This window comes from Amycolatopsis sp. NPDC114504 (genome assembly GCF_055633595.1).
This window is the reverse complement of sequence record NZ_JBVKDU010000001.1, coordinates 610,463-1,519,895: the sequence shown is the minus strand read 5'-3', so window position 1 is coordinate 1,519,895 and position 909,433 is coordinate 610,463. Positions and strand designations below refer to the sequence as shown.

Below are 909,433 nucleotides of genomic sequence, written 5' to 3'. Positions count from 1 at the left end.
CTCGAGCGGGCCCTGCAAAGACAAAGACGTCTTGGGAGAGCGAACGTGTCGTCCGTCGAGTTGCCCCAGCTCCGTCCGACCCTGGCCGACGTCGCGCGGGCGGCCGGGGTGTCGACCGCCACCGCGTCCCGCGTGCTCAACGGTTTTCCGCGGGTCCGGCCGAAAACGCGCAAGCAGGTGGAGTCGGCGATGTCGGCTCTCGGCTACGCCCGGCAGAGAGCCGCGCGGGCGACGGCGGGGCGCACCGGATCGGTCGCGCTGGTCGTGTGCGAGGAGGTGCTGCGGTTGTTCGCCGATCCCTACTTCGCCCGGATCTCGGCCGGCGCCGGGAAGGAGCTGACCGAGGCGGGCCTGCAGCTCGTCCTGCTCACCGTGCCCGCGACCGAGGACTACCAGGCCCCGGTGGTGCGGTACCTCGACGGCGGCCACGTCGACGGCGCCCTCGTCGTCGGCATGCACGGCCGCCGTCCGCTCGACCTGGACTGGCTCGGCATCCCGGTGGTGTTCGGCGGCCGTCCGGTCCGCGAAGGGGACTGCTCCTCGTACGTCGACGTGGACAACCGGGGCGGTGCGCGGCGGGCCACCCAGCGTCTCATCGACGCGGGCCGGCGCACGGTGGCGACCATCGCCGGCCCCCAGGACATGACCGCCGGCGTGGACCGGCTGCTCGGCTACCGGCAGGCGGTGGTCGGCGCCGGTCACGCCGACCGCGGCCTGGTGGTGTTCGGCGACTTCGGCCAGGCCTCCGGCGAGCACGCCACCGTCCGCCTGCTGGATCGCCGGCCGCACGTCGACGCCATCTTCGCCGCCTCCGACATGATGGCGGTCGGCGCGATGCGGGCCCTGCGCCGCGCGGGACGGCGGGTACCCGGCGACGTGGCCGTCATCGGGTTCGACGACCTGCCGATCGGCCGCCGGACGGATCCGCCGCTCACCACCGTCCGCCAGCCGATCGAGGAGATGGGGGCCCGGATGACGGCGGAGCTGCTCGCGATGCTCGGCGGCTCGGCCGCGCCCCGCTGTGCCGTGCTGGACACCAAGCTCGTCCTCCGGGCGACCGCTTAGCTCTTACTGTTAGCGCTAACAATCGCCTGCGGGTGCTCCGCAGTGCGCGAAGGAGGATTCGTGACCATTCGAGTCAAGCCGGTGCGCGCCGTCCTGGTGCTGGCCGCGGTCCTGGCGGCCGCGCTGACCGGCGCGGCACCGGCGTCCGCGGCGTCGACGTCCCTCACGAGCGCGGCCTCGGGGCGGTGCCTGAACGTGCCGGGTGGCGTCGACACGGCGGGAACGGCGCTGGAGATCCGGGACTGCACCGGCCAGGCGAGCCAGGTCTTCGAGTTCGGCTCCGGCGGCGAACTGCGGGCGATGAGCGGGACGCGGTGCGTGGACGCCTACGGCAACCAGACCGCGCCCGGGACGGCGGTGATCATCTGGACCTGCACCGGCGGGGCGAACCAGCAGTGGCGGCAGAACTCCGACGGGACGGTCACCGGTGTCCAGTCGGGGTTGTGCCTCGACGTGAACGGGGGCGGGACGGCCAACGGCACCGCGGTCATCCTCTGGACGTGCCACGGCCAGAGCAACCAGCGGTGGAGGACGAGCACCCCGCCGCCGACCGGCGCGGGCCCGTGCGACATCTACGCGTCGGGCGGTACGCCGTGCATCGCCGCGCACAGCACGGTTCGCGCGCTTTACGGCTCCTACGGCGGAAATCTGTACCAGGTCCGGCGCGCGTCCGACAACACGACCCGCAACGTCGGCGTCGTGGCGGCCGGCGGGGCCGCCGACGCCGCGGGCCAGGACTCCTTCTGTGCCAACACGTCCTGCGTCACCACGGTGGTCTACGACCAGTCCGGCCGGGGCAACGACCTCTGGTACCAGGGGTCGAGCGTGGTCCCCGGCTCCAGCCAGAGCAGCCCCGCGAAGGCGACGACGGAGTCGCTCACGGTCGGCGGCCGGAAGGCGTATTCGCTGTACATCAACCCCGGCAACAGCTACTGGCGAGACGGCCACGCGACCGGCGTGCCCACCGGCAGCGCGCCCGAGGGCATGTACATGGTGACCAGCGGGACGCACGTCAACAGCGGCTGCTGCTTCGACTACGGCAACAGCGAAACGACCCGCAAGGCCGACGCCGCCGGCGCGATGGACGCCCTCAACTTCGGCAAGCAGTGCTGGTTCGGCGGCTGCTCCGGCACCGGCCCGTGGGTCCAGGCCGACCTCGAGTGGGGGCTCTACCCCGGCGGCAGCCAGACGTGGAACCCGAACCAGCGGGCGTTCGGCAGCAAGTTCGTCACGGCGGTGCTGAAGAACAACGGGACGTCGCGGTTCGCGATCAAGGGCAGCGACGCCCAGTCCGGCAGCTTGACGACCCTGTGGGACGGCGGGCTCCCGAGCGGGTACAGCCCGATGAAGAAGCAGGGCGCGATCGTGCTGGGCAGCGGCGGTGACTGCTGCAAGCCGGGCGGGGGCGCGAACCTGAGCGCCGGGACGTTCTACGAAGGGGCGATGGTCGCCGGTTATCCTTCCGACGCCACGGAAAACGCGGTGCAGGCGAACATCGTGGCCGCCGGTTACCGCTGACCCACGCGGAGGCCCGGGCCGTCCTCGGACGACCCGGGCCTCCGCGTGGTCAGACGCGGCTCCACCGCTGGTTCGGCTGACCGTTGCAGCTCCACAGGATCGCGTGCGTCCCGTTGGCGGTGGCCGCACCCTCGGCGTCCAGGCACAGTCCGGAATGGACGTTCCGCACCGAGCCGTCCGCACCGAACGTCCACTTCTGGTTGTCCTGCCCGGTGCACGGCCTGCTCGTCACCTGGGCGCCGCTGGTCGTTCCGTCGAGGCACTTGTCGCCGAACACGCGGATCTCGCCGTTGTCCCAGCTCGTCCACAGCTGGTTCGCCGCGGTCTGGCAGTCCCAGAGCAGCGTGCCCGCCCCGGCCGCGGTCGAGGCGTTGTCCACGTCGAGACACCGGCTCGAGCCCGCGCCACGCAGCCGTGACGTCGTGGTGGCCAGCGGGGAACCACCCGTCACCCGGTACGCCGCGACACCGTGCGCCGGGACGCTCGCGGTGATCGCCCCGCCGGTCGTCGAAGTCGCGCCGGTCCACAGGTCGGTAAGGGTGAACGCCGTGCCGGACAGCCCGGCCTGCGCCGCGGTCGTGCTCACGGTGGCCGTCGCACTGCCGCGGTTGAGCAGCCCGACCGCCACCGAGCCGTCGGCCAGCGGCTTGGCGAAGACCTCGGCGTTGCCGTCGTCGCGCACCCGGCGGCCGCCCGCGCCGAGCCGGTCCTGGTCGACCGCCAGCAGGCGCGGGTTCCGCAGCACCGCGCTGATGTCGGCCGACATCGTGCGGATGTCGTTGCCCGCCATCAGCGGCGCCGCCATGAGCGCCCACAGCGTGAAGTGCGTGCGGGATTCGGTCAGCGACAGCCCCGGCCGGCCGACGACGAGCATGTCCGGGTCGTTCCAGTGCCCCGGACCGGCCTGGGCGGCCAGCGGGGCGGTGACGTCGAGGACGTTGCCCACGCCCATCGGGTAGCTGTTGGTGTTGCCGTTCTGCCAGATGTCCAGCAGGTCCTCGGTGGTGCGCCAGAGGTCCGCGACCTGACCCCAGTCGTACTTGTCGCCGGTGATGGCGTGGTAGCTGTTGGGGTTGATGCTGTAGACGATCGGGCGGCCGGTGGCGCGCACCGCGTCGCGCATGACCGTGAACCGGGCGACCTGCTCGTCCCGCGTGCCGGCGGGGGAGCACCAGTCGTACTTGAGGTAGTCCACGCCCCAGGACGCGAACGTTTGGGCGTCCTGGACCTCGTGCCCCGCGCTGCCGGTCGACCCGGGGTAGGTGCCGGTGCGCTGGGCGCAGGTGCGGTCGGTCGGTACCTGGTAGATGCCGAACTTCAAGCCCCGGCCGTGGATGTAGTCGCCCAGCGCCTTCATGCCGCTGGGGAACTTCGACGCGTTGGCGCGCAGCGCGCCCTGGGCGTCGCGTTGCGGGTCGAACCAGCAGTCGTCGACGACGACGTACTGGTAACCCGCGTCCTTCATCCCGGACGAGACCATCGCGTCGGCCGCCTGGCGGATGGCTGTTTCGGTGACCCCGCAGCCGAAGCTGTTCCAGCTGTTCCAGCCCAGCGGCGGGGTGAGCGCCGGGCTGCCGGGCGCGGCCGCGGCGGACGTCGGCACGGTGAGCACGGCCAGTGCGGTGGCCGCGGCGATGAGCAGGTGGCGAAGTCGAACGGGCATCGTCGCCCCTTTCCAGGAGTCGTCAGGCGGCGAACTGCCACCAGTTCAGGTTGAACAGGTAGCCGCTGCCGCCGGTGAACCGGAGGTACAGGTCGTGCGTCCCGGTGGCGCCGCTCACCGGGCAGGACACGCTCGTCCAGGTCTGCCAGCCACCGGTGCCCCCGACGGTGCAGGTGCCGGCCAGGATGCCGCCGGTGCTGTCCAGCCGCAGCTCGATCCGCCCGCCGGCCGCCGCGGAGGCGACTCGCGCGGTGAAGGACCGGGCGCCGGAGCCGAAAGCGGCGCCCTTGACCTTGATCCAGTCACCGTTCTCGAGGTAACCGACGTTCATCCCGCCCTCGGTGGACGGCTCGGTCTCGACGCCGGATTCCCAGGCGATCGTCTCGGCTTCCTGCCGCGTGTACGGGTTCAGCGTGCCGACCTGCGGCGCGCCGCTGGTGGTCATATTGATCGTCGGGATGGAGCCGTCGGCGTTGTAGGCGAACTTCTCCACGGCGACCGAGCGCGTGTAGCCGCTGCCGCCCGGCAAAGCGCCGTTGTGGTAGAAGAAGTAGGAGTTCCCGGCGAAGTCGATGACCCCCGGGTGGTTGGTGAAACTGGCGCCCTGGGTGGGCATGACCGTCCCGCGGTAGGTCCACGGCCCGGTCGGGCCGGGCGCGGTCGAATAGCCGATGAACTCGGAGCAGCACTTCGCCGCGAACACGTTGTAGTACAAGCCGTTGCGCTTGTAGACCCACGGGCCTTCCTCGAACAGCGTCGGCCGGCTGGTGTTCCCCGTGCGCGTGCCGAACCCGGCGGTGGTGAGCGGGATCTGGTTCACCCCACCGGAGTAGGAGATCATGTCGGCGTTGAGCTTGACGTACCACAGGTGCGGGTTGCCCCAGTACAGGTACGCCTGCCCGTCGTCGTCGACGAACACCGTCGGGTCGAACTCGCCGTTGGCGACGAGCGGGTGCCCGAGCGCGTCGCTGAACGGCCCGGTCGGGCTGGTCGACACGGCGACGCCGACGGCCATCGCGCCGGTCGCCCGGACCGTCATCGGGACGTACCAGTAGAACTTGCCGTTGCGGTGGACGGTCTGGCCCGCCCAGGCGTTGGCGCTCGCCCAGGAGAAGCTCGCGAGGTTCAACGGCGAACCGTGGTCGGTCCAGTTCACCATGTCCGCCGACGACCACACCCGCCATTCCTTCATGGTGAAGTACGTCGAGGCGTCTTCGTCGTGGCCGGTGTAGAGGTAGACGCGGCCGTTGTACACCAGCGGCGCGGGATCGGCGGTGTAGATGGTCTGGACGATCGGGTTGTCGGCCCTGGCGACGGCCGGGACCAGGCCCAGCGCGCACAGCAGCGCGACGACCAGGGTGAGGGTGCGCCGGCGTCGGGCGGTCGTCGAAGCGACTTTCACGGGTGCTCCTTCGGGTTGTGGTCACCGTTGCTCGCGCTCCGAGGCCAGGCGGGAAGCAGTGTGGCACGCGGGTGTTCACGCTCACAAGCATTCGTCGCAGCGCATGAAAGTTTCACGTCGTCCGTGCGGCGCACGCTGGGATTTCGCGGCACTCCGCGGGTTCGGACCGGGGAAGGGTTGACCATCCGTGGCTCCCGCGCCTAAACAGATCGTGTTAGCGCTAACTTTCTCAGCGTCGAGGAGGCTTCCCGATATGCCCGAGTTCGGCCGTCGCACAGCACTGGGCCTGATCACGGTGGGCGGCGCGGCGGCGGCCGGTCTCCTCCGCGGCGGGATCGCCTCGGCCACCGCCGGGCCGAGCAGCTACACACCCACCTGGTCGTCGGTCGACCAGCACCCGCCCGCGGCGGAGTGGTTCCAGGACGCCAAGTTCGGCATCTACTTCCACTGGGGTGTGTTCAGCGTCCCCGCGTTCGGCAACGAGTGGTACCCGCGGAACATGTACGTCAGCGGGTCGAGCGAGAACAACCACCACAAGGCCGTGTACGGGGATCCGTCGGCGTGGCCGTACCACAACTTCGTCAACGGAGCCCGGGACAAAGCGGGCAACTGGGTGCAGTTCGCGCCGAAGCTCAAGTCCGCGGGCGGCACCTTCGACCCGGCGGAGTGGGCGCAGCTGTTCGCCGACGCCGGCGCGAAGTTCGCCGGTCCCGTCGCCGAGCACCACGACGGCTTCTCGATGTGGAACAGCGCCGTCAACGAGTGGAACTCGGTGGCCAAGGGGCCGCGGCTGGACCTGGTGCGGCTGCACGCCGACGCGATCCGGGCCCGGGGCCTGAAGTTCATGGTTTCGCTGCACCACGCCTACCACTTCACCGGCTACTACGACCACGTGCCGACGCAGTCCGACGCCAGTCTGCGCAAGCTGTACGGCCAGCTGGGCTCGGCGGCGGAGAACCAGCTCTGGTACGACAAGCTGGCCGAGGTGATCGACGGCTACCAGCCGGACCTGCTGTGGCAGGACTTCAACCTGCCCCGCGTCGACGAGTCCTGGCGATTGAACTTCCTGGCCTACTACTACAACAAAGCCGTCGCGTGGAATAAGGACGTCGTCGCGACCTACAAGGACGGGTTCGACAACCGCGGCGAGGTCTTCGACTTCGAGCGCGGCGGACCGGGGGACATCCAGAACCCGTACTGGCTGACCGACGACAGCATCTCCAGCTCCAGCTGGTGCTACACGACCGGCATCGGCTACTACTCGATGAAGGCGATGCTGCATGCGCTGATCGACCGCGTCAGCAAGAACGGCACCATGCTGCTGAACATCGCCCCGATGGCCGACGGCACCATCCCCTCGGGACAGCGGACCATCCTGCTCGGCATCGGCGACTACCTCGCCCGCTTCGGGGAGTCGATCTACGCCACCCGCGCGTGGTCGGCCTACGGCGAGGGCCCGACGCAGATGGGCGGCGGCTCCTTCACGACACCCCGCGAGGGCACCAACCGGGACATCCGCTTCACTCGCAGCAAGGACAACACCGTCCTGTACGCCACCGTGATGGGCTGGCCGAGCGGCACGCTGGACATCACGACGCTCGGGTCGGGCCGGATCAACCTCGGCTCGCTGAAGTCCGTGCAGCTGCTCGGCGCCACCGCCGGGTCCTCCACCGACCTGCCCGACCGCACCCAGGACGGCTCCGGGCTGCACATCCGGCTGCCGTCGGTGCCGTTCAGCGCTCCGGCGTACGTGGTGAAGCTGACGTTCTCCGGCCAGATCCCGGCCCTGGGCTCGGGCCCGGTCCCGACGAGCTGGGTGCGGATCGCCAACGTCACGACGGGTCTCGTGCTCGACAGCGGCGGGACCGTCGCGGCCGGGTCGGTGCTCAAGCAGTGGTCCTACGACGGGTCCACCAACCTGCACTGGCAGCTGGTGGACCTGGGCACCGGTTACCACCGGATCGTCAACCGCACCAACGGGATGGTCGCCGACAGCGGCGGCCGGACCGGCAACGGCGTCAACGCTGTGCAGTCGGCCTGGACCGGCAGCGACAACCAGCAGTGGCGGCTGGCCGGGCTCGGCAACGGGCGCTACCAGATCGTCAACCGGGCCACCGGCACCGCGCTCGACGGCGCGGGCAGCACGACGGCCGGCTCGGCCGTGGTCCTGTGGACCCCGAACGGCAGCACCAACAACCAGTGGACGTTCACAGCCGTCTGATCCCCCTTCGTCGGAAGAGAGAACTGCCATGCCCCGAACCCTGCTGCGGCGGGCGCGAGCCGCGGTGGTCGCCACCGTCGTCCTGGCCGCCGGCGTGGTGGCCGGCGCAGCGCCCGCCGAAGCCGCCACCTCGATCACGATCAACGGCGGGTCGGCCGGGCGCACGTTCGACGGCGTCGGCGCGGTCAGCGGCGGCGGGGGCAACAGCCGCCTGCTGATCGACTACCCCGAGCCCCAGCGCGGCCAGATCCTCGACTACCTCTTCAAGCCGGGGTACGGCGCCGCGCTGCAGATCCTCAAGGTGGAGATGGGCGGCGACACCAACTCCACCAGCGGCGCGGAACCCAGCCACGCGCACTTCCGCGGTGACCTGGACTGCAACCGCGGGTACGAGTGGTGGCTGATGGAGCAGGCCAAGGCACGCAACCCCGGCATCAAGCTGGTCGGCCTGCCGTGGGGCGCGCCGGGCTGGATCGGCAACGGCACGTTCTTCTCGGACGACCTGACCGGCTACTACCTTTCCTGGCTCGGGTGTGCGAAGCAGCACGGGCTGACGATCGACTACCTCACCAGCGTCCAGAACGAGAAGCAGTGGAGCGCGGACTGGACCGTGACCTTGCGCAATGCGCTCAACGCCAACGGGTACAGCGCGGTCAAGGTCATCTCCGGCGACTCGTGGCCGGGGGACTGGGGCCCGGCGAGCGCGATCTCGACGAACACGGCCTACCGCAACGCGACCGACGTGCTCAGCGCCCACTACACCTGCGGCTACCTCAGCGCGCAGACGTCGTGCAGCGTCCCGTCCAGCGTCACCGGTACCGGCAAGACGCTGTGGTCGAGCGAGAACGGTTCCCAGGACTACAACGACGGCGCCAAGCCACTGGCCCGCGGCATCAACCGCGTCTACCTAGACGGCAAGATGACCGCCTACCTCAACTGGGACCTCATCGCCGCCACCACGCCGAACATCCCCTGGCCGACCGTGGGCCTGATCCTGGCCAACCAGCCGTGGTCGGGCTACTACTCGGTCGGCAAGGACGCCTGGGCGCTGGCGCACACCACGCAGTTCACCGCACCCGGCTGGAAGTACCTCGACACCGCCAGCGGCTACCTCGGCGGCAACCGCGCCAACGGCAGCTACGTCTCGCTGAGGTCCCCGAGCACCGGTGACTACAGCACGGTCATCGAGACGATGGACGCCACTGCGGCCCAGACGCTGAACCTGACCGTCACCGGCGGGCTGTCCACGGGCCAGGTGCACGTGTGGGCGACCAACCTGAACTCCAACAACCCCGCGGACTTCTTCAAGCACACGGCCGACATCACGCCGTCCGGCGGAGCGTTCTCGCTCACCGCCCAGCCGGGGTACCTCTACACGATCACGACCACCACCGGCCAGGGCAAGGGCACGGCGGCCGGCCCGTCGCAGGGTTCGCTGAACCTGCCCTACAGCGACGACTTCGACGGGTACGCGACCGGCAAGGAAGCCAAGTACCTGATGGACATGGAGGGCGCCTTCGAGACGTCCGCCTGCGGTGCCGGTCGCTCCGGCACCTGCGTGCGCCAGGCCGCGCCGCAGAAGACGATCCCGTGGAAGAAGTTCGTCGATCCCTACGCGCTGCTGGGCAACATCGCCTGGAGCACCTACACGGTCAACGCGGACGTGCTGCTGGAGAAGTCCGGGTCGGTCCAGCTGCTCGGCCGCGTCGGCTCGCAGGACACGGGCAACCAGGGCGCGGTGAACGCGTACTACCTGCGGATCAGCGACGCCGGCGCGTGGTCGATCCAGCGCAACAACACCAGCCAGCAGGTCACGACGCTGCGCAGCGGCACGACGACCGCGCTGGGCACCAACCGCTGGCACAAGCTGTCCCTGGGCTTCTCCGGCAGCACCATCACCGCTTCCCTCGACGGCGCCGTGCTCGGCACGGTCACCGACGGCACCTTCCCGGCCGGCCAGGCCGGGATCGGCACGAGCACGGGGGAGACCGCCCAGTTCGACAACCTCGCCGTGACCGGCACGGGCGGCGGGTCGACGTCGGTGCTGCGCAACACGGGCTCCGGCCGCTGCCTCGACGTCCCCAACGTGTCCCAGACGAACGGCACCCAGGTCGCGCTGTGGGACTGCAACGGCGGCGGCAACCAGCAGTGGACGCTCACCTCCGGGAAGCAGCTCCTGGTGTACGGCAGCAAGTGCCTCGACGCCGAGGGTGCGAGCGCCACGGCCGGCACCCGCGCGATCATCTGGGACTGCACGGGCGGCACCAACCAGCAGTGGAACGCCAACACCGACGGCACGGTCACCGGTGTCCCATCAGGACTCTGCCTCGGTCCGAGCGGCGCCGCGAACAGCGCGCCGGTGACCCTGCAGGCCTGCACGGGCAGCGACGCCCAGAAGTGGACACGGAGCTAGCAGCATCTCGTCCGGACAAAGGAGTTCGCCGATGACACCACGATGGAGAAGGTCGCTGCAGACCACGGGAGCCGCGCTCGCGCTCGCCGCGGGGGCGCTGGCCGGCCCGGCCGCGCCGGCGCAGGCCGCCACGCAGGGACCGTGTGACCTCTACGCCGCCGGCAGCACGCCGTGCGTGGCAGCACATTCGACCACCCGGGCGTTGTACGGCTCGTACAACGGTGCCCTGTACCAGGTCCGGCGGGCGTCCGACAACGCGACGCGGGACGTCGGCGTCCTGAGCGCGGGCGGTGTCGCGAACGCCGCGACCCAGGATTCTTTCTGCGCGGGCACGACGTGCCTGATCACCGTCATCTACGACCAGTCCGGTCGCGGCAACCACCTCACGCAGGCGCCGCCGGGCGGGTTCCAGGGGCCGGCCGCGGGCGGGTACGACAACCTCGCCAACGCGGCGGCCGCCCCGATCACCGTCGGCGGCCAGAAGGCCTACGGCGTGTTCGTGGCGCCCGGCACCGGGTACCGCAACAACAACGCCACCGGCACGGCGACCGGTGACCAGTCCGAGGGCATGTACGCGATCTTCGACGGCACGCACTACAACGGCGGCTGCTGCTTCGACTACGGCAACGCCGAGCGCAACAGCCGGGACAACGGCAACGGCACGATGGAGGCCATCTACTTCGGCAACATCAAGGTCTGGGGCTACGGCGCCGGGAACGGCCCGTGGATCATGGCCGACCTCGAGAACGGCCTCTTCTCCGGGATCAACCAGCGCTACAACGCCAACGACCCCAGCATCAGCCACCGCTACCTGACCGCGATCATCAAGGGCGCGCCCAACCACTGGGCCATCCGCGGCGGCAACGCGCAGTCCGGCGGCCTGTCGACCTTCTACGACGGCGCCCGTCCCAACGTGTCCGGCTACAACCCGATGCGCAAGGAAGGCGCGATCATCCTCGGCACCGGTGGTGACAACAGCATCGGCTCCGCGGGGACATTCTACGAAGGCGTGATGACGTCCGGTTACCCGTCGGACGCCACCGAGAACGCCGTGCAGGCCAACATCACCGCGGCCGGCTACGGCACCGGCGGCAGCGGCACCACCACCGGGCCGCTGCACGCGGTCGGCGCCGGCAAGTGCCTCGACGTCCCGGGCTCCAGCACGACTCCCGGTACCCAGCTGCAGATCTACAGCTGCAGCGGCCAGCCGAACCAGACCTGGACGCGCACGTCGTCGAACCAGCTGACGGCCACCGTCGGCGGCCAGACGCTCTGCCTGGACGCCTCGGGCAACGGGACCAGCGCCGGGACGAAGGTGGTGACCTGGTCCTGCAACGGCGGGGCCAACCAGCAGTGGACCGTCAACTCGAACGGCACGGTCACCGGCGGGCAGTCGGGTCTGTGCCTGGACGTGACGAGCGCGTCCACGGCCAACGGTGCGCTGGTCGAGCTGTGGACCTGCAACGGCGGCAGCAACCAGCAGTGGACGCTGGGTTGACCACCTTCGAGGAAGGAACGAGGTTGTGATGACCACCAGTCCGACCCGGCGGCGGGCCGCACTCGCCGCCGGCCTCACAGCGGCTTCCCTGGTGCTGGTCCCCGGCACCGCGGGCGCGGCGAGCACGCTCGGCGCCGCGGCGGCGCAGAGCGGGAGGTACTTCGGCGCCGCGATCTCCACGAGCCATCTCGGCGAAGCGGCCTACGTGAACACCTGGACGGCGGAGCACAACGGCGTCACCCCGGAAAACGAGATGAAGTGGGCCACGGTCGAGCCCAACCGCAACCAGTTCAACTTCGACCCGGGCGAACAGATCGTCAGCCAGGGCCGGAGCAAGGGCATGAAGATCCGCGGGCACACGCTGGTGTGGCACGGGCAGCTGGCCGGGTGGGTCAGCGGCCTGGACGCGAGCAACCTGCGGTCGGCGATGCTGAACCACATCAGCCAGGTGGCCGGGCACTGGAAGGGCCAGCTCTACGCGTGGGACGTCGTCAACGAGGCGTTCGAGGAGAACGGTACCCGCCGGCAGTCGGTGTTCCAGCAGAAGCTCGGTGACGGCTACATCGAGGACGCGTTCCGCGCGGCAAGGTCGGCCGACCCGAACGCCAAGCTCTGCTACAACGACTACAACACCGACGGCGTCAACGCGAAGAGCACCGGGATCTACACCATGGTCCGCGACTTCAAGAGCCGCGGCGTGCCGATCGACTGCGTGGGCTTCCAGAGCCACCTCGGCTCGACGTCCAACCTGAGCAGCTACCAGGCGAACCTGCAGCGCTTCGCCGACCTCGGGGTCGACGTGCAGATCACCGAGCTGGACGTCGGCGGCTCGGGTTCCGGCCAGGCGAACGTGTACCGGCAGGTCGCCCAGGCGTGCCTGGCGGTGTCGCGCTGCACCGGCATCACCGTCTGGGGCGTCACGGACAAGTACTCGTGGCGTTCGGGCGACACGCCGCTGCTGTTCGACGGCAACTACGGCAAGAAGCAGGCCTACAGCGCGGTCCTCGACGTGCTCAACAGCGGTGGAGGTGACGCCGCGCTGCGTGCGGTGGCCGCGAACCGGTGCCTGGACGTGCCGAGCTCGTCGACCACGGCCGGCACCGCTCTGCAGATCTGGGACTGCCACGGCGGAACCAACCAGCAGTGGACGCGGACGAGCTCCGGGGCTCTGACCGTCTACTCGGGTGGCTCGCAGCGGTGCCTGGACACCGCTGGTGGCGGCACGGCCGCCGGCACCGCCACGGTGATCGCGAACTGCACGGGCGGGAACGGCCAGAGGTGGACGTCGAACACCAACGGCACCATCACGAACGGGCAGTCGGGCCTGTGCCTGGACGTGACCGGCGCGGCGACCGCCAACGGCACCGCCGTGATCGTCTGGACCTGCAACGGCGGGACCAACCAGCAGTGGACCGGGCCGGCGACCGGGTAGGTCGGCAGGACCGGCGCGATCTCCGCGGGGAGAGGACGGTCCGTCCTCTCCCCGAGCGGCGGGCGGCCGTCGGCTCGGTCGCCATGGTGCCCCGGGGCCATTCGTCGATCACGGTGATCCGGACGATGACTCATGGTGCGTCGGAGCCAGCGGAAGATCGAGACGTGCGGACAGCTCGGCGAAGCTGGTGCCGAACGTCCGGTCCACCAGCACGCTGCCGCTGGCAAGGTGGAATACCGCCAAGTCGCTGTAGACCCGACTCACGCAGCGTCGCCCGGTGATCGGGTATGTGCACTCCCGCACCAGCTTCGGCTTGCCGGCCTTGTCGAACAGCGTCATCGTCACGAAGACGTCCTTCGCTCCGGCCGCGAGGTCCATCGCGCCGCCCACCGCGGGGATCGCGCCCGGGGCGCCCGTGTGCCAGTTGGCCAGGGTGCCGTCGGCTGCTACCTGGAACGCGCCGAGTACGCACACGTCGAGGTGGCCGCCGCGCATCATGGCGAACGACTGCGCGTGGTCGAAGTACGACGCGCCGGGCAGCTCGGTGACCGGGACCTTGCCCGCGTTCACCAGGTCGGGGTCGATGTCCTCGCCGTGGGCCAGCGGTCCCATGCCGAGCATGCCGTTCTCGGTGTGGAGCACGACGCCGCTCGCCGGATCGAGGTGGTCCGCGATCGCGGTCGGCCGGCCGATGCCGAGGTTGACGTACGCGCCCGCCGGGATGTCGGCGGCCACCAGCCGGGCCAGCTCGGTGCGGTCCAAGGGGCCCCGGTCGAGGTGCTCGATCACGCGGTCACCACGATCCGGTCGACGTAGATCCCCGGCGTCACCACGGTTTCCGGGTCGAGCGCGCCGCTCGGGACGGTCCGCGCGACCTCGGCGACGGTGAGCTCCGCCGCCGTCGCCATGACGGGGCCGAAGTTCCGGCCCGTCTTGCGGTAGACCAGATTTCCCGCCTCGTCGGCGGTGTGGGCCCGGATCAGTGCCACGTCGGCGTGGATCGGGTACTCCAGAACCTGTTCGCGTCCGTCGATGACCCGGGTCTCCTTCCCCACGGCGAGCAGCGTGCCCGCGCCGGTCGGGGTGTAGAACGCCCCGATGCCGGCGCCGGCCGCGCGGATGCGCTCGGCGAGGGTGCCTTGCGGTGCGACCTCGAGCTCGATCCGGCCGGCGGCGTAGAGCTCTTCGAACACGAACGAGTCCGTTTGCCGGGGGAACGAGCAGATGATCTTGCGCACCTGACCGGCGGCCAGCAGCGCCGCCAGCCCGGTCGTTCCGTTGCCCGCGTTGTTGTTCACCACCGTGAGGTCCTTCGGGCCGGCGCGGCGCACCGCGTCGATGAGAGCGACGGGCTGCCCGGCCGGCCCGAACCCGCCGATCAGCACCGTGGCGCCGTCCGCGATGCCGCGCACCGCGGCATCGGTGTCCGGGACGATCTCGGCCATCACGTCACGTTCTCGAGGACGACCGCGAGACCCTGGCCGACGCCGATGCAGATGGCGGCGACACCCCAGCGCGCCCGGCGCTCCCGCAGCACGGCGGTGAGCGTGCCGAGGATCCGGCCGCCCGACGCGCCGAGGGGGTGGCCCAGCGCGAGTGCGCCACCCTTGGTGTTGACGATGCCGGGATCGATCGGCCAGGCCTGCACGCAGGCGAGCGACTGTGCGGCGAACGCCTCGTTCAGCTCGACCGCTCCGACGTCGGACCAGGTGATCCCGGCCGCGTCGAGCGCCCGCTGTGCCGCCGCGACCGGCGCGTAGCCGAACTCCTGGGGGACGGAGCCGACCGCGCCGCGCCCGGCGATCCGGGCGATCGGGCCGGTGCCGATGGCGCCCGCCGCCGCCTCCGACCCGATCAGCACCGCGGACGCGCCATCGGACAGCGGCGACGCGTTGCCCGCGGTGATCCGCCCGTCCGGCCGGAACGACGGCTTGAGCGCGGCGAGCTTCTCGATCGTGGTCTCGGCGCGGATCCCTTCGTCCCGCTTGAGGTCCGTGCCCGCCACCGGCACCACGAGGTCGTCGTAGAAGCCGTCGGACCAGGCCTGGGCCGCCAGCCGGTGCGAGCGCAGCGCGAACTCGTCCTGCTGTTCGCGGGTGACGCCGAACTTCTCGGCCAGCTGCTCGTTCGCCTCCCCGTTCGACACCGTCCACTCGGGACGCATGCGCGGGTTCACCATGCGCCACCCCAAGGCGGTCGACACCAGGGCGGCGTCCCCGGCGGGGAAGGCCCGCGCCGGTTTGGCCAGCACCCACGGCGAGCGGCTCATCGACTCGACCCCGCCCGCTACAACGACTTCCGCGTCGCCGGTCTCCACCGACCGGGAGGCGATCATCGCCGCGTCGAGGCTGGATCCGCACAGCCGGTTCACCGTCGTGGCGGGGACGGTGACCGGCAGGCCCGAGAGCAGCACCGCCATCCGGCCGACGTTGCGGTTGTCTTCCCCGGCGCCGTTGGCGTTGCCGTACACGACCTCGGAGATCCGGGCCGGATCCAGTTCCGGTGTCCTGGCGAGCAGCTCGGACAGGACGGTGGTCGCGAGGTCGTCGGTCCGCACGCCGGACAGCGCGCCACCGTAGCGGCCGAACGGCGTGCGCACGGCGGCGTAGACGAAGGAGGACGGCATGGGGCTCACTTTCTCGACGGGGGAGGGGGTGCTCACTTCTTCGCGGACGCCTGCTTCAGGATCTCGTCGCGGGAGAAGTCGTTGATCTTCCCGAGGAGACCGGTGTCGACGATCTTGGCGACCTCCACCGGCTGGGTGATGAGGCCGGCTTTCCGGGCGAACGCGATCGACCGCTCCACTCGCTCGGTGTCGATGGTTCCCCAGTCCTTGGCGCCCTTCGGGATGCCGAGCCCGGCGAGCCGCACTTCGAGCACCTTCACCTGCTGCGCCAGCGCTTCGGCTTCCGGCGTCGACGCCCCGGGTGCGGTGTCGGGCTGGGTCTTCCACATCGCCTTGATGGCGGCTTCGGGGTTGGCTTGGGCGTAGACGACACCCTTGGCGAAGGCGCGCCCGAACTTCACGAAGAGGTCGGGGTCCGCGTCGAGCTTGCTCTTCCGGGCGACGAACCCGCCGCCGAACATGTCCTGCATCTGGTCGACGGGCAGGTCGGCGATCCGCAGCCCGGCGTTCCGGAGGATCTGGTACTGCGTGTCCCACAACGCCAGCGCGTCGACCTGGTGGTCCCGGACCGCGCTGACCTGCTGGGCTCCCACGCCGATCGGGACGTACTTCGCGTCGTCCGGGTCGATCCCCGCGAGCCCCAGCGCGACCCGCGCGAAGGTCGTGCCGGAGCTGCTCACGGTGGTCACGCCGATGCGCTTGCCCTTGAGCTGGGCGACGTCGGTGATGCCGGATCCGTCGACCGAGGCCAGCCCGTAGATCCAGTCCCCGTAGTAGGAGGCGAAGTAGGTGAGGTCCGTGCCCTTGGTGGCGCCGATGATCACCGGCTCCGGGGTGACGAGGGCGATGTCCGCGCCGCCCGCGACGACCTGTTGCGCCGCCTGCGTTCCGGACGGGGGCAGGGTGAACTGGACGTCGATGCCTTCGTCGGCGAAATAGCCTTCGGCCTGGGAGAGCAGGAACGTGGCGAACCCGGCGTTCCAGCTGGGCGTGGTGACGGCGACCTTCAACGACGAGTGACCGCTCCCGCTGCCGCAAGCGGCGAGACCGGTCACGAGAACGGCGGCGATCAGGGCGACGAGTCCGGCGTGGACTCTGGCTGGCAGCTTGCGCATGGGTTCCTCCTCGAACGCCCGGCGTCCGTCGGCGTGTTCACATCGCACACTCCATGTTCACGATGAGGTGTGTCAAGACTGAGTTTTGCCGAAGCTGTTGCATTTTCCCTGATACATGTCCTAGATTTCCGCACACGCTGTTCATGAAGTGAACATCGCTGAGCGTGAGGATGACGATGGCGTCAGCTGGGCCCGACCCGGGAGCCGTGGCGAACGGCGACATCCAAGCCGTGTCCAGGACCGCGCAGATCCTGACCATGTTCGGTCCTCAGACGCCGGAGATCACCGTCGCGGAGGCGGCCGAACGGCTCGGCCTCAACCGCACGACCCTGCACCGGTACTTCGCCTCCCTCGAAGCGGCCCAGCTCCTCGAACGCACCGAGGAGCGCAGCTCGGTGTTCGCGCCGGGACGCGTGTTGCTGCAGCTCGGGGCGTTCGCCCTCGGCCGGCGGAAGGTCATCCAGCTGGCGACGCCCCACATGCAGGACCTCACGCGGGCCACCGGGCTCACAGCCGTCCTGAGCCTCTGGGGACCATCCGGGGCCGTGGTTTCCCACGTCGAAGACGACGAGTCCCACGGCACGATCGTCACCGTGCGCGTCGGCGTGCAGTTGCCGCTGAGCTCCGCGCAGGCCCAGGTGTTCCTGGCGTTCCTGCCCGATCAGCTCGCCGCCGACCGGCTGCTGGGGACCCTGCCCGCCGATCAGCGGTTGCGGGTGCGCGAGCGGATCGCCGGGATCCGGGACCTCGGCATGACCGGACCGATGCTCAACGCGCGGGGGATCAGCGTGGTCGCCGCGCCGGTTTTCGACAAGTCGTCGATCTGCGCCACGCTCGCGTTCGTGGGGACCGCGCACCTGCTGCCCGTCGGCGGGAGCGCGCGGGAGGAGGCGCTGCTCGCCGAGGCCGCCGCGCGGGTGACCGCGGAAATGGGTGGCGGGGCCACCGACGTCGCGACGAAGGGACATCATGGGTGACGCAGCCACCGCGGACCGTGCCGTGGAACTGAGGCACGTGTCCAAGCGGTACACGACCAGGCGCTCGAGGCGTGGGGCGCCGCGGGTCGTCGACGCGTTGCACGACATCGAACTTTCCGTCGCCCGCGGGGAGTTCGTCTCCATCGTCGGACCGAGCGGATGTGGCAAGAGCACGCTGCTGAAAGTGCTGCTCGGCCTGACCGGGCGCACCGCGGGCGAGGTCGAGTTCGGCGGTGCCGGAGACACCCGGCTCGGCATGGTGTTCCAGCAGCCACTCCTGCTTCCCTGGCGGACGGTGACCAAGAACCTGCTGATCTCCCAGGACATCAACCACCGGCTGGACGAGCGGGACGCGCGGGAGCGGGCCGAAGCCATGGTGGCGATGCTCGGCCTGGCGGAGTTCGCCGACCGGTACCCCGGTGAGCTGTCGGGCGGCATGCAGCAGCGGGTCGGGATCGGGCGCGCGCTCATGCACGACCCCGACATCCTGCTCATGGACGAGCCCTTCGGCGCGCTGGACGCCATGACGCGGGACCAGATGGGCATGGACCTGCTGAACATCTGGGAACGCGACCGGAAGACCGTGCTGTTCGTGACGCACAGCATCCCGGAGTCGGTCCTGCTGTCCGACCGGGTCGTCGTCATGACGCCGCGGCCGGGCCGGATCGCCGACGTGATCGACGTCGACCTGCCCCGTCCGCGTGGGCTGGAGAACATCAACACCCCGGAGTTCGGTGCGATCGTGCGCCGGATCCGGATCCTGCTCAACTCCGAGAACAGCGCTCACTGAACCGCGCTGGGTGGGAGGACTCGTGACCAGTTCCAGCGTGACCGTCGAAGCCGGGCCGCGACGGGAGCCACCGGCCGAGCGGGCCCGGCGGCAGGCTCCGGGTTTCGTCGTCAGCGGAGCCGTGTTCCTCGTCGTGCTCGTCGCCTGGCAGGTCGTCGTCCGGGCCTTCGACGTGTCGGCGGTGCTCGTGCCGGCCCCGACCGACGTGCTGGCCTCCCTGGTGGACGGTCTGGGTGACGGTTCCCTGATCGAGCACTCGTGGGTGACCCTGCAGGAGATCTTGATCGGCTTCGGCCTGGCGGTCGCCGCCGCGTTGCTGTGCGCGTTCCTCGTTACCCAGTCACGTCTTCTGGACAAGGCGCTGTTCCCGCTGGTCGTCATGACGCAGACGATCCCGAAGGTGGCGATGGCGCCGCTGCTCGTCATCTGGTTCGGCACCGAGATGACGTCCAAGGTGCTGACCACCGCCCTCATCGCGTTCTTCCCGCTGCTGATCAACGCGATCCTCGGGCTGCGCTCGGCCGACCCCGACCAGGTCGACATGCTGCGCTCGTTCGGTGCGAGCCGCCTGCACGTCCTGCGCCACCTGCAGCTCCCGTCGGCGCTGCCGCACATCTTCGCCGGGCTCGACGTCGCGGTGGTCCTGTCCGTCACCGGTGCCATCGTGGCCGAGTTCGTCGGAGCGACCGCCGGCCTCGGCTACGTCATCCAGGCCACCAACTTCACGCTCGACGTGTCCCGCACGTTCGCCGTGCTGGTGATCCTTTCGGTCATCGGGCTGGTGCTGCACGCGATCGTGGTGGTGGGCAACCGGAAGATCGTGTTCTGGTCCGCCGAACACCGGACCGTGCGAGAGCGGTTGTGACGCTCAGGCGCCGGCCAGGAGCTCCAGGAGCCGGGCGACCTCGTCGCGCATCCGGTCGCGTCCGGGGGAGAGGTACCGGCGTGGGTCGGTCAGGCTCTCCCGCTCGGCGAGCGTCGCGCGGACCGCGCCGGTCAGGACCTGGTTGAGCCGGGTGCCGACGTTGACCTTGCGGATGCCACGCCCGACCGCGCGCCGGACGCCGTCGTCGGGGACCCCGGACGAGCCGTGCAGGACCAGCGGCACGGGCACCGCGGCGGCGAGCCGGCCGATGAGCTCGTCGTCCAGGACCGCGTCGCGGCCGGCCATCGCGTGCGACGACCCGACGGCCACCGCGAGGGAGTCGACGCCGGTCGCGGCGACGAACGCGGCCGCTTCGGCCGGGTCGGTCCGGACGCCCGGTGCGTGCGCGCCGTCCTTGCCGCCGATCTCCCCGAGCTCGGCCTCCACCCAGCACCCCGCGGCGTGGCACCGCTCGGCGACCGCGCGGGTCCGGGTCACGTTCTCCGCGTAGGCCGAGCTCGCGGCGTCGAACATGATCGACCGGATGCCCAGTGCGAGACCCTGGTCGACCAGGGCTTCGTCCTCGACGTGGTCGAGGTGCACCAGGACCGGCACCGCGGCGGCGCTCGCCATGCTCAGGCACGCGGCGCCGAACGGGTCGAGGGAGCCGTGGTAGCGGACGGCGTTCTGGGAGATCTGCAGGATGACGGGGAGCCCGGCCTGTTCGGCGCCGGCCACGATGGCCTCCGCGTGCTCCAGGAGGATCGCGTTGAAGGCCCCGACCGCCCCTCGCAGGCCGGTGAAGATGCTGGGGGCGTCGGTGTTCACGCGGTCTCCTTCACGGCGAGTGCGTCGAGCCAGCCGGCCCGGGCCTCGAGATCGACTTCGCCCGCGACGGGGCACAGGACAGCGGCAGCGGACGTCGCGACGACGTCGGCCAGCGCGGCGGGCCAGTCCACTGTGGACACACCGGCCGCGAGGTGGCGGGCGAGCGCGGCGGCGGCCGCGTCGCCGGCGCCGGTGGGGTTGCCGACGACCCGCTCGACCGGCCGGACGGCGAACTCGCGGTCGGCGGTCACCGCGAGCACGCCCTCTTCGCCCAGCGTGGCGACCACGGCGGCGGCGCCGTCCCGGACCAGCCGACGGCCGGCCGCGAGGACGTCGAGGCGGGCTCCGAACAGTTCGGCCAGTTCGTCCCGGTTCGGCACGAGCACACTCCCCGTCGTCGCCGCGGCGCGCAAAGCGGCACCGGAGACGTCGGCGATCACCGGGACGCCGGCTTCGGCGCCGAGCTCCGCCAGCCGGGCGGGCACGTCCTCGCCGAGCCCGGGCGGCACGCTCCCGGAGACGACCACGGCTCCCACGCCGGCCGCCAGCTCGGCGCGGAAGGCCGCCACGACGTCGTCCCGGGTCCCGGCCGGCACGGCGGTGCCGCGCTCCTGCAGGCTCGTCGTGACGCCGTCGTCCGCCACCACGGCCACGGTCCGGCGGACCGCGGCCAGCGCCGGGACCAGGCGGTGGGGGAGCCCGAGCCGGTCGAGACCGGCCCGGAACTCGTCCGGCTCTTCCCGGCCGGTCAGTGCCAGGACGAGGCTGTCGCCGCCCAGCTGCCGGGCCACCGCGGCGACGTTGACGCCCTTGCCGCCCGCGCGGCTGCGCACCTCCGTCACCCGGACGGTCTCCCCGACCGCCAGCCCGGCCACCCGGTAGGTGACGTCGATGGCCGGGTTGAGGGTGACGGTCAGGATCCTGGTCACGACGCGGCTTCCCGCGCGGGGACATCGGCCGGCTCTTCGCCGCTCTTTTCCGTGCTGTAGACCATGAGCGACGAGCCCACGAGGGCGAGCACGATGCCGCCGACCTGGAACCCGGTCGGCAGGGTCTGGAAGACGATCAGCGAGAGCACGATGGTCAGCACCGGCGCCAGCGCGTTGGTGATCGGCGCGACGATCGTGGCCTTGCCCCGGCTCATGGCCATCACGAGGAACAGCGCGCCCACGGCGTTGAGCAGCTGCGTGATCGCGGTCAACGCGGGCGCCTGCCACGGGAACGACAGGGGGAGCCCGCCCATCATGATGATCGCGACCGGGATCAGCAGGAGCCCGCTGACGGTCATCCAGCCGAAGGTCGTCGCGTCGTTGACGCCGACGACGGCGGCTTTGCGCATGAAGTACGCCTGCACGCCCCAGGCGATGCAGACCAGGATCGCGAGCCACAGGTAGGTCCCGCTGGTTTCCTGCGAGTCGCCCGAAGACACCGAGAACAGGACGATGGCGACCAGGGCGAGGGCGACGCCGATCCAGCTGAGCGCGGTGAGCCGTTCGCGAAGGGCCGCGAAGGCCATCAAGACGGTGATCGCCGGGGAGAGCGCCACGATCGGGAAGATGATGTAGGCCGGTCCGATGGTGAGGGCCTTGAACAGCACCAGCTGCCCGCCGGCACCGGTCAGGCCGATCAGCAGGCCGTAGACCGCGGCGATGGGACGGCGGTCGATCCTCTGCCCGCGCAGCGAGAAGTACGCGGGGATGAGCATGGTGATCGACCAGATGACGTAGACCATCGGGTCGGGGTAGCCGTAGCGGGAGGTCGGCAGGCTGGAGAACGCGCCCCAGACACCCCAGAACAGGACCAGCAGGCCGGCGTAGGGAATCCAGGTGGCGCGGCGCTTCGGTGCGGTCATGACAACCCCTCCAGGGTGGGGACGGCGGAAATCCGGTCGAGCGGGATGGAGTGGCCCGCCAGCCGGGCGGCGTAGACCGCCGCGCCGACGTGCGGGGGCAGCAGGGGCTCGCGCAGTTCGTAGCCGTGGCTGCCGTGCTGGAGCGCTTCGCGGAAGGAACCCAGGAGGTGGGCCGAGCCGAACATGCCGCCGGAGTAGGAGACCGGCACGGTCTGGTCCGGCTCGAACCCCAGCGCGGCGGCACCGGCTTCGACGTGGAGGGCGAGCTCCCGCCCGGCGCGGCCGAGGATGACGGCCGCGGTGGGGTCGCCCGCCTCCGCGGCGCGGGTGACGACCTTGCTGAGGTCCGCGATCCGCCCGCGGTCGCCGTGCCACCGGTTCATGACGATGTCGATGGCGTCGAGGTCGGTGCTCACCCCGAGCGTCCGGCGCATCTCTTCGGCCAGCGCGCTCGCCGGCTGGCGCCCGTCGCTCATCCGGGAGAACGCGCCGAGGCCCTGGACCGCGACCCAGTAGCCGGAGCCTTCGTCGCCGAACAGCTCGCTCCAGCCGCCGGCTCGCCACTGCCGTCCCCGGTGTTCCCCGTAGGCGATGGACCCGGTGCCCGCGACGACGTTGATCCCGTCCGCGCCGCCGAGGGAGGCCGCCCAGCCGCAGATCATGTCGTTGCCGCACGCGTAACCGACTTCGCCGAGGATCCGGCGGGGGAGCGCGTCGAGCACCGGCACGTCGGCGGAAATCTCGCCGTAGCAAGGAATGCCGAAGAAGGCGTACGAGAGGCCGGCGACGTCGATGCCCGCGGTGGCGCACACCTCGCCGATTCCCTGACGCAGCAACGGCTCGACGATGTCGATGCCCTGCTGCAGGTAGTAGATCCCGGCCGTGGCGGCTTCCGCGAGGACGCGGCCCCGCTCGTCGACCAGGCAGAAGGCGGTTTTCGTCCCGCCGCCGTCCACACCGAGGAACATGGCTCAGCCCTTCGCCGGATTCGGGAACTCGTGGATGACGACCCCCTGGACCACGCGGTTGACCTCACCGCCGGGGAACGGGTTGTCGGGGGTCAGGCCCCGGGCGAGCGAGCACGCCAGGGCGATCGACTGCGCCGGGATGGCCGCCACGATGGCCCGCAGTGCGTCGGGCAGGTGCGTGATCCCCGGGATCGGCCACGCACCGTCGTCGCCGCCGATGACCAGCACCCGGTCGGGTCCCAGGGACTCCACCAGCTCGCGCGTGATGTCGTCGTCGTAGCGGCGGGTGTACGGATCGCCGGACGGGAAGACGATCGCGAGAGTCCGGTCGTCGAGGAACGACTTGGGGCCGTGCCGGAAGCCCAGCGGGGTGTCGGCGACCGCGACGACCGTGCCGGCGGTGAGTTCGAGGCACTTCAGCGCGGCTTCGCGGGCCAGGCCCTTGAAGGCGCCGGAGCCGAGGTAGACCAGCCGGGCCGGATCGGCGGCGGCGACCGCTTCCGCCCGGCTCGCCGCGGTGACCAGGACGTCTTCCGCTGCTCGGGCCGCGGCATCGACGTCGACCTCGAGGCCCAGGGCGAGCAGGGCGGCCAAGGTCATCCCGGTGAACGACGACGTCATGGCGAAGCCGCGGTCGTTCAGCTGGTCGGGAAGCGTCAGGACGACGGCGTTCTTGGCGTCGGCCCAGCGGCGGGCGAGCGCGCCGGCGGGGTTGCAGGTGATGACGATGTGGTGCAGCGCGGGAGTGAGCCGCTGCAGCAGCTCGGCGGCGGCGATCGACTCGGGGCTGTCGCCGCTGCGGGCGAACGACACCAGCAGCACCGGCCGGTCGTCGACGACCACGGCGTGCGGGTCGGCGACGATGTCGGTCGTCGCGATCGGCTCGATCGGCCGGGCGAGGTGCCGGGTGAGGTCGGGGGCCACGACTTCCCCGATGTAGGCCGAAGTTCCCGCGCCGGTCAGGACGATCCGGGTCCGCGGGTCGACGAGCGCGTCGTCGAGCAGGCGGTCGATGTCGGCCCGCGCGGCGGCGACGGTCCGCGCCACCGCGGGCCACGTCCCGGGTTGCTGCCGGATCTCGCCGGCGGTGCGGCTTTCGCCCGGCTGCTCCTGGTGCCCCGGCTGCGTTTCGTGCACTGACACCCACATCACCTTTCGGGTCGTGGCCGGTTCGGCCAAGCGGTCCGCTCTTGGTACGTCGTGCCGCGTCCGGTGAGCAAGAGTTGCTGCGCAAACGAGCATCGCGGATGTTCGTTTGCCCCGCGTTACCGCTGGTGATTTGTCAGCTCGATGCGTGAAAATGCTCGAAAGTGTCGTATAGTGTGCAAGTATGAGCCTTGTCGATGTGCGGCCCCGAGGGCGCGCGCCCCGGTCCGAACGGATGGCGGAGATGGTGCGCGAACTGGGCGAAACGGGCCGCCTGCGCGTCGGTGAGCTCGCGCGCCGGTTCGGCGTCTCCGAGGCCACCCTGCGACGGGACCTGACCGCGCTGGAGGAGCAGCGGCTGCTGACCCGGACCCACGGCGGCGCGCTGGCCCAGGGGGTGGCCTCCGAACTGCCGGTCCGGTACCGGGAAGGCCGGTCGAGGGAGGCGAAACGGGCGATCGCCCGGCAGGCGGTGCGCACGCTGCCCACCGGTCCGCACGTGATCGCGCTGACCGGCGGTACGACCACGGGCGAGCTGGCGAAGGGGCTGCCCGACCGTGCGGATCTCACGGTGGTGACCAACGCGCTGAACACGGCCATGGAGATCGTGCTGCGGCCCCGGGTGAAGCTCGTCGTCGTCGGCGGCGTCTCCCGCCCGCGGTCCTACGAGCTCGTCGGCCCGTGGGCGGAGCAGGTGCTGGCGTCGATCAACATCGGCACGGCTTTCATCGGGGTCGACGGCATCGACGCGGCGGGCGGCATCACCACCCACGACGAAAACGAGGCGCGGACGAACCGCGCGATGCTCGGCCGCGCCCAACGGGTGGTCGTCATCGCGGACGGCAGCAAGCTCGGCAAGCGAACACTGGCCCGGATCGGCGACATCACCGAGGTCGACGAGCTGATCACGGACTCATCGGCCGACGCGGCCAGCGTGGCGGCGATCCGGGCGGGGGGAGTGAAGGTGACGGTCGTCGACCTGCCCGCGCCAGGGGTGAACAACCGATCGATCGCCTGAGAAAGGTGGCGCCGCGCGCGGACCTGGCTCGGTTGCGAGCGGGCGCCGGCCCGGCGGGCCGGAAGTGCGGGAGCCCTTCGAGCGTCCCGATTCGGGCCCCCGGTCGCGGGGAGGTGCTGATCCGGGTCGACGTCGCCGGCATGATCGCCGGGACGACCGCGGTGGACGCGCCCGACCAGCTCGGCCTCGCTGTCGCCCAGCCGGCCGCGGCGCGCGAACTGCGGGTGATCGGCACCGGGAGCGCCGCCGAGCACCAGTACGCCGAGGCCGTCGGCGTGCGGTTCATCGACTACGCCGCGGAGGATGCTTCGCCGCGGCCCGTGAGCTGGTACCGGACGGCCTTCGGCGGGGGCTTCCCACCGCTGGCCACAACATGACCCGCTCACAACCGGACACGGCACCGCCGTGACAACGGTGCCCGCCCAAACCGACGAGCCGTCTCCAGCGTGTGCTCAAGGTGACCGCACCGGGCGGTCGCGGGCGGGGCGACGGGAGTCGGCCATCGTGATCACGGGACGAGTGGCAGGGCGCGGCCGAGCCGATGGTCGTCCGTCCGGATGGTTACGTGTGCTGGGGCGCCGGCCCGGAAGCACTCGAACCGGCGCCCGGTCTACAGTGGACGGTCAGCGGTGGACCTGCCACTGGTCATTGGCGTGCGCCACGGTGCGGGACAGGTTCGGGCACAGGAAGTTCGCGGTGGACGAGTTGGAGAGCACCGAGGTGTTTCCGGTGCTCGCGGCCTGCCAGGAACCGTTCAGCTTGATCTTGTAGCTGCTGCTTTCGATCGTGCGGGTGCCCAGCGCGGTGCAGTAGGCCGCGGTGGTGGTGCCGCTGGCGTAGACCTCGAAGATGTTCCAGCTGCGGTTGTCCTGGGACTGGTCGGTGCCCGACTGGGTGTACAGCGTGTCCCAGCGGTTGGCGTGGTAGTTGAACAGCGACGCCGTCCAGGTGTTCCTGCTCGCGTCGGTCTGCTCGACCTTGCCGTGGTAGGAGTCGTGGCCGTTGACCGAAGTCACGTAGTTGGTGCGGAAAGTGGCATCGATGGTGACCGACTTGGCCACGTGCACGCCGACGCACCAGTCCCACGCCCAGACCTGCTTGGCGCCGCCGTTGTAGGCGGTCACCAGCTCCACGCAGGACCTCGGGGCCTTCATGGTCGGGGCGTAGAGGGTGTCGCCGGAGACCGTGAGGTCGCTGTAGGCCGACTGGATGGCGTCCTGCCCGGTGACCGCGCTGCCGCCGGTGTAGACGCCCCAGTCGTCGTGGATGCTGGTGGCCGGGGTGCGGTGGCCGGCCTGCCCGGTCCGGATCTCCCGGAACCGGTCGGCGGCGGCGACCTGGGTGGTGCCGTCGACGGCACCGACCACGGTGGTGCCCTCCATCGTCACCGGGGCCGGCGCCGCGATCGAAGTGGCCGGTACGCCGAGGAATACCGCGGTGGAGAGTGCGATGAGGGTCTTTCGCATCAGAACTCCTTGTCTGCGACCGCATCGCCCAGGCTCCGGATCCGGTGCGTGAGCGGGGTTTGCCGGGCTCGCTCGAGCGAGCCGGGGACACACGGACCGGCGCCGGCGCGCGCGAGGGAGCGCACGGGGCCGGTGGCCCCGCGCGGATCAGGAGGTGACCGGCTTCAGCGGTACTCCTGCGGAATCTCTTGGTGGTGAAGGAGATCGTGGTCGAACAGCACCGGCCGGTCACCGGGTCGCCCGTCGTGCCGCCACACCTCCGGGGACAGGGAGATATTCACCCACCAGTGTGAGAAGGGCCCACGCCTTGGTCTAGACTTTTCGCCCAACCTGTCTGATTCCTGTCTCTGCCAAGGAACCTGACCATCAGCGGGGTCGCCGCCACCGGCGACGACGAGCCGCTGAGCGGGCTGCCGGTCAGAGGGCCCCGGTCAACGCCTGGAGGCCGAGGCTCGCCGCCGCGACGGCGAGCCAGAGCAGGCCGCCCAGCAACAGGGGACGGGGCCCCGCCCGGCGCATGTCGGCCAGGCGCGTCGAAAGCCCGATGCCGGCCAGCGCCGTCGTGATGAGGAAAGCGCCCAGCGCCGACAGGGCGGGGTGCCACGACGCGGGGACGACACCGAGGCTGTTCAGCGCGGCCGCGGCGAGGAACCCCAGCAGGAACAGCGGGACGATCTTCCGCCACGGCAGCGCGGGGACGCCGGCACCCGGCCGCCCCGCCTCGCGGCGGGCCTTCAGCACGGCCAGGACCATGACGATCGGGATCAGCGTCAGCGTGCGGGTCAGCTTGACGACCAGGCCGTAGGACCCCGCGTCGCCGCCGTAGGCGTAGGACGCCGCGACCACCGACGACGTGTCGTTGATCGCCGTGCCCGCCCAGAGGCCGAACGCGTGCGCGTCCAGGCCGAGCAGGTGCCCGAGCGGCGGGAAGAGCAGCACGGCGGCGATGTTGAAGGTGAAGATCGTGCCGATGGCGTAGGCGACTTCCGCCTGCCGCGGCTTGATGACCGCGGTGGTGGCCGCGATCGCGGACGCGCCGCAGATCCCGGTGCCGACGCCGATCAGGGTCTGCGTGTCGCCGCGGACGCCGAGCCACCGGCCCAGCAGCCACGCGCCGCCGAGGGCGACCGCCAGCGTGCCGAGCATGACCGGCAGCGACTCCCCGCCGACCCGCAGCACCTGCGTCAGGGACAGGCCGGTGCCGAGGACCACGATCGACGCCTGGAGCACGGGTTTGGCCGCCACGGCGTAGCCCGGCGCCCACCGCTCGCCCCGCAAGCCGGGGACCACGGCGCCGGCGACAGCGCCGAGCACGATGCCGAACACCGGGCCCCCGACGACCGGGACCAGCTCGCCGAGACCGGTCGCGACGGCCGCGACGGCGACGGCGACCAGCAAGCCCGGCAGCGCCCGAGTCCCGCGGGCCGGCGGCGCCGGCGTCTCGGCGGGCGCGTCCCGGAATGTGGTCACCGGCTCCTCCACGGGTAAATGTACGTACAATCAAAGTAGATGATGTTCGGACATTTGGCCATGGGTAGGGTCGGGCGCGACAGCCGGGAGGGACCATGCCGCCGCGGACGCTCAGCCGCTCGGATACCGAGCCGCTCTGGCGCCAGCTGCAGCGCGAGCTGCTGACCAGGCTCGACGCGGGCGAGTTCGCCGACCGGTTCCCGGGCGAGCTCGCGCTGGTCGACGAGTACGGCGTGAGCAGGCACACGGTCCGGCAGGCCCTGCGGCAGCTGCGCGCGGACGGCGTGATCGTGGCCGAGCGCGGCCGGCAGCCACGCGTGGCCCCGCCGGCCGAGATCGCCCAGCCGATGGGCGCGCTCTACAGCCTCTTCGCGTCGGTGGAGGCCGCCGGCCTGCCGCAGCACAGCGTCGTGCGCACTTTCGACGTCCGCGCCGACGCTCTCGTGGCCGAACGCCTCGACCTGGAATCGTCCACCCCTCTGGTCTACCTCGAGCGGCTCCGCCTCGCCGGGGACGAACCGCTCGCCCTCGACCGGGTCTGGCTCCCGGCGGATCTGGCGAAACCGTTGCTGCGGGCGGATTTCTCTCACACCGGTCTCTACGCCGAACTGGCCCGGCGAACCGGGGTCAAGCTGGACCACGGCCGGGAAGAGGTGCGCGCGGTCATCCCGACCGCGGCCGAACGCGTCCAGCTCGCGTGCGCGCACGACGTCGCGGCGTTCGCGATCAACCGCCTGAGCCACGCCCGCGGCCGCCCGGTGGAGTGGCGCCACACCCTCGTCCGCGGCGACCGGTTCGCGCTCACCGCGGAGTTCTCGGCGGCGGGCTACCGGCTGCTCGGACGCGCCTGAGCGAGACGTCCCGCGGGCAGCCCCGGTCGCCTTTAAGCTGGCCGGGTGGACGACCCGACCCCGCCGCGCATCCTGGTGATCGAGGACGCGGAAGCGATCCGGGTGCCCGTCGAGTCCGCTTTGGCCGGCGCGGGGTTCACGGTCCGTTCGCTGCCCGACGGCACCGGGCTGGAGGCGGAGTTCGCCCGCGCCCGACCGGACCTGGTCGTGCTGGACGTCATGCTGCCCGGCCGGGACGGGTTCGAGCTGCTGCGGGTGATCCGGCGCGCGTCGGCGGCCGGGGTGGTGATGCTGACCGCGCGAGACGGCGTCGAGGACCGGCTGCGCGGACTCGGCGAGGGCGCCGACGACTACGTCGTGAAGCCGTTCGTCCTCGCCGAACTGGTCGCGCGGGTGACGGCGGTGCTGCGCCGGACCGGGCGCACCCGGCCGGCCGTGGAGGTCGGCGGCCTCGTGATCGACGTCGAAGGCGGCCGCGCCCGCTACGACGGCACCGATGTCGAGCTGACCGCCACCGAGTGGAAGGTGCTGTTGTACTTCGCGCGGCACCGCGACCGCGTGGTGTCCAAGACGCAGGTGCTCACGGCCGTCTGGGGCTACGGCGAACTGGCGCCCAACCTCGTCGAAGTCAACGTCAGCACGCTGCGCCGCAAGCTCGAAGCGCACGGCCCGCGCGTGCTGCACACCGTGCGCGGGCAGGGGTACGTGCTGCGCGGTGAGGCGTGAGCGGGCTGCGGACGGCGTCGCTGCGCCGTCGGGTCACCGTCACCGTGCTGGTGGTGCTGGCGGTGGTGCTGGTCGCCGTCGGCCTGGTCGTGGACACGGTGTTCCGCGCGCAGGCCGAGCGGGACGTCAACGCGGTGCTCACCGCCCGCGTCCAGCTGGCGCAGCAGCTGGCCAAGCAGAACACGGCCCCGCAGAACCTGCTGCGGCGCGTCGAAACGCGCGGGGTGCAGGGCTCGCTGACCCTGCCCGACGGCACGGTCCTCGGCGGCCCGGGCCTGCCGGCGGACGCCCGGATCCGCCAGGTGCGGGCGACGCTGTCCGGACCGGCGCGGATCAACGGCGCGAAGCTGACGCTCACCGCGGACGAGTCCCTGATCGCCGCGGCCGAGCAGAGCCTGAGGTGGGTGCTGCTGGCCACCGGCGTCGGCGCGCTGGTCGTCGCCGCGGTCGCGCTGCTGCTGGCCGTCCGGTTCGCGCTCGCACCGCTGGACGCCATGACGCGGCTGGCCCGCTCGATCGTCTCCGGCGGCCGGGGCGGCCGGCTCGCCCCGGAGAAGCCCGGCACCGAGCTTGGCCGCGCGGCAGCAGCCTTCGACTCCGCGCTGGACGCGCTCGAGGGCGCGGAGCAGGCGGCGCGCGCGTCGGAGGAGCGGACCCGGCGGTTCGTCGCCGACGCGGCCCACGAGCTGCGCACGCCGCTGGCCGGCGTGCAGGCGGCGGCCGAGGCGCTGCTGCAGCAGCCGCCGGACACGCCCCAGGAGCAGCGGGAACGGCTGCAGCTGCTGGTGGTCCGCGAGTCCCAGCGGGCCGGCCGGCTCGTCGCCGACCTGCTCGACCTGGCGCGGCTGGACGCGGGCGCCGACCTCGACCGGACGCCGGTCGCGCTGCGCGAGCTGGCGGCCGCGCAGGCCGAGCAGCTGCGGCTGACCACCCCGGACGTGACGGTGGAGGTCACCGGGCCGGACACGGTCGTGGTGGGCGATCGGGCGCGGCTGACGCAGATCCTGGCCAACCTGGCCGGCAACGCGGTCCGCGCGATGGCCGGCCGGGGCACGCTCACGGTGGAGGTCACGGCCGACGGGTTCACGGTGACCGACACGGGACCGGGCGTACCGGGCCCGGAACGCGAGCGCATCTTCGACCGCCTGGTCCGCCTGGACGCGGCGCGCGAGCAGGGCGGCTCGGGCCTGGGGTTGCCGATCGCCCGCGGCTTCGCCCGCGCCCACGGCGGCGACCTGTGGTGCGAGGCCGCGCCGGGCGGGGGAGCGCGGTTCCGGTTGACCGGCCTGCGGCCGGCTTAGGAATGTTTCCGCAAGCGGTTCAGCCGTGTCGGCGGAGGTCTACGATATTTCGGTGAATCTGGTGGAGACGACGCTCGTCAGCGGCGGCACGGCGGCCGTGGTGACCCTGGCAATCGAATACACCGCGAAGCCGTACCTCGAGAGGCGGAAAGACCGCATCATCACCGCGGCGAAGGAGAGGATCAAGCTCTCGGCCACGCTCGCTGTTGTTCTTCCCGAGTCGCGGCGCATCGAGATCGGCTCCGGGTGGTCGGCCGGGCGTGCCGCGTTGCTGCGAATGAGACAGCGCTGCGGCGACGTTCTGCTGACCGTCCACCAGGTTTCTCCTGCGCTCGGGAAACGCCAAGCCGCCTTGCTGAAGGAAGTGGCCGAGTTGATCGTCGCCGCGCTCGACGGCATGGATGATCACCTCGCGTTCCTCGACGGGTTTCGGGCGAACCTCGAGAAGAACGGACATCAGGATCCGGAACGGGTTCCTCTGGAACCGGTCGAAGTCGAGTTCCGGGAGTGCAAAATGGACCTGATCGTCGGGGCTATGGTCGCGAATAAGGTGGTAGATCTCAAACGGTACCGGCCGATCGGCTATTACCGGTACCTTCGGTCGGCGAACCAATTGCTCCATGAGCGCGCCACCTCTCGGAAGCAGCGAATTCGGGAGCGGGCAGCGAAGGAGACAGCAGCGCCCGACAGCGCCTAGGCGAACAGGCCGGCGATCCGTCCACTGTGGCCGGGGAGCACCTTGCCCGCGTCGGTGCCGAGGACGTCCTCCACCAAGGTCGCGTACACGTCGCGGAAGTCCGTCGACAGCTTCAGGTCGCCGTCGTCCAGGTCGGTCAAGCTCGGCTCGGCGCCGTGGAAGCCGCCCTTCACGCGGGGGCCGAGGACGAACACCGGGCCCGCTGTGCCGTGGTCGGTGCCCTGGCTCGCGTTCGCCGCGACCCGCCTGCCGAACTCCGAATACACCAGCACCGTGGCCTGCTTGCCGCGGTCGGACTTCGCCAGCCGCTGGACGAACGGCGTCAGCGCGCCGTCCAGCTCGGTCAGCAGCCGCTGCTGGGTGCCGCGCTCGTCGGCGTGTGTGTCGAAACCGCCCAGCGACACCGAATACGCCCGCGTCGGCACGCCCGCCTCGATCAGCCCGGCGACGACGTCCAGCTGGGCCGCCAGCTCGCCCTTCGCCTTCTTCCCGGCGTCGCCGGGCTTGCCCAGGGTCTGCACGGCCCGGTGCAGGTCGGTGACCGACCGTGCCGCGCGTGCCTGCCAGAACCCCTCGCCCGGCTGGGTGGCCCCGAGGCCGGCGAACGCCTTGCCCAGTGCGCCTTCCGGGAGCTTCAGCCCGCCCACCGGCAGCGACGCCGCCGCGGTCCGCTCCCCGGCGAGCAGCGGCGGCAGCACCGGGTCGACCGACACCGCGCGCAGCGGGTCGTCGCCGGTGGCGTCCAGCCAGCGGCCGAGCCAGCCGGTCGGCACGGACGTCTCCGGCGACGCCGTCTGCCAGATCGCCATCGACCGGAAGTGGCTGTGGTCGGGCTTCGGGTAGCCGACGCCGCGCAGCACGGCGAGCTGCCGGCTGTCCCAGAGGCCCTTGAACCCCTTCATCCCCGGGTTCAGCCCGAGACCCTCGCCGAGGTCGAGCACCTCTTCCGGCTGGTACGCCAGTTCCGAGCGCGCGTTCCGGTACGCCGGGTCGCCCGCCGGGACGACGGTGTTGAGGCCGTCGTTGCCGCCGTAGAGGGTGACGACCACGAGCACGCCCGCGTCCGGGTCCAGCGGGTTCTCCTGCGCGGCCGACAGCAGGTGACCCCAGTCGACCTGCGTGGCGCCGGCGGCCAGGGCCGCGGCGGCCGTCACGCCGGTCGCGGTGAGGAACCGGCGGCGGTTCACCTTCTGCACGATCGTCACCCGCTCACTACGTATTCGGGGGCACAAGCGGCCACTGTGGACAGTTGACGGACGTTGCCGCCGACGCCGGCCAGCGCGGTGCGGGTCCGGTCCGACCACGCGTCGACGCCGAGCAGGTCGCCGATCGCCGCGACCTTGTCCCGCGCCTTCGCCACCGCGCCGAGATCGGCGTGCTCGGCGACCAGCTGGGCCGCGTGCAGGCGAGCGACGCCCGCCGACGTCGTCAGCCAGGCTCCGCCGGCCGCCCAGCCGCCGACACTGGGTGGCTGGAACGGCACCTGGCCCATTCCGCGCAACGCCGCCAGCAGCTGGGTACGGGTCTTGTCCTCGAGCTTCGCCGGCCGTACCCCCAGAGCGCGCAGCAGCCCGGCCAGCCATTCGACGGGCTGCTTGACCAGCGACGTCGCGCTGTCGTGGAAAGCGGCTTCGTCGGTGATCGCGCGCAGCAGCGCGCGGATGTCGCGGCGGCTCCCGTACGCGGCGACCAGGCGGTTGAGCACGTCGGCCGGCGGTGGGGTCGCGGACACCAGCCGGAACCAGACCCGGCCGGCGACGAACGGCGCCGACTCCGGACGGCTCAGCACCAGATCCACAAAGGACTCCGCGTCGTAGTCGCCGTCGGTGCCGAGGACGTGCTTGACGCCGTCGTCGTGCCGCTTGGCGACCAGCTGCGCGCCGGTGGCGTCGCGCTTGGCGGTCCAGCCGGTGAGCGCGCGGGCGGCCTCGCGGACGTCGTCTTCGGTGTAGTGCCCGACGCCGAGGGTGAACAGCTCCATGAACTCGCGGGAGAGGTTCTCGTTGGGTTTGCCCGCTTTGTTGCTGTTGCCGTCGAGCCACAGCAGCATCGCGGGGTCGACGACCATCGCGCGAGCGAGGTCGGTGAAGCTGCCGAGGGCGTGTTCGCGCTGGGTCCGGTTCTGGGCGAGCATCAGCCGCGGGCTGCGCACCTTCTGCTCGCTGGTGGCGAAGTGGCCGTGCCAGAACCAGGTCAGCCGTTCCACGGAGGCGAGGTCGGTGGCCGCCATCCGGTCCAGCCACCAGCTCACGGCCTGCGTGGCCTGGGCCTGGGTCTGCTTGCGGGCCTGCTGCTTCGCCGCTTGGTCGGCGTTCTTGCCGGGTTTGTCCGGCGGCGGACCGGGATCGGGCATCGGCGTCGCGGCCGCGCCGGCATCCGGCCCGGTGCCCAGCAGCCGGTCACGGGTTTCGGCGAACCCGCGGTCGAGGTCGCCGGGCCGCGGCCCGAAGCCGAGGCGGTCGTGCAGCCGCCGGACGGCCGCTCGTTCGGAAAGCACCACCATGCACTTGATGGTGGACGCGGGAGCGCACCGACGCGACCGGTCGGAGCGGTCCTTAAGCCGATCCACAGCTACGGCGTCGTCTTCGGTTGTGCGCTCACTCTGGGGTCACGTGGACGATCACGGCGGTGGCGTTGTCGTCGCCACCTGCCTTTTCGGTGTCGGCGAGCAGCTGGCGTACCTGCCGGTCCGGGGTGGCCGTCCACTGGAGGACTTCGCTGATCCGGGAGTAGGGGACCTGGTCGGTGAGGCCGTCGGTGCACAGCAGGAGGACGTCACCGGGGCGCGGGGCGATGTTGAGCACGTCCGGTTCGGGGTGCGCGCTGTGCCCGATATACCGGGTCAGCTGGTAGCGGGCGGAGTGGGCTTCGGGTGAGTCGAACGGGTACCAGCCGTTGATGGCGCCGAGCCAGGCCATGGTGTGGTCGACGGTCAGTTGCTCGAGCAATCCGTCTCGGAGGCGGTAGCCGCGGGAGTCGCCGATCTGCACCAGCCACAGTCCGGCCGGGGACGCTGCCAGCGCGGTCAGGGTGCAGCCGGTCAGCTCGCCGATCCGTCGGCCGGCGGCGCCGACCTGCACTTGGGCTTCGGCGACAGCGGCCCGGAGTGTCGCGGCGTCGAGCGTGCTGCCGGCTGTGCGGATTCGGTCGATGAAGACCTCGACAGTGGTGCGGCCGGCAGTGCGGCTGCCTTCCCCGTCGCCCATGCCGTCGGCCACGACCGCGAGCAAGGGTTCCTGTGTCAGGTGGACGACGTCGAAATTGTCCGAGTACCGTCGGCCGACGACACTGCCGGCAGCGGCACGGAACGCGAAGTCGGTCATCCTGACAAGGATGCCAGCCGGTCGTCGGCTTGTCCGAAGGACGACCCAGGGGAGGGATCGACGTGACACCGGTGACGGCGGGCGACGTGCTCGCCCCGGATGAGATCGCGCTGCTGGAGCGGGCGCTGCTGGAGTGGGGCGGCCCGGCCCGGTGCAGTGACGAGCTGGCGGTCGGCATGGGGTTCGCGGGCTTCGCCGACCTGGTCGCCCAATGCCGGCGGCTGCGCGACGCGTTGCGGGCGGGGACCCCGCTGGCCCCGGCGGACTGGGCGCGGGTGCTGCTCGCGACGGAGATCGTCTTCGTCAGCGATCTGGCGGGCACCGGCTTCGAGTGGCCGACGACGACCGGGTTCGACGACGGGGCGACGATCGGTGTGCTGCGGGGCGTCCAGCGGAAGCTGGGGAAGGTGGTCCGGCCGTACTACGGGAAACGCCCCGGCTGAGGCGGAGCCGGACTCGCCGTTGCCGACGGTCAGCGGAGCAGGGACCCGGCCGTCGGGGCCAGGCGCACCGTCGACGCGGGTTCCCCCGTCAGCGCGGCGACGGTCCCGGCCAGGGCCGCGCACCGGGGATCGCGGTGGACGGCGTTCAGGATGCGTTCGCGGTCGGCGTCGTCTTCGAAGCGCCTGATCCAGACCACGGCTTCCTCGTCGCCGGCCACCGTGAACGAGCCCACCACGCGCATCTCGTGTTCCTGGTGCAGCGGGATGACGGTCTCGTCCAGGTAGCGGGCCAGTTCCGCGCCCCGGCCGGGGCGGGCGTGCTCGGTGCGGATCTCGTAGAACATCGGCGGTACTCCTCGGGTGGCGATCAAGCGCGGCGTGCGGCGGCGAGTGCGTAGACGTCCGGGGAGCCGTCCCACGGCGCGGTGCGCAGGACGGTCCAGTGGTGGATGAGCCACTGCCCGTCGCGCTCGCGCAGCCGCAGCTCCCAGCGGCCGCGCATCGTGCAGTGGTCGACGACGCCGGGGTCGGCGGGGACGTGGTGGTAGGCGATCACTTGCGCGCGGCACGTGGCGTCGTCGCCGGACCGCCGTACGACGAGGTCCGTGGCGACATGGTGGGTGCTGTCGAAACCCTCCAGGGTCGCGCGGGCCAGCTCGACCAGCTCCGCGGCGGCCATCGTCGTCGGCGGCCTGCCGTGGTGGTGGGTCGACAGATCCACCACCACCTCGTCGGCGAACAGCCGCCGCAGGGCCGTCCAGTCCCGGTCGTCCTGGGCGTGGGCGAGACCGGCGACGACGTCGGCGATGGCCGCGCGGTCGAGAAGATCCTGTAGTGCGCTCATAGTTGAGCCTCCTCGGGGGTGGGCCGCTCGATCAGCGGCAGGATCAGCCGGCTGGGGTGTGCGGGTCCGTGGTGGACGTGGTTGACGGCGACCACCGCGTCGTCCGCGCCGTCGGTGGCGATCGTCGCGCCGGTGTTGGTGTTGCGGTCGTAGCGGGGGAAGTTGCTGCTGGAGACTTCCAGCCGGATGCGGTGCCCGGGCCGGAAGACGTTCGCGGTGACGCCCAGGTCGAGGGTGAGCTCGGCGTCCGTGCCCGGCGCGAGGAGCACGGGTTCGGTGAGGGAATCGCGGTAGCGGACGCGTTGGATGCCTTCGCACAGCAGGATCGCCCGGCCGTCGGGGTGCACGTCGACGAGCTTGCCGGTGAAGTCGGTGTCCGGTGTGGACGATCGGATGTGCAGCACCAGCGAGACGTGCCCGGTGACCTCGACGGGACGCTCGAGGACGGGACTCGTGAAGCACAGGACGTCCTCGCGCGCTTCGACCGCGGCCTGGTCGGCCGGTCCGGGGTAGGTACCCGGCGCGGCGGCGAGCACGGTGCCGCCCAGGCTGGGCACCGGATCACGCGGGTCGTAGCGAAACGTGTCCGTCGCGTCCTCGGCCGGGACGTCCGAGGACAGGACGCCGTCGCCGCAGGCGGTGTTGGCCCGCCCGCCGCCGTCGAGGAAGAAGCCGGTGTACCGGGTGTCCGGCAGCGGCCAGTCCGGCTCGTCGCGCCACTCGTCGGCCCCCATCACGAAGATCCGGACCCGGTGGGTGTCGGGAGGCTCGCTCCGGCCGCGGACCCAGCGGTCGAAGAACCGCAGGTGTGCTTCGGTGATGCCAGCGGTCTTGATGCTGCCGGCGAGCCCGAACGACCGGTCGGGGTACGTGCCGAGGTCGGTCCCGTCGGCGTGGGACCAGGGGCCGATGACCAGCCGCTGACCGTCGCGGGCGGCGGCACTGCCGCCGCCGCGGCGCATCGTGGTGTACGACCGCACGGTTTCGCGGACGAACACGTCGTACCACCCTCCGATGTGGAGCGCCGGCACGGTGATCCGTCCACAGTGGTCGATCGCGGCGATCTCCCGCCAGAACGCGTCGCGCTCGGGGTGGGCGAGCACGTCGGCGAGCCAGGGCAGGGAGCGGGTCACCGCGGCGCGATCGGCGATCGGCAACGGCTCGTGCAGCGACCGCGGGTCGGCCAAGCCGGACAGCAGCGCTCCGGCGTCGCCGAGTCCGTGCCGCAGGTTGTTGCGCAACGCCGAGAGGGTGCTCCAGGTCAGGACTGCGTCCTGGGACAGCGCGCCGCCGGGGGAGCGCCACGGCGCCGCGTACGGGTCGGCCGAGCTCATCACCGGCGCGATCGCCCGCAGCGCCGGAACGTCGTGCGCCGCGGCCTGCCACTGGCTGAACCCCATGTACGACCCGCCCCACATGCCGATCGCGCCGTCGCACCACGGCTGGGCGGTCAGCCAGGCGAGGGTGTCGACGCTGTCCGGGCCTTCGCAGGTGTGCGGCACGAACGTCCCGGGGGACCGGGACGTGCCCCGGACGTCCTGCGCCACCACGGCGTACCCGGCGCCGACGAGGGCGAACACGTCGGGGAGCTTCGGATTGCCGTACAGCCCGGCGTCGTCCTTGCCGTAGGGCGTGCGGACCAGCAACGCCGGGAACGGTCCGGGCCCGTCCGGGAGCCACACGTTGGTGGCGAGCACGACGCCGTCGCGCATCGGCACCGGCACGTCCACCTCCACCGTGAACGTCATGCCGTCACCGGGTTCCCGGCGGACGAGGTGAGCATCCAGTGGCTGAACGCGGCGTAGTGCCGCGCGAACTCCTGCGGCGAGGGGGAATGCTCGACGGCCGCCGAGAGTTCCGCGGCACGGGCGTAGCGCGGGATGCGGTCCGCTTCGTAGGCGGCCAGCGCCGCGGGCACGTCGCCGGTGGGGGAAAGGAGGCGGCCGAGCAGTGCGGCGTCCTCGATGCCCAGCGTCGCGCCGGCCGTGATGTGCGGTGACATCGCGTGGGCCGCGTCCCCGGCGAGCACGACGCGCCCGGAAGCCCAGTGCGGCAACGGTGGTACGAGCATGATCTGGTTGTGCAGGATCAGGTCCTCGGGCGTGGCGCGGATGAGCTCGGTGAGCACGTCGCCGTCGTCCAGGTGCGCGGCCCGGGCCAGGGCCTGCTCCTTGAGGGTGCCGGTCAGCTCCGGCGTGTCGAACTGGTTCACCAGCCAGTAGACGCCGCCGTCGTAGGTGCGGACGTACCCGCCGCGGCAGCGTTCGCGGCCCAGGACCAGCCGGTTCCCGGTCACGGCGAGCCCCGGATCCGGGAGCACCGCGCGCCACGCGTGGTGCCCGGGGTGCTCCCGCGCCGGCGTCCCCGGCACCAGCTGCGCGCGCACCGCCGAGAACGCGCCATCCGCCCCGACGAGCACGTCGGCGGTTTCCTCGCTGCCATCGGTCAACCGGACGGTGACGTGGTCCGCGTGCTCGTCGTACGCGGCGAACCCGGTGGCGAGGTGGATGTCGTCCCGGCCGACGGCGTCGGCGAGCAGGTCGGTGAGCTTCGCCCGGTGCACCAGCAGGAACCGGTGGTCCTCGACCCCGAACTCCGGCGTCTCGAGCAGCCGCCCGGCCGTGTCGTGGAAGTACATCTCCCCGGGTTGGCCGATGGCGCGCACCTGATCGCCGATGCCGAGGTCGTCGATCACGGCCAGCGCGTTGGCCCACAGCCCCAGTCCGGCCCCGGCCGCGCGGATTTCCGGCGCGTGCTCGTAGACCACCACGTCGATTCCCTTGCGGCGCAAGGCGAGACCGCTCGCCAGGCCCACGATCCCGCCGCCGATCACCACTGCTCGCATCGCTGTCCTCCTTCGTCGTCTGAACTCGACGTTAAGGACGGCCGCCGGTTAACTCCAGTGCAACGTTGGTACGGACTCATTCCACCTGTGATAATCGGCCGGTGGACCACGACCTGAACCTCATCGAGGCGCTGGACGCCCTGCTCACCGAAAGCAGCGTGACGAAGGCGGCGGCGCGCCTGCACACGTCGGCACCGGCGATGAGCCGCACGCTCGCCCGGCTGCGGCGCGCGTTCGACGATCCGCTGCTCGTCCGGGCCGGCCGCGATCTCGTGCCGACCCCGCGGGCGCTGGAACTGCGCGGGGAGGTGCACGCGATCGCCGCCCGGGCCCGCGCGCTGTTCGGCCCGTCGGCCGCCACCGACCCGCGTACCGCGGTGCGTGTGTTCGACCTGCAGGTGACCGACATGCTGTCCACGACCTTCATCCCGGCCCTCATCGACGACCTGCGGAGCCAGGCACCGGGGATCTCGTTGCGGTTGCGGCCGGAAAGCCTCCAGGACACCCCGGCGCTGCGCGAAGGGCTCGTGGACCTCGAAATCGGGACACCGCGCCCGGGCGATCCCGAAATCCACTCGGAGACACTCGTGACCGAAACACTCGTCGGCGCGATCCGCCCGGAACACCCGCTGGCGAAGGTCAAGACGGTCACCCCGAAGCGGTTCGCCGCGGCCGACCACATCGTCGTCTCACGCCGCGGCCGCGCGCACGGCCCGATCGACGAGCGGCTGGCCGAGCTGGGGCTGACCCGCCGGGTGGTCGCCGTACTGCCGAGCTTCGCGGGCGCGCTGCACGTGGCCCGCGGAACCGACGTCGTCTGCGTGACCCCGGCCAGACTGGGCCGGCCGATGCTGGAAACGCTGGGACTGCGGACGATCCCGATTCCGGTGCCGGTCCCGGAAGTGGTGCTCGGCATGGCCTGGCACCCCCGCAACCACCACGACCGCACGCACGCGCTGCTGCGCGAGCGCGTCCGCCGGATCATGGCGCTGGCCGCGGGCCTGCCGTGATCACGTCCGGGAAGCGCGGCCGCTCCTGGGCCTCGGCACCATCGTCGTCAGCGATCCTGGTCGGCGCGCTTCCACCACGAGGCCGTTCCGGTCATGCCGATGACGCCGGCGAGGACGACGAGGGCGTAGCCGAGCGGGCCGGGCGGGTCGCCGGCGGTGCCGGCGAAGAGCGCCGGGACCGACCAGGGGAATTCCGGGCCGTAGCCGAGCAAGGCGACGACCTGGGCGAGGAACGTGGCGGTGAACAGGGCGGCGATCCCGGCCAGGTAGCCCCGTCCCGCGCTGGCCGCCCACGCGAACGGCGTGACGAGCGCGATCGTCATGACCGCGGTGAGCACCAGGGTCACCAAGCCGGTGCGGACGGTGGGGACCGACCAGCCGGGTAGGCCGAGCGCGGTTCCGATCACCAGGCCGAGCCCGGCGGTGTAGAGCGTCAGCAGCAGGCACCAGATCGCGGTGACGGCGAACTTGGCGCCGACGACCGTGGTCCGCGCGATCGGAAGGGCCAGCAGGTCTTTCGCGGTGTCCTGGGCGAACTCGCGGCCGAACACCCACACCACGGTCAGGCCGAAGAGCATCGCGCCGCCGACGGCGACGATCTGGGCGAGCAGCGCGAAGTAGGCGGGCCAGTCGGCGGTGCCGCCGGTGAGCGCGGCCTTCGTGCCGAGCAGACCGAGGGCGCGCGCCCGGCGCAGGTCCTGCAGGATGAACATGACCAGCCCGCCGAACGCGGCGGCCACGGTGAAGGCCGGCACGGTCATCCACGGCAGGCGGGAGCGGCGGAGCTTCAGCAGTTCGGCCCAGGCGGCGGCCCTCACCGCGCACCCACCAGGCGCAGGAAGCGGGTTTCGAGGTCGTCCTGCTCGACGACGAGCCGGGTGGGCGGACACCCGGCGGCGACGAGCAGCGTGGCGATCTCGTCGGGACTCCGCACCGCGCGGTCGCTCGTGAGCAGGAGTTCCCTCCCCTCTCCGGGGTCGGCGGGGTGGCCGGCGGCGCGCAGCGCGGTGATGGCCGCGGCCGGGTCGTGCACGGTGACGGCCAGGCGGGGGCGGACCTCGCCGGCGAGGTCGGCGGCGGAACCCTCCCGGACGAGCCGTCCGTGGTGGAGGACTCCGATGCGGGTGGCCAGGCGGGCGACCTCGGTGAGCAGGTGGCTGGACAGCAGCACGGTCACCCCGTCGGCGTGGGCGAGGTCGTGGAGCAGCTGCCGGATCTCGGCGACGCCGGCGGGGTCGAGGCCGTTGGCGGGTTCGTCGAGGATCAGCAGGGCGGGCCGGTGGAGGAGGGCTTTGGCCAGGCCGAGCCGCTGCTTGTTGCCGAGCGACAACGTGCGGGCGCGGTGCCCGGTGTGGCGCTCCAGGCCGAGCCGGGCGATCACGCCGGGAACGGCTTTCGCGTCGCGCAGCCCTCGGAGCCGGGCCATCACCTCGAGGTTTTCGGCGACGGTGAGGTCGGGGTAGGCGGCGGGGGTCTCGACGAGGTACCCGACGCGGGACCAGACGGCGTGTTCGCCGGGGTGGATCCGGTGGCCCAGCAGGGAAACCCGGCCGCGGGTGGGCCGGACCATGCCGAGCAGCATCCGGATGGTGGTGGTCTTGCCGGCGCCGTTGAGGCCGAGCAGGGCGTAGATTTCGCCGGGTTCGACGTGCAGGCCGAGTTCGTCCACCGCTTGGACGTCGCGGTAGGTCTTGGTCAGGCCGACGGCCTCGATCACCATGGGAAGCCTCGTTTCGCGCGCACTGTCGTGACGCCGACCAGGCTTCCCGGCACTCCTGCGGTCAGCGTACGCCCTCCCGCGCACCGCACCCGCGTTACCTGGTACGGACGCCGGCGCCGACGGAACGACCCGCACGGGCGGGCGCGTCGCGTAGGCTGACCGCGGCGCGCCGGGAAGTCTGGTCGGCATCCGGGATCCGGATCGGGAGGACCAGCTGTGCGCGGAGTCGAGACCGTACTGTTCCTGGTGGTCGTGGCGACCGTCGTGGCCACCTTCGCGCGGCGGCTGCGCATTCCGGCGCCGTCGCTGCTGGTGGTCGCCGGCGTGGTCGTCGGGTTGCTGCCCGGCGTGCCGGCGGTGCAGGTGACCCCGGACGTGATCAGCCTGGTCGTGCTTCCGCCGTTGCTGTTCGCCGCGGGGGAGGAGCTGCCGTGGCGGGACCTGCGCGCGGTCGGCCGCCCGGTGGCGGTGCTGTCGGTCGGGCTGGTGCTGCTGTCGGCGGCCGCGGTGATCGGGATCGCGGTGGCCGTGACGCCGTTGCCGGTCGGGATGGCGTTCGTGCTCGGCGCGGTGCTGGCGAGCACCGACCCGGTCGCGGTGACGGCGCTGGCGCGGCGGCTGGCGCTGCCGCCGCGGGTGCAGGCGCTGATCCAGGCGGAAAGCCTGTTCAACGACGCGACCAGCCTGCTGCTGTTCCGGGTGGCGTTGTTCCTCGCGGTCGCCGGCGGGGCCGCGTCCTGGAGCCGGACGCTGGGGGAGTTCGGGCTGCTCGCCGGCGGCGGCGTGGCGGTCGGGGTGCTGGCGGCGCTCGGGGCGTTCCTCATCCGCCGGCGCACCGAAGATCCGGTCCTGGAGACGGTGATCTCGCTGGTGACGCCGTATGCGGCGTACGTCGCGGCGGAGTCGGTCGGCGGGTCGGGCGTGACCGCGGTGGTGGTGGCGAGCGTGATCCTCGGGACCCAGGCCGAACGGCTGACGACGGCGCGGATCCGGCTGCAGGTCGGCGCGGTGTACCAGACCGTGGTGTTCCTGCTGGAGAGCGTCGTGTTCGGCCTGATCGGGCTGCAGCTGCCCGCGTTGGTCCGGCGGGTGGCGGGCGGCGGCGCGTGGTGGCTGCTGCAGGCCCTGGCGATCGCGGCGACGCTGGTGCTGGCCCGGTTGCTGCTGGTGTTCGTCCTGTCCGCGCTGCGCCAGCGGCGCGCGGACGGCCGGATCTCCTGGCAGGTGCCCGCGGTGGTGTCGTGGGCCGGTGCGCGCGGGGTGGTGCCGCTGGCGGCGGCGCTGTCGCTACCGGTGTCTGCTTTGGACGGTTCGGCGCTGCCGGCGCGGGACTTGGTGCTGGTGCTGACGACGGCGGTGATCGTGCTGACGCTGGTGGTCCAGGGGTTCACGCTGGCGCCGTTGGTGCGGCGGGCGGGGATCGCGCTCGACCCGGCCGACCTGCGCACGGAGTACGCCACCGCGCGCCGGCGGCTCGCCGAAGCCGGGCTGGACCACTTGGACCACCTGGCCGAGACGGAGTCGGCGCCGGCGTTCGTGGTCGACCAGCTGCGCGCGGGCTGGCAGGCCCGGCTCGACCGCGTCCGCGCCGACATCGAGGAGAGCGGCACCGACCCGGTCCGCGGGATCGACTACCGGGCCCTGCGGCGGGAGTTGATCGACGTGGAGGCGGCGGAGCTGACGCGGCTGTTCGAGGCGGGCGAGATCACCGACGGCACCCGGCGGCGCATCCAGCGGCTGCTCGACCTGGAACACGCCGGGCTGGAGGACTGAGCCGGGGTCAGCGCGGTGGCCGGACCCGGTTCGTCCGATTGTCGTGGCCGGCGGGCCAGGAGCCGGCCGGCCGCAGCAGCGCCACCGCCGCGAAACCGCCGACAGCCGGCGGTCGCACAGCTCGTCCGCCGCCACGCCGAGGACCGCCGAGGCCTGGTCGCCGTCAGGTCCACTTCGGTCATCCCGGACTCCCCGTGTAACGCCCGGGAGGGTTCCGGGCACTGAGTCTGCCGTCACCACCGTGTCCCGAACCCTGGAGGCGTTACATGGCGGAAAACGGCTGGCACCGGGTCGATCCGGCCGACGTGCCCGCGGACGGGCGGGTCCGCAGCGTCACCGTCGACGGGCGCAGCGTGGCGCTGTCGCGGTGCGGCGCCCGGCTGGGCGCGCTGGAGAACCACTGCCCGCACCAGGGCGGGCCGCTCGGCGAGGGCTCGATCGAGAAGGGCTGGCTGCGCTGCCCATGGCACGGCTACGACTACGACCCGGTCACCGGGCGCCCGCCGGAGGGGTTCGGGGACGCCGTCACCACCTATCCGGTCGAGGAGCGCGCGGACGGCGTGTTCGTCCGCCTGCCCGAGCCGGCGCCCGCGGTGCGCACGGTCGCCGACGTCCTGGTCGAGACGCTCGTGGCCTGGGGTGTGCGGCACGTGTTCGGGATGGTGGGGCATTCGAACCTCGGGTTCGCCGAGGCGCTGCGACGCGCCGAGGCCCGCGGTGAGCTGACCTACTTCGGCATCCGCCACGAGGGCGCGGCGGCGTTCGCGGCGAGCGCGTACGGCAAGCTCACCGGACGGCCCGCGGCGTGCTTCGCGATCGCCGGGCCGGGCTCGACGAACCTGCTCACCGGCCTCTACGACGCCAAGCTCGACGGCGCGCCGGTGCTCGCGATCTCCGGTCAGGTGCCGTCGAAGGTGCTGGGCCGGGGCGCCTTCCAGGACGTCGACCTCTCGGCGGTCTTCCGTGACGTCGCCGTGTCGACCACGACCGTCCACAGCGGAAGCGACCACGGCGAGCTGGCCGCGCTGGCGGTCAAGCACGCCCTCGACCGGCGGGGTGTCGCGCACCTGGTGCTGCCCGACGAGGTCCAGGTGCAGCCGAGCGACGCCGAACCGTCCCTTCCGGACGGACGGCGCGCGGGACGGGCCGGGCGGCCGGACGCCACCGCCGTCACCGCGGCGGCCGCGCTCGTGCGCGACTCAAGGCGGCCGGTGCTCGTGGTGGGCCACGGCGCCCGGGATGCCGCCGCCGAGGTCGTCGCGCTGGCCGAACGGCTCGGCGCGCCGGTGCTCACCACGTTCAAGGCCAAGGGCCTGGTGCCCGACACCCACCCACTCGGCGCGGGGGTGCTCGGCCGCAGCGGGACGCCGGTGGCCAGCTGGCTGATGAACGAGGCCGACCTGCTGGTCGCCGTCGGCGCGTCGTTCAGCGATCACACCGGGATCGCGGCCTACAAGCCGATCCTGCAGATCGACGACGACCCGGGCGCGATCGGCCGGTTCGACGCGGTCACCACCTCGCTGCTCGGCGACGCCCGGCTCGCCCTCGACGCGGTCGCCGCGGAGCTGGGGGAGCCGAAGGCCGAGGACCAGCGTCCCGACATCGCCGCCCGCTGGGCGATCTGGCGCGCCGAGAAGGCCCGCCGGGTCGCCGACGACCGCGGCCGCGGCGTGTCGGCCGCGGCGGTGTTCGACGCGTTGTCGCGGCACCTGCCGGCGGACGCCGTGGTGACGGTCGACGTCGGCAACCACGCGTACTCGCTGGGCCGGTACCTGGAGTCGAAGGGTCAGCCGGTGCTGATGTCGGGCTACCTCGGATCGATCGGCTTCGGCTACCCGGCGGCCCTCGGCGCCTGGGCCGCGGCACCCGGCCGGCCGATCGTGGCCGTCACCGGCGACGGCGGGTTCGGGCAGTACGCCACCGAGCTGACCACCGCGGTCAAGTACGGCATCCCGGTGAAGCACGTGCTGCTCAACAACAACGCGCTCGGCAAGATCAGCAAGGAACAGCTCGCCGGGGACTACCCGGTGTGGCAGACGTCCCTGGTCAACCCGGACTGGGCCGCCTACGCCCGACTCTGCGGCGCGACGGGTATCCAGGTCACCGCGCGCGAGCAGCTCGACGTAGCCATGACCGCGCTCTTCGCCGCCGAAGGTCCCACCCTGCTCTGCGTCGAACAGGACGCCGAACTCCTCTGAAAGGACCGAAGACCATGCCGAGCTACGACGATCTGCGTGCCCTGTTCGTGAACTGCACGCTTAAGCGCTCGCCCGAGCGCAGCAACACCGAAGGCCTGATCGACGTCAGCCGCCGGATCATGGAGAAGAACGGCGTCGAGGTCGAGGTGCTGCGGGCGATCGACCACGACCTCGCCACCGGCGTCTGGCCGGACATGACCGAGCACGGCTGGGCGAGCGACGAGTGGCCGTCGATCTACGAGAAGGTGCTGGCCGCGGACATCCTCGTGGTCGCCGGGCCGATCTGGCTGGGGGACAACAGTTCCGTCACCAAGCTGGTCATCGAGCGCCTCTACGCCTGCTCGCACCTGCTCAACGAAGCCGGGCAGTACGCCTACTACGGCCGGGTCGGCGGCTGCTTGATCACCGGCAACGAAGACGGCGTCAAGCACTGCGCGATGAACGTCCTCTACAGCCTCCAGCACCTCGGTTACACCATCCCGCCCCAAGCGGACTCGGGCTGGATCGGCGAGGCCGGCCCTGGACCGTCCTATCTGGACCCGGGATCCGGCGGGCCGGAGAACGACTTCACCAACCGCAACACCACCTTCATGACGTGGAACCTGCTGCACCTGGCCCGGATGCTGAAGGACGCGGGCGGCATCCCGGCGCACGGCAACCAGCGCAGCGAGTGGGACGCCGGCTGCCGGTTCGACTTCACCAACCCCGAATACCGCTGAGCCCGTCGTGCCCGGCGTCGGCTTCGTCAACCTGTTCGCGGTGGCGGCGATCGCCCTCACCGCACCGCTGTTGCTCGGGTTCGCGCCCCGGCTGCGCGTGCCGGCCGTGGTGCTGGAGATCGTGGCGGGGATCGCGCTCGGGCCGTCCGGGCTCGGCTGGATCCACGCCGACCTGCCGGTGCAGATCGTCGCCCTGCTCGGACTGGCGTTCCTGCTCTTCCTGGCGGGACTGGAGGTCGACGTCCACCGGCTGCGCGGCCGGGCTCTGCGGGTGGCGCTGCTGGGTTACGTTCTGACCCTGGCGCTCGGGCTCGCCGCGGGGGCCGGGTTCGCCGCCGCCGGGTGGGTGCACAGCCCGCTGCTGGTGGCGGTGGCGTTGTCGGCGACCTCGCTCGGACTGGTCGTACCGGTGCTCAAGGACGCCGGACAGGCCGAGGGCGGGCTCGGGCAGGCGGTCATCGCCGCCTGCTCGGTGGCCGACTTCGCCGCCGTGCTGCTGGTTTCGCTGCTGTTCTCCGCTTCCGGCGGCAGCACCGGCGCGCGGCTGGTGCTGCTCGGGGCGTTCGCCGGGCTGGTCGTGGTGACCGCCGTCGCGGTCGCGCTCGCCGGCCGGTCACGACGGCTCGGTGCGACGCTGGTCCGGCTGCAGGACACCACGGCCGAGATCCGGGTCCGCGCGGCGGTGGTGCTGCTGGTCGCGTTCGCCGCGCTGGCCGAGGCGTTCGGGCTGGAGAGCATCCTCGGCGCGTTCCTCGCGGGCGCGGTCGTCGGCATCCTCGACCGCGACTCGGCGTCCCACCCGCGGTTCCGCGTCAAGCTCGACGCGATCGGGTACGGGTTCCTGGTCCCGGTCTTCTTCGTCACCAGCGGCCTGCGCCTCGACCTCACCGGCCTGCTGGCCGACGCGGGAGCGCTCGCCCGCGTCCCGCTGTTCCTGGCGGCGCTGCTGCTCGCGCGCGGCCTTCCCGCGCTGCTGTTCGCGCGTGAGTTCGGGACGCGGCGGGCGATCGCGGCCGGCTTGCTGCAGGCGACGTCGTTGCCGTTTCTGGTCACCGCCACCCAGATCGGCGTCCTCACCGGGCTGATGACGCCGGTGACCGCGGCCGCGCTCGTGTGTGCCGGTCTGCTGTCGGTGCTGCTGTTCCCGGCCGGGGCACTGTCGTTGCTGCGGTCGCGGGACCAGGCGGTCGTAAGGTGAACGTCATCTCTTTTCCGCCACCGCTGCGGCTACGCTCGGGCGGTGACGAAGCTGCCGCCGGACGACGAGCTGGTCGCGGCCCTGCGCGCCGGCGACGGCGCGACTTTCGCGGAAGTGCTTGACGCTTGGTCGTCCTCGATGCTGCGGCTGGCCCGGTCCTTCGTCTCGACACACGCCACCGCCGAGGAGGTCGTGCAGGACACCTGGCTCGCGGTGGTGAAGGGCGTCGCCACCTTCGAGGGACGGTCGTCGTTCAAGACCTGGGTGTACCGGATCCTGGTCAACACGGCCAAGAAACGGGGCGCGCACGAGAAGCGCAGCGTGCCGTGGACCAGCCTGCTGCCCGGCGACGAGGACCACGGCCCGACGGTCGACCCCAGCCGGTTCCAGGGCCGCGGCCGCGCTTATCCTGGACATTGGCGGGAGACTCCCGAGTCCTGGCCGTCACCGGAGAAAACCGCACTGGCGCTGGAGATCCGTGAAGTGCTCACCGGAGTCCTCGACGAGCTGCCCGCGCGCCAGCGGGCGGTGATCAGCCTGCGCGACGTCGCCGACCACACGGCCGAGGAGGTGTGCGAGATCCTGCAGATCTCGTCGGCCAACCAGCGGGTCCTGCTGCACCGCGCCCGCGCGGTCGTGCGTGAACGGCTGGCGGGGTACCTGGGGGCGGCGGGATGAACTGCGACGAGTTCGTCGAGCTGGTCACGGCGTTCCTGGACAGCGCACTCGACCCGGCGACGGAGGAGCGGTTCGTCGAGCACCTGGCTCTGTGCGAAGGCTGCGAACGCTACCTGGAACAGTTCCGGACCACGATCGCCGAGCTGGGGCAGCTGCCACCGGACTCTTTGTCGCCGGAGGTGCGCACCGACCTGCTGGCCGCCTTCCGCGACTGGCACCGCGACTAGGTGACCGGGCTGATGATGCCCGGCCCGTGCTCGCGGGGGCCGGGCATCGCCAGCGGTCGGGACTCCTGTCGCCAGCCGGAGCCGGATGTCCATCACCGGCACCTACGTCAGTAGCTGCTGAGCAGGTACGCGGCTTCGATTGCAGTCGCAGATCAGCGGCAAGCGTCAGGGCGGCGCTCACCGGAGTCCGGCCGTGGTCAGGATCCGGATCTGGGCCGCCGTCCAGGTTTCCGGGGTCCACTCCTCGCCGAAGGTTCGCACCGTGGCCGCCGCCGTGCGCAAGCCTGCTTCGGCCAGCTCGTGCGCTGTGTGCTCGGCTCGGGCTCGCAACGTCGGTGGTGCGTGGGACAGACCTCGGTGGGCCGCCTCCGCCAGCAGTGACTCCGCCGTGGCCAACGCCCGGCGCACCGGGTCCTCCTCCGCCGGGGGTGGGGGTCCCAGCGGGCCGGTGCGGTCGTCGGCGGCCAGGTCCGGGACCAGCACGCCCGTTTCCGTGCGCACGGCCAGGGGGTCGATCACCAGCTCGCCGCCCTCCCGGCGCAGCGCGCCGCTCAGCCGGGTCGGGTTCGCCGTCAGTGCGCGGTGCAGAGCGTCGAGCCGGCCCGGGCAGAGCCCGCTGTGCGTGGCCGTGATCCGGGCCCGGGTGCCGGTGGCGTCCGCGATCACGGCGTCCAGGCGCTGGGCGCCCGGGTGGTAGCCCAGCTCGCACACCTCGGCGACCGCCACCACCGCGACGTCCTCGGCTTCGACGCGCGGCCGGATCAGCTTCGGCGGCAGGTCCGCCAGCCGGTCGGCGGCCGCGGCGTAGTCGTGGACCACCGACGGCAGGTCGTCCCAGGCCGCGCCGACCGGGGTCACCGACATCGCGCCGACGCGGGACGTGCCCAGCCGCAGCGCACGGCTCGCGCTGCGGACCGCCGTCTCCGACACGACGTTCGACGCGGCCAGCACCGCCAGCGTCGTGCCCGCCACGCGGCGGCCGGCCAGGTCGTGCCCGGTCACCGGGTCCTCGCCGGTGTCCCAGCGCGCGGTCAGCACCAGCACCGAGCCGTCCCCCGCGAAGTAGACCTCCGCCCGCCGCTCACCCGGCTGGCCGCGCACCCGCGCGCCCAGCGCGGTCAGCCGGACGCGGCGCAGCCTCGTCTCCGCCTGCTCGTCGGTGCCCAGGACCAGCGCCGGCGCCCCGCTCGCGCGGAACCGCGCGGGCACTTCGGCCAGCAGCTCCGCGCACCGCTCCAGCCGGTGCCGGGCGGCGCGGGCGGCGTACGCGTCCAGCTGGTCACCGAGCTCGGCCAGCGCCGCCGCGGGCCAGCGCAGCCCGGACTCCGCCAGCTCACCGGCGATCCGGCCGAGCGACGCGCGCAGCACCGGGCTCGCGTTCGCGACGCCGTCGCGCAGCACCCGCGTGACGACCTCCAGTGCGGGCCCGGCCGCCGCTCGAGCCGGCGCCGGACCGCCGAAGGCGAGCCGGACTTCGGTCTCCGCCGAGCCCCGGGTGTCGGCCTCGCGGAACGCCCAGACCGCGAGCACCACCTGGTGCGCCCGGTCCGTCGCGTCGGTGTGCGCGTAGCCCAGCCGGCCGGGCACCAGGAACCGGACGGTCGCCGTCGGCAGCTCGGCCACCGCCACCGGGTCCGCCGCGGTGGGCCGGCGCAGCCGCACAGCGAGCCCGGCCCGCCACCCGCGGCGGGCCGCCGTCAACGCCCGCGCCCCGAACTCGGCCGCCAGGGCGTCGTCGCCGATGTCGCCCGGCGACCATGCCGTGAACTCCGGCGCCTCGTCCGGCCGGCGCTGGTAGCCGAGCACGACGGCGATCCGGTGCCGGCACACGCCCGGGGCGCCGCAGGTGCAGGCGGCGGTGTCGAGGGCGCCGCCGGGCGGGAACACGACCTCGACGCCGTCGGCGAACCGGCCGCGCACCTCACCGCCGTCACCGGCTTCGACGACGGGGCCGTGACCGGCGTCGAGGTCCTTCTGCGCGCGCTTGACGAGGCCGCGGTTGGCCAGCGCGGCCAGCGCGTCCGGGGTGAGGGCGAGGAGGTCGGCGCGCATCAGCCCAGCCGTTCCGCGACGAACTCCGCCAGCATGCCGGGGGTCATCGCCCCGACGTGCGCGCCGGCGTCGGCCAGCCGCTGCGCCAGCGCGCGGTCGTACACCGGGTTCGCCTCCTCGTCGAGCGCGGCCAGTGCCAGCACGTGCGTGCCCGCCTCGGCCAGTTTCCGGACGTCGTGCACCAGCCGGTGGTCGTCACCGCCTTCGAAGAAGTCGCTGACCACCACGACGATCGCCCGCCGCGGGTTCTCGACCAGCCCGGCGCCGTAGGCGACCGCCTTCGCGATGTCGGTGCCGCCGCCGAGCTGGACCTTCATCAGCAGCTCGACCGGGTCGGTGACGTCCTCGGTGAGGTCGACGACCGCGGTGTCGAACGTGATCAGGTGCGTCTTGAGCCCCGGCAGGCCCCACAGGCACGCCGCCGTCACCGCCGAGTGGATCACCGAACCGGCCATCGAGCCGGACTGGTCGACGAGCATGATCAGCTGCCACCGCTCGAGGTGCTTGCGCGTGCGGGAGGCGAACTTGGGGCTGTCGATGAGGATCCGCCGCTCGCCGGGCTGGTAGCGCCCGAGGTTCGCGCGGATCGTGCGGTGGAAGTCGAAGTCGCGGGCCTGCTTGAAGGTGCTCGGCCGCCGGGACCGGGTGCCGGTGAACGACCGGCGGAGCTCCGGGGTGAGCTTCCGCAGCAGGTCCCGGACGACGGCCTCGACCAGTTTCCGCGCCATCGCGAGCAGGTCCGGGTTCATCAGGTGCTTCGTGCGCAGCACCGCGCGCAGCAGCGCCGGGCTCGGTTCGATCCGGGCCAGCACCGCGGGATCGGTGACGATCTCGGTGATGTCGTAGCGCTCGACCGCGTCGCGCTCCAGGCGTTCGACGGTTTCGCGCGGGAACAGCCGGTGCACGTCGTCCAGCCAGTCCACTGTGGACAGAATCGACGCTCCGGAGCCGCCCCGCACGCCCCGTTCGGCCAGCTCGTCGTCACGGTCGTAGAGCCACGCCAAGGCCGCGTCCCGCGCGGCGGCGACCTGGTCGCAGCAGCCTGCCACCGAGTCCGCGGGCGGCCCGAGGATCAGCCGCCAGCGCTCGAGATCGGTCATGCGAGCCCCTCCCGCGCGAGGCGGGCGTCGACCCGGGCCTCCAGGGCCATCGCCTCGGCGACGGCCACTGGGTCGATCCGCGCGGGGCGCAGCAGGGTGCGCCCCGACCCGCGGAGACCGCGGCGAGCCAGCAGCCGCCCGGCGATCTTCTCGCGTTCGGCGGGCGGGAAGTAGCCGAACGCCAGGCGCAGCGCGGGCAGCGCGACCAGGAACTCGGCCTCGGTCAGCGCTCCGACGAGCTCGTCGAGGGCGTCCAGCACCCCGCCGGAGTCGAGCACTTCCTCGCGCGCCAAGGCGAACAACCCGGCCAGCCAGTCGCCGAGCGTGCCGGGCGTGGCCACCTCGCGCACCGCCTCGCCGGTCCGCTCCGGGGCCGGCGCGCCGCCGAGTGCCCAGGCGAGCCCGGCCGCGGCGCCGCGCAGATCCGGGGGCACGCCGGGGTCGGCGGCGATGCGCGCGGCGACCGCCGTGGCCGTCGCGCGGTCCACCGTCAGGACGGGCCCGGCGTGCCGGATCGTGTCGCGCACCGCGACCAGCGCGGCGATCCGGCGCGGGTCGGCGGGCGCCGGGCCGCCGCGGACGGCTTCGGCCAGCCACAGAGCCCGCGCGACGCCGGCCCGCAGCACGGCGGCCGCCGCCGGGGTGCCCGCCAGGCCGAACAGCTCGTCGTGGCGCCACAGCGCGAGCACCGTGCTCACGACGACCCCGAGCGGCGCGAGATCGGCCGCCCAGCCCACTTCCGCGACCAGCGTGTCCACCAGGGACTCGGGCAGGGCCGGGACCCCGCACAACGCCGCGTCGAACAACGCCCCGGCCAAGGTGGCCAGATCCGCCCCGGGCAGGCGTTCGCGCAAGGCCGCCAGCGCCGCCTCGGGCAGGGTCGCGCCGTACGCGCCCGCCTCGATCAGCGCGGGCAGGCGGGTGTCGCCGGGAGTCAGCCGCCAGGTCTCGACGACCACCGGGTCCGCGCCGCCGGCCGGACCGGACCGCCGCTCGAACCCCGGGATCCCCAGCAGCCGCAGGCAGTGCAGGACCCGGCTGCGGCGCCGGTCTGCCCGGTCGGTGAGGTCGAGCCGGACCGGGCCGGCGCCGTCCAGGCCGAGCTCGGCCAGGTCCATCGCGACCCGGCCGGGCAGCGGCGGCGCCGGGGTGTCCGGGTGCAGCCGGCCGGTGCGCTCCCCGCTGAGCGCGGCGACCATCTCGACCACCACCGGGTGCGCGCCGGGCTGCAGCGGCCCGCGGACGGTCCACGGCGGCGGCTGGGTGAGGTCGTCGGCGACCAGGGCGCCGAGCAGCCCGTCCAGGACGTCGACACGGGCCGGGTGGTCGTGCCCGCGCAGCCTCGCCAGGCCGTCGGCCAGGGCGCGGGCCGCGATGAGGTCCGCGGTGGACACCGGGTGGCGCCGCGCGCGCAGCCGTCCGGCCACCGCTTCGAGGAGCCCCTGGCCGGCGCCGGCGAGCCCTCTTTCCCACAGCAGCTGGTAGTAGCCGGGCGAGGGCATCCCGGACTGGTAGCCGGTGAACGCGTCGAGCCGCTTGTGCGAGTAGGGCACGAGGTAGCTCGCCGCGCCGTCCGGCCGCGGCACTTCGGGCCAGTCGGCGCCGCCGCGGCCGGCGAGCCGCCGCACGGCCGCGGTGTGGAACCCGCCGGTGACGACCAGCACCGGCCGCGCCCCGGCGTCGGCGACCGCCGCCCGGACCCACGCGGCCATGTGCTCCTCGCGTTCCCGGTCGCTTTCGCTCGCTTCGGCCTCGCCTCGCAGGAGGTCGAAGTACGCCGTGAGCCGCTCGGCGAGGTCGTCGTCCGGCGCGGCCTCGAAGAGGTGGTCCCAGAGCGCGTCGGGGTTGTCGACGGCGAATTCCGCGCACAGCCGGCGGATCACCTCGGCGTAGCGCAGTTCCGCGTCGGCGTAGCGGTTGTCCCAGCCGTCGAAGGCCGGGTGCCAGGCGGGCAGGTCGATGAACCGCAGCTCGGCGCCGGCGGCCCGGCCGGCGGTGAGCGCGACCCACTCGGGGGAGTGGTCGCAGAACGGCGACCACGACGAGTGCGTGCGCCGCTCGTCCCGGTAGCTCGTGTGGATCGCGATCGGCAGCTCGTGGCCGAGCAGCAGTTCGCCGATCCGGTCGTTGACGTCCGCCGGCCCTTCGACGAGCACGTACGCCGGGCGCAGCCCGGCGATCGCCGACGCCACGGCCCGGCTGCACGCCGGGCTGTGATGCCGCACGCCCAGGAAGACCGCTCCCATGACCCCGCGCTCCCTCAGCCCGGCAGCAGGTGCCGCGCGTGGTGCAGCTCCTGCCAGGTGCCGGCGCCGCGGCGGGCGGCGTGCTGTTCGAGGTAGCGGCGCAGCCGCGCGAGGTCGTCGGCGTTGTCCTTGGCCGCCGTGCCGGCCAGGCACGCCACGACGTCGGCGGGGGTGCCGGGCTCACCGCGCAGGTACCACCCCCGCACGCCGACCGCATGCGCGACCGACACCGCCTCGGCCGTGCTCATCACCGCCGAGACCCGGTCACCGGCCGGGCCGCCGCGCAGCTCGCGGAAGGTGGTGACGAGCACCTCGAGCACGTCCCGGCGCGGCGGGGCCTCGACCCCGGACCGCGCCAGCAGCGCCGTCGCCTCCTGCTCGACCAGGGCCAGCTCGGTGTCGAAGTCGGCGATCGGGAACACCGTCTCGAAGGTGAACCGCCGCTTGAGGGCCGCGCTCATCTCGTTGACCCCGCGGTCGCGGGTGTTGGCCGTGGCGATGACGTTGAACCCCTCGTCGGCGAACACCATGCCCGCCTCGCCCGGCAGCTCGGGGATCGCCAGCACCCGCTCGGAAAGCAGCGACAGCAGGCAGTCCTGCACCTCGAGGGGACAGCGCGTGATCTCCTCGAACCGCACGATCGCGCCTTCGCGCATGCCGCGCAGCATCGGCGCGGGCACCAGCGACCGCGCCGACGGCCCTTCGGCGACCAGGAGCGCGTAGTTCCACGAGTACTTGATCTGGTCCTCGGTGGTGGCCGCGCCGCCCTGGATGGTCAGCGTCGAGCCGCCGCTCACGGCCGCGGCGATCAGCTCCGACAGCAGTGATTTCGCCGTGCCGGGCTCGCCGACGAGCATCAGCCCGCGGCTGGTGGCCAGGGTGACCAGCGACCGGTCGATCAGCGACGGGTCGCCGACGAACTTGCGCCGGATGCCCCGGGCCTCGTCGCCGACGATGAACCGGCGCGCGGCCGTGAGGCTGAGCGCCCAGCCCGGGGGGCGCGGCGCGGTGTCCTGCTCGCGCAGCCGGGCGAGCTCGTCGGCGTAGCGGACCTCGGCCGGCGGGCGCTGCGGGTTCGCGGTCACCGGGTCAGCCCGTCCAGTTCGGCGAGCAGTTCGGAGGCCGTGATCGGGTCGAGCACGCCGAAGGGCCGGCCGGCCCCGGACCGCCAGTGGTTGCCGCCGGACTCGTCCAGCCAGATCGCGCCGAGCTCCTGCTCGGGCTCCCAGTTCACGTCCCCGGCGGCGATCCCCGGGTCGAGGTCGACCACGATCGTGACCCCCGCGGAGGTCGGGCGCGTGATCCAGCACTCGACCCCGGCGTCCTGCGGCTCGCCGCGCACCCAGCCGCGCTTGGTCAGGCCCAGCACCTTGCCGACCGGCACCTTCAGGCCCTTGAACCGCTTGAGGGTGAGCGCGGACTTCTCGGCTTCGTCGAGCTCCGCCACCGGCCGGCCCAGCTGAGGGAACGGCTGCAGGATCTCGTAGTCGGCGAACACCTCGGCCCACCCGGCCAGCTCCGCGCCCAGCTCGAGCGGGTGCGCGACGCCCACTTCGGCGTCGGACGGCAGCGTCCAGGCGTCGTCTTCGACCGTCGCGTACGTGCGGTCTTCCGCGCAGCGGAACGTCTCGCCCGCCGTCGTGCGCCAGACCAGCCGCCGCACGATGTGCCAGAGCAGCGGGTGGCCGGCCAGCAGCTGCTCGAACTCGGCCGCGGGCCAGCGGCGCCCGTGCACCATCGCCGCCTCCAGCCGGCCGATCTGGTCGGCCGCGACCGTGCGCCCGTCCTTCTTCAGCGCCGAGAAGCGCTTGTACTCGGCCGCGGCCAGTTCGGCGTCGTCCTTCGCGCCCGGCTTGGGCAGCGCCTTGCGGGGCTTGCCGTCCTCGTCCGTGACGTAGGGCTTGAGCTGCTCGTCGAACCCGACGACGAACTTGCGCGGGCCGTAGTCGACCACCGCGGTGGCCGCCTCGTCGAGCCCCAGCGTCGGGACCAGGCGGTCGGCCAGCTGCTCGGCCGACAAACCGAGCCCGTCGGCGACGGCGGCGATCTTTTCCCGCGCCTTCAGCTTGAGCGCCTTGAACTTCACCTTCTGGGCGATCGAGTTGAGGTGCAGCAGCGCCAGATCGGTGCCGATGCCGGCGAGGACGTCGAGCGCCGCGGTCGCCCGCGCGTGCCCGCCTTCGCCCGGCCACGCGCGGATCAGCGGGCTCAGCTCCCGCACCACGGCGTCGTCGCCCAGCAGGCCCAGCGCGGTCAGCACCCAGCCGTCCTTCGCCGGGTATCCGGCGCCTTCCCAGCCGCGGAACAGCGCCCAGGCGAACTCCGCCAGCGACGCCGGGTCGCAGATCTCCCGCACGTGCGGCACTCCGGCGTAGATCTCGTCGGGCCGGCACAGCGCGAGCATCGTCACCACGTGCCCGGCCGCGGCGGCCGGCAGGGCGAGACCGCCCTCGCGCAGGCGGATCTGCGGCAGCAGGGCCGGATCGGCCCACACCCCGGGCACCGGGATCCGGGCGGGCAGCACGTCCATCGGGTCGGTGTCGAGCAGCCGGCCGATCGCCTCATCCGCTTCCGGACCGCAGTCCGCCGCGGCCCGCGCGACGACCTCGCGGTGGCCGCGGGCGGCCAGGTGGCGCAGCGCCGCCTCGGCCGCGCGCCGCCGCGCCCCGGCCGGCCCGAGCGCGGGCGGGACCAGGAACCTCGCGGCCTCGGCCGGGTGCCGGTCCAGCCAGGCCGACGCGGCCGAGCGGGCCGACTTCAGCCGGACGAACCAGTCCGCCACCAGCTCGGCGATCTCCGGGCTCACCAGCGGCAGCAGCAGCTCACCTTCGGCCGGGTGCGCGGTCACCGCCGCCACCAGCGGCTGATAGGCGGCCAGACCGTAACGGCCCAGCAGAGCGCGGCTCCAGCTCTCGACCCCCCAGGTGTCCTTGACCTGCCAGTGGGGGAGGTGCTCGAGCACCCACTCGCGCGGCCCGTTGAGGAACAGCCGCGGCTGGCTCCACCGCGAGAGCCGCCCGGACTCGTACGCGGCGATCTCGCCGGTCCAGTCCGGGTTGCCGGGCTGCCGCACATACGACGGGATGTGTTCGGACCACGCGGCTTCCTCGCCCGGCGCCCACTGGAGCACCGGCTCGGCGTGGACCTCGAGTCCGGTGAGGACGGTCGGTTTCGCGGCCGTGCGCTTCTTCGTCCAGGGCGGGTCCGCCAGGACGCGCGGCAGCACCGAAAGCGGCGCCTCGGGCAGCCGGTCCTCGCCGGCGATCGCCTTTTCGACGACGCTTCGCTGTTCCTCCGGCAGCTGCCCGGCGACCTCGGCGGCGACCTCGGGGTGCGCGCGGACGTGGCTGCGCAACAGGAAACCGGCGGCGTCGGCGGTCTTGGACCGCCCGGTGGCGGCTTCGGCCAGCAGCCGCACCGCGCGGGCCGGGAACCGGCCCATCGCCTCCGCGACAGCCGGGGACACGTGCTTCTGGCCGAGCCGCGCCACGAGCAGCCCGAAGGCGGTGTCGGTGGGCAGGCCGGCGAGCGAGCGCAGCAGCGCCTTGCGCGAGTCGCCGCCGTTCGGGTCGGCGTCGAGCACCCGGGCCAGCGTCGGCGCGATGGCCGGCCCGAGGGCGTCGGTGACCGTGCAGCGGATGGCGTCGTGGGCGAACTGCCAGTTCAGCCGCTCACCGTGCAGCGCGGCGAGCTGCTCCGGGGTGCTCAGGCCCATCAGGACCCCGCCCCAGTCGAAGTTGTACGAGTCGACCGCCGCGACCTCGGCGACGAGTTCGTCGCTCCAGTCGGTGCGGGTGGGAACCAGGTAGGACGCCAGGATCCGGTCGGACAGCGCCACCCGGCTCGCCGCGAGGATGCCGGTCGCGGCCTCGTAGTCGGCTTCCGGAGCCGCGGCGAGGATCGCCCGCAGCCGCCGGAACAGCGCGTGGCTCGTCAGGTGCACGGCGGTGCGATCGCCGACGCGCACCCGGACGGACGCCGGCCCGCCGTGTTCGTGGGTCTCCACGCGGGTGGTCTCGACGGCCGCCCGGACGGCGAACGCGAGACCGTGGCGCAGTATCCAGGCGTCCGCCAGCCGGTCGGACCCCTTCGCCTCGCTCCGGCCCCAGTGCGCGCCGGACAGGCGCAGCGCGGCCTGCGCGCCGACGCCCACCTCGTCGGCTTCCCCGGCGCGGGCCCGGTGGAGCGCGGCCAGGATCGCGGCGTCGCTGAGCGGGTTGCCGAGCGCGTCTGCGGTCCGGATGTCGGGCTCGTCGAGCACGGACTGCCAGTAGCCGTCCGCGGCCGGATCGAGCACGGGCTGCCGCACGAACCAGCCGCCCCGCCGCACGTGCACGTGCTGCTCCCAGGCCGGGTCCGGCCGGAAGGTCGTCTCGTCGAGATCCGGCTGCCTGCTGTCGCTCACCTGTGTTCCCCCAGTCGTCCGAGTGATCGATCGCAGATTACGGGGAGGGTCCGACAGTTTCGCGACCTTCGGTTGGTTGCGGAAGACTGACTCCATGAGCGACGAGGCGAGACGCGCTGTGGTGGAGGCACTGGTCGAGCTTGCGCGAAGCCCTGACCATCGGGACAGGGCGGACGCGGGCCGGAGTCTGGCCGGCTTCGCCGAGATGCCCGAGGCCCGGGGCCATTGCTGTCGCTCGTGCTCGATGGCGGCGATACGTTCGTCACCCGGGTGACGGCGGAAGCCCTGCTTCGGCGTCGAGTTCTCCCGTGACCGGGACGCGGCCGCGCGAGTGTGCGAGGTGCTGGCCGAGGGCGCTGACGAGCAGGTGCGCCGTGGCGCGGACCAACTGAGCGCCGCGCTTGCCGGGATCGATCCGATCCTCCACCCGGCGCGGGATGGCTGACCCGGGCGGGATGCGTGATCGATCAGCCAGGCCGACCTCGCCGCGACGTCGGTGACGGTTGTCCCCGCTTGCTGACGGTGGCGGCTCGTCGGCCGCTGCGACCCGGATCCGACCGTTGCTCGGCGCCTACTGCTCGGAGCCGCGGCGCGCGAGGTCGAGGTGGTCGATCCGCAACGTCTCCGCGATCCGGTCCGTCAGCCAGGTCTCCGCCGCCGGGTAGGTCCAGCCGAAGTCGTCGACCAGGCGGCGCCAGGAGGGGTAGCCCAGGAAGTACGCCAGCACTTCGACCGCCTCGGCGGTCGATCCCGGCAGGGCGCCCAGGTGCCGCAGGCGTTCGGCGACCGCGCCGAGACCGCCGCGGAAGCCCTGCTCGGCCGCGGCCGCCGCGGCCGCCGCTCCTTCGTCGGTGCGGGCCGTCGTGAGCATCAGCTCGAAGACGTCCGCGTACTCCTGGGCGCCGAACCGGGCGGCTGCCACGCAGCCTCGGAGGACTTCGCCCGGGTCTTCGGCCGCGGTGACGCGGTCGGCCGCCTCCTGCAGGCGGGTGTCGCCCGCCGCGCTGGAGACCAGCTCGTCCAGCAACCGCGGCTTTCCGCCCACGCTCGCGTAGACCGTCGCCGCCGCCACCCGCGCGGCCGCCGCGATCTCCTGGATGGTCGTCGCGGCGTAACCGCGCTCGGCGAACAGCCGGCGCGCCGCGTCGAGGATGGCCTGCCGCGTCTGCGCGGCGGCCTCCCGGCGGCGGGGCGAGTTGTACGAGGTGGCGGGCACGGCAATGACTATAAGCCAAGCACGTTGACAAGAACGCTACTCTGATGAATATGCGTATCCTCTTGTCGACTGTGCCCGCGCACGGTCACCTGTTCCCGCTGCTGCCGCTGGGGCGGGCCTTGGCGTCGCGCGGTCACCAGGTCGGCGTCCTCACCGCCGGCGCGCTCGCGCCCGCACTGGAGAACGAGCCCCTCGAGCTGGTCGCCGCCGGTCCGGCGATGGACGGGGTGTTCGCCGAATCCGCGCGCCGCAGCGGTGACGACGGCACGACGGTGCCCACCTTCGCGATGGTCGCGACCCTGTTCGCCGACGTCCGGGTCGGGCTGGCCGGAGCCGAATCCCTGCGCGCCGCAAGGGAATGGCGCCCGGACGTGGTCGTGCACGAAGCCACCGACCTGGTCGGCCCGCTGGTCGCGGCCGCGCTCGACGTCCCGCTGCTGACCCACGCGCTCGGCCCCGGCCACCCACCCGAGCTGCTGAAGGCCTTCGCCGAGGCGGCCGCGCCGCGCTACGCCGAGCTCGGCGTCGACGCTCCCGTCGAGGCGGTCGGCGGGAAGTACCTGGACATCTGCCCGCCCGCGCTGCAGTTCCCGGGCTGGCAACCGCCCGCCGACCGGGTGCCGCTGCGTCCCGAACCGCACACGGTCCTCCCGTCGGCGCCGCCGGTGTTCGACGCTCCCGCTCCGGGACGCGGCCGGGTGCTGGTCACCTTCGGCACGCACTTCACCGCGCCCGAAATCGTTTCCCCGGTCGTGCGAGGCCTGACAGGGCAGGGCTTCGAGGTCGCCGTCACCGTCGGCCTCGGCCGGTCCGCCGCCGACTACGGTCTCGCGGACGACGTGCGACTGGTCCCGTTCACCCCGATGGCCCGGCTGCTGTCCCAGGTGGACGTCCTGGTCACGCATGGGGGCGCCGGCAGTGTGCTGTCCGGTCTCTCGCGCGGGTTGCCGCTGGTCGTGGTGCCCCAGGCCGCCGACCAGTTCGTCCAGGCCGAGCTCGTCGCGGCCGCCGGCGCGGGGGTCGCCGTCCGGCCCGGCGACGATCTCGCGCACGCGCTCGATCGGGCCGCCGGCCCGGCGGTGCGCGAGCGGGCGAGGGCGGTGGCCGCCGAGATCGCCGCGCTGCCCGACGCGGCGGCGCTGGCCGAGGCGTTCGCCGAAATCGTGGAGGTGCGCTGATGGCCGATCGGTACAGCGACCCGGACATGGGGTCGTGGAACGCGAAGATCATGGCCGAGTTCCGGGCCGGGCACGGCAAAGTCGGCGGCGTGTTCGCCGACGTCCCGCTGCTGCTGCTGACCACCGTCGGCGCGCGCAGCGGCCGCGAGTCCACCACGCCGCTGGGCTACCTGCCCGACGGCGACCGCCGGATCGTCTTCGCCACCAACGGCGGTCAGGCCCGAAACCCGGCGTGGTACCACAACTTGCTGGCGCAGCCGCGGGTGCGCATCGAGGTCGGCACCGGAACCCGAATCGAGGAGTACGTCTGCACCGCGTCGGTGCTCACCGGCGCCGAACGTGACGCGCTGTGGGACGAGCAGGAATCCCGCGCGCCGGTTTTCGCGGAGTACAAGAGCAAAACGGATCGGCTGATCCCGGTCATCGCCTTGGCGTAGCGCCGGGACGGCGTCCTCGAGGCGAGTCCTCGAGGACGCCGGGCGGGTCAGCCCCGGTGCCACTTCTGGTTCGCGCCACCGTGGCAGTCCCACAGGATGAGGGGTGCCCGGTCGTCGCCGTTCCACGCCTTGATGTCGACGCACTTGCCGGACTGCGGGTTGACGAGATCGCCGGCCGGGTTCAGGACGAACTGCTGCGCGGGGTTGCCGCTGCAGGTGGCGACCTGGATGGCCGCGCCGTTCTCACGCGAGCCCCAGGCGACGTCCATGCACATGTTGTTCGGCACCCGCAGCGTGTCGCCGGTGAACGTCCAGTCCTGGGCGATGGTGTTGTTGCAGGTGAACGTCTGCAGCTGGACGCCGTCGGCGAAGTTCCGCTTCGGCACGTCGATGCACTTGCCGTTCCAGTCGCTGATCAGCCTCGTGCCGGCCGGGTGCGACCCGCCGCCGGTGAAGCTGTTCAGGGTGATGCCGGCGGCCCGGGGGCTGCCGTCGTTCACCAAGGACTCGAAGTTGCCGACGTCGTCGAAGGCGAACGCGTAGGCCTTTCCGTCGGCCATGCTCGCGTGCACCAGCTTCGCGTACTGGTTGGTGGGGTTGCTCCGGTAGAAGTCGCCGCCGTTCCCGCCCGGCTGGGTGTCGATCGTGCCGAGGGTGCCGCGGTTGAGCGCGGCGCACAGCGTGCGCGCGATCGGGCCGACGACCTGGTCGTTGGGCGCGCCCAGAGCGCCGTCGCAGCCCCAGACGTTCGCCGAGGACGGCTTGGCGAACGACGCCACCTGCCGGCCGCTGCCGTCGGTGAAGGTCATCGTGGTGCCGGACGTGCGGCCGAAGTACTTGGTGTTCGGCTGGTCGCCGAAGGGGACGACGGTCAGCACCTTGCCGGTGTAGGCGTTCCACGCCGACGAGATGTAGGGGTCGAGGTAGCCGCCGCCGAGCTGTCCGGCGTCCGCCGCCTTGCCCGGGGCCAGGACGCGCAGCACCGTGCCGTCCGAGCGGGTCTGGACGGAACCGGCCCAGCCGGGCTGGGCCTTGATGCCGTTGATGACGCTGTCGCGGCCGCCCGGAACCAGGGAGCCGGTCGACTTCACGGCGCCCGAACCCGTCGTCACGCTCACCGTGTGCGGCACGGCGAACATGTCCACTTGGGAGCTGTTCAGCCAGAGACCGGCGTCGTTGTAGGTGAACTCGCTCCAGTCGAACAGGATGTCGCGGTTGGCGTCGCCGCCCGCCCAGGGCGCGGGCTGGACCAGACCACCCGGGGCGAGGAAGAACTTCAGGCGCTCGCCGAGGGAGAAGTAGACGCGACCGGAGACACCGCGGGGAACCTGGATGGTCGTGGTGCCGCCGTTGCCCGGGCCGGGGATGGAGACGTCGGGTGCCGGCACCGGGGGAGTGCCGCCGGCGCCCCAGGCGGTGAAGCCGCCTCCCGCGGTGACGTACCCCAGCTTGCCGGTGCTCAGGTCGACACCGAGGACGTAGAGGTGGACCGCGTCCGCACGACCGGTGTCGTTGGTGATGGACAGGGGGAGGAGCGCGGGGCCGGAGGCCGCGGCGGTACCGCCCCACACGGTCGTCGACGCGAACGCCACCAGCGTGACGACGATCGCGGACAGCTTTCTTCGAATGTGCAAAAGGGGCTCCTTTTCCGGTGGGTGGGACCGTATGCAGGCGCCGCGCGCGCGTCCATGGTCCGGGCGCAGGCAGGGTTCGTAGGTGCAGCGCGGCTGCCCGGACAGCTGTATGGACGGAATGACGGTCAGTAGCCGCTAGGATTCCGCCGTGGCCCGGCACCGGATGGTGGTCGTCCTCCTCGAGGACGTGCTGCCCCTCGACTACGCGATCCCGGTCCACGTGTTCGGCCGGGAGGCGCCGGAGGCGTACGACCTGGTGACCGTGTCCGTCGGGGGCGGTCCGGTGCCGGTGGCCGGGGGCACCACGGTGGTGCCGGACGGCGGGCTGGAGCTGCTGCGCCGGGCGGGCACGATCGTCGTGCCGGGGTACGCCGACGCCGTGGAGCGGGAGCTGCCCGGTTCGCTGCTGCGGGCGCTGACGGGCGCGCACCGCCGGGGCGTGCGGATGGTGTCGATCTGTTCCGGGGCGTTCGCCCTGGCGCGGGCCGGGGTCCTCGACGGGCTGACCGTGACCACCCACTGGTCGTTGTGTGCGGACCTCGCCGAGCGCTTTCCCGCGGTCGCGGTCGACCAGTCGGTGCTGGTGGCCGGAACGGATGCGGTGCTGACGTCGGGCGGGGTCACGGCGGGGGTGGACCTGTGCCTGCACCTGCTGAACGCCGACCTGGGACCGGCGGCGGCGCGGCACGTCGCGCGGCGCATCGTCATGGCGCCGCGCCCCGCCGACGGACAGCGGCAGTTCGTGGAGAAAGCGGTCGTCCCGCCCGGCGACGACGTCATCGCGCGCGCCCGGCAGTGGATGCTCGTGTCGCTGGAGCAGTCTCTCACGGTGAAGGACGTGGCGACGCGGTTCGCCATGTCCGAGCGCACGTTCCACCGGCGCTTCCGCGAGAAGACCGGCCTGCCTCCGTTGACCTGGCTGCGCGACCAGCGCGTCGCCCGGGCCAAGGAGCTCCTGGAGAGCACGGAACTGTCCATCGAGGACATCGCCCGCCGCGTCGGCTTCGGCACGGCGACCACCCTGCGCGTGCAGTTCCGGGGCGTGACCGGGGTTTCGCCCCGGGAGCACCGGAAATCCTTCACCTTCGGCGACGCCTGACCGTGGCAGTCATCTTTCGGTAGGTGGCAGTGCTGCCACTGTCCGCGGACTCCCGCGGCGCCGAGACTGAGGACATGAACCAGCCGACATTCGTTCTCGTCCACGGCGCCCTCACCGATGCCTCGGTGTGGCGCCGGGTTTCCGCGCGCCTGCAGGACGCGGGCCACTCCGTCATCGCACCGTCCTTGCCCATGCGCGACTTCGACGGCGACATCGCCTACCTCAGGCAGTTCCTGAGCACGCTCACCGGCCCGCTCGTGGTCGCCGCGCACTCCTACGCCGGGTCCGTCATCTCGGCTCCCGGCGCCCTGACCGACGACGTCCGGTCGCTGGTGTTCGTCACGGCGTTCCAGCAGGACGCGGGGGAGACGGCGGGCGCGCTCAACGGCAAGTTCCCGGGCAGCCTGCTCGTCCCGGAGAACCTGGTCGTGCGCGAGTACCCGGGTGGCGCGGAGGTGTACCTCCGGCCGGACCGGTTCGGCGACGTCTACGCCGGTGACGCCGATGCGCGCGACCGGAAGATCCTGGCCGCCGCCCAGAAGCCGTTCGACCCGGTGACCTTGGAGGGCAGCTTCGCGGACGCCGCCAGCTGGCACGCCCTGCCGTCGTGGGCGGTCGTGTCCACTCGGGACAACTCGATCCCGACGGAGGCTCAGCGGTGGATGGCCGAGCGGGCGGGCTCCACGGTCGTGGAGGTCGAGTCCTCCCACGCCGTTCCGCTGGTGCACCCGGAGGTGGTGGCCCGGACGATCCTCACGGCGGCGGACTGCTGACCAGGAGCGTCGCGACCGCGTCCGCGAACTCCTCCGGTGCCTCCTGCGGCGTCGGCGCCGTGCCACGTCGGCGACCAGCTGCGCCACAGCAGTGCGCAGAGTTCTTCGCGGTTGCGTTCGAGGCCACGCCGCCCGCGCTCCGAGTGGAAGTAGAACTGGTACCAGTAGGTCTGCTCCCACTCGGGCCTGGTGGGTTCGTTCGCGGTGGGGATGTGCTGGATGTTGTAGCCGTCCACGGTGACCAGCCCGCTCACGCGCTCCAGGTGCAGGGCCGCGGTGACGCAGGCCGCTCTGCCACCCCAGTCGTAGCCGGCGAGGACCGCCGAGCCGATGCCGAGCGCGTCCATGAACTCGACGAGGTCGTGGCCCAGCGCGGCCTGCTGACCCGACCGCATGGTCGATCCGTCGCGGAACGCCGTGGCGCCGAACCCCCGGAGGTAGGGGGCGAGCACGTGGGCGCCCCGGGCGGCCAGCCGCGGGGCGACCTCGTCGAACGACCGCACGTCGTAAGGAAAGCCGTGGAGCAGGATGACCGGCTCGCCGTCCGCCGGGCCCGTCCGCTCGTACGCGACGTCCAGCGCGGAGGTCGAGGCGAAGCCCGTCACTTCGCCATCACCGCGCGCCGGACGGTGTCGCGCAGCAGCGTGCGGCGTCTGTCGTGGTCCTCGGACGCCTCCTCCGCGGTGGCCGCGTACACGTTGCTGACCGGGGACCAGGCCATCGACATCGCGATGACCACGGCCATCACGTCGAACGGGTCGCCCGGGAGCACCAGGCCGGCGGCCTGCGCCTCGGCGATCGCCCGCAGCTTGCGGTCGTCGAGGCGGTCGGCGTCGGCGACGAGGTGGCCGGCCGGGCGTCGCTCCAGGCGGGCCCACGTGGCCAGGCGGATCAGGTCGGGGCGGCGCAGGTACTCGTCGTAGAGGCGCACGGCCCAGTCCGCGAGGTCGGTGGCGTCGATCGGGACGACGTTGACGATCCGCTCCAGCGACGCGAAGAAGATCGCGTCGAACAGCGCGTCCTTGTTGCCGAAGTACGCGTAGAGCTGGGCCTTGTTGGTGCGGGCCGCGCCCACGATCCGCTCGATGCGGGCGCCCGCGATCCCGTGCTCGGCGAACTCCCTGGTCGCGGCCTCGAGGATGCGGTCGCGGGTCGCGGTGCCGCGGGCGGTCGTGGGGTGGTCGGCCATCGGGCGAGCTTACCAAACAGAACAGTTGGTTTGCTTTTTCGCGAGACCGTGCCTACGGTGAAATAGACCGAACAGTCTGTTTGAAGAGGAGCCGGGATGCGGACGACCACGGGATGGGGAGCGGACGGCGGGGACCCGGTGCTGCGGCGGGTGCCGGTCGAACGACGGGACCTGCGGCCGGACGACGTCGCGGTCCGGGTCGGGTACTGCGGGGTCTGCCACACCGACCTCCACTCCCTCGACGCCCACTCCGGCGGCCTGCTCGTGCCGGGCCACGAGTTCACCGGCGTGGTGACCGGGATCGGGACCGAGGTGACGCGGTTCGCCGTCGGTGACGCGGTCGCCGTCGGCAACATCGTGGACTCGTGCGGCGTCTGCGTGATGTGCGAAGCCGGGCAGGAGAACTTCTGCCGCGAGTTCCCGACCCTCACCTACGGCGGCACCGACCGCCGCGACGGCTCGACGACGTCGGGCGGGTACACGCGGGACTACGTCGTCCGCGACCGCTTCACCCACCTCCTGCCCGCCGGGCTCGACCCGGCGGCCGCGGCGCCGCTGCTCTGCGCCGGGATCACCGTCTGGGAGCCGCTGCACAGCCTCGGCGTGGGGCCGGGCACGCGGGTCGCCGTCGCCGGGCTCGGGGGCCTCGGGCACCTGGCGGTCAAGTTCGCCGTGGCGCTGGGAGCGGAGACGACCGTCATCAGCCGGACGGCGGACAAGGCCGCCGACGCTCGCCGGCTGGGCGCCGGCGGTGTCGTCGTCTCCACCGACGCGGACCAGGTGGCCGCCGCCCGGGATCGGTTCGACGTCGTCATCGACACCATCGCCGTGCCGCACGACCTCGGTCCGTACCTGGGCCTCGTCGCCATGGACGGAACGCTCAGCCAGGTCGGGTACCTCGGGCCGGTGACCGTGCGGACGATGGACTTGCTGGTGGGGCGCAAGAAGCTCACCTCGGGCGGCAGCGGCGGCCTGCCCGTCACCGCCGCCATGCTGGCCTTCTGCGCCGAACACGGCGTCACCGCGGACGTCGAGGTGCTCCCGTCGGCGCGCGTCAACGAGGCCCTGGACCGGTTGCGGCGCAACGACGTCCGCTACCGGTTCGTCCTGGACCTGGCGGACCTGGACCGGGTCACGACCCGAGCGTGAACCGTTGTGCGGTCGTCGTGTTGCAGTCGTAGATCCGGAGCCGGTCACCCGGCTTGCCGGCGTTGTCCGGGTCGTCGAGGCAGCGTCCCGAGCCGACGTTGCGCAGCGTCCCGTCCGAGGCCGACGTCCATTGCTGCGCGGCGGAACCGTTGCAGTCCCACAGCTGCACGGGCGTGGCGTTCGCCGTCGCGCCGTTGACGACGTCGAGGCACTTGCCGAGCGTCCGCAGGGAACCGTTGCCCGGTGCGCTCCACCGCTGCGCGTCGGTGCCGTTGCAGCCGTACAGCTGCACCGCCGAGCCCGACGCGGGATAGGCGTCGGCGACGTCGGCGCAGAGCCCGGCCGGACCGGTCAGCGGCGCCGGTGGGAACTGCCACGTCTGGTCGGTGGTGGTGGCGCAGTCGGCGAGGCGCATGCCGTCGCCGGCCGCCGTCGCGGCGAGGCAGCGCCCGGAGTTCACCAGCTGGCCCGCCGCGGTCAGGCGCCACGTCTGGGCGGCGGTGCCGTTGCAGGTGTAGAGCTGGATCGGCGTCCCCGCGGCCGTCGAGCCGCCGGCCACGTCGAGGCACTTGCCGAGGACGCGCACCGTGCCGCCGCCGGCGGGCGGGGTGAGCTGCTGACCCGCCGAGTGGTCGCACGCGGCCAGCTCCAGCGCCGTGCCGTCGGTCGTCTGTCCGTTGTGGACGGCCAGGCAGAGCCCGCCGCGGCCGGACACCTGGCCCGCGGCGGGGTTGTCGGCGGCGCTGCCGGACAGCGTCACCGTGTGCCGCGCGTTAGACGGCAGGCTCGCCGTCGTCACCGTGACCGTGCGGGAGTGGGCGTTGTACGCCCACGCCGTCTCCGGCAGCCGCTGACCGTCGACGGAGACGGCGGTGGGCGCGGCGGAGTTGGCCAGCCGGAGGGTGTAGGCCCGGGCGGGGGCGGTCCCCGACGCCGGGTCGACGGTCAGGGTCTTCGCCGAGTCCTGCCAGCCGAACCGGGTGGTCGACGACGCCCCGGCGCCCTCACCCGAGTCTTCGTAGAGGGAGAACGTGCCGTCGGCGCCCGCGGTCACGTTCAGCGTGAGCTGGTCGACCGGCGCGGCCGCGTTGTCGACGTAGTTCGTGCGCATCGGCACGATGCCGCCGGCCTTGACCAGGACCGGCATCTCCGACAGCGGCTTGGTGATCGTGGCCGTCGACGGTCCGGTGTAGACGGTCCCGGTGAAGTAGTCGGTCCAGGTGCCCGGCGGGATCCACGCCGACACCGACCCGCCCGCGGCGGTGATCGGGGCGACGAGGACGTTGTCGCCGTAGAGGTATTCCTGCGGGTGGGTGTAGGCCGCGTCCTGGTCCGGGTAGTTCAGGTAGAGCGGCTGCGTGATCGGCACGCCGGTCTGGTTCGCCTGCTTCGCCAGGGTGTAGGTGTACGGGACGAGGGATTCCCGCAGGCGCAGGAACTTCTCCGCGCTGTCGCCCGCCGCGCCGGGATAGTCCCACGGCAGCCGGTCGCCGTGGTCGGAGTGCAGCCGGTCGACCGGCTGGAACGTCCCCAGCTGCAGCCACCGTGCGTAGAGCTCGTCGGGCAGGTGACCGCCGTGGAAGCTGCCGATGTCGTGGCTGACGTTGCTGAGCCCCGCGGCCGCCTCGTCCGACGTGAAGTGGGCTTCGTAGGCGAGCATGTCCCAGCTCAGCGGCGTGTCGCCGGTGAACTGCAGCGTGTTGCGGCGCTCCGACCACGGGCCGAGCGGGTAGCTGCTGTGGATGCCGCCCTGCTCGGCGCCGCCGATGCGGCCGAAGGAGAAGCCGCGCAGGCCCTGGGCGGCCGCGTGGTCGGCGTAGGCCTGGTTGATGAAGTTGTCCGGCGCGACGCCCGGGTCCGACGCCGTCGAACGGCCGCAACTCGTGCAGTAGTCCAGCCACCACGTCCGGACGCCCTGGGCGTCGAACGGCTGGTGCAGGTCGAAGTAGGAACGCAGGTGCGCCGGCTTCGACCAGTCCCAGACGTAGTTCCCGCCGTCGGGGATCAGGCCGCCCGCGGTCGCGTTCGTGGCCGCGAACCGCGGATCGTTGCCCGCGATGGACGTGTGGACGTTCAACGAGACAGCCAGACCTTGCTGCTTGGTCCAGTTCAGGAAGCCCTGCGGGTCGGGGAAGAGCGCGGAGTTCCAGTTCCAGCCGTTCCACTGCGAGGGCGACTTCCAGTCCGTGTCGACGACCAGCCAGTCGATCGGGGTGAAGGTCGAGCGGAACTTCGGCAGCAGGCTCGTGCGGTAGTCGTTGTCCGAGTAGGCGAAGTAGCGGGAGAACCAGACGCCGTAGGCCGAGCGCGGCAGCAGCGCGGTGCCCCCGGTGAGCGCGTTGAGGTCGGCGAGGCCCTGCTTGAAGTTATTGCCGTAGCCGAAGAAGTACCCGTCCTGGTAGGGCTGCGTGCCGTGCGACGCCCGGTCGGTGATCGTGCGGTCGGCGTTGAGGACGGCCGAGCGGGTGTCGTCGAGCAGGTACCAGCCGTCGCGGTCCAGCAGGCCGGGGTGTTCCGGGGTCGGGACGGCCTCCGGGTTGTCCAGCGAGCGGTCCCAGCCGCCCAGCACCGACTTCGGCCCCGCACCGTAGGCGGTGGTGAGCAGCGCCGTGTCGGCGGCGGGGTAGCCGGCCGCGGCCGTGGTGACGGCGAGGCTGTCGAGGTTGACGTTGCCGGAGTCGCCGGACTTCCGTTCCACGCGCAGGGAGTTCGTCCCGGCGTTCAGCGGCACGGTCACCGACGCGGTCGCCCAGGTGTCCCACGACGCGGTGGCCGGCAGCGTGAACTGCGGGCCGGGAGCGCCGTTGACGGTGGTGGACAGGGTGCGCGTGGTGTTCTGGCCGTCGCCGCCCTGGGCGTTCGCGTAGCGGACCGTCAGCTTGTACTGCCCGGCCGACGGCACGGCCGAGACGTCCTGCGCGAGCGACGCCCCGACCGAGGTGAATCCCGCCAGGAACCCGGATCCGGTGCGCCCGGCGTGGTCGTAGGCGGTCGCCGCCGAGCCGCCCGGGACGCCGTTCTCGGCCTCGCACGCCGTCGCGAAGGCGCAGTAGGACGGGAACAGCGGCGCGGCGGTGACGTTCGTCGTCGTGAGCTGGACGGAGGTGTTGTCCTGGGTGAACGGGCCACTGCCCTGCCGGTACCGCAGCGTCAGGCTCGCGGTCCGGATCTCGCGGTAGCCACCGCTGACCGTGGTCGTGTAGCCCGGCGCGGGGAAGGACCGGTTCACGGCGGTGAAGGTGGCCTGGTCCTGGAACCGGTCGTCGCCGGCGTACTCGAGCCGGATCAGCGTCGGGGTCAGCACCTGGAACCGCGCATGGCCGTCTTGGACGACGGCCTGGTCCGCCTGTGCGGCCGGGGCGGCCTGCGCGGCGGCGGGTGCCGTGGCCATGGTCAGCGCCGCCACCACCGTGAGGACCGTCTTCGTCGACTGTGATCGGATCACGCGCACTCCTCGTCCACGCTCCGGACCGGTGATCGTCCGCACCCACTGTCAACGTTGTCCACCGGACAAGTCAGCCGCCGAATGCAGGCACCGTCCGGTCACTCACGGTTCGATCACCAGCTCGGCGATGCGGTCCCCGTCCAGCGTGAACCGGAACTGCAGGTCGGCGACTCCGCCGGGGAAGTTGCCCTCGAGGTGGTGGACCGCGACGTAGTGCTCGTCGTCGACGCGGTGGGCCGCGGTGAGCGTCGCGGTGTACGTGTACTCGCTCGCGGCGCGGGAAAGCCAGGCGCGGATCTCGGGTTTGCCGCGGTAGGTCTTGCCTTCGTCGGTGACGACGGCGTCCTCGGTGTAGCTGGCCAGCGCCGGGTCGAGGTCGCGAGCCTGGTGGGCGGTCAGGTAGCCGGTGATCAGCGCGGGCAGGGTTTCGGTCGTTTCAGTCATGCCGACCACGGTGGGGCCTCCCCCGGGGAGAGGGTCAAGCGAGGCGGGTGCACAGTGGTGGGGTGTCCCGTGGAGTGACGATCGGCGAGTTCGCGCAGCTGACGCACCTGAGTGTGCGGACCCTGCGCCGGTACCACGAGTCCGGGCTGCTGGAGCCCGCGTCGGTCGACCCCACCAGCGGCTACCGGTACTACACCGCGGACCAGATCCCCGCCGCGCAGGTCATCCACCGGCTGCGGGAGCTGGACGTGCCGCTGGCCGACGTGGCCAAGATCCTCGCCACCGAAGACGCGGCGGAACGAGCGGGCCTGGTCGGCGGGCACCTGCGGCGGCTGGAGGAGGAGCTGGAGCGGACCCGGACCGCGGTGGTGTCGTTGCGGCGGCTGCTGCGTCCCGACGACGGCGGCCTGGACGTCGAGCTGCACTCGGTGGCGGCGAGGACGGTCGCCGCGGTCGAGGGCGTCGTCGACCACGCCGACGTGCTGTCCTGGTTCGGCGAGGCGATGGCCGAGCTCGACGCCGCGGTCGCCGGTCTCCCGCCGCTCGGGCCGCCGGGCGGCCGCTACGCCAACGAGCTGTTCACGGGTGGGCGGGGCGCGGTCCTGGTACACCGGCCGGTCGCCGAGCCGCCGGCCCGCGGCCGGGTGCGGCCCGTGCACCTCCCGGGCGCCGAGCTCGCCGTCGTCGTCCATTCCGGACCCCACGACGACATCGACGTCACCTACGGCAGGCTCGGCGCCTGGGTGATCGACCACGCCCTCACCGTGGCCGGCCCCGTCCACGAGACGTATCTCGTCGGCCCGCGCGACGATCCCGATCCGGCGAGCTGGCGGACCGAGATCGGCTGGCCGGTGTTCCGGCTCGCGTCCACGCCGTGACCACGCGAGCCCGGAGGAATTGAAGGGGATTCGACGGATTCCGGCCGTCGACATCGCCGTCCCGTTCGCGAAGCTCCCGGTTCGCGAACGGGCCGGCGACGACTTGTGCTGCCGTGCCTCAGGAGGTGCTGCAGCTGACGCTGGGCCAGTTCCAGTTCCCGTTGTGCTGGATGGTGACGCCCCAGTTGTTGCCGCTCCCGTTGGGCGTCGCGACGAGGACCTGACTGCTGGGCCACGTCGCGTTGATGTTCCAGGTGGCGCTGATCCGCGCCGGGCTCGGCACGGTCATGGTGACCGTCCACGCACTGGCGCCGCTCACCGAGACGTTGAGGTTGTACCGGTCACTCCACGATTGTCCCGCCGACAGCGAGGCCGTGCAGCTCCCGCCACCCGGTGTCGTGGTCGGGGTGGTCGGCGTGGTGGTGCCCGTCGGTGTCGTCGTCGGTGTCGTGGTGGTGCCGCCACCGGAGTTGAGGACGTTCAGCACCGAGTTGTAGGCGGACTTCTTGTTCCCGTTGCCGTCGAACAGAAGCGGGCTCTCGCCGGACCGCCAGGAGTCGCTGTCCCGCACGCCCCACACCGTGATGCCGACGCAGCGCGCGACGTTCATGCACGCCTGGGTCAGCGCCGCGTACTGCGACGTGGACGCGTTCGTGACGTCGACCTCGGTCAGTGCCACGTCGACGCCGAGCGCCGCGAAGCTGGAGATCGTCGTCTGGAGGCTGCTCGGGACCGAGCTGCCGCCGGTGAAGTGGGCCTGCAGGCCGACGCAGTCGATCGGGACGCCGCGGGACTTGAAGTCCCGCACCATGTTGTAGACACCCTGGGTCTTGCCGTAGTTCCAGTTGTCGATGTTGTAGTCGTTGTAGCAGAGCTTGGTCGACGGGTCGGCCGCGCGGGCGGTCTTGAACGCGACCTCGATCCAGTCGTTGCCGGTGCTCTGCAGGTTCGACGAGCGGCGGCTGCCGTCTTCGTTGAAGGCTTCGTTGACGACGTCCCAGTAGGCGAGTTTGCCCTGGTAGTGGGCCATCACCTTCTGGATGTGGTTGATCATGGCGTTGCGGAGGTTGCTGCCGCCCATGTTCTGCATCCAGCCCGGCTGCTGGGCGTGCCAGGCGAGGGTGTGGCCGCGGACCTTGGCGCCGTGGCTGACGGCCCAGTTGTAGATCTGGTCGCCGGACGAGAAGTTGAACTGGTTCTGGTTCGGCTCGGTCGCGTCGGGCTTCATCTCGTTCTCGGGCGTGATCATGTTGAACTCACGGGCCGCGATCGTGGTGTAGGCCGAGTTGCCGAGCTTGCTCGCGGCGATCGCGGTGCCGAAGTACCGGCCGGACTGCGCGGCCGCGGCTCCGAGCGTGCTGGCCGCGGCATCGGCGCCCGGTGCGGTGATCAGAACAGCGGCTGTCGCGGCCACGGTGGCCACTCCGGCCAGTGCCCGGGTGGCGGGCGACCGCCACCACCTGCGCGGGCCCGGCGAACTTCCTGCCATCGGTGGTCTCCTTAACAGCACGCGTCGACAAAGTTGCTTACTGTCAGCAGAAGAACACGGTGCATCGCCGGGCCGCAAAGAGTTTCGATCGACTTTCGAGCCCATGTGCCCGCGCGAACGAAGGGGGAACTGCCGCCCTTATCCGCGACGCGCGTCGTCCAGGCGGCGGGCTTCGGCGGCCTGCTCGAACGGGGTGTCGCCCACCGGGTGGCGATCGCCCAGTGCGGCGAACAACGCGGCCACCTTGACCGAGTCGTGGTGGGTGGCGAACTCGGCCAGCGCGGGGTCGGTGGCGGCCAGCACCTGCCGGAACCGGAGCTCGGCGAGCGGGCCGAGGCGGTCGTAGATCTGGAGGAAGACCTTCTGTGCGCGGTCGCGGGCCCAGTCGGCCGGCAGCAGTTCGGCGGGCAGATCGGGGTCGGTCTCGGGGAACCGGCGCCAGTCCACCCGCAGCTCGGTGCGGGTGCGCAGCGCCTGCGCCGGGCTGATCAGGCCGGCGTCCAGGCCGGTGAGCACCTCTTCGTAGCGTTCGACGAACCGGTCGTACTCCCCGGCGAGGGGCTCGAGGTCGAACGCCGCGACCGGGCCGGCGGCGTCGCCGGGGACCTCGGTGGCGCGGAAGACCGTCGCGCTGCGGAGATCGAGCTCCCGCAGCGCGGTGAGCGCGGGGCCGGTCAGGTCGTGCGGGCTGACCCACACCCCGTCGTAGAGGGCGGCGAAGCGCAGGACCCGCAGCCGTGAACGCAGCGTCGTGCGCAGCCCGCGGTCCTGTTCCGGCACGGAGAACGCGACCACGGTCCACTGCCCGTCCCACTCGGGCGCGGTCGTGCCGAAGGTCAGCATCCGCTGGGTGCGTTCGATGATCACCTCGGACGTGCGCGCGGGGATGCCGTACGCCGTCGTCCGCCCGCTGCGCGACACGGTGAGCAGCCCGCGGGCGGCGAGGCGGCGGATCGCCGCCCGCGCGCTCGCCGGGCTGATGTCGAACTCGCCGAGCAGCTCCACCAGTGCGGCCGACGGGATGTGCTCGTCGCGCCAGTACCAGAAGTCGCCGAGCAGCGACGTCAGCAGCAGCTGGGGTTCGGCCCCCTGCTGGGAGCGGGGGAGCGGGCCCGAGGGTGTCGCTGTCATCGCGTGCCCCCCGCCGGTGTCCATGGCCTCCATGGTGTCAGTGCGGTCCGGCCGGTCGCATCGAGGGGTTGAATCACGCGACACATCATGCGACGATCGGCACCCGCTTAGCAACCTATTGCCTTCCGCAGGAAGTAACCGACATGGGTTTCTCACTTCGCCAATGGCGTCGAAGCACACTCGCCGCGGTCGCCGCCGGATTCGCGCTGGCCGGCTGCACGGTCGACGACGGCGCGGCCTCGGCGCCCACGGCCGCGGCCCTGACCGCCGACGCGACGTTGCACGACCAGCTGCCGCAGGCGGTCAAGGATTCGGGTGTCCTCCGGTTCGCCGGCGACTCCCACCCGCCGTACCGCACCGTCGGCCCGGACGGCAAGACGGTCACCGGCATCGACCACGACTTCCAGCAGGCGCTCGGCCAGCTCCTGGGCGTGCGCACGGAAACCGCCGTCGTCAGCGGTCTCCCGGCCGCGCTGCAGGGCATGCTCAGCGGTCGCTACGAGGCCTTCAACGGGCCCGTCAAGGCCACCGCCGAACGCGAGAAGCAGTTCGACACCGTCACGTGGATGACCACCCGGACCTCGTACGTGATCCCCGCGGGCTCCGCCGCCGGCATCAAGCTGGCCGCCGACCTGTGCGGCAAGCGCGTCGCGGTGGTCACCGCGAGCGTCGTGGAGGACCAGCTCGCCAAGCTGTCCACCTTCTGTGAACGCGAACAGCGTGCGGCTGTGCAGGTGGTCGGGCTCGACGACACGAACGCCACCCTGCTCGCCGCCAAGTCCGGCCGGGCCGACGCCGCCGGGATGACCCAGGCCGCGGCGATCGACGTGACCACCCAGCAGAAGGGGCAGTACGAGTACGTGACGCAGACCGAGGAGCAGGGCGCCACGAAGGACAACCTCGCGCTGTACACCCCGAAGGCCGGCAAGCTCGGCCCGGTGCTGCAGAAGGCCTTCGAGGAGCTGTTCCGCAACGGCACCTACACGCGGATCATGCACCAGTGGGGCCTGGACGACGTCACGGTCCCGAAACCCCTGTTCGACGCGGCCTCCGCGAAATGACCGCGATGTCCACTGTGGAGGAGACGGCGACGGGCGGTGACGACGTCGCCTCGGCGCGCGGGCGGTTCCGCCCGCTGCGCTGGCTGTTCGTGCTCGTATTGGTCGTGCTCGTCGCGCAGCTGGTCGTCTTCCTGGCCGGCAACCCCCGGTTCCAGTGGGACGTCGTGGCGAAGTACCTCTTCGAGAAGAGCGTCATGGCGGGCCTGGGCACGACGGTGCTGCTCGCGGTCGCGGCGATGGTCCTCGGTTCGCTGGCCGGTGGGGTGGTCGCGGCGATGCAGCTGAGCGGGTTCGGGCCCGCTCGCTGGGTCGCGACGCTGTGGGTGGGGCTGTTCCGCGGAATCCCGCCGCTGGTGCAGCTGATCTTCTGGTTCAACCTCGCCTACCTGCTCCCCGAGCTGTCGATCGGTGTCCCCTTCGGCCCGGTGTTCGGGACCTGGGACGCCAACACGGTCATCACCCCGCTGACCGCCGCGGTGATCGGCCTGTCGCTGGTCGAGTCGGCGTACCTGGCCGAGATCTTCCGCGCCGGTGTCTCGTCGGTCGACCCCGGCCAGCGCGACGCGGCCCGGGCGATGGGCTACACCCCGGGGCAGACACTGCTGCGGATCGTGCTCCCGCAGGCGATGCGCGTGATCATCCCGCCGGCGGGCAGCCAGTTCATCAACGTGCTCAAGGGCACCGCGCTGGTGTCGGTCATCGCGATGTCGGACCTGCTGCACGCGGTGCAGGTCATCTACAACCGCACCTACGAGATCGTGCCGATGCTGCTGGTCGCCTGTTTCTGGTACCTGGTCGTGGTCACCGTCCTGACGGCGGGGCAGCGCCGGCTGGAGCGCCGGTTCTCCCGCGGCCACCGGGAGGTCCGATGACCGCGCCGGTGCTGCGGATCAGCGACGTCCGCAAGGAGTTCGGGCCGGTGACCGCGCTCGCGGGCGTCAGCCTCGACGTGCGCGAAGGGGAAGCGGTCGTGGTGATCGGGCCGTCGGGCTCGGGCAAGTCGACGCTCGTCCGCTGCGCCCACCAGCTGGAGCCCATCGACGGCGGGGCGATGTACCTCGACGGCGAGCTGCTGGGCCACCGGCGCTCACCGGGCGGCCTGCGCGCCCTGACCGAGCGGCGGGTCGCCGCCCAGCGCCGCCGGATGAGCATGGTCTTCCAGCAGTTCAACCTGTTCCCGCAGTTCACCGTGCTGCGCAACGTGACCGACGCGGCGATCCGCGTCCACGGGCGCAGCCGGTCCACTGTGGAGCGGGAGGCGCGTGAGCTGCTGGAGCGCATCGGCCTGGCCGGGCGCGAAGACCACTACCCGCGGCAGCTCTCCGGCGGGCAGCAGCAGCGGGTCGCCATCGCCCGGGCCGTCCTGGTCCGGCCGCGCGTCATGCTGTTCGACGAGCCGACCAGCGCGCTCGACCCCGAGCTGGTCGACGAGGTCCTGGCCGTGCTGCGGAACCTCGCGGCGGCCGGGACGACGATGGTCGTCGTGACCCACGAGATGGCCTTCGCGCGCGAGGTCGCCGACCGGTGCGTGTTCATGGAAGCGGGCCGGATCGTCGAGGAGGGGCCACCGGACGAGCTGTTCGCCCGGCCCCGGACCGACCGGCTGCGGGCCTTCCTGTCCCGTCATCTGTCCGAAAAGGAGGGTGCTTCGTGATCACTGTCGGCGCCGTCGGCGACCTCATCCTGGACGAGCCGGACCCCGAGTCCTTCCTCGCCCCGGCCGCGCGGGTGCTGCGCGGGATGGACCTGGCGATCGGGCACGTCGAGGTGCCGCATTCGACCACCGCGGTCCAGCGCAGCACCGACGTCCCCGCGCCCCCGGCGGATCCGGAGGCGCTGAAAGCGGTGGCCGACGCGGGTTTCGCGGTGGTCACGCTGGCGGGCAACCACGTCTACGACGCCGGTGACGGCGGGCTGGCCGACACCATCGCCTACTCCCGCGCGGCGGGGATGGTGACGGCCGGGGCCGGACCGGACCTCGCCCAGGCCCGGCGCCCGGCGATCGTCGACCGCGGCGGCCTGCGCATCGGCGTGCTGTCCTACAACTGCGTCGGCCCGCGCGACTCGTGGGCGACCTCCCGCAAGCCCGGCTGCGCGTACGTCCACGTCCTCACCCACTACGAGCTGGACCACGCGAGCCCGGGCGGCCCGCCGAAGATCTACACCTTCGCCGATCCCGACAGCCTGGAGGCGATGGCCGAGGACATCCGCGGCCTGCGCACCGAGGTCGACGTCGTGCTCGTGTCGCTGCACAAGGGCGTCGGGCACACCCCGGTGGTCGTCGCGATGTACGAAAGCCCGGTCGCGCGCGCGGCGGTCGACGCCGGCGCCGACGCGGTGTTCTCCCACCACCCGCACATCATGCGCGGCGTCGAGGTCTACAAAGGACGGACGATCTACCACGGGCTCGGCAACTTCGTCACCGTCACCCACGCGCTGACGCCGGGAGCGGGTGTCGGCGCGGACGAGCTGCGCGCCTGGGCCGAGCGGCGGACGAAGCTGTACGGCTTCGCGCCCGATCCGGACATGCCGTTCTTCCCGTTCCACCCCGAAAGCCGCAACACCGCCATCGCCTTCTGCCGCTTCGACGAGACCGGGCTGCGCGAAGCGGGTTTCGTCCCGTGCTGGATCGACGTCCACGGCCGTCCGGTGCCGGTCGGCGGTACGCCGCAAGGCGACGCCGTGGCGAAGTACGTCGAGGACATCACCCGCGGCGCCCGCCTCAACGGCCGGTTCACCGTCCGCGGCACGGAAGTGCTCATCGATCTTTCCGAGGGAGTTTCCCCATGACCGACCAGCCACTGGCCGGCCGCACCGTCATCGACCTGACGACCGCGCTCGCCGGGCCGTACGCGACCCTGCTGCTCGCCGGGCTCGGCGCGACCGTGATCAAGGTCGAGAACCCGGCCACGGGCGGGGATTCGTCCCGCAACAACGCGCCCTACGTCGGCCGTGGCGGGCTGAACCTCGCCCGGCGGCACGAGGACGACCTGTCGGTGTCGATGCTGCTGCGCGGCCGCAACAAGCTCAGCGTCACCCTCGACCTGAAGAACCCGCGCTCGCACGCCGTGTTCACCGACCTCGTCCGCGACGCCGACGTACTGGTCGAGAACTACAGCCCGGGGGTCACCGACCGGCTCGGCATCTCCTACGAGGACGTCCGGGAGATCAACCCGCGACTCGTCTACACCTCGATCAGCGGGTTCGGCGCCCAGGGTGGCCCGGGGTCGGGCAAGGCGATGGACTCGATCATCCAGGCGCTGAGCGGGGTCATGATGACCGCCGGTGAGCCGGACGAAGGTCCGGTCCGCTTCGGCCTGCCGATCGGCGACCTGCTGGCGCCGCTGTTCGCCGTGGTCGGCACGGTGTCGGCGCTGCTGCAGGCCGAGCACACCGGCGAGGGTCAGCGTGTCGACGTGTCGATGCTCGGCGCGCTGACCTCGCTGGTCGCGTGCGAGCCGTTCGACGCCTTCGACGCGGTCGGCCTGCCCCAGCGGACGGGGTCGATGGTGCCGCGGCTGGCGCCGTTCGGGATCCTGCCCGCTCTCGACGGCTACCTCGCGCTCTGCGCGCCGACCGACGCGTTCGCGCACGGGGTCCTCCGGGCGATCGGCCGCCCGGAGCTGGCCGGGGACGACCGCTACCGCACGCGCGACCAGCGGGTCGGCGCCGCCGACGAGCTGCACGACCTCATCCGCGAGTGGTGCCGGGTGCGGCCACTGGCCGAGATCCTCGCCGCGTTCACCGCCGAAGGCGTCCCGGCCGCGGAAGTCCGGGAACCGCGTGACGCGGTGCGGGATCCGCTGGTCCTGGCGCGTGAGGAGGTCGTGCCGCTGCGGCACCCGCGCCACGGGGACGTCGCCGACCTGGCCGGCACCGGGGTGCCGATCCGGTTCTCCGCCGCCCGCGCCTCCCTCGACCGGCCCGCGCCGGGGCTGGGGGAGCACAACGAGCACGTCTACCGCGAACTGCTCGGCTACACCGAAGAGCAGCTGGCGGAGCTGGTGTCGGAGGCCGTGATTTGAGCGCCCCGGTCATCGGGTACGTCGGCGCGGACGTGCCGGTCGAGCTGATCACCGCGGCGGGCATGCTGCCGCTGCGGCTGACCGGGCAGCCGGGCGGCAACCACGCGCCCGGCGACCGCTACCTCGGTCGCGGGGTGGACCCGGTCGCCCGGTCGATCCTGACGCGGATCCTCACCGCGGACTACGGGCCGCTCGAAGCCATCGTCGTCTCCCGCGACTGCGAAGCGTCCTTGCGGCTGTTCTACGCCTTGCGGGAGCTGCACCGGGTCGAGCCGGCGCTGGGGTTGCCGCCGGTGCGGCTGGTGGACGTCCTGCACCTGCCGCACCACACGACCACGCGGTACGTCCACGCGAAGATCGCGCGGCTGCGCGAGTGGCTGGGCCGCTGGCACCCCATCGGCGACGACGACCTCGCCGCCGCCATCACCGCGCACGACACCCTCCGGCGGTCGCTCACCCGGCTCGCCGGCCTGCGCCGGGCGAACCGGCTGAGCGGCACCCGGTTCCTCGAGGTCGTCGCCGAGACCACCGCGCTGCCGGTCACCGACGCCCTCGCGCTCGTCGACGGCGTGCCGGCCGATCCGCGCGAGACCGAAGGGGTGCGGCTGTTCCTCACCGGGAGTTCCCACGACTGCCCGGGCGTGTACGAAACGCTGGAGCGCCACGGTTTCCTGGTCGTGGGGGAGGACCACGACTGGGGCGAGCTGCTGTTCGCGCGCACGTGCGCGGCGCCGACGGAACTCGCGCTGGCCGAGCGGTACCAGCACAACGGCCCGGCCGCGCCGCGCGCGTCGATCCGGCAGCGCGCGGCGCACACCGCCGCGGCCGCTCGCGCTTGTGGAGCGGAGGTGCTCTTCTCGTACGCGCGCGTGCACGACGACGCGCCGCCGTGGGACTTCCCGGAGCAGCGCGCCGCGACGGGTCTGCGCGCGGTCCTGGCGGAGCGTCAGCCGTACGGCGAACTGACGCCCGAGGCGCTGGCCGCGCTGGTCCCGGCCGGAGCGGCGGTATGACCGCCCGGCTGGCGTCGGCGACCACGGCGACCACCTACCAGCGCGAGTGGTTCGCCCGGGTGCGCGACGAGCGTGGTCCGCTGGCGCTGGTCAACGCGGACGCGCCGCAGGAGATCTTCCGCACGATGGGGATCCCGTACGTCGTCAACCAGTGGTGGGCCTCGATCGTCGCGGCGAAACGGCAGACCCAGCGCTACCTCGGCCTGCTGCGCGACCGCGGCTACCCCGACTACATCGAGCAGTACAGCGCCACTTCGCTGGCGTCGGCGTTCGAGGACGATCCCGATCAGGCGCCGTGGGGTGGCCTGCCGAAGCCGTCGATCGTGCTCGGCGAGACGACCGGCGACGCGTCCCGCAAGATCTTCGACGTCTGGGACGCGCAACCCGATGTCACCTACTACGCCTTGGAAAGCGCGGCGGAGGACACGGTCCCCGAGCGGTGGTGGGAGCTCATGCCCCACCGCTGGGAGGAGGCCATCGGGAGTGACCGGCTCGACCTGCTGACCGGCGAGCTGACCGGGCTGATCCGGTTCCTCGAGCAGACCACCGGCCTGGTGTTCTCCGAGACCCGGTTCCGCGAGGTCCTGGACCTGGTCAACGAGCAGCAGGAGTGGAACCGCCGCACCCGCGACCTGATCGCGGCCGCCCGGCCGTGCCCGATCGCGGTCACCGACGGCATCCCGAGCGTCATGGTGCCCCAGTGGCACCGCGGCACCGCATGGGCGCGGGACGCGGCGCGCGCGTTCCACGACGAGGTGCGCGACCGGATCGACGCCGGCGTCGCGGCGTGCCCGGACGAGCGGCTGCGGCTGATGTGGGTCGGCCGCGGGCTGTGGTTCGACCTCGAGTTCTACCAGCGGTTCCAGCGTTCGCACGGCGCGGTCTTCGTGTGGTCGATGTACCTGGCCATCGCCGCGGACGGCTACCTGCGCTACGGCGACGACCCGCTTCGGGCCCTCGCCGCCCGTTTCGCCGCCTTCGGCGACCAGCTGTACACCCCGCCGTGGTCGGCCGAGTGGTACGTCAAGGAGGCGCGGCACCACGGCGTCGACGGCGTCGTGCACCTCGTCTCCGACGACGCGCGCGGCAGCTACTTCACCACCCGGGCCCTGCGCGCCGCGGGCATCCCGGTGCTGGAACTGCACGCCGACAACGTCGACGCCCGCACGGGCGACAGCCTGACCGCGCGGATGACCGCGTGGCTCGACGGCCTGACCTGATCTGACCTGACTGTCCGGAAAGGACCTCATGGGTACCCGAATCACCGTGCTGGCCGCGGCTGTGGTCCTCGCCGCCGGTCTCCCCGCCACCGCCTACGCGGCCGACGCCGGACCACCCTGCCCGGGCTCGGCGAGGTGCGTCGACGGTCAGCTGACCGACGGCACGCCCTACGCCTTCGCCAAACCCGCCCGGTGGAACGGCGCGGTGCTGGTGGACCTCGACTTCGCCGCGGGCGGCCTGTCGAGCGCGCTCACCGCGAGCCTCCTCGGGCGCGGGTACGCGGTGGGCGGCACCACGCGCACGGTGACCGGCTGGAACATCGCGCAAGCCATCGACAACCAGGCCGCGGCGCTCGGGCGCTTCGAAACCGCGTTCGGCCCGGCCCGGTACGCGATCGCCGAAGGCCGCTCGATGGGCGGGATGGTCGCCGCCGGGGTCGCGCAGGTGCACCCCGGGCGGTTCGACGCCGCCGTCCCGATGTGCGGCGGCCTCGGCGGCGCGGTGGGGCAGTGGAACCAGAAGCTCGACACCGTCTTCACGCTCAAGACCCTGCTGTTCCGCGACACGGCGCTCCCCGTGACCGGCATCCCCGCCGATGTCCCGGGGAACCAGCAGCGGTGGATCTCGGCGGTGACGTCGGCCCAGGCGACGGCGGCGGGCAAGGCGCGGATCGCCCTCGCGGCGGCGATCGGCCAGCTGCCGGGCTGGGGCCTGGCCGCCGACGGCACGCCGACCCCGGTCCCGGCCGAGCACGACGCCGACGGCGTCGAGCAGGGGATGTTCCTGGCGCTCGCGGGTGGTCCGCTGCCGTACCTCGGGCAGGCGGTCAGCAGCCGCCGGGCGATCGAGCAGCTGGCGGGCGGGAACCCGTCGTGGAACACGGGAGTCGACTACGCGCGCCAGCTCACGAAGGCCGAACCGAGCCGGCAGAACACCGTGCGACGGCTGTACGAGCGCGCGGGGCTCGACCTCCGTGCCGACCTCGCCCGGCTCGCCGCCGAACCCCGCGTGTCCGCCGATCCCGCGGCGGTCCGCTACCTCGAGCGGGGCATCGTGTTCACGGGCGACCTGCGGATTCCGGTGCTCACGGTCAACGGCACGGGCGACCAGATCTCGACCGTCGCCCAGCAGCAGTCCTACGGCGCTCTGGTCGACCGCGCGGGCAACGCGTCCCTGCTCCGGCAGACGTACGTCCGGACGGCCGGGCACTGCACGTACACGACGGGCGAACAACAGGCGGCGATCGACCGGACCCTGACCCGGCTGCGCACCGGGCACTGGCCCGAAACCACACCCCGGAGGCTGAACCGCCTGGCAGCCGAGGCGGACGGCGTGCCAGGACGCTACCTGGCTTACGCGCCGCCGCGGTTCAACCGGATGTACCCGACGGTCGGCGGGGCGAATTCGCCGGAGTGAGGGTCCCGCCGTCGTACGTTAGGGCGACAAACCTGCCCCGAAGACCCCTCGCCGTCCCAAGCCCGCCGCGGTCGGGTGTATGCCGGGGACGACACCATCCGGTTGCCGCTCGCGCGATCGCCGGACGATCGACGAGGGGCGGGGGCGCCGTGGGGCGGACGACGTGCTGTGTGGTGGGAGGCGGTCCGGCGGGACTGGTGCTCGGACTGCTGCTTGCGAGAGCCGGGGTCGAGGTCACGGTGCTCGAGAAACACGAGGACTTCCTGCACGACTTCCGCGGTGACACCGTGCACCCGGCGACCCTGCGGCTGCTCGACGAGCTGGGGCTGGGGCAGCGGTTCGCGCGGTTGCCGCAGACCAGGATCACCGAGGTCGTCCTGCCCGACGGGCACGGGGGCGTGCGGACCATCGGTGACTTCGCCGCTTTGCGCAAGTGGGGAGTCCCGCATCCGTACGTGGCGATCGTTCCCCAGTGGAACCTGCTGGATTTACTCGTCGATGCCGCGAAGGCGGAGCCCGGGTTCCGGCTCGAGATGAGCGCTACGGCGACCTCGCTCATCCGCGAGCGCGGCCGGGTGGCCGGGGTCCGCTACCGCACGAAGGGTGAACAGGTCGACCGTGAGATCCGGGCCGACCTCACAGTGGCCTGCGACGGCCGGAATTCGGTGCTGCGAGCGGCGGCCGGGCTGGGCGTCACCGAGTTCGAAGTTCCGTTCGACACCTGGTGGTTCCAGCTCTCGCGCCGCGATGGCGAGCAGGTCGGCCGGCTGACCCGGCGGCCGGGCCGCGGACGGTTTGCGTTCGTCATCCCCCGCGAGGACTACTTCCAGATCGGGTATGTCGCGAGGAAGGGCACCGACAGCCGGTTGCGCGCCCGCGGAATAGCCGCGTTCCGGCGTGACGTGGCCGAACTCCTCCCGGAGTACGCCGACCGCGTCGGCGAGCTGGCCTCGATGGACGACGTCAAACACCTCGACGTCCGGCTCGACCGGGTGCGCCGGTGGCACGTCGAGGGCCTGCTGTGCATCGGGGACGCCGCTCATGCCATGTCTCCCGTGGGAGGTATGGGCATCAACCTCGCGGTCCAGGACGCCGTCGCGAGTGCGAGGTTGCTGGCCGGGCCCTTGCGCCGTGGTGCGGTCGGCAGCGCCGACCTCGCTCGCGTACGGCGCCGCCGCTTGCCGTCATTGCTGGTGATCCAGGCGCTGCAGCGCATCATGCACGCCGACCTCGCCGGACCGATCAAGTCCGGAGCGGCGGCCGGTCCGCCGGGCCGGATCTTGACCGCGGTACAGCGGTGGCCGGTTCTAGGCACGCTGGCGGTGTACCTCGTCGGGGTGGGAGTGCGCCCGGAGCGAGCACCGATGTTCGCCCGCCGCGCGGAGACCGAGGGAGATCGGATCGCCACCCCGACGACTTAGATTCGGACGACGGCGACGCGATCGAGACCCTCGCGCGAGGCGGCCGCGGCACGCCCGTCGCCGTCACCGGAATGACGTGCCGCGGGATCCGGCCCTCGGGAACTCGGTCAGTCGAGGCCTTCGATGATGCGGAAGTCGCGCTCGGCGCCGTCGCCGAGTGCGGCCAGCGCCTCCTGGTAGGCCGCGCTCTCGCGCGCCGCGACGGCCTGCTCAAAGCTGTCGAACTCGATCAGGATGGTGCGCCCGGCGATGCCGGCTTCGTACGCGACGACCCGGCCGTCACGGGCGAGGACCCGGCCGCCCCCGGCCTTGACGGCCGAAGCGGCCAGTTTGTTGTAGGCAGCCAGCTTCTCCGGGTCCGAAATGGAGCGGTAAGCGCTGACCCAGTAGCCCTTGGGCATGGAACCTCCAGTGTCGGGATGACCTTAACGGTGGGTCTCGGGCGGGCGCCGGTGGGCGAGCGCGAGGCTCGTCAGCGTCGTGATCGTCATCGCGCCGATGCCGACCAGCGCCGCGGTGGTGTAGGCGCTGTCGTCGGGGAAGAGGGGGCCGGTGCCGCCGGCGAGGATCAGGCCGCCGATGGCGCTGCCCAGGGAGTAGCCGACGCTGCGGACGACGTAGTTGAAGCTCATGGCGCTCGACGTCTCGCTCTGCGGGGTGACGGCCAGGATGACGCCGGGCATCGCGGCCGAGAAGCCGCCGACGCCGAGGCCGAGTACGCCCATCGCGACGAACAGTTCGGCCAGGTCCGACCGGGCCACCGCGAACAGCGTGAACCCGCCGCCGACCACGACGGCGCTGCCGGCCAGGAGCAAGGGGTCGGCGATCCGCGTCCGGACCCGCGGCGTGAGCTTGCCGGCGACGAACCCCAGCACCGAGAACGGGATGAGGACCAGCCCGGCGACGAAGGTCGTCAGCCCGAAGCCGTAGCCGGCGCCGTGCGGCGTCTGTGCGTAGCGGGTGATGAGCGTGAGCAGGAGGTACATGCCGATGCCGCCGACGAACATGGCGAGGTTCGCCCCGGCGACCGCCGGGTGCCGCACCGCCCGCAGGTCGACCAGGGGTGTCGTGCTGCGCAGCTCGATGACGGCCCAGACGCCGAGCAGCACCACCGCGACGACGGCGAGGCCCGCCGCCACGGCGAGGTGCCGGCTCCACAGATCCCGCTCGCCGGCGAGGAACAGCACCAGCAGCAGCGCGGCGGCCAGGACGACCGCGCCGGGAACGTCCACGCGGGCGGAGCGGCCTTCGGGGGCTTCGGGCATGGAGCGCCACGCGGTCAGGAGGGCGGCGGCGGTGACGAGCAGGCCGAGGCCGTAGGCGGCCCGCAGTCCGCCGAACTCGGCGAGCAGCGCGGCCAGCGGGTAGCCGACGCCGGCTCCGATGATGGAAACCACCGAGATCAGGGCGATCGTGGCCGCGCCGCGCTCCTCGGGGAGGTGGTCGCGGGCCACGCCCATCATCAGCGCCGTCAGCCCGAGCCCGATGCCTTGGGCCGCTCTGCCGGCCAGCAGCCAGGCGAACGGCAGGGGCAGCACGGTGAGCGCGCTGCCGGCGACGACGATCGCCAGCGTGACGAGGATCGTGGCCCGCCGGTGCGGACCGGCGCCGAGCCGGCCGAGGACGGGGGTGGCGACGGCGCCGCTGAGCAGGGCGATGGTCAGCGTCCACTGCGCGCTGCCGAGCGAGACGTGGAACGTGGTCGCGACGCTGGTGATGAGCGGCGTCCCGAGGCTGGCGACCGCCGCCACCACCAGGGCGATGAAGATCAGGGCGGGGACCAGCAGCCGCGTCTTCACCGCGCCCCTGGTCACTGCTTCGGCCCTTCGCGGTCCTGGCTTTCGAGCTCGGCCAGGTGCTTCAGCGCCGGCAGGGCCGCCACCAGCGCCTCGACCTCGTCGCCGGTGAGCTCGCCGATCAACCGCTCGAACGCGCCGACGCCCGCCTGGCGCCGCGTCCGGACATAGGAGGCGCCGGCCTCGGTCAGGCACACGAGCGTGACCCGTTTGTCGGACGTGTCACCCCGCCGCTCGACCAGCCCGGCCTCCTCCATCACCCGGACGAGGGTGGTCATCGCGGGCTGGGTGACCCCCTCGACGGTGGCCAGATCGGTGATCCGCCGAGGGCCGGTCCGATCCAGGGTGGCCAGGGTGGCGGCGGAGGTCAGGCTCATGTCCCGGGGCAGACGTCGCGCGGCCCTGGTGGCCAGGCCGTAGAGGGCCGCCCCGATGGCGGCGGACGCGCCCGGGGCGGTTTCTCGACGGCTCATGCCTGAAGCATAGCAGGTTTATATTCAGGGTTTATGTAATTGACGGTTCGACCGGGTCTGCTTGAGACCCAGCGGCATCGGTCCTCGGCGACACCCAGGACCTCGCCTGTCGCCAGCTCGCGGTCAAGAGTGGCGACCGGTTCGCCCTGCTGGACTGGGAGACCACCGACGGCGGCGCGCTGCTGCTGCACGGCGCGACGGCGCGGCTGGACCGCTCGCTCCAGCGCGGCGTCGCCGCCGGCGACCACGACATCGTCCTGTTCCGGGTGCACGCCCACTGCGTCCACCCGCGCAGCGGCCCGCTCGTGTTCCACGCCAGTGCGTTCCACGGCCTGGCCGACCTGGCGACGGCGCCATTACGGCGTTCGCGCTCGACTCGCCCGCCACCGCTCCGGCCCTCGCGGCGGTACGTGCGGGCCGGTCGGTCCTGCTGACCGACCCGGGCCGCACCGACGAGGCCGTCGCGATGGTTCCGGCCGTGCTGGCCGAGAAGCGGGCGGTCACCTGGCTCGTGCTTCCTCGCCGCGGCGCTGCCCGCCGACCGCGCCGATGCCCTCGACCTGCCGCCGATGGTGCCCGGCGCCACCCACACCGTCTCCGTCGACGCGACCGAGGGGATCGGCACCGGGATCAGCGCTGCGGACCGCGCCCGCACGGCTCGCGTGCTCGCCGATCCCGCGAGCGCACCCGATGACCTCCGCCGGCCGGGACACCTGCTCGGGATCCGCCTCACGGCTGCCGGGCTCGTCGGCACCGTGGCTACGCCGAGGCCGCGTCCGACCTGTGCCGGCTCACGGGCTTACCGGGCGTCGGACTGCTCGCCACGTTGGTCACGAGCGGCAGCCACGCCACCGCGACGCGCAGTGACGCCGAGGCGCTCGGCCGCCACGACTCGGTCCCGGTACTGCCGGTGGAGGCGTTGCGCGACCATCTCCTGCGCGACGGTTTCCAGCGCGTCGCGCGCGGCTCCACCGGACAGCTCACGACGAGCCACGGCACGTTCACGGTCATCGGCTATCGGGACCGGATCACCGGCACGGAACACCTCGCCCTGCTCGGCGACCCCGCGGCCGATACGCGTACACCACGAGTGCACGGCCGGTGACGTGGTCGGGTCGTCGACGTGCGACTGCCGGGCGGGGCTCGACGCCTCCCTGGTCGAAGTCGCCGGCGGGGGAGTGGTGGTGTACCTGCGTTCGTCCGGCACCGAACTGACCGCGGGCAGCGCGCTCGAAGCCGGCGCAGTCGCGGCGATCACCCGCACGCCGGCCCGCCGCTGATCATCGATGCCGGCAGCCGGCCACGGAACTCGGCGCCGATCCCGTTCCCGCCTACGGGAGTTGCATCAGCAGATCCTCTCCGCCGACCCCGTCCTGGCCTTTACCGAGCACGGAACGATTTCCGCCGCGGCCTCCGGTTCTACACGTTGGTTCGCACGAGCAGCCGATTGGTCGTCGTCGTGGCGAACAGAAGGTTGCCTACGCCGGCGAGAGCGGTGACACCGTCAGGGGCGTTGCCTACACGGGCCCAGGGGATCTCGACCACCGCTGCCGGGCGGACGTGGAGTCCGCCGTCCGCCGTCGCGCACACCAGGGTTCCCGCTCCCGCGGCGATGGCGACGACATTGTCGGCGTGTCCGATGTCTAGCCAGTTCACGTTCTCCGGTACCGGCTGGCGGGCCCAGAGCCGGTTGTCGGTCGTCGCGCAGAACAGGAGGCCTGACTGGCCGGTCATGTCGGCAACGTTGTTGGCGTGGCCGATCTCCTGCCACGGACTGCCGGTGACCGATGGGCGCGTCCAGAGGCGGTTCGCGGTGTCCGCGCAGAAGAGTGCGCCGTTGAGACCGGCGAGTCCGGTCACGTTGTCGGCAGTGCCGACCGCTTGCCAGTTGACCTCGGTGAGCACGGGGTCACGCACCCACACGGTGTTGTCGGCGGTCACGCAGTACAGCCGACCGTCGAGGGTGGTCATGGCGCGGACGTTGTTCGCGTGCCCGACATCCTTCCACTGATCGGTGTCGGTGCCGTCGGTGATCTCGTCCACCTGGAGGTAGAGCGTGTAGTCACCTGAAAGCGGGCTTGGCTCGGTGTAGCGCACCTGAAGAATGCCGTTCCCGCGTCCGGATGGGTTTGCCGCGACGATCGCTTTCGCGCGGTCGTAGGTGAGCGGAAGTACCCAAGGGTTGAAGGCGAAGCGTTTTCCGGACGGATCGCTCGGATCGATCATCATTCCGATCGGGCGGGTTTGGTCGGTCCCGTCCCACAGTGTTCCGGCGGTCTGAATGCCGAGTGAGACAGCGTCGAAGACCCAGGAGATCCAGGGGAACGGCTTGGTCCAGATTTCCTTGGCCTTGGTGCCGAATGCCGCGTCCGTGTGCACATGCCACTCGACGAACTGCTGCAGCAGGCCGGGGCCTTGGTCGTACTCGAAGATGCCGGGGGTGATGAACGCGACGTCTTCGCCTTCGCTCAGGTCGCCTTCCCATACCGTGAATGGCGGATAGTCTCTTCCCTGGGAGAGCGGCATGGTGCGCACCCATGGTGTGTCGGAGGGGAAGCCGTCATTGGCCATCAGGCCACCGCGATCGGACGCGCTGCCGGCTTGAACCCGGCCCGGCAATCGCCAAGTGTCGCCCATGACCGGTGTGACGGCCTGGTTCTCATACACGATCGATCCGTCCGCTTTGGCCGCCTTCACGCTGACGGAGATCAGGACTTCGTCCCATTTCCCATCGGTCTGCCAGATGGTGTCGCTCGTCGGGTTCGTTACGCGGAAACCGTTGATCGTCACTCGGAATCGTCCTCGTGCCATGGCGTTCCCCTTGGTTTATGCGTCGGCTGTTCAACGTTTGTGTGACAGCGTATGAAGAGCCGATTTCGGCGTCTTCGAACTTCAGGTACAGAGCCGGTTGCGACTTTGGGAGAGAGCGGTGTCAGCAGAGGCGGTGGTGGATGTCAATCTCAGGTCGCAGGAACTCGACCGTTGGTCGCAGGTGGCGGCGGCCGCAGGGGTATGTGTACCCGGACGACGAAACCGCCGCTGGGACAAGGCGCCGCGTCGAGGGTTCCGCGGTGGTCGGCGATGCGTTCGCGCATGCCGAGCAGACCGTGCCCGGCTGGCGCGTCCCGCTCGCGAGGCTCGGTGCGGCCCTCGTCGCGGATCTCGATGTCGAACGAGTCTGTCCGGCATCCGAGGGTCACAGTGGTGAGAACCGGGCCGGCGTGCTTGAGCACGTTGGTCAGCCCCTCCTGGACAACCCGGTAGGCGGAGCTGCTGACGCTCGCCGGGAGCCGCGCCAGCGTTCCGTGGACGTGCAGCGTGACGGGGAGGCCGGACCGGGCGATCAGCGAGTGGAGCTCGCTCATGTCACCAGCGACCTCTCCGGCGTCGTCGTCGCCGGTCCGGGCAAGCATGGGGCGGAGGTCGCGGCGTGCCTGCAGGCCCTGTGACCGAACGGCGCGGATCGCAGTCAGCGCGGCGTCGGGTGCGGTTTCGATGGTGTGCTCCGCGGCGCCGGCTTGCAGCACCATGACGGTGACGGCATGGGCGATCGAGTCGTGCAGGTCCCGCGCTACTCGTGCACGTTCGTCGAGTACGGCCAGCCTGGCCCGCGCGTCGCGCTCGCGGGCCAGTCGTGCGGTGAGCGTCCGCAGTTGCTCGGTCTGTGACCGATAGGTACGCACGCAGCGGCCGCAGAGCCACACGATCACCAGGAGCATGGTGATCGCGATGATGTTCCCCGGTGCGTCGTTGACGATCGTGGCGGTGTCCACCAGCAGGACTGCCGTTGCTCCGACGGCCAACGCTTGGCTGATGGAGGCGTACACGGCCGCCGAATACGTTGTTACCACGATGGCTGCGGCCGGAGAGTAGGCCAGGGCGCCTCCGGTGACCAAGAGACCTCCGCCCAGCGTCCCAACCGCCAGGGCGAACGCGGCGAGCGGCACCGTGCGACGCAGCGTCATCGCCACGCATGCCAGTGCTGCTGATCCGGCGATCAGAGCTTGGGTTCTGTCGAAGGGCTTGTCGACGATCCGCTGCGCGTCGAAAGACGCGGTGATTGCGACCGCCCATCCCAGATCAAGCCATCGAGAGCCGGCAGAGAGATCTCGTCGATGTTGTGTCACCTTGCCGGGTCGGACTGACTTGGCGGTAGGCGTCGCCTGGCCGGGTGCGGTACGCAGCAGGCCGAGGATCTGGTGCAACTGGGCCATCGTCTGGCGTCCGGTGCTCTGCACCGCTGTGAGGGCGGCGCGCACACGGTCTGCTTCGTGCCCCATCAGCCGTTCGGCTCTATCGGCTTCGGCGAGGAGCCGGCCGACGGCATGCCCGATGGTGTCGTGCAGCGCTGTGGTGATGCGCTCGCGCTCCTCGGCGACCGCGAGCCGTTCGCTGCCTGCTCGCTCGATTTCCAGGCGGGACGCGAGTGTCCGGAGCTGCTCTGCTTGCCCGCGGTAGACCCGCGTACCGCGACCTGCCAGCCACACCAGGGCGATCAGGAACGCATTGAAGGCGTAGTCGTCTCCGGTGCCCAGGTAGGCCGTCACCTCGGCGGCCACCAGCACTACGGTCGCGCCGGCCAGCGCACGGTCGAGCCGAGGATGTGCTCCCAGCGAATAGATCATCGGCAGTGCGGCAAAGAAGAAGAACGCCGGGTGAGGCGGGAAATCGTTCCACCAATGGAAGATCATCCACCCCACGGCCGCGGCCAACGCTGCACCGAGCGGACTTCGTCGCCTGCAGCCGATCGGCAAGGTGCTGAGCGCCACGCAGGCCGCGCCGACGGGATCGAGCCCGGTCACGGCGACCTCGATCTGCCCGAGCACACAGCTGGTACCGGCAAGCAGGTAGTCGGCCGGCGACGGCCAACGCAGCCAGGCGAGCGGGAGTGTTCGGGGCCGGATCGTCACGGAACGCTCGTGAGCCACAGTTCCTCCGATCCGGTCCACACTCTCGGTGGGCCGTGCGAGCTGAGGTCAGGGGCGGGTGTCCATCAGGCCCGTGCGGTAGGCGAGTGCGACGGCTTGGACACGGTCGCGGAGTCCGAGTTTGGTGAGCAAGTGGTTGACGTGAGATTTGATGGTGGCTTCGCTGAGGAAGAGCACAGCGGCGATCTCGGCGTTGGAGTTGCCGTCGGCGATGAGCCGGATCACATCCAGCTCCCTCGGGGTCAGCTCGGCGAGTTCGGGTGGAGTCTTGCTACTGGGCGGCGGGCGCTGGATGAATCGGTCGAGCAGGCGACGGGTGATCTGCGGCGCGAGCAGCGCGTCACCGGACATCACGGCCCGCACACCCTGGACCAGCTGGTGCGGTGGGGTCGTCTTCAACAGGAAGCCGCTCGCACCGGCGCGGATCGCCTCGTAGACGTAGTCGTCGAGGTCGAAGGTGGTCAGCACGAGCACCTTGGGCACCGGCGGCGGCGCGGAGAGCAGCAGCCGGGTGGCCTCGAGCCCGTTCAGGCCTGGCATCCGGATGTCCATCAGCACCAGGTCGGGAGCCAGCGAGCGGGCCTGCTCCAGCGCGTCGCTGCCGTTCTCGGCTTCGCCCACGACCTCGAGGTCGGGCTGGGCCTCGAGGATCATCCGCAGGCCGCCGCGGACGAGCGCTTCGTTGTCGGCGATCAGGATGCCGGTCATGCGACTGGGGAGTCGAAGGGGAGGCGTGCCCGGACGAGGAACCCGCCATCGGGACCGGGATGGGCATCGAGGGTGCCGCCGTAGAGACTGGTGCGTTCGCGCATCCCGAGCAGGCCGTGACCAGCTCGCTCGGCGGGCGATGCCGGAAGGCCGTTACCCGGGTTGCGGACTTCGATGGTCACGGCGCCGATCTCGTAGTCGAGCGTGACGGTCGCGGGAACCACCCCGGCGTGCTTGAGCGTGTTGGTCAGCCCCTCCTGAACGATCCGGTACGCGGAGACGTCCAGGCCCGCAGGTAGCTCGACCTGCCGGCCGGATACGTGCAAGGTGACCGGCAACCCGGATTCGGCGAACAAAACGCCGAGCTGGCTCAGGCTTGGCTGCCGGAGGCGCGAGCTGCGCACGTCGGTGTCGCAGAGCCCGAGCAGGCGGCAAAGGTCGTCGTGCGCTCGCCGGCCGTGCGCCTCGATCGCCTGGACGGCGTCACGGGCGCGATCGGGCGACGACGCCAGCACTTGTTCGGCGGCGCCGGCCTGCAACACCATGACGTTGATCGCGTGGGCGAGCGAGTCGTGCAGTTCGCGTGCCACCCGGGCCCGTTCGTCGAGCACAGCCAGCCGTGCACGCGCGTCGAGTTCGTGCCCCAACCGCACGGTCAGGCCCCGGAGTTCGTCGGCCCGGCGCCGGTAGGCACGCACATGCCGGCCGCCCAGCCACGGTACCGCCAGCCACACCACTGCCAGAACAGCACTGTCAGGTGCGACCTTGAGCAGCGCGAGGACACAGATCGCGGCAACCGCGGTTGCCGCTGCCGGGACCGAACGCCGGGCAGCCGTGCCGGAACCGACCGTGTACATCGCCAGCATCGTGGCCGCGAGGGGAGCAAAGGTCATCACCTGACTGAAGAACAGCAGTTCTCCGGCTGTGGTGGTTGCGGCGATCAGGAGCGCGGTGAGTGGTGCGTGGCGACGCACTATGACGGCGATGAACGCGGCAGCGGCCGAGACAGCGACCTCGGCGGGTATCGCGCTCGAGAGGTCGAACCGAGTCATCCACGGATCAGCCAGAAGGACGACGGATACTGCCAACGCAAGATCAGCCCAGATCGAGCGTGCAGCCAGGCGATGCCCTGGGCCGGCCGGCCCAGGCGCGGAAGTTGCCTGAAGGGATCCGGGATGGGGAGTCCGCGCTGTCGTGCGCAAGAGACTGAGCGCGCGCTGCACCTGCGCAATCACCTCACGGCCGGTGCCCTGCACGGCGATCAGTGCTGCGCGTGCGCGGTCGGGTGCTCGGCCCATCATCTGTTCGGCGCCGCCGGCCTGGACCATCATGACGCTCACGGCATCCGCGATCGCGTCGTGCAGTTCGTCGACCAGGCGCTGGCGTTCCTGCGTGACGGCCAGCTGTTCGCGGGTCTCGCACTCGTCCCGTAGCTGGCGTGTCACGGCGCGCAGTCGAGTGGACTGCGTGCGGTAGCGGAATACGCCGCGCCCCGTCAGCCACACCACAGCGAACTGGAAGCCGAAAAAGCCGAGACTCCGAAGATCCGTTGCGGCTACGGCGGCGAGCAACATCACCAGCCCGCATATCGCGTGTTTGAGCCGTGGGGCCGCGCCCATGGAATAGATCACCGGTGCGGCGGCGAACTCGAAAAACGGTTCGCCGGGAATCCCGCTCCACAGATGAAAGATCACCCAAGCCGCCGAGACCACTCCTGTCGCGGCCAAGGGGGCACGCCGCCGCCACGCGATGGGAAGCGTCATCAGAGCGGCGCTCAGCGCCGGCACCAAGGCAAGGCTGTCGCCGAAGGAGGTGGCCTCGATCTGAGCGAGCGTGAAGCAGGTCAGGGCGAGTGCGGCGTCAGCGCGCGCCGACCAGCGGAAACGGCTCCGCCACCGCGATCCGCGGGCGCACAACCACGCCGTGAGCGCGGCGGTCATGGACGGAGCCGCTGCAACTCGCCGAGACACCACATGCGTCGAACGTACGCGCGCGATGGGGTAGGTCACATCAACCACAAGGCCGAACCGATTCAACCTCGAGATGCATTCGCACAGAACGGAAATGGATCCTACCGCCCTGTAGGTCGCCTATTGCGAGCGACGGCGATCGCGCCGGAAAGACCTAGCGTGACATGCGAACATCACGACAATCGAGCGAGGGGGTCGATGTCATGACACCGGCTGGGGCCGACGCGCAGCAGGGCAAGCACGAAGAAACACCCGACGACGCCATCCGCGTCGCGGCCTACGCAGCTGCAGCGCTCGGGGTACCGGGACTCTTTACTCCAGGGATCGACGAGGCAGGGGTCTCGGCGATCTGGTTCACGATGGTCACGACGATCGCGAGACGGTGCGGCAGAGGTATCTCCTCGGCCGCCGCTGGACGGACCGTCGGTGCCGCGCTGTCCAGCGTCGCTGCCTTCGCCGTCGGAGCCAAGATCGTCAACTGGGCGATCATGGGAATCCTGGCTGCGCTCCCCGGTACTGGCGTGCCGGTAGCTGCCGCGACGAACGCGGCGCTCAACGTCGTGTTCACCTACCGTCTGGGAAGGGAATGCACACGGCGGTTCTCCGACCCGGACTTCACCGGTGCCGAACTCGTCGACTTCGGACGACGCCTGATTGCGCTACCCACCCGGTCGGAGATCAAAGACGTCAGACGCCTGCTCGTCGGTGACATCTCCGGCCGACGCCGACCGGCACGACCGTCGTGACGCCTGGATGCCGAGCGCGTTCGTCGAAGTCGTCTGCCTTGCCCAACGACTTCATGGTCAGGACTGACCTGCGTTGCTCGAGAGACAGATCCACCTGCCGCAGAAATCCGGAAACATCATCACGTTCTCCGCGGTCGCGGCCTGCACCGGGCACAACGCCGTTCACCGGTACGCGGTCTCGAGCTACCGAAACGGTCGATATCAGGGCCACACGTCCATCTGCTGTGTCGACACGATCGCCTGCTACGGCTCGACGACACAGTCGGACGTCGACGGCAACCAGGTGTGGTGCACCGTGATCGAGGGCTCTTCCTACATCCAGGGCTTTGGCGGCAGGTCGTTGGCGGCGAAGAAGTGCGAGACCAACAGCTGGTACCCGGGCCGGGAAAACAGGTCGGTCCGAACGTCACTGGGCGAACGGCAGGACCCACTCGCGGTAGCGCTCGGGCAACCGGCTGCCGTAGACGTACTGGATCCGCCGCAGCGGTCCAGGTCGCTGCATATCCATACCTCGTCGGGTACCCGGATCCGGCACAGACACACGCGGACGGGGCCGGCCCTCCGATGGTTATGACGCCCGAGGATCAGGCGGCGGCGCCGAACACCCGGACGAGGCTCTTCTCCGTGTCGGCACCGACTTTCTCGAACACGAGCTTCGTGAGCGGCGCCGCCAGTTTCGCCGCTCCCTGGAACTCGATCGTCGCGTGGTAGGTGATCGTCGTCGCCGGTCCGTCGGCCGCGGTGAGGCCGATGTCGTCGGTGGAGGTCGCGGTGTCGTTGTGGCCCACGAAAACCACGCGGCCCGGCTCGAGCCGGGTCAGCTCGTAGGTCAGCTCCGTCTCGATGCCGGCGATCTTGGAGACGTTGCGCCATCGGGAGCCGACGTCGGCCGGGCCGGCGGTGAGGGGTTCGCAGGAAACCGTTCCGGGGTCCCATTCTTCGGCGTTGGCGAAGTTCTTCAGGTAGTCCAGCACTCGCTCCGGCGGTGCGGCGACGTCGAAGGTACGGGTGACATCGACCATGGTGGCTCCTCGCGTGGTGGGTGGTTCCGGCTCGGTCAGTCGGTGCGCTGACCGGGGCGGTCGACGTCGCCGCGCCACGCGCCGGTCTCGTGACCGTCGCGGGTTTCGATGAACTTCTTGAACCGGTCGAGGTCGCCTTGGACGCGGCGGTCGAGGATGCCGAGCTTGTCGGCGACGTTCTCGACGAAACCCTCCGGGTCGACGTCCATCTGGACGGTCACCCGGGTGCTGGTGTCGTCGAGGCGGTGCACGGTGACGACGCCGGCGTGGTCGGGGCCCGAGTCGGACTTCCAGGCGACGCGCTCGTCGGGGTTCTGCTCGGTGACCGTCGCGTCGAACTCGCGGGTGACGCCGGCGACGCTGACCGTCCAGTGGGTGTGCGTGGCGTCACGCTGCTCGATGTGGTCGACGCCTTCCATGAAGTGGGGGAAGTCGGCGAACTGGGTCCACTGGTTGTAGACCGTGGTCACGTCGGCCTCGACGTCGACGGATTTGGTGATCGTGCTCATACCGGGATCAGCTCCTCAAGGGTGTGGGGGAATGGGTGTCTGCTGCCCGGCTACCCCTTGTGGCAGCCGACAAACACGGGAGCGCGGCGGCGTCGACGATCGCGTCGAGGCCGTCGCGCGCGAACTCGGCTCTTTCTCCGGTGAGGGCTCGCCGGAGAAGAGCCACGGTCATCGCTTCGTCGCCGGCCAGCGCCGGCCGGACGTGGGCCACCAGCTTGTCGAGCAGCGCCCGGGCCGGGACACGTCGCCCGGACAGGGGATCGACGCCCGGTCCGTGGATGCCGTGGCGGGCGGCGGTCCACAACGCCGCGGCGGCGAGCTGACCGTCCACATCGGGCGCTTCGACGCCGCGGCCGAGGTCGTCGAGCGCGGTGCGGACCAACGCGCGGGTGAGTGCCACCTGCAGGACTGCGTCGTCGACGGTCCGGGCGACGTCGGCGATCCGGACCTCCACGGTCGGGTGCACCGCCGACGGCCGGGCGGCCCAGAACGTCATCCGGTCGTCGACGAGCACGCCGCTGTCCACCAGGCGCCCGAGGCAGCGTTCGTAGGTGGCGAGGTCGCCGAAGCGCGGCGGGATGCCGCCACCGGGAAGCGGGGCCTGCTGGATCACGCGCCAGCTCTGGTGGCCGGTGTGCCGTCCGTGGTGGACGGCGGAGTTCCCGGACAGCGCGAGCAAAGTCGGCAGCCAGGGCCGCAGGTGATCGACCACGGCGACCGCGTGCTCCCGGTCGGGGACGCCGACGTGGACGTGGCAGCCGCAGGTCTCGTAGCCGGCGAGGACCCCTCGGTAGAGGTCACCGATGGCGCGGTGGCGCGGGCTGTCGGTCAGCCGGGGTGGGTCCCCGGCCAGCGGCGGCGTGCCGAGCGCCACGACGAGCGCGCCTTCCTCGCGGGCGGCCTCGGCCAGCGCCGCACGCTGGTCGTGCAGCGCGCGGCCGACGTCGCTCAGCTCGGTGTGCACTCCGGTGATCGCTTCGACCTGCGATTGGTACAGCTCGGGCACGAAGGTGCCGTCGCCGGGGAGCCGGGCGAGGATCGCCGTCGCCCGGGACGTCGGTCTTCGCGTGCGGGCGTCGACGATGAGGAACTCCTCTTCGACGCCCATCGTGGTGCCGGCTTTCATCCTCGGCCTCCTGGCTTGGCCGGGCCCGGGGCGGGGTACCCGGGGCCGGTGAACGACGACACGAACCGCACGACCGTCACCCCGTACGAAGACGGGCCGTTGCTGCTGCGCGGCGACTTCGAGATCCGCTCACCGGAGGGCGAGGTCATCGATCCCGGCCGGAGCACCGTCGCGTTGTGCCGGTGCGGGCTCTCGGCCGTCAAACCGTTCTGTGACGGCACGCACAAGGTCCGAGGGTTCCGCGCCGCCGGTGGCCGCTGAGCGCAGCGCGGACCGGTCGCTTTCCCAGTGCGTCAGCAGTGTCCGGCCGAACTCGGCTTCCACCGCGAGCCCGCAGGCCGCGCCGAAGAGGACGTCGGCCGCGGCGGCGGGGTTCTCCCGGGCGAACGTGCCGCAGAGGTCGTGGGCGGCGATCTGTTCGTGGACGGCGTCGGCTTCGACGTGGACGTCGTAGAACCGGGTCGCGTCGGCGTCGCCGCCGAGCCGGCGCAATCCGTTGCCGTAGCGGCGGTTCGGCAGCGACGAGGTCATCTCGAACGCGGCCAGGTGCCCGAGCGTGGCGCCGAGCCAGCGCCGGTGGAAGCCGAAGAACGACATCAGGTTGCTCACCGCGAGCGTCACGGCCGGGACGTCGTCGACGTAGTGGCCGTAGCTGTCGTCGAGGGCGAGCCCGCGCATGGTGGCGCGGAACAGCTCGGAGTGCATGCGGTCCAGCCGGCCGTCCCCGTACTCGTCGGCCTGGATCTCCAGGAGCGCCACCTTGGCGGCACCGGAGAGGCGGGGAATGGCCCAGCTGTGGGGATCCGCTTCCTTGAGGTGGTAGATCGAGCGGTGCACGACGAACTCGCGGAACTGCGCGGCGGACGCGCGTCGCTGCAGGAACTTCGCCAGCGACGGTCCGTCGTCGTTCCGGACCAGCTCGGCGAGCGCCTTCGGCACGTCCTCGGGGCGCACGTCGACCGCGGGGACGAGGTCGCGCAGTCCCGTCAGCCATCGCCGTTCCGCTCGTCTTCTCACGCCGGCGACGAACGGGGTGTGCTCCCACTCCGCGTCGACGTCGTCGAAGCCGCGATAGCCGAGTTCGTAGCAGATCCACAGGGTGAGCTGCAGGTCGTCGTCGTGCAGCACCGGCAGCTCGGCGAAGTCCGGCAGGGGGCCGTCCGCGGTGTCGTCCGGCGTCCCGCCGAGAAGCCGGTCGGCGACCGCGGTGCTCAGCGGGCCGCGGGGGTGGGGCAAGCGCATGGAACCTCCTGGGAACTGGACGCTCCGTATACCCGCTCGAGCGCCCTTCACTCGCGCCACCCCGACCTGCTCACCGGACAATCAGGACCAGGCGCCCGCGCACGTGGCCGGTTTCGCTGGTGCGGTGCGCTTCGGCGATGTCGGCCCAGGGAAAAGTTCGCTCGACCGGGAGCCAGAACTTCCCCGATTCGACCAGCTCGCCGATCCCGGCCAGCGCGTGGAAAGCGTTGCCGTCGGCGAAACCGTTGCTGAAGTGCACCCCGTGCTCTTCGGCGCCCGCGAAGTCGGCCAAGGTGATCACCTTCTTCGCCTCGCCGCCGGCGAGGGCGATCAGCTCGGGGAGCACGCCGTTGCCGGCCACGTCGAGCGCGACGTCGACGCCGTCGGGGGCCAAGGCGCGGACCCGGTCGGTCATGCCGTCCCCGTAGGTCACCGGTTCCGCGCCCAGCAGGGTCAGGAAGCCGCTGTTGCGGGCGCCGGCGGCGCCGATCACCCGTGCCCCGCGGGCAACGGCCAGCTGGACGGCCGCGGTGCCGATCCCGCCGGAAGCGCCGTTGACGAACAGCGTGGTCCCGGCGGTCACGTGGAGCTGGTCGAGGCCGCGGGTGGCCGTTTCGAGCGCGACCGGGAGGCCGGCCGCGTCGACGAACCCGAGCGACGGGGGGATGGGCGCCCGGAAGGTGAGCAACGCGTACTCGGCGGCCGCGGCCTGGTCGTCGGAGATGCCGAAGACCCGGTCGCCGACCGAGACGTCGGAGACGTCGGCGCCGATCTCGTCGACGATGCCGGAGACGTCGGCGCCGGTGGTTTGCGGCAGGGTGGCGCCGAAGCTGAGCTCGCCGCGGCGGATCTTCGTGTCGCTGGCGCTGATCCCGGCCGCCCGGACCCTGATCCGGACCTGGCCGGGACCCGGGTGCGGATCGGGCAGGTCCACGATCTCGAGGACTTCGGGGCCGCCGTACTGCTTGAACTGCACTGCTTTCACGGTGATCGTCTCCTAGTGGGTGATGGCGGGTTCGGTGTCGGGGGCGACGGCCGAGGGGCCGCCGCGGAAGAGCGCGGCGGACAGCACGGCGCCGGTGAGGAAGAGCGCGGCGGCGATCCAGAACACGAAGTGGTAGCCGGCGAAGGTCGCCTGCGCGATCGTGGCGGGATCGGCCGCCGTCGCGGTGTGAGCGGTGAGGTAGCTCGCCGTCGCGGTCGCGCCGAGTGAGCTGAACACGGCGAGGCCGATCGAGCCGCCGACCTGCTGGGTGATGTTCGCCATCGCGGACGCGACGCCGGTTTCGCCGGGCGGGACTCCGCTGGTGGCCGCGTTCTGTCCCGGTCCGAAGACCATCCCGAGGCCCAGGCCGATGACGAGCAGGGCCGGCAGTACGCCGCCGGCGTAGGTCGAGTCGGCGTCGATACCGGTGAGCAGGACCATGCCCACCGCGGCGAGGAGGCTGCCGAGCGGGACGATCGGGCGGGGTCCGACGCGGGGGAGCAGCACCGCGCCGGAGAACACCGCGCCGACCATGACCAGGACGACCATGGGCAGGAACGCCAGTCCGCTCCGCACCGGCGTGAACTTCAGGGTTTCGGCGAGGTAGTAGGTGACGAAGAGGAACACCGCGAAGCCGCCGGTGCCGGAGATCCCGATCGTCAGGTAGGACGCGCCCCGGTCGCGGTCCAGCACCACCCGCAGCGGCAGCAGCGGATCCCGGACCCGCCGTTCGACCAGGACGAACGCGATCACGAGGAGCACGCCGAGCGCGGCCGGGCCGAGCGTCCACCGGTGGGTCCAGCCGCGGGAAGCGGCGTTGCCGAGGCCGTAGACGACACCGAACAGGCCGAGCAGGGCGAGGACGGTGCCCGCGAGGTCCAGCCGGGTCCGCTGCGGCCGGGCGCGGTCGACGAGGAACGCCAGCGCGCCCGCGATCGCGACCACCGCGATGACGACGTTGACGTAAAGGCACCACCGCCACGAGAAGTTCTGGGTGAGCACGCCGCCCAGCAGCAGTCCCAGCGCGCCGCCGGCGCCGGAGATCGCCCCGAAGACGCCGAACGCGCGGCCGCGCTCGTCCGCGTCGTCGGCGAAGATCACCGACACCATCGACAGCGCCGCGGGGGCGAGGACGGCGGCGAACGCGCCCTGGGCGATCCGGGCGGCCAGCAGGAGACCGAACCCGCTCGCGGCGCCGCCGAGGGCGGAGGCGGCGGCGAACCCGATCATGCCGATGACGAAGAGCCGCTTCCGGCCGTAGAGGTCGCAGAGCCGGCCGCCGAGCAGCAGGAGACTGCCGAACGCGAGGGCGTAGCCGGTCACCACCCATTGGCGGTTGCTGTCGGAAAAGGCCAGGTCGTGCTGCGCGGTCGGCAGGGCGATGGTGACGATCGTCGAGTCCAGGATGACCGTCAGCTGGGCCAGGCTGAGGACGACCAGCGCGAGCCACCGGTTCGGGACGGCTTCGGACTTCATGAGGACCTTCGCTCGCTCGGAAGCTTGACTTACCGACGTTATATTAAGTTATCATCGGTAAGTCAAGTGTCGACCGGTAAGGTGACTGCCCATGACCGACGACGTCCTGTGGCTTCGCGACGCGGCACCGCGACCGCCGAGGCGGAACACACCGCTCACCCTGGAGCGGATCATCACGGCGGCGATCGCCGAGCTCGACGCGGCGGGCGCGGAACGGCTGACGATGCGCCGGCTCGCCGAACGGCTCGAGGTGACCTCGACCGCGCTGTACTGGCACGTCGCGACCAAGGAGGACCTGCTCGACCTCGCGCTCGACCACGTCGTCGGGGAGGTACCGGTGCCTCCTTCCGGCGTGGGACCCCGGGCGGGGCTGCGGACGCTGCTCGTCGGCTGGCGCGCCGCGATGCTCGCGCACCCGTGGTCGCCCGCTCTGCTCGGCCGCCCGCTGCTGGGCCCCAACGTGCTGGCGCGCACCGAGTTCATCCAGGCCGCGCTCGTCCGGTCCGGGCTGACGGGGCTGGAGCTCGCCGCCGCCACGCGGACGCTCGCCGGGTTCGTCCTCGGCGCGTCGATGGCGGACGCCACCTGGCGGCGCCTGGACGACCCGGCCGCGATCGCCAAGGTCCGCGCGCACATCCTCGACTCGGCGCAGCGTTACCCGACACTCAGCTCGTCCGGGTTCGTCGATGCCGGGTGGTCGGACGACGAGCTGTTCGGGTTCGGCCTCGACCGGGTTCTCGATCAGCTTCTCGCCGGGAGCTGACCGGAGCCAAGGGCGCCTCGGCCGAAAGTACGAGACGGGCGCGACTCAGCGGGTGCCGGGACGTCCGGAGTCCTAATTTCCCGGTATGACTACCGAAACGGTGCGGGAGAACCCGCCCAGCACGATCATCGCCGCCTTCTTCGGCTTCCTGGTGTCCACGGTCTCCGCGATCGCCGGCGGCCTGCTCATCTTGAGCTCACGCGACGAAATCGAGGCGGCCCTGCGCCGCGCGAACCCGGCGCTGGCGCCGGACCAGCTCGACCGGCTCACCTCGCTCGGACAGGTCATCCCGGTCGCCATCGCCGCGGTCATCGCGCTCGTCTACCTGTGGCTGTCGTTCAAGCTCAAGGCGGGCCGGAACTGGGCCCGAGTCACGCTGACCGTGTTCACCTTGCTGCAGGCCGCTTCGCTGCTGACCACCCAGCCGTCGTGGGCGGGCTACGTGAGTTGCGGGGTCGCGGTGGTCGCGACCGTGCTCAGCTACCTGTCTCCGTCCAACCGCTACGTCGCCGGGGTCCGGCGCGCGGGCTGAGGCCGATCGGCGGATCATGACGGCCATGCGCGAAGCAGGCGCCAGAGCCCGGCGCGGCATGCTCGGCTGCGAGATCGCGGTGCTGGCGGCGGCGGTCGTCGCCGACCTCGTGCTGGTGCTGCGGGCGCCCGGTGGGGACGGTGGCGGGCTGGCCCCGCTGGCCGGGGTCCTGGCGTCCACGGGTACGGCGATCCCGGTGCTGGCCGTGCTGCGGCGGCGCTTCCCCCGCCACGTCGGTGTGCTGGGGAGCGTCGTCGTCGTGCTGTCGGCGATCGGGACGATCGTGCCGTTCGCGGGGCACGTCCGGACGCAGCCGCCGGTCGCGGAGATCGTGGCCGCCGGGGTGCTCGCCGCCTCGGCCGGCCGCAAGCTCGAACCGAAGTACGCGTTCGCGCTGGCACCGGCGCTGGGCGTGGTGATGATCGCCGCGCCACTGCTGCGGTACGGCGCCGGCGTGCCGGCGGCGCTGCTGGCGGTGGCCGCCGCGGCGTACTGGGGCGCGTGCCTCGGGGTCGGGCTCATCCTGCGGGCGGCGGACGGACGGCAGCGGGACGCGCTGGAGCGGGTGCGCGGCCAGGAACGCCTGCAGCTGGCCAGGGAGCTGCACGACCTGGTGTCCCACCACGTGAGCGGGATCGTCGTCCGCGTGCAGGCCGCTCGCGCGATCACCGAAGCGAAGGCCGACGAGGGGAACCACGCCGCGGTCTACCGCGAGATCGAGGAAGCCGGGGGCGCCGCGCTCGCCGCCGCGCGCCGGCTCGTCGGCATGTTGCGGGACACCGAAGACGTGCCGCCACCGTCCGGCGCCGCCCTCGGGGACGCGGTCCGCGCGGCCACCGGTTCCGCCGCCCGGATCGACGTCGCCGAGGAACTGGACCGGCTTCCGGTGCCGGCGCAGCTGGCCACGACCATCCACCGCGTCGTGACCGAAGCGCTGACCAACGTCCGCAGGCACGCACCGGAGGCGACCGACGTGTCGGTCTCCGCGCGCGTCGAGACCGACGACCTGGTGCTCCGGGTGCGCAACAACGGCGTCCCGGCGGTACCGCTGCCGTCACCGGGCGGCTTCGGGATCGTCGGGATGACCGAACGCGTCGCGATGCTGGGCGGCAGCCTCACCGCGGAACCGGAGGCCGGCTCGTGCTGGCGGGTCGAGGTCCGGCTTCCGCTCGGCGCCGAGGACGCGCCGTTCGGGTCGCTGCCGCGGGGGATCTGATGACCATCCGGGTCCTCGTCGCGGACGACCAGCTCATGGTGCGCACCGGTTTCCGGCTGGTGCTCGACGCCGCGCCGGACATCGAGGTGATCGCCGAGGCCGCCGACGGGGAAGCCGCGGTCCGCCTCGCGCGCCGGCTGCGGCCCGACGTCACCCTGATGGACATCCGAATGCCCAAAGTGGACGGTCTGCGGGCGACCGAGCTGCTCGCCGGGACGGCGGTGGCCGAGCCGCTCCGCGTGGTGGTGGTGACGACCTACGACGCCGACGAAAACGTCTACGCCGCACTGGTTGCCGGTGCGTGCGGGTTCCTGCTCAAGGACGCGGGCCCGCGGATGCTGGTCGACGCCGTGCGCGCGGTGGCCGGCGGCGAAGCGATGGTCTCGCCGTCGGTCACCGTGCGTCTGCTGGCCCGGTTCACCGAAAGGGCCCGGCGGCGGGCGCAGCCGGTGGCGACGCCGCTGACCGACCGCGAATCCGAGGTGGTCCTCGCGGTCGCCCGGGGCCGGACGAACGCCGAGATCGCCGACGACCTCCGGGTGTCCTTGTCGACGGTCAAGACGCACCTGTCGAGCGTCCAGCGCAAGCTCGAGCTCCGCAACCGCACCGAGATCGCCGTCTGGGCCTGGCGGCAAGGCCTGCTCGGATGAGGCCGCCGCCGCTTGACCGGCGTGCGAGACTCGCCGAGTGTGCTCTCAGCGCGACCACCGCCTCCGTTGAGCCGGCTCCGGAATCGCCGGCGCCCGACCGGAAGGCGGAGGTGGGGGAGCGGCTGGGAATGGCGGGGCGCCGGGCCGTCCAGGCCGGGCTGGACCGGGCTCTCGCCACCGGTGTCGGGGTGTACGCCGCTCTTGTCGTCGGCCTGATCGCGATTCCGTTGCTGCAGTGGGGTTGGGTGCCGCCGAAGCTGATCCTGTGGGGGCCGCTGATCACGTTCATCGCGGTCTCCTTCGCCGGTGACATCGTGATCCAGATCTGGGTCCCGGTGCGCCGCGGCGGGGTCACCCCGGGGATGCTGGTGATGGGCCTGCGGGTCGAGACGCTGCGCGGTGGGCAGCCGACCGGGCGCGCCTACCTGATCCGCTGGGTGCTGCTCACGGTCGACGGGCTGCTGCTGGGGCTGGTGGCGGTCGTCGCCATCGCCGCGACCGAGCGCCGCCAGCGGCTCGGTGACCTGGTGGCGCGGACGATGGTGGTCCGGGTCGGCGAAGACCGGCGCTGAGCCCACGTTTCGGCACGGGTGAGCCGGGCCGGTGCCGGGGTGATGGTGGTGCCGCCGAGGGTGGCCGGACCACTCGGTCCGGCCACCCGGGTGGAACCGGATCAGGGCTGGATCTGCTGCCGATCGTTCGTCGCGCCGGTGACTTCGATGCGCCGGGGCTTGGCCCGCTCGGCGATCGGGATGCGCAGGGTGAGCACACCCTGGTCGTAGTCGGCGGCGATCCGGTCGGCGTCGAGGGTGTCGCCGAGGAACAGCTGCCGGGAGAACACGCCCAAGGGCCGTTCCGACACCTGCATCTGCACTTCGTCGCCGGCGGGCAGGGGCCGTCGTTCGGCCTTCACGGTCAGGACGTTGCGTTCGATGTCGAGTTCGATGGCATCGGGATCGACGCCGGGGAGGTCGAAGCAGACCACGAACTCGTCGCCGGCGCGGTAGGCGTCCAGCGGCATCGCGGCCGGCTTGGACCAGGTCCCCTGCGCCGGGGTGCCGAACATCTGCTGGGCGAAGCGGTCCAGCTCGCGGAACGGGTCGGTGCGCATCAACATCCGTGTCCACCTCCGGAAGTCGTCTCGTCTGGCGTCAACACGCACCACTGTTCTAACATGTCGTCTTATGGATGACAAGTGTGAAGTCGTCGATAGGATGACGAAATGAAGGATGACGCATGGGGTCCCGCGGTGCAGGGGATCGACGATGTCGTGCGCGCGGCCCGGGCCGGCGGCGTCGCGCCCGCCGACGCGCTCGGTGCGCTGACCCGGTTGCGGGCCTTGCGGGAGCAGCTCGGTTCGTGGGAGCCGGAGCTGATCGCGGCGGCGCGGGCCGGCGGTGTGAGCTGGGCCGAGCTCGCCCCGGCTCTGGGTGTGGCGAGCCGGCAGGCGGCGGAGCGCCGGTTTCTCCGGGTGCGGCCCGCGGTGACCGGTGAGTCGACCGGCGAAGGGCGCGTGGATGCCGAGCGGGGTCGTCGCGCCGGCGATCGTGCGGTGGCGGACTGGGCGCGCCGGAACGCGGGGGTGCTCCGGCAGCTGGCCGCTCAGGTCAGCGTCGTGGACGACCTCGGCGACGCCGGGCGGGCGAGTGCCGAACGGCTCGGCGCCGCGCTGGGCGAGGACGACGTCGCCGGTCTGCTGACGCCCTTGGCCGAGGTCCGGACGCACCTCGAGCGTGACCACGCCGGGCTGGCCGAACGGGTCGGCGCGATCGGCGAGCACACCGACCGGTTGCGGCGTGACGCGGCCGATCGCCGCCGCAGGCCTGAGAGGTAACGGCTTTCTCGTGTTTGCCAGGACCCCCCTTTCGGGTAACGGATAGGACCACGAACCGGATGGGGTGCCTGCGATGAGCGACGAGCTGCCGGACGTGATCGCCGGTCGCTACGAGATCGGGCCGATGATCGGCAAGGGCGCCACCGCGCGGGTCCACCGGGCCGTCGATCGTGAGCTGGGCCGCGAGGTCGCCGTCAAGGTCTACGACGACCACGTGGCGGCGGCGGAGCAGCTGCGCCTGGCCCGGGAAAAGACCCTGCTGGCCAGCGTCCACCACCCCCGGGTGGTGGCGTTGTTCGACAGCGGCGCCGAGGGAGACCGGCCGTACCTGGTCATGCAGCTGGTCGAGGGGGAGAACATCGCCGAGCGCTTGCTCGCCGGGCCGTTCACCGCCGACGAGGTGAGCGAACTGGCGCTCCGGCTGGCCGACGCGCTGGCCCACGTCCACGCCCGGAACATCGTGCACCGCGACCTGAAACCCGCGAACGTCCTGCTCGGTCCGGACGGTCCGCTGATCACCGATTTCGGCATCGCGCACTCGCTCGACTCCACGCGCATCACCGGCACCGGGCTGGTCACCGGCACGGCCGCGTACCTCGCGCCCGAGCAGATCCTCGGTGAGCAGGCGGGCCCGCCCGCCGACATCTACGCCCTCGGCCTGATCCTGCTCGAATGCCTGACCGCGCAGCGCGAATTCCCCGGCACCCTGGCCGAATCGGCGATGGCCCGGCTGCACCGCGCGCCGCGGATTCCCGACGGCACACCCGGCGCGCTCGCGCACGCGGTGCGCCGGATGACCGCCCGCGACCCCGCGGACCGGCCGACCGCCGAGCAGCTGGCGGGGTTGCTGTGCGAGGAACCCACGACCGCGGTCGCACTCCCCGCTCCGGCGCCCGGGCGGCGACGGACGTCGGTCGCGGCCGGTGTCCTGGCGGCCGCGGCGGCGGGCGTGCTCGCGGTGCTGCTCACCCGGCCGGCCGATCCGGGGGACTCCCCGGCCGGGCAACCCGAACCCGCACCACCCACCACGTCCGCCGCGGTTCCATCTCAGGTCACCTTGTCCCCGGGCTCGGCCGTCGTGGTGGCCTCGTCGCGATCCGCGAAACCGGTGTCCGTGGGTGTGGTCGCCGCCGTGCCCCCGAAGACCGCCCCGGCGAAGCCGGACGGCGGCCCGGCGAAACCGGAGGACGCCCACCACCCCGGCGCCGGGAAAGCCGTGGGCCGGGGCGGGACGCCGGGCAGACCGTGATGGACTTCGACGAAGGGCGGCAGGCGAAGGCCCAATGCGTCCTGATGCCCGGAAGCGGCTCGGAGAGCCTGGAGCGGACCCGCGACTGGGCCCGCTGGACCCTGCGGCAGGTCACCCCGGAGCTCGCGGACGACCAGGTCGGCACCCTGCTGCTGGTGGTGGACGAACTGATGTCGAACGCCGTGCTCCACGGCGGGGGCTGCCGCCACGTCGTGCTGTCCGTGGAGGCGGACCGGGTGGTGGTGAAGGTCGCCGACCGCAGTTCCGCGCTCGCGTTCGTCCCGGCGCCCGATATCCGCGGTGTGAGCGGGATGCGGATGATCGGCGAGTGGGCGAGCACCTGGGGACAGGCCCTCGACAACGCCGGCAAGACGGTGTGGGCGGTCGTCGAGTTCGGCTGAGCCGATCTTCGATTTCCGCGGTTACCACGGGTGCGCGCGGGGTATCCGCGCCCGACCGAGTCATACCGCCGGAAAGGTGCACAGTGCGGATTCGCAAGAGGGTGGCCGTGCCCGTCAACGAGGTCGACCGCGCGGTCGCCATCCTCGCCGCCCGGGGTCTCGGCCCCGCCCGAGCGAGTGTCGAGCTGAGGGAGATGGCCCGCGAACGCCACATCTCCCTGGGGCGTTGCGCGGCTTTGGTCGTGTCTTCGGCGTATCGGGCAGCTCGCTGAGAACGACTCGACGTCGAGCCGCCCTCAGCCGTCGAGCTCCTGGTGTCGCTCGGTGAGGGTGTGCGCCAGCTTGCCGAGCTTGACGTTGAGGTCCTGCGACGTGCGGCGCAGGATGTCGAAGGCTTCGTCGGCGGTCACCCCGCGACGGTTCATCAGGATGCCTTTCGCCTGGCCGATCACGTCGCGGCTGTCGATGGCGCGCCGCAGCTGTTCTTCGCGCAAGGCGGCCGCGGTGTGCGCGGCGGTTCCGGCCAGTGCGACCGACGCGTGGGCCGCGAGGATCAGCGCGTGGTCGACGGCGCCGTCGTCGAAGGCCCCTCGCCGGCGGCTGTAGAGGTTGATGGCGCCCGGTTCCCGGTCGGACCTGGGATCGGGGAGGAGCGTCGTGGCCAGGAGCGAGCCGAAGCCGAGTTCGGCCGCGCGCGGGCCGAACTCCGGGAACGCCTCCGAGTGCGCGAGGTCGTCGGCCAGCGCGTGGCCGGGACCGTCGTGTTCCGCCGACGCCACGCAGGGACCTTCGCCGGTCCGGTACTGGATGCGGTCCAGCTCCTCCGCGATTTCGCCGGTGCTGACCGGTGTGTGGAAGCCGCCGTCGGGGGAGCGGAGGGTGATGCTGACCAGATCGGCCTCGGGGACGATCCGCAACGCCGCGGCGACCACCTGGTCCATCGCTTCGTGCAGCGTCTCGGCTTCCAGCAGGACACCGGCCAGTGACCCGAAGTGGGAGGCCATCGGCCCGTCCGACGGGACCGGACAGCGGTCCCAGCCGTCGCCACCCGGATCGGCGCGGAACACGACCCGGTCCGCCGCCCAGCCGTCGTCGGTCTGCCCATGGACATCGGTCATCTCGGATCCCTTCCGTGCCTCACACACACGAGACACGGGGGTGTACCCGCTGGCGGGACTTTCATCCGTGCGCTGGGTCTCCGGCCCGATGGCAGGGCACAAACGCCGGGTGATCGGGCAGTTCGGAACCGGATCCGCGTTCAGCGGACCGGGGAGCCGGGTACCTGATCACCGGGTCCCCTTCGTACGCGGCGGGGCTCGGCGACGGCGTCGGTTCAGCAGCGAGCCGGCGTCTTCGTCGCGCCCGACCGGGTCACTGCCGGTTCGGGGAAGCCGTGACCTCGGCGAGGAAGTGTTCGGCGACGTCGTGCAGTTTCACGTTCTGCTCTTGCGACGCCTTGACGAGCAGTTCGAAAGCGTCGTCGGGCTGGATGCTGTGCAGGGCCATGAGGACGCCCTTGGCCTGGTCGATCACCGCGCGAGAGGTCAGCGCGGTGCGGAGCTGCCCCATGGTCTCGCGGGCGGCTTGGTGCCGGCGGGTGCTGCGCAGCGCGGATTCGGCGGCGGCGGTGTAGAGGTCCAGCAGTGCCGCGTCGAGCGCACCGAAGCTGTTGCCGCCGGTGTCGTACAGGTTGAGTGAGCCGTGGTAGTGGTGGTCGACGAACAGCGGCGCGGACAGGTAGGCGACGACCGAGTGTTCGCTCGCCGCCGCGGCGAACTCGGGCCACTGTTCTGCGGCCTCGGTCACCGTGACGCGTTGGAGTTCGCCGGTCCGGGCGGCCTCCAGGCACGGCCCGCGCCCGGCGTCGTACTGGGCCTGGTCGACGTGGTGCGCGCTGTCGCCGGTGGCTGTCGCGGTGTACGGGGCGCCGTCGCGCAGCAGCGTGATGCTGGCGATCTCCGCGTCCGGCACCGCGTGCATGACCTGCCGGCACACTCGCTGCAGGACGACCAATAGCTCCTCTTCTTCCGCGAAGGTGCCGGCCAGGCGATCCAGCGCGTCGGTGACGTCGTCCACTCTTCGTGCGGCGTCCCGCTCGGACAGCAGTTTGTCGTCCATGTGGTGCTCCATCGAGGCGGGGACTGGGAGTCTCGGACCACAGTAGGTGCTCCGGGCTGCGGAAGCCGCTTGGGATCGCCGCACAACTTCGGGCGGTCTCGGACGTCTGATGGACGTGAGAGTGATCCGTATCGCCGGGCTCGGCCTGGGAGTCCTGGTGCTGGCCGCGTGCAGTGGGCAGACCGTCGGAACCGCCTACCCGGCCGGAGCTGCCGGATCGGCCGACGCGGCGACAACGCCCGGAGTGCCGGCCGCGACGGTGGCGTTCGCCCCCGCGGATCAGCTGAGCCCGAAGGACCCGATCGTCGTCAAGGCGTCGGGTGGCACCCTGCAGGCGATCACCGTCACGAACCCGCAGACCGGCAACGCCGTCAAGGGCGAGCTGTCGCCGGACAAGACGACGTGGACCAGCAAAGATCACCTCCGGTACGCGGCCACCTACCAGGTGGTCGCCACCGCGGTGAACCAGGCGGGTGCGGCGACGGAGCAGCGCGGGGAGGTGCACACGCTCAAGCCGTCCGGGGTCGCCACGCCGTCGCTCTTCCAGCCGGCGTCCGGCGATATCGGCGTCGGCCTGATCCTCGGCCTGAAGTTCGACCACGACATCACCGACAAGGCCACGGTGGAGAAGTCGTTCAAGGTGACGTCGTCGCCCGCTCAGGACGGCGGCTGGTACTGGGTGGGCAAGCGCGAGGTGCACTTCCGGCCCAAGGACTACTGGAAGGCCGGCTCGACCGTGAAGCTCGAGACCACGACCTTCGGCACGCCGATCGGGGGTGGCGTGTACGGCGGCCAGGACGTCTCGGCCACGTACAAGGTGCACGACTCCTGGATCGCCAAGGCGGACGGCAAGACGCACCAGATCCAGGCGTTCCACAACGGGCAGCTGGTGAAGACCGCGCCGACCAGCATGGGCAAGACCGCCGACACCCCGCCGCGAGGCGCGACGCCGACCTTCACCGGCACCCACACGGTGCTGGGGAAGGAGGAGCACAAGATCATGGACTCCTGCAGCTACGGCGTGTGCGAGGGCGACCCCGGCTACTACAGCGCGCCGGAGAACTGGAACGTCCGGATCTCCAACGACGGCGAATACCTGCACGAGAACCTGAAGACGGTCGGCGTGCAGGGCAGTGCCAACGTCTCGAACGGCTGCCTCAACATGAACACCGAGAACGCCAAGTGGTTCTTCGACAACTTCAACGTCGGCGACGTCGTCGAGGTCACCAACTCGGGCGGCCCCCAACTGGCGATCAACAACGGCCACGGCGACTGGGCCATCAGCTGGAGTGCCTGGCAGGCGGGCAGCGCCCTGCGCGGCTGAGCCCGCCGCTTGGACGGCGGCCGGCGGGTCTGGACCGCGGCGACCGCGGGGTCTGGACACTTTGGCGAGGCGGCTCGCGCCGAAGATGCTGCAGATCGAGAAGGTCCTGCGGGTTCGTCCAGCACCGCGCAAGCCGCTGACCAGCGGGTAGCCCGCTGTCACGTCGTGGTGGGTGGCGGGCTGGTCCACCGGTTCGGTTCGCCGTCCCATGCGGGCGTCGGGTCTTGGGCGTGGGCGTGCAGCTCACCGCGGCGCCACGTCGCGGTCAGCGTGGTCCACCCCTCGAGCACGCCGCCGGGGTACTCCTCGCGCCGATCGAGACGGTCGACGTCGACGCCGTGCGCTCGCAGGGCGTACCGGCCCGTGCGGGGGGCCGGTCCCGGGTGGAATCCGCCGGGTTTCGACCACCTTGGCGGGGACGGAGCGGCACCTGAGAAACCCAGCCGGCGCGCGGCTGGGTTTCTCAGCGAGGCGGACCGGCTAGCGTTGCAGCGTCAGGACACCCGGCCGCCACGGCAGCTGGTCGTACGGGCCGCTCGCGCTGGGGGACTTGCCCTGGTACAGCAGCTGCAGGTTGCACGGGTCGATGGTCTTGGTCTGGTCGGGGTTGGTGCGGACCAGGTCACCGTGGCTGATGTCGTTGGTCCAGCTCGCGCCGCTGTTGGCCTTGCCCGCGAACGGGTTGCTTTCACCGGTGGACTGCGGCGTCCACGACCCGCCCAGGCCGCTCGCCGTGAACGAGCGGAAGTAACGCCCGTTCGCGCCGATCGCCTCGACGATCATGAGGTACTGGTTCTGGCCCTGGACCTTGTAGACCTCGACCGCCTCGAACAGGTTGTTCGTCGAGTCGCTCAGGACGGTCGTGTAGCTCGACCCGAAACTGCCAGGGAAGTTCCCGATCGGCATGCTCGCCCGGTAGATCTTTCCGTTGTCCCCGGCGAAGAACAGGTACATCGACGAGCCGTCGGCGATCAGCGTCTGGTCGATCGGGCCGGTGCCGGAACCGGAGATGCTGCCCGTGAACAACGGCTGCGGCGACGACCAGCCGTTCGGGTTGGTGGGGTCGCTCGACGTGCGGTAGATGAACGGCCACGCGCTCCACTGGTACGCCAGCACCCAGATGTTCTTCGGCGCGAAGTAGAACAGCGTGGGCGCCACCGCGGCCTGGCTCATCCCGTTCTGGCCGGCCGAGCCCATGTCGGACCAGTTCGTGAACGGGCTGAAAGCCATTGAGCCGTAAGTGGATCCCGAGACGTTCGACGCGTAGACGAGGTGCTTGCCGTTGTAGACGACGTTCGTGAAGTCCTTCAGCGAGACCCAGCCGTTCTTGGGCGTCGCGAGCACCCCCGTCGACGACCAGCGGTACGTCGACGGCAACGAACAGCTCCCGCTTCCCCCGGTCGTGGTCGTGGTCGTCGGCGTGGTCGACAGGCCCGTCCACTTCTGGTTGCCAGCCCCGGTGCACGTCCAGAGCTGCACCGCGGTGCCGTTGGCCGTGCCGGCGCCGGTGACGTCCAGGCAGAGCCCGGACTGCACGCCGACCACCGTGCCGTCGGAGTTCAGCCGCCACTGCTGGTTGGCTCCGCCGTGGCAGGTCCAGATCTGCACCCGCGTACCGGCGGTGGTCGCGCTGCCCGGCACGTCCAGGCACTTGCCGCCGAACACCGTCAGCAGGCCGGCCGACGTCGATGTCCACTGCTGGCCGGAACCGCCCCAGCAGTCGTAGATCTGCAGGTACGTCCCGTCGGTCTGGCTCGCGTTCGGGACGTCCAGGCACCGGCCGGACCCGACACCGTGCAGGGCGCCGGTGACGTCGGCCGCGGCCGCGCCGGCGCCCAGGGTGACCGCCGACACCACGGTCGCGGCGACCGTCACCGCGGCGGCGAGAACGGCGATCCGCCGGCTGGTACCTGCTCTTTTCATGGTGTACCTCTCCTGGCGACGCGCGATGTTATCGCTAACATTTGACGGTCCGTCGAGCCTCCCACGGTGGATCGACGGCCCGCAAAGAGTTTCGATCTACTTTCGGGCCGGGGAAAGCAGTGCCTGACCGAGGTGGCGGCAGAGCTTGAGCGCCAGTTCGATCTCGAGCCGGTTGTCGGCGATCGGGTGGCCGAGCAGCTCTTCCGCCTTGCGGACGCGGTACTGGACCGAGTTCTTGTGCATGGACAGCGTGGTGGCCGCGGCGGTGTAGCTGCCGCCGGTGGTCAAGAAGACCAGGAGCGTTTCCCGCAGGCGCCCGTTCTGGTCATCGTCGGTGGCGAGTTCGCCGAGCGCGCCCTTGACCCAGCTGCGCGTCGCCGGGAGGTCCGCGGTCATCAGCGCCAGCGTGCCGACATCTCGGAAGGTGAGGCAGTGGTCGGGATGATCCCCCGCCAGCACCGCGAGCGCGTGCACTCGGCCGGCCTGTTCGTGGCTGCTGCGGAAGCCGCTGACGCCGTCACCCGGGTCGCCGAACGCCATGCGCACGTCCGGGTCGACGAGCGCCGCCGCGCGCTGGATCAGGTCGTCGTCGAAGGCCGTCGCCGCCAGCGGGAACCACACCCACAAACAGGCTTCGTCCGCCGGAACGATCAACGGGGCCGCCGAAGTGGGAAGGTGCGCCGCGACCGCTGTGGTGATCGACTCGAGCGAACGACGACCCGAAGCCGCCTCGTCGAACCAGACGAACGCCGCGAGATGACGTCCGCGCAGCCGGTAACCCAGCGTCTTCTCGGCTGCGTCCACATCGACTCGGTCGCTGGCGAGCAGGTCCCGCACCCGCGCCGCGCGGACCGCGCTGCGGTTGAGCAGCCAGTGCTCGCGTTCGTCTTGGTACGCGGACACGACCTGCTGGGTCACCTGGTCGATGAAGGCGAAGGCGCCGGCCATGTAGCGCTCGATGATGGCGCCCAGCATCTCGCTGCCGACCGACTGCTTGACGGCTTCGGCGGGAACGCGGGCGATGAGCGTGCTCTGGGCGAGGAAGTACGCCCGGATCAGGTCGATGACGGGGGTGCCGCGCTGCGCCAGCCGCCGGGCGTACTCGATCGCCGCGGCGGGCGCCCGGACCTGGTGGGGGTCGATGCCGTGCCGGAAGACGCGCAGGACGGTGTCGAGGTTCTGCAGCAAGCTCGCCGAGAGCAGGTTCACGACGGCTTCGTCGTCGAACACGAGGTTCGGCAGCTCGCGGGTGTAGACGTCCACCACTTCCGCCGTGAGGGTGCCGGCCTGCTCGATGAACGCGTCCGCGATCCGTTCGACGTGGGTCGTGACAGCCGCGTCGTCGATCATCCGCGCATGCTACCGCCGCGGCGGGGTCGTGACGCGTTCCCGAAGCCCGGCGGCCAGTCCCGCGACGGTCAGCAGATCCAGGAGGCCGCCGCCGTACTCGGCGAGCCGGCGGTGCCGCGCTCCGGCCAGGCGGAACCGCAGATGGACCCGCGTGTCGTCGCCGTCGGCGGTCAAGAGGATCGTCCAGCTGATCTCGAGCCGCCCGCGCGTCGAGCGGTGGACCAGGGTGTGCGGCGGGTCGTGGGTGACGATCTCGAACGTCGCGTCGCGCCCGCCCCAGTCGTCGATGACGTCGCCGGGGCGCAGGTGCTGGAGCGCGTCGTCGATGTGGCGCAGGGCGCGGCGGCGCCGGGGGAGGAGCGCCTCGATCGAGGTGGGCAGGTACCAGCCGGCGCGGTTCTTGCCGAGCTGGGCGAACCACGGCCACACCCGTTCCGGCGGAGCGGGGAGGGTGAAGCCGCGGTCCATCACGATGTCGGGGTGGGGCACCAGTTCGTCGCCGGGTACCGCGGCGGCGAGCTCCGCGGGGCGGGGTGCGACTCCGGAGGGGAACAAGGCGGGCCTCCACCACTTGCGTATCGGAGGCGACCGTATCAAGACACGCGCTCCGGTGACGCTTCGGCGACGCCTCGATCGCGGTGTCGCGACGGGCCGGATGGCATCCTGCTCGCGCCTGGTACCCCGAGCTGACCAGTGGAGGCGCCGGATGCCGCCACCCCTGATGGCCCGCGGCCGGCCGCCCGCCCCGGCCGTGTCGCCGTCGGTCCGGCACCGCCGCCCGGAAACCCGTGGCGCGATGGACCCCGGCCCGGCGGACGTGGTCCGCGCCCGCGCGCAGCTGGGCAATGCGGCCGTGACCTCGGCGATGGGCGGTCTGCCGAGGGGCGCCGAGCCCCAGCCGGCCACGTGGACCGGGCAGATGATGCTGGCAGGCCAGAACCTGGTGGGCAACCAGGCCGTCGCGAACCAGGCCGCTGTACCCGTCCCCCTGGCACCGGCCAAGGTCCAGCCCGCGCCGACGAAGCCCCCGCCCGCCAAGCCGGCCGCCCGGAAGACCGAAGCGCAGCCGGCGTCCGTCCCGGACAAGAAGGATCCGGCGAAGGACACGAAGTCCGAGGAGCGCCCGGAGAAGGACGCGGCGAAGGAGAAGGGCACCGGCCCACGCTCACCGGGCGCCGACCCGAAGTTCCAGGCGCTGAAGAAGGACGTCAATACGAAGAAGAAGGCCGTCGGCGCCAGCCATCCACCGGCCGCCGCGGAAGCGGGATCGGCTCAGGAAGCCGCGGAAGCCCCGGCGGACGACCAGGAGGCCCGCGGCAAGGCAGCGCACGCCGAGGACATGGACGCCGCCCAGCCGAAGGAGTTCGACAAGCAGGAGTTCATCAAGGCGGTCAAGAAGGCGATAGCCGACAAGGCCCCGAAGAACCTCGACGAGGCGGACAAGTTCGGCGAGTCCGGCAAGGCCGAAGAGGTCAAGACCGAGGTCCAGGGCAAGGTCGGCGAAGGCAAGGACGCCTCGGCGCGGGAGATCGCCGAAACGACCGCGGCACCGCCGGAACCGGCGCCGGACGCCAAGCGGGTCGTGCCCCTGGCCGCGGACAAGGTGCCGGGCAAGCCGGGCACCCCGAACCCGGCCCAGGCGGCCCCGGACCAGCTGCCACCGTCGGCGACGGACATGTCGGCCGGCCCGGACCAGGTCGACCGGCAGATGGCCGACGCCCAGGTCACCGACCGGCAGCTGTCGTTCGAGAACTCCCGCGAACCCCAGTTCGACAAGGCGGTCAAAGAGAAGAAGACCCTGGAAGACCACTCGGAGGCCGCCCCGAAGAAACTGCGCACCGACGAAGCCGGCGAGCTCAAGCAGGTCAAGAACACCGCTGCGGCCAAGGGTTCCGCCGGGATGGCCGGCATCCACGCCACTCGCGTCGCCACCGGCCAGCGGGTGGACACCGGCAAGAAGGGCGCGAAGAAGACCGACGAGGACAAACGCAAAGAGGTCACCGACCTCCTGCAGAAGGTCTTCGACCAGACCAAGGGCGACGTCGAGAAGATCCTGACCGACCTGGACGAGAAGGTCGACGACCAGTTCACGACGAAGGAGAAGCGAGCACGGGACCGCTTTACGCGCGAACACGAAGAGGGAATGGAGCGGTACAAGGACGAGCGCTACGGCGGGGCGTTCGGCTGGGCGAGGTGGACCAAGGACCTGTTCGCGGGCCTCCCGGAGGAAGCCAACCGCATCTACGAACGCGCGAAGGACAACTACCTGGCGGCGATGGACCTGATCATCACCGAGATCGCCGGCACGGTCGAGGCCGAGCTGAAGCGCGCCAAGGACCGCATCGCCACGGGCCGCAAGGAACTGCAGGCGGCGGTCGACAAGCTCCCGGCCGACCTGAAGGCGATCGGCCGCGAGGCGGCGACGGACTTCGAAGGCAAGTTCGACGAGCTGAAGGACACGGTCAACGACAAGGGCACGGAGCTGGTCGACACGCTGGCCACCAAGTACACCGACGCGGTCAAGTCGGTGGACGACGAAATAGCCGCGGAGAAGGAGAAGAACAAGGGCCTGGTGGCCAAGGCGGCGGAGGCGATCGGCGGCGCCATCAAGGCCATCATCGACCTGGGCCGCATGCTGATGGGCCTGCTCCTGAAGGCGGTGTCGGCCATCGGCGCCATCCTGAAGGACCCGATCGGTTTCCTGGGCAACCTCGTCACCGGCGTCGGCGGCGGGCTGAAGCTGTTCATGAAGCACGCGGGCCGCCACCTGGAGGGCGGCGTGCTGGCGTGGCTACTGGGCACCGGCGGGGCGATCGGCCTGCAGCTGCCCAAGACGTTCGACATCCTCGGCATCCTGAGCCTGATCGCCATGATCCTGGGCCTGTCGTGGGCGAACATCCGCGCGCGCCTGGCCCGCAAGGTCCCCAACCAGGCCCTGGTGGCGGCGGAAACCGCGGTGCCGCTGGTGTCCCAGGTCAAGAGCCGCGGCGTGGCGGGCATGTGGGACGACCTGAAGACCCGCGTCGGCGACCTGAAGAAGGACCTGATCGGCAACCTGGTCTCGTTCCTGCTGCCGACGATCATCATCGCGGGCATCACGTGGATCGTCTCGCTGTTCAACCCGGCGTCGGCGTTCATCCGCGCGTGCAAGATGATCATCGACATCGTCCGTTTCATCGTGACCAATGCTCGTCAGATCATCGAGTTCGTGAACGCGGTCCTGGACGCGATTCTGGCTATTGCCCGCGGTGGTACGGGTGGTGTGCCTGCTCTGGTGGAACGTGCCTTGGCCCGCGCGATTCCGGTGTTGATCGGGGCTCTGGCGGCGTTGCTGGGCATCGGCGGGATCGCCGGGAAGGTCAAGGGGGTCTTCCAGAAGATCGCGCGGCCGGTCAACCGGGCCATCGACTGGGTCATCAAGAAGATGGTCGGCCTGGTCAAGAAACTCTGGGCCAAGGTCAAACCGAAACCGAAGAAGGACCACGGCAAACCCGAAAAGAAGGACGACAAGAGCGGCCACGACGACAAGGTCGCTGCCGGCCTCGCCTCCCTCAAGCGCGAGCAAGGGAAGTACCTGAAAGACGGGCAGATCTCCCATGAAGATGCCAAGAAGGTCGCACTCCAGACAAAACGCGCACATCCTGTCTTCAAGTCGATCACCGTATCCGACGGCGGAGGAACCTGGGACTACAAGTATGTTGCGAGTTCCGGCAAGGTGGCAGGTCCAAAAAAGAAGAAGGACGATGCTATCGAGAAACTGATCGCCGAGATCAAGGAGAAGGCCAGGGAAAAATGGTTCAAGCCAGGTGTCGGCTGGGGTGGGAAGCCGATATCCGCCAGCAACCAGGACGGATACACCACAGGCAAGGGCAGTGAACAGGAGAAGATCAACAAGCTGGGGGTCGCGCACGGCGACCATCACGACACGTCCGTCACGACTCCCGGCTGGTTGAGCGGAAACTGGACACCTGATCACCAGCCCGTGACCAAGCTTACTCGAGGCGACAATATGACGGACAAGGAGCAGAATAGGCTTAAGAAATTCCTTCGAGAGGCAGGAGTCAAGACCACGCTGGCGAACCAGAAGCTCTACCCGCACTCCGAAGGGAGCTCGAGATCACAGGGTGGTACAGTCACCGCGATCCGCTCGAAGATCAAGAAACTCGTGGGACTTGAAGACGGGCAGTGAAGATGCAGCGAGATCTCCCCGGCTGGGAAATAATTCCGCTACTCGACGAACACGCCGAGAGCTACGACTTCCCTGTGCTGAACAACGTGGATATCGACCTGGCGGGGGTTCGCCTGACGGCCTTCCGCGGCGATGACGAGTGGCTCATCGTGTTCGAGGAGATCGAGGTGTTCCGGCGGCAAAGTTTCGTCAACGGCGTCTACGCTTATGGAAATAAAATAGCGAAGTCAGGTTCTCAGGGGTCCGATGACCGTATCATCCGAGAACCCCTTGGTTCACCGCCGCTGTGGGACAACGCCGGCAACTTTCAACTCGATCCCAGCGACTTCCGGATTCGCGCCGGCCACAGTCTCAACGAGTACCACTTCACACCTTCGTCGCAAGAATATGAGCTCGCAGGTATTGACCTGGACGACCAGGAACACAATGCCGCCAGGATACTGCGGTTCCTGGTGCGCGAGATTCCAGCGGAGCTGTATGCGACGGATGGCCGCCTGCTCCGGGCATGCGGGAAAACCGAGCCCCTGTCAAAGTTCATCCAACTGGAGGGATGGCGGCACCCGGATATCGTCGACGACGAACTCCCCAGCGACAGCCCCTGCCTTCAGAGTCTGGCCAATGCGCTCATCATCGGTGATCCGGCGGCCTACGAATGTGCCCCTGAGCTGTGGAACACACACTGGTCAGCCTGGCCGCCGGTGTGAACCTGGGCTGTTCAGTCCCCGCGGACATCTCACTGCCACGAGCCTGCCGCTAGCTCATCAGCCGAGGTGGCTTTCCTTCTTGGGAACCGCCGATCGACGAAGCGACGTTGCGGCAGCGCCACGTGTGGTGACCTCGCGCCGGGACTGGCTCGCGGAGACCCCCCGGAGCACGCCGTCCGTGTCGCTGCTCGACGACGCGGTGCTCGTACTGCACACCCGTCTCCTCGATACCGACCGGCCGGCGCTGGCCCTGTCCCAGGAGCTGGCGCTGTCGGGTGTCGGACGCGGTCCGCAAGGCCGTCACGGAACGCACCGCCGAGCCGGAACGGCAGCGGCTCCTCGACCTCCTTCCCGGGGATGATGCGGAAGCCGACTGACCCGGCGCCTCGCCGGCCTTGACTCTCAAGCCGCTCGAGATCTCATAGTGGTGGGTATGAACGAGCTCTACCCCATCGGGGATGTCGCCCGTCGCACCGGTTTGAGCGTGAGCGCGATCAGGTTCTACGCCGACGAGGGCGTCGTCATGCCAACCAGCCTCACCGAGGGTGGCTTCCGGCAGTACGACGTGCACGCCATCGCCCGGCTCGAGCTCGTGCGCACCCTGCGCGACCTCGGCGCCGGCCTGGACGACGTCCGCCGGGTGCTCGCCGCGGAAAACACCCTGCGGGAGCTGGCCGTCCGGCACCTGCGGCTGGTCGAGGACCAGCTGCGGCAGTTCCACGCGCGCCGCGCGGTGCTGCGGACCATCGTGCGGCAGCACACCACGGCGGAGCAGGTGAGCTTGATGCACAAGCTCGTGTCGATGTCCGACGACGACCGTGACCGGCTCATCAGCCGGTTCTGGGACTTCGTCACCGACGGCCTGGACGTCCATCCCGGCTACGTGGAACGGCTGCGCAGCCGGCGGCCGCACCTGCCGGAAGAGCCGTCCACCGAGCAGCTCGAGGCCTGGATCGAACTCGCCGAGATCGTGCAGGATGACGAGTTCCGCACGGCGCTGCGGACCTTCCTCCACCGCACCTTCGCCACCGAGAAGGGCAAGCTGATGGCCACACCGGAGATGCTGGCCCACGCCGAGCGGCAGCGGGTTCTCTACGTGGAGGCGCAGGCGGCGCACCAGGCGGGCATACCGGCGGACTCCCCGCAGGCCCGGGACATCGCCGAGCGGATGGCGGCCGACTCGGCCGGTTTCGTCGCCGCGATGACCGGCGTCCACGACGTCGGCAAGGCCCGCCGCAGCATGGCCGGCTTCGACCGGACCCGGTCGGCGGAGACGCGGGCCAGGCTGACCGGGATGACCCTGATGGTCAGGTACAGCACGCTGGTGGCGACGATCAACGGCACGCCGACGCCGGACCCGGACAAGACGGCGGCGGTCCAGGAATGGATGGCCGCGGCCCTGCGTCAGGGGCCCGTGGCATCGGACTCCGGGCCCGGGTCGAAGCAATAACCGGTGGACCGGCACGTGCGACCCCCTTAGCCTTCCGTCGAACCGTTTTGCCTTCCGTCCTAAGAGGTGCATTGCATGAATGTCCGGGTGGCCCGGCCGTCGACGGCCGACTCAGCGCTGAGCACTGTGAACTACCCCTTGGACGTGAGGAATCCCCGAAGTGGATCTACCCCGTAGCTTCACCATCCGCGAAAGCAGCCACCGCATCCACAACCCGCTCACCAGCGAGAAACTGGCTGTCCTGGGCGAGGCGCTGAATCCGGCGCCGGGCACTCGGATGCTCGACCTGGCCTGTGGCTCGGGCGAGCTGCTGTGCACCTGGGCCCGCGATCACCGCATCACCGGAACCGGCGTCGACATCAGCACCGTGTTCCTGGCCTCGGCCCGGGCACGGGCGATCGAGCTCGAGGTCGCCGAGCAGGTCGCTTTCACCCATGGTGACGCGTCGAACCACGTCGCCGACGACCCGGTCGACATCGGGTCGTGTGTCGGCGCGTCCTGGATCGGTGGTGGCGTCGCCGGCACCGTGGACCTGCTCCGGCGCAGCGTGCGCCCGGGCGGCGTGATGCTGATCGGCGAACCGTACTGGCGCAGGGAACCCCTGGACCAGGCGACCGTCGAAGGCTGCCACGCCACGAGTGAAGACGACTTCCGCGCGCTGCCGGAACTGCTGGAACAGTTCGGAGAGCTGGGTTGTGACGTCGTGGAGATGGTCCTGGCCGACCAGGACAGCTGGGACCGCTACGTCGCGGCTCAGTGGCTCAACACCCGCCGCTGGCTGGACGCACATCCCGACGACGAGCTGGCCGGCGAGATGCGCGCGGAGCTCACCACCGCTCCGGCACACCACGCCCGATACCAGCGTGAGTACCTCGGTTGGGGCGTCTTCGCTCTGATGGATCGCTGACACCAGAGTGAGTCCCGGTGCCCCGGCACCGGGACTCACTCACCTCGGCATGTGCGGACGTCGCGGCACCGCGGTCGATGGGCGGCTGGACATGTGGAAGTCTGCGGTTGTGGACTCAGTGACGCTGCACGTGGCGGCTCGTCGGTACCTGATGGATCGCTACGACGAGCTGGTCGAGCAGTACGCCGCGCTCCCTGACCAGGGGCGCGCCGGGTTCGGCTACCGGCCCGAGGCCTATCGGATTTTCCCGCGCTACAACGTGGTCGAGGCGATGCTGGCGCAGGTCGAGCGGCTCGATCCGGATCGGCTTCCCGAGCCGTCCAGCCTGCTGGCCCAGCTTGCCGAGGCGGCAGCTACTGCCCAGTCCCCGTTCACCGAGCCGGAGCACAACGAGGTGGCCGCGGCGGTGATGGCTGAGGAGCGTCAGCTGTTCTCCTTGGTTGTGGGGGAGTGGGCCGGCCGCGGTGATCTGCAGGTACAGCCATTGCCGTACCGGCGTGTGCTCACGTCGGCTGAATCGGTCGCCCAGCAGCAGCAATTACAGCGGCGCTGGGGGCTGGCCGACCGATCGTGGCATCCGATGATCGCTGCCGAGACCCCGTCGGAGGTGCTGATTTTGGTCGAGGCGGTCATGTGGGAATTGCCGGAGGCCGTCAGGCACGTGCGCACCGCGCTGCGGGCGGCAGGCGGGGGTCGCGTGACCGAGTTGCGCGAATACGGCGAGGAGTACCTCATCGACGTGGACCTGGTCGCGCCTCGATACACCGGTGCTGAAGGCGTGTGGAGCGACGACACGCTCACGTGGATCGCCTATGCCTCTCACGAGGGAACGGTCGCCTTCGGTGGCCGGCTCGCCGCTGCCCTGCCTGCCCTGTGGCCCGACCTGGACCGATGGCGCTGGTCTCCCTGAACGGCCGCCCCACCCTGCCTGGCTGGATGGAAGAGCGGTCGGAGCTTGGAGAATCCCGTTTGGTCGAGCCGAGGAACAGGCAAGTGAAGGTGCGGCGCGCTTACGCGGTCAGGTTGTTGACGGTGAGGGCGGCGATCTTTTTCGCGGCGCCACAAGGGTCGTGCTGCCAAGGGCCGGCTTCGGACTCGTCAGCGGTGGCGGCGTTGATGTAGACAAGTGTGGTGTCGTCAGCGGCGAGTGCGAGAGTGCAACCGAGCGGGCCGTCGGCCTGCTTGCTGGGGACGTTCTCCTCGATGGCGACGATGACCGCGGGATAGATGGTCTCGACAGTGATCGGCTCCCAGTGGTTGCCGGTGTCGTGGCCCAAGGCATGCTCCTGAAACAGGATGCGCAGGGTGTCGCCTCGGTTCGAGGTGCTGACATTGGCGACGGTACCGAACGTCGTGACGCATCGGTTTCCGTCTCGGCTGCGTTCACCGCCGGCGAAGCCGATAGCGGTGAGCTGCTCGACGGTGACCGCGGCGCACGGATCGGCGCGGAACCGCCCGGCCCCGCTCATCCCGATCCCGGGGATCGGCGGGACCGACACCGACGGCTCTGCCGGAGCCGGCGACCGACCGGGCGAGCAGCCGGCAACCAGCCCTAGTCCCAGGGCGGCGACGGCAACGCAGAGAGTTCGGCGATCGATCATGTGTGGCTAGCTCCCGGCTTGACCCGCCAGCGACCCGGGTCGTCGATCACCTCGTTGCTGTCCCCGACGTCGGGCAGTCTGGTGAAGGTGGCTTCGATCGTGGTCAACTGGATGCGGCTGCCGACCAGCTTGCCGATGTTGGTCATCAGCCCGCCGAGCAAGGTCAGGCAGTCGTTCCAGAATGTCGCGAACGCCGAGTTGATCGCGTCGGCGACGTCCTTGAAACCGATGATGGCCAGCGGTGGCAGAGCAGCGGATTCCGCGACGGCGATGCCGATCTTCCCACCGAGCTGGGCGAGGTTGATCGCGCATTTGCCGATGGTCATGAGCAGGTTCTTGTAGGTGTCGGTGATCGTCTCGGCGATCGAGGACATGGTGCTGGTCAGGCTGATCATGGAGCTCTGGTTCTGGCCCAGGGCAGTCACGGCCTTGCCGGCGTAGGCGTTGAACTGGTCGGCGGCGTCGCCGTGCCAGGCCTTCGCGAGGGTCAGCTGGGCGGCGTTGAGCTGTTCAGCCGCTTTGGTCAGGGCCGTCTCGCTGGCGAACGTGTCGGCGAGGTGGAGGACCTTGCCGATGTCGCCGGCGATGAAGACACGAAGCTTGTCCAGCAAGGTGATGATGCCGTGTGCACCGATGAAGTCGGCCCAGTAGCGGATTTTTGCGTCGGCGTCGGTGGGGTAAGGCATCTCAGCCTGCGGCGGTGTGACCGGTGTCGGAGGGGCGGCCGACCATGACGGGGGAAAGGCGCTCATGGGAGGCCTCCTTCGAGCTTCTTGAGCCGTTCGTACTCGGCGGCGTCCTGCTGTTCGTAGTAAGAGGCAGCGGTCTGCAGAGCGCGGGCCAGCTGGTGCAGTGTCTCGGCGTTCTTGCTCGAGATCCCGCGGATGGTCTCGATGGCCCGGTTGTACTGCTCGACGGTTCCCGCGCCGTTTCTCCTGGGCATGATCGTCGTCAGCGTCCCGGGCAGTCCCAGATCGAACTCGCCGAGCAGCGTTCCGGCCAGGTCCTGCTGCGCGAACGTGACGACGAGCTCGGCGGCGGTCGTGACGTCGTCGGCGGCTTTGCGCAGGGACTCGGGGTAGACGCGGTAGCCGTGGCCGGTGATGTCGTTGGGGTCGAAGGTCATGCCAGCCCCGTTTCAGCGACCACCGTGGCGACGGTGTCGCCCCGGCGCTGATCGGCTCGTTGTTCGGCGTCGCGGATGCCTTGCAGTAGGGTGCGGGACAGCGCGTCGGCGGAGTATTGGTGCATCTCGGCGACGTCGAGGGTTACCGCGGTTAGTTCGCCGGCCCCGGACACGGTCACCGTGCCCAGTTCGCCCGGCAGCTGCCACTCCAGCGGCGCGTGTTCGGCACCGCGAGCGGTTTGCGTCACGGTGGCCACAGCGGCGTCGATTTCCCGCGCCAGGTTGTACAGCTCGTCCTGGTAGTTCACCAGCGTCCCCGTTCCTCGTCCTCGCCGCTGTCGTCGCTCAGAAAGTCGAGGTTCTCGAAGTTCTCTTCTTCTGGTTTCTCGCTTTGGGGACGTGCGCGCGCCGGGGGGCTCGGCGGGAGTGGGTCTGGTTGCGTGCGTTGGTCATGGGTGGCGCCGGTCCAGCGGTCGCTGCCGACGCCGTCGGGTGGTGGGACTGGAGCGGGCTGCCATACCTGGTCTTTGTCCAGGACCGCGCGGATCTTCGCGGTGGCCAGGGTGCTGGCTTGCCGGCGGGCGGCCGCCACGGCCTCGACCACGTCGGGTCCGATGGTGTGCGGATGGGCGCCGCGCATCGCTGCCGCGCTGATCTTCAGGTCCATGAGCCGTCCGTGGCCGCTCACGGCCGCGGTCACCACGCCGTCGCGCGATTGGCCGGTGAACTGGACCCGGTCGAGTTCCTCGTCCAGTTCTGCGGCCTGTTGCCGCATCACGTCTGCGTAAAACACCACGTCGGTGTCGCCTCCCCACGTTCCCGACATGCACTCTCCGGGGGCGGTAACTGCGGTCATCACTGGTGGTCGCAGGTCGGTCACCCCACGCGGGTCAGCGTAGCTGATCGAGGCTCGTGTCGACGGCACCTTCCCCATAGCTCGACTTCAAGGTGACGTACAGCTCGCTTCTGGGTGAGCAGCAGCTGCCGGGCGTCTCTGCGATTAGCGGCGCCAGGCAGTCGGAGTCCTTGAGCGGCTGTTTGAGGCCATTCTCGCCGACAGCGAGCGGGTTTGGACCCATCCACCCGACAACCAGGTCTATCCGCTCGAACATCGGGGGGCGACATGAAGCTGCCACCGTGCGGTCATTACGCAACCGGCCGACAGCGGCGCCGAACATCCGCTCATCGGCATCAGCGGACGTCAGGCAAGCGTCGCTGCCATCGACGGCAGCGACGTGAAGTAACAGACTGTGGACCCAGCGCGTCCAGTACGAGGAGACTGGGAGTTCCTGCGCTGGGAGGTTCCGTGAACCACGACGAAGGTGAAGGGTCCGCCAGTGATGTCCCCAAGATCGCCGCTCTTGAAGCCTTTGAAAGGTGGAGTAACTATCTTCTGGTCGCAACAGTTGCGGCAATCGGATGGGTTGCGTCGAAGAATGTGATCTTTCGATACGCGGTGATGCAATCGTTGACCGTGTGGTTGTTGGGGGTGTCGATCATCTTCGGCATACTGACCTTGGCGCTCGTTCCATTGGTTTCCCAAGAAATGAAAGATCAAGTTTCAACGACAAAGTCTTCGATCTATTCGATACAAGTGTCGTTCAGAGTCTTTTCGATCAACAGGCATGCGTACCTTACGCAGGCATGCCGCCCTCAACACGTGGCGTTTATGTTGGGAATAATTTGCTACTGCGTCGGGGTTTCGGATGTCGGATGGCTCGGGGTAGTCGTTGCAGTAGTTTTTTCGGTCTACGGGTTCTTCTCCAGGCCGGGATGACCGCGGAATTCATCCCCGTCATCAGTGCGCTCATGCTCGTCTGTTGCCTTGGCCGTCAGGTGTTCTCGCCGGCCTGGTCAACGCGGCGGGGACAGGCAACGCCGCTCATCGGCATGAGCGTGCGTCCTGGCGTCGACCGTTCATCGCGCCACGGATGCTGATGCTGCGCCGGAAATTGACGGTTTCCGTTATGGTTGGCGCGTGTGTGGAACTGGACCCTGTGTCGGCTTGTCGAACGTGGAACACGCCTCCATTGTGGTTCATCGGCGATTGGCTGCGTGTCGGGTCGCCGACGCGGACGCGTCGTATGCACCGGGCAGACCGATATGAGCGGACGTTCGGAGTCAGCGACCGCAGCGGTCGACGCGCTTCCAGGGCCAGTCCGTGGCGAGCCAGCGTGCGACGGCGTCGGCTAGGGGTACGTCGAGGTCTGATCTGTCGGCCCGCACCCAGGAGCGCACCGTGACGTCCCATTCCTCGGAGGTTGAGGGGTACAGGTAGACGCAACCGATGACGTCGTTGTCACGCGGATCGAGAACCGTAAAGGTGAAACCTGTGCTCCGTGTGAAGTCGTCGGCGTGGCGGCGGAGGTCGGCGAGGTTCGCCTCGGGCGTCATGCCGTCGCGTGGCGGCCATTTGCCTTGGTGAAAGCCGGGAGTGGCCCGGATGTGCTCGATGCTCGACATCCAGGCGGCATGATCGGCGCGATTGTGCCGCGACCCCAGCGGTTCAAGGTGGAACCGGTCGGTGACGAGCGAGGTCGGCGGATCGAAGCCGACTGGCACGAACTTGTCCGCGGTCATGATCGGGATCGTACTGACTCTCGGCATGAGCGCGCATCCCGGCGGACGACCAGTCAGCGCTATGGGCGGTTCCCCTCCAGCACCAAACCGTCATGTCCAGGATCCGCTGGTAGTACTCGCGACCATAGGCGTCGAGCTCGGGGATGACTCGGATGAGTCGCTGTTCGCATTCGGCGAGGACATTCCGTTTCTGGTCGTTCAGGAGACCTTGTCGCTCCAGCCAGACGGAGACGCAACCGGCTGGGTTTGCGTCGAGCATCACCATGTCGATGCCTCCCACGTCGGCACCTCGCCACCGGCTGGGGAACGGCGCCTTGCGATGCGCCTCGGAGAGCGTCCTGACTGCTGCCTGCCGACCCGTGAGATCCACTGGCTTCCCTTTCCCTGACTCAGGCGAAGCAATGGTACGGGCGCATAGTCGTCGGCAAAAGCGGCGTTGTCGCGGTGACATTTGCCCGGCACCGCCCGCGAGGCGAGTCACTCGGCCGACCGGGACCACCACGTCTGCGCCGCCCCGAGCGTGATGCGGGCCAGCAGCACCGCGGCTCCGATGCCGGCGATCAGCCGGGCGCCGAGACCGTCGAGCCGGACGGCGAGCCAACCGCCCGCAACTGTGCCAAGCACGGAGAGCAGGAAGTCGACGATCAGCAAGGGCGTCAGGGCGAGCAGGGCCATGTCAGCTCCCGTATCCCCGCGGCGGCTTCGCCGCGCCAGGTACAGCGAGAGCGTGGCGGTGCCGGCGAACGCGACCCAGGCCAGGCTGAGCATCACCCACAGCACCGCGGTCACCGGGCTTCCCCTGCCGCACAAAGAGACTCACCAGAATTCATAGCGGTCCTCCCTCTCGGTCCCTGCCAGGGTCAACTGCTTCGGACACTCTGTCAAGACACTATGTCCGGACAGGTGTCCGGAAAGTGATGTTCCCGAGCCGCCGGATACGATGCGGGCCGACCATGACTGCACCCCGAACTCGGAGCTGCCCATGCCATCAGTGACCCGGGCCGCGCAGGCCAACCGGTCCGATCGACGGGAAGCGACGGAGCAACGGGTGTTCGCCGCGACCGAAGAACTTGTCCGCGAAGGCTCGTTCACCGAGGTCAGCGTGGAACGGCTGGCCGCCGCCGCGGGTATCTCACGGTCTACCTTCTACGTCCACTTCCAGGACAAGGGTGATCTGGTCCGCAAGCTCTCCAAGACGGTGCTGACCCAGCTCCGCGAGGTGTCCGACCGCTGGTGGACGGTCGCTGAACAGGCAGATCCGACGCAGCTGAAAGCGGCCGTGGCTGCGATCGTCGACATCTACCGGCGGCACCCGGCGGCCTTCACGGCCATGTCGGAAACCGCGACGTACGACCCCCTCGTGGCCGAAGAGCTCCAGACCACCATGCGCCAGATCATCGACGCCACCCGTGCCGCCATCGAACGGGGCCAATCCACTGGCGTCATCCGCGACGTGCCGCCCATGGAGACCGCCGCGGCTCTCACCTGGATGGTCGAACGCACCGGCTACCAGATGGTCCGCAACACCGACCCGGCCGGCGACGCCACGATCGTCGGAGTGATGACCGATATCATCTGGAGCACCCTCTACCGGACCCCGGCGGACTCCTGATTCACAGATAACGACGTCCCAGCGACCGACGAGGACGATTCCGCTCGAATACTCGCCACGGTCAGCGCCATTTCAGCTGCCGCACAGGCGAGTGACCGTCCGTGGGCCGGCCGCCACGCTGACCGAAGGTCGATCGGGTGCCGACAGCACGCCACCGACCGTGGCCATGCGTGCAGCAGATACGGGAACGCACACTGTCATCGGGACGAGCGTGCGTCCTCGACGGGTTTCGCCCTGAGTGTCCGGCCGCCGATGGACACGGCGACCGCCGCGCCTGCCAGGCAAACCATGGACGTGATCAGGAAGATCGCGCGGTACTCCGTCAGCAGCGCCTCGCGGACCGCGCCAAGGTAGCCGGCGAGCGCCTGGTCGTAGGCCGGCGCGGACGGGAACAGGATCCGGATCGGCGGGTTCAGCGACGCGGTCAACGTGTGGAAGTAGTGCAGGCCGAAGGCGGACACCGCGGCGACGCCGACCAGCATGCCGGTCATCCGCGCGACCACCACCGCGGCCGACGCGACGCCGTGCTGGGCGCGCGGCACCGCACGCAGCACGACCGTCGACAGCGGGGCGATGACCAGGCCGAGCCCCAGTCCGGCCAGCGCCAGGTCGACGTCGAGGCGCGGCAGCCCCAGGACGGACTTGGCCGCGAGGACGTCGGCGGGCCAGTGGGACATCAGCAGGTAACCACCGGCCGCGATCAGCATTCCGGCGCCGGCGATCCAGCGTTCGCCGATCCGCGTGGCGAGCAGGCCGCCGAGCAGCGCGCCGATCGGTAGCGCGACCAGGAACCTCAGGAGGAGCTCGACGCTGCCGCCGTCGTCGCGGCCGAGCAACGTCTGCGCGAACAGGTCGACGTCGACCAGCGTGATCATCAACGCCGCCCCCGCGGCGACGCTCGTCCCGAGCGCGGTGAGGAACGGCCGCAGTGACACGGCCGCCGTGTCGATGAGCCGGACCTCGGCGCGCGACTCCCACCAGAGGAACGCGACCAGGCTGAGCCCGGCGCCGATCAGGAACGGCACTCCCCACGGGGGCAGCACCCGCTCGCGCGGGTTCGGGTTGTCCAGGCCGATGACGAGCAACGCCAGCGTGAGCGCCAGCAGCAGGACACCCCCGAGATCTACGCGCGGCCGCTCGGCGGGTTTCTTGCCACGCACGGAAACCTGCACCGCGACGGCGGCCAGCACGGTCAGCGGGACGTTCACCCAGAACACGCCGCGCCAGCCGGTCGCGGCGGCCAGCCCGATGCCGTAGATCGGCCCGAGCACACTGCCGAGCTCCTGCGCGGCGCCGACGGCCCCCAGCACGGCGGAGCGGCGGTTGCCCGGCCACAGATCCGCGGCCAGCGCGAGGGTCACCGGGAGCAGCGCGCCCCCGGCGGTCCCCTGGATCACCCGGCCCACGACCAGTACCGGCACCGTGTCGGCCAGCGCGGTGACGACCGACCCGGCGAGGAAGCCGCCGAGGCAGGCCTGCAGCAGCAGCTTGCGGCCGAACCGGTCGGAGAACTGGCCGAGCAGTGGCATCGCGGCCACGTAGCCGAGCAGGTAGCCGGTGATGACCGGGGTGACGATCTCCAGCCGGTTCACCGGAACGCTCAGGTCGTCGATGATCTGCCGCAGCAGGCCGACCACTACGTAGGTGTCCAGCGCGCCGAGCAGCACGGCGAGACCGCCGGCGCCGACCGCGAGCGCGCGGCCGCCGCGCGAGCCGGTCGGCCCGGTCACGCCGGCGCGGTCACGGTGACCGGCTTGTCCACGTCGGACAGCGTGACGTCCACGCTGGCGCCGCCCGGGTACCCCAGCGAAGCCTTGACCGGCAGGTGGCCGCCGTCCTGGCGGAGCCAGAAGGTGGCGTTCGCGTCCGAGGCCACCCCCGGCACCAGGGCGGCCAGCGCGTCCTTCGGCACCGTCCCGGTGACGCGGTACGCCGGCGTGCCGTCGACGTCTTCCTTCCCCTCCGTCTGCGGGCCCTGGACCGAGGACAGCACCTTGGGGATGCCGCGCTGCGGGTCGAGGATCGCGGACGGGTCGTAGATCGAGGAGCTCAGCGCCGCGGGGATCTGCTGGAACCCGCCGGTGGGGCCCTTGATGTAGAGCGAGCCGTTCACCAGGACGAACTGGGCGTCGACGACCTGGCCCATCAGCTCCAGCGTGCCGGTGCCCTTCGCGCCACCGCCGTTGGCCTTGGTCAGGTCACCGTCGAGGCTGTGCACGCTCAGGCCCGGGACCTTGCCGTTGACCTTCAGCGTGAAGTGCGTGCTGGTGACGCCGCTCGCTGCCTGCGCGCTGTCCTTGAGCAGGGCACCGGCGTCGGGCAGGGCAGCGGCGCCGGGCGACGACGCGTCGCCGCCCGAGGAGCAGCCGGTGACGATCGCCGCGCCCAGAGCCATCGCCGCGAGCAGGGTACGCCGCAGAATCATGCGTTCACCCTAGATCAGGGGCCGTGCTCCGGAACAGACTGCCTGGCGATCGTGATGGAGTGACCGGAACTGCCCATTCACCTGAGGACAGCACTGGTCTACAAAGGACGCGATGCGGTGGAAAGGCCGTGTCCGGGTTCGACGTCATAGGCGGTGTCCAGCCGGGCCGGTCCTGGCCGCCGCACCTCGGCCGCCGCCAGGGCACGAGAAGGGGAGCGTGGCGCATTCACCACGTGATCAGGAGCCGCCGCAGTCCTCGGGTCAGGCTCTCGGGTTGCCACGCCAACTCATCGTCCCGCTCGGCCACCGTCAGGCCGGGCATCCTGGTCACCAGGGCGTGCAACGCGACCTGCAGTTCCATCCTGGCCAGCGGCGCGCCGAGGCAGAAGTGCGCACCCCGGCCGAACGACAGGTGGTGGGATGCCTCGGGGCGGCCCACGTCGAACCGGTCCGGGTCGGGGAAGACGGCGGGGTCCCGGTTGGCCGCGTTCGCGACCGGGAACACCGTGGTGCCGGCTTCGACGGTCCGGCCGGAGAATTCGACGGCCTCACGGGCCATTCTCGGCTGCCCGGCGTGTCCGAGGGCGACGACCCGGAGCAGTTCCTCGACCGCGTTCGGCACCAGGTCGGGCGATGCCACCAGACGCGCCCACTGGTCCGGGTGGCGGGACAGCAGCAGCACGGACTTGGCCAGCTGGGCCATGGTGGTCTCCTGGCCGGCGCCGATCAGCAGCATCACGGTGATCAGCAGTTCGGCTTCGCTGAGCCGGTCGCCGTCCTCGTCGTGCACCTGGGTCAGTCCGGAGAGCAGGTCGTCGCCGGGGTGGTGACGCTTGCGCTCGATCAACCCGAGCAGGTGTGACGCGGCGACGGCGCCGGTCGCCGCGAACGCCTCCTGGTCGAACGTGGTGGTGATGGACATCGCTTCGATGAAGGCGAGCAGGGGTTCGCGCTCGTCGTCGGCGATGCCGAGCAGTTCGCAGATCACGGTGCCGGGCAGTGGTTCGGCCAGCGCGCTGACCAGGTCCGCCGGTGGTCCGGCGGTCAGCATCCGATCCATCAGGCCGGTCGCGACCGCTTCCACTCTCGGCCGCAGGAGTTCGACGTTGCGGGTGGTGAACGCCTTGGCCACCAGGCGACGCAGTCTCGTGTGGTCGGGTGGGTCCATGTTCGGCATCATGTCCGGTGACTGCAGGCCGGGGACGATGGTGGGTGCGTCCGGTGTCGCCAGGGCGGCGCGGCTCATCCTGGGATCGGCCATCGCGCGCTGGACGTCGTCGTAGCGGGTGACCAGCCGGACCTCGTGCCCGCTCGCCAACCGGACCAAGGGCACCGGGTCGGCGTGCAGCATCCGGATCGCCTCGGCGGCCGGGTCGGTCGAGGGTGGTGCCTCGAACGGGAACAGTGGTGGTCGACCGTGCGCTGTCATCGCGCTCTCCTGACCAGCGGTGTTCGTCGTGGGGAGACCTAGTCTGAACGCTTTGGGCGCGCGTTGGCAAAGACGGGGTGTCAGGGCGAAGCGAAACCCGAGGAGCTTCATGTCGTCAGACGCGGAACTGATCGGTAGGTCGCTGCGCGGAGATACCGATGCCTTCGTGGAAGTGATCAGCCGGCACGAGACCGCGCTCGGGAACTATCTGGCGCGCCGGGTGGGGCGGCAGGCCGCCGAGGACGTGCTCGGCGATGTGTGGGTGGCGGCTTACGAGTCCCGTGCGAAATACGACCCTTCGTATCCCGAGGCCAGGCCTTGGTTGTACGGCGTCGCGCTGAACATGCTGCGCCGGCACTGGCGGTCCGAACGGGCCGAGGAGCCGGCGCCGGACCTGGCCGGCGTGGCGAGTGGCTGGAACCCCTGGCCTGCGGTGGATGCCCGCGTGGACACGCAGGCACTGCTGAGCAGGGCACTGGCCCGACTCAAACCGGAAGAGCGGGAAGTGCTGGGCCTGGTCGCCTGGGAGGACCTGACCGTCGCCGAAGCCGGCCGGGTGCTCGACATCCCGGCCGGCACCGCCCGCCGCCTGTTGCACCAGGCGCGCAAGGCATTGCGTGAAGCCCCCGAAGTGGTCGCGCTGCTGCGAGTCCCGACAACGTGAAAGACAGCCTCATGGATGAAATGGATCTCATGAAGAATCTGCGTGACGTGCCGTCCCCCGGTCCCGAGGCCTATGACCGTGCCCGCGCGGCACTGCGGACGGCGATGGCGGAACCCGTGGCCGAGGTCGTGCGACCGAAGCGCTGGTTCTCCTGGCCCAAGGTCGGCGTCGCCGCCGTGGGCGCGGCAGCCGTCGCGGCGGCCGTGGTGCTGGCTACCTCCGGCGGCAGCGTCCCGGCCGGCCCGTCCGACGCGCCCCCGCGGGCGGCCGGGGTACCGCAGGCGGTCGAGACGCCGCTGGTGAAGCTGGCCTCCGCGGTCAAGGCGGCCGGCACGCTGCCGGGAGACGCGTCGCTGATCGTCAACACGAAGTTCGGGCTGGACGGCAAACCGGACCTCAACTACACCGTCTACACCGACAAGGGCGAGCAGTTCACGGGCGACTCGGTGAAGTCGCTGGTGGACGCGGTCGCCAAGGGCCACGGCGAGCCTGCCACGCCGTATGACGGGAAGGTGATGGCGGCGGCCCGTCTCGCCGCGAACGGCGACGTCGACCAGGCCAGGATCGCGATGATCACCGCGGCCGGCAATGCTCTGGGAGTCGGCCTGAGCCCCGCCGAGGCCGACAAGGCCTGGGCGGACGCCCAAGCGGAGACCGCGGAGATGTTCCGCAAGATCGGCAAGCCGGTTCCCGCGCCCCGACCGCGTCCGACGGGCAAGGAGCTGGAAGATCTGATCGACAACCACCTGTGGAGCAACGCCGAACACGCGCTGTTCGCCAACGCCGCCGACGCGGAGGTCCGCGCGGGCGTGCTGAAGCTGTACGCGACCATCCCGGACATGATCGTCGGCAAGACCACCGTCGACGGCCAGGCCGCGCTGACCCTCACCGCGCCCCCCGCCATCCTGGGCGGCAGCACGGACGTCCTCATCATCAACGCCGACAACGGCCTGCCGATCCGTGAGGAGATCACCTCGGCGGAATCGTCCAAGCACTACGTGGTGAACTACAAGTCCGCTCGCGTGACCCTCGCCGACGTGGCCGCGGGCAAGATCTGATCCGTCCTGGGAGGGCCGGGATCATCCCGGCCCTCCTTCAGCGTTTCGATGAATCGGTTCGCCGGCTCGGAACCCCGTAGACGACTGCCCTGATCTCCCGGACCGCGGCGTCCACTTCGGACTCGGCCGGGAGCGCCGGTGGGTAGTGCCGGCCGATCGGCTTGTACATGAGCGTGGCGGGCAGTTCGTCCCCGTCTTGGGACGGGACCGTGTACCGGACCGGAAGCTCGACGAAGCCGACAGCCCGGAACGGGGCTCGGTCGGTCTTCGGTGCCACCTCGATGTACCAGCCCCGGGTGGTGGGCCGGTCGGCGAGCATCCGGAGCTCGACCTGGGCGATCATCGGGCGCAGGGCGCCGACGCCGCGCAGTTCGCCGGTGAACAGCCCGTAGCCGCCGAAGCCGGCTGTGGTCAGGGTGAAGAACGTGACCAGGCCGGCGACCGCGGACGTGGGAGTGCGGCGCAGTGCCCAGAAATGCAGGGGTACCGGGTACTCCCGGGTGAACTCCGACTCGGGGATGCGGTACTCCGTGGTGCCGAAGGCGCTGCGGTAGAGATCGATGGTGGCGGCCCAGTCGGGGTCCGTCGGCGCGGTCAGCGGCCGCGCGTGCGGGATCGGACGTCCTACGTAGCGCGAGAGGGAAAACGTCCCCACGGACGCGAGCGTGTCCAGATGAGCCGCGAGCGCCCGGAACTCGGGGCAGCGCTCCGGGTCCGCCACGCGCATGGCCCAGTGGACGTACTCGGCGACGGCCGAGCGCACCGTCGGCGGCGTGCACGGCTCGCCGAACGTCTTGCAGATGAGCAGCAGGTTGGTGACCGGTGCCTGGGTTTCGGACAAGGCCGGCTGGACGTAGGGCAGGTCCAGGCCGTGGAAGCCCCACCGGTCCCAGATCAGCGCGCGATCGGCCGGGTCGAGGTTGTCCGGCGTCCCCGCCGGGAAGAAGGGGTCGTTGATCTCGGCGAACACGTGGGCGAGCGGTGTACCGGTCTCGGCCATGGCATCCGCGTCGAGGACACGTTCGGTCTCGGCGAGGATGGCGCGTCCCACGCCCGTGCTGCGGACCGCGGGGACGACCATCAGGAACTCGATCATCCCCACATTGGGTCCGGCGAAGTAGTCCATGACCGAGCAGCCCACCGCGACACCGTTCCTCGACGCGAGAACGATGTGGTAGTTGTTGCGCCCGTACCAGCCCCGCTCGCGCAACCGCAGGTACTCGATCATGTTCGCCAGCGACTCCCGCTCGTCGGGGTCGGGGAACTCGGCGGCGTAGTGGTCCTGGTAGAAGGCGGAGAGCGCCGCGATGTCGGCGTCGGTGGCGGTGAGGTCGTGGAAGCGGATCAACCGGGCACCACCTCCGGGTGCCGTCGGTCGACCGGGTCGGGATTCGTCCGGCTCACCTGGTCCTTCTGGTAGCCGGACACGGTGTTCGGGAGCTTGCAGGCCGCGTGCGCGACGCGGGCCTTGCCGGTGAGGGCGGTGCGCATCCGGTCCCGCCGGCCCTCGGCGTCCAGCCGGGAAAGCCAGGACTCGGTGAACAGCAGCTCGCGCATGGACTCGCCCGGCGGGGCCGGGAAGCTGATCGGCTCGCCGCACCCGCATTCGTCGATCGCGCAGGCGAAGCTCAGGATCAGGTCGGGATGCTCGCGCAGGATCGACTCCAGGGAGGTGCGCACTTTGGCGGCCAGCTGCCGTTTGAGCATCAGGTACGTGGCGTCGTCGGCCACGTTGCCGTGCTCGAAGAACGTCAACATGTTCTTCCACGGTTCGCTGTGCTTCGGCCGCCCATCGGGTCCGCAGAGGACGATGATCACCCAGATGTAGGCGGAGTAGTAGATGCTCTCCGCCTCGCTCGGGGTGGTGATCGGTGCGCTCGTCTCCAGCACCAGCTGGTTCTGCCCGGTGCGTAGCACCTCGTTCTGTGCGCTGCACAGCTGCAGATGATCGACCGCGGCCGCCGTCTTGATCACGCCGGTCACCTGCCAGCATTCGGCGAGGACCACGTGTCCGTCACGGGCCGTCCGCGGGGGAGGAGGTTCGTCGGTGCTTCGCACGGCGAGCCCGATCGAGTTGCTCTCGTCCCCGTAACCGAGTTGCATGATCTTGTGCCCGCCCCAGCGCTTGCACGTGCCGAACGGGATGCTCGGCCCCCAGGTCAGCCAGCACGTGAACAAGAACGCCTGGAAGCTGCGGAGGTCTCCGAGACTGTCGTCCAGTTCGTCGACGGTGGCGCGGTGGCCTTCGATGAGCTTGGGCCAGTCTTCGTCGTATTTGCCCAGTAGCCCGGACAGCAACTGCAAGGGTGCCACGAAGGCCTCCTGCACGTGCACCTCGGACATGAAGACTTCCGGGTTCGCGTCGACCTTCGCGTTTTCCGCGAGCCGGACCCGGAAGTAGCTCAGGATTCCCTCTTGGACATCCGAGATCGCGAAGCAGGTATCCACGACTATCTTGTTCTTGTCGGAATTCTTCATCAGGTTGTCGGCCAGCAAACCGATGTCGTCGTGCCACGCCCGTAGCGATTTCCGGTAGTCCTGCAGGTCCGCGCGGAAATCGGAGCGGCGCCGGTACTCCCAGCGGTCGGGTCGTTCCGGGCGGGGGTGCAGCAGCTCGGCCTCGACCCGCATGCAAGCCGCCCGGTAGAGCTCCGTGCGTGATCGGCCGTAGCTGAGGAAGGTCAACACCATCCAGGTCGCCCGAACGATCCGGGTGATCTTGAACTTTCGGTGGATCGTGCGGTTGAGCAGCCGGATCGTCGGTCTGAGGTAGGCGAAGAAGATGAACAGACCTGCGAGCGTGGGTAGACCGACCTGATACAGCGTGCTGACGATCTCCATCATTCTCCACGGCTCAGGAGTCTGCTCACGCGTGCGGCTCGGATGAACCTGGTGGTGGTACTGACCATGCGTCGTGATGACCATGCCCGCCGTTACACCGCCGCGCGCGGTTCGACAAGCTCAGCTACCGACCCGGTGACGCCGCCGGCTTCTCCTGGCTGGCCGCCCACGACGCCAACAGGGCCAGACCGTCCGCGGTCGCCGTGCCGGCCGGCGCGGTGTAGACGGTCAGGAGCAGGCCGGGATCGGCGGGCAGCTCCATCGACTCGACGTCCAGCTCGAGCCGGCCCACTACCGGGTGGTGCATCCGCTTGCGTCCGGACCGGTGGAGCCGCACGTCCTGAGATGCCCACCGCTTCCGAAACAGTTCACTGCAGGTCGACAACTCGCCGACCAGGGCGATCAGTTCCTCGTCGTGCGGATTGCGGCCGGCTTCCATGCGGAGCTTCGCTGCTACATCGGCGACGATTCGGTCGTAGTCGACGAAGAATTCCTTTGCCGCTTCGGGATCCAGATACACGAACCGCGCTGTGTTCGCCGGCCGTCGCGTGTCGGCCAGTACCGGTGAATACAGCGCTCGGGCAAGATGATTCATCGCCAGGACGTCGTAACGGCCGTTGCAAATCCACGCCGGCGCGTCGGTGATGGCGTCGAGGACCTGCTGAAGCGCCGGACGCACCGTCGCGGCGGGGCGCCGGCGGCGTGGACCGCCGGGCGCCTTGGACTGCCGCGCGAGGTGGAACAGGTGATCGCGCTCGGCCTCGTCGAGGTGCAACGCGACGACCAGCGCGTCGAGCACCCCGTCGGAGGCGCCGGCGAGGCTGCCGCGCTCCATGCGCACGTAGTAGTCGACCGATACCCCCGCCAGGAGCGCCACCTCTTCGCGACGCAGACCTTTGACCCGGCGGTTGCCGCCGTACGCGGGCAGTCCGGCCCGCTCGGGCGTGATCCGGGCGCGGCGCGAGCTCAGGAACTCCTTGATCTCGGTGCGCAGGTCGATCTTGGCCACCTCCTCACCCTAGGCGCTGTCCGCGGGCCAAGGGAGGTACTGCGGGTACCCCCTCCTGACGCCTAGGTACCTGTCGCGGTCGTGGCGATGCCGCCGTCGACCGGGATGATGCTGCCCGTCAGGTAAGAGCTGGCCCGGCTGGCGAGGAACACGGCGATGCCTGCCATGTCGTCGTCGCGGCCGAGGCGGCGCAGCGGGGCCTTCGCCGCGATCGTGTCGCCGACGGCGTCGAGCGTGGACGCCATCATCTGCGACGGGAACGGTCCCGGCGCCACCGCGTTCACCGTGACGTGCTGGGGGCCCAGTTCCCGGGCCAGCACCCTGGTGAGCTGGTGGAGGGCCGCTTTGCTGCCGGCGTACGAGTAGTTGGGCGACTCGGCGACGTGGATGGCGGCGATACTGCCGATGTTGATGATCCGCGCGGGATCATCGGCGGTGCCCGCCCGGCGCAGCGCGGGAAGCAGCGCCTGCACCAGCCAGAACGGCGACTTGAGGTTGAGATCGAGCACGGTGTCCCATGCTTCGTCCGGGAACGTCTCCAGCGGCTCGCGCCACATCGCTCCCGCGTTGTTGACGAGGATGTCCAGGCGTTCCGAGCCGTCCTTGACGAGATCGGCGAGGCGCTGACACTCGTCGTGCCGGGACAGGTCGGCGGGAATCGCTCGGACGTCGCCGAATTCGGACAGTATCTTCTGTGCCTCCGTGCAGTTGTCCGCCTTGCGTGAGCTGATGACGACGCGAGCGCCCGCCTGCAGAAGGCCGCGCGCAATCATCATTCCGATGCCCTTGGTTCCGCCGGTGACCAGTGCGTACTTCCCACTCAGGTCGAAAAGGTCTGCGTGAGTGGTGAAGTGGGTGTCCGCCATTGATTTTCGTTCCTTTTTCCGTAGAAGCTTGTGCCGACCACGTTGGCAGACGTCCTGGGCGTCCGGGAGACCCTGGTGATACAGGTACTGGGAGAGCCACCCCGTCGGCTGCGACTGTTAGCGTTAACAGTTTGCGTGACAAGTCTGCCGAAGTCAGTCGGGCTCGATCTCGAATTTTCCCAGCTCAACACGATGTTGGACGGCGAGCACGGAAATCATCGCCTGAACATGGGCTGTTAGCGATAACAGAAACGCCTTGTCGTCGCTGCTGGTGACCGTTATCGTGCTGGGTGTGCTCGCGGCGGCGCCGGCCCCACTCGTACTGAACGGTTTCGCAGGCACACGAAAGGAGACAGCCATGGGTTTCCGGGTTCTCCGCAGCCGCTGGCGGAAGGTGCTCGCGGTCGGAGCCACCGTCCTGCTGGCAGGCGCGGCGCTGACCGTCACGACGGGTACCGCCACCGCCGCCGGCACCGGGCCGTGTGACATCTACGCCTCCGGTGGCACCCCCTGCGTCGCCGCGCACAGCACCACTCGCGCGCTGTTCGGCTCCTATGGCGGGTCGCTCTACCAAGTGCGCCGCTGGTCCGACGGGGCCACCGCCAACATCGGCGTGCTCAGCGCCGGCGGCTACGCGAACGCCGCGACGCAGGACTCGTTCTGCTCGGGCACGTACTGCACGATCGTGCGGATCTACGACCAGACGTCGCGCCACAACGACCTGACCATCGCTCCCGGCGGTGGCGCCAACCCCACCGCCGACCAGGGTGCGAACGCCGCGGCCCTGCCGGTCACCGCGGGCGGCCACAAGGTGTACGGGGTCTACATCTCGGCCGGCAACGGCTACCGCAACAACAACACCAACGGCATCGCCACCGGCAGCGCGCCCGAGGGCATGTACATGGTGACCGAAGGGACGCACTTCAACGACCGCTGCTGCTTCGACTACGGCAACGCCGAAACCAACAACAACGACACCGGCAACGGCGACATGGACGCCATCTACTTCGGCACCCTGTGCTGGTTCTCGCCGTGCAGCGGTTCCGCCCCGAAGGTCATGGCCGACCTGGAAAACGGCCTGTTCGCCGGCGGAAACGGCTCGAACACCGCCAACACCGGCCGCAGCAGCGCGTTCGTCACCGCGGTGACCAAGAACAACGGCACCTCGACGTACGCGATCAAGGACGGCAACGCCCAGTCCGGCGGCCTCGCGACCCGCTGGAACGGATCCCTGCCGACGCAGGGCGGCTACCAGCCGATGACCAAGCAGGGCGCCATCATCCTCGGCATCGGCGGCGACAACAGCAACGGTTCGGTCGGCTCGTTCTTCGAGGGCGTGATGACCTCGGGCTACCCGTCCGACGCCACGGAGAACGCGGTCCAGGCGAACATCGTCTCGGTGGGTTACGCCAAGAGCGTCACGTTCCCGGTCGACGGCGCGAGCTACCGCCTGACGAACCTGGCGGCCGGCAAGGTCCTCGACGCGGTCAACTGCGGCACCGCCAACGGCACCGCGGTCCAGCTGTGGCAGAACCTGAACAACTCCTGCCAGCAGTGGCGCTTCACCAGCGTCGGCGCCAACAAGTGGACGATCACCAACGTCAACTCGGGCCGGGTGCTCGACGCGGTCAACTGCGGCCTGGCCCTCGGCACCGCCACGGACCTGTGGCAGTCACTCGGCAACAAGTGCCAGCAGTGGGCGGTGATCCCGGCCGGCAGCGGGCGTTACGAGCTGGTGGTCGAGAACAGCGGCATGGTCCTCGACGACCAGAACTGCGGCACCGCCAACGGCACGAAGACGCAGATGTGGATGTGGCTCAACAACACCTGCCAGCTCTGGTCGTTCTCGTCGTAGGCCCCGCTGCCGCGGCCAGGTTCGCTGAGCGGTTTCGTCGGGTCAGCCGGCCGCCTGCGGGGCGATCATCGCCGCCGCGTCGACCTTGGTCGTGATCGCGCCCATCTGGAGCATCAGGTCGGGCACGCGCTGGAGGCGACGGGCATCCAGCCTCGCGACGAAGCTGGGCAAGCTGAGCAGCTTGGCGGAATTTTCGTCGATCTTCGCGTACTTCACCAGCAGTGGCTCGATTTTGGACCGGTCCCGGTTCGTTTCGCTGGTCGCCCTCTGCAGGGCGCGCTGGAAGGCCGCGAGGGTCTTCGGGTTCGCCTTCACCCACTTCGACGTCGCGCCGAAGCCCGACAGCGGGAAGTCCTGGGTGGCGCCGGTGTTGACGTCCATCACCGGGATCGCGCCCGCGGTCATGGCGGCCTGGGTGAGGAACGGCTCGGGCAGCAGGGCCGCGTCGACCTGACCGCGCGCCAGCGCCGCTCCGACGTTCGGGAACGGCATCTGGACCCAGTTCACCTTGTCGATGTCGACACCGTGGTCCTTCATCAGCGACTTGGCCAGCAGATCGCTCGCCGTGTTGCGGGCGGTCATCGAGATCCGCCTGCCGGCGAGGTCGTTGATCGTCTTGACCGGGGAGTTCGGCGTGGTCACGATGGCGACGGACTTCGGGCTGACCGACGTCGCGTCGGCGACGAGCTGGATGTCGGCCGCGCCGGTGCTTTTCGCGACGAAGAACGGCATGTAGCTCGAGATCGCGATGTCGTTTTCGCCGGAGATGGCCTTGGCGAGTGCGGCTTGGCCGCTCGCGGCCATGACGGCTTCGACTTCGAGGCCCTCGGCCTTGAAGTAACCGGCGTCCTGGGCGAGCCACAGTGGAGCGGTGTCGACGGTGGGCAGGATCGCGACCTTGATCTTGGTCTTCTCCAGGCTGCCCCCGGTCGCGGCGCTCGACTCGAGCGCACTGCAGCCGGTGAGCGCGGTGATGGCGACGACGGTGAGCCCGAGCGCGACGCGGCGAGTGCGAACCCGGCCACCGCTCACGGCGTTTCCAAGCAAGGCCTGCTCCTTGAAAGAAGTGATGGTCCGGGACCGAATCCTGGGGAGTGAGTGACTCGTTCCCGGGAGTCACGGCGGCCACTGTAGAGGCGGTGGCAGCTCGCTCACAACGGGCGGGATCAACATTTGTCAGTGTGGTCGCGTCACTCTTAGGGCTTGGCCTAGACCAACTGCTCCACTCGCCGTATCGGCTGTACGGGGCTGACAAAGCGTGAACCGCTCGGCCGCCGGATGCGTGTGCGTGGTGGACGCGTTGCCCGCGGGACCGAGCACGGGGAGCGATGCATGACTGACGACGAAGACCTGATCGGCGGGCGCTACCGGTTGCTGTCGCGGATCGGGCCCTCGCAGTTCGGCGCCGTCTGGCGAGCGCAGGACGAGTTGCTCGGCCGCGCTGTCGCGGTCAAACAGCTCGTCCCGCACCGCGCCACCGGCAAGGCGGCGCTGCGGGCGATGCGCGAGGCCCGGATCGCGGCACGGGTGTCGCACCCTCACGCGGTCACCGTCTACGACGTGCTCGAGCACGACGGCGGGCTGTGCCTCGTGATGGAGCTGCTGCCGGCCAGCTTGGCCGGCCTCCTGCTCGAACGTCACGCCCTTCCGCAGGGCCAGATCGCCACGATCGGAAGTCAGATTGCCGCCGCGCTGACGGCCGCCCACGCCGCCGGGGTGCTGCACCGCGACGTGAGTCCCGGCAACGTTCTGCTCGCCGCCGACGGCGCCGCCAAGATCGCCGACTTCGGGATCGCCGAGGCGGTCGGGGAACCCCTCGTCACCGGTCGGCCGTTCGTCCCCGGTACGCCCGCGTTCCTCGCACCGGAGGTCGCCGACGGCGGCGAGGTCACCGAGCTTTCCGACGTCTATTCCCTGGGAGCGACGCTGTACGCGGCTCTCGAAGGGCGGCCGCCCATCGAAATCGGGGCCGGGAACCCGATCGTCATGCTCGCCCGGATCGCCCGGGAGGAGGTCACCCCGCCGGTTCGCCGTGGGCCGCTCGCGGAAGCCCTGCTGCGCATGCTCGCCCGAAAGCCCGGCGATCGGCCTTCGATGGTCGAAGCGCAGGAAATGTTCGCCAAGGCGGCGGTGCGGCCGGCGTCGCCGCCGAACAAACGCCGGTCGCGGCCGGTCCCGGAACGGCGCCGGGGAAACAAGTCCCTGAGACGACGGGTGGTCGTCGCCGGCGTCGTTGTCGGACTGTCGGCGGTCATCGCCGCCGTGGGCCTTTCCGGCGGCGCGACACGCTCGGCCGGCTCGTTGCCGGTCGAGCAACCGACGGTGCGGACCGGAGAAGGTCGTCCTCCCACGTGCGCGGCGGCCACGCAGGTCGTCGAATCGTGGCAGGGCGGCTTCAAGGCGCTGGTCACCGTCAGCAACACCGGCGCCGTCGACACCCACGGGTGGGCGGTGAGCTGGCAACCCGCCGGCGGCCGCCGCGTCGTCGACCTCTGGGACGGCACGATCACGCAGGCCAGCACCTCGGTCACGGTCGTCAACGCCGCGTGGAACGCCGGCGTGAAGGCCGAGGGGGCGACCACTTTCGGCTTGATCGCGGTCGACCGCGGCCAGAGCCGGGTCCCGGAGGTACTCAGCTGTACCGCCCATTGACCCGCGCCTGGCGGGTGCGGTGGTGCCATACTTCGGGCTATGCGTCGTGTGCTGGCGGTGTCGGCCGTAGCGGTGGCCTGTTGTGCGGTCCTCGCCGCGTGCGGAAGGGACCCGCAGCAGCAGAGTGGCGCCGTCACCACTCTGTCGCCGTATTTGTGCCTGAACCGGCAAGCTGACACCGGCGCCCATTGCTTCAGCTTGGAAACCCCGGACCAGCTCGCGGGGCTGCGCGTCGGCGAATGTGTCAGCGTCACGTACTGGCCGGTGGACGGCTCGACGCTGCCGCGCCTGGCCGGCGTCACTCCGGCCCGGCCGCAGCACCCTGATGACTGCCAGGTCGCACCTTCGACGCCGACGACACCGCCGCCCACCGCCTGACTGCCGTCCGGATCAGGTGGTCAAAGTGATGGCGGCGTCGGGTTCGACGACCCGGAAGCTGAAGCTTTCCTCCAGGTAGAGCGTCACCGTCTCGGCGTCGTGGTGGCTGTAGCCGATGGCCAGGTCCTGGCCCAGCTCGAGGGAGAAGTCGCCGCCGTCGAGGCTGGCGATCAGGGCGCCGTCCAGGCCGGGGGCGCGGACCACCTTGCCGCCGCCCAGGACTCGGCGGAGGTGGTCGAACAGCAGGTGCCCGCCGTGCTCGGTGCTCTCCACGATGCGCGTGTAGCCGGCCGGGGCGATCGCGAGCCCGTACGGGCCCTTGATGCCCGCTTGGCGCAGTGTGTCCACCGCGCGGGCGACGACGCCGGGGTAGGCGTCGGGATCGTCGCCGAGTGACGGCGTGTCGTACGGGCAGGTCTCGGTGATGCCGGTGATGCCGGCCGCGGACCAGCCGTGGAAGACGGCGCGGTTCTCGATCATCGCGATCTGCTTCGCCGCTCGGTCGAGGTCGTCGAACTCGAGGTCGTCGGCGCCGCGCTCGGCGTCGTCCAGCTCGGCGCGCGAGACCGTGAACGGCACGCGCACCTCAGTGAGCGGCAGCACCTTTCGTTGCCGGACCACCGCGCCTTCGCCCGCTTCGGCCAGTGACGCGGCGGCGAGCGTCGAAGTCCGTCCCAGGTCGGTCGCGGAGTGGCCCCAGCCGTGCGGGCCGGAGACGTCGACCAGGCGGCGGGCCGCGAGGTGGGTCTGCAGGCGCTCCTTGGCCTCGGCGTCGACCTCCTTCCAGCCCGCGTCGGTGATCGGGGCCAGGTCGCGCATCAGGTGGTTCATGTCAGTCCTGTTCTTTGAGGCTGCCGATGCCGAGCGAAGCGTCGGCTGGACGGTCGCCGAGCTTCGCCTCGACGTACTCCTGCGGGTCGAGGTCGCTGACGTCCAGGTCGCGGGCGCCCTCGTGCTGCCGCTTGAACTCCGCGAACCGCCGGCCGAGCTCCTCGCGCAGGCCGGGGTCGGCGTGCCGCCGGAAGTCCGACAGGCCTTCGTCCTCCTCCTCGGCCATGTGCTCGCTGTTGGCCATGCGTGCCTGGTGCACGGCCGCGTGCCAGGCGGTGCTGCCGACGGGGTGCAGGGCGGCCTCGTGGACGCCGTCGCGGATGTCGTTGTGGTCGCCGATCGCGTCGAGCGTCTCCTCCTCGGCGTCTTCGCCGCGGCGGAGCAGGTGGGGGTAGAAGATCTCCTCCTCGGCGCGGGCGTGGACGTCGAGCAGGTCGGCCAGCGGCTGCCAGACCTCGCCCAGGTCGGCGGGGTCGGTGAGGTCGTCGAGCCGGGCGAACTGGCGCCGGAACCAGTCGTGGTCGTCGAGGATGAGGCTGGTGATGTCGGCCATCTCGCATTCCTACCCCGGATGGCGCGTCGCGCAAACCCGGCTCGGCCGCCGGAGTCCCACTGACGGGTGAAAGCACTGCCGGACCGGTGCCAACCGGACACCCGGCGCCAGGTTCCGACGAGCTGTTCCTGCGCCGCTACCGCCACGACGCGCCGGTCGGAGCGGCGCCATCGGTACCTCGGTGTTCGGCGCCTTGCCGCTCGGCGGTCGTCCCGTTCGGACTCGCGGTCACCGCTGTCATGCTCGGGTCGTGAGCCTGGCTCACCGCACGGCGGTCCAGAACTTCAAGGACCGCCCGGGCTCCGCGCGGAAGGTCGCGCCGCCGTCGTTGCTGTAGGCCTCGCCGCCTGCCGGGTACGGCGTGGAATCGTTGTATGCCAAGCCGTAGCAGCCGGTCGTGGTGGCCGAGCGCACCATCAACCCGTACCGCTGCCCGGCCGTGACGCCGACGTTCGGCCGCACAGTGACGTCGCGGGGTGACCAGCCGATGCTCGGGGCGGGCACGACGGTCGTACTGAGCGCGGTGCCGGTCGGCCGGGACGCGTCGTCCGCGCGGTAGACGCTGATCTCCAGCCCGGCATTCGGGTTTCCGGCCTGGAAACTGGTGTAGGAGACCCCGGACAGCGTGCCGGTCCGGCCGGCGACGAACGTCTGGAACCGGGCGACGCCGGAGCCGACGTCGCAGTACGAACGGAACCCGTCGACGCCGTCGGACTGGTCGGCTCGCGGGAGCGGGAGCTGGTTGCCCGGCGCGCCTGGGGCGAGGGTGAGGGTGAAGTCGTTCCGGCAGGTGATCGGCGCGATCGCTCCGGCCGCGGTGAACTCCAGCGGTGTCCAGAAGAAGTTCGCGAGTGCCTCGTTGCGCTGGCCGTTGTTCCAGAGGTCGCTGGCGTAGAGGTAGGCGGTGCCGGATGCCGTCGGGATCGTCGAGACGAACGAAGGCTGCCCGCCGCACGAGTTGTCGCTGATCTTCGCCGGTGCCGACCACGGCCCCAGCGGGCTCGGCGCGGTGCGGTAGGACGTCCCGGTGCCCGAGCAGTAGCCGCAGTTGGGGTCGGAGTACGTCAGGTAGTAGGTGCTGCCGCGCTTGAACAGCGCCGGCGCCTCCGTGCGGGTCTGGCCGACCCGGGTGTACTGCCCGGTCCCGGTGAGGTAGTTCCGCGACAGGCGTTCCACGACGATGTCGCCACCGGTGCGCCAGTCGGTGTAGGCGAGGTAGCCGGTGCCGTCGGTGTCGACGAACACGTCGTGGTCGCCGTTGTTGGTTTCCCGCGCGGGTGCGTCGTTGTTGACCGCCAGCGTCGGTACCGGCGCCTCGGTGAACGGGCCGGTCGGGGCCGCGCTGGTGAGCACGCGGAAGCCGACCTGGTTGTCGTAGACGTTCACCCACAGCACGTACCGGCGAGTGCTCGCGTCGTACCCGACGTGGGGACGGAAACAGCCGTAGGTGGCACCGTCGCACCGGCTCTGCCAGACGCCGCTGGCGTCGAAGAGCCGGCCGCGGTCGGTCCAGTGCCGCAGGTCGGGGGAGCTGTAGACCTTGAAGCCGCAGAAGGGCGAACTCGTGGCCTGCCAGGCGAACCCGCAGTCGTAGCTGGTGCCGTAGAGGTAGTAGGTGCCGCCGAAGAAAGCGATCTCTCCGTCGTGGGCGTCCACGGAGTTGCCCTGGGTGTCGAACCGGACGACCTGGTCGCCTCGGGCGTCGAAGTTGGTGACGGTCGTCGTGAAGGCGCATCCGGTCGCGGCGGTCGCCGGAGAAGCCAGCGCCAGGGCGGTCGCCAGCGCGAGCACAAGAGTGCGGATCGATCTCATGGTTCCTCCCGGGCCGGCGATATGAAACGATTCAAGTGTCGGCAAGCTACGTGATCCAGGTCACGGCCGTCAAGGAATGGCCGATTTCTTGTCCGGTGCAGGCCTGGCGTGGACGTGATCTCACCTCATTGGCGGTTGTTGACGTCGCGGACGCGGTGCCATGGTGCGTAAAACGTTTCAGACTGCGCTGCCTCGCGGAGGACCTCGTGAAACGGATCTTGCCGGCCGCCCTGCTGGTCGCCGGGCTGCTCGTCCCGGCCGCGCCGGCGGACGCGGCGGTCACCTACCCGGACCTCGCGGCCGCGTTCGACAACACCGGCACCAGCCCGGCCGGCGCCCCGGCGACGGCGGACCTGGACGGCAGCGGGCACAGCCTCGTCGCCGAAGACTTCACCGCCGCCGGCTGGGACCGCGGCCGGGTCGTCACGGTCGACGGCGCGCCGCTGCGGCTGCCCGCCGCCGCGCCGGGGACGCCCGACAACGTTGTCGCCGACGGCCAGCGCATCCGAGGCCGCTTCACCGGTGCCGCCTTGTCGTTCCTCGTGACCAGTACCGGGACGGCCACCGACGGCACCGGGCAGCTCGAGTACGCCGACGGGCACGTCCGGGACTTCCGGCTGAGCGCGCCGGACTGGATCGTCGGGCCGAGCGGCCGGCTGACGGTGGCGTTCCCGCGGTGGAACACCCCGGCCGGTCCCAGCGCCGTTCCCGCGAAGCTCTACACCGTCTCGGTCCCGCTCGACCCCGGCGCCCCGGTCACCGCCGTCACCCTGCCGAAGACGGCTTCGGGCGGCGCTCTGCACGTCTTCTCGATCGGCACCCGGCCCGCGTCCGGGACCTGGACGCCGACGTGGGCCACGGCCACGGACGACGGCCTCGCCGCCGGCCCGTGGACCGATCGCACGCTGCGGATGGTGGAGCACACCAGCCGCGGGGGCTCCCAGGTGCGGATCCGGCTGGACAACGCCTACGACCCCGGGCCGCTGGTCGTCGGCCACGCGACCGTCGCCGTCCGGGGCGCGGGCGCGGTCCCGACGCGCACACCGGTGACGCTGACCTTCGGCGGACAGCGCGAAGCGGCGCTCCCGGCGGGCGGGCAGGCCGTCAGCGACCCCGTGCCGTTCGCCGTGCCCGCCGGCGCGGACCTGCTGGTGAGCCTGTACCTCAAGGGCACGGTCACCAACGCGCCCAGGCACAGCGTCGCCGTGCAGGACATGTACACCACGGCGGACGGCACCGGGGACCACACGGCGGACGTCGCCGAGTTCCCGTCCTCGGGCACCTTCGGCTTCTGGACGATCCTGTCCGGCATCGACGTGACCGGCCCGGGCGGCACCGTGGTCGCGTTCGGCGACTCCATCACCGACGGCTACCTGTCGACCCCGAACACGAACAGCCGCTGGCCGGACTTCCTGGCCCGGCGCCTGCCGGGCCGCGCCGTCGTGAACGAAGGCATCTCCGGCAACCGGATCCTGCAGGACGCCTTCAGCGGCCTCCCCGACGGCCGCACGGCCGGCGTCAGCGCACTGGCCCGGCTGAACCACGACCTGATCAGCCTGCCGGGGGTGCGGACCGCGATCGTCCTCGAAGGCATCAACGACATCAACAGCGGTGCGAGCGCCGCCGACGTCATCGCCGGGCTGAAGGAGATCGCTGCCGGGCTGCACGCGGCCCGCATCCGGGTGCTGGCCGGCACGCTCACCCCGATCAAGGGGTGCACCTGCAGCAGCGACGCCCACCTGGCGGCGCGCGCCGAGGTCAACGCCTTCATCCGCGACAACGGTGGGGTGTTCGACGGCTGGGTCGACTTCGACGCGGCCGTCCGCAACCCGGCCGACCCGGAGACGATGCTCGCCGGCTACGACTCCGGCGACCACCTCCACCCCGGCGACGCGGGCTACCGCGCCATGGCCGCGGCCGTCCCGCTCGACCGGCTGTGAACGTCCACTTCGGAGTGTCGTGAAAGGAGAGTCCCATGGTCCGCCGGATGCTCGCGGTCGTGCTCCTGGCCGCGTCGGCCGTCCTGGTGCCCGGGCCGCCGGCGAGCGCCGGAACCGCCTGGGACTACCCGGAGTTCCCCTACCCGGCCACCACCTACTCGGAGCCGTTCCGGGGCCAGTTCCACTTCAGCTCGCAGTCGGGGTGGATGAACGACCCCACCGGGCTGGTCTACGCGAACGGGCACTACCACTTCTTCTACCAGCACAACCCGCACGGCCTGGACTGGGCCACGATGCACTGGGGCCACGCGACGAGCCCGGACCTCGTGCGCTGGACGCAGAAACCGGTCGCGCTGGAGCCCGGGGTGCACCCGGGAACGCTGTTCTCCGGCGGGGGAGTGGTCGACAAGGCGAACACGTCGGGACTCAAGACCGGCCCGCTCGACCCGATCGTCGTGTTCTCCAACACCGACGGCGTCAGCGTGTTCTACAGCAACGACGACGGCCGCAGCTTCCAGTCCTACGACCAGGGCCGCAAGCAGATCGACATCCCGGCGGACAGCCGCGACCCGAAGGTGGTGTGGGACGCCGCCCGCAACCAGTGGGTGATGGTCGTCTGGTCGAACCGGGGCGGCAACGGCGTCGACCTCTACACGTCGCCGAACCTGCTGAAGTGGACCTTCGCCGGCCGGTACGCGGGTGACTGGCTCTTCGAGTGCCCGGACCTGTTCCCGCTCGGCGGGCAGTGGGTGCTGACGTCGGCGTCGAGCGACTACGCCGTCGGCACGTTCGACGGCCGCACGTTCCGCACCGACCGGCCGCAGCCGAAGAAGATGAACCTCGGGACCACGTACGCGGGCGGCACGTTCTACGCCGCGGAGACGTTCACCGGCACGCCGGACGGCCGCGTCGTGCAGATGGCGTGGCAGGGCGGAAACCGCGGGAGTACCTGGACCGGCAACGCGACCTTCCCGGTCACGCTCGGCCTGGCCGACTCGCCGGACGGTCCCGTGGTGACGCGCACGCCCGTCACCGAGCTGAACGCGCTGCGCGCCGACACCCGGACGTGGCGCAACGAGACCGTCCGGGACGGGCGCAACCTCTTCGACGGGATCCGCGCCGACACCTACGAGATCACCGCCACGTTCGACCTGGCCGGGGCGACCGCGAGCCAGTTCGGGTTCGCGCTGCACAGCCGTTCCGACGGCACGGCCGACCGCGTCGTCGCCTACGACCGCGCCGCCGGCACGCTCTACGGCAAACCGCTGGCGCCCAGTGGGAACAAGGTGAGCGTGCGGCTGCTGGTCGACCGCGGGCAGCTCGAGCTGTTCGCCGACGGCGGGAAGTTCTCCTTGGCCGACAACGTCGACTTCGACTCGGCCGCAGTGAGCCAGGGAATCCGGCTGTTCGCCACCGGGGGCCAGGTACGCCTCGAGAACGCGACGTTCACGCGCCTGGGCACCAGCTGGGGCACCGACCAGTCCACTTTGGAGAGCACACTGGCCGGTCCGTGGCACGCGGCCGGCGGCGCGTGGACCGACACGAGCGGCGGCAAGCGGGCGCAGACCACCGGAGACGCGTTCTACCTGAGCGCGAGCAGCGCGTCCGACGGCGTGTACCAGGGTGACGTCCGGCTCGACACCGCCCAGGCGGCGGGCCTGACGTTCCGCGCCACCCCCGAAGGAGCCGGCTACACGGCGAACATCGACCGCAGCGGCGTGGTCAAGCTCTGGCGACCGGGGCGTGACATCGCGACGTACGCGACACCGATCGCGCAGGGCCAGACCCACCACCTGCGCGTGGAGACCGCCGGCTCGCGCATCCGCGTCTGGCTCGACCACGGCGGCGACCCGGTCATCGACGCCACGGACACCGCGTACGCGTCCGGGCTGTCCGGCGCGAACGCGTACGGGGGAGCGGCGACCGTCCAGAACCTGAACACCGGCCCGGGCGGTTTCACCGCCTTCCCGTCGGGGCCGTGGACCGCGCCGAGCGGCACGTGGACCACGACCCCGGCCGGCCTGCGCGGAAGTGCGGCCGGTGACGGCTTCTTCCTCAGCGACCGCACCGGAACGGACTTCACCTACCAGGGCGACCTGTCGGTCACCAACGGGACCGCGGCGGGCCTGACGTTCCGGGCGGCGGCCGACGGAACCGGCTACACGGCGACCATCGACACCAGCGGCCTGCTCAAGCTGTGGCGGCCGGGCAAGGACATCGCGATCCAGACGACGCCGATCGTCGAGGGGCGGACCTACCACGTGACGGTCCGGACCGAGGGATCGCGGATCCGGGTCTGGCTGGGCGACGCCGCCGACCCGCTCATCGACGCGACCGACAGCACCTACGCGTCCGGGCGGTTCGGTGTGAACGCCTACGCGGGCAACGTGATCGCGCAGAATCTCAAGCTGGGTTGAGACCGGTGGGTGTCACCAGGCCGGATTCGTAGGCGAAGACCACGAGCTGGGCGCGGTCGCGGGCGCGCAGCTTGGTCATGGCCCGGTTGACGTGCGTCTTCGCGGTCAGCGGGGTGATCACCATGTGGCAGGCGATCTCGTCGTTGGACAGGCCCCGCGCGACCAGGGTGACGGCTTCGCGTTCGCGGTTCGTCAGTTCTTTCAGCACTTTCAGCCGGGTGCCGGGCGGACGGGTGACGTAACGGTTGATCAGCTTGCGGGTGATCGTCGGCGCGAGCAGGGCGTCGCCGCGCGCCGCGACGCGGACGGCGTGCAGGAAGTCTTCCGGCAGGATGTCCTTGACGAGGAATCCCGCCGCGCCGGCGCGCAGCCCCTCGAAGACGTGGTCGTCCAAGCCGTAGTTGGTCAGGATGACGACGTGCACCGCGGCCAGGGCCGGGTCGGCGGCGATGCGCCGGGTCGTCTCGATGCCGTCGAGGACCGGCATCTGGATGTCGACGAGCGCGACGTCGGGCAGGTGCCGCTCGGCCAGCGCCAGGCCTTCGAGGCCGTCGCCGGCCTCGGCCACCACTTCGATGTCGTCCTCGATGTCGAGGAGCGCGCGGAATCCGCGGCGGATGAGCGGCTGGTCGTCGACCAGCAGGACCCGGATCATGACGGGTGATCCACGGGAAGCTCGGCGTGGACGGTGAAGCCGCCCTCGCTGCGCGGTCCGGCCCGCAGGTGACCGCCGAGGGCGGCGACCCGTTCGCGCATCCCGACCAGCCCGACGCCGGGCACCGACGCGGTGTCCGGCACGGCCTCGCCGTCGTCGTCGACCCGGATGACCAAAGTGCCGGGCCGGTAGTCGATCCGGACCGACGCGGTCGCGGCGGCGGCGTGCCGGGCGACGTTGGTCAGCGACTCCTGGACGATCCGGTAGGCGGTCCGGTCCACCGCGGCCGGCACGTCGTCGTGGTGTCCCTCGATCGTCAGCGTCGCGTCCAGGCCGTTCGTCCGGGCCCGGTGCACCAGGTCCGGGACGTGGTCGAGCCCGTGCGACACGTTCTTGTCGTCGTCACGCAGTGCCCCCAGGGTCGCGCGCAGCTCCCGGGCCGCCTCACGGCCGGCCTCGCGGATCGCCAGCAGCGCGTCCGGTACTTCCTCACCCCGTTTCCTGGCCACGTGCACGGCGGCTTCGGCCTGCACCTTGATGACCGAGATCTGGTGGGTGAGCGAATCGTGCAGCTCCCGCGCGATGTGCAGCCGCTCCTCGTCGGCGCGGCGGCGCGCGGTCTCCTCGCGGGTGCGCTCGGCCTGATCCGCCCGGCGCTCGGCCTGGCGCAGCGCTTCACCCGCCGCGCCGGCGGCGATCAACCAGGCCAGCTGCAGGACGTCCCGCGCCTGCGTGAACGCGTCGCCCACCGCGAAGCCGCGGGGAGAGGCGAGGAGCGCCAGCGGGACGGCAACCAGCATGAGCACCGAAGCGGCCACCGTGACGACGCGGTGTCCCGCCCGCACCGAGCCGTAGACCGCGAACAGGTAGGCCACGACCGGCACGTCGAAACCGACGGCCTGGTAACCCAGCGCGCACACCGCGGTCACGGCCAGCACGACGACCGGAGCCCGGCGGCGCGCGGCCAGCGCCAGCCCGCCGATGACCAGCAACGCGTAGCCCACCGGGTCGAGGCTCGTCGCGGGGTGCTGCTCGGCCAGCCCGGCGACCAGCAGGCTCGCCGCCACTCCGGCGGCGATCACCCAGTCCCGGATCCATGCCCTGCCCATGCGCGCACCCTAGCCGGATGTTCGCCCGCGCGAGTCCTGCGTGCGGAGGATGAACCGCCTACCGCGTTCGCGGTACTTCCGACATTCCTGCTGCGCTCGCGGCAGCGTGAAGTGCCCGCGTCCGCACGACGACTGATGGGGGTTCGGCGGACATGATCAGGCCAAAGTCCAGTCGTAGGAAGGGAAAGCCTCATGTCCGTCCATCACCTGCTCGCTGCCGCGGCAGCCAACGTAGCCCCCTACACCCTGACCGCGGCGCGGCTCTGGGCCACCGCGGCCGCGCTGCTGGGGCTCGCCGCCGCGGTCATCGGTGCGCTGGCGCTGGCCCGCTCCGCCCGTCGTACCGGCAATGGCGGGCGCAGGGGAGCCATCGTGGCCCTGGTCGCGGGGCTGACCGCCGCGGCGGGCGGCGTGCTGAACCTGGCCGTCGCCGACGGTGGTCCCGGCACCGGCAACGGAGTGGTCGGGGGCGCCGCGGCCGTCGTGCTGGGGCTGGTCGCCGCGGTCCTCGGCGGGCTGGGGGTGGCCCGCTCGCGGCTTTCGGCCCGAGTCTAGATACATCAATCCAGTTTGATGTACATTCGGCCGGTGACGTCCGAGGAGCCGCCGGTGTTCGTCCGGTTGATGGCCGATCCGCTGCGGTGGCGGCTGGCGCGTGAGCTGGCCGCCGGCGACCGGCGGGTCCGTGAGCTGGTGGCGGCGGTCGGGCAGCCGCAGAACCTGGTGTCGTACCACCTGCGGCAGCTGCGGTCGGCCGGGTTGGTGACGGCGCGGCGCAGCAGCTTTGACGGCCGCGACAGCTACTACCACCTCGACCTCACGCGGTGCGCGGACGCGTGGGCCGAAGCCGGAGCGGCGCTGCACCCCGGGTTCGGGGTCACGGCGTCGCGCCCGGGTCGCGCGCGGGTGTTGTTCCTGTGCACGGGAAACAGCGGCCGTTCCCCGCTGGCGGAGGCGTTGCTGCGGCAGCGCACGCGGGGTGCGGTCGAGGTGGCCAGCGCCGGGAGTCACCCGAAACCCCTGCACCCCAACGCGGTGCGCGTGGCCGCCGAGCGCGGGATCACCCTCGAGCACGAGCCGACCCACCTGGACTCGCTGCGGCGACGGCGGTTCGACTGGGTGATCAGCCTGTGCGACAAGGTGCGGGAGGTCGCCCCGGCCTTCCCGGGACGGCCGGTGACGATCCACTGGAGCCTGCCCGACCCGGCCCGCGAGCCCGATCCGGGCGGCGACACCCTCCCCGCGTTCGAGCGCACCGCCGCCGAACTGGACACCCGGATCCGGTTCCTGCCCTTCACCCTGACGACCGATGCGGAGGAAACCGATCATGACCGCTGACCTGGACGGCCTCGTGAGCGTGCGGTACCTGGTCGACGACGTCGACGCCGCGATCGCCTTCTACACCGGGCACTTCGGGTTCGCGGTGCGGACCCACTTCCCCCCGGCGTTCGCCGACGTAACCCGCGGCAACCTGCGGCTGCTGCTGAGCGGGCCCACCAGCTCGGCCGGCCGCACCCTGCCGGGCGGCGCCCAGCCCGTCCCGGGCGGCTGGAACCGCATCCACCTGATCGTCGAGGACATCGACGCGGAGGTGGCCCGCCTGCGCGCGGCGGGGGTCGCGTTCCGCAGCGAGGTCGTCGGCGGGCCGGGCGGCCGCCAGATCGTGCTCGACGACCCGGCGGGCAACCCGGTCGAGCTGTTCCAGCCCCGCACCTGACCCGGCGACGCACGGGAAGGCTCGACGATGACTGGCGGCAACACTCCGGCGTTCGCGCGACGGCTGAGTACCGGTGCCGCACGACGAAAGGCCCGACGATGACCACCGGCAACACTCCCGCACTCGCGCGGCGGCTGGGCACCGGCGACGCCGTCGTCATCGGGCTCGGCTCGATGATCGGTGCCGGTGTCTACGCAGCCTTCGGCCCCGCGGCCAAAGCCGCCGGAAGCGGCCTGCTCATCGGGCTAGTCCTCGCCGCCATCGTCGCCTACTGCAACGCCACCGCCTCGGCGCAGCTGGCCGCGCAGTACCCGACCTCCGGTGGCACCTACGCCTACGGCCGCGAGCGGCTCGGCCCGTGGTGGGGCTTCACCGCGGGCTGGGGGTTCGTCGTCGGCAAAACCGCCTCGTGCGCGGCCATGGCGCTGACCTTCGCCACCTACGCGGTGCCCGGTCCGTGGTGGCTGCAACGCCTCGTCGCGGTCGTCGGCGTCCTCGCGCTGGCCCTGCTCAACACCCGGGGCGTCACCCGCACCGCGCAGCTGACCCGGCTCCTGGTCACGATCACGCTGATCGCGCTCGCCGTGCTGGTAGCCGGTATCGCCTTCGGTGGCGCCGCGACGCCCGCGCACCTCGGCGGCGCGTCCGCGTGGACCTCCGGTGGGGTCTACGGCATCCTCCAGGCCACCGGGCTGCTGTTCTTCGCCTTCGCCGGCTACGCGCGGATCGCCACCATGGGCGAGGAAGTCCGTGATCCGGCGCGCTCGATCCCGCGTGCCATCCCGCTCGCGCTCGGCATCGCGGTGGTCGTCTACCTCGTCATCGGCGTCGCCGCGCTGCTCGCGTCCGGGCCCGCCCGGCTGGCCGAATCCGCCGCGCCGCTGACCACCGCCGTCACCGACGCGGGTGCCGGCGGCCTGGCCCCGGTCGTGCGGATCGGCGGTGCGGTCGCCAGCCTCGGCGCGCTGCTCGCCCTGATCGCCGGCATCGGACGCACGAGCCTGGCGATGGCCCGCAACCGCGACCTGCCGGACTGGCTCGCCGCCGTCCACCCCCGGTACCAGGTCCCGCACCACGCCGAACTCGCCCTCGCCGCGGTCGTCTCCGTGCTCGTCCTGACCGTCGACCTCCGCGGCGTCATCGGGTTCTCCTCCTTCGGGGTGCTGGTCTACTACGCGGTCGCGAACATCTCGGCGTTCACCCAGCGGCCGCCGGAACGCCGGTGGCCGCGTTGGCTGCAGATCCTCGGCCTGCTCGGCTGTCTCGTCCTCGTGACGACACTGCCGTGGCAGTCGATCGTCGCCGGGGTCGCGGTGTTCGTTGTCGGCTTCGCCGGCCGGCTGGTCGTGCTCGCCGCAAGGTGAGGCCGTGGTTAATTCTTTGCCAGCCACCGCTTTAATTCGGACATTTCACCGGCACGGCTGACGCTGGTCGATCCGCGTTTCGTGAACGTTCACCTTCCCCGCCCGCCGCAGTCACTTGCTGTCCCTAAGTTTTCGGGCGGGTCAGGAAGAAGGTGACAGCCCCATGGAAACTCCTCGGGCAGTGCGGGCACGGGGGATCACCAAGTGCTTCGGTGACGTCGTCGCCCTCGACGGCATCGATCTGGATGTCGTGCACGGTCAAATCCACGGATTGGCCGGCCCGAACGGCGCGGGGAAGACCACGTTGCTGGGCCTGCTGCTGGGCTTGGCCGTCGCCGACGAGGGCAGCCTCGAGGTTCTCGGTACGCCGGTCGGGCGGGCGCTGGCCGCGCCCTTCGGCGTCGCGGGCTTCGTGGACGGGCCGGGCCTCTACCCTTCGCTCACCGCGCGGCAGAACCTCGCCGCGCTGGCCGCGTTGCGCGGCCGGGACAAGCGGTCCGCGGGCATCGACGACGTGCTCGGCGAGGTCGGGCTCACCGACGTCGCCGACGACCGGGTCCGCGGCTTCTCCCTCGGGATGCGCCAGCGCCTCGGCCTCGCGTCGGCCCTGCTCACCGAACCGCGGCTCCTGGTGCTCGACGAGCCGGCCAACGGCCTCGACCCGGCAGGCAAGAAGACCGTCCACAGTGTCCTCGAGCGGCTGGCCGACGGCGGCACCGCCGTGGTGCTCTCCAGCCACCGGATGGACGATCTCGAGGCGCTGTGCTCCGAGGTCACCATCCTCGCGACCGGCCGCGTCGTCTTCACCGGTCCGCTGGGCAAGCTGTCCGCCGAAAACCGCGAACTCGACTACCGCTTGCGCACCTCCGACCCCGGCGCCGCCCGCCGGCTGATCGGTGACACGGCGGGGATTCGCCTCGTCGACGACACCGGCGTCCGGCGCGATGCCGAGCTGCTCGTGGTGCGCGCGCTCGTGCCCGCGCTCGACGAACTGGTGCCGCGCCTGGTGAAGGACGGCATCGCCGTGCGCGAGCTCGCGCCGGTGGTGTCTCCGCTGGAGGCCGCGTTCCTCGCCCTCACCGGACAGGAGGCCGGCCGATGACCGCGAACGTCGCCGCCGTCCCGGTCGTCGCCCGCCCCGTCCCGGTGTCGCGCGGCTACCGCTTCGAGCTCGTCAAGCTGTTCTCCACGTGGCGCATCCGCTTGCTGGTCCTCGCTTGCTGGGTCGCCCCCGCGTTGTTCGTCGCCGCGGTGAGCGAGCAGAGCTCCCTGCCCGTCGACACCCTCTTCGGCCGCTGGATGAACGCCACGGGCTGGGCCGGGCCGCTGGTGATGCTCGGGTTCGCGGGCACCTACGCGCTCCCGCTGCTGACGTCGGTGGTCGCCGGTGACGTGTTCGCCGCCGAGGACCGGCTCGGTACCTGGCGTCACCTGCTGGTGGCGGTCCGGTCGGCCCGGCGCGTCTTCGTCGCGAAAGCGCTTGCCAGCCTCACGGTCATCCTGGTGCTCGTGGCCGGGATGGCCGTCTCCAGCACGGCCGGCGGCCTCCTGACGGTCGGCGACCGGGCGCTGGTCGGCTTCGACGGCCACCTCCTGGCGCCGGGGGACGCCGCGGGGCAGGTCCTGCTCGCGTGGGTCTGCGTGCTCGCCCCGACGCTGGGCCTCGCCGGGGTCGGGTTGCTCGGGTCCGTGGTGTGGGGGCGGTCGCCGATGGGCCTGCTGCTGCCCGCCGTCGTCGCACTGGCGATGGCGCTGGCCCAGCTGCTGCCGTTGCCCGTCGCCGTGCGCCTTGCCCTGCCCAGCTACGCGTTCATCGCGTGGAACGGCCTGTTCACCGACCCGGCCCAGCTCGGGCCGCTCCTGGTCGGGATCGGGGTGAGCCTGGCGTGGGCGGTCGTCGCGACCGCGCTGGCCTACCTGCTGTTCGTGCGGCGCGACTTCACCAACCCCGCCCACGACAGTTCGGGGCGCCGGGCGCTGACCGTCGGCGCCCTGCCACTGGCCGGGCTCCTCGTGGTCACGGCCGGGATCATCGCCGCGGCGACGCCGGCCTCGGGCTCCGGGATCGACCAGGACAAGGTGCAGCGGTCGGTCGCGACGGCGTTCGCCCACCTCTACCGCCTGCAGACCCGGCAGCTCAACCGGCCCGACGTCACCGAAGCGCAGCTGGCGGCGGTGGCCGCCTGCACCAAGGGCGACGGCCTGGTCGCGGCGGAGGGGCCCGGCAACGACTGGCGGTGCGTCGTCTCCTGGCACCTCCCCGGGGTCGAGGCCACCGGGTCGGCCATCTACCAGCTCGACGTCACCTCGGACGGGCGGTACGTCGCCGACGGCGACGGACCGAAGGAAGTGAACGGCTACTTCCAGGTGCGGACCCCGGACGGGGACCAGCCCAACCCGCTCTGGCAGTTCGACGCGAACGTCGAGCTGCTCTCCTCCACCCCGAAGGGATAACCCGATGCAGGTAACACGCCGCAGACGGCGTGTCGGGAAGGGCCGTTCCGGCCTTCTCGGTCACTTCAGCGCTCACCGGCTCCGCTTCGTCACCGCCGGCTCGGCCACGCTCGTGCTCGTCGCCGCCGGCACCGGGATCGGTGTCGCGTCGACGCAGCAGTTCGGCGAGGACCAGGTCGGGCAGGTCACCGACCAGGGCCAGGTCGTCTCCGCCGACCAGTACCTCCGGCCCATCGGCGACCGCCTGGTCGTGAACAACGGCAAGATCATGGCGTCGGCGGTCAGCCCGGACGGCAGCCACCTCGCGGCCCTGACGACCGACGGCGGGATCGCACTCACCATCGTCGACCTGAAGAGCTGGAAGGTGCAGCAGCTCGTCGGCAACTCCGCGACGGCGAACCTGCGCATCGCCGGCAACGACGTGGGTCAGGAAGGACCCACGTACTCGCCGGACGGCAAGACGCTGTGGCTGGCCCAGACCGACGGCTACACCCGCTTCGCCGTCAACCCGGACGGCACCGTCGCCGCGCCGACGGCGGTCAAGATCCCGGCGGACGGGCCCAAGCACGCGCTGGTCGCGCAGGCCGTGTTCTCGCCCGACGGCTCGACCGTGTACTCCGCCGTCAACGGCCAGAACCGCGTCGTCGCCCTCGATGCGGCGACGGGGACGATCCGGCAGAGCTGGGCCGTCGGCAACGCGCCGCGTGACCTGGTCCTGGCCGGGAACAAGATCTACGTCAGCAACGAAGGCGGGCGTCCCGCGCGCCCCGGCGAACCGACGCTGAACTCCTACAACACCCAGGTGCCGGCCAATCAGTTCACCGGCGCCACGACCAGCGGCACGGTCAGCGTCATCCACCTGGCGAACCCGGCCGCCGCGCCGGAGAGCATCGACGTCGGCCTGCACCCGACCGCGGTCTACGTCAAACGCGGCACGCTGTTCGTCACCAACACCGCGAGCAACACCGTCTCGGTCATCGACACCGCCCGGGACAAGGTCGTCCAGACCATCGCGACCCAGCCGTGGCCGGAGGCTTCGGTCGGCTACGAGCCGGACGGGGTCACCCTCACCGACGACGGCCACCTGCTGGTGACCCTCGGCCGCGCGAACGCGGTCGCCGTCTACCGCTACCAGCGGGCGCAGGAGCCGGTGAGCTACGTCGGCCTGCTGCCGACGGACTACTTCCCGACGGCGATCACCACGGTCGGCAAGGACGTCGTGGTCTCCAACACCCGCGGCATCGACGCCCGCCGGCCCACGACGGCGGCCGGGCACGGCACCCACGACACGACGTCGAGCGTGCAGAAGTTCCGGCTGCCGGACGACCGCGCGATCCGCGGGTACACCGGCCAGGTCTTCCGGCAGAACGGCTGGACGGACAACTCGGTGCAGGTGGCGCACGACAACGGGCACCGGAACCCGGTCCCCGTCCCGGCGCGGCTCGGCGACCCGTCGACGATCAAGCACGTTTTCCTGCTGGTCAAGGAGAACCGGACCTACGACCAGCTCTTCGGTGACGAACCGCGCGGCAACGGCGACCCGGCCGTGGCGCAGTTCGGCGAGAACGTGACACCGAACCAGCACGCGCTGGAGCGGCAGTTCGGGTTGTACGACAACACCTACGACATCGGCACGAACTCCGCCGAGGGCCACAACTGGCTGATGCAGGCCGACAACCCGGAGTACACCGAGTCGTCGGCGGGGGAGTACCTGCGCAGCTACGACACCGAGGACGACGCTCTCGGGCACCAGAGCTCCGGCTTCCTCTGGACCGGCGCGCAGGCGGCCGGGAAGTCGGTGCGGGACTTCGGCGAGTTCCAGCAGTTCCTGACCAAGCCGGCCGCGGCGAGCTGGCAGAACCTCTACTGCGACTCGAAGAACATGGCCGCGACCGGGGAGCCGAGCGCCTACCCGATGGTGTCGTCGTCGCCGATCCCGTCGCTCAACAGCGTGTCGGTGCCGGGCTTCCCGAAGTTCGACACCGCGGTGCCGGACCAGTACCGGTACCAGATCTGGAAGAACGACTTCGAGAAGAACGGGCCCGCCAACCTGAACATGTTCTGGCTGTCGAGCGACCACACCGGCGGCCCGCCGAACGCGGCCGCCCAGGTCGCCGACAACGACCTCGCCGTCGGCAAGATCGTCGACGAGATCTCGCACAGCCAGTACTGGAAGGACTCGGCGATCTTCGTCGTCGAGGACGACTCCCAAGCGGGTCTCGACCACGTCGACGGCCACCGGGCTCCGGTGCAGATCATCAGCCCGTACGCCCAGCACGGCGTGGTGGACAGCCACTACTACTCGCAGATCACGATGATCCGCACGATCGAGCAGATCCTCGGGGTCCGGCCGATGAACCAGAAGGACAGCGCGGCCACGCCGATGAGCGCGGCGTTCACGGCCAAGCCGAACCTCGCCCCGTTCACGGCACTGCCGAACCGGACCTCGCTGACCGGCGGGCTCGCGACCCCGCCGTCCTGTGGTGCGGACATCCCCGCGCCCCCGGACCCGGCCGCCGCGCCGGTGCCGTCCTCGGCGGTACCGGTGGACAAGCGGCAGGTGGCGGGCCAGTGGACGGAGTGGCAGGCGCACCAGCGCCTGACCGGGCCGAACGCCGTGGCCGACTACGCCAACCCCGCGCAGATGAACCACTTCACGTGGTACCAGACGTACGGGTGGCAGCAGCCCTACCCCGGTGAGAACCAGGTTTACCCGCCCGATCAGGTTCCGGGCGCGTACATCCCGTCGGCCGACTCGGACGGCTGACGCAGCAGGTCCTGAGGCCCCTGTCCGGTACTGCCGGGCAGGGGCCTCGTCCGTCCTGCCGGGTGACCCTCGGTGGTGTCGCGCGTGGCGGTGGGTCCGGCGCGGGAAGATCCCTTACCGTCGCCGGATCCGGAGGCCGCCAGGGATGAGGAGCAGCGACCCGTGGCGACCGCCACCGAGACACCGCACTGGATGATCAGGTCGTCCACCGAGACAGCGACGTTCACGCACCTGGGAGATCCCCTGGACCGGGCGGGCGACGCCGCTCCGCGGGTGTGGAGCGGGCGCGGCCTGGCGATGCCCGCAGCCGACCTGCCCGGCTTCGGGGCGGCGTTGGGCGAGGCGATGAAGCTCCCGGACTACTGGTCGGCGCGATCCCGGTCGGCGGACGTCTCGGCCGGCGACCGAGCGGTGTGGTCGGTGCCCCACTACGACCTGGACGACGACTTCGTCTACATCGCGGGACCGTGCCTGCTGGCGGAGCCCCGGCCCGGGTACCGGCCGGTCACGGCGTTCGCGCTCGCACTGGTCCACGTCCGCGGGCTGCGCATCCGCGTCGCGGCTTACCTGAGCGGCTGACCCGTCCGGCGCGGTCGCGTCGGCTGCGAGCGCTGGGGCCGGTGGTGACTGTAGAACCGCTTCACCCGCCGGAGGCCTTCGTGCCCCACCCTGACGCCACGCACCCGACTGGTTGCGCCGGCGCACACGGCTGGGCCCGGTCCAGATCGCCGGCCGGCTCGGCATCCCCGCCTCGACCGTGCACGCCGTCCTGACCCGGGACAACGTCCCCGGACATCACGACTAGCAGCCGGCCTGGGCGAGCTCGATGCCGTCGTGCAGGTCGGCCGCGCTGTCGAGCGCCGTCTCGGCCGACAGGCCCGCCAGCCCGATCACCAGCGCGCTGAGCAGCACCACCGGGGTCCGGCTCCGCACGCGCGGCCGGGGTGTCAGCAGGGCGGACACCCGGCGGGGGACCGGGCCGCCGGTCGCGGCGAGCGCGAAGCCGTCGTGCGAGCGGCCGGCGAGGGCGGCCTTGGCCACGGCGTGCGCGACGACCGTCCGGTCGCCGACCCGGTGCGCCGCGGCTTCGTCGGCCCAGCGTTCGAGGGCGAACCCGGCCGCCGCGCACAGCGGGCGCAGCAGCGGGTTCAGCGCCGAGGACAGCTTCAGGGCCAGCAGGAACAGGTGGTGCCGGGACGCGAGGTGGGCACGCTCGTGCGCCAGCAAAGCGGTCCGCTCACGCGGGTCCAGCGCGGCCAGCATGCCGCTGGAGACGGCGATGCGGCCGCCGCGGCCGGGCACGGCGAACGCCACGGCCTCGGCGCCGGGCAGCAGCACGACTCCGTCGCGGCCGTGTTCGTCCAGTTCGCGCGAGACGCGGCGGGCCCACCGCGCGTACCGGACGATCGTGCGCGCGAGCATCGTCACCACCACGGCCAGCACCACGCCACTCGCGATCGACACCGGCACGTCCACGCCGCTCGCCGCCCGGAACGCCTGCGGCGACCAGCGGCCGAGGGTGGCGACCGCGGGGATCAGCGAGAGCCCGGAGAAGGCGAGGAGGGCCAAGGCCGCGGTGCTGCCCGCGGCGAGGACCAGGCAGGCGCCGGTGAGCAGCCGGCTGGCCGTGCGCGGCGGCAGACGGGGTTCGACCAGCCGGGCCGCGGGCCGGGCCAGCACCGGCAGCAGCAGGGGGATCAGCAGGTCGATGGTCATTTCTTGCCGCGCAGGAGGTCGCGCAGCAGGGCTTCGTCGGAGTCCGACAGCTGCGTCACGAACCGGGCCAGGACGCTGTCGCGGTCGGGCTCGCCGTCGAGGACCTTCGTCATCTTCCGGGCCGCGAGCCCGGCCTCGTCGTCGACGGCGTGGTAGCGGAAGGAGCGTCCGTGCTTCTCCCGCGTCGCGACGCCCTTGTCGTGCAGCCGGCTGAGGATCGTCACGACGGTCGTGTACGCGAGGTCGTCCTCGAGCCGCGCCTGGACATCGGTGGGGGACAGGGGGCCGTCCGCGCCCCACAGCACGCTCAGCACCTCGGCTTCCAGCGCGCCGGGCGCGCGCCGTGCCGTGTCCTTCCGCCGGTTCCCCATCCTCGGAATCTACACGGCTGTCGTAAGCGCCCGGCCGATCGGAGTTCGGCCGGGCGCTCACCCGGGACCGGCTACGCGGCCTGACCGACGGTGGACGACGTGGGGATGCCCAGCAGGATCCGGTACTGCGTCTCGAAAGTCGCCAGCGCGTCCGCGATGTCGTGGCGCGCGACGATCGCCCGGGACGCCTCGCTCATCCGGGCGCGCAGGTCCGGGTCGGCGGCCAGCTCGGCGATCCAGCGGGAGATCGTGGTGATCGCGCCCGGCTCGAACAGGTAGCCGTTCTCGCCGTGGTGGACCAGGTGGGGCAGGGCGAGCGCGTCGGCGGCGACGACCGGGAGGCCCGCCGCCATGGCCTCCATGGTGGCGAGGCTCTGCAGCTCGGCCGTGCCGGGCATGCAGAAGACGTCGGCCTCGGCGTAGTGGTGCACGAGCTCGGCGTCGGAAACGAAGCCGTGGAAGGTCACCCGGCCGGCGATGCCCAGTTCCGCGGCGAGGGCTTCGAGTTCTTGGCGCCGCGTGCCGTCGCCGACGAGGTCCGCGCGGACGTGCGGCAGCGGGGCGAGGGCGCGCAGCAGCTGGTCGATGTTCTTCTCCGCGTCGAGGCGCCCGACGAACAGGACCGACGTCGGCCGGTCGAGCGGGCGGGCCGGTGCGGCGTAGTGGGCGAGGTCGATGCCGCAGGACACGACCTGGGCCGGCCGGTCGAGGCCGATCCCGGCGAGGACTTCGGCCGCCCGGGGCGTCGGCGTCGTGATGATGCGCGCGTCGCGGTAGACGCGGACGAGGTCCTTCCAGGCCCAGCGCGCGATCGCGGCCTTCACCCGCCGGGGGAACGGGGTGTAGCCGAGGAGGTTGTCCGGCATGAAGTGGTTGGTCGCCATGCCGGGAACGTCGCGGTCGGCCGCCACTTCGAGCAGGGCGCGGCCGACGCCGAAGTGCGCTTGGACGTGGACGACGTCCGGGCGGACCCGGTCCACGATCTCGCCGATGGCGGCGCGGACGCCACCGGGGGTGCAGAACCGGTAGTCGCCGTGGAACGGGATCCCGCGGGACCGGACGCGGTGGATCGTGTAGCCGTCCCGCCGCTCGGTGCGGGCCGGGCCGTCGTCGGACGGGCAGACGACGTGGACGTCGTGGCCGCGGCCGGCGAGCCCGCGGGCCAGGCGCTCGGCGAAGAACGCCGCGCCGTTGATGTTGGGCGGGAACGTGTCGGCGCCGATCAGGACGCGAAGGCCGGTCGGGTGCTCGGGCACGGGTTTCTCCTCGATCTTCGGATGGGCTTGCGGAACGGCACCGGCGAGCACGCGCACACCGGCGAGAGCGACGACCGCGGCGAGCGCCGCCGCGGGCTGGGGAACTTCGCCGTAGGCCACGGCGGCCACGGCGACCGCGGTCAGGGGATCGAGCACGGTCGTCGTGCCGACGACGACCGCGGTGGGACCCGCGGCGTACGCGCGGTGCAGGATCACGCCGCCGGCGCCGAGCAGCAGCAGCGCCTGCCCGCCGAGCAGCACCGCGGTGGCCGGTGGCTGGGACGCGGCGGCGTGCACGACCGACGAGCCGAGTCCGAAGAGGACGGCCGACGCGGCGGCCAGCGCGGCGCACCCGGCCCGGGCGAACCAGGCGAGCGCCGTGACCACGAACCCGGTGACGGCAACGATTTCGGCCGTTCCCGCGCTGATCGTCACGGCCGGGGTGGCCGAGGCGGCGAGGGCCACGAACCCGGCCACGCCCGCCACGACGAGCACGACGGCGGTCACGACCCGGCGGTCGCGGGCGCGCCGTCCGAACAGGACGGTCAGGACCAGGCTGAACACCCCGAGCGGCTGGACCACCGGGAGCGGGGCCAGCGACAGGGCGACGACGTGCAGCAGGCTGCCGCCGGTCGCCAGCGCCGTGCCGGCCCACCAGCCGGGGGAGCGCAGCAGCCGGGCCAGGGAGCGCAGTCCGGGCGTGCCCTCGACGGCCAGCTCGGTGACCTCGGCGTGCTGCCGCGTCGCGGCCACCGCGAACAACACGGCGGCGACCAAGGCGCAGACGATGGCGAGGGCGGTCATCGGACGGCCGCCGGAGTCGTGGAGGGACCGCGGTCCGCGCGCCGCAGGGCGATCGCCATCGTGGCGACGATCAGGAACTCGGCCAGCAGCGCGACGCGTTCGAGCAGCCCGGCCGGGAGCCAGCTGACGATCTGCGCCGCGCCGAACGCGGCCGCGGTCACGACGCCGGCGATCGCGCCGCGCCGGAGCGCCGGGGCCGCGGTGTGCCAGCGGGGCTCGGCTCGCAACCGGGTGCTCAACGCCCAGGTCGCGAGCGGCAGGCCGGCGAACAGCATCGCCCCGCCGAACCGGTGGATCTCGCCCGAGACGGTGGGATCCGCGGCGCTGACGCTGCTCCGGAAGAACAGGACCACCATGAGCCCGGCCGCCCAGAGCAGGAAGAGGGTGCTCACCAGCGGACCGCGGGGCAGCGAGGCCAGCTGCGCGGCGACCGCCAGCGCCGCCGCGCAGGCGAGCAGCAGGAGGATGGCGACGGCGAACAGCAGCCGGCCGCCGCGGTGCCAGGCGTAGTCGCTGACCGGGTCGCGCCACGGGCTGACGTAGCCCGCGAGCCCGAAGGTCAGCCCGGCGATGATCGCCTGCGCGACGGCGGCCATGACCAGCGTCAGCGTCGCCAGCGGCGTGGGCGAAAGCGCGATCCGTGGAGTCACCTGTCAGACGGTGTCGCCCGACCATGAGAGTTCGATGAGGATCGCGCTGGGTTTCGCTAAGAAGCGCCCGGCCGCGGTTAGCCTCGGGCAGAGGTGATTTCGGAACGAAAGAGGAAATCGATGAGCGAGAACGCGCCGGGTACCACTGTGCCCGAAGGGATCCGCTGCTCGGACGCGGAACGCGAGGAGGTCCGCGCCGCCCTCTGCGCGGCGGCCGGTGAGGGCAGGCTGACGATCGCCGAGGTCGAAGAACGTCTGGGGCGCCTCGAGGAGATCCGCTACCGGCACGAGCTGGCCTCGATGACCGCCGACCTGCCCGCGCCGGAGCAGGCTGCCACCGACGGGTGGCGCCGGATCCTGGCTGCCGCTGGTGCCGCGTTCAGAGCCGACGTCGCGGTTCTGCGCGGCCGGGCACCCGCGCCCGGCCGTCGCCGGCTCCTGCTCGTCCTGACTGTCCTCATCGGACTCCTGATCGCCGCGGCGATCGTCGTGGGCGCCGTGCACGGTTTCGGGGCGGACGGTTTCGAAGGCCACGAGATGGGCGCGTTCGAGCACGGCCACGGCGGCTGACCGGGTGCCTCACCTGGTGAGCTTGCCGGCCGCGACCAGCTGCACGGTGACCAGGATCGACACGGCTTCGGCGGCGAGCAGCCCGATCAGCACCAGCACCTGCGTCAGGCCCGCTTGGATGGGTCCGGCGCCGCCGAGCAGCACGCCCACGTAAGCGCCGGGGAGTGTCACCAGGCCGACCGTGCGGGTCTGGTCGAGGGCCGGGATCAGCGCGTGCCCGGCTGAGGGGCGGCAGATCTCCAGCGCGGCCGGCCGCGGCAGGAACCCGAGGGCGAGTGCGGCTTCGTACTCGCCGTGGCGGGACTTCAGCTCGTCGAGGGCGCGGCGGGCGGCCTGTGACGTCGCGGTCATCGCGCCGCCGATGACGATGCCGGCGATCGGCACGACGGCGATCGGCCGGAGCGGGACGACACCGGCGCCCAGTACCAGGCCGAGCACCGGGGCGACCCCGGCCGCGATGGCCGCCGCGGTCCACGGCAGGTTCGCCCAGGTTCCGACGCGGCGGGCGGACGTCACCGCGGCGATGGTGAACATCAGCAGCACGAACAGGCCGGTGAGCGGGGCCGACCGCAGGACGGCGGTGATCACCAGCGACACCAGGGCGAGCTGTGCGACGGCCCGGACCGCGGCGATCACCACGGCCCGGCCCTGACCGATCTCTCCCCACCGGACGACGGCGGCCCCGGCGGCGGTGAGCAGGACCAGTACCGCGACGAGGGCGGGCCCGAAGGTGATCGCTCCGTTGTTCACGCTGCCGATTCTGCCCTACTCCCCGGTGAACGCGGGCTCACTGCGTCCTCAGTGGACAGTCCAGCCGGGTGCGCGCAGGCGTGCACGTCGAGACCGAAGCCGGCGGCCGCGCGTAACCTGTGAGCACCAGGCCGACCGGGCGCGGCCGCCGGACGAGGAGCTGATCGCCATGCCGGCTGACCACGACCGACCCCTGCGATGGGTGCGACGAGGCGCCGTGCTCGTGTGGGCGTTCAGCTGGTACACGATCTACCGCGAGATCTTCGTCTGGCACCACATGACCACGAGCCTGCGCTTCCGCCCACCCGAGCCGCCGCCGGGGGTCACCGGGCGCCCGCGCCCGGGCCTGCCGCTGATCGCCGTGTGCACGACGTCGGTGCTGGCGCCTCTGGTCGTCCTGGTCGCGAGCCGGCTCATGCGGGCTCGCCACCCAGCGGTACCCGCCACCCGCCGAGACGCCTGAGCAGCCCCCGGATTCCGCGGAGGATCAGCCGACCGCGTCACCGAACCAGCGCCGGGCGGCTCGTTCGAACGAGCCGCGGTCGGGCACGCGCTCGCCGGCCCAGGCGAGGGTCCCGTCGGGACGGACCAGGACCGCGCCGAGGCCCAGGTCGTTTTCCGCCGTGCCCGCGACGTACCGCAGCTCGTTTTCCCAACCCGCCGCGGAAGCCCTCAGGTCCTGCTCGGCGCTGAAGTCGAGTACGACGCCACGGCCGTCCTGCATCAGGTCGGCCAGGGTCGTTCCGCCGGTCAGCCGGAAGTCCGGAGCGATCCGGCCGACCAGCGGTCGGTCGCTGCCGAGGTCGTAGCGGACCGAGGTGCCGGACAGCTTTTCGAACACGTACGTCGTGCCGTCCCGGGTTCCGAGCAGGTCGCGCAGCACGCCCTGGACCGCCTGGGCGTGCGGATCCGGCCGCATCGACGCCACCTGGGCCCGCGTCCAGTCCAGCGCCCAGGCACCGGCCGGGTGGCGCTCGCGGGTGTAGGAGTCGAGCAGTCCCTCCGGGGCCTGCCCGCGGAGGGTCGCCGCGAGCTTCCAGCCCAGGTTGACCGCGTCGCCGAGGCCCGTGTTGAGCCCCTGCCCGCCGAGGGGCGACACGATGTGCGCGGCGTCGCCCGCGAGCAGGACCCGGCCCCGCCGGTAGGTCGTCGCCTGCATCGCCCGGTCGGTGTAGCTCGAGGCGAGGCGGACCTCCGTCAGCGTCACGTCGGTGCCGGACACGCGGCGCAGCACTTCCTGAAGGTGGTCGCGGGTCAGCTCTTGCGAACGGTCGTACGCGCCGCCGTCGAAGTCCATCACGCCGATGTGCCCGTCCGCGGGCAGCCGGAGGTACATGCCCCGCGGAGTCAAGGTGAACCCCGGGCTCAGCTTGTCAGCGTCGGGGATGGTGGCGAGCGCGACGTAGCCGGTGAACTGGGGCTCGGTGCCGGCGAACTCGAAGCCCGCGATCCGGCGCACCGCGCTGCGCCCGCCGTCGCAGCCGACGGCCCAGCGCGCCGGGTGGTCGTGGTCGCCGGCGTGCACGACCACGTGGTCGTCGTCCTGGGTGAGGCCGTCCACCACGACCCCGCGGCGGATTTCGACGCCGAGTTTGGCGGCTCGCTCCGCCAGGACCGCTTCGAGCGTGTCGAGGCTCGTCATGACGGCGTCCGGCACGGGGCCGGGCAGCCGGAACGGCAGGGCGGTGAGGTCGACGTCGGCCGCGTCGAGCACGATCCCGGCGAAGTGCCCCGCGAAGCGCGCCCGAGCCGGCTCGTCTCCGGGCCCGGTGCCGAAGGCGGGACCCGCCTCGGTCAGCAGCGGCTCCAGCAGCCCGCGCCGGTGGAACGCGGCGATAGAGGTGGCGAACAGGCCGCGTCGTCCGAGCGGGGCCGTCCGCCACGGGGTGCCGGGCTCCGGTTCCCGTTCGAGCACCAGGACCGAGCAGCCCGCGAGGCCCAGCTCGCAGGCCAGGAACAGACCGACGGGACCGGCGCCCACGATCACTGTGTCATGCATGAGAAATCCCCTTCCGTAGCGACCCGTTCAGGTTGCGGCGCGCCGCGCTCAGGGCGCGCACACGGCGCTGGCACGGGGGTGACAAGCGCGCACAGCGGCGCCCGCCGGGTGCCAGCGCGGTAAGGATCCGGTCAGCCCGATGCGCAAGGCGGTGGTTCAGCGTGGGAGCCGTCCGCGTCCCCGAACGCCGGACTTCGCTCGACCAACGGAGGAGATACGCATGCGTCGATCACCCGGGTCCCGCTCCATCGTCACGCGGGCCGTGAAAGCGTTGTTGGCCATGGGCGTGCTGCTCGTCGCCGTCGGGGTGGCTTCCCCGGCCGTGGCTTCCGCGGCACCCGCGAACACCGGTGCGGCGGTCACCGCCGCCGCGCCGATGACCGGGCACTGGAACGTCGCCCCGCGGGCCACCGACGGGCAGCAGACCACGACCGCCGCCGTCTTCACGTGCAACTGGTTCTCCCGGTCGCCGTTCCAGATCGTCGACTTCACCTGCCAGGTCACCTCGGGCGCGATGCGGGTCTACATCATCTGCTCGAACGGGCAGCGCATCAACAGCACGGCCCTGCCGGCGGTGGGCACCTACAACGTCCGCCTGACCTGTCCGGGCGTGCGGGTGCAGACGATCGGCTGGGAGTCGCTCACCTAGGAACGTCGCGTCGGGTCCGGGGCGTCTGCTTCGGGCCCGACGGCCTCGGCATAGCACCGCAGCAGCTCGTGACAGCCGAAGCGACCGGGAACGCGCTCGGTGACGACGTTGGCGAGCGTCAGTTCGGTCAGCACCGGCTCGACCTGCCGGGCCGGGACGCCGGCGAGGCCGGCCACGGCCGCGACCGTGAGGTCCGGCCCGGAAACCGTGCCCAGCAAGCGGAACAGCCGGCGTGCCTCGGGACTCAGCGCGGCGTAGGACCAGGAGAGCACGGTGCGGAGGTCGGTGCCCGGGTCGTCGCCGGACAGGGCCGACAGCCGGCAGCGGGCGTCGAGCAGCTCCCGCGCGAGGACGCCGAGCCGCAGCCGCGGCCGGGCGACGGCCCGGGCGGCCGCGATCGCCAGCGCCAGCGGCAGCCGCGCGCAGGCGGTGACGATGTCGGTGACCGCCGTGGGTTCGGCCTCGGTGCGCGCCCGGCCGAGACGGGCGTCCAGCAGCTGCCGTGCTTCGGCGTCGGTCAGCAGGTCCAGCACGAGGAGCGGGACACCGTGCGCGACGGCCAGGCCGGTCAGCGTCGTGCGCCCGGAAACCAGGACGAGACAGCCCGGGGTGCCCGGCAGCAACGGCCGGACCTGCGCGGTGTCCCGGGCGTTGTCGAGCACGACGAGCATCCGCCGGCCGGCGAGCAGGCTCCGGTAGAGCGCGGCCCGGCCGTCCAGGTCGGCGGGTACGCGGCCGGCGGGCACGCCGAGGCCGTCGAGGAGCAGCCGCGCCGCCTCCGCGGGATCCCGTGGCGGCCCGGTCCGGTCGAACCCGCGCAGGTTCAGGTAGAGCTGCCCGTCCGGGAACCGGTCGCGGACCCGGTGGGCCCAGTGCACCGTGAGCGCGGTCTTGCCCACCCCCGCGGTCCCGGACACCGCGAGCACACCCCCGGCGACGTCCAGGCGGGCGATTTCGGCGTGCCGGCCCACGAACCCGGCGACGTCCGCCGGGAGCTGGGCCGGCACGACCAGCGGCCCGGCCGCGGCCGGCGGCACCAGCGGGTCACCGCTCAGCAGCGCTTGCCGGACTGTCCGCAGCTCACGTCCGGGCTCGACGCCCAGCGTCCGGCGCAGGCGGTCGCAGGCGGCCCGGCACTCGGCGATCGCCTCCCCGGTCCGGTTGTCCGCGGCCAGGGCGCGGACCAGCTCCGTCGCGAGCGGTTCCGAGTGCGGGTGGTCGTCGACGAGGTCCCGCAGCACCGGGATGACGGCGGTGTGCGCACCGACGCGCCCGGCCTCACGAGCCCAGGCGACGGCCGCGTCCAGCCGTTCCAGCTGCCAGCTTTCCCGTTGCCGCGTCGCCCATTCGCCGCCGAGGCCGGCCAGGGGAGTGCCTCGCCACAGGTCCATGGCCGAGGCCAGCAGCGTGACGCGCTCGGGGCCGGGCCGTCGCGCGGCGGCGGCGAGCCGGCGGAACCGGTGCAGGTCCACCCGGTCGGGCTCCACGCGCAGCAGGTACCCGCCCGGCTGCCACGAGACCAGCGGTTCGGGTTCGCCGGCGGCGCCGGCCAGCACCTTGCGGAGTTCGGCGACGCGGGTCCACACGGCCTGCTGTGCCCGCAGCGGCGGGTGTTCGCCCCACACCCGGTCGATGAGCAGGGCCACCGGCACCGCCCGGGGTGCGGCCGCGGCCAGCACCGCCAGCATCACGCGCAGCTGCCGCCGTCCGGCCGGGACCGGGATCCGCCCGGCGACCACCTCCACCGGGCCCAGCAACCTGATCTCCATCCGCCAGTCCCCCCGCGCTCGGCCCGTCGACGGCACGGCAGACTGTGCGCCGTCCCGCTTAGGCCGCGCTTTGGCACCGCGGATGTGCGCTGGTCAGCGCGTCGCGGCCGGCATCCGCTCGCCGAGCTCCGCCAGGGACCGCCGGACGCGGTCGGTGTCGGCCGTGCGGCACTGGATCCGGTACAGCTCCAGTGCCTCCTGCCACTTCCGGCGGGCGGACTCGGGTTCGTCCAGCGCGAGGTGCGTCTGCCCGGCGAAATCCAGGACGGTGCCCTCGAAGTAGGAGTTGCCGACCTCGTGCAGCACGCCGGCGGCCTCGCGGTAGTGGCTGACGGCGTCGCGGTAGTGGCCGGTGTGCTGGGCCAGGAAGCCGAGGATTCCCGTGGCCAGGCCTTCGTCCTCGCGATACCCGTGCCGGCGGGCCAGCACCAAGGCCGCCTCGGTGTGGATGCGGGCTTCCGCGAAGTCACCGAGCCGGGCCCGGTACCAGCCGGACACCGTGAGCTCCCGGGTTTCCCCGGCCGGCATGCCGAGGGCCCGGTAGAGGCGCAGGGACTCGGTGGCGTGCTCCAGCGCCCGCCGGTCGGCGCCGCGCAGCGACCACGACCAGCCCAGTGCGTGGTGGGTGTAGGCCTGCGCGGGAAGGTCACCGCTGCGTTCGGCCAGTGCGAGGTGGTGCCCGGCTTCGGCGTGCTGCCCCAGCTCGGCGAAGATCGCGCCGAGGAGCTGGTGGGTTCCGGCGTGCACCGCGGGGTCGTCGAGCTCCTTCGCGGCTTCCTGCCCGGCCTTCCACGCGTCGAGCGCGGCGTGGAACCGGCCCCGGCGGTACAGGAAGGTCGTCTGCAGCCACGCGACCTGCCAGCGGACGGCCGCCCAGCCCCGGGCCGCGGCCAGCCGTTGCAGGGCGAGCAGGTTGGGGTGCTCGGCGGCGAACCAGGCGAGCGCGGACGCCTGGTCGGCCAGCGGCACGACCTGGCAGCCGGGGTGGGGCTCGGCGAGCCGGATCGGCGGGAGCAACGGCTGGAGCAGCCGGTCGCCGGCGTGCGCGGTGTGCAGGTAGAAGTCGGCCAGGCGGCGCAGCGCCGCGACGCGGACCGGCTCGGGAAGGTCCTGCTCGGCGTGCTGCGCGGCGGCCAGCCGGACCAGGTCGTGCATCCGGATCCGGCCCGGATCGTACTGCTGCACCAGGGAAGCGTGCTCCAGCTCGCGCAGGAGCCCGAGCGCGCCGGCGGTGGTCCGCGCGAGCAGGCTCGCCGCGGCGGGGAGGCTGATGTCCGGCCCGGCGGCGAGCCCCAGCAGCCCGAACGCCGTCGCGGCGTCGGGGGACAGGGCGCGGTAGGACCACGACAGCACCGCACGCAGGTTGACGTCGGCGTCGGCGGTGTCCAAGGCGGCCAGCCGGCCGGCCTGGTCGCGCAGCTCGGCGGCCAGCGCGGCGAGCGGGAACCCGGGGTGGTGACCGGCGCGGGCCGCGACGATGCCGATCGCCAGCGGAAGGCCCGCGCAGTAGCCGAGCAGCTCGGTGACGGCGTCGGGCTCGGCGGTGATCCGGTGCCGGTGGAGGTGTCCGACCAGCAGCTGCCGGGCCTCGGTGCCGGTCAGCACGTCGAGGGCGACCGGCCGGGCGCCGTGCGAGGTGACCAGGCCGTCGAGCCGGTGGCGGCTGGTGACCAGCACCGCGCACGTGGGACTGCCCGGCAGCAGGGGCACGACCTGGTCGGTGGCGCGGGCGTTGTCGAGCACGATGAGCAAGCGCTTTCCGGCGAGCACGCTGCGGTACAGCCCGACCTGCGCGTCCCATTCCGGTGGGGTGGCCTCGACCGCGACGCCGAGGGCGTCGAGGAACCCGCGCAGCGCGGTCGCCGCCGGCACGGGCTCGCCGCCGGGGTCGAACCCGCGCAGGTTCACGTACAGCTGCCCGTCGGGGAACGCCTCGAGGTGCTCGTGGGCCCAGTGCACCGAGAGCCACGTCTTGCCGATGCCGCCGGACCCGGTGACCACGGCGACGGGCACGGCCCGGCCCGGCTCGGTCAGCGCGGCGGTGACGTCGGCGAGCGCGGCGGCCCGGCCGGTGAACGACCGCGGCGCCGCGGGCAGCTGGCGCGGCACGGGTGCGGCCGTGCCCGAGGAGACCGTGAGCGCCGGATCCGTGGCGAGGATCCGGTGGTGCAGGCGCCGCAGCGGCGGGCCCGGATCGGTGCCGAGCTCGTCGGCCAGCCGGGTCCGGAACCGCTGGTAGTGCTCGAGGGCGTGGGCGGCGCGGCCGTCGCGGTAGAGCGCGAGCATGAGCTGGGCGGCCAGCCGTTCGTCGAGCGGGTCGTCGCGGGCCCGCTCGGCCAGGCCGGGCAGCAGCGCGGCGTGGTCGCCCTGGCGGAGCCGGATGTCGGTGAGCTCGAGCTCGGCGGTGCCGCGCTGCCGGAAGAGCGACGTGCGGCACTCGGCCAGCCAGGGGATGTCCAGGCCGGCAAAGGGTTCTCCCCGCCAGAGTTCCAGGGCTTCGCCGAACAGGGCCACCGCGCGCGGGTCGTCGCCGGCCGTGCGCGCGTCGGCGACCAGCCGGTGGAACCGGTGCAGGTCGACGGTGCCGGGGTCGGCGGTGAGCTGGTATCCCGTGCGCTGCCAGGTGATCGCGAAGCCCGGCACCGGCGCCAGCGCGGCGCGCAGCACGGCGATGCTGTGCTGGATCGCCCCGCGCGGCCGTTGCGGCAGGCGCCGGTCGCCCCAGACCCGATCCACCAGCCGGTCGACCGCCACGATCTGGTTCACCTCGACCAGCAGCAGCGCCAGCACGCCCTTCAGCTGCGCGTAGCCGACGTCGAGCGGCTCCCCGTCGAGCCGGACCTCGACCTGGCCGAGCAGACGGAACTCCACGGTCATCGGGCCGGCCCCCTCCACCCACCGTCCAGCCTTGCGGTCTCCTGTCCTAGCGGATCCCGGCGACGCGGCTCAACCGTTACCCCCGGGATACGCCCAGGACGGCGATGACCGCCGCGCATCCGGTCAGGACGGGGGACCGGCCTCGGCGGCGGCGGTTCCCGCTCAGCGGATCGGGTTGGGGGTGATGTCCTGCGCGAACAGGTTCCCGTTCTTGCCTCCGACGTGCACGTGGTACCCGCGGCCGCCGACGCTGACCGTGATGTGGGGCCTCGGGTCCGCGCCGCCCGCGGCGCCGCCCAGGCCGCCCTGGTGGATGCCCGCCGTCTGCTGCCAGCCGCGGCCCTCCTGCATCTGCTTCAGCAGCTCCTTCGCGCGGCGTGAACCTTCGCCGCGGCCGGCGGCGAGGTTCTCCAGGATGCCGACGAACTTCTTGTCGCTGATCTCCGTGACCGGGACGTTCGCGTTGCCGTGGAAGACCGGCTGGCCCGGGCGGTTGTTGGCCAGCACCGGGTTGTTCGCCTTGCCGCCCTTGCACTTCTTGGTGTTGAGGCCGACCGGGTCGAGCCAGCCGGTCGGGTTGCGGACGTAGGCGTGCGGGTTGGTGCCGCCGCCGAGGCCGATCGGGTCCGGGCTGATGTAGCGGCCCGTTTCCGGTTCGTAGTACCGGTTCACGTTGTAGTGCAGGCCCGTCTCGGCGTCGAAGTACTGGCCGGGGAACCGCAACGGCGTCGGCGCCGCGGCCGCGGTTTCCACGCCCCACAGCGTCTGCGCCGCGTACCAGGCGATCCGGCCGGTCTCGTCCACCAGCTCCGCCGGGCTGCCGACCAGGTCGGCGACGACGGCGTGGAACTGCTCGTCGACGCCGCCGTCCGCGCGGGGCCGGCGGTCCAGCACGCTCACCGGCACCGGCCGGTCCAGCTCCCAGTCCCACGTCGTGACCCGGGCCGGCGCCCCGGCCGTCGTGACGATCTCCTCGGCCGGGAGGATCCCGTCCCAGACGAACAGGGTCTCGGCGGCCACCGTGCCGTCCGGCCCGAGCAGGCGCTTGGCCACGCGGCGTCCCAGCGCGTCGTAGGCGTAGTGCCACTCGCCGCCGTCCGGGGTCCGCACGCGCTCGAGCCGGTCGTCGGCGTTCCAGGCGAACGTCCACTCGCCGCCCGGCTGCTGCCGCCCGGTCAGGCGACCCAGCTCGTCGTAGCGGTAGTGGACGTCGCCGGCGCGCCGGACCTGCGTCCCGCTGTACTCGCGGGAACCCGCGGCGGGGTGCGGCGCGGTCCAGTCGGCGGTGGTGACGTTGCCCATCGCGTCGTACGCGTAGCGCTCGCTGCCCGTCGCCCGGTGCAGCCCGGTGATGCGGCCCAGCCGGTCCAGCGAGAACTCCCGGCGGCCGGAAAGCAGGTCGTCGACGCCCGCGAGCACGCTGTCCGCCCGGTGCCGGTACGCGCGTCGCTGCCGCGGCTGGCCGTCCGCCCCCGCGACGACCTGTTCGACCAGCCGGTCGTTCGCGTCCCAGGTCTGGGCCAGCGTCGCCGCGCCGAATACGCGCCGGACCTCGCGCCCGGCCGCGTCGTGCGCGAACCGGATCGACCGGCCCGCGGTGCTCAGCTCGGCCGGCGCGCTCGCCGCGTCGTAGGCCCAGGTGCTCGTGACGCCGGTGGCGGTGCGGCGCGCGGTCCGCAGCCCGCTGCGGTCGTAACCGGAACGGACCTCCCGGCCGTCGCAGCTTTCGGCCACCACACGCCCGAGGCGGTCGTAGGCCAAGGTCAGGTCGGCGTCGGCGTTCTTCGCCCGCACCAGCCGGTCCGCGGCGTCGTAGGAGTACGTCGTGACGCTGTCCCCACAACGTTTTCCGGTCATCCGGCCCAGCGCGTCCCACGAATACGTCGTCGGGGCCCCGGTGCCGGGAGTGCTTTCGACGAGCTGCCCGGCGGCGTCGCGGACGTAGTCGACGACCCGGCCGTCGAAGTCGGTCTCCCGCACGACCCGCCCGGCCGCGTCGTGCTCGATCCGCCACCGCGCGCCGGCGGCGTTGGTGACCGCGACGAGCCGCAGTTCGGTGTCGTACTCGAACCGGGTGCGGCTGCCGTCCGGCGCGATTTCGCAGACGGGCAGGTCGAACGGCCCGAAGTCGGTGCGCGTGACGGCGCCGGTGGCGTCCGTGTACTCGACCGCGTTGACCTCGCCGTCGTAGGTGAAGCGCTCCACCGAGCCGTCCGGGGCGGTGCGCTTCCACAGCTCGCCTTCGACCGTCCAGGCGTACGTCGTCGTGTGGCCCGTCGGGTCGGTGACGGACTCGATGCGGCCCAGCCGGTCGTAGGTGTAGGACGTGCGGCCGCCGGCCGGGTCCAGCACCGTCCGGGGCTTGCCCAGCGCGTCGCACTCGATCCCGGTGATGCGGCCCTCTTCGTCGGTGAACGAGCTGAGCGCCCCGCGCGGGCCGTAGCCGTAGCGGCGGACCCCGCCCATCGGGTCGGTGGTCGCGACGAGCCGCCCGGAGTCGTCGTAGTCGTAGGCCCAGACCGCGCTGTCCGGCTCGACGGTCGCTTGCGGGCGCCCACGCGGGTCGAAGCGGACGCTGCGCACGCTGCCGTCCGGGCGGGTTTCCGACGTCCGCCTGCCGTGCTCGTCGTAGCCGTAGCGGGTGACGCGGCCCAGCGGGTCGGTGCAGGCCAGCAGCCGGTCGTGGCGGTCCCACTCGTAGGCCGTGACGCCGCCGAGCGGGTCGATCTCCCGGACGAGCTGGAACTCCTCGTTCAGCTCGTAGGCGGTGGTGTGCCCGAGCGAGTCGGTGGCGCGGTTGACGCGGTTTTCCCGGTCGTAGGCGAAGGTGTAGCTGAGGACCCCGCGCGGCCCGGTGCCGCGGACGCAGCGGTCGCGTTCGTCGTAGGTGAACTCGTAGCCCCAGCCGTTGCGGTCCTGCCAGCCGGCGATGCGGCCGGCGTCGTCGTAGGCGAACCGGTACGGCCGGCCCGACGAGTTGACCACCTCGACCAGGTGCGCCCGCTCGTCGTAGGCGAACCGGGCGAGGGTGACGCGGTCGTCGTCGTGCTCGCCGACGGAGGCGAGCTCGGTGATCCGGCCGTCCACTGTGGTCACCGCGACGCGGTGCCCGGCCGAGTGCCGGACTTCGCGCAGGGTTCCGTGCGCGTCGCGGTCGAAGGCGATCCGGTTGCCGTCGGCGTCGGAGATCGCGGCCAGCCAGCCGGTGTCACCGTCGGCGGGGAAGTGCAGGGAGCGGCCGAGATCCGGCTGGTCCAAAATGTACTCGTCGCCGAGCCGCCGCAGCGGCCACCAGGGGCCGTCCACCGGCGTGACCGCGGTCGCGCCCGGGACCGGGTAGACGAGCAGGGTGCCGTCCTCGACGGCGAAGTCGACGCGCCCGTCGCCGGTTTCCAGGCGCTGGTCGGCGGTCGACGCCCACGACCGTCCGAAGTGGACACCGCTGCGGTAGCCGGAGAATTGGCTGCGGTCCAGCACGAGCGACAGGACGCCGTCGATCTCGACGTCGGTCTGGGCGAGCATCATCCGCCCGGTCGTCATGTCGATCGGGTCGCCACTGCCGGGGCGGCAGTCGGTCGGGGTCGAGTTTTCCTTGGGAGCGCCGTTGTTGTCGGCCAGGCCGCCGTCCTTCGGCTTGCCCCCGCCGTCTTTCGGCTTGCCGCCGCCCGGGGTGTCCGGGCCCTTACCTCCACCGGAAGGAGTGGTGTCGCCGTTCGAGTCGCCGGGGCCTTTGGACGCGGGCGGCGGGTCGCCCTTCGGCGGGGTGTGGTCCCCGGACGGGGTGGTGTTGTCGCCCTTCGCACCCGAGGTGGTGGTGCTGTCGCCACCCTTGCCGTTGGGCCCGTCGAGGCCCTTCGGGTTGCCCTTGATGTCGATGTTCTTGGGCGGCGGCGCGGCCTTGCCCGGCTTGATTTTCTTGAGCGCCTTGGCCGCGTCACCGAACAGGTCACCGGCCCGCTTCAACAGCGGGACCAGCGCCTTGAGTGCGGTCACCAGCCGCTTGACCAGATCCGCGATCTTCGACGCCGTCTTCGCCACCGCACCGATCACCTGCGGGACCACCCAGGTCATGCCGATACCGAGGGTGAAGATCACCTGCAGCGCCCAGCTGATCAAGTGCCCGATCAGCTCCGCGATGATGTCCCGCACCAGCGCCCGCACCGCCGCGACGACCTCACCGGCGGTCTTCACCCCGCTGGAAGCGCCTTCGCAGCCCTTTTGGGCGGTTTCCAGCAACGTGACCGTGTCCTGCGCCCGCTGCCGGTAAGTGTCCCCGGCGGTCCCGGCCCACGACGCCGTGTCCGCTTTGACCATTCCGGTCAGGTCTTCCCCGACGCTGCCCAGTTCGGTCGCGATGTTCTTCCAGGTCTCCGACTGCGCGGCGATCTCATCGGCGTTGCCGGTCAAGCCGTTGAGGGCTTCCTTCAGTGGACCGACGTGTTCGATGAGCCACCCGACGCCGGCGGCGAGGATCGCCCCGAACGGGTCCATGGCCATCGACAGCGCGTCCAAGGCGGTCCCGACGGCGCCCATCGCGACCGATGCCCAGTCGCCGCTCTCGATCGCGGATTTCAGGTCTGCCGCCGTCTCCAGCAGCGAAATCCCCGAGTACGCCTTGGTGGAATCTTTGGTTTCCGCGACCAGCGGGTTGCTCACTACGCGACCTTTCCGACGCTTTCCGTGAACCGAATCACCACGGGGAGTTCTCCGACGGCGCGCGCGGGCCGGATTCCGCGACCACAGGCGTCCGTCATGCGCTCACGCCCCCTCCGAAAGAGATCACTCGGCGGGAGGATAGCAATGCCGTCACGACTGCTGTACGAGTCGGTGTCGGGTTGCCCGAACGGCCACGGTCCGTGACTCAACGGGCAATGGCGACCCGATGCGGTGAGCGCTACGTCCTTCGTGAGTCGGTTCAGGCGGCGACAGGACCGGCCGGCTGAGGCGCTGCGGCCAGACGCCGGGAACGCACGGCGAGGACGATCATGACCGCCGGGATGAGCAGGTCGCTGACAAGGACGCCACCGGTGTTGCCGGGGGCGTGGTCGCCGGCGAACCACTGATATAGGTGGCCGGCCAGCGCGCCCCACAGGAACATGCCGCCGCCGAGGCCGATGGTGATGCGCTCGCGCGCCGACGCCGAAGCGGCGCGGAAGCCCATGACGGCCAGTCCGAGGTTGGCGAAGGCGATCTCGAACAGGAACGGCGTCCGAGGGAAGCCGATCGCGGTGGCCATGACGTCGGGGAAGGCGAGGAACGCGACCGTCATCCAGAGGCTGCCGACGCCGAAGGCGCCGATGGCCCACCAGCGCTGCCAGATCTCCAGTCGTTCCCGGGCGGAGGTGGCGTGGCGGGCTCGCACGAAGGCGCCGATGGCTGGGACCAGGATCCAGACCAGGGGAAAGGCTGACTGGGCGACGTAACCGAAGTTGTCCATGCCCTGAATCTTGCATAGTTAACATTAACTAGTCAACACTCTGTTAGGCTGACGACGTGGACGAAGGACTCGCAGACTTGCTGCACCGCGTGGTCATGCTGCTGGGCGAAGCAGCCCGGCGCCGCACCGACGGCCAGGACGGCCTGACGTACAGCCAGATCCGGCTGCTGGGCACGCTGGAGGACATCGAACCGGCAACGCAACACCGCCTGGCGCAGGCGTTGTCGGTATCGGACCCGGCGATCAGCCGCGCTTTGCGTCCCCTGGAGGAGGGAGGCTTGGTGCAGGTGGTCGTCGACCCCACCCATGCGCGACGGCGTTTGGTGACGCTGACTGCTGCCGGCCGGAAAGCGTTCCATGACAACGGAAAGCCGCTCTACGACGAGTTCCGTTCGGCGCTCGTCGCCGCCGGGTTCCCTTATGAGCGCTACCTCGAAGACACGCTTCGGCTGGCCGAGCTCCTCGAATCCGACTGACCACGTGATTGCAGCGGCGACGACTGACGACGCGAAGGAACTCGCTGTGGCCTCTGAACGACCGGTCCCGGCGTCGAGCGGGCCGGCGCCGGTCCTCGAGTTGCTGGACAAGCCCATCGGCTTGCCGACACCACTGGTGCGCAACAACATCGCCCGGGCCCGCCAGCGACACCGGCGGAGGTCGTGTGGACCTGGAGCGGATGTGCGTCAGGGCGCTGACTGGCACCGGGGTCACGGCGGCCGCGCCTGCCGTCGGCACCGGAGTCGCCTTGGCGTTGTCGGCGGGCGAGGCCTTCTCTTCGCTTGAACTGAGCGCCCTGTTCGTGCTCTCGGTCGCTGAGGTCCACGGCGTTCCGCTGGACGAGATCGAACCCCGACGGACACTGGTCATGGGGATCCTGCTCGGCCAGTCGGGTTACTCGACCATTGTGGTGCCCGCGACGGCACTGCGCCAGATCAACAGCGTCCTGGGCAAGAACTTCGTCACCAAGTACGGCACCAGGCAGGGCATCATCGTGCTCGGCCGGGTGGCCCCGTTCGGCATCGGCGCGGTGATCGGCGGGGGCGCCAACGCGACCGTGGCGGCCCTGGCCGTCCGAGCCGCGCGGCGCGCGTTCGGCCCCGCGCCTGAGTCATGGCCCGAGACAGAGCCGGATCCCGTGCCTCCCGCACCAGCTGACGATCGGTTCGTCGAAGGGGCCGGCCGGATCACCACGGAATGACGCCGTCGTCGTTGAAGAAGGAGCCGGTCGGTCCGCCGTCAGGCAGGGTGGCGAGACGAATCGCGATGGCCGCGGCCTCCCGAGCCGGACGCCCTCGGAAACCGGAGAAATCGGTCGCCACCAGGCCCGGGCAGGCGGCGTTGATGAGGGTGCCCGTGCCGGCGAACTGCCGCGCGTAGTGCACGGTGACGGCGTTGAGGTACGACTTCGTCGGCGCGTAGGCTGCCATGATCGGGCCGACTTCGACGTCCGGGTCCGCCTGCAACGTCACCGACCCGACGCTGCTCGAGATGTTGACGATGCGCGCTGACCCCGCGCGCCCCACGAACGGCAGCATCGCGTTGGTCACCCGGATCACGCCGTAGACGTTGGTCTCCACGATCTCGCGCACGACGTCGAGGTCGAGCGTGGTCGGGTCCTGCATCCATCCCGGTCCCATCTCGCCGGAGATGCCGGCGTTGTTGACCAGGGCTTCCAGGCGTCCGCCTTGACGTCCGACGAGTTCCGCGGCCTCGGTGACGCTGCGGTCACTGGTGACGTCCAGCGGGACCGCGAACGCGTCCACCCCGTTGGCCCGCAACGTCTTCACGGCCGCCTCGCCCCGCGCCTCGTCGCGGGCACCCACCGCCACGCGGTAGCCCCTCGCACCCAGCCCCGCGGCGATCTCGTAGCCGAGTCCCTTGTTCGCGCCGGTCACCAGCGCGAGCTTCTTGTCGCTCATGACCTCGATCCTGCCCACCCGGCGAGCGGTGTCCCAACACCGATCAGGTGCGCTGTCATACCCGCCCGGTATCACCGCAGTATCGTGGTGCGGTGGACACGCTGGAGACCCGCGAGCTGAGGTACTTCGTCACCGTCGCCGAGGAACTGCACTTCAGCCGGGCGGCCGAGCGCCTCGGCATCGCTCAGCCGCCCTTGTCCCGGGCGATCCAGCAGCTCGAACGGCGTCTCGGCGTCACCCTGCTCGAACGCAACCGCCGCGGCGTCACCCTCACCAACGCGGGCCGGGTGCTGCTCGGCGAGGCCCGCGTCATCCTCGAGGGAGCCGCTGCGGCCGTCCGCCGCACTCGCCGCGCCGCGTCCGCCACGAGCCGCCTGACACTGGCGACGAAGGCCGGCGCGAATCACGAGCTGTTGCGAAAGCTTCTCGACGCCCACGCCGCCGAGCCCGACGCGGCCGAAATCGAGGTGCTGCTGTGCGGAATGGGAGAACAGGCGCCGATGCTGCGAGACGGCCGCGCCGACGTGGCGCTCATGCAGCGCCCCTTCCACGACCTCACCGGGTTCGACACCGAAGACCTGCTGACCGAGGAGCAGGTTGCCATCCTGCCCGCGGGGCATCCCCTCGCCGCGTGCACATCGCTGACCATGGCTGACATCAGCGATCTGGCGGATCTACCGCTCGCCCGCTGGCCTTGCGACGGCGGCGCGTACCCACCCGGCCCAGGCCCCGAGATCCACGACCAGTCCCAGCTGGCGCAGCTGATCGCCCTCGGTCACACCGTCGCCGTCACGGACGCGTCCGCCCTATCTTGGCTGTGGAGCGCACATGTCGCCGTTCCGCTGACCGGCGTATCTCCCGTGACGACGGTTCTCGCCTGGCCTGCGCACAGTCGATCGCTGGCCATCGCCGGGCTCGTCCGCACGGCAGGTCACCTGTTCCGGTAGCTCATGCGACGCGAGGTGTTCAGCGCCCGGGCGCCCGCTCGATCGGCCCGGCACCGGTGAGCGAGCGACGCCCCGGAGCAGCTGCGGCGGACGATCACGTTGCCGGACGAACTCGCGACACAGCTGCTCGCCCCGAACGGCCGGGTCCTGTCAGGTGGCGCCATGCGGCTGGGCGACACGAAACGGCTGACCGTTGTCGTCGATGGGCAACGTGCCGGAATTTCCCCCGCAAATCCAGTCCAGCTCCAGGTGCCACTGGACATCATTGCGATCGGTGTACGCCATGATCTGGAAATTCTCCGGATCATGAGGGGTAACCGTGTAGGGAAAGTTCGGTGTAGCGACGTGACGGGTATCCATGATGCTCAGCGAGGGGCCGCTCGAGACCTCTGGGCGGAGTTCCGGGACCTCGCTGTCCAAGTCAAGCAGGAATCGGCGAATGGCCAAGGGTGCGTGAGGCGGGTCAGGCGGAATCACGATTCCCGGACCGCGGGAGTCGATGACCACTCGCAGCCGCTTGAGGACTACCGCTTGCTCTGCCGTTGTCTGGAACAGCAGGATCACGTATCCGCATCGGACCTCTCGGACATGGGGGCCACTGATGAAGTTCAGTGGCTGTTGCCAGTACTCGGTCGAAACCGTGATGGGTACGGGAGTGCCGACAAGGAGGTTCTTCCCCGAAGTCAAGCGCTTCTTGGTGCTTCCTTGAATCAGTCCCGTTATGGTCGCTGCCACGCCCGCCAGTACGGCCGCCGCCAGCCAGGCAAGTATTTTGCCGACCCCGAGTACGACGGCCAGTCCGGCCACGATCACCGCGGCCGCCAGCACCCATAACAGCAGTATGCGTAATTGCTGGATCCGTGTCCGCCGCATTTCTGCCTCTCCGCAGTAAACCGTCGTGGGTACGACTATGGCACAGTGGCGAGAGCGGCGGAACCTGATCAGTACAGGTCGAGGAGGACGAGCGTGCTTGCCTCGGTGTCGACGTGCCTTGTCTCGATGAGGTCGGCGGCGCGGGCGAGGAACGCGGTGAGCGACGGCGCTTTCGGCTCGCCCAGGTCCGGCACGTGGGGGCGGAACACGACCTGACCGACGGTGCCGCGCTCGCCGGGATCCAGCCGCGCGATCGCGCCTCGCAGCCGCGCGAATTCACGAGCGGTGTGTGTCATGACGGCCAGCCTGCCGGACTCGCGCATCGGCCGACGGTGGAGGTCGGGGACAGGGCGTCTGTGGCCAGTCTCGCGGTCCTCGCGGACCGGGCAGCGCTCGCCGGCGTTGCCACACCGGGAGCCCCTGGGCGCTCAGAGAACTCCGGAGTCGGCACCTCCCGGACATCCCGCTGTCGCGCCGCGATCCAGCGGCCCTGTCCGCAGCTCGGCGTCAGTCCGTCCGGCTGTCAGGTCTGGTGAGCAAGCTTCTCGAGATGATTGCGATCGCCGGCTTCGTGTCGGCTCGTCGCGAGCGGTCCCGCGGCAGCCCGGAAGCTCGGCACTCCTCAAAAGCGTCAGGACCACACTTTGACGTTCATCAGCACAGATACGGTCGACTCGAGATCCACGATCGCCACCCAGCCGACATGGCCGTCCGAGGTGACAAAGCACCACTGTTGACCGGGAGCAGGTGGCCACAGTCTTTGCGATGCAACGGTGCCGCTGCTGACCAGGCTCTTGCAGCGTTCGTAGGCGTTGCTCTCATTGCCGAACGTCATGTAGAAACTGCTGTGCCTGACGCTGCCGAATATTTGATTTTGGCTGTCGAAGTAAAGATCGAACTTGCGGTCATCTGCACTACCCCGTTTCGTCGGAGTGCCATTGCTGTCTAGGTCGATCGCTTGTCCGGCTTCGAGTCTGGGTGCATCGTCGTACAACGCTGTCGAATCCGCTCCTTTCTGCGCGGCCGGTGGCGAAGGTGTCGACGACGGCGTTGTGTTGGTGGGCGAGGTGATGACGGCCGGCGGGGACGGCTGAGACGTGGGTGTGGGCACAGGTGCTCGGCCCGGGAGAAGCGCGATCGTCGCGATTGCGGTCATCATCACAACGCCGATCGACATCGCGACGATCGCCAACGCGGTGGCCCAGTTGGGCGTGTGATGCCACTGTCGGACAAGCATCATCAGCCCGGCCACGAAGGCGAGCGCGCCGGCGGCGATCGGGATCAGTGAATATTGATCATGAACGAAGCTGATGATCCCGCAGACGTCAGCGAAAAGCCCTAGCCCGCCCATGAAGCGCTGAACGGGTGTAGTGGTCTTGCGTGAAATCCGTCGCGTTCCGGTCTGGAGTGTCAATTCCAGTGTTCCCCTCGTATCACGATCATGCGGTGCCCAGAGGTTTCGAGTGTCCCATGCTCTTTTTCGATCAATCATCCGGGTCCGGCAGTTTACTTGGATGGCGCACGCGAATCATGATTCAGGTGCTTGTTGATTCACCAACCGCTCGGCTGGTTTGGTGTCGACAAACTGGAGTTGACGACGACTTTGGCCGCCGCGTCGCTACCCTGTAAGGCCATGGGCGCATTTCGTGGGGCGAACCCGTCTCCGCTCGACGAGCCGCGCTGTTCAAGGACGTAACGGTATGTCGCAGGCGAACGAATTGAATCAGAGGGCCGCCACATCGGATCGCCTACCTGGCACATCATCCCAGTTTTGGCCCCGTGGCAGCTGGACCAGGTGACCGGTCACGATCGGCAAGCGACCTGGATTTCAACCCGGTGCCGAAGGTAGTCGTCGCTGGACGTGCGGGCGATCCGCACGGCTTGAGCCATCAAGTCGCGCATATCTTCGGGATACAGTCGCTCCTCCAGCGGAAAGCCTGGGAGGAGCCACCCTCGGGCGTCGAGATCGTATACCGCGACGAAGCGCCGCAGGGCAGCTGGTGTCGGGTCTCCGTCGGCCAGATGCAGGGGGCCGAGCACTACCCGACCACCGTCCCACACCTGCGCGGATCGGGTTCCGCGTCCACCGAAGTAGTCAGCCTCGACGTACGCAACAGGCCCCCCCCGGAGCAAGCGGCCGGCGCGCGACCGAACCCGGCGGGCGCTTTCCAGAACCCGTCAAGGCCGGCCTCTCCGCCGGCCGTGATCGCGTCGAACGACGCGTCGGTCATCGGCAGCACGCCTCGCCCGAACCTGGTGGAACCGGCGACGCCTACTCGGGAGCCAGAGAGATGTGCGACGCGCGTTCCCGGACATCGGCGTCGGCGTGGTCGCGCAGCGCCCACACCAGCTCGCGCCACGGACGCGGCCATCCGGCGCGGGGGCCGGCCTGGCTCGCGATACTCGCCGCCAGCAACGCCTCCGTCGGACCGTCCGTGAGGGCCTGGGCGACGTCGAGCAGCCCGGGACGGCCCGGGTCGTCGCCGGCCAGCCAAGCCGCCAGCCGGTCCGCCACCTGCCACGCCAGTGCGGGACGCTCGGCGAGGGCGGCGATTCGGCGGAGGGCCGGCAGCAGGTCCCCGCGGCGGGGTAAGGCGGCGACGGCGAGCATGAGCGCGTCCGGCGTCGTCGACAGCAGCCGCGCCGCGCCGCGCATCGTTTCGCCGCCGTCGTCCAGGCGGGTCGCGAAGCGCATCAGGAAGTGGCGCAAGCGTTGCCGCGCCGGCTGGTCCCGGCCGGCGAGCACGACGTCGTCCAGCTCGACGAGCGTCCTGACGACGGCGTGCAACGGCGCCGGGTCGCCGGTGACCGTGCACGCGGTGAGCGCCGCCTCGACCGCGGACTGCCAGGTCGCGGTCCTGCTCAGGTCACTGATCAGGGTGACCAGCGCGGCCGGTCCTTCGCGGTCCCAGACACTCCACGCGGGCCAGGCGGCCAACGCGATCCGCGCGGTGTCCGGGTCGGCGCCGGTCGCCACGGTCCGGACCAGCGCGCCGTGGCGTGCGCGGTACCGCTCGGCGATGGTCGTCGGGCCGGCTTCGGTCACGGCGGTGGCCACCCCGGTCATCGTGGTCGCTTCGGTGAGCCACTGCCACGCGCGTTCGTCGTCGAGCAGCCGGCGCGCGGCCGACACGATGGCGCGGCGGAGGTCGCGGTGCAGATCCGGGGCCGCCCACAGCGCGGCGAGCTCGTCGGCCGCGCCGGGCACGCGGTGCTCGGCGAGCAGCCGGACCGCCTCCTTGCACGACGTCACCTTCTTCCCGGCCAGCACCGGCCGGAGTGCGGCACCCAGTTCGGCCGGCGGAATGGTCCGGGCGGCCCGACCGGCCGCGTACACCGCGACCCGCGCGCGCTCGGTGTCGGCGTGGCCGAGCAACGTGCCCAGCGCGTCGCCGGGCCGGTCGGTCCAGGCCAGGCCGGCCAGCGCGGCCTCGACCACGGCGACCTCGCCGTCCTGGAGGAACGGCCGCACGTCGTCGACGGCGGCGCCGGGCAGGCTCGCCAGGCGCCGCACGGCCGAGACCCGCTCCCAGACCGGCTTGCGGGGCGCGGTGGCGAGGTCGGCCAGCAGCTCGGCGTACCGGGCGACCTGACGCGGCAGCCAGTGCCGCACCGACCCGCCGAACGTCGGCACCAGCCGGACGCCGCGCGCGGCGAACCGGCCGCGCGGCGGGCGGTCCAGCACGCTGTCGAGCAGGTCCGTCCGGCGCCCGCTGACCGCGTTCGCCACCGCGGTCACCGTGATCGTGGACGAGTCGTGCCGCAGCACCGCCTCGACACGTTCGTCGCGGGTCGCGGGCGGGGCCAGCCACAGCGCGAGGGCCCGGTGGACCGTGTTGTCGTCGGCCGCGCGGGTCGCTTCACCCACGGCGGCCTGCAGGTCGGGCATCGTCCACGCCCGTCGGTGCAGGCCCGCGGCCAGGGACAGGACCAGGTCATGGCGGCCGGCGCGGGCGTCGGCGGTGATGCGCGGCCGCAGCGCGGACCACACGGCGTGCTCGGCGCCGCGAGGCAGGGCCTGATCGAGCCGGTGCAGGTCGGGGGTGCGCACGTGGCCACCGGAAAGCTCGACGATCCGCAGCCCGCTCTCGACCAGGTCGGGCCGCGTCGTGAGCGTTCCCTGCCGGACCAGGGTGACGGCCAGCGCGCCGGCCGCGTGGCGGGTGCCCCAGGACGCGTCCCTGGCCTGGAAGGCATCGGTAGCGAGCTTGACCAGGGTGGCCGGTTCGGCCGACCGCAGCAGCCAGCCCGGGATCGCGGCGACGGCGGTGAGCGCGGCGTGGCGGACCGGGTCCTGCTCGTTGGGCAGCCGGGTCAGCGACGCCAGCAGGCCGGCGACGATGTCCGGCTCCCGGGTCGCGGCCGCCGCGCCGATCAGCGACGGGTAGCCGAGGGCACGCTCCGCGGCGGTCGGCCGGGCGATCGCGGCGCGCAGGACAGGCTCGGCTTCCGGCCACGGCAGCCGGGCGGTCGCCTCCCGCCGCAGGTCGGGGTCGTCGGCCACGGGGTGGGTGGCGAGCAGCCGCCGGGCTTGCTCGTGGCGGGCCCGCCACGGCAGGACGTCGAGCAGCGCGATCGGCAGCCCGGCCTGCCGCAGGTTCCGTTCGCCCAACGCTCCACTCAGGACGGTCGCGCGCCGGCCCGGCGGAAGTCCGCGCAGCAACGCCGTCAACCGGGTCGCGTCGACGAAGGAAGTACGCGCGAGCGAGGTCAGTGACTCATCCGATGCTCGTCGCAGAGCGCCGCTCGTGCTTCGGCCCGGCCGGAACCGGATGCGCCGCGTGGGATCGGCGAGGATCGCGACGACCCGGTCCGGATCGGTGGCGATCGCCGCGGCCAGCCAGCCGTCCGCGCCGGCCGGGAGTCCGGTCAGCGGTCCCGAGCGCGCGAGCAGGTCGACGAGCGGGGCGGGGTCGTGCCGGACGAGGTGCTTCAGCGCGGGTCCGAAGCGCGCCCAGGTGGCGTTGCGGCCGGCGTCGCCGGCTTCGGTCAGCCGGCGGCGTAGGTGCGCGAGCACGACGGCGGGGTGCCGTCGCGTCAGCGCGGCGAGGTTGGGTACGGCGAAGTCCAGTTCCGGCAGCAAGGCCGTGACCGTGTCGCTCTCGCAAGCCGGCAGCACGGCGGCGGCCTCCTGGTCACCGAAGCGCTCGCGCACCGACGGCAGGAGGGCTTCGGCCCACTCGGTGGCACCGGTGGCGCGCACCGCGCGGTAGAGGGTGTGCCGCCAGGCGAGGGGAGCGGTCGGGAGCGCCGCGGTGACGACGTCGAAGTGCAGGCCGCGGCGGGCGCAGTGGTTCATCACCAGGCCGGCGACCCGGACATCGGCCGCGACGAGGCCGCGGCGCAGGTGCGTGTCGTCGCCCGCGATGGTGGCCATCGTCGCGGCCCAGGCGCGCGGAAGCCCGGGGACGGCGTCCAGTTCCGCGAGCAGCGCGGTCAGCTCGGGTGAACCGGCCAGCGCGCGTGCGGTGCCGGCGAGGACCCGCCGCCGGGCCGGCGCGGCCAGCGGATCGATCCGGGCGAGAAGGGCGCGCATGTCCATTCCGGCGATTGTTCCCGATCATGGAGCTCCCACCAACGCAATTCCGCCCCGACGTGCCTTTCCCCGGGTGATCAGCAGCCGAAGCGAGCGCGGTTTGGTCCGTTCGACGGTGCACCGCCCGTGGGTTCGCGCACTAGGCTCCGCCTCCATGATCGAGGACGACACGCCAGCCGATCCGGTCGCCTCGCGCCGTCCGGCCTACCTGGAGGACCTGGCCGGCGGTGTGGATCGGTTCTTCGAGCCTCGCCGGGCCGGCTGTCCGTGGTGCGGCTCCGGTGCGCTTCGGGGCCGGTTGCGCACGACCGACCTGCTGCAGCACAAGCCGGGCCGGTTCCTGCTCGACGAATGCCGGGACTGCGGGCACGTCTTCCAGAACCCCCGGCTGAACCCGGACGGGCTCGAGTTCTACTACCGGGACTGCTACGACGGGCTCGGCGAAAAGAACATGACCGGGATGTTCGAAGGCAACCGGGCGGGTTATCGCTCCCGGGCCGAGCTGGCCCGGGACGCCGGTGCGTCGGGGGAGTGGCTCGACGTCGGCATGGGACACGGGCATTTCTGCGCGGAAGCCGCCGCGGTGCTGCCCGGCGTCGAGTTCGACGGTCTCGATCTCGGCGACGCGGTGGACCTGGCGCGTCGGCAGGGCCGGATCCGCACCGGCTACCGGGGCTCGTTCGTGGATTTGGCCGACGAGCTCGCCGGGCGCTACGACGTGGTCAGCATGTACCACTACCTGGAACACACCACGGAACCCCGGCGAGAGCTGGCGGCGGCGATGACGGCGTTGCGGCCCGGCGGGCTGCTGGCGATCGAGCTGCCCGATCCGGAATGCCGCTGGGCGAAGGTGCTCGGCCGGTGGTGGATGCCGTGGCTGCAACCCCAGCACCTGAACCTGATGCCGATCGGCAACCTCCGTGCCGAGCTGGCGGCCCGCGGGTTCACGGTGGTCGCCGAGCAACGTGCCGAGCCGCACGGCGCCATCGACGTGCTGGCCGCGTCGATCATGGCGGTCAACGCCCTGACGATCGCCGGGGAAGATCTTCCGTGGCGGAGCGCGCCGCCATCGCGGTGGCGGCGGATCCTGCGCAAGGCCGTGTTCGTCGCGTGCGTGCCGTTGTTCGTACTGGCCGCGGCGGCGGACCGGATCAGTGCACCCTTCGGCCGGCGGCGCGGGTGGTCCAACGCGTACCGGGTGGTGGCCCGCCGGGACGCCGCGTAACCCCCGCATCCGTCCGGGGAACGCCCTTTGCTTGCCCGGCGCGGTGTTCTAAGGTCGCGTCATGCTGCTGGCGGGAAAGGTCGCCCTGATCACCGGAGCGAGCACCGGGATCGGCGCCGCGTCCGCGCGGCTCTTCGCCCGGGAAGGCGCGGCCGTGGTGCTGAGCGCGCGTTCGGCGGACAAGCTCGCCGCGCTGGTCGAGGAGATCCGGGCCGCGGGAGGGCAGGCCGCCGCGGTGGTCGCCGACGTCGCCCGGGACGCGGACTGCGAAGCGGTCGTCGCCGAGGCGGTCGACCGGTTCGGACGGCTCGACGCGGCCTTCAACAACGCGGGCGTCGGTCCGGAGGGAACGCCGCTCGCGGACACGTCACCGGAGGCGTGGCAGGCGGCGCTCGCGACCAACCTGACCGGCGTCGCGCAGTGCCTGCGACACGAAATCCGCGCGATGCGAGCGGCCGGCGGCGGCGCGATCGTCAACAACGCCAGCACGGCCGCGTTCTTCGGAACCGCTTTCTCCGCCGCGTATTCCGCGTCCAAGCACGGCGTGGTCGGGCTGTCGAAGTCGGCGGCCGCCGAGTACGGCGCCGCGGGGATCCGGGTCAACGTCCTGAACCCCGGCGTCACCGAGACCCCGCAGACCGGGCCGTGGCTCGACTCGGTCCCCGGCGAGCGTGACCGGGTCGCGGGGTGGAACGCGCTGAAGCGGCTGGCCCGCCCGGAGGAAGTGGCCGAGGCGGCGGCGTGGCTGCTGTCGGACCGCGCCTCGTTCGTGACGGGCGCGGAGCTGGCCGTGGACGGCGGCTACACGGCGATCGCGCCGTATGTCGGCTGATGTCTGCGGCCGGCTTTCGCTGACAGATGCCCTCCTCGCGGCATGCGCGCACAGCGATCGTCTCGACCGCGCCGCCGGCCGGATGCGCGGCGTTACGTGGTTGGCCGAGGGACGGGGATTTCGGCGTCGAGCACGATCGTGCCGGTGGTGTCGGTGGCGAGCAGAGTCAGGCGTCCGGAGTGCGCAGGGGGTGCCGGCGACCACTGCATTCGCTGCCGGTCGAGATGGTCTCCCGACTCGGCCGTGCCGCCGGTCCGGCGGTACGCGGTGCCCTGCTCGTCGCGTAGTTCCCAGGTGAGCTCGGCCAGTGGCGAGCCGACGGCCGGCCGGCCCGGTCGCTCGGTGGCCTGCCCGCGGCGTTGGCGTTTCATCCACTCCAGGTGCTCACGCGAGGCCCGCGCGCGCCTGTCGCGGTGCTCCGGGCCGGGGTCGGTGTAGAGGTCGACCAGAAACCGGTCGCTCCACAGCTCCGCCGAAATCAGTGTCACCGGCCGTCCGCCGAGGTGACCGAGTTGCCGCGGCCCCACCAGCACATCCCGCAACGTCGGCGGATCGAACGGTCCGGCCGGCTCGGGGGCGACAACCGGCGCCGAACCCGCCCGCACAGCCACGGGAGCGAAAGCGCTCGTGGCCGTCGAGGACGACACCGACCGGATTTCCGGTCTGATCCCGGCCTCCTCGAGGGCGTCGAGCGCGGCGCTTTCCTGCTCGTCGGTGAGCACGCCGGTATCGCCGAGCGCTTCGACCTGCGCCGCGAGCCGACTTCCCAGCATGCGCAACGGATCCACGGAAACCACACCGGCAGAACCTTCGCGCCGAGCACGGCTCACCCCGGCCACAGCCGGTCGGAAGACTTGCGCCAACCACTGTTCCCCGGACAGCATCATGACTCCATTTTACCGTTGCCCCCAAGCCGATAATCTCATCGGCATGACCGGACGTGAACGCCAAGGACCGTCCCGTCACTGCGAGAGGGACGCTCGCAGCCGGCCGATGATTCGCAGGATCTCCGCGCGGTGCTTGGCCGATTTCATCCATTCCGGAAGCCGGGCCAACATAGTCATCCCGGGACGTTCGCCGCGCTCGCGGAGCCGGGCACCGACGTATCCCTCCAAGATGTCCAGGTGGCGTTCGTTGAACGCCCACAGGGTATGGTTTCCGCAGCAATCCGCTCGCAGCCACAGCGGTTGACGGAAGTACGGATCAACCGGACTGCCCCAGCACGAGCTCGCGTGCTTGACTTCACCGGGCCAGTTCCTGACGTGGCCACAGGCGCGGCACGCCAGCCGGCGAGGCCATCGGATCGAGTAGGGGCTACGAGGTTGCCCTTCAAGCCACGGCACCACCTCGGCGCGGGCCTGGCAGTCCGGACATACCACCTGAATCGTGTTCTCCGCCAGGGCATACAGCGATACACCGGGATCGGCAAATCGCATTGGCACCGTCGACGGGTTGGCGTTCATACCGCAATTGTGCCCACCGACTGCGTCTTCACGCACGCCAATTTCCCGTACGTGCGCAGCAACGCACGCTGCGGCGGCCACCCTCGGGAAGCGTCGCATCAGCGTGCGAGATCGGCCCGCCGGGCAACTTGCCGAGCCAACGGGAGGCGGCTGCGGGACGCAGGCCAGCGCGCCCGCTCATCGGCATGTGCGGACGCAACGTGCGACCAGCGGCATGACAGGGCGTTCGGGGAGAGCGGCTCGGTGCGACATGATGGTTCGGTGTTGGTTCATGTGGAGAGTCTCAGCCGGCCTTCGGATGACACCACGCTGGTCGAGGTGCGAACCTCGGTCGGGACCGTGACAGCCCGATGGTGCGGAGGTCCCGAGGCAGCACCAGGGGTGCATCATTGCGCACAGGTCGAGATCGAGGAATCGTGCCTGTCCCAGACGGAGCGTGGAGTCGTCTTCCGTGGCCGGCTGGGGGTTGTCGGAACTACGTGGGCGCAGGCGTTGACGCACTTGGAGCTGGCCGACGCGGTGATCGATCTCGGCCATATCGCTGCCCTGCCTGACGGCATGGCCGGCTCATGGGTTGAGCTCTACATCGCACCCGAGAAGATCAAGGTGTACCCCTTCCTGGTCTGACTTGCCGTCGCCGCGATTTGTTCGCTCATCGGCATGAGCGGACATAGCAGCAGCAAGCGGTCAGCGGCATGCGCAGCACCTTCCGGCTCAAGCATGATGGTCGCGAAGGCGTGTGCGCTGGCCGCGGTGTACGTCTGTGAGGGAAAGCCCCGCGGTCTGAGGCGGCGTCGCCGCATGTCGGCGTCGGCCGGGACGGCCGCGGATGAGCGCTCGACGGATGTCGACCGTCGTCCCGACTTGACGGCCCGGTGAGCGCTGGTCGCGACTACGGTGTCGCGCAGGATGCCCGCGATTTCTGGAGCGCGACCGAGTAGCTCCATGTACCGGCCGATGACGACCGATCAGCGGCATGAGCGGATCGGCGGCCATGGCGGCCGACGTGTGGAGAACCACGGACGGCCGAAGGCGTCCTACTCCTGTATCGACGGGCGGGTCGGCCGGGTTCCCGTCCACCCGGGAGCGCGCGGCTCCCCGGTGGACGGACGCCGGCGGCGCGTCCACCGGGCGACCAGCTCGCCCAGGCGTTCCTCGGCCCGGCGGCGGTCGCGTTCGCCCTGGTGGGTGGCGGCCCACAGCTGTCCGGTCTGGCTGATCGGGATCATGACGGCTCCTCCGGTCGTGGGGTGGTTCCGCCAGGACGACGCCGCGCTTCGCCCGGATCGACAGATCGCCGGAAAACTTTTCGAGGACCTGTCGATTCCGGGCCGCGGCGGCGTCGGGTGGGTGAGAAGCTGCACCAGACGACCAGGAGGAGCCTTGCGGTACATGCTGATGATCTGCGATGACGGCGCGGAGTTGTCCAGCCCGCCGGAGATCGACGCCAAGCCCGAGTTCGTTGCCTGGCTGCGCGACGTCGAATCGCGGCGCGCCCGCCGGGCCGGGACGCTGCTGCGCCCACCCGCCGAAGCCGTGACCGTGCGGGTGCGCGACGGGCGGCGGCTGACGTCGGACGGCCCGTTCGCCGAGACGAAGGAGTGGATCGCCGGTTGCGAGGTCGTCGAGTGCGGCGACCTCGACGAAGCCATCGCGATCGCGTCCGCGCACCCCGCCGCCGGGCGGTTCCCCATCGAGATCCGGCCGTTCGGGGAGGACTGAACGATGAAGTTCCTGATGTGGGTGTGCGTCGACCCCGAGCTCGTCGGCACCGCCGAAGACCACCCGGACGACTGGGTCGCCGAAGCCGGCGCCCGCCGGCTCGAAGGCAGCCAGCTGAGGTCGGTCGCCGACGCGACGACGCTGTGGCCGCGGGACGGCGGCACGTTCGTCTCCGACGGCCCGTTCGCCGAGACGAAGGAGCAGATCGCCGGCTACGACATCCTCGACTGCGCCGACCTCGCCGAAGCGATCGACATCGCGGCGGCGCACCCGGTGGCGAAGTTCGGTGCCATCGAGCTGCGCCCGGTGTGGGAGTGACGGACACCGTCCGCGCGGCGGTCGACGAGGCCTTCCGCGGCGAGTGGGGCCGCGTCGTCGCCACCCTGATCCGGGTCACCGGCGACTGGGACCTGGCCGAGGAGTGCGCGCAGGAAGCGTTCGCCAAGGCCCTGGACACCTGGCCCCGGGACGGCGTGCCGCGCCGTCCCGGGGCGTGGCTCACGACGACCGCCCGCCACCGGGCGCTGGACAAGCTGCGTCGCGGCGCCGCCGAGGCGAACCGGCTGCGGGACGTCGCGGTCACGGCGTCCGGGGGCGACGACGCGCCGCCGGAGCCGGACGACGTCCCGGACGACCGGCTGCGGCTGATGTTCACCTGCTGCCACCCGGCTCTGCCGCTGGAGGCGCAGGTGGCGCTGACGCTGCGGACGCTCGCCGGCCTGACCACCCCGGAGATCGCCCGCGCGTTCCTGGTGCCGGAAGCCACGATGGCGCAGCGGATCGTGCGTGCCAAGCGGAAGATCCGCAACGCCCGCATCCCGTACCGCGTCCCGCCGGCCGACCTGCTGCCCGAGCGGACGGCGGGTGTACTGGGCGTGCTTTACCTGCTGTTCAACGAAGGCTATTCGGCCAGCGCGGGCGCCGACCTGGTCCGCCGGGCCCTGACGGCAGAGGCGATCCGGCTCACGCGCGTCGTCGTCCGGTTGCTGCCGACCGCACCGGAAGCGAGCGGGCTGCTGGCCCTGATGCTGTTCCACGATGCCCGCCACGCGACTCGCACCGACGACGTGGGGGACCTGGTCACCCTGGCCGAGCAGGACCGCACCCGCTGGGACCGCGCGGTGATCGACGAGGGTGTGAGCGTCCTGGACACCGCGCTGGCCCTCGGCCGGCCGGGCCCGTACCAAGTCCAAGCGGCGATCGCCGCGTGCCACGCGACGGCGTCCCGCGCCGAGGACACGGACTGGGCGCGGATCGCCCGGCTGTACGAGCTGGTGGCGAAGCTGAGCCCGTCCCCGGTGGTCGAGCTGAACCGGGCGGTGGCGGTGGCGATGGCCGACGGCCCGGCGGCGGGCCTGGCGCTGACCGACGACCTCGCGGCCGGGGGCCTCTTGGCGGGCTACCACCTGCTCTCCGCGACCCGCGCGGACTTCCTGCGTCGTCTCGGCCGGCTCGGAGACGCGGCGGCGGCGTACCGGGAGGCACGGGAACTGGCGCCCACGGAAGCGGAACGGCGGTACCTCACCCGCCGGATCGAAGAACTGGATCCGTGACGCGGCGGGTGACGGCGGCGTGGCGAGCCGAGCCCGGATCGGACCCGACGGCGACACTTGGAAGCCGGCCCAGCTCTCCTATAACAAAGCTCGGCACCGGCGCGTCTTCCGACGGGCTGCCAAGAGGGTCGCGAGGCCGTCGTCTGCTCGCCGTCGGCCGGCAGTGGGTGATGACAGGCCGGGATCAGCGGCCAGGGCCGCGCGGGGCCGGGGTCGAGCTGAACTGGCCCTGCCAGCTCGCCTGGGCTCCGGAGTCGCCGATGCGGTAGATGTCGTAAACGGCCGCGCCCGCGGCCGCGACCGCCAGGACCGACAGCACCACCGTCACGGCGCTCGACGCCGGGGCCAGGAACGTGCGGCGGCCGGTGGTGTCCGCGGCTGGGGTCCGCAGGCTTTCCCGCCGGCGCCACCAGACCAGGAGTGCGAGCACGGCCACCGGGATCGCGACCCACAGCGCGGTGTCGCCCAGTTCGGTGTGGGTTCGCACGAGCGGGGTCGAGGCGACACGGCGCTCCAGCCATTCGCCGGCGTCGGTCGTGATCGGGACGAGGATCACGACGATGACCGACAGGATCGCGTTCGGCCCGGCGAGCTTGCCGCGTGCGGCGGGCCAGAGCGCGCTGAGCACCAGCAGCAGGGCGGACAGCGGGAGCAGGACGACGATCGCGTGCACGAGCAGCACGTGGGCGGGCAGGCCGTTGACGGTGGTCATGGTGTCCTTTGTGGAGGGTGCGTGGATCGGGGACGTGGTGCGCTCAAGGAGCACGGGCGAGAGAGGCGACGCGGTAACCCGGTGCGCGCGTCGACACCCACTCGGCAATGTCCGCGCCGCCACGGGCGAACGCGGCCGTGGCCAAGACGTCGGACCACAGCAGGGACGGGCCGGTGATGGTCACGGCGAGCAGTTCGCGCGGGTGAAGGCCGGTGTGCGGGTCGACGATGTGTGGGCCGCGCGCGGCCGACCCGGACGTCGCGACGCTGCCGGACCGGAGATCGAGAATCGCCAGGAAAGCGCTCTTGTCGGTGGGGTCTTCGACGGCGACTCGCCACGGTGGGGCACTTGTGACGCCGACCCGGCCGGTGAGGTCGCCGCCGACGTTGAGGTAGTGGTCGAACGCGCGCAGGCCCGCCAGGTGAGCGGCGGCGCGCTCGGCCGCCCAGCCCTTCACCAGCCCGGACGGGTCGAAACCGCCGGGCAGGTCCGCGTCGAAGTAGCCGTCCGTCAGGTCCCGTGCTTCTTCGCAGAGCGCCACGACTTCGGTGAGCCAGGGGTGCCACTCCTTTCGCGGAAGGTCACCTCGGCGGAGCGCGCTGACCTGGCTGTCGGACCGGTAGGTGCTGAACAGCTCGTCGGCGCTGCGCAGGTGCCCGAACACTGCCGACACCGCCGGCTCGATCGCGGGGTCGGAGTCGATGCGCGGGCCGCGCAGGTGGAGGCTGGCCTCCGTCCCCATGACCGGCCGGGTCCAGGACCGCCGGTGCCGGTGCGTGGTGGTCACCCGTGGGCCTGGTCGATCGCCGACTGCAGCGACTGCTGGTAGCCCTCGGAGGTGTAGGTGGCGCCGCTGACCGTGTCGATCCGGGCGCTTTGGGCCTGCAGTGTCTCCTGGTTCAGCGCCGGTACGGCTTCGGAGTTGATCCGGACGTCGCGGCCGCTTTCCTGCGGGTAATCGATGGCCTGGGCTCCGGTGATCTTGCCGCCCGCGACCGTGATCTGCACCTGGACCGGGCCGTAGCGGGTGTCGGCGGCCTCTCCGGTGAACGTCCCGGCGCCTCCGGACGGAGCAGCCGACGACGTACCGGAGGCGGGTGGGCTGGTCGTACGGGACGGCTGGGTGCCGCCGAGCGGCCGTCCGGCGGCGACCGGGGCCTGGTCGGTGCTGGTGCGGTAGCTGAACAGCAGCACGACGACGGACACGGTCGCGGCGAGGGTGATGGCGATCCTGCGCATCGGAAGTCCTTTCCTACCAGGCGAACCGCTCGGCGTGGACGCGGTCGGCGGGGACGCCGGCGGCGCGTGCGCTGTCGAGCACGGCGGCGGTCCAGGCGTCGGGGCCGCACACGTAGACGTCGTGGTCGGCGATGTCGGGCACGAGGTGGCGCAGCACCTGCTCGTCGGGCACCGGGGCGTACCCGGCGGGCAGCCACGACGCGCGGTCGCGGGAGCGCCGGCCGAGCAGGTAGTGGATCCGGATCCCGCGGCGGGCGGCGAGGTCTTCCAGCTCCCGGCGGAACAGCAGGTCCGCGGGGCGGCCGGCGCGCTGGAACAGCACGGCGTCCCCCGGTTGGTAGGGGAGTTCGTCCAGCAGCGCGCGCAGGGGCGTGATCCCGATCCCGGAGGCGAACAGCGCGAGCTTCCGTCCTTTTCGGACGGTTCCGGTCAGGCGGCCGTACGGCCCTTCGAACAGCGCGGGCGTGCCGGGGCGCAGGGTGGCGAGCCGGCGGCTGCCCTCGCCGAGGTCCTTCGCGGTGATCCGCAGCCGGTGCCCGTCCGGGGCGGCCGAGAGCGAGAACGGTTTTCCGCGGGTCCAGCCCGGTCCGGAGGCGAACCGCCAGACGAAGAACTGGCCCGCCGCCACGGGTAGGCGGTCGAGGTCGCGGCCGCGCAGGTACACCGAGACGACGCCGCGGCCTTCGGGCACGACCTGCTCGACGACCAGGCGGTGCCGGAGGTTGAGCCACACCGGCAGCCCGACGCGGAACACGAGCGCGGCGCCCGCGGCCGAGGCGTAGGCGGACCACCAGAACGCGGTGGCGACCGGGGAGGCGGTGAAGTCGGCGCCGGTCCACAGCTGGTGCGGCAGGGCGAGCCCGGCGCCGAGGTAGGCGTAGAGGTGCAGCAGGTGCCAGGACTCGTAGCGCAGCCGCCGCCGGGCCGCGCGCACCGACGTCACGGCGACCATGACCAGGGCGGCCGTGCCGGCGGTCGCCAGGAGCATGCCCGGGTAGGTCGTCACCAGCGCCCACGCCTCGGCCAGGACGCCGGAGCGGTCAGTCGCGGCGTAGCCGAGGGTGATGAGCACGAGGTGCGCGGCGAGCAGCGTGATCGAGGTGAACCCGACGAGCCGGTGCCGCCGGGCCAGCTCGTCCTGGCCGTAGCTGCGCTCGACCCAGGGGATACGCGCCATCAGCAGCACCTGCAGCAGCAGGAGGTCCGCCGACAGCAGCCCGGTCAGCCGCCCGGTCGAGGTGAAGAAGTCGGTGCCGAGGCCCTGCAGGCCGCGGCCGGACACCCAGAGCGCGACCACGAACAGGACGCTCAGCCAGGCCGTCAGGCCCGCGGCGTCCCGCCACCACAGGCGGACGGCGGGCCGGGCCACCGGGCGGGCGGCGAGAGTGGCGGACATCGGGCTCCTCGGGTGATCGCTACGGAACCCACCCTTCCCGAGCCCGGTTAGCCGTCGACGTGACCAGGGTGAGAGTTCGGTAAGAGAAGATCCGCTCCGACCGTGAACCCGACCACCGCGCCACCGCCGGGGCGCGGCTCGGCGAACACGGTGCCGCCGTGGGCGAGGGCGATGTCCCGCACGATGGCCAGGCCGAGGCCGGAGCCGGGCAGGCCGCGGGCGCCGTCCGCGCGGTGGAAGCGGTCGAACACGCGGACCGCGTCGTCGTCGCCGATGCCCGGGCCGCGGTCGAGCACCTGCACGCGCCCGTCGCGGACGACGACCTCGATCGGGCCGTCGGGCGCGAACTTGACGGCGTTCTCCAGGAGGTTCGAGACGGCGCGTTCCAGCGCTTTCGCCTGGCCGCGCACTGTCGACGCGTCCGCCTCGACGGTGAGGGCGCGCCCCGACCGGCGCCGGACACGGTCGGCCGCGCGTTCGACGGTCTCGCCCAGCTCCACCGGCGCCGGTTCTTCGGCTTCATAGCGGCGGGTGGCCAGTTCGACGAGCTCGTCGATGAGGTGGGTCAGCTCGCGGGCTTCGCCGTCGACGTCGTCGAGCAGACGCGTGCGCGACTCGGGGCTGAGCTCGGAGAACCGGCGCAGGACGCTGGCGTTGGTGCGCAGGCTGGTCAGCGGGGTCCGCAGTTCATGGGCGGCGTCCTGGACCAGGCGGTCCTGGTCGGCGCGGGCGTCGGCGAGCCGGGCGAGCATCCGGTCGAACGACGTCGCGAGCCTGCCGACCTCGTCGCGGCCGTCGGTGGGCACCGCGACGTCGTCGAGGCGGCCGTCGCTGACCTGCTCGGTGACGTCGGTCAGCCGGACCAGCCGCCGGGTGATCTGCCGTGCCAGCAGCCAGCCGGCCAGGGCCGCGCCGAGCAGGACCAGGGCGCTCACGCCGGTGATGCGGGTGGCCAGTTCGCCGAGCACGTGCCGGGACTCGTCGACGTCGAGGGCGAGCTGGACGGCACCGCGGCCGGGCCCGAGCGCCACGGTGATCACCCGGTAGTCGTCGCGGCCGGCGGTGAAGTCCCAGTAGCGGTGGTCGCCGAGCGAGCCGGTCGCGGCGAGCGCGCGGTCGGCGTCGGCGACGTCGAGGTGGACCGGGCGGCCGCCGATCGGGCGGACGGTACCGTCCGGGGTGATCGACTGGGCGACCATGGGCTGGGCTTCGTCGTGGTCGTCGTCATCGGGGCCGCGGGTGACCGGGCTCGGGGCCAGGACCTGCGTCGCGCCGGCCGCGACCTCCGCCGACGTCGTGAGCAGGGAGCGGTCGAGCTCGGCGTCGATCCGCTGGGAGGCGGCCTGGTAGCTGAGCACGCCGACGAGGATCGCCGCGGCCGCGCCGACGCCGGCGAACGCGATGGCGAGCTTGCTGCGCAGGTTCATGCCGGGCGCACCGAGTAGCCGATGCCGCGGACGGTGTGGATCAGGTCCGCCGCGCCGGCCTGCTCCAGCTTGCGCCGGAGGTAGCCGATGTAGACGGCGAGGTTCTTGGAGTCGGAGCCGAACTCGTAGCCCCAGATGCGCTGGTAGATCGTGCTGCGGTCGAGGACGATCCCGGCGTTGCGCACGAGCAGTTCCAGCAGGTCGAACTCGGTCTTGGAGAGGGTGATCTCGGTGCCCTGCCACCACACCCGCCGGGCGGCCGGGTCGACGGCGAGCTCGCCGAGCCGCAGGGTGCGCCGGGCCTCCGGTTCGGGTGCGGTGCGGCGCAGCAGGGCTCGCAGCCGGGCGAGGAGTTCGTCGAGCTCGAACGGCTTGGGCAGGTAGTCGTCGGCCCCGGCGTCGAGGCCGGCCACGCGGTCGGGGGTTTCGACGCGGGCGGTGAGCATGAGGATCGGGGTGGGGTCGCCTTCGGCGCGCAGCACGCGGCAGACGCCGAGGCCGTCGACGCCGGGCATCATGACGTCGAGGATCAGCACGTCGAAGTCGTCGCGCCGGGCCGTGGCCAGTGCGTCGACGCCGTCGGTCACTTCGGTGACGTGGTAGCCCTCGAGGTCGAGGGCCCGGACGAGCGACTCGCGGATGGCGCGGTCGTCGTCGGCGAGCAGGACGCGGTGCGGCATGGCCGCTATGATGCCCGGGCGTGGGCTGCCCGTCCTGTCGGGTTTTCGTTGTGCCAGCGGAGGGTTAGCGGCCGGTAAAGCGCGGTGTCATGGCGGCCCCGATTCCGTCGAGTCGTCCGCGTCCGGCAGACGGGCGAGCCGGCGGCCTTCGACCCGGTCGAGGCTGATCCGCAGCAGCCGACCGCGCGGTGGGGGAGCCCACGAGCGCGGGCCGGCACCCAGCTGGGCGGACACGGTCTCGACATCGGTCGTGAGGGTGGCTGTCCCGCTGACGATCACGCTCCAGCCCGGGGTGAGGCGAGCAACGCGCGGCCGTGGGCCGAGCCCAGCGGGGCCAGATCAGGGACGCTCATCGGTCTCGGCCCGGTATTTCAGCTTCGCCAGCCGCGTGGCCGCGAAGAGCGCTGCTACGGCGATCGCGCCCAGTGTCGTCAGGAGGCGGTTCACGTCGATCGCCGGCTCCCATGCGGCGCAGTCTCACCGCCAGGTCCACGCGAGCGGCAGAGCCGACGGTCCCACCCGGTGGTGACCGAGGACCCCGGTGCCGGGGGCGTTCGCCAGCGGTGGTGGCACCCCCGGCGCGATTTGCTGGGCTCGTCACGCATTCAGCGACTCCGGAGGCCGCCATGGCGTACCCTCCCCGCTGGCCGAGCTCGGGCTGAACACCGGCAAGAATCGCAACGGCACAGCGTTCTTCCTGCCCTACACCGTCCATCCGAGGTCTCTCTTCGGTTCAGGATGCGCTCGCGGTGACGGGGCGGCGAGGTTTTCCCGGTGTTCGGCTTGCTTGTAACGAAATCGCTTCCGCGACCGAGCTACTGGTCACGGTCCGACATTTCGGGTGCCCGAGCCGGGGGCCGTTCCGCAGATCTTTCTTTGAAAGGAGATGGAGCGATGGCATGGACGGGGTCCAGGATGCGAGCCGTGTTTCTCGACTTCTTGGAGCGGGCCGGCTGGTCGGCCGGGCAGGTGTTCGTCGCAACCCTTCTCGCCGGTGGCGCCCCGGTCGCGGGCCTGCCGTGGAAGTATGCCGTCACGCTCGGCATCAGCGCGGCGGTGGCATCCGTCGTCCTCACGGCGCTGCAGTACCTCCTTAGAATCGCCAGTCCGGGCTTCTGGCCGGACCTGCTGCTGCGTCTTGTGAAGACGTTCTTGGGGTCGTTCGCCGGATCGTTCGCGGCCGGAGTATTCGACATCACCAAGTTCGACTGGGGTACCGCATTCAACGTCGCGTTCCTCGCCGCCCTCGCGGTGCTCGGCAAGGGCCTGCTCGCCCGCGAGCACCCCGCACCGCCACCGCCACCTCAGCCGGCGCCCCCAACGGCACCCGCAACAGCGCCTCCAGTCGTGCCGACCAGTCCGTCCACCTTGCCCAGTCAAACGTACGAGGAGGCAGTCGGAGGTTCCTGACCGCGCGACAGCCGGCCGCGCGATCGCCAGAAGGCTGTGGCCGGGAACCTCGTTTCCCAGCCGTAGTCCTCCGAGTTCGCCCGCAGGTATTCGGCGGCGAGGCCGCTGACCAGCTCGGAGTAGTCCTCGTAGTCCTCGCCGCGAGCATCGAGCAGAGTGTCGGCTGCTGCCTTCGCCGTCTGCAACGCGGACGTCACGCCGCTCGAGGACAGTGGGTCCATGGCCAGCGCCGCGTCGTCGACCGCCAGCCAGCCCGGCCCGGCGCAGGGACGCAAGTGGTGCCCGGCCGCGGAAAGGACCCGGAGCTCCGCCGCCGCGGTCCCGGTGGCGAGGTGCCGGGCGTACGTGGTCGCCGCCAGCGCCGTGGACCACCCGTCCGGCGTGGCCAGCCGGTGCCGGGAGGCGATCGGTGCGTCGGTGAAGCAGGCCACGAGTCGTCGTTCGCCAGGCAATCCTGGCCGACCGGCCCGTGGCATCCACGATTGCCCCTGCTCTCGCCGGAATTCCGGCGTCGATGCGGAACCCGCCCGGAGCCCGCACGACCCGGCGAACCACGGCCCGCGTCGTGACCACTCCCGCCTCGGCCGCGGAGGTAGCCGGCATCCGGTCGAACCGAGCCCGGTCGACGTGCCAGCCGGTGATCCGAGGTTGGCGAACTCGTCCCAGACACCCAGTTCGCGCACCAGCGGATTGACGGTGGGTGGCAGGGTTTCGCCCATGCGCACCTGGCCGTAATCGGACTTCTCGTACAGCGTCACCCGCACGCCACGGCGTGCCAGCCGGAGTGCCGTCGCCGTGCCGGCCGGGCCGCCGGCCGAGGTCGCCGCGACTATGGCCTACCTCGCGTTCGAAGCTTCGTTCACCGGCTGGCGCAACCGCCTCCGCCACCCGAAACGCCACTTCGCTGTCAACTCCAAGATCCGCCGCCGGATTACCTACCCAACGTTGCTTGATACGGCTCCCCCGTTACGGTTTTCGCGGAGAACCGCGCGCTGCTGGGCGCGGATTGGCGGCCCCACGGCGTCGACGCCAATCGCAAGGCCATCGATGCCTTCCCGCGCTACTACCACGAGCAGGGGTTGTCCCGGCGGGCACTGGCGACGCATTGTCGACGGATTGTCGACGGCCGGTGTCACGGTGGTCCCGTCACTAAAGGCGGGAACCAGGGGAGAGTCCGATGTCCGGCAAAGTCCTACGTGCCTTCGCGGTCGTGGCGGTCGCCGCGGCCGGTGTCGCCTTCGCCGCGGCTCCGGCCGCCGGCGGTGTCGCGAACGCCACCTTCGCGCACGCCCACAACGCGTCCACGTTCACGAACTGGTCCGGATACGCGCTCGCCGGGACCTACACCGCCGTGACCGGGCACTGGACCGTGCCGACGGTCTCCGGTTCCGGAAACCACTACTCGTCGCAGTGGGTCGGCATCGACGGGTTCGCCAATTCGAACCTGATACAAACCGGTACCGCGGCCTACGTCGAGAACGGCAGGGCGACCTACCACGCGTGGTGGGAGATCCTCCCGGCCGCCGAATCCACGCTTCCGCTGACGATCCACGGCGGCGACGCGATGACCGCCACGCTGACCAAGAGCCACACCAGCACCGCCTGGCGCATCACGCTCACCGACGACACCACCGGTGAAGCCTTCCGCGGCGCCCTCGACTACGCCGGGCCGGACGCGTCGGTGGAGTGGATCGAGGAAACGCCCACGGTCAACGGTGCCGTGGGTCCGCCGCCGCAGTTCACGACGTTCAGCTTCACCGGAGCCACGGCCAACGGCGTCAATCCCGGCCTCACCGCGAACGACAAGATCAAGCTGGTGCAGAACGGCGTCACCTACTCGACGCCCTCCGATCCCTCCGGCGGCAACTCGTTCTCGGTCTCCTACACCGGGCCGTGACACCCGGCCAACGCCTCAACGGCCCCGACAACCCCGGACACGCTGTTCCAGCGGAACAACTTGGTGGGCGCCTACCAGGCGGCGGGCGCTTTGGGGCGGGCGATCCCGCTGTGCATTGGCGTAACACTGTTGCTGGCTGCTACGACTTGTGTTGGTCGACGTCGGTAAGTGTGTTGGATCTGGGGAAGAGCTGTCTCTGCTCGCGGTTGGTGGAAGTCCGTGGGTGAGTCAGGAATTTCGTGGCGGCCTTCACATCGGCATGTTTGTACGCTGGGACGATGGAGGCGGAACTGGCTCGCGAGCTGGAGCGGGTGGGGGCGGTCGCACTGCGGGCGACGGCGTGCGGCATGGCCTGGGTGCTTGCGCTGGTGGTCCTCCTGATCTCGTACAGCAGCGGCAGCGACATCTTGTCGCTCGTTGCGTTTGTGGTGATCGCGGCGTCGGTGTGCTTCACGCCGGGGGCGGTGCTGTGGTGGATGCGCTACGAGTCGGTCCGGCGCACCGGCTGGCGAGCCGTGACGGTCCAGGCGGTGATCGTGAGCGAACCGGCAGGGTGCCTCGCCGTCGCCCTCGCCGCGGTCCCCGGGCCCTCGGGGGATCCCGAGCGGAAGCTCGACTACGTCGTTCGGTACCGCGACGGCGAAGGTGCTCGGCTGCGGGGTGGAGCCAGCTTGTGGCACCGCCCTCCGCTGTTGGCGTTCGATCGCGCGCAGCCTGGGTGGGTCGGTGGCACGGGCCGCTCGTGCGTCGTCCTGTTCGCCGGCGGGGGCTGGGGTCCCCGCCGGCCGCGTGCTGTGCCCGCGACGTTCCTCGCCGACCTCCCGGCGCGCCCGCAGTAGCCAGGCGGGGCCACTGTGATCAGGGATGGGCGGAGTTCCGGTTCGCGGGCGGCGGGGGATGGGTCGCGCCGCTGTTGTCGGAGCGAGGAGACGTAGGCCGGTGATGTGGAGCCCGGTCAGCGTCGGCAGGTGTGAATCGAACTGAAGCCGCCATCGTGCGGTCGTTGCGGATCCGGCCTGCGGTGGCATCGAACATCCGCTCGTCGGCATGAGCGCGCATCCCCGTTCGATGCCTCAGTCGGAGATGGCGAGCACGTGCTTGCCCAGCACGCCGCCGCGTTCGAAGGCCTCGTGCGCGGTGGCGATGTCGGCCAGCGGGTACACGCGGTGCACCGCCGGGCGGAGCGCGCCGGCCGTGACGTGGTCGGCCAGCTCGTCCAGTGCGGCGGAACCGGGGTTGGCGCTGAACGTGCGGATGCGCCGGGAGCCGTGGATGCTCGACGCCGCGATCGCGGCCAGGGCGGGAGCCGAGAGCCCGACGGTGACCATCCGGCCGCCCTTGGCCAGCCTGCCGCGGTAGCAGTGCAGCTCGGTGCCGACCGTGTCGACGATGACGTCGAACGGCCCGATCTCCGCCGAGGTGGTGGTGCCGTAGTCGAGGACCTCGTCGGCTCCCAGCTCACGCAGGACCGCGGCGTGGCGGTCGCGGGCCAGCGCGGTGACGTGGCCACCCATCGCGTGGGCCAGCTGCACCGCGGCGGTGCCCACGCCACCGGCCGCGCCGCGGACCAGGACCCGCTCGCCCTCGGTCAGCCGGACACTGTCGCGCAGTGCGAGCAGCGCGGTGCTGCCCGTGACGACCAGTGATGCCGCCTCGACCGCCGAAACACCCACCGGTGCGGAGCTGATGCGGTCGGCGGGAACCACGACGTACTCGGCCGCTCCGGCGACGGTGTGCCGTTTCCGGGGGTGCACCATGCCCCACACCCGGTCCCCGGCCTGGTAGCTCTCGACGTCGGAGCCGGTCGCGACGACGACACCGGCGAAGTCCAGGCCGACCCCGATCGGGAACGTCCGGCCCGACACCATCTTCAGCCCACCGGCGCGGACGATCGTGTCGTGTCCGTTGACGCTGGACGCCTCGACCGACACCAGGACCTCGCCGGCGCCGGGGGAGGGGCGGTCGGTTTCGGTGACTCGCAGGACGTCCGGTGCTCCGAAGCTGGTGATCTGTGCGGCCTTCATGTGGTGTTTCCTCCCGTGATCGGCTGGTGTGCCACCGATCCTGGGGTGTGCCCGCGGAATCACGGTCGTTCGCGTTGTCCTGGGTCTGCCGGACCCACCTTCGCCGGGCGCGTCCCGGGCATACTGGGCCGGTGACCGATGACCCTCGCCGCGCGCTGGCCGAGTTCCTGCGGACCCGGCGAACCCGGGTGCGGCCGCAGGACGTCGGTTTGGAGCCGGGCCCCCGGCGGCGTGTGGCCGGGCTGCGCCGCGAGGAGCTGGCCCTGCTGGCCGGGGTGAGCTCGGACTACTACCAGCGCATGGAGCAGGGGCGTGACGTGCGGCCGTCCGACCAGGTCCTCGACGCCATCGCCGGGGCGCTGGGCTTCTCCGCCGAGGAGACCCGGCACCTGCACAGCCTCGCCGTCGCCGCGCGCACCCCGAACCGGCCCGCGCAGGCGTATGCGCCGGAGGAGGTGCCGGCGACCACGCTGCGGCTGCTGGCCGCGACGACCTCGCCCGCCCTGGTCGTCGGGCGCTTCCTGGACGTGCTGGCCTGGAACCCGCTGGCCGGTGCGTTGCTGGGCGCGTTCACCGAGCTGCCGCGGGCCGAACGGAACCTGCTGGCGATGTTGCTGCACCCCGAGGCCGACCAGGCCTGCCCGGAACGGTCGGGCACGGTCGCCGAGCTGACGGCCATGCTGCGGACGCAGGTCGCCACCGAGCCGGGGCACCCGCGCGCGGTGGAGCTGGTGGGTGAGCTGGCGGTGCGCAGTGCGGAGTTCGCGGCGCTGTGGGCCCGCCACGACGTCGAGGACACGACCCGCGGCCGGATGCGCGTCGATCACCCGCTGGTCGGAGAGCTGAACCTGGACTGGGACGCCTACCCGATGCCGGGCGCGCCCGGGCCCGTGCTCATCGTCTACACCGCCGAGCCGGGCAGCCCGGACGACGAACGACTTCGGCGGCTGGCGGGCACGCTCGATCCGGCCACCCGGCCGGCGGTCCACGTCGGATCCGGATCGCCCGCGGCATCGGACGCACACCGTTCCCAGGGTGGCTGACGCACTGCGGTCGGCATCGGCGCGCCTGGTGGTCCGCCTCGGATTGGTGGCCGGTGTGCTCGTCGCGAAGAGATCGTGCCGGTCCGTTCCTGTCCTGCCCGCGGTCCGGGGCCAGGTGGGTGGTCTCCACCGAAGCGTCCTTTGAGGACAGAGACCGACCGCCGGCAGGTGACGTGGCTCAGGCGGGCAGCGGTACGTCACCCTCGGTCTGCGCGGCGAGCAGGCACGAAATGCTCTCCGACACCACCCAGCGTGCACGACGGCGTCGCTGAGTGTGCTAAGACTGGCTTCTAGCAAAGGGGCCACCGTGCACCAGCTCAGTCTCGGCGTCATCGCGCGTTCACGGAAAGAGAACGAACGGCGGTTGCCGATCCACCCCCATCACCTGGACCGGATCGACGCCGATCTCCGGAAGAGGATCTACCTCGAACACGGCTACGGCGAACCCTTCGGCGTGCCCGACGAACGCCTGGCGGCCGCCGTCGCGGGGCTGCGCACGCGCGAGGAGCTGATCGCCGGGTGCGACGTCATCCTGCTCGCCAAGCCGCTTCGGGAGGACGTCGCCGAGCTGCGGCCCGGCCAGGTGCTGTGGGGCTGGCCGCACTGCGTGCAGGACACGGAGCTGACCCAGCAGGCCATCGACCGGAAGCTGACGGTCATCGCCTTCGAGGCGATGAACCATTGGCGGCGCGACGGCTCGTTCGGCCTGCACGTCTTCCACAAGAACAACGAACTGGCCGGCTACTGCTCGGTGCTGCACGCCCTGCAGCTGATCGGCTCGACCGGCGACTACGGCCGCCGCCTGCGGGCCGTGGTGATCGGCTTCGGCGCGACGGCGCGCGGTTCGGTGACCGCGCTGAACGCCCACGGGATCCACGACGTCGACGTCCTCACCGCGCGCGGCCTCAGCGCGGTCGGCTCACCGATCCACTCGGCGACGATGGTGCACATCGACCACGACGCGAACAACCCGGGAGATCTCCGCCGCAGCCACGCGATCACCGGCAACGGCCGGGTACCGCTGGCCGGGTTCCTCGCCGAGCACGACATCGTCGTCAACTGCGTGCTGCAGGACACCGGCGCGCCGCTGACGTTCCTCATCGAGGAAGATCTCGCCGCCTTCGCCCCGGGGAGCCTCATCGTCGACGTCTCCTGCGACGAAGGCATGGGCTTCAGCTGGGCCCGGCCCACGACGTTCGCCCGGCCGACCGTCCCGATCGGCGACGGCGTCACCTACTACGCCGTCGACCACAGCCCGTCCTACCTGTGGAACTCGGCGACCTGGGAGATCAGCGAGGCACTGCTGCCCCACCTGCGGACAGTCCTTTCCGGACAGTCCGCATGGGACGAGAACGAAACCGTGCGGCGGGCCGGGGAAATTCGGGACGGCACGATCCGGAACCCGGCGATCCTGTCCTTCCAGCACCGTTCACCGGAATACCCGCACCACCGGGCCGGAACCCCAGGTGTCCTGAGTGGACATACCTCGGCGGGGTGAAGCGGCCGTGATCGACTACGCCGACCGGGCCGTCCACGACCGCGGACACTCGCTCGCCGGCCGGCAGGCCGAAACCCGTCGCGCAACCGGCGGAACCGTACGAGGGCCTCGGCCGTGACCGAGCCTGCCTTCACGGAACAGAGTAGTCCGGCTACGCTCGGTTCGACCTCGGCAGCGCGAGCAAGGGAGATGATCGTGGCATCGGAGGCAGGAGCCGGCCCGAACACGCCGGTCGGGGTCGATCCGGGCCGGGCCAGCATTGCCCGCATGTACGACTTCGTGCTCGGGGGGAAAGACCACTACCAGGTCGACCGGGACGAGCTGGCGCGGCTGCGGCAGGTCATGCCCGAGGTCGCCGACCTGGCGCTGGAGAACCGGCGGTACCTCATCCGGGTGTGCCGGTTCCTCGCCGAACGGGCCGGGATCGATCAGTACCTCGACTGCGGGTCGGGGCTGCCGACGACGGAGAACGTGCACCAGGTCGTCCAGCGCGTCGACAAGCAGGCCAAGGTCGTCTACGTCGACAACGACCCGGTCGTGGTCGCGCACGGCCAAGCGCTGCTGGTGGAGAACGACCGGACCCGGTTCGTGGCCGGCGACATCTTCGAACCGAAGACGATCCTGCAGGACGACGTCGTGCGGGAGCACCTCGACTGGTCGCGCCCGATCGCCCTGATGTTCGTCGCCACGCTGCACCACTACAAGGGCGACCGGCACCGACCGGCCGAAATCATGCGGGAGTACGTCGAGGCGCTCCCGTCGGGTTCCTATGTCGCCATTTCGCACCTGTTCGACCCGGGCGAAGGCGGCGATCACGACACGATAGCGGCCTTCGAGGAAGCCATCGCTCGTGGCTCGCTCGGCGGCGCCACCGCGCGCACCGAGGCGGAGATCGAGGAGCTGCTGCCCGGGCTGGTGCCGGTGGAGCCGGGGGTTGCGCTGCTGGCGAACTGGTGGTCGGACGGGCCGAACCTGAAACCGCTCAACTCCGCCCAGCGGCTCATCGCCGGTGTCGTGGCACGCAAACCCTGACGGTCGACCCGAACCGTTCCCGCGGGTGACGGCGCCGGCCTGATGCCTGCCGCCGGCGCCGGCTCGCGGAAATCGGCTGGTTCATTCCCGGGTGTCGAGGACGACACGGAACCGGGCGTCGCCGGACATCATCCGCTCGTAGGCCTTCGGTGCCTCGGACAGCGGCATGATCTCGTTGCGGCTGCGGATTCCGCGGTCGTGGGCCAGCCGGAGACTGTCCTCGTTTTCGATCGAGGAACCGGTGAGCGCACCGGTCACCGAACGCGTTCCGAAGATCAGGTCGGGGGTGCGGACCTCGATCGGGTCGGGGGCCGCGCCGACGACGAGCAGCTGCCCGCGAGTACCGAGCCCGGCCACGAGCGAGGACATCGACGCGCCGCTGGACGCCGTCGCGACGATCGCCGCCGCTCCGCCCAGCCTGGTCAGCTCCTGGCCGGGATCGGTCGCGGTGCTGTCGAGGTACTCGTCGGCGCCGAGTTCGGCGGCCAGTTCGGCTTTGCCGGTGCCGCGGGCGATCGCCGCGACGCGGTAGCCGAGCGTCTTGGCGTACTGGATGCCGAGGTGGCCGAGGCCGCCGATGCCTTGCACCGCTACCAGCGAGCCCGGCCGGGCGTCGGCGGTGAGCAGCGCGCGGTACACGGTGAGCCCGGCGCACAGCAGCGGTGCCACGTCGAGCGGCTGCGCGCCGGCGGGGATGCGGACCAGGCCGGTGGCGCGGGCGTAGGCGACTTCGGCGTAGCCGCCGTCGGTGGTGGTGCCGGTCCAGGGCTGGTCGGTGCAGTTGACGAAGTCGCCGCGGCGGCAGTTGTCGCACTGCCCGCAGTGGCCGTTGAGGTAGCCCACGCCGACGTGGTCACCGGTGGCCCAGGCCGTCACGCCCGGGCCGACGGCCTCGATCACGCCGACGATCTCGTGGCCGGGCACGACCGGCGCCGACGGGTCGGCACGCAGGCCTTCGACGGCGAGGGTGTCGCTGTGGCAGACCCCGCAGGCCTCGACGCGCAGGCGCACCTCGCCGGGCAGCGGGTCGCGGATTTCGCGCTCGATCAGGGCGAACTGGCGTGTCCCGGTCACTTCGAACGCACGGTAGGACATCACGGGGCTCCGATCAGGGGGTGGACCTGGCGGTCGAGATCGCGCAGGACGTGCAGGAAGGCTTCGGAGAAGGTCGGGAACGGCTGGACGACGTCGAGCAGCACGGCCAGCGGGACGCGGGCGCGGATCGCGAGGGTGGCCTGCTGCAGCCACTCGCCGGCCTCGGGGCCGGCGGCGTACGCGCCGGTCAGCCGTTCGCCGTCGGAGACGACGGTGAGGAAGCCGGGACGTGTGTCGTAGGCGCGGGTGTAGGTCGAGGTGCGCGGGACGCCGGACAGCTGCACGGTCGCGGTGAAGGCGCCTTCGGCGGCGCCGACGGCCGCGGCCTGCGGGTCGGTGAACACCACGCGGGGGATCGCGTCGTAGTTCACGGAAGCGGGCCGGCCGAGGATGTTCGCGGCCACGACCCGGCCCTGGTACTCGCCGACGTGGGTCAGGTTCCACTGCCCGGTGACGTCGCCGACGGCCCACAGGCCCTCGCCCGCGTTCATGCGGTCGTCGACCGGGATCCCGTGTGGGTTCGCCTCGACGCCGACGGTCTCCAGCCCGATGCCTTCGACGCGGGGACGTCGTCCGGTGGCGACGAGGAGCCGCTCGGCGCGCGCCTGCGTGCCGTCGGGGAAGTCGAGCACGTACTCGTCGCCGTCGAGCCGGGCCGCGCTCGCGTGCTGCCCGAGGTGCAGGGCGATGCCGTCCGCGCGCAGTGCTTCTCCGACGGCTTCGCCGAGTGCCCGGGGTTCGCGGGGGAGGACGTGGTCGGCGCCGTCGACGAGCGTGACGTCGGCGCCGAGGCGGGCGAACGCCTGGGACAGCTCGACTCCCGTCGGCCCGGCCCCGAGGACGAGGAGCCGGCGGGGGACTTCGGTGGCGCCGGTGGCTTCCCGGTTCGTCCACAGCCCGGGCAGGTCGCGCAGACCGGGCACCGGCGGGATGACCGGCGCGGAGCCGGTCGCGACGACGATGTGGTCGGCGGTGTACTCCTTTCCGCCGACGGCGACGGTGTGCGGCCCGGCGAGCTTGCCTTCGCCGCGCAGCACCTCGATGCCGGTGTCGCGGGCCCACTTCTCGGCGCCCGCGTCGTCGTAGGACGACACCATGAAGTCACGCCAGGCGAACGCCGCGGCGGCGTCGGCCTGACCGGTGACCGCCTCGCGGGCACCCGGGACGTCGCGGGCGGCGGCGAGTGCTTCGCCGGGCCGCAGCAGGGTTTTGGACGGGATGCACGCCCAGTAGGAGCATTCGCCGCCGAGCAGCTCCCGCTCGACGACGGCGACCCGCAGGCCGCCCGCGGCGATCGCGGCCGCGGTGTGTTCACCCGGTGCGCCACCGCCGAGGACGATGGCGTCGAAATCGCGTTGAGCCATGATTCCTTCTTTCGAAGAGCTGGCCTTCATGTCGAGGATCCGGTGCGCGGGTCGCCCCGCGCACCGCCGGATGGGCTCAGGCGTCCTGGTGCCGGGCCATGTACTCGGCGTACCAGACCGGCCATTGCTCGTCGTATTCCCCGGTTTCCTTCTCGTGCTCGCCGTGCGCGGCGGCAGCCTCACGCAGCGCCGTCTCGAGCTTCTGCGTCGAGTCGTAGGTCACGCCGTCGACGCGGCCGGGGAAGCGGGTGGTGATCTCCTGCAGCAGCCAGGTGTTGCCGTCGGGGTCGCTGAACGACGCGAACGAGGAGTAGGTGCCGCGGTCGGGGTGGATGCCCGGGGCGAACGCGCCGGTGTCGTCGCGGTGGAAGACCTCGCTGACCTCGACGCCGTGGCCGGCGAGCTCCTTGCGGGCCGCTTCGACGTCGTCGACGACGAGGTAGGTGCTGCGGACCGAGCCCGGAGTGGCGTCGGTGATGCCGGTGCCGAAGTGGACCGAGGTGGCGGATCCCGGCGGGGTGAGCTGCACGATCCGGGAGGTGCCGAAGGCGATGTCGGCGTCTTCGCGCCAGCCGAGGGTCTTGTAGAAGTGCTTGGTCCGGTCGACGTCGGTGACGGGCAGGACCACGACTTCGAGCTTCATGTCCATGATCGGAACTCCTTCTTCGTGGGGCGGCGGGTTTCGCCGCTGCCACCACATTCGCCCCGGAGCGGGCCCGTTCGCCCCCGTGAGACACCCTGGTCCGTCCCGGGCCCGGGACCCGGGGTCGCGCTAGGGTCCGGTTCATGTCGGATCCGGAGCTGGTCGGCCGCGGCGACGAGCTCGCCGCTCTCGACGGCGTCCTCGCCGCCGCGCGGGCCGGGCACAGCCGGGTACTGGTGCTGCGCGGCGAGGCGGGGATCGGCAAGACCGCTCTGCTGGACCGGGTCGCGGCGCGGGCGACCGGCTGCCGGGTGGCGCGGACGGCCGGTGTCGAGTCGGAGCGGGAGCTGCCCTACGCCGGCCTGCAGCAGCTTTGCGCGCCGTTCCTCGACCGGCTCGAGCACCTGCCCGCGCCGCAGCTGGCCGCTCTCGGCACGGCGTTCGGCCTGACCGCGGGCGACCCGCCGGACCGGTTCCTGGTCGGCCTGGCGGTGCTGACCTTGCTCGGGGAAGTCGCCGAGGACCGGCCCCTGGTGTGCCTGGTCGACGACGCGCAGTGGCTGGATCGCGTGTCCGCACAGGTCTTCGCGTTCGTCGCGCGGCGGCTGCTGGCCGAGCCGATCGCTCTGATCGTCGCCGTGCGCGAGCCCGCGGAGGAGCTCGATCTGGCCGGCCTCCCGGAGCTGGCTGTCCGCGGCATCGAGGCTGCGGCGGCCGGCGCTCTGCTGGACTCGGTGCTCAAAGGTCCGCTGGACGGCCGCGTGCGCGACCGGATCATCGCCGAAACGCACGGCAACCCGCTCGCGCTGGTGGAGCTGCCCCGGTTCTGGACCGCCGCCGAGCACACCGACGGGCTGTTCCGGCCGGACGGCGATGCGCTGGCCGACCGCCTCGAGCGCTGCTTCCTGCAGCAGCTCGCGCCACTGCCGGTGAGCACCAGGAAGCTGCTGCTGGCCGCGGCGGCGGAGCCGCTGGGAGACGCCACGGTGCTCTGGCGCGCGGCCGGTGAGCTCGGCTTGGGCGCGGACCCGGCTGCCGCCGCCGAGTGGACCGGGCTGATCGAGTTCGGGCCGCGGATCCGGTTCCGGCATCCGCTGGTGCGCTCGGCCGTCTACCGGTCCGCCTCGGTCCGAGAGCGGCAGGAAGTGCACCGGGCGCTCGCGGCGGTCACCGACCCGGCGCTCGATCCGGATCGGCGGGCGTGGCACCGCGCGCAGGCGACCGTCGCCCCGGACGAAGACGTCGCGGCCGAGCTGGAGCGGTCGGCCGGTCGGGCTCAGGCGCGAGGGGGGCTCGGCGCCGCGGCGGCGCTGCTGGACCAGGCCGCCACGCTCACCCCCGATCCGGCGCTGCGGGCGCGGCGGGAGCTCGCGGCCGCCCGGGCGAAACGCGGCGCGGGCGCGCTCGAAGCGGCGTTGGGCCTGCTGGGAGCGGCCGAAGCCGGGCCACCGGACTCCGCGCGGGACGCCGAGGTCGAACGGCTGCGCGGGCAGATCGCGTTCGACCAGCGCAGGGGTGGCGAGGCGGCGGAGTTGCTCCTGCGCGCCGCCGGACGGCTCGACGGGGCCCGGGCTCGCGAAACGTACCTGGAAGCGCTCGGCGCCGCGGTCTGGGCGGGATCCGGGATCGAAGCCGCGAAGCAGGCGCGTGCGGCCCCCGCGGCCGAATCGCCACCGACCGTCGTCGACCTCGTGCTCGACGCGCTCGTCACCCGCTTCACCGACGGCTACGCGGCCGCGGCCCCGCTGATGACCAAGGCGATCGACGCCGTCCGGACGCTGGACACCGCCGGCGAGAACACCGGCCGCGTGCTGTGGCTGCTGGGCAACCGGGCCGGCGGCACCCTGGCGACCGAGGTGCTGGACTACGCCGCCGGGCGTGCGTTTGCCGAGCGTCAAGTGCGGCTGGCGCGCGACACCGGCGCGCTCGTCCAGCTGCAGTTCGCCCTCAACTTCCTCGGCAACCACGAGCTGCTGGCGGGCGATCTGGCGGCGGCACAGGCACTCGTCGACGAGGACCGCCTGCTCGCCGAGGTCACCGGGGGCCGTCCCGTCGGGTACAGCGCCGTCCTGCTCGCCGCCTTGCGCGGCAGGGACGCCTCCGCGGAGATCACGGCCGCCGCCGCCGCGGCGGCCGAGCGGGGCCAGGGCCGGGTCGTGCGGTTCGCCGACTACGCGCAGGCCGTGCTCGCCAACGGCCTCGGCCGCCACGAAGCCGCCCGGGACGCGGCCTACCGGGTGTTCGAGCACGACACGGTCGGCCACCAGGCCCTGGCGACGGCGGAACTGGCGGAGGCCGCCTCGCGCACCGGCGACGCCGACCTCGTCACCGCGGCGCTGGAGCGGATGTCGGAACGGGCGCGGGCCACCCCGACGGTGTGGAACAGGGCCCTCGAAACCCGTCTGCGGGCGCTGGCGGGCTTCACACCGGGCGAGTGCTACGCCGAATCGGTCGCGCTGCTCGCCGGGACGCCGTTGCGGGTCGAGCTGGCCCGGGCCCAGCTGCTGTTCGGCGAGTGGCTCCGGCGCGAGGGACGCCGGGTCGACGCCCGCGAGCACCTGCGCACCGCGCACGTCTCGACCTCGGAGATGGGCCTCGAAGCCTTCGCCGAACGCGCGCGCCGCGAGCTGCTGGCCACCGGTGAGACGGCGCGCAAACGCACCGCCGGAGCTGCCGAGGAGCTGACCCCGCAGGAGTTCCAGATCGCCCGCCTCGCGCGCGAAGGACTGTCGAACCCCGAGATCGGCTCGCGGCTCTTCCTCAGCCCGCGCACCGTGGAATGGCACCTGCGCAAGGTTTTCGGCAAGCTCGCGATCAGTTCGCGGCGTCAACTGCGCGACGCGGTCTTCGACGGGGCGGCGGCGCCGGTCGACCCGGCCGGCCGGTGAGCCGTTCGCGCCGGGAAGACCCGGCGATCGGGTGACATCGCTCGCCACCGTGAAGCGCTACGGTGACCTGGCGCCAGCCAGGGAGGCCGTGATGGGAATCGACACCATCGACGTCAAGCTCGAGGTGGTCGTCGTACCGGTGTCGGATGTCGAACGCGCGAAAGCGTTCTACGCGAGCCTCGGCTGGCGGCTGGACGTGACGCCGCCGGGCGTCGTGCAGTTCACCCCGCACGGCTCACCGTGCTCGGTCCAGTTCGGCGCGACCCTGACCACGGCCGCGCCGGGGTCGGGCAAGGGCTACCTGGTCGTGTCCGACATCGTCGCCGCCCGCGACGCGCTGGTCGCCGCCGGCGCCGACGTGGGCGAGATCTTCCACATCGGCCCCGACGGCCCGGTGCCGGGGCCGGATCCCGAGCACCGCACCTACCGCTCGCGGGCGACGTTCGCCGACCCCGACGGCAACACCTGGCTGCTGCAGGAAATCACCGCGCGGCTGCCTGGCCGCGTCGACGCCACCGACACGTCGTTCGCGACCGCGAGCGACCTGGCGGGCGCACTCCGGCGCGCGGCGGCCGCCCACGGCGAGCACGAAAAGCGCACCGGCGCCGAAGATCCGGACTGGCCGGACTGGTACGCGCGGTACATGGTCGCCGAGCACGCCGGATCGGAGCTGCCGGAATGAAGGACCTGGACGGGCAGACGGTCGTGCTGATCGGCGGCAGCGCCGGCATCGGGTTCGAGACCGCGCGGCTGGCGCGGGCCGAAGGCGCCGAGGTCGTCCTCACCGGCCGCGACCCCGCCAAGCTCGACCGCGCCGCGCAAACACTCGGCGCGCGCAGCACGGCCGCGTTCGACGCCTCCGAGCCGGCCGCGGTGGCGCGGTTCTTCGCCGGTCTGCCGGGTGTGATCGACCACGTGCTGATCACCGCGGGCGGGCCGCACTACGGGCCACTGCTGGAGATGAGCGCCGAGGACGTCCGGACAGCGGTCAGCGACCACATCGTCGTCTCGCTCGAAATCGCCCGCCACGCCGTCCCGAGGATGCGGCCCGGTGGCGCGCTGCTGCTGATGGGCGGCACCGGCGGCCGCCGCGTCGGGCACGGCTTGGGCATCGTCTCGGCCGCGACCGCGGCGCTGCCGCCGTTCACCGCGGCTTTGGCTCTGGAGGTCGCGCCGGTGCGCGTCAACCTGATCGCCGCCGGGTTCGTCGACACGCCGTTGTCGGCGACGTTGCTCGGCGACAAGCTGGAGGACCGCCGGGCCGAGCTGCGCGCCAAGCTGCCGATCGGCCGCGTGGTGGGCCCCGCCGACGTCGCCGCGCTGGCCGTCCACCTGATGACCAACACAGCCCTGACCGGCGCGACGTACGACATCGACGGCGGCCAGCAGTTCGTCTTTTGAGGGGTGGAGCGGTTCCCTCGCGGCCCGCGATCTTCCTGGCGGGCCAAGGCCATTGGGGCGGCTAGGCGAGCAGCGCCGGTGACCGAGGCTCCCGGCCTACCGGCGGGTTCGTTCCCGTGACGGCGGCGAGTACGGCGTCGGCGTCGAGGTACGGGTCCCACATCTCCGTGCCGACGATGTGGGCCAGCTTCCGGCGCCGGTGTTGTTCGGTGTCGGTGAGCGCGACGTCGGTCGAGCGGCCTTTCTTGATCGCGTGCACCGCCCGGGTCACCAGCAGGACTTCTTGCCGTGTGGCACCGATTTCGGCGGCTGCCGCGAGGATCCTCTCCGCCGCCTCGTGCGCGGACTTGCTCATGTCGTTCTCCGTGGTGATCGCGGATGTCAGGCGGCGGCGAGGCTTTCCCCGCGGACCGCGGGTCCCGGCTCCTCGGCGAGGATGTGCTCGGCGCGGGCGAGGTAGGCATCGATCGCTCGCAGGCGGGCCGCGGTGCGCCGCTCCGCCGTCGTGGCGTGCCGCAGGATGGCCTCGGCGCGTTCGCGTGCGGTGGCGACGATCGTGTCGGCCTCGGCGCGGGCGAGTTCGAGCATGCGCTGGACACGGTCGCCGACGGCCGCCGGGTCGGCTGGGGCGCGGACGACGCGGTCGAGGCGAGCCCGCAGGTCACCCGCCTCGGCGCGAGTGCTCTCGAGGAGCCGGGCCAGGGTTTCGGCTTCGGCGACCGCGGCGTCGCGGTCGAGAGTCAGAAGCCGGATTTCATCGTGCAGGTCGGCGAGGTGTTCGTCGACCTGCGCACGATCGTATCCGCGTACGGCGAGGGCGAAACCGACCGGCAGCGGCAGAACCGGGGAGGTCACGCCGTTCTCCTCTCGGAGAGGACGGCCTGAAGTTCGGTGAGGGTGCCGGCGGCGCGGATGACGGGCGGGTCGAGGCGGCCGATGCGGTGATCGTCCTCGCGCAGCGCCGTCAAGAACCGGGTGATGTCCTCGGGTACCGGGGTGACGGTGGTGCCGCCGAGATAGCGAAGGACGATGAGGTCTTCGCCGGAGTGGGTCTCGATGGCGGCGGCCCAGCCGTGGACTTCGTCCCACAGCAGGGCGACGTCGCGACCCGGGTAGCCGGGCAGGTGTTCGTCGAGGGCGACGTAAGCGGAAACCGGGCTGTCGTGGTCGACGGTGCAGGATTCGAGACCGACGCCGAGGGCGGTCGTCACGTCGGCGAGGTACGTCTGCAGCGCGGTGAAGGCCGGGTGGGGGTGGCCGGTCGGGATGTACAGCGATGCGGTCACGGGTGGAGCTGCCTTTCTGGGACAGCTGACCGCGCGGGACCGGCTCGGGGTTGCCGGTCCCGCGCGGCAGCGAGCGTCAGGCCCGGATTTCCTTCCGGTCGGTGGTGGCGCCGGCGATCTCGATGCGGCGGGGCTTGGCCTTCTCGGCGATCGGGATGCGCAGGGTCAGGACGCCGGCGTCGTAGTTCGCGGCGATGTGGTCGGTGTCGAGGGTGTCGCCGAGGAACAGCTGGCGGGAGTACACCCCGAGCGGCCGTTCGGAGACCTGCATCTGGACGTCGTCACCGGTGGGTGCGGGGCGGCGTTCCGCCTTGACGGTGAGGACGTTGCGTTCGACATCGAGCTCGATCGCGTCGGGAGCGATGCCGGGCAGGTCGAAGCAGACGACGAACTCGTCGCCGGCGCGGTAGGCGTCCATGGGCATCGCGGCCGGCCTCGACCAGGTGCCGGGTGCGCGAGTGCCGAAGACCTGCTGCGCGAAGCGGTCCAGCTCGCGGAAGGGGTCAGTGCGCATCAACATCGGGTCCACCTCCGGATTCGTTGATCTCAGGTGTCAACACGCACTACTTTTCTAACACGTCATCCAAGTGATGACAAGAGGGATGTCATCGAAGGGATGACGTACTGAACGCACCGGCCGGCTGGGCCGCTTCAGGATTGCCGTTCGTTCACGGCGCAGGGCGCACCGGACGCCTGATCGCCACCACGGTCCGGCGGTCGTCCTCGCCGCCTGAGCGATTTCCGGCCAGCTCGATCTCGTCCTCGAGGCGCATCGGCGAGTGGTCGCGGTCGACCTCCTCGGGGTGGCGGCCACGCGCCTGCGAGACCGCGTCGAGGCGGCGGCCGACGTCGTTCAGCGCGGATCCCATCAGCCCCTGCATGCTGATCCCGAACGGCGCTCCCGGTCCGAACGGCGCCAGCATTTCCCCGATCATCTCGGTGACGAGCGGCAGCAGCTCCTGCGTGCGCTGCAGGACGATCGCCCAGTTCGCGTCGTCGGCCGCGACGTGCCGGCGGCACGTGAACGTGCCCCAGGCGATGTGACGGCGTTCGTCGGCCGCGATGTGCTCGACGATGCGGACGAGGCCGGGGAAGATGGCGCGGCTGCGGCAGATCCTCGCCGCGGCGGTGTAGCACGTCAAGGCGAGGCAGCCTTCGACGATGTGGCTGTGGGTCACCGCGGCCCGGATCTGCGCGGCGGGCGAGTGGTCCTCGGTGAGGGCGTACAGCGACCAGGAGAGTTCTTCCAGGAAGGCCCGGCGGCGGACGTCCCCGGTCTCGGTGAACCACGGCAGGGAGTCACTCATCCCGACCGCCTCGAACCACGTGCGGAGCGTCTGGGTGTGCTGCGCCTCTTCGAACACGAGCTGCGTCAGGTACGTCTCGTCGTCCCGCCGGTTCTCGGCGGCCATCGCCGTCACGAACGGCTGCAGATCCTGGGGCGCCGACTCGCCGATCGAGATGAGGTTCGCCACGAACAGGCAGGTCAGGCGCCGCTCGCGGGGGGACAGCGTGGCGAAGTCGGCTTCGTCGTCGGCGAGGTGGATGTCGTCGGGGTTCCAGAACGTCGCGTTGCCGTCGCGGAAGAGCTGCCGGGGGACCGGGTCCGGCCGGTGCCCGGTGCGGGCTCCGCCGCCGAACCCGAGGTGGCGGCGGGGCTCGATGGCTCGGGTGAGGGACATGGCCACTCCAGGTGTCCGGTTGCGCTGGCCGCCAGGATCACCCGTCCGGGGCAGTGGGGGAATGGTCCGCGCGCGCCACGGCTGGCCCGCGAGGGCCAACTTCCGGCCCGCTCAGTCCGCCGGGACCTCGACCTCGGCGACGAGTCCGCCGCCCGGGCGGTTCCGGAAGCCGACCCGGCCGCCGAGCGCCTGCACGATCTGCTCGACGATCCACAGGCCGAGGCCGGCCGTGCCGCGGTTCGACCCGGCCGCGGTGAACTTGCCGGTCAGCTTCGCGAGGTTGCCGGCGTCCACGCCGGAGCCGCGGTCGAGCACCCGCAGCCGCAGCCGGCCGGCGGTGACTTCGGCCTCGACGTCGACGGGCTTGCCTTCGCCGTGGCGGGCCGCGTTCTCGAGCAGGTTCGTGAGCACGCGGCGGAGCCGCTGGGGGTCGGTGGTGACGGTCAGCGCGTCGTCGAAGTCCCACCGCAGCCGGGGTGGCTGGAGTCCGGCCGCGTCCGCGGAGGCCAGGACCAGGGCCCGCAGCTCCACCGGCCGGTGGCGGCCGGTGCCGAACGCCGGGCGGCGGCTCGCCGCGACATCGCCCAGTGCGTCGAGCATGTCGGAGAGGTGGTTCGCGTGCTCGGCGATCAGCCGGCTGCCCGTTTCGCGGTCGGCGGGGGTGAGCGCGCCGTCCTCGGCGAGCCCCCGGGCCAGCGCGCGGAGCGAGATCACGGGGGTGCGGAACTCGTGCAGCAGGACAGCGAGGCCGTCCTGCTGGGACTGGTACGACTCGAGGAGCCGCCGCCGCAGGTCGCGTTCCTCGGCGGCCGCGGCGTGCTCGGCCATCGCTTCGACGCGGGCGGCGATCCCGGCTTCCCGCTCGCGCTCGACCAGCCGGGACAGGCTCGCGCCGAGCAGGCCGGTGAGCAGCAGGTAGCCCGTCCACCAGAGGCCTTCGAGCCAGCGTTCCCGCCACGACGTGAACTCCGGGTCGACCAGGAGCACCACGGCCAGGTAGGCGACGCCGAGCCCGAGGGCGAGGGCCATGGTCGGGCCGAGGGGCAGGCGGATGGCCGCGGCGGTGACGACGAGCACGAGGATCGCCACCGCCGGGCTGGTCGCCGCGCCGGTCATGGCGATCGTGAGCAGGGTGAAGGTCGCGTCGAGGACGGTGAGCAGCCAGGCGGCCGGCCGGGTGTAGAGCTCCCAGCGCGGGTTCGCCGCGACGACGGCGGCGTAGCCGGACGCGACGGCCAGGGTCGCGATGACCCACGGAAGGTGCCGCCGGACGTCGTCGCCGCCGGTGACCAGCAGCAGGGCCATCGACAGCGCGACCGCGAGCCGCACGGTGACCATCACCCGGGCGACCGGCAGGGCACCCGGCACGGTCGGCACGTCGGCCCTCCTCGTGACTCACTGTTGTCGCCGCGGCCGGATTGGTGGCGGAAAGTACCTGCCATACTAAGCCCGTGAAGGATCGGCGCCTGGTGGTCGTGGTCGTGGACGATCACGAGCTGTTCGCCCGCGGGCTGGCGCTGCTGCTGACGACCAACGCCGGCGACCGCTTCGAGGTGGGGGGAACCACCACGCACGTCGAGGAGGCGCCGGCGCTGGTCGAGTCCTGCGGCGCCGATCTCGCGCTCGTCGACCTGGCCATGCCGCCCCTGGGCGGCGCGGCCGCGATCCGCCAGATCAAGCGGCGCCACCCGGCCACCCGCGTGCTCGCACTGTCCGGATCGGACGATCTGGAACTCGCCGAGCAGGCCCTGCGCGCCGGGGCGGACGGCTATCTCACGAAGTCGGCGGACCCGGAGGTCCTCGTCGCGCCGTTGCTGACCGTGGCCGCCGGGTTCCGGGTCCTCGAAGGCGAACTGCTCGACGTACTGCTGACCACGACGCGCAAGCCGCCGGAAACGCTGCTGGACACGCTCGACTCCCAGGACCTGCGGCTCTGGGCGCTGCTCGCCCGCGGCCTGGAGACCCAGGACATCGCCACCCGGATGCTGGTCTCCGAGCGCACGGCCAAGCGCATGGTCGCCTCGTTGCTGAACCGGATCGGCGCGGCCAACCGGGTCGAAGCCGCCGGGCTGGCCGGGGCCTACGGCCTGCTCGACCACGACCCCGCGGACCGTCCACAGTAGAGAGTCCCGGGTGGACGGCGACGTCGCGCCGACAACGTTGACAGCCCGTGGTGGACCGCGGGCCGTCGCTACCCCAACGAGTCATCCTTTTGCCGCCGGGTGGTGATGCGCGCGCGGTCGCGCGCGCCGCATCATTACCGACCATCGCAGTTCCGCGATGCGGCTTGACCGGAAGCACGGTCACGCCCGGAGAAGGAGTTGGGTGGAATGGTGAGCCGATCAGGAGCCGGGCCGGTCGCCCGGGCCGGCACCCGCGTGACGATGTCCGGGGGAATCGACACCAAGGCGTGCGGGCGCGGTGTTTGGCGTGGTTTCGCGGTTTTGGTGATCGGCGCCCTGCTGCAGCCGGTCGCCGCGGCCGTCGCCCCGCCGGTCGGTGCGGTTTTCCTGCTGATCACCGCCGTCGCGGCCTTCAGCTTCGCGGGTTTCCGCACGGGTGACACGCACCGCCCGATCCTCCAGGGGGCCGTGACCGCCCTCGGGAGCTACGTTTTGGTGCTGCCCTTGAGCTTCCTCACCTCGGCCTCGGTCGGGCCGCAGCAGGTGCTGGCCACTGCGGCGGTCGCCGTCGCCGTCGGTGGGCTGGCCGGCTTCACCGGCCGCGCTCTGGGGAAGCGGGGCGAAAAGGCGTGACCGCAACGAAACCCGCCCCCGCGCGCCGGTGGGGCGCCGGGGCGCAGCGGCCGCTGGTCGAGGCCGGGGAGATCGTCCACCTGCTCGGCCGCGTGCTCTGGCTCGCGATCCGCCACCCGTTCGGTTATTGGGGCGAAGTCCGCGACCTGATGTTCGAGACGTTGCGCCGCTGCTGGCTGCCGGTCATCATTTCCACGACCGCGCTCGGTTTCGCCGGTCCGGGAATGCAGGGCGGCAGCCTCTACAGCGTGCTCGGCATTCCCGACCGCCTCGGCTCCTTCCTGCTGATGGCCAGCGTCCGCGAGTTCGCGCCGTGGATCGACGCGATGATCGTCGCCGGGGTGATGGGCACGGCCATCGCCGCCGACCTCGGCGCGCGGCGGATCCGCGAGGAGATCGACGCCATGGAGGTCCTCGGCGTCGACCCGGTCCGGACCCTCGTGCTGCCGCGGATCATCGCGGTCACCCTGATGACCGGCCTGCTGGAAGTCTTCGCGCTGGTGTGCGGCGTGATCGGCGGCTACATCGCGGCCGTGCCGATCTTCGGGGCGACCGGTGCGGCCTTCATCGGGAACTTCTGGTCCAACGCGACCACCACGGACATGTGGGGCAGCATCGTGAAGACCCTCGCGTTCGGCCTGATCCTCTCGGTCGTCTGCTGCTACAAGGGGTTGAACGCCCAAGGCGGCCCGATCGGCGTCGGCCGCGCGGTCAACCAGGCCGTGGTCATCTCCTTCGCGTCGATCTGGATCTTCAACTACGTCTACACGTCCGCGCTGCTCGGGCTGAACCCCGACATGCAGGTCTTCAAGTGAGGGAAGCGGAATGACCACACCGACGGGCCGTACGAAGACACCGGACGTCGTCATCACCTTCGGCGGGATGGCGGGGAAACTGCGGGACGCCGTCGCGGCCGGCGGCGACATCATGAAGTTCGCCGGCCGCACGGTGCGCAGCCTGCCGGACCTGCGCCACCACGTCACGGAAGTGTTCGCCCAGGCCGGAATCCTGATCCTGTCGAGCGGGATCATCGTCTGGCTGATGCAGTTCGTCGTCGGCACGATGTGCGCGACCGAAGCCAGCTACACGCTCAAGCAGGTCGGCGCCCCGATCTATTCGGCGGTGTTCAACGACGTCTGCGGCCTGCGCGAGATGTCGGTCTACATGTGGGCCTACATCTTCGCGGCGAAAGTCGGCTGCGGGCTCGTCGCGGAAATCGGGTCGATGCGCATCGCCGAGGAGATCGACGCGCTGGAAGTGCTGGGCATCAAGTCGCGCAGCTACCTCGTCGGCACCCGGATCGCCGCCGCCTGGCTCTGCATGCCTTTCCTGTACATCGTCGGGCTCGGCCTGATGTTCATCTCGATGCACCTGGTCACGGTCTACCAGCTGGGCACGGTCTCCAGTGGTGGCTATTCCTTCGTTTTCTGGCTGTTCCAGAACGCCTACGACCTGATGGCCGCGATTTCGAAGATGATCGCGATGGGCACGATCATCATCTTCGTCGGGTGTTACTACGGCTACAACGCTTCCGGCGGGCCGGTCGGCGTCGGGCGAAACACGGCGAAATCGATGATGCTCAACATGGTGCTCATCCACGTCGTCGGGTTGCTCGGCACGTGGTTCTTCTGGGGCTCCTACCCGAACATGCCGATCGGCAACTGACAAGGAGAACTCATGGTCACCGGGGTGAACGGGCCGGCCGCCGAGACGATCGGCGCACCGGAGCGGGTGCACACGATGGAGGTGCGGAACGTCCACAAGTCCTTCGGCAGCTTCGACGTGCTGAAGGGGCTCAACCTGGAGTTCGCCGACAACGCGATCACCACCATTCTCGGCCCGTCCGGTACGGGCAAGAGCGTGCTCATCAAGCACCTCGTCGGCCTGCTCGAGCCGGACCAGGGTGAGGTGCGGATCTTCGGCCGTGACATCTGGAAGGTCAGCGAGCGGGAACGCTACGAACTGCGCAAGCGGTTCGGCGTGCTCTTCCAGGACGGCGCGCTGTTCGGGTCGATGAACATCTTCGACAACACGGCGTTCCCGCTGCGCAAGCACACCGACATAGGCGAGGACGAGATCGAGGCGAAAGTCAACCAGCGGCTCAAGGAAGTCGGCCTCGAACGGTCGTCCTACAAGTATCCCAACGAGGTCTCCGGTGGCATGCGCAAGCGGGCCGGCTTCGCGCGGGCGCTGGTGATGAACCCCGACATCGTGCTGTTCGACGAGCCCGACTCCGGCCTCGACCCGGTCCGCACCAGCCTGCTCAACGACCTGATCCTCGACATGCACCAGGAGTACCGCGGGACCTACCTGCTGGTGACGCACGACATCCGCACCGCGCGCAAGGTCAGCGACTACGTCGGGGTCATCTGGAAGGGCCAGGTCGTCCACTACGGACCGACCGAGGAAGCGTTCAACTCCCCGGATCCGTTCGTCCGCCAGTTCCTCTCCGGCGACTCCGCCGGACCGCTGGGAATGGACTGAACCCATGCGCAGAATTCCCCTCCTCGTGCTGGGGGTGGCCGCGGTGGCCGCCGCCGCGCTGCTGATCGCCCCGGGCGACGACGACTACCCGGCGAACGTGGTGCTGCCGTCGGCGACCGGCCTGATCGCCGGGAGCAAGGTCCTCGTGAACGGGTTCGACGCCGGGCAGGTCGACGACGTGTCCATCAAGGACGGACGGGCCCAGGTCACCATGAGGCTGACCAAGGACTTCGCGCCGCTGCACTCCGGCGCGTCGGCGGGCATCGTGTGGAAGGCCGTGCTCGGCGAGCGGCAGCTCGACGTCCGGGACGGCCCGAAGGCGAACCCGGTCATCCCGCCGGGCGGCACCCTGGACGGCAAGGTGTCCGACCCGGTCGAGATGGACAAGGTGCTGGCCGCGCTCGACCCCGCCACCCGAGCCCACCTCAGCTCGCTGGTGCAGGGACTCGGCCACACCGTCGAGGGCAACGAGACCGACCTCCGGCAGACCGTCCAGAAGGCGGGTCCGACGGTGGAAGCGCTCGGCGGGGTGCTGCGCGCCGTCGGCTCGGACGGGCCGGCGATCAAGGCACTGGCCGGCCAGCTGAACGGCATGGTCACCACGCTGGTGAACCGCGATCAGCAGGTGCGCGCCATCGTGTCCGGGCTGTCCGGCGCGACCGAAGCGGCCGCGCAGCAGCGCGACCAGCTGCGCGCGGCGCTGCGGAAGCTGCCCGGCACCCTCGGGACCGCGGACCGCACGCTGGCCGACGTGCCCGGCACGGTCGACAAAGCGGTACCGCTGCTGAACGACCTCCGCCCGGCGACCGACCGCCTGCCCGCCGTGGCCCGGACCCTGCGCCCGGTGCTCGCGGACCTCCGCCCGACCGTGGCGCAGCTGCGGCCGACCCTGGGTTCGCTCGGCACGCTGCTGCAGTTCACCCCGGGCCTGCTCGACAGTGCCCACGGTGCCCTGCCCGGCACGGACTCGGCGGTGTCTTCGCTGACGCCCGCACTGAGCTTCTTGCGGCCCTACACACCCGAAGTGGTCGGGTGGTTGTCGAACTGGGGTTCCTCGGCCGCCAACTACGACAGCAACGGGCACTACATGCGTGTCAACATCCCGGCCGGGATTTCGAGCTTCGACAACAACCCGGGGGTCATGCCGCCCGGGATGGCCAGCGACCCGTTCCCGGCACCCGGCGCGATCGCCGGGCAGCCGTGGACCGACGCGTTCGGGGGTGGAGTCCGATGAGGACCCGGCGGAAGATCCAGGCCGTGCTGGCCACGACCGCGGTGGCGGCGGCCGTGGCGGGCGCCGCGGTCACGAACACCGGCTCCGGCGAGCAGCCGGACAAGCTCACCATCGCCGCGGAGTTCGCCGACGCGAGCCCGCTCGTCGTCGGCAACGACGTCAAGGTCAACGGCGTCACCGTCGGTGAGGTGGCCGGCATGAGCGTCCACGACGCCAAGGCGATCGTCACCCTCAAAGTCGACGGCGCGGCGCTGCCCTTGCACAAGGACGCCAGGGCCACCGTGAAGCCGGTCAGCCTGCTGGGGGAGCGCTTCGTCGACCTCGATCGCGGCAGTGCCTCCGCGCCGCTGCTGAACGACGGCGACGTGCTGCCGATCAAGCAGACCGGCCAGGCGACCGACCTCGACCAGGTGCTCAACACCATCGACGACCCGACCGGGCAGTCGCTCGCCGCGCTGGTCACGATGCTGGGCCAGGGCATGCAGGGCAACGGCGCCAACGCACAGGCGTCGATCAAGGCGCTCGCGTCGTCCATGCAGGACACCGACGGGCTGGTGAAGCTGCTGGGCCAGCAGAACCAGGTGCTCACCGACCTCGTCGACCACGTGCAGCCGGTCGCGGGCGCACTGGCCGCCGACAACGGCAAGACCCTCGGCGACCTGGTCGACTCCTCCCGGCAGGTGCTCGACGTCACGGCCAAGAACCAGCAGGGCCTCGACGCCTCCCTCGCCGAACTGCCGGGAACCCTCTCCGCCGCGCGCGACACCCTCGCCGAGCTCACCGGCACGGCCAAGGCCACCACGCCCGTGCTCGAGGGCATGCGGCCGACGACCGACAACCTCTCCGCCGTCAGCGACGAACTGCGCAAGTTCAGTGAGTCGGCGGATCCGGCGCTGACGAGTGCGAAGCCCGTCCTCGAACGTGCCGAAAAGCTGATGGACGCGGCGCGCCCGGTCGTCGAGGAGCTCCGGAAGGCGGGCCCGGGCCTGCGCGGCACCGTCGCCGGGGCGAACCCGCTCACCGCGCAGCTGACCGGCAACATCGAAAACGTCCTGAACTTCTTCCGGTTCTGGGCGATGTCGACCAACGGCTGGGACGGGCTTTCGCACTACTTCCGCGGCCAGGCGATCATCCACCCCGAGGAGATCACCGGGTTGCTGCCGTCGCTGACCGGAACCCCGCCGCCGCCCACGATCCCGGGCAAGCAAGCCACTCCGTCGCCGATCCCCGGGCTCCCCGGCGCGCTCGGCTCGTCGGGCCTGCTCGACACGAAGTCCCTCGTCGCGCCGGACGGCGGCGTGACCGGGCTCAACGAGCGCCAGGAGAGCGGCGTTCTCCAGTTCCTGCTCGGAGGTTCCTGATGGCCAAGCGCCGGTCGCGCAAGTTCCGCTCGGTGTCCACGGGCGCCGTGGTGCTGGTGGTGTTCGCGCTCGCGCTGCAGCTCGCGCTCACCGCGGACAAGGGGTTGCCCGGGGCGACCTACACCCTCGTCGACGCCGACGTTTCGGACGTGGGTGCGCTCCGCCCCGGTGACGACGTCCGCGTCGCCAGCGTCCGAGTCGGCCGCGTCAAGGACATCCGGCTGGTCGGCGGGTCCCCGCGGGTGACGCTCCAGCTCGACGGCACGCGGGAGGTCTACCGGAACGCGGCCGCGGAGGCCAAGTCCGTCACGGTGGCCTCGCGGTCCGCGCTGGGGCAGAAGTACATCGCGCTGACGCCGGGCACGCCCGAGGCGGGGAAGCTCGGCCCGGCGGACGTGGTCCCGGCCAAGCGGACCGCGGGCTCCCAGGAGCTGAGCGACCTGCTGGACGTGCTCGACGCGCCCACCCGGGACGCGCTCGGCTCGACCGTCCGCGAGGTGGGCGGCGGCGCCGGTGGGCACGCGCAGGACCTGCAGGACGCGCTCAAGTCCGCGCCGCGGATGCTGCCGGACCTCGCGACCGTGTCGAATGCCCTGTCCGCGAACGATGGCGCGGACCTGACCGCGTTGCTGACCACGGCCGACCGGCTGTCGGCCCGGTTCGCGGGGCGCCAAGACCAGCTGTCGGAACTGCTCGGCCGGCTGGACACGACGATGCGAGCCGTCGCGGTGGACGACGGGAAACCGCTCGACGACGTCGTGCAGCGCGCCCCCGGCACGCTGCAGGCCGCGCGCGCCGGTCTCCAGTCGCTGCAGGCCCCGCTCAAGGACCTGCACGCCGGCATGGCGCAGCTCGTCCCCGGAGCGCGTGCGCTCGGCCAGGCGACCCCCGACCTCCGCGGCGTGCTGCGGGAAGCGGTGCCACCGCTGGGAAAGGTGCCCGACGTCGGCAAACAGGCCGAGCCCGCGCTGACGGACCTGACGAAGACCGTCGACGACGCGCGGCCACTGGCTCCGCGGCTGACGCAAACGTTTGCCAGTGCCGACCAGTTCCTGCGGGTGCTGGCGCCGTACGCGCCGGAAGTCAGCGGGTGGTTCACGAACTGGGCCGCCGCGCTCTCGCACGGCGACGCCAACGGCCACTTCCTGCGGCTCTACCTGCTGTTCAGCGAAGAGTCCGTGCTGGGTCAAGGCGGTCTGCGCGATCCGCTGGTCGCCCGGAACCCCTATCCCGCACCGGGTCAGGCGGCCCACGACGCCCGGAAGATCCCAGGAGGCAACCGGTGAAGGCGCTTCGATCTCGCACCCGGCACCGGCGGCCGGTGTCCGCGTTCAAGCTCGGCGTCGTCATCGTCGTCGTGACCTTGCTGGCCGGCTTCGCGCTGCTCGAGAAGGACCGGGTCGCGACGGCGTTGCGGCCGGGTGACATCGTCCGCGTCCAGTTCGCCCAGGACTACCACCTGCAGCCGTTCGTCTCCCAGGTCAAGATCGCCGGGGTGCCGGTGGGCGTGGTGTCCTCGGTGGACCGATCCGGCGACGGCTCGGCCCTGGTCGAGCTGAAGGTGGACGACGACGTCACGGGCAAGCTCGGTGCCACGCCGAGCGCCGCCCTGCGCCCGACCACGATCCTCGGCGGCAAGTACTACGTGGAGCTCGTCCCGGGCGGCGGCCGGACCACCTTCGCCGGCACGATCCCGGTCGAGCGGACCAAAACCCCGGTGGAACTCCAGCAGCTCGCGGACGCGCTCCAGCCGGACGCGGTGAAGGGCATCCGGTCCGCGACGCAGAACCTGGACGACACCCTTCGCGGCGGCGGCAAGTCGGCGATCGAGGACCTGCTCGCCGACGCGCCGGACACGCTCGACGCGACGACGCCGGTCCTGCAGGGCCTGCAGGGGCAGGACCCGCGCACCGACCTGCCGAACCTGGTGCACGGGTTCGAGTCGACGGCGCGCGTGCTGACCGAGCAGCCGGGGCAGCTCGACTCGATCGTGCAGAACCTGCAGCGGGTCACCTCGACGCTCGACCACCGGCGCACCGACATCGCCACCGCGATCGCGGACCTGCCGAGGACCCTGGACAACGCGGACGACGGGCTGAACCACCTCGGCGTCACGCTCGGCAAGCTGCGGGACACCGCGGATCCCGCGCGGCCGGTCGCGCGCGAGCTCGACGCGTTCCTGGCGCACGCCGATCCGGTGCTCGCCAGGACCCGGCCGCTGCTGACCGACGTACGCGGCCTGCTCACCGACGCGCAGCCGTTGGTCGAGCAGCTCGTCCCGGCCGCGCAGGGCACCACGAAGGTGTTCGACGACGTTCGCGGGCCGGTGCTGGACCGCGTCAACGGCCCGATCATGAACATGGTGCTTTCGCCCTTCAAGGGCACCGGGATCTACGCCGGTGGCGGCTCGGACCAGCCGTTCTACAAAGAGGTCGGCTACATGTTCGCGACCATGGACCGCGCGTCCGACCTCACCGACGCGAACGGCGTGGCCGTGGGTCTCCAGCCGGGCCTCGGCGGCGGCAGCATCGCCGGCACCCCGATCAACTTCGAGCAGCTGATGAACACGCTCGCCCACCTGCAGGGCGCCACCCCGGAGAACAGGAGCGGACGATGAACGCGCACCCGGGCCGGGTCCGGCGGACCTGGCAGCGGATCTCCAGCGAACCGCGGCTCAAGCGCAACGTCCTCGCCGTGGCCGCGCTCGTGACCGCGGGGCTGGTGGCCGGTGGCTACATCCTGACGATGCAACAGGTCCGCGTCCCCTGGGACGGCAAGACGCACTTCTCGGTCACCTTCGAGTCCGCGCCGGCGATCAACCCGTCGAGCCGTCAGGAGGTCCGGATCGCGGGTGTGTCCGTCGGCGACATCCGCGCGGCGAGCGTCGACGACCGCGGGCACGCGCGGCTCGAGCTGGCGATCGACCAGGGACACCAGGTCTACGACAACGCCCGGGTCCTGCTGCGCCCGAAGAGCCCGCTGAACGAGATGTACGTCGAGCTGAACCCCGGCGGCCCGCCGGGGAAGCCGCTGCCCGAGGACGGGGTCCTGCCCGTCGCGAACTCGGTGCGGCCGGTGCAGGTCGACGAAGCACTCGGGCACCTGGACGCCAACACCCGGGAAGCGCTGACCACGCTGCTGTCCGAATCGGACGTCGCGCTGGCCGGAGCGCCGGGCACCCTGCCGAAGGGGCTCGAGGCGACCGATCAGGTGGTGCGGGACCTGCGTCCCGTCGCGACCGCCCTGCAGACCCGCAAGGAGACGCTGCAGAAGCTCGTCGCCGCGCTGGGGCAGATCGCGTCGGCGACCGGCGACGACGACCAGCGACTGAGCGCGCTGGCCGACTCCCTGCAGAAGACCCTCGCGACGGTGGGTCAGCGCAACGGCGACTTCGACGCCGCGCTCGCGCAGCTGCCGGACTTCACCCACCAGCTCGAGCAGGCCACGGGCAGCATCGGCGCGCTGAGCGCCCAGCTGGACCCGGTCCTGGACAAGCTGCGCGAGGCGAGCGGGACCCTGCCCGGCTCGCTGGAGAAGTTCACCGGCACGGTCGACAAGCTCGGGGAGACCGTCGACACCGCCCGGCCGGTGGTCGACAAGGCCGTTCCCGTGGTGCGCGACCTGCGTCCGTTCGTCGGCGATCTCAACGCGTCCCTCGGCGACCTGCACGACGTGACCGGCCGGCTGGGCCCGATCACCACCGCGGTGCTGCCGTACCTGAACGACCTGGCCGCGTTCGTCACGAACTCCCGGTCGATCACCAGCCTGCGCGACGGAACCGGTGGGGCGTACCGCGCCATCGCCCAGCTCTCGCCGGAAAGCGTCACGGGCCTGCTGCCGCTGCTGCCCGCCCTGCAAGCCGCCGCCGCGCGATAGAGGGAGTGTCCAATGAGGATTCCCAGTGGGCTCGTCCCGCACATCCGGACCCTGGTGCTGGCCGTGTTCATCGCCGCCTGCGCCGGCCTGTTCGGATACCTGTGGCTGAACTCCGGCGGCCGGCTGCCGGGCATCTCAAAGGCGGGCTACACCGCCGAAGTGCAGTTCCGGACCGCGTCGAACCTGGTCTACGACTCGGACATCACCATCGCCGGGGTCAAGGTCGGCAAGGTCGAGGCGCTGCGCACCGAAGGCGACCTCGCGCACGTCACGATGCGGCTGGACCGGAACGCGCCGCTGCACGAGGGCGCGACCGTCCAGGTCCGGAACAAGACCCTGATCGAGGAGACCTACCTCGAGATCACCGACGGCCACGGCCCAGCGCTGGCCAACGGAACCGTGCTGCCGTCGTCGGCGGGCAAGGAGGCCGTCGAGCTCGACGACGTGCTTACGAGCCTCGACCGGCCGACGAAGGAGTCGCTGGGCACGCTGGTCCGCTCGCTCGGCGCCGGGACGAAAGACACCAAGCAGGGAGTTTCCCAGGCCCTGCAGGGACTCGGCGACCTCGGCCGGGAAGGGCACGGCGCGCTGGCGGCCCTCTCGGCCCAGTCCGGGGACCTGCAGCAGCTGACCGGCAACACCGCGAAGCTGCTCGCGGCGCTCGACACCCGGCAGGGTCAGATCGCCGACCTGGTGACCGACGCCGACAAGCTCACCCAGGCGACCGCGGGCAGCGACACCGAGCTGCGGGAGGTCCTGCGGCGGCTGCCCGGCCTGATGGACACCGCCAAGAACGCCAGCGGTGGGCTGAGCCGGCTTTCGCCCGCGCTGGGCCCGGTCGCCGGCGGTCTGAACGCGGCCGCACCCGACCTCGATGCCGCGTTGCAGGAGCTGCCGGCCACGTCGGCCGATCTGCGTGGCCTGCTGCCGTCGTTGAACGGCGTGCTCGACGCGGCGCCCGGCACGCTGCAGCGGGTGCCCGCGGTGGCCGCGGACGCGTCGAAGTTCCTGCCGACGCTGAACGTGGCGCTGGGCGACGTGAACCCCATGCTGTCCTACCTGGTGCCCTACGGCCGCGACGTCGCCGCGTTCTTCACCAACATCGGGCAGGTGACGGCGCGCGGTGACGCCAACGGCAACGCGATCCGGCTGTTCATGGTCTTCAACGAGCAGAGCGTGAAGGGCCTGCCGCTCAACATCGACGTCGGCCCGCTGAAGAAGAACAACCCCTTCCCGGCGCCCGGGCAGTCGGCGAACCCGGGGCCGTTCACCGGGTCCTACCCGCGCGTCGTCCAGGACCCGCCGAAGTGAGGGGCTTCAAGCTGCGGCGGCCGCCCCGCAAGGTGCTGGCGATGACGGCGGTCCTCGTCGTCCTCGCCGGGTTCGTCGGCACCGGCATGGCCCGGGCCCGCATCGAGACCGGGGTCAGCTCGCTCCTGCCCGGCGACGATCCCGCGGTGGCGCGGTTCGACGAGCTGAGCCGGTCCTTCGGCGGTGACCCCGTCGTCGTGCTGCTCGAATCGCCGCGACCCGGGCTGCTGCTCGACCAGCCGCACCTGCCGTCGCTGGTCAAGCTGGAGGGCGAGTTCGCGAAGCTGCCCGACGTCGCCGCCGTCTACGGGCCGGGGACCGTGCTGAACCAGGCCGCCGGCCGGGCCCAGGACCTGATGGCCGAGCTCTCCGGCCGCCGTGACCGCCTGCGCGCGCAGGCCCAGGCGCAGGCCAAGCAGCGGGGCGCGTCCGACCGGGCGGCCGGCCAGGCCGCCGACGCCGCGGTGGCCGCGTTCGACCAGCGGTACGGCAAGCTGCTCGTCCAGGCCCTGCCCGCGGGCCTGCCGACGCTGAAGAACCAGGCGTTCGTCACCGCGGTCGTCTTCGGCGCGGACGGAAGTCCCCGGCCGCAGTGGCACTTCGTCGTGCCGTCGGCGAACGCGGTCGCGATCCTGGTCCGGCCGCGGCAGAACCTCGACCAGTCCGCGACCGAGCGGCTCGTCCGGGGCGTGCGGGACGCGGTCGGCGCGGCGGCCGTCGACGGGGCGAAGGTGACGGTGTCCGGCGTCCCGGCGATCGCGGGTGCCCTCGCCGACGAGGTTCGCGCGGAGCTTCCGCTGCTCGGCGGCGCGGCGTTGGTCGCGGTGGCCCTGTGCTTCCTGCTGGTGCCGTGGCACCGCCGCCGGCACCGGCTGCTGCCGCTGGCGGGTTCGCTGGTGGCCACCGCGGTGACGGTTGCCCTGTTCGGCTGGCTCGGCCGGCCGCTGTCTCTCGGGGTGGTGGCCTTCCTGCCGGTGCTGCTCGGCGTCGGCAGCGACTTCCCGACCTACCTGGCACGCCGGGCGGACCGGCGGGTCGTGTTCGCGGTCGCCGCCGCCACCGCGGCCGCGTTCGGCGCGCTGGCCTTCGCGCCGCTGCCGTTCGTGCGGGACCTCGGGATCGCGCTCGGGATCGGGGTGCTGGTCGCCTTCGCCGTCGGCCTGCTGTTCCGCCCGGCCGTGGCGGAGCCCGCGCCCGTGAAGGTCTACAGTGGACACAAGGCGAGCCTGCCGATGCGCCTGGGCGTCGGATTCGCCGTGGCGGCGTTGGCGGCCGGCGGCTGGGCGACGCTGCCGCAGCTTTCCCTGCAGAGCGACATCGAAAGCTTCGTGCACGGCCTGCCCGCGTTCGACGACGCGAAGCACGTCGAGCAGGTCATCGGCTCCTCCGGCGAGGTCGACGTCGTCCTGCACGGCCCGGACGTCACGTCTCCGCAGGCGCTGGCGTGGTCGCGGCAAGCCCAGGACGTCACCGTCTCCCGGCACGGTGACCGGCTCCGTCCGGTCGTGTCGCTCCCGACGTTGCTGAACTTCCTCGGTTCCGCGCCCACGAAGGACGAAATCACCGCGGCCGTGCGCCTGCTGCCGCCCTACCTGACCGGGTCGGTCCTGCGCGCGGACGGGCAGGAGTCCGTGCTCTCGTTCGGCGTGCGGCTGGACGACGTCGAGAGCCTGGTCGGCCTGCGTGACGACCTGCTGAGCCGGCTTCCCCCGGCGCCGCCCGGCTACCGCGCCGAGCTGACCGGGCTGCCGATCGTCGCGGCCCGCGGGTACGAACTCGTTTCGGACAACCGGTTCTGGACCAACGGCGTCGGCATCGCCGTGGCCGGGCTCGTGCTCACGGTCGTGCTCGCCCGGCGGAAGGACGCGCTCCGCGCGGTCGCCACCGCCCTCGTGGCGACCGGGACGGGCCTGCTCGCGGTGTGGCTGGCCGGGATTTCCCTGACGCCGATCACCATGGCGCTCGGATCCCTCATCGCCGCCGTCGGCTGCGAGTTCGCGGTGCTGCTGGCGGAAGCCGGCCGCCGTCGCGATCACGCGTTGCGCAGATCCGTGCTGCTGGTCGGCGCGGTGTCGACCGTCGGCTACCTCGCACTGGCTCTTTCGCGCCTGGACGCCATCCGGCAGTTCGGCCTGCTGCTCGCCGCGGCCGTCGTGCTGTCGATGGCCGCCGCCCGGCTCGTCGTCTGGCTCGCGCCGGCCCGCCCCGCCCCCGCTCCGGAACCCAGCCCGGCGCCCGAAGCACTCGTAGGAGTTCCCTGATGAAGATCACCGCACTGCCCGGCAAGGTCCGGCTGCCCCGCAGCCGCCGTGGGCGGATCGTCACCTTGCTCGTCCTCGTCGTGCTGCTCGGCGGGACCGGACTGGCGTGGTGGTCGGCGCGCGCCGACGACCTGCCCGGCGACGCCGCCTTCGCCTACGGCGGCCAGGTCGAGACCGTCGCGCAGCTGCAGGAGCGGATCCAGACGTTGAAGGCGCTCTACGGCGTGCAGCCGCCGGACCAGCAGGACACCGCCAAGTCCGACGCGTTCCGCCGGGACACCGCGAAGGCGGTCGCCGTCGGGATGCTGCTCGACCAGGCGGCGCGCGACCGCGGCATCGTCGTCGCCGACAAGGCGGCCCGGGACGTGCTGACGCGGTTCATCTCCCAGCAGATCGGCGAAGGACCGGACGCCCGGAGCAAGTTCGTCCAGGCGCTCGGCACCACCGGCACGTCCGAGGACGCGGTGCTGGACGAGATCAAGCGCCAGCTCGCGGTCTCGCAGCTGTTCGACTCGGTCACCGCGGGAAGCGCGGTCGGCGACGCCGAGGTCGCGGACGCGTTCGCCAAGCGGAAGGCGCAGCTGGACACGCCGGAACGGCGCCAGCTCACCAACATCGTCGTCAAGACCAAAGAGGACGCCGACCGGGTGCTCGCCGACCTCCAGGCCGGGACCCCGTTCGAAACCGCGGTGGCCCAACGGAGCCTGGACGGCGCGACGCGGGACAAAGGCGGCGACCTCGGCCAGGTGACCGCGGCCCAGCTCGAGGACGGCTACGCCAAGGCGGCCTTCGCGGCTCCCGTCGGCGGGCTGTTCGGTCCGGTGCAGACCGCGCACGGCTGGAACGTCGGCCGGGTCCGCCAGGTCCTGCCCCCGCAGCCGGCGGTCTTCGACCAGGTCAAGGACCAGCTCAAGCAGCAGCTGACCCTGGAGAAGGCGCTGTCGACGTGGCGCGGGTGGCTCGGGGCGCAGCTCACGAGCGCGAACGTCCGGTACGCCGACGCCTACCGCCCGGCCGACCCGGCCGCGCCGCCGCAGCAGGCGCCGGGGTGGTCGCCGGTGCCGGGCCAGGTGCCCGGGCAACCCCAGCCGTCGCGGTGATCGCGGACTTCGCGGCGCTCGCGGTGGCGGGCGCCGCGCTGGTGGCGGTCGGCCGGTGGGGCGCCCGCGCGGCGGCCGGGCGGGTCAGCCCGGCCCTGCCGGAAGCCGAGCGCCGGCGGCGCATCGGGAAGCTGCGGGGGAGCGGACACGCGCTCCAGGTCGTGGGCGTGGTGTTCGTGCTCGCGGCGGTGTGGAGCTTTTGGTGAGGGTCGGGCGGGCTCGCGGGTTACCCGGCCGTGTTCCTGGTGGGGCTCGGGGATGCTGCGGCTCTGCTGGGCGCGGGGACAGCGAGTTCTGGTGGGGGTTGGGCGGGCTCGGGGATGCTGCGGCCTGCTGGGTCCGCGGGAACCGCGAGTTTCCGGTGAGGGCCAGGCAGACTCCGGCATGCTGCGGCCCTGCAGGAACACCGAGTTCCGGTGACGGTCAGGCGGACTCCGCGACGCCCCGGCCCTGCTGGGTCCGCAGGAACAGCGAGACCGCTTCCGCGCGGTTCGCGGCGCCGAGCTTGCGCAGGATCTGCTTGACGTGCGACTTGGCCGTGTCCTCGGAAATCGTCAGCCGGGTCGCGATCGCGGCGTTGGTCCGGCCGTCGCCCATGAGGCGCAGGACCTCCAGCTGCCGCGGAGTCAACGCCGACTCCACGAAGGACCGGGCCGGCACCGGGCCGGGCGGGGGAACGACCGGATCGCCGATGACCGGGGCCGCCGGGTGGCCGGTGCTCAGGATACGGTCCATGGCGTCGGCGAGGTTCATCGTGAACCGGCCGACCTCGGTCCGCAGCGAGTGCAGGCGCTCGACCAGCACCGTCCGCCGGAACGCGATGCCCAGCCCCTGGGCGAACGTGCCGAACACCTCGCGGTCGAACTCGTCGACCTGACGCCCCTGGACGTGCCGGTCCGCGTGCACCAACCCGAGCACGCCGTCGTCGCCGACCACGGGAGCGACCACATAGGACTCCAGCCGGGCGGCCTCGACCAGGCAGGGGAGCCCGCGAGCTTCGCGCTGCGCGTCCGTGACGAGCAATGCGCGCCGCCTGCGGACGGCCTCCGTCTCGACGACCGTGCGGTCCAGGACCGGGGACTCCGCCCGCCCGATCCGCAGGATCTCCGCCGCCCAGGCGGGATCGCCCACGACGGTGCACGACTGGGGCACCCACACCGACTCCCGGATCTCCGAGAACAGCGCGCGGTCGAAACCGAGCCGGCACACCGCGTCCGGCACACACTCGGCGAGGCGGGCCACCGAGCGGGCGTCCTGCAGCCGGGTCAGCGCCTCCTGGACCTGGGCGTGGACGCGCATCCGGAGGTCGAGCTGGGCCTGGCGCAGCCGTTCGCGGACGTCGGAGACCTCGATGAACAGGTCGAGGACCGCGCCGGCGTGTCCGGCGGTGGCGAGTTCCCCGACCCGCTCGGCGAGCTCGGCCAGCGCCGCTTCCGCGGCCGGGAACTCGTCGGGCACGTCCGGGTCCGGGTCGTCGCCGAGCAGGGAGCGGGCCCGGGTGGTGACGGCTCGGACGTCGCGCAGGACGGCGTGGGGAACGGGGTGCCCGCGGCCGTTCCGGGGCGGAGTCAGTGTTGACTTCATGGTTTCCTCTCAAGCCGGGCGGGAACGCGCGGCGCCGGACCCGCTCGTCGGAGGAGGTCCGGCGCCGCGCCCGGAGGATCAGGCGTCGGCGGAAACGGCGGTGGTGACGGCGAAACCCGCCACCCACTCGAGCACCGGCTCGTAGAACCGGTAGTTCATCACGTACTTCCCGCGGGCCGCCATCGCGGCGTACGCGGCGATCCAGGTCCGCACCTCGTGCGAGGAGTGGCCGGCCTGCTCGGCGAACCACTCGGTGCTCCAGCCGTCGACGAGCCGGAGTTCGCCCGCCGAAACCACATCGAGGAACTGCTGGTCCCACTCCGGGTTGATCGGCCGCATCGACGACGTGCCCGCGGCCAGGTCGAGGCCGGACGCGATCACGCGGGCCTGCCGCCGGGCACGCTCTTCGGGCGTCGGGTTGCGTCCGTCGATCAGCCGCGCGGCGACCTCCTCGGTCGCGTTTTCCAGCTGGGGCACCGGCGGGTCGTGCGAGAGCCCGCCGGAGCCGAGGAACAGCACGCGCTGCTCGTCGAGGTGGGCGCTCGCGTGGCCGATCGCCGTGCCGAGCTGCCGGACGCGGCCGACGGGACAGAGCGGCGCGGCGACCGAGTTGATGAAGACGGGGACGACGGGAACGCGGTCGAGCCCGCCGAACAGGAGCTGCAGCGGCTGGGAGAACCCGTGGTCGACGTACATCCGTTCGGACACCGCGACGTCGATCCCGGCCGCCAGCACGTCCTTGGCGAGCGTGCGCGCGGACTTGGCCACCGAGAGCTCGCCGGCCGGGGTGTCGTAGTCCCCGAGCGCGGTGGCCCGCGTCCCGATGCAGAACGGCGGCATCATGTCGTAGAAGAAACCGTTGTAGTGGTCCGGCGCGAAGAGCACCACGAGGTCGGGGTCGAATCCGGCGATGAAGCGCCGGGCGTGGTCGAAAGCCTTCTCGACCCGCTCTTCGACGGCTTTCGCCGGGTGGTTGAAACCGATCAGCGGCGAATGGGACAGGGCGCACACGGCAACGGGCATCGACCCACCACCCTTTCTTTGCGAGCGTTCATTCGGTAAGAAACATGCTAGAATCTTAGCATACCAGTCCTCGGTTTCGATGACGCGACGGAAAGGGACCTGGCATGACAGTGCCGATCGGCAATCGCAGCGAAGGCAGTCACCGCGCAGCGCGCAGGAGGAGGGGGAAACGGCACCGGACCCGCACCGCGGTCGCCCTCACGAGTGCGCTCGTGGTCGGTGGCGGGGTGCTGCTGGTCGAACCCGTGGCCGACGGGCGGCCCTTTCCCGCGGCCGCCGCGAAGGCCGCGACCAGGTCGCCGGCGCCGGGGAAACCGGCCGTGCCGGGGGTGGAGCTCCCCGCGACGCTGCCCAGCGTGCCGGTGCTGCCGCCGCTGGCGGTCCCGGCCGGCTACCGGCTCGGCGCCGCCGGCGGATCCGGTGCGAGCACGGGCATTCCGGCCACGGTGCTCGACGCCTACCACCGCGCCGAGGCCTCGCTCGGCCGCGCGAACCCGGGGTGTCACCTGACGTGGGCGCTGCTCGCGGGGATCGGCAAGATCGAGTCGAACCACGCCCGCCACGGCGACGTGGACGCGCGGGGAACGATGGTCCGGCCGGTCTACGGTCCCGCCTTGGACGGTTCGCCGGGCTTCGCCCGGATGGTCGACGCGGGGAGCGGGCAGTGGGCACGGGCCGCCGGCCCGATGCAGTTCATCCCCTCGACCTGGCGGAAATGGGGTGCGGACGGATCCGGTGACGGCCAGGCGGACGTGCAGAACGTCTACGATTCCACCGAGTCGGCCGGCCGGTATCTCTGCGCCGCCGATCGCGATCTCAACACCGGCGCCGGACTGCGGAGCGCCATTCTCAGTTACAACAACTCCGAGGATTACCTGAACAAGGTAATGGCGTGGACGCGAACCTATTCCTCGGGTTCGTTCGCCGTGCCGGACGAACCCGGATACGCCGGCGAAGATCCGACCTACGACGAAAGCGTGGCGTCCGTTCCCGCCCATCCGGCGGCGCCGCGCCCGCCGGCCACGGGTGCCGTACCGCCCGCGCCCGCACCGGAAAAGCCGGCCCCCGCGCCGGCCGGCCCACCCGCGCGACCGGCACCCGCGCCGGCACCTGCACCTGCACCGATCGCCGGGTTGCCGATCAGCGTGCCCGCGCCGCTGGACGGCGTCGTCGCGACCGCGGGCCAGGTGGTGGGTGGGCTCCTCGGCCCGCTCGGCGGGCACTGAGCTCCGGTGACGACTGATGGCGCCGCCCCGGCTGGTGGGGGCGGCGCCATCAGTTTCCCGCGAGCCCGGCCGTGCCACACACAAGCACGGTGCCGGGCGGGTCTCAGGAGCCTTGGCCACGGACTTCGCCGACGAGCCCGCGCCAGCGCCGCCCGTTTTCGCGCGCGCCTTCGGCGTAAGGGCCGGGAACGACGTGGTACGGCGGGCGGGCGGGGCCGGCGGTGACGTAGCCGGCTTCGTCGAAGCGGAGCTTCTCGAGGGTGATGTTGTACTTGGAGAACTCGGGGAAGTTCGTCCGGGCGAGGAACGGTTCGTACGTCCACTCGATGCGCCGGGTGAGGTGCCGCGCCGTGTCGACGTCCCCGGCCCGGATCGCGTCGCGCAGCGCGAGCACGGGCTCCGGACCGCACAGGGCGCTGCTGCTCCAGCAGCCGAGCGCGGTTTCCGGGTACAGCGTGTGCGCCGCGAGCCAGTCGCTTTCCAGCGGCAGCAACCGGAGCCGGCCGCCGACCGCCGCGATGTCAGCGGTGAACTTCGGCGTGATCGCGATGTACTTCGCGCCGATGATCTGGGGGACCTCGGCCAGCGCGGCGTAGGCGGCCGACGGGATCGGGCCCTTGAACGCCTCGGGGTTGTCGTAGAGGACGATCGCCATGTCCGGGAACAGGCCGGCGACACCGCGGTAGAACGCGAGCAGCGTGTCCGCGCCGAGCTCGCTCCACATCGGACGGCCGAGGATGACGCCGCGCACGCCGAGGTCCCGCAGGAAGCGGATCCGGTCGACCGTGTCCCGCGTGTTGGGGGCGGTGGCGCCGACGAACAGCGGGAGGTCCGGGGCGGTGTCCGCGACCGCGTCGGCGACGCACGCGGCGAACGCCTGCCATTCGGCCAGCGTGAGGGTCGCCATCTCGCCGAGCGTGCCGTTGGTGATGATCCCGTCCACGCCGTCGGCGACGAGCGCGCGGATCATGCGATCTGATTCGCCGAGGTCCACGGTGTCGCGCGCGGTGAGTGCGGCCGCGCCGGGCAAAGCCGGGGTGGGAGTGACGGCGATGACGCCGCGCAGGTCGTCGACACCGAACTTCTGCACCACGGGTCTCCTCGGGGTTCACAGGGGAATGGGTGGCCCGCCCGGCGGGGCAGGTGGGGGGCTGCGCTGCCCCGCCGGGCGGACCGGTTCGGGGGAGGTCAGGAAGCGTGGCCGAACGACTCCGGCGGCTGCAGGCCCCACGGGCTGAACGCCTTCGGGAAGTCGTCCCACACCACCGGGTCGTTGCGCCGGACCCGCGGCATCTCGGCAGAGAGCTCGTAGCGGTTGCCCGCGGCCCAGAAGTAGGTGTAGACGTTGCCGCCCACGCCGTGGCGTCCCGGCCCGACCTCGATCGGCACGCCGTGCCGGCCGAGCTCGTCGGCGGCCAGCTTGAGGTGGTCGAACGACTCCATCCCGAGCGCGTAGTGGTGCAGCGACTTCCCGGCCTCCGGGGTGGAGATGATCGCGATGTCGTGGTGCAGCGTGCTGGCCCGGCACCAGGCCGCGCCGATCACCCCGGGGGCCGGGGCGAAGATGTCGGACACCTGGAAGTCCAGCAGCCCGACCAGGAAGTCGACCAGCGGCTTGGGGTCCTGCGCCTGCACGGTGATGTGGTCGAAGTCCAGGGCACGGATCCCGCCGCGGGCGGGGGCCTTGGCGGGGTGGATGTACTGCGGCCCGGCCGAGAGCACCGCGAGCTCCATGACGTGCCCGGAGGGCGCCGCGAACTGCAGGGACCGGACCACGCCGGGGTGTTCGTCGGTGCGGGTCTCGGTCACCACACCGGCCTCGGCCAGCCGTTTCCCGTAGTGGTCGAGGTCGTCGACGTCGTCGACCCGCAGGGCGAACTTCCGGACGCCGGTCCCGCCGGCGGTCAGCACGAGGTCGCAGCCGCCGTCGATGCCGACGGAGAGCCGCACGGCGCCGTCGGCGCGGCCGAGCTCCCGCATGCCCAGCACGTCGGTGTGGAAGCCGATCGCCTCGTCGAGATCGGCCACGGCGAGTTCGGCGTGGGCCACCTGAGAAATACCCATCGGTGGGTCAGCTCCTGTCCATCTTGTCGTAGGGGATGTTCCCGGCGCTTTCCCGCCGGTTGATGCCGAGGGCGTCGAGCTGTCGCGAGTTCTCGACGAGGATCATGCGGACGCGTCCGGTGCCGTCGTTGTAGTGCCGGTGCCAGACCCACGGCGGGGTGTAGACGAAGTCCCCGGCCGCCCACCGCAGGGTTTCCGGCCCGATTTCGGAGTAGCCGCTGCCCTCGAGCACGCAGTGCACGGACTCGTGCAGGTGGCGCTGGAGGTCGGTGGCCGTGCCGGCGGGGATCTCCTGGAGGTAGAACTCCATCGCCTTCGCCGGGACGTCGGCCAGCACGCCGACCCGGCTGGGGTTGCCGGTCACGTCCTCCTCGAGCCACCGGGCACTCGCCGAGCGGGTGACCAGGTGCTCCGGCAGCGACCGCTCCGGGTCGTAGTCCTTCATTTCGTGGAGCTTGTGCATCCACTGCTCGAAATTCGTCATGGTTCTCCCGCTAGGTCGAGGTCATCCCGCCGTCGACGACGTGGGTCTGCCCGGTCTGGAAGCCGGCGAACTCCGAGCAGAGGTGGGTCACCAGGTCGGCGATCTCCTCGGGACGGCCCCACCGGCCGACGGGCAGCTCGGTCGCGAGCTGCCGTCGTTCCAGTTCTTCGGTCGGGACACCGGCGGCGGCCGCGCGCGCCGCGGCGAGCGACCGTCGCCGCGGCGTGTCGATGTGCGCGGGGGCGATGACGTGCGTGGTGACGCCGTGCGGCGCCACCTCGGCGGCCAGCGACCGCGCCAGTGCCGCCACCCCGGCCCGCATCACGTTGGACAGGTGCAGCAGCGGCAACGGTTTCACGACGCCGACCGAGGTGACGTAGATCAGCCGTCCCCACCCGCCCGCGGTCATCTCCGGCAGCACCGCGTTGGTCAGCGCAAGCGCACTGTCCAGGACGAGCCGGTAGGCCGAATCCCAGTCGTCCGCCGAGAGTTCGGTCGCCTTCGCCGCGCGGGTGCCGCCGGTGTTGGACACCAGGATGTCGATGTCCCCGAGCGTTTCGCGCGCGGCGTCGGCCGCCGCGGCCGCGGCGCCGGGCCGGGTGAAGTCCGCGACCGCCCAGCCCGCCGCCCCGATCTTTCGGGCGACCTCGCCGGTGTGCGGTCCGGTTCCGGTGATGAACACCTCGGCGCCGTCCGCGCGCAGCGCCGTCGCGATCGCCATGCCGAGCCCGCTCGACCCGGCGGTCACCAGCGCCCGCCGCCCGTGCACCGTCATGCCGCCGCACCCTCCCCGGTACCGCCGGGCAGCAGGCCGGACTCCTTGATCGAGGTGGCCAGCAGCCCGTCGATCAGGCCCAGCGGCTCGGTCCAGTCGTACTGGGCGAACTGGGTGTTGATGCGGAGGAACAGGGGATCGCCCGCGTAGAACCGCTCGTAGAGCTCGTGGCGGCCGCCGAAGGCGGAGACCGCGAGATCGGCGGCGATCTTGTAGATCGCGATGCGGTCCAGGCTGTTCGTGTCGGGACCGCGGTAGAACCGGGCGATGTCCGCGGCGATCGGCGAGTCGAACGCGCTCACGTCGGCCGGCTGGTAGAGCAGGCCGCCGGCGAGGATCTGCTGCAGGATCTCGCGGACGCGCGGGTACCAGCGGTTCGCGGAGTTGCGCACCGCGTACAGCGGCCGGACGTCGGGGAACAGGATGCCGTCGTCGTTGGGTTGCGCGCCGGCTTCCGCGGCGAGGACGGCGGCCCGGGTCAGCTCGATGTAGGTGGTGATCTCCCCGAGCGCGTCGCGGACCTGGGGGAACTGGTCGGTCTTGACGATCTCGGTCGCCCGCTTGGCGATGCCCGCGACGAACTGGAGCTTCGCCAGCAGCCGGACCGAGGTCTGGACGCCGGTGAAGGCGTTGGAGTTGATCGCCCAGATGTTGTTGACCCGCTCGAAGTCCTGGTTGATGAAGACCCGCTCCCAGGGGACGAGCACGTCGTCGAACACGACCACGGCGTCCATCTCGTCGAACCGGCTGGAGAGCGGGTGGTCGAAGCCGTTCCCGCCGCCGAACGGTTCGCGGCAGATCAGCCGGACCCCCGGGGCGTCGGCCGGGATGGCGAACGCGATGGCGTAAGGCTTTTCGTCGGCCGCGTACTTGCGGAGCGAGAAGGGCCAGACGAGGATCTCGTCGGAGTAGGGCGCGGCCGTGGCCAGCATCTTCGCCCCGCTCACGATGATGCCGTCCGGGGTTTCGCGCTTCACGCCGAGGTAGGTGTAGGGGTCGGGCTGCTGCGACGGCGGCTTCGACCGGTCGACCGGCGGGTCCGCCAGCGCGTGGGACAGGAAGAGGTCGTTGTCCCGCACGTACTTGTAGTACGCGCGCACCCGGTCGGCTCCTTCGCCGAAGAACTCGGCGTTGGCGTTCCACGCCACCAGCATCGCGCTGACGAAGTCCGTGCTGCGCCCCATCATGCCGAGGCTCGAGTCCGCCCACTGCTTGTGCATGACGCGGCGGAGCTCGAGGTCTTCGGCCGTGCGGGGCATCAGGAACTGCACGCCTGCCTTGCCGCCGCCGTCTTCGGGCGAGAAGAGCATACTGTCGTTCTTGGACTGCAAGTCGTAGAGGCGGGCGATTTCGGCCGCGGCGCCGGACGTCGCCTTGTGCCCGGCCACGTCGGTGATCTTCTCGGCCCCGACCCACAGCTCCGGGCTGTGGGTGCGCAGCCGGTCGAGGTACGCGGCGCCGTTTCGTGCGGTCATCACTTTCCTTTCAAGAACCTGATGTGGGTCTCGTTGAACTGGTCCGGCTTCTCCCACTGCGGCCAGTGGCCCGCGCCCTCGATGACCTCGAGGCGGCTCCCGGGGATCAGCTCTTCCAGCAGCGCGGCTTCTTCGACCGAAGCCGTCGGGTCGTGGTCGGTCCACAGCAGCAGGGTCGGCGAGACGATGCGGCCGCACCACTGCGACGACCAGACGTACGGCCGCCGGTGTTCCCAGTCCTGCACCGCGAGGATGTTGCGCATCGCGGTCTCGAACCCCGGCTGGGTGTAGATCCGCAGCCGCAGGTCGACGAGTTCGTCGGTGACGAGGCTCTTGTCGTGGAAGAGCCACTCGACCCGGGTGCGCACGCTCTGCCGGCTCGCTTCGCGGACCGCCTTCATGCTCGATTCCTTGAGCCCGGCCATCACCTCCGGCTTGTTCGTGATGTTGCCCGGGGTGTTGAGCACCAGCCGGTCGACCCGGCCGGGGTGGTGCGCCGCGGCCCAGGCCGCCACCCAGCCACCGAGCGACTCACCGGAGAGGTGGGCTTTTTCGATGCCCAGCGCGTCCAGGACCGCGATCAGGTGGTTGCTCAGGTAATCGATGGTGTAAGGCCGGTCGGGCTTGGCCGAATGCCCGTGCCCCGCCATGTCGTAGACGACGATCCGGAATTCTTTCGCCAGGTCGCGGATGTTGCGGGAATACGCCTCCAGGTGCCCGCCCGTCCCGTGCACCATGACCAGTGCCGGACCGGTGCCCGCTTCCACCACCCGGGTGGCGATGCCGGCCGCGTCCACGGTCCGCTGGCGCAACTCGACGCCCGTCAAATCGCCCCAGATGCTTACGTGCTGCTCCACAGCGTTCCTTCCTGTCGCGACGTTCTCCCATGTTGGCATACTAGAATCTCAGGAGCAAGCCGTGTTTGCGGTGAAGCTGCTACTGCTCGATGAAGGAAAAGAAAAACGGGTGTCATGGCCGGCGGCATGACACCCGTTCAGGTGAATGCGGCTACACTTCCACGAACTTCCAGAATCGTGAAACGTGCTCCTCCATGAGCTTGCCGGCCCGCTCCGCGTCCCGGCTCTCGATCGCCTCGGCGATCTCGGTGTGCTCGCTCTGCGCCTGCGCCAGGTCCGTGCTCAACCGGTTCTTCTGGAGGTAGAAGTCGTTGAGGTCCCAGGTGTCCGTGGCCAGCTCGGTCAACCGCTGGTTGCCGCCGGCCGCCAGGACGGCGGAGTGGAAGTCCCGGTTGGCCCCGGCGAAGGCGAGTGCGTCGTCCCGCTTGGCCGGGCCGGTGCCCCGCACCAGCATGTCGTCGATCTCGGCCAGCTGCGCGTCGGTGGCGGTGAGCGCCGCGAGCCGGGCGCCCGCTCCCTCGAGGATGCCCGCCACGGCGAAGTGGTCGCGCACCTTGCGTTCGTCCGGGACCGCCACCTGGCAGCCGACCTGCGGGATGACCGAGATGAACCCGGCCGAGGCCAGCCGCATCACCGCGTCCATCACCGGCCTGCGGCTCACGCCGAACTCCGTCGCGAGGTCGTAGGTGCTGAGGATTTCGCCGAACTGGTGGCGCCCCTCGAGCAGCTGGGCGAGGAGCGCTTGGTAGATCTGGTCTGTTTTGGTGACTGACGCGATCATGGGCATGGACTATCCGGCCCTTCGGTGCGAGAAGGTCGGTGCTGGCTTACTGTCGATCACGCCGAGATTCTAGCGTGTCAATGGCGGGCCGGGGTGCGCCGAACCGGGAATCCGGGGGTCATTGCGCCGGGTGGAGCAGCGGCCCCGGCTGTCCGGGGCCGCCGCCCACGACGTCGGTCAGCCCAGCGACCAGTCGGTGTCGTCGATCTGGCCGAACATCTTCATCGCAGCTTCGAGGCCGGGCAGGTTGGCCAGCGCCACCGACATGGACCCGCGGAACTTGACCTTCCGGGTGACCATCGCCTTGGCGGCGGGCAGCTCGCCCGCGCCGAGCCGCTGCCAGGTCTCGACCTTCGCGGTCAGCAGGAAGTCCGGCTTCACGCCTTCGGCCGGCGCTCCGGCACGCACGACTTCGCCGGCCGTGACCTCGATCTGGCCCGCGCGGCTCTCGTCTTCGGCGAGCCGGTACTCGACCACCATGCTCAGCTTGCTCAGGCCCTCGCGCGTCGCGTCCGTGGTGTTCCAGAGCTCGGCGTAGGACTTCATCCACTCCGGCGACAGGACGGGTGTTCCCATGGTGCGCTCTCCTTCGGTTCGCCTCCGCGGCGGACAACTGGGGTTTGACAACGAGGCTGAAGATACTAGTATCTTAGAAAGCCAGTCAAGCTGTTGCCGCGGCCCTGACCATTACGGGCTCGCGATTCTTCGGAGGAGACAAAGATGTCTGACGCCAAGGCGGTCACATGTTGAGGGACGAACTCCGGCAGATCCTCGAGAAGGGTTTGCGTGACGTAGAGGCGGACTGGACCGTTCCGGCCGCGATCATCAACGACCCGGAGATGCACGACGCCGAGCGTGAGCGCGTGTTCGGCCGCTCCTGGGTTTTCCTCGCCCACGAAAGCGAAATCCCGGAGCGCGGCGACTACGTCGTCCGGTACATCTCGGAAGATCAATTCATCGTCTGCCGGGACGAAGACGGTGAAGTCCGCGGCCACCTGAACAGCTGCCGCCACCGCGGCATGCAGGTGTGCCGCGCCGAAATGGGGAACGCGTCCCATTTCCGCTGCCCGTACCACGGCTGGACCTACAACAACAAAGGCAGCCTCGTCGGCGTGCCGGCCGGACGCGAGGCGTACGGCAACAAGCTGGACAAGTCGCTGTGGCAGCTCAAGCCGGTCCCGAAACTGGACACCTACAAGGGGTTGGTCTTCGGCTGCCTCGACCCGGACGCCCCCTCCCTCGACGAGTACCTGGGGGACATGAAGTTCTACCTCGACATCGTGCTGGACCGCAGTGACGCCGGCCTGCAGGTCGTCGGCGCCCCCCAGCGGTGGATCGTCGACGCGAACTGGAAGCTCGGTGCCGACAACTTCATCGGCGACGCCTACCACACGATGATGACGCACCGGTCCATGGTGGAGCTCGGGCTCGCCCCGCCGGACCCGAAGTTCGCGCTCTACGGCGAGCACGTGCACACCGAGCACGGCCACGGCCTCGGCATCATCGGCCCGCCGCCGGGGATCCCGCTGCCCGAGTTCCTGGGTATGCCGGAGAACATCGTCGAGCAGCTGCAGCGCCGGCTTTCGCCGGAGCAGGTCGAGGTGTTCCGGCCGGTCGCGTTCATCCACGGCACCGTGTTCCCGAACCTGTCCATCGGCAACTTCCTGATGTCGAAGGACCACGTCTCGCCGCCGACGTCGTTCCTGACGCTGCGGCTGTGGCACCCGATCGGCCCGGACAAGATGGAGATCATGTCCTTCTTCCTGGTCGAGAAGGAAGCGCCGGACTGGTACAAGGAGGAGAGCTACCAGGCCTACGTGCGCACGTTCGGTATCTCCGGGGCCTTCGAGCAGGACGACGCCGAGAACTGGCGCAGCATCACCCGCGTGCTGGGCGCCCAGTACGCCAAGACCATGGAGCTCAACTACCAGATGGGCCGCGGCGTCTACGAGCCCGACCCCGACTGGCCCGGCCCCGGCAAAGCGTTCCCGATGGACTACGCCGAAGCCAACCAGCGCAACTTCATGGAGTACTGGATGCAGCTGATGGTCAAGGATCCGGTCGCGCACACCGGGAACGGCAAGGTCTCCGACGCCGCGGCCGAAGCGCTCACGCGGGCGGAGGCGTAGCAACCATGACCACAGCAACGGAAATCACCGACGCCACGGTCCGTGAAGTCGGCGAGTGGCTCTTCGGCGAGGCCGAACTGCTCGACACCGGCAAGTACCGCGAGTGGCTGGAACTGGTGGCCGAGGACCTGTCGTACATCGTGCCGCTGCGAGTGACGCGCGAACGCGAGGCCGACACGGACATCGTCGAGGGGATGACCCTGATGGACGATGACTGGGACTCGATGGAGATGCGCGTCCTGCGCCTGGAAACCGAGTACGCGTGGGCGGAGGACCCGCCGTCGCGGTCCCGGCACTTCGTGACCAACGTCCGGGTCGCCGCCGGCGAGGCGGAGGACGAGCTGGCCGTCAAGTCGAACCTGCTGCTGTACCGCACCCGCGGTGACGTCGCGACGTTCGACATCCTCTCCGGCGAGCGCCACGACGTGCTCCGCCGGGTGGCCGGCGGCTACCGGCTCGCCAAGCGGGTGGTCGTGCTCGACCAGACCACCGTCATGACGCACAACCTCGCCCTGATCATGTGACGGAGGCAGTTCGGTGACCATCATCCACAACGAGGGCCAGGACCCGATCATCCAGATCGCCAACGAGTTCACGGTGATCCAGGTCAGCTACACCAGCACCGGCCAGCGCGAGCGCCTCCTGGTCAGCTCGCCCCGGCTCGGGTTCCAGACCCTGCTCGACCCGCTGCAGCTGGAAAGTCTCACCTGGCAGCCGCCCGAAACGTTTTCGAAGCTGCTCGACACCCCGTACGGCCCCGGCACGGAGCTCAACGCGCGCCCGCTGTCGGCTCTGCTCGGAAAGGACTGATTCCCATGGGTTTCCTGGACGGGAAGGTCGCCCTCGTCACCGGCGGGGGATCGGGGATCGGCCGGGCCGTGGTCGATCTCTACGTGCGAGAGGGCGCGAAGGTCGGCATCCTCGAGATCTCGCCCGAGAAGGCGCAGGACCTGCGGGAGAAACTGCCGTCGGACGCCGTGGTCGTGACGCAGGGCGACGCGACTTCCCTGTGGGACAACGAACGTGCCGTCGCGGACGTGACGAAAGCGTTCGGGTCGCTGACCACCCTGGTCTGCGCGGTCGGGGTGTTCGACTACTTCACCGAGATCCCGCAGCTGCCGCGGGACAAGATCAGCGAGGCGTTCGACCAGCTCTTCGCCGTCAACGTGAAGAGCAACCTGCTGACCGTGAAAGCGGCGCTGGACCAGCTGATCGAGAACCGCGGCCAGATCATCCTCACCATCTCCAACGCCGGGTTCTACCCCGGCGGCGGTGGTCCGCTCTACGTGGCGTCGAAGTTCGCCGTCCGCGGTCTGGTGACCGAGCTCGCGTACGAGCTCTCGCCGCACGTGCGGGTCAACGGCGTGGCCCCCGGCGGCACGATCACGGACCTGCGGGGGATTCCCGCGCTGGCGAACGAAGGTCAGTCGCTGAAGGACGTCCCGGACATCGAAGGCCTGATCAAGGGGATCAACCCGCTGGGCGTCGTCGCCCAGCCGGACGACCACTCCTGGGCCTACGCGTTCCTCGCCGCCAAGGAACGCGCGCCCGCGGTCACCGGCACGATCATCCACAGCGACGGCGGGCTGGGCGTGCGCGGGATGACGCGCATGGCGGGGCTCGAGCCCTGATCCGCCCGCCGCACCAAGCGGGGAGACGGCCTCGGAAACCCCGAGTTCCGGGGCCGTCTCCTTTCCACCTCGAAAGGAGACGTCGATGAAGACGTTGGTGGCTACCGAAGAAACCCAGGCCGATCCCGACACCGCGCTGTGGATCTGTGACGTCTGCCAGGACGTGTACGACCCCCGCCTCGGCGACCCCGAAGGCGGGATCGAGCCCGGCACGCCGTTCGCCGACATCCCGGACGACTGGGTCTGCCCGGTGTGCGGGGCGCGCAAGAAGGAGTTCCGGATGCTCGCGCCGGGCGACGAGTACGACGTCGAGGACGACGCCTACGCCGGAGCGCAGGGGTGAGCACGCCGGGCCGCATCCTTGTCTGCCTCAAGCAGGTCCCGGTGCCGGGCCGGGGCGTCTTCGACGAACGCACGAAACGGATCCGCCGGGACGACGACCAGGTCGTCACCAACCCGCCGGACCTGCACGCGCTGGCGCAGGCGCTGACCCTGCGGGCGGAGACCGGCTGGGAGGTGGTGGCCGTGACGATGGGGCCGCCGGCGGCCGCGTCGACCCTGCTCGACGCGCTGAGCCGGGGTGCCGACCGGGCCGTGCACCTGCTCGACCGGCGGTTCGCCGGCGCCGACACCCTGGCGACGGCCCGCGCGCTCGCCCGGCTCGTCGAACGGGAGCGCCCGGACCTGGTGCTCACCGGCCGGTGGACGCTGGACGGCGGCACCGCGCAGGTCGGCCCGCAGGTCGCGGAGCTGGCCGGGTTCCCGCAGCTGACCCAGGCCTCGAACCTGCGGGCCGCCGACGGTGTCCTCGCCGCGGACGTCGAGACCGACGTCGGCCGGGAGACCTGGACCGTCGCCTTGCCCGCGGTGGTCTCCGTCGGGCGGGGTACCGAACCGCCGTGGGTGACCGCGGCCGACGCGTCGGCCGTCGAGACCCTCGGCGCTGAGGAGCTCGGGGGAGGACCGCGCGACTTCGGCACCCGGGGTTCGCCGACCTTCGTGGCCGAGATCCGGCACGACGCCCGCGAACGCAAGGCCGAGTACGTCGGGGCCGGGTTCGACACCGCGGAACTGCTGGAGGCGGCCTTCGCGCCGCTGGAGCCCGAGGCCGAAGTCGTCGTGGCCGGCCCGGCGCGCGAGATCTGGGCGGTCGCCGAGCCGCTGCCCGGCGGTGGCCTCCACCCGACGAGTCTCGAAGCGCTGGCCTGCGCCCGCACGGTCGCCGGCGAGCTGCGGGCCACGATCGTGGCGGTGCTGCCGTGCGACCAGCCGCACGACCTCCCGCGCGTGCTCTACGCGCACGGGGCCGACCGGGTGCTGGTGCTGCGGGGGACCGAGCCGGCGGACTACCGCACGGACCTGGTCACCGACGCACTGAGCACGGCCATCGCCACGCACGCGCCGTTCGCGGTGATCGCGCCGTTCAGCGCCCGTGGCCGCGACTACGCCCCGCGCGTCGCCGCGCGGCTCGGGCTCGGCCTGACCGGGGACTTCACCGCCCTGGAGGTCCGTGACGCGGACACCGACGATCCTGACCTGCGGTGGCTCAAACCGGCACTGTCGGCCGACGTGGTCGCGCCGGTGATCGCGCACTCCACCCCGTCGATGGGCACGCTGCGACCCGGGTCCTTCACGGCGCGAGCCGTGCGCGATCAGCGGGAGCCGGACGTCGAGTTCGCCGGTGGCACCGCGACCGGCGACGGTGCGTGCACCGCGGTCGAACGCCGCGTCGAGCTGCCGGACGCCCCGAGGCTCGCCGCGGCGCGGCTGGTCATCGGGCTCGGGCCGGGCCTGGGCACCGGGGCCCGCCGCGTCGCCGAGCGCGTCGCCTCGACGCCGGGGATCGCACTCGTCGCGACGGCGGCCGCGGTGGCCGCGGGGGAGATGCCCCCGCAGCTCGAGATCGGGCCGCTCGCCCGCAGCATCGCGCCCGCGGTCTACCTCGGGTTCGGCCGCCACGACCTCGGCACGCTCCAGGCGGTCAAGGGCGCCGGCCGGGTCGTCGTCGTCGACCCGGGTGCCTGGCTCGACGCCTTCACCGGGCTGGCCGACACCGTCGTCACCGCGAACGTCGAGGGGGTCCTGCTGGACCTGCTGCTGGCGACGGCGGGCGCGGTCGCCAGCTGAGCACCCGGAAACCCCCAGGAGGACCCATGAGTACCGCCGCGCCGGCGGCGAACGTCGACCCACGGCGGTTTCGCGACGCCATGGGCCGGTTCGCCACCGGCATCACGATCATCAGCACGCCGACCCCGGCGGGACCCCACTACATGACGGCCAACGGCTTCATGTCGGTGTCCCTCGAGCCCGCCCTCGTCGTGGTGTCCATCGCGCGCCGCGCCAAGATGCACGACTTCCTCGTGGCCGGCGGCGTCTACGGCGTCAGCGTCCTCGCCGCGGACCAGGAACCCGTCAGCCGGCACTTCAGCGGCCGTCCGGACCCGGACCTGCACCCACGGTTCGACGAGCATGCCGGAGTTCCGCTCGTGGCCGGGGCGCTGGCGCAGGTGGCGGCGGAGATCGTCGACGCCCACCCCGCCGGTGACCACACGTTGTTCGTCGGCGAGGTGCGCCACCTCGCCGACGCCGCGGGCGAGCCGCTGGTGTTCCACGCCGGCCGCTACCGCCACCTGCTCAGCCCCGCGGCGGACTCGGAGTACTCCGACGCGTGGTCCGGCTTCTGCCTCGACCCGTTCAGCGCCTGAATTCGGAGGTAATCAATGCCCCCGCCCCATCCGGTGGCTGCCGCCATCAGTGAAGCCGCGGACCTGCTGCGGACCGCCGCCGACACCGGCAAGCCGTGCCCGCCGATCCGCGATCGGTTCACCTTCGGCGACATCGAAGCCGCCTATGCGGTGCAACGGCTCAACACCGAGCGCGCGCTGGCCGCGGGAAGGCGGCTGGCCGGCCGCAAGATCGGCCTGACGTCGCCCGCCGTCCAGCGCCAGCTGGGTGTCGCCCAGCCCGATTTCGGGGCGCTGTTCGCCGACATGACCGTGGCCGACGGCGGCACCGTGCCCGCCCGCCGGCTGCTGCAGCCGAAGATCGAGGCCGAGGTCGCGCTCGTGCTGACCGACGACCTGCCGGATCCGGACTGCACGGCGGCGGATGTCGTGCGCGCCACCGGCTTCGCGGCGGCCGCGCTGGAGATCGTGGACAGCCGGATCGCCGACTGGGACATCTCCATCGTCGACACGGTCGCGGACAACGCGTCGTCCGGCCTGTTCGTGCTGGGCGGCACCCGGGTGCCACTCGACCGCGTGGACCTGCGGACGGTGCGGATGACGTTGTCCCGCAACGGTTCGGTGGCCTCGGAGGGCAGCGGTGCCGACTGCCTCGGCAGCCCGCTCGCCGCCGCGCGGTGGCTGGCGTCCACCTTGGCCCGCCGGGGAGATCCGCTGCGGGCGGGCGATGTCGTGCTGACCGGCGCCCTCGGACCGATGGTGCCCGTTGCCCCGGGCGACGTCTTCCACAGCGAGATCTTCGGCCTCGGTTCGGTGCGGGTCGGCTTCGCGGCGGAAGGAGAATCCCGGTGAGCAAAGCGAAAGTCGCCGTCATCGGGTCGGGCAACATCGGCACCGACCTGATGATCAAGGTGCTGCGGCTGTCCGAAACCCTCGAAATCGCCGCGCTGGCCGGGATCGACCCGGACTCCGACGGCCTCGCCCGGGCCCGCCGGCTGAAGGTCGCGACCACCCACGAAGGCGTCGACGGGCTCGTGCGGCTGGACGAGTTCGCCGACGTCGACTACGTCTTCGACGCGACCTCGGCCGGCGCGCACCGCTACCACGACAAGGTGCTGCGCGCGCTCGGCCGGACCGTCATCGACCTCACCCCGGCCGCCGTCGGCCCCTACGTCGTCCCACCGGTGAACCTGGACGCCCACCTCGACGCGCCGAACGTCAACATGGTGACCTGTGGCGGCCAGGCCACCATCCCCATCGTGGCGGCGGTCGCGGCGGTCACCCCGGTGCACTACGGCGAGATCGTCGCCTCGATCTCGTCGCGGTCCGCCGGGCCCGGCACCCGGGCCAACATCGACGAGTTCACCGAGACCACCGCCGCGGCGATCGAGCGGGTGGGCGGCGCGGCGCGCGGCAAGGCCATCATCGTGCTGAACCCCGCCGAGCCACCGCTGATCATGCGCGACACGGTGTACTGCCTGGTTTCGGAGTCCGACACCGAGGCGATCACGGCGTCGGTCGAGCGGATGGTGGGCCGGGTGCAGGCCTACGTGCCCGGCTACCGCCTCAAGCAGAAGGTGCAGTTCGACGTGGTCGCGGCGGACGACCCGCTGCGCGCGCTGGTCCCGTCCGGGGCCGCGCCGGTGAAGGTGTCGGTCTTCCTCGAGGTCGAAGGCGCCGCCCACTACCTGCCCGCGTACGCCGGGAACCTCGACATCATGACCTCGGCGGCACTGGGCACCGCCGAACGCATCGCCGCCCGCCGCGCGGGCGAGGGGAGGGCCCGATGACCCGGCTGTACATCCAGGACGTGACCCTGCGGGACGGCATGCACGCCGTCCGGCACCGCTACACCGTCGAGCAGGCCAGGGCGATCGCGTCCGCGTTGGACACCGCCGGCGTCTCGGCGATCGAGATCGCACACGGCGACGGGCTGTCCGGCTCGAGCATCAACTACGGCGTCGGCGCCCACACCGACTGGGAGTGGATCGAGGCCGTGTGCGACGTCGCGCGCCGGGCCGTGCCGACCACGTTGCTGCTGCCCGGCATCGGCACGCTGCACGACCTGCGTCAGGCCCACGCACTCGGCGTCCGGTCGGTGCGGATCGCCACCCACTGCACCGAAGCCGACATCTCCGCCCAGCACATCGGTGCCGCCCGCGAGCTCGGCATGGACGTCGCGGGCTTCTTGATGATGTCCCATATGGCCGAACCCGCCGAGCTGGCGCGGCAGGCGAAGCTGATGGAGTCCTACGGCGCGCAGTGCGTGTACGTCACCGATTCCGGCGGCCGCCTGACGATGGACGGCGTGCGCGACCGCTTCCGCGCCTACCGCGACGTCCTGGACGCCACCACGGAACTGGGCATCCACGCCCACCACAACCTGGCACTCGGCGTCGCGAACAGCGTGGTGGCGGTGGAGAACGGCGCGACCCGCGTGGACGCGTCCCTGGCCGGGCAGGGCGCGGGGGCCGGGAACTGCCCTCTCGAGGCCTTCGTCGCGGTCGCCGATCTGCTGGGCCTGGAGCACGGCTGCGACCTGTTCCCCCTGATGGACGCGGCCGACGACCTGGTGCGTCCGTTGCAGGACCGCGAGGTCCGCGTGGACCGGGAAACCCTCAGCCTGGGCTACGCGGGGGTCTACTCGAGTTTCCTGCGCCACGCGGAGGTCGCGGCGACGCGGTACGGCCTCGACACCCGGGCGATCCTCGTGGAGGTCGGCCGCCGCGGCATGGTCGGCGGCCAGGAGGACATGATCACCGACGTCGCTCTCGACCTGGCGGCCGCCCGCCGGGGGTGAGCCGGCCGCGACGCCGTCCGGTCACTCCTGCCGGAGCCGGTTGCGTTCTTGGCGTTCCCGCTCGCGGCGGCTGTAGGTCGCGTTGCGGACGGTCTCTTCGTCCTCGAGGCTGGAGCCCAGCGCGCCGGCGACGATCCCGACCGAGCTGCACAACCACACCAGGCTCAGGTACGAACCCACCCCGACCGGGTGCCCGAGGGTCTGCGCGAAATAGCCGCTGTCGATCAGGACCGCCGCCGCGAGCAGGGCGAGCACGAACAGGATCGCGTACATGCACGCCACCCCGATCGCCAGCGTGGTCGCCGTGGACACGTTGTACAGCAAGGCCTTGCGCCGCTCGGCGGTCTCGGAAGGCCGCTCCCACAGGTGGTTGTACACCGTCAGCCACACCGTCATGACCCCGACGGTGGCCACCATGATCGCCGCCAGCCGCAGCGGAGACAGCGCGTCGGCCAGCGGCCAGAACGAATTGGTGATGATGCCGTAGGCGGCGGTCCCCGCCGCGGCGGCGGTGGCGCCCGCGAGGTGCGGCACCAGCCGCCACGGCCGGTTGCCCCGCACCATCCCGGCCAGCAGGCGCAGCCGGCCACGCGGCCCGACCAGCGCGAGCTGGGTCGCGGCCGACGGGTGTCCGCCGGACAGGTGCCGCGTCGGGGCCAGGGCCTCCCGCAACCGGGCCGCCGCTCCCCGGGCCCGGTGGTCGCCGTCGATTCCGAGCGGGCCCGCCGCCAGCTGCCGCACGACGCGGACCAGCAACGCCCGGGCCCGGTGCCGCACCAGGACGGCGCCGAGCGCGGGCAGCGAGATCATCGCGACCCCGTGCTCGACGTCGACCCCGGCGACGACGGGTTTCGTCCCCGCGCGCCGGGGCAGATCGGTGACCAGGACCAGCAGGTCCCAGCCCCGGTCCGGCCGGTGCCGCCGCGACAGCGTGCGCATCGGGATGTCCCCGTCTTCGTCCAGCGGCAGCTGGTCGAGCTCGTGCTCCACCCGCCACCGCGTCTCCCCGCACACCCGGGCGGCGAAGATCGCGGGGAGGTCGTCGACGAGGGTCGTGATCACCCGCCAAGGCAGCCCTTCGTCGGCCAGCACTCCGACGGCCACCTGGCGTGGTGCGTCCATGGGTTCTCCTCGCTCGTCGGTTTCCCCAGGGGTAACGGCCGACTCCCGGGCCCGGCGGTTCAGAGCGGCATGGCGGGATGCCGGGACGTCGCCACGCGGTAGGCCCAGGCCGGCGGCGGGCTCCGCCGCTCCCGGCGCGCCCGCGCGATGAGCACCAGCAGCCACACCACCCCGATCGCCGCGATCAGGCCCTGACCCACCCAGGTCAGCGTCGTGTACAGCCCGACCTGGGTCGCGGTCGGCGCCGGCGGCAGGCCGCGCAGCAGCAGTTCGTACTGCCACGGCTGACCGGTCAGCAGCAGCGTCAGGTACAGGGAAATCGAGGACATCGAGTCCCACAGCGCGTGCAGGAGCGAAACGCCCAGGTAGGCCAGGGCGAGCCGGGCGGTGAGGACGAAGTGGTCGCGGGTGCTCCACGCGAACAGGAGCCCGCCGAGAACGGCGGTCCACAACCCGTGCCCGACCGGGGCGAGGAGCCCGCGCAACAGCTCGGTGGTCACCAGGTCCGTCAGAGACAGTCCCTGAGGGGTGAACAGCGCGGTCAGCGCGTACCCGGCCGACTCGAAGGCGGCGAACCCGAACCCGACCGCGGCACCCAGGATCAACCCGTCGCGCATGGACTTCACGGCCAGGCGCCGGGTCAACAGGGCGAGCGCGACCAGTTTGACCGCTTCCTCGATGAGCCCGACGCCGACGTACAGCCACGCCGTCGGGTACAGCAGGTACGCCTCCAGCACCGATGCCCCGAGCACGCCGAGCACCCCGCCGACGATGAACGTGCGGAACACGAGCTCGGCGGTGATCTCGCCGGAGTCCCGGCGCTCGAACGCCCACGCCACGAAGGTCACCGGCACCAGGAAGCTGCCGAGCAGCACCAGGGTGGGGATGAGGTTGGGGTTCCCGGTCAGGTAGGTGACGAGCGCGGACAGGATCCACAGGACCAGGCCCGCTCCGAACATCCGCAGCCACATCCGTCGTTTCGGCCGTGCGGTGACCGCCCTCACCTGCGCCTCCCCCACCGCTCGCCGCGTCCGTGGGCGGCCGTGTCGATGAAAGTCCGGTACCGGTCCGCGGAACCGGGCTCCGCGACGTCCTCGAGCCCTTGCGGGCAGCGCAGGGCCGACCACAGCGCGGCACGCGGTTTCGGGTCGTCGAGGACGGCTCGGTACCAGCTGAAGACTTCACCCAGCAGGGTGTCGTCCATCGCGTACAGCACGGGAGGTGCGAGCCCGGTCAGCTCGAACACGCCGTTGAGCGCCGTCAGCCGGTCCTCCAGCCGGTGCACGAGGTCGAACAGGCCGTCGTCCACCTGCTCGACCTGGGAGAGGTCGAGCACCAGGTGCCGCGTGCCGGCGTGGAGCAGCCCGGCGAGGTGCGCGGCCAGGATGTGGCGGGCCCGCGCGTCGATCGACCCGCGGACCGTGACGACGGTGTGGTGGTCGTCGCGCAAGGTCGAGGTGACCGTGAAGTTCCCCGCGGTGGCGGCGGCCTCGCGCGCCGGTCCGGTGAGGCGGTGCAGCTCGGCGAACGCCACCGCGTACGCCGGCTGGTCGAGGTTGAGTGAAAGTTCGTTGACCATGCTCGGCCCTTTCAGAGGAGCAGTTCGAACATCCGGAAGACCTGGTCCCACTCGGCGGAGCCGGGGTTCTTGACCCGCGGATCGATGATCTTGAACGCCTGGGCGAGAGCCACGCTGAGGCCGCCGGCGACGGCCGGGAGCCGGGCCTCGGTCTCTTCGGAGATCGCGATCCCGAGCGCGGGACGCGCCAGGAGCTGCTCGAGCAGCGGCACCACTTCCAGGTCCTCGTCCAGCTTGAGGAACTCGTGCATGCGCTCCTGCAGTCCCTTGGTGATCGGCAGGTCCCGCGGCTCGATGACGTCCCGCCCGTTGGCCTTGGCCGTGGCCTTGGCGACCACGAAGAGGTCGTAGACCTTCCGGTCCAGGAACTCGTCGTACCGTTTCAGATCGCTCTTGTCGACGTCCAGGCTCGCGGCCACCCGGAAGAACCGTTCGAACCGCGCCGCACCCATGACCGGCATCAGGCCTCCTGTGAGAGATGTTCGTGCACGAACCGGACGGCCATGGCGCCTTCCCCGACCGCCGAGGCCACCCGCTTGACCGAGCCGTGGCGGACGTCCCCCACGGCGAACACACCGGGCCTGCTCGTCTCCAGCACCGATGGCGAGCGAGGTATCCCGCGCCACACGTCGGCGTCCCGGTACCCCTCGGCGTCCGTCCCGGTGAGGACGAACCCGTCCTCGTCGAGGGCGACCATCCCGGAAAGCCAGGCGGTGTGCGGGGAAGCGCCGATGAAGACGAACAGCGCACGGGCGTCGAGGACGTCGCGCTCGCCGGTGCGGTTGTTCTCGACGACCAGGGACTCGAGGCCGTCACCGCCGACGAGTTCGCGGACTTCGGTGTGGCCGAGCACGCTGATCCGCGGATGCCGCTCGACCTGGTCGACGAGGTAGCGGGACATGTTCGCGGCGAGATCACCGCCGCGCACCAGCAGGTAGACCACCGGCGAACCTTCCGCGAGGAACACCGCCGCCTGGCCGGCCGAGTTGCCGCCACCGACCACGGCCACCGGGGAGGCCAGGCACCGACGCGCTTCGTGCAGGGTCGCGGCGTAGTAGACGCTGCTCGCTTCGAACGTCTCGATGCCGGGTACGACGAGCCGGCGGTAGCGGGCACCGGTGGCGATCACGACGGCGCGGGAAACGATCTCGATGCCGTCGTCGAATCCGACGGCGTAGCGGCCGCCGCGTTGTTCGAGGCTGCGCGCTTCGGCCGGCACGCCGACCCGGGCCCCGAACTTGGCCGCCTGGATCACCGAGCGCTCGGCCAGCTCCGCGCCGGAGATCCCCGGCGGGAAGCCGAGGTAGTTCTCGATGCGCGACGTCGTCCCGGCCTGGCCGCCCGGGGCCAGTGCGTCGAACGCCGAGAGCCGCAACCCGTCGGACGCGCCGTAGACCACCGCGGCCAGGCCGCCGGGCCCGGCGCCGACCACGAGCAGGTCCCGCACCCCGCGTTCCGGTTCCGGCGGCCGCAGCCCGATTCGCCCGGCCAGCTCGGCGGTGCTCGGGTTCCGCAGCACCTCGGTGCCGTTCACCACGACCACCGGGGTGTCCGCGACGGCGACGCCGAAACGCTCCAGGAGCGCCTCGGCCTGCTGGTCCTTGTCGACGTCGACCAGCCGGTACGGGAGCCGGTTGCGCGCCGCGAACTCCAGCAGCCGCCGGGTGTCCGGGGAGTAGCAGGAGCCGACGATCCGCAGCCCGTTGCCGGCTCCGATGAGGAGCGTCCGGCGCACGAGGTAGGCCCGCAGGATCAGATCGCCGAGCACCGGATCGCCGAGCACCACCCGCCGCACCTCGCTCACCGGGATGGCGAGCACTTCGCCGGGTTCGGCGGCCACGGCGCCGACGAACGCGGGCTGCCCTTCGAGCATCCCGAGCTCGCCCAGGAACCGGCGGGGTCCGTGGACGCGGACGACTGTCGCGTCGTCCCCGGTTCCTTCGGTGACGGCGACCTTGCCGTTCAAGATCACGAAGAACTCGGACGGCTGCCCGCCCTGCGCGTACAGCACCTCGCCCGCCTCGACCGGACGGCGGTCACCCCCGGCGCCGAGCGTGCGGATCTGCTCGTCCGTGAGCCGGGGAAAGGCTCCGTACGAGTCCGGCGTCTCGGTCAGCGGCGCGCCGAGGTCGATCCCGGTCGAGGCGGTCATACGAAGGTCTGGTCGACGTAGCACCAGCGCCAGGTCTCGCCGGGCTCGAACGAGCGCACGATCGGGTGCCCGATGGCGTAGGCGTGCTTGCTGGCGTGCTTCATCGGCGACGAGTCGCAGCAGCCGACGTGCCCGCACGTCAGGCACAGCCGCAGGTGCAGCCACGGCGTGCCGGAGACCAGGCACTCCTCACAGCCCTGCGGGGTTCGCGGCACCACGTCCTGCACGAGCGCGAGATGCCGGTCGACGACGTGGGTCATCGCGCGTCACCTTCCTTGGTCGAGGTGGTCTTCCCGGGGGCACTCTCCGACCGCGCCAGCGCCTGGTCGAGCCAGTCGCGCAGCACGGGGACGGGCGCGGCGCCCGCTTGCCGCGTGACGACCTCACCGCCGCGCAGGACCATGAGTGTCGGCACGGCTTTCACGTCGAACCGCTGCGACAGCGCGGGTGCCTTGTCGACGTCGACCTTCACGAGCTTGACCTTCCCGGCCCGCTCCCGGGCCAGCTGGGCCAGCGCGGGGCTGACCTGGCGGCAGGGTCCGCACCAGGTGGCCCAGAGGTCGACCAGGACCGGGATCGTGGCCCGCTCCGCGACCTCCGCGAAGTCGTGGTCGCCGGCGTCGACGATCCAGGGCAGCGGCTCGTGGCAGTGCCCGCACTTCGGCTTGCCCGCGGCGGCCGCCGGGACGCGGTTCTTGTGGCCGCAGTGTTCGCAGACGACCGTGCTCGTGGTTCCGGTGTCGGTGCTCATGCCGCGGACCTCCCTTCGCCCCCGCTGTAGGTGACGGCGAGCTCGCCGTCCTTGGCGTCGACGGTGATCACCAGTCCTTCGGTCGGGTCACCGCGCAGCAGCGTGCGGCCGATCTTGGTCTCGACCTCGTGGGAGATGTAGCGGCGCAGCGGCCGGGCGCCGTAGACGGGGTCGAACCCGTGCCGGGCGATGAGTTTCCGCGCTTCCGCGGTCAGCTCGACCGTGATGCCCTGCTCGGCCAGCCGGAGCCGCAGCTCGTCGAACTGCAGGTCGACGATCCGCTCGATCTCGGCCGGGCCGAGCGGGGTGAACAGCACGGTGTCGTCGACGCGGTTGAGGAACTCCGGCCGGAAGTGGTGGCGCAGCTCGGCCAGCACGGCGTCGCGGGCGTCCGGTTTGATGTCGCCGGTGGAGGTGACCCCGTCGAGCAGGTGCTGCGAGCCGATGTTGGAGGTCATGATGATCACCGTGTTGCGGAAGTCGACGGTCCGGCCCTGCGAGTCGGTGATCCGGCCGTCGTCGAGCACCTGCAGCAGCGTGTTGAACACGTCCGGGTGCGCCTTCTCGATCTCGTCGAACAGCACGACCGAGTAAGGCTTGCGCCGCACGGCTTCGGTGAGCTGCCCGCCCTCGTCGTAACCGACGTAGCCCGGCGGAGCGCCCAGCAGCCGCGAGACGGTGTGCCGCTCCTGGTACTCGCTCATGTCGAGCCGGACCATGTTGTCCTCGCTGTCGAACAGGGCCGCCGCCAGGGTCTTGGCCAGCTCCGTCTTCCCGACCCCGGTCGGGCCGAGGAAGATGAACGACCCGATCGGCTTGCGCGGATCGCGGATCCCCGACCGCGCCCGGATGACCGCGTCGGCGACCAGCCGGACGGCCTCGTCCTGGCCGATCACCCGCTCGTGCAGGATCTCGTCGAGCCGCAGCAGCTTTTCCCGCTCGCCTTCCTGCAGCCGGGAAACCGGGATCCCGGTCCACGAGGCGACGATCTCGGCGATCTCGTCCTCGGTGACGACCTCGTGCAGCAGCCGCTTCCGGCCCTGCTTGCCCGCCAGCTGTTCTTCCTCCGCGGCGAGCCGGCGCTCGGCTTCGGTGATCTCGCCGTAGCGCAGCTCGGCGGCGCGGTTGAGGTCGTAGTTGCGTTCCGCTTCTTCGGCTTCGTGGCGCAGGCGTTCCAGTTCGGACCGCAGCTCCTGGACCCGCCGGATCGCCTGGCGCTCGGCTTCCCACTGCGCCTTCTTCGAATCCGCTTCGGCGCGAAGATCGGCGAGCTCCCGGTCGAGGTCCGCCAGCCGGGCCTTGCTGGCCGCGTCGGATTCCTTGGACAGCGCGGCCTGCTCGATCTCCAGGCGGGTGACGCGCCGGGTGAGCTCGTCGAGCTCGGCCGGCATGGAGTCGATCTCCGTGCGCAGCCGCGCGCACGCTTCGTCGACCAGGTCGATCGCCTTGTCCGGCAGGAAGCGGTCGGTGATGTAGCGGTGGGACATGGTCGCGGCGGCGACCAGCGCGCCGTCCTGGATCTTGACCCCGTGGAACACCTCGAGCCGCTCCCGCAGTCCACGCAGGATCGAGATGGCGTCCTCGACGGACGGTTCGTCGACGACGATCGTCTGGAACCGGCGCTCCAGCGCGGCGTCCTTCTCGATGTGCTTGCGGTACTCGTCGAGCGTCGTCGCCCCGATCATGTGGAGCTCACCGCGCGCCAGCATCGGCTTGAGCATGTTCCCGGCGTCCATCGCGCCTTCGGTGGCGCCGGCCCCGACGACCGTGTGGAGCTCGTCGACGAAGAGCAGGATGCGGCCCTCTTCGGCCTTGACCTCGGCCAGCACGGCCTTGAGCCGCTCCTCGAACTCGCCGCGGTACTTCGCCCCGGCGACGAGCGCGCCCATGTCGAGCGAGAAGATCGTCCGGTCCCGCAGGCCTTCCGGCACGTCGCCGCGCACGACCCGCTGGGCGAGACCCTCGACGATCGCCGTCTTGCCGACGCCCGGGTCGCCGATCAGCACGGGGTTGTTCTTCGTCTTCCGCGACAGGATCTGGATCACCCGGCGGATCTCGGCGTCCCGGCCGATGACCGGGTCGAGCTTGCCCGATCGCGCGTCGGCGACGAGGTCCCGGCCGTACTTCTCCAGCGCCTCGTACGCGCCCTCCGGGGTGGCCGAGGTGACCCGCTGGTTCCCGCGGATCTTGGTCAGTGCCGTCAAGAACGACTCGCGCGTCACGCCGTGGCGGGTCAGCAGCCGCCCCGCGGCGGACTTCGCGCCCTCGTCGGCGAGGGCCAGCACGAGGTGTTCGACGGAGACGTATTCGTCCTTGAGCCGCTTGGCTTCCCGCTCGGCGGCGTCGAGCAGGCCGGCGAGGCGCCGGGTGAGGTAGACCTGCCCGGGCGTGGCGCCGGGGCCGGTCACCTTCGGTTGCCGCGCGAGCTCCGCTTCGACGGCCTCGCGCAGACCGTCGACGTCCGCGCCCGCCTGCACGAGCAGCCGGGGCGCCAGGCCGTCGGCCTGGTCGAGCAGGGCCAGCAGCAGGTGCTCGCCGTCGGTCTCGGTGTGACCGTGGCGCTGCGCCACGCTTTGGGCCTCCTGCAGCGCTTCCTGCGATTTCTGGGTCAGCTTGCTCATGTCCATCGCCGGTGGCTCCTGACTTGGGCTTCGAGGACGTCGAGTCGGTCCAGCAGGTCGAGCACGAGCCCGATGGCCGCGTAGTTGAGGGAAAGGCCCGCGCGCAGGCGCTGGACGCGCGCGAGGGTGGCCACGGCGGACGGCGCGAACCACAGCCGCCCGCTCGCGTCGGCGGTGCCGTCCACCAGGCTCAGCGCGACGAACCGGCGGATCAGCTCCGGGTGCAGTCCGCTGCGCGCGGCCACCGTGTCGAGGCTGAGCCGGACGGGACGCGCGAGCAGGTACTCGGCCATCAGGTCCTCCTCGGGTCGAAATCGGACACCGCGGCGAGCTCCTCGAAGAGCTCGCGCTCCCGCTTGCCGAGCTTCTTCGGCACCATGACGCGCACCTCGGCGTAGAGATCGCCCGGCTTGCCCTTGGGGTTGGGCAGGCCCTCGCCGCGCAGCCGCAGCCGCCGTCCGGTCGACGAGCCGGGCACGACCCGCACCTTCACCTCACCACCGGGGGTCATCACGGGAACCGTGGCGCCGAGCGCCGCCTCCCAGGGCGACACCGGCAGCTCCACCGTGATGTCGCGCCCGGCGAGGCGGTAGCGGGGGTGCGGCTTGATCCGCACCACGAGGTAGAGGTCGCCGGGCGCGGCGTTCCCGGACGCCCGCCCGCCCTGGCCGGCGAGCCGGATGCGCTGCCCGTCGAGCACGCCGGCCGGGATGTCGACGTCGTAACCGCGCTCGCCCGCGCCGGCGAAGCTCAAGTGCCGCCGCCCGCCCCGGTAGGCCTCCTCGACCGTCAGCTCGAGCTCGGCCTCCTGGTCGGCGCCCGCGATCGGCCCGCCGCCGCCCCGGCTCCGGAAGAAGCCGCCGAGCAGGTCCTCGATGTCGACGCCTTCGAAGCCCTCGAACCCGCCCCCGAATCCGCCACCGCCGCCCGCACCCGGCTGCCGGACGCGGCCGCCACCCCGCCCGCCGGCACCGGCGTACACCCGCTCGTCGAAGTCGTCGGGCACGTGGCGGAAGTCCGCGCCGAACCGGTCGTACTTCTTGCGCTGGTCCGGATCGGACAGCACCTGGTAGGCCTCGCTGATCTCCTTGAAGCGCTCTTCGGCGTCCGGGTCGGAGTTCACGTCGGGGTGGAGCCGGCGCGCCAGTTTCCGGTACGCCCGCTGGATTTCGTCGGCGCTCGCGGTTTTGGCGACCCCGAGGGCGTCGTAGAAATCGGTTGCCACGGCCATCACCCCTGGGACTTGGACACCGTCACGGCCGTCGGCCGCAGCTGGTGCCGGTCGGTCCCATAGCCGGGGCGCACGACGTGGGTCACGGTGTTCGGTTCGGTGGCCGGGTCCTCGACGACGGCGACGACCTCGTGCCGGTTCGGGTCGAACCGGACCCCGGTTTCGTCGTCACGCGGGTAGCCGAGGCCGGCGAGCAGCCGGACGGCTTGCTCCCGGATCGCGTGGACGCCCTGCACGATGGCCGCCGGGTCCGCCTCGGCGTGCGTGAGCGCCAGCTCGAGGTTGTCGAGCACCGGAAGCCAGGCCGACGCGACCCGCGCCCGCTCGGCTTCCGCCACCTGCCGCAGTTCCGTGGCGTGGCGCTTGCGCACGTTCTCGAGGTCGGCCACGGCCCGGCGCCACCGGTCTTCGAGCTCGGCGATCTTCTCCTCCGCCCCGGTCGCCGAGGCCGGCATCTCCTGGGGGCGGGAAACCGTGCCGGCCTCGGCGACCTCCGCGGAGGGTTCTCCCTGCTCCGCGGCCCTTCCTGTGGTGGCCATCGCTCCGCCTCACGCCCGGTCGAAGTCCGCGTCGATCACGTCGTCCTCGTCGGCCGCCTGCGGTGGAGCACCGCTTTCGCCGTTACCGCCGCCGCTCGCTCGCGGCGCGCTGAGCCCGGCCAGCACCTGCTGCAGTTCGGAGGTCAGCGACCGCACCCGGTCCAGGGGAGCGGCGTCCTTCACCGCCTCGCGAGCCTCTTGGACGAGCATCTCCGCCCGCGCCTTCTCGTGCGGCGGGGTGGTGTCCGTGATGGCCCGTTCGACCTGGTAGGCGGCCGAGTCGAGCAGGTTGCGCGCGTCGATCTCCTCGCGCAGCCGCTGGTCTTCGGACCGGTTGCGTTCGGCTTCGGTGACCATGCGGTCGATCTCCGCCTGGTCGAGGTTCGAGCTCTCGCTGATCGTGATGCCCTGCTGCGCGCCGGTGTCCTTGTCCTTCGCGGTGACGTCGAGGATGCCGTTGGCGTCGACGTCGAAGGTGACCTCGACCTGGGGCTCACCCCGCGGGGCCGGCCGGATGTCGGTGAGCTGGAAGCGCCCGAGCACCCGGTTGTCGGCGGCCCGTTCCCGCTCGCCCTGGAGCACCACGACGTCGACCGCGGGCTGGTTGTCCTCCGCCGTGGAGAACACCTCGGTCCGCCGCGCCGGGATCGTCGTGTTGCGCTCGACGATCTTCGTCATCACACCGCCGCGGGTTTCCACGCCGAGGGACAGCGGGGTGACGTCGAGCAGCAGGACGTCCTTGACCTCGCCCTTGAGCACCCCCGCCTGGACCGCCGCGCCGAGCGCGACGACCTCGTCCGGGTTGACGGTCATGTTGGGGTCCTTGCCCCCGGTCAGCCTGCGGACCAGGCTCTGCACGGCCGGGATCCTGGTCGACCCGCCGACCAGGATGACCTCGTCGACGTCGTTCGCGGTCACCTTCGCGTCGGCCATCGCCTGCTTGACCGGGCCGAGGCACCGCTCGACGAGGTCCGCGGTGATCTGCTCGAACTCCGAACGCATCATGGTGGTCGTGAGGTGCTTCGGGCCGTCCTTGTCCGCGGTGATGAACGGCAGGCTCACGCTGGTCTGGCTGACCGAGCTGAGCTCGACCTTCGCCTTCTCCGCGGCTTCGAAGAGCCGTTGCAGCGCCTGCGGATCCGAGCGCAGGTCGATGCCGTTCTCCTGCTGGAACCGGTCGGCGAGGTGGTCCACGATCCGGCGGTCGAAGTCGTCCCCGCCGAGGTGGGTGTCACCGGCGGTCGAGCGGACCTCGACCACGCCGTCGCCGACGTCGAGCAGGCTCACGTCGAAGGTGCCGCCGCCGAGGTCGAACACGAGGACCGTCTCGTGGCCCTTCGAGTCGAGCCCGTACGCCAGTGCGGCGGCGGTCGGCTCGTTGATGATCCGCAGGACCTCGAGGCCGGCGATCTTGCCGGCGTCCTTGGTGGCCTGCCGCTGGGCGTCGTTGAAGTACGCCGGCACGGTGATGACGGCCTCGGTCACCCGCTCGCCGAGGAACTTGCCCGCGTCTTCGGCGAGCTTGCGCAGGACCTGGGCGCTGATCTCCTCCGGCGAGTGGAGCTTGTCGCGGACCTTGAACCGGACGACGCCGCCCGGGCCCTCGACGACGTCGAAGCCGACGGCCTTGGCCTCGTCGCTCACTTCGTCGTACTTCCGGCCGATGAACCTCTTCGCCGAGTAGATGGTGCCCTTCGGGTTGAGGATCGCCTGCCGGCGGGCGAGCTGGCCGACGAGCCGTTCACCGCTTTCGGTGAACGCGACCACCGACGGGGTGGTCCGGGCGCCTTCGGAGTTGGCGATGACCGTGGGTTCGCCGCCTTCCCAGACGGCGATCACCGAGTTGGTCGTGCCCAGGTCGATGCCGACCGCCTTCGCCATCACGCACCGCCCTTCATCCCGGCCAGCAGGTTCTTGGCTTCGTCGGCCACCGCGTCGTCGGCGACGACCTCGTAGCGGCTCGGCGTCATCACCCGGACCGAGGCGAAGTCGCGGCGGCCGCGCTGGAGCGCGTGCGCGACGACGCCGAAGATCGCGCCGATCACCGCACCGAACACGAAGCCGTAGACGACGAGCGTGAAGGCCGCCAGCAGCGGCGTGAACCAGTTGAAGATCCCGAACAGCCAGCCGATCAGCAGCCCGGTGAGGGCCCCCGAGCCGGCTCCGTGCAACGCGGCGCCGCCGTAGTTCAGGCGGCCGACGACCTGCTCGACCAGCTTGACGTCCGAGCCGATGATGGCGACCCGCTCGACCGGGAAGCCGTGGTCCGACAGGTAGTCGACGGCACGTTCGGCTTCGCTGTAGGTCGTGTAGGCGCCGATCGGACGGCGCTGGTCCGAGGTGAGCTGTTCGGCACCGTGCTGGTCCGAAGAATGACGTGGTGAGGGCGCGGTGGCGCCCGGCTGCGCGGTCATCGTCGCACTCCTAGACGTTGGCGGGTTCTTCTCGGGCAGCCCGGTCGGCGATCCGGGGCTGGTTTTCGGCTTTCTCGGTACCACCGCCGATCTCGACCTTGCGGGGCTTGCTGGCTTCGGCGACCGGGATGCCGAGCAAGAGCACGCCGCGGTCGAACTCCGCGGTCAGCTGCGTGCTGTCCAGGTTGTCCCCGAGGAAGAACTGGCGGCTGAACTCACCCTGCGGCCGTTCGTCGACCAGCAGTTCGTCCCCTTCGCGGCGGAGCGGGGTACGGCGGGTGCGCACGGTCACCACATTGCGTTCCACCGTCACGTCGACGTCGCCGGGATCCACGCCCGGCAGGTCCAGCGCGACGATGAACCGGTCGCCGCGGCGGAAGGCCTCCATCGGCATCGCCCGCGGGCCGCGGGTGCCGGCCACGGCCTGCTCGGTCAGTCGTTCGAGATCGCGGAACGGGTCGAAACGCATCAAGGTCATGACTCTCCTCATCCCTCGTCCGGGTAGGTGTCGCGAAGAGGCCGACCGCGTCCAGCCGGCTCTGCGGCGCGGTTCACCCGCGGACACGATTTCTGCGGATACCGGCGAAATCGGGGCCGTTGCGGTGACCTCTCGGGCTGCCACAAACACTGACAAGGACGGCGGTGCCCGCGCGTGCGCCCGGCAGGTCGAATTTCGCGGGAATGATCGACCCGGCAGAGCAGGAAGAACCGTGTAATGTTTTGCGCAGTCGGCGGTCGGAGGCCCGGATGGAACCCGCGGCGGCGGGCGGAGCCCACCAAAATCCACAAAGGTCGGACAGCCGGTGGCGTGGCCGGCAATCGAATTTGCGCGGACTGTTCGTCATCTCGACGATGATGTTCGACGGTCGTGAAGCCGACGACATCATCCGGCTGGCCGCCACCTCGGTGCCGTCGTTGAGCGGCTGCGGCGCCCTGGCGGTGTACCTGGTGATCGACGGCGCGCTCAGCCGTCGTGATCACGCGGAGCCGGACCCGGAGCTCGACCGGCAGATCCGGTTCCTCGACGGCGGCAGCGGCCCGCTCGTCCTCACCGGCGGTGGCTGGTGCTGGGGCTTCGCGCTGCGCGGGCTGAGTGGCCTGAAGGGCTACCTGGTGGTGAACGCGGACGTCGAACCGTCGAAGGACGAGTACTTCCTGCTCGAAATGCTCGGGCAGCAGACCGCGGGGGCACTGGCGAACGCTTCGCTGCACCGGCGGGAGCGAGATCAAGCTGTCGAGCTGGAGCAGCTCAACAGCAGGCTGTCCGCATCGGTCGCCCGGCTCCAGCAGCAGACGCACGTGCACGAGGTGCTCGGCGACATCTCCGTGTCCGGTGGGGGCGAGCCCGGCATCGCCCACGCGGTCCACCAGCTGACGGCGTTGCCGGTCGCGATCGAAGACCGGTTCGGCAACCTGCGGGCCTGGGCCGGTCCGGGTGAGCCCGACCCGTACCCGAAGCCCCAAGCCCGCAAGCGCGAGGAGCTGCTCAGGCGCGCCTCGGCGGTCGCCCATCCGGTGCGGGAGAAGGACCGGGTGATCTCGCTGGTCAAACCGCGGCACGAGGTGCTCGGCGTGGTGGCGCTCGTGGACCCGCGCAAGACCGTGGGCAGCCACGAGATGTTCGCGCTCGAATACGGAACGACGGTGCTGGCGCTGGAGCTGTCCCACCTGCGCAACCTCGCCGAGGTCGAGCTGCGCCTGCATCGTGACCTGGTCGAGGACCTGATCACCGGCACCGACGAAGAGAGCGCCTACGCTCGCGCCGACGCGATCGGGCACGACCTGCGCGGCCCGCATTGCGTGGTCGTCGTCCAGTGGGGCGGGAGGCAGACCGGCGACGCCGTCGCCGACGCCGCGGGCCGGGCGGCCGCTTCGCTCCGGCTGAGCTCGATGACCTCGCGGCGCCCGGGAGGGATCGTGCTCATCGTCAGCGGCCACCTGGACGGGGACGCGCTGTACCGCGCCCTTTCGGAGCGCCTCGGAAGCGCCGGCGCGATCGGGATCGGGGCCGGCTGTGACAGCCCCGACGATCTTCCGCGATCCTATTCGGAAGCGATGCGGGCGTTGGATATTCGCATGAAATCAAGGTCGCCCGACGGCGTCACAACCTTCGACCAGCTGGGCGTTTATCGAATTCTGGACACGGGAGAGAATCGCGGCGAAATCGTTGCGTTCGTGCGGGAATGGCTGGGTCGGCTTCTCGACTACGACGAGCACAAGAACACGGATCTGGTCCAGACGCTGTCGCAGTACCTCGAATGCGGCGGGCACTACGACGAGACCGCTTCCGCGCTGGTGATCCACCGCAGCACCCTGCGCTACCGGCTGGGCCGGATCCGGGAGATCACCGATCTCGACCTCAATGACGTCGAAAGCAGGCTCAACCTGCACCTGGCCACCAGGGCGTGGCAGGTGCTCCAGGGTTCGGAATGAACGGCGAGGCTCGTGGTCGCTCCGGTCTCCCGGGCTGCGGTCCCGCGATGTCCGCTGCGGGGTGATCCTCGGATCGCGGCCCTGAAGCCGCCGTCGGGCCGGTGCCGGTCGCCGTCGATCGCGCGCGGCCGCGGCCGGGCGCGGCCGACGCCGGGGAGATCCGCTCCACGCGCCGACGTCGGCAGCGAGCGAAGCCGCACTCGCCGGCCCCCGCCTGCGGGGCCGGTAGTGGGAAGTCAGCCGATGCCGCTGCCTCCGCCGGCTCGTGAAGCGGGAGGCCGGTCGTGAACGGCACTCCCGCTTCGTGCCGGGGTGGCCGGCGAGATCAGTCGGAGGCGCGGAGTTCGGTGTTGAGGCGCTGGGCTTCGTGGAGCTGGTCTTCGAGGGAAACGATGCGGCAAGCGGCGTCGACGGCGGTGCCCTCGTCGACCAGCTCCCGCGCCCGAGCGGCCAAGCGCAGCTGCCGCCGGGAATAGCGGCGATGCCCGCCGGTGGAGCGTTGCGGCGTGATCAGCCCGGCTTCGCCGAGACTGCGCAGGAAACCCTGCGTCGTGCCGAGCATTTCCGCGGCCCGGCCCATGGTGTAGGCGGGATAGTCCTCGTCGTCGAACTTGTCGGCCCGGCTCGGCGTGTCCGGCCCTTCCTGGTCAGGGATCAAATCCACCTCCACATCACGAAGGACCCCGGGTGCCGCGAACGGCACCCGGGGTCCTCAAGGGTTGGGTTTCACCATTGTCAACCGGCGTCGCCGCCGGCTTCCTGCACCCGCGTCCGGCCGAAAGCCGGACTGAGCGGGGATCGCTGACTCGTGACCGAGCACCACCTCCGAACTCGATGGGACTGCGGCACCCGCGCGGCACTACCCGGCCGCTGCGGGCGATCCAATGATGGCTCCGTTCCCTTCTCTCCTGGTTGTTCCACTTACTCGGTACTGCCACTTCACTTGCTGCGGACGTCACTGCCGGGACCCTTCCACTGATCGGTCCCAGCACGCTGACGCCGCTGGTCACTGCCCGGAGCCCCGTTCACCGATCGGCTCCGGCCACCTGACCGGTCCTGCCACTGCACTTGCACACAACTACTACGGATACTGCTGATCTTCACTTGTCTCACTTCGCGGGTAGTTACGTTCTCTCCCGCGCCTGCTTGACGTTGTCTCTCTCGCTACGAGGAGGACACTACACACACCCGTCCTCTAATGTCTACTCCGGCTGGCATAGATTTTCTGGCCCGTGTCGGGTTGACGGTGAGGATAGGGGTGCGACCGTGGGTGACGAGGTTGTCCGGGATCCGCTTGAGGAGCGTTACGGCCTGACCGAGGTCGGCGACCTCGGGGAGTACGCCGAGGCGCTGACGCGGTTGCTGGAGCGGGGACGGCGGGAGCGGTGCGTGGCGGTGGTGTCCGAGGCCGAGGCTTACGCGGCGGCGGAGCTGCTGGGGCAGTTCGCGCAGCTCGATCCCCACGCGGCGTTGAACCAGCTGGCCGGGTCCCTGGCCAGCCGGCTCTACAGCCGCCTCTGCGCTTGACCCCGCACCGGCGGACCGGCGGACTTCGTGCGGCTGACCGACGAGGCGACCGAGGAAATGCTCGGCATCTCCCATGCCGAACGCGACCGTCACCAGCCGGATCAACGGGGGCGAGCGGGCGAAGCTCGCTTCAGCGACGGGTCGCTGCCGCGGACGGCGCCGGGTCGATGCCGTCGCAGGACACTTCGGCCCACACCGTCTTGCCGCCGGCCGGGTGCTCGTGCACGCCCCAGGCGTGGGCGAGCTTGTTCACGATGTGCATGCCGCGGCCACCGAGGCGCTCGAGCGACGGCGGGGTGAGCACGGGATGGTCCGGGCAGTCGTCGTCGACTTCGATCCGTACCCGGCACGGGCTCGGGGTGCGGCTCATCCGCACCTGTAGCGGACCGTTGCCGTGGTCGTAGGCGTTGGTCACCAGTTCCGTGGCCACCAGCAGTACGTCACCCAGGTGGGCGTCATCGACGCCGGCCAGTGTCCGGGACGCCCAGCGGCGGATCTCGACCAGCGCCGGCGCGGACGTGCCGCGCAGATCCATCGACCACGACGGCGGTGCCGGGGCAGGGTTGTCGCTCGGCTCGGACATGACGGATCAACCCTTCCAGGGGCTCCGTCCTCGCTGCTGAAGACGGCCACGTTCGGGCGGTACCCCGTGAGAAGTGCAGTCAATCATCGCTCGCCGAGAACGCGCTCGCTTCGTGGAGGCCGGCGAACCGCCGGAGTGTCCTGTTAAGCGCACGCCGGGAGAAGCGTAACCCCGCGGAGTTCTGGTAACGCGCCGGTGTTCCGGGCGAAACCGTCCGGACATCGTCCGCCGGTGCACTGATCGGCATGAACTTCGAGCTCGACGGCCTGCATCGGCCGGTGATCGTGGTCGGCGGCGGCCAGGCGGGACTGTCGATGTCCCACTGCCTGAACACCGCCGGAGTCGGGCACCTGGTGCTCGAACGCGAGCGCGCGGGGCACGAATGGCGGGCCCGCCGCTGGGACAGTTTCTGCCTGGTCACGCCGAACTGGCAATGCCGGCTGCCCGGGTTCCCCTACGCGGGCGACGATCCGGACGGGTTCATGGTCCGCGACGAGATCGTCGCCTACCTCGAGTCGTACGTGAAGGACTTCGACGTCCCGCTGCACGAGGGCGTCGAGGCGACGCGGCTGCGGCAGCTGCCCGGCGGCGGCTTCCGGCTGACGACGTCGGCCGGTGAACTGACCGCCGACCACGTCGTGCTGGCCACCGGCCCGTACCAGGTGCCGCTGAAGCCGCGGCTGGCCGAGCGGCTGCCCGAGCACGTCGTCCAGCTGCACTCGGCCGAGTACCGCAACCCCGCTCAGCTGCCCGAGGGGGACGTCCTCGTCGTCGGCACCGGGCAGTCCGGCTGCCAGATCGCCGAGGACCTGCACCTGGCCGGGCGCCGCGTGCACCTCGCCGTCGGGTCGGCGCCGCGGGTGGCCCGGCGTTACCGCGGCCGCGACGTCGTCGCCTGGCTCGACGAGATGGGTTACTACGCAAAGGGAATCGACGAGTTCGCCGACGCGGACGCCGTCCGGTTCCGCGCCAACCACTACGTCACCGGCCGCGATGGCGGGCACGACATCGACTTGCGCGCGTTCGCCACCCAAGGCATGCAGCTCTACGGCCGGCTCACGAGCGTCCGAAGTGGACAGCTGAGCTTCGCCGGCGACCTGCGCCGCAACCTCGACGCCGCGGACGCCGTGTCCGAGGGCATCAAGGACTCGATCGACGCCTTCATCGCGCAACGCGGGATCGCGGCGCCCCGAGAGGAGCGGTACAAGCCGGTCTGGGAGCCGCCGGACGGCCCTCGCACTCTCGACGTGGAAGCGCTTTCGGCCGTCGTCTGGAGCACCGGGTTCGGCCGGGACCACCGGTGGATCGACGTCCCGGTGTTCGACGGCAAGGGCTACCCGACGCACCACCGCGGCGTCACCAGCTGTCCCGGCCTGTACTTCCTCGGCCTGCCCTGGCAGCACACCTGGGGCTCCGGCCGGTTCTGCGGCGTCGCCGCCGACGCGGAGTACCTCGCCCGGCGAATCACCGGTGGCGGCCGCGGCGACGTCCGGTGGCTCTCCGGGACGCCCGTGAGCACCTACCCGGCCGACGACGACTGGGTCGCGCCGCGGACGGTGGCCTGATGCGCTGGACCCACGACGCCCACCGGCACCTGGGCGTGCTGCCGGCGTACCCGTTCTACGGCGGGCCACCGGTCGCACCCGCGGTCGGCAGCCGCGCGACGATCGGCGAGCTGCTGTCCGATATGGACCGTGAAGGCACCGAACGCGCGCTGGTGATCCCGAACTACGGCGTCCCGGACCCGGCGATCGCGTTCTCCTTCAACGAACTCTGCGTCGAGGCGGCGGGCAAGGACGACCGGATCAGCGCCGCGCTGTGGGTGTCCCCGCGGGCCGAAGACGCCGACCGCACCGAAGAAGCGCTGACGCTGGCGGGCGAGGAAGGCGTGCGGGCACTGAAGCTCAGCTTCCTGCTGGGCGGCAAGGCATCCGACCCCGCGTGCAAGCCTCAGCTGGACCGGATCTTCGCCACCGCGCGGGAGCACGACCTGGTCGTGCACGTCCACACCTCGCCGGGCGCGGCGTCGGACATCGACGAGGTCGGCAAGCTCGTCGACGCCTACGCCGACGACGTCAAGCTGCACCTCGTCCACTTCGGTGGCGGCATGAGCGGGCACATCAAGCTCGTCGGCGGCCGCTTCTTCGACTGGATCGCCGCCGGCAAGCAGGTCTACACCGACCTGTCCTGGGCGATCGGCTTCACCCCGCGCTGGCTCGTCGAAGAGATCTCGCGCCGGGGCCTCGGCCACGACCGCGTGCTGTTCGCCTCCGACCAGCCGTGGGGCGATCACGAGGGCGAACTCGCGAAGCTGGCCGCCGCGGCCGGCGACGGCGAGCTCGCCGACCTGGTTTTCCGCGGCACGTTCGACGTGCTGTACGGACCGAAGAAAGGGAAATAGACCGATGGCAGAGCTGACCGAAACCGAGAAGACCAGCCTCGACGAGATCCCGCACCCGTCGCTGCCGCAGGGGTCCAGCCTCTACGGCGGGACCAAGGTCTTCCCGGACTACCAGGCCGAACCCGGCCAGAGCTACTTCACGCTCGTGCACGGCATCGCGCACGAGTCGTCGGTGAGCTTCGTCGCGATCCTGCAGGCCACCCGCGCGCTGCGGAAGGGGTTCGAGGCCGCGATCTACTTCTACGGCCCCGGTTCGCTGAACTGCCTGGCCACCCGCGGCTTCCCGACCACCGGCAACGCCGCGTTCCCGGGCGAGCTGAACATCAACGACCAGCTCAAGACGTTCATCTCCGAAGGCGGCAAGGCCTACTGCTGCCGGTTCGGCCTGTCGCTGCACGGCGCGCGCGAGGAGGACCTCATCGAGGGCGTCATCCCGACCCACCCCCTGGATGTGCAGGACGCGCTGATCCACTACGCGCGCAAGGGCGCCATCATCAACTCCACCTACATGTTCTAGGAGCGGCTCGTGCGCGTTGGCATCGAAGAAGAGCTGGACACCCGCGCCGACATCGCCGTCCGCGGGGTGCGCGTGGACGCACCCGTACAACGCAGCAAGGGCGCCGGGCCGAGCGACGACGGCCACCTGGTCGTCGACGGTGCCAACGCCACGCTGCCGCTGAACCCCGACAGCCCCTACGAAGTCCGCGACGGCCGGATCCACCGGGGAATGGTCGACCTCGGCCTGAGTGTGACACCGGTGGCGCGGCCGCGGTTCTACGACCTGTCCACTTCGGACGGAATCCCGTACCGGAAGATCGCGCTGCTGCACGGCAAGGACGTCCTCGCGACGACCGCCGTTCAGACCTGCGTCCGGTACGCCGAGGACCAGCGGTGCCGGTTCTGCACCATCGAGGAGTCGCTGCGAGCCGGGTCCACCGTGGCCGCCAAGACACCGGCGCAGCTCGCCGAGGTCGCCGAAGCGGCCGTACGTCTCGACGGCGTCCGGCAGATGGTCATGACCACCGGCACCACGGCCGGACCCGACCGCGGGGCCCGGCACCTCGTCCGGTGCGTCCGGGCGGTGCTCGACGCCGTGCCGGGCCTGCCCATCCAGGTGCAGATCGAGCCGCCGGGCGACCTCGCCGTGCTCACCGAGCTGCGCGACGCCGGAGCGACGTCGATCGGCATCCACGTCGAGTCCCTCGACGACGACGTCCGGCGGCGCTGGATGCCCGGCAAGTCGACGGTGCCGATGGCGGAGTACGAAGCCGCGTGGGCGGAAGCGGTCCGGGTGTTCGGGCGCAACCGCGTCTCGACGTACCTGCTGATCGGCCTCGGCGAAGACCCGGACGACCTCGTCGAGGGTGCCGGGCGGCTGATCGGCATGGGTGTCTACCCGTTCGCCGTGCCGATGCGGCCGATGGCCGGCACGCTGGCCCGTCGGGACGGCGCGACCGCACCTTCACCCGCGCTGGTCGCGGACGTCACCGGCCGCATCGCCGCGTTGCTGCGGGCGGCCGGGATGACCGGGGCGGAGCAGGGCGCGGGCTGTGCCGCGTGCGGCGCGTGCGGTCTGCTCAGCGCGGCGGGAGGCTGACGTGGACCACGACATCCTCGCGCTGCTGGGCGACGTCCGCAGCATCGCGGCCCGCCCGGCGTTCCGCCTCGAGCACGCCGACCACAGTGGACTGACGGCCTACCGCGCGTTGCGCCATGAGGCTTTCGTGGCGCGGCAGGGCCTTTTCGCCGGGCACGACCTCGACGACCACGACACCGACTCGCGCACGATCGTGCTGGTCGCGCGGAACACCGCCGGAGACGTGCTCGGCGGAGTTCGGCTCGGCCCGGCCACGGACGGCCCGGACCTCGGCTGGTGGCGGGGCGGGCGCTTGGTCGTCGCGCCCGGTTCGCCGGCCGGGATCGGCTCGGCGCTGGTCCGCGCGGCGTGCGCGCGGGCCGAAGCCGAAGGGGCGCTGCGGTTCGAAGCGACCGTGCAGACCCGCACGGAAAAGCTGTTCACCCGGCTCGGCTGGCACCGGGTGCGGCCGGTCACCGTCGCCGGGCACGACCACGTGCTGATGCGGTGGCCGATCGGCCGGATCGCCGCGCTGGCCCGCTCGACGAAGGCCGCGCTCGGCCCGCTGCTGCGCGGGCTGACCGGCTTGCCCGGCTTCGTCGGCGACGACGGCGTCCCGCTGCCCGGCACCGACGTCGTCGCCGCCTGCGACGCGATCATCCCGGCCATGGTCGAACGCGACCCGGAATGGGCGGGCTGGTGCTCGGTGCTGGTCAACCTCAACGACCTGGCCGCGATGGGAGCCGCGCCGACCGGGTTGCTCGACGCGCTGGGCGCCCGGGACGCGTCCTTCGCCGCTCGTGTCCTGAGTGGACTGCGCAAGGCGAGCGAAGCGTACGGCGTGCCGGTGCTCGGCGGCCACACGCAGTTCGGCGTGCCGGCTTCGCTGTCGGTCACGGCGCTGGGCCGGACCACCGACCCGGTGCCCGGCGGTGGCGGAAAGCCGGGCCAGCAGGTCTGGCTGACCGCCGACCTGGCCGGTGGCTGGCGGCCCGGCTACACCGGCCGCCAGTGGGACTCGACCAGCTTCCGGCGTACGCCCGAGCTGCGCGAGCTGCTCGGCTCGGTGGCGAAGGCGAGACCGGCCGCGGCCAAGGACGTCTCGATGGCGGGGATCGCGGGCACCCTCGGCATGCTCGCCGAGGCGTCCGGCTGCGGCGCGGTCCTGGACGTCGAGCGCGTCCCGCGGCCCCGCGAAGCGTCCACAGGGGACTGGCTGACCTGCTTTCCCGGCTTCGCGATGCTCACCGCCGGCGCGCCGGCGCCGGCCGGCCCGGCGGTCACCGCGGAGTGCGGCGAGCTGGTCGCGGGCACCGGCGTGACGCTGCGCTGGCCCGACGGCGAAACGACGCCCGCCATCGACGGCGGCGTCACCGGATTGGGGAACTCATGACCACACTCAGGATGGCCGCGGTCGCCGCGCCGTTCGACCGCGACCTCGAAGGCGACTTCGCCCGCATCGAGAAGCTGATCGGCGAGGCGAAGGCCGAGGGCGTGCGGCTGCTGGCGCTGCCGGAAGCGGCCCTCGGCGGCTACCTCGCCAACCTCGACGGCGGCGCCGAAGGACCGCCCGCGCTGGCCGTCGACGGCCCGGAGGTGAAGCGGCTGGCGGCGCTGGCCGGCGACCTCGTCGTCACGGCCGGGTACTGCGAGATCGCCGGCGGCCGCCGCTACAACTCCGCGGTCTGCGTGACCGGCGACGGTGTCCTAGGCAACCACCGCAAGGTCCACCAGCCCCTCGCCGAAAACGCCAGCTACGGCGCCGGCCGCGGGTTCGCCGCGTTCGACACTCCGGTCGGGCGCCTGGGCATGATGATCTGCTACGACAAGGCTTTCCCCGAGTCCGCGCGGGCACTGGCGCTGGACGGCGCCGAGATCGTCGTCTGCATGAGCGCCTGGCCCGGCAGCCGGACCAACGCGGCACCCGATCTGGCGCAGGACCGCTGGAAGCGCCGCTTCGACCTGTTCGACCGGGCCCGGGCGCTGGAGAACCAGATCGTCTGGCTCTCGGCCAACCAGTCCGGCACCTTCGGCGACCTGCGGTTCGTCGCGAGCGCCAAGGTCGTCGAACCCGGGGGCGAGGTCCTCGCCGACACCGGCGTCGCCGAGGGCATGGCGATCGCCGAACTCGACGTCGAGCAGGCGCTGACCACGGCCCGGCGGTCGATGGGACACCTGGCGGACAGACGACCCGACGCCTACCCGGTTAGTGTCCCGTGAATGGGGCAGATCCGCATCGCCGCCGTCGCCGCGCACTTCGGCCGCGACCTCGACTTCGACCTGCAGCGCATCGCGACGCTGATCGACCACGCGCGGTCGTCCGGCGTCGCGCTGCTGGTGCTGCCGGACGCGGCCCTCGGCGGGTACCTCGCCGACCTGCGCCATCCGGACCCGGACGCGCTGCCGCCCGCGCTCGACCCGGACTGCCCGCAGCTGAAGACCATCGCCTCGCTCGCCGCGGAAATGGTCGTCTGCGTGGGCTACTGCGAGGCCGACGGGCCGCGGCGCTACAACTCCGCGGTGTGCGTCACCGGCGACGGCGTGCTCGGCCGGCACCGCAAGGTCCACCAGCCGCCGGGGGAGCAGGTCGCCTACGCGCCCGGTGCCGAGTTCGCCGCGTTCGACACCCCGGTCGGGCGACTGGGCATGCTGATCGACTACGACAAGACGTTCCCCGAGTCGGCTCGCTCGCTCGCGGTCGACGGCGCCGACGTCGTCGCCTGCCTGAGCGCGTGGCCGACCAGCATCACCAACCGCGCGCCGCGGATGGCGCAGGACCGGCAGTCGCGCCTGTTCGACCTCTACGACCAGGCGCGGGCGGCGGAGAACCAGGTGGTGCTCGTCTCGTCCAACCAGACCGGCGCGATGGGCGGGATGCGGTTCCTCGGCCAGGCCAAGGTCGTCGGGCCGGGCGGGGAGATCCTCGCCCGCACCTGGTCGAAGGCCGGCATCGCGGTGGCCGAGCTCGACGTCGAGCAGGAGCTCGCCAACGCCCGCCGCGTGCTGCACCACCTGGGGGAACGGAAACCGTCGGTGTACCGGGAGGCTTGATGCGCATCGCCCTGCTGAGCTACTCCACGAAACCCCGCGGCGGCGTGGTGCACACGCTCGCGCTGGCCGAGGCCCTCGCCGAGCTGGGCGAGGACGTCACGGTGTGGACGCTCGGGCGCGGCGGCGACGCGGGGTTCTTCCGGCCGGTCGACCCGCGCGTGCGGCTTTCGATCGTGCCCTTCCCGGACGTCCCGGGCGAATCGGTCGGGGCCCGGATCCTGCGGTCGATCGCGGTGCTGCGGGCGGCGTTCACCCCGGCGGAGTACGACGTCGTGCACGCGCAGGACTGCATCAGCGCGAACGCCGTCGACCGCTGCGTCCGGACGATCCACCACCTGGACACCTTCACCACGCCGGAACTGGCGGCCTGCCACGAGCGCGCGATCGTCCGGCCGTACGCGCACATCTGCGTGTCGGCGTCGGTGGCGGCGGAAGTCCGCGCCGGCTGGGACATCGAGGCGACGGTGATCCCCAACGGCGTCGACTACGACCGTTTCGCGACGGCGCCGCGTACGGGGGAGCGGGGCCGGTACGTGCTGGCGGTCGGCGGGATCGAGCCGCGGAAAGGGTCGCTCGACCTCCTCGAGGCGTACGCGTTGCTGGCCGACCCGGACCTGCGTCTGCTCATCGCCGGCGGCGAGACGCTCTTCGACTACCGCGACTACCGGACCCGCTGGGAGAAACGGGCCGCCGAGCTGGGTGTCGAGCCGGTCGTGCTGGGCCCGGTCGCGCACGACGAGCTGCCGTCGCTGGTGGCCTCGGCGGCGGTGTTCGCGTTCCCGTCCACCAAGGAGGGCTTCGGGCTGGCCGCGATGGAGGCCCTCGCCGCCGGCGTGCCGGTGGTCACCCGCGACCTGCCGGTGCTGCGCGAGGTCTTCGGCGGGGCCGCGCGGTTCGCCGACGGCCCACCCGGCTTCGCACGGGAGCTGCGGGCCGCGCTCGACGGCGTCGACCCGGCACCGGGGCGGGCACTGGCCCGGCGCTACACGTGGACGGGGGCCGCCGACGCTCATCGGACCTTCTACCGGAGCCTGCGCAGATCCGCCGGGTCTGCGCCTCTTCCGAACCGGCCGGTGTGAGTTCGCCGGGTCCGAACTCGGCGGCCGCGTCGAACCCGGGAGCCGGAGGCCGACCAGGATGCTCCTCGGGCCCACGCCGGCCCGGTGTCGTGGAGCGGATCAGCTCGTCGACCCCGCTGGGCCGGATGGCCGAGGCGGCGGCCGGCGCCTGAACCCGGCGCTTCGGCGTCTCGGTCAGCTCGGGCGGCGCAGCCCGTCCAGGGTGATGGTCGCCAGGCGGTGTGCCGCGGCGCGGGACGGCAGTGCGCCGGCGGCGGTCAGCGCGTGGAGGCAGTAGGTCGCCAGCTCGTCGGCGGGCACGTCGTCGCGGATGTCCCCGGTTTTCGCGGCTTCCGTGAGCAGGTCGCGGAACAGCGCGTGCAGGTGCTGCTGGGCCTGTGCGACGTGCTCGCCGCGGTGCAGCAGCGCCGGCAGTTCGGTGCCGTGGTGGTGCCGGGCCCGTTCGTGCTGGATCTCCGCGTACTCGCCGAGCACCTTTTCGAGGCGCTCGGCGGCCGTGCCGTCCTGGTCGCGGATCTCGGCGAGCTGGGCGAGGTGGGCGCGGATCCGGCGTTCGTGCCAGGCGGACAGGATCGCCTCAACGTCGGGGAAGTACTTGTAGAGCGTCGCCCGGCCGATGCCGGTCTTCGCGGCGATCTGCGCCATCTTCACGCCGGTCAGGCCGTGCTCGGCCACCAGTTCCGCCGTGGCGTCCAGGGTCGCGTCGCGCACCGCCTCCCGGTGCGCCTCGATCGTGTCGTTCCACAGCTTCGGCACGCTCTGAGCATACATACCGCCGCCCACGAGACAAGATGAATTGACAGCGACACAGTGTCTCGATAAAACTGGGCCGATGACAGCTTCACGACCCCATGGCCCCGCCGACCTGTACCGCACCCCGCCACCGTGGGACATCGGACGACCCCAAAGCGCCTTCCGCGCGCTCGCCGACGCGGGTGCGATCCGCGGCCGGGTCCTCGACTGCGGGTGCGGGACCGGGGAACACGTGCTGATGTGCGCGGGGCTCGGCCTCGACGCCACCGGGATCGACCTGGCGCCCGCCGCGCTGCGCCGTGCCGAAGAGAAAGCGCGCGAGCGGGGGCGGACCGCGCGGTTCCGCCACCAGGACGCCCGCGAGCTCGCCGAATTCGGCGAGTCGTTCGACACCGTCCTCGACTGCGGCCTGTTCCACATCTTCGACGCCGACGACCGTGCCGCCTACGTCGATGGCCTGCGTACCGTGCTGCGGCCCGGCGGTCACTTCTTCTTGCTCTGCTTCAGCGACCGGCAGCCGGCCGGCGACTGGCCTTGGGTGCATCGCGTGACATCGGCGGACATCACCAGCGCGTTCGCCGACGGGTGGCGCGTCGAGTCGATCGAGCCCGCCGCCATCGCAATCACCACCGACCCGGCCGGTGTCCGCGCCTGGTCCGCCGCGTGTACGAGGGTCTGAACCATGCCGGTCGCCGAAGCGCACGTCGATACCCCGCGCGCCGAGCGGTTCCTCGCCCAGCTGTGCCGCCACGCTGAAGCCATGGGCGCCCGTCACCCGCACCGCGGGGATGGGCAACCGCGTCCCGAAGTCGTGAAGGTCGAGTACGCCGGCAACGAAGGGAAGATCACCTTCAGCTGGGGTGACTGCACCCTCCGGTCCACTTCGGACACGTTGTGGGTGCGCGTCGAAGCCGAAAACACTGACCAGCTGGCGCGGCTTCAGGGCATTCTCGCCGCGGACCTGGAGAGGTTCGGCCGGCGTGACGACCTCGAGGTGACCTGGCACGGCCAGGAAGGAGCAGCCGTCCGCCGGTCGCGGGGTACGGCGATCGCGCTCGTCGTCGCCGTGGTGGTCGCCGTGGCCGCGCACCTGGTGTTCGGTGGCGCCGCGCTGGCCGCGTGGCGCTGGACGAGCGTGGTCGCCGACGTCCTGGTGGGGCTGGTGATCCTGAAGATCGTCGCGGTGACGTTGTTCGCGCGGCGCCGGTTCCGAGGACACGGACTCGCTGCGCTCACCTCGGCGCGAACTCACCACGGAAGACCGCCGGACCCGAGTGCGTGACAGGTCAGGGTCTCCGGGCTGCCGACGGAACCGGGGCGGCATCGCGCGGGTGCGACGCCGCCCCGGCTTTGCTCAGCTCTGCGCGAGCAAGCCCCGCATCTCGGTGATCTCGGCCTGCTGGGCGTCGATGATCTTCCGGGCCAGTGCCTTGGCGTCGGTGCTGCCGCCCTTGGCGAGTTCGGTCCCGGCCATGTCGATCGCGCCCTGGTGGTGCTTGATCATCATGTCCAGCCACATCTTGTCGAACTCGGCGCCCTTGGCGGCCTCGAGCTTCTTCATGTCGTCTGCGGGCATCATCCCGGGCATGTCGTGATCCATGCCGGGCATGCCGGACATGCCGGCGCCCCAGGTGGTCAGCCAGCCCTGCATCTGCCGGATCTCGGGGTCCTGGGCCTTCTCGATCCGGCTCGCGAGGTCGAGCACCTTCGGGTTCGTGCTGCGTGACGGCACGAGCTTCGCCATCTCGAGCGCCTGGCTGTGGTGCGGGACCATCTGCTGGGCGAACGTGACGTCGTCGGCGTTGTGGCCGGCGTCCGCCTGCGCCGACGGGCTGGAGCTCATCCCGGGCATGGAGTCGTTGCTGCTGCAGGCGCCGAGCAGGACGGCGGAGGCCAGCACGAGGCCGGCGATGGTGAAGTTTTTGCGCATGACAAATCTTTCTCTGTGAATGTGCGGGATCCGACGGTCGGGGGAAACCGCCCGATCAGGTCCGCAGAACGCACAGAGAAGTCAGGATGGCGCGGCCGTTTCCGTCCGGAGGACGTCCCCGGCTCGGTGAGCCGCGGGAGTCGGCCGTCCGGGAGAACGCCGTGGTGAACCACGAGACACCCAGCAGGACGGCGACGGCCAGCAGAAGGGCGCCCGCCGCGCACAGGACGGCGAGGCAGAGGTGGAGGATGTCGTGCAGGCCGCCGGGCATGCCCGGATCGTGGTCGCCGGAGCCGGTTTCCGGCGGAGCGGTGGCTGACTGCGGACCGGGGTCCGCCATGGCGTGCATGGCCGTGCCGCCGGCGGCGTTCGCCATCCCGACGTGGTGCATGGCGACGACGCCCAGGGCGAGCGCGCACAGGAGGAGAACCTGCTGCACCTTGCCGAGCCGGGTCGCCGTCACGGCTTCACCGTATCAACCACGGGCAGCTCCCCGGCGGGCGCTGGTTTCGGCGCAGCGCGGGTTCGTGAAAGAAGTTCTGCGTGGAGGTACACGGATCGTGCACGGCAGCAGTCTACGTAGTGATGGCTGACTACGAGGACTTCGTCCGGGCGCACCTGCCGCGGTTGCTGCGCTACGCGACGATGCTGACCGGGGAGCGGGAACAGGCCGCTGACCTGGTGCAGGACGTGCTGGTCAAAGCGTACCGACGGTGGTCGCGGATCAGCGACGCCGAGCACCCCGACCGTTATGTCCTGCGGATGGTGACCAACGACTACCTGTCCTGGCGGCGCAGCCGGTCGGCGCGGCTGATCGCCGTGGGCGACCCGCCGGACGAGGCGCGGCCGGATGACTTCGCGTCGGACCACGCGGCCCGCGAGGACATGTGGCAGCGCTTGGCGCGGTTGCCGCGGCGCCAGCGCGCGGTCGTGGTGCTCCGGTACTACGAGCAGCTCGCCGACACCGACATCGCGGACCTGCTCGGCTGCGCGCAGGCCACCGTGCGAGCCCACTCCCGCAAAGCACTGACGACCCTGCGACACGGCCTGAGCACCGACCGGATGGCCCAGGCGAAGGAGAGCTGATGGACATCGAGAGCCTGATCAAGGACACCTTCACCGCCCACGAGCCCGACGCCCCCGACAGCGACCAGGTGCTCGCGGCCACGCGTCAGCGCCTCGACCGCAAGCGCGCCGCGGTGAGCCGTCCGCTCGCGGCCGGCGCGGGGGTGGTGCTGCTCGCCCTGGGCGTGGTCGCCGCCGTCGCGCTGAACCGGCCCGCGGGCGACAACCAGGTAGCCGCGGGCGCCGGCCAGGCCGGCGGTCCGGTCGCCGTCGAGGCACCGGCCAAGGCGGCCATCGCGGAGCTGGCCATGCCCTACTCGCTCGGCTGGCTGCCGCCGGGCAAGGCCGACTACCTCGCGCGCCGAATCAACATCGGTGGCAGCGCGGCCGACCCGCACAAGCCGGTGTACGGCGGCGAGTACATGCTGACCGTGACGTCCGGGCGTCAGGTCCTGCTCGTCGACGTGCAGGAGATGAAGATGATGCCGGTCGGGCAGGCTGCCTTCAAGTCCGGTCCGGGCCGGGCCGTCACGATCGGCGGGCGGGCCGGCGTGGAGAGCTCGAACTCCGGCGGCCCGGGCGGTTACGAGGTGTACCTGACCCACCCCGAGGGTGGTTCGCTGTACGTCAACGTGGCCGCGCAGCCGGGCAGCACGGCGTCGGCGCAGCAACTGACCGACGCGGGCCGCCGCGTCGCGGAGAACGTCGCCTTCCCGGGCAAGACCACCGTCACCCCGGCGTTCGGCCTCGGCAAGCTGCCCGACGGCCTGCGGATGTGCACGTTCGGCGTCGAGCAGGGCGGCCCCTTCGGTTCGAGCGGTTCGAGCGGTCCGCGCACGAGCTACTCGGTGGGCACGTGCAGCACCTTGCCGCCGGTCCAGGTGCGCGGCGACGAGGCCGGCCAGGTGCGCGGCACCGCGGGACAGCCGGTCCAGGGACACGCGACCCGCTACGTGGACGAGAACGGTTACCGCACGCTCTGGATCCTCAAGGCCGTCCACGACGCGCCGATCGCCATTGCGGGCCCCGGCGCGCAGGCGGAGCTGTACGCCATCGCCGAGCACCTCGTCCTGCCCCGCTGAGGTCCCGTGGGTCCTCTTCGGACACGACCGAGGAGGACCCACGGTCGGCGGCCCCGGGCGTGTCTGTTCGTCGTCACGTGCCCGCCGGTTGTCGCGTCGTGGGCCGGCGGATGGCCAGCAGCACGGTGTCGTCCGCGTAGAGCACCACATCGTGCATGCGGTTCACGACTTCGCGCGGCAGCCCCGCCGTGGGCCAGTCGGCGTGCGCGCCGGCCTGTTCCAGCAAGCGGGCCTGGCCCTCATCGATGTTCTTGCGGGTTTCGACCAGTCCGTCGGTGTAGAGCAGCAAGGTCGCCCCCGGCTCGAGCTCGACGTCGAGCAGGCGCGGGCTGCCCGGATCGGGGAACCCGACTCCGCGGCCGGTGGCCGGAGGGCACAGGAGCCGCGTCGAGCCGGCGGGGTCGATGAGGACGGGTTCCGGGTGGCCGCCGTTGGCGAGCCGGGTCGCGCCGGTCGCGGGGTCGATCCGGGCCAGCACCACGGTCGCCATGAGGTGGGGCGCGATCGGTGCGACGGTGCGCGAAGCGTGGGCGATCAGGTCGGGAAGGGGGTGCCCTTCCAGCGCGAGGGTGCGGATCGTGTGGGTGACGGTGAGGGCGTCGCGGGTCGAGGCGACGCCGTGGCCGACGGCGTCGACCAGCGTTATGTGCAGGTGGCCGTCGGGCAGGACGAACCAGTCGTAGAGGTCGCCGCCGGTGGGGGAGTCCGGTTCGGTGGGGGAGTAGCAGACGCCGAGCTCCAGGCCCGGGACCGACGGTGGCGGGGGCCGCAGCGCGTCTTCCAGTTCCTGGAAGATCCGCGAGTGGGCGTGGCGGAGCTGCTCGTCGCGCTGTTCGAGTTCGACGTACATGGCCAGCACGCCGCTGTTGGTCTCGGCCAGCTCCTGCTTGAGTTCTTGCTGTTCGCGGGCGAGCGCGTCGGCCCGGTGGGTGAGCGCGAGCAGCTCTTCGCGGGTCGCCTGTTCGTCATCGGCCGGTGCGGGGATCGGGCGGTCGCCGGTGATGAGGCGCCAGGTGGCGCGGCCGTCGTCCGTCGCGGTCGCGGGCCGCGGCAGGGTGTCGAGGTCGGACTGGCTGACCGGCTCCGGCAGCCGGACGCTGACCGTGAGTACGCCGTCGTCCACGGCGGTTTCCAGGTCGATGGTCCCGCCGGCGGCGAGGACCGGGTCGGTGAGATGGCCGACCGCCAGCACCAGCCGGGCTCGGTTTTCGGCGGGGATCCCGCCTTCGCCGCACGCGGTGCGAACTCGGCGTCGCAGCCGCGCGACGGCTTCTTGCCGGTTGATGCCGAGTATGCCGGCCGCCCCGCCCGAAGCCGGCTCCGTGCGAGACAGATCCACGAGGATCACTCTCGCACCTCGCCGCCGAACCGGCAGAACGATGACAAAGGTCCGCGGCGGCGAGGATGCGTTGTCAGGCCGACGTGGACTTCGAGTCAACCCGATTGCGGGTCGGAGTCGTCGTGTTGATCACCCGACGAGGTTCCCTGCTCGCCTCGGGCTTCTTCGTCGTTCGGGGATTCCGCGGCGTCGCGGCGGTCCTCGGGGGACGGTTCGGTCACGGTGGTCTCCTTTCGTCAGGCCACGGCTACCCCCGGGTGCGCAGGACAAACGCGGGACCTCCCCGCGGCACGGTCGGTTGAAGCGGGTGATGCCGGGTATACCCCCGGTAACCAAGGAGGCTGCCGATGTCGACCGACGCGATCGTTCTGCTCAAAGAGGATCACCGGAAAGTCGAGAAGCTGTTCAAGGCGTTCGAGAAGGCGGGTGACAAGGCTTTCAAGGAGAAGCGCAAGCTCGTCGACGCGATGGTCGAGGAGCTGACGACCCACACCTACATCGAAGAAGAGATCTTCTACCCGGTCGCCAAGGAAGCGGTCCCGGAAACACGCGACCACGTGCTGGAAAGCGTCGAAGAGCACCACGTGATGGTGTGGCTGATGGCCGAGCTGCGGGACCTGGACCCGCAGGACGAGACGTTCGACGCGAAAGTCACCGTGCTCACGGAGAACGTCCGCCACCACGTCGAGGAAGAAGAAGAGGAGTGGTTCCCGGAGGTTCGCAAGGCATTGGGCCGCAAGCGCCTCCAGGAAGTGGGGCAGCGCATGCTCGACGCCCGTCCGGACGCGCCCAAGGATCCCCTGAAGATCGCCAGCGCGCACGCCTGAGTGACTGGCGGCCGACCGCTCAAGGGCGCATGCGCAGGATCAACGCGACCACGTCCTCCGAATGGGCCGCCGGACTCAGGACTTCCTGCAAGAGCAGCCCTCGAATCGCCGCGATCGTGACAGTCGCCAAGGTCAGCGCTTCCGTCGCGTCGAGCTCTTCCGCGCGGGAGGCCAGCAGCTTCGTGAGGTCGTCGAGGGAGTCGATGAACTCGCGGAAGTCGTCCGGGTTGTACGCGGCCAGACCCGCGACGTGGAAGAAGCCGCGTACGCGCGACAGCTGCTCCGGGCGGGTGTACGACCGCCAGATCGCCCTCACGAGGTCGTCGAACGTGCCCTGCTGGGCGGCCTTGAACAGCTCCTCGTTGTCACGCGTTCGCTGGGCCTCGAGCATCGCCGCCAACACGCCCGAGAGCGACCCGAAGTGGTAGCGCAGGAGGGCGTGGCTCGTCTCGGTCCGGGCCGCGACCTCGCGCAGCGACACCTCCGGGGAGGGAAGAGCCTCGTCGAAGGCCTCGAGGAGCCGGGCCAGGAGACGCTCGCGGGCGTCGCCCTTGCTTGACAGGATCACCTCCGCAGTTTATCCATTGGAAAAGAGAGACTGCAACGGCGGAGGGATTGCGATGAGCGCGATGTGGCAGGGCTGCCTCGCTGACACCGACTACTTCGAGCTGCGTTCAGGCGGTGGGCACAACTACGGCGTCTGGGTCACCACGCCACCGGGCTACGACCCCGCCACGACGCGAGCGCCGGTCGTCTACGTGCTCGACGGCAACTGGGCCGTCGGCATGACCGCTCCGCTCATCGTCACCCAGCTGGACCCCATGCAGCGGCTCCAGCCCTACATCCAGGTCAGCGTCGGCTACGCGGGCGACGAAGCCCAGCACTGGGCCCGGCTGCGCAACCGGGACCTCGTGCCACCCGGCGAGCCCATCGCCCAGGAGCTCGTGGATGCCGTGGAGATCGGACTTCAGGCGGGCGCGATGACGCGCGAGGAAGCCGACGCCTACCTCGCCGAACTGCGCGACACCCGCGCCGATGCGTTCCTGCGTTTCCTCGTCGACGACCTGCACCCGCGGATCGAACGCGACTACGGCGTCGCCGAGAGCGGCCACGGCCTCTTCGGTTACTCCTACGGCGGACTCTTCAGCCTCTACGCCTGGCTCACCGGCACCACGCTTTTCGAGAGCATCGGCGCGGGCAGCCCCGGTGTCGCCGGCGAAGACAGCATGGTCTTCGCCCAGCTCCAGGAGATGGGTGACAGCCTGCCTGCCGCCAAGCTCCACGTGACCCTCAACGACCGGGAACTTCTCGGAGACCTGGCCGTTTACCAAAGCATCGCGAAGAACACGGCCGCCCTCCTGCACCGCCTCACCTCACGCGGTGGCGACGTCACCAGCGCCGTCCTGCGCGAAACGCACGTGACCGGCCTGCAGGCCTCCTTCCTCAGCTACCTCAGGACCTGCCGCGCCCGGTGAGGGCGCACCCGCCGGGTCAGTCGGATCCGTTGTCCGGCAACGGGAACTTCGGCGGCGTCAGCGGCACGTCGAGACTTCCTTCGACGAGCTCCGTCCGCAGCCGGTTCGTGGCCTTCCAGCCGTCCAGGGCCCGGGCCGGGTCGGCCGCCGAGACCGCCAGGAGCAGCGCGTCCACGAGGAGGAGCTGGCACACCAGGCCGCTGGGCAGCGCGTTCTCCGTGGACGGCGTCACCAGCACCGTGTCCACCCGGTCCGCGAAGTGGCTGGCCAGCATCTCGGTGATCAGCACGATCTTGCAGCCGATGCGGAGCGCTTCGCTGATCGCGACGTCGTGTTCGCGCACGTGGCGCAGCGGGGCGACCAGCACCAGCGCCGAGTCCGGCCGCAGCTGGCCGAGCTCGTCGGCGAAGTTGTAGCCGGTCAGGCCGGTCACCGTCGCGATCCGGCCGATGCGGCGGAGCCCCAGCGCGAGTGAGTCGGCCACCGGCAGCGCCGATCCGTAGCCGACGACCAGGGTGTTCGCCGCCGCGGCGAGGGTGGCGGCCGCGGCCTCGAACGTCTCGGGCGGGACCGACCGGGGGAGCGCCTGGACGAGCTCGGCCGCGTCCAGGCTGATCTTGGCCAGGAGCTGACCGCCGTCGTCGGACCGGGTCAGGTGCTCGGCGAGGGTCTGCTCCGGGTCGCGGACCGGGTTGAGCACCGCCGCGGCCGCGCGGCGCAGTTCGCCGAGGCCGCTGAAGCCCAGCTGCTTGACCGTCCGGATGACCGTCGCGTCGCTGACCTCGGCCCGCCGCGCGATCTCCTGCGCCGAGAAGACCGACGCCTCGGCGGGGTGGCGGGCGAAGAAGTCGACCACCCGGATCCCGCCGGCGCTCAGCTGGTCACGGACCTGGGCGATGCGTTTCGTGAGCGTCTGATCCATCTAGTACCCACTAGACATTCGCGATTTCATGAAGTACACACTACATCACCCTGATGGGCGGAGGTAGTGAGATGCCACGGACACGCCGGTTGCTCGCGGCGGTACTGGTCCCGATCCTGACGTTGACCGGCTGCGGGCTCGGCTCGGCGGGCGCCGCCGACCCCGCGCTGGTGACCCGGCCCCACGGCCGGTGCGACCCGGCGATGACCGCGGCCCTCTCCGGGCCCGTCCGCCAGCGCGGCGCGTTCCAGGTCGCGATGGTGCCGGACACGCCGCCGATGGCCTACTACGCCGAGGACGACGCGACGATCGTCGGCTTCGACCGCGACCTGAGCCAGGCCATCGCCGACGTGTTCTGCGTCGGGACCGACCCGGTCCCCACCAACATCGACGCGGTCGTGCCCGGGCTCGCTTCCGGGCGCTACGACCTGGTGCTCGCCTCGCTCAGCCCGACCGCGGAACGGCGGAAGAAGGCCGACTTCGTCACGTACTACAACGGCGGGCAGGGCTTCCTCGCCGGCCGCACCACGGACTTCGCCGTGAACACCTACGCGGACCTGTGCGGCCGCGAGGTCGGCGTCGTCGTCGGGTCGGTCCAGCAGGGACAGCTGGACCAGGCGGGGAACACCTGTGCCGAGGCCGGGCGGCCCGCCTGGCGGGTCAGCCTGTTCCCCAACGGCAGCGCGGCGGTGCTCGCCCTGCGCAGCGGCCGCATCGACGTCCTGTACTTCTCGATCTCGCTGACGCAGTACGTCGCGAGCCGGTCGCCGGACCTGTTCCGGCTGGCCGGCCGGTACAAACGGGCCATCGTGGCGCTGGGCCTCAAACGGGACTCGCCGCTGACCGGCGCCGTCCACGACGCCGTGCGCCGCCTGATGGCCGACGGCACCTACCGCGCGATCCTGGACAAGTGGGGCCTCCAGGAGAACCACCTCGACACCACGGAGATCCTGAAAGGACGGTCCTGAGCATGGTTTCCCTCGACCGCGGCACGGAAACGCGGCTCCCGGCCCGGATCCTCGGGCGGAAGAAGTACGGCACGTGGATCGCCGGCGTGGTCGCCGCGGTGGTCGTCGCGCTGGTCCTCGTGTCCGCCTTCACGAACGAGAACTTCTCCTGGCCGGCGTTCGGGCACTACCTCTTCAGCCCGTCGCTGCTGCTCGGGTTGTGGCACACCGTCGAGCTGGCGGTGATCTCGATGGCGCTGTCGATCGTCCTCGGGGTCGTGCTGGCCATGATGCGCCAGTCGGCGAACAAGGTGCTGACGACGGCGGCGGGCGCGTACGTCTGGGTCTTCCGCGCGACGCCGCTGCTCGTGCTGCTGCTCCTGCTCTACAACCTGGCCGCGCTGTACCCGAAGCTTTCGTTCGGGACGCTGGTCTCGGTGGACACGAACACCGTCATCACGGTGGCGGGCGCGGCGATCATCGGGCTCACCCTGCACGAAGCGGCGTACTGCGCGGAGATCTTCCGCGCCGGGCTGATCTCCGTGGGGCGTGGTCAGCGCGAAGCGGCCGAGGCGCTGGGGATGCCCGGTTCGCTGGCGCTGCGCCGGATCATCCTGCCGCAGGCCATGCGCACGATCGTCCCGCCGCTGACCAACCAGTTCGTCAACGTCGTGAAGACGACGTCGATCGTCAGCGTCATCGCGATGCCGGAACTCCTCTACAGCGCCCAGATCATCTACGCGCGCACCTACGAGACGATCCCGCTGCTGCTGGTCGTGACGTTCTGGTACCTCGTCGTCACCGCTCTGCTCACCGTCGTCCAGCGACGCGTCGAACGCCACTTCAACCGCGGGGAGGCGGTCCTGTGACCACGTCGGCGATCGAGATCCGGGGCGTGCACAAGCGGTACGGCTCCCTGCCCGTCCTGCACGAGGTCGACCTGGTCGTGCGGCCCGGCGAGGTCGTCTGCCTGATCGGCCCGTCGGGATCCGGGAAGAGCACGTTGCTGCGGTGCATCAACAACCTGGAGAAGATCCAGGCGGGCTCGATCCTCGTCGACGGCGGGCTCGTCGGCTACCGGTGGGCCGGCGACGACCTGCAGGAGACGACGCCGCGCCAAGCCCGGCGCGCCCGCCGGGACATCGGGATGGTGTTCCAGCAGTTCAACCTGTTCTCCCACTTCACGGTGCTGCAGAACCTGATCGAGGCACCGGTCCGCGTGCTCGGCGTCCCGCGCCGCGAGGCGGTCGAGCGTGCCGACGAGCTGCTGGCGAAGGTCGGGCTGTCCGACAAGCGCGAGAGCTACCCGGCGCAGCTGTCCGGCGGGCAGCAGCAGCGCGTCGCCATCGCGCGCGCCCTGTGCATGAGACCGAAGCTCATGCTGTTCGACGAACCCACCAGCGCGCTGGACCCCGAGCTGGTCGGCGAGGTCCTCGACGTCCTGCGCGACCTCGCCCGGGACGACCTGACCATGGTCATCGTCACGCACGAAATGGGGTTCGCCCGTCAGGTGGCGGACACGATCGTCTTCATGGACCAGGGCCGGATCGTCGAACGGGGACCGGCCGGTCAGGTCCTCGACGCCCCGCGCGAGGACCGCACCCGCCGTTTCCTCGAGCGGGTCGGCTGAAAGGGAGGGATCGCACGTGAAATCCGTCGAGTACGCCGTCGTCGGGGGTGGTGTCGTGGGCACCGCCACCGCGTGGAACCTCGCCCGCCGCGGCGCGGAAGTCGTGCTGCTGGAAGGGAACGAGCTCGCGTCCGGCGCGTCGGGCGGCCCCGGGCGCCGGGGTGTCCGCGCGGGTGGCCGGGACCTGCGGGAGCTGCCGCTGGCGCGCCGCGCGATGGAGCTGTGGCCGGAGCTGGACTCGGCGCTGGGGGCGCCGACCGGCTACCGGCGCAACGGTCTCCTCAGCCTCTACGACGTCGAGGTCGCCGGGGTTTCGGGCTGGCAGAGCCTGCCCGCCCGGGCGCAGGCGCAGCGGGCGGCGGGCATCCCGTGCACGGTCGTCGAGCGCGAGCAGTTGGACGCAATGCAGCCGGGCCTCGCCGGCGACATCCGGGTCGCGCTCTTCACACCCGAAGACGGCACCGGCGACCACCCGGCGACCACGAGGGCGTTCGCCAAGGCCGCCGGCGAGCTGGGTGCGCGCGTCCTCGAGCACACCGCGGTGACCACGCTCGTCCCGCACGCCGACGGCTCGGTCACGCTGCGCCTGGCCGAGGGCGACGAGGTGCGCGTCACCCGCGGGGTGGTCCTCGCGGCCAACCGGGCGGTGCCGCGGCTGCTCGCGGACTCGTTCGGCCTGAGCCTGCCGGTGTGGGAGAAGGCCACCCAGGTCACGTTCGTCGCGCGGCCACCGGGCTTTTCCCTGAACCACCAGGTCGGGCACACCCGGCGCTCGCTGTCGGTGAAGCTGACCGACGAGGGCCGGGTGATGCTGTCCGGCGGGCGGCCGGGCGGCTGGGACGCGGCCAGCGGCGTCGGCACGCCCGATCCGGAGGTCCTGCGCGCCACCCTCGCCGACGTCGCCGCGACCATCCCGGCACTGGCCGGTGCCGAGGTGCTCGCCGTCGACAACAGCCGCGCCGACACCAGCACCATCGACCTGGTCCCGGTCATCGACGCCGTCCCCGGCCACGGCACGGTGTTCGCCGGCACCGGCTGGAGCGGCCACGGCTTCGCGCTGGCGCCGGCGGCCGGCGAGGCGCTGGCGGACTGGGCTCTCGACGGAAAACGCCCGGAAGCGGTGCGGCCCTTCACCTTCGGCCGGCTGGGCGTCGGCCGGGGGAGCGCCGGGTGATGTCCCGTCCGGCGGAGGGCCGCGGTTCAGGCCAGTGTCCGGTCTTGGCCAGATGCCGCGTTCCGGTGGTGGGACCCGGTCGGCCGTGATCGGATGTCCTCCGCGAGACGGACACGATGAGGGGACAGCGGCGGGGATGAACGACACCTGGCACGTGCCCGGGTACGCCGAGGTGGATGTGCTCGGCACCGGTGGTTTCGGGCGGGTCGTGCTGGCCAAGCACGAGGCCTCGGGGAAGATGGCGGCGATCAAGTACCTGCGCGCGGAGTTCCTCGCCGACGCGCGGATCGTCGACGGGTTCCGGCGGGAGGCGTGGCTGCTGTCCGGCGTGCGGAGCCCGCACGTGGTCCGGCTGTTCGACTTCGCCGAGACGCCCCAGGGTGCCGCGCTCGTCATGGAGGCGGTGCCCGGGGTGTCGCTGCGCGCCCTGCTGGTGGCGGAGAACGTCCTGGCGCCCGAGGCGGCGCTGGCGATCCTGAAGGGCTCGCTGCTGGGCCTCGCCGACGCGCACGCGGCGGGCGTCGTCCACCGGGACTACAAGCCGGGCAACGTGCTGGTGTCGCGGGAGGGCGAGTCGAAGCTGGTCGACTTCGGGCTGGCCACTTTGGACGGTCACAACGGACTGACCGCCGGCTCGCCGGCCTACATGGCGCCGGAGCAGTGGGCCGGCCAGCCCGGTGTGCCCGCCACGGACGTCTACGCGGCCGCGTGCGTGTTCTACCAGTGCGTCACCGGGCACCGGCCGTTCGAGGCGGAGACGAGCGAGCAGTTCCGCGCCCTGCACGGGGGAGCGCCGGTGCCGCTGGACGTGGTGCCCGAGCCGCTGCGCCCGCTGATCGCGCGGGGCATGGCGAAGGACCCGGCGTGGCGGCCGGCGACGGCCGAGGCCTTCGTGACCGAGCTGGAAGCCGTCGCCCGCGAGGCCTACGGGAAGAACTGGGAGAAGCGCGGCTGGAAGCGGCTGGCCGGCTCGGCCGCGGCGCTGACCGCGCTGACGCCGTTGGCGCTCCTGACGACCGCCGGCACGGCCGCCGCGCCGCTCGCGGCGGCCGGTGCGGGTGCCGGCGTGACGGCCGCGGGCACCGGGACCGGGGTGACCGCGGCGATGGCCGGCAAGATCGCCGCGGCGGTCGCGATCGCCGCCGGGCTGGTCGCCGGCGGCCTGGTGCTCCTCCCGAGCGGCGACGATCCGCCCGCCCCGCCGCCGGCGGCGGCGCTGACGGTCGCGACGCAGACCCTGTCCGGGCGGGACCCGGCCCTGCCGATGAGCTACGACCTCCAGTACGCGCAGGTGTCCGGGGGTGCCGACGCCGCGGTCCGGCAACGGATCAACGACGCGTTAAAGGCGCCGATCGACAAGCGGCTGAAGTCGGTGCGGGACGCGGTCGCCCAGCCGGATCTGGTCGATCGGTTCCGGGAGGCGGGCGAGACGGCCGCGCTGCACTCGACCGCGCGGGTCCTGCTGCGGACGCCGGGCCTGCTTTCCGTGCGGTACGACCACGATCTCGACTCGGACCTGCTGGGGCACACCACCTGGCGGTTCCCCGAAGCGTTCTCCGTCGACCTCGCGACGGGGCAGGTGCTGGGCCCGAAGGACGTGTTCCGGCCCGAGATCCTGACCGCCGCCGGCATGCGGACGCTGACCCGGCGGCTGACACCGCACACGCAGAACGGTTTCTGCACCGTGCCCACGGTCGTGGGTGATTCGGAGCGGCAGGTCAGCATGGACGCCGCGGACCGGCCCGGCGGCGGTGACCACGTGCCGGCCGCGATGTTCGGGTTCACCGGGGCCGGGGCCGAGTTCGAGATCCTCTGGTACGAGCTCGGCTGTGATTCGGCGTCCGGGAAAGAGTCCGTGGCGCTGCCGTACGACGAGCTCGGCGACCTGCTGCAGCCCAAGTTCCTGACGATGCTGGGCCGGACGGCGCCGTCCGCTTCTCCGACGTCGGCGCCGCCGGGTGCCGGCAAGACGTACACGAACGCCCGCTTCGGCTTCACCACCCAGGTGCCGCCGGGCTACACCGCGTCGTCGTGGGTTCCGGAGAACGGCGAGGGGATGCGGTTCACCGACGCCGGTCTCGGCGCGACGCTGACGGTGTGGGGCACCAACTCGGGAGGCAGCCGGCCGGCCGACGAGCTGGCCCAGCTGGTGGCCTCGGTGGAAGGGAACGGCGGCCGGGTGACCTTCCGTGACGCCGACGGCGCCGGGTACACGGTCTCCGGCTACCAGGGCGACGGCAAGATCTTCTACGAGCACGAGTCCATCGGCACCGGTTCGGCGGCCGGCCTGCGCTGGGTCTATCCGGCCGAGCACAAGGCGGAGCTCGACGGGCCGGTCACCGACACGGTCAAGGCGTTCAAGACCGGCGATCTTTCCCGGCCGCACTGACCGCCGGTTCGCCGCGGTCCCCGCGCAGGTAGCGGGTCACCATGGCGACCAGCTCGTCCTCGAATGTCTCGACCGCGGCGGTCCGCGGCGCGGCCATGAACTTGTGGGTGTTCATCTCCACCGTGAACAGGACGATCTCCGCGGCGACGTCCGCGTCGCCCACGTGGACGTCGGGGTGCCGGACGATGATCTCCCGCACCTGGGCCGTGCGCAGCTTCCCGTGCCGGTCGATCGCGTCGAGCAGGTCCTGGGAAACCGGCGCCTCCTCGACCATCACCCGGAGCAGCCGCGGGTCGTCGCGGTGGTTGTCGATCGCGTCGCGGATCAGCGCCCGGACCGTCGCCTCCAGCGTCCCGGGGGAGAGGTCGAGGGTGCCGACGTCGGTCCACGTGCCGCGGTCGATGTGCTGGACCAGGAGCTCGGCGAGGATGGCGTCCTTGTTCGGGAAGTACTGGTAGAGCGAGCCGATGGAGATGCGGGCGTGCCCGGCGATGCGGTTGGTGGTCCCGCCGGCGTAGCCGTGCTCGGCGAAAACGTGAGCAGCCGCGGTCAGGATGCGCTCGCGGGTGAGCTCGGCGCGCACCTGACTGGGCTTGCGACGTGGCTCCAAGCGGCGATCGGCCGGGGGCATCCTGGTCCTCCTGACGGGCGGCAAAAGCGAGTAGCCAGTATCTGAGCTATTGCTCATAATAATGTAGTGACCAGCGGAAACAAGACCCAAGGCGAGCACCTGCTGACCACGGCGGGCGAGGTCGAGGCGATCCTGGGGCGGCCGCCGTCGATGATCATGCTGAAGCAGATCGGTGCCCTGGACGAGGGCTGCCGGACCGTCCTCGCGCACTCCCCGCTGGCGGGCTTCGGCTACCGCGACGCCCACGGCGTCAGCCGGACGACGTTCCTCGGCGGCGCGCCGGGCTTCGTGCGCGTCCACTCGCCCACGCGGATCTCCTTCGCCCTCCCCGACGGCGACGCGCACGGCCCGGTGTCGTTCGTCTTCCTCCTGCCGGGCGTCGGGGAAACGTTGCGCGTCAACGGTTCCGTGGCCAAGCGGAAGGGGGCCGAGACCTTCGTCGACGTCGAAGAAGCGTACGTGCACTGCGCGCAAGCCGTCATCCGCTCACGGCTGTGGCAGCCGCCCGCCCCCGCCGGGCCGGTGCCCGAGGTCGACGGTGACGGCCCGCTGCGCGGCCCCGGCGTCGCGGAGTTCCTCGCCGCCGCGCCGTTCCTTGCTCTGTCCACTTGGGACGGTTCGGGCGGCGGCGACACCAGCCCCCGCGGCGACCGGCGGACGGTGGCGCGGATCCTCGACGGCCGGACGCTGGCAATCCCGGACCGCAAGGGCAACAAGCGCGCGGACAGCCTCCACAACGTGCTCCAAGACGACCGCGTGTCCTTCGCCGCGCTCGTCCCGGGGCGGACCGGGGTGCTGCACGTCAGCGGCCGGGCGTCGATCACCGACGACCCCGCGTTGCTGGCGTCGATGGCGTTGCGCGGGACACCGCCGCAAGCGGCGCTGCTCATCGACGTCGACCACGCCGAAGTGACCGCGAGCGACGCGGTGCGTTCGCGGGTGTGGACCCCGGCCGCGCACCTGGAGCGCGGCACGGTGCCGGACCTGATGGTGCTGGCCGGCGACCACCTCGCCGCGAACATGGCCGAGGCCCAGGGCGGGCTGCTTCCCCGCGTGCTCAAGGCCGTCTCGGCGATCCCCGGCCTCGGCCGCCTCATGCGGCTGGTGATGAACCGCGCCTACGCGTCCGGGCTGCGGAAGGAGGGCTACGACGACGTCGAGGTCAACGCGCCGCGGGCGGCCGGAACCTCGGTGGAGAACGGCTTGCGGGAGGTGCGCGTCGCGGAGGTGCGCCGGGAGACCGCGGACGCGGTCACGCTCGTGCTGGAAGACGCCGAGAATCCGGGTGCGTTCGACTTCCGGCCCGGCCAGTTTTTCACGCTGATCGCCGACATCGACGGCCGCCCGGTCCGGCGCGCGTACTCGGCGTCCTCGGCACCGGGGACGGCGCGGCTGGAGGTCACGATCAAGCGGGTCGACGGAGGCCGGTTCTCGACCCACGCCCTGCGCGCGGGAGACCGGCTGTCGGTGCGCGGCCCGTCCGGATCGTTTCACGCCGACCCGGCGGCAGGGTACGACGTCGTGCTGATCGCCGCGGGCAGCGGTGTGACGCCGATGATGAGCGTGATCCGCACGCTGCTCGCCGTGGCGCCGTCGGGCCGGATCGCGCTGCTGTGCAGCAACCGCGACTTCGAGGATGTCATCTTCGCTTCCGAGCTCCGGCGGCTGGAAGAGGCGAACCCGGACCGGTTGTCGGTCACGCACGTCCTGACGCGACGGCAGGGCCGCCTCGACGCTGCGGGAGTGCACGGTTGGCTGGCCGAGGTGGGCCCGTCGGACGACGCCCGGTACTACCTGTGTGGACCGGAGGCGTTGATGGAGACGGTCCAGGTCGTTCTGGCCGAGCGCGGGGTACTGGGGGAGCGGGTGCACCACGAGCGGTATACGAGCGGCGCGGACGGGGCGGTTGCTGCGACTGCGCCTCAGCGGATGGTCGTCGAGGAGGGGGCGCACGAGGTGGGGGCGGTGGTGGTCGAGCCGGGTCAGACGCTGCTCGACGCCGGGTTGGCGGCCGGGTTGCCGATGCCGTACTCGTGCACGGTCGGCAACTGCGGGGACTGCATGGTGAAGCTGCGGAGTGGCGAGGTCGTGATGAACGGGCCGAACTGCTTGACCGCCGGGCAGAAGTCCGACGGTTACATCCTTGCCTGCGTGGGCTTTCCCTTGTCGAAGGTCACTGTGGATATCACCGATCCGTCAGCCGCGCAGGTGGGGTAGTACCTCGGCGCCGAGGCGGGTGACGTTCGCCAGGGTGCGACTCCGATCGCCGGTGCCGTCGACCAACGCGATCACATGGTCGATACCCGTGCGTTCCGCGCCCAGCTCGAGCCGCTCGACGCAGTCGGCCGCGCTGCCCACGGGATGCAGCCCGCACAGCAGGTCCGTGTACATCTCGGGATCCTGCCGCGACCGCGGCCGTCCGTCGATCGGCTGGTAGCCGGCCAGGCCCTCGGCCAGCCAGCCCGGCATTGCCGCCCGCAGCTCCGCCACGGCCTCCTCGCGGGTATCGGCGACGTGGGCGAGCACGGCCGAAACATGCCCGACGCCGTCGGGATCGTGGCCGGCGGTGCGCGCCGCCCGGGCGTAGTGCTGGACCATTCCGGCCTTCTCGCCATCGCTCATCTGCAGGCCCAGCAGCATCGGCAACCCGCGGGCGGCAGCCAATTCGGCTGTCGCGGCCGACGTGCAGGCCACCACCACGGGCGGGTGCGGCCGGGTGAGGGGCCTCGGCACCACGGGCACCTCGCGGAACGCGAAATGCTTCCCGGCCGCCGCGATCCGTTGCCGTGTCAGGGATTCGAGCAAGAGGTCGAGGCTTTCGGCGAAGCCGTCCTCGTAGCGGGCGAGGCCGGTGCCGAACACCTCCAGATCCACCCACGGCCCGCCCCGGCCGACGCCGAGCCGGAGCCTTCCGTCGCTGAGCTGGTCCAGCAACGCGACCTGCTCGGCCAGCAGCACCGGGTGCGTCGTGGACAGCACGCTGACCGCGGTACCGATGGCGATCCGCGACGTGCTCCCCAGCGCGTGCGCGGCGAAGGTGATCGCCGACGGGCACGTCCCGTACGACATGAAGTGGTGCTCCGCGATCCAGGCGTCGTCGAAGCCCGCGGTCTCCGCGCACGCCACCGTGTCGCGGGCTCGGCGCAGCGCCATTCCGTCGTCCTGACCGGGAAACCTTCCCGCCAGGACGAACACCCCGACCCGCATCCGGCCTCCCCGCCCTCGCAGCGCTCAACGCCGTGAAGGTAACGCGCCCGGTTCGCTGACGCCGAGGGTGAAGTCGAAGTTCCCCACGCCGTGGTTGGCCAGGCTGATCATCAGCAGACCCGCCCCTTCCAGCCAGCGCGCCATCTCCAGGCCACCGGCGTCCAGCGGGCGCAGCCCGAGGCTCTCGATGAACGCCGACACGCTCGTCTTGGCCCGCGCGTCGTCGCCGGCGAAGAGGACGTCCAGCCGGCGGCCCGGGGCCAGGATGTGGCCGAAGACGGTGTTGAACGCCTTCACGACGTGCGTGCTCGCCGGGACGGCCTTCGCGACCTCTTGCGCGGCGGAACTGCCGTCGGGGGTGGCGAAGCCCTTGAGATCGGGCGCGACGGGGTTGCAGATGTCGATGACGACCTTGCCGGCCAGCGCGTCCCCGTACCGGGCGACGACCGGCAGGACGCCGGCGTACGGCACGGCGAGGATGACGAGGTCGCCGGCCGGGGCGGTGCCGAACGTCCCGGCCGTGGCGCCGCCGCCGAGCGCCGCGGCCAGTTCCTCGGCCTTGGCCCGGTCGCGGCCGACGACCTCGACGGCGTTGCCGCCCTCGACCGCGCGGGTGGCCAATGCCCTGGCCATGGTCCCCAGGCCGATGATGCTGACGCTGCTCATGGGTTTTCCTGCTTTCCGATCGGTTACCTCTCAAGGCTGGCATCGGCCCGAATCGGCGTCCAAGACCCGTTTCGGCCGCGGTGATAACCTGAAGGCATCACCAGATCGGGGAGGCGCCATGGATCTGGACCTGCGCAAACTGCGCTACTTCGTCGCCGTGGCCGACCGGTTGCACTTCGGCCGCGCCGCCGAGGAGCTGCACATCGCGCAGCCGGCGCTCAGCCGCCAGATCCGTGCGCTGGAACAGGATCTCGGCGCCTCGCTGTTCACCCGGGACCGCCACGGCGTCGAGCTGACCGACGCGGGCCGGCAGCTCCTTGCCGACGCCGGTCCACTGCTGGCGTCCGCGCACGCCGTCCGCCGCCGGGTTTCCGTGGCCGCTCGCGGCGGCCGGCGGCTGGTAGTCGGCTTCCGGGCCGGCATCCCGGTCATCCCGGCGGCGCGGGCGTTCGAGGCCCGGCATCCGGACGTCGTCGTGGACGTGCAACGGATGGAGTGGGACGACCAGGCGCCGATGCTGCTCGACGGCCGCGTCGACGTCGGCTATGTGCGGCTGCCCATCGACGAGACCGGTCTGCGCGTGACTCCGCTGTACACCGAGCCGCTCATGGTGGTGCTGCCCGCGGGCCACCGGCTGGCCGGCAAGGAGGAGGTCACCGAGGCCGACCTGGCCGGTGAGCCGCTGGTCTGGCACGACCCGAGCACGCTGCCCACCAGCCGGCCGTTCCCCGACCCCGGGCTCCGGGTGCGCGGGGTGGAGGAGAAGCTCGAGCACGTCGCGGCCGGGCGGGGCATCTCGTTCGCGGAGCGTTCGGAGACCGTGTTCTATTCGCGTCCGGACATCAGCTACGTCCCCATCCCGGAACTCGCGCCCGGCCAGGTGTGCCTCGCGGTGGCGTCGTCACGCTCCTCGCCGCTGGCCGACGGCTTCTTCGCCGCCGCGCGGGCGACGGCCGGGATCACGGCGGAATGCGGGAACTCCGAGGCCTATTCGGACGGTCGCGGAGAAGCGTAAACCGCGCCCCCTGACCGCGGATCGCGGCCACCATGGCGACATGGCGTTCACCGAACCACCCGATCCCGGCCGCGCGGGTACGCTGGCCGAGCTCATCGCGCAGTTGCGGCTGCTCAAAGCCTGGGCGGGCGGCCCCTCCTACGCGCACATCGCCGAGCGGGTCAACCGGCTCTGGACCGCCGCCGGGCGGCCGCCCGGCGAGCGCACCGCCCGGACGACCGTCGCCGACTGCTTCAAGGTCGGCCGGGCCCGGCCCAACACCGATCTCCTGCTGGCCGTGGTCGAGGCGCTGCACCCGGATCCGGGTTATGTCGCCGGCTGGCAGGACATGCTGCGTGTCGTCCGCAGCCGCGCGGAAGCGGCGACCTTCGTGCAGGCTCAGCTAGGCCTGCCCGAGGCGATCCCGCACTTCACCGGGCGCCGGGCGGACCTCGCGGGGCTGTGCGCGGTCCTCGGCGACGCCGCGGGCGGGCACGTGTCGGCCATCGCGGGCATGGCCGGGGTCGGCAAGACCGGGCTGGCCGTGCACGTCGGCCACGAGCTGCTGCGCACGGGCCGGTTCGACAACGCGCTCTTCGTGAACCTGCGCGGGTTCCACCCCGATCCCGGCCGGCCGCCGGTCGATCCCGGCGCGGTGCTCGACTCGTTCCTGCGGCTGCTCGGCGTGCCCGGGCACGCCGTCCCCGCCGACCTGGCGGGCAAGCAGCGGGCGTACCGGGAGCGCTCAGCCGGGCGGCGCCTGCTGGTCGTCCTCGACGACGCGCGCGGCGAGGACCAGGTCCGGCCGCTGCTGCCCGACGAGCGGGGCGGGCCGGTGCTCGTCACCAGCCGGACCGCGCTCTCCGGGCTGACCGGCGCGGCGCACGTGCGGCTGGACACGCTGACCCCGGACGACGCGCTCGCCTACCTGCGGCGCACCGTCGGCGCCGAGCGGGTCGACCAGGAGCTTGACGTGGCCCGGCGGATCACCGCCGAGCTGGGCAACCTGCCGCTCGCGCTGACCCTCGCCGCGTTGCGGATGACCGCGCCCGCGCACCGGTCGTGGCTGCTGGCCGACCACCTGGAGCGGCTCGAGCAGCGGCGCGCGCACCTGCGGCTGGACAACGTCGTGGACGCGTCCGTCAGCCTGTCCTACGACCAGCTCGGCGAGCCCGAACGGCGCGCCTTGCGGCTGCTCGCCCTGCACCCGGGCGCGGACCTGGACGCCTACGGCATCGCCGCGCTCGCCGGGACCGGCCTGGCCGAGGCGACCCGGACCGCGGACCGGCTCGTCGCCGCGAGCCTGGTGCGGCGCGGCGAGGGGGACCGGTTCGAGCTGCACGACCTCATCCGCGCGTTCGGGATGGCGCGGGCCGAGGACGAGGACGTCTCCGCCGGCCGGCGGGCGGCGCTGTCCGGCCTGCTCGACTACTACACGTTCGCCACCGCGACCGCGATGGACCACTACGCGCCGCGCGTCCGTGGCCACCGGCCGCAGGTCCCCGACCCCGGCCTGCCGATCCCGCCGCTGACCGACCGCGAGCTGGCGGCCGCGTGGCTGGACGCCGAACGCGCGAACCTGGTCAGCGCCGGCGTCCACGGGGTGCGGTCGGGCCACGCCGGGCTGCTCTCGCGGATCCTGTTCCGGTACCTGCAGACCGGCGGTTACATCCGGGAGGCGCTGGTCCTGCACACGAGCGCGACGGAGTCGGCGGACCCGGTCGCCCGCGGGCACGCGCTGGTGAGCCTCGCGGCCACCCACAGCCAGGTCGGCCGTTACGAGGTGGCGACGCGGCACGCCGAACAGGCGCTGGACTGCTTCCGCGGCGCGGACGACCGCGAGGGTGAGTGCCGGGCGCTCGGCACGCTGGGCGCGATCGCGTCGTGGAACGCCGACTTCGTGCGCTCGGCGGGGTTCCTGCGGGAGGCGCTGACCCTGGCCCGCGCGGTCCGCGACCGGTCGGCTGAACGCACCGCGCTGACCAACCTCGGCTACGTCTACGGCCGGCTGGGCTGGTACGCCGAGGCGCTGGAGATCCACGTGAAGGCGCTCGCCATCGACCAGGAGACCGGCGACCTGTCCGACACGGGTCGCACCCTGCTCAACATCGGCGACACGCACCTGCGGTCCGGCCGGCGCGCGGAGGCCTGCGGTTACTTCCGCCGCGCGACGGCGATCGCCGAGCAGGCGGGCGACCGCGACCTCCACCTGGAAGCGCTGCTGTGCCTCGCGGACGCGTCTTTGGAGCTCGGCCGCACCGCCCCCGCCCGGACGACGTACGAGTGCGCGCTCGCGATGGCGGCGGACCTCGGCGTCATGCACCACGCGGCCCGCGCGCACACCGGCCTCGCCCGGGCCCTGACCGCGCTGGGCGACCCGGGACGCGCCCGCGACCACTGGCTCGCCGCCCGCGATCACCACCGTGAGCTGGGCCTGCCGGAACCGGCCGAGATCACCGCGGGTGCCGGGTGGTCGGTCGCGGCCGGTGGGTGAGGTGCCGGTGTCGCGCGTGCCGAGCCGGGCTGGCTCCCGGGCGCCGGGCTGTCGGTGAACTTCGGGCGCGAGTCGGGTGCCGGGCTGCTGTCGGCGAACCTCGGGCACGTGAGCCGGGTGCCGGTGTCGCGCGTGCCGAGCCGGGCTGGCTCCCGGGCACCGCGCTGTCGGTGAACCTCGGACGTGCGAGCCGGGTGCTGGGCTGCTGTCGGTGAACTTCGGGCGCGGTCCGGGTGCCGGGCCGCTATCGGTGAACTTCGGACGCGCGAGCCGGTGCCGGTGTCGCGCGCGAGTCGGGTGCCGGGCCGCTGTCGGCGAACCCCGGACCCGCGAGCCGGGTGCCCCGGTGGCGGCGTCCGGGTTCGTCCGGGATTGCTGCCCGGGGACGGCGCCGACCGCGATGCTCGCAGCCGGTGCGGGAATGCGGAAACGCTTCCCGCACCGTGGACATCCACCGTCGAAGGGAGAAACCATGGGGCGCCTGATCGACCGCGTGCTGGCCCGGATCGTGCCCACCGCCGAAGCCTCCGCCTGCGCTGGCGGCTACTTCTGCAACTCCGCCGGCCACCCCGGCTACTGGTACCGGTTCTGCTGCCCGCAGACCGGCTGCGAGTGGTCCAAGGTCCGCAGCACCTGCTGACCACCGGTCCCGAGCCTGCCGGGCGGTGTCCGCGGGAAGTCCCGTGGCCACCGCCCGGCCGGGATGGAGTGACATGGAGTACCTCCGGGCGTCCTGCGCGGCGCTGATCGCGGTGGTGTTCGCCGTCTCGGCGGTGTCGAAGCTGCGGGACTTCCGCGGGTTCGCGCGGTCGGTGCCCGTGCTGGTGCCGATGCCCGCGAGGTGGGTCCCGCCGGTGGCGATGGCCGTCGTGGCCGCCGAAGGGAGCATCGCGGTCCTCGTGGTCGTGCCCGCCGCCGCGACGGCGGGGTTCGTCCTCGCCACCGGCCTGCTGCTGGCCTTCACCGCCGCCATCGCCGCTTCGCTTCGCCGCGGGCAGCGGGCGCCGTGCCGCTGCTTCGGCGCGGCCGATACGCCGGTCGGCCCGCGTCACCTAACCCGCAACGCCGTGCTGGTCTGCTTCGCCGTCCTCGGCGCACTCGGGCCGGCGCACCTGCCGTCCCTCGCCGGGGCCGCCCTCGCGGTGACGGCGGGCGTGGTGGTGGCCGTATTCGTCATCGCGATGGATGACATCGCCGTCGTGTTCGCAAGGAGTTCCTGATGCCCTTCGTCGTCGCCGCCCTGGTGCTGCTCGGCCTGTTGTGCCTGCTGAACCTGCTCCTGACCGTCGGGATCCTGCGCCGGATGCGGGCACAGACCGAGCACCGGCCCGGGTCGATGTTCGCGCTGCGCCCCGGTTCCGCCATCGGCGAGTTCGCCGCCACCACCACCGACGGCGAGCCGGTCAGCACCGCGGCGCTGCACGGCACGGTGGCGTTCTTCTCCGCCGACTGCGCCGCCTGCCACGACACCCTGCCGGACTTCCTCGCCTACGCACGCGAACAGGGCCGCGACAACGTCCTCGCCGTCGTCGGCGGCGACGACCCGGACACCGTGCTCGCACTCACCGGCGTCGCGCGGGTCGTGCCGGCGGACCTCGACGGCGGCCCGGTCGCCGCCGCGTTCCGCAACACCTGGACCCCCGCGCTGTACGTGGTCGCCGACGGGCGGGTGGTCGCGACCGCGGGCCGCGTGCACGAGCTGCCCGTGCCCGCCGGGCGCTGACCGGTGCGCGAACCGGACCGGCGGATCGGCGCGGACCAGGTGCGGGCGGCGGGTGCGGCCGCCGCCGTGCTGCTGTGGCGTTCCGGCCGGGCGCGGCTGGTCGGGCTCCTGGTCATGACGGCGGCCGCGGCCACCGCGCCGATCGCCACCGCCTGGCTGACCAAGCTGGTCCTCGACCGGCTCGTCTCGCGCACCGGCGCGGTCGGCGGCCTCGCCGCGGCGCTGGTGCTCGCCGGGCTCGCGCTCGCCGCGCTGCCCCTGGTGGTGCACTACGTCCGCGCGCAGATCGGCCGCTCGGCGAGCACGGTCGCCACCGACGGGCTGTTCGACGCGCTCGGCCGTCAGGTCGGTTTGCGCACCTTCGAGAACCCCGCCTACCAGGACCGGTTGCGGCTGGCCCAGGAGAGCTGCGGCCGGATGCCGGAGATCGTCGACGGCGTCGGCGGCACGCTCAGCGGGACGCTCTCGCTGGCCGGCTTCCTCGGCTCGCTGCTCCTGCTGAGCCCGGCGATGGCCGGTGTCGTGCTGGCCGCCGCGATCCCCGCCTTGCTCGCCGAACTGCTGCTGGCCCGGCGCCGCGCCGCGGTGGAATGGCGCATCGAACGGTTCGCCCGGCGCGAGTTCTTCTACAGCCAGCTGCTCACCGGCATCGCCGCCGCGACCGAGATCCGGCTGTTCGGCATCGGGGCGTTCCTGCGCGCCCGGATGATGGACGAGCGCCGCAGCGCCAACGACGCCCAGCGCCGCATGGACGAACGCGAGCTGTGGACCATGGGCGGGCTGACGGCGCTGAGCGCGGGAGTCGCCGGTGCCGGGCTCTGGTGGGCGATCACGTCGGCACGCGACGGGTCGCTCAGCGCCGGGGACGTGTCGATGTTCGTGGCCGCCGTCGCCGGGGTGCAGGCCGCGCTGGGCACGCTGGCGTCGTCGATCGCCGGCGGCCAGGCCCGGCTGCTGTCGTTCGCGCACTACGTCGCCGTCGTCCGGGCGGAACCCGATCTGCCGAGCGGGTCCGGTGACGCGGCGCCCGCGTTGCGGCGGGAGCTCGAGCTGCGCGACGTGTGGTTCCGCTACAGCGACGACCACCCGTGGGTGCTGCGCGGGGTGAACCTCACCATCCCGCACGGCGCGGCGGTCGCGCTGGTCGGTCTCAACGGCGCGGGCAAGAGCACGCTCGTGAAGTTGTTGTGCCGCATGTACGACCCGACGCGCGGGCGGATCCTCTGGGACGGGGTGGACCTGCGTGACATCCCGCCCGCGTTGCTGCGCGACCGGATCAGCGCGGTGTTCCAGGACCACATGAACTACGACATGACCGCGGCCGAGAACATCGGGCTCGGTGAGCTGTCCGCGATGAACGACCGGGCCAGGCTGGTGGACGCGGCGACCCGGGCGGGCGCGCACGACCGGATCGCCGCACTGCCGCGCGGGTACGACACGCCGCTCACGCGGATCTTCGAGATCGGCACCGAGGACACCTCGACCGGCGTCGTGCTCTCCGGCGGCCAGTGGCAGCGCCTGGCGCTCGCTCGTTCCCTTGTCCGGGAAGGGCGCGACCTGATGATCCTCGACGAGCCGAGCTCCGGTCTCGACCCGGAGGCCGAACACGAGGTGCACGCCCGCATCCGCGAGCACCGGCAGGGTCGCACGAGCCTGCTCATCTCGCACCGGCTGAGCGCGGTGCGCGGCGCCGACCGCATCGCGGTGCTCGAGGACGGCCGGGTCAGCGAGCTGGGCACGCACGACAGCCTGCTCGCCGACGACGGCGGGTACGCGCGCCTGTTCCGCCTGCAGGCCGACGGTTACCAGGCGGTGCCGTGAGAATTCCGGTCTTCCTCGGGCTCCTGGCCGCCATCATCGCCCGCCGGATGCTGATCCTGACCACAGTGGACGGTGCGAGCATGGCCCCGGCGTTGCGTTCCGGCGACCGGGTCCTGGTGCGCCGGACCCGCCGCGCGCGACGCGGTCAGGTGGCCCTGCTGCGTTACCCGCCGTTGCCGAGCGGAGCGTCGACGGGGGAGCAGCTGCTGCTCAAGCGCGTGGTGGCGGTGGCGGGCGACCGTGTCCGGCCCGGCTGGGCCGACCCGGACGTGCACGGGCTGGGCGGAGCGGTGGTGCCCGCGGGCTGCACCGTCGTCCTGGGCGACAACCGGCCGACCAGCTGGGACTCCCGGCACTACGGGTTCGTGCCGAGGGAGCGGATGATCGGCGTGGTGGTGCGGCACGTTCGATGAGACGGGGGAGCATTCCGCCGTGACGGTGAGACCGCCGCCGATGTGTAACGCCTCCTTGCCGCTCGCGGACTACGAGGCATGGACTCGTGCTCGAGATGCGGCCGGGAACTCGGCTCCCAGGCGAAGTTCTGCGGCGCGTGCGGCACTCCTGTCAGCGTGCTCCCGCCCGAGCCCCGGGACGAACCGGCCGCCGTCGCGCCGAGGCAGACGACGCGGCCGAAGCGGACAGCTGTCGTCGTGGTCGCCGCGGCCGTGGTCGTCGCCGCGGCCGGCGTGACGACCTTCGCCCTCACCCGCGGGACGGACTCCGCGCAACCCGGCACCGCGCAGCCGGGCACCACTCAGCCGGACACCACACAGCCGGGCACCACGGCGGCGGTGAGCATCCCCACCGCCGCGCAACCGCTGACGTCAACGGAAGTCGCCACCACCACTGCGACCGAGGCGGACCTGCGCCGCCAGGTCACCCAAGACAGTGCGGTCGCCGAAAGCCTGGTCGGGAAATGGGTTCCGCAGCTGTCCTCGAAGGGCCTGGGCCTCGTCGTCGGCACCACCACCTACGACTACCCGGCGATCATGGCCGACTTCCAGACCCTCCGCACCCGCTTCCCCGACGCCGTCATGGTCAACTCGAGTGACTTCAAGACCTTCTCGCGCAAGAACTTCTGGGTCACCCTCGAGGCGAAGGTCTTCCCGGACGCCGACACGGCCAACGCCTGGTGCGACGAGCAGAACTTCGCCCGCGAGGACTGCCACGCCAGCCGGCTGACCCACGCCGGCGGCCCGGCCGGCAACTCCAAACCCCGCTGATCCCAACGGAACCTAGCCGAACAGCTTCGTCACCAGCTCCGCGATCTTGGCCGCGGGTTCGGTCAGCGAGCCGATCAGGCTGGTGACCGTCTTCCAGCGCGAGCTGACGGCCACCCCGCGCGGCGCGTCGCTCCGCAGTTCCGCCTCGATCCTCTCCAGCGCCTGCCGGACCTCCTCGCGGTCGGGCTCCGGCGCAGACGCGGCGATCGCCTCCCGCGAGCGCGTCAGCTCCGCGATGAGGTCCTGGATCGACGCGCCGGCCGCCGCCGAGTCGTTGTGGACCGTGGCGTTCTTGCCGATGGCGCTGCCGGAGATGTGCGCGTCCCGCATGTCGAACCGGTCACCCATGGGTCTGCTTTCCCTTCGCCGCACTGCTGGTGGTCACCTTGCTGTTCGTGCCGACCGCCGAGTCGACGAACGTGCTGCCGCGCATGTCGTAGCTGTTGACGACCGGGTCGGCCAGTTTCATGAACTCGACGACCGAGTAGCCGCGCTCCTGGAGGTACTGCCCGACCGCGCGGAACAGCGTCGCGTCCAGGATCTTCACGTACCGTTCGGCGTCGACGTCCTGGAAGTAGCTCTGCACGCGCTCGGCCTGGGCCAGCTCGCGCAGGCTGCGGTCGGCGCCGTACTTGGCCGGGACGGCCTCGTCCAGGTCCTGCCGCAGCGGCTTGAACGGCCGGAACACCGACAGCCCGCGGCGGAACACCGTCGCCGGCAGGAGCCACAGATCCAGGAAGGCGTGGCCCAGCGACCGGGCGAGTGAGTGGTGCCGGTCGATCGCGCGGTACTCCGGGGCGATCGGCAGCAGCGCGAGGAACTGCCACTCCAGGTACAACATCCGCTGGTCCGTCCCGGCGTGCACGTAGCACGACGTGGTCAGGTCCCGGTCCCAGGACTCGACGCGGTAGCACCGGTAGTACCGCGCCCATTCGACGACGCTGTCGGCCAGCGCTCGCGCCTTCTCGACCGGCAGGCGGCGGGCCGGTGCGCGGTCGAGGTCCGCCAGCACCTCGGGGACCGACCGGTGGTCGACGACCAGCCGGTCGGCCGGCACGAGCACCTGTTCGCGGTGGGTCAGGTTTTCGAGGCGGCGCCCCGGTCCGAGCGACGACGTCTCCTTCAGCGCCTCGATCGCCGCGCCGACGTGGTCCTGCAACTCCGTGACGCTGATGTGCCGGGGGTCGACGTCGTCGTCGGACGAGTCGAGCGGCAGGGCGATGACCTGCCGGTGCACCGGGACGCCGGCGCCGACGAACGGGGAAAACCCGCGGTGCACCACCACGTCGGCGCTCGTTTCGTGGCCGGCGCCGGCTTCCTCGGCGGCGACCACGCGCTCCAGCGGCAGGTGGAAGGCGTCGAGCCCCAGGCCGCGGAGCCGGCGTTCCCATTCGGCGGAGCTGCGGCGCCCGTCGGCGACGAACGTGGCGCGGCGGAAGCGCTGCAAGACCAGGAACCGCACGGCGAACAGGTCGGTGAGCAGGACCCCGGCGATCAGCAGAACCAGCACGACGGTCACGACGACGACCTGGACGGCGCTGTCGGTGGCCGTGGAGGTGAGGGGACGCGAAGAGCTGAAGCTCGAAGAGCTCCCGGAGGACACCATGTCGCTGACCCCGCTGAACACCTCCAGGCCCAGCACCATCGCCGCGGCGGCCAGCAACCCCGCCGCCACGACGAAGTTGCCGATGCCGCGCACCCGGAACCGGCCCGGGATCGCCGCCAGCACGACGGCGCCCAGGAGCCAGGCCATCAGCACCGCCGGATCGGCGAACAGGAGTACCAGCAGGAGCACCAGGAGCACCCCGTCGCGGATGCGACGCCGGGTGCGCGACGCGACCGCCTCGCGCAGCACCGCGGCGGTGTCCACGCCGGGTGTGGGTGGGAGCGAGCGCAGCGGTTCGACCAGGAACTCCCGCATCGCCGCGTTCGCGTAGTCCTCACTGAGCTGCGCGGCGGCGCACAGGTAGCGGGTCGTGTTGTCCCGGCGGGTCAGGGTCGCGCCGCACTGCTGGCAGAACCCGTCCCCGGGCCGGTTGACCGCGCGACACCGCCAGCAGCTCTGGTTCCGCCCCGCACCGACATCGACCGCCATGGCGTTCCTCCTGACCGGCTCTTCCGGCCAGGAGTCGTCCGCCGTGCGGTGCCGTGTTACAGACTCCGTACCCCCGAACGTGTGATGCTTCGGCGAGTCGCTACCGGGCGCGAACTCCGGTCTTCGTGGTGAACCGGAACTCGACGGTCACCGGCAGGGTGTCGACGTCGACAGCCTGGCGCAGCCGCGGGAGGCCGTGGGTGTCGAGCTGGTGGCGGATGGCCGTGAGGTCGGCGTCCTGGGCAGCGCGGACGATCAGGGCCAGCGCGGGGTTTTCGCGGGTGCCGGCGAGCGTCGCCTGCGCCGTGTGGATGCCGGGGTACGTCCGGACTTCGGTGAGGAAAGGCTCGATCGCCGTGCCGGCCGGCAGTTCGGTGCGGCCGCGGGCGGGGTCCGTGGCGAAGATCCACGTGTGGGTCTTCGGTTTCCGGGTCAGCTGGGCGGCGAGCCACCGCAGCAGCACGAGGCCGAGGAGCACCGCGACCGCGGCGGTGACGTACCAGACCCACGTCGGTGGCGGCGCCGTGCCGGGCACGAGCGGCGTCTCGGGGGCGAGAACCGTCAGCTTGCCGAAGTGGAGGGCGACGGCGAACCCGCCGGCGGCGACCAGCAGCAGGCCGATCAGGGCCAGCAGAGCCCGGTTGAGACCGCTCATGATGCGCTCCTGGTGGCCTTGACCTTGACGTGCACCGCGGGGACGGTGGCGGGGGCGATCCGGGCGAGCCGCTCGGAGATCGCGGCGTGGACGGCCTCGGCGAGACCTTCGGTGGTGGTGCGTTCGGTGCGCACGCGGGCGGTTACCTTGCGGCGCTTGAGCTTCAGCGTCGTCCCCGACACGCCGTCGACGCCGGAGGCCGCGGCACGCAGGGCGGAGCGGTAGCTGTGCCGGGACGCTCCTGACTCCAGTTCGCCCTGCAGGGGAAGCACGGTGAGCTTGCCCGGGAGGACCGCGGCGAGGAGCAGGACGAGCCCGAGCAGCGCGGCGACGCCCCCGGCGACCGCCGGGACCAGGTCGCTCCACCGCTGTCCGTGCAACCAGCCGGCGACGCTGTCGTAGCCGATCAACGGCGGTTGCCCGGTGATCATCTGGATCGCGGAGACCGCGGCGAGCACGCACGCGCCGAGCAGGACGAGCGCCGTGAGTGCGGCGGGGATGCTGCGACGGGGCCGGCGTTTCACTGGACCCTCCTCGTTTCGGTGACGTCGGTGTGCAGCGCGGTCACGGTGATGTCGACGCGCTCGATGCTCAAGCCGGTCAGCTCGTGCACCCGGTTGGTGAGGTGCTCACGGACGGCGTCGCCGGTCTTGAGCACCGAACGCGGATAGCTGATCGACAGGCGGACCGAGAGGGTCGCGGTGCCGCCGGTGACCTTCGCGGCGACTTTGGCGCTGTGGTCCGGGTCTTCTCCGCCGACGGCGACGCCGAGGAGCCGCGTGGCGGCGCCGCCGACGCCGTCGACTTCGGTGACGGCCTGGGCGGCGATCCGCTCGACGGTCGTGTCGGCGATGGTGAGCGTGCCGCGGTCGATGCTGGTCGCGGTGGTCATGGCGGGTCAGCCCCGATCGCGGCCGGACAGCGCCGAAAGGTCCAGTTTGCCGTCCAGGAAGCGGCCGACGAGCAGGCCCAGCGCGCCGAGCACGAGGACGAGCAGGAAGGCGCCGAAGCCGCCGAACGCGGCGGCCACGCCGAGGACGAGCCCGGTCAGCAGACCGAGGTGGGTGGTGCTCATGGTCTCTCCAAGCTGGGGCGGTGGAGCCGGCTCACGCGGTGGCCGGCGCGGATGTGGACGGGCCGGTCGAGCGCCCGGCGGCGGCGAGCGGGTCGGCGTCGATCTCGACGCCTCAGGTCAGCGGACGCGGCCGGAGTCGGTCTGCTCGGCGGTGTCGTCGTCGCCGGGGATGTGGACGTCCGAGACGTTGATGTTGACCTCGACGACCTCGAGCCCGGTCGTCTGCTCGACCGCGGAGATGACGTTGCGGCGCACCGAGCCGGCCAGGTCGGCGATGGACACGCCGTATTCGACGAGGATCTGCAGGTCGATCGCGGCCTGGCGTTCGCCGACCTCGACCGCGACGCCCTGGCCGGCCGACGCGGTGGCGCCGGGGATGCGCTCGCGCAGGGCGTTGAAGGCGCGCGAGGCACCGCCGCCGAGGGCGTGGACGCCGGGAACCTCGCGCGTGGCGATGCCGGCGACCTTCTGCACGACGACGTCGGCGATGGTGGTGGCGCCGTGGCTGGAGGACAGCGCGCCGCCCTCGGCCTTCGTGACCGTCGCGGCGGGCTGCGTCGTGGTCTTGACCGGGCTGGTGGTCGCGGTGTTCGTCATGACGTCTCCTCGGGTGGTGTCCTGTGTGGGCCGTGCAAGCCGCTTGCCTGCACACCTGAAGGACCCGGCCACCCGGGAAACGTCACGACCACGATCGTGTGGCGTGGATCTCGCTCAGACGGAGTGCAGGCGCACGGGCAGTTCGCGCACACCCCAGGTGAAGTTCGACGCTGTGTAGCGGGGCTCGCCCACGATGTCCACCGCGGTCACCCGGTTCAGCAGCTCCTCCAGGAACACCGTCAGTTCGAGCCGGGCCAGGCGCGCCCCCAGGCACTGGTGGCGGCCGCCGCCGAAGGCGAGGTGGCGGTTGGGCGTGCGGTCCACCCGGAAGCGGCCGGCGTCGCCGAACTCGGCGTCGTCGCGGTTGGCCGAGACGTTCCACAGGGTCACCCGGTCGCCCTCGGCGATGTCGACGCCGCCGATCGTGGTGGGCGCGGTCGCGGTGCGCAGCACGTGCACGCCGGGGGTGGTCCAGCGCAGGACCTCCTCGACCGCGTCCGGCAGCAGCGTGCGGTCGGCGCGCAGCGTGGCCCACTGGTCCGGGTGCTCGATGAGGGCGAGCACGGCGCCGGCCGCGGAGTAGCGCGTGGTCTCGTTGCCGCCCGCGAGGACACCGTTGCAGTTCACGACGATCTCGGTGTCGGTCAACGGCCGTTTCGTCCCGTCCGCCGTGGACCGCCGGTCGGCGGCGATGCGGCTGACGAAGTCGTCGCCCGGGTGGTCCCGGCGGTCGAGCACCAGTTCCGAGAAGTACAGGAAGATCTCCGCGTGCGCGGCGAGCCTGCTCTGTTCGTCTTCGCCCTCGAAGGCGTCGTTCATGGTGCCGCCGAGCCAGTCCCATTCGTCGCGCGGAACGCCCATCAACGCGCAGACCACGCGAGTCGGCAGCCGGCGCGCGGTCTCGACGACGTCCACCTCGCCCGCGGCGAGGGCGTCGTCGAGCAGGCCGCCCACGACCGTGCGCACGAGGTCCTCCGCGTGCGGGATCGCGGCGGGCGAGAAACCCTTGGCCAGCACCGTTTTCAGCTGCGCGTGGTCCGGCTGGTCGGAGACGATCAGCATCTGCCCGGTCACGGCGTCCACCGCGGTCGGGTTGGTGCCCAGCCGCATCCCGTGCCGGGAGCTGAACCCGGCGGCGTCGCGGTAGACCGACAGCACGTCGGCATAGCGCGTGACGACCCAGAAGCCGCCGTGCGCGTCGGGGTGCCGGCTCACCGGATCGTGCTCGCGAAGCCACGCGAAGTGCGGCCAGAACTCGGTACCGGCGAAGCTGAGGTCGTCGGTCAGGTCCATCAGCACAGCAGGCTCCCCAGTGCGGGCACGGTTTCGTCGGCGAGGTCGGTCAGGAAGGTGTGGCTGCCGGCGAAGGACCGCCGGGTGGTGCCGGCGGTGCTGTAGCCCGACCAGCCGTCGAGCAGGTGCCCGGGCACGACGGTGTCGAGGTCGCCGGACCAGGCGTGGATCGGGCAGTCCAGCCGGAACCGCTCGGCGAGGACGTGGGTGTCGGCGAGCTTGTCGTCTCGGCGCAGCACGTCGAGCAGGAACTCCTGGCTGTCCTCGTCGAGGTCGCGGAGCTCGGGCGGGCCGGAGACGAACAGGTCGCGCAGGATCTGCTCGTCGATGACCAGGTGCTCGGCGGCCGACCGGTTGCCGGGCGGTTCGGTCGCGGCGAGCACCAGCGCGTCGGGACCGGTCGCCCGCGCGAGCTCGTAGGCGAGCAGACCGCCGAAGCTCTCACCGACGATGACGAGCGGCGCGCCGGCCCGGAGTTCGGCGAGGTCCGTGGCTACGGCGTCGACGGCTTCGGCGAAGGTCGCCGGGTGTTCTTCGGCGAAGCGGTTCTCCCGCCCGGGAAGTTGGATGCCGACCACCGAGACGGCCAGTCCGAGGCGGGCTTGCCAGCTCCGGAAACGACTACAGCCGGCGCCCCCGGGCGGCGCGCAGACCAGGGTCGGGCGGCCGGCGGGGGATGGGTGCCACGGGATTACCCAGCCGCTCACGCGGGTACCTCCGCGAGTTGGTGCGGTTTCGGGCCCGGCGTGGTCGGGTTGGGGTTGCTGGCGCTCATGCCGAGTCGGCCCGGCTCCACGGCCAGCGTGGCCGGGTTCGGGTTGGCGGCGCTCATGCGGGCACCTCGGCGAGCCGGTTCGGCTCCGGGGCGAGTGCGGTCGGGTTGGGGTTGCCAGCGCTCATGCCGAGTCGGGCCGGCGTGGTCGGGTTGGGGTTGCCGGCGCTCATGCGGGCACCTCCGCGAGCCGGTCCAGCTCCAGGGCCAGCGCCGCCGGATTGGGGTTGCCCAGCAGCAGCGGGATCGACGCTCGCAACCCCGTCCGCTTGCGCAGTGCCGCGACCATCCGGGCGGCGAGCAGCGAGTGCCCGCCGAGCTCGAAGAAGTCGGCCGCCACGTCGGACACCGGCTGGTCCAGCACCTCCGCGAAAACCGCGCATACCTCGATTTCGCGGTCAGTCTCCGGTGCCCGGCCCGTGGGCCGCGCCGCGTCGGCGGCCAGTGCCAGCGCCTCCCGGTCGACCTTGCCGCGGTCGTTGTACGGCAACGCGGGTACGAAGTCCACTGTGGACGGCAGCATGTGCTCCGGCAGGAACGTCCGGCAGTGCTCGCGCACGAGCAGGGCGCCGGCGACCGGGTCGTGCCCGTCGGCCAGTACCGCGGCGACGCCGAGGGTGCCGCCCGCCGTGCGCACGAACGCCGTCACCGCGAGCACCGCCGGCAGCTGCTCCACCACCCGCTCGACCTCGCTGAGCTCGATCCGGAACCCGCGCACCTTGACCTGGGTGTCGAGCCGGCCGAGGAACTCGAGCTGGCCGTCCGGGCGTTCGAGCACCTCGTCGCCGGTGCGGAACAGCCGCTCGCCGTCGACGGTGACGAACCGATGCGCCGTCAGCTCCGGGTCGCCGCGGTAGCCCCTGGCGAGCGCGGGCCCGCCGAGGCACAGCTCACCGCGTGTGACCGGCCGTAAGTCGGCGTCGAGCACCCGGGCCTTATAGCCGGGCAGGGGACGCCCGATGGTCGTGACGTCGTCGCCGCGGGCGCTGTCGGCGCAGGTCGCCGCGATCGTGGCCTCCGTGGGGCCGTAGACGTTCAGCACGCGGTGCCGGGCCATTAGCACCTCGAGCAGCCCGCGCGGGCAGCGTTCCCCGGCGACCACCACGACCTCGGCCCCGGCGAGCGCGTCGGCGCAGGAGGCCAGCAGCGACGGGGTGAGGCTGGCCGTGCGCGGCGCGACCGCGGCGATCCGGCCGGCCAGGTCGACGTGCTCGCCGTCGTCGGCGAGGTCGAGGATCGCCGTGCCGATCCCGTTGAGCAGGTGCAGCAGCACGCACCAGAGCCAGCCGTCGAACGCGGGCGAAAGCGGGTTGATCCCCAAGCCACCCGGTCCGATGTGGAGGGTGCTCATGGCGCCCAGCGCCGTTTCCAGCCCCGCGTAGGTGACCTCGACGCCCTTCGGTCGTCCGGCGCTGCCCGAGGTGTGGATGAGGTAGGCGATCTCACCCGTGGCTGCGGCGAACCGTCCGCCGCGGGCACTCTCCGGGTCGACCACGGGCAGGTCGGCCGGCGCGCCGGGAGGCCGCTGTCCCAGGATCAGCGTCACGCCGGAGTCGTCGAGCACCTCGGCGATCCGGGCGGCCGGGTGCCGCTCGTCCAGCGGTACCGCCGTCGCGCCGAGGCGCCACACGGCGAGCAGGCTCGCCACGGCCAGCCGCGACCGGCCGGTGGTCAGCGCGACGGTGGTGCCCGGCCCCGCTCCGGCGGCCGCCAGCGCTCCGGCGATCGCCGTCGTCCGCTCGGCCAAGCCGGCGAAGTCGAGCGCGCCGTCCGGTGCGGAGCAGGCGGTGGCCGCCGGGCGGTCGGCCGCCCACCGCTCGACCGCCTCCTCCAGCAGCCCGATGCCCCTGCTCCGGGCGGCGTTCACCGGCAACGCGAGATCCGTCATCGTGCTGGAATCCATTCTTTCGGACGCGACAATGAAAAGGCGGCTGAACGCTGGAGAAGCTACGGCGAGATCGCGGCCGGGGCAATACTGCGCCAAGGTGATCAATCCCGGTGTGCGACCGTTCGTGGCAGAGTGGGATAAGCCGATCAGCGTAAGTCTGTGGATTCCCGTGATTCCGGCATGCTTTCCCTTCCCAGGTCCGATGTGGATGGTGTAGTGACCGGCCGTCCGGTGACGCACGTCACGGCCGCGCCTTTTGTTCGGGCACAGCGAGAAAAAGCGATTTTGCCCCTGTCGGACGCGGCCCGGTGAGCCGTACGATGCGGCGTCGCCCGATCTGATCGAATGAGGGAAAACACCGGATGCCAGAGACCATCGGCTGGAACAACTTCGTCGACACCCAGGCGCGGGCCGAGTACCGGCGGCTCCGGCTGCTCGAGGAGAGCTTCGACCCGTTCAGCTTCCGCCAGCTCGACGGTATCGGGGTACGGCCGGGGTGGCAGTGCCTGGAAGTCGGCGCCGGGGCGGGTTCGGTGGCGACCAGGATGGCCGAGCTGGCCGGCCCGGAGAACGTGGTGGCGACGGACCTCAGCCACGCGTTCCTCGGCCCGCTCGCCGACCTCGGGGTGACGGTGCTGCACCACGACGTCACCACCGACGACGCGCCGGGGGAGTTCGACGTCATCCACACCCGGTTCGTGCTGGAGCACCTGCCCGAGCGCGAAGACGTGATCAAGCGGCTGGCTTCCTGGCTCAAACCCGGTGGGTGGCTGCTCATCGAGATCGGCACCACGCTGCCCGAGCTGTCCGCGTACCCGGCGACCCTCCGGACCATGACGGCGCTCGCGCGGGTCATGGCGGACCGGGTCGGCACCGACCCGCGGTGGGGCCACACCTTCCCGGTCCCGCTGGAAGCGGCCGGACTGTCCGACTGCACCGCGGAGGGCGTCGTCCTGCCGGCACGGGGCGGGCGGCCGCTGGCGGGCTGGCTCAAGAACACGACGAAGCTCGTCGAGGAGCACGCGCTCGCCACCGGCCTGGTCACCCGGGAGGTGCTCGACGAGGCGTACGAGCTGTACGAGACGCCGTCCTTTGTGGACTACAGCTGGATGACCGTCGGGGCGCGCGGCCGCCGGAGCTGAGGGCCCCGGTTCAGGCGGCTCCGCCCCACTGCTGCTCGGCGTCGCACCACCAGGTGGTGCGACCGCCGACCTTCCCCCGCACCATCGGCGCGTGGTCGCGCGGGCACCGCGCACCGGGCTTGCGGAACGGGATGACGTCGAGCGTGTGCACGCCGCCGTGCTTCAGCGCGGCGGACACCGCACCGCGCGTGGCACGCAGGAGCCGCTCGACGTCGTCCCGGCCGAGGTCGTCCACCGGACGGGCGGGGTGGACCCGCGCCCGCCACAGGATTTCGTCGGCGAGCAGGTTGCCGACGCCGGCGATGGAGTTCTGGTCCAGCAGCCGGGCCTTGACGGCCGTCGTCCCCTTGGTGATGACCGCGCGGAACTCGGCGGGCCTGATGGTCGCGGCGTCCGGACCGAGCTCGTCCAGCGCGGGATCGAGCACGATCCGGCCGAGCCGGCGGGGGTCGACCAGCAGCAGGCGGCCCCCGTCTTCGAACGTCAGGGCGAAGCGCGACCACCGGTAGTCGCCGGGCGCGCGCCGGCCTTCCCAGTAGTCGCCGCCGTCGACCTCGGAGCCGTCCGCGTCCGCCACCACGATCTTCCCGGACATGCCCAGGTGGACGCCGAGCACGGGCCCGCCGTCGGTCTCGCACCCCATCGACTTGCCCCGGCGTCGGGCGGCGACGAGCCGCCGCCCGACGAGCGCGTCGCGGATCTGCCCGGGCCGGTGCGGCCGGCAGACGTAGCCGTCGGAGTCGTCGACGCCGGTGATCAGCCGGCCCAGCGCCGCGCGCTCGATCACCGAGCGGGCGAACTCGACCTCGGGCAGCTCAGGCACGGAATGGCCCCTCTCCGCTCAGTCAGAGAACGGACGTTCTCTGACTGAGCACCAGCCTACGCCGGCTAGGTCACCACGATCTTGCCGGTGTTCTGGGGGAAGATCGGGTCGTTGTAGAAGAACTCGCCTTGCTTCGTGAAGGTGTGCTTGAAGGACTGGCCCGGCATCAGGGTGCCGCTGTCGAACTCGTACTCGAAGAACGAGACCGCGCCGTGGGCGAACGCGTTGCCCTGGGGGTTCACGAACGTGATCTCCGTGCCCGCCGGGACCGTCAGGTTCTGCGGGGACATCGCCGTCTGCGCCACCGTGTTCTCGGTCGCGCCGGGCGCACCCGCGGTCGCGTCCCAGACGCGGCCGAGCGTGACCGTGTACTTCGCGGCCGCGGCGGTCACCGCGGCCGTGCGGATCTGGTTGCGCTTCGACGGGGGAACCGGCGTCGCGGCCGGGGCCACCTTGCCGCCGAGCTTGAACGCCCAGAGGTGGTCGCCCTTGGGGATGTCGGGGTAGGGGAGACCGTTGCCGCCGGCGAAGACCGCCAGGTACTGGTCGCCGTCGATCTCGTAGCTGATCGGGCTCGTGTGGACGCCCGCGCCGCACTGGAAGCGCCACAGCTCGCGGCCGTCGACGTCGTTCATCGCCAGGAGGTTGCCGTCCGGGCCACCCTGGAACATCACGCCGCCGTCGGTGGTCAGGATGCCGTTGCCGTGGGCCAGGGACCACTCGCTGTCCTTGCTCCACACCAGCTTGTTCGTGCGCGGGTCGACCGCGGCGATCCCGCCCGCGAAGTACTCGCCGTACGGGCGGGCGGTGTTGACGCGGCCGCCGGTCGTGTTGGAATAGGCGGAGTTGACGAGGCCGTAGCCGACGTAGACCCAGCCGGTGGTGGGGTTGAACGAAACGTGGGCCCAGTCGGCGCCACCACCGGCGCCGGGGAAGATGATCGTCGCGCGGTCCCAGTGCGTCGCGAACAGGCCGCCGGTGGGGTAGAACGGCACCGGTCGCGTCGAGTTGTCCAGCCGGGGCTCCTGCGGGACGAACGCGTCGCCGGCCGGGAAGGGCTGCGTCGGCGCCGTCTTGTGCCGCGGGTCCTGCGGCACCGGGCGCTCGGTCACGCCCTGGATCGGCTTCCCGTTCGTGCGGTCGAGGATGTAGTACATGCCGACCTTGCTGCCGTAGACGACGACCTTGCGCAGCCTGCCGTCGATGCGCAGGTCGATCAGGACCGGCGCCATGACGTTGTCGTAGTCCCAGATGTCGTGGTGCACCGACTGGAAGTGCCAGCGCCGCTTGCCGGTCTTCGCGTCGATCGCGACGATCGTGTTGGCGAAGAGGTTGTCGCCGCCGCGGGTCGAGCCGTTGGTGCGCGGGTAGGGATTGCCGAAGGTCCAGTAGACGAGCCCCAGTTCGGGGTCGACCGCGGGGTGGATCCACGGCACGGCGCCGCCGGTCTTCCAGGACTCGCCTTCCCACGTGTCGTGGCCGAACACGCCCGGGCCGGGGACGGCCCAGAAGGTCCAGGCGATCTTGCCGGTGGCGGCGTCGAGGGCGTACGCCCGGCCGCGGGCGCCGGCGGTGCTGCCCTGCATGCCCACGTAGATGAGCCCGTCGGAGTAGACGACCGCGCCGGCGAGGCTGCCGATGCTGCCGCCGCACTGGCCGTTCGCCGGATCGCACGGCTCGGGTGTGCCCTGCGAGGCGTCCTCGGTGAGCAGCTGGGTCTTCCAGGCGACGGCGCCGGTCTTCTGGTCGAGCGCGTAGAGGATGTTGGCGCCGGAGGTCGAGAACACCTTGCCCTGGCCGAGTGCTACCCCGCGCATGTTGGTGGTCTCGGTGCCGAGGTTGGTCTTCCAGCGCACCGCGCCGGTGCGGCCGTCGACGGCGAACACGTTCTGCTGGGTGGTCTGGACGTAGAGGACGCCGTTCTGGGCGACGATCGTGCTCTGCTGCGCGCGGGAGGTGTCCCCGCCTTCGAGGTTGACGTGCCAGGCGCCGCCGAGGCGGGTGACGTTCTGCCGGGTGATCTGGTGCAGCGGCGTGTGGTTCTGGTTGCCGAGGTCGCCTCCCACCTTGGTGAAGTCCCGTCCCGGCTTGCCGAAGGCGTCGGGCTGGCGCGGGGTGTCCGCCGTCGACGGCGCCGCGACCGCGGGCGTGGCGGCGAGCACGGTCCCGGCCACGGCGGCCCCGGTCGCGCCGGTCAGGAATTTGCGTCGATCCATCGGTTGGGCCTCTCTTCGTTGAGGAAAGCGCGCTGCCACGAGATGGTCTGAGTGAGCACGGGGTCCGTCTAGTGGTACTATCGGACCGCTCGACGGTCGAGTCTAGAACTGTCGCGTGCGCCGGACAAGGGGATTCGCCTCTTGTTCGGCGCGCCGTCGCCGGGGTACTGTCGCGGAACGCCAGGCGGACCGAAAGGACCGCTGGGTGGACCCGGGGGCATCGTCGCCCCGCCGTACCGAAAAGGAGTCCCGGTATGTCCGCAGTTCTGGAAACCGTTGTGGCGCAGGGCGAAGGCGGGGTCCTTCCCCAGTGGTCGGATCCGGTGGTCGAGTGCTACGAGACCCGCCCGGAGGTCACCGCATACGCCGGCGAGAGCGAGCCGTGGCGGGCCCGCTGAGCCGGGCGGAGCTGACCGACGCCCTGCTCCGCCTCGAAAAGCGCTACTGGGCTCACCACCCGTTCCACCTCCGGCTGCACGAAGGCCGGTGCACCCCGGCGGACCTGCGCCGCTGGGTGGCCAACCGCTGGTACTACCAGAAGTGCCTGGCGCGGAAGAACGCCGCGATCATCGCGGCCTGCCCGCTGCCGGAGGTGCGCCGCGCGTGGGTCGACCGGATCGTCTTCCACGACGGCGCGAACGCCGGCGAGGGCGGCATGGAACAGTGGCTGGGCCTGGCGGAAGCGGTCGGGCTGAGCCGGGCGGAAGTCCTGGACGAGCGGCACGTCCTGCCCGGGGTGCGGTTCGCCGTCGACGGGTACCTGCACTTCTGCCGCACGAAGCCGTGGATCGAGAGCGTCGCGGCGGCGCTGACCGAGGTGTTCTCGCCGGGGCACATGACCGACCGCGTCACCGCGTGGCGCGAGCACTACGACTGGATTCGGCCGGAGGGCTTCGCCTACTTCGAACGCCGGATCCCCGCGGCACGGGAGGACAGCGCGCTCACCCTGCGCCTCGTGCTCGACCACTGCGTCACGGCGGAGCAGCAGGACGCCGCCGTCCGTGCGCTGTCCTTCAAGTGTGACGTGCTGTGGGCGGTGCTCGACGCGGTGGACTACGCGGGGGCCTCATGAGCGTGACCGCCGAGAGCAAGCCGGGCCTGCGCCGCGGCGTGCGGCTGGAGTTCGATGCCGTCCGCGGCCGCACGGCACTGCTCTTCCCCGAAGGGGTGCTGCTGCTCAACGAAACCGCGGCGGCCGTGGTGTCCCGGTGCGACACCCGGCGTTCGGTGGCGGACATCGTCGACGACCTCGCCGCCGAGTACGCGGGCGTCGAGGCCGGCTCGGTGCTCCGGACGCTGGCCGGCCTCGAAGACCGCGGGCTGGTGGGGGAGACGCCGGACGCGCGGCCGGCCGGGATGCCGACGTCGCGGCCGGGAACTGTTGTACCGCAAAGAACACCGGTTCCGCTCGGCCTGCTCGCCGAGCTGACCTACCGGTGCCCGCTGCAGTGCACGTACTGCGCGAACCCGCTCGATCTCGCCGGCTACCGGGACGAACTGGACACCGCCGCGTGGCTCGACGTGTTCGCCCAGGCCCGTTCCCTCGGCGTGCTGCAGCTCCACCTGTCCGGCGGTGAGCCGGGCCTTCGCCGCGACCTGACCGACCTGGTGGCGGCGGCGAACCGGCTCGGCCTGTACACGAACCTCGTCACCAGCGGGATCTCGTTGACCGAGAAGAGGATCGCCGGGCTCGCCGACGCCGGTCTCGATCACTTCCAACTGTCCCTTCAGGACGCCGAAGCGGCGCCGGCGGACCGGGTGGCCGGGCGGGCGGCGCACGACCGCAAGCTCGTCGTCGCCGGGGCGGTCCGCGCCGCCGGGCTCCCGCTGACCATCAACGTGGTGCTGCACCGGGCGAACGCCGGCCACATCCCGGCGATCGCCGCGCTGGCCGAACGTCTGGGCGCGGACCGGCTCGAACTCGCCCACACGCAGTTCTACGGCTGGGCACTGCGCAACCGCGCCGCGCTCATGCCCACGCGCGACCAGGTCGACCAGGCCGCCCGGGACGTCGCCGCGGTCCGGGAGCGGTACGCCTTCGAGGTCGTGCACGTCGCGGCCGACTACTACGACCCGCGTCCCAAGCCGTGCAACTACGGCTGGGGCGCCCGGCAGCTGAGCGTCACCCCCAACGGTCACGTGCTGCCCTGCCTGGCCGCGGAAACGCTGCCCGGACTGGAAGTCCCTTCCGTGCGCACGGATCCGCTCGCGGCGATCTGGTACGAGTCCCCGGCGTTCCGGAAGTTCCGCGGCACCGAGTGGCTGCCTTCGCCTTGCAGTGGCTGTGCGCTCAAAGAAATCGACTTCGGCGGCTGCCGGTGCCAGGCCTACCAGCTGACCGGCGACGCGACTGTGACCGACCCCGTCTGCGACCTGTCGGAGCACCACGACCTCGTGCTGGCCGGGCTGGCGAACCTCGCGCCGGAACCCGCCGTCCCCCGGCGGATGCGATGAAGATCCGCATCCTCGGGACCGCGGCGGGCGGCGGCTCTCCACAATGGAACTGCGGCTGTCCGGAGTGCGAGGCGGCCCGGGACGCCGGGAGGTCGCGAACCCAAGACGGCCTGGCGGTCAGCGGGGACGGCCGCGCGTGGTACCTCGTCAACGCCTCTCCTGACCTGCGAGCGCAGCTGCTGGCGACCCCCGAGCTGCGCCCGCCCGCCGGTACGCGGGACACCCCGGTGCGCGGGGTTCTGTTCACCAGCGCCGAACTGGACCACACCCTCGGTCTGCTCGGCCTGCGCGAGGCCAGCGAGCTCGACGTCTACGCCACCGCGTGGGTGCACGAGGCTCTGACGAAGGCGTTTCCGCTGCACGCCGTCCTGTCCGGGTACACCCGGGTGCGCCGGCACGACGTCCGCGACGGCGAGCCGATCGAGCTGGCCGGCGGCCTGCGGGTCACGGCGACCGTGCTGAGTGCCAAGCGGCCTCGGTACGCGAGTGGGCTGGGCCCGGGCGACGCGGTGTGCGCGTACCGGTTCGACGCGGGCGGCCGCTCCTTCACCTACGCACCCGGCCTCGCCGCGTGGAGCCCGGAGTTCGAGCGGGCGGTCGACGGCGCCGACGTCGTCGTGGTCGACGGCACGTTCTTCACCGAAGACGAGATGGGCCCGGCGCGTCCGGCGTCGGGCATGGGCCACCTCGCCGTGCGCGAGCAGCTCCCGCTGATCCACGCCCGCCCGCGCACGCGGTTCCTGTTCACCCACCTCAACAACACCAACCCGCTCCTCCGGCCGGACGCGCCGGAGCAGGCCGAAGTCACCGCCGCGGGCGCGTCGGTGGCCGCCGACGGACAGTTGCTCGAGCTGTAACCGCTCGCCTCCCCAAGGACGCCGTGGCACCGCCGTGCCCGGAGAAAGGTCGGAACACCATGAAGAAGAGATCGACGACGTTGCTGACAATGGTCGGGAGCGCGGTGACCGCGGCGCTGACCACGGCCGCCCTGATCGGGATGCCCGCGTCGGCCCACGACGGGAAGAACCAGCAGGGCGCCCAGGCACTCGGCGACCCCGACTACGGCGTGTGCCGCGGCCTCGACTCGCGCTGCTACCACAACTGGGGCAACTTCGACCTCACCAAGGGCGTCCGGGTCCTCGTCTACTCGCGCACGGCGGGCCCGCGCCACGCGAACCTGGGGCCGGCGCTCGGGCCGGGGCTGAACCCACCGCTGACCGCGGCGAACGTCGCGCAGAACGGGCTGATCGAGCTCGGCAAGAAGAACGGGTTCGGCGTCGACTGGACCGAGGACGTCACCCAGCTCGCGAGTCCGAGCACGCTGTTCAAGTACAACGCCGTGATCTTCATGAGCACGACCCGCGACGCACTGGACGACTCGGCCCAGACGTCGCTGCGGCAGTACATCCGGGGCGGCGGCGGGTTCGTCGGCATCCACAACGCGTTCGGCACCGAGTACAACTGGCCGTGGTACGAGGGCCTCCTGGGCGGCGCGAACTACTACGACCACGGTCCGGCGCAGGCCGGCGTGGTGCAGACGGCGGACCGTAACGACGTGTCGACGAAGGGCCTGCCGAACCGCTGGGCGTTCACCGACGAGTGGTACAACCTGGTCCCGTTCCCGAGCAACGTGCGGGTCCTGGCCAAAGTCGACGAGTCGACACTCGCCAAGGGCGTGAAGGGCTCGATGGGCCACCCGGGCCACGGCGACGACCACCCGGTGGCATGGTGCCAGTACTACGACGGCGGCCGGTCATGGGTGACCACGCTCGGCCACGAGAGCTGGGCGTTCACCAACACGACGACAGCGGACGGCGCGGCGTACTTCCAGACGCTGATCGCGAACGGCATCAAGTCCGCCGCGGGGGCGGCTCCGTTCTGCCGCTGATCCTGCGCACAGATGAGCCCGGCCGGGAGATCCCCGGCCGGGCTCATCGCGTTGACAGGGCACTTCACGAAAGCGCTCATGGCCGCGACCGGCCTGACCTCAGTGGCCGCACCGAGCGCGGCCGCTGCGGACGCGACGCGGGTCTACCTGGAGGGGACCGACATGACGACCTGGTTCGACGGGACGGTCAGCTTCACCAACCGGTCGGCGAGCGTCGTCGGAGAGCTCCGAGTGGGAACGTTCAGCTGCCTCCGGCTGTACGGAGCGACCTACACCGCGAGTGGGAAACGGCTCGACTACCGCAGTACCAGTCTGCATTGCGATGACCACACTTGGCCGAGTATCCCGCTCAGCGCCGACGTCGTGGGCGGTGCCGCGAGCGTCGGTGTCTGGATCGCCGACTCCACCGGCAAGTACCTGGACGGGTGCACCATCGAGCGCGGTGACCTGCCGAGGTGCCTCCACGGATAGCGAAACGCCCGGCCGTGGCTTCCACGGCCGGGCGCTTCCGAGCAAGCCCTACAGCCCGAGGTAGATCTGCCGGACCAGCGGATCGTGCGCCAGGTCCGCCGAACTCCCCGTCATCGCGATCCGCCCGTTCTCCATCACCACGCACGTCTCGGTCGCCTCGAACGTCAGCTTCGCGTTCTGCTCCACCAGCAACAGCCCCAGCCCCGACGCGGACAGCCGCTGCAGCGTGCCGAGGATCTCCTCGACCAGCTTCGGGGACAGGCCCATCGACGGCTCGTCCAGCAGCACCAGCCGCGGCTCGGACATCAGGGCCCGTCCGATGGCCAGCATCTGCTGCTGACCGCCCGACAGCGCTCCGGCCAGGCGGTGCTGCATCTCGCCCAGCACCGGGAACATCTCGTAGATCTCCCGCAGCTTCTCCTGCGTCGCGCCCTTCCACGAGCGCAGGTACGCGCCGAGCAGCAGGTTCTTCTCCACCGTCAGGCCGGTGAACACGTGCCGGCCCTCCGGTACGTACCCGATGCCGTGGCGGACGACGTCCTTCGGCTTCACCTTGGTCAGGTCGCGGTCGCCGAGGCGGAGGGTGCCGACCTTGCGGGGCACCAGCCCCATCAGCGCCTTCAACGTCGACGTCTTGCCCGCGCCGTTGGCCCCGATGATGCCCAGGCAACGGCCCGCGCCGACCGTGAACGACACCGAGTTGACCGCCTGGACCCCGCCGTAGTGGACGGTGAGGTCCTCGACGACCAGATCGCCTTGTGCCGACGTGCTCACGGCAACGCCTCCGTCTCGACTGCTTCCACGACCTCGGCCGTGCTGAACGAGTCACCGAGGTAGGCCTCGATCACCTCGGGCCGGACCGCGACCTCCGCCGGGGTGCCCTCGGCGATCACCCGGCCGCTCGCCAGCACCGTGACGCGGTCGCACAACGACATGACCAGACCCATGTTGTGCTCGATCAGCACCACCGTGACACCACTGTCGCGAATGGACCGCACGATCTCCTGCAGCTGCCCGACCTCCTGGCCGTTGAGCCCGGCCGCCGGCTCGTCCAGCAGCAGCAAGCTCGGCTCGGCGGCCATCGCGCGAGCCAGCTCGACGCGTCGCTGGATGCCGTACGGGAGCGAGCGTGGGGCCGCGTCGGCGAAGGCCGTCAGGCCGAACCGCTCCAGCAGCTCCGTCGCGGCCCGGCGCAACCGGCGTTCCTGACGCCAGATGCCGATCGGCCACACCACGTACCGCCACGCCGCACGCATCGGTGTCCGGTCGAGCGCCACGAGGAGGTTCTCCTCGACCGTCATCTCCCCGAACAGGCGCAGGTTCTGGAACGTCCGCGACATCCGCTGGTGCGAGAGCTGGTGCGGCCGCCGCCCGATGAGCGGCCGTCCGCCGAAGCTCGCGGTGCCGCCGCTCGCCGTGTAGATCCCGCTGATCACGTTGAACAGCGTCGTCTTCCCGGAGCCGTTGGGCCCGACGATGCCGCGGATCTCACCCGGCTCGACCGACAGCGTCACGCCGTCCAGGGCCCGCAGGCCGCGGAACTGCTTGCTGATGCCGGAGATTTCGAGCGAGCCCGATCCGGCCGGCGCCGACGCCGGTTCGTACGGGCGGAACGCCGTGAGCGCGCCCGCCTCCCGGTGCCGCCGGCGCCGGATCGCCGCCCGGACCCGCCGGGGGAGACCGGCCAGGCCGGTGGGGGCGAACACGACCATCAGCACCACGACCGAGCCGTAGCCCAGCTGCGCGTAGACGGAGAAGTCGACCAGCGCCTCCCGCACCAGCGCGAGCGCGATCGCGCCGATGACACAGCCGATGATGCTCTGGCGGCCGCCGATGATGACCATCGCCAGCAGCAGGAACATGTTGGCCACGCTGAAGGACTCGGGCGCGATGTAGTGGATCAGCCCGGCGTAGAGGATCCCGGCCGCTCCGCCGTAAACGCTCGCGGTGAGGAACGCCGTCATCCGCAGCAGCGGCACCGGCGCACCGACCGCGCCCGCGGCCAGCGAGTCGTCGCGCATCGCCCGCAGCCGGCGGCCGAGCGCGGTGCGGACGAGGAAGAGCGCGAACCCGATGGCGAGCGCGAAGACGATCAGCTCGAAGTAGTAGTACAGGTACTCGTTGGTCAGGTCGATGCCGAACAGCGGCGGCGCCGGGATCCCGTTGATGCCGGACGCGCCGCCGGCGACCTGGGCGTTGGTGACCCAGTTGGTGAACGCCAGCGCGAGGCCGAGGGTCACGATGCCGAGGTAGTGCGACTGGACCCGCAGGGCCGGGATGCCGACGAAGAGGCCGGCCAGTGCGGTGGCGAGCATCGCGAGCACGGCCGAGACCCAGAAGCCGAGGCCCGAGTTCGTCGTGAAGATCGCCAGTGCGTAGGAGCCGATGCCGAAGAACGCCACCTGGGCCAGGTTGATCTGCCCGGCCACGCCGAGCGCGAGACCCAGGCCGACGGCCAGCAGCGCGAAGACCACCGCGATGTTGACGACGTGGATGCCGTAGGTGTCCAGGCCGTAGGGCAGGAACCAGGCGGCGACGGCGATCGCGGCGGCCGCGATCACCTTGACCGCGGCCGGTCTGGTGCGCGGGAAGGAGCTCATGCCCGGTTCACCGTCCGTTCGCCGAAGAACCCGGTCGGGCGGATCATGATGATGACCGTGAACGCGAGGAACACCACCAGGTCCGAATAGCCCTGGAACTGACCCGACGCGTAGGAGTCGAGCACGCCGATGGCGAGCCCGCCCGCGATCGCGCCGCCGATGTTGCCGAAGCCGCCGAGGATGGCGGCGGCGAACCCCTTGATGCCCAGCGTGCCGCCGAGGGTGGGACTGACGTACAGCAGCGGCCCGACCAGCCCGCCGGCGAGCGCGGCCAGTCCCGCGCCGATCGCGAACGCCATGGCGTTGCTGCGCCCGACGTGGATGCCGACGGCCGTCGCGGCTTCGTGGTCCATCGCGACGGCCTGCATCGCGGCCCCGCGCTTGGTGCGCTGCAGGAACAGCAGGAGCAGCACCGTGGCGACGGCGGCGATGCCGAGCACCACGAGGTTGTAGGTGCGCACGCGGACGCCGAACAGGTCCAGCGGACCGGAGTCCACCGGCGTCGGGACCGCGTGCCCGGTCGCGCCCCAGATGATCGTGGCCAGCGACTCGAGCACCACGCCGAAGCCGATGGTCCCGATCAGCATGAGGTCGAAGTCCTTGTTCTCCAACGGCCGCAGCACCCGCTCCATGACCAGCGCGATGAGCCCGGTGACCACCATCGCGACGACGATCGCGAGGATGAACGGGAGCCGTGAGGACATGTAGAACGTCGAGGCCGCGTAGGCGCCCACCATGACCACCTGGCCGTGGGCGAAGTTCACCAGGCCCATGGTGCGGTAGACGATCGAGAAGCCCATCGCGACGAGGGCGTAGACGGCGCCGAAACTCAGCCCGCCGACGAGGGTCTGGAGCAGAACTTGCATTGAGGGGTCCTTTCCCCGGCAGGGGGCCGCGCTCGACGGCACGGCCCCCCGAGGGCGGGTCAGCTGGCGGGAGCCGCGATGAGCTTGCCGCCGGTGATGACACCGATCGACGTGGCGTGGATACCGACCCCGGTCTGGTCGAACGTGAAGTTCCCGAGCAGCCCGGCGTACTTCGTGCCGCGGATGGCGTCGGCCAGCTGCTGGCCGGTGGCGCCGTTCGACGTCTTCAGCGCGGTGAGGAAGATGCTGGTGCCGTCGAAGCTCTTGGCGCCGTGCAGCTCCGCGTCCTCGTTGTACGCGGCCTTGTAGGCCTGGGCGAACTGACGGGCCGCGTCGCTGCTCTCGTTGCTCAGGTACGGGCTGCTCACGACGGTGCCTTCGGCGTTGCTCGCGCCGGCCGTGCTCAGGTACACCGTCGTGCCCATCGGGGCGGCGCCGGCGATCGTCGCGGTGATGCCGAGCTCACGCGCCTGCTTGACGATCAGCCCCGCCTCGACCTCCTCCGTCCCGACGAACAGCACCTGCGGGTTCTTCTGCCGGATGGAGGTCAGCGCGGCGCTGAAGTCCTTCTGGTCGGTGGTGACGACCTGGTCGTCGACCGGCGTGACCCCGCGCCCGGCCAGCGCCTTGCCGAACGCGTCGTGCTCGCCCTTGCCGTAGGAGCCGTTGTTGGTGATGAACGCGATGGTCTTCTGGCCCTTCTGGTCGACCAGGTACTTCGCGAGCGTCTCGTCGTAGGTCGTGCTGGTCGGCCCGTTGAGGAACTGGAACGGGCTCTTGACCGCGATGATCGACGGCGACTGCCCGGAGGTGATGCTCGGGATCTTCGCCTGCTGCAGGACCGGCGCCATCGCCACGGTGACCGCGCTCTCGGCGGTGCCGATCATCGCGATGTAGCCCTCGCTGGCGATCTTGCGCGCCAGGTTCGTGCCGACCGTCGGGTCGCCGGCGTCGTCGAACACGTCGAGCTGGATCTTGCGGCCGTTCACCCCGCCCTTCGCGTTCCACTGCTCGACCGCCAGCTTCGCGCCCTTGTACTCCCACGCGCCCAGCGAGCTGAGCTGGCCGCTCTGCGCGTCGACCACCGCGATCTTGATCGGGCCGCTGCTGTCCGATGTGGACGGCGTCGAGCCGCCGGGTGCGCTGCAGGCGGTCGCGGCTCCCGCGGCGAGCAGGGTCAGCGCGGCCAGCAGACGTCTGGTTCCGGGTCGGTTCATCGGGGACACTCCATTGTGTGCGGTTGCGGGGTCATTCGAAGACGCCTTGGTAGATGTCGGTGATGTTCCAGTACCCCGGGGTCGGCACCGGTTCGTTGACCATGGGGACGTCGAGCACGGCCGGGCGCCGGTTCGCGATCGCCTCGCGCAGTGCGGCGGCGAGGTCCTCCGGGCGGTCGACGGGGTAGCCGTCGGCGCCGCAGGCCCGGCCGAAAGCCGCGAAGTCCGGGGACGAGGGGTTGCCGTCGCGGTCGCGGAACTCGCAGCCGAAGCTCCGGCCGAAGTTGTGGGCCTGCAGGTCCGCGATGGTGCCGTGCGCCTTGTTGTTCATCACCACGAACAGCACGGGCAGGCCCCGCTCGACGGCCAGGGGCACGGCGGGCAGCTGCGAGCTCATCCCGCCGTCGCCGACGAGCGCGACGACGACGCGGTCCGGCCAGGCCAGCTGCACGCCGACCGCGGCGGCCGGGCCGAAGCCCATCGTCGACGCGCCCCCGGGCGTGATGAACCGGCCCTCTTCGGGCAGTTCGTAGCACTGCGCGACGCCGTTCTTGTTCCAGCCGACGTCGGTGACGAGCACGGCGTTCGCGGGGAGCGTCGTGCGCAGGTCCTCCAGGATCCGTTCGGGGCGAAGGGGAAAGTCGTCGCTGCGGCCGCGCTCCTGGCTCGCCGCGAAGAGGTCCGAGCGCACCGTGCCGATCTGCTCGCGGATGTCGGTGCGCTCGACGGGTTCGGCCACGAGGCTCTTGACGGCGGCCGCGATGGCCGGCACGGCGTGGTTCACGTCGGCGACCGCGCCGATCTCGACGGGGTAGTTGCGGCCGATCTCCGCGGCGTCGAGGTCGATCTGGATCAGCCGGCCCGGCGGGAACGCCCAGGTGTACTCGGAGTTCCACGAGCTGGCGTCGGTTTCGGCGAAGCGGGTCGCGAGGGCGAGGACGACGTCGGCCTTGCGGGTGTACTCGTTGGTCAGCTCGAGGCCCCAGAACCCGGTCATGCCCATCACGAGGGGGTGGCGGTCGGGCAGGGTGCCCTTGGCCATCAGGGAGTGCGCCACCGGGATGTCGAGGTGCTCGACCAGGTCGAGCAGCGCGGCGCGGCCCTCGGGCGAGCGCAGGCCGCCGCCGAGGTAGACGAGCGGGCGTTCGGCGCCGGCCAGGACCTCCGCGATCCGGCGGGCGTCCGCGTCGGACAGCGCCGGCTTCGCCGTGTGCGCCACGAGCGGGTATTCGGCGAGCGGGACTTCGCGGGAGAAGTGGTCCATCGGGACGTTGAGCAGCACGGCGCCGGGACGGCCCGACGTCGCGGTCCAGAAGGCGCGCTCGGTGAACCGGGCGAGGTCTTCGGCGCGGTGCACGTGCCAGGCCCGCTTGACGAAGGGCCGGTAGATGGCCGTCTGGTCGGCGTCGGCGTGCAGGTTGACTTCCTGGTGCGGGCCCCGGCCGTGGTAGTAGGACGGGATGTCGCCGGAGATCGCGATCAGCGGCACCGAGTCCAGCGCCGCGGTGGCCACGCCGGTGACCGCGTTCATCATGCCGGGCCCGACGTGCACCAGCAGCACGCCGGGCTTGCCCGACGCCCGGGCGTAGCCGTCGGCGGCGTGGGCCGCGGCCTGCTCGTGGCGGGCCATCACGAACTCGATGCCGCTGCGGCCCAGCGCGTCCAGCAGCGCGATGTTCGTGTGCCCGCACAGGCCGAAGACGTACTCGACGCCGTAGGACTCCAGCTGGCGGACGAGCGCGTCGGCGGCGGTGATGGTCGGGGCGGGGTCGCTCATCGAAGTCGAACTCCTCGGTCGCTCGGCGGTTTCGGTCACTGCTCGCCCCAGATGGACAGGTCGCGCAGCACGAGGGTCTTGACGACGGTGTAGTCGTCGATCATGGGAGCGGGGGACTCGCGGCCGAAGCCGGAGTCCTTGACCCCGCCGAAGGGCACGTGGTCCAGCCGGAAGTTCGACGAGCCGTTGACGATCAGGCCGCCGACCTGCAGCTCCCGCCAGGCGGTGAAGACCGTGCCGATGTCCCGGGTGAAGAGGCCCGCCTGCAGGCCGAACCGGCTGGTGTTGCACGACGCGATGACCGTGTCGAGGTCGTCGAAGGGCAGCACGGCGACCAGTGCGCCGAAGACCTCCTCGACGACGACCGTCGCGTCCGGCGCGGGGTCGGCGACGATCGTGGGCAGCAGTGTCGCGCCGTCCCGGCTGCCGCCCAGCAGCACCCGCGCGCCACCGGCCGCCGCCTCCGCGGTCCACTTCTCGACACGGGCCGCGGCCTCTTCGTCGACCATCGAGCCGATGTCGGTGGCCGGGTCGAGCGGATCGCCGACGCGCAGGCCCTCGACCTCGGTGCGGAAGGCGGCGAGGAAGTCCTCGAAGCGGCTGCGGTGCACGTAGACCCGCTGCACGGAGATGCAGCTCTGGCCGGAGTTGCTGTAGCCGGTGCGCGCGCAGGTCCGCGCCGCGAGGGCGAGGTCGGCGTCCGCGCACACCAGCGTCGCGGCGTTGCCGCCGAGTTCGAGCACCAGCCGTTTCGCCCCGGCGGCCCGGGCGACCGCGTTCCCGGTCTCCGCGCTGCCGGTGAAGCTGATGACCGCGACCTCGCGGGCCGCGCACAGGGCGGCGCCGACGTCACCGCCGCCGTGCAGCAGCTGCACCGCTTCCGGCGGCATGCCCGCTGCCAGCAGGAGAGCGACGACGGCGGCGGTCGTGGCCGGCGCCTGGGGCGGGGCCTTGACGAGCGTGGTGTTGCCGGCGGCGAAGGAGGCGCCGAGCTTGTGCGCGAGCAGGTTCGCCGGCGCGTTGAACGGGGTGATCGCGAGCGCCACCCCGGCCGGCGCGCGGTAGGTCAGCGCGGTGTTGCCGACCCCGCGTTCCCAGCCCGCGACCGGCAGGTTCTCCCCGCCGATGCGGCGGGTTTCGGCGGCGCAGACGGCGAAGGTGTCGGCGACGCGGTCGAGCTCGCCCCGGCCGTCCTTGAGCGGTTTCCCGAGCTCGAGCGCGATCAGCCGGGCGATGCCGTCCCGGTGGTCTCCGGCGAGCCGGGACGCGCGGTCGAGGATCGCCGCGCGGGTGGCCGGGGCCAGGCGGGCGACGGCGGGGGCGGAAGCGGCGGCGTACGCGACCGCGCGGGCCACCTGGCCCTCGTCCGCGGTGAACGACGTCGTGACGACTTTTCGCTGGTGGGGGCCGATGCGCTCGGCCGGTGAACCCTCGCGGGACCACTGGCCGGCGACGAACGCGGCGGCCTCGATCGGGGTATCGGATTTCGCGGCTTCGAGGATCTGCTCCAGCACCGCCACACTCCCTAGTGAACCATCAAACGGCACATCTGGACCGCTCTGCGGACTCCGTGTAACGTACGGTCAGCCGCCTGTCGGTGGCAAGAGCGGGATCTGAAACTGTTGCGAACTGGTCCACCGGCCGGGGACCCGCAACGCGACGAAGGGTGTGCAGTGATGAAGGCTGACGGAGCCGAGGAGCGCGACGGCTCATCCGGCGAAGGAGGCGTGCGGAGTGTCCAGCGCGCGCTGGACATCCTCGGGCTGCTGACCGACGAACGGCCCACCGTCACGATCTCCGACATCGTGAAGGCGACGGGTCTCGCGAAGACGACGGCGATCCGGCTGGCGCAGACGCTGGAGCTGAACGGCCTGCTGTGGTCGACCAGCAAGGGCTACATGGCGGGGCCGGGACTCTGGCGGTGGGCGCACCTCGCGCGGCAGACCTGGGAGCTGCCGGCCGAGATGAAGCAGCTCATGCGCGAGCTCGGGGATCGCCAGCGGGAGACGGTGAACCTCTACGTCATCCGCGACATGTACCGGGTTTGCGTGGCCCAGCAGGAAAGTTCGCAGCCGCTGCGGCACGTGGTGCGGGTGGGTGACGAGCTCCCGCTGTGGGGTGGCGCTTCGTCGAAAGTCTTGCTCCGCGAGGCTTCTCCTGCTTTGCTGAAGCGGATCGCACGCAGTTCCCCTTACGGTGCGGACCATGCGGAAAGCCTCCGAAAAGGACTGACCGAAGCGGCCGAACAGGGGTTCGCGGTGAGTCACGGCGAACGCGAGGCCGGACTGTCGGCCGTGGCGGTTCCCGTGCTCGGCAAGAACGGTTCCGTCGCCGCCGCGTTGTCGCTGAGCGGCCCCACCGTCCGCTTCTCCGAAGACCGGATCGCCGAGTTCGTCGCCGACCTCACCGAGTCCGCTTCGCGGATGAGCGAGCGGGGCTTCGACCATCCGTTCGCCGGCTGACCCCGGCGGCGCTCGTCGTCTGGTGCAAGGAGAGGGAATGACGCAAAGACCGCTTCGCGGTATCCGGGTGCTCGACCTGACCAACGTCCTCGCGGGACCGTACTGCAGCTACCAGCTCATGCTGTTCGGCGCCGAGGTGGTCAAGGTCGAGCTGCCGGGTTCGGGTGACCTCGCCCGGAACCTGGGACCGGACGCGGTCCTGAACCGCGCCGGGATCGGGACGTCGTTCCTGGCACAGAACGCCGGCAAGAAGTCGATCGAGCTCGATCTCAAGGACGCCGGGCAGCGGGAGTTGTTCCAGGACCTGGTCCGCGGCGCGGACGTCGTCCTCGAGAACTACCGGGCGGGTGTGCTCGACCGCCTCGGTTTCGGCTGGAAACACTTGCGGGAGCTCAACTCCGGGCTGGTGTACTGCGCCATCTCGGGGTTCGGCCAAAGTGGACCGATGAGCCAGGCCCCGGCCTACGACCAGATCATCCAGGGCCTGTCGGGCATGATGAGCGTGACCGGGACCCCCGAAACCGCGCCGCTGCGCGTGGGTTTCCCGGTCTCGGACACCGTCGGCGGGCTGATGGCCGCCCTCGCCATCTCGGCGGCGCTGGTCGGCCGGGACCGCACGGGCGAAGGCAGCTTCCTGGACCTGTCGATGCTAGAAGCGTCCATTTCGGCCATGGGCTGGGCGGTGTCGAACTACGTGATCAGCGGCGTCGCGCCGGTGCCGATGGGCCGCGACAACGCCACGGCGGCGCCGTCGGGCACGTTCTTCGCCGCGGACGGGCCGCTGAACATCGCGGCGAACCGGCAGGAGCAGTTCGTCACCCTGTGCACGCTGGTGGGGCGGCCCGACCTCGTCACGGACTCCCGGTTCGCCGACCGGGAGGATCGCAAGGCACACCGGGCGGTCCTCGACGCCGAGCTGAACCAGGCCCTCGGCGCGCGGCCCGCCCTCGAATGGGAGCGGCTGCTCTCCGACGCGGGCGTCCCGGCGGCCCGGATCCTCACGGTCCCGCAGGCCCTCGACTCCGACCAGCTCACCCACCGCGGCTTCTTCACCGAACTGCCGTTCCCCGGCCAGGCCGAGCGCACGTTGCGCGCCAGCGGCAACGGCGTCCTGCTCGACGGGGAGCCGCTGCGGCCGGGCACGCGGCCGCCGCTGCTCGGGGAGCACAACGACCAAGCCGTCGAGCTGGCCCGCCGCTGGAACGCCGAAACGCCGCTTCCCCGGCCGGCGCCGGAACCGTCGCTCGCGCCCGTGGACAAGGACTGAGATGGCCGAGGAAGCAACCGCCGCCGACGTCGCGGACTGGTGGGCGAACGCGATCTGCCGGATGGAACCCGGCGTGGTCGAGCTGCGCGGGACGCCCGTGCAGGACTTGATCGGCTCGCACGGCTTCGTCGCCACGATCTGGTTGATGGTGCGGGGAACCAGCCCCGATCCGCGGGAGGCGGCCCTGCTCGAAGCGGCGATGGTCGCGTCGGTCGACCACGGCCCGCAGGCGCCGTCGATCGCGATCGCCCGGATGACCGCGACGTGCGGGGTCGGTCTCAACAACGCGATGGCGTCCGGGGTGAACGCGCTGGGCGACTCCCACGGCGGCGCCGGTCAGCAGTGCGTGGAACTGCTGACGGCGATCGTCGAGCGTGAGGCGGCCGGCGATTCGCTGGAGGTCGCGACCGTGGCCGTCGTGGCGGAGTTCCGGGAGCACAGCCGTTACCTGCCCGGCTTCGGCCACCGGTTCCACCCGCGCGACCCGCGTCGCGACCCGTTGCTGGGGCTGGTGGAGGAAGCCGTCGCCGACGGGGTCGTCGAAGGGAGGTACCTGCGTGCCGCACTCGCGGTCGAAGCGTTGCTGAACAGGGGACGCGCCAAGCCGGTGCCGATGAACATCGACGGCGCCACCGCGGTGATCTACGCCGAGCTGGGCTTCCCGGCACCGCTCGCGCGCGGGTTGTTCGTGCTGAGCCGCAGCGTCGGAATCCTGGCCCACGCTTGGGAAGAGACGACGCAGGGCCGGCGCAACAAGGGGCCGATGCCGACGTCGATCCTGCCGACGGTGCTCGCCGCCGGACCGTGATCGACGGATTTTGTCGGTGCCCTCCGTTACGGTCGCGACGTGACGTTATTGGAGGCTTTCGAAGACGACGAGTACTTGCCCGAGTACGGGACGGTCGTGGTCCGCGACTGTCACGCCGTTGACGCGTCGGACCCGCTGGAGAACGCGGTGCTCGCCGAGCTCGCGACCGACGCGTTGTCCGGAACGGTCGCGACGGCCGGGGACGGCTGGCTGCACGGCCACGCCGGCGACCCGTTCCAGGCGGTGCGCCTCGAGTCTCATGACGTGCTTCCGTCCCTCGTCGTCGAGGAGTGGGATGACGTCGTCGAGTCGCCGTTCCACAGCCGGACCGGCCGGATCGCGCTGGGCTACCTCACCGGCGGCGAGGACGACACGGGTCTGGATCTGGGGCGGCGAGGCCTGTTCCGGGTGCGGGTGGCACGCCGTCCCGCGGACGACGGCGAAGAGGGCGATGTCTGGCTCATGCAGTTCTGGCCGTCCGCCGAACCGGGGCTGCCTCGCTGGGTGCGGCGGACCCGGCCGGCGCTGCCCGCGCCGGGCGACGGCTGGCGGGAGGTCCTCGGGTTCGCGGTGCTGGACGTCGCCTGGACCGCCGCCGGGTACGGGCCGCCCCGCCCGGACACCTGGCTCGACGAGCCCCTGCGCGGCGACCCGCCGGACGCGGCGATCTGCGCGCAACTGGGCGTGGCGCCGCCCGAGTCGCAGCGGGACGCGGTGGCGTTGCTGGTCACCGCCGGGGTTCTCGCGTCCGAAGGGGACGGCTGGCGGCTCGTCGAAAGTCCGCCGCTCGCGGCCGAACGGCTCGACCTGCCCGGCCCGCTCGCGGCGCGGGTCACCGACGCCGCGGACCGCGCGCGGTACACGTGGGCCGCCGCGGACCTCACCAGCGTCGCGGCGTGGGGCGACCCGGCACCGGTCGCCGATCTAGCGGAACGGCTGCTCCTCGCACCGGACGAGCTGCCCGGCTTGCTCGCCCACGCCGTCGCCACCGGCTTGGTCCGGCAAACCGGGAACGGAATCGTGGCCCTGCCACGGCGTCCACCGGAACCGGTCGCGCTCCCCGTGGCGGCGGTCCGCCCGCGTCGCACGGCGAACCCCGAGACGTTCGAGGGAGCGCCGCCACGAGCCGGCGTGATGGGCGGCAACGGCGACGTCGTGGTGTGGCGGCTCGACGGGCCGGTCGTGCTCGGCCAGGTTCCGCACCAGTACCGGTACCACGCCTGCGAAACGCCGGCCGGCATCGCGGTGGCGACGTCCGGCGGCCCGGGAACGCTGGTGCGCTGGGACGGCACCACCGAGCCACTGCCCGTCGACCTGGGGACGCGTCCGGTTCGTAGCGCGGACGGGCGGTTCCTGGGCGGGTTCGAGCTGCACGTCGGGCGCCGGTCGTGGGACCGGCCCCACCTCCTGGACATCACGACGGGCGAGGTCACGAGCTTGCCCGAGTCCGACGGGCTGACCCGCCACGCGCTCGCGGTGGTCGACGGCGCGTTGTACTACGCCGAGAGCCAACCAAGCGGCACAAGCACGTTCCGCTGGCGCCCCGGCACCGAGCCCGAGCCGCTGGCCCCCGACCTCTGGCAGATCGACCCGATTTCCGGAGCGGCCCTGGAACGCGGCGCCGGGGGAGTGTTCGTCCACACCCCGGCGGGCGCCCGAATCCCGATCGCCGCGGACCGGCCGTACGAGCTGGCCCCCGGCGGCGAGCGGCTCGTGGCGTACGACTACCCGGCGCATTCGGCCTGGCTGCTCGACCTCGGCACGACGGAACCGGAGGAGCATCCGTTGCCCGAGGGCTGCGAGCTGAGCACGGCGATCCCTTCGGCCCCATTCTGGGAGACCCGATCGACAGTGGTGTTCCAGCACGAGCGCGGCGCCCGCACCCGAATGGTGCGCTGGCACGTCGCGGCGGGGCGGTTCGACCATTACGAGCTGCCGGATCTGGTCGGCTACCGGCCTTTCGCGGTGCGCCCCATCCTCCGGCCGTGAGCATGGTGCCGGTGAGGACTGCCGCGATGCCCGTCGGCCGCAAGACGAGTCCGCCGACCGTTGGCTGCTGCCGCGATGCCGCCCCTTCGCCCCCTGCCGCGATGCCGGGGACCTGCGCCGCCCACTGCCGATCGGCTATGGCTCGACCAGCCGCCGCACGGCTTCCACCACCGTTGCCCGCCTGGCCTCGTGCTCCTGTGGGCCCAGGTCGCTGATCTCCGGGCTTTGCAGTGCCCACATCGAGGCGGTGTTGATCGTGAGCATCAGCAGTTCCGGGGCGGTGAAGCGGGTCGAGAGCCTGCCGTCCTCCTGGGCCTGGCGGATCGCATCGACCTTGGTCTGGTTCGACCTCGCGATGGCCTCGATCGGGGGCCGGCCGCCCTGCTGTTCCAGGCGGTGCCACGTCGCGAGGCGCATCACCTCCGGGTGGGCCGTCTGGCCGTCGAAAAGTGCGCCCGCGTACTCGGGCAGGTCGTCGGGGGCGATCGGGGCCAGCTCGGTCGCCTGGACGACGACCTGGTCGAACACCGCGGTGAAGAGCTCTTCCTTGCTGCCGAAGTAGGTGTAGACGAGGCCCGCGCTGCAGCCGGCCCGGCCGGCGAGCCGGTCGATCCGCGCGCCGGCGATGCCGTGCTCGGCGAACTCGGCCAGCGCGGCCTCCAGTAGGGCGCGGCGCTTGGCCTCGGGGTCTCGTGGTGCCATGCGCCAAACCTATTGAATGAACGTTCATTTGACAACTGGAGCCGCGCCGTGCTTACCTGACGACGTCGAGTTGAATGAACGTTCATTTAGGAGTCGAGATGGTCGTCCCTCCGCTAGTCGGCAAACGCGCGCTGGTCACCGGTGGGACCGGTGGTATCGGGCTCGAAACGGCGTTGGCGCTGGCCAGGGCCGGTGCCGACGTGGTCATCGCCGGACGCGGGGCGGCGAAGGTCGACCAGGCCGTCGCGGCGGTCCGCGAGGCCGCCGGCGCCGCCAAGGTGGACGGGCTGGTGCTCGACCTCGCCTCGCTGACGTCGATCGACAGCGCCGCCTCCGAAGTCCTCGCCGCCGGGCAACCGCTGGACCTGCTGATCGCCAACGCGGGCGTCATGGCCGTGCCGGAGCGCCGGGAGACCGCCGACGGGTTCGAGCTGACGTTCGGCACCAACCACCTCGGGCACTTCGCCCTCACCGGACGCCTGCTGCCGGCCCTGCTCGCCGCGCCCGCGGCCCGGGTCGTGACGGTCAGCGCGAAGGTCGCGCGCACCAAGAACGCGACGCTGGAAGACCCGCTGAGCAAGGCGTCCTACTCGGGGATGGCCGCGTACACGAAGTCGAAGCTGGCGAACGTCGTCTTCACGCTGGAGCTGGCCCGGCGGGCGAGCGGCACCGGAGTCACCGCGGTCGCCGTGCATCCGGGCACGAGCAACACCGGGCTCCAGCAGCACCTGCCGAAGTACATGCAGGTGATCGCGTCCGCGGTGCTCGAACGGTTCGTGGGCCAGAGCCCGGCCGACGCGGCCCGCCCGTCCCTCTACGCCGCGACGAACCCCGGCATCAAGCCGGGCGACTTCGTCGTGCCGGAGGGCCGCGCCGAGCTGCGTGGCGCTCCGCATGTCGCCGAAATGCCCGCCGCCGCAACCGATCCCTCCGTCGGGCGTCGGTTGTGGGAGCTGTCCGAAGAGCTGACCCACGTCACCTACGCGTTCCGCTGAAAGGACTTTCGCCCGCTACCGGCTCGCGCCGGCGGGCCGCGGGTGGCGAGAGCGAGCTGGAGCCCGTCAGAGGGACAGGCTCATGTGCCGGTTGACGTCCTTGTACAGCAGGTACCGGAACAGCCCCGGGCCGCCCGCGTAACACGCCTGGGGGCAGAACGCGCGCAGCCACATGAAGTCGCCCTCCTGGACCTCCACCCAGTCCTCGTTGAGGCGGTAGACGGCCTTGCCCTCCAACACATACAGGCCGTGCTCCATCACGTGGGTCTCGCTGAACGGGATCGCCGTGCCCGGTTCGAACGTCACGATGTTCACGTGCATGTCGTGGCGGGTGTCCGCCGGGTCGACGAAACGGGTGGTCCGCCAGCGTCCGTCGGTGCCCGGCATGGAGCCCGCCGTCACCTCGCGCTCGTTCGTCACGAACGCCTCGGGGAGCTCGAGACCCGCGACGCGCTGGTACTTCTTGCGGATCCAGTGGAACACCGCGCGCTCGGGTCCGGTGTTGTGGACGGTCCACGCCGCGCCCGGCGGGAGGTAGGCGTACCCGCCCGGCGCCAGCACGTGGTTCTCGCCGGCCAGGCCGAGGTCGAGCCGGCCCGCGGTGACGAACAGGACCGCCTCGGCTTCCGGGTCGCCCTCCGGCTGGTCGCTGCCGCCGCCGGGGGACACCTCCATCAGGTACTGGGAAAAGGTTTCCGCGAACCCGGACAGGGGCCGGGCGAGGACCCAGAGCCGGGTGCCGGTCCAGAACGGCAGGAAGCTCGTCACGATGTCCGCGTTGGTGCTGCGGGGAATCACCGCGTACGCCTCGCGGAACATCGCGCGGTCGGTCGTCAGCGCCGTCTGCGGCGCCAGGCCGCCGCCGGGGGAGTAGTAGGTCATCGTGCCACCTCCACGGGTTCGGCCGGCTCCACCGCGTCCGCCGGCTGGTCCGGCGCCAGGATCGTCCGGACTCCGACGCTGTGCGGCGCCTTGGCGATGCCGGTCACCACCACCGGGAGGCCCGGCATCCGAACTCCTCTCCGAGGTTTCGCATCATGGAAAAGTTATTCCGCTTTGTGACTCCAAGCTAGGTACCTGCGTCGTCGCTGTCAACAGCCCGCGTCCCCTTGACACCCGACGTTGAGCATGCTGCGATCTGTATCGCATAGTGGAAACAATCTTCCGCGATACGAAATCTGGAGGTCGTAGTGACCGCGCTGTTCTGTTCCGGTGACGCGATGCGTGGCGGCCGGCTGCACCACACCGTGTCCGCGCACCCGTTCCTCGGCGAGGTCCGGACCGCGCCGCGCTACCGGATGTACTCGGTCCGCGACGAGTTCCCGGCGCTCGCGGACGACCCGTCCGCCGGCGTGCCGCTGGCCGGCGAGATCTACGACGTCCCGCTCTCGGCGATCCGCACCGACTTCCTGCCGAGCGAGCCGCCGGAGCTGGAGCTGACCGTCATCGAGCTGGCCGACGGCCGTGACGTGCTCGCCGTCGGGCTGCGGCCGGGCGTACCGGCGCGCGAGCTGACCGACGTCACCGAGCACGGCGGCTGGCGCGCCTACCGCGCCCTCGCCGAGGAGACCCCGTGACCACACCGCTCACGCTTCCCTTGCCCACGACGGCGAACTGCTCGATCCTCTTCCCCGGCGTGCCGCTGCTCCGGCGGCCGGCCGCCGCGGCCGCCGCCGGGTTCGACGCCGTCGAGTTCTGGTGGCCGTTCGAGCGGTCCGTGCCCGCCGACCGCGACGTCGACGCGTTCGTCGCCGCGGTGTCCGACGCCGGGGTCACGTTGACGGGCCTCAACTTCGCCGCCGGCGACATGCCCGCCGGCGAGCGCGGCATCCTCTCCGACCCCGCCCGGTCCGCGGAGTTCGCCGACAACGTCGAGGTCGCCGTCGGGATCGGCGAACGGCTCGGCACCACCGGGTTCAACGCGCTCTACGGCAACCGCCGCGACGGTCTCGACCCGGCAGAGCAGGACGAGCTGGCGCTCGCGAACCTCGTGCTCGCCGGCACGGCCGCCGCCAAGATCGGCGCCGTCGCGCTCCTGGAACCGGTCAGCGGCATCGACGCCTACCCGGTGCGCACCGCCGCCGACGCCGTCGCGATCTTGGACAAGGCCGGTTCCGAACACGTGCGCCTGCTCCTGGACGTTTACCACCTGGCCGTCAACGGCGACGATCCCGCGACCGCGATCGACCGCTTCGCCGGCCGGATCGGGCACCTGCAGATCGCCGACGCGCCCGGCCGGGGCGAGCCCGGCACCGGGACCCTCCCGATCGCCGCGCTGCTCGACCGGATCGCCGCCACCGGCTACCGCGGCCGGATCGGCCTGGAGTACAAGCCCGCGACCGCCGACCCGTTCGGCTGGCTCGCCCGACCCCTTGAAGAAGGTGCCTCATGACCAGGATCGCCTTCATCGGGCTCGGCATCATGGGCAGCCCGATGGCCTGCCACTTCGCCGCCGCCGGCCACGACGTCACCGGGTACAACCGCACGCCGGAGAAGGCCGCGCCGCTGGTCACGGCCGGCGGCCGGGCCGCGAAGTCGGTCGCGGAGGCCGTGCGCGACGCGGACGTCGTCGCGCTGATGCTGCCGGACTCTCCCGACGTGACCGAGGTGCTGACCGGCGACGGCGGCGTGTTCGCCACGGCCGCGCCGGGCACCTTGATCATCGACTTCTCGACCATCCGCCCGGACGTCGCCGCGGACCTGGCCGCGCGGGCGGAAGAGCGGGGCCTGCACCTGATCGACGCCCCGGTCTCCGGCGGTCAGGCCGGCGCCGAGAACGCGACGCTGTCGATCATGACCGGGGGCGCCAAGGACGACTTCGTGGCCGCCCACCCGCTGCTCGACGTCATCGGGAAGACCGTCGTGCACGTCGGACCGGCCGGGGCCGGGCAGACCGTCAAGGCCGCCAACCAGCTGATCGTTGCCGGCCACCTCGCGCTGCTGGCCGAGGCGCTCGTCTTCCTCGAAGCGCACGGCGCCGACCTGCCGGCCGCCGTCGAGGTGCTCGGCGGCGGGCTCGCCGGATCCGCTGTGCTGAACCAGAAAGCGGCGAAGATGCTCGACCGCGAATTCACGCCCGGGTTCCGGATCGACCTGCACCACAAGGACATGGGCATCGTGACGACCGCCGCGCGCGAAGCCGGAGTGGCCCTCCCGGTCGGGGAGCGGGTGGCACGGCTGGTGGCCGAGACCCGCGACGCCGGGCTCGGCGGGCTCGACCATTCGGCGCTGTTCCAGACCATCGCGAACCCAAGGAGTGCCTCGTGACCAGGATGAGGGCCGTCGACGCGGCCGTGCGGATTCTCGAGATCGAAGGCGTGACGCAGGCATTCGGCGTCCCGGGCGCCGCGATCAACCCGTTCTACTCGGCGTTGCGCGCCCACGGCGGGATCTCCCACGTGCTGGCCCGGCACGTCGAAGGTGCGTCGCACATGGCCGAGGGCTACACCCGCTCCGCGCCGGGCAACATCGGCGTCTGCATCGGGACGTCCGGGCCCGCCGGCACCGACATGATCACCGGCCTGTACTCCGCGGCGGCGGACTCGATCCCGATCCTGGCGATCACCGGGCAGGCGCCGGTCGCGCGGCTGCACAAGGAGGACTTCCAGGCCGTCGACATCACGTCGATCGCCGCGCCGCTCACGAAGATGGCCATGACGGTGCTGGAGGCCGCGCAGGTGCCGGGCGCCTTCGCGCAGGCGTTCCACCTGATGCGGTCCGGCCGGCCCGGGCCGGTGCTGATCGACCTGCCGATCGACGTCCAGCAGACCGAGATCGAGTTCGACCCGGACACCTACACCCCGCTGCCGGTGCACCGACCGGCGGCGACCGCCGCGCAGGCCGCGAAGATCCTCGACCTGCTCACCGAGAGCGAACGGCCGCTGATCGTCGCCGGCGGCGGGATCATCAACGCCGACGCCTCCGCCGAGCTGGTCGAACTGGCCGAGCTGCTGGGCGTGCCCGTGGTCCCGACGCTGATGGGCTGGGGCACGATCCCGGACGACCACCCGCTGTCGGCGGGGATGGTCGGGCTCCAGACGTCGCACCGGTACGGCAACGCGACGTTCCTGGAGTCCGACTTCGTGCTCGGCATCGGGAACCGGTGGGCCAACCGGCACACCGGCGGCCTCGACACCTACCGGCGCGGACGGCGGTTCGTGCACGTCGACATCGAGCCGACCCAGATCGGCCGGGTGTTCGCCCCGGACTACGGCGTCGTCTCCGACGCGGGGGCCGCGCTGCGGGCGCTGCTCGACGAGGCCCGCCGCCGCGCGGGAACCCTGCCGGACTACTCGGAGTGGGCCGAGCAGTGCCGCGCGCGCAAGGCGACCCTGTTGCGGCGCACCCACTTCACCGAGGTCCCGATCAAGCCGCAGCGGGTGTACGAGGAGATGAACCGGGTGTTCGGCCCGGAGACCCGGTACGTCTCGACGATCGGCCTGTCCCAGATCGCGGCCGCCCAGTTCCTGCACGTCTACCGGCCGCGGCACTGGATCAACGCCGGCCAGGCGGGGCCGCTCGGCTGGACGGTCCCGGCCGCGCTCGGCGCCGTCGCCGCCGACCCGGAGACTCCGGTGGTGGCGCTGTCCGGCGACTACGACTTCCAGTTCATGCTCGAGGAGCTGGCCGTCGGGGCGCAGTTCGGGCTGCCGTACGTGCACGTCGTCGTCAACAACTCCTACCTCGGCCTGATCCGGCAGGCGCAGCGGAACTTCGACATGGACTACTGCGTCCAGCTGGGCTTCGACAACATCAACGCCACCGACGACGGCCCCGCCCTGCCGAAGGGCTACGGCGTCGACCACATCCGGGTCGCCGAAGGCCTCGGGTGCGTCGGCCTGCGGGTCACCGACCCGGAGCTGCTCGAAGCGGCGCTGCGCGAAGCCTGGCGGCTCGCCCGTGAGCACAAGGTGCCCGCGGTCGTCGAGGTCGTCCTCGAACGCGTCACCAACATCGCCATGGGCGCGGCGGACATCGACGCGGTCACCGAGTTCGAGGACCTGGCCACCACCCCGGAAGACGCGCCGACCGCGGTCGGGTCGCGGTGACCGGGCACATCCTCCTGGCTCCGGACAAGTTCAAGGGTTCACTGGACGCGGCGGGCGTGGCGAACGCGCTCGCCGAGGGCATCGCCGACGCCGATCCGGCCCAAGAGGTCCGGCGGTGCCCGGTCGCGGACGGCGGTGACGGCACGGTCGCGGCCGCCGTCGCCGCCGGCTGGTCGGAGGTCCGCGTCGCGACGACCGGGCCGACGGGGGCACCGCTGGTGGCCCCGTACGCCCGCAGCGAGGGCACGGCGCTGTTCGAGCTGGCGACGACGGCGGGCCTGGCCGTCCTCCCCGGCGGCGAGTTCGCGCCGCTCGACGCCGGGACCGAGGGCCTGGGCACCCTGCTCGTCCACGCGCTGGAGCGCGGCGCGGGCGAGATCGTCATCGGTCTGGGCGGGAGCGCCACGACAGACGGCGGCGCGGGGATCCTGCGGGCCCTCGGCGCCCGGGTCCTCGACGCGCACGGCCGTGACCTGCCGCCCGGTGGCGGCGCGCTGGCCCGCGCCGAGTGGGTGGATCTCGACGGACTCCATCCGCTGGCGCGCCGGGCTCGGTTCTCTTTCGCTTGCGACGTCGACAATCCGTTGCTCGGGCCGGAGGGTGCGGCCGCGGTGTACGGGCCGCAGAAGGGCGCGGATCCCGGCCAGGTCCGGGAGCTCGACGCCGCGCTGGCGCGCTGGGCCGCGGTCCTGGGCCGGGCGACCGGCCAGGATCCCGCCACCATCGCGGCGTGGCCGGGAGCCGGTGCGGCGGGCGGTGCGGCCTGCGGACTCGGCGCCGTGCTCGGCGCGACTCGCCGCTCTGGGGCGGACGCGGTGTTGACGTTGACGGGGTTTCCCGCGGCTCTCGAGGGGGCCCGGTTGGTGGTGACGGGTGAGGGCCGGCTCGATAGGCAGACGTTGCATGGCAAGGCTCCGGCGGCCGTCGCGGCGGCGGCGGGAGTGCCGGTGGTCGCGGTGACGGGCGAGTGCCTGCTGACCGAAGACGAGTGGCGGTCGGCTGGTTTCGCTGCTGTGTATGCGCTTGTCGAGCTGGCCGCGGATCGCGAGGACGCGCTGACCAACGCGGCTGCGTTGCTGCGTCGGACCGGTGCGCGGATTGGCCGGGGGCATCGGTGAGTGGGCTGGGTTGAGGGGGCTCGTCGGTCCGCGTGGCCGGGTGGTTGTGTCGGACTAGCGCGCGGATCGGCCGGGGGCACTGGTGCGTGTGTTGGGTTGAGGGGGCCATGAACGCGCGCGGGGCCGGGTTGTTGCGCCGGGTCGGTGTGCGGATCGGTCGGGGGCACCGGTGAATGGGCTGGACTGAAGGGCTCTTCAGCCCACGTGGCCGCGTTGCTGCGCCGCGCCGGTGCGCGGGTCGGCCGGGGGTCAGTGCACGTGGCCGCGGGAGGGCGTCGATCCCTTCGCCGCGCGAGACTCTAGCCCGGCGCACCAGTGGAGCCCGGCCAGCGGGCGGAGCGCCGGCCGGGTGCGGCGTTGTCCCAGTCGCGCACCCCGAGCTGCCGAGGCGCGCTCTCCGGCTGCGGAGGCACGCGCGGCACACCGCGGCTCCGCGCGAAGTGCCTGAAACCCCGCCGGGCGGCCATCGCCGCGAAGCACGGTGCGCATGCCGGTACGAACGTGTCCGCCGGGGTGCCCGGTAGCCGGACCGTCTTGCCCGGGTGGGCGGATCCCGTGCAGATCTGGTGCTGGTGGCCGGCCGGTGCGCACAAGCACCGGCACTCGGTGGCCGAGATCGTCACGGCCGGTCGTACGTGTAGAAGCCGCGGCCGCTCTTGCGGCCGTACAAGCCCGCGTCGACCATGCGCGCGAGCAGCGGCGGGGGTGCGTAGAGCGGCTCCTTGAACTCTTCGTACAGCGATTCGGCGACTGCCTTGGTCGTGTCGAGGCCGATCAGGTCGGCCAGGGCGAGCGGGCCCTGAGGATGGGCGGCGCCGCGGACCAGGCCTTCGTCGATCGCTTCGCGGGTGGCGAAACCGGATTCGAGCATGCGGATCGCGGCGAGGATGAACGGGATCAGCAGCGCGTTGACCACGAACCCCGCGCGGTCCTGGCAGCGGATCGGGTGCTTGCCGAGGGCGTCCTGCGCGAACGTCCGGGCGCGCTCGACGGTCGCCGCCGCGGTCAGGAGGCTGGGCACCAGCTCCACCAGCGGGAGCACCGGCACCGGGTTGAAGAAGTGCACGCCGATGACCTGGGCCGGGCGCTGCGTCGCGGTGCCCAGCTTCATGATCGGGATCGACGAGGTGTTGGACGCCAGGATCGCGTCCGGCGCGGACACAATCTTGTCGAGCTGGCCGAACAGCTCCGTCTTGACCGCTTCGTCCTCGACGATCGCTTCGACGACGAAGGTGCGGTCGGCCAGGTCGTCCAGCGCTTCGGTGACCCGGATGCGGCGCAGGACCTCGGCGGCGTCCGGGATCTTGCCCTTCGCCTCGGCGCGGGTCAGCGAGGTTTCCAGCCGGCGCCGCCCGGCGTCGGCGGCCGCCGGGTTCGATTCGACGACCACGACGTCGAGGCCGGCCCGGGCGCACACCTCGGCGATCCCGGCCCCCATCTGCCCGCATCCGACCACGCCCACGCGTTCCATCGCCGCCACCTCTCCGGTACTCGGTATCATTCGGACGGTACTCAGTACCGACCGGTAGCTGAAGGCTCGCGGCTATGACGACCGCCACGCCCTACGCTGGGCCCTGGCAGCGAGGAGGAGCGGATGTCGGCCAAGGACCGCCTGACCGAGGCGGCGTTCGCGTTGTTCGCCGAACGCGGCTACGACCGGACCACGGTCGACGACATCACCGAGCGCGCCGGCGTCGGCCGCACGACGTTCTTCCGCGCCTTCCGGACGAAGGAAGACGTGATCTTCCCGGACCACGAGGTCCTGCTGCGCGCCATCGAGGAACGCCTGCGCGGCTCGACCGACCGCACGGCGCTGATCGCGGTGACCGAGGCGGCCCGGCTCGTGCTGCGGCACTACCTGGCCGAGGGGGAGCGGGCGCTGACCCGCTACCGCCTGACCCGCAGTGTCCCGGCCCTGCGCGACCGCGAGATCGCGGGAGTGCAGCAGTACCAACGGATGTTCCGCGTCTTCCTGCACCGCTGGATGGGCGGCGGCGGCGACACGGCGTTGCGTGCCGAACTCATGGCCGGTGCGGTGGTGACGGCGCACAACCACGTCCTGCGGCGCTGGCTGCGTGGGCAGGCGGACGACCCGGAGCGGGAGTTCGACGCCGCTATGGCCACGACGGTCACCCTCTTCACCCGGGACGGCGACGGCGCCGAAGAGTCCATTGTGGTCTTCCGGACGAAGAAGGACCTCACCACCCTGCTGCCCGAGCTGAACCGCCTGCTCGGCGGGCTATCGCCGGCGTAGCGCGACCGGCGTGCCGAGGTGGACGGGTCCGCCGTCGCAGCCGGCGCAGGAATGCGGGCCTCCCTTCGGGCCGGCGTCGGGCTCCGACGGTTTCGACTCCATCGCGAGCAGGGCCGCGCCGTAGGCACCGGTGATCTGCGGCCGGTCCGGCACCCCGACCTCGAGGTCGAGGGCCCGCTCGAGGAAGCGCACGGCCGCCTTGTTCCGGGCCACGCCCCCGGTCATCACGACCGGCGCGTGCCGGCCCACCTGCGCCACGAGGGCCAGCGTGCGACCCGCGATCGCACGGTGCACCGAGGCCGCGATGTCCGCCGTCGACCGCCCTTCCGCGAGCATCGAGATGATCTCCGTTTCGGCGAACGTGGCGCACATGCTGCTGACCTCGAGGTCGTCGCGGCCGGTCAGCGCGAGCTCGCCCAGATCCTCGATGCCGCACTCGACGGCGCGCGCGAGCACCTCGTAGAACCGGCCGGTGCCGCTGGCGCAGCGGTCGTTCATCGCGAAGTCGTCCACCAGCCCCTCGCCGTCGACGGTGATCGCCTTGCTGTCCTGGCCGCCGATGTCGATGATCAGCCGGACGCCCGGGCACATCGCCGCGGCGCCGCGGGCGTGGCACGTGATCTCGGTGAACGTCCGGTGCGCGCCGGGGACGAGCTTGCGCCCGTACCCGGTCGACACCGTGGCCGCGACGTCGTGTTCCGAGCTGCCCGCCGCCGCGAGCGCCGCGTCGATCGCCCGCTGCATCCCCTGCCGGCTCACCGCGCCCATCTGGACGACACTCTGGCCCATGAGGGAGCCGCGGTCGTCCACGACGACGGCCTTGGCGGTGGTCGACCCGAGGTCGACGCCCAGGTAGTGACTCATGAGACGGCCGAGTAGTCCTCCGGCAGCGCACCACGCTCGCGGCGGACGTCGATCGCCTCCAGCATGGCCACCAGCCGGCTCTCCAGCACGCCGTCCTTGTAGAACGACGCGTCCGCGACGTCGCCCTCGAAGAAGATCGAGGGGATGCCCAGCTTGTCCCGCGCGGACTTGGCCAGCAGCCGCTGCGGCCCGGTGAAGGCACGGCAGGTGCGCGTCGAGTGGAACACGATCCCGTCGAGGCCGTAGTCGCGGCAGTCGCGCAGGGTCAGGTAGTCCAGGGTCTTCGCGCCGTGGTTCGTCGGGCACAGCAGGTAGTGCTGCGCCATGCCGCGCAACGGGTCGTCGGTGTCGATGAGGTGCGGCTCCTGCCAGAAGGCGTTCTGGATGTAGCGCCCGGCCAGCACCGAAGCGCCGTACTCGGCGAACTTCCGGGACAGGAAGCCGAGTTTGTTCCAGTTCATGATGCCGTCGAAGTACAGGCGGTACTTCTCGTCCTTCACCGCGGAGACGCCGTTGTCGACGCGGTCCTGGATCTCGTCGCGCACGGCCGCGAAGTAGTCCACCAGGTCCTGGTTACCGGGCAGGAAGTTGATCGGCGCGACGCTGGCGATCCAGTCCCAGAACGTCGCCGGCGCGGGGGTGGCCTTGCACAGGTCCAGCCCTTCCCGGCGCAGCTCGGCCGCGCGCTTGATGTGGGTCATGCTTTCCGACAGCGCGTCGTAGTCGAACGGCCGGCCGGTCTGGTGCTCGAGGAAGCCGATCAGCTCGCGCAGCTGGTCGGTGACGAACGTCGACGCGTTCTCCCATTCCTCGCCCCGCAGGTAGCCGGCGTCGGGCTGGTTGCCCCAGAGGTACGGGTGGGAGATGTTGAAGATCGGCAGTTCCTTGCCGAAGACGCGGTAGGAGATGCCGTCCCACTGCTGTCCGGTGCTGCAGCCGGCGTAGTTGTTGACGAAGAAGTCCGGCGCCGGCAGCTTGGCGGCGAGCACCTCCTGGTCGTGGGCGCCGACGACACCGGTCTGGTCGCCTTCCGTGCCCTGCAAGGTGAGCACCGAGCACCCGAGGTGCGTCCGCGAGTACGAGCAAAGTTCCGAGTTGTAGCCGTATTCGGCGCCGGCCAGCTGGGCCGGGCCTTCCAGCCGTTGTGCGGCCAGCCGGGCCGCGAACGCCTCACCGTGGCACCACGCGAGGCCGGCGGCCTGGAAGATCGGGTTGAGCGCGCCGCCGTTGTACCAGACGATCTGCTTTCCCTGCTCCCGCGCCGTGAAGAGGTCCTCCCAGTAGTCGGTGATCATCTGGCCACCCCGGCGGGTGACACCCAGCCGGTTGCTCTTGTCCTCGACGGTTGCGGTCATGCGTCTTCGTCCTCCTGGGGAATGGGGTGGGGCTCAGACCCGGACGGGCCGGCGCCGGCGGGCGCGCTCGACCACGGCTTCGACGCGGGTCCGGAAGGTCTCCAGCGGCATGCCCTCGTGCTCGGTTTCCAGCTGGAGCTGGGGAATGTTCGCGGCTTCGAGGCTCTTGCGGAGTTCGGGGTAGTAGAGCATGTGCGGTTCGCAGAACTTGGGCATCAGGTGGATGACGACCTCGGCGCCGTTGTGGCGCACCGCGTCGACGAGGTAGGCGTCCCAGTCGACGTCCTGCTGGACGCGGGTCGGGCAGGGGATGGTCACGTTGCGCCGCGCGTACCACTCGCCCAAGGCCCGCACGGGATCCACGTCCTCGGCGATGTCCGTGGAGACGTAGCGCCTGCCGTAGTAGAGGTCGTCGTCGACGACGAGGGCGCCGCTGTCCTCGATCAGCTCGAGCAGCTCACGCCGCGGCGCGTGGCACAGGTGTCCTGAAAGGTGCACCCGCACGCGGTCGTCCCGGTCGGCCGCACGGGGTTCCGCCACGGCCTCGGCGAGGAGGGCGTGGTGCTCGGCGGGGTCCATGACCATGCTCGAGGCGATGATGTCCTGGAGCTCGACCGGACCGAAGGCGGCGTTCCCGGCGCTGCGCTCGTCGAGCAGCCGCCGGATGAGCCGGCGGTCGCGGTTGTACGCCTGGATGCTCGCCCGGAGCGCTTCGGGTTCGACCGGGTTTCCGGTGAAGGACTCGATTTCCGACCGGATCCGCTGCATCGTGCCGTCGACCTTCTCCGCCGCCCACGGGTCGTTCATGGACGAGTTCAGCATGCCCAGGAACACGGTCTTGTCCGGTTCGAGCGTGCGCACGATGTCGGCGGAGCCGATCAGCTGGACGCAGTGGTCCGCGGTGAAGATCCCGTCGTAGAGGTCGAGCCGGCCGGTCGCCGCCTGGTCGGCCAGGTTGCGGGTGTAGCCGCAGTAGAACTCCGCGAGCAGCGCGCGGCCTTCGGTGATCGGCTGCTGGTCGTCCGGGACGATCACCGGCAGCGCGCCGGCGGCGTGTCCCAGCTCGCGGGGGAAGTTCATCGGCAGGACGCCCAGCACCTTCGCGCCGGGGTGCTCGGACCGCCAGCGCGCGACGTAGGCGCGTGGGTCGCGAGCCGCCGCCACCAGTCGGGTCATGGCTGCCGCGTCGGTCATCAGCGTGGTTCCTCTCCTGGGCGATGAGCGATACTCTACGCGTGAAGTAACTCGATCACAATCGCCGTAGATTGTTGGAGGGCCATCGCATGCAGTCGATCGCGAATCGCTACACCCGGCTCGTGGGCATCGAACACCCGATCGTCCAGGAGGGGCTCGGGCCGTTCCGCACGCCGAGGCTGGCCGCGGCGGTGTCGGAAGCCGGCGGGCTGGGCACGGTTTCGATGCCCGGCATGCCCGAGGACATCGACGCCGGCGCGCGGACGTTCCGGGAGCACATCCTGGAGTGCGCGTCCCTCACCGACCGCCCGTTCGCGGTGAACATCCCGGTCGGAGTCGACAGCGACGGGAACGTGCTCCCGTTCACTGACGCCTATATCCGTACGGCGCTCGAAGTGCGCGAGGCCGACTCCGCCGTCGCGCGGCGGCTGCGGGTGATGACCACGTCGGCCGGCTTCCCGGGGAAGTACGTGGCGCTGATCAAGGACGCCGGGCTGGTCCACCAGCACAAGGTGGGCTCGACGCGGCAGGCGGTGAAGGCGGCGGAGGCCGGCGTCGACGTGGTGATCGCGGCGGGGTTCGAGATGGGCGGGCACGCGCCGAGCAAGGCGGTGCACACGTTCGTGCTGGTGCCGAACGTGACGGAGGCCGTCGACGTCCCCGTGTTGCTGACCGGCGGCGCCCGGGATGGCCGCGGCCTGGCCGCCGCGCTGGCGCTCGGAGCCGACGGCGTCGCGATGGGCACCCGGTTCATCACGACCACGGACAACTCGGACTGGCACCCGGCGTACCTCCAGGCCCTGCTGAACGCGCGGGAGGGCGACGACGTGGCGTTCGACGGCGTCTACGGCCCGTGCCGAGGCCTCCGCAACGCGGCGTCCGAGCGGCTCGCGGAGCACATCGACGCCGACCCGGTCGAGCTGACCCGCTGGAAGATCGAGTCGATGCGGCGAGCCCAGACCGAGGGCGACACGGTCGACAGCCTGGTGATGACCGGCCAGGTGGCCGCCGGGATCACGGACCTCGTGACGGTGGCGGAGTTCGTGCCCCGGATGGCCGAGGAGGCAGCGGGCATCCTGCGGTCGTTGGCATCGCGGGTCGAGGTTCGGGCGTAAGAGGGCGTCAGTGCGGGTCGTGGTGGTGCACGGTCGCGACGACGCACGGCTTGCCCGCCCGCCCGGACCCCACGATCCGGGTGACGGCCATCCGCCGGCCGTGGCTGACGACCTCCGCCCGGAACGTCGCGACCTCCCCGTGGGGGAACGGACGCGGGTACGTCGCCGTCAGCGAGGCCGGGGTGAGGTCGGGGCGGGCGAGGGCCGCCTCGGCCGTCAGTTCCGCCAGCCACAACGAGATTCCGCCGTGCAGCGTGCCGATCGGGTTGACCAGGTCGTCGCCGACGTCGACGCGCAGCTCCGCGGTTCCCTCCCCGGTGGACACCCGCTCGCGGAGCTCACCCAGGAGCCCCGCGGCCGGTGACACCGTCGCGGGCCGGCGGTCGGGGGCCGGGCCGGCGAGTCCGACGTAGCGACCCCACTGGCGGCAGCGGGACAGCGGCCGGCCCTCGTGGTCGAAGATCGATCCCTCGGCCAAGCCGATGGCGCCGGTCGAGTGCACCGTCCGTCCTTCGCCGCGCAGCTTCGTCCCGTCGCCGGGTGGGGGCCGGAAGAAGTCGAGGGAGATCTCCGTGCTCACCGACCAGAGCCCCGCCGGTGCCTCGTCGATCAGGGCGTACCCGAGGACGATGTCCGCGAAGACGCCGAGCGACCCCGGGCTGCTCGACCACGGTCCCGTGGTCATCTCCGGCAGGCGGCCGTCTTCGAAGACCTCGACCCCGAACAGGGCCTCGGGGCCGCCGCCCAGTGCGACGGGCCGGTGCTGTGAAGCGGTGGGGTGCAAGGGGATTCCCGGGGTGATCGTCGTGCAGGGACAGGTCAGACGGCGTTCAGCTCGGCGAACCGCCGCCGCACGATCGGCGTCCACTCCGCCCGGAACGCCTCGATCCGGCGGGCCACCCGCCGGCCGACCCAGTCGGGCAGGAGCGCCTCCGGCAGCTGCGGGTCCACTCGCGGGAACTCCTGCCACTCGCTGACCAGCCGGATGTGCGCGAACAGGATCTCGTCGTCGCCGGCCGGGCGCAGGGCGTTCATCGCGGTCCAGACGTCCTCGTACCGGGACCGCAGGCCGGCGAGGTCCCAGCCCCGGGCGACGATCTCGTCCCGGGGGATCCCGACCGCGTCGACGTTGCCGGTGAACGCGACGGTGTGCTGCCGCAGGTCCAGTTCGTCGAGGAGCCTGCCGACTTCGGCGGCCCGTTCGACGTGCGGGGTCAGCCACAGCCCGGGGACCGGGTTCCCGAAGCCGGCCCAGGTCAGCCCGGCGTACAGCGGACGCCGGGCGCCGCGCAGCGACTGCGGGATGCTGGTCCACAGCGCCAGCCAGGTGCCGTCCCAGCTGCTGAACGGGTCGCTCAGCGAGTAGACCCGGCCGGATCCGGTCTCGAAGATGTGGATCAGCTTGTCGCTCAACGTCCAGCGGACCTCGCGGCCGTGGCGCTCCGGGACGATCCACTCGGAGCTCGACGCCCGCGCGATGGCCTGCCGGGCGGTCTGCTCCTCGAAGCCGAGCCCCTTGAGGATGTGCACCAGCGTCGCGGTCCACACGGGTTCCCCGGCCCGCCACACCAGTTCGCCGAGGATCGTGATCAGCAGCGACCGCGCGCTTCCGTGCGTCAACGTCGTGTCGGCGGAGCCGGGCGTCTCGAGCGCCCCCGGTGTCGGCATGGACCGGACTCTACAGGCTCTGCGACCAGGTCTGTAGTCGTGTATGTCGACTGCGTTACGCGGCGGAGATGCCGCCGTTCACGCTGATGGCCTGGCCGGTGAGCTTGGCGGCCGCCGGTCCGCCCAGGAAGACGATCAGCGCGGCGAGATCGGCCGGCTCCGCGACGCCCAGGTGTGCCTGGCTCGCCGCCTTCTCGAACAGCTTCTTGCTGAAACCTTCGCGCAGGACGTTGTCGGCGGTCGGCGTGCCCGAGATCAGGGACGGCGTCACGGCGTTGACGCGCACGCCGTCGCGCTTGGCTTCGATGGCGGTGACCCGCGAGAACATCACGATGGCCGCCATCGCGGCGCCCAGCACCGCTTCGCCCGGCGTCGCCACCTTCGCGGCGTCGGAAGCGATGTTCACGATGCTGCCCCCGCCCTGCTCCCGCATCAGCGGCAGCACCGCGCGGGTGAGGTGCATCGGCGGCAGGGCCTGCCGGGTCAGGATCCCCTCGACGTCGGCCTGCGGGGTGCGGTGCAGCAGCTCCGGCCGGTAGGTCGCGGTCGTCGAGTTCACCAGCACGTCGATGCCGCCGAGCGCCCGGTGGGCTTCGGCGACGGACGCGTTGACCTGGCCGAGGTCTTCGGCGTCGGCGGGGATGAACACCACCTCGGCCGCCGGGTGCCCGGCCAGGACGCGGTCGCGGGCGAGCTTGCCGCGTTCGGCGTTCCGGGCGAGGAGGGCGATCCGCCGCACTCCGGCGTCGGCGAAGGCGAGCGCGGTGGCGAGGCCGACGCCCGAGGTGCCGCCGGCGATGACCACGGCCGACTCCGGGTAGTCGCGGACGAGGGGCATGGAGACCTCCTGTTATCGACGTATGCTGCGATCAACTTCCGCAGTCTGTCATATAAATTCGGGTCAGACCATTTATTTGGTCCGACCGACGATGTACAGTCCGGTGGCCCGCATCACATCGCGTACAAGGGAGTAGGGGATGGTCGGCGTGCCCGTTCTCGCAACGTCCTACTGGCCGGCTGAGCCGGGCGAGGTCCACGACGTCACGGTGTGCGACAGCCTGCGGCACGCCGCGGCGACGGTGCCGGACCGGCCGGCCCTCGTCGACTGCGTGGCGGACCCCGGCGCGCGGAAGACGTGGACCTACGCGGAGTTCCTCGCCGACGCCGAGCGCGTCGCCCGGGCCCTGCTCGGCCGGTTCGCCCCCGGCGACCGGATCGCCGTCTGGGCGCCGAACAGCGCGGCGTGGGTCGTCCTGCAGCAGGGTGCCGCGCTCGCGGGGATGGTGCTCGTCGCCCTCAACCCCGCGTACCGGGCCAGGGAAGTGGGCTTCGTGCTTCGGCAGTCCGGTGCGGTGGGCCTGTTCTGCCCGGCCGTGCACCGGGAGTTCGCCATGCGCGCCATGCTCGACGACATCCGCGGGGAGACGCCGGAGCTGCGGGAGATCTTCACCTTCGACGAGTGGGACGCGTTCATCGCGAGCGGCGACCCCGATCGCGAACTGCCGGCGGTGCTCCCGGAGGACGTGCTGCAGATCCAGTACACGTCGGGCACCACGGGCTTCCCCAAGGGCGCCATGCTGCACCACAAAGGACTGGTGAACGAGGCCCGCCACGTCGCGGAGCGCGCCGGGATGACCGACGGCGGCGTGTACGTCAACGCGATGCCGATGTACCACATCGGCGGCGGCGCGGTGACCTCCTTCGGGGCCTGGGCCAAGCGCGGCACCTTCGTCATCCTGCCCGGCTTCGACCCCGGGCTGCTGCTGGAGGCCTTCGAGACCTACCGCGGCACGCACACCCTGGTCGTGCCGACCATGCTGATCGCGTTGCTGGACCACCCGGACCTCGCGACGCGCGACCTGAGCAGCCTGCGGACGATCCTGAGCGGCGCGGCGTCCGTTCCCGCCGCGCTCGTGCGCCGGACGCAGTCGACGCTGGCCTGCCAGTTCAGCATCCTCTTCGGACAGACGGAGGCGCACGGCGTCGTCAGCCAGACCCGGGTCACCGACTCCCCGGAGGACCAGGCCGACACGGTGGGACAGCCCCTGCCGCGGCTCGAGGTCAAGATCGCGGACCCGGTGACGGGGGAGCCGGTGGGGCTGGGCGAGAGCGGTGAGATCTGCTGCCGCGGCTACCAGAACATGCTCGGCTACTACGGCATGCCGGCCGAAACCGCGGCGGCGATCGACCCGGACGGCTGGCTGCACATGGGCGACATCGGCGCCATGGACGAGCGCGGGTTCCTCAGGATCCGCGGCCGGAGCAAGGACATGATCATCCGGGGTGGCATGAATATCTACCCCGCCGAGATCGAGGGCACGCTCCAGGAGCACCCCGCGGTCGAGTACGCCGCCGTGATCGCGGTCCCCGACGCGAAGTGGGGCGAGCAGATCGGCGCGGTGCTCCAGCTCCGCCCCGGGTTCGAGCGTCCCTCGGTGGAGGAGCTGACCGGGTTCCTGCGGTCGCAGCTCGCCCCGCACAAGACGCCGGTGTTCTGGACGTTCGTCGACCGGATGCCGGCCACGGCCAGCGGCAAGATCCAGAAGTTCGTCCTGCGCGAGCAGGCCGAGAAGGGCTCGCTCACCTTCGACGTCGTCCGGACGGCGAGCGCGGCCGGCAGCTAGGGCCATCCCATCGTTTCCCCGGTTTCGAGTGGAGTTCGCATGGCAGCACAGACCGGCAGTCCCCGCCGAGCGGCCTCGGCCGCGTTCCTCGGCTCCGTCGTCGAGTACTACGACCTCGTCATCTACGGCACCGCCGCGGCGCTGGTGTTCGGCAAGCAGTTCTTCCACGGCGTGAGCCCGCAGGTGGCGCTCGTGCTGTCCCTGGCCACGTTCGCGAGCGGCTACCTCGTCCGCCCGCTCGGCGGCCTGCTCTTCGGTTACATCGGCGACCGGCGCGGCCGGCGCACAGCGGTGCTGCTGACGATCGCGCTGATGGGCGTCGCGACGGTCCTGGTCGGCCTGCTGCCCGGGTACGACGCGATCGGCCCGCTGGCGCCCGTGCTGCTGGTGGTGCTGCGGCTCTGCCAGGGGCTGGCGGTCGGTGGTGAGCTCGGGGGAGCCGTGCTCATTTCGGTCGAGCACGCGCCTGAGGGCAAACGTGGTTTCTACGGCAGTTTCTCGACCGCGGGCGCGCAGGCCGGCACCGTGCTGGCCACCGCGGTGTTCGCGCTCGTCACACTGCTTCCCCAGGCCCAGCTGGAATCCTGGGGCTGGCGCGTCCCGTTCCTGGGCAGCGCGCTGATCGTCCTGGTCGGCCTGCTGCTGCGCTACGGCCTGGAGGAGACGCCCGACTTCGTCGCGGCGACCGGGCGGACCACGCCGATCCGCACCGCGCTCACGCGGTACCCGCGTGCCATCTTCGGCATCGTCCTCGTCATGGCCGGGATGATGTCGATCTGGTACGTCCTCACGATCTACAGCCTCAGCTACGCGGTGAACACGATCGGCGTCGACCGCACGACGATGCTGTGGGTCATCGCCGTCGCGACGTTCCTGGTCGTCGTGCTGAACCCGGTGTGGGGCGCGCTGTCCGACCGCGTGCACCGCGGCCGCCTGCTGGCCGCCGGGCTGCTGCTGGAAGGCGTCCTGCTGTTCGTCTACTTCGTCGCGCTGGACAGCCGCAGCGTCCCGTTCATCTTCGGCGCGCTGCTCGCGGTCGCTGGCCTCGGCCACGCGGCCGCCAACGGGATCTTCCCGGCGTTCATCGTGGACTGCCTGCCGACGGAGGTCCGTTACACGGCCGGGTCTCTCGGTATGCAGGTCGCCGGCGTGATCGCCGGGTTCGCGCCGCTGGCCGCCGTTGCTCTCGAAGACGCGGTGTTCGGCATCTGGACGATCATCGTGGTCTGCTTCGCCCTGTGCCTCGCCGGTGCGGGCGCGGCGCTCGCGCTGTACCGGTCTCGCGAAGCGGTCCGGGCGCCGGCCGCCGTGCCGGAGCCGGTGCGGGCGGAGCTGCCGTGACCCGCCGGCCCGAACCGGTCCGGCGGCGGGTGACCTCCGCCGCCGACGTGACGGATCTCGAGTCGCGCGCACCGGAAGACCTGCGTCCCGCCGACACGATCCTCGGCTGCCTGTCGGCCGCGGCCGCGCTCGATCCCGGCAAGCCCGCGATCGTGCTCGTCGAACCGCCGGACTTCCTGGCCCCGGCCCGGATCGTGACCTACCGGGACCTCGTGCGCGAGGTCGAGCTGTCGGCGCGTCTGTTCCGTGCGTGCGGCGGCGTCACCGCGCTGATGCTGCCGATGGTGCCCGAAGGCCTCACCGCGCTGTGGGGTGCGGCGACCGCGGGCGTCGCCGTGCCGCTCAACCCGTTCCTCGAACCCGGTTCCCTGCACCGGATCCTGACCGAGCTGGGCGTGACCACGCTGGTCACCACCCGGGAAATCGCGGAAGGCAAAGGCGATCCACGCGAGCACGTGCCCGGCCTGCGCCACGTGTTCCACGTCGGCGACGACTTCGCCGACGCCGTCCGCGCCCACGACCACGACGACCGGGTCTTCGATCCCGATCCCGACCGGACGGTCATGGCGATGCCGACCGGGGGCACCACCGGCACCCCGAAACTCGTGCGGATGACCCAGCGCGCGCAGCTCACCGTGGCGTGGAACGTCGGCGCCCTGATGGGCTCGGAGCGCGCCGGTGTCGTCGGGCACGGGATGCCGAACTTCCACTGCGGCGGGTCGATCTCCCTGGGCCTGCGCGCAATGCTGTTCGGGCAGACCCTGCTCACGCTCACCACGGCGGGGTTCCGGTCCCGCGAGGTCGTGGCGTCGTTCTGGGACATCGCCCGCCACTACCGCATGACGTCCCTGCTGGCCACGCCGACGACCGCGCGGGCGATCCTCGACGCGGGCGGTGAGGCCGGAGGCCACTGCCTGGCGGACTTCCACGTCGGCGGGAGCCAGCTGCCGGTCGCGCTCGCCACCGAGTTCCACGAGCGGTTCGGTGTGTGGCTGCGCGAGAACTGGGGCATGACCGAGCTGCACGGCACCACCACCGGGCACTACAACGACGGCACGCGGCCGCGGATCGGCTCCGCGGGCCGCGTGCTGCCGCACTTCCGGGTCCGCGCGGTCGAGCTCGACGGGGCCGGCGGCGTCGTCCGGGTGTGCGCGCCCGGCGAGCGCGGCGCGCTGGTCATCGGCGGGCCCACCGTGACCGACGGCTACGTCGACGCCGCACAGGACGCCGCCCTGCACGTCCACGGCCTCGGCGACGGCACCCGCTGGGCCGACACCGGCGATCTCGGCACGGTCGACGAGGACGGGTACGTCTGGATCTCCGGGCGCGCCAAGGACCTCATTATCCGGGGTGGTCACAACATCGACCCCGGGCAGATCGAGGAGGCGCTGTCCCGCCACCCCGAGGTGAGCATGGCGGCGGCGGTCGGGCGGCCCGCGGCGGGCAAGGGGGAGCTGCCCGTGGCCTACGTCGAGCTGAAGGCCGGGGCGACGGCGCGGCCGGACGCGCTGCTGGCGTTCTGCCGCGAGCACGTGCAGGAGCGGGCCGCCGTGCCGGCCGAGGTCGTCGTGCTGGACCGGCTGCCGGTGACCCCGGTCGGCAAGGTGTCCAAACCGGCGTTGCGCCAGGACGCGCTGCGCCGCGAGATCCGCGCGCTGGTCGCCGAGCTGTCGGGTGCCGAGCACGAGCACGGCGTCCACGTCGAAGACGCCGGCCCGCGGCCCCGCGTGATCGTGTCGCTGGCGGCGGGCGGCCGGGGATTCGCGGACATGCTGAGCGACCGGTTGGCGGCGTACGAATTCCTCAGCGAAGTCCGGATCGGGTGACCCTTGCCCTAAAAGGTCAGTCCATTATATTGTTCGACCAGTTCAGTGTGGTGTGGATCACTGAGATGGCCGGAAGGGCTGCCGATGACGCACACGATCTCCGTTCACGACCGGTACGCCGAGGCCGACATCCGAGCCTGCTACGACGCCGGGTTCTGGCGCCCCGAAGGACTTTCCGCGCTCCTGGACAGTCAGGCCGAGGCTCGTGGCGGCAAGGTCTTCGTCTCCGACGGGACCACCGAGCTCACCTATGCGGACCTTCGCGACCGGGCGCTCGCCCTGGCCGGCGGGCTGGCCCGGCTGGGCGTCGGCCACGGCGACCGGGTTGCCGTCCAGCTGCCCAACTGGACCGAGTTCTTCGTGGTCGCCGCGGCGGTGAGCCGGCTGGGGGCGGTGCTCGTGCCGATCATGCCGATCTACCGGGCCGAGGAGGTCGGCTACGTCCTGCGGCACTCCGGCGCGAAGGTGGCGGTCACCTGCCGGGAGTTCAAGGGCTTCGACCACTACGCCATGTTCGCCTCGCTGCGGGGGAGCTGCCCCGGCCTGACGGCGGTCGTCGCGGTCCGCGGCGACGGCGACGTCCGGCTCGACGAGCTCTTTCGGTCCGGTGCGGATCTCGCCCCGGCGCCGTCGCCGGACGACGGCTTCCTCATCGTCTACACCTCCGGGACGACCGCGCGGCCCAAGGGCTGCTTCCACACGTTCAACACCGTGCGCGCCAGCGCCGCCGCGATCGCGCGCAGCGTCGGCTACCGCGAGGACGACGTCCAGTTCGGACCGTCGCCCGTCACGCACAGCACCGGGCTCGCGACCAGCTTCCTGTTGCCGCTGCTGACCGGCGCGGCGTCGCACCTGATGGAGGCGTGGGACCCGGCCGAGGCCTGGCAGCGGATCGCGAAGTTCGGCTGCACCGCCGCGGTCACCGCGACGCCGTTCCTGCAGATGCTCATGGGTGCCTACGACCCGGACCGGCACGACGCGAGCAGCCTGCGCCTGTGGGTCTGCGCGGGCTCGCCGATTCCCGGCTCCGTCGTGCGGCGCGCGGGGGAGCAGTTCGCCGGCTGCCGGGTGCTGAGCCTCTACGGCCGTTCGGAGAACTTCCTCACCACGATGTGCACCCTCGACGACGCGCCCGACCGCTCGGCGACGTCCGACGGCTCCGCGATCGCGGGGGCGTCGGTGAAGATCGTGGACGAGCTCGGCGAGGAGGTGCCGAGGGGCACGCAGGGCGACATCGCCTACCGCGGGCCGAGTCACATGCTGGAGTACTACCGCGACCCGGACCAGACGGCCGCGCTGTTCACGGCCGACGGCCACTCCCGCTCCGGCGACCTCGGCGTGATGGATGCAGACGGCTATGTGCGCGTCACCGGGCGGCTCAAGGACATCGTGATCCGCGGCGGGCTCAACATCAGCGCGCGGGAGCTGGAAGAGCTGCTCGCCGAGCACCCGCGGGTCGCCGCGGTCGCCGTGGTCGGGATGCCCGACGAGCGGCTCGGCGAACGCGTCTGCGCCTATGTCGTCCCGGCGCCGGGCGAACCGCCGTCACTGGCCGGCCTGACGGCGTTCCTGCGCGAGCGGGACGTCGCGACCCCGAAGCTGCCGGAACGGCTGGAGCTGCTGGCCGAGCTGCCGATGACGGCGACCGGCAAGGTGCGCAAGCACGTGCTGCGCGCCGACGTCCGGCGCAAGCTCAGTCCAGAGTAGACAGTCCGGTGGTCGCGTACCCGGTGATCAGGTCGGCCAGCGACGGCGTGCTCGCCAGCGCGGTGGGCCAGTAGGCGACCGAGAAGATGACCCCGAGGCACGCCTGCGTACCCGCGGCGACCTCGGCGGCGCTCGCCTTCGGGAAGCGCCGGGACACCGCGGTCTCCCAGCGGCCGATGTACTGACGGCGGCGGCGGTCGAACTGGCGCTTCCACGGCTCGACCAGCGAGCGGTCCTCACGCTGGTAGACGTTCACCAGGTGCCGGTGGGAGAGGGTGAACCCGACGTGGTGGCGAATCAGCCGGTCCAGGTCCTCGGCCGGGTCCTCGTGCACCGGCGCGGTGGCGCTGAGCAGCTCGTCGAGCGCCTCGTTGAACAGCGAGGCGAGGATCTCGTCCTTGCCGGAGAAGTGCCGGTAGAGCGCCGGGCCGCTGAGCCCGGCCCGCTTGCCGAGCTCGTCGACCCCGACCCCGTGGAAGCCCTTCTCGAAGAAGACGGCGGCGGCCGTATCCAGGATCTTGCGGTCCCTGTCCACCCGCCGAACCTAACACAGAACTGTGAACGATCGTTATTCCCGGGTTACTATTACCGTCGACTCCCGATCGCGACGAGAGGGGCACGACGACGTGCGTGCACATCTGCCGGGCCCGCGGCCGTGACGTCCGACGGCCGGACGTCCGAGCTGCTCACCAAGGTGCGGAAGACCCTGGAGGTAGCCGGGACGCCGACGGCCGGGGTGGCCGATCCCGAGTCCGCCGAGGCCGGCCTGACCGTCGCGGCCGACGGGCTGACCGAACGGCTGGCGGCGGGAACGGCGAATCCGGCCGAGACCGGCGCGCTGCTCGCGGAGGTCTACGCGCTGCGGCACGAGCTGAGCGAGTTCCGCGCGAGTGAGCGGGCGCGGCGACGGGCGGCGCTCGACGGGAGCCTCGCTCGGCTGGGCGCGGTGACCGACCCGGACGAGCTGCTCGCCCGCGCGTGCGAGGCGGTCGTCGAGGGCTGCGGCTTCGGCCGGGTGATGCTCTCGCGGGTCGACGGTTCGCTGTGGCGGCCGTGGAAGTCCTACGCGGTCGGCGACCGGGAGGCGGAACGCACCTTCCGCGACTGGATCACCGCGATCCCCGAGATCCGGCTCGACAACATGCTGCTGGAGACCGAAATGGTCCGCAAACGGCAGCCGGCGCTCGTCGTCGACCCGGCGCACGACCCGCGGGTGTACCGGCCGCTGATCCGGGCGTCGGCGCTCACGTCGTACGTCGCGGCGCCGCTGCTGCCGACCGGCCGGGTCATCGGGTTCCTGCACGCCGACCACGTCGACGCCGCCGTGACCGCCTTCGACCGGGACCTGCTGTGGGCCTTCGCGCTGGGCTTCGGCCGGCTCTTCGAACGCGCCGTGCTCCTGACGCGGCTGCGGGAGCAACGCGAGCAGGTGCGGGTCGCGATGCGCACGGTCGAAGCCGTTCTGGACGACCTCGCGTCCGCCGAGATCGACCTGACCCGGCACGCCGCCGTCGCCGAGCTGCGGCCCGCGCGGACGCGGCCCCGCTCGTCGGCGGCCCTGGACGAGCTGCTCACCGCGCGTGAACGGGAGGTGCTCGCGCTCATGGCGACCGGCGCGACCAACAACCGCATCGCCGACGAGCTCGTCATCACCAGCGGCACCGTCAAGTCCCACGTCAAGCGCATCCTGCGCAAGCTGGGCGCGGAGAACCGGGCCGAGGCGATCTCGCGGTACCTCCGCCTGACCATGGCCGACCCCTCTTGAGCGTGTCTCCGACTTAGGGTCTAATGGTAAGACCTTAACGAGGAGGTCGACGTGCGCGCGGTGGTGCTGCGGGAGTTCGGGACGGCGGCGTGCCTGCGCCCGGAAGAGGTGCCCGCGCCGGCCGAGCGGCCGGGCGAGGTGCGCGTCCGGGTGCGCGCGAGTGCGCTGAACTGGCACGACGTCCTGGTCCGGCAGGGCCGCTACGGTTCGCCGTTGCCGCACATCATCGGAGCCGACGGCGCGGGAGTGCTGGACACCGGCGAGGAAGTGGTGATCCTGCCGTCGCTGTCCTGGGGTGCCGGCGACGCCGCGCCGGCCCCGGGCTTCGAGATCCTCGGCGACCACCGGCCCGGCACGTACGCCGAGGCGGTGTCGGTCCCCGCCGGGAACGTCGTCCCCAAGCCCGCCGGCTACAGCTGGGCCGAAGCGGCGGCCCTTCCCCTGGTCGGCGTGACCGCGTTCCGGGCCCTGTTCACGCGAGCCGGGCTGCGCGGCGGCGAGTCGCTGCTGGTGCTCGGTGCGGGCGGGGGCGTCGCCACGACGGCCGTGCTGCTGGGCTCGGCCGCCGGGGCGACCGTCTGCGTGACGTCGTCGTCGGAGGCGAAGATCGAGCGGGCGCGGGGGATCGGCGCCGCCGCGGGCGTCCGGTACACCGAGCCCGACTGGGCCGCCGCGGCGCGGGCGCTCTCCCCGGCTGGGGAAGGGTTCGACGTCGTCCTCGATCCCGTCGGGGCCTGGCAGGACTCGCTGCGGGCGCTGAAACCGGGCGGCCGGCTGGTCGTGCTCGGGGCGTCGCGCGCCGAGCGGGTGCCGCTCGACGTCCGGTCGTTCTACTTCGGACAGTTCAGCCTGCTCGGCACGACCATGGGCAGCCCCCGCGACTTCGCCGCGCTGCTGGCTTTCCTGGCCGAGCACGACGTCCCGCCGCCGGTGCTCGACCGGACGTTCCCGCTCGACGAGGCCGCGGCCGCGCACGAGCACCTCGAACGCGGCGACGGCTTCGGCAAAGTCACCCTGACGCACTGAAGGAGCACACATGCCGGACCTGGTGCGCTACCGGATCGACGACCGGGGCGCCGCCTGGGTGACCCTCGACGACCCCGGGACCCGCAACGCGCTGAGCGATGAGCTCCTCGACGAACTCTTGGCCGCGCTGGAGAACGCGCGGGACGACGACGCGGTGCGGGTCGTCGTGCTGACGTCGTCGCACGAGCGGATCTTCTCCTCGGGCGGCAACCTGAAGGCGTTCGCCGACGACCGGCCGCCGATCGCCAAGTACGCCGGGCTCGACCGGTTCCCGCGGCTGTTCAAGCTCATCGCCGCGCTCGGCAAGCCGGTGCTCTGCGCGGCCGGCGGCGACGTGCTCGCCGGGGCGTTCGGCCTGGCTCTCGCCTGCGATCTGGTGCTGGCCAGGGAGTCCGCGCGGTTCGGCTGCCCGGAGATCAACGTGGGTGCCTTCCCGTTCATGATCTCCGCGCTCATCTTCCGCAACGTCGGCCGCCTGAAGGCCAACGAGCTGATGATGCTGGGGGACACCGTGTCCGCCGCCGAAGCCGCGGCGCTCGGCGTCGTCAACAAGGTCGTGCCCGACGCCGAGTTCGAGGAGACCGTGCGTACGTGGGCCCATCGCGTCGCCGGGAAGTCGCCCCTGCTGATGAAGCTGGGCAAGAACGCGCTGGACTCGACGCGGGACCTGGAGCTCGGCAAGGCGCTCGACGTCCTGCAGGCGCAGCTCGCGCTCGCGTTCACGACGGAAGACCTGGTCGAAGGCGTGCGGGCGTTCCGGGAGAAGCGTGAGCCGGACTGGCAGCGGCGTTGACGGTTTGGTCTAACCATATTATCGTTGAGCCAGAATCGCCGAGATCGAGGATGATCGCCGATGATGACGGTCCACGACCGCTACTCCGCCGAAGAAATCCGGCAGTACTACGCGACCGGCCGCTGGCGCCGGGACACCCTCGCCGACCTGCTGGACGCGCAGGCGGCCGAGCGTCCGGACAAGGTCTTCCTGACCGACGACACGGAATCCCTGACGTTCAAGGGGATGCGGGACAGCGTGCTGCGGCTCGCGATCGGCCTGCGGCGCCAGGGTGTCCGCGCGGGGGACCGCGTCTGCGTCCAGCTGCCGAACTGGGTCGAGCTCGTGCAGGCCGCGGCGGCGCTCTCGCGCCTCGGCGCGATCATGGTGCCGATCATGCCGATCTACCGGCGCGACGAAGTCGGCTTCATCGCTCAGAACGCCGGTGCGCGGATGGCGATCACCGCCGAGACGTTCAAGGCGTTCGACTACGCCGGCATGTACCGCTCGCTCGACCTCGAGCGGGTGGTCGTGGTCCGCGGGTCGGGCGGGACCCCGTTCGAGTCGCTGTTCGCCGACGTCGACCCGGACGAGGCGGCGGCCGAGCTCCGCCCCGCCGCGGACCCCGACGCCCCCTTCGTCATCGTCTACAGCTCCGGGACGACGTCGCGCCCCAAGGGCTGCGTCCACACGTTCAACACCATGGCCTGCGGGTCCCGGCTGCTGGCGAAGGCGTTCGGCTACACCGCGGACGACGTCCAGTTCGGCCCGTCGCCGATCACCCACACGACCGGCCTGGTCACCAGCGTCTTCCTGCCGCTGCTGCACGGCGCCGGCTCGCACCTCATGGCGGCTTGGGAGCCCCGCGCCGGCGCGGAGCACATCCGCCGGTTCGGCTGCACCGCGGCGGTGACCGCGACGACGTTCCTGCAGATGCTGATGGACGTCTACGACCCGGCCGAGCACGACGCCGGCAGCATGCGGCTCTGGGTCGCCGCCGGCTCGCCGATCCCGGGCACCTTCGTCGAACGCGCGCGGCGGCTGCTGCCGGACTGCCGCGTCCTCAGCCTCTACGGCCGTTCCGAGAACCTGACCACGACGACGTGCACGGTCGACGACGACCCGGCGCGGCCGGTGACGTCCGACGGCCGGGCGCTGCCGGGCAGCGCGGTGAAGATCGTCGATGAACTGGGCGAAGAAGTACCGCGTGGCACCGAAGGCGACATCGCCTACCGCGGCCCGACGCACATGCTCGGCTACCTCGGCAACCCCGCCGAGACCGCCGCGCTGGCCACGCCCGACGGCTTTTCCCGCTCGGGCGACCTCGGGGTGATGGACGCCGACGGCTATGTGCGCGTCACCGGGCGGCTCAAGGACATCGTGATCCGCGGCGGGATGAACATCAGCGTCCGGCAGATCGAGGACCTGCTGGCCGGGCACCCCGCCGTCGCGGCGGTCGCGGTCGTCGGCATGCCGGACGAGCGGCTGGGGGAGCGGATCTGCTGCTACCTGGTGCCGCGGCCGGGCCGGGTGGTCACGCTCGACGAGCTCAAGGCGTTCCTGCTGGGGCAGGACCTGGCGATCCAGAAGCTCCCGGAACGGCTGGAAGTGGTCGAGCGGCTCCCGATGACCGCGACCGGCAAGATCCAGAAGCACGTGCTGCGCGCGGACATCGCCGAGAAGGTCAAGCTCCCGGCGTGAGGGTGGCGACCGCGGCGCGGGCCCGGATCACGGGCTCGCCGCCGCGGGCCGCGACCAGCTCCAGTTCGGCGCGGTCACCGTCCACAGTGGTCACCTCGCCGGTGAACCGCAGGACGTCGCCGAGGAAGACCGGCGCCACGAACCGCACCTCCAGTTCGCGCACGTGCTCCACGCCCGCCCAGTCGCTCAGCCACGCCGCGAGCATCCCGGCGTGCAGCTGGCCCATGGCGAGCACGCCGGGAAACCCGGCCGCCTCGGCGAAGGCGGGGTCGTGGTGCAGGGGGTTGAAGTCGCCGCCCGCGCCCGCGAACCGGACGACGTCGGTCTGGGTCACCGGGCCGATCTCGCGGGCCGGCACCCGCTCGCCGACCGTGACCCGCACCGGTGTCCTCATGCGTCCGCTCCTCGCTCGATCAGGGTTTCCCGCACCAGGACGACACTCTCGCCCGCCGCGTCGACGTAGTCGGTCTCCAGGGTCACGATCCGCAGCGCGCCCTTGCGCCGGTCGCCGGTGACGCGGCGGACGCCGTGCAGCCGGTCGCCGGCGAGCAGCGGACGGCGGTAGGTCCACTTGACGGAACCGACCACGACGCGTTCGAACGCCAGTCCGAGCTTGTCGACGAAGCCGCGCTGGTCGCGGTGGTGCCCGGCGACCACGACGTGGGTCGGCGTCGCCGGCACTCGCGCGAAACCCGCGTCCCGCGCCGCCGCTTCGCTGACGTGGACGGGGTCTTCGGCGAACGTCGCGCGGGCGAACTCCAGGATCTTGCCCTGCTCGACGTCGAAGGTGACCTCGTCGACGAAGTCCGGTGTCACAAGCCCTCCCGTTTTGGTCTGACCTATATTAACATCGGACCGTAGAATCACGAAGGAGTGCTGATGGATCTCGCGGACTCACCGGCGGAGGCCCGGTTCCGGGCCGAGATCAGGAAGTGGCTCGCGGACGCGCTGCCGCTCCTGCCCTGGCCGGAGCCGCCGGACCTCGAAGGCAAGCTGCCGTTCTGGCGGCAGTGGCAGACCCTCCTGGTCGACGCCGGGTACGCCGGGCTGTCGTGGCCGAAGGAGTACGGCGGCCAAGGTGCGGACGAGAAGCTGCGCGCGATCTTCACCGAGGAGACCGACCGCGCGGGCGCGCCGGAGCGGCTCAACATCATCGGCGAGGACTTCGCCGGCCCGACCATCGCCGGCTTCGGCACGGACGCGCAGAAGGAGCGGTTCCTCCGGCCGATCCTCACCGGCGCCGAGATCTGGTGCCAGCTGTTCTCCGAACCCGACGCGGGGTCCGATCTGGCGTCCCTGCGCACCAAGGCCACGAAGGCCGACGGCGGCTGGCGGATCCAGGGCCAGAAGATCTGGACCAGCCGCGCCCAGCTCGCGTCGCACGCGATCCTCCTGGCCCGCACCGGCGGCGGCCCGCGGCACAAGGGCATCACGTACTTCCTGCTGCCGATGGACAGCCCCGGTGTCACGGTCCGGCCGCTCGCGCACATGCTCGGCGAGGCCGAGTTCAACGAGGTCTTCCTCGACGACGTCTTCGTGCCGGACGACCTGGTCGTGGGGGAGGTGGACGGCGGCTGGCGCGTCGCGATGGGGACGCTGGGTCACGAACGGGTCGCCATCGCCACCGGCCGCGTCAACACCAAACGCGCGGTGGAAGACATCATCACCGACATCGCGGGCCGGACCGGGCCGGACGGCCGTCCACTGGGGACGGACCCGCGGATCCGCCAGCGCGTCGCGGACCTCTACGGCCGCGCGCTGACGCACTACCTGATCGGCCAGCGCGTCATCACCCAAGCCAGCGAAGGCGCACCGCCGGGGCCGGTGACGTCGATCGGGAAGCTGTACTTCTGCCCGCTGGTCGAGGACCTGGCCGACTTCCGGCTGTCGCTCGAGCCGCTGGGCGGGCAGCTCGGCCTCGACGAAGAGCCGGACGCGCGCTGGCTGCGGCTGGCCTACCAGGCCCGCGGCACGGCGATCGCCGGCGGGTCGACCTTCATCCAGCGCAACATCGTCGCCGAGCGCATGCTCGGCCTGCCGAGGAGCTGACGTGTACACCTGGACGCCGACCGACGAGCACGTCGAGCAGGCCAACGTCACCCGGCTCGGGCGGGCGCACGGCCTGGCCTCGATCGCCGAGCTGCGCGCGGCCTCGGTGGCCGACATCGGCTGGTACTGGGACGCGGTCGTGCGGGACCTGGGGCTGCCGTTCCGCAAGCCGTACGACCGGGTCGTCGACCTCTCGCGGGGGATCGAATACCCGGACTGGTTCGCCGGCGGCGAGCTGAACATCGCCGAAGCCTGCCTGGACCGCTGGGTGGCCTCGGCCCCCGACCGGACCGCGGTGGTGCACGAAGCCGAGGACGGCACCGTCCGGACGTCGACCTTCGCCGAGCTGGGTGCGGAGGTCGCGCGGGTGGCGGCCGGGCTGCGGGCGCTGGGAATCGGCCGCGGCGACGCCGTCGGGCTGTTCCTGCCGATGATCCCCGAGGCCGTCGTCGCCTGTTACGCCGTGGCGCGGGTGGGTGCCGTGCTGGTGCCGCTGTTCTCCGGGTTCGCGCCCGCCGCCGTCGCCGCCCGGCTGCGGGACGCCGACGCGAAGGCGGTGATCGTCGCGGAGGGGACGGTGCGCCGTCGCCGGGAAGTCGCGATGAAACCGTTGCTGGACGAGGCTTTGCGGTCGTGCCCGTCGGTGCGGCACGTCGTCGTGGTGGGAGAGCCCGGCTGGGGGCTGCCCGAGGGCGAGCCGGTCGCGGCGGAACCGATGGCCGCGACGGACACGCTGCTGCTCGCCTACACCTCCGGGACCACCTGCAAGCCCAAGGGCGCGGTGCACACGCACGCCGGGTTCCTCGTGAAGACGGCCAGTGAAGTCGCGTACTCGTTCGACGTCGGCGCGGACGGCGTCTTCTGCTGGATCACCGACATGGGCTGGATCATGGGCCCGCTGTCGATCTTCGGCACGCACGCCAACGGCGCGACCCTGGTGCTGTACGAGGGATCCCCGGACGTGCCGGACCTGGACCGGTTGTGGCGCCTGGCCGAACGCCACCGCGTCACGATGCTCGGGGTGTCGCCGACGCTGATCCGGACGCTGCGCACGTCGTCGCCGGAGTCGTTCGACCTGTCCTCGGTGCGCACGCTGGGCTCGACCGGCGAGCCGTGGGACCCGGACTCGTACGACTGGCTGGCCGCGGAGGTCTTCGGCGGCCGCGTCCCGATCATCAACTTCTCCGGCGGCACCGAGGTCGGCGGCTCGTTCCTGGCGCCGTACCCGGTCGAGCCGATCCGCAGCTGCTCGCTGGGCGGCCCGTCGCTGGGCATGGACGTCGACGTCGTCGACGACGCCGGGCGCCCGGTCCGCGGCGAGGTCGGCGAGCTGGTGTGCCGCCAGCCGTGGCCGGCGATGACGCGCGGGGTGTGGAAGGACGACGAGCGCTACCGCGAGGCGTACTGGTCGACGTTCCCCGGGATGTGGCGCCACGGCGACCACGCGATCGTCGACGCCGACGGCCAGTGGTTCCTGCGCGGGCGGTCCGACGACGTCATGAACATCGCGGGCAAGCGCCTGGCCCCGGCCGAGGTGGAGGCGGTCCTGACGGCACACCCGGCCGTCGCGGAGGCCGCGGCGGTCGGCGTCCCGGACCCGAAGAAGGGCGAGACCGTCTGGGCGTTCTGGGTGCCGCGCACCGGCGCGCCGGTCGCCGACGACGTCTCGGCGGAGCTGCGCGACCTGGTCGCGGCCGAAGTCGGCAAGCCCTTCGCGCCGAGCCTCGTCCGGCAGGTGACGCAACTGCCCAAGACCCGTTCGGCGAAGATCCTGCGCCGCGCGGTCCGCGCGGCCGCGCTCGGCCAGGACCCGGGAGACCTGTCCGGCGCGGAGAACCCCGAAGCCCTGGACGCAATCCGCGCCGCAGTCGCCGACAGGCATCACGCGTGACTGGAGGGGCATCACCCGTGTCTGGAGGGGCATCACGCGTGTCTGGAGGGGCATCACGCGTGATTGGCGGGGCATCGGCGTGATGCCCGCTCAATCACGTGTGATGCCCGTCTGATCACGCGTGATGCCTGCTCAATCACGCGTGTGGGGTTCCCCCTGGGGCCGGACACCTTGATTCCAGACAGTGGTCTGGAGGGAGGATGTCCTGGTGCCTCACAGGTCGAAATATCCGGAGCAGTTCCGCCGCGACGCGATCGAGCTGGCCAACTCGAGTGACCGGCCGCTGCGGCAGATCGCCCGGGAACTCGGCATCAACCACGAGACCCTGCGCTCCTGGGTGAACACCGCCAACCAGGCCGCCGAGGCCGGGCCGCCGGCAGAGGACCCGGCTGAGGCCCAGGAACTGCAGCGGTTGCGCAAACGAGTCGCTGAGCTGGAGAAAGAGAAGGAGATCCTGCGCAAAGCAGCCGCCTATTTTGCGCGCGAGATGGATCGATGACCTACCGCTATCGGTTCATCTCCGAACACCGCACCGAGTTCGGTGTGCAGGGTTGTGCCAGGTCCTGGGGCTGCGCCGGCAGGGCTTCCACGAGTGGGTCGCCGCCGAAACAGCCCGGGCCGCGTCAGCGGAAGCGGAGGCCAAGCTGGTCGCACTGATCACCCGGATCCACGCCGAACATCGTGGTGCCTACGGCGTCCCGCGGATCACTGCGGAGCTGCACCGCCGCGGCCACCTGGTGAACCACAAGCGGGTCGAGCGGCTGATGCGCGAGCACGGCCTGGCCGGGCTCACCCGCCGCAAACGCCGCACCCTGACCCGCCCCGCGGCCAGCCCGGTGGCACCGGGCGGTGATCTGATCCGCCGCGACTTCACCGCGACCGCGCCGGGCCGGCGCCTGGTCGGGGATATCACCTGCCTGCCCACCTTCGAAGGCTGGCTCTATCTGGCCACTGTCATCGACTTGCACACCCGCGAGGTCGTCGGGCATGCCATGGCCGACCACATGCGCACCGACCTGGTCTGCCAGGCGATCGACCTCGCGACCGCCCGCGGCCTCATCCAGCCCGATGCGGTGTTTCACTCCGACCGCGGGGTTCAGTACACCTCGGGACAGTTCCGGGCCGCCCTGGTTGAGCGCCGGATCCGGCCTTCGGTGGGGCGGGTCGGATCGTGTTACGACAACGCGGTGGCCGAGGCGTTCTTCGCGACGTTGAAGACCGAGATCGGCGCCACGATCTGGCGCACCCGCGCCCAGGCCCGCCAGGACGTGTTCGCCTATCTGGGCTACTACAACCACAAGAGGCTGCACTCCACCATCGGCCAGAACACCCCGGTCGAAGCCCGAACCGTCTACTACGCTCAAGCCCCAGCTGCCTAATACCCCGTGTCCGCCTCACCGGGGCAACTCCACGTGATGCCCCGTGGGTCACGAGTCTTCGACGAGGATTTCTGTGCGTTCGTCTACCTGCAGGACTGCTTCGGCGTATGCGTGGACGTGGCGGCCCATGCGGCGGACGGCCGCGTCGGGGTCCTGGGCGCGGATCGCGTCGGTGATCGAGCGGTGGGCGCGGACCGTCGTCTTGCGGACCTCCGCGTCGACGAACTCCTCGTTCTCCGTCGCCGCGTAGATGGCGCGGGACAACGCGGTCATCAACCCGGTCAGCAGCTCGTTGTGGCCGGCCGTCGCCACTCCGACGTGCCAGTCCACATTGGCCTGCAGGAACTGCGCCAGGCTGCTGGACGAGTCCGCGATCGCCGTGTTCGCCGCCTCCAGCCGGTCCAGGTCCGCGTCCGTGCGGTTGCGGGCCGCCAGCCGGGCGCAGAACGGCTCGATCGCCTCGCGGGTCTCCAGCAGGTCGGCCAGCCGGATCTGCTGACCGCGGATCAGCAGGCTGACCGACGACGCCACGGAGTCCTGCCCCGGCCGCTGGACGAACGCGCCGCCCGCCCGGCCGGTCTTGATCCGGACCAGGCCCTGGACCTCGAGGATGCGCAACGCTTCCCGCACCGTGGTGCGGCTCATCGCGGTCTGGACGACCAGCTCGCGCTCCGGGGGCAAGGCGGTGCCCTCCGGGTACTCGCCGGTCAGGATGCGCTCGCGAAGTTCGTTCGCGAGCACGTCGGAGGCCTTCGGCACCTCCATCGGAGGGAGCCGGACCGACGATCGGACGGTCTTCGGCTCCTGCGCGCGAGCGCCCGTCATGTGGTTCTCCCAACAAGTGGTCTAACGGTCTGACCTAAGTTACCATTTCGGCGGTATCGTCCGCGATGCAGTGAAGCATCAAACGGCACCGGACTCCGGGAGGCGCGGGCATGCGGTGGACCCTGACCGAGGACCAGGAACTGTTCCGGGACTCCTTCAAAGGCTGGCTGGGCCGGTTCGCCCCGGCGGACCGGGTGCGGAGCTGGCTGGAGGCCGGCGATCCCACCCCGTTCGAACGGCGGTTCGTCGAAGAAGGCTGGTTCACCGTCGGCACGGCGGAAGAAAACGGTGGCCAGGGCGGCGGCCTGGTGGAGCTCGCGCTCGCCGCCGAAGAGCTGGGCCGGTCCGCGGCGCCGTCGGCCGCCTGGCTGGCCGCCGTCCTGGCGGCACCCTTTTTGTCCGGAAAGCCGGAACTGGCGGCCGCTTCCCTGGAGGGCGGCGAATTCGCCGTCCTCGCCACGGGTGCCGATCGCCCGCCGGACGTCGACGGCGGGGAAGGGCGGTACGTCCTCGCCGGCGATCGGGCGCGCCGGTTCCTGGTTCCGGACGGCGACCGGATGCTGCTCGCCGAAGCTTCGGCCGTGCCCCGGAAACTCCTGGACCGCAGCCGGTCGGTCGCCGACCTGACGGTGACGGCGAGGGAGACGGTGGTTGCCTCCGGTGCGCGGGAATTGCGGCGTCAGGCGGCTTTGAGGGCCGCGGTGCTCGTCGCCGCCGACAGCCTCGGCGCGGCGGAACGGATGCTCGGCCTCGCCGTCGAATACAGCAAGCAGCGACACCAGTTCGGCGTCCCGATCGGCTCGTTCCAGGCGGTCAAGCACGCCGCCGCGACCATGCTGGTGGACGTCGAGGCCGCGCGCTCGCTCGTCTACTACGCCGCCGCGTCCGTCGAAGCCGCTCACGAAGACGCCGTCCTGCACGCGGCCGCGGCCAAAGCCCAGGTCTGCGCGGCCGCGGAGCGCGTCGCCGACAGCGCGCTCACCGTCCACGGCGCGATCGGCTACACGTGGGAGCACGACCTGCAGCTGTTCTACAAGCGCGCCAAGCTGAACAACCGCCTGTTCGGTGGTCCCGACGTCTGGAACGAACGGCTCGCCGCCGCCCTTCCGCTGGTTCCGGTGGCCTAGCTATTTGGTCAGTCCTTTTGTATAGTCGGTCCATACAAGGAGTAGCGGGAGACTTGCTGTGGACTTTGAGCTGACCGAGGACCAGACCACGATCCGCACGGCGGTGGCCGAGCTGGCGGGCAAGTTCGACGACGACTACTGGCTCGCCAAGGACGAGGCCCACGAGTTCCCGAGGGAGTTCTACGACGCCTTCGCCCAGGGCGGCTGGCTCGGGATCACCACGCCGGAGGAGTACGGCGGCCACGGCTTCGGCATCACCGAAGCGTCGCTGCTGCTGGAAGAAGTCTCGGCGTCCGGTGGCGGGATGAACGCCGCGAGCTCGATGCACCTGTCGATCTTCGGCATGCACCCGGTGATCGTGCACGGCTCGGAAGAGCTGAAACGCCGGACGCTGCCCCGGATCGTGACCGGCGACCTGCACGTCTGCTTCGGCGTCACCGAACCCGAAGCCGGCCTCGACACCACGCGGATCACGACGTTCGCCCGCCGCGACGGCGACCACTACGTCGTCAACGGCCGCAAGGTCTGGATCTCCAAGGCGATGGAGTCCGAAAAGATCCTGCTGCTGACCCGGACCACGAAGCTCGAGGACGTCGGGAAGAAGACCGACGGGCTCACGCTGTTCCTCACCGACCTCGACCGCGCGCACGTCGACATCCGGCCGATCCGCAAGATGGGCCGCAACGCCGTGACGTCGAACGAGCTGTTCATCGACGACCTGCGCGTCCCCGTCGAAGACCGCGTCGGCGAAGAGGGCGAGGGCTTCAAGTACATCCTCGACGGCCTCAACCCCGAACGGATGCTCGTCGCCGCCGAAGCGCTCGGCCTCGGCCGGGCCGCGCTGAAACGCGCGGTCCGCTACGGCAACGAGCGCGAGGTGTTCGGCCGGCCGATCGGGATGAACCAGGGCCTGCAGTTCCCCCTGGCCGACTCGCTCGCCCGGCTCGACGCCGCCGAACTGGCGCTGCGCAAGGCGACCTGGCTCTACGACAACGGCAAACCGTGCGGCCGCGAGGCGAACACGGCCAAGTACCTCTGCGCCGACGCCGGGTTCCAGGCCGCCGACCGCGCCCTGCAGACCCACGGCGGCATGGGCTACTCCGAGGAGTACCACGTCGCGCGGTACTTCCGGGAAGCCCGGCTGCTCAAGATCGCCCCGCTGAGCCAGGAGATGGTCCTCAACTACCTCGGCTCGCACGTCCTCGGCCTCCCCAGGAGTTACTGATGTTCCGACTCGACGGCCGCGCCGCCCTGGTCACCGGGGCCGGCGGCGGAATCGGTGCCGCCGTGGCGAAAGCGTTCGCCGGCGCCGGCGCGAAGGTCCTCGTCACCGACATCGACGAGCGGGCGGCCAAGACGACCGCGGAAGCCATCGGCGCGGAGTACTGCGCCCTCGACGTCCGTGACGCGCGAGCCGCGGCCGACGCGGCCCGCCAGGCGGCGGCCCTGGCGGACGGGACCGTGCACATCCTGGTCAACAACGCGGGCGCGATCGCCCCGGCGATGTTCCCCGACCTCACCGAGGAGGCGTTCCGGCGGATCCTCGACATCCACGTCGTCGGGAGCTTCGTCTGCAGCAAGGCGGTCCTGCCGTACCTGCCGGACGACGGGACCGGCCGGGTCATCAACGTCACCTCGGCCGCCGGCCTGACCGGCACCATCGGGCAGGCCAACTACGGCGCCGCGAAGGCCGGGATCATCGGCTTCACGAAGTCTCTGGCCAAGGAGCTGGCCCGCCGCAAGGTGACCGTGAACGCCCTCGCGCCGCTGGCCGCGACGGCGATGACCGAGAACATCCGCGGCAACGAGAAGCTCGCGGCGAAGACCCTCGCCCGCATCCCGCTCGGCCGCTGGGCCGAGCCGGACGAGATCGCCGGCAGCTTCGTGTTCTTCGCCTCCGACGCCGCCGGGTACATCACCGGCCAGGTGCTGCCGGTCGACGGCGGGACGGTGATCTGATGCGCCACGGACGGGAAGTCGTCATCGCCGAAGCGGTGCGGACGCCGATCGGGAAGTCCCACCCCGAGCGCGGCTGGTACCGCGACACGCACCCGAACGCGATCCTGGGCGCCTGCTACACCGAGCTGCTGACCCGGGGCGGGATCGCGCCGGACGTCGTCGAGGACCTCGTGATCGGCTGCACCGCGCCCTTCGGCGAGCAGTCGCGCAACATCGGCCGCAACGCCTGGCTGCAGGCCGGCTACCCGCCCGAGGTCCCGGCCGTGACGCTCGACCGCCGGTGCGGTTCCGCGCAGACGGCCATCGAGATGGCGGCCGGGCTGGTCGGCACCGGGACGCACGACGTCGTCATCGCGGGCGGCGTCGAGCACATGGGCCACGTGCCCATCGACTCGCCGGTGAAGCTCCAGGAGCTCTACGGCGACCCGTGGCCGGCGGAGCTGCGCGAGCGGTACTCCTTCGTGCACCAAGGCGAAAGCGCCGAGCTGATCGCGGACCGCTGGGACCTCGGGCGGTCCGAACTGGACGAGTTCGCCGCCCGGTCCCACCGGCTGGCCACCGAAGCCGGGGAAGCCGGCCGGTTCGACGCCGAAATGATCCCGCTCGACCTGGCCGGGGAGGTCCGCCGCGGCGACCAGTGCGTCCGACCCGGCACCACCACCGAGACCCTGGCCGGCCTGAAACCCGCTTTCCGCAAGGAGAACGGCCGGATCACGGCGGGCAGCTCGTCCCCGATCTCCGACGGCGCCGCCGCGGTCCTGCTGGCCTCCCGCGACGCCGCCGGGCAACACGGCCTGCGCGTGCGGGCCCGGATCGTCGACCAGCTCACGGTCGGCGTGGACCCGGTCATCATGCTCACCGGGCCGATCCCGGCCACGCGCAAGCTGCTGGACCGCAACGGCATGGCCGTCGGCGACATCGATCTGTTCGAGGTCAACGAAGCGTTCAGCTCCGTCGTCCTGGCCTGGGAGCGCGAGCTCAAGCCGGACATGGACCGCGTCAACGTCAACGGCGGTGCCATCGCCCTCGGCCACGCCGTCGGGGCGACCGGCGCCCGGCTGACGGCCACGCTCGTCGCGGAGCTGGAACGCCGGGACGCCGAGTTCGGCCTCGTCACGATGTGCTGCGGCGGCGGGCTCGGCACCGCGACGCTGATCCAGCGGATCGGCGCATGATCGACCTGGGCGCCTTCGTCCGGCCCGGCGACGGCGTCTGGTGGAGCCAGGCGAGCGCCGAGCCGACGCCGCTCGTGCACGCCCTGCTCGACCAGGCGGACGCGCTCGGCCACGTGCGGGCGTTCTGCGGCCTCAGCTGGGACGAACGCCTGACGCGGCACCTGCCGGAGAGCGTCACGCTGTCGTCCTACGGCGCACTCGGCGACCTGCGGAAGCTCAGCAAGGCCGGCCGGCTCGACGTCGTCCCCTGCCACTACTCGGCCCTGCCGAGCCTGTTCGCCGAAGGCGCCCTGCCGTCCGACGTCGGGTTCGTGCAGGTGTCCTCGCCGGACGCCGGCGGGACGTGCTCGCTCGGCGTCGGCGTGGACTACATCGCCGATGCCCTCGCGCACACGCCGGTGCTGATCGCCGAGGTCAACCGGCGGATGCCGGCGACCACCGGGACCCCGCGCATCCCGCTGAGCCGGTTCGCCGCCGTCGTCGAGACCGACCGGCCCCTGGCCGAGGCCCCGATCCGCGCGGCCGACGACGTCGAGCTGGCCATCGCTCGGCACGTGGCCGAGCTGGTCGAGGACGGCGACACCCTGCAGCTGGGCGTCGGGTCGCTGCCCACCGCCGTGCTCGACGCGCTGGCCGGGCACCAGGACCTCGGCGTGCACTCCGGGATGATCTCCGACGGCGTGCTGCGGCTCGTCGAGAAGGGCGTGCTCACCGGCGCCCGCAAGGAGATCGACCGCGGCGTGATCGTCACCGGCGCGGCGCTGGGCAGCACCGAGCTCTACGAGCGCCTGCCCGAGCTGCCGGTCGAGTTCCGGCCCGCGAGCTACACCCACGCCCCGCACATCCTGGCCCGGCTGCGCGCGTTCGTCTCGGTCAACTCGGCGATCGAGGTCGACCTGACCGGGCAGGTGGGCGCCGAGCTCCGCCGCGGTGTCCACATCGGAGCCGTCGGCGGGCAAGCCGACTTCTCCCGCGCGGCCGCGCGTTCGATCATCACCGTGCGCGCCCGCTCGGGTGAGCACTCCACGATCGTCCCGCGCCTGCACGGCCCGGTCACCACCGGACGGTCCGATGTGGACCACGTCGTGACCGAGTACGGCGTCGCGCACCTGCGCGGCCGTGACCTGACCGAGCGGACGAAGCGGCTGGCCGCGATCGCGGCGCCCGAGTTCCGCGAAGACCTGCTGAAGGGGAAGAAATGAGGCCGGACAGCGTGCGGGTCCGTGAAGTCGGGCCGCGCGACGGGTTCCAGAACGAACCCGAGCACATCCCGACCGGCGAGAAGGTGCGCCTGATCGACGCACTCGGCCGCACCGGCCTGAAGCGCATCGAGGTCGCCAGCTTCGTGCGACCCGACGTCATCCCGCAGCTGGCCGACGGCGTCGAGGTCCTGAACCGGATCGACGTCCCGGCCGACGTGCGGCTGATGGTGCTGATCCCCAACAGCCGCGGCCTGGACAACGCGCTGAAGGTGCGCGAGAAGTTCCACGAGGCCGCTCTCTTCGTGTCCGCTTCGGAGACGCACAACAAGAAGAACGTCAACCGCACGGTCGCCGAGACGATGGCCGACAACGACAAGATGGCCGCGCGGATCCGCGCCGAGGGCCTGGACTGCGCGGCCGTCATCGCGACGTCCTTCGGCTGCCCCTACGAGGGCAAGGTGGAGCTGGACCGCGTGCTGGGCCTCGCCGAACGGTTCGCCGCGGCGGGCGCCACCGAGATCGGCTTCGGCGACACGACCGGCATGGCGAACCCCGCCTACGTCTCGGAGTTCTTCACCGCGGCGCTGGACCGGCTGCCCGGCGTCGAGGTCACCGCGCACTTCCACAACACCCGCGGGCAGGGCCTGGCCAACGCCTACGCGGCCCTCGAAGCCGGGTGCGCGAGCTTCGAGTCGAGCTTCGGCGAACTGGGCGGCTGCCCGGTCCCGCCCGGCTCCACCGGCAACATCGCGACCGAGGACCTGGTGAGCATGTTCCACGAGATGGGCGTGGCGACCGGCCTGTCGCTGCCCGGCCTCATCGACGCCGCGCGGGCCGCGCAGGACGTCCTGGGCCGCAAGCTCACCAGCCACTCGATCGTCGCCGGCCCCGTCAACTGGAACTGAGAGAGGAAACCCCCATGAGCAACCGCGTCGCCCTCGTCACCGGTGGTGCGCAGGGCATCGGACAGGGCATCGCGCTGGCCCTCGGCGAGCACGGCCACCGCGTCGCCATCGCCGACCTCAACCTCGAGGCCGCGCAGGCCACGGCCGACCGGATCACCGAAGCCGGCGGTCGCGCGCTCGCCGTCCGGACCGACATCACCGACACCGCGTCCGTGCAGGCCGCCGTCAAGACGGTGACCGAGGAGCTCGGCCCGGTCGAGATCGTCGTCAACAACGCCGGCTGGGACGACTTCATGAAGTTCGTCGACACCGACGAGGACTTCTGGGACCGCATCCTCGACATCAACTTCAAGGGCGCGCTGCGGGTGATCCGGACGGTCGTCCCGGGCATGATCGAGCGCGGCCACGGCCGGGTGATCAACATCGGGTCCGACGCCGGGCGCGTCGGCTCGTCGCTGGAAGCCGTCTACTCGGGGGCCAAGGGCGGCATCATCGCCTTCACCAAGACCCTCGCCCGCGAGGTCGCGACCAAGGGCGTCACCGCCAACACCGTCTGCCCGGGCCCGACCGACACCCCGGCGTTGCGCAAGTTCGCCGACAGCTCCGGCCAGGACGCCGACAAGGTGCTCGGCGGCATGGTCCGCGGGGTCCCGATGAAGCGCCTCGCGCAGCCGGCGGACGTCGCCGCCGCCGTCGCGTTCTTCGCCTCCGACGCGGCCGGGTACATCACGGGGCAAACGCTTTCGGTCAGCGGCGGATTGACCATGGCATGAGCGTGGACTGGAAGGAGGTGGGGTCCTATGAGGACATCCGCCTCGACCACAGCGGCGACGGGATCGCCAAGATCACGATCTGCCGCCCGGAGGTGCGCAACGCCTTCCGGCCGCAGACGCTGGTCGAGATCTCCGACGCGCTCGACGCCGCCCGCGAGGACACCTCGATCGGCGTGATCATCCTGACCGGTGAGGGCGAGCTGGCCTTCTGCTCGGGCGGGGACCAGCGCGTGCGCGGCGACACCGGGTACGTGTCCGAGCCCGGGCGGCCGGGCCGGTTCCACGTCACCGACCTGCACGTCCAGCTCCGGCGGCTGCCCAAGCCGGTGGTCGCGATGGTCGCCGGGTACGCGATCGGCGGGGGACAGGTGCTGCAGCTGGTGTGCGACCTGGCCATCGCCGCCGACAACGCCCGCTTCGGGCAGACCGGCCCGCGGGTCGGCTCGTTCGACGGCGGGTTCGGCGCCGGGCTGCTCACCCAGGTCGTCGGTGCGCGCAAGGCCAAGGAGATCTGGTTCCTGTGCCGCCAGTACGACGCCCACCAGGCCCTGGAGATGGGCCTGGTCAACACCGTCGTCCCGCTGGCCGACCTGGAGACCGAGACCGTCAAGTGGTGCCGGGAGATGCTGGCGCTGTCGCCGTTCGCGTTGCGGATGCTCAAGGCAGGCTTCCACGCCGCCGAAGACGGCCTCGCCGGGATCCAGCAGCTCGCCCACGACGCCAACCTGCTCTTCTACGCCTCGGAAGAGGCCAAGGAGGGCCGCGAGGCGTTCAAGGAGAAACGCGCCCCCGACTTCGCGCGGTTCCCGCGCCGCCCCTGAACCCGTCCACTGTGGAGGAAGACCATGACTGACGCCGTCGGCGCCCGCGAAGCCGGTCCCGGCATCCGCGTGCTCACCCTGGCCCACCCGCCGGCCAACGCCCTCGGCCTGCCGATCATCGACGGGCTGAACGCGGCCCTGGACGCCGCCGGCGACGCCAAGGTCATCGTGGTCGCCTCCGAGGTGACCGGGTTCTTCGCCGCCGGCGCCGACATCAAGCACATGTCCGGCATCGACGCGGCGTCGTTCACGGCCTACGGCGACCGGTTGCGCGGGGTGCTCGACCGGCTGGCCGCACCCGAGCGCGTCACGATCGCCGCGGTCGACGGGCTCGCCCTGGGCGGCGGCCTGGAGCTGGCCATGGCCTGCACGCTGCGCGTGGCCGGCGCCGACGCCCGGTTCGGCCTGCCCGAGGTGAAGCTGGGCCTCATCCCCGGTGCCGGCGGCACGCAACGGCTCCCGCGGCTGGTCGGCCGGGGCCGGGCCCTGGACATCATGCTCACCGCCCGGCAGGTCCCGGCCGCCGAGGCGCACGCGATCGGCCTGGCCGACCGGCTCGTCGACGCGGGCAAGGCGGAGGCGGCCGCCCTGGAGCTGGCCGAGAAGCTCGTCACGCTGTCGCGGCCGGCGTTGAGCGCGGTGATCCGCACCGTCGACGCCGCGTTCGACCTGCCGCTGGAGGAGGGCTTCCGCTTCGAGGCCGAGCAGGAACAGGACCTCTTCGAAGCGGGTGAGGCGCGGGAAGGCCTCGCCGCGTTCCTCGCCAAGCGCCCGCCGAAGTTCGCCTGAGGGGGAGCCGTGTACGGACTGACGATCTTCAGCGCGGGCTCCGGCCCCGAGCGGTTCCGGCGGGCCGCGGACCTCGCCGTCCGGGCCGAGGCGGCCGGGTTCGACGCCGTCTGGACCGGCGAGCTGTACAACCGCTCGGCCACCATCCCGATGGCCGTGCTCTCCCAGGCCACCGAGCGGGTTCGCATCGGCTGCAACATCGCCTACGGCGTCGGCCGCACGCCGCTGGTCTGGGCGGCCGAGGCTCGTGACCTCGACGAGCTGTCCGGCGGACGGCTCGTGCTCGGCCTGGGCAACGGCACGCCGCGGATGATGGAGGACTGGCACGGCGTCAGCGGCGAAGCGCCCGCCGAGCGGATGGAAGAGCTGGTCACCGTCCTGCGGAAGCTGTGGCGGCTGCACGAAGGCCCGGTCGAGCACGACGGCCGGTTCTACCGCGTCCACCTGCGCCCGACCGCCGACACGGCGCCGCCGATCCAGGAGCGGCTGCCGATCTGGACGGCCGGGGTGAACCGCCGCATGGTCCGCGTCGCGGGCCGCGTCGCCGACGGCCTGGTCGGGCACCCGATGTACACCGGCCGCTACATCAGCGAGATCGTGCGGCCGGAGCTGGAGGCAGGGCTGGCCGAGACGGGCCGGGACGCCGCCGACCTGACGCTGATGGGCATCCTGATGTGCGCCGTCGACGAGGACGAGCAGGCCGCGCGCCGCCGGCTCGCGTTCGCGGTGGCCCAGTACGCCGCCTCACGCGTCTACGACCGGCTCTTCGCCCTGCACGGCTGGTCTTCGGCGCAGGAGCGGATCCGGGAGGCCGTCCGTGCCCGCGACGAAGCGGCCGTGGTCGCGGCCGTCCCGGACGACGTGCTCGACGCGGTCGGGGTGGCCTGCCGTCCGGCCGACGTGGCCGCGCGGGTGGCCGAGCACGCCCGCGACTACGACCACCTGAACCTCGTCGTCCCGCCCTGGGGCCTGAAACCGGAAGAGGCCGAAGCGGCGACGCTCGCGGTTCTCGAAGGGATGCGCTGATGGAGACCATCGACCTGACCCGGCCCGCCGAGGGCGTCGTGCTGGCGACGCTGAATCGGCCGGACCGGTACAACGCGATGACCGTGACGATGTTCGCCGAGCTGGAGGAGCTGGCGTTCACCCTCGGCGAGGACGACGACGTCCGCGCGGTCGTCCTGACCGGCGCAGGGAAGGCGTTCTGCGCGGGCTACGACCTCGACGACGCCGACGAGCTGGCCGGCCTGACGGCGCTGGGCATGCTCGACCGTCAGGAACGGGCCGCACGAGGGCTTTCCGCTCTGCGCGCATTGCGGGTGCCGGTGATCGCCGCGGTGAACGGCGCCGCCGCGGGCGGCGGGCTTTCGCTGGCGCTGGCCGCGGACATCCGCCTGGCCGCGCGCTCGGCGAAGTTCAACGCCGCGTTCGTCCGCATCGGACTGTCGGCGGGCGACCTCGGCGCGTCCTGGCTGCTGTCCCGGACGATCGGGCCCGCGCTCGCCGCCGAAATCGCCTACACCGGCCGGTTCGTCCTGGCCGACGAAGCCGAGCGGATCGGGCTGGTCAACCGCACGGTCGACGACGACGTCCTGCTCGACGAGGCCCTCGCGATGGCCGGGCTGATCTGCGCGAACTCCCCGGGTGGCGTCCAGCTGTCGAAGCGGGCGCTGCAGGCGAACATGGAGATCGGCTCGTACGCCGCCGCGCTCGAACTGGAGAACCGCGGCCAGGCGCTGCTGACCCGCGGCGAGGACATGCCCGAAGCGCTCGCCGCCTTCAAGGAGAAGCGCGCGCCGAACTTCACCGGACGTTAGGAGACCGCCGTGCCCGACTTCCGGACGCTCCTCGTCGAGGAGCCCGAACCCGGCGTCCTGCTGCTCAAGCTGAACCGGCCGGACCGGCTGAACTCCATGACCGTCGAGATGTTCGGCGAGATCCGCACCGCCGCCCGGGCGTTGCGCGACAGCGGCGCCCGCGCGCTCATCCTCACCGGCGCCGGCGAACGCGCGTTCTGCGCCGGGTTCGACCTCGCCGAGATCGAGGTCATCACGCGCATGGGCGTGCGGGAGTTCCTCAAGTTCCAGGAGCTCGCGACCGGCGGGCTCGCCGCGCTGCGGCAGCTGCCGTTCCCGGTGATCGCCGCGATCCACGGCGCCGCGTCCGGCGGCGGGCTGTCCCTGGCGCTGAGCGCGGACATCCGGCTCGCCGCGCCGACGGCGAAGTTCAACGCCGCCTTCGTCAAGGTCGGGCTGTCGGCGGGGGAGCTGGGCACGTCGTGGCAGCTGACCCGCCTGGTCGGGCCTGGCCGGGCGGCCGAGATCGCTTACACGGGGCGGATTTTCGAAGCTGGGGAGGCCGAGCGGATCGGCCTGGTGAACCGGGTCGTGCCGAGCGAGCGGCTGCTCGGCGAAGCGCTCGAGCTGACGCGGCAGATCGCGGGGAACTCGCCGGGCGGCGTGAAGCTGTCGAAGCAGGCCTTGCAGCGCAACCAGGAGATCACGTCGTACGCCGGGGCGCTGGAGCTGGAGAACCGCGGGCAGGCGCTGCTGACCCGTGGCGAAGACATGACCGAAGCGCTGGCCGCGTTCAAGGACAAGCGCCGGCCGCAGTTCACCGGAAGGTAAGGCATCCATGACGACGCTCGGAGACATCGACCCCGGATTCGGGCCGGCCGACGACCTCCGGCACCGGCCCGCGCCGGGCGGCCGGATGCGCGACAGCCTGTTCTGGGAAATGATCCTGCCCGACGAGCAGCTGGGCTTTCAGGTGTACCTGTACCTGACCGACCGCGGCAAGACCGGCTACAACGTGTCGGTGTGGGGACCGGAGCCGGTCGCCGTGAAGCTCGCGCAGGGCGTGGTCGGCGACGACGCGGACCTCGACAACTTCCACTTCGAAGGGCTCGGCGTCAAGCAGCCCGAGCTCCGGCGCACCGCCTCGGTGTCCTACACGAGCGACGACGTCAAGCTGGAGTACGACTTCACGGCGTCGCACGACGCGTTCAGCTACCGGTCGAACCCGGACGGGCTGCCCGCGTGGTTCGCGGAGAACCGCCTGGAGCAGACCGGGCACGTGACCGGCTTCCTCGAGGTGGCCGGCCGTCGCGTCACCCTGGACCGCAAGGGCCACCGCGACCACTCGTGGGGTGTGCGGAACTGGGGCGTGCCGCACCACTGGAAGTGGTTCATCGCCTACACCGAGAGCGGCCGGGTGGTGAACGGCTGGATCTGGATCGCCCGCGGCGAGTGGGGTTTCGCGGGGTACGTCGTCAAGGACGGCGTCACGATTCCCGTGTCGCACATCCGCCACCACGCGGACTACCACGACGACATGACGCAGAAGCGCCTGGAGGCCGACGTCGTCGACATCACCGGCGAGACGACCCACCTGGTGCTGGACGCGTTCGGAGTCGTGAAGCTGCCGACGCGCGACCCGATGGGAACGGTCATCTACGAAGCCGCGTGCCACGCGACCATCGACGGCGAGGAGGGGGCCGGGCAGTTCGAGACGCACTGGCCGGGGCAGTATCTCCAGCACCTGATCGAGAGCACCCGGTGACCTGGGACTGGGACGCGACTTCGCGGGCCGCGTTGGAGAAGTTCCTGGCCACGCAGGGGTTGTGCACGGGCCCGGTGACGACCCGCCGCATCGGCGACGGCCATTCGAACCTGACGTTCCTGGTGTCGGACGGCGCGCGCCAGGTGGTCGTCCGCCGTCCCCCGCCACCCCCGGTCCCCCCGGGCGCGCACGACATGCTGCGGGAGGCCCGGCTGATCGGCGCCCTGGCGGGCACGGACGTCCCGGTGCCGGAGGTGCTGGCGGTGGCGCCGGCGGTCTTGGACGTCCCGTTCTACGTCATGAGCCACGTCGAAGGCCCGGTCGTCACCGAGCGGACGCCGTCCCCGCTGGACACGCCGTCTTCGCGGCGCCAGATCGGCTTCGCGCTGGCGGACACGCTCGCGGCGCTGCACGCGGTCGACTGGCGTTCCCGCGGCCTGGCCGACCTGGGCCGCCCGGAGGGGTTCAACGCGCGGCACTTCCGCCGGATGGCCCGGCTGGTCGCGGACACTGGTGGTGACCCGCCACCGGAGTTCGCCGAGGTCCACGCGTGGCTGGCCGCGCACGTGCCCCCGGAGTCCGGCGCCTCGATCGTCCACAACGACTACCGGCTGGGCAACGTGATCCTGGCGGCCCCGGGTCGCATCGCGGCGGTTTTGGACTGGGAGCTGGCGACAATCGGCGACCCGCTTTTCGACGTCGGCTACTTCCTGGCGTCTTGGCCTTCGCCGGACGAACCTCTGACGCCGACGGAGGAGCTGGGGGTGGCGGCGCTGGAGCCTGGCTATCCTACTCGGGCGGAGCTGGCTGCGCGGTACGCCGAAAGGACTGGTCGTGATCTGTCCACACTGGACTGGTACACGACGCTGGCACTGTGGAAGCTGGCGGTGTTGTACGAGTACGGCCGACAGCGGGCGGTGGACGAGTACTACGCGGACCCGGGGTTGGTGAAGTCGTTCCTGGAAGCAGCCCAACGCGCGACCGGATGCTGAGACGAAGGAAGGGCCCGGAGTCATCACGGGCCCTCCCTTCGTGGCTTGCTCAGACCGACCGCTGCGACTTCGCCGCCGCGCTCGCCGCTTGCGACCGTTCCCGAACTTCCCGCCAGTCCTCATCGGACAGTGACGTCAAGCCCGCGAACGTGCCCGGCCCGGCCAATCTCTGCCCACCATCCATCGCGATCGTCTCGCCCGTCAAGTAGTTGCAGCCGTCCGAGAACAAGAACACCGTCAGGTTCGCCAGTTCCTCGATCGTGCCCGCGCGGCCCATCGGGATCTGGTCGACCTGCGTCGCGCCGACCGCGCTGCTCTCCGTCGGGTTGAGCATCTCCCACGCGTAGTCCGTCGGGATCGGGCCCGGGGCCAGCGCGTTGAGGCGGATCCCGTAGCGCGCCCACTCCACCGCCAGGGACATCGTCATCGCGTGGACCGCCGCCTTGGCCATCGCCGAGGGCACCACGAACGCCGAACCCGACCACACCCACGTCGTCAGCGTGGACAGGACCACGCCGGGCCGCCCCTCGGCGATCCAGCGGCGGCCGGCCGCGTGCGTCGTGTTGAACGAGCCGTTCATCACCGTTCCGCTCACCGCCTCGAACGCCCGCGCGCTCAAGCTCGCCGTCGGGGCGATGAAGTTGGCCGCCGCGTTGTTCAGCACGCCGGTCAACGGCCCGTGGCGGTCCCAGATCTCCGCCATCGCCGCGTCGACCAGGTCGGCCTTGCGGACGTCGACGGCCTGGAAGTGCGCGCCCGCCTCGGCCGCCGCCTCCGCCAGCACCGCTTCGCGGCGGCCCCACAGGTGCACCTCCGCCCCGTGGTCCGTCAGGTACCGCGCGACGCCGCGGCCGAGCCCCGTGCCGCCGCCGGTGATGAGGATCCGCTGGCCGGACAGCACGTCCGGGGCGAAGATCGCCTTCATCCGCCCACCTTCCCGATCAGAGCCCGAAGCTCTTGCCGATGATCTCGCGCTGGATTTCGTTGGCCCCGCCGTAGATCGGCGGCGCGAGCGCCTTCCGCACCTGGCTCTCCATGCCGTACTCGCGCGCGTACCCCGCGCCGCCCATCAGCTGCATCGCCTCCAGCGTCGCGAGCTTGGCGACCTCGGTGCACTTGAGCTTGGCCATCGCCCCTTCGCGGGCCAGCTGGTCCTCCTCGCCGGCGTCGATGCGCTCGGCGACGTCGTAGACGAACGCGCGGCTGCACGCGATCTCCGTCGCGAGGTCCGCGATCCGGTGCCGGACGGCCTGGAAGCTCCCGATGGTCCGGCCGAACTGCTCCCGCTCGCGCACGTAGGCGACGACGTCGTCGAGCGCCCGTTCCGCCGCCCCGAGCGACATCGCGGCGATGATCAGCCGCTCGACGCTCAGCCCGCGCATGAGGTGCCGCCACGCCTGGCCCACCTCGCCGACGACGTTCGCGGCTGGCACCCGGACGTCGGTGAAGTACAGGTCGTTGACCGTGTGGGCCGCCATCGTCGCGATCGGGCGGATCGTCAGGCCCGGCGCGTCGGCCGGCACCACCAGCAGCGTCAGGCCGTCGTGCTTCTTCGCACCGGACGACGTGCGGGTGAGCACCAGGACGTGGTCGGCCAGGTGCGCCGCCGTGGTCCACGTCTTCTGGCCCGTGATGACGTAGTCGCCGCCGTCGGCGACCGCCTTCAGCCGGGCCGAGCCCAGGTCGGAGCCCGCGCCCGGCTCGGACAGCGCGATGGCCTCGACCCGGCCCCGGCACAGGCCGCCGATGACCTCTTTCTTCTGCTCCTCGGTGCCGTAGCGCAAGTACGTCTGCGCCGCGGTGAGGCCGGTCCCGTAGGCGTGGATCGGGGCGAGGCCGCGGGCCGTCTCCTCGAGGAAGAGGCATTCCTCGACCATGCCCGCGCCCGCCCCGCCGTACTCCTCGGGCACGGAGACGCCGAGCCAGCCGTGCCCGGCCAGGCGCTCCAGAAGCTCCCGGCTGGTGTCCAGCTCGCCGCCCTCGGCGAGGGCTTCGCGTTGCGAACTCGTCCCGCACTCGCGGGCGCAGAACTCGCGTACCGCGGTGGCGAACGCCTGTTGCTCTTCGGTGAACCGCATCGTGAACGACCGTTATCAGTTTCCGCGGAACGCGGAAAAGTCCGGGGTGCGCTTCTCGCTGAAGGCGGTGATGCCCTCCAGGGCCTCGGCCGACTCGCCGAACGTCTTGAGGTAGGAGTACGCCAGCTGGCCGGTGGAGGCGAACTGCTCGGTGTCGGTGTTGAACGACTGCTTGAGCACCTTGAGCGAGGTGGGGGAGAGGGCGAGGATCTCGTCGGCCCACCTGCGCACCTCGTCGTGCAGCTCGGCGGCGGGCACGACCTGGTTGACCAGGCCCCAGTTCTCCATCTGGGCCGCGGTGTAGCGGCGGCACAGGAACCACACCTCGCGGGCGCGCTTCTCGCCGAGGATCCGGGCCAGGTACCCGGTGCCGAAGCCGGCGTCGAAGGAGCCGACGCGCGGGCCGTTCTGCCCGAACTTCGCCGTGTCGGCGGCGATCGTCAGGTCGCACAGCACGTGCAGCACGTGGCCGCCGCCGATGGCGAAGCCGTTCACCGCGGCGATGACCGGCTTGGGCACGTCCCGGATGACGTGGTGCAGCGCGTCGATCTCGAACAGGCCGGAGTCCGACGGGCCGTAGTCACCGGTCTCGGCGCGCTGCTTCTGGTCACCGCCGGTGCAGAACGCCTTGTCGCCGGCGCCGGTCAGGCAGATCACGCCGACCTCGTCGCTGTTCCAGGCCCGCTTGAACGCCTTGACGAGCTCGTCGACGGTGCGGGCGCGGAAGGAGTTGTACCGCTCGGGCCGGTTGATCGTGATCCACGCGAGGCCGTTGTCGACCTTGTACGTCACGTCGGTGAACTCGTCCATCGGCGAGTGGTCCTTTCGTCATCGGAAGAACGGCGAGACGGCGGCACCCTCGCGACCGCCCACGACCGAACCTAAGTCTGTGAACGATCGTTATCAAGGGTGCCGCCGTCGGTGACCAGGGATTTCTCCCCAATGGGAGAGCCCGGCTACCCCTTTTGCGGGTCGAGGTAGACGGTCTTGAAGACCTGGTAGGAGTGCAGGCCCTCGGGCCCGAGCTCGCGGCCGAGCCCGCTGGACTTGATCCCGCCGAACGGCGCGGTGGGGTCGTTGACGTAGGCGTTGATCCCGACCGTCCCCGAAGCGACCCGGCGGGCGACCGCCTCACCGCGGTCCGGGTCGGCGGTCCAGACGGTGCCGCCGAGCCCGTACTCGGTCGCGTTGGCGATCGCCACGGCCTCGTCCTCCGACGAGTACGGGATCACCGACAGGACCGGGCCGAAGATCTCCTCCTGCGCGATCGTGTGCCCGTTGTCGACGTCGGCGAACACCGTGGGCTCGACGTACCAGCCGCGGTCACGGCCGGCCGGACGACCACCGCCGGCGGTCAGCCGGGCCCCGTCGCCGAGCCCCTTCGCGATGTAGGACTCGACGCGGTCGCGCTGCCGCGACGACACGAGCGGGCCCAGCTGGGTGTCCTCGTCGAGGGGATCGCCGATGCGCAACGACTTCGCCAGGTCGCTGACGGTGTCGACGATCTCGGCGTACCGCGACCGCGGCGCGAGGACCCGGGTGCCGAGCCAGCAGATCTGGCCGTTGTTGAGCAGGGTCGCGGCGAAGAAGCTCTCGATCGTCGACGCCAGGTCGGCGTCGTCGAGGACGATCGCCGCCGACTTGCCGCCCAGCTCCAGGGTCACCGGCCGCAGCAGCCGCCCGCACGTCTCGGCGATCGAGCGCCCGGCCGCCGTCGACCCGGTGAACGACACCTTGTCGACGCCCGGGTGCGACACGAGGTACGCGCCGAGCTCGCGCCCGCCGGGGACGACGCTGAGCACGCCCTCGGGCAGTCCGGCTTCCGCGGCGGCCTCGCTCATCAGCAGCGCGTCGAGCACCGTCTCCGGCGCGGGCTTGAGCACGACCGTGCAGCCCGCGGCCAGCGCCGGGGCGAGCTTGAGGAACGTGATCGCCTGCGGCACGTTCCACGGCACGATCGCGCCGACCACCCCGACCGGCTCCCGCAGCACGCGGGAGCTGCCGCCGAACATGCCCGGCCGGGTCTCCTCCTGCGGCGAACCGGTGACGAGTCCGGCGAAGTAGCGCAGCAGCACCGGCGGGAAGCCGCCCTCGAACTGCTGGGCCAGGCCGATCGGCATGCCGTTCTGGGCACTGACGCGCCGCGAGGTCTCGGCGCCGCGCTTCTCGAGCGCGACGGCGAAACGTTCGAGGACTTCGGCGCGCCGCGACGGCTCCCAGCGCGGCCAGCCCGCCGGGTCGTCGAACGCGCGCCGGGCGGCCGCGACGGCGTCGTCGATGTCGGCCTTGGCACCGTCCGGGACGCTGCCGAGCACCTCCTCGGTGGCCGCCGCGTGCACGGTGATCCGCCGGCCGGTGGCCGGGGCGGTCCACGTGCCGCCCACGTACAGCTGGTCGTAGTCGATCGTCATGACTGCTCCCGGGTTCCCTCGTGCACGAGCACGATCTTGACGGCGTCACCCCGGTGCTGGGCGGCCACGGCTTCGTTGATCCGGTCGAACGGCATGGTGGTGACGAGCTTGTCGAACGGGAACCGGCCGGTCCGGTGCAGTTCGAGCAGCTGCGGGATGAACACGTCGGGGTCGCTGTCGCCCTCGACGATCCCGATCACGCGCACGCCCAGCACCTGCGCCTGGATGAGGTTCAGCGCCAGCGCGGCCTCGGGGTCGGCGGGCACGCCGATGATGCCGACCGTGGCGCGGTGCGCGAGGGCCTGCATCGCCTGCTGCAGCACGTCGGCGATGCCCGTGGTGTCGATCGCGTAGTCGGCGCCGCCGGGCACGATCGCCCGGACCTGGTCGGCGAGCGGCCCGGCGGCCGGGTCGAGCGCGTGCGTCGCGCCCAGGGACAGGGCGAGGTCACGGCGTCCCGCGTGCGGCTCGACGACGATGATGTGCGCGAGCTCCCGGACCACTCCGGCCAGCACGGCGGACAGGCCGACCGAACCGCCGCCCAGCACCAGCAGCGCCGATCCCGGCCGGCAGTCCATCGAGTTCAGCACCGCGCCGGCACCGGTCTGCACCCCGCAGCCCAGCGGGCCCAGCACGGCGAGCGGCGCGTCGCCGGGGACCTTGACGAGGTTGCGCTCGTGCGCGATCGCGTGCGTGGCGAACGACGACTGCCCGAAGAACTCCGACCCCAGGGGAGTGCCGTCGTCGTGCAGGGTGCTGCGGCCGTCCGGCCGCGCGCCGCCGAAGTTGTAGGCCATGAACTCGTGGCAGTACGCGGGTTCGCCGCGCTCGCACTCGCGGCATTCGCCGCAGCTGTTGAAGCTCAGCACCACTTTGTCGCCGACCACCACCTTGGTGACGGACTCGCCGACGGCGGTGACGACCCCGCTGCCCTCGTGCCCGAACACGCCGGGCAGCGGGAACGGCAGGTGCCCGTCCTTGGCGGCGAGGTCGGTGTGGCAGAGCCCGACCCCGGCGATCTCGACGACGACCTCGCCGGGTCCGGGATCGTCGAGCGTGACCCGCCGCAGGGTGAACGCGCCACCCAGCTCGGTGGCCACGGCGGCCGTGATGTCCATGCGCACTCCTTTGTCCGGAAGGGGAAGGGGGATCAGCCGTTGGTGCCCGGCACGGTGACGCGCACCCCGGGGCAGCCGTCGGAGAGGATGAGCTGGCACGACAGCCGTGAGTTCGGCCGCGCGCCGTCGGCGTACTCGAGCAGCTCGCGCTCCTCGTCGGTCGGATCGTCGAACGTGGACTGTCCGGTTTCGACGAACACGTGGCAGGTGGCGCACGAGCAGCTGCCACCGCATTCGGCGACGATGCCGGGCAGGTTGTTGCGGACCGAGCCGTCCATCACGCTCTGTCCACAAGGGACCTGTACTCGGTGGACGCTGCCGTCGGGGAGCTCGTAGGTGACGTCGGGCACGGGTTTCCTCCGGGTGATCAGGCGACGGCGTCGCGCAGCGGGGTCGACGGGTCGGCCAGCCGGGCCGGGTCGAGCCGCGTGCCGGCCGCGAGGAACTTCTTGCCCGCCATGAACTCGGCGGGGCTGTTGGCCGACTCGACGGCGGTCAACGCGCCGCCGTCGAGGTGGAACAGGGCGAACCGGCCGGTCGCGGGGTCGCCGCGGACGACGGTGCTCGGCTCGGCCGGGACGAGCCCGGCGATCTTGAGCTTGAGGTCGAACTGGTCGGACCAGAACCACGGCACCTCGGCCGGGTTCGGTGCGCCGCCGGTGATCGTGGCGGCCGCCTGGCGGGCCTGCTCGGTGGCGCCGGGGATGCTTTCGAGCCGGACGCACCCGGCCCGGCGCGTGACGTCGCCGATCGCGAGCACGTGCGGGTCGCTGGTCCGGGCGTGCTCGTCGACGACGACACCGCGGTCGCAGTGCAGGCCCGCCGCGAGCGCCAGCTCCTGACGCGGTCGCGCGCCGACCCCGACGAGAACGGCTTCGCACGGGATCTCCGTGCCGTCGTCGAGCACGGCGGCCGCTACCCGGCCGGCCCGTCCGGCGAGCCGCCCGAGCCGTGCGCCGGTGACGATCCGCGTGCCCCGGGCGCGGTGGTGCCCGGCGAGGATCTCGGAGAGCCGCGGGCTGGCGACGCGGGCCAGCACCCGCTCTTCCCGTTCCAGCACGGTGACGTCGACGCCGTTCGCCCGCGCGACCGCGGCGACTTCGAGGCCGATGTACCCGCCGCCGACGATCACCAGCGCCCGCCGCTCTTCGACGCACTCGCGCAGGATCCGGGCGTCGGCGAGGGTGCGCAGCGAAACGACCCCGGCCAGGTCGGCGCCGGGCAGCGCGAGCCGCCGCGGGCTCGCGCCGGTGGCCAGCACGAGGTGGTCGTACGGGTGGGTGTCGCCGGACGCCGTGCGTACCCGGCGTCCGGCGAGGTCGAGGGTGACGACGTCCTCGCCGAGGCGCAGGGTGATGTCCTGCTCCCGGTAGAACTCGGCCGGGCGCAGCCACTGTTCGAGCTCGCCGTGGGCGAACTTCTTCGACAGCGGAGGCCGGTGGTAGGGCAGGTCCGCCTCGTCGCCGAACAGCTCGACCGGGCCCCGGTGGCCGGCCTGCCGCAGCAGGCCGGCCAGGGTGGCGCCGCCGTGACCGGCCCCGACGATCAGGACCCGCTCGCTCACGCCAGCTCCAGCCGCACGGGCAGCTTCCGCAGCCCGCCGACGAAGTTCGTCATCACCGCCTTGCGCTCACCCGCGATCTCGACGTTCTTCAGCAGCGGCAGCAGCTCTTCGAACATGATCCGCAGCTCCAGCTTGGCCAGGTGCTGGCCGATGCACATGTGCGGGCCGTAGCCGAAGGCGATGTGCCGGTTGGGCTTGCGGTCGAGGCGGAACTCGTCGGGGGCGTCGAAGACGTCGGTGTCGCGGTTGGCCGACTGGTACAGCAGCATGAACCGGTCGCCCTTGCGGATCCGCTGCCCGCGCAGCACGTAGTCCTGGGTGGCCTGGCGGGTGAACTGCTTCACCGGCGAGACCCAGCGCAGGCTTTCGTTGACGAGGTCCGGGATGAGCGCGGGGTTCTCCCGCACCTTCGCCAGCTGATCGGGGAACTGGGCGAGTGCCTCGATCGCGCCGGACATCGTGCTCGACGTCGTGTCGTGGCCGGCGGTGGCGATCGCGATGAACCAGCCGTAGGCGACCTCCTTCGGGTAGTACTCGCCGTCCGGCTTGCGGGCGCGGGCGATGATCGTGGCGAGGTCGTCCCCGGGGGCGGCGCGCCGGTCCTCGACGAGCTGGTCGAAGTAGGCGTAGAAGTCGTTGATCGCGGCGGACCACTGCTGCGCGGCGGCCTCCGGGGTGAGCGGTTCGATGTCCTCGCGCTGGGCGTCCGGGTCGGCGGTGCCGAAGAACTCCTGCGTCAGGGCCATCATCCGCGGCTCGTCCGCTTCGGGGACGCCGAAGAGGCTCATGATCACGTGCAGCGGGTAGTAGACGGCGAAGTCCTGGACGAAGTCGAGGTCGTTGCCGCCGCTGCGCAGGTGCTTCGCGATGGCCTCCTTGGCCAGGGTCCGGATCCGGTCCTCCCACTTCTTGAGGTTGGCCGGCCGGAACCAGTCGTTCGCGATGTCCTTGACCGCGGTGTGCTCGGGCGGGTCGAGGTAGGTCAGGGTCTCGAGGATGCGCAGGCTGCCGCCGGTGAGCTGCCGGGTGAACGCGTCGCCGGCCTGGTTCTGCAGGATCGGGTTGTGCGAGCCGGGCTCGTCCCCGCCGCCGCTGGTGAACACGTGCGGCTGCCGCTCGATCTCCATGATGTCGGCGTGCTTGCTGACCAGCCAGACGCGGTCGTAGCCCTCGACGTCGGCCTGGCCGAGCGGCTGGTTCTCCCGCAGCCACCGGTAGGCCTCGAACAGCGGGACGTCGTAGCGGTGGCCTTCGGGCAGGACGACCTGCCGCGCGATCTCGTCCGGGATCGGGCGGGTGGTGACCTCGGGCGTGGTGGTCATGCGGGTTCCTCCGGGAAGACGGGCGACGGTGCACGTTATTGGTCCAATCTTTGGGCCAAGAGACGTGGCGTGCATCACCCCCGGGGAAGAGATTTCTCCCCCGTGCCTCTCCCGGAGACGGCTACCGGCGGATCAACGCGTGGTAGCGCGACGTCGCTTCGGCGCGGTTGGCCACGCCGAGCTTGCGCAGCACGCTCTTGACGTGCGACTTCACCGTTCCCGGCGCGACGAACAGCTCCGCCGCGATCTCGGTGTTGGTCCGCCCGCGGACCAGGTGCCGCAGCACGTCGAGCTCGCGACGGGTCAGCGCCGCCAGCGGGCCTTCGAGGTGGCCCAGCGGGTCGGCCGGGGTGGTGGGCGCGGCGAGCACGTCGGGGCCGAGGAAGCCGTCGAGGAGGTCGTCCACCGAGCGCGTCTGCTCCCGCAGCCGTTCCCGCAGGCTGCCGAGCTGCTCGAGGAACACGACGCGCTCGAACACGCAGCCGACGCCCTCGGCGAACAGGCCGATCAGCCGCTGGTCGAACTCGTCGACCTTCGGGCGTTCGGCGTGCTGGTCGGCGTGCAGCAGGCCGACGACCTCGCCGCGGCCGACCAGGGGCGCGACGACGTAGTCCTGGGTCCGCGCGAGCGTGATCAGCCGGTGGTGCACCCGCGGGTTGTGCTGGGCGTCCTCGACCAGCACCGGCAGCCGCTTGCGCACGACCTCGGTCTCGGGCAGCTCGCGGCCGATCCGCCCGGGCAGCGACGACCCGACCTCGACCAGGTCGCGCGCCAGCTGGGGGTCGTCGTGGGCGAACGCCGCCCGCGCGCTCCACTGCGGGCCGGACACCCGGGACAGCAGGGCGCGCCGGTAGCCGAGCCGGTTGATCTCGACCGGGATCTGGGTGGTCAGGTCGCGCAGCGACGTCACCGAGCGCAGCCGGGCCAAGGCGTGCTGCACGCCGGTGAGGGTGGCGGCGCGGGCTTCGAGGCGGAGGTCCCGGATGGCGGTGAGGGTGCTCCCGAGCCGGGGGAGTGCGGCCGCCAGCCGGTCGGCGGCTATGCCTTCGCCGTGGCCGAGCTGCCGCAGCACCCGGTGTTCGGCCGCGCGGAGGGCGGATTCCGCGGAGGCCAGGTCACGGACCCCGCTCGCGAGGTCGGGGTCTCCGGTAAGCGTCGCGACGATGCGCAGGAGGTCCCGCGCGGTCCGCAGGATCGCGTCGGCCGGCTGCGGAGCGTGCCAGCGGGGCGGCCCGGGGTGAACGTCGTCGGTCACGGCCGGCTCCCTTCGTCGGTTGCTCTGTTCGGCCGAGTCTGACGGCGCCCGTGGGGAATGCCCAGCCGGGAGGGATTTTTGCTCCCCAAGGGGAGAGAAGAACCCTCCCGATGGGGGTCGAATCGCCCCCGCCGGTGCGGCAGGGTGGGCCGACTGAGGAGGCGCCGATGCCCGACGCGAAGTTCACCCTGCCCACCGACGTGACCGCCTACCGCTGGGACCCGGACGGCGCGCCGGCCGGGGTCGTGCAGCTGACCCACGGCATGGGCGAGCACGTCCTGCGCTACGACCGGGTCGCGCGCGCGTTCACCGCGCGCGGGTTCGCGGTCTACGGCCAGGACCACCGCGGCCACGGCGCGTCGATCACCGGCGAGCCCGGCGACCTGGGCCCGGACGGCTGGCCGGCGCTGGTCGCCGACCTCGGCGTGCTCACCGCGCGGGCCCGTGCCGAGCAGCCCGGCGTGCCGGTGGTGCTCCTGGCCCACAGCATGGGCTCGTTCGCCGCGCAGCAGTACCTGCTCGACCACTCCGCCGACGTCGACGCGGTGATCCTCACCGGCACCGCCGCGCTGGACGTCCTCGAGCCGGCGTTGGATCTCGACCAGCCGCTGGACCTGGCGATGTTCAACGCGCCGTTCCAGCCGCAGCGCACGGACTACGACTGGCTCAGCCGCGACGAGTCCGAAGTGGACGCTTACGTGGCGGACCCGCTGTGCGGCTTCGGAATCGACACGGCGAGCACCAAGGCCATGTTCGCGGGCGCGCGCCGGCTCGCCGACCCGGCCGAGGTCGCGCGGATGCGTTCGGACCTGCCGGTGTACCTGGCGGTGGGCGACCAGGACCCGGTGAACGGCAACCTCGCCCTGTTCGACGTCCTGGTGCAGCGCTACCGGGACGCGGGACTGAAGGACGTGACCACGCGGGTGTACCCGGGGGCCCGGCACGAGATCCTCAACGAGACGAACCGCGCCGAGGTCGTCGCGGACATCGTGGGGTGGACGGAGCAGGCGGTCTAGCGGGGTTCGGGCTGGGCGCCGGGGCGCGCCGTCGCCTGCCGGAGGCGGACTGCGCGGCCGGGGTCAGAAGTCCAGGTCGAAGTTCGTGACGTACCAGGCTTCCTTGAGCTTCTGCAGGCTGAACGTGATGTTCGTCTGGCCCGGCTTCACGCCGGCGGAGTGGGAAAGGACGATGTCGTCGAGGGTCTTCCCGTCGACCGAGATCTTGCCGGCGGGGATCTTCGTCGAGTCGCCCGTCGCGGCCGGGCCCGTGACCTCGACCTGGGGTGGGTTCGCCGCGTTGTCCGGCTTGAACGCGGTGCGCAATCCGTCGAGCACTTTGCGCATCGATTTCATCGTTTTGTCTTCGCCGGCGCACGTTTCGGGGGAAAAGACCTTCGGCGGGGTCTGGTCGGCATCGGCCATGACGGCGCAAGCCTGGGCGAAGTTGCCGGAAACGACCGCGCCGACCCACCGGGCCAGCGCTTGTTCCGCGGTCGACACCGCGGCCGTCGCATCGGTGGCCGGCGCGTTTTCGCTGCTGGTCGCGGCCGGCGTGGAGGGCGCGGGAACGTTTCCCGTGGCATTCGACGATTTCGCGGCGCAGGACACGGTCAAAGCGGCGGCCAGCACTGTGACACCGATCGCCCGAATAGTCACATATCTGGGGGTTTTCGTCAGCATGCGGAGATCATGCTGATGATCCGCGGCGCTGTCCACCATTCTTCTTCGGCGGGGCCGTCGAGTCGCGGACGGTGAGGGTGACGTCCAGGGTCACCGGCCGGCGCGGGCGGGTGCGGTGCTCGATCGCCTCCATCAGCATCGCGACCGCCGTCGCTCCCTTGCGGCCGATGTCCTGGGTGACCGTGGTGAGCTTCGGCGTGACGTACTTGCTGAACTCCAGGTCGTCGAACCCGACGACGGACACGTCGGCCGGAACCGTCGCCCCCGCCGAAGCCAGGCCTTCCATGATGCCGACCGCCAGCACGTCCGCGGTGGCGAACACGGCCGTCGTGCCCGGATGCCGGTCCAGGAGAACCCTTCCGCGGCCGAACCCTTCGTCGTGCGTGGTGTTGACGACTTCGACCAGCTCCGGGTCCCACGGCGTCCCGGCGTCGGTGAACGCCGCCCGGAAGCCGTCGAACCGTTCGCGGACCACGCCGGCGCGGCCGAAGGCGGGCCCGGCGAACACGATCTTCCGGTGGCCGAGCTCCAGCAGGTGCGCGGCGGCGAGGCGGGCGCCGACGAAGTCGTCGGACCGCGGGCCGGTCGTGAGCCGGTTGCGCGAGTAGCTGTCGATCGCGACCATCGGGACCGGCCCGGCCGTGGCCTTGGTCAGCTTGTCGATCTGCTCGTCGACGAACCCGAGCAGGATCGCGCCGTCGAGGCTCCACGAGTGCAGCGCCTCGGTGACCTCCTCGAGCCGCGCGATGCCGCGCAGCAGCAGGTGGTAGCCGGACTTCCGCAGCTCCCGCTCGACGTGCCCGGCGATCGCCATGTGGTGCGGGCTGATCATGAGACTGTCCTCGTCGGCCGCCGGCACCAGCAGGCCGATCAGCTTCGAGGAGCTGCTGGCGAGGCTGCGCGCCGACGCGCTGGGGACGTACCCCATCTCCGCCGCGATCCGGTGCACGCGCTCCCGGGTGGCGACCGAAACCCGCGCCGCCTTGCCGTTCATCACGTTCGACACGGTCATCATGCTGACGCCCGCCTCTTCGGCGACCTCCCGCAGTGTGACCCGCACGCGCACCGTCCTTCCCGACTCCGGTGTTGACAGCCTAGCAAGCGCACATTACCGTCCTGCCATCAGGTATAGCGCTAAACCGTCGAGGGGGACCGTTGACGACGCTCAGCTCACCGGCCGTGGCCGAGCCGCGGGAAACCGGGCAGGACCTGTGGTGGCGCAACGCCGTGGTGTACCAGGTGTACCCGCGCAGCTTCGCCGACGGCGACGGCGACGGCACCGGCGACCTGGCCGGCGTCCGGTCCCGCCTGCCGTACCTGGCCTCGCTCGGCGTCGACGCCCTGTGGTTCACCCCCTGGTACGCCTCGCCCCTGGCCGACGGCGGCTACGACGTCGCCGACTACCGGGCGATCGACCCCGCGTTCGGCACGCTCGCCGAGGCCGAAGCCCTGATCGCCGAGGCGCGCGAGCACGGGATCCGGACCATTGTGGACGTCGTCCCGAACCACGTCTCGGACCAGCACGCGTGGTTCCTCGACGCGGTGGCCGCCGGGCCGGGATCCCCGCAGCGGCAACGCTTCTGGTTCCGGGCGGGGCGGGGCGAGCACGGCGAGCTGCCGCCGACCGACTGGCCGTCGACGTTCGGCGGGCCGGCCTGGACCCGGGTGACCGAGCCCGACGGCCGGCCGGGGGAGTGGTACCTGCACCTGTTCGCCTCGGAACAGCCCGACCTGAACTGGAGCCACCCGCAGGTGCGGCGGGAGCACGAGGACGTCCTGCGCTTCTGGTTCGACCGCGGGGTGGCCGGGGTGCGGATCGACTCGGCGACCATGCCGGTCAAGGACCCGGCGCTGCCGGAGCTGGACGGCGAAACCGGCGCGGGTCACCCGTTCGTGGACCGGGACGAGGTGCACCAGATCTACCGTTCCTGGCGGGCTGTCGCCGATTCCTACCCCGAGAAGCGGGTGCTGATCGGGGAGGTGTGGCTCGACGACCCGGCCCGGTTCGCCCGCTACCTGCGGCCGGACGAGATGCACAGCGCGTTCAACTTCGACTTCATGCGCCGCCCGTGGGACGCGGAGCAGCTGCGGGAGTCGATCGCGGAGACCCTCGCCAGCCACCGGCCGGTGCTGGCCGCGCCGACGTGGGTGCTGTCCAACCACGACGTCACCCGGCCCGTCACCCGCTACGGGCGTGCGGACAGCTCGTTCCTGCACGCCCGCACCTTCGGCGTCCCGACCGACCTCGAACTCGGGCACCGCCGGGCGCGCGCCGCGGCGCTGCTGTCCGCGGCCCTGCCCGGGTCCCTCTACATCTACCAAGGCGACGAGCTCGGCCTGCCCGAAGTGGACGACCTGCCGGCGGAAGCCCGCCAGGACCCGGTCTTCCGGCGCACCGGCGGTGCCGACCCCGGCCGGGACGGCTGCCGGGTCCCGCTGCCGTGGGGCGAAACCGGGGCCAGCTATGGCTTCAGCACTGATCCGCACGCGACGGCGTGGCTGCCGCAGCCCGCGACGTGGGCCGAGCTTTCGGTGCGGCGCCAGGAAAGCGCGCCGTCCTCGATGCTGATGCTCTACCGCGCCGTCCTGGACCTGCGCCGCACGCTCCCGGCGCTGGCCGGGGAGGACTTCGCCTGGCTGGAGCCGGCGCCGGGCGTGCTCGGCTTCCGGCGCGGCGAGGACTTCGCCTGCTTGGTCAACTTCACCGCCGAGGCCCGGCCGCTGCCCCCGCACGCGGAGGTCCTGCTGGGCAGCGGCGAGCTTTCCGGGCTGCTGCCCGCCGACACGGCCGTCTGGCTACGCCTTCAGTAGTTAAGGAGGGACACTGATGTCCTCGAAAACCCTCACCATCGTGCTCACCGCCGCGTTCGGGCTCGGCGTGCTCACGGCCTGCGGCACCGACAGCGGCGGGGACACCACCGCCGACGGGAAGACCGTCGTCAAGGTCGCCCTCGAGCCCGGCCAGGACAAGAGCGCCGTCGACGCGTTCACCGCCCGGGTCGCCCAGTTCGAGCAGACGAACCCCGGGATCGACCTGGTGGTCCAGGAGTTCAAGTGGGACCCCACGAAGTTCACCGCGCAGCTGGCCGGCGGTACGCTGCCGGACGTGGTGACCGTCCCGTTCACCGACGGGCGCGGCCTGATCGAGCGCCACCAGATCGCCGACATCAGTGCCGACGTCGCCCAGCTGCCCTACGCCGGGAAGTTCAACCCGGAGGTGGCGAAGACCGGCCAGGACGCCCAGGGCAAGCAGGAAGCGATCCCGATCGCGGCCTACACCCAGGCTCTGCACTACAACCGCACGCTGTTCAAGCAGGCCGGTCTCGACCCGGACAAGCCACCGTCCACCTGGGACGAGGTCCGCACGGCCGCGAAGCAGATCGCGCAGCGCACCGGCGCCGCCGGGTACGCCCAGATGACCAAGGACAACACCGGCGGCTGGATCCTCGTCACCCAGGACTACGCGTTCGGCGGCCGCACCGAGAAGCTCGACGGCGACAAGGCCACCGCCACGATCGACACGCCGCAGCTGCGCCAGGTGCTGCAGAACCTGCGCGCGATGCGCTGGGACGACGACAGCATGGGCGCGAACTTCCTCTACGACTGGAACGGCATCAACCAGGACTTCGCCGCCGGCCGGATCGGCATGTACGTCTCCGGCGGCGGCAACTACAAGGACCTGCTGTCCCAGAACGCGATCAAGCCCGCCGACTACGGCGTGACCGCGCTGCCGCTCACCGGCCCGGACGCCGGCGCGCTCGGCGGCGGCACCCTCGCCGTCGTCAACGTCAAGGCGTCGAAGAAGACCCAGTCCGCCGCGGTGAAGTGGATCGACTTCTACTACCTGCGCAAGCTGACCGACCAGGCCGCGGCCGAGGCCGACGCGAAGACCAACGCCGACGCGAAGCAGGCCGTCGGCTCGCCCGAGCTGCCGGTGTTCGACAAGGCCACCTACGACGAACGGCTGCGGTGGATCAGCCGGTACGTCACCGTGCCGCTGGCGCAGATGACCCCGTACACCAGCAAGATGTTCGGCCAGCCGCTGCTGCCCGAGCCCACCCGGGCGACCCAGAAGGTCTACGGGGTGCTGGACACCGTGGTGCAGAAGGTCCTCACCGACCAGGGCGCCGACGTCAACGCGCTGCTCGCGGACGCCCAGACCCAGGTGCAGGCCCTGCTGGACCGGCCGTGACGACCGCGGCCCCGCCCCGGATCGACGCGCCCGCGCCGGTCCGGGAACGAGCCCGGCGAAGGCCGCTGCGATGGGTGCGCCGCGGCGGCCTCGCCCCGGTGCTGTTCCTGCTGCCGGCGCTGGTCGTCTTCGGGATGTTCGCCTGGCTGCCCATCGGCAAGTCCGCCCTGATGAGCTTCCAGCGGACCAACCTCGTCACCGCGCCGGTGTTCGTCGGCCTGGACAACTACCGGACCGTGCTCGGCGACCCGATGTTCTGGACCGCCGTCGGCAACACCGGCCTGTTCGCGCTGCTGGCGTTGCTGATCGGCTATCCGATCCCGCTCGCGCTCGCCGTCCTGATGAGCGAGGTCCGGAAGGGACGGGGCCTGTTCAGCGCGCTGGCCTACCTGCCGGTGGTGATCCCGCCGGTCGTGGCCGTGCTGCTGTGGAAGGTGTTCTACGACGCCGGCCCGGACGGCCTCTTCAACCAGGTCCTCGGCCTGGTGGGGATCGGGCCGGTGCCGTGGCTGCAGTCCGCGTCGACCGCGATGGGCTCGCTCGTCATCGAAGCGACCTGGGCCGCGGCCGGCAGCACCGTGATCATCTACCTCGCCGCGTTGACCAGCGTGCCGCCCGAGCTGTACGAAGCCGCCGAGCTCGACGGCGCGACCATCCGCGGCAAGGTCCGGCACGTCACGCTCCCGCACCTGCGCGGCGTGCTGCTGACGACGTTCATCCTGCAGATCATCGGCACCACGCAGGTGTTCCTCGAACCGTTCCTGTTCACCGGCGGCGGCCCGGCGCACGCGACCACGACCATCCTGCTGCTGATCTACAACTACGCGTTCGCCGACAGCCTCGGCGGGGACTACGGCGCGGCCACCGCGCTCAGCGTCCTGCTCGCCGGGACCCTCGCGCTCTTCTCCGCCGTCTTCCTGCGGCTGACCCGTTCCTGGAGCACGTCATGAGCGGCGGCGTCGACCGTGGGCTGATCGCCCCCACGGAATGGCGGCGGCCGGGCGTCCGACGGCTCACCCGGACGCTGCAGGGCGCGCTGCTGGCCGCGTTGTTCGCGGCCGGGCTGGGCCCGCTGCTGTGGCTGGCCAAAGCCGCGGTCACACCCACCCAGGACACCCTGCGCGACCCCCTCGCGCTGTGGCCGCACGGCATCGACTTCGCCAACCTCGTCACGGCGTGGACCCGCGTCGAGGTCGGCAAGTACTTCCTCAACACGATCTGGGTGGCGCTCGGCGCGTGGCTGGTCCAGCTGCTCGTCGCGACGACCACCGGGTACGCCCTCGCCGTCCTGAAACCCCGCTACCGCAAGGTCGTCACCGCGGTCGTGATGGCGACGCTGTTCGTGCCGTCGGTCGTGCTGCTGGTGCCGCTGTACCTGAGTATGGTCGACTTGTCGCTGATCAACACGTTCTGGGCGGTGTGGCTGCCGTCGGGGGCCAACGCGTTCAACGTGATCCTCGTGCAGCGGTTCTTCGCGAACCTGCCGAGTGAGGTGTTCGAAGCGGCCAGGGTGGACGGCGCCGGGCCGCTGCGCATCTTCCTGTTCGTCGTGCTGCCGATGTCGAAGCCGATCCTCGGCGTGGTGTCGGTGTTCGCCGTCATCGCGTCCTGGAAGGACTTCCTCTGGCCCATGCTGGTGCTGCCCGACCCGGCGGTGCAGCCGCTTTCCGTGCGGTTGCCCGCGTTGCAGACCTTCGTGGAGCTCGACGTCTTCCTGGCCGCACTGGCCATCGCCACGGTCATCCCCGTGGCTCTCTTCCTCGTGTTCCAGCGCCTGGTGCTGCGCGGCGACGCGCTCAGCGGCGCGGTCAAAGGCTGACTCCTCTAGCCCATTTCGGGAGCGACTCATGAAGAAACCGTTATTGCTGCTGGCGGTCACCGCGGTCGTCGCGTCGTTCGCCACCGCACCACCGGCCGCCGCGGCGACGACGACGAGGCTGGAAGCCGAGTCCGCCGCGCTGTCCGGTGGCGCGGTGACCCAGGACGATCACCCCGGCGCGAGCGGCGGCCGGTTCGTCGGCGGGTACGTCGACGGCAACCGCGGCACCGCCAAGACCGACTTCACGGTCAGTTCCACCGGTGGCTCGACCACGCTCGTCCTCGGCTACGCCAACGGCACCGGCTCGACCCGGACGTTGTCCCTGACGATCGACGGTGCCGCCCGGCAGATTTCTTTGCCCGCGACGGCGAACTGGGACACCTGGGGCCAGGCGAGCACGACGGCCACGCTGCCGTCCGGCACTCACCACGTCGCCTACTCGTTCGGTACGGCCGACAACGGCAACGTCAACCTCGACTACCTCGACGTGACCACCGGATCGACGTCGGAATCGGGTGCGCTGGAGGCGGAGTCCGCCGCCTTGACGGGCGGTGCGGTCGTGGCGACCGACCACGTGGGCTACACCGGCAGCGGGTTCGTCGGCGGGTACACCGACGGCAACCGCGGTACCGCGAAGACGACCTTCTCGGTGACGGTCACGGGTGCCACGAACCTCACCCTGCGCTACGCGAACGGAAGCGGCGTCACGCAAACGCTTTCCCTGCTGGTGGACGGCGTCAAGCTGCGGCAGGTCTCGTTCCCCACGACCGCGAACTGGGACACGTGGGCGACCGAGACCGAGACGCTCTCCGCGGGCGCCCACACCGTCGCCTACTTCTACGACACCACCGACAGCGGGAACGTCAACCTCGACAACCTGTCCGTGTCGGCGAACACTCCGGCCGGTCCTGGCGAAGCCGAGAGCGCGTTCCTGTCCTCCGGCGCGACCCTCGCCACCGCGACTTCCGGCTACAACGGCAACGGGTACGTCGCCGGCTTCGACCACGTAGGCGCGCGAGTCATCCGGACCGTCGTCATGGCTTCGGCCGGCACCGCGACCGCCACCGTCCGGTTCGCCAACACCAGCGGTGCGAACCGGGTGCTCGCGGTGTCCGCCAACGGGCAGGACGCCGGCAGCGTCTCGCTGACCTCAGGCACCGGCTGGCGCACCACCACGGTTTCGGTGCCCATGCGCGCGGGTCTGAACACGCTCGGCCTCGCGAGCACGTCCGCGACCGGAGGCGATGTGCTCGTCGACAGCGTCACCGTCGGTGGCGAGACGGCGGCCGCCACTCGCGGCGCGACCACCCCGTACACCGAGTACGAGGCCGAAGCGGGGACCCTCGCGGGCGGCGCCACCACGCCGGCGGCGGATCGCACCTACCGCACGGTGCCGTCGGAAGCGAGCGGCCGCCGCGCGGTACGGCTGAGCGGCACCGGCCAGTCGGTCGCCGTCACCCTCACGAAACCGGCGAACGCGGTCGTCGTGCGGTTCTCGATCCCGGACTCCGCCGACGGAACCGGCACCACGGCGCCGCTGGCGCTCTACGCGAACGGCACCAAGGTCAAGGACCTCACGCTGACGTCGCAGTACAGCTGGGTCTACGGCGACTACCCGTTCAGCAACACGCCGTCGCAGGGGCTGGCGCACCGGTTCTTCGACGAGGTCCGCACCACGATCGGGGACTTCCCGGCCGGCACCGTGCTGAAGCTGCAGAAGGACTCGAGCGCGGTGTCGACCATCGACGTCGATCTCGTCGACGCCGAGCAGGTACCGGCCGCCCTGCCCGCACCGGCCGGCTCGTTGTCGATCACCTCGTACGGCGCCGTGCCGGACAACGGCTCCGACGCCACGTCCGCGATCACGGCGGCGATTTCGGCGGCCCGGTCGCAGAACAAGCCGCTCTACGTCCCGGCGGGAACGTTCCGGATCAGCGCGCCGATCACCGTCGCCGACGTGAAGATCTTCGGCGCCGGGCCGTGGTCGTCAGTGCTGCAAGGTACTGGCCTCAAGGGCGGGTTCTTCGCGAGCGGCTCGAACGTGACGATCGCCGACCTGGCGATCTTCGGCGACAACCGCACCCGCGACGACGCGAACGGGAACGCCGCGCTGGAAGGCAACTTCGGCACCGGCTCGCTGCTGCAGAACCTCTGGGTCGAGCACACGAAGGTCGGGCTCTGGGCCGACTCCGGCACCGACGGCCTGTACGCCGTGGGCCTGCGCATCCGCGACACCTACGCGGACGGCGTCAACATCCACGCCGGCGGCGGGGTCACGAACAACGTCCGCGTGGACCAGTCGGTCCTGCGCACCACGGGTGACGACGCACTGGCGATGTACTCCGAGGGCAACGCCGTGACGAACAGCGCGTTCACCGCGAACACCGTGCAGTCGCCCATGCTGGCGAACGGCGTCGGCATCTACGGCGGCACGAGCAACCGCGCGGAGGACAACCTGATCAGCGACACCGTCGCGGCGTCGTCGGGCATCGCGGTGAGCACCCGCTTCAACCCGGTGGCGTTCAGCGGGACCACGGCGGTGCGACGGAACACCCTGGTCCGCACCGGCGGGGACGAGCCCAACTGGAAGAAGCCGTTCGGAGCCGTGCAGATCTTCGCGCTGACCAAGGACATCAGCGCCCCGATCGTGCTGGCGGACCTGACGATCACGGACACCACCCGGCAGGCCGTCCAGGTCACCGACGAGCGCCTCGACCCGGGCGCGGCCATCGTCGGCCGGAAGATCACCCAGCTCAGCCTGGACCACGTGATGATCACCGGCGCCGGCACCTACGGGATCGACCTCAGCTCGGCGGGGTCGGGTTCGGTGTCGAACACGTCGGTGACGGGCGCGGCGTCCGGCGGGCTGACCAACCCGGGCGGTTTTTCACTCGTCCGAGGGACGGGGAACTCGGGATTCTGACCGCGTGGCGAGGTGCGGGGGACACGGAATGGTCTGCCGCGGCGGGTATTCTGCCGCGGCAGACCAGGCCGTCGTGCTACTTCGGGTCGAGGACGAACACCGGGATCTGCCGGTCGGTCTTCGTCTGGTACTCGGCGTACGACGGGTAGGCCGCCACCGCGCGCTCCCACCACTCGGCGCGCTCGGCGCCCTCGACCTCGCGTGCCGCGTAGGTCTTCGTCGTGGTTCCGTCCTGCAGGGGGAACTCCGGGTGCGCCTTGATGTTGTGGTACCAGACGGGGTGCTCCGGGGCGCCGCCCTTGGACGCCACCACCGCGTAGCTGCCCTCGTGCTCCACCCGCATGACCGGGGTGTAGCGCAGCTTGCCGGTCTTCGCGCCGCGCAGCGTCAGCAGCACGATCGGCGACCCGAGCACCTCGATCCCCTCGGTGGTTCCGGTCTCCAGGATCGTCTTGGTCTGACCCTGCACCCACTCGGTGGGACTGAATTCTGCGGTTTCGTCGGACATGCCCTTGATCAACACCCCGGACCCGGGTTTCATTCCCGGGCCCTCCCGCGGAGGGGACCTTCAGCGAGCGCGGAGCCGGGGGAACAGCGCCTCGGCGGCCGTGCGGTCGACGTCGGGGAAGCGTTCGGCGCCGGGGCCGTCGTAGGCGGTGAGGTACCGGTCGAACTCCCCGCGCCACTCCTTCGGCGCGAAGGGGAAGTCGCTGCCGTAGAGGACGTGGCCGGGTTCGGCGAACGCGAACAGCGACGGGAGCGCGGTCGGCGACGCGGACAGGGCCGTGTCGAAGTAGAACTTGCGCAGCCCGGCCATGATGCTTTCCGGGGTGGTGCCGGGGTTGAACATCGCCGCGCCGGTGAAGCGGTGCGCGGCGAAGGGCAGGAAGCCGCCGGCGTGCGACAGGATGATCCGCAGGTCCGGATGCCGGTCGAACACGCCGTGGGCCACCAGGTCGAGCGCGGTGCGCGTGGTGTCGAACGGGAAGTCCAGCAGGGGACTGGGCAGGCCGTCGAGCCGCGGGATCGGCGGTTCGGCCGGGTGCACGAACACCACGGCGTCGCGGGCGGCCAGTTCCGTCCACAGTGGCTCGTACGCCGGGTGGCCCAGGTAGCGGCCGTCGGAATTGGACAGCAGGACGACGCCGTCGGCGTGCAGTTCGTCCAGTGCCCGCGCCGCCTCGGCGACCGCGCCGTCGAAGTCCGGCAGCGGGAGCACGGCGAAGTGCCCGAACCGGCCGGGAGTGTCCTTGACCAGCTCCGCCTGGAAGTCGTTGATCTCGCGGGCCAGGTCGCGGGCCGCGGCGTCGTCGCCGAAGTGGACGCCCGGCGCGCTGATGGACAGCACCCCGGTGGCGATCCCCGCCTCGTCCATCATCGCGAGCGCGGCACCGGGGCTCCACGCGGGCATCGGCCACCCGCCCGCGGTCCGGCCGCTGTCCGCCAGCGCCTGCTGGTACCGGGCCGGGATCAGGTGCTGGTGGACGTCGATGCGGTCATTCATGATGTCTAGCCTCCTAATAGCTAGGTTGCTAACTATTGCTTTGCTAGAGTAGCTCGCATGACGACCGGCAACAAGCCTCCGAACGCGGCGGAGGTCGACGAACTGGTGCAGGCGGCCGACGCCGTGTTCTTCGCCATGCGCAAGGCCCGCTCGGCGGGCGCGGACCGGGATGCCGGGCTGTCGCTGCCGCAGGTCACGATGCTCGAGCCGCTGGCGGGCGAGCCGGAGCTCCCGGTCGGCAGGCTCGCCGCCGCCGCCGACGTGTCCATCCCCACGGCCACCCGGATGCTCCAGCAGCTGGAAGGCGCCGGGGTGGTGACGCGACGGCGGTCACCCGAAGACGAGCGCAAGGTCCTGGTGACGCTGACGCCGGAGGGTCGCGAGCGGCTGGCGCGGCTCCTGGCCCGCCGGCGCGAACGCCAGGCGGAAGCGTTCGGCACGTTCTCCTCCGCCGAGCGCGAGCAGCTCGTCGCCCTGCTCCGCCGGCTCGTGCCGGTGATCGACCGCATCCGCTGACCGCGTGACGGGCATCATCTGGACGTTCGGTCCACGGCTTGTACAGTCTGTCTGGTGAGCAACGACCACCCGTATCCCGCCGCTTTCCGCAGTGGCGACCTCGTCACCGTCTCCGGCCGCCTCGGCGTGACCGAGACCGGCGCGCTGGTGCCCGGCGGGTTCGACGCCGAATGCGCCCGGGCCTTCGCCAACCTCGACGCCGCCCTGCGGTCGGTCGGGGCGGGCCGGGCCGACGTGGTCAAGGTCGTCGTCTACCTGACCGACATCGCCGACCGGGACGGCCTCAACCGCGTCTACGCAGAGTTCTTCGCCGAGCCCCGCCCGGCTCGCAGCTGCATCGGCGCGGCGGCGCTGCCCTACGGCGCCGTCGTCGAAGTCGAAGCCCTCGCCCGGGTGCGCGATGTCTGAGCAGGACGCGATCCTCGCGGCGCTCGCCCCGGTGACCGAGGGCATCGTGGCGACGCTGGGCTCGTTCTGCGAGGTCGTCGTCCACGACTTCCGCCGCCCGGAGACGTCGGTGGTGGCGATCGCCGGCTCGGTCACCGAACGCGGCGTCGGGGGCTCGATGAGCGAGATCGGCATGGGCCTGCTCGCGCGGGGCGACGACGCCGAGGACCAGCTGAACTACGTCACCCGCACGGCGTCCGGGAAGCTCGTCAAGTCCTCGACGATGGTGCTGCGGGACAGCGGCGGCACGGTGTTCGGCGCGTTGTGCGTGAACCTCGACGTGACGGCACTGGGCCAGCTGCGGACCCTGGTCGGCGAGCTCGCCGATGTCGGGACCACCGCGGACACGCCGACCACGACGTTCGGTGACGACGTCGGCGCCGTGGTGGCCGCGATCGTCGACGAACACCAGCTGCGGCTGGGCAAACCCTGGGCCGCGCTCGGCCGCGACGAACGCCTCGACCTGTTCCGCGGCCTGCGCGACCGGGGTGTCTTCGCCGTCCGGGGTGCGGTGCCGCGGGTCGCCGCGCGGATCGGCATCTCCCGCGCCTCGGCCTACACCTACCTCGCCGAAATCCGTGACCAAGGAGCACCGTGAACCCGCTCGTGACCCTCGACGACGTCCGCGACGCGGCCGCCCGCCTGGCCGGTGTCGCCCACCGGACGCCGGTCGTGCGTTCCCGCACCCTCGACGACCTCGTCGGCGCCGAAGTCCTGCTGAAGTGCGAAAACCTCCAGCGCATCGGCGCTTTCAAGTTCCGCGGCGCGTACAACGCCGCCTCGCGGCTGTCGCCGGAGCAGCTGGCCAAGGGCATCGCCGCGTATTCGTCGGGCAACCACGCGCAGGCCGTCGCGCTCGCCGCCCGGGAGCTCGGCAGCAGCGCGGTCATCCTCGTCCCCGAAGACACCCCGAAGTCCAAAGTGGACGCGACCAGGGGGTACGGCGCCGAGATCGTCACCTACGACCGGTACACGGGCGACCGGGTCGCGCTCGGCGAGGCGCTGGCGGCCGAGCGAGGCCTGGCGCTGATCCCGCCCTACGAACACCCGCACGTGATCGCCGGCCAGGGCACCGCGGCGCTGGAGCTGCTCGAAGACGCGGGTCCGGTGGACACGCTGGTCGTCCCGGTCGGCGGTGGCGGCCTCATCGCGGGCAGCGCGACCGCCGCGAAGGCCCTGCGACCGGGCATTCGCGTCGTGGGGGTCGAACCGGCGGCGGGCGACGACACCAAGCGCTCGCTCGAGGCGGGCGAACGCGTCTCGATCCCCGTTCCCCGCACCATCGCCGACGGCCAGGCCGCCTCGATCCCGGGCGAGCTGACGTTCTCGATCAACCGGCACCTGGTCGACGACATCGCGCTGGTCTCCGACGACGCCGTCCGGGAGGCGATGCGCTTCGCCTTCGAGCGGCTCAAGCTCGTCCTCGAGCCCAGCGGCGCGACCGGCCTGGCCGCGCTGATCAGTGGCCAGGTGCCCGTGTCCGGACGGGTCGGCGTGCTCATCAGCGGCGGGAACGTCAGCCCGGAGCGCTTCGCGGAACTGATCGCCTAGCCCACCTCGACGACGTACTTGCCCCGCACGCCACCGGCTTCCAGGGCCCGGTGCGCTTCGGCTGTCTCCGCCAGGGAGAACACCTTGTGGACCGCCGGCTCGAGCTTGCCCTCGGCGACGTGCCGGGCGAGGTCGTCGAACTCCGGCCGCTTCGGATTGCCGCTGAACGCGCGCACCCGGGCGCGGCCGTGCACCGCGCTCGCCGCGATGGAGCCCAGCGAGGTGACGATTCTGGTCAGGTCGAAGGCGATGGTGACCATGCGCCCGCCCGGCGCCAGCAGCCGCCGGAAGCTCGCCAGGTCGGTGCCCGCGGTGTCCAGGACGACGTCGAACCGGCCCAGCTCCGCGGGCCCGACGGTCCGGTGGTCGAGTGCCTCGGCGGCGCCGAGGTCGCGGACGAAGTCGAGGTTGGCGGCCCGCGCCAAGGCCGTGACCTCGGCGCCGTACGCGTGTCCGAGCTGGACGGCGGCGTTGCCGACGCCGCCCGCCGCGCCCCGGACGAGCAGCCGTTCGCCGGGGCGCAGCGCGGCCTTGTCCCGCAACGCGGTCACCGCCGTGGTGGCCACCGGCAGCGCCGCGGCGTCCACGAGGTCCAGCCCCGCCGGGGGCCGGGCCGACCCGATCGGCCGCCACCGTGACGTACTCCGCGGCGCTGCCGAAGCCGGCTGTGCGCGGCAGGACGCCCCACACGCGGTCGCCGACCGCGAACGCCGTCGTGCCGGCACCGAGTGCGGCGACTTCGCCGGCGAAGTCCAGCCCGACTCGCTTGGGGAACTTCTTCCCGGTGAGGAGGCGGAGCTTTCCGGCGCGGGCCGCCAGCTCGCCGCCGTTGACGCTGAAAGCGCGTACCCGCACCAAAACCTCGCCCGGTGCCGGGGCCGGCCGCGGAACTTGGCCGACGTAGAGCACGTCGGGGTCGCCGTAGCGGTCGAAGAGCACTGCCTTCATCGTGCGGTCGGTCACCGTTCTCACCTTCGTCAGGGGGCTTTGCCCGTGACCGTAGACTCGCAAATGGACGAGATCATCCGTTTCTGCCGAGGTGAGAGACAATGCCCGCAGCACCTTCTCGGATAGCGGCCCCGACCGAACTGCGGGCGGACGCGCGGCGCAACCAGGAGCGCATCCTCGTCGCCGCCCGCGCGGTCTTCGCCGAGCGGGGGATCGACGCCCCGATGGCGACCGTGGCCCGGCGCGCCGGTGTCGGCGTCGCGACGTTGTACCGGCGCTTCCCGACGCGCGACGCGTTGGTGCGGGCCGCGTTCACGCGGCAGATGGAGACGTGCACGCGAGCCTTCACCGACGCGATCGCCGATCCCGACCCGTGGCACGGGTTCCGGCGGCTGTTCGAGACGATCTGCGCGCTGCAGCGGGAGGAGCGGGGCTTCCCGGCCGCGTTCATGGCGGCCTTCCCGGACGCCGCGGCGGCCCACAGCCGGTCGCGAAGCCAGACCGAACGAGCGCTCGCGGCCCTGATCCGCCGGGCGCAGGCGGCGGGGGAGCTGCGGGCCGACTTCCGGCTCTCGGACCTCGCGGTGGCGTTCCTGGCCCACGGCGGGCTGGTGACGGCGTTGCCCGCCGACGCGGCGGCGTCCCGGCGCTTGGTCGCGTACCTGCTCCAGGCCTTCCGCGCCGACGCGGCGAACGGGAGGCTGCCCGCGCCCTCCGCGCTGTCCCTGCACGGTTTCGCACTCTCCGCCGACTGACGGCGGCTCCCGGCGCCTACGTCGTCGAGGCGCTGCGGGCACCGCGCCAACACCCCGGCCGACGCCGCGCCGCGGAACTGGCCGCCGGCCCGAGGTTCAGGACCCGATGATCGCCACGAGCGCCGCGGTGAAGGGGGCCGGGTCGACGTCGCCGCGTACGGCGAGCTGCTGGGTGTAGCCGTGGCACAGGGCCACGAACGCTTCGGCGATCCGCGCCGCTTCGGCCGGCTCTCGGCCGGGCAGGAGCGCGGCGACCTCGGTGCGCAGGTCGTCGAGCTGCCGCTGGACGACGGCGGCGAGCGGTGGGGAGACCGCGGCCTCGGCGTAGATCTGCGCGACCAGCCGGGCGTGGTCCTCCTCGCGCGCCATCGTGCGGATGTGGCGGAGGAACCCGGCCGTGGATTCGGCGGTCAGCTCGGCGGGGAGCGCCTGGGTGGACTGCTCGCAGATGGCCGCGACGATCTGGTCCTTGCCCTTGAAGTACCGGTAGATCGCCCCGATGGACAGGCCGGAGGCCTCGACGAGGTCGGGCATGGAGGTCCGGGCGAAGCCGTGGCTGGCGAAGCGCGCGCGGGCCGCGTCGAGGATCTGCTGACGGCGGGCGTCGAGGTGGGCTTGCGTGACTCTCGGCATAAAGAACGACCATTCGTTTTTTGTGCTAACGTCCGAACCATACCCCACCGCCGTGCCTCGAGGAGACATCCGTGCGCTACCGGACATTCGGACGACAGAGCGGCCTGCGGGTCTCGGAGTACGTCCTGGGCACCGCCACCTTCGGGTCGGCGCCCACCGCCGCCGGCCTGCCGGGCGCCAAGGCGATCTTCGAGGCCTTCGTCGCGGCCGGCGGCACCACGTTCGACGTCTCGAACGTCTACCAGAACGGGGAGGCCGAAACCGTGCTGGGCGAGCTCCTCGGCCGCGACCGCGACGAGTTCGTCGTGATCACCAAGTACAGCGGGAGCAGGCAGGCCGGCGTCCGGCCGGGGACCACCGGCAACAGCCGCAAGACGATGATCCGTTCGCTGGAGGAAAGCCTGCGGCGGTTGAAGACCGGCTACGTGGACGTCTTCATGCCGCACTTCCCGGACGGCGTGACCCCGACCGCGGAGATCCTGGCCGGCTTCGAGGACCTGATCCGCGCGGGCAAGATCCGCTACGGCGGACTGTCGAACTTCCCGGCCTGGCGGGTCGCGGGCGCCGCCGTCCGGTCGGAGCTGGGCGGGCACCCGCCGCTCGCCGGCATCCAGACCGAGTACAGCCTGGCCGAACGCTCCGCGGACCGGGAGCTCCTCCCGATGGCACAGGCCCACGGACTCGGCGTCGTCCTGTATTCGCCGCTGGCGGGCGGGTTGCTGACCGGCAAGTACCGCCACGGCGAGCAGGGGAGGCTCAGCGGCCGGGCGACGGAAGCCGGGGGTTCCGCCGTGCTGGACGCGGTGCTGGCCGTCGCGGGGGAGATCGGGACGGGTCCGGTCCAGGTCGCCCTGGCCTGGCTGCGGCAGCGCGCCGCGCGGGTGCGGACGTCGATGATCCCCATCGTCGGCCCGCGCACCCCGGCCCACCTGGAGGGTTACCTCGACGCGCTGGCGGTCGAGCTGAGCGGGGAGCAGTACCGGCTGCTGGAGGAGGCCAGCGCGATCCGCCTGGGCACGCCCCACGAGGACGTGGCGGCGGCGCTGGCCCACGGCATCGACGGTGACCGGAGCCTCCTCGACGCGCCGCTCGTCCCGGTCGCCTGACGCCGCGCCACCGCGGCCGCGTCGGCCGGTTCACTCGCCGCCCACGCCGTGTGCCCGTACTCGAACGCGACGCGCGGGAACATCCCTCCGGCCGGGGAGTGGCGCCGGCGCGGACCTATCATGACCGCATGGTGAGGGATTCCGGCTCCGCGCCGGCTGCTGCCGGACTGAGCAGCCGAGAGGTCATCTTGAACGCGGCTCGTGCCCTCGTCGGCGAAAAGGGTTACGACGGCATGGCCATCTCGGACCTCTCCGCGCAGTCCGGCCTTCCGCCCAGCTCGATCTACTACCACTTCGGGAACAAGCTCGGCGTTCTCGCGGCGCTCCTCGAGCGCACCTTCGAAGAGCTGCACGCCTTGTTCCCCAACCCGTCCTCGTTCGACGACCTCGCGCCGCTCGAACGTCTCGAGGCGTGGTTCTCGGCGGCCTGCGACTCCCTCGACCGGCGGCCGGACTACCTCCAGCTCCTGGTCGCCATCAGCGTCGGCCCGCAGAAGGACGCCGAGGCCATCCACGCGACCGTGCGCCGCGTGCGCGACTACGCCCACGCGTCCTGGGTGGACGCGCTCACGCCGGTCTTCGCGCCGAACGGCGGCAAGCACAACGAAGCTCTCGTGCAGCAGCTGGCCGTGCTGGGGCGTGCCTTGACGGACGGGCTTTCGGTGACCAGCAGCTTCGACGGCCTGAGCTACAGCTCGCAGGTCGCGCCGTTCGTCTCCTTGATCCGCGGCTTGGCGGAGCAGCGGCGCGGCGCCGCGAAGCGGAAGCGCTAGCCGAGACCACCGCCGTCCGATCCGGCCTTGATAACACTGCCGCCCGTTGTATAGTGAGCGATACATACAACGAATGGGGTGGCACGGTGACGAGCACTCTGGATGGCGGTGACGCGGGGCTGGCCTGCACCGAGGCCGGTTCGGGCCACCCGGTCGTGTGGCTGCACGGCTCGGGGCCGGGCGCCACGGGGATGAGCAACTTCGGCGGCAACCTGCCCGCGTTCGAGGACTACCGCAACGTCGTGGTCGACCTGCCCGGCTGGGGGCGGTCCCCGCGGCCCGCGTCCGCCGAGCCGTTGATCTTCCACGCCGCCGACCGGGTGTGCGAAGCCATGACGGCACTCGGGATCGAGCGGGCGCACCTGGTCGGCAACTCCTACGGCGGCGCCGTCGCCATGCGGATCGCGATGCGGTACCCGGACCGCGTGGACCGGCTCGTGCTCATGGCGCCGGGCGGGGTCCTCCCGGCGGACGCCCCGCCCTGGCCCGTCGGGCTCGAGCACCTTTTCGCCTACATGGCCGCGGAAAAGCCTTCGCGCGAAGCCATGGCCGAGTTCGTGCGCCTGATGGTCTTCGACGAGTCCCTGGCGACCGAGGAGCTCATCGACGAGCGCTACGAGTCGAGCCTCCGGGCCCACCCCGAGCTGCCGATCCCGCCGGACTTCGGCGACCTGACGCCCGACCTGGGCCGCATCGCCGCCCCGACGCTGCTCGTCTGGGGGCGGGAGGACCAGACCGTTCCCCTCGCCTGGGCGACGAAGATCCTCGAGGGGATCCCCGACGCGGAGCTGCGCGTGCTGCCGCGTTCTCGCCACTGGGTCCAGTACGAGCGGGCGCCCGAGTTCAACCACATCGTCCGCGAGTTCCTGCGGGGCGGCGCCGCCGCGGCAGCGGAGGGATGACCCGTGGGCATCAGGAAGCTGGGCTACGTCGGGCTCGACGTCACCGACGTCGACGCGTGGACCGCACTGCTCGGGCGCACGCTGGGAATCGGCGTCACGCACGCCAAGTCCGGCACGGCCGAGGTCGTGCTGGCCGAGCTCGACGAGTTCAAGTACCGCCTCGCGCTCCATCCGTCCACTGAGGACAGACCGCGCGAGCTGGGCTGGGTCGTCGACTCCGTCCCGGAGCTGGACCGGCTGACCGGACGCTTGACCGACGCCGGGTTCGCCGTCGCGGACGGGTCCGCCGACGAGCGGGACCTGCGCGGCGCCACCCACCTGCGCTGGTTCACCGACCCGGTCGGGTACCGCGTCGAGCTGGCGGTCGGGGAGGCCAAGGTGCGCCTCGGCGCCGACCGTCCGGCCGGCGTCACCGGCCTGGGGCACTTCGTGCTGGCCGGCCCGAAGCTGCCGGAGCTGCGCGAGCTCTACGAGTCCGTGCTCGAGTTCAAGCTCACCGACTACCGCGCCCCCGGCCTGTTCTTCTTCCGGTGCAACCGGACGCACCACAGCATCGCGCTCGCGAACGCCGAAACGCCGTCGATCCACCACCTCGAGCTCGAACACGGCTCGATCGACGACGTCGGGCGGGCGTACGACCGGGCCAAGGCCTACGACGTGCCGATCTCGATCAGCCTCGGCAGGCACATGAACGACAAGGCGATCTCCTTCTACGTGCGGAATCCCAGCGGGTTCCACCTGGAGATCGGCTGCGGCGGCATCGAAGTGGGCGACGACTGGGTCCCGCACGACTTCGGGCGCCCGGACGAGTGGGGTCACCACCACGCCGACGCCAACCCCTTCGCTTCGCCGAAGTCGTGAGCCTTCGGGTCCTCGACGGGGGCTGGAGCGCCTCCTGACCCCGGCTTCGCGGGGAGATACCGACCGTTCTCTCTGCTAGACTCGAACGGATGGAGCACAGCACACGGGGCAAGGTGTCCGAAGCGCGGTCGAGGCTGCTCGCGACGGCGACGCGGATCTTCTACGCGGAGGGCCTGCACTCCGTGGGGATCGACCGGATCGTCGCGGAGGCGCAGGTCACGCGCGCCACGCTGTACCGGCACTTTCCCGGTAAGGAAGACCTGGTCCTCGCTTACCTGCAGGGTGTCTCCGAGATGGAGCGCGAGGGCGTCGACAAGGCCCTCGCCGCCGACCTGCCGGCGGCCGACCTCCTGCGGGCCATCGCCGAGTCGATCACCGACGGTATCCGGTCGGCCCACTTCCGTGGCTGCGCCTTCCTCAACGCGGTGGCGGAGTACCCGGATCCCGAACACCCCGTGCACAAGGCCGTTCTCGCTCACCGTGAGTGGTTCCGTAGCACCGTCACGGACCTGCTCGCGCAGGTCGGCGAGACACCGCCGGAGCTCGCGGGCCGGCACTTCGTGATGCTGCGGGACGGCGCGATGGTGTCCGGTTGCCTGTCGGACCCGGCGGAAGTCTGCGACATCTTCCTGCAGGGCGTCGACGGCATCCTGCAGTTCCGCGTCGGCACCGCCGCGAAGTAGCCCGCGCGCCTTCGCCGCGGCAGTTGTCCTTCACCCGCTTCGCTTTCGCTCTCGACCGGTCACGCACTCGGGCATAGCCAACGCGTGCTCCAAGTTGTAGAGTGAGCGCTACATACAGAGCTTTTCCCGGGGGCGTGACCGACCGCCGCAACGAAGCGAGGTTTGCCTTGAACGTTCTCGAACAGGTGAAGAACTCACCGATGAGCCGCGCCCAGGTGAGGGCGGTCGCGCTCTGCCTCGTGATCAACCTGGTCGACGGGTTCGACCTCCTGGTCACCTCCTTCGTCGGCCCGGCGATCACCCGCGAATGGGGCCTTTCCCCGTCGGGAGTGGGGGTGCTGCTCAGCGGGGGACTGGCCGGCATGGCCATCGGCGGGCTCTTCCTGGCCCCGCTCGCCGACCGCGTCGGACGACGGCGGCTCACGCTCGGCTGTCTCGCCCTCGCGTCGCTGGGCATGCTCGCCGCCGCCGCTGCGCAGGACTTCGGCCAGCTGCTCGCCTGCCGGCTGGTGACCGGGGCGGCGGTGGGCGCGATGGCGGCCAGCCTGCCCGTGCTCACCTCCGAATACGCCAGCCACCGGCGCCGCGGGCTGGTGGTCGCGCTGATCACCACCGGGTACGGCCTCGGCTCGGTCATCGCCGGGATCGCGTCGAGCGTCCTGATCGGCGCGTTCGGCTGGCGCTCGGTCTTCGTGTTCGGCTGCGTGGCCACGGCGATCCTCTTCGCCGTCGCACTGCGTGCCCTGCCCGAGTCGATGGACTACCTCGTCGCCCGGCGGCCGCGTCAGGCGCTGGAGAAGCTCAACCGGATCCTCGCCTCGATGGGCCGCGCCCCCGAAACGGACCTGCCCGCGGTGCCCGCGTCTTCGCGCAAAGTGGCCCTGGACGCCCTGTTCCGCGGCGGGAACGCCGTCCGGACGGCGCTGGTCTGGGTGGCGTTCATCGCGGCGCAGCTGATGTTCTACTTCGCCAGCTCGTGGACGCCGAGCCTGCTGCTGAAGGCCGGCATGTCCAGCCAGCAGGGCATCAGCGGCGGCGTCCTCTTCAGCCTCGGCGGGGTCACCGGCGCGGTCCTGTTCGGACTGCTGGCGGCCCGCGCCGGCACCCGGCGGCTGACCGCGGCCTACTTCGGAATCGGGGCCCTCGCCCTGGTCCTCTTCTCCGTGTCGCTCGGGACGCTGGCCACCGCGCTCGTCGTGGCAGTGCTGGTCGGGCTGTTCCTCAACGGGACGGTCTCCGGGATGACGGTCATCATCCCGAGCCTCTACCCGCCCGAAGCCCGCGCGACGGCCCTCGGCCTCGCAGTGGCGGTGAGCCGGCTCGGTGCCGTGCTGGCGCCGCTGCTCGCCGGCTTCCTGCTGCAGGCGGGCTGGGCGCCCGGCTCGATGTACCGGGTGTTCGCGATCCCGGGCGTGCTCGGCGCCCTCGCGGTCCTGTTCCTCACCCGGTTCGGGCGCTCGTCGCGGAGCGCGTCGACCCAGTCCGTCGAAAGCGCGGTGGCCGACGCATGACCGGGCGACCCGACGTACGATCCACAGAGGAGGCCTGAAGTGCCCACCCTGGTGCTGCTGCACGGTGGCGGACCGGGCGTCGACGCCGCGAGCAACTGGGCGAGCGTGCGGTCCGGGTTGTCCGCCGAGTTCCGGTGCCTGGCCCCCGATCTGCTCGGGTTCGGCACGCAGATCGCCGGCACCGCCGGGCTTCGGGGGCCGCACGCCTGGGCGATCGCCCGGGCCCGGCAGGTGCTGGACCTGCTCGACCGCCACGGCCTGGACCGCGTGCACCTCGTCGGCAACTCGGCCGCCGGCGGGGCCGCGGCGCTGGCCCTCCTGGCGGTCGCGCCGCACCGCGTCGGGCGCGCGGTCGTCATGGGCGGGGCCGGGACCGGGCCGCCGCCCGCGGCGGTGCCCTTCTACGACAACCCGACCAAGGAGTCCATGCGGGCCACCCTCGGCCGCCTGGTCGCCGACGAGAGCGTCCACGAAGGACTCTTGGACGACCTCGCCGAGCTCCGGCTGAGGAAGGCTCTGCGCCCCGCCGCGGAAGGAGCGTTCCGCGCGATGTTCGCCGCCGCGGCCGGTGGCCCGCCACCCGTCGACCCGGCCAGGATCACGACGCCGGTGCTCGCCCTGCACGGGGAACGGGACCGGGTCTCGCCCGTCGCGGTCTCCGAACGTCTCGCCGCCGCCCTGCCGCACGGCCGGCTGCACGTCGTGGCCGGCGCCGGGCACTGGATCCACGTCGACCGGCCGGCCGAGTTCACCAAGCTGGTAGGGGAGTTCCTGAGCGCATGACCGCCATCCTGATCGTCGGCGCCGGCCCGGCCGGCCTGACCCTCGCCATCGACGTGGCCCAGCGCGGGGTGGCCTGTCACGTCGTCGAGGCGACCGCCGAACGGCCCGTCAACCCCCGCTGCAACACGACGTCCGCGCGGTCGATGGAGATCTTCCGGCGGCTCGGGCTCGCCGACGAGATCCGGCGCGCCGGGCTGCCCGAGGACTACCCGGCGTCGATCCACTACCGGACGACCTTGAGTGGCCAGGACATCTTCCGCCTCGACCTGCCGTCCACTCGCGACGTCCTGGCCGGGGCCGGCAAGGAAAGCTGGCCGACACCGGAGCCGCAGCACCGGATTTCGCAGCTGTACCTCGAGCCCATCCTGGAGCGGCGCGCGAGCAAGCTGCCCGGGGTGACCTTCGAACGCGGTACGCGGCTGGTCGAGCTCCGGCAGCACGAGGACCACGTCGAGGCCGTCGTGGAGACTGCGGGGGAGAAGCGCACCCTGCGCTGCGCGTACGTGGTCGGCTGCGACGGCGCGCACAGCACGGTCCGCCGTCAGCTGGGCATCCGGTACGAAGGCGTCGACGCGATCCAGCAGTTCGTGTCCACCTTCGTCCGCTCGTCCGAGCTGGGGCGGCTGGCCGCCCGCGACCGCGCCTGGACGTACTGGACCTACGGCCGCCGGATCGCGTCGCTGATCGCCATCGACGGGAAGTCGTTGTGGCTCAACCACGTCGCCTTCGCCCCCGGCCACGACACCGAGAACGAAGATCCCGAACAGCTGCTGCGGGAGGCGGTCGGCCGGCCCGTCGAGCACGAGGTGCTCGGCGTGGTCCGCTGGACCGGCCGGCAGCTCGTCGCCGGGCGCTACCGCGGCGGCCGGGTGTTCCTGGCCGGCGACGCCGCCCACATCTGGATCCCCGTCGGCGGGTTCGGCATGAACGCCGGCATCCAGGACGCGGCGACGCTGGGCTGGATGCTGGCGGCGGTCCACCACGGATGGGCCCCGCCGGACCTGCTCGACGCCTACGAACTCGAGCGCAAGCCGGTCGGCGAGCAGTTCGCCGCCGCGGTGGGCGCCCAGGCCCGCACGTCCTTCGCCGACGTCTCGCCCGACATCCACCTCGACGGCCCGGACGGCGAGCGGGCCCGCGCCGAGTTCGCCGAGCGGCTCGCGGTCACCGAGCCGCGCCGGTACTCACCCGACGGCTTCAGCTTCGGTTACCACTACGCGGGTTCACCGCTCGTCGTCGGCGGCGAGGACCAGGCCGCGATCACCATGGGCGAGCACCAGGACCGCGCGCGACCGGGCTTCCGGCTGCCGCACGCCTGGCTCGACGACGGCCGCTCCGTGCTCGACGTCCTCGGCCCCGGCTTCACCCTGCTCCGCACGGACCCCGGCGTCGCCGTGACGCCGTGGACCCTCGCCGCCCGCGACCTCGGGATCCCGCTCGCCGTCGTCGACCTGCCCGGCCGGTACCCCGACGGGCTGCTGCTCGTGCGCCCGGACCAGCACGTCGCCTGGATGGGCGGCGCGGACGCCCGGGCCGACCGGCTCCTCCACACAGTCACCGGGCGCGTCGCCGCCCGCCAGCGGTAAGGAACGGACATGCCATACGCACTGGGCATCGATGTCGGCGGCACGTTCACCGACGCCGTCGCCTCCGACGGCGCCGGGCGGCTCGTCTCCGCCAAGACGCCGACGACTCCGCCGAACCGCGAAGCCGGGGTCATGCGCGCGATCGAGGACCTCGCCGCCGAACTCGGCGTCGAGGTCGGCGAACTGCTGTCGCAGACCGACTTCATCGCCCACGGCACGACCGCGTCGATCAACGCGCTCGTCCAGGGCCAGGTCGCCGACGTCGGGCTGATCGCCACCAAGGGCCACCGGGACGCGATCTACATCATGAACGCCGAAGGCCGCACCCTCGGCCGGTCGGCCCACGAGATCCAGGACACGCTCCGGCAGCGCAAGCCCGCGCCGCTGATCCCCAAGAACCGGGCGCTGGAGGTCACCGAGCGGATCGACCACGCCGGGAAGATTCTGGTGCCTCTGGACGAAGACGAGGTCCGCCGCGTCGCCCAGTCCCTGGTGGACCAGGGTGTCGAGGCGATCGCCGTCTGCCTGCTGTGGTCGTTCAAGAACGGCGTCCACGAGCAGCGCGTGCGGGAGCTGGTCCACGAGATCGCGCCGGACCTGTACGTCACGCTCTCCTCGGAGGTCAGTCCCCGCATCCGCGAGTTCGCGCGGACCTCCACGACGATCATGAACGCCCAGGTGGGGCCGCGGCTGCGCACCTACCTGCTCCCGCTGCAGAAGCACCTGGAAGAGGGCGGTCTGAAGGGGCCGCTGCTGGTCATGCAGAGCGAGGGCGGCACCATCACCGCCGACCGGGCGCCGGAGCACGCCATCACCACGATCGGGTCGGTCCTCTCCGGCGGCGTCATCGGCGGGATGCGCCTGGCCGAACAGCTGGGCCACCGCAACGTCATCACCACCGACGTCGGCGGCACGACGTTCCTCGCCGGGCTGATCGTCGACGGCGAGCCGGTCATGGCGCCCGGCTCGATCGTGAACCAGTTCCCGATCAACGCGGCGACGATCCGCGTGCACACCATCGGTTCAGGTGGGGGCGCACTGGCCTCTGTGGACGAAGGCGGGAACCTGCGGCTCGGCCCGCAGAGCGCGGAAGCCGTCCCCGGCCCGGCCTGCTACGGCAACGGCGGCACCCGGCCCACGAACACCGACGCCAACCTCGTGCTTGGCATCCTCAGCGAGCGCGGGCTGCTCGGCGGGCGCAAGCCACTGCGGCTGGACCTGGCCAGGGAAGCCATCCGCGAGCACGTCGCCGAGCCGCTCGGCCTCACCGTCGAAGAGGCCGCCATCGCCATCCACGAGGTGCAGAACGCCCAGGCGGGTGACCTCCTGCGGCGGGCCGTCGTGCAGGCCGGCTACGACCCGCGTGACTTCGTCGCCTACGCCTTCGGCGGTGCCGGACCCGCGCACTGCGCCGGCTACTGCCAGGACCTCGGCGTGAGCGAGGTCGTCGTGCCGCTCGGACCGGTCGCGTCCGCCTTCTCGGCGTACGGGCTCGCCGCCTCCGACGTCGCGTTGAGCGCGGAGCTGTCCGACCCGTCGTCCTTCCCGGTCGGCCCCGCGGTGCTGGAAGCCCACTTCGCCCGGCTGGAGGCCGACCTGCAGCGGGCGCTGGACCGGCAGAAGGTGAAGTTCCACGACGTGTCGCTGCACCGCGAGATCGACCTGCGGTACTCGATGCAGGTCACCGAGCTCGCGACCGCCGTCCCGGACGCGAAGTTCACCGAGCGCACCGGCGACGAGATCCTCGAGCGCTTCGAAGAGCAGTACGAGCGCATCAACGGCAGCGGTGCGGGGTACCGCGAGGCCGGCGTGCAGGCGATCACCTACCGCGTGCGCGCCAAGGCCGGCCTCGGCTTCCCGATCGCGCTGCCCGCCATCCCCGAGGCCGCCGGGCCCGACCCGCGCGAGGCTCTGCTCGGCGAGCGCTCGGTCTGCCTCGACTCGCGGCGCGGCTTCGTGCCGACCCCCGTCTACGACTACGCACGGCTGCGCGCGGGCCACGAGCTCGTCGGGCCCGCGATCGTCGACGTCCCGACCACGGTGGTCGTGGTCCCGGCCGGGGTCACCGGCCGCGTCGACCACCTCGGCAACCTCGTGCTGCGCGACCAGTGAGGACATCATGACTTCTCGAATCCCCGGGGCGGACGAGTTCACCAGCCGCCCGATGCCCCGCGAGGAACTGCTGCGGCAGATCTCGCCCACCTTGCCGTTGCACCAAGTGGACAACAGCGACGTCGACGCGTTGACCTACGAGGTCGTCCGGCACCGGCTGTGGGCGATCACGCAGGAGATGGGGGAGACGCTGCGGCGGATGTCGGGCTCGCACGTCGTCACCGAGTCCAACGACTTCAACTTCTCCATCTGCGACGAGCTCGGCGAGCAGGTCCAGGTCGGCACGTACAACGTCGGCCTGATCGGCTCGATGGACCTGGCCATCACCTGGACCTTGCGCCACCGCAGTGAGAACCCCGGCATCGCCGAGGGCGACATGTTCCTGTGCAACGACCCGTGGATCGGCGGTGGCCTGCACCAGAACGACGCGGCGATCCTGGCGCCGATCTTCCACGACGGCAAGCTCTTCGGCTGGACGACGGCCATCGCCCACCAGGTCGACCTGGGCGGGCCGCGACCGGGCTCCTTCAGCCCGTCCGCGCAGGACGTCTTCGGCGAGGCCGTCCCGACGCCGCCGCTGAAGGTCGTGCGCGACGGCGTGCTGCAGCGTGACGTCGCCGAGGCCTGGGTCCGCCGCTCGCGGCTCCCGCACCTGGTGGGCCTCGACCTGCGCGCGAAGATCGCCGCGAACAAGAACGCGGCCGAGCAGATCCTGCGGCTCATCACCAAGTACGGCGCCGACACCGTCAAGTCCGTGATGCGCCGGATGATGGACGACGCCGAACGCCGGCTGCGGGCCAAGCTCGCGACCCTGCCCGACGGGACCTGGAGCGCGGTCGGTTACCAGGAACAGTCCGGGACCGGCGACCGCGGCCTGCACGCCATCAAGGTCGCGATGACCAAGGAAGCGGACAAGCTCGTCTTCGACTTCCGCGGGACCGCCGGGCAGACCGGCATCATCAACTGCCCGTACCCGGGCCTGCGGGCCGGGATCGTGTTCACGATGCTGCCGCTGCTGGCCGGGGACATCCCGTGGGCGGCCGGCGGGCTGATGCGCTGCTTCGAGATCATCACCGACGAGGACACCATCACCAACGCGTCCTTCCCGGCCGCGGTGGGCAAAGGCCCCTTCGGGCCGGCCTGGGGATCGGGCAACCTGGTCGCCGAGGTCCTCGCCAAGATGCTGGACGCCGAGCCCGAGCACCGCACCGATGTGCAGTCCATCTGCAACGGCACCACCGACCTCTGCGTGGTGTCCGGTGTGGACGTTCGAGGTGGTGGCAGCAAAGGCTTCGTGTCACCCATCTTCGACGTCATGGCCGGCGGCTACGGCGCGCAGGTGTACCACGACGGCGTCGACACCGGCGGCCGGTTGATCATACCCGCCGCGCGGGCGCCGGACGTCGAGATGACCGAGTACCTGTACCCGCTCGTCGCACTGTGGCGTCGCGAGCAGACCGACTCCGGCGGGCCGGGGCGGCAGCGGGGCGGGATGAGCGGCTCGGTCTGCTACGTCCAGCACCCCGACCAGACGGGGACCCTGTCCCTGGTCGTCTCCGGCACCGGCAAGGTCGCGAACCAGAACGTCGGCCTGGCCGGCGGCTATCCGGGCAACTCGCAGCTCGACCTGGTCGTGCGCGGCGTCCGTGAACCCCAGCTCGCCCAGGCGGTCACCATCCCCGCCCACCTGGGCGAGCTGGGCGGGGAGATCGAGGTGCTGCCGTGCGAGGGGGAGTCGGACCTCGGTCCCGGTGACGCGCTCTACCTGCACTGGCAGGCAGGCGGCGGGTACGGCGACCCGCTGCTGCGCTCGCCCGAGAGCGTCCGCGAAGACGTCTCGCAAGTACGGGTGTCGGCCGATGCCGCCCGGGACGTCTACGGCGTCGTGCTCCGCTCCGGTGCGGTGGACGTGGCCGCGACCGGCGAGGCGCGCGAGAAGCTGCGTCGCCGGCGTGCGTCCGGTGCCGGGCTGGCCGGTACTGCCCTCGTCCCGATCGGCCCGCCGGACCTGACCTGGGAGCGCCGCCTCGACGACAACCTCGCGGTGCTGGAGAGCGGCGTGGTGGCGTGTGTCCACTGTGGAACCGAGATCGGGCCGCTGGCCGGGGGCGCGTTCGTCGCGGCGCTGGCCCGCCGGGACACCGCGCCGACCGAAGCGGGTCCGCACATCTGGCACGACCCTTTGGAGTACGTCGACGCCGAGATCGTGTTCCGGCAGTGGTGCTGTCCCGGGTGCCTGACCGCGGTCGACTCCCGTGTCGTGCCGGTGGATCACCCGCTGCCGGCCGACGAATACCGGCGCTGGGCCTGACGTAAGACTTCGGATAGAACGTTCTGTCTTGACAGTGCGTGAGCCGGCCGCCATGCTGAATTGAGATAGAACGTTCGGTCTTGTTCCGAGCGTTCACCACTGCCTCGAGAGGATCATCGTGACCACCGTCGACTCACCCGCCACCGCGGGAATCGCCCCGGCGCTGCGCCGGCTCTACTTCGTGCGGTTCGGGTTCGCCATCGTCTGGGCGGCCCTGCTGTTCGTCACCAAGGCGCAGCTCGGGCCGCTCGGCATCACCCTGGTGATCGTCTACCCGCTGTTCGACGTCGCGGCGGCCGTGGTGGACTCCCGTTCCTCCCGCGCCACCGGGACGGCGCGCGGCCTGTACGTGAACATCGCGATCAGCCTGCTGGCCGCCATCGGCCTGGGAATCGCCAGTGCCTCCGGGGTGCCGGGGGTCCTGCGGGTGTGGGGCGCCTGGGCGATCGTCGCCGGGCTGATCCAGCTGATCGTCGCCGTCAGCCGCCGCAAGATGGGCGGCCAGTGGCCGATGATCCTCAGCGGCGGCATCTCGGTGCTCGCCGGGGCGAACTTCATCATCGGTGCCACGGCGCCGAACCCGGCGCTGACCAATGTGGCCGGGTACGCGGTCCTCGGCGGCATCTTCTTCCTCGTCTCGGCGATCCGGCTCGGCCGTGCCGCCCGGGGGAACTGACGTGACCACCTACGACGTCGTCGTCCTCGGCGCGGGCCCGGTCGGGGAGAACGTGGCCGACCGGGTGGTCCAGGGCGGGCTGACCGCCGCGATCGTCGAGCGGGAGCTGGTCGGGGGCGAGTGCTCCTACTGGGCCTGCATGCCGACCAAGGCCCTGCTGCGCAGCGGAGCGGCTCTCCGCGCGGCCCGGCGGGTGCCCGGCGCCCGGGAAGCCGTCACGGGTGAGCTGGACGTGGCGGCGGTGCTCGCCCGGCGCGACTCCTTCGCCTCGCACTGGAACGACGAGGGCCAGGTGTCCTGGCTCGAGTCGGCGGGCATCACGCTGGTCCGCGGCCACGGCCGCATCAGCGCGGCCAAGGTGGTCGAGGTGACCGGTGCCGACGGCACCACCACGACGCTGACCGCGCGGCACGCCGTCGTCGTCGCCACCGGCAGCGGCGCGCTGGTCCCGGACATCGAAGGCCTCCGCGAGGCCGCGCCGTGGACCAGCCGCGAAACCGTGGCGGCGAAGGAGGTTCCCGGCCGGCTCGCCGTCATCGGCGGCGGGGTGGTCGCCTCGGAGATGGCCACCGTGTTCGCCGAGCTGGGCTCGTCGGTGACGATGCTGGCCCGCGACGGCGTGCTGCACCTCGCGGAGCCGTTCGTCGGCGAGCTGGTCACGGAGTCGTTGCGGGACAAGGGGGTTTCGGTCCGCATCGGCGCCGAGGCCGCGTCGGTCAAGCGCACCGACGACGGCACGGTGTCGATCACGCTCACCGACGGCGAGCAGGTCGACGCCGACGAGCTGCTCGTCGCGATCGGCCGCACACCGAACACCGCGGACCTCGGCCTGGAGACCGTCGGCCTGAAGCCGGGTGCCTGGCTCACGGTCGACGCCACCCTGCGGGCCGACGGCGTCGAGGGCGGGTGGCTGTACGCCGCCGGCGACGTCAACCGGCGTGTTCTGCTGACGCACCAAGGCAAGTACCAGGCCCGCGCGGTGGGTGACGCCATCGTCGCGCGCGCCAAGGACGAAGCGGTCGACGACGGCGACTGGGGCCGGCACGTGGCGACCGCCGACGAACGCGCGGTGCCACAGGTGGTCTTCACCGATCCGGAGATCGCCTCGGTGGGCCTGACCGCGGCCGCCGCGGAAGCCGCCGGGCTGCGCATCCGCGTCGTCGACCACGACCTGGCCGCCACGGCCGGATCCGCCGTGCACGCCGAGGGGTACCGCGGGCACGCCCGGATGGTCGTGGACGAGGACCGCCGGGTGATCGTGGGCTTCACCCTCGCCGGCCCGGACGTGGCGGAAATGCTGCACGCGGCGACGATCGCCGTCGCGGGGGAGGTTCCGCTGGACCGTCTGTGGCACGCGGTCCCGGCTTTTCCGACGGTCAGCGAAGTCTGGTTGCGGCTGCTCGAAGCGTACGGCCGCTGACCGACCCGGCCGGTGTCCCGCCCACGGTGATCCGGCGGGCGGAACACCGGTACGCATTCTTCCTCCGAAAGGGTCTCCTTCCCGATGACTACGACATCCGCACCTTCGCCGAGCTGATGGCGAGGTTCAACGTCGGCGCCGCCCCGCGGTGCCGCGAGTGAGGAGCCGAGGCTCACCGCGGGTGGAGGACGATCTTCCCCACGTGCTCCCGCCGGGCCAGCTGTTCTTGCGCCCGAGCCGCTTCGGACAGGGGGAACGTCGCGGCGACGACGGGCTCGATCTCGGCCCGCCGGGCCAGGTCCACGAGCAGGGCGAAGTGCGCGGGAGTGTGCATGGCGGACCCGATCACCTGCGCGTTGTGCAGGTAGAGCCGGCGGACGTCGAAGGACACGTCGTACCCGCCCAGCGCGCCCGCGATCACCCACCGGCCGCCTTCGCGCAGCAACGGCAGCCCGGCGCTCACCAGGGCTCCGGCCACGACGTCGAGCCCGACGTCGACCCCCTCCGGGGCGGCGGCGCGGACCTGGCCGGCGATGTCCCCGGCCCGGTCCACGACGGTGTGCGCGCCGGCCTCGCGCACCGCGTCGATCTTGGGTCCGCTGCTGATGGCGAGCACCTTCGCGCCGCGGGCGCGGGCGAGCTGGATCAGGGCCAGGCCGACCCCGCCGGACGCGCCCGAGACCAGCACGGTCTCGCCCGACCGGAGCCGGGCACGCTCGATCATGCCCAGCGCCGTGCCGTATGCGGTCGGCAGCGTCGCGAGCTGGTCGTCCGTGAGCGGTGACTCCGTCACGTCGTGGACGCGCCCGGCGGGCGCCGTCACGTACTCGGCGTACCCGCCGTCGCGCTCGCTTCCCATCAGGCCCACCGGGTTCGCGTCCGGCCCTTCGCCGTCGTAGATCGCGGGGTCGACCAGGACGCGGCGGCCGAGGAGGCGCTCGTCGCCGCCGTCACCGGTCGCCACCACGCGGCCGGCGACGTCGGCACCCTGGATGCGCGGGAAGCCGATCGGCCCTCGCCAGCCCGACAGGGCCGACGGGTCCCCGGGGCGGCCGTAGGCGCCTTCGCGGGTCCACAGGTCGGTGTTGTTCAGCGCCGCCGCGCTGACCTGGACCAGCACGTCGCCCGGCCCGGGGGCCGGTACGGCCACCTCCACCAGCTCGATCACCTCGGGTCCGCCGTGCTTCGCGATCCGCGCAGCGCGCATGCTCCCGTCACCGCCTTAATAGATATACTGTTCTGTGAACTTCGACCACGGTACACCGATCAGTAAAGGAGCGCCGGGTGCCAGATCCGCGACACCGGACGGCGGCGGGCCGCCGCGTCGTCGAAGCCGCCGAAGAACTGTTCTACAACCGCGGGATCACGGCGGTCGGCGTCGACCTGATCGCCGAGCACTCGGGCGTGACGAAACGGACCCTCTACAACCAGTTCGGGTCGAAGGACCACCTCGTCACGGCCTATCTCGAAGAGCGTGACCGGCGCTGGCGGTCGCTCGTCCAGTCCACTGTGGACGCTTGCGGCGACCCCGTCGAGGCCGTCACGGCGCCCTTCGAGGCCCTGCGGATCTGGAGCGAGACCAACGATCGCGGGTGCGCCTTCGTCAACGCGCTGGCCGAGCTCCCGGATCCCGCGCACCCCGCGCACCGGGTCGCGGCGGACCAGAAGCGCTGGCTGCTCGCCCTGTTCGAAAAGCTCGCCACCGCCGCGCGCTGCCCGAGCCCCGCCGTTCTCGCCACCCAGCTGCTCCTGCTGCACGAGGGTGTCCTCGCCACGCAACCGCTGCCGATCGAGACGCTCTCCCGCGGGTATGCGCTGGCCCGGCGTCTGGTTACGGCTGGACCAGCCTGATGTTACGGACGTAACATGGGGCCGTGAGTATCGAACCGCGTGACCACGGCTGGCTGGTGATCAGCGTGTCGACCGCCGGCGCGCCCGATTCGCTGCGGGTGCAGGTCTGGCGCAAGCTCCGCTCCCTCGGCGCGCTCTACCTGCAGCAGTCGGTGTGCCTGCTGCCCGCGCGGACCGAGGTGGTGCGGGAGATCCGCCGCCTGGTCGACCGGGTGCGCCACCAGGGCGGCACCGCGCGGGTACTGGCGATGACCTTCACCGACCCGGCGGAGGAGGACGGCGTGATCGCCGAGCTCAACGCCGCCCGCGACGTCGAGTACAACGAAGTCCTCGAACGGCTGCCCGCGCTGCGCCGGGAGCTCGCCGACGAACGGGCCCGCGGCAACGTCACCTACGCCGAGGTCGAGGAGTCCGAGGCCGACCTGCACCGGTTCCGGAGCTGGATGGACAAGATCGCCGCCCGCGACTACTTCGCCGCACCGGGCGGCCAGGACGCGCGGGACGCCGTCGACGAGGCCGCGGCCGAACTCGCCGACTTCGAAGAAGCCGCCCTCCACGCCGAAGCGCCCGACCGTCCGGCGCCCCGGCTCCGCGCGGTGGAAGAGCGGTGACCGGCTCGTTCTGGGGCGACCTGCTGATCGGCGCCGGCGTCGCGCTCGTGCTGGCGTGGCTCGCGCTGATCGTCGCGCTCGTCCTCGTCCGGCCCCGGGGCGGTCTCCTGCGGGAGGCCCTGCGGGCTGCTGCCCGACGTGCTGAGGCTCATCCGCCGCCTGGCCGCGGACCCCACGCTGCCCCGCGGCATCCGGATCCGGCTCGGCCTGCTGCTGGTCTACCTGGCGCTGCCCATCGACCTGATCCCCGACTTCATCCCGGTGCTCGGCCACGCCGACGACGCCATCATCGCGACCGCCGTCCTGCGCGGAGTGGTCCGCCGAGCGGGGCTCGAAGCCGTGCGCGCCCACTGGCCCGGCACCGACGACGGCTTCGCCGCGGCGGCCCGCCTGGCCGGCATCCGGACCTCGGCGGGCTGACACCGGGTGGACGTTCGAGCGCGCCCACCCGGGGTCCCGTCAGTTCAGCACCGGACGGCCCAGCGGCAGCGGCTTGCCGCCCGTCGCGGCGGACGCCGGGTGGGCGCCCGGGAGCGACGCCCACCCCGGCGTCACGTCAGTTGAGCACCGGACGGCCCAGCGGCAGCGGCTTGCCGCCCGTCGCGGCGGAGACCGCGCCGGCGAACAGGTACACCCCGACCGCGGTGAACGCGAACACCGCGTACCCGCCCGCGGTGGTCGCCGCCGTGGAGGTGGTCACCGTGCCGTACAGCACCAGCGCGAGCGCGAGGTCGACCAGTGCGAACAGGACCGTGAACGCGGCGGGCAGCCGCAGGGTGGTCAGGGTCAGCAAGCCGATCGTGACCAGCCAGGCGATCAGGAACAGGCCCTGCGTCGCGACCGCCGCGTCGGGGGAGATGCCGAACCAGCCGTGGATCAGGCCGAGCACCAAAGCCGCGTAGCTGAGCCAGAACCCGGCGAACACCCCGAACACGGCGGCGACGGCGCTCTCGCCCAGTGCGGCCGCCCACACCGCGGCGACGAGCTGGCCGACCCCGGTCGCGGGCAGGATGATCGCGATCGACGCACCGGCGGCGGCCGCCGGGACGTACCCGGTCAGCACCAGGCCGAGCGCGGTCGCGCCGACGATGAAGGTGGGTACGCCGATCAGCGCGGGGTCACCCGCGGGTGCCGATCGGGCGGGGGCTTCGGTGGCGACGTCAGTGGTCATCGTCTACTCCTCGTCGAGCTGCGATCGATCCTTTGCGCATTCAGCGGATCCCGGGCCACATCCCCGAGAGCTCGGGGTGGTCGTCGTCGAGCAGGCGGTTCGCCAGCGCGATCGCCTCCTTCGGATCGACCTGGTCGAAGGCGGGATCCCCGTGGGCGACGCTCTCGAAGACGTCCGCCAGCTCGTTCGCCGCGGCGGGGGACAGGCCGGTGTCCTGGGTGCATTCCACGTAGCGCAACCGGATCACTCCGGCGGCCTGCAGCATCAGGGAGCTGTAGGTGTCGCGGGTGGCTGATTTCCGGGCTTCCACACCGACTCCTTCCGGGTCGTGGGGCGGGGTCAGCGGGTGGCGTGCTTCTTCAGCTCGGCCGCCGCGGCGGCGGGATCGGTGGCGTTGTAGATCGCCCCGCCCGCGACCGCGACCACCGCTCCCGCGTCCCGCACCGATCCGATCGTGTCGGCCTTCACCCCACCGGCGATGGAAAACGGGACTCCGGCGAGCCGGCCGTCTTCCAGCAGCTGCGCGATCGAATACCCGGGACGGGCCTGTTCGTCGAGACCGGCGTGGATCTCCACGAACGCCACACCCAGCTTCGCGACTTCGCGGATCCGGGCGACGCGTCCGTCGACGACCCCGATCATGTCCGCCACGACCTGCCTGCCGTACTTGCGCCCGGCGGCGACGGCACCGCGGATGGTGTCGTCATCGACCGACCCCATCACCGTGACCAGATCCGCCCCGGCTTCGAACGCCAGCGCGGCTTCCAGCTCACCCGCGTCGGCGGTTTTGAGGTCGGCGAACACCAGCTTGTCCGGGTGGGCGGCCTTGATCGCGCTCACCGCACTGATCCCGGCCGATTTCACCAGGGGGGTGCCGAGTTCGAGGATGTCGACGTGGTCGGCGACCTGGTTGGCCAGGGTCAACGCCGCGGGAAGGTCCAGTACGTCCAACGCCACCTGCAACTGCACGACATTCTCCTCATCGCTGTGTGATCGGTCGAGTCCGCCAACCATCACCCGCTCATCCGGTGCGCGGCAACACACCGGCACATGCGAAACCGCTATCCCCCAATGCGCACACCGGATAACCCCTTCCGAGGGGCGGACCGCTCGTGCCGGGACCGTCGCCGTTCGTCCGTGATCCGGTGCCGGTCGTTCGGGACCGGTTGCCAGGGCCGGCGCCGGCCCAGAAGGTGGTGGGAGGAAAACGAGCCGGGAGGACGCGACATGTTCGTGCACTGTCTCGGAGTCGCGGCCGGGGGCGGCTATCCGCAGTGGAACTGCGCCTGCGGCGGCTGCCGGAAGGCCCGCGCGAAACCCGAAGCCGCGACGACCCACGCCGGGCTCGCGGTCTCCGGAGACGGCGAGCGGTGGTTCCTGCTGAACGCGACCCCGGACGTCCACCACCAGATCGCGGCGGATCCGTCGCTGCACCCGGGCCCGGGGATCCGCGAAACACCGGTGGCCGGTGTGCTCCTGACGGACGCGGAGTTCGACCACACGATCGGCCTGCTGGTGCTGCGTGAGGGGTCGGCGCTGACGGTGTACGGGACGCCTCCCGTGCTCGAAGCGCTGACCTCGTCCTTCCCGGTCCGGGAGCTGCTGAGCGACTACGCGGACATCTCCTGGTCCCCGCTCGGCACCGGCACGCCCCTGGACCTGGACGACCGGTTACGCGTGACCGCCTTCCCGACCGGGGCCAAACCGCCGCGCTACGTCGGGCGGTCACGGCCTTCGCCCCCCTCCGCCCCGGAGTGGGAAGTGGGCTTCCGCCTGGAAGACAAGGTGACGGGCGGAACCGTGGTCTACGCGCCGACGCTGCCCCGGTGGGACGGGAAGTTCGCCGCGCAGGTGGCGTCGGCCGACTGCGTCTTCCTGGACGGCACGTTCTGGACGGACGACGAAATGTCGTGCCAGGGCGCGGGAAACCGGACCGGACGCTCGATGGGGCACCTGCCCGTCGGTGGCGCCGACGGCTCCGCTCGCCCGCTGGCCGCCCTCGGCGCGAAGCGGAAGATCTACACGCACATCAACAACACCAACCCGATCCTCGACGAAGAGTCCCCGGAACGGCAGTGGCTGACGGGGCTGGGCATCGAGGTCGGACGAGCCGGCTTGGAGGTGGAAGTGTGAACGCCTGGTCCGCGGAAGAGTTCGAAGCGCGCCTGCGGTCGATCGGAGAAAAGCGGTACCACCATCTGCACCCGTTCAACGAACGGATGCACGCGGGCTCGCTGACCGAAGCGGAGTTCCGCGGGTGGGTGCGGAACCGCTTCTACTACCAGGTGAACCTGCCGGTGAAGGACGCGTTCATCCTGACCAAGCTGCCCGGCCGGGACGACCGGCGCCGGTGGATCCAGCGCATCATCGACCACGACGGGCGGACCGGGGACGAAGGCGGCCTCGAAAAGTGGGTCCGGCTCGGCGAGGCCGTCGGCCTGACGCGCGAAGAACTGTTCGACGACGACACGGTGCTGCCCGGCGTGCGGTTCGCCGTCGACGCCTATGTGGACTTCTGCCGCCGGAAGCCGTGGCTGGAGTCCGTGGCGTCGGCGCTGACCGAGCTGTTCGCGCCGGACCTGCTCAGCCGGCGGATCACCGACGTCGAGCACCACTACCCGTGGATCGCGCCGGCCGGCCTGGAGTACTTCCGGGCGCGGCTCACCCAGCAGCCCAAGGACATCGCGCACCTGCTCGAGCTGGTGCTCGACCACGCGACGTCCCGGGACGAGCAGGACGCGTGCGCACGGGCGCTGGAGTTCAAGTGCGACGTCCTCTGGAGCCTGCTCGACGCCGTCGAGCTCGCGTACGGCAAGAGCTCGTGATGGACACCGGAGACCTGACCGCCACCCCGCGGCTGGCGACCAAGGCGATGCTCAAGCACGACAGCGTCCGCGACGTGGAGCTGCTCCTGCTGCCCGAACGGGTCGTGCTGCTGAACAAGTCCGGCGCGGCGATCCTGGGCCTGTGCGACGGCAGCCGGACCGTGCGGCAGCTGGTCGACCAGCTCGAGCGCGACTTCGAGGCGACCGATCTCACCAACGACGTCATGTCGTTCCTCGAGGACGCCAGCGGCCGGGGCTGGGTGGTGGTCAAATGACCGGCACGCCGCGGCCCTACGGCCTGCTGGCCGAGGTCACCCACCGGTGCCCGTTGCACTGCGTCTACTGCTCGAACCCGCTGGCGCTGATCGAGCGGCAGGACGAGCTCACCACCGGCGACTGGGTACGGGTGATCGGGCAAGGGGCCGAGCTCGGTGTCGTGCAGGTCCACTTCTCCGGCGGGGAACCCCTCGTCCGCGGCGACCTGGAGACGCTCGTCGCCGAGTGCCGCCGCCTCGGCCTGTACACGAACCTGATCACCAGCGGCCTCGGGCTAACGGAGAAACGGGCGGAGTCGCTCGTCGCGGCGGGGCTCAACAGCGCCCAGCTGAGCATCCAGGGCGACGCCGCCGAGTCGACCGACCTGGTCGCGGCGAGCAAGCGGTTCGACAAGAAGGAAGCGGCCGCGCGCATCATCCGCGACGCCGGGCTGCCGCTGAACATGAACGTCGTCCTGCACCGGCTGAACCTGGACCGGCTGGACGCGATCATCGAAGTCTGCGTGCGGTGGGGTGCCGAACGGCTGGAGCTCGCCAACGCCCAGTACTACGGCTGGGCACTGCGCAACCGCGAGCCGCTGATGCCGAGCAAGACCCAGCTGGACGCGGCGGTCGGCGTCTACGAACGCCGCAAGGCCGAGCTGGCCGAGCGGCTGGAGCTGCTCTGGATCCTCCCGGACTACTACGAGCCCTACCCCAAGCCGTGCATGGGCGGCTGGGCGCGGAACGCGCTGACCGTCGCCCCGGACGGGGTGGTCTACCCGTGCCCGGTCGCCGCGGAGATCACGACGATGGAGTTCGCCTCGGTGCGCGACCACGACCTCGCGTGGATCTGGGCGAAGTCACCCGCGTTCGAGGCGTACCGGGGCACGGACTGGATGCCCGACCCGTGCCGCGGCTGCCCGCGCAAGGAGCTGGACTTCGGCGGCTGCCGGTGCCAGGCCTTCGCGCTGACCGGCGACGCGGGCCGCACCGACCCGGTGTGCCGGCACTCGCCGGACCACCACCTGGTGCGGGACGCGCTCGTCCGGGCCAACCAGGAGGACGCGGCCGGAGGCCGGCTCGTCCACCGCCGACCGACGGTGCCGGCCCGCGGACGATGACCCTGACGCGGGCCGAGGCGGTGGCGCGGTCGGCCGAGGTCTCGGACGTCGAGTACGCGGTGGAGCTCGACCTGACCGCGGGGGAGCGGGAGTTCGCGACGACCACGGTGGTCCGGTTCACGGCGCGGACCGGCGACGCCGACGTCTTCCTCGACTTCGCGGGCGAGGTCGAATCGGTCACGTGCAACGGTTCCGGGGTGCCGGACGCGCACGACGGGACGCGCGTCCGGCTCGACGTCCGGCCGGGCGCGAACACGGTCCGGGTGACCGCTTCCGCGCCGTATTCGCGCACCGGCGAGGGGCTGCACCGGTTCCGCGACCCGCTCGACGGGCAGGCCTACCTGCACACCGAGTTCGAGCCCTTCGCGGCGCACCGGGTGTTCGCCTGCTTCGACCAGCCCGACCTGAAGGCGCCGGTCGAGCTGACCGTCACCGCCGAAGACCACTGGGTGGTGGTCGCCAACACCGACTTCGACGGGCTCACCGGCGACGCACCCGAGATCTTCGACGTGGTCTCCCGCGGCCTCGACTTCTACAGCCGGCTGTTCGCCATTCCGTACCCGTTCGCCAAGTACGACCACGTCTTCGCGCCCGAGTACGCGTTCGGCCGCATGGAGCACCCGGGCTGCGTGACGCTCAACGAGCGGTTCCTCTTCCGGCAGCGCGTCACCGAGGAGAAGCGGCGACGGCGGGCCGAGGTGCTGCTGCACGAGATGGCGCACATGTGGTTCGGCGACTACGTGACGATGCGCTGGTGGGACGACCTGTGGCTGAACGAGGCGTTCGCCGAGCTGATGTCGGTCGTCGCGCAGCCCGAGGTGACGCGGTTCGCGGAAGGCTGGACCGCGTACGTGCACCACGCACTGCCGGTGGCGCGGCACGCCGACCGGCTGCCCACCGGCCACGCGATCCGGGTCGAGACCGCCGACACCGATGCCGCGCGGGTCAACTTCGGCCCGATCGTCTACAAGAGAGGCGCAGCGGTCCTCTCCGACCTCGCCGAGCGCCTCGGCCGGGAGACCTTCTTCGCCGGCGTGCGGACGTACCTGCGGGAGCACGCGTGGGGAAACGCCAGCCTCGACGACTTCGTGGCGGCGCTGCGGCGGGTGTCCGATGAGGACATGGACCGCTGGGTGGCCGAATGGCTGCTGCGCGGCGGCGTCGACACGGTCGAGGTGTCCCGGGCCGACGGCCGGGTGCGGCAGCGGCCCGATCCGGCCGGCCCGCCTCGCCGGCTGAACCTGCGGACCGTCGCGTTCGCCGACCCGGATCTGGTGGTGCCCAACGCCGACGCGGCGTGCCACGTCAAGGTCCGCCTGGACCCGCGGTCCCGGCGCGCGGCGTTGTGGGACGACGTGCTCGACGCGCGACTGCCCGCCCGGGAGTACGCGTCCGCCGTCGTCACCCACGGACCGGGGGAGAGCGACGGCGTTCTGGAGACGCTCTTGGAGCGTTCGGTCACGGCGGTGCGGACCTACGGGGATCCGCCGGCGTGTCGCGTCCTGGCCGGCAGGGTGCGCGAGCGGCTGGCCGGCGCGGCGCCGGGCAGTGACCGGCAGCTGGTGCTGGTACGCGCTCTCGTCGGTGTCCTCGAGGCCGGCGAACACGGTCTGCTGGCGGAACGCCTTGACGGTCGAAGCCGCGCGTCCCACCGAGGGCCGCGAAAGAAGAAGCCTGGACGCCCTTGCTCGGCGACGACCTTTCGCTGGCGGAGAAGAAAGCCGTCATGGCGGGGTTCCGGCAGCCGGGCAGGAGGCGGTGCTCACCCCGTACGCGGATCGCTACTTCCGCGCGCTGGCGGACGGCGCGCCGCCCGAGTTCGCCCGGGCGCTGTACCCCCGGTTCACCGGCGCCGAGCAGCGCGTGCTGGCGGACACCGATCAGCTGCTGGGCCGCGAGCTGCTCGCCGCCGACGTGCGGAAGGTCGTTCAGGAAGAGCAGGCCGAGCTGCTCATCCTGCGGGCGGCCCGAACGAGCGGCGGTCCTCCGAGGACGAACGGCGCCGGCGGTGTCACGAAAGGGACCGGGAGCCGCACCACCGGCGGTTGAGCGCCGAGCCGGCCCGCAAATGGCCCGGCGCACACCGTTCGTGCTCGTGCCGGGTGCGTTCGTCGCCGGCGGATTGACCCGTGCCCGGCGCCGCGGTCAGTCTCGTTCCCGTACCGCGAGTCGCAGGTTCGGAGCGAGAGGGTGAAACCATGGTTCTTCCGTCCAAGATGCCTCAGCTCGCCGACCTCGATCTGCTGCTGTCGGTCGAGAGTCACGGCAGCGTGGGAAAGGCGGCGCAGGCGCACAGCCTTTCCCAGCCGGCCGCCAGTATCCGGATCAGCGCGATGGAACGCCGGCTCGGGCTGCGGCTGCTGGAACGCTCGCCCGCCGGCTCGAAGCTCACCGAAGACGGTGAGCTGCTGGCGAAGTACGCCCGCAACGTGATGCACGCGGCGCGGGAGCTGCTGGAGTTCGGTTCCGGGGCAAGGTCTTCCGAAGCGAAACGGCTCCGCGTCGCGGGCAGCCCGGCGATCTCGGAGCACCTGATCCCCGAGTGGCTGAACCGGCTCGGGTTCTCGTTCGGCGAGGCCAGGGTCGAGGTGCGGACCGGGAGCGTCGACGCGCTGCGTCAGCTGATCCGGGCGAGCCACGTCGACCTCGCGTTCATCGACGGCTGGTGCCAGGCCGGCGGCCTAGGGGTGCGGCAGCTCCGCGACGACCTGGTGACCCGGTACATCTGCGACGACGAGCTGGCCGTGGTGGTCGGGTCGAGGCACCCGTGGGCCGTGCGCAGCACTCCCTTGACCGTGCCGGAGCTGGCGGCCGCGCCCCTGGTGCTGCGCGAGCGCGGCTCCGGGCTGCGGGAGTTCACGGACGAGCTGCTCGGTTCCGCGGGCGCGCCGGAGAGCTACGTCGAGTTCCCGTCCAGTACCGCGATCAAGCAGGCGGTCGCGACCGGCCGGCGGGTGACCGTGCTGAACGTCTCCACCGTGCGGTCCGAACTCGCGGAGGGGCGGCTGCACCTGGTGGCCGTCGACCAGGAGATGCCCGCCAAACCCATCTACGCGGCGTGGAGCGAGCGCCGCGGTCTTCCCGGGTACGCGGAAGAGCTGGTGGAGATCGCCGCGTCGAAGGGCTCGCCGGTGCCCGTCCTGGTGCCGGGCCGGAAACCGAGGGAAGCCGGCTCGTGCACGCGGGCGCTGCCGCGGAAACCGAGCCTGACGACCGACATCCACGAGTCGATCGCCTGACCACGCCGCACCGTCCGGCGCCGAACGCAGGAGGAGCAACGACCGTGTCTGCCCTGAACAAGATCGCGCGAACCATGGTGTCCGACCGGCGCGGCATCCTCGCCGCCGACGAGAGCATCGCGACGATGTCCGCCCGGCTCGAGAAGGTGGGCGTCGAGCCGACCGCGGAAAACCGCCGGGTCTACCGGGAGCTGATCGTCACGACTCCGCGGCTCTCCGAGTCGATCAGCGGCGTCATCCTCGCGGACGAGACGTTCCACCAGAAGCTGACCGACGGGCGCACGTTCCCGCGGTATCTCGACGACATCGGGATCCTCACCGGGATCAAGGTCGACACCGGGGCGAAGCCGCTGGCGGGATCGCCGGCCGAGAAGATCACCGAAGGGCTCGACGGGCTGCGTGAACGCGTCGCGGAGTACGTGCGGCTCGGCGCGACGTTCGCGAAGTGGCGCGCGGTGATCACGATCGGCGGTGACGCGCCGTCGGATCGGGCGGTGCACGCGAACATCCACGCGCTGGCCCGGTACGCCGGCCTCTGCCAGGAAGGCGGGCTGGTGCCCATCGTCGAGCCCGAGGTCCTGATGGACGGCGACCACTCGCTGGCGCGCTGCCGGGAGGTGACGACCGCGGTGCTGGAGACGCTGTTCGAGGAGCTCGACCTGATGCGGGTGCAGCTCGACGGCATCGTCCTCAAGCCCAACATGGTCGTCGCCGGAACCGGCAGCGGCGAGCAGCCGACCGTGGCCGACGTCGCCAAGGCCACCGTGGAGGCGCTGCGGGAGACCGTGCCGGCGGCCGTGCCGGGCATCGCTTTCCTGTCCGGTGGGCAGCACCCGGAGGTGGCGACGCGGCACATCGGGGCGATGCAGAAGCTCGCCCCGCTGCCGTGGGAGCTCACCTACTCCTTCGGCCGGGCGCTCGTCGGGCCGGCCCTGGAGGCCTGGCGGGGCGAGGACGGCAACCGGGCCGCCGCCCAGCGGGTTCTCTCCGAGCGAGCGATGGCGAACGCCGCGGCCCGCTGAGCGCCCGATCGGCCGTGGGTGGCCGGATCCGCGGATTGGGTCCGGGTCCGGTGGTTCGCGTCCGGGCGTGCGGTGGCGAATGCCGCTGGGTCGGGCGCGGTGAGCCGGGCCGTGGCAAGGTCGCGGCCCTCGGCGCGATGCACGAGCACCTCCGGTCGGTTCCCCTGCGCGCCACGGTGGTGATCGGCGCGCGCGACACGTCGCTCCTGGTCCGGGGCGAGGAGGTCGGGTTCGGCGATGGCCCGGTGTGCGACCTCGGCGTCAGCGCGGGTGACGGTGCCCTGTCGCCGGCCAGGGACGTGCCGGACTCCCTCGCCACGATCGCCGTGGCCGAGCGTGGCGCGCTGTACGACCCGGCGCCGGGTGCCGTCGTGGACAAGCTGGCCGTCGGGCCCGGCTGCGCCGAGGTCGTCGACATCACCCGCCCGGTCGCGGAGAACCTGCGCGCGGTCGCGGCGGCGAAGGACGTCCGGGTGGCGGACGTCGTCGTCGGCGTGCTCGACCGGCCGCGCCACCGGCAGCTCGTGCACGAGATCCGCGCCGCGGGCGCGATCGCCGTGGCGCGTCCCGAAGGCCCGATCGACGTGCTGCTGGGCAGCGGGGGAGCGGCCGGGGCGGTCCTCGCCGCGGCCGCGCTGGCCTGCCTCGGCGGGGCGCTGCAGGTCCGCCTGAGCCCCGATCGGGTGCTCCACACCGGCGATCTGGTGCGGGGGGAGAACATCCTGTTCTGTGCTACCGGCGTGACCGGCAGCGAGCTGCTGCGCGGCGTCCAGCACGCATGACGGCGGACGGCGTGCCGGGCTGAGCGCACCACGGTTTCACGGCCTGGACAGTCATTCCCCGGTAGCGCGGGCGGGTTCGCCGGTGCGTTCGTACTCCGTCAGCAGGTCGATCCGGCGCTGGTGACGGCCGCCCTCGAACTCCGTCGATCCGCCGCCGGTGTGCCCGCCTCCCCACTCGTGGGCGAGGGGGCGCCGTTCGGCACCGGTTGCCGACCACTGGTCCGAGGTCGGTTGCGACGGCTCCGGCAAATCCCAGATGCTCGGTCACGACCGCGAAATTTCGCGACAGGAGGAGCGAGACATGAAATGGGAAACTCCGGAGTACACGGTCATCGAGGTGTGCGCTGAGGTCACCGGCTACTTCTACCGGGGCTGACAGCCGAGCGTCGGTCACCAAGCCGCTCGATTCGTCGTAGCCGGCACCAGGCCCCGGACCCGGAAGCCTCATCGGGCCGGGGCTTTGTGCCATCCGCCGCCGGCCCTTCCCGGTGAACCGTGGTCATTTTCTCGAGGTGGTTCGAGTGACTCTTGAATTCCTTCCGCTGATCGCACTGGCCTTCGGGCTCAGTCTCGACAACTTCCGCTCGTCCATCGCCATCGGCACCATCCCGTTCGGCTGGAAGCGCGCCGTGCAGGTGGCGCTCGTCTTCGGGGTGTGGGACGCGGTCGGGCCGCTGCTGGGCGGGTTTCTCGGCCACTTCCTGGGCGACTTCCTCGGCGACTCGGCCGAGTACATCGGCGCGGCCGCGCTGGGGCTGTACGGCGTGTACTTCATCGTCGGGGCGATCCGGAACCCGGAGCCGGAAGACATGGACCACCCGTGGATGACGCTCTTCGGGATGCCGCTCTCGCTGACCATCGACAACTTCATCGCCGGCGCCGGACTGGGGATCGCCGGGTTCTCCCTCGTGGTCCCGATGCTGGTCTTCGGCGCGATGACCGTGGTCATGTCGTTCGCCGGCCTGTACGTGGGGCGGATGGCGGCCAAGGTCGTCCGGGTCCGGTCCGACCTGTTCAGCGGGATTTCGCTGCTCGGCGCGGCGATCCTGCTGCCCCTGGTCTTCGGCTGAACCTTGGCTGGGGAGGTCACCTGTGCCCGAGAATCCCGATACCCACGTCTACCGCACGTACGACAAGGTCCTCGGCGAGCCGGGCCGGCGGCAAAGGAGACCGGCCGGCAGCTGGTGGCCGGACCGGGTCGACCTGAAAGCGTTGCGCCGGAAGCAACCCGAGGCCGATCCGCTCGGCGCGGACTTCGACTACGCCGCCGAGTTCGGCACGCTGGACCTCGACGACGTGGCGCGGGACGTCGACGAGGTGCTGACGACGTCGCAGGACTGGTGGCCGGCCGAGTTCGGGCACTACGGACCGCTGGTGCTCCGGATGGCCTGGCACGCCGCGGGAACCTACCGCGTCAGTGACGGCCGGGGCGGTGCCGGCGCCGGGATGCAGCGCTTCGCCCCGCTGAACAGCTGGCCCGACAACCGCAACCTGGACAAGGCGCGCCGGTTGCTGTGGCCGGTGAAGAAGAAGTACGGGCGCAAGCTCTCCTGGGCGGACCTGATGGTCTTCGCCGGCAACCGGGCACTGGAGTCGATGGGCTTCACGACCTTCGGGTTCGGCGGCGGCCGGGCCGAGGTGTGGGAGCCCGACGAGACGTACTGGGGCCCGGAGCTCAAGTGGCTGGCCGAAGACCGGTACAGCGGGCTGCGAGAGCTCGCCGAGCCGCTGGCGGCCTCAGCGATGGGGCTGATCTACGTCGACCCGCAGGGCCCGGCCACCAATCCCGACCCGCGGCTCGCGGCCCGCGACATCCGCGAGACGTTCAAGCGGATGGGACTCGACGACGAGGAGACGGTCGCGCTCATCGCGGGCGGGCACACCTTCGGCAAGACGCACGGCCCGGCGGACCCGAACCGGTGCTGCGGCCCCGAACCCGAGGCCGCGCCGCTCACCGCGCAGGGCCTCGGCTGGGCCGGCGGGCACGGCCGCGGCATCGGGGCGGACACCGTCACCAGCGGGCTGGAAGGGATGTGGACGCGCACGCCCGTCCAATGGGACCACACGTTCTTCGAGACGCTGTTCGAGCACAAGTGGGACGTCGAGCTCAGCCCGGCCGGGCTGTGGCAGTGGATCCCGGCCGACGGCGGGGGCGAGGGCACCGTGCCGGACCCCTTCGACCCGGCCGTCCGGCACCACCCGGTCATGCTCACCACCGACCTTTCGCTGCAGGAGGACCGGGTCTACGAGGCGATCTCGCGCCGGTTCCTCGCGCACCCGGACCAGTTCGAGGACGCGTTCGCGCGCGCCTGGTTCAAGCTGACCCACCTGGACATGGGCCCGATCGAGCGGTACCTGGGGGCGCTCGTCCCGGCCGAACGGCTGATCTGGCAGGACCCGGTACCGCCGGTGGACCACGAGGTGGTGGACGCCGCCGACGTCGCCGCCCTCAAACGCGAGATCCTCGGCTCCGGCCTGACGGTGGCGCAGCTGGTGGCCACGGCGTGGGCGTCGGCTTCGACGTACCGCGACAGCGACAAGCGCGGCGGGGCGAACGGTGCCCGGATCCGGCTCGAACCGCAGCGCGGCTGGGCGGTCAACGAGCCCGGGCAGCTCGACGTCGTCCTGCCCGCGCTGCAAGCGATCCAGGCGCGGTTCACCGCGTCCCGGCCGGGCGACAAGCGGATCTCGCTGGCCGACCTGATCGTGCTCGGCGGGTGTGCCGCGGTGGAACGCGCCGCCGCGGCCGCCGGTCACGAGGTCGTGGTTCCGTTCCGCCCCGGGCGCACCGACGCGACCCAGGAGTGGACCGACGTCGAGTCGTTCGGCGCGTTGCGGCCCACGGCGGACGGCTTCCGGAACTACCTGGGCGACGGCTTCCGGTTGCCACCGGAACACCTGCTGGTCGACCGGGCGGCCCTGCTGACCCTGAGCGCGCCCGAGATGACGGTGCTGATCGGCGGGCTGCGGGTGCTCGGAGCCACCCACCGGGGCTCCGCGGCGGGCGTGCTGACGCCGGCGCCGGGGTCGCTGACGAACGACTTCTTCGTCCACCTGCTGGACATCGGGACCGAGTGGACGCCGAGACCGGACGGGCACCCCTGGACGGCCGTCTACGAGGGCCGCGCGCGGGACACCGGCGAAGTGCGGTGGACCGCGAGCCGGGTCGACCTGCTGTTCGGGTCGAACTCCGAACTCCGCGCGATTTCGGAGGTCTACGCGAGCGACGACGCGGGCGGGAAGTTCGTCCGGGACTTCGTCGCGGCGTGGGCGAAGGTCATGGAGCTCGGCCGATTCGACGTGCGCTGATGTCCGGCCCGTTCTCGCTGTGCGGCAGTGTTTCCTCCGCGCGTGATCAGACGAACGGTACCTCTCGCCGGGCGAACGGCGGAGCCGGGCTGTTCTGTGGCAACGGATATCGGAACGTCATGTCCGGAGGTAGAGTTCGAAATCGTTGCAGCGCAAGGAAAAACGAAGCAGCACCTGTAGGAGGTGAAGCCCGATGACGATTGCCCAGGAACGCGAAGATCTCCTGGCCGAGCTCAGCGGACAGAACAGGGCGACCATCGGTGCCGTGCTCGGATCCGGCACGATCGAGAAGGCGACCGAACGCGCCGACGGCACGATGGAAGCGACCATCCGGATCCGCGAGGACGCGATGACCTGGGAGCCGGGGGTGCTGATCATGCCGCACGCCGGGATCCTCGAGCTGACGATCATCAACGACGACAAGAACACCCACGCCTGCCTGCTGCCCAGCAACGGCGACAAGCAGTTCATCGGCCTGCTGAACCACTCGAAGGGCAGCGCGACGCTCGAGCTGGACGGTCCCGGCTGCTACTGGTACGGCTCGCCGGCCGGCAACGACGAGGGCCGCGGCCTGACCGCCGCGATCGTCGTGACCGGCGAAGTGCCGCCGGAAGCCAAGCTCGACCGACCCGCCCAGCCGCGGCCGTAGGAAGGCAGGAACCATGACCATCGAGTACGTCGACGCCGGCAAGGCGTTCAACCACAGCAAGCTGTCCAACCTGCCGCACCGCGCGCCGGACGTGACGCGCGGCGTCGACTACGAGCGCATCCTCGACGCGCGCAACGAATCCCACAACTGGATCACCTACTACGGCGACTACGACGGCAAGCGGCACAGCCTGCTCGACCAGGTCAACGCCGGCAACGTCAAGGACCTGAAGGTCGCCTGGATCTTCCAGGCGAGCGCGACCGGGATGATCGCCTCCACCTCGACCTACGCGTTCGAGGCGTGCCCGCTGGTCGTCGACGGCGTCATGTTCGTCACCGGCTGGGACGGCTGGCTCTGGGCGCTCGACGCGCGCACCGGCGAGCAGCTGTGGCGCTACAAGCACGCGATCCCGATCGACGTGACCCTGTGCTGCGCCAACGTCAACCGCGGCTGCGCGGTGGCCAACGGCAAGGTCTACATGGTGACCCAGAACGCCCAGCTGGTCGCGCTCGACGCCACCGACGGCCGGAAGGTCTGGCAGAAGACCATCGGCGACGTGCGCGCGGGCGAAAGCGCTTCCATCGCCCCGCTCGTCATCAAGGACACGCTCATCACCGGGTCCGCCGGCGGCGAGTACGGCGTCCGCGGCCACATCGACTGCTGGGACCTGGAGACCGGTGAGCAGCGCTGGCGCACGTACACGGTGCCGAAGCCGGGCGAGCCCGGCTCGGAGACCTGGCCCGACGACGGTCAGGCCTGGCAGCGCGGCGGCGCGAACCACTGGGTCACCGGAACCTTCGACGCCGAGCTGAACCTCTACTACGCGGGCACCGGGAACCCGGCTCCCGACTTCGACGGCGAAGTCCGTGAAGGGGACAACCTCTACACTGACAGCGTCGTCGCGGTGGACGTCGACACGGGCGAGATCAAGTGGCACTACCAGTTCACCCCGCACGACCTGTGGGACTACGACTCCACGATGGAGATGACGTTGTTCGAGCGGGACGGCAAGAAGCTGCTGGCCCACTTCGACAAGAACGGGTACATGTTCGTCCTCGACCGGACCAACGGCGAGCTGCAGCACGTCACGCCGTTCGTCGACCGGATCGACTGGGGCGTCATCACCCGCGACGGCAAGGTGACCCCGCGGAAGTACCCGGACAAGGAAGGCGAGCCCTGCCACTTCTTCCCCGGCCCGGCCGGCGCGAAGGAATGGACGCACGCGTCCTACAACCCGGAGCACGACCTGTTCTACGTCCCGGTGGCCGACGTCGGCGCCACCGCCACCCGGCGTCGCCGCGAGTTCAAGGAAGGCATGCCCTACTGGGGTGCCGCCGTCGAGGTCGACATCGACAACATGGCCGGGTCGGTCAGCGCGTTCGACTCCCACGGCGAGGAGAAGTGGCGCCACCGGCTCGACAACATGCCGATGGCGGCGTCGACCCTCAGCACCGCGGGCAACGTCGTGTTCGCCGGCACGCCCGCCGGTGACTTCCTGGCGCTGCACGCGGAAACGGGCGAGAAGCTCTGGAGCTTCCAGTGCGGCAGCGGGCACCACAGCAGCCCGAGCACCTACACCGTCGACGGCAAGCAGTACGTCGCGGTGCCGGTCGGCTGGGGCGGCTGGCTCGAAGGCATCGTCCCCGGCATGTCCGGGCAGGGGCACGGCGCCGCGCTGATCGTGTTCTCGCTGTGAGGGGGAAGCGCCACTGACGCGCACCGGCCGGTGATCGGGGCCTTCGATCACCGGCCGGTGCGTCGGTGCCGCCAACAGTTGGTGACGGAAACGAAGGTGACGGGATGAACCAGGCGGTCGAGTCCGCGCGGCTGCCGTGCCTGTACTGCGGGGAGCGCTACGGGCCGGACGACGTCGAGCGGCACACCGAGCCGGTGCGGTGCGGGCGCTGCATCACGTGCGTCGGCAAGCCGGCGTGCTTCGACTGCCGGCTCATGTACTGCGTCTGCGACGTGCACCGGTACCGCGGCTGACCGGCGTCAGATCTCCAGCGCCCGGCGCACGGTCGGGGCGTTCCGCCGGGAAACCGGCACCATGGTCTGCTCCTGGTCGTCCATGACCAGGAACAGCTCGCCCTTGTACCGGCGCTCCACCTCCCGGATCCGGCTGAGGTTCACCACGTACTGCCGGTGCACCCGCAGGAAACCGGAGTGGGTCAGCTCCGCTTCGAGCCGGTCGAGGCCCGGCGAGGCGGAGCGCAGCAGTCCCTGGTCGGTGGACAGCCAGACGTCGTTGCCGTCCGACTGGGCGAAGGAGACTTCGGGCAGCCGGAGCAGGACCATGCGGTTGTCGCGCGTCGCGACCATCCGGTGCGGCTGCGCGCGCGGCGGTGCCTCCTCGGCCGTGCGGGGCAACGGATCCCCGTCGGCGATGCCGAAGGAGACGACGTTGCCGACCAGGTGCCCGGACAGGAACACCGGCCGGAAGCTGATCGACGTCGGTTCGGTGGTGAGCCGGGTGAAGATCTGCGTCGAGCCGGACCAGCCGGGGTTGCGCGCCGCCTGCTCGGCGGCGTACTTGGCGGCCTGGATGAACTCCGGCAGCTCCGGCTTCCAGCGGACCGCCGGATCGGGCGCCGGGGTGGAGCCCGGGATGCCGAGGAGCACGCCCGCGGTGTCGTCGGCGAGCACGACGCGGCCCGCGGGGTCCACGGCCGCGAGCGCCGCGCTCGAGCCCGCCCGGACGTGGCTGAAGGCGGCCATCAGCTCGGCGCCGTCGTCCTTGGCGCGCAGGCGCAGGATGCGCTGGGTCATCGTGGCCGCGTTGCCGAGCCAGCCGCCCACGGTGCCGGGCAGGTCGCCGCGCCAGCACGAGATGTTGAGCACCGCGACCGGTTTCCTGGTCACCACGTCCCGGATCGCGACGCCGGCGCAGGTCCAGTCGTGGAAGGCCTGGCACCAGTGCTCGGCGCCGCGGATCAGTACCGGGGCGTAGGACATGAGCGCGGTGCCCATGCCGTTCGTCCCGGTGGTGCCCTCTGACCAGCAGAACCACCGGGCCAGGTTGGCCGCGGCGGCGACGTCGCGCGTGGCCTGGTCACCCCATTGGGCCAGTATCCGGCCGGTGCCGTCGGTGATGGTCACGATGCCGCCGAGGGTGCCGACCTCGTGCGCCAGCGAGGCGGCGCGGAAGCCGAGCTCGGCGAACACGACGTCGTGCTCCAGCGCGTGGCCGACCTCCGCGACGGCCGCCGGGGCTTCGGTCAGGAGCGGGTCGACGCGGTACTGGTCCCGGCACCGCTGCCAGGAGATCGCGATCTCGGGCCGCACGCCGCTGAGGTCGTCCTCGCCCCGCGCGAACCGCTCCCACGCCTGGTGCACCGTCGCTCCGCCACGGGCGCGGGAGCTCGGGTCGAGCCGGCGTACCTGTGCCATGGGAGACCGCCTTTGGTCTGTCGGGCCGGGGGCGCGGGCGAACTGGCCTTCCCCGCAAGCTAAACGCCGCGCCGGACGGGCGGCAAGCACCGGGGGATGACCGCGCGCGAACGCCTGACGAACGGTCGTGAAGCGATGACCGGCGGCGGTGTGCCGCCCGCCGGCGGTCGGCACGGTGTTCCGTGCCCGGCCGGACTTATGATCGATGTGCGGCCGGATGCGGGGTTTCCCGGCTACCTGTCCGATCGGGTAGTTCTACAGCGATGTGGCCGAACGCGGTGAACATGTCTTGAAATGGTTCGCTGCACCGCGTTACTTTGTGACATCTTTCCGTGCCCGGCGATGGCAGGTGACCGCCGGTGCACCCGGCGACAAGGAGGTCGCGATGACCGGGAGAGTGCCGCCGCTGGTGATCGCACCGAGCCGCCCCGGTGGACGTGACCGCGTGCCCGCCGGTTCCCTGGTGACGACTTCGTCGGCGAAGGAAGTGGCTCGCGCTTGGGAGAACTTCGCCGCGGGCGAGGACATCGAAACGGGCGTGCGGCCCGAGATCCTGGCTTCCTGGTACCGGTGCCGGGACCGGTACGACGTCGACCGCACGCTGGACGTCGCGCCGGGGGCCAGGGGAGACGAGGCCCAGCGGATCGACAACGGCGTGATCTTCACCGCGCTCGGCGGTCTCGGCGCGCTGGCCGGCCAGGCGGTGGAAAGCGACGGCGCCGTCGTCACGGTGACGGACGGGGACGGGCGCGTGCTCGGCGCCTGGGGCGACCCCAGCGCGCAGCGGCGCGCCGAGCTGCACAACCTCGCCCCGTGGTCGTCGTGGTCGGAGGAGTGCACCGGCACGAACGGGATGGGCACGTCGCTCGAGGTGTCCGGCCCGGTGACCGTGACGGGGCCGGAACACTGGTGCGAAGCGTTCCACCAGTGGGCCTGCGCGGGCATCTCGATCCGCGACGTGGTGACCGGCGCCCCGGTCGCGTCGATCAACATCTCGCGGTGGAACGCGTCGCTGTCCAAGCTCGTCCCGCCGTGGCTGACGAAAGCGGTCGCGTGCGTGGAACAGGAGATCTACCGGCGCGCCATCTACGAAGCCGACAAGGTCGTCGCCGAGTTCACGAGAAAGTGCGCGCAGGCCGGTGGTTCGTTCATGGCGATGGACCGCGGGGGCAACGTGATCGCCGCGAACCCGGCGGCCGTCGCGATGCTCGGGCTGGCCGGCGAAGCCCCGATCGTCGCGGGCGCGACCGAGCCGGCGCAGCGGTGGACCCCGGACATCGCGGGCCTGCCGGAAGTGCTGCGGTGGGCCAAGGACCGGGCCCAGGGCAACGCCGAGTGGAGCGGCCACGCGCGGCTGGCCGTGTGTCCCGGCGAAGAGGCCATCCCGCTGACCCTGCGGTCGGTCGTCGACGCGAACCACGTGGTGGGCATGCTGTGCGCGTTCGGGGTGCAGGAAGGCGAAGCCTACGAAGGGAACGCCGACGACGTCGTCGGCCCGCTGCCCCGGTGCGTCATCGGGATGCGCGACGACCGGCTGGTTCTGCTGGCCCCGTCGGAGATCCGCTACGCCGAGGCGGACCGCAACATCGTCTGGCTCGTCACGGAACGGGGCCGGATCCAAGCCGCGACGCGCGGCCTGGACAACGTCGAGCGGCTGCTGACGCCGTTCGGGTTCCGCCGGGTGCACCGGCGGTTCCTGGCCAACCTGCGCCGGGTCGCGGAGATCGAGCGGGGCATCAAGGGCGAGCTGTTCCTGATCATGGACTCCCGCGCCCACGAGTTCGTGCCGGTTTCCCGGCGCCACGCCCCGGATCTGCGGCGCATGCTCGGCGTGTGATCAGCGGGACCGCGCGGCCAAGGCTGCCACCTGCCGGCGCAGGCCCGCCACGGCCTGCGCCGGGTCCGCGGCCGCGTAGACGGCCGAACCGGCGACGAAACAGTCGACGCCGGCCTCGGCCGCCTGCTCGATCGTGCCGGCGTTGATGCCGCCGTCGATCTCCACCACCAGGTTCAGGTGACCGGCGTCGACCATCGACCGCGCCCGGCGCACCTTGCCGAGGACGTCGGTGATGAACTTTTGGCCCCCGAAGCCGGGTTCCACGGACATCACCAGCAGCGTGTCGTAGTGCTTGAGCACGTCGAGGTAGGGCTCCAGCGGCGTGCCCGGCTTGATCGCCAGCCCCGCCTTCGCGCCCGCGGCCCGCAGGTCCTTCGCGAGCGTCACCGGGTTCTCGGCGGCCTCGACGTGCACGGTGACGTTGTAGGCACCCGCTTCCGCGTACCCGACCGCCCAGCGGTCCGGCTCGTCGATCATCAGGTGGCAGTCCACCGGGAGGTCGGTGGCGGCCAGCAACGACCGCACGACGGGCAGGCCCAGGGTCAGGTTCGGCACGAAGTGCGCGTCCATGACGTCCACGTGGAGCCAGTCCGCGCCGGAGTTCCCTTGCACGGCAGCCACTTCGTCGGCGAGCCGGGCGAAGTCGGCGGAGAGGATGGACGGGGCGATCAACGGCTGGTTCGACACGTCTTCGAGCGTAGGCACCGGATTCCCGCGCGTGGCTATTCGTGCTGTGTATCCGGGGATTGCGGTTTCGCATGTGCCGGAGTGTTGCCGCGGTTCGCGGAGCCGGGTGATGGTGGTGGCAGCAGCCGAGCTGAAGAAGCACGCCACCCGCTGACCCCCATCCATCCGGCGAACTCAGGAGTGCGTGTCCATGGCACCGAACCCATCTGTTGACGAGGTCGCTCGCCTGACCACCCGGCGAACGCCCGAAGACTGGTCCGATGTGGACCTTCGCGCGGTCGACACCGCCCGCGTGCTGGCCGCGGACGCGGTCGAACACTGCGGGAGCGGGCACCCCGGCACGGCCATGAGCCTCGCGCCCGTCGCCTACGCGCTGTTCCAGCGGGTCATGCGGCACGACCCCGGCGACGCGCGGTGGCTCGGGCGGGACCGGTTCGTGCTCTCGGCCGGGCATTCGAGCCTCACGCTGTACATCCAGCTGTTCCTCTCCGGCTACGGCCTCGAGCTCGACGACCTGAAAGCCTTGCGCACGTGGGGTTCGCGGACGCCGGGCCACCCCGAGTACGGGCACACCACCGGCGTGGAGACCACGACGGGCCCGCTCGGCCAGGGCCTGGCGAACGCGGTCGGGATGGCGATGGCCGCCCGCCGCGAGCGCGGGCTGTTCGACCCGGCCGCGGAGCTGGGCCGGAGTGTCTTCGACCACCACGTCTACGTCATCGCCTCGGACGGCGACTTCGAAGAGGGCGTCACCTCCGAGGCTTCGTCACTGGCCGGAACCCAGCAGGTCGGCAACCTCACGGTGATCTACGACAGCAACGAGATCTCGATCGAGGACGACACCCGCATCGCGCTGTCCGAAGACACCGCCCGGCGCTACGAAGCCTATGGCTGGCAGGTCCTCACGGTCCACGGCGGCGAGGACGTCACGGGGTTCCTGGACGCGGTCGGGCAGGCCAAGGCCGAGACCGCCCGCCCGACGCTGATCGTGCTCCGCACCGTGATCGGCTACCCGGCACCGACGAAGATGAACTCCGGCAAGGCACACGGCGCCGCGCTGGGTGCCGAGGAGCTCGCCGGGGTCAAGCGGGCCGTCGGCTTCGACCCGGAGCGCAGCTTCCAGGTCGACGACGACGTCCTGAGCCACACCCGCGAGGTGGCCGAGCGCGGCCGGGCCGACCACGAGAAGTGGCAGCTCGAGTTCGACGCCTGGGCGGAGGCCGAGCCGGAGCGCAAGGCGCTGCTGGACCGGCTCACCGCCCGTGAGCTGCCGGCCGGGTGGGCCGACGACCTGCCCACCTGGGCGCCGGCCGACCGGGGAGTCGCGACGCGCAAGGCGTCGGCCGCGGTACTGGCCAAGCTGGGCGAGGTGCTGCCCGAGCTGTGGGGCGGGTCCGCGGACCTGGCCGAGAGCAACAACACCACGATCGAGGGCGCGGACTCCTTCGGGCCGGCGTCGATCTCGACCGACGCCTGGACCGCCCGGCCGTACGGGCGCACGCTGCACTTCGGCATCCGCGAGCACGCGATGGGGTCGATCCTCAACGGCATCGCGCTGCACGGCGGGACGCGCCCGTACGGGGGAACGTTCCTCATCTTCAGCGACTACATGCGCCCGGCGGTGCGCCTGGCCGCGCTGATGCGGCTGCCGGTCGTCTACGTGTGGACGCACGACTCGATCGGCCTCGGCGAGGACGGCCCGACCCACCAGCCCGTCGAGCAGCTGGCGTCGCTGCGGGCCATCCCGGGGATGGCGGTGGTCCGCCCGGCCGACGCGAACGAGACCGCGCACGCGTGGCAGGCGGTCCTGGCGGACACCGGCGGCCCGGCCGGGCTGGCGCTGACCCGGCAGGACGTGCCGGTCCTGGAGGGCACGTCCGCGGAGGGCGTCTCCCGCGGCGGTTACGTGCTGGCCGAGGCGTCCTCGGGCGACCCGGAGGTGGTGCTGGTCGGCACCGGTTCCGAGGTCCAGCTGGCCGTGGCGGCCCGGCGGGTCCTGGAGGCCGACGGGATCGCGACGCGGGTGGTGTCGATGCCGTGCGTCGAGTGGTTCGACCGCCAGGAGCGGACGTACCGGGACCGGGTGCTGCCGCCGTCGGTGCGGGCCCGGGTGGTCGTCGAGGCGGGCGTGGCGCAGCCGTGGCACCGGTTCGCCGGCGACGCGGGCGAGATCGTGTCGCTCGAGCACTTCGGCGCTTCCGCGGACTTCAAGACCCTGTTCCGCGAGTTCGGGATCACCGCCGAGGCCGTGGCCGAAGCGGCCCTGCGCAGCTTGAAGAAAGGACGATCTCGTGACGAAGTCGATTGAGAAGGAGCTCGATCCCGGTCATTTCTCGGACGCGACCCGCGCGGTCGTCGGCGAGGTGGACCGGGTGCGGGCCGGGGTCCAGTCCGCGGCCTGGATGCGAGCCGGCGCGTTGCTGCTCAAGGCACCGAAGGTGTTCACCGTCGGGACCGGGCGCAGCGGCCTCGCCCTGCAGATGGCCGCCATGCGGTTCATGCACCTCGGGCTCCCCACCCACGTCGTCGGCGAGGTGACCGCCCCGGCGATCGGTGCGGGCGACGTCCTGGTGGCGGCCTCGGGCTCGGGGACGACGGGGCGGGTGGTGCGGGCCGCGCAGACGGCCCGCGACCAGGGCGCGGACGTGATCGCGCTGACCACGGCGGCGGACTCGCCGCTGGCGAAGATCGCGACCGAGGTGCTCGTCGTCCCGGCCGCGGACAAGCAGGACTTCGACGGCACCGCCTCCGTCCAGTACGCCGGCAGCCTGTTCGAACAGTCCGTCCTGCTGATCACCGACGCGCTGTTCCACACGCTGTGGAAGACCGGCGGCAGCCAGGCCCGCGAACTGTGGCGCCTGCACGCGAACCTCGAGTGAGCGACGCGGTTTCCCCATCCTGATCCGCCTTCCAGCCCCGAGGAGCTCCCGATGCAGGCCACCGAGATCAGCACGTTGGAAGCGGTGGCGCTGGCCGCCACGCGCAGCGCCGCCGTGGCCGGCTACGCCTGGGTGGGCCGCGACGACCAGGACGCCGCCGACGCGGCGGCGACCACGGCCATGCGCACCGCCTTGGCCGACGCGCCGGGGCGGGGGACCGTCGTCATCGGGGAGGGCGAGAAGGACGACGCCCCGATGCTGTTCAACGGCGAGGTCGTGGGCACCGGGAACGGACCCGACTTCGACATCGCCGTGGACCCGCTCGAGGGGACGTCGTTCTGCGCGAGGGACCTGCCCGGTTCACTCGCCACGATCGCGTTCGGCGAAGCCGGCACGCTCTGGTCGCCCGGACCCGGGTTCTACATGGACAAGATCGTGGTGCCCCCGCGGGCGAAGGACGTCATCGATCTCGATGATCCGCCCGAGCGCACCTTGGCCAAGGTCGCCGAGGCGCTCGGCAAGAAGGTCGGTGAGCTGCGCGTCGTCATCATGGACAAGCCGCGCCACCAGGAGCTGATCGCCCGCGTGCGGCGGGCGGGCGCGTCGGTGCAGACGCCGGCGGGCGGCGACGTCGGAGGCAGCCTGGCGGTGCTGCTGCCGACGCTCGACATCGACCTGCTCCTCGGCGTCGGCGGTACGCCGGAGGGTGTGCTGACGGCCGCGGCGGTCCGGGCGCTGGGTGGCGGCATGCTGGGTCGCCTGGCTCCGCAACGCGACGCGGAGGCCGCCGCCCTCCGCGCGGCCGGCCTGTCCGTCGACCGCATTTACGACTGTGCCGAGCTCGTGGCCGGCGACGCGTTCTTCGTCGCCACGGGGGTCAACGGCGGGCCGCTGCTCGGCCGGCCGCGGATCGGCGACGGCACGACCACCGCCGAGTCGCTCCTGATCTCCCGGGGTCAGATCCGCCACATCACGCACACCACCTTCGAATGACTTCGCGGGCCGGCCCGACCAAGGAGATTCGGTGACGTTGCACCTGGACGACCTCCGCGTTCGCCGCATCGGCGAGTGCCGTTACGACTCGCCGCTCGCCGAGACGCTCTCCACCAAGCGGACTTCTCCGCACTACGTCGCGGAAGGGGACCGGGTCCTGCTCGAGGACACCGTGTCGATGCTGGCCGAGCACGGTCTCCCGGCCGGCCTGGTCCCCAGCTTCGAAGCCGCCGGGCCCCGCCGGAAGATCTACTTCGACCCGGCGAGCGTGACCGCCGGCATCGTCACCTGCGGCGGCTTGTGCCCTGGTCTCAACAACGTCATCCGAGGTCTCGTGCAGGAGCTTTCCGTGCACTACCAGGTCAAGCGGATCCTGGGTTTCCGGAACGGCCTCCAGGGCCTGACGGCCGAAAACCGCGACGACACCGTGGAGCTGACGCCCGAGGGTGTCCGCGACATCCACAACTCCGGCGGCACCATCCTGGGCAGCTCACGCGGCGGTCAGGACGCCGGCGAGATGGTCGACAGCCTCGTCTCGCGCGGCGTCGACATCATGTTCGTCATCGGTGGTGACGGCGGGATGCGCGCCGCGACGTTCCTCAGCGAGGCGATCAAGGCGCGGGGGCTCGACATCGCCGTCATCGGGGTCCCGAAAACGATCGACAACGACCTGCCGTTCACCGACCAGTCGTTCGGGTTCCAGAGCGCCTTCGCGCGGGCCACCGACTTCATCTCCGCGGTCGCCGTCGAAGCCGCGGCCAGCCCGAACGGCGTCGGGATCGTGAAGCTGATGGGCCGCCACTCGGGGTTCATCGCGAGCTATGCCGCGCTGGCCGCCAACGCCGCGGACATCGTCCTGATCCCCGAGGTCCCCTTCGTCCTCGGGGGCGCGGACGGCCTGCTGGCCCACGTCGAGCAGCACGTGCGGGAGAAGGGCCGCGTGGTCATCGTCCTCGCCGAGGGCGCGGGCCAGGACCTCCTCGAAGAACACGGCCCGCCGCAGCACAACGGCCGCGGCACCGACGCCTCGGGCAACGTCAAGCTCGGCAACATCGGCGAGGTGCTCAAGGAGAGCATCACCGCCCACCTGACCGCGGCCGGCCTCGCCCCGACGATCCGCTACATCGACCCGAGCTACGCGGTCCGCAGCATCGCCGCCAACGCCTACGACAGCGTCTACTGCCTCCGGCTGGCCCACGCCGCGGTGCACGCGGCCATGGCCGGCCGCACCGAAGCCGCGGTCGCGCGCTGGCGGCGCCGCTTCGTGCACGTCCCGTTGTCGTTGATGACGAGCCGGCGCAACCAGGTCGACCCCGACGGCGACCTGTGGATGTCGGTGCTGGAAACCACCTGCCAGCCAGCCGGGTTCGGTGCGGCGCCCGGCCGCGAAAAGGTCCGGGCGGGGTTCTGCTGATGCCGTCCGGGCGCGAGGTCCCGGAGCTGCCCGGGTACCGGCGGCTGACGGTGCTCGAATGGCTGCGCGGGCGCCTGACGGACCTCCGGCGTTCCGAGGCCGCCGGCCACGCCCTGTGCGACCACGATGAGAAGACGGCGCCGTGCCGGATCTGTTCCGTGCGGTACTGGTAGCGACCGCCGGGTCAGGCGGTGCGGGACAGCCAGGACACCGTCGCCGTCTCGCCGGCACGGTGAAGGCCGCCGAAACCGACGACGCGGGTACCGAGACCGGCGCGCTCATCGCCGGACCGCACCGCGGCGGCCGCGCGGTTCCCGGCCATGGTTCAGCGGGTGGCTCAGCGGTGCTTGCGGGCCATCCACTGCCAGACGTGGGTGCCACGGGTGCTCGGGTCGTTGCGGGCCACGTAGATCCACGACCAGTGGCCGGGGAACTGGTGACCGTCGCGGATGACGTGGTCGTAGAGCGTCAGCTCGGAACGCGGGATGAGCTCGTGCGCGTGGACGGAGTTGGCCTGCGGGTCCACCGTGTCGTCGTCCCGGGAGGAGACCAGCCAGGTCGGGGTCCGGATCGCGGCCAGCTCGGCGTCGGGAACCAGCGGCGGGCCGCCCTCCTCGCGAGCGGCGACGACGCCGCAGATCGGCACCGACGAGGCAAAGGTGCCGGGATAGACGGTGGTCATCTTCACGCTCATGTACCCGCCGTTGCTGCAGCCGACGACGTGGACGCGGTCGGCGTCGACGGGCCGCGTGCGGAGGACGTCCCGGATGATTTCGTGGATGAGCGGGGCGAAGCGGGGGCCGTCGTCCATCCAGGCGGCCGTGCACTGCGGGGCGACTACGTAAGCGCCGTCGAAGATCGCTTGCGCTTCCGCGGTGGCGAAGCCCAGTGCGCCGCGGTTGGCGCGCAAAGTGGTCTCGTTGTCGTAGTAGCCGTCGGGCAGGGAAGCGCCTTCGCCACCGCCGTGGAGCCAGACGATCAACGGGCGCGGGCCGCGCCCGTGCGAGGGGGAGTACAGCCGGTACTTCATCCCGGACCGCGAGGTGTGGTAACCGAAGGCGTCGACCTCGGGATTGGTCAGCCGGCCTTGCGTGAACCGGGTGAACGAGACCGGCCGGCCGTGCTGCCGGACGGGGGCGTGCTGCGTGATGGTGTAGACCAGGTCGAGCCGGACATTGCGGGCCTTGCCGTTGATGTAGCCCAGGGTGCCGCCACCGGTCTGGCCTTCGCCGTAACTCATTTCCAGCACGATGTTCCCGCGGCGGTCGAGCCGTGCGGCCGTCACGGGCCGGTCGAGGTCGTAGCCGATGTCCTGGCCGCCGGTGTCGATCGGGCTGGTGGCCCGCACGTGCACGCCGAACGTGCCGGTGGTCAGGCTCGCCGGGTCGATCGGCCCGAAGCGGGCGGTGTCGAGGGTGAGCGAAGTGATTTGCTCGCCGCCGTCGAGCGTTTGCGCGTCGAGGGTGAACGCGACGCGGCCGCTCCCGGTGGCGCGGGCGACGCCCGGCACCGCGAGGCCGGCGGTGAGGCCGGCGCCGGCGACCAGCGCGGCGCGACGGCTGAATCCCTGGTCCATGCGACTCCTTCGTCGGGGGTGCCGAACGCGCCGGCAATCCAGTGTATCGCCGGAAAACGGCCGAGCCAGCCCCCACGAGGAGTAGGCAAGGCCGGGGCTGGTTCACCGGTTCGCGCCCGCGTCAGGCTGAATCCATGAACGCGATCCCCGAAGAGATCACGCTGGGGGACGTCACCGTCACCCGCGTCAAGGAGTACTACGGCACGGTCGGGATGACCCCGGCCGAGTTCTTCCCCGGAAGCGCTTCCTGGGAGGAGCACCGCGACTGGCTGGTCCCCGACTTCTGGAACCCCGGAACGGACGAGGTCCACGCGGCGATCCAGACCTGGCTGCTGCGCAGCGAAGGCCGCACGATCCTCGTCGACACCGGGGTCGGCAACCACAAGGAGCGGCCCTACGCCGCGTTCTGGTCCCACCGGGAAACCGCTTTCCTCGACACGCTCGCGGCGGCCGGGGTGCGGCCCGAGGACGTCGACCTCGTGATCAACACCCACCTGCACACCGACCACGTCGGCTGGAACACCCGGCTCGATGGCCGGTCGTGGGTGCCCACCTTCCCCAACGCCACCTACCTCATGCCGCGGCGGGACTTCGACTTCTGGAACCCGGCCAACGAGCACAAGTCCGTGTTCGGGCGGGGGAACCAGAACGTGTTCGAGGACAGCGTCGCGCCGGTGCACGAGGCCGGGCTGGTCGAGCTGTGGGACGGCTCGTACCGGATCGACGGTAACCTGCGGCTCGAGCTCGCACCCGGGCACACGCCGGGTTCGTCCGCGCTGCACCTGGACTCCGGCGGCGACCGGGCGCTGTTCGTCGGCGACCTCGTGCACAGCCCGCAGCAGATCGTGGAGCCGGAGACCAACTCGTGCTTCTGCGAGGACGCCGCCGAAGCGCGGGCCACCCGGCACAAGCTGCTCGGACTGGCCGCCGAGACCGGGGCGCTCGTGTTCCCGGCCCACCTGCCCGGGCCCGGCGGCGTGCAGGTCGAACGCCACGGTTCGCGGTTCGCCATCAAGGACTGGGCGGGTTTCGCCCGCATCGCGTGAGCACCGTGCAGACTCCGGCCGGTGCCGTGCGCGGCGCACGCGGCCGCTACCGCGCGATCCCGTACGCGGTCGCGCCCGCCGGGGCCGGCCGGTTCGCGCAACCCGTGCCGCACCCGGGGTGGGCGGGGGTCCGCGACGGCACCCGTCCCGCCCCGACGGCCCCGCAGCCGACGCGCGACTTCGGCCGGCTCGACCTGGGTCCGTACTTCGGTCCCGGCTGGGTCCGCGGCGAGGAGTACCTCACGGTGGACGTCCACACCCCCGCCGCCGACGACGGCAGGCGGCCGGTGATGGTCTTCGTGCACGGCGGCGGGTTCGTCACCGGGTCGACCGCCGCCGCCCTCTACGACGGCCGGGCGTTCGCCAGGGACGGCATCGTGCTGGTGACGGTCAACTACCGCCTCGGCATCCCGGGATTCCTCGCGCTGGAAGGAGCTCCGGACAACCGCGGCCTGCTGGACGTCCTCGCGGCGTTGCGCTGGGTCCGCGACACGATCGCGGCGTTCGGCGGCGACCCCGGCAACGTGACGGTGTTCGGGCAGTCCGCGGGCGCGACGCTGACGGCGGCCCTGCTGGCGGCACCGGAGGCGAAGGGCCTGTTCCGCCGGGCGATCATGCAGAGCGGCAGCGGCACGGGCGCGTTCACGCCCGAGCAGGCCCGGCGGGTTTCCGTCGCCGCGGCCAAGGCACTCGGCATCGAGCCGACAGCCGACGCTTTCGCGGCGGTCCCGGACACCCGCTTCCTGGAGATCCTGCCCGCGTTGTCGGGCGTGGACCTGACCACGGCGACGGCCACCGACCCGCTGGCCGGACTGAGCCCGTTCAGCCTGGTGCTGCCGGTACAGCCCGCGGACGCGCTCGCCGCCGGACCGGGCGGCGACGTCGGACTGCTGATCGGCACCAACACCGAGGAAGGAAACCTGTACGTGGTGCCCCAGGGGAAGTTCGCGGGAGCGCAGCATTCGGCGGCGTTGGGCACCAGGTTGTTCGGCGCCGGCTCGGCCCGGATGAGCGCGGCGCACGCGGACCTCGCACCGGGGCGCACGCACGTGTACTCGTTCGCCCACCGCTCGACGGCGCTGGGAGGCCGGCTCGGCGCGGCGCACACGGTCGAGCTCCCGTTCGTGTTCGACGTCGCCGCCGAGCCATGGCTGCACGGGGACACCGGGTTGCTGGGCCCGGATCCGGCGCCGGCGGCTCTCGCCACGCGTATGCACGGCGCGTGGGTCGATTTCGCCAGGACGGGGGATCCGGGCTGGGCACCCCACACCCGGGAGCGGCCGGTGGTGGAGGTCTTCGGCGGCTGAAGGCGGGGGCTCCCCGAGGAGCCCCCGCTTTCCCTCACGCCATGGCGAAGCGCTCGTGCAGCCAGCGGCTCAGAGCGAGCAACGTGCGCTCCGCACTCGACGCCATCTCGTTCCGCAGCTCCGTCACCTCGCGCTCGTTCGCGCCCAGCACCGGATCCATCCGCAGCACGCGCCACTCCTGGGTCACGACCGAGCCGGGGCCGTCGCCGTCGATGAGCCAGCGCCACTGCACGATGCCGTCGTCGAGCCCGCCGACGACGAACGCGAACTCCGACGGCGCCTCGGCGGTGAGGACCTGCGACCGGCTGGCCCATTCGCGTTCACCACGGCGGTTGTGCCCGCCGAACCACGCGCCGGGTGCCGGGCCGTCGCCTTCGTCGTACCGCACGTGTGACGCCGTCGGGCTCCACAGTTCGATCTTGGTCACGTCGCTGACCAAGTCGTAGACCACCTGGGGCGAGGCGGGGACCCACGCCCGCCGGGCGAAGGTGAAGGAAGCCGGGTTGTTCATGGGGAAGTCCTCCTGGACTGGTGCGGGGGTGGCTTCGTCCAGGGTGGGCCGGGCCGGGGTGCGGCGACCAGACCGCCGGTTGCCTACCCCTGGCGGTGGCAGGCTGGCCGGCGGCGGCCGCTGCATACTGGGTTCATGGGTGATCAGGGACCGCTGGCCGAGTACCTGCAGGCGTGCCGCGCGCGGCTGCGGCCGGAGGACGTCGGCATGCCGACCTACGGCGAGCGGCGCCGGGTGCCCGGGCTCCGCCGCGAGGAGGTCGCGAGCCTCGCCGGGGTGAGCGCGTCCTACTACGTCCGGCTCGAGCAAGGCCAGTCGGCGAACGCCTCCGACGAGGTGGTCGACAGCATCGCCCGCGCGCTCCAGCTCGACCACGACGAGCACGAGCACCTGCGGGTCCTCGCCCGCCCCGCGCGCCGCCGCGCCGCGAAGCGCCCGCCCGTCGAACGCGTCGACGCGGTGACCGCGCAGCTGCTGGCGGGGCTGGGCGAGGTGCCGGCGATCGTGCTGGGACGGCGGACCGACGTGCTGGCCTGGAACCGGCCCGGCCACGCGTTCTTCGCCGGGCACCTCGACTTCGACGCGCCCGGCCGCCCCGCCGACCGGCCGAACATGGCGCGCCTGGTGTTCCTCGACGCCCACACCCGCGACCTCTATCCACAGTGGACGAACAAGGCGCGCGCGGTGGTCGGCAACCTGCGCCTGACCGCCGGCCGCCACCGCGACGACCGGCTGCTGAGCACCTTGATCGGCGAGCTGGTCACCGGCAGCACCGAGTTCGCGGCGCTGTGGGCCGACCACAAGATCCTCGCGTGCGCGGCGACGGAGTACCCCATGCGGCACCCGTTCGTCGGCGACCTGACCGTGCACCAGCAGACCCTGACCCTCGCGCACGCCCCGGAGCAGACGCTCGTGGTCGTGACGGCCGAACCCGGCTCGTCGTCCCAGGCGGCACTCACGCTCCTGAACGCGGCCACCGACGCCCCGGCTCACGGGGTCTCGACGGGCCGCTCCAGGTAGGCGAGCACCGCGAGGATCCGCCGGTGGTGGTTCTCGGAGAGCCCGAGCCCGAGCTTGGTGAAGACGGCGGCGATGTGCTTGCTGACGGTCTTCTCCGTGACGAACATCCCGGCGGTGCCTGCCGGGCGAGCTCGGTCACCCGGCCGCCGTCGTCGACCCGGACGATCACCCCGGGAGCTCCGGCGTCGACGTCACGCTGGGCGAGCCGCGCCGAAGGCCGGTGCGGCCAACCGGGACCTGGTGAACGCCGCGGTGTGCGCCATGCTCGGCAAGCCGGTTCCCGCCCCGGCCGGCTGAGCCCGGACGCGTCCCCCGCGCGAGCCACCGCCGATGTCCTCGGACGGGGGACCCGCGCGCCCGCCACCGCCCGCTAACGTTCCGCGTCGTCCCGCGGTACCCCGAAAACCGAGGAGGAGAACGTGACCAGGTCGACCCCGGGATGGAGCGAGGCCGACATGCCCGGCCAGCACGGGCGCACGGCGGTGGTGACCGGCGCGAACTCCGGCATCGGGCTCGAGACCGCGCGGATGCTCGCCGCGAAGGGCGCGCGAGTCGTCCTGGCGTGCCGAAACCTCGACAGGGCGGCCGCGGCGTGTGACGCCATCCGTTCCACCGCAACGGATGCCGACCTCCACCCGGTCCGGCTGGACCTCGCGGACGCGTCGTCCGTCCGGGAAGCGGCGGCGGTGATCGCCGGCGAGTGCGACCGGATCGACCTGCTGGTCAACAACGCCGGTGCCGCGTTCGGGAAGCTGACCCTGGTCGACGGGGTGGACCGGACGTTCGTCACCAACCAGCTGGGTCCGTTCACCTTCACCGGGCTGCTGATGCCGCGCGTGCTCGCCGCGCCGTCCGGGCGGATCGTCACGGTGACCAGCGGCGGCCACGAGATGGGCCGGCTGGACCTCGACGACCTGGCCTTCGCGAAGCGGCGGTACACCCGGTGGCGCGCCTACACCCAGACGAAGCTGGCCAACCTCGTGTTCACGGCCGAACTCCAGCGCCGGCTGGCGGCCGCGGGGGACCACGCGATCGCGGTGGCCGCGCACCCCGGCGCCGCGGCCACCGACTTCGGCCGCAACAGCGGCGGTCTCCTGCGGGTCGTGTCGATGTCACCCCTGCGGTGGCTGCTGGCTCCGCTCGTCAACACCGCCGCCGAGGGCGCGCTGCCGACGCTCCGGGCGGCCGTCGACCCCGAGGTGCGGGGTGGGGACTTGTACGGTCCCGGCGGGGTGCACGGCGTCAAAGGCCGGCCGGAGCGGGTCGAGGCGTCCGCCGCCGCGGGCGACGAGGCGGCGGCCGCGCTGCTGTGGGAGCGGTGCGAGCAGCTCACGGGGGTGCGCTACCCCCGGCCGTGAGATCCGCGCGAACGGCAGGGTGGCCCGCCGGGCAGATGAGACGCGTGCCGATGTCAGTCGGTGACATCACCCTACCAGGGCGATGTCACCGACTGGCATCACTGCGCGAGCACCTAGCCGAGCGCCGAAACCGGCCCGAGCTGCAGGACGACCGCCGTCCACGTCATGCCGACGCCGATCCCCAGCAGCAGCACGTGCTCTCCCGGACCCGCCTCGCCGGTGCGGAGCAGGTGGTCGAGCGCCACGATCTGGTCGCTGGCGCCGAGGTGACCCACGCGCAGCCCCAGCTCGGTCATCGTGCGGGACTCCGGAATGCCCAGCGGGCGCAGGATCTGCGTCTCCACCAGGCGCCGGCCGTAGTGCGGGGCGCAGATCTTCGCGATGTCCGGCAGGTCGACGCCGGCGTCGGAAAGTGCCGTCTTCACCACCGCCGTCACGCCGTCGGCATTGCGGTTGTCGACGTGCGCCGGGCCGCCGTGGCGCCCGAGCCACTGGCGCTTGCGGCGGCGGATGTCCAGCGACCGGTGGGCCGTGACGCTGGCCGTGCGGAACGGTTCGTCACCGCGTTGCAGGCCCTCCAGCGAAGGGTCGGTGTACGACGCGATCGCGCGGACGCGTGCCAGTCCCGGCCGCCGCGAGAGCACGACCGCGCTGCCCGCGTCGCCGTAGACGATGCCCGTGTCGGTGCTCCAGTGCGGGAACCCGGGCGCGCCGAACCGGTCGCCGGCGGTGATGAGCGCGGCTTCGTGGTCCGGGCGGCCGCACAGCACGCTCGCCGCGACGTCCAGGCCCGCCACCAGGCTGTTGCTCATCGCGCCGAGCTCGAGGGTGAGCCCGGCACCCGCGCCGACGCCGAGCCGGTCGCGCACGTACGACGCAGCGTGCCAGAAGTCGATCCCGGGGTGGTAGATCCCGGCGTGCAGGCAGAGCGTCGGCCAGACCGGTCCGCCGGCCGCGGTTTCGGCCTGGCGCAGGGCTTCCCGGCCGGCGCGCACCGCGAGTTCGGGGCCGGGCAGCCCGGCGACGGCGGTGGACAGCTGCCCGGTCCGGTCGGCCTCGGCGGCGGTGAACTCGCCGGCCGCGAGCGGGACCGCGACCGGCGTCAGCGCGCCGACGTCGCAGCCGATCCCGGTGAGGTGCAGGTCATCGACGCGCATCCGGGATCACCTCCGGGAGCACGGCTTCGATCTCCGACAGCATGTCGTCGAGGTGGAGCGGGGGAGCGGACACGTACCCGGCGGCGGCCAGTTCGGCGGCGACGGCCGCGGCGCTTCCTCCGGGGAACCGGTGGAAACCCGCGAAGCAGACGGGGCCGGTGCCCGGAACGGCGATGGCCAGGTGCGCCCAGCCGGTTTCGCGGTCCCACCGCACGATCAGCCGGGTGGTCCCGGCGACGGTGCGGGTCTCGCGGAGCACCTGTGTCAACGTCGTGGCGGTCAAGCAACTTCCTTTCGGCACGGCGAACAGCACGCACCACGGGGCGCGCGCCGACGGACGATGGGTCGGGGACGCGTCGTCGGGCCCCTGGGAACGACGGCGAATCTACCCCGATGATCATGCGCGCTCAGCCACACCCCGATACACAGAGTGATCGCCCGCGCTGCTAGGGGAGCGGATTTGCCGAAAACTGCTCGGTTTTCGCGCTCGGCGTTCGTGAGGTTCCTTCGGGTGTTGCTCACTCTGGGTAGCGGCGACGGCGATCGGCGCGCCCGCTCGTTCCGGGGCGCTAGGCCGAACAGCGGATGGTGAGGTGGATGAACGTGTTCTAGGTTTCGGGTGGGTCGTACTTCTACTGGGGAGCCGGAATGCGATGCTGGGGGACTTTCTGGGTCACCGTGACCGTCATCCTCGCTGTCGTCGCATCGCCGCCCCGCGCGGCGCACGCGGTCGGCCTGGTCGACTACGCCGGGCGATCCGCCGTCGCGACTCCGTTGCGGGACAACGGGACTCCGGGCCCGCCGACGTCGCTCGTGTGGACGGTCGCCGCCGACAGCGAGTCGGCCACGGTGACCTGGCAGCCGCCCTCGGCCGGTCCGCCGCCCGCCGAGGGCTACGAAGTCGTCACCCCGGACGGGCGGCCGGTCGCGGTGATCGACCACGGCGGGCCCGCGTCGCTGACCCTGCGGGACACGCAGCTGCCGCTCACCGTCGTCGTCCGGTCGGTCAACCACCAGGGTGCGAGCGCTGGCACGACGCCGGTGCGGGTGGCGGTGCCGTCCGAGGTGATGGTGGTCGGCGACTCGATCAGCCAGGGCAGCGCGGGCGACTTCACCTGGCGCTACCGGTTCGACCGGCACGAAGCGACCGCGGGTGACCGGCTTTCGCTCGTCGGGCCGCGCGACGACCTCTTCGACAACGTGGCGAACACCTGGGACGACAACCACACCTACGCCGACCCCGCGTTCGCGCAGCACCACGACGCGCTCTGGGGCGAGTCGATGAGCGGCGCCGCCGGTCACGTCGCCGCCGACGTCGCCGCCTACCGCCCGGACTACCTGCTGGTCCTCCTCGGCGGCAACGACCTGGCGTTCGGCCTGAGCGATGCGGCCGGCGCCGAAGCGAGCCTGCGCGCGTTCATCGCCAACGCGCGGACCGCGGACCCGGGGATGCGGTTCGTCTTCGGCACCCTGCCGCCGTCCCAGCGCACGCAGAGCGACGCCGGGTTCGCGGCCGTCGTGGCCGACTTCAACGCGCGGCTCCGGCGCACGGCCGACGAACTGTCCACAACGGACTCGCCGGTCCACGTCGCGGAGACCGCGCGGGACATCGTCCCGCAGAACGACCTCTGGGACGGCGCGCACCCGAACGCGCAGGGCGAGGTCAAGATCGCCGCCGCGTTCGCCGACTCCCTGGCCGGCACCCTGTCCGTCGGCGCGCCGTACCCGCGTCCGTACCCGGTCGTTCCGGTCGGGCCACAGGTGCCGCCGCAGCTGAGCGTCACGGCGGGCATCGGGCAGGCCGAGCTGAGGTGGCCGCTGTCGCCCGGCGCGACCGGCTACTACGTCCACATCAAGGACGTCACGGCCGGCGAGACCGCGTTCACCCGCCTGCTCTTCCCCGTCCCGGGTCCGATGTGGACGGCGGGGCTGCTGGCCAACGGTCACACGTACCAGTTCCAGCTGAAGACCACCAAGGGGTCGGCCGAAGGCGTGTTCTCGACCATCGCGACCGTGACGCTGCCCGCGCCGGTACCGGCGGCGGTGACGGACCTGACGGCGAGCCCGGGCAACGGGTCCGCGACACTGTCGTGGACGCCGGTGGCGAACGCGACCGGTTATTACGTGTACCGGAAGAACGTCACGGCCGGGGAAACCGCTTTCACGCCGCTGCCGTGGCCGGTGCCGGGTCCGTCTTGGGTGGCCGAACTGCTGGTGCCCGGCGAGACGCTCGAGTTCCGCGTGCAGGCGGCCGACGGCGACGTCCGCGGGGGACTGTCCAACGTCGCCGCGGTCACGGTCGCGGGCGTGACCCCGAACGCCGTGACGAACCTGACGGCGAGCCCGGGCAACGGCTCCGCGACGTTGTCCTGGACGCCGGTGGCGAACGCGACCGGTTATTACGTGTACCGGAAAGACGTCTCGGCCGGGGAAACCGCTTTCACGCCGCTGCCGTGGCCGGTGCCGGGTCCGTCTTGGGTGGCCGAGGGCCTGACTCCCGGCGGCACGTACCAATTCCAGGTGCAGGCCGTCAACGGACGTCTCCGGGGCGGGCTGTCGAACCTCGCCACGACGGTCGTGACCGGGCCGGTCCCCGCGGCGGTCACCGATCTGACCGCGGTGCCGTCCGGAACCGGCCAGGCGACGCTGTCCTGGACGCGCTCGGCGAACGCGACCGGCTACTACATCCACGTCCGGAACCTGAGCGCCGGCGAAACGTCGTTCACCAGGCTGCCGTGGCCGGTCGCCGGGCCCGGCTGGGTCAGCGCCGGTTTGGTGCCTGGCGCGCGGTATCGGTTCCGGGTCCAGCCGGTGAACGGCTATGTTCTCGGCGGCCTCTCGAACACCGCCGACGTCACGAGCGGTTCGTGACGGTCGTCAGGTCTCGGTCGGGGGCGCGCTCATCGCCGCGGCGAGGAACGTGATCGCCCAGCGCCGGGCCGCGTCGCCCGCCACCGGCGACACGCAGGCCGGGGCCTGCTGGTTGTAGTTCTCGGCGCGGTCCACGGCCGCCACGGCCAGGATCCCGCGCATCCGGAACCACAGCTCCGCCGGCGACAGGCCGGGCAGGGTGCGCTCGAAGGCGGCCAGGTAGCGGTCGCGGACGGTGTTCTCGGCCGCGCCGGTCCAGGCGCGCATCTCCTCGGCCGGGTCGCCGAGGATCCGCATGATCAGCCGGGACGTCCGGGCGCCACCTTCGTCACCGGTCGCCATCTCGTCGAACAGCGGTCCGGCGAAGGCCTCGACCAGCTCGGCGACCCGCGGGTCCGGGGTCCGGGCGAGCAGGTCGTCGAGTGCGGCGATCTGGGCGGCGTTGATGGGCTCGACCACGCGGCGCACGACCGCGGCCAGCAGCGCCGCCTTCGAGCCGAAGTGGTACCCGACGGCGGCCAGGTTCGCGCCGGCGAGATCGGTGATCGCGCGGACCGACGCGCCGTGGAAGCCGTGCTCGGCGAAGAGGTGCTCGGCCGCGTCGAGGAGCTGCGTGCGGGTGTCGGTGGCCGCCATGCGAGCTACTATACGGACGTATGATTCAAACGAACGTATGAATGAGGCTGGAATGAAACTGCTCGTCTACGGCGCCGGGGTGCTCGGCAGCCAGTTCGCGGTCCGCATGCACGAGGCCGGGCACGACGTCTCGCTCCTGGCCCGGGGCGAGCGCCTGGCGTCCCTGCGCCGGCATGGCGTCCAGCTCGCGGAGGGAGACGGCCCGGCCGTGCGGCGGGTACCGGTGCCGGCGGTCGAGCGCCCGGCCGGCGGGTACGACCTGATCACCGTCTTCGTCCGCACCCACCAGGTGGACGAGGTGCTGGAGTCCCTAGCCGACATCGACGGCGACGTGCTGTTCATGCTCAACTGGGCGGGCGGCCCGGAGCCACTGGCCACGGTCCTCGGCCCGGAGCGGGTGCTGCTGGGGTTCCCCACCCTCGGCGGCACGCTGGACGGCGACGTGGTCCGCTACCGCGAGCCCAGCCTCCTCACCCGCAGGTTCCCGATGTCGATCGGCGAGCCCGACGGCCGGCGGACACCCCGACTGGACCGCCTCGTGCGGACGCTGCGCACGGCCGGGTTCCACGCCAAGATCGAGCCGCGAATGGACGCGTGGCTCAAGACGCACGCGGCGTTCGAGGTGCCGTTGGGACTGGCGGTACACGCGGCGGGCGGCCCGGTGGCGTTGGCCGAGGACCCGGACGCGGTCCGCGACATGCTGCGCTCGATGCGGCGGAACCTGGCTGCTTTGGCGACGCCGCCGGTGCCACGGGCGTTCGCGGCGCTGCGGACATTGCCGGAGGGGCTGCTGGTGCCGGTGCTGCGGCGCTTCTTGCGAAGCCCGACGGCGGTGCAGAGTGGATTGTCCGCGACTGGGCCCTCGGTGACAGGCGAGCTGGAGCGGCTGGACGAGCAGCTGGGCGCGGCCGCGAGGTAGACGACGGCCGCGCGGTTGCGTGCCGGCGCGAAGTGGGCGCCGGTCGCGCGGCGCACTCTCCCGCGCCCCGCGGTGGCGGCCGAACACCCACATCCCGGCACGAAGCAGCCCACCGGATCGCACCCGCCGCAGCGAGCGAACCCCCGCTCAAGGCACCGGCCCGGCCCCCGGCCCAAGCCGGGCTGACAGACTCAAGCCGTGTTCCTCGGATACGTCCTCGCCGTGCTCGCCGCTGTTGCCTCCGGTAGTGGCTCCATTCTGGAGTCGGCCGGGGTGCGGCGGGCCGGGGCCTTCGGTGGCTCGCCTCAGGACCTCGTCGCCCTGCGGCGGCAGCCGCTCTACTTCCTCGGGGTGGGGGTGGACCTGCTCGGGTTCGTCTTCGCCGCCGCCGCGCTGCATCGCCTTCCGCTGTTCCTGGTCCAGTCGGTGCTCGCCTTCAGCGTCGGCGTGACCGCCACCATCTCCGCGATCCTCGGTGTCCGGCTGGTCGGTGCCGGGTGGGCCGCGCTCGGGGTCGGAGCGACCGGCCTGGTCCTGCTGGGACTCTCCGCGGATCCGAGTCCCGCGCAGCCGCTCGCTTCCGGGTGGAAGCTGCTGCTGGTGGGCGTGGCCGTCGTGATCGCGGCGATCGCGTTCACCGCGCAACGCCGTCATGGCCGGTGGTCGCCGATCGTGCTCGGGTTCTGCGCCGGGCTGGGGTTCAGCGCCGTCGGGATCTCGGCTCGGACGCTCGACTCGTCCGGGCCGGCCTGGCGACTCGTGCTGGAGCCGGCGATCTGGGCGATGATCGCCAACGGGCTCGTCGCGGCGGTGGCCTTCGCGATGGCCCTGCAGCGCGGCCGGGCGACCGCGGTCACCGCCATCATGTTCACCACCAACACGGCGGTGTCCTCGCTCATCGGCGTGGCGGTGCTCGACGACCGCGTCCGCGCCGGCTTCACCGCCACGGCCGCGGTCGGGTTCGTCCTGGCCGTCGCCGGGGCGATCGGCACCGCGCACTACGCGGCCACCCACCGCACGACCACCGCCTGAGCCAGCGACAGGACAAGCCGATGGATCTGCACCTCGAGGGAAAACACGCACTGGTCACCGGCGCGTCGAAGGGCATCGGCGCGGCGATCGCCGAGACGCTGGCGGCCGAAGGCTGCGCCCTGCACCTGGCCGCGCGCAACGGAGACGCCTTGGCGCAGCGTGCCCGGAAGCTGCGTGCGGAGCACGGCGTCGAGGTGACCACGCACGCCGTCGACCTGCGGGTCCCCGCCGACATCGAGCGGCTCGCCGAGGTGGCCGCGGACGCCGACATCCTCGTCAACAACGCCGGCGACATCCCCGCCGGCACCCTCGACGACGTCGGCCCTGACCTCTGGCGGCACGCGTGGGACCTGAAGGTCTTCGGCTACATCGACCTCGTCCGGCTCGTCTACCCGCGGCTGCGCGCCCGCGGCCGCGGCGTGATCGTCAACGTCATCGGCACCGGCGGCGAGCAGCCGACCGCCGGCTACATCGCCGGCGGCGCGGGCAACGCGGCCCTGATGGCCTTCACCAAGGCGCTCGGCGGCGAAGGCCCGCGCCACGGCGTGCGCGTGGTCGGCGTCAACCCCGGCCCGGTCGCCACCGAACGCGTCACGACGATGCGAGCCGCCAACTCCGACGTCGACGCGCAGTTCGCCTCGCTCCCGTCAGGACGGATCGCCGAGACCCACGAGATCGCGGACCTGGTGGCGTTCCTGGCGTCCGAGCGCGCCGGCTACATCAGCGGAACGATCGTCACCATCGACGGCGGCATGACGGCCGCGCGCTAGCCGTCCGGCCGCCGGCGAAAACGACACTCCGCTCCATTCGGTAAGTTATTTTCCGAAGTGATCTCCGTCGGTTTCCGCGGAGTTGAGTTATTCGGAGTATTTGCATTTCCGGAGTACTGCTTTACGCTCCCATCACTTGATCTTGGCCCGCAGGGGCCTGTCCGCTGGGGGAGCCGGGCTTGTACCGAATTGACCCGACCTTGTCGCGCGCGCGTTTTCGCCGTGGGGTCGCGACCGTGGTCTCGATCGCCCTGATCACCTCGATCATGGGCGAGCTTCCGGCGAACGCCGCGTCCACCGCTCGCGCGCCGCACGTGGTGCCGACGCGGACCACCGGTCACGGTGACGCGCCGCTCGACCACGCGAAGGCACCCGCGATGCCCGTCCCGGCCGCGCCGGTCGCGGCCGACTGGCCCGCACCCGGTGAGGCGGCGGTCGTGATCACCGCACCCACCTCCAGCCCGGCCTCGCGCGCCGACCGCGAGCCGGCGAAGCCGGGGCCCGCCGTGCGCGCGGGCGCGCTGCCGGTGCGGGTGGCCGGGGCCGGGGGCGCCAAGGCGAACGTCCGGATCGCCGATCAGGACGCCTCGCGCAAGGCCGGGATCACCGGGGTCCTGCTGTCCGTCGACGGCGCGGCCGGGCGATACGCGGTCGACCTGGACTACTCGTCGTTCCGCAACGCTTCGGGCGGCGGCTTCGGCGAACGGTTGAAGCTGGTGAGCCTGCCCGGCTGTGTGCTGAGCACACCCGACCGGCCGGCCTGCCGGACGCGGACCCCGGTCGCGTCGCGGAACGATCCCGCCGCCAAGGTCGTCTCCGCCGACGTGGCCGTCGCCCGCGGACCTCAGGTGCTGGCCGCCGTGGCCGACTCCGGCGGGGCCGGCGGCACGTTCGCCGCCAGCTCGCTGGCGCCGTCGGGCAGCTGGTCGGTCACCGACGGCACCGGCGCGTTCACCTGGTCCTACCCGGTGGAGCTCCCGCCGGCGGCGACCGGCACGGCGGTGGCGCCGAAGGTCGCCCTGTCCTACAACTCGGCCACTGTGGACGGCCGGACCGCCGCGACCAACAACCAGACCTCCTGGGTCGGCCAGGGTTGGGACTACGACCCCGGGTACATCGAGCGCACCTACCGCTCCTGCGCGGACGACGACACCCTGCCCGAGGCGAACAAGACCGGCGACTTCTGCTGGGCCGGCCAGATCCTCACCATGAACCTCGGCGGCCAGACCACCGCGCTGGTCCGGGATGACGCCACCGGTACCTGGAAGTCGTCGAGCGACAACGGCGCCCGGGTCGAACTGCTGAAGGGCGCGGCCAACGGCGCGCTCGACGGCGAACACTGGCGGATCACCACGATCGACGGGATCCAGTACTACTTCGGCCTGAACCGGGCCCCCGGCTCGGCGGACCAGGACAAGACCGACTCGACCTGGACGGCGCCGGTCTACGGACCGCACGGCGACGACCCGTGCCACGACAACGCGGGCTTCGCGAAGTCCGTGTGCACGCAGGCGTGGCGGTGGAACCTGGACTACGTCGAGGACCCCCACGGCAACGCGACCGTGTACTCCTACACGCCCGAGACCAACTACTACGGCGCCGACCTGCAGACCAAGGCCGTCCCCTACACCCGCGGCGGCACGCTCAAGCGCATCGACTACGGCCTGCGCAAGCTCAACGGCAGCGTCTACGGCTCCGCCGCTCCCGGGCAGGTCGTCTTCGACACCGCCGAGCGGTGCGTGCCCGCGGGCGCCGTCACCTGCGACCCCGCGCAGTTCACCCCGGCGAACGCGAAGTCGTGGCCGGACACGCCGCAGGACCAGCAGTGCAAGGCCGACGCGACGTGCGACAACCACTCGCCGACGTTCTGGAGCACCCGACGCCTGGCGGCGATCACCACCCAGTACAACACCGGGGCCGGGCCGAAGAAGGCCGACACCTACGCGCTGGCGCAGCAGTTCCCGGGCATCGGGGACAAGGAGCTGTGGCTCGACTCGATCACCCACACCGGGTTCGACGCCGACGGCGCGTCCATCACGCTGCCGCCGATCAAGTTCACCGGCCAGCTCTACGCCAACCGCGTGGTGGGCTACAAGAACCTGCCATCCCTCGCGCACTGGCGCCTGACGAACATCACGACCGACACCGGGTCCGTCATCTCGGTCGCGTACAGCGCCCCGAGCTGCACGGCGGCCACCGTGCCGACGGACCTGCCGAACAACACCAGCCTGTGTTACCCGGTCTACTGGAACCTGCCGACGGCCAAGGACCCGATCCTCGACTTCTTCCACAAGTACGTCGTGGAGGAGGTGCGGATCGAAGACGCCAACAAACTCTCGCCGACGCAGGTCAACGCCTACGCCTACGTGGGCAGCCCGGCCTGGCACTCCGACGACAACGAGATCGTCAAGCCGAAGTACCGCACCTACGGCCAGTTCCGGGGATACTCCCAGGTCGACGCCCGGACCGGCGACACCACCTTCAGCATCGACGGGGTCGCCGACACCAGGACGCTGACCCGGACGACGTACTTCCGCGGCATGGACGGGGATCCGCTGCCCGGGGGCGGGAAGCGGTCGGTTCCGGTCACGAGCTCGCTCGGCGACTCCATCGCCGACGACAACGTGTTCGCCGGGTCGCCCCGGGAGACGCAGCTGTTCAACGGCGACGGCGGTGCCCGCATCTCGGCGTCGGTCAGCGACGTGCAGAAGGTCGCCACGACGGCCACGAGAGCCCGGACCGGCCTGCCCGCGCTGACCGCCAACGTGGTCAAGGAGAACCGGACCAGGACGGTCACCGACCTCGCGGCCGGCGGGACCCGGACGAAGACCACGGTGCAGCGCTACGACAAGTACGGCCGGACGGTCGCCAAGACCGACTCCGGTGACGGCCTGCCGGACACCTGCGTCACCACGAAGTTCGCCGAGAACACGACTTCCTGGATCCTCGACCGGTCCAAGGAGGTGCTGACCTCCACGGAGGTCTGCCCCGACGGCGAGCCGACGGCCGTCAAGGTCACGGCGGGCGTCCGCACGTACTACGACGGCCAGGACGGCCTGGGCGTCGTCACCGGCGCCGGTGACGCCACCCGGGTGGACACGGCGACGGCCAACAACGGCGGAACGCCGACGTGGGTCACGACCGGCCGCACGGGGTACGACGCCGCCGGCCGCACGACGTCGACCACCGACGCGCGGAACTACACGGCGACGATCGTGATGACGCCCGCCGACGGGGGCATCCTCAGCAAGACCGTCAAGACCAACCCGAAGAAGCAGTCGGAGACGATCGAATCGGAGCCGGTCCGGGGCAAGACCACCGGCAGCGTCGACGTCGCGGGCCGCCGGACCGACGCGACCTACGACGCCCTCGGCCGGTTGGAGTCGGTGTGGAAACCGGGGCAGGCGAAGGGCGGCCCGGCGTCCGGGACGTACGAGTACGTGCTGCGGACCGACGCCCCGCTCGCGGTCGTGACGAAGAACCTCGTCGACTACGGCACCGGCACGAACTACCTGACCACCGTCGAGCTGCGTGACTCCTTCGGCCAGGTCCGGCAGGTCCAGACCGACGCCAACGACGGCACCCGGATGGTGACCGACACGGTCTACGACTCCCACGGGTGGGTGCGCAAGACCAACAACCGCTACCTGACCTCGGGCGTTCCGGGCACCACCCTGGTCTCGGTCGCGGACGCCGCCGTCGACAACCGGACGGTGAACACCTACGACGGCTCCGGCCGCGTGGTCGCCGCGACCGACTACAAAGGACTGACCGCGACGTCGTCGACGCGCACGGTCTACGGTGGCGACCGGACGACCGTCATCCCGCCGCAGGGCGACGTCACCCAGACCACGTTCACCGACACGCAGGGCCGGATGTCCGAGCTCTGGCGCTACAGCAGCGCCCCGGACGTGTCCGGCACCGTCGTTTCGGGCGGCACGCACGACACGACCCGGTACGGGTACACGCCGACCGGCCTCCAGGACAAGATCACCGACACCGCCGGGAACGTCTGGTCGACGGAATACGACTTCCTGGGCCACAAGGCCAAGCAGGTCGACCCGGACACGGGCACCTCGTACACCGAAGTGGACGTCGCGGGGCTCGTGAAGTCGGCGACGGACGCACGCGGCAAGAAGCTCGCGTACACCTACGACGAACTCGGCCGCAAGACCGCGGAGTACGAGAACTCCGTGGACGGCACGAAACGCGCGTCGTGGGTCTGGGACACCGCACCCAACGGCGCCGGGCAGATCTTCTACTCCACCCGGTACACCGCCACCGGCAACTGGGTCACCGGAGTCTCGGCCTACAACGCCGAAGGACGGCCCAGCAAGGCGATCACCCAGGTCCCGGGGACCGAGGCCGGGCTGTCCGGCACGTACACGACGCTGTACGGCTACACGAGCACCGGCCTGCCGACGATGGTCCAGCCGCCGTCCGGGGGACAGCTGCCGGGTGAGGCGATCGCCATCACCTACGACAAGTACGGCAAGCCCCTGACCACCGCGGGCTACAACGCGTACGTCTCCGCTTCGCACTACACGCCGTACGGCGAAGACTCGCAGTTCACCCTGGGGCCGTCGAACAACCAGGCGTGGCTGACCTTCGACTACGACGCGCAGACGCGGCGCAAGACCGACGTCAACCTCGCCGCCCAGCTGGCCGCCACGACCCAGCTCGACGACACCCGCTACACCTACGACCCGGCCGGCAACATCACGAAGTCCGTCAACACGCAGGGCGTCACCGGGGTCGCGCCGGTGCGCACCCAGTGCTTCGACTACGACCCGATGAACCGGCTGTCCCAGGCCTGGACCACGACCGACGACTGCCAGGGCGCGCCCGCCGGGGACAAGCTCGGCGCGGCGAGCCCGTACTGGCTTTCGTGGACGTTCAAGCCGAACGGCCTGCGGGAAACCCAGACCGACCACAAGGCCGGCACCGCGACGGCCTACCGGTACCCGGCCGACGGCGCCGCGAAGCCGCACAGCCTGACCGGGACCACCACCACGGGCCCGGCCGGCACGACGACGGCGTCCTACGGCTACGACGCGTCGGGCAACACCACGACCCGCGACGGGCAGACGCTCGACTGGGGCCCGGACGGCCGGCTCGACAAGGTCACGGCGCCGCAAGGCGACACGACCTACGTCTACGACGCCGACGGCGGCCGGCTGCTGCGCCGGTCCCCGGACAAGGTCACGCTGTCCCTGCCGGGCGAGGATCTGGTCAAGGACACGAAGACCGGCGTGGTCACCGGCACCCGCTACTACTCGCACAACGGCGTCGTCGTCGCGATGCGCGTGGGCGGCGCGAACCCGCAGTACCTCGTGTCGGACCTGCACAACACGGCGACCGTCGTCGTGGACTCGGTGACGTTCGGGGTGACCCGGCGGGCGATGGACCCGTACGGCAACCCGATCGGGGAGCGTCCGGCGTGGCCGGACCAGCGGGGGTTCCTGGGCAAGATCAAGGACGACTCCACCGGTCTCACGGACGTCGGTGCCCGCGAGTACGACTCCGCGACGGGCCGGTTCATCTCGGTCGACGCGGTGCTGGACTCGCAGAACCCGGACCAGCTGTGCGGCTACGAGTACGCCGAGAACAACCCGGTCACCCGCAGCGACCCGAGCGGCAACCTCACGATCATCGGCGTCGGGCTCGGCGGCATCATGAACGCCCTCGGCATGGCGCACGACCTCCAGGTGACCGGGGCCCGCACGTACAAGCAGGCCCACATCACGATCCGCTGGGGCTACGTCACCAACTGGCGGCCCGACTTCATGGGCCCGCAGATCGGCTGGTGGATCCCGGCCGTGGTGATCACCATCTGGTTCACCACGATGGTCCGCTGCCCGACCCCGGCCCGCACCAACACACCCCAGATGGGGCCGGACCCGATGACCCGGGCGGAGCGGGCCGCGTACAACGCGAAGCACCCGCAACCGGCACCGAAACCGGCGGACAAGTCGGTCCGGGAACAGATCCGGGACCTGCTGGTGAGCTTGACCGGCGCCGACAAGATGGTGGACTGCGTCCGCGAGCCGAACGCGGGCGACTGCCTGCTGGGCTTCGGACCGTTCGTGGCCGGTCCGGTGGCCAAGGGCGCATTGGGCCTGGCCGGCCGTACCGCGGCGCGGGGCGCCGAGTCAGTGGCAGCAGGCGGCGTGGCCCGGCAAGTGGTGCAAAACACGCCGTCCACAGTCCCGTTGTTCCGAAACGTGGATGCGGGGGAGTTCGGATCCATCGCCGACACCGGAAAGTGGGGACTCGGTCCCGGGCAGATGGAAGGCAAGTGGTTCGCCACCGAAGGTGCCCATGCCGACCAATGGGGCAGGGTGCTCAATCGCGGTGACGGACTCACGATGACGACCCGTATCCCGCGTTCTCTGGCAGATCAGTTGCATTACCATCCGGACAAGCTGGACGGCATCGGACCGGGTTATTACGCGCAGGGCGACCAGCTGACCATGATCAACCAGCAGATGAGCGGAATCGAGTTGTGGCCGTGATGGAAACGATCGAGCACCCACAGGCCACGGCCGTCGTCCGCTGGCTCACCGCCGAGGAGGGCGGGCGGAGGTCCGGACCGCCGACCGCGCCTGTCTACATGGCGACCTCGGTGTTCGTTCTCGGCGGAGATGCGGAACTGCAGCCGGGTTGGCCTGCTTCGGCCACCCAGCTGAGCATCCTGCTCCAGCAGGTCGAGCTCCTCGAAGACGGCCGGACGCGTTGTCTGGTCGGTTTCCTGGTGCCTGATCTGGCGCGTCCGAATCTGCACGCCGGGGGCGAGATCCTGGTCATGGAAGGGCCGCGGCCGGTTGCTTCCGCGCGAATCGAGGACGTCTTTGTCCAGGGTGCGTGAATGGGAGCCGGGTTTCATGTGATGACGGTGCACACCGGCTATCGGCCGCCACAGCAGTTCATCGACGCCGTTTCGCACGCGGCGGCTCAGTTCAGAGGATTCCGGGGGAAGTAATGCGCTCGCTCATCTCCGCCGTGACGGCAGTCGCCGCCACGGTCGTCTTCCTGCCGGTGGTCCCGGCCGTGGCGCAGGCCGCGCCGCCGTCCGCCGCGCCGGCGGACAACGAACTCGTGCTCGCCCAGCGGACCGGCAAGCCGGTCGAAGTCGCCGCGGAGACCACCGAGAAGTCGCAGGTGTTCGCCAACCCCGACGGCACCTTCACGATGCGGAGCACGCCCCGGCCCACGCGGGTGAAGCGCGACGGTGGCTGGCACGCCGTCGACACCACCCTCGTCGCCCGGCCGGACGGAACCGTCGCGCCCGCGATGTCGCCGACCGACGTGACCTTCTCCCGCGGCGGTACGGCCCCGCTGATCAGCGTCGCCGACGGCGCGGGAAAGCTCGCGCTGAGCTGGCCGGCCGCGCTGCCCGAACCCGTGCTGGCCGGGAACACCGCCACCTACCCCGAGGTGTTCCCCGGCGTCGACCTCAAGGTGGCCGCGGACGTCAGCGGCTTCTCCGAAGTCCTCGTCGTGCGCGACGCCGAAGCCGCGAAGAACCCGGCACTCGGTTCACTGAACTTCACCGCGGCCGGCACCGGACTGACCCTGGAGGCGGCCGCGGACGGTGCCCTGAACGCGAATGACGCCGCCGGCGAGCCGGTCTTCCACGGCTCCACGCCGATCATGTGGGACTCCGCCGGCCGGACCAGCGCGGCCGCGCCGGGTGAAGGCCGTGTCACCGCGATGAAGCTCGACGCGCGGAAGCGGGCGGCCGCCGGCCCGAGCCGGACGTCCGTGGCGGACATCAGCGTCCGGCCCGATCGGGCCGCGCTGACCGGCCCGGACGTCAAGTACCCGGTCTACATCGACCCGATCATGTCGCGGACGAAGGACGCCTGGCTGGAGGTGACCAGCAACGGCTGGCACTACTTCAACGACGACGCCAAGCAGGCCCAGGTCGGGTACTGCAGCGGCTGGTCCGACTGCGGGTCGCCGGCTTGGACCGCCCGGTCGTACTTCCAGATGCCCACGACGGACCTGAACCCCCGCAACGGCCGCAAGCCCGTGATCTTCAGCGGGCACTTCTACGCACTGCAGGTTCACGGCGCGCACGCGTGCACCGCCGAGCCGACCGACCTGAAGCTCGCGGGGTTCATCAACGCCGACACCCGGTGGCCGGCCACCGACTACGACTACCTCGGCCGGATCTCCTCGAGCGCGGGCGACCAGTGCGGGGGCGCCGGCACGCTCGACTACGACCTCAAGTCCACCGTGCAGCGTGCGGTCGACGGGACGTGGGGCAGCATCACGCTGCTGCTGCGAGGATCCGACGAAGGCAACCCGTACCAGTGGAAGCGGTTCGCGAACAACCCCACCCTCGAGGTGGTGTTCAGCTTCCCGCCCAACGATCCGGGCGCCAACGCGGTCGCGAACTCGGTGAACTGCGGCGGCAAGGTCGTGACGCCGACCGCGAACCCGACGCTGTACTCGACGGCGACCGACAACAACGCTCCGCCCTTGAACCTCGGCATGTGGTACGAGGTGTGGAACGCGAACGCCTCGACGAGGTACGCCAAGACCGACAGCGCGGTCATCGTCGCGTCCGGCGCGCGGGCGGCGTGGGCGGTGCCCTCGGGGCTCGCCGACGGCGACTACTCCTTCCGGACCTTGGTGGAGAACAGCTTCCCCGGCGACTCGAGCCGGAACGTCTGGTCGGCGCAGTGGTCCCCGTGGCTGCCGTTCACCGTGCGCGCGAAACCGATCGCCGGCAAGCCGGTGGTCCTGCCGAGCGCCGACTACCCCGCGGACAACTGGGGCGCCCAGGCGGGCGCTCCGGGCTCGATCTCCGTCCAGCACCTCGACGCCGGCGCCGGCCTCGCGGGCTTCAGCTACAGCTTCGACGGCGCGGGCTCCCAGCACGTCCCGGCGACGACGGACTGCGACTACCACAAGACCTTCGGGACCTCCGGTGGCTGGGTCCCCGCCACCGGCACGAATCGCGCGACGATCCCCGTCCCGGCCGGGCTGAGCGCCGGTCCGCACGTGCTCTACGTCAAGAGTTTCGACGACGCGCACAAGATGTCGGCCGAGTCGGCTCCCTACGTCTTCTACGTCGCCCCCGCCACGAGCGGCTCCGCGACGAAGATCGAGGCCGAGTCGCTGACCGCCACGCAGCCGGCCGGTCAGAACGCCACCACGATCACCCAGCCGAACTGCTGCGGCGCGACGTGGTCGGGGGACGGCCAGCTCTTCCTGCAGGCCACCGCGGCCGGCCAGGCGTTCTCCCTGGCGTTCACGGTGGGCGCCGACGCCGACTACCGCGTCGGCCTGGGCCTTACCCACGCCCCCGACTACGGGCAGAGCGCGTTCACCCTCGACGGCACTCCGATCGGCCGGCAGCTCGAGACGTCCGACGTCGGGCCGTTCGACAACTACGGCACGACCGTGGGCAGTGACTTCTTCTCCCTGGGGTCACGCCGGTTGAGCGCCGGTACCCACACCCTCGGCATCCAGGTGACCGGCACGAACGCCGCCTCCATCGGCGCGCGCTACTACGTGGGCTTGGACTACCTGACCCTGACCACGACGGGCCGGTTCGAAGCCGAACAGGGATCGCAGATCACCGCGGCCCAGCCGGCCGGCCAGAACGCGCCGCTGTCGGTCGTCGCCGATCCGCGGTGGTCGGACGCCGCGCTCGTCTCGTTCCGGCCCGCCGGCCCGGACGCGTCCGTCGACCTCGCCTTCCGGGTCCCGATCGAGGCCGACTACGCCCTGGGAGCGGGACTCGCCCGGCAGGACCACGCGGGCCGGCTGCGCATCTCGGTCGACGGTGCCGTCGTGGCGCGCGGCCAGGACGAACCGTGGGACGGCTACGCCCCGGCGCCCACGGCGTCGTACCTGCCGCTGGGTGGGCAGCACCTCACGGCCGGCGTCCACACGGTGACCATCCGGGTGGTGGGCCGGAATGACGCGTCCCAGGGGTTCGAGGCCGGTGTCGACTACCTGACCGCGGTCCCGATCAACGCCATCACCGTCTCCGACTTCGCGTCGGCGCTGAACAACGACGGCATCGCCCCCGATGGCACCGCCGCTCGCTTGGACTTCGCCTCGGGTGGCCTGTCGGCCCAGACGCTCGCGGCGGCCGGGCTCGCCCCGGGTGCGACGAAGGTGATCAACGGTGCGGCGTTCACCATGCCGCAGCCGAAGGCCACGGGAGAGGACAACGTCGCCGCTTTCGGGCAGACCATCCCGGTCCCGCCGGTCAAAGCCTCCGCCTTCGGCCTGCTCGCGACCGCGACGTGCGGGAACCTGCCCGCGACGTCGGCGACGGTCACCTATGCCGACGGGACGACCCAGAACCCCTACGTGCCGGCCGTCTCCGACTGGGTGTTCGGCGAAACCGACGGCGCGGCCTTCGTCCTGCCGTACCGGAACCTGGCGACGACCGGGGTGGACGCGACGGCCAAGCCGCGCATCTACGCGGTGTTCCTGCCGACCGACCCGTCGAAGACGCTCAAGTCGGTCACGCTGCCCAACTACGGCAGCCCGGCGACCGCCGCGTGCCAGAAGGCCGCCTTGAACGTCTTCTCGATGGCGCCCCGGCCGGTCGCCCAGGGTTGGCTGGGGGCGTGGGCGGCACCGGCGGACGGCCAGGCCGCGCCGCCGGTCGCCTTGACGGACAAGACCGTCCGCACGGTCGTGAAGCCCTCGGTGACGGGCGCGTCCGTGCGGGTGAAGCTGGCGAACCCCCAGGGAACGACGGCGGTGACGGTCGGCGCCGCGAGTGTCGGAGCCCAGGCCGGTGCCGGCGCGGCGGCGACCGGGTCGCCGATCCCGCTGAAGTTCGGCGGAGCCACGTCGGTGACGGTGCCGGCGGGCGGGGAGGTGACCAGTGACGCGGTGGCCTTCCCGAGTACCGCGGGCGGCAGCGGCAACCTGCTGGTCAGCCTCGACTTCACCGGCTCGGTCGACCGGCTGGCGGCACACGCGTCCACGTCGTCGTACCTGGCGGCGGGCAACCAGACCGGAGTCGCCGACGGGGGACCGTTCGGGACGACGCTCGACGGGACCTACCTCCTCGCCGGGGTGGAAGCGTCCACTCAGGACGCCACCCGTGGGACTGTCGTCGTGCTGGGGGACCAGTTCGCCACCGGGACCGGCGCCGACGGTGCGACGTGGGTGGACAAGCTTCCGGGTGCCCTCGGCGCTCTCGGCGAGTCGTTGCCGGGCAGCGTCGTCGACGCCGGCCGGGCGGGCGCCCCGCCGGCCGGCCAGTGGAAGCTGAACGACGGCTCGGGAGCCACCGCCGCGAACGCGATCGCGGGTGGAGCCCCGGTCACCCTGACGAACACGACGTGGAGCGGCGAGCACGGCGGATCCGCGGTGTTCAACGGCACGGACTCCGTCGGCGCCACCGCCGGGCCGGTGCTGGCCACGTCCCGGTCGTACACGGTCGCCGCATGGGCCAAGGTCGGCTCGCTGGGCGGGAACTACACGATCGTGAGCCAGGGAGGCGTCAGCCAGAGCGCGTTCTTCCTGCAGTACAAGCAGGGGGCGGGGTGGGCGTTCGTCAGCCCGTCCCAGGACACGGCGACCCCCGGGGCGTACGCGCAGGTGGTCGGCCCGGCGCCCACGCTGAACACGTGGACCCACCTCGCCGGCAGCTTCGACGCCACCACGGGCCAGATGTCGTTCTACGTCAACGGGAAGCTGATCGGAACCGCCTACAACCCCACACCGTTCGACACCGCGGGACCGCTCGGCGTCGGCGGGGTGAAGGTCGCCGGCGGCGCCGTCCGCAACCAGTTCAACGGCGCGATCTCCGACGTCCGGGTGTTCCGCCAAGCGGCGTCGGCGGACGACATCGCGGCGATGGCGGCCGGGGGCGTCATCACGGCACCGCCTTCGGGTACCGGCGCGCCCGGCACGACGCTGGCGGCACGGACCCTGGACCGCACGACGCTCGGCCAGCCGAACGTCCGCACGGTGCTGGTGGAGCTGGGCGCGAACGACGTTCTCGCGGGCAAGGGCAAAGCCGAGATCGTGCAGGGCTTGAAGACCCTGGCGCACCCGGCGAGCGCGATCGGCCTCCGGAACCAGCGACGCTCGGACGGCACGCTCGTGCACGTCATCCTCTCGACGATTTCCGCGCTGGGGCTGCCCGCGAGCGATCCGCGGGAGGTCATCCGGACGCAGGTCAACGACCTGCTCCGCACGAGCTACGTCGACCTGGGCGCGGACGGCGTGCTGGACATCGCGGCCGCGGTGTCCGACACGCCGGCTTCCGGGACCGTCAGCCCCGCGTTGCTGACCAACGGGATCCCGAACAGTTCGTTCTACGACCGGATCGCCCAAGCCGTGGCGAAAGCGGTGACGGACTTCCCACCCCTCGAGCTGTAGCGCCGGACGAGCGTCTTACCCGAAGCCTCGGCAGGTGTGGCCCCCTTTGTGGCCACACCTGCCGAAGTCGTATTCGAGGCCATCGTGAGCTGAGTCGCATCGGCGGCGGAGTGCCGCTGATTGTCGGGTTCGTCCGCGGGTGAAAGCGCTGGAAAGCGTCGCCCGGAGTTCGTTACACGTCAATCGTGTGATTGTCCGGACGGTTTCCGTTCCCGGATTCCGGGACGGCATCCGGAACTCGGCCGTACCACATCCTGTGCACAGCTGAACGCACGTGCGGCCGGATGGCGGATCCGCTTCGCAGATGGCGGTTATTCGGCGTTCTCGCTGCTCATGGCGCTGCCGCGAATGTGGTCATGGTCGTTTTCCGTATCGGCTCCGGTTCGGGTGGTTCCGCGCGCGATCCCGCGTTTGAGGAGTGCCGGAGGTGGGCAGCCTGGATCGGTGACGTCGGCACGGTGAGCCGGAAGTCCGGCGCGGAGGCCAGGTTCGGGGCGCGCGGAGGGAGGACGGGTGAGGTGGCGACCTGCGGGTCGTCGCGTCATCGTGGGTGCTCGGCTCTGTGCTGCCCGAATGGCGTGCCGTTGTCGAATCTGCGTGAAGTTCGGTGTGGTTAATGGTGTCGTTAATGTCGCCACGGGGAGTGTCGGCGAGCCGGGAATCGGCTTCGTTCGAATCCCACTATTGGCGGTACTGACGATCAGCGCCGGGGCGGCAGCGTAGGTATTCGGTTCGGGTTTGGACGAGCGCGGTGCGGGTGGGCACATTTCCCCGTGCGGCAACACGACTTTTTCGAAAGGTTTGCCCATGCGGTCCCAGAATGATGCTCCCGGCGGCCGGCCCGTGCCGGCGGGACGGTTGAGCGCGATCCTCGCTCGCCTCGCTCGCCGGCACCGGGTGCCCGGCGCCCAGGTCGCGGTGCGGCAGGGCGACGACACCACGGTGGTCCAGACCGGTGTGGTGCACCAGGACCGGGGCGAACCCATGCGGCCGACGTCCGCGGTGCCGGTGGGCTCGATCACCAAGGTGGCCACCGCGACCGTGGCGATGATGCTCGTCGCGGACGAAGACCTCGAGCTGGACGAGCCGGCCGGCGACGTCCTCGGCGTCGCCGGGCTCCCGAGCGGGCTCACGACCCGCCGCCTGCTGAGCCACACCAGCGGCCTCCCGTCCGACCCGGCCGACGTCGACGGCTCGGTGCTGAGAGAAGTCCGCTCCGCCACACTCGTCTGCCCGCCCGGCACGGCGTTTTCGTACTCGAACGTCGGCTACGCGCTGGTCGGCTCGATGATCGAAGCGGTGACCGGGATGAGCTGGCGCGAAGCGGTCGAGGCGATGCTCCTGCGTCCCGCGAAGATCGAGCCGGTCTTCGTCGACAGCCCCGCCGCGGTCTCCGGCCACGCCGGGGGCCGGCCGGTCGAGCAGATCCTGCCGCCGATGCTCGAGCCCGCCGGCGCGCTCGCCATGAGCGCGGGCGACCTGGTCGAGCTGAGCCGCGTGCACCTCGGCAAGCCGGACCTGCTCGACGTCGTGACGGCGGCCGACATGCACCGGCGGGTCCCGGCCGCCGAGCCGTTCGGCCTGGCCGACGGCTGGGCCCTCGGCCTCGCCCACTTCGGCGACGAAGGCGGCGAGGGCGGCGAGGCCGGCAAAGGCAGCGAAAGCAGCGAAAACAACGACGACGAAACCGGCTGGCTCGGCCACGACGGCACGGCCGACGGCACCTCCTGCCACCTGCGGATCGACCCGGCCGGCGCGTGCGTGGTCGCCTTGACCGCCAACGGGTCCGGCGGCGCGGACCTGTGGCGCGAGCTGACCGAAGAGCTCCGCGACTGCGGCCTGCCCCTGCCGCTCCCGGGCGCCCGGACCGGCGGCCGTCCCGTCCCCGTCCCGGCCGGTGACCTCGGCACCTACCGCAACGGTGCCGTCGACTACGCGATCACGCCGCACGGCGACGACGGCGCGTGCCTCGTGGTCGACGGCGAGGTCTACCCCGAGCTGGTCCTCCACGACGACCGGACGTTCACGATCCGCGACCCGGCGACCGGCCGCGTCACCCCCTGCGGCCGGTTCCGCGGCGAGCCCGGTGCGGCGGCCGCGGTCGAGATCGGCGGCCGCCTCGCCGGGCGGTGCTGAGCCGCACCCCCGTCCCCGCCCGCCCGCGTCGGTGGGTTTCCCCGTTGTGCCCGGAAGGTAGCGAAGACGATGACCGTGCAAGACACGCCGGCGGCACCCGACGGTACCGCCGAAAGAACCGGTGGCCTGGCGGACCTGTTCGCCGCGGCGGCGGACTCGACCCCGGACGCGGTCGCCGTGGACGGCGCCGGCACCCGGCTGACCTACCGCGAGCTGAAGGCCAAGGCCGGCCGGCTCGCCGCGCACCTGCTCCGGCTGGGTCTGCGGCCCGAGGACCGGGTCGGCGTGCTGCTGGAGCGGTCGGCCGAGCTGGTCGTCACGGAACTGGCCGTCGTCACCGCCGGCGGCGCGTACGTGCCCCTCGACCGGCGCGCGCCGGACGTGCGGCTGCGGGCGCTGCTCGCCGGTGCGGGGGTGACCGTGGTGGTGACCGACGACCCGGCGCGGACCGCGGCAATCCACAGTGGACTGATCGTCGACGTCGGAGAACCCCTGCCGGAGGCGGAGTTCACGCCGCCGCGGGTGGACCCGGATCGGCTCGCCTACCTGATGCACACCTCGGGCTCGACCGGGGCGCCCAAGGGGGTCGCGGTCCGGCACTGCGACGTGGCGGCGCTCGCGGCCGACCGCCGCTTCGCCGGCGACGCCCACGAACGGGTGCTGCTGCACTCCCCGGTCGCGTTCGACGCCTCGACCTACGAGCTGTGGGTGCCGCTGCTCACCGGCGGCACCGTGGTGGTCGCGCCGCCGGGCGACCTCGACGTCGAAACGCTGCGCGGCGTGCTCGCGGACCACGGCGTGACGGCGCTCTGGCTGACCGCGGGCCTCTTCCGCGTGGTCGCGCAGGAGGCACCGGACTGCTTCCGGGGCGTGCGCGAGGTCTGGACCGGCGGGGACGTCGTCCCGCCCGAATCCGTGCGGCGCGTGCTGCGGGCCTGCCCCGGCCTGACCGTGGTCGACGGCTACGGCCCGACCGAGACGACGACCTTCGCCACGACCCACCGGCTGCCGTCGGCGGACGGGGTGCCGGCGGCCGTGCCGATCGGCCGCGCGCTCGACGACGTGCGCGCGTACGTCCTGGACGCGCACCTCGCCCCGGTCGCTCCCGGCGAACCCGGCGAGCTCCACCTGGCCGGCGCCGGGCTGGCCCGCGGTTACTGGGCCCGGCCCGGGGCGACGGCGGAGAAGTTCGTGGCCGACCCGCTCGGTGCGCCCGGCGAGCGCATGTACCGCACCGGCGACCTGGTGCGCCACAACGCGAACGGGGAGCTGGAGTTCCTCGGCCGCGCCGACGACCAGGTGAAGGTCCGCGGCTTCCGGGTCGAGCTCGGCGAGATCGAAACCGTGCTCGCCGCGGCTCCCGGCGTCACCGAGGCCGTGGTCGTCGCGCGGGAGGACCGTCCCGGTGTCAAGCGGCTCGTCGCCTACGTGGTGGGGGAGCCGGGCGACCTCGCGGCAGCCGTCTCCGCCGCGCTGCCGGACTACCTGGTGCCCTCGGCGTTCGTCGTGCTCGACGCGCTTCCGTTGAGCGGCAACGGGAAGGTCGACCGCCGCGCCCTGCCCGTCCCGCCGGCCGACCCGGCGGAAAGCGCCGAGCCCCGGACGGACACCGAGCGCGCGGTGGCGGACGTCCTGGCCGAGGTGCTGGGCGTCGAGCGGATCGGGGCCGACGAGGACTTCTTCGCCCTCGGCGGCGACTCGATCCTGGCCGTGCAGGCGCTTTCGCGGCTGCGCCGGACGTTCGGCGCGGACCTCTCGGCGCGGACGCTGTTCGACACGCCCACCGTGGCGGGACTGGCGGAGCTGATCGCCGACGCACCCCGGGCGGCGGAGCCCGCGATCCCGGTCGCCCCGCCGAGCGACGTGCTCCCGCTTTCGCCGGCCCAGCGGCGGTTGTGGTTCCTCGACGAACTGACCGGCGGCAGCGCCGAGTACAACACCGGCGTCGGGCTCCGCCTGTCCGGCCCGCTCGACGTCGACGCGCTGCGCGGGGCCCTCGCGTCGTTGTGCGCCCGGCACGATTCGCTGCGGACGACGTTCGATTCCGTGGCCGGCGAGGGCGTGCAGCGGATCGCGGCCACCGCGGAGGTCCCGCTGCGGATCGCCGAAGAGCCGCCGGACGACGACGTGCTGAAGGCCGAGCTGAGCGAGCCGTTCGACCTGCGCGCGGGGCCGCTGACGCGGGCCGTGCTGTTCCCGCTCGGGCCCGGCGAGCACCTGCTTCTGCTGTGCCAGCACCACATCGTCACCGACGGCCGGTCGATCGGCCTGCTCACCGACGAACTCCTCGACCTCTACGACGGCGGCACGCGGCTTCCGCTGCCGCTGGGCTACCGCGACTACACGCGGTGGCGCCTGGAGTCCTCATCGGACGACCAGCTCGGCTACTGGCGCGAGACCCTGGCCGGGATCGAGCCGCTCGCCCTGCCGACGGACCGTCCCCGTCCGCCGCGGCGCACGACCGCGGGCGCGGTGCACCGGCACGACCTGCCGGCCGGCCTGGTGCGCCGGCTCACCGAGGCCGGCCGCCCGCACGGCGCGACGCTGTTCATGACGCTGACCGCGGCCGTGCAGGTGCTCCTCGCGGCCTACAGCGGCCAGCGCGACATCGCCGTCGGCACCGCGGTCGCCGGCCGTGACCGGGCCGAGCTCGAGCGGCTGACCGGCTTCTTCGTCAACACGCTCGTCCTGCGGTCCACAGTGGACACCGACCGGACGTTCGGCGGGTTCCTCGCCGAGTTCCGGGAGACCGTGCTGGCGGCTTTCGCGCACGGCGACGTCCCGTTCGACCGCGTCGTCGACGAGGTCCGGCCGGACCGCGACCCGTCGCGGACGCCGCTGGTCCAGGCCGTCGTCGTCCTGCAGAGCCCGCTGGTGCGGCCCCGGGAGACCGGCGCGCTCCGGGTGAGCGAGTACGACCTGCCGCGGCCCTCGGCCCGGTTCGACCTGGTGGTGGAGTTCTGGCCGCGGGCGGACGGCCTGCGCGTCACCGTCGAGTACGCGACGGCCCTGTTCGACGCGGCCACGATCGAGCGCCTGACGGCGAGCCTGGAGGTCCTGCTCGGCGGGATCGCCGCCGACCCCGCGCGCCCGGTGGGCGACCTCCCGCTGCTCACGGACGAGGAACACCGGTTCCTGCTGCCGGCGGCACCGGCGGAAGTGCCCGCCGGAACGGTCCCGGACCTGTTCGACGAGCGTGCCGAGCACCATCCGGACGCACCGGCGGTGGTGTGCGGCGACACCCGGCTGACCTACCGCGAACTGAAGGCCCGGGCCGACCGGCTCGCGCGGCGGCTGGTCAAGCTCGGCGTGCGCCCGGAGGACCGGGTCGGCGTGCTGCTGGACCGCTCGGCCGACCTCGTCGTGGCGGTGCTCGCGATCCTCAAGGCCGGCGCCGCGTACCTGCCGCTCGACCTGCGCGCCCCGGCCGACCGGATGCGCCTGGTCCTCGACGGCACGCCGCTGCTGCTCACCGACGAGCGGTGGCACGACACGGCGGTGGACATCCACCCGGCGCCGGTCGTGGTGACGGACGTCGACGAGCCGTCGTCGCCCCCGGAAGTCGCGCTGGCTCCCGGAAACCTGGCCTACGTCGAGTACACCTCCGGGTCCACCGGCGTCCCGAAGGGCGTGGCCGTGCGGCACGCCGACGTCGTGGCGCTCGCCGCCGACCCGCGGTTCGCCGGGGGCGCGCACGAGCGGGTGCTGCTGCACTCGCCGCTGGCCTTCGACGCCTCGACCTACGAGCTGTGGGTGCCGCTGCTCGCCGGCGGCACCGTGGTGGTCGCCCCGCCCGGCGACCTCGACGCCGACGTCGTCCGCCGGCTCACCGCGGACCACGGCGTCACCGCGTTGTGGCTGACCGCGGGGCTCTTCCGGCTCTTCGCCGAGGAGACGCCGGAGTGCTTCGCCGGGCTGCGCGAGGTCTGGACCGGCGGGGACGTCGTCCCGCCGGCGGCCGTGCGCCGGGTCCTCGACGGCTGCCCCGGGCTCACGGTCGTCGACGGCTACGGCCCGACCGAGACCACGACCTTCGCCACGTCCCACGCGATGGCGGGCGCGGTGCCCGACCTGATCCCGATCGGCACCCCGCTCACCGGCATGCGGGTGTACCTCCTCGACGACCGCGCCCGGCTGGTCCCGCGCGGTGCGTTCGGCGAGATCTGCATCGCCGGCGCCGGACTCGCGCGGGGCTACTTCGCGCGGCCCGGAGCGACCGCCGACCGGTTCGTCGCCGACCCGTTCGGCGTGCCGGGGGAGCGGATGTACCGGACCGGCGACCGCGGCCGGTGGCGCACCGACGGGACCCTCGAGTTCGCCGGCCGCGCCGACGACCAGGTCAAGATCCGCGGCTTCCGGGTCGAACCGGCCGAGGCCGAGCACGCGCTGGCCGCCGAGCCGGGGGTCGGGCAGGCCGTCGTGGCCGTGCGGACCGCGGGTGGCCGCAAGCAGCTCGTCGCCTACGTCGTCCCGGCCGAAGAGTCCCGTGTGGACACCCTCGCGCTCCGGGAAGCGTTGTCCCGGAAGCTGCCCGACTACCTGGTCCCGTCCGCGATCGTCGTCCTGGACGCGTTACCCCTCAACGCCAACGGCAAGGTCGACCGGCACGCCCTGCCGGAACCGCGGTTCGAGTCCGCTCCGGACCGGGCGCCCCGCACCGAGCGGGAGGCCGTGCTCGCCGCGATCTGGGCCGAGGTGCTCGGCGTCGACCGCGTCGGCGTCGAGGACAACTTCTTCGCCCTCGGCGGCGATTCGATCCTGAGCATCCAGGTGAGCGCCCGGGCCCGGCGCGCGGGCCTCGGCGTCACCACCGCCGACCTGTTCCGCCACCAGACGATCGCGGCGCTCGCCCCGGTCGTCGGCGAGGCCGCGGCGAGCCCGGCACGCGGGCCGGTGACCGGTGCCGTCGTGCTGACCCCGATCCAGCGCTGGTTCTTCGCGACGGACGCGGTGCCGGAGCGGTTCGACCAGGCCATCGCCGTCGACCTCGCCGCCGGCGTCGGCGAGATCGCGCTGGCCACGGCGCTGGCCGCGCTGACCGAGCACCACGACGCGCTGCGGATGCGGTTCGAGCCCGACGGCGACGGGTGGCGCCAGTACAACGTCCCTGTCGGCGACGGGCACTCGCTGCTGCGGTGGTCGCTCTCCGGCGAGCCCGGCCGGCGGGTGCTGCACCTGGCGGCGCACCACCTGGTCGTCGACGGCGTGTCGTGGCGGCTCCTGCTGGAAGACCTCGACCGGGCCTACCACCAGGCCGTGCGCGGTGACGCGGTCGACCTCGGCCCGCGGACGACGTCCTTCCGCGACTGGGCCGCCCGGCTGGCCGCCCACGCCGAGGCGGGCGGTTTCGACGACGAGCTGCCGCACTGGCGGGGACTGCCCGAGGCGGCCCCGATCCCGGTCGACGGCCACGGCGCGAACACGGTCGGCCGGGCTCGCGCGGTCACCGTCCGGCTCACCCCCGGCGAGACACGGGCCTTGCTGCGGCAGGTGCCCGACGTCTACCGCACGCAGGTCAACGACGTGCTCCTGACCGCGCTCGGCCGGGTCCTACGCGACTGGACCGGGCGGGTCCCGGTCATCGACCTCGAAGGCCACGGCCGGGAAGAGCTGTTCGACGACGTCGACCTGTCCCGGACGGCCGGCTGGTTCACCAGCCTGTTCCCGGTCGCCCTGGACGTCCCGGACGACTGGGGCACCGCGCTCAAGGCGGTCAAGGAACAGCTGCGGGCGATCCCGCGGCGGGGGATCGGCTACGGCGCCCTGCGGTACCTGACCGGCACGGCACCGGTCGTGGACCCACAGGTCAGCTTCAACTACCTCGGGCAGTTCGACCTGCCGGGCGAGCTGTACGCGGGCCTGCACCGCGAACTGTCGCTCGACGCCGACCCCAGCGACCGCCGCTCCCACTGCCTGGAAGTCGTCGGCCGGGTCGACGGCGACGCGCTCGAGTTCTCCTGGCGCTACGCCGAAGGCGTCCACGACGAAACCACGGTCACGAGACTCGCCGACGGCCTCCTGGACGCCCTGCGCGCGATCCTCCGGCACTGCGCCGGACCGGACGCGGGCGGCCGGACGCCGTCCGACTTCCCCCTCGCCCGCCTCGACCAGTCCACTCTGGACGCCCTGGCCGGCGACGGCCGGGACATCGAGGACATCTACCCGCTGACCCCGATGCAGGCGGGCATGGTCTTCCACGGGCTGGCGCAGCCCGGCGACCGCGTCTACTTCGAACAGGTCTCCTTCACCCTCGACGACGTCTCCGACCCGCACGCGCTCGGTGCGGCGTTCCAGCGGATCGTCGAGCGGACCCCGGTGCTCCGCAGCCGGATCGTCTGGGACGGCGTGCCCGAGCCGCTGCAGGTGGTGCAGCGCGGCGTCGAGCTGCCGGTGTCCTACCTGGACTGGTCCACTGTGGACGGCGAGAGTGCATACCTGGCCGAAGACCTCGCCGAAGGGCTCGACCTGACCAAGGGGCCGCTGACCCGGCTGGCCATCGCCCGCGTGTCCCCGACGGCGGTGCGGGTGGTCTGGACGTTCCACCACGTGCTGCTCGACGGCTGGAGCGTCTTCGGGATCCTGAACGACGTCGTCACGCTGCTGCGCGGCGAGGAGCCGCCACCGCGGCGCCCGTTCCGCGACTACGCCGGCTGGCTCGCCGACCAGGACGACACCCTCGCCGAAACGCACTGGCGGGCCGAGCTCGCCGGCGTGAACCCCACCCCGCTGCCCGGCGACCGCGCCGGTCGCGCGCACACGGCCAGCTCCACCGGCCGGATCCCGGTCGAGCTGGACGACGAGGCATCGGCCGCGGTGTACGCCTTCGCGCGGCGGAACCGGCTGACCGTCAACACGGTCGTGCAGGGCGCCTGGGCGGCGCTGCTGTCGCGCTACAGCGGCGAGCCGGAGGTGTGCTTCGGCGCGACCGTGTCCGGCCGCCCGGCCGAACTGCCCGGCGCCGACGACATCCCCGGCCTCTTCATCAACACGCTGCCGGTGCGGGTCCGGCTCGACCGCGAGCGCGGGGTCGCCGACTGGCTGCGGGAGCTTCAGGCCGCCCAGGCGGAATCCCGGCGGTTCGGCCACGTCGGGCTGACGCGCCTGCAGGCCTGGAGCAGCGGGGGAAGCCTCTTCGACAGCATCGTCGTCTTCGAGAACTACCCCGTCGACGACGTCCCCGAGCTGCGGGACGTTCGCGCGGCCGAGCGCACCAACTACCCGCTCGGCGTGGTCGCCTACCCGGGCCGCCGGCTGTCGCTGGTGCTGACCCACGACCCGGCGGTGCTCGGCGAGGCGGTCGCGGCGCGGCTCGCCGCCCACCTCGGAGCCCTGGTGCGGGGCATGGCCGCCGCGCCGCACGAGCCCGTGACCCGCGTGCCGATGCTGTCCGACGCCGAAGTCCGGCACCTGCTCGCCGAGCGGAACGACACCGCGGGCCCGGTACCGGCCGGAACCGTGCCCGAGCTGTTCGAAGCCCGCGTCCGAAGCCACCCGGCCGCCGTCGCGCTGGTGACCGACGACGAGTCCGTGACCTACGGCGAGCTCGACGTCCGCGCGAACCGGCTGGCCCACCGCCTCCTCGACCTGGGCGTCCGGCCCGAGGACCGGGTCGCCGTCCTGATGGACCGCGCGCCCGGGGTCGTCGCCGCCGAGCTGGCGATCCTGAAGGCCGGCGGCGCGTACCTGCCGCTCGACCTGCGTGCCCCGGCCGACCGGCTGCGCCTGCTCCTGACCGAGGCCGGCGTGGACGTCCTGGTCACCGACGACGCCTGGCTGGCGACCGCCCGCGAGGTCCACAGTGGACCCATCGTCACCGGCGCGGACGACGCGCCCGGGACGTCGCCGGGCGTCGTGACCCAGCCGGACCAGCTCGCCTACGTCATCTACACCTCCGGCTCGACGGGCAAGCCGAAGGGCGTGGCCGCGCGGCACCGCGACGTCGTCGCGCTGGCCGCCGACCGGCGGTTCGCCCCGCACGACCGGGTGCTGCTGCACTCGCCGCAGGCGTTCGACGCCTCGACCTACGAGCTGTGGGTGCCCCTGCTCACCGGCGGGACCGTGGTCCTGGCGCCGCCCGGCGACCTCGACGTCCACACCCTCGGCCGGACGCTCACGACGCACGGCGTGACCGGCGCGTTCCTCACCACCGGCCTGTTCCGGCTGGTCGCGCAGGAAGCCCCCGAGGTCTTCGCCGGCGTGCGCGAGGTGTGGACCGGCGGCGACGCCGTGCCCGCGGCCGCCCTGCGCCGCGTCCAGGCCGCCTGCCCGGACACCCTCGTCGCCGACGTCTACGGCCCGACCGAGACGACGACCTTCGCGACCGTGCACCCGCTGCCCGGCGCCGTGCCGGACGTCGTCCCGATCGGGGCGCCGCTGGACCACACGCGGGTCTACGTCCTCGACGACGAGCTGCGGCTCGCCCCGCCGGGAGCGCCCGGCGAGCTGCACATCGCCGGTGCCGGGCTGGCGCGCGGCTACCTCGGCCGGCCCGGGCCGACCGCCGAGCGGTTCGTCGCGGACCCGTTCGGGCCGCCGGGGGAGCGGATGTACCGCACCGGCGACCTCGTGCGCTGGAACGACGACGGCGCGCTCGAGTTCGTCGGCCGCGTCGACGAGCAGGTGAAGGTCCGCGGGTTCCGGGTGGAGCCGAGCGAGATCGAGGCCGCGCTGGGCGAGCACCCGGGCGTCGAGCAGGCGGCCGTGCTGGCGCGCGCGGACGGCGGGGTGAAGCGCCTGGTCGCCTACGTCGTCGGCGAGACCGGCGGGCTGGCCGAGTTCCTCGGCCGGACGCTGCCGGACTACATGGTCCCCGCCGCCTTCGTCCGGCTGGACCGGTTCCCGGTGAACGTCAACGGCAAGCTCGACCGGAACGCGCTGCCCGCGCCCGACTTCGGCGTCCGCGAGCACGTGGCGCCGCGGTCCGAGCGCGAGCGCGTGGTCACCGGGATCTGGGCCGAGGTGCTGGGCGTCGAGCGGGTCGGCGCGACCGACGACTTCTTCGAGCTCGGCGGTGACTCGATCCTCAGCATCCAGGTCGTCTCCCGGGCCCGCCGGGCCGGGCTCGAGCTGCTGCCCGGTGACCTGTTCGAGCACCGCACGCCGGCCGCCTTGGCCGCGGCGGCCCGGACCGCCACCGAGACCGCCGAGCGCGGTCCGGTGAGCGGCGAGGTGCCGCTCACCCCGATCCAGCGTTGGTTCTTCGCGACGCAGACCGCCGCGCCGGACCACTTCCACCAGTTCGTCCACCTGGGACCGGACACTGTGGACGTCGATGCCGCACGCGCGGCGGTGGATGCCTTGCTGGCGCACCACGACGCGTTGCGGATGCGGTTCACCCGCGACGGCGACGAGTGGCGCCAGGAGAACGGCCCGGTCGGCGCCGAGACCCCGCTGGTCCGCCTGGACGTGTCCGACCAGGACGTCAAGCTGGTCGTGCACCACCTCGTGGTCGACGGCGTGTCCTGGCGGGTGCTGATGGAGGACTTCGAGCGCGCCTACGACCAGGCGTCGCGGGGTGAGCCGATCGACCTCGGCCCGCGCACGACGTCGTTCCGCGACTGGGCGATCCGGCTCGCCGGGCACGCCACCGCGGGCGGCTTCGACGACGAACTCGGTCACTGGCAGGGCTTGCGTGGCCGCACCACGGTGCCGGTCGACGGCGAAGGCGAGGTCACGGTCGCCGCGATGCGGTCGGTCACCGTCCGGTTGCCGGCGCCCGAGACGAACGCCCTGCTGCGCGAGGTCCCGTCGGTGTACCGCACCCAGGTCAACGACGTCCTGCTGACCGCGCTCGGCCGCGTGCTGCGCGACTGGACCGGCGACGTGCCCGTCGTCGACCTCGAAGGGCACGGCCGCGAAGAACTGTTCCGCGATGTCGATTTGTCGCGCACGGTCGGCTGGTTCACCAGCGTGTTCCCGGTGGCCCTCGACGTCCCGGACGACTGGGGCACGGCGCTCAAGACGGTCAAGGAGCGGCTGCGCGCGGTCCCGCGGCGCGGCATCGGCTACGGCGCCCTGCGGTACCTGACCGGCACGGCCCCGGCGATCGACCCGCAGGTGAGCTTCAACTACCTCGGCCAGTTCGGTTCCGGGCGCCTCGAATCCGACGAGAGCCCGGAATCGGCCCGGGCGCACCTCCTGGACGTCGTCGCCCGCGTCGAGGCCGGCGAGCTGGAGCTGACCTGGTACTACGCCGAGGGCGTCCACCAGGAATCCACTGTGGACTCTCTGGCGGCCGGGATGCTCGACGCGCTGCGCGAGATCGTCCGGCACTGCGCGGAACCGGATGCGGGCGGCCGGACGCCGTCCGACTTCCCGTTGACGGCGCTCGACCAGTCCACTCTGGACGAACTGGTCGGTGACGGGCGCGCGGTCGAGGACGTCTACCCGCTGACGCCGATGCAGTCCGGCATGGTCTTCCACGCACTGTCCCAGCAGGACGAACGTGTCTACTTCCAGCAGGTCGGCTTCGTCCTGGAAGGCGTCCGCGACCCGGCCGCCCTGGCGCGCGCGTGGCAGCGGGTCGTCGACGGGACCCCCGTGCTGCGGACCCGGATCGTGTGGGAAGGCGTGCCCGAACCCGTCCAGATCGTGCAGCGCCACGCGGACGTCCCGGTCACGCACCACGACTGGCGCGGCCGTACCCCTGAAGAACAGGGCCAGGCCTGGCAGGAGCTGCTGACCGCGGACCGTGCGCGGGGGCTCGATCTGACCGAGACGCCGTTGCTGCGCCTCGTGCTGGCCCGTCTGTCGGACACCGAAGTCCGGGTCCTGTGGACGTTCCACCACGTCCTGCTCGACGGCTGGAGCGTCTTCGGTGTGCTGTCCGACGTCTTCGCCGCCTACGCCGGCGGCGCGCTGCCCGAGCGGCCGCCGTTCCGCGACTACGTCTCCTGGCTGAGCCGCCAGGACGACACGGCGGCCGAGCGGCACTGGCGCGCGGAACTCGGCGACCTCGTCGCCCCGGCCCGGCCGCCCTATGACCGCGCCCCCGCGCAGGCCCACACCACCCGCTCCTCGCAGTGGCTGCGCGTGCCGGTCGAGAGCTCCGGACAGCTGCGCGACGCGGCCCGGCGGGCCGGGCTCACCGTGAACACGGTCCTGCAAGGCGCGTGGGCCCTGCTGCTTTCGCGGCTGAGCGGCGAGCGCGACGTCTGCTTCGGTACGACGGTGTCCGGCCGTCCGGTCGACCTGCCCGGCGCCGACGACGTCACCGGCATCTTCATCAACACCCTGCCCGTGCGGGTCACCGTGGCCGGCACCGCGGTGGCGGACTGGCTGAGCGCGCTGCAGGCCCGCCAGGTCGAGTCCCGCCGCTACGGGCACCTCCCGCTGACCAGGCTCCAGGCCTGGAGCGGGTGCGCCGGCAGCCTCTTCGACAGCATCGTCGTGTTCGAGAACTACCCGGCCGACACCGCCGAGGCCCACGGGCTGCGCCTGCGCGACGTCGACGCCGCGGAGACGACCAACTACCCGCTCAGCGTCGTCGCCTCGCCCGGCGAGCGGATCACCCTGGACGTCGGCTACGACCCCGACCTCTTCGACACCGCGACGGCCGAGCGGATCACCCGGCAGCTCACCGGCATCCTCGACGCCTTCGCCGCGGACCTGCACCGGCCCCTGGACGACGTCGACCTGCTCACCGAAGCCGAGCGCCACCAGGTGCTCGTCGCCTGGAACGACACCGCCCACCCGCTGCCGGACGGCGACCTGGCCGGCCTGTTCGCCGACCGGGTCCGGCGTACCCCGGACGCGGTCGCGCTGACCGGCGACGACGTCCACCTGACCTACGCCGAACTGGACGCGGCCGCCGACCGGCTCGCCCGGCACCTCGTTTCCCTCGGCGCCGGACCCGAGCGGCTCGTCGGCGTGCTCATGGAGCGTTCGCCCGGACTGGTCGTGGCCGAGCTCGCGATCGTCAAGGCCGGGGCGGCCTACCTGCCGCTGGACACCCGGGCGCCGGCGCCGCGCCTCGAACTCCTTCTCGAAGGCGCGTCGATCCTGGTCGCCGACGACACCTGGGCCGAGGCCGCGCACAAGATCCACAGTGGACCGATTGTCGTCCCGAACGGACAGACCGCCGACGTGGCCCTCCCGGCCGCGGACCCGGACAACCTCGCGTACGTCATGTACACGTCCGGCTCCACCGGGAAGCCGAAGGGGGTGGCCGTGCGGCGACGGGACGTCGTGGCGCTGGCCGCGGACCGGCGGTTCGCCGCGCACGAGCGGGTGCTGCTGCACGCCTCCCCGGCGTTCGACGCCTCGACGTACGAGCTCTGGGTCCCGCTGCTCACCGGCGGCACCGTCGTCGTCGCCCCACCCGGCGACCTCGACGTCGAAACCCTGGCCCGGGTGATCGCCGAGCACCGCGTCGACGGCGCGTTCATCACCGCCGGCCTGTTCCGGCTCGTCGCGCAGGAGGCCCCGGCGACGTTCCGCGGCATGCGCGAGGTCTGGGCCGGCGGGGACGCCGTGCCCGCCGCGGCCGTGCGGCGGGTGCGGGAAGCCTGCCCCGGCACCGTCGTCGTCGACGGCTACGGCCCGACCGAGACCACGACCTTCGCGGTGGCGCACCCGATGCCGGGCGCCGTGCCGGACGTCGTCCCGATCGGGAAACCCCTGGACAACATGCGGGCCTACGTCCTCGGCCCGGACCTGCGGCCGGTGCCGCCGGGAGCGTCCGGCGAGCTGCACCTCGCCGGGGCGGGCCTGGCCCGCGGCTACCACGGCAACCCCGGCCTGACCGCCGACCGGTTCCGGCCCGATCCGTTCGGGCCGCCGGGGGAGCGGATGTACCGCACCGGCGACCTCGTCCGCTGGACCGGGCGTGGCGAACTGGAGTTCACCGGCCGCGCCGACGAGCAGGTCAAGGTCCGCGGCTTCCGGATCGAGCCGGGCGAGATCGAGGCCGCGCTGGCCGCGCACCCCGGCGTCACCCAGGCCGCGGTGCTGGCCCGCGAAGACCACGGCGTCAAGCGGCTCGTCGCCTACGTCGTCGGCGGGACCGGCGGGCTGGCGGAGTTCCTCGGCCGGACCCTGCCGGACTACATGATCCCCGCCGCGTTCGTCGGGCTCGACCGCTTCCCGTTGAACGTCAACGGAAAGCTCGACCGGCACGCGCTGCCCGCGCCGGACTTCGGCGGCACCCGCGCGTGGACGGCCCCGGGCACGGACGCCGAGCGGGCACTGGCCGCGATCTGGGCGGAGGTCCTCGGCGTCGAGGACGTCGGGGCCGAGGCGAACTTCTTCGCCCTCGGCGGCGACTCGATCCTCAGCATCCAGGTCGTGTCGCGGGCCCGCCGCGCCGGGCTGACCCTGCTGCCCCACGACGTCTTCCGGCACCCGACCCTCGCCTCGCTCGCCGCGCACGCCGGCGATGGTTCCCCGCGCGCCGAGCAGGGGCCGGTCACCGGCGAAGCGCCGCTCACCCCGATCCAGCGCTGGTACTTCGAGACCCAGCCCGCGCGGTTCGACCAGCGGGTGGTCGTCGAGTTCGCCGAGGACGTCGACGAGCCGGCCCTGCGCCGCGCGCTCGACACCCTCTGGGCGCACCACGACGGTCTCCGGCTCCGGTTCGAGGGTGGCGTCCAGCACGGAGAGCCGGTCTCGGACTTCCGCTCCGGGGACATCGACGTCGAGCACGGTCCGTTGCTCAAGGCCGTCCTCGACGGGCGGCGGCTCCTGCTGGCCGCACACCACCTCGTCGTCGACGGGGTCTCGTGGCGAATCCTCTTGGAGGACCTTCAGGCCGCGTACCGCGGCGAAGACCTCGCGCCGAAGACGACGTCGTTCCTCGCCTGGGCCCGGCGGCTGGCCGAGCACGCCGAGGCAGGCGGCTTCGACGACGAACTGGACCACTGGCGCTCGCTGCCGCCCGTGCGGCCGTTGCCCGTTGACGGCGAGGGCCCGGCCTCGATCGCCGACAGCCGCGAAGTCTCCGTTCGGCTCACCGCCGAGGAGACGCGGGCGCTACTGCAGGACGTTCCCGAGGTGTACCGCACCCAGGTCAACGATGTTCTGCTGACCGCGCTCGGCCGGGTGCTGCGGGACTGGACCGGGCACACCCCGGTCGTCGACCTCGAAGGCCACGGCCGGGAGGAGTTGTTCGGCGATGTCGACTTGTCGCGTACGGTCGGCTGGTTCACGACGATGTTCCCGGTGGCGCTGGAAGTCCCGGACGCCTGGGCCGCCGCGCTGAAGTCCGTCAAGGAACAGCTCCGGGCGGTTCCCCGGCGCGGGATCGGCTACGGCGCGCTGCGGTACCTGACCGGCATGGCGCCCGTGATCGACCCGCTGGTCAGCTTCAACTACCTCGGCCGCTTCGACGACGCCGCCGGTGACCTCGACGCCGACGTCGACCCGGACGCGCCCCGCACCCACGTGCTCGACGTCGTCGGCCGGGTCGCCGGCGGGGAGCTGGAGCTGACCTGGTCCTACGTCGCCGGTGTGCACGACCGGAGCACCGTCGAAACCCTGGCCGGCCGGATGACGGCCGCGCTGCGGGAGATCGTCGCGCACTGCGCCCAGCCGGGTGCGGGCGGCCGGACGCCGTCGGACTTCCCCCTGCTCTCGCTGCCTCAGTCCACAGTGGACACACTGGCCGGCGACGGCCGGGACGTCGAGGACCTCTACCCGGTGACGCCGATGCAGGGCGGGATGGTCTTCCACGGGCTCTCGCAGAGCCTGTACTTCGAGCAGGCGACGTTCGTGCTCGACGGCGTCAGCGACGTGGACCGGCTCGCCGCGGCCTGGCAGCGGGTCGTCGACCGGACCCCGGTCCTGCGGACGTCCTTCGTCTGGACCGGCGTCGACGAACCGGTCCAGGTCGTGCACCGCGCGGTGACGCTGCCGGTCCGCCGGCTCGACTGGACCGGGCTCGACGCGCCGGAACGCGCCGACGCGCTGCGGCGGCTGCTGACCGAAGACCGCGAGCAGGGCCTCGACCTCGCCGCGGCGCCGCTGCTGCGGGTCGCGCTCGCCCGGCTCTCGGCCACGGAAGTCCAGGTGCTGTGGACGTTCCACCACGTCCTGCTCGACGGCTGGAGCGTCTTCCAGGTGCTCTCGGACGTCTGCACGGCGTACGCGGGGCAGCCGCTGCCGGCGCGGCCGCCGTTCCGCGAGTACCTCGCCTGGCTGGCCGGGCAGGACCAGGCGGCGGCCGAACGCTTCTGGCGCGCCGCGCTCGACGGGATCGAGGGCCCCACCCCGGTGCCCGCCGACCGGACGCCGGTCCCGGGGCACGCGCCCCGCTCGGCCGAGTGGCTGCCGGTCCGGCTGGACAAGGACGCCACCGCCCGGCTCGACGCGTTCGTCAAGCGGCACGGCCTCACGCTCAACGTCGTGCTGCAGGGCGCGTGGGCACTGCTGCTGTCCGTCTACAGTGGACGTGACGACGTCGTGTTCGGCGCCACCACTTCCGGGCGCCCCGCCGACATCCCCGGCGTGGACGACGTCACCGGCCTGTTCATCAACACCCTGCCGGTCCGGGCCACCGTCGACCGGGGCGCCCGCGTGGCGGCCTGGCTCGCCGCTCTCCAGGCCGCGCAAGCCGAAGCCCGCGGGCACGGCCACGTGCCCCTCGCGCGGGTGCAGGGCTGGGCGGGCCTGCCGGGCGGGATCGACCTGTGCGACAGCCTGGTGGTGTTCGAGAACTACCCGATCACCGGCGCGGAAGCCGGGCACGGCCTGACCGTGCGCGACCTCTCGGCGCGGGAGACGACGAACTTCCCGCTCACCGTGGTCGCTTCGCCGGGCGCCGAGCTGTCGGTGGACGTCGGCTACGACCTCGCCCTCTTCGACCCCGCGACGGTGTCGCGCTTGGCCGGGCACCTGCTGACGGTCCTCGGCGAGCTGGCCGAAGACGGCGACCGGCTCCTCGGCGCGGTCAGCATGACGACCCCGGACGAGACGCGGCTCCTGGCGGAGTGGGCCGAGACCGGCGACGAGCCGCCGGCCCGGACGCTGCCCGGGCTGTTCGCCGAGCAGGTCCGCGCCCGGCCGGACGCGGTCGCGGCCGTCCTCGACGGCGAGCACGTCACCTACGCCGAGCTGAACCGCCGGGCCAACCGGCTCGCGCACCGGCTCCTCGGGCTCGGCCTGCGGCCGGAAGAACCGGTCGGGCTCGCCGTGGACCGCGCCGGCGCTGTCGTGGCCGAACTGGCCGTGGTCAAGGCGGGCGGGGCCTACCTGCCGATCGACACCCGCGCCCCGGCCGAGCGGCAGCGGCTGCTGCTCGACGGCGTCCGGTTCGTCGTCGCCGCGGAGGAGTGCCCGTTCGGGCAGACCGTTCTGCTGTCCTCTGTGGACGACGAACCGGCCGGGGATCCCGGCCGGGCCGTCGATCCCGACCAGCCGGCCTACGTGATGTACACGTCCGGGTCCACCGGGGTGCCGAAGGGCGTGGTGGTGCGCCACCGCGACGTCGCCGCCCTCGCTGCCGACCACCGCTTCCGCGGTGGCGCGCACGAGCGCGTCCTGCTGCACTCGCCGCTGGCGTTCGACGCCACCACGTACGAGCTGTGGGTGCCGCTGCTGAACGGCGGCCGCGTGGTCGTCGCGCCGGGCGAAGGCGTCGACGCGCCGATGCTGCGGGAGCTGGTCCGCGAACACGGCCTGACCGCGATGTGGGTCACCGCCGGGCTGTTCCGCGTCCTGGCCCAGGAGGCGCCCGGCTGTTTCGCCGGCCTGCGGGAAGTCTGGACCGGCGGTGACGTCGTCCCCGCGGTGGCCGTGCGGCGCGTCCTGGCCGAATGCGCCGGGCTGACGGTCGTCGACGGCTACGGCCCCACCGAGACCACGACCTTCGCGACGTCCCACGCGATGGCCGGCGTCGTCCCGGACCGGATCCCGATCGGCCGGCCGCTCGACGGGATGCGGGCCCGGGTGCTCGACGCCGACCTGCGGCCGGTCCCGCCGGGGGTGCCCGGCGAGCTGTGCCTGGCGGGCGCGGGCCTGGCCCGCGGCTACCGGGACCGGCCCGGTCTCACCGCCGACCGGTTCGTCGCCGACCCCGCCGGTCCGCCCGGAGCACGGATGTACCGCACCGGCGACCTCGTCCGCCGGACCCCCGGCGGCACGCTGGAGTTCCTCGGCCGCCGCGACGACCAGGTCAAGCTGCGCGGGTTCCGGGTCGAACCGGGCGAAGCCGAGGCGGCGCTGGCCCGGCACCCCGACGTCGCCCAGGCCGCCGTCGTGGTCCGGGAGGACCAGCCGGGCGTGAAGCGCCTGGTCGCCTATGTGGTTTCGGCCGCCGGAGAGGACACGCTCCGCGAGTTCGTGGCCCGCACCCTGCCGGACTACCTGGTGCCGTCGGCGTTCGTCGCGCTCGACCGGCTGCCGGTCAGCGCCAACGGCAAGCTCGACCGCCGCGCGCTGCCCGCGCCCGCCGCGCCGGAAACCCGGCACGTCGAACCGGAGACGGAGATCGAGCGCGCCCTCGCCGGGATCTGGGCCGAGGTGCTCGGCGTCGAGGGGATCGGCACGGAAGACAGCTTCTTCGCCCTCGGCGGCGACTCGCTGCGGAGCCTGCACATCGCGGCCAAGGCCGGCGCGCTGTTCGACGTCCGGCTGACCCCGGCGGACGTGCTGACCGCGCGCACCGTCGCCGGGCTGGCCGGAACCGTCGAGGAACTCATCTTGGGCGAGCTGGAAAGCCTCGCCGCCGACCAGGAATCGTGAGGACCTTTCCATGACCTCGTCCCGTCAGGACCGCATCGCGGCGCTGCCCGCCCACCTGCAGGAAGCGCTGCGCCGGCGGATGGCGGGAGCGGGCGGGCGGACGCCGGAGATCCCGGCCGCCGCCGACCGCTCCCGCCCGATCCCGCTGTCGTCCGCCCAGCGCCGGCTGTGGTTCCTCGGCCGGCTGCGCCCGGACGACCCCGAGTACAACAGCGCGTTCGCCTTGCGCCTGACCGGCGAGCTGGACGTCGACGCGCTGGCCGCGGCGCTGCGGCTGCTCGTCGCCCGGCACGAGCCGCTGCGCACCACCTTCGACGAGGTCGACGGCGAGGGCGTCCAGCTCGTCGGGCCGCCCCCCGAGGTGCCGCTGCCGGTCGTCGACGTCACGCCGGCCGACCTCGACGCCGTCCTGCGCGAGGAGTACGCGCGGCCGTTCGACCTGGGCCGCGGGCCGCTGCTGCGGGCGATGCTGGCCCGGCTGGGCCCGGCCGAGCACGTGCTGCTCGTGTCCGTGCACCACATCGCCACCGACGGCGCGTCGATGGGCATCCTGACCGAAGAGCTCGGCCTCCTCTACGCCGGCGCCGAACTGCCGCCGCGGCCCCTGCAGTACGCGGACTTCGCCGTGTGGCAGCAGAACCGGCCGACGCGCGCGGCCGGGCTCGAGTACTGGACGCGGCAGCTGACCGGGGTCACGCCGCTCGACCTGCCCGCCGACCACCCGCGCCCGGCCACCCGCGGCACCGCGGGCGCGGTCCGCGAGTTCGCTGTCCCCGAAGCCGTCGCGCGCCGGCTCGCCGAGCTGGCCCGGACGTCGGAGACCACGCTGTTCACCGTGCTCGTCGCCGCCTGCCAGGCGCTGTTCGCGCGCTACACCGGCCAGGACGACATCGCGCTCGGCACCGTCGTGCAGGGCCGCGACCGGCCGGAGCTGGAACGGGTCGTCGGGTTCTTCGTCAACACCGTCGTCCTGCGCTCGGCCGTCGACACGTCGGTGCCGTTCACCGACCACCTCGCGGCCGCCCGGCAGACGGTCCTGGACGCCTTCGCCCACGACGACGTCCCGTTCGAGGAGCTGGTCGACGCCGTGCACGCCGGGCGGGATCCCGGGCGCAACCCGCTCTTCGACGTCATGGTGCTGTTGCACAGCGCCACCGGCGCCGGGCCGGAGTTCGCGGGGCTCACCGCCGAGCCGGCGGAGGTCGCGCGGGACTCGGCGAACTTCGACCTCTCCGTCGAGTTCGAGGAGTCCGGCGGCCGGCTGGCCGGGCTCGTCGAGTACAGCACCGAGCTGTTCGACGCGGCCACGATCGACCGCCTGGTCACGCACCTGCTGCGCCTGCTGGCCGGGATCGCCTCCGACCCGGGCCGCCGGGTCGCCGACCTGCCGTTGACGACCGAGGCCGAGGAAGCCGCGCTGCTGGAGTGGGGGAGCACCGCCCTCGACGTCCCGGCGACGACCGTCGCCGACCTCCTCGACCACCAGGCGCGGACGCGGCCGGACGCGACCGCGCTGGTCTGCGGCGACGTCCGGCTGACCTTCGCCGAGCTCACCGCCCGTGCCGACGCCCTCGCCGCTGACCTCGCCGCCCGGGGCGCCGGGCCGGACCGGGTCGTCGCCGTGCTGCTGCCACGGTCGGCCGAAGCGATCGTCGCGCTGTTCGCCGTGCTCAAGGCCGGTGCGGTGCACCTGTCGATCGACCCCGGGCTGCCGGCCGAGCGGATCCGGGTGCTCCTCGACGACACCCGGCCGGTGGTCGTGCTCGACGGCACCGCCGAGCCGTCCGGCGGTCCGCGCCCGGCCGGACCGAGACCCTCGGACGCCGCCTACGTCATCCACACCTCCGGCTCGACGGGCACGCCCAAGGGGGTCGTCGTCGAGCACGCGGCGCTGGTCAACCTCCTCGGCAACCACCGGGCGGTCTTCGGCCGCGACCCGCTGCGCGTGGCCCTCACCGCGACCCTGTCGTTCGACACCTCGTGGGAAGGCCCGCTGCTGCTGGCCGACGGCCACGAGCTGCACCTGATCGGCGACGAAACCCGCCTCGACCCGGCCGCGCTGACCCGGTACGTCCACGACGAGCGCGTCGACTTCCTCGACGTGACGCCGTCCTACCTGCGGCAGCTGCTGCCCGCCGGGCTGCTCGACGGCGACCGTCGCCCGCGGTTCCTGATGGTCGGCGGCGAGGCCATGGACCGCGATCTGTGGCGCGAGCTGGCCGGCTCCGGAACGGTCGCCCACAACTACTACGGCCCCACCGAGTCCACTGTGGACGCCACCTGCACGCCGGTGACCGGGGACCACCCCGTGATCGGCCGGCCGCTGGGCAACGTCGGCGCGTACGTCCTCGACGAGCACCTCCGGCTCGTCCCGCCGGGCGTCCCCGGCGAACTCTGCCTCGCCGGCGCCCAGCTCGCGCGCGGCTACCTCGGCCGGCCCGGGCTGACCGCGGACCGGTTCGTGGCGAACCCCTTCGGCGGCCCGGGATCCCGGCTGTACCGCACCGGCGACCGCGTCCGCTGGACGGCGGACGGGCAGCTCGAGCACCTCGGCCGCACCGACGAGCAGGTGAAGGTGCGCGGCTTCCGGATCGAGCCGGGCGAGGTCGAGACGGCGCTGCGGCCGTTCGTCACCGACGTCGCGGTGGACGTGCGCGGCGGCCGGCTCGTCGCCTACGTTGTCGGCGACGCCGACCCCGCCGCCCTGCGCACCGAACTGACCCGCACGCTGCCGGCGCACCTCGTGCCGTCGGCGTTCGTGCGCCTCGACCGGCTGCCGCTGACCCGGCACGGCAAGCTCGACCGCCGTGCGCTCCCGGAGCCGGAGCGGACCGCGTCGACCGAGTACGTCGCACCGCGCGACGACCGCGAGCGGCTGGTCACCGGCATCTGGGCCGACGTCCTCGGCGTCGAGCGCGTCGGCGTCGACGACGACTTCTTCGACCTCGGCGGGGACTCGCTGCTCGGTATCCGGGTCGTCTCGCGGCTGCGGGCGGAACTCGGCGCCGACGTCCCGGCCCGGCTGGTCTTCAGCGCGCCGACCCCGGCACGCCTCGCCGCAGAGCTGCCCGACGCCGTCACGCCGCAGGCGGCGATCCCGCTCCTCCCGCGGGACGGCGGCCCGCTCGAAGCGCCGCTTTCCTTCGCCCAGCAACGGCTCTGGTTCCTCGACGAGTTCGAACCGGGCAGCACCGAGTACGTCTCGCCGACCGTGCTGCGCCTGCGCGGCGAGCTGGACACCGCCGCGCTGAACCACGCCCTCACCGCGCTGGTCGCCCGGCACGAGTCGCTGCGCACGACCTTCGCGAAGGTCGACGGCCGCGGCGTCCAGGTCGTCCACCCGCCGTACGCCCTCGACGTCCCCGTCACCGACGGCGATCTGGCCACGGCCATGAACGGCGCGACCGGCCCGGTCGACCTGCGCACCGGCCCGCTGCTGCGCGCCGCGCTCACCCGGCTCGCCCCCGGTGACCACGTGCTCACCCTGGTGCTGCACCACATCGTCACCGACGGCTGGTCCTCGGGCGTGCTGCTGAGCGAGCTCGCCACGCTCTACGCCGCCTTCACCCGCGGCGACGACCCGGCGCTGCCGCCGTTGCCGGTGCAGTACGCCGACTACGCGGTCTGGCAGCGGGACCGGCCCGAGTTCGACGACCAGCTGAGCTACTGGCGCCACCGCCTCGACGGCGTCCCGATCCTGGAGCTGCCCACCGACCGGCCGCGCCCGCCGGTCCGCACGAAGAACGGCGCGCTGCACGAGTTCGGCGTCCCCGCGGGCACCACCGCGCGGCTCAAGGAGCTGTCCCGGCAGCACGGCGGCACGCTGTTCATGACCCTGCTCGCCGCCTGCCAGCTGCTGTTCGCCCGCTGGTCGGGGCAGGACGACGTCGCCGTCGGCACCGTCGTCTCCGGCCGGGAACGCACCGAGCTGGAAGGCCTGATCGGCTTCTTCGTCAACACCCTTGTCCTGCGGTCCACTGTGGACCTGAGCCGCGGGTTCGACGCCTTCCTCGAAGACGTCCGCGACACCGTGCTGGACGCCTTCGCCCACCAGGACGTCCCCTTCGACCGCGTCGTCGACGATCTGCAGCCCGAGCGGGACACCAGCCGCACGCCGCTGTGCCAGGTCATGGTCGTGCTGCACAACACCCCCGACGCGCGGCCCACGCTGCCCGGGCTCGCCGTCGAAGAGCTGGCCCCGCCGATCGTGACGGCCGGGTTCGACCTGATGGTCCACTTCCAGGAGACGGCCGGGCGGCTCGACGCGGTCGTCAACTACAACACCGACCTGTTCGACGCCGCCACGATCGAGCGTCTGACCGGCTGGCTGCGCGTCCTCCTGGACGGCATCGCGGCGACGCCGTCGCGGCCGCTCGGCCGGCTGCCCTGGAGCACCGCCGCCGAGCGCGAGCTGGTCCTGCGCGAGTGGAACCCGACGGCCGGGCCCCGGCCGGAACCGACGCTGCCCGAGCTGTTCGCCGCCCAGGTGACGCGCACGCCGGACGCCGTCGCCGTGACGCACGAAGGCACCGAACTGACCTACCGCGAGCTGGACCGCCGGGCGAACCGCCTGGCCCACCGGCTGATCGGCGCGGGAGCCGCGCCGGAGCGGCTGGTGGCCCTGCGGCTGCCGCGGTCGGCCGACCTCGTCGTCGGGGTCCTCGCCGTCCTGAAGTCCGGCGCCGGGTACCTGCCGATCGACCCGGACTACCCGCCCGCCCGCATCGAGGCGATGCTCGCCGACGCGCGGCCGGTCTGCGTCGTCGACGACGTCACCGCCGACGACCGGCCGGACACCGATCCGCGCGTGCCGGTCCGTCCGGACAACACCGCGTACGTCATCTACACCTCCGGCTCGACCGGCGTGCCGAAGGGCGTGCTGGTGCCGCACGCGAACGTGACCCGGCTCTTCTCCTCGACGGCGCACTGGTTCGGCTTCGGCGACCGGGACGTCTGGACGCTCTTCCACTCCTACGCCTTCGACTTCTCGGTGTGGGAGCTGTGGGGCGCGCTGCTGCACGGCGGGCGGCTCGTCGTCGTCGGCCAGGACGTCGTCCGCGCACCCGAAGACTTCCTGGCGCTGCTGGCCGAACAGCGGGTGACCGTGCTCAACCAGACGCCGTCCGCGTTCCACCGCCTGGGCACGCTGCCGTCCGCGCCGCTGAGCCTGCGGTACGTCATCTTCGGCGGCGAGGCACTGGAGCCCGCACGCCTGGCGGACTGGCGCCGCCGGCACCCGGACGGGCCGCGGCTGGTCGACATGTACGGCATCACCGAGACCACCGTGCACGTCACCCACCGCGTGCTCGACGGCGACCGGGCCGGCGTGGGCGTGCCGATCCCGGACCTGCGGTGCTACGTCCTCGACGTCGGCCTCGAACCGGTGCCGCCGGGTGTCACCGGCGAGCTGTACGTCGCGGGCGCGGGGCTCGCGCGCGGCTACCTGAACCGGCCGGGCCTGACCGCGTCCCGGTTCGTGGCCGATCCCTTCGGCGCGCCCGGCACCCGGATGTACCGCACCGGCGACCTGCTGTGCTGGACCGCCGGGGGCGAGCTGGCCTACCGCGGCCGCGCCGACCAGCAGGTCAAGATCCGCGGCTTCCGGATCGAGCTGGGCGAGGTCGAAGCGGCCCTGACCGCGCACCCGGACGTGACCGGTGCCGCCGTCGTCGCCCACGGCACCGGCGACGCGCGGCTGGTCGCCTACCTGACCGGGACGGTGCCCGGGACCACGGCGCTGCGCGAGTTCCTCGGCCGCTCCCTGCCCGCGCACATGATCCCGGCGGTGTTCGTCGGCCTGGAGAAGCTGCCGCTCAACGCCAACGGGAAGCTCGACCACCGGGCGCTGCCGGAACCGGGCGCGCGCACCGAAACCCGGTACACCGCTCCGCGCACCGACGCCGAGGCCACGCTCGCCGAGGTGTGGTCCGCGGTGCTCGGCGTCGACCGGGTCGGCGTCGAGGACAACTTCTTCGGCCTCGGCGGCGACTCGATCCTCAGCATCCAGGTCGTGGCCCGGGCCCGGCAGGCCGGCCTGACGCTCTCGTCGAAGGACCTCTTCCAGCGCCAGACCATCGCCGAACTGGCCCAGGTCGCCACCACGAACACCCCCGCGCCGGCCCCCGTGGAAGCGAGCGGGCCCGCGCCGCTGGGCCCGATCCAGGCGTGGCTGTTCGAGCAGTTCGACGACCCGTGGCGGCTGACCATGTCCGTCCACGTCGTCCTGTCCTCAGTGGACGTTCCCCGGCTGGTCGGCGCGCTCGCCCGCGTGGCCGAGCGGCACGACGCCCTGCGCATGCGCTTCTCGCGGGTGGACGGCACCTGGCAGCAGGAGCCCGCCGCGACCGAGACCGCGGACATCCTGCGGCACGTCGACCTGTCCGAAGTGGACGACGCCGGCACCGCGATGCACGTCGAAGCCGTCCGCGCGCAGACCTCCTTGGACATCAGCGAAGGCCCGGTGTGGCGAGTGGTGCTGTTCACCTTCGCCGGCCGCCCGCCGCAGCTGTTCCTCACCGCCCACCACCTCGTCATGGACGGGGTCTCCTGGCGCATCCTGCTGGCCGACCTCGACCACGCCTACCGGGGAGACGCACTGGAACCGGTGGGCAGCTCGTTCACCCACTGGGCCCGGTCGCTGGCCGCGCACGTGAAAATGGGACACCTCGACAAGCACGCCGCCTATTGGGAAACTGCTCCCGGCGGGGTGCGGACGGAGCTCCCGGTCGACCGGACCGGCCGCAACCGCGCGAAGTCGGCGCGCGCGGTCTCGGTGTCACTTGGCCGGGCCGAGACCACCGCGCTGCTGCACGACGTGCCTTCGGCGTACCGGACCGAGGTCAACGACGTCCTGCTGAGCGCCCTCGGCCGGGTGCTCGCCCGCTGGACGGGCCGAGCGCGCGTGATCGTGGCGATGGAAGGCCACGGCCGCGAGGAAATCGCGGCACCACTGGAACTTTCCCGGACGATCGGCTGGTTCACCGCCCAGTACCCGCTGACGCTCACCCTGCCCGAGGGCGACTGGGGTGACGTCCTCAAGGCGGTCAAGGAACAGCTGCGCGCCGTCCCGGACAAGGGCGCCGGCTATGGAGCCCTGCGCTACCTCGGCCCGCCCGATACCGCCCTCCGCGACGACCCCGCACCGCGGATCTCGTTCAACTACCACGGCCGCTGGGACGTCGGCGCCCCCGGCGACGGCTGGTACCAGGGCCGCGGCGAACCCCTCGGCCACGACAGCGACCCGGAGGGCACGCGGCCGTACCTGCTCGACGTCGTCGGCGTGGTCGAAGCCGGCGAGCTGCACCTCACCTGGGAGTACGCCGAAGACGTCCACGACGAGTCCACCGTCCGCGCGCTCGCCGAGGAGATGGCCGAGGCGCTGCGGGACATCGTCGTCCACTGCGCCGGCGCCGGTGGCCGCACGCCGTCGGACTTCCCGCTCGCCCGGCTCGACCAGGCCACCGTCGACCGCCTGGCCGGCGACGGCCGCGACGTCGAGGACCTCTACCCGCTCACCCCGCTGCAGGCCGGCATGGTGTTCCACAGCCTGGTCGACCGCGGCTCCGGCGCGTACTTCGACCAGTTCCGCCTGCGGCTGGGCGGCGTGCGCAACCCGCTGGCGCTGGCCGAGGCGTGGCAGCGCGTGGCCGACCGCACGCCGATCCTGCGCAGCAGCATGGTCTGGGACGGCGTCGACGAGCCGCTCCAGCGCGTGCACCGGCGGGTCCGGGTGCCGGTCGGGCAGCACGACTGGCGCGGGCTCACCCCGGACGCGCAGCAGGAAGAACTCGCGAAGCTGCTCGAAGCCGACCAGGCGGCCGGCATGGACCTGACGGCGCCGCCGTTGATGCGCCTGGAGATCGCCCGCGTCGCCGACGACGAGGTGCAGCTGGTCTGGACGTCGCACCACGTCCTGCTCGACGGCTGGAGCACCGCCCAGGTCTTCGGGGAGGTGGGCGAGCAGTACGCCGCGATCGTCGAAGGCCGGCCGGCCGAGCTCGCGCCGCGCCGCCCCTTCCGCGACTACCTCGCCTGGCTGGCCGGGCAGGACCACGCCGAAGCCGAACGGCACTGGCGCGCGGTGCTCGAGGGCTTCACCGCCCCGACCCCGCTGCCGTATGACCGGCGGCCCCAGGAAGCCCACCGCGCCGAGTCGGCGGCGGAGGTCCTGGTCGAGCTGTCCGCCGAAGAGTCCGCCCGGCTGCACGCCACGGCGAAGGCGGCCGCGCTGACGGTCAACTCGGTCGTCCAAGGCGCGTGGGCGGTGCTGCTGGCGCGCTACAGCGGCGAGTCCGACGTCGTGTTCGGCACGACGGTGTCCGGCCGGCCGGCCGAGCTGCCCGGCGTCGAGGCGATGGTCGGGATGTTCATCAACACCGTGCCCACCCGGATCGAAGTCCACAGTGGACAACCGGCGGGCGAGTGGCTGCGCGCGGTCCAGGCACGGCAGGCCGACGCCCGGCGCTACGACTTCCTCGCGTTGTCGCGGCTGCAGGCGTTCACCGGGGTCCCGGCGGGCTCGGCGCTGTTCGACAGCGTCGTCGTCTTCGAGAACTACCCGATCTCCGACAGCGGCCAGGACGGCGTGCACGTGCTGGACGTCGGTTCGCTCGACACGACGAGCTACCCGCTGAACCTCACCGCCTACCTGCACGACCGGCTGGGCCTCGAACTGTCCTACGATCCCCGGCTGTTCGACGAGGAGACCGCACGACGGCTCGCCGGGCAGCTCGCCCAGCTCGTCCGCGCGATCGCCGCCGACCCGGACCGCCCGCTGGGCTCTTTGTCGCTCTCGACGCCCGAAGAGCGGCAGTTGCTGCTCACCGCCGGCGAAGGCGCGAAGCTCGATGTCCCCGCGGGCACGGTGCTCGACGTCTTCGAAGGGACCGTGGCGCGGACGCCGCACGAGACCGCGCTCGTCTCCGGCGACACCGAGCTGGACTTCGCCGAGGTCGACGCGCGCGCCACCCGGCTGGCCGCGGAGCTGACCGCGCGCGGCGCCGGTCCCGAACGGGTCGTGGCCGTGGCGCTGCCCCGCTCGGCCGACGCCGTCATCGCCCTGTTCGCCGTGCTCAAGGCGGGTGCGGTGTACCTGCCGATCGATCCCGGCCTGCCGGCGGAACGGATCCGGTTCCTCCTCGACGACGCCGATCCCGCCGTGGTCCTGGGGTTGCCGCACGAAGACCGGCCCGGGGCGCCGGCCGCGTCGTCCCCGGCCGCGTACGTCATCTACACCTCGGGGTCGACCGGGACGCCCAAGGGCGTGCTCGTCGAGCACCCCGCGCTGATGAACCTGCTGGTGAACCACCGCGCGGTGTTCGGCCGAGACCGGATGCGGGTGGCGCTCACGGCGGCCTTCTCGTTCGACACGTCGTGGGAAGGCCCGCTGCTGCTGGCGGACGGGCACGAGCTGCACGTCATCGACGACGACACCCGGCTCGACCCCGCGGCCCTGGTCCGGTATGTCCGGGACCGCCGCATCGACTTCCTCGACGTCACGCCGTCCTACGTCCGCCAGCTGCTGCCCGCCGGCCTGCTGTCGGGCACGCACCGGCCCGCGCACCTGATGCTCGGCGGCGAGGCCACTCCCGAGCCGCTGTGGCGCGAGCTGGCGGCGTGCGGAACCGCCGTCCACAACTACTACGGGCCCACCGAGACCACGGTGGACGCCGTCCGCGCACCCGTGACCGGGGACCGGCCGGTGATCGGGCGGCCCCTGGCCAACCTGCGGGCCTACGTGCTCGACCCGGCCGGCGAGCCGGTGCCGCCCGGGATGCCGGGGGAGCTGTGCCTCGCCGGCGGCCAGCTCGCCCGCGGCTACCTGAACCGCCCGGGGCTCACCGCGGACCGGTTCGTCGCGGACCCGTTCGGTCCGCCGGGCGGCCGGATGTACCGCACCGGCGACCGCGTCCGCTGGACCGCCGGCGAGCTCGACTACCTCGGCCGCGTCGACGAGCAGGTCAAGATCCGCGGCTTCCGCGTGGAGCCGGGCGAGGTCGAGGCCGTCCTCCGGCGGCACCCGGCGGTCGCCGACACCGCGGTGGCCGCCCGCGACGGCCGGCTCGTCGCCTACGTCGTCGGCGACGTCCGCGGCCTGCGCGCCTGGCTGCGCGAGCGGGTGCCGGACCACCTCGTGCCGTCGGTGTTCGTGGCACTGGACGCGATCCCGCTCACCCGTCACGGCAAGGTCGACCGGCGTGCCTTGCCGAGTCCCGAGTGGGAAACCTCGGCCGAGTACGCCGCGCCGCGGCCCGGCACCGAACGGCGGCTGGCGGCGATCTGGGCCGACGTGCTGCGCGTCGACCGGGTGGGGCGCACCGACAGCTTCTTCGAGCTGGGCGGCGATTCGCTGCTGAGCATGCGGATCAGCTCGCGGGTGCGGGCGGAGCTGGGCGTCGAGGTCTCGCCGCGGGCCCTCTTCCAGACTCCGACGCTCGCCGCGTTCGCCGCCGCATTGCCCGCCGGCGAGTCCGCCGCGGCCCCGATCCCGGTCGTGCCGCGGGGCGGCCCGCTGCCGCTGTCGTTCGCCCAGCAGCGCCTGTGGTTCCTCGACGAGTTCGAGCCGGGCGGCAGCGCCTACCTTTCGCCCACGGCGTTGCGGCTGCGCGGGTCCCTCGACGTCGACGCCTTGAGCCGGGCTCTCGACACCCTGGTCGCCCGGCACGAGTCGCTGCGCACGACGTTCGACGCGGTCGAGGGCCGCGGCGTCCAGCACGTCCACGAACCCCGGCCGGTGGAGCTCCCCGTGCGGGACTTCGACGAGGAGGCACTGGCGGAAGAGGCGCGGCGGCCGTTCGACCTGCGCACCGGGCCACTGCTGCGGGCCCGGCTGTTCCGGCGGGCGCCCGACGACCACGTCCTGCTGCTGGTGCTGCACCACATCGTCACCGACGGCTGGTCGTCCGGCGTGCTGGCCGCCGAGCTCGACGCCTGCTACGCCGCCCACGTCCGCGGCGAGGAGCCGGACCTGCCGGAGCTGCCGGTGCAGTACGCGGATTTCGCGACCTGGCAACGGGACTTCCTGGACGGGCCCGCGCTCGCCGGGCAGCTGGACCACTGGCGCGACCGGCTGGCCGGGCTCACCCCGCTCGAGCTGCCCACCGACCGGCCGCGGCCCCCGGTGCGCACCACCGAAGGGCGGTGGCTCGGCTTCGCCATCCCCGCCGAGGTCGCCGCGAAGCTGCGTGACCTGGCGAGCGCGCGGGACAGCACGCTGTTCATGACGCTCGTCGCCGCGTGCCAGGTCCTGCTGGCCCGCTGGGCCGGCCAGGACGACGTCGCCGTCGGCACGGTCACCGCCGGGCGCGACCGGGCCGAGCTGGACCGGGTGGTCGGCTTCTTCGTCAACACCCTGGTCCTGCGGTCCACAGTGGACCATCGCCGGACGTTCCGGGAGTTCCTGGCCGGCGTGCGGGAAACCGTGCTCGACGCCTTCGCGCACCAGGAGGTGCCGTTCGAGCGCGTGGTGGACGCGGTGCAGCCGGTCCGCGACCCGAGCCGGACGCCGTTGTTCCAGGTGATGGTCGCCCTCCAGAACACCGGCGACCGGCCGGGCGGCGGCACGCTCGTCGCCGGCGAGGTCGCGCTGCCCGCGACGACCGCGAACTTCGACCTGCTCGTGCAGTTCGAAGAGGACGGCGGCGCGCTGCACGGCGCGATCAACTACGCCACCGGCCTGTTCGACGCCGCGACGATCGAACGGCTGGCAGCCCGCTTGGAGACGGCGCTGGCGGCCTTCGCCGCGGAACCCGACCGGCCGATGACGGCGCTGCCGCTGTTGCCGGACGCCGAACTCGACCTGCTGCGGGCCGGGAACGACACCGCACGGGCCGTCGCACCGGCGTCGCTCGCGCAGTTGGTCGAGGCACGGGCGGCGCGCACCCCCGACGCGCCGGCGCTGGTCTCCGACCAGGGCGGCCTCACCTTCGCCGAGCTGAACGCGCGGGCGAACCGGCTGGCCCGCCTGCTCGCCGGCCGCGGTGCCGGTCCCGAGCGGATCGTCGCGGTCCGGCTGCCGCGGTCGGTCGCGCTCGTCGTCACCGAACTGGCCGTGGCGAAGACCGGCGCCGCGTTCCTGCCCGTCGACCCCGGCTACCCGGCCGAGCGGATCGAGTTCATGCTGCGTGACGCCGATCCGGTCGTCGTGGTGGACGACGAGCCCGACGCGGGAGGCTTCGACGACACGAACCTCGGTGTCCCGGTGGACCCGGACCAGCCGGCGTACGTGATCTACACGTCCGGCTCGACCGGGCGGCCCAAGGGCGTCGTCGTGTCCCACGCCGGGCTGGCCTCCCTTTCCGCGGCCGAAATCGCCCACTTCGAGGTGCGTCCGGGCGATCGCGTGCTCGCCTTCAGCTCGCCGAGCTTCGACGCGTCGGTGCTGGAGCTGGCCATGGCGCTGCCCGCCGGCGCCGCGCTCGTCGTGCCGCCCGAAGGCCCGCTGCTCGGCGCGCAGCTCGCCGAGGTACTGGCCGGGTACCGGGTCACGCACGCGCTGATCCCGCCGGTCGCGCTCGCGACCGTGCCCGAGGTGCCGCTGCCGGACTTCCGCACGGTGATCGTCGGCGGGGACGTCTGCCCGGCCTCGCTCGTGGACCGCTGGGCCCCCGGCCGGCGGATGATCAACGCCTACGGGCCCACCGAGTCCACCGTCGTCACGTCGTGGAGCGAGCCGCTGGTGCCCGGCGGCCCACCGCCGATCGGCAAGCCCATCCCCAACACCCGGGTGCACGTGCTGGACGGCGGCCTGCGCCAGGTGCCCGTCGGGGCGCCGGGCGACCTGTACGTCAGCGGCCTCGGCCTGGCCCGCGGGTACCTGAACCGGCCGGGCCTGACCGCGGACCGGTTCGTCGCGGACCCCTTCGGCCCGCCCGGGTCCCGGATGTACCGCACCGGCGACGTCGTGCGCCGGCGGGCGTCGGGCGACCTCGAGTTCGCCGGGCGCGCGGACGACCAGGTCAAGGTCCGCGGGTTCCGCGTCGAGCTCGGCGAGATCGAGACCGCCCTGCGGCGGGACCCGGACGTGCGGGAAGCGGTCGTCGTCGCCCGGGAAGCCGACGGGCACAAGCGGCTGGTCGCCTACGTCGTCGGCGACGTGACGGACCTGCGCGACCGGCTCGGCGACACCCTGCCGGACTACCTAGTGCCGTCGGTGTTCGTGCCCCTGGCGGAGCTGCCGGTGACGCCCAACGGCAAGGTGGACCGCGCGGCCCTGCCCGCGCCGGACCTCTCGGCGCTGCGGACCGCCGAGTACGTCGCCCCGCGCACGGAGCTCGAAGAGCTGCTGGCGACCACCTGGGCCGAGGTCCTCGGCCTCGACCGCGTCGGCGCCGAGGACAACTTCTTCGACCTGGGCGGGGATTCCATCCTGAGCATCCAGGTGGTTCACCGCGCCCGGCAGGCGGGCCTCGCGATGCGGTCGAAGGACCTGTTCACCCACCAGACGGTCGCCGAGCTGGCGACCGTGGTCCGGCCGGCCGAAGCTGCGGACGGCGCGCGCGAGGCCGTCGTCGGCGACGTCCCGCTGACGCCGATCCAGCGGTGGTTCCTCGACTCCGGACCGGCCAACCCGGCGCACTTCAACCAGTCCGTCCTCGTCGAGCTGGCCGCGCCGGTGGACGAAGAGGCGCTGCGGCAGGCGATCGACGCCGTCGTCGCCCACCACGACGCGCTGCGCCTGCGCTTCGAGCGGACCGCCGCCGGGTGGACCCAGCACAACGCCCCGGTGGAGCCGGGATCCGTGCTGCGGTCAGTGTCCTTTGTGGACCTGGAACGCGCCGCGGACGACGCGCAGGCGAGCTTCGACCTCGCCCGGCCGCCGCAGCTGCGGGCGCTGCTGTCCGGGCCGGGGGAGAACGGGAACCCGCGGCTCTTCCTCGCCGCGCACCACCTGGTCGTGGACGCCGTCTCGTGGGGCATCCTGCTGGAGGACCTGGAGAAGGCGTACCGGCAGATCGAGGCGGGGGAGAAGCCGGACCTCGGCGCGAAGACGACGTCGTTCCGCGACTGGGCGCACCGGCTGCGCGCGTTCGCCGAAAGCGGGGCGCTGGACGGCGAACGCGAGCACTGGGCCCGGGAGCTCCCCGGGCGCGAGATCCCGTGCGAGGAAACGGGGATCGCGCCGGGGCCACCCGAGCTGGTCACGGTCGCCGTCGACGAGCGCGACACCGACGCGCTGCTGCACCGGGCGCCCGGCGCCTACCGGACGCGGATCAACGACGTCCTGCTGACCGCGCTCGCCCGCGCCCTCACCCGCTGGACGGGGGAGCGCGCGGTGGCGGTCGACCTGGAAGGGCACGGCCGCGAGGAGGTCCTCGACGACGTCGACCTGACCCGGACCGTCGGGTGGTTCACCACGCTGTTCCCGGTCGCACTGGAAGTCGACCCGGCCGCGGGCTGGCGGCAGCTCGTCAAGAGCGTGCGGCGGCAGCTGCGCGCGGTGCCGGGCAACGGGTTCGGGCACGGCGTCCTGCGCTGCTTCCGCGACCCGGACCTCGGCCGGGACGCGCCGCGCGTGGCGTTCAACTACCTGGGCCAGGGCGAGCACGGCGGTGCCGCCGGCGGCCTCTACCTGCGGGCGCACCCGCCGCTGGGCCGCGAGCAGGACCCGGCGAACGTGCCGGCGCACCTGCTGGAAGTGGTCGGCGGCGTGCGGGACGGCCGGCTGGAGTTCTCCTGGTACTACCGGCCGGACCGGCACGAACGCGCCACGGTGACCGCCGTCGCAGCGGACTTCGCGGCCGCGTTGCGCGCCATCGCCGCCGACTGCCGGGGGGACGACGCGTGACCCGCGACTACCGCCTGCTCTGGATCGGCCAGGTCGTCTCCGAGGCCGGGTTCAGCACGACGGCGATCGCCTTCCCGCTGCTGGTGCTGGCCCTCACCGGATCGGCGGCGCAGTCGGGGCTCGTGCTCGGCGCCGTGGCGGTCGCCCAGCTGGTGGCCGGCCTGCCCGCCGGCGCATTGGTGGACCGCTGGCACCGCAAGCGGATCATGCTCGGCTGCGAAGCGGCGCAGGCGCTCGCGGCGGCCGGGCTCGTGCTCGCGCTGTTCTGGGACGTCGCCGGGGTCGGGCTGCTGGTGGCGGTCGCCGTCGTGATGGGCGTGAGCCGTGCGCTGTTCGAGCCGGCCGAAGAGGCGAGCCTGCCGCGGCTGGTGAAGGAGGAGCAGGTGCCGTCGGCGGTCGCGCTGAACGCGGCCCGCACCAGCGCGGGACAGCTCTCCGGCACGGCGCTCGGCGGGTTCCTGTTCGCCGTGGGCCGGCTGGTCCCGTTCGCCTTCGACGTCGTGGCGCACGTCTTCGCCTTCGTGGCCTTGCTGTTCGTGCGCCTGCCGGGCCGGCCGGAGCGCACGCCGGACCAGCCACCCGCGCACCTGGGCCGGGAGATCGCGGAGGGCCTGCGCTGGGTGTGGGGCCAGCCGCGGCTGCGCGTCACGGTCCTCTGCGTGGTGAGCCTGAACCTGTTCTTCTCGGCCTACTACCTGGTGATCATCGTGCTGGCCAACGAACGCGGAGTGCCCGCCGGCGAGATCGGCGTGATGGCGGCGATGCTCGGCGCCGGGGGCATCCTCGGCTCGCTGGCCGCGCCCTGGCTGCACCGCCGGGTCAGCCCGCACCTGCTGATCGCCGGCGTCTTCTGGGCGCTGACGGTGCTGACCCCGCTGGCGGTGTTCGCGACCAACGGGTACGTGCTGGGCGCGCTGTTCGCGGCCATCGCGTTCCTGCCCCCGGCGGCCAACACGACGATCAGCACCTATCAGCTGCTGTTCACCCCGGACGCGTTGCGCGGCCGCCTGGGCGGGGTACTCGGCGTGACGGGCGGCCTGGCGGCGGCGCTCGGCCCGGCACTGGGCGGCTGGCTGGTCGAGGTGCTCCCCGGTACAGCCGCCGTCCTGACCTGCGCCGCGGCGATCGCGGTGGTCACCCTGCTGACGACGTTCAGCGGGACACTTCGCGGGTTCCCGGCCGTGGACCGGATCCGTGAGCTCGAAGAAACCCCTGGCCCGTAAGAGAAAGGAACCCCGATGGACGAGAACACGACATTCCAGGTCCTGGTCAACGACGAGGAGCAGTACTCGCTGTGGCCGGCGGACAAGGAGGTCCCGGCGGGCTGGCGCCCCGACGGCACGCGCGGAACCCGCGAGGAGTGCATGGCCCACGTCGACGAGGTGTGGACGGACATGCGCCCCCGCAGCCTCCGGGAGCGCATGGCCGCCGAGTGACGGTCCGGGTGCGGCCGGGGAAGCCCGGCCGCACCCGGCTCACGCGTCCAGGCCCAGGTGCTCGCGCAGGGTCGTCCCGGTGTACTCGGTGCGGAAGGAGCCGCGCTCCTGCAACAGCGGCACCACCTGGTCGGCGAACGCGTCGAGGCCGCCCGGGGTGACGTGCGGGACCAGGATGAAGCCGTCGCTCGCGTCGGCCTGGACCAGGTCGTCGATCGCCGCCGCGACGGTCGTGGGCGAGCCGATGAACGTCTGCCGGCCGGTGACCTCGATGATCAGGTCGCGCGTGGACAGGTTCTTCGCCTCGGCGAGCTGCCGCCACTCGCGGGCGGTGGCCAGCGGGTCGCGGTACATCCGGACGCTGGCGCGGCCGGGCGCGATCGTCGACCCGTCGACCACGGGATCCGTCGACGGCAGCGGGCCGTCGGGGTCGTGGTCGGCGAGGTCGGTGTTCCAGACCTGCTCGAGGAACTTGATCGCGGTCTGCGCGCTGACCTGCTGCCGCCGCACGACGTGGGCGAGCTCGTGCGCGTCGGCGTCGGTGTCGCCGAGCACGAACGTCGCCGCGGGCAGGATCACCAGCTGCTCCGAGGTCCGGCCGTACTTGGCCAGGCGGCCCTTGACGTCGGAGTAGAACGCCTGCCCCGCTTCGAGGGTGCCGTAGCGGCTGAAGATCGCGTCGGCGGTGGCCGCGGCGAACTCGCGGCCCTCCTCCGAGTCGCCGGCCTGGATGATCACCGGACGGCCCTGCGGGCTGCGCGGCACCGGGAAGCGGCCTTCGATGTCGAAGTGCCGGTCGTGGTGGGCGAAGGCACCCGCGGCCGGGTCCGGCAGGAACACGCCGGTTTCGGCGTCCGCGGTGATCTCGCCGCCGCGCCACGAGTCGAACAGCTCCCACGCGGTGCGCAGGAACGTCTCGGCGCGCTCGTACCGCTGGTCCTGCGGGAGGAACCCGCCGCGGCGGAAGTTCTCGCCGGTGAAGGCGTCCCACGACGTGACGACGTTCCACGCGGCGCGCCCCGCGGAGAGGTGGTCGAGGGAGGCGAACTGGCGGGCCACCTCGAACGGCTCGTTGAACGTCGAGTTGATCGTGCCGGCCAGGCCGAGCCGGTCGGTGACCGCCGCCAGCGCGGACAGGACGGTGAAGGTGTCCGGCCGGCCGACGACGTCGAGGTCGTAGATCTGCCCGCCCTGCTCGCGCAGCCGCAGGCCTTCGGCCAGGAAGAAGAAGTCGAACTTCGCGCGCTCGGCGGTCTGCGCGAGCTTGACGAAGGAGCTGAACTCGACGTGGCTGCCGGCTTCGGGGTCGCTCCACACGGTCGTGTTGTTGACGCCGGGGAAGTGCGCCGCGAGGTGGATCTGCTTGCGGGTCATTGCGCGGCCTCCTCAGACGGCGGCGTAGCGGTTGGCGGGGCGGGCGAGTCCGAGCAGCCCGCGCAGGGTGTCCGCTTCGTACTCGGTGCGGAAGGCGCCGCGGGACTGGAGCTCGGGAACGAGGCCGCGGGTGATCGCGGTCAGGTCGTGCGGCACGGCACCCGGCCGCAGCCGGAAGCCCGAGAGCCCGGCGTGCTGCCAGTCGAGCAGCAGGTCGGCGAGCCCGGCCGGGGTGCCGGTGAAGACGTGGGCGTCCGAGGTGTACTCCGCGCCGGCCAGCTCGTCGAGCCGCGCCTTGCGGTCCGCGGCGGCCTGCTCGGTCTCGTCGAGGAACACGACGACGTCACCGAAGACGTGCAGCGTGTCGCCACCGCGTCCGGCCCGGTCCTGCTCGTCCCGGACGGCGGCGACGATCGTGGCGGCCTGCTCGCGGTCGAACGGCGTCACGTAGACGACGTCGGCCGAGCGGGCGGCGAGCCGGTAGGGGACGGCGGCGTGCGCCAGCGCGGTGACCAGGGGCTGGCCCTGCGGCGGCCGCGGCGTGATCGACGGGCCCTTGACCGAGAACCAGCGCCCGCTGAAGTCGATGTAGTGCAGCTTCTCGCGATCGACGAACCGGCCGGTGGCGACGTCGCGGATCTCGGCGTCGTCTTCCCAGCTGTCCCACAGCCGGCGCAGCACCTCGACGTAGTCCGCGGCCTCGTCGAACAGCTCGTTGAGCGGGCTGGGCCGGTCCGGCTCGGCGGCGTCCTCGAGCCGGAACTCGCCGAACTCACGGCGTCCGAAGTGCCGGTTGTCCTCGGCCCGGCCGGCGACCTGCACCCGCACACCGGCCCGGCCGGTGCTGACGTAGTCGAGGGTGGCGATGGCCTTCGAAATGTGGAACGGCTCGGTGTGGGTGACGACGGCGGTCGGCACCAGCCCGATGCGCGAGGTCAGCGGCGCGACCCGGGCGGCGATCAGCACCGCGTCGAGCCGCCCCTGGACGATGTCGGTGCGCTCGCCCGGCCGGTCGAGCGGGTGCGCCGTCTGCAGGGCGAGGGAGTCTTCGATGGTGACGAAGTCCAGCTTGCCGGCCTCGGCCTCCTGGACGATGTCGGCCCAGTAGCCGGCGGTGAGCAGCTCCCGCGGCCGCGCGCCGGGTTCCCGCCAGGCGGCGGGGTGCCACCCGGCCCCGTCCAACGCGACGGCGATCCGTGGTCCGGTTCCTGAAGCCATCCCGGCGTCCCTCCTGTCGGCCTGTGCCCGCAGTGTGCGCCGGATTCCGCGACCCGGGCGGGAACGGCCAACTGCTGGGACGGCGGGGGGTGGCGGGAATAACCGCGGAGGCCGGTTACTCGACGGTGCGGGCGAGGATGCCGAGGGTGGCTCGCAAGGCGGCCTCCGGGATGATCGGGAAGTCGATCTTGTCCCGGTAACGCGGCTCGATCTCGCTCCAGTCGTAGTACGACGTCACGCGGGTTCCGGTGCCGTCGGGCTCGAGCCGGTAGCCGTACAGGTGGCGGATCGGTGGCTGGATCGTGCCCGAGATCGTCCATTCGAGCAGGCTGTCCTGCTCGTGCTTCGTGATGACGACCGTGACGTCGTACTTGCCCATCGGCAGGTCGTTGAGGGCCTCGCGGTCCATGTGCACGGTGAACTCGTCGCCCGCGCGCCGGACCGGTTCGCCGTCGGCGGACTGCAGCATTCCGGAACTGTCGATGGCCACGTGCCCGCGCGGGTCGCACAGCAGCGCGAACACCTTCTCCGGGGCGGCCGCGATGGTGCGGGTCACCTCGAACCGTTGCGTCGTCATGGTCGCGAGCCTGCCACAGTCCGCCGCCGTCAGCCGCCCGTCTGCCGTCGATAAACTGAACCGAGTATGATTCTGGACCGAGTCTGATATTATTGCCGGGTGGCAGGACTGCGGGAGCGCAAGAAAGAGCAGACGAAGCGCCGGATCGCCGCGGTGGCGGTGCGGTTGTTCGCCGAACGCGGTTTCGACGCGGTGACCGTCAACGAGATCGCCGAAGCCGCCGAGGTGGCGAAGGCGACCCTCTTCGCCTACTTCCCCGGCAAGGAGTCACTCGTGCTCCAGGGCGTGGGCGAGGACGACCTGGCCGGCGTCGTCGGACGGCGGCCGCCGGGGCAGTCACCCCTCGATGCCTTGCGGGCGCACTACAGTGCGTTCGCCACTGGTGAGCTGGGCGCGGTGGACCGCGACGAGATCGTCACGCGGATGCGCGTGATCTTCGACAGTCCCGCGCTCTCCGCCGCCGCCAACACCTTGCTCTACCGGCAGCGCCAGGATCTGGCTCGGGTGCTGGCCGAGGACTACGGGCAGCCGGCCGCCACCCTGATCGCGGCCCAGCTCGCCGCGACCGTGCTCACGCTGCAGGAGTCGTTCTTCCACCGCTTGGCCGGCGACGCGTCACCCGAGCAGGCGGCCCGCTGCCTGGCCGAGGACACCGAGCTCGCGTTCGACCTGCTGGAACACGGCATCGACCACCGGAAAGGGCAGTGACGTGCGCGCACGCGGCATCAACTACGACACCGGATTCCTCCCCGGCGACGGCCTGTCCCGGAAGGTCTTCACTCCCGAGGCGGTCCGCCACGACATGGCGGTGATCGCCGGTGAGCTGCACTGCGACGCCGTGCGCGTCTCCGGCCGCGAGCCCGAACGGCTCGAGGTCGCCGCCGGGCTCGCCGCCGATGCCGGCCTCGAGGTCTGGTTCGCCCCGTTCCCCGTCGACCTCCCCGCCGACCGGCTGCTCCCGTTCTTCGCCGGCTGCGCCCGGCGAGCCGAAGCCGTCCGGCGGACGGGCGCCGAGGTGGTGTTCGTCGCGGGCTGCGAGATCAGCGCCTTCTGTCCGGGGTTCATCCCCGGTGACACCTACAGTGCGCGCCTGCAAGCCATGGCCACCGCCGACCTGGCCTGGTGGACCTCCCTCGGCCCGGTGCTGCGGCGGCTCGACGACTTCCTCGCCGAAGTCGCCGCGACCGTCCGCGCGCACTTCGCCGGGCAGGTCACCTACGCCGCCGCCCCGTGGGAGTCCGTCGACTGGGCCCCCTTCGACATCGTCGGCGTCGACGCTTACCGCGCCGCCTACAACGCCGGTACCTTCCGGGACGAGCTGCGCCGGCACTTCGCCCACGGCAAGCCGGTCGCGGTGGTCGAGTACGGAACCTGCGCCTACCGTGGCGCCGGCGAGCGCGGCGGCATGGCCTGGCAGGTGCCGGCCGGCGCGATCCCGGACGAGGACGAGCAGGTGCGCTACCTCACCGAACTGCTCGACGTCTTCGAGGAAGAAGGCGTCGACACGGCACTCTGGTTCACTTTCGCCGCCTTCAACCGGCTCGCGGACCAGGACCTCGGTTCGTACGGGGTGGTCCGGATGCTCGACCGGACCGGCTGGGAACCGAAGAAGGCGTTCCACGCCATGGCGGCCCGGTACCGGCGCGGCTGACCGTCAGCGGTACAGGTCCTGGTGCGTGGCCCGGAGCTGGTACTTGAGCACCTTCCCGCCGACGGTTTCGGGCAGGGCGTCGGCGAGCACGATCGCCTTCGGGGTTTCGTAGCCCGCCAGGCGTTCACGGCAGTACGCGATCAGGTCGTCCGCCACCGGGTCGCTGCCCGGGCGCGGGACGACGACGGCCGTGACCGCTTCGCCCCAGCGTTCGTGCGGCAGGCCGATCACCGCCGCGCGCAGGACGGCGGGGTGCTCGTGCAGCACCGCTTCCACGCGCATGCTCGAGACGTTCTCACCGCCGGTCTTCACGATGTCCTTGTAGCGGTCCACCATCACGCGCAGGCCGTGCTCGTCCACCACCGCCGAGTCGCCGGAGTGGAACCAGCCGCCGCGGAACGCTTCCCGGGTCGCGGCGGGGTCGCGGTAGTAGCCCGCGGTCATCACCGGCGACCGGTAGACGGCCTCGCCGGGGGTGCCGCGGACCGGCTCGCCCCGTTCGTCGACGACGTCGGAGGCCAGCAGCCCGCTCGGCACGCCGACGTAGTTCATCGCGGGTGCCGTGCGGGCGTGCACCTCGGGCCACGCGCTCGGCCAGAACCGGTGGCAGGCGATGGCTTCCGTCTGCCCGAAGATCCCGATCGCGACGAACCCCGGCGCCGTCCGGGCTTCGAGGCGGTGCAGGAGCGTGGGGGAGAGGGCACCCCAGCCGTAGACGAGCGCCGTCAGCGAGGTCAGGTCCAAAGTGGAGTCGGCGTCGATCGCGTCGGCCAGCGCGGCGACGAACTGGGGTGAGCCCGCCCAGACGGCGGTGGCTCGCGACCGTGCCAGCGACTCCGCGACCGGACCGGGCACCGGACGGCGGCCGAGGATCAGCGTGCCGCCGGCGAAGAACGTCGAGTACGTGAACAGCGCGTCGCCGACGTGGTAGATCATCGGCAGGAACGTGCAGACGCGCAGGTCGGTCTCGTGCCGCAGGCCACGCGTGAGCGACAGGGCGAAGTTCAGCCCGGCGAGGTGCGCGTAGCTGTGCGAGAGCATCACGCCCTTCGGCAGCGCGGTGGTGCCGGAGGTGAACAGCAGCTGGAAGATGTCGTCGCCGTGGATCTCGACGTCGGGCTCGGTGTCCGGGTGCCCGTCGAGGAAGGCGCCGAACGCCGGGCTGCCGGCGACCGGGCCGCCGCCGACCGTGATGGTGGCGCCGACCCGCACGCCCGGGACGCCCTCCAGGCGCGGCCAGAGTTCCGCGTCGACGACCGCCAGCCGGGGTTCGGTCCGCCGCACGAGGTGCGCGAGGACGTCCGGGGCGAGACCGGGGTTCAGCGGGACGGCGACCATGCCCGCCTTGGCGATCCCGATCTTGGCCAGGAACGCCTCGACGGTGTTCTCGCAGAACAGCAGCACGCGGTCGCCGGGCACGAGACCCGCGGCGGCGAGCGCGTGCGCGAGCCGGTTGGCGGCCTGGTCGGCCTGCCGGTAGGTCACGGAGGCGAAGCGCTCTTCGCCGCAGACGCCCTCGATCGCGACCTGGTCCGGGCGGCTCCAGGTGAGCCGTTCGAAGACGTCGCCGATCGACGTGCGTTCCCAGCGGTGCACCGCGCGACGGCCGCGCAGCGTCTCGACGTCGATGGCCGCCTGCGTGGCGCTCTCACTGGTCGTGGTCATGCTGAGGCTCCTTCGCCGTCGCTGCCGCCGACCAGCATGCCGTGACCGCGGTCACCGAAGCAAGAAGAAAGTTATTCGCCATTCACTGAGAGGGCGTGACGCCGAGGCACGCGTGCGCCATCTCGTCCAGCAGTTCCGCGAGCCGCTCCGGGGCGAGGCCGCTGCGGAAGAACAGCGTCGACTGCACCGCGCCGATCGCCGCGTGCACGGCCAGGCGCAGCTCGCCGTCGGCGAGCTCGGGGCGCAGCGGGGCGAGCACGTGGACCCAGTCCTCGAGGTAGTGCCGCTGCAGCCGGCGCAGCCGCCGCCGGTCCTCCTCGGGCAGGTTGTGGATCTCGCGGTGGTAGACCGCGAGCACGGTCCGGTCCTCGATGGCGACCCGGACGTGGTCCCTGATCAGGCCGGTCAGCGCGATCCGGTCGGCGGGCGCGTCGGCGAGGATGGCCGCGGCGCCGTCCTGCAGGCGGGCCATCACGCGGTCGAGCAGCGCGACGAGGATCGCGTCCTTGTTCTCGAAGTGCCGGTAGACGCCGGAACCGACGATGCCCGCCTCCGCGCCGATGTCGGCCATGCCGATCGCGTGGAAGCCGCGCCGGGCGGTGAGCTCGGCGGCCGCGGTCAGGATCCGCTCCCGCCGGTCGGGGTCGCGCCGCCGTCGGGTGGCCGGGGAAGTGCTCGTCATCTTGTCATCATCGCAGCCGGGCGCTACGGTGCGCTATAAGTGAATGAGAAATCACTAAGGAGCGTCGGCGTGGACGTGCTCGACAGCGATGAGGCCCGGGATCTCCGGGCCGCGGTGGGCGCCATCGCCGCTCCGTTCGGCGGCCGCTACTACGTCGAGCACGCCCGTGCGGGCCGCGAGTGCACCGAGCTGTGGCACGCGCTCGGCGACGCGGGGTTCATCGGCGTCAACATCCCCGAGGAGTACGGCGGGGGCGGCCGCGGCCTGGCCGAGCTGACCATCGTGATCGAGGAGAGCGCCGCGAAGGGCGCCCCGATGCTGCTCCTGCTCGTCACCGAAGCCATCTCCGCCGAGGTGATCACCGAGTTCGGCACGCCGGAGCAGCGCAAGGAATGGCTGCCCGGCCTGGCGAGCGGCCGGCGGAAGGTCGTCTTCGCCATCACCGAGCCGGACGCCGGGTCCAACACCCACAAGCTGGCCACCACCGCCCGCCGCGACGGCGACGAGTGGGTGGTCGATGGCGAGAAGTACTACATCTCCGGCGTCGACACCGCCGACGCGCTGCTGCTGGTCGCCCGCACCGGCCGCGATCCCGACGGGACCGCGCAGTTGTCGCTCTTTCTGGTCCCGGTCGACGCGCCCGGCCTCGTCACGACGCCGTTGCCGGTCGACGTCATGCTGCCGGAGAAGCAGTTCACCCTGCGCTTCGACGGCGTCCGGCTGCCGGCGACGGCGCTCGTGGGCGAGGAGGGCGCGGGGTTCCGGCAGGTGTTCCACGGCCTCAACCCCGAGCGCATCACCGGCGCCGCCCTCTGCGTCGGCATCGCGCGCTACGCCTTGGACGTCGCGAGCCGCTACGCGCGGGACCGCACCGTCTGGGACCGGCCGATCGGCGCCCACCAGGGCGTCGCGCACACGCTCGCCAAGGCCAAGATCGAAACCGAGCTGGCCGCGCTGATGACGCACCGGGCGGCCGCGCTGCACGACCGCGGGCTGCCCGCGGGCGAGGCGGCGAACATGGCCAAGTACGCCGCCGCGGAGGCCGCGCTGGCCGCCGTCGACGCCGCGATCCAGACCCACGGCGGCAACGGCGTCTCGGCGGACTTCGGGCTGCTGCCGTACTGGGGGCTGGCCCGGCTGCTGCGGATCGCCCCGGTGAACCGCGAAATGATCCTCAACTTCGTCGCGCAGCACAGCCTCGGGCTGCCCCGGTCCTATTAGGAGGACTGATGACGGACCACAACCTCGTCCACCGGGTCAACGTCGGCGACGCGCTCACCCGCGTCGCGTTCGCCCGCCCGGACGCCCTCGCCGTGGTCGACGGCGAGCGCCGCTGGACCTACGGCGAGTTCGACGCGTGGGTCAACCGGCTCGCGAACGGCCTGACCGCCCGCGGCTACACGACCGGTGACGTCCTCGCGCTGGCCTCGGCCAACAGCGCGGAGTTCCTCGCCGTCTACTACGCCTGCGCGAAGCTCGGGCTCGTCTGCGTGCCGATCAACCTCGGCTGGCGAGCCGGCGAAGTCGCTTACGTGCTCGGGCATTCGCGGGCACGCGGCATCGTCGTGGAACGTCAGCTCTTCGCGGGCATCGCCCCCGCGGTGCCCGAGGGAGCCGACGTGTTCCTCGCGCCCGGCACCGGCGGCGACGCCGTCGGCCTGCATCTCGACGACGTGCTTTCGGACGACACGACGTCGCCCGAGGTGGTCGTCGAGGACCGCGCCCCACTGTCCTATCTGTACACCTCGGGCACCACGGCGTCGCCGAAGGGCGTGGTCGGCACGCACCTGGCGATCCACCTGGAGTCGATGTCGGCCGCGCTGGACTCCGGCTGGTCCGCCGCCGACCGGTTCATCGCGATGATGCCGATGTTCCACACCGCGCAGCTCAACGCCTTCTGCACCCCCGCGATCGTCGTCGGCGCCACGATCTTCGTCCACCGCGGCTTCGACCCGGACCGGTTCCTCGCCACGATCGAACGCGAGCGGATCACCCAGGTCTTCGGCCTGCCGATGATGTACCGCGCGGCTTTGGACCACCCGTCGTTCGGCTCCCGGGACCTGTCTTCGCTGCGCCGCGCGGTCTACGCGATGGCCCCGATGCCGGAAGCACAGATCAAGGCGTGCCTCGACGGCTTCCGCTGCGACTTCGCGCTCCTGTTCGGGCAGACCGAGATGAGCCCGATCACGACGCTGTTCCGGCCCGAGCACCAGCTTTCGCACGTCGGCGCGGTCGGCACGCCGCTCACCGGTGTCCAGGTCGGGATCATGGACCCGGACGGGACCCTGCTGCCCCGCGGCGAACAGGGCGAGATCGTCTACCGGGCGCCGTCGGCGATGCAGGAGTACCTGCACAACCCCGAGGCGACGGCGGAAGCGTTCCGGCACGGCTGGTTCCACTCCGGCGACGTCGGCCGGTTCGGCCCGGACGGCGTGCTGTGGTTCGCCGACCGCTTCAAGGACGTCATCAAGACCGGCGGCGAGAACGTCGCCTCGATCGAGGTGGAACGGGCGGTCTACGACACCGAGCCGGACGTCGCCGAGGTCGTGGTCGTCGGGCTGCCGCACGAACGGTGGACCGAGGCGATCACCGCGGTCGTCGTGCCGAAACCGGGGGCGCGCATCGACGCCGACGACCTGCGGCGGCGGCTGAAGGACCGCCTGGACGGTTACAAGGTCCCGAAGGCCGTGATCGTCACCGACGAGCTGCCGCGCACCTCGACCGGGAAGATCCAGAAGAACGTGGTCCGGGAGACGCACGCCGGACACTACGGGGGAACCGCATGACCCTGCTCAAATCCCTGCTCGACGTCTCGGCCGAGAGCTACGCGACCAACCGCAAGGCCCAGCTGGAGGCGCTGGCGAAGCTGGAAGAGCAGCTGGAGCTGGCCGTCGCCGGCGGTGGTGAACGGTACGTGCGGCGCCACCGCGACCGGGGCAAGCTCCCGGTCCGCGAGCGCCTCGAACTGCTGCTCGACCCGGACAGCCCGTTCCTGGAGCTGTCCGCGCTCGCCGCGTGGGGAACCGACTTCACGGTCGGGGCGTCGGTGCTCACCGGCATCGGCGTGGTGTCCGATGTGGAGTGTGTGGTCATCGGGCACGACCCGACCGTCCGCGGCGGGGCGATGAACCCGTACTCGCTGCGCAAGACGTTGCGGGCGCTGGAGATCGCGCGCGTCAACCGGCTGCCGGTGATCAACCTCGTCGAGTCCGGCGGCGCCGACCTGCCCACCCAGGCCGACCTGTTCGTGCCCGCCGGCCGGATCTTCCACGAGCTGACCGGGCTGTCCGCACTCGGCATCCCGACCCTGGCCATCGTGTTCGGCAACTCGACCGCGGGCGGCGCGTACGTGCCCGGCATGTGCGACTACGCGGTGCTCGTCGACCGCCAGGCCAAGGTGTTCCTCGGCGGCCCGCCGCTGGTCAAGATGGCCACGGGGGAGGAGGCCGACGACGAGTCGCTCGGCGGCGCGGACATGCACTCCCGCGTCTCCGGCCTGTCCGACTACTTCGCGGTGGACGAGCGCGACGCCATCCGGCTGGGCCGGCGGGTCGTCTCCCGGATCAACTGGCGCAAGCTCGGCCCGGCCCCGAGCCGGCGCCCCGAGCCGCCGCGCTACGACCCAGACGAGATCCTCGGCATCGTGCCGCCGGACACCAAGGTGCCCTTCGACCCGCGCGAGATCCTCGCCCGCACCGTCGACGGCTCCGACTTCGACGAGTACAAGCCGCTCTACGGCACCTCGCTGGTGACCGGCTGGGCGAGCGTCCACGGCTATCCGGTCGGCGTGCTCGCCAACCACCGCGGCGTGCTCTTCAGCGAGGAAGCCAAGAAGGCCAGCGAGTTCATCCTGCTGGCCAACCAGACCGACGTCCCGCTGGTGTTCCTGCAGAACACCACGGGCTACATGGTCGGCACGCGGTACGAGCAGGGCGGCATCATCAAGGACGGCGCCAAGATGATCAACGCCGTCACCAACAGCACGGTGCCGCACCTGACGGTGAACATGGCGTCCTCGTTCGGTGCCGGCAACTACGGCATGTCCGGCCGGGCCTACGACCCGCGGCTGATGTTCGCCTGGCCGGGCGCGAAGCTCGCGGTGATGGGCGCGCCCCAGCTCGCCGGCGTCATGTCGATCGTCGGCCGGGCCTCCGCCGCTTCGCAGGGCCGGGAGTTCGACGAAGGCGCCGACCGCGAGCGCACGGCGGCGATCGAGAGCCAGATCGAGGCCGAGTCGCACGCCTTCGCCGTCACGGCAAGGCTTTACGACGACGGCATCGTCGACCCCCGCGACACCCGCGACGTGCTCGGGATGTCGCTGTCCGCCGTCCACTCCAACCGCGTCGAGGGCCGGCGCGGCTTCGGCGTCTTCCGGATGTGAGGCCGATGATCACGAAACTGCTGGTCGCGAACCGCGGGGAGATCGCCGTCCGGATCATGCGCACCGCGCACGACCTCGGCATCTCGACCGTCGCGGTCTACTCCGACCCGGACGCGGGCGCGCCGTTCGCCCGGCTGGCCGACGAGGCCGTCCGGCTGCCCGGCACCGCGCCCGCCGACACCTACCTGCGCGGCGACCTCGTCATCGCCGCGGCCCGGGCCACCGGCGCCGACGCGATCCACCCCGGTTACGGCTTCCTGTCGGAGAACGCCGGCTTCGCCCGCGACTGCGCCGGCGCCGGGCTCACGTTCGTCGGCCCGTCGCCCGAAGCCATCGCTTCGATGGGTTCGAAGATCGAAGCCAAGGCGCTGATGGACGCGGCCGGCGTCCCGGTCCTGCCGGGAGCGACCGTCACCGACGACACCGACCTCGCCGCCGTGGCCGCCGAAATCGGGTTCCCGGTGCTGGTCAAGGCCGCGTTCGGCGGTGGCGGCCGGGGCATGCGCGTGGTCCACGACGCAGCCGGGCTCGCCGACGCCGTGGCCGGCGCCCGCCGCGAAGCCGCGTCCGCGTTCGGCGACGGGACGGTGTTCCTCGAACGGTTCGTCGTCGACCCGCGGCACGTCGAGGTCCAGATCCTCGGGGATTCCCGCGGCGAGGTGGTGCACCTGTTCGAGCGCGAGTGCTCGATCCAGCGGCGCTACCAGAAGATCGTCGAGGAGTGCCCGTCCCCGGCGGTCGACGACGCCCTGCGCGCCGAGCTCGGCGCCGCGGCCGTCGCCGCCGGGAAGGCCATCGGCTACACCGGCGCCGGCACGGTCGAGTTCGTGCTGGACCACGACGGTCGGTTCTTCTTCCTGGAGGTCAACACGCGGCTGCAGGTCGAGCACCCGGTGACCGAGGTGGTCACCGGCCTGGACCTGGTCGAGCTGCAGCTGCGGGTCGCGGAAGGGGAGCCGCTGCCGCCTTCGGTGACGGGGGCCCGGATCGACGGGCACGCGATCGAGGTCCGGCTCTACGCCGAGGACGTCCCGGCCGGGTTCCTGCCCGCCACCGGGACGCTGCACCGCTTCCGCGTCCCGCCGCTGCGTGGCGTGCGCGTCGACTCCGGAGTCGCCGACGGTTCCGTCGTCGGCCCCCACTACGACCCGATGCTGGCCAAGGTGATCGCCCACGGCCGCACCCGCCGCGAGGCCGCCCGCACGCTGGCCCGCGCGCTGCGGACCGCCGAGCTCCACGGCGTGACGACGAACCGCGACCTGCTCGCCGGCATCCTGGGGGAGGCCGAGTTCCTGGCCGGCCGCACGGACACCGGCTACCTGACCCGCCACGATCCGGCCGCTCTCGGCGCGTCCGACGGCGGCGCGCGACAGGCGGCAGCGGCCGCGTTGGCCGCGCAGGCGCGCAACCGGCTCGCCGCGCGGGTGGTGCCCGAGATGCCGTCCGGGTGGCGCAACGTCGGCCGCGCACCCCAGCGGATCTCGTACACGGCCGGTCCGGAAACCCTGGAGGTCGCGTATTCGCTGCGGCGGCGGGGTTTGGACGTCACCGTGAACGGCGAGCCGCTCGGTGGTGCGGTGCGGCTGCTGTCCGCGTCACCTTCGCTGGTGGAGCTGGAGATCGACGGCGTCCACCGCACCTACGCCGTGCACACCGAAGCCGGAGTGTCCTATGTGGATGGTGCGGACGGGTCGGCGGCCCTGACCGAGGTGCCGCGCTTCGCCGACCCGGACGCCGCCACGGCCGCGGGGTCGTTGCTCGCCGCCATGCCCGGCGCCGTCGTGCGCGTCCTGGCGGGTGCGGGCGATGCCGTGACCGCGGGGCAGCCGCTGGTCGTCCTGGAGGCGATGAAGATGGAGCACACCGTCACCGCGCCGGCCGACGGCGTCCTGTCCGACCTGCGGGTGAGCCAGGGCGACCAGGTCGACACCGGGCAGCTGCTGGCGGTGGTGTCGTGAGCGTCTCCTACGAGGTCCGCGCCGGCGTCGCGTGGCTGACCATCGATCGCGCCGAAGCACGCAACGCACTGTCCAAAAAGGTCCGTGACGGCCTGTGGGAGGGGACCCGGCGGTTCGTCGCCGACGACTCCGCCGCCGTGCTCGTGCTGACCGGGGCCGGCGACCAGGCGTTCTGCGCCGGCGGCGACCTCAAGGAGATGGCCGAGTCGGCCCTCGAAGTCCCGCCGCCGGACTTCCTGCCGCAGTTCGGCCGGAACATCGACGTGCCCAAGCCGACGATCGCCGCCGTCAACGGCGTCGCCTACGCGGGTGGGTTCCTGCTGGCCCAGCAGTGCGACCTCGTCGTCGCGGCTTCCCACGCGCGCTTCGCGGTGACCGAAGTGAAGGTGGGCCGAGGTGCGCCGTGGGCGGCGCCGCTGTCCTGGCTCGTCCCGCCGCGGGTGGCCATGGAGATCCTGCTCACCGGCGACCCGCTCGACGCACACCGGGCCCGCGAGGCCGGGCTCGTCAACCACGTCGTCCCGCTGAGCGAGCTGCGGTCGCACACGCAGGAGCTCGCCGAACGGATCGCCGCCAACGCACCGCTGTCGGTGCACGCGGCCAAGCGCACCGCCTACCTGTCCCGCCCGGACGCCTACGAGCGGGCCGAGGAGATCTGGGCACCGGTGTACCGCTCGCGCGACGCGCAGGAAGGCCCGGCGGCGTTCCGCGAGAAGCGCACCCCGGTGTGGGAAGGACGCTGACATGCCCGTCTCCCTGGACGCGCTGCTCGACGACCTGCTGGCGGAAACCGCCGACGTCGAAGCGATGCTCGCCCCGCTCGACGACGCGGGCATCGCCCGGCCCACCCCCGCGGCCGGCTGGGACGTCCGCGACCAGGTCACGCACCTCGCCTTCTTCGACGAGTCCGCGACCCAGGCGGCCGTCGACCCCGACGGCTTCCGGCAAGCGGCGGCGGCCCTGATGGCCGGCGGGATGGACTTCCCCGACCGCGTCGCTGCGCGGTACGCCGGGCTGAGCGCGGCCGAAGCCCGGACGTGGTTCACGCGTGCGCGGTCGGCGTTCGTGACGGCGTTCCGCGGGCGTGACCCACGAGCCCGGCTGCCCTGGTACGGGCTCGACATGAGCGTGGCGTCGTCGGTCACCGCGCGGATCATGGAGACGTGGGCGCACGGCCAGGACATCGCCGACACGCTCAGCGTGACGCGCGTGCCGACCGACCGGTTGCGGCACATCGCGCACCTGGGTGTGTCCACGACGGCGTTCAGCTTCGGGCTGCACGACCGCCCGGCGCCGTCGGTGCCGATCCGGGTGGAGCTGCGGGCGCCCTCGGGTGCCCGGTGGGAGTGGGGCGACGCGGCCGCGACCGACCGCGTCGAAGGCCCCGCGCTCGACTTCTGCCTCACGGTCACCCAGCGCCGGCTCGCCGAGGACACCGATCTGCTCGTGTCCGGGCCCGTCGCGCGGGAGTGGATCGGTCTCGCCCAGGCATTCGCGGGCGCGCCCGGCCGGGGACGCGCATGATCCGCCCGGTCCGGATCGCGAACTGCTCCGGCTTCTACGGCGACCGCCTCGCGGCCGCGCGGGAGATGGTCGAGGGCGGCCCGATCGACGTCCTCACCGGCGACTACCTCGCCGAGCTGACGATGCTGATCCTTTGGAAGGCGCGCCGGAAGGATCCCGGCGCCGGCTACGCGAAGACGTTCCTCACCCAGCTCGAGCAGGTGCTGGGCACCTGCCTGGATAGCGGCGTCCGGATCGTGTCCAACGCCGGCGGGCTGAACCCGCCGGGACTGGCCACCGAGATCGCCGCGCTCGCCGGACGGCTGGGCCTGCACCCGAAGATCGCGTACGTGGACGGCGACGACCTCGTCGACCGGCTCGACGAGCTGCAGGCGGCCGGACACGACCTGGCCCACCTCGACACCGGGCGCAAGCTCGCCGAGGCCGGGGTGACGCCGGTGACGGCCAATGCCTACCTCGGCGGCCGGGGCATCGCCGAAGCACTGGGCGCCGGGGCCGACATCGTCGTCACGGGCCGCGTCACCGACGCGTCCCTGGTGGTGGGTCCTGCGGCGTGGTGGCACGGCTGGGCGCCCACCGACTTCGACGCGATCGCGGGCGCGATGGCCGCGGGACACGTGATCGAGTGCGGCCCGCAGGCCACCGGCGGCAACTACGCGTTCTTCGAAGAGGTCACCGACCGCCGCTACCCGGGCTTCCCGATCGCCGAGGTCGAGGCCGACGGTTCGAGCGTCATCACCAAGCACGACAACACCGGTGGGCTGGTCTCGGTGGGCACGGTCACCGCGCAGCTGCTGTACGAGATCGCCGAACCGGCCTACGCCGGACCGGACGCGGTGGCCCACTTCGACACCGCGCGGCTCGAGCAGACGGGCCCCGACCGCGTGCGGATCAGCGGCACGCGGGGGAGCGCGCCGGGTGATCGGCTGAAGGTGGCCCTGAACCACGACGGCGGCTACCGCAACACGATGACCCTGGTGCTCACCGGCGGCCGCATCGAGGAGAAGGCCGCGTGGGCCGAGCGGCAGCTGTTCGAGCTGCTGGGCGGCAAGGAGCAGTACGCCGAGGTCGACGTGACGCTGCTGCGCTTCGACCACCCGGACGCGGCGGTGAACGCCGAAGCCACCGCCCACCTGCGGATCACGGTCAAGGACCCGGACCGGGCCAAGGTCGGCCGCCGCTTCTCGAACACGACGATGGAGCTGGCACTCGGCGGCTACCCGGGCTTCCACACGACGACCCCACCGGCCGCGGAGAGCGGGTTCGGCGTGTACTGGCCGGCCTTGGTGCCGGCGGCCGAGGTCCGGCACAGCGTCACCCTGCCCGACGGCACCCGGCGGGTGATCCCGCATCCCGTGTCCGGGCTGTCTTTTTCCTCGGCGCATGCTGCTCCCGAATCGCGTGGCTTCCCGGGCTCCGCGTCTGGGCCGTCGCTGTCGTCGGCGCACGCGGCCCCCGAGCCGCGTGGCTTCCCGGGCCCCGTCCGTCGCGCGCCCTTGGGCGAGGTGGCGGGCGCCCGTTCCGGCGACAAGGGCGGCAACGCCAACATCGGCCTCTGGACCCGGACCGATGAGGAGTACGCCTGGCTCCGGCAGTACCTCGACGAAGCCCGGTTCCGGTCCCTGCTCCCCGAAGCGGCCGGCCTCGAAGTACGGCGCTTCGAGCTGCCGAACCTGCGCGCGCTCAACTTCGTCGTGGTCGGCCTGCTCGGCGAGGGCGTCGCCGCGTCGGTGCGTCCCGACCCGCAGGCGAAAGGTCTCGGCGAGTACTTGCGCAGCCGCATCGTCGACGTGCCGGAGGTGCTCCCGCGCCGATAGACCCCCGCCGTACCGACCGGATGGTATGTTCACCGCGTGATCGAAGCGGCGCGCCGGACCTGGCGGTTTCTCGAGCCCTACCACGGAATGATCTACTTCGCCCCGGAAGCGACTGCGGCTTACGCGGAGCTCGGTCTCACCGGCCGGGCCGGCTATTTCGCGTCGAGGTCGGCGGCGCTCGGCGCGGTCCCGGCGCCGGTCGTCGTCGCGACCTTCTTCAACTTCAACCCGGCCCTCGTCGAGGCGTCGATCGCCACCGCGTGGTCGACGACCGACCCGGCCGCCGTCCTCGCCGCGCGCTACGCCGCGGCCGACCGGACCTTGCGCGCCGTCCTGGGCGACGCGATCACGTCACCCGAGATGGCCCGGGCCGCCGCACTCCTGCGTGAGGCCGCCGAGACGATCACCGGCGACGTCACCGGCCGTCCGTTGTTCGCCGCCCACGCGGCCCTGCCGTGGCCCACCGAGCCCCATCTGGTGCTGTGGCACGCACAGACGCTGCTTCGCGAGTACCGCGGCGACGCCCACATCGCCGCGCTGCTGACGGCCGGCCTGCGGGGGATCGAGGCGCTCGTCACGCATGCGGCGTCCGGCGCCGTCCCCGCCGAGACCCTGCGCACCTCACGGGCGTGGTCCGAGGACGAGTGGAACCAGGCTGTCGCCGGTCTCCGCGAGCGAGACTGGCTCACCGACGACGCGGCCCCGACGTTCACCCCCACGGGCGCGGCCCGCCGGGCGGAAATCGAGAAGGTGACTGACGAGAACAGCGTGACGCCCTACGCTCACATCGGCGAGCCCGCCTGCGCGGAACTGCAAGCGCTGGTGCGCCCGTACAGCAAGGCGCTCGCTGAGGAGCTGATGCCCTGGGCGGTCGCGAGGCAGTAGTGGGGGAGGACGACCGATGAGTCCCGAGCTGAGCGCGGAACGCTGCCGGCAGGCACTCCAGGACCACACGCGGCAGCTGGCGGAGTCCGCCGGCGCGGCGGGTCCGGACGCCGCGGTGCCGACCTGTCCGGACTGGACGGTGCGCAGTCTGGTCGAGCACGTCGGCCAGACCCTGAACTGGGTGTCCGAGATCATCGAGCGCCGCATCACCGACCCGGCCGAGCTACCCACCGAGGTGGCCGAGCTGCCCGCGGATCCCGAGACCTGGCCGGAGTGGCTGTCCGACGCGGCCGCCCGAGCGGCCACGGCTTGCTCCGACACGGCACTGACGGCGGCGGTGTTCAACGCCGCGGGCGACGACCGGACGGGCGCGCAGTTCTGGCTCCACAGCTTGCTCAACGAGGCGGTCATCCACGGCTTCGACGCGGCGGCGGCCGCCGGGCGCGACCACGCCCTGGACGCGGACATCGCCGCGGCGCTGATCACCAACCACCTGGCCATGCTGACATCACCGACGTGGACGGCCCGCCGCCCCGAAGCGGCGGCCGCGCTGCGCGGAACGGGCGAGACCCTGCACTGGCAGTCCACGGACAAGCCCAGCGTCGGCGACTGGCACATCGAGCGCCACCCCGACGGCGCGCGCCCCGAGTCGGGCGGCGGTGGGGCAGATGTGACGGTGCGGGGTCCGGCGAAGTCGCTGTTGCTGGTCCTGACCCGCCGGAGTCCCCTGACCGCGACCGCCATTGACGGCGATGTCGAGCTGGCCCGGCATTGGGTAGAGAACACGGCCCACGTGGCGGGCTAGCCGCGGTCAGTCCCGCTGTCCCCGAGCCTGGTCCAGCACCGCCCGCGGGTCCCCAGGCGAGGTCTCCCCGCGCCAAGCGACATACCCATCAGGCCGAACCAACACATACCGAGCCGCATAAAGCCCACGCAGATCCGGCCGGTTGAGCCGATACCGCCGCAGCGGCACCCCCGCCACCACCGCGGCGGTCTCCCATTCCGGAGCAGGCTGCGCCGCGATCTCCAACAGCGTGAACCCCGCACCAAGCTCATCCTGCAACGACCGAGTCCGATCCAGCCACTGATGCGGCAGCCGGTTACCCGGCGCACCGGAAGGCCGGTAGTCCGTCCCGGTCGACGCGGGTGCCGGGCCGTCGTCCGGGACCACCAGCGGGGAGTCCGGGTACGCCGTGCCGAGCACGAAGCCGAGTGTGTACATCTCCGCGGTCTTGGCCTGGCGGATCAGCTCCGCCGTCTTCGCACGCAGGGCTTGCCCGTCCGGTCCGTCGTCGTCCAGGCCCGGGACGGCGAGTTCGCCCGTCAGCACCCGCATGTTGCGCTCGGCCTCGGCGATGGCGCGCCGCGCGATGGGACGGCGTTCGGTCTCGTACGAGTCGAGCAGGCCGTCGCCGGCCCAGCCGCGGACCGCGGCCGTGAGCTTCCAGCCGAGGTCGGCGGCGTCGCCGATGCCCGTGTTGGCACCGAACCCACCCCACGGCGGGTTCTGGTGGGCGGCGTCGCCGGCCAGGAAGCAGCGGCCGTCCCGGTAGCGGTCGGCCACCAGCATCCGGGCCGTCCAGGGATCGGTCGCCGTGACGGTGATGGGCTCCTCGGCGCCGATCATCCGGTGGACGGCTCGTTCGTACCACGCGGCGTCGGCGTCTTCGGGCGCGTTGATGATGATGGCCCACCACAGGTCTTCGGTGTCCAGCGTGCCCATCAGGCCGTTGACGTCCGGGTTGACCACCCAGTACTGCACCGCGCGCCCCAGCCGGTGGCGGGCGGACAGCCCCGGCGCGTCGAAGATCACCTGCACGTTCCGGATCTCGTGGCTCCGCCCGGTGAGCGGGATCCCGCACGCCCGCCGGACCGCGCTGCGGGCGCCGTCGGCTCCGACCAGGTATTTGCCCCGCACCACGCGCTCCCGGCCCGCGTCGTCGGTCGCGGTGGCGGTGACGCCGTCGGCGTCCTGGGTCACGCCGGTCAACGTCCAGCCCCAGCGCGCACTGACCGTCTCCCGCCCGGCGAGTGTGGTGCGCAACGCCTCCTCGACGTGGTTCTGCGCGCACCACAACGCGGGTTCGGCCAGCTCCGGGCGCTGGACGTCGCTGAGGGCGAAGACGCCGTCGAAACGTTCCAACCGGTGCCCGGTGAGCGACGTGCAGAAGACCGCCGAGTCGGACCAGCCGAAGGGCAGCCGAGCCGTGGCGCGCACGGCTCCGGCGATGCCGAGGCGCCGGAAGATCTCCATCGAACGGGGGTTCATCTGCTTGCACCGCGGGGAAGCGAGGCTCGGTTCCGGCCGCGGTTCGAGCACGACGCAGCCGATCCCGCGGCTGCCGAGCTCGTGGGCGAGGGTCAGCCCGACCGGGCCGCCCCCGGCGATGACGACCTCCGTGGTCTCAATGCTGTTCGTCATGGCGAAGCTCCCCAGGTCTGATCGTCTGTCCGCAGACTACGAGGCCGGGGCGCGGAACACGTAATCGCCGGAACCGACCTGGAACGCGGCGTACCCGTCGCGCACGCCCTCGAACCGGGCACCCGGGGGAGCCTGGACGGACCGGGCGTCCCGCGCCGGGACGAAGATCTCGGCCGTCGTCCCGGCCGGGACGCCGGCGCGCAGGGTGAACCGGCCGTGGTCACGGGTCCAGGCCGAGCTCACCCGGCCGAACGGCGAATCGACGTGCGCGGACGCGTTCGTCAGATCACCGACCGGATACGGCTGGATCTTGACCGCCGCGTAGCCGGGCGCGGCCGGCTGGATCCCGGCGACGCGCTGGTACAGCCAGTCGTCGACGGTGCCGAGGAACGCGTGGTCGTGCGACCGTGACGTGGCCGGCCACTCCTCCCACATCGTCGTGGCCCCGAGCCCTTGGAACCAGTAGCCCCAGCCGGGATAGGTCGGGTTGGTCGCCACCTGGTACGCGAGATCGCCGTAGCCGGCGTCGGTGAGCGCCGGGAGGATGAGCTTCGTGCCCAGCGCACCGGTGTTCAGGTGGACTCCGCGCGCCTTGATGTCCTGGACGAGATTGGCCACGACGGCCGGGCGATCCGCCGCGGGCACGATGCCGAGGCTCAGCGGCAGCAGGTTGGACGTCTGGCGGTACCCGGCCGCGCGGTCGTCGTAGTAGGCGCCGGCCGCCTTGTCGAAGAACGTCGCGTTGAGCGCGTTCGCGATCGTGCCCGCCAGGGTGTCGAAGTGCTTCGCATCGGCGTCGTGGCCGAGTGCACGCGCGATCCGCGCCATGGTGCCGGCGGTCTTGTTGAGATAAGCGGTCCCGGAAAGCCGCGTGCCCTCGGGCGGGTTCGCGGCGCCCGGCGCGAGCCAGTCACCGTAGCTGAAGCCCGTGTAGATGTTGCCGGTCTTGGCGATGTCGCGTTCGTAGAAGCCGAGCCACGCCTTCATCGCGTCGTAGTTCTCCGCGAGCGCGCGCGTGTCGCCGTAGTACCAGTACAGGTCCCAGGTGATCAGGACGAAGCTCGCCGACCACACCGGGTCGGTGACCTTCTTGCCGCCCACCGTCGCGGGCACGGTCTGGCCGATCGAGCCGTCCGGGTTCTGGTCGTCCCGGTGGTCGCGCATCCAGTTCGCGTAGAAGTCCTGCATGTCGAAGTGGGCGATCGCGGCGTCGGCGGACAGGTGCGCGTCCGCGGTGTAGGGCCGCTTCTCGTACATCGGGGTGTCGGTCGGGACGGAGTGCAGGTTGTTCAGGATCGTGTTCGCTTCGGCGTCGTCGTACCGGTTGAGCAGCCCGCTGGAACTGGTGAAGCCGCCGGTGCTCGCGACCGCCGTGTGGACGCGCTGCGCGTCGGCCGAGTCGACGGTGACGCCCGCCGGCGCGGTGACCTGGAAGTAGCGGAAGCCCGCGTAGCTGTAGCTCGGCTGGAAGCTCTCGGGCCCGCCGCCTTTGAGGACGTAGGTGTAGGACTGCAGCTGCATGCCGAAGCCGCCGATGTTGTCGACAGTCCCGTCCGGGCGCAGCTTTTCGCCGTAGGTGATCTTCACTTCGGCACCGGCGGGCCCGTGCAGGGCGACCCGGGCCCAGCCCGCCGTCGTCGTGCCGACGTCGTAGACGTGCACGCCCTCGCCCGGCGTGGTGACGGCGGCGATCGGCAGGTGATCGGTCGCCTTGACGGGCGGGAACGACGCGGCGCGCAGCGTCCCCGCGGGGGCGGCCACCGGCAGTGCGGGCCGCCAGCTCGTGTCGTCGAACCCGGTGCGGTTCCAGCCGGGCTGCTCCAGGCGCGCGTCGTAGGTCTCGCCGAACCAGAGCGACTCCGAGCGCGTGGGCCCGTCGGCGGTCTTCCAGGTGCGGTCGCTGGTCACCCGCTGGGTGCTGCCGTCCTGGTAGGTGACGTCGAGCTCGAGCTTCAGCTTGGGCTCGCTGTGCCACGGGGAAGCCAGCCACTCGTCGGGGTTCGTCATCGCGTAGTACCCGCGTCCCAGGCTGACGCCGACCGCATTGCCGCCCGCTCGCAGGGCATCGGTGACGTCGTAGGTCGCGTAGAGGTCGGTCTTGTCGTAGACGGTGAACGCCGGGTCGAGCTCGTGGTCGCCGATCCGGGCGCCGTTGAGGTAGAGCTTGTAGTAGCCGAGACCGGCGATGTAGGCCCGCGCGGACCTGATCGGCCTGGTCAGGGAGAAGTCCTTGCGCAGCAACGGTTCCGCCGGCGGCTGCGTGGTGACGGAGCTGCCCCACGGGCCGGCGCCGTACGCGGCGGCCACGAGCGCCTGCGGCCAGGCGGAGTCGTCGAAGTCCGGCTGCTGCCAGCCGGTCGCGGTGGTGTCGGCGGATTTCCAGGAGCCGTCGGTGACGACGTCCGCGGGCGCTTGGCCTTCGACCCGGAGCTTGGCCAGGAATCCGGCCGGGCCGGGCAGGGCGTTGGCCGCCTCGGCCGCGATCACGTTGCGGCCGGGACGCAGGGCGGCCGCGATGTCGACGACGGTCGCCGTCCGCCAAGAGTCGGCGACGCGGGGCGAGGCGGCGAACTGCTGTCCGTTGACGTAGACGGTGAAGCTGTCGTCGGCCGTGAGCTCGAGCTGTGCCGCGGTGATCGGACCCGCGGGCAGGTCGAACGCGCGCCGGAAGTAGCGCGTCCCGGCCGGCGCGGAGTCGGCCGGGGCGCCCTCGGGGAACCAGATCCAGCTCGCGCCGTCGAACGAGGGCGGGGCCGCGGTCGTGTGCGAGCCGATCCAGTCGCCCCGGAACTCGGCGGGGTCCGGGAAGGCCGTCTCGAACCACGCCGGCTCACTCCACCGCGACGCGTGCCGGGCGGCGTCCCAGACCTGGACGCGCCAGAAGTACCGGGTGCGCGCTCGCAGCCCGGGTCCGCCGTAGGCGACGTCGAAGGACTGTGCCGACCGCACTTCGCCGCTGTCCCAGACGTCCGCCCGCCCGCCGGGCTGGGTCGACACCACGATCCGGTACGCCGACTGACGAACGGCGCGCGTGTCCAGGGTCCAGCCGAACCGCGGCCGCGTGACGTCGACGCCGAGCGGGTCGACCTGGTGCTCGACCTCCAGCCCACCGACCTGGACCCCGCCGGGGTCCGCCGCGGCGGGTGCCACCGTCAGGGCCAGAAAGGTCACCAGTGCCAGGGAAACCCTCATCAGGCGCGAAAGCATCGCGGTCCCTCTCTGCGGTGAAAGGTGGCGGCCGAGCAAAATTGAATCGTTTCAATCAAGCGACTGGAGTCATCGTAGGCCGAAGTTCTTCACGCTGACAAGACACGGCGGCCGGAGCCGCCGTCGATCAGGTCGGCCGAGACGGTCCAGAGGCGTTCGGCGAGCGCGGGGTCCAGCGCCCATTCCTTGACGCCGTGGGGGTGGTCGGCGAGGGCGGCGTCGTCGGGGACGGGGTACGCCTCCTGGGCGTCGTCGAGGTAGTGGCCGCCGGTGCGGGCGAACTCGGGCCTGACCGCGGCGACAATCGTCGTCGCCGCCCCCTGTGCGACGGTCTTGTAGCTGAAGATTCCCGCGGCTTCGGCTGCCGCCAGCGACTCTTTCTGGGCGTCGGTGAAGTCGCGCTGCAGGCCGGTCGCGACTCCGCCGGGGTTCACGGCGTTCGCGAAGATGCCGTCGCCCGCCCAGCGTCGCGTCGCTTCGACCGCGAAGAGCGAGTTCGCCGTTTTCGAGCGGGCGTAAGCGATCTGGGGGTCGTAGGGCCGGCGCGTGAAGTGGAGGTCGTCGAAGTCGACGCCGGCGCGCATGTGCGCGGTCGAGCTGAGCGAGACGATCCTCGCTTCGCCCCGTTGCGCCGCGCCGTCCGCGAGCGCGTCGTGCAGGCCGGTGGCGAGGGCGAAGTGGCCGAGGTGGTTGGTCGCGAACTGCAGCTCCCACCCCTCCGGCGTGCGGGCCAGGCCACCGGTGACGATGCCCGCGTTCGCGACCAGCAGGTGCAGGGGTCCCCGCCAAGCGCCGGTGAACCGCCGGACGGACGCCTGGTCGGCGAGGTCGAGCCGGGCGACCCGCGAGTTTTCACCGGGGGTGACGGCGGCCGGGTTCCGGACGGCGAGCGTCACTTCGGCTCCGGCCGCGGCCAGCACGCGGGCCGTTTCGGCGCCGAGGCCGGACGACGCGCCGGTGACGATCGCGCGGACGCCGGCCAGGTCGACGCCGGCCAGGACCTCGGCCGCGGTGCTGCCGGCGGTGAACGGGGTGGTGATCAGTGCTCGGGAGGACATGCCATCGACTATACGAACTAGACAGAACTTGTAAAGTACGTCTGACTCTCGTAGGGTCGTCGGATGGCTTCCGAATCGGGCGACGGCAGCGGCCGTCGTGACGCGGTGCTCGACTCGGCGTTGCTGACGTTCGCCCGGCACGGCTACCGCAAGACCTCGATGGACGAAGTGGCGCGCGCGGCCCGGATCTCGCGGCCGGGCCTGTACTTCCTGTTCGCCTCCAAGGAAACGCTGTTCCGCGCCGCGGTCACCCGGGCGCTGGAGGAGGACCTCGCCGCGGCCGGGCGCATCCTCGCCGACCCCGGCAAGCCGTTGCGGGAGCGGCTCGCCGGCGCGTTCGACCGGTGGGCCGGCCGGTACGCCGGGCCGTTCGGCCGGGACGTGACCGGGGTGATCGAGCAGAACCCGGACCTGCTCGGCGAGATCGTCGAGACGGCTCCGGCCCGCTTCGAGGAGCTCGTGACGGACGCGATCGCCGAGGAGTCCGGGCGGTCCGCGGCGGTCCGCGTCGCGCAGACGTTGATCAGCGCGTCGATCGGGCTGAAGCACCAGGTCGAGACCCGCGAGGCCTACCTGAGCCGGTTCACCGCGGCGGTCGAGCTGCTGGTGCCCTGACGGCGCTCGCTCCCGTCAAAGGTAGGAACTCTGAGTGGTTTCAGGTCGCGGAATGCTCCGTTGAACGCTGGGTCGGGCTATATTCATCAGATGTCTGCCCGCTGACCCGCCGGAGAACCTTGATGCGAATCGTCACCGTCGTCGCGCACCTGGTCACCGCCACAGCCGTCGTCGCGGCTGTCGGCGCCACGCCCGGAAGACCCCCGGACGTCCTCTACGCCGCCCCTTCCGGGCACGGCTCCGCCTGCGGCTCGTCCTCCCCGTGCGACCTGGCCACGGCCCGCGACCGCGTCCGCGGGCTCGTCCCGCGGGCCGCCGGGGACGTCGTGGTCGAACTGCGCGGCGGCACCTACTCGCTCACGACGCCGTTGCGCCTCGGCGTGCAGGACTCCGGCCGGCCGGGGCACCGCGTCGTCTACCGCGCGGCCGCCGGTCAGACGCCGGTCTTCAGCGGCGCGATGAAGATCGGCGGCTTCCGGAAGACGGACGCCGCCAAGAACATCTACCGCGCGCCGGTGCCGAAGGGGACGGCGAGCCGGGAGCTGTTCGTGAACGGCGTCCGTGCGGCGCGGGCCCGCACCGCACCGGACCCGGGCGGGTTTTCCGTGTCCGCCACCGGTTTCACCACCGCCGACGCGTCCTACACCGGCTGGACGAACGCCGCCCGGGTCGAGGTGGTCGCCAACAACGGCTGGAAGCAGCTGCGCTGCCCGCTGGCCTCGATCACGCCCGGCGCGTCGGGCGGCTCGGCGCTGACCGTCGACCCCGGCTGCTGGACCAACAACCACACCTCGGTCCCCAACCCGAGCTTCCCCTTCAACGGCGCCGGCCTGCCGAGCCTCGACCGCGTGACCTGGCTCGAAAACGCTTACCAGCTGCTCGGCACGCCCGGCCAGTTCTACCTCGACGGCGACGCCGGCTTCCTCTACTACGTGCCCAGGCCCGGTGAGGACCTCGCGAAGGCCGACGTCGAGCTGCCCGTCGCGCCGGAACTGCTCGACCTGGCCGGCACCCCCGGGCACCTGGCGCCGCTCAACGACACCGACTGGCGCGCGACCTACACCGGCAGCTGGAACTACTCGAACGGCCGGCACCTCGGCGACCTCGGCGCCGACGTCCACTACACCCAGACCGACGGCGACGCGTTCGGCTACTCCTTCACCGGGACCGGCATCCAGGTCCTGACCGAGACCAACTCGGACGAAGGCGACATCGACGTCTACGTCGACGGCGTCAAGAAGCAGACGGTCTCGGCCAAGAGCACCGAACGGCTCGCGCAGCAGGCCGTCGTCTCGGTGACCGGGCTCGCCAAGGGCGAGCACACCGTCCGCGTCGTCAAGGCCGGTGGCGACTACCTGCTGATCGACGCCTTCACGGTCATCCCCGACGTCGTCGCGCCGGTGCACGACATCGCCTTCGAGGGCATCACCTTCGCCTACACGACCTGGAACGCCCCGACCACCGCGGGCTACATCGACAACCAGGCCGGCATCCTCTGGGATCCGACAACGCGGACGCCGACCCGGATCCCGGCCGCCGTGCAGGTGCACCGCGGCGCGCGGATCGCCTTCACCGGCGTCACCGTGCAGCACACCGGGACCAGCGGCATCGACCTCGCCGACCAGACCCAGGACTCGACGGTGTCCGGCGGCTCGATCACCGACCTCGGCGGCAGCGGCGTCGCGGTGGGCGAGGTCGACGACTACTACCAGACCCAGTCCGCGCTGATGACCAGCGGCAACACCGTCGCCGGCAACGTCGTCCAGCGGCCGGGGCAGGAGTACCAGGACGCGGTCGGCGTCTGGGTGGGGCACAGCCGCGGGACCACGTTGTCCCACAACGACATCGGCTACACGCCGTACTCGGGCGTGTCGATCGGCTGGGGCTGGGGCTGGGCGTCGAGCTGCGCGCTGCAGGCCAAGCAGGGCCTGCCCGACCCGTGCCTGCACGGCACGACCTACACCGGCGGCAACCACGTCGTCGGCAACCACGTGCACAGCGTGATGGGCGTGCTGTTCGACGGTGGCCCGGTCTACACCCTCGGCGGGCAGGCGTCGGGCTCCGAGTTCGTCGGCAACGTGCTGGGGGAGTGCGTCAACGGCTGCAACATGATCTACCACGACGAGGGCAGCTCGCTGTGGAACACCCACGACAACGTGGTGGAGTTCAGCAACGGCTCGCTGTGGCTGAACCTGTGGACGCCGACCATCCACGACGACTCCATCCACGGCAACTTCACCGACACCGACCGCTACAACAACAGCGGCACGGACATCGACCTGACGCCGTCCACTGTGGTCACCGACGGCCGCTGGCCGCCCGCGGCGCAGGCGATCATCGACGCGGCCGGGCCGCGGCTCCCGCCCGCCAAGGTGCTCGACGACGACGATCTGCGGATCTCCTACACCGGGAGCTGGGCCTCGAGCGGCTCGCGCACGTACGGCGACCTCGAAAACGGGGTGCACTACACCCAGCAGGACGGCGATTCCGCGTCGATCACCTTCACCGGGACCGGGATCGACTTCCTCACCGAGACGAATTCCGACGAAGGTGACATCGCCGTCACCCTCGACGGGGTTGCGAAGGGAACCGTCAGCGCGAACACCGCCCAGCGGCAAACCCGGTTCCCCGTTTATTCGGTGACCGGGCTCGCCGCCGGGCGGCACACGCTGACCGTTTCCAAGAAGAGCGGAACCTATTTCCTGGTGGACGGCTTCCGCGTTTCTTGAGGGTCGAGCGGTTTAAGGGTTGATCAGCCGCAGGTCGACCGCGTCGGCCATGGCCTGCATGCCGGCTTCGTTCGGGTGGAGGTGATCACCCGAGTCGAAGCCGGCTCGCAGGGCCGCGGGATCGGAGGGGTCGTGCAGAGCCTGGTCGAAGTCGACGACGCCGTCGAACTGTCCGCCGGTGCGGATCCAGGCGTTCGCCGCTTGGCGGATCGCCTCGGCGGGTTCGCTGTAGTAGCCGGCGCCCTTGTCCGGCAGCATGGTCCCGCCGAGGATCCGCACCCCGGCCGCGTGCGCCTGGCGGATCAGCTCGCGGTAGCCGTCGATCAGGTGCTGCGCGGTGAGCGGGACGCCGCCGGGGCCGGCGTTGTTCCCGATGTCGTTGATGCCCTCCATGAGGATCACGGTCCGGACGCCGGGCTGCGCCAGCGCGTCGTGGCCGAACCGCTTGAGGGCGCTGACGCCCTGCCAGATGTTCGGCACGTCGGTCAGCACCCGGTTGCCGCCGAGCCCGGCGTCGACCACCGCGGTCGGGTGCGGCCCGGCGAGCCGGCGGGCGAGGTCGTCCGGCCAGCGGTGGTAGACGCTCGCCGGGGTGTTGTAGCCGTCGGTGATGGAGTCGCCGAAGGCCACCACGGTGCCGCGCGCCGCGGGGGCGACGACGTCCAAACCGGACAGGTAGTACCAGGAAGTCGTTGCGGTGACGTAGTTCCCGTCGTCGGTGTCGGCCGCGTGGTCGCCCGGCTTCGAGAGGTAGGAGACGTCGAACGCGTCGGAGTGCCAGGTCGCCGAACTGGTCGCCTGGGGCAGGTACAGGCTGACGAGCAGGTTCTGCTCCGCGCGCACCGGCAGCGACACGGGGTCGCTGACGACCTCCTGGCCCGCCGGGATCGTGAGCGTCTTCGCGTGCGAGAACGTCACGGTGCGCCGGGAGCCGTCGGCGGCGGTCGCCCGGTCGGCCTGCAGGGCGACGCTCACTGCGCCGACGGCGAGCGGGGTGGTGCCGCGCAGGTTCGACAGGTGCAGGCGTAGCGCGGTACCGCCGACGCTCGGGTGGACGACCATCCGCAGCGTCCGGTCGGTGAAGTTCGGGCCGCCGATCGTCATGCTCGGCGACCACGCCGAAATCGGGCCGGAATCGATTTCCGCGAAGGCTGTGTTCGTGCTGCTCGAAATCAGGGAAATGGTGGTGAAAACGGCAAGGAGTATCCGTTTGGTCATTTTCGGAAATCACCTCTTCGGTGGGGGAGGACCAGTATTGCCACGCAATGCCGAAAATAGCCAGAGAAACACCCAGTCACAAGAGGGTAACAACTCTGCATCTCACTCTTTCGAGTGGACTGTTGCTCACGAAGGGTCGTTCGGCCTGAAGCTGGTAACTCCGATGGCGGATTACGCGACTGTCGGGACGTCTCTCATTCGTGGTCGGTCACGGTCCGTGGCTGATCTTGGACGAAAGGTCGGTCGCCGTGGGTGTTCATGGTCCGCTGTCCCTGGTCGCCAAGGCGCAGGTCGCCGGCCGGTGGCGGCCCCGGCCCGCCGCGCGCAACCGGTGGCTGCTGTTCGCTCTGGTCACGGTCGCGGTGGTACCGGCCGATGATGGCGGGGACGTGTGGGCGATGGCCGCGGTGTTCGCCGTGTCGGCGCTCGCGGCGCTGGCTTATCGGGCGCTGGTGCGCGCGGCGGCGAAGGTCGACGCCGCACTGGACGACGAACTCGACCACCGCTGATCCGGGCCGCGCGTGCTCAATCGAGCCCCGGGTCCCCTCTTGAGCGCCTGCATGTGCCGGATCCGGTCGAGTACCGCTTCACTCGCGGGGCCTGGCCGGATCGGGGAGGCCGTAGCGGGCGTTGAGCACCTGCATCGCCGCGCCGGCGGCCACGACGTCCGTGCCCAGTGCGGTCAGGGAGACCTCCACCGTCAGCCAGTCGGCGCCCGGCAGCTGGGTGCGCACGGCGTGGTCGACGGCTTCCCGGTACAGCTCGCCGTGGGGGAGCAGGTCCGCGCCGCCGAGGACGATGTGGCCCAGGTCGAGGGTCTGCAGGAGGTTGACCACGCCGGTCGCGAGCACGGCGGCCGCCGCGGCGGGATCGGGTGCCTGCTCGTGGACGGCTTCCAGGCAGCCGTGCCGGCCGCAGGCGCAGCGCGGCCCGTCGAGCTGGACGACAGCGTGGCCGAACTCGCTGGCGTTGGTGTGCGACCCGCGGTGGGCGGCACCGCCCAGCCACAGCCCGGCGCCGACCCCGGCGTCGACCACGACCAGGGCCGCGTCGCGGAAGGCGGTGCCGCGGCGCCACGCCTCGGCCGTGACGCCGGCGGTGACGTCCTTGTCCACGAGCACGGGCAGGCCCAGGCGCTTCTCGGCGAGCTCGGCCAGCGGGACGTCGCGCCAGTGCCGCAGCCGGTGGGCGCCGCGGACGGTGCCGGTCGACTGGTCGAGCGGCCCGATCATGCCGATGCCGACGCCGGCGAGTTCCGGGGTGCTGAGGCGGTGCTCGGCGATCATCGCCGTGACGCCGGCCGCCAGCTCGTCCAGCAGCTGCTCCGGCGTGAAGTCGCCCGGCAGGGGCGTCGTGATCGACGCGCGGACGGTGCCGGCCAGGTCGGCGAGGACCAGGCGCAGTTCCCGGCGGGTCACGTGCGCGCCGATCGCCCAGCGGCTGCCGGGGACGAGCCGGTAGACCGCGGCCGGTTTGCCGCGCGCCGGGCGTCGCACGCCTGCCGGCTCGAGCAGGCCGTCGTCGACCAGGCGGGCGAGCACCTTCGACACGGCCTGCGGAGTCAGCCCGGTGACCTCAGCGACGGTGCCGCGTTCGAGCGTGGGCATGGTCCGGGCCAGCGCGATCACCAGCGCTTCGTGGTATTCCCGCAGGTAGGCCAGGTGCACCGAGCCACCTTACCGCCGGGTTCTGGTATTAACGCAACAGCGTTGCTAAAGTCGCCGGAATGGACGATCTCACCCGGCGACGCCGATGGGCGGCCCTGCTCGCCCTGGCCCTCGGCTCGGTCGCGATCGGCCTTACCGAGTTCGTACCGGCCGGGCTGCTGCCCGAGATCGCGCACAGCGTGCTCGGGAACGCCGAACCGGATTCGGTCGCGCGGGCGGGGTGGATGATCACCGCGTACGCGCTGGGCGTGGTCGTGGGCGCGCCCGTGCTCGCCACGATCACCGCGCGGATGCGGCGCAAACGGCTGGTGCTCGGGCTGCTGGTGCTGTTCGTGCTCGGCACCGTCGCCTCCGCGGTGGCGTCGACGTTCGGCCTCGTGCTGGTGGCCCGGTTCGCCGCGGGCCTGCCGCACGGCGCGTACTTCGGAGCCGCGGGCCTGCTGGCGGCGACGCTGATGGGGCCGGGCAGCGAGGGACGCGGGTTCGCCGTGGTGCTGAGCGGGCTGACCGTCGCGAACGTGGCCGGCGTCCCGGTGATCACCCGGCTCGGGCAGGCGGCCGGCTGGCGGACGGCGTACCTGATCATCGCCGGGGTCTTTTTCCTCGCCCTGCTGGCGGTGGCGGCCACGGTGCCGGACGCGCCGGCCGCGGGCGGGTCACCGGCCGACGAGCTGCGCGCGCTGCGCCGGCCGCAGGTGTGGCTGGTCGCGGTGACGGCGTCGATCGGGATCGCCGGGTTCTTCGCCGTCGACAGCTACCTCGCGCCGATCACCACGTCGGTCACGGGACTGTCGCCGGGCGCGGTCCCGTGGGCACTGGTCGCCGTCGGGCTCGGCATGACGGCGGGGAACATCCTGGGCGGCTGGCAGGCGGACCGGAACCTGCAGCGGGCCATGGTGGTGGGGTTCGCCGCGGTGATCGCCGCGAACGTCTACTTCGGACTGACGGTGGGCTCGGCGTTCGGCCTGTTCACCGGCGCGTTCCTGATCGGCGGGACGATCCTGTTCCTGGGCCCGGTGTTGCAGGCCCGGCTGATCGCGGTGGCCCCGGGCGCCCAGCTGATGGGAGCGGCTTTGAACCAGTCGGCATTCAACACGGCCAACAGCCTCGGCGCGGCACTGGGCAGTGTGGTGATCGCGGCAGGCTTGGGCTACCGCGCAACGGCCTGGGCGGGCGTGGTGGTGAGCGCGATCGGACTGGCGCTGGCGGTGGCCGGCTTCGCGTTGGCTCGCCGCCGCGCGGTGGGGACGCCGGAGCTCGTGCTCTGAGTGGCCGGCGCCGCCGCCGTGACTCGCCGGGTCAGCGGGCCGGCGCCGCGGTCCGGGCACCGGCAGCTCACGCCCTGAGCGGCCGCCGCGACTCGTTGGGTCAGCGGGGCCCGTCGCGCAGCACGCCGCGCACCTGGTCGACGGACAGCGCCTCCGGGTCGAAGCCGGTCAGCAGCCAGGTCGCGCCCGCCCGCTCGTACGGCGAGCTGTCCACGCCCGGCCCGACCTCCGCCACGTAGTCGAACGGCCCCGTCCCCGTGCGCAGCGCCTCGACCTGGGCCACCGCTTCGGCGAAACGGTCGGCCGAGTCGAGGTTCACCGGGAAATAACCGTCGAGGCGCGCGGCGCGGCGCATCGGGCGGGGCTTGCCCGGGAAGCCCGCCGCCCAGACCGGGATGCGCCCTGCCGGCGTCGGCAGGAACCGGATGCCGTCCACCGTGTAGTGCTCGCCGCGGTGGTGCACGACCTCGCCGGACCACGCGGCGGCGAGGACGTCCAGTGCCTCGTCGAGCATGCCGGCGCGCACCCGGTCGTCGCACTCCTCGCCGGTACGGGAGAACTCCTCGCCGAACCGGTCGCTGCCGAGGCCGACGCCGAGCGTGAGCCGGCCGCCGCCGAGGCGGTCGAGGGTCGCCGTCTCGCGGGCGAGCTTGGCCGGACGGCGGCGGGTGATCGCGCTGACCATCGGCCCGAAGCGGACCTTCGACGTCGCGGTGGCGACCGCGGCCAGGGTGATCCACGGGTCGGCCGCGGCGGTCACCGGCTCGCGCCAGCGGAGGTGGTCCCAGACGAAGACGCCGTCCCAGCCCGCTTCTTCGGCCTCGGCGGCGAGCCGGGCGACGAGCGCCGGGTCGGCCAGGTCGTCGAAGAGCGGGAGCCAAAGCGCGTGCTGTGCGGTCATGCCCGGAACGCTACCCAGGCGGGGTCCGTTACGACATCCGGTGGTAATTCGCGCACCGAACGGCAGAAAACGCGGTTCCTCGGTCCTCAGGGCAATACGCGTGGTGCCGGAATACGCGGTTGCCGTCGCTCTGGAGCGTGACGCCTTTCCGGATTTTCCCACCCTTCGGCGTATTCCCGCGATCGTCTGCGTAGCCCGGAATCGGCCCCGCTAGCCCGTTGAGGCCCGGACACAGGGCGGTCCGGGTGACGATCTCCCCATCCGCTAACGAATTCACGCGCATTTCGTCTCTCTCAGGCAACCCACAGGAATCCGGCCCTTCGCCGGGGCTCGAAAGGGACGTCCATGTTTCGAAGATCAGTCTTCGTCGCGCTGACGGCGGCCGGTGCCGTGCTGGCCTCCACCGTCGTCGCGGCCGCGGCACCGCCGGGGGTCGACCCGGCCACCGTCGACCTCACGCTCGCCGCCGGGCAGAGCACCACCGTCACCAAGCACGTCACCACCTCGGCCGTACCGCCGAACCCCGACCTCGTCCTGCTCGCCGACACCACCGGAAGCATGGGCGGCGCCATCGCCGACGTCCGGGCCAACGCCAACGCGATCACCGGCGACGTGCTCGCCGCGCAGCCCACCGCCCAGTTCGGCGTCGCCGAGTACAAGGACTTCTCCGACTCCGTGCCGTTCAAGGTCAACCAGGGCATCACCACGGACACGGGCGCGGTCCAGACCGGCATCAACCAGTGGCAGGCGGGCGGTGGCGGCGACGGGCCCGAAGCCGACCTCAACGCCCTCTACGAGCTGGCCACCGGCGCCGTCTCGTTCCGCCCGGACGGGACCCGCATCATCGCGTGGTTCGGCGACGCGCCGTCGCACGACCCCAGCGGCGGCCACACCCTGGCCGACACGATCGCCGCGCTGAAGGCGGCGAACATCCGCGTCGTCGCGGTCAACGTCGGCGCGCTCGACGCCTCCGGCCAGGCGAGTGCCATCGCCTCGGCCACCGGCGGCGTGCTGCTCAACAACGTGCCCTCGGACCAGGTGTCCCAGGCCATCCTGGCCGGCATCAAGTCCATCGAGGTGACGGTCGCGCCCCACGTCACCACCTGCGACCCGCAGCTGACGCTCACCAACGCGCCGGCGAGCGTCAAGGTGAGCAGTGGTGACGTCGCGACGTTCACCGAGACGATCGCCGCGGCGGCCAGTGCCGCGCCGGGCACCTACCACTGCACGGTCGACTACCTGGTCGACGGCGTCTCGCGCGGCTTCGTCGAGACGACGACCGTGCGCGTCCTCGGCCTGAGCGTCAACGACGTCACGGTGGACGAAGGCTCCGGCGGTGCGCCGGTGCCGGCCACCTTCACGGTGTCCCTGCTCGGCGGGACGAGCCCGAACCCGGTGAGCGTCCACTACGCCACCGCGAACGGCACCGCGACCGCGCCGGCCGACTACGCCGCGGGCAGCGGGGACGTCACCTTCGCCCCCGGTGAGACGGCCAAGCCGGTGACGGTGCTGGTCAACCCGGACACCGTCGACGAGCCGGACGAGACGTTCACCGTGAACCTCTCCGCTCCGGTCGGTGCCGGGCTGGTCGACCCGACGGGGGTCGGCACGATCGTCGACGACGACCGTGACGGCGCCTTCTCCTGCACCGGCACCGCCGCGAACGTCATCGGCATCACCGCGGCCGTGGCCAACCCGGCGAACCTGCCCTGCGCCGACGACAGCAAGACCGTCCTCGACGCGACGCTGAACGCCGGCCTGATCAAGGTGCAGACGCACGCGCTGAACTCGTCGACCGACCTGACCCCGGACAACCAGTCCGCGGCGCCGGCGGCCGGTGACCACGCGCAGGCGTCGGCCAAGATCGACAAGACGGTGATCAGCACGATCGGGCTCACGATCGAGCTGGGCGTGATCCAGTCCCAGGCGGCGGCGACCTGCCAGCCGGTCCCGGGCGGGCTCGCCCCGGCCCTGACCGGCAGCTCGAACGTCGCCTCGCTGAAGATCAACGGCGTCTCGGTCACCGTGGGTTCGGCACCGCTGACCATCCCGCTGGTCATCGGCTCGCTGAAGATCAACGGCCAGACGATCTCCAACGGTGTCGTGAAGCAGCAGGCGGTCGCGCTGGACACGGCGCTGGCGAAGATCGTGCTGGCGGAGTCCCAGGCCGACGTGCACGGATCCACCGCGCACCCGGCCGGCAACCCCTGCCGGCGCTGATCCGGTGAACCACCCGGGGCGGGCGGCTCCCTGCCCGCCCCGGGTGGGCTTCAGCGGCAGTGGACGTCGCGGCGGTGGCACTGCCGGCGGGCCGGGACGGTCACACGCGCGGCCGCTTTGAGCCAGATGTCCTGCACCACTTCGCGGCCGTGGACCAGGACCGTCGCGGCGGCCGGTGCGTGCTGGAGCGCCGCGGTGATCAGGACGTAGGAACCGGTGCGCGGTGCCTCCAGCGCGAAACCGCCGTCGCGAGCCGACGTCGCCCGGGCCGTTTGCCTGCCGTCGGCGTCGACCAGGGTCAGGGTGGCGCCCGGCAGGGGCGAGCCGGTCGCGCCGTGGACGTGTCCGCGGATCGGCGTGACGAGCGGTGGGGCCGGCTCGGCGAGCAGGCCGGGTTCGGCGCCGGTGGCGATCTCGTGCAGCAGGCGGCGCAGGTGGATCAGCTCGAGCAGCGCGGGTTCGTCCGCCTCGGCGCGGTGCCCGGTGAGGGCCGCCTCCGCCAGGCCGAGCGAGGGGAGCACGTCCGTCCCCGGCTCGGCGACGGCGGTCGCGACGGCGGCCAGGGACCGGGCGGGCGCGGCGAGGGAACGATCGGTCGCGCCGCCGCGGCGGGGGCGCGCGACCAGCCGGTGGGTGTGCTGCACCAGCGTGGCGGTCAGCGTCAGCCGGTGGCGCGTGGTGCGGGACCCGCCACCCCACGGCACGGCCGCCACCAGCGGCGCGGCCACCAGCCGCAGTTGGCGCAGGTCGTTGTCCAGCACCCGGATCCGCGCGTCCAGGTCGGGGGCGGTCGCGTGGCCCTCGATCCGGTCCGCAACGGCGTCGAGGAGCTCGGCCAGGGTGCGCGCGAGGGCGCGTTCGGCGGTGCGGACGGTGTCGCGGGTGCTCAGCGGCGTCAGCAGCAGGCCGACCCCGACGCCGACGGCCGCGCCGATCGCCGTCTCCTCCAGCCGCAGCACGAGCAGGCCGGGGGAGAACTCGTTGAGGACGCTGTAGAGCTGGCTCACCATGATCGTGACGAAGAAGATCATGTAGGCGTAGGACAGGCGCTGCAGGTAGAAGCCGCAGAACATGCTGCCGACGATCACCGCGAGCACCGCCGCGGTGTTCCCGGCGGTCAGGTGGGCGAGCGCGATGCCCGCGCCGAGGCCGACCAGCGTGCCCAGCACGCGGTTGACCGACTTGAGGACCACCTCCGACCGGCTCGCGGTGCCGGTGAACGCGACGAACGCGGCGATCACCGCCCAGTAGTAGCGCTGCTCGGACAGCAGCCGGCCGAGCACGATCGCCAGTCCGCCCGCCACGGCGACCTGCACGGCCTGCCGGGTGGTGAAGTCCAGGCGCCGCAACGGGTTCCACGCGCGGCCGCGGGGTTCGACGTCGCCGGCCGCGGCGGCCGAACCCGGCAGCGCGCCCATCGCGATCGTCACCGCGGGTTCGAAGCCGGTGGTGACGGCGAGGCCGTCGCGGTCCGCGCGGCGGACGACGCCGAGGTAGTCGGTGACGGCCGCGGCCACCAGCCGGGCGGGGGAGGTGCCGGCGCGCGCCAGGAGTGCCTCGGCGGCGAGCCCGGCGGCGGCGTAGTCGTTGCGGGCGAACAGGTCGAGCACCCGCACCGCGCGGACGACGAGGTCCCGGTCCGGCTCGGCGGCGAGCTGCGCGCAGGCGGTGACGAGCAGGTCGATCGCGAGCTGTGCGTCGATGGTGGTGCGCCGGATCGCCGCCGCCGGGACGGCGTCCGGCAGCACGGGCACCTCGGCCGACCAGGCCTCGATCATCAGCGCGGATTCGGCGAGCCGGGCCTGCGCCGCGTGGACCCGGCGCGGGGACTGGCCGTTTTCCAGCAGGGTGGCGCAGCGCCGGACGACCGTGCGGGCCCGGGCGCCGAACGCGCGGCGCGTGCGGGCGAGCGTGCGACGCGGGTTCCCGCGCAGCACCGTCAGCGACAGCAGCAGCACCCAGCCGCTCGCGATGACGACGGCGACGAGCATGGCGGGCAGGCCGGCCAGGGTCGCGTGCAGGAACGCGGCGAAGAAGTAGCCCATCCAGACCATGAAGCCGTAGAAGAAGAACGGGATGCCGAACCGCCGGACGAACACGGCGGCGAACATCACGACGACGAACACCGCGAGCATCAGGTCGGTGTGCGGCGCGACCAGCACGCCGACCACCATCCCGAGGCCCATCGCCACCGGGAACAGCGCGGCGGTGCGCACCTTCCGCCAGACCCCGGTGCCGCTCAGGGCCATCGAGCCCATCATCGCGGTGATGGCGCCGAGCAGGGCGGCGACCAGGGTGGCCTGCGGCCCGGCTCCGGTCAGCGTCGCGTAGCCGTACTCGACGGCGAGGCCGGTCGTCATGGCGACGGCGGCCGAGGCCGCGCTCCACAGCCGGGTCAGGCCCGGATCGGAGCCGATCGCCTTGTCCCTGATCCGGTGGATCGTCGCCGTCGCGCGTCCCATTCGAGTGACTTCCCCCGCCTTCCGCCGAAGATATCGGTATCATGCCGACATTTATCGGTATGATACCGACATCAGCTGCGGCGAGGCAATCGGCCGGGCGGTAGGTTCACGACATGGACGCGCTCGACCTCATCGAGGCCCACACCGCGGTCATGGTGCGCAACTTCGAGCTGCTCAGCCGCCGCACCGACGTCTACGACGAGGTCGACCGCGCCGGCTACCTCCTCCTGCGCACGCTGGAGGTGACGGGCCCGGCGGACATCACCACGCTGGCGGCGACGCTGGGCCTGGACCCGTCCACGGCGGGCCGGCAGGTGTCGGCGATGACGGCCGCCGGCCTGGTCGAGCGGACCCCGGCCCCGGGGGACCGCCGCCGGAGCATCGTCGCGGCGACCGACGAGGGCCGCCGGCGCGCCCACCGCGTGCACGAGCGCCGCCGGGCCAACCTGGCCGCGATGTTCGCCGGCGTCCCGGAGGACGAGCTGCGGGTGATCGGGGAGTCGTTCGCCCGCTACAACCGGGCGGTCGCGCGCGAGTACGACGTGAGCCTGTTACCCGAGTGACGGGCGCACCCAGCGCAACGCGGCGTCGACGCAGTCTTCGGGGCTGGTGTTGAACGCGATGGCCGCGGCGGGCGCGTGCTGCCGGACCAGGTTGAGCACGCGTTCGAAGAGCTCCAGCAACGGTTCGTGCGTGCGGATGCCGCCCCCGATGACGACGCAGGCGTAGGTGTCCCCGGTCAAGGCCCCGGCGATGGTCTGTTCGGGATGGTCGTCGGGGGAGACCAGGCAGTAGTCGGCGGCGATGGCGTGCTCGTCGAACCGCGCCCGGCCGCGGGCGATCGCGGCCTGGACCGGCACGGGGTCCCAGCCGTCCAGCTTGGCGGGGTCGAGACCGATGACGAGCACTCGTGTCATCGACGGGACGATACGCGGCTGCGACCATGGGGTGGTGCCCGTTCCGCCGCTGGCGGGGGAGGACCACGCCTGCGCCGCGTGCGGGCTCTCCTACCCCACGCTCACGATCGAAACCGCCCGCGCGCTCATCGGGTCGCTGCCCGGCGCGGTGGACGCCGTGCTCGCGCAAGCACCGCCGTCGGACCTCCGGCACCGCCCGCGGCCGGACCACTGGTCGGCGCAGGAGTACCTCTTCCACCTGCGCGACGTCTGCGTCACGTACACGATCCGGGTGCACCGCGCCCGCACCGAGGACCGGCCCGTCCTCGAGCCGATGCTCAACGACCTGCGAGCCCGCCGTTTCCACTACAACGACCGCACCCTCGACGGACTCCGCGACGACCTCGCGGCGTGCGCGGAGGGGCTCGACGCGGAGATCGACCGCCTGACCCCGGCCGACCACGAACGCACGGTGACCCGCCTCCCGGGCGAGCACCGCACGGCCCGCTGGCTGGTCCGCCAGGCGGCCCACGAGGTGACCCACCACCTCGGCGACATCCGGCAGTGCCTGGCCGAGGCCGCACGTTAGCGGCCGTCACGAGGCCGCAGGTGCCGGTCGACATGTGGGAATTGGCCGCCGGAGGAGAGGAAATCCCAGTAGCCGCGCGTGAAGCCGGGGAAAGATCGACCAGCAGCCGCGACCACTGGGGCTCACCGGCAGCCTGGCCGAGATGCGCATGCCCGCCATCATCCCCGGACCAGCGACAGACTGTCCACACCGGACACCGGCTCATGATCCGGACATCGTTGACACCGTACGCACGTGTCCCTACTTTCGGTGCATGGGAACCAGGCGGATCTGTTGTCGCTGAGCGGATCCGGGCGATCCGGCGGCCGGCTGGTCGTGCTCGGCGGGCTGCCGGGCACGGGCAAGTCCACCGTGGCCCGTCCGCTGGCTCGCGCGCTCGGCGCGGCCTACCTGCGGATCGACACGATCGAGCAGGCGCTGGCCGACTCCGGCGAGCTCACCGCCCGGCCGCGGGCCGCCGGCTACGTCGCCGGTTACGCCCTGGCCCGCGACCAGCTCGCCAACGGCGTCGACGTCGTCGCCGAGTGCGTCAACCCCCTGACACTCACCAGGGACGCGTGGCGCGCGGTCGACCCTCGGGTGCTGGAGGTCGAGCTCGTGTGTTCCGATCCGCGCGAGCACCGGGCCCGCGTCGAGGGGCGGGTCAGCGACATCGCCGGTCTCGCGCTGCCGACCTGGTCGGACGTCCTCGCGCGGGACTACGAGCCGTGGGACCGTGACCACCTGGTGGTCGACACCGCCGCGGTGAGCGCGGCCGAGTGCGTCCGGCTGGTTCTCCGGCACCTCACCCGGGTTTGACGGCGTGCACCGCGTCGGCGACCGCGCGCAGCGTGGCGATCGGGTCGTCGCCGAGGGGGTAGACGCCGACCTGGTCCGCGCCCGCGGTGCGGTGGGCCAGCAGCCGCGTCGCGACCGTGGCCGGGTCGCCGTGGGCGACCAGCGCGTCGATGAGGCGGTCGCTGCCGGTGCCGGCCAGGTCGTCCTCGGTGAAGCCCAGCCGCCCGAGGTTGCCCGCGTAGTTGGCGACGCCCAGCGCGGTCCCGGGCGGGGCGGACCGGGCGATCGCGCGCGCCCTGGCAGCGTCGGGTTCGACCAGGGCGAAGTGGCCCGGCAGCACCAGCTTGCCTGCGCCGAGGACCGACCGCGCCAGGCGGGTGTGGTCCGGGGTGACCAGGCACGGGACCGTCCCGGCGGTGCGGTCGCGGGCCAGGCGCAGCATCCGCGGCCCGAGCGCGGCCACCACCGTCCGGTCGGCGGGCACCCCGCCGGCCGCGAGACGGTCCAAATAGGACACCAGGGTGTCGTACGGCGACGCGTACTCGGCATGGACTTCGCGGTGCCCGATCCCGACGCCCAGCAGGAAGCGGCCGGGGTGCCTCGCGACGATCCGGTGGTAGGACGCGGCGACCGTGTCCGCGTCGGCGGTCCACGCGTTCACCACGCTCGTGCCGACGACCAGCCGCGTGGTGGCGTCGAGCAGCTCTTCGGCGAAGGCGAGGTCGGCCGGCGGCGAGGCGTCCAGCCAGAGCGTGCCATAGCCGGCCCGTTCGACTTCGGCGGCGCTTTCCGGGGTCACTTCGTGCTCGCGCAGGTGGGCGCCGAGCGGACCTGGATCAATGCTCATGCCGCGACTTCAGCACGACGGCCCGGCGCGAACCAGGGCCGGTGCCGACGCGCAGCGATAACCTGACGGCATCGTCCCAGCCCAGGGGAGAACCAGTGGAACTACGGGCCTTGCGGTACTTCGTCACGGTCGCCGACGAGCTGCACTTCGGCCGCGCGGCGGAGCGGCTGCACATCGCGCAGCCCGCGGTCAGCAGGCAGATCGCGCAGTTGGAGCGCGAGCTGGGGGAGCGGCTGTTCGACCGCTCGCCACGCCGGGTCCGGCTGACCGCGGCCGGGCACCGGGTGCTCACCGCCGCCCGCGACGCGCTCGCGGCCGCCGACCGGGTCCGGAGCGCGGCGGCCGGCCCGGCGGGGGTGATGCGCATCGGCACAGCCCCCGGGGTCACCGCCCGGCTGGAGCGCGGGATCGACGCGCTCCGGACGTGGTCGCCGGCCTTCGACGTCGTGCTCGTCGACCTGCCGCCGTCCGAGCGTCTGAACGCCCTGCGCCAGGGGGAGATCGACGTGGCACTGGCCCGCGGCGTCGGCGCGGCGCCGGGGGTGCGGGTGCTGCCCGCCTGGACGGAGCCGCTGTTCGCGGTCGTGTCCGCACGCCATCCCGCCGCCGGGCGCGAGACCGTGAGCGTGGCCGAGCTGGCGGAGGGCGGACTGCGCGTCCACGACCCGTCGGTGCTGCGCGAAGCGGGTGTCGCGGTGCGGCCCGGGCGTCCGGCGGGGACGGTCCAGGACACGATCGTCGAGGTGGGCTCGGATCCGGCCGCCTGGACGGTGCTGCCGGCCGGCCAGGTGACGGAGATCAGGTCCACGCGGGTACGCGCGATCCCACTCGCCCCGCGGACGACGACCACGGGCAGCGTGGTCGTCCCGGACGACCTGCCGCACACGTGCGCTGCGGCTCACCGGGCGGCGTTCGGTGACTGACGCCGGCCCGCGGCTGGTCGCTCCCACCGCGCGGCTGCACATCGCCTGGCTCGACGCGCACGCGGAGTGGGGTCCGGGCTCGCACGAGGACGGCTTCGGCCTGCTACCTTCCGACGAAGTCCTTTCGCCGGAAGGGTTTTCGGCCTGGGTCGCCCGGCTCGGCACGGACCCGAACTGCACGTACCGCTGGATCGTCGAGGACGGCGAAGTGCTCGGCGGGATCGCCTTGCGGCACGCCACTCACGAGTCGGTCCGGCGGGCCGGGCACCTCGGCTACGGCATCCGCCCCACCGCGCGCGGCCGTGGCCTGGCCGGGTGGGCGCTGGGCCGGATGCTGGCTGAAGCCCGCCGTCTCGGCATGGACCACGTGGTGCTGGTCTGCGAGGCCGGCAACATGGCTTCGGCGAAGACGATCGAAGGCCACGGCGGAGTGCGCGAAGAAACCGGCGCCACCTGGCGCTACCGCATCCCGCTGCGCTGAGCCCGGCGCGCCGCTACCAGGGCAGCTCCCCGGTTTCGTCCTGGAAGGTCCCCGTCGGGCCGTCCGCAGGGAGGGTCGCCAGGCGCACGACCGTCCGGGCGCTTTCCTCCGGGGACCGCCCGATCCCGAAGGCGGCGGTCATGTCCGTGGCGGTCGTACCGGGCTCGACCGCGTTGAACTTGATGCCCGGCTGGGACTTCGCGTACTGGACCGTCAGCATGGTGGCCGCCGACTTGGAGGCGGAGTACAACGCCAGCGGCAGCCCGAACTCCGGCCGGTCGGGGTTGGTGACCGCCCAGAACGAGCCGGCGCTGCTCGACACCGTGACCACCGTGGGGTTCGACGACTTGCGCAGCAACGGGAGCGCCACCTCGGTGACGCGCACGATGCCCACGGCGTTGGTGTCGAAGACCCTTAGCGCGGTGGGGCCGTCGAGGGCTTCGCTGCCCAGGACGCCCGCGTTGTGCACCAGGACGTCGAGCCGGCCCTCGGCCGAGTCGATCGCGGCCAGTGCGCCGCTCACCGAGGCGTCGTCGGTGACGTCGAGCTGGACGAACCTCGCGCCGAGGTCCGCCGCGGCCTTCTCGCCGCGCTCGGTGTCGCGGGCTCCGATGTAGACGGTGTGTCCCAATGCCAGAAGGTGTTTTGCCGTCTCGAAACCGATGCCCTTGTTGGCTCCGGTGATCAGGGTGACAGTCATGCGCGTCCCTTTCGGTCGGTCAGCTGCCGGCGGAGCTCGCCGGCGTCGTGCAGGGCGGTCATGTGGACGAACCGGCCGTCGCGGACCCGGTAGATGGCGTACTCGGCGATCTCGAACGAGGCGCCGCTCGGCGCCACGCCGAGCCACTCCTTGGCCGGCGTGCCCGTGTTGACCAGGCGCGCGGCCAGGCGGTCGCCGTCGAAGAGGAGATCCTCGAGCCGCCAGTGGAGGTCGGGGACCGCGTCGACGTCGGCCCGCTGGACGGCGATGAGGTCGTCCCGGGTGGCCGGCTCGCCGTTGAGCGTGGTCCGGTCGGCGATGAACTCGTCCATCCGGTCGAACCGGTGGGCGTTGAGCTCCTCGAGGTAGCGCAGGTAGAACGCGCGCAGAGCCACGGCGACCCCTGTTCTCGTCGGGTACTTCCGCATCGATCGATGCAGAACTCGACTGTAGCAGATTCCGCATCGATCGATGCGGAAGTCCGAAAGGGCTACAGGACCGGCCAGCCGCGCAGGGCGGCGTCGGCCATCTCCTGCAGGTCGCCGCGGTCGACGCCGCTCGCCGCTTGCACCGCGATGCCGTACGCCAGCGCCGTGAGGTAGCGGGCGAGCAGGGCCGGGTCGGCTTCCGGGGGCAGGTCGCCGTCGTCGATGGCTCGGTCGAACCGGTCGCGGAGGGTCGCGTAGCCGTCGTCGCGCCAGCCGATGAGCAGTTCGCGGGCGCCGCGGCCGGCGTCGCCGGTGGCCAGCGCGCCCTGGACGCCCAGGCAGCCGTTCGGACCGGACGGGCGGGTGGTCGTGTCGATCGTGCCCGCGATGATCGCGGTGGCGACGTCGAACGCGGTCGGCTTCTCCAGCGCGCGCACGACGTAGGCGCTCGGGCCCTCCGTGTAGCGCTCCAGGGCCTTGCGGAACAGCTCTTCCTTGTTGCCGAAGGTCGCGTACATGCTCGTGGTGGAGATGCCCATCGCCTCGGTCAGCGTGGCCAGGCTGGCCCCCTCGTAGCCCTGCTCCCAGAACACCAGCAGGGCGCGTTCGAGGGCCGCGTCGGGGTCGAACCCCCGCGGCCGGCCGGTCGGGCGTCGCTTGTCCGTCTCCACGGCCCGCAGTCTACGCGCTTCCGCATCGATCGATGCGGAAAAGGCGGGGTGGTCCCGGGGGACCACCCCGCCGCGGTCAGAACCGGTAGTGCAGCAGGCGGTGCGCGTACCGCAGCGGCCGGGCCAGCTTCATGATCGACGCCGTGACGCGGTCCTGGGCCCGCGCGTCGGCCAGGTGCGGCGAATCGAGCAGGGACCACTCCTCCAGCAGCCGCAGGCCGGGCACCAGGTTCTCGAGCGAGCGGGGATCGCCGACCGCCCAGCCGAACGACGCGCCGGTCGTCCGGACCAGGCGCGAGTACCGGGCGATCCGCAGCGTCCACGGCAGGACCGCGTCGAACGTCATCTCGCCGTGCGGCAGGTGGCCGGCCAGCCTGCGCAGCATCGTCAGGCCGTCCGCCTGCTGCAGGTACGGGGTAAGACCCTCGGCGATCACGAGCGTCGGCCGGTCCGCCGGGACGTCGTCGAGCCACGCCTGTTCGGTGACCGACGAGGCGATGACCCGGTAGCCGTCGCGCGGTTCGTACAGCTTCTCCCGCAGCTCGACGACGTCGGGCTGGTCGACGTCGATCCACTGCACCCCGGCGGGCAGCGGCAGCCGGAACGCCCGGCTGTCGAGCCCGCACGCGAGGTGCAGCACCAGCGCGTCCGGGTTGCGGGCCACGAACCGGGTCGTCCACTCGTCGAGCTTCTTGGCCCGGAACGTCACCGTGCGCCGGTCGCGGCCGATGAACTTCATCTTGCCGAAGTCGTAGTCGAGCCGGCTCATCAGCCGCTCGGCGCTCCCGTCGCCCAGCACCGGCCGGGGCGAGCGGTTGTCCAGCGCCTTGGCGTACAACGTGGCGAGCAGGGTCTCCTGCGCACCGGTCAACCGAATCTTTTCCACCGCGGTGCCCTCAGTCCTTGTATCCGACGACGAGTGTGTCCAGCGACCCCACAGCCGCGACCTCGACCGTGCCGAAACCCGCTTCCGCCAGCCACTTCCGCGCCTCGGCCGGGGTGTACTCGGCGCCGCCCGGCGACGTCAGCAGCATGTTGAGGCTGCCGAGCAGGCTCAACGGCCGGCCCCGGCGGCCGTCGTCGATCATCCGGTCGTACACCAGCACCGCGCCGCCCGGCTTGACCGACTCGTGGACGCGGGCCAGCAGCTCCCGGCGGCCGGGCAGGTCGAAGTAGTGCAGGATGTGCCCGGCGACGAAGACGTCCGCCGCCGGCAGCGGGTCGGCGAAGAAGTCGCCGGCCACGAACCGGATCCTCCCGGCCAGGCCGAGCGCGGCCGTGTGCTCGTCGAAGAACCGTTGCACCGGCGGGAGATCGAAGCAGGTCGCGTCGAGGTGCGGGTGCTCGCGCAGGAGCGTCGCCGCGAGGTTGCCCCGCGCGCCGCCGAGGTCCACCACCGACGAGTACCGGCTCCAGTCGAAGACCGCCGCCAGCGCCGCCCCCACCCCGCCGTTCACGGCGTCCATCGCCCCGAGGAACCCGCGGGTGGCGTTGTCGTCGCGGTACCCGTCGAAGATGCCCCGGCCGCGGGGGACCTGGGCCTCTCCGGTGCGCAACGCGTCGGTCAGCTTGCCCCACACCGGGAAGAGCATCCCGCCGGCCATGCGGGCGTACCCGCCGACGTAGCCGGGCTTCCCCGCGACGAGGTGCCGCTCCGCCTCGGGGGTGTTGGAGTACCGGTCGCCGGTGCGCTCGAGCAGCCCCAGCGACACCAGCGCGTCGAGGAAGTCGGCCGCGCCGCGGGGGTGCAGCCCGGCCCGCTCACCCAGCTCGGCGCCGGTCAACGATGTGCCCGCGAGCGTGCTGAACAGGTCCAGCTCGACGGCCGAGATCACCGCCCGGGAGCGGTAGAACGCCATGATCAGGTCCAGGATCCCGCCCGCGCTGTCCGGAACCTCCGTCGCGGTCACGCCGGGACGCATTCGAGCATGGACCACCGGCTCGCCGTCGTGGTCGAGAGGGTGAAGCCCGCCTCGGCGAACAGCGTCCGCCACTCGGCCAGGGTCCGCTCCCGCCCGCCGAACAGCACGAGCATGTCGATGTCGAGGAACTTCGCGTGGTCCCAGACGTTGCCCGCCGCGACGACCTGGTCCCAGACGAGCAGCCGGGCCCCGGTGTCCCCGATGGTCGCGCGCACCCGCCGCAGCACCCGGCGGACGTCCGCGTCCGACCAGTTGTGCAGGACGCCCTTGAACAGGTACGCGTCGCAGCCGCCCGGGATCGGGTCGGTGAAGAAGTCGCCCGGCACCACGGTGACGCGCTCGGCGACCCCGTGCTCGGCCAGCACCGGCGCCGACGAGGACGCGACCCGCGGCAGGTCCATCAGCACGCCGGTGCCCGCCGGGTTGGCCAGCAGGACCTGCGTGAGGAACCACCCGTCGCCGCCGCCGAGATCCGCGATCCGCGAGAACCGGTCCAGCCGGTAGCCGGGCAGCTCGCGCCCGACGATCACCCGGCTGAAGTGCATCATGAAACGCTCGAAGAACGCGCCGGACTCGGGCTCGTTTTCGAGGTGCTCGAAGAAGGTTCGCCCGTGCACCTGGTCGAAGGCGGGCTCGCCGGTCCGCACGCTGTGCATGATCCGCTCGTACGGCTGCCAGGTGAGGTCCAGGTTGTTGTACTTCACCAGCGGCAGCAGCCCGCGTGGGTTGTCGGCCCGCAGCGCGTCGGACACCGGGGTCCCGGAGAACGCCCCGTCGGGTCCTTCGGCGAAGGCCCCGACGGACGCCGCCGCCCGCAGCACCCGCAGCAGCGCGTCGGCGTTCGTCCCGGTTTCGGCGGCCAGGTCCTCGACCGTGCGCACGCCGTCCCCGACGAGGTCGGCGATCCGCAGCTCCACCAGCACGTGCACGACCTTGGCGAGCCGGCCCGCGCTGGCGAGCAGGAACAGCTGCCGGGCGTGGACGTCGTCCAGGGACGGCACGAGGTCTGCCGCCGCCGGGTTGTCTACTGTGGTCACTCGGACTCCTTCCGGGTACCGGTCGGGACGGACGTTTCGAGGATCTTCTTGATGTGCGCCATGTTCTTGCGGGAGCCGGTGTTCAGCCGCTCGACCATCGCCGCGTCGTCGAACGGGGCGTCGGCGCGCAGCGCGAACTCCTGGACCCACCGCATGGTCGTGCGGCCGCCGGACTCGGTGTAGAACCACCGCAGCCGCATGTACTCGAACGGGCCCTTCTCCAGCCGATGGGCCCGCACCGTGCGGGTCACCGGGTCGGCGGTCCGGCGCGACACCCACGACCACTCCAGGCCCTGGGCGTCGGGTTTGGTGGTGAGCCGGAAGTCGATCGTGTCGCCCTCCCGGCGCAGCACCTCGACCGCGGCGTACTCGTCGAAGTACTCCGGCCACGCCTCGACGTCGTTGGTGAACTCCCACACCACTTCCAGCGGCGCGTCGATGGTCACCGAGTTTTCCGTTCCGGCCGCCATGTCACGCCACCTCGCGTTCGCGCGTGCCGTTGATGAGCTCCAGCGCGACGCGCGGGCTGGCCAGCTCGGGGATCTCGTCCAGCTCGATGCCGTGGTCCTGCCGCAGCCGCGCCGACACCTCGATCAGCGCGAGCGAGTCGTACCCCAGGTCGTCGAACGAGACGTCCAGGATGTCGCCGTCCAGGTCGTGCTCGTCCGGGTCACCCGCGCACGCGCGGATCACGTCGACGAATTCGGCCAGTGTCATGTGCCACCTCCAGTAAGGGCGATGAGTTGTCAGTGCTCGCGCAGGACGAGCGCGGAGTTGAAGCCGCCGACCCCGCGGGCCACGACGAGCGCGGTGCGCACGGGAACCTCCCGCGGCCGGTCCAGCACGAGGTCCACATCGGACGATCCGCGAGTGCCGACCGACGGCGGCACCACGTCGTCGCGGATGGCGAGGAACGCGGTCGCCACGTCGAGCGCGGCACCCGCGGACAGCCGGCCGGTCATCGTCTTCGGGGCCGTCACCGGCACCGCTCGGGGCCCGAACACCTCGGCCAGCGCGGCCGATTCGGCCGCGTCCCACGCCGGGATGCCGGCGGCGTCGGCGAACACCACGTCCACGTCCCGCGGCTCGACCTCGGCCTGCCGCAACGCACCCCGGATCGCCCGCGCGAGCCCCGGCGGCCGGCCGGACCCCGGCTTCGGGTCGAACGTGGCCGCGTGCCCCGCGATCCGGCCGTAGATCCGGTCCACACCGCGAGCGCGAGCGGCGCCGGCCTCTTCGACCACCATGATCGCGCCGCCCTCGCCGGCCACCCACCCCGACGCGTCCCCGTCGAAGGGCAGGTAGGCACGAGCCGGATCCGGCTCGGTGCTGAGCAGCCCGCTGGGGATCTGCGCGACCAGGCCCCACGGGCACAGGGACGCCTCGAACCCACCCGTGACCGCGAGCCGCAGCGTTCCTTCGTCCACCAGGCGCGCGCCCTGCGCGACGGCGTCGATCCCGCCCGCCTGCTCGGTGACGACGACCGAGCTGTGGCCCCGCAGGCCGTGGCGGATCGAGATCTGGCCCGTGTTCACCGCGTAGAACCAGGCGAACGACTGGTAGGCGCTGACCCGCTCCGGCCCGGTCCGCCACAGCTTCTGCAGTTCGTGCTGGCCGAACTCGAACCCGCCGGATCCGCTCGCGGTCACCACGCCCATGGCGTACTCGTCGAGCTCGGCCGGCTCCACGCCCGCGTCGGCCAGCGCCCAGCCGGTCACCGCGAGCGCGTGCTGGGTCATCCGGTCGGTCTGCGTGAGCAGCCGGCTGGGCAGGTGGTCCCGCGGTTCGAACGCCAGCACCTCGCCACCGACCCGGACCGGGTAGCCGGCGGGGTCGAAGCGGCTGATCACCCCGAGCCCCGAGCGGCCGGACAGCGTCGCCTCCCAGTACTCCTTCACCCCGATCCCGGTGGCCGCGATGACGTCGAGGCCGGTCACCACCGCCGTCATGAGCCGGCCTTGGTGAGCACGGCGGCGCTCTGGAAGCCACCGAAGCCGCTGCCCACGCTGAGCACGGTGTCCAGCGCCACCGCCCGCGCGGTGTTCGGCACGTAGTCGAGGTCGCAGTCCGGGTCCGGTTCGGCGTAGTTCGCCGTGGGCGGCACGACGCCGTGCTCGATGGCCAGTGCGCACGCGGCCAGCTCGATCGCCCCGATCGCGCCGAGCGAGTGGCCGATCATGGACTTGATGGAGCTGACCGGCACCCGGTAGGCGTGGTCGCCGAGGCTCCGCTTGAACGCGGCGGTCTCGTGGCGGTCGTTCTGCTTGGTGCCCGAGCCGTGGGCGTTCACGTAGTCGACGGCGTCCGGCGCCCGCTTCGCCTGGCTGAGCGCCACGGTGACGGCCTCGGCCAGCTCCCGCCCGTCCGGCCGCAGCCCGGTCATGTGGTGGGCGTTGCACCGGGTCGCGAACCCGGAGACCTCGGCGTAGATGTGCGCGCCCCGGCGACGGGCCGCCGTCAGCTCCTCCAGGACGAACATCGCCGCGCCTTCGCCGAGCACGAACCCGTCCCGGCCCCGGTCGAACGGCCGCGACGCGCCGGCCGGGTCGCCGTTGTTCGCCGACGTGGCCTTGATGGCGTCGAAACAGGCCACGGTGATGGGAGAGATGGGGGCCTCCGTCGCCCCGCCGAGCATCACCTCGGCCCGGCCGTCGCGGATCCGCTCGACGGCGTGGCCCACGGAGTCCAGCCCGGACGTGCACCCCGTCGACACCACGGCCACCGGCCCTTCGGCGCCGACCTCCCAGGCGACGTCGCGGGCCAGCGAGCTGGGGACGTAGTGGTCGAACAGGTTCGGCGCCGCGAGCGTGTGGTCGACGAGCCACGTCGCGCCGCGGGAGCTGACCCGGGCGTACTCGCGGTCAAGGCTCATCGTGGCCCCGACCGCGGTGCCGACGCTGACCCCGGTCCGCTCGGGGTCGAGCGGGCCGGCGCCGCTGTCGGCAAGCGCTTCCCGGGCGCACGCGAGGGCGAGCAGCGCCGCCCGGTCCGCGGTGGCCGCCTGGCCGGCCGTGAACCCCTCGGCGATCGGGTCGAAGTCGATCTCGGCGGCGATCCTGGACCGGAACGGCGCCGGGTCGAACGTCGAGATCGTCCGCGTCGCCGTGCGCCCCGATGTCAGCAGGTCCCAGAACGCGGCCGTGCCGACCCCGCCCGGCGCGCGGACCCCGACTCCGGTGATCACCACCCGCCGGCCCGTCACAGCCCACCGACCCGGGGCGGACCCGCGTCCGGGAACGGGACCGGCTCGGTGTCGACGTGCCCGAGCTCCGGTTTCGGTGCCAGCGGGGAGATCTGGAACACCGCCCGCGCGGGGACGTCGCCGGTGTTGACGATGCGGTTGCGCGTGCCCCGGACGACCAGGACCGCTTCGTCGGCCCGCAGCTCGATCTCCTCGCCGTTGAGCACCACCAGGACCGTGCCGCTGATCAGGTACAGGTACTTGTCCGAGTACGGGTGGTAGTGCTCGGCGACGAACTCGCCGGGGGCGAGGTCGATCGTGCCCAGGAAGCCGGACGTCGCCCCGACCGAGACCGGGGTGAGCAGCGCGCGCGTGCTGCCGCCCTGCCGGTGGTTCGGTGCGACGTCGGCGAGTGCCACCTTGGGTGTGTTCACCGTGCGCTCTCCCAGCTGTAGAAGACCTCCGCCTTGGAGTCCTTGAGCTCGCTCCAGTCCGCCGAGTACGGCGTCAGGTACTTGCCGACCTCGTCGTTGACCTTCCGGAAGTCGGGGTTGCCACGGGCGGCCGACAGCGCGGGCATGACGTCCTCCTCGGCCTCGATGAGGTGGAAGTACAGGTCGTGGAACCGGAACAGCGTCCGGCGGGTGACGCCGAGCTCGCCCGGCAGGCTGGTCCGGTCGTGTTCGGCGAACGCCGCGGCCACCTGGCCCGCGTCGTCGGGGTCCATGCGCAGGACCATCAGAGCCCGGTAGGCCACCGCTCCTCCTCGCGTCGGGTGCTGCTCTCCACCCCTACTTTTCCGGTTCGTCCTTGGACTGCGCTTGTAAGCCGGTTTGTCCCGCGCGCGGAGTGTCCACAACGGACGGAAGCCGGTGTGCGGACCTGAGTCCGCACACCGGCTTCCGGTGGTACCGCCGATCAGTTCGTTTCGTGCACCGACGAAACGTCGCAGGGGATCGAGCGCGGTGCCGAGAGCGCGCGGCAGAAGTCGAAGTGCGCCTTCAGCCGCGGATCCGCGTGCATGGCCCGGAAATGCGCCTCGCTTTCCCACTGGGCGTAGTTGACGACGTGCTTGCCGTCGTGACTCAGGTGGAAGTTCGCCGACACGAAGCCGGGCAGGTGCTTGATCAGCGTCTCGGTCGCCTCGACCAGGTGCTCGTACAGCTCGGTCCGCCGATCGGGCTCGACCGGGAAGACGTTGATCAGCGTGTAGACGGTCGACGGTGCGGTGATGCTTCCCATGTCCGGTCCTCTCAGTGCTTTCCGGTCGGCTTTTCACCGAGGTCGAGGGTGTGCGCCAGCACGTCGCCGAGCTTGCCCGCGGACTGGGCGTTCTCCCCGCGCCAGGCCACGAACCCGTCCGGCCGCACCAGGAGCGCGCCGTCTTCGGCGAGCCGCGCGGCTTCGGCGAAGGTGCGGTCGAGGACGTGCACGCTCAGCGGCACGGTGCCCGGCAGGGATTCCGCCGCCTCCGTCCAGGCCGCGCCGTCCGGGCCGGTCATGAGCACGTACGAGTTCACCGCGAGATCCACTGTGGACACCCCCGGCCGCACCCACACGTGGGGCACCCGGTAGCCGGGCCGGCCGGTCAGGTCGAACTCGCGCGGCACCGCGGTCGGGTAGCCGTCGCCCTCGATCGCGCCGGAGGTGTAGCGGTAGCCGTTGCCCACCACGGCCGCGTCGATCAGCGCCTCGCCGTCGACTCCGCTGTCGAGCCGGAAGGTGTGCCGCAGCAACGCCTGCTGCGCGACGGCCGCGCCGACCGGCAGGCGTTCCTGCTCGTAGGTGCCGAGCAGGTCGGGGCCGGCCCAGCCGTTCAGCACGGCCGCGATCTTCCACGCGAGGTTGTGCGCGTCCTGGATGCCGCCGTTGGCGCCGAACGCGCCGGCCGGCGGGTGCACGTGGGCCGCGTCCCCGGCCAGGAACACCCGGCCGGCCCGGTAGGAGCCCGCGACGTTGTGGGACATCACCCACGGCATCGTCATCTCGACGTCGACCTCGAGGTCCGCCACGCCGAGCGCGGTCCGCACCAGCTCGGCGCACCGCTGCACGGTGAGCTCGGCCGGATCGGTGGTGCGCGGGTCGTAGAAGAACCCGTAGACCCAGCGCTGCTCGTCGAACAGCTGCAGCACGCCGGGCGCCTGCTCGTTGGCGAGGTAGCAGATGACGAACCGCCGCCCCTGGATCGCCGGGTTCAGGTCGGCCTTGAACAGCACGCTCATCGCCGCGCCGACGACGCCGTGCCCGTCGAGGCCGATGCCGAGCTGCTCGCGCAGGCCGCCGCCCACGCCGTCGGCCGCGATCGCGTACCGGGCCCGCACGGTGGTGCGTTCGCCCGTGCCGCGGTCGAGGACCACCGCCGTGACCCCGTCGTCGTCCTGCTCGAGCGATTCGAGCAGGGTCCCGAACCGGATGCGGGCGCCCCGGCCGGTGGCGGCGTCACGCAGGATGGGCTCCAGCCGGTCCTGGCCGCACCAGTGCGGTTTCATGGGACTGACCTCGTCGAAGTCGAGCGACGGCTCCTCGATCACGACCGCGTTCTCCATGTCCGCGACGCTCGTGGAGCGCAGCACCACCCACGGGATCTGGTCGCCGGGCTGGCCCAGCTCGCGCCAGCGGTCGCCCTGGACGAGCTTGGGCCCGCGGTCGGCGACGACCTGCGCGAGGCCCGCGTTGCGCAGCAGCTCCATCGTGCGCGGGCTGATCCCGGAGGCCCGGGTCAGCACCGTCGTCGACTCGTGCTTCTCCACCAGGGAGGACCCGATGCCCTGCTGGGCGAGGAACAACGCCGCGGCGAGGCCCGTCAGCCCGCCGCCGACGATCAGCACGGGGGTTTCCTCATACTTCATGATCGACTCCATTGATCGAGGGTTTACGACCCTGCGAAAAGAACGGTCAGGACCGGACGGCGGCGAGCTCGGCGTCGATGGACGGCCGGGCCGCGTGGCCGTACCACTGGGTCCACGCGATGAGGGCGAGAATCGAGGCCGCGCCCATTGCCGGGCACACCAGCGTGGCGATGTCGAGTGGCGTCCAGAACGCCAGCCCGATTCTGGCCGCGGACTCGGCCAGCAATCCCGCCGTCCACACCGCGGTGGTCAAGCGGTTCGTCCGGCGGAATTCGGCGGACCGCGCCCACGATTCTTCCCAGGATTTCCGGTCGCCGCTGAAATCGCGCCGGATGTAATAGGTCAGCGGTCTGGCCAGGAACAGCGAGACCAGCGCGGCCAGCCCCACCGAAGCGGTCACCAGCGAGTCCTTGACCAGGACGACGCGTGCGTCCCCCGACAGGACACCCAGCAGCACCCCGAGCCCGAACCGCACCAGGACCAGCACGGCCAGCGCGCTGACGGTGCGGTCGGTGGCGTAGCCGATCGCGACCCGGACCAGGGACACCCCGCCGGCGACGACGAGCGCGACCACGGGGGAGACCCCCAGCCGGCTGAGTGCCAGGTAGACCGCGTACGGAATCCCGACATCGACCAGCACCACCTTGCCGACCCGCGGCAGCGACGAGCCGCCGCTCACCACTTCGCGGCGAGCTGATCGAGGAGCGGCTCGATCCGCAGGCGCCGGTCGTCGAGCAGCGGGTCTTCGGCGAGCAGCGCCCGGTGCAGCGACTGCAGCCGCCCGGACGGCCGGAGCCCGAGGTCCTCGCGCATCCGCTCGGCGAGCCGGCGGAACACCGACAGCGCCCCGGACGTGCGGTCGCTGCGGTGCAGCGCGATCATGAACATCGCGTGCACGGTCTGCTGGGAAGGCGCCTCCACCTGCAGCGATGCGAGCTCACCGACCACTTCGAGGTGCCGCCCCGCGCAGAGCTCGGCCTCGAGGAACATCAGCAGGGCGCGGTAGCGGCCCTCGTCGAGCCGGGCGGCGTGCGCGCGGGCCTTGGTCCCGACCGACCAGTCGACGCTGATCGGCCCGCGCCACAGGTCGAGCGCCCGCCGCAGCGTGGCCGACGCCTGCTCCACCTCGCCGGCGGCGAGCTCGAAGGCGCCCCGGTCGACGAGGCATTCGAACTCGCGCACGTCGAACTGGCCGTCCCCGACGCGGATCAGGTAGCCGTCCATGTGCGTGACGAGCACTTCCCGCATCACGTGCTTGGACGACTCGCCGAGGACCTGCTCGAACAGTTTGCGCAGGTGGAACACATAGGTCTGGAGGGTGCCGCGCGCACTCGGCGGCGCCGCGCCGTCCCAGAGCTCGTCGAGGAACACCGACGTCGGGACGACCCGGTTGGCGTTGAGCACCAGCAACGACAGCACCGCACGCAGGCGTGGCGCGGTCGGCGTGACGTCGAGATCGCCCACCTTCAGGGCGAGCGGGCCGAGCAGTTCGAAACGCGGTGCGCGAGGCGCGACCGCGGCCGCGCAGCCCGAGGACGTGTCTTTCGGATGTGGACCGGGCAGAATGGTCCGGCCTCGCCCCAGCGCGACCGAATGGGCGCGACAAGCGCCGCCCGTAAAACTATTGTGTACCACTGATAAACCCCCATCGCCGCGAATCAACGCGTACGAGGAAATCCGCGCGAACGAAATTCCCCCACCGCGCCGTCTGTTTCAACGTTACGCGGTAACGATTCGCGTGCCATCGCCCGATGGGGTGAACCGACCCTCACCTGGAGTTGCAGCAGATTATTGTCGAATGTCACATCCGCCTTTCTTCTGTCAACCGGATAACCGCGGCGATTTCCGTGTGCCGTTCAGTGGTCCGCGGCGAGCCGCCAGAGTGAAGTGACCTCGGCCGAACGCGCGGCGTGCAACGGATCGTCCGGATCGGACGCGCGGGGGTGGCGCGGCCGGGTGTCGGTCTTTCCGAGCACCTTCAGCCCGGCGGCGCCGAACGCTTCGAGGAGCTCGTCACGCGAGCGCAGCCCGAGGTGCTCGGCGAGGTCCGACAGCACCAGCCAGCCCTCGCCGCCGGGTTCGAGGTGCTTGCCCAGCCGATCCAGGTAGCCGCGGAGCATCCGGCTGCCCGGGTCGTACACCGCGTGCTCGATCGGCGACGTCGGCTTGGCCGGCAGCCACGGCGGGTTGCAGACGACCAGGGGCGCCTCGCCGGGCGGGAACAGGTCGGCCCGCTCGAGCCGCGCGCGGCCGCCGAACCCGAGCCGGTCGAGGTTGTCCCGGGCGCAGTCCAGCGCCCGCTGGTCGGAATCCGTGCCCACCACGGATTCCACCCCGCGGGCGAGCAGCACCGCGGCGAGCACGCCGGAGCCGGTCCCGATGTCGAACGCCAGCCTGGTCGACGGGAGCGGCGCCGCCGCCACGAGGTCGACGTACTCGCCGCGGGCCGGCGAGAACACCCCGTAGTGCGGGTGGATGCGAGCGCCGAGCCCGGGCACCTCGACCCCCTTGCGCCGCCACTCGTGCGCGCCGATCACGCCGAGCAGCTCGCGCAGCGACACGACCGAGGCCTCCTCCGCCGGGCCGTAGGCCTCGGTGCACGCCTCCCGCACGTCGGGCGCCCGGCGCAGGGGGACGACGTGCCCGGGGTCAACGGGCACGAGCAGCCGGCCCAGCAGCTGGGCCTGCCGGGCCTGCCGCTGGCGGTGCAGGTGGAACGCCTCGGTGGCGTTCTTCGCCGGGCGCCGCTTGCCCGCCCGGTCGACCCGCCTGCCCACGGCCTTCAGCAGCTGCCGCGCGTTCTGGAAGTCACCGCGCCACAACACGGACGTGCCGTCGACGGCCAGGCGGTAGGCCTCGTCGGCGGTGAGGTCGTCGTCGCCCACGACGACCACCACCGGCGCCGGCGCGTTGTTCTCCGACCGCCATCCGGCGGTCCGCTCCTCGCCGTCCTCGACCCAGCGGACGAGCATGACTTCCCCCTAAACCGCGGTTTCCTGAGCTGGCACGTCCACCATTTCAGGTGCGCGCTCGGCCCGGCCCGGCGCCCTCCGCAGGAGCAGGGCGGCCGGCACCGCGGACACCACCATGAAGACGAGCCCCCAGGTGAACGCCGTGCCGAACGAGCCGGCGGCGGCCGTCGCGGCGGCGTCGTGGGTCGCCGGGTCGGCGAGCGCGGCACCCGCGGCCAGCTGTCCCTGGCTGGTCGGCACGCCGAACTTCGCCGCGAGCACGCCGGCGAGGATGATCGACATGACGGCCGAGCCGATGGCCCCGAACATCTGCTGGATGATGTTCGTCGCCGTCGAAGCGCGGGCGACGTCCCGGTGCCGCAACGTCTGCAGCGCGGCGACCATGATCGGCATCATGGCCGCGCCGACCCCGAGGCCGACGACGAACAACGCGGCCAGCAGCTGCCAGTACGGCGTCTCGGCGCCGACGCCGGCGAACAGCGCCAGCCCGGCGGCGATGGCCAGAATGCCGGGCAGGATCACCTTGCCGGCGCCGACCCGGTCGGCGAGCTTGCCGGCGACGGGCATCGTGAGCATCGCGCCGATTCCCTGCGGTGCCATCAGGAGCCCGGCCCAGAGGGCCGACTCCCCGCGCACCAGCAGGAAGTAGCTGGGGAACAGCAGCATCACGCCGAAGAACGACACCGAGAAGAACGCCATCGCCAGCACGGCCACCGAGAACGTCCGGTCGCGGAACAGGCCCAGGTCGAGCAGGGGATTCGGGATCCTGGTGGCCCGCACGACGAACCCGGCGACCAGGACCACGCCCAGCCCGACCGGCAGCCACACCTTCGGGTGACTCACGCCGCCGGCACCCGGGACGTTCGCCACGCCGTAGAGCAGGAGGGCGAGCCCGGGCGAAAGCATCAGCATGCCGGGGAAGTCGAAGCGGTCCGTGCGCTCGGGGCGGTCCTTCGGCAGGAACGCCGTGGTCGCCCAGAGCGCGACCAGTCCGATGGGGACGTTGATGAAGAAGATCCAGCGCCAGGACACCGTGTCGACGAGCCAGCCGCCGAGGATCGGGCCGCCGATCGGGCCGAGCAGCATCGGCACGCCGAGCAGCGCCATCACCTGGCCGACGCGCTGCGGCCCGGCCGCCCTGGTGAGCATGGTCATCCCGGCGGGCATCAGCATGCCGCCGCCGAGTCCTTGCAGGACACGGAATCCGATCAGGGACTCGATGTTCCACGACAGCCCGGCGAGCACCGAGCCGAGCAGGAACACCGACAGCGCGACGAGGTAGAGGCGCTTGGTGCCGAAGCGGTCGGACGCCCAGCCGGTCACCGGGATGACCGCGGCCAGCGCGAGCAGGTACCCGGTGGAGATCCACTGGATGGTGTCGAAGGAAGTCCGGAATTGGACGGTGAGTTCTTGCAGTGCGACGTTGACGACGGTGGTGTCGAGAATCGCCATGATCGAGCCGAGCACGACGACGGCGGCGACCTTGAGCACGTCACGATCGAGCTTGCCGGCGGTGTCGCCGGACGGGGAGTGAGACATGAAGTCCGTTCCTACGGGAGCATGAAGGAACCACGCGCCACGGCGAACAGGAACGAGTCAGCGTTCACGATCGACGAAAGTGGGCACGAACGGTTCGCGGATTCCGGGGTACGACAAGAGCAAGGACGGCGGGTGGTCAGCCGATCGCTTGCGCCGGAAGGCGGCGAACCAGCGTCAGAGTATGACTGCTGCGTGCACGGGGGTCGTCATTCCACGAACAGTAGCAGCACGGTGACGAGACGAGCAACTCCCGTCCCGCTGTGAGCCCCGCCACCATGAGAGTCCACTGTGGACGGACGCGGAAATGCGGGGCACGGCGGTTTTCGCGCCGTGTCCCGCACTTCCGCCGGCCGGATCAGCGGGTCAGCTCACCGGTCAGGTAGCCGCAGCGCGCCATGCTGTCGGTGAAGTCGTCGCCGGGGGTCGCGAACTCGTCGCCCAGCGGCGTGCCCAGCGCACGCGCGCAGTCGCCGAGCGACCGGAACCCGACGCGCCAGCCGAGCCCGTCCAGCAGGCCGGCGGTGTCCTCGCGCGGTTCGGCGTTCCACATCTCCCGGATGGGCACGCCGAGGGTGTCGCTCGTGACCTCCAGCCGCGGGTGGTCGCGGAAGGTCGCGACGACGTCCGGTGGCATGTACTCGAGGCACACGCGGCTGCCCGGCAGCGACCGGGCGCCGAGGGTCCGCAGCAGGTCGCCCTCTTCCCGGGCGCCGAGGTAGGGCAGCAGACCTTCGGCCATCCACGCGGTCTTGCGCCGCGGGTCGAACCCCGCGGCGTCGAGCACCGCACCCCAGTCCCCGGCCAGATCGGCCCGGACCACGTGCCGCCGGCACGGCGGCTCGGCGCCGATGTCGCCGAGCACGGCGTCCTTGAAGTCGAGGACGTCCGGGTGGTCGACCTCGTAGACGTCGATCCCGGCGGTCCACGGCATCCGGAACGCCCGGGCGTCGAGGCCCGCGGCGAGGATCACGACCTGGTCGGCACCGTCGCCGGCGGCCTGGCGGAGGAAGTCGTCGAACACCCGCGTCCGCACACCGGCGAACCGCGACGAGAGCATCGACTCGCGCTCGACCTCGTCGACGGTCAGCGGAAGCCCGGTGTCGAGCTTCGCACCGTGGATGAAGCCGGCGGCGAACGGGTCTTCCATCAACCGATCCGGCCGGCTGCCCTCGACGGCCCGCGCCGAGCAGGCCGCGAAGGCGGTCAGCCCGACGCTCGCGGGCACATCGAACTTGGTCTGAGTCATAGCGGCTCCCCATGATCACGCTGCACGTGACGGCGAGTATCGCGGGGCCCGATTGGATCCTGGTTGGATCACGGCGCCGACGCCCGGCTGCGGCGCGGGCGGGTCATCGGCGGCGTGCGGCGGCCGGCACGCGTGCGCCTGGCTGCCCGGACCGCGGGCGAAAGCCGCGAGTTCGCCTACCCGAGGCGCGCCGCGGTGTCGTGGAACGCCTGGCGGACTGTCGACACGTCCTGGGTCCGGCTCGGGTGCACCCGATTGGTCAGCAGCACGTAGTACCGGCGCCGACCGGGCTCCACCCACAGGCTCGTGCCCGTGAAACCCGTGTGGCCGTAGGAATCCGGCCGTAGCGCCGTGCCGACCGGTGAGCCCGGGACGTCCAGGCCCTGCCACGCCAGGCCGCGGCGCAACCCGCGCGTGTGGCACGCGATCATCTCCGCGTGCGTCTCCGGCTTCAGCAGCGGGGACGCGCCCGCCGCCAGGGTCCGGCCCAGGCTTGCCACGTCCGCCAGCGGCGCGAACAGGCCCGCGTGCCCGCAGATGCCGCCCAGGACCACCGCGTTCTCGTCGTGGACCTCGCCGGTGACGACCCGGCCGCGCCACGGGCAGTCCTCCGTCGCCACCGCGTCGGCCACCGGGCCGAACGTCGTGCCCGGCATGCCCGCCGGTCCCGTCACCAGGTCCCTGACCAGGCGATCCAGCGGCTGTCCCGACGCCGCCGAGGCGATCAGGCCCAGCAGGATGAACCCCTGCGACGAGTACTCGACGCGGCTGCCGGGCGGGGCCGGCAGCGGGGTCGTCCGGATCGCTTCCAGCAACGCCGTCCGTGTCGGGAACGTGCGCCACAACGGCGTTCCGCCGGGCAGGCCCGACGTGTGGGTCAGCAGCTGCCGCACGGTGATCGACGCCTTGTCGGTCCCGCGGTACGACGGCAGGTGCCGGGACAGCGGGTCGTCCAGGGACAGTGCGCCGCGCTCGGCCAGTGCCGCCACCGCCAGGCCGACCACCGGTTTGGTGACCGACGCCAGGTCCCAGCGGCTCGCCTCGGTGACCGGCGGCCCGTCCCACCGGCGCGTGCCCAGCACGCCCTGGTCGAGCACGCTGTCCGCCGTGCCGACCGACCACGCCGCCGCCGAGAAGACCCGTGCGTCCCGGGCGCGGGCCAGCAGCTCAGCGAGCATCGACCGCTCGCAACGCCGTCCCGGCGAGCACCGCCGAGAGCCGGTTCGCCGCCTCCGCCACCAGCGGGCCCAGCACGTCGTAGCTCGACGGCTGCAGCGTGAACGTCAGCCCGGACACGCTCACCGCGCCCAGCACCGCGCCGCCGGCGTCCAGCACCGGGGCACCCAGGCAGCGCACGTGCGCCTCGAACTGCTCGTCGTCGACCACGTACCCCGCGCTGCCCGCGGTGGCCAGCTCGGCCCGCAGCGACGCCGGGTCGGTCACCGTCTTCGCCGTACGCGCCTCGAGAGGGGCGCGGAGGACAGCGTCCACTTCGGACTCGGGCAGGCGCGAGAGGATCGCGCGGCCGACCGCCGTGCAGTACAGCGGCACCTCGCCGCCCGGCCGGGTGTTGAGCTGGTACGCCTGCTCCGGCTCGAGTTTCTCGACGTAGACCGCCCGGTCGCCGTGGCGCACCGCGTAGTGCACCGTGTGGCCGGTCCGCCGCTGCAGGTCCGCCAGCACGGGCCGGGCCGGCTTCAGGCCGGCGAGCGCCGCCGCCGAGAGCCCCAGCAGCCGCGGTCCCACGGCGTAGTGCCCGCTGCCCGCGCCGACGGCGTACCCGGCCTCGGTGAACGTCTGCAGCATCCGGTGCGCGGTCGGTTTCGGCAGGTCACAGGCCTGCGCCAGGTCGGCCAGCCGGTGTGGCCCGCCGGGGCCCGCGAGCGTCGCGAGCACCTCCAGGGCCTTCTCGACCGCGCCCCGCGAGCCGGGGGAAGCGTTGACAGCGTTGTTCACGGCGCCTAGCTTAGCGCAATCGCGTTCCATCTGACGGAACGCTCTTCCGTGAGACGGAAAGGAGGCGCCGTGTCCCCACTGTCGCGCCGCGACGCTCTGAGGCTCGGCGGGCTCGCGCTCCCCGCGCTGGCCCTGCCGGGACTGCTGTCCGCGTGCGGAACCGCCGTCGGCGCCACCAGCGGCGTGCTGCGGGTCGCGCAGACGTCGGACCCGAAGACGCTCGACCCGCAGAAGCAGGGCGACATGACCTCGATGAACGTGCTGACCAACATGTTCGACACGCTCACCACCCGCGGGCCGGACAACCGGCTCACGCCCGGTCTCGCCCTCGAGTGGTCCTCGCCCGACCCGCTGACCTGGCGTTTCAAGCTGCGTCCCGGCGTCAAGTTCCACAACGGCGAACCGTGCGACGCCAACGCCGTCGCCTTCAGCATCAACCGCCTGCTCGACCCCGCCACGAAGTCGCCGATCGTCGAGCTGCGCTACGTCAAGCGGGCCGTCGCGGTCGACGCGCTCACCGTGGACCTGCGCTGCGCCCAGCCCGACCCGATCATCCCGGCGAAGGTGTCGCTGTTCGGCGGCGTCGCCGTGCCGCCCGGCTACCTCAAGCAGGTCGGCAACGCCGGGTTCGCGAAGCACCCGGTCGGCACCGGCCCGTTCACGTTCGTCGAGTTCCAGCGCGACCACCGGCTGCGGATGCGCGCGAACCCCGCGTACTGGGGCGGGAAGCCGGCCTACGACGAGCTGGTGTTCCTCCCGATGGCCGACCCGTCGTCGGCGCTGGCCTCCCTGCAGAGCGACGAGGTCGACATCGTCGCCAACCTGACCCCGGACGCCGCCCTGCAGCTGAAGGGCTACAAGGGCGTCGCCATCCGGAACTTCCCCGGCATCCGCACGTCGTACCTGTCCCTCGACACCACCAGCGGCCCGCTGCGCGACGTGCGCGTCCGCCGGGCGCTCAACCACGCCGTCGACGTGCCGCTGCTGATCAAGGCGGTGCTCGACGGCAAGGCCCGCGAGGTGCCGACGATGTTCCCGCGCGAGTCGTTCGGCTTCGACCCGTCGATCGCGCCGTTCACCCGGGACGTCGGCCTGGCGAAGCAGCTGCTCGCCGAGGCCGGTTTCCCGGACGGCTTCGACACTTCGCTCACCGCGCAGACCGCCGACGGCAACCTCGCCGAGGCGATCTCCGGCCTGCTCGCCCGCGTCGGCGTCCGGGCCCGCGTGGACCTGGTCGACGCGGGCACGTACAGCAGCCGGCTCACCTCCAGCAACCGCGGCGCCCTCGGCCCGATCTACCTGGCCGCCAGCACCGGCTGGACGCTCGACGCCGAAAGCCTCGTGCAGTCCAACGTCCGCCACGACCGGCGCCAGAGCCGGTGGCAGAACGCCGAAGCCGACCGCCTGGTCGACGCCGAAGAGCAGTCGCTCGTGCCCGCCGACCGGCAGCGGGCCTTCACCGGCCTGCAGCAGCTTCTCAAGCAGGAGGCGCCGTTCGTGTTCCTCTACCAGATCGACAGCGTCTGCGCGGTCAACACGCGTCCACAGTGGACACCGGGTGTGGTCGGCGTGCTGAACATGGCGAAAGCCGAGGTGGCCGCGTGACGACCGTCGCCCTCACCCGCCGCCCGGCGGCCGGCACCGGCGTGCTGCGCACGGTCGTCACCAAGGTGCTGACCGCCGTCGTCGTGCTGTTCTTCGTGGCCACGGCCGCGTTCTTCCTGGTCCGCCTCTCCGGCGACCCGGTGAAGCTGATCCTGCCGCCGGACGCCACCGCCGCGCAGGAGGCCACGCTGCGCGCGAGCCTGGGGCTCGACCGGCCGCTGCTCACCCAGTACCTCGACTACCTCGGCGGCCTGCCGCGGCTGCGCCTGGGCACGTCGCTCGTCTACGACCAGCCGGTCGCCGACGTGCTGCTCGCCCGCGTCCCGGCGACGCTGGAGCTGGCCGGCGCGGCCCTGCTGCTGGCCCTGCTGGTCGCGGTCCCGGCCGGCACGTTCGCCGCGCTGCGCCGGGGCCGCGCGGGCGACACCGGCGTGATGACCGGGGTCCTCGTCGGCCAGTCGACCCCGGCGTTCTGGGTCGGGATCCTGCTGGTCCTCGTCTTCGCCGTCCGGCTGCAGGTTCTCCCAGCCTCCGGCTACGGCGGCTTCGAGCACCTGGTGCTGCCCGCGGTGACCCTGGCCGTGTACTCGGTCGCGGTGATCGCGCGGCTGCTGCGGACGTCGCTGATCGACGTGCTCGGCGCCGACTACATCCGCACCGCCCGCGCGAAAGGCCTGGGCACCGGCGGTGTCGTGTTCGCGCACGGCCTGCGCAACGCCGCGCTGCCGGTGGTCACGGTCGTCGGGCTGGAGGTCGGCTCGCTGCTCGGCGGCGCGATCCTCACCGAGCAGGTGTTCTCCTGGCCCGGCCTCGGCCGGCTCACCGTCGAGGCCATCCAGAACCGCGACTTCCCCCTGGTCCAGGCCGCGGTGCTGTTCTTCGCCGCCACGTTCGTCGTGGTGAACCTGCTGGTGGACCTCTCCTACACGCTGCTCGACCCGAGGGTGAGGGTGACCGCATGACCGCCATCGCTGTCCCGGCGGCCCGGGCCGCCCGCCCGAACGCGGTGCGGGCCGTGCTGCGCAGCAAGCTGGGCGTCGTCGCCCTCGCCGTGCTCACGCTCATGGTCCTCGTCGCCCTGTTCGCGCCGCTGATCGCGCCTTACGACCCGGGCGCGCAGGATCTGCTGGTGCGGCTGCACCCACCCGCGTGGGCGGTCGGCGGCGACGCCTCGCACCTGCTCGGCACCGACCAGCTGGGCCGCGACATCCTGTCCCGGCTCTGCTACGGCGCCCGCGTCTCGCTGCTCGTCGGCGCCTGCGCGGCCTTGCTCGCCGGGATCGTCGGTGCGGCGATCGGCCTGGTCGCCGGGTTCCTCGGCGGCTGGTTCGACCGGATCCTCATGCGGCTGGCCGACATCCAGCTCGCGTTCCCGTCGATCCTGCTCGCACTGGCCATCGTCGGGTTCCTCGGCTCCGGCCTCTGGTACGTCGTCCTGGTGCTCGGCTTCACCGGCTGGGTGTCCTACGCCCGCGTGATTCGCGCCGAGGTGCTTTCGTTGCGCACCAGGGAGTTCGTCACCGAAGCACGCGCGATCGGCGTCACCGACCTCACGATCATGCGGCGGCACCTGCTGCCCAACGTGCTGGCGCCGCTGGCGACCATCGGCACCCTGCACGTCGCCGCGGCGATCGTGGCGGAGGCGTCCCTGAGCTACCTCGGCCTCGGCGTGCCGAAGCAGACCGTGACCTGGGGCGGCATGCTCGCCGACGGCCAGCTGTACCTCGGCACGTCGTGGTGGGTGGCCGTGTTCCCCGGGATCGCGCTGATGCTCACCGCGCTGTCCGTCAACATCACCGGCGACGTGCTGCGCGACGTCGCGGACCCGAAGGCGTACCGCTCATGAGCCTGCTGGAGATCAACGACCTGCGCGTCGAGTTCCACGTCGACACCGGTGCGGTCACCGCCGTCGACGGCGTGAGCCTGTCGGTGGCCGAAGGCGAGACCCTGGCGCTGGTGGGGGAGTCCGGCAGCGGCAAGACGGCGACGGCGCTGTCGGTCCTGCGGATCAACCCCGAGCCGCCGTGCGTCTACGCGGGCGGCTCGGTGCTCCTGGACGGCCGCGATGTCCTGCGGCTGCCCGAAAAGGAGCTGCGCAAGATCCGCGGGAACGACGTCGCCATGGTGTTCCAGGACCCGATGACGAGCCTGAACCCGGTGAAGCGCGTCGGAGCCCAGGTCGCCGAGGTCGTCCGGAAGCACCGGGGCGCGTCGCGGGCTGCCGCGCGGACGGCCGCCGTCGCCGCGCTGGCGGAAGCCGGGATCCCGGACCCCGAGCGGCGGGCTTCCCAGTACCCGCACCAGCTTTCCGGCGGACTGCGCCAGCGCGTGATGATCGCGATGGCGCTGGTCGGCCGGCCGCGGGTGCTCATCGCCGACGAGCCGACGACGGCGCTGGACGTCACCGTGCAGGCCCAGATCCTCGAGCTGCTGGTGGACCTGCAGCGGCGGCACGGCATGGCGATCCTGCTCATCACCCACGACCTCGGTGTCGTCGCCGAAGTCGCCGACCGGGTCGTGGTCATGAACGACGGACGGGTCGTGGAGACCGGGGACGTGGTGCCGCTGTTCGAGGCACCGCGCGAGGACTACACGCGCGAACTGCTGCGTGCGACACCGAAGCTGGAGCGGGCATGACGAACCTGGTCGAGATCCGCGGGCTGCGCAAGGACTACGGCGCACTGTCCGCTGTGGACGGTGTCGACCTCGACGTCGTCGCGGGCGAAACCCTGGCCGTGGTGGGGGAGTCCGGCAGCGGCAAGACGACGCTGACCCGCCTGCTGCTGCGGCTGGCCGAGCCGACGGCGGGCACGGTCTGCTTCGACGGCGAGGATCTGTCGGCCCTGCCGCCGCGCCGGCTGCGGAAGGTGCGGCGCGAGATGCAGGTGGTGCTGCAGGACCCCTATTCGAGCATGAACCCGCGCCTGCGCGTGACGGCGATCGTGGCCGAGCCCCTGGTGACGCACGACGCGGCGTTGCGTGGCCGCCGGGGACGTGCCCGGGTACGCGAGCGCGTCGCGGAGCTGCTGGACGCGGTGGGGTTGCCGCCGCAGGTGCAGGACCGCTACCCGCACGAGTTTTCGGGTGGGCAACGCCAGCGCATCTCGATCGCGCGGGCGCTGGCGCTGGAGCCGCGGCTGGTGGTGCTCGACGAGCCGACCAGCGCGCTGGACGTGTCGGTGCAGGCCCAGGTTCTGGACCTGCTGGCGGGCTTGCAGAAGCGGCTGGACCTGACGTACGTGTTCGTGTCGCACAACCTCGCGGTGGTGCAGCAGATCGCGGACCGGGTCGCGGTGATGCGCGCGGGGAAGATCGTCGAGCTGGCGCCGGCGGGGGAGCTGTTCCGGGCACCGTCGCACGAGTACACGCGCAGTTTGCTGGACGCGGTGCCTAATCCGGATCCACGGCTGGCGCGTCGGCGGGTGTCGGCGTGAGTGGGGCGGTGGTGGCGGAGCTGGAGCCCGGCGCGGCCGGCGATTTCTTGGGACGCGTCGCCGAACCCGCGGCTGGCGCGCCGGCGGGTGTCGGCGTGAGTGGGGCGGTGGTGGCGGAGCTGGAGCCCGGCGCGGCCGGCGATTTCTTGGGACGCGTCGCCGAACCCGCGGCTGGCGCGCCGGCGGGTGTCGGCGTGACGGCCTCAGTGGTGCGAGAGCACGAGCCCCGCGCCGCCGAGCAGGGCGACGTCGTCCGCCGGGCCGGGGCTCACCACCACCCGGGGTGGCTCCGCGCCACTCGCCCACGACGAGTCCTCCCGCAGCCGTTCCTCGATGCGCGAGCGGAAGTGCTCGCCGCCGTCCGCGGCCTCGCCGTGCAGCACGAACAGGCCCGGGGCGAACAGCTGCTGGATGTTCACCAGCCCGAGCGCGATGTTGGCCGCGTACTCGTCGAGCAAGGGATGCCCCGCCAGCTCGCGCACCGACTGCGCGCTCAGCCCCCGGCGCGCGGCCTCGGCGCGCAGCCACGGCGTCGTCGCCACCGTCTTCCAGCAGCCCCGCGCGCCGCACGTGCAGGGGCGGCCGCTCGCCGCGACCGTCATGTGCGCGCCGCTGCGGCCGCCCGGCGGGGCCAGTACCTCGCCCGCGTAGAGGATGCCCACGCCCAGCACCTCGCCGGTCGAGACGGACGCGAACGCGGTGCGGCCGCGGCCTTCGCCGAACCAGCGGTCGCCGAGCACCTGCAGCCGCGCCCGGTGCTCGACGTGGACCGGCACACCGGACACAGTGGACAGGAAGTCCGCGACCGGATACCCGTGCAGCGCGGGCACTTCGCTGACTTCGATGATCACGCCCGCCGCGGCGTCGACCAGCCCGGCCGCGGCCACCCCGACGCCGGCCGGCCGGGTGGGGAACTTCGCGACCGACGCCAGCGCCGCGTCGATTTCGGCCCGGTCCGCGGTGTCGCGCGGGTACGTCGCTTCCGCGCGCCACACGACCGCGCCGGACAGCTCGACCAGCGCCGCCCGGACCCGGCCGGGCAGCAGCTCGACGGCACCCAGCAGCGGGCCGCCGGCCTCGGTCGTGGCCGGCGCCGGGACCAGCCGCAGGGCCGGGCGTTCGCCGGTGCTCATGGGGCCACGATGCCACGACCGGCCGAGAGAGGGGAGAGCAGATGCCCGGACTGACCGGGATGACCTGGCGGGAGGTGCGCTCGGCGGCGCGGACGGCGATCGCCGTGCTGCCGATCGGCTCGCAGGAACAGCACGCCGGCCACCTGCCGATGGGCACCGACACGATGCTCGCCGAGGCCGTCACCGACCGCGCGCTCGAGCGTCTCGGCGGCGAACCGGCCGCGGTGCGGCTGCCCGCGTTGCCGTTCGGCCACAGCCCGCACCACCTGTTCGCCGCCGCGGTGTCGCTGCGCGCGGCGACGCTGCAAGCGGTGCTCGCCGACGTCCTGGACTCCCTGGTCGCCAGCGGGTTCCGGCGCGTCCTCGTGGTCAACGGCCACGGCGGCAACGACGAGATCATGCGCCTGGCCGTCAAGGAGTACGCGTTGCGCGCCGACGTCGCTCTCGGCGCGTGCTCCTACTTCTCGCTCGGCGAGCACAGCGGCTCGCCCGGGCACGCGGGGCACTACGAGACGTCGCTGATGCTCGCCGCGCACCCGGACCTGGTCGGACCGCGCGAGCCGCGGCCCGACGTGATGCCACCGCCGCTGTTCGCCGAGCCGCCGTACCCGGGCCTGACCGCCGAACGCCACGGCGAATGGGCCCGCGCCGGCGGCAGCACCGACGACGCCACCGAGGCGACCGCGGAAGGCGGCGCCGACCTGCTCGAAGACCGGGTGACCGCCGTCGTCGACGCGATCCGCGCGTTCGACGCGGCCACCCGCGCAACCCACGCCGAAGGGGAGGCATGAAGATCACCGAAGTCGACGTCCGGGTCGTGAACCTGCCGTTGACCAACCCGTTCACCAGCTCGTTCGAGACCAAGACGGGCGAAACCCGCACAGTGGTGCGGCTGCGCACCGACACCGGCGTGACCGGCTGGGGCGAGACCATGTGGGGCCGCCCGGTCGCCGAGCTCGTCCGCAAGCTCGGCGCGGAGCTGGTGGGGCAGAGCCCGTTCGCGCTCGAGGCGTTCCACCGGCGCCACCACATGGTGCCGTTCTTCCACGGCTACCTGGGTTACGCGGCGCTGGCCGCCCTCGACGTCGCGTGCTGGGACGTGATCGGGCACGTCACCGGGCAGTCCGTGACCGACCTGCTCGGCGGCCGGGTCCGCGACGACGTGCCGATCACGGCGCTCGTCACGCGCGCCGACGCCCCCGGCGCGTCGGGCCGCGAGCTGGCCCAGGGGATCGCCGAGCACGCGGCGAAGGTCGTCGCACAGGGCGGGTTCACGGCGGTGAAGCTCAAGGGCACCACCGACGTCCGCGGCGACGTCGCGATCATGCGCGAGCTGCGGAACGCCCTGCCGGACGTGGAGCTGCGCGTCGACCCGAACGCGGCGTGGTCGGTCCCCGACTCGATCCGCGCCGGGCTGGCGATGGAGGAGCTGGACCTGGAGTACCTCGAAGACCCCTGCGTCGGCATCGAGGGGATGGCCCAGGTGCGCGCGAAGGTGCGGATCCCGTTGTGCACCAACATGTGCGTGGTCCGCTTCGAGGAGTTCGCGCCGGCGGTCCGGCTCGGCGCGGTCGACGTGATCCACGGCGACGTCTACAAGTGGGGCGGGATCGCGGCGACGAAGGCGCTGGCCGCGCACTGCGAGACGTTCGGCCTCGGGATGAACCTGCACAGCGGCGGCGAGCTCGGCATCGCGACGGCCGCGCACCTGGCGGTCGTCGCGAGCACGCCGGTGCTGTCGAGGGCGATCGACAGCATGTACTACCTGCACGAGGACGACATCGTCGAGCCGCTGGAGCTGGTCGCCGGCCGGCTGCGGGTGCCGTCCGGGCCGGGGCTGGGCGTGACGGTGGACGAGGACAAGCTGGCCCACTACGCGCAACGCAACGAACGCGAAGGCGACCTGACGGGCTGAACGGGGGTGGCCGGCCGGGCCCGGCTTTTTCTACTGCGAGCGCAGCACCCGGACGTCGGTGTCGTTGACGGCGATCAGGTCCGCGTCGCCGTCGGCGTCGACGTCCGCGGTGAGGGTCTTCTTGGTGCTGTAGAAGGGAGTCGTCGTCCACTGCGCGGGAGGGTCGAACCAGCGGTTCGCGGTGCCCGGCACCACCCTCGTGCCGTCCGCGTCGACGAGGATGAAGTCGGCCTTGCCGTCCCCGGTCGCGTCGGCCGCCAGAGTCGCCTTCCCGCCGCGGATGGGCGGGGCCCACGCCGTCAGCGGCAGCGTCGCGGTGCCGTTCGATCGGGCGGCCAGGGTGGGCACGTCGAACAGGCCGATCACGTCGGTGTCCCCTTCGCCGTCCAGGTCCGCCGCCAGGTTCCCGTAGTCGCCGGCGATCGTGTTGTTCAGCCACTGCGTGGGCGTCCCGAACCGTTCGACGCCGTAGTAGTCGACGATCGACCGCCACGAAGATGCCGCGCGGGGTCGAAGCCGTGGGCCGCGGGACCGCGATGGCGTCCGCGCGCCCGTCGCGCGGGTGTCCCGGTGGGGCCGCAGCGCACGCGGGGCGTCACGCCCCAACTCGGGCCGGCCCGCCGCAGCCCGGGGTCCGCGTGAGCACGGGTGCCGCCGCGGTGACGCGGCCTTGACAGGAGCCGTCCGAGGCTCCATGGTTGGTTACATGAGTAATGAACCGACGAACCGCCTCGTGCGGTGGTCGGCGTGAAGGACGACGGACGCCCGCTGTTCCTGCAGATCGCCGAGCAGATCGAGAACTCGATCGTCGACGGCAGCCTGGCCGCGGACACGCAGGTGCCCTCCACCAACGAGCTCGCGGCCTTTCACCGGATCAACCCGGCGACCGCGGCCAAGGGCATCAACCAGCTCGTCGCCGACGGGATCCTCTACAAGAGACGAGGCATCGGCATGTTCGTCGCCACGGACGCCCGCTCGCAGCTGCTCGAGCGGCGGCGGCGGGACTTCACGCGGCAGTTCGTCGCCCCGCTGATGGCGGAGGCGGGCAAGCTCGGCCTGGGTGCCGAGGAGATCAAGAAGCTGATCGACGTCTGGGAGCCGCAGCGATGAACGTGGTGCGCACGACCGGGGTGACCAAGCGCTACGGCCCCCTCGCCGCGCTCGACGGCGTCAGCCTCGAACTCGCCGGAAACACGATCCACGGCCTGCTGGGCCGCAACGGCGCCGGCAAGACCACGCTGATGCGGATCCTCACCGGGCAGGACTTCGCGACCGGCGGCACGGTGGAGGTCTTCGGGCAGCACCCGTACGAGAACGCCGATGTGCTTGCGCGGGTCTGCTTCGTCAAGGAAAGCCAGCACTACCCGGAGAAGTTCCGCGTGAAGCACGCGCTGCGGGCCGCGGGACTGCTCTACCCGAACTGGGACGAGGCCTGCGCCGCGGCGCTGCTGGCGGACTTCGCCGTCCCGGCCGGCGGGCGGATCGCCCAGCTGTCACGCGGCCAGCTCTCGGCGGTCGGGGTGATCATCGGGCTGGCTTCGCGGGCCGAGCTGACGCTGTTCGACGAGCCGTACCTCGGCCTCGACGCCGTCGCGCGCCAGCTGTTCTACGACCGGCTGCTCGCCGACTTCGCCGAGCACCCGCGCACGATCGTGCTCTCGACGCACCTGATCGACGAGGTCAGCGACCTGATCGAACACGTCGTGCTGCTCGACCGGGGCCGCGTGCTCATCGATACCGACGCGGAGTCGCTGCGCGGCGAGGCCGTCGCGGTGACCGGGCCCGCCGAAGCCGTCGAGCGCTTCGCCGCCGGCCACGAGGAACTGCACCGCGAGCGGGTCGGCGGTGCCCTGCGCGTCACCCTCACCGGCGCCCGCGACCGGTACGAGCCCGGGCTGGACTTCGAGCCGGTTTCGTTGCAGCAGCTGGTCGTCCGCACCACCCAAGGCCACGGCGGCCCGGTCGCCGCCGGGAAGGAAGCCCGATGAAACGCGTGCTCGACGTCGCGCGGATCCAGCTGGTCCACTGGCCGGTCCTGCTCGCCTACCCGCTGGCCATGCTGGCGGTGCTGCCCCTGCTTGGCTGGGGCATCGACGCCTCCAACGGCGTGGGCGCGCTCGGCGCGCACGAGATCTACCTGCTGCCGGCGCTGTGGGGCGTGGTCGGCCCCGCGCACCTGCAGTCGATGACGCAGGTGTTCCCCTTCACGCTGGGGCTGGGCGTGACCCGCCGGACGTTCGCCGCGGCCACCGCGCTGGTCGTCCTCGGCCAGGCCCTGCTCCTCGGGCTCGTCATGGTGGCGTTCGACGTCGTCGAGCGGTCGACCGGCGGCTGGGGCCGGGAGGCGCGGATCTTCGGGCTGGAGGCCTGGGGTGAGCACAACCCGTTCGCGTTGTGGCTTGTCTACAGTGGACCGCTGGTCGCGGTGTCCGCGATCGGGGTGCTGGCGGGCGTGGTGTTCCAGCGCTGGCGGCAGACCGGGATCTACCTGGCCCTCGCCGGCGCGGTCGCGCTGATCGCCGGCATCAAGGTCCTGACGGCGAAGCGGAACTGGTGGCCGGCCATCGCCGACTTCTTCGGCGGCCAGCCGTCGTTGGCGTTGTTCACGGTCTATCCACTGGTGTTCGCGCTGGCACTGGGCGGCGCGACGTGGCTGGTCCTCCGGCGCGCGACGGCGTGACCGGCGGCTGATTTCCGCAGGTCACAGCAGTTGACGAGCCCCGGCCGCGAGGTGGGGGCTCGTTGCCGTTCGCGGCACGCGGTTGACGTAGGCGGTCTGAAATTTCACCCCGCCGCGTGGTGCGCCAGCCGCTCGACGGCGGCGGCGGTCGCCGCGACGACGTCCGCGGTGCCCGGGGACAGGCCGTGCCGCCGGGCGATCCACTCGACCTCGTTGTAGGTCACCTGGGTCCGGCCGTGCTCGTCTTCCCAGACGAGGAACTTCAGCGGCAGGTCGATGCCGGCGACCTGGTTGTCCTGCATGAGCGTGGTGCCGCCGCGGGGGTTGCCGAAGATGAGCAGGAACGTCGGCCGCAGGGGCAGGTCGACCTCGGCGGCGTTCCGCGCGTGGTCGACCCGGGCGAACACGACGAGTCCGGCGCTCGTGATGGCCTGCTCGAGCCGTTCGACGGTCGTGTCCACCGGCCACGCGCTCGGGACGGTCGCCAACCCCTGCTGGTCCACGCATCCTCCTCGGGCAGGCGAACCGGGCGGTCACCACGGTACCGGTCCGGCGGCTCCGAAGCCGGGCCGCCGGACCGGTCCCGTCAGGCCCCGCGCACTCCGGCCGCGAGCCGTTGCGTGAGCCGTCCGAGCGCGGCCGGTCCGCCGTCGTCCGCCTCGAGGAGCGTCTTCACCAGGGCCGATCCGACGATCACCCCGTCCGCGAACCCGGCGACCTCGGCCGCCTGGCCCGCGTCCGCGATCCCCATGCCGACGCAGACCGGCAGCTCGGTGACCGCGCGGAGACGGCGTACCAAGACACCGGCGGCCTCGTCGACCGACGCGCGCGTGCCCGTGACGCCCATCAGCGCCGCCGCGTAGACGAACCCGGTCCCGGCCGCGACGGTTTCCGCCAGCTGCGCGTCCGTGCTGCTCGGCGCGACCACGAACACGGTGGCCAGCCCGTGTTCGGCGGCGTGCCGGCGCCACGACGCGGACTCCGCCACCGGCAGGTCCGGCAGCACGCAGCCCGAGCCCCCGGCCGCGGCCAGCTCGCGGGCGAACCGCTCGACGCCGTAGCGGGACACCGGGTTCCAGTACGACATCACCAGCACCGGTTTGCCCGTGGCCGCGTGGACTTCGCGCACCGTGCGCAGGACGCCGGCGATCCGGACCCCGCCGCGCAGCGCGATGTCGTCGGCCATCTGGATGACCGGGCCGTCCAGCACCGGGTCGCTGTGCGGCAGGCCGACCTCGACGATGTCCGCGCCGGCGTCGAGGGTGGCCCGGAGCGCCTCGATCCCGCCGTCGACGGTCGGGAAGCCGGCGGGCAGATAGGCGATGAGCGCGGCCCGGCCGGCCGCCTTCGTCCCGGCGAGGGTCTCGGTGAGCAGAGGCAGGCTCATCGCGCTTCCTCCAGTCCGAAGTGGACGGCGGCCGTGTCGAGGTCCTTGTCGCCGCGGCCGGACAGGTTCACCAGGAGGAGGGCGTCCGGGCCGAGCTCGGCGCCGACCTCGAGGGCGCCGGCCAGCGCGTGCGCGCTCTCGATCGCCGGGACGATGCCCTCGGTCGAGGCGAGCAGCCGGAACGCGTGCATCGCTTCGTCGTCGGTGACCGGGCGGTAGCCGGCGCGGCCGGAGTCGTGCAGGTGCGCGTGTTCCGGTCCGACGCCGGGGTAGTCGAGCCCGGCCGAGATCGACCAGGCTTCGCGGATCTGGCCCTCGTCGTCCTGCAGGACGTAGGAGCGGGAGCCGTGCAGGACACCCGATTCGCCCGCCGACAGCGACGCCGCGTGCTCGCCGCTGCCCACGCCGTGGCCGGCGGCCTCGCAGCCGACCAGCCGCACGCCGGGGTCGTCGAGGAAGGCGTGGAACAGGCCGATCGCGTTCGATCCGCCGCCGACGCAAGCGATTGCGGCGTCGGGCAGCCGCCCGGTCCGCTCCAGGAGCTGGCGGCGCGCTTCGACGCCGATGACGCGCTGGAAGTCGCGGATCATGGCGGGGAACGGGTGCGGCCCGGCGACCGTGCCGAACAGGTAGTGCGTGTCCTCGACGCGGGCGACCCAGTCGCGGAACGTCTCGTTGATGGCGTCCTTGAGGGTGCGGGACCCCGACGTCACCGGGACGACCTCGGCGCCGAGCAGCCGCATCCGCGCCACGTTGACCGCCTGGCGCTTCATGTCCGTCTCTCCCATGTAGACGGTGCAGGCGAGGCCGGTCAGCGCGCAGGCGGTGGCGGTCGCGACGCCGTGCGAGCCCGCGCCCGTCTCGGCGATGACGCGGGTCTTGCCCATCCGCTCGGCCAGCAGTGCCTGGCCGAGCGCGTTGTTGACCTTGTGCGAGCCGGTGTGGTTGAGGTCTTCGCGCTTGAGGAAGACCCGCGCGCCCCCGGCGTGCGCGGCGAAGCGCGGCACCTCGGTGAGCGCGCTCGGGCGCCCGACGTAGTGGGCGAGCAGGTCTTCGAACCGGGCGACGAAGGCGGGATCGTCTTTCGCCCGCGCGTATTCCGCGGCGACCTGGTCGACGGCGGCGACGAGCGCCTGCGGGACGAATTGCCCGCCGAAGGCACCGAAGTACCCGTCGGCGGTGGGCAGGGTTCCCGGCGCGGCCGGGAAGAAGAAGTCGTGCGTCATGGCAGATGTGCTCCTGACCCGGGACGGAGTCCGTCCGGGTGGGTTCGTGGCTGGTCGGGGATCACCGGAGCGCACGAACACGCGGGATCACCGGGGGAGCGGCTCCCTCAGCGACCCGGCGTGGTGCGCGGCGCACGCTGCCATCGCATCCCGTCGACCTGGCCCGCCTCGGAGCCGATCGCGTACCGCACCCGCCGCCCGCGCACGCGCCGGGCGGGCGCCTGGCAGCCACGCGGCCGGCGGCCACGGGCGAAGCGGACGGTGAGGGGCACGAGGCCACCTTAACCCGCGGGTGCTCGCCGGTGTACCCGTTTCCGGCCGTGACGACGGATGTCGTGCGTCACCCCGGCGGCAGTCGCCATTCGTCGGGTGTACTCCGCCCCCGCGCGAACCCAAGATGGGAGGAAACGAACGCTGGAGGTGTGGTGGAAGACCTGGAGACGACCGAGGTCCACCGGAAGGTCGCGGAGCACCTGCGGGCGGTGCACGAGCCCGCGTTCGGCCGGCCGCACTCGATCCGCGAACCCCACGTGACGGCCGACGGCACGCGGGCCGTGGTGACCGGCGCCGTGTTCGACGAGCTGGCGGGCGTACCCCGGACCGCCGTCTACACGGCCGAGGACGGCGAGCTCCGGCCGGTGACCGCCGGGCAGGGTTCGTCGCGGGGCGCGCGGTTCTCGCCGGACGGGAGCACGCTCGCGTTCCTGTCCGACCGTCGCGAGGCGGGCGTGTTCCAGCTCTCCCTGCTCGACGCCGGCCGGTTCGGGGAGGCGCGGCCCGCGCCGGACGTCCCCGGCACCGTCGAGTACGCCCACTGGTCCCCGGACGGCGCCAAGGTCCTGCTCGGCGTGGCCGGGCTCGGCGCCGACCTGGCCGGTGGCCAGGGTTCGGGCACGAACTCGAAGGAGACCGCGGAAAAGCCGTCGTGGTTCCCGGAGCTCGACGACGGAACCCACGACGGCGGGTGGCGGAGCCTGTGGGTCTACACCGTCGGGACCGACGAGGTGACCCAGGTGTCCCCGGCCGGGCTGAACTGCTGGGAAGCCGGCTGGTGCGGCTCCGACCGGGTGGTGGCGATCGCGTCGGACGCGCCGGGTGAGGACGAGTGGTACGCCGCCCACCTGACCCTGATCGACCTCAGCGGCGACGCCCGCAAGCTGCTCGGCAGCGACGTCCAGCTCGCCCTGCCCGCCGGTTCCCCGGACGGCGCGTGGGTGGCGGTCGTCGAGGCCGTGTGCAGCGACCGGTGGGTGGTCGCGGGTGACCTGGTGCTCGTCGAAGCCGCGACCGGGGCCGTGCGGCGGATCGACACGCTCGGCGTCGACGTCACGCAGGTGCAGTGGATCGACGCCGAGCGCCTCGGGTACGCCGGGTTGCGCCGGCTCGACTCGGTGGCCGGGATCGTCGAGGGGGACAAGGTCACGGAGGTGCTCTCGACCGGGCTGTCCTGCAGTGCCGGCGGGTTCCACCCGCAGGGCGCGTTCACCGCCGACGGCCGGTTCCTGACCGTCCAGGACTCCTACGAGCTGCCACCGGAACTGGTGCTGGACGGTGCCCGGCTCGCCTCCATCGCCCACCCGGGGACCGACTTCGTCCGGTCGGTGGCGGGGACGGCCGAGGCCGTGACCTGGACGGCGCCGGACGGCCTGGAGATCGACGGGATCCTGTGCCGCCCGGCCGGCGACGGCCCGTTCCCGCTGGTCGTGAGCATCCACGGCGGCCCGATCTGGTCGTACCAGAACTCCTGGTCGATGCGCTACGCGTGGGTTCCGCTGCTGGTGGAGCAGGGGTACGCCGTGCTCAGCCCGAACCCGCGCGGCAGTTCCGGGCGCGGCCAGGAGTTCGCCGCGCGGGTGGTCGGGGACATGGGTGGCGCCGACACCCACGACTACCTCTCGGGCATCGACGCGCTCGTCGAACGCGGGGTCGTCGACGGCGCCCGGGTCGGGCTGATCGGAGGCAGTTACGGCGGGTTCATGTCGTCCTGGCTCGTCACCCAAGACACCCGCTTCGCCGCCGCGGTCCCGATTTCGCCGGTGACGGACTGGTACAGCCAGAGCTTCACGAGCAACATCGCCGCGTGGGGCAACCGCTTCCTCGGCGCGGACCCCGAGCAGCCCGGCACCCTCGCGCACACGCGCAGCCCGGTCCTGCACGCGAGCAAGGCCCGCACGCCGTGCCTGAACATCGCCGGTGCGCGGGACAACTGCACGCCGCCCGGCCAGGCGAAGGAGTTCCACCAGGCGCTGCTCGCGCACGGGGTGCCGTCGGTGCTGGCGATCTACCCCGAGGAGGGCCACGGCGTCCGGGCGTTCCCCGCCCAGCTCGACTTCCTCGCGCGGACGCTGCAGTGGTTCGAACGCCACATGCCCGCGTCCTGACGAAAGCCGGCCGCGGCACCCCGCCGCGGCCGGCAGGTGCCCATCCGGTGTGAAGTGCCTGCGCCAGCACCAAAGGCGGTCTCCGCGACGGTGGTCATTTTCCTCCTCGGGCCGGGTGCCGGGGCGTCATGCCCAGCTGTTTCATCACGAAGGCGAGCCACGAGGTGTGCTCCTCGATGGCGACGTCCTTGTCGGTGGCCCAGCCGTGGCCGACGTCGCGCCAGACCCGCAGCAGGACGGGGTTCGGCCCGGCGGTCGCGGCCTGCACGCGGGCGGCGAACTTGCGGGCGTGCCACGGCGGGCAGCGTGGGTCGGTGTCCCCGGCGTCGAGGTAGATCGCCGGGTAGTCGACGCCGTCGCGGACCAGGTGGTACGGCGACAGCGACGCGAGCCGGCGGACGTCGTCCGGGTCGTCGAGGTCGGCCAGCTCGAGGTCGACGACGTAGCGGCCGTACCCGTCCCGGGTCGCCCCGATGGCGTCCAGGAACGGCACTCGCGGCACGGACACCGCCCACAGCTCCGGCCGGAGCGTGGCGGCGACGCCGGCCAGCAGCCCGCCGTTGGAGCCGCCGCTCACGGCGAGCAGGCCGGGGCTCGTGACGCCGGTGGCGACGAGGTCTTCGGCGATGGCGTGCAGGTCCTCGTAGCAGTTCTTCTTGTTCTTCTGCTTGCCCTGCTCCCACCACTCGCGGCCGAACTCGCCGCCGCCGCGCAGGTGGACGTGCACCAGCACGCCACCCGCGTCCACAAAGGACGACATCGGGCCGAGGAAGACGGGGTGCCACGGCGCGTTGAAGCCGCCGTAGCCGAAGACCATGGCCGGGCGCGGCCGGGTGAGCCGCAGGTCCGTGCGCCGGACGAGGTGGTACGGGACCCGCGTCCCGTCCGGTGAGGTGGCCCAGCCGTCCTCGACCACCGTGTCCGGAATCGTCGTCCGGGGTGCGGACAGCTCGTCCACAGTGGACCCCGGCCGGTGCCGGTAGTAGCCCGCCGACGTCGTCAAGGTGGTGAAGGCGAAGGCGTACTCGTCGTCGAGGCCCTCGGGGTACAGCGCCATCAGCGGGAACGGCAGCTCGACCACGGCACCGCGGCCGGGCAGTGGCACGTGCCCGGCGAGCTCGCCGCCGGCGGTGAAGATCCGGACCTGGCTGTAGGTGTCGTCCAGGCCGAGGACGTAGAGGTGGTCGCCGACCGGCGTCACCGACCGGAGCGCGACGCGGGATTCGGGCACCAGCTCGTCCCAGGTGGACGGATCCGACGGCGCCGGGCTGTCCAGCGCGATGGCGACCACCCGGCCGCGGGGCGCGCCGAAGTCGGAGACGGCGATCCACCGGTCGCCGACGAGGTGCCCGTACAGGCCGCCGACGGACGCGTCGGTGACGAACGGCCGCCAGACCGGTTCGGGGGAGCCGTCGAGGTCGGCCACCGCGACCGGGATCGGGGCCAGCAGGTGCTGGACGGCGATCGCGCGCTTGCCGTCGGTGGAGAACACGACGGTCCGGTAGTCCTGGTCGGGCAGCCACGGCGCGTCGACCGTCGTGGTCTTGCCCGATTCGGGCCGGTGCAGCAGGACTTCGTGCCGCAGGTCGGTGTTCTCGCCGAGCATGGCGGTGAAGACGAACCCGCTGGAGTCGGGCAGCCACCGCGCCCCGCCGGTCCAGTTGTCGAGCAGCGGCTGCGCCGGTGCGGGCAGGCGTTCGCCGCTGACGGTGTCGAGCAGGCGGATGGTGTTGCGTTCACTGCCGTCGTCACAGACGCCGACGGCGACGTACCGGCCGTCCGGCGACGCGGTCACCCAGGAGACGAACGGCGCCTTGGCCGGGTTCTCCTGGGCCGCGTCGAAGATCACCTCGCCGTCGCCGAAGCGCTCGTCGGAGAGGATCACCCGCGCCTGCGTCGCGCCTTCGGGGATCTCACTGCGCACCCACCGCCGTCCCGCCGGCGCGGGGTACGACCCGGAGCGCGCGGTGAAGAAGTGCCGGACGCTCTCCCGCAGCGTCTCGAAGTGCGGCCAGTCGCGGACGTGGGAGTCGGCGAGGGCGGCCTGCTCGTCCTGCCAGCGATCGACTTCCGCGGTGCGGTCTTCCAGCCACTGGTACGGGTCGGGGAAGTCGACGCCGGCCACCTGGACGATGCCGTCCACGGTGCGGGTCTCGGGGTAGCGCGTCATCGGATGTCCTTCACGACGCGGCCGCGCTGGAGCACGACCTGCACTTGCGCGGGGTCGTCGAAGACGAGCGGGTCGGCCAGGGGATCGCTCCCGAACACCGTCAGGTCGGCCAGCTTGCCGGGCTCGATCGTGCCGACCTCGTCGCCGATCCGCAGCACCCGGGCGTTGTCCCGGGTCGCCGAGACGAGCGCCTGCATCGGCGACTCGATCTCGGCGCGGAGCACCAGCTCGTACCCCCGGTGGTCCTGGTTCGGCCCGACGTAGTCCGAGCCGGACCCGATGAGCACCCCGGCCGCGCGGGCGGCGCGGATGGCGTCGGCCTGCCCGTCGATGACGTTCCCGACCCGCTCGCCGATGTGCGCGGGCAGCCCGGCCTCGGTCGAGTCCTTGAGGAGGGCGTGCGCCACCGCGAGGGTGGGCACCAGCGCGACGCCCTTTTCGGCCATGAGCGCGGCCATGTCCGCGTCGACCGCGGATCCGTGCTCGACGCACTTCGCGCCCGCCTCGATGGCCGTGCGCAGGCCGGCGTTGTTGTGGGCGTGGACCGTCACGTAGGTGCCGCGTGCCCGCGCTTCGGCCACGGCGGTGGCGATTTCGTCGTGCGTGAACTGGGTGTCGCTGAGCTTGTCGTGCCGGGACACGACCCCGCCGGTGACGCACATCTTGAGGAAGCCCGCGCCGCGCCGGAACGCCTCCCGGGCGTTGCGCCGCACGGAGTCCGGGCCGTCGGACAGCAGGGACAGCGCCACCAGGCCGGGGATCTGGCGGGCGTCCCAGTCGTCGGCGGAGTCCCACTCCGCGCCGAGGTAGCCGTGGCCGCCGGTCTGCGCCAGGAGTGGTCCACAGTGGAGGATGCGCGGGCCGGGGATCCGGCCGTCCGCGACGACCCGCGCGAGGCCGTCGTCCACGCCGCCGGTGTCCCGCACGGTCGTGAAGCCCGACTCCAGGGTCCGGCGGCAGTTGGCGAACATGTCGGCGGCGATCTCCGCGACCGACAGCTGCCGGGACGTGCTCAGCTTGTCCAGGTCACTGGAGAGGCCCAGGTGGACGTGCGCGTCGATGAGCCCCGGGGTGAGGTACTTCCCGGTGAGGTCCAAGACGTCCGCGCCGGGCGGCGGTGTGCCGCCGACCGCCGAGATCCGGCCGTTCTCGACGAGGACGGCCTGCCCCGGGACCGGATCCGCGCCGGTCCCGTCGATGACGGTCGCTCCTGCGAGCCACATGAAGTACTCCCGTCCGTGCGTGGGTGACACCCCCACTCTCGGCCGTGACCCCGTCCTGGGCCAATCAACATCCGTTGCTCGCCGCGGGCCGGGATCGCGACAGGTGTCGGGCGACGGCGGGCGGCGGGCCCCGCACACTGGGTCGCGGGGAGCACAGGGAGGACGAAGACGATGAGTTCGGAAGTCAGCGCGGACGTCGTGGTGGTCGGTGCCGGGGTGATCGGCGCGGCGATCGCGCTCGAGCTGGCCAGGGCGGGCCGCCGGGTGGTCGTGGTGGACCGCGCGAGCGGCGCCGGGCAGGGCTCGACCAGCGCGTCGAGTGCCGTGGTGCGGTACAACTTCTCCACCCTCGCCGGCGTGGCCGCCGCGTGGGAGTCGCACTTCTGCTGGTCGGCGTGGGGCGAGCACCTCGGCCACGACGTCGGCGCGCTGGCCCGGTTCGAACGCAGCGGTCTGGTGATGCTCGACGTGGCCGCCGCCCCGCGCGCCGGCTGGCTGCCGCTGTTCGACGAAGTCGGCGTGCCCTACGAGGAGTGGGACAGCGCGACCCTCGCCGACCGCGTCCCCGGGATCGGCACCGGCCGGTTCTGGCCGCCCAAGCGCATCGACGACGACGCGTTCTGGGCCGACACCGCGGAGACGCTGGGCGGCGTCTACACCCCCGACGCCGGGTACGTCACCGATCCGCAGCTCGCGGCGCAGAACCTGGCCGCGGCCGCCGCCGAGGAAGGCGCGTGGTTCCGGTTCCGGAGCACGGTGTCCGGAGTGGAGTCAGCCGGCGGCCGGGTGCGCGCCGTCGTGCTCGCGGACGGGGCGAAGATCACCGCCCCGGTCGTGGTCAACGCCGCGGGACCGTGGTCGGGCAAGCTCAACGCACTGGCCGGGGTCGGGTCGGACTTCACGATCGGCGTGCGGCCGCTGCGGCAGGAGGTCGCCCACGTGCTCGCGCCCGAGGGCTACCACCCGGCCGGCGGGGTGGGCCCGTCGGTGGCGGACATGGACCTGGGCACCTACTTCCGCGGCGAGGTCGGCGGCGGCCTGCTCGTCGGCGGCACCGAGCCGGAGTGCGACCCGCTGCAGTGGCTCGACGACCCCGACGACGCCGCCCCGAACCCGACCATGGCCGTGTTCGAAGCCCAGGTGACGCGGGCGGCGCGCCGGCTGCCCGGGCTGCGGGTGCCGAACCGGGCCCGCGGCGTCGTCGGCGTGTACGACGCCGCGGACGACTGGACGCCGATCTACGACCGCACCGAGCTCCCGGGGTTCTACGTCGCGATGGGCACCAGCGGCAACCAGTTCAAGAACGCCCCCGTCGTCGGCAGGCTGATGGCGACGCTGATCGACCAGGTCGAGGCGGGCGCCGACCACGACACCGAACCGGTCCGCTACAAGGGCGTCCACACCGGCCTGGAGATCGGCCTCGGCGCGTTCTCCCGCAGACGCGCGCGCAACACCGGCAGCTCGGGCACGGTGATGGGCTGAGCGGTCCCCGCTGGGCTACCGTGGAGGGAAGCCGGGAAGGGGGCGCCGTGCCCGACCGCGATCTCCAGTCCATCGTGGACGAGCTCGCCGAGCGCCTGCGGCGCTCGGTCGCGATCGACGACCCCGCCATCCGCCTCTTGGCGGCGAGCCGCCACTTCGGTGACGAAGACGCCCTGCGCGTCAGCTCGGTCATGAACCGGTCGGTGGAACCGCGGATCGTCGACCACATCCTCGCCCAGGGCATCGCCCGCTGGGTCGCACCCGGCGTCGTCGACGTCGAAGGCGCGGCCCCGCGGCTGTGCGCGCCGGTGCGCTGCAACGGCATGCTGCTCGGCTACCTGTGGCTGATCGACAAGGACGGCACGTTCACCGAGAAGGAGATGGCGGCCGCCGGCGAGGCCGCCGCCACCGCCGGGGCGATGCTGCTGCGCCGGCTGCTGCTCCACGAGCGTTCCAAGGCGCGGCAGGAAGGCATCCTGCGCGAGCTCGTCTCCGGCGACCTCGCGGTGCGCGCGCAGGCGATCGAAGACCTGCGGGCCGAGCAGCTCTTCGGGGACGAGAGCAGCCACTTCACCGTGCTCGCCGTGCAGTGCCCGGCGTCGCAGGCCACCGCCGCGCCGCAGGAGGTCGCGTTCGAGGCGGCGGTCGAAGACGGGGTCCGCGCCGTCGCCGACGACGTCGCGCTGATGGCGGCGAACCGGTCGCGCGCGTGGATCCTGCTCGTGCACCGGGTTCCGCCGTCCCGCGGCCTGGCCGAGTCGATCGCCGAGCGGATCACCGCCCGCTTCCGGCGGCTCGGCGACGAGCACGCCCGGCCGGTCTTCGGGCTCGGCGGCACCGTCACGACCCTCGGCGAGGTCGTCACGTCGTACCAGCAGGCGGTGCTGGCCGCGCGCGCGGCACTCCTGCTGCCCAGCATCGGCGCCTTCGCCCGCTGGGGCGAACTGGGTCCGTACGAGCTCCTGCTGAAGCTCCCGGCCGAAGACCTCCTCGACGCGTCCTCGGTGCCGGCGCTCGCGGCGATCGAGCAGGAGGACACCCACCACGTGCTGATCCCGACGCTGACCGACTTCTTCGACCACGGCGGGAACATCCAGCGCACGGCTGACTCGCTGCGCATCCACCGCGCGACGCTGTACCAGCGGCTCAAGCGGATCGAGCAGATCACCGGGTGCAGCCTGGACTCCGGCGACGACCGGCTCATGCTGCACCTCGGTCTCAAGCTGCGGATCATCGCCGCCGCGTACCGCGACCACCCGGGCCGCTGAAGGTAGACGAACGTCGTCCCGGCGACCGTCCGGACGCGACATCCGGCGCTGGTTGCCGGCCGGGCCACCACCGCACACTCGAACGACTTCAGCGAGCACCACCCATGGAGGCGTGATGAGCGTGCTTTCGTCCGACCGGGCTCGAACCACGAAGATGCGACGCGGGGTCCTGATCGCGTCGTCGGTGGGGAACTTCGTGGAGTGGTTCGACTTCACGTTGTACGGGTACACCGCCGGCGTCCTCGCCCTGACGTTCTTCCCGCCGGGCAACAGGACCGCGGCGCTGCTGGGCACGTTCGCCGTCTACGGCGTGGCGTTCATCGCCCGGCCGCTCGGCGCGGTCGTGTTCGGCCGGATCGGCGACCGCCGCGGCCGCCGGAACGCGCTCAGCCTGTCGATCATCCTCATGGGAGCGGCGACGGCGGCCATGGGCCTGCTGCCGGGGTGGTCGTCCGCCGGTGTCCTCGCCCCGGTCCTGTTGCTCGTCTGCCGCCTGGTGCAAGGGTTTTCCGCGGGCGGCGAGTACACGGGAGCCCTGACGTTCACCGTCGAGCACGCCCCCGACGGCCGCCGGGCGTGGTACATGGGCCTGGTCGGGTCGTCCACGATGCTCGGCGCGGTGGGCGCCACCGCCACGGCGCTGATCTTCCGGTCGGCGTTCGGCGACCGGTTCGCGGCCGAGGGCTGGCGGTGGATGTTCGTCCTCGCCGGGCTCGTCGCGCTCGTCGGCCTGGTCCTGCGCCTGCGGGTCGAGGAAAGCCCGGTGTTCACGGAGATGCGTGCTTCGGCCCCGGCCCGCCCGTTCCGCGAGCTGGTGCGCGGGCACTGGCGGACGCTGCTGGTGCTGTTCGCGTACTTCGCCGTGCTCGGCCTGCTGACCCACATGTTCCTGGGTTACCTGCCCACGTACCTGAACGAAGCGATCGGGATGCCGAGCGGAACGGTGCTGGCGCTGACGACGGCGGCGAACCTGGTGTCGATCCCGGTGGCCCTGTGGTTGTGCGTCCTGGCCGACCGCCACGGCCGCCGCATCCAGATCCGCCTCGGCGCGTTCGCGGCGGTGGTCCTGATCGTGCCGGCGTACCTGCTGATCGGCACGGGCAGCCTGGTCGCGGTGGTGGTGGCGCTGCTGGCGTTCGTGTTCGCGGTGTCCCTGCTCCAGATGGGCGCGCTGTCGGTGCTCGAGCTGTACCCGACGAGCGTCCGGTTCAGCGGGATGGCGTTGCCGTACAACGTGGCGTACGCGGTGTTCGGCGGCACGGCACCGCTGGTGAGCGAGCTGCTGGTGAACGGGACGGGGACGTTGATCGCCCCGGCGGTCTACGCGAGCGTCGTGGCGCTGATCGCGTTGCCGGTGCTGGTGAAGGGGATTCCGGAGACGAAGGGCGCCAGCCTGCGCGATGTATAACGCCCTATGCGCCGGGGACCGGCTCGATCACCGTGGTCCCCGGCGTCGGAAATCGGTACTTGACAAGCCCGCGGCCGCCGTTCAATCTCTCTAATTAACCGTACGGTACATACCTGACCGGTTAGTTACCTGGACTGCACCGGCGCACCCACGGAGGAGATTGACGTGACCGATCGTCCGGAGGGTGCCGCCGCGCCCGTGGGCAGGCCCGCCAAGGCGGCCTTGGCCGCGTGGATCGGCAGCGCCCTCGAGTACTACGACTTCTTCATCTACGGCACGGCCGCCGCGCTGGTCTTCAACAAGATCTTCTTCCCGGCCTCCTCCCCGGCGACCGGCACGCTGCTCGCGCTGTCGACCTTCGGCGTCGGCTACGTGTCGCGGCCGCTCGGGGCGCTGCTGCTGGGGCACCTGGGGGACAAGTTCGGCCGCAAACGCGTGCTGCTGGCGACCTTGCTCCTGATGGGACTGTCCACTGTGCTCGTCGGCTGCCTGCCGGGCTACGGGACGCTCGGCGTGGCCGCGCCGATCCTGCTGGTCGCGCTGCGGTTGCTGCAGGGCCTGTCCGCCGGCGGTGAGCAGGCCAGCGCGAACTCCATGAGCCTCGAACACGCTCCCGAGCACCGCCGCGCCTACTACACGAGCTTCACGCTCAGCGGCACGCAAGCCGGGCAGATCCTGGCCACCGCGGTGTTCCTGCCGGTCGCCGCGTTGCCGCAGGAAGCGCTGCTGTCCTGGGGCTGGCGGGTCCCGTTCTGGCTCAGCGCCGTCGTCGTGCTGGTGGGCTACTACATCCGCCGTTCACTCGACGAGACGCCGGTGTTCCAGGAAGAGGTCGCGAGTGGCGAAGTCGTGAAGCTGCCGCTGGCCGTGCTGCTGCGCGACCACTGGGCCGACGTCCTGCGCGTCGTCGTGGCCGCCTTGATCGCTTCCGTCAGCACGATCTTCACCGTCTACGCGCTCAGCTACGCCGTGAACACCGTGGGCCTGAACAAAACCCCGATGCTGTGGGTCGGCGTGCTGGCCAACGTCGCCGCCGTGGTCACGATCCCGTTGTGGGCCAAGTTCTCCGACCGCTTCGGCCGCAAGCGGATCTTCATGGCCGGCTCGCTGGGCTGCGCGATCCTGATCTTCCCGTACCTGGGCGCCATCGCGGCCGGCAGCTACCTCTGGATCTTCGTCGTCGGCATCGGGATGTTCGGCATCGTCTACACCGCCACGAGCGCCGTGTGGCCGTCGTTCTACGGCGAGATGTTCCCCGCGCGGGTGCGCCTCTCGGGCACCGCGATCGGGACGCAGATCGGGTTCGCGATCAGCGGGTTCCTGCCCACCATCGCGGTCGGGGTCACCGGGACGGGCCCGGGCGCGTGGATCGGCGTCGCCGTCTTCACCGCCGCGCTGTGCCTGGTCAACATCATCGCCGTGGCCACCGGGAAGGAGACCTACCGGGTGCCGACCGCGCAGCTGGGGCTCAAGGAACCGGTGCGCGACGAGGTCGGCGTCGCGCGATGAGCGAGTTCGAGGTCTACGCGCTCTGCTACGGCCGGCGCACCGGGTACCGCGGTGAGCACTTCCTGGGCTACGACGGGGATTCCGCCGAATCCCACCCGACCGCCTACTACGTCTGGCTGGCGGTTTCGCCGGAGCACACGGTGCTCGTCGACGCGGGCATCCGGGCGGACCGGGCGCGCGAGATACCCGGGCTGGACTACGTCGAACCCGTCCGGCTGCTCGCCGACCTCGGTGTCGACCCGGGGACCGTCGACCACGTCGTCCTCACGCACCTGCACTACGACCACTGCGGCACGGTGGCCGGCTTCCCGGGCGCGCGGTTCGTGGTCCAGCGGTCCGAACTGGACTACTGGACCGGTCCGTGGGCGAAGCGGATCGAGCGGGAGCGGTGGCTGCTCGACGAAGTGGCGCTCGACCACCTGCGGGCCGCGCCGGTCGACCTGGTCGACGGGGACGCCGAGGTCGTGCCCGGGATCAGCGTGCACCTCGTCGGCGGGCACACCGCCGGGATGCAGGTCGTCCGGGTCGAGACCGCGGGCGGTCCGGTCGTGCTGGCCTCCGACGCGTGCCACTTCCACGAGAACCTCGAGCGCGACCTCCCGGCACCGCTGCTGCACTCGATGACCGGCGTGTACGGCGCCTTCGACCGGGTCAAGGAGCTGGCCGGAGCGGGTTCGGTCGTGCCGGGCCACGATCCGGCGGTGCTCGCCCGGCACCCGCCGGCGGGGGAGCGGATCGTGCGGCTCAGCGCGTCGTCAGGTAGCTGACGAGCATGTCGGCGACCATCCGCCGGTGGTGGTCGCGGAGGGCGGGGTCGAGCATGTCGCGGTCGAAGATGGCGTTGAACGTGTAGCGGTTCGCGGTGCGGAACACGCAGAAGGCGCTGATCGCCATGTGCACGTCGAGCGCGTCGACGTCTTCGCGGAACTGCCCGGCTTCGCGGCCGCGCGCGAGGATGCGGGTGAGCACGTCGAGCGCCGGGTTGGCCAGGTTCGACAGCGCTTTCGACCGCGCGATGTGCTCGGCGCGGTGGATGTTCTCGATGCTGACCAGCCGCACGAAGTCCGGGTGGGACTCGTGGTGGTCGAACGTGAGCCCGGCGAGCTGCCGGATCGCCTCGGCCGGGTCGAGGTGGTCGACGTCGAGGTCCTGTTCGAGGGAGCGGATGACCGTGTAGGCGCGTTCGAGGACCTCGACGAACAGCTGGTCCTTGTTGGTGAAGTAGTAGTAGATCATCCGTTTGGTGGTGCGGGTCTTCGCGGCGATCTCGTCCACGCGGGCGCCGTCGAAGCCCTTCTCGGCGAACTCGCGGGCGGCGGTGTCGAGGATCTCGGCCCGCGTCCGGTCCGCGTCGCGGATGCGCCCGCTGTTCGCCACTGCGTCCGACGATGGTGCTGCCACGGACTTCCTTCCTCGCGCCGGCTGGTGTTCCCACTGTAGGACGTTGTCGCGGCCCTTCACGGCGGCGACACCATGAGGTACAAATAACGTACTGGTTCGTACATTACGGGAGTGCTCGTGACCTTGTCTTCAGCGATCGACGCGATCCGCGCGCACGCCGCGCGGGCGACACCGGGCACGGTGCTCACCGGGCTGATCGGTGCGGGCATCGGGCCGTCGCTGAGCCCGCCGCTGCACGAGACCGAGGCGCGCCGGCTCGGCGTGGAGCTGGTCTACGCCCGTTTCGACCTCGACGACTTCGGCGTGCCGGCCACCGCCGTGGGTCCGCTGCTGGCCGCGGCTCGCGAAGCGGGGTACCGCGGGCTGAACATCACGCACCCGTGCAAGCAGGTGGTGCTCGAGCACCTGGACGAGCTGTCCCCCGACGCGGCCGCGCTGGCGGCGGTCAACACGGTCGTGTTCGAGGAGGGCCGCGCGACGGGGCACAACACCGACTGGTCCGGCTTCGCTCGCGGCCTCCGCACGGGACTGCCGGACGCGGCGCTCGGGTCGGTGGTGCTGCTGGGCGCGGGAGGTGCCGGTGCCGCGGTGGCCCATGGCCTGCTCACGGCGGGGGCCGGCGAGGTCCGGGTTTTCGACCTCGACGCCGGCCGGGCCGCGGAACTCGCCGCAGCGCTTGCCGGCCGGTTCGGGGAGGGCCGCGCGTCGGTGGGGGCGGGGCTTGAGGCGGCGCTTGGCGAGGGTAGCGGCTCGGCGGGCCTCGAGACTGCGCCCGGCGCCCGGTCCGGCAACAGCCGCGCGTCGGCGGGGGCGGGGCTTGAGGCGGCGCTCGGCGAGGGTAGCGGCTCGGCGGGCCTCGAGACTGCGCCTGGCGCCCGGTCCGGCAACAGCCGCGCGTCGGCGGGCACAGGCCTCGAGGCGGCGCTGGGCGAGGGTAGCGGGGCGGCGGGGCTCAAGCCGGCGCCCGGCGCCCGGTCCGGCAACAAACGCGCGTCGGCCGGCACAGACCTCGAAGCGGCGCTCGCCGCCGCCGATGGGCTCGTGCACGCCACCCCGACCGGCATGGCCGCCCACCCCGGGCTCCCGCTGCCGGCCGCGCTGCTGCGCTCCGACCTGTGGGTCGCCGAGGTCGTCTACCGCCCGCTCGAAACCGAGCTCGTCCGCACCGCCCGCGCCGCCGGGGCCCGGGTGCTCGACGGGGGCCGCATGGCGGTTTTCCAAGCCGCCGAAGCCTTCCGGCTGTTCACCGGCACCGAACCCGATGCCGCGCGGATGCTGCGTCACTTCGCCGCGCTCACCACTTTTCCCGAAAGGCAGCCCGCCGATGTCCTCGACTGAAGCCCGCCGTTCGATCGCCACCGTCTGCCTGTCCGGCACCCTCGAAGACAAGCTGACCGCGGCTGCCCGGGCCGGGTTCGACGGGGTCGAGATCTTCGAAAACGACCTCGTCGCCTCGTCCTGGTCGGCGAAGGAGATCGCCGAACACTGCGCCGAGCTGGGCCTGTCGATCGACCTGTACCAGCCGTTCCGCGACTTCGAAGCCGTGCCGCCGGACGTGCTCGCCCGCAACCTGCGGCGCGCCGAGCTCAAGTTCGACGTCATGGACCAGCTCGGCGCGGACACGATGCTGGTGTGCTCGACGGTGTCGCCGGACGCCGTCGACGACGACGACCTCGCCGCCGAACAGCTGCACCTGCTCGCCGAACGCGCCGCCGCGCGGGGCATCCGGATCGCCTACGAAGCGCTGGCGTGGGGGCGGTTCGTCAACACCTACGAGCACTCGTGGCGCATCGTCCGCCGCGCCGCCCACCCCGCGCTCGGGCTGTGCCTGGACAGCTTCCACATCCTCTCGCGCGGCAGCGACCCCGCCGCGATCCGCACGATCCCCGGTGAAAAACTGTTCTTCCTGCAGCTGGCCGACGCACCAAGGCTGCAGATGGACGTCCTGCAGTGGAGCAGGCACCACCGGCTCTTCCCCGGCCAGGGCGCGTTCGACCTGACCGCGTTCACCGGGCACGTGCTGGCGGCCGGCTACCGCGGCCCGTTGTCGCTCGAGGTGTTCAACGACGTCTTCCGCCAGGCCGACCCGGGACCGGCGGCGGTCGACGCGATGCGGTCCCTGCTCAGCCTGCAGGAAACGCTCGGGGTCACCGACCTGCCGCCCGCCCCGGCGCTGTCCGGGCACGCGTTCGCCGAGCTGGCGGTCCACGACGCCTCGGCGCCCGGACTGGCGGAAGCGTTGCGGGGACTGGGTTTCGCCGAGACCGGCCGGCACCGGTCCAAGCCCGTCCGGCTGTGGCGGCAGGGCGACGCGCGGATCCTGCTCAACAGCTCCGGTCCCGGGGGCGCATCGGTCGGCGCGATCGCCGTCGAGAGCGCGGACCCGGTCGCGTCGGCCCGGCGCGCCCAGCGCCTGCTCGCTCCGATCCTGCCGCGCGGCCACCGCGCGGACGAGGCGGACCTGTCGGCGATCGCCGCGCCTGATGGGACGTCAGTCTTCTTCTGCCGCACCGGCGCCGACACCGCGGACAGCTGGCTCGGCGACTTCACGCAGACCCCGTCGGACGGCGACGGGGCCGGGGTGACCGGGATCGACCACCTGGCCCTGACCCAGCCGTTCGACCACTTCGACGAGGCGGCGCTGTTCTACCGCGCCGTCCTCGGCCTGGAACCGGAGCCGGTGACGGAGTTCGCGGCGCCGTTCGGGCTGGTGCGCAGCCGCACGGTGGCCGACCCGTCCGGCCGGGTCCGCATCGCGCTCGAATCGGCCCTGCTGCGGCGCGGGGAGTGGGCGCCGGGGGTGCGTGAGCCGCAGCGGATCGCGTTGAGCACCGGCGACGCGCTCGCGAGCGCCCGCCGGATGCGCGAGCTGGGTGCGCCGCTGCTCGAGATCCCCGGCAACTACTACGACGACCTCGACGCCCGGCTGGCCCCGGACCCCGCGCTGCTGACGGCGTTGCGGCAGCAGTCGGTGCTCTACGACCGTGACGAGCGGGGCGAGCTGCTGCACTTCTTCACCGTCGTGCTCGGTGGCCGCGTGTTCTTCGAGGTGGTGCAGCGCATCGGCGGCTACGCGGGCGATGGCGCCGTGAACTCGCCGGTGCGGATGGCCGCGCACCGAAGGCAGCGGCGGGATGCGTAGCCCACAACATCGTGCGGCCCACCGGTGGGCACGCGGTCGGGAACGCCGCGCTCAGCCCGGCGGCCAGCGCTGGTCGGCGAGGTCGGCCAGCGGGGCGTTGACCAGCTGACGGCGGCGCGTCGGCGTGAGCCGTTCGTAGGCCGGGAGCATGTCGGTCTCGATCCACTTCCACCGGTCCGCGAACACCGTGATGTCGCCACCCGGCACCACTTCCCGGAACGGTTTCCCGCCGGGGATCGGGGACTGCGCCTCGGCCGACATGCGTTTCGGGATCTGGTCGAAGTCCGGGATGGCGCGGATCGACGCGTAGAACGGCGCCAGCACCACTTCCTGTTCCCGGCGCAGCAGCGCCCGGTTGCCTCGCCGGACCCGGTCGGGGTCGCCGGTGGCGATGTCGCGCCAGGCATCGATCAGGCCGGGCGGAGCGGCGGCCTCCAGCGCCGGCAGGCCGTCTTCCACGAACGCCTGGTGCTGCCAGGCCAGGTCGTCGAAGATCGCGCGCTGGGCGAAGAGCAGCTTCACCTGCACGCTCGAGGCGTAGCCGATCAGGACGTCGGCCGTGACGACCTGGTCGGCCGTCATCGCGGCCGCGTCCATGGTGGCCTGGGTGACGCCCAGCCCGCGGTACACCTGGGCGCCGGCCAGCTTCGCCATCCCGGCCCACCGCAGGTTCTCGTTGCGGTTGAACAACTCCATGTCGTAGGCGTAGACCCGCTCGACGATCGGCCGGGTGGCGGTGAACCCCGCGTCCGGGTCCCACCGGGCGGGGTCGATGCCGGCCGCCCGAAGCGCGCGTTGCCGCCAGTCCGCCACCGACCGGGCCGGCGGGGTGGAGACCACCGGAGCGGGCGGGGCCGCCAGCGACGGGTGCACGACGCTCGTCCGGATGGCCTGCCATTCCCGGGCCAGTGCCCGCTCGGCGGGCCGGATCGTCCGCCCGCGCAGTTCGGGGTGGCGGGTGTGGAACACGACGTCGGTCAGCCAGTTCTCGTCCCGCCTGCCCCCGGCGACGAGCAGGCGGACGGCCTCCTCCGCGTGCCCGGCCCGGATCGCCGTCCGCACCCCGGCCGGCAGCCGCAGGAGCGTGTCCGCCCAGCTCTCCAGCTCGCCCTGCACGGAGAACGTGACGGTCACGGCGTCCTCGCCGAGGCCGGGACCTGCGCGCGGAGGGCGGTGATCTTCTGCGTGAACTCGGTGTTCTTCAGGTGCGTTCCCGCCGACTCGTACTCGAAGTCGGCGCTGACCAGCGACGGCGCCGCGGGCAGCGCGCCCTGCCCGATCCGTGCCGCTCCGTGCTCGTCGATGAGCCAGGGGACCGCGGTGAAGTTCCGCTTCCGCAGCGGGGCGTCCCCCCACCACGCCGACGCGGGACCCCACCAGCCCCGGGCGGCCGCGGCGGCCTGCACCGCCGTCGCCATCGCCACCTGTTGCGCGCCGGCCGTCTGCAGCAGCTGCTTGAACTGCTGTGTGAGCGCCGCGTCGGTACCACCGTCGGCGCGGAAGGCGGCCGCGGCGACCAAGGTGCCGAAGAGGTTGGACGGCAGGTCTTCCGGCGAGAACGACGAGTTGTCGAGACCCGGGCCGGGGACGCCGAACGTCGCGATCTCGTGCTCGACCGAATCGACGTATGCCAACTGTTGCGCGAGCGCCAGCCTTCGTTCGAGCGGGATCTCGCGCAGCAGGCGGGCCGAACCGTGGAACAGGTCGACAGTGGTGCCGGCGGTCGCCTGGCGTTGCAGCTGGTTCAGCGCCCACAGCGTCACATCCGCGGTCTCGCGGGCGTGGCCGAGGTCGACGAAGCCGAGCTTGCGCGTGTAGACCTCGCCCAGCGGGTCGACCGGGGCGGTCCCGTGCGTGCCGAGACCGGCCAGGTCGAGGACGGCGGGCCCGAAGAGCAGGCAACACAGGCGCCCGAACGGTTTTCCCCGCGGTACCAGCCGGTCGAGACCCGTCTTCTTCAGCCGGAGGAACGGCCGCACGACGTGGTCCCTGATCCGGGTCCACCGGTCCTTGAGCTCCGGCGGATCGCCCGCCTTGATCTTCGCGGCCGTGCCCGGGAGCGCCCGGTAGCCGAGGTCCGTGAGCTTGTTTTCGTCGCGCTCACCCCCGGCGAACGCGGCGTGCACGGCGTTCGCCGCCAGGACTTCGCCGACGAGGTTGCCGAAGAACCCGCCGGTGTTCTCCCCTTCGAGCCGGGGCCGGACCTCGTCGTCGCGGATCGCCCGCCACTCCTGCGCCAGCGCGGCGTCGCCGGGCTCGATCGGCCGGCCGCCGAGCTCGCGGTGCCGGGCGTGGAAGACGAGGCCGGTCAGCCAGTCCGCGTCCCGGACCCCGCTGTCGACGAGCAGCCGCACGGCGCGGGCCTCCTCCTGCCGGTCGAACGCCGCGCGGACCTGTTGCGGCGCTTGGGTCAGCTCGGTGGCCCACAGGAGGAGCTCGCCCTCGACGGAGAACGGGCCCGGCTCCGCCTCCTCCTCGTCGGCGACGGACACCGCCGGCCCTTCGGGGGCGGCCGCGAACGGGCTGACCAGCTCGCCCGCCCACCGCCGCTCCGGCTCCTCGGCGAGCGGGCCGCCCGGCTCGTCGTGCCACTCGGGCTCGTAGCCCGAGTCCTCTCCCTCCGCCAGGGGATCGGGCGGGGTCCACGCCCAGGTCGTCGCGCTCTCGGCCGGCACGGCGCTCACCCCTTCAAGGCCGGGGCCGAGCCGTTGAGCGGCGCCATCGCGGCCGGCGACGCCGCCGGCACCGGCACCCGCAGCGGCTGCCCGCCCGTCGGCAGGGCCCGCGCGGGGCTCTCCTTGACCCGTTCACCGGTGGCCGACTGCCAGTTGTTGATCGTGTCGAGGACGTCCCGGAAGATGTTGGTACCGCTCGTGAACAGCGTCGTCGCGGTCGTCTCGGTGTCGAACAGCCCGAGCTCGATCCCGCGCAGCAGCGTCGACATCGGCTCGGCCAGGTCGAACAGCTCCCGGGACCGCAACGCCGGCGTGATCCCGACCTTCTGGCCCAGCGCCCCCAACCGGTCGGCCGCGCTGCTCGCCTGCGCCTGCAGGTCGACGATCAGCGACGTGTCGCTGTCCACGGTCAGGTGGAACCAGTTCAGCATGGTGACGTAGGCGAACTCTTCGCGGGCGAGGGCGCCGCCGCGCCGGCGGTTGCCGAGCAGATCCTTGAGCGCGCGGGAAAGCAGCGCGATGTAGCTCGGGTCGGTCGGGTTGGCGCCACTGTTGTTGGCCCGGTTCTCCACGCCGATCCAGATCTGCCGCAGCAGCTCGCTCCACTTCTGCCGGAAGTCGTGGTTGACCGGCCCGGTCAGCTCCTTCCAGTCGGACAGCGGCCCCGAGCCGGCCCACAGCGGCGGCACCGCGTGCGCGAGGTCGAGCCCGAACATCCGCCAGTAGGCGTTGCGGCGGTTGGTCCGGTCGAACGGGCGGACCTGGCTGAGCACGCTCGCCACCGAGAACGTCGGCAGGTCGCGGAAGAACAGCTGCTCGGTCGCCCGCAGCCACGCGATGCTGTCCGGGGACAGGACCCCCATCGTCTCGCCGACGACCAGCCGCCGGACCACCTCGGCGAAGATCTCGACGATGCCGGTGCTCTCCAGGACGTAGGCGTAGGCGAGGTGGTGCCACAGCAGCGGCGGGCAGAACAGCTCGTTCGGCCGGCCGCTCCACTCGAACGGGCCGGTGGTGGTGATGCCGGACGGGGCGAGGAAGGCGTCGAGCCCGTCGGTCGAGAAGAACGGGTCGTCGCCCGGCTGGGTCGGCAGGTCCAGCGCGTCGAGCACGGTGTCGTCGAAGAACCGGGCGAAGAAGACCAGGTCCTTCTCCCCGGACGGGTCGGGGATCTGGGGCGTTCTTCGCGCCGAGTCCCAGATTTCGTCGAGCAGGAAGGCGAGCTGGTTCGGGTGGAGGCGGAACACGCGCTGGGCCCCGAGTTCGGCGTTCTGGTTGCCGAGGGCCTTGGCCAGTGGGAAGAACATGGTGGTTTCTCCTGTCGTCTATCCGACGCCCCCGCCGACCGGGCCCAGGCACGGCCCGATCGCCACCGGCGTGCCGCCGCGGACGGTGAACGTGATGATCGAGTCGATCCGCCGGTTGTCGGCGATGGCCTGCGGGCCCTGGTCGATGGTGACGGGCATGCCGTCCCGCAGTCCCTCCAGGAACCGGACGGTGTTGTCGGCGGCCCGGATCTTGGCCGCCGTCGCCGCGCCGAGCCCGGTGAAGGTCAGGGTGCCGAAGTCGCGCACCACGGTCACGGTCGTCAGCTGGAACACGCTCGGCGCGCGCCGGCCGAGCACGACACCCAGGAAGTCGTAGGCGAAGACGACCCGCGCCTGCTCCGCCGCGTCGGTGTCCGCGGTGGTGAGCTGGTCATCCCTCGCCCCGACGTTCTGCTGGACGAGGTCGCCGATCGAGCGGGTGAGCGCCACCAGCTGGTCCAGCACCGGGTTCTGCCCGTTGTGCGCCGGGCCCGCCGGACTGTCCTCAGTGGACTTCGTGGCGGGCTGTTTCTCGGTCTTGGCCGCCGGTGCGGCGGCCGCTTTCGGCCGTCCCGCGGCGACGCGGGATTCGGCGGTCTTGGGATTGGTCATGGCGTTTTCCTGTTCCCCTCCGGGTCAAGCGGCGTGGTGGTGGGAGCGCGGTGCGGCGTCGGCACCGACATCGGTGACCCAGGCCAGGAGCCGGGCCTGGTGCTCGGCCGCGGCGGCCGGTTCGAGCACCGCGCGGGTGGACAGGTGGGCGAGGATCCGCAGCGGTTCGCGCCGCCTCAGGTACGCCGAGGCCAGCAACGACGGACCGGCCTGCCGGGCGAGCGACTCCAGCGCGGCGGGGGACACCCGGCGCGGGTCGAGCAGCGCCGACAGCGGTGCGCCGCCGAACGCGGCCATCGGCCGGCGGGTGCACACGTCGACGACGTCCGGCAGCGCGGCGAGGCTCAGCCGGGTCAGCGCGGCCACGTCCCCGGGGGCCTCGGCGAGCGGGTTGCGCTGCCGCCAGACGGCGGCGACGTCGTCCCACGGCCCGGCCCCGAACCAGCTGCGGCACAGCTCGGCGTTGAACAGCACCCGCAGGAACGGGAACGGGTGCGGGTCGTTGAAGCGGATCCGGAACACCGCCTGTGGTGGTCCGTCGACGACGTTGGCCAGCGCCGCCACCGGCGCCCACCCGGCCTGGGCGAAGGCGTGGACGTCGGCGGCGATCTCGCCGGCCCAGCCGCGCCACAGGTCCGCCAGCTCCGCCGAGCGCGGCGTGAGCACGGCGCCCAGGGCGTCGGCGAGTTCGGTGGTCCAGCCGGTCAGGTGCGCCACCTGGTGACCGGTCTCGTGCAGCAGCGCGGTCGGGTAGGCGAGGTTGTGCCGGGTCAGCTTGATCGCCGCGGCCGGCGACGGGTGGCTGTGGTCCCACAGCCGGATCCCGGCGCGCAGGATCGCCGCGCCCAGCCCGCGGTCGAGGTAGATCAGCGCGGGCGGCGACTCGATGCCCAGCCGGTTCAGGACGGCGGCCATGCTGTCGCCCGCCAGCGTGTCGTACCCGCGCAGCAGCGCTCGCAACGCCGGGTTGGTCCGGCTGTTCACCGCGTCGCCGTAGAAGTCGAGGATCGTCTCCACCTGCAGGTACCGGGCGCGCAGCCGCAGGACCGCCTGCCGCACCCCGGCGGGATCACCGTCCGCGCCGAGCCTGCGGTGCAGGGCCCGCCCCTCGGCGACCAGCACCGCGACGACCTCCGCGAGGCGCCCCCGGACCCGGCGCTGCAGGTAGTCCTCCAGCGCCTGCCACGCCTCGGGCGCGGCCACCGTGTCGAGGTCGGCCAGCGCTTCGACCGCGAGCTGCCAGTGCACCAGCTCGGCCTCGGTCTGCCGGTCCGCCGCGAGGTCAGTCACGGTGCAGTCCCGGCCGGATGGTGACGGCCGGATCGCCGGCCGGTGTGCCCGCGGCGACCGCGGCGCGGTCGGCGAAGGAGAACGTGAAGGTCAGCGTCGCTCCGGGGGCGGGATCCTGAGCCGCCTGGGCGAGCGTCTGGGCCGACGCCGGCAGCTGCTCCGACACCGTCCGCAGCATCCCGTCGGCGAGCCGCTGGGCCAGCTGCCTGCCGACGCCGGCCGGGGCAGTGAGGCCGTGCTTGGTCATCAGCCGTTCCAGCCGGGTCGTCATCGCCTGGAGCGCGGCGTCGTCGAGCAGCCGCCGCACGGTCGAGACGACCTGGACGAGCTGCCGGCGCTGGAGCTGCGCCGCGAGCTCGTGGGTGTCCCGCTCGCCGATGAGCAGGCTGACCCGCAGCACCGGCTGCGGCGCGGTCAGGTCGAACCCGATGACGAAGCCCTGCCGGTGCCCGCGGTGCAGCGGCCGCCCCTGGCGGCGGAACCGGAAGTAGCGGCTGCCCGCCCGGCGGTGGTGGTGCCCGTGCCCGCCGTGCCGGTGGGTCCCGGCGAAGCGGGGGTTGCCCGTCAGCAGCGTCGCGGCCGTCTGCGTCAGCTCTTCGAACTCGGCCGCGTTCGCGCCGTCGGCCGACTCGTACGCGGCGATGTGCCCTGGCCGGCCGCCGGGCAGCAGCTCGTACAGCTCGACCTCGCCCTCGACCGGCCATGCCTGCACACCGGATTCCAGCAGCCGCCGCTCGAGCGTGTCGCCCCCGGCGAGGACGATCGCGCGGGCCATCGGCCGGGTGAGCCGGACCGGGATGACGCGGCCGTACTTCTTGTAGCGGAAGCAGGGTTTGGTGGCCCGCGGCATCATCACCCAGACGCCGTGCTCGGGTCCGACCAGCTCGGCCCGCAGCACCGCGGCGGGCAGGTGCCGGGCGGCCGCCTCGGCGAAGGCGTCCTGCACCTCGGTCTCGACGAGCAGTTCGTGCCCCAGCGACTCGGGTGGCAGCGTCATCACCTGCCGGACGGTGTCCTCGGTCGCGGCCACGAGGGCCTCGCCGCCGAGGGTTCCGTCCCCGCCGGCCTCGAGCCCGAGCAGGCCCAGCCCGGCGCCGGCGATGTGCCGGGACAGCAGCTTGGCCGCGTCCGCGCCGACCATGCCCGAGATCAGCTGCGAGAGGGGGCCGGCGATCGCGTCGACGACCTTGTCGCGGCCGATGATGCCGATGCCCGTCCGGATCAGCGGCAGCGCCGCCATCACCACGGGGATGAACTGCTCCAGCTGCTCGGTGGGCGGCACGCCGGGGTCGGCGGTGGCCAGCTCGCGCGCCAGCCGCGCGCGGGCGTCGTCCAGCTCGTGGCCCGGCCCGGGATCGTCGCCGGTGAACTCCGGCTGCCCGTCGGGCGGGCCGCTTTCGCCGGTCACGGCCGCGGCGAGCTCGCGGTCGAACTCCTCCGCGAAGGACTCCTCGGCGGACAGTTCGCCGCTGCCCCGCAGTTTCGCCGCCAGCTGCGTGGCCAGCGGGCGCAGCGACTCGGGCAGCCGGCCGATGGCGCTGTCGAGCACCTTCCGCAACAGTGGCCGGACGAGCTTGCGGAGGATCCCGAACAGCGGTCCCAGCGCGAGCTTGCCGGCGAAGGCGAGCCCCTTCTGCGCGAGCTTGCCCACGCCCCTCGCCAGTTTCTTCGCCTTGTCCAGCAGACCACCGAGGAAAAGCTGCTGCGAGGTCAGGGGATTGGCGAAACCGTCCGCCTCGCGGTAGCCGGCGACCGCGTCGATCTCGCTCTCCTGCACGGAATCCGCCGGCCGGTCCCCGAAGTGTTCTTCCAGGGCACCGAGCATGCGGTCGGCCTCTTCGGCCAGGTCCGCCATCCACCGCGCGCTGTCGGCCGTGGCGAGGACGGGCGCCGCGGATTCGCTCGACCAAGTACCGACGGACTGGAGGTGCCGCGCGGCGACGTCGTCCTCCAGCTGCTCCAGCACCTCGGCGAACCGGACGTCGTCCAGCTCGGCCAGCAGCGCCCCGGCCGCCTCCGCACCCAGGTCCGACGCGCCCACCGCGGACGCGGCCTCGGCGAACGGGGAGTGCAGCACCTGCCCGGGCGGAGGAGCCGATCGCGGCTCGGCGCCGCCGGACAGGGTCACCGGCGCGAAGGGCGAAATCGCGCCCGCTTCGGTCGTCACGGGGTCGCCGGCCTCGCCGGCCGGCCCGTACGGTCTGAGCACTGGCATGCTCATGGGGAACTCCCTCGCCTCGCCGGACTCCACTGATACCGGACCACGGTTCCACGCCCCGTCGACAATCCGTCGACAACGGCGGTCCGGCAGGCGACAGTGGACATCGGACTCGGGCCCCGCGCCGGAAAAAGCCGTGCGGGCAGGCGGATCCGAAGTGGATTCGGCGGTGGGCGCCGGTGTCCGCGCGCGTTAACTCGTTAGGCGAGACCGGCCGGCTCGACGCGAATCCCTTCCGCGACAGCCAATCCCAGCTCGGCGTACCGCGCGATCGCCAGTTCGTAGCGCTGCCGCGCGGATCCCGCGTGCGTTGTCGCGGGCCGTCTCCGGGTAGCCGCCCTCGGTTCACCTCGGTTCGGGCGTTCGGTCCCGTCTCCATTCGAGCAAGGAGGAAATTTGCGCACAGCAAAGACAATCTGCGCGGTCGTCGTCGTGCTGGCCGCCACTCTCGCGGGCCCCGCGGCGGCGGCCGCCACCGGGTGCGCCGAACTCTTCCGCACGCAGGTCGACCCGCGCACGAACATCACGATCGGACTCCAGTACCTGGGCGGGGTGTCGCGGTCCGGTGTCCGAGCCCGCCGCGGCGGCGAGGTCGGCGGGCGAGCTGGTCGCGTTCGTCCGGGGCGGTGAGGTGCGCACGCCGATCTGGCGCAACTCCTCGTCCGACGGCGGGGCGAGCTGGTCGGGGTGGATCAGCGTCGACGTGGGCTACGGGACGCCGTCGCCGAACAACCCCGAAGCGACGGCGAACGCGTCCGGCGGCTGGTCCGTGGCCGCGACGAACTTCCCCCGCCGGCGCGCGGGTCGGGCCGCTGCGGGTGTGTTCGGCCACGCCGTGACGAGGGCGGGAGCCACGGCCGCGACCCGGCCGTGGCTCCCGCGCGGGTCAGCTCTTCCAGACCAGCGGCGACTTGTCGTAGCCGTCGCCCTTGTCGAACGTCGCGGCGCCGACCTCGCTGCCTTCGCGGGCGCCCTGCAGCGTGCACGTCTCGAACTTCGCGCCGGCCGAGGTGAAGTCCTTGCCCGCCGTGCCGGACTTGCACCGGTCGGTGCTGCCGGTGATGATCACGCCGGTCGAGCGGCCGTCGGCGCCGAGGGCGCGCAGCGTCACCGAGGAGTAGGCCAGGTCGGCGCCGTCGACGTTTTCGACCGTCGCGCGCAGGTAGTACGGCGTGATGCCCCGCGCTTTATCGCCGTACTTCGCGAGGTCGGCGTTGGCGCCCTTCTCGATCGCCGTGACGGTGATCGCGATCGTGCCGGACTTCGTCGTGCCGTACTTGAACGGGACCACCGCGCGCTCGCCGAGCTTCAGTTCGGTGCCGGGCTTGGTGACGTCGCCGGCCGGAGTGGCCGCGCCCGTCGAAGACGACGGGGAGGCCGAGTCCGACGCCGGGGCGGCCGGGGCGCTGGTCGGGGCGGCGGGCGCGGCCTGGCCGGACTCTCCGCCGCACGCGGACAGCAGCAGGGTGGCGGCGCAGGCGGCGAGCAGGGCGGTGGTGCGGACGTGCTTCATGGATCTCCTCGGACGGCCCGCCGGACGGGTTCCGGCCGGGCGGAGCCGAGCGCCGCGGCCGCCCCCGGGACAGTCGCGGCGGCCGGTACGGGGCGCCCTCGCGGCTCCGTCAGCCGGACGCTAACCCGGACGCGGCACCGGTGGTGTGGTCCGTTCGCACCACACGGAGGTCACAGATCGTCGACGCCGATCAGGCCGTCCTGGATGGCGCGGGCGACCAGCGCGGCCTTGGTCGGCGCCTCGCGGCCGATGCGCGCGTACTTGACCCGGATCCGCTCCAGGTGGGAGTTCACCGTGCTGGCCGAGATCCCCAGCCGGTGCGCGACGAACTCCTTCGACTCCGACTGGAACCACTCGACGAGCACCTCGGCCTCCCGCGCCGAGAGCGCGGGCCGCGTCTCCGAGCGGTCGCCGGCGAGCGCCCCGGCCAGCGACGGCGGTGTGTAGGGCCGGTCCTGCGCCGCCGCCCGGGTCGCCTCCACCAGGTGCTCGGCCCCTTCGGCCTTCGTCAGGTAGCAGAGCGCGCCCAGTTCGAGGCACTGCAGGGCGACGTCGTCGTCCGCGCGCATCGAGTACACGACCACCCGGCGCCCGGCCTCGGCCAGCCGTCGCAGGTCGCCGAACGCCGGCGCGGGGCCGCCCAGGTGCAGGTCGAAGATCACCACGTCGGCGGTCGCGCCCTCGCCGAGCCAGGCGGCTTTGACGTCTTCGCCCTCGGCGACGACGTCGATCGGCGGGTCGCCGCCCGCCAGCCAGTACGTCACGCCGGCGCGCACCGCCGGGTGGTCGTCGACGACCACGGCCGTCACTCGGGTCGCCACCGCGCCTCCATCCAGGTCTGCCCGTCCCGGGAGTGGGACGTGACGGGGACCGCCGAAGATCCCTCCGGCGCGCTGTCACCATCGGTGATCACGGCGACGCGCACCAGTTCGGGCGTGCGCAGCACGCTGACGCGCGCCCGGGCGCGGGCCGCCGCGAGCGCGGTGAGCACGGGCCCGGTCAGCGCACGGCGGGCGTGCGCCGGGACGTCGACGACGTCGCCGCTGACGGCGAGCGTCACGGCGACCCCGCGCCGCTCGGCGACGTCGAGGCAGGCGGTGACCTCGTGCACGAGCGGGTCGGGCACGTCGTCGTTCTCGGCGAAGAGCCGCCGCAGCTGCGCGGCGGCCAGCGCACAGCGGGCGCGGGTGTCGGGCGTGCGGGGGTCGGCGGTGCCGTCGGCGAGGCCGGCCAGCAGCGGCAGGGTGGCCCCGAGCTGTTCGGCGAACCCGGCGCGCAGATCCCGCCCGGCCTGAGCGGCGAGGGCGGCCCGCATGGCAAGACGTTCCCGCCCGGCGGCGGCCGCGGCGGCCTCACCGGCGCGACGGTCGAGCAGCCGGATCAGCCCGGCGATGGCGAGCTGGAAGACGGTGACGCCGAAGAGCACGATCGCGGCATCACCGAGTTCGGTGCGCGTCGGGGTCCCGCCGAGCAGGAACTGGGTGACGCTGGCACCGGTGTGCACGGCGAGCGCGATCAGGAAGGCGGGCGGCCGATCGGCGAGCAGCACGAGAAGGTGCCACCCGACGAGCCCGAAGGACCAGTGCGGTTCCCGGAAGAAGGAGTCCGGCGGCAGTGCGGCGGTCGCGGCGGAGGAAGCGACGAGCACGACGAGTGTGCCCCCGGCCGCGACCGCCGCGGGGATCGCCTTGCGGCGCAGCACCCAGAGGGCGCAGAGAGCGGTCACGCCGGCGAGGACGCCATAGGCGAGATCGGCGACGAGGGCCGGCTGGTAGGCGGCTTGGTTCCGGAGGAGGGGAGCGAGGCCGAGCCCGGGCTGGATGATCGCGGTCACGCCGAGCAGCACGATCCGGATGGCCGCGGCGAGCCGCACGGCGGGATCGGCGGTGGTGGCGGGCGCGGTTTCGGCGAGGGCGGTTGTCCCCGCGCCGGGGCTCGACGTGCCTTCCGCCGCGGCTTCGGCGGGCGCGGGGTGCGGTGCGGTTACGCCCGCGGGTTCGCTGAGTGTGCTGCGTGCGGCGGTCGGCCGGGAGGTTTCGGCGGCCGCGGGGTGCACGCCCGCGGGTTCGCGGGGTGCACTGCGCGCGGTGGCTGGGCGGGAGGTGGTCTCGGCGATCGAGAAGCCGCGAGTCGCCGTTTCCTCGGCCGTCCCTTCACCTCCGGCCGCCCCTTCACCTCCAGCCGGCTCACGCACGGGACCACCTCAGCGTCACAGTCGTCCCCGCCCCGGCACTCGACGCAACCTCCGCCGTCCCGCCCGCCGCGCGCATTCGCTCGACCACCGAGCCGCGTACCCCGCGTCGCGCCGGCGGGACCGCGGCCGGGTCGAAGCCCTTGCCGTTGTCGGTGATCGTGACCGTCACCCCGTCCGGCGACCCACCCAGCCGCACCGAAACCGACTCCGCGCCCGAATGACGTTCCGCGTTGCGCAGCGCCTCCTCGGCCGCGCGGACCAACGCCAACGCCGCCGACGCCGGGATCAACGGCACCGGCTCCCAGACCGCGTCGACCGGCAGCGCGCGCCCGGCGAGCGTCGCGCGCAGGCCGGCTTCGAGGTCGGCCGGGGTGTCCTCCTCGCGGTGCGAAGCTGTCAGGATCGCCAGGTCGCGGGCCGCGTACTCGGCCACCGCGGACGGGTCGGCCGCCGCGCCGGACGCGACCGTCAAGAACGTTGCCGACGCCGTGTCGTGCAGCAGAGCCAGGTACTCGCGCTCGCGGCGGCGCCGGTCCTTCTCGAGGGCCGCCGCCTGCTCGAGTGCCGCCTGCTCGGCGCGTGCGGCGTCCGTCCGGGCCGTCGAGCGGACCAGCAGCACGAACGCCAGCCGCGCCAGCACGCTCTCCACGACGACCCGCAGCGCCGCCGGCAGCCAGTCGCCGCCGCCCGCGACGGTCCCCGCCGCCAGCAGCACCACCAGCGCCGGCGCGGTCAGCCGCGGTGGGTGCTCCCACTGCCAGGTGATCGCCGTGATCGTCAGGACGTTCACCGCCCACAGGCTCGCCTCGCCCGGCACCGACGTGATCCACGGCTGGCACGCGCCCACCGCACCCGCCCGCAGCACCGACAGCGCGAACGACACCCGCCGCCCGCCGCGGACGTCGGCGACCCCCGCCACGAGCGTCAAAGCCAGCAGGCCGTAGGCCACCCAGCCACCGGGCGCGGCGACCACGCCGAAGACGCCGACGGCCGTGGTCGCGACGGCCCGCGCGGGCCCCGCGAACCGGGTGACGGACGCCCGGAGCTGCGCCTCGACCGGCCCCGGCGCGCTGGCCGTCATCACACCCCCGGCGAACTGCGGAAATCGGACGTACTGTTTCTACCAGGCGCCGCCCGACGCACAATTCTGTCCAATAAGGGCGAACTTCCTGCACTATCACGCACTTGACATGCCCGGTGTTGCTCGCTTTACTGCTGAGCACGTCGGAACGGACGCCCGACGTCAGAGGTACGCCCAGCCGGTATGTCGGCCTCCGCCGCGAGCCCGGACTGAGTCGCCAGGACGCGCACGTGGTCCGAGGCGGGGTCGTGCCCACCATCATCCGGAGCTCGATGATGCCCTCTTCCCGCGTTCAGTTCCTCGCCGGCGCCGCACTGGCGGCCGTCGTCGTGGCCGGCACCGCGTGCTCGGCCTCCGCGGCGACCGAAACCCAGGCCGCGGTCACCCCACCGCCCGTCAAGGCCGGCTTCGACTACCAGATCGGCGGCGCCTACACCCCGGCGAGCGACGTCAAGGTCGTCAGCCGCGACCACACCGCCCAGCCCGCCGCCGGGCTCTACAACATCTGCTACGTCAACGCTTTCCAGGCCCAGCCCGGCGCCGAGAGCGAGTGGGGCGACCTCCTTCTCCGCGATGCCAACGGAAAGGTCGTCATCGACGAGGACTGGGACGAGGCCCTGCTCGACCTCCGCACCGCGGACAAGCGCACCCGCGTCGCGGCCAAGGTCGACACCTGGGTCGACGACTGCGCGGCGAGGGGCTTCCAGGCCATCGAGCCCGACAACTTCGACAGTTACACGCGCTCCAAAGGACTTCTGACCGACAGCAACGCCCAGGCCTACATCCGCCTGCTGTCCGCCCACGCCCACGCGAAGGGCCTGGCGATCGCGCAGAAGAACACCTCCGAGCTGTCCGATCAGCGCCAGGCGAACGGGCTCGACTTCGCCATCGCCGAGGAATGCGGGCAGCAGAAGAACTGCGGTGAGTTCACGCCCGCGTTCGGCGACCACGTGATCGTCATCGAATACACCGACAGCGGGCTCAAGACCGCCTGCAGCCGCTGGAGCTCCCTGAGCATCGTGCGGCGCGACCTCGACGTCGTCCCGAAGGGCGAAGCCGGCTACGTCCGCAAGACCTGCTGATGGACCGCCGCGGATTCCTGCGCGGCGCCGGCGGTCTGGCCCTCGGCGCCGCCGTGGCCGGCTGCGGCCCGGCGCGCGCCACCGGCGGCCCGGTCACCGTCGAGATCTGGCACGGCCAGACCGACACCGGCAAGAAGGTCCTCGACGCGCTCGTCGCGGACTTCCACGCGACGCACCCCGGGATCCGGATCGACCTGGGCGGCGGCGTGCTCGCCGACGCGATGCTCCAGAAGGTCACCGCGGCGCTCGCGTCGGGGTCGTTCCCGGACATCGCCTACGTCTTCGGTTCGGACCTCGCCAGCGTGGCGCGCAGCCCGAGCGTCGTCGACGTCACCGACCTCGTCGACGCGGGTCCCGGCTTCTGGGCCCCGGCCCGGGAGGCGGTCACCGTCAACGGCCGCGTCCGCGCGGTCCCGGCGCTGCTCGACTCACTGGCCGTGGTGTGCAACAAGACGTTGTTCGACAAGGCCGGGATCCCGCTGCCCGCCGCGGGCTGGACCTGGGCCGACTTCGTCGGCACGGCCGAGAAGCTCACTGACGCCGGCGACGGCACCTTCGGCACCGCGTGGCCCGCCACCGGTGACGAGGACACCGTGTGGCGGATCTGGCCGATGGTGTGGGACCTCGGCGGCGACGTCATCGGCGCGGGCGGGCGCGGCATCGGGTTCGCCGACGAAGGGGTGCGGGCCTTGGAGGTCGTCCGCGACCTCGCCGCGGCGAAGGCCGTCTACCTCGACCCGAAGACCGGCAGCGAGCAGATGTACCAGGCGTTCGAGGCGGGCCACATCGGCATGGTCCCGACCGGCCCGTGGCAGCTGCCCGACATCACCGACGCCGGGGTCGACTACGCGGTCGTGCCGCTGCCCAGCTTCAGCGGCCGGCCGGTGACCATCTCCGGCCCGGACACCTGGACGCTCTTCGACAACGGCGAGGAGCGCGTCGAGGCGGCGCGCACCTTCCTGTCCTGGCTGGCGGACCCGGCCCAGGACGTCCGCTGGGATGACGGCGCGGGCAGCCTCCCGCTGAGCCGCCGGACGCAGCAACTGCCCGCGTGGCAGCAGAAAACCGCCGAGACGCCGGGCCTGCCGGTGTTCGTCGACGCGCTGGACAGCGCCCGCGTCCGGCCGGTGCACCCGGCCTACCCCCAGGTGTCGGCGGCCGTCGGCACCGCGATCGTCGCGGTGCTGCTCGGTCAGGCGACGCCGGCCGACGCGCTGCGCGACTGCGCCGCGGCCGCGAACGCCGCCCTGATCATTCCGCGATAGGGAGCCGCCATGCCCGGACTGCCGAGGCCCATCACCGTCACTCCTGTACAACGCAGGCGGCGCCGGGAAACCGCCGCCGCCTGGGCCTACGTCTCGCCCGCCGTCCTCATCATCCTCGGGCTCGGCGTGGTGCCGGTGGCCTGGTCGCTGCTGCTGTCCTTCCAGGCCGACGACCTGGTGACCCCGAGTCATTGGGTCGGCCTGGACAACTACGCCGCCCTCGCCCAGGACCCGCACTTCGCGCAGGCGGTCGGGAACACCGTGCTGTACACGGTGCTCTACGTCCCGCTCAGCATCCTGTTCGGGTTCCTGCTGGCGCAGGCGCTGAACCGCCGCATCCGTCTCGTCGGGGTCTACCGGACGCTGGTGTTCGTCCCGTTCGTGCTCTCGGCGACGGCCCAGGGCGTGCTGTTCTCCTTCATCCTCGACCCGCAGTTCGGCGCGGCCAACTCCCTGCTGCACCACCTCGGCGTGTCCCCGCAGGGGTTCCTGACCGACCCGGCGCAGGCGCTGCTGGTGCTGGTCGGGATCACGCTGTGGAGCGGCACCGGCTTCTGCGTCGTGGTGTACCTGGCCGCGCTGCAGGACGTCCCGCCGTCGCTGGTCGAGGCCGCGCGCCTCGACGGCGCCGGCACCTGGCGCGTGCTGCGGCACGTGACGCTGCCCGCGATCACCCCGGTGACGCTGTTCCTGGTGCTGTGGCAGCTGATCACGTCGCTGCAGGTGTTCGACCTGGTCTACGTGACGACCAAGGGCGGCCCGCTCGGCTCCACGACGGTCATCGTCTACTTCGTCTGGGAACAGGCGTTCAAGAACTTCACGGCCGGCTACGGCGCCGCGTCGGCCTACGTGCTCGCGCTCGCCCTGCTCGTCGTCGTGGTCGTCCTGCGCGTGCTGCGCCGGCCGGGGAAGGCACTGCGATGACGGCCCGGCTCGAAGTACCCGCGACCCGCGTGCTGTCCGTGCCGCGCCGGCCCCGGCTGCCGTTCAGCCCGTGGCACCTGCTGCTGGTGCCGCTGGCGCTGCTGTTCGCGGCGCCGCTGGTGTGGCTGCTGCTCAGCTCCGTGATGAGCAACGCCGAGATCAACCGGTTCCCGCCGGCGCTGTGGCCGTCCCATGTGGACTTCGTCGGGTACCGCTACGTCTTCGAGAACGCGCTCTTCGTCCGCTGGTTCACGAACTCGCTCATCGTCTCCGCGGTGACGGTGGTGTCGAACCTGCTCTTCGGCGCGCTGGGCGGGTACGCGTTCGCGCGGATGCGGTTCACCGGGTCGCGGACGATGCTCGCGCTGATGGTCGCCACGATGGCGATCCCGTTCCAGCTCACCATGATCCCGACGTTCCTGGTGATGAAGAAGCTCGGCCTGATCGACACCCTCGGCGCGCTCATCGTGCCGTCGCTGGTGACGCCGTTCGCGGTGTTCCTGCTGCGCCAGTTCTTCCTGTCCCTGCCGCGCGAGCTGGAAGAGGCGGCGTGGATCGACGGCTGCTCGCGGCTGCGCGTGCTGTTCACGATCGTGCTGCCGTTGTCGCGGCCCGCGCTGAGCACGGTGGCCGTGCTGACGTTCCTGAGCACGTGGAACGACCTGACCTGGCCGCTGATCGCGATCAACCACGACACGACGTACACGCTGCAGCTGGGACTCACGACGTTCCAGGGCCAGCACCACACGAACTGGGCCGCGGTGATGGCGGGCAACGTCATCACGGTGCTGCCCGTGCTGCTGGCCTTCCTCGGCGCGCAGAAGACGTTCGTCCAGTCCATCACCTCCAGCGGGCTCAAGGGCTGACGTCCGCGCCCACCTCCACCTCACCCCGATCGGACCTCGCATGACCCCCAAGATCACCTTCGTCGGCGCGGGCAGCGTCGTGTTCACCCAGGGCCTGCTGGCCGACCTGTTCGCCTACCCGGAGCTCGACGGCGCGCACATCGCCCTGCACGACATTGACCCCGGCCGGCTGGCGACCGCGCTGGCCGCGGCCCGGCGGATCGCCGCCGTGCGGGGCGTCAAGCCGGTGCTCACCGCGCACGCGGACCGCCGGGAAGCCTTGGCGGGCGCGGACTTCGTCGTGAACATCGTCCAGATCGGGATGGCCGAGGCGACGCGCACCGACTTCGAGGTCCCGGCGCGCTACGGCCTGCGCCAGACCATCGGCGACACCCTCGGCATCGGCGGGATCTTCCGCGCGCTGCGGACGTTCCCCTTCCTCAAGGCGCTCGGCGCGGACATCGCCGACGTCTGCCCGGAAGCCTGGCTGCTGAACTACACCAACCCGATGGCGATGAACGTCCAGTACCTGAGCGAGGCCACCGGGCTGACGCGGGTCGTCGGGCTCTGCCACTCGGTGTACTGGACCGTGCACGGCCTCGCCGAGCTCGTCGGGGTGCCGTTCGACGAGGTCACCTACGTCGCGGCGGGCGTCAACCACCAGGCGTGGGTGCTGCGGTTCGAGCACGCGGGCACCGACCTCTACCCGCGGTTGCGGGAGCTGGCCGAGACCGACGGGCAGCTGCGGCGCCGCGTCCGCTTCGACATGCTGCGGCGGCTCGGCTACTACCCGACGGAGACCAGCGAGCACTCCGCCGAGTACGTGCCGTGGTACCTCGGGCACGACTCCGAGATCGAGCGCCTCCGCCTGCCGATCGGGGCCTACCTCGGCATCGTCGCGGAGAACGAGGCCGAGTACGAACGGACCCGGCGGGCGATCGCGGCCGACGAACCGCTGCCCGTCGAAGGCACGGGCGAGTACGCGCCGCAGATTGTCCACAGTGTCCTGACCGGTACCCCGCGGACCGTCTACGGCAACGTCGTCAACCGGGGCCTGATCGAGAACCTGCCCGCCGGCGGCGTCGTCGAGGTGCCGTGCCTGGTCGACGGCACCGGCGTCCGGCCGACCCGGATCGGCGCGCTGCCGCCGCAGCTCGCCGCGCTCAACCGGACGTACCTGAGCGCCAACGACCTCGTCGTGCGCGCGGCCGTCGAGGACGACCCCCGCCACATCCGGCACGCCGCGATGATCGACCCGGCCACGGCGGCCGCACTGCCGGTCGAGCGGATCTTCGAGCTGTGCGACGACCTCGTCCGCGCGCACGGCGACCGGCTCCAGCCCGCACTGCGCGCCGTCCTCGGCCGCTGACCATCGAGACCAGGAGAACCATGTCGCACACCCTCGACGAGATCACCAGCCAGCCGTCGTGCTGGGCTCGCGTCCTGCGGGAGCTGCCGGACCACGCGCCCGCGCTGCCGGCGCCGGGCGAGCGCGTCGTGGTCATCGGCTGCGGGACGTCGTTGTTCATGGCCCAGAGCTACGCGCGGCTGCGCGAAGACGCGGGTCAGGGCGTCACCGACGTCTTCGCGGCGTCGGAAGCGCGGCTCGACCGCCCGTACGACCGGGTGCTCGCGATGACCCGCTCCGGCACGACGACGGAGATCCTCGACGCGCTCGGCCGCGTCCGCCCGGGCACCCGCGTCACGACGATCACCGCGGTGGCCGATTCGCCCGCGGCCCGCGCGTCGGACGACGTCGTCTGCCTGCCCTACGCCGACGAGCGTTCGGTGGTGCAGACCCGGTTCCCGACGACGCAGCTGCTGCTCCTGCGCGCCCACCTGGGGCTCCCGGTGGAGCGGGCCCTCGGCGACGTCTCGCGGGCGCTGGCGGAGCCGCTCGACGCGTTCGTGGCAGCGTCCCAGATCTCCTTCCTGGGCACGGAGTGGTCCGTGGGACTGGCGAACGAGGCGGCGCTGAAGGTCCGCGAGGCCGCGGCGTGGTGGACGGAGTCGTACTCGGCGATGGAGTACCGCCACGGCCCGATCGCGGTGGCGGCCCCGGGCCGCGCGGTCTGGAGCCTGGCCCCGCTCGACGCCGACCTGGTGTCCCGCGTCGAGGCGACGGGCGCTTTCCTGCGGCAGGGCAGGCTGGACCCGCTGGCCGAGCTGGTCGCGATCCAGCGGCTGGCGGTCGTGCTGGCGGAGCGGGCGGGCCGTGACCCGGACCGGCCGGCCCACCTGACCCGGTCGGTGGTGCTGGCGAGCTGACGGACCGGAGGTAAGGTCGGCGCATCGTTCCGCGGTTCAGCCCAGCAGCCGTAGCCCGGCACCGAGCCTCACGGCCGGTGCACGTACTCAGCTCGCGGAGGTCGCCCATGCTCGGTGAGTACACCGGCGAGGGCGGCACGTTCCCCCGGTACTCGCTGGACGCGGCCGGAGTCCGGCCGTGGTGGGCCCGCGACGAGCCGCCGGCGGTGATCGCCGGGCGCTACGAGGTCGGCGGCCTGATCGGCAGCGGCGCCACGGCCCGCGTCTACCAGGCCTACGACCAGCTGCTGCGCCGGGACGTCGCGGTCAAGGTGTACGACCGGGGCGCGGTGGCCGTGGACCAGCTGCGCCGGACCCGGGAGAAGGCCATCCAGGCCAGCATCGACCACCCCCGCGTCGTCGCCCTGTACGACAGCGGCACCGACGGCGACCGCCCGTACCTGGTGATGCAGCTGGTGTCGGGGGAGAACCTCGCGCAGCGCCTGCTGGCCGGGCCGATGCCGGTCGAGCGGGTGACGGAGCTGGCGGCCGAGCTGGCCGGAGCGCTGGCCCACGTCCACGACCGGCGGATCGTGCACCGGGACCTCAAGCCCGCCAACGTCCTGCTCGGCGGCGACGGCCCGCTCATCTCCGACTTCGGCATCGCCCACGAGCTGGGGTCGACGCACGTCACCGGCACCGGCCTGGTGACCGGCACGGCCGCGTACCTGGCCCCGGAGCAGGTCGCCGGCGAGCGGGCCGGGCCGGCGGCCGACGTCTACGCGCTCGGCCTGATCCTGCTGGAGTGCCTGACCGGCCGGCGCGAGTACCCCGGCACGCCGGCCGAATCGGTGACGGCGCGGCTGCACCGGTCGCCGCGCGTTCCCGGGGATCTGCCCGCACCGCTGGCCCACGTCCTCGACCGGATGACCGCCCGGGAACCGGATCGGCGTCCCACCGCCGGTGAGGTTCTGCGGCTGCTGCGGGAGCCGGTGGCGGCGCGGGCACTGCGTCGGCGCAAGCTCGTCGCGGCCGGCGGTCTCGCGACCGCGGCCACCGCGGTGGTGCTCGGCGTGCTGCTCACCGGTCCGGACGCCGCGGCGCCCGGTGCGGGTGGGGAGCCCGTCGCCGGATCGGTCGTCCCGGGCAGCCCGGTGCCGCCGTCGGTCGCCGTGTCACCGCCCGCGTCGACCGTCCTGATGGGGTCGCGCGAAGCGGCGGTGGTGCCCCGGCCGGTCACGTCGGACGCGGTGGACGGACCGCCCGCGAACAACGGCAAGGCCAAGGGCAAGACCCGGGGGAACGGCCCGGCGAAGGGCAAGGGCCCGGCCGGTCACTGACGCTTCACGGCGCTTCGGCCGGGCGCTGCACGCCGAGGGCGACCGCCCGCAGCAGCGTCGTGAGCTGTTCGCGGAACCGCAGAGCGCTGTGGGCCCACCGGGGGACTTCGTCGTAGAGCCGGCGCAGGGTCGGCGACGGCCGGGACAGCTGGAACAGGTACGCCGCGCAGCTCATCGCCGCCGTCAGGAGGGTCCGGGCGCCGTCGGCGTCCAGGCCGTCGCCGGCCTCGACCAGGGCCGCCGTCATCGCGTCGAACGCCTCGGAGGCGGCGGTCTTGTAGCCGCGCGCCCGCTCCAGCCGGACCGCGCCCTCCAGGCTGAGCCCGACGTGCGTCTGCAGGTCGCAGAACAGGGGGAGCGCGTCCAGTGACCCGGCGACGGCCTCCGCGACCTCCACCGGGCTCAAGCGGTGGGAGCCCAGGTCGGCCAGCAGCCGCGAGCGCCAGTCCGCCCAGCCCTGTTCCGCCAGTTCGAGCAGCAGCTCCTCGCGGGATTCGAAGTACCGGCGCAGCGCCGATGGGTGCAGGCCGACCCGGCTCGTCACCTCGGTGAGGGTGACCTCGCGCACGCCACGTTCGACCGCGAGCTCGCGCGCGGCGGTCAGCAGGGCGGTCTTGCGCACCTCTTTGTCCTGGTCGGAGCGGGCGCGCTGGCGGGGCTGGGTCACCTCACCACGATAACGCAACCGCTTTGACTTAACTCCGCGGCGCGCGTACGTTCGAATTAACGCAAAGGCATTGCGTTAACGAAGGAGCTTCCATGGGTTCAGTGTTTTTCGTGACCGGCTCGTCGCGCGGCCTCGGCCGGCAGATCGCCGAGCGGGCCCTCGTCGCCGGCCACCGCGTCGTCGCGACCGCCCGGGACCCGCGGTCCCTGGACGACCTCGTGACCCGCTACGGCGACCGCGTCCACGTCGAGCCGCTGGACGTCACCGACCCGGCGGCCGCCGAAGCCGCGGTGGCCGCCGGCGTCGCCGCGTTCGGCCGGATCGACGTCGTGGTCAACAACGCCGGCCAGGGCGACCGCGCGTCCCTCGAGGACACGACGCTGGACGTCTTCCGACGGCAGATCGAGACGAACTTCCTCGGCACGGTCTACGTCACCAAGGCCGCGGTGCCGGTGCTGCGCGGGCAGGGTGGCGGCCGGATCATCCAGATCTCGTCCGTCGGCGGCCGCGTCGGCAGCCCGGGGATGACGGCGTACCAGTCGGCGAAGTGGGCGGTCGGCGGGTTCACCGAAGCGCTCGCCGCCGAGGTCGCCCCGCTGGGCATCAAGCTCACGGTCCTCGAGCCGGGCGGGATGCGCACCGACTGGGGCGGCGCGTCGATGACAACGCCGCCGATCAGCGAGCCGTACGAGGCGACGGTCGGCGCGTCGGCCCGGGCGATGGCCGACTTCGAGCGGCACGCGAACAGCGACCCGCGGAAGGTCGCCGACCTGGTGCTCACCGTCGCGGGCCTCGACGAGCCGCCGCTGCGCCTGCTGGCGGGCAGCGACGCCTACGAGTACGGGCGCGAGGCGTGGCAGCACCGCGTCGACACCGACGCGAAGTGGGCGCACCTGAGCACGTCCACCGACGACGCCGAATCCGGCGACGCGTGGCGCCGCCAGCGCGGCAAGAGCCTGCCCGACGTGCGGGCCTGACCGACACCGACGAGTGGTCGGAGGTTCCGGAAGGCCGATTGGTGGGTAGCCCACAGGTGTGAGGCTGAGCAGGCCCTGCCTGCGGGACTAGTGAGAGGTGATCACAATGAGCCAGGGCGATGCTCCGGTCGGGCGATCGGTGAAGACGGCGGCCGCCGGTGTCCGGGATCTCGCCGCGGAAGCGGCACGAGTGGGCGCGGCCGCGGCCGTGCGGGCGGTGGAGATCACCGACCGCAAGCTGTCGGAGAGCGCGGACGAGCTCGCGAAGGTCGGCCGCTCGGCGACCAAGGACTTCGACAAGAGCACCCGTTCGTCCCGCCGTGACGTGCGAAAGCACTCGGTCGCCGCCCGCGACGAGGTGCTGTCCCGCGCGGTGAAGCTGCGCGACCCGGGCCGCAAGGCGGCCCAGGCGATCGCGACGGTGGCGGGCTCGACGGGCGAGTCGAACCGCAAGCGGCGCAAGGCGGTCGCGACGGCGAAGCGCGACCTCGCGGTGGCGCTGGAGGAAGCGAAGAGCGTGGCGCGCGGAAACCGGTCCCGCCGGTCCCGCTGGCCGTGGCTCCTGGCACTCGGCGCGGTGGCCGCGGGAATCGTGGCCGTCGTGCAGGTGCGGCGGTCGAACCCGCTGGTGGAGGAGGAGAAGGCCACGGAGCCGGCGGCGACCCCGGCGCCCGCTTCCGTGCCGGCTTCCGTGCCGGCCGACAAGGCGGTCCCGCCGGCGCCCACACCGCCCGCGGCCCCGAAGCCGCCGGCCCCGAAGTCGCCCACGGGAACCAACGGCCACGCGGCGGCGGGCAAGACGGAGAACAAGAGCCGGTAGCCGAACCGGCCCGGAGCCGGGGCGCTGTCCGAGAGGACGGCGCCCCGGCTTTTTCGTGTCCGAATTGTCGACGGATTGTCGACGGCCCCTGGCACGGTGGGCTTCCTGTTCCGGGAGGGAACACGTCGGCCGGGTTCCGGCCGACCGACTTCGGCGACTGCCGGTGGGGAGTACCAGGGTGAAAGTACGGATGAGCGGGCCCCGATCGCGGGGTCTGCGGATGGTCATGAGTCTCGCGGTGGTCGCGGGAGTGTGCGTGGGGCTGCCGGTGGCGGCCGCCGCGCCGGCGGCGGCGGTCGGCACGGTGCAGGTGGTCGTGGGACCGCTGTCGGTGAGCAACTCGGCGTCGCCGAAGTTCGCGCCGTCGGCCGTGTGCCCGGCCGGTACCAAGGTGCTCGGCGGGGGTGGCTGGGCGCAGGTCCAGGCGCGGACCCCGGAGTCGGAACGGGTGGTGCTGTCCGAAATGCGACCCGCACCCTCGACGACCGGCGGCCGGGACACCTACGAGGCGGGCGCGTTCGAGCTGTCGCCCGGAACGACCGCCGACTGGTCGGTGCAGGCGTTCGCGATCTGCGCGCCGCCGATCGCGGGGATGCACCTGGTCGTCGGCCGGTCGATCTCGTCCAACTCGACGCAGATCGCGAGGGCGGACTGCGGGTCGGACAACGAGGCCGTGCTCGGCCTCGGTACGCAGGTCCTGGGCGCCGACGGGCAGGCCACGCTGGTCTACGAGTTCGCCGAGACGTTCCGGGTGGCGCAGGCGAAGGCGCTGGAGGACGCCGACGGGTTCGCCGGCATCTGGGAGCTCGACGTGTTCGCGGTCTGCGCTCCCTTCCCGCGCAACTACGGGACCAGCTTCGGGCTCTCGACGCCCACGACCCCGAACTCCGACCCGGTGCAGGTCGCGTTCTCCCGCTGCGGCAACGGCAACGGCAGCAAGACGCTGGGCGTCGGTGCCGCGGTCAACAGCCCGCTGCCCGGCATCGGCCTGCAGGTGGTCTTCCCGGGCAGCCAGCTGGAGTCGGCGGCGGTCGAGGCGACGCCGACCGGCGCCACCTGGGGACCGACGGCGGTGCAGGGCATCTGCGGCGACTGATCCGCGGCCCGGGATGGGCGGGCCGGCGCCGGCCCGCCCCTCCCGGGAAGATCCGCGGCTCGTGCGCGCAATGCCACTCTTCTGCGAAATCCGGCGTCCGATCCGCGGATGAGCGCGCGAAGTCGTAGCCGCCGGGTTACTGTCTTCCCTGCGGGCCGGCGCGCCCCCTCCCCCTCGGCGCGCCGGCCCGCTCCTTTGCCTCAGTAGGGCCAGCCCGGCACATTCAGCCGAACGCTGTAGAGCCCGAAGTTCCCGCTCTCGTTCCCGGCGGACGGCGTGCCGGACGTGATGTACAGCGTCTGGCCGTCCGGGCCGCCGAACGCGGCGTTGGTCGCGTTCGGCCCGGCGGAGATCGAGCCCAGGGCCTGACCGGACGGGGCGAACACGTGGACGACGCCGTCCCCGTAGGTCACCTGGTACACGTTGCCCGCGCAGTCGATCGTGCCGCCGTCGGTGCCGCCCAGGGACGCGAAGTCGCCGCGGGCGCCGGTGCTGCCGTCGGAGTCGACCGGGTAGCGGTAGATCTTGCCGGTGGCGTTGCCGCCCACGTAGAGCGTCTTGCCGTCGGGGGACAGCTCGATGCCGTTGGGTTCGCGGATGGTGTCGTCGATCAGGGAGACGACGCCGTCGCGGACGCGGAACACCCCGGTCTTGCCGGCCATCCCGTCCGGGCGGTCCGCCCGCTGGAAGTCGGGGTCGGTGAAGTACACCGTGCCGTCCGGGCCTTCGGTGAGGTCGTTGGGCGAGTTGAACGCCCGGCCCTGGAAGTTCGCCGCGAGCGTGGTGCGCTGCCCGGTCGCGAGGTCGTAGCGGGAGACGCTGCGCCGGTCGTGCGTCGCCGCGATGAGGGACGTGCCGTCGCGGCCCAGCGCCAGCCCGTTGCTGCCCGCGTCCGCGATGACGGTGGTGAACGCGCCGGTCGCGGGGGAGTAGCGCAGGACGTCCGACGGCTGGACGTTCTCCGCGCCCGCGCCGTCGTGCATGTTCGTCAGCAGCAGCGTCTGGCTCGCCTTGTCCCAGGTCGGGCCTTCGAGGAAGTTGAAGCCGTCGCGGATCTTGGTCGCGTTGAGGTGGGCCGACGGCAGCGGGGAGCCGAACGGGCCTGGCGGGCACGGGCCGCCGGCCGGCTGGGTCGTGCCGCCGGGCAGTTGCCACGTCTGGTTCGCGCCGCCCGTGCAGGTCCAGGTCTGCAGCCGGGTGCCGTCCGCGCCGGAGCCGCCGGTGGCGTCGAGGCACTTGCCGGACGCGGTGGTGACGAGGCCGCCGCCCCGGTCGGCCCAGCGCTGGGCGCCGGTGCCGTTGCAGGCGTAGACCTGCACCGCGGCGCCGTTCTGCGCCGACCCGCCCGCCACGTCCAGGCACTGGCCCGACGCGGCCACGACCGTGCCGTCCGGGCCGGGAGTCCACTGCTGGGCCGCTCCGCCGGTGCACGACCAGAGCTGCACGCGGGTGCCGTCGGCGCTGCCGGGGACGTCGACGCACTTGCCGCCGATGCCGGTGATCGGGCCGGGGCCGGCCGCCGAGGCCGGGACGGCGACTGCCAGGCCGCCCGCGGCGAGGGCGGCGGCCACGGCCCACCGTCCGAAGTGGACTCTCACACGGGCGCGCGGTTTTCGTGAACTGGACGGGGAGACCATGCCACTCCTCACGAATGCGGAGACAGTGGCGGCTGTCGGGGGAAGCTCGAAGAACCGGCCCGGCTTGAAGGCGTGAGGATGATCGTAAGTACTCGTGATTTTCGGTGTCAAGACTCGCGCTTCCACTGGGCGGAAGAGCCGGCCGGATCGCGTCCGGTGTGACGTGGGTCGGCTTGAGAGGATGACCCCATCGCGCATAATGAGCACCTGACCGACCGCTTAGCATGTGCCGGGTACCACACCGCGAAGGAGACACACAGCCGTGAACTCGTTCAAGGATCGCGTCGCGATCGTCACCGGGGCCAGCCGGGGCATCGGCCTCGGGATCGCGAAGACGCTCGTCGAGCGCGGGGCCAAGGTGTGCATCACCGCGCGCAAGCCCGAGGCCCTCGAGGAAGCCGTCAACGAGCTCGGCGGGCCGGACGTCGCCATGTTCGTGCCCGGCAAGTCCGACGACACCGACCACCAGGACGAGGCCGTCGCGAAGACGATCGAGACCTTCGGCCGGCTCGACTACCTGGTCAACAACACCGGCATCAACCCCGTCTACGGGTCCACCCTCGACATCGACCCCGCCGCCGCGGCGAAGATCCTCGGCGTCAACGTCCTCGCGCCGCTCGGCTGGACCAAGCGCGCCCGCGACGCGTGGATGGGCGAGCACGGCGGCGCCGTCGTCAACGTCGCCTCCGTCGCCGGCCTCGGCGCGTCGCCCGGCATCGGCATGTACGGCGTCAGCAAGGCCGCGCTGATCCGGCTGACCGTCGAGCTCGGCGCCGAGCTGGGGCCGAAGATCCGGGTCAACGCCGTCGCGCCCGCCGTCGTCAAGACGAAGTTCGCCACCGCGCTCTACGAAGGCCGCGAAGAAGAGGTCTCGGCGGCCTACCCGCTGAAGCGCCTCGGCGTGCCGGCCGACATCGCCGGCGCCGTCGCGTTCCTGCTGTCCGACGACGCGAGCTGGATCACCGGCCAGACGATGGTCCTCGACGGCGGCGTGACCCTGGGTGGTGGCCTGTGACCGGCGTCGTCGTCACCGGGGGTGGCGGGGGCATCGGTGCCGCGCTGGCCCGCCGCTTCGCCGCGGACGGTGCCCAGGTCGTCGTGGCCGACCTCGACGGCGACAAGGCCGCCGAGGTGGCCGCGGAGGTCAAGGGCACGGCGTTCGCGGGCGACGTCGCGAGCGTCGACGGCGTCGCGAAGCTGATCGAGAGCGCGCGGAGCACGTTCGGCGGCGAGATCGACGTCTTCTGCGCCAACGCGGGCATCGCGCCCTTCGGCGGCGCGGAAAGCCCCGAAGAGGTCTGGGCGCGCACCTGGGAAGTCAACGTCATGTCCCACGTCCGCGCGGCGAACCAGCTGCTCCCGGCGTGGCTCGAGCGCGGCCGGGGCCACTTCATCGCGACGGTCTCCGCCGCCGGCCTGCTCACCAGCCTCGGCTCGGCGCCGTACTCGGTGACCAAGCACGGCGCGCTGGCGTTCGCGGAGTACCTCTCGGCGACCTACCGGCACCGCGGCATCACCGTGCAGGCGATCTGCCCGCAGGGCGTGCGCACCGCGATGCTGGAGAGCACCGGCACCGCCGGGCAGCTGCTGATGGGCGCGTCGGCGATCGAGCCCGAGCAGGTGGCGGACGCGTTGTTCGCGGCCATCGAGGCGAAGCAGTTCCTCGTCCTGCCGCACCCGGAGGTCGCGGACTACTACGCGGCCCGCGCGACGCAGACCGACCGCTGGCTCGGCGGGATGAACAAGCTGCAGCGCAAGGTCGAAGCGGCCCTCGAGGCCGAATGAACTGGCAGCCGGAGGTCGACGAGATCGCGCGGCGGCGGGAGCTGGCCGAGCGCATGGGCGGGCCGGAGAAGGTGGCCCGCCAGCACGCCGCCGGGCGCTCGACGGTCCGCGAGCGGATCGCCGCCCTCGTCGACCCCGGCAGCTTCGACGAGATCGGGGCGCTCGCCGGCACGGCGTCCTATGTGGACGGCTCACTGGAGTCGTTCACCCCGGCCAACTTCGTCATCGGCACCGCGAAGCTCGACGGCCGCCGGGTCGCCATCGGCGGCGACGACTTCACCGTGCGCGGCGGCGCCGCTGACGCCGCGATCATGGAGAAGCAGGTCCACGCCGAGCGGCTCGCGAACGAGCTCGGCCTGCCGATGGTGCGGCTGATCGAGGGCACCGGGGGCGGCGGCAGCGTCAAGATGCTGGAGCAGCACGGGTTCACCTACGTCCCGGTCAACCCGGGCTGGGACCTCGTGGTGGACAACCTTTCGACGGTGCCGGTGGTCGCGCTCTGCCTCGGCCCGGTCGCCGGGCTCGGCGCCGCGCGGGCGGTGATGGCGCACCTGAACGTCCTGGTCGAGGACGTCGGGCAGCTGTTCGTCGCCGGGCCGCCGGTGGTGAAGCACGCGACGGGGGAGGACCTCACCAAGGAGGAGCTGGGCGGCGCGGACGTCCACCGCCGCAGCGGCGCGATCGACCGGATCGTGGCGTCCGAGGCCGAGGCTTTCGCGGTGCTGAAACAGTTCCTGTCGTATTTGCCGTCCTCAGTGGACGCACTGCCGCCGGTCGGGTCCACTTCGGACCCGGCGGACCGGCGTGACGAGGCGCTGCTGTCGCTGGTGCCGCGCAACCGCCGGCACCCCTACCGGCTGCGTCCGCTGCTCGACGGCGTCTTCGACGAAGGTTCGGTGTTCGACTACGCGGTGTCGGGCGGCTCGGCCTACGCGGGACTCGCGCGGCTGAACGGCCACCCGGTCGGCGTCCTCGCCACCGACCCGTACCGCGGCGCGACGCTGACCCCGGAGGGCGCCGACGTCATGACGCGGTTCGTCGACCTCTGCGAGACGTTCCACCTGCCCCTGGTGTCGCTGACCGACCAGGCGGGCATGGTGATCGGCGCGGCGGCCGAACGAGCGGGCGCGATCCGCCACGGCGCCCGCGCGGTGACGGCGGTCTACCAGGCGAAGGTCCCGATGGCCGAGGTGATCGTCCGGCGCGTGTTCGGCGTCGGCGGCGCGGGCCAGGTCAACCGCCACCGCCTGGTCCGCCGCTGGGCGTGGCCCTCGGGGGACTGGGGATCGCTCCCGGTCGAGGGCGGCATCGAAGCGGCGTACCGAGCCGAACTCGACGCGGCCGACGACCGCGAGGCGCGGATCGAGGAGATCCGCGCCCGCCTGGACGCGGTGCGCTCGCCGTTCCGCACGGCGGAGCGGTTCTCGGTCGAGGACGTGATCGACCCCCGCGAGACCCGCGCCCGCCTGTGCGACTGGGTGCCGGACGCGTACGCGGTGCTGCCGAAGCTGCTCGGCCGCCCGTCGTTCGGGATGCGGCCCTAGACCACCCGGTACCAGTGCGGCCGCAGCTCCTCCAGCCCCACGGGTTTCCCACCGGGGCGGTCGAACATCCGGACCCCGTCCCCGAGCAGCACCGGCACGGGCATCGCGAGGATCTCGTCGAGCAGACCGGCTTCGAGGCACTGCCGGGCGACGTCGGCGCCGAGGACGTTGACGTACTTCTCGCCGGCCGCCTCCTTCGCCGCCGCGACCGCGCCGACAAGGTTGTCGGCGAACGTGACGCCGGGCGCCGGGTCGGCCGGACGGTGGGTGAGCACGACCTGCGGGCCCTCCCAGCCGCCGCCGAAGGCCTTGCCCTCGCGCTCCGGGTCGCCGCGGTGCGGGTCGTCGCCGCCGTACGTCCGGCGGCCGACGAGGAGCGCGCCGATCTCCGGGATCAGCTCGTCGACCAGCGGGTCCGGGCCCAGGTACGGGGTAAGCCAGGACATGTCGCCGCCGGGGCCGGCGATGAAGCCGTCGATCGAGCAGCTGAAGCCGTAGAGCAGTTTCGCCATGATGTCTCCTTTGGGCCGGTTCGCGGACTTCAGTACTGACGGCCGGGGCCGGGAAAAGTCATCGGCTTCACCCGGCCGTGTCCGGAACGCGACAGGATCACCACGGACCGTTGACAACGGTGTCAGCCCGCGAGGACCGTTCCGGAACGCAGTGGCTCGATTACTTGTGCTCAACGGCGAAGGACAAGTGACATGGTCTTGCGTACCCTCCTGCGGCTCACCGCCGCCACCGCCCTGGCCGCCGCCGGCCTGATCCCGACGCCCGCGTCCGCGGCGCAACTGGTCACCGATCCGGCGTCCCTGGTGAACCCCTTCATCGGCACCTCCAACGCCGCCGACGACTTCCCCGGCGCGGACGTCCCGTTCGGGATGCTCCAGTGGAGTCCCGACACACCCAGCCGCCCCGACGGCGGCGGGTACGAGTACAAGGACTCGTCCATCACCGGCTTCAGCCTGACGCACCTGTCCGGCCCGGGCTGCGGCGCCGACGGCGACGTCCCGATCCTGCCGACGGTCGGCGCGGTGAACACCGGCGCGAGCGTGTCCTTCAGCCACGGCAACGAATCCGCGAGCCCCGGGGCCTACTCGGTGAACCTCGGCAACGGCGTGAACACCGAGCTGACCGCGGCGCTGCGGTCGGGGATCGGCCGGTTCACGTTCCCGTCGACGTCCCAGGCGAACCTGCAGTTCAAGCTCAACGGCAGCCAGAACGGCACGTCGAACCAGACGTGGACGGTGGTCAGCCCGACCGAAGTCTCCGGTTCGGTCACCTCCGGGCACTTCTGCGGCGCCGGGTTCACCTACACGCTCTACTTCGACGTCGTGTTCGACCGCGCGTTCAGCTCCAGCGGCACGGCCGCGGCGACGGCGGTGACCCCGAAGGCGTCGCCGGGCAAGCTCCACGGCACCGCGGCTTCGAAGGTCGCGGCCGCCCCGGACGCCGGCCCGGGCAGCGCGTACGTCCGGTTCGACACGACCAGCAACCCGACGGTGCAGGCCAAGGTCGGCATCTCCTACGTCTCGGTGGCCAACGCCGTCGCGAACCGCGCCGCCGACATCCCGGCGTTCGACTTCGCCGGGACCAAGCAGGCCGCGCACGACAGCTGGAACTCCCTGCTCGGGCGGATCCAGGTGGCCGGCGGCACCGCGGCGCAGCAGCGCGTCTTCTACACCGCGCTGTACCACTCGTTGTTGCACCCCAACGTGTTCTCCGACCGCAACGGCCAGTACATCGGCTTCGACAACCAGGTCCACACCGTCGCGAGTGGACACTCGGCGCACTACGCCAACTTCTCCGGCTGGGACATCTACCGCACGCAGGCGCAGCTGTCCGCGTTGCTCGCGCCCGCGCAGACGAGCGACATCGCGCAATCGATGATCGCCGACTACGCCCAGGGCGGCGGGCTGCCCAAGTGGTCGCAGAACAACGGCGAGACGTACGTGATGGTCGGTGATCCCGGCACGGCGATCCTCGCGAGCTACTACGCCTTCGGCGCCCGGAACTTCGACACTTCGGCGGCGCTGCAAGCGATGCTGAAGGAAGCGAGTGTGCTCAACAACGTCCGGCCGGGGCTCAACGCGACCAACGCGCCGGGCTACCTGCCGGCCAACGGCACCTACCAGTGCTGCAACTTCTACGGCCCGGTCTCGACGCAGCTCGAGTACGACACGGCGGACTTCGCGCTCTCGGCGTTCGCCGGCGCGCTGGGGGACACCTCGAACCAGCAGTTCTACGCCGGGCGCGCGCAGAACTGGAAGAACACCTTCAACCCCGCCAGCGGGTTCATGCAGCCCAAGGACGCGGGCGGCGGCTGGACCGGCGGCTTCAACCCGGCGAGCGGCTCGAACTTCGTCGAGGGCACGTCGTGGCAGTACACCGGCATGGTGCCGTTCAACGTGGCGGGCCTCGCCGCGGCGCGCGGCGGAAACGCGTCGCTGATCAGCTACCTGGACAGCGTGCTGGCCGGGTTCCACGGCAGCGGCGGGTCGCAGGCCGACCTCGGCAACGAGCCGAGCCTGGAGCTGCCGTGGGAGTACGACTACGTCGGGCAGCCGTACAAGACCCAGAAGGTCGTCCGGCAGGTGCAGGACCAGATCTGGACCGACGCGCCGGGCGGGCTGGCCGGCAACGACGACCTCGGCGCGATGAGCGCGTGGTACGTGTTCTCGGCGCTGGGTTTCTACCCGATGACGCCGGGGACGGCGGACCTGGCGCTGGGCAGCCCGTTGTTCACGCAGGCGGTGGTGACGCTGCCGAGCGGGAACACGCTGACGGTGAACGCGCCGGCGGCGGCGGACAACGCGCCGTACGTCCAGAGTGCGTCGTGGAACGGCTCGGCGTGGAACAACGCCTACGTGCCGACGTCGGCTCTCGTGTCGGGCGGGACGCTGGCGTTCACCTTGGGGACCTCGGCGAACACGTCCTGGGCGGCGTCGAACCCGCCACCGTCGTACGACGGGACGCTGCCGCACCTGGGCCCGTTGTCGTCGGGAGTCGCGGGCAAGTGCGCGGACGTGGCGACCAGCGGAACGGCGAACGGGACGCACGTGCAGCTGTACACGTGCAACTCGAGCGGCGCCCAGAAGTGGTTCGCCGGCCCGGGCGGGACGTTCCAGGCGCAGGGCGGCTGTCTCGACGTGAGCAACAGCGGCACGGCGAACGGCACGAAGGTCCAGCTGTGGCAGTGCAACGCCTCCGGCGCCCAGACGTGGCAGGCGGGCGCGGGCGGGTCGCTGGTGAACCCGCAGTCGGGCCGCTGCCTGGACGACCCGGGCAGCACGACGACCGACGGGACCCAGCTGCAGATCTACGACTGCAACCAGAGCGCGGCCCAGAAGTGGACCCACGGCTGACGCCGTCGTGCGGCCTCCGGGGCCGGGTCGCTTAGGCTGAGGCCATGAGCGACTCGACCCCGGAGGAACTGGCTCGAGGAGCGCAAGCGAGCCCAGCAGGCGGCGAAGGAACGAGAAGCCTTTGATCGATCTCCGGCCGGCCGTGCTCGGGCCGGGTTCAAACGAGGCGATCACGTGTTCCAGTACTCCATCGACGTGATGAACCAGGCGGCGGTCATCGTCGCGATGGTGGGAAGCTCGACGAGCCAGCGGACGAGCGATCCAGTGGCGGTCCTCAACTCGGTGTGCCGGGAGGGCTGGGAGCTCGTGAACGGTTCGTTCGTCTTCGTCGAGCGGGGACAGCAAAGCCGGGACAAGTTCTTGTCATCGGGTCAGAACGTCGCTGTCAAGGGCGAAGTCGTCGGCTACTACCTGTTCAAGCGCTGCGAAGCGAACCAGCGCACTCAGTCCGCCGGATAAGGCGGGAACTTCGGCTCCCGCCGCTCATTCCAGCTGGCCAACCCCTCAACCAGCTCCGGACGCCCGAACGACTCGATCATCAAAGCCGTAGCCTCCCGAGCCGCCTCCTCCAACGGCAACCGAGCCTCCCGCGGGAACTGCGCCTTCATCACCGCCATCGACCGGGGCGCGCTGTACGTCGCCAGCTCCGTCGCGTACGCGTGCGCCCGCAACGGCAGCTCCTCCGCCGCGACGACCTCCTGGACCAGCCCGTACTCCCGCGCCTGCTCCGCCGTGAACGTCCGCCCCGAAAGCAGCAGGTCACGGGCTCGCCCCTCGCCCACCAGGGACGGCAGCAGCTTCGCGATCCCGTACTCCGCGATCAGCCCGCGCCTGGAAAACGCCGTCGTGAACTTCGCGCCCGCCGCGGCGAAGCGGACGTCCGCCGAGCACGCGATCACGAACCCCAGGCCCGCGCAGCCGCCGTTGATCGCCGCCACCACCGGGACTCCCACCGACGATGCCGCCAGGACGTCGCGGAAGTTCTCGTGTCCGCCGCCGGAGGCCGGGGGTGCGGCCGCGATGTCGTCCAGCAGCCCCAGGTCGGCGCCCGGGCAGAACGCCTTGCCCGCGCCCGTCACGACGACCGCCCGCACGTCGGGGTCCGTGTCCGCCTGGCGCAGCAGCCCGCCGTAGCGGGCCTGCATCGGCACGTCCATCGCGTTGCTGCGCTCCGGTTTGTCGAACGTCAGCGTGGCGACCCGGCCGTCCGACGCGTACCGGACTCCGTCCACAGTGGACATGGGACCTCCTCGGGGTCGCCACCATACTAAGCGGTCGCTTGGAAGAAGGCCAGGTGCGTCACGACTCGCCGAGCCGGGTGCCCCGCCGCCACACCGCGCGCGTGTCGAGCGTGTGGTCGATGTCCGCCGTCGGGTCGCCGTCGACGAGCAGGAGGTCGGCGCGGAGTCCCTCGGCGATGCGGCCCCGGTCGCCGAGGCCGAAGCGGCGAGCGGTGGTCGCCGTCGCGGCGCGCAGTGCCTTCTCGGGCGTCAGCCCGGCGGCCACGAGGTACCGCAGCTCTCGGTGCAGGCTGGCTCCGTGCGCCAGGCCGCCGAAGAAGGTCTCCGCCATGGAAGCGTCCGTGCCGGCCAGGATGTCCACGCCCGCGGCGTCCAGCGCCCGGACGGTCTCCAGCACGTCCTCGAGCTTGCCCTGCGGGTAGCGGTCGTAGCTGGCCCGCAACGTTTCCTCCCACTTGCCGTCGAGGCGGCGGGCGACCCGCGGGTCGTCGGCGAGGTCGCTGCCGGTGATGCCCATCATCGACGCGTCGAGGCAGATGCACGGCACGACGAACATCCCCGCGCCGGCGACGAGGTCCACGATCTCCGCGGTGTGCGGCCGGTCCATGAACACGTGGACGACCCCGTCGATGCCGGCTTCGGCGGCCATCCGGGTCGCGTCGAGGGTCAGCGTGTGGGCCACGGTGAGGGCGCCGTACCTCTTGGCCTCGGCGACGCCGGCCTCGAGCGTGGCCTGGTCGAGCATCGGCAGCCCGGGATGCCCCTCGACGCTGCCGTCGTCGATCATGAACTTGATGTAGTCGGCCCCCCTCGCGAGCAGTCGCGGGATGAACGCGGCGGCCTCTTCCGGCGTGGTGGAGAACGGCATCAGCGGCATCACCGGCGGCAGGTCGCCGCCGGGCCGGAACCCTTCCGGCATCAGCTCGCTGGGGTGGCCGCCCGGCGGGGTGATCGCGAAGCCGGACGACCGGATGTCGGCCACCGTGTCGTCCTCGGCGAAGCGCGCCCGGTTCTCGCGGGTGTTCATGCCCTGCATCTCCAGCTCGGTGGTGACGCCGAACCGCAGGGCCAGCGCCCGGGAGCCGGGCGCGGAGTGGACGTGCGCGTCGATCAGCCCGGGCAGCAGGGTGGCGCCCCGGCCGTCGACGACCTCGGCGCCGGCGGGCACGTCGCCGCCGATCCGGCGGATCTTCGGGCCGTCGAGGACGACGGTCCGCACCCCGAGGGCCTTCTCCCCGTCGAAGACCCGGGCTCCGGTGATGGCGGTGGTGGCCATGGTGGCCTCGCTTTCTCGTTCGCAGTTACATACCCAATGCTATGCAGTTTACGACTGGCATGCAAATGCGGGGGGTACTACGCTTCAGGGGTGGACAGCGCTGAGGACTCCTTGCTCGACCGGATCGGCCCGGCGCTGTCGCGGCTGCGCCGCCGCACCCCGGCCTCGGGCCGGGACCTGTCCCGCAACCTGGTGCTGAACGTGGTCGCCGACGCTCCGGGCGAGCTGACGGTCGGCGGGCTCGCCGCCGAGATGGGCGTCGCGCAGCCGGTGGCCAGCCGCACGGTCGCGGCCTGCATCGCCGACGGCCTGGTGCGGCGGGCGGCGTCCCAGGCCGACGGCCGCCGGACCGTGCTGGAGCTCACCGAACGCGGCGAAGCGGAGCGAAACCGGTTCGCGGCCGAGCAGCGCCAGGCGTTCGAAGCCATCACGGCCGGCTGGTCGCCGGAGGATCGCACCCAGTTCGCCCGGCTCCTCGTCCGCTACAGCGCCGACGCGGGCGCCTGGTCCCGGAGGCAGCGAAGCCGTTGACGGCGTCGCGGTTCGAAAATGTCGAACCCTTTGTCCGCTCGGAAACCCTTGTGCAATAGTGCTTTCCGCCGCGTCCGCCCGCCGGAAGGACTTCGCCGATGCCGACCACTCCCAGCAGGCGCCAGGTCCTCGGTGGCCTCGGCGCCGCCGTCGTCACCTCCGCGCTCGCCCCGGCCGCGAACGCCGCCGAAACGGATGCCGGAACGCACCTCGGCCGGGAGATCGACCTGGGCACGGACTGGCGGTTCGCCCTCGCCAACCCCGACGGCGTCACCGACCCGGACGGCCGCTTCGCCGACGCCGCGAAGCCCGCCTTCGACGACTCGAAGTGGCAGGTCGTCGACGTCCCCCACGACTGGAGCATCGAGCTCCCGCCGACCGCGCGGGGTACCCAGAGCGGGTCCGGCTTCTTCCGTGGCGGCCTCGGCTGGTACCGCCGGACGTTCACCCTGCCGCCGTCGCTCGCGGGCAAACGCGTGTCGGTCGAGTTCGACGGTGTTTATTCGGACGCGCATGTTCATGTGAACGGTGAGCTGCTCGGCAACCACCCGTACGCCTATACCGGCTTCGCCTTCGACCTCACCGGCCGCCTGCACGCCGACGGCCGGACCCCGAACGTCCTCGCCGTCCGGGCGACGAACCCGCTGCCCAGCAGCCGCTGGTACTCCGGCAGCGGGATCTACCGCAAGGTCCGGCTGGTCGTCACCGAGCCGGTGCACGTCGCCCGGCACGGCACCTTCGTCACCACCCCCGACGTCGCCGGCGGCCGCGGCACCGTCAAGGTGGCCACGGACGTCGTGAACGACTCCGCCGCCGCGGTCACGGCCGAGGTGCGCACCACCGTCACCGACCCCGCGGGCCGGGTGGTGGCGAAGGGCGCGGTGACCGTGTCGGTTCCCGCCGGGAAGACCACCACGGCGGTCACCACGCAGACCGTCGCCGGCCCGCGGCTGTGGTCGGTCGAGAAGCCCGCGCTGTACCGGGTGCGCACGGAGGTCGCGGCCGGGCGCGTGCTCGACACGACCACCACGGACTTCGGCTTCCGGTACACCGGGTTCCACCCGGACCACGGGTTCTCGCTCAACGGCGTGCCGATGAAGCTGCGCGGGGTCAACCTGCACGCGAGCCAGGGCGCGCTCGGTGCCGTGATCGACGCCGCCGCGCTGGAGCGGCAGCTGCGGCTGATGCTCGCGATGGGCGTCAACGCGCTGCGGACCGCGCACAACCCGCCCGCGCGCGAGCTGGTGGCGGCCTGCGACCGGCTCGGGATCCTGATGATGGTCGAGGCGTTCGACTGCTGGCGGACCGGGAAGCTCGAGTTCGACTACCACCGCGACTTCGACGCGTGGAGCGCGCGCGACATCGCGGAAATGGTGCACGCGGCCAAGAACTCGCCGTCGATCGTGCTGTGGTCGATCGGCAACGAGGTGCCGGACGCGTCGATGGCGGGCGGCCCGGCCATCGCCGCGGAGCTCATCAAGATCGTCCGCGGCATCGACAGCACCCGGCCCGTCATCATGGGCTCGGACCGCTACCGGAGCGTGCCCGCGCCGGGTTCGCCCCAGGACCTGATCCTGCGGCAGCTCGACGGCCTCGGCGTCAACTACAACACCGCCCAGTCGATCGACGGGCTGCACGCGGCCTACCCGGGCAAGTTCTTCTTCGAGTCCGAGTCGTCGTCGGAGACCTCGACGCGCGGGGCGTACCAGGACCCGGACCTGCTCAACACGGGGGAGAACCACACGCCGGGCAAGCGCGCGACGTCGTCGTACGACAACAACCTGGCCTCGTGGACGTTCAGCGGCGAGTACTCGCTGAAGAAGGACCGCGACCGGAAGTTCTGCCTGGGCCAGTTCCTCTGGGCCGGCCAGGACTACCTGGGCGAGCCCACGCCGTACGACGTCTTCCCGGTCAAGACGTCGTTCTTCGGCGCGGTCGACAGTGCGGGCCTGTCCAAGGACGCCTTCCACCTCTTCCGCAGCCAGTGGACGACCGCGCCGATGGTCCACCTGACGCCGATGGACTGGACGACCCACCGCCCCGGCGAGCCCGTCGCGGTGTGGGTCTACTCCACTGTGGACACCGTCGAACTGGTCCTCAACGGACGTTCGCTCGGCGTCAAGAAGTTCGACCGCAAGACCACTGTGGACGGACGCTCGTACCTCGAGACGACCGAACCGGTCGGCGACGACAAGAACGACCCGTCCGGCAGCTACACCAGCCCGAACGGCGGCACCGGCAAGCTGCACCTGACGTGGTCCGTGCCGTTCGAACCCGGCACGCTGACCGCGATCGCCCGGTCCGGCGGCCGGGAGGTGGCCCGCGACCGGCTCGTCACGGCCGGGCCGCCGCACGCGGTCTCCCTCACCGCCGAGCCACGCGGCGACGGCGCGATGGCGTTCGTGACGGCGTCGGTCGTGGACGCCCGCGGCGTCGTCGTGCCCGGCGCCGAGCCGGTGGTGCGGTTCACCGTCCGCGGTCCGGGCCGGGTCGCCGGCGTCGACAACGGCCGCCAGGAGCTCGCGCAGAGCTACCAGCAGCCGACGATCCCGGCGTTCCACGGCCAGGCCGTCGCCGTCATCGCCGCGACCGGCGGCCGCGGTCCGATCACCGTGACGGCGAGCGCGCCGGGCCTGACGCCGGGGACGACCACGGTGCCGGGGACGAACCTCGGGCAGCGCAACGGCCCTGGGGCGCGAGCCGGGGAGCGGCCGGAGGTTCCGGTCGTCCTGGCCGCCGACGCGAGCTATTCGGGCGCCCCGGACACGTTGCCCGCGGCGATGCTGGACGGCGACCCGGCCACCGGCTGGTCGAACCACTACGTCAAGCAGGCGACGGCGGCGCTCAAGGCGGTGAGCCGGCCGCGGCCGGAGGACTGGGTGTCGCTGGTCTGGCCGCGGCCGCAGCGCTTCGGCGCGCTCACGGCGAACTTCGTCGTGGACGCGACGCTGGTGCTGCCGGAGACCGCCGAAGTCGCGTACCGGACGGTTCGCGGCTTCGAACCGGTGCGCGGCTTGAAGATCGCGTGGGGGACCGGGCCGAACGACCCGACGACGTTCTCGTTCGAGCCGGTCACCACCACGGAGGTCCGGATCACCCTGAAGACCCGGGGTTTCCTGCGGATCAGCGCGCTGGTCGCCCGCTGACCGTCACAAGCCGCAGGGAGCGAGGGCGTCGAGGCCCTGCGGCTTGTCGGCGGTGCGGCCGATCGCCGTGGCGATGCGGTTGATCGTCGCGACGCGCTTGTCCTCCAGCGGGCCGAGGATGGCGTTCTGGACGAAGTTCGCGCCACCCTCGCCGGCGCTGGTGACGAGCCGGTTGTTGGCTTCGGTGATCTGCGTGTTCAGCAGGTCGAGGTTGCGCTGGACCTCGGCCTGGGCCGACGCCGGGATCGCGGGGAGCTGCGAGGCGACGTCGGGGCAGGAGATCTGCCCGGCGGTGCCGCCCGCGTTCCCGGTGTTGCCCGTGTTGCCGGTGTTTCCCGTGCCTTGCGCCGGTGCGGTCGAGCCGGTGACCGTGCCCGCGCCGGTGTTCGCCTGCCCGCCCAGCGAGCACGCGGCGAGCCCGCCGAGGTTCTGCGGCTTCTCGCCCTGGCGGCCGATGGCGATGGCGATCCGGTCGATCGTCGACGTCCGCTTGTCCTTCAGCGGGCCGAGAATGGCGTTCTGGACGAAGTTCGGGCCGCCCTGACCGGCCGTGCTGACCAGCCGGTTGTTGGCTTCGCCGATCTGCGTGTTCAGCAGGTCGAGGTTGCGCTGGACCTCGGCCTGGGCCTGAGCGGGAATCGCGGGGAGCCGCGAGGCGACGTCGGGGCAGGTGATCTGCCCGCTCGAAGCGGCGCCGGCGGCGTTGGCGGCGCCGGGGTCGCCGACGGTCGTCGCGATGACCAGTGCCCCCGCCGCGATCCCGAGGCCGAGGGCCGCCGTCGCGATCTTCGTCCGCCGCGAGAGGCGGTGTCGTCCACCGGTAGCAGGCATGAATCACTCCAAGTTAGCGTGAACATAGAGGGTCCACACGGGCAGCGCGCGGTTGTTCCGAATGGTGCGGCCGAGCCGGTCGCGGATGTCATCGTGGCGGCTCCACCAGGGATTTGTCCAGAGTGAGAAGAGAAAAGGAGAGATGCTGAACCATTTCGAACCGGCATCCGTATTCAGCGGTGAAACGCGTGGTCTGCATTTCCCCGCTCCAGCCGGGTCTTGACGCGGACCGCCGCGGACTCCTAGCGTCGCCATACCGACCGGTCGGTGTCCAAGGGAGGTCACTGGATGAGCTGGTACGACGCGAAGCCCTGGCTCGCGAGCTACGACGAACGGGCGCGGACCGCGGAACCGGCGAAGCCGACGACGCTGCCCGAGACGTTCCGCCGCGCCGTGGACCACGTGCCCGACCGGGCCGCGATCGCTTACTTCGACGGGCGGCTGAGCTACCGCGAGGTCGACGAACTCTCCGACGGCGTCGCGCGCTACCTGACGCGGAACGGCTTCGCCCGCGGCGACCGGCTCGCCCTGGTGCTGCAGAACATCCCGCAGTTCGTCGTCGCGCTGCTCGGCGCGTGGAAGGCCGGCGGGATCGTGGTGCCGGTCAACCCGATGTACCGCGAGCGCGAGCTGACCCACGTCTTCACCGACGCCGGCGTCAAGGCGGTCGTCTGCTCCCAGCGCGGCTGGAACGCCTACATCGGCAAAACCGCGGCCGACAACGGCGTCGCCATCAAGCTCACCACCAGCGAGCTGGAGTTTCAGACGCGGAACGACGAACGCGTGCTGGGCAAAGTCACCCGCGAAGAGACGCCGGGCGCCGTCGAACTCCTGGAAGCCGCCGCCACGCCGGGCCCGAAGCCGCCCGAACCCGCCTTCGCGCTCGACGACGTCGCGCTGATCAGCTACACCTCCGGCACGAGCGGCACACCCAAGGGCGCCACCAACACCCACGGCAACGTCGGCACCAACGCCGCGGCGCTCGGCTCGTTCAGCGGCCTGCCGGAGGGCTCGACGCTCTTCGGGCTCGCGCCGCTGTTCCACATCACCGGCATGGTCTGCGAAGTCGGCTCGGCGATCGACATCGGCGGCACGCTCGCCCTCGCCTACCGCTTCGACGCGGGGGTCGTGCTCGACGCGTTCCTCGAGCACCGGCCGTCGTACACGGTCGGGCCGTCCACGGCCTACATGGCGCTGATGGCCCACCCGTCCTTCAGCCGCGACCACTTCGCGTCGTTCGCGCTGCTCTACTCCGGCGGTGCCGCGCTGCCGCCCGCCGTCGTCGAGGCGTTCCGCGCGAAGACCGGGCACTACATCCACAACGGCTACGGCCTCACCGAGACGACGGCCGGCTGCGTCGTCGTCCCCGGCACCCTCGAGGCGCCGATCGACCCCGAGTCCGGCACGATCTCGATCGGCTTGCCGGTGCCGGACACGATCGTGCGGATCCTCGGCGAGAACGGCGAAGAACTGCCGTTCGGGCAGCCGGGCGAGATCGCCGTCGAGGGCCCGATGGTCGTCTCCGGCTACTGGAACCGCCCGGACGCGACGGCCGAGGCGCTGCCCGGCGGGCGGCTGCTCACCGGCGACATCGGGTTCATGGACGAGCGCGGCTGGGTCTACGTCGTCGACCGCAAGAAGGACATGATCAACGCGTCCGGCTTCAAGGTCTGGCCGCGCGAGGTCGAAGACGTTCTCTACACGCACCCGGCCGTCCGCGAGGCCGCCGTCGTCGGGATCGCCGACGAGTACCGCGGCGAGACGGTCAAGGCGTACGTCAGTCCCGCGCCCGGCGTGACCGCCGACCCGGCGGAGCTGGTGGCCTGGTGCAAGGAACGGCTCGCCGCCTACAAGTACCCGCGCACCATCGAAGTCCTCGACGAGCTGCCGAAGACGACCAGCGGCAAGATCCTGCGCCGCGAGCTGCGGGCGCGTGGCTGATGGTCGAAACCGTTCGCGGCGCGATCGCGCCGGAAGCGCTGGGCAAGGTCCTGATGCACGAACACCTCTTCGTGCTGAGCCCCGAATTCGCCGTCAACTACCCCGAGCACGAAGGGTTCAAGGAGGACGAGCACGTCCCCGAGGCGATCCGGCGGCTCAAGGAGCTGAAGGAAGCCGGGATCGACACGATCGTCGACCCGACGGTGATCGGCCTGGGGCGCTACATCCCGCGCGTGCAGCGGGTCGCCGCCGAGGTCGAGGTCAACATCGTCGTCGCGACCGGGCTCTACACCTACAACGACGTGCCGCACTACCTGCACTTCCGCGGGCCGGGCACGATGCTGCAGGGGGAGGACCCGCTCGTCGGGATGTTCGTCGGGGACCTCCGCGAGGGCATCTCGGGCACCGGCGTCAAGGCGGGGCTGCTCAAGTGCGCCACCGACGAACCGGGCGTGACCCCCGGCGTCGAGCGCGTGCTGCGGGCGGTCGCGAAGGCGCACGTCGAGACCGGCGCGCCGATCATGACGCACACGCACGCCGGCACCCGGCGCGGGCTGGAGCAGCAGGCGATCTTCGAGGAGGAGGGCGTCGACCTGAGCCGGGTGCTGGTCGGGCACTCCGGCGACTCGACCGACCTGGGCTACCTGACCGAGCTGGCCGACCGCGGGTCGCTGCTCGGCATGGACCGGTTCGGGCTCGACCTGCTGCTGCCGTTCGAGGAGCGCGTGAACACGGTCGCGGCGCTGTGCGAACGCGGGTACGCGGGCAGCATGGTGCTCTCGCACGACGCGTCCTGCTACATCGACTGGCTGCCCGAGGACCAGCTGCCGGTGCTCACGCCCAACTGGCACTACCTGCACATCACGCGCGACGTGCTGCCCGCGCTGCGGGAGCGCGGGGTGTCCGAAACGGACATATCGACGATGCTCGTGGACAACCCGCGGCGGTTCCTGTCCTGGGCGGACTGAGCCGTTATCCTGTGCGTTCGATTCGAGCCAGCGGCGCGCAGCGCCTCCGTTGAGGGTGGCGGCGGGGGCATGGATGGAGGGAAGGGGGTCTTGCCGTGACCCGAGCAAGCACCCGCAAGCCGGGCGAAGCGGGTGGTGACGACCAGGCCGCCGTGCCGCGGCGGCTGCTGGAGCACGCCACGAAGCTGTTCGCGAAGAAGGGCTTCGACCGCACGTCGGTCCAGGAGATCGTCGAGGCCGCCGGCGTCACCAAGGGCGCGATGTACCACTACTTCGGCTCGAAGGACGACCTGCTCTACGAGATCTACGCCCGCGTCCTGCGCGAGCAGACCCGCCAGCTGGAGAGCGTCGCCTCCTCGAGCGCCCCGCTGCGCGAACGCCTCGGCGCCGCCGCGTCCGACGTCGTCGTGTCGAGCATCGACAACCTCGACGACAACACGATCTTCCTGCAGTCGATGCACCAGCTGTCGCCGGACAAGCAGAAGGCGGTGCGGGCGGAGCGCCGCAAGTACCACGAGCGCTTCCGCGGCCTGGTCGAGGAAGGCCAGGCCTCGGGCGAGTTCCGCACGGACAAGCCGGCCGACGTGGTCGTCGACTTCTTCTTCGGCTCGGTCCACCACCTGGGCTCGTGGTACCGCCGCGGCGGGACGCTGTCGGCGCGCCAGGTCGGTGACCACTACGCGGACCTGCTGCTGGACGCGCTGCGGCCGCCCGGGTGACGCTGCCCGTCCTCGACAAGCTGACCGCAGCCGAGCGAGAGCTGGTCGACGCCGCCCGTCGCGGTCTCGCGTACGAGACCGACGCCCCGGTGCGGGCCGTTGTGCTGCGCGAGCTGCTGCTCGGCCTCCGCGGTCCGGTGGACCCCCGCGGCGTGCGCGTCGGCGGCGCCCGGATCGCCGGGACGCTGAACCTGGACCACGTCGAGGCCGGCACCGGCCTCGCACTGGCCGGCTGCGTGGTCGTGAACACCATCAGTGCGCGCCACGCCCGGCTCCCGTGGCTCGACCTGTCCGGCAGCCGGATCGCCGGGCTCGACGGCACCGGCGCCCGGATCGACCACGACGTCGACCTCACCGGAGTCCGCGCGACCGGCTCCGGCGACTTCGGCGTGATCTGCCTGCGCGACGCCCGCGTCGACGGCCTGACCAACCTCGCCGACGCCGAGATCCGCAGCGGCGACGGACCCGCGCTGTACCTCGACGACCTCGAGTGCCGGGCCCTCAAAGGCGGTGGTCTGCGGGCGACCGGCAGCGGCGAGCTCGGCGCGGTCCGGCTGCTCGGTGCCCACGTGGCCGGCCGGGCCGACTTCGACGACGCGGTGCTCACCAACGAATCCGGGCCCGCGGTGCACGCCGACGGCATGGTCGTCGACGGTGACCTGAGGCTGGCGGGGGCCACGGTGGTCGGCGCCGGTGACGACGGTGCGGTCCGCCTGCTCGGCGCCCGGATCGGCGGTGAGCTCGAGCTGGGCGGAACCGTCCTCACCAACGACAGCGGGCCCGGTCTGGAGGCCGACCGCCTCCGGGCCGGTGACCTCCGCTGCACCGGCGTCACCGTGACCGCCGGTACCGGCGCCGCGATCGAGCTGACCGCCGCCCGGATCGGCGGCCAGGTCGACTTCGGCGGCGCGGTGCTCACCACCGGCCGGGGCCGGGGGCTGAGCGCCGACAGCATCCGGGTCGAGGACAGCTTCTCCGGCGAAGGCATGAAGGTGCGCGGCTCGGGCGAGTACGGAGCACTCTGCCTGCTCAACGCGCATGTGGGCGGGAATTTCTACCTCGAAGGCGCGGAGCTGGCCAACGACGCCGGGGCGGCGTTCAGCGGCGACCGGCTCCGGGTCGACGGCAACGTGAACCTCAACGAGGTGAGCGCGACCGGGTCCGGTGCGCCGGGGACGATCCGCCTGCTCAGTGCCCACATCGCGGGGGAGCTCTACCTCGAACGCGCCCGGATCGCCAACGACGCCAGTCCGGCGCTGCACGCCGACAGCCTGTCCGTGGGCGGCAACCTGGACCTGACGGGCGCGTCCGTCGCCGGAGCCGGGGAGGAAGGGGCACTCCGGCTGCACAACGCCGAGGTCGGCAGCCAGCTGCGGCTCCCCGGCGCGGAACTGGCCAACGCGACCGGCCCCGCCTTCAGCGCCGACGACCTGCGGGTCGGCAGCTACCTCGAGCTGCTCGAAGTGAAAGTGACCTGCTCGTCCGAGCTGGGCGCGCTGAGCCTGCGGTCGGCCCGGGTCCAGGGCTCGGCCACCCTCGCCGACGCCGAGGTCACCAACGAAGCGGGTCCGGTGCTGGTCGCCGACCGCTGCGAGGTCCGGGACAGCCTGACGCTGGGCGGCCTGCGGGGGACCGGCGCCGGCGAGGACGCCACGATCCACCTGCTCGGGGCGCACATCGGCGGTCAGCTGACCTTCTCCGGCGCCACGCTGGCCCACCGCGACGAGGGGACGCTCGTCAGCCTCGAAGACGCCGTCGTCGACGGCCCGATCTTCTTCCCCGCCGAGCTCGTGGGCGCCACCGGTCAGGTCGTCCTCGACGGCTTCCGGTTCGGCTCGCTCGGGGAGGTCACCTGGCGGGAGTGGCTGACGCTGATCCGCGACCACACCGAGACCTACCGTCCCGGGCCCTACCAGCGCCTCGCCGCCGCGGAACGATCCGCGGGGCAGGACGGCAACGCCCGGCACGTGCTGATCGCCCAGCAACGGGACCTCCAGCGGTGGGCACCCGAAACCATCGGCGGCTGGCCGGCGCGGCGGTTCCACTGGCTGTGGGGCGCCCTCGCCGGGTACGGCTATCGGGCAAGGCGCACGGCGGCGGCGTTGCTGCTCGCGGTCGTCGCCGCCGGGGGACTGGGGCTCTGGGCCGGGCACGTCGGCGACGGCGGTCATCGCGCGGCCGAGCGGACGGCCGACCTCACCGCCGCCGCGGGCACGCCCTGCACGACCGTGGAGCTCGTCGGCGTCGGCCTGGATCGCGGGCTGCCGTTGTCGCCGGGGGTGCGCGGGCGGTGCGACCTCAACACGGGGATCCCCGCCGGGCAGGTCTTCACGGTGGCGATCTGGCTGGTGCAGGCCGCGATCTGGGCGCTCGCGACGCTCGCCCTGGTCGGCTACACCGGGCTGGTCCGCAAGACCGCCTAGTACTGCCGGAGGTGGTCGAGCAGGAGGGCGCTCACCTCGTCGGGGGCCTCCATCGCCATCCACTGGCTCGCGCCCTCGACGATCTGGAAGCGGTACTCCGCGTCGATGTGGTGGACCGTCAGCTCCGCGGCGCTCTGGCCGAGGTACGGGTCCTCGCTGCCCCACAGGTAGAGCGTCGGCACGGTGATCCGGCCGGCCGGGACGTCGAATACGTCGTTCGTCGCGCCGCGGTACCAATTCAGCGTCGCGGTCAGCGCGCCCGGTTCGGAAAGGCGGGCGACGGCGCTCTCGACGAATTCGACCGGAATCCGCCGGTTGTAGACAGCGCGTAATTGCGCGGCTTCGTCGCGTAAGAGGAATTTCTCGGCTTTGCCGACGCCGCGGCGGAAGAAGCGGATGTAGCCGAGGTCGTGGAACTGCCCGTCGTCGGTGGCGGCCGCGCGCTGCAGTGCCGACGGGTGCGGGGTCGAGAGCACCGTCAGCGACCGCAGCCGGTGCGGGTGCGCGGTGGCCAGCGCCCAGGCGACCATGCCGCCCCAGTCGCGCGCGACCAGGTGGAACCGGTCGGCGCCCTGGCTGTCGGCGAAGGCGAGGGCGTCGCTGACCAGGTGCTCGATCGAGTAGTGCTCGACGCCGTCGGGCCGGGCCTGGCGGGCGTAGCCGCGCTGGTCGACGGCGATGGCGCGGTAACCGGCCTCGCCGAGGGCGTGCAGCTGCTCGGTCCAGGCGTCGGCGAATTCGGGCCAGCCGTGCAGCAGCAGGACGAGCTCGCCCGATTCGGGCCCGGCCGCGAGCGCACTGTGCCGGTGACCGCCGACGACGACGGTCGATTCCTCCAGCGCGGCGGGCGTACCGGCATCCGTCGGCGCGACGGCGAATTCCATGGCGCCAGGCTAGATCGCGAGAGGTGGGGAGAACCATGGGAACCCGGGCACTTTTGCCACCCTTTTGCCCTACGAGTGGTCTGGCTCACAGAATATTCGCTCAGATGAGCGAAAATTCGGAAGAAAAATGAAGAGTATTCACGAACGGGGGCTCCCGGCCGGCCGGGAGCCCCCGTTCACTCAGTCGCCCGTTTCCGCCTCGACCCGATACGCGACGGAGAACGTGTAGTACGCCGCCTCGGTCAGGCTGCCGTCCGCTTTGCGGCCCTGCACCGCCACCGAGTAGCTGCCGCCGTGCCGCGGGGTCCACTCGGCCGACGCCTTCCCGGCGGCGTCCGCGAGCGTGGTCTGCTCCGGCTCGTCGGTGCCCTGGTTGTCGTCGTGCACGTGGAAGACGTACGCGGTGACCCCCGCGACGCCCGGGGCGAACGCGAACGTCCCGGTGACGCCGGGGCCGCCGGCGTAGTCACCCGGGTAGTCGGCCGAGGACACGAGCGGCCGGTCGGTCACGGTGAACGAGTAGTACCCCCAGCCGGACGTCCGGCCGTCCGCCGCGCGGGCCCGCACGTAGACGGTGTGGTACCCGGAAAGGCCCGGCGTGTAGCTCACGCTCGCCGTGCCGTCCGGTCCCGCGGGCACGTCCGCGGTGGTGTAGCTGTCCACCGCGAACTCGAACGCGACGGTGCCCGCGAGCCGCGACCGCAGCTGGAACGAACCCGGCAGCATCGGCCCGTAGGGCCAGCTGACGAAGTCCGCCGAGGTCACGACCGGGCTGTCGTAGACGGTGAAGGACGTCGAGCCCTCGGACGACAGGACGCCGGCGGTGTTGCGGGCCTGGACGGTGAGCCAGACGTTCCCGGCCTCGGCCGGTGTCCACGTGGCCTCCGCGGAGCCGTCCGGCCGGGCCGGCACGGTCAGCTTGTGCGCGGGGTCGGTGGACGACCAGTAGACGTACTCGGCGATGTTCTTCATCGGCGACCGGAACGTGAACGTGCCCGCCTGGCCGGGTGCGTCCGCGCCACCGATGCGCGTGACGTACGGCGCCGCGCCGTCGACCATGAAGCTCTGGTAGCGCCGCTCGGACTGCGTGCCGTCCGCCGCCGTGCTGCGCACCTGCACGGCGTCCGCCCGGGTGTCGAGCGGGGTCCAGGTGAACGACGCGGTGCCGTCCGCGGCCGCGGGGACGGTGACAGGGTCGCCGATCGGCCCGCTCTGGAAGTTGCTGAACGTGTAGGTGTACGACGTCGTGCCGGCCAGCCGGGGCGCGAGCCGGAACGTGCTCTCCGAGCCGACCTGCAGCCCGCCCTCGATGGTGACGTCGGGTGCCGTGTCGACCTGGAACTTGTACTCGCGGTAGCGCGAAACCGTTCCGTCGGCGCCGGTGTTGCGCACGTACAGCACGTTCTCCCCGCCGTGCGTCGGCGCCAGCGTCACGTGGGCGTTGCCGCCCGCGTCGGCCGCCACCGTCTGCTCCGGCGCGTTCTCCAGGTGGTAGGTGTAGCTCACGGTGTCCGGCAGCCCGGGGCTGAGGTCGAACACGCCGGGCACGCCGACGTTGCCGTCGCGGCTGGGGTATTCGGGCGGGTAGAGCGTCGACCACACGTACGGCCGGATGTCCTTGACGGTGAAGCTGCGGTACTGCTCCCAGGAGTAGTTGTTCCCCCGGTCCACACTGCGCACCCCGACCGAGAACGAGCCGGAGTCGGCAGGCGTGAACGTCACCGTCGCCGGTCCGCCGAGGGATTCGGCGGGCACCGAGGTCCACCCGGACTGGCCGGTGAAGGTGTACTCGTAGCGAGCCACGTCCGTGGACCCGTGGGCGGTGAAGGTGAACCGCCCCGGCACGCCGATGCCGCCGCGCGGCTCCCACGGGTTGTCGGTCAGGTAGACCTCGGAGGTCACGTCCGGGATCTCCGGTTTGACGCTGTCCGGGGTCAGGTAGCAGGTGGGCGACCAGTCCGAGGTGTCGACGCCGTCGGTGACGCGCAGCCGCCACGCGTAGGTGTGGTCCGGTGGCAGCCCGGGGTTGTCGAACTGGGCGTAGGCGCGTCCGTCGGTCACTCCCCAGTCCGCTTCGAGGCGGACCGCCGGGTCGTCGACGGACCACATCTCCCAGTGCGAGGTCAGCTCTTGGCCGGGATCGGGGTCGGTGACGTCGGCGTAGTGCCCCGTGATCTCGTAGGCCCGCGTGAACACACCCGGCGCGGTTGTCGCGCACGGCGCGTCCGGAGAGGCCGTGCGCAGGTTCGCCGGGATGCCCGGCGGCGTGTTGTAGGTGACCTTCAGGCTGACGTCGTTGGCGAACCAGCGCCCGTAACGCGGGTCCGGTTCGTGGGCGGACGCGACGCGCAGCTCGAGCGTGAGCGTCTTTTCCCCGGCCTGCACGGCTTTCGCGACGGCGGTGGTGAGGTCGAGATCGGTCAGGTCGGCCGGGCAGCCGCCGGCGGGCGCCCCGGCCGTGGCCAGCCGGGTCAGCTCGGCGGGCGGCTTGGCCCACGACGACTTCCCGGTGACCGGGGCGGTCGACCACAACTCGACCGCGCGGCGCGCGCAGTCGGTGGCGCGCTTCTCCGGGATGGTCAGGGCGGCGGCCGTGACGTGCTTGCCGCGCAACGACGTCAGGTCGAGCGTGTAGTACGCGCGTGAGAGGTGCGGCCCCTTGGCGTCCACACTGGCGCCGACGGGGGCGTCACCGGAGGCGTTCACCTTGACGTGCAAGGGATCCGCTGCGTCGGTGTAGGCCCACGACGACCGCGTCAGCGTCTTCACGGGCAGCGGTGGCGGTTCGGCGGCCGAGGCGGTGGCCGGCAGCACGGCCGCCGTCCCGGTGAGCAACAGGGCGGCGGTCAGCAGCGTGACCACGCGTCTTCTTCGTCCGGGCAGCGTCGAGCGCCGCACGTCGGTGCGCACCATCGGTGGATCCCCCTCGAAAACGCGGGGGCAACCGGTAGCCACCCCCAGGCGTGTTCACCTCAGCACCCGGACGACCGGGGCGTCAAGGGATCACCGGGACGGACCGGATCACGCGTGACACAACCGGAACACCGGGTGTCACGGCGGTGCCACGCGCGATCGAACGGGTCTCAAGCGGGCAGATCCACCAGATCCGCGAGCCGGGCCCGGTGCTTGCCCGGCGTCCCCAGCGCCAGCTCGTCCGCCTTGGCGCGCTTGAGGTACAGGTGCGCCGGGTGCTCCCACGTCATGCCGATGCCGCCGTGCAGCTGGATCGCCTCCTCCGTCGCGTGCACCGCGATCGGAGAGACCCGTGCCTGCGCCACCGCCACCGCGATCGGCACGTCGACGCCCGTGGCCAGCGCGTCGGCCGCGTTGCGGGCCGTCGCGCGGGCGAGCACCAGGTCCGTGTACAGGTTCGCCAGCCGGTGCTTCAGCGACTGGAACCCGCCCACCGGACGGCCGAACTGGTACCGGCCCTTCAGGTACGTCACCGTCTCCGTCAACGCCCATTCGGCGACGCCGGTCTGCTCCGACGCCAGGATCCCCGCCCCGAACAGCAGCGCCTCCTCCAGCGCCGACGCCGCGTCCGGACCCGACGCCACCAGCGTCGCCGGGGCGTTGTCCAGAACCACGTCCGCCACCCGGCGCGTCAGGTCGAACGACACCAGTTCCGTCACCGAAGCGTCGGCGGCCGAGACCACGTACAGCGCCGGCCCGTCCGGACCCGCGGCCGGGACGACCAGCAGGTCCGCCACCGACGCGTCGGCCACCGTGCCGACGCGGCCGCTGAGCCGGCCGCCGGAAGCGGTCACCGAAGACGGGAAGCCTGCACCCGGCGCCGTCGACAGCGGCACGGCCAGCGCACCGATCGCCGAACCCGAAGCCAGCTGCCGGACGAAGTCACCGGCCGAAGCACGCACCAGCGCCGTCGTCGCGAGCACGACGCTCCCGAGGAACGGCACCGGCGCGACGCTGCGGCCCAGCTCCTCGGCCACCACGGCCACCTCACGCGCCGACGCGCCGTGCCCGCCCAGCCCCTCGGGCACCGCCAGCCCGGCGACGCCGACCTCTTCGGCCAGCGTGCGCCACAGGGGAAGGTCGTAGCCCTCGGCCGTCTCGACGCGCGCGAGCAGCGCCTCGGGCGAGGCCTTCGCCTTCAGCAGGTCCCGGACCGAAGCCCGCAGGTCTTCCTCGACGTCCGAATACAGCAGGTCAGTCATCGGGGGAGGTCCTTCCAGGCGACGTCCTTGTCGACGCGCGGCTCCGAGGGCAACCCCAGCACGCGCTCGGCGATGATGTTGCGCAGGACCTCCGAGGTGCCGCCCTCGATGGAGTTCCCCTTCGCGCGCAGGTAGCGGTAGCCGGCTTCGCGGCCGGTGAAGTCGACGATCGCCGGGCGCCGGAACGTCCAGTCGTCGTAGGCGAGCCCTTCTTCGCCGAGCAGTTCGACCTCCAGGCCGGTGAGCGCCTGGTTCAGCTCCGAGAACGCGACCTTCATGGCCGAACCCTCCGGCCCGGGCGCGCCCGCGGTCAGCTGCTGGCGCAGCCGGGTGCCGGCCAGCCGCAGCGTCTCGGCCTCGACCCAGCGCTGGACGAGCCGGTCACGCAGCTCCGGCGTGCGCAGCTCGGGCCGTTCGCGCCAGGTCTTGGCGACGATGCCGATCAGTCCGCCTTCGCGCGGCTGGACGTGCCCGCCGATGGCGACGCGCTCGTTCATCAGCGTCGTCTGCGCGACCTTCCAGCCCTCGCCGACGGCGCCGAGGCGCTGGGTGTCCGGGATCCGGACCTCGGTCAGGAAGACCTCGTTGAACTCGGCCTCGCCGGTGATCTGGCGCAGCGGCCGGACCTCGACGCCGGGGGCGGTCATGTCGCACAGGAAGTACGTCATGCCTTGGTGCTTCGGCACGTCGGGGTCGGTGCGGGTGACCAGGATCGCCCACTGCGACTCGTGCGCGCCCGACGTCCACACCTTCTGGCCGGTGACGATCCAGTCGTCGCCGTCGCGCACCGCGCGTGTCCCGAGAGCCGCGAGGTCGGAGCCGGCGCCCGGCTCGCTGAAGAGCTGGCACCACACCTCGTCGCCGGTCCACAGTGGACGCAGGAAGCGCTCGTGCTGCTCCGGCGTGCCGAAGGCGAGGATGGTCGGCGCGGCCATGCCGAGGCCGATGCCGATCCGGCGCGGGTTGTTGTCCGGCGCGCCGGCGTCGGCGAACACACCGTCCACAACGGACTGCAAGGCGCGCGGCGCGTTCTGCCCGCCGAGGCCGGCGGGGAAGTGGATCCAGGCGAGACCCGCGTCGAACCGGGCGCGCAGGAAGTCCATCCGGTCGGTCGTCCGGGGGTCGTGCGAGGCGAGGAACTCCGTCGCCTGGCGGGTCAGGTCTTCGGCGGTGACAGTCACTTCGCGCCCTCCGAGAGGTACTTCTTCAGCTCGCGCCGGGCCAGCGACCGCTTGTGGACCTCGTCCGGCCCGTCGGCCAGGCGCAGCGTGCGGTTCCCGGCCCACATCGCGGCCAGCGGGAAGTCCTGGCTGACGCCGCCGGCGCCGTGCACCTGGACGGCCTTGTCGAGGATCCACTCGACGGCGGCCGGCGTCGAGATCTTGATCGCCTGGATCTCGGTGTGCGCGCCCTGGTTGCCGACGGTGTCCATCAGCCACGCGGTCTTCAGCACGAGCAGGCGCTGCTGCTCGATCTTCACGCGCGACTCGGCGATCCAGTCCTGCACGACGCCCTGCTGGGCGATCGGCTTGCCGAACGCCTCACGCGAGATCGCCCGCTTGCACATGAGCTCCAGCGCCCGCTCGGCCATGCCGATGGCGCGCATGCAGTGGTGGATGCGGCCCGGGCCGAGGCGAGCCTGGGCGATCGCGAAGCCGTCGCCCTCGCCGGCGATGAGGTTCTCGACCGGCACGCGGACGTCCTCGAAGAGCACCTCGGCGTGGCCGCCGTGGTCGCTGTCGTCGTAGCCGAAGACGTGCATGCCGCGCTTGACCGTGACGCCCGGGGCGTCACGCGGGACGAGGATCATGCTCTGCTGCTTGTGCGGCGGGCCGTCCGGGTCGGTCTTGCCCATCACGATGAAGATCTTGCACGCGGGGTTCATCGCGCCGGAGATGTACCACTTGCGGCCGGTGACGACGTACTCGTCGCCGTCGCGCCGGATGGCGGTCTCGATGTTGCGGGCGTCGGAGGAGGCGACGTCCGGCTCGGTCATCGCGAACGCGGAGCGGATCTCGCCGTTCAGCAACGGTTCCAGCCACTGCTTCTGCTGCTGCTCGTTGCCGAACATCGAGAGCACTTCCATGTTCCCGGTGTCCGGGGCCGCGCAGTTCACCGCGGTCGGCGCGAGCCGGATGCTGCGGCCGGTGATCTCCGCGAGCGGCGCGTACTGCAGGTTCGTCAGGCCCGCGCCGTGGTCGCCGGGGAGGAAGAAGTTCCACAGGCCGCGCTTGCGGGCTTCGGCCTTGAGCTCGTCCATGACCGGCGGGATGGCCCACGGGTCGTCGCGTTCGGCCAGCTGCTGTTCGAACACGGGCTCGGCGGGGTAGATGTGCGAGTCCATGAACTCGAGGAGCCTCCCGCGCATCTCCTCGGTCTTCTCGTCGAACGCGAAGTCCATTTACTTCTCCTCTTTGAGAATTTCGTTGCCGTGCGTGATGAGCAGCGGGACGCCGGCCCCGACACCCTCGAAGCCCGCCCCGACCGTCTGGCCCTTCTGGTGGCGGTAGTAGATGCCCTCCAGGATCACGGCCAGCTTGAAGAACGCGAAGCTGACGTACCAGTTCAGCTGCGAGACGTCGCGCCCGGAGCGTTCCGCGTAGCGCCGCACGACCTCGTCGGTCGTCGGGTAGCCGGGCGCCGAGCTGGCGTTGGAGACGAACTGCAGCGACACCTTGTCGCGCTCGGCGTAGGCCACCAGCAGCGCGAGGTCGGTCAGCGGGTCGCCGAGCGTCGACATCTCCCAGTCGAGCACGGCGGAGATCCGGTCGTCCCGGTCGACCAGCACGTTGTCCAAGCGGTAGTCGCCGTGGATGATCGACGGCGTCCCGGACACCGGCACCGCCGCGGCGAGCCGGTCGTGCAGCTCCTCGATGCCCGGCAGGTCGCGGCTGCGGGAGGCGTCGAGCTGCTTCTTCCAGCGCCGCAGCTGCCGCTCCAGGAAGCCCTCGGGCCGGCCGAAGTCCCCGAGCCCGACGGCGGCCGGGTCGACGGCGTGCAGGTCGACGAGCGTGTCGACCAGCGCGTCGGCGATGGCCCGGGTGCGCGTTTCGCCGAGCTGCGCGAGCTCCTCCGCGGTCCGGTAGGGCGTGCCCTCGACGAAGCTCATGACGTAGAACTGCGCACCGACGATGTCGGCGTCTTCGCAGAGCAGGAGCGCGTCGGGCACCGGCACGGCGGTGTCGCGCAGGCCCGAGATCACCCGGAACTCGCGGGTCATGTCGTGCGCGGTCGGCAGCACGTGCCCGAGCGGCGGGCGGCGCACCACCCAGCGTGACCGGCCGTCACCCACCACGTAGGTGAGGTTCGACCGGCCGCCTTCCACGACGTCCGCGGTCAGCTCCCCGGCGACCAGGCCGGGCCGGTGCGCGTCCAGGTGCGCGCGCAGGCGGTCCAGGTCGAGTCCTGGCGGGTTCATCCGGCCTCCTCAAGCTCAGTCAGGGGAGCATACCGACTAGTCGGTATGACGTACAGAGACGTGGTGAGCGGCACTTCTCGCCGAAGTGCCGCTCACCACGCGGCGTCACGCCAGGAACCGCGTCACCCATTCGGCGACGCAAGCGGGCTTCGCCTCGCCGTCGATCTCGACCGTCCACTTCGACACCGCCTGCTTGCCGCCGGGGATGTCGGTGATCTCGATCAGCTCCGCGCCCGCGCGCAGCTTCGAGCCGACCTTCACCGGCTGCGGGAAGCGGACCTTGTTGAGGCCGTAGTTGATGCCCATCTTGATGCCGTTGACCTTGTAGATCTTCGGCCCGAACGCCGAGAGCAGCGACAGCGTCAGGAAGCCGTGGGCGATGGTGCCGCCGAACGGGCCGGCGGCGGCCATCGCCTCGTCGACGTGGATCCACTGGTGGTCGTCGGTGGCGTCGGCGAACTTGTTCACCCGGTCCTGGGTGATCGTGTGCCACTCGCTGTAGCCGAGGTGTTCGCCGACCGCGGCGGCGAACTCGTCCAGGGAAGCGAACTCGCGCATCTGCCTCAGTCCTTCGGTCCGCCGGCGGCGTAGATGACCTGGCCGGAGATGAACCCGGCGCCTTCGCTGACCAGGAACGAGGCCAGGTTCGCGATGTCGTCGGGCGTGCCGACGCGCTGCACCGGGATCTGCGTCGCGGCGGCAGCCTTGAAGTCCTCGAAGCCCATGCCGAGGCGCTCGGCGGTCGCGGCGGTCATGTCGGTGGCGATGAAGCCGGGCGCGATCGCGTTGGCGGTGACGTTGAACTTGCCCAGCTCGATGGCGAGGGTCTTGGTGAAGCCCTGCATGCCGGCCTTGGCGGCGGAGTAGTTGACCTGGCCGCGGTTGCCCAGCGCGGAGGTGCTGGAGAGGTTGACGATCCGGCCGTACTTCTCCTGGGTCATGTACTTCTGCACCGCGCGGGTCATCAGGAACGAGCCCTTGAGGTGCACGCCGAGCACGGAGTCCCAGTCCTGCTCGGTCATCTTGAAGAGCAGGTTGTCGCGGGTGATGCCGGCGTTGTTGATGAGCACAACGGGCGGACCGAGCTCATCGGCAACCCGGGTGACGGCCGCCTCGACCTGTTCGGCATCACTGACGTCCAAGGCGACACCGACGGCCTTGCCACCCTTGGCGACGATGGCTTCGGCACCCTGCTTGACACCGGCCTCGTCCAAGTCCAGCAGCGCGACGGCGAAGCCATCATCGGCCAGCCGCGCCGCAACGGCGGCGCCGATGCCACGGCCGGCACCGGTGACCACGGCGACACGGGAAGGGGAATCGGTCACGGGGACCTCCTCGTCGTTGAGAAACGGGCTCGTGCTCGTCAGCCTACTAAGCGGTTGGTCACCTGACGATACGCGGGAGTGACCCCCGAAGTGGCGACACCATGCGCAGGATCATAGCCACGGCCGAGGGCCGGAAGGTGATTGCTCCGCTTGGGCGAACCGCTTCAGGTAGTCCGGTTCACCGTGGTCTTGACTCGCCATAGTCGGCTCCTGTAGAGCCGCACGCCCGGCCGCTCTCGAGCCCTGCTGTGGTGGCCGCTAGTGGGTCAGGCAGGCGTGGTCGGGCAGTCACCCTGTGGCGGCGTTCGAGAGCACCGCCGCCCCGCGGCGGTATCGTCTCGGGGCGTGACCGTCGATCCCCTCCAGCCGTACGGCCAGCTGATCGACTCGCGGCTTCGTTTGCTTACTTGGAATGTCTGGGGTCGGTTCGGGCCTTGGGAGCAACGACAGGCCGGCATCTCCGCGGTCCTCGCCGAGCACGCACCGGACGTCGTGGCACTCCAGGAGGCGTGGTCGGCGCCGGATCGCGACCAAGCGCGCGAGCTTGCCGCCGCGGCGGGGCTGCACCACTACCGGTTTTCCGGCGACCGGGTGGAAGACGGTGTGACGTCGGGAAGTGCGGTGATCTCGCGTTGGCCGATCGGCACGGTGGAACCTTGGGTTCTGCCCGGACCCGCGGGCCACGAGGGCAGCGCGGTCCGGGTCGACATCGACGGTCCACGCGGCCCGGTCCGGCTGGTCAACGTCATGCTCGACTGGCCGTTGCACCACACCCACGTCCGGCAGGAACAGGTCACCGAGCTCGCGCGGCGGGTGCGTGAACTAGGTCGCGGCCCGGTGACCGTGGTGTGCGGCGACTTCAACGCCTCGCCGGACTGCGACGAGATCCGGATGCTGACCGGCCGCGCGGCGGGCACCAGGACGTGCTGGCACGATGCCTGGGAATTCGCCGGTGCGGGCCCGGGGTACACCTGGTCCACCGGAAACCCTTGGGCTGCGGCGGTGTTCCCCCGCGACCGGCGCATCGACTACGTCTTCTCGACATCGTTCCACCGGGGCGGGGCCGGACAGCCCCTCTGGGCGGAGACCCTCGGCACCGCGGCAGCCGGCGCCGCAGTGCCCTCCGACCACTACGGGGTGCTGGCCGAACTGCGCTACTGACGCAGACCGAACACACTCAGCGGCATGAGAGTGCGTTCAGGGACAGTGCGAGATGCGCTGGAACGATCGAACGCCGTCTTTCGAGCCTGCGGCGTTGCGGCCTCAGGGCGAGTGTTGGACGGTGACGTCCGGATTGGCCCACTCCGCGAGCCGGCGCTCGGCGAGCAATGCGCTACGTCCGCAATTCGGCAGTAGCGGATTTCAGCGGCGGAGTGCGCGCGAGACCAAGCAGCTCCTCACTGCCGGCTACGGGTGGCGGCTGTCGAACGCTCCGCACTCCAGCGGCGTGGGCAGGCGGGCGAAGTGGCCCGCGCAGCGCTCAGGAACGGACCCGGTCCGTGGGCGCGGTCCAGCCGGTGGAGCGGATCCACTCGGCCAGGTCTCGGGTGGCCGGCTCGATCGCCCGCACCGCCGCGAGGTCCGACGGGTGTTCGGACGCCGTGGCGAACTGGCGGAACATCGCCTTGTCGAGGTCGTTGCCGAGGACGCTCAGCGGTAAGGCCTCGTAGCGCGCCGGGAGCCCGGCGTGCGCGCCGAACGCGGCGGCGATCTGGCTGCCCGTCAGCTCGTCGCCGACGAGCTCGACCGCTCCGCCGGGCACGTCCGCTGTGCCGAGCAGGATCGAGGCGGCGACCTGGCCGATGTCCTTGACCGAGATCATCTTCAGGGCGATGTCGTTCGGCAGCGGCAGCTTCAGCACGATCGTTCCGTCCTCCACGCTCGGCGCCATCACGGTCGCGAAGTTCTCCATGAAGGCGGTCGGGCGGACCATCGTGGCCCGCAGACCGGAATGCTTCAGGTATTCCTCGATCCGGTGCTTCGAGTCGTGGTGCGGCACGCCCGTTTCGCGATCCGCCCCGAAAACCGAGTTGAACACGACGTGTGGCACGCGCGCCGCGGCCGCCGCATCGACGAGGGCGGTGCCCACTCGGACCTCCTCCTCGACCTCCTCGAGGCTGTTCGCCTCCGGGGTCATGAAATAGAACGCGTCGACCGCCTCCAGCGCGGCGACCGTTGATGCCGGGTCGTCGATCCGGACGGTCGACAGCTCGACGCCTCGGGCGGCCAGCGCCCGCGCCCGGTCGGAATCGGGGGAGCGGACGAGGGCCCGCACCCGCGCTCCTCGGGCCAGGAGTGCGTCGACGACCGCCCCGCCCTGCTGCCCTGTCCCGCCGAAGACCGCGATCGCGCCGGTTTCCTGCGTGTTCATGTCGCCCACCTCTCATTGGTTCACGTCGTGAACAACATTAGTTCACGGCGTGAACCTCCGCAAGGCGCACGGGTCCGCCGAGGGTTCCGCGCGGTAGGTCAGGAGGAGGCGGACCCCGGAACGCCCGCCGCGTCCACGATGGCGGTGGCGACGCGTTCGAAGTCGCGCTGATCGTCGGCGTCGAGGTTCTCCGCGACGTCGGGCAGGCGCTTGGTCGTCTCGGCGTAGATGGCTTCGGCGAGCACCTTCCCCGCGGGCGTTACGCCGAGCATGATGACCCGCCGGTCCTGCTCCGAGTTCGCCCGGCGGACCAGGTCGCGCCGCTCGGTGCGGTCGACGAGCTGGCTCAGCGCGTTCTTGGTCATGCCGAGCGAGGTGGCAAGGTACGCCATCTGCCGCGGCTCGTCCTTGATCGCGCACAGCAGTGTGGCCTGCGAGGGGGTCAGGTCGTACTCGGCGCAGATCTGCGCGTACCTGCGCTGGATCAGGACCGAGAGCCAGAACAGCTTGTCGCCGTAGTCCACACCCGCCCCCTCTCTTCCGATGCCGAACGCCCAGCCTACCGGCCGCGGACCGGCCCGCCCGACCGCTGGCTTGCTGGTGAGGTCCGGCTTCAGCGTTCACGAGCGCGCGCCGCGTCGAGCGCGTGCTGGTGCGTTCCCGACCACAACGTGCACGTGGTGCACGGCGAAGAACACCTCGTCGGTACGCCTTCCGTCGCACCAGCGAGCTCGACGAGTACCTGGCGCGCCTGCTCGCCGACCGCGGTCTCGCTCCGCGGACGGTCGGCCGGGCTTCGCGGATCTCCACCGCGGTGCGGCCGGCCGCGGAAGGTCTCGGTGTCACCGTCGCGCCGTCCTCCGCGGTCTCCGACGGCTTCGAACGGCCGGCCCGCCCGCTGTGCCCCGCGCTCTCGGAGCCGGTGGTGCGCCGCGCGCCGGACCAGCTGAAGCGACAGGACCGGTCAGGCGCAGGTGTCCCGACGCGGTGAGCGTGGCCGCGCCTACTGCCTGATCGACCGGGCTTCGCGGCGGGCGAGGACGTCGTCGAGGCGGGAGCCGACTTCGGCGCAGTTGGCGCGGACGACGTCCAGGAACGCCGCTAGCACAGGTGAGTCGTCGGCCGCGCGGAAGGACAGCTGCAGGTCCGGGAGGCGGACGTGCGGGGCGATGTCGCAGAACCGGACGTCCTTGCGGGTGACGAGCCGCATCCGGGCCGGGCCGAGGCCGACGCCGACGCCGCACGCCGCCAGGCCGATGATCGTGTGGACGTCCCGGGAGATCGTGGCGGCGTCCAGCGCGGCCGCATCGGCGCCGAACAGGTCGCGCAGGCGCGCGGCCACGGCGGGTTCCTGCGCGGGCGCCGACATGATCAGCCGCTCGGCCGCGAGCTGCTCCAGCCGGATCTCCGCGTGGCCGCCGAAAGGGTGCGCGGTGCCGACCACGGCGACCAGGTGGTCGGCACCGATCGGGACGGTCACCAGGCCGTCCACCCCCGCGCCGCGCGGGGCGCCGCGGCCGACCGCCACGTCGAGCTCGCCCGCGACGAGGGCCGCGGTCCCGTCGAGGCTGTTCATTTCGCGCAGATCGAGCCGGACGTCCGGCCGGGCCACGCGGAACCGGCCCAGCACGCCGGGCAGCGGATCGAGCAGGGCCGAGCCGATGAAGCCCATGCGCAGCTGCCCCGTCTCGCCGCGGGCCGCGCGGCCGGCTTCGACCGCGGCGGCCGTCATCTCGCTCAGCGCGCGCCGGGCCCGGGCCAGGAAGGCGGTGCCGGCCGCGGTCGGGAACACCCCGCGGGGCGTGCGGTCGAACAGCCGCTCGCCGACTTCGCGTTCGACGGCGGCGATCTGCGTGGACAGCGGCGGCTGGGCGATGCCGAGGGACGCGGCCGCGCGGCCGAAGTGCTGGTGCTCGGCCAGCGCCAGTGCGTAGCGGAGATGACGGGACTCCATACGTACAGAATATCGCTCAAGGATGATTCAGTTATGAAACTGGATAGCGTTCCGGGCGCGCGGTGAAGTGGGTGTCATGAACGAGACCACCGCCTGCGTGTTCGTCCACGGTGCTTGGCACTCCTCACTGCACTGGGCCGCGACCCAGCGGGCACTGGCTGCCCAGGGCACCGCCGGCATCGCCGTGGACCTGCCCGGCCACGGCGTGACGGCGCCGCTGCCGAGCGGCTACCTGCGGCCCGGGCAGCCCGGGCTGGCCACCGAACCCTCCGCGCTCGCCGGGCTCACCACCGAGGTGCTCACCGACGCACTGGTCACCGAGCTCGCCGAGGTGCGCCGCCGGTTCGCCCGCGTCGTCCTCGTCGCGCACAGCGCGGGTGGTGGCCCGGCTTCGGCCGCGGTGGAACGCCATCCGGACCTGGTCGACCACGTCGTGTACCTGTCGGCGTTCGTCCCCGCCGGACGCCCGCGCTTCGGGGACTACGTGACCGACCCGGTCAACGCCGGCGCGGCGCACGCCCCCCGGACCGGCGACCCCGAGGTCCTCGGCGCTTTCCGGATCAACCCGCTCTCACCCGACCACGCCGAGGTCGAGGCGATCCGGCGGGCGTTCCTGGCCGACTGGCCCGCGGACCGGCCCGGCTGGCGGCTGACGCTGCACCCCGACGAGCCGGTGGCGTCGCTGGCGGGGACGTTTCCGGTGACCGCCGGGCGGTGGGGCCGGGTGCCACGCAGCTACGTCCGGCTGACCGGCGACCTGGCGCTGCCGCCGGCCACGCAGGACCTGATGATCGCCGAGGCCGACCGCCTGACGCCGGAGCACCCGTTCGCGGTGCATTCCCTGCCCGGCGGCCACTCGCCGTTCCTGACCCGGCCGGTCGAGCTCGCCGAGCTCCTCGGCCGGATCGCGAAGCAGGCATGAGGCCCGCGGCTCAGGCCGTGCTGCTGTCGGGCACGTTCGTCCAGCTGATGAGCGTCACCGTCATGCAGCTGGCGGTTCCGCGCATCCGCCACGACCTGGCCGCCGGCTCGGGCGCCGGTCAGCTCGCGCTGGTCGGCTACACGCTGACCTACGCCTGCGCGCTGATCACCGCGGCCCGGCTCGGCGACCGGTTCGGCTACCGGCGGGTCTTCGTCGCCGGCACGGTCGTGTTCACGCTGGCGTCGCTGGCCGCGGCGGCCGCGCCGGACGCCGGGACGCTGGTGGTCGCCCGGCTGGTGCAGGGGACCGGCAGCGGCCTGGTCGCCCCGCAGATCCTGTCGCTGATCCAGACGGCGGTGCCCGCGGACCGGCGGGCCGGCGTCCTGGGCCGCTACGGGGCGACGATGGCCGTGGCGTCGCTGGCCGGCCCGCTGTGCTGCGGCGTCCTGCTGCACTTCGACCCGTTCGGGGTGGGCTGGCGGCTGGCACTGGCCCTGCCGGTACCGGTGGGGGTCGTGTCGCTGGCCCTGGTCCGGATCCTGCCCGGCGGGCGCGGTCCGGCGGAGGCGAGCCGGGTGGATCCGGTCGGCGCCGCGTTGTCGCTGACCGGGCTGATCCTGCTCGTGCTCCCGCTGACCCTCGGCCAGGACGCCGGCTGGCCGGCCTGGACGTGGGCGAGCCTGGCCCTGGGGCTGGGCCTGCTCGCCGCGTTCGCCGTGTCCCAACGGCGGGTGCGGCATCCGCTGGTGCGCCCGGAAGCCCTGACCGCGGCGACGACCCGGTGGGGCATCGGCGCGGTGCTGCTGTTCAACGCCGGGATCCCGTCGTTCAGCCTGCTGCTGTCCCTGCACCTGCAGGGCGTGCTGCACCGTGACCCGCTGGTGACCGCGGCGACCGTCGCGCCGTACGCGGTCGGCGCCCTGCTGGGCAGCGCGATCGCGGAGGCCGCGGCCCGCCGGTTCGGCGCCGCGGCCCTCGCCGCCGCGTCCGGAGGGCTGGCCGTGGTGTCCCTGCTCGTCGTGCCGGCGCTGGCCGGGCCGGCGCCGGTCCTGTGGATGGTGCTGGGTGCCGGCGGCTTCGCGTTCGGGGTCTTCACCGCGTCGGCGTTTTCCCTGGTGCTGAACCGGGTTCCGGTGCCCGTGGCCAGTTCCGTGTCCGGGTTGCTGCCCACCGCGCAGCAGCTCGGCGGCACGCTCGGGGTGGCGCTGGCGGGAGTCGTCTACGCCGCCGGAGCGATGGACGCGGCCATGGTCTATGAAGCCGTCGTGTTCCTGCTCACGGCGGTGGCGACGGCACGCCTGCACCGGAAACCGGGACCAGGCTGGTCAGTGGCGGATGACGACCTTGCCGAAATGCGCCTAGAACGCGAACCGTAGCCAGAGCGAGGCGTCGCGGCCGGATCACCGGGCGGTCGGCGAAACCCGCGGCGTTTCCCTCAACGGATCGCGCAGCAGCCGCTCGAATCCGAGCTCGCCGGCGCCGATCAGGGTGGCGTCGTCCCCGAGCGCCGACACACTCAGGCGCACCTTTTCCTTCGCCACCGGCAACACATTGCGTGCGACGCGACTACGTACCCGCGGCAGTACACCGGCATACACATCCCGCAACATTCCGCCGAAGACGACCACCGCCGGATTGAAGAGATTGATGAGATTGGCCACGCCGATGCCCAGCCAATCCCCGACGTAATCGAGCGCGTCCCGAGCGTCGGCATCGCCCGCGGCAGCGTCGGCGGCCACCTCCCGCACGGCGTCACGACCGAAGACCTCCGGCGGTCGGCGTGCGGCGTCCAGCAAGGCCCGCTCACCGGCTTCCGCCTCGAGGCACCCGCTGGAGCCGCAGCCACAAGGTCGCCCGCCGTGCGGGTTGACGACCATATGGCCCAGCTCGCAGCCGTACCCCGCGTCGCCGTCCAGCACCGTGCCGCCGACGATGATCCCGCCACCGACGCCGACGTCGCCGTGCAGGTAGACAAGGTTCTGCACCCCCGTCCCGGCCCCACGAAGGTGCTCCGCGAGCGCTCCGAGATGCGCCTCGTTTCCCACCGGCACCCGCAGCCCCAGCCCCAGCCGGAGCGCCAGTTCAGCGCCGAACGCCTGGTCCACCCATCCGAGGTCGGGGCCGAAACGGACGGTCCCGTCGTCGGGACGGATCATTCCGCAGTACGAGGCCCCGAGCCCCACGCAGGTCGACGTCGACGGCGCCGCCTCGGTCACCTGGCGGCCGAGCTCCGCGAGCGTCGTGACCACGTAGTCGAGATCGACTCCGGACCGGCGCCGGGCAGCGACCTTGCGGTCCAGGATGACACCGCCGAGGCCGATCCGGGCGGCGACCAGCCGGTCCACCGCGACGTCGAACGCCAAAACATGGAAACGCTGAGTCTCCGGCCGCACGATGAGCGAAGGGCGGCCCTGCTGACGATTGTCCGTCTGCGACACTTCCCGGACCAGGCCCGCCGCGCTCAGTTCCGCCGTCAACGTCTTGATCGTGCTTCGGTTGAGGTTCATCCGTCTCGCGAGTTCAGCCCGCGAGATTCCGTCGCTCAGGTGGACAAGGCGAAGAAAAGTACCGCGATTGTGCCGACGCATCTCCTCCTGGTCCAACCCGGTTCTCGAGCCGTCCCATGGCGTCAATTCCATGTCGTGTCCGATGCGTAGGGTGTGCGGGCCAGACTCGCACCAACGCGCCCTGCGCGCAATCCCGCGATGCGGCCGGACGCGGCCGCCGCTACCGGCCGCTCGAGTACCTCTGGCGTCGGGCGACCTGGCTCCGCACGTCGTGACTCGCGGGGAGCCGGACCGTCACGACGAGGCCGCCGGACCGGCCGGGCCGGACGTCGAGGTCGCCGCCGTGTGCGGTGACGATGGCCGCCACGATCGGGAGGCCGAGGCCGAGCCCGTCGCGTGCGGTGCGTCCCCCCGTCAGGCGGGTGAACGGCTGCAGCAGGCGGTCGACCTCACCCGGCGGGATCACCGGGCCCGTGTTGGTCACCGTCAGCGTCGTGGTGGCCGCCTCGGACTCCGTCGTCACCTCGACCGTCCCGTCCGGGATGTTGTGCCGGACGGCGTTGTCCACGAGGTTGGCGACCATGCGTTCGGCCAGCCGCGCGTCGCCGAGTATCGGCGCCGGCGACAGGCACGTCCGGATCTCCGTGTGCGACGACACGACCGCAGCCGTGACGGCGCGGAGGTCGACGGGGTCGCGGCGGGCGAGGCCGCGTTCGCTGCGTGCCAGCGTCAGCAACGCCTCGATCAGCCGTTCCTGCTGCTCCCCGGCCGCGAGCACCCGTCCGCACACCGTCCGCAGCCCGGTCACGGTCGCGTCGGGGTCGGCGAGTGCCACCTCCAGCACCGTCCGCTGCCTGGCGAGCGGCGTCCGCAGCTCGTGCGACGCGTTGGCCACGAACTGCCGCTGCGCGGTGAACGCGTCGTCCAGCCGGGCGAGCAAACCGTCGAACGTGTCGCCGAGCTCGCGCAGCTCGTCGCGGCGGCCGGTCATCGCGAGCCGCTGGTGCAGGTCGCTCGCGGAGATGTGCCGCGCGGCGGCCGTGATCACCCGCAACGGCCGTAGCGCACGTCCGGCGAAGAACCAGCCGAGACCGACCGACACCACGGTCATGATCGCGAGCGCGGCGCCCGACCGGAACAGCAGCAGCCGCAGTGTCTCGTCCTGCTGTGCGGCGATCAGCCGCTGGGCCCGTGCGGCGCACGCGTCGAAGCCGGTGCCGGTCGCGGTCGTCTCACCGGACAGTGTGCAGACCTCGATCACGTCCGCCGGGCCCGCCCGCAGCTTCACCACCGGGAAACCGCCGGCCACCAACAGGTACGTGATGAGCAGCAACCCGGCGCCGGACAGGAGGAAGAGTCCGCTGTGGACAGCGGTGAGCCGCCACCGCACGGTCGGGGTGAACCTCATGGGCCGATCCGGTACCCGGCCTGCGGCACGGTCTCGATCAGCGAGGGCTCGCCGAGTTTGCGCCGCAACCGGCTGACCGTCACCTTCACCGCGGTCGTGAACGGGTCGGCCATCTGGTCCCACACCCGCTCCAGCAGCTCCTCGGCGGGCACGATCCTGCCCCGTGCGGCCAGCAGCAGCTCCAGCACGCCGAACTCCTTCGGTCCGAGGTCGAGAAGCCGGCCGTCGCGGCTGGCGGAGCGCCGTGCGGCGTCGAGCACGAGACCGCCCGCCTCGAGGACCGGTGGCAGCGCGGGCTGGGCCCGCCGGAACAACGCCCGCAGCCGCGCGACCAGCTCGGCGAACGCGAACGGCTTGGGCAGGTAGTCGTCCGCGCCGAGGCCGAGACCGTCGACGCGGTCCTCGATGGTCGCCGCTGCGGTCAGCATGAGCACCCGGCCCCGGCAGCCGTCGGCGGCCAGCCGCGCACACACGTCGTCGCCGTGCCGGCCGGGCAGGTCCCGGTCGAGCACGATCACGTCGTAGTCGTGGACCTGCGCCGCCGCCAGTCCCGTCACGCCGTCGAACGCCACGTCGACGGCCATCCGCTCGCGACGCAGCCCGGCGCCGATCGCCTCGGCCAGCTCCACGTCGTCCTCGATCACCAGCACGCGCACACGCGACAGCGTGCCGCACCAGACGTTGCACCGTGGTTACGTCGCGGCTGTAACCACGGTGCAACCACGACCCGCGTACTCCTGGTGATCATGACCCACCACTCACGACGCGCCGTGCTCGGCATGCTCGGTGCGGCACCCCTCGCCGCCGGACTCCTTCCCGGCCTCGCCACGGCACACGCCGACACCGGCCTCGCGGGCCGGATCCGGGCGGTCACCGACAGGCCGGAGTTCGCGGGCTCACGCTGGGGCATGCGGTTCCAGGTGCACGGCGCCACCGAGCCCGTCCACGTGCTGAACCCGCAGCAACGGTTCGAGCCCGCCTCCGCGGTCAAGCTGTTCATCGCGGGTTCGGCGTTCGACGCCCTCGGGCCCGGTCACCGGTTCCGCACCACGGTGCACCGCACCGGCCCGGTCGTCCGAGGCACTCTGCGGGGCGACCTGACGGTGGTGGCCGGCGGAGACCTGCTGCTCGGCCCGCGCGTCCAGCGGGACGGCTCGCTCGCGTTGCCCGTCCCGGACCACTCCTACGGCACCGCCGGCCACCCGATCGCCGGCGATCCCCTCCAGCAGCTCCGCCACCTCGCCCGCCAGGTCGCCCGCCACGGAGTCCGCCGCGTCGACGGCACCGTGCGGGTGGACACCTCGTTGTTCCGGCAGGGCACCGAGGCACTCCCGCAGGGCGACCTCCGGCTGCCGGTCTCTCCCATGATGATCAACGACAACATCGTCGACGTCGTGGTACGCCCCGGCGACCGGATCGGCGCGCCGGCCACACTCCGGGTGACACCGGAGCTCGGCTACGTGGACATCGTCAACGAGGTGACCACGGTCGCGACCCCGTCGCGGCGCTTGGCCTTCAGCACGTCCGCCGCAGTGGTACGGCTGACCGGGGAGGTCGCTCTCGGCGCGTCACCCTTGCTGTGTCCGTACTTCGTGCCCGACCCCGCCGGTTTCGCCGAGGTCGCGTTCACGCAAGCCCTCGCCGACGAGGGCATCGATGTCGCTGGAAATTCAGTGACCACAGTGGACCGTTGCGTGGTCAAGCTCGCCGAGCACGTCTCGCTCCCGCTCTCGGAGGAGGTGAAGGTGATGCTCAAGCTCAGCTCCAACGTGCACACCGTCTACTTCCCCTACCTGGTCGGCGCGATAGCCGGCGGTGACCCGGACACACCGAAGGCGACGGGCCGGCGGCTCGGGCGTGAACTCGTCGTCCGGGCCGGCCTCGACCCGGACGACCCGGCGAACGGCGGCTACACGCCGGACTACTTCGTCCGGTTCCTCGAGCACATGGCCCGGCAGCCGTACTTCACCCGGTACCGGGAGGGGCTGCCGGTCATGGGCCGGGACGGCACCCTGGCCGACGTCCTGCCGAACTCTCCCGCCGCGGGACGCGTGTTCGCCAAGACCGGCACCGGCGGCACCGGCACCGGCCTGTACAAGGCGATGGCCGGCTACCTGTGCCTGCCCGACGGCACGCTGGTCGTGTTCGCGGAGTTCACGGAGAAACCGGTCAGCTCCCCGGAAGAGGCGTTCGCGCTGGAAGGGCGCGTCGGCGTCGCGCAGGGCGAGATCGTCACCGCCGTCTACGAGTCCCTTGTCCACTGAGAGGAAACCCATGACCCTCCACTCCCGACGGTCGGCGCTGGGCCTGCTCGGCGCGACCGGCGGTCTGCTCGCCATGGCCGGTCCGGGTGCCGCGCAAACCGGCTCCGACCTGCGCCCCGGCGGACGCCTCGACCGGTTCGTCGCCGACCGCGCGGCTGCCGACCAGTTCTCCGGCACCGTCCTGGTCGCACACCGAAACCGCCCCGTGCTGACCAGCTCTCACGGCATGGCCGACCGGAGCCGCGGCATCGCCAACGACCAGAACACGGCCATCGACCTGGCGTCGATGACCAAGTCGTTCACCGCGGTCGCGCTCACCCAGCTGGTACAGCGGGGGGAAGTGGCACTGCACGCGCCGTTGGGTGACTACCTCGACGGCTTCCCGGCCGACGTCGCACGGGTGACGATCCACCAGCTGCTCACCCACACCGCGGGCGCCGGCCGGCCCGGTCTCACCGACCAGCGCCCGCCCGGCGAGGACGAGTGGGACAGCGAAACCGATATCTGGCAAGGCATGCTGGCCTACCTGCGCACACTTCCGCTGCGCTTCACGCCGGGTTCGCAGTGGAGCTACAGCAACGACGGCTACTTCCTGCTCGGCGCCGTGACAGCGGCGGTGGCCGGAGTGACCTACTACGACTACATACGCCGAAACGTGTTCGCGCCGGCAGGCCTGGTACACACCGACTTCTACACACGGCCGCAAGTCATCGCGGACCGAACCATCGCCCACGGCTACCTGAGCCAACCGACAGGCGACCGCGTGGACATCACGACCACGCCGTACCTGCCCTACGTCGGCAGCCCGTACCACGGCGCGTTCTCGTCGGCGCCCGACCTCCTGCGGTTCGCCACCGCACTGCACGGGGAGAAGCTGCTCGACCCCGCCTGCACACACCTCGTCGCCAGCGGCAGGCACCCGCTCAGCCCGACCGACCGGCCGGCATTCGCCGGACAGCTACAGCTCTACGGCTACGGCCACGTCGAGACGATCGCGGGAAAGAACCGCATAGTCGGCCATTCCGGCAGCGGCCCCGGCCGATCGACCAATATCGACGTGTTCCCGGAGGCCGGCTGGGTGGTCGTCGTGCTGAGCAACTACGACACCTCCATCCGGCCGATCGTCGAACTGGCACAGGAGCTGGTCAGGTCGGCGGTCTGTCGGGAGTGAGCCCGCAGCCGAGGATCCGCGCCTGGATCTTGTCAAGCTACGTCGGTTCGACCGGCTGGCTGATCTCGTCGGATGTCGCGGTGCCGGTCGGTCATGACGTGCTGGTCTCTCGCAAGCTGCCGATCCCCAAGGAGCGGTCCGGACGAACCTCGGTGCCCGCTGCGGCCTCGGTCGTGGTGGGTGCCGGCGGGTTCTCGAGGAAGTCCTCGGTGGGCACGAAGAACAGGCCGCCGGTGACCGCCGTGGAGAAGTCGAGGATCCGGTCGTGGTTTCCCGGCGGGGAGCCGAGGAACATGTTCCGCAGCATTTGCTCGATGATGGCGGGATGGCTGGTGTAGCCGATGAAGTAGGTGCCGAACTCGCGGGTGCCGATCGTGCCGAAGGGCATGTTGTCCCGCACGATCTGGAGCTGGGTGCCGTCCTCGTCGGTGATCGTGTTCAACGCGAGGTGCGAGTTCGGCGGCTTGGCCGCGTCGGGCAGTTCGATGTCGCTGAGCTTGTGCCTGCCGATCGCCCGTTCCTGCTCTTCGACCGGTAGCGCCGCCCAGGTGTCGAGGTCGTGCAGGTATTTCTGCACGATGACGTAGCTGCTCCCGGCGAAGTCCGGGTCCTCGTCGCCGACCTGCACCGCGGCGATGGCCGCCGCGCCGGACGGGCTCTCCGTGCCGTCGACGAAACCCAGCAGGTCTCGTTCGTCGAAGTACCGGAACCCGTGCACTTCGTCGGCGACGTCGGCGTGGCCGTCGAGTGCGGTCATGATGTGGCCGGCCAGCTCGAAACACAGATCGAGGCGCGTCGCACGCAGGTGGAACAGCAGATCGCCGGGTGTCGACACCGCCTTGTGCGTGGCGCCGGTCAGTTCCCGGAACGGATGGAGCTCCGCCGGGCGCGCCGAGTCGTACAGCCGGTCCCACAGCTTCGCGCCGATCCCGACGACGCAGCTCAGATCGCCCTCGGGGGCGCGGAACCCGACGGCGCGCGTCAGGCCCGCGATGTCGGCGAGCACGTCGCGCGCGTCGTCTTCGGCGCCCGCCCGTACGGTGACCACCATGAAGATCGCCGCCATGGCCGGCGGTGCCACTACTCGTTGCGGTTGCGCTCGCCGTCCCACCGCATCACCCTGTCACCTTCTGCGCGGGTTCCCCACGCTCCGGGCCAGCCTGGCACGCCGGCCGGTGTCTCGCACGTGGTCATCCATCCACGGGCGAGTCCTGGCGCCACCGACAGCGGAGGTTGTGCCGGCCGACAACGGCCGGTCACGGTTCGGGAGTGCGGCGGCTGGGCGCCAGCTCGGCGACCGCGCGGGGGTCGGTCAGCGACCGGCCGGTGAGCTCCTCGATCCGCCGGAGCCGGTACCGGACGGTGTTGGCGTGGCAGTGCAGGGCCTGTGCGGCCCGGTCGGAGGACCCGCCGCAGGTGAGGTAGGCGTGCAGGGTTTCCAGCAGGATGTCGCGTTCCTCCGCGGGCTGGTCGAGGACCGCGCCCAGGACGTCCTCGGCCAGCCGCTGTCCCTCGTCCGGGTCGTAGGCCAGGAACGCGGCGAGCGGGCTGGGACTGAACGCCCGGACCTCCGGCTTGCCCGGGGGGAGCCCGGCGAGCGCGGTCCGGGCCAGGTGCAGCGCTCGCGGGGTTTCGGCGAGCGACCGCGACGTCCTGGAGCACGGTCAGCATGGGGTCGCGCTGGTCGTCGCGCAGCGACACGACGCGGGTGCGCTGGTGATCTTCGGGATCACCGGCGACCTCGTCACGAAGATGACGTTGCCCGCGCTGTACCGGCTGGAACGGCGCGGCGCACTCCAGTGCCGGGTCGTCGGGATCGCGTCCGGCGAGCGTGCCGAAGCTGGTGTGCGTGTCGTCGAAGCGCGGCATCCGGCTGTTGACGTGGTCCGGGTCAGGCCGGCACCGTGTCCTGGACGCTGCTGGTGTTCGCCGTCGTCCAGCAGGAACGCCGTGTCCAGGCCGTAACGCTGGCCGACTTTGTCCGGATTTCGTCGGCCGGCGCCGGCCGGAGCTACTGGCGTACGACCCCGACCTGCTGGGCGAGCTGGTCGGGATTGATGTCGAGCCACTGGTAGCCGATGCTGTTCCACAGGTCGCAGTGCTGCGCGGCCGCGAACGCGGTCGACGTCACCGTCGAGCTACCGCCCTGCTGGAGGACCATCGCCCGCTTCTCCTTGACGCTCGGCCATTCCGCCTGCCCGGGCGCGTCCGGGGTGCCCTGGCGGACGAACGCGCCCCAGTACCTGACCATTTCGGCCGACAGCCGCAGTTTGTCCCGGTCGTAGAGGCTGGTCGCGGTGGGCCAGAGGTAGGCCTGGTCCGCTGCGTGCGAGGCGCCGACGTCGAAGGCGCCCGGAGCAGCGGGGGCGGTGGGGCTTCGCGCGTCGAAGCGGTACAGGAACGTCTTCGGCTGGTACTTCGACACCTGCTGCGCCAGCTGGGCGTACTGGCACCCGCCCAGTCCATAAAAGACACTCGAGTCCGTCCACACGGCACCCAAAGCATATGCCGCCGTGTTCTGGGCCGGGTAGTTGCTCAGCGGATACACCTTCTCGACGTCCGCCGCGCGATCGCCGAAGAGGTACTCGAGGCTTTTCGAGTACTGGGCGGGAGTCGCGGTGGCGAAGGACCCCGCCCAGCCCCGGACCTCGTCGCGGGTGCTGCCGATCAGGAGCGGGACTCGCTCGAAGCGACCCGTCCGCACGGCATCGGACGGAGGGATGGGCAGTTCGGGCACGCCGGCGGTGGGCAGCGGCCCGGTGAGGATGCCGCCGCGGAAGCCGGCGCTCGCGGCTTGGAGCTCGGCCGCGGACTTCGAACGTAGGCAGCTCACCGGGGCGGTGGTGCAACCGGCGTCGGTGGCGAACCGCGCGCCCGCTGCCTGGGACTCGGCGACGGTGTGGCTCGGGCAGCCGCCGCTCTGGATGATGGCGCCGTCGATCAGGCCGTGCGTCAGGGGCGACGAAAGCAGCGCGCACACCGAGTGGCCGCCCGCGGAGAGCCCGGAGACGGTCACGGCGTCGTGGTCGCCGCCGAAGCGGTCGATGTTGTGGTTGGCCCAGTTCAGGGCGGCGACCTGGTCGAGTAGGCCGTAGTTGCCCGCACCGGACTTGCTCAGGCCCGGCAGGTTCAGGAAGCCGAACGCGCCGAGCCGGTAGTTGATCGTCACGACGACGATGTTGTTCGTTTCGGCCAGGAGCGACCCGTCGAACGCACTGCCGGAGCCGGACGAGAAGCCGCCGCCGTGGATCCACAGCAGCACCGGCAACCGCTCGTTGGTCGCGCGCGCCGGGCGGTAGACGTTCAGGTAGAGGCAGTCCTCCGTCGAGCCGGAACCCTGCGGGCACTCCGGACCGTAGCTCGTCGCGGGCCGGACACCCGGCCACGACGGCGCGGGCTGCGGCGGCTGCCACCGCAGCCCGCCGACCGGTGGGGCGGCGAACGGGATGCCCAGGAACGAATCCACCGCCCCGCTGGTCTTCCCCTGGACCTTGCCCGCTTCCGTCTGGACGACGAGCGAGTGCACCGCGTTCGCCGCCGCCGGGGCGCCCGCGGCCACGGACGCGGCGGTCACCGTCAACGCGACCGCGGCACCGAGCCACTTGAGTCTTTTCCGCACCGATCCTCCCGGAATTGAGTGGGGTGTCGGAGAAGGATGGGGTGCCCGGGCTCACCGGGTGGCCGACGTGGTCCGATCACCGGACCGCAGGGCGCTGACCGTCTTCGTGATCCGGTGGCCCACCATCGTGAGCAGCCCGGCGTACTTGCCGACGTCGGCGCGGTACAGCGGTGCGGTAATGGACAGCGCGCCGGTCGTCAGGCCGGTCGCGCCGGTCAGCGGAATCGCGACGCTCACGAAGCCGACGCGGGTCTGTTCGTATTCGACCGCGTAGCCGTTCGCGCGGGCCCGGGCCAGCTCGTTGAGCAGGAGGCCGGGAGCGTTGACGGTGTGCGGGGTGACCCGGTCGAGGGGCGACGCGATCACCTCGTCGACCAGCGCCCGCGGCCCGAAGGCCAGCAGGACCTTGCCGGTGGCGGTGCAGTGCATCGGCATCCGGCCGGCCACCCGGGACGGCTTGGTCACCTGGCTGTGGCCCGACACCTTCTCCAGGTAGAGGACTTCCCGGCCGTCGGGGACGGCGAGGTGGATCGTCTCGTTCGTGGCCTGGTAGAGGTCCTCCATGTACGGCCGGGCGGCATCGCGCAGGATGCGCTGGCGGGGCACCCGCTGGCCGATCTCGAACAGGCGGATGCCGAGCCAGTAGTCGCTGCCGCGCCGCTCCAGCACGCCCCAGGTCAGCAGTTCCTGCGCCAGCCGGTGCACCGATGCCTTCGCGACGCCGGAGCGGCGGGCCAGTTCGGTGAGGCTCAGGTGCTCGTCGTCGGGGCCGAAGGCCTCGAGGATGAGCTGGACCTTGCCGAGGACGCTGTTCGCTTCCATGGCACCAGGTTCGGTGAGCGGAACCGGTCCGGCCAACGGACCGGTCCGCTCACCGAACCGCTAGGGGACGAGCACCGCGCGGCCGCGAACCCGGCCGGCCCGCAGGTCTTCCAGGGCGAGCGCCGCGTCGGCGAACTCGTACTTCTGCACGGCCAGGGACAGCTCACCCGCGGAGAGCTTCTTCACGAGGTCGCCGGCGATCTCCCGGGCCCGGCGCTCCTGTCGGATCATGTTCACCGGCAGCAGCGCGACGTCGTCGAGGAGCCAGGACGGCAGGTCGACGCGCACTTCGGTGCCGGTCACGTACCCGATCACCGCCGCCCGGCCGCCCTGGCGCACCCACCGGGTCCGGGCCACCAGGCCGTCGCCGCCGAGCGTGTCGACCAGCAGGGACGCGGGCCGGTCGGCGGCGAGCCGTTCGATGTCCTCAGTGGAATCGAGGCAGACGCCGGTGACGCCGTCGGGGACGTCGGCGAGCTGCTCCGCGCGGCCCACGATCCCGGTGACCTTCGCCCCGGCGAGCACGGCCTGCTGGGCGACCATCGACCCGACCGCGCCGGCGGCGCCGACGACGACTACGTGCTCGTCCTCGCTCAGCCGGGCCACGTCGTGCAGCACCACGAACGCGGTCGTCGCCGGCACGTAGAACGTCGCCGCGACCTCGGGGGGCAGCGGGGCGTCCAGCTTGTTCACGGCTTTCGCCGGCACGCTCAGCCGCTCGGTCCAGGTCCCGTCACGCAAGAGCCCGAGACCGGCGCCGCGCAGCATGACCTGGTCGCCCGGAGCCAGGCCGGAGTCCACATCGGACTCGATGACGACCCCCGCGCCTTCGACGCCCCCGGCGTAGGGGAGGGGTGGCTTCAGGTTGAAGGTGCCGCTGGCGACCGTGACGTCCAGGTGCGCCACCGCCGCCGCCTGGACGTCGACCAGCACCTCGCCCTCGGCGCGGACCGGCTCGGGGACCTCGTCGACGACCGGGGCCGAGCCCCACGTGTGGAACCGCGCGGCCCTCACGCGGCGGCCTTGCGGAGGAACTCGACGCTCAGCGGGTTGTAGCGGGCGGCCTGCTCGTGCTGCGGCCAGTGACCGCACTCCTCGAACAGCTCCAGCTGCGAGCCGGGGATGTTCTCGTGCATCTTCATGGCCTCCGGAACCTCGCCGAACGGGTTCTGGCGGCCCCACACGATCAGCGTCGGCTGCGTGATGCGGGCCAGCTGCTCCGGGCGCAGCAGGTTGCGCTGCCGCCGTTCGATGTCCTGCAGCGAAAGCAGGTTGTCCACATTGGCCACGAACTCCGGCGTGTGGTAGATCGCGTGCCGGACCTCGACGAGTTCCTCGGTCGCGTTCTCCTCGCTCGCCATGAGCAGGCGCAAGCGTTTGCGGGTGAGCTCGATGTCGTCGGTGGCGACGGCGTTCTTCGTGCTGGTGCGGATCCGGTCCATCACCTCGGGGTTGGCCACGGTTCCGCCGGCGCACAGCAGCTGCAGGCTCAGCACCCGCTCCGGGTGGTCGACCGCGGCGCGCGCGCCGACCCAGCCGCCCAGGGACTCGCCGACGATGTGCGCGGCCCGGATGCCGACGGCGTCGAAGTAGTCCAGGAGGTGCTTGACGTAGTCGGCGATTTCGTACGGCTGGGCGGGCTTGCCGGTGTAGCCGTGGCCGAGCATGTCGATGGCGTGCACGTCGAACTCGCTGTGGGCCACGATGTTGCGGGCGAACGCTTCCAGGTGCCCGCTGGTGCCGTGCAGGAACACCACGGCTTCGGCGTCCGGGTTCCCGGCCCGCAGCGTCCGCGTGGGGACGCCGGCGGCGTCGACGTACTCGACGCGGTGCGGGATGGGACTGAGTTCGGTCCAGATGCTCACGCGTGCTCCTTGGTGTTGATGCGGTGGACTTGGGTGTTGCTGTACGCGGCGAGCTTCCGCAGGGCGGCCAGTGTCGCCGCGGTAGCGCTCAAGACGAGCAGGACCTTCATGCCGGAACTCCTTGCGGGACCAGGGAACGGAAGAAGCCGTCGACGACGGCGTGGTAGGCGTGCGGCCGTTCTTCCTGCAGGTGGTGGGAAACGTGGTCCATGACGTGCAGGGTGCCGTGGGGCACCATGCGCGCCAGCATCAGCGGGTAGTCGGGGGTGAGGAACGCGTCCTGCATGCCCCAGATGAACAGCGTGGGCGCCTGGACGCGGCCCAGCTCGTCGGTCAGGTCCTGCCACTCGCCGCGAGGCGAGTCCGACATGGCGGCCAGCTCGCGCTCGCCGGGGTCGAGGCTCTGCTCGTAACGCAGGTCCAGGGTCTCGTCGGGGAGCCGGTCGGCGTCGTACCACTCGAGGGTGGTGATCAGGTGGCGCATCTTCTCGCGCGTCGGGCCTTCGCCGCCGTAGTAGGCGTCACGCGCGTTACGGCCTCGGCGGCCGCCCTCGGGCAGCGGGGCCAGGGGGCCGTAGAAGACCGGCATGCTGCCGGTGACGACCAGCGAGCGCACCCGGTCCGGGTACTTCGCGGCGAGGTTGAGCGCGATCGTGCCGCCCCAGGAATTGCAGACGAAGTCGGCGCGCTCGACGCCCAGGGTGTCGAGCAGGGCGACGGTCTTGGCCGCGTGGTGGTCCCACATCGGGCCGGTGATCGGGGTCTTCGCCGAGCGGCCGTACTGGTGGATGTCGACCAGGAGACACCGCCGGTCTTCGGCGAACAGCGGCGCGACCGGGCCGAAGTCGCTCCACCCGGTGCAGCCGGGGCCGCCGCCGTGCAGGAACACGGTGTCCGGGCCGGCGCCGAGGTCGTGGTAGTGGTAGGTGACGCCACCGCCGTCGGCGTAGTGGCTCTCGGGTGGTGGGGTCATGCTGTTTCCTTCCCGGTGGTGGACAGGGTCGTGCGGGCGAGGACCTCGCACAGGCGGCGCATCGCGCGGACGTCGACGGTGTTCATGCCACGGCTGAAATCCTCGGCGGTCGCCTTCGGCATGCCGGTCCGGACGGTCGGGATGCCGCGGGCGCGCAGGATGTTCGCGTCCGTGGCCCCGCTGTTGTCCGGCACCGGCTCGTGGGGACGGCCGGAAGTGCGTTCCCAGGCCTCGATCGCGGTACGCACGATCGGCGAGCCGGGCGGGGTGGACGTGCCGGGGATGGCCAGGACCATCTCCAGCTCTACGTCGAACTGGTCCAGGAACGACGCCAGCTCCCGTTTGACGGACAACGGTGTCGTGCCCGGCGCGATCCGCACGTCCACGCGGATCCGGCAGGCCGCGGGGGTGACCGCGAGCATCCGTTCCCAGCCGCCGGCGATCGATCCGATGATGCCCTGGGGAGCCGCGGTGGCCGTGCGGTGACGGGCCGGGTAGTCGGCGAGCCACCGCTCCAGGCGCGTCACCACGTCGGCGGCCGTGACGATCGGGTTGCGGTACGGCAGCCGGTGGCGGCTGCCCACGTAGGTGTGGATTCCGGGCACGGTGATCTCGAACCAGCACAGCCCGACCTCGTCGTGGGCGACGAAGTCCCCGGGCTTCGCGATCACCGCGTAGTCGGTGTGCCACCCGCGTTCGAGCAGGAAGGAGCAGCCGACGCCCTGTCCGGTGTTGGCCCGCGCGGGATAGCCCGGCGCTTCGACGGCGTTGGTGGGCATTCCACCCGCGCCGAACGCCACGACGACGTCACCGGCCAGCTCGGGCCGGACCGCGCCCAGAGCCTCGGCGAGCACCAGGATGCACGCCGCGTGGCCCTTCGGGTTGCTCGCCCCGAGACCGACGACGAACGAACCTTCGTCGCGGGGCTCGGGTTGCATGTCCGCCCGCAGCTCAGGCCCGATCCAGGGGACGTCCAATTCGGACTGTCCGGTGGTGAGGGTGTCGATCGGGGCGTAGAGCATCAGGTCCTCGCCGCCGCCGGACCCGCGCAGGCGGCCGACGGCATTGGCCTGGAACTCGTCGAGGTGCTGGGCTTGAGCGGCGAACCCGGCCGCGGACAACCGCGTGGCGAGCATGCGGGCCAGGGGTGCTTCGCGGCCGGTCGGGCTCGGGATCGCCGTGACCGCGTGCGCGGCCGCGCGGAGCCGGTCCTCGGTGATCCACGCCAGCACCGCGTCGACGGTCGTCACGGCCGGATCACCGCGACACCCATCCCGGTCAGCCACTCGGGCATGGGGGAGTAGGCCAGTGCGCGGCCCGGCTTGAAGCCCAGTGCGGCGGCCATGACGAGCCAGGTGCGTAGCTCCTGACCGCCGTTGCCGGCCGCCTTCCCGATCTCCTCGGTGGTCAGTGACGTGTACTTCTCGAGTTCGCCGCGTTCGAGGTCGGCCAGGAAGGCTTCGTCGAACTCGGGGAACAGCACCGGGCGGGCCGTGGTGATGATCTCGCGACGGCGGCCGTCGTAGCTCTCCCAGTCGCCGCGGCCGTTGAGCCACGCCTCCACGAGGAACTCCTCGTCCTCGCCTTCGGGGGCTCGCCAGTCGTCGGGCCACGGCAGCTGGTGCGACAGGCCACCGGACGCGATCACGACCACTCGCAGGTCTTCGGGCAGAGAAGCGATCGCTAGAGCGATGTTGCGGCCCAGCTCCGCGCAACGGTCGGTGCGGGGAAGCGGGGCCGCGAACACGTTGACCACCAACGGGACCACGGGCACGGCGATGCCGTCGAGGAGGTACTGGATGGCGTGGGTTTGGCCGTGGTCGATCTGCAGCCGCGCCGAGATCGCCACCTCGGTGCCACGCTCGACGAGGTCTTCGGCGAGCCGCTGGGCGAACTCCGGCGCGGTTTTCTGCGGCCCTGACGGCGTTTTCGCCTCACCCGAGCCGATGACCTCGCCGACGCCGAGGGTGAACGGCGGGATCATGTCCAGCCAGAACCCGCGGAAGTGGTTCGAACCCACGATGATCGCGAGGTCGGGCTTCGCCGCGGCGATCTCGTCCCGCGCCTCGCGCAGCGCGTCGCGGAAGCGTTCCGCGCGGTCGGTGTGCACGACCTTGTCCCAGTGGGTGTTCATCAACGTCGAGTGGGACGCCCCGACGCCGAGCGCCACGCGCGCCATCAGTCGGCTACCGGAACCGGGACGGTGACGCCCTGCGCGCCCAGCCGGTCGACGCGTTCCTCGCAGGTGTCTTCGGCGAGCTTGCGCCACTTGAGCAGCGAGTCGTCGGGCCGGTAGAGCTTCTCCGGCGGGGCGTCGGTGACCTCGACCATCCACTTGTCCTGCCCGGAGAACTGGCCGTGGAACAGCCACCGGACGAAGCCGAGGTACTTGGCGTAGAACGGCAACGCCTTCAGCCCGCGCTGGAAGCTCGCCAGCACGCCGACGTAGAGGTGGTTGTCGGCGTCGACGGGGACGTAGAACTCGTAGTGGATGAACGTCGGGTAGACGATCCGCAGCACGCCCGGCATGCTCACCGACGCGAAACCGGGGAACTCCTGCGCCGCGATCACCGGGTTGGTTTCGCGGTGGGTGCTGGTGTTGCCGACGTTGCCGACCTCCTTCGGCGGCCGCAGCTTGAACCACGCCTGGTTGTCCCACTTGCCGAGGCCGGGGAAGTCGGCGGTCCAGTACTGCTTGTCCTGGACGCGGTAGATCCAGCGACCACGCTGGATGATCCGGGTCTCGTTCCACACCGGCATCGCCTTGAACAGCCGCCACAACGCCGTGCGGTGCAGGTACTTCGCGTGGCCTTCGTCGTAGCCGTTCTCGCAAGCGAAGCGCCAGTTGCCTTCGCGGGGCTGGATGCGGGAGCCGACGATGGCCTCGTTGTGCACGAGTTCCTCGGGGAGCTGCTCGTCGATCGGCGGGGCCTCTTCACCGTCGCCGACGAACACCCACACCATGCCCAGGCGTTCTTCGACCGCGTACGTGGGCTGCTTGACCTTGCCGCAGATCGGGGAGGCCGGGCCGTCGGTGATCGCGGCCTTGAGGTCGCCGGACTTCAGGTCGAACGTCCAGCCGTGGTACGGGCACGAGATCGTGCCCGGGAACTGCTGGTTGCCCTCCGACAGCGGCACGCCGCGGTGCGGGCAGCGGTCCTTCAGCGCGTACACCTCGCCGCCGTCGCGGACCAGCACGATCTTCTGCCCGAGCAGCGTGATCTGCCGGGGCTTGCCGGTGAACCGCGACGAGTACCCCACCGGGTACCAGTAGCCGCGGAACCCGGCCGCCGCGGCCTGGTAGTGCGGCCAGCTCGACCAGTCCTGCCGGCCCGGGAGCCTCGCCGGTCGCCGGCTCCGCCGGGCCGGGGTGGTGGCCGTCTCGCCGTTCTGCACGCTCATGACCGCTCCAAGTTCGTTGTGCCGAAGCCGACGCGAGTCCACCACCGCCCGCGCCGCGGGCCAACGCCTCCGGTCCGCTCACCGAACCCGATCCGAAAACCGGGACGTGGTCCGCTCACCGGTCCGCGATCCGGGCCCGCGCCACAGTGCCCGCCTAACGTCCGGTGTTGTCCACTTTCGACACTTCACGGAGGACTCATGGCCCTCGACACCGACATCCTCCTGGTCGGCGCCGGACCGACCGGGCTCTACGGCGCCTACTGCGCGGGCTTCCGCGGGCTGCGCACCGTCGTCGTCGACGGGCTACCGCAGCCGGGCGGGCAGATCGCGGCCCTCTACCCGGAGAAGGAGATCCTCGACGTCGCCGGGTTGCCGCGCGTGCGGGGCCGCGACTTCGTGATCGCGCTGCTCGACCAGGCCGGCCGTTACGACCCCGAGTACCTGCTGGGCCGTCAGGCCGTGGCGCTGGGCCGGGCCGAGGACGGACGGCCCGAGGTGACCCTGTCCGACGGCTCGGTCGTCCGGGCCGGCGCGGTGATCCTGACGGCCGGGATCGGGACGTTCACCCCGCGCAAGCTGCCCGCCGGGGAGGACTACCTCGGCCGGGGCCTCAGCTACTTCGTCACCGACCCAGACCGGCACACCGGGCAGAACGTGCTGGTCGTGGGCGGCGGGGACAGCGCGGTCGACTGGGCACTGGCCCTGGAACCGATCGCGAAGTCCGTCACCCTGGTGCATCGCCGGTCGGCGTTCCGCGCGCACGCGGCGAGCGTCACGGCCGTCATCGAAGGCGGAACGCAGATCGTCACCGACGCTGAAGTCGAAGCACTCTCCGGTGAGGAGGCGCTGCGGCTGGCCCACGTCCGCGTGCGGGGCGAGGAGCGGCCACGGCTGTTCGAAGTGGACAGTGTGATCGCCGCCCTCGGCTTCGTGAGCAACCTCGGGCCCCTGGTCGGCTGGGGGATGGAGCTGCGCGGCCGGTCGATCCTCGTCGACTCGCGGATGCGCACCAGCCTCGACCGCGTCTACGCCGCCGGGGACGTCACCGAGTACGAGGGCAAGGTCCGCCTGATGTCCGTCGGCTTCGGCGAAGTCGCGACGGCGGTCAACAACGCCGCGGTCGCCCTCGACCCCGAGCTGTCCCTCTTCCCCGGCCACTCGACCGAGAACTCCTGAACCCGGAAAGGTTGACCATGGCCTACGTCATCGGCGCCAACTGCATCGACGTCACCGACCGCGCCTGCCTGGACGTCTGCCCCGTCGACTGCATCTACGTCGGCGAGCGCAAGAGCTACATCAACACGAACGAATGCATCGAATGCGGTGCCTGCGAGCCGGAGTGCCCGGTGGACGCCATCTTCGTCGACCGCAAGGCCCGCGGCGACGAGAGCAAGGCAGTGTTCGTCACCGACTCGATCGCCTTCTTCGAGCAGCCCCTGCCCGGCCGGGACGCGCCGCTGGGCGACCCCGGCGGCGCCGGCACGGTCGGCGACCTCGGCGTCGACACCCCGATGGTCGCGCAGTATTGAGAAAGGGGCGGCGCCGCGAAGGCGCCGCCCCTTTCTCAGCGTCCAGTGAACGACGGCGGGCGCTTGTCCAGGAACGCTTGCAGCCCTTCGGCGGCATCGGCGGTGCGGGTCAGCTCCGCGACGCCCTTCTCTTCGCGCAGCAACGCGTCCTCGATCGGCAGGCCGTGGCCCTCGTCGACGACCCGCTTGAGGATGCCGATCGCCGCGGTCGGTTTGGCCGCGAGCAGCTGCGCCTCTTCGGCGACCGCGGCGGCGAAAAGCCCGGGGTCGACCACGCGGTCGACCAGACCGAGCTCCAGGGCCTGCTGGGCGGACAGCCGGGTGCCGTCGATCATCAGCCGCTTGGCCCGGTGCGGGCCGACGAGCCGGGGGAGCCGCTGGCTGCCGCCGGCCCCGGGGAAGAGGCCGAGGGCGATTTCCGGGAACCCGAAGCTCGCCGTGGCCGAAAGGATCCGCAGGTCGCAGGCCAGCGACAGCTCGGCGCCGCCGCCGAGGGCGTGACCGTTCATGGCGGCGATCACCGGCTTGGGGGCGAGTTCGAGGAGTCGCTGGACCTCGATCCAGCCGCGCATCCGGGCCTGGTTCGCGTCGGACAGGTCCCGCATGACGGCGATGTCCGCCCCCGCGATGAAGAACTTCCCGGTGCCGGTGATGACCAGGCACCGCACGTCCGGGTCTTCGGCCAGCGGCAGCAGCACCTCGAGGAATTCCGCGATCAGAGCCGGGTCGACGGCGTTGGCCGGGGGCCGGTCGATCCGGATCGTCGCGACCCCCGCGTCCCGGGTGATGGTCAGGACCGGCATGCGTGTTCCTCTCATTCGGTGATCCCGGTGGCGCGCAGGGCCGCCAGGCGGTCGTCGTCGAAGCCCAGGAGCTCGCGCAGGACCGGCTCGGTGTGCTGGCCCAGCAGGGGAGCGGGCGAGGTGAGCGCGCCCGGCGTCGCCGTCAGGCGGGCGACGATGCCTTCGTGCAGCACCGCGCCGGCGATCGGGTGGTCGAGGCGTACGTAGAAGCCGCGGTCGGCCAGGTGCTCGTCCTGGACGAGGTCACGGCCGGTCGCCACCACGGCCGCGGCGACACCCGCGGCCTGCAGCCGGGCGGCGAGTTCGTCGGCGTCCTGAGTTCGGGTCCACGCGGCGAGAGCGGTGTCGTCCTCGGACGACCCCGTCAAGTTCCTCAGCGCGCCCCGCTGCGTCTCGTCTTGCGCGGTGATGGCCACCCACCGGTCGGTTCCGGCCGCGGGGTAGACGCCGTGCGGGTCGCTGCCGACGCCGAGCACCGCCGGGCCCATCGTGGCGGCCATCGCTTCCAGCTGCGAGAGGTCGACGTGCCCACCGTGCCCGCGAATCAGCAGGTCCAGGGCCCCGAGCACCGCCGCGTTGGCGGCGACCATGTCGCCCAGGCCGAACACCAGGCCCTGCGGTGGCTCGCCCGGATCGGCCGTTTCGGCGGACAGCCCGGACATGGCGGCGAGCGTGTCGGCGAAGGTGACGGCCTTCCGCCACGGCCCGGTGTGCCCGACCCCGGACATCGACACCAGGACCGCGTTCGGGTCGATCTCCCGCAGCGACTCGTAGTCCAGACCCCACTTCGCCAGGACACCGGGGCTGAAGTTCTCCACGACGACGTCGCACCGGGCGGCCAGCTCCCGCAGGACTTCCTGTCCCTCGGGCGTGCGCAGGTTGAGCGCGACGCTGCGCTTGCCGCGGTTGAAGTTGAGGAAGTACCCCGAGTCGTCCGGGCCGGCGCCCGGCCGCAGCCGCATGGACGTCGAGAACCGGGTCGGGTCGTGCCGGTGCTTCGACTCGATCTTGATCACGTCGGCGCCGTGCTCGGCGAGGATCTTGGTCGCGTAGGGCCCGGCCAGCACCCAGGTCAGGTCCAACACCCGGACGCCGTCGAGCGGGCGGCTCTTCGCAGGGCGTTTTCCGGTCGACGCGGTGGTCCACGTGCCCTCGGTGAGCGGGGAGAGCGTGACCGGCCGGGGCAAACCGGGAGCGTCCCAGGGGAACCCGGCGTCCTCGGTGCCGTCGACCGAGACCAAGAACTGCCGGTCGCGCAGCTGCGGGTTGCGGGTCAGCTCGGCCGGGGGCGTCACCTCGGCCCACGGCAGGGACCGGGAACGGCCCTGCTCGGCGACCTCCGCGGCTGTCCGCTTGGCGACAAACCGGGCGATGACGTCGTCGACGTGCGGCCGCTCGGCCCAGCGCACCACCTGGTCGGCGAACCGCTCGTCCAGCAGGTCACCGGCTTCGCCCTCCTCGGCCAGCCAGTTCAGCAAGCCGGTCCACATGCGCTCGCTGCCGGAGTAGCCACCCGCGACGTACCCGTCGGCGGCCGCGAAGATCCGGTGCGCGACGTGCTCGTAGACACCGCCGTTGCGGACCGGGAACGTGCCGGCGTGGATCCACGAGATCGCGGCCGTTTCCAGAGTCGCGGCGACCGCTTCCTGGGCCGAGACGTCGATCAGCTGCCCGGTCCCCGCGAGGACACCCAGCAGGGCGGCGATCGCGCCGTGCGCCCCGGCCAGCTGACAGGCCTGCTCGCGCGGTGGCGGCTTGGGCCGGCCGTCCGGCTTCCCGCCGAGCCAGGTCATCCCGCCGGCGGAGGCGAGCACGAGGTCGCCGCCGACCCAGTCGCGACGCGGGCCGGTGAGCCCGAACGGTGTCACGACCACGTGGACGGCGTGCGGCCACCGTGACGTTCCGTCGGCGTGCAGGCCGCGCAGCTTCGCCACCGGACCGCTTTCCAGGACGACGTCGGCGTCCCGCGCCAGGGCGTCGAGGTCTGACGCCAGCTTCTTCCCGGCGTGCCAGTGGACGCGCTCGGGCCCGGTCAGGTCGTCGTCGACGCGTACGACGTCGGCACCGAGCCCGACCAGCAGCCGGGCGCCCTGCCGGGCGAGTTCGTCGGTGAGGTCGAGTACGCGCAACGGTGTCCTCCTGCGGAACGGGGATGTCGGCCGACCGTAGGCAGCGACGGCCCTCGTCCGGTCAGCCACGGTTCACTGAGCGGACCGGGCTTCGGCGTCCCAGGTGAACTCGTCCACAGTGGACGGCAGCAGGGCCTTGACGACCTTGCCGCTGCCGTTGCGCGGCAGTTCGCGCGCGATCCGCACGTACCGCGGCTGGGCGTGCCGCGGCAGCCGCGTGCGGCACCAGTCCCGGACGGCGGGCCCGTCGAGCGGCCGGTCGGTGGCCAGCACGACGAGCAGCTCCTGTTCGGTGAGGTCCGACTCGACCCCGACCGCGGCCGCGTCGACCACGCCGGGCAGTGCCCGCAGCACCTGCTCGACGTCCCAGGTCGCGATGTTCTCGCCGCGCCGCCGGACGACGTCGCCGCGCCGGCCGGCGAACGTGAGATAGCCGTCGGCGTCGAGGCGGCCGCGGTCGCCGGTGCGGAACCAGCCGTCCCGCAGCACCGTCGCGGTGGCGCCGGGTTCGTCCGCGTAGCCGCGGAACCGCATGTGCGGCAGCTTGGCCCGGACGGTGATCTGCCCGGTCTGTCCCGGTGGCAGGGGACGTCCGTCCTCGTCCAGGATCGCGACGTCGTACTCGGGTACCACCCGGCCGGCTGTGCCCGGCCGCCAGTCGCCCGGGGTGTTCGCGGCGACGTCGCCGAGCTCGGTGCTGGCGTAGGCCTCGAGGGCTCTCACGCCGAAGCGGTCGAGGAACCGTGCGACCAGTTCGGCGGGGGCCGGGGCGCCGTAGGCCAGGCGGACGGCGTGGTCGCGGTCGGTGCCCGGCCGCCGGTCGAGGATGGCCAGCATGGCGCCCATGAAGTTGAACGCCGTGACGCCTTCGTTCCGGCAGGTGTCCCAGAATCCGGAGGCCGAGAACCGGCGGTGGGCGACCAGCCGGGCACCGGTCAGCAGCGCGGGCAGGAGCGCGGTGTGCCGGACGTTGACGTGGTGCCACGGGAAGACGTTGAACAGGACGTCCCCGGGGCCGTAGCCCATGGTCGCCGCCACCCGCTGCGCGTGCCGCAGAGCCGCGAAGTGCGGGAGCTCGGCGGCTTTGGCCCGGCCGGTGGTGCCCGAAGTGGACAGTACGACGAGCACATCCCCCGGCGCGGGACGGTGTTCCGGGACGCCCGCCGCGGGCAGTTCGTCGAGGAACGGATGCCCGGCCGGTCCAGGGTCGTCCTCGCGGACCAGCAGAACGAGCTCGACGAGGTTCAGCAGGGCTGGGTTGGCGGTGAGCGCCGACGTTCCGGCGATCAGCACCGAGGCCCTCGTGGAGCGCCGGATCGCTTCGGCGGCCGGGAGCGTGACGTCGAGGGCCAGCGGCACCTCCACCGCTCCTTGCCGGGCCAGCCCGAACAGCAGCTCTACAGCGGCGCGTCCCGGCCGCACGCAGGTGAGCACGCGAGTACCAGGCGTGACGCGAAGCCGGGAGGCGAGCGCCCGAGAGCCGTTGTCGACGTCGCCGATCCGCAGGCGCGTGCCATCGTCGAAGCGGACCAGCTCGCGGTCCGGATCCTGCCGGGAGCGGACGTTCAGCAGGTCGACCAGGGTGCTTGCCCGAAGTTCACTCACCCGGGTGATCGTCGTTCTGGCGCGGAGAGGGCCCAACCGGCCGGTCCGCTGAGCGGACCGGTCAGCCGGCCGCCCGCTTCGCCGGGGCCTGGACGACGGTGAACGGCTCGTTGCGCACCTCGGAGGCGGTGAGCAGGGCGCGGTCGAGCGCCCGGGCGATGGCGGCGGCGGCCGTGCGCAGCTCGGGCAGCAGGCGTTTCGGGGCGAGGCGGGCGACCGGCGCGGTCGTCGAGACCGCCGCGTGGACCGTGCCGTCGGCGCCGGTGATCGGCACCGCGAGGCTGCCGACCCCCGGCATCGTCTCCTCGATCTCCAGGGCGAACCCCTTCGCCCGGACCACGGTGAGCTGCTTGCGCAGATCGTCCACCGAGGACACCGTGCGCGAGGTCAGGTGCGTCAGCCCGGCCGCGTCGAACCGGGCCAGCTGCTCCTCGACATCGGGGGAGGTGGCCAGCAGCACCTTGCCGGTCGCTGTGGCGGATGCGGGCAGCCGCCCGCCGATCCGGGAGTGCGAGTGGATGTTCGCCTCGCCGGCGACCTTCTCCAGGAAGAGCACGTGGGCGCCGTCGAGCACGGCCAGGTGGATCGTCGCGCGGGTCGCGGCGAACAGGTCGGCCAGCGCCGGCCGGGCGACCGCGCGCAGCACCGCCGACGCCGGCACCCGCTGGCCGAGCTCGAACACTCGCAGGCCGAGCTGGTAGCAGTCGCCGCGGCGCTCGAGCAGCCCCCACTCGACCAGCTCCTGCGCCAGCCGGTAGGCCGACGCCTTCGGCACGCCGGACCGACGGCTCAGATCGGTCAGCCCCAGCTGGTAGGCGCCGGATTCGAAGGCGCCGAGCAGCAGCTGCGCCTTGCCGAGCACCGAATTGGGCCGGCCTTCGTCCTCGGTGGACATGGCACCTCCTCGCCGCTTCGGATTATCACCATCCGGAAAGATCCAAGTCCAGCCGTGGTCACCCTCCGTTACCCGCGCGTTTCCGGCCGGCACCGTCGTGAAACGGTCTGGTGACGCGGTTCGGTAGGCGGACCGTGGGGGTGGGTCCGGCGGCGGTGAGGGCGAACACTCCCCGCACGTCCTTCCGAACCCCCCAGGGAGCCGCAGTGGAATACGGCTACGCCGAGGTGCCCGGCGGCCAGGTGCACTACGCGGTGCAGGGAAGCGGCCCGGCCGTGCTCCTCCTCCACCAGACCCCCCGCTCACTCGACGAGTTCCGCGAGCTGCGGCCACTGCTGGCCGCGGAACACCGGGTCATCGCGATCGACATGCCGGGGTTCGGCAACAGCTCCCCGCTGCCGGCTCCTCAGCACATCGAGGACTACGCCCGCGGCATCCTCGCGGCGCTGGACGCCCTCGGGGTGGACCGCACGGCGGTGGTCGGCCACCACACCGGCGGCGTGGTGGCGGTCGAACTGGCCGCCGCGGCGCCCGACCGGATCACGGCCGTCGTCCTGTCGTCCACCCCGTGGGCCGACGCGGGTTACCGTGCGTCGCATGTGGACGGACCCGGGGTCGACGACGCCGCCCGCGAACCCGGCGGCGGACACCTGCTCGCGTGGTGGGAGCAGCGGCGCCCCTACTACCCGAAGACCGCGACCGGCCTGCTCGACCGGTTCGTCCGGGACGCCTTGGCCCCCGGCGTCGACCCACGCGAAGGGCACCTGGCGTGCGCGCGGTACGAAATGGAGCGCCGGATCGGCGAGGTGCGTGCACCCGTGCTGCTCCTCGGCGCGGGCGACGATCCGTTCGCTCTGCCGGCCCTCGAACCCCTGAAGCAGAACCTGACCGCGGCCGCCGTCGTGGACCGAGCGGTGATCGAGCGGGGCACGGTCGCGCTCATGGAGGACAAGGCCGACGAGGTCGCGGCCGTGGTGCTGCCCTTCCTGCGCCGGTTCACCCGGTCCGCTGATTGAACCCGCGCGTTGCCGATGCCCCGGCACACCAACAAAAGTACGGCAACTCGACCGGCTCTCCCGGAGGCAGCTATGACACAACCACAACGGCAACAGACCAGGGCCGCGCTGGCCGGGTGGTTCGGCACCGCCGTCGAATTCTACGACTTCTTCGTCTACGGCCTGGCGGCGTCGCTGCTGTTCCCGAAAATCTTCTTCCCCGCCGCCGATCCGGTGGTGGGCACGCTGATTTCCCTCTCCACTTTCGGGGTCGGGTACGTCGCGCGCCCGTTCGGCGCCCTGCTGTTCGGGCACCTCGGCGACCGGATGGGCCGCAAGTCCATCCTGATCACCACACTGATGATGATGGGCGTCGCGACCACCGCGATCGGGCTGCTCCCGTCGTACGGCACCTGGGGCATCGCCGCGCCGGTGCTGCTGGTCGCGCTCCGGATCGTGCAGGGCGTGTCCCTGGGCGGTGAGTCCAGTGGCGCCGTCCTGCTCACCGTCGAGCACGCCGAGAAGCACCGGCGCGGGTTCTTCGGCGGGATCCTCAACACCGGCACCGCGGTCGGGACGATCCTGGCCAACGCGATGTTCCTGCTCGTGGCGCGGCTGCCCGAGGACGACCTGGTCGCCTGGGGCTGGCGGATCCCGTTCCTGGTGAGCGTGCTGCTCGTCATCGCGGGGCTGGTGATCCGGCTGGGACTGCGGGAAAGCCCGGAGTTCGCCGACGTCAAGGGCGCCGGCGCGGTGCACAAGCTGCCGCTGGTGGACGTCCTGCGCAAGTGCGGTGGCACGGTCGTCCTGGTGACGCTGGCGACGCTCGGCGCGGGCGTCATGATCACCGTGACATCGGTGTACGTGCTGACGTACGGCAAGACCGCGCTGGGACTGAGTACCTCGGCGATGCTCGACGTCCTGCTGCCCGGCTTGGTCGTCGTCGTGATCGGCGCGCCGTTGTACGGCAGGCTGGCCGACCGGATCGGGCCGAAGCCGGTCTTCGTCGCCACCGCGGCGTCGATGGTCGTGCTCCCGTTCGTCTGGTTCACCCTGCTGAACACCGGGAATTCGTGGTTGATGCTGCTCGGCTTCGCCCTGCTGTACGCCGGCTACGCGGGCAACTACGCGATGTTCCCGGTCTTCTTCTCCGAGGCGTTCCCGGTTTCGCTGCGGTTCAGCGGGATGGCGATCGGGTTCACCCTCGGCACGATCTTCGGCAACGCCTTCGCTCCCGCGATCAGCGCGTCGCTGCTGGAGTCGACCGGCACCTGGGTGTCCATCGCCGCGTACATGGCGGCCGCGTCGGCGGTGAGCCTGGTCGCCGGGCTGTTCCTCAAGGAAGCGCGGTCCGGGCAGCCTGCGGTCCTCCGCGAGGAGTCCGGAGCGCCGGCGGTATGAGGATCGGCGTCCGGGTTCCGCCGTGCGTTCCGCTGCCCGAGCTGGTGGCCTTCGTCCAGGAGGTCGAGCGACTGGGGTTCGACGACGTGTGGTTCCCGGACTCGCAGCTGCTGTGGCGGGACGTCTTCGCCACAGCGGCTGCGGCCGCCGCCGGCACGTCGAGGATCGGGCTCGGCACGGCGGTGACGAACGTCGTGACCCGGCACCCGTCGGTGGTCGCGGGCGCGGCGCGGACCGTGGCCGAGCTCGCACCCGGCCGGTTCGCACTCGGCGTCGGCGTGGGCAACAGCTCGGTCGTCCCGGCCGGGCTGACGCCGTCGACCCGGGCGGAACTCCGGTCCGGGCTTGAGGTGATCCGGTCCCTGCTGGCCGGTGAAGAAACCGAGTTCGGCGACGTCCGGTCGCGCCTGCGCGACCCGGTGGCCGTGCCCCTGCACTTGGCGGCGAGCGGGCCGCGGAACCTGCGGCTGGCCGGGGAGGTCGCGGACGGCGCGATCCTGCTGTCCGGCGTGGCTCCGGAGCCCCTGGAAGCCGCGATGCGGCAGGTGGCGGCCGGTGGGTCCGTGCCGATCACGGTGTCGGCGTTCTGCCGCGTCACGGACTCGGTGCGGCTCGACGCCCGGGAACTGAAGCCGGTGTGCCTGAGCATCGCGGCCAACGGCGGAGCGGCGTTCCTCGCCTCGGCGGGGGTGCACGTGCGCGTGCCCGAGCGGCTGCCGCAGCTGCGTCCGGACTTGCTGCACGCCGAGTCCTGGGACTCCGCGGTCCGGGCTTGTGAGTCCTTTGTGGACGACGAGACCGCCGAGCTGTTCGCCCGGCGGTTCTGCCTGTACGGCCCTGCCGCCGAAATCGCGGCGCGGCTGACCGAGCTGGCCCGGTCCGGCGTGTCGGCGGTGCTGCTGCAGCACGTCGGTTCGTACGACTTGCCGCGGCAGCTGGTCGCCGACGTCGCCGGCCGGGTGCTGCCCGCGGTGGGGCGTTAGCCGGCGAGGTCGAGCGCGATGTCGGTGATCATGTCCTCCTGACCACCCACCATGCCGCGCCGGCCGACCTCGACGAGAATCGCGCGGGTGTCCAGGCCGTACCGCACCGCGGCCGCCTCGGCGTGGCGCAGGAAGCTCGAGTAGACGCCCGCGTAGCCGAGGCTCAGCGTCTCGCGGTCGACCCGGACTTCCCGATCCTGCAACGGGCGCACCAGATCGTCCGCCGCGTCCATGAGCGGGAACAGCTCGCAGCCGTGGTCCCAGCCCATCAGGTCGGCCACCGCGATGAACGCTTCGAGGGGGCAGTTGCCCGCTCCGGCGCCCTGCCCGGCGAGGGAGGCGTCGACCCGGACCACGCCGTTCTCCACCGCGACCACGCTGTTGGCGACGCCGAGGGCGAGGTTGTGGTGGGCGTGGATGCCGATCTGCGTCTCCGGCTCGAGGACCTCCCGGTACGCGCGCACCCGGTCCCGGACGCCGTCCATGGTGAGCCGGCCGCCGGAGTCGGTGACGTAGACGCACGCGGCGCCGTAGGACTCCATGAGCTTGGCCTGCTTCGCCAGTTCGTCCGGTTCGGCCATGTGGGACATCATCAGGAAGCCGGCGACATCCATGCCGAGGTCGCGGGCGGCGCCGATGTGCTGGGCGGAGATGTCGGCTTCGGTGCAGTGGGTGGCGACGCGGACCGAGCGGACGCCGAGCCGGTGGGCCTCCCGCAGGTCGTGCAGTGTGCCGATGCCGGGCAAGAGCAGCGTGGTGGGAATGGCGTTTCGGGCGACGTCGCAGACCGCTTCGATCCACTCCCAGTCGGTGTGGGCGCCGACGCCGTAGTTGATGCTGGAGCCCGAAAGCCCGTCGCCGTGGGCGATTTCGATGGCCGCGACGCCGGCCGCGTCCAGTGCACCGGCGATCGCGCGCGCCTGCTCGACGGTGTAGCGGTGGCGGATGGCGTGCATGCCGTCCCGCAGGGTGACGTCCTGGATGTACAGGTCGCTCATCGGAGTCCCTCCTGGTGGGTTGCCATGCGTTCGGCGGTCCGCAGCGCGGCCGAGGTCATGATGTCGAGGTTCCCGGCGTAGGCGGGCAGGTAGTGCGCGGCGCCCTCGACTTCGAGGAACACCGAGACCTTGACCGCGTCGCCGGCGGGAACCAGGCGGTGCAGGGGGTCGTCGGCGGCGACCGTTTCGAACTGGACCTTCTGCTTGAGCCGGTAGCCGGGGACGTAGGCTTGCACCCGGCCCACCATCTCTTCGACTGACGCCGTGATGGCCCCGGTGTCCACAGTGTCCACTTCGGACACCAAGCAGTGCACGGTGTCGCGCATGATCAACGGCGGTTCGGCCGGGTTGAGGACGATGATCGCCTTGCCACGCGCGGCGCCGCCGACCTTTTCGATGGCGGCCGAGGTGGTTTCGGTGAACTCGTCGATGTTGGCCCGCGTGCCCGGGCCCGCCGAGCGCGAGGAGATGGAGGCGATGATTTCGCCGTAGTGCACCGGCGTCACCGCGCCGACCGCGGCCACGATCGGGATGGTGGCCTGGCCGCCGCAGGTGACCATGTTGACGTTGGGGGCGTCGAGGTGCTCGCCGAGGTTGACCGGCGGGACGACGTAGGGCCCGAGCGCGGCGGGGGTGAGGTCGATGACCGTGCGTCCTTCGCCGCGCAGCACCTCGTCGTGTCGGCGATGTGCGCCCGCGGAAGTCGCGTCGAAGACGTACTGGACGTCGGCGAACTCGTCGAGCCGGACGAGACCGTCGACGCCTTCGTGCGTGGTGGCGACCTTGAGCCGGCGGGCGCGGGCGAGCCCGTCGGAGTCGGGGTCGATCCCGGCCATGGCCGCGATGTCGAGGTGCTCGGACAGGCGCAGGACCTTGATCATGAGGTCGGTGCCGATGTTGCCCGAGCCGATGATGGCGACTTTGGCGCTCATGCTGGTTCCCCTTCGAAGCTGATCCCGACCTCGCCGAGGCCGGAGATCCGGGCGGTGAAGACGTCGCCGGGGGAGGCGGGCACCATCGGGCCGAGCGCTCCGGTGAGGACGATGTCGCCGGCGCGCAGCGGTTCACCCCGGCGGGCCAGCGTGGTGGCGAGCCAGGCCGCGGCGTTGAGCGGGTCGCCCAGGCAGTCCCGGCCGGTGCCCTGCGAGACGAGTTCGCCGCCGCGGTGCAGCTGCATCTCCACGTCGGCGGGCTCGACGTCGTCGAGGGCTTCGCGGGTGTCGCCGAGGACGAACAGGCCGGAGGAAGCGTTGTCGGCGACGGTGTCGACGATCGTGATGTCCCAGCCGGCGATCCGGCTGTCGACGATCTCCAGGGCCGGGGCGAGGAACGCGGTCGCCGCGCGGACGTCGGCGACCGAGCACTCCGGGCCGGGGAGGTCGGCGCCCAGGATCAGCGCGATCTCCGCTTCCACCTTGGGCTGCAGCAGCCGGCCGGCCGGGACGGTCCCGCCGTGGTCGAGGGCCATGTCGGAGAACAGTGCGCCGAAGTCGGGCTGGTCGACGCCCAGCTGCCGCTGCACGGCCGGCGAGGTCAGGCCGATCTTGCGCCCGACCAGGCGGTGCCCGGCCGCGAGCACGCGCTCGGTGGTGATTCGTTGCACCGCGTAGGCCGCGTCGAGGTCGCCGTCGGCGAAGAGATCGCGGATCGGCGGACACGGCGTGGCAGTGGCGGCCGCGGCCGCGAGCACCGCCGCGGCCTTGGGGACGGCCTCGTTCATCAGGGACCTCCGGAGCAGGGATCGTGACCCGCCAGGTATAGGCGGCGAGCCGGAGGTATGCCAAAGTCTGTTCCGTGACACGGAACGGCGAGAACGGAAACATGCTCGACAAGGCGGCCGCTGTGCTCACTGTCTACCGGCCGGACGGTGGTTCGTTCCGTTTGACGGAACTCGCTGCTCGGACCGGACTGACCAAGACCACGACGTTCCGCCTGGTCGGTGACCTCGTCCGGCTCGGGTTCCTGGAGCGCGTGGGGGAGAAGTACCGGCTGGGCGGCACCCTGTTCGAACTGGGTTCGCTGGTGCCTCGGCGTCAGGACCTCCGTGAAGCCGCTTTGCCGTTCCTGCAGGACCTGTTCGAGAGCACCCGCCAGACCGTCCACTTCGGCGTCCGCGAGGACCGCGAGGTCGTCTACGTCGAACGCATCCACGGCCACGACGCGGTACCGCTACCGTCCCGGATCGGCGGCCGGCTCCCCCTCACCTGCACGGCGATCGGCAAAGCGCTGCTCGCGTTCTCCGAGCCCGCGCTGACGGACGCGATCCTCGCGGATCCGCTGCCGCAGCTGACGCCGTTTTCGATCCTCGACCCGCTGCGGCTGCGTACAGCGCTGGAGCAGACGCAGGTTGCCGGCTTGGCGTACGAGGAGCAGGAGGCGGCGTTGGGGGTGAGCTGCATCGCGGCCCCGGTGTTCAGCGGCGCGTCGGTCGTGGCGGCGCTGTCGGTGGCGGTCCCGCGCGAACAGTTCCGGCCGGCGAACCTGGCCCCAGCGGTCCGGACGGCCGCGCTGGGCTTGTCACGGACACTGCGCCTGACCGCATGATTCGGACGCTCGATTACCCCATAGAGCCGCGTGTCGCGGTCAGGTCTACGCGGTGATCACCGCCGCATCGTCACCGACGATCTCGCAAGAGGTCACTGAAGCGGTGCGCGCCGCCGAGGACGCGGCCAAGAGGCGGGGTGCACGCGTCGATCGGCCCCGCCGGCCATGACGGCCGGGGCCGGCGGCGCCACGACGAACCTCAGGGGACCGGCGGGGAGGCCCCGAGTGCCGGCACGGCGCGGCACTCCGCACGGGTCAGGGCCATCCCGGGCCGCTTCAAGTCAGCTTCGCCGCCAGCACATCGAGCTGCGCGACGTCGGGTGGCTTCGCGAACAGCTCGTCGGCCCTCGCCCCGAGCGCTTGGCCGACCTTGCCCTGCAGATGGGCCGTGCGGCCGGCGTCGTCGGGAAAGAAGTCCACGATCGCGTACGTCGTCGGCCCGAGCTTGACGGCGAACCAGGGGTAAGTGGCCGGCTCGTCCTCGACCAGCGTGCGACCGGCGTTGAGGAACTCCTCGACGTCGGCCTCCTTGCCCGGCTGTGCTTCCAGCGTCACCAGCAGTCCCACCGTGACTGACATGCCTGCCTCCTGCGGTTCGTTCGATCTCTGGTGCGAACTGTGCGGAGGTGAGCATCAGGCGGTGCGGGCGGGCGGCGCATCGGCCCGCCGGGCCCGATATCGAGCGTGGTTGTCGACCTCTTGGGCCAGGCCGATCATCCCCGCTGACGTCGTGCTCGCGGCCGAACATCGACACCGGCTCGGCCAGTTGATGATTTGTGGCGCACGGCGGTTCGCCGCGACCCGCCGAACCTGAGAAAGGCGTGACCCATCACAGCAGCAACCAACCAACGACGCGCGCGGCTACTCCTGGAGTGAGTGCTTCCCGATCTCGAAGTCGCCGCGGGCGGCGCGTTCGCACACGCCGCGCCAGAATTCGAGGGCGGCGTACTCCATACCCAGCCCGAGTTCCAGCGTGATCATGCGGCCGGCGACCTCTTCGATGTGACCGAAGCGGCGCTGCATCTCTTCGTACTCGGCGATCCGGCGCTCGTGCTGCTCGACCTGCCCCTTCGCCAGCCGCGCGACGTCGTCCGGGCCGGCCAGCTCGCTGAAGAAGAGCTTGATCTCCGCCACGTCGCGCAGTTCGAAGTGCTCGTTCACCGGCTCAGCGACCCAGTCGCGCAGCACCTTGCGGCCGGCTTCGGTGATCGAGAACGTCTTGCGCCGGCGTCCGGAGTCCTCCTCGTCGAGCTCCAGAAGGCCGGCCTCCTCGAGCCGCTTGGGCTCCGAGTACAGCTGCGCGTGCGGGAAGTTCCAGAAGTAGCCCACCGATCGGCCGATCGCGCGCTTGAGGTCGTAGGACGTGGACGGCCCGCGCAGGGCGATCATCCCGAGCACCACGTACGACGTCGTCGACAACCGAACCGTTGACATGCTCCGAACCATATCGTAGGTTCGCAACCATCCGAAACAGATGGTCTGTATCGTACTGTCGCGACGGAGGGACGGTCATGGATCTGGGCACGGTTCTGCGCTGGACGGCGGAGCGTTATCCCCGGCGCCGCGCGGTGGGTGGCGCACGTCCCATGACCTACGCCGACTGGGACGCGTACACCGATCGGCTGGCCCGGGCGCTGGCCGCGCTCGGTGTCCGGCCCCGCGACCGGGTGGTCCTCTCGCTGGCCGGCGGGGAACCGCTGGCCAGCCTGCACCTGGCCGCGCAGAAGCTCGGTGCCGTCTCGGTGCCGCTCTCGTACCGGTTCGCGCCGCCCGAACTCGCCTACTGCGTCGCCGACGCCGAGCCCGCCCTGGTGATCACCGACGCCTCGACCGCGGCCCTCGCGGACGAAGCGCTGGCCGGCCTGCCCGCGGTGCCCCGGATCGCCTCCGGGCCGCCGGACGAGGACACCATCGAGCGCCTGGCACTGCGGCAGCCGAGCGGCGCCCCGGACGTCCGGGTGGCCGACACGGACATCAGCGTGATGCTCTACACCTCGGGCACCACCGGGAAACCGAAGGGCGTGCCGCGCACGCACTCCGCCGAGCACCACGCGGCGATCGCCCATCTGATCCAAAGTGGACAGTCCCGCTTCGACGCCACCCTCGGCGTGATGCCGCTGTTCCACACGATGGGGCTGCGCACCCTGCTGGCCACCCTGGTCGGCGCGGGAACCTGGGTGCCGCAGGTGAAGTTCGACGCGGACGAGGCGCTAGAGCTGATCACCGCCGAGGGGATCGGCTCGCTGTACCTGGTGCCGACGATCTACTGGTCGCTGGTGCGCACCGGCCGGCTCGCCGAGGCGCGGACCGTGCGCCGGCTGGCCTACGCGGGCTCGTCGATGACCCCGGCGCTGGCCGAGCGGCTCGCCGGAGCGCTGGAACCGGAGTCGTTCGTCAACCACTTCGGCAGCACCGAGATCTACACCTTCACCATCGGCCCGGACGTGCTCGCGAAGCCGGGGTCGGCGGGCCGCGCCGGCATCTTCTCCCGGGTCCGGCTGGTGGACCCGGACCCCGCCGCGCCGCCGGACGCCGAGGTGCGGCCGGGGGAGCAGGGCCAGATCGCCGTCTCGATGGCCAGCCCCGAAGCGTTCGCCGGGTACTGGCACCGGGCGGACGCCAACGCCAAGTCCATCCGCGACGGCTGGTACTTCCCCGGCGACCTGGCGAGCGCCGACGAGGACGGGGACCTCTGGGTCGCCGGCCGGGTCGACGACATGATCAACTCCGGCGGCGAGAACATCTACCCCGACGAGATCGAGGACGCGCTGATCCGCTGCGCCGCGGTGCGCGAGGTGGTCGTGGTCGGCATGGCCGACGACCGGTGGGGCCAGGCCGCCACCGCGTTCTTTATCCCCGCCGAAGGCATGACCCCCGAGCACGCGACGGCGGTGCTGGAGGCCTTCGTCCGCGAGCAGTCCGGGCTGCCGTCGTTGAAGCGCCCCAAGCGGTTCGTCGCCGTCGACACCATCCCCAAGTCCGGCGTGGGCAAGATCCTGCGCCGCGAACTGAGCTCCGGTAACTACCGCGCGCTGTCCGACAGCGCCGCAGAAGCAGGCAGGTGAGCCGCATGACCGCAGTCGCCGACAAACCGGCCAGGAGGACCGCCCGGATCGAGGACCCCGCGCTGCTCACCGGCCGCGGCCGGTTCCTCGACGACCTGGACCCGTTGCCGGGCACGCTGACCGCGGCGGTGGTGCGCAGCCCGCACCCGCACGCCAGGATCCGAAGCGTCGACCTCGAGCGGGCCCGCCGGCACCCCGGCGTCGCCGCGGTGATCGGCCCCGAGGAGGTCAAGGCGACCCTGCGCCCGTTCCCCTTGGCGCTCAAGGCACCCATGCCGTACTACCCGACGGCCACGGACAAGGTGCGTTTCGTCGGCGAACCGGTCGCGGTGGTCGTCGCCAACGACCGGTACCTGGCCGAAGACGCCGCGGAGCTCGTCGAGATCGACTACGAGCCGCTGCCGCCGGTGGTCGACGTCGAGAAGGCGCTGCTGCCGGACGCGCCGCGGCTGCACGAGGACGCGGACGGCAACGTCGCCACCGACCGGACCTTCAGCTTCGGCGACGTGGACGGCGTGTTCGCCCGGGCGGATCACGTGGTGAAGGGCAAGTACGACTTCCCGCGCTACTCGTCCACACCGATGGAGTGCTACTCGGTCGTCGCCGAGTGGCAGGACGAAGGGGACGGCCCGGCCATCCAGGCGTGGGCGAACTTCCACGGCCCGTTCTCCATGGTCGCGGTCCTGGCCGGCGCGTTCGGCCTGCCGACGTCGCGGATCCGGCTGATGATCCCGGCCGACAACGGCGGCAGCTTCGGCATCAAGGCGGGCATCTACCCCTACGTCGCGCTGATGGCGCTGGCCAGCAAGCACGCGGGACGGCCGGTGCGCTGGACCGAGGACCGCATCGAGCACCTGCTGGCCAGCTCGGCCGGCTCGGACCGGGCGATGTGGTTCGAGGCCGCCGTCTCGGCCGACGGCACGGTGCAGGCGCTCCGCGCCGACCTGGTGGACAACGTGGGGGCCTACCTGCGGCCGCCGGAACCCAGCACGCTCTACCGCTGCTTCGGCAACATCACCGGCGCCTACAAGATCGACGCCGTCGAGATCCGCTCGCGGGCCGTGGTCACGAACAAGACGCCCACCGGGCTCAACCGCGGCTTCGGCGGCCAGCAGCTGTACTTCGGCCTGGAACGGCTGATGGACAAGGTCGCCGAGACCTGCGGGCTGGACCCGGTCGAGCTGCGCAAGCGGAACTTCGTGCGCCACGAGGACTTCCCGTACGCCACCCCGACCGGCGGCATCTACGACTCGGGCGACTACCACCGCGCGCTCGACATGGTCGTGAAGAACGCGAACTACCAGGCCCTGCGCGAAAAGCAGCGGGAAGCGCGGGCGCGGGGCGAGTACTTCGGCCTCGGCGTGGCCACCATCGTCGACCCGTCCGCGACCAACATCGGCTACGTCGGCCTGGCCACTCCGGCCGAGCAGCGGGCGTCCGGGCGCGGCAAGTCCGGTTCCACCGAGCACGTCCGGATCAGCGTCGACCCCAACGGGCTGGTCTCGGTGCTGCTGGGCACCGTGCCGCAGGGCCAGGGCCACGCCACCGTCGCCCAGCAGGTGGTCGCCGACCAGCTCGGCCTGCCGCTGGACCAGGTGCGCCCGCTCGTCGAGATGGACACCGCCACCACCCCGTGGACGATCAGCTCGGGCAGCTACTCCTCGCGGTTCGCACCGCTGCTGACCAGCGCGCTGGTGGAGGCCGCGGAAAAGGTCGCGGAGACGATCAAGATCGCCGGTGCCACCCTGCTCGGCGTCACGGCCGACGAGGTGGAGCTGGCCGAGGGCCGGATCCGGCTGCGCGCCGAGCCGAGCCGGGCGGTCTCGTTCAAGCACGCCGCCGGGCTGGTGCACTGGGACCCCGGCTCGCTGCCGGAAGGCACCTCCGCGCGCCTGTACGAGGAGGCCGCGTTCACCCCGCCGCAGTCGAAGGCGGCCAGCCGCTCGGACCAGATCAACTCGAGCCTGTGCTACGGCTTCGTCGCCGAACTCGCCGTCGTCCGGATCGACGCGGAGACCCGCGAGGTGAAGCTCGAGCAGGTGGTCACCGTGCACGACGCCGGCACGATCCTCAACCCGACCCTGCTCGAAGGCCAGGTGCACGGCGCCCTCGCGCACGCACTGGGCGGCGCGCTGTTCGAGGAGATGCGCTACACCGACGCCGGGCAGCCCACGGCCACCTTCATGGACTACCTGTGCCCGACCTCCGCCGAAACCACGTTCGAGCTGAACAGCGACCACCTGGAAACGCCGTCGCCGCTGACCCGGCTCGGCGCGAAGGGCTGTGGCGAAGGCAGCTGCATGAGCCTCCCGGTCGCGATCGCCAACGCGGTCGCGGACGCGCTCGCCCCAGCCGGCGTCGACGTCACCAGCCTGCCCCTGCACGGAAACGTGCTCCACGAGCTGCTGACCGGCAGCACTCCGGAAGACGAAAGGAACCACTGACGATGGCACTCACCGGAGGCGAGATCAGGCTCGACCGCGGCCACGAAGGCCGGGTCGCCTACCTGACCCTCGATCACGGCAAATACAACATCATCACCTGGGAGACCCGCCAGGTGATGGCCGACCGGTTCGCCGAGATCGACGCCGACGACGAGATCAAGGTCGTCGTCGTCCAGGCCGCAGGGGAGCACTTCTCCTCCGGCGGCGACATCGCCGGGTTCATGGAGGTCGACCCGATCGACTTCACCGACCTGGGCCAGAACGTCACCGCCGCGGCGCGCAGCCCCAAGCCGGTGATCACCGCCGTCGACGGCTACTGCTTCGGCGTCGGGCTCGAGCTCGCGCTGTCCACCGACATCCGGGTGGCGACCAAGCGCGCCGAGTTCGCGCTGCCGGAGATGCGGCTGGGCATGATCCCCGGCTCCGGCGGCACGCAGCGCCTCGCCCGGCTGATCGGCCTCTCCCGCGCGAAGTACCACGTGATGACCGCGTCGCGGATCAACGCGCAGCAGGCCGGCGACTGGGGCCTGGTGGCGAACGTGGTCGAGGACCGCGCCGCGCTGGACGCCGAGGTGGAGCGGATCGTGGGCGCGCTGCTCGGGTTCTCCCCGCTGGCCGCCCGCACCGCCAAGGAGGTGCTCGACAAGGGCATCGACGCGCCGCTGTACTCCGGGATCGAGCTGGAGCGCAAGGCGTACTCGATGCTGCGCTCCAGCAAGGACTTCGCCGAGGGCGTCGCCGCGTTCACCGACAAGCGCGCGCCGAAGTTCCAGGGGCGGTGAGGTGAAACCATGAAGGCCGCACCGTTCGCTTACGTCCGGCCGTCGAGTCTGCCCGACGCGATCGCCGAACTGGCGGGCACGGGCGGCGGCGGCAAGGTCATCGCCGGTGGGCAGTCGCTGGTGCCGGTACTGGCCATGCGGCTCGCCCGCCCGGAAACCCTGGTGGACATCAACTCCGTCGCGGAGCTCGACCGGATCGGCACCGTGGGCGGGTACCTGGAGATCGGCGCCACGGTGCGCCAGCGCCGGGTCGAGCGGGACCCGGTCGCCGCCACGGTTCCCTTGCTGGGCATGGCCTTGCCGTGGGTCGGGCACCGGGAGCTGCGCAGCCGGGGCACCGTGTGCGGCAGCCTCGCGCACGCCGACCCGGCCGCCGAGCTGCCGGCCGTGGCGTGCTGCCTGAACGCCGAACTGACCGTGACCGGCCCTGGCGGCGCCCGCCGGGTGCCGGCGCGGGAGTTCTTCTCCGGCGCGATGACGACCGCACTCGGGGCCGACGACATCCTGACCGCGGTGCGGTTCCCGGTCGCGGGGACGGGTGAGGGCTTCGGGTTCGCCGAAATCGCGCGCCGGCACGGCGACTTCGCGCTCGCCGGGGTCGTCGCCCGGGTCCGGGTGCGCGGCGCGGAGACCGACGCGGAGCTGACCGGGTTCGGCGTGTCCGACCGCCCGGTCACCCGCTCGGTCAGTGGTGAGCTGGGCGCCGCGCTGAGCGGCGGCGACGTGAGCAGGGCCCTGGCCGACCCGCTCACCGCGGTGGCGGAGGAGCTGGTCGACACCGAAGGCGACGCCCACGCGTCGCGCGACTACCGCCGCCGGCTGTTCCGGACGCTGGCGGTCCGGGAACTGGGCAAGGCATACGAGCGCGCTCGCCGGAGCGCCGGTGAGGTGGACTCGTGACGACCGAAGCGTTGGCACAGAACGGAAAACCCCGGGCCGTCAAGGCCGCGGTGGACGACCTCGTCGAGGTCAGGATGACGGTGAACGGCACGCCCGCCGTGCTCAGCCTGCCCGCGCGGGTCACGCTCGCCGACGCGCTGCGCGACCACCTCGGGCTCACCGGCACGCACGTGGGCTGCGAGCACGGCGTGTGCGGGATGTGCACGGTGCTCGTGGACGGCGAGGCGGCCCGGGCCTGCCTGCTGTTCGCGGTCCAGCTCGACGGGACGGACATCGTCACCGTCGAGGGCCTCGGCCGGCCGGACGACCTGCACCCGCTGCAGGAATCCTTCGGCCGCAACCACGCGCTGCAGTGCGGTTTCTGCACGCCGGGCTTCTTGATGAGCTCGTACGACCTGCTGACCACCAAGCCCGAGGTGACCTCGGAGGAACTGCCCGAGGAGCTGTCCGGCGTCATCTGCCGCTGCACCGGTTACCGCAACATCCTCACCGCGGTCAAGGAAACCCAGGAGGCACACCCCGACGGCCTTCCCGCCCCGGGCAACTGCGCGCACCGCGCGCTCGTCGGCCGGGCCACCGGGCAGGCGGGCGGCAGCACCGACGGCCGCGAGGCCGCCGAGCACACCGAGGACACCCGCCGGATCGACATCGTGCTGCCGGCCGGGGATCCGACGATCGCCGTCGACATCAAGACCGAGATCGGCGTACCGGTGGACGCGGTGTGGCGCGTGGTCGACGACATCTCGTTGCTCGCCCGCTGCCTGCCCGGCGCGGAGCTCACCGAAGACCTGGGCGACGACCACTACGCCGGCCGCGCGCGCGTGTCGGTGGGTCCGATCAAGCTCGCCTTCAAGGGCGTCGCGCACGTCGTCGAACACGACCGCGCCGGTCAACGCCTGCGTGTCCTCGCGCAGGGGCAGGACACCGGGGGCGCACAGACCCAGGCCGACATCGTGTTGCGCACCGAAGCCACGGCCACCGGCACCGCCCTGCGGGCCGAGGCGAAGGTGTACCTCACCGGGCGCATCGCGCAGTTCGGCCGGGCGCTGGCCGGGGACGTCAGCCGGCGCATGTTCGAGCAGTTCGCGGACGCCCTGGGCGAGGCCGCGACGTCCGGGCAGGCGCCCAGCGGCCCGGTCAAGGCGCCGAGCGCGCTGAAACTCCTGTTCGCCCCGCTGATCGACCGGATCCGGGCCGTCCTGCGCCGGAAGTCCCGCTGATCCCGGTCCCTATCCCGTAAGGGGAAAACCTTGGCACCCGATATCGCACCACGGTCAAAGTCGCCTCGTGCCGCGGTATTCGCTTCCGTCGCCGGCTGGTCCTTCGACCTGTTCGACCTGTTCCTGCTGCTGTACGTGGCCGGGCCGATCAGCAAGAACATCTTCCCGAGCTCCAGCCCGACCCTGGCCATCGCCGCGGTGTTCGGGTCGTTCGCGGTCACCGTCGTGATGCGCCCGGCGGGCGCCGCGATCTTCGGTGAGCTGGCGGACCGCAAGGGGCGCAAGGGAACCATGGTGCTCGTGATGGGCGGCGTCGGCGTCACCACGGCCGCGATGGGGCTGGTCCCGTCGCACGCCGCGGTGGGCGTGCTCGCGCCGATCCTGTTCCTGGCGCTGCGCGTCGCGCAGGGTCTGTTCGTCGGCGGCGTCACCGCGACCACCCACACCCTCGGCACGGAGAGCATCGGCGCGCGCTGGCGCGGCCTGATGAGCGGGCTGATCGGGGCCGGGGGAGCGGGTCTCGGTGCGGCGCTGGCCAGCGTGGCCTACATCGTGGTGACGGCGCTCTTCCCCGGCCCGGCGTTCGACCAGTGGGGCTGGCGGGTGCTGTTCTTCTGCGGCCTGCTCAGCGCGCTGCTGAGCCTGTTCGTGCTGCGCAAGGTCGAGGAATCCCCGGAGTTCCGGGCGAAACGGCGCGCGCCGGTGGCGTTCCGGGAGCTGGTCCGCGGCCGCGGCAAGAAGATCCTCGCGCTCAACGTCGCGGTGGCCGCCGGTGGCGGTGCGCAGTACTACCTGACGTCGGGGTATCTGCCCACGCTGCTCAGCGAGGTGGTCGGGGTCCCGGCCGGGCAGCGCGGCACCATCCTGCTGGTCAGCAGCGTCCTGGTGATCGGGGCCGCGATCGCCGCGGGCCACTTGAGCGAACGGCTCGGCCGCCGCCGGACCATGCTCGGGTTCGGCCTGGTCAACCTCTTCGCGTTGCCGTTGCTGACCTGGGGCATCGCCTCCGCCGGGAGTGGTCGCGGCACGGTCGTGGCCCTGCTGTGCGTGGTCATGGTGATGCTGTCCAACGCCGCGTACGCGCCGCTGATGATCTTCCTCAACGAGCAGTACCCGACCGAGCTGCGCGCCCGGGGCACCGCGGTGAGCTGGAACCTCGGCTTCATGCTCGGCGGGCTGATGCCGACCCTGGTCAGCTTGCTCAGCCCGGAGCTGTCGGACGTCCCCTCGCGGCTCGCGATCTTCTTGGTGGGGGTGACCTTGGTGTTCGTCATCGCGCTCCTGGCCGGCCCGGAAACCCGGGGAGCGCTCGACCGCGAGCGCGGCGCCCGCGCTGTCGCCGACGACGTCACTTCCGCCTGACGGCGGCCGGGCCGCGGTACGGCGAAGGCCTTCCGCGCGACCACGCGGTCCTGGGACGCCGACGGTCTCGACGCGAGTGTCGTCGCGGACCCGGTTTCGAAAGCTGCGTTGCCCGGGGCGTTTGTCGCCACGGGAGACCGGCAGCACCGAACCCAGGCTCGCGGCACTCCGCGCGACCGAGCGCCGGTCGTCCAGTTCGGACCTTGACACCTGCCAGGACCGACCATAAGCTCCCGACTTACGTTCCGTTCCGGATCGTAACGTATCTCAGGGAGGTTCCTGTGGCTGACCCCGGTCGAGATCTCCGTGACGACCTCGTGCTCGGTTACCGGATTCTGGGCCTGCGCGGTCTCGGTCTCGGCCTGCTCGCCCACCTCACCGCGCGGCTGCCCGGATCCGAGACCTTCTGGACCTACCAGTTCGGGCAAAGCGTGGAGGAAGTCCGGATCGAGGATCTTCGGGAGGTGGACTTCGAGCTGAACGTCGTGCGCGGGGAAGGAGCGATCAACCCTTCACTGCGTCTGCACGGCGAAATCTACGCCGCCCGCCCGGACGTCCTGTGCATCGCGCACCACCACGGTGACAACGCGGTCGCCCTCGGCGCGCTGAATCGGAATCTTGTTCCGTTCGATCGCAACGCGGCGCGATGGGCGGGCGAGATCGATCTCACGGCCGACATCGAAAGCCTGCCGCTCGCGGAGCAGGGACCGGTGGTCGCCCGCCTGCTCGCGAAGAACAAGGCCCTGCTGATGAAACACCACGGCGTGATCGTGACCGGGACGTCGGTCGCCGATGCCGTGGTGTCCACCATCGAGCTGGAACGGTCCTGCGGAGTGCAGCTCAAGGTCATGGCGTGCGGGGAGCCCGAGCTGATGACCTCGACGGAGATCGAGGACTCCCGGGTCCTCGGCGGCGAGGTGATGATCAAGGGGACCTGGGACTACCACCTCCGGACCCTGCACCGGCGTGGACTCGCCGGCGACATCGACTGATCCGACGCTCGAACGGGAGCCCAGCATGAACCACAAGACCTCGACGACCCACCGCGTCTTCGACCGGGAAACGCCGATCGCCCTGACCATCGACGACGGTGACACCGTCGATTTCGACTGTCCTTCGATCTTCGACTGGGGGCCGGACGCGTCCGTCGACGACCTGCTGGGCATGGACTTCGTCCACCCGCACATCCTCACCGGCCCGGTGGCCGTCCGCGGCGCGGAACCGGGTGACGCGCTCGCGATCGACATCCTCGACGTGCGGGTCACGACACCACAGGGGATCACCGCGTTCATGCCCGGTTTCGGGCTGCTCGCCGACGACTTCGACGAGTGCCACGTCCACGTCGTCCGGTACGTCGACAAAATGGCCGAAATCAAAGAGGGGGTGCGGGTTCCCCTGGAACCGTTTCTCGGCATCATGGGCGTGGCGCCGGCTGCGTTCGGGGAACATTCCACCATTCCGCCCCGGCCCATCGGCGGTAACCTCGACAACCGCCATTTCCGTCCGGGAACCCGGCTGATCCTGCCGGTCGAGGTCTCCGGCGCCCTGTTCTCCTGCGGGGACGGGCACGCCGCGCAGGGCGACGGAGAAGTGTGCGGCACCGCCGTCGAGACCAGCGTCGCGGCGACCCTGCGGTTCCACGTGCTTCCCGGCGCGGCACCGTCTTCGCCCCGCGCACTGGTCAGCGAACCCCTCGAACGGACGCCGGACCGTGGTCATCTCGTCACCACCGGCATCGGTGACGACCTCCACGAAGGTGCCCGTCAGGCCGTCCGGTCGATGATCGATCTTCTGGTCGCCGAGCGAGGGCTGACCCGGCAAGAGGCGTACGTCCTGTGCAGTGTCGCGGCTGATCTGAAGATCAGTGAGATCGTCAACGCGCCGAACTGGATGGTCAGCGCCTACCTCCCGCTGACGGTTTTCCCGGAAGGATCCTGACAAATGGTGAACGCACAGAACATCGCCGATCGCTGTGTCGATGCCTACAACGAAGCCGATCGAGCCGCGCTGGCCGGGGCGGTCGCCTCGTTGTGGGCCCCTGATGGTGCCCATTTCGGTGGGTTTTCCGCCCAGGGGCACGACGATCTGGTGCGCGGAATCGATCGGATGCGCGTCGAAAAGGTCGAGCCCGCCGGTCTCGCCTTCCGGCTCGGGTCCAAAGTGTACAGTCAAGAGAACCTCATCATGTTTCTCTGGGACGCCGTCACCGAGTCTGGCCCTCCCCTCGCGACCGGTGCGACGGTCATCAAGACGACGCCGGACGGCCGAATCCAGACCGACTACAGCTTCACGTTCGTCGATGACGATCCTGATCAGCGTGCCGCCCAGGAGCTGGCAGACGGGTTCGCCGCCGTCTTCAACGAACCCGATCCGGGAGCCCGGGCCGGCCTGGTCGGCAAGCTCTGGACGCCGGAGGGCCTGCACCACGGACACTTCGTCGCCGAAGGACACCAGGCGATCACCGGCGGAATCGCGCAGTCCTTCCAGCAGAACAACGTGGAAGGCCGGATCCGGTTCGGGTCGCGCCGGCACGCGATGCGCAAGGGTGACGCGGTTTTCTTCCTCTGGGACATCATTCCGCTGGACAGCCCGGATTCCTCCGTGGCAGTGGGAGCGGAAATCCTCTTTCTCGCGGACGACGGCAGGGTCGCCGCGGACTACACCATCATGCTCGAAGACGGCTGAGCCCTACCCCCGAACAACCACGAGAAGGTGAGCACGGATGAGCGTGCGGGTCGAGGGTGTCACGAAGAGCTACGGGGCGACGGTGGTGCTGAAAGGTGTCAGCTTCACCGCACCCACCGCTCGCGTCGTGGGTGTGCTCGGTGAGAACGGCGCGGGCAAGTCGACGTTGGTCAAGATACTCGCCGGCGCCATCCGCCGCGACGCCGGGCGAATAGCGGTCGGTGACGTTCCCTTGCGGGCGGGTAGTCCGCGCGAAGCCCTGCGTGCGGGTGTCGCGCTGGTACCGCAGGAACTCGCCTACCTGCCGAACCTGAGCGTGGCGGAAAACATCCTGCTCGGGCGGTTGCCCAGGCACAACGGCGTCGTTTCCCGGCGCGGAATGCTGCTTCAGGCCCGGCACTTCGCCGATCGGGTGGGGTTGCGGGTTTCCCTCGACAGACCGATGTCGCAGCTCTCCCTCGCGGACGCGCAACTGGTCGAGATCGCCAAGGGGATCGCCCGAAACGCTCGTGTCCTGCTTCTCGACGAACCGACGGCGGCGTTGTCGCAGCAGGATTCCGAACGTCTTTTCGCGACGGTGGCCGCCTTGGCCGGCGAAAACGTCACGGTGCTGTGCATCTCCCACCGCCTCGACGAGGTCCTGGCGCACACGGACTCGTGCGTCGTGCTCCGGGACGGCCGGGTCGCGTTGGACTCGCCCACGTCGGAGGTCACCGAGCGGGATCTCGTGGGCAGCATGCTCGGCCGCTGGAAGACCGCGCCCGGCCGGCGAGCACGATCGGTTCGGACGGACCGAGCCGTCATCGAACTCCAGGGTGTGAGCCACACCGGCGCGAACGGTCTGCGAGACGCCTCCTTCCACGTACGCGGTGGGGAAGTCGTCGGCCTTTTCAGCGCGCGCGGCGGCGGACAGGAGGCGGCGCTGGAGACGGTGACCGGACTGCGCCCGCACCAGCGGGGCCGGGTGCTGGTCGACGGCCGGGACACCGGGACGATCCGGAACGTTCGTGAAGCCAGGAAACGGGGAATCGTCGGGGTGCCGCCGGATCGTCAACGCGGCGGCCTCGTCCTGACCGGCAGCGTGGTGCACAACGCCGCGCTGCCCCAACTCGGAAAACTCGCCCGTGCCGGCATCATGAGACCCCGTCTCGAGCGTGCGGTGCTCGACGGGATCGCGACGGGGTTCGCGCTCAAGTTCCGGGCGCCGGACCAGCCGGTCGGGGCACCTCAGCGGGGGGAACCAGCAGAAGGTGCTGGTGGGTTCCCGCATCGCGGTCGGGCACCGGCTCATCGTCCTGCACGAACCCACCCGCGGTGTCGATGTCGGTGCCCGGCGGGAAATCCACCGGCGGCTGTCCGTCCTCGCCTCCTCCGGTTCGGCGGTGCTGTTCGCCAGCACGGACGTCGAGGAAGCCGTCGAGCTGGCGGATCGGCTCTACATCCTGAGGGACGGAAAGGTCATCGGCGAGCTGACCGGTGATGAGAAGACACCCGCCAGAGCCCTGTCCTTGGCATCAGGAGGTCCGCTGTGAAGTCCGGTCGCACGGGCGCGGGTATCCGGGAACGGGGAGCTCGCGCGGCCATCCAGTCGGTCGGCATCGGCCTGTTCTTCGTGGTGGTGTGCGTGTACTTCTCTGCACGGTCGGACACGTTTCTCACCCTGTCGAACATCGCGGGGATAGCGGCCGTCGCCGCGCCGCTCGGAATAGTCGCGATAGGACAGACGATCGCCGTCGTCTCCGGCGGGTTCGACCTCTCCGTCGGAGGTTCGCTACCGCTGGGCGCGGTCGCGTTCGGCATCGCGGCCGACTCGATGCCCTTCGGGTGGGCCACGCTGGTCGCGGCCTCCGTCGGCGGTGGGGTCGGTCTCCTCAACGGGGTGATCATCGAGAAGCTGCGCATCAACCCGTTCATCTGCACGCTGGCGACCCTGTCGGTCACGGGCGGGGCGGCCTTCGTCCTGACCGGCGGGCGGCCGAAGGAGCTGCCCGGCGACGCCGGGTTCTGGGGAGATCGCGTCGTCGGCGACCTTCAGTACTGCGTGCTGGCGTTCGCGGTGGTCGCACTGGTCGTCCTGGTTCTGTTGCGCTATTCCCGGCTGGGTCGGGCGATCTACGCGATCGGGGGAAACCGGGAGGCCGCCGAACTCGCCGGGATCCGGTGTTCCGCGATCACTCAAGGCGTCTACGTGTCCAGCGGCATCTTCGCGGGTTTCGCGGGCGCGGTCACGGCCAGCCAGTTGCTGGCGGCGGCGCCCAACGTCGGCGCGAACGCCGCTTTGGGATCCATTTCGGCGGTCATCGTCGGCGGAGCCGCGCTGACCGGTGGATCGGGTGGTGTGGTCGGTACCGTGCTGGGCATCCTGCTGCTCGGGGCGATCAGCAACGGCCTCACCATTCTGCAGGTGAACAGTTACAGCCAAACGATCTGGACCGGCGTCATCCTGCTGGTCGCCGTCGCGTTCGGGCGCGTGCGCGAGGTACTGCTCCGAAGAATTCCCTGATGGCCAGACCCCGCCCGGCGTCGTGCGGGAAAGGAGATGTCATGACTCGTGATCATCGGATCCCACTCTCCATGCTGTCGCTCACGGTCGCGCTCGCGCTCACCGCGTGTTCGACCGGAAGCCATGATGCGGTCGCGGGCGGCGCGGAGTCGCTCAGCGTGGCCTACGCCGGGGTGACCGACGCCGACCCGCTGTACAAGGCGCTCGGCGACGGCCTTGCCCAGCTCGCCGCCGCCAAAGGTGTGAAGCTACAGCGCTACGACAACAACGCCGACGCCGCGCAGGCGCTTTCCAACGCGAACCTCATCGCGCAGCAGAAGCCCGACGTCGCGATCGACTGGGACGGCGCCGGAAACACCAGTTCCGTCGGTCAGGTCTTCGCGAGGGCGAAGATTCCCTGTGTCGCGGTCAACCTTCCCATCGCGGGGTGCTCGCTCTACGACCTGGACCAGGCCGGCGCCGGCAGCCGGCTGGGCGCCGAGGTCGCCGGGATCGCGGCGGCGCGGGGCTGGGCCGCCGACGACATGTTCGTCTTGCTGGAGGGCGTGACGACCGCCGGAATGGCTCCGATCACCAGTGTCGGTGGGTTCTACTCCGAGTTCGCCAAGCGTTTCCCGAGTCTCGACCAGCGCGCTGTATCCGACTTTTCCCTGACCACGACCAGTATCGGGGCCAGCGGTCAGTTCGTCGACGGCGTCGGCACCGTCGACGGCGCCTACGCGGCGACGCAGCGCGTCCTGCAAACCATTCCGCCCGGCAAGAAGCTCGTCGTCGACGTGCTGAACGACGCCATGGTCCCGGGTGTCCTCCGGGCGCTCGAGCAGGCCGGCCGGGCGCAGGACGTCCTCCTCGCGTCGACGGGTGCGGTCCCCGGTGCCCTGGCCGGTCTGCGCACAAACCCGGTTTGGGTGGCCGAGGGAGACCCGGGTCTGTCCGAGTGGCCGCGCTACCTCCTCGCGATGAGCCGGGCGATCGCGGCCGGCGAGAAGATCCCGGACCGCACGCTCACCCCGTTCCGGGTCGCGACCAAGTCCACTGTGGACACGCTGTTCGACGGCGACACCTCGAAGGCCCCCCTTCCGGTCCCGCCCGCCGACTCCTACCTGCTGAAGTACGACGATCTCGGTCGGTAGGGCACTGAGAAGGGAAACCAGATGAAAGCCGTGCGGTTGCACGATTACCACCGGCAGCCGGTCGTCGAGGACGTGCCGGAACCGAAGCTGACAGGCCCGGCGGACGTGATCGTGAAGATCGGTGGCGCGGGCGTCTGCCGCACCGATCTGCACATCATCGAGGGGCAGTGGGCGGAAACGATGGGGCCGCGGTTGCCCTACACGATCGGCCACGAGAACGCGGGCTGGGTCGAAGCCGTGGGGGAAGGGGTGACCCAGGTGAAGATCGGGGACACGGTCATCCTGCATCCCCAGCCGTCGTGCGGAGCGTGCCCGGCGTGCCGGAGCGGGCGGGATATGGGATGCGCCAACGCCGTCTTTCCCGGCGTGTCCGATTACGACGGTGGCATGGCGGAGTATCTGCTCACGACCGAGCGGGCCTGTGTGCGGTTGGATCCCGAGACCGATCCGGCGGAGGTGGCCGCCTTGGCGGACGCGGGCATCTCGGCGTACCACGCGGTGCGGCGGGCGGTGGCGTTGCTGCCGCCCGGATCGGTCGCGGTGGTGCAGGGAGCCGGTGGCCTCGGGCACATCGGGATCCAGGTGCTGGCGGCGTTGACCGCGGCGCGGATCATCGTGGTCGACCGCAGCAGGGAAGCGCTCGACCTGGCCGCGCGGATCGGCGCGGACGAGACCGTGGTCGCCGATGGTGATCACGTGGCGGCGGTGGCGGATCTCACCGGGGGTCGGGGTGCGAACGTGGTGTTCGACTTCGTCGCCGAGCAAGGCGCGGAGAACGACGCGTGGGCGATGACCGCTCCGGACGGTTCGCTGTTCGTCGTCGGTTACGGTGGACAACTGCGGATTCCCACGGCGGATCTGGTCGCCGGGCGGAAGAACGTGGTCGGCACCATGGTGGGTTCCCACACCGATCTCGTCGAGCTGATGGCGCTCGCCCAGGCCGGCAAGGTCACCTTGCACACGCGCCGGTACGCGCTCGAGGACGCTGTCGAAGCGCTCGGCTCGGGGACCTCGCGGCCGGCCGGGTCCGGGGCCGCGCGATCCTGGTGCCCTAGTCATTTCTTTCACGGTGTCCAGCGAGGACGTCGAGGACGGGAAGCCGCTGCCCCTCGAGGGCACGCGCCGACCGGCTCCGGGCAGCTCCTGCCACCCGGCGCGACGAGAACAGCACCCCCGCGTTTCTCGGGTTCACCTTCCTCGGCCACGTTCTCGGCCGGGCGATCTTGTGCCCGACAGCCGAAGCCGTCGGCTGAGGAGCTTCGCGGGAAACCGAACCAGGAGGTGGCCATGCTGTCCGTACGGGATCCGCACTGGGGGATCCAGACCAAGCTCACGGTGGGCAGGCAGGTTTTCGACCTGTCGGTGGCCGGTGAGGGTGAGCCGATCCTGCTGTTGCACGGTTTTCCGCAGAGCCGGGCGTCCTGGACCGGTGTCGCCCCACCGCTGGCCGCGGCCGGGTACCGGGTGATCGCCCCCGACCAGCGCGGCTACTCACCGGGCGCCCGCCCCGTGGGGCGGGACGGCTACCGCATCGACGCGCTGGTCGAGGACGTGCTCGGCCTGCTGGACGTCCTGCGCCTCCCCAGCGCCCACTTCGTCGGCCACGACTGGGGCGCCACGGTGTCGTGGTTCGTCGCCGCGCGGCACCCGGACCGGGTGCGCAGCCTGACCGCCGCCTCGGTCCCGCACCCGGCGGCCTTCGGCCGGGCGCTCGCCACGGACGTGGACCAGCAGGAGCGATCGGCCTATTTCAGCCTGTTCAGGTCCGACAAGGCCGAGCGCGTCATGCTGGAGGACGACGCACGCCGGCTGCGGGCGTGGTTTCCCCCGGCGGTGCCGCGGCACCTCGTCGAGCACTACCTGGACGCGGCGCGGCGACCGGGAGCGTTCACCGCCCAGCTCGGCTACTACCGCGCGATGAGTCGCGACTTCGCGAAGCTGGGTCCGGTCCCGGTGCCGACCACCTACCTCTGGGGCAGCGGTGATCTCGCGTTGCGGCGCGCGGGAGCCGAGCTGTGCGGCGAGTACGTGACCGGTGACTACCGGTTCGTCGAACTGAGCGAGGTCGGGCACTGGATCCCCGAAGTCGCCCCGGGGGCGCTGGTGTCGGCGGTCCTGGCCCGCCTTGACAGGGATCGTTCCACTGAATAACGTTCTGATACGGAACGGAACGAATTAGGAAGGTGCACCCATGAAAGCGGTGGTCGTCGAGGCCTCGCAGGAACTCGCTTTGGCCGACGTGCCGGAACCGGTTGCCGGTGCCGGGCGGGCCGTGGTCGATGCCGAGGCGATCGGAGTGGGGTATGTCGATGTCATGGCCCTCCGGGGCCAGTACGCGCCTTTTGCCGGTGCCGGGTCCGTCCTGGGCCTGGAGGTCGTGGGCCGGGTGCGGACAGCCGGCCCCGGCGTGCCGCGGGACCTGGTCGGGAAGCGGGTGCTGGCGCTCCCCGAGTTCGGGGGTTACGCGGAGCGGGTCGCCGTCAGTGCGGATCAGCTGCTCCTCGCCCCGGACGGCGCCGACCCGGCCGACGTGGTCGGGCTGGGCCTGAACGCACTGGTCGCCGAGGGTGCGCTGAACCGGACCGGGGTCACCGCCGGTGAACGGGTGCTCATCCGTGGTGCGAGCGGCGGGATCGGCGTGCTCGCCACCCAGATCGCGCACGCCCGCGGCGCGGAGGTCACCGTGGTGACCTCGTCCGCGGAGAGCGGGGAGCGCTTGCGGCAGCTCGGGGCCGCGAACGTCGTCGACCGCACCCGGTCCGCCCTGCCCGGTGAGACCTATGACGTCATCGTGGACACCGTGGCGGGCCCGCAGGTGCACGAGTACCTGGAACTGCTGCGCCCCAACGGGCGTTACGTGCTCTGCGGCGGCGCCGCCGGGGCCCCGGGGGCCCAGGTGCTCGACTCGCTGCTCCGCGGCTTCCACAATTCGCCGACGCTGCTGGCGTTCAGCCTGAACTCGTTGGCGGCGGAAGATCGCCGTCGGTCTTGGGATCGCGTCGTCGGCCTGCTGGCCGGTGGCTCGCTTTCCGCCGTACTCGACCGGAGCTACCCGCTCGCCGACGCCGCCACGGCACTCGAGCGGGTGGAGCAGGGGAAGTCGTTCGGCAAGGTCGTCCTGCGCCAAGGGTAGGATCGCGCGAGCGGTGGGCGCGATCACGGGTGGGAGAGTTCGATGGCACGCCAGCGGGACGAGCGGATCGACCAGGCCGTGCTGGCCACCGTCATCACGCTCTTGCGCGAGGTCGGCTACCCGGGCCTGACCATGGAGGCCATCGCCCAGCGCGCGGGCACCACCAAGCCCGCCATCCGCCGCCGGTGGAAGAGTCAGAAACACGTCGTCGTCGCCGCGCTGGCCGAGGAGCGCACCGGGGTGGTGGAGGTCGACACGGGGTGCACCTGCTGTGACCTTTTCGGACACCTCGAGGCGCTCCGGCTCGGGATGTCCGACCCGGCTTTCGGCCACGTGCTGCCGGCCTTGATGGCCGACCTGGCCGACGACCCGGAACTGCGGGAGACCTTTCTCGCCGTCGTCTGGGAGCCTCGCCGCGAGGCGTGCGTCGAGTCCCTGAAGAAGGGCGAGGCGCGTGGGGACATCCGCCCCGGACTCGACATCGACCTCCTCATCGACCTCTTCGCCGCTCCGATCGTGTTCCGCGTGCTCTTCGGGCACCGGAAACTCGACCAGGAGTTCGTGCGCGACGTCATAGGCGGCGTCCTGTCCGGAGTGGGCACGGCCGACGGCGGCCGCCTCTGTGCGCACATCGGTCCTTGATGGACATCAGCGCTTCGACGGGCGCGAGTGCGACGTACGGCTGGTGCCCGACGAACTGGTCGGTGGCGCTGCAGTTGCAGCTCGGCTGGCCGGCTTGGCCCCGCACGTCGGCTACAACCTGCTGCGCCGCGACGGCGAACGGGAAGGGTGGACGGTTCCCCTGTTCGTCACCGTCGGCTCTCCGCTGGCCGTGACGGCGGTCAAGCGCCAGTTGAGCCCGGTGCGGCACCCGGACTGCGTCGGTCGGTGGTTCAACGCGTTCGACCCTCGCGATGTCGTCGCGCTCCACCCGCTGGATGCGGCCCATTTCCCGGTGGAGCCGTTGGTGGAGAACAAGACGGACGTCGACAACCCGACCGAGAACCGGCACGGAATCAGCGGCTACCTCGAGGACGCGGATGTGGCGCGGTGGATCCATGCCGGGCTAACCTGGTCGTGAGTTGACGTCCCCGGCGAGAAAAGTGGCGGCAGATATGTCAAGTAAACGCAATGGGACATACGCCGCGGGGTCGTTCGTCACGTTTCTTGTAATTGCATTTGCCGGGCGGAGTCTAATCGACTCGGAACCGCTTCGTACGCTATGGATTCTGATCGCCGGGTTGCTGTCTTTCGCAATCTGGCTGCTTGTCAGGCATGTCGTCGATCGACGTTCGTAGCGACCTCCCTTACTTCACGGTGTGGACGAACGGGTGCCGGGCCGCCGTTCGGCGCTTTACAGCCCGGACGGAACACGCCTACGGTGCGCTCGCATCCACGCGGCCGGTCCGTGCCGACCACGGCTGAAGGAGGTCAGGTGTTCCGCAAACACAGACGCAGTACCCGCGCCACCGTCACGGTGCTCGCGGCGGCGGTCTCACTCGCGGTTTCCGCGTTCACCGCCAGTAGCAGTGCCGCCATCGATCCGGGCGCCACGCCCTGGCTGGACACCCATCGCCCGGTGCCGGCGCGGGTGGAGGCGCTGCTTCGCGCGATGACGCTGCCCGAGAAGGTCGGCCAGATGGACCAACAACTGGTCACCACGCTGACCGATTCGAACAGCGCGACGTGCGGGAACAACGGATTCAACCTGCCGAACCCCGAATGCATGCGAAAAATCCTGGTCGACGCCAACGTCGGTTCGATTCTCGCGGGTGGTACCGAGAATCCGGTCGACACCACGGGCAAGGGCGGCGTGGGCAACACCGGCTACGACTGGGCCACCGAATACAACATCATCCAGCAGTTCGCGATCAAGAACTCCCGCCTGCACCTCCCGGTCGTGTTCGGCGTCGACGCGGTGCACGGCTTCGGCCACCCGTGGCAGGCGCCGCTGTTCCCGCAGTCCCTCGGCATGGGCGCCACCTGGGACCCCGCGCTCGCCCAGGCCGGTGGCAAGGCGACCGCGGACGCCCTGCGCGCCACCGGCTGGAACTGGAACTTCGCCCCGGTCCAGGACATCGCGCGCGACAACCGGTGGGGCCGCACCTACGAGACGTGGGCCGAGCAACCGGTCCTGTCGGCCGCGATGGGCGCCGCGAACATCAAGGGTATGCAGACGCCCGGCAAGCGCGGTGAGCTGAACGTCAGCGCGACGGTCAAGCACTTCGCCGGCTACTCGCAGTCGGTCAACGGCCACGACCGGGCCGAGGCGCTGCTCCCCATGAACTACCTCCAGACGACGATCCTGCCGCCGTACGCGGCCGGGATCGACGCCGGCTCCGGGACGGTGATGGTCGACTCCGGTTCGATCAACGGCGTTCCCGCCACCTCCTCGCACTACCTGCTGACCGACGTCCTGCGCGACCAGATGCACTTCCAGGGCGTCGTCATCAGCGACTACCAGGACGTCACCGCGTTGCAGACCGCCTACCACATCGCGGCGGACCTCCCCGGTGCCATCGCCGCCGCCGTGAACGCGGGCGTCGACATGAGCATGCAGGTCTCCGACGCGGCCGGGTGGCAGGCCGCGATCCTGCAGGCCGTGAACACGGGCAGGATCTCGCACGCGCGGATCGACCAGGCCGTGCGCCGCATCCTCACGCTGAAGTTCCAGCTCGGCCTGTTCGACCAGCCGTGCGTGGCCGACCCGGCGAAACCGTGCGTCGACGCGAACGCCGCCAATGCCGCCGTCACGGCGGGCCGCGATCAGACGCTGAAGGCCGCGCGGGAGTCGATCACCCTGCTGCGCAACGAGAACAACGCGCTGCCGCTGCCGGCCGGTGCGAAGGTCGTGGTGACCGGCCCGAGTGCCGACTCGATGACCAACCAGCTCGGCGGCTGGAGCGTGAGCTGGCAGGGCGTGGCCGGTGCCGGGCACGTGTGCTGCATGGGCCCCGACAACCAGATCCCGCCGGGCACGACCGTGCTGGGCGGCATCCGGGCCGCGAACCCGGCCGCGGTCTACGCGCCGGACCAGGCCAGTGCCGTCGCGGCCGCGGCGGACACCAGCGCTTATGTGGCGGTGGTGGGGGAGAAGGCCTACGCGGAAGGGCTGGGCGACAACCCGGCTCCCGCACTGGCGCCCGACCAGCAGGCCCTCATCTCGGCCCTGCAGGCGACCGGCAAGCCGGTGATCGTCGTGGTCGTCGCGGGCCGGCCGGTCGGGCTGGGCCCGGCGGAGAAGGCGAACGCGGTGCTGATGGCCTACCAGGGCAGCACGGAAGCCGGCACGGCGGTGGCGGATGTGCTGTTCGGCAAGACGAACCCCGCGGGCAAGCTGCCGATCAGCTGGCCGTCCGACGCGCCGGCCGTCGGCGGTGACTTCGCCGGCACGGCGCCGTCGCCACTGGGTGACCAGCCGAAGTTCTTCGACCAGTTGCCCAGCACCGCGTCCGGTCAGGGCAACGCGTACAACCCGCAGTTCCCGTTCGGTTACGGCCTGTCGTACACGACGTTCAGCCACACGAACCTGGCGGTGACGCCGAAGGTCGCGCGCGACGGCACCGCCACGGCGACGTTCACGGTCACCAACACCGGAACCCGCGCCGGCACCGACATCGTGCCGGTGTACGTGGCCCAGCCGGTGAGCCCGGTGGTCGTCCCGCCGCAGCGGCTGGTCGGCTTCGCGCGGGTCACGCTCGACCCGGGCCGGTCCCAGGTCGTGCGCGTGTCCTTCCCGGCGACAGCGCTGGCCGAAAGCGCGGGGGACATCAACGCGTCCGGTCCGCCTGCCGTGGTGCCGGGCAGTTATGTGCTGCAGCTCGACAAGAACGGCACGACACCGTACGCGGTGGACGTGTCGGCGCCGTTCGTGATCCGGTAGCGGGGGCCCAGTTGCGGGGCGACGGCGGCGCGTCGCCCCGCGATGCCGGGCGGTCCGGAAACGGCTCGACCCTGACCGGGACGTTCCCGAGGACCTGATCCGCGGCTGCGGGCGGCGGTGGCGACGATCTACTCCGACGTCTACCAGAACTCCTACCGGGCCTCAGCCGGTTACATCGGCCGGGTCGAGACGACGGGGAATGCTCGGCGGGCGTGCTGCCGGCGACGTGGAGCTTCATGCTCGCGGCGCGCGCCCGCGGCCTGGGCACCTGCTGGACGACGATGCACCTCTCCCGCGAGAAGGACGTCGCCGAGCTGCTGGGCATTCCGTACGAGAGCGTGCAGCAGGTCTGCCTGACCCCGCTGGCGTTCACGCGAGGGGAGAAGTTCAGCCCCGCCAAGCGGCCGGACGCCGACGAGATCATCCACTGGGACCGATGGGACGCCACCAAGCTCAGCGCGCCACCGTTGAGCGGCATCGCCGCGTCGTCCACGCCTTGAACGGTCCGGTCACAGCGTCGCGCTGTGCCGGAGGTGTGGTGGCAGGCGGATCCACCACGTGGCCGCGGTGCGGACGTTGCCCGGCAGCGTCTGGTCCGTGGCCGCCCGGCGGAGCAGACCGTCGTTGTGGTGAATTCCGAAGGCGTAGACGAGCCGGTCGAGCACGCTGGCGTCATGCGCCTCGGACGCGCGGGCCCAGTGGGTCGAGTATCGCGAGAATGCCGTGCGGTAGAAGGTGACGGTGCTCCGGCCGCCGATGTGGCCGAGCGTGTAGGCGGCCATGTCGTGGATCTCGGCGGGCATGTCCCGGGCGAGCAACAGCCGTTCGACGAACGCACGCTGGGGTGGTCCGCCGAGCACGCGTAGCGATTCGAGGATGCGAAGCGTGCGAAGGCGGTCGGTGCGGCGACGCAGCAGCGTGACCAGCTCGGTGGCCAGTGCCCGGGCGAGGTGTGGTCGGTAGGGACTGGCGTAGAGCAGGAACATGGCGCAGAGCCGGACGTCGAAGACCGGGTCGGCCAGCATCTCCTGGACCAGCAGCGGGAGCACGGGATCCGGCGGCAGCGGGTCTTCGCCGGCTGCGGCGCTGACCACGCTGTCGCAGAGCCGGACGACCGATTCGTCCGCGGTGGCGGCCGCGGCGAGGTCGGCTGCCGTGCGGATTCGCCGGGGCAGCTGTGCGCGCAGGTCACCCGGCAGGGCGGCGACCATGCGCGCCGCGAGCCCGGCTTCCTCCTGGCTTCCGGTGAGCAGTTCGAGCAGGACGGGGAGCAACGACCGGACCTGCGCGTGGCTGAAGTGGCCGTAGCGCAGCTTCTTGACGCTGGTCAGCAGGGCACCGTAGAAGGTGCGGATCGTGGCGGGATCGGTGACGTGCCGGATGACGGAGCTGCTGGCCGCCGGGTGGGAGCTGGCCGTGAAAACCGACAAGTGCCCGATCATGCTCTGCGCCGAGCTGTCGTCGGCGGCGGCGGTCGCGGTGAAGATCGCGGGTCGCTGGCCGTTCGGGTGGGCGATGAGCCGGTGGTAGGCCTCGGCTCGGACCATCCACTGCACGCCGTCGGCGATGCTCAGCTCGGTCAGCAAGCGCTCGGTCAGCCGGGACCAGGTCGTCGCGGGTGAGAGCACGAGGTGCGGGCGCCGGGCGATGAGCTCGCTGAGCCGGTCCCAGTTGCCGGCGGTCATCGTGTCGTCGCCGACCGCGCGGTCCATCAGCTGGTCCAGGACGGGTCCGGACGTGGGCCGTCGCTGTGCCCGGTTCGGGGTCGGCGCGGAAGGCCGCGTGTGGTACCGGTAGGACGTGTCCGCCGCGGCCGAGAGCAGCATGGGCGGCAGGGAAAGCGTCGCTTCGTAGCGCGCGGGCACCCAGTGGGGGATGGTGACCTTTCCCGTTTCCCAGCGCGAGAGGGTGCTGGGGGCGATGCGCTGGTCCGGCGCGAAGTCGTGCGCGAAACCGTTGAGGCTTTTGTGACGCGAGTGGGTGCCGAGAGTCCGGTTGACGCGCAGAAGCCACCCGACCCGAGCCCGCGCGGAAACCGGAGACGACGGGGCGGGCCGGCGCCTGATCGGCTGGGAGGTCGACGTCATCGGGGTTCCGCGGTGCTCGACGGGGGCTGGACCAGTCACCGTCCCTCGGTTCGCTGCCGGTGGCAAGCCGCTGAACGGGCGCCGGGTGCGTTCGCCTGTAGCGCTTCCGCGCCCGGGTGTCCAGTGGTGTTGCACGGAGTTTCGGACGGGGAAACGGTGCCGCTGACTCGTCGCGCGGCCGGTTGACTTGGCCGTGCCGCCGATGGGGCGGATGTCGGTGAAGTATCCGGGAAAGTCGTCTTTGTCCGGGAGGGTGTCATGGAGACACATTGACGTCCCGCGTGCCGGGGCAGTCGGCGGGGTCAGGCCTCCAGCGCGGCGATCGCCCGGCGGCCGAGGCTGCCGAGGACGTGCTTCTTCATCGTCCGTTCCGCTTCCCTGGCGTCGCCGGAGATGACGGCCTCGGCGATCGCGATGTGCTCGCGGCGGACGCGTTCCCGGTCCTCGGCGGAGTCCGGTTTGGACTGCAGCCCGACCTGGCGGTACCGGTCGGCCTTGTCCCACAGGCCTTCCAGCAGCGACGACAGCAGCGGGTTGTGCGACGCGGTGTAGACGCTGCGGTGGAAGGCGCGGTGCACGAGCAGGGACTCGAAGCCGGTCGACGCGCTGAGCGGCTCGAGGTCCTTCAGCGCCGACCCGATGGCCGCGACGTCGGCGTCCGTCCGGCGGGTCGCGGCGAGCTTGGCGGCGAGCGGGTCGAGCTTTTCGCGGATCTCGAACAGGCTGCGCGCTTCCTCGGCGTTGAGCCGTGTGACCCGCGCGTCCCGGTGCGCGTCGAGGGTGACCAGGCCCTCGGCGTCCAGCCGCCGGAGCGCCTCGCGCAGCGGCGTCGTGCTGACGCCGAGCTCCGCCGCGAGCTGTTCCTGGGAGATGGTCTGTCCCTGGGTCAGCTCGCCGGCGAGGATGCGGCGGTGCAGCTCCTGGTAGACGTAGGCGTTCTTGGTGAGGGCCGGGCGGGGGAGCGCGCTCATCGGCCGATCCTATAGCCCATAGCCTCGCGGCGCCCGCACCGACAGGACGATGCCGGCGCCGACCCGCGGACCGAGCGGCCGCGGTCCTTCCTGTCGCAGGTGCTGAGCGCCGGCGCTTTCTCACGTCCGGGGAAGGGCTTCGGCCAGCCTCGCGACGAACTCGTCCGCGTGCGCCCGCTCCCACACCAGCGGCGGGCGCACCTTCAGCACGTCGCCGCCGGGACCGGTGAGGCCCGCGAGCACCCCGCGGCCGACCAGGTCGTCCAGCAGCTTCCGCGCCACCTCGCGGGACGTCGAGCCGCCGGACGCGAGCACGTCCACGCCGGCCAGCAACCCCGTTCCCCGCACCGAGCCCAGCACCGGCGAACCGTCCGCCAGTGAGCGCAGGCCGCGGCGGAGGTGCTCGCCGACCGTCACCGCCTGCTCCGGCAGGCCGGTCAGCTCGAGGACGTCGAGGACCGCGTGGCCCGCGGCCGCGGCGGCCGGCGTCGCCGCGAACGTCGAGAAGTACTCGTACCGGCCCGCCAGGACGTCGGCGATCTCGCGGCGGGTCACCAGCGCGCCGATCGGGTAGCCCGCGCCCATCGGCTTGCCCAGCGTCACCAGGTCGGGCGTGATGCCGGCCAGTGCGAACCGCCACAGCTGCGGTCCGCTGCGGCCGTAGCCGGACTGGACTTCGTCGGCCAGGTACAGCGCGCCGGCCGCGTGGGCGCCTTCGACCAGCCCGGCCAGGAACTCGGCGGGCACGTCGAGGATGCCTTCCGAGGTGAACTGCGAGTCGGCGAGCACCAGTGCCGGACGCAGGCCTGCGGCGTCGATCCGTGGCACCGCACCGGGTTCGCGCGGTGCGGCGAAGGTGCCCACGCCCGCGGGCCGGTACCCCGGCGGCCACTCGTTCGAGCTGAGGTCCGCCATCCACTTCGACGAACCGTGGTACGCGTGCTCGGCGATGATCGCCGCGTCGCCGCCGGTGTACTCGGTCGCCAGCCGCCAGGCGAGCTCGTTCGCTTCGGTGCCCGAGGTCGTGAACAGGCACGTGTCCAGCTCCGGCGGCATCGTGGCGAGGATCCGCTCCGCGAGCCCGACGATCCCGCCGTGCAGGTACCGCGAGTGCGTGTTCAGCTCCGCCAGCTGCCGCCCGACGGCCCGGGTGACGGCGGGGTGCGCGTGCCCGATGACCGCCACGTTGTTGTACGCGTCGAGGTAGCGGGCGCCGTCGCGAGCGTACAGCCAGGCGCCTTCGCCGCGGTCCAGTTCGAGGGGCCGCCGGTAGAACAGCGGGGACAGGCCGCCGCCCATCGCCGCCGCGCGCCGTCCCGGTAGTTCGAGCGCGGGGATGGCCTCGGCGAGGTCGCGCGTGCCGGCCAGGCGGGCCAGCCGCTCGCCCAGCTCGGCCGGGGTGAGCGCGGCGAGGAGGTTCAGCACGCGCTCGCTCGTGTCGTCGTACTGCGTGATGTACCGCTCGTTGTCGCTGTGCGCCTCGCGCCGGGTCGCCGACACCGCCAGCGTCGTGAGCAGCCGGGCGATCACCAGCTCGCCGAGCACGGCGACCTCGGCCGTGCTCAGCGCGCGGTGCCGCTGGTAGCCGCGCAGCACGGCTTCGGTCGCGTGCCAGACGTCCTCGGCCCGGCGCAGCACCGACGTCAGCGTGACGGCCAGGTCGGTGACGGCGGCCGTGTGGTGCGTGTCGCCGAAGTCGATGACGCCGGTGACCGCGCCCGCCTCGGCCAGGACGTTGGTGAGCGTGACGTCGGCGTGCTGCACCCCGGCCGGCAGGGTGGCGGTCGCGGCGAGCGCCGGCGTCACCCGCGCGACCAGTTCGCCGAAGCCGGTGAGCCCCGAACCGGCCACCGCGGCCGGCATCCGGCGGACGTCCCACAGCAGCTCCCGGCCCGCCGCGGGGTGAAAGAACCCTTGCAGCGCAACGGAAACCCGCGCGGCGACGGCACCGACCCGTGCGGCCGTCGCGGCGTCGACCCAGCTCCCTTCGAGCGGCCGGCCGGGCAGCAGCGTGATCAGCCGGGCGAGGCAGGCGCGGCCCGTGTCGTCGGTGAGCTGAGCGACGTCCCCGACCGCCGCCGGCACCGGCAGCCCGGGGTCGGCGACGTGCACGTGCTCCAGCGCGCGGACCTCCATGTCGACCACGTCGGCGCGCTCGGCGGGATTGGAGATCTTGAGCACGAACCGGTCGTCGACGAGGACGTTGAGGTCGCGTTCGCTGTCGAGCGGTTTCAGCACCGGGTTCGTCAGCCGCCAGTGCTCGCGCAACGCGGTGCGCAGGCTGTCGGGGAAGAACGCCGGGGCCGGTTCGGTGAAGGTGCTCATGCGGGGAGGTCCTTTCCGGGGGTGCCGGCTTCCAGGGTGAACGGCCGGTCGTGGCCGGGGTAGACGACGTCGGCGCGGGCGCGGACCAAGGCCACCGACCGTGCCGCGGCCTCGTCGTCGACGGCGCTGCTGGGACGTCCCCGCCGCAGGGCGCCGGCGGACGGCACGGCGTCACCGGTCAGCAGCGCCGTGCCCGCGGCGGTCGTGACGGTCAGCCCGATCGAGCCCGCGGTGTGCCCGGGCAGCGCGATGACGGTGACGCCGGGGGCGAGTCCGAGCCCGTCCGACGCGGGCGACACCGAGAGTCCGCCGAGGATGGACCTGGTCCACGGCGGCAGGACGGGATTTCCCCGTGGCGCAAGGTCTTCGTCCGGGTGGATGAGGACCTCCGGGAAGAGGTCGGCGTTCTGGATGTGGTCCCAGTGCGCGTGGGAGAGCACCAGCAGGTCGATGTCGCGCGGAGCCAGCCCGCGGTCGTCGAGGGCGCGCAGCAGGGCCCGCCGTCGCCCGGCGTGGCCGGAGTCGAAGAGGATCCGCCGTCCGCCGGCGTGCACCAGGTACACCCCGCAGAAGCCGATGCTGCCCTGGTCCGAGCTTTGTCCCCGGCCGTGGAGCAGGGGATCGACGTCAGGCACGGAACTCACCGAGGATGTAGGGGAGGACGCCGCCGTGGGCGTAGTAGACCGCCTCCTGCGGGGTGTCCAGCCGGGCGCGGACCTCGAACGCGAACGCGGGCGCGTCCCGTGGCCGGACCCGCACGGTGATCGGCCGGGTCGGATCGTCGACGGCCTCGGGGATGCCGAGCAGGTCGAACTCCTCGGTGCCGTCCAAGCCGAGCGAAGCCACGCTCTGCCCGTCGGCGAACTGCAGCGGCAGCACGCCCAGCTGCACGAGGTTCGAGCGGTGGATCCGTTCGAACGACTCGGCCAGCACGGCCCGCACCTTCAGCAGCGCGGTGGCCTTCGCCGCCCAGTCGCGGGACGACCCGGTGCCGTACTCCCGGCCCGCGATCACCAGCAGGGGAGTGCCCGCGTAGGACTTCGCGGCTTCGTACACCGGTGCGGCGGCGCCCTCGGCGTCGAGCGTGGTGCCGCCGGGTGCGAGCCGGTTCTTCAGCCGCGGGTTGGCGAACCCGCCGCGCACCATCACCTCGAAGTTGCCGCGGCGGGAGGCATAGGTGTTCAGGTCCCGCTCGCCGAGCCCGGTCAGGTACTTCCCGGCGCAGCTCGACGCCGGGATGCGCCCGGCCGGGCTGATGTGGTCCGTGGTCACGGAGTCGCCGAGCATCAGCAGCACGCGCGCGCCGCGGAGGTCTTCCGGTGGCGGCGCGACCTCGTCGAGGAACGGCGGGCGCCGCAGGTACGTCGAGCCGGCCGCCCACTCGAACCGGGCGCCGCCCGCCGCGGGCACGCCGGCCCAGAGATCGTCGCCGTCGAAGACGTCCGCGTAGGCGTCGCGGAACAGCTCCGGGGTGAGGTGGGCGGTGACGACGGCGTCGACCTCGGCGTCGTCCGGCCAGAGGTCGGCGAGGAACACCGGCTCGCCGTGCGCGTCGCGGCCGAGCGGCTCGGTGGTGAGGTCGTGGGTGATGGACCCGGCCAGCGCGTACGCGACCACCAGCGGCGGCGAGGCGAGGTAGTTGAGCGAGACGTCGTTGTTGATCCGGCCGTCGAAGTTCCGGTTGCCGGAGAGGACCGACGCGACGACCGTGCCCCCGGCGACCGCCTCGGCGGCTTCCGGCAGCAGCGGCCCGGAGTTGCCGATGCACGTCATGCAGCCGTAGCCGACGAGCTGGAAGCCGAGCTCGTCGAGCGGCCCGTCGAGCCCGGCCCGGTGCAGGTACCCGGTGACGGTCTTCGAGCCCGGCGCGAGACTCGTCTTCACCCACGGCTTGGCCGTCAGGCCGCGGGCGCGGGCGTTGCGGGCGAGCAGCCCGGCGGCGACCATCACGTGCGGGTTGGACGTGTTGGTGCACGACGTGATCGCCGCGATGGCGACCGCGCCGTCCGGGACCGGACCGTCCGATGTGGACCCGAGGGCCGCTCGCGCGTTCGCCGGGACGCCGGCGAGCGCGACGCGGTCCTGCGGCCGCCGCGGCCCGGCGAGGGACGGCGTGACGGCGGCGAGGTCGATCGAGACCCGCTCGTCGTAGCGGAGGCGGGCGGCGGGGTCGTGCCAGAGGCCCTGTTCCTTGGCGTAGGTTTCGACGGCGGCGACGTGGCCGGGTGCGCGTCCGGTGAGCCGCAGGTAGCCGAGCGTCGCGTCGTCGATCGGGAACATCGCCGCGGTGGCTCCGAACTCGGGGCACATGTTCGAGATGGTGGCCCGGTGGGCGAGCGGGATCCGGGCGACCGCGGAGCCGGTGAACTCGACGAACTTCCCGACGACGCCGTGCGCGCGCAGCGTTTCGGCGATGGTGAGCACCAGGTCGGTCGCGGTCACGCCGGGGCCGAGCTCGCCGGTCAGCTCGACGCCGACGACCGGCGGGACGAGCAGGCTCAGCGGCTGCCCGAGCAGCGCGACCTCGGCCTCGACCCCGCCGACGCCCCAGGCGAGCACGCCCAGCGCGTTGACCATCGTGGTGTGGGAGTCGGTGCCGGCGCAGGTGTCCGGGAACGCCCAGCCGTCCCGCCGGTCGACCACCGTGGCCAGGTACTCGAGGTTGATCTGGTGCATGATCCCGGTGCCGGGCGGGACGACGTGGACGCCGTCGAGCCGCTCGCCCCACTTGAGGAAGCGGAACCGTTCGGCGTTGCGCGCGTACTCGATCTCGACGTTGCGGCGCAGCGCGTCCGGCCGGCCGGACACCTCGGTCGCGATCGAGTGGTCGACCGTGAGGTGGCTGGGGATCCGGGGCCGCACCGCCGCCGGGTCGCCGCCCGCCTCGGCCACGGCGTCGCGCAGCGCGGCCAGGTCCGTCAGCACCGGGACGCCGTTGGTGTCGTGCAGGAAGACCCGGGACGGAGAGAACGCGACGACGTCTCGCTTCCCGTCCACGAGCGAGGCGATCTGCCCGGTGGTCACCGTGTGGCCGTCTTCGTGGCGGAGCAGGTTCTCCAGCAGGATCTTGTGGCTCAGGGGCAGCCGTTCCGAGCCGGGCACGGCGTCGAGGCGGTGCACGCGGTACCGCTCCCCGGCCAGCTCGAGCCGGGCGAGGCTGGCGTAGCTGTCCGCCCTGCTTGTCGTCTTCACGCTGATCCCTTCCGCATAGCTTATAGGCTATAATATCAGCATGCCTTCTCTTCTGGACCGGATCATGGACGCGCACCGCGGCATCCGCCCCGACGTGCCGGTGAGCACCCTCGAACGCGGCAGGCTGCTGTCGGACGAACTGGGCTGCGACGTCTGGCTGAAGACCGAGCACCTGATGCCGACCGGCTCGTTCAAGGTGCGCGGCTCGGCGAACAAGATCCGCGTGCTCGGGGAGGCGGCGAAGCGCACCGGGGTGATCACGGCGTCGACGGGCAACCACGGCCAGGGCGTCGCGCGGGCCGGGAAGCTGGCCGGCGTGGCGGTGACGGTCTACGTGGGACAGACGACCACCCGGGCGAAGATGGCCGCGATCGAGGCACTGGGCGCGGAGCTGGTGGTGGTCCCCGGCGGCGCGCTGGACGCCGAGGTGGAGGCGCGCCGGCAGGCCGAGCGGCGGGGGAAGCCGTACGTGGCGCCGTACAACGACCTCGACACGGTGGCGGGCCAGGGCACGCTGGGAGTCGAGCTGGCGGAGCAGGCCCCGGACCTGGACGCGGTGTTCGTCTGCGTCGGCGGCGGCGGGCTGATCGGTGGCGTGGGGACGGCGTTGAAGGCGCTGAGCCCCCACACGCGAGTGGTCGGCGTCTGGCCCGAGGCGTCGACGTGCCTGCTGGATTCGCTGAAGGCGGGCCGGATCGTGGAGACACCGGAGTTCCCGACGCTGTCGGACGGTTCGACCGGCGCGGTGGAGCCGGGATCGGCGACGTTCCCGATCTGCCAGGACGTGATCGACGAGACCCTGACGGTGTCCGAGGACGAGATCGCTCGCGCGATGCGCCGGATCGCCGAGGGGGAGCGCTGGATGATCGAGGGCGCGGCGGGGGTGGCGGTCGCGGGTCTGGTGCGGAGCGCGGAGCGGTACCGCGGGAAGAAGGTGGCGGTGGTGCTGTGCGGCCGGAATGTCACTTTGGCGACATTTCTCGACGCGATGGCTCGCGCGGAGAGCTGAGCCCACCATGGGAACTCCGGAACCGCTCTCGCTGGCCGGCCGCGTCAACCACCAGTGGAGCAGGCTGAGCGAGACCGAACAGGTCGTCGCGCGCTACCTCGTCACCGCGCCGCCGCGGCGGATCGTGTTCGCGACGGCGGACGAGCTCGGCCGCCGGACCGGCACCAGCGACGCGGCCGTGGTCGGTACCGCGCGCCGGCTCGGGTACCCGGGCCTGACGGCGCTCAAGGCCTCGCTCGGGCCGGCGGCGGCCGCGCCGCAGCTCGGTTTGCGGCTGCAGCTGGCCCAGGACCTGCCGAGCGCGTCCGCGCACGTGGTGCGGGACGCGCTGGGCCGGATCGGCGCGTTCGGCCGCGGCCTCGACCCCGCGGAGCTGGCCGAGGCGCTGCGGCTCGTCGGCTCGGCGTCGCGGGTGTTCTGCTACGGCTGGGGCGTCAACGAACTGAGCGCGCGCTACCTGGCGCTCAAGCTCGGCCGCGCCGGCAAGCCCGCCGACGCTTCCGGGGCCACCGGCGTGGCCTTCGCGGACGACCTGGCCGACCTCGCGCCGGGGCACGTCGTCGTGGCGTTCGCGCCGGGACGGCTGCTGCCCGAGCTGGAAGTGCTCGCCGCGCAAGCGAAGAAGGCCGGCGCCCGGCTGATCCTGGTCACCGAACACCTCGCCGGCGAGCTCCCGGCTGACGTCGTCCTGCGCGACCCGGGTTCGCCGGGCAGCCTCACCGCCGAACCGCTGTGCTCGATGCTCGTCGCCGACCTGCTCGTGCTCGGCACCCTCGGCGACGGCGGCACCTACGCCCTGTTGACGAAACTGCGTGAGGACCTTCAATGACGTTGTCCACTGTGGACCTCGGCCGGATCCGCGAGGTCGCTTCCCGTGACCTCGTGTTCGCGGCGGTCCGCGACGCGCTGATCGCGCACGCCGAGGGCCGTACGCAGCTCCCACCGCCGATCGCCATGGTGTTCCCGTCGGTGGACGGCGACTGCCACGTGAAGGCCGGGCACGTGACCGGCTCGCCGTACTTCGCGGTGAAGGTGGCCGCGGGTTTCTACCGCAACGCCGAGCGTGGCCTGCCCAGCAACAACGGCCTGATCCTGGTGCTGGAAGCGGAAACCGGCGTCCCGGCGGCGGTCCTGGCCGACGAAGGCTGGCTGACGGCGTGGCGCACGGCCGCGGCGGGCGCCCTCGTGACGCACGCGCTGACGCCGCCGGACGTCGACGAGGTGGGCGTCCTCGGCACGGGCCTGCAGGCCCGCTTGCAGGTGGAGTGGCTGCACGCGCTGCGGCCGCTGGCCCGGGTCCGGGTGTGGGGCCGCCGGCCCGAGGCGGTCCGGGAGCTGTGCGCGGAGCTGGACCTGGACGCCCGCCCGGCGACGGTCGAGGAGGCGGCGGGTTCGCCGTGCGTCATCACGGCGACGCCCGCCACGAGCCCGCTCGCTCCGGCATCGGCGTTCGCGGGGGCCTTGCACGTCACCGGGATCGGCACGGACCTGCCGGGCAAGGGGGAGCTGCCGCCGGAGCTGTTCGCCGGGGCCGGCCTGGTGGTGACCGACGATCACGCGCAGTGCCTCGACCACGGCGACTTCGGCAACGCGGTCCGGGCCGGGACGATCGGGTCCGAAGTGGACATCGCCGCGGGCGCCGTCCTGCGCGACGGCATCGTGCGGTCGGGGCTGAGCATCGCCGACCTGACCGGGGTGGGGGTCGCGGACGCCGCGGTCGCCTCGGCGGTGTTCACTTCGCTTCGCGCGTAATGGAAAGCCTCGCCGGGGCGGTGGTGGCAAGCCGCCCCGGCGAGGCCGGTCTGAAGGGGACTCAGGAAACGCTCTCAAGCTCGGGTGCCGGTGAGTCCACCGCAACCACCCGGGCCCGGCGGCGGCGTCGTCGCGGCGGCCGGTCCATCAGCTCCGCGATCCGGGACAGCCCGAAGTTGATCACGATGTAGAACGCCGCCGTCAACGCGTACGCCTGGATGAAGTTCGCGTTGTACTCACCCAGGACCTGCCCGTTGCGCAGCAGCTCGGGGTAGCTCACGACGTACCCGAGGCTCGACTCCTTGAGCGTCCGGATCACCTGCGTCACCAGCGCCGGCCGCAGGGCGCGGAACACCTGGGGGAGCACCACCAGGCGCAGCGCCTGACCGCGGCGGAGGCCGATCGCCGCCGCCGCGTCGAACTGGCCGCGGTCCAGGGAGTTCACGCCCGCGCGGACGATCTCCGCGAACACCGAGCCCGCGTGCAGCACGATCGGGATCGACAGCACCCAGAACGGCGGCAGGTTCCAGCCGAACGCCGGCAGGCCGATCAGGAAGAAGTACACCAGCAGGATCAGCGGGATCGCCCGGAACAGCTCGATCGCCGCCGCGGCCGGGACCGACAGCCAGCGGCGCGGCGAAAGCCGGCCGAGGCCGAAGACCGTGCCGAACACCAGGGACATCGCCGCGCAGGCCAGGCCGATCCGCAGGGTCATGCCCAGGCCGTCGAGCAGGTAGCGGATGTTGGGCCACGACGCCAGCGGCGCCCACAGCCGGCCGTCGAGCTGGCCGACGTGCCGCAGCTGCAGGAAAACTCCGACGAGCGCGCCCAGCACGACGACGACCGCGACGATCGTCGCGATCCGCAGTCGCTTCTTCCCGCGCGGGCCGAGCTCGTCGAACAACACCGTGGTCTTCATCGGCGGATCCGGACCTTCCGTTCGACGACCCCGGTCAGCTGGCCCGCGGTGAGCGTGATCAGCAGGTAGCCGATCGCCGCCGCGACGAAGCTCGGGATGGGCTGCGCGTGGTCGAGGTTGAACTGCCGCGCGGAGCCGGTGAGCTCCTGCACGCCGACGGCCGCGCCGAGCGCCGACGCGAGGCAGACGTTGATGAAGATGGAGCCCAGCGGCTGGGCCATGGACCGGAACGCCTGCGGCAGCACGACCTGCCGCAGGACGCCGGCGAAGGTCAGCCCGAGCGCGCGGGCCGCCTCGATCTGCCCGGTGGGGACGGCCGCGACCCCCGAGCGGACCGTCTCGCAGACGTACGCGCCGAAGTACAGCCCCAGGCCGAGGACGACCGAACCGAACAACGGCACGGTCGCCCCGACGTAGGGCAGCCCGAACACCACCATGACCAGGACGAGCAGCAACGGCGAGTTGCGCAGGCACTGGACGTAGAACCCGGCCACCGCCCGCAGCGGGCCGATCGGGCCGACCCGGCAGACGCCGAGCACGGTGCCGATCAGCACCGCCAGCGGGAAGGCGAGCACGGCGATCTCGAGGGTCACCAGCAGACCGGTGAGCAGCTCACCGATGTGATCGAACAGGACGGACATGGTGGTGGCCTCTCAGGAACCGGGCACGGAGCCGATCTGCGGCGGCTGCGGCGCGGGGGTCTTGATGAGCTTGCCGACCGTGGCCTGCCAGAGCTTCGTCCACGTCCCGTCGGCCTCGATCGCCTTCAGGAAGCCGTTGACGACGTCCTTGAACGCCGGGTCGTCCTTCGGGAGGCCGATGCCGAACGGGTTCGACCCGAACGTCGCGTCGAGCAGCTTGACGTCGCTCTTCGTGGCGACCACGCCGTACAGCGACGCGTTGTTGAGCGTCATCGCTTCGGCGCGGCCCTGCTCGACGGCGGCCACGCACTGCGCGGCGGTGTCGAACAGGACCGGCTGCGCGGTCGGCACGGCCTTCAGGAGCGCGTCCTTCGCGGCACCGGACTCGGTGGCCACCTTCTTGCCGGCGAGGTCGCTCGCCTGCTTGGTGGTCGTGTCCGACGTCTTCACGACGATGCCGCTGGCCGCCATGTAGTACGGCCCGGCGAAGTCGACGAGCTTCGCGCGGTCTTCGGTGATCGTGTAGGTCTGGATCGCCGTGTCGATGGTGTGGTTGCCCAGCAACGCTTCCCGCGTGTCCGAGCCGCCGCTCTGCAGCTTGGCGTTCGGCTTGCCGAGCAGGTACTTCGCGAGCAGCTGGGCGATCCCGGCGTCGAAGCCGGACAGCTTGCCGGACGCGGGGTCGAGCTGGGAGAAGCCGATCGTGTTGCGGCTGCCCGCGAACGACAGCTCGCCCTTCTGGCGGATCTTGTCCAGCATCGGCGTGCTGGGCAGGTTCTGCCCGACCGGGCCCGCGTCCACCACGGACGTCTGGTCGATCTGGCCCGCGATCTCCGCGCCGGCCGGCTTGGCGGCGGCGCCGGGCGCCTGGTTGGGGGCGCTGCCGCACGCGGTGAGCGTGGCCAGCAGGGCGGTGGTGACCACCGCAGTGGTGCGGATTCTCATGATGGCTCCCGGATTCGTGGCGGTCAGTGCTGGAGGACCTTGGACAGGAAGTCCCGCGCCCGGGCGGTGCCGGTGCGGTCGAAGAACTCTTCGGGCGTGCCCTGCTCGGCGATCCGGCCGTCGCTCATGAACACGACGCGGTTGGCGGCCTTGCGGGCGAAGCCCATTTCGTGGGTGACGACGACCATCGTGGTGCCGTCGGCGGCGAGCGCGGTCATCACGTCGAGGACCTCGTGCACCATTTCCGGGTCGAGCGCGCTGGTCGGCTCGTCGAACAGCACGAGCTTGGGGCTCATCGCCAGCGCGCGGGCGATCGCGACGCGCTGCTGCTGCCCGCCGGAGAGCTCGGCGGGCCGCTTCTCCGCCTGGTCGCCGACGCCGACGCGGTCGAGCAGCCGCCGCGCTTCGGTTTCGGCGTCGCGTTTGGACAGCCCGCGGACCTGGATCGGGCCGAGGGTGACGTTGTCGAGGATCGTGCGGTGGGCGAAGAGGTTGAACGACTGGAAGACCATCCCCACGTCGGCCCGCAGCTGCGCGAGCCGGCGGCCTTCGGCGGGCAGGGGTTCGCCGTCGAGGGTGATGGTCCCCGAGTTGATCTGTTCGAGGCGGTTCACGCACCGGCAGAGGGTCGACTTCCCCGAGCCGGACGGCCCGACGACGACGACCACTTCACCGTGGTGGATGTCGAGATCGACGTCGTGCAGGACTTCGATGTCACCGAAGCTCTTGCACAGACCGCGGATGCTCACCAGCGGGGTCATCGGCTTCCTCCGGGTTTTTGGAAGCGTTCGCTACAGTTCACAAGTTGTTGTAGCATCAGCTACCGATAAGATAGACGGTGCTACCGAGATGTCAACACCTGTCGTAGTCGCTACACCCGCCGCCACACCCGAGGAGCAGTCAATGTCGAGTCCGCGCCCGAGCGCCGACGCGCGCGTCCTGGATCCGGTCGAGTACTACCACTCGGGCCCGACCGCCTTCTTCGCTTCGCAGCGGGACCAGCGCTTCTCCTACTGCCTCTACGTTCCCGGCGTGCACCGCACGGCGACGAAGCCGCTCCCGCTGACCGTCGTCGTCCACGGGACGCAGCGGATGGCCGAGCGCTACCGCGACGCCTACCGCGGCTTCGCCGAGGAGAACGAGACGGTGGTGCTCGCCCCGCTCTTCCCGGCCGGCATCGGCGAACCGGGCGACCTGCACGGCTTCAAGCGGCTGAGCTTCCGCGGCGTCCGGTTCGACCAGGTCCTGCTCGACATCGTCGAGGAGGTGGCGCGGCGCTACCGGGTCGACGCGACGCGGTTCGCGCTCCACGGCTTCTCCGGCGGCGGCCAGTTCGTCCACCGCTTCGCCTACCTGCACGCGTCGCGGCTGTCCGCGCTGTCGGTCGGGGCGCCGGGCCGGGTGACCCGGATCGACCCGGAGGTGCCGTGGTGGCCGGGTACGGCCGACCTGCGCGAGCGGTTCGGCACCGACCTGGACCTCGACGCGCTGCGGGCGGTGCCCGTGCAGATGATCGTCGGCGCCGAGGACACCGAGACGTGGGAGATCGCCGAGCCGGGCGTCGACGCCGGCGGCGAGACCCGCGTCGAACGGCTCACCGCCCTGCGCGACAACTGGGCGGCGCACGGCGTCGACGTGCGCCTGGACGTCGTGCCGGAGCTCGCGCACCGGGGCCTGCTGCTGCAGCCGGTCGTCCAGGAGTTCTTCGCCGGCGTGCTCGCCGGGCGGTGACCACTACGATGCGGCGGTGCCGAGGGGAGACCAGATGAGCGAGCCGGCCGGCGAAGACCTGTCGCTGAGCGCCCGGATCAACCGCAACCTGGCCGGGATGTCCCGGGCGGAGCGGATCGTGGCCGAGTACCTGCGCGACCACGCCCGGCACGCGATCTTCGCGACCGCCGAGCAGATCGGCAGCGCGACCAAGACCAGTGACGCGACCGTCGTCCGCACCGCGAAGTCGCTCGGCTTCAGCGGCCTGCTCGACCTGCGGCGCACCCTGGCCGCGGAGGTCGTGGTCGAAACCAGCCCGGTGCGGCAGTTCCACAACGAGCGGGAGAACGGCGGCTCGGCGGTCGCGCGGGTGTTCACCGAGGCGGCCGAACGGCTCGCGGCGACCTGGCGGCTGGTCGAGGAGGACGACTTCGCGGCCGCGGTCGGCTTGCTCGACGAAGCGCGCGAGGTGCTCGCCTTCGGGCTCGGCGGGTCCGGGCTGCTCGCCCGCTACCTCGCCCTGCGGCTGACGCGCATGGGCCGGCGCGCCCGCGCGAGCTGGGCCACCGGGTTCCAGCTCGCCGACGACCTGCTGGGCCTGCGCGCCGACGACGTCGTCGTGCTCTACACCCCGGCCCGGCTGCTGGCCGAGATCGAGGTCGTGCTCGACCACGCGCACGCCGTGGGCGCCCGGGTGCTGCTCGTTTCCAGCTCGCTGGGGGCGCAGTTCGCCGACCGCGTGGACGTCACGCTCGCCGCGCCGCAGTCGACGAGCAACTTCACCGGCGAGATGCTCAGTGCCGAGGTGCTGACCGACGCTTTGCTGCTGCAGCTGGGGTCCGGCGACGAGACGCGGGCGACGCGAGCCTCGGAGCTGCTGACGTCGCTGCGTTCGGAGCTGGTCCAGGGCGACGAGCGTTCGGCCATCCCGAAGCGGCGGCGCAAGAAGCGGGCCTGACGCCGGTTTCCGCACACCGCCGGGCGACCGCCCGGCGGTGCCGCCGGCGCGCGCTCGATCCACAGTGGACGAACGATGATCGTTGCCCGTCAACGATGTAGTGAATACTTCGTACTTCCAATTATCGAAGTTTCAGCTACGATCGGATCACCCCAGCCCCCGCCGAGGAGATCGCCGTGATGTCGTTCCTGCTCGCGCAAGTTCCGGCCGCCGTCGCCAACCCCACGCCCGCGCTGTGGCGGATCGTCACGAAGATGGCCTACTTCGCCGGCCTCATCGGGACGATCGGCGCCACGATGCTCCATCTGATCGTGCTGCGGCCCGTCCTCAAGCGACCGTCCGTCGACGAGGCCGACCGCACGGTGCTGCACCGCCGGACGAGCCTGCTGCTCGCGGTCGCCGGTTCCTGGTTCCTCGTCGCGCTGTATTTCCAGATCGCGGGCAAGGCCGCCCGCGTCAAGGGTGTCGAGATCCCCTACGGCCGGGCCTTGCAGCCGGGCAGCATCTGGAAGTACGTCACCGTGCCCGCCAAGAAGGGGGAGTGGCTCTCGACCGGGGCGCAGACGCTCACCCAGTACCTGCTCTGGGCGGCGTCGGCGCTCGTGCTGATGCTCCTGTGGTCGCCGCGGGTGCGGGCGCACCTGACCGGCGTCGCCTTGACCTCACTGGTCCTCAACTTCGTCGCCTACCAGGTCACCCTGCTGCCGACCGACTTCTCGAAGGAGACGGCCGACACCCTCGTCGACGGCCTGCTGGACCACACGCACGTCTCCGCCGTCTCCACGTGGGTCGGCGGGATCGCCGCCCTCGTCGTGCTCGCGACGGCCCGCCGCCGGCTCACCCCGCGCGCCGGGGCCACGTGGGCGCAGATCTGGACGCGGTTCAGCACCGTCGCCCTGTGCGCCGTCGGCTGCCTGCTGATCAGCGGCCTGTACCTGGCCTGGAGCCTCGTCGGCAGCCCCGGCGAGCTGTTCACCACCAGCTTCGGCCGGTTCCTGCTGGTCAAGGTCTGCCTGGTGGCGACCATGATCGCCGTCGGCGGGCTGAACGAGTTCGTGCTGATGCCCCGGATCGCCCGGGCACGCGCGGCCGGGGACGACGGTTCGGTGTTCCGGCTCGCCCTGCGCGTGTTCCCCGGCCTGGTCGCCGTCGAGGTGGTCCTCGCGGTCGGGGTGCTCTTCGTCCTGTCGTTCCTGACCGGTTCGGCCCGCGTCGAGGCCGGCGAGCCCGACCCGACGCTCAGCGGCGGCATCATCGGGATCGGCGTCCTGCTGGCCGTGCTGCTCGCGGTCTCCTTCGTCACCACGGCGAAGGTGAGCGCACGGCTGTCCCGGCCCGCCGCCCCGGCGCCCGCCGCCGAAGCGGTTCCCGAGTACTCGAACCCCTCGTCCTAGGAGGACACCTCTCCATGACCGGCACGACCGACCTCGCCTCCGAGCGCGCCCACTTCGTCGGGGGCACGCCCTTCTTCGCCTCGCAGCACGACCAGCGCTTGTTCTACGCGCTGTACGTGCCCAAGGACCACACACCGGAGGCCGATCCGCTGCCGCTCGTGGTCATCCAGCACGGCACCGGGCGGTCGGCCGAGCTCTACCGCGACCGCTGGAAGAAGTTCGCGATCGAGCACCGGTGCGTGATCCTCACGCCCCTGTTCCCGGCGGGCCTGATCGACAAGGGCGAGCTGCACAGCTTCAAGTTCCTGGAGTACCAGGGGATCCGCTTCGACGAGGAGCTGCTGCACATCGTCGACGAGGCCGCCGCCACGTTCAACGCGCGCGGCGACCGGTTCTACCTCCACGGTTTCTCCGGCGGCGGCCAGTTCGCGCACCGCTTCTTCTACGCGCACCCGGACCGCCTCGCCGGCGTGTCGATCGGCGCGCCGGGCCGGATCACCCAGCTCGACGACAGCCTGCCCTGGTGGCTGGGCACCGGCGGCTTCGAAGAGCGCTTCGGCATCCGCATCGACCTCGACGCGCTGCGCCGGGTGCCGGTGCAGCTGGTCGTCGGCGCCGAAGACGTCGAGACCTGGGAGATCATGAACCCCGGCGGCCCCAACTGGATGGACGGCGTCGAGGCGACCGGCGACACCCGGGTCGCGCGGCTGGAGACCCTGCGCGACAACTTCGTCTCGCAGGACATCCCCGTCCGCTTCGACGTCGTTCCCGGCGTCGCGCACCGCGGCACCGGCGTCGTGCCGGTGGTGCAGGACTTCCTCGGCGGCCTGCTGGCCGAAGCCCGGAGCACACGGTGACCGGAACCGTCGGCTCCCTTTTGGACACCCTCGCCGCGCGCGGCATGCGGGTGCACTCCCTGCTGGTGCACCGGCACGGCGAGCTGGTGCACGACCTGTGGCAGTGGCCGCACGAGCCGTCGCTGCGGCACAAGCTGCACTCGGCCACCAAGAGCTTCACGGCCACCGCCGTCGGGTTCGCCGAGGCCGAAGGACTGCTCGAGCTCGAGGACCCGGTCGCGGACTTCTTCCCCGGCAGCGACCTCGACACCAGGATGCGTGTGCGCGACCTGCTGACCATGCGGACCGGGCACGCGCGCGGGCTGTCCGGCGCGACGACCCGGCTGCGCAAGACCGGCTGGGCCGGCGAGTTCCTCGAAGAACCCGTCGTCGACCGGCCCGGGCGCGGGTTCCGCTACAGCAGCACGACGAGCCACGTCCTGTCGGCGATCGTGCAGGAGGTCGCGGGCGAACCGATCGACGAGTACCTGCGGCCTCGGCTGTTCGAGCCCCTGGGCATCACGGACTCCACGTGGGAACGAGACCCGGCCGGCGTCTCCAGCGGGGGCAACGGGCTGTCGCTGCGGCCGCGAGATCTGCTGTCTTTCGGCGTCCTCTACCTGCAGGACGGCGTCTGGGACGGACGTCGCGTGCTGCCCGCCGGGTGGGTGCGCAAGGCGTCGGGCCTGCACGTCCGGAAGGCGGTCAGCGGGGAGTGGAACGGCACCGAGCTGGTCCCGCCCGGCCCGGACGCCGTCGCCGACTCCGGGTACGGCTACCAGTTCTGGGTCAGCGAGAACGGCGTCTACTCCGCGTCCGGCCTGTTCGGGCAGGAGTGCATGGTGTTCCCGGAGCACGACGGGGTCGTCGTGGTCACCGGCGCGATGCCGGACCCGACGTACCACGATCTGCCGGGCCTGCTGCGCGAAGCCTTCCGCCAGGCGTTCGCCGCCGACGAGGTCGAATCCCTCTCGCACTGGGTCTCACGGGCCCGCGAACCGGAACCACTCGAGTCCGCTGTGGACAGTCCGCGGTCGCCGCGGGCGTACGACTTCGAGCCCAACGACCAAGGCGTCGGCTCGCTGTCGGTCGAGGTCGGCGACGGCGTCGTGCGCCTCGGGATCGAAGACGACCGGGGAACGCACAAGATCGAGCACGGCCTGGGGGAGTGGGTGCGGCAGAGCACGGGCGTGAGCGTCTGGCGGCTGCACCACTCCTACCAGGAGGACGCGGCGCCCGTCCTGGCCGGCGCGCGGTGGGCCGAGGCGGACGTGCTGGAGCTGACCTGGCACTTCCTCGAGGGCCCGTTCATCGACCGGCTGACGCTGCGGTTCGAGGGCGACGACGTCGTCCTGGAGCGCCGGGTGAACTGCAACTCGGGCCCGACGGTGCTGCCGCCCGCGAGGGGGACCGCCCGTGCTTGACGCCGTCCTCGACCGGGCGTGGGAAGTCGTGTCCCGGCACCTGCCGCCGACGCCGCTGATCCCGTACCCGCGGGCGGGGCTCGACGTGCCGGTGTACCTGAAGTACGAGGGCGCCCAGCCGATCGGTGCCTTCAAGATCAGGGGCGCGCTGGCGGCTCTCACGGCGTACGCGGGCCAGCCGGTCGTGACGGCGTCGGCGGGCAACCACGCGCTCGGGATCGCCTACGCTGCGCGACTGCTGTCGGGCGAGGCGACCGTGGTGGTGCCGAAGACGGCGGCCGCGGTGAAGGTCGAGGCGCTGCGGCGGTACCCGATCGACCTCGTCCTGGCGGGCGACGACTTCGACGGCGCCGAGCGGCACGCGCTCGGGCTGCCCGGGCAGTACGTCTCCGCGTACGATGACCCGCACGTCATCGCGGGGCAGAGCACCCTCCTCACGGAGGTGGCTCGCGTGCTGGACGAAGACTTCACGGTGGTCGTCCCGGCCGGCGCGGGCGGCCTGCTGTCCGGCGTGGCGCTGGGCGCGCGCCGGGCGGCGCGGGACGTCCGCGTCATCGGCGTGGAAGCCGAGGCGTGCCGCGCGCTGTCGACCGCCGTGGCGGCCGGGCGCGTGGTGCCGGTGGAGATGGGGGAGACCATCGCCGACGGGCTGGCCGGCAACCTCGAACCGTCGTCCCGGACGCCGGGCATCGTGCGCGACCGCGGGGTGACCATGGTCGCCGTGGCCGAGTCGTCGATCCGGCGGTCGGTCCGCGAGTTCGTGACGACCGCCGGGCTCGTGGCCGAGGGCGCCTCGGCGACGTCGCTGGCGGCGTTGCGCGACGGGCTCGTGCCGCTCGACCGGCCCGTGGTGCTGGTCGTTTCCGGCCGCAACATCGACCTGGGCCTGCTGACCACCATCCTGGGAGAGCGATGATCACGACGACCGACTACCACACCGCCGGCGAGCCCTTCCGGATCGTCACGGCGGGCGTACCGGAGATCCCCGGCGCGACCGTGCTCGAACGCCGGGCCGCCGCGCAGACGTCGGCGGAGATCGACGCCGTCCGGCAGCTGCTGGTGCGGGAGCCGCGCGGGCACGCGGACATGTACGGCTGCTTCCTCGTCCCGCCCGACGACGACGGCGCCGAGTTCGGCGTCCTGTTCTGGCACAAGGACGGCTACTCGACGGCGTGCGGCCACGGCACGATCGCGCTGGGCGCGTGGGCGGTCCGCACGGGCCGGGTCCCGGCTTCGCGCGACGGCGTCACCGAAGTGGTGATGGACGTCCCGTCCGGCCGGGTCACGGCGGCGGTGACGTGCGTCGCCGGTGTCGTGCGGGAAGTGGCGTTCCGGAACGTGGACGCGTACGTGATCGGCCGGGACGTCCCCGCGGGCCCGGCCCGCGCCGACATCAGCTACGGCGGGGCGATCTACGCGTCGGTACCGGCTTCTTCGGTGGGGCTGACGGTTTCGCCGTCTTGTCACACGGAGCTGATCGCCGCCGGACGCGAGATCAAGGGCGCGTTGAACGCGACGTCGTGGGCGTCCCACGAGGACAGTCGCTTGAGCGGGATCTACGGCACGATCTTCTACGACGACCTCGGGGACACACCTTCGGGGCCGCACCAGCGCAGCGTGACGATCTTCGCCGACGGCCAGGTCGACCGGTCGCCGTGCGGCTCGGGGACGTCGGCCCGGCTCGCACTGCTGGCGGCGGACGGCCGGCTGCCGTCCGGCGCGGTGCTGACGCACGATTCGATCATCGGGACCCGGTTCACCGGCCGGGTCCTGTCGGGCGGCTCCGCGGTCGCCACCGAGGTGTCGGGAAACGCTTACCTGACGGGCGAGTGCACGTTCAGCCTCGATCCGGACGACGAACTGGGAAGGGGGTTCGTGCTGCGATGAGCACAACCATCGTGGGCGGCGGGAACATGGGCGAGGCCCTGCTGGCGGGACTCGGTCCGGAGGTGACGGTCGTCGAGCAGAACCCGTCGCGGGCCGCGTACTTGAAGTCGCGGTACGACGTTTCGATCGCTTCTCTGGAGTCGGCGGTCGCTTCGGCTTCGACTGTTTTCGTTGTGGTGAAGCCGTATCACTTCGCGGCTTTGCTGGATTCCCTGGCACCGCATGTTCGGCCGGGGCAGCTGATCGTGTCGGCGGTGGGCGGGACGCCGATCGCGCGCATGGAGGCGAGCCTGCCGGACGTGGCGGTGGTGCGCACGATGCCGAACCTCCCGGTCGCGGTGGGCTCGGGCACGATCGCGCTCGCCGGCGGCACGCACGCGGTACCGGCCGACCTCGACCGCGTCCGCACGATGCTGTCCCCGCTGGGCCGGGTGATCGAGGTGGCGGAGAGCCAGCTGGACGCGGTGACGGCGTTGTCGGGTGGCGGCCCGGCGTACTTCGCGCTGATGGCGGAGGCGATGATCGACGCGGGAGTGCTCGCGGGGCTGCCGAGGCCGTTGGCGGAGGAGCTGGTCCTGACGACGGCGGAGGGAACGGGCCGCATGCTGGGAGCCCCGGACGCCGACCCGGCGGGGCTGCGGGCGGCGGTGTGCAGCCCGGGCGGCACGACGATCGCGGCGATGAGGGAGCTGGAGGGGCGTGCTTTGCGCGCGGCGGTGATGGCCGCGGTGGTCGCGGCGCGGGACCGGTCGAGCGAGATGGGCCGCTGACCGGCTCGACCCCGCGCCCCCGCCCTTCGGCGGTTTCTAGCGGTCGTTGCAACGCTGCTGCTGGTGGGTGGTGCTGAGCAAGCGTGTCATGCGTTCAGCCGGACTGTCCCAGCCGAGAGTCATCCGGGGACGGTCGTTGAGTTCAACCGTGACGGCATCGAGGCGTCCGGCGGTGTGCATGGCGAGGTCGGTGCCTTTGGGGAAGTACTGGCGTAGCAGACCGTTGGTGTTCTCGTTGGATCCGCGTTGCCAGGGTGCGTGCGGGTCGCAGAAGTAGACCGGCATGGTCGTGGCCTGGGTGAACTGGCTGTGCAGGTGCATCTCGCTGCCCTGATCCCAGGTCAGCGACCGCCGCAGTTGCTCGGGCAGCGTGGCGATCTTGGCGATGAGGGCGTCGCGGACCAGGGTCGGGGTGTAGCCCTCGGGCAGGTGCAGCAGCATCACGTAGCGGGTGTTGCGTTCCACCAGAGTGCCGATCGCGGACCGGTTGTGGGCGCCCATGATCAGGTCGCCTTCCCAGTGCCCGGGCACCGCCCGATCCGTGACCTCCGCGGGCCGGTCGCTGATCAGCACCATCGGGGTGGCCATTCGCGGCCTGCGCTGATCCGGGCGGGCATGCGGGCGCCGCTGGATGCGGCCGGTGCGTAGCCAGCCAGCGACTTCGCGCCGCAGCCCGCCCCTGGCCTGCATATACAAGGCTTGGTAGATCGTTTCGCAGGTCACATGCCACTCCGGCCGGTCGGGATGGTCACGGCGGAGCCGGCGGGTGATCTGCTGCGGACTCCATCGCTGATCCAGCCCATCCTGGATGATGGCCCGCAATGCCGGGTCCGCGGTCAGTTTGCTGACCTTCGGGCGGGTCCGCCGCGCGGTGGCCAGCTCGTGGGCGGTGTGGGGCTGATAGGTGCCATCGGGCTGCTGGTTGCGCTCCAGCTCCCGGCTGATCGTCGAGACCGGCCGGGCCAGCTCGGTCGCGATCGCCCGCAGCGAGATCCCGGGCTGGCGGAGGCGGTCGGCGATCCGGATCCGCTCGTCCAAGCTCAAGAACCGCGAGGACACCTCGGTCGGCGTCGTCGCGGCCTGGGCGGCCTCGGCGCGCCAGCGTTTCGCGGTCCGGTAGTTGATCCCGACCTGCCGGGCCGCTTCCCTGCTGCCTGTTCCTGCGTCCTCCAGGGCAAAGTAGGTCACCCGTTCGATGGTTAACGCTTGGCCACGCCGATCAGGTCTACATGCGGCGCTGCTCAAGGCCCGGTCTCGATCGTGTCTGGACATGAGGCAACTCCTGAACACTCAGGTGTTGCAACCACCCCTAGAAACCGCCTTCCCAAGGGGGGCGTGCCCTGCTCCAGTCTACCGGCGCACACCGACAACGCGGCCGGAAAGCTCTTGCGGCGGCGGGTTTGTGCACAACACGCCCGCCCTGTGGAAAGCTGCGGAGTCGGCCGCGCTGCCGCTGAGCCGCGTCGGGTGTGGCGTGAGCGCGTGTCGCGTGGCGCTAGCCGGTCGCGCAGGTTGGCTAGCCGTGGAGTTGGCCTTGCTGCTGCTGTCCCGTGTCAGGTGTGGCGTGAGCGCATGTCGTGTGGCGTCAGCCGGTCGCGCAGGTCGGCTAGCCGCGGAGTCGGCCGCGCCCGCCACTGAGCCGCGTCAGGTGCGGCGTGAGCGCATGTCCCGCGGCGCCAACCGGTCGCGCAGGTCGGCCAGCAGTTCCGTGTTCGCCGACACCGCGCCCGGGTCGCGCTTCGCCACCGCCAGCAGCAGGCAGTCCAGCACCAGCGTCGTGCTGAGCCCCTCCTGCGTCAGCCCCGTCGACGACCGCACGGCCGGCAGCGTCACGTCGACCTGACTGTCCAAAGTGGCCCCCAGCGAGTCCGTCAGCAGCAGGACCCCCGCGCCGGACGCGCGCGCGTGGCGGAGTGCCGTCGTCATGTCCGGGAGCAGGCGCTCGGGGGCGTTCAGCACGAACACGTCGCCCGGCTCCAGTGGCAGCAGCTCGTCCGCGAGCCGGAACCCCGTCGCCGACGTGCTGCGTGCCCGGCGGCCGAGGCGCTGGAGCCGTGTCGCGAGGTAGCGCATGGGGAGCTCCGCGATGCCGAGGCCGTACGCGAGCACCTCACGCGCGCCGGAAAGCAGGTCGACGGCCCGGGTGAAAGCGGGCTCGGTGAGCAGCCGGCGGGTCTCCGTCAGGCGGTCGACGGACTCCGCGAGCAGCTGGTCGAGCTGGGAGGCGGTGTCGTCGCCGGCCTCCTCGACGCGGTGCCGCAGACGGGTGGCGGGCGTGTCGGACACGACGTGCCGGCCCACCGCGCGCTTGAGCTCGGGCAGGCCCGAGTAGCCGAGGGACTTGACCGTGCGGATGACGGTGGCGTCGCTGGTGCCGCTCAGCTCGCCGAGCTCCCCGGCGGTCGACAGCACGATCATCCCGGGGTGCTTCCACAGGTACTCGGCCACCCGCCGCTCGGCGGCCGACAGCCCGCCGATCCGCTGCCCGATCCGCTCGGCCAGCGGGCCCCGACCTTCTTCCTGACCACTCACCCCGGAAGCGTACCCACGACCCCGTGCTCGAGCAGACTCCTGCCGCAGTCCACGACGCTCGTCCGCGCCGGCCGCGGGGTCCACCCCAGCGCCGAACGGGCCTTCTCGATGCTGTGCCGGTTGCGCCGCTCCAAGCCCGGCATGATCTCGCGAAGCGAACGTCGAACAGCGCCGCCGCCCGCACGGCGATGTCCGGCAGTTGCCGCTTCGGGACCTTCCGGGCGGCGTCGCCCAGACCCGCCAGCAGGCGCGCGATGATCCGCGTCGAGCCCAGCGTGTCCGCGGACAGGATCGGGCCGAACACCGCGCCGGGCAGGACCGTCGTCAGCGTCATCGGCCCGTCGAGTGCGACCATGAACTCCCACGCCGCAAGCTCGGCGGCAGTCTTCGAGCGGCGGTACGCGGGCAGGCCGGGGGCGTTGAGGTCCGTCCACAGTGTCTCGTGGAGCACGTACGCGCAGCCGTCGTCGGACATCAGGTCCGCGACCGCGAACTCGAGGGTGCCGGCCCGCGAGCCGAGCGGCCGCCGGACCCGCTCGCCCCGGCTCGCGTCACGGACCGTGGGGCGCACGTCGTAGCCGTCGTCCAGCAGCCGCGCGACGCACAGCCCGCGACGTAGCCCGTGCCCGCCTGTGACCCGATCGTGCGCCGTCACGAGAAGATCGCCCGCGAGCTCGACGCCCTGGCGCCGACGGTCGGCCGGCAGGCCGCGTACTGGGCTGATCAGCGACCTCGGCGTGGTCAACCGCCGGCTGGACCACCTGAGCCAGGACGACCTGCGCGCGACCCTGCTCCGGCTGTGCCGGTCCGCGGTCCTCGACGCCGGCTGAGCGCTACCACGGCACGGGCTCGCCGTGCCGGTCCAGGAACCGCAGGCCGGGCGTGCCGGCCTGGGCTTCGAGGACGTCGACGACCGCCGGGACGCTCTCTTCGGGCGCGAGTGGCGCGTCGGGGCCGCCGAGGCGCGTCCGGTTGTGGCCGGGGTCGATGAGCAGCTTGGTCCGCCCGTCGCCGGCGGTCCGCGTCGCGTAGCTGCGCATCAGCTGGTTGAGTGCGGCCTTGCTGGCCTTGTACAGCTCGTAGCCGTCCTCGGTGTTGAGCGAGACGCTGCCCTGCTCGGACGACATGACCGCGACGGTGCCGCCGGGCACCACGAGGTCGCCGAGGGCCTCGACGGTCCGCAGCGGGCTCAGCGCGTTGGTGACCATGACCTCGGTGAACACCTCGACCGGGACGTCGCCGATCGGCGCGTTCCCGCGGTCGATCGCGGCGTTGACGAAGAGCAGGTCGAGCCGGCGCCCCGCCAGGCGCTCGCGCAACGCGGCCAGCTCGCCGGCGCTCGTCATCTCCAACGGCTCGATCTCGAGCCGGCCGCCGGAAGCGAGGGCGCGCAGGTCGGCGCTGTCGCGGCGGGTGGTGGCGATGACGTGGCGGCCGCGGCGCACGAGCTCGGCGGCGAGGACGAGCCCCAGGCCCCGGGAGGCGCCGACGACGAGGGCTTGGTTGGGGGACACGGGTACTCCTTCGGTGGGTCGGAACCCCGAGACTAGACGCGACGTTGCGTCTAGACAAGACGTTGCGTCTCGACAGAGGCGCTATCGTGTCCGCATGACCGACCGCCCCCGCTCCGGCAACCGGCGCGACGAGGCCGCGCGCCTGGCCGTGCTGCACGCCGCCGACGACCTGCTCGTCGAGCACGGCTTCGCCGCCCTGACCGTCGAGGCGATCGCGCGCCGGGCCGGCGTCGCGAAGCAGACGATCTACCGCTGGTGGCCGTCCAAGGTCGAGATCCTCCTCGACACGCTGATCGAGGACAGCGCCAAGCGCTTCCCGGTCCCGGCCGACAAGCCCACGGCGGACGGCATCCGCGGCTACCTGCGGGCGTTCGCGCGGTTCCTCACCCGCGACCCGGCGGGCAAGGTCCTGCTCACACTGCTCGCCCAGGCGCAGCACGACCCCGCCACGGCCCGGAGCTTCCACGAGCGCTACCTCGGTCCGCGCCGCGACGAGGAACGCGCCCTGCTCACCCGCGCGATCGACGCGGGGGAGATCTCACCGGGGCTCGGGCCGGACGCCGCCCTGGACGCACTGGTCGGCCCGATCGTCTACTGCGCCCTGACCGGCGCGAGCATCCCCCGCGGCATGGTGAGCACGCTCGTCGAGGACGTCCTCAAGCCTCGCGCGAGCTGACGCCGTCCGGGCACGGCCCGAAGAACAGGCACTCGACGAGCGCTCGCGGGTCCAGCTCCCGGGCCCGTGGCTCCCAGACGTCGAGTTCCGCGGCGATCCGCTCGACGTCGACGTGCCGCTCGTCCGTGTCGTGCTCGGGACAGCCGTTGCGGAGCACGTTCCCGGCCGGGAGGAGCGCGACCACGGCGGCGCCTTCGCCGTCGAGCGTGAAGTAGCACTGCAGCCGCGACGGCGTCGCGGAGCCGATCGCGTTGAGGTGCCGGCCGCCGAACGTGGCCGGGTAGTGCCAGCCGGCTTCCGGGTCGTCGGGGAACGCCGGGTCGCCGGGGTCGCGTTCGCCGTCGAGGGACCAGCCGCGCGCGCTGAGGAGCTCGTGCAGGTCGGTCGGCGAGGGGGTCATCGGAGTCCTTTCGGGGCGCTGCGGCGGTCCCCCCAGTGTCGTCCCTGTCTTGTTGCCACGAACGGGTGACCAGCCGTCCGGGAACCGAGACGGGACCCGGCCGTGAGTCTCGGTACCCGGACGTAGCGTCGGGGGACCGGTGCCGAGGACGAGGAGCGGGGTGCATGCGCGCGGAGCCCGAGGCCGCCGAGGAGGTCGTCCTGTCGACCGGCCGCCGCGCGTGGACGGTCGGCGTGATGTGCACGGCGGTCGGCCTGGTGATCGCCATGGTGACGATCGTGAACGCGGCGTTGCCCGCGCTGGCCGCCGACACCGGCGCGAGCCAGGCCGGGCAGACCTGGATCGTCGACGTCTACACGCTGGTGCTGGCCGCGCTGGTGCTGCCGGCCGGCGCGCTGGGCGACCGGTACGGGCGCCGCGGGGTGCTCGTCCTCGGCTTGCTGGTGTTCTCCGCCGGCTGCGCCGCGCCGGTGTTCCTCGGCACGGCGTCGTGGATCATCGCGGCCCGGGCCGTCACCGGGCTCGGCGCGGCGATGATCATGCCGGCCACGCTGTCGATCATCACCGCGAGCTTCCCGCCGGGACGCCGCGGTCGCGCGGTCGGGATCTGGGCCGCGGTGGCCGGCGTCGGCGGGCTCGGCGGGCTGGTGCTCGCCGGGGTGCTGCTGCGGAGCTTTTCGTGGCATTCGGTGTTCCTCGGGCCGGCGGTGCTGTCGGTGGTCCTGGTGGCCGCGAGCCTGACGGTGCCGACGTCGCGCGACCGCCGTCCCCACGGGTTCGACGTCGTCGGCGCGGTACTGAGCGCCTCGGCGATCGGCGCGGTGGTGTTCGGCATCCTGCGCGTCGCCGATCTGGGCTGGGGCAACGGAACCGTGCTCGGCTCGATCGCGGGTGGGCTGGTGCTGGGCGCGCTGTTCGCCGGGTACGAGCTGCGGCGCGCGTCCCCGCTCCTGGACGTCCGCCTGTTCGGCGACGCGGCTTTCGCGGCCGGCTCGGTCTCGGTGACCGTGCAGTTCACCGCGGCGTTCGGGATGTTCTACGCGCTGGCCCAGTACCTCCAGCTGGTGCGGGGGTATTCGGCGCTGGCGTCGGGGCTGGCGCTGTGGCCGGTCGCGGTGACGCTGTTCCCGCTGTCGCTGGCTTCGGCGCCGCTGGTCCGCCGGTTCGGGCTGCGGGCGGTGACGTGCACCGGGCTCGCCGTCGTCGTCCTCGGGATGGTCCTCATCGGACAGTTGGACGCGGGAAGTGACTACGCCGCCTTGGCGATCGCGGTGTGCGTCCTCGGCGCGGGGATCGGGGTGACGGCCCCGGCGGCGACGAGCGCGATCCTCGACAACGTGCCGCCGTCGCATTACGGCGTGGCCTCGGCGGTCAACGACGCGACGCGCGAAGTCGGGGCGGCACTGGGGATCGCGCTCGTGGGCAGCGTCCTTTCCGCCGGCTACACGGATGCGGTCCGCCCGGCGACGGCGGCGCTGGCACCGCCCGCGCGCGAGGTGGCGGAAGGCTCGCTGGCGGGTGCGCTCGCGGTCGCGACGGGCCCGGCGGGGGAGCGCCTGGCGGCGTCCGCGCGCGCGGCTTTCGCGCACGGCATGGGGATCAGCATGCTGGCACTGGCGGCCGTCGTGGTGGCCGGCGCCGCCGCGGCGGCGGTACTGCTGCGCCGCTAGGCGTGTATCTGGGAGCGGCCGCCGGTCCCTTGGTCTTCAGTACAACCACGATTGTCCTGGAGGGACCATGACCCAGCTCCACATCAAGACCCTGAAGTGCGTCAAGAAGGACGACGTGATCGGGAAGGACGACGTCGTCGTGCAGATGAACGGCGTCACCGTCTCGGGCCCGCACAAGCTGGGCAAGGGAGACGACGTCACGCTCAACACGCTGCGCGCGTTCACGAGCTCGGTGAAGGTGACGCTGATCGACGAGGACAGCGGCAAGGACGACAACCTCGGCACGGTGACGATCACGGACACGCAGGCGGGAATCGGGACGCTGACGGCGTTCTTCAACGCCTTGAAGGGCGCGGACTACCACCTGACGTACGACGTGCACAGCAGCTGAGCCGGGGCGCCGGTCCGGCTGCGGACCCGGCGCGCCACAGCCCGTTCACGGCCGTCGACGTCAGCAGGGATCGCCCGGCTCGATCAGGGTCGGCGCCCGGCGGGTTCGGCCGTCCACGACGCCAGGATCCGCAGTGCTTCGTGGGCGGGCGAGCCCGGCTCCGCCGTCAGGACCATCAGCCGCTGGCCGCTGCCGTCCGGGCTTTCCCACATGTCGCAGTCCAGCGTCAGGTCGCCGACCACCGGATGGCGGTACCGCTTGACGCCGTAACCCGCGCTCGTCACGTGGTGGGCCGCCCACCACGTGCGGAACTCCGGGTGGTGCACCGCGAGCTCGCCGACGAGGTCGGCCAGCTCCGGCGCGTCCGGGTCGCGCGCGGCCTCCAGGTGCAACGCCGCCACCGCCGTGCGGGCCGCTTCTTCCCAGTCGGTGTGGAGGGCGCGCACCTGCGGGTCGGCGAAGAGCAGGTACACGTAGTTGCGGCGGTTCGCCGGATAGCGGGCGAAGTCGGTGAACAGCGCGGCCGCCGACTCGTTCCACGCGAGCACGTCGAGGCGGTGACCCAGCACGATCGCGGGTGTCTCCGCCAGCCGGTCGAGAAGCCTTTTCATGGCGGGGCGCAGCTTTTCACCCGCCCGGCGCCGCGGCCGGCGGAAGGGCTTGCCGGCCAGTTCGTACACATAGGACTGTTGATCGTCGCTCAGCCGGAGCGCGCGGGCGAGCGTGGCGAGGACCGACGAAGAGGCCTGCACGCGTCCCTGTTCGAGCCGCGTCAGGTAGTCGACGCTGATCGCGGCGAGCTGCGCGACTTCCTCCCGGCGGAGTCCGGCCACCCGCCGCGGCGCGGCCGCGTCCGGCAGGCCGACGTCGTGCGGGGTCAGCTGGGACCGGCGTGCCTTGAGGAAGTCGCCGAGCTCCTTGGGCCGGCCGGTGGGCTCCATACCCCCGATTGTCCCCCGGCCGCACCGGCCGTGGGTGGGCGAGTTCCTTCCCCCGGTCGACCGCGTAGTTCGGCCGCTTGCTCCCGCAGCGCGCTGACCACGGCGGTGGCGCCCGCCGAGCGGCCCGGCCGCGTAACGACCACCGCGGACCGCCCGCGCCCCCCGCTCAGCCGCGTAGCTCGGCCGCTTGCTCCCGCAGCGCGTCGACCACGGCGGTGGCACCCGCCGAGCGACCCGGGCGGGTGATGACCACTGCGGACCGCCCGCGCCCCCGCTCAGCTGCGTAGCTCGGCCGCTTGCTCCCGCAGCGCGTCGACCACGGCGGTGGCGCCCGCCGAGCGGCCCGGCCGCGTAACGACCACCGCCGACCGCCCGCGCCACGCCGGGTCCTCGACGGACACGACCGCGACCCCCGCGGGCACAGACGCGGCCGCCACGCCCGGCAGCAGCGTGATGCCCAGCCCGGCCGCCACCATGCCCAGCCGCGTGGTCCAGCTGCGGACCGCGTGACCGACGCGAGGCTCGTCCAGGGTCGGCCACGCGCCGAACTGCGGCTCTCCGCGTCCGCCGCGGCCCGCGATCCACGTCTCGTCGCGCAGGTCGGTGACGTCCACCCGGCGCCGGTGGGCGAGCCGGTGCCCGGCCGGGACCGCGACGCGCAGGTCGTCCTCGGTCAGGACGTCCTGGTGCAGGCCGGCGAGGTCGTAGCCGGGCAGCCCGGCGCCGACGCCGATCACCACGACCTCCGTGCGCCCGCCGCGGAGCCGGGCGAGCAGCGCCGGGGTCGCCCCCTCCTCGAGCGTGACGGCCAGCCCGGGATGGCGGGTCCGCAGGACGGCGAGCGCCCGGGGGACCAGGACCGCCGCCGCGGCCGGGAAGGCGCCGATCGACAGGCGCCCCGCCAGCCGGTCGGCCAGGCCGGCCAGCTCCTGCTCCGCGGTGTCGACGACCGCCAGCGCGGTGGTGGCGTGCCGGGCCAGGAGCGCCCCGGCCGGGCTCGGCCGCACCCCGCGGGCGTGCCGCTCGAACAACGCCGTGCCCGCGGCGGCTTCCATCATCGCCACCTGCCGCGAGATGGCGGACTGCGTGTACCCCAGGGAGGCGGCCGCCGCGGTGAACGAACCCGTGGCCGCCACCTCGCGGATCACCCGCAGGCCGGTCAGCGTCACTTCTGCCATGCCGTCAGCCTAGCCATGCGCAATGCGCACAGCAGATGTGCGAAGACATCGCTGGTGCTCATGGCTGGACGGGCTCACCATGGAAGCATGATTTGGTTCATCACAGGATCCTCGAAGGGCTTCGGCCGCCACTGGGCCGAAGCCGCCCTCGACCGCGGCGACCGGGTCGCCGCGACCGCCCGCAACCCCGCCGACCTGGCCGATCTCGCCGAGCGCTACGGCGACGCCGTGCTGCCGCTGCGGCTGGACGTCACCGACCGCGAAGCCGCGTTCGCCGCAGTCCAGCGCGCCGCGGACCACTTCGGCGGACTGGACGTCGTGGTCAACAACGCCGGCTACGGCCACTTCGGCCGCGTCGAAGAGCTGAGCGAAGACGACGTCCGCGCCCAGCTGGAGACGAACTTCTTCGGCGCGCTCTGGGTCACGCAGGCGGCGCTGCCGATCCTGCGGGCGCGGCGCCGCGGGCACATCATCCAGGTCACCAGCGAGGGCGGCGTCGTCGCGTTCCCCGGCATCGGCGCCTACCACGCGTCGAAGTGGGCGCTGGAAGGGCTTTCCCAGTCCCTGGCCCAGGAAGTCGCGGAGTTCGGCATCCACGTCACCAACCTGGAGCCGGGCCCCTACGCGACGGACTGGCTCGGCGTCGGCTCGCGCCGGAGCACGGCCAACCCGGACTACCCGGCCGTCGAAGAAGGCCAGTGGGACGTCGGCGACCCGTACGCGACCCGGGCGGCCGTCCTCGAGCTCGTCGACGCCGCCGACCCGCCGCTGCGGATGTTCCTCGGCAAGTCCCTGCCGGCGGTCACCGAGGAGTACCAGGACCGGTTGAAGACGTGGGAAGACTGGCAGGACGTGGCGGTGCGGGCGTTCGGCTGAGGCCCGCGTGCGGGTCGTCCGCGGGCACCCACCCGGTGTCGAGGTCCAGCGGGCCGACGTCCCGGGCCAGCGCCGCGATCGTCGCCAGGACCGGGGCGCGGGTTTCGTCGCGGCGGGACACCAGCGACCACGTCCACAGCGGCGCCGGGCCGGTCACCGCCCGGCGCGCGAGGTCCGGCGGCACCGGCGTCGTCTGGCCCTTGGGGGAGTTGAGCACCGGGCGCCGCAGCCGGCGGACGTGGTCGAAGAACGCCGGGCCGGTGACGCCGCCGTCGTGGGTGGGCACGACCTGGGCGCCGGTGACCCGCGCGAACTCCTCGGCGTAGTCGTTCCAGGAGGCCCAGCTGGCGGTGTCGGCGTCGACGAGCACGACGACGTCCTTCGCCGCCACCTCGGCGCCGCCGGTGCCGATCGCGTGGAGGCGGTCGGCGCCGAGCAGGCGGGCTTCGAGGTCGTGCTCGGCCAGGTCGGCGGCCCGCGCCCAGCAGATCGCCAGGTCGATGCTCTGGTCGGCGACCCGCCGCAGCTGGGCGTGCGAGGGCAGCACCCACGTGTCGACGTGCAGGTGCGCGACGCCCGCGACGCGGTCGAGCAGGTCGGCGGGGTGCCAGTTGACGTACCCCAGCCGCACTGGCTCGCGCGCGGCGATCCCCGCGGCCGAGCGGCGCAGCTCGTCCGCCTGCTCCAGCAGCGCGAGCACCCGCGGCAGCAGCGACTCGCCGCACTCGGTGAGCGTCACCGAGCGGCGGTCGCGGTCGAAGAGCCGGACGCCGAGGTCGCGTTCGAGCGCCTTGATCTGCTGGGACAGCGAAGGTCCGGCGATGCGCAACCGCTCCGCGGCCCGGCCGAAGTTCAGTTCTGTGGCGACCGCCACGAAGTACCGAAGCTGGCGTAGCTCCATACGGGCAGCTTAGTGCGGTGGGAGCCGGGGCCTCCCAGCTGTGAGCGAACCGGTCGTGGCGCACCGGTTCACACCCGGCACATCCTCGGCTCAGGAAGTCCACTCACCAGGAGGAACCATGAACACGCAGAAGGTCGCGGTCGTCACCGGCGCTTCCCAGGGCATCGGCGCGGCCGTGGTCGAGGCGTACCGCAAGCTCGGTTACGCCGTCGTCGCGAACTCGCGCTCGATCACCCCGTCGGGCGACGCCGGGATCCTGGCCGTCCCGGGCGACATCGCCGACCCGGCCGTCGGCGCCCGCGTGATCGACCAGGCACTCGCGACGTTCGGCCGCGTGGACGCGCTGGTCAACAACGCCGGCGTCTTCATCGCGAAGCCGTTCACCGAGTACACGGCGGCCGACTTCGACCTCGTGACCGGCGTCAACCAGCGCGGCTTCTTCGAGGTGACCCAGCGCGCGATCGCCGCGATGCTGGAGGTCGGCGGCGGGCACGTCGTCACCATCACGACCAGCCTGACCGACCACGCGAACAGCGCGGTGCCGTCGGCGCTGGCGTCGCTGACCAAGGGCGGCCTGAACGCGGTCACGAAGTCCCTCGCCATCGAGTACGCGACGCGCGGGATCCGCGTGAACGCGGTGTCGCCGGGCATCATCCGCACCCCGATGCACCCGGCGTCGACGCACGACGCGCTCGCGGGCCTGCACCCGGTCGGGCGGATGGGCGACACGAGCGACATCGTCGACGCGATCGTGTACCTGGAGGGCGCGCCGTTCGTGACCGGCGAGATCCTGCACGTCGACGGCGGCCAGAGCGCGGGACACTGACGTCATGAGCATCCTGACCGGAGTCTTGGACGCCTGGAAGTCGGCGGTCGACGCGCACGACCCGAAGCGGGTGGCGGAGAACTTCACCGAAGACGCGATCTTCCAGGGCCTCCACCCGTACACGGTGGGCCGCGACGGCGTGGCGGCGTACTATGACTCCCAGCCGCTCGGCATGATCGCGGAGTACCGGATCGTGGAGACCCGCACCTTGGCCGACGACGTGGTGCTCGGGTACGCGAGCGTCGACTTCACCTTCCCGGACCGGCCGACGATCTCGGTGCAGCTCGGCGTGATCGTCCGCCGGGCCGGGGAGAAGTGGCTGATCGCGCACTACCAGGTATCGCGGCTCTGACGGTCACACGGTGAGGACGACCTTGCCCCGGAGGTGACCGCCGTCGAGGAGCCGGTGGGCGTCGGCGACGCGCTCGAACGGGAACGTCTCCTGCACGTGGACCCGGAGCCTGCCCCGCTCGACGAGGTCGACGAGCCCGCGCAGCGCGATCGGATCCGGGTCGACCGCGATGCCGCTGAAGCGCAGGCCGGCTGCCTCGAACTTGGCGATGAGCGCCGAGTCCTCCTCGGCGACCGCCGTCACCAGGTGGCCGCCGGGGCGGAGCACCGCGAGCGAGCGCTCGGCGGTGTCGCCGCCGATCGTGTCGAGCACGACGTCGACGTCGCGGACCACCTCGGCGAAGTCGACCGTCGTGTAGTCGATCACCTCGTCGGCGCCGAACCCCGCGACGAACTCCCGGATGCTCCCGGCGGCGGTCGTGATCACGTGCGCGCCGCGGGATTTCGCGATCTGGATGGCGACGTGGCCGACCCCGCCGCCACCGCCGTGGACCAGGACGCGGTCGCCCGCGCTGACGCCGCCGAGGTCGACGAGGCCCTGCCACGCCGTCAGCCCGACGATCGGCAACGCCGAAGCCTCGACGTGCGAGAGTGACGCCGGCTTGCGCGCCAGGTGCAATGCCGGCGCCGCCACGAATTCGGCGTATGCGTTGGCCGCCTGCGGGAACAGCGGCATCCCGAACACCTCGTCGCCGGGCCGGAACCGCCAGGTCTGCGGCGCGTCCTCGACGACGCCGCTGATGTCCCAGCCGAGGGTGAACGGCGGCGGGCCGAGCAGCGGGAACTCGCCGGCGCGCAGGCGCGCTTCGAGGGGGTTCAGCCCGATCGCCTTGACGCGGACGAGGACTTCGGTCGGCCGGGCGCGCGGCTCCGGCGCGTCCACGACGGTGAGGACGTCGGGGCCGCCGAGCGTGTGCTGGGTGATGGTTCGCATACCTCGACGATGATCGTCACGGCGCGGGCGTACCACCGGTGTCGCGCCAGGAAACGCCGGAAACCCGCCAAAACTTGGTTAGGGTGGGTGGCGTGACCGAACGTGTTCAGGAGTTTTCGGGCGCCTGCGGGCCCCTGGTCCACGGCGAGGAGGTCGCCCCGCACTGCCACGATTTCGGACAGCTCAGGTACGCAGCGTCCGGAGCGCTGGTCACCAAGACCCAGGTCGGCACGTGGGTGGCGCCGGCGAGCCGCATCACATGGGTGCCCCCGTTTTACGTCCACAGCAGCCGTTCCCACGGCGAGACCGACATCCGCCTGCTCCGGGTCCCGGCGGCCTCGGCCGAGCGGCTGCCGTCGGAGCCCTCGGTGTTCGTGGCGAGTGCGCTGATGCGGGAGGCTTACCTGGCGTTGCTCGGCGACGACGACCCCGCTCGTGTCTGTCTGCTGCTCGAGGTCGTCATCTCGGAGCTTTCCCGCGCCTCGCGGGAACCCTTGCGCCTTCCGGAGCCGGGGGACCCGCGCCTCAAGGCCGTCACCGATGTGCTGCATGCTGACCCGGCCAGCCCGGCGACGTTGGCGGAACTGGGGCACCGGACGGGGTCGAGCGAGCGAACCCTCAGCCGGTTGTTCGGCAGCGAGCTGTCGATGAGCTTCCACCAGTGGCGCACGCTGCTGCGGATCCAGCGGGCGTTGCTCGAACTCGGCGACGGAGCGTCGGTCACGGACACGGCGATTCGGCTGGGTTGGGCGAATCCGACCAGTTTCATCGAAGCGTTCACGGATCTGGTCGGGCAGACTCCGGGCCGGTACCGCTCCGCGGTGGCTCAGAAGCCGGAGGGATGAACGGAGAGCCAGCCGGTGTGACGGCGTTTCGGGGCGTCGGGGCGGCGGCGCGGAGCAGGTCGTCCACGAGACCGGGCCCCCAAAGCCTGCGGCTGGCGTACAGGTGGATGTAGGTGAGGAAGTCCGGGTCGGTTTCGACCTCGTCGCTTGTCGTACTCGGCGTCGACGTCGGGATAGCGCTTGGATTCGGGCAGGCTGTGGAAACGCACCCACCGGTCGTTGCCGGCACAACTCCGGATAAACCCTTCGCGCCGCAGCGGCGTGTAACTCCGAGCGGGATCTTCCCGCCTCCGGACGAAGGGGAGTCGTGTCGATGTTCTCCAGTTTCAGACAACCCATATTCATCGCGGCGGCATGCTCGGCCGCCCTGCTCGCGGGCGCGCTGCCCGCCGTCGCCGCGACCGCGGAACCGAACGTTCACGTCGTTTCCACCCGGTTCGACAAGCTCACCTACCACGCCGGTGACACCGCCACGGTCACCTACAAGTTCGCGAACTGGGGCTCGGTCGACGCCGTCAAGGTCGTCAACGACAGTGGCGGGAACGGCGACTCGTGGGAGCTGGAGATCACCGACTGGGCCGGCGTCGGCCACGACCAGGAGGGGATCACCATCCCCGCGGGTCAGACGGTCAGCGTCGTCCTGCGCGGCATTGTGCCCGCCGGCTCCGCGAACGTCGGCCGGGTGACGATCGCCGATGGCTTCACCGCTCAGAACGGCGACACCGACCCGCGGGACAACATCGGCGTCGCCCGGGCGTCCGTGCCCGGACTGACCGGCGAGTCGGAAGGAGCCGGCTACTACGACAAGAACGAAAACCAGCGCAAGGACCCGGGCGAGGGGCTCAAGGGCATCAAGATCACCATGGTCGGGCTGTACGACATCGAGCGCCGGGCCACCACCTACACCGACCGCAACGGCGATTTCCGGTTCACCGGGCTGCCGGTCGGCGAGTACGAGGTCCGCGTGACACCGCCGGCGGGCTGGTGGCTGACCTCCGGGGGCAACGTCGGGACCACCGAGGTCAGCGCCAACGGGCTCCTCTACCTCGACTGCGAAGTCGAGCCCCAGCCCTGAAAAACGGGCCGTCTCCCTCGGTTCGGGGGAGACGGCCCGGGAGCCTAACCGCGAGCAGCGGCCACCCCTGCCACCGCAGACTGATCGGCCGGCGGCATCAGCTTCGGGTACTCCTTCTGGAACTTCTCGATCATCGTCGCGGTCGGGACGATCCGGTTCGGGTTGCCCTGGCTCGTCGCCTGCTTCTCGCCCCAAGCTCCGGCGGCCTTGCGCTGGTCGGGGGTGCCGTGGCTGTGGAAGCAGTCGCCGATGGACGCGTCGAGGTAGGTGACCTCCTGCTGGGTGCGGGCGTTCCACGCGAAGCCCTTGGCGTGCGCGACGAAGTAGCCGCCGTAGGCGTCGGGGCCCATCTCGGACGACTCGTTGCGCGGGTAGTTCTCGTGGGCGAAGTCGACCTGGTGGCCGTACTCGTGGCCGACCACGGACTCCACCGAGACGTCGTCGAAGCCGAGGGCGTTCACCGTGTCGAGGAGGCCGTCGCCGAGGGCCACGCGCTTGCCGCCCAGGCTGTCGGCCGGGGCGGAGAACGCGTTCAACGTCAGCAGCGGGTGGCGGCCGCCCTGCAGCGCCGGCACTTCGTAGAGCACCTTGGTCGCCAGCGCGGCGGCGGCCTTCACCTTCGCCGGTGCGAGGCCGAGGCTGAAGGTCTGCGCCATCTTCGCCTGGCTGCCCAGATCGGTGCCCTTCCAGGCGACGAGCTGGATGTTCCAGCTCTCGATGTCCCAGAAGCCGCGCAGCTTGTCGATGGTTTCGGTGGCACGCGGGGTGTACTGGCCGTCGGTGCCGAAGACCTGCGGGGTCTTGTCGGACGCGACGCCCTGGACGTACAGCTGGCTGAGCCCCGACAGCGCGTCGAACGCCTGGTTCTCGAGCGGCGTGAGCTGGGCCGCGAGCTTGTTCGCATACGTCAGCAGCGAACCCTCGGTGCAGCCCGGGATCGGGCCCTGCGCGGCCCGGCTCTGCGGGCCGATGTGCGGGATCGGCGACTCGATGAGCCGGTCGACACTGCGCAGCGCGTCCGCGGGCAGGCCGTTGTAGAGATCGGTGACGTCCTGGTACAGCTGCGCGACGTCCTGCTCGACGGTGGATGGCGCCGCCGCGGCCGCGGGAACGGCCGTGGCGAGCGCGAGTGCCGCCGCGGTGCCCGCCGCAGCGAGCGTTCTGCCGAGAAGTCTGGTCCGGTCGGGCAAGGTGGTTCCCCTCTTCGGTTCCGGTTCAAGATCACCAAGCACCGCCACATTAGGACGGTGATCGACAGCGGAAGCGGAGCCGAAGCGAGAACCCCGAAATGGCCCACGTCTTTCGGAGGGTTTTTGCGGACCGACATCGGCCGAAAGTACTACTTCGGTGCCTGGAAGCCGCCGATTTCCTGCTCCAGCAGTTCGGCCAGCCGCAGCGGAGTGCGGTCCTCGAACTGCGGACCGATCAGCTGCACCCCCACCGGCAGGCCTTCGGGGGAGCGGCCCGCCGGGATGGCGGTGGCGGGCAGGCCCGGCATGGTCGCCACACCGGCCCAGACGAGCTGGTCGAAGTACGGGTACTCGGCGCCGTCGATGTCGATGCGCCGCTCCAGGGGATTGGGGTGGTGGTCGTGCGGGAACGCGGGTGTCGGCGTGATCGGGCACACCACCGCGTCGAACTCGGTGAACAGCTGCCGCCAGCCGTGGCGGTGGACTTCACGGCGGTTGTTCGCCGCCATCCAGTCCGCGTGGCTGAACAGCATGGCGCGCAGCCGCACGGCGTCGAGACTGTCGTCCGCGCCCATTCCGGCGACGCGGGCGCGCAATTGCTCGATCGAATCGACGGGGAAACGCGCGGTGGAGCTCGAAATCAGCAGCTGCATGTAGAGCGTCGCGGCTTCGGACAGATCGGGCATTGACGGACTGTGCCGTTCGACGCGGGCGCCGCCGTCGGCGAGCGCGCCGGCCACCCGGTTCACGCCCGCGCGCACGGCGGACGCGGTCGGAATGAGCGGGTGCTCGTCGAGGACCAGGACCCGGAAGTCGCCGAGCCGCCCGTGGCGCGCGGGCGGCAGCGTCACGTCGTACGCCTTGCCGAGCGTCAGCGGGTCCGGTCCGGCCATGACGTCGAGCAGGAGCGTGAGGTCGCGGGCGCTGCGCGCCATCGGGCCGACGACGGCGAGGTCGAGGTCGACGGGCAAGGCCGGCTCGGACGGCGGGACCATGCCGCGGTTCGCCGCCAGCCCGAGCGTCGGCTTGTGGGCGTAGATGCCGCAGAAGTGCGCGGGGGTGCGCAGCGAACCGGCGATGTCGGAGCCGATGGACAGCGCGCCGAACCCGGACGCCAGTGCCGCCGCCGACCCGCCGGAGGACCCGCCCGGCGTGCGGCCGTGATCCCAGGGGTTGTTGGTGGTGCCGTAGATCTCGTTGAAGCTCTGGATGTCCTGCAGTCCCAGCGGCACGTTGGTCTTGCCGAGCACCACCGCGCCCGCGGTCTTGAGCCGCGACACCTGCACCGCGTCCTCGGCCGGCCTGAAGTTCCGGTGCGGCGGCATGCCCCAGGTCGTGGGGAGCCCGGCGACGTCGTAGGACTCCTTGACCGTCACCGGAATACCGAGCAGCGGCCGGTCCTCACCGCGGGCGCGCGCCTCGTCGGCACGGCGTGCGGCAGCCCGCGCACGGTCGAAGTCCGGCACACAGATCGCGTTGATCGCCTTGTCGTCCCGCTCGATGCGATCGATCGCCTCGTCGGTCAGGTCCACCGAGGTCACTTCACCGGCCCGCAAGGCGGCCGCGAGTTCTTCGGCCGTCCGAAAGTTCCACTCCATGAATTCGACACTATGGGCCCCTCCGGTGAGCCACAAAATGCGATTTCGTGCAACGGGCCGGAGGGAAACGGTAGAATCGGCCGATGTCGAGCGAGCGCAAACCGCGCTACCGCACCTGGATCCGCAGCACCCGGCTCGCCGTGTTCGCGGCGCTGAGCGGCGCCGTACTGCGGGTCCGGCGGCCGGGTGGTGGGTACGTCTTCTTGGATTTCTTCGGCGACCCGGCTTTCTACCCTTCGCTCGACGACGTCCGGGACGCGGTCGGCCGGGCCGGAGCCGCGATCGCGGAGTTCGGCAGCCTGGCCGACGCCGTGCCCCTGCCGTTCCCGCTGCGGCATCCGAAGGTGCTCGGGCACGCGATGCTGATCACGGGCACGAAGGCCGGCGTTCCCGGGTAGGCTGCCGCCGGCAACGGTGAGGGGGAAACGTCGATGTCGAGATTCGTCAGACCCGTGCTGTGGAGCTTCGGGCTGCTCGCCGCCGGTGGGCTCGTGTTCTGGCTGGTGCTGGCGATGAACATCCCGTACCGGAGCACGGCCACGCCGAAGACCACGTTCACGGAGCCGCCACCGGTGGTGGTGACTCCGCCGGTGGCGGTTCCGCGGGCGGACGAGTCCGCGTGGGTCACCGACATCCGGCCGGGCCCGGACGACCACAGTGCGGTGCTGCACGTCGACCTGCCCGGCTGTGCCGTCGGCCCGCACGCCCAGGTCACCGAGACCGCGGACAGGATCGACGCCGGCGTCGTGTTCCAGACCAAGGACGGCGCGGACTGCCGGCGGGTCCCGGCCGACTTCCCGATGAAGACGGCAGCCCCGATCGGCAAGCGGCCGGTGGTCGTCAACGCGGGCGACGCCTGGCATCCGGCCCCCGGCGGCTGGAAGCAGTGCGACAAGATGCTCGGGTGCGAACCGCCCGCCGACCACTGCGACAGGGCGTGGGTCGCGCTGGCGGAGTTCAGCGCGGAGGCGGAGTACCCGGGCACGACCCGGGCGTGCGACCAGAACTGGCTGATCCACGACCTGCAGCGGCACGCGGGTCAGTCCCCGAACCGCGTCGCCTACCGCTGGGCGGGGAACGGCTGGGCGAGCTTCGCCTCGGCCAAGGGCGGCGGCTGCGGCGAAATCCTGGCCGTGGAGCCGAAATTTCCCCCTGCTCTTTGCCAGAACCTCACGCCTTCTTCGTGAGAACCCTTGTGCCGGTTGCGGTTGCCGACCGTCGTCGAGCACTCCGCGCGTGGCCCTCCCGGCCGGGAGGATACGATCTCGGCAATGCCAGGGTCGTAGCGCAGAGGCAGGCGCCCCGGACTGCGGATCCGGTGCACGCCGGTTCGAATCCGGCCGCCCTGGCAGGCCCGGTCCTGGTGCGCGGAGCAGGTGCGCCGCCCTCCCGAGGCGAATCCGGCCGGAACCGCAGGAGGGAACCCGCATGGTCAGCGAAGCCGAGCTGGCGGCGTTCCACGAGACCGTCGCGCGGCTGCGGGCGTTGCCGGTGGACGATCCGGTGCGGTTGAAGGCCGAGCGGGTGGCGGAGTCGTTCGCCCGCGAGGGGCGGCAGCGCCGCAAGAAGGTGCGTACGTCGGAACGCGCCGAAGCGGACGCGGCGATCGACGCCGCCACCGCGACGGGTGCCCTGGACCGGCGGGAGGATGCGCCGCTGCGACCGGACCCGGAGGCGGTGGCACGCCCGTTGGCCGGGACGAGACGCTGTTACGTCTGCAAGGAGCCCTACCGGCTCGTGGACGCGTTCTACCACCGGCTCTGCCCGCCCTGCGCACGGGAGAACGCCGAGCGCCGCACTGCGAGCACGGACCTGACCGGGCGCCGCGCGCTGCTCACCGGAGGGCGGGTGAAGATCGGTTTCCAGCTCGCGCTCATGCTGCTCCGGGACGGGGCCGAGCTGCTGGTCACGACCCGCTTCCCGGGCGACGCCCAGCGTCGCTTCGAGGCGGTGCCGGGCAGCGCGCGGTGGCTGGACCGGCTGACGCTGCTCGGCATCGACCTGCGTGATCCACGCCAGGTACTCGGCCTGGCCGAGTCACTGCGCGCGGACGGCAGGCCGCTCGACATCCTGGTCAACAACGCCGCCCAGACCGTCCGGCGGCCACCCGAGTCGTACGCGGCGCTGATCGGCGGCGAGACCGGCGCGCTGCCGTCGAACGCCCTGCTGGCCCCGGGGTTCAGCCCCATGCTCGCGTTGGGGCAGAGCACGGGCGCACTGGCCCTCGCCGAGCTCGACGAGGCGGGGCTGCTGCCGGACACCTCGCCGGTCAACTCCTGGTCGGTCCGCGTCGGCGAGCTCGACGCGGCGGAGGTGCTGGAGACGCAGCTGGTCAACGCGCTCGCGCCGACCCTGCTGTGCGACCGGCTGCTGCCGCTGCTGCTGGCCTCGCCGCACCCGCGGCGGTACGTCGTCAACGTGACCGCCGTCGAGGGCCGGTTCGCCGTGCGGAACAAGACTGCCGGCCATCCGCACACGAACATGGCCAAGGCGGCGCTCAACATGCTGACCCGCACCAGTGGTCCCGAACTCGCGGAGCGGGGCGTCTACATGTGCTCGGTCGACACCGGCTGGATCACCGACGAGAACCCGATGCCGAAGAAGGACCGGCTGGCCGGGGACGGCTTCCGCACCCCGCTGGACGTCGTGGACGGCGCGGCGAGGGTGTACGACCCGATCGTGCGGGGCGAGCGGGGCACGCCGAGCGCGGGGGTGTTCCTGAAGGACTACCGGGAGGCGGCGTGGTGAGCAGGCTCGAACCCCTCCTGGCGTGGCTGCGCACCGGAACGGCCACCGCCGAACGGCGGGACTTCCCGACCGGCACGGCGCTTCCCGACGGCCGGCTCGACCTGTGCAAGTCCGCTCTCGGCCCGGCGGGCGCGGCCTTGGTGACGGAAGCGCTGCGTCCCGGCGTGATCAAGCACCTCCTGCTCGGCACCGACGGACTCGGCGACGGCGCGGCCGAGGTCGCCGGGCAGGCCGTCGAGCGCGAGGTGGAGACCCTCTACCTCGGCTGCAACGGCATCACCGCGGGCGCCGTGTGCCGGATCGCGGACAGCCTGCGGATGTCGCCGCAGGCCGGCACGGTGACCGGGGTCTGGCTCAAGCGCAACCCGATCGGCGACGGGGACGCGGCGGCCGCGATCGTCGAGTCCGCGCGGTCGTTGCGCACCCTCGATCTGGTCCAGACCGGCCTCGACGCCACCGGTGTGGCGACGCTGGTGGCGGCGATCCTCGCCGCGGCCGGGGCCGGCCGGCGCATCGAGCGGCTCTACGTGGGCGGCAACCCGCTCGGCCCGGCCGGCGCGACACACCTGGCGGCAGTGCTGGCCGCCGGCGCGGTGAGCGAGCTGTACGTGTCCGCGGCCCGGCTCGGCGACGAGGGCGCGCACACCATCGCCGAGGCGCTCGAGTCCGGGAACGTGCGCCGGATCTCCCTGGCCAGCAACGGAATCGGGCCGGCGGCGGCGGCCAGGCTGGTGATCGCGGCGGCCCGTGCCGGGGCGGAGGTGTGCGATCTCGGGCGCGTCAAGGCCGCGAGAGTCCTCGACGCCCCGGACAACCGGCTGGACGAGGCGGCCACCGCGGCCATCGCCGACGCGCTCGCGGAACGGCCGCATCGCCTGCGTTACCTCGTGCTGAGCAACACCGGGCTCGGCAGCCGAGCCGCCCACCGGCTGCTGGACGGCACCCGGCGAGCGGTCACCCCCACCCGGTTCGTGCTGGGCAAGGGGATCGCCACCAGCATCAGGCGCGGACTGGACGCGGCGAGTGCCGGGATCCCCGAGCGGCCCCCGGTGCCGGCCGATGTGGCGGCCGTGCGCAGCGTGCACCGAAGATCTAGTGTCGCGCGTCGTTAATTAGTTTACGGCTGTGGGTTTGCGATGATGGGTCATGCCTTCGTCGGGTTTGATGGTCAGTGACGAGGACCGGGTCATCCTGGAGTCGTGGACACGGTCACGGGCGATCCGGGCCAGTCACGTCGAGCGAGCCCGGATCATCCTGGCGGTCGCGGACGGACACGGAACCTCGGGCACCGCTCGGCTGGTCGGGGTTTCGCGTCCGACGGTGATCAAGTGGCGTGACCGGTTCGCGGTGCACGGCCTGGCGGGTTTGGACGACGAACCTCGTTCCGGACGGCCGAAAACCGTGGACGACGTGGGAATCATCGCGGCCACACTCGAGCCACCGCCGGAGGCGTTGGCGGTCACGCACTGGTCGAGCCGACTTCTCGGCCGGCACCTCGGTGTCGGCGACGCGACCGTGGCCAGGGCCTGGCGCAAGTATCACGTGCAGCCATGGCGGCAGGAGACGTTCAAGTTCTCCACCGACCCGGAACTGGAGGCCAAGGTCCGCGACGTGGTCGGGCTCTACCTGAACCCGCCGGAGAAGGCGCTCGTGTTGTGCGTGGACGAGAAGTCCCAGATCTAGGCACTCAACCGCACCGCGCCGATGCTGCCACTGCGTCCCGGGTTGCCGGAGAAGGCCACCCACGACTACAAACGCAACGGAACCACGACCTTGTTCGCGGCACTGGAGATCGCAACGGGGAAGGTCACCGATCAGTGCTACGACCGGCACGGCAAAGCCGAGTTCCTCGACTTCCTGGAGAAAGTGGCCAAGGCCTATCCCCGCCGCGAACTACACGTCGTGCTGGACAACTACCACACCCATAAGCACGCCGAGGTCAACGACTGGCTGGCCAGGAACCCGAGGATCACGCTGCACTTCACACCCACCTCGGGCTCCTGGCTGAACCTGGTCGAAGTGTTCTTCGGCATCATCACCCGCCAGGCGATCCGCCGCGGATCCTTCGACAACGTCACAGAACTCGTCGCCGCGATCCGCGGCTTCATCGACGGCTGGAACACCCGCTGCCACCCGTTCGCCTGAACCAAGACCGCAGATCAGATCCTGCCCCACGCCACCCGTCAACGAACCTCAGACGCGCGACACTAGATCAGCTTCGTGAAGACGTCGATCCAGAACCGCTGCCGGTCTTCGGTCACGCCGACGAGGTAGGTCGCCCGGAGTTTGGGCGGCAGCAACGCGACCAGCCGCGCGACGACCTTGCGGTGCCGGCGCAGCTGGGACAGCTCGGCGTTGGCCAGGACCTGGTGCACGACGTCGCCGCCGTCACCGCCCTCGGCCGACGCCGACTCGGACCGCAGCCGCTCCACCCACCGGCCGGCCTGCCTGGCCAGCTCGCCGAGACCGGTCACCGGCCGGTTGTTCAGCCGGTCCACCAGCGCGGTCAGCGGCACCGGCGCGTACTCGCCGTCGCCGAGGTAGATCGTGGCCAGTTCCAGGGGCAGGCCGCGTTCGTGCAGCTTGATGAGCCGTTCGATGGTCCGCTTGGTGATCCACTCACGGCCCTCGTCGTCGATGTCGTGCTTCCACCACTCGAGCACGGTCTCCGCCACGCCGCCGTACTGGCGGATCAGCCACTCGTTGGCCGGGATGTCGGCCGGCTCGACCACCAGCGACGCGGTGAACCGGGTCGCCTGCGCGATGTTGTTGCGGGACACCAGGAGCTTGCGCCCCAGGTGGTAGGGCGGGTTCTGGATCGCCACCTGGGCCCGCAGGTTCTCGATCGGCCGCCCGGTCAGCGACCACTCCTGGGTGATCTCCATCAGCCGGGCGAACGCCGCCTTGTCCTTGGGGCGGTTGTACTCGTCCCACACGATCGCCTTCGGCTCCCGGCCGGTGAACGGCCGCGCGATCAGGTTCTCCAGCGTCCCGTCCGAGGTCGGGATCGGGGCGCACAGGTCTTCGACGTTGGTCACCGGCATCGAGAAGTACAGCGGATCGCGGCCGAGCCCGGCCCGGATCGTCTCGCGCACCAGCTCGGTCTTGCCGCAGCCCGGCGGCCCCTGCAGCAGGACGCTCCAGCGGTTGCGCAGCGCGGCCCGCAGCACCTGCCGGACCGGATCCGGGATGGTGGCGGGGTTGCGCACGCCCAGCGCGTCGGCGAGCCTGCCGAGGATCTCGGCGGTGCGGTCGACGCTCTTCTTGCCGAGCGTCTCCGCCAGTCGCAGCCGCTCGCCGTTGACCAGCGGAAGCGCCCAGCTCAGCGGAAACTCCTCGCGGGCGAGGGCCAGGATGTGCTCCATCGTGCGGGGGGACAGCGCCTCGCGCAGCCCGGGCCCGAGGGAGCTCCACACGCCGAAGAACGCACGCAGATCCCGGTCACGGTGGCGCGCCGCGAGCGTGCCGCGCCAGGCCGTGTCGTTGGCGGTCACCCGCACGGTGACCATGCGGTCCAGGATCGCGAGGTCGCTGCGCCGCGCCGAGGTCTCGGCGAGTGATTCGTTGTCGGTCAGGAACACGCCGACGCAGCCGAGCGCGCGCAGGTCGTACTCGCCCAGCGTCCAGTTGCCCGCGATCTGCATGAGCTGCGACTGGATGGTCTCCGCCGCCTGCAGCGAGTCGTCGATCAGCAGCACGAACGGCTTCCCCGGCCTCAGCTGGCTCATCACCAGCTGCCGCAGCACGAACTCGCCGTCCTCCCGCACCGGGGCGTTGATCAGCAGGTCGTCCGGCGTGAGGTTGGCCGCGGGCACGAACACCAGTTCGGTGCCGGGGTGCGCCTCGGCGATGTGCGAGAAGAAGGTGGCGGTCTTGCCGATGCCGTGCGTGCCGAAGATCTGCCCGGTCTGGCCGATGTCGATCATCGCGTCGATGAAGGCGGTCAGCCGGGACCCGCTCCCGGGGTCGGTCCGGTAGGTCGCGTTGGGTCGCCAGGCCGGGCGCGCGGTCTCGGTCATCGGGTTCTTCCGGTCACGGGCCGCACGCGGTGGCAGGCCATGGGTGGGGTGTGCGCGTCGGGCCAGTCGTCGCCGCCCTCGGTGATGAGCCAGATCCACTTGTCCGGCTCGGCCGGTGTCACGGGCGGGGCGTACCCGTCGGTGAGCACGACGACGGCGTCCGGGCGTTCCTCGAAGTACCTGCCCGCCACCGTGGACCGTCCCTCGACGTGGTCCACCACGGCCTGGAAGCTGGTGCCGCCACCGCCGTACACCGGCTCTCCCGGCCGGAACGGCATCACCACACCGTCGAACGACAGCCAGTGCGCCTGCACGCCCTCGATTTCGCCGACCAGCTCGATCATCCAGTCCAGCACGCTCGCCGGCATCGACCCGGACGTGTCGTACGCGATCACCAGCACCTTGTCCCGGACCGGTCCGCGTCGCGACAGCATCGGCTCATGACCGAGCACCGCCAGCACCGCGCCGCGTTTCTTCGGGTACACCAGCCGCTCGCCCTCGCGCAGCTTCGAGCCGAGCACGTCGACCAGCCACCGCTGCCACCAGTCGACCTTGCCGGTCCGTGCGGTCACGCCCCGCAGCGCGCCCGCGCCGAGGTTCCCCCAGATCCGGCTCGCCGTGTCCTCGGTGCGTCCCATCAGATCGAGCAGCTCGGACTCCGCGACCGGGTTGCCGCGGCGGGCCGCCAGCAGCGAGTTCAGCAACGCCGACGACACGGTCGCGTCGACCGTCTCCTGGTCCACCGGAAGCCGGTGGGTCACGTGGACGCACAGCGGTGCCGGCACCGGCGGATGCTTCATGCGCTTGAGTTCCGTGTAGACGGTCAGGTCGGTGCCGGTGAAATCGTCGTACGCCAAGGGAAGCAGGTCCTGCGCGGTGAGGTCTTCGACGTACCGCGCGTGGATGTCCGCGGGGTCGATTCCGGTCGGTTTCCCGTCCGACCGGGGCAGCCCCCGGCCCAGCCGCACGAGGGCGACGTGGTTGATCACCACCTCGGCCGCGAGCGTGAACACCGGGTCCTCCCGCAGCTCGGGCTGGGCGAACAGGTGCCGGTGCACCAGGTGCCGGGCCTCGTGGAACAGCACGAACTTGACGCCGTCCAGCCCGATCCCGACGAAGAAGCCGGGGTTGAACAGCAGCAGGCACGTGCCGTCGCCGGACGCGACGACCGCGGCGGTGTCGATCGCCGTCGTGGCGATCTGGTACCGGCACTTGGTGTAAAGCCACGAGCCGACCACGGACTCGGCGAGCCCGAAGTCGAGCAGTGCGGCTTCCTTGAGCCGCTCTGCCTCGGCGATCACCGCGGGCGGGGCCGGCTGCCAGCTCACCAGCGCCCGCCGGTCGGTCAGGTCGACGACCGGCAACCGCGTCCGGTACCCCACTTTTCCCCCTGTAGCATCCGTGACGACGGGTCGTAGCGCAGAGGCAGTCGCACCTCTTCCGCAAGGAGGGACACGCTGGTTCGAATCCAGCCGCCCGTCACTCACACCCGCGCGATGGCGCCGCTGGTGGCCACCAGTTCGGGCACCGTCCCGGCGAACGTCGGCAGCAGCTGCGCCAGCACCGCCCACGCGTCCGGGTTCGCTCCGAGCTCGGCGCGCACCATCGGCGCCAGCAGGACAGCGGCCTCCTCCGCGCGCTGAGGGAACAGCCGGGTGCCCAGCCGCAGTACGGCCAGCACGTCCCCGGGCGGCCGGCCGAGCAGGACGAAGTCGCGCAGTTCGACGATGCCCGCCCGGCGGAGCCGGTTCGTGAACTTGGGGTGCGAGCCGAACTGCGCGCGCACCTCCGGCGGGCAGTCGATCCGCACCCCCAGCGCCCAGCGCGTGAAGCCGGGCAACGGCTCTTCCCGATCCGCCTCGGCGACGGCGGCCCAGTCGGGTTTGCCGACGGCGCGCACCGCCGTCCGGGCCGACCCCATCGTCCGCGCCTCGCGCAGCCCGCCGATCAGTCCCCGCCGGCTGACCGGGATGTCCGGTTCCCGGTGCGGGCAGTACGACCGCCCGCAGTCGATCCGCACCGGCAATGGCCCGGCGGCGGTGCCGAACGGCAGGCCGCGCAGGATGTCACGTTTGTGCGCCGCGTCGACGTCGGCTTGGTGGAACACCAGCCGGTTCGTGACGGGATCGTCTCGCTCGAGCATCCACAGCTGGACCGACCTGGGTGCGTCGAGCCGATCGAGCTCCCACGCGGCGTTCCCGTCGGTGAGCGGCTGCGGCTCGCCGATCCCCAGCCGCTGCCGCGCCGCGGCCGCGTCGCCCCGGTCGGCCATCGAGAGCAGGAAATGCACTCCCGGCATGGTGTTGCGACTGTTCACAGCGGTGATTATCGCAGAACGCCCGCGGTGGCCGCGCCGGGTTTTCGCCCCGGCTCGAAGCACCCGGTGACGTCCTGGCGCGGCCACCTCCCGGTGATCGCGGGGACTCAGACGCCCATGCTGCTCCCGAGGCTGTCCAGTGCCTTCTGGACCAGAGCCTGGGCGTTGGCGTTCAGGTTGGCGTTCGCACCGTTGACGACCCAGGACGAGCCCGAGAAGATCACCACGGTCACGCCGTTGTCGACGCCGCCGGTGGTGCCGCTGCTGGGGATGCCGAGGGACGACGCCGCCTTCACCGATGCCTCGCCCAGTTCGCGGGAGTCGTTGTCCGATGTGGTCTGGTTGTTCCCCGTCTGGGTGTCGCCGAAGATCGCGCCGATCACCTTGCTCTTGTAGAACATCAGCGCGAACTGGCGGCCCTTGATGCCGTGCTCCTTGTAGAAGAAGTGCGGGCACGGGCTCTTGCGGTCGTAGCAGTCGTCGCCCAGTACGTAGAACGGGACGTGGTGCGCGGCCAGCTGCTTGCCGTTGCTGTCCTGGAACGTCGTCTCGCCCTGGTGGTCCGGGTCGGGGTCGGGGTCGCTGCCGTCGTCGTCGACGGCCAGGGAAGAGCTGTAGGCGTAGACACCCGACGACACCTGGAACACGTTCACGTTCTGGGATCGCGTCATGGTGTTGATGTGGGGCTTGGAGTTGACCTTGTTCGCGGTCGTGCTGTTCTTCTTGACGCCGGCCAGCACCTCGGCGGCCGTGTACGTTTTGTCCGCCGAGGCCGGGGAAGCGGTGGTCGTTCCGGCCGCGTCGGCGGCCTTGACGCCGAGCGGCGGCGCGATGAGCGTCAGAGCCGCGGCGGCCACTACAGCGAAGCGCTTGCGGGATGACATGGGCGGGGACCCTCCGTCGTTAGTTAGGAAAGTTACCTAACAGAGGGAACCACCCGGTGACCCCGAGCACGCGGAATTTTACCAACATTTTTGAGAAATGTTCCGGTGTCCGGGGCATTCCCGGGCGAGAAACCGCAATCAGTGTGGCTCGCCGAACCAGTGAGCGAGCGCGGGTTCGAGGTCGTCCGGTTTCCCTGCCCAGCACACGTAACCGTCCGGCCGGACGAGCATCGGCTCGGTGTCGGCCCCCAGGCCCGCGCGGTCCACGCGGTCCTTCCACCGGGTGGCGACCTCGGCATACCTGTCGGCCGGATCGATCAGGACACCACGCCCGCTCCGCAGCAGCTCGTGCGAGCGGATCGGGCCGAGATCCCGGTCCGGTGCGGGAAGACCGACGAGCGGCTGGTCCTCGGCGCCCGGCATGGGGTAGCGGATGCCCATCCCCGACAGCATGTCGTCGAGGTGGTACTGGACCGCCGGCAGCTCCGCCAGAGCCGCGAACAATTCCTTGGCAGCCACCAGATCCGGGTCTCCGGTGCCCTGCTGGTCCATCAGCAGGCTCTGCGCCTGGACGTTGCGCAGGACGGCGGCCGCCACCGGGTGGCGTTCCGCGTGGTAAGTGTCGAGCAGGTGCGGCGGCGCCCAGCCGTGCACCGCGGCGCCGAGTTTCCAGCCGAGGTTCAGCGCGTCCTGGATTCCGGTGTTCATGCCCTGCGCGCCGATCGGGAGGTGGACGTGGGCGGCGTCGCCCGCCAGGAACACCCGCCCGTGCCGGTACTGCGCGGCTTGCCTTGCCGCGTTGGTGATGCGGCGCGCGTAACGCAGTTCCAGCAGCCGCACCCGGGAGCCGAAGACGGCACGCAGCCCCTCGCGGATCTCGTCCTCGGTGACCGGGGCCTCGCGGGGGAGTGACCGGCCCGGTCCGCCCAGTGCCAGCCGGCGCAACGGCCTGCCCTGGGGATCGGTGCCGAGCGGGAACACCGACACCCAGTGCCCGTCCTCGCTCCGGCCGTGCGTCATCGCCAGGTCGACGCCGCCCAGCCGGACGTCGGCGGCGACGGTCGTCATCGTGCCCGGCCGGCCGGGGAACTCCGCTCCCAGCAGCGACCGCACCGTGCTGCGACCGCCGTCGGCGGCGACCAGGTAACGGGCGCGGACGACAGCGCCGCTCGCGAAGGTCGCGGTGACTCCGTCGCCGTCCTGGGCGATGCCGGTCAGCTCGTGGTCGCGCCGCACCGGGAGGCCCTGTTCGAGGAATCCCTCGATCACCACCTGCGGGATGGACCGCCACGGATGACGGTGCCGGCCACGGGTGAGCGGGAGCGTGATGCCCGCGAAGTGGGCGGTGCCGGCCGGGAAGTTTCCCGTCGCCAGCAACGGTTCCAGCAAGCCGCGCTGGTCGAACGCCTCCTGCGTGCGGGACTGCACGCCGCCCGCCTTCGACAACGTGCTGCGCTGCGCCAGCTTGTCGGCCAGCACGGCCGACACCCCCGCGAGCCGCAGTTCGTGGGCCAGCGTCAGGCCGGTCGGGCCCGCGCCGACGACGAGCACGTCGGTGTCCATGAGTTCTCCCCTGGTTGTGCCGATCAGGACGAGAGCAACCCTCCGGCCACCGCGGCGACCAAGCCAGAAACGGACGCGAGTTCGCCGATATCCGGCGCGGACTACGCTCGGAGCGGTGGAATCCGACTACGACGAGCTGGATCGCCGGCTCGTGCACGCCTTGCAGGTCAACGGCCGGGCCCCGTTCAGCACGATCGCGGCGGTGCTCGGCGTGTCGGATCGCACCGTCGCCCGCCGGTACGCCCGGCTGCGGTCGGCGGGGGCGGTGCGGGTGCTCGGCGGGGTCGACCCGGTCGCGTTGGGCGCGGTGCTGTGGTTCCTGCGGGTGCGCTGCGCGCCCGCCGCGTCGGTCCCGGTCGCCGAGGCGCTGGCCCGCCGCCCCGACACGTCCTGGGTGAGCATCACCTCCGGCGGCACGGAGATCACCTGCACGGTCCAGACCGAGAGCGAAGCCGACAGCGAAGCGTTGCTGCTGACCAAGCTTCCGCGCACCCCACGCGTGGAGGGAGTGACCGCGCACTCCGTCCTGCACGCGTACTACGGCGGCCCGGACAGCCTGGTCGCGAAGCTCGGCTCGCTGGACGACGAGGCGGTCGACCGGCTGCGCCCGCCGCCGGTGCCGCACCGGCCGGGGCCGGTGCGGCTCGACGACGGCGACCGCAGGCTCCTCGCCGCGCTCGCCACCGACGGCCGGACCGAGTTCGAGCAGCTGGCCGCGGTGACCGGCTGGTCGTCGACCACGGTCCGGCGCCGGATGACCGAGCTTCGCGAACGCGGGGTGCTGTACCTGGACATCGACGTCGACAGCCGCCTGTTCGGGGTCGGCCCCCGGACCCTGCTGTGGCTCTCGGTCCCACCCGCGTACCTGGAGGAGGCCGGCACGGCCCTGGCGGAACACCCGGAGATCGCGTTCGCCGCCGCCACGACCGGGCCGACGAACCTGTACGCGAGCGTCGTCTGCGCGGACCAGCAGCACCTGTACCGCTACCTGACCACCCGGGTGGCCGCACTGCCCGCCATCACGCACGTCGAGACCGCGCCGGTGATCAAGACCGTCAAACGGGCCGTCACCAGGACCTGACGACCGAGCAGCGGACTACTCGCGATCGCGGTCGAGGTCCGCGTAGAACGAGCGCAGGGCGGCCGCGAGCCGGTCGGGTGCTTCCATCGCCACGTAGTGGCCGATCCGGTCGATGTGGACCGCCGTCACGTTCGCGGCGACCTGCCGCAACGTCGCCGGCGTGCGGTCCGAGAAACCCGCCACCGCCAGCACCGGCAGGTCCAGCTTCCGGGCCGCGAGCCGCCGGAGTTCGTCCCCTTCCGAGAGCAGGGACCGGTACAGACCGGCGGCGCCGGCGAACGCGCCGGGACGCGCGTACGAGCGGACCAGCTCGTCGATGTCGGCGTCGGTGAACGCGTCGGGGCTGGCGACCAGCGACGGGATCGCGTAGCCGGCGAGGAACGCGCGCTCGCGTCCGGCGAGGAGCATCTCCGGGATGCCGGGCGCGGCCAGGACGCCGATGTGCCAGGCGCCGCCGTGGGTGACGTCGGCGAGTGACTCGGCGCCGAATCCCGGGAGTGCCGTCTCGATTCCCGTGTAGCTGCGGACGAGTTCGGGGTGGGTCGCGGCGACGCGGAACGTCGTCGGCCCGCTGATGTCCTGGCCGGTGAGGTGGACCGGTCCGACGTCCAGGGACGCGATCAACTCGCTGAGGTCCTTCGCCGCCGTCGCGCTGTCGTGGTCCGGGGTGGCGGTGGCCGAGTCGCCGAAGCCGCGCAGGTCGGCCGCGAACACCCGGTGGTGCTCGCTCAGCAGGGGGATCAGCTTGTGGAAGACCCACCAGGTCTCCGGGAAGCCGTGCACCAGCAGGACGGGGGACCCGGAGGTGCCGGCGGCCACGTAGTGCAGTTCGGTTCCGTTGACGCGGACGCGGTGGTGATCGACACCGGGCATGGGGTTCCTCCGAGGCAATAGACAAGTGACTTGTCCAACCCTAGGTGATAGACAAGCCACTTGTCCATCTCGTCGGCCTCGTATGATCGGCCCCATGGCGCAGTCCAGCGGTGCCGAGCTCGCGCTTCTGCTGCTCGGCGGCTTCCACTCCATGGTCGACGAAGTGAACGTGGAGCTCGCGAAGCGCGGCCACGAAGGTGTCCGCCCGGTGCACGAGTTCGCCCTGCGTGCCGTCGACGCGGGCGCGGACACGGCCTCCGAGCTCGGGCGTCGGCTGTCGGTCACCAAGCAGGCCGCCGCGCAGACCATCGCCGTGCTGGAGGGGTTCGGCTACGTCGACCGCGAGCCCGACCCCGCCGACGCGCGCCGCAAGCGCCTGCGGGTCACGCCCCGGGGCCACGAGCTGATGACCGTCGGCGGCGCGCTGTTCGACGACGTGCGCAGCCGCTGGGCCGACCGGATCGGGCTCGGGCAGCTCGAAACCCTGGAAACGCACCTGGCCCGGCTCACCGGGCGCCGCTCGTTCACCGCCGAAGATCTGCGGGACTGACCCCGCTCAGCGGTCCTCCAGGTGGCGGGCGAGACGCTGCTGGTTCTCGGCGAGACGCAGGCAGAGGTGCCGCAGCTGGGTCGTTTCGGCGGCGGTGAAGCCGTGGAAGAGCGCGGCCATCGCCAGCTGCGACGGACGGCGGAACTCCTCGAGCCACGTCCGGCCGTCGTCGGTGATCCGGACCAGCACCGACCGGCGGTCGCGCGGGTCGGGGAGCCGTTCCGCGTGCCCGGCGCGCTCCAGGGTGTCGACCAGGCCGGTGACGTTGCGTGAGCTGACCCCGGCGGACGCGGCGAGGTCCTTGACGTTGGCTTCGGCCGTGCTCAGCCGGATGAGGATGTCGAGGGCGCCGGGGCTGAGGCCGCGGCTGTCGGTGCCGCGGGCCCGCAGCTGGTCGAGGCTGCGCGCGGCCACGCGCACCGCCGCCGCGGCTTCGAGGATGCCGGTGTCCTCACCGAGGGTGAACTCGGCCAGCGCACCGCGGACGTCGGGGGAGTAGAGGTGGTCGTCGGGGTCCTTCGCGAAGTCATTCATAGTGAAGCACTACATTAGTACGTGCTTCCCTAATCGTGTCAAGATCATGTCCGTCCGCAGTCGTTTACCAGGGTTTCGCCCGGCGTTAGCCTCGGGCCCGGCACAGGTTCTCGAAGTCCCGCACATACTGACCCGGCTCTCCACCACGACACCCCCGGAGTCCCCATGACGGACGTCAACCGACGGCGTTTCCTGCAGCTGGCCGGCGGCACCGCCGCCCTTTCCGCGCTCTCCACCAGCATCGCCCGCGCCGCCGAAATCCCCGCAGACCGGCGCACCGGGTCCTTGCGGGACATCGAGCACATCGTGGTCCTCATGCAGGAGAACCGGTCGTTCGACCACTACTTCGGCACGCTGCGCGGCGTCCGCGGCTTCGGCGACCCGCGGCCGGCGACGCTGGCGTCGGGCAAGTCCGTCTGGGCGCAGTCCGACGGCAAGCGCGACATCCTGCCCTTCCGCCCCGAAGCGGACAACCTGGGCCTGCAGTTCATCCAGGACCTGCCGCACGGCTGGAACGACACGCACGCGGCGTGGAACGGCGGCAGGTACGACAAGTGGGTGCCCGCGAAGGGCTCGACCACCATGGCGTACCTGACGCGCGAGGACATCCCGTTCCACTACGCGCTGGCCGACACGTTCACGATCTGCGACGCCTACCACTGCTCGTTCATGGGCTCGACCGACCCGAACCGCTACTACATGTGGACGGGCTACACGGGCAACGACGGCCAGGGCGGCGGCCCGGTCCTCGGCAACGACGAGAAGGGCTACTCCTGGACGACCTACCCCGAGCGCCTCGAAAAGGCCGGGGTGTCGTGGAAGATCTACCAGGACGTCGGCGACGGCCTCGACGCCGCCGGCGGCTGGGGCTGGATCGAGGACGCCTACCGCGGCAACTACGGCGACAACTCGTTGCTGTACTTCAACTCCTACCGCAACGCGAAGCCGGGTGACGCGCTGTACGAGAAGGCGCGCACCGGCACGAACGCGAAGGCCGGCGACGGCTACTTCGACCAGCTGCGTTCCGACGTCAAAGCCGGGAAGCTGCCGAAGGTCTCGTGGATCACTGCGCCGGAAGCCTTCTGCGAGCACCCGAACTGGCCGGTGAACTACGGCGCCTGGTACATCGCGCAGGTGCTCGACGCGCTGACGGCGAACCCGGAGGTGTGGAGCAAGACCGCGCTGTTCATCACCTACGACGAGAACGACGGCTTCTTCGACCACGTGGTCCCGCCGTACGCCTCGGCCGGGCAGTCCACCGTGGACACGACGGGCGAGATCTTCGCGGGCTCGGCGGCGAACCCGGCCGGCCCGTACGGGCTCGGCCAGCGCGTCCCGATGCTCGTCGTGTCGCCGTGGAGCAAGGGTGGTTACGTCTGCTCGGAGACGTTCGACCACACGTCGATCATCCGGTTCATCGAACGGCGCTTCGGGGTGCAGGAGCCGAACATCACGCCGTGGCGGCGGTCGGTGTGCGGCGACCTGACGTCGGCGTTCGACTTCGCGCGCACCGACGTGCGCGTGCCGGCGCTGCCGGACACGGCGGGCTACGAGCCGCCGGACCGCGTGCGGCACCCGGACTACGTGCCCGCGGTCCCGGCGCACAACGTGCTGCCGAAGCAGGAACGCGGGCTGCGGCCGGCGCGGGCGCTGCCGTACGACCTCTCGGCCGACGCCCGGCTGGCCGGCGGCACCCTGACGGTCACGTTCGCCAACCACGGCCGCGCGGGCGCGACGTTCTATGTCGTGACGCCCGGCGGTGAGCCGCGCACGTACACCGCCGGCGCCGGCAAGTCGCTGTCGGCCGCCTTGCCCGCGTCCGGGGCCTATGACTACACCGCGTACGGGCCCAACGGGTTCGTGCGCCAGTTCCGCGGCGGCGCCGCGGGGCCCGAGGTGAGCGTGCGCCAGGAAGGCGGGGAACTCGCGCTGGTCTTGACGAACAGCGGCACCACGACGGTGCAGCTGACGGTGGCGGACGCGTACGGCCGCTGCTCGTCGACGCACCGGCTGCGCCCGGGCGCGCGGGTCGTCGAGCACGTCGACACCCGGCGCAGCAACAACTGGTACGACGTGTCGGTGTCTTCGGACCGTGACCCGAAGTTCCTGCGCCGCCTCGCGGGGCACGTCGAGACCGGCCGCCCGAGCACGAGCGACCCGGCGACGCTCACGAAGTGACGTTCTCCCGGCCGCGGCGCCAGTCCGACGGGCTGGCGCCGCGGTTGCGTTTGAAGGCCACGCTGAAGGCGAACGGGTCTTCGTAGCCGACCGCCTTCGCCACCGCGGCGACGGTGTCTTCGGTGTCGCGCAACAGGTCCGCGGCCAGCGTCATCCGCCAGCCGGTGAGGTACGTCAGCGGCGGCTCGCCGACCAGGTGCGCGAACCGCGCGGCGAACGCGGCCCGGGACAGCCCCACCCGCGCGGCGAGCGCCGCGACCGTCCATCGGTGGGCGGGCTCGGCGTGCAGCAGGCGCAGGGCTTCCCCGACGCCGGCGTCGCCCAGCGCGCGGTACCAAGCCGGCGGGGCGTCGGTCGCGGCGCACCACGCCCGCAGTGCCAGGACGAGCACGAGGTCCAGCAGGCGGCGCAGCACGGCGTCCTGGCCCGGTTCGTCGCGGGCGACCTCGGCGGCGAGCAGGTCGAGGGCCGCGCGGGTCCGTGCCCCGGCGGGGATGACGGCCAGTGGCGGGAGCATGTCCAGGAACCGCTCGGCGACGACGCCGTGGAGCTCGTACGCGCCCCGCAACATCGTCGTGGCGCCGGGCGCGCCGTCGCCGTAGGTGCGCGGAGCGCGGGGGCTCAGGTCTCCGGTGCCGGTGACCGGGTACTTCCGCCCGCCCCGGATCACCACCTGGGGTGCGGTGGCCGGGTCGTCGGCGATCGTGTAGCCGGGCACCTTGACCAGCGCGATGTCCCCGGCGGCCAGGCGAACCGGCGGCCCGGCGCCGAGGTCGAGGAACGCGTGCCCGCCGAGCGTGGCGACCAGCGTGAGCGGCGGGGCATCGGCGAAGGTCAGCGACCACGGCGGCCGCTGGATCAGCTGCCGGACCAGCGCGTCCGCGGCGTGGGCCCGGTGCAGCAGGTCGCTCAGCACGTCCATGGACCGACCCTAGACGATCACAAAGGAATCATCGACTTTCTCCCATGGATCGTCTTGCCGGACCGCGGTTGGCTGAGGGCATGACCACCTTGATCCTCGGCGGCACCGGCAAGACCGGCCGCCGCGTCGCGCAGCGTCTCGACCATGCCCGGATCGCTTCGCGCGCCCACGGTTTCGACCTCGGTGACCCGTCCACCTGGGCCCTGGACGGCGTCACGGCCGCCTACCTCGTCGAGCCCGACCTGCGGGCGGAACCACGCCTGCCGCGGTTCGTGGCCGAGGCCGTCGAAGCGGGCGCGCGACGGCTGGTGCTGCTGTCCGCGCCACGCGCCGGCGAGGAGGGCCATCCGCTGCACACCGCCGAGCGGGCCGTCCGCGAGTCCGGCGTCGGCTGGACCATCCTGCACCCGAACTGGTTCGCGCAGAACTTCAGCGAAGGCCCGTGGGCGCAAGGGATCCGCGACGGCGTCCTGAGCCTGCCGGCCGGGGACGGAGGCGCGCCGTTCGTCGACGCCGAGGACATCGCGGAGGTCGCCGCGGCGGCGTTGACGGACGACCGGCACCACGGCGAGGTCTACGAGCTGACCGGCCCGCGGACGGTGGCTTTCGGGGAGGCGGTGAGCCTGATCGCCCGGGCCACCGGACGGAAGATCGGCTACGAAGCTGTCGACCCCGAGACGTTCGTCGAGCGGCAAACCGCTTACGGCGTCCCGGAAAACGTGGCGCGCCTGCTCACGGGTCTGCTGGCGGACCTGCGCGACGGCCGGGGCGCCGACCTCGGGGACGGCGTCGAGCGCGCGCTCGGCCGGCCGGCCCGGTCGTTCGAGGACTTCGCCGCCGCGACCGCGTGGGCCTGACGGTGCCGAGGAAGCTTCTTCTTCCGGCCGATCGGCGTGCGTGACGGTCAGCTGAGCCGCGTGATCGTCAACCGCAGGGAGCCGCGGTTGCTCGAATACCCGAGCCAGCTGTCGTTGGCGTACGCGTAGAAGTAGCCGGGCTTCTCGACGACCCACTTCTCCAGCCGGCTGCCGATCGGGAACGCCTCGTACGGCTGCTGCACGTCGTGGACGTCGAGGTCCCGGGCCGCCACCGTGCCGATCAGTGCCATCCACTGCGCGTCTTCGCAGCGGCGGCCGCCGAACGAGCGGGCGTCGGCGTCGTTGAGCCGGGCGAGCTGGGTCTGGAGCCAGGCCGACGTCGTCGCGAGCGCGTGCAGCACGTCCTGGAAGTCCAGGCGGGCGTCCGCCTCGGTGCCGTCCGGGTGGTGGGCGATCTTCCCGTTGAGCCAGGTGCCTTCGGCCTCGAACTCGTACTCGCCGGGCTCGAGGTGGATCCCCGTCCAGTTCCACGGCTTTCCGGCGTAGACGTCGACCGTCGCCGACTCGCCGGCGGCCAGGCGGCGCCCGTCGCGGTAGGGGCCGGTGGTGATCGGCGGCGTCGCCTGCCGGTCGACCGCGGACGGCGAGACGTCGGCGGAACCGGCGGTGATGAACGGGAAGGCGCGCGGCGCCGGGCACAGGACCGTGTACACGCTGTGGAGCGAGTTGTGCAGCACGTCCCGGGCGTCCGGCGCGATCTGCTTGTACATCGCGTCGTCGAAGACCAGGTCCGGGACGACCGCGCGGCATTCGTCGATCATCCACTGCAGTGCCGCGTCGGACAGGCCGGTGCGGTCGTGGCCGCCGCCGACGTCGCAGTGGTCGCCGGGGAACCAGACCTGCTTGGCCGTGCGTCCGTCGCGCACCTCGTGCAGGTTCGACCACAGGGTCGGCATGAACGGGCCGCGCATCTCGTCGATGGCCAAGGCTTGGCGGGCGTGCTTGACGTGCTCGCCGAGCTTCGTGTCGTGGAACCGGGGGAGGTGCCCGACGTGGTCCTCGACGAGCTTCAGCGGGCCGAGCCAGTCCGGGATGCCGAGCGAGCCGACGGTGTCCCAGACGCCGAGGAACTCGATCGGGACCGGGACGGCCGCCTCGCCGGCGCCGGACCGGTAGACGGTGGCGAAGAGCCGGTCGACCTCGGCCCAGAACTCGGTGGACCCGGCGGTCTTGAGCTCCGCGGGCAGGCCGCACCGGCTGATCATGCCGCCGAGGCTGCGGACGGTGAACGCCCCGCGGCTGAACCCGAAGAGGTGGATCGCGTCGCCGGGGGAGTAGGTGCGCGCGAGCCAGCCGTAGGCGCTCTTGATGTTCTCCGAGAGGCCTTTGCCGACGAGCCCGCCTTCGAGGTGGTCGAGCAGCCCGGGCCCGGTGCCGACGCCGGGGTGGTAGTACCGCGGCTGGGTGCCGAGGTCGGCGACGGTGTGGTGGAGCCGCGCGACGTTCGTCGGCGACGGCCGGCCCAGCTGCTCCTGGTCCGGGGTGTTCCACGTGCCGTCGCAGCAGACGACCAGGTGCCGCCTGGTCGGTTCCGGCTCGCTCATCCGTCCACCTTCGCTCCACTCGGGATGTCCGAGGGTAGGAGACGGTGAGCGGCCGCGGAGATACGGCCCGGTCGCTATGCTCCGGAACCGTGCCGGAGACGCGCCTCGACCTCGACCGGATCCGGGCCGCCCGGCGCGTGATCGACCCGGTCTTCCTCGACAGCCCGCTGTACCGCTGCGAAGCGCTGGAACGCGCACTCGGGTGCCGGGTGAGCATCAAGCTCGAAACCGCGAACCCCGTGCGCAGCTTCAAAGGCCGGGGTACCGAGCTCGTCGTCGACGGTCTCGCCGGGTGGGCCGCCGTGTGCGCCAGCGCGGGCAACCTCGGCCAGGCTCTCGCCCTCTCCGGACGGTCCCGCGGCATCGACGTCACGGTCGTGGCGTCGCGGTTCGCGCCCGCGTTCAAGCTCGAGCGCATCCGGGCTCTCGGCGCCGGACTGGAGCTGGTGGACGGCGACTTCGAGCTGGCCCGCGAACGGGCCGTGGCGCTGGCGAAGGAGCGCGGCGTCCGGCTGGTCGAGGACAGCCTGGACGTCGAGACCTGCGAGGGCGCGGCGACGATCGGCCTCGAACTCCTGGACGCCGGGCCGTTCGACGCGGTCCTGATCGCCCTCGGCGGCGGGGCGCTGGCCACCGGGATCGGGCACGTCCTGAAGTCCTGCGCCCCGGGCACGGAGGTGCTCACCGTCCAGCCGGCGGGCGCACCGGCGATGACCCTGTCCTGGCGCGAGCGGCGCGTCGTCACGACCGAGTCGGCCGACACGATCGCCGACGGCGTCGCGGGCCGGTTCCCCATCCCGGAGGTCCTCGACGACCTCGTCGCGGTCGCCGATGACGCCGTCCTGGTGCGGGAGACGTCGATCATCGCCGGGATGCGGCTGTTCCTGGAGCACGCGGGCCTGGTGGTGGAGCCGTCGGCGGCCCTCGGCCTCGCGGCGATCCTCGAGGACCGCGACCGGTTCGCGGGGCGGCACGTGGTGACGATCGTCTGCGGCAGCAACGTCGACATGGCCGCGTACCGGCGGTGGCTCGGCCTTTAGCGCCCTTCGCGCGTTCCGGCATGGCATCATGACCCTGGCCCGATCGGCAAACCGAACGGAGATGGGGCTCGATGGACGCTTTACCGAACGGCGGGACGCCCGTGGCCGAGCCGTCGATCCGCGACATGCTCGCAGTCAACCTGCGGGCCGCACGGGCGGCGCGGGGCCTGTCGCTGTCCGAACTCTCGCGGCGGTCCGGGATCGGCAAGGCGACCCTCTCGCAGCTGGAAGCCGGCACCGGCAACCCGACCATCGAGACCGTCTTCAGCCTGTCGCGCGCGCTGGAAGTGGCCATCTCCGACCTGCTCGACCACCGGCCCCGCGGCGGGCTGACGGTCGTGCGCGGCGCCGACGTCGAAGTGCTCCGCGGCGAGGGCATCGACCTGCGGCCGCTGCGCCGGATCGAGGCCGAGAACAGCGTGTTCGAGGTCTACGACCAGGTCGTCCGCGGGGACGCGCCGCAGCGGTCGCAGGGGCACGTCGGGGTCGAGCACACGATCGTCCAGACCGGCGGGCTGCGCGTCGAGGTCGGCGGGCGGACCGTCGACCTCGGGCCAGGGGACTACGTCGCCTTCGACGCCCGCGAGCCGCACAGCTACACCGCGCTCACCGCCCCCGTGCACTCGGTGCTGCTGCTGCAGTTCGGCGCCGACGAACGCCTCGACGGACGGCCGCACCCCGTCCTGCGGGATTGACACCTCCGTCCCGGGAGACTTAACCTCCGATCGTTCGCTTTACCGAACACCGGAGGGTCGATGAACCGAACGCGGGCGGTGGTGATCGGAGCCGGTGTCGTCGGGGCGGCGTGCGCCCGGGAGCTGAGCCTCGCCGGGTTCGATGTCGTGGTCCTCGACCGCGGCCGGCCCGCGGGCGGCACCACGTCGCACGGAGAAGGCAACCTTCTCGTCTCGGACAAGGGGCCGGGCGCGGAGCTTCGGCTCGCGCAGCTCTCGGCGCGGCTGTGGCCCGACATCGCGGCCGAACTCGGCGACGCCTGCGAGTTCGACCCCAAGGGCGGCATCGTCGTGGCCTCCACCGAAGCCGGCGCCCACGCGCTGAAGGCGTTCGCCGCCGAGCAGGCCGCGGCCGGTGTGCGCACCGAACCACTGTCCACAGTGGAGCTGGCGACGGCCGAACCCGCGTTGACCCGCGAGGTGACGGCCGCGGTCCACTACCCGGAGGACGCGCAGGTCCAGCCGGCCGGCGCGACGCTGGCCCTGCTCGGCGCGGCCCTCGCGAACGGCGCCCGTCTGCGCGTCGACACGGAGGTCGTCGGCGCCGTCGGCCGCGGTGGGCGGATCACCGGGGTCCGGGTACCCGGCGAGGTCGTCGACGCCGACGTCGTGGTGAACGCGGCGGGCCCGTGGGCGGGCGAGGTCTCGGCGCGCCTCGGTGCCCCGATCGCGGTCCGCCCCCGGCGCGGCGAGGTGCTGGTGACGACGCCGATGCCGGGAGTGGTGCGGCACAAGGTGTACGACGCGGACTACGTCGGCGCGGTCGGCTCCGGCGACGGCGAGCTGCAGACGTCGGCGGTCGTGGAGTCGACGTGGGGCGGCACGATCCTGATCGGCTCGTCCCGCCGCCGGGTGGGCTTCGACGACACGATCGTGCCGGACGTGCTGAGCGCGATCGCGGCGAAGGCGTTGCGACTGTTCCCGTCGCTGGCCGACGCCGCGGTGATGCGCGCGTACGGCGGCTTCCGGCCCTATGTGGACGATCACCTCCCGGTCCTGGGCGAGGACCCGAGGCTGGGAAACCTGTGGCACGCAACGGGACACGAAGGTGCGGGCATCGGCCTGAGCGTCGGCACGGCGAGGCTCCTGCGTGAGCTGCTGACGGGGGCGCCGCCGTCGATGCCGGTGGAAGAGTTCACTGTGGACCGTCCGGCGGTGGTCGCGTGATCGAGATCAGCGTCGACGGCGAGCCGGTGCGGGGCATCGAGGGACAGACGGTGGCCGGCGTGCTCCTGGCGGCGGGGCGGATGTCGTGGCGCACCACGCGTTCCGGGTCCCCGCGCGGGGTGTTCTGCGGGATCGGGGCGTGCTTCGACTGTGTGCTGACGGTGAACGGCGTGCCCGATGTGCGCGCCTGCCGCCGCCGCGCGGTCGATGGAGACGAGATCCGCACCCAGTCCCGGCAGGAGGAAGCATGACGCGGGTGGTGATCGTCGGAGCGGGCCCCGCGGGGCTGGCGGCCGCGGAAGCCGCACTGCGGGCGGGGGCCGAGGTGACGATCCTGGATCAGTCGGACGCCCCGGGCGGGCAGTACCACCGGACGTTGTTCGGGGAACGGCGGCCTGACTTCGAGCGGCTGCTGGCGCGGTGCGAGTGGTGGCCGGAAAGCACGGTCTGGGCGCTGCACGAACGACGGATCCACGTCCTGCGCGGCCCGGCCGACGGCTCGGCCCGCGAACGCCGCACCCTCGAACCCGACGCCCTCATCCTCGCCACCGGCGCGCACGACCGCACCCTCCCGTTCCCCGGCTGGCAGCTCCCCGGCGTCTACACCGCCGGTGCCGCGCAGGCACTGGCCAAAGGCGAGCGGGTCGCCGTCGGGCGGCGGGTGCTCGTTGCCGGGGCCGGACCCTTCCTGCTGCCCGTCGCCGAGTCGCTGCTCCACGTCGGCGCCGAGGTCGTCGCCGTGCTCGAAGCCAACCCCGTCACGACCGTCCTCAAAGGATGGGGCCTCCACCCGCGCAAGACCGGCGAACTCGCCCGCTACGCCGCCACCCTCGTCCGCCACCGCGTCCCGTTCCGCCTGGGCCGCACAGTCGTCGAAGCTCGCGGGGACGACCGGGTCCGCGAAGTCGTCACGGCCCGGGTCCGCGCGGACTGGTCCGTCGTACCCGGCACCGAACGCACCTACGCGGTCGACGCCGTCTGCGTCGGGCACGGCTTCGTTCCGCAACCCGAACTCGCCGTCGCCGCCGGGTGTGTTCTCGACCGTGGGTTCGTTCGCACCGACCAGCACCAACGGACCAGCGTTGCGAACATCTTCGCCGCCGGGGAGATCACCGGGATCGGGGGTGCCGATGCCGCACGCGCCGAAGGTGCCGTCGCCGGGTGTGCCGCCGCCGGGGGTACGCCGAGCCGGGAGCTGCTCCGCGAACGTGACCGTACCCGGGCCTTCGCGCGGCGGCTGCGCAACGCTCACCCGATCGGCGCCGCCTGGTCCGGCTGGCTGCGGGACGACACCATCGTCTGCCGGTGCGAGGAAACCACCTACGGCGACCTGAAGACCGCCGTCGCCGACCCCGTCATGCCGGGGCCGCACGCCCTCAAGCTCGGCACCCGGGCCGGGCTCGGTCCGTGCCAGGGCCGGATGTGCGGGCCGACCGTCGCCGACCTGTGCGGGGGCGCCGAACGTCACCACCGTCCGATCGCCCAGCCGATCCGCCTGGGCGAGCTCGCCGACCCGAAGGAGACCCGAGCATGAGCACCCGCGACCTCGGCGGCGTGGTCGTCGCCGCCGCGCTGCCGTACAAGACCGACGACACCGCGCCCGCCGGCCTCGCCGTCGACTACGACGCCTACGCCGAGCACTGCCGCTGGCTCGTCGAAAACGGCTGCCGCGGCGTCGGCCCGAACGGTTCCCTCGGCGAGTACTCCTCGCTCACCGACGACGAACGCCGCCGCGTCGCCCGGACCGCGATCGAGGCCGTCGGCGAAAACGGGATCGTCGTCGTCGGCGTCCACGGACCCGGCGCGCACCAAGCCAAGCAGTGGGCCGAGGCAGCCGCCGAGGACGGCGCGCACGGCGTCCTCTGCCTGCCGCCGACGCTCTACCGCGCCAACCATCGCGAGGTCATCGCCCACTTCGAGGCCGTCGCGTCGGTCGGGCTGCCGGTGATGGTCTACAACAACCCCTTCGACACCAAGGTCGACCTCACGCCCGACCTGCTCGCCGAAATCGCGCAGATCGACAACATCGTGGCCGTCAAGGAGTTCTCCGGCGACGTCCGGCGCGTGCTGGAGATTCGCGAACGCGCGCCGGAGCTGGCCGTGATCAGCGGCGCGGACGACGTCGTCCTGGAGAGCCTGCTGATGGGTGCGACCGGCTGGTTCGCCGGGTTCCCGAACGTCTTCCCGGCCGAGTCGGCGCGCCTGTTCGAGCTGGCCACGGCGGGCAAGCTCGACGAGGCCCGCGCGCTGTACGAGCCGCTGGTGGCCGCGTTCCGCTGGGACTCGCGCACCGAGTTCGTCCAGGCCATCAAGCTGGGGATGGACATGGTCGGGCGGTACGGCGGCCCGTGCCGGCCGCCGCGGGGACCGCTCTCGGACGTCCAGCGCGAGCAGGTCCGCGCCGACATGGGCCGCGCGCTGGCCTCGCTGGGGGTGGCGTAGGTGCGGTCCTCACGCGCGATCACGGCCGTCGACTCGCACACCGAGGGCATGCCGACGCGGGTGGTGACCGGCGGCGTCGGCCCGATCCCCGGCGCGACGATGGCCGAGCGCCGCCGGTACTTCATGGAGCACCTGGACCACATCCGGCAGTTCCTGATGCACGAGCCGCGCGGGCACTCGGCGATGAGCGGCGCGATCCTGCAGCCGCCGCTGCGCGACGACGCCGACTGGGGTGTCGTGTACATCGAGGTGTCCGGCTGCCTGCCGATGTGCGGCCACGGCACCATCGGCGTCGCGACGGTCCTGGTGGAGACCGGCATGGTCGAGGTGACCGAGCCGACGACCGTGGTGCGCCTGGACACCCCGGCCGGGCTCGTGCACGCGGAGGTCACCGTCCGCGACGGGCGGGCCGAACGGGTCAAGCTCCGCAACGTCGCGTCGTTCCTCGCCGAGCGCGACGCCGTCGTGGACGTGCCCGGCCTCGGCGAGGTCCGCTACGACCTGGCGTACGGCGGGAACTTCTACGCCATCCTCGAACTGTCCCAAGTGGACATCCCGTTCGAACGGTCCGAAAAGGACCGGATACTGAGCGCGGGCTTGGACATCATGGGGGCGATCAACGAGCAGCGTCCGCCGAAGCACCCGGCTGACCCGCTGATCGGCGGCTGCAAGCACGTCCAGTTCCTCGCTCCGGGTTCGGACGCCCGGAAGTCGCGGAACGCGATGGCCATCCACCCGGGCTGGTTCGACCGCTCGCCGTGCGGAACCGGCACGTCCGCCCGGATGGCCCAGCTGCACGCGCTCGGCGAGCTGCCGCTGCACACGCCGTTCGAGAACAGCTCGTTCATCGGCACGACGTTCACCGGCGAGCTCGTGGGGGAGACGGAGGTGGGCGGGGTGCCGGCGGTGATCCCCGAGTTCTCGGGCCGGGCGTGGATCACCGGCACGGCCACCTACCTCCTCGACCCGGACGACCCCTTCCCGACCGGTTTCGTCCTCTGATCCCGTGTGCGCGGATGGTCGACACGCGTGATCCGAGGGTCGACACGCGTGACGGGGAGGTCGACACGGGGGGCGGATGTCGTGTCGACCCTTCAATCACGCGTGTCGACCGCTCGATCACGTAAGCAGGCCAGGGCGTTGACGAGGCGCTGCTTCTCCGCGTGGTCGACGGACTCCGACACGTCGGTCACGCGCGCCGAGGAGAACTCGGTTTCAGCACCAGCATGAACGCCGTCACGGTCACGCGTACGCACCGCCTTCGATGTCCTCGACCAGCGTCGGCCCGGACGGGGTCCAGCCGAGCAGCTCGCGGGTGTGCGCGCTCGACGCGGACATGTCCAGGCCGAAGAACCGGCCGATGAAGCCGAAGTGCTCGACGGCGTTCTCCGGCGCGACCGAGACCACCGGCAGGTCGAACGTCCGCCCGATCGCCTCGGCGATCTCCCGCGTCGTGACAGCTTCTTCGGCGACGGCGTGCACCCGCGACCCGGCGGGTGCGCCTTCGACGGCGAGCCGGACGAGCTGAGCCGCGGACGGGCGATGCACCGCGGCCCACGCCGCGTCGCCGTCGCCGAGGTACGCCGACACGCCGTGCCGGCGGGCCGCCGCCGTGAGGGACGCCAGGAACCCGGGGTCGCCGGCGCCGTGCACCGACGGCGCGAAGCGGACGCTGACCACCCGGACGCCCTTGTCGACGTACTCGAGGGCGAGGTTCTCGCCGCCGCCGCGCATCGAGTCCGGACCGACCGCCGGGGACACGTCCGTCTCGACCGCGGGCCGGCCCTTGACCAGGCCCGCGAGCGCGCCGGCCAGCACGAACGGCCGGTCGGTGCCGGCGAGCGCGCCCGCCATCGTCTCGATGGCCGCCCGTTCGGTCCGGTTGTTCTCCGCCGGGTTGCCCCAGTCGTGCTTGTTGCCCAGGTGGACGACGGCGTGGGCGTCGATCGCGCCGTCGCGGAGACCGTCGAGGTCGTCGAGGTCGCCGCGCCGGACCCGGGCGCCCGCCTGGGCGAGCTTGAGGGCCGCGGCGTCCGAGCGGGCGAGGCCGGTGACCTCGTGCCCGGCGCCGAGCAGATCGCCGACGACGGCCGTGCCGATCCACCCGGTCGCTCCGGTGACGAACACGTGCATGGTGCTGCTCCTTCTTCGGGTTACTCGGTACGAGTACGAAGTTAGGAGCCGCGGTGGTGTTCGTGCCACGCAACTTTGGCAACTGACGATTGTGTCTAGCGCAAGCTGTGTTCGGCGTCGACGCGGGTGGTGACGTCGGTCTCGACGATCGTCCGCGTCGCGTCCGCTGACGCGTACGTCCACAGGATGCGCATCGGCTCGGTCGGCGACGCGTTGCGGAACCGGTGCGGGGTGCCCGCGTCGACGTACGTCGTGTCGAACCGCTCCAGGTGGTGCTCGGTGCCGTCGATCTCCACGATCGCCGAGCCTTCGAGGATCACCACGCTCTCCGGGCAGTTGTGCGTGTGCAGCGGGATGCCCGCGCCGCCCTCGAAGAGCGTCGTGCCGTTGAGGAACACCCGCGCGCCCAGTGCCCGCGTCACCAGTGGCACGGTGCTCGCGCCGCCGCCGCGGTTGTGCGCGGGCAGGGATGCCGGGCGCAGCACGGCCGGCGGGAACGACGTCGACCCCGGGCCGCGCCACACGGTCTTGGTGTTGGTGAACTCGCGGATCCCTTCCGCGCCCAGTTCGCGGCCGTACCCGGACTTCTTGATGCCGCCGAACGGCAGCCGCGGGTCGGACGCGACCATGCCGTTGACGAAGACCGCGCCGGCCTCGAACCGGCGCACCAGCACGGCGGCGCGGGACAGATCGCGCGTCCACAACGCCGCGCCAAGACCGAACTCCGTGCGGTTGGCCAACGCGATCGCCGCGTCCGCGTCGGGCACCCGCGTGATCGCCGCGACCGGCCCGAACGTCTCCTCGTCGAACGCCGCCATGCCCGGCGTCACGTGGTCGAGCACCGTCGGCGGGTAGAAGTACCCGGGCCCGTCGGCCGGTTTCCCGCCCAGCAAAAGGGAAGCGCCCGCGTCGACGCTGCGGCGGACCTGGTCGTGCAGCGTCGCGCGCAGGTTCTCCCGCGCCAGCGGGCCGACCTCCAGTGCGGCGGCCGCGGCGGTGAACTCCCGGACGAACTCGTCGGCGACGGCCTCTTCGACGATGAACCGCTTGGCGTTGACGCAACTCTGGCCACCGTTGACGAACCGGGCTTTGACGGCGGTGGCCGCGGCGGCGGGCACGTCGGCGTCGGCCAGCACGACGAAGGGGTCGGACCCGCCCAGCTCCAGGACCTGCTTCTTCAGCGCCGCCCCGGCCTGCGCGGCGATGATCGCGCCGACCTCCGTCGAGCCGGTGAAGGTGACGGCCGCGATCCGGTCGTCCGCGATGAGCCCCGCGACGGCGCCGGATTCCACCAGCAGCACCTGGACGAGCCCGTCGGGCGTGCCGGCCTCCCGCACGACGTCGGCGATGGCCAGCGCGCACTGCGGCACGTTGCCCGCGTGCTTGAGGACGATCCCGTTGCCCGCGGCGAGCGCGGGCGCGGCGAAGCGGAAGAACTGCCAGAACGGGTAGTTCCACGGCATCACGGCCAGCACCACGCCGAGCGGGTCGTGCACGACCACGCTGTCGGGCGGGATCGGCCGGTCGGCGAGGTAGGTGCCGGCCTGCCCGGCGTAGTGCTCGCACGTCACCGCGCACTTCTCGATCTCGGCTTCGGCCTCGCCGAGCGGCTTGCCCATCTCCGCGGTGATCAGCAGCGCGTACTTCTCCTTGCCCGCACGGAGAACGCGGGCCAGCTCCCGCAGCAGCCCCACCCGCTCGCCGACGTCGTAGGTGCGCCAGCGGGCCTGGGCGGCGGCGGCCGCGTCGAGCGCGGCTTCGACGTCCACAGTGGACTGCGGGGTGAACCGGGCCAGCTCGGTGCCGGTGGCCGGGTCGACGGACAGGATCATCGGGCGCTCACCTTCGTCAGTGCGTGGGCGACGGCCTCGGCGAACCCGGCCGTGCCGAGGGAGCCGCCGAGGTCGCGGGTGCGGGTGGCGGGGTCGTCGAGCGCGATGTCGACGGCCGCGGTGATCAGCTCGGCCGCCTTGACCAGGCCGGGGTGGTCGTCGCGGCGGCCGCGCCAGTCGAGCAGCATCGCCGCGGAGAGGATGAGCGACGTCGGGTTCGCGACGCCGAGCCCGGCGATGTCCGGCGCGGACCCGTGCTGGGCCTGCCCGACGCACAGGTCGTGGCCCGCGTTGACCGACCCGCCGAGGCCGAGGCCGCCGGACAGCTCGGACGCTTCGTCGGACAGGATGTCGCCGAACATGTTGGTGGTGACCAGGACGTCGAAGCGGTCCGGGGTGCGGATGAGCAGCGCGGCCGTGGCGTCGACGATCAGCTCCTCCAGTTCCACGTCCGGGTACCGCGAAGCGACCTTCCGGACCTCGCGCAGGAACAGCCCGTCGGACAGCTTGAGCACGTTGGCCTTGTGCACCGCGGTCACCTTGCGGCGGCGGCCGCGCGCCAGGTCGAACGCGGCCACGGCCACCCGCTCGGCCGCCTTCGCACTCACCTTGCGGACCGACAGCGCGAGATCGGGGTCGGGCATGAACTCGCCGGTGCCGGCGTGCATGTTGCGGTCGGAGTAGAAGCCTTCGGTGTTCTCGCGAACGATGACCAGGTCCATCGGGGCCCGCAGGACGCTCAGCTCCGGGCGCGAGCGGCACGGCCGGACGTTGGCGAACAGCTCGAACACCGTCCGCAGCTCGGCCGACGGGTTGATGCCGCCTTCGGCGCGCGGCGGGTACTCGTAGTGCGACACCGGGCCGAGCAGCACGCCGTCGACCTGCGGGATCCGGGTCATCACGTCGGACGGCAAGGTGGTGCCTTCGGCCGCCAGGGACGCCAGCCCGATGTCCCGGCGCTCGAACTCCAAACCGAGGCCCAGGAGGCGGTCGGCGGCGGCGAGGACGTCGAGGGTGGCGGCGGTGATTTCGGGGCCGATGCCGTCGCCCGGCAGGACGAGGATCTTCATGGGTGGTGCCCTTCGGTGGGGAGCAGCGCGGCGAGGTGGGGCCGCATCCGCTCGGCGATGAGGCGGTAGCCCTCGGCGTCGGGGTGCAGGCCGTCGGCGAGGAGCCCGGCGTCGGCCGGGCCGAGGAGCGACGGGCCGTCGACGACGGGCAGCCCGTGGGCGGCCTTCGCGACCTCGGCCCGCACGTCGGCGAGGGTCAGCCCGAGCGCGTTGGGCTGCTGCTCGCGCTCGGGGGCGTGCAGGGGAGTGGTGAGCAGGATCGGGGTGTCCGGGTGGCCGTCGCGGATCGTGTGGACGAACCCTTCGAGCGCGGGCCCGAGCGAGCGCGCGGAGAACGACGCGGCGCCGTGGATGTTGACGCCGACGCACAGGCTGATGACGTCCGCCTCGGTGTCGCGGATGTACCGCGCCACCGCGGGATCGAGGTGGCATTCGCCCGCGAAACCCAGGCAGCGCACCGACCAGCCGAGCTCGGTCGCCACCAGGGCGGGCCAGGTCTCGGACGGCCCGGCGGCGAGCCGGCACTGCGTGATCGAGCTGCCGTACGCGATCCAGCGCGGGCCTTCCGGCACCTGCGTCACTTCGCCGCTCAGCCGGAGTTCGCCGAGGCTGATGTGGCTCGACTGCGGCAGCCAGATCCGCACGCGCTTGCGTCCGGCGGGCAGGTCGCCGACGTGGACGGCGTGCGAGCGGCTGACCAGTTCGCCGTCGACCACCACGTCGATGAACCCGGTGGTCTCCACGTCCCAGTCGAACCCGCGGGCGTCGGTGTCGAACTCCAGCCGCACCCCGGCGGGCATCCGCGCGACCTCGTCGAGCCGCGGGTGCAGCGATCCGGCGGGCAGCCGGCGGGGGACGAACCGGCCGTCCTCCTCGACGAGTTCCGCGTGGCCGCGCAGGAACTCCTTCACGAGCCCAGCTCTTCGGCGAGCTGCGTGACGGCGTGGCGCAGGTCGTCTTCGTCGATCACCAGCGGTGGCGCGAGGCGGATCGTCGAGCCGTGGGCGTCCTTCGCCAGCACGCCCCGCCGGAGCAGCCCTTCGCACACGTCGCGGCCGCTGCGGCCGACGACGTCGACCCCGGCCCAGAGGCCGAGCGTCCGCACTTCCCGGACGTTCGGCAGCCCGGTGAGGAGCCCGGCGAAGACCGTGCCCAGCTCGGCGGCCCGGTGCTGGGGTTCGCCGGTCGCGAGCTTGCGGACCACGGCCGTGCCGATGGCACAGGCCAGCGGGTTGCCGCCGAACGTGCTGCCGTGCTGGCCCGGCCGCAGGACACCGAGCACGTCCCGGCGCGACACCACGGCAGACAGCGGGACGAGGCCGCCGCCGAGCGCCTTGCCGAGCAGGTAGACGTCCGGCACGACGCCGAAGTGCTCGCAGGCGAACGTGCGCCCGGTCCGGCCGAGCCCGGACTGGATCTCGTCGGCGATCATCAGGACGTCGTGCGCGGTGCAGGCTTCGCGGACGGCGGCGAGGTAGCCGGGCGGGGGCAGGAGCACGCCCGCTTCCCCTTGCACCGGCTCGATCAGCACCGCGACGGTGTCCTCGGTGACGGCCGCGCGCAAGGCGTCGGCGTCGCCGAACGGGACCGTGTCGAACCCCGGTGTGAACGGGCCGAAGTCCGCGGTGGCGACCGGGTCGTCGGAGAAACTGACGATCGTCGTCGTGCGGCCGTGGAAGTTGCCGCCCGCCACGACGATCCGGGCGCGTCCGGCCGGCACGCCCTTGACCGTGTAGCCCCACTTGCGGGCGACCTTGATCGCCGTCTCGACGGCTTCGGCGCCGGTGTTCATCGGCAACACCATGTCCATGCTCGCCAGCGCGGCCAGCTCTTCGCTGAAGGTGCCCAGCCGGTCGTGGTGGAACGCGCGGCTGGTCAGCGTGAGCCGGTCCAGCTGCTCGTGGGCCACCGACAGGAGCTCCTTGTCGCCGTGGCCGAAGTTCAGGGCGCTGTAGCCGGCGAGCAGGTCCAGGTAACGCCGGCCCTCCACGTCGGTGACCCAGGCACCGTGTCCTTCGGCCAGCACGACCGGCAGCGGGTGGTAGTTGCGGGCGGTACCGGCCTCGACGCGGCTGATCTCGTCGGTCGTCGCGCTCACGGGCTCTCTTTCCTGGTGCGGCGGGTGGTTCGGGTCTGGCTGAGCTCGGACCGCAAGCCGGTCAGCAGCTCGGCGCGTTCGGTGGCGCGGCTTTCGTCCCGCGCGCGCACCGCGAGCACGAGGGCGTCGGTGAGCACCTGGGACGGCAGGCCTTCGCCGGTGGATCCGGTGGTGCTGTCCACGGCGAACAGCGAGACGTGCACGCGGTCGGCGTACACGGGCACGAGGGAGTCGGAGATCAGCACGGCCCGCGCGCCGACGGCGGCGGCGTGGTCGAGCACGATCTCCAGCTCGGCGAGCAGCCGGCTGGGGGAGTACAGCACGACCACGTCGCCCTGGCCGAGCTCGAGGAGGTCGTCGGCCAGGCGGAAGCCGGTGGCCCCGCTGACCCGGGCGCGCCGGCCGATCCGGCGCAGCCGCAGGGCCAGGTAGGCGGCGACCGACTCGGACGGCCCGATGCCGAACGCGAGCACGTCGCGGGCGCCGGCCAGGGCGGCGACCGCCGTGCCGAACGCCTGCTCGGTGGTGAGCCGCCAGGTGTCCGCGAGCCGCTGCGCCGCCTCGGTGAACACCCGGTCGAGCAGGGCGGCGGTGGCCGAGACCCGCTCGTCCGGACTCCCGGGCGGGGGCGCCGGGCTCGTGGCCCGCACCACCTGCCGGGTCAGGCTGTGCCGCAGCTCCAGCAGGCCGGCGTAGCCCAGCGAGCGGGCCGTCCGGACGACGGTCGCGTCGCTGGTGCCGGCGGCCGCCGCGATCTGCTCGGCGGTGGCGAAGATGGCCTCGCGGCTGTGGGTGCGCAGGTACTCCGCGACCTTCCGCTCCGCCTTCGACATCATCGCCAGCCGGCCGGTGATCCGGTCCTGCAGCGACAGCTCTGTAGTGTCCATGTCAGTCATTGACTTCCCTGTAGGAATGACTACATAGTAGCGCATCAGTCATTCGCTGCAAGGTTTGTAATAGCCATTACATCCGCCGGAGGAGTCGCCCGTGCCGACCGTGCCCCTGCTGGAGCTCAGCGGACCGCCCGCCGAACGCGGCCGCCACCACGGTGAGGCCGCGCGGGCGGAGATCGCCCGCTCGCTCGACCACTACCGGCGCTCGTTCGCCCTCAAGCCCGGCCTGGCCTGGGCCGACGTGGTCTCCCGGGTCGGCCCGTGGCGCACGCTCGTGGCCGCCCACGCGCCGGACCTCCTGGCGGAGATGGACGGCATCGCGGCGGGTGCCGGCGTGCACCCGGACGAGGTGCTCGCGCTCAACGCGCGCGGCGAGATCGCGCGCAACCACCTCAGCGGCTTCACCGAGATGGACGGCTGTTCGTCGTTCGCGCTGCTGCCCGAAGCGACCGGTGACGGCCACGTCTACTGTGGACAGAACTGGGACTGGCGGGCGGAGACCGAGGCCACGACCGTGCTGATCCGGATCGTGCAGCCGCCCAAGCCGACCGTGATCATGCAGGTGGAGGCGGGGCAGGTCGGCCGCCACGGCGTCAACTCGGCGGGCCTCGCGCTCAACGCCAACGGCCTCGACGGCGCGTTCGGCACTCCGCCCGGCCTGCCGCAACCGGTGCTGCGCCGCCTGATCCTCGACAGCCCGACCCTGCGCGACGCGTTGCGCGTGCCGTTCGCGAACCCTCAGCACATCGCCACGAACCTGCTGTTCACCCACCGCGACGGGTTCGCCGTGGACCTGGAGACCACGCCGCTCGACCACCGCTGGGGATACGCGTCGGACGGCGTCCTGGTGCACGGCAACCACTACCAGTACGGCATCCCGCCGGCGCTGGCCGGGCGGTACCGGCCGGCCGCGGTCGACTCGCTCTACCGCGTCCCGGTCATCGAACGCGGGCTCGCGCGGGCGGTGGACGCCACGGACTCGGCGGGCGTGCGCAAGGTCGTGCAGGAGACCATGAGCGACCACTTCGGGCACCCGCACGGGGTGTGCGCGCACCCGCGTGACGACGATCCGGACGTGCGCCGCTACAAGACGACCATGAGCAGCCTGGTCGACCTCACCGCGGGGGAGTACCGGGTGCTGCGCGGGAACCCGTGCGAGGGCGAATACGAGGTGCTGCCGTGGCACATCGCCGACGGTCCCGGCGGGTCATGAGCCGGTTTCGACGTGGTCGAGGACGCCGAGCGCGTCCGGGACGAGGACGGCGGCGGAGTAGTAGGCGCTGACCAGGTAGGACGTCACGGCCCGGTCGCTGATGCCCATGAACCGGACGTTGAGTCCCGGCTGGTACTGGTCCGGGAGTTCCTTGGGGCGCAACCCGATGACTCCGGCGTCGTCTTCGCCGGTGCGCATGGCGAGGATCGACGTCGTGCCGGTGTCGGTGACCGGGATCTTGTCGCACGGCAGGATCGGGACCCCGCGCCAGGTGTGGACGCGTTTGCCGTCGAGGACGCCCGTGTCGGGGTAGACGCGGGCCCGCGTGCATTCGCGGCCGAACGCGGCGATGGCGCGCGGGTGGGCGAGGAAGAACTTCGTCTTGCGACGGCGGCAAAGCAGGTCGTCGAGGTCCAGTGGCGTCGGTGGCCCGGTGCGGGTCGTGAGGCGCTGCTTGAGATCGGTGTTGTGGAGCAGGCCGAAGTCGGTGTTGTTGACGAGTTCGTGTTCCTGACGTTCCCGCAACGCTTCCACGGTCAGCCGCAGCTGCTGTTCGAGCTGGTTCATCGGCTGGTTGTAGAGGTCGGTGACGCGGTTGTGCACCCGCAGGATCGTCTGGGCGACGGCGAGCTCGTATTCGCGTGGTGAAGGGTCGTAGTCGACGTACGTGCCGGAGAGGATCGGTTCGCCGTCGTGGCCGGCGGAGAGGTCGATGCTGGCTTCGCCCTTGGGGTTCTGCGGTTTCCGGGGTCGTCCGATGGCCTCGGCGACGTGAGCGCGGAGTGACTCGGACCGGCCGTTGAGGCGGGCGTAGGTTTCGGCGGGCAGAGCGAGCGCGATGACGTGGGTCGCGGCGCGGGCGGTGAAGCTCCACCGCGCGTCGTCGCGGGCGAGGAGCTCGGCGCCGAAGTGGTCGCCGTCGGTGGCGGTGCCGAGGGTGGTCTCGTCGCCGTACTCGCCGCGGCCGTGCCGGGTGACCTTGCCGTGGGCGACGAGGATCAGCGTGTCGACCGGCCGGCCCGCGGTGACGATCGTGTCGCCCGGCTCGTACTCACGTTGCTCGAAGGCCTCCGCGAGGGCGCTGAGGGCGTCCTCGTCGCCGAAGCCCCGCAACAGTTCGAGTTCGGTGAGCTCGGCGGGGACGACCTGGACGCGGGCGCCGGTGGTGTAGAAGGAGACTTTGCCGTCGCCGATGGTGTAGGTGAGGCGGCGGTTGACGCGGTAGCTGCCGCCCGGCACGTCGACCCAGGGCAGCTGGGAGAGCAGCCAGCGGGTGGTGATGCCGCGCATCTGCGGCAACGTCTTGGTGGTCGTGGTGAGTGTCCGCGCGGCCGTGACGCTCAGGGACAGCTGGAGCTCTTCCGTCACCGTCATCGGTGTCAGCCTTCTCGACCGAGTTCGGCGCTTTCGAGCACCGCGAGCGCGTCCGGGACCAGTACGGCGGCGGAGTAGTACGCCGACACGAGGTACGACATGATCGCCTGCTCCGAAAGTCCCATGAACCGGACGTTGAGCCCGGGCTGGTACTCGTCCGGCAACCCGGTCTGGTGCAACCCGACCACGCCCTGCGCCTGTTCCCCGGTCCGCATCAACAAGATCGAACTGGTGCGGGTCTCCGTCACCGGGATCTTGTTGCACGGCAGGATCGGCACCCCGCGCCAGGCCGGGACGTGGTGACCACCGAAGTCGACGGCGTCGGGGTAGACACCGGCCTTGGTGCATTCCCGGCCGAACGCGGCGATCGTCTTCGGATGCGCCAGGAAGAACCCGGGGTCCTTCCACACCAACGCCAGCAGCTCATCCAGGTCGTCGGGGGTCGGTGGGCCGGTGCGGGTGGGGATGCGCTGGGCGAAGTCGGCGTTGTGCAGCAACCCGAAGTCGGTGTTGTTGACCAGTTCGTGTTCCTGGCGTTCCCGCAGCGCCTCGATGGTCAGCCGGAGCTGTTGTTCGATCTGGTTCATCGGCTGGTTGTAGAGATCCGCCACCCGCGAATGCACCCGCAGCACCGTCTGGGCGACCGACAGCTCGTACTCCCGCGGTTGGGCGTCGTAGTCGACGAACGTCCCGGGCAGCATCGGCTCCCCGTCGTGGCCGGAGGCGAGGGAGATTTCGGCTTCGCCGTGGTCGTTGCGGGCCGAGGCGCCGCCGGCGACGAACGCCTCGAGATGGGCTTGGAGGGTGTCCGACCGGGACCGTACGTCTTCGAAGACGTCGCGGGGCAGGGAGAGGACGGTGCAGGTGGTGACGGCTTTGGCGGTGAACTCCCAGATCCCGTCGTCGCGGATGAGGGCGGTTTCGCCGAAGTAGTCGCCGTCGGCCATCGTGCCCAGCACGGTCTGGTCGCCGTAGGCGCCGGTGCCGACCTTGGTGATCTTGCCGTGGGCGATGAGGAACACCTGGTCGGCGCGGGAGCCGAACTCGACGAGGGTGTCGCCGGGGACGTATTCGTGCTGGGAGAACCGGGAGGCGAGTTCGGCGAGGACGTCTTCGTCGTCGTAGCCGCGCAGGGGGGCGAGTTCGCCGAGTTCGGGTGGGATGACGCGGACTTCGGCGCCGGTGGTGGTGAAGGTGACTCGTCCGTCGCCGACGGAGTAGGAGAGGCGGCGGTTGACGCGGTAGGCGCCGCCGGAGACCTCGACCCAGGGCAGGAGTTTGAGGAGCCAGCGGGAGGAGATGCCCTGCATCTGCGGGACCGACTTGGTCGTGGTGGCCAGGGTGCGGGCCGCGGCCCGTCCGAGGCTCTGCGGTGCCTGGTCGGTGTCCACCGGGTCGGTGACAGTCACAACGAGAACCACCCAATCATTCGAAGGTCAAGACTGGTAACGGGGATTGGTGGCGTGCCAGGTGAAGCCGCCGCCCATCCAGGAACGGACACCCACGAGGAACCGCTGCAGCTCCGGCGACGGCACCGCCATCAGCTCCCGGTGGCCGTCCTCGAACTCGTGGACGATCTTGTTGTGCAGCTCGACGGTGGCCTCGACCGCCTCCTCGACCGAACAGCCCCGGTCCGCGGCGATCTGCAGGACCATGTTGCAGACCGGCTTCTCGTCGGCGGCGTCCTTCGCCACCGAGTGCAGGTCGTTGACCAGCACCGACGCCGTCCCGGCCCGCATCATCGCCTCCCGCACGCGCGGGTCGTAATAGAAGGGCGCGGCCAGCTCGTAGCCGCCGACGGCGTCGACCAGGGTCATCGACGTGTAGAAGCTGTCGTGCTGGCGGGCCGCCAGGTACTCCCACGCGGGTGGGTAGCGGCCGGTGTGGCGCCACGCCGCGTAGGCGTCCCAGCTGACGAACATCGCGAACGTCGAGTAGCAGACCCGCTGGACCAGCACGGGGGAGCCGTGCCGGCCCAGGTGGTCGATCGCCGAGTGCAGCCCGACGAGGATCGGGTCCGCCCGCAGTGCTTCTTCGAGGGGCGCCGAGAACTCCCCGGCCGGCGCGACCGGGTCCATGGCCGCCATGACGAGCGCCAGGCGTGGCGGCAGTTCGGTCGGCGCCGCGCCCAGCGCGCTGTCGTCGGCGTAGAAGTCGTCGGCCGCCCACCAGACCGCGTTGAGCTGCGCCGCGACGAGCAGCCGGTCCGGGTCGTCGCAGTCGGGGTGGGCGAGCATCACCAGCCGGCCGAACCCGGCGTGGGCGATCTGGTCGAGGCCTTCGCCGGTGAAGCCGCAGTCCCCGGCCCACGCGACCAGCCGCCGGTCGACCTCCCCGGCGAGGGTGTCGTCGACGCGGCCCACGACCGGGCAGTACAGCGGTGTCGCGCTGCCGTCACCCCACGGCAGGTGGGCGTACGCCGGATCCTGCCCGGGCGCGGGCGCGAACTGGGTCGCGATCCGCGCCGCGGCCGTGCCGAGGCCGAACGGGCCCGCGAGCAGGCTCGCGGCACCCCCGTTCGTCCACTGTGGACACGCGGTCCCGGTCGTCATGGTGCTCTCCCTCGGCACGCCCGCCTCAGACGCGGTCGGCGGCGATGAGCAGGTAGTGGAAGCTGCCTTCGCGGTACGCGGTCAGGAACGGCTTCTCGACCCCGGTGGCGACCGAGGACCGCTCCCGCAGCTCCCAGTACGGGATCGTCGCGGCCGTCAGGTCGACGACGTTGATCGGGACGAACCCGTTGTCCGACAACGCCTTGAAGTAGTCGCCGCGGGCGTGGATGTTGCAGATGTAGTGCTGGTCGATCTGGCTCACCGCCCGCGACCGGCCGCCGGTGACGTCGTTGTAGCACCCGGTGATCGTGACGTACCGGCCGCCGGGCTTGAGCTGCCGCGCGTGCTCGGCGAACAGGTCGTGCAGGTCGACGTACATCGTGCTCTCGTTGTTCCAGATGCCCTGGAACACGCCGGACTCGAACCCGGTGTCGAGCATGTTCTTCAGGTGGTAGCGCACCGAACCGTCGATCCCGCGCCGGCGCACGTGCTCGTTGGCGAACCCGACCTGCTGCTCGGAGATGGAGATCCCGTCGACCTGACAGCCGAAGCGCTGGTGGGCCATGACGCTCGAGCCGCCCCGGCCGCAGCCGGCGTCGAGCAGCCGGTCGTGCGGCCCGATCGGCCCGAGGTGGTCGAGGAGGACGTCGGCCTGCGCGGTCTCGAGCCGGTGCATCTCGGCGATGATCGCCTGGTCGCGCCGGTCTTCGGGGGCGTCGAGGACGGCCGGGTCGTAGTCGCCGAGGCCGTAGTGGTGGTGGTAGAGACCGTCGACGTCGCCCAGCCGGAGGTTCACCGGGTCCTTTTCCGCGTTCCAGTAGTCGGCGACCGACTGCTGGTACGCGGTGCGGGTCACGGGCTGGTCGATAGCCGTCATCGAGAAACTCCTCGTTCGTTTTCCGGGAAGGGGCAAAGCCTTGGCGGGCAAGGCCCTGTCAGCCAAGGGAAAGCGCCGGGCGCCCGGCATTGTCCCCTCCCCACCGACGCTAGCGAGGAACGATTCACGCGGACAAGGAGCTTCACTCCCGCCGGCCGCGCCTTGCCCGCTTGGCCCAGCGGCACCCCTGCGCGCGGTGGTCCGCGACGCGCTCGACAGCCTCTTTCGGGACCGGCGGCGACTCGTTGGGATGACGCGGCGCGACCGTCGGTGTTCTAGGGGAGTGGCGCGCGGTTCTCGTCGAGCCCGGCGAGCAGATCACCGCGCCCGGCGACGCGGTCGAGGACGTCGTCGGCGGTGAACGTCAGGTGGTGCACGTGCCGGCACGCGCGGACCTCGGCCCACGTGACCGGTGTCGACACCGTCGGCCGGTCGCGGCCGCGCAGGGAGTACGGCGCGACCGTCGTCTTGGCCGGGTTGTTCTGGCTCCAGTCGATGAACACCCGTCCGCCGCGCTGCGCCTTGGCCATCACCGCGGTCACCGCGTCCGGCGTCTCCCGCGCGAGCTGCTGCGCGAGCCGCTTGGCGTAGGCCGACGGCGCCGCGGGGTCGTCGGTCCGGATGCCACAGTACAGCTGCATCCCCTTGGAGCCGGACGTCTTCGCGTACGGGGTCAGTCCGTCGGCGACGAGGACGTCGTGGAGGCGTTCGGCGACGCGGGCGCAGTCGACGATCGACGTCCCCGGCCCGGGGTCCAGGTCGAACACCAGCCGGTCGGGCGGCCGCCGCGTCGCGTCCGCCGTGACCGTCCACTGGGGAACGTGCAGTTCGAGGGCCGCGATGTTCGCCGCCCAGACCAGCGCGGGGAGGTCGTCGAGGAGCGGGTACTCGATGATGTCGCCGCCGCCGCGGGAACCCGTGCCGGCCAACCGGACCGTGCGCAGCCACGACGGGGCGCCCTTTGGGACGTTCTTGCCGAACCACTGCTCGCCGCCGACCCCGTCGGGGTAGCGGATGAACGTCACCGGCCGGCCGGCGAGGTGCGGCAGCAGGACGGCGGCGATCCGCGAGTAGTAGTTGATCACCTCGCCCTTGGTGAAGCCGTCCGCCGGGTACAGCACCTTGTCCAGATTGGACAGTGTGAGCTGCCGGTTTCCGGCCTGCACGGTGATCTTCCGGCTCACCGGCTCGGGTGCTGGCGGCGCGGGTGGTTCCGGTGGGGCGGCGCGCGGGGCCAGGACGTCGTCGGGCTTCTTGTCCGCCCGCAGGCCGCGCCAGGCGGTGTGGCGGACGCGGCCGGCGCGCGTGAACTGCCGGTAGACGATCTCGCCGACGAGCCGGGGTTCGACCCAGCGGGCGCGGACGGTGTCCTCGCGCGGCGGGGTCGTCACGAACGGGTGGGTGCGCCGCTCGAGCGGCTGCAGCTGGGCCATGAGGTCGGCGCGGGCGGCCTGGCTGAAGCCGGTGCCGACGTCGCCGATGTAGACGAGGTCGCCGGTGGCGGGGTCGTGGGCGCCGAGCAGGAGGCCGCCGAGGGTGCCGGTGAAGCTGCGCTGCCCGGGGCGCCAGCCGCAGACGATGACCTCCTGCGTGCGGATCAGCGGGTGCTTGAGCCAGGAGTCCGGCCGCTGCCCGGGCGCGTAGGCGGAGCTGCGCAGCTTCGCGACGACGCCTTCGTAGCCGGCGGACGCGGCGTGGGCGAGGAAGTCCGCCGGCGTGCGGCGGTCGGCGGCGAGCTCGTCGAAGGTGACGGCGCGGACCACCGAGACGCGGTAGGGATCGGGCATCGGCAGGCCGGCCAGCAGGCGGCGGCGTTCGTCGTACGGTTCTTTGGTCAGGTCACGGTCGCCCAGGCGCAGCAGGTCGAAGGCGAGGAAACGGACCGGGACGTCGTCGAACGTCATGCCCTTGGGTGCGCTCTGGTGCCGGACCCAGCGGCCGCGGCGTTCCTGCATGAGCTCGAAGTCGATCCGGCCGTCGTCGCCGTAGACGACGATCTCGCCGTCGAGGCAGGCGGCCTGCCCGAGGTCGAGCACCCCGGCGAGCTCCCGGAACTCCGCGGTGAAGTCGATGTTGTTGCGGCTGGTGAGGACGGTGGTGCCGTCGGGGGCGATCCGCATGGCGGCGCGGTAGCCGTCCAGTTTGTACTCGTAGGCCCATTCGGCGCCGCTGCGCAGCCGGCCGCCGTCGGCCTTGGCCAGCATCGGCTCGACCCACGCGGGGACGCGGGACGCGTCGTGAGCAGCCATGCCGGACCTCCGTCTGTGCTGTGCAGACGGTAACCCGTTCGGCCTAGTTCTGCTGGGTTTCCGCAGGTTGGCGGTGTATCAGGCCGGGAAGAAGTCCTCGACCGCGCGCCGGAGGGTGGCTCGCACCGTCTCCGCGTCGTCCAGCTCTCCGCCGTGTAGGGCGCCGTCGCGGAGGAGGACCAGGACCCGTGCCGCGTGGCTCGGTTCCGGGTGGCCCAGCGCCGTCGCTTCGCTGCGGAGCACCTCGAAGAACCACTGGCGGTGGTCGTCGATCACCCGGCGGACCTGGGAGTCGGCGTCGGGGTACTCCGCCGCCGCGTTGAGGAACTGGCAGCCGCGGAAGTCCTCGCCGCACGTCGCGTCGCCGACCACCGCCAGCGCCGCGGCGAGCGCTTCGCGAGGTGGCTTGCCCGCGCGGGCCGCGTCGACCGCCGCGCGGATCTGGCGGCTCGTCTCCGCGAGGTACGCCGCCACCAGGTCGTCCTTGGTGGGGTAGTGCCGGTAGAACGTCGCCCGCGTGACGGACGCCTCGCCGACCAGGCGTTCCACGCCGACCGCGTGGATGCCCTCCGCGTAGAACAGCCGCGACGCGGTCGCCAGCAGCCGGTCCTTCGGGTGCACCTCGGCAGACTTCATCCGGCCAGCATAGAGAAAGACTGGTCGTTCTGCCAGATCGGCTACGTCACATTGCCACGGCGTCCCCGGGCGGCCAGAGTAGAGAGACAGAAAGACCAGTCGTTCTCCCTGAGGAGCCAGTCATGAGCAAGCCCACCATCGTCCTGGTCCACGGCGCTTTCGCCGACTCGTCGAGCTGGACGGGCGTCGTCGCGAAGCTGCGGGAGCAGGGCTTCCCGGTCGTGGCGGTGGCGAACCCGCTGCGCGGCGTCGAGTCCGACGCGGCGTACGTGGCGGACGTCGTCAAGGGGGTCGAAGGCCCGGTGGTCCTCGCCGGCCACTCGTACGGCGGCGCGCTGATCACCCGCGCGGCGACCGAGACGCCGAACGTCCGCGCGCTGGTCTACATCGCCGCGTTCCAGCCGGACGCGGGCGAGAGCGTGTTCGAGCTGTCCGGCCGTTACCCGGGCGCCAAGCTCGGCCCGGAGACGACGAACGTCCTGGTCCACGACGGCGCGCCGGAGCTGTCGATCAAGCCGGCGGACTTCGCGGAGGTCTTCGCGGGCGACGTCCCGGCGGAGACCGCGGCGATCCTGGCGGTGACCCAGCGCCCGGTCGCACAGGAGGCGCTGGCGGCACCGTTCGAGGGCACACCGGCGTGGACGAAGCTCCCGTCGTGGACGCTGATCGCCAACCAGGACAACGCGATCCCCGCCGCGGCCCAGGAGTTCATGGCCGAGCGCGCGTCGTCGACGGTCCGCCGGATCGACGCGTCGCACGCGGTGGCGGTGTCCCAGCCGGCAGTGGTGGCCGAGGTGATCGCGGCGGCGGCCGACGCCGCGGAGTGAGTCACCGGGGCGGACCGGGACCGTCCCGGTCCGCCCCGGGTGACCTAGCCGACCGGTGGGAGGCCGGCGCGCGCTTCCCCGTACTCCCGCACGATCCGCGCCACGATCTCGGCCGCCGGCAGCACCGCGTCCACGAGCCCCGCGGACTGGCCGGCCTCCACCTTCCCCTCCGTCACGTCACCGTGCAGGGCGGCGTCCTTCAACGACGACGAAGAGAAAGTCTTGCGCCGCAACGACTCCTCGGCGCCGGAAGCCTCCAGCGACAGCATCCGTTCGGTGAACTCGTTGGCCAAGGCGCGGATGACGCCGAGTCCGGCGCCGACCGTCCGCGTGCCGTCCACACCGGCCGAAAGCACCGCGTCCTTGTACGCGGGGTGCACGGAAGCCTCGGTACTGGCCAGGAACCGCGTCCCGAACTGGGCGGCACCCGCGCCGAGAGCCAGCATCGCCGCCAAGCCGTAGCCGTCCGCGATTCCGCCTGAGGCGATCACCGGCAACGGCACCGCCCGGGAAACCGCCCGCACCAGCACCGACGTCGCCACCATCGCGGGCGGCGGGTGCCCGCCGGCCTCGGCGCCGACGACCACCAGGCCGTCCACGCCGGCCGAGGCGGCCTTGAGAGCGTGCGGCACCCCGGCCACCACGTGCAGGCAGCGCGTCCCGACGTCGTGAAACCGGGACAGGTACCGCTTCGGCCCGCCCTGCGAAGCGATCAACACCGGTGGCCGGTGGCGCAGGACCACGTCGATCACCTCGTCGACGCCCGCGCGGTACAGCGGGAGGTTCACCGCCCACGGCCGGTCCGTGCCCGCCGCCATCTCCTCCAGAACGCGGGAAAGGTCGGGCAGCCGCATCGGGCCCGCCGCCACCACGCCGAGGCCACCCGCGTTCGACACCGCCAGGGGCAGCGCCGAGCTCGACGACGCCCACGACATCCCGGCCTGCACGATCGGCAGGTCGATCCCCAGCAGCCGGGTCACCGGCGTGTCGATGCGCGTCACGCCTCCTCCAGCAGGGAACGCGCGTGGGCGGCCAGCCGGTTCTTCTGCACCTTCGAGCTCGCCGTCATCCCGATGCCCTCGAAACCCTCGACGATCCGCAGGTGCCGCGGCACCTTGAACCCCGCCATGCGGTCACGCGCCCAGCCCAGCAGCTCGGCCTCGGTGACCTCCGGCGACGTCAGCACGACGAACGCGAACGGCACCTCCACCAGCCGCGCGTCCGGGACGCCGACGACCGCCGCCTGCCGGACCAGCGGGTGCCGGTGCAGGGTGTCCTCGATGTCCGCCGGCGCCACGTTCTCGCCGCCGACGCGGATGATGTCCTTGGTCCGGCCGGTGAAGTGGAACCGGCCGGAGTCGTCGAGCAGGCCGACGTCGCCGGTGGACAGCCAGCCGTCCGCGTCGATCGTCTCGGCCGTCTTCACCGGGTCGTCGAGGTAGCCGACCATCACGTTCCAGCCGCGCACCAGCACCGCGCCCGGCTCGCCGGGGCCGCAGTCGCGGTCGCCCTCGAACGCGCGGATCCGCACCTCGACCCCCGGCTGGACGGCCATCGCCCCGGACGCGCGGATGTCCGCGGGCTCCCACCACGCCGACTGCGCGACGTTCGGCGACGCCTCGGAAAGCCCGTACCCCGCAACGCATTCGTGCGCGCCCAGCTCGTCGATGACGCGCCCGACCACGGTCGGCGACGCCGCCACCCACGCGCCGCGCAGGACCAGCCGCCGCTGTGTGCGCGTGGGGTGGTTGAGCAGCAGCAACGCGATCGTGTCGTTGCCGGAGAAGTGCGTGCAGCGCTCGGCTTCCAGCAGCCGCAACGCTTCCTCCGGCTCGAACTTCGGCATCGTCACCAGCGTCGTCGCGTGCTGGGCCGACGCGAGCACCGACAGCGTGCTGCCGGCGACGTGGAAGAACGGCCGCGCCGAGTGGAACCGGTCGCCCGGGCGCAGGCCCATCCGCGCGCCGGAGAAGAACGCGTTCGCGCACATGCTGCGGTGGGTGAGCAGGACGCCCTTCGGCCGCGACGTCGTCCCGGAGGTGTACTGCACGAGCAGGACGTCGTCCGGCGACGCGGCGGGAGGCGGAGCGACGCCGTCGGCGAGGAAATCGGTCCACGAAGTAGCGAACGAAGGGACGTCGTCGCCCAGCACGACGACCTTCTCGAGAGCGGGAAGCGTCTCGACGTCGATCTCCCGCAGCATCGCGGCGAAGTCCACATTGAGCACCCGCGAAGCGACGAACAGCGTCCGCACCCGCGCGTGCTCGAGGGTGTAGCGGACCTCGTCCGCGGTGAACCGCGTGTTGACCGGCACGGCGACCGCGCCCGCCGCGCCGATCGCGTGGAACAGCGCCACCCAGTCCGGATCGTTGCCGAGGCAGATCCCGACGCGGTCGCCGCGGCCGATCCCGGCGGCGGCCAGCCCGGCCCGGATCCGCTCCACGCGGGTCGAAAGCTCCCCGTAGGTGATGCGTTCCGAAGCGGTGACGACGGCTTCGACGTCCGGCGCGAGCATCGCCGCGCGGGCGAGCACCTCGTGGGTCGTCAGCGGGCAGGCGGTGCGCAGGTCGGTCATCGCGGTTCTCCGTTCCCGGCGGTGAAGCGGGCGACGCCGTCGCGCCAGCCGCCGTCGGCGAGGCACTGTTCGATGGCGGCCAGCTCGATCCGGATCCCGCGGTCCAGGTCGGTTTCCGAGCCGAGGTCGACCGCGCGCTTGGTGAGCGAGATGGCCAGTGGCGGCGCCTTCGCGATGCTCGCGGCCGTCTCGTCGCCGGCCGCGGCGAGCGAGTCCGGCGGGACGACGCGGGTGACGATCCCGAGGTCGGCGGCCTCTTCCGCGTCGAGCGCGCGGTTGGTGAACAGCAGCTCCTTGGCCCGGCGCTTGCCGATGGCGCGCTGCAGGCGCTGGGTCGCGCCGACGGTACCCCAGTGCGGCTCGGGGAACCGGAAGACGGTTCCCGAAGCGGCCAGCGCGAAGTCGGCGGCGAGGGTGATCTCGCCGCCCGAGCCGACGACGGCGCCCTGCACCAGGGCGACGACCGGCACCCGGCACTGCTCGATGGCGGCGTACGCGGCGAAGGAGGCGAGACGTCGGCGTCGCACCCAGGCGGCGTCCTTGCCGGTGCGTTCCTTGAGGTCGGCGCCCGCGCAGAACACCGGCCCGCGCCCGCTCAGCAGCACGACCCGGACGTCGTCTTCGAGGGACTCGAACGCCTCCCGCAGCTGGTGGCACATCGGCAGGTCGAGGGCGTTGCGGGCCTCCGGACGCGCGAGCTCGACGCGCGCGATCCCGTCGGTCACCTCGACACACACGCGCTCGGTCATCGGGTCACCCCCTCGGTGCGCAGGTCCTCGATCTCGGCCGGGGAGAGCCCCAGCTCGGCCAGGACGTCGTCGGTGTCGGCGCCGAGCAGCGGTGGCACGCCCGGCACCGGGGCGTCTCCCGCAGTTTCGCGCAACGGCGTCCGCAACGCCGGGAACGTCCCCTCGGAAGGGTGGGTGAACTCGCCGACGACCCCGCGGGCGACGGCGTGCGGGTCGGCCAGGGCTTCCCGGACCGAGCGGACCGCACCCGCCGGGACGTCGGCCGCGCGCAGCTCCTTCACCAGCGGATCCCGGTCGTGCTGCGCGATCGCGCCGCGCAGTGCCTTCATGACGCGGGCGCGCTGCTCGACGCGGCCGGAGTTGTGCCGCAGCAAGGGATCCGCGGCGAGGTCGTCGAGTCCGAGGACCGTACACAGTGGACCCCAGTGCTGGTCGCTGCCGCTGATGTGCAGCCACTCGCCGTCGCCCGCTTGGAACGCTGCCGACGGCACGCGGCCGGGGTGCTCGGTGCCGGTTCGCACCGGGTCCTCGCCGAGCGCGAAGAGCCGGGCCGCGTTGAGCGCGTGCAGGCTGAGCTGGACGTCCATCATGGACACGTCGAGGTGGCGCCCGTGGCCCGAGGAGGCCCGCCCGGCCAGCCCGGACAGCACCGCGATGACCACCCAGAGCCCGGACGTCAGGTCCGCCACCGGGATCCCGGTCTTCGATGGCGGCCCGTCGGGTTCGCCGGTCATCGCCATCACGCCGGACAGTGCCTGGAACACCGTGTCATAGCCCTTGCGGTCGCGGTCCGGGCCGGTCTGCCCGAAGCCGGTGGCGGAGACGTAGACCAGGTCCGGCCGAGCCAGGTCCGCGTAGCCGAGGCCCAGGCGGTCCATCGCGCCGGGCAGGAAGTTCTCGACGACGACGTCGGCGCGCTCGGCGAGTTTCCGGGCGAGGGCCTGGCCGCGCGGGTCCTTGAGGTCGAGCGTCACGGACTTCTTGCCCCGGTTGAAGGCGAAGAAGTACGCGCTCTCGCCGTGGGGCAGGCGGGGTTCGAAGCCGCGGGTCTCGTCACCGGACCCGGGTCGTTCGACCTTGATCACGGTGGCGCCCAGCTCGGCGAGGATCTGCGTCGCCAGCGGTGCGGCGAGGACGCGGGAAAAGTCCAGGACGGTGATCCCGGACAGCGGGCCGGTCATGCGCGGAACCCCCGCATCAGCGCGTTGACGTCCTGCCCGGCGCGCATCGCGGCGTCCGTCGGCAGGTCGGCGACGCGGTGGAAGAGGTCCTTCGCGGCGGCGATCGCCCGCGGCTCGACCTCGGCCCAGTGCTCGGCGATCTCCAGCGCGGCCGGCAGGATTTCGGAAGGGTCGACGACGCGGTTGACCAGGCCGTGCTCGAACGCTTCGGCCGCGGTGAGCAGGCGGCCGGTGCTGACCAGTTCGAACGCGAGCTTGCGGCCGAGGTGCTGGACAAGTCCGGTCATCACCAGCGCCGGAACGATCGAGTGCTTCAGCTCGGGATAGCCGAACTTCAGGTCGGTGCCGGCGACGACCATGTCCGCGCCGATCGCCAGGCCCGCGCCGCCGCCGACCGCGGCCCCGCGCACGGCCGCGACGACCGGGATCCGCAGCTGCCGGGCCTGGACCTGCAGTTTCGCGGTCAGCGCGGCGCGTTCCAGGACGGCGTCGGCGTGGGCGGGCGTCAGCGAGGAGAACTCGCCGAGATCGGCTCCGGCGCAGAAGCCGCGGCCGGCGCCGGTGAGCACCAGCGCGCGGACGTCGCGGTCGGCGTCGGCCGCGGTGAAGGCGTCGCTCAGCGCGCGGGTGAGGGCCGTGTCGAGGGCGTTGAGCTTGTCGGGCCGGTTCAGCGTCAGGACGCGGACGGCGCCGTGGTCCTCGGCGATGACGGTCACGGGTTCTCCTGGTTCGGGGTCGGGGTGAAGCCGGCGCGGGCCACCATGCTGTGCAGGGGACGGCCGAGCGCGTCTTCGCAGGCGGCCGAGGCCTTCGCGAGCAGGTCGAGGTCGATCCCGGTCTCGACGCCCATCGCGTCGAACAGGCTGACCAGGTCCTCGGTGCAGACGTTGCCGGTCAGCCCGGCGCCGTACCGGATCGCGCTGGGGTGACCGCCGACGCCGCCCATCGCGGTGTCGAAGTTCCGGCAGCCGGCGTCGAGGGCCGCGACGGCGTTGGCGATGCCGGTGCCGCGGGTGTTGTGGAAGTGCGCGACCACGGGCACGTCCGCGTCCAGGCGGCCGAAGAGCGCCCGGACCGAGGGCGGCGTCGCGACGCCGGTGGTGTCGCCCAGGGTGACCAGGTCGGCGCCGAGGTCGGCGAAGCGGGCGACGTCCTCGGCGACGCGGCCGGGGTCGACCTCGCCTTCGAACGGGCAGCCGAACGCCACGGAGACGACGCCGACCAGCTTGAACCGGCCGTCGGCCAGCCGGACCATCTCCTCGACGCGCTCCCACTGCCCGGCTCTCGACGTGCGCAGGTTGCGCTCGGTGTGGCTTTCGCTGGCCGAGACGAGCAGGCTCAGCTCCTCGGCGCCGTGGCCGGCGTCGAAGTCGTCGAGGGCACGGCGCACCGCGCGCGGGTTCGGGCAGGTCGCCTTGAACGCGACGCCGGGGCGGCGCCGGATCTTCGTCAGGACCTCGGAAGCGTCCGAGAAGCCGGGAACGCGCTCGGGGTGGCTGTAGCTGGTCGCCTCGATCCGCCGGAACCCCGCGTCCGCGAAGGCGTCCAGCAGCGCGACCTTCGTCGCGGTCGGCACGAACTCCGGCTCGTGCTGCAGCCCGTCGCGGGCGAAGCACTCGCAGATCGTGACGGCGTCGGGCATCGGGCCACCTCCTGTTCGGTGGCTCCAGAACTACCCGGCCCTGTTGATAAAGTCAACAGTACTTGACGGCGTTAGTCGTCGGAGTGGGCGCGCTCACGTTCCTCGACGGCCAGTGCCAGGTCGGCCAGCTTGTCCAGCGCGTCGCTCAGGGTCGCCGCCTCCTCGGCGGTCAGCGTGGCCAGGAACTCCGCGTCGCGCTCGTTCGCCGCGGCGATCAGGCCCCGGTAGACGCGGGTGCCCTCGCCGGTCAGCGCGAGCTGCGAGGTGCGGCCCGAGCCGGCCGTCCGGTCGACCAGTCCGCGCTCGGTCAGGCGGCTCACCACCCGGCTCATCTGCGCTTTGTCCAGGCCGGCCCGGCGGGCGAGGCGGTTGAGTGTCAGGGTGGGGTCGGCGGCGATGAGCGAGATCGCGCGCCATTCGCCGAGGCTGACGTCGAACTCCCGACGGTAGCGCAGGGCGGCGCTGCGCGACATCGCCGAGGACGTGCGGGAGAGCCGGTAGGAGAGGAGTCCGGAGATGGGCACCAGGTCTCGGCCGTCCGCGCGTTCCGCCATGGCGGTCATCGTAGCCGTTGCCGATCCGGTGTTGACAAACACAACACCAGATGTCGAGACTGGCGCCGCACGCCCCGCCTGACGAAGGAGTCGAGTAGCCGTGGCCGAACACCCCGCCGTCACCGGACGGCCGCCCGCGATCGGCGGCGCCGACCGCGCGTCCACCTACCGGACCATCGCCCTGCGGGTCATGCCGCTGCTCGTGGTCTGCTACGTCGTCAGCTTCATCGACCGCACGAACATCGGCATCGCGCAGCAGGGCCTCAAGCGCGACCTCGGCTTCGGCTCGGCGGTCTACGGGCTCGGCGTCACGCTGTTCTTCGTCGGGTTCATCCTCTTCGAGGTCCCCAGCAACGCCCTGCTGGCGAAGATCGGCGCCCGCAAGACGCTCGTCCGGATCATGGCGACCTGGGGCGTCGTCACGATCGTGACGCTGTTCGTGCGCGACGAAACGACGTTCTACATCGCCCGGTTCCTGCTCGGCGTCGCCGAAGCGGGCTTCTTCCCCGGGGCGCTCTACCTGCTGTCGCGGTGGTTCCCGTCCGCGCGCCGGACGCGGATGACCGCGGTGTTCTTCATCGGCGTCCCGGTGTCGGGTGTACTCGGGTCGCTGGTCTCCGGCTGGATCATGCACGCGCTCGGCGGCGTCGCCGGCCTGGCCGACTGGCAGTGGCTGTTCCTCATCGAAGGTATCCCGCCGATCCTGCTCGCCGTGCTGGTCGCGTTCTTCCTCGTCGACGAGCCGGAGCAGGCGAAGTGGCTCAGCCCGGCGCAGAAGGCGTTGGTGCGGGCCGATTTGGAGGCCGAGCGGAGCTCGAAGGGGGAGTCGTCGGCTCGGCACGGCGGCATGCTTTCGGCGTTGCGCGACCCGAAGGTCTGGATCCTCGGGCTGTGCGCGTGCGGGGCGTACACGCTCGCCAACGCCGTCTCGTACTGGACGCCGCGGATCATCGCCGAGGCCGGCGTCGGCGACGTGCTGAACCTCGGGTTCTTCTCGGCGATCCCGCCGCTGCTCGGCATCGTCGTGATGCTGGTGGTCGGCCGCCATTCCGACCGGACGCTCGAGCGCCGCTGGCACGCGGCGGTGAGCTGGCTGGTGGCGGCCGCGGCGATGCTGGCGCTCGCGTTCTCGGGCGGAAGCGTCCTGGTGGTGGTCATCCTGCTCGCGGTGATGGCGGCGGCGCACTACTCGGGTTTGACGGTGTTCTACTCGATCCCGTCGATCTACCTGAGCGAAAGCGCGGCGGCGACGGGCATCGCGGTGGTGACGTCGATGGGCTCCTTCGCGGCGGCGGCATCGCCATCGTTGCTGGGGTTCATCCAGGCGTCGACCGGGAGCCTGTCGCTGGGGCTGGTGATCAGCTCGGGGATCGTGCTGGTGGCGGTGGTGGTGCTTTTGGTTGGTGTCAAAGCGAAGGACCTCAACGAGAAACACCGCTGAGAGGGCGGGATTCGAGCCACAGCTGCTCGAACTGCCCTACGCAGCAGCGGACTGTCCTGCCCCGTCGCGCATCTCGGTGGTCGGCGTGCAGCCCCGGCCGGCCCGCCTGACGGTGGAGATCGCGCAGTGCCAACGCGAACCGCTCGACGGGAAGACCTGGATCGAGGCGACGCGACTGCACCACGGCCTCGTGGGTGGTCCTGGTCTTGGCGGTTTGCGCTTCGGTCAGGCCCGGGGCGAGCGCGCGGTCAACGTCGCAGCGGGGTCTCTTCGTCCAAACGCGACAGCTTCGCCGGGTTGCGCACCGCGTACAGGCCCGTGATGAGCCCGTCGTCGATGCGGACCGCCAGTACCGTGTCGACCTCGCCGTCGCGGCGCAGGAGCAGCGCCGGGTAGCCGTTGACCTGGGCCGTCGCCAGGGACCCCGTCGCGAAGTTGCCCAGTCCTGCCGCCAGCAGGCGGGCCACGTCCGATGCCCCCACGACCGGCTCCAGCACCGCCTGGACGACCCCGCCGCCGTCGCCCAGGAACACCACGTCCGGGGCCAGGATGTCCAGCAGGTGCTGCAGGTCGCCCGTCTCGACCGCGCGCCGGAACGCCGCCAGCGCGTCGCGGGACGTCGTGGGGGAGACGTCGCCGCGGGGGCGGCGGGCGGCCACGTGGGAACGGGCGCGGTGGGCGATCTGGCGGACCGCGGCCGGGGTCTTGCCGACGGCTTCGGCGATCTCGTCGTAGCCCAGGTCGAACACCTCGCGCAGCACGAACACCGCCCGCTCGGCCGGCGTCAGCGTCTCCAGCACCAGCAGCATCGCCATCGAGACGCTGTCGGCCAGCTCGACGTCCTCGGCGACGTCGGGCGCGGTCAGCAGCGGCTCGGGCAGCCACGGGCCGACGTAGGACTCCTTGCGCCGGCCGAGCGTCCGCAGCCGCATCAGGGCCTGGCGCGTGGTGATCCGGACCAGGTACGCGCGCTCGTCGCGCACGGCGGCGAGGTCCACGCCCACCCAGCGCAGCCAGGTCTCCTGCAGGACGTCCTCGGCGTCGGCCGCCGAGCCGAGCATCTGGTAGGCGACGGTGAACAGCAGGTTCCGGTGGGCGAGGAACGCGTCGGTGGCGGGATCGGCCATGGTGGCTCCTCTTTCGTCTCGCGGAGTTTCCCACCAGATGCTCTTCGGAGCCGGTTTGTGACCGTGACCGTCGTCACTGTCACGGGACCGGGGTGGTGCGGCATCTCGTGGTCGTCCGGTTCACGACCACGGAAGAGGAACCATGGAACCCCGATTCAGCCTGACCGACAACGAGATCGGCGCCAGGTTCGCCAAGCGGTTCGGCACCGCGAGCCTGGCGATCGTCCAGTCGCCGCTGCCGAAGATCACGCAGGAGCTGGTGTCGCTGCGCGTCAGCCAGATCAACGGCTGCGGCTGGTGCGTCGACATCCACACCAAAGAGCTGGCGGCCGCCGGCGAGACCGCCGTGCGAATCAACCTGGTCGCCGCCTGGCGCGAGGCCACGGTGTTCAGCGAGGCCGAGCAGGCCGCGCTGGCACTGGCCGAGGAGGGCACCCGGATCGCCGACGCCGCCCCCGGCGTCTCCGACGACACGTGGGACAGCGTGCGCAAGCACTACGACGACGACCGGACCGCCGCGCTCGTGGCGCTGGTGGCCCAGATGAACTCGGCCAACCGGCTCGCGGTGATCCTGCACCAGAAGGGCGGCTCGTACGAGCCCGGCATGTTCGGCTGACGGGTTTCCGGCCCGGGATCACCCGATCCCGGGCCGGTTCGTGCTTCGCTGGGGGGCATGACCAAGGCGGAGCGGTGGAACCGGTACTGGGACCGCAAGTCGGCGAGCTACGACGCGGAGATGGGCGTCTGGGACCGCCGCCTCTTCGGCGACTCGCGCGAGTGGGCCTGCGGGCAGGCCACCGGCGAGGTCCTGGAAGTCGCCGTCGGGACCGGGCTCAACCTGGCCTGGTACCCCGACGAGGTGACGCTCACCGGGCTCGACCTGAGTGCCGGGATGCTCGACCTCGCGCGGGCACGAGCCCGCGACCTCGGCCGCGAGGTCACTTTTCAGCAGGGCAGCGCGCACGAGCTGCCGTTCGCCGAGGCGTCGTTCGACACGGTGGTGTGCACGTTCGGCCTCTGCGCGATCCCGGACCCGGCGACGGCGGTGGCCGAGATGACCCGGGTCCTGCGCCCGGGCGGACGCCTGATCCTGGTCGACCACGTGGCGTCGTCGTCGTGGGTGGTGCGGGGGATGCAGTGGCTGGTGGAGCTGGCGAGCGTCCCCCTGGCGGGCGAACACTTCCGGCGGCGCCCGCTGAAGCTGGTCGAGGGGCTCGGGTTGCCGATCGACCGTCAGGAGCGGTTCAAGCTGGGCCTCGTCGAGCGGCTGGTGGCCCGGAAGGTCAGCTGAACAGCTTCGCCAGCGGGCTCGTCTCCAGGTCGGCCAGCAGGGCGGCGACGTCGTCGTAGGTCGCGATCGCTCCCGCTTCCGTCAACTCCGCCGCGCCGACTCCGCCCGACAGCACGCCGATCGTGCGCACGCCGGCCTTCGTGGCCGCTCGCACGTCCCACACCGCGTCGCCGACGAAGATCGTGTCCTCCGGGGCCGTGCCGGCCTTCTCCAGTGCCACCCGCACCGGTTCCGGGTCCGGTTTCGTCGCCTCGACGTCGTGGCCGGCGACGATGTCCTTCACCACGTCGTCGACGTCGAGCACGCGACGCAGCTCGTCCAGCTCGTCCGGACCCGCCGACGTCGCCAGGACCACCCGCACACCCTTCGCCGTCAGCGCCCGGATCAGGTCCCGGGCGTGGTCGAACGGCCGCAACAACCCTGCCGTCTCCCGGTAGAACCGGCTGTGCAGGTCCTTGACCTCATCCCCGATGCGCTCGGCGTCTTCGTCGCCCAGCAGGGTGCTCAGCAGCTTGCCGGACCCCTTGCCGAGCGCGCGGTGCACGCGCCAGGAGTCGACCGGGCGGCCGAGCTCGTGGAACGCCCGCCGCCAGGCGTGGACGTGGAGGTAGTTGGAGTCGACGAGGGTGCCGTCGACGTCGAACAGGACCGCGGTGGCGATGATGGGCTCCTCAAGTTGACTGAAACGGCTCGGGTACCCAGGGTGGCCGGACCGGCAAACCTGCCGTTTGAGCGCCTCCAGACCGGCTATCCGGTTGACCGGGAGGTGGTTCCGGTGCTCCGGTTGGTTCCCCGGCACAGCTCCATGACCGCGACGTCCGTCGTGGGAGTCCTCGACGAGACGACCTATCTCCAGCTCCGCGACAGCCTGCTCGAGCTCGCCGCCGACGCCGAAAACGGTGTGCTCGTCGACCTCGAGCGTCTCGAACTGCGCGATGCCGAGCTGGTCAAGGTGTTCTCGCTCGTCGCCCTGCGGGTCGGCGACTGGCCGGCCGTTCCCTTCGCGCTCGTGACCGGGCGGCCCGAGCAGCGCGCGATGCTGGCCGGCCAAAGCGTGTACGCCGATGTCGCGGCGGCCGAGGCCGCGCTGGTGTGCCCGGCGCGGAAGCGGGCCCGGCGGGTGCTGGTCCGGTCGGCGCGCACCTCGGCGCGCGCTCGCGAGTTCGTCCGGCGGACCTGTGCCGAGTGGCGGGTGCCCGAGCTGGCCGAGGACGCCGAGCTGGTCGCGAACGAGCTCGTCGAGAACGCCTTGCGGCACACGGATTCGGTGCCTCGGCTGCGGATGGAGCTGCGCCGCCGACGGCTGGCTGTCGCCGTGGCCGACGACGAGAGTGCGCGCCCGGCCGTCGTGCGCGAAGGGCTGGACCCGACCGAGACGGGGCTCGGGCTGCGGATGGTCGCCAAGGTCGCGAAGACGTGGGGGAGCAGCCGGTGCCGCTCCGGCGGTAAGACCGTGTGGGCCGTGCTGCCGCGGCGCTGAGGTCCGCGTCACGTCCGGGAACACCGGCGTTTCCCCTGCGTTGTAACGGATATAGGCTCCCGCCTCCGCTCGCAGGTACACCCCCAGCCTTCGCCGAGCGGGGGCGGGTCTTCGTCTACTGTGGACGCCGGTAGTCGCGTTCGTCCTCGACGTCGCCCTCCGGCGTGTGGACCACGTGCCCGACCCGCCGCTTCTTCGCGATCAGCCGGCCGGCGAGCACGGCGTCGGTCCGGCGCGGCGATGTGTTGGACGCCCGGATCCCGCCTTCCAGCCGGTTCTTCCACAGCCCGTCTTCGAAATACGTGTGCACGTCACCTTCGGCCATCTCGCCACCTCCCGGAGTCCCCGGGGGGTGCCCGGGGACGGACCGGGCAAACGTTCAGGCCAGGCCGAGCACCCGGACGGCGTTGTCCTTGAGGATCAGCGGCCGCACCTCGTCCTTGATGTCGAGGGCCGCGAAGTCGGCGAGCCAGCGGTCCGGGGTGATCACCGGGAAGTCCGAGCCGAACAGCACCTTGCGCTTGAGCAGCGAGTTCGCCGCGCGGACCAGCTGCGGCGGGAAGTACTTCGGCGACCAGCCGGACAGGTCGATGTAGACGTTCGCCTTGTGCGTCGCGACCGAGATCGCCTCGTCCTGCCACGGCACCGACGGGTGCGCCAGGATGATCGTCAGCTCCGGGAAGTCCGCGGCGACGTCGTCGAGCAGCATCGGGTTCGAGTAGCGCAGCTTGATGCCGTGCCCGCCCGGCAGCCCGGCGCCGATCCCCGTCTGCCCGGTGTGGAACAGCGCCGGCACGCCCAGCTCCTGGATCGCCTCGTACAGCGGGTAGTACCGCACGTCGTTGGGCTCGAACGCCTGCAGGCTCGGGTGGAACTTGAAGCCGCGGACGCCGTGCTCGGTGACCAGCCGGCGCGCGCGGTGCACGGCGGCCTTGCCGGCGTGCGGGTCGACCGAGCCGAACGGGATGAGCACGTCCGCGTGCTCGGCGGCCGCGTCCGCGATCTCCTCGCTGGACAGCGCGGGGTGCCCGGTCGCGGCCGGCGCCTCGACCGTGAACACGACGGCGGCCATGTTCCGCGCCCGGTAGTGCTCGGCGATCGCGGCCACCGTCGGCGTCCGGTCCTGGCCGGCGCGGAAGTACTTCTCCGACGCGTCCAGCAGCTCCTGGTCGAGGGCGAAACAGCCGTGCCCGTCCTGCTCGACGTGGGTGTGGACGTCGATGGCGGTCAGTGCGGAAAGGTCCACGGAAGCTCCAGGTTCAGGGCAGGTCGGGCTGCGCGGCCTTGGCGGCCAGCAGACGGTTCAGGACGGCGTCGCGGGCGGCGACGAGCTGATCGTCGCCGATGCCGTCGAGTTCCGCATCGACCCCGGCGACGAGCGTCTCGGCCAGCTCCGGGGTCAGGTGGACGCGGCCGAGGTCGCGCCACCACTCTTCGGTGGGCGGGCCGAGGTGCGCCAGGACGTGCGCGAGCCCGCCCGCGCCGCCGGAGAGGTGCTGGTTGAGGAAGGGGCCGAGCACGGCCCAGCGCAGCCCGGGGCCGTACGCGATCGCCGTGTCGATGTCGGCGACCGTCGCGATGCCGCGTTCCACGAGCGAGTACGCCTCCTGCCACAGCGCGGCCTGCAGCCGGTTCGCGACGTGGCCGGGCACTTCCCGGGCCAGCCGGATCGGCCGCTTGCCGAGCGAGGCGTAGAACGCCACGGCCCGGTCGACGATCTCGGGCGCGGTGTCGTGGCCGGGCACGACCTCGACGAGCGGGATCAGGTGCGGCGGGTTGAACGGGTGCCCGACGACGACCCGCTCGGGATGGCGCGGGCAGCCGCGGGCGATGACGCTGGGCAGCAGCCCGGACGAGCTGCTCGCCAGGACCACGTCCGGCCGCGCGGCCTCGTCGAGGACGGCGAACAGCGCGTGCTTGACGTCTTCGCGCTCAGGACCGTTCTCCTGCACGAAATCCGCCGCCGCGGCCGCTTCGCCGGCGTCGGCGACGAACCGCAGCCGATCCGTGTCTTCGAGTGCCTCTCGCAGCCGCTCTTCGGCGCCGGGCGCCGGATCGGTGGCGACGACGTCGTGGCCGTGGGCGAGGAAGAGCCCCGCCCAGCTCGCGCCGATCACGCCGGTGCCGACGACCGCGATGGTGCTCATGCGCGGGCCCGGAAGGCGTCGAGGGCGGTGGGGTCGGCCAGGACGTCCCGGCCCACGACGTCGTCGACGCGGGCGCCGAGCAGGAGTTTCTTCACGGGCAGCTCCAGCTTCTTCCCGGTGCGGTTGCGGGGGATCACCGGGACGGCGGTGATCGTGTCCGGCACGTGCCGCGGCGACAGCGCGCTCTTCAACGCCGTCGTGATCTTCTCGCGCAGCGGCGTGTCCAGGGCGCCGTCCCGGAGCACGACGTAGAGGCGGAGGTCGCCGTTGCCGCCCGCCGGGTCTTCGAGGTGCACGACGAGGGAGTCGTCGACCTCCGGCAGCTCCTCGACGACGGCGTAGAACTCGGCGGTGCCGAGCCGGACGCCGCCGCGGTTGAGCGTCGCGTCGGAGCGTCCGGCGATGACGCAGCTCCCCTCGGGGGAGAACCGGATCCAGTCGCCGTGGCGCCAGACGCCGGGGTAGGTCGAGAAGTACGTCTCGCGGTAGCGCGAACCCGTGTCGTCGCCCCAGAACCCGACCGGCATGGACGGCATCGGCGCGGTGATCACGAGTTCGCCGAGCTTGCCCACTACCGGAAAGCCGTGCTCGTCGAACGCCTTCGCGTCGACCCCGAGGCACGGTCCGGAGATCTCGCCGGCGAGCACCGGCTGCAGTGGGCCGCCCTGGACGATCCCGCTGCAGACGTCGGTGCCACCGCTGCCGACGTTGAGCAGCACGTCCGGTCCGAAGACGTCCCGCACCCAGTGGTAGCCCTCGGCCGGCAGCGGGCTGCCCGCCGCGCCGAGCTGCCGCAGCGCGCTCAGGTCGTACTCCGCGGCCGGGTCGAGGCCCGCCTTCCGGCACGCCATCAGGAAGCCCGGGCTCGCGCCCATCAGCGTCGCGCGGGTCTCGGCGGCCAGGCGCCACTGCCACGCCAGGTCGGGGTGCAGCGGGTTGCCGTCGACCAGCACGATCGACGCGCCGGTGAGCAGCCCCGACACCAGCGCGTTCCACATCATCCAGGCGGTGGTGGAGAACCAGAGGATCCGGTCGCCGGGGTGCAGGTCCCAGCTGAGGCCGTGGTTCTTGAGGTGTTCCAGCAGGATCCCGCCGTGACCGTGCACGATCGCCTTCGGCTTGCCGGTGGTGCCGGAGGAGAACAAGACGCACAGCGGGTGTGCGAAGCCGACCGGTTCGAACCCGGGCGCGCTCTCGGTGAGGAGCGCACTCCAACCCAGGGTGTCCGGGAGGTCGTGGCCGCCGTAGGGGACGTGGACGACGTGCTCGACGGTCGGCAGGCCGGCGCGGATCTCGGCGACTTCGGCGCGGCGGTCGACGTCCTTGGCGCCGTAGCGGTAGCCGGCCACGGTCAGCAGGACCCGCGGCTCGATCTGGCCGAAGCGGTCGACCACCGAACGGGCGCCGAACTCGGGCGCGCAGGACGCCCAGACCGCGCCCAGGCTCGCGACGGCGAGGTAGGCGACCACGGTTTCGGGGATGTTCGGCAGGTACGCCACCACGCGGTCGCCGCGCCCGACGCCGAGCCGGGCGAGGCCCGCGCGGGCCCGGGCGACCTGGTCGCGCAGCTCGCCCCACGTCAGCTCGGTGCGGTCGCGGGTCTGGGAGTACGCGATGACGGCGATGCCGTCCGACGGGCCGCCGAGCGCGTGCTCGGCGTAGTTGAGGGTCGCGCCGGGGAACCACTCGGTGCCGGGCATCCGCCGGTCCGGCACGACGCTCGAAGCGGGGGAGTGGAAGCGGACGCCGAAGAAGTCCTTGATCGACGACCAGAAGCCGTCGAGGTCGGTCACCGACCAGCGGTGCAGCGCGGCGTAGCCGTCGAAGGCGTGGCCGCGCTCGGCCAGCCACTCGAGGTACCGGCCGATCTCGGTCATCGGCCGACCTTCCCGGCGCGCTTGTCCAGGAACGCCTGCATCCGCTCCTTGGCTTCGGCGCTGCCGGTCGCGACGGCCGCCATCAGCGACTCCATGAAATAGCCCTCGGCCGGGTTGGCCTCGGCGATGCGGGGAAGTGCCTGCAGCACGGCGAAGTTCGTGATCGGCGAGTTCGTGGCGATCTTGCGGGCGAGGCCGAGCGCGTGCTCGAAGCCGTCGTCGACGCGGTAGTGCGACAGCCCGGCGGCCTGCCCCTCGTCGGCGTCGAGGACGCGGCCGGTGAGCATCATGTCGGCCATCCGGCTCGCGCCGATCAGCCGCGGCACCCGCACCGACGCGCCGCCGCCGACGAACAGGCCGCGCTGGCCCTCCGGCAGCGCGTAGAACGCCGAGGGCTCGGCGACACGGATGTGCGCGGCCGCCGCGAGCTCCAGGCCGCCGCCGACGACCGCGCCCCGGAGCACGGCGACGACCGGGACCTGCCCGCGTTCGATCCGCTCGAAGGCGCGGTGCCACATCATCGAGTGCTCCAGGCCTTCGAACGCGTCGCGCTCGGTGAGCTCGGAAAGGTCGAGCCCGGCGGAGAAGTGCTCGCCCACGGCGTCGAGCACGACGGCCTTGACCCCGCGCGGCGGCGAGCCGAAGAACGTTTCGAGGCCGAGCACGGTGGCGTCGTCGAGGGCGTTGCGCTTCTCGGGGCGGGCCAGCCGCAGCACGGCGACGTCGCCGAGCAGTTCCAGGCGCAGCGAGGAGGGCAGGAGCGGGATCGTCATGCGGGTCCGTTCGGGAAGGATGCGGCGGCTCGCTCGCGGAGCTCGACGCGGCGGATCTTGCCGGTGGCGTTGACCGGCAGTGCTTCGGTGAACTGCACGTGTTTGGGCACTTTGTAGCGCGCGAGGTGCGCTTCGAGGTGGGCGCGGAAGGCGGCTTCGCCGAGTTCGGCTCCGGCCCGGCGGACGACGAAGGCGACGCCGGCCTCGCCCCAGCGCTCGTCGGCCACGCCGACGACGGCGCACGCGTCGACCTCGTCGAGCCGCACCGCGACGGCCTCGATCTCGGCGGGGTAGACGTTCTCGCCGCCCGAGATGATCAGGTCCTTGACGCGGTCGACGACGTGGGCCCAGCCGTCGTCGTCGACGCGGACGACGTCGCCGGTGCGGAACCAGTCGTCGTCGACGAAGCTCGCCTTCGACTCCTCGGGCCGGTTCCAGTAGCCGCCGAACACGTGCGGGCCGCGCACCAGCAGCTCGGCGGGAGTCTCGCCGAGCGGTTCGGGTGTCAGCTCGGGCCCGAGGCCGGCCACGTCGGTGAAGAAGTGCGGCACGCCCGCGGCGACGGGGTGGCCGGGCGTGCCCTCGTGGGTGGCCATCGAGACGCCCGGCGACGCTTCGGTCATGCCGTAGCCCTGCAGGAGCTGCACGCCGCGGTCGAGCCACGCGCGGGCGACGCGTTCGGCGACCGGCGAGCCGCCGTAGAGCACGCACGTCAGCGAGCTCAGGTCCGTGCGGTCCCAGTCCTCGTGGCGGCACAGCATCTCCAGCATCGTGGGGACCGCGGAGAAGCTCGTGATCCCGCCCTCGCCGATCCGGCCGAGGATCGCGCCGGGGTCGAACTTCGCCACCGGTTCCACGCTGCCGCCCTTGAACAGCGTCGGGAGCGTGATCTGGCCCAGCCCGACGCAGTGGAACAGCGGCGCGATGCACAGCGCCCGGTCGGTGCCCAGGACGTCGAGGTGGGCGAGCTGGTTGACGGTGTTCCAGGTGAGGTTCCCGTGGGTGAGGACCGCCGCCTTCGGCCGGCCGGTGGTGCCGGAGGTGTAGAGCAGCAGGCAGGGGTCGTCGAGGCCGACCCCGGTGGGCGGCACGTCGCCGGCGGCGGCCAGCTCGGCCTCGAAGTCCAGGCCGCCGGCCGGGCACGACGCGGGGTCCGTCGCGACGACGTGCCGGAGGGTCTCCGGCAGCGGGCCGGCCAGCAGGGCGTCGGTGTCCGGGCTGTGCACCAGCACCGAAGCGCCGCTGTCCTCGAGCATGTAGCGGATTTCGGCGGGGGAGAGCCGGTAGTTGAGCGGTACGAAGAGCGCGCCGAGGCGGGCGGTGGCGAAGAGCGTCTCGAAGACCGTGACGTCGTTGACGCCGAGGTAGGCCACGCGGTCGCCCGGGCGTACGCCCAGCCGGGCGAGCGCGCCGGCCAGCCGGTCGACGCGGCCGGCGAGCCCGGCGTAGGTGCGCGTGCGGCCGGGCTGCACCAGCGCGGTGCGGCCGGGGGAGATCCGGGCCCGGCGCGCGGGCCAGCTGCCGAGGCCGAAGTCGGCCGGACCGAGCGGCGATCGGGTCACGCCGGGCACCTCCGTGCGCTATATCAGGAACCCTGAGACGCCGTCGAGCATGACTGTCACCCGCACGGGCTGTCAAGGGTGAGCGGCCCGAGCGCCGGTTTTTGGTACGTACGCCGGGAAGGCGCGCTTTCGGCGGACAGCGGGGGAGCGGGATTTCGGCCGTTGGCGGGGTTGCGCCGTTTGGATCAAGGGTTAGGCTGCGTAGGTGCGGTTCAGCACCAGCCGCCTCTCCCCTGACTTGCCGGCGTCCGAGCGGGCACTGGACACCACTCGGCGCGCCATCCGCGACTGAAGGCGTAAGAAGATGTTGGTCGTGCAGCACCCCGCGACGGCGATCCCCATGATGTCGCCGTCCCCCCTCACGGAACGAAGCCCGTTCGACATCCAGGTGATCCGCCCGTACTTCGGCGCGGTCATGGTCCGGATCCGCGGCGCGCTCGACGAGGACAGCGCCGCCGAGCTCGGCTCGGTCCTGAGCACCTGGGCGCACCGGCGGTTCCCGACCCTGGTGCTCGACCTGTCCGAGGTCGACTTCCTGGACTCGGCCGGCCTCGCGGTGCTCGCGGAGATCCACGTCCGGACCGTCCGCGAGAGCACCACCCTCCGGATCGTCACCGGCGACAACCGGGTCGTGCGCCGGGCGCTGGCCGGCAGCGGCCTCGACCACGCGCTGAACCTGAGCCCGCTGCCCTCGGGCTGGGAGCGGGCGACGGAGATCCCGAACTAGCCGGCTCCCGGCATCGTGCCGATCGTCTCCCGCAGGGCGTCGTCGGTGGGTGTCGGCTCGATGTCGAACGCCGCCGTCGCCGCCGAGGAGTCCAGGACGAACGGGCCCCGCAGCTGGTACTGCATCTCCAGCATCTCCCGCGCCGCCGGGTTGAACAGCCCGGCCAGGCGCAGCGCGACGGCGGGCATCGTCGTGACGCGGGCCGCCGGTGCCCCGGACAGCTCCGCCGCGCGGGTCGCCAGCCGGCGCAGCGACACCGCCTGCGCCGTCGGGACGTGCCACGGCCGTCCCCACGCCCGTTCGTCCGCCGCGACCGCGGCCAGCGTGCGGGCGACGTCGCCGGTGTAGGTCCAGCTGTGCGGGGCGTCGAGGTCGGCCGGGGCCGAAGCACGCTTGCCGGCCAGGACCTTCGGCAGCACCAAGGCCGTGAACGCCGACTGCGTGCCCGCGCCGAGGTAGTCCGAGCCGCGGACCTCGGCCGTACGGATCCGCCCGGCGTCGTGCGCCGCGAGGGCGACGGCCCAGAGCTTCGCCCGCACCTCGCCCTTGACCGAGTTCGGCCGCGCCGGCAGTTCTTCGGTCATCGGGCCGTCGACGGTGCCGTACGAGTAGAGGTTGCCGGTCGTGACGAGCACCGCGCCGCTGCTCTCGGCCGCGTGCAGGAGTGCGGCGCCGAGCGGCGGCCAGTCGGTGGGCCAGCGGTGGTAGGCCGGTCCCGCGCAGCTGTACAGCGCGGCCGCGCCGGCCGTGTGCCGCGCGAGCGTGGCGGCGTCGGAGGCGTCCGCGGCGACCAGCTGGACGCCCTTCAGCGACGGCCCGCCGCCGCGACGGGTGATCAGGCGGACTTCTTCGCCGCGGCCGGCGAGCAGGCGAGCGGTGGCCGAACCGACCGGACCGGCGCCGACGATGACGTGCAGTGCCATGGAAACCCCCCAGGAGAGAACGGTGTTCTCGAACAAGAACACCGTACGGCTCGGCGGGGTAGCGCGTCAAGAACAGTGTTCTCGTCGAGTTCGGGTGTTCTCGGGATGTGCGACACTGGGACCGTGTCCGCCTCGTCGCTGCGTGCCCGGGTCCGCTCGGAGATGCACCAGGAGATCAAGGAAGTCGCCCGCCGCCGCCTCGCCACGGAGGGCGCGAACCTGTCGCTGCGCGCCGTCGGCCGCGACCTGGGCATCGTGGCGTCGGCGCTGTACCGGTACTTCCCGAGCCGCGACGCGCTGTTGACAGCGTTGATCATCGACGCGTACGAGGGCCTGGGCGCGGCGGCGGCCGAGGCGGAGGCGGCGATCCCGCGTGAGGACCTGCGCGGCCGGTGGCTCGCGGCGTGCCACGCGGTGCGGTCCTGGGCGCTGGCCCACCCGGCCGAGTACGGCCTGCTCTACGGCAACCCCGTGCCGGGCTACGCGGCACCACCGGAGACGGTGGTCCCGGCCTCGAAGGTGATCCTGCTGTTGGCGGCGATCGTCGGCGAGGCCCCGGAAGTGCCGGGACGCCCGGTGCCGGGACCGGTGCGCACCGACTTGCGCAAGCTGATCGACGAGCAGGGCGGCGGCCTGTCCGAGGAGCGGCTGGACCGGGCACTGCTCGCGTGGACGCATCTGTTCGGTCAGGTCAACTTCGAGGTGTTCCACCGCCTCGACGACATGATCCAGGCCCGCGCGGAGTACTTCGAGCACCACGTGGCCTTGCTGGCCGACCTCGCCGGGCTGCCCTGAGCCGGCTTCCGGGCGGCTGGGCACGCACCGCCGGCAGTGGCCCCGCTCCGCTCGCCGTCGGTCCTGGCCGGTGCGGCGGGCTGCCCTGAGCCGGCTTCCGAGCGACTGCCGCTCAAACGCGGAAGTACGCCCGGAACGTCGTGCCGTGGTCGCCGGTGTGCTGGCGGACCAGGTCGGCCACGTAGTTGACCAGCAGCAGCCCGCGCCCCCGGGGCTGCTCCGGCGTCGCGGGGTGGCGGCCGGCCAGTGGGTCGGCGAGCGTGCCGCCGCCGTCGTGGACCTCGCAGACGAACTCGCCCTCGTCGCTCCACAACCGGACGGTGCCGGTGCCGCCGCCGTGCTCGACGCAGTTCGACAGCAGCTCCGTGACCACCACCTCGACGTCGGCGACCTGGTCGGCGCTCAGCCCGGCGGCGGCCGCCTGGACGTGGGCCAGTGCGCGGGCCGCCGCGAGGTCCGTCGTGTCCGGCAGCTCGGCCACGCGATCCGGCGCCGGCGGTAGCGGCCGGTTGTAGCGGGCGAGGACGTCGTCGGGGGCGTACGCCGTGCTCGGACGGTGGCCGGTTCCGTCGATCAGGACCGGGTGGGTGGCTTCCGCGTCGGCGAGTGCGGCCGGGGCGAGACCCGCGGCGTCGTACGGGCACAGGATCGTCACCTCCCGGCCGGTGAAGGCCTGGTTGATGAGCGCCTCGTGCTGCACGCACGCCGGGTACTCGACGGCCGACCGCTCCGCCCAGATCGGTTCGCCGATGATCCGCACCGGGCCGTCCGGGTGGGCGTCGGCGAACGCCCGCAGCACGCGGGGGATGATCCGCCCGGGGTTGCGCCCGGCGTCGATCATGTCCAGCAGGCGGACCTTTTCGGCGTCCGCGCCGAGCTCCCGGCGCAGCAGGCCGAGGTTCCGCCCGGGCACGGCGACGGCGACCGGCTCACCCGCGGCGAGCCCGCCCCACACGAACGGGACGGTTCCGGCCAGGTACTCGGCGTCGTCGCGGTAGAACAACGCCGGGTGCGCGAAAGGGTCCGCGCTCACATCGCCTCCCTGGGCCGAGGGCGTCCAGTATGCGCGGCCGCCGTCAGCGTTTCTGCCCGGCCTGCCTCAGCCGTTCCTCCTGGATGCCGCGCAGGAACGCCACCGGGTCGTCGCCCATGCGGTCGCGCGCGCGGTGGCGGATGCCCGCCGAGACGACCGTGGCGACCACCGCCCACGCCGCGATCACCACGACCACCGCGGGCGCCGGCAGGACCAGGCTCAGCAGCGCGAGGCACGCGGTGGCCGCCAGGGCCGCGATCCGGGCCACGCTGGCGTACCAGCGCGGGCGTCCGGGCACCGAGAACACACGGGTGCCGGCCAGGTACATCGTCAGGCCCGCCGTCGTGAACCACGCCGCCGCCTGGGGCGGGGACTCGTGCAGCGACAGGTTCACCCCGGCGGCGATGAGCAGCAGCGCGAAGGCCGGGAAGAGGTGGCCGACCGCGTACAGCGAGTAGGCGAGCGCGGGGTTTCCGCCGGAGAGGTCGAGCAGGCGCTCGTAGATCCGCGCGGCCGAGGAGAAGTACAGCCACCACAGCGCACCCGCCATCACCAGGCCGGCGACCAGGGACGCCCAGTAGGCGACGTCGTCGGCCGGGCGCTCCAGCGCGGCCGTGCCGACCGTGATCACGAGCTCGCCGAGGAGCAGGATCATGAACAGCCCGAAGCGTTCGGCGAGGTGGGCGGAGTCGACCGCCAGGTTCGGGTCGCTCGGCGGCTTCAGCAGCATCCGCCACTGCTCTTCGGGGGTTCCGGGTGGCGGAGCCCCCGGCCCCGGATGTAGCCGCTCCGCCCTCGAGGGCCGCTGCCGGGGCTCGCCGCGGCGCCGTTCGTGGCGGTCGCCGAGTAGCAGGAACCCGGCCTCCTGCAGCAGCGCGAACGCCCACAGTGCCCACAGTGCCCAGGTGTGCGGGAGGACCGCCGAAACGCCGAACAGGACCGCCGAAGCCGTGTAGCCCCAGCTGATCCGCCTCTGGTCCAGACCGGGCCGCGCCGGCCACCGGTGCGCCGCCGCCAGGATCAGGCGGACCCCGGCCATGGCCGCCGCGAAGACCGCCGGGTGCCCCTCGAAGACGTGGTGGGCCTGGGTGGCGGCGATCCCGCAGGGGATGGTCCCGGCCAGCACGAACAGCCGGTCGGTGGTGCGGCGGTCGTCGCCGCGGCGGTTGTAGAGCACGGCGAAGCCGATCCACGTCCACCACAGCGTCGCGAACAGGCCGAGCGCGGCGGCGGCGCGCATCCAGTGCGGGTCCGCGACCACGCCGTGCGCCACCTGGCCCACCGCGAACACGAACACCAGGTCGAAGTACAGCTCGACCCAGCCGACCCGCTTGCCGGGGCCCGCGGCGCCGTCGTCGTCCACATCGGTCACGGCGGCGATTCTGCCGGGTCTTCGTCCGCGACTCCCACCCGGGCGCCGCGGGAATTAATAACACACCATTACGGCAATAGCCGAATTCGTCGCGGTGGCACTTGTGGGTAATTCTGCCGCCAGTGTGAACAGGTCGACTATTTACGCCGTGTCAGGCCTCGGAGCTGGGCGAACAGTGCTTGTACGGTGTACAAGCAGCGACCGCCGGGACACAATGCGTGAACTGTCGGAGTGAATCCGAACTAATTTATTGCCCACTTCCGAATCGCCGGTCCTTAGGGTTGACAAGGATGCCGGACGTGATGTTCTCTGCTGGTCGGCTCGATCAACGCCACGTCTGCTCCGGTCCGGGAGCCGGGATTCCGGTCCACTCGGGACGTCCGTGGTCGGCCCTGGGGCCCCCGTCCTGTCCGAGTTCGACGTCAGCCGTCCGCGCGGCTGGGAATCGAGCGGTTCCACCATGCACGAAAGCAGATCCACCCTCCGCCGCTCGGCGGACGCCGCGTGGTGGCCCGCGCACTGGAGCGTGCGCACCAAGATCAGCGTCGTCCTGCTGCTGCCGGTCCTGGTCGCCGTGGCGCTCGCGGAGGTCCGGATCCAGGGCGAGCTCGACCGGGCGACCGCGCTCAGCGCCGCGCGCGACCGGCTGCCGGTGCTGCGGGACACGATCGACCTGACGGCGTCGCTGGGCCAGGAGATGGTCGCGGCCGTCGCGGTCCCGGGCGGGGCACCCGACACGCTGACCGCCGCCGTCGACGCGAAGGTCGCCGCGGTCCAGCGCGACACCGGCTTCGCGCCGCTGGCCGCGGACACCGGCCGGGCGCTGAACACCGCGCTGGGCAAGCTCGCCGGCATCCGCGCGGCCGGCACGGGCGGCGGCGACGTCCGCACGAAGGCCGCCGGCTACAACGACATCATCTCGACCCTCGGTGACCTCGTGCCCACGTTCGCCCCGGCCGACGCCGGCAGCGAGACCGCCGTCGGCGCGGAAACCGCGCGGCTGCTGGTGCACCTGCGTGGCGAGCTGGCCACCGAGGAGACCTACGCGCGGGCGGCGCAGAACAGCCCGGACGACGCTTCGCTGCGCCCGGCCGTCGTGCAGGCCGCCGCCGAGCAGGAGGTGCTCGCCGAGCAGGCCGCCCACCAGCTCTCGGGTGCCCAGCTGAACCGCTTCGAGGCGGCGACGAGCTCCGCCGCGGGCCGGCTCGACGCCCTGCAGGACCCGAGCAGGACCGGCGGCGAGACGCTCGCGTCGTTCGCCCCCACGATCGCCGCCGAGACGACCGGCGTGACGGCCGTGCTCGCCGACGTCGCGGCGAAGCTGTCCTCCGACGTGTCGGACGCGGCCGACCGCGCCCGCTCGGACTCGCTGCGCGACACGGCGCTGGTCCTCGGTGCACTGCTCGGCGCGCTCGCGATCGCCCTGCTGGTGGTGCGCTCGCTCGTCACGCCGGTGCGCCGGCTGCGCGCGGCCGCCCTGCGCGCGGCGAACGAACAGCTCCCGGAGACCGTCCGGCAGGTTCGTGAGGGCCACGACGTCGACTGGCGGTCGGTGCCCGACTCCGGGGTCAAGACCGAGGAGGAGATCGGGCAGCTGGCCCGTGCCTTCGACGACATGCACCGCCAGGCGGTGCGGCTCGCCGTCGAACAGGCCGAGCTGCGCAAGCAAGTCAGCGAGATGTTCATGACGCTCTCGCGGCGGAGCCAGTCGCTGGTCGAGCAGCAGCTGTCGATCATCGAAGACCTCGAGTCGGGCGAGCAGAACCCCCGCCGGCTCGACGAGCTGTTCCGGATCGACCACATCGCGACCCGGCTGCGCCGCAACGGCGAGAACCTGCACGTCCTGGCCGGTGGCCGGCCGGTCCGGCACGGCCGGGAGCCGGTGCCCACGCGCGACCTGCTGCGCGCCGCGACGTCGGAGGTCAAGGACTACCGGCGGGTGGCGATGGGCAACGCGCCGCGCAGCTCGGTGCAGCCCGAAGCGGCCGCGGACGTCGTGCACATCCTCGCCGAGCTGCTGGAGAACGCGACGCGGTTCTCCCCGCCCGAGCACAAGGTCGCGCTGACGGCCGACCGCGGCGCCGACGGCGGGCTGCTCATCGAAGTCGTCGACCAGGGCCTCGGGATGACCCCGGCGGAGCTGGTGTCGGTGAACGAGCGCCTCGCGGCGGCGGGGACCGTCGGCCCGGAGACGACCCGCCGGATGGGGTTGTTCGTGGTCGGCAGGCTCGCCGCGCTGCACGGCGTCACGGTCCGGCTGCGCGCGACCGGCGCGGGCGCGCGGAACGCCGGGGTGACGGCCAGCGTGCACGTCCCGGGCGCGCTCGTCATCGCCGACCTGGCCCGCCCGATCGGGGCCGGCCGGCTCGCGACGGCCGGCGCCGCCGCCGGTGGCCGCAACGGCCACACCCGGCCGCCGGTCGTGCCGACGCAGGCGTCGACGCCGATCTTCGAGCAGGTCGTGACGAGCTGGTTCACCGAGCCGGTGGTGAAGCCGCTGAACCGGCGGGACGCGCCGGTGGAGTGGCCGCCCGCGGCCGAGGCACCCGCGGCCGGCCGGCGGACCTGGCCCGGGTCGAAGGCGGACCGCGCCGACCCGGCGGAGGACGCGCCGGTGGAATGGCCGCCTCCGGCCGAGAAGCCGGCGGCCGAGCGGAACGGGAGCACGGCGGCGCACCGGGCCGACCCGGCGGAGTGGCCCGAGAAGCCGACCGGCGAGCGGAATGGGAGCACGGCGGCGCACCGGGCCGACCCGGCGGAATGGCCGCCCTCGGCCGAGAAGCCGACCGGCGAGCGGAACGGAACCACCGCGGCGCACCGCGTCCCCTCGGCCGAACCTGCGACGCCACCAGCCGAGCTCCCGGCGGCGGAGTGGCCCACCTCGGTCGACAAGCCGGTGGCCCGCCCCGAACCGGCCGGCACGGCGGTGGGGGAGTGGGACACCCCGGCCGACCGCACGCGCCAGGCCGCCGAAAGCGCTCTCAAGCCCGCGAGCGCGCAGCGGCTCACCGACGCCGGCCTGCCGACCCGGCGGCCCGGTGCCCAGCTCGCGCCCGGCGCGGTCGTCCCGCGCGTGCGCGAGCAGACCGGCGGGACGGGGTTCCGCGACCCCACCGCCGTCCGCAGCAGCCTCTCCCGGCACTACCAGGGGATGCGCGCGGCCCGGCAGGAGACCGCGGCCCGCGCCGAAGAATCCGGAAAGGACGAAGTGGATCCGCGATGACCGAACTTCCCGACGTGCAGCCGCGACGGTCCGGCGCCGAACCGTCGGCCCGGTCCCTCAGCGGGACACTGGGCTTCCCCGGTCCCGCCGCGCCGCCCGAACGGACGGCGACGCTGAACTGGCTGGTCAACGGGTTCGTCCAGGACGTGCTGGGCGTCGCGCACGCCGTGCTGGTCTCCGCCGACGGCCTGCTCGTGGCCGCCGACGAGGCCCTGCCCCGTGAGCGCGCCGACCAGCTGGCGGCGATCGCGGCCGGGCTGTCCAGCCTGTCGCTGGGCACCGCGGAGCTGTTCACCGCCGGGCGGGTGGTGCAGTCGGTGATCGAGATGGAGCAGGGGTTCCTGCTGCTGATGAGCGTGGGCGACGGCTCCAACCTGGTCGTGCTCGCGTCGACCGGCTGCGACATCGGCCTGGTCGGCTACGAGATGACGATGCTGGTCGAGCGAGTGGGGCAGAAGGTCGACGTGCCCGCGCGCGAGATACCGGTGGCCCAGGACCACCGGTGATCGACGACCCGCCGCCCGGGCCGTACGGGGAGGAGCCGCGGCGCAGCCCGTCGCTGGCCCGCCCGTACGCCTGGACGGAAGGCCGGACGGCGCCGACGGTCGAGATCGCCGTCGAAGCACTGGTCGAGACCACGGCGGCCGGCCGGGCCGAGGCGGCGTACCTGTCGTCGAGCGCGCTGGCGGAGGTCACCGAGATCTGCGCCCGGCCGAGGTCGCTGATGGAGATCGCCGCGCTGCTGTCGCTGCCGCTCGGCGTGGTCCGTGTGCTCGTGTCGGACCTGATGCAGGACAACCTGGTGATCGTCCGCGACACGCTGTCGGACACGTCGACCTGGGACGAGCGCCACGACTTGATGGAACGCGTGCTGCACGGGCTGCGCGATCTTTAGCACCGGGAAAGGCTGATCATGGAACACTTCGCGCTCGGGCACTGGCTGCTGGTGCTGGCGTACCTGACGTCCGTGGTGGGTTGCGCGCTCGGGCTGGCGTGCGCGGTCCAGGCCCGCCACGCGGCGACCTCCCGGCACCGCATGCGCTGGCTGGTGCTGGCGGCGATCTCGATCGGCGGCGTCGGCATCTGGCTGATGCACTTCGTGGCGATGCTCGGGTTCAGCACCCCGGGAATGCCGGTCCGCTACGACGTCTTCCGCACGGTGCTGTCGGCGATCCTCTCGGTGTCGGCGGTGTTCGCCGGCCTCGTGGTGGTGGGCGGCCGCGCGAAGTTCGGCTGGTGGCGCCTCGCCCTCGGCGGCGTGATCACGGGCCTGGCGGTGAACGTCATGCACTACACGGGAATGTCGGCCCTGCGCGTGAAGGGCGACTTCACCTACGAAGGCGGCCTGGTGGCGCTGTCGGTGGTGATCGCGGTGGTGGCGGCCACGGCGGCGCTGTGGTTCGCGGTGTTCCTGGACCGCCTGTCCCTGCGGCTGCTGGCGGGTTTCGTGATGGGGGCGGCGGTGACGGGCATGCACTACACGGGCATGGCGGCGGTCCGGATGAACATGGACATGAACGCGGCCGACCCGGCGGGGGTGGAGGTGTTTTCGTTCCTGTTCCCGGTGTTCGTGCTGGCGGCGGTCGCGATGGCGGTGCCTTTGTGCGCGGTGTTGATGGCGCCGGCGATCACGCCGGAGGCTGCTGCGGCTGCTTCGGTCTCGAAGGATGAAGCGGTCACGGTGTGAGCTGGTCGCGGATGGCGTCGGTGTCGATGAGGGACCAGATCTCGGCGATCTTCCCGTCTTCGTAGCGGTAGAAGACGTGTTCGGCGAAGGAGATCGCCTTGCCGGCGGTGGGTAGCCCGCGGAAGTCGTCGACGGGAGTGCAGTCGAACCGGATGCGGCAGGCGACTTGGTCGTGCTGGACGACGAGTCCTTCGATCGCGTAGTGCAGATCGGGAATCTCGGCGGCGTCCTGCCGCAGGAGGGCTTGGAAGTCTTCGATGGTCAGCGTGCGTCCGTTGTGGACGACGGGGTCGTGCGCGAAGTCCGGGAGGTCGGCGAAGCGCCGTTCGTTCAGACAGGTGAGGTAGGCGCGGTAGCGAGCTTCGAGATCGGTCATGAAGCCAGTCTGGCAAACGGCCCGCGGGGAACCACCCCGCGGGCCGCTCACCTCAACCCCCTACAGGATGCACAGCAGCGAACACGCCTTCGCCGACGACCAGCCCGTGTGTGACGGCGGTGTCCCCGGGGGAACGTTCGCCGGCACGTAACTCACCTTCGCCTGGTTCGTGATCGGGAACAGGTTCAGCAACGCGTACGTCGAGCAGTACACCTGCTTCGACGCCCCCGCCGCCAGGGTGAACGGGCCCGTCTGGCACGACGGCTCCACGGTGTCCACCACCTGTGCCGACGTGATCCCGACCGGGCCGAGGTTCGTCACCGTGATCCGCCAGTACGCCGTCGCGTTCAACAGGCCCAGGAGACCGACCCCCGCCTGCTTGGCCCACGGTCCCACGCCACCCGGGCCGCACTTCGACGCCGACGACGAGGTGCAGATCTCCTTCTCCACCTTGACGTTCGGCGTGCACGACTCGCCCGGGGCCACCGGGAGCGTCACCGTGTTGGACGTGAACGAGCCCGTCGAGTCCGTGCCCGTCGCCGTGTTCGCCACCGACGACACCGCGCAGTCCGTCGCGATCGTCGTGCGGAAACACAGCTGGGGCGCGTCGCCCGCGTAGTCGACCAGCAACCGGCCGCTGAAGCCCGTTCCGTTGTGCAGCACCAACGTCGTCGTCACCGTGATCGACGGGTGCGCCGCCACCGACACACCGGTCAGGTCGACCGAGCCGTCCGGGGCGAAGCCCGGGGTCGGCACCGTCGCGCCGCCCTGGTCGACCACCGTCACCCGGGACGCCGCGAAGTCGACGTTCGCCGGGTCGACGCCCGTCAGCCGCGCCGCCGTGTACCCCTGGACGTGTGAGCCGCCGTCGCAGTAGAAGTCGCCCGGGCGCAGCGTCACCTGGCCGCCCGAACGGACGCACGGCGTCGCTCCCGTCGCCGGGTCCATCGAGAACAGCACGCCCGCGTCGCCGAGGCCGATCAGGCAGCCCGACGGGGCGTCGTACGTGTAGCCGTAGTCCCGCGTCACCCCGCCGTTCGCCGACGGGTGCGTGATCGGCCCGGGCAAGCCCGCGCACGCCGCCCCCGTCGCCCAGTCGTGGCACAGCGTCGCGCCAGCGTACGGTCCGCCCCAGATCGGCACGTAGCTGCGCACGTGGCCGTTCGGATCCGTGACGACCTCGGGGTTGAAGAAGATCACCCCCGCGGGCAACGCCGTGATCGGCGGGGCCGGCAGCACCGACCCGTCGAGCGCGTAACACGTCGTCACGGTCGTGTTGACGCTCGTCGACGAGCACGCGCCCACCGGGACACCGGTCGTGCTGAACGCCGTGTACGCGTTGTAGGTGTAGTTGCCCGCCGGTCCCGTCGGGCGCGACGAGGCCCAGCCGGCGCACGCCGTGGCCGTCGCCGGGTCGAAGCAGCCCAGTGACGGCTGCTGCGCGGTGTTCGGGCTGGACGTCGACGCGAACACCTTGCCCGCCACCAGGGTCAGCGCGCCGTAGACGTACGGCTGGTTGGCGGCCGGGACGATCGGCGCGTACGGCTGGCCGCCGCAGGCGCTCTGCGTGGCGATGGTCCAGCAGACGACCGCGCCGCTGCTGACGAGGCCGTAGAGGTTGCCGCCGCTCTGCAGCAGCCCGGTGATGCTGGTGACCGGCGGCGACCCACCGGTGGGGGACAGCGCCCAGTACCCGCAGTTGGCCGAGGCCGCCATGTCGAGGCAGCCGACGCCGACCGAGCCCGCCGTGACAGCCGGGTAGTAGACCTTCGCGGGCGCCGCGGGGTCGCGCACGTACTGCTCGACCATCGTGCTCGCGATGTCCCCGGCGCCGAGGGTGCCGAGCGGGCCGGGCGCGGTGTTGAGCACCTTCGGCCACGGGCCGCCCGGACAGCGCTGCCCGGTGGCGAGGTCGGTGCACACGACCTTCGGCGACGTCGCGCCGAGGTGGTGGTAGATGTTCCAGGCCTGCAGGACGCCGCCCGGGGTGCGGTAGAGGATCGGCGTGAAGCCGTCGCCGCCGGTCGCGGTCGTCACCGCCTGCACGGGCGGGGTGAGCGCGGCGGACAACGACGTCGCGTCGGGCCCGGCGTCCGGGTTCGTCGCCCGCACGGCGGTGACGCCGGACGCGGGTTCGGTGCCGGTGAAGGTGCTGCCGTCGGTGGACCACGACGGCGTCCACCCGGGCGGCGCGTGCAGCGAGCCGGGCTGGAACGCCTGGCCCGCGCCGACGGCGTCGGTGATGGTGGCGGCGCCGGACCCGGTGGCCTGGTCGTCGTAGCCGATGACCCAGTCGGCGGTGGCCCCGTGGGCGGCGGGGGATCCGGTGCCCTGCACGGACTTCGTGAGCCCCGAGACGGCAGCGGCCTCGGCGGTGGTGGGGAGCGCGACGGCGGCGGCCGCGACGAGCACCAGGGGCAGCACTGCTCCCAGCATGCGTCTTCGCATGAATGGTCCTCGATTCTTTCGCAAACGGTTGGTCCCAGAAACGGTTTCCTGGCCGAAGGAAAATCGTATGCCGGACCGGGAGTGCGTTGAAGCGCACTCACCCGGGCGCCAGAAAGGCGAAGCCAACAGCTCAGTTCGTTACCGATGCGAAATGGTGTGGACCTGGTGAGGCGAGGGAGTTTCCGGCCGAGGGTCACCCGGATGCACCTGGAGCGTCACTCGTTCGGGTAACGAGTGGACGCTAAGAACTCTCGTTTCCGGCGGTTGCGAAGAATTATTTTCCGAAAACGTATTCGGTGCGGATCCCGCCGGCTGTCCGCGGTCGGCACCGTCCAGGCGATGGCCGGGTCGCACGACGCTCCGCAGGGCGGTCACGAACCCGGCCGGATCGAGCGCGAACCGGACCGGGTCGGCGATCGCGTCCACGCGAGCCGGCGAACCGTCGAGCCACGCGTGGATCGACCACGCGAACGGGTAGCTCGCGCCGGGACGCCCCTGCGCGAGCGGAACCGGGCGCCCACCAGCCGGCGCACCTGCTCCGCTTCGACGGTCACGCGCCGGGGGAGCGGACCGAGATCAGGCCGGGCGCCTCAGCCCGATTCGGCGTCGAAGCGCAGTTTCGACGTGATGCGGTACCGGTCGCCGCGGTACACCGAGCGGGTCAGCTCGACCACCTGCCCCGTCGTGTCGCGCGTGAGCCGCTCGATGTGCAGGATCGGCGCGTACACCGCGATCTCGAGCAGCTCGGCCTGCTCCGGGTTGGTCACCGCCGGCTCGATCGTCTGCACCGCGTCCTGCACCACGATCCCGAACCGCTCCCGCAGCAGCCGGTAGAAGTTGCCCGATTCCAGGTCCGCCGGGGACAGACCCGGGACCAGGGACGCCGGGAGCGCCAGCCGCTCGATCGCGATCGGCTCGTCGTCGACGTGGCGCACGCGCGTGACGCGCAGGACCGGCGCCCCCGGCTCGCGCTCCAGGTCGGCCGCCAGGGACCGCGTCGCGGCGGAGATCCCGAACGCGACCACCCGGCTGGTCCAGTGTCCCTCCGCGGGTGGGACGGCGAGTCCCGTCGCCAGTTCCTGGGTCACCTTCTGCGGGCTGGTGAACGTTCCCCGCCCGCGCTGGCGCACCAGCAGCCCGGTGCGGGTCAGCTCGTCGATGGCCGCCCGGACGGTCGGGCGGGACACGCCCAGCTCCGCGGCGAGGTCGCGTTCGGACGCCAGCCCGGTGCCGGGGCCGGCGTTCTCGATCACCTTCAGCAGGTGCCGCCGGACGCGGTCGCGTTTCACCGTGGGCGGGCGGTCCGCCGGCTCGTCCTCTTCTTTCCGGGGGCTCCGAGTGGCGGAGGCCCCGGCCCGGGGCGAAGGCCCGGATGGCACAGCGGTCAAGGCACCGTCTTCCCGGATACGGGGACCGCGCCGGCGAACCGGACGCGCTCCTTGGGCAGGGCGTCCAGGGCGCGCAGCCGTTCGAGGTGACCGGTCAGGCGCTCCTGGAAGTCAGGATAACGGCGGTCCGGCGGCGACCACGCGCGCTCGGCCAGCGCGCACAGCCGCGGGAACGCGAGGTGGCGGACGTGGTCGGGCGTCGGTGCGTGCTCGGTCCACAGCTGGGCCTGCGTGCCGAGCACCCCGGGCCGGGTCCCGTCGCTGACCGGCAGCCCGCCCTCCAGGGGGTCGAAGCGGTAGACGTCCTGGAGTGTCGTGACGTCCTGGCGCGGCGGCTCGCCGGGCTCCTCGCTCTGGCGGTAGTCGAAGTACGTCGACGTGTGCGGTGCCATGATCACCTGGTGGCCGCGGGCGACGGCGAGGGCGCCGTGCGCGGCGTCGCGCCAGGCCGTGACGACCAGCTCGGGCGGCAGCCGGCCCGCGGCGTGGCCGGTCTCGTCCCAGCAGACCGCCTGCCGGCCGAGATCCGCCAGCAGCGCGTGCAGCTCGCCCAGGAACCACGGGTGCAGCTCGGCGGTGTCGGTCAGCCCCAGCTGCGCCGCTTTCGCCAGCGCGACCGGGTTCGACGCCCACTGCGTGGTCGGGCACTCGTCGCCGCCGATGTGCAGGTGCCGCGCCGGGAAGACGTCCGCGACCTGCGTGAGCACCTCCCGGCAGAAGGCGAACGCGCCGTCGTGGACGCCGAGGATGTCCGGGCTGATGCCCCACGCCGTCCACACCGGGAGCGTGACGTCCGGGCGGTTGCCCAGCTCGGGGTAGGCGGCCAGCGCCGAGCGCACGTGCCCGGGCAGGTCGATCTCCGGCACGATCCGCACGCCGCGGTCGGCCGCGAACGCGACGAGGTCGCGCAGCTCGCGCTGGGTGTAGAAGCCGCCGTGGGGGACGCCGTCGTAGACGCCGCTGCCGGCCGCCCCGACCATCGACTCGCTGCGCCACGCGCCGATCTCGGTGAGCCGTGGCCGCCCGTCGATCTCGATCCGCCAGCCCTGGTCGTCGGTGAGGTGCAGGTGCAGGACGTTGTACTTGTGCAGGGCCAGGAGGTCGACGAACTCGCGGAGGAACTCCAGCGGCAGGAAGTGCCGGGCGACGTCGAGCAGCACGCCGCGCCAGGGCAGCCGGGGCGCGTCGCGGACGTGCAGGCACGGCAGCCGCGGCGGCCCGTGCAGCGGCACCAGCTGCCGGAGGGTCTGCACGCCGTTGCGCAGGCCCGCCTCGGTCGACGCGGTGAGCAGCGCGTCCACCGGCGTGACGTCGAGTTCGTACCCCTCGAGCCCGAGCTTCGCCTCGGGGACGAGGTCGAGGCGGATCGAGGGGCCGTGGTGGATGGTCGGCCGGGGCAGGTAGCCGGCGAGGAGGCGGGCCGCGCGCTCGGCGCCGTGGCTCGCGAGGACGCGCAGTCCGCCGGCGGGCGCGAAGGTTCCGGCGCGGCGGGTCAGCCGCGCGGGGCGGGGGATGATCATCAGCCTTTCACCGCGCCCGCGGTCATGCCTTCGACCAGGTGGCGCTGCACGAGCGCGAAGAAGAGGACGACCGGCAGCGCGAACAGCGTCGACGCGGCGATCAGGCCGCCGTAGTCGGTGCCGGTGCTGGTGCTGAACGACACCAGCCACACCGGCAGCGTGTAGCCGGAGCTGTCCTTCATGATCACGTAGGCGAACAGGAAGTCGTTCCACGCCGTGATGAACGCGAACACGCTGGTCGCGATCAGGCCGGGCAGCACCAGGGGCAGCAGGACCGAGCGCATCACCCGTGCGCGCGTCGCGCCGTCGACCATCGCCGCCTCCTCGAGTTCGACCGGGATCCCGTGCAGGAAGCCGCGCAACGTCCAGATCGTGAACGGCAGCACGAGTGCCACGTACGTCAGGATCAGCCCGAACAGCGTGTCGAGCAGGTGCGCGCTCTTCAGGCCGAGGAACAGCGGGATGACCAGGGCGGGCACCGGCACCATCTGCAGCACCAGCACGCCGATCAGGAAGCTGCGGCGGCCGAAGAACCGGAAGCGCGTCAACGCCGTCGCGGCCAGGAAGGCGACCACGATGGACAGGGCGACGACCGCGACGACGACCACGGCGCTGTTGGCGAGGTCCCGCACGAACCCGGGTTTGGCGAGCGCGTCGGCGAAGTTGTCCAGCGTGACGTCGATCGGCAGGAACTGCGGCGTGGGCTGGAGGATCTTGCCCGCGGGCTTGAACGCCGTGAGCACCATCCAGTACACGGGGAAGATCCACACGAGACAGAAGACGGTGGCGACGGCGTTGCGGCCGATCCGGCGGATCACAGGTCCTCCCCGGAGCGGACGAGCCGGCGCACGTACACGGCGGTCATGCCGACGAGCAGCGCGACCGAGACGACGGCGATCGCGGCGCCCTGGCCGAAGTCGTTGCGGCTGAAGGCCCGGGTGAACGTCCAGATGCCCAGCGTCGTCGTGCCGTCGTTCGGCCCGCCCTGGGTGAGGATCCAGATCTGGTTGAACACCGTGAAGTCCCAGATCACCGAGAGGATGGTGACCAGGCCGAGGATCGGCTGCAGGAACGGGAACGTGATGGTGCGGTGCACCCGCCACGGCCCGGCGCCGTCCAGCGCCGCGGCTTCGTAGTAGGAGCGCGGGATCTGCGACAGGCCCGCGTAGAGCGTGAGCGCGACGAACGGCACGGACTGCCACACGACCAGCAGCCAGACCAGTGTGAACGCCGAGGTCGGCGACGTCGTCCAGTCGTGCTGGGTGAGGTCGCCGAAGCCGGCCTGGGTGAGCAGCCAGTTGACGACGCCGTAGCCGGGCTGGAAGAGCCATTGCCAGACCAAGGTGGACGCCACGTTCGGCAGTGCCCATGCCGCGATCAGGCAGAGCGTGACCGCCGTGCGCATGCCCCGGCCCAGGCGTTGCAGCAGCAGCGCGACGCCGAAGCCGATGACCAGGGTGCCGAGGACGAGCGCCGCGCAGAACCCGACGCTGCGGGCGAGGACCGGGAGGAGCTGGTCGTCACCGAGGACGGCGGCGTAGTTGTCGAAGCCCGCGAAGGTCGTCGTGCCGGTGAACAGCGACCGCAGGCCGTACTTCTGCGTCGAGATGACGACCAGGCGCACCAGCGGATAGCCCAGGACGAGTCCGAGCAGGACGGTCGCGGGCAGCAGCAGGCCGTAGGGCAGCATCGAGCGGCGTCGCCGCGGCGTCGCCGGTCTCGGCGGGGCTTCGGGCGGCGCTTTCACCAGCAGCACGACGGGACTCCTTCGCGGAAAAGGGGCGGGGCGGCCCGGTTGGGGACGGCAGTCGGCCGGGCCACCCCGCCGGTCAGCGGGCGCTCAGGGCCTCGGTCAGGTGAGCGTCGAAGTCCTTGGCGGCGTCGGCGATCGGCCGGCGTCCGGTGGCGATGTCGGCGAAGAAGGTGTTGATCGACTTGTCACTCTCGATCGTCGCCCAGCCCGGCGCGGCCGGGGTCGCGACGCTGGTCTTGGCCGCGGTGGCGAAGGCGGCGTTGACCGGCGGCAGGGTGGGCGTGATCTCGTCGATCAGCTCGGTGGAGACGGGCGTCCAGCCGTCGATGCCGACGATCGCCTGGCGCTGCACCTCGGGGCTCGTCGCGGCCTTGAGGTAGGCCAGCGCGAGGTCCTGGTTGTGGCTCTTGGCCGCGACGACGAGGTCGGACCCGCCGAGGAACACCGGCTGCGTCTTCCCGGGGGTGGCGCTGGGGAACGGGAAGGTGCCGAGGCGGTCCTTCAGCTCCGGCTTGTTCTTGACCACGGTGTTGACGCTCGTGTCGAGGATCGCCCCGGCGCCGCCGGCGGAGAAGATCGCGGCCTGGTCGGGGGCCTTGGTGTCGACGTTGCGGGACGCGGGGGAGGAGTACGCGTTCTGGAAGTCCTTCCAGGCCTGCAGGCCCTTCTGCGCCTCGGGGCTTTCCAGCGCCCCGGTCCACTTCCCGTCCTTCTGCGTGGCGAGCTGGCCGCCGGCGTCCCAGACGAACTGGAGCGCGCCGTACCAGTACTTGCCGGGGAAGTGGAAGGCCGAGTAGTCCGCCGCGGGGTGCTTGGCCTTGATCTTGTCGAGGTCCTGGGTGAGCTCCGTGAAGGTCTTCGGCGGGGCGGTGATCCCGGCGTCGGCCCAGACCTGCTTGTCGTAGATCACCGAGCGGTTGCCCGCGAACAGGGGCGCGCCGTAGAGGTTTCCGTCCACTGTGGCCGGTCCGGCGAGTCCGTCCAGCCAGTGCTGCCCGGCCGAGAGCTCGTCGCGGTGCGGGGTGAGGTCGGTGAGCGCGCCGTTGGCGGCGAAGAGCGGGACGTTCGTGTTGCCGATCTCGATGACGTCGGGCGTGTTGTCCTGCGCCAGGGCGGTGCTGATCTTGGTGTTGATGTTGTCCCACTCCTGGATCTGCACGGTGACCTTCGCGCCGGTGGCCTTCTCGAAGGCGGCGTTGATCGCCGCGGTGGCCTTGTCGGACAGGTCGCCGTTCATCAGCCAGACGGTCAGCTGCCCGCCCCCTTGAGCGGCGGGGGCGGCGGGGGTGTCGGTGCCGCAAGCGGCACTGGCGGTCACGGCGGCGACGGCCAGTGCGGCGGCGAAGGTGCGTCTGCGCATGGAAGTTCCCGGGGAGTGAGGTAGCGGGGGAGATTGCGTGGGGTGGCCGCGGCCCGGGCTGGTCCCTGGAACCCGGGCCGCGGCCGGATCTGTGTGGTGCCGGACTTCAGCAGTGGCCGAGGTCGGCCCACTGCGCGGTGAGCCCGGGCTCGGAGCCCTGGGTCCACCAGTTCGCCTGCCAGAGGTGGGCGTTGTGCTTGACCCGCTGGCCGCCGAGGTACACCGTGCCCCAGTCCCACTCCGCCGCCGTCGAGCAGTTGGCGGGCTGGGACGGCGTGGTGGGTGTCGTGGGCGTGGTCGGGGTGGTGGGCGTCGTGGTCGCCGGCGGGGTCGTCGGCGTCGTGCAGCCGTTCACGGTGTCCACATGGGACGTTCCGGCGGTCCGGTACGAACCCGCGCGCGCGACGGCGTCCGACGGCGACACCACCTGGTTGCCCGCGTAGTACGTCCAGTCGACCTGCTCGGTGTAGACGCTGTTGCCGCTCGTGTGCCCGGCCGTGTCGATGAACCACATGTTGTAGTTGATCGACATCGGCGTCCGCGGGGTCACCGGGTCGCCCTGGGCGTCGGTGGTGTGGTCCGCGGTGAGCTGGCCGTCGATGTAGTACTTCACGTGCCCGCCCGACACCTGCGTCACGATGTCGTGCCAGCCGGCGAAGCTGCGGTTCTGCGCGGTGGACGTGCGCAGGCCGTCCCACGTGGGGTTGTTCCAGTAGGTGTACCAGCTGGTCTGGTAGTTCGCGGTCGAGCCGCCCCAGCCGCCGTTGGGCAGGTACTCCGAGAAGTCCAGCTCGCTGTAGAGGGGGTCGCGGTCGTACCGCAGCGGCGAGATCGTGAAGTACGTTTCGTTGACGTGGTCGCCGTCGGTGCCGCTGTCCGGCGCGTCGGTGAAGCGGACCCGGCTCGCGTACGTGCCTTCGAAGAACCGCAGCCGGTTCTGGTACATCTCGGAGTGCGTCGTGCCGGCCGCGCTGCCGTCGGTGCTGGCGGCGAGCTGGGCGACGCGCTCGCCGTTCACCGTCGGGAAGCTGACGTTGCTCGTGAGCCAGCGCGCGCCGGCCACGCCGGGACTGCCGACGTCGTTGCGGGTGGTCCAGCCGGCGCCGCCGAACGCGGAGTCGGTGGGGGAGGCGTAGTGGAAGTCGTCGAACAGCACACCGCAGTCGGCGGCCGCCGCGGCCGGCGGGCTGGCGGCGGCCCCACCGGAAAGGATCAGGGCCGTCGCCGCCACGGTCGCGACGCTCGTCAGTGCTGCTGTGGTGGTCCGGATTCTGCGGGACATGGGTCTCCTCCTGAGGATGGCCGTCCGCCGGGAGAGCTCCCTGATTGGTCTAGACGAATCAGGTGGCGAGGACTTTCCTCCTGACCATTGGTCATGTCAAGACCGCTACAGAACTTACCTTTGGTAATTTTCGCAGGTGCCGGCCCGGATGGTAGAAATCGAACGCAGCCGACGAACCGGGAGCGGGGTGACCATGACGACGTCCGAAGTCACCGAGCCGATCCTGCCCGGGCCCGCGCACGCCTTCGCGTCCCTGCTCGACGTCCCCGTGCCGGACGACGCCCTGCCGCTGCTGTGGCACTGGTTCTACCTGCTCGACCGCCCGGCCCAGGCCGACCTCGGCCCGGACGGCCACCCGGTCCGAGGCGCGACGCCGGGCCCGGGACGGCGGCGCATGTGGGCCGGCGGCCGTGTCCGCACGCCCGGTGCGCTGCGCTTCGGCGAGCCCGCCACCCGGCGGTCGGAAGTCCTCGCGGTGCGCGAGAAGGAGGGCCGGTCCGGGCCGCTCACGTTCGTCACGGTGGCGCACCGGATCACGCAGGCGGGCCGGCTCGTGGTCGACGAGGAACAGGACCTCGTCTACCGCGCCGGTTCCGCGCTCGACACCCTCCCGGACGACGGCCCCGAGGTGCCGCCGTCCCCGGACGAGTGGTCGATCGACGTGACCCCGACGCTGCTGTTCCGCTTCTCCGCGTTGACCTACAACGCCCACCGCATCCACTACGACCGCGACTACAGCCGCGACGTGGAGGGGTACCCGGGGCTGCTGACGCACGGCCCGCTGCAGGCGGTGGCGATGGCGGAGGCCGCGCGGGCCCGCGGCGTGGACGGCGCGCTGGAGTTCGAGTACCGGCTGGTGGCGCCGCTGTTCGACCACCAGGGCCTGATCGTCTCCGCCGCGCCGGGGGTGGAGACGACGACCGCCGCCCGCGACCGGCACGGTCGGCGGACGGCGATCGGCACCCTGCGCAAGCCGCGGGGGTGAGGTCTTTCAGACCCCGGCCGGCTTCACCTCCGGAGCCGTCTGGGCGAGCCGCGCCGCCCGCGTCCGGGGGCCGAACGCCGCCAGTACCAGCGCGCCGACCAGCCACGTCCCCGCGATGAAGAAGAACACGCTCCGGTAGCCGCTCCCGTTGTACAGCGCGGCGACGATCAACGGCCCCACCGCGTTGGACAGCCGGCCGAGCCCGTAGGACACGCCCGTGCCCAGCGACCGGCCCCGCGTGTCGAACAGCTCGGGCGAATACGCGTACCCCAGCGCCGTGTACCCGCGCTCGAACAGGTTCACCAGGAAGCCGAACACCACGATGAGGACCGGGTTGAACGTGAGCCCGTAGAACAGGCCGCACAGCGCGATGACCGCGCCGAACGCGACCAGGCACCACTTGCGCTCGAACCGGTCCGTCACCAGCGCCGCGAGGTAGGACCCCAGCGGCGCGCCGACCGTCGTCAAAGCCACGTAGAACACCGACTTCTCAACGCTGAAGCCCTCCTTGGCCAGCAGCGTCGGCGCCCAGCTCGAGTAGCCGAAGAAGCCGATCGTCTGCGTCACCCACAGGACCGTCAGCAGCAACGTCGGCATCAGGTACTTCTTCTGCAGCAGCAACCGCAGCGGCGCCTTCGCGACCGTGGCCTCCTCGATCGGCGGCGCCGGCTCCGGCAGCGGGCCCTTCTCCGCCGCGACGCGCTCCTCGATCTCCCGCAGCACCGCGTCCGCCTTGGCGTGCTCGCCCCGGCTCTCGTACCAGCGCGGCGACTCCTTCAGCTGCCGCGTGAACAGCACCAGCAGCACGCCGAGCGCGCCCCACAGGTACACGAGCCGCCACGACCAGGAGTTGATCGGCACCACGGCGCTCGCGATCAGGTTGGTCACCGGCGTGCCGCAGATGCCGATCACGATCGCGTAGGCCTGGTACTTGCCGCGGCTCGCCGCCGGGTACAGCTCGCTGACGTAGATGACCGCGACGACCGTCATCGCCGAAAGGCCCGCCGACGTCAGGATGCGGAACACGCCGAGCGACACGATGTCCCAGGAGAACACCGCGGCGAAGGAGAAGACGCCGAACCAGACGGTCGTCCACATGAGAGCGTTCTTCCGGCCCCAGCGGTCGGCGAGCTTGCTCGCGATGATCGACCCGAAGAACATGCCGACGAAGGAAAGCGAGGTCACGTAGGCGACCTGGTTGACCGTCACGCCCCACAGCTTGATCAGCTTGGGCGCGGTGGTGGCGAAGCTGTTGATGTCCGCGAACTCGAAGAAGTAGGCGAACGAGACGGCGAGCAGGGTGACCTTGTGGAACCGCGAGATCGGCAGGCGGTTCAGCCGGTTGAACGCGTTGGCGTGCTGCATTGCATGCCCTTCGGGGGTTTCAGGGGTTTCAGGCGGTTTCGCCGGGCCAGTAGAGGCGCAGGGGGTTGTCGACCAGGAGCTTCCGCCGCAGCTCGGCGGTTTCGGCGATCCGCGGGACGTGGTCGACGAGCAGCCCGTCGTCGGGCATGTGGTTCTTCAGGTTCGGGTGCGGCCAGTCGGTGCCCCACAGCACCCGGTCCGGGAACTCCGTGACGACGCGCCGGGCGAACGGGACGACGTCGGTGTAGGCGTGCCGTTCGCCGTCGAGGGCGGGCGGGCCGGTGACGGTGAGGCGCTCCGGGCAGCTGACCTTCACGAAGACGTCGTTCTCGTCGACGAAGCCGAGGAACCGCGCGAACTCCGGGCCGTCCACGGGTTTCGTGACGTCGGGGCGTCCCATGTGGTCGATCACGAGCGGCGCGGGCAGCGCACCGAAGAAGTCCTCGAGCTCGGGCAGGTCGGCGGCTTCGAAGTAGAGCACGACGTGCCAGCCGAGCGGGGCGATCTTCTTCGCGATCGTGCTCAGGTCCTCTTTGGGCGCGGCGTCGACGAGCCGCTTCACGAAGTTGAACCGCACTCCGCGCACGCCGGCGGCGTCGAGTTCGCGCAGCTCCTGGTCGCCGATGTCGGGACGGACGGTCGCGATGCCGCGGGCCCGGCCCTCCGCCGCGCGGACGGCGTCGAGCATGGCGGAGTTGTCCGCGCCGTGGCAGGTGGCCTGCACGATGACGTTGCGTGTGACGCCCAGGTGGTCCCGCAGCGCGAAGAGCTGGTCCTTGCTCGCGTCGCAGGGCGTGTACTTGCGTTCGGGGGCGAACGGGAACTCCGCCTGCGGGCCGAACACGTGGCAGTGGGCGTCGACGGTGCCCGGCGGCAGCGCGAAGTCCGGTGTGGACGGACCCGCGTACCAGTCGAGCCAGCCGGGCGTTTGGGGTTCGGTCACCGGCCTTGTCCCTTCAGGAGTGCGTCCAGGCGCGGGTAGACGGCGCGGACGTTGTGCTCCCGGATCGCGGCCCAGTCCTCTTCGGACAGTTTCGCGGCTTCGGCGTACCGGCGGGTGTCGTCGAAGTGGTGGCCGGTCCGCGGGTCGACGCTGCGGACGGCGCCGATCATCTCCGAGGCGAACAGGATGTTGCGCGCGGGGATGACGTCGAAGAGCAGGTCCGAACCCGGCTGGTGGTAGACGCAGGTGTCGAAGAAGACGTTGCCCAGCACGTGCTCCTCGAGGTCCGGCTTGCCCAGCGCCATCGCGAGGCCGCGGAACCGGCCCCAGTGGTACGGGACCGCGCCGCCGCCGTGCGGGATGACCAGCCGCAGGGTGGGGAAGTCGGTGAACAGGTCGCCCTGCACGAGCTGCATGAACGCGGTCGTGTCGGCGTTGAGGTAGTGCGCGCCGGTGGTGTGGAACGCCGGGTTGACGCTCGTGCTGACGTGCACCATCGCCGGGACGTCGTACTCGACCATCTTCTCGTAGATCGGGTACCACGACCGGTCGGTGAGCGGCGGGGCCGTCCAGTGCCCGCCGCTGGGGTCGGGGTTGAGGTTCACCGCGACGGCGCCGTACTCCTCGACGCAGCGGATCAGCTCGGGAACGCAGGTGGCCGGGTCGACGCCCGGGGACTGCGGGAGCATCGCGGCCGGGGCGAACCGCTCCGGGTAGAGCGCGCTGACGCGGTGGCAGAGTTCGTTGCAGATCGAGGCCCACTGCGCCGACGTCGAGAAGTCGCCGACGTGGTGGGCCATGAACGAGGCGCGCGGCGAGAAGATCGTGAGGTCGATGCCGCGTTCGTCCATGAGCCGGAGCTGGTTCGGCTCGATCGTCTCGCGCAGCTCGTCGTCGCTGATCCGCAGGTCGGCGCGCGAAGGGGCGACGCCGGGGTCGTCCAGCGACGCGATCTGCTGGTCGCGCCACGCCGCGAGGGCGGGGGGCGCGGTCGTGTAGTGGCCGTGGCAGTCGATGATCAAGGTGGTTCCTCGTCGCTCCGCATGCTTGATACTCGCACACTAATCGTCGATGAAATTGTTGACAATATCTACGACGAGATTGACCCGCTGAAGTCGGTTGGTGACGGACGCGCAGCTGCCCCGCTCCGGTGGGCCAGAGCGGGGCAGCGGGCGTCCGGGAGGGTCAGGCGTTCTGCGCCGAAGCCGGTTCGGGCTGCCCGGACTTCGTCGCGTAGGCGCCGTTGCGCCGAACCAGCGCCACCATCACCGCGCCGAGCAGGCCGGCGATCGCGAAGACGACGAAGCCGAGGGAGTTCAGCCCGCCGGCGACCAGGATGCCGCCCAGCCACGGCCCGAACACCGCGCCCGTCCGGCCCACGCCGGACACCCAGCCGAGTGCCGTCGCGCGGCTGTCGGCGGGGTAGTAGGCGCCGACCGCCGCGTAGATGAGCGTCTGCGCGCTGAACAGCCAGGCACCGGTGAGGAACACGACCACGTACGTCACGACCAGCGGCATGTGCACCGCCAGCAGCCCGACGCCGCACGCCGTCAGCGCGAACCAGATGATCGCGACCGGCCGGGCCCCGAACCGGTCCGCGAGCCGTCCGGCGACGAGCATGCCCGCGATCCCGCCGAGGTTGATCACCAGCAGGAAGCTGATGGCTGAGCCGAGGTTGTAGCCGCTGCCGCGCATCATCGTCGGCAGCCAGGTGTTCACGCCGTACACCAGCAGCAGCCCGGCGAACGAGGCGATCCAGAACAGCAGCGTCGTCATCCGCACCGACGGCGTGAAGAGGCCGCGCAGCCCGCCGCGCCGGTCTTCGGCCGGTTCGGGTGCGAACGTGTCGAGGGAGACCGCGAACTTGTCCGCGATCGCCTGCGCCCGCCCGGTCTTCCCCTTGGCCAGCAGGAAGGTCATCGACTCCGGCAGCAGGAAGAAGACCACCGGCAGCACCACGATGAGCAGCAGCGCACCGATCCAGTACACCGAGCGCCACCCCAGCGACTGGACGAGCGTCATCCCCAGCGCGCCGGCCAGCGCGCCGCCGGCCTGGTGGGCCGTCATCACGGTGGTGACGGCGAGGTTCCGCCGCCACGACGGCGCGTACTCCATGACCATCGCGATCGCCGACGGCAGCAGCCCGCCGAGCCCGATCCCGGCGACGAACCGCGCCGCGCCGAAGAGCGCGACCGTCGGCGCGGCGGCGCAGGCGGCCGCGGCCAGCGAGAAGACCACGACGCCGGTGATGATGATCTTCCGGCGGCCGACGCGGTCGGTGAGGATGCCGGCCCCGAGCGCGCCGAGCATCATCCCGAACGTCGTCAGGCTGCCGATGTTCCCGCCGCTGACCGGGGTCAGGCCGAAGCTCTTGTCGGCCAGCACGCCCGGCAGCGTCGCCCCGTAGACGAACAGGTCCAGCCCGTCCAGCAACACGAGGACCCAGCACAACGCGGTCACTCGGATGGAGAGCCGGACCGTGGCGGCGGCCGTGCCGCCGAGTTCTCGTGCGGACATCTTCGTCCCTTTCGTCCGGGCCGGCGAAGGAGTCCGAAGCTACATCCGATGAGATATTGAACACAAGAGTTACGTCAAGATTGTTGACAATCCTGTGAATCAGCTATGTACGCGAGCTGGTCGCGGGCCGCGCTCGCGACGTCCGCGCGCACGTCCAGCTCGCCGAGCATCTCCGCGGCGGCCGCCATCTCGGCGGTCCGGCGGACGGCGTGCTTGATCGAGCCGTCGACGAGCCGGTCGACGGTCGCCGCGTTCGCCGCGGTGAGCTCGTCGACGATGATCTTCCGGAGCCAGTCCTCGCAGCCCGCGGCGCGCGCGGCGGTCAGCGCTTCGACGACGGCGGCCGACATGCCCTTGAAGAAGACGCTGCGCAGCAGCTTGCGCTCGGCGGCGAGCCCGGCGTCGCCGGGCATGACCTCGACCGCGGCGCCGAACGTGTTCAGGGTTCCGGCGGCGGTTTCGGCGGCGGCGCCGGTGGCGAGCATCGGGACGCGCAGGCCGCGGCCCGGCACCGGCGCCATGATGGCGATGTCGGCGAACGGCACGCCGTGCTCGGCGGCGAGGGCGGCCAGCCTGCGCTTGGTGCCTGGGGAGGCGGTGTTCAGGTCGGCCCAGGCGGCGCCGGTCTTCAGGCCGGCGAGGCCGGCTTCGAGCGCGTCGACGGCCGCGGACGCGCTGTTCACGCTGAGCACCAGGTCGGCGCCGTCGGCGGCTTCGGCCTCGGAGCCGGTCGAGACGACGCTCTCGGCGGCGGGGACGGCCGGGTCGTACCCGCGCACGACAGCGCCGGCGGCGACCAGGTCGCGGGCGAGCGCGCTACCCGCTTCGCCGAGTCCCAGTACCGCGATGGTTCCGGTCATAGCAGAATCCTCTCTACAAGCTACGATCGAGTACACGATGTTCTCGACAAAATTGTCAACAAATGGAGCTGAAGGATGACCGAGAGTGCTGCGGACGGGCAGCCGGGGGAGCGTTCCGTGGTGGCGGCCATCCGGGACGCCATCGTCCGCGGCGAGTTCGTGCCCAACCAGCGGCTGGTGGAGGCGGACCTTTCCAGCCAGTTCGCCGCGAGCCGCGCGACGGTGCGTGCCGCGCTGATCGAGCTGACCAACGAAGGGCTCGTCGAGCGCGTGCAGAACCGCGGCGCCCGGGTGCGCGCGGTTTCGCTGGAAGAGGCCGTCGAGATTTCCGAGGTCCGCATGATGCTGGAGTCGCTGTGCGCGGCGAAGGCGGCGGAACGCATTTCCGACGCGGAGATCAATGAGCTGGAAGAGCTCGGCGAGCTGATGCAACAGGCCGTGGCGGCCGGTGACGTGGTCGGGTATTCGGGCCTCAACCAGCGGCTGCACCGCCGGGTCCGCGAGATCAGCGGCCAGCGCACGGCGGCGCAGGTGCTGGAGCGGCTGCGCGGGCAGAGCGTGCGCCACCAGTTCCGGCTGGCGATGCGCCCGGGCCGGCCCCAGGTGTCGCTCCCGGAGCACCTGGCGATCATCGACGCGATTTGCGCACACCGCCCGGACCGCGCGGCGGACGCGGCGCGGGCGCACCTGGGGAGCGTGATCGAGGCCTTGAAGGCGGCCGATGCCGCGGAGGTTTCGCACCTGCGCCCCTGATCTGGCGGGCCGCTCCTCGCTCGCCGCATCTGCTCGCCAAAATTGTTGACAATTTCGTCAACCGAACCGTACCGTGGGCCGTATGAAGCCCGTCATCGTCACCGATCCGCCGCGTGCCGACCTGGAGCAGGTCGCCCGCCTGGCCGACTACGGCGTCGCCACCGTTCATGAGGCTCTCGGGCGCTCCGGGCTGCTCGGCCCGGACCTTCGCCCGATCCAGGACGGCGCGCGCATGGGCGGCACCGCCGTCACCGCGCTCTGCTGGCCCGGTGACAACCTCATGATCCACGCGGCCGTCGAGCAGTGCCGGGAAGGCGATGTCCTGGTCGTCACCACCACTTCGCCGTGCCGCGACGGGCTCTTCGGCGAACTCTTCGCCACCGCCCTGCGCTACCGCGGTGTCAAGGGCCTGGTCACCACCACCGGCGTCCGCGACGTCACCGACCTGCGCGCGCTCGGCTTTCCCGTGTGGTCGGCCGACGTCAGCGCGCAGGGCACCGTCAAGGCGACCGCCGGTGCCGTCAACGTCCCCGTCGTCATCGGGGGCCAGGTGATCCGCCCCGGCGACGCCATCCTCGCCGACGACGACGGCGTCATGCGCGTCCGCCGCGAAGATGTCCAAATCGGACTCGAAGCCTCCCAGGCCCGCCTCGAAAAGGAAGCCGCCGCACGGGAAGCGTTCGCCCAGGGGCAGCTCGGCCTCGACCGCTACGGCCTGCGCGAGAAGCTCGAAACCCTCGGCGTCCGCTACCTGAGCGCCGAGGAGTACGAGAAGGAGCAGGCATGACCGGCGTGCGCTGCATGCTCCTGCGCGGGGGCACCTCCAAGGGCGCCTACTTCCTCGCCGAAGACCTCCCCGCCGACCCGAAGACCCGCGACGACCTCCTGATGCGGATCATGGGCACCCCCGACCCGCGTCAGATCGACGGCATCGGTGGCGCGCAGCCGGTCACCAGCAAGGTCGCCATCGTGTCCAAGGCGGACGGACAAGACCACGACATCGACTACCTGTTCCTGCAGCTCGGCGTCGAAGAACCCACCGTCTCCGACCGGCAGACCTGCGGCAACCTCCTGGCCGGCGTCGGGCAGTTCGCCGTCGAACGGGGACTCGTGCCCGCCGGGGACGAGCGCACCACCGTGCGCGTGCGGCTGGTCAACACCGGCACCATCGCCGTCTCGACCTTCGCGACCCCCGGCGGCGAAGTCGACTACAGCGGCGACACGGCGATCTCCGGCGTCCCCGGCACCGCCGCCCCGGTCGAGCTCGACTTCACCGAGACCGAAGGGTCGGTCTGCGGCAGCCTCCTGCCCACCGGCAACGTCCGCGACGACGTCGGCGGCATCACGGTCACCTGCGTGGACAACGGGATGCCGGTCGTCGTCGCCCGCGCCGAGGACCTCGGCGAGGAACCGGGGCTCGCCGACCGGATCGACGCCCTGCGCGTCGAAGCCGGGAAGCTGATGGGCCTCGGCGACGTCCGCGGCTCGTCGGTCCCCAAGACGACGCTCGTCTCCGCGCCCCGCGCCGGCGGCGCCATTGCCACCCGCACGTTCATCCCGGTCAAGCAGCACCCGTCGATCGGCGTGCTCGGCGGGGTCAGCGTCGTGACGGCGTTGCTGCTCGACGGCGCCGTCGGGAGCGAGCTCCTCCGGAAACCGGCGGACGGCGAGCCGGTCGAGATCGAGCACCCGAGCGGCAAGCTCGCGGTGGCGATCGAGTTCGACGGATCCCGCGTCCGCCGGTCGACGGTGATCCGTACCGCGCGGAAGCTGTTCGACGGCACCGTCTTCCCCCGTCCCTGAGGAGATCCCGATGCCCCAGCCCTCGCCCCGCCACGAGATCGCGCACCTCGGTCACGTCGAGCTGTTCACCCCGGAACCGGAGAAGAGCCTGGACTTCTTCGTCCGCGTGCTCGGGCTGACCGAGAACGGCACCGACGGCGACTCCGTCTACCTGCGCACCTGGGACGACTACGAGCACCACAGCCTGAAGCTCACCGCGGCGAAGACGTCCGGGGTCGGGCGGACGGCGGTGCGCGCGTCCAGTGAAGAGGCCCTCAAACGGCGCGTGGTCGCGCTGGAGGAACGCGGGCTCGGCGTCGGCTGGGTCGACGGCGACACCGGGATCGGCCCCACCTACCTGTTCCGCGACCCGGACGGCCACGAGCTCGAGGTCTACTGGGAAACCGAGCGCTACCAGCCGCCCGAGCACCTGCGGCCGGCGCTGAAGAACCAGGCGCAGGCCTACCCGGGGCGCGGGGTCGGCGTCCGGCGCCTCGACCACGTCAACTACCTGGCGCGCGAGGCCGAGGTCAACGGCCGGTTCATCTGCGACGCGCTGGGCGGCCGGGTCACCGAGCAGATCCAGCTCGACAGCGGTGTGATTTCGGGGCAGTGGACGCACTTCGCGCAGAAGTCCTACGACATCGTCTACACGACCGACTGGACGAAGTCGAACGGGCGCCTGCACCACATCGCGTTCGCGACCGACACGCGCGAGGACATCCTGCGGGCGGCCGACATCGCGCTCGACAACGACGTCCACATCGAGACCGGGCCGCACAAGCACGCGATCCAGCAGACGTTCTTCCTCTACCTGTACGAACCGGGCGGCAACCGCATCGAGCTGTGCAACCCGACCGGACGGCTGATCTTCGCGCCGGACTGGGAGCCGGTCACGTGGACCGAGGCCGAGCGGGCCAAGGGGCAGGCGTGGGGGTTGAAGACGATCGAGTCGTTCCACACGCACGGGACGCCGCCGGTGGCGTGATCAGGACACGTCCGCGGTGGGGCGCCGGCTGAGCTCGCGGAAGGCGTCGGCGACGCGGCAGAGGTAGTCGGTGTCGCTGCCGAGGTCCTGTCCACCTTGGACGGTCGTCTCGGGTTCGAGCGGCGCCAGGCCGGCTTCGCGGGCGCGCAGGGCGGCCAGGATCTCGGCGGCCTCCTGCTGTTCCCCGGTGCCGGACCCGGTGCGGTACGGGCGGATGACGAGCAGGCCGTCGCGGATCTCGATGACGCGCCGGTAGAGCTGCAGCCGCGTCGGGAAGACGGTGGTGCGCGGGGGTTCCAGTGCGATCGCGGGTTCGGCCCGGTAGAGGGCCAGCCAGAGCGGGCCGAGCCGGCGGTACTGCCGGTGGCGGCGCAGCCAGCCGGCCACCGCGGGCGCGCCGACGCCGACGAGCACGAGCAGGTGCGCGGTGGTGGGGAGTGCCTTGCTGAGCAGGAAACCCCGGCCATAGTCGAAGTCGAAGGGGAGTCGCGAGGTCATCGCGACGAGCGTCCGGACGACCATGTACCCGGCCGCGGCGACGACCCCGGCGACGACCAGGCCGAGCCCGGCCCGCAGAATCCGGTCCGGCGCCCGGCGCGCGTCCTGCAGGCAGAGCCGGGCGATGACCGCGAACTCGGGCAGCAGCGCGACGGCGTAGGCGATGCAGTACTCCATGACGAACGGCGACTGCGGCAGCACATCGGGGGCCAGCCCGAAGGTGACGATCATCGCGGCGCCACCGAAGAGCGCCCAGGCGGTGTGACGGTGGGCGCTCGCGGTGAGTCCGTGCAGCCGGAGGAGGAGCTGAGCGCCGGCCCAGACCGCGCCGAGCATGGCGAGGTGGGCGACGAGCAGCTCGACACTGGCGGCGCCGACCTCCCGGGTGAAGCCGCGGACGGCTGGGGTGAGAGCGGTTTGGGAGATGGCGAGGCCCAGTACGCAGAACCGCACGAGCCGGCGGCCGGGGGCGGGGCCGGGGCGGAGGAAGAGCAGCAGGATCCAGGCGAGGGCGGCTGGGCCGTAGCGGCGGATGACCTCACCCACGGTCGCCGCCGCTCGCCGGCCGGGTTTGGGGAGTGCGGTCGCGGGCGCTCGGTGGCGTAGCCGGGTTGGTGCTGGCGATGAGGTCCTGCGCACTCGGCGGTGCGGCCGGGGCGGTGCGGGGGATGTTCGCCCGCTGGCTCGGTGGCGTGGCCGGGTTGGTGCTGGCGATGAGGTCCTGCGCAGGCGGCGGCGCGGCCGGGGCGGTGCGGGGGATGTTCGCCCGCCGGCTCGGCGGCGTGGTCGGGCCGGTGTGGGGGATGGGCGCATGCCCGCTCGCCGACGTGGCCGGGCCGGTGCGAGAGATGTTCGCCCGCCGGCTCGGCGGCGTGGCAAGGGCGCCGCCGTTCAGCTCACCCACGGTCGCCGCCGTCCTCCAACGCCGAGCGCAGGCGGTCCGCCACCGAATCGCCGCGGTGCGCCAACCCCGTGTGCTGGCCCAGCATCGTCGCGAAGAACTCCGCCTCGCGCTCCTCCACGCTCGAATACCCCGCGCGCCCCAACACCCGGCGGACCATTGCCGGGTCCAGGCTGGGCAGCAACAACCGCATCTGCTCGGCCGGGGTGAGGGTTGCCGGGTAGTGGTCGCACAGCATGTGGCCGATCTCGTGCAGCACTATGTGGTCCTGGTGCGGTGCGCTCGTGTTGCTCTCGTACGCGATCAGGTCGGTCTTGTCCGTCGCGATCCACAGCCCGCACACCTCGGACAGCCCCGGCAGCGGCAGCAGCCGGATCGGGCGGCCGCGTCGCTCGCCCAGTGCCGCGCACAGCGCCGGCACGTCGAACGAGGCCGGCAGGTCCAGGTCCCGCAGCACCGCGGCGAACCGGTGACGCAGCTGCCGCCGCCCGCGGGCGCTCATCGTTCGGCGTCGCTCGCCGGTTCGGGCAGGCCCTCGAGCTCGCGGACGCGGTCGACCATGTCGCTGATCGCTTCGAGGCTCTTCGCCGACAACCCGCGCGCGCGGAGCGCGATCTGCCGGACCGGTGCGTCGCGGAACGCGCTGAGCAGCGTCAGCTCGGCGTCGATGCGCTCGGCTTCCGCGTCGTCGAAGAAATACGCGGGGGGCACGCCGAAAAACCCCGCGAGCGCTTCGAGGTGCCGCTTGGTCGGGTTGTCGCGCAGGCCCTTGCGCAGCTGCCACAGGTAGGTCGCGGAAATCGTCGGGCCGCCCTGGGTCCGGATCGACTCGGCGACCTCGTCGAAGGTGTACTCGTCGCCGTCGGCGGGACGCACGACGCCGAACAGGTGGTTCAGCTTCGCGGAGAGGGTCCCCGCCGCGATCTCCTCCGGCATGGCGCGAGTCTACCGCGCCGCCAGCTGCGGTGAGGCGGGTTCGGGGTCACCGGTCCACCTCAGTTGACCGCGTCGGTCACGTCAGTTTACGATCGGCCCGGGATTCACCAACTGATGTGAATGGGCGAGGGGGCGGTTCACATTTTCCGCAGGAACGCGAGGACGATTCCGGGACGGCTGGCCGTGGTGGGCGCCGCCGGACTGCTCTACGCCCACTGCATCGGAGGCGCCGGCTGCCCTGCGGGGCAGCGAACCTGAAGCGAAGACGCTTCACCCGATGTGGTGCTCGTCGCGGCGTCGAGCTGTGAGACGACGCCGCTCGTCCAGCTGACTCGTATAACGGTCTATACGACGCTGCTCGCCGCGTCCGGTCCGCCGGTTCCGGTGCCGCTGACGCGCATCGTCCCCGTGTGGCAGGCGGGGCCGTCGGACGCCCGGTGTGCCGGAACCGGCCGCTAGCCGAGCCGGACGATACGGTGGGCCGGTGGCCGACGTCCCCCGCAAGACCGGCGCCTCGCGGGCGACCGACCGTCCGGGGGACGTCTCGCCGTTCGCGCTCGGGCTGCTGCTGCGCCGGGCGCACTGGCGCGCCGCCGCGGTGATGACCGAGGCGCTGCGGCCGCTCGGCATCGAGCTGCGGCACTTCGCCGTGCTGATCGTGCTGGCCGATCGCGGGCCCACCATGCAGCGGGACCTGGCGGACGCGGCCGGCTCCGACAAGGCCGGGATCATGCGGGTCGTCGACGATCTCGAACGGCTGGGGCTGGCCGTGCGCAAGTCCGTGCCGGGCGACCGCCGGGTGCGGGCGGTCGAGATCACCCCGCGCGGCGCCGAGCTCTTCGACGCGGCTCACGTCGAGGCCGTGCCGGTGGCCGAACGGCTGGTCGCGGACCTCGACGCCGAAGAAACCGCCCGGCTGACGGATCTGCTGACCCGGCTCGCGCATCCCGAAGGCGCGTAGGGGTTTCCGGTGAGACCTCGCCGACATTCGTGTGGCCGAGAAACTGTATCGAATGATACGTTCTCGTTCGTAACGAAGTCTGCGAGGTGATCCCCGATGATGGACGTCTACGAAGCGGTCACGAGCCGCCGGGCGGTGCGGGACTTCGACGACCGGCCGGTCCCGAAGGAAGTGCTGGAGCGCGTGCTGGCCGCGGCGGCCTGGGCGCCGTCCGGGTCGAACCTCCAGCCGTGGCACGCCTTCGTGCTCACCGGCGCGCCGCTGGCCGAGCTGAAGAAGCGCGCCGGCGAGCGCCTGGCCGCGGGCGACCCGTGGGACGAGCCGGAGTACGAGATGTACCCGCCGGTTCTGGAGTCCCCGTACCGCGAACGCCGGTCCGCCTTCGGCGAGCAACGCTATGGCGCACTCGGCATCCCGCGCGAAGACGTGGAAGCGCGGCAGCGAGCCGCTTCCGCGAACTGGGACTGCTTCGGCGCGCCCGCCGCGTTGTTCTGCTACCTGGACCGCGGCCTGGGCCGGCCCCAGTGGTCCGACGCCGGCATGTACCTGCAGACCGTCATGCTGCTCCTGCGCGCCGAAGGGCTGCACAGCTGCCCGCAGATGGCGTGGGCGAAGTTCCACCGGACCGTCTCGGAGATCGTGGCACCGCCGGACCGGCTGCTGCTCTTCTGCGGCCTGTCGATCGGGTTCGAGAACGCCGCGGCCGACCGTTCCCGCATCGGCCGGGCCACGCTCGGCGAGACGGTCACGTTCGTCGAGGGATAGCCGGTGGCTTTGCCGGGCATGCGAATCTACGGTGACCCCATGGTCCAGATCCGCCCCGCGGCGCGCTTCGAAGACGTCGCCGCCATCCTCAACCCCAGCGGGAACGACCGCGCCTGCTGGTGCCTCGCCTACCGCGTCACCTCGGCCGAGTACAGCGCATTGCGCGGCGACGCGCGAGCCGAGCGGGTCCGCGGCCTCTGCGCGGACAAGCCCGCGCCCGGCGTGCTCGCCTACGACGGGGACGAGCCGGTCGGGTGGTGTGGTGTCTCGCCGCGGTCGAGCATGGAACGGCTGAAACGCTCGCGGACCATGCCGCCGGTCGACGACCTGCCCGTGTGGAGCGTCGTGTGCTTCGTGATCCGCTCATCGCACCGCCGCAAAGGGGTTTCCGCGGCGCTGCTCGCCGGCGCGGTCGACCACGCGCGCTCCTGCGGTGCCCCGGCGGTGGAGGGCTACCCCGTCGACACCGAAGGCGCGCGCATCAGCTCGAGCGCGGCCCACGTCGGCACGACGTCGCTGTTCGAAGCGGCCGGGTTCGTGCGGATCCGGCCGACCGACGCGCGGGCCGATCGCCGGGTCCGCTGGCTCATGCGTCTCGACCTTCGCTGACCGGTTCGTTCAGGACGCGGCGGAGCCCGGCCCGTGTTTCGGTGCCGAGCAGCTCGTGGACGCCGGACTCGAGCTTCCGTACGGTGTCGAGGGTCAGCACCGTCTTGTGCGCGATCTCGGCCTCCGAGTGCCCGGCCGCGGCGAGCTCCGCGACCCGTCGTGAGCGCGGCGCCAAGGCGTTGACCCTCGGTGGCCGGCCGGCGGTGACGCCCAGGGCGCCGAGCTCCGCTTCGAGGTCCTTCCGCAGGGCGGGCGCGCCGCACTCGTCGGCCAGCGCGACGGCCTCGGTGAACGTGCGCCGGGCGTCTTCGGTGTGCCCGGCGCCGGCGAAGGCCGTGCCCAGGTGCGCGAGCGTGCGCAGGTACTCCCACCGGTTCGGCGCGTTCCGCAGCACCCGGGCGGATTCCTCCAGCAGGGGCAGGCGATCCGCGTCGACCGTCGCGAGCGTCCGGAGTGCGCGGCCGCGGGTTCCCGGGTCGGCGAACACGTCGGCCAGGCGCGCCGCCTCGGCCGCCACCTCGCGGGCCTTGTCCGGTGCCTGCCGCCGCACCGCCTCGACCAGGTCGAAGCGCCACCCGCACACGGCAGGGTTGCGCATCGGGGCGGCGTCGAGCCGGCGGCCCGCATCGCGCAGGGCCGCGGCGGCCCGGACGTGGTCGCCCTGTGCGAGGAGCAGCTCGCCGGCCACCGCCGCGGGCACCGGCATGACGACCGCGTCCGGCCGGCGGTCGCGGTAGCCCCGCTCCGCGCAGATCGCGGCCGCCGGGCCGGTTTCTCCGCGTGCCAGCAGGGTCTGCACGAGCGTGCCGGTGGCGAACCACTCGGCCGGCGTGCCGGTCCCGCTGCGGACGGCCAGCCGCAGGGCGATGTCCGTGTCGGCGACGGCGTCGGGGAGCCGGCCGAGCCGCAACGCCGAATGCCCGCGGTTGGCGTAGGCGAACGCGAGGTGCGTGCCCCGCCAGCCGTTGCGCTCGAACTCGTCGACCGCCTGGTCGAACCGGTCGTGCGAGACGTCCGCGGCGCCCGAGTAGAGGTGCACGAAGCCGGACATGGTGGCGATCTCCATGCCCCGGTCGACGTCGGCGAAGACCACGCCGGCCCGGACGACCCGCTCGACCGCCGCGAGCGCCTCGGCACGCGGCCGGCCGCGCAGCACGAGGCTCCACGCGTGCAGCACGATCAGCAGCCGTTCGACGTCGGTGCCGCCGGGCAGCGGGGGCGCGATCCGGTCCAGCAGGGCCATCCGGTCGGCGCGGAGCGGATCGTCGGACCACCAGGCGGCCCAGAGCAGCTGCTCGGCGAGCAGCCGTTGCCGCTGCCGATCGTCGGGACAGCGGCCGAGCGCGACGTCGAGCAGGCGCACGGCGTCGCCGACCTGGTCGGCGTAACCGTGGGTCTTCGCGAGCGCCACGGCCGCGTCGGTGCGCTGCGGGTCGTCGGGTGCCAGCCCGTAGGCCGCGCGCAGTTCGGGGAGCGCCGCCGCCACCTGCTCCAAGGCGAGGGCCTGGCCGTGCCGCAGCCGCACCCGGCTGTGGCGGGGCGCCGGCGGCGGTTCTTCGATCGCCCGCCGGAAGTAGCGCGCCGCGGTGGCGGCGAGCCCCGACCCGAGCGCGTCCTCGGCGGCCGTGGTCATCAGGTCGACGACCCACGGGTCACCGGCGGCGTGGACGTCGAGCAGGTGCGCCGCGACGGCGTCGGGCGCGGCGTCCCGATCGTGCAGCAGCTTGGCGGCGGCCAGGTGGAGATCGCTGCGGCGGGACGGGTCGATGGCGTCGTGGACGGCGCTGTGGATGATCGGGTGGCGGAACTCCACCGTCGGCCCGGGAGCGAGGATCGCCTCGTCGCAGAGCCGGTCGTACTCGCGTTTCGCCTCGGCCGCCGCCAGCCCGGCCAGCCGGGCGGTGTCGCCGAGCGGGTGTCCCGGGCCCAGCACGGCGATGGCGTGGGCCAGCCGCTGCGCGTCCGGGCCGAGGTGGGCGAGCCGTTCGGACAGGTACGCCACCACGTGGCGCGGCGTGAGCGTGCCGACCAGCTCCGCGTCGGACGCCGTGGGCTTGAGGTCGCGTTCCCGCGCCATGTCGAGCATCCACCGCAGGTAGAACGGGTTGCCACCGCTGCGGTCGAGCAGCGCCGCGCAGAACCGGTCGTCGGGTTCGCCGCCGCGCACCCGGGCCGGGAGCGGGCCGCGGTGGACCAGCGTCCGGACCGCCGCCAGGCCGAGGGGGCGCGGCCGCACGACCTCCGTCGCCCGCACCCCGATGCGGGCGAGCGCGGCCCGTTCGTGCGGCCGGTGCGCCAGCAGCAGCACGACGGGCAGCCCGGTGAGCCGGTCGGCGAGGAACTCCAGCCAGCGCAACGACTCCTCGTCGAGCCAGTGCGCGTCGTCGACCGCGAGCAGCAGGCCTTCCTCGTCTCCGCCGGCGGCGAGCAGGGACGTCGCGTTCACCACCAGCCAGTACAACGCCTCCGTCAGCCCGATCATCGAGTCCGGGCCGCGGTGCCGGGCCTGGGGCACCCCGAGCGGCACGCGCGCGAAGTCGGCCGCCCCGGCGAACAGCGCGCGCCGCTCCCGTTCGCCGCGGCCGGCGACCCAGCGGGCCAGCAGGGTGCGGGCCCCGCCGAACGCCATCGTCTGGTCCCGCTGGTTGCCCCGCACGGCCAGCGGCACGATCCCGCGCACCGCCGCCTCCGTGCACACCTGGGCCACGAGCTGCGACTTGCCGATCCCGGCCGGGCCCTCGATCAGCACCGTCGCGCCGACCCGGTCCCGGACCGCCTCCAGCACCGCCGAGCAGCGGTCGAGGTCGTCGTCGCGCTCCAGGAGCCCGCTGTCGGACGCGGTGTGCCCCGGCAGCCGCAACGCGTGCAGCACCCGCCGCACGTCCATCGGGGCCTGGCCGTTCACCCGGGCCGACACGACGCACCCGGCGACCACCTTGCCGACGAACTCCTCGCGCGGGCTCCGTTTCCCCGACATCACCTCGGAGAAGGTGGCCGCCGACATCCCGCTGCGCCGCGCCAGGGCGGCGTCGCTCGGGCCGCCGACCGCGCGCTGCAGGGTCCGCAACCGGCGCCGGACGCGGTCGTCGGGATCAGCCTGGGCCATTTCCGCCTCCGCCCCGGAACCAGGACCACCGGCGAACGCGCGCCGGGCCCGTCCAGGTTATCCCCGGCGCGCGAATCGTTCGGTTCTTCGAGATCCGTGCGGGGCCCGCCGGATGCCGTCCACGCTGGGAGGGGATCTCCGGAAAGGAAAGTGACGACCATGAAAATCCTCTTCACGCCGATTTCGATCGTCAAGATCTGCGGGGTGTGCCTGCTGCTGGGCTTTCTCACCAGCCTGCTCCTCTGACGAGGCTTTCAGAGGTCCAGGACGACGTCCTCCCGGGGCCGGGCGCAGCAGACGAGCGCCTCGCCGTCGGCGGGCGGTTCGAGGGGGTCGGGGTCGTACTTCACGCGGCCCGAGAGCAGCGGTGTCACGCACGTGTGGCAGACCCCGGTCCGGCACGACCAGCGCGTCGGCACGTCGCACGCCTCCGCGAACTCGAGCAGGCTGGGGTACTCCTCGCTCCACGGCACCGTGAGGCCGCTGCGCGCGAACGTCACCGCCGGGCCGGTTCCGGCCGCGCCCGCGGGGACGTGCGGGGTCTTCCGGACGACGCCGGTCAGCCCGGGGTTGATCGCAGACACGCCGCCGAAGAGTTCACTGTGGACCCGGGCAGCGTCGAAGCCCAGCGACACCAGTGCTTCCCGCATCGCCGTCATGAACGCGTCCGGGCCGCAGAGGTACGCGGTCGCGTCGGTCGGAAGGTCCATAGTGGACAGTTCGGCGAGGGTCAGCCGGCCGCTCTCGGCCGTGTAGTGGAGGTGTTCACGGCCGTGGGGAAGGCTCGCCACGAGCCGGTGTGCCTCGGCCGTGAACGCCTGCTCGGCGGCCGTCCGGGTGGTGTGCACCCAGCGGACTTCCCGGGACGTCCGGCGCGCGGCCAGCGCGTGCAGCATCGCCAGCACCGGCGTCACGCCGATGCCCGCGGACACCAGCACCACGGGACGGTCGTCGTCGGCCAGGACGAAGTCGCCCCGGGGCGCGGCGACGTCCACCAGCGCGCCGGGGGCGAGCCGGGTGGTGAGGTAGCCGCTGACCACCCCGTCCCGCTTGACGCTGATGCGGTATTCGTGGTCCGACGGCGCCGCCGACAGCGAATAGCTGCGCACCGGCGCGGGGTCGCCGGCGCCGGGGACGCGCAGCGTGAGGTACTGGCCGGGTTCGGGCCGGGGGAGCGGCGCGCCGTCGTCGGCGGCCAGGTGGATCGACGACACGGTCGTGCTCTCGGGCACCACCCGGGCGACGCGCAGCCGGCGGAAGCCGCGCCAGCCGGCCGGCGCGGGGGTGGGCGCCGTGGCCAGGAGGTCGCGGAACGACCCCTGCCAGCCGGGGCTGAGCGCGGGGATGTCGACGGCCTTGCGGAGCGCGTCGGCGTCGCGGCCCGGCAGGTAGAGGAGCGCGTCGATGTCCGCGACGCTCATCTCGTGGCGGCCGGTCCGGGTGCGGACGATCTCGTCGCCGGCTTCGACGTGGCCTTCGGTGATGACGCGCAGGTAGAAGCCGGGCCGGTGGTGCGCGACCAGCAGGGACGGCATCCGCGGCTCGCCCAGGCGCATCCCGACGCGGAAGCACGTGACGCGCGGCTGGGTGACCTCGAACTCGGCCTCGCCGATCCGGTACCGGTCGCCGATGTGCACCTCGTCGTCGGGCAGGCCGTCCACGGTGAAGTTCTCGCCGAACTGGCCGTCTTCGAGGTCGTCGCGGCCGAGGAACCGCCGCCAGTGCTCGTAGGACTGGCGCTGGTAGACGAGCACCGCGCGGTTCTCGCCGCCGTGGCCGCCCAGGTCGCCCTGGCCGTCGCCGTCGACGTTCAGGCGGCGGACCATCAGCCTGCCGCCGACGGGGTACTTGAAGATTCCCGTGTGGACGGTCCGCCCCTCCCAGGGCACGTCCTTCGGCATCCCGACGTTCAGCGACACCAAGCGCGCCATGGTCGTCTCCTTCATTCCGCCGAACGGGAACGCTGGTAGTGCCGCCGGGCCTTCATGCGGTTGCCGCAGACGGCCATCGAACACCAGCGGGCGCTGTTGGGCTTGCTGTGGTCGATCAGGAACAACCGGCACTCCGGGTTGGCGCACGGGCGCAGCCGGCCGGGGCTCGACTTGGCGAGCGCGTCCCAGGCGAGCACCGCCCGCGCGGCGGCCGACCGCCCGGCCGGCACGTCGAGGACCCACTCGACGCCGTCGTCGCCGAAGGACGCCCGGTAGGTCACGTCGGCGACGAACCGCGCGGCGGCGGTGGGCGCCTCGTGACCGCGGACGATCCCTTGCAGCGCGGACCGCGCCTCGAGCAGGGCGCGGTGCTCGTCGCCGGTGGCCGGCTGCCCGTGGCCGGCGAGCCACCGCCGGGCCGCCGCCTCGTCGGCGAGGTCATCCCCCGGGACGCCGTCACGCACCGGGGTGGTGTTCAGCAGGTCCAGGAGCAGCGTCTCGTCGGTCTTCATCGGCCTAACCTCCAAACTCACACTTGACAGGTTACAGTACCGGTGCTTCCATGTCTAACCATCAAACAAAGTTTAAAAGGTTAGGAGGAGGTCATGGGACTGGCCTGGCAGCAAGGACCACTGGCGACGCGGGCGGTGGGGCACTTCCTGGTCGAGCAGCCGCTGCCCGAGCGGCTGCTGTTCGCCGAGCCGCTGCGGCGGCGGATGCGCGTGCGGTTCGGCGGGGAGTGGGTGGCCGACAGCGAGGACGTCGTCCTGCTGCACGAGCCCGGCCGCTACCCGGTGGCGTACTTCCCGCTCGCCGACGTCCGCGACGACGTGCTCGTCGCCGAGAACCGGACGACGACGCACCGCGACCTCGGGCCGACCGAGTGGTACGCGGTCTGGACGGCCGACAAGCAGGCCCCGCGCGCCGCCTGGCGCCACAGCGGCCTCCCGGGCCACGCCGACGTCCTGCGCGACCGCGTCGCGTTCGCCTGGCGGGCGATGGACGCGTTCTACGAGGAGGACGAGCGGATCGTCGGCCACGCGGCCGATCCGTACCACCGCGTCGACATCCGGCAGACCTCGCGCCACCTCGTCGTGCGCGACGGCGACCGCGTCGTCGCCGAGACCCGGCGCCCGGTCGTGCTGTACGAGTCGGGCTTCGCGCCGCGCTGGTACGTGCCGCGCGAGGACATCGACCTGGACGCGCTGACGCCGGTCGAGGGCGAGACCTTCTGCCCGTACAAGGGGCTGGCCGGCTACTTCGACATCGGGTCCGGCAAGCGCGCCGCGTGGTCGTACCCCGAGGCGTGGCCCGAGGTCGAGCGGGTGTCCGGGTTCGTGTCGTTCGAACCGGACGTCGTCGACGTGACCCTCGACGGCCGCAAGCTGTCCCTCGAACCGGGCCAGACCGTCACCCCGCACGGCATCGACCGGGGCTTGGACCCCGACGAGCTGCTCACCTCGAAGGGACACTGAGATGACTTCCTTGAAGGACCGCACGGTCCTCGTGATCGGCCGCGGCAGCGGCATCGCCCGCGCGGTGACGCTCGCCGTCCGCGCGGCCGGGGCCACGGTCGTGGTCGCCGGACGCGACGAAAAGTCCCTCGTCTACGACGATCCGGACGTCACCACCGCGTCGGTCGACCTCACCGACGAAGCCTCCGTCGCCGCCCTGGCCGAACGGCTCGGCCGGGTCGACCACGTCGTGTCGACGGCGTCGGCCCGGGCCCGCGGCACGGTCGGGGAGCTCGCCCACGACGTCGTGCTGAGGTCGTTCGACGTCAAGGTGCTCGGCCCGCTGCTGCTGGCGAAGCACTTCGCGCCCCGCATGCCCGAAGACGGCTCGTTCGTCTTCTTCTCGGGATCGTCGGCGCGCAAGCCCGCCGCCGGCATGCTCGCCGTCGGCGCGACCAACGCCGCGGTGGACGCGCTGACCCGGGGTCTCGCGGTGGAGCTGGCCCCGATCCGGGTGAACGCGGTCTCGCCGGGCACGATCGACACCGGGGCCTACGACGCGCTCGGCGAGGAGAAGAAGGCCGCGCTGTTCGCCGCCCGCGCGGCCACCAGCCCGGCGCGTCGCGTCGGCCGTCCCGAAGAGATCGCCGAAGCCGTCGTCTTCGCGCTGGGCAGCGGCTTCCTGACCGGTGTCTCCCTCAACGTCGACGGCGGTGAACCCCTTGTCTGAGTTCAGCATCGAGGTCCTCACGCTGCCGGTCACCGACGTCGACCGGGCGGTCCGGTTCTACCGCGCCCTCGGGTTCGTTCTCGACGTCGACTACGCGCCGAACGACGGTTTCCGGGTCGTCCAGCTGACCCCGCCCGGGTCGGCGGCGTCCATCCAGCTCGGGGTCGGCCTGACCGGCGCGGCCCCGGGTTCGGCCCGGGACCACTACCTGGTGGTGACCGACATCGAGGCGGCACACCGGGAACTGGCCGGCCGCGACGTGCCGGTCAGCGCGCTACGCCACAAGAAGTCCGCGGACTGGCAAGGGGACTACGCACCGGGTGCTGACCCGGACCGCCGTGACTACGCGAGCTTCTTCGACTTCGCCGACCCGGACGGCAATACGTGGATCGTCCAGGAACGCGGCTACACCGCGCGGTAGGCGACGCCGCTCGCGTTCGGGGTCGTGCCGGCGTAGAGGCCGGTCGGGGACGTCGCCGTCGACAGCGAGAACCACGCGTACCGCTCGACGTACGACTGCCCGTCGAGCATCGCGGTGGACCGCTTGACGAAGTCGACCTGCTGGGCCGAGGACGGGTAACGCGGCGTCGAGCCGGAGAAGTCGATGAGGGCGTATTCGGTCAACCAGATCGGGAGGTGGTAGCGGTCGTGGACCTTCTGCAGGTACGACTGCAGCTGCCCGCTCGCGGCACTGGAGAAGTCGCCGCCGTACCAGTGCAGCGGGATGAAGTCGACGCGGTAGCCGCGGGCCTTCGCGCCGCTCAGGAACCGGTCGAGCCACCCGCCCGCGACGTCGCCGCCGTAGGCCACGGCCGGCGCGCCGAGCCGCAGCCCGGTGGACTGCAGCCGCGGCCAGAGGTCCAGCGCGGTCTCGACGGGCATGCTCGCCTGGCCCGCCAGGTCCGGCTCGTTGAAGCCCAGCAGGGCGCGGCCGTTCGCCTTCGCCCGGTCGAGCTGGTCCTGCGTGACGGAGTCCCGTCCCCAGATCATCGGCACGAACTCGGTCCCGGCAGGCACGGCGATGCCCTGGGGATCGGGCGCCCACGTGTAGAACCACTTCGCCCCGACGTCCTTCAACGCGGTCGCGGCGCCGGAGTACGGGTTGGCGCTGACGCCTTTCTTGGCGCTCGCTCCGGCGGCGGGCGAGGCGAAACCGCCGAGAGCGAGAAGAACGACGGCCATGACGGCGAGCATTTTCTTCACGAGCTGCTCCTCGGCGGAAGTCGCGCTGGTCCGCTACCGGCGTAACGCACCGCCGAGGCCCGCGGCAAGATCGCGACGACGCCGAGGGTGCGAACAGGTACCGTCCTTGCCCGCGAGATCAGGTCGTGAGTGAGAAACAGTGTTCTAACACTGTTTCTCACTCACGACCGGCTGGTCAGGCCACCGGGAACGTGGTGCCGATGCCCATGCCGGTGATCCACTCCGGGACCGGCTCGTAGCTGGTCCAGACGAGCGGCGCCCCGGCGGCGACCTGGCCGATCAGCCAGCAGCGGATCTCGTGGCCGCCGCTGCCCGCCCTGGCTTCGAGCGTCTCGTGGCCCAGGTCGGCCACCGAACCCGCGTCGCCGGTGCGAAGGCGGTCCAGGAACCACCGGTCCCACTCGGTGTTCACCCGCGCGCCCGGGTCGCCGCCCATGGCGCGGACGCGGGGTTCGCGGGCCGCCGCGAAGGCGCGGACGTCCGCACGGCCGTGGATCAGCGACTCGCGGCGCTCGCCGGCCACCTCGCGGGGGTCGTTCGACGGCAGCCAGTGCGACAGCCCGCCGCTCGCCGCCACCAGGACCCGGCCGGGGAAGCTCGCCGAACGCAGGGCCGCCCCCAGCGCCTCACCCAACGCGACACACCGCCGCAACGTCGGCAACGGCGGCGCGGCCGTGTTGACCACGATCGGTACCATCGGCACCGCGGTGCCGCCGGTGAGCATCTCGTAGGTCTGCACGATGCCGTGGTCGACGGTCAGGGAGTACGACAGCGACACGTCGAAGCCGGCGTCGGTCAGTCCGTTGTGGACGGACCACGCCAGGTCCCCGGCGACCGGCAGCGGACCTTCGGTGCTGCCGAAGTCGCCGAACCCCACCGCGTGTTCGACGCCCAGGACGAACGGCGGCATCACGTCGTAGAAGTTGCCGTGGAAGTGGTCGGGCCCGATCACGACGATCGCGTCCGGCGCCAGCGCCGCCACCGCGGACCGCGCCCGCGAGGCGTCGGCGAGGAACTTCGCGCCCGGGCCGCCCTCGTCCGGTGGCGGCAGGAGCGTCGCGAACGGGCTGTGGGACATGCCGGCGAACCCGGCGATCCCGGCCATCAGGACGGGTCCTCTCCGGTCAGCAGCCAGGTGCGGTGGACGTCAAGGAACTCCGGCACCTTCTCCCACTGCGGCCAGTGCCCGGCGTCGTCGATGACGTGCAGCAGCGCGTCGGGCAGCCAGCCGAGCAGCAGCTCGGCCTCGTCGAGCCCGCCGGTGGGGTCGTGGCTGGTCCACAGCAGCAGCGTCGGCGCCTTCACCTTCGACACCCACGCCGGGTCCCACGCGAAGTCCTTGCGGATCTCGGGGTCCTGCAGCACGAGCGTGTTCCCGATCGCCCGGACGAACCCCGGCCGGGAGTAGACGCGGCGGCGCAGGTTCACCAGCTCGTCGGTCACCATCTCCTTGTGGTGGAACAGGAACTCGACGCGGCGGCGCACGGTCTCGTCGCTCGGGTCGAGCACCGCGGCCATCGTGCTGTCCCGCATCCGCGCCATCACCTCGGGTTTGTTCGCGATGTTGCCCGGGGTGTTGAGCACGAGCTTGTCGACGCGGTCGGGGTGGTGGGCGGCGGTCCAGGCGACCACCCAGCCGCCGAGCGACTCGCCGGACAGGTGGGCTCGCCCGATGCCGAGAACGTCCAAAAGGGACACGAGGTGCGCGGACAGGACGTCGATCGTGTAGGGCCGGTCGGGCAGGTCCGACCAGCCGTGGCCGACCATGTCGTAGGCCGTGACGCGGAAGTCGCGGGCGAGCCCGGCCAGGTCGCGGGCGTAGGCCTCGAGGTGCCCGCCGGTCCCGTGCAGCAGGACCAGGTCGGGTCCGGCGCCGGCCTGCAGCACCCGCGTCCGCACGGGACGTCCGTCCAGCGGCACGTCGACGTACCGCAGGGTGTGTTCGAGCTCGCCCAGCTCGCCCCAGATGCCGACGTGCTCGGGGATCGGCTTGGTCACTGGTCCTCCCGGTGGTCGAAGCGGGCGCGGGCCTCGGCGAGGCTCGCCATCCCCGCGCTTTGGCGGCGGTTCAGCCCGAGCGGGCCGAGCAGCCGCGAGTTCTCGATGGTCAGGAACTCGACCGGGTGGCCGGCCGAGTCGTTGTGGTGGCGGTGCCAGGTCCACGGCGGGGTGTAGACGAACGACCCGGTCGTCCAGCTCACGGTCTCGTCCTCGATCTCGCTGTGGCCGTCGCCGGACAGGACGAAGTGGACGGTCTCGTGGTGGTGACGCTGCATGTCCGAGCTCTCGCCGGCCGGGATGACCTGCCGGAAGAGTTCGAACGTCGCGGTCGGCAGCGTGCCGGCGATCCGCAGCGACGTCGGGTTCGGGACGGCGCCCGGCGGGATCTCTTCGAGGTCGCCGTCGTGCACGACGAGGGGCCGCCGCCCGTCGGGGCGGACGGTGTGGCTGATGCTCGCGAGGAAGTCGGTCATGGCGAAGCCGGGTCCGGTCGTGGTCATGCGCACCTTCCGCTCAGGCGGGACATTCCGTGCGGCCGCCGTCGACGGTCAGCACGGTTCCGTTGACATAGCCTGCTTCGGGCGAGGCCAGGAACGCCACCGCGGCCGCGACCTCGCGCGGCGCGGCGGCCCGCCCGGCGGGGATGGCGGCGAGGTCCTCGGCCATCGCGGTCGCGACGTCGACGCCCGCCGCGCCGGCCCGGCCGCGCACGATCTCCAGCCGTCGCGCGGTGAGCGTGGCGCCGACCGCGACGCAGTTGACGGTGACGCCGCGGTCGGCGTACTCGAGGGCGGCCAGCTTCGCCGCCGACGTCGTCGCCGAGCGCAGCACCGTGGACGCGGCGAGCCCGGGCTGCGGCTGCCGGACCGCCGTCGAGCTGATCACGACGATGCGGCCGAAGCCACGTTCGGCCATCGCGGGCAGTGCGGCGCGCATGAGCGACAGCGGACCGAGGACCAGCAGATCGAGGTCGTGGTGCCACTGGCCGGCCGGGACGTCGAGCACGCGGCCGGGTGCCGGCCCGCCGGCGTTGACCACGAGGACGTCGAGCGAGCCGTGGCGCTCGCGCACCCGGGTCACGGCGTCGGCCGCCGCGGCCGGGTCGGCGAGGTCGCACACCACGTGCCCGACGTCGTCGCCGAGGTTCGACGCGGTCTCGGCCAGGGTCGACTCCGTGCGGCCGGCGAGGACCACGCGGTGCCCGGTCGCCAGCAGCGCGGCCGCGCAGGCCGAGCCGATGCCGCCGGCACCCCCGCCGACGAGGGCGACGCGACGGCGGTTCGCGTAGGACTGGTTGCTCTCCATGATGTGACCTACATTCGGCCCATGACCGCCGGCCGGCCAAAGCCGGGTCCCACTGCCCGGGACCCCGAAAGCGCCCCAGACGTCACCGGGGCACTCGAACGCGCCGCCGCGCTGCTCGACGCCTTCGACGCGGCCCATCGCGAGCTGACGCTGTCCCGGCTCGTCGAGCGCAGCGGATTGCCGCGCTCGACCGTGCACCGGACCGCGGCGCGGATGATCGAGCTCGGCTGGCTGGACAAGCCCGGCGAGAAGTACCGGATCGGCAACCGCCTGTTCGAGCTGTCCGGCCTGGTCCCGGTGCGCCACGAGCTGCGCGAGGCCGTGCTGCCGTACCTGCAGGACCTCTACGCCGCGGCCAAGACGACCGTGCAGCTCGGCGTCCTCGAAGGCACCCGGGTGCTCGTCGTCGAGAAGATCAGCGGGCACCGCCAGCTGCCGATGCTCGACCAGGTCGGCGGGTTCATCCCGGCGCACTGCTCCGGGCTCGGCCGGGCGATCCTCGCCTGGTCCGGCGCCGACGTCGTCGCGGCGGTGGTGGCGGCCGGCCTCACGCGCCGCACCCCGCGCACCATCACGAACGCCGACGCGCTGGAGCACGCGCTCGCCGTCGTGCACGAGCAGGGCTGGGCCTACGACCGCGAGGAGGGCAACCTCGGCATCAGCTGCGTCGCGGCCCCGATCTTCGACTTCACCGGCACCGTGACCGCCGCGCTGTCGGTCACCGGGCCCAGCGCCGCCGTGCTGCCCGAGCGGATCGGCCCGGCCGTGCGGATGGCGGCCGCGGCGGCGAGCCGCGCGTACTCCGCCCGGCGGTGGGCGGTGCCCCGGCCGGAGCTGCCGTCCCAGTGACCAGGACTCGCGGTTGGGCGGCAGCCCGCGCCTGATCCACGCTGTGGCGCACAACGAATGCCTCGACGAGGAGGACCAGGCATGCGCGTCGCGATCATCGGGGCCGGACTGGCCGGGCTGACCACGGCCAAGGTGCTGCTGCAGGCCGGGCACGACGTCGAGGTCTTCGACAAGGCCCCGGACGTCGGCGGTGTGTGGAGCCGGACCCGGCGCTACCCGGGGCTGACCACGCAGAGCCCGAAGGCCCAGTACTCCTTTTCGGACTTCCCGATGCCGAAGCACTTCCCGGAATGGCCGACCGGCGCCCAGATCCAGGAGTACCTCGCCGGCTACGCCGACGAGTTCGGCGTCACGCCTCATCTGCGGCTCGGGACCACCGTCGAGTCGGTGGTCCCCGACGGTGCGGGGTGGGCGGTGACCACCGGGGCGCAGGGGGCCTCGGTGGTCGACCGCGTCGTCGTCGCCAACGGCGTGTTCTGCGAGCCGGCGCTGCCGGACTACCCGGGACGCGCGGAGTTCGAGGCGGCGGGCGGCCGGCTGCTGGCCGGCTCGGACTTCCACGACGTCGAAGACGCGCGAGGCAAGCACGTCCTCGTCGTCGGGTACGGCAAGTCCGCGTGCGACGTGACCGTGGCGATCAGCGACGTCGCCGGGACGACCGACGTCATCGCCCGCCAGCTGCTGTGGAAGGTCCCGCGCAAGATCGCGGGCGTGCTCAACTTCAAGATGCTCCTGCTGACCCGGCTGGGCGAGGCGCTGTTCCGCTACCGGTGGCTGCGCGGGTTCGAGAAGTTCCTGCACGGCCAGGGAAACCGGCTGCGGCGCTCGATGCTGAACTCCATCGGCAGCGTGTCGGTGCGGCAGTTCGGGCTCGCGAAGCACGACCTCGTGCCGCGCGGGCGGATGGAGGACATCATCAAGAACGCGATCGGCCTGGCCACCGAGGGGTTCTTCGAAGGCGTGGCCGACGGCTCGATCCGCGTCCGTCGCGACCAGGTGATCACGCGGCTGTCCGCCTCCGCCGACGGCCCGAAGGCCGAGCTGGCCGACGGCACGGTGCTGCCGGCCGACCTGGTCGTCTGCGCGACCGGGTTCACCCAGGGCGTCCCGTTCCTGCCCGAGACCATCCACAAGGGACTCTTCGACGAACGCGGGAACTTCCTGCTGTACCGGCAGATCCAGCCCCTGGACGCGCCGGGCCTCTACTTCAACGGGTACAACTCGTCGTTCTTCAGCCCGCTCAACGCCGAGATGGCGGCGGTGTGGATCGCGGCCGACCTCGCGGGCGCGCTCACCCTGCCCGACGAGGCGGCCCGGCGCGCGGACGTCGTCGCACAGCTCGCTTTCCTGGACACCGCGACCGGCGCGCACCACTGCCGCGGCACCAAGATCATCCCGTTCTCCATCCACAACGTCGACGAGGTGCTCGGCGACCTCGGCGTGCAGATCGGCCGCTTCACCCGCTTCACGCACTGGCTGAACCCGGTGGTGCCCGCGGCCTACCGCTCGCTCACGCCGGCCGTGCTGACCCGGCTGAAGGACGCCCCCGAACCCGCGAAAAGCCCGCTGTAGCGAAGGAGTTCCGATGAGCACCGCGACCGGCCACCACGTCATCCACCCCGGCGACGGCACCAACCTCGGCGCGATCGGGCTCGGCATCCACGCCCGCCTGACCGGCGCCGACACGAACGGCGCGTACTCGCTGTTCGAGTACGTCGTGCCGCCCGGCCTCGGCGGGCCGCCGACCCACGTCCACACCCGCGAGGACGAGCTGTTCACGTGCGTCCAGGGCCGCGTCGAGGTGGAGCTCGACGGCGAGCGGCACGTCCTCGGCCAGGGCGACTCGCTGCTGATGCCGCGCGGGGTGCCGCACGTGTTCCGCAACCCGTTCGACGAGGAGACCCGCGTCATCGCGGTGGTTTCGCCGCCCGGGCTGGAGAACTACTACCGCGAGCTGTCCCAGCTGCCGCCCGGCCGGGACATGAAGCTCGTCGCGGAAGTGATGAGCCGCTACGGGCTGGAACTGCGGAAGTGAGCCGTGAGCGGATGGTCCGCGCGATGTGCGCGGCGGTCGACGCGGGCGACGCTCCGGCGTTCGCGTCGTGGTTCGCCGACGACGCGACGTACGTGTTCGCGAACGGCGAGCCGCTGACCGGCCGCGCCGCGATCACCGCGGCGACGGCCGGCGCGGCGGGCGCGTTGCCGTGGGTCCGCCACGTCGTCGACCAGGTCGCGGAAGTGGGGGAGGACCAGCTGTTCTGCCGCTTCACGATCGAAACGGCGGCTCCGGACGGCGAACGGCTGGCCCTCCCGTGCGTGACGGTGATGCGGCTGGCGGGGGACCGCGTGACCGACTACCGCGTCCACATGGACATCACGCCGGCCTTCGGTCAGGCGCCGGGACCCGAGTAGATCTCCGACGCCGGGGGAGCGGTGACCGTGGTCGGCTTGTCCCAGTCGGAGAACTCCAGCGTGCCGCTCTTGGCCTCCTGCATGCGCAGCAGGTAGTGCGGCTCGGCGGCGGCGACCGTCGCGGTGCCGTCGGCGCTGGTGAACGTCAGCGCCGGGATGCCGCCGGTGGTGGTCTCCCCGCCGGCCTTGAACGGCTCCGAGTCCAGCTGGCCGACGGTGTTGTCGGTGAAGGTCTTGTAGTCGAGGAACTGCTTGAACGACTCGCCGATCCCCGCGCCGATCTGCGACGTCGAAGGCACCCACTTGTCCTTGAGCAGCTTGCCCACCGACGCCGGGATCCCGGCCTTGTCGATCAGCGACTGGCTGAACCGGAAGAAGTACTTGTCCCCGACGCGCAGGACCGGGATCTCGAGCCCGTCCTGCACCACGGTGCCGCTGGCGCTGTCCGGGTTGAGCTGCAGGTCGAGGTTGACGTTCCCCTCGGTGACCGTGCCGCGGACGTGGACGGACTTGGCCTGCTTCGCGGCGGCGGCGACGGCCGAGCCGGCCTTCGCGCCGTCGAGCGAGGCGGCCGCGACGCTGGCGGACGTCGGGGCGCCGGTGGACGACCCGGCGGCCGGCGACGGCGTCCCGGCGGTGCTCGAGCAGCCGGTGCAGACCAGGGCAGCGACGGCCCCGCCGGCGATGAGTGCTCCCAGGTGGTGACGAAGCATGATGTGAAGACCCCTCGTGAAGGTCCGGATGGTCCGGACACGATCGGGATATCGACCGGACGGGTGATCCGTTACGGCCTGACGCGAGATGTCTCCCGAGTCCGCTTATGTAATCCGTACGAGTGAACTCAGAGCTTCAATTTCTCACCCTGGGTAACGGCGGTGAGTCAGTCGCCAACCGCGCTCAACTGCGGAAATGATCGAGAGCCGACGTGACCGAGTCCCGTTCGTTACCGGGAGTGGCTTCCGGGCCCTGTTACGCGCGAAGCCCGCGTGGCGACGGATGGCGCAGAGCGTGACCGCATTCGGTCCTGCCGCCGCTGCACTGAAAGAGGCAACCGTGTCCTACGCCCCGATGTCGCCCGTGCCACCCCTGCCCGCTCCGGTCCAGTACAAGAACGGCCTCGGCACCGCCGGGTTCGTCCTCGGCCTGGTCGGCCTGATCTTCGCGTTCATCCCGATCATCGGCGTCATCGCGTGGCCGATGGTGATCCTCGGGCTCGTCTTCGGCATCGTCGGGACGCTGCGCGCGAACCGCGGCCAGGCGAGCAACAAGGGGCTGGCCATCGCCGCGGTCGTGCTTTCGGTGCTCGGCCTGGTCATCTGCGTCGTCTGGGCGGCCGCCTTCGGCAAGGCCGTCAACGACACCGCGAACGGCCTGCCCGCCGCGGCGGCGCCGGCCGCGGTCGCGGACGCGGGATCCGCGCCCGCCGCGGCGGCCCCGAGCGCGGCGGCGTCGGCCAAGCACACCATCGTCCTCGAGGTCACGACGGCGGCGAAGTCGAACGTGCAGTGGAACAGCGGGTTCACCGCGAACTCCCAGGACGTCCTGGAGAAGGGCAAGACCTGGAGCCAGACCCTGTCGATGGACGACCTGGCGTTCACCACGGTCTCCGTCACCCCGGTCGACTTCAAGCTGGGCGCCAAGGACAACACCTGCAAGATCACCGTCGACGGCAAGACCGTCGTCGAGCAGCACAACAGCGTCGGCGCCTTCTGCACCTACCAGCCCTGATCGCGGGCTCGGCGGAGCGCGCTTGACAGAAGCGGACACGTGTCCACTAAGCTAATCGGACACATGTCCACTTCGATCGGGGAATCATCGTGACCATTCACGGCAAGGTCGTCGCCATCACCGGTGCCAGCAGCGGCATCGGTGCGGCGACGGCCCGTCACCTCGCCTCGCACGGCGCGGCCGTCGTCCTCGGGGCCCGGCGCACCGATCGCCTGGACCGGCTCGTCGCCGAGATCGAAGCCGGCGGCGGAAAGGCGGCCGCCGTACGCGTGGACGTCACCGACCCCGGCGACCTCCACGCGCTCGTCGCCACGGCCGTCGAGCGCTTCGGCCGGCTGGACGTCCTGGTGGGCAACGCCGGGGTCAGCCGGATCAGCACGGTCGCCGACCTGGACGTCGAAGGCTGGTCCGCGATGGTCGACGTGAACGTCAAGGGCATCCTGCACGGCATCGCCGCGGCGCTCCCGGTGTTCCGCCGGCAGGGCAGCGGGCACCTGGTCACCGTCGTTTCGACCTCCGGCCTGAAGATCGTCCCCACCCAGGCGGTGTACGCGGGGACGAAGAACGCGGTCCGCACGCTCCTGGAGGGGTTGCGCCAGGAGAGCACCGACGGCGTCCCGCGGACGACGTCGATCTCGCCCGGCTACGTCCGCACCGAGCTCATCGACCACGCCGTCGACGACCTGGCCGTGCGCGAGCAGGCCCAGCGCACGATGGCCGAGCTCGGCATCGACCCCGAGGCGGTGGCGAGGGCGATCGCGTTCGCGATCGACCAGCCCGACGACGTCGAGATCGGGGACCTGACCATCCGCCCGGCCCGCCAGGGCTGACGCGGTTGCGTTCGGGTGGCACATCGCACTCCCGCCGCACGCGTCGGGGCCGCGGCCCTGGGGCTGGCCGTCGCCGCGCCGGCGATGGCCGCCGCGGACCCGGTCACCGCGGTCGCCGACCTGAACGGCGACGGGGAGATCGAGACCGTCAACGTCCGCCTGGTCGGGGAGAGTGACCAGCTGATCTCGGCCACGGTCGACGGGACGTACACGTCGATCCACCTGCCGGCCGACAGTCAGTTCGGGATCCAGGCGCCGCGCGTGGCCGACCTCAACGGTGACGGCCGGGCCGAGTTGCTCGTCGCCCGGTCGATCGGCGCGAACACCACGTTCTTCGCCGTGCTGCACTTCGACGGACCCAATCTCCGTCAGGTCGTCGGGGCCGACGACCAGCCGTTTTCGGTCGCTGAGGGTGGGGGCGTCGCCGCTCACCTGGGTTACCAGTGCACGCCGCTCGACGGAGGCCATGCCTTCGCGACCGTCGCGGCGGAGAGCGACGACGTCGGCCGCCCGGTCGACCAGTTCACTTACTCGGGCACTCGTACCGTCTACACCCTGCGCGACGGCGCCTTGAGTGTCCACGAGACGGTCCCGTTCACCGGCCGTCCGGCGACGGACCCGGTGCTCGACGCCGATTCCGCCGGCTGCGCCTGAGTCATTGGCCTACGGTCTGCCCTCAGATTGTGCAACAATCCGAGGGCAGACGTAGGTGGCGAGGAGCGCGCATGGAAATCGACGGGGTCCGGGTGCACGGCGAATCGGGACAGCCGGTGCTGTTGCTGCCCGGCGGTGCCGAAGCTTGTGAGGGCTTCTTCCCGGGCCTCGTCGAAGGCCTCGTCGCCGATCCGGGGTGCCGGGTGATCGTCCACGACCGGCCCGGCACCGGCACCGCCGCCGAGGGGACGCTCGCCGGTGCCGCCGAGCACCTAAGCGGTCTGATCACACGGCTGGGGTGCGGTCCGGTGGTCGTCGTCGGGCAGAGCCTCGGCGGTGCCGTGGGCGTGCTGCTGGCCCGCGACCACCCGGAACAGGTCGCGGGTCTCGTCCTGCTCGACCCCACGGTGATCAACGACGCGCGCACGGGCGCCGGGCTGGAACGCATGACGCGCGCCCTCGGGACGGTCGCGGCCCTGCCCGGGATCCGCTCGGTGGTTCCCCGGCTCGTCCGCGCCTCGATCGGCCGATCCGCGCGACGCCAGGGGCTGCGGCCGGACTGCGAGGCCGCCTACCTGCGGATGGCGGACCTCGACCTCCCGGAGCTGGCCCGGGCGGTCACGGGCATCACCGAGCTGTCCCGCGGCCTGCGTGAAGCCGACTTGCCGCGCGTGCCGTCGGTGGTGGTGACCGCGGACCGCAAGCCGGGCACCGCGATGCGGCGTGGCCACACCAGGCTCGCGGCCGCGTTCGGCGGTGAGGTCGTGTGCTGGCCGGGCGCGACGCACAGCGTGCACCTCGACCACCCCGACGAAACCCTCGCCACCGTGCGCGGTCTCGTCGCCCGGGTGCGCCCGGCGGCCTGACCGGTCACCGGGCGAGGTGCTTCCGGACGTCCTCGGCCACCCCGGCGCGTCCGCTCATCCCGTACTTGGCCAGGATGCCGCGGACGTGCGTCTTGACGGTGTTGAGGCTGATGCCCAGCTCGCCGGCGATCTGCTCGTTGCGCAGGTCGCTCGCGAGGAGCACCGCGACCCCTTGCTCGGCGGCGGTGAGCGAGCGGAAGCGTTCCTCGGGGCCGTTGTCGATGTCGAGGGTGAGCTCGACGAGGTCCGACTGGAGCTGCTGGCAGTCGGTGACGATGCGCTGCAGGGCCTCGCGCAGCGCACCCGCGTCGGGGAGCGTGAGGGCGTCCTGGGCCCGCTGCCGGACGTCCGCCACGCGGGAGGAGAGGAGCTCGACGATGTGGTCGGCGGTGACCAGCGGCGGCGCGTCGTCGACGTCGGCCGGCAGGCGGCGGAGCGCGTCGACGTCTTCGGCTTCGGTCGTCAGCACGCGGGCCACCAGATCGGCCAGCCATTCGAAGGCGCGCACCGCGTTGTCGTCGAAGACGCCGGGTTCGTAGCTCTGCATGGACATCATGCCGAACACCGGTTCGCCGTCGCGGCCGCGGCGGAACAGCGGAGTGGTGACGGCGTCGGCGGAAGCGCGGCTCGTGTCCCCGGAAGCGACGCCGGCGTTGAGCGCGGCGCCGTTGTCGTACTGCATCCGGTAGGTCTGGCGGTGCTTCAGGAGCCAGGCCGCCTGGCCGTGCGGCCCGTAGATGTGCGACGCGGGGTCGGTGTACATGCCGCCGTCGTAGCCGTAGGGGTAGCGGACGCGGTTGGCGCCGTGGAAGAACCCGATGTAGAAGTGGTCCAGGGGAACGATCTTGCTCATCACGGCGCGGGCGTAGTCGTAGAGGCCGTAGTGGTCGTTGCGATAGTTCGCGTCGATCTTGTGGAACGCCTCGCGCAGGATCAGCGTCGTCTCGGCGTCGACCCGGAGCCGGGGCGGTCTACCCGAGTCGTCGTCGGAGCGCACCGGTCCATGATGAGGCCCCGAGCCGATTCCGTCACTCCGCGAGCGATGGAGCGCCGGCCGTCGTGCTGCCACCGTGGACGTGGACGAGCTGCCGCGACGACCGGAGGAGTTCCGATGGAGACCCATGCGCGACCGCTGGACAGCGCCCCCGTGACCTGGTGATACTCAGTGCGTGTCCGCCACTTTGGACAGAGGTGCCTACGCCGAGCTGACGACCTCGATGGTGTCGGCGCAGGAGGCGTTCGCCTACTGGCGGGAGATGATCTGCGCGACGTTCGTCCGGCTGGTGGCCGAGCCGGTGCCCGGCGCCGGGTTCAGCGGCCGGATCGAGCACGTCCCGGTCGGCGACCTCGAGCTGTCGACCGTCGTGGCCGGCGGCCAGCACGTGCGGCGCACCCGGTCGCTGGTCGCGCGCGGCGACGAGGAGTACCTGCTCGCGAGCATCCAGGTGCGCGGCCGGGGCCGCGTCGAACAGGACGGCCGGGCGGCGCTGCTTTCGCCAGGTGACCTGGCGTTCTACGACAGCACCCGGCCCTACACCCTGCACTTCGACGACCCGTTCCACCAGCTCGTCGTCCAGGTCCCGAAGCGGGAGCTGGCGGTGCGCGACACCCGCGGCCTGACCGCGCGGGCGTGCGGCCGCGGCACCCCGGGCGCCGTCGTCTCGACGTTCTTCACGTCGCTGGCGGAGACGGCCCGGTCGGCGCCGGACCAGTCCGCGGTGCTGCTTCCCCACGCGCTCGGCCTGCTCTCGGCGACGGCGTCGTTCGCCGGCGACGCCCGGCCGGGCCCACAGGCCGCGGAAGCGGTGGCACGGGAGCGCGTGCTGGCCTTCCTGCGCCGCAACCTCGCCGATCCCGGGCTGGACGCGGAGACGGTCGCCCGCGCATGCCGCGTCTCGCGCCGCACGCTGTACCGCATCGCCGGCGACGAGGGGATCGCCGCACGGCTGCGCCGGATGCGGATCGAGCAGGCCCAGGCCCTTCTCATCGCCGACCCCGGGCGGCCGATCGGATCCATCGCCGCGGCGTGCGGATTCGACAGCGAGTCGGGGTTTCACCGCGCTTTCCGCGCGGTGAGCGGTAAGTCGCCGGGGGAGTACCGCCGCGGGGGCGCGCAGGCTAAGTGACGGTGGTGTGGTCGGGCGCCGGGGTGGCACGCGAGGTAAGTGATGGCCGCATGGTTGGTCGCCGGCCGAGCGCCGGCCGCCGGCGGTGGAGTGAGCGCCCGCGGCTGACCGGCCGGGGGCCGCGCGCGGGGTTGGCGGCCGTGGCGCGAGCGCTGGGGTGGCACGCGGGGTAAGTGCAGGCCGCAAGGCTGGTCGCCGGTCGAGCGCCGGGGAGTATGTCGGCGGCCGGGGTGTACCGCCGTGGGGGCCGCGCGCGGGGCAGGCGGTGCTCGCCGGGCGAGCGCCGTGAGTGGCACGCCGGGTCACAAACCCCGGCACGATCGGTCAGCCGGACACTCCCGCCCGGGCGCATCGTGGGAACCCCCCAAGCGAAGGAGCCCGGCAATGCAGGAAACCGTGCGTGTGGCGGCCGTCCAGGCCGAGTCGGCCTGGCTGGATCTGGCCGCCGGTGTCGACAAGGTCGTCGGACTGATCGGGGCGGCCGCCGCGGGCGGGGCCCGGCTCGTGACGTTCCCCGAGACCTTTCTCCCCGGCTACCCGTGGTGGATCTGGCTCGACTCGCCCGCCGCCGGGATGGCGTTCGTCCCGCGGTACGCCGCGCACTCGATGACCCGTGACGGCGCCGAGATGGACCGCGTCCGCCGGGCCGCCGCCGAGCACCGGATCCACGTCGTCTTCGGCTTCAGCGAACGCGCCGGCGGCAGCCTCTACATGGCGCAGGCGTTCGTCGCCGACACCGGTGAGCTCATCTCCGTGCGGCGCAAGCTCAAGCCGACCCACGTCGAGCGCGCGGTGTTCGGCGAGGGCGACGGGAGCGACCTGCAGGTCCACGACACCGCGCTCGGCCGCCTCGGCGCGCTGAACTGCTGGGAACACCTGCAACCGCTGACCAAGTACGCGATGTACAGCCAGGGCGAGGAAATCCACGTCGCGGCCTGGCCCGCCTTCTCCGTCTACCGCGGTGCCGCGCGGGCGCTGGGACCGGAGGTCAACACGGCCGCCAGCCTGATGTACGCCGTCGAGGGCGGGACGTTCGTCGTCGCCCCCTGCGGTGTGGTCGGGCCGGCCGCGCTCGAGCTGTTCTGCGACACCGACCTGAAGCGGCAGCTGCTCCTGCCGGGCGGCGGGTTCGCCCGCATCTACGGCCCGGAGGGCACGCCGCTGGCCGAACCGTTGCCCGAGACGGAGGAAGGCATCCTCTACGGCGACCTCGACCCGGACCTGATCGCGATCGCCAAGTCGGCCGCGGACCCGGTCGGCCACTACTCGCGGCCGGACGTGCTGCGGCTGCTCGTCAACCGCAACCCCGCGCCCGCGGTCGTCGAGACACCCGCGGAGGCGCAGCCGGCCGCCCCCGAATTCGCGCCGGTCGGCTGAACCCGTGGAATCGGCGATCCCCGCGCACCTGGTGGCCGGCCGGACGGCGGCGCCCGGGCCCCGTCCGGACTGGCAGCCGCCCTACCCGTCCTTCGTCGCCCGGTTCGCGCCTTCGGTGACGCAGGTGGCGATGGCCTACTTCGGCGTGCAGTACCGCCCCGGGAACGAACCCACGGCCGCGCTGGCCGACCTCGACGCGGCCTGCGCGGACGCGGACGGACCCGGTCAGGTCGATCGGGCCGCGTACGTCGACGAGGCCGGGTACCAGACCGTCGTCACCATCGCCTACTGGACCGACCCCGCCCGGCACGACCGCTGGTTCGCCGCCGCCCGGCCACTGTGGTTGCGCGGCAACGGGTTCTTCGTCGAAGTCGTGCGCCCGTCGACGGCCCGGTTCGAGACGCTGTTCTCGAACGACCGGATCGAGGGCGCCGCGCACCTGGCGGACACCCTCAGCGGAGAGGTCCGCGAGCACGCGTACTGGGGCGGCGCCCGGGACCGCCTCCCGATCGGCCAGTACGACCGGCTCGATCCCGGCGAGCCGCCCGCGACCGTCGACGACGGCGTGCGCCGGGTGGTGCGGGGCCGGCACAACCTGTGCCTCATCCGCTCGGGCCAGGACTGGTCCGACACCGACGGCGACGAACGCCGGATGTACCTCGACGAGGTCGAGCCGGTCCTGCGCGCGGGCATGGACTTCCTGCGCGACCACGGGCGCGCGATCGGCTGCTACGCCAACCGGTACCTCCGGGTGGTCGACGGCGACGGGAACCCGCTCGACAAGAGCTTCGGGATGAGCTGGTGGCGCAGCCTCGCCGACCTCGACCGGTGGGCGAAGGACCACCCGACCCACAAGGCGATCTTCGGCCAGGCGATGAAGTACCTGTCCAGGCTCGGTCCCGCGGCCCGGCTGCGCCTCTACCACGAGGTGACGGTGGCCGCGGCCGGCGAGCAGTACTTCGAGTACGTCGGCTGCCACACCGGCACCGGCCTGCTCGGCGCGGTTTCCCCGTGACCGTAAGGGTTTCAGCCGCGCACGGCGTTCTGGTACGCGGCGAGCTCCTCCGGGTGGTCGATGCTGCCGTGGTGGTGGACCTGCAGCCAGCGGCCGGCCTCGCGGTCGTACCCGAACACGCGGGAGGTCCGGATCGTCAGCGGGACCGTGGCGCCGTCGCGGTCGTGGTACTGGCCGAGCTCGCGGCCGGCGAACACGACCGCGTCCGCCCACCAGTAGGTGACGGCGTCGGCGAACGTGACCGTCAGGCCGAGGTCGCCGGCGAAGATGCGGCGGTAAAGGCCGGTGACCGCCGCGCCGGACCGGAGGATGCCGCCCACCGGGTTGTTCAGCTGGGCCAGCTCGTCCTGGGACCAGACGGCGGACAGCACGGCGAGGTCGCGGCGGTTGAGGGCGTGGTAGAAGCTTTCCAGCGCCGCGATCGCGCCTTCCCGGCCCGGCTCGCGTGCCTCGTCCAGCCGCGCCCGCGCCTGCGGGCCGAACTGGTAGTCGACGAGTTCGATCATCGGCATGCCTTCCTGGTTCAGAGGTTCGCGACGAGCCGGCCGAGGATGCGTGCCGCGGGTTCGGCGGACGCGTGCCGGAACCCGGTGCCCGCCCACAGGTGGAGCCGGTCCGCGTCGCCCGCGGCGGCGGCCGCCTGACGCAGCGGCCGGGTGAGGTGGTGGATCGCCGGGTAGCCGGCCGGCGCGAGCCGGTCGTAGCGGCCGGTGAAGGCGTTGGCCAGCGCGCGGGCGGGCCGGCCGGTGAACGCGCGGGTGACGACGGTCCGGTGCGCGCCGGGAGGATCCGCGAGCGCGGCCTGGTGCGTCTTCGACGCGCCGCTCTCGTCGGAGCGCAGGAGCACGGTGCCGACCAGCACGGCCTCGGCGCCGGCCCGGAGCGCGCCGGCCACCGCGTCGGCGGTCGCGATCCCGCCGGCCGCGACGAGGGGGAGCGCGGTCACCCGGGCGACGGCGCGGAGGAGGTCGGTGACCGGGATGTCCGCGGGCGTCCAGCCCGGGGTGAGCGTGCCCGAATGCCCGCCGGCCGCGGACGCCTGCACGACGAGGAAGTCGGCGTCGGCGGCGCGGCGTGCTTCGTCGGGCGAAGTGACCGTCTGGCCGACGAGCGTGCCTGCCCGGCGGAGCGCCTCGCGCACCGCCGGCTCCGGGAGGCCGAAGGTGAAGGTGACCACCGGGACCGGCGCGTCGAGCAGCAGGTCGATCTTGTCGCGCCAGCCGTCGTCGTCCTCGGTGCGGAGGATGCCGGCCAGGTCGAGGTCGTAGCGTTCGGCCTCCGGCTGCAGCGTCCGGGCGTAGGCGGCGTAGGTGGCGGCGTCGATCGGCACCGGGTTCGGCGCGAACAGGTTCACCCCGAACGGGACGGCCGCGGCGCGCACCTCGGAGATCTGCCGCGCGAGCGCCTCGGGCGTCTGGTAGCCGCCGGCCAGCAGCCCGGCCCCACCGGCCGACGCCGCGGCCGTGACGAGCCGGGGTGTCGTCGGGCCGCCCGCCATCGGCGCGGCGAGGATCGGCGCCGAGAGACCGAACGCGTCCAGCGTGGTGTGCATGAAATCGAGGCTAGGCAGCGCTCGGCCGGCGGGGAAATGCCTGCTGGGGTGCAGCTATGCTGCCCAGGCATGAGCGAGTGGTCGTTCGGCCGGGTGGAGCTGCGGCACCTGCGCGCCTTCGAAGCGGTGGCGCGGCTGCGGTCGTTCACCGGGGCGGCGGCCGACCTCGCGATCACCCAGCCCGCGCTGAGCCGCACGGTCCGGCAGCTCGAGGACGCCTTGGGCGTGACGCTGTTCGACCGCGACACCCGCCACGTCGAGCTGACGGCCGCGGGGGAGACCCTGCTGGCCCACGTCGAACGGGCCTTCGCGGAGCTGGCACGCGGGTTCGGCGCCGTCCGCCGGGAGTCGAGCGTGCGGCTGGGGTTCAGCTGGCTGCTGCCGGACCCGTGGGCGCAGCGGACGGTCACGCGGTTCGAGCGGGAGACCGGGCGGACCGTCGACCTGGTGCGCACCGACGACCCGCTCGCCGCGCTGCAGCAGGGCAAGGTCGAGCTCGCCGTGGTGCGGGGGCCGGTGCGGTCGTCCGCGCTGCGCGTGGTGCACCTGTTCGACGAGGCCAGGGTCGCGGCGTGTTCGGTGCGGTCGGCGCTGGCCGGCCGGGCGGAGCTGGACTGGCACGAGGTGCCGCGGTGGCCGCTGGTGGTGAACATCGTGAGCGGCACGACCGGGCCGTGGTCGTGGCCGCCGGAGGAGCGCCCGAAGACGATCGTGGAGACGGCGAACTTCGACGAGTGGATCGAGAGCGTCGCGGCCGACCGGGGGATCGGCGTCGGGCCGGAGGTGGCGATGCGGCGCAACATCCACCCGGCGGTGCGGTTCATCCCGCTGCGCGGCGCCCCGCCGAGCCCGGTGACGCTGGTGTTCCTCCCGCACGTCCACGAGGCGCTCCTGCGGCAGTTCGTGGAGATCGCGGTGGACGCCGGATGAAGCGTCACCTCGAACCCGTCGCCGCGCGGGCCCGCTCGTCATTGACTTCCTCTTCGGCCGCAAGGTAGCGTCTCGGCGTCGGGCTTATGAAACCTTTCAATACGGAGATCGCGATGCAGCGACAGAGGCTGGGCCCCGAGTCCCTTCTGCTCCCCCATTTCGATCCGCAGCGTTGTTACCCGCCAGTTCGAGAGCGCGTGCCCCGCTGAGACCGCGTTGTCCCGGCTGAATCCAGATCCGTTCCTCCTCGTTGATGCCGCTCAATGTTCACGCTCACTTGAAACGATTCACCGTCGAATCCAGGCCGTCCCCACCGGCCGTCCCAGGAGCTGCCGTGCGCCACCGATCCCGCCGTCTCCTCGCCCTCGTCCCGTTGCTCGTCCTCGGCACCGCCACGCCCGCCACGCCCGCCGCGGCCGACGCCGATAGCCGCGGCTTCGCCGCCACCGACCTCCGCGCGAACCACCTCGACCGGCCACTGGGGACGGACGACACGACCCCCGAGCTGAGCTGGCGGACCACCGCCCGCGACCAGACCGCCTACGAAGTCCAGGCCGCCACCTCGGAAGCGCGGCTGGCGCGCCCCGACCTCTGGGACACCGGCCGCGTCGCCGGCACCACGTCCGATCTCGACTACGCCGGCCGCGCGATCGGCAGCCGTCAACGCGTCTTCTGGCGGGTCCGGGTCTGGGCCGGGAACTCGCCCTCGGCCTGGAGCCGGCCGACCTGGTTCGAAACCGGGCTGACCGCACCGAAGGACTGGTCGGCCGGGTGGGTCACGAACAGCCAGTGGCAGCTCGGCGCCAAACCCGCCCAGCCCGTGGTCGTCTCCCTGCCCGCGCAGACCGCGCAGTTCGTGAAGCTCGACGTCACCAAGCTGGGCCTGCCCCTGGCCGAGCAGCCGCTCGACAGCCAGAACCGCATGGTCACCACCGGCGACACCCGCCGATTCCCCGACCTGACCCACCGGCTGCAGCTGGCCGAGCTGCAGGTGCGCGCCTCGGCGGACCCCGGCGTCAACTTCGCCGACGGCCGCCAGAAGTACGTCACCGCCTCGGAAACCCAGACCGTGCGCAAGGAGTGGGAGCCCGGCCTGATCGCCGACGGCCTCACGACGTCCAACCCCGAAGACGCCGGCAACGCCGGCTACCAGAGCGCGGCGCACACGAGTGCGGACGCCGATGTCTGGCTCACCGTCGACCTCGGCGCCGCGCACACCTTCGACCAGGTCGTGCTGTACCCGCGCACCGACACCCTCACCGCCGACGGCCGGACGGCGAACTTTCCCGTCGACTACACCGTGCAGACCGCGACCGCCGCCGCTGGGCCGTTCACCGTCGCGAAGACCGTGACGGACCAGCCGACGCCCGCGACCTGGCTGCCGCCCGCGTTGCCGGTGTTCGCCAAGGACTTCTCGGTGCGTGGCCGCGTCGCGAGCGCCCGCCTGTACGTCAGCGGCCTCGGCGTCTACGTGCCGAGCCTCAACGGAAACCGCGTCGGCGACGCCGTGCTGGAGCCCGGCGACAGCGACTACGCCGACCGGGTCACCTACGCCGCTTACGACGTCACGAACCAGGTCCGGGGCGGGGCGAACACGATCGGCATCGCGGTCGGCAACGGCACCGCGGACGCGCTGCACACCTCCGGCCGCTACCGCAAGTTCGCGCGCACGGCGAGCGATCCGCAGGTCATCGCGCAGCTGGAGGTGACGCTGGCGGACGGTACCGTGCAGCGGATCGCCACCGACGCGAGCTGGCGCACCACGCTGGGCGCCACCACCGTCTCCCAGTGGTACGGCGGCGAGGACTACGACGCCCGCCGCGAGATCCCGGGCTGGGACAAGCCCGGCGCCGACCGCCGAAGCTGGTCGCCAGTTGTGCCCGCGTCGAGCACGGCGAAGCTGACGTCTCGCCGGAGTGAGCCCGTCCGGGTCGTGGAACAGCTGCCCGGCAAGGAGATCTCGCGTCCGGCACCGGGCGTGCGCGTCTACGACGTCGGCCGCACCATCGCCGGCCTGCCGCAGGTGACGCTCACCGCGCCGAAGGGCACGTCCGTGCGGATCTATCCCGCCGAAGCGTTGCGCGACGGGCACGTCGACCAGTCCATCAGCAACGTCGGGACGCCGATCTGGGACAGCTTCACGAGCAAGGGCGGGAAGCAGACCTGGCACCCCGACTTCGGCTACCACGGCTTCCGCTACCTCGAGGTCGTCGGCGTCCCGGAGGACGCGCGGCTCGCGGTCGCCGGCCTGCGCACGATGGCGGACAACGAGTCCGCGGGTGACTTCGACTCCTCCGACGCCACCCTCGACGGCATCCACCGGCTCACCCGCGCCGCCGTCGAGAACAACATGCAGAGCATCCTCACCGACTGCCCGAGCCGCGAGAAGCTCGGCTGGCTGGAGCAGGACCACCTCGCGTTCGACGCGATCGCGCGCAACTACGACGTCGAGGCCTACCTCGGCAAGATCGTCGGGGACATGGCCGACGGCCAGGAGACGAGCGGCCTGGTGCCCAGCACCGTGCCGGACCACGTGACGCTCGCCGGCTCCTACCGCGACGACCCGAACTGGGGCGGCGCGCTGGTCCAGGTGCCGCTCAAGGCGTACCAGACCTACGGCGACAAGGAACTCCTGAGCCAGTACTTCCCGGCGATGCAGCGCTACCTCGCGTACCTGCGGGGCCAGACCGCGCGGTGGGTCGACGGCGTCTACGACTACGGCCTCGGCGACTGGATCACCACCGAATCCCCGGCGATGCCGCGCGCGATCCCCAGCAGCTTCGGCGTCTGGGCGGTCGAGGACGGGCTCGCGAAGGTCGCGACGGTGCTCGGCCAGGACGCCTCGGCCTACCGCGCCCAAGCCGACGCGCTCGCGAAAGCCGTGTGGGCCAAGTACTACAACGCCTCGACGGGGTTGTTCGGGGGCGGCGGTCAGGGCGCGACGGCCCTCGCGCTCGACATGGGCGCGGTGCCCGCCGACCTGCGGGCCGGCCAGACACAGCACCTCGTCGACACGATCGAGGCCGCCGGCTGGCACCTGGTGATGGGGGAGATCTCGTTCCCGTCGGTGCTGCGAGTGCTGTCGGCCTCCGGCCGCGACGACGTCGTCTACCGGATCGCCACGCAGACCACCAGCCCCAGCCTGGGCCACCAGGTGGTGGCCGGGCTGACCGCGCTGGGGGAGACCTGGGACGGCGGCAGCGGCCAGTCGCAGGACCACTTCATGCTCGGCGCGATGGACGGCTGGCTCACCACGCGGCTGACCGGCATCGGGCAGGCGGCGAGCTCCGCGGGCTTCCGGGACCTCGTGATCGACCCGGCCGTGGTCGGCGACCTGACGTCGGCGTCCGGCAGCTACGAGACCCCGCACGGCCGCGTCAGCACGGCGTGGACCAAGTCCGACCGCGGATACCGGCTGACGGTGACCGTCCCGCCGGGCAGCACCGCCGAAGTGCACCTGCCGCGGGGCGACGAGGTCTTCCCCGTCGGCTCGGGCACCCACACCTTCCGGCAACCCATTCCGCGCGGCTGAAGGGAAATCCCATGCGCAGGACAGTGACGTCCCTCGTGCTCGCTGCGGCGACCGCCGTGAGCCTGATGACCCCGGCGGCCGCCGGCCACGACCGGGGCCCGGCCGAAACGACCACGCTCGCCCACTTCGACCCGGCCGCCTTCGCGAACCCGCCGAAGGACAGCCGCCCGGCGATCTACTGGTACTGGAACAACACGATCACCAGCGACATCACCGACAAGCAGATGGCCGAGATGCGCGCCAAGGGCGTGTACGAGGCGGTGATCTTCCCGCTCGGCGGCGACTCGATGAAGCCGGTGTTCCTCAGCGAGGACTGGTTCACGCTCGTCGGGCACGTGCTGCGCGAGGCACAGCGCACCGGCATGAAGATGTGGCTGTTCAACGACAACAACTTCCCGAGCGGCCGCGGCGCGAACTACGTCGTCAACGGCGGCACCCTCGGCACCCGCACCATCCCCGCCCGCCCCGACCTGCGGCTGAAGGGCCTGCTGCGCTCGACGCGGATCGTCGACGGGCCCACGACGCTGCCCCTCGCCGAGACCTCGGGGCTCAGCGTGGACACCGGCAAGCTGGTCGTCGACCCGGCCACCGCGCCGGGCGCCGCACCGCTCACGCCCGGCGCCGGCTGGAGCGACTACACCGTGAGCGGCAAGGTCACGCTGACCGCGGGTGGCGTCCAGCTGGCGGTGCGCTCCGACGGCACGCACGGCTACGTCGTGGACGTCGACGCCAAGGGCGCGGCCAGTGTGTACAAAGTGGACGGTGCGAACCGGACGCGGCTGACCACCGGCGTCAACACACCCGGCTTCACCCCGACCCACGTGCAGACGATCACCGTCACGGTCTCCGGGAACACGATCACCCCGAAGATCAACAACACCGTGCAGCCCGCGGCCACCGACGCGAGCTACCCGACGGGCGCCGCGGCGGTGTCGGCCGAAGGCACGCAGCGCTCGCTGTGGGACGACCTGACCGTCACCGCGCCGGACGGCACCAAGCTGTGGACGTCCACCTTCGACAACGCCACCGCGCTCGCGGACTTCGCGCAGAACCGCGTCACCCTGGCGGGGGTGACCGCGGCGGCCGCCCGGCCGGTCGGCACGAACGCCGCCGTAGAGCTCAAGGGCACGACCTGGCAGGTGCCGGCGGGCCGCTGGCAGGTCGACGTCTATTCGCAGGTCCTGCTGCGCGACGACTCCAGCGGGTACGTCCGCGGCTACCTCGACCTGCTCGACCCGAAGGCGACCGACGCGTTCCTGAGCATCGCGCCCGAGGAGTACGCGCGCCGCTTCCCGTGGGCGATGGGCACGGTCGTGCCCGGCTTCTGGGACGACGAGCCGTTCATCGCCTCCGCGCAGCCGCACCCGTTCAAGCGGCTGCCGTCCTCGCCCGGGCTCGCCGACGCGGTCCGCGCGGCCGGCGGCACCCCCGGCGTCGCCTACACCGCGGCCGCGGACGGCCTCGACGCGGTCGCCGACCAGGCCGCCGGGACGTACTGGCGAGCCGTGGACAACCTCTTCTCGACCAGCTACTACAAGCGCGAAGCCGACTGGATGGCCCAGCACGGCCTGAAGCTGATCTCCAACCCGCTGCTCGACGAGCAGAGCCCGCAGCAGCGGATGAACTCGACCGGTGACCTGTCCAAGGACAACCAGTGGGCGCAGGTGCCCGGCAGCGACATGATCACCACCGACTACACCGCCGGCCAGCAGACCACGCTGGGCCGCAACGCTTCCTCGGCCGCGCACCAGAGCGGCGCGCCGCGGACGCTGATGGAGACCTTCGGCAACGCGGGCTGGCAGGTCGCGCCGGACTACATGCATGCCACCGTCGGCGCGCTCGCCACTCGCGGTGTCAACCTCACGTTCCTGCACGCGATGTACACCGACGAGACGTCGGTGACGTTCGCGCCGCCGTTCGGGCCGCGCAGCACGTTCTGGGAGGACATGCCGGACGTCGACGCGTGGATCGGCCGCGTGATGGAGCTGGGTCGCGGCGAGAACCTCGCGAAGACCGCCCTGGTCCAGCCGCAGCGGGCCGCCGAGCAGACCCGCATGTCCGATGCGAGTCACCAGCTGGACAAGGACTTCTCCGACACGGCGTACGCGCTGGAACGCGGGCAGGTCGACTTCGACCTGCTGAGCGACTCGTCGCTGTCCGGCGACCCGGCCGCGCGCTTCCAGGCTCAGGTCCGCGGGGGAACCCTGCGGGTCGGCGAGGCGAGCTACCGGCTCGCGGTGCTGCCGCGGACGCCGGTGCTCGACCTCGAGACCGCGCGCACCCTGGTGAAGTTCGTGCGGAGCGGCGGGCGCCTGATCGCGGTCGGCCCCCTGCCGACGCGGGAGGCGACCGGCCGCGACGCCGACCTGGCACGAGAGCTGCGGACCCTGTCCGGCGCGGTCACGGTCGTGACCGACGTGAACGCGATCGCGGGCCTGGCGCAGAACGCCGGGGTCGGGGCGGCCCGGCTGCGACCCGCGGCCGACGCCGTCCGGGTGGCACGCACCGGTCGCGGCGCGGATACCGCGTTCCTGCTGAACAACGAGAGCGACGCGGTCGTGACCACCACCGCGACCTTCCCGGTCGACGGCACCCCGGAGATCTGGGACCCGCGCACCGGCACGGCGAAGGTCGCCACGGCGTACTCGGCCGGCCGGGCCACCACCGGCGTCCCGATCACGCTCCAGCCGTACGAGACCCTCGGCGTGGTGTTCCGCAAGGGCGTCCGCGACACCGCGCACCTGACCGACGGCACCCTGCCCGCCGCCTCGGTCTCGCCGAGCGGGCGGGGCCTCCAGGCCGCCGTCACCGCGACGACGCCCGGCACGTACGCACTCACCGGCCAGGCGGACGGCCGCACCTACCGCGGCACGGTGCAGGTCACCGATCCGCTGACGCCGATCGCGCTGGACGGGCCGTGGACCGTCCGGCTGGAGCAGGACGGCGCCGTCGCCACCGAACGCCCGCTCGGCTCCTGGACCACCTTCGCGCCGACGTTCTCCGGCAGCGCCGTCTACACCACGACGGTGACGCTCACGGCCGCCGACCTCGCGAAGCGCAAGCTCGTGCTCGACCTCGGCGAGGTGCACGACCTCGCCACGGCGACGGTGAACGACACTGCGCTGCCCGCCGCGCTCTGGCACCCGTACACCGTGGACGCCACGACCGCGCTGCACCCGGGCGTCAACACGATCAGCGTCCGCGTCACCAACACCCTGGCCAACGAGCGCAACAAGATCCTGCCGTCGGGCCTCGCCGGCCCGGTCGCGCTGCGCCCGCGGGCCGCCGTCACCGCCCGGCTGGAGGCCACCCGATGACAGTCAGCAGACGCACGGTCCTCACGGTCGGTGCCGCGCTCGGCGTGGGCGCGACCCTCTCGTGGGCCCCGCCCGCCCTCGCTTCGCCAGGGAAGCCGTTCCTGAAACAGTTCGCGAAGCCGGACGCGTCCACGGCCGCGAAGTTCCGCTGGTGGTGGCCGCACGGCTTGGTCGACCTCGCCGAGATCGCCCGTGAGGTCGACCAGATCGCCGACGCCGGGTTCGGCGGCGTCGAGATCCAGGACGTCCACCACAGCGTCCAGACCGTGATGGACCCGGAGCACTACGGCTGGGGAACACCCGCGTGGCTCGCGGCGGTCGAGACGGCGTTGCGCCGCGCCAAGGCGCGTGGCCTGACCGTGGACCTCGCGATGGGCCCGTGCTGGCCCACCGCGGTCCCGACCATCACGCCCGACGACGTCGCGGCGAGCAAAGAGCTGGCCCACGGCGTCGTCACGGTCCAGGGCAGCTACAGCGGACCGCCGCCGGCCGCGGTGGTGCCCGCCGAATCCGCAGTGGGGAAGCAGGACCTGATCGCCGTCCAAGCCGCTTTGGTGGTCGGTTCACCCACCGCCGCCACGGTAACGCTGGATCCGGCGTCGGTGCGCACGGTGGACGTCCACAACGGACAGATCGACTGGACCGCGCCCGCGGGCACGTGGATGCTGTTCGCGTATTGGGCCCGCGGCTCGGCGCAGCAGCCGGAAGCCGGCCCGCACACCGCGCCGCTCGCCTACGTCGTCGACCACTTCAGCGCGGCGGGCACTCGCGTCGTGCTGGACGAGTGGAACTCGACGATCCTCACCCGCGCCATCCGCGGCCTGCTGAAGGACGTCGGCGGTGACCTGTTCGAGGACTCCCTGGAGATCGAGACCGACGCGACCATCTGGACCCCCGCGCTCCTCACCGAGTTCCGCAAGCGCGCGGGGTACGACCTCCTGCCGTACCTGCCGGTCGTCGTGCAGCGCAAGGGCAAGTACCTGTTCGCGTTCGACTCCGACACCTCGAACCACGTGCGCGACGACTACAACCAGGTGCTCTCGGACCTTTACCACGAGAACCACCTGATCCCGGTCCGCGACTTCGCACACCGCCTCGGGATGACCCTGCGCGTCCAGCCGTACGGCCTGCAGACCGACGCCATCCGCAGCGCGGCGCTGCTGGACGTGCCGGAGAGCGAGTCGCTGGGGTTCAAGAACCTCGACGACTACCGCGTGCTCGCGTCCGGCCGCGACATGGGCGGCCGGAAGCTGCTGTCGTGCGAGTCCGCGGCGTACGCGAACGGCGCGTACAACACCACCTGGGACAAGGTGCTGCAGACGATGGGCAGCGTCTTCGCGGGCGGCGTCAACCAGGCCGTGCTGCACGGGTTCGCCTACGCGATGGCACCCGGCGCGCAGTGGCCCGGGTTCGCGGCCTTCTCCCCGTACAACGGCAACGGCATCGGGTACGCCGAGGCGTGGGGGCCGCGGCAGCCGACGTGGGGCCACGTGCCGGACATCGCCGGCTGGTTCGCCCGCACGCAGCTGGTGCTGCGCACCGGAAAGCCCCAGGTGGACATCGCGTTCTTCCGCCAGAAGGGCTGGACGTCCACCGGCATCGGCGCGCCGTGGGCGACCAACGACGGCATCCCCGCCGGCTGGACCCACGGCTTCCTCAGCGAGGCCGTGCTGGAGCTGCCCAGCGCCGTCGTCCGGCACGGCAGGCTGGCGCCGGACGGGCCCGCGTACAAGGCGATGATCCTCGGCGGCGACCAGTTCCACGGCAGCGAGCACACGCTGTCCGTGCCCGCGGCCCAGAAGCTCCTGGACTTCGCGCGGGCGGGCCTGCCGACGATCGTCATCGGCACCTGGACCGCCGATGTCCACGCCGAGGGCATCGCGCAGCCGGGAGAGAACGACCGTCTCAAGACGCTGATCACAGCGTTGCTGGCGCTGCCTTCGGTGCGGGTGGTCGCCGACGCCACCGGCATCCCGGCCGCGCTCGCCGAGCTGGGTGTCACGCGCGATGTGGAGCACGACCCGTCCACGGTGATGAGCGTGCACCGCATCGACGGCGACACCGACTACTACTACCTCTGCAACGCGCGGCACGCGGAGAACCGCAAGATCACCGCCGTCACGCAGGACGTGTGGCTGACCGCCCAGAGCCGCGACGCCCAGCCGTTCGTGCTCGACGCGTGGACCGGCGAGACCGAACGGCTGGGTGTCTTTTCCCGCTCCGGCGACAAGATCCGCGTCTCGGTGTCGCTGAACCCGGGTCAGCCGGTGATCATCGCGCTCGGCCGCGGCGACCGCGGCCCGAGCGCGGTGGCGACGGACGCGCCCGAGGTGCGCTACCTCGACGGCAAGCTCGTCGTGCGGTCTTCGGCCGCGGGCACGTACTCGACGACCCTGTCGAACGGCCGGGTCGCCCGCACTCCGGTGACCGCCCCGCCCGCGCCGATCGCTTTGTCCACCTGGGACCTCGAAGTCGAGGACTGGCAGCCGGGTGCGACGGCGACGTCCACGCTCAAGCCGAAGCGGCGGCTTTCGCTGACCGCGCTCGCCGCCTGGCCGTCGATCCCCGGACTCGAGGACGTCTCGGGGGTCGGGCGCTACCGGACCACCGTCGACCTCGGCCGCTGGGACCGCGGGCTCGGCGCCTACCTGGACCTCGGGGAGGTCTTCGACACCTACCGCGTGCGGGTCAACGGCACCGCGCTGCCGCCGTCCGACGTGCTCGACACCGTCGTCGACGTCGGGCCGTGGCTGCGGTCCGGGCGCAACACCATCGAGGTGGAAGTCGCCACCACGCTCAACAACCGGCTCCGGGTGAGCCGTCCCGAAGTGTTCGCGATCGCGGCACGGCAGGCGTACGGCCTGGTCGGCCCGGTCCGCCTGGTGCCCTACCGGCAGGAGGAGATCCGATGACGGTCACCCGGCGCACCGCGCTCAGCCTCGGAGCGGCACTCGGCTTGGCGGCAGTGGTCCCGTGGGACGCTTCGGCTTCTGCGGAGGTCTCGCTGAAGCCCGTCGCGCTCGGCGGGGTCCGGCTGCTGGAGAGCCGGTACCTGGCGAACATGCGCCGGACCGTGGCGTACCTCAAGTTCGTCGACCTGGACCGGCTGCTGCACACCTTCCGGCTGACGGCCGGCCTGCCCACCTCGGCCGAGCCCTGCGGCGGCTGGGAAGCGCCGGACATCCAGCTGCGCGGCCACACCGCCGGGCACCTGCTGTCCGGCTTGGCGCTCGCCGCCGCGAACACCGGGGACACCGAGCTGGCCGCGAAGGGCGCCCGGCTGGTGGCCGAGCTGGCGAAGTGCCAGGCGCCGTCGGGCTACCTGTCGGCGTTCCCGGAGTCGGACTTCGTCAATCTCGAAGCCGGGAAGTCCGTGTGGGCGCCGTACTACACGATCCACAAGATCCTCGCCGGGCTGCTCGACCAGCACCGGCTGCTCGGCACCGCGGGAGCGCTCGACGTCGCCCGCGGCATCGCGCGCTGGATCGACGGGCGCACGGCACCGCTGTCCCACGACGCCATGCAGAAGGTCCTGCACACCGAGTTCGGCGGGATGAACGAGGCACTGGCCAACCTGTACGCGATCACGAAAGACCCGCTGCACCTCACGCTGGCCCGCCGCTTCGACCACGACGAGATCTTCACGCCGCTCTCGGCGCGGCAGGACACCCTCGCCGGGCGCCACGCCAACACCGACATCGCGAAGATCGTCGGCGCGGCCGCGGAGTACGACGTCACGGGCGAGCAGCGGTACCGCACGATCGCGACGTACTTCTGGGACCAGGTCGTGCACCACCACAGCTACGTCATCGGCGGCAACGCCAACGCCGAGTTCTTCGGGCCGCCGGACCAGATCGTCAGCCAGCTCGGCGAGAACACCTGCGAGAACTGCAACAGCTACAACATGCTCAAGCTCGGCCGGCTGCTGTTCCTGCAGGACCCGAGCCGCACCGAGTACCTCGACCACTACGAGTGGACGCTGCTCAACCAGCTGCTGGGCGAGCAGGACCCGGACTCGGCGCACGGGTTCGTCACCTACTACACCGGGCTGACGCCGGGGACGCAGCGGCAGGGCAAGCAGGGGGTCGCGTCCGACCCCGGCACGTACAGCAGCGACTACGGCAACTTCACCTGCGACCACGGCACCGGCCTCGAGACGCACGTCAAGTACGCGGAGAACATCTACTTCGCCGACGGTGACACGCTGTCCGTCAACCTGTTCATCCCGTCCACTGTGGACTTTCGCGGCACGCGTGTGCGGCTGGAGACGGAATACCCGTACGACGAGACGGTCCGGCTGCGCGTCGACGGCTCCGGCACGTTCGCCGTGCGCGTCCGGATCCCGTCGTGGGTCGCCCACCCGCGCCTGACCGTCAACCACGCCCCGGTGGCCACGACACCGGGACGCTTCGAGACGATCCGGCGGCGGTGGCGCCGGGGCGACGTCGTCGAGCTGCACCTGCCGATGACGCCGAAGTGGCTGCCCGCGCCGGACAACCCCGCGGTGTCGGCCCTGACGTACGGGCCGCTGGTGCTGGCCGCCCGGCACGGGGCGTCGACGCCCCCGGTCATCCCGACGATCGACCCGCGCACGCTGCGGCGCGAGCCCGGACGGCTGGAGTTCAGCGTGCGGGCGGGTGCGGAGCGGCTGCGGCTGAGCCCGTTCCTCGACGTGCAGCACGAGCACTACAGCGTCTACCTCGCCGCCCCACCGGACCGGCCGGCGCCGAAGACCGTGGCGGTGTACCCGCTCGGCGCGAACCTGGCGGAGTCGACGCACCGGTGGCCGGCCGCGGTGCTCGCCGGCGGCGCGGTCGCGGGGGAGCGGGGCATCGAGCTGGACGGCGTCAGCGGGCACGTGCGGCTGGCGTCCGGGTTGCCGGCGAACCTGACCGAGCTGACGGTGTCGATGTGGGTCCGGCCGGACACGATCGTCAACTCGGCACGGGTGTTCGACCTCGGCTTCAACGCGCATTCGTACCTGTTCCTGACCCCGCGCACCGGTCTCGGCGTCGCCCGCTGCGCGATGAAGCTGGGCGGCATGGAAGCGGAGGACTTCGTGGACGCGGCGATCGCGCTCCCGGCCGGGGTGTGGACGCACGTGGCGGTCACGGCGGGAGCCGGCCTGCGCCTGTACTTCGGCGGCGAGCTGACGGGGGTCAACCCGGCGCCCTTGATGAGCCCGCTCCTGCTGGGCGCCACCCAGCTGAACTACCTGGGGCGTTCCCAGAACGTCAAGCACCCCTACCTGAAGGGCGCGGTCGCGGACTTCCGCCTGTACGGCCGGGCGCTGGGGGAGGCGGAGGTGCGGGCCTTGGCGGCCGGCTGAGGGGCGCCTTCCCCTCGTCCGGGGAAAGCGCCCGCCGGGTCAGCCGATCAGCTCGTAGATCTTGGCCGAGTAGAACAGCCAGTGGTCGTTGTCCGCGTTGCGCAGGGCCCAGGAGCGCCAGCCCCGGGCCTGGACGACGTCGGTGAACTCCACGTCCGCGTCGCCGCCGGCGACCGTGACCGGCGGGCGGTCGCCGAGCCGGTAGCGCGTGGTCGTGGTGACGTCGGTGGTGAGGTGGAAGACGACCTTGTAGGTGTGGGGCGCGGCGTCCGGGACCGCGTACATCGGCACCGCGCTCTGGTTGATGGACGGATCCAGCACGTGCGGGTTGAAGTTCACCAGGATCGGGGTGAACGCGTACACGCCGTAGAGCACCAGCTCGCTTCTCGGCGCCTGCACGTGGACCGGGTCGAGCGTGGCGAGCAGCGACCACGCGGCGGCCGGTGCCGCCTCGGATCGCGGGTGTTCGCCCGCGGCCGAGGCCGCGCCCGGCTGGAGTACCGCGACGGCCACCGCGGCCGTCGCGAGCAGGTGGACCAGACGGCGGCGTGCGGGCTTCTGGTTTCGCATGATGATTCCCTCCTCGGTGGTGCAAACGGTTTCCGGGTCAGGCCACCTGGAAGACCCGCCCTTCGCTTTCCCACGTGGACCTGCTCGCCGGATGGTCGAGATCCACGGTGTCGCCCTTGAGGAAACCGATGGGCGGCGGCGTGAACGGACCGTGCGACAGGACCCCCGTGTACTTCCCTTTCGTGCCGTTGTTCCAGGTGATGACGATTTCGAAGTTCGGTCCCCGGACGAATCCGGTGGCCTCCAGGCTCTGCACGGAACCCTGGGAGTGCGAGGCGAACGCGTTCAGCCGGTCCTGGTCCTGGTCGATGTCCACCAGCACCCGGAACCCGTTGCGCTGCACCATTTCCCAGCGGCCGCCGACTTGCAGGAACGGTCCCATGACTACCTTCTTCCCTGATCCGGCGAGCAGGTCACCGGACGATCCGGACCCGGCCTCGCGTGCCGTCCACGGTGACGACCTGGCCGTCGCGCAGCCGCGTCGTGGCGTCGCCGGTGGCCACGACGGCCGGCACGGCGTATTCCCGCGCGATGATCGCCGGGTGGGACAGCGTGCCGCCGGTGTCGGTGACCAGCGCGCCGACGCTCGGGAACACCACCGACCAGACGGGCGAGGTCATCGGGCACACCAGGACCTCGCCGGGGCGCAGCCGGCCGAGCCCGGTCTCGTCGTGGATCACGCGGACCACGCCGGTGTGGCGGCCGGGTGACGCGGCGATCCCGCGCACCACGTTCTCGTCGGTGTCCTGCTCCGGCGCCGGGGGCAGGATCCGGTCGAGGGTCCACAGGAACGCCTCGTTGGCGAACCGCGCTTCCGCGGGCAGGGAAGCCATCGACGGCGGCGGTGGCGGCGGGGTGCCGTAGGCGGCGGGACCGGGGTGGGCCATGGCCCAGCTCCGCTCGCCGGCCCGGCGTGCGGCCGTCGCGTGCCGGTCGTCGCCGCTCCGCAACGCCGCCAGCAACTCGGGCGGGCGCAGGTGGAAGGCGGCCGCGGGGTCGGGGAGCAGGCCGCGGCGCGTCAACCGGCTACCGAGCTCCAGGACGGCGCGGCGCACCAGCGCGCCCGGGGCGCTGATCGTGTGGAACTCGTTGTCCTCGCGCACCGGGTAGGCCGCGAGGGCCCGGGTCAGCGCCGTTTCGAACCGCTCCCGGCCGGCGCCGTCGAGCGCGGCTCGCGCTTCGGCGGCGGCCGCGGCCCGCCGCCCGGCCAGCTCCGTCTCCCGCGCTCGGGGGTCGAAGCCGGCGGCCAGCTGGTGGCGCAGCAGCGCGAGGACCAGGTCGGGCCGCTCGTCGATGGCGGGCTCGGCGAGCTCGTAGCTCAAGGTGCGGCAGCAGTACCGGTGCAGGTAGCCGGCGAACCGCGCGGCGAAGTCGGCGTCTTCGGCGAGGGCGTCCGCCGCCGGGTCGTCGACGAGCGCGCGCAGCCGGGGGCGGGCGGCGACGTGAGCGGCGAGCTCCGCCAGCGCGCGGGCCGGTTCGGTGGAGCGCACCGAGGTGCCGGCGACCAGCCGCAGCCAGGCCTGGTCGTCCCAGCCGAGCAGCTCCCGGCAGGCGAGCGCGAACTCGTGGAGCACCATCGCCAGCGCCAGGTGCAGCCGGAAGTGGATCGACAGACCGGTCTCGAACAGCCGCAGCGTCGACTCGACGTGCCGGCCGAGCGCGTCGTCGTCGAGCAGGGCGAGGTCGATGTCCCGCAGGGTGGCGGCGCAGGTTTCGAGGCGCGGCCGCCACTCGCCGGGCCACAGCTCGAGGTGGCGCATGGGGAGGTCGGCCCGGATCGCGGCCACGCACCGGCGCACCCGCCGCCGCAGCGCCGGAACCAGCCGGAAGGCGAGCGGCACGGCCCAGTCCGGTAACCGGACCGGGTCCCGGCCGCCGAGCGGGACGATCCGCAGGTACTCCAGGCCGCCGATGTCGCGCAGCTCCACCCCGTCGACGAGCAGGCCCAGCTCGCCGACCGCGGTCCGGATCACCGTCTTCCGCGGCTGGTAGGCCACGTGGGTCAGCCGCGTCCACGGCAGGGGCGCGTGGCTGCTCTCCCGGACCCAGTAGCCGGCCGGGACTTCGACCGGCAGCGGAATCGGAGCGACCGGCAGCGCGGTCACCGGTCGCGACTGCAGGAGCACCACTTCGCCGTCCGCGACCGCCCACTCGACGTCCTGGGGCGCGCCCCGCAGCCGGGCGGCCGCGCGGGCGAGTTCGGCGACGGCGAGTGCCGAGCCGGGATCGAGCGCGGCCCCGGCCCCCGGTTCGCGGCGGGCCACGCCGGCGCGGACCGTCCACCGCTCCGGCGTCACCTCGCCCGAGACCATCCGCTCGGCCAGGCCCGGCACGGCGTCGATCACCACGACGTCCCGCTCGCCGGTGACCGGGTCCGCGGTGAACGCCACTCCCGCGGCGGTCGCGGGCACCATCGGCTGCACCAGGACCGCCATCGCCGGGTCGCCGCCCACCCCCCTCGAGTAGGCGGCGACCCGGTCCCCGGAAGCGGAGGTCCAGCACCGCAGCACGGCCGCCCGCAGCGCGTCCGCGCCCCGCACGCGGAGCACCGTGGAGTACTGGCCGGCGAAGGACGACCCGGCCAGGTCCTCGTCGACCGCGGAGGAGCGGACGGCGAGCGCGACGTCACCCCACGGCCGGACCGCCTCGGCGAGCGCGGCGAGCACGTCGCCGGGCACGGCGAGCGGCGTGGCCGGCGGCTCGCGCGCCGCGGCCACCGACCGGGCGAACACCCCGGCCGGGATCACCACGCCCGGGGGCACCGGCAACCCGTGCGCCGCCAGCGCCGCGAGCGTGGCGGCCTTGGTGCCGGCGAGGTGCCGATCGGTGGCCTGCGCCAACGGAAGCAGGACAGCCTGGGACGTCGTCATCGTGGACTCCTCGCGAATCGGGTGAGTCCACGGTCGCCGACTACGCCGGGGGCGCGGCATCGGCCGGACTACGTATTTCCGGGCAGCCGCTCGAGTACGTAGCGGGTGAGCGCCGTGCGGGAGCCGAGGCCGAGCCGGCCGTAGATGTTCTGCAGGTGGGTGGTGACGGTCCGCTTGCTGATGAACAGCCGCCCGGCGACTTCGGCGTTGGACAGGCCCTGCGCGACGAGCCGCGCGACCTGTTCTTCGCGGTCGCTCAGCTCGCTCGGCCGAGCCCGCGCCGGCCGCGGCACCGGGGGCTGCCCCAGCCGGCGCAGCAGCTGCCTCGCCCGGTCCGCCTGCGGCCGCGCGCGCAGCCCGTCGAGCACCTCGACGCACCGGGTGAGGTCGGCCGCGAGCCCGGGCCGGTCCGCTCGCAGCTCCGCGCGGTCCAGCCGGGCGACCACCTCGTCGTAGACCATTCCCGCGGTGGCGAGGCTGTCGACGGCCGCGTCGAGCGGCGCCGGGTCGCGGGTGATCCGGCCCCGCAGCCACCGGGCGAGCGCGGCCGGGTACCGCACCTCGTCGCCCAGCGCCTCGAGCCGGTCCGCCGCCTTTTCCGCGGTCACCAGGTCTTCGGTGTCCAGCGCCGCGTGCCCGAGCATGGCCAGCGCGACCGGCAGGAGGACGGGCCGGCCGGCGACCAGCGCGGCGGCCGGGCCCAGCGCGGCCGCCGCGCCGTCGCGGCCGAGAACGACCTCCACGCTCACGTGGTCGAGGACGGTCGAGACCCGCCGGTCGACGTCCGGCCGGTCCCCGTAACCCGCGCGGGCCTCCGCGACCCGGCTTTCGGCGTCGTCGAACCGGCCGCGCCGGGCGAGCAGCAGGCCCTGCAGCGCGAGCCCGAACGCCACGCCGCGGGCCATACCGACCCGCTGCGCCAGCTCCAGGACGTCGAAGGAGCGGGCCATCGCGTCGTCCCAGCGGCCCCGGAACAGGTCCGCGAAGCCGAGCAGGAGCAGCGGGACGACCTCCAGCGTCGGCACCCCGGCCCGCCGGGCCCCGCCGAGCGCCCGGGTCGCGTGGGCCCGGGCCAGCGCGAGGTCACCGCCGTTGAGCAGGAGCATGAAGACCGACCGGGTGGCCAGCTCCGTCATCACCGGGTCCTGGAGCTCGTCGGTCTTGCGCACCAAGGTGTCCACCCCGGCCAGGCCGGTGCGGAAGTCGCCGACGGTGAACGCCGCCGCGACCCGGTGGACGTCCGCGCTCACCCGGCCGCGCCGCGATCCCGTCGCTTCGGCGAGGTCATCCAGCTCGGCGATCAGCCGCCGCTCGGCGACGGTGTCGCCACGGCGTCCGGCGGCCCGCACGCGGGCCTCGGTGACGGTCAGGTGCTCCGGGCCGGGCGGCACGCCGGCGAGAGCTTCGGCGGCCAGCGCCAGGTGCTTCTCGGCGGCGTCGACGTGGCCGCGTTCCCACTCCGCCATGGCCGCGCTGGCCACGCACCGCGCCCGGGTCCGGACGTCGTCGCCGGCCAGGTCCGCCGCGGCCAGCCACGCGGTCCGGGCGTCCTCCGGCCGGCCGGCGAGCTGGCTGGCTTCGGCCAGCGTCCGGGTCAGCTCGCCGAGCACGTCGGTGCGGCCGAGCCGGGTCGCCGCGGCGAGGGCGGCGCGCGCGTTCGCCGCGGCCTCCTCGCCCCGTTTCGCCGCGATCGCTTCGCGGACCGCGCGGTCCAGGATGTCGAAGGACTGCGCCGCCGGCAGGACGTCGCCGGCGGCGCGGACGTGGAACGCCAGTGCGCGCAGGTCGCCGGGCGCGGTGCGCAGGAGGGCACGGGCGGCCGCCGCGTGCCGCTCGCCGCGGGCGGCCGCGGGGAGCAGGTCGTAGGCCACCTCACCGAGCAGCGGGTGCGTGACCCGGTACACCACCACGCCCGCCGGCACCTGCTCGTCGACCAGGTGCGCGGCCCGCAACCGGGCGATCCCGTCGAGCAGCGGGACGTCGTCGGCCACGACCTCGCGCAGCACCGCGTGCGTGACCTGCCCGCCGAACACGGCCAGGGCGTCCAGCACCGGCCGGGCGGCGGCGGGCAAGCTTTCGATGCGCCCGCGCAGCAGGTCGCCGACGACGCGGGGCATCGGGGCGAGGTCGCCGGCACCGAGCACCCACCGGTCGCCGGAGCGCACCAGCGCGCCACTGCCGACCAGGGCGCCGACCAGTTCCGTGACGAACAACGGCACCCCGCCGGCCCGGCCGGTCAACGCCCGCAGCAGCGCGACGGGCGGCTCGTCACCCAGCAGCGCCCGGGCCAGGGCGCCGACCGCGCCCTGCCCCAGCGGCCGCACACTGATCTCGGTCAGCAGGTCGCCGCGCCGCAACGCGGTGAACAGCTCCCGGACCTCCCGCGGCGCCTCACCGGACCGGCAGGTGAAGAGGAACAGGATCGGGCGATCGGCCAGCCCCCGGACCAGGTAGTGGAGAACGGCGAGGGATTCGGCGTCGGCCCACTGCAGGTCGTCGACCAGCACGGCCAGCGGCCCCCGCGCGCTCGCCCGGCGCACCAGGCCGCACACCGCTTCGAACAGCCGCGTGCGCTCCAGCCCCGGGTCGCCGAGCGGCGCGGGGCGGGCGACGGGAAGCCCGTCGAACAGCCGGGCCAGGTCGCCCAGGCCGTCGACGAGCGCGGCGACGCCGGCCGCCGGCCCGTGCACCAGCGGCCGCAGGGCCTCGACCACCACGGCGTAGGACAGGTCGCGCTGCAGCGGCGCCCCGCCGGCACTCAGCCCGGTGAAGCCGTCCGCGCACGCCCAGTCCAGCGCCGCCGTCGCCAGCCGCGACTTCCCGATCCCGGCCTCGCCCTCGACGACCACCACGGCGGCCCCGCCGGTCCGCACCCGGCCGGCGCATTCGACGAGCCGTCGCAGTTCCCGATCCCGGCCGATGAGCGGAACATCCGCGTGCACGGTGACGGCCACGGCGATTCGCCTCCCTCACACCCGGAACCGCACGGCATCGTGCTCCCCTCGGAAATCCGGGCGGTAACACGATCACACACCGGTGTGCCGATTCCGGCGAATCGCCGTCGCAATTCCCCTGGTCGGACGAGCG

The 909,433-nt window shown here is 71.9% G+C and carries 810 protein-coding genes, 2 tRNA genes and 8 pseudogenes; 426 read left to right on the top strand and 394 right to left on the bottom strand.

What is annotated here, in order from left to right; genetic code table 11:
• Positions 1–45: 45 nt before the first annotated feature.
• Together ACZ7PG_RS07060 and ACZ7PG_RS07055 are read left to right on the top strand one after the other, a co-directional pair.
• Positions 46–1,065 (top strand): LacI family DNA-binding transcriptional regulator, encoded by a 1,020-nt coding sequence (locus tag ACZ7PG_RS07060; RefSeq protein ID WP_470238184.1) that lies wholly within the window; start codon positions 46–48, stop codon positions 1,063–1,065.
• A gap of 60 nt (positions 1,066–1,125) precedes the next feature.
• Positions 1,126–2,583, top strand: coding sequence for an arabinofuranosidase catalytic domain-containing protein (locus tag ACZ7PG_RS07055; RefSeq protein WP_470238183.1), 1,458 nt, complete (start codon positions 1,126–1,128; stop codon positions 2,581–2,583).
• 49 nt (positions 2,584–2,632) lie between these two features.
• Here ACZ7PG_RS07055 and ACZ7PG_RS07050 read toward each other — a convergent pair whose 3' ends face one another.
• Together ACZ7PG_RS07050 and ACZ7PG_RS07045 are read right to left on the bottom strand one after the other, a co-directional pair.
• A complete protein-coding gene (locus ACZ7PG_RS07050) occupies positions 2,633–4,246 on the bottom strand; it encodes a glycoside hydrolase family 27 protein (protein ID WP_470238182.1) in 1,614 nt (537 codons plus the stop codon).
• Between the two features lie 22 nt (positions 4,247–4,268).
• Positions 4,269–5,648, bottom strand: coding sequence for a glycoside hydrolase family 43 protein (locus ACZ7PG_RS07045; protein ID WP_470238181.1), 1,380 nt, complete (start codon positions 5,646–5,648; stop codon positions 4,269–4,271).
• A gap of 253 nt (positions 5,649–5,901) precedes the next feature.
• Here ACZ7PG_RS07045 and ACZ7PG_RS07040 point away from each other — a divergent pair, with 253 nt between their 5' ends.
• Genes ACZ7PG_RS07040 through ACZ7PG_RS07025 form a run of 4 tightly spaced genes read left to right on the top strand, consistent with a single transcriptional unit; the run spans position 5,902 to position 13,212 of the window.
• Positions 5,902–7,869, top strand: a complete 1,968-nt coding sequence (locus ACZ7PG_RS07040; RefSeq protein WP_470238180.1) for an alpha-L-fucosidase — start codon at positions 5,902–5,904, stop codon at positions 7,867–7,869.
• A gap of 28 nt (positions 7,870–7,897) precedes the next feature.
• The gene (locus ACZ7PG_RS07035; RefSeq protein ID WP_470238179.1) at positions 7,898–10,282 is read left to right on the top strand and encodes a ricin-type beta-trefoil lectin domain protein; all 2,385 of its coding nucleotides are present in this window, start codon (positions 7,898–7,900) and stop codon (positions 10,280–10,282) included.
• Positions 10,283–10,313: 31 nt separating this feature from the next.
• Positions 10,314–11,780 (top strand): arabinofuranosidase catalytic domain-containing protein, encoded by a 1,467-nt coding sequence (locus tag ACZ7PG_RS07030; protein WP_470238178.1) that lies wholly within the window; start codon positions 10,314–10,316, stop codon positions 11,778–11,780.
• A 28-nt stretch (positions 11,781–11,808) separates the two neighbouring features.
• A complete protein-coding gene (locus ACZ7PG_RS07025) occupies positions 11,809–13,212 on the top strand; it encodes an endo-1,4-beta-xylanase (RefSeq protein WP_470238177.1) in 1,404 nt (467 codons plus the stop codon).
• 108 nt (positions 13,213–13,320) lie between these two features.
• Here the strand turns inward: ACZ7PG_RS07025 and ACZ7PG_RS07020 are convergent, their stop codons facing one another.
• Genes ACZ7PG_RS07020 through ACZ7PG_RS07005 form a run of 4 tightly spaced genes read right to left on the bottom strand, consistent with a single transcriptional unit; the run spans position 13,321 to position 16,953 of the window.
• Positions 13,321–14,001 carry a 3-oxoacid CoA-transferase subunit B gene (locus ACZ7PG_RS07020; RefSeq protein WP_470238176.1) on the bottom strand — a complete coding sequence of 227 codons (681 nt, stop codon included), beginning with the start codon at positions 13,999–14,001 and terminating at the stop codon, positions 13,321–13,323.
• Entirely contained in the window at positions 13,998–14,657 is a 660-nt protein-coding gene (locus ACZ7PG_RS07015) for a 3-oxoacid CoA-transferase subunit A (RefSeq protein ID WP_470238175.1), read from the bottom strand. Before ACZ7PG_RS07015 ends, ACZ7PG_RS07020 begins: the two co-directional genes overlap by 4 nt.
• Positions 14,657–15,838 carry a thiolase family protein gene (locus ACZ7PG_RS07010; RefSeq protein WP_470238174.1) on the bottom strand — a complete coding sequence of 394 codons (1,182 nt, stop codon included), beginning with the start codon at positions 15,836–15,838 and terminating at the stop codon, positions 14,657–14,659. Before ACZ7PG_RS07010 ends, ACZ7PG_RS07015 begins: the two co-directional genes overlap by 1 nt.
• A gap of 32 nt (positions 15,839–15,870) precedes the next feature.
• The gene (locus tag ACZ7PG_RS07005; RefSeq protein ID WP_470238173.1) at positions 15,871–16,953 is read right to left on the bottom strand and encodes an ABC transporter substrate-binding protein; all 1,083 of its coding nucleotides are present in this window, start codon (positions 16,951–16,953) and stop codon (positions 15,871–15,873) included.
• 176 nt (positions 16,954–17,129) lie between these two features.
• On the opposite strand from ACZ7PG_RS07005, the gene ACZ7PG_RS07000 reads away from it, so the two are divergent.
• The 3 genes from ACZ7PG_RS07000 to ACZ7PG_RS06990 are packed head-to-tail and all read left to right on the top strand — an operon-like array spanning position 17,130 to position 19,585.
• Positions 17,130–17,930 (top strand): IclR family transcriptional regulator, encoded by an 801-nt coding sequence (locus ACZ7PG_RS07000; RefSeq protein ID WP_470238172.1) that lies wholly within the window; start codon positions 17,130–17,132, stop codon positions 17,928–17,930.
• A complete protein-coding gene (locus tag ACZ7PG_RS06995; protein WP_470238171.1) occupies positions 17,923–18,720 on the top strand; it encodes an ABC transporter ATP-binding protein in 798 nt (265 codons plus the stop codon). The genes ACZ7PG_RS07000 and ACZ7PG_RS06995 overlap by 8 nt, the downstream gene beginning before the upstream one ends.
• 22 nt (positions 18,721–18,742) lie before the next feature.
• Positions 18,743–19,585 (top strand): ABC transporter permease, encoded by an 843-nt coding sequence (locus tag ACZ7PG_RS06990; protein WP_470238170.1) that lies wholly within the window; start codon positions 18,743–18,745, stop codon positions 19,583–19,585.
• A gap of 3 nt (positions 19,586–19,588) precedes the next feature.
• Here the strand turns inward: ACZ7PG_RS06990 and ACZ7PG_RS06985 are convergent, their stop codons facing one another.
• From ACZ7PG_RS06985 to ACZ7PG_RS06965, 5 genes are read right to left on the bottom strand one after another with little or no spacing between them, the layout of a single operon-like run.
• On the bottom strand, positions 19,589–20,413 hold the full coding sequence (locus tag ACZ7PG_RS06985; protein WP_470238169.1) for a class II fructose-bisphosphate aldolase: 825 nt from the start codon (positions 20,411–20,413) through the stop codon (positions 19,589–19,591).
• Positions 20,410–21,342 carry a 1-phosphofructokinase family hexose kinase gene (locus tag ACZ7PG_RS06980; RefSeq protein ID WP_470238168.1) on the bottom strand — a complete coding sequence of 311 codons (933 nt, stop codon included), beginning with the start codon at positions 21,340–21,342 and terminating at the stop codon, positions 20,410–20,412. Before ACZ7PG_RS06980 ends, ACZ7PG_RS06985 begins: the two co-directional genes overlap by 4 nt.
• Positions 21,339–22,265, bottom strand: a complete 927-nt coding sequence (locus tag ACZ7PG_RS06975; protein ID WP_470238167.1) for a DMT family transporter — start codon at positions 22,263–22,265, stop codon at positions 21,339–21,341. Before ACZ7PG_RS06975 ends, ACZ7PG_RS06980 begins: the two co-directional genes overlap by 4 nt.
• Positions 22,262–23,233, bottom strand: coding sequence for an N-acetylglucosamine kinase (locus ACZ7PG_RS06970; protein WP_470238166.1), 972 nt, complete (start codon positions 23,231–23,233; stop codon positions 22,262–22,264). The genes ACZ7PG_RS06975 and ACZ7PG_RS06970 overlap by 4 nt, the downstream gene beginning before the upstream one ends.
• A gap of 3 nt (positions 23,234–23,236) precedes the next feature.
• On the bottom strand, positions 23,237–24,376 hold the full coding sequence (locus tag ACZ7PG_RS06965) for an SIS domain-containing protein (protein WP_470238165.1): 1,140 nt from the start codon (positions 24,374–24,376) through the stop codon (positions 23,237–23,239).
• A 187-nt stretch (positions 24,377–24,563) separates the two neighbouring features.
• Here ACZ7PG_RS06965 and ACZ7PG_RS06960 point away from each other — a divergent pair, with 187 nt between their 5' ends.
• Both ACZ7PG_RS06960 and ACZ7PG_RS06955 read left to right on the top strand, forming a co-directional pair.
• A complete protein-coding gene (locus tag ACZ7PG_RS06960) occupies positions 24,564–25,397 on the top strand; it encodes a DeoR/GlpR family DNA-binding transcription regulator (RefSeq protein WP_470238164.1) in 834 nt (277 codons plus the stop codon).
• A 113-nt stretch (positions 25,398–25,510) separates the two neighbouring features.
• A complete protein-coding gene (locus ACZ7PG_RS06955) occupies positions 25,511–25,774 on the top strand; it encodes a hypothetical protein (RefSeq protein ID WP_470238163.1) in 264 nt (87 codons plus the stop codon).
• A 246-nt stretch (positions 25,775–26,020) separates the two neighbouring features.
• On the opposite strand, the gene ACZ7PG_RS06950 is transcribed toward ACZ7PG_RS06955, so the two are convergent.
• The gene (locus ACZ7PG_RS06950) at positions 26,021–26,863 is read right to left on the bottom strand and encodes a carbohydrate-binding protein (RefSeq protein ID WP_470238162.1); all 843 of its coding nucleotides are present in this window, start codon (positions 26,861–26,863) and stop codon (positions 26,021–26,023) included.
• 417 nt (positions 26,864–27,280) lie between these two features.
• The gene (locus ACZ7PG_RS06945; RefSeq protein WP_470238161.1) at positions 27,281–28,333 is read right to left on the bottom strand and encodes a YeiH family protein; all 1,053 of its coding nucleotides are present in this window, start codon (positions 28,331–28,333) and stop codon (positions 27,281–27,283) included.
• Positions 28,334–28,428: 95 nt separating this feature from the next.
• Here ACZ7PG_RS06945 and ACZ7PG_RS06940 point away from each other — a divergent pair, with 95 nt between their 5' ends.
• Genes ACZ7PG_RS06940 through ACZ7PG_RS06925 form a run of 4 tightly spaced genes read left to right on the top strand, consistent with a single transcriptional unit; the run spans position 28,429 to position 31,908 of the window.
• On the top strand, positions 28,429–29,184 hold the full coding sequence (locus tag ACZ7PG_RS06940) for a GntR family transcriptional regulator (RefSeq protein ID WP_470238160.1): 756 nt from the start codon (positions 28,429–28,431) through the stop codon (positions 29,182–29,184).
• 45 nt (positions 29,185–29,229) lie between these two features.
• A complete protein-coding gene (locus ACZ7PG_RS06935; protein WP_470238159.1) occupies positions 29,230–29,910 on the top strand; it encodes a response regulator transcription factor in 681 nt (226 codons plus the stop codon).
• Positions 29,907–31,211: a sensor histidine kinase gene (locus ACZ7PG_RS06930; protein ID WP_470238158.1), complete on the top strand. Its 1,305-nt coding sequence runs from the start codon at positions 29,907–29,909 to the stop codon at positions 31,209–31,211. Before ACZ7PG_RS06935 ends, ACZ7PG_RS06930 begins: the two co-directional genes overlap by 4 nt.
• Before the next feature lie 52 nt (positions 31,212–31,263).
• A complete protein-coding gene (locus tag ACZ7PG_RS06925; RefSeq protein ID WP_470238157.1) occupies positions 31,264–31,908 on the top strand; it encodes a hypothetical protein in 645 nt (214 codons plus the stop codon).
• Here the strand turns inward: ACZ7PG_RS06925 and ACZ7PG_RS06920 are convergent.
• The 3 genes from ACZ7PG_RS06920 to ACZ7PG_RS06910 all read right to left on the bottom strand — a co-directional run bounded on the left by ACZ7PG_RS06920 (position 31,905) and on the right by ACZ7PG_RS06910 (position 35,231).
• Positions 31,905–33,113: a DUF1501 domain-containing protein gene (locus tag ACZ7PG_RS06920; protein ID WP_470238156.1), complete on the bottom strand. Its 1,209-nt coding sequence runs from the start codon at positions 33,111–33,113 to the stop codon at positions 31,905–31,907. The two genes, ACZ7PG_RS06925 and ACZ7PG_RS06920, sit on opposite strands and share 4 nt — an antisense overlap.
• A complete protein-coding gene (locus ACZ7PG_RS06915) occupies positions 33,110–34,411 on the bottom strand; it encodes a DUF1800 domain-containing protein (RefSeq protein WP_470238155.1) in 1,302 nt (433 codons plus the stop codon). The genes ACZ7PG_RS06920 and ACZ7PG_RS06915 overlap by 4 nt, the downstream gene beginning before the upstream one ends.
• Before the next feature lie 94 nt (positions 34,412–34,505).
• Positions 34,506–35,231, bottom strand: coding sequence for a PP2C family protein-serine/threonine phosphatase (locus ACZ7PG_RS06910; protein ID WP_470238154.1), 726 nt, complete (start codon positions 35,229–35,231; stop codon positions 34,506–34,508).
• Positions 35,232–35,293: 62 nt separating this feature from the next.
• On the opposite strand from ACZ7PG_RS06910, the gene ACZ7PG_RS06905 reads away from it, so the two are divergent.
• On the top strand, positions 35,294–35,674 hold the full coding sequence (locus ACZ7PG_RS06905) for a hypothetical protein (protein ID WP_470238153.1): 381 nt from the start codon (positions 35,294–35,296) through the stop codon (positions 35,672–35,674).
• A 29-nt stretch (positions 35,675–35,703) separates the two neighbouring features.
• On the opposite strand, the gene ACZ7PG_RS06900 is transcribed toward ACZ7PG_RS06905, so the two are convergent.
• From ACZ7PG_RS06900 to ACZ7PG_RS06885, 4 genes are read right to left on the bottom strand one after another with little or no spacing between them, the layout of a single operon-like run.
• Positions 35,704–36,018, bottom strand: coding sequence for an NIPSNAP family protein (locus ACZ7PG_RS06900; RefSeq protein ID WP_470238152.1), 315 nt, complete (start codon positions 36,016–36,018; stop codon positions 35,704–35,706).
• A 23-nt stretch (positions 36,019–36,041) separates the two neighbouring features.
• A complete protein-coding gene (locus tag ACZ7PG_RS06895) occupies positions 36,042–36,518 on the bottom strand; it encodes a nuclear transport factor 2 family protein (protein ID WP_470238151.1) in 477 nt (158 codons plus the stop codon).
• Positions 36,515–38,266 carry a CocE/NonD family hydrolase gene (locus ACZ7PG_RS06890; RefSeq protein WP_470238150.1) on the bottom strand — a complete coding sequence of 584 codons (1,752 nt, stop codon included), beginning with the start codon at positions 38,264–38,266 and terminating at the stop codon, positions 36,515–36,517. Before ACZ7PG_RS06890 ends, ACZ7PG_RS06895 begins: the two co-directional genes overlap by 4 nt.
• A complete protein-coding gene (locus tag ACZ7PG_RS06885; RefSeq protein WP_470238149.1) occupies positions 38,263–39,363 on the bottom strand; it encodes an FAD-dependent monooxygenase in 1,101 nt (366 codons plus the stop codon). Before ACZ7PG_RS06885 ends, ACZ7PG_RS06890 begins: the two co-directional genes overlap by 4 nt.
• 101 nt (positions 39,364–39,464) lie before the next feature.
• On the opposite strand from ACZ7PG_RS06885, the gene ACZ7PG_RS06880 reads away from it, so the two are divergent.
• Positions 39,465–40,373, top strand: coding sequence for a LysR family transcriptional regulator (locus ACZ7PG_RS06880; RefSeq protein WP_470238148.1), 909 nt, complete (start codon positions 39,465–39,467; stop codon positions 40,371–40,373).
• A 47-nt stretch (positions 40,374–40,420) separates the two neighbouring features.
• Here ACZ7PG_RS06880 and ACZ7PG_RS06875 read toward each other — a convergent pair whose 3' ends face one another.
• A complete protein-coding gene (locus ACZ7PG_RS06875; protein ID WP_470238147.1) occupies positions 40,421–41,191 on the bottom strand; it encodes an ABC transporter permease in 771 nt (256 codons plus the stop codon).
• Positions 41,188–42,093: an ABC transporter ATP-binding protein gene (locus ACZ7PG_RS06870; RefSeq protein WP_470238146.1), complete on the bottom strand. Its 906-nt coding sequence runs from the start codon at positions 42,091–42,093 to the stop codon at positions 41,188–41,190. Before ACZ7PG_RS06870 ends, ACZ7PG_RS06875 begins: the two co-directional genes overlap by 4 nt.
• Before the next feature lie 216 nt (positions 42,094–42,309).
• Between ACZ7PG_RS06870 and ACZ7PG_RS06865 the strand changes: the two genes are divergently transcribed.
• The 6 genes from ACZ7PG_RS06865 to ACZ7PG_RS06840 all read left to right on the top strand — a co-directional run bounded on the left by ACZ7PG_RS06865 (position 42,310) and on the right by ACZ7PG_RS06840 (position 48,886).
• Positions 42,310–43,866, top strand: coding sequence for a Na+/H+ antiporter (locus tag ACZ7PG_RS06865; protein WP_470238145.1), 1,557 nt, complete (start codon positions 42,310–42,312; stop codon positions 43,864–43,866).
• A 266-nt stretch (positions 43,867–44,132) separates the two neighbouring features.
• On the top strand, positions 44,133–46,064 hold the full coding sequence (locus ACZ7PG_RS06860; RefSeq protein WP_470238144.1) for a thiamine pyrophosphate-binding protein: 1,932 nt from the start codon (positions 44,133–44,135) through the stop codon (positions 46,062–46,064).
• Positions 46,065–46,078: 14 nt separating this feature from the next.
• Positions 46,079–46,783, top strand: a complete 705-nt coding sequence (locus ACZ7PG_RS06855; RefSeq protein ID WP_470238143.1) for a flavodoxin family protein — start codon at positions 46,079–46,081, stop codon at positions 46,781–46,783.
• A 7-nt stretch (positions 46,784–46,790) separates the two neighbouring features.
• Complete coding sequence (locus ACZ7PG_RS06850; RefSeq protein ID WP_470238142.1) at positions 46,791–47,981, top strand: cation:proton antiporter; 1,191 nt, start codon at positions 46,791–46,793, stop codon at positions 47,979–47,981.
• Between the two features lie 42 nt (positions 47,982–48,023).
• Positions 48,024–48,659: an RNA polymerase sigma factor gene (locus ACZ7PG_RS06845; RefSeq protein ID WP_470238141.1), complete on the top strand. Its 636-nt coding sequence runs from the start codon at positions 48,024–48,026 to the stop codon at positions 48,657–48,659.
• Complete coding sequence (locus ACZ7PG_RS06840) at positions 48,656–48,886, top strand: anti-sigma factor family protein (protein WP_470238140.1); 231 nt, start codon at positions 48,656–48,658, stop codon at positions 48,884–48,886. The genes ACZ7PG_RS06845 and ACZ7PG_RS06840 overlap by 4 nt, the downstream gene beginning before the upstream one ends.
• Before the next feature lie 177 nt (positions 48,887–49,063).
• Here ACZ7PG_RS06840 and ACZ7PG_RS06835 read toward each other — a convergent pair whose 3' ends face one another.
• From ACZ7PG_RS06835 to ACZ7PG_RS06810, 6 genes are all read right to left on the bottom strand, one after another.
• Positions 49,064–50,938, bottom strand: coding sequence for an SWIM zinc finger family protein (locus ACZ7PG_RS06835; RefSeq protein WP_470238139.1), 1,875 nt, complete (start codon positions 50,936–50,938; stop codon positions 49,064–49,066).
• Positions 50,938–52,038 carry a VWA domain-containing protein gene (locus ACZ7PG_RS06830; RefSeq protein WP_470238138.1) on the bottom strand — a complete coding sequence of 367 codons (1,101 nt, stop codon included), beginning with the start codon at positions 52,036–52,038 and terminating at the stop codon, positions 50,938–50,940. Before ACZ7PG_RS06830 ends, ACZ7PG_RS06835 begins: the two co-directional genes overlap by 1 nt.
• Positions 52,035–54,284 (bottom strand): DUF5682 family protein, encoded by a 2,250-nt coding sequence (locus ACZ7PG_RS06825; RefSeq protein ID WP_470238137.1) that lies wholly within the window; start codon positions 54,282–54,284, stop codon positions 52,035–52,037. The genes ACZ7PG_RS06830 and ACZ7PG_RS06825 overlap by 4 nt, the downstream gene beginning before the upstream one ends.
• A 14-nt stretch (positions 54,285–54,298) precedes the next feature.
• Positions 54,299–55,369: an ATP-binding protein gene (locus ACZ7PG_RS06820; protein ID WP_470238136.1), complete on the bottom strand. Its 1,071-nt coding sequence runs from the start codon at positions 55,367–55,369 to the stop codon at positions 54,299–54,301.
• Entirely contained in the window at positions 55,366–58,689 is a 3,324-nt protein-coding gene (locus ACZ7PG_RS06815) for a DUF4132 domain-containing protein (protein WP_470238135.1), read from the bottom strand. Before ACZ7PG_RS06815 ends, ACZ7PG_RS06820 begins: the two co-directional genes overlap by 4 nt.
• A gap of 571 nt (positions 58,690–59,260) precedes the next feature.
• Positions 59,261–59,905, bottom strand: coding sequence for a TetR/AcrR family transcriptional regulator (locus tag ACZ7PG_RS06810; protein WP_470238134.1), 645 nt, complete (start codon positions 59,903–59,905; stop codon positions 59,261–59,263).
• A 50-nt stretch (positions 59,906–59,955) separates the two neighbouring features.
• Here ACZ7PG_RS06810 and ACZ7PG_RS06805 point away from each other — a divergent pair, with 50 nt between their 5' ends.
• Both ACZ7PG_RS06805 and ACZ7PG_RS06800 read left to right on the top strand, forming a co-directional pair.
• The gene (locus ACZ7PG_RS06805; RefSeq protein WP_470238133.1) at positions 59,956–61,083 is read left to right on the top strand and encodes a glycosyltransferase; all 1,128 of its coding nucleotides are present in this window, start codon (positions 59,956–59,958) and stop codon (positions 61,081–61,083) included.
• Positions 61,083–61,520: a nitroreductase/quinone reductase family protein gene (locus tag ACZ7PG_RS06800; RefSeq protein WP_470238132.1), complete on the top strand. Its 438-nt coding sequence runs from the start codon at positions 61,083–61,085 to the stop codon at positions 61,518–61,520. The genes ACZ7PG_RS06805 and ACZ7PG_RS06800 overlap by 1 nt, the downstream gene beginning before the upstream one ends.
• Before the next feature lie 47 nt (positions 61,521–61,567).
• Here the strand turns inward: ACZ7PG_RS06800 and ACZ7PG_RS06795 are convergent, their stop codons facing one another.
• Complete coding sequence (locus tag ACZ7PG_RS06795; RefSeq protein WP_470238131.1) at positions 61,568–63,154, bottom strand: beta-1,3-glucanase family protein; 1,587 nt, start codon at positions 63,152–63,154, stop codon at positions 61,568–61,570.
• 148 nt (positions 63,155–63,302) lie between these two features.
• Here ACZ7PG_RS06795 and ACZ7PG_RS06790 point away from each other — a divergent pair, with 148 nt between their 5' ends.
• Positions 63,303–64,253 (top strand): GlxA family transcriptional regulator, encoded by a 951-nt coding sequence (locus ACZ7PG_RS06790; protein ID WP_470238130.1) that lies wholly within the window; start codon positions 63,303–63,305, stop codon positions 64,251–64,253.
• Between the two features lie 74 nt (positions 64,254–64,327).
• Positions 64,328–64,939 (top strand): annotated as a pseudogene (locus tag ACZ7PG_RS06785) (alpha/beta hydrolase); the annotation flags it as partial.
• Here ACZ7PG_RS06785 and ACZ7PG_RS06780 read toward each other — a convergent pair.
• Both ACZ7PG_RS06780 and ACZ7PG_RS06775 read right to left on the bottom strand, forming a co-directional pair.
• Positions 64,906–65,631: an alpha/beta fold hydrolase gene (locus ACZ7PG_RS06780; RefSeq protein ID WP_470238129.1), complete on the bottom strand. Its 726-nt coding sequence runs from the start codon at positions 65,629–65,631 to the stop codon at positions 64,906–64,908. The pseudogene ACZ7PG_RS06785 and the gene ACZ7PG_RS06780 overlap by 34 nt on opposite strands.
• Positions 65,628–66,215 (bottom strand): TetR/AcrR family transcriptional regulator, encoded by a 588-nt coding sequence (locus tag ACZ7PG_RS06775; protein ID WP_470238128.1) that lies wholly within the window; start codon positions 66,213–66,215, stop codon positions 65,628–65,630. Before ACZ7PG_RS06775 ends, ACZ7PG_RS06780 begins: the two co-directional genes overlap by 4 nt.
• Before the next feature lie 96 nt (positions 66,216–66,311).
• Between ACZ7PG_RS06775 and ACZ7PG_RS06770 the strand changes: the two genes are divergently transcribed.
• Positions 66,312–67,364, top strand: a complete 1,053-nt coding sequence (locus ACZ7PG_RS06770; RefSeq protein WP_470238127.1) for an NAD(P)-dependent alcohol dehydrogenase — start codon at positions 66,312–66,314, stop codon at positions 67,362–67,364.
• Here ACZ7PG_RS06770 and ACZ7PG_RS06765 read toward each other — a convergent pair.
• A complete protein-coding gene (locus ACZ7PG_RS06765; RefSeq protein ID WP_470238126.1) occupies positions 67,348–70,809 on the bottom strand; it encodes a ricin-type beta-trefoil lectin domain protein in 3,462 nt (1,153 codons plus the stop codon). The two genes, ACZ7PG_RS06770 and ACZ7PG_RS06765, sit on opposite strands and share 17 nt — an antisense overlap.
• A 102-nt stretch (positions 70,810–70,911) precedes the next feature.
• Positions 70,912–71,253, bottom strand: coding sequence for a nuclear transport factor 2 family protein (locus tag ACZ7PG_RS06760; protein ID WP_470238125.1), 342 nt, complete (start codon positions 71,251–71,253; stop codon positions 70,912–70,914).
• Between the two features lie 62 nt (positions 71,254–71,315).
• On the opposite strand from ACZ7PG_RS06760, the gene ACZ7PG_RS06755 reads away from it, so the two are divergent.
• On the top strand, positions 71,316–72,131 hold the full coding sequence (locus ACZ7PG_RS06755) for a MerR family transcriptional regulator (protein WP_470238124.1): 816 nt from the start codon (positions 71,316–71,318) through the stop codon (positions 72,129–72,131).
• A gap of 118 nt (positions 72,132–72,249) precedes the next feature.
• Here the strand turns inward: ACZ7PG_RS06755 and ACZ7PG_RS06750 are convergent, their stop codons facing one another.
• A complete protein-coding gene (locus ACZ7PG_RS06750) occupies positions 72,250–73,620 on the bottom strand; it encodes a glycoside hydrolase family 10 protein (protein WP_470238123.1) in 1,371 nt (456 codons plus the stop codon).
• Between the two features lie 138 nt (positions 73,621–73,758).
• Positions 73,759–74,775 carry a PaaX family transcriptional regulator gene (locus ACZ7PG_RS06745; protein ID WP_470238122.1) on the bottom strand — a complete coding sequence of 339 codons (1,017 nt, stop codon included), beginning with the start codon at positions 74,773–74,775 and terminating at the stop codon, positions 73,759–73,761.
• Positions 74,776–74,894: 119 nt separating this feature from the next.
• On the opposite strand from ACZ7PG_RS06745, the gene ACZ7PG_RS06740 reads away from it, so the two are divergent.
• The 9 genes from ACZ7PG_RS06740 (at position 74,895) to ACZ7PG_RS06700 (ending at position 84,908) form a co-directional block, all read left to right on the top strand.
• Complete coding sequence (locus ACZ7PG_RS06740; RefSeq protein ID WP_470238121.1) at positions 74,895–75,812, top strand: transporter substrate-binding domain-containing protein; 918 nt, start codon at positions 74,895–74,897, stop codon at positions 75,810–75,812.
• Positions 75,809–76,684, top strand: coding sequence for an amino acid ABC transporter permease (locus ACZ7PG_RS06735; RefSeq protein WP_470238120.1), 876 nt, complete (start codon positions 75,809–75,811; stop codon positions 76,682–76,684). The genes ACZ7PG_RS06740 and ACZ7PG_RS06735 overlap by 4 nt, the downstream gene beginning before the upstream one ends.
• The gene (locus ACZ7PG_RS06730) at positions 76,681–77,466 is read left to right on the top strand and encodes an amino acid ABC transporter ATP-binding protein (protein WP_470238119.1); all 786 of its coding nucleotides are present in this window, start codon (positions 76,681–76,683) and stop codon (positions 77,464–77,466) included. The genes ACZ7PG_RS06735 and ACZ7PG_RS06730 overlap by 4 nt, the downstream gene beginning before the upstream one ends.
• On the top strand, positions 77,463–78,602 hold the full coding sequence (locus ACZ7PG_RS06725; protein ID WP_470238118.1) for a CapA family protein: 1,140 nt from the start codon (positions 77,463–77,465) through the stop codon (positions 78,600–78,602). The genes ACZ7PG_RS06730 and ACZ7PG_RS06725 overlap by 4 nt, the downstream gene beginning before the upstream one ends.
• The gene (locus tag ACZ7PG_RS06720) at positions 78,599–79,837 is read left to right on the top strand and encodes a CaiB/BaiF CoA transferase family protein (protein ID WP_470238117.1); all 1,239 of its coding nucleotides are present in this window, start codon (positions 78,599–78,601) and stop codon (positions 79,835–79,837) included. The genes ACZ7PG_RS06725 and ACZ7PG_RS06720 overlap by 4 nt, the downstream gene beginning before the upstream one ends.
• Entirely contained in the window at positions 79,834–80,850 is a 1,017-nt protein-coding gene (locus ACZ7PG_RS06715; protein WP_470238116.1) for a 2-hydroxyacyl-CoA dehydratase, read from the top strand. Before ACZ7PG_RS06720 ends, ACZ7PG_RS06715 begins: the two co-directional genes overlap by 4 nt.
• Complete coding sequence (locus tag ACZ7PG_RS06710; RefSeq protein ID WP_470238115.1) at positions 80,847–82,070, top strand: 2-hydroxyacyl-CoA dehydratase; 1,224 nt, start codon at positions 80,847–80,849, stop codon at positions 82,068–82,070. The genes ACZ7PG_RS06715 and ACZ7PG_RS06710 overlap by 4 nt, the downstream gene beginning before the upstream one ends.
• 28 nt (positions 82,071–82,098) lie before the next feature.
• On the top strand, positions 82,099–83,487 hold the full coding sequence (locus ACZ7PG_RS06705) for a DUF6351 family protein (RefSeq protein ID WP_470238114.1): 1,389 nt from the start codon (positions 82,099–82,101) through the stop codon (positions 83,485–83,487).
• Between the two features lie 149 nt (positions 83,488–83,636).
• Positions 83,637–84,908: an FAD-dependent oxidoreductase gene (locus ACZ7PG_RS06700; protein WP_470238113.1), complete on the top strand. Its 1,272-nt coding sequence runs from the start codon at positions 83,637–83,639 to the stop codon at positions 84,906–84,908.
• 107 nt (positions 84,909–85,015) lie between these two features.
• Here the strand turns inward: ACZ7PG_RS06700 and ACZ7PG_RS06695 are convergent, their stop codons facing one another.
• From ACZ7PG_RS06695 to ACZ7PG_RS06685, 3 genes are read right to left on the bottom strand one after another with little or no spacing between them, the layout of a single operon-like run.
• Positions 85,016–85,309: a DUF1330 domain-containing protein gene (locus tag ACZ7PG_RS06695; RefSeq protein WP_470238112.1), complete on the bottom strand. Its 294-nt coding sequence runs from the start codon at positions 85,307–85,309 to the stop codon at positions 85,016–85,018.
• Positions 85,310–85,333: 24 nt separating this feature from the next.
• On the bottom strand, positions 85,334–86,722 hold the full coding sequence (locus tag ACZ7PG_RS06690) for an MFS transporter (protein WP_470238111.1): 1,389 nt from the start codon (positions 86,720–86,722) through the stop codon (positions 85,334–85,336).
• Complete coding sequence (locus tag ACZ7PG_RS06685; protein WP_470238110.1) at positions 86,719–87,177, bottom strand: MarR family winged helix-turn-helix transcriptional regulator; 459 nt, start codon at positions 87,175–87,177, stop codon at positions 86,719–86,721. Before ACZ7PG_RS06685 ends, ACZ7PG_RS06690 begins: the two co-directional genes overlap by 4 nt.
• Positions 87,178–87,263: 86 nt before the next feature.
• Between ACZ7PG_RS06685 and ACZ7PG_RS06680 the strand changes: the two are divergent.
• The 4 genes and pseudogenes from ACZ7PG_RS06680 to ACZ7PG_RS06665 all read left to right on the top strand — a co-directional run.
• Positions 87,264–87,611: pseudogene (locus tag ACZ7PG_RS06680) on the top strand (flavin reductase family protein); the annotation flags it as partial.
• 84 nt (positions 87,612–87,695) lie between these two features.
• Positions 87,696–87,908 (top strand): annotated as a pseudogene (locus ACZ7PG_RS06675) (3,4-dihydroxy-2-butanone-4-phosphate synthase); the annotation flags it as partial.
• Positions 87,909–88,003: 95 nt separating this feature from the next.
• A complete protein-coding gene (locus ACZ7PG_RS06670; protein WP_470239046.1) occupies positions 88,004–88,282 on the top strand; it encodes a hypothetical protein in 279 nt (92 codons plus the stop codon).
• On the top strand, positions 88,194–88,457 hold the full coding sequence (locus tag ACZ7PG_RS06665) for a hypothetical protein (RefSeq protein WP_470239001.1): 264 nt from the start codon (positions 88,194–88,196) through the stop codon (positions 88,455–88,457). Before ACZ7PG_RS06670 ends, ACZ7PG_RS06665 begins: the two co-directional genes overlap by 89 nt.
• A 139-nt stretch (positions 88,458–88,596) precedes the next feature.
• On the opposite strand, the gene ACZ7PG_RS06660 is transcribed toward ACZ7PG_RS06665, so the two are convergent.
• From ACZ7PG_RS06660 to ACZ7PG_RS06645, 4 genes are all read right to left on the bottom strand, one after another.
• Entirely contained in the window at positions 88,597–89,967 is a 1,371-nt protein-coding gene (locus ACZ7PG_RS06660) for a hypothetical protein (RefSeq protein WP_470238109.1), read from the bottom strand.
• A gap of 170 nt (positions 89,968–90,137) precedes the next feature.
• Positions 90,138–92,087, bottom strand: a complete 1,950-nt coding sequence (locus ACZ7PG_RS06655) for a sensor histidine kinase (RefSeq protein ID WP_470238108.1) — start codon at positions 92,085–92,087, stop codon at positions 90,138–90,140.
• 66 nt (positions 92,088–92,153) lie between these two features.
• Complete coding sequence (locus ACZ7PG_RS06650; protein ID WP_470238107.1) at positions 92,154–92,813, bottom strand: response regulator; 660 nt, start codon at positions 92,811–92,813, stop codon at positions 92,154–92,156.
• Entirely contained in the window at positions 92,810–94,753 is a 1,944-nt protein-coding gene (locus ACZ7PG_RS06645; RefSeq protein WP_470238106.1) for a sensor histidine kinase, read from the bottom strand. Before ACZ7PG_RS06645 ends, ACZ7PG_RS06650 begins: the two co-directional genes overlap by 4 nt.
• 233 nt (positions 94,754–94,986) lie before the next feature.
• Here ACZ7PG_RS06645 and ACZ7PG_RS06640 point away from each other — a divergent pair, with 233 nt between their 5' ends.
• Entirely contained in the window at positions 94,987–95,529 is a 543-nt protein-coding gene (locus ACZ7PG_RS06640) for a hypothetical protein (protein WP_470238105.1), read from the top strand.
• Between the two features lie 406 nt (positions 95,530–95,935).
• On the opposite strand, the gene ACZ7PG_RS06635 is transcribed toward ACZ7PG_RS06640, so the two are convergent.
• The 4 genes from ACZ7PG_RS06635 to ACZ7PG_RS06620 form a co-directional block, all read right to left on the bottom strand.
• Entirely contained in the window at positions 95,936–96,031 is a 96-nt protein-coding gene (locus ACZ7PG_RS06635) for a DUF5313 family protein (protein WP_470238104.1), read from the bottom strand.
• A gap of 82 nt (positions 96,032–96,113) precedes the next feature.
• Positions 96,114–96,551 (bottom strand): SRPBCC family protein, encoded by a 438-nt coding sequence (locus ACZ7PG_RS06630; RefSeq protein WP_470238103.1) that lies wholly within the window; start codon positions 96,549–96,551, stop codon positions 96,114–96,116.
• A gap of 35 nt (positions 96,552–96,586) precedes the next feature.
• Entirely contained in the window at positions 96,587–97,060 is a 474-nt protein-coding gene (locus tag ACZ7PG_RS06625; protein ID WP_470238102.1) for an SRPBCC family protein, read from the bottom strand.
• Positions 97,061–97,067: 7 nt separating this feature from the next.
• Positions 97,068–98,186, bottom strand: coding sequence for a carboxylate-amine ligase (locus ACZ7PG_RS06620; RefSeq protein WP_470238101.1), 1,119 nt, complete (start codon positions 98,184–98,186; stop codon positions 97,068–97,070).
• A gap of 48 nt (positions 98,187–98,234) precedes the next feature.
• Between ACZ7PG_RS06620 and ACZ7PG_RS06615 the strand changes: the two are divergent.
• Positions 98,235–98,354: pseudogene (locus ACZ7PG_RS06615) on the top strand (hypothetical protein); the annotation flags it as partial.
• On the opposite strand, the gene ACZ7PG_RS06610 reads toward ACZ7PG_RS06615, so the two are convergent.
• From ACZ7PG_RS06610 to ACZ7PG_RS06600, 3 genes are all read right to left on the bottom strand, one after another.
• Positions 98,316–99,428, bottom strand: coding sequence for an iron-containing redox enzyme family protein (locus tag ACZ7PG_RS06610; protein WP_470238100.1), 1,113 nt, complete (start codon positions 99,426–99,428; stop codon positions 98,316–98,318). The pseudogene ACZ7PG_RS06615 and the gene ACZ7PG_RS06610 overlap by 39 nt on opposite strands.
• A 70-nt stretch (positions 99,429–99,498) precedes the next feature.
• Entirely contained in the window at positions 99,499–100,413 is a 915-nt protein-coding gene (locus tag ACZ7PG_RS06605; RefSeq protein ID WP_470238099.1) for an NADP-dependent oxidoreductase, read from the bottom strand.
• Between the two features lie 12 nt (positions 100,414–100,425).
• On the bottom strand, positions 100,426–101,889 hold the full coding sequence (locus ACZ7PG_RS06600; protein WP_470238098.1) for a DHA2 family efflux MFS transporter permease subunit: 1,464 nt from the start codon (positions 101,887–101,889) through the stop codon (positions 100,426–100,428).
• Between the two features lie 91 nt (positions 101,890–101,980).
• On the opposite strand from ACZ7PG_RS06600, the gene ACZ7PG_RS06595 reads away from it, so the two are divergent.
• From ACZ7PG_RS06595 to ACZ7PG_RS06575, 5 genes are all read left to right on the top strand, one after another.
• Entirely contained in the window at positions 101,981–102,652 is a 672-nt protein-coding gene (locus ACZ7PG_RS06595; protein WP_470238097.1) for a TetR/AcrR family transcriptional regulator, read from the top strand.
• 85 nt (positions 102,653–102,737) lie between these two features.
• Positions 102,738–103,184 carry a hypothetical protein gene (locus tag ACZ7PG_RS06590; protein WP_470238096.1) on the top strand — a complete coding sequence of 149 codons (447 nt, stop codon included), beginning with the start codon at positions 102,738–102,740 and terminating at the stop codon, positions 103,182–103,184.
• 25 nt (positions 103,185–103,209) lie between these two features.
• Positions 103,210–104,400, top strand: a complete 1,191-nt coding sequence (locus tag ACZ7PG_RS06585) for a sensor histidine kinase (protein ID WP_470238095.1) — start codon at positions 103,210–103,212, stop codon at positions 104,398–104,400.
• On the top strand, positions 104,400–105,050 hold the full coding sequence (locus ACZ7PG_RS06580) for a response regulator (RefSeq protein WP_470238094.1): 651 nt from the start codon (positions 104,400–104,402) through the stop codon (positions 105,048–105,050). Before ACZ7PG_RS06585 ends, ACZ7PG_RS06580 begins: the two co-directional genes overlap by 1 nt.
• Before the next feature lie 128 nt (positions 105,051–105,178).
• Positions 105,179–105,622: an RDD family protein gene (locus ACZ7PG_RS06575; protein WP_470238093.1), complete on the top strand. Its 444-nt coding sequence runs from the start codon at positions 105,179–105,181 to the stop codon at positions 105,620–105,622.
• A 101-nt stretch (positions 105,623–105,723) separates the two neighbouring features.
• On the opposite strand, the gene ACZ7PG_RS06570 is transcribed toward ACZ7PG_RS06575, so the two are convergent.
• A complete protein-coding gene (locus ACZ7PG_RS06570; RefSeq protein ID WP_470238092.1) occupies positions 105,724–106,167 on the bottom strand; it encodes an Hsp20/alpha crystallin family protein in 444 nt (147 codons plus the stop codon).
• Positions 106,168–106,272: 105 nt separating this feature from the next.
• Between ACZ7PG_RS06570 and ACZ7PG_RS06565 the strand changes: the two genes are divergently transcribed.
• From ACZ7PG_RS06565 to ACZ7PG_RS06555, 3 genes are all read left to right on the top strand, one after another.
• Positions 106,273–106,884 carry an HSP18 transcriptional regulator gene (locus ACZ7PG_RS06565; RefSeq protein WP_470238091.1) on the top strand — a complete coding sequence of 204 codons (612 nt, stop codon included), beginning with the start codon at positions 106,273–106,275 and terminating at the stop codon, positions 106,882–106,884.
• A gap of 73 nt (positions 106,885–106,957) precedes the next feature.
• Positions 106,958–108,133, top strand: coding sequence for a serine/threonine-protein kinase (locus ACZ7PG_RS06560; RefSeq protein WP_470238090.1), 1,176 nt, complete (start codon positions 106,958–106,960; stop codon positions 108,131–108,133).
• Positions 108,133–108,534, top strand: coding sequence for an ATP-binding protein (locus ACZ7PG_RS06555; RefSeq protein ID WP_470238089.1), 402 nt, complete (start codon positions 108,133–108,135; stop codon positions 108,532–108,534). The genes ACZ7PG_RS06560 and ACZ7PG_RS06555 overlap by 1 nt, the downstream gene beginning before the upstream one ends.
• A 296-nt stretch (positions 108,535–108,830) precedes the next feature.
• On the opposite strand, the gene ACZ7PG_RS06550 is transcribed toward ACZ7PG_RS06555, so the two are convergent.
• Positions 108,831–109,652: an ANTAR domain-containing protein gene (locus tag ACZ7PG_RS06550; protein WP_470238088.1), complete on the bottom strand. Its 822-nt coding sequence runs from the start codon at positions 109,650–109,652 to the stop codon at positions 108,831–108,833.
• A gap of 253 nt (positions 109,653–109,905) precedes the next feature.
• The gene (locus tag ACZ7PG_RS06545; protein WP_470238087.1) at positions 109,906–110,652 is read right to left on the bottom strand and encodes an ANTAR domain-containing protein; all 747 of its coding nucleotides are present in this window, start codon (positions 110,650–110,652) and stop codon (positions 109,906–109,908) included.
• A gap of 121 nt (positions 110,653–110,773) precedes the next feature.
• Here ACZ7PG_RS06545 and ACZ7PG_RS06540 point away from each other — a divergent pair, with 121 nt between their 5' ends.
• Entirely contained in the window at positions 110,774–111,976 is a 1,203-nt protein-coding gene (locus tag ACZ7PG_RS06540) for a L,D-transpeptidase (protein WP_470238086.1), read from the top strand.
• Positions 111,977–112,134: 158 nt separating this feature from the next.
• On the opposite strand, the gene ACZ7PG_RS06535 is transcribed toward ACZ7PG_RS06540, so the two are convergent.
• From ACZ7PG_RS06535 to ACZ7PG_RS06520, 4 genes are all read right to left on the bottom strand, one after another.
• Positions 112,135–112,266, bottom strand: coding sequence for a hypothetical protein (locus tag ACZ7PG_RS06535; protein ID WP_470238085.1), 132 nt, complete (start codon positions 112,264–112,266; stop codon positions 112,135–112,137).
• Positions 112,267–112,456: 190 nt separating this feature from the next.
• Positions 112,457–113,899 (bottom strand): non-reducing end alpha-L-arabinofuranosidase family hydrolase, encoded by a 1,443-nt coding sequence (locus tag ACZ7PG_RS06530; protein WP_470238084.1) that lies wholly within the window; start codon positions 113,897–113,899, stop codon positions 112,457–112,459.
• A 96-nt stretch (positions 113,900–113,995) separates the two neighbouring features.
• Positions 113,996–115,249 carry a PucR family transcriptional regulator gene (locus tag ACZ7PG_RS06525; protein WP_470238083.1) on the bottom strand — a complete coding sequence of 418 codons (1,254 nt, stop codon included), beginning with the start codon at positions 115,247–115,249 and terminating at the stop codon, positions 113,996–113,998.
• Positions 115,250–115,258: 9 nt separating this feature from the next.
• Positions 115,259–115,804: an SRPBCC family protein gene (locus tag ACZ7PG_RS06520; protein ID WP_470238082.1), complete on the bottom strand. Its 546-nt coding sequence runs from the start codon at positions 115,802–115,804 to the stop codon at positions 115,259–115,261.
• Positions 115,805–115,955: 151 nt separating this feature from the next.
• Between ACZ7PG_RS06520 and ACZ7PG_RS06515 the strand changes: the two genes are divergently transcribed.
• The 5 genes from ACZ7PG_RS06515 to ACZ7PG_RS06495 all read left to right on the top strand — a co-directional run bounded on the left by ACZ7PG_RS06515 (position 115,956) and on the right by ACZ7PG_RS06495 (position 123,409).
• Positions 115,956–119,438, top strand: a complete 3,483-nt coding sequence (locus ACZ7PG_RS06515) for a phage tail protein (RefSeq protein ID WP_470238081.1) — start codon at positions 115,956–115,958, stop codon at positions 119,436–119,438.
• A gap of 2 nt (positions 119,439–119,440) precedes the next feature.
• Positions 119,441–120,142, top strand: coding sequence for a DUF7003 family protein (locus tag ACZ7PG_RS06510; protein ID WP_470239000.1), 702 nt, complete (start codon positions 119,441–119,443; stop codon positions 120,140–120,142).
• A gap of 433 nt (positions 120,143–120,575) precedes the next feature.
• Positions 120,576–121,592 (top strand): helix-turn-helix domain-containing protein, encoded by a 1,017-nt coding sequence (locus ACZ7PG_RS06505; protein ID WP_470238080.1) that lies wholly within the window; start codon positions 120,576–120,578, stop codon positions 121,590–121,592.
• A 160-nt stretch (positions 121,593–121,752) separates the two neighbouring features.
• The gene (locus ACZ7PG_RS06500) at positions 121,753–122,499 is read left to right on the top strand and encodes an SAM-dependent methyltransferase (protein ID WP_470238079.1); all 747 of its coding nucleotides are present in this window, start codon (positions 121,753–121,755) and stop codon (positions 122,497–122,499) included.
• Positions 122,500–122,617: 118 nt separating this feature from the next.
• Positions 122,618–123,409: a hypothetical protein gene (locus ACZ7PG_RS06495; protein WP_470238078.1), complete on the top strand. Its 792-nt coding sequence runs from the start codon at positions 122,618–122,620 to the stop codon at positions 123,407–123,409.
• 100 nt (positions 123,410–123,509) lie between these two features.
• On the opposite strand, the gene ACZ7PG_RS06490 is transcribed toward ACZ7PG_RS06495, so the two are convergent.
• From ACZ7PG_RS06490 to ACZ7PG_RS06470, 5 genes are read right to left on the bottom strand one after another with little or no spacing between them, the layout of a single operon-like run.
• A complete protein-coding gene (locus ACZ7PG_RS06490; RefSeq protein WP_470238077.1) occupies positions 123,510–124,100 on the bottom strand; it encodes a DUF3558 family protein in 591 nt (196 codons plus the stop codon).
• The gene (locus tag ACZ7PG_RS06485) at positions 124,097–124,852 is read right to left on the bottom strand and encodes a WXG100 family type VII secretion target (RefSeq protein ID WP_470238076.1); all 756 of its coding nucleotides are present in this window, start codon (positions 124,850–124,852) and stop codon (positions 124,097–124,099) included. Before ACZ7PG_RS06485 ends, ACZ7PG_RS06490 begins: the two co-directional genes overlap by 4 nt.
• A complete protein-coding gene (locus tag ACZ7PG_RS06480; RefSeq protein ID WP_470238075.1) occupies positions 124,849–125,226 on the bottom strand; it encodes a hypothetical protein in 378 nt (125 codons plus the stop codon). The genes ACZ7PG_RS06485 and ACZ7PG_RS06480 overlap by 4 nt, the downstream gene beginning before the upstream one ends.
• Positions 125,223–125,534 carry a hypothetical protein gene (locus tag ACZ7PG_RS06475; protein WP_470238074.1) on the bottom strand — a complete coding sequence of 104 codons (312 nt, stop codon included), beginning with the start codon at positions 125,532–125,534 and terminating at the stop codon, positions 125,223–125,225. Before ACZ7PG_RS06475 ends, ACZ7PG_RS06480 begins: the two co-directional genes overlap by 4 nt.
• Entirely contained in the window at positions 125,531–126,106 is a 576-nt protein-coding gene (locus ACZ7PG_RS06470) for a YbaB/EbfC family nucleoid-associated protein (protein WP_470238073.1), read from the bottom strand. Before ACZ7PG_RS06470 ends, ACZ7PG_RS06475 begins: the two co-directional genes overlap by 4 nt.
• Before the next feature lie 426 nt (positions 126,107–126,532).
• On the opposite strand from ACZ7PG_RS06470, the gene ACZ7PG_RS06465 reads away from it, so the two are divergent.
• Positions 126,533–127,003, top strand: a complete 471-nt coding sequence (locus ACZ7PG_RS06465) for a hypothetical protein (RefSeq protein WP_470238072.1) — start codon at positions 126,533–126,535, stop codon at positions 127,001–127,003.
• 344 nt (positions 127,004–127,347) lie between these two features.
• Here the strand turns inward: ACZ7PG_RS06465 and ACZ7PG_RS06460 are convergent, their stop codons facing one another.
• Positions 127,348–127,806, bottom strand: coding sequence for a GNAT family N-acetyltransferase (locus ACZ7PG_RS06460; RefSeq protein ID WP_470238071.1), 459 nt, complete (start codon positions 127,804–127,806; stop codon positions 127,348–127,350).
• On the opposite strand from ACZ7PG_RS06460, the gene ACZ7PG_RS06455 reads away from it, so the two are divergent.
• Positions 127,805–128,194, top strand: coding sequence for a hypothetical protein (locus ACZ7PG_RS06455; RefSeq protein WP_470238070.1), 390 nt, complete (start codon positions 127,805–127,807; stop codon positions 128,192–128,194). The two genes, ACZ7PG_RS06460 and ACZ7PG_RS06455, sit on opposite strands and share 2 nt — an antisense overlap.
• 89 nt (positions 128,195–128,283) lie before the next feature.
• Here ACZ7PG_RS06455 and ACZ7PG_RS06450 read toward each other — a convergent pair whose 3' ends face one another.
• Entirely contained in the window at positions 128,284–128,595 is a 312-nt protein-coding gene (locus ACZ7PG_RS06450; protein WP_470238069.1) for a hypothetical protein, read from the bottom strand.
• A gap of 259 nt (positions 128,596–128,854) precedes the next feature.
• On the opposite strand from ACZ7PG_RS06450, the gene ACZ7PG_RS06445 reads away from it, so the two are divergent.
• Positions 128,855–129,418, top strand: a complete 564-nt coding sequence (locus tag ACZ7PG_RS06445; RefSeq protein ID WP_470238068.1) for a TetR/AcrR family transcriptional regulator — start codon at positions 128,855–128,857, stop codon at positions 129,416–129,418.
• A 197-nt stretch (positions 129,419–129,615) separates the two neighbouring features.
• On the opposite strand, the gene ACZ7PG_RS06440 is transcribed toward ACZ7PG_RS06445, so the two are convergent.
• From ACZ7PG_RS06440 to ACZ7PG_RS06430, 3 genes are all read right to left on the bottom strand, one after another.
• Positions 129,616–131,148 carry an MFS transporter gene (locus tag ACZ7PG_RS06440; protein WP_470238067.1) on the bottom strand — a complete coding sequence of 511 codons (1,533 nt, stop codon included), beginning with the start codon at positions 131,146–131,148 and terminating at the stop codon, positions 129,616–129,618.
• Entirely contained in the window at positions 131,145–131,843 is a 699-nt protein-coding gene (locus tag ACZ7PG_RS06435; RefSeq protein ID WP_470238066.1) for an LppX_LprAFG lipoprotein, read from the bottom strand. Before ACZ7PG_RS06435 ends, ACZ7PG_RS06440 begins: the two co-directional genes overlap by 4 nt.
• A 226-nt stretch (positions 131,844–132,069) precedes the next feature.
• A complete protein-coding gene (locus ACZ7PG_RS06430; RefSeq protein ID WP_470238065.1) occupies positions 132,070–133,272 on the bottom strand; it encodes a cytochrome P450 in 1,203 nt (400 codons plus the stop codon).
• Between the two features lie 109 nt (positions 133,273–133,381).
• Here ACZ7PG_RS06430 and ACZ7PG_RS06425 point away from each other — a divergent pair, with 109 nt between their 5' ends.
• Positions 133,382–133,936, top strand: coding sequence for an RNA polymerase sigma factor (locus tag ACZ7PG_RS06425; protein ID WP_470238064.1), 555 nt, complete (start codon positions 133,382–133,384; stop codon positions 133,934–133,936).
• Between the two features lie 29 nt (positions 133,937–133,965).
• Positions 133,966–134,994: a hypothetical protein gene (locus ACZ7PG_RS06420; RefSeq protein ID WP_470238063.1), complete on the top strand. Its 1,029-nt coding sequence runs from the start codon at positions 133,966–133,968 to the stop codon at positions 134,992–134,994.
• A gap of 37 nt (positions 134,995–135,031) precedes the next feature.
• Here the strand turns inward: ACZ7PG_RS06420 and ACZ7PG_RS06415 are convergent, their stop codons facing one another.
• From ACZ7PG_RS06415 to ACZ7PG_RS06400, 4 genes are all read right to left on the bottom strand, one after another.
• Entirely contained in the window at positions 135,032–136,342 is a 1,311-nt protein-coding gene (locus ACZ7PG_RS06415) for a GNAT family N-acetyltransferase (protein ID WP_470238062.1), read from the bottom strand.
• Positions 136,339–137,919 carry a hypothetical protein gene (locus ACZ7PG_RS06410; RefSeq protein WP_470238061.1) on the bottom strand — a complete coding sequence of 527 codons (1,581 nt, stop codon included), beginning with the start codon at positions 137,917–137,919 and terminating at the stop codon, positions 136,339–136,341. Before ACZ7PG_RS06410 ends, ACZ7PG_RS06415 begins: the two co-directional genes overlap by 4 nt.
• Positions 137,920–137,959: 40 nt before the next feature.
• On the bottom strand, positions 137,960–138,844 hold the full coding sequence (locus ACZ7PG_RS06405; protein ID WP_470238060.1) for a helix-turn-helix transcriptional regulator: 885 nt from the start codon (positions 138,842–138,844) through the stop codon (positions 137,960–137,962).
• A gap of 62 nt (positions 138,845–138,906) precedes the next feature.
• Entirely contained in the window at positions 138,907–139,710 is an 804-nt protein-coding gene (locus ACZ7PG_RS06400; RefSeq protein ID WP_470238059.1) for an SDR family oxidoreductase, read from the bottom strand.
• 358 nt (positions 139,711–140,068) lie between these two features.
• Here ACZ7PG_RS06400 and ACZ7PG_RS06395 point away from each other — a divergent pair, with 358 nt between their 5' ends.
• On the top strand, positions 140,069–141,565 hold the full coding sequence (locus ACZ7PG_RS06395) for an arabinofuranosidase catalytic domain-containing protein (RefSeq protein ID WP_470238058.1): 1,497 nt from the start codon (positions 140,069–140,071) through the stop codon (positions 141,563–141,565).
• A 42-nt stretch (positions 141,566–141,607) separates the two neighbouring features.
• On the opposite strand, the gene ACZ7PG_RS06390 is transcribed toward ACZ7PG_RS06395, so the two are convergent.
• Positions 141,608–142,597 carry an ABC transporter substrate-binding protein gene (locus ACZ7PG_RS06390; RefSeq protein WP_470238999.1) on the bottom strand — a complete coding sequence of 330 codons (990 nt, stop codon included), beginning with the start codon at positions 142,595–142,597 and terminating at the stop codon, positions 141,608–141,610.
• Positions 142,598–142,897: 300 nt separating this feature from the next.
• Between ACZ7PG_RS06390 and ACZ7PG_RS06385 the strand changes: the two genes are divergently transcribed.
• Positions 142,898–144,217 (top strand): serine/threonine-protein kinase, encoded by a 1,320-nt coding sequence (locus ACZ7PG_RS06385; protein WP_470238057.1) that lies wholly within the window; start codon positions 142,898–142,900, stop codon positions 144,215–144,217.
• 39 nt (positions 144,218–144,256) lie between these two features.
• A complete protein-coding gene (locus ACZ7PG_RS06380; RefSeq protein WP_470238056.1) occupies positions 144,257–144,595 on the top strand; it encodes a hypothetical protein in 339 nt (112 codons plus the stop codon).
• Between the two features lie 12 nt (positions 144,596–144,607).
• On the opposite strand, the gene ACZ7PG_RS06375 is transcribed toward ACZ7PG_RS06380, so the two are convergent.
• The 3 genes from ACZ7PG_RS06375 to ACZ7PG_RS06365 form a co-directional block, all read right to left on the bottom strand.
• Positions 144,608–145,426 (bottom strand): family 1 encapsulin nanocompartment shell protein, encoded by an 819-nt coding sequence (locus ACZ7PG_RS06375; RefSeq protein WP_470238055.1) that lies wholly within the window; start codon positions 145,424–145,426, stop codon positions 144,608–144,610.
• A gap of 1 nt (position 145,427) precedes the next feature.
• Positions 145,428–145,979 carry a hemerythrin domain-containing protein gene (locus ACZ7PG_RS06370; protein WP_470238054.1) on the bottom strand — a complete coding sequence of 184 codons (552 nt, stop codon included), beginning with the start codon at positions 145,977–145,979 and terminating at the stop codon, positions 145,428–145,430.
• 261 nt (positions 145,980–146,240) lie between these two features.
• Entirely contained in the window at positions 146,241–147,791 is a 1,551-nt protein-coding gene (locus ACZ7PG_RS06365) for a family 43 glycosylhydrolase (protein WP_470238053.1), read from the bottom strand.
• A 206-nt stretch (positions 147,792–147,997) separates the two neighbouring features.
• Here ACZ7PG_RS06365 and ACZ7PG_RS06360 point away from each other — a divergent pair, with 206 nt between their 5' ends.
• On the top strand, positions 147,998–149,731 hold the full coding sequence (locus ACZ7PG_RS06360; protein WP_470238052.1) for an SGNH/GDSL hydrolase family protein: 1,734 nt from the start codon (positions 147,998–148,000) through the stop codon (positions 149,729–149,731).
• Positions 149,732–149,766: 35 nt separating this feature from the next.
• Positions 149,767–152,148 carry a glycoside hydrolase family 32 protein gene (locus ACZ7PG_RS06355; RefSeq protein WP_470238051.1) on the top strand — a complete coding sequence of 794 codons (2,382 nt, stop codon included), beginning with the start codon at positions 149,767–149,769 and terminating at the stop codon, positions 152,146–152,148.
• Here the strand turns inward: ACZ7PG_RS06355 and ACZ7PG_RS06350 are convergent.
• A complete protein-coding gene (locus ACZ7PG_RS06350) occupies positions 152,135–152,803 on the bottom strand; it encodes a response regulator (RefSeq protein WP_470238050.1) in 669 nt (222 codons plus the stop codon). The genes ACZ7PG_RS06355 and ACZ7PG_RS06350 overlap by 14 nt on opposite strands.
• Positions 152,800–153,912, bottom strand: a complete 1,113-nt coding sequence (locus ACZ7PG_RS06345) for a sensor histidine kinase (RefSeq protein ID WP_470238049.1) — start codon at positions 153,910–153,912, stop codon at positions 152,800–152,802. Before ACZ7PG_RS06345 ends, ACZ7PG_RS06350 begins: the two co-directional genes overlap by 4 nt.
• 192 nt (positions 153,913–154,104) lie before the next feature.
• Between ACZ7PG_RS06345 and ACZ7PG_RS06340 the strand changes: the two genes are divergently transcribed.
• From ACZ7PG_RS06340 to ACZ7PG_RS06305, 8 genes are all read left to right on the top strand, one after another.
• The gene (locus tag ACZ7PG_RS06340; protein ID WP_470238048.1) at positions 154,105–154,467 is read left to right on the top strand and encodes a DUF6223 family protein; all 363 of its coding nucleotides are present in this window, start codon (positions 154,105–154,107) and stop codon (positions 154,465–154,467) included.
• An 18-nt stretch (positions 154,468–154,485) separates the two neighbouring features.
• Positions 154,486–155,250 (top strand): metalloregulator ArsR/SmtB family transcription factor, encoded by a 765-nt coding sequence (locus tag ACZ7PG_RS06335; protein WP_470238047.1) that lies wholly within the window; start codon positions 154,486–154,488, stop codon positions 155,248–155,250.
• A complete protein-coding gene (locus ACZ7PG_RS06330) occupies positions 155,240–155,629 on the top strand; it encodes a VOC family protein (RefSeq protein ID WP_470238046.1) in 390 nt (129 codons plus the stop codon). Before ACZ7PG_RS06335 ends, ACZ7PG_RS06330 begins: the two co-directional genes overlap by 11 nt.
• A 98-nt stretch (positions 155,630–155,727) precedes the next feature.
• A complete protein-coding gene (locus ACZ7PG_RS06325) occupies positions 155,728–156,993 on the top strand; it encodes an APC family permease (protein ID WP_470238045.1) in 1,266 nt (421 codons plus the stop codon).
• Between the two features lie 163 nt (positions 156,994–157,156).
• Entirely contained in the window at positions 157,157–158,095 is a 939-nt protein-coding gene (locus tag ACZ7PG_RS06320) for an ABC transporter ATP-binding protein (protein WP_470238044.1), read from the top strand.
• Positions 158,092–159,447 (top strand): ABC transporter permease, encoded by a 1,356-nt coding sequence (locus ACZ7PG_RS06315; RefSeq protein WP_470238043.1) that lies wholly within the window; start codon positions 158,092–158,094, stop codon positions 159,445–159,447. The genes ACZ7PG_RS06320 and ACZ7PG_RS06315 overlap by 4 nt, the downstream gene beginning before the upstream one ends.
• Positions 159,448–159,451: 4 nt before the next feature.
• On the top strand, positions 159,452–162,214 hold the full coding sequence (locus ACZ7PG_RS06310) for a bifunctional YncE family protein/alkaline phosphatase family protein (RefSeq protein WP_470238042.1): 2,763 nt from the start codon (positions 159,452–159,454) through the stop codon (positions 162,212–162,214).
• 162 nt (positions 162,215–162,376) lie between these two features.
• Complete coding sequence (locus ACZ7PG_RS06305; protein WP_470238041.1) at positions 162,377–162,793, top strand: hypothetical protein; 417 nt, start codon at positions 162,377–162,379, stop codon at positions 162,791–162,793.
• A gap of 222 nt (positions 162,794–163,015) precedes the next feature.
• Here the strand turns inward: ACZ7PG_RS06305 and ACZ7PG_RS06300 are convergent, their stop codons facing one another.
• The 4 genes from ACZ7PG_RS06300 to ACZ7PG_RS06285 all read right to left on the bottom strand — a co-directional run bounded on the left by ACZ7PG_RS06300 (position 163,016) and on the right by ACZ7PG_RS06285 (position 167,011).
• Entirely contained in the window at positions 163,016–163,930 is a 915-nt protein-coding gene (locus ACZ7PG_RS06300; RefSeq protein WP_470238040.1) for a M56 family metallopeptidase, read from the bottom strand.
• Positions 163,927–164,301, bottom strand: coding sequence for a BlaI/MecI/CopY family transcriptional regulator (locus ACZ7PG_RS06295; RefSeq protein ID WP_470238039.1), 375 nt, complete (start codon positions 164,299–164,301; stop codon positions 163,927–163,929). The genes ACZ7PG_RS06300 and ACZ7PG_RS06295 overlap by 4 nt, the downstream gene beginning before the upstream one ends.
• A gap of 71 nt (positions 164,302–164,372) precedes the next feature.
• Complete coding sequence (locus tag ACZ7PG_RS06290) at positions 164,373–166,361, bottom strand: glycosyltransferase family 4 protein (RefSeq protein ID WP_470238038.1); 1,989 nt, start codon at positions 166,359–166,361, stop codon at positions 164,373–164,375.
• The gene (locus ACZ7PG_RS06285) at positions 166,358–167,011 is read right to left on the bottom strand and encodes a DUF998 domain-containing protein (RefSeq protein WP_470238037.1); all 654 of its coding nucleotides are present in this window, start codon (positions 167,009–167,011) and stop codon (positions 166,358–166,360) included. The genes ACZ7PG_RS06290 and ACZ7PG_RS06285 overlap by 4 nt, the downstream gene beginning before the upstream one ends.
• 120 nt (positions 167,012–167,131) lie before the next feature.
• On the opposite strand from ACZ7PG_RS06285, the gene ACZ7PG_RS06280 reads away from it, so the two are divergent.
• Entirely contained in the window at positions 167,132–167,581 is a 450-nt protein-coding gene (locus tag ACZ7PG_RS06280; RefSeq protein WP_470238036.1) for a DUF1707 SHOCT-like domain-containing protein, read from the top strand.
• A 9-nt stretch (positions 167,582–167,590) separates the two neighbouring features.
• Here ACZ7PG_RS06280 and ACZ7PG_RS06275 read toward each other — a convergent pair whose 3' ends face one another.
• Positions 167,591–168,331, bottom strand: a complete 741-nt coding sequence (locus tag ACZ7PG_RS06275; RefSeq protein ID WP_470238035.1) for an ABC transporter permease — start codon at positions 168,329–168,331, stop codon at positions 167,591–167,593.
• A 169-nt stretch (positions 168,332–168,500) separates the two neighbouring features.
• Here ACZ7PG_RS06275 and ACZ7PG_RS06270 point away from each other — a divergent pair, with 169 nt between their 5' ends.
• Positions 168,501–168,794, top strand: a complete 294-nt coding sequence (locus tag ACZ7PG_RS06270; protein ID WP_470238034.1) for a hypothetical protein — start codon at positions 168,501–168,503, stop codon at positions 168,792–168,794.
• A gap of 24 nt (positions 168,795–168,818) precedes the next feature.
• Here ACZ7PG_RS06270 and ACZ7PG_RS06265 read toward each other — a convergent pair whose 3' ends face one another.
• Positions 168,819–170,330: an FAD-dependent oxidoreductase gene (locus tag ACZ7PG_RS06265; RefSeq protein ID WP_470238033.1), complete on the bottom strand. Its 1,512-nt coding sequence runs from the start codon at positions 170,328–170,330 to the stop codon at positions 168,819–168,821.
• Between the two features lie 220 nt (positions 170,331–170,550).
• Here ACZ7PG_RS06265 and ACZ7PG_RS06260 point away from each other — a divergent pair, with 220 nt between their 5' ends.
• Positions 170,551–170,979 (top strand): hypothetical protein, encoded by a 429-nt coding sequence (locus ACZ7PG_RS06260; RefSeq protein ID WP_470238032.1) that lies wholly within the window; start codon positions 170,551–170,553, stop codon positions 170,977–170,979.
• On the opposite strand, the gene ACZ7PG_RS06255 is transcribed toward ACZ7PG_RS06260, so the two are convergent.
• From ACZ7PG_RS06255 to ACZ7PG_RS06240, 4 genes are all read right to left on the bottom strand, one after another.
• A complete protein-coding gene (locus ACZ7PG_RS06255; protein ID WP_470238031.1) occupies positions 170,976–172,748 on the bottom strand; it encodes an AfsR/SARP family transcriptional regulator in 1,773 nt (590 codons plus the stop codon). The genes ACZ7PG_RS06260 and ACZ7PG_RS06255 overlap by 4 nt on opposite strands.
• Positions 172,749–172,841: 93 nt before the next feature.
• The gene (locus tag ACZ7PG_RS06250; RefSeq protein WP_470238030.1) at positions 172,842–175,625 is read right to left on the bottom strand and encodes an AfsR/SARP family transcriptional regulator; all 2,784 of its coding nucleotides are present in this window, start codon (positions 175,623–175,625) and stop codon (positions 172,842–172,844) included.
• A 162-nt stretch (positions 175,626–175,787) separates the two neighbouring features.
• Positions 175,788–180,281 (bottom strand): RHS repeat-associated core domain-containing protein, encoded by a 4,494-nt coding sequence (locus tag ACZ7PG_RS06245; protein WP_470238029.1) that lies wholly within the window; start codon positions 180,279–180,281, stop codon positions 175,788–175,790.
• A gap of 259 nt (positions 180,282–180,540) precedes the next feature.
• Positions 180,541–181,062: a DUF6790 family protein gene (locus ACZ7PG_RS06240; RefSeq protein WP_470238028.1), complete on the bottom strand. Its 522-nt coding sequence runs from the start codon at positions 181,060–181,062 to the stop codon at positions 180,541–180,543.
• Positions 181,063–181,118: 56 nt separating this feature from the next.
• On the opposite strand from ACZ7PG_RS06240, the gene ACZ7PG_RS06235 reads away from it, so the two are divergent.
• Together ACZ7PG_RS06235 and ACZ7PG_RS06230 are read left to right on the top strand one after the other, a co-directional pair.
• On the top strand, positions 181,119–181,538 hold the full coding sequence (locus ACZ7PG_RS06235) for a MarR family winged helix-turn-helix transcriptional regulator (protein WP_470238027.1): 420 nt from the start codon (positions 181,119–181,121) through the stop codon (positions 181,536–181,538).
• A 185-nt stretch (positions 181,539–181,723) separates the two neighbouring features.
• Complete coding sequence (locus ACZ7PG_RS06230; protein WP_470238026.1) at positions 181,724–182,260, top strand: hypothetical protein; 537 nt, start codon at positions 181,724–181,726, stop codon at positions 182,258–182,260.
• Here ACZ7PG_RS06230 and ACZ7PG_RS06225 read toward each other — a convergent pair.
• A complete protein-coding gene (locus ACZ7PG_RS06225; RefSeq protein ID WP_470238025.1) occupies positions 182,247–182,981 on the bottom strand; it encodes an SDR family NAD(P)-dependent oxidoreductase in 735 nt (244 codons plus the stop codon). The genes ACZ7PG_RS06230 and ACZ7PG_RS06225 overlap by 14 nt on opposite strands.
• A gap of 92 nt (positions 182,982–183,073) precedes the next feature.
• On the opposite strand from ACZ7PG_RS06225, the gene ACZ7PG_RS06220 reads away from it, so the two are divergent.
• Positions 183,074–183,928, top strand: a complete 855-nt coding sequence (locus ACZ7PG_RS06220; protein WP_470238024.1) for a LysR family transcriptional regulator — start codon at positions 183,074–183,076, stop codon at positions 183,926–183,928.
• A gap of 150 nt (positions 183,929–184,078) precedes the next feature.
• Here the strand turns inward: ACZ7PG_RS06220 and ACZ7PG_RS06215 are convergent, their stop codons facing one another.
• The 4 genes from ACZ7PG_RS06215 to ACZ7PG_RS06200 all read right to left on the bottom strand — a co-directional run bounded on the left by ACZ7PG_RS06215 (position 184,079) and on the right by ACZ7PG_RS06200 (position 190,343).
• A complete protein-coding gene (locus ACZ7PG_RS06215; RefSeq protein ID WP_470238023.1) occupies positions 184,079–184,801 on the bottom strand; it encodes a hypothetical protein in 723 nt (240 codons plus the stop codon).
• 68 nt (positions 184,802–184,869) lie between these two features.
• A complete protein-coding gene (locus ACZ7PG_RS06210) occupies positions 184,870–185,097 on the bottom strand; it encodes a hypothetical protein (RefSeq protein WP_470238022.1) in 228 nt (75 codons plus the stop codon).
• Positions 185,098–185,432: 335 nt separating this feature from the next.
• Positions 185,433–186,215, bottom strand: a complete 783-nt coding sequence (locus ACZ7PG_RS06205; RefSeq protein WP_470238021.1) for a lysoplasmalogenase — start codon at positions 186,213–186,215, stop codon at positions 185,433–185,435.
• A gap of 858 nt (positions 186,216–187,073) precedes the next feature.
• A complete protein-coding gene (locus ACZ7PG_RS06200; protein WP_470238020.1) occupies positions 187,074–190,343 on the bottom strand; it encodes a hypothetical protein in 3,270 nt (1,089 codons plus the stop codon).
• A 148-nt stretch (positions 190,344–190,491) separates the two neighbouring features.
• On the opposite strand from ACZ7PG_RS06200, the gene ACZ7PG_RS06195 reads away from it, so the two are divergent.
• Both ACZ7PG_RS06195 and ACZ7PG_RS06190 read left to right on the top strand, forming a co-directional pair.
• Positions 190,492–191,562: a class I SAM-dependent methyltransferase gene (locus tag ACZ7PG_RS06195; protein ID WP_470238019.1), complete on the top strand. Its 1,071-nt coding sequence runs from the start codon at positions 190,492–190,494 to the stop codon at positions 191,560–191,562.
• Positions 191,563–191,623: 61 nt separating this feature from the next.
• A complete protein-coding gene (locus ACZ7PG_RS06190; protein WP_470238018.1) occupies positions 191,624–192,394 on the top strand; it encodes an SDR family NAD(P)-dependent oxidoreductase in 771 nt (256 codons plus the stop codon).
• Positions 192,395–192,486: 92 nt separating this feature from the next.
• Here the strand turns inward: ACZ7PG_RS06190 and ACZ7PG_RS06185 are convergent, their stop codons facing one another.
• Together ACZ7PG_RS06185 and ACZ7PG_RS06180 are read right to left on the bottom strand one after the other, a co-directional pair.
• The gene (locus tag ACZ7PG_RS06185; protein ID WP_470238017.1) at positions 192,487–193,281 is read right to left on the bottom strand and encodes a hypothetical protein; all 795 of its coding nucleotides are present in this window, start codon (positions 193,279–193,281) and stop codon (positions 192,487–192,489) included.
• A gap of 75 nt (positions 193,282–193,356) precedes the next feature.
• Entirely contained in the window at positions 193,357–193,857 is a 501-nt protein-coding gene (locus tag ACZ7PG_RS06180; RefSeq protein ID WP_470238016.1) for a TFIIB-type zinc ribbon-containing protein, read from the bottom strand.
• 261 nt (positions 193,858–194,118) lie between these two features.
• Between ACZ7PG_RS06180 and ACZ7PG_RS06175 the strand changes: the two genes are divergently transcribed.
• Positions 194,119–194,484, top strand: a complete 366-nt coding sequence (locus tag ACZ7PG_RS06175; RefSeq protein ID WP_470238015.1) for a hypothetical protein — start codon at positions 194,119–194,121, stop codon at positions 194,482–194,484.
• Between the two features lie 410 nt (positions 194,485–194,894).
• On the opposite strand, the gene ACZ7PG_RS06170 is transcribed toward ACZ7PG_RS06175, so the two are convergent.
• A complete protein-coding gene (locus tag ACZ7PG_RS06170) occupies positions 194,895–195,086 on the bottom strand; it encodes a hypothetical protein (protein ID WP_470238014.1) in 192 nt (63 codons plus the stop codon).
• A gap of 163 nt (positions 195,087–195,249) precedes the next feature.
• Between ACZ7PG_RS06170 and ACZ7PG_RS06165 the strand changes: the two genes are divergently transcribed.
• The 3 genes from ACZ7PG_RS06165 to ACZ7PG_RS06155 are packed head-to-tail and all read left to right on the top strand — an operon-like array spanning position 195,250 to position 197,132.
• Positions 195,250–195,579 carry a YciI family protein gene (locus ACZ7PG_RS06165; protein ID WP_470238998.1) on the top strand — a complete coding sequence of 110 codons (330 nt, stop codon included), beginning with the start codon at positions 195,250–195,252 and terminating at the stop codon, positions 195,577–195,579.
• Between the two features lie 3 nt (positions 195,580–195,582).
• The gene (locus tag ACZ7PG_RS06160; RefSeq protein ID WP_400890301.1) at positions 195,583–195,897 is read left to right on the top strand and encodes a YciI family protein; all 315 of its coding nucleotides are present in this window, start codon (positions 195,583–195,585) and stop codon (positions 195,895–195,897) included.
• On the top strand, positions 195,894–197,132 hold the full coding sequence (locus ACZ7PG_RS06155; RefSeq protein WP_470238013.1) for an RNA polymerase sigma factor: 1,239 nt from the start codon (positions 195,894–195,896) through the stop codon (positions 197,130–197,132). The genes ACZ7PG_RS06160 and ACZ7PG_RS06155 overlap by 4 nt, the downstream gene beginning before the upstream one ends.
• A 184-nt stretch (positions 197,133–197,316) precedes the next feature.
• On the opposite strand, the gene ACZ7PG_RS06150 is transcribed toward ACZ7PG_RS06155, so the two are convergent.
• The 6 genes from ACZ7PG_RS06150 to ACZ7PG_RS06125 are packed head-to-tail and all read right to left on the bottom strand — an operon-like array spanning position 197,317 to position 202,586.
• Positions 197,317–197,844, bottom strand: coding sequence for a DUF2231 domain-containing protein (locus ACZ7PG_RS06150; protein WP_470238012.1), 528 nt, complete (start codon positions 197,842–197,844; stop codon positions 197,317–197,319).
• A gap of 43 nt (positions 197,845–197,887) precedes the next feature.
• The gene (locus ACZ7PG_RS06145; protein WP_470238011.1) at positions 197,888–198,631 is read right to left on the bottom strand and encodes an FAD:protein FMN transferase; all 744 of its coding nucleotides are present in this window, start codon (positions 198,629–198,631) and stop codon (positions 197,888–197,890) included.
• Positions 198,628–199,083: an FMN-binding protein gene (locus ACZ7PG_RS06140; protein WP_470238010.1), complete on the bottom strand. Its 456-nt coding sequence runs from the start codon at positions 199,081–199,083 to the stop codon at positions 198,628–198,630. The genes ACZ7PG_RS06145 and ACZ7PG_RS06140 overlap by 4 nt, the downstream gene beginning before the upstream one ends.
• A 13-nt stretch (positions 199,084–199,096) precedes the next feature.
• The gene (locus ACZ7PG_RS06135; RefSeq protein ID WP_470238009.1) at positions 199,097–200,479 is read right to left on the bottom strand and encodes a ferredoxin reductase family protein; all 1,383 of its coding nucleotides are present in this window, start codon (positions 200,477–200,479) and stop codon (positions 199,097–199,099) included.
• A 47-nt stretch (positions 200,480–200,526) separates the two neighbouring features.
• Positions 200,527–201,906, bottom strand: coding sequence for a HAMP domain-containing sensor histidine kinase (locus tag ACZ7PG_RS06130; RefSeq protein ID WP_470238008.1), 1,380 nt, complete (start codon positions 201,904–201,906; stop codon positions 200,527–200,529).
• Positions 201,903–202,586 (bottom strand): response regulator transcription factor, encoded by a 684-nt coding sequence (locus tag ACZ7PG_RS06125; protein ID WP_470238007.1) that lies wholly within the window; start codon positions 202,584–202,586, stop codon positions 201,903–201,905. Before ACZ7PG_RS06125 ends, ACZ7PG_RS06130 begins: the two co-directional genes overlap by 4 nt.
• A 924-nt stretch (positions 202,587–203,510) precedes the next feature.
• On the opposite strand from ACZ7PG_RS06125, the gene ACZ7PG_RS06120 reads away from it, so the two are divergent.
• Positions 203,511–203,996 (top strand): hypothetical protein, encoded by a 486-nt coding sequence (locus ACZ7PG_RS06120; protein ID WP_470238006.1) that lies wholly within the window; start codon positions 203,511–203,513, stop codon positions 203,994–203,996.
• On the opposite strand, the gene ACZ7PG_RS06115 is transcribed toward ACZ7PG_RS06120, so the two are convergent.
• Positions 203,963–204,427, bottom strand: a complete 465-nt coding sequence (locus tag ACZ7PG_RS06115) for an NAD(P)/FAD-dependent oxidoreductase (RefSeq protein ID WP_470238005.1) — start codon at positions 204,425–204,427, stop codon at positions 203,963–203,965. The genes ACZ7PG_RS06120 and ACZ7PG_RS06115 overlap by 34 nt on opposite strands.
• Before the next feature lie 746 nt (positions 204,428–205,173).
• Here ACZ7PG_RS06115 and ACZ7PG_RS06110 point away from each other — a divergent pair.
• Both ACZ7PG_RS06110 and ACZ7PG_RS06105 read left to right on the top strand, forming a co-directional pair.
• A complete protein-coding gene (locus ACZ7PG_RS06110) occupies positions 205,174–205,893 on the top strand; it encodes a G1 family glutamic endopeptidase (protein WP_470238004.1) in 720 nt (239 codons plus the stop codon).
• A 278-nt stretch (positions 205,894–206,171) separates the two neighbouring features.
• Positions 206,172–206,732, top strand: a complete 561-nt coding sequence (locus ACZ7PG_RS06105) for a hypothetical protein (protein ID WP_470238003.1) — start codon at positions 206,172–206,174, stop codon at positions 206,730–206,732.
• Positions 206,733–206,966: 234 nt separating this feature from the next.
• Here the strand turns inward: ACZ7PG_RS06105 and ACZ7PG_RS06100 are convergent, their stop codons facing one another.
• Positions 206,967–207,917: an NADP-dependent oxidoreductase gene (locus ACZ7PG_RS06100; protein ID WP_470238002.1), complete on the bottom strand. Its 951-nt coding sequence runs from the start codon at positions 207,915–207,917 to the stop codon at positions 206,967–206,969.
• A 131-nt stretch (positions 207,918–208,048) separates the two neighbouring features.
• Here ACZ7PG_RS06100 and ACZ7PG_RS06095 point away from each other — a divergent pair, with 131 nt between their 5' ends.
• The 3 genes from ACZ7PG_RS06095 (at position 208,049) to ACZ7PG_RS06085 (ending at position 211,490) form a co-directional block, all read left to right on the top strand.
• A complete protein-coding gene (locus tag ACZ7PG_RS06095; protein ID WP_470238001.1) occupies positions 208,049–208,960 on the top strand; it encodes a helix-turn-helix transcriptional regulator in 912 nt (303 codons plus the stop codon).
• A 307-nt stretch (positions 208,961–209,267) separates the two neighbouring features.
• Positions 209,268–210,458: a N(5)-(carboxyethyl)ornithine synthase gene (locus ACZ7PG_RS06090; RefSeq protein ID WP_470238000.1), complete on the top strand. Its 1,191-nt coding sequence runs from the start codon at positions 209,268–209,270 to the stop codon at positions 210,456–210,458.
• A gap of 189 nt (positions 210,459–210,647) precedes the next feature.
• Positions 210,648–211,490, top strand: coding sequence for an SAM-dependent methyltransferase (locus ACZ7PG_RS06085; protein ID WP_470237999.1), 843 nt, complete (start codon positions 210,648–210,650; stop codon positions 211,488–211,490).
• A gap of 81 nt (positions 211,491–211,571) precedes the next feature.
• Here the strand turns inward: ACZ7PG_RS06085 and ACZ7PG_RS06080 are convergent, their stop codons facing one another.
• The 3 genes from ACZ7PG_RS06080 to ACZ7PG_RS06070 all read right to left on the bottom strand — a co-directional run bounded on the left by ACZ7PG_RS06080 (position 211,572) and on the right by ACZ7PG_RS06070 (position 214,598).
• Entirely contained in the window at positions 211,572–212,564 is a 993-nt protein-coding gene (locus ACZ7PG_RS06080) for an alcohol dehydrogenase catalytic domain-containing protein (RefSeq protein WP_470237998.1), read from the bottom strand.
• 20 nt (positions 212,565–212,584) lie between these two features.
• Complete coding sequence (locus tag ACZ7PG_RS06075) at positions 212,585–213,949, bottom strand: dihydrolipoyl dehydrogenase family protein (protein ID WP_470237997.1); 1,365 nt, start codon at positions 213,947–213,949, stop codon at positions 212,585–212,587.
• A 76-nt stretch (positions 213,950–214,025) separates the two neighbouring features.
• A complete protein-coding gene (locus ACZ7PG_RS06070) occupies positions 214,026–214,598 on the bottom strand; it encodes a VOC family protein (protein ID WP_470237996.1) in 573 nt (190 codons plus the stop codon).
• 137 nt (positions 214,599–214,735) lie between these two features.
• Between ACZ7PG_RS06070 and ACZ7PG_RS06065 the strand changes: the two genes are divergently transcribed.
• The 3 genes from ACZ7PG_RS06065 (at position 214,736) to ACZ7PG_RS06055 (ending at position 218,881) form a co-directional block, all read left to right on the top strand.
• Positions 214,736–217,480 (top strand): helix-turn-helix transcriptional regulator, encoded by a 2,745-nt coding sequence (locus ACZ7PG_RS06065; protein WP_470237995.1) that lies wholly within the window; start codon positions 214,736–214,738, stop codon positions 217,478–217,480.
• 91 nt (positions 217,481–217,571) lie between these two features.
• Complete coding sequence (locus ACZ7PG_RS06060; protein ID WP_470237994.1) at positions 217,572–218,162, top strand: VOC family protein; 591 nt, start codon at positions 217,572–217,574, stop codon at positions 218,160–218,162.
• Positions 218,159–218,881: an SDR family NAD(P)-dependent oxidoreductase gene (locus ACZ7PG_RS06055; protein ID WP_470237993.1), complete on the top strand. Its 723-nt coding sequence runs from the start codon at positions 218,159–218,161 to the stop codon at positions 218,879–218,881. Before ACZ7PG_RS06060 ends, ACZ7PG_RS06055 begins: the two co-directional genes overlap by 4 nt.
• A 61-nt stretch (positions 218,882–218,942) precedes the next feature.
• Here the strand turns inward: ACZ7PG_RS06055 and ACZ7PG_RS06050 are convergent, their stop codons facing one another.
• The 6 genes from ACZ7PG_RS06050 to ACZ7PG_RS06025 all read right to left on the bottom strand — a co-directional run bounded on the left by ACZ7PG_RS06050 (position 218,943) and on the right by ACZ7PG_RS06025 (position 223,226).
• Positions 218,943–219,236, bottom strand: a complete 294-nt coding sequence (locus ACZ7PG_RS06050; RefSeq protein WP_470237992.1) for a hypothetical protein — start codon at positions 219,234–219,236, stop codon at positions 218,943–218,945.
• Positions 219,237–219,262: 26 nt separating this feature from the next.
• Positions 219,263–219,736, bottom strand: coding sequence for a DivIVA domain-containing protein (locus ACZ7PG_RS06045; RefSeq protein ID WP_470237991.1), 474 nt, complete (start codon positions 219,734–219,736; stop codon positions 219,263–219,265).
• Positions 219,733–220,167, bottom strand: coding sequence for a DUF6292 family protein (locus tag ACZ7PG_RS06040; protein WP_470237990.1), 435 nt, complete (start codon positions 220,165–220,167; stop codon positions 219,733–219,735). Before ACZ7PG_RS06040 ends, ACZ7PG_RS06045 begins: the two co-directional genes overlap by 4 nt.
• Before the next feature lie 76 nt (positions 220,168–220,243).
• Entirely contained in the window at positions 220,244–220,687 is a 444-nt protein-coding gene (locus ACZ7PG_RS06035) for an Hsp20/alpha crystallin family protein (RefSeq protein ID WP_470237989.1), read from the bottom strand.
• 148 nt (positions 220,688–220,835) lie between these two features.
• Positions 220,836–221,849: a R2-like ligand-binding oxidase gene (locus tag ACZ7PG_RS06030; RefSeq protein ID WP_470237988.1), complete on the bottom strand. Its 1,014-nt coding sequence runs from the start codon at positions 221,847–221,849 to the stop codon at positions 220,836–220,838.
• Between the two features lie 111 nt (positions 221,850–221,960).
• Positions 221,961–223,226, bottom strand: coding sequence for a sensor histidine kinase (locus tag ACZ7PG_RS06025; RefSeq protein ID WP_470237987.1), 1,266 nt, complete (start codon positions 223,224–223,226; stop codon positions 221,961–221,963).
• A 74-nt stretch (positions 223,227–223,300) separates the two neighbouring features.
• On the opposite strand from ACZ7PG_RS06025, the gene ACZ7PG_RS06020 reads away from it, so the two are divergent.
• The 14 genes from ACZ7PG_RS06020 (at position 223,301) to ACZ7PG_RS05955 (ending at position 238,438) form a co-directional block, all read left to right on the top strand.
• Positions 223,301–223,972 (top strand): response regulator, encoded by a 672-nt coding sequence (locus tag ACZ7PG_RS06020; protein WP_470237986.1) that lies wholly within the window; start codon positions 223,301–223,303, stop codon positions 223,970–223,972.
• Between the two features lie 207 nt (positions 223,973–224,179).
• Entirely contained in the window at positions 224,180–224,605 is a 426-nt protein-coding gene (locus ACZ7PG_RS06015; protein WP_470237985.1) for a hypothetical protein, read from the top strand.
• Positions 224,602–225,420, top strand: coding sequence for an MlaE family ABC transporter permease (locus tag ACZ7PG_RS06010; protein ID WP_470237984.1), 819 nt, complete (start codon positions 224,602–224,604; stop codon positions 225,418–225,420). Before ACZ7PG_RS06015 ends, ACZ7PG_RS06010 begins: the two co-directional genes overlap by 4 nt.
• Positions 225,421–225,430: 10 nt before the next feature.
• Complete coding sequence (locus ACZ7PG_RS06005; protein WP_470237983.1) at positions 225,431–226,270, top strand: ABC transporter permease; 840 nt, start codon at positions 225,431–225,433, stop codon at positions 226,268–226,270.
• 12 nt (positions 226,271–226,282) lie between these two features.
• A complete protein-coding gene (locus tag ACZ7PG_RS06000) occupies positions 226,283–227,089 on the top strand; it encodes an ABC transporter ATP-binding protein (protein WP_470237982.1) in 807 nt (268 codons plus the stop codon).
• 4 nt (positions 227,090–227,093) lie between these two features.
• A complete protein-coding gene (locus ACZ7PG_RS05995; protein WP_470237981.1) occupies positions 227,094–228,323 on the top strand; it encodes an MlaD family protein in 1,230 nt (409 codons plus the stop codon).
• A complete protein-coding gene (locus ACZ7PG_RS05990) occupies positions 228,320–229,684 on the top strand; it encodes an MlaD family protein (RefSeq protein ID WP_470237980.1) in 1,365 nt (454 codons plus the stop codon). Before ACZ7PG_RS05995 ends, ACZ7PG_RS05990 begins: the two co-directional genes overlap by 4 nt.
• Positions 229,684–230,970 (top strand): MlaD family protein, encoded by a 1,287-nt coding sequence (locus ACZ7PG_RS05985; protein WP_470237979.1) that lies wholly within the window; start codon positions 229,684–229,686, stop codon positions 230,968–230,970. Before ACZ7PG_RS05990 ends, ACZ7PG_RS05985 begins: the two co-directional genes overlap by 1 nt.
• Positions 230,967–232,301, top strand: a complete 1,335-nt coding sequence (locus ACZ7PG_RS05980) for an MlaD family protein (RefSeq protein ID WP_470237978.1) — start codon at positions 230,967–230,969, stop codon at positions 232,299–232,301. The genes ACZ7PG_RS05985 and ACZ7PG_RS05980 overlap by 4 nt, the downstream gene beginning before the upstream one ends.
• Positions 232,298–233,560: an MlaD family protein gene (locus ACZ7PG_RS05975; protein ID WP_470237977.1), complete on the top strand. Its 1,263-nt coding sequence runs from the start codon at positions 232,298–232,300 to the stop codon at positions 233,558–233,560. The genes ACZ7PG_RS05980 and ACZ7PG_RS05975 overlap by 4 nt, the downstream gene beginning before the upstream one ends.
• 12 nt (positions 233,561–233,572) lie before the next feature.
• A complete protein-coding gene (locus ACZ7PG_RS05970; protein ID WP_470237976.1) occupies positions 233,573–234,871 on the top strand; it encodes an MlaD family protein in 1,299 nt (432 codons plus the stop codon).
• Positions 234,868–237,132 carry an MMPL family transporter gene (locus tag ACZ7PG_RS05965; RefSeq protein ID WP_470237975.1) on the top strand — a complete coding sequence of 755 codons (2,265 nt, stop codon included), beginning with the start codon at positions 234,868–234,870 and terminating at the stop codon, positions 237,130–237,132. The genes ACZ7PG_RS05970 and ACZ7PG_RS05965 overlap by 4 nt, the downstream gene beginning before the upstream one ends.
• A complete protein-coding gene (locus tag ACZ7PG_RS05960) occupies positions 237,132–238,232 on the top strand; it encodes a peptidylprolyl isomerase (protein WP_470237974.1) in 1,101 nt (366 codons plus the stop codon). Before ACZ7PG_RS05965 ends, ACZ7PG_RS05960 begins: the two co-directional genes overlap by 1 nt.
• The gene (locus ACZ7PG_RS05955) at positions 238,229–238,438 is read left to right on the top strand and encodes a hypothetical protein (RefSeq protein WP_470237973.1); all 210 of its coding nucleotides are present in this window, start codon (positions 238,229–238,231) and stop codon (positions 238,436–238,438) included. The genes ACZ7PG_RS05960 and ACZ7PG_RS05955 overlap by 4 nt, the downstream gene beginning before the upstream one ends.
• Before the next feature lie 217 nt (positions 238,439–238,655).
• On the opposite strand, the gene ACZ7PG_RS05950 is transcribed toward ACZ7PG_RS05955, so the two are convergent.
• Positions 238,656–239,816, bottom strand: coding sequence for a LuxR C-terminal-related transcriptional regulator (locus ACZ7PG_RS05950; protein WP_470237972.1), 1,161 nt, complete (start codon positions 239,814–239,816; stop codon positions 238,656–238,658).
• Between the two features lie 78 nt (positions 239,817–239,894).
• Positions 239,895–240,839 (bottom strand): 3-carboxyethylcatechol 2,3-dioxygenase, encoded by a 945-nt coding sequence (locus ACZ7PG_RS05945; RefSeq protein ID WP_470237971.1) that lies wholly within the window; start codon positions 240,837–240,839, stop codon positions 239,895–239,897.
• A gap of 104 nt (positions 240,840–240,943) precedes the next feature.
• Here ACZ7PG_RS05945 and ACZ7PG_RS05940 point away from each other — a divergent pair, with 104 nt between their 5' ends.
• The gene (locus tag ACZ7PG_RS05940; RefSeq protein WP_470237970.1) at positions 240,944–242,065 is read left to right on the top strand and encodes a lytic transglycosylase domain-containing protein; all 1,122 of its coding nucleotides are present in this window, start codon (positions 240,944–240,946) and stop codon (positions 242,063–242,065) included.
• Positions 242,066–242,168: 103 nt separating this feature from the next.
• Here the strand turns inward: ACZ7PG_RS05940 and ACZ7PG_RS05935 are convergent, their stop codons facing one another.
• The 8 genes from ACZ7PG_RS05935 to ACZ7PG_RS05900 all read right to left on the bottom strand — a co-directional run bounded on the left by ACZ7PG_RS05935 (position 242,169) and on the right by ACZ7PG_RS05900 (position 249,077).
• Positions 242,169–243,155: a dihydrodipicolinate synthase family protein gene (locus ACZ7PG_RS05935; protein WP_470237969.1), complete on the bottom strand. Its 987-nt coding sequence runs from the start codon at positions 243,153–243,155 to the stop codon at positions 242,169–242,171.
• A 98-nt stretch (positions 243,156–243,253) separates the two neighbouring features.
• Positions 243,254–244,129, bottom strand: coding sequence for a VOC family protein (locus ACZ7PG_RS05930; protein ID WP_470237968.1), 876 nt, complete (start codon positions 244,127–244,129; stop codon positions 243,254–243,256).
• Between the two features lie 7 nt (positions 244,130–244,136).
• A complete protein-coding gene (locus ACZ7PG_RS05925) occupies positions 244,137–244,613 on the bottom strand; it encodes a cupin domain-containing protein (protein ID WP_470237967.1) in 477 nt (158 codons plus the stop codon).
• 10 nt (positions 244,614–244,623) lie between these two features.
• A complete protein-coding gene (locus ACZ7PG_RS05920) occupies positions 244,624–245,388 on the bottom strand; it encodes an SDR family oxidoreductase (protein ID WP_470237966.1) in 765 nt (254 codons plus the stop codon).
• Entirely contained in the window at positions 245,385–246,863 is a 1,479-nt protein-coding gene (locus ACZ7PG_RS05915; RefSeq protein WP_470237965.1) for a 4-hydroxyphenylacetate 3-hydroxylase family protein, read from the bottom strand. The genes ACZ7PG_RS05920 and ACZ7PG_RS05915 overlap by 4 nt, the downstream gene beginning before the upstream one ends.
• Complete coding sequence (locus tag ACZ7PG_RS05910; RefSeq protein ID WP_470237964.1) at positions 246,863–247,720, bottom strand: alpha/beta fold hydrolase; 858 nt, start codon at positions 247,718–247,720, stop codon at positions 246,863–246,865. Before ACZ7PG_RS05910 ends, ACZ7PG_RS05915 begins: the two co-directional genes overlap by 1 nt.
• 151 nt (positions 247,721–247,871) lie before the next feature.
• Positions 247,872–248,501 carry a GntR family transcriptional regulator gene (locus ACZ7PG_RS05905; protein ID WP_470237963.1) on the bottom strand — a complete coding sequence of 210 codons (630 nt, stop codon included), beginning with the start codon at positions 248,499–248,501 and terminating at the stop codon, positions 247,872–247,874.
• A 177-nt stretch (positions 248,502–248,678) separates the two neighbouring features.
• Positions 248,679–249,077 (bottom strand): SCP2 sterol-binding domain-containing protein, encoded by a 399-nt coding sequence (locus ACZ7PG_RS05900; RefSeq protein ID WP_470237962.1) that lies wholly within the window; start codon positions 249,075–249,077, stop codon positions 248,679–248,681.
• Between the two features lie 167 nt (positions 249,078–249,244).
• Here ACZ7PG_RS05900 and ACZ7PG_RS05895 point away from each other — a divergent pair, with 167 nt between their 5' ends.
• The 10 genes from ACZ7PG_RS05895 (at position 249,245) to dmpG (ACZ7PG_RS05850) (ending at position 257,745) form a co-directional block, all read left to right on the top strand.
• Positions 249,245–250,630: a Rieske 2Fe-2S domain-containing protein gene (locus ACZ7PG_RS05895; RefSeq protein WP_470237961.1), complete on the top strand. Its 1,386-nt coding sequence runs from the start codon at positions 249,245–249,247 to the stop codon at positions 250,628–250,630.
• A gap of 5 nt (positions 250,631–250,635) precedes the next feature.
• Positions 250,636–251,154, top strand: coding sequence for an aromatic-ring-hydroxylating dioxygenase subunit beta (locus ACZ7PG_RS05890; RefSeq protein ID WP_470237960.1), 519 nt, complete (start codon positions 250,636–250,638; stop codon positions 251,152–251,154).
• A 13-nt stretch (positions 251,155–251,167) separates the two neighbouring features.
• A complete protein-coding gene (locus ACZ7PG_RS05885) occupies positions 251,168–251,440 on the top strand; it encodes a dihydrodiol dehydrogenase (protein ID WP_290057904.1) in 273 nt (90 codons plus the stop codon).
• A gap of 5 nt (positions 251,441–251,445) precedes the next feature.
• A complete protein-coding gene (gene hcaB, locus ACZ7PG_RS05880) occupies positions 251,446–252,261 on the top strand; it encodes a 3-(cis-5,6-dihydroxycyclohexa-1,3-dien-1-yl)propanoate dehydrogenase (RefSeq protein WP_470237959.1) in 816 nt (271 codons plus the stop codon).
• Between the two features lie 85 nt (positions 252,262–252,346).
• Positions 252,347–252,604: a rubredoxin gene (locus ACZ7PG_RS05875; RefSeq protein WP_470237958.1), complete on the top strand. Its 258-nt coding sequence runs from the start codon at positions 252,347–252,349 to the stop codon at positions 252,602–252,604.
• Positions 252,601–254,388, top strand: a complete 1,788-nt coding sequence (locus ACZ7PG_RS05870; protein ID WP_470237957.1) for an electron transfer flavoprotein — start codon at positions 252,601–252,603, stop codon at positions 254,386–254,388. The genes ACZ7PG_RS05875 and ACZ7PG_RS05870 overlap by 4 nt, the downstream gene beginning before the upstream one ends.
• A gap of 26 nt (positions 254,389–254,414) precedes the next feature.
• Positions 254,415–254,966: a flavin reductase family protein gene (locus ACZ7PG_RS05865; protein WP_470237956.1), complete on the top strand. Its 552-nt coding sequence runs from the start codon at positions 254,415–254,417 to the stop codon at positions 254,964–254,966.
• 15 nt (positions 254,967–254,981) lie between these two features.
• Entirely contained in the window at positions 254,982–255,797 is an 816-nt protein-coding gene (locus ACZ7PG_RS05860) for a 2-keto-4-pentenoate hydratase (protein ID WP_470237955.1), read from the top strand.
• Entirely contained in the window at positions 255,794–256,735 is a 942-nt protein-coding gene (locus ACZ7PG_RS05855; protein WP_470237954.1) for an acetaldehyde dehydrogenase (acetylating), read from the top strand. The genes ACZ7PG_RS05860 and ACZ7PG_RS05855 overlap by 4 nt, the downstream gene beginning before the upstream one ends.
• On the top strand, positions 256,732–257,745 hold the full coding sequence (gene dmpG / locus ACZ7PG_RS05850; protein WP_470237953.1) for a 4-hydroxy-2-oxovalerate aldolase: 1,014 nt from the start codon (positions 256,732–256,734) through the stop codon (positions 257,743–257,745). Before ACZ7PG_RS05855 ends, dmpG (ACZ7PG_RS05850) begins: the two co-directional genes overlap by 4 nt.
• Before the next feature lie 21 nt (positions 257,746–257,766).
• Here dmpG (ACZ7PG_RS05850) and ACZ7PG_RS05845 read toward each other — a convergent pair whose 3' ends face one another.
• From ACZ7PG_RS05845 to ACZ7PG_RS05780, 14 genes are read right to left on the bottom strand one after another with little or no spacing between them, the layout of a single operon-like run.
• Positions 257,767–258,867 (bottom strand): hypothetical protein, encoded by a 1,101-nt coding sequence (locus ACZ7PG_RS05845; RefSeq protein WP_470237952.1) that lies wholly within the window; start codon positions 258,865–258,867, stop codon positions 257,767–257,769.
• Between the two features lie 59 nt (positions 258,868–258,926).
• Complete coding sequence (locus ACZ7PG_RS05840; protein WP_470237951.1) at positions 258,927–259,871, bottom strand: PrsW family intramembrane metalloprotease; 945 nt, start codon at positions 259,869–259,871, stop codon at positions 258,927–258,929.
• Positions 259,868–260,446, bottom strand: a complete 579-nt coding sequence (locus ACZ7PG_RS05835; protein WP_470237950.1) for an STAS domain-containing protein — start codon at positions 260,444–260,446, stop codon at positions 259,868–259,870. The genes ACZ7PG_RS05840 and ACZ7PG_RS05835 overlap by 4 nt, the downstream gene beginning before the upstream one ends.
• An 11-nt stretch (positions 260,447–260,457) precedes the next feature.
• The gene (locus tag ACZ7PG_RS05830; RefSeq protein WP_470237949.1) at positions 260,458–260,907 is read right to left on the bottom strand and encodes a DUF1931 family protein; all 450 of its coding nucleotides are present in this window, start codon (positions 260,905–260,907) and stop codon (positions 260,458–260,460) included.
• Complete coding sequence (locus tag ACZ7PG_RS05825; protein ID WP_470237948.1) at positions 260,907–262,598, bottom strand: FAD-dependent oxidoreductase; 1,692 nt, start codon at positions 262,596–262,598, stop codon at positions 260,907–260,909. The genes ACZ7PG_RS05830 and ACZ7PG_RS05825 overlap by 1 nt, the downstream gene beginning before the upstream one ends.
• Positions 262,595–262,858, bottom strand: a complete 264-nt coding sequence (locus ACZ7PG_RS05820; protein WP_470237947.1) for a ubiquitin carboxyl-terminal hydrolase 14 — start codon at positions 262,856–262,858, stop codon at positions 262,595–262,597. Before ACZ7PG_RS05820 ends, ACZ7PG_RS05825 begins: the two co-directional genes overlap by 4 nt.
• A complete protein-coding gene (trxA, locus tag ACZ7PG_RS05815) occupies positions 262,855–263,349 on the bottom strand; it encodes a thioredoxin (protein WP_470237946.1) in 495 nt (164 codons plus the stop codon). The genes ACZ7PG_RS05820 and trxA overlap by 4 nt, the downstream gene beginning before the upstream one ends.
• Positions 263,346–265,976 (bottom strand): ATP-dependent chaperone ClpB, encoded by a 2,631-nt coding sequence (gene clpB, locus ACZ7PG_RS05810; protein WP_470237945.1) that lies wholly within the window; start codon positions 265,974–265,976, stop codon positions 263,346–263,348. The genes trxA and clpB overlap by 4 nt, the downstream gene beginning before the upstream one ends.
• On the bottom strand, positions 265,967–266,263 hold the full coding sequence (locus ACZ7PG_RS05805) for a chaperone modulator CbpM (protein WP_470237944.1): 297 nt from the start codon (positions 266,261–266,263) through the stop codon (positions 265,967–265,969). Before ACZ7PG_RS05805 ends, clpB begins: the two co-directional genes overlap by 10 nt.
• Entirely contained in the window at positions 266,263–267,195 is a 933-nt protein-coding gene (locus tag ACZ7PG_RS05800; RefSeq protein WP_470237943.1) for a DnaJ C-terminal domain-containing protein, read from the bottom strand. Before ACZ7PG_RS05800 ends, ACZ7PG_RS05805 begins: the two co-directional genes overlap by 1 nt.
• Positions 267,196–267,200: 5 nt before the next feature.
• On the bottom strand, positions 267,201–267,740 hold the full coding sequence (locus ACZ7PG_RS05795; RefSeq protein ID WP_470237942.1) for a nucleotide exchange factor GrpE: 540 nt from the start codon (positions 267,738–267,740) through the stop codon (positions 267,201–267,203).
• A gap of 9 nt (positions 267,741–267,749) precedes the next feature.
• Positions 267,750–269,621 (bottom strand): molecular chaperone DnaK, encoded by a 1,872-nt coding sequence (dnaK, locus tag ACZ7PG_RS05790; protein ID WP_470237941.1) that lies wholly within the window; start codon positions 269,619–269,621, stop codon positions 267,750–267,752.
• On the bottom strand, positions 269,621–270,154 hold the full coding sequence (locus ACZ7PG_RS05785; RefSeq protein ID WP_470237940.1) for a YflT domain-containing protein: 534 nt from the start codon (positions 270,152–270,154) through the stop codon (positions 269,621–269,623). The genes dnaK and ACZ7PG_RS05785 overlap by 1 nt, the downstream gene beginning before the upstream one ends.
• Before the next feature lie 10 nt (positions 270,155–270,164).
• Positions 270,165–270,632 (bottom strand): Hsp20/alpha crystallin family protein, encoded by a 468-nt coding sequence (locus tag ACZ7PG_RS05780; protein WP_470237939.1) that lies wholly within the window; start codon positions 270,630–270,632, stop codon positions 270,165–270,167.
• A gap of 203 nt (positions 270,633–270,835) precedes the next feature.
• Here ACZ7PG_RS05780 and ACZ7PG_RS05775 point away from each other — a divergent pair, with 203 nt between their 5' ends.
• Positions 270,836–272,587 (top strand): PucR family transcriptional regulator, encoded by a 1,752-nt coding sequence (locus ACZ7PG_RS05775; protein WP_470237938.1) that lies wholly within the window; start codon positions 270,836–270,838, stop codon positions 272,585–272,587.
• 325 nt (positions 272,588–272,912) lie between these two features.
• On the opposite strand, the gene ACZ7PG_RS05770 is transcribed toward ACZ7PG_RS05775, so the two are convergent.
• Positions 272,913–273,245 carry a MerR family transcriptional regulator gene (locus ACZ7PG_RS05770; RefSeq protein ID WP_470237937.1) on the bottom strand — a complete coding sequence of 111 codons (333 nt, stop codon included), beginning with the start codon at positions 273,243–273,245 and terminating at the stop codon, positions 272,913–272,915.
• 608 nt (positions 273,246–273,853) lie between these two features.
• Between ACZ7PG_RS05770 and ACZ7PG_RS05765 the strand changes: the two genes are divergently transcribed.
• Positions 273,854–274,114 carry a hypothetical protein gene (locus ACZ7PG_RS05765; protein ID WP_470237936.1) on the top strand — a complete coding sequence of 87 codons (261 nt, stop codon included), beginning with the start codon at positions 273,854–273,856 and terminating at the stop codon, positions 274,112–274,114.
• Between the two features lie 130 nt (positions 274,115–274,244).
• Here ACZ7PG_RS05765 and ACZ7PG_RS05760 read toward each other — a convergent pair whose 3' ends face one another.
• On the bottom strand, positions 274,245–274,697 hold the full coding sequence (locus ACZ7PG_RS05760; protein ID WP_470237935.1) for an ATP-binding protein: 453 nt from the start codon (positions 274,695–274,697) through the stop codon (positions 274,245–274,247).
• Positions 274,698–274,942: 245 nt separating this feature from the next.
• On the opposite strand from ACZ7PG_RS05760, the gene ACZ7PG_RS05755 reads away from it, so the two are divergent.
• From ACZ7PG_RS05755 to ACZ7PG_RS05720, 8 genes are read left to right on the top strand one after another with little or no spacing between them, the layout of a single operon-like run.
• Entirely contained in the window at positions 274,943–276,262 is a 1,320-nt protein-coding gene (locus ACZ7PG_RS05755; protein ID WP_470237934.1) for an MSMEG_0569 family flavin-dependent oxidoreductase, read from the top strand.
• Complete coding sequence (locus ACZ7PG_RS05750; RefSeq protein WP_470237933.1) at positions 276,262–277,098, top strand: amidohydrolase family protein; 837 nt, start codon at positions 276,262–276,264, stop codon at positions 277,096–277,098. The genes ACZ7PG_RS05755 and ACZ7PG_RS05750 overlap by 1 nt, the downstream gene beginning before the upstream one ends.
• Positions 277,099–277,102: 4 nt before the next feature.
• Positions 277,103–277,615 carry an MSMEG_0572/Sll0783 family nitrogen starvation response protein gene (locus ACZ7PG_RS05745; RefSeq protein WP_086864132.1) on the top strand — a complete coding sequence of 171 codons (513 nt, stop codon included), beginning with the start codon at positions 277,103–277,105 and terminating at the stop codon, positions 277,613–277,615.
• A 9-nt stretch (positions 277,616–277,624) separates the two neighbouring features.
• Positions 277,625–278,695, top strand: a complete 1,071-nt coding sequence (locus tag ACZ7PG_RS05740; RefSeq protein WP_470237932.1) for an MSMEG_0568 family radical SAM protein — start codon at positions 277,625–277,627, stop codon at positions 278,693–278,695.
• Position 278,696: 1 nt separating this feature from the next.
• A complete protein-coding gene (locus tag ACZ7PG_RS05735; RefSeq protein ID WP_470237931.1) occupies positions 278,697–280,067 on the top strand; it encodes an MSMEG_0567/sll0787 family protein in 1,371 nt (456 codons plus the stop codon).
• Positions 280,064–280,894, top strand: a complete 831-nt coding sequence (locus tag ACZ7PG_RS05730) for a carbon-nitrogen hydrolase family protein (RefSeq protein ID WP_470237930.1) — start codon at positions 280,064–280,066, stop codon at positions 280,892–280,894. Before ACZ7PG_RS05735 ends, ACZ7PG_RS05730 begins: the two co-directional genes overlap by 4 nt.
• Positions 280,895–281,725, top strand: coding sequence for a carbon-nitrogen hydrolase family protein (locus ACZ7PG_RS05725; RefSeq protein WP_372665914.1), 831 nt, complete (start codon positions 280,895–280,897; stop codon positions 281,723–281,725).
• On the top strand, positions 281,725–282,804 hold the full coding sequence (locus tag ACZ7PG_RS05720; protein ID WP_470237929.1) for an MSMEG_0565 family glycosyltransferase: 1,080 nt from the start codon (positions 281,725–281,727) through the stop codon (positions 282,802–282,804). Before ACZ7PG_RS05725 ends, ACZ7PG_RS05720 begins: the two co-directional genes overlap by 1 nt.
• A 174-nt stretch (positions 282,805–282,978) precedes the next feature.
• On the opposite strand, the gene ACZ7PG_RS05715 is transcribed toward ACZ7PG_RS05720, so the two are convergent.
• Positions 282,979–283,560 carry a TetR/AcrR family transcriptional regulator gene (locus ACZ7PG_RS05715; RefSeq protein WP_470237928.1) on the bottom strand — a complete coding sequence of 194 codons (582 nt, stop codon included), beginning with the start codon at positions 283,558–283,560 and terminating at the stop codon, positions 282,979–282,981.
• A 76-nt stretch (positions 283,561–283,636) separates the two neighbouring features.
• On the opposite strand from ACZ7PG_RS05715, the gene ACZ7PG_RS05710 reads away from it, so the two are divergent.
• Entirely contained in the window at positions 283,637–284,236 is a 600-nt protein-coding gene (locus tag ACZ7PG_RS05710) for a class I SAM-dependent methyltransferase (RefSeq protein ID WP_470237927.1), read from the top strand.
• 3 nt (positions 284,237–284,239) lie between these two features.
• Entirely contained in the window at positions 284,240–284,839 is a 600-nt protein-coding gene (locus ACZ7PG_RS05705; RefSeq protein ID WP_470237926.1) for a DUF2218 domain-containing protein, read from the top strand.
• 72 nt (positions 284,840–284,911) lie between these two features.
• Here the strand turns inward: ACZ7PG_RS05705 and ACZ7PG_RS05700 are convergent, their stop codons facing one another.
• Positions 284,912–285,487 carry a DUF305 domain-containing protein gene (locus tag ACZ7PG_RS05700; protein ID WP_470237925.1) on the bottom strand — a complete coding sequence of 192 codons (576 nt, stop codon included), beginning with the start codon at positions 285,485–285,487 and terminating at the stop codon, positions 284,912–284,914.
• Positions 285,488–285,542: 55 nt separating this feature from the next.
• On the bottom strand, positions 285,543–285,950 hold the full coding sequence (locus ACZ7PG_RS05695; RefSeq protein WP_470237924.1) for a DUF6153 family protein: 408 nt from the start codon (positions 285,948–285,950) through the stop codon (positions 285,543–285,545).
• A 122-nt stretch (positions 285,951–286,072) separates the two neighbouring features.
• On the opposite strand from ACZ7PG_RS05695, the gene ACZ7PG_RS05690 reads away from it, so the two are divergent.
• Positions 286,073–286,573 carry a SigE family RNA polymerase sigma factor gene (locus ACZ7PG_RS05690; RefSeq protein WP_470237923.1) on the top strand — a complete coding sequence of 167 codons (501 nt, stop codon included), beginning with the start codon at positions 286,073–286,075 and terminating at the stop codon, positions 286,571–286,573.
• A complete protein-coding gene (locus ACZ7PG_RS05685) occupies positions 286,573–287,634 on the top strand; it encodes a hypothetical protein (RefSeq protein ID WP_470237922.1) in 1,062 nt (353 codons plus the stop codon). Before ACZ7PG_RS05690 ends, ACZ7PG_RS05685 begins: the two co-directional genes overlap by 1 nt.
• Before the next feature lie 73 nt (positions 287,635–287,707).
• On the opposite strand, the gene ACZ7PG_RS05680 is transcribed toward ACZ7PG_RS05685, so the two are convergent.
• Both ACZ7PG_RS05680 and ACZ7PG_RS05675 read right to left on the bottom strand, forming a co-directional pair.
• Positions 287,708–288,982 carry a PP2C family protein-serine/threonine phosphatase gene (locus ACZ7PG_RS05680; RefSeq protein ID WP_470237921.1) on the bottom strand — a complete coding sequence of 425 codons (1,275 nt, stop codon included), beginning with the start codon at positions 288,980–288,982 and terminating at the stop codon, positions 287,708–287,710.
• An 86-nt stretch (positions 288,983–289,068) separates the two neighbouring features.
• Positions 289,069–289,194 (bottom strand): hypothetical protein, encoded by a 126-nt coding sequence (locus tag ACZ7PG_RS05675; protein WP_470237920.1) that lies wholly within the window; start codon positions 289,192–289,194, stop codon positions 289,069–289,071.
• 126 nt (positions 289,195–289,320) lie between these two features.
• On the opposite strand from ACZ7PG_RS05675, the gene ACZ7PG_RS05670 reads away from it, so the two are divergent.
• Complete coding sequence (locus ACZ7PG_RS05670; RefSeq protein ID WP_470237919.1) at positions 289,321–289,800, top strand: hemerythrin domain-containing protein; 480 nt, start codon at positions 289,321–289,323, stop codon at positions 289,798–289,800.
• 19 nt (positions 289,801–289,819) lie between these two features.
• Here ACZ7PG_RS05670 and ACZ7PG_RS05665 read toward each other — a convergent pair whose 3' ends face one another.
• Positions 289,820–290,368 (bottom strand): TetR/AcrR family transcriptional regulator, encoded by a 549-nt coding sequence (locus ACZ7PG_RS05665; RefSeq protein WP_470237918.1) that lies wholly within the window; start codon positions 290,366–290,368, stop codon positions 289,820–289,822.
• A 52-nt stretch (positions 290,369–290,420) separates the two neighbouring features.
• Between ACZ7PG_RS05665 and ACZ7PG_RS05660 the strand changes: the two genes are divergently transcribed.
• Positions 290,421–291,275: an alpha/beta hydrolase gene (locus ACZ7PG_RS05660; RefSeq protein ID WP_470237917.1), complete on the top strand. Its 855-nt coding sequence runs from the start codon at positions 290,421–290,423 to the stop codon at positions 291,273–291,275.
• Positions 291,276–291,291: 16 nt separating this feature from the next.
• On the opposite strand, the gene ACZ7PG_RS05655 is transcribed toward ACZ7PG_RS05660, so the two are convergent.
• Positions 291,292–292,197, bottom strand: coding sequence for a MurR/RpiR family transcriptional regulator (locus ACZ7PG_RS05655; protein ID WP_470237916.1), 906 nt, complete (start codon positions 292,195–292,197; stop codon positions 291,292–291,294).
• 71 nt (positions 292,198–292,268) lie between these two features.
• Here ACZ7PG_RS05655 and ACZ7PG_RS05650 point away from each other — a divergent pair, with 71 nt between their 5' ends.
• The 5 genes from ACZ7PG_RS05650 (at position 292,269) to ACZ7PG_RS05630 (ending at position 298,337) form a co-directional block, all read left to right on the top strand.
• A complete protein-coding gene (locus ACZ7PG_RS05650) occupies positions 292,269–293,165 on the top strand; it encodes a transporter substrate-binding domain-containing protein (RefSeq protein WP_470237915.1) in 897 nt (298 codons plus the stop codon).
• Between the two features lie 2 nt (positions 293,166–293,167).
• Positions 293,168–294,013, top strand: a complete 846-nt coding sequence (locus ACZ7PG_RS05645; RefSeq protein ID WP_470237914.1) for an amino acid ABC transporter permease — start codon at positions 293,168–293,170, stop codon at positions 294,011–294,013.
• Complete coding sequence (locus ACZ7PG_RS05640; RefSeq protein ID WP_470237913.1) at positions 294,010–294,774, top strand: amino acid ABC transporter ATP-binding protein; 765 nt, start codon at positions 294,010–294,012, stop codon at positions 294,772–294,774. Before ACZ7PG_RS05645 ends, ACZ7PG_RS05640 begins: the two co-directional genes overlap by 4 nt.
• 16 nt (positions 294,775–294,790) lie before the next feature.
• Positions 294,791–295,948 (top strand): NAD(P)/FAD-dependent oxidoreductase, encoded by a 1,158-nt coding sequence (locus tag ACZ7PG_RS05635; protein WP_470237912.1) that lies wholly within the window; start codon positions 294,791–294,793, stop codon positions 295,946–295,948.
• Between the two features lie 136 nt (positions 295,949–296,084).
• Entirely contained in the window at positions 296,085–298,337 is a 2,253-nt protein-coding gene (locus tag ACZ7PG_RS05630) for a protein kinase domain-containing protein (protein ID WP_470237911.1), read from the top strand.
• Here the strand turns inward: ACZ7PG_RS05630 and ACZ7PG_RS05625 are convergent.
• Positions 298,306–298,968: a TetR/AcrR family transcriptional regulator gene (locus ACZ7PG_RS05625; RefSeq protein WP_470237910.1), complete on the bottom strand. Its 663-nt coding sequence runs from the start codon at positions 298,966–298,968 to the stop codon at positions 298,306–298,308. The genes ACZ7PG_RS05630 and ACZ7PG_RS05625 overlap by 32 nt on opposite strands.
• Positions 298,969–299,034: 66 nt before the next feature.
• Here ACZ7PG_RS05625 and ACZ7PG_RS05620 point away from each other — a divergent pair, with 66 nt between their 5' ends.
• Positions 299,035–301,185, top strand: a complete 2,151-nt coding sequence (locus ACZ7PG_RS05620; RefSeq protein WP_470237909.1) for a 2Fe-2S iron-sulfur cluster-binding protein — start codon at positions 299,035–299,037, stop codon at positions 301,183–301,185.
• Here the strand turns inward: ACZ7PG_RS05620 and ACZ7PG_RS05615 are convergent.
• Both ACZ7PG_RS05615 and ACZ7PG_RS05610 read right to left on the bottom strand, forming a co-directional pair.
• Positions 301,165–302,175 (bottom strand): LLM class flavin-dependent oxidoreductase, encoded by a 1,011-nt coding sequence (locus tag ACZ7PG_RS05615; protein WP_470237908.1) that lies wholly within the window; start codon positions 302,173–302,175, stop codon positions 301,165–301,167. The two genes, ACZ7PG_RS05620 and ACZ7PG_RS05615, sit on opposite strands and share 21 nt — an antisense overlap.
• Positions 302,176–302,199: 24 nt before the next feature.
• The gene (locus ACZ7PG_RS05610) at positions 302,200–302,841 is read right to left on the bottom strand and encodes an NADPH-dependent F420 reductase (protein WP_470237907.1); all 642 of its coding nucleotides are present in this window, start codon (positions 302,839–302,841) and stop codon (positions 302,200–302,202) included.
• 118 nt (positions 302,842–302,959) lie between these two features.
• Between ACZ7PG_RS05610 and ACZ7PG_RS05605 the strand changes: the two genes are divergently transcribed.
• The 8 genes from ACZ7PG_RS05605 to ACZ7PG_RS05570 all read left to right on the top strand — a co-directional run bounded on the left by ACZ7PG_RS05605 (position 302,960) and on the right by ACZ7PG_RS05570 (position 311,096).
• Positions 302,960–303,856: a LysR family transcriptional regulator gene (locus tag ACZ7PG_RS05605; protein WP_470237906.1), complete on the top strand. Its 897-nt coding sequence runs from the start codon at positions 302,960–302,962 to the stop codon at positions 303,854–303,856.
• 40 nt (positions 303,857–303,896) lie between these two features.
• Positions 303,897–306,329, top strand: a complete 2,433-nt coding sequence (locus ACZ7PG_RS05600; RefSeq protein WP_470237905.1) for a tetratricopeptide repeat protein — start codon at positions 303,897–303,899, stop codon at positions 306,327–306,329.
• A 472-nt stretch (positions 306,330–306,801) separates the two neighbouring features.
• Positions 306,802–306,969: a hypothetical protein gene (locus ACZ7PG_RS05595; RefSeq protein WP_470237904.1), complete on the top strand. Its 168-nt coding sequence runs from the start codon at positions 306,802–306,804 to the stop codon at positions 306,967–306,969.
• Between the two features lie 73 nt (positions 306,970–307,042).
• Positions 307,043–307,549: a MauE/DoxX family redox-associated membrane protein gene (locus ACZ7PG_RS05590; RefSeq protein ID WP_470237903.1), complete on the top strand. Its 507-nt coding sequence runs from the start codon at positions 307,043–307,045 to the stop codon at positions 307,547–307,549.
• Positions 307,549–308,052, top strand: coding sequence for a TlpA disulfide reductase family protein (locus tag ACZ7PG_RS05585; protein WP_470237902.1), 504 nt, complete (start codon positions 307,549–307,551; stop codon positions 308,050–308,052). The genes ACZ7PG_RS05590 and ACZ7PG_RS05585 overlap by 1 nt, the downstream gene beginning before the upstream one ends.
• A gap of 3 nt (positions 308,053–308,055) precedes the next feature.
• A complete protein-coding gene (locus ACZ7PG_RS05580) occupies positions 308,056–309,873 on the top strand; it encodes an ABC transporter ATP-binding protein (RefSeq protein WP_470237901.1) in 1,818 nt (605 codons plus the stop codon).
• Entirely contained in the window at positions 309,870–310,286 is a 417-nt protein-coding gene (locus ACZ7PG_RS05575; protein ID WP_470237900.1) for a S26 family signal peptidase, read from the top strand. Before ACZ7PG_RS05580 ends, ACZ7PG_RS05575 begins: the two co-directional genes overlap by 4 nt.
• A 156-nt stretch (positions 310,287–310,442) precedes the next feature.
• The gene (locus ACZ7PG_RS05570) at positions 310,443–311,096 is read left to right on the top strand and encodes a zinc ribbon domain-containing protein (protein ID WP_470237899.1); all 654 of its coding nucleotides are present in this window, start codon (positions 310,443–310,445) and stop codon (positions 311,094–311,096) included.
• A gap of 12 nt (positions 311,097–311,108) precedes the next feature.
• Here ACZ7PG_RS05570 and ACZ7PG_RS05565 read toward each other — a convergent pair whose 3' ends face one another.
• From ACZ7PG_RS05565 to ACZ7PG_RS05515, 11 genes are all read right to left on the bottom strand, one after another.
• A complete protein-coding gene (locus ACZ7PG_RS05565; RefSeq protein ID WP_470237898.1) occupies positions 311,109–311,444 on the bottom strand; it encodes a hypothetical protein in 336 nt (111 codons plus the stop codon).
• Positions 311,437–313,191, bottom strand: coding sequence for a hypothetical protein (locus tag ACZ7PG_RS05560; RefSeq protein ID WP_470237897.1), 1,755 nt, complete (start codon positions 313,189–313,191; stop codon positions 311,437–311,439). Before ACZ7PG_RS05560 ends, ACZ7PG_RS05565 begins: the two co-directional genes overlap by 8 nt.
• 100 nt (positions 313,192–313,291) lie before the next feature.
• Entirely contained in the window at positions 313,292–313,846 is a 555-nt protein-coding gene (locus ACZ7PG_RS05555; protein WP_470237896.1) for an alkaline shock response membrane anchor protein AmaP, read from the bottom strand.
• Positions 313,843–314,370: a DUF6286 domain-containing protein gene (locus tag ACZ7PG_RS05550; RefSeq protein ID WP_470237895.1), complete on the bottom strand. Its 528-nt coding sequence runs from the start codon at positions 314,368–314,370 to the stop codon at positions 313,843–313,845. The genes ACZ7PG_RS05555 and ACZ7PG_RS05550 overlap by 4 nt, the downstream gene beginning before the upstream one ends.
• The gene (locus ACZ7PG_RS05545) at positions 314,367–314,738 is read right to left on the bottom strand and encodes an Asp23/Gls24 family envelope stress response protein (RefSeq protein ID WP_470237894.1); all 372 of its coding nucleotides are present in this window, start codon (positions 314,736–314,738) and stop codon (positions 314,367–314,369) included. The genes ACZ7PG_RS05550 and ACZ7PG_RS05545 overlap by 4 nt, the downstream gene beginning before the upstream one ends.
• A 6-nt stretch (positions 314,739–314,744) precedes the next feature.
• On the bottom strand, positions 314,745–314,921 hold the full coding sequence (locus ACZ7PG_RS05540; protein ID WP_470237893.1) for a hypothetical protein: 177 nt from the start codon (positions 314,919–314,921) through the stop codon (positions 314,745–314,747).
• Between the two features lie 117 nt (positions 314,922–315,038).
• Positions 315,039–315,518 carry an Asp23/Gls24 family envelope stress response protein gene (locus ACZ7PG_RS05535; RefSeq protein WP_470237892.1) on the bottom strand — a complete coding sequence of 160 codons (480 nt, stop codon included), beginning with the start codon at positions 315,516–315,518 and terminating at the stop codon, positions 315,039–315,041.
• Positions 315,519–315,632: 114 nt separating this feature from the next.
• On the bottom strand, positions 315,633–316,811 hold the full coding sequence (locus ACZ7PG_RS05530; protein ID WP_470238997.1) for a cytochrome P450: 1,179 nt from the start codon (positions 316,809–316,811) through the stop codon (positions 315,633–315,635).
• Positions 316,811–317,518: a thioesterase II family protein gene (locus ACZ7PG_RS05525; RefSeq protein WP_470237891.1), complete on the bottom strand. Its 708-nt coding sequence runs from the start codon at positions 317,516–317,518 to the stop codon at positions 316,811–316,813. Before ACZ7PG_RS05525 ends, ACZ7PG_RS05530 begins: the two co-directional genes overlap by 1 nt.
• Positions 317,515–317,643: a hypothetical protein gene (locus ACZ7PG_RS05520; RefSeq protein ID WP_470237890.1), complete on the bottom strand. Its 129-nt coding sequence runs from the start codon at positions 317,641–317,643 to the stop codon at positions 317,515–317,517. The genes ACZ7PG_RS05525 and ACZ7PG_RS05520 overlap by 4 nt, the downstream gene beginning before the upstream one ends.
• A 109-nt stretch (positions 317,644–317,752) precedes the next feature.
• Positions 317,753–319,486, bottom strand: a complete 1,734-nt coding sequence (locus ACZ7PG_RS05515; protein ID WP_470237889.1) for a non-ribosomal peptide synthetase — start codon at positions 319,484–319,486, stop codon at positions 317,753–317,755.
• A 347-nt stretch (positions 319,487–319,833) separates the two neighbouring features.
• Here ACZ7PG_RS05515 and ACZ7PG_RS05510 point away from each other — a divergent pair, with 347 nt between their 5' ends.
• Complete coding sequence (locus tag ACZ7PG_RS05510) at positions 319,834–320,613, top strand: class I SAM-dependent methyltransferase (RefSeq protein WP_470237888.1); 780 nt, start codon at positions 319,834–319,836, stop codon at positions 320,611–320,613.
• A 10-nt stretch (positions 320,614–320,623) separates the two neighbouring features.
• Here ACZ7PG_RS05510 and ACZ7PG_RS05505 read toward each other — a convergent pair whose 3' ends face one another.
• A complete protein-coding gene (locus ACZ7PG_RS05505; RefSeq protein ID WP_470237887.1) occupies positions 320,624–321,436 on the bottom strand; it encodes an Fpg/Nei family DNA glycosylase in 813 nt (270 codons plus the stop codon).
• A 65-nt stretch (positions 321,437–321,501) separates the two neighbouring features.
• Positions 321,502–323,652, bottom strand: a complete 2,151-nt coding sequence (locus ACZ7PG_RS05500; protein WP_470237886.1) for an outer membrane protein assembly factor BamB family protein — start codon at positions 323,650–323,652, stop codon at positions 321,502–321,504.
• A gap of 254 nt (positions 323,653–323,906) precedes the next feature.
• Here ACZ7PG_RS05500 and ACZ7PG_RS05495 point away from each other — a divergent pair, with 254 nt between their 5' ends.
• From ACZ7PG_RS05495 to ACZ7PG_RS05470, 6 genes are read left to right on the top strand one after another with little or no spacing between them, the layout of a single operon-like run.
• Positions 323,907–324,050, top strand: coding sequence for a hypothetical protein (locus tag ACZ7PG_RS05495; RefSeq protein ID WP_364385643.1), 144 nt, complete (start codon positions 323,907–323,909; stop codon positions 324,048–324,050).
• A complete protein-coding gene (gene pqqC, locus ACZ7PG_RS05490; RefSeq protein ID WP_470237885.1) occupies positions 324,035–324,724 on the top strand; it encodes a pyrroloquinoline-quinone synthase PqqC in 690 nt (229 codons plus the stop codon). The genes ACZ7PG_RS05495 and pqqC (ACZ7PG_RS05490) overlap by 16 nt, the downstream gene beginning before the upstream one ends.
• Positions 324,721–326,106, top strand: coding sequence for a pyrroloquinoline quinone biosynthesis protein PqqE (pqqE, locus tag ACZ7PG_RS05485; protein WP_470237884.1), 1,386 nt, complete (start codon positions 324,721–324,723; stop codon positions 326,104–326,106). Before pqqC (ACZ7PG_RS05490) ends, pqqE (ACZ7PG_RS05485) begins: the two co-directional genes overlap by 4 nt.
• Positions 326,103–326,963, top strand: coding sequence for a pyrroloquinoline quinone biosynthesis protein PqqB (gene pqqB / locus ACZ7PG_RS05480; protein ID WP_470237883.1), 861 nt, complete (start codon positions 326,103–326,105; stop codon positions 326,961–326,963). The genes pqqE (ACZ7PG_RS05485) and pqqB (ACZ7PG_RS05480) overlap by 4 nt, the downstream gene beginning before the upstream one ends.
• 59 nt (positions 326,964–327,022) lie before the next feature.
• Complete coding sequence (locus tag ACZ7PG_RS05475; RefSeq protein ID WP_470237882.1) at positions 327,023–327,994, top strand: ThuA domain-containing protein; 972 nt, start codon at positions 327,023–327,025, stop codon at positions 327,992–327,994.
• 12 nt (positions 327,995–328,006) lie between these two features.
• Positions 328,007–328,465: a hypothetical protein gene (locus tag ACZ7PG_RS05470; RefSeq protein ID WP_470237881.1), complete on the top strand. Its 459-nt coding sequence runs from the start codon at positions 328,007–328,009 to the stop codon at positions 328,463–328,465.
• A 48-nt stretch (positions 328,466–328,513) separates the two neighbouring features.
• Here ACZ7PG_RS05470 and ACZ7PG_RS05465 read toward each other — a convergent pair whose 3' ends face one another.
• Genes ACZ7PG_RS05465 through ACZ7PG_RS05440 form a run of 6 tightly spaced genes read right to left on the bottom strand, consistent with a single transcriptional unit; the run spans position 328,514 to position 336,439 of the window.
• The gene (locus tag ACZ7PG_RS05465; protein WP_470237880.1) at positions 328,514–329,239 is read right to left on the bottom strand and encodes an ABC transporter ATP-binding protein; all 726 of its coding nucleotides are present in this window, start codon (positions 329,237–329,239) and stop codon (positions 328,514–328,516) included.
• The gene (locus ACZ7PG_RS05460) at positions 329,236–331,065 is read right to left on the bottom strand and encodes a branched-chain amino acid ABC transporter ATP-binding protein/permease (protein WP_470237879.1); all 1,830 of its coding nucleotides are present in this window, start codon (positions 331,063–331,065) and stop codon (positions 329,236–329,238) included. Before ACZ7PG_RS05460 ends, ACZ7PG_RS05465 begins: the two co-directional genes overlap by 4 nt.
• A complete protein-coding gene (locus tag ACZ7PG_RS05455; RefSeq protein ID WP_470237878.1) occupies positions 331,062–331,931 on the bottom strand; it encodes a branched-chain amino acid ABC transporter permease in 870 nt (289 codons plus the stop codon). Before ACZ7PG_RS05455 ends, ACZ7PG_RS05460 begins: the two co-directional genes overlap by 4 nt.
• Positions 331,932–331,990: 59 nt before the next feature.
• Positions 331,991–333,148 carry an ABC transporter substrate-binding protein gene (locus ACZ7PG_RS05450; protein ID WP_470237877.1) on the bottom strand — a complete coding sequence of 386 codons (1,158 nt, stop codon included), beginning with the start codon at positions 333,146–333,148 and terminating at the stop codon, positions 331,991–331,993.
• A gap of 31 nt (positions 333,149–333,179) precedes the next feature.
• A complete protein-coding gene (locus tag ACZ7PG_RS05445; RefSeq protein WP_470237876.1) occupies positions 333,180–334,925 on the bottom strand; it encodes a thiamine pyrophosphate-binding protein in 1,746 nt (581 codons plus the stop codon).
• A 35-nt stretch (positions 334,926–334,960) separates the two neighbouring features.
• Positions 334,961–336,439, bottom strand: a complete 1,479-nt coding sequence (locus ACZ7PG_RS05440) for an aldehyde dehydrogenase family protein (protein WP_470237875.1) — start codon at positions 336,437–336,439, stop codon at positions 334,961–334,963.
• A 162-nt stretch (positions 336,440–336,601) separates the two neighbouring features.
• Between ACZ7PG_RS05440 and ACZ7PG_RS05435 the strand changes: the two genes are divergently transcribed.
• Genes ACZ7PG_RS05435 through ACZ7PG_RS05420 form a run of 4 tightly spaced genes read left to right on the top strand, consistent with a single transcriptional unit; the run spans position 336,602 to position 341,451 of the window.
• Entirely contained in the window at positions 336,602–337,387 is a 786-nt protein-coding gene (locus ACZ7PG_RS05435; protein ID WP_470237874.1) for an IclR family transcriptional regulator, read from the top strand.
• A 37-nt stretch (positions 337,388–337,424) separates the two neighbouring features.
• A complete protein-coding gene (locus tag ACZ7PG_RS05430; protein WP_470237873.1) occupies positions 337,425–338,654 on the top strand; it encodes a CaiB/BaiF CoA transferase family protein in 1,230 nt (409 codons plus the stop codon).
• Between the two features lies 1 nt (position 338,655).
• A complete protein-coding gene (locus ACZ7PG_RS05425) occupies positions 338,656–339,462 on the top strand; it encodes a citryl-CoA lyase (RefSeq protein ID WP_470237872.1) in 807 nt (268 codons plus the stop codon).
• A gap of 39 nt (positions 339,463–339,501) precedes the next feature.
• The gene (locus ACZ7PG_RS05420; RefSeq protein WP_470237871.1) at positions 339,502–341,451 is read left to right on the top strand and encodes a hypothetical protein; all 1,950 of its coding nucleotides are present in this window, start codon (positions 339,502–339,504) and stop codon (positions 341,449–341,451) included.
• A 135-nt stretch (positions 341,452–341,586) separates the two neighbouring features.
• On the opposite strand, the gene ACZ7PG_RS05415 is transcribed toward ACZ7PG_RS05420, so the two are convergent.
• Entirely contained in the window at positions 341,587–342,153 is a 567-nt protein-coding gene (locus ACZ7PG_RS05415) for a TetR/AcrR family transcriptional regulator (protein WP_470237870.1), read from the bottom strand.
• A 98-nt stretch (positions 342,154–342,251) separates the two neighbouring features.
• Between ACZ7PG_RS05415 and ACZ7PG_RS05410 the strand changes: the two genes are divergently transcribed.
• Positions 342,252–343,148, top strand: a complete 897-nt coding sequence (locus tag ACZ7PG_RS05410) for an oxidoreductase (RefSeq protein ID WP_470237869.1) — start codon at positions 342,252–342,254, stop codon at positions 343,146–343,148.
• A 66-nt stretch (positions 343,149–343,214) separates the two neighbouring features.
• Here the strand turns inward: ACZ7PG_RS05410 and ACZ7PG_RS05405 are convergent, their stop codons facing one another.
• Both ACZ7PG_RS05405 and ACZ7PG_RS05400 read right to left on the bottom strand, forming a co-directional pair.
• On the bottom strand, positions 343,215–344,030 hold the full coding sequence (locus ACZ7PG_RS05405; protein WP_470237868.1) for a bifunctional allantoicase/(S)-ureidoglycine aminohydrolase: 816 nt from the start codon (positions 344,028–344,030) through the stop codon (positions 343,215–343,217).
• Positions 344,027–344,158 (bottom strand): hypothetical protein, encoded by a 132-nt coding sequence (locus ACZ7PG_RS05400; RefSeq protein WP_470237867.1) that lies wholly within the window; start codon positions 344,156–344,158, stop codon positions 344,027–344,029. Before ACZ7PG_RS05400 ends, ACZ7PG_RS05405 begins: the two co-directional genes overlap by 4 nt.
• 180 nt (positions 344,159–344,338) lie before the next feature.
• Here ACZ7PG_RS05400 and ACZ7PG_RS05395 point away from each other — a divergent pair, with 180 nt between their 5' ends.
• The 5 genes from ACZ7PG_RS05395 to ACZ7PG_RS05375 are packed head-to-tail and all read left to right on the top strand — an operon-like array spanning position 344,339 to position 349,314.
• Positions 344,339–344,725: an allophanate hydrolase-related protein gene (locus tag ACZ7PG_RS05395; protein WP_470237866.1), complete on the top strand. Its 387-nt coding sequence runs from the start codon at positions 344,339–344,341 to the stop codon at positions 344,723–344,725.
• Positions 344,722–345,540 carry a hydroxypyruvate isomerase family protein gene (locus ACZ7PG_RS05390; RefSeq protein WP_470237865.1) on the top strand — a complete coding sequence of 273 codons (819 nt, stop codon included), beginning with the start codon at positions 344,722–344,724 and terminating at the stop codon, positions 345,538–345,540. Before ACZ7PG_RS05395 ends, ACZ7PG_RS05390 begins: the two co-directional genes overlap by 4 nt.
• Complete coding sequence (locus ACZ7PG_RS05385) at positions 345,537–346,415, top strand: NAD(P)-dependent oxidoreductase (protein ID WP_470237864.1); 879 nt, start codon at positions 345,537–345,539, stop codon at positions 346,413–346,415. Before ACZ7PG_RS05390 ends, ACZ7PG_RS05385 begins: the two co-directional genes overlap by 4 nt.
• Entirely contained in the window at positions 346,412–348,196 is a 1,785-nt protein-coding gene (gene gcl, locus ACZ7PG_RS05380; protein ID WP_470237863.1) for a glyoxylate carboligase, read from the top strand. Before ACZ7PG_RS05385 ends, gcl begins: the two co-directional genes overlap by 4 nt.
• A complete protein-coding gene (locus ACZ7PG_RS05375; RefSeq protein ID WP_470237862.1) occupies positions 348,193–349,314 on the top strand; it encodes a glycerate kinase in 1,122 nt (373 codons plus the stop codon). Before gcl ends, ACZ7PG_RS05375 begins: the two co-directional genes overlap by 4 nt.
• Before the next feature lie 619 nt (positions 349,315–349,933).
• Here ACZ7PG_RS05375 and ACZ7PG_RS05370 read toward each other — a convergent pair.
• On the bottom strand, positions 349,934–350,785 hold the full coding sequence (locus tag ACZ7PG_RS05370; protein WP_470237861.1) for a 3-hydroxybutyryl-CoA dehydrogenase: 852 nt from the start codon (positions 350,783–350,785) through the stop codon (positions 349,934–349,936).
• A gap of 123 nt (positions 350,786–350,908) precedes the next feature.
• Between ACZ7PG_RS05370 and ACZ7PG_RS05365 the strand changes: the two genes are divergently transcribed.
• The gene (locus tag ACZ7PG_RS05365) at positions 350,909–351,568 is read left to right on the top strand and encodes a TetR/AcrR family transcriptional regulator (protein WP_470237860.1); all 660 of its coding nucleotides are present in this window, start codon (positions 350,909–350,911) and stop codon (positions 351,566–351,568) included.
• On the opposite strand, the gene ACZ7PG_RS05360 is transcribed toward ACZ7PG_RS05365, so the two are convergent.
• The 3 genes from ACZ7PG_RS05360 to ACZ7PG_RS05350 are packed head-to-tail and all read right to left on the bottom strand — an operon-like array spanning position 351,554 to position 354,981.
• Entirely contained in the window at positions 351,554–352,432 is an 879-nt protein-coding gene (locus tag ACZ7PG_RS05360) for an acyl-CoA dehydratase activase (RefSeq protein WP_470237859.1), read from the bottom strand. The genes ACZ7PG_RS05365 and ACZ7PG_RS05360 overlap by 15 nt on opposite strands.
• Complete coding sequence (locus ACZ7PG_RS05355; RefSeq protein WP_470237858.1) at positions 352,429–353,787, bottom strand: 2-hydroxyacyl-CoA dehydratase subunit D; 1,359 nt, start codon at positions 353,785–353,787, stop codon at positions 352,429–352,431. Before ACZ7PG_RS05355 ends, ACZ7PG_RS05360 begins: the two co-directional genes overlap by 4 nt.
• Before the next feature lie 33 nt (positions 353,788–353,820).
• Entirely contained in the window at positions 353,821–354,981 is a 1,161-nt protein-coding gene (locus tag ACZ7PG_RS05350; RefSeq protein WP_470237857.1) for a 2-hydroxyacyl-CoA dehydratase subunit D, read from the bottom strand.
• Positions 354,982–355,070: 89 nt separating this feature from the next.
• Between ACZ7PG_RS05350 and ACZ7PG_RS05345 the strand changes: the two genes are divergently transcribed.
• Positions 355,071–356,096, top strand: a complete 1,026-nt coding sequence (locus ACZ7PG_RS05345) for an NAD(P)H-dependent flavin oxidoreductase (protein ID WP_470237856.1) — start codon at positions 355,071–355,073, stop codon at positions 356,094–356,096.
• A gap of 7 nt (positions 356,097–356,103) precedes the next feature.
• Here ACZ7PG_RS05345 and ACZ7PG_RS05340 read toward each other — a convergent pair whose 3' ends face one another.
• From ACZ7PG_RS05340 to ACZ7PG_RS05330, 3 genes are read right to left on the bottom strand one after another with little or no spacing between them, the layout of a single operon-like run.
• The gene (locus tag ACZ7PG_RS05340) at positions 356,104–356,880 is read right to left on the bottom strand and encodes a PaaI family thioesterase (protein ID WP_470237855.1); all 777 of its coding nucleotides are present in this window, start codon (positions 356,878–356,880) and stop codon (positions 356,104–356,106) included.
• A 35-nt stretch (positions 356,881–356,915) separates the two neighbouring features.
• Positions 356,916–357,764 carry a PaaX family transcriptional regulator gene (locus ACZ7PG_RS05335; protein WP_470237854.1) on the bottom strand — a complete coding sequence of 283 codons (849 nt, stop codon included), beginning with the start codon at positions 357,762–357,764 and terminating at the stop codon, positions 356,916–356,918.
• A gap of 55 nt (positions 357,765–357,819) precedes the next feature.
• Positions 357,820–358,602, bottom strand: coding sequence for an SDR family NAD(P)-dependent oxidoreductase (locus ACZ7PG_RS05330; protein ID WP_470237853.1), 783 nt, complete (start codon positions 358,600–358,602; stop codon positions 357,820–357,822).
• 148 nt (positions 358,603–358,750) lie between these two features.
• On the opposite strand from ACZ7PG_RS05330, the gene ACZ7PG_RS05325 reads away from it, so the two are divergent.
• The 4 genes from ACZ7PG_RS05325 (at position 358,751) to ACZ7PG_RS05310 (ending at position 365,262) form a co-directional block, all read left to right on the top strand.
• Positions 358,751–360,388, top strand: a complete 1,638-nt coding sequence (locus ACZ7PG_RS05325; protein ID WP_470237852.1) for an AMP-binding protein — start codon at positions 358,751–358,753, stop codon at positions 360,386–360,388.
• A gap of 39 nt (positions 360,389–360,427) precedes the next feature.
• On the top strand, positions 360,428–361,729 hold the full coding sequence (locus ACZ7PG_RS05320; RefSeq protein ID WP_470237851.1) for an MFS transporter: 1,302 nt from the start codon (positions 360,428–360,430) through the stop codon (positions 361,727–361,729).
• Positions 361,726–363,555: an AMP-binding protein gene (locus ACZ7PG_RS05315; protein WP_470237850.1), complete on the top strand. Its 1,830-nt coding sequence runs from the start codon at positions 361,726–361,728 to the stop codon at positions 363,553–363,555. Before ACZ7PG_RS05320 ends, ACZ7PG_RS05315 begins: the two co-directional genes overlap by 4 nt.
• Positions 363,556–363,639: 84 nt before the next feature.
• A complete protein-coding gene (locus tag ACZ7PG_RS05310) occupies positions 363,640–365,262 on the top strand; it encodes an AMP-binding protein (RefSeq protein WP_470237849.1) in 1,623 nt (540 codons plus the stop codon).
• On the opposite strand, the gene ACZ7PG_RS05305 is transcribed toward ACZ7PG_RS05310, so the two are convergent.
• Positions 365,249–365,797, bottom strand: a complete 549-nt coding sequence (locus tag ACZ7PG_RS05305; protein ID WP_470237848.1) for a TetR/AcrR family transcriptional regulator — start codon at positions 365,795–365,797, stop codon at positions 365,249–365,251. The two genes, ACZ7PG_RS05310 and ACZ7PG_RS05305, sit on opposite strands and share 14 nt — an antisense overlap.
• 120 nt (positions 365,798–365,917) lie before the next feature.
• On the opposite strand from ACZ7PG_RS05305, the gene ACZ7PG_RS05300 reads away from it, so the two are divergent.
• The 4 genes from ACZ7PG_RS05300 to ACZ7PG_RS05285 are packed head-to-tail and all read left to right on the top strand — an operon-like array spanning position 365,918 to position 370,526.
• Positions 365,918–367,027: a LuxR C-terminal-related transcriptional regulator gene (locus ACZ7PG_RS05300; protein ID WP_470237847.1), complete on the top strand. Its 1,110-nt coding sequence runs from the start codon at positions 365,918–365,920 to the stop codon at positions 367,025–367,027.
• A gap of 51 nt (positions 367,028–367,078) precedes the next feature.
• The gene (locus tag ACZ7PG_RS05295) at positions 367,079–368,053 is read left to right on the top strand and encodes a zinc-binding dehydrogenase (protein ID WP_470237846.1); all 975 of its coding nucleotides are present in this window, start codon (positions 367,079–367,081) and stop codon (positions 368,051–368,053) included.
• A gap of 10 nt (positions 368,054–368,063) precedes the next feature.
• Positions 368,064–368,846 carry an enoyl-CoA hydratase/isomerase family protein gene (locus tag ACZ7PG_RS05290; RefSeq protein ID WP_470237845.1) on the top strand — a complete coding sequence of 261 codons (783 nt, stop codon included), beginning with the start codon at positions 368,064–368,066 and terminating at the stop codon, positions 368,844–368,846.
• Between the two features lie 60 nt (positions 368,847–368,906).
• Positions 368,907–370,526 (top strand): AMP-binding protein, encoded by a 1,620-nt coding sequence (locus ACZ7PG_RS05285; protein WP_470237844.1) that lies wholly within the window; start codon positions 368,907–368,909, stop codon positions 370,524–370,526.
• Here ACZ7PG_RS05285 and ACZ7PG_RS05280 read toward each other — a convergent pair.
• Positions 370,510–370,920: a MaoC/PaaZ C-terminal domain-containing protein gene (locus tag ACZ7PG_RS05280; RefSeq protein WP_470237843.1), complete on the bottom strand. Its 411-nt coding sequence runs from the start codon at positions 370,918–370,920 to the stop codon at positions 370,510–370,512. The two genes, ACZ7PG_RS05285 and ACZ7PG_RS05280, sit on opposite strands and share 17 nt — an antisense overlap.
• Positions 370,917–371,342 carry an FAS1-like dehydratase domain-containing protein gene (locus ACZ7PG_RS05275; RefSeq protein WP_470237842.1) on the bottom strand — a complete coding sequence of 142 codons (426 nt, stop codon included), beginning with the start codon at positions 371,340–371,342 and terminating at the stop codon, positions 370,917–370,919. The genes ACZ7PG_RS05280 and ACZ7PG_RS05275 overlap by 4 nt, the downstream gene beginning before the upstream one ends.
• A 63-nt stretch (positions 371,343–371,405) precedes the next feature.
• Here ACZ7PG_RS05275 and ACZ7PG_RS05270 point away from each other — a divergent pair, with 63 nt between their 5' ends.
• From ACZ7PG_RS05270 to ACZ7PG_RS05255, 4 genes are all read left to right on the top strand, one after another.
• The gene (locus ACZ7PG_RS05270; protein WP_470237841.1) at positions 371,406–372,575 is read left to right on the top strand and encodes an acyl-CoA dehydrogenase family protein; all 1,170 of its coding nucleotides are present in this window, start codon (positions 371,406–371,408) and stop codon (positions 372,573–372,575) included.
• Position 372,576: 1 nt separating this feature from the next.
• Positions 372,577–374,466 carry an AMP-binding protein gene (locus ACZ7PG_RS05265; protein ID WP_470237840.1) on the top strand — a complete coding sequence of 630 codons (1,890 nt, stop codon included), beginning with the start codon at positions 372,577–372,579 and terminating at the stop codon, positions 374,464–374,466.
• Between the two features lie 208 nt (positions 374,467–374,674).
• A complete protein-coding gene (locus ACZ7PG_RS05260) occupies positions 374,675–374,965 on the top strand; it encodes a transposase (protein WP_470237839.1) in 291 nt (96 codons plus the stop codon).
• Positions 374,943–375,845 (top strand): IS3 family transposase, encoded by a 903-nt coding sequence (locus ACZ7PG_RS05255; protein ID WP_470237838.1) that lies wholly within the window; start codon positions 374,943–374,945, stop codon positions 375,843–375,845. The genes ACZ7PG_RS05260 and ACZ7PG_RS05255 overlap by 23 nt, the downstream gene beginning before the upstream one ends.
• A gap of 48 nt (positions 375,846–375,893) precedes the next feature.
• Here ACZ7PG_RS05255 and ACZ7PG_RS05250 read toward each other — a convergent pair whose 3' ends face one another.
• Positions 375,894–376,670, bottom strand: a complete 777-nt coding sequence (locus ACZ7PG_RS05250; RefSeq protein ID WP_470237837.1) for a FadR/GntR family transcriptional regulator — start codon at positions 376,668–376,670, stop codon at positions 375,894–375,896.
• Between the two features lie 110 nt (positions 376,671–376,780).
• Between ACZ7PG_RS05250 and ACZ7PG_RS05245 the strand changes: the two genes are divergently transcribed.
• From ACZ7PG_RS05245 to ACZ7PG_RS05180, 14 genes are read left to right on the top strand one after another with little or no spacing between them, the layout of a single operon-like run.
• Positions 376,781–377,797, top strand: a complete 1,017-nt coding sequence (locus tag ACZ7PG_RS05245) for an acyl-CoA dehydrogenase family protein (protein ID WP_470237836.1) — start codon at positions 376,781–376,783, stop codon at positions 377,795–377,797.
• Between the two features lie 58 nt (positions 377,798–377,855).
• Positions 377,856–379,022 carry an acyl-CoA dehydrogenase family protein gene (locus ACZ7PG_RS05240; protein WP_470237835.1) on the top strand — a complete coding sequence of 389 codons (1,167 nt, stop codon included), beginning with the start codon at positions 377,856–377,858 and terminating at the stop codon, positions 379,020–379,022.
• Positions 379,022–379,756, top strand: a complete 735-nt coding sequence (locus tag ACZ7PG_RS05235) for an SDR family NAD(P)-dependent oxidoreductase (protein WP_470237834.1) — start codon at positions 379,022–379,024, stop codon at positions 379,754–379,756. The genes ACZ7PG_RS05240 and ACZ7PG_RS05235 overlap by 1 nt, the downstream gene beginning before the upstream one ends.
• Positions 379,756–380,931: a thiolase family protein gene (locus ACZ7PG_RS05230; protein WP_470237833.1), complete on the top strand. Its 1,176-nt coding sequence runs from the start codon at positions 379,756–379,758 to the stop codon at positions 380,929–380,931. Before ACZ7PG_RS05235 ends, ACZ7PG_RS05230 begins: the two co-directional genes overlap by 1 nt.
• Positions 380,928–382,133: an acetyl-CoA hydrolase/transferase family protein gene (locus ACZ7PG_RS05225; RefSeq protein ID WP_470237832.1), complete on the top strand. Its 1,206-nt coding sequence runs from the start codon at positions 380,928–380,930 to the stop codon at positions 382,131–382,133. The genes ACZ7PG_RS05230 and ACZ7PG_RS05225 overlap by 4 nt, the downstream gene beginning before the upstream one ends.
• A complete protein-coding gene (locus tag ACZ7PG_RS05220) occupies positions 382,130–383,038 on the top strand; it encodes a hydroxymethylglutaryl-CoA lyase (protein ID WP_470237831.1) in 909 nt (302 codons plus the stop codon). The genes ACZ7PG_RS05225 and ACZ7PG_RS05220 overlap by 4 nt, the downstream gene beginning before the upstream one ends.
• Positions 383,039–383,052: 14 nt before the next feature.
• Complete coding sequence (locus tag ACZ7PG_RS05215) at positions 383,053–383,811, top strand: SDR family NAD(P)-dependent oxidoreductase (protein WP_470237830.1); 759 nt, start codon at positions 383,053–383,055, stop codon at positions 383,809–383,811.
• Positions 383,808–384,632, top strand: a complete 825-nt coding sequence (gene menB, locus ACZ7PG_RS05210; RefSeq protein WP_470237829.1) for a 1,4-dihydroxy-2-naphthoyl-CoA synthase — start codon at positions 383,808–383,810, stop codon at positions 384,630–384,632. The genes ACZ7PG_RS05215 and menB overlap by 4 nt, the downstream gene beginning before the upstream one ends.
• A gap of 24 nt (positions 384,633–384,656) precedes the next feature.
• Entirely contained in the window at positions 384,657–385,421 is a 765-nt protein-coding gene (locus tag ACZ7PG_RS05205; protein WP_470237828.1) for an enoyl-CoA hydratase-related protein, read from the top strand.
• 9 nt (positions 385,422–385,430) lie between these two features.
• Positions 385,431–386,447 (top strand): LLM class flavin-dependent oxidoreductase, encoded by a 1,017-nt coding sequence (locus ACZ7PG_RS05200; RefSeq protein ID WP_470237827.1) that lies wholly within the window; start codon positions 385,431–385,433, stop codon positions 386,445–386,447.
• Complete coding sequence (locus tag ACZ7PG_RS05195; RefSeq protein ID WP_470237826.1) at positions 386,447–387,238, top strand: enoyl-CoA hydratase/isomerase family protein; 792 nt, start codon at positions 386,447–386,449, stop codon at positions 387,236–387,238. Before ACZ7PG_RS05200 ends, ACZ7PG_RS05195 begins: the two co-directional genes overlap by 1 nt.
• A 9-nt stretch (positions 387,239–387,247) precedes the next feature.
• Positions 387,248–388,048, top strand: a complete 801-nt coding sequence (locus tag ACZ7PG_RS05190; protein ID WP_470237825.1) for an enoyl-CoA hydratase/isomerase family protein — start codon at positions 387,248–387,250, stop codon at positions 388,046–388,048.
• 7 nt (positions 388,049–388,055) lie between these two features.
• On the top strand, positions 388,056–388,982 hold the full coding sequence (locus ACZ7PG_RS05185) for a DUF7064 domain-containing protein (RefSeq protein ID WP_470237824.1): 927 nt from the start codon (positions 388,056–388,058) through the stop codon (positions 388,980–388,982).
• The gene (locus ACZ7PG_RS05180) at positions 388,979–389,974 is read left to right on the top strand and encodes a phosphotransferase family protein (protein ID WP_470237823.1); all 996 of its coding nucleotides are present in this window, start codon (positions 388,979–388,981) and stop codon (positions 389,972–389,974) included. The genes ACZ7PG_RS05185 and ACZ7PG_RS05180 overlap by 4 nt, the downstream gene beginning before the upstream one ends.
• A 49-nt stretch (positions 389,975–390,023) precedes the next feature.
• Here ACZ7PG_RS05180 and ACZ7PG_RS05175 read toward each other — a convergent pair whose 3' ends face one another.
• From ACZ7PG_RS05175 to ACZ7PG_RS05135, 9 genes are all read right to left on the bottom strand, one after another.
• Positions 390,024–390,899 (bottom strand): SDR family oxidoreductase, encoded by an 876-nt coding sequence (locus tag ACZ7PG_RS05175; RefSeq protein ID WP_470237822.1) that lies wholly within the window; start codon positions 390,897–390,899, stop codon positions 390,024–390,026.
• A 16-nt stretch (positions 390,900–390,915) separates the two neighbouring features.
• Positions 390,916–392,052, bottom strand: a complete 1,137-nt coding sequence (locus ACZ7PG_RS05170) for an acyl-CoA dehydrogenase family protein (protein ID WP_470237821.1) — start codon at positions 392,050–392,052, stop codon at positions 390,916–390,918.
• Between the two features lie 15 nt (positions 392,053–392,067).
• Positions 392,068–392,862, bottom strand: a complete 795-nt coding sequence (locus ACZ7PG_RS05165) for an enoyl-CoA hydratase-related protein (RefSeq protein ID WP_470237820.1) — start codon at positions 392,860–392,862, stop codon at positions 392,068–392,070.
• 146 nt (positions 392,863–393,008) lie between these two features.
• On the bottom strand, positions 393,009–394,463 hold the full coding sequence (locus ACZ7PG_RS05160) for an aldehyde dehydrogenase (RefSeq protein ID WP_470237819.1): 1,455 nt from the start codon (positions 394,461–394,463) through the stop codon (positions 393,009–393,011).
• Positions 394,460–395,581 carry an NAD(P)-dependent alcohol dehydrogenase gene (locus tag ACZ7PG_RS05155; protein WP_470237818.1) on the bottom strand — a complete coding sequence of 374 codons (1,122 nt, stop codon included), beginning with the start codon at positions 395,579–395,581 and terminating at the stop codon, positions 394,460–394,462. The genes ACZ7PG_RS05160 and ACZ7PG_RS05155 overlap by 4 nt, the downstream gene beginning before the upstream one ends.
• 32 nt (positions 395,582–395,613) lie before the next feature.
• Positions 395,614–395,931: a 2Fe-2S iron-sulfur cluster-binding protein gene (locus ACZ7PG_RS05150; RefSeq protein WP_470237817.1), complete on the bottom strand. Its 318-nt coding sequence runs from the start codon at positions 395,929–395,931 to the stop codon at positions 395,614–395,616.
• Between the two features lie 17 nt (positions 395,932–395,948).
• Positions 395,949–397,145, bottom strand: coding sequence for an NAD(P)/FAD-dependent oxidoreductase (locus ACZ7PG_RS05145; protein WP_470237816.1), 1,197 nt, complete (start codon positions 397,143–397,145; stop codon positions 395,949–395,951).
• Positions 397,142–398,467, bottom strand: a complete 1,326-nt coding sequence (locus ACZ7PG_RS05140; RefSeq protein ID WP_470237815.1) for a cytochrome P450 — start codon at positions 398,465–398,467, stop codon at positions 397,142–397,144. The genes ACZ7PG_RS05145 and ACZ7PG_RS05140 overlap by 4 nt, the downstream gene beginning before the upstream one ends.
• Positions 398,468–398,588: 121 nt before the next feature.
• Positions 398,589–399,722 carry a helix-turn-helix transcriptional regulator gene (locus ACZ7PG_RS05135; protein ID WP_470237814.1) on the bottom strand — a complete coding sequence of 378 codons (1,134 nt, stop codon included), beginning with the start codon at positions 399,720–399,722 and terminating at the stop codon, positions 398,589–398,591.
• 167 nt (positions 399,723–399,889) lie between these two features.
• Here ACZ7PG_RS05135 and ACZ7PG_RS05130 point away from each other — a divergent pair, with 167 nt between their 5' ends.
• A complete protein-coding gene (locus ACZ7PG_RS05130) occupies positions 399,890–400,738 on the top strand; it encodes an alpha/beta hydrolase (RefSeq protein WP_470237813.1) in 849 nt (282 codons plus the stop codon).
• A 63-nt stretch (positions 400,739–400,801) separates the two neighbouring features.
• On the opposite strand, the gene ACZ7PG_RS05125 is transcribed toward ACZ7PG_RS05130, so the two are convergent.
• Positions 400,802–401,437 carry a hypothetical protein gene (locus ACZ7PG_RS05125; protein ID WP_470237812.1) on the bottom strand — a complete coding sequence of 212 codons (636 nt, stop codon included), beginning with the start codon at positions 401,435–401,437 and terminating at the stop codon, positions 400,802–400,804.
• Positions 401,409–402,461 carry a LacI family DNA-binding transcriptional regulator gene (locus tag ACZ7PG_RS05120; protein WP_470237811.1) on the bottom strand — a complete coding sequence of 351 codons (1,053 nt, stop codon included), beginning with the start codon at positions 402,459–402,461 and terminating at the stop codon, positions 401,409–401,411. Before ACZ7PG_RS05120 ends, ACZ7PG_RS05125 begins: the two co-directional genes overlap by 29 nt.
• 95 nt (positions 402,462–402,556) lie before the next feature.
• Between ACZ7PG_RS05120 and ACZ7PG_RS05115 the strand changes: the two genes are divergently transcribed.
• From ACZ7PG_RS05115 to ACZ7PG_RS05095, 5 genes are read left to right on the top strand one after another with little or no spacing between them, the layout of a single operon-like run.
• Entirely contained in the window at positions 402,557–404,212 is a 1,656-nt protein-coding gene (locus ACZ7PG_RS05115) for a glycoside hydrolase family 13 protein (RefSeq protein WP_470237810.1), read from the top strand.
• A gap of 16 nt (positions 404,213–404,228) precedes the next feature.
• The gene (locus ACZ7PG_RS05110) at positions 404,229–405,593 is read left to right on the top strand and encodes an ABC transporter substrate-binding protein (protein ID WP_470237809.1); all 1,365 of its coding nucleotides are present in this window, start codon (positions 404,229–404,231) and stop codon (positions 405,591–405,593) included.
• A complete protein-coding gene (locus tag ACZ7PG_RS05105) occupies positions 405,590–406,543 on the top strand; it encodes a carbohydrate ABC transporter permease (protein ID WP_470237808.1) in 954 nt (317 codons plus the stop codon). Before ACZ7PG_RS05110 ends, ACZ7PG_RS05105 begins: the two co-directional genes overlap by 4 nt.
• Complete coding sequence (locus ACZ7PG_RS05100) at positions 406,540–407,412, top strand: carbohydrate ABC transporter permease (RefSeq protein WP_470237807.1); 873 nt, start codon at positions 406,540–406,542, stop codon at positions 407,410–407,412. The genes ACZ7PG_RS05105 and ACZ7PG_RS05100 overlap by 4 nt, the downstream gene beginning before the upstream one ends.
• Positions 407,413–407,440: 28 nt before the next feature.
• Positions 407,441–410,335, top strand: coding sequence for a carbohydrate-binding protein (locus ACZ7PG_RS05095; protein WP_470237806.1), 2,895 nt, complete (start codon positions 407,441–407,443; stop codon positions 410,333–410,335).
• Between the two features lie 76 nt (positions 410,336–410,411).
• Here ACZ7PG_RS05095 and ACZ7PG_RS05090 read toward each other — a convergent pair whose 3' ends face one another.
• A complete protein-coding gene (locus tag ACZ7PG_RS05090; protein WP_470237805.1) occupies positions 410,412–410,843 on the bottom strand; it encodes a nitroreductase family deazaflavin-dependent oxidoreductase in 432 nt (143 codons plus the stop codon).
• A gap of 60 nt (positions 410,844–410,903) precedes the next feature.
• Positions 410,904–411,839: an amidohydrolase family protein gene (locus tag ACZ7PG_RS05085; protein ID WP_470237804.1), complete on the bottom strand. Its 936-nt coding sequence runs from the start codon at positions 411,837–411,839 to the stop codon at positions 410,904–410,906.
• Positions 411,840–411,896: 57 nt separating this feature from the next.
• Between ACZ7PG_RS05085 and ACZ7PG_RS05080 the strand changes: the two genes are divergently transcribed.
• Genes ACZ7PG_RS05080 through ACZ7PG_RS05065 form a run of 4 tightly spaced genes read left to right on the top strand, consistent with a single transcriptional unit; the run spans position 411,897 to position 414,353 of the window.
• Positions 411,897–412,355: a MarR family winged helix-turn-helix transcriptional regulator gene (locus ACZ7PG_RS05080; protein ID WP_470237803.1), complete on the top strand. Its 459-nt coding sequence runs from the start codon at positions 411,897–411,899 to the stop codon at positions 412,353–412,355.
• Between the two features lie 54 nt (positions 412,356–412,409).
• Positions 412,410–412,763 carry a RidA family protein gene (locus ACZ7PG_RS05075; RefSeq protein WP_470237802.1) on the top strand — a complete coding sequence of 118 codons (354 nt, stop codon included), beginning with the start codon at positions 412,410–412,412 and terminating at the stop codon, positions 412,761–412,763.
• On the top strand, positions 412,756–413,400 hold the full coding sequence (locus ACZ7PG_RS05070) for a helix-turn-helix transcriptional regulator (protein WP_470237801.1): 645 nt from the start codon (positions 412,756–412,758) through the stop codon (positions 413,398–413,400). The genes ACZ7PG_RS05075 and ACZ7PG_RS05070 overlap by 8 nt, the downstream gene beginning before the upstream one ends.
• Positions 413,397–414,353, top strand: a complete 957-nt coding sequence (locus tag ACZ7PG_RS05065; protein ID WP_470237800.1) for a pyridoxal-phosphate dependent enzyme — start codon at positions 413,397–413,399, stop codon at positions 414,351–414,353. The genes ACZ7PG_RS05070 and ACZ7PG_RS05065 overlap by 4 nt, the downstream gene beginning before the upstream one ends.
• Here ACZ7PG_RS05065 and ACZ7PG_RS05060 read toward each other — a convergent pair.
• Positions 414,350–414,940 carry a zinc-binding dehydrogenase gene (locus ACZ7PG_RS05060; protein WP_470237799.1) on the bottom strand — a complete coding sequence of 197 codons (591 nt, stop codon included), beginning with the start codon at positions 414,938–414,940 and terminating at the stop codon, positions 414,350–414,352. The two genes, ACZ7PG_RS05065 and ACZ7PG_RS05060, sit on opposite strands and share 4 nt — an antisense overlap.
• Positions 414,941–415,016: 76 nt before the next feature.
• A pseudogene (locus ACZ7PG_RS05055) lies at positions 415,017–415,301 on the bottom strand (alcohol dehydrogenase catalytic domain-containing protein); the annotation flags it as partial.
• Positions 415,302–415,402: 101 nt separating this feature from the next.
• Between ACZ7PG_RS05055 and ACZ7PG_RS05050 the strand changes: the two are divergent.
• A complete protein-coding gene (locus tag ACZ7PG_RS05050; protein WP_470237798.1) occupies positions 415,403–416,056 on the top strand; it encodes a TetR/AcrR family transcriptional regulator in 654 nt (217 codons plus the stop codon).
• Positions 416,057–416,152: 96 nt separating this feature from the next.
• On the opposite strand, the gene ACZ7PG_RS05045 is transcribed toward ACZ7PG_RS05050, so the two are convergent.
• Positions 416,153–416,689 carry a TetR/AcrR family transcriptional regulator gene (locus ACZ7PG_RS05045; RefSeq protein ID WP_470237797.1) on the bottom strand — a complete coding sequence of 179 codons (537 nt, stop codon included), beginning with the start codon at positions 416,687–416,689 and terminating at the stop codon, positions 416,153–416,155.
• Positions 416,690–416,760: 71 nt separating this feature from the next.
• On the opposite strand from ACZ7PG_RS05045, the gene ACZ7PG_RS05040 reads away from it, so the two are divergent.
• From ACZ7PG_RS05040 to ACZ7PG_RS04985, 12 genes are all read left to right on the top strand, one after another.
• Positions 416,761–417,795, top strand: coding sequence for an aldo/keto reductase (locus ACZ7PG_RS05040; protein WP_470237796.1), 1,035 nt, complete (start codon positions 416,761–416,763; stop codon positions 417,793–417,795).
• A gap of 128 nt (positions 417,796–417,923) precedes the next feature.
• On the top strand, positions 417,924–418,568 hold the full coding sequence (locus ACZ7PG_RS05035; RefSeq protein ID WP_470237795.1) for a TetR/AcrR family transcriptional regulator: 645 nt from the start codon (positions 417,924–417,926) through the stop codon (positions 418,566–418,568).
• Positions 418,569–418,654: 86 nt separating this feature from the next.
• Positions 418,655–419,470, top strand: a complete 816-nt coding sequence (locus tag ACZ7PG_RS05030; protein WP_470237794.1) for an alpha/beta fold hydrolase — start codon at positions 418,655–418,657, stop codon at positions 419,468–419,470.
• A gap of 3 nt (positions 419,471–419,473) precedes the next feature.
• Positions 419,474–420,331, top strand: coding sequence for a VOC family protein (locus tag ACZ7PG_RS05025; protein ID WP_470237793.1), 858 nt, complete (start codon positions 419,474–419,476; stop codon positions 420,329–420,331).
• Between the two features lie 89 nt (positions 420,332–420,420).
• Positions 420,421–421,014, top strand: a complete 594-nt coding sequence (locus ACZ7PG_RS05020; RefSeq protein WP_470237792.1) for a TetR/AcrR family transcriptional regulator — start codon at positions 420,421–420,423, stop codon at positions 421,012–421,014.
• A 200-nt stretch (positions 421,015–421,214) separates the two neighbouring features.
• Complete coding sequence (locus ACZ7PG_RS05015) at positions 421,215–422,525, top strand: MFS transporter (protein WP_470237791.1); 1,311 nt, start codon at positions 421,215–421,217, stop codon at positions 422,523–422,525.
• Positions 422,526–422,564: 39 nt separating this feature from the next.
• Positions 422,565–423,308 carry an alpha/beta fold hydrolase gene (locus ACZ7PG_RS05010; RefSeq protein ID WP_470237790.1) on the top strand — a complete coding sequence of 248 codons (744 nt, stop codon included), beginning with the start codon at positions 422,565–422,567 and terminating at the stop codon, positions 423,306–423,308.
• On the top strand, positions 423,305–424,894 hold the full coding sequence (locus tag ACZ7PG_RS05005) for an FAD-dependent monooxygenase (protein ID WP_470237789.1): 1,590 nt from the start codon (positions 423,305–423,307) through the stop codon (positions 424,892–424,894). The genes ACZ7PG_RS05010 and ACZ7PG_RS05005 overlap by 4 nt, the downstream gene beginning before the upstream one ends.
• 9 nt (positions 424,895–424,903) lie before the next feature.
• A complete protein-coding gene (locus ACZ7PG_RS05000; protein WP_470237788.1) occupies positions 424,904–427,006 on the top strand; it encodes a hydantoinase/oxoprolinase family protein in 2,103 nt (700 codons plus the stop codon).
• A 7-nt stretch (positions 427,007–427,013) separates the two neighbouring features.
• On the top strand, positions 427,014–429,317 hold the full coding sequence (locus tag ACZ7PG_RS04995) for a hydantoinase B/oxoprolinase family protein (protein ID WP_470237787.1): 2,304 nt from the start codon (positions 427,014–427,016) through the stop codon (positions 429,315–429,317).
• 118 nt (positions 429,318–429,435) lie between these two features.
• Entirely contained in the window at positions 429,436–429,993 is a 558-nt protein-coding gene (locus ACZ7PG_RS04990) for a hypothetical protein (protein WP_470237786.1), read from the top strand.
• Position 429,994: 1 nt separating this feature from the next.
• A complete protein-coding gene (locus tag ACZ7PG_RS04985; RefSeq protein WP_470237785.1) occupies positions 429,995–431,413 on the top strand; it encodes a dihydrolipoyl dehydrogenase family protein in 1,419 nt (472 codons plus the stop codon).
• Positions 431,414–431,585: 172 nt separating this feature from the next.
• On the opposite strand, the gene ACZ7PG_RS04980 is transcribed toward ACZ7PG_RS04985, so the two are convergent.
• Complete coding sequence (locus ACZ7PG_RS04980; RefSeq protein ID WP_470237784.1) at positions 431,586–432,620, bottom strand: zinc-binding dehydrogenase; 1,035 nt, start codon at positions 432,618–432,620, stop codon at positions 431,586–431,588.
• Positions 432,621–432,697: 77 nt separating this feature from the next.
• Between ACZ7PG_RS04980 and ACZ7PG_RS04975 the strand changes: the two genes are divergently transcribed.
• From ACZ7PG_RS04975 to ACZ7PG_RS04965, 3 genes and pseudogenes are all read left to right on the top strand, one after another.
• On the top strand, positions 432,698–433,264 hold the full coding sequence (locus ACZ7PG_RS04975; protein WP_470237783.1) for a TetR/AcrR family transcriptional regulator: 567 nt from the start codon (positions 432,698–432,700) through the stop codon (positions 433,262–433,264).
• Between the two features lie 23 nt (positions 433,265–433,287).
• Positions 433,288–433,875, top strand: coding sequence for a Chromate resistance protein ChrB (locus ACZ7PG_RS04970; protein ID WP_470237782.1), 588 nt, complete (start codon positions 433,288–433,290; stop codon positions 433,873–433,875).
• Positions 433,872–434,295: pseudogene (locus ACZ7PG_RS04965) on the top strand (YkvA family protein). Before ACZ7PG_RS04970 ends, ACZ7PG_RS04965 begins: the two are co-directional and overlap by 4 nt.
• Before the next feature lie 136 nt (positions 434,296–434,431).
• Here the strand turns inward: ACZ7PG_RS04965 and ACZ7PG_RS04960 are convergent.
• From ACZ7PG_RS04960 to hxlA, 3 genes are read right to left on the bottom strand one after another with little or no spacing between them, the layout of a single operon-like run.
• Positions 434,432–435,046, bottom strand: coding sequence for a GPR1/FUN34/YaaH family transporter (locus tag ACZ7PG_RS04960; protein ID WP_470237781.1), 615 nt, complete (start codon positions 435,044–435,046; stop codon positions 434,432–434,434).
• Between the two features lie 40 nt (positions 435,047–435,086).
• Positions 435,087–435,356 carry a hypothetical protein gene (locus tag ACZ7PG_RS04955; RefSeq protein WP_470237780.1) on the bottom strand — a complete coding sequence of 90 codons (270 nt, stop codon included), beginning with the start codon at positions 435,354–435,356 and terminating at the stop codon, positions 435,087–435,089.
• A gap of 29 nt (positions 435,357–435,385) precedes the next feature.
• On the bottom strand, positions 435,386–436,015 hold the full coding sequence (hxlA, locus tag ACZ7PG_RS04950) for a 3-hexulose-6-phosphate synthase (protein WP_470237779.1): 630 nt from the start codon (positions 436,013–436,015) through the stop codon (positions 435,386–435,388).
• 258 nt (positions 436,016–436,273) lie between these two features.
• On the opposite strand from hxlA, the gene pqqB (ACZ7PG_RS04945) reads away from it, so the two are divergent.
• The 13 genes from pqqB (ACZ7PG_RS04945) (at position 436,274) to ACZ7PG_RS04885 (ending at position 450,239) form a co-directional block, all read left to right on the top strand.
• Complete coding sequence (pqqB, locus tag ACZ7PG_RS04945) at positions 436,274–437,179, top strand: pyrroloquinoline quinone biosynthesis protein PqqB (RefSeq protein WP_470237778.1); 906 nt, start codon at positions 436,274–436,276, stop codon at positions 437,177–437,179.
• Positions 437,176–437,871 (top strand): pyrroloquinoline-quinone synthase PqqC, encoded by a 696-nt coding sequence (gene pqqC, locus ACZ7PG_RS04940; RefSeq protein ID WP_470237777.1) that lies wholly within the window; start codon positions 437,176–437,178, stop codon positions 437,869–437,871. The genes pqqB (ACZ7PG_RS04945) and pqqC (ACZ7PG_RS04940) overlap by 4 nt, the downstream gene beginning before the upstream one ends.
• The gene (gene pqqD / locus ACZ7PG_RS04935) at positions 437,871–438,146 is read left to right on the top strand and encodes a pyrroloquinoline quinone biosynthesis peptide chaperone PqqD (RefSeq protein WP_470237776.1); all 276 of its coding nucleotides are present in this window, start codon (positions 437,871–437,873) and stop codon (positions 438,144–438,146) included. The genes pqqC (ACZ7PG_RS04940) and pqqD overlap by 1 nt, the downstream gene beginning before the upstream one ends.
• A complete protein-coding gene (gene pqqE, locus ACZ7PG_RS04930) occupies positions 438,143–439,249 on the top strand; it encodes a pyrroloquinoline quinone biosynthesis protein PqqE (protein ID WP_470237775.1) in 1,107 nt (368 codons plus the stop codon). Before pqqD ends, pqqE (ACZ7PG_RS04930) begins: the two co-directional genes overlap by 4 nt.
• Positions 439,246–441,375: a M1 family aminopeptidase gene (locus tag ACZ7PG_RS04925; protein WP_470237774.1), complete on the top strand. Its 2,130-nt coding sequence runs from the start codon at positions 439,246–439,248 to the stop codon at positions 441,373–441,375. Before pqqE (ACZ7PG_RS04930) ends, ACZ7PG_RS04925 begins: the two co-directional genes overlap by 4 nt.
• Positions 441,376–441,447: 72 nt before the next feature.
• A complete protein-coding gene (locus ACZ7PG_RS04920) occupies positions 441,448–442,488 on the top strand; it encodes a LysR substrate-binding domain-containing protein (protein ID WP_470237773.1) in 1,041 nt (346 codons plus the stop codon).
• 44 nt (positions 442,489–442,532) lie between these two features.
• A complete protein-coding gene (locus tag ACZ7PG_RS04915) occupies positions 442,533–443,510 on the top strand; it encodes a class I fructose-bisphosphate aldolase (protein WP_470237772.1) in 978 nt (325 codons plus the stop codon).
• A 50-nt stretch (positions 443,511–443,560) separates the two neighbouring features.
• Positions 443,561–444,292 carry a fructose-bisphosphatase class II gene (locus ACZ7PG_RS04910; protein WP_470237771.1) on the top strand — a complete coding sequence of 244 codons (732 nt, stop codon included), beginning with the start codon at positions 443,561–443,563 and terminating at the stop codon, positions 444,290–444,292.
• 521 nt (positions 444,293–444,813) lie between these two features.
• Positions 444,814–445,362: a manganese efflux pump MntP gene (locus ACZ7PG_RS04905; RefSeq protein WP_470237770.1), complete on the top strand. Its 549-nt coding sequence runs from the start codon at positions 444,814–444,816 to the stop codon at positions 445,360–445,362.
• Positions 445,363–445,384: 22 nt separating this feature from the next.
• Positions 445,385–447,601, top strand: a complete 2,217-nt coding sequence (gene katG / locus ACZ7PG_RS04900) for a catalase/peroxidase HPI (protein ID WP_470237769.1) — start codon at positions 445,385–445,387, stop codon at positions 447,599–447,601.
• 193 nt (positions 447,602–447,794) lie between these two features.
• The gene (locus tag ACZ7PG_RS04895; protein WP_470237768.1) at positions 447,795–448,250 is read left to right on the top strand and encodes an MSMEG_3727 family PQQ-associated protein; all 456 of its coding nucleotides are present in this window, start codon (positions 447,795–447,797) and stop codon (positions 448,248–448,250) included.
• Between the two features lie 13 nt (positions 448,251–448,263).
• A complete protein-coding gene (locus ACZ7PG_RS04890; RefSeq protein WP_470237767.1) occupies positions 448,264–449,946 on the top strand; it encodes a PQQ-dependent dehydrogenase, methanol/ethanol family in 1,683 nt (560 codons plus the stop codon).
• Positions 449,947–450,050: 104 nt separating this feature from the next.
• Positions 450,051–450,239, top strand: coding sequence for a recombination activating protein 1 (locus ACZ7PG_RS04885; protein ID WP_470237766.1), 189 nt, complete (start codon positions 450,051–450,053; stop codon positions 450,237–450,239).
• A 6-nt stretch (positions 450,240–450,245) separates the two neighbouring features.
• Here the strand turns inward: ACZ7PG_RS04885 and ACZ7PG_RS04880 are convergent, their stop codons facing one another.
• On the bottom strand, positions 450,246–451,640 hold the full coding sequence (locus tag ACZ7PG_RS04880; RefSeq protein WP_470237765.1) for a DNA-binding protein: 1,395 nt from the start codon (positions 451,638–451,640) through the stop codon (positions 450,246–450,248).
• Between the two features lie 385 nt (positions 451,641–452,025).
• Between ACZ7PG_RS04880 and ACZ7PG_RS04875 the strand changes: the two genes are divergently transcribed.
• On the top strand, positions 452,026–453,477 hold the full coding sequence (locus ACZ7PG_RS04875; RefSeq protein WP_470237764.1) for a LytTR family transcriptional regulator DNA-binding domain-containing protein: 1,452 nt from the start codon (positions 452,026–452,028) through the stop codon (positions 453,475–453,477).
• Here the strand turns inward: ACZ7PG_RS04875 and rpe are convergent, their stop codons facing one another.
• The gene (gene rpe / locus ACZ7PG_RS04870; protein ID WP_470238996.1) at positions 453,478–454,149 is read right to left on the bottom strand and encodes a ribulose-phosphate 3-epimerase; all 672 of its coding nucleotides are present in this window, start codon (positions 454,147–454,149) and stop codon (positions 453,478–453,480) included.
• 205 nt (positions 454,150–454,354) lie between these two features.
• Here rpe and tkt point away from each other — a divergent pair, with 205 nt between their 5' ends.
• The 5 genes from tkt to ACZ7PG_RS04845 are packed head-to-tail and all read left to right on the top strand — an operon-like array spanning position 454,355 to position 459,623.
• Complete coding sequence (tkt, locus tag ACZ7PG_RS04865) at positions 454,355–456,472, top strand: transketolase (protein WP_470237763.1); 2,118 nt, start codon at positions 454,355–454,357, stop codon at positions 456,470–456,472.
• A complete protein-coding gene (gene hxlB / locus ACZ7PG_RS04860; protein ID WP_470237762.1) occupies positions 456,456–457,043 on the top strand; it encodes a 6-phospho-3-hexuloisomerase in 588 nt (195 codons plus the stop codon). The genes tkt and hxlB overlap by 17 nt, the downstream gene beginning before the upstream one ends.
• Positions 457,044–457,094: 51 nt before the next feature.
• Positions 457,095–458,036 (top strand): class II fructose-bisphosphatase, encoded by a 942-nt coding sequence (glpX, locus tag ACZ7PG_RS04855; protein ID WP_470237761.1) that lies wholly within the window; start codon positions 457,095–457,097, stop codon positions 458,034–458,036.
• 31 nt (positions 458,037–458,067) lie between these two features.
• Positions 458,068–459,450 (top strand): ATP-dependent 6-phosphofructokinase, encoded by a 1,383-nt coding sequence (locus ACZ7PG_RS04850; protein WP_470237760.1) that lies wholly within the window; start codon positions 458,068–458,070, stop codon positions 459,448–459,450.
• A complete protein-coding gene (locus ACZ7PG_RS04845; RefSeq protein ID WP_470237759.1) occupies positions 459,450–459,623 on the top strand; it encodes a hypothetical protein in 174 nt (57 codons plus the stop codon). The genes ACZ7PG_RS04850 and ACZ7PG_RS04845 overlap by 1 nt, the downstream gene beginning before the upstream one ends.
• An 11-nt stretch (positions 459,624–459,634) precedes the next feature.
• Here the strand turns inward: ACZ7PG_RS04845 and ACZ7PG_RS04840 are convergent, their stop codons facing one another.
• Positions 459,635–459,772, bottom strand: coding sequence for a hypothetical protein (locus ACZ7PG_RS04840; RefSeq protein ID WP_470237758.1), 138 nt, complete (start codon positions 459,770–459,772; stop codon positions 459,635–459,637).
• Between the two features lie 15 nt (positions 459,773–459,787).
• The gene (locus ACZ7PG_RS04835) at positions 459,788–461,026 is read right to left on the bottom strand and encodes a prolyl oligopeptidase family serine peptidase (protein WP_470237757.1); all 1,239 of its coding nucleotides are present in this window, start codon (positions 461,024–461,026) and stop codon (positions 459,788–459,790) included.
• Positions 461,027–461,160: 134 nt separating this feature from the next.
• Between ACZ7PG_RS04835 and ACZ7PG_RS04830 the strand changes: the two genes are divergently transcribed.
• Together ACZ7PG_RS04830 and ACZ7PG_RS04825 are read left to right on the top strand one after the other, a co-directional pair.
• A complete protein-coding gene (locus ACZ7PG_RS04830) occupies positions 461,161–462,072 on the top strand; it encodes an MBL fold metallo-hydrolase (protein ID WP_470237756.1) in 912 nt (303 codons plus the stop codon).
• Positions 462,069–463,379, top strand: coding sequence for a carboxylesterase/lipase family protein (locus tag ACZ7PG_RS04825; RefSeq protein ID WP_470237755.1), 1,311 nt, complete (start codon positions 462,069–462,071; stop codon positions 463,377–463,379). The genes ACZ7PG_RS04830 and ACZ7PG_RS04825 overlap by 4 nt, the downstream gene beginning before the upstream one ends.
• A gap of 34 nt (positions 463,380–463,413) precedes the next feature.
• Here the strand turns inward: ACZ7PG_RS04825 and ACZ7PG_RS04820 are convergent, their stop codons facing one another.
• Entirely contained in the window at positions 463,414–463,890 is a 477-nt protein-coding gene (locus ACZ7PG_RS04820) for an SRPBCC family protein (protein ID WP_470237754.1), read from the bottom strand.
• Between the two features lie 135 nt (positions 463,891–464,025).
• Here ACZ7PG_RS04820 and ACZ7PG_RS04815 point away from each other — a divergent pair, with 135 nt between their 5' ends.
• The gene (locus tag ACZ7PG_RS04815) at positions 464,026–464,910 is read left to right on the top strand and encodes a helix-turn-helix domain-containing protein (protein WP_470237753.1); all 885 of its coding nucleotides are present in this window, start codon (positions 464,026–464,028) and stop codon (positions 464,908–464,910) included.
• On the opposite strand, the gene ACZ7PG_RS04810 is transcribed toward ACZ7PG_RS04815, so the two are convergent.
• Entirely contained in the window at positions 464,880–465,017 is a 138-nt protein-coding gene (locus tag ACZ7PG_RS04810; RefSeq protein ID WP_470237752.1) for a hypothetical protein, read from the bottom strand. The genes ACZ7PG_RS04815 and ACZ7PG_RS04810 overlap by 31 nt on opposite strands.
• 312 nt (positions 465,018–465,329) lie before the next feature.
• Here ACZ7PG_RS04810 and ACZ7PG_RS04805 point away from each other — a divergent pair, with 312 nt between their 5' ends.
• Positions 465,330–466,268, top strand: a complete 939-nt coding sequence (locus tag ACZ7PG_RS04805) for an oxidoreductase (RefSeq protein WP_470237751.1) — start codon at positions 465,330–465,332, stop codon at positions 466,266–466,268.
• Positions 466,269–466,381: 113 nt separating this feature from the next.
• On the opposite strand, the gene ACZ7PG_RS04800 is transcribed toward ACZ7PG_RS04805, so the two are convergent.
• Together ACZ7PG_RS04800 and ACZ7PG_RS04795 are read right to left on the bottom strand one after the other, a co-directional pair.
• Complete coding sequence (locus tag ACZ7PG_RS04800) at positions 466,382–467,425, bottom strand: ketoacyl-ACP synthase III family protein (protein WP_470237750.1); 1,044 nt, start codon at positions 467,423–467,425, stop codon at positions 466,382–466,384.
• Positions 467,412–467,708: a hypothetical protein gene (locus ACZ7PG_RS04795; RefSeq protein ID WP_470237749.1), complete on the bottom strand. Its 297-nt coding sequence runs from the start codon at positions 467,706–467,708 to the stop codon at positions 467,412–467,414. Before ACZ7PG_RS04795 ends, ACZ7PG_RS04800 begins: the two co-directional genes overlap by 14 nt.
• Positions 467,709–468,103: 395 nt before the next feature.
• On the opposite strand from ACZ7PG_RS04795, the gene ACZ7PG_RS04790 reads away from it, so the two are divergent.
• Positions 468,104–470,296, top strand: coding sequence for a fibronectin type III domain-containing protein (locus ACZ7PG_RS04790; protein ID WP_470237748.1), 2,193 nt, complete (start codon positions 468,104–468,106; stop codon positions 470,294–470,296).
• 6 nt (positions 470,297–470,302) lie between these two features.
• Here the strand turns inward: ACZ7PG_RS04790 and ACZ7PG_RS04785 are convergent, their stop codons facing one another.
• Positions 470,303–470,932, bottom strand: coding sequence for a TetR/AcrR family transcriptional regulator (locus tag ACZ7PG_RS04785; RefSeq protein WP_470237747.1), 630 nt, complete (start codon positions 470,930–470,932; stop codon positions 470,303–470,305).
• A 52-nt stretch (positions 470,933–470,984) separates the two neighbouring features.
• On the opposite strand from ACZ7PG_RS04785, the gene ACZ7PG_RS04780 reads away from it, so the two are divergent.
• From ACZ7PG_RS04780 to ACZ7PG_RS04730, 11 genes are all read left to right on the top strand, one after another.
• Positions 470,985–471,851: a ketopantoate reductase family protein gene (locus tag ACZ7PG_RS04780; RefSeq protein ID WP_470237746.1), complete on the top strand. Its 867-nt coding sequence runs from the start codon at positions 470,985–470,987 to the stop codon at positions 471,849–471,851.
• A gap of 198 nt (positions 471,852–472,049) precedes the next feature.
• Positions 472,050–472,883 (top strand): DMT family transporter, encoded by an 834-nt coding sequence (locus ACZ7PG_RS04775; protein WP_470237745.1) that lies wholly within the window; start codon positions 472,050–472,052, stop codon positions 472,881–472,883.
• A 20-nt stretch (positions 472,884–472,903) separates the two neighbouring features.
• Entirely contained in the window at positions 472,904–473,653 is a 750-nt protein-coding gene (locus tag ACZ7PG_RS04770; protein WP_470237744.1) for a short-chain dehydrogenase/reductase, read from the top strand.
• A gap of 236 nt (positions 473,654–473,889) precedes the next feature.
• Positions 473,890–480,168, top strand: a complete 6,279-nt coding sequence (locus tag ACZ7PG_RS04765; protein WP_470237743.1) for an RHS repeat-associated core domain-containing protein — start codon at positions 473,890–473,892, stop codon at positions 480,166–480,168.
• Complete coding sequence (locus ACZ7PG_RS04760) at positions 480,168–480,521, top strand: hypothetical protein (RefSeq protein ID WP_470238995.1); 354 nt, start codon at positions 480,168–480,170, stop codon at positions 480,519–480,521. Before ACZ7PG_RS04765 ends, ACZ7PG_RS04760 begins: the two co-directional genes overlap by 1 nt.
• Positions 480,522–480,655: 134 nt before the next feature.
• The gene (locus ACZ7PG_RS04755; RefSeq protein WP_470237742.1) at positions 480,656–486,022 is read left to right on the top strand and encodes a LamG-like jellyroll fold domain-containing protein; all 5,367 of its coding nucleotides are present in this window, start codon (positions 480,656–480,658) and stop codon (positions 486,020–486,022) included.
• Between the two features lie 807 nt (positions 486,023–486,829).
• Positions 486,830–488,158, top strand: a complete 1,329-nt coding sequence (locus ACZ7PG_RS04750; RefSeq protein WP_470237741.1) for a serine hydrolase domain-containing protein — start codon at positions 486,830–486,832, stop codon at positions 488,156–488,158.
• A gap of 69 nt (positions 488,159–488,227) precedes the next feature.
• Complete coding sequence (locus tag ACZ7PG_RS04745; protein ID WP_470237740.1) at positions 488,228–505,834, top strand: non-ribosomal peptide synthetase; 17,607 nt, start codon at positions 488,228–488,230, stop codon at positions 505,832–505,834.
• Between the two features lie 10 nt (positions 505,835–505,844).
• The gene (locus ACZ7PG_RS04740; RefSeq protein ID WP_470237739.1) at positions 505,845–520,619 is read left to right on the top strand and encodes a non-ribosomal peptide synthetase; all 14,775 of its coding nucleotides are present in this window, start codon (positions 505,845–505,847) and stop codon (positions 520,617–520,619) included.
• Complete coding sequence (locus ACZ7PG_RS04735; protein WP_470237738.1) at positions 520,616–521,842, top strand: MFS transporter; 1,227 nt, start codon at positions 520,616–520,618, stop codon at positions 521,840–521,842. The genes ACZ7PG_RS04740 and ACZ7PG_RS04735 overlap by 4 nt, the downstream gene beginning before the upstream one ends.
• Positions 521,843–521,857: 15 nt before the next feature.
• On the top strand, positions 521,858–522,055 hold the full coding sequence (locus ACZ7PG_RS04730; protein WP_470237737.1) for an MbtH family protein: 198 nt from the start codon (positions 521,858–521,860) through the stop codon (positions 522,053–522,055).
• Positions 522,056–522,094: 39 nt separating this feature from the next.
• Here ACZ7PG_RS04730 and ACZ7PG_RS04725 read toward each other — a convergent pair whose 3' ends face one another.
• From ACZ7PG_RS04725 to ACZ7PG_RS04715, 3 genes are all read right to left on the bottom strand, one after another.
• Positions 522,095–523,429: an NtaA/DmoA family FMN-dependent monooxygenase gene (locus ACZ7PG_RS04725; protein ID WP_470237736.1), complete on the bottom strand. Its 1,335-nt coding sequence runs from the start codon at positions 523,427–523,429 to the stop codon at positions 522,095–522,097.
• A gap of 12 nt (positions 523,430–523,441) precedes the next feature.
• Positions 523,442–524,647 carry an LLM class flavin-dependent oxidoreductase gene (locus ACZ7PG_RS04720; protein ID WP_470237735.1) on the bottom strand — a complete coding sequence of 402 codons (1,206 nt, stop codon included), beginning with the start codon at positions 524,645–524,647 and terminating at the stop codon, positions 523,442–523,444.
• 115 nt (positions 524,648–524,762) lie between these two features.
• Positions 524,763–525,224 (bottom strand): SRPBCC family protein, encoded by a 462-nt coding sequence (locus tag ACZ7PG_RS04715; RefSeq protein ID WP_470237734.1) that lies wholly within the window; start codon positions 525,222–525,224, stop codon positions 524,763–524,765.
• Between the two features lie 99 nt (positions 525,225–525,323).
• Here ACZ7PG_RS04715 and ACZ7PG_RS04710 point away from each other — a divergent pair, with 99 nt between their 5' ends.
• Positions 525,324–525,932, top strand: a complete 609-nt coding sequence (locus tag ACZ7PG_RS04710; protein ID WP_470237733.1) for a TetR family transcriptional regulator — start codon at positions 525,324–525,326, stop codon at positions 525,930–525,932.
• A 1-nt stretch (position 525,933) separates the two neighbouring features.
• Positions 525,934–526,875 (top strand): hypothetical protein, encoded by a 942-nt coding sequence (locus ACZ7PG_RS04705; RefSeq protein WP_470237732.1) that lies wholly within the window; start codon positions 525,934–525,936, stop codon positions 526,873–526,875.
• Between the two features lie 3 nt (positions 526,876–526,878).
• Here the strand turns inward: ACZ7PG_RS04705 and ACZ7PG_RS04700 are convergent, their stop codons facing one another.
• Together ACZ7PG_RS04700 and ACZ7PG_RS04695 are read right to left on the bottom strand one after the other, a co-directional pair.
• A complete protein-coding gene (locus tag ACZ7PG_RS04700) occupies positions 526,879–528,540 on the bottom strand; it encodes an AMP-binding protein (protein WP_470237731.1) in 1,662 nt (553 codons plus the stop codon).
• Between the two features lie 82 nt (positions 528,541–528,622).
• A complete protein-coding gene (locus ACZ7PG_RS04695) occupies positions 528,623–529,222 on the bottom strand; it encodes a TetR/AcrR family transcriptional regulator (protein ID WP_470237730.1) in 600 nt (199 codons plus the stop codon).
• A gap of 69 nt (positions 529,223–529,291) precedes the next feature.
• Here ACZ7PG_RS04695 and ACZ7PG_RS04690 point away from each other — a divergent pair, with 69 nt between their 5' ends.
• The 9 genes from ACZ7PG_RS04690 to ACZ7PG_RS04650 are packed head-to-tail and all read left to right on the top strand — an operon-like array spanning position 529,292 to position 540,592.
• A complete protein-coding gene (locus ACZ7PG_RS04690; protein ID WP_470237729.1) occupies positions 529,292–530,443 on the top strand; it encodes an acyl-CoA dehydrogenase family protein in 1,152 nt (383 codons plus the stop codon).
• An 8-nt stretch (positions 530,444–530,451) separates the two neighbouring features.
• Entirely contained in the window at positions 530,452–532,008 is a 1,557-nt protein-coding gene (locus ACZ7PG_RS04685) for an AMP-binding protein (protein ID WP_470237728.1), read from the top strand.
• The gene (locus tag ACZ7PG_RS04680; protein ID WP_470237727.1) at positions 532,005–533,603 is read left to right on the top strand and encodes an acyl-CoA carboxylase subunit beta; all 1,599 of its coding nucleotides are present in this window, start codon (positions 532,005–532,007) and stop codon (positions 533,601–533,603) included. The genes ACZ7PG_RS04685 and ACZ7PG_RS04680 overlap by 4 nt, the downstream gene beginning before the upstream one ends.
• Before the next feature lie 5 nt (positions 533,604–533,608).
• On the top strand, positions 533,609–535,561 hold the full coding sequence (locus tag ACZ7PG_RS04675; RefSeq protein WP_470237726.1) for an acetyl/propionyl/methylcrotonyl-CoA carboxylase subunit alpha: 1,953 nt from the start codon (positions 533,609–533,611) through the stop codon (positions 535,559–535,561).
• Positions 535,558–536,304, top strand: coding sequence for an enoyl-CoA hydratase/isomerase family protein (locus ACZ7PG_RS04670; RefSeq protein WP_470237725.1), 747 nt, complete (start codon positions 535,558–535,560; stop codon positions 536,302–536,304). Before ACZ7PG_RS04675 ends, ACZ7PG_RS04670 begins: the two co-directional genes overlap by 4 nt.
• A gap of 1 nt (position 536,305) precedes the next feature.
• Entirely contained in the window at positions 536,306–537,085 is a 780-nt protein-coding gene (locus ACZ7PG_RS04665; protein WP_470237724.1) for a TIGR03084 family metal-binding protein, read from the top strand.
• On the top strand, positions 537,082–538,902 hold the full coding sequence (locus tag ACZ7PG_RS04660; protein WP_470237723.1) for an acyclic terpene utilization AtuA family protein: 1,821 nt from the start codon (positions 537,082–537,084) through the stop codon (positions 538,900–538,902). The genes ACZ7PG_RS04665 and ACZ7PG_RS04660 overlap by 4 nt, the downstream gene beginning before the upstream one ends.
• A gap of 36 nt (positions 538,903–538,938) precedes the next feature.
• A complete protein-coding gene (locus tag ACZ7PG_RS04655; protein WP_470237722.1) occupies positions 538,939–539,787 on the top strand; it encodes an SCO6745 family protein in 849 nt (282 codons plus the stop codon).
• Positions 539,788–539,803: 16 nt separating this feature from the next.
• Entirely contained in the window at positions 539,804–540,592 is a 789-nt protein-coding gene (locus tag ACZ7PG_RS04650; RefSeq protein WP_470237721.1) for a maleylpyruvate isomerase family mycothiol-dependent enzyme, read from the top strand.
• A 6-nt stretch (positions 540,593–540,598) separates the two neighbouring features.
• Here the strand turns inward: ACZ7PG_RS04650 and ACZ7PG_RS04645 are convergent, their stop codons facing one another.
• From ACZ7PG_RS04645 to ACZ7PG_RS04635, 3 genes are all read right to left on the bottom strand, one after another.
• Entirely contained in the window at positions 540,599–542,209 is a 1,611-nt protein-coding gene (locus tag ACZ7PG_RS04645; protein WP_470237720.1) for an FAD-dependent monooxygenase, read from the bottom strand.
• Between the two features lie 36 nt (positions 542,210–542,245).
• Complete coding sequence (locus ACZ7PG_RS04640; protein WP_470237719.1) at positions 542,246–545,380, bottom strand: family 78 glycoside hydrolase catalytic domain; 3,135 nt, start codon at positions 545,378–545,380, stop codon at positions 542,246–542,248.
• Positions 545,381–545,505: 125 nt separating this feature from the next.
• The gene (locus tag ACZ7PG_RS04635; RefSeq protein WP_470237718.1) at positions 545,506–546,474 is read right to left on the bottom strand and encodes an SDR family NAD(P)-dependent oxidoreductase; all 969 of its coding nucleotides are present in this window, start codon (positions 546,472–546,474) and stop codon (positions 545,506–545,508) included.
• Positions 546,475–546,537: 63 nt separating this feature from the next.
• On the opposite strand from ACZ7PG_RS04635, the gene ACZ7PG_RS04630 reads away from it, so the two are divergent.
• Positions 546,538–547,089, top strand: a complete 552-nt coding sequence (locus ACZ7PG_RS04630) for a TetR/AcrR family transcriptional regulator (RefSeq protein ID WP_470237717.1) — start codon at positions 546,538–546,540, stop codon at positions 547,087–547,089.
• 122 nt (positions 547,090–547,211) lie between these two features.
• A complete protein-coding gene (locus ACZ7PG_RS04625; protein ID WP_470237716.1) occupies positions 547,212–549,818 on the top strand; it encodes a hypothetical protein in 2,607 nt (868 codons plus the stop codon).
• A 12-nt stretch (positions 549,819–549,830) separates the two neighbouring features.
• On the opposite strand, the gene ACZ7PG_RS04620 is transcribed toward ACZ7PG_RS04625, so the two are convergent.
• Positions 549,831–550,922 carry an SGNH/GDSL hydrolase family protein gene (locus ACZ7PG_RS04620; RefSeq protein ID WP_470237715.1) on the bottom strand — a complete coding sequence of 364 codons (1,092 nt, stop codon included), beginning with the start codon at positions 550,920–550,922 and terminating at the stop codon, positions 549,831–549,833.
• Positions 550,923–551,284: 362 nt separating this feature from the next.
• Here ACZ7PG_RS04620 and ACZ7PG_RS04615 point away from each other — a divergent pair, with 362 nt between their 5' ends.
• A complete protein-coding gene (locus ACZ7PG_RS04615; RefSeq protein ID WP_470237714.1) occupies positions 551,285–551,545 on the top strand; it encodes a hypothetical protein in 261 nt (86 codons plus the stop codon).
• A gap of 78 nt (positions 551,546–551,623) precedes the next feature.
• Here the strand turns inward: ACZ7PG_RS04615 and ACZ7PG_RS04610 are convergent, their stop codons facing one another.
• Positions 551,624–552,703: an ROK family protein gene (locus ACZ7PG_RS04610; protein ID WP_470237713.1), complete on the bottom strand. Its 1,080-nt coding sequence runs from the start codon at positions 552,701–552,703 to the stop codon at positions 551,624–551,626.
• Positions 552,704–552,762: 59 nt separating this feature from the next.
• Between ACZ7PG_RS04610 and ACZ7PG_RS04605 the strand changes: the two genes are divergently transcribed.
• Positions 552,763–553,971 carry an MFS transporter gene (locus tag ACZ7PG_RS04605; protein WP_470237712.1) on the top strand — a complete coding sequence of 403 codons (1,209 nt, stop codon included), beginning with the start codon at positions 552,763–552,765 and terminating at the stop codon, positions 553,969–553,971.
• A 100-nt stretch (positions 553,972–554,071) separates the two neighbouring features.
• Here ACZ7PG_RS04605 and ACZ7PG_RS04600 read toward each other — a convergent pair whose 3' ends face one another.
• Positions 554,072–554,872 carry an LLM class flavin-dependent oxidoreductase gene (locus tag ACZ7PG_RS04600; protein ID WP_470237711.1) on the bottom strand — a complete coding sequence of 267 codons (801 nt, stop codon included), beginning with the start codon at positions 554,870–554,872 and terminating at the stop codon, positions 554,072–554,074.
• Between the two features lie 345 nt (positions 554,873–555,217).
• Between ACZ7PG_RS04600 and ACZ7PG_RS04595 the strand changes: the two genes are divergently transcribed.
• On the top strand, positions 555,218–557,092 hold the full coding sequence (locus ACZ7PG_RS04595) for a Calx-beta domain-containing protein (RefSeq protein WP_470237710.1): 1,875 nt from the start codon (positions 555,218–555,220) through the stop codon (positions 557,090–557,092).
• 50 nt (positions 557,093–557,142) lie between these two features.
• Here ACZ7PG_RS04595 and ACZ7PG_RS04590 read toward each other — a convergent pair whose 3' ends face one another.
• Positions 557,143–559,554 carry an FUSC family protein gene (locus tag ACZ7PG_RS04590; protein WP_470237709.1) on the bottom strand — a complete coding sequence of 804 codons (2,412 nt, stop codon included), beginning with the start codon at positions 559,552–559,554 and terminating at the stop codon, positions 557,143–557,145.
• A gap of 113 nt (positions 559,555–559,667) precedes the next feature.
• Here ACZ7PG_RS04590 and ACZ7PG_RS04585 point away from each other — a divergent pair, with 113 nt between their 5' ends.
• The gene (locus tag ACZ7PG_RS04585) at positions 559,668–560,117 is read left to right on the top strand and encodes a MarR family winged helix-turn-helix transcriptional regulator (RefSeq protein WP_470237708.1); all 450 of its coding nucleotides are present in this window, start codon (positions 559,668–559,670) and stop codon (positions 560,115–560,117) included.
• Here ACZ7PG_RS04585 and ACZ7PG_RS04580 read toward each other — a convergent pair.
• On the bottom strand, positions 560,106–560,471 hold the full coding sequence (locus tag ACZ7PG_RS04580) for a hypothetical protein (RefSeq protein WP_470237707.1): 366 nt from the start codon (positions 560,469–560,471) through the stop codon (positions 560,106–560,108). The genes ACZ7PG_RS04585 and ACZ7PG_RS04580 overlap by 12 nt on opposite strands.
• A 34-nt stretch (positions 560,472–560,505) precedes the next feature.
• Here ACZ7PG_RS04580 and ACZ7PG_RS04575 point away from each other — a divergent pair, with 34 nt between their 5' ends.
• Positions 560,506–561,039, top strand: a complete 534-nt coding sequence (locus tag ACZ7PG_RS04575; protein WP_470237706.1) for a DinB family protein — start codon at positions 560,506–560,508, stop codon at positions 561,037–561,039.
• A gap of 234 nt (positions 561,040–561,273) precedes the next feature.
• Positions 561,274–561,837 (top strand): P-loop nucleotide/nucleoside kinase family protein, encoded by a 564-nt coding sequence (locus ACZ7PG_RS04570; RefSeq protein WP_470237705.1) that lies wholly within the window; start codon positions 561,274–561,276, stop codon positions 561,835–561,837.
• Here the strand turns inward: ACZ7PG_RS04570 and ACZ7PG_RS04565 are convergent.
• The gene (locus ACZ7PG_RS04565; RefSeq protein ID WP_470237704.1) at positions 561,824–562,663 is read right to left on the bottom strand and encodes a TIGR03620 family F420-dependent LLM class oxidoreductase; all 840 of its coding nucleotides are present in this window, start codon (positions 562,661–562,663) and stop codon (positions 561,824–561,826) included. The two genes, ACZ7PG_RS04570 and ACZ7PG_RS04565, sit on opposite strands and share 14 nt — an antisense overlap.
• A gap of 95 nt (positions 562,664–562,758) precedes the next feature.
• Between ACZ7PG_RS04565 and ACZ7PG_RS04560 the strand changes: the two genes are divergently transcribed.
• Together ACZ7PG_RS04560 and ACZ7PG_RS04555 are read left to right on the top strand one after the other, a co-directional pair.
• Complete coding sequence (locus ACZ7PG_RS04560) at positions 562,759–563,586, top strand: LysR family transcriptional regulator (RefSeq protein ID WP_470237703.1); 828 nt, start codon at positions 562,759–562,761, stop codon at positions 563,584–563,586.
• Complete coding sequence (locus tag ACZ7PG_RS04555; protein ID WP_470237702.1) at positions 563,579–564,067, top strand: GNAT family N-acetyltransferase; 489 nt, start codon at positions 563,579–563,581, stop codon at positions 564,065–564,067. Before ACZ7PG_RS04560 ends, ACZ7PG_RS04555 begins: the two co-directional genes overlap by 8 nt.
• A 13-nt stretch (positions 564,068–564,080) precedes the next feature.
• Here ACZ7PG_RS04555 and ACZ7PG_RS04550 read toward each other — a convergent pair whose 3' ends face one another.
• From ACZ7PG_RS04550 to ACZ7PG_RS04450, 21 genes are all read right to left on the bottom strand, one after another.
• A complete protein-coding gene (locus ACZ7PG_RS04550; protein ID WP_470237701.1) occupies positions 564,081–564,767 on the bottom strand; it encodes an SDR family NAD(P)-dependent oxidoreductase in 687 nt (228 codons plus the stop codon).
• Complete coding sequence (locus ACZ7PG_RS04545) at positions 564,764–565,162, bottom strand: ester cyclase (RefSeq protein ID WP_470237700.1); 399 nt, start codon at positions 565,160–565,162, stop codon at positions 564,764–564,766. The genes ACZ7PG_RS04550 and ACZ7PG_RS04545 overlap by 4 nt, the downstream gene beginning before the upstream one ends.
• Positions 565,163–565,257: 95 nt before the next feature.
• The gene (locus ACZ7PG_RS04540) at positions 565,258–565,866 is read right to left on the bottom strand and encodes a TetR/AcrR family transcriptional regulator (RefSeq protein WP_470237699.1); all 609 of its coding nucleotides are present in this window, start codon (positions 565,864–565,866) and stop codon (positions 565,258–565,260) included.
• Between the two features lie 76 nt (positions 565,867–565,942).
• Complete coding sequence (locus ACZ7PG_RS04535) at positions 565,943–566,752, bottom strand: class I SAM-dependent methyltransferase (protein WP_470237698.1); 810 nt, start codon at positions 566,750–566,752, stop codon at positions 565,943–565,945.
• Between the two features lie 10 nt (positions 566,753–566,762).
• Positions 566,763–567,776 (bottom strand): methyltransferase, encoded by a 1,014-nt coding sequence (locus ACZ7PG_RS04530; RefSeq protein WP_470237697.1) that lies wholly within the window; start codon positions 567,774–567,776, stop codon positions 566,763–566,765.
• Positions 567,773–568,825 carry a methyltransferase gene (locus ACZ7PG_RS04525; RefSeq protein WP_470237696.1) on the bottom strand — a complete coding sequence of 351 codons (1,053 nt, stop codon included), beginning with the start codon at positions 568,823–568,825 and terminating at the stop codon, positions 567,773–567,775. The genes ACZ7PG_RS04530 and ACZ7PG_RS04525 overlap by 4 nt, the downstream gene beginning before the upstream one ends.
• The gene (locus ACZ7PG_RS04520) at positions 568,822–569,295 is read right to left on the bottom strand and encodes an SRPBCC family protein (protein WP_470237695.1); all 474 of its coding nucleotides are present in this window, start codon (positions 569,293–569,295) and stop codon (positions 568,822–568,824) included. Before ACZ7PG_RS04520 ends, ACZ7PG_RS04525 begins: the two co-directional genes overlap by 4 nt.
• 1 nt (position 569,296) lies before the next feature.
• Entirely contained in the window at positions 569,297–569,542 is a 246-nt protein-coding gene (locus ACZ7PG_RS04515; protein ID WP_470237694.1) for an acyl carrier protein, read from the bottom strand.
• Positions 569,543–569,571: 29 nt separating this feature from the next.
• Positions 569,572–570,774, bottom strand: a complete 1,203-nt coding sequence (locus ACZ7PG_RS04510; protein WP_470237693.1) for a ketosynthase chain-length factor — start codon at positions 570,772–570,774, stop codon at positions 569,572–569,574.
• A complete protein-coding gene (locus ACZ7PG_RS04505; protein ID WP_470238994.1) occupies positions 570,771–572,009 on the bottom strand; it encodes a beta-ketoacyl-[acyl-carrier-protein] synthase family protein in 1,239 nt (412 codons plus the stop codon). The genes ACZ7PG_RS04510 and ACZ7PG_RS04505 overlap by 4 nt, the downstream gene beginning before the upstream one ends.
• Before the next feature lie 14 nt (positions 572,010–572,023).
• Positions 572,024–572,440: a cupin domain-containing protein gene (locus ACZ7PG_RS04500; RefSeq protein ID WP_470237692.1), complete on the bottom strand. Its 417-nt coding sequence runs from the start codon at positions 572,438–572,440 to the stop codon at positions 572,024–572,026.
• The gene (locus ACZ7PG_RS04495; RefSeq protein WP_470237691.1) at positions 572,437–572,763 is read right to left on the bottom strand and encodes a TcmI family type II polyketide cyclase; all 327 of its coding nucleotides are present in this window, start codon (positions 572,761–572,763) and stop codon (positions 572,437–572,439) included. Before ACZ7PG_RS04495 ends, ACZ7PG_RS04500 begins: the two co-directional genes overlap by 4 nt.
• Positions 572,764–572,924: 161 nt before the next feature.
• Positions 572,925–573,248, bottom strand: a complete 324-nt coding sequence (locus ACZ7PG_RS04490; protein WP_470237690.1) for an antibiotic biosynthesis monooxygenase family protein — start codon at positions 573,246–573,248, stop codon at positions 572,925–572,927.
• Between the two features lie 11 nt (positions 573,249–573,259).
• On the bottom strand, positions 573,260–574,855 hold the full coding sequence (locus tag ACZ7PG_RS04485; protein WP_470237689.1) for an FAD-dependent oxidoreductase: 1,596 nt from the start codon (positions 574,853–574,855) through the stop codon (positions 573,260–573,262).
• A gap of 46 nt (positions 574,856–574,901) precedes the next feature.
• Positions 574,902–575,534 carry a VC0807 family protein gene (locus ACZ7PG_RS04480; RefSeq protein WP_470237688.1) on the bottom strand — a complete coding sequence of 211 codons (633 nt, stop codon included), beginning with the start codon at positions 575,532–575,534 and terminating at the stop codon, positions 574,902–574,904.
• Positions 575,531–576,319 carry an AfsR/SARP family transcriptional regulator gene (locus ACZ7PG_RS04475; protein WP_470237687.1) on the bottom strand — a complete coding sequence of 263 codons (789 nt, stop codon included), beginning with the start codon at positions 576,317–576,319 and terminating at the stop codon, positions 575,531–575,533. The genes ACZ7PG_RS04480 and ACZ7PG_RS04475 overlap by 4 nt, the downstream gene beginning before the upstream one ends.
• A 392-nt stretch (positions 576,320–576,711) precedes the next feature.
• Positions 576,712–577,827, bottom strand: coding sequence for a methyltransferase (locus ACZ7PG_RS04470; RefSeq protein ID WP_470237686.1), 1,116 nt, complete (start codon positions 577,825–577,827; stop codon positions 576,712–576,714).
• 9 nt (positions 577,828–577,836) lie between these two features.
• Positions 577,837–579,366 (bottom strand): DHA2 family efflux MFS transporter permease subunit, encoded by a 1,530-nt coding sequence (locus ACZ7PG_RS04465; RefSeq protein WP_470237685.1) that lies wholly within the window; start codon positions 579,364–579,366, stop codon positions 577,837–577,839.
• Positions 579,367–579,721: 355 nt separating this feature from the next.
• Complete coding sequence (locus ACZ7PG_RS04460; RefSeq protein ID WP_470237684.1) at positions 579,722–580,612, bottom strand: SAM-dependent methyltransferase; 891 nt, start codon at positions 580,610–580,612, stop codon at positions 579,722–579,724.
• A 176-nt stretch (positions 580,613–580,788) separates the two neighbouring features.
• On the bottom strand, positions 580,789–581,790 hold the full coding sequence (locus ACZ7PG_RS04455; protein ID WP_470237683.1) for a serine hydrolase domain-containing protein: 1,002 nt from the start codon (positions 581,788–581,790) through the stop codon (positions 580,789–580,791).
• Positions 581,780–582,568, bottom strand: a complete 789-nt coding sequence (locus tag ACZ7PG_RS04450; protein WP_470237682.1) for an IclR family transcriptional regulator — start codon at positions 582,566–582,568, stop codon at positions 581,780–581,782. Before ACZ7PG_RS04450 ends, ACZ7PG_RS04455 begins: the two co-directional genes overlap by 11 nt.
• A gap of 69 nt (positions 582,569–582,637) precedes the next feature.
• On the opposite strand from ACZ7PG_RS04450, the gene ACZ7PG_RS04445 reads away from it, so the two are divergent.
• Genes ACZ7PG_RS04445 through ACZ7PG_RS04425 form a run of 5 tightly spaced genes read left to right on the top strand, consistent with a single transcriptional unit; the run spans position 582,638 to position 587,607 of the window.
• Positions 582,638–584,173 (top strand): ABC transporter substrate-binding protein, encoded by a 1,536-nt coding sequence (locus ACZ7PG_RS04445; protein ID WP_470237681.1) that lies wholly within the window; start codon positions 582,638–582,640, stop codon positions 584,171–584,173.
• Complete coding sequence (locus ACZ7PG_RS04440; protein WP_470237680.1) at positions 584,170–585,135, top strand: ABC transporter permease; 966 nt, start codon at positions 584,170–584,172, stop codon at positions 585,133–585,135. The genes ACZ7PG_RS04445 and ACZ7PG_RS04440 overlap by 4 nt, the downstream gene beginning before the upstream one ends.
• Complete coding sequence (locus tag ACZ7PG_RS04435; RefSeq protein WP_470237679.1) at positions 585,132–586,019, top strand: ABC transporter permease; 888 nt, start codon at positions 585,132–585,134, stop codon at positions 586,017–586,019. Before ACZ7PG_RS04440 ends, ACZ7PG_RS04435 begins: the two co-directional genes overlap by 4 nt.
• A complete protein-coding gene (locus tag ACZ7PG_RS04430; RefSeq protein WP_470237678.1) occupies positions 586,016–586,810 on the top strand; it encodes an ATP-binding cassette domain-containing protein in 795 nt (264 codons plus the stop codon). Before ACZ7PG_RS04435 ends, ACZ7PG_RS04430 begins: the two co-directional genes overlap by 4 nt.
• Positions 586,807–587,607, top strand: a complete 801-nt coding sequence (locus ACZ7PG_RS04425; protein WP_470237677.1) for an ATP-binding cassette domain-containing protein — start codon at positions 586,807–586,809, stop codon at positions 587,605–587,607. Before ACZ7PG_RS04430 ends, ACZ7PG_RS04425 begins: the two co-directional genes overlap by 4 nt.
• 203 nt (positions 587,608–587,810) lie before the next feature.
• Here the strand turns inward: ACZ7PG_RS04425 and ACZ7PG_RS04420 are convergent, their stop codons facing one another.
• Positions 587,811–588,740, bottom strand: a complete 930-nt coding sequence (locus ACZ7PG_RS04420; protein WP_470237676.1) for an ROK family protein — start codon at positions 588,738–588,740, stop codon at positions 587,811–587,813.
• 41 nt (positions 588,741–588,781) lie between these two features.
• Here ACZ7PG_RS04420 and ACZ7PG_RS04415 point away from each other — a divergent pair, with 41 nt between their 5' ends.
• Positions 588,782–589,531: a creatininase family protein gene (locus ACZ7PG_RS04415; RefSeq protein ID WP_470237675.1), complete on the top strand. Its 750-nt coding sequence runs from the start codon at positions 588,782–588,784 to the stop codon at positions 589,529–589,531.
• Positions 589,528–590,655 carry a mandelate racemase/muconate lactonizing enzyme family protein gene (locus ACZ7PG_RS04410; protein WP_470237674.1) on the top strand — a complete coding sequence of 376 codons (1,128 nt, stop codon included), beginning with the start codon at positions 589,528–589,530 and terminating at the stop codon, positions 590,653–590,655. Before ACZ7PG_RS04415 ends, ACZ7PG_RS04410 begins: the two co-directional genes overlap by 4 nt.
• Before the next feature lie 30 nt (positions 590,656–590,685).
• On the opposite strand, the gene ACZ7PG_RS04405 is transcribed toward ACZ7PG_RS04410, so the two are convergent.
• Positions 590,686–591,261 (bottom strand): FG-GAP-like repeat-containing protein, encoded by a 576-nt coding sequence (locus tag ACZ7PG_RS04405; protein WP_470237673.1) that lies wholly within the window; start codon positions 591,259–591,261, stop codon positions 590,686–590,688.
• 132 nt (positions 591,262–591,393) lie between these two features.
• Here ACZ7PG_RS04405 and ACZ7PG_RS04400 point away from each other — a divergent pair, with 132 nt between their 5' ends.
• Genes ACZ7PG_RS04400 through ACZ7PG_RS04390 form a run of 3 tightly spaced genes read left to right on the top strand, consistent with a single transcriptional unit; the run spans position 591,394 to position 593,335 of the window.
• Positions 591,394–591,765 (top strand): GntR family transcriptional regulator, encoded by a 372-nt coding sequence (locus ACZ7PG_RS04400; protein WP_470237672.1) that lies wholly within the window; start codon positions 591,394–591,396, stop codon positions 591,763–591,765.
• The gene (locus ACZ7PG_RS04395; RefSeq protein WP_470237671.1) at positions 591,762–592,643 is read left to right on the top strand and encodes an ABC transporter ATP-binding protein; all 882 of its coding nucleotides are present in this window, start codon (positions 591,762–591,764) and stop codon (positions 592,641–592,643) included. Before ACZ7PG_RS04400 ends, ACZ7PG_RS04395 begins: the two co-directional genes overlap by 4 nt.
• A complete protein-coding gene (locus ACZ7PG_RS04390) occupies positions 592,640–593,335 on the top strand; it encodes a hypothetical protein (RefSeq protein ID WP_470237670.1) in 696 nt (231 codons plus the stop codon). Before ACZ7PG_RS04395 ends, ACZ7PG_RS04390 begins: the two co-directional genes overlap by 4 nt.
• 104 nt (positions 593,336–593,439) lie before the next feature.
• Here ACZ7PG_RS04390 and ACZ7PG_RS04385 read toward each other — a convergent pair whose 3' ends face one another.
• The 4 genes from ACZ7PG_RS04385 to trpM all read right to left on the bottom strand — a co-directional run bounded on the left by ACZ7PG_RS04385 (position 593,440) and on the right by trpM (position 596,220).
• On the bottom strand, positions 593,440–593,838 hold the full coding sequence (locus ACZ7PG_RS04385) for a DUF302 domain-containing protein (protein WP_470237669.1): 399 nt from the start codon (positions 593,836–593,838) through the stop codon (positions 593,440–593,442).
• 83 nt (positions 593,839–593,921) lie between these two features.
• Complete coding sequence (gene trpA, locus ACZ7PG_RS04380) at positions 593,922–594,716, bottom strand: tryptophan synthase subunit alpha (protein WP_470238993.1); 795 nt, start codon at positions 594,714–594,716, stop codon at positions 593,922–593,924.
• Between the two features lie 2 nt (positions 594,717–594,718).
• Positions 594,719–595,948, bottom strand: a complete 1,230-nt coding sequence (trpB, locus tag ACZ7PG_RS04375) for a tryptophan synthase subunit beta (RefSeq protein WP_470237668.1) — start codon at positions 595,946–595,948, stop codon at positions 594,719–594,721.
• Between the two features lie 107 nt (positions 595,949–596,055).
• Positions 596,056–596,220 carry a tryptophan biosynthesis modulator TrpM gene (trpM, locus tag ACZ7PG_RS04370; RefSeq protein ID WP_470237667.1) on the bottom strand — a complete coding sequence of 55 codons (165 nt, stop codon included), beginning with the start codon at positions 596,218–596,220 and terminating at the stop codon, positions 596,056–596,058.
• Positions 596,221–596,373: 153 nt separating this feature from the next.
• Here trpM and ACZ7PG_RS04365 point away from each other — a divergent pair, with 153 nt between their 5' ends.
• A complete protein-coding gene (locus ACZ7PG_RS04365; protein ID WP_470237666.1) occupies positions 596,374–598,329 on the top strand; it encodes a S9 family peptidase in 1,956 nt (651 codons plus the stop codon).
• Between the two features lie 94 nt (positions 598,330–598,423).
• Here the strand turns inward: ACZ7PG_RS04365 and ACZ7PG_RS04360 are convergent, their stop codons facing one another.
• Both ACZ7PG_RS04360 and ACZ7PG_RS04355 read right to left on the bottom strand, forming a co-directional pair.
• Complete coding sequence (locus tag ACZ7PG_RS04360; RefSeq protein WP_470237665.1) at positions 598,424–600,499, bottom strand: prolyl oligopeptidase family serine peptidase; 2,076 nt, start codon at positions 600,497–600,499, stop codon at positions 598,424–598,426.
• The gene (locus tag ACZ7PG_RS04355; protein ID WP_470237664.1) at positions 600,496–601,722 is read right to left on the bottom strand and encodes a metal-dependent hydrolase family protein; all 1,227 of its coding nucleotides are present in this window, start codon (positions 601,720–601,722) and stop codon (positions 600,496–600,498) included. Before ACZ7PG_RS04355 ends, ACZ7PG_RS04360 begins: the two co-directional genes overlap by 4 nt.
• Before the next feature lie 171 nt (positions 601,723–601,893).
• On the opposite strand from ACZ7PG_RS04355, the gene ACZ7PG_RS04350 reads away from it, so the two are divergent.
• The 5 genes from ACZ7PG_RS04350 to ACZ7PG_RS04330 all read left to right on the top strand — a co-directional run bounded on the left by ACZ7PG_RS04350 (position 601,894) and on the right by ACZ7PG_RS04330 (position 608,156).
• A complete protein-coding gene (locus ACZ7PG_RS04350) occupies positions 601,894–603,204 on the top strand; it encodes an NAD(P)/FAD-dependent oxidoreductase (protein WP_470237663.1) in 1,311 nt (436 codons plus the stop codon).
• A 47-nt stretch (positions 603,205–603,251) separates the two neighbouring features.
• Entirely contained in the window at positions 603,252–604,472 is a 1,221-nt protein-coding gene (locus ACZ7PG_RS04345) for a PucR family transcriptional regulator (RefSeq protein ID WP_470237662.1), read from the top strand.
• 115 nt (positions 604,473–604,587) lie between these two features.
• On the top strand, positions 604,588–605,880 hold the full coding sequence (locus ACZ7PG_RS04340) for an MFS transporter (protein ID WP_470237661.1): 1,293 nt from the start codon (positions 604,588–604,590) through the stop codon (positions 605,878–605,880).
• A gap of 165 nt (positions 605,881–606,045) precedes the next feature.
• Positions 606,046–607,389, top strand: coding sequence for an MFS transporter (locus ACZ7PG_RS04335; protein WP_470237660.1), 1,344 nt, complete (start codon positions 606,046–606,048; stop codon positions 607,387–607,389).
• Positions 607,386–608,156, top strand: coding sequence for an N-acyl homoserine lactonase family protein (locus ACZ7PG_RS04330; protein WP_470237659.1), 771 nt, complete (start codon positions 607,386–607,388; stop codon positions 608,154–608,156). Before ACZ7PG_RS04335 ends, ACZ7PG_RS04330 begins: the two co-directional genes overlap by 4 nt.
• Here the strand turns inward: ACZ7PG_RS04330 and ACZ7PG_RS04325 are convergent.
• Positions 608,134–608,790 carry a TetR/AcrR family transcriptional regulator gene (locus tag ACZ7PG_RS04325; protein ID WP_470237658.1) on the bottom strand — a complete coding sequence of 219 codons (657 nt, stop codon included), beginning with the start codon at positions 608,788–608,790 and terminating at the stop codon, positions 608,134–608,136. The two genes, ACZ7PG_RS04330 and ACZ7PG_RS04325, sit on opposite strands and share 23 nt — an antisense overlap.
• 117 nt (positions 608,791–608,907) lie before the next feature.
• On the opposite strand from ACZ7PG_RS04325, the gene ACZ7PG_RS04320 reads away from it, so the two are divergent.
• Positions 608,908–610,128, top strand: coding sequence for a shikimate dehydrogenase (locus ACZ7PG_RS04320; protein WP_470237657.1), 1,221 nt, complete (start codon positions 608,908–608,910; stop codon positions 610,126–610,128).
• Entirely contained in the window at positions 610,115–611,932 is a 1,818-nt protein-coding gene (locus tag ACZ7PG_RS04315) for a bifunctional sugar phosphate isomerase/epimerase/4-hydroxyphenylpyruvate dioxygenase family protein (protein ID WP_470237656.1), read from the top strand. The genes ACZ7PG_RS04320 and ACZ7PG_RS04315 overlap by 14 nt, the downstream gene beginning before the upstream one ends.
• Positions 611,933–611,983: 51 nt before the next feature.
• On the opposite strand, the gene ACZ7PG_RS04310 is transcribed toward ACZ7PG_RS04315, so the two are convergent.
• Genes ACZ7PG_RS04310 through ACZ7PG_RS04285 form a run of 6 tightly spaced genes read right to left on the bottom strand, consistent with a single transcriptional unit; the run spans position 611,984 to position 620,037 of the window.
• Positions 611,984–613,066, bottom strand: a complete 1,083-nt coding sequence (locus ACZ7PG_RS04310) for a hypothetical protein (RefSeq protein WP_470237655.1) — start codon at positions 613,064–613,066, stop codon at positions 611,984–611,986.
• Positions 613,063–614,607 carry a DUF4056 domain-containing protein gene (locus ACZ7PG_RS04305; protein ID WP_470237654.1) on the bottom strand — a complete coding sequence of 515 codons (1,545 nt, stop codon included), beginning with the start codon at positions 614,605–614,607 and terminating at the stop codon, positions 613,063–613,065. The genes ACZ7PG_RS04310 and ACZ7PG_RS04305 overlap by 4 nt, the downstream gene beginning before the upstream one ends.
• Before the next feature lie 5 nt (positions 614,608–614,612).
• On the bottom strand, positions 614,613–615,914 hold the full coding sequence (locus ACZ7PG_RS04300; RefSeq protein ID WP_470237653.1) for a hypothetical protein: 1,302 nt from the start codon (positions 615,912–615,914) through the stop codon (positions 614,613–614,615).
• Between the two features lie 18 nt (positions 615,915–615,932).
• Complete coding sequence (locus ACZ7PG_RS04295; protein WP_470237652.1) at positions 615,933–616,526, bottom strand: hypothetical protein; 594 nt, start codon at positions 616,524–616,526, stop codon at positions 615,933–615,935.
• A gap of 24 nt (positions 616,527–616,550) precedes the next feature.
• Complete coding sequence (locus ACZ7PG_RS04290; protein WP_470237651.1) at positions 616,551–617,816, bottom strand: hypothetical protein; 1,266 nt, start codon at positions 617,814–617,816, stop codon at positions 616,551–616,553.
• Positions 617,809–620,037 (bottom strand): hypothetical protein, encoded by a 2,229-nt coding sequence (locus tag ACZ7PG_RS04285; protein WP_470237650.1) that lies wholly within the window; start codon positions 620,035–620,037, stop codon positions 617,809–617,811. The genes ACZ7PG_RS04290 and ACZ7PG_RS04285 overlap by 8 nt, the downstream gene beginning before the upstream one ends.
• Positions 620,038–620,430: 393 nt before the next feature.
• Between ACZ7PG_RS04285 and ACZ7PG_RS04280 the strand changes: the two genes are divergently transcribed.
• On the top strand, positions 620,431–620,664 hold the full coding sequence (locus tag ACZ7PG_RS04280; RefSeq protein WP_470237649.1) for a hypothetical protein: 234 nt from the start codon (positions 620,431–620,433) through the stop codon (positions 620,662–620,664).
• A 78-nt stretch (positions 620,665–620,742) separates the two neighbouring features.
• On the opposite strand, the gene ACZ7PG_RS04275 is transcribed toward ACZ7PG_RS04280, so the two are convergent.
• The 5 genes from ACZ7PG_RS04275 to ACZ7PG_RS04255 all read right to left on the bottom strand — a co-directional run bounded on the left by ACZ7PG_RS04275 (position 620,743) and on the right by ACZ7PG_RS04255 (position 624,822).
• A complete protein-coding gene (locus ACZ7PG_RS04275; protein WP_470237648.1) occupies positions 620,743–620,889 on the bottom strand; it encodes a hypothetical protein in 147 nt (48 codons plus the stop codon).
• 31 nt (positions 620,890–620,920) lie between these two features.
• On the bottom strand, positions 620,921–621,547 hold the full coding sequence (locus tag ACZ7PG_RS04270; RefSeq protein WP_470237647.1) for a hypothetical protein: 627 nt from the start codon (positions 621,545–621,547) through the stop codon (positions 620,921–620,923).
• A gap of 170 nt (positions 621,548–621,717) precedes the next feature.
• Positions 621,718–622,368 carry a response regulator transcription factor gene (locus ACZ7PG_RS04265; protein WP_470237646.1) on the bottom strand — a complete coding sequence of 217 codons (651 nt, stop codon included), beginning with the start codon at positions 622,366–622,368 and terminating at the stop codon, positions 621,718–621,720.
• Complete coding sequence (locus ACZ7PG_RS04260; protein ID WP_470237645.1) at positions 622,353–623,741, bottom strand: hypothetical protein; 1,389 nt, start codon at positions 623,739–623,741, stop codon at positions 622,353–622,355. The genes ACZ7PG_RS04265 and ACZ7PG_RS04260 overlap by 16 nt, the downstream gene beginning before the upstream one ends.
• On the bottom strand, positions 623,734–624,822 hold the full coding sequence (locus ACZ7PG_RS04255) for a sensor histidine kinase (protein WP_470237644.1): 1,089 nt from the start codon (positions 624,820–624,822) through the stop codon (positions 623,734–623,736). Before ACZ7PG_RS04255 ends, ACZ7PG_RS04260 begins: the two co-directional genes overlap by 8 nt.
• Positions 624,823–625,070: 248 nt before the next feature.
• Between ACZ7PG_RS04255 and ACZ7PG_RS04250 the strand changes: the two genes are divergently transcribed.
• The 7 genes from ACZ7PG_RS04250 (at position 625,071) to ACZ7PG_RS04220 (ending at position 632,525) form a co-directional block, all read left to right on the top strand.
• The gene (locus tag ACZ7PG_RS04250) at positions 625,071–625,904 is read left to right on the top strand and encodes an endo alpha-1,4 polygalactosaminidase (RefSeq protein ID WP_470237643.1); all 834 of its coding nucleotides are present in this window, start codon (positions 625,071–625,073) and stop codon (positions 625,902–625,904) included.
• Positions 625,904–627,169 (top strand): ABC transporter substrate-binding protein, encoded by a 1,266-nt coding sequence (locus ACZ7PG_RS04245; protein ID WP_470237642.1) that lies wholly within the window; start codon positions 625,904–625,906, stop codon positions 627,167–627,169. Before ACZ7PG_RS04250 ends, ACZ7PG_RS04245 begins: the two co-directional genes overlap by 1 nt.
• Before the next feature lie 9 nt (positions 627,170–627,178).
• Positions 627,179–628,093: a carbohydrate ABC transporter permease gene (locus ACZ7PG_RS04240; RefSeq protein ID WP_470237641.1), complete on the top strand. Its 915-nt coding sequence runs from the start codon at positions 627,179–627,181 to the stop codon at positions 628,091–628,093.
• Positions 628,090–628,959 carry a carbohydrate ABC transporter permease gene (locus tag ACZ7PG_RS04235; RefSeq protein WP_470237640.1) on the top strand — a complete coding sequence of 290 codons (870 nt, stop codon included), beginning with the start codon at positions 628,090–628,092 and terminating at the stop codon, positions 628,957–628,959. Before ACZ7PG_RS04240 ends, ACZ7PG_RS04235 begins: the two co-directional genes overlap by 4 nt.
• Before the next feature lie 40 nt (positions 628,960–628,999).
• Positions 629,000–630,307: an alpha-galactosidase gene (melA, locus tag ACZ7PG_RS04230; RefSeq protein WP_470237639.1), complete on the top strand. Its 1,308-nt coding sequence runs from the start codon at positions 629,000–629,002 to the stop codon at positions 630,305–630,307.
• Between the two features lie 20 nt (positions 630,308–630,327).
• Positions 630,328–631,206: an SIS domain-containing protein gene (locus ACZ7PG_RS04225; RefSeq protein ID WP_470237638.1), complete on the top strand. Its 879-nt coding sequence runs from the start codon at positions 630,328–630,330 to the stop codon at positions 631,204–631,206.
• Between the two features lie 107 nt (positions 631,207–631,313).
• A complete protein-coding gene (locus ACZ7PG_RS04220) occupies positions 631,314–632,525 on the top strand; it encodes a serine/threonine-protein kinase (RefSeq protein WP_470237637.1) in 1,212 nt (403 codons plus the stop codon).
• A gap of 4 nt (positions 632,526–632,529) precedes the next feature.
• Here ACZ7PG_RS04220 and ACZ7PG_RS04215 read toward each other — a convergent pair whose 3' ends face one another.
• Positions 632,530–633,192: a TetR/AcrR family transcriptional regulator gene (locus ACZ7PG_RS04215; RefSeq protein WP_470237636.1), complete on the bottom strand. Its 663-nt coding sequence runs from the start codon at positions 633,190–633,192 to the stop codon at positions 632,530–632,532.
• A 92-nt stretch (positions 633,193–633,284) separates the two neighbouring features.
• Here ACZ7PG_RS04215 and ACZ7PG_RS04210 point away from each other — a divergent pair, with 92 nt between their 5' ends.
• From ACZ7PG_RS04210 to ACZ7PG_RS04200, 3 genes are all read left to right on the top strand, one after another.
• The gene (locus ACZ7PG_RS04210) at positions 633,285–634,169 is read left to right on the top strand and encodes an SDR family NAD(P)-dependent oxidoreductase (RefSeq protein WP_470237635.1); all 885 of its coding nucleotides are present in this window, start codon (positions 633,285–633,287) and stop codon (positions 634,167–634,169) included.
• A gap of 106 nt (positions 634,170–634,275) precedes the next feature.
• Complete coding sequence (locus ACZ7PG_RS04205) at positions 634,276–634,989, top strand: hypothetical protein (RefSeq protein ID WP_470237634.1); 714 nt, start codon at positions 634,276–634,278, stop codon at positions 634,987–634,989.
• Between the two features lie 226 nt (positions 634,990–635,215).
• Complete coding sequence (locus tag ACZ7PG_RS04200; RefSeq protein ID WP_470237633.1) at positions 635,216–636,085, top strand: hypothetical protein; 870 nt, start codon at positions 635,216–635,218, stop codon at positions 636,083–636,085.
• A 200-nt stretch (positions 636,086–636,285) separates the two neighbouring features.
• Here ACZ7PG_RS04200 and ACZ7PG_RS04195 read toward each other — a convergent pair whose 3' ends face one another.
• Positions 636,286–637,656 (bottom strand): SMP-30/gluconolactonase/LRE family protein, encoded by a 1,371-nt coding sequence (locus ACZ7PG_RS04195; protein WP_470237632.1) that lies wholly within the window; start codon positions 637,654–637,656, stop codon positions 636,286–636,288.
• A gap of 328 nt (positions 637,657–637,984) precedes the next feature.
• Between ACZ7PG_RS04195 and ACZ7PG_RS04190 the strand changes: the two genes are divergently transcribed.
• The 3 genes from ACZ7PG_RS04190 to ACZ7PG_RS04180 are packed head-to-tail and all read left to right on the top strand — an operon-like array spanning position 637,985 to position 641,051.
• Positions 637,985–638,737 (top strand): SDR family oxidoreductase, encoded by a 753-nt coding sequence (locus tag ACZ7PG_RS04190; protein WP_470237631.1) that lies wholly within the window; start codon positions 637,985–637,987, stop codon positions 638,735–638,737.
• Positions 638,734–639,507 (top strand): SDR family oxidoreductase, encoded by a 774-nt coding sequence (locus ACZ7PG_RS04185; protein WP_470237630.1) that lies wholly within the window; start codon positions 638,734–638,736, stop codon positions 639,505–639,507. The genes ACZ7PG_RS04190 and ACZ7PG_RS04185 overlap by 4 nt, the downstream gene beginning before the upstream one ends.
• A complete protein-coding gene (locus tag ACZ7PG_RS04180; protein ID WP_470237629.1) occupies positions 639,504–641,051 on the top strand; it encodes an acyl-CoA carboxylase subunit beta in 1,548 nt (515 codons plus the stop codon). Before ACZ7PG_RS04185 ends, ACZ7PG_RS04180 begins: the two co-directional genes overlap by 4 nt.
• Here the strand turns inward: ACZ7PG_RS04180 and ACZ7PG_RS04175 are convergent.
• Positions 641,048–641,563 (bottom strand): dihydrofolate reductase family protein, encoded by a 516-nt coding sequence (locus ACZ7PG_RS04175; RefSeq protein WP_470237628.1) that lies wholly within the window; start codon positions 641,561–641,563, stop codon positions 641,048–641,050. The genes ACZ7PG_RS04180 and ACZ7PG_RS04175 overlap by 4 nt on opposite strands.
• A 192-nt stretch (positions 641,564–641,755) precedes the next feature.
• On the opposite strand from ACZ7PG_RS04175, the gene ACZ7PG_RS04170 reads away from it, so the two are divergent.
• Positions 641,756–644,416, top strand: coding sequence for a lectin (locus ACZ7PG_RS04170; protein ID WP_470237627.1), 2,661 nt, complete (start codon positions 641,756–641,758; stop codon positions 644,414–644,416).
• A 174-nt stretch (positions 644,417–644,590) separates the two neighbouring features.
• The gene (locus ACZ7PG_RS04165; protein ID WP_470237626.1) at positions 644,591–644,875 is read left to right on the top strand and encodes a hypothetical protein; all 285 of its coding nucleotides are present in this window, start codon (positions 644,591–644,593) and stop codon (positions 644,873–644,875) included.
• Here the strand turns inward: ACZ7PG_RS04165 and ACZ7PG_RS04160 are convergent.
• Positions 644,860–645,657, bottom strand: a complete 798-nt coding sequence (locus tag ACZ7PG_RS04160) for an enoyl-CoA hydratase-related protein (RefSeq protein WP_470237625.1) — start codon at positions 645,655–645,657, stop codon at positions 644,860–644,862. The genes ACZ7PG_RS04165 and ACZ7PG_RS04160 overlap by 16 nt on opposite strands.
• Before the next feature lie 58 nt (positions 645,658–645,715).
• Positions 645,716–646,933 (bottom strand): amidohydrolase family protein, encoded by a 1,218-nt coding sequence (locus tag ACZ7PG_RS04155; RefSeq protein WP_470237624.1) that lies wholly within the window; start codon positions 646,931–646,933, stop codon positions 645,716–645,718.
• Positions 646,934–647,023: 90 nt separating this feature from the next.
• On the opposite strand from ACZ7PG_RS04155, the gene ACZ7PG_RS04150 reads away from it, so the two are divergent.
• Both ACZ7PG_RS04150 and ACZ7PG_RS04145 read left to right on the top strand, forming a co-directional pair.
• Positions 647,024–647,464, top strand: coding sequence for a MarR family winged helix-turn-helix transcriptional regulator (locus ACZ7PG_RS04150; RefSeq protein WP_470237623.1), 441 nt, complete (start codon positions 647,024–647,026; stop codon positions 647,462–647,464).
• A 98-nt stretch (positions 647,465–647,562) separates the two neighbouring features.
• A complete protein-coding gene (locus ACZ7PG_RS04145) occupies positions 647,563–650,610 on the top strand; it encodes a glycoside hydrolase family 2 TIM barrel-domain containing protein (protein WP_470237622.1) in 3,048 nt (1,015 codons plus the stop codon).
• 3 nt (positions 650,611–650,613) lie between these two features.
• Here the strand turns inward: ACZ7PG_RS04145 and ACZ7PG_RS04140 are convergent, their stop codons facing one another.
• Positions 650,614–651,441, bottom strand: a complete 828-nt coding sequence (locus ACZ7PG_RS04140) for a hypothetical protein (RefSeq protein WP_470237621.1) — start codon at positions 651,439–651,441, stop codon at positions 650,614–650,616.
• A 288-nt stretch (positions 651,442–651,729) separates the two neighbouring features.
• Here ACZ7PG_RS04140 and ACZ7PG_RS04135 point away from each other — a divergent pair, with 288 nt between their 5' ends.
• The 4 genes from ACZ7PG_RS04135 (at position 651,730) to ACZ7PG_RS04120 (ending at position 657,492) form a co-directional block, all read left to right on the top strand.
• Complete coding sequence (locus ACZ7PG_RS04135) at positions 651,730–653,382, top strand: AMP-binding protein (protein WP_470237620.1); 1,653 nt, start codon at positions 651,730–651,732, stop codon at positions 653,380–653,382.
• Positions 653,382–654,350 carry a phosphotriesterase family protein gene (locus ACZ7PG_RS04130; protein ID WP_470237619.1) on the top strand — a complete coding sequence of 323 codons (969 nt, stop codon included), beginning with the start codon at positions 653,382–653,384 and terminating at the stop codon, positions 654,348–654,350. The genes ACZ7PG_RS04135 and ACZ7PG_RS04130 overlap by 1 nt, the downstream gene beginning before the upstream one ends.
• A 95-nt stretch (positions 654,351–654,445) precedes the next feature.
• Positions 654,446–655,069 carry a TetR/AcrR family transcriptional regulator gene (locus ACZ7PG_RS04125; protein ID WP_470237618.1) on the top strand — a complete coding sequence of 208 codons (624 nt, stop codon included), beginning with the start codon at positions 654,446–654,448 and terminating at the stop codon, positions 655,067–655,069.
• Positions 655,066–657,492, top strand: coding sequence for a hypothetical protein (locus ACZ7PG_RS04120; RefSeq protein WP_470237617.1), 2,427 nt, complete (start codon positions 655,066–655,068; stop codon positions 657,490–657,492). Before ACZ7PG_RS04125 ends, ACZ7PG_RS04120 begins: the two co-directional genes overlap by 4 nt.
• Here ACZ7PG_RS04120 and ACZ7PG_RS04115 read toward each other — a convergent pair.
• The 8 genes from ACZ7PG_RS04115 to fabG form a co-directional block, all read right to left on the bottom strand.
• Positions 657,489–658,376 (bottom strand): alpha/beta fold hydrolase, encoded by an 888-nt coding sequence (locus tag ACZ7PG_RS04115; protein ID WP_470237616.1) that lies wholly within the window; start codon positions 658,374–658,376, stop codon positions 657,489–657,491. The genes ACZ7PG_RS04120 and ACZ7PG_RS04115 overlap by 4 nt on opposite strands.
• 180 nt (positions 658,377–658,556) lie before the next feature.
• Positions 658,557–661,289: a hypothetical protein gene (locus ACZ7PG_RS04110; protein ID WP_470237615.1), complete on the bottom strand. Its 2,733-nt coding sequence runs from the start codon at positions 661,287–661,289 to the stop codon at positions 658,557–658,559.
• Between the two features lie 170 nt (positions 661,290–661,459).
• Entirely contained in the window at positions 661,460–662,551 is a 1,092-nt protein-coding gene (locus ACZ7PG_RS04105; RefSeq protein WP_470237614.1) for an acyl-CoA dehydrogenase family protein, read from the bottom strand.
• The gene (locus ACZ7PG_RS04100) at positions 662,548–663,732 is read right to left on the bottom strand and encodes an acyl-CoA dehydrogenase family protein (RefSeq protein WP_470237613.1); all 1,185 of its coding nucleotides are present in this window, start codon (positions 663,730–663,732) and stop codon (positions 662,548–662,550) included. The genes ACZ7PG_RS04105 and ACZ7PG_RS04100 overlap by 4 nt, the downstream gene beginning before the upstream one ends.
• Positions 663,729–664,952, bottom strand: coding sequence for an acyl-CoA dehydrogenase family protein (locus tag ACZ7PG_RS04095; RefSeq protein WP_470237612.1), 1,224 nt, complete (start codon positions 664,950–664,952; stop codon positions 663,729–663,731). The genes ACZ7PG_RS04100 and ACZ7PG_RS04095 overlap by 4 nt, the downstream gene beginning before the upstream one ends.
• The gene (locus ACZ7PG_RS04090) at positions 664,953–665,969 is read right to left on the bottom strand and encodes a phosphotransferase family protein (protein ID WP_470237611.1); all 1,017 of its coding nucleotides are present in this window, start codon (positions 665,967–665,969) and stop codon (positions 664,953–664,955) included.
• A 105-nt stretch (positions 665,970–666,074) separates the two neighbouring features.
• Positions 666,075–666,527 carry a MaoC family dehydratase gene (locus ACZ7PG_RS04085; protein ID WP_284740217.1) on the bottom strand — a complete coding sequence of 151 codons (453 nt, stop codon included), beginning with the start codon at positions 666,525–666,527 and terminating at the stop codon, positions 666,075–666,077.
• Between the two features lie 5 nt (positions 666,528–666,532).
• Positions 666,533–667,294 (bottom strand): 3-oxoacyl-ACP reductase FabG, encoded by a 762-nt coding sequence (gene fabG / locus ACZ7PG_RS04080; protein ID WP_470237610.1) that lies wholly within the window; start codon positions 667,292–667,294, stop codon positions 666,533–666,535.
• Between the two features lie 345 nt (positions 667,295–667,639).
• Here fabG and ACZ7PG_RS04075 point away from each other — a divergent pair, with 345 nt between their 5' ends.
• Positions 667,640–668,455, top strand: a complete 816-nt coding sequence (locus tag ACZ7PG_RS04075; protein ID WP_470237609.1) for an endonuclease/exonuclease/phosphatase family protein — start codon at positions 667,640–667,642, stop codon at positions 668,453–668,455.
• 319 nt (positions 668,456–668,774) lie between these two features.
• Here ACZ7PG_RS04075 and ACZ7PG_RS04070 read toward each other — a convergent pair whose 3' ends face one another.
• The 3 genes from ACZ7PG_RS04070 to ACZ7PG_RS04060 form a co-directional block, all read right to left on the bottom strand.
• A complete protein-coding gene (locus ACZ7PG_RS04070; protein WP_470237608.1) occupies positions 668,775–669,665 on the bottom strand; it encodes an NmrA/HSCARG family protein in 891 nt (296 codons plus the stop codon).
• 98 nt (positions 669,666–669,763) lie between these two features.
• Entirely contained in the window at positions 669,764–670,189 is a 426-nt protein-coding gene (locus tag ACZ7PG_RS04065) for a MarR family winged helix-turn-helix transcriptional regulator (protein ID WP_470237607.1), read from the bottom strand.
• A 479-nt stretch (positions 670,190–670,668) separates the two neighbouring features.
• A complete protein-coding gene (locus tag ACZ7PG_RS04060; RefSeq protein ID WP_470237606.1) occupies positions 670,669–671,619 on the bottom strand; it encodes a LysR family transcriptional regulator in 951 nt (316 codons plus the stop codon).
• A 76-nt stretch (positions 671,620–671,695) separates the two neighbouring features.
• Here ACZ7PG_RS04060 and ACZ7PG_RS04055 point away from each other — a divergent pair, with 76 nt between their 5' ends.
• The gene (locus ACZ7PG_RS04055) at positions 671,696–672,541 is read left to right on the top strand and encodes an alpha/beta fold hydrolase (RefSeq protein ID WP_470237605.1); all 846 of its coding nucleotides are present in this window, start codon (positions 671,696–671,698) and stop codon (positions 672,539–672,541) included.
• A complete protein-coding gene (locus ACZ7PG_RS04050; protein WP_470237604.1) occupies positions 672,538–673,917 on the top strand; it encodes an MFS transporter in 1,380 nt (459 codons plus the stop codon). The genes ACZ7PG_RS04055 and ACZ7PG_RS04050 overlap by 4 nt, the downstream gene beginning before the upstream one ends.
• A 24-nt stretch (positions 673,918–673,941) precedes the next feature.
• On the opposite strand, the gene ACZ7PG_RS04045 is transcribed toward ACZ7PG_RS04050, so the two are convergent.
• The 3 genes from ACZ7PG_RS04045 to ACZ7PG_RS04035 all read right to left on the bottom strand — a co-directional run bounded on the left by ACZ7PG_RS04045 (position 673,942) and on the right by ACZ7PG_RS04035 (position 677,112).
• Complete coding sequence (locus ACZ7PG_RS04045; RefSeq protein ID WP_470237603.1) at positions 673,942–675,180, bottom strand: ROK family protein; 1,239 nt, start codon at positions 675,178–675,180, stop codon at positions 673,942–673,944.
• An 88-nt stretch (positions 675,181–675,268) separates the two neighbouring features.
• A complete protein-coding gene (locus ACZ7PG_RS04040) occupies positions 675,269–676,456 on the bottom strand; it encodes a sensor histidine kinase (RefSeq protein ID WP_470237602.1) in 1,188 nt (395 codons plus the stop codon).
• Positions 676,453–677,112, bottom strand: a complete 660-nt coding sequence (locus tag ACZ7PG_RS04035; protein WP_093954156.1) for a response regulator transcription factor — start codon at positions 677,110–677,112, stop codon at positions 676,453–676,455. Before ACZ7PG_RS04035 ends, ACZ7PG_RS04040 begins: the two co-directional genes overlap by 4 nt.
• A 90-nt stretch (positions 677,113–677,202) precedes the next feature.
• Between ACZ7PG_RS04035 and ACZ7PG_RS04030 the strand changes: the two genes are divergently transcribed.
• On the top strand, positions 677,203–678,720 hold the full coding sequence (locus ACZ7PG_RS04030) for a D-alanyl-D-alanine carboxypeptidase/D-alanyl-D-alanine-endopeptidase (RefSeq protein WP_470237601.1): 1,518 nt from the start codon (positions 677,203–677,205) through the stop codon (positions 678,718–678,720).
• Positions 678,721–678,730: 10 nt separating this feature from the next.
• Positions 678,731–679,891, top strand: a complete 1,161-nt coding sequence (locus tag ACZ7PG_RS04025; RefSeq protein ID WP_470237600.1) for a serine hydrolase domain-containing protein — start codon at positions 678,731–678,733, stop codon at positions 679,889–679,891.
• Between the two features lie 91 nt (positions 679,892–679,982).
• Here ACZ7PG_RS04025 and ACZ7PG_RS04020 read toward each other — a convergent pair whose 3' ends face one another.
• Both ACZ7PG_RS04020 and ACZ7PG_RS04015 read right to left on the bottom strand, forming a co-directional pair.
• On the bottom strand, positions 679,983–680,972 hold the full coding sequence (locus ACZ7PG_RS04020) for a Dyp-type peroxidase (protein ID WP_470237599.1): 990 nt from the start codon (positions 680,970–680,972) through the stop codon (positions 679,983–679,985).
• Between the two features lie 175 nt (positions 680,973–681,147).
• The gene (locus tag ACZ7PG_RS04015) at positions 681,148–681,324 is read right to left on the bottom strand and encodes a helix-turn-helix domain-containing protein (protein ID WP_470238992.1); all 177 of its coding nucleotides are present in this window, start codon (positions 681,322–681,324) and stop codon (positions 681,148–681,150) included.
• A gap of 283 nt (positions 681,325–681,607) precedes the next feature.
• Here ACZ7PG_RS04015 and ACZ7PG_RS04010 point away from each other — a divergent pair, with 283 nt between their 5' ends.
• Positions 681,608–681,856, top strand: a complete 249-nt coding sequence (locus ACZ7PG_RS04010) for a hypothetical protein (protein WP_470237598.1) — start codon at positions 681,608–681,610, stop codon at positions 681,854–681,856.
• A 46-nt stretch (positions 681,857–681,902) separates the two neighbouring features.
• Here the strand turns inward: ACZ7PG_RS04010 and ACZ7PG_RS04005 are convergent, their stop codons facing one another.
• The 8 genes from ACZ7PG_RS04005 to ACZ7PG_RS03970 all read right to left on the bottom strand — a co-directional run bounded on the left by ACZ7PG_RS04005 (position 681,903) and on the right by ACZ7PG_RS03970 (position 690,572).
• Entirely contained in the window at positions 681,903–683,510 is a 1,608-nt protein-coding gene (locus ACZ7PG_RS04005) for a carboxylesterase/lipase family protein (RefSeq protein ID WP_470237597.1), read from the bottom strand.
• A 51-nt stretch (positions 683,511–683,561) separates the two neighbouring features.
• Positions 683,562–684,332 (bottom strand): IclR family transcriptional regulator, encoded by a 771-nt coding sequence (locus ACZ7PG_RS04000; protein ID WP_470237596.1) that lies wholly within the window; start codon positions 684,330–684,332, stop codon positions 683,562–683,564.
• Between the two features lie 60 nt (positions 684,333–684,392).
• A complete protein-coding gene (locus tag ACZ7PG_RS03995; RefSeq protein ID WP_470237595.1) occupies positions 684,393–685,346 on the bottom strand; it encodes a quinone oxidoreductase family protein in 954 nt (317 codons plus the stop codon).
• Positions 685,343–686,197, bottom strand: a complete 855-nt coding sequence (locus ACZ7PG_RS03990) for an alpha/beta fold hydrolase (RefSeq protein ID WP_470237594.1) — start codon at positions 686,195–686,197, stop codon at positions 685,343–685,345. The genes ACZ7PG_RS03995 and ACZ7PG_RS03990 overlap by 4 nt, the downstream gene beginning before the upstream one ends.
• Positions 686,198–686,303: 106 nt before the next feature.
• On the bottom strand, positions 686,304–687,170 hold the full coding sequence (locus tag ACZ7PG_RS03985; RefSeq protein ID WP_470237593.1) for an alpha/beta fold hydrolase: 867 nt from the start codon (positions 687,168–687,170) through the stop codon (positions 686,304–686,306).
• Positions 687,167–688,420 (bottom strand): M20 family metallopeptidase, encoded by a 1,254-nt coding sequence (locus ACZ7PG_RS03980; protein WP_470237592.1) that lies wholly within the window; start codon positions 688,418–688,420, stop codon positions 687,167–687,169. Before ACZ7PG_RS03980 ends, ACZ7PG_RS03985 begins: the two co-directional genes overlap by 4 nt.
• A complete protein-coding gene (locus tag ACZ7PG_RS03975; protein ID WP_470237591.1) occupies positions 688,417–689,349 on the bottom strand; it encodes a DODA-type extradiol aromatic ring-opening family dioxygenase in 933 nt (310 codons plus the stop codon). Before ACZ7PG_RS03975 ends, ACZ7PG_RS03980 begins: the two co-directional genes overlap by 4 nt.
• On the bottom strand, positions 689,349–690,572 hold the full coding sequence (locus ACZ7PG_RS03970) for an aromatic ring-hydroxylating oxygenase subunit alpha (RefSeq protein WP_470237590.1): 1,224 nt from the start codon (positions 690,570–690,572) through the stop codon (positions 689,349–689,351). The genes ACZ7PG_RS03975 and ACZ7PG_RS03970 overlap by 1 nt, the downstream gene beginning before the upstream one ends.
• 198 nt (positions 690,573–690,770) lie before the next feature.
• On the opposite strand from ACZ7PG_RS03970, the gene ACZ7PG_RS03965 reads away from it, so the two are divergent.
• Both ACZ7PG_RS03965 and ACZ7PG_RS03960 read left to right on the top strand, forming a co-directional pair.
• Positions 690,771–691,748 (top strand): NAD(P)/FAD-dependent oxidoreductase, encoded by a 978-nt coding sequence (locus tag ACZ7PG_RS03965; RefSeq protein WP_470237589.1) that lies wholly within the window; start codon positions 690,771–690,773, stop codon positions 691,746–691,748.
• Between the two features lie 17 nt (positions 691,749–691,765).
• Positions 691,766–692,101 carry an indolepyruvate ferredoxin oxidoreductase subunit alpha gene (locus ACZ7PG_RS03960; protein WP_284748205.1) on the top strand — a complete coding sequence of 112 codons (336 nt, stop codon included), beginning with the start codon at positions 691,766–691,768 and terminating at the stop codon, positions 692,099–692,101.
• 35 nt (positions 692,102–692,136) lie between these two features.
• Here the strand turns inward: ACZ7PG_RS03960 and ACZ7PG_RS03955 are convergent, their stop codons facing one another.
• From ACZ7PG_RS03955 to ACZ7PG_RS03940, 4 genes are all read right to left on the bottom strand, one after another.
• Positions 692,137–692,904, bottom strand: a complete 768-nt coding sequence (locus ACZ7PG_RS03955; protein WP_470237588.1) for an enoyl-CoA hydratase/isomerase family protein — start codon at positions 692,902–692,904, stop codon at positions 692,137–692,139.
• Between the two features lie 11 nt (positions 692,905–692,915).
• Entirely contained in the window at positions 692,916–695,033 is a 2,118-nt protein-coding gene (locus tag ACZ7PG_RS03950; protein ID WP_470237587.1) for a CaiB/BaiF CoA-transferase family protein, read from the bottom strand.
• Positions 695,034–695,105: 72 nt separating this feature from the next.
• Entirely contained in the window at positions 695,106–696,638 is a 1,533-nt protein-coding gene (locus ACZ7PG_RS03945; protein WP_470237586.1) for a class I adenylate-forming enzyme family protein, read from the bottom strand.
• A 61-nt stretch (positions 696,639–696,699) separates the two neighbouring features.
• Positions 696,700–697,533 carry an IclR family transcriptional regulator gene (locus tag ACZ7PG_RS03940; RefSeq protein WP_470237585.1) on the bottom strand — a complete coding sequence of 278 codons (834 nt, stop codon included), beginning with the start codon at positions 697,531–697,533 and terminating at the stop codon, positions 696,700–696,702.
• A 206-nt stretch (positions 697,534–697,739) separates the two neighbouring features.
• Here ACZ7PG_RS03940 and ACZ7PG_RS03935 point away from each other — a divergent pair, with 206 nt between their 5' ends.
• The 3 genes from ACZ7PG_RS03935 (at position 697,740) to ACZ7PG_RS03925 (ending at position 700,912) form a co-directional block, all read left to right on the top strand.
• Entirely contained in the window at positions 697,740–698,549 is an 810-nt protein-coding gene (locus ACZ7PG_RS03935; RefSeq protein WP_470237584.1) for an alpha/beta fold hydrolase, read from the top strand.
• 72 nt (positions 698,550–698,621) lie between these two features.
• The gene (locus tag ACZ7PG_RS03930; protein ID WP_470237583.1) at positions 698,622–699,929 is read left to right on the top strand and encodes an MFS transporter; all 1,308 of its coding nucleotides are present in this window, start codon (positions 698,622–698,624) and stop codon (positions 699,927–699,929) included.
• Entirely contained in the window at positions 699,926–700,912 is a 987-nt protein-coding gene (locus ACZ7PG_RS03925; protein WP_470237582.1) for an LLM class flavin-dependent oxidoreductase, read from the top strand. The genes ACZ7PG_RS03930 and ACZ7PG_RS03925 overlap by 4 nt, the downstream gene beginning before the upstream one ends.
• Here the strand turns inward: ACZ7PG_RS03925 and dmpG (ACZ7PG_RS03920) are convergent.
• From dmpG (ACZ7PG_RS03920) to ACZ7PG_RS03910, 3 genes are read right to left on the bottom strand one after another with little or no spacing between them, the layout of a single operon-like run.
• Positions 700,909–701,910, bottom strand: a complete 1,002-nt coding sequence (dmpG, locus tag ACZ7PG_RS03920; RefSeq protein WP_470237581.1) for a 4-hydroxy-2-oxovalerate aldolase — start codon at positions 701,908–701,910, stop codon at positions 700,909–700,911. The genes ACZ7PG_RS03925 and dmpG (ACZ7PG_RS03920) overlap by 4 nt on opposite strands.
• Positions 701,907–702,842, bottom strand: a complete 936-nt coding sequence (locus ACZ7PG_RS03915) for an acetaldehyde dehydrogenase (acetylating) (protein ID WP_470237580.1) — start codon at positions 702,840–702,842, stop codon at positions 701,907–701,909. Before ACZ7PG_RS03915 ends, dmpG (ACZ7PG_RS03920) begins: the two co-directional genes overlap by 4 nt.
• Positions 702,839–703,630, bottom strand: a complete 792-nt coding sequence (locus tag ACZ7PG_RS03910; RefSeq protein WP_470237579.1) for a 2-keto-4-pentenoate hydratase — start codon at positions 703,628–703,630, stop codon at positions 702,839–702,841. The genes ACZ7PG_RS03915 and ACZ7PG_RS03910 overlap by 4 nt, the downstream gene beginning before the upstream one ends.
• Before the next feature lie 74 nt (positions 703,631–703,704).
• Here ACZ7PG_RS03910 and ACZ7PG_RS03905 point away from each other — a divergent pair, with 74 nt between their 5' ends.
• Positions 703,705–704,454, top strand: coding sequence for an IclR family transcriptional regulator (locus ACZ7PG_RS03905; protein WP_470237578.1), 750 nt, complete (start codon positions 703,705–703,707; stop codon positions 704,452–704,454).
• A 276-nt stretch (positions 704,455–704,730) separates the two neighbouring features.
• On the opposite strand, the gene ACZ7PG_RS03900 is transcribed toward ACZ7PG_RS03905, so the two are convergent.
• Positions 704,731–705,033, bottom strand: a complete 303-nt coding sequence (locus tag ACZ7PG_RS03900) for a putative quinol monooxygenase (protein WP_470237577.1) — start codon at positions 705,031–705,033, stop codon at positions 704,731–704,733.
• A 282-nt stretch (positions 705,034–705,315) separates the two neighbouring features.
• Entirely contained in the window at positions 705,316–705,888 is a 573-nt protein-coding gene (locus ACZ7PG_RS03895) for a PadR family transcriptional regulator (protein WP_470237576.1), read from the bottom strand.
• A gap of 77 nt (positions 705,889–705,965) precedes the next feature.
• Here ACZ7PG_RS03895 and ACZ7PG_RS03890 point away from each other — a divergent pair, with 77 nt between their 5' ends.
• From ACZ7PG_RS03890 to ACZ7PG_RS03800, 19 genes and pseudogenes are all read left to right on the top strand, one after another.
• The gene (locus tag ACZ7PG_RS03890; RefSeq protein WP_470237575.1) at positions 705,966–707,519 is read left to right on the top strand and encodes a class I adenylate-forming enzyme family protein; all 1,554 of its coding nucleotides are present in this window, start codon (positions 705,966–705,968) and stop codon (positions 707,517–707,519) included.
• Positions 707,520–707,524: 5 nt separating this feature from the next.
• Positions 707,525–709,963 carry a xanthine dehydrogenase family protein molybdopterin-binding subunit gene (locus tag ACZ7PG_RS03885; protein ID WP_470237574.1) on the top strand — a complete coding sequence of 813 codons (2,439 nt, stop codon included), beginning with the start codon at positions 707,525–707,527 and terminating at the stop codon, positions 709,961–709,963.
• 2 nt (positions 709,964–709,965) lie between these two features.
• Positions 709,966–710,745 carry an enoyl-CoA hydratase/isomerase family protein gene (locus tag ACZ7PG_RS03880; RefSeq protein ID WP_470237573.1) on the top strand — a complete coding sequence of 260 codons (780 nt, stop codon included), beginning with the start codon at positions 709,966–709,968 and terminating at the stop codon, positions 710,743–710,745.
• A 9-nt stretch (positions 710,746–710,754) separates the two neighbouring features.
• Entirely contained in the window at positions 710,755–711,645 is an 891-nt protein-coding gene (locus ACZ7PG_RS03875) for an FAD binding domain-containing protein (protein WP_470237572.1), read from the top strand.
• Entirely contained in the window at positions 711,642–712,865 is a 1,224-nt protein-coding gene (locus tag ACZ7PG_RS03870; RefSeq protein ID WP_470237571.1) for a xanthine dehydrogenase family Fe-S subunit, read from the top strand. Before ACZ7PG_RS03875 ends, ACZ7PG_RS03870 begins: the two co-directional genes overlap by 4 nt.
• A gap of 30 nt (positions 712,866–712,895) precedes the next feature.
• Positions 712,896–714,227 carry an MFS transporter gene (locus ACZ7PG_RS03865; RefSeq protein ID WP_470237570.1) on the top strand — a complete coding sequence of 444 codons (1,332 nt, stop codon included), beginning with the start codon at positions 712,896–712,898 and terminating at the stop codon, positions 714,225–714,227.
• Positions 714,228–714,430: 203 nt separating this feature from the next.
• A complete protein-coding gene (locus tag ACZ7PG_RS03860; RefSeq protein WP_470237569.1) occupies positions 714,431–715,219 on the top strand; it encodes a class II aldolase/adducin family protein in 789 nt (262 codons plus the stop codon).
• A 25-nt stretch (positions 715,220–715,244) separates the two neighbouring features.
• Positions 715,245–716,165, top strand: coding sequence for an acetamidase/formamidase family protein (locus ACZ7PG_RS03855; protein WP_470237568.1), 921 nt, complete (start codon positions 715,245–715,247; stop codon positions 716,163–716,165).
• A 3-nt stretch (positions 716,166–716,168) separates the two neighbouring features.
• Positions 716,169–716,912: a hypothetical protein gene (locus ACZ7PG_RS03850; protein WP_470237567.1), complete on the top strand. Its 744-nt coding sequence runs from the start codon at positions 716,169–716,171 to the stop codon at positions 716,910–716,912.
• A 37-nt stretch (positions 716,913–716,949) separates the two neighbouring features.
• The gene (locus ACZ7PG_RS03845; protein ID WP_470237566.1) at positions 716,950–718,392 is read left to right on the top strand and encodes an ATP-binding cassette domain-containing protein; all 1,443 of its coding nucleotides are present in this window, start codon (positions 716,950–716,952) and stop codon (positions 718,390–718,392) included.
• A gap of 48 nt (positions 718,393–718,440) precedes the next feature.
• On the top strand, positions 718,441–719,415 hold the full coding sequence (locus ACZ7PG_RS03840) for an ABC transporter permease (protein ID WP_470237565.1): 975 nt from the start codon (positions 718,441–718,443) through the stop codon (positions 719,413–719,415).
• Positions 719,416–719,456: 41 nt separating this feature from the next.
• A complete protein-coding gene (locus ACZ7PG_RS03835; RefSeq protein ID WP_470237564.1) occupies positions 719,457–720,548 on the top strand; it encodes a sugar ABC transporter substrate-binding protein in 1,092 nt (363 codons plus the stop codon).
• A gap of 21 nt (positions 720,549–720,569) precedes the next feature.
• Positions 720,570–721,603, top strand: a pseudogene (locus ACZ7PG_RS03830) (NAD(P)-dependent alcohol dehydrogenase).
• Positions 721,604–721,835: 232 nt separating this feature from the next.
• Positions 721,836–722,699, top strand: a complete 864-nt coding sequence (locus ACZ7PG_RS03825) for an alpha/beta fold hydrolase (RefSeq protein WP_470237563.1) — start codon at positions 721,836–721,838, stop codon at positions 722,697–722,699.
• A gap of 40 nt (positions 722,700–722,739) precedes the next feature.
• Complete coding sequence (locus ACZ7PG_RS03820; RefSeq protein WP_470237562.1) at positions 722,740–723,681, top strand: quinone oxidoreductase family protein; 942 nt, start codon at positions 722,740–722,742, stop codon at positions 723,679–723,681.
• A gap of 42 nt (positions 723,682–723,723) precedes the next feature.
• On the top strand, positions 723,724–724,323 hold the full coding sequence (locus ACZ7PG_RS03815; protein WP_470237561.1) for a TetR/AcrR family transcriptional regulator: 600 nt from the start codon (positions 723,724–723,726) through the stop codon (positions 724,321–724,323).
• A gap of 43 nt (positions 724,324–724,366) precedes the next feature.
• A complete protein-coding gene (locus ACZ7PG_RS03810) occupies positions 724,367–724,762 on the top strand; it encodes a hypothetical protein (RefSeq protein ID WP_470237560.1) in 396 nt (131 codons plus the stop codon).
• A gap of 354 nt (positions 724,763–725,116) precedes the next feature.
• Positions 725,117–727,564, top strand: coding sequence for a glycoside hydrolase family 3 N-terminal domain-containing protein (locus ACZ7PG_RS03805; RefSeq protein ID WP_470237559.1), 2,448 nt, complete (start codon positions 725,117–725,119; stop codon positions 727,562–727,564).
• Between the two features lie 212 nt (positions 727,565–727,776).
• On the top strand, positions 727,777–728,064 hold the full coding sequence (locus ACZ7PG_RS03800) for a nitroreductase family protein (RefSeq protein WP_470237558.1): 288 nt from the start codon (positions 727,777–727,779) through the stop codon (positions 728,062–728,064).
• Between the two features lie 9 nt (positions 728,065–728,073).
• On the opposite strand, the gene ACZ7PG_RS03795 is transcribed toward ACZ7PG_RS03800, so the two are convergent.
• The 5 genes from ACZ7PG_RS03795 to acnA all read right to left on the bottom strand — a co-directional run bounded on the left by ACZ7PG_RS03795 (position 728,074) and on the right by acnA (position 736,139).
• Entirely contained in the window at positions 728,074–729,651 is a 1,578-nt protein-coding gene (locus ACZ7PG_RS03795; protein ID WP_470237557.1) for a hypothetical protein, read from the bottom strand.
• A gap of 302 nt (positions 729,652–729,953) precedes the next feature.
• Entirely contained in the window at positions 729,954–730,622 is a 669-nt protein-coding gene (locus ACZ7PG_RS03790) for a GntR family transcriptional regulator (protein ID WP_470237556.1), read from the bottom strand.
• Positions 730,623–730,742: 120 nt separating this feature from the next.
• The gene (locus ACZ7PG_RS03785) at positions 730,743–732,947 is read right to left on the bottom strand and encodes an aminotransferase class III-fold pyridoxal phosphate-dependent enzyme (RefSeq protein ID WP_470237555.1); all 2,205 of its coding nucleotides are present in this window, start codon (positions 732,945–732,947) and stop codon (positions 730,743–730,745) included.
• Positions 732,944–733,582: an MBL fold metallo-hydrolase gene (locus ACZ7PG_RS03780; RefSeq protein WP_470237554.1), complete on the bottom strand. Its 639-nt coding sequence runs from the start codon at positions 733,580–733,582 to the stop codon at positions 732,944–732,946. The genes ACZ7PG_RS03785 and ACZ7PG_RS03780 overlap by 4 nt, the downstream gene beginning before the upstream one ends.
• Positions 733,575–736,139 carry an aconitate hydratase AcnA gene (acnA, locus tag ACZ7PG_RS03775; protein WP_470237553.1) on the bottom strand — a complete coding sequence of 855 codons (2,565 nt, stop codon included), beginning with the start codon at positions 736,137–736,139 and terminating at the stop codon, positions 733,575–733,577. The genes ACZ7PG_RS03780 and acnA overlap by 8 nt, the downstream gene beginning before the upstream one ends.
• A 40-nt stretch (positions 736,140–736,179) precedes the next feature.
• On the opposite strand from acnA, the gene ACZ7PG_RS03770 reads away from it, so the two are divergent.
• Genes ACZ7PG_RS03770 through ACZ7PG_RS03760 form a run of 3 tightly spaced genes read left to right on the top strand, consistent with a single transcriptional unit; the run spans position 736,180 to position 738,900 of the window.
• The gene (locus ACZ7PG_RS03770; protein ID WP_470237552.1) at positions 736,180–737,148 is read left to right on the top strand and encodes a threonine/serine dehydratase; all 969 of its coding nucleotides are present in this window, start codon (positions 736,180–736,182) and stop codon (positions 737,146–737,148) included.
• A gap of 7 nt (positions 737,149–737,155) precedes the next feature.
• Entirely contained in the window at positions 737,156–737,977 is an 822-nt protein-coding gene (locus tag ACZ7PG_RS03765) for a MurR/RpiR family transcriptional regulator (RefSeq protein ID WP_470237551.1), read from the top strand.
• Positions 737,974–738,900 carry an ornithine cyclodeaminase family protein gene (locus tag ACZ7PG_RS03760; protein ID WP_470237550.1) on the top strand — a complete coding sequence of 309 codons (927 nt, stop codon included), beginning with the start codon at positions 737,974–737,976 and terminating at the stop codon, positions 738,898–738,900. The genes ACZ7PG_RS03765 and ACZ7PG_RS03760 overlap by 4 nt, the downstream gene beginning before the upstream one ends.
• 61 nt (positions 738,901–738,961) lie before the next feature.
• Here the strand turns inward: ACZ7PG_RS03760 and ACZ7PG_RS03755 are convergent, their stop codons facing one another.
• From ACZ7PG_RS03755 to ACZ7PG_RS03740, 4 genes are read right to left on the bottom strand one after another with little or no spacing between them, the layout of a single operon-like run.
• Positions 738,962–739,819 (bottom strand): amino acid ABC transporter permease, encoded by an 858-nt coding sequence (locus tag ACZ7PG_RS03755; protein WP_470237549.1) that lies wholly within the window; start codon positions 739,817–739,819, stop codon positions 738,962–738,964.
• A complete protein-coding gene (locus tag ACZ7PG_RS03750) occupies positions 739,816–740,460 on the bottom strand; it encodes an amino acid ABC transporter permease (RefSeq protein WP_470237548.1) in 645 nt (214 codons plus the stop codon). The genes ACZ7PG_RS03755 and ACZ7PG_RS03750 overlap by 4 nt, the downstream gene beginning before the upstream one ends.
• A 12-nt stretch (positions 740,461–740,472) precedes the next feature.
• Positions 740,473–741,405 carry a transporter substrate-binding domain-containing protein gene (locus ACZ7PG_RS03745; RefSeq protein ID WP_470237547.1) on the bottom strand — a complete coding sequence of 311 codons (933 nt, stop codon included), beginning with the start codon at positions 741,403–741,405 and terminating at the stop codon, positions 740,473–740,475.
• Positions 741,406–741,428: 23 nt separating this feature from the next.
• The gene (locus tag ACZ7PG_RS03740) at positions 741,429–742,166 is read right to left on the bottom strand and encodes an amino acid ABC transporter ATP-binding protein (RefSeq protein ID WP_470237546.1); all 738 of its coding nucleotides are present in this window, start codon (positions 742,164–742,166) and stop codon (positions 741,429–741,431) included.
• Positions 742,167–742,308: 142 nt separating this feature from the next.
• Here ACZ7PG_RS03740 and ACZ7PG_RS03735 point away from each other — a divergent pair, with 142 nt between their 5' ends.
• The 8 genes from ACZ7PG_RS03735 (at position 742,309) to proC (ending at position 750,384) form a co-directional block, all read left to right on the top strand.
• Positions 742,309–743,136, top strand: a complete 828-nt coding sequence (locus tag ACZ7PG_RS03735; RefSeq protein WP_470237545.1) for an alpha/beta hydrolase family protein — start codon at positions 742,309–742,311, stop codon at positions 743,134–743,136.
• A gap of 34 nt (positions 743,137–743,170) precedes the next feature.
• A complete protein-coding gene (locus ACZ7PG_RS03730) occupies positions 743,171–744,073 on the top strand; it encodes a MurR/RpiR family transcriptional regulator (RefSeq protein ID WP_470237544.1) in 903 nt (300 codons plus the stop codon).
• A 179-nt stretch (positions 744,074–744,252) separates the two neighbouring features.
• Positions 744,253–745,467, top strand: coding sequence for a copper resistance D family protein (locus tag ACZ7PG_RS03725; protein WP_470238991.1), 1,215 nt, complete (start codon positions 744,253–744,255; stop codon positions 745,465–745,467).
• Positions 745,468–745,481: 14 nt separating this feature from the next.
• Positions 745,482–746,324, top strand: a complete 843-nt coding sequence (locus ACZ7PG_RS03720) for an alpha/beta hydrolase (RefSeq protein WP_470237543.1) — start codon at positions 745,482–745,484, stop codon at positions 746,322–746,324.
• A complete protein-coding gene (locus ACZ7PG_RS03715; RefSeq protein WP_470237542.1) occupies positions 746,321–747,727 on the top strand; it encodes a serine hydrolase domain-containing protein in 1,407 nt (468 codons plus the stop codon). Before ACZ7PG_RS03720 ends, ACZ7PG_RS03715 begins: the two co-directional genes overlap by 4 nt.
• Positions 747,720–748,643, top strand: coding sequence for a threonine ammonia-lyase (locus tag ACZ7PG_RS03710; protein ID WP_470237541.1), 924 nt, complete (start codon positions 747,720–747,722; stop codon positions 748,641–748,643). The genes ACZ7PG_RS03715 and ACZ7PG_RS03710 overlap by 8 nt, the downstream gene beginning before the upstream one ends.
• Positions 748,640–749,614 (top strand): proline racemase family protein, encoded by a 975-nt coding sequence (locus ACZ7PG_RS03705; protein WP_470237540.1) that lies wholly within the window; start codon positions 748,640–748,642, stop codon positions 749,612–749,614. Before ACZ7PG_RS03710 ends, ACZ7PG_RS03705 begins: the two co-directional genes overlap by 4 nt.
• Complete coding sequence (gene proC / locus ACZ7PG_RS03700; RefSeq protein WP_470237539.1) at positions 749,611–750,384, top strand: pyrroline-5-carboxylate reductase; 774 nt, start codon at positions 749,611–749,613, stop codon at positions 750,382–750,384. The genes ACZ7PG_RS03705 and proC overlap by 4 nt, the downstream gene beginning before the upstream one ends.
• A 36-nt stretch (positions 750,385–750,420) precedes the next feature.
• Here the strand turns inward: proC and ACZ7PG_RS03695 are convergent, their stop codons facing one another.
• The 3 genes from ACZ7PG_RS03695 to ACZ7PG_RS03685 form a co-directional block, all read right to left on the bottom strand.
• Complete coding sequence (locus tag ACZ7PG_RS03695) at positions 750,421–751,656, bottom strand: IS30 family transposase (RefSeq protein ID WP_470237538.1); 1,236 nt, start codon at positions 751,654–751,656, stop codon at positions 750,421–750,423.
• Between the two features lie 372 nt (positions 751,657–752,028).
• Positions 752,029–752,916 (bottom strand): MurR/RpiR family transcriptional regulator, encoded by an 888-nt coding sequence (locus ACZ7PG_RS03690; RefSeq protein ID WP_470237537.1) that lies wholly within the window; start codon positions 752,914–752,916, stop codon positions 752,029–752,031.
• Positions 752,917–753,749: 833 nt separating this feature from the next.
• A complete protein-coding gene (locus ACZ7PG_RS03685) occupies positions 753,750–754,430 on the bottom strand; it encodes an SDR family NAD(P)-dependent oxidoreductase (protein ID WP_470237536.1) in 681 nt (226 codons plus the stop codon).
• A 94-nt stretch (positions 754,431–754,524) separates the two neighbouring features.
• Between ACZ7PG_RS03685 and ACZ7PG_RS03680 the strand changes: the two genes are divergently transcribed.
• Positions 754,525–755,106 carry a TetR/AcrR family transcriptional regulator gene (locus ACZ7PG_RS03680; protein WP_470237535.1) on the top strand — a complete coding sequence of 194 codons (582 nt, stop codon included), beginning with the start codon at positions 754,525–754,527 and terminating at the stop codon, positions 755,104–755,106.
• Here ACZ7PG_RS03680 and ACZ7PG_RS03675 read toward each other — a convergent pair.
• Positions 755,087–755,506 (bottom strand): hypothetical protein, encoded by a 420-nt coding sequence (locus ACZ7PG_RS03675; protein ID WP_470237534.1) that lies wholly within the window; start codon positions 755,504–755,506, stop codon positions 755,087–755,089. The two genes, ACZ7PG_RS03680 and ACZ7PG_RS03675, sit on opposite strands and share 20 nt — an antisense overlap.
• A 164-nt stretch (positions 755,507–755,670) precedes the next feature.
• On the opposite strand from ACZ7PG_RS03675, the gene ACZ7PG_RS03670 reads away from it, so the two are divergent.
• Together ACZ7PG_RS03670 and ACZ7PG_RS03665 are read left to right on the top strand one after the other, a co-directional pair.
• Positions 755,671–757,176: an MFS transporter gene (locus tag ACZ7PG_RS03670; RefSeq protein WP_470237533.1), complete on the top strand. Its 1,506-nt coding sequence runs from the start codon at positions 755,671–755,673 to the stop codon at positions 757,174–757,176.
• A gap of 67 nt (positions 757,177–757,243) precedes the next feature.
• Positions 757,244–757,567, top strand: coding sequence for a hypothetical protein (locus ACZ7PG_RS03665; RefSeq protein WP_470237532.1), 324 nt, complete (start codon positions 757,244–757,246; stop codon positions 757,565–757,567).
• Between the two features lie 83 nt (positions 757,568–757,650).
• Here ACZ7PG_RS03665 and ACZ7PG_RS03660 read toward each other — a convergent pair whose 3' ends face one another.
• Positions 757,651–758,508: a helix-turn-helix domain-containing protein gene (locus ACZ7PG_RS03660; protein ID WP_470237531.1), complete on the bottom strand. Its 858-nt coding sequence runs from the start codon at positions 758,506–758,508 to the stop codon at positions 757,651–757,653.
• 275 nt (positions 758,509–758,783) lie between these two features.
• Complete coding sequence (locus ACZ7PG_RS03655) at positions 758,784–759,686, bottom strand: LysR family transcriptional regulator (protein WP_470237530.1); 903 nt, start codon at positions 759,684–759,686, stop codon at positions 758,784–758,786.
• 87 nt (positions 759,687–759,773) lie between these two features.
• On the opposite strand from ACZ7PG_RS03655, the gene ACZ7PG_RS03650 reads away from it, so the two are divergent.
• The gene (locus tag ACZ7PG_RS03650) at positions 759,774–760,562 is read left to right on the top strand and encodes an SDR family NAD(P)-dependent oxidoreductase (protein ID WP_470237529.1); all 789 of its coding nucleotides are present in this window, start codon (positions 759,774–759,776) and stop codon (positions 760,560–760,562) included.
• On the opposite strand, the gene ACZ7PG_RS03645 is transcribed toward ACZ7PG_RS03650, so the two are convergent.
• Positions 760,489–761,463 (bottom strand): LysR family transcriptional regulator, encoded by a 975-nt coding sequence (locus tag ACZ7PG_RS03645; protein ID WP_470237528.1) that lies wholly within the window; start codon positions 761,461–761,463, stop codon positions 760,489–760,491. The genes ACZ7PG_RS03650 and ACZ7PG_RS03645 overlap by 74 nt on opposite strands.
• Before the next feature lie 118 nt (positions 761,464–761,581).
• Between ACZ7PG_RS03645 and ACZ7PG_RS03640 the strand changes: the two genes are divergently transcribed.
• Positions 761,582–762,289, top strand: a complete 708-nt coding sequence (locus tag ACZ7PG_RS03640; protein WP_470237527.1) for an SDR family NAD(P)-dependent oxidoreductase — start codon at positions 761,582–761,584, stop codon at positions 762,287–762,289.
• 4 nt (positions 762,290–762,293) lie between these two features.
• The gene (locus ACZ7PG_RS03635) at positions 762,294–762,641 is read left to right on the top strand and encodes a YybH family protein (RefSeq protein WP_470237526.1); all 348 of its coding nucleotides are present in this window, start codon (positions 762,294–762,296) and stop codon (positions 762,639–762,641) included.
• A gap of 3 nt (positions 762,642–762,644) precedes the next feature.
• On the opposite strand, the gene ACZ7PG_RS03630 is transcribed toward ACZ7PG_RS03635, so the two are convergent.
• The gene (locus tag ACZ7PG_RS03630; RefSeq protein WP_470237525.1) at positions 762,645–763,574 is read right to left on the bottom strand and encodes an NADP-dependent oxidoreductase; all 930 of its coding nucleotides are present in this window, start codon (positions 763,572–763,574) and stop codon (positions 762,645–762,647) included.
• A 92-nt stretch (positions 763,575–763,666) separates the two neighbouring features.
• Here ACZ7PG_RS03630 and ACZ7PG_RS03625 point away from each other — a divergent pair, with 92 nt between their 5' ends.
• Both ACZ7PG_RS03625 and ACZ7PG_RS03620 read left to right on the top strand, forming a co-directional pair.
• On the top strand, positions 763,667–764,419 hold the full coding sequence (locus tag ACZ7PG_RS03625; protein ID WP_470237524.1) for a helix-turn-helix transcriptional regulator: 753 nt from the start codon (positions 763,667–763,669) through the stop codon (positions 764,417–764,419).
• A 313-nt stretch (positions 764,420–764,732) separates the two neighbouring features.
• On the top strand, positions 764,733–765,494 hold the full coding sequence (locus ACZ7PG_RS03620; protein ID WP_470237523.1) for an SdrD B-like domain-containing protein: 762 nt from the start codon (positions 764,733–764,735) through the stop codon (positions 765,492–765,494).
• Positions 765,495–765,538: 44 nt separating this feature from the next.
• Here the strand turns inward: ACZ7PG_RS03620 and ACZ7PG_RS03615 are convergent, their stop codons facing one another.
• Positions 765,539–766,684 carry a hypothetical protein gene (locus tag ACZ7PG_RS03615; protein WP_470237522.1) on the bottom strand — a complete coding sequence of 382 codons (1,146 nt, stop codon included), beginning with the start codon at positions 766,682–766,684 and terminating at the stop codon, positions 765,539–765,541.
• 149 nt (positions 766,685–766,833) lie between these two features.
• Positions 766,834–768,282 (bottom strand): amidase, encoded by a 1,449-nt coding sequence (locus tag ACZ7PG_RS03610; RefSeq protein ID WP_470237521.1) that lies wholly within the window; start codon positions 768,280–768,282, stop codon positions 766,834–766,836.
• 83 nt (positions 768,283–768,365) lie between these two features.
• On the opposite strand from ACZ7PG_RS03610, the gene ACZ7PG_RS03605 reads away from it, so the two are divergent.
• The 6 genes and pseudogenes from ACZ7PG_RS03605 (at position 768,366) to ACZ7PG_RS03580 (ending at position 773,241) form a co-directional block, all read left to right on the top strand.
• The gene (locus tag ACZ7PG_RS03605) at positions 768,366–768,680 is read left to right on the top strand and encodes a hypothetical protein (RefSeq protein ID WP_470237520.1); all 315 of its coding nucleotides are present in this window, start codon (positions 768,366–768,368) and stop codon (positions 768,678–768,680) included.
• 33 nt (positions 768,681–768,713) lie between these two features.
• Complete coding sequence (locus ACZ7PG_RS03600; RefSeq protein WP_470237519.1) at positions 768,714–769,469, top strand: hypothetical protein; 756 nt, start codon at positions 768,714–768,716, stop codon at positions 769,467–769,469.
• An 86-nt stretch (positions 769,470–769,555) separates the two neighbouring features.
• Positions 769,556–769,633, top strand: a tRNA-Arg gene (locus tag ACZ7PG_RS03595).
• Between the two features lie 77 nt (positions 769,634–769,710).
• On the top strand, positions 769,711–771,030 hold the full coding sequence (locus tag ACZ7PG_RS03590) for an SDR family NAD(P)-dependent oxidoreductase (protein WP_470237518.1): 1,320 nt from the start codon (positions 769,711–769,713) through the stop codon (positions 771,028–771,030).
• Complete coding sequence (locus tag ACZ7PG_RS03585) at positions 771,027–772,142, top strand: leucine-rich repeat domain-containing protein (protein ID WP_470237517.1); 1,116 nt, start codon at positions 771,027–771,029, stop codon at positions 772,140–772,142. The genes ACZ7PG_RS03590 and ACZ7PG_RS03585 overlap by 4 nt, the downstream gene beginning before the upstream one ends.
• A 34-nt stretch (positions 772,143–772,176) precedes the next feature.
• A pseudogene (locus tag ACZ7PG_RS03580) lies at positions 772,177–773,241 on the top strand (IS630 family transposase).
• Here ACZ7PG_RS03580 and ACZ7PG_RS03575 read toward each other — a convergent pair.
• The gene (locus ACZ7PG_RS03575; RefSeq protein ID WP_470237516.1) at positions 773,238–775,049 is read right to left on the bottom strand and encodes an AAA family ATPase; all 1,812 of its coding nucleotides are present in this window, start codon (positions 775,047–775,049) and stop codon (positions 773,238–773,240) included. The pseudogene ACZ7PG_RS03580 and the gene ACZ7PG_RS03575 overlap by 4 nt on opposite strands.
• Positions 775,046–776,431 (bottom strand): vWA domain-containing protein, encoded by a 1,386-nt coding sequence (locus ACZ7PG_RS03570; RefSeq protein WP_470237515.1) that lies wholly within the window; start codon positions 776,429–776,431, stop codon positions 775,046–775,048. Before ACZ7PG_RS03570 ends, ACZ7PG_RS03575 begins: the two co-directional genes overlap by 4 nt.
• A 24-nt stretch (positions 776,432–776,455) precedes the next feature.
• On the opposite strand from ACZ7PG_RS03570, the gene ACZ7PG_RS03565 reads away from it, so the two are divergent.
• Positions 776,456–776,531 (top strand) — tRNA-Ala (locus ACZ7PG_RS03565).
• A 1-nt stretch (position 776,532) separates the two neighbouring features.
• Here the strand turns inward: ACZ7PG_RS03565 and ACZ7PG_RS03560 are convergent.
• From ACZ7PG_RS03560 to ACZ7PG_RS03550, 3 genes are all read right to left on the bottom strand, one after another.
• A complete protein-coding gene (locus tag ACZ7PG_RS03560; RefSeq protein ID WP_470237514.1) occupies positions 776,533–777,366 on the bottom strand; it encodes a hypothetical protein in 834 nt (277 codons plus the stop codon).
• A gap of 107 nt (positions 777,367–777,473) precedes the next feature.
• Positions 777,474–778,250, bottom strand: a complete 777-nt coding sequence (locus ACZ7PG_RS03555; RefSeq protein WP_470237513.1) for a glycoside hydrolase family 75 protein — start codon at positions 778,248–778,250, stop codon at positions 777,474–777,476.
• A gap of 138 nt (positions 778,251–778,388) precedes the next feature.
• Entirely contained in the window at positions 778,389–779,813 is a 1,425-nt protein-coding gene (locus tag ACZ7PG_RS03550) for an FAD-dependent monooxygenase (protein WP_470237512.1), read from the bottom strand.
• Between the two features lie 115 nt (positions 779,814–779,928).
• On the opposite strand from ACZ7PG_RS03550, the gene ACZ7PG_RS03545 reads away from it, so the two are divergent.
• Positions 779,929–780,894 carry an Lrp/AsnC family transcriptional regulator gene (locus tag ACZ7PG_RS03545; protein ID WP_470237511.1) on the top strand — a complete coding sequence of 322 codons (966 nt, stop codon included), beginning with the start codon at positions 779,929–779,931 and terminating at the stop codon, positions 780,892–780,894.
• Positions 780,895–780,909: 15 nt separating this feature from the next.
• Here the strand turns inward: ACZ7PG_RS03545 and ACZ7PG_RS03540 are convergent, their stop codons facing one another.
• Positions 780,910–781,767, bottom strand: a complete 858-nt coding sequence (locus tag ACZ7PG_RS03540; RefSeq protein ID WP_470237510.1) for an alpha/beta fold hydrolase — start codon at positions 781,765–781,767, stop codon at positions 780,910–780,912.
• A 94-nt stretch (positions 781,768–781,861) separates the two neighbouring features.
• Between ACZ7PG_RS03540 and ACZ7PG_RS03535 the strand changes: the two genes are divergently transcribed.
• Positions 781,862–782,317 carry a MarR family winged helix-turn-helix transcriptional regulator gene (locus ACZ7PG_RS03535; protein WP_470237509.1) on the top strand — a complete coding sequence of 152 codons (456 nt, stop codon included), beginning with the start codon at positions 781,862–781,864 and terminating at the stop codon, positions 782,315–782,317.
• A gap of 6 nt (positions 782,318–782,323) precedes the next feature.
• Here ACZ7PG_RS03535 and ACZ7PG_RS03530 read toward each other — a convergent pair whose 3' ends face one another.
• Positions 782,324–782,851, bottom strand: coding sequence for a MarR family winged helix-turn-helix transcriptional regulator (locus ACZ7PG_RS03530; protein WP_470237508.1), 528 nt, complete (start codon positions 782,849–782,851; stop codon positions 782,324–782,326).
• A gap of 165 nt (positions 782,852–783,016) precedes the next feature.
• Here ACZ7PG_RS03530 and ACZ7PG_RS03525 point away from each other — a divergent pair, with 165 nt between their 5' ends.
• Positions 783,017–785,029, top strand: a complete 2,013-nt coding sequence (locus ACZ7PG_RS03525; protein ID WP_470237507.1) for a phosphocholine-specific phospholipase C — start codon at positions 783,017–783,019, stop codon at positions 785,027–785,029.
• Here the strand turns inward: ACZ7PG_RS03525 and ACZ7PG_RS03520 are convergent.
• The gene (locus tag ACZ7PG_RS03520) at positions 785,019–785,951 is read right to left on the bottom strand and encodes an AraC family transcriptional regulator (protein WP_470237506.1); all 933 of its coding nucleotides are present in this window, start codon (positions 785,949–785,951) and stop codon (positions 785,019–785,021) included. The two genes, ACZ7PG_RS03525 and ACZ7PG_RS03520, sit on opposite strands and share 11 nt — an antisense overlap.
• A gap of 80 nt (positions 785,952–786,031) precedes the next feature.
• Here ACZ7PG_RS03520 and ACZ7PG_RS03515 point away from each other — a divergent pair, with 80 nt between their 5' ends.
• Positions 786,032–786,808: an NmrA family NAD(P)-binding protein gene (locus ACZ7PG_RS03515; protein ID WP_470237505.1), complete on the top strand. Its 777-nt coding sequence runs from the start codon at positions 786,032–786,034 to the stop codon at positions 786,806–786,808.
• A gap of 47 nt (positions 786,809–786,855) precedes the next feature.
• Here the strand turns inward: ACZ7PG_RS03515 and ACZ7PG_RS03510 are convergent, their stop codons facing one another.
• On the bottom strand, positions 786,856–788,373 hold the full coding sequence (locus ACZ7PG_RS03510) for a DUF2235 domain-containing protein (RefSeq protein WP_470237504.1): 1,518 nt from the start codon (positions 788,371–788,373) through the stop codon (positions 786,856–786,858).
• A gap of 89 nt (positions 788,374–788,462) precedes the next feature.
• Between ACZ7PG_RS03510 and ACZ7PG_RS03505 the strand changes: the two genes are divergently transcribed.
• The 7 genes from ACZ7PG_RS03505 to ACZ7PG_RS03475 all read left to right on the top strand — a co-directional run bounded on the left by ACZ7PG_RS03505 (position 788,463) and on the right by ACZ7PG_RS03475 (position 794,758).
• Positions 788,463–789,413: a threonine ammonia-lyase gene (locus ACZ7PG_RS03505; RefSeq protein ID WP_470237503.1), complete on the top strand. Its 951-nt coding sequence runs from the start codon at positions 788,463–788,465 to the stop codon at positions 789,411–789,413.
• A 71-nt stretch (positions 789,414–789,484) separates the two neighbouring features.
• On the top strand, positions 789,485–790,108 hold the full coding sequence (locus tag ACZ7PG_RS03500) for a helix-turn-helix domain-containing protein (RefSeq protein WP_470237502.1): 624 nt from the start codon (positions 789,485–789,487) through the stop codon (positions 790,106–790,108).
• A 60-nt stretch (positions 790,109–790,168) separates the two neighbouring features.
• A complete protein-coding gene (locus tag ACZ7PG_RS03495) occupies positions 790,169–791,314 on the top strand; it encodes an NAD(P)/FAD-dependent oxidoreductase (RefSeq protein ID WP_470237501.1) in 1,146 nt (381 codons plus the stop codon).
• A complete protein-coding gene (locus ACZ7PG_RS03490) occupies positions 791,314–791,565 on the top strand; it encodes a (2Fe-2S)-binding protein (RefSeq protein ID WP_470238990.1) in 252 nt (83 codons plus the stop codon). The genes ACZ7PG_RS03495 and ACZ7PG_RS03490 overlap by 1 nt, the downstream gene beginning before the upstream one ends.
• Positions 791,562–792,848: an FAD/NAD(P)-dependent oxidoreductase gene (locus ACZ7PG_RS03485; protein ID WP_470237500.1), complete on the top strand. Its 1,287-nt coding sequence runs from the start codon at positions 791,562–791,564 to the stop codon at positions 792,846–792,848. Before ACZ7PG_RS03490 ends, ACZ7PG_RS03485 begins: the two co-directional genes overlap by 4 nt.
• Positions 792,845–793,756, top strand: coding sequence for a dihydrodipicolinate synthase family protein (locus tag ACZ7PG_RS03480; protein WP_470237499.1), 912 nt, complete (start codon positions 792,845–792,847; stop codon positions 793,754–793,756). The genes ACZ7PG_RS03485 and ACZ7PG_RS03480 overlap by 4 nt, the downstream gene beginning before the upstream one ends.
• Positions 793,757–794,758 (top strand): proline racemase family protein, encoded by a 1,002-nt coding sequence (locus ACZ7PG_RS03475; RefSeq protein WP_470237498.1) that lies wholly within the window; start codon positions 793,757–793,759, stop codon positions 794,756–794,758.
• A 240-nt stretch (positions 794,759–794,998) separates the two neighbouring features.
• Here the strand turns inward: ACZ7PG_RS03475 and ACZ7PG_RS03470 are convergent, their stop codons facing one another.
• The 6 genes from ACZ7PG_RS03470 to ACZ7PG_RS03445 all read right to left on the bottom strand — a co-directional run bounded on the left by ACZ7PG_RS03470 (position 794,999) and on the right by ACZ7PG_RS03445 (position 801,776).
• Complete coding sequence (locus ACZ7PG_RS03470) at positions 794,999–795,889, bottom strand: SDR family oxidoreductase (RefSeq protein WP_470237497.1); 891 nt, start codon at positions 795,887–795,889, stop codon at positions 794,999–795,001.
• A 95-nt stretch (positions 795,890–795,984) separates the two neighbouring features.
• On the bottom strand, positions 795,985–797,721 hold the full coding sequence (locus ACZ7PG_RS03465) for an aldehyde dehydrogenase family protein (protein WP_470237496.1): 1,737 nt from the start codon (positions 797,719–797,721) through the stop codon (positions 795,985–795,987).
• Positions 797,718–798,791 (bottom strand): isocitrate/isopropylmalate dehydrogenase family protein, encoded by a 1,074-nt coding sequence (locus ACZ7PG_RS03460; protein ID WP_470237495.1) that lies wholly within the window; start codon positions 798,789–798,791, stop codon positions 797,718–797,720. Before ACZ7PG_RS03460 ends, ACZ7PG_RS03465 begins: the two co-directional genes overlap by 4 nt.
• Entirely contained in the window at positions 798,788–799,702 is a 915-nt protein-coding gene (locus ACZ7PG_RS03455; RefSeq protein ID WP_470237494.1) for a GDSL-type esterase/lipase family protein, read from the bottom strand. The genes ACZ7PG_RS03460 and ACZ7PG_RS03455 overlap by 4 nt, the downstream gene beginning before the upstream one ends.
• Positions 799,699–800,889: an ornithine--oxo-acid transaminase gene (rocD, locus tag ACZ7PG_RS03450; protein ID WP_470237493.1), complete on the bottom strand. Its 1,191-nt coding sequence runs from the start codon at positions 800,887–800,889 to the stop codon at positions 799,699–799,701. The genes ACZ7PG_RS03455 and rocD overlap by 4 nt, the downstream gene beginning before the upstream one ends.
• Entirely contained in the window at positions 800,886–801,776 is an 891-nt protein-coding gene (locus ACZ7PG_RS03445) for a MurR/RpiR family transcriptional regulator (RefSeq protein WP_470237492.1), read from the bottom strand. The genes rocD and ACZ7PG_RS03445 overlap by 4 nt, the downstream gene beginning before the upstream one ends.
• Before the next feature lie 100 nt (positions 801,777–801,876).
• Here ACZ7PG_RS03445 and ACZ7PG_RS03440 point away from each other — a divergent pair, with 100 nt between their 5' ends.
• Positions 801,877–802,995 (top strand): C45 family autoproteolytic acyltransferase/hydolase, encoded by a 1,119-nt coding sequence (locus ACZ7PG_RS03440; RefSeq protein ID WP_470237491.1) that lies wholly within the window; start codon positions 801,877–801,879, stop codon positions 802,993–802,995.
• Here ACZ7PG_RS03440 and ACZ7PG_RS03435 read toward each other — a convergent pair.
• From ACZ7PG_RS03435 to ACZ7PG_RS03410, 6 genes are all read right to left on the bottom strand, one after another.
• On the bottom strand, positions 802,990–804,369 hold the full coding sequence (locus ACZ7PG_RS03435) for a family 2B encapsulin nanocompartment shell protein (RefSeq protein WP_470237490.1): 1,380 nt from the start codon (positions 804,367–804,369) through the stop codon (positions 802,990–802,992). The genes ACZ7PG_RS03440 and ACZ7PG_RS03435 overlap by 6 nt on opposite strands.
• 5 nt (positions 804,370–804,374) lie before the next feature.
• Complete coding sequence (locus ACZ7PG_RS03430) at positions 804,375–805,778, bottom strand: family 2B encapsulin nanocompartment shell protein (RefSeq protein WP_470238989.1); 1,404 nt, start codon at positions 805,776–805,778, stop codon at positions 804,375–804,377.
• A gap of 27 nt (positions 805,779–805,805) precedes the next feature.
• Positions 805,806–806,939 carry a family 2 encapsulin nanocompartment cargo protein terpene cyclase gene (locus ACZ7PG_RS03425; RefSeq protein ID WP_470237489.1) on the bottom strand — a complete coding sequence of 378 codons (1,134 nt, stop codon included), beginning with the start codon at positions 806,937–806,939 and terminating at the stop codon, positions 805,806–805,808.
• 7 nt (positions 806,940–806,946) lie between these two features.
• Positions 806,947–807,798: a geranyl diphosphate 2-C-methyltransferase gene (locus ACZ7PG_RS03420; protein WP_470237488.1), complete on the bottom strand. Its 852-nt coding sequence runs from the start codon at positions 807,796–807,798 to the stop codon at positions 806,947–806,949.
• Positions 807,799–808,073: 275 nt separating this feature from the next.
• Positions 808,074–810,047 (bottom strand): DNA ligase D, encoded by a 1,974-nt coding sequence (ligD, locus tag ACZ7PG_RS03415; protein WP_470237487.1) that lies wholly within the window; start codon positions 810,045–810,047, stop codon positions 808,074–808,076.
• A gap of 78 nt (positions 810,048–810,125) precedes the next feature.
• Positions 810,126–810,683 carry a TetR/AcrR family transcriptional regulator gene (locus ACZ7PG_RS03410; RefSeq protein WP_470237486.1) on the bottom strand — a complete coding sequence of 186 codons (558 nt, stop codon included), beginning with the start codon at positions 810,681–810,683 and terminating at the stop codon, positions 810,126–810,128.
• Positions 810,684–810,805: 122 nt separating this feature from the next.
• Between ACZ7PG_RS03410 and ACZ7PG_RS03405 the strand changes: the two genes are divergently transcribed.
• Entirely contained in the window at positions 810,806–811,510 is a 705-nt protein-coding gene (locus ACZ7PG_RS03405; RefSeq protein WP_470237485.1) for an alpha/beta fold hydrolase, read from the top strand.
• A gap of 44 nt (positions 811,511–811,554) precedes the next feature.
• Here the strand turns inward: ACZ7PG_RS03405 and ACZ7PG_RS03400 are convergent, their stop codons facing one another.
• The 7 genes from ACZ7PG_RS03400 to ACZ7PG_RS03370 form a co-directional block, all read right to left on the bottom strand.
• Positions 811,555–812,511: an NAD(P)H-dependent flavin oxidoreductase gene (locus ACZ7PG_RS03400; protein WP_470237484.1), complete on the bottom strand. Its 957-nt coding sequence runs from the start codon at positions 812,509–812,511 to the stop codon at positions 811,555–811,557.
• On the bottom strand, positions 812,508–814,085 hold the full coding sequence (locus tag ACZ7PG_RS03395) for an AMP-binding protein (RefSeq protein ID WP_470237483.1): 1,578 nt from the start codon (positions 814,083–814,085) through the stop codon (positions 812,508–812,510). Before ACZ7PG_RS03395 ends, ACZ7PG_RS03400 begins: the two co-directional genes overlap by 4 nt.
• Entirely contained in the window at positions 814,082–814,834 is a 753-nt protein-coding gene (locus tag ACZ7PG_RS03390) for an enoyl-CoA hydratase/isomerase family protein (RefSeq protein ID WP_470237482.1), read from the bottom strand. The genes ACZ7PG_RS03395 and ACZ7PG_RS03390 overlap by 4 nt, the downstream gene beginning before the upstream one ends.
• Positions 814,831–816,015, bottom strand: coding sequence for a CaiB/BaiF CoA transferase family protein (locus tag ACZ7PG_RS03385; protein WP_470237481.1), 1,185 nt, complete (start codon positions 816,013–816,015; stop codon positions 814,831–814,833). Before ACZ7PG_RS03385 ends, ACZ7PG_RS03390 begins: the two co-directional genes overlap by 4 nt.
• Positions 816,012–816,731 carry an enoyl-CoA hydratase/isomerase family protein gene (locus tag ACZ7PG_RS03380; protein WP_470237480.1) on the bottom strand — a complete coding sequence of 240 codons (720 nt, stop codon included), beginning with the start codon at positions 816,729–816,731 and terminating at the stop codon, positions 816,012–816,014. Before ACZ7PG_RS03380 ends, ACZ7PG_RS03385 begins: the two co-directional genes overlap by 4 nt.
• Complete coding sequence (locus tag ACZ7PG_RS03375) at positions 816,728–817,657, bottom strand: hydroxymethylglutaryl-CoA lyase (protein ID WP_470237479.1); 930 nt, start codon at positions 817,655–817,657, stop codon at positions 816,728–816,730. Before ACZ7PG_RS03375 ends, ACZ7PG_RS03380 begins: the two co-directional genes overlap by 4 nt.
• Before the next feature lie 71 nt (positions 817,658–817,728).
• Complete coding sequence (locus ACZ7PG_RS03370) at positions 817,729–818,211, bottom strand: MarR family winged helix-turn-helix transcriptional regulator (RefSeq protein WP_470237478.1); 483 nt, start codon at positions 818,209–818,211, stop codon at positions 817,729–817,731.
• A 100-nt stretch (positions 818,212–818,311) separates the two neighbouring features.
• On the opposite strand from ACZ7PG_RS03370, the gene ACZ7PG_RS03365 reads away from it, so the two are divergent.
• Positions 818,312–819,652, top strand: a complete 1,341-nt coding sequence (locus tag ACZ7PG_RS03365) for an MFS transporter (RefSeq protein ID WP_470237477.1) — start codon at positions 818,312–818,314, stop codon at positions 819,650–819,652.
• A gap of 248 nt (positions 819,653–819,900) precedes the next feature.
• Here ACZ7PG_RS03365 and ACZ7PG_RS03360 read toward each other — a convergent pair whose 3' ends face one another.
• On the bottom strand, positions 819,901–820,779 hold the full coding sequence (locus ACZ7PG_RS03360; RefSeq protein WP_470237476.1) for an RNA polymerase sigma-70 factor: 879 nt from the start codon (positions 820,777–820,779) through the stop codon (positions 819,901–819,903).
• A 142-nt stretch (positions 820,780–820,921) separates the two neighbouring features.
• Here ACZ7PG_RS03360 and ACZ7PG_RS03355 point away from each other — a divergent pair, with 142 nt between their 5' ends.
• The gene (locus ACZ7PG_RS03355) at positions 820,922–821,395 is read left to right on the top strand and encodes a carboxymuconolactone decarboxylase family protein (protein WP_470237475.1); all 474 of its coding nucleotides are present in this window, start codon (positions 820,922–820,924) and stop codon (positions 821,393–821,395) included.
• Between the two features lie 57 nt (positions 821,396–821,452).
• Positions 821,453–822,070, top strand: a complete 618-nt coding sequence (locus tag ACZ7PG_RS03350; RefSeq protein ID WP_470237474.1) for a class I SAM-dependent methyltransferase — start codon at positions 821,453–821,455, stop codon at positions 822,068–822,070.
• On the opposite strand, the gene ACZ7PG_RS03345 is transcribed toward ACZ7PG_RS03350, so the two are convergent.
• Positions 822,063–822,869 (bottom strand): HAD family hydrolase, encoded by an 807-nt coding sequence (locus ACZ7PG_RS03345; protein WP_470237473.1) that lies wholly within the window; start codon positions 822,867–822,869, stop codon positions 822,063–822,065. The genes ACZ7PG_RS03350 and ACZ7PG_RS03345 overlap by 8 nt on opposite strands.
• A gap of 6 nt (positions 822,870–822,875) precedes the next feature.
• On the opposite strand from ACZ7PG_RS03345, the gene ACZ7PG_RS03340 reads away from it, so the two are divergent.
• Positions 822,876–823,550 (top strand): ATP-binding protein, encoded by a 675-nt coding sequence (locus ACZ7PG_RS03340; RefSeq protein ID WP_470237472.1) that lies wholly within the window; start codon positions 822,876–822,878, stop codon positions 823,548–823,550.
• A gap of 115 nt (positions 823,551–823,665) precedes the next feature.
• Here the strand turns inward: ACZ7PG_RS03340 and ACZ7PG_RS03335 are convergent, their stop codons facing one another.
• Genes ACZ7PG_RS03335 through ACZ7PG_RS03310 form a run of 6 tightly spaced genes read right to left on the bottom strand, consistent with a single transcriptional unit; the run spans position 823,666 to position 829,909 of the window.
• Complete coding sequence (locus ACZ7PG_RS03335; protein ID WP_470237471.1) at positions 823,666–823,875, bottom strand: DUF2188 domain-containing protein; 210 nt, start codon at positions 823,873–823,875, stop codon at positions 823,666–823,668.
• A 54-nt stretch (positions 823,876–823,929) separates the two neighbouring features.
• Positions 823,930–824,796: a 4-hydroxyphenyl-beta-ketoacyl-CoA hydrolase gene (gene couO, locus ACZ7PG_RS03330; RefSeq protein ID WP_470237470.1), complete on the bottom strand. Its 867-nt coding sequence runs from the start codon at positions 824,794–824,796 to the stop codon at positions 823,930–823,932.
• Positions 824,797–824,809: 13 nt separating this feature from the next.
• Positions 824,810–825,697, bottom strand: coding sequence for a 3-hydroxyacyl-CoA dehydrogenase NAD-binding domain-containing protein (locus ACZ7PG_RS03325; protein WP_470237469.1), 888 nt, complete (start codon positions 825,695–825,697; stop codon positions 824,810–824,812).
• Positions 825,694–827,574 carry an acetoacetate--CoA ligase gene (locus ACZ7PG_RS03320; RefSeq protein ID WP_470237468.1) on the bottom strand — a complete coding sequence of 627 codons (1,881 nt, stop codon included), beginning with the start codon at positions 827,572–827,574 and terminating at the stop codon, positions 825,694–825,696. The genes ACZ7PG_RS03325 and ACZ7PG_RS03320 overlap by 4 nt, the downstream gene beginning before the upstream one ends.
• Positions 827,571–828,347 (bottom strand): crotonase/enoyl-CoA hydratase family protein, encoded by a 777-nt coding sequence (locus ACZ7PG_RS03315; RefSeq protein WP_470237467.1) that lies wholly within the window; start codon positions 828,345–828,347, stop codon positions 827,571–827,573. The genes ACZ7PG_RS03320 and ACZ7PG_RS03315 overlap by 4 nt, the downstream gene beginning before the upstream one ends.
• Positions 828,344–829,909, bottom strand: a complete 1,566-nt coding sequence (locus ACZ7PG_RS03310) for an acyl-CoA synthetase (protein WP_470237466.1) — start codon at positions 829,907–829,909, stop codon at positions 828,344–828,346. The genes ACZ7PG_RS03315 and ACZ7PG_RS03310 overlap by 4 nt, the downstream gene beginning before the upstream one ends.
• A 304-nt stretch (positions 829,910–830,213) precedes the next feature.
• On the opposite strand from ACZ7PG_RS03310, the gene ACZ7PG_RS03305 reads away from it, so the two are divergent.
• Positions 830,214–830,636 carry an STAS domain-containing protein gene (locus tag ACZ7PG_RS03305; protein ID WP_470237465.1) on the top strand — a complete coding sequence of 141 codons (423 nt, stop codon included), beginning with the start codon at positions 830,214–830,216 and terminating at the stop codon, positions 830,634–830,636.
• On the opposite strand, the gene ACZ7PG_RS03300 is transcribed toward ACZ7PG_RS03305, so the two are convergent.
• Positions 830,633–831,559, bottom strand: a complete 927-nt coding sequence (locus ACZ7PG_RS03300) for an NAD-dependent epimerase/dehydratase family protein (protein WP_470237464.1) — start codon at positions 831,557–831,559, stop codon at positions 830,633–830,635. The two genes, ACZ7PG_RS03305 and ACZ7PG_RS03300, sit on opposite strands and share 4 nt — an antisense overlap.
• A 123-nt stretch (positions 831,560–831,682) precedes the next feature.
• Between ACZ7PG_RS03300 and ACZ7PG_RS03295 the strand changes: the two genes are divergently transcribed.
• Positions 831,683–832,354 (top strand): TetR/AcrR family transcriptional regulator, encoded by a 672-nt coding sequence (locus ACZ7PG_RS03295; protein WP_470237463.1) that lies wholly within the window; start codon positions 831,683–831,685, stop codon positions 832,352–832,354.
• Between the two features lie 112 nt (positions 832,355–832,466).
• Here ACZ7PG_RS03295 and ACZ7PG_RS03290 read toward each other — a convergent pair whose 3' ends face one another.
• Positions 832,467–833,387 (bottom strand): anti-sigma factor RsbA family regulatory protein, encoded by a 921-nt coding sequence (locus ACZ7PG_RS03290; RefSeq protein WP_470237462.1) that lies wholly within the window; start codon positions 833,385–833,387, stop codon positions 832,467–832,469.
• Positions 833,388–833,430: 43 nt separating this feature from the next.
• The gene (locus ACZ7PG_RS03285) at positions 833,431–834,759 is read right to left on the bottom strand and encodes a low temperature requirement protein A (protein ID WP_470237461.1); all 1,329 of its coding nucleotides are present in this window, start codon (positions 834,757–834,759) and stop codon (positions 833,431–833,433) included.
• 460 nt (positions 834,760–835,219) lie between these two features.
• Between ACZ7PG_RS03285 and ACZ7PG_RS03280 the strand changes: the two genes are divergently transcribed.
• Genes ACZ7PG_RS03280 through ACZ7PG_RS03265 form a run of 4 tightly spaced genes read left to right on the top strand, consistent with a single transcriptional unit; the run spans position 835,220 to position 839,669 of the window.
• Complete coding sequence (locus tag ACZ7PG_RS03280) at positions 835,220–837,982, top strand: sensor histidine kinase (protein ID WP_470237460.1); 2,763 nt, start codon at positions 835,220–835,222, stop codon at positions 837,980–837,982.
• Positions 837,979–838,488 (top strand): roadblock/LC7 domain-containing protein, encoded by a 510-nt coding sequence (locus ACZ7PG_RS03275; RefSeq protein WP_470237459.1) that lies wholly within the window; start codon positions 837,979–837,981, stop codon positions 838,486–838,488. The genes ACZ7PG_RS03280 and ACZ7PG_RS03275 overlap by 4 nt, the downstream gene beginning before the upstream one ends.
• A complete protein-coding gene (locus ACZ7PG_RS03270) occupies positions 838,485–838,877 on the top strand; it encodes a DUF742 domain-containing protein (protein WP_470237458.1) in 393 nt (130 codons plus the stop codon). Before ACZ7PG_RS03275 ends, ACZ7PG_RS03270 begins: the two co-directional genes overlap by 4 nt.
• A gap of 18 nt (positions 838,878–838,895) precedes the next feature.
• A complete protein-coding gene (locus ACZ7PG_RS03265; RefSeq protein WP_470237457.1) occupies positions 838,896–839,669 on the top strand; it encodes an MHYT domain-containing protein in 774 nt (257 codons plus the stop codon).
• Here the strand turns inward: ACZ7PG_RS03265 and ACZ7PG_RS03260 are convergent.
• From ACZ7PG_RS03260 to ACZ7PG_RS03225, 8 genes are all read right to left on the bottom strand, one after another.
• Positions 839,659–840,045, bottom strand: coding sequence for an ester cyclase (locus ACZ7PG_RS03260; RefSeq protein WP_470237456.1), 387 nt, complete (start codon positions 840,043–840,045; stop codon positions 839,659–839,661). The genes ACZ7PG_RS03265 and ACZ7PG_RS03260 overlap by 11 nt on opposite strands.
• A 60-nt stretch (positions 840,046–840,105) precedes the next feature.
• Complete coding sequence (locus ACZ7PG_RS03255; protein ID WP_470237455.1) at positions 840,106–842,493, bottom strand: DUF7617 domain-containing protein; 2,388 nt, start codon at positions 842,491–842,493, stop codon at positions 840,106–840,108.
• Between the two features lie 590 nt (positions 842,494–843,083).
• Positions 843,084–843,782, bottom strand: a complete 699-nt coding sequence (locus tag ACZ7PG_RS03250; protein WP_470237454.1) for a GntR family transcriptional regulator — start codon at positions 843,780–843,782, stop codon at positions 843,084–843,086.
• 95 nt (positions 843,783–843,877) lie between these two features.
• The gene (locus ACZ7PG_RS03245) at positions 843,878–845,401 is read right to left on the bottom strand and encodes a beta-N-acetylhexosaminidase (RefSeq protein ID WP_470237453.1); all 1,524 of its coding nucleotides are present in this window, start codon (positions 845,399–845,401) and stop codon (positions 843,878–843,880) included.
• Positions 845,401–846,219 carry a carbohydrate ABC transporter permease gene (locus ACZ7PG_RS03240; RefSeq protein ID WP_470237452.1) on the bottom strand — a complete coding sequence of 273 codons (819 nt, stop codon included), beginning with the start codon at positions 846,217–846,219 and terminating at the stop codon, positions 845,401–845,403. The genes ACZ7PG_RS03245 and ACZ7PG_RS03240 overlap by 1 nt, the downstream gene beginning before the upstream one ends.
• Positions 846,216–847,157, bottom strand: a complete 942-nt coding sequence (locus ACZ7PG_RS03235; RefSeq protein WP_470237451.1) for a carbohydrate ABC transporter permease — start codon at positions 847,155–847,157, stop codon at positions 846,216–846,218. The genes ACZ7PG_RS03240 and ACZ7PG_RS03235 overlap by 4 nt, the downstream gene beginning before the upstream one ends.
• A 73-nt stretch (positions 847,158–847,230) precedes the next feature.
• The gene (locus ACZ7PG_RS03230; protein ID WP_470237450.1) at positions 847,231–848,514 is read right to left on the bottom strand and encodes an extracellular solute-binding protein; all 1,284 of its coding nucleotides are present in this window, start codon (positions 848,512–848,514) and stop codon (positions 847,231–847,233) included.
• A gap of 106 nt (positions 848,515–848,620) precedes the next feature.
• Positions 848,621–849,796 carry a carbohydrate-binding protein gene (locus ACZ7PG_RS03225; RefSeq protein ID WP_470237449.1) on the bottom strand — a complete coding sequence of 392 codons (1,176 nt, stop codon included), beginning with the start codon at positions 849,794–849,796 and terminating at the stop codon, positions 848,621–848,623.
• 193 nt (positions 849,797–849,989) lie between these two features.
• Between ACZ7PG_RS03225 and ACZ7PG_RS03220 the strand changes: the two genes are divergently transcribed.
• Positions 849,990–850,781 carry an HTD2 family dehydratase gene (locus ACZ7PG_RS03220; protein ID WP_470237448.1) on the top strand — a complete coding sequence of 264 codons (792 nt, stop codon included), beginning with the start codon at positions 849,990–849,992 and terminating at the stop codon, positions 850,779–850,781.
• 6 nt (positions 850,782–850,787) lie between these two features.
• On the opposite strand, the gene ACZ7PG_RS03215 is transcribed toward ACZ7PG_RS03220, so the two are convergent.
• The 5 genes from ACZ7PG_RS03215 to ACZ7PG_RS03195 all read right to left on the bottom strand — a co-directional run bounded on the left by ACZ7PG_RS03215 (position 850,788) and on the right by ACZ7PG_RS03195 (position 856,466).
• Positions 850,788–852,146: an MFS transporter gene (locus ACZ7PG_RS03215; RefSeq protein ID WP_470237447.1), complete on the bottom strand. Its 1,359-nt coding sequence runs from the start codon at positions 852,144–852,146 to the stop codon at positions 850,788–850,790.
• A 28-nt stretch (positions 852,147–852,174) separates the two neighbouring features.
• On the bottom strand, positions 852,175–853,089 hold the full coding sequence (locus ACZ7PG_RS03210) for an amidohydrolase family protein (protein ID WP_470237446.1): 915 nt from the start codon (positions 853,087–853,089) through the stop codon (positions 852,175–852,177).
• Complete coding sequence (locus tag ACZ7PG_RS03205; protein WP_470237445.1) at positions 853,086–854,111, bottom strand: amidohydrolase family protein; 1,026 nt, start codon at positions 854,109–854,111, stop codon at positions 853,086–853,088. The genes ACZ7PG_RS03210 and ACZ7PG_RS03205 overlap by 4 nt, the downstream gene beginning before the upstream one ends.
• A 163-nt stretch (positions 854,112–854,274) precedes the next feature.
• Positions 854,275–855,606 (bottom strand): MFS transporter, encoded by a 1,332-nt coding sequence (locus ACZ7PG_RS03200; protein WP_470237444.1) that lies wholly within the window; start codon positions 855,604–855,606, stop codon positions 854,275–854,277.
• Between the two features lie 74 nt (positions 855,607–855,680).
• Positions 855,681–856,466 carry a DUF1932 domain-containing protein gene (locus ACZ7PG_RS03195; RefSeq protein WP_470237443.1) on the bottom strand — a complete coding sequence of 262 codons (786 nt, stop codon included), beginning with the start codon at positions 856,464–856,466 and terminating at the stop codon, positions 855,681–855,683.
• Between the two features lie 75 nt (positions 856,467–856,541).
• On the opposite strand from ACZ7PG_RS03195, the gene ACZ7PG_RS03190 reads away from it, so the two are divergent.
• From ACZ7PG_RS03190 to ACZ7PG_RS03175, 4 genes are all read left to right on the top strand, one after another.
• The gene (locus ACZ7PG_RS03190; protein ID WP_470237442.1) at positions 856,542–857,219 is read left to right on the top strand and encodes a GntR family transcriptional regulator; all 678 of its coding nucleotides are present in this window, start codon (positions 856,542–856,544) and stop codon (positions 857,217–857,219) included.
• An 82-nt stretch (positions 857,220–857,301) separates the two neighbouring features.
• Positions 857,302–858,006: a 4-carboxy-4-hydroxy-2-oxoadipate aldolase/oxaloacetate decarboxylase gene (locus tag ACZ7PG_RS03185; protein ID WP_470237441.1), complete on the top strand. Its 705-nt coding sequence runs from the start codon at positions 857,302–857,304 to the stop codon at positions 858,004–858,006.
• Positions 858,003–859,022, top strand: a complete 1,020-nt coding sequence (locus ACZ7PG_RS03180) for a 4-oxalomesaconate tautomerase (protein ID WP_470237440.1) — start codon at positions 858,003–858,005, stop codon at positions 859,020–859,022. The genes ACZ7PG_RS03185 and ACZ7PG_RS03180 overlap by 4 nt, the downstream gene beginning before the upstream one ends.
• 10 nt (positions 859,023–859,032) lie before the next feature.
• Positions 859,033–859,989: a catechol 2,3-dioxygenase gene (locus tag ACZ7PG_RS03175; protein WP_470237439.1), complete on the top strand. Its 957-nt coding sequence runs from the start codon at positions 859,033–859,035 to the stop codon at positions 859,987–859,989.
• On the opposite strand, the gene ACZ7PG_RS03170 is transcribed toward ACZ7PG_RS03175, so the two are convergent.
• Genes ACZ7PG_RS03170 through ACZ7PG_RS03155 form a run of 4 tightly spaced genes read right to left on the bottom strand, consistent with a single transcriptional unit; the run spans position 859,990 to position 862,324 of the window.
• Complete coding sequence (locus tag ACZ7PG_RS03170) at positions 859,990–861,033, bottom strand: MAB_1171c family putative transporter (RefSeq protein WP_470237438.1); 1,044 nt, start codon at positions 861,031–861,033, stop codon at positions 859,990–859,992.
• Positions 861,026–861,391, bottom strand: a complete 366-nt coding sequence (locus tag ACZ7PG_RS03165; RefSeq protein WP_470237437.1) for a hypothetical protein — start codon at positions 861,389–861,391, stop codon at positions 861,026–861,028. The genes ACZ7PG_RS03170 and ACZ7PG_RS03165 overlap by 8 nt, the downstream gene beginning before the upstream one ends.
• Positions 861,384–861,890, bottom strand: coding sequence for a hypothetical protein (locus tag ACZ7PG_RS03160; protein ID WP_470237436.1), 507 nt, complete (start codon positions 861,888–861,890; stop codon positions 861,384–861,386). The genes ACZ7PG_RS03165 and ACZ7PG_RS03160 overlap by 8 nt, the downstream gene beginning before the upstream one ends.
• Complete coding sequence (locus ACZ7PG_RS03155; protein ID WP_364524664.1) at positions 861,887–862,324, bottom strand: helix-turn-helix domain-containing protein; 438 nt, start codon at positions 862,322–862,324, stop codon at positions 861,887–861,889. The genes ACZ7PG_RS03160 and ACZ7PG_RS03155 overlap by 4 nt, the downstream gene beginning before the upstream one ends.
• Positions 862,325–862,808: 484 nt before the next feature.
• Between ACZ7PG_RS03155 and ACZ7PG_RS03150 the strand changes: the two genes are divergently transcribed.
• From ACZ7PG_RS03150 to ACZ7PG_RS03140, 3 genes are all read left to right on the top strand, one after another.
• The gene (locus tag ACZ7PG_RS03150; RefSeq protein ID WP_470237435.1) at positions 862,809–863,285 is read left to right on the top strand and encodes a MarR family winged helix-turn-helix transcriptional regulator; all 477 of its coding nucleotides are present in this window, start codon (positions 862,809–862,811) and stop codon (positions 863,283–863,285) included.
• A 99-nt stretch (positions 863,286–863,384) separates the two neighbouring features.
• Positions 863,385–864,050, top strand: coding sequence for a nitroreductase (locus ACZ7PG_RS03145; RefSeq protein ID WP_470238988.1), 666 nt, complete (start codon positions 863,385–863,387; stop codon positions 864,048–864,050).
• A 39-nt stretch (positions 864,051–864,089) separates the two neighbouring features.
• Positions 864,090–864,659, top strand: coding sequence for a GNAT family N-acetyltransferase (locus ACZ7PG_RS03140; RefSeq protein ID WP_470237434.1), 570 nt, complete (start codon positions 864,090–864,092; stop codon positions 864,657–864,659).
• Here the strand turns inward: ACZ7PG_RS03140 and ACZ7PG_RS03135 are convergent.
• The 3 genes from ACZ7PG_RS03135 to ACZ7PG_RS03125 all read right to left on the bottom strand — a co-directional run bounded on the left by ACZ7PG_RS03135 (position 864,637) and on the right by ACZ7PG_RS03125 (position 870,208).
• Positions 864,637–867,765: a helix-turn-helix transcriptional regulator gene (locus tag ACZ7PG_RS03135; protein WP_470237433.1), complete on the bottom strand. Its 3,129-nt coding sequence runs from the start codon at positions 867,763–867,765 to the stop codon at positions 864,637–864,639. The two genes, ACZ7PG_RS03140 and ACZ7PG_RS03135, sit on opposite strands and share 23 nt — an antisense overlap.
• A 254-nt stretch (positions 867,766–868,019) precedes the next feature.
• Positions 868,020–869,696 (bottom strand): MOSC domain-containing protein, encoded by a 1,677-nt coding sequence (locus ACZ7PG_RS03130; protein ID WP_470237432.1) that lies wholly within the window; start codon positions 869,694–869,696, stop codon positions 868,020–868,022.
• 11 nt (positions 869,697–869,707) lie between these two features.
• On the bottom strand, positions 869,708–870,208 hold the full coding sequence (locus ACZ7PG_RS03125) for a CGNR zinc finger domain-containing protein (protein ID WP_470237431.1): 501 nt from the start codon (positions 870,206–870,208) through the stop codon (positions 869,708–869,710).
• 93 nt (positions 870,209–870,301) lie between these two features.
• Between ACZ7PG_RS03125 and ACZ7PG_RS03120 the strand changes: the two genes are divergently transcribed.
• The 3 genes from ACZ7PG_RS03120 to ACZ7PG_RS03110 are packed head-to-tail and all read left to right on the top strand — an operon-like array spanning position 870,302 to position 872,301.
• Positions 870,302–871,171 carry a DUF427 domain-containing protein gene (locus ACZ7PG_RS03120; protein ID WP_470237430.1) on the top strand — a complete coding sequence of 290 codons (870 nt, stop codon included), beginning with the start codon at positions 870,302–870,304 and terminating at the stop codon, positions 871,169–871,171.
• Between the two features lies 1 nt (position 871,172).
• Positions 871,173–871,880, top strand: a complete 708-nt coding sequence (locus tag ACZ7PG_RS03115) for an SDR family oxidoreductase (RefSeq protein ID WP_470237429.1) — start codon at positions 871,173–871,175, stop codon at positions 871,878–871,880.
• On the top strand, positions 871,864–872,301 hold the full coding sequence (locus ACZ7PG_RS03110; protein ID WP_470237428.1) for a VOC family protein: 438 nt from the start codon (positions 871,864–871,866) through the stop codon (positions 872,299–872,301). The genes ACZ7PG_RS03115 and ACZ7PG_RS03110 overlap by 17 nt, the downstream gene beginning before the upstream one ends.
• Here ACZ7PG_RS03110 and ACZ7PG_RS03105 read toward each other — a convergent pair.
• From ACZ7PG_RS03105 to ACZ7PG_RS03085, 5 genes are all read right to left on the bottom strand, one after another.
• On the bottom strand, positions 872,286–873,074 hold the full coding sequence (locus ACZ7PG_RS03105; RefSeq protein WP_470238987.1) for a glycoside hydrolase family protein: 789 nt from the start codon (positions 873,072–873,074) through the stop codon (positions 872,286–872,288). The two genes, ACZ7PG_RS03110 and ACZ7PG_RS03105, sit on opposite strands and share 16 nt — an antisense overlap.
• Positions 873,075–873,258: 184 nt before the next feature.
• Positions 873,259–874,188, bottom strand: a complete 930-nt coding sequence (locus ACZ7PG_RS03100) for a DODA-type extradiol aromatic ring-opening family dioxygenase (RefSeq protein ID WP_470237427.1) — start codon at positions 874,186–874,188, stop codon at positions 873,259–873,261.
• Positions 874,188–875,081 carry an alpha/beta fold hydrolase gene (locus ACZ7PG_RS03095; protein ID WP_470237426.1) on the bottom strand — a complete coding sequence of 298 codons (894 nt, stop codon included), beginning with the start codon at positions 875,079–875,081 and terminating at the stop codon, positions 874,188–874,190. The genes ACZ7PG_RS03100 and ACZ7PG_RS03095 overlap by 1 nt, the downstream gene beginning before the upstream one ends.
• The gene (locus ACZ7PG_RS03090; protein WP_470237425.1) at positions 875,078–875,584 is read right to left on the bottom strand and encodes a cupin domain-containing protein; all 507 of its coding nucleotides are present in this window, start codon (positions 875,582–875,584) and stop codon (positions 875,078–875,080) included. The genes ACZ7PG_RS03095 and ACZ7PG_RS03090 overlap by 4 nt, the downstream gene beginning before the upstream one ends.
• Before the next feature lie 13 nt (positions 875,585–875,597).
• Entirely contained in the window at positions 875,598–876,389 is a 792-nt protein-coding gene (locus tag ACZ7PG_RS03085; RefSeq protein WP_470237424.1) for an SDR family oxidoreductase, read from the bottom strand.
• Positions 876,390–876,410: 21 nt separating this feature from the next.
• Here ACZ7PG_RS03085 and ACZ7PG_RS03080 point away from each other — a divergent pair, with 21 nt between their 5' ends.
• The 4 genes from ACZ7PG_RS03080 (at position 876,411) to ACZ7PG_RS03065 (ending at position 879,650) form a co-directional block, all read left to right on the top strand.
• Complete coding sequence (locus tag ACZ7PG_RS03080) at positions 876,411–877,238, top strand: IclR family transcriptional regulator (RefSeq protein WP_470237423.1); 828 nt, start codon at positions 876,411–876,413, stop codon at positions 877,236–877,238.
• An 81-nt stretch (positions 877,239–877,319) separates the two neighbouring features.
• Complete coding sequence (locus ACZ7PG_RS03075) at positions 877,320–878,810, top strand: flavin-containing monooxygenase (protein WP_470237422.1); 1,491 nt, start codon at positions 877,320–877,322, stop codon at positions 878,808–878,810.
• A gap of 13 nt (positions 878,811–878,823) precedes the next feature.
• Positions 878,824–879,273: a cupin domain-containing protein gene (locus ACZ7PG_RS03070; protein WP_470237421.1), complete on the top strand. Its 450-nt coding sequence runs from the start codon at positions 878,824–878,826 to the stop codon at positions 879,271–879,273.
• A complete protein-coding gene (locus tag ACZ7PG_RS03065) occupies positions 879,270–879,650 on the top strand; it encodes a nuclear transport factor 2 family protein (protein WP_470237420.1) in 381 nt (126 codons plus the stop codon). The genes ACZ7PG_RS03070 and ACZ7PG_RS03065 overlap by 4 nt, the downstream gene beginning before the upstream one ends.
• Here the strand turns inward: ACZ7PG_RS03065 and ACZ7PG_RS03060 are convergent.
• Positions 879,629–880,363 carry a hypothetical protein gene (locus tag ACZ7PG_RS03060; protein ID WP_470237419.1) on the bottom strand — a complete coding sequence of 245 codons (735 nt, stop codon included), beginning with the start codon at positions 880,361–880,363 and terminating at the stop codon, positions 879,629–879,631. The genes ACZ7PG_RS03065 and ACZ7PG_RS03060 overlap by 22 nt on opposite strands.
• A 340-nt stretch (positions 880,364–880,703) precedes the next feature.
• Here ACZ7PG_RS03060 and ACZ7PG_RS03055 point away from each other — a divergent pair, with 340 nt between their 5' ends.
• The 4 genes from ACZ7PG_RS03055 to ACZ7PG_RS03040 all read left to right on the top strand — a co-directional run bounded on the left by ACZ7PG_RS03055 (position 880,704) and on the right by ACZ7PG_RS03040 (position 883,728).
• Positions 880,704–881,378 carry a DUF4190 domain-containing protein gene (locus ACZ7PG_RS03055; protein WP_470237418.1) on the top strand — a complete coding sequence of 225 codons (675 nt, stop codon included), beginning with the start codon at positions 880,704–880,706 and terminating at the stop codon, positions 881,376–881,378.
• A gap of 89 nt (positions 881,379–881,467) precedes the next feature.
• Positions 881,468–882,208, top strand: a complete 741-nt coding sequence (locus tag ACZ7PG_RS03050) for an SDR family oxidoreductase (protein ID WP_470237417.1) — start codon at positions 881,468–881,470, stop codon at positions 882,206–882,208.
• Between the two features lie 15 nt (positions 882,209–882,223).
• Complete coding sequence (locus ACZ7PG_RS03045; protein WP_470237416.1) at positions 882,224–882,862, top strand: FG-GAP-like repeat-containing protein; 639 nt, start codon at positions 882,224–882,226, stop codon at positions 882,860–882,862.
• A gap of 71 nt (positions 882,863–882,933) precedes the next feature.
• On the top strand, positions 882,934–883,728 hold the full coding sequence (locus tag ACZ7PG_RS03040; RefSeq protein ID WP_470237415.1) for an alpha/beta fold hydrolase: 795 nt from the start codon (positions 882,934–882,936) through the stop codon (positions 883,726–883,728).
• Between the two features lie 4 nt (positions 883,729–883,732).
• Here the strand turns inward: ACZ7PG_RS03040 and ACZ7PG_RS03035 are convergent, their stop codons facing one another.
• On the bottom strand, positions 883,733–884,725 hold the full coding sequence (locus ACZ7PG_RS03035) for a LuxR C-terminal-related transcriptional regulator (protein ID WP_470237414.1): 993 nt from the start codon (positions 884,723–884,725) through the stop codon (positions 883,733–883,735).
• Between the two features lie 172 nt (positions 884,726–884,897).
• Between ACZ7PG_RS03035 and ACZ7PG_RS03030 the strand changes: the two genes are divergently transcribed.
• The 3 genes from ACZ7PG_RS03030 (at position 884,898) to ACZ7PG_RS03020 (ending at position 888,246) form a co-directional block, all read left to right on the top strand.
• Positions 884,898–885,854 carry an AraC-like ligand-binding domain-containing protein gene (locus tag ACZ7PG_RS03030; RefSeq protein ID WP_470237413.1) on the top strand — a complete coding sequence of 319 codons (957 nt, stop codon included), beginning with the start codon at positions 884,898–884,900 and terminating at the stop codon, positions 885,852–885,854.
• A gap of 384 nt (positions 885,855–886,238) precedes the next feature.
• Entirely contained in the window at positions 886,239–887,231 is a 993-nt protein-coding gene (locus tag ACZ7PG_RS03025; RefSeq protein ID WP_470237412.1) for a carbon-nitrogen hydrolase family protein, read from the top strand.
• Between the two features lie 4 nt (positions 887,232–887,235).
• Positions 887,236–888,246 carry a phenylacetaldoxime dehydratase family protein gene (locus tag ACZ7PG_RS03020; protein WP_470237411.1) on the top strand — a complete coding sequence of 337 codons (1,011 nt, stop codon included), beginning with the start codon at positions 887,236–887,238 and terminating at the stop codon, positions 888,244–888,246.
• Between the two features lie 11 nt (positions 888,247–888,257).
• Here ACZ7PG_RS03020 and ACZ7PG_RS03015 read toward each other — a convergent pair whose 3' ends face one another.
• Both ACZ7PG_RS03015 and ACZ7PG_RS03010 read right to left on the bottom strand, forming a co-directional pair.
• Entirely contained in the window at positions 888,258–888,758 is a 501-nt protein-coding gene (locus ACZ7PG_RS03015) for a YybH family protein (protein WP_470237410.1), read from the bottom strand.
• An 11-nt stretch (positions 888,759–888,769) separates the two neighbouring features.
• Positions 888,770–889,798 carry a nitronate monooxygenase gene (locus ACZ7PG_RS03010; RefSeq protein ID WP_470237409.1) on the bottom strand — a complete coding sequence of 343 codons (1,029 nt, stop codon included), beginning with the start codon at positions 889,796–889,798 and terminating at the stop codon, positions 888,770–888,772.
• Positions 889,799–889,867: 69 nt separating this feature from the next.
• Between ACZ7PG_RS03010 and ACZ7PG_RS03005 the strand changes: the two genes are divergently transcribed.
• The 5 genes from ACZ7PG_RS03005 (at position 889,868) to ACZ7PG_RS02985 (ending at position 902,906) form a co-directional block, all read left to right on the top strand.
• Complete coding sequence (locus ACZ7PG_RS03005; RefSeq protein WP_470237408.1) at positions 889,868–890,728, top strand: LysR family transcriptional regulator; 861 nt, start codon at positions 889,868–889,870, stop codon at positions 890,726–890,728.
• A gap of 334 nt (positions 890,729–891,062) precedes the next feature.
• Positions 891,063–894,260: a family 78 glycoside hydrolase catalytic domain gene (locus tag ACZ7PG_RS03000; RefSeq protein WP_470237407.1), complete on the top strand. Its 3,198-nt coding sequence runs from the start codon at positions 891,063–891,065 to the stop codon at positions 894,258–894,260.
• 11 nt (positions 894,261–894,271) lie between these two features.
• Positions 894,272–897,577 (top strand): glycosylhydrolase-like jelly roll fold domain-containing protein, encoded by a 3,306-nt coding sequence (locus tag ACZ7PG_RS02995; RefSeq protein WP_470237406.1) that lies wholly within the window; start codon positions 894,272–894,274, stop codon positions 897,575–897,577.
• Positions 897,574–900,489, top strand: a complete 2,916-nt coding sequence (locus ACZ7PG_RS02990) for a glycosyl hydrolase (protein ID WP_470237405.1) — start codon at positions 897,574–897,576, stop codon at positions 900,487–900,489. Before ACZ7PG_RS02995 ends, ACZ7PG_RS02990 begins: the two co-directional genes overlap by 4 nt.
• Positions 900,486–902,906 (top strand): beta-L-arabinofuranosidase domain-containing protein, encoded by a 2,421-nt coding sequence (locus ACZ7PG_RS02985; RefSeq protein WP_470237404.1) that lies wholly within the window; start codon positions 900,486–900,488, stop codon positions 902,904–902,906. The genes ACZ7PG_RS02990 and ACZ7PG_RS02985 overlap by 4 nt, the downstream gene beginning before the upstream one ends.
• Before the next feature lie 39 nt (positions 902,907–902,945).
• Here ACZ7PG_RS02985 and ACZ7PG_RS02980 read toward each other — a convergent pair whose 3' ends face one another.
• The 4 genes from ACZ7PG_RS02980 to ACZ7PG_RS02965 form a co-directional block, all read right to left on the bottom strand.
• Complete coding sequence (locus ACZ7PG_RS02980; protein ID WP_470237403.1) at positions 902,946–903,476, bottom strand: hypothetical protein; 531 nt, start codon at positions 903,474–903,476, stop codon at positions 902,946–902,948.
• Positions 903,477–903,513: 37 nt separating this feature from the next.
• Positions 903,514–903,858, bottom strand: a complete 345-nt coding sequence (locus ACZ7PG_RS02975) for a hypothetical protein (protein ID WP_470237402.1) — start codon at positions 903,856–903,858, stop codon at positions 903,514–903,516.
• Positions 903,859–903,889: 31 nt separating this feature from the next.
• Positions 903,890–906,346 (bottom strand): PEP/pyruvate-binding domain-containing protein, encoded by a 2,457-nt coding sequence (locus ACZ7PG_RS02970; RefSeq protein ID WP_470237401.1) that lies wholly within the window; start codon positions 906,344–906,346, stop codon positions 903,890–903,892.
• Positions 906,347–906,414: 68 nt separating this feature from the next.
• Entirely contained in the window at positions 906,415–909,300 is a 2,886-nt protein-coding gene (locus ACZ7PG_RS02965; protein WP_470237400.1) for a helix-turn-helix transcriptional regulator, read from the bottom strand.
• Between the last annotated feature and the right edge of the window lie 133 nt (positions 909,301–909,433).

Coding starts and splice junctions, on each gene's coding strand:
- ACZ7PG_RS07050 (WP_470238182.1), bottom strand. CDS start 4,246: ATGCCCGTTCGACTTCGCCACCTGCTCATCGCCGCGGCCACCGCACTG.
- ACZ7PG_RS07040 (WP_470238180.1), top strand. CDS start 5,902: ATGCCCGAGTTCGGCCGTCGCACAGCACTGGGCCTGATCACGGTGGGC.
- ACZ7PG_RS07035 (WP_470238179.1), top strand. CDS start 7,898: ATGCCCCGAACCCTGCTGCGGCGGGCGCGAGCCGCGGTGGTCGCCACC.
- ACZ7PG_RS07030 (WP_470238178.1), top strand. CDS start 10,314: ATGACACCACGATGGAGAAGGTCGCTGCAGACCACGGGAGCCGCGCTC.
- ACZ7PG_RS07025 (WP_470238177.1), top strand. CDS start 11,809: ATGACCACCAGTCCGACCCGGCGGCGGGCCGCACTCGCCGCCGGCCTC.
- ACZ7PG_RS07015 (WP_470238175.1), bottom strand. CDS start 14,657: ATGGCCGAGATCGTCCCGGACACCGATGCCGCGGTGCGCGGCATCGCG.
- ACZ7PG_RS07010 (WP_470238174.1), bottom strand. CDS start 15,838: ATGCCGTCCTCCTTCGTCTACGCCGCCGTGCGCACGCCGTTCGGCCGC.
- ACZ7PG_RS07005 (WP_470238173.1), bottom strand. CDS start 16,953: ATGCGCAAGCTGCCAGCCAGAGTCCACGCCGGACTCGTCGCCCTGATC.
- ACZ7PG_RS07000 (WP_470238172.1), top strand. CDS start 17,130: ATGGCGTCAGCTGGGCCCGACCCGGGAGCCGTGGCGAACGGCGACATC.
- ACZ7PG_RS06995 (WP_470238171.1), top strand. CDS start 17,923: ATGGGTGACGCAGCCACCGCGGACCGTGCCGTGGAACTGAGGCACGTG.
- ACZ7PG_RS06975 (WP_470238167.1), bottom strand. CDS start 22,265: ATGACCGCACCGAAGCGCCGCGCCACCTGGATTCCCTACGCCGGCCTG.
- ACZ7PG_RS06970 (WP_470238166.1), bottom strand. CDS start 23,233: ATGTTCCTCGGTGTGGACGGCGGCGGGACGAAAACCGCCTTCTGCCTG.
- ACZ7PG_RS06960 (WP_470238164.1), top strand. CDS start 24,564: ATGAGCCTTGTCGATGTGCGGCCCCGAGGGCGCGCGCCCCGGTCCGAA.
- ACZ7PG_RS06950 (WP_470238162.1), bottom strand. CDS start 26,863: ATGCGAAAGACCCTCATCGCACTCTCCACCGCGGTATTCCTCGGCGTA.
- ACZ7PG_RS06940 (WP_470238160.1), top strand. CDS start 28,429: ATGCCGCCGCGGACGCTCAGCCGCTCGGATACCGAGCCGCTCTGGCGC.
- ACZ7PG_RS06915 (WP_470238155.1), bottom strand. CDS start 34,411: ATGGTGGTGCTTTCCGAACGAGCGGCCGTCCGGCGGCTGCACGACCGC.
- ACZ7PG_RS06910 (WP_470238154.1), bottom strand. CDS start 35,231: ATGACCGACTTCGCGTTCCGTGCCGCTGCCGGCAGTGTCGTCGGCCGA.
- ACZ7PG_RS06900 (WP_470238152.1), bottom strand. CDS start 36,018: ATGTTCTACGAGATCCGCACCGAGCACGCCCGCCCCGGCCGGGGCGCG.
- ACZ7PG_RS06895 (WP_470238151.1), bottom strand. CDS start 36,518: ATGAGCGCACTACAGGATCTTCTCGACCGCGCGGCCATCGCCGACGTC.
- ACZ7PG_RS06890 (WP_470238150.1), bottom strand. CDS start 38,266: ATGACGTTCACGGTGGAGGTGGACGTGCCGGTGCCGATGCGCGACGGC.
- ACZ7PG_RS06885 (WP_470238149.1), bottom strand. CDS start 39,363: ATGCGAGCAGTGGTGATCGGCGGCGGGATCGTGGGCCTGGCGAGCGGT.
- ACZ7PG_RS06870 (WP_470238146.1), bottom strand. CDS start 42,093: ATGGTGATCGAGGCCGTCGGCCTGACCAAGACCTACCGCGACGTCCAA.
- ACZ7PG_RS06860 (WP_470238144.1), top strand. CDS start 44,133: ATGGCGGAAAACGGCTGGCACCGGGTCGATCCGGCCGACGTGCCCGCG.
- ACZ7PG_RS06855 (WP_470238143.1), top strand. CDS start 46,079: ATGCCGAGCTACGACGATCTGCGTGCCCTGTTCGTGAACTGCACGCTT.
- ACZ7PG_RS06840 (WP_470238140.1), top strand. CDS start 48,656: ATGAACTGCGACGAGTTCGTCGAGCTGGTCACGGCGTTCCTGGACAGC.
- ACZ7PG_RS06835 (WP_470238139.1), bottom strand. CDS start 50,938: ATGCGCGCCGACCTCCTCGCCCTCACCCCGGACGCGCTGGCCGCGCTG.
- ACZ7PG_RS06830 (WP_470238138.1), bottom strand. CDS start 52,038: ATGACCGATCTCGAGCGCTGGCGGCTGATCCTCGGGCCGCCCGCGGAC.
- ACZ7PG_RS06825 (WP_470238137.1), bottom strand. CDS start 54,284: ATGGGAGCGGTCTTCCTGGGCGTGCGGCATCACAGCCCGGCGTGCAGC.
- ACZ7PG_RS06805 (WP_470238133.1), top strand. CDS start 59,956: ATGCGTATCCTCTTGTCGACTGTGCCCGCGCACGGTCACCTGTTCCCG.
- ACZ7PG_RS06800 (WP_470238132.1), top strand. CDS start 61,083: ATGGCCGATCGGTACAGCGACCCGGACATGGGGTCGTGGAACGCGAAG.
- ACZ7PG_RS06775 (WP_470238128.1), bottom strand. CDS start 66,215: ATGGCCGACCACCCCACGACCGCCCGCGGCACCGCGACCCGCGACCGC.
- ACZ7PG_RS06770 (WP_470238127.1), top strand. CDS start 66,312: ATGCGGACGACCACGGGATGGGGAGCGGACGGCGGGGACCCGGTGCTG.
- ACZ7PG_RS06760 (WP_470238125.1), bottom strand. CDS start 71,253: ATGACTGAAACGACCGAAACCCTGCCCGCGCTGATCACCGGCTACCTG.
- ACZ7PG_RS06750 (WP_470238123.1), bottom strand. CDS start 73,620: ATGGCAGGAAGTTCGCCGGGCCCGCGCAGGTGGTGGCGGTCGCCCGCC.
- ACZ7PG_RS06745 (WP_470238122.1), bottom strand. CDS start 74,775: ATGGACACCGGCGGGGGGCACGCGATGACAGCGACACCCTCGGGCCCG.
- ACZ7PG_RS06740 (WP_470238121.1), top strand. CDS start 74,895: ATGGGTTTCTCACTTCGCCAATGGCGTCGAAGCACACTCGCCGCGGTC.
- ACZ7PG_RS06735 (WP_470238120.1), top strand. CDS start 75,809: ATGACCGCGATGTCCACTGTGGAGGAGACGGCGACGGGCGGTGACGAC.
- ACZ7PG_RS06730 (WP_470238119.1), top strand. CDS start 76,681: ATGACCGCGCCGGTGCTGCGGATCAGCGACGTCCGCAAGGAGTTCGGG.
- ACZ7PG_RS06720 (WP_470238117.1), top strand. CDS start 78,599: ATGACCGACCAGCCACTGGCCGGCCGCACCGTCATCGACCTGACGACC.
- ACZ7PG_RS06710 (WP_470238115.1), top strand. CDS start 80,847: ATGACCGCCCGGCTGGCGTCGGCGACCACGGCGACCACCTACCAGCGC.
- ACZ7PG_RS06705 (WP_470238114.1), top strand. CDS start 82,099: ATGGGTACCCGAATCACCGTGCTGGCCGCGGCTGTGGTCCTCGCCGCC.
- ACZ7PG_RS06695 (WP_470238112.1), bottom strand. CDS start 85,309: ATGCCCAAGGGCTACTGGGTCAGCGCTTACCGCTCCATTTCGGACCCG.
- ACZ7PG_RS06685 (WP_470238110.1), bottom strand. CDS start 87,177: ATGAGCCGTCGAGAAACCGCCCCGGGCGCGTCCGCCGCCATCGGGGCG.
- ACZ7PG_RS06650 (WP_470238107.1), bottom strand. CDS start 92,813: ATGACCGGCATCCTGATCGCCGACAACGAAGCGCTCGTCCGCGGCGGC.
- ACZ7PG_RS06645 (WP_470238106.1), bottom strand. CDS start 94,753: ATGACCGCCGCGCTCACGGCGTGGTTGTGCGCCCGCGGATCGCGGTGG.
- ACZ7PG_RS06640 (WP_470238105.1), top strand. CDS start 94,987: ATGACACCGGCTGGGGCCGACGCGCAGCAGGGCAAGCACGAAGAAACA.
- ACZ7PG_RS06635 (WP_470238104.1), bottom strand. CDS start 96,031: ATGCAGCGACCTGGACCGCTGCGGCGGATCCAGTACGTCTACGGCAGC.
- ACZ7PG_RS06630 (WP_470238103.1), bottom strand. CDS start 96,551: ATGGTCGATGTCACCCGTACCTTCGACGTCGCCGCACCGCCGGAGCGA.
- ACZ7PG_RS06625 (WP_470238102.1), bottom strand. CDS start 97,060: ATGAGCACGATCACCAAATCCGTCGACGTCGAGGCCGACGTGACCACG.
- ACZ7PG_RS06620 (WP_470238101.1), bottom strand. CDS start 98,186: ATGAAAGCCGGCACCACGATGGGCGTCGAAGAGGAGTTCCTCATCGTC.
- ACZ7PG_RS06610 (WP_470238100.1), bottom strand. CDS start 99,428: ATGCGCTTGCCCCACCCCCGCGGCCCGCTGAGCACCGCGGTCGCCGAC.
- ACZ7PG_RS06600 (WP_470238098.1), bottom strand. CDS start 101,889: ATGAAGTCCGAAGCCGTCCCGAACCGGTGGCTCGCGCTGGTCGTCCTC.
- ACZ7PG_RS06595 (WP_470238097.1), top strand. CDS start 101,981: ATGACCGACGACGTCCTGTGGCTTCGCGACGCGGCACCGCGACCGCCG.
- ACZ7PG_RS06590 (WP_470238096.1), top strand. CDS start 102,738: ATGACTACCGAAACGGTGCGGGAGAACCCGCCCAGCACGATCATCGCC.
- ACZ7PG_RS06585 (WP_470238095.1), top strand. CDS start 103,210: ATGCGCGAAGCAGGCGCCAGAGCCCGGCGCGGCATGCTCGGCTGCGAG.
- ACZ7PG_RS06580 (WP_470238094.1), top strand. CDS start 104,400: ATGACCATCCGGGTCCTCGTCGCGGACGACCAGCTCATGGTGCGCACC.
- ACZ7PG_RS06575 (WP_470238093.1), top strand. CDS start 105,179: ATGGCGGGGCGCCGGGCCGTCCAGGCCGGGCTGGACCGGGCTCTCGCC.
- ACZ7PG_RS06570 (WP_470238092.1), bottom strand. CDS start 106,167: ATGTTGATGCGCACCGACCCGTTCCGCGAGCTGGACCGCTTCGCCCAG.
- ACZ7PG_RS06565 (WP_470238091.1), top strand. CDS start 106,273: ATGAAGGATGACGCATGGGGTCCCGCGGTGCAGGGGATCGACGATGTC.
- ACZ7PG_RS06560 (WP_470238090.1), top strand. CDS start 106,958: ATGAGCGACGAGCTGCCGGACGTGATCGCCGGTCGCTACGAGATCGGG.
- ACZ7PG_RS06555 (WP_470238089.1), top strand. CDS start 108,133: ATGGACTTCGACGAAGGGCGGCAGGCGAAGGCCCAATGCGTCCTGATG.
- ACZ7PG_RS06550 (WP_470238088.1), bottom strand. CDS start 109,652: ATGACCGATGTCCATGGGCAGACCGACGACGGCTGGGCGGCGGACCGG.
- ACZ7PG_RS06545 (WP_470238087.1), bottom strand. CDS start 110,652: ATGGACGACAAACTGCTGTCCGAGCGGGACGCCGCACGAAGAGTGGAC.
- ACZ7PG_RS06530 (WP_470238084.1), bottom strand. CDS start 113,899: ATGAAAAGAGCAGGTACCAGCCGGCGGATCGCCGTTCTCGCCGCCGCG.
- ACZ7PG_RS06525 (WP_470238083.1), bottom strand. CDS start 115,249: ATGATCGACGACGCGGCTGTCACGACCCACGTCGAACGGATCGCGGAC.
- ACZ7PG_RS06515 (WP_470238081.1), top strand. CDS start 115,956: ATGCCGCCACCCCTGATGGCCCGCGGCCGGCCGCCCGCCCCGGCCGTG.
- ACZ7PG_RS06510 (WP_470239000.1), top strand. CDS start 119,441: ATGCAGCGAGATCTCCCCGGCTGGGAAATAATTCCGCTACTCGACGAA.
- ACZ7PG_RS06505 (WP_470238080.1), top strand. CDS start 120,576: ATGAACGAGCTCTACCCCATCGGGGATGTCGCCCGTCGCACCGGTTTG.
- ACZ7PG_RS06490 (WP_470238077.1), bottom strand. CDS start 124,100: ATGATCGATCGCCGAACTCTCTGCGTTGCCGTCGCCGCCCTGGGACTA.
- ACZ7PG_RS06485 (WP_470238076.1), bottom strand. CDS start 124,852: ATGAGCGCCTTTCCCCCGTCATGGTCGGCCGCCCCTCCGACACCGGTC.
- ACZ7PG_RS06480 (WP_470238075.1), bottom strand. CDS start 125,226: ATGACCTTCGACCCCAACGACATCACCGGCCACGGCTACCGCGTCTAC.
- ACZ7PG_RS06455 (WP_470238070.1), top strand. CDS start 127,805: ATGATCGGGATCGTACTGACTCTCGGCATGAGCGCGCATCCCGGCGGA.
- ACZ7PG_RS06460 (WP_470238071.1), bottom strand. CDS start 127,806: ATGACCGCGGACAAGTTCGTGCCAGTCGGCTTCGATCCGCCGACCTCG.
- ACZ7PG_RS06435 (WP_470238066.1), bottom strand. CDS start 131,843: ATGATTCTGCGGCGTACCCTGCTCGCGGCGATGGCTCTGGGCGCGGCG.
- ACZ7PG_RS06430 (WP_470238065.1), bottom strand. CDS start 133,272: ATGACAGCGCACGGTCGACCACCACTGTTCCCGTTCGAGGCACCACCC.
- ACZ7PG_RS06425 (WP_470238064.1), top strand. CDS start 133,382: ATGTCGTCAGACGCGGAACTGATCGGTAGGTCGCTGCGCGGAGATACC.
- ACZ7PG_RS06420 (WP_470238063.1), top strand. CDS start 133,966: ATGAAGAATCTGCGTGACGTGCCGTCCCCCGGTCCCGAGGCCTATGAC.
- ACZ7PG_RS06410 (WP_470238061.1), bottom strand. CDS start 137,919: ATGGTCATCACGACGCATGGTCAGTACCACCACCAGGTTCATCCGAGC.
- ACZ7PG_RS06400 (WP_470238059.1), bottom strand. CDS start 139,710: ATGGCGGACACCCACTTCACCACTCACGCAGACCTTTTCGACCTGAGT.
- ACZ7PG_RS06395 (WP_470238058.1), top strand. CDS start 140,069: ATGGGTTTCCGGGTTCTCCGCAGCCGCTGGCGGAAGGTGCTCGCGGTC.
- ACZ7PG_RS06385 (WP_470238057.1), top strand. CDS start 142,898: ATGACTGACGACGAAGACCTGATCGGCGGGCGCTACCGGTTGCTGTCG.
- ACZ7PG_RS06380 (WP_470238056.1), top strand. CDS start 144,257: ATGCGTCGTGTGCTGGCGGTGTCGGCCGTAGCGGTGGCCTGTTGTGCG.
- ACZ7PG_RS06375 (WP_470238055.1), bottom strand. CDS start 145,426: ATGAACCACCTGATGCGCGACCTGGCCCCGATCACCGACGCGGGCTGG.
- ACZ7PG_RS06370 (WP_470238054.1), bottom strand. CDS start 145,979: ATGGCCGACATCACCAGCCTCATCCTCGACGACCACGACTGGTTCCGG.
- ACZ7PG_RS06365 (WP_470238053.1), bottom strand. CDS start 147,791: ATGAGATCGATCCGCACTCTTGTGCTCGCGCTGGCGACCGCCCTGGCG.
- ACZ7PG_RS06355 (WP_470238051.1), top strand. CDS start 149,767: ATGGTCCGCCGGATGCTCGCGGTCGTGCTCCTGGCCGCGTCGGCCGTC.
- ACZ7PG_RS06350 (WP_470238050.1), bottom strand. CDS start 152,803: ATGATCCGGGTCCTGCTGGTCGACGACCAGCCGCTCATCCGCCGCGGA.
- ACZ7PG_RS06345 (WP_470238049.1), bottom strand. CDS start 153,912: ATGGGCAGGGCATGGATCCGGGACTGGGTGATCGCCGCCGGAGTGGCG.
- ACZ7PG_RS06340 (WP_470238048.1), top strand. CDS start 154,105: ATGTCCGTCCATCACCTGCTCGCTGCCGCGGCAGCCAACGTAGCCCCC.
- ACZ7PG_RS06335 (WP_470238047.1), top strand. CDS start 154,486: ATGTACATTCGGCCGGTGACGTCCGAGGAGCCGCCGGTGTTCGTCCGG.
- ACZ7PG_RS06330 (WP_470238046.1), top strand. CDS start 155,240: ATGACCGCTGACCTGGACGGCCTCGTGAGCGTGCGGTACCTGGTCGAC.
- ACZ7PG_RS06325 (WP_470238045.1), top strand. CDS start 155,728: ATGACCACCGGCAACACTCCCGCACTCGCGCGGCGGCTGGGCACCGGC.
- ACZ7PG_RS06320 (WP_470238044.1), top strand. CDS start 157,157: ATGGAAACTCCTCGGGCAGTGCGGGCACGGGGGATCACCAAGTGCTTC.
- ACZ7PG_RS06315 (WP_470238043.1), top strand. CDS start 158,092: ATGACCGCGAACGTCGCCGCCGTCCCGGTCGTCGCCCGCCCCGTCCCG.
- ACZ7PG_RS06310 (WP_470238042.1), top strand. CDS start 159,452: ATGCAGGTAACACGCCGCAGACGGCGTGTCGGGAAGGGCCGTTCCGGC.
- ACZ7PG_RS06300 (WP_470238040.1), bottom strand. CDS start 163,930: ATGACCATCGACCTGCTGATCCCCCTGCTGCTGCCGGTGCTGGCCCGG.
- ACZ7PG_RS06295 (WP_470238039.1), bottom strand. CDS start 164,301: ATGGGGAACCGGCGGAAGGACACGGCACGGCGCGCGCCCGGCGCGCTG.
- ACZ7PG_RS06290 (WP_470238038.1), bottom strand. CDS start 166,361: ATGACCGCCCTCGCCATCGTCTGCGCCTTGGTCGCCGCCGTGTTGTTC.
- ACZ7PG_RS06280 (WP_470238036.1), top strand. CDS start 167,132: ATGAGCGAGAACGCGCCGGGTACCACTGTGCCCGAAGGGATCCGCTGC.
- ACZ7PG_RS06270 (WP_470238034.1), top strand. CDS start 168,501: ATGCCGGCTGACCACGACCGACCCCTGCGATGGGTGCGACGAGGCGCC.
- ACZ7PG_RS06265 (WP_470238033.1), bottom strand. CDS start 170,330: ATGCATGACACAGTGATCGTGGGCGCCGGTCCCGTCGGTCTGTTCCTG.
- ACZ7PG_RS06260 (WP_470238032.1), top strand. CDS start 170,551: ATGCGTCGATCACCCGGGTCCCGCTCCATCGTCACGCGGGCCGTGAAA.
- ACZ7PG_RS06255 (WP_470238031.1), bottom strand. CDS start 172,748: ATGGAGATCAGGTTGCTGGGCCCGGTGGAGGTGGTCGCCGGGCGGATC.
- ACZ7PG_RS06250 (WP_470238030.1), bottom strand. CDS start 175,625: ATGACCGTGGAGTTCCGTCTGCTCGGCCAGGTCGAGGTCCGGCTCGAC.
- ACZ7PG_RS06240 (WP_470238028.1), bottom strand. CDS start 181,062: ATGGACAACTTCGGTTACGTCGCCCAGTCAGCCTTTCCCCTGGTCTGG.
- ACZ7PG_RS06225 (WP_470238025.1), bottom strand. CDS start 182,981: ATGAGCGACAAGAAGCTCGCGCTGGTGACCGGCGCGAACAAGGGACTC.
- ACZ7PG_RS06215 (WP_470238023.1), bottom strand. CDS start 184,801: ATGCGGCGGACACGGATCCAGCAATTACGCATACTGCTGTTATGGGTG.
- ACZ7PG_RS06210 (WP_470238022.1), bottom strand. CDS start 185,097: ATGACACACACCGCTCGTGAATTCGCGCGGCTGCGAGGCGCGATCGCG.
- ACZ7PG_RS06200 (WP_470238020.1), bottom strand. CDS start 190,343: ATGGACATGCGCGCCCTTCTCGCCCGGATCGATCCGCTGGCCGCGCCG.
- ACZ7PG_RS06195 (WP_470238019.1), top strand. CDS start 190,492: ATGATCGAGGACGACACGCCAGCCGATCCGGTCGCCTCGCGCCGTCCG.
- ACZ7PG_RS06190 (WP_470238018.1), top strand. CDS start 191,624: ATGCTGCTGGCGGGAAAGGTCGCCCTGATCACCGGAGCGAGCACCGGG.
- ACZ7PG_RS06185 (WP_470238017.1), bottom strand. CDS start 193,281: ATGATGCTGTCCGGGGAACAGTGGTTGGCGCAAGTCTTCCGACCGGCT.
- ACZ7PG_RS06180 (WP_470238016.1), bottom strand. CDS start 193,857: ATGAACGCCAACCCGTCGACGGTGCCAATGCGATTTGCCGATCCCGGT.
- ACZ7PG_RS06170 (WP_470238014.1), bottom strand. CDS start 195,086: ATGATCCCGATCAGCCAGACCGGACAGCTGTGGGCCGCCACCCACCAG.
- ACZ7PG_RS06165 (WP_470238998.1), top strand. CDS start 195,250: ATGCTGATGATCTGCGATGACGGCGCGGAGTTGTCCAGCCCGCCGGAG.
- ACZ7PG_RS06160 (WP_400890301.1), top strand. CDS start 195,583: ATGAAGTTCCTGATGTGGGTGTGCGTCGACCCCGAGCTCGTCGGCACC.
- ACZ7PG_RS06150 (WP_470238012.1), bottom strand. CDS start 197,844: ATGACCACCGTCAACGGCCTGCCCGCCCACGTGCTGCTCGTGCACGCG.
- ACZ7PG_RS06140 (WP_470238010.1), bottom strand. CDS start 199,083: ATGCGCAGGATCGCCATCACCCTCGCCGCGACCGTGTCCGTCGTCGTG.
- ACZ7PG_RS06135 (WP_470238009.1), bottom strand. CDS start 200,479: ATGTCCGCCACTCTCGCCGCCCGCCCGGTGGCCCGGCCCGCCGTCCGC.
- ACZ7PG_RS06130 (WP_470238008.1), bottom strand. CDS start 201,906: ATGAACCTGCGCAGCAAGCTCGCCATCGCGTTCGCCGGCGTCGGCGCG.
- ACZ7PG_RS06125 (WP_470238007.1), bottom strand. CDS start 202,586: ATGCCGCACCGCGTCCTGCTCGCCGACGACGACCGCGCCATCCGCGAG.
- ACZ7PG_RS06110 (WP_470238004.1), top strand. CDS start 205,174: ATGTCCGGCAAAGTCCTACGTGCCTTCGCGGTCGTGGCGGTCGCCGCG.
- ACZ7PG_RS06105 (WP_470238003.1), top strand. CDS start 206,172: ATGGAGGCGGAACTGGCTCGCGAGCTGGAGCGGGTGGGGGCGGTCGCA.
- ACZ7PG_RS06100 (WP_470238002.1), bottom strand. CDS start 207,917: ATGAAGGCCGCACAGATCACCAGCTTCGGAGCACCGGACGTCCTGCGA.
- ACZ7PG_RS06085 (WP_470237999.1), top strand. CDS start 210,648: ATGATCGTGGCATCGGAGGCAGGAGCCGGCCCGAACACGCCGGTCGGG.
- ACZ7PG_RS06075 (WP_470237997.1), bottom strand. CDS start 213,949: ATGGCTCAACGCGATTTCGACGCCATCGTCCTCGGCGGTGGCGCACCG.
- ACZ7PG_RS06070 (WP_470237996.1), bottom strand. CDS start 214,598: ATGGACATGAAGCTCGAAGTCGTGGTCCTGCCCGTCACCGACGTCGAC.
- ACZ7PG_RS06065 (WP_470237995.1), top strand. CDS start 214,736: ATGTCGGATCCGGAGCTGGTCGGCCGCGGCGACGAGCTCGCCGCTCTC.
- ACZ7PG_RS06060 (WP_470237994.1), top strand. CDS start 217,572: ATGGGAATCGACACCATCGACGTCAAGCTCGAGGTGGTCGTCGTACCG.
- ACZ7PG_RS06055 (WP_470237993.1), top strand. CDS start 218,159: ATGAAGGACCTGGACGGGCAGACGGTCGTGCTGATCGGCGGCAGCGCC.
- ACZ7PG_RS06050 (WP_470237992.1), bottom strand. CDS start 219,236: ATGAGCAAGTCCGCGCACGAGGCGGCGGAGAGGATCCTCGCGGCAGCC.
- ACZ7PG_RS06035 (WP_470237989.1), bottom strand. CDS start 220,687: ATGTTGATGCGCACTGACCCCTTCCGCGAGCTGGACCGCTTCGCGCAG.
- ACZ7PG_RS06030 (WP_470237988.1), bottom strand. CDS start 221,849: ATGTCCCTCACCCGAGCCATCGAGCCCCGCCGCCACCTCGGGTTCGGC.
- ACZ7PG_RS06015 (WP_470237985.1), top strand. CDS start 224,180: ATGGTGAGCCGATCAGGAGCCGGGCCGGTCGCCCGGGCCGGCACCCGC.
- ACZ7PG_RS06005 (WP_470237983.1), top strand. CDS start 225,431: ATGACCACACCGACGGGCCGTACGAAGACACCGGACGTCGTCATCACC.
- ACZ7PG_RS06000 (WP_470237982.1), top strand. CDS start 226,283: ATGGTCACCGGGGTGAACGGGCCGGCCGCCGAGACGATCGGCGCACCG.
- ACZ7PG_RS05995 (WP_470237981.1), top strand. CDS start 227,094: ATGCGCAGAATTCCCCTCCTCGTGCTGGGGGTGGCCGCGGTGGCCGCC.
- ACZ7PG_RS05990 (WP_470237980.1), top strand. CDS start 228,320: ATGAGGACCCGGCGGAAGATCCAGGCCGTGCTGGCCACGACCGCGGTG.
- ACZ7PG_RS05985 (WP_470237979.1), top strand. CDS start 229,684: ATGGCCAAGCGCCGGTCGCGCAAGTTCCGCTCGGTGTCCACGGGCGCC.
- ACZ7PG_RS05975 (WP_470237977.1), top strand. CDS start 232,298: ATGAACGCGCACCCGGGCCGGGTCCGGCGGACCTGGCAGCGGATCTCC.
- ACZ7PG_RS05970 (WP_470237976.1), top strand. CDS start 233,573: ATGAGGATTCCCAGTGGGCTCGTCCCGCACATCCGGACCCTGGTGCTG.
- ACZ7PG_RS05960 (WP_470237974.1), top strand. CDS start 237,132: ATGAAGATCACCGCACTGCCCGGCAAGGTCCGGCTGCCCCGCAGCCGC.
- ACZ7PG_RS05950 (WP_470237972.1), bottom strand. CDS start 239,816: ATGAAGTCAACACTGACTCCGCCCCGGAACGGCCGCGGGCACCCCGTT.
- ACZ7PG_RS05945 (WP_470237971.1), bottom strand. CDS start 240,839: ATGCCCGTTGCCGTGTGCGCCCTGTCCCATTCGCCGCTGATCGGTTTC.
- ACZ7PG_RS05940 (WP_470237970.1), top strand. CDS start 240,944: ATGACAGTGCCGATCGGCAATCGCAGCGAAGGCAGTCACCGCGCAGCG.
- ACZ7PG_RS05930 (WP_470237968.1), bottom strand. CDS start 244,129: ATGGGTATTTCTCAGGTGGCCCACGCCGAACTCGCCGTGGCCGATCTC.
- ACZ7PG_RS05925 (WP_470237967.1), bottom strand. CDS start 244,613: ATGACGAATTTCGAGCAGTGGATGCACAAGCTCCACGAAATGAAGGAC.
- ACZ7PG_RS05920 (WP_470237966.1), bottom strand. CDS start 245,388: ATGACGGTGCACGGGCGGCGGGCGCTGGTGACCGCCGGGTCGAGCGGG.
- ACZ7PG_RS05915 (WP_470237965.1), bottom strand. CDS start 246,863: ATGACCGCACGAAACGGCGCCGCGTACCTCGACCGGCTGCGCACCCAC.
- ACZ7PG_RS05905 (WP_470237963.1), bottom strand. CDS start 248,501: ATGATCGCGTCAGTCACCAAAACAGACCAGATCTACCAAGCGCTCCTC.
- ACZ7PG_RS05900 (WP_470237962.1), bottom strand. CDS start 249,077: ATGGGAACACCCGTCCTGTCGCCGGAGTGGATGAAGTCCTACGCCGAG.
- ACZ7PG_RS05895 (WP_470237961.1), top strand. CDS start 249,245: ATGTTGAGGGACGAACTCCGGCAGATCCTCGAGAAGGGTTTGCGTGAC.
- ACZ7PG_RS05890 (WP_470237960.1), top strand. CDS start 250,636: ATGACCACAGCAACGGAAATCACCGACGCCACGGTCCGTGAAGTCGGC.
- hcaB (WP_470237959.1), top strand. CDS start 251,446: ATGGGTTTCCTGGACGGGAAGGTCGCCCTCGTCACCGGCGGGGGATCG.
- ACZ7PG_RS05875 (WP_470237958.1), top strand. CDS start 252,347: ATGAAGACGTTGGTGGCTACCGAAGAAACCCAGGCCGATCCCGACACC.
- ACZ7PG_RS05865 (WP_470237956.1), top strand. CDS start 254,415: ATGAGTACCGCCGCGCCGGCGGCGAACGTCGACCCACGGCGGTTTCGC.
- ACZ7PG_RS05860 (WP_470237955.1), top strand. CDS start 254,982: ATGCCCCCGCCCCATCCGGTGGCTGCCGCCATCAGTGAAGCCGCGGAC.
- dmpG (WP_470237953.1), top strand. CDS start 256,732: ATGACCCGGCTGTACATCCAGGACGTGACCCTGCGGGACGGCATGCAC.
- ACZ7PG_RS05845 (WP_470237952.1), bottom strand. CDS start 258,867: ATGGACGCACCACGCCAGGTGGCCGTCGGAGTGCTGGCCGACGAAGGG.
- ACZ7PG_RS05835 (WP_470237950.1), bottom strand. CDS start 260,446: ATGGTCAACGAACTTTCACTCAACCTCGACCAGCCGGCGTACGCGGTG.
- ACZ7PG_RS05830 (WP_470237949.1), bottom strand. CDS start 260,907: ATGCCGGTCATGGGTGCGGCGCGGTTCGAACGGTTCTTCCGGGTGGCC.
- ACZ7PG_RS05825 (WP_470237948.1), bottom strand. CDS start 262,598: ATGACCGCCTCGACCGGGATCGACCTCGGCGCGCCGCTGACCGAGACG.
- ACZ7PG_RS05820 (WP_470237947.1), bottom strand. CDS start 262,858: ATGACCCACGTCGTCGACCGGCATCTCGCGCTCGTGCAGGACGTGGTG.
- trxA (WP_470237946.1), bottom strand. CDS start 263,349: ATGAGCACCGACACCGGAACCACGAGCACGGTCGTCTGCGAACACTGC.
- clpB (WP_470237945.1), bottom strand. CDS start 265,976: ATGGACATGAGCAAGCTGACCCAGAAATCGCAGGAAGCGCTGCAGGAG.
- ACZ7PG_RS05805 (WP_470237944.1), bottom strand. CDS start 266,263: ATGGCCGAGTACCTGCTCGCGCGTCCCGTCCGGCTCAGCCTCGACACG.
- ACZ7PG_RS05795 (WP_470237942.1), bottom strand. CDS start 267,740: ATGGCCACCACAGGAAGGGCCGCGGAGCAGGGAGAACCCTCCGCGGAG.
- dnaK (WP_470237941.1), bottom strand. CDS start 269,621: ATGGCGAAGGCGGTCGGCATCGACCTGGGCACGACCAACTCGGTGATC.
- ACZ7PG_RS05785 (WP_470237940.1), bottom strand. CDS start 270,154: ATGACCGCGCAGCCGGGCGCCACCGCGCCCTCACCACGTCATTCTTCG.
- ACZ7PG_RS05780 (WP_470237939.1), bottom strand. CDS start 270,632: ATGACCTTGATGCGTTTCGACCCGTTCCGCGATCTCGAACGACTGACC.
- ACZ7PG_RS05775 (WP_470237938.1), top strand. CDS start 270,836: ATGATCGACCCGGCAGAGCAGGAAGAACCGTGTAATGTTTTGCGCAGT.
- ACZ7PG_RS05760 (WP_470237935.1), bottom strand. CDS start 274,697: ATGTCCGAGCCGAGCGACAACCCTGCCCCGGCACCGCCGTCGTGGTCG.
- ACZ7PG_RS05755 (WP_470237934.1), top strand. CDS start 274,943: ATGAACTTCGAGCTCGACGGCCTGCATCGGCCGGTGATCGTGGTCGGC.
- ACZ7PG_RS05750 (WP_470237933.1), top strand. CDS start 276,262: ATGCGCTGGACCCACGACGCCCACCGGCACCTGGGCGTGCTGCCGGCG.
- ACZ7PG_RS05745 (WP_086864132.1), top strand. CDS start 277,103: ATGGCAGAGCTGACCGAAACCGAGAAGACCAGCCTCGACGAGATCCCG.
- ACZ7PG_RS05730 (WP_470237930.1), top strand. CDS start 280,064: ATGACCACACTCAGGATGGCCGCGGTCGCCGCGCCGTTCGACCGCGAC.
- ACZ7PG_RS05725 (WP_372665914.1), top strand. CDS start 280,895: ATGGGGCAGATCCGCATCGCCGCCGTCGCCGCGCACTTCGGCCGCGAC.
- ACZ7PG_RS05720 (WP_470237929.1), top strand. CDS start 281,725: ATGCGCATCGCCCTGCTGAGCTACTCCACGAAACCCCGCGGCGGCGTG.
- ACZ7PG_RS05710 (WP_470237927.1), top strand. CDS start 283,637: ATGACAGCTTCACGACCCCATGGCCCCGCCGACCTGTACCGCACCCCG.
- ACZ7PG_RS05705 (WP_470237926.1), top strand. CDS start 284,240: ATGCCGGTCGCCGAAGCGCACGTCGATACCCCGCGCGCCGAGCGGTTC.
- ACZ7PG_RS05700 (WP_470237925.1), bottom strand. CDS start 285,487: ATGCGCAAAAACTTCACCATCGCCGGCCTCGTGCTGGCCTCCGCCGTC.
- ACZ7PG_RS05690 (WP_470237923.1), top strand. CDS start 286,073: ATGGCTGACTACGAGGACTTCGTCCGGGCGCACCTGCCGCGGTTGCTG.
- ACZ7PG_RS05685 (WP_470237922.1), top strand. CDS start 286,573: ATGGACATCGAGAGCCTGATCAAGGACACCTTCACCGCCCACGAGCCC.
- ACZ7PG_RS05670 (WP_470237919.1), top strand. CDS start 289,321: ATGTCGACCGACGCGATCGTTCTGCTCAAAGAGGATCACCGGAAAGTC.
- ACZ7PG_RS05660 (WP_470237917.1), top strand. CDS start 290,421: ATGAGCGCGATGTGGCAGGGCTGCCTCGCTGACACCGACTACTTCGAG.
- ACZ7PG_RS05655 (WP_470237916.1), bottom strand. CDS start 292,197: ATGGATCAGACGCTCACGAAACGCATCGCCCAGGTCCGTGACCAGCTG.
- ACZ7PG_RS05650 (WP_470237915.1), top strand. CDS start 292,269: ATGCCACGGACACGCCGGTTGCTCGCGGCGGTACTGGTCCCGATCCTG.
- ACZ7PG_RS05645 (WP_470237914.1), top strand. CDS start 293,168: ATGGTTTCCCTCGACCGCGGCACGGAAACGCGGCTCCCGGCCCGGATC.
- ACZ7PG_RS05630 (WP_470237911.1), top strand. CDS start 296,085: ATGAACGACACCTGGCACGTGCCCGGGTACGCCGAGGTGGATGTGCTC.
- ACZ7PG_RS05625 (WP_470237910.1), bottom strand. CDS start 298,968: ATGCCCCCGGCCGATCGCCGCTTGGAGCCACGTCGCAAGCCCAGTCAG.
- ACZ7PG_RS05615 (WP_470237908.1), bottom strand. CDS start 302,175: ATGCGGGTCGGGGTGTTCGTCCTGGCGGGAAGGTTTCCCGGTCAGGAC.
- ACZ7PG_RS05610 (WP_470237907.1), bottom strand. CDS start 302,841: ATGAGCAGCGTCAGCATCATCGGCCTGGGGACCATGGCCAGGGCATTG.
- ACZ7PG_RS05605 (WP_470237906.1), top strand. CDS start 302,960: ATGGATCTGGACCTGCGCAAACTGCGCTACTTCGTCGCCGTGGCCGAC.
- ACZ7PG_RS05600 (WP_470237905.1), top strand. CDS start 303,897: ATGGCGTTCACCGAACCACCCGATCCCGGCCGCGCGGGTACGCTGGCC.
- ACZ7PG_RS05595 (WP_470237904.1), top strand. CDS start 306,802: ATGGGGCGCCTGATCGACCGCGTGCTGGCCCGGATCGTGCCCACCGCC.
- ACZ7PG_RS05590 (WP_470237903.1), top strand. CDS start 307,043: ATGGAGTACCTCCGGGCGTCCTGCGCGGCGCTGATCGCGGTGGTGTTC.
- ACZ7PG_RS05585 (WP_470237902.1), top strand. CDS start 307,549: ATGCCCTTCGTCGTCGCCGCCCTGGTGCTGCTCGGCCTGTTGTGCCTG.
- ACZ7PG_RS05565 (WP_470237898.1), bottom strand. CDS start 311,444: ATGGGTGACCGGTTCGACATGCGGGACGCGCACATCTCCGGCAGCGCC.
- ACZ7PG_RS05560 (WP_470237897.1), bottom strand. CDS start 313,191: ATGGCGGTCGATGTCGGTGCGGGGCGGAACCAGAGCTGCTGGCGGTGT.
- ACZ7PG_RS05555 (WP_470237896.1), bottom strand. CDS start 313,846: ATGAGCGGTCTCAACCGGGCTCTGCTGGCCCTGATCGGCCTGCTGCTG.
- ACZ7PG_RS05545 (WP_470237894.1), bottom strand. CDS start 314,738: ATGACCACCGCGACCAGCATCGACCGCGGCACGCTCACCATCGCCGAC.
- ACZ7PG_RS05540 (WP_470237893.1), bottom strand. CDS start 314,921: ATGAGCACCACCCACCTCGGTCTGCTGACCGGGCTCGTCCTCGGCGTG.
- ACZ7PG_RS05535 (WP_470237892.1), bottom strand. CDS start 315,518: ATGACGAACACCGCGACCACCAGCCCGGTCAAGACCACGACGCAGCCC.
- ACZ7PG_RS05530 (WP_470238997.1), bottom strand. CDS start 316,811: ATGGACCTGACCGACGACCTCAGCTTCGCCGGTACCGAGTTCTGGCCG.
- ACZ7PG_RS05520 (WP_470237890.1), bottom strand. CDS start 317,643: ATGAGCGCCGCCAACCCGAACCCGGCCACGCTGGCCGTGGAGCCGGGC.
- ACZ7PG_RS05515 (WP_470237889.1), bottom strand. CDS start 319,486: ATGGATTCCAGCACGATGACGGATCTCGCGTTGCCGGTGAACGCCGCC.
- ACZ7PG_RS05510 (WP_470237888.1), top strand. CDS start 319,834: ATGCCAGAGACCATCGGCTGGAACAACTTCGTCGACACCCAGGCGCGG.
- ACZ7PG_RS05500 (WP_470237886.1), bottom strand. CDS start 323,652: ATGGATCGACGCAAATTCCTGACCGGCGCGACCGGGGCCGCCGTGGCC.
- ACZ7PG_RS05495 (WP_364385643.1), top strand. CDS start 323,907: ATGTCCGCAGTTCTGGAAACCGTTGTGGCGCAGGGCGAAGGCGGGGTC.
- pqqE (WP_470237884.1), top strand. CDS start 324,721: ATGAGCGTGACCGCCGAGAGCAAGCCGGGCCTGCGCCGCGGCGTGCGG.
- pqqB (WP_470237883.1), top strand. CDS start 326,103: ATGAAGATCCGCATCCTCGGGACCGCGGCGGGCGGCGGCTCTCCACAA.
- ACZ7PG_RS05475 (WP_470237882.1), top strand. CDS start 327,023: ATGAAGAAGAGATCGACGACGTTGCTGACAATGGTCGGGAGCGCGGTG.
- ACZ7PG_RS05470 (WP_470237881.1), top strand. CDS start 328,007: ATGAGCCCGGCCGGGAGATCCCCGGCCGGGCTCATCGCGTTGACAGGG.
- ACZ7PG_RS05460 (WP_470237879.1), bottom strand. CDS start 331,065: ATGAGCTCCTTCCCGCGCACCAGACCGGCCGCGGTCAAGGTGATCGCG.
- ACZ7PG_RS05455 (WP_470237878.1), bottom strand. CDS start 331,931: ATGCAAGTTCTGCTCCAGACCCTCGTCGGCGGGCTGAGTTTCGGCGCC.
- ACZ7PG_RS05450 (WP_470237877.1), bottom strand. CDS start 333,148: ATGAACCGACCCGGAACCAGACGTCTGCTGGCCGCGCTGACCCTGCTC.
- ACZ7PG_RS05445 (WP_470237876.1), bottom strand. CDS start 334,925: ATGAGCGACCCCGCCCCGACCATCACCGCCGCCGACGCGCTCGTCCGC.
- ACZ7PG_RS05435 (WP_470237874.1), top strand. CDS start 336,602: ATGAAGGCTGACGGAGCCGAGGAGCGCGACGGCTCATCCGGCGAAGGA.
- ACZ7PG_RS05430 (WP_470237873.1), top strand. CDS start 337,425: ATGACGCAAAGACCGCTTCGCGGTATCCGGGTGCTCGACCTGACCAAC.
- ACZ7PG_RS05425 (WP_470237872.1), top strand. CDS start 338,656: ATGGCCGAGGAAGCAACCGCCGCCGACGTCGCGGACTGGTGGGCGAAC.
- ACZ7PG_RS05415 (WP_470237870.1), bottom strand. CDS start 342,153: ATGGCACCACGAGACCCCGAGGCCAAGCGCCGCGCCCTACTGGAGGCC.
- ACZ7PG_RS05410 (WP_470237869.1), top strand. CDS start 342,252: ATGGTCGTCCCTCCGCTAGTCGGCAAACGCGCGCTGGTCACCGGTGGG.
- ACZ7PG_RS05405 (WP_470237868.1), bottom strand. CDS start 344,030: ATGACCTACTACTCCCCCGGCGGCGGCCTGGCGCCGCAGACGGCGCTG.
- ACZ7PG_RS05400 (WP_470237867.1), bottom strand. CDS start 344,158: ATGCCGGGCCTCCCGGTGGTGGTGACCGGCATCGCCAAGGCGCCGCAC.
- ACZ7PG_RS05385 (WP_470237864.1), top strand. CDS start 345,537: ATGACCAGGATCGCCTTCATCGGGCTCGGCATCATGGGCAGCCCGATG.
- ACZ7PG_RS05370 (WP_470237861.1), bottom strand. CDS start 350,785: ATGGAACGCGTGGGCGTGGTCGGATGCGGGCAGATGGGGGCCGGGATC.
- ACZ7PG_RS05365 (WP_470237860.1), top strand. CDS start 350,909: ATGTCGGCCAAGGACCGCCTGACCGAGGCGGCGTTCGCGTTGTTCGCC.
- ACZ7PG_RS05360 (WP_470237859.1), bottom strand. CDS start 352,432: ATGAGTCACTACCTGGGCGTCGACCTCGGGTCGACCACCGCCAAGGCC.
- ACZ7PG_RS05355 (WP_470237858.1), bottom strand. CDS start 353,787: ATGACCGCAACCGTCGAGGACAAGAGCAACCGGCTGGGTGTCACCCGC.
- ACZ7PG_RS05350 (WP_470237857.1), bottom strand. CDS start 354,981: ATGACCGACGCGGCAGCCATGACCCGACTGGTGGCGGCGGCTCGCGAC.
- ACZ7PG_RS05345 (WP_470237856.1), top strand. CDS start 355,071: ATGCAGTCGATCGCGAATCGCTACACCCGGCTCGTGGGCATCGAACAC.
- ACZ7PG_RS05335 (WP_470237854.1), bottom strand. CDS start 357,764: ATGCCGACACCGGGGGCGCTCGAGACGCCCGGCTCCGCCGACACGACG.
- ACZ7PG_RS05330 (WP_470237853.1), bottom strand. CDS start 358,602: ATGCCCCTCGTCCGCGACTACCCGGAGTCGGCCGTGGTCATCGCCGGC.
- ACZ7PG_RS05320 (WP_470237851.1), top strand. CDS start 360,428: ATGGCAGCACAGACCGGCAGTCCCCGCCGAGCGGCCTCGGCCGCGTTC.
- ACZ7PG_RS05310 (WP_470237849.1), top strand. CDS start 363,640: ATGACGCACACGATCTCCGTTCACGACCGGTACGCCGAGGCCGACATC.
- ACZ7PG_RS05290 (WP_470237845.1), top strand. CDS start 368,064: ATGCCGGACCTGGTGCGCTACCGGATCGACGACCGGGGCGCCGCCTGG.
- ACZ7PG_RS05285 (WP_470237844.1), top strand. CDS start 368,907: ATGATGACGGTCCACGACCGCTACTCCGCCGAAGAAATCCGGCAGTAC.
- ACZ7PG_RS05280 (WP_470237843.1), bottom strand. CDS start 370,920: ATGAGGACACCGGTGCGGGTCACGGTCGGCGAGCGGGTGCCGGCCCGC.
- ACZ7PG_RS05270 (WP_470237841.1), top strand. CDS start 371,406: ATGGATCTCGCGGACTCACCGGCGGAGGCCCGGTTCCGGGCCGAGATC.
- ACZ7PG_RS05250 (WP_470237837.1), bottom strand. CDS start 376,670: ATGACGGGCGCTCGCGCGCAGGAGCCGAAGACCGTCCGATCGTCGGTC.
- ACZ7PG_RS05245 (WP_470237836.1), top strand. CDS start 376,781: ATGCGGTGGACCCTGACCGAGGACCAGGAACTGTTCCGGGACTCCTTC.
- ACZ7PG_RS05235 (WP_470237834.1), top strand. CDS start 379,022: ATGTTCCGACTCGACGGCCGCGCCGCCCTGGTCACCGGGGCCGGCGGC.
- ACZ7PG_RS05230 (WP_470237833.1), top strand. CDS start 379,756: ATGCGCCACGGACGGGAAGTCGTCATCGCCGAAGCGGTGCGGACGCCG.
- ACZ7PG_RS05225 (WP_470237832.1), top strand. CDS start 380,928: ATGATCGACCTGGGCGCCTTCGTCCGGCCCGGCGACGGCGTCTGGTGG.
- ACZ7PG_RS05220 (WP_470237831.1), top strand. CDS start 382,130: ATGAGGCCGGACAGCGTGCGGGTCCGTGAAGTCGGGCCGCGCGACGGG.
- ACZ7PG_RS05215 (WP_470237830.1), top strand. CDS start 383,053: ATGAGCAACCGCGTCGCCCTCGTCACCGGTGGTGCGCAGGGCATCGGA.
- menB (WP_470237829.1), top strand. CDS start 383,808: ATGAGCGTGGACTGGAAGGAGGTGGGGTCCTATGAGGACATCCGCCTC.
- ACZ7PG_RS05205 (WP_470237828.1), top strand. CDS start 384,657: ATGACTGACGCCGTCGGCGCCCGCGAAGCCGGTCCCGGCATCCGCGTG.
- ACZ7PG_RS05195 (WP_470237826.1), top strand. CDS start 386,447: ATGGAGACCATCGACCTGACCCGGCCCGCCGAGGGCGTCGTGCTGGCG.
- ACZ7PG_RS05185 (WP_470237824.1), top strand. CDS start 388,056: ATGACGACGCTCGGAGACATCGACCCCGGATTCGGGCCGGCCGACGAC.
- ACZ7PG_RS05175 (WP_470237822.1), bottom strand. CDS start 390,899: ATGAAGGCGATCTTCGCCCCGGACGTGCTGTCCGGCCAGCGGATCCTC.
- ACZ7PG_RS05170 (WP_470237821.1), bottom strand. CDS start 392,052: ATGCGGTTCACCGAAGAGCAACAGGCGTTCGCCACCGCGGTACGCGAG.
- ACZ7PG_RS05165 (WP_470237820.1), bottom strand. CDS start 392,862: ATGGACGAGTTCACCGACGTGACGTACAAGGTCGACAACGGCCTCGCG.
- ACZ7PG_RS05160 (WP_470237819.1), bottom strand. CDS start 394,463: ATGACGATCGACTACGACCAGCTGTACGTGGGCGGCACGTGGACCGCC.
- ACZ7PG_RS05155 (WP_470237818.1), bottom strand. CDS start 395,581: ATGGACATCACGGCCGCCGTGGCCACCGAGCTGGGTGGCGCGTTCACC.
- ACZ7PG_RS05140 (WP_470237815.1), bottom strand. CDS start 398,467: ATGACCACCACGCCCGAGGTCACCACCCGCCCGATCCCGGACGAGATC.
- ACZ7PG_RS05130 (WP_470237813.1), top strand. CDS start 399,890: ATGCCCGACGCGAAGTTCACCCTGCCCACCGACGTGACCGCCTACCGC.
- ACZ7PG_RS05110 (WP_470237809.1), top strand. CDS start 404,229: ATGTCCTCGAAAACCCTCACCATCGTGCTCACCGCCGCGTTCGGGCTC.
- ACZ7PG_RS05100 (WP_470237807.1), top strand. CDS start 406,540: ATGAGCGGCGGCGTCGACCGTGGGCTGATCGCCCCCACGGAATGGCGG.
- ACZ7PG_RS05095 (WP_470237806.1), top strand. CDS start 407,441: ATGAAGAAACCGTTATTGCTGCTGGCGGTCACCGCGGTCGTCGCGTCG.
- ACZ7PG_RS05090 (WP_470237805.1), bottom strand. CDS start 410,843: ATGTCCGACGAAACCGCAGAATTCAGTCCCACCGAGTGGGTGCAGGGT.
- ACZ7PG_RS05085 (WP_470237804.1), bottom strand. CDS start 411,839: ATGAATGACCGCATCGACGTCCACCAGCACCTGATCCCGGCCCGGTAC.
- ACZ7PG_RS05080 (WP_470237803.1), top strand. CDS start 411,897: ATGACGACCGGCAACAAGCCTCCGAACGCGGCGGAGGTCGACGAACTG.
- ACZ7PG_RS05070 (WP_470237801.1), top strand. CDS start 412,756: ATGTCTGAGCAGGACGCGATCCTCGCGGCGCTCGCCCCGGTGACCGAG.
- ACZ7PG_RS05050 (WP_470237798.1), top strand. CDS start 415,403: ATGCCCGCAGCACCTTCTCGGATAGCGGCCCCGACCGAACTGCGGGCG.
- ACZ7PG_RS05045 (WP_470237797.1), bottom strand. CDS start 416,689: ATGCCGAGAGTCACGCAAGCCCACCTCGACGCCCGCCGTCAGCAGATC.
- ACZ7PG_RS05035 (WP_470237795.1), top strand. CDS start 417,924: ATGGTGAGGGATTCCGGCTCCGCGCCGGCTGCTGCCGGACTGAGCAGC.
- ACZ7PG_RS05020 (WP_470237792.1), top strand. CDS start 420,421: ATGGAGCACAGCACACGGGGCAAGGTGTCCGAAGCGCGGTCGAGGCTG.
- ACZ7PG_RS05015 (WP_470237791.1), top strand. CDS start 421,215: ATGAGCCGCGCCCAGGTGAGGGCGGTCGCGCTCTGCCTCGTGATCAAC.
- ACZ7PG_RS05005 (WP_470237789.1), top strand. CDS start 423,305: ATGACCGCCATCCTGATCGTCGGCGCCGGCCCGGCCGGCCTGACCCTC.
- ACZ7PG_RS05000 (WP_470237788.1), top strand. CDS start 424,904: ATGCCATACGCACTGGGCATCGATGTCGGCGGCACGTTCACCGACGCC.
- ACZ7PG_RS04995 (WP_470237787.1), top strand. CDS start 427,014: ATGACTTCTCGAATCCCCGGGGCGGACGAGTTCACCAGCCGCCCGATG.
- ACZ7PG_RS04980 (WP_470237784.1), bottom strand. CDS start 432,620: ATGCGCGCTGCGCGGATCGCGAAGCACGGCGGACCCGAGGTGATCGAG.
- ACZ7PG_RS04960 (WP_470237781.1), bottom strand. CDS start 435,046: ATGACCACTGACGTCGCCACCGAAGCCCCCGCCCGATCGGCACCCGCG.
- pqqB (WP_470237778.1), top strand. CDS start 436,274: ATGTTCGTGCACTGTCTCGGAGTCGCGGCCGGGGGCGGCTATCCGCAG.
- pqqD (WP_470237776.1), top strand. CDS start 437,871: ATGGACACCGGAGACCTGACCGCCACCCCGCGGCTGGCGACCAAGGCG.
- pqqE (WP_470237775.1), top strand. CDS start 438,143: ATGACCGGCACGCCGCGGCCCTACGGCCTGCTGGCCGAGGTCACCCAC.
- ACZ7PG_RS04925 (WP_470237774.1), top strand. CDS start 439,246: ATGACCCTGACGCGGGCCGAGGCGGTGGCGCGGTCGGCCGAGGTCTCG.
- ACZ7PG_RS04920 (WP_470237773.1), top strand. CDS start 441,448: ATGGTTCTTCCGTCCAAGATGCCTCAGCTCGCCGACCTCGATCTGCTG.
- ACZ7PG_RS04895 (WP_470237768.1), top strand. CDS start 447,795: ATGACGATTGCCCAGGAACGCGAAGATCTCCTGGCCGAGCTCAGCGGA.
- ACZ7PG_RS04890 (WP_470237767.1), top strand. CDS start 448,264: ATGACCATCGAGTACGTCGACGCCGGCAAGGCGTTCAACCACAGCAAG.
- ACZ7PG_RS04885 (WP_470237766.1), top strand. CDS start 450,051: ATGAACCAGGCGGTCGAGTCCGCGCGGCTGCCGTGCCTGTACTGCGGG.
- ACZ7PG_RS04880 (WP_470237765.1), bottom strand. CDS start 451,640: ATGGCACAGGTACGCCGGCTCGACCCGAGCTCCCGCGCCCGTGGCGGA.
- ACZ7PG_RS04875 (WP_470237764.1), top strand. CDS start 452,026: ATGACCGGGAGAGTGCCGCCGCTGGTGATCGCACCGAGCCGCCCCGGT.
- tkt (WP_470237763.1), top strand. CDS start 454,355: ATGGCACCGAACCCATCTGTTGACGAGGTCGCTCGCCTGACCACCCGG.
- glpX (WP_470237761.1), top strand. CDS start 457,095: ATGCAGGCCACCGAGATCAGCACGTTGGAAGCGGTGGCGCTGGCCGCC.
- ACZ7PG_RS04845 (WP_470237759.1), top strand. CDS start 459,450: ATGCCGTCCGGGCGCGAGGTCCCGGAGCTGCCCGGGTACCGGCGGCTG.
- ACZ7PG_RS04840 (WP_470237758.1), bottom strand. CDS start 459,772: ATGGCCGGGAACCGCGCGGCCGCCGCGGTGCGGTCCGGCGATGAGCGC.
- ACZ7PG_RS04835 (WP_470237757.1), bottom strand. CDS start 461,026: ATGGACCAGGGATTCAGCCGTCGCGCCGCGCTGGTCGCCGGCGCCGGC.
- ACZ7PG_RS04830 (WP_470237756.1), top strand. CDS start 461,161: ATGAACGCGATCCCCGAAGAGATCACGCTGGGGGACGTCACCGTCACC.
- ACZ7PG_RS04820 (WP_470237754.1), bottom strand. CDS start 463,890: ATGAACAACCCGGCTTCCTTCACCTTCGCCCGGCGGGCGTGGGTCCCC.
- ACZ7PG_RS04815 (WP_470237753.1), top strand. CDS start 464,026: ATGGGTGATCAGGGACCGCTGGCCGAGTACCTGCAGGCGTGCCGCGCG.
- ACZ7PG_RS04810 (WP_470237752.1), bottom strand. CDS start 465,017: ATGTTCGTCACGGAGAAGACCGTCAGCAAGCACATCGCCGCCGTCTTC.
- ACZ7PG_RS04800 (WP_470237750.1), bottom strand. CDS start 467,425: ATGCGCGTCGATGACCTGCACCTCACCGGGATCGGCTGCGACGTCGGC.
- ACZ7PG_RS04785 (WP_470237747.1), bottom strand. CDS start 470,932: ATGGCGGCCACCGACACCCGCACGCAGCTCCTCGACGCGGCCGAGCAC.
- ACZ7PG_RS04780 (WP_470237746.1), top strand. CDS start 470,985: ATGAAACTGCTCGTCTACGGCGCCGGGGTGCTCGGCAGCCAGTTCGCG.
- ACZ7PG_RS04770 (WP_470237744.1), top strand. CDS start 472,904: ATGGATCTGCACCTCGAGGGAAAACACGCACTGGTCACCGGCGCGTCG.
- ACZ7PG_RS04760 (WP_470238995.1), top strand. CDS start 480,168: ATGGAAACGATCGAGCACCCACAGGCCACGGCCGTCGTCCGCTGGCTC.
- ACZ7PG_RS04750 (WP_470237741.1), top strand. CDS start 486,830: ATGCGGTCCCAGAATGATGCTCCCGGCGGCCGGCCCGTGCCGGCGGGA.
- ACZ7PG_RS04745 (WP_470237740.1), top strand. CDS start 488,228: ATGACCGTGCAAGACACGCCGGCGGCACCCGACGGTACCGCCGAAAGA.
- ACZ7PG_RS04740 (WP_470237739.1), top strand. CDS start 505,845: ATGACCTCGTCCCGTCAGGACCGCATCGCGGCGCTGCCCGCCCACCTG.
- ACZ7PG_RS04730 (WP_470237737.1), top strand. CDS start 521,858: ATGGACGAGAACACGACATTCCAGGTCCTGGTCAACGACGAGGAGCAG.
- ACZ7PG_RS04725 (WP_470237736.1), bottom strand. CDS start 523,429: ATGACCCGCAAGCAGATCCACCTCGCGGCGCACTTCCCCGGCGTCAAC.
- ACZ7PG_RS04720 (WP_470237735.1), bottom strand. CDS start 524,647: ATGGCTTCAGGAACCGGACCACGGATCGCCGTCGCGTTGGACGGGGCC.
- ACZ7PG_RS04715 (WP_470237734.1), bottom strand. CDS start 525,224: ATGACGACGCAACGGTTCGAGGTGACCCGCACCATCGCGGCCGCCCCG.
- ACZ7PG_RS04700 (WP_470237731.1), bottom strand. CDS start 528,540: ATGACCACGACCAGTGAGAGCGCCACGCAGGCGGCCATCGACGTCGAG.
- ACZ7PG_RS04695 (WP_470237730.1), bottom strand. CDS start 529,222: ATGACGAGCACTTCCCCGGCCACCCGACGGCGGCGCGACCCCGACCGG.
- ACZ7PG_RS04685 (WP_470237728.1), top strand. CDS start 530,452: ATGACGGACCACAACCTCGTCCACCGGGTCAACGTCGGCGACGCGCTC.
- ACZ7PG_RS04680 (WP_470237727.1), top strand. CDS start 532,005: ATGACCCTGCTCAAATCCCTGCTCGACGTCTCGGCCGAGAGCTACGCG.
- ACZ7PG_RS04675 (WP_470237726.1), top strand. CDS start 533,609: ATGATCACGAAACTGCTGGTCGCGAACCGCGGGGAGATCGCCGTCCGG.
- ACZ7PG_RS04665 (WP_470237724.1), top strand. CDS start 536,306: ATGCCCGTCTCCCTGGACGCGCTGCTCGACGACCTGCTGGCGGAAACC.
- ACZ7PG_RS04660 (WP_470237723.1), top strand. CDS start 537,082: ATGATCCGCCCGGTCCGGATCGCGAACTGCTCCGGCTTCTACGGCGAC.
- ACZ7PG_RS04650 (WP_470237721.1), top strand. CDS start 539,804: ATGAGTCCCGAGCTGAGCGCGGAACGCTGCCGGCAGGCACTCCAGGAC.
- ACZ7PG_RS04645 (WP_470237720.1), bottom strand. CDS start 542,209: ATGACGAACAGCATTGAGACCACGGAGGTCGTCATCGCCGGGGGCGGC.
- ACZ7PG_RS04635 (WP_470237718.1), bottom strand. CDS start 546,474: ATGTCCTCCCGAGCACTGATCACCACCCCGTTCACCGCCGGCAGCACC.
- ACZ7PG_RS04630 (WP_470237717.1), top strand. CDS start 546,538: ATGGCTTCCGAATCGGGCGACGGCAGCGGCCGTCGTGACGCGGTGCTC.
- ACZ7PG_RS04625 (WP_470237716.1), top strand. CDS start 547,212: ATGCGAATCGTCACCGTCGTCGCGCACCTGGTCACCGCCACAGCCGTC.
- ACZ7PG_RS04620 (WP_470237715.1), bottom strand. CDS start 550,922: ATGACGATCGGCGGCCCGAACTTCACCGACCGGACGCTGCGGATGGTC.
- ACZ7PG_RS04605 (WP_470237712.1), top strand. CDS start 552,763: ATGGACGATCTCACCCGGCGACGCCGATGGGCGGCCCTGCTCGCCCTG.
- ACZ7PG_RS04600 (WP_470237711.1), bottom strand. CDS start 554,872: ATGACCGCACAGCACGCGCTTTGGCTCCCGCTCTTCGACGACCTGGCC.
- ACZ7PG_RS04595 (WP_470237710.1), top strand. CDS start 555,218: ATGTTTCGAAGATCAGTCTTCGTCGCGCTGACGGCGGCCGGTGCCGTG.
- ACZ7PG_RS04590 (WP_470237709.1), bottom strand. CDS start 559,554: ATGGGACGCGCGACGGCGACGATCCACCGGATCAGGGACAAGGCGATC.
- ACZ7PG_RS04585 (WP_470237708.1), top strand. CDS start 559,668: ATGGACGCGCTCGACCTCATCGAGGCCCACACCGCGGTCATGGTGCGC.
- ACZ7PG_RS04580 (WP_470237707.1), bottom strand. CDS start 560,471: ATGACACGAGTGCTCGTCATCGGTCTCGACCCCGCCAAGCTGGACGGC.
- ACZ7PG_RS04565 (WP_470237704.1), bottom strand. CDS start 562,663: ATGAGCATTGATCCAGGTCCGCTCGGCGCCCACCTGCGCGAGCACGAA.
- ACZ7PG_RS04550 (WP_470237701.1), bottom strand. CDS start 564,767: ATGACTGTCACCCTGATCACCGGAGCCAACAAGGGCATCGGTTTCGAG.
- ACZ7PG_RS04520 (WP_470237695.1), bottom strand. CDS start 569,295: ATGGCGGCCGGAACGGAAAACTCGGTGACCATCGACGCGCCGCTGGAA.
- ACZ7PG_RS04515 (WP_470237694.1), bottom strand. CDS start 569,542: ATGACACTGGCCGAATTCGTCGACGTGATCCGCGCGTGCGCGGGTGAC.
- ACZ7PG_RS04510 (WP_470237693.1), bottom strand. CDS start 570,774: ATGACGGCGGTGGTGACCGGCCTCGACGTCATCGCGGCCACCGGGATC.
- ACZ7PG_RS04490 (WP_470237690.1), bottom strand. CDS start 573,248: ATGGGAAGCATCACCGCACCGTCGACCGTCTACACGCTGATCAACGTC.
- ACZ7PG_RS04485 (WP_470237689.1), bottom strand. CDS start 574,855: ATGAAGTATGAGGAAACCCCCGTGCTGATCGTCGGCGGCGGGCTGACG.
- ACZ7PG_RS04470 (WP_470237686.1), bottom strand. CDS start 577,827: ATGCTCGTCCGCTGGGTCGAGGACGGCGAGGAGCGGACCGCCGGATGG.
- ACZ7PG_RS04465 (WP_470237685.1), bottom strand. CDS start 579,366: ATGTCTCACTCCCCGTCCGGCGACACCGCCGGCAAGCTCGATCGTGAC.
- ACZ7PG_RS04460 (WP_470237684.1), bottom strand. CDS start 580,612: ATGACTCAGACCAAGTTCGATGTGCCCGCGAGCGTCGGGCTGACCGCC.
- ACZ7PG_RS04455 (WP_470237683.1), bottom strand. CDS start 581,790: ATGCTCGCTGAGCTGCTGGCCCGCGCCCGGGACGCACGGGTCTTCTCG.
- ACZ7PG_RS04435 (WP_470237679.1), top strand. CDS start 585,132: ATGACCGCCATCGCTGTCCCGGCGGCCCGGGCCGCCCGCCCGAACGCG.
- ACZ7PG_RS04430 (WP_470237678.1), top strand. CDS start 586,016: ATGAGCCTGCTGGAGATCAACGACCTGCGCGTCGAGTTCCACGTCGAC.
- ACZ7PG_RS04425 (WP_470237677.1), top strand. CDS start 586,807: ATGACGAACCTGGTCGAGATCCGCGGGCTGCGCAAGGACTACGGCGCA.
- ACZ7PG_RS04420 (WP_470237676.1), bottom strand. CDS start 588,740: ATGAGCACCGGCGAACGCCCGGCCCTGCGGCTGGTCCCGGCGCCGGCC.
- ACZ7PG_RS04415 (WP_470237675.1), top strand. CDS start 588,782: ATGCCCGGACTGACCGGGATGACCTGGCGGGAGGTGCGCTCGGCGGCG.
- ACZ7PG_RS04410 (WP_470237674.1), top strand. CDS start 589,528: ATGAAGATCACCGAAGTCGACGTCCGGGTCGTGAACCTGCCGTTGACC.
- ACZ7PG_RS04395 (WP_470237671.1), top strand. CDS start 591,762: ATGAACGTGGTGCGCACGACCGGGGTGACCAAGCGCTACGGCCCCCTC.
- ACZ7PG_RS04390 (WP_470237670.1), top strand. CDS start 592,640: ATGAAACGCGTGCTCGACGTCGCGCGGATCCAGCTGGTCCACTGGCCG.
- trpB (WP_470237668.1), bottom strand. CDS start 595,948: ATGACGCACGACTTCTTCTTCCCGGCCGCGCCGGGAACCCTGCCCACC.
- ACZ7PG_RS04360 (WP_470237665.1), bottom strand. CDS start 600,499: ATGACGCGCTACCCCGAGACCCGCACCGTGGACGGCATCGTCCAGGTG.
- ACZ7PG_RS04355 (WP_470237664.1), bottom strand. CDS start 601,722: ATGTGGCTCGCAGGAGCGACCGTCATCGACGGGACCGGCGCGGATCCG.
- ACZ7PG_RS04350 (WP_470237663.1), top strand. CDS start 601,894: ATGAGTTCGGAAGTCAGCGCGGACGTCGTGGTGGTCGGTGCCGGGGTG.
- ACZ7PG_RS04340 (WP_470237661.1), top strand. CDS start 604,588: ATGAGCGTGCTTTCGTCCGACCGGGCTCGAACCACGAAGATGCGACGC.
- ACZ7PG_RS04330 (WP_470237659.1), top strand. CDS start 607,386: ATGAGCGAGTTCGAGGTCTACGCGCTCTGCTACGGCCGGCGCACCGGG.
- ACZ7PG_RS04315 (WP_470237656.1), top strand. CDS start 610,115: ATGTCCTCGACTGAAGCCCGCCGTTCGATCGCCACCGTCTGCCTGTCC.
- ACZ7PG_RS04300 (WP_470237653.1), bottom strand. CDS start 615,914: ATGTTCTTCCCACTGGCCAAGGCCCTCGGCAACCAGAACGCCGAACTC.
- ACZ7PG_RS04295 (WP_470237652.1), bottom strand. CDS start 616,526: ATGACCAATCCCAAGACCGCCGAATCCCGCGTCGCCGCGGGACGGCCG.
- ACZ7PG_RS04285 (WP_470237650.1), bottom strand. CDS start 620,037: ATGAGCATGCCAGTGCTCAGACCGTACGGGCCGGCCGGCGAGGCCGGC.
- ACZ7PG_RS04270 (WP_470237647.1), bottom strand. CDS start 621,547: ATGAAGCACGTCCGCACCACCGCCCTGCTCGCCGCCTGCGCCGCCACC.
- ACZ7PG_RS04255 (WP_470237644.1), bottom strand. CDS start 624,822: ATGACGGCCAGCGCGCCGGGGCCGGTCGAGGCGCAGCTCCGGGCGTCC.
- ACZ7PG_RS04245 (WP_470237642.1), top strand. CDS start 625,904: ATGGACCGCCGCGGATTCCTGCGCGGCGCCGGCGGTCTGGCCCTCGGC.
- ACZ7PG_RS04240 (WP_470237641.1), top strand. CDS start 627,179: ATGCCCGGACTGCCGAGGCCCATCACCGTCACTCCTGTACAACGCAGG.
- ACZ7PG_RS04235 (WP_470237640.1), top strand. CDS start 628,090: ATGACGGCCCGGCTCGAAGTACCCGCGACCCGCGTGCTGTCCGTGCCG.
- melA (WP_470237639.1), top strand. CDS start 629,000: ATGACCCCCAAGATCACCTTCGTCGGCGCGGGCAGCGTCGTGTTCACC.
- ACZ7PG_RS04225 (WP_470237638.1), top strand. CDS start 630,328: ATGTCGCACACCCTCGACGAGATCACCAGCCAGCCGTCGTGCTGGGCT.
- ACZ7PG_RS04220 (WP_470237637.1), top strand. CDS start 631,314: ATGCTCGGTGAGTACACCGGCGAGGGCGGCACGTTCCCCCGGTACTCG.
- ACZ7PG_RS04210 (WP_470237635.1), top strand. CDS start 633,285: ATGGGTTCAGTGTTTTTCGTGACCGGCTCGTCGCGCGGCCTCGGCCGG.
- ACZ7PG_RS04205 (WP_470237634.1), top strand. CDS start 634,276: ATGAGCCAGGGCGATGCTCCGGTCGGGCGATCGGTGAAGACGGCGGCC.
- ACZ7PG_RS04200 (WP_470237633.1), top strand. CDS start 635,216: ATGAGTCTCGCGGTGGTCGCGGGAGTGTGCGTGGGGCTGCCGGTGGCG.
- ACZ7PG_RS04180 (WP_470237629.1), top strand. CDS start 639,504: ATGAACTGGCAGCCGGAGGTCGACGAGATCGCGCGGCGGCGGGAGCTG.
- ACZ7PG_RS04175 (WP_470237628.1), bottom strand. CDS start 641,563: ATGGCGAAACTGCTCTACGGCTTCAGCTGCTCGATCGACGGCTTCATC.
- ACZ7PG_RS04170 (WP_470237627.1), top strand. CDS start 641,756: ATGGTCTTGCGTACCCTCCTGCGGCTCACCGCCGCCACCGCCCTGGCC.
- ACZ7PG_RS04160 (WP_470237625.1), bottom strand. CDS start 645,657: ATGTCCACTGTGGACGGAGTCCGGTACGCGTCGGACGGCCGGGTCGCC.
- ACZ7PG_RS04155 (WP_470237624.1), bottom strand. CDS start 646,933: ATGGCCACCACCGCCATCACCGGAGCCCGGGTCTTCGACGGGGAGAAG.
- ACZ7PG_RS04145 (WP_470237622.1), top strand. CDS start 647,563: ATGCCGACCACTCCCAGCAGGCGCCAGGTCCTCGGTGGCCTCGGCGCC.
- ACZ7PG_RS04140 (WP_470237621.1), bottom strand. CDS start 651,441: ATGCCTGCTACCGGTGGACGACACCGCCTCTCGCGGCGGACGAAGATC.
- ACZ7PG_RS04135 (WP_470237620.1), top strand. CDS start 651,730: ATGAGCTGGTACGACGCGAAGCCCTGGCTCGCGAGCTACGACGAACGG.
- ACZ7PG_RS04130 (WP_470237619.1), top strand. CDS start 653,382: ATGGTCGAAACCGTTCGCGGCGCGATCGCGCCGGAAGCGCTGGGCAAG.
- ACZ7PG_RS04115 (WP_470237616.1), bottom strand. CDS start 658,376: ATGGAATTCGCCGTCGCGCCGACGGATGCCGGTACGCCCGCCGCGCTG.
- ACZ7PG_RS04110 (WP_470237615.1), bottom strand. CDS start 661,289: ATGGTGCGCACCGACGTGCGGCGCTCGACGCTGCCCGGACGAAGAAGA.
- ACZ7PG_RS04105 (WP_470237614.1), bottom strand. CDS start 662,551: ATGACTGACCTGCTGTATTCGGACGTCGAGGAAGACCTGCGGGCTTCG.
- ACZ7PG_RS04095 (WP_470237612.1), bottom strand. CDS start 664,952: ATGGACTTCGCGTTCGACGAGAAGACCGAGGAGATGCGCGGGAGGCTC.
- ACZ7PG_RS04090 (WP_470237611.1), bottom strand. CDS start 665,969: ATGAACCCGCCAGGACTCGACCTGGACCGCCTGCGCGCGCACCTGGAC.
- ACZ7PG_RS04085 (WP_284740217.1), bottom strand. CDS start 666,527: ATGCGCGAGTTCGCTTCCCTGGACGAGTTCGCCGCCGCGGTCGGCGAA.
- ACZ7PG_RS04070 (WP_470237608.1), bottom strand. CDS start 669,665: ATGAACACGCAGGAAACCGGCGCGATCGCGGTCTTCGGCGGGACAGGG.
- ACZ7PG_RS04060 (WP_470237606.1), bottom strand. CDS start 671,619: ATGGAGTCCCGTCATCTCCGCTACGCACTGGCGCTGGCCGAGCACCAG.
- ACZ7PG_RS04055 (WP_470237605.1), top strand. CDS start 671,696: ATGAACGAGACCACCGCCTGCGTGTTCGTCCACGGTGCTTGGCACTCC.
- ACZ7PG_RS04050 (WP_470237604.1), top strand. CDS start 672,538: ATGAGGCCCGCGGCTCAGGCCGTGCTGCTGTCGGGCACGTTCGTCCAG.
- ACZ7PG_RS04045 (WP_470237603.1), bottom strand. CDS start 675,180: ATGGAATTGACGCCATGGGACGGCTCGAGAACCGGGTTGGACCAGGAG.
- ACZ7PG_RS04040 (WP_470237602.1), bottom strand. CDS start 676,456: ATGAGGTTCACCCCGACCGTGCGGTGGCGGCTCACCGCTGTCCACAGC.
- ACZ7PG_RS04030 (WP_470237601.1), top strand. CDS start 677,203: ATGACCCACCACTCACGACGCGCCGTGCTCGGCATGCTCGGTGCGGCA.
- ACZ7PG_RS04025 (WP_470237600.1), top strand. CDS start 678,731: ATGACCCTCCACTCCCGACGGTCGGCGCTGGGCCTGCTCGGCGCGACC.
- ACZ7PG_RS04000 (WP_470237596.1), bottom strand. CDS start 684,332: ATGGAAGCGAACAGCGTCCTCGGCAAGGTCCAGCTCATCCTCGAGGCC.
- ACZ7PG_RS03985 (WP_470237593.1), bottom strand. CDS start 687,170: ATGACCCCACCACCCGAGAGCCACTACGCCGACGGCGGTGGCGTCACC.
- ACZ7PG_RS03975 (WP_470237591.1), bottom strand. CDS start 689,349: ATGGCGCGCGTGGCGCTCGGCGTCGGGGCGTCCCACTCGACGTTGATG.
- ACZ7PG_RS03970 (WP_470237590.1), bottom strand. CDS start 690,572: ATGAGCGTGCAGAACGGCGAGACGGCCACCACCCCGGCCCGGCGGAGC.
- ACZ7PG_RS03965 (WP_470237589.1), top strand. CDS start 690,771: ATGGCCCTCGACACCGACATCCTCCTGGTCGGCGCCGGACCGACCGGG.
- ACZ7PG_RS03960 (WP_284748205.1), top strand. CDS start 691,766: ATGGCCTACGTCATCGGCGCCAACTGCATCGACGTCACCGACCGCGCC.
- ACZ7PG_RS03955 (WP_470237588.1), bottom strand. CDS start 692,904: ATGCCGGTCCTGACCATCACCCGGGACGCGGGGGTCGCGACGATCCGG.
- ACZ7PG_RS03940 (WP_470237585.1), bottom strand. CDS start 697,533: ATGTCCACCGAGGACGAAGGCCGGCCCAATTCGGTGCTCGGCAAGGCG.
- ACZ7PG_RS03930 (WP_470237583.1), top strand. CDS start 698,622: ATGACACAACCACAACGGCAACAGACCAGGGCCGCGCTGGCCGGGTGG.
- ACZ7PG_RS03925 (WP_470237582.1), top strand. CDS start 699,926: ATGAGGATCGGCGTCCGGGTTCCGCCGTGCGTTCCGCTGCCCGAGCTG.
- dmpG (WP_470237581.1), bottom strand. CDS start 701,910: ATGAGCGACCTGTACATCCAGGACGTCACCCTGCGGGACGGCATGCAC.
- ACZ7PG_RS03915 (WP_470237580.1), bottom strand. CDS start 702,842: ATGAGCGCCAAAGTCGCCATCATCGGCTCGGGCAACATCGGCACCGAC.
- ACZ7PG_RS03910 (WP_470237579.1), bottom strand. CDS start 703,630: ATGAACGAGGCCGTCCCCAAGGCCGCGGCGGTGCTCGCGGCCGCGGCC.
- ACZ7PG_RS03900 (WP_470237577.1), bottom strand. CDS start 705,033: ATGTCAGTCACGGTGGGACTGCTGGTGACGCTGGAAGCACAGCCGGGC.
- ACZ7PG_RS03895 (WP_470237576.1), bottom strand. CDS start 705,888: ATGTCAACGGTTCGGTTGTCGACGACGTCGTACGTGGTGCTCGGGATG.
- ACZ7PG_RS03890 (WP_470237575.1), top strand. CDS start 705,966: ATGGATCTGGGCACGGTTCTGCGCTGGACGGCGGAGCGTTATCCCCGG.
- ACZ7PG_RS03885 (WP_470237574.1), top strand. CDS start 707,525: ATGACCGCAGTCGCCGACAAACCGGCCAGGAGGACCGCCCGGATCGAG.
- ACZ7PG_RS03880 (WP_470237573.1), top strand. CDS start 709,966: ATGGCACTCACCGGAGGCGAGATCAGGCTCGACCGCGGCCACGAAGGC.
- ACZ7PG_RS03875 (WP_470237572.1), top strand. CDS start 710,755: ATGAAGGCCGCACCGTTCGCTTACGTCCGGCCGTCGAGTCTGCCCGAC.
- ACZ7PG_RS03855 (WP_470237568.1), top strand. CDS start 715,245: ATGAACCACAAGACCTCGACGACCCACCGCGTCTTCGACCGGGAAACG.
- ACZ7PG_RS03850 (WP_470237567.1), top strand. CDS start 716,169: ATGGTGAACGCACAGAACATCGCCGATCGCTGTGTCGATGCCTACAAC.
- ACZ7PG_RS03845 (WP_470237566.1), top strand. CDS start 716,950: ATGAGCGTGCGGGTCGAGGGTGTCACGAAGAGCTACGGGGCGACGGTG.
- ACZ7PG_RS03835 (WP_470237564.1), top strand. CDS start 719,457: ATGACTCGTGATCATCGGATCCCACTCTCCATGCTGTCGCTCACGGTC.
- ACZ7PG_RS03825 (WP_470237563.1), top strand. CDS start 721,836: ATGCTGTCCGTACGGGATCCGCACTGGGGGATCCAGACCAAGCTCACG.
- ACZ7PG_RS03820 (WP_470237562.1), top strand. CDS start 722,740: ATGAAAGCGGTGGTCGTCGAGGCCTCGCAGGAACTCGCTTTGGCCGAC.
- ACZ7PG_RS03815 (WP_470237561.1), top strand. CDS start 723,724: ATGGCACGCCAGCGGGACGAGCGGATCGACCAGGCCGTGCTGGCCACC.
- ACZ7PG_RS03795 (WP_470237557.1), bottom strand. CDS start 729,651: ATGACGTCGACCTCCCAGCCGATCAGGCGCCGGCCCGCCCCGTCGTCT.
- ACZ7PG_RS03790 (WP_470237556.1), bottom strand. CDS start 730,622: ATGAGCGCGCTCCCCCGCCCGGCCCTCACCAAGAACGCCTACGTCTAC.
- ACZ7PG_RS03785 (WP_470237555.1), bottom strand. CDS start 732,947: ATGAGCACCTTCACCGAACCGGCCCCGGCGTTCTTCCCCGACAGCCTG.
- ACZ7PG_RS03770 (WP_470237552.1), top strand. CDS start 736,180: ATGCCTTCTCTTCTGGACCGGATCATGGACGCGCACCGCGGCATCCGC.
- ACZ7PG_RS03765 (WP_470237551.1), top strand. CDS start 737,156: ATGGGAACTCCGGAACCGCTCTCGCTGGCCGGCCGCGTCAACCACCAG.
- ACZ7PG_RS03760 (WP_470237550.1), top strand. CDS start 737,974: ATGACGTTGTCCACTGTGGACCTCGGCCGGATCCGCGAGGTCGCTTCC.
- ACZ7PG_RS03755 (WP_470237549.1), bottom strand. CDS start 739,819: ATGAAGACCACGGTGTTGTTCGACGAGCTCGGCCCGCGCGGGAAGAAG.
- ACZ7PG_RS03750 (WP_470237548.1), bottom strand. CDS start 740,460: ATGTCCGTCCTGTTCGATCACATCGGTGAGCTGCTCACCGGTCTGCTG.
- ACZ7PG_RS03745 (WP_470237547.1), bottom strand. CDS start 741,405: ATGAGAATCCGCACCACTGCGGTGGTCACCACCGCCCTGCTGGCCACG.
- ACZ7PG_RS03740 (WP_470237546.1), bottom strand. CDS start 742,166: ATGACCCCGCTGGTGAGCATCCGCGGTCTGTGCAAGAGCTTCGGTGAC.
- ACZ7PG_RS03735 (WP_470237545.1), top strand. CDS start 742,309: ATGTCGAGTCCGCGCCCGAGCGCCGACGCGCGCGTCCTGGATCCGGTC.
- ACZ7PG_RS03730 (WP_470237544.1), top strand. CDS start 743,171: ATGAGCGAGCCGGCCGGCGAAGACCTGTCGCTGAGCGCCCGGATCAAC.
- ACZ7PG_RS03725 (WP_470238991.1), top strand. CDS start 744,253: ATGTCGTTCCTGCTCGCGCAAGTTCCGGCCGCCGTCGCCAACCCCACG.
- ACZ7PG_RS03720 (WP_470237543.1), top strand. CDS start 745,482: ATGACCGGCACGACCGACCTCGCCTCCGAGCGCGCCCACTTCGTCGGG.
- ACZ7PG_RS03705 (WP_470237540.1), top strand. CDS start 748,640: ATGATCACGACGACCGACTACCACACCGCCGGCGAGCCCTTCCGGATC.
- proC (WP_470237539.1), top strand. CDS start 749,611: ATGAGCACAACCATCGTGGGCGGCGGGAACATGGGCGAGGCCCTGCTG.
- ACZ7PG_RS03695 (WP_470237538.1), bottom strand. CDS start 751,656: ATGTCCAGACACGATCGAGACCGGGCCTTGAGCAGCGCCGCATGTAGA.
- ACZ7PG_RS03680 (WP_470237535.1), top strand. CDS start 754,525: ATGACCGACCGCCCCCGCTCCGGCAACCGGCGCGACGAGGCCGCGCGC.
- ACZ7PG_RS03675 (WP_470237534.1), bottom strand. CDS start 755,506: ATGACCCCCTCGCCGACCGACCTGCACGAGCTCCTCAGCGCGCGCGGC.
- ACZ7PG_RS03670 (WP_470237533.1), top strand. CDS start 755,671: ATGCGCGCGGAGCCCGAGGCCGCCGAGGAGGTCGTCCTGTCGACCGGC.
- ACZ7PG_RS03665 (WP_470237532.1), top strand. CDS start 757,244: ATGACCCAGCTCCACATCAAGACCCTGAAGTGCGTCAAGAAGGACGAC.
- ACZ7PG_RS03660 (WP_470237531.1), bottom strand. CDS start 758,508: ATGGAGCCCACCGGCCGGCCCAAGGAGCTCGGCGACTTCCTCAAGGCA.
- ACZ7PG_RS03655 (WP_470237530.1), bottom strand. CDS start 759,686: ATGGCAGAAGTGACGCTGACCGGCCTGCGGGTGATCCGCGAGGTGGCG.
- ACZ7PG_RS03650 (WP_470237529.1), top strand. CDS start 759,774: ATGATTTGGTTCATCACAGGATCCTCGAAGGGCTTCGGCCGCCACTGG.
- ACZ7PG_RS03645 (WP_470237528.1), bottom strand. CDS start 761,463: ATGGAGCTACGCCAGCTTCGGTACTTCGTGGCGGTCGCCACAGAACTG.
- ACZ7PG_RS03640 (WP_470237527.1), top strand. CDS start 761,582: ATGAACACGCAGAAGGTCGCGGTCGTCACCGGCGCTTCCCAGGGCATC.
- ACZ7PG_RS03635 (WP_470237526.1), top strand. CDS start 762,294: ATGAGCATCCTGACCGGAGTCTTGGACGCCTGGAAGTCGGCGGTCGAC.
- ACZ7PG_RS03630 (WP_470237525.1), bottom strand. CDS start 763,574: ATGCGAACCATCACCCAGCACACGCTCGGCGGCCCCGACGTCCTCACC.
- ACZ7PG_RS03620 (WP_470237523.1), top strand. CDS start 764,733: ATGTTCTCCAGTTTCAGACAACCCATATTCATCGCGGCGGCATGCTCG.
- ACZ7PG_RS03610 (WP_470237521.1), bottom strand. CDS start 768,282: ATGGAGTGGAACTTTCGGACGGCCGAAGAACTCGCGGCCGCCTTGCGG.
- ACZ7PG_RS03605 (WP_470237520.1), top strand. CDS start 768,366: ATGTCGAGCGAGCGCAAACCGCGCTACCGCACCTGGATCCGCAGCACC.
- ACZ7PG_RS03600 (WP_470237519.1), top strand. CDS start 768,714: ATGTCGAGATTCGTCAGACCCGTGCTGTGGAGCTTCGGGCTGCTCGCC.
- ACZ7PG_RS03590 (WP_470237518.1), top strand. CDS start 769,711: ATGGTCAGCGAAGCCGAGCTGGCGGCGTTCCACGAGACCGTCGCGCGG.
- ACZ7PG_RS03575 (WP_470237516.1), bottom strand. CDS start 775,049: ATGACCGAGACCGCGCGCCCGGCCTGGCGACCCAACGCGACCTACCGG.
- ACZ7PG_RS03555 (WP_470237513.1), bottom strand. CDS start 778,250: ATGTCATCCCGCAAGCGCTTCGCTGTAGTGGCCGCCGCGGCTCTGACG.
- ACZ7PG_RS03550 (WP_470237512.1), bottom strand. CDS start 779,813: ATGGACACCGACGTGCTCGTCGTCGGCGCGGGCCCGACCGGCCTGACG.
- ACZ7PG_RS03540 (WP_470237510.1), bottom strand. CDS start 781,767: ATGCCCGGTGTCGATCACCACCGCGTCCGCGTCAACGGAACCGAACTG.
- ACZ7PG_RS03535 (WP_470237509.1), top strand. CDS start 781,862: ATGGCGCAGTCCAGCGGTGCCGAGCTCGCGCTTCTGCTGCTCGGCGGC.
- ACZ7PG_RS03530 (WP_470237508.1), bottom strand. CDS start 782,851: ATGAATGACTTCGCGAAGGACCCCGACGACCACCTCTACTCCCCCGAC.
- ACZ7PG_RS03525 (WP_470237507.1), top strand. CDS start 783,017: ATGACGGACGTCAACCGACGGCGTTTCCTGCAGCTGGCCGGCGGCACC.
- ACZ7PG_RS03520 (WP_470237506.1), bottom strand. CDS start 785,951: ATGGACGTGCTGAGCGACCTGCTGCACCGGGCCCACGCCGCGGACGCG.
- ACZ7PG_RS03515 (WP_470237505.1), top strand. CDS start 786,032: ATGACCACCTTGATCCTCGGCGGCACCGGCAAGACCGGCCGCCGCGTC.
- ACZ7PG_RS03510 (WP_470237504.1), bottom strand. CDS start 788,373: ATGAGCGAGCCGGAACCGACCAGGCGGCACCTGGTCGTCTGCTGCGAC.
- ACZ7PG_RS03500 (WP_470237502.1), top strand. CDS start 789,485: ATGGACGCTTTACCGAACGGCGGGACGCCCGTGGCCGAGCCGTCGATC.
- ACZ7PG_RS03495 (WP_470237501.1), top strand. CDS start 790,169: ATGAACCGAACGCGGGCGGTGGTGATCGGAGCCGGTGTCGTCGGGGCG.
- ACZ7PG_RS03485 (WP_470237500.1), top strand. CDS start 791,562: ATGACGCGGGTGGTGATCGTCGGAGCGGGCCCCGCGGGGCTGGCGGCC.
- ACZ7PG_RS03480 (WP_470237499.1), top strand. CDS start 792,845: ATGAGCACCCGCGACCTCGGCGGCGTGGTCGTCGCCGCCGCGCTGCCG.
- ACZ7PG_RS03470 (WP_470237497.1), bottom strand. CDS start 795,889: ATGCACGTGTTCGTCACCGGAGCGACCGGGTGGATCGGCACGGCCGTC.
- ACZ7PG_RS03465 (WP_470237496.1), bottom strand. CDS start 797,721: ATGATCCTGTCCGTCGACCCGGCCACCGGCACCGAGCTGGCCCGGTTC.
- ACZ7PG_RS03460 (WP_470237495.1), bottom strand. CDS start 798,791: ATGAAGATCCTCGTCCTGCCGGGCGACGGCATCGGCCCCGAAATCACC.
- ACZ7PG_RS03445 (WP_470237492.1), bottom strand. CDS start 801,776: ATGGACACTACAGAGCTGTCGCTGCAGGACCGGATCACCGGCCGGCTG.
- ACZ7PG_RS03435 (WP_470237490.1), bottom strand. CDS start 804,369: ATGACGGTGACGGAAGAGCTCCAGCTGTCCCTGAGCGTCACGGCCGCG.
- ACZ7PG_RS03420 (WP_470237488.1), bottom strand. CDS start 807,798: ATGACGGCTATCGACCAGCCCGTGACCCGCACCGCGTACCAGCAGTCG.
- ligD (WP_470237487.1), bottom strand. CDS start 810,047: ATGGCTGCTCACGACGCGTCCCGCGTCCCCGCGTGGGTCGAGCCGATG.
- ACZ7PG_RS03410 (WP_470237486.1), bottom strand. CDS start 810,683: ATGAAGTCTGCCGAGGTGCACCCGAAGGACCGGCTGCTGGCGACCGCG.
- ACZ7PG_RS03405 (WP_470237485.1), top strand. CDS start 810,806: ATGAGCAAGCCCACCATCGTCCTGGTCCACGGCGCTTTCGCCGACTCG.
- ACZ7PG_RS03395 (WP_470237483.1), bottom strand. CDS start 814,085: ATGACCGACCTGCGCACCGCCTGCCCGCTGACGACCCACGAGGTGCTC.
- ACZ7PG_RS03390 (WP_470237482.1), bottom strand. CDS start 814,834: ATGACCGAGCGCGTGTGTGTCGAGGTGACCGACGGGATCGCGCGCGTC.
- ACZ7PG_RS03385 (WP_470237481.1), bottom strand. CDS start 816,015: ATGACCGGCCCGCTGTCCGGGATCACCGTCCTGGACTTTTCCCGCGTC.
- ACZ7PG_RS03375 (WP_470237479.1), bottom strand. CDS start 817,657: ATGCCCGACGCCGTCACGATCTGCGAGTGCTTCGCCCGCGACGGGCTG.
- ACZ7PG_RS03370 (WP_470237478.1), bottom strand. CDS start 818,211: ATGGCGGAACGCGCGGACGGCCGAGACCTGGTGCCCATCTCCGGACTC.
- ACZ7PG_RS03360 (WP_470237476.1), bottom strand. CDS start 820,779: ATGGCCGATCCCGCCACCGACGCGTTCCTCGCCCACCGGAACCTGCTG.
- ACZ7PG_RS03355 (WP_470237475.1), top strand. CDS start 820,922: ATGGAACCCCGATTCAGCCTGACCGACAACGAGATCGGCGCCAGGTTC.
- ACZ7PG_RS03350 (WP_470237474.1), top strand. CDS start 821,453: ATGACCAAGGCGGAGCGGTGGAACCGGTACTGGGACCGCAAGTCGGCG.
- ACZ7PG_RS03340 (WP_470237472.1), top strand. CDS start 822,876: ATGACCGCGACGTCCGTCGTGGGAGTCCTCGACGAGACGACCTATCTC.
- ACZ7PG_RS03335 (WP_470237471.1), bottom strand. CDS start 823,875: ATGGCCGAAGGTGACGTGCACACGTATTTCGAAGACGGGCTGTGGAAG.
- ACZ7PG_RS03325 (WP_470237469.1), bottom strand. CDS start 825,697: ATGAGCACCATCGCGGTCGTCGGCACCGGCGTGATCGGCGCGAGCTGG.
- ACZ7PG_RS03320 (WP_470237468.1), bottom strand. CDS start 827,574: ATGACCGAGATCGGCCGGTACCTCGAGTGGCTGGCCGAGCGCGGCCAC.
- ACZ7PG_RS03315 (WP_470237467.1), bottom strand. CDS start 828,347: ATGACGATCCCGCTCCTGCCCTCCTCGCTGCGCCTGGAACTGCTCGGC.
- ACZ7PG_RS03305 (WP_470237465.1), top strand. CDS start 830,214: ATGTTGGTCGTGCAGCACCCCGCGACGGCGATCCCCATGATGTCGCCG.
- ACZ7PG_RS03300 (WP_470237464.1), bottom strand. CDS start 831,559: ATGGCACTGCACGTCATCGTCGGCGCCGGTCCGGTCGGTTCGGCCACC.
- ACZ7PG_RS03280 (WP_470237460.1), top strand. CDS start 835,220: ATGCACGAAAGCAGATCCACCCTCCGCCGCTCGGCGGACGCCGCGTGG.
- ACZ7PG_RS03275 (WP_470237459.1), top strand. CDS start 837,979: ATGACCGAACTTCCCGACGTGCAGCCGCGACGGTCCGGCGCCGAACCG.
- ACZ7PG_RS03265 (WP_470237457.1), top strand. CDS start 838,896: ATGGAACACTTCGCGCTCGGGCACTGGCTGCTGGTGCTGGCGTACCTG.
- ACZ7PG_RS03260 (WP_470237456.1), bottom strand. CDS start 840,045: ATGACCGATCTCGAAGCTCGCTACCGCGCCTACCTCACCTGTCTGAAC.
- ACZ7PG_RS03255 (WP_470237455.1), bottom strand. CDS start 842,493: ATGCGAAGACGCATGCTGGGAGCAGTGCTGCCCCTGGTGCTCGTCGCG.
- ACZ7PG_RS03245 (WP_470237453.1), bottom strand. CDS start 845,401: ATGATCATCCCCCGCCCCGCGCGGCTGACCCGCCGCGCCGGAACCTTC.
- ACZ7PG_RS03230 (WP_470237450.1), bottom strand. CDS start 848,514: ATGCGCAGACGCACCTTCGCCGCCGCACTGGCCGTCGCCGCCGTGACC.
- ACZ7PG_RS03225 (WP_470237449.1), bottom strand. CDS start 849,796: ATGTCCCGCAGAATCCGGACCACCACAGCAGCACTGACGAGCGTCGCG.
- ACZ7PG_RS03220 (WP_470237448.1), top strand. CDS start 849,990: ATGACGACGTCCGAAGTCACCGAGCCGATCCTGCCCGGGCCCGCGCAC.
- ACZ7PG_RS03215 (WP_470237447.1), bottom strand. CDS start 852,146: ATGCAGCACGCCAACGCGTTCAACCGGCTGAACCGCCTGCCGATCTCG.
- ACZ7PG_RS03200 (WP_470237444.1), bottom strand. CDS start 855,606: ATGTCCGCACGAGAACTCGGCGGCACGGCCGCCGCCACGGTCCGGCTC.
- ACZ7PG_RS03195 (WP_470237443.1), bottom strand. CDS start 856,466: ATGACCGGAACCATCGCGGTACTGGGACTCGGCGAAGCGGGTAGCGCG.
- ACZ7PG_RS03190 (WP_470237442.1), top strand. CDS start 856,542: ATGACCGAGAGTGCTGCGGACGGGCAGCCGGGGGAGCGTTCCGTGGTG.
- ACZ7PG_RS03185 (WP_470237441.1), top strand. CDS start 857,302: ATGAAGCCCGTCATCGTCACCGATCCGCCGCGTGCCGACCTGGAGCAG.
- ACZ7PG_RS03180 (WP_470237440.1), top strand. CDS start 858,003: ATGACCGGCGTGCGCTGCATGCTCCTGCGCGGGGGCACCTCCAAGGGC.
- ACZ7PG_RS03175 (WP_470237439.1), top strand. CDS start 859,033: ATGCCCCAGCCCTCGCCCCGCCACGAGATCGCGCACCTCGGTCACGTC.
- ACZ7PG_RS03160 (WP_470237436.1), bottom strand. CDS start 861,890: ATGAGCGCCCGCGGGCGGCGGCAGCTGCGTCACCGGTTCGCCGCGGTG.
- ACZ7PG_RS03155 (WP_364524664.1), bottom strand. CDS start 862,324: ATGCCGGAGGAGATCGCGGCGGGGACCCTCTCCGCGAAGCTGAACCAC.
- ACZ7PG_RS03145 (WP_470238988.1), top strand. CDS start 863,385: ATGGACGTCTACGAAGCGGTCACGAGCCGCCGGGCGGTGCGGGACTTC.
- ACZ7PG_RS03140 (WP_470237434.1), top strand. CDS start 864,090: ATGGTCCAGATCCGCCCCGCGGCGCGCTTCGAAGACGTCGCCGCCATC.
- ACZ7PG_RS03135 (WP_470237433.1), bottom strand. CDS start 867,765: ATGGCCCAGGCTGATCCCGACGACCGCGTCCGGCGCCGGTTGCGGACC.
- ACZ7PG_RS03130 (WP_470237432.1), bottom strand. CDS start 869,696: ATGGCGCGCTTGGTGTCGCTGAACGTCGGGATGCCGAAGGACGTGCCC.
- ACZ7PG_RS03125 (WP_470237431.1), bottom strand. CDS start 870,208: ATGAAGACCGACGAGACGCTGCTCCTGGACCTGCTGAACACCACCCCG.
- ACZ7PG_RS03120 (WP_470237430.1), top strand. CDS start 870,302: ATGGGACTGGCCTGGCAGCAAGGACCACTGGCGACGCGGGCGGTGGGG.
- ACZ7PG_RS03115 (WP_470237429.1), top strand. CDS start 871,173: ATGACTTCCTTGAAGGACCGCACGGTCCTCGTGATCGGCCGCGGCAGC.
- ACZ7PG_RS03105 (WP_470238987.1), bottom strand. CDS start 873,074: ATGCTCGCCGTCATGGCCGTCGTTCTTCTCGCTCTCGGCGGTTTCGCC.
- ACZ7PG_RS03100 (WP_470237427.1), bottom strand. CDS start 874,188: ATGGCCGGGATCGCCGGGTTCGCCGGCATGTCCCACAGCCCGTTCGCG.
- ACZ7PG_RS03090 (WP_470237425.1), bottom strand. CDS start 875,584: ATGACCACGACCGGACCCGGCTTCGCCATGACCGACTTCCTCGCGAGC.
- ACZ7PG_RS03085 (WP_470237424.1), bottom strand. CDS start 876,389: ATGGAGAGCAACCAGTCCTACGCGAACCGCCGTCGCGTCGCCCTCGTC.
- ACZ7PG_RS03080 (WP_470237423.1), top strand. CDS start 876,411: ATGACCGCCGGCCGGCCAAAGCCGGGTCCCACTGCCCGGGACCCCGAA.
- ACZ7PG_RS03075 (WP_470237422.1), top strand. CDS start 877,320: ATGCGCGTCGCGATCATCGGGGCCGGACTGGCCGGGCTGACCACGGCC.
- ACZ7PG_RS03070 (WP_470237421.1), top strand. CDS start 878,824: ATGAGCACCGCGACCGGCCACCACGTCATCCACCCCGGCGACGGCACC.
- ACZ7PG_RS03060 (WP_470237419.1), bottom strand. CDS start 880,363: ATGCTTCGTCACCACCTGGGAGCACTCATCGCCGGCGGGGCCGTCGCT.
- ACZ7PG_RS03040 (WP_470237415.1), top strand. CDS start 882,934: ATGGAAATCGACGGGGTCCGGGTGCACGGCGAATCGGGACAGCCGGTG.
- ACZ7PG_RS03025 (WP_470237412.1), top strand. CDS start 886,239: ATGCAGGAAACCGTGCGTGTGGCGGCCGTCCAGGCCGAGTCGGCCTGG.
- ACZ7PG_RS03015 (WP_470237410.1), bottom strand. CDS start 888,758: ATGCCGATGATCGAACTCGTCGACTACCAGTTCGGCCCGCAGGCGCGG.
- ACZ7PG_RS03010 (WP_470237409.1), bottom strand. CDS start 889,798: ATGCACACCACGCTGGACGCGTTCGGTCTCTCGGCGCCGATCCTCGCC.
- ACZ7PG_RS03005 (WP_470237408.1), top strand. CDS start 889,868: ATGAGCGAGTGGTCGTTCGGCCGGGTGGAGCTGCGGCACCTGCGCGCC.
- ACZ7PG_RS02995 (WP_470237406.1), top strand. CDS start 894,272: ATGCGCAGGACAGTGACGTCCCTCGTGCTCGCTGCGGCGACCGCCGTG.
- ACZ7PG_RS02990 (WP_470237405.1), top strand. CDS start 897,574: ATGACAGTCAGCAGACGCACGGTCCTCACGGTCGGTGCCGCGCTCGGC.
- ACZ7PG_RS02985 (WP_470237404.1), top strand. CDS start 900,486: ATGACGGTCACCCGGCGCACCGCGCTCAGCCTCGGAGCGGCACTCGGC.
- ACZ7PG_RS02980 (WP_470237403.1), bottom strand. CDS start 903,476: ATGCGAAACCAGAAGCCCGCACGCCGCCGTCTGGTCCACCTGCTCGCG.
- ACZ7PG_RS02975 (WP_470237402.1), bottom strand. CDS start 903,858: ATGGGACCGTTCCTGCAAGTCGGCGGCCGCTGGGAAATGGTGCAGCGC.
- ACZ7PG_RS02970 (WP_470237401.1), bottom strand. CDS start 906,346: ATGACGACGTCCCAGGCTGTCCTGCTTCCGTTGGCGCAGGCCACCGAT.